Source organism: Mycolicibacterium frederiksbergense (assembly GCF_012223425.1).
GTDB classification, from domain to species: Bacteria; Actinomycetota; Actinomycetes; order Mycobacteriales; family Mycobacteriaceae; genus Mycobacterium; species Mycobacterium frederiksbergense.
The window spans coordinates 2226782-3136097 of sequence record NZ_CP038799.1; the positions used below are offsets into that span (position 1 = coordinate 2226782).

Here is a 909316-nt window from a genome sequence, read left to right on the forward strand (position 1 = left end):
AGGTGTGGACCAGCCTGGCTCAGCACTGTCAGTGGGGCCTGGCGACCGTGCGCACCGATCCCGAGGCACCCAAGCACGCCGGTGTCACGATGATGGCGATCGATATGAAAGCACCTGGCGTGCAGGTCAATCCGCTGCGCGGCCTCACCGGAGACGCCCATTTCAACGAGGTGTTCTTCGATGACGTCTTCGTCCCCGACGCCGATGTGGTCGGCGACGTGAACAAGGGCTGGCTGGTCGCCCGCGCCACGCTGGGCAATGAGCGCATCTCGATCGGCGGTGGATCGGGCGCCCCGACCGGCTTCACCGCCGCCGATGTCGTCGCGCTGCTGGACCGGGCGTCGCCCGCGGTGGCGGCAGTTCATGTGCACGAGGCCGGCCGGGTGATCGCCGAGACCCTGACGCTGCCGATGCTCAACCTGCGCCGGGTCAGCCGGGCGATCGCGGGCGCCGAACCGGGGCCGGAGGGCAATGTGACCAAACTGCTGGTGGCCGAGCAGTCGCAGCGACTGACCGAACTGGGCATGGCGCTGGCCGGGGTGTCGGCAGTCACCGGCGGCAACGACGCGCTGGCCCGGACGTACCTGGGCAACCGCGCCATGACGATCGCCGGCGGGACCTCGGAGATCACCCGCAACACCATCGCGGAGCGAATCCTCGGGCTGCCGCGCGATCCGCTGCTCAAATAGCGCCGAGGAGAACAATATTCGGTGAACAATCGGTGGCGGCCCGAGCGGGACGCCACCGCCATGCCTATACCTGACGTCATGTCCGAGCACACCGACCTGGCCGATATCCTGCTCTCACTGCGCGGCGTGTGGGACGAGGTCGCCGTCGACGAACTCGACCATGCGCTGCAGTCAGCCGCCCGCGCGATGGATGACGGGGCCGACGACGAGCTGGTGCTGGCCGCCGCACTGCACGACATCGCGCACAGCCCGCTGCTGCCCGCGGGGGCGGCGCATGACCTGCTGGCGCGGGAGTGGCTGACGCCGCGGTACGGGGAACGGGTGGGCTGGCTGGCCGGCGCCCACGTGGCCGCGAAACGCTATCTGGCGGCCACGGTGCCCGGCTACCAGCTCAGCGCCACCTCGGAGCAGTCGCTGCTGCATCAGGGCGGTGCGGTCGTCGATCCCGCCTTCGTCGATCATCCGTGGTGGCCGGATGCGTTGCGGCTGAGGCACTACGACGACGCAGCCAAAGATCCCGGTGCCGCAGGCGCCGACGTCGAGCAGGTACTGGAGATCGCGCGACGGGTGGCCATCAGCCGAGATACCGATCCGGATGGCCACCGGTAAGCAATACTGTCGAGGTGTCGACAACCGCCGCCTTCCACCGGGACCTCGCCCGCTTCGCCCGCTTCCTGCCACGCAAGATCGTCACTCCGACGAATCTTGCTCTGCTGCAGCGAATGACCGCGCTGACCGACCGTCGGGTCCCGCACGGTGTCGAGGTGCTCACCCTGACCTCCGGTGTCGGAGTGCGGCTGTACCGGCCGAGCGGGGTGAGTTCTCCCGGTCCGGCGTTGCTGTGGATTCACGGCGGCGGATATGTGATCGGCAGCGCCTCCCAGGACGACGTGCTGTGCCGTCGCTTCGCGTCCACGCTCGGCGTCACGGTGGCCTCGGTGGAATACCGGCTGGCCCCCCGACACCCGTATCCGGCCGGTCTTCAGGACTGCTACGCGGCTCTGACCTGGCTGGCCGGGTTGCCCGCGGTCGATGCGGGGCGGGTCGCGATCGGGGGCGCCAGCGCCGGTGGCGGTCTGGCCGCCGCGCTCGCGCTGCTGGCCCGTGACCGGGGCGAGGTGCCGCTGGCGGCGCAGCTGTTGGTCTACCCGATGCTCGACGATCGGTCGGTGGGCCCGCAGTTCGACGACCCGGGCCATCGGTTGTGGACGCAGGAAAGCAATCGTTTCGGCTGGTCGGCCTATCTGGGTGGCGCCGACCCCGAGGTCGCGGTGCCCGCCCGTCGCGACGATCTGAGCGGGTTGCCCCCGGCCTGGATCGGTGTGGGCACCCTGGATCTGTTCCACGACGAGGACCTCGCCTACGCCCAGCGATTGCGCGCGGCGGGTGTGGCGTGTGAGGTCGAGGTCGTCCAGGGGGCTTTCCACGGATTCGACGGCGTCGCGCCGAAGACCGCGGTCTCGCGCGCCTTCTTCGACAGCCAGTGCGCCGCGCTGCGGCGGACGCTGCGCGGCGAACCGGTCCCGTCACCCGCGTAGGCGGATGACGGGAGCTCCGGTTCTGCTAGCCGGCCATGAATTCCGAGTAGGCCGATGCCAATTCGGGCGACAGCAGCTGCACGTTGCACTGCCGCTGGGTGTCCCCGATCGGCGCCAGGATCCCGCGCAGCTCGTAGTACTCCTGCGAGTTCGCGGTGAAGTACGCCCGGATATTGGCCGATGCCTCGGCACGCGGCTGCGTGCGCGCCGCCTGAACCACCTGGTTGGCGCCCGGATGGGCGTTCAGGTAGGCGCTGGCGGCGCCGGTCACCGAGCTGACGGTGCCGGCCACGGCGTCGGGATTGCAGTTCGGCGCGGCCGAAGCGGTCGGCGCAGCTATCAGTGCGGCAGCGGCCGCACCCAGCAGAGAGCCCGCCGCGAACCGGCGCATGCTTGTGTTCTTCAGCTTCATGATCGATTGGTGTCCTTCGTGTTCTGACTTCTGTATGCCTCGTTCTGGACATCTCAGGCTTACGGTCCCAGACCCGAAAACAACGGTACGCGTGCCTTGTTGATGCCCCGCCGGGCCGAACGGCAAACGTCGGCCGGTGGGTGCGGGCGTTACATCATCCGAACGTGAGTTCGGTCGCAATTACGCCGGAATCGGCCATGTGTTCGCAAAATTTTGGGCGGATTCTTATGTCAACCGGCAAACACTTAATTGATCGTGATCTCGCACTGTGACCGGATTGTTATCCGGTTGCTCCGCCGACCCGACCCGGCGCCGGAGTTTTCGGCGCGCTGCCGGTGGGTAGCCAACCCAGGCACCCGCCACAACGTCAGGAAGGGAGCCGATGCCTCGCGGTAAAGGTATGTACGTCGACGACGATTCCGGTGACGACTCCCGGCCGAAGGTAGACGAATCCGATGTCGATGAGCAGACACCGGATGTGCACAAGCCCGAACCGGGCTCCGAACCGCCGGACTGAGCTCACCTGCGATAGGTGAGCTCACCCTCGATCAACGTGGCCACCACGGCGCCGCCGTCCAGGTCGTTGAGAAGTTCCGCCGGCGGCACGCCGAGTACGCACAGATCACCCGGCTGCCCGGGGGCCACGCTACGCGGCGCCGTCGGTGCGGCCGCGGTGCCCAGGAACAGCTCGAGCGCGGTCCGTGCACTGACCCGTTCGGCCTCGCCCAGCACCGCGCCGCTCGGCGTGCGGCGATGTACCGCGGCGCGCATCGCGGCCCAGGGATCGCCGTCACCGAAGGGCATATCCGTCGACAGCGCCACCGGGACGCCGGCGTCCAGCAGCGACGCGAGACGCCACAGCTGATGGTGCTCGTCGACCGGGACGTCAGTCAGGTACTGGTCACCGCGTTCGGCCACGAAGTTGGGTTGGGTCACCACCGTGACGCCCAGATCGGCGAGGTCGCCGAGACAGTCGTCGGGCACCACCGCGGCATGCTCGATGCGGTCATCGGGGTGGCCGCCGGTGGCGCGCAACGCGGCGATGGTGATGACGAGCTGGGCCGCGGTCACACAGTGCACGGCGACCGGAGCGCCGTCGCGGTGGCGCCGGGCCACCCAGTCGGTGAGCTCGTCGAGATTCAGACTGTCGTCATGCAGGATTCGCTTGCCGGGTGCCAGATGGTGCAGCCGCTGCCGCATTCCACCGTGCCGGTGCACCTCGTCCAACTTGACGATGTCGCCGATGTCGAGATCCGGTGTGGCATCGGTGATTCCGGTGATCCCGAAGGCGGACAGCCGATTGCTCAGGTCGTCGATGGCGGTATCGCGGCGCTGCAGTGCATCCGACCAGGTGCGGTCGGCACTGCGCAGCCTGCCATCGGGGTGATCGGCCAGGCCCACCGCGGCGAGGCCCTTCGAGTTCAAGGTCCACAGGATGCCGCTGCGATGCTGGATGCGCACCGGGACCGGCGGAGCGAGCGTATCGAGCCTGTCCCGGTCCAGCGGACCGGCCACCGCCTCGTGGTAGCCGACCGCGCGGATCCAGCCGTCCTCGCCGGGTTCGGCGCCGGCCAGTACCCGGGCCAGGCCGTCGCGATCACTCACCTCCGCGGTACCGACCCGGACCGAATCCGTCGCCGCCGCAGCCGAATGCACGTGCACATGGTGATCGTGCAACCCGGGGATCACCGCGCCACCCGCGGCGTCGAGCACCCGGTCGTCGGGGTTCGGGGTGAGGCGGGGGGCCATCTCGGTGATCTGCGCGCCGACCCGGATGTCGACCACCCGTCCGTCGAGCAGCGCTGCCCGTTGGATCAACATGACACGGAATGCCTTTCGTCCAGCAGTGCGTGCACCGCAGCGTTGTCGGCGCCCAGTGCGGATGCCGACGCGCCCGTTTCCGGTTCGGTGGGTTCCCGGACGGGTCCGCCGACAAACCCTGCGTAGCCGGCGGCGGTCGCCGACATCGACATCTGAATCAGCTCGCCCCCGCCACGCGCCAGCGACTCGGCCACGGCGGCCGCGGCGTGCAGACCGGTCAGCGGATCCGCGATCGCGTCACCGACGAATACCGGCCCGTCCGGACCAGAGCGGACCAACCCGCCGGCCACCGCCGCGTCGTCACCGAAGGCGACCCGGGTGCCGGCGTCGCCCTCGGAGCCGTACCCGCTGATACGCAACCAGATCCGCCCGGCCCGCGGTGCGATATCGGCAGGGCCGAGACCGCGGCGGGTCAGCGCCGCAGGCCGCGATCCCTCGATCACGACATCGGCCGCTTCCAGCAGCCGTCTCATGGCCGGTTCATCGTCGAATTCGACCGCGTAGGAGAGTTTCCCGCGATTCATCCAGTCGTAGAAGGCGTCAGACCCCGCTCTGGTGCCGTCGGGACGGCGCGGGCTTTCCACCTTGATCACGGTGGCACCCGCGCCACCGAGTAGCCGCCCGCACAGCGGTCCCGCCCACATCGAGGACATGTCGACGACCAGCAACCGGCCGGGCCGCTCGCCTCTGGGTCCGTGCGCCCGGGTCACCGGCGGACCGGGTGCGGTCTCACCGAGGACCGCCGCCGGTAGGTCCAGCAGCCGGGCCCGCGCCACGGCGACCGTCGCGGATCGGGTGCTCACCCAGCGTTGCAGGGGCGGCCACGGGTCGGCGCCGACGTCGTCGGTCTCGATCAGCGCAGGTACCACCGCGATATCGTCGGGGCGGGAGAGTGTGACCGCGCACCAGGTGTCCCCGGCGCGCAAGATGCGGGTGGCCCCGCCTGCCGAGATCTGGCCGTTGGCGGTCAGACCCAGCAGCGCCGCCCTGCCGGTGAGCAGCGCGGCGGCGTCGACCCGGACGCCGGTGTGCGTGCCGAACGCGTCGGCGACACCCTGGGCGCGCGCATTCAGCGCTTCCGGGACTCCGACGGGGCTCACACCGCCATCTTGCCCCGTCTCAGACCTGCCCCATATCAGAAATGCAAAGCGGTGAAGCGCCAGTCCAGAACCGGGCCCCGGCCCTCCCCGACCGCGTGGACCAGCGAGCGCAGCCGGAGTCGCGTTCCCGCTGGGGTCGGCTCCGCGGCCTCGATGTGCAGTTCACTGTGCAGCGTGTCGTTCTCGTGCACGGGCCCGGTGTGATCACAGGATTCCCAGCCCAACACGGTCGCCAGGTTCGGCAGCAGCCGGCTCGCCTGGGCCAGGGCCAGCCCGATGGTGTGCCCGCCGTACACCAGCCGCTGTCCCCCGGCCCGCCAATCATGATGGGTGGCAGCGATGTTCAGCGAGAGCCTGGCCAACTCCGGTGCACTGCTGACGACATCGGCGGTGCTGTGCAGGACGGTCCCGACCAGCGCGTGATCGAACCCGGAGCCGGTGAACGCCTGCGCATTCCACCCCGCCGTCGGGTCAGGCGCGCGCTGGTGGTCGGCGCCGACGGCACCCAGGTCATCGGCATGGCCGGTCTGCACGTCATCGGCGGACAGCGGCAACATCGCGCAGCGATAGAAGTCCAGCACCGACCGCCCGGCCTGGTCCGTGGTGGTCATCCGCAGCGCGGCGAGTCCGGTGGCGGCCCGCCCCGGCTTCGCCGAGTTCTGCCGCAATGCCACCACCTCGGTGCGGGTGGTCAGGGTGTCACCGATGACCGGGAATCGGTGGAAGTTCAGCCCGCGATAGAACAGGTTGGCCTTGACACGCTGGGTCACCAGGGTCGATTGGCCGATCGCCACGTCGCAGACCAGCGCGGGATGGGCCAGCGGTCCGGTGTCGCCGGTGACCGCCGCGGCCAGGCCGGCATCCAGTGCCAGCCGCAGCCGGTCGCCGAGAATGCTCTGATGCGCGGCGGCCGCACCCGAGGTCAGGGTCATCGACGGTGCGGTGTCGAATACCTGCCCGACCTGCAAATCGTCGAAATAGGGGCCACCGGCTGCAATCGGAGTCACGGCGGGCACTCTAGTTTCAGGCGTGCGGCGGCTCGCCGGTCACCCGGTGATCGGCGTGATTGAGGCCCTCCTGCACCAGCCTGCCAAGATGCCCGTCGCGCAGCCGGTAGAACACCCGCCGCCCGTCCTTGCGGGTGTCCACCAGCCGGGCGAACCGCAGCTTGGCCAGGTGCTGGCTGACGGACGTGCGGGAACCACCGGTCACCTCGGCCAGCGCGCTGACATCGGCCTCACCCTGGGTCAGCAGCCACAGCAGATGCAGGCGGGTCGGGTCGGCAAGCATCCGGAAGGTGTCACTTGCGGCGTCGAGGCGGTCGCGGTCCGGAGAGGCGTCATGGACGAGACTCGGCGACGACGCGGGTCGGGGCTTCCCGGGCGCTGTTCCGGTCATCGGCCTCACCCCTCCCGTGCGCCATGATCCACGCCGCAGTGAGCGCAGCGAATGCACCGAGGATAGCGAGTATCACGGCGGCGAGCCCCTGATTGACGGCCGCGCCCACCCAGCCGGCGATCGGATAGGTCAGCAGGAACCCGGCGTGTGACAGCGAGAACTGGGCGGTGAACAAAGCGGTGCGGTTCGCCTCGGTGCTCGCGCGGCGCAGCAGGCGCCCCGCCGGAGTGTTCACCAGCGATGTCGCGGCGCCCAGCAGCACCCATGTCGACGCCAGCACCGGCCACGTCGGGGTCACGACCACGACCGTCGCGGCCACCAGCAGACCGCTCGCGGCGGCGCCCGCCCCGGTCAGCATCATCACGCGGTCGGTGACCACGGTGAGCAGCCTGGGCACCGACAACGCCACCACCATCGACCCGGCTCCGTAGGCGGCGAACATCATCGCCACCTGCGCCCCGCTGCCGGCGAGCAGGTCGCGGACGTACACCACGGTGTTCACCATGACCAGTGCGGTGGCCGCGGCGACCGCGAGATTCATCGCGACCAGCGCACGTAACTCGCGATGTCCCAGCATGTTTCGAACACCCGACAACAATCGACGGCGCCACGGCGCACAGTCGGGGTCGATATCAGGCACCACCGTGCGCAGTACGAGCACAGCCGAGAGCAGGAACCCGGCAACCGTTCCGACGAACAGACCGTTGTAGGACATCACCACGAGCAGAGCGGCAGCCAGGATCGGGCTGACCATCGCCTCCAGGTCATAGGCCAACCGGGACAGCGACAATCCCCGGGTATACGCCCGCTCGCCGGTGAGAACGGTGGGAATCACCGCCTGGAAGGCGGGGGTGAAGGTCGCCGAGGCCGCCTGCAGGACGAACACCAGCACGAAGATCTGCCAGACCTGCCCGACGAACGGCAGCAGCAGCGCGACCGCGGACCGGGTCAGGTCCGCGCCGACGAGAACGACTTTGCGCGGCAGGCGATTCGTCACGGTGGCCATCAACGGCGCGATGAAGACATAGGCCAGCATCTTGATCGCCAGCACGGTGCCGAGCACGGCTCCGGCGGCGGGTCCGGCCAGGTCGTAGGCCAGCAGGCTGAGCGCGACAGTCAGCAGGCCGGTGCCGCCGAGCGCCACGATCTGCGCGGCGAACAGTCGCCGGAACACCGTGTTGCCGAGGATGCCGGTTCCGCGCACACACCGATCATGACATATGTGTGCGCACGTGCGCACATGTATGTGATGTTCAGCTGCCGGCAGTCGCCGCCAGACTGCCGAGCAGGGCCACCGCGTCCGCGCTCGGCGACCCCGGCTCGGCCTGATAGACCACGAGTTCCTGGCCGGGCGCCGAGCGCACCGCGAACGTCTGCATCTGCAGCGTCAACAACCCGACGGTCGGATGCTGGAACGATTTGGTGGACAACGTTTTTCCCCGGGCATCGTGGCGGGCCCACAGATCGGCGAAGTCGGTGGCCGTGGCCAGCAGCTCGGCCAGGACGGCTGCCACCCTCGGGTCCCCCGGGGCTTCGGCGTAGTTGCGGCGGAAACCGGCGACGGAGTTCGCCGCGATCGAAGGCCAGTCCACATAGAACTCCCGGGCCCGCGCCTCGGTGAACACCAGCGACAGCAGATTGCCGTGCGAGCCGAAATCACCGAACAGGGCATCGGCGATCGCGTTGGTGGCCAGCACGTCATAGGCCCGGTTGTAGACCAGGGCCGGATTGTCCGGCCAGGCATCCATCAGTCGCATCAACGCGCGGTCGACCCGATCCGGGACGACGACGGTATGCGGCCGCGGCGCCAGCCCCGCCACCCGGAACAGGTGCTGCCGGCCGTCGTCGTCGAGTCGCAGCGCCGCCCCGAGTGCGTCGAGCACCTGTGCCGACGGGGACCGTTCCCGGCCCTGCTCCAGCCGGACGTAGTAGTCCACGCTGACCCCGGCCAGCAGCGCCACCTCCTCGCGTCGCAGCCCCGCCACCCGGCGGTGCCCGACGCTGACCAGACCCACATCACCCGGGCGGACCAGTGCGCGCCTGCTGCGTAGGTAGTTCCCCAGATCTGACATACCGCCACAGTAGGACGCGTCGGCGCCGCACTGCCTGGGTGCGCTGCACCCAGGCACACAGCGTCCTGGCTGACCGCTCGGCTCCGGCCGACGATGGGGTCATGACAGATAACAAGATCGTCCTCGTCACCGGAGCCACCAGCGGTATCGGCGCGGCGGTGGCCCGCAGGCTCGCCGCCCAGGGCCACCGGGTGCTCGCCGGCGCCCGCCGCGAAGACCGGCTCGCCGAACTCGCCGGTGACAACATCGAGGTACGTCGCCTCGACGTCACCGACCGCGCCGATGTCGCCTCGTTCGTCGACTGGGCGGTCGCCGCTCACGGGCGCATCGACGTGATCATCAACAACGCGGGCGTGATGCCTCTTTCCCGGCTGGACGCACTGCTGGTGGACGAGTGGGACACCATGATCGACGTCAACGTACGTGGGCTGCTCAACGGCATCGCCGCCGCACTGCCGCAGTTCCAGCGCCAGGGGCACGGGCATTTCGTGACCGTCGCATCGGTCGGCGCCCATGAGGTGGTGCCCACCGCGGCGGTGTACTGCGCGACCAAACACGCCGCCTGGGCTATCACCGAGGGATTGCGGCAGGAGCTCGACCCGGCCATCCGGGTCACCACCGTCTCCCCCGGTGTCGTGGAATCCGAACTGGCCGAGTCGATCACCGATGCAGGCGCGGCGGCGGCCATGCAGGCCTACCGGGCCGATTCGATTCCGCCGGACGCCATCGCCAGGGCGATCGCCTATGCGATCGACGAACCCGCCGAAGTCGACGTCAACGAGCTGGTGATCCGGCCGGCACGTCAGCGCTGACCTCGTCGACCAGACCCCAGTCCAATGCCGTTGCCGCGTCGATGGTCACACCGGAGAGCACAAGATACGCGGTGCGCCAGCGCCCGATGCGCCGGGTGATGCTGACCGTGCCGCCGGCACCGGGGATCAGCCCCAGTGCGAGTTCGGGCAGACCGATCGTGGCGTCGGGGTGGCACCGGACGTGCCCGCAATAGGCGGCCATTTCCAGCCCACTGCCCAGCACCTGGCCGTGTACCTCGGCGCGGCACGCCGGCCCCAGCCGCTCTGTCAGTTCGGCCAGCACCAGGGCCGGGCTGTACCGGGTGCGCGCCAGGTGCGCGCTGGCCGGGTCGGTGAATGTGCCGAATTCGGCGAGGTCACCGCCGCTGCAGAAGGACGGACCGTTGCCGGCCAGCACCACCTCTGTCACCGAATCGTCGAGCCGGGCCACCTCGAGTGCCTCCAGCAGGGCGGCGCGTGCATCGGTGGTGAAGGCGTTGTGCCGCCGTGCCCGGTTGAAGCGGATCGACAGGGTGCCGCCATGGCGTTCGGCCTGTACCGGGTCCGCCAGCACCGGCAGCTGTCCAGGTCCGCGTTCGTCGAGCCAGCGGACGAACTCGGATCCGGACTGCAGGGTCGAGTACGCCAGGGATTCGGTGATGACGCCGGCGAACACCGAGGACGTGGCCTCGGCGCTGCGCAGCACGTCATCGCAGACCGCCGCGGCCTGAGGCCACCGGCCGCAGCGCCGGGTCAGATCGGCGAGGGCCTCATCCACCGAGGCGACCGTGACGACCCGCCGGTCGGCCGACGCCGCTTCGCTCAGCGTGAAAGTCGCGTCGTCGTCCGGCTTCTCGACGGCGACGCGGATTCCGGCGGGCAGCTCCAGCACGGTCATGAGTACTTGTTGATCAACTCCTGCTTGTACAGCTTGCCGGTATCGGTGCGCGGCAACTGGACTTCGAAGGAGATCGAACGCGGGCACTTGTAGTGCGAGAGCTGATCGCGCAGCCAGGCCAGCAGTTCCTCGGCGAACTCCGGGGTGGCATCGGCGGGATCGACGGTCTGCACGACACCCTTGACGGTCTGGCCCATCTCCTCGTCGGGAACGCCGAACACCGCGGCATCCATCACCTTCGGGTGGATGACGAGCATGTTCTCGGCTTCCTGCGGATAGATGTTCACCCCGCCGGAGATGATCATGTGGTGGCGCCGGTCGGTCAGGTAAAGGTAGCCGTCCTCATCGAGATACCCGATGTCGCCCACCGTCTTCCAGCCGTGCGAGTCCCGGGAGGACGCCGTCTTCGCCGAGTCGTTGAGGTATTCGAAATCGGCGCCGCCCTCGAAGAAGATCTCGCCGTGCTGGCCGGCGGGCACCTCGTTGCCGTCCTCGTCGAGGATGTGCACCACACCGGTCATCGCCTTGCCGACCGAGCCGGGGTGTGCCAGCCACTCGTCGGCGCTGATCAGGGTGGCGCCGATGGCCTCGGAGGACGCGTAGTACTCGTCGACGATCGGCCCCCACCAGTCGATCATCTGCTTCTTGATCTCCACCGGGCAGGGCGCCGCCGCGTGCATCACCCGCTGCAGGCTCGATACGTCATACGACTTGCGCACCTGCTCAGGCAGTTTCAGCATCCGGGTGAACATCACCGGGACAAACTGGCCATGGGTCACGCCATACTTCTGGATGGCGTCCAAGGCGCCTTCGGCGTCGAACTTCTCCAGCACCACCGTGGTGATACCGCCGGCCTGCGCCTGCATCGACCACACCGACGGGGCGGTGTGATAGAGCGGCGCCGGGCTCAGGTAGATCGCCTCGGGGTTCATCCAGAACGACACCAGGGCGGCCATCATGCCCGGGGTCTCCGAGGGCGGCAGGTGCGGCAGATCGCGCTTGATGCCCTTGGGCCGGCCGGTGGTGCCCGACGAGTACTGCAGCAGGTCGCCGTCCCACTCGTCGGCGATGGGCGTGGTCGGCTGGTCGGCGACCGCGTCCGGATACGTCGCCCAGCCGTCGAGGTCACCAGTGGTCAATAGCACCGCGGGGAGTCCGTTCGGCAGGTGCTCGGCCAGCCCCTCCAGCACCGGGCGCAGCGCCTCCGAACCGACGATGGCCTTGGCCGCGCTGTTGTCGATGATGTAGGCCGCCTCGGCCGCGGTGAGATGGGTGTTGATCGGCACGTAGTAGAGCCCGCTGCGGCGCGCGGCCCACATGACGGTGTGCATGTGCTCGTTGTTCTCGATGAGAATCGCGACCGCGTCGCCCTCGACCAGTCCGTGCTCGCGGAAGTAGTGCGCCAACTGATTGGCGCGGGCTTCCATCTCACCGAACGTCACCACCGTGCCGGAGGGGTACAGGATGACAGCGGGCTTATCGGGCATGGCGACGGCCGTTTCACGGATCTGCATGAGCCGACTTTACGATGCCGCCACCACGCTCCGGCAGCCAAGCCGCCATAAACTTGACATCCGTCAAGAACGGCCCGGTCGCGTCCCGTTTCGCCGGTCAGCAGTGCAGGTCGGCGGGCGGCTGAATGCGATCGATGAAGAACGCCTCCAGCGGTGTGTCGATGCAGCGTTCACCGCTGAACGCCACCGTGTGCTGAGCACCGTTGAAGATGATCAGGGGAGCACCCAGTTGGGCGGCCACATCGACTCCGACCTGATAGGGCGTCGCCGGGTCACCCGTGGTCGAGACCACGACAATTTTGCCCGGCCCAGGGCTGGTCACCGGATGCCGCAGGGCGTCCGGCTGCACCGGCCAGAAGACACAAATAGGCCGGGGCGCGAACCCGGTGAACTCGCCGAAACTCTCGAAAGGGGCGGCCAGCCGCACTTGGCGATCCACTTCGGCCCACACCGCCGGATCCGTCGGGTAGGTGTCATCGGCGCACCGGATCGCATCGAACGCGTCCCCCAGGTTGGTGTACTGCCCATCCTCGTCGCGTTCCAGATACGCGTCGGCGAGCTCGAGCAGGTCGTCGGCATCCTCACCGCGGGCCAGCGCACTGAGTCCGTCGGTCAGCTGAGCCCAGTCCTCGGAGCTGTACAGCGCCTCGTCGAAACCGGTGATGGCATCCGAATAACTCAGACCGCGCGGGTCGGCGGTGCGCGCGGGATTGTCGACCAACGGGTTGACCAGCTGGTGGAACCGGTCGATGTACTGAGCCGGGTCGTTGCCGAGTGGGCAGTCCGCCTTGGTCCCGCAGTCGGCGGCGTAGGCGTCGAATGCCTGCTGGAATCCCGCCGCCGATTCGACCGCCTCGGCGAGCGGATCGGTGAACTGATCCACGACACCGTCGAGCATCATGGCGCGCACCCGATCGGGGAACTGTTCGGCGTAGGCCGTTCCCAGCCGGGTTCCATAGGAGTAGCCGAAGAAGTTGAGCTGCTCATCTCCCAGCGCGGCCCGCACCGCGTCCATATCGCGCGCGGTGTTCTCGGTACTCAGGCCTGCCAAGAACGGCGCGCCCACGCGGTCCAGGCAACCCTGCGCGCGGGCGCGTTCGTCATCTTCTATGCGGGCGACACCGGCCGGGCTGAAGTCGACCTTCGGGTCGGTGCGATCTTCGTCGCGCTCGGCGTCCGATTCGCAGCGCACCTCGGGGGTGGAAAATCCCACTCCGCGCGGGTCGAAGGCCACCAGATCGAATCGACGCCCGATCTCGGTCTTGCCGACCTTGGGCGCAAACCTCGACATGACGTCGATCGCGGACACTCCCGGCCCACCCGGGTTCGAGATGATCGAGCCGAGGCGATCACCAGTGGCCGGCACCCGCATCACCGCCAGCTGTGCCTGTGGCGCTTGCGGATTCGCCGCGTCCCTCCAGTCGACCGGAACCGAGATGGTGGTGCATTGGGCGGTTGGCAGCCTGCTGGTGTCCACCCAGTCATCACAGGTCGTCCACACCGGTGCCTGGTCCGCCGTCGCGGCTTCCTCGGGTGCAGCCTGCGCCGGCTGCGCGCCGGTCGTCACCGCCAACGCCACCGCACAGACAATCCCTGACGCCCTGAGGATTTGACGGCTGCACCACCTCGACATGGGCGTCATGATTGCACGCCGGGCCACCGCTGCTCCGGCACTTTCGCAACCGCGTCAACATCGAGAGGCGCCGGCGCTCTCCGCAGAGGTTGACGGGCTGCGCGACCGGGTAGCCACACTGTCGGCGACAAGGAGAGCAGATGATCGAGATGCACCGGGAGGTCACCACCACCGTCGCTCCGGAGGTGGTGTTCGCCTACCTGTCCGACTTCACCACCACCGAACAGTGGGAGCCGGGAACCGTGCGCACCACCCGCGTCAGCGGGGACGGCGGCGTCGGCACCCGGTATGCCAACACCTCACGGTTCGCGGGCCGCACCAGCGACCTCGTGTACGAGGTGATCGGTGTGACGCCGGGGCGATCCATTCAGCTACGTGGACAGAATGATTCGCTGATCGCGCATGACACGATCACCGTCACCCCGCACCAGGGTGGCTCGAAGGTCACCTACCGCATCGAGTTCGCGTTCCAGGGCTTGCTGCGTTTCGCCGAGCCGCTGCTCCGCATCCCGGTGGCACGTCTCATGGACAAGGGCGTCGAGGGACTCCGGCGCGAACTCGCCACCCTCTGAATCAGGACAGTCCGATCGCGCCCAGACAGAACTTCCACACTCGCTGCAGTTCCGCGTCGCTGTAGCGGGTGTTGGGCAGGTAGTGGGTGGGCCGGACCGCGCGGTCATGCCAGAACCGGCCGGACGGCGGAGTCGGTGACGTCGCGGTCAACCAGACAGCGGTGTCGGCGGCCTGTTCCGCCGTGCGCAGCACCGGTCCGGTCAGCTTCCGGAACGCGGGCAGCGAGGTGGCCACACCGGGGGTATCGGCCCAGCCCGGGTGCATGGCGGCGACCATGACCGACTGGGCGGCCCACCGGTTCGCCAACAGCGGTGTCAACGCCACCTGGATCCGCTTGCTACGCGCGTAGGCGACCGCCCCGCGGTAGTGGCCGGAGGTGTACTCGATGTCATCGGCGGGCAGCCGCTGGGTGTACATGCCACCGGAGGACATCAGCACCACCCGCGGGTCCGGCGACTCCACCAGCACCGGCAGCAGCAGTTCGGTGAGCAACAGCGGTCCGAGCACATGGGTTGCGAGCGAAAGCTCATGGCCCTCGTCGGTCCGGGTCCGCTCCGGGGGCATCACCCCGGCGTTGTGGATCACCGCATCGAGCCTGGGTACCCGGGACACCAGGTCGGCGGCGAAGGCCCGAACCCCCGTCAGATCGGACACATCGCACCGTTCGATCTGCACATCCGCGCCGGGAGTGGCGTCGAGGATGTCCTTGCGGGCCGATTCACCGCGGGCCCGGTCGCGCACCGTCAACAGCACCGTGCCGCCCAGCCCGGCCACCCCGGCGGCGATGGCCTTGCCGATGCCGGAATTCGCACCGGTCACCAGGATGGTGGACCCGGCCAGGGCGTCGGGATCCAGCGGCGACCAGAACCGCTCACGCACCGCCAACCCGAGACGGGTGTATCCGGGCACCACCGTCCGGTCGAGCACTCCGTCCACAACCGCGCGCAACATGACTGTCGAAACTCCCGTCAACCGATTACCTGGTATTCGGAGCCGACGAGCGTCCGGTTGGTACCGCGGATGCACTGGGTGCCGAGCAGACGCAAATGGCCCCGAAATCAGGTGATTTCGGGGCCATTTGCGACTGTTCGCGGGTATCAGTCCGATTCGGCCAGACGCGTCTTCAGGGCGTCGAACTCGTCCTTGATGCCGGTCGGCAGCTTCTCGCCGACGAACTCGAACCACTCCTCGATCAGCGGCAGCTCGGCACGCCACTCATCGGCGTTCACGGCCAGCGCCTCGTCGACATCGGCCGGGTCCACGTCCAGCCCCGACAGATCGAGATCGGCTGCGGTCGGCACGATGCCGATCGGGGTGCTCTTGCCCTCGGCCTGGTGCTCGATGCGCTCGATGGCCCACTTCAGCACGCGGCTGTTCTCGCCGAATCCGGGCCACAGGAAGCGACCGTCGGCGCCACGGCGGAACCAGTTGACGAAGAACACCTTCGGCAGCTTGGACTCGTCGGCCTGCTTGCCGATGTTGATCCAGTGCTGGAAGTAGTCGCCGACGTTGTAGCCCAGGAAGGGCAGCATGGCCATCGGGTCGCGCCGCACGGTGCCGACCTTGCCCTCGGCGGCGGCGGTCTGCTCGGAGCCCAGGGTGGCACCGATGAAGACGCCGTGCTGCCAGTCGCGGGCCTCGGTGATCAGTGGCACCGTCGTCTTGCGGCGGCCGCCGAACAGGATCGCCGAGATCGGCACACCCTGCGGATCGTCCCATTCGGGCGCCAGCGTCGGGCACTGCGAAATCGGGGTGCAGTAACGCGAATTTGGATGGGCGGCCTTGGTTTCCGTCTCGCGGAGAACCCAGTCCTCACCCTTCCAGTCGATGAGGTGATCGGGCTCGCCCTCCAGGCCCTCCCACCACACGTCGCCGTCATCGGTCTTGGCGACATTGGTGAAGACGGTGTTGCCACCGGCGATCGTCTTCATCGCGTTGGGATTGGAGTCCCAGTTGGTGCCCGGCGCGACACCGAAGAAACCGAACTCGGGGTTCACCGCGTAGAGCTGGCCGTCCTTGCCGAAGCGCATCCAGGCGATGTCATCGCCGACGGTCTCGGCGCGCCAGCCCGGGATGGTGGGCTGCAGCATCGCGAGGTTGGTCTTGCCGCAGGCCGACGGGAACGCCGCGGCGATGAAGTAGGACTTGTTCTCCGGCGAGATGAGCTTGACGATCAGCATGTGCTCGGCGAGCCAGCCCTCGTCGTGGGCCATCGCCGAGGCGATGCGCAGCGAGTAGCACTTCTTGCCCAGCAGCGCGTTACCGCCGTACCCGGAGCCGTAGCTCCAGATCTCGCGGGTCTCCGGGAAATGCGTGATGTATTTGGTGTCGTTGCACGGCCACGGAACGTCGGCCTGGCCGTCCTCGAGCGGGGCGCCGAGCGAGTGCAGCGCCTTGACGAAGAAGCCGTCCTCGCCGATCTTGTCCAGCGCCGCCTGGCCCATCCGGGTCATGGTGCGCATCGAGACCACCACATACTCCGAGTCGGTGAGTTCCACGCCCAGCTTCGGGTCCTCGGCGTCCAGCGGGCCCATGCAGAACGGCACCACCCACAGGGTGCGACCGCGCATCGAGCCCCGGTACAGCTCGGTCATCAAGGGCCGCATCTCGGCCGGATCCATCCAGTTGTTGGTGGGGCCGGCGTCGACCTCGCGCTCGGAACAGATGTAGGTGCGGGATTCCACGCGCGCCACGTCGGACGGGTCGGAGAGCGCCAGGTAGGAGTTCGGCTGCTTCTCGTCGTTCAATTTCTGGAAGGTGCCGGCCTCGACCAACTGAGCGGCCAGGCGCTCGTACTCCTCCTGTGAGCCGTCGGCCCACGCGACGCGGTCGGGTTGTGTCAGCTCCGCAACCTCGCGGACCCAGGCCAGCAGCCCCTGATGCGTCGTCGGTGCGGTGTCCAGACCGGGAATGGTCGCTGAGGTCATCAAAGTCTCCTGCGTAGTTTCCGTGAACATGCCGATAACCGACTGGTCACGATCGTCCCTAATAAGAGGTTAACGCGGGTGACTTTGGTCTGAGGAATCGGGACAATGTCCGATCACTCACAGGAACGATTCAGAAAGATATTCAGAAAAGTCGTACTGAGCGGTAACCGAATTCATCTGATTATTAAATCGGCGCGGACGGCCGCCAATGCCGCGCGCAGCGCCGGTAGCCGGCGCTCGGCGGCCGACGCGGCACGCGCCGCGGCCACCGCGCGCTCCCGCAGCCGCGCATCGAGGGCATCCAGCCGGCGGGCCGTCTCCGTGGCCGTGCGCTCGTCCGCGGCCGCCGCCTGACCGGTGAAGTCGACCTCGGCGGCCAGCACCCGGGTGGCGACCAGCGCCTCGGCGTCCTCGCGCAGCGTCGCGGTGACGCGGCCGACCCATCGATCCAGCAGCGCCCGGTCGTGCAGCAGGCCCCGAATCCCCACCACCCACACCGTGAGCAGCACCCCGAGCAGGCCACCGGCGACCGCACCGACCGCGGTCAGACCCGGCGCCAGCCCGGTGAACAGGCGGCTGGCCGCCAGCGCGACACCCAGCCCGAAGCCCGCACCCAGCAGCATCATCAGTTGCATCTCCAGACGCCGCGATGTCAGCCCGGGCCCGTCCACCTCCGGGGCGGGCGGCGCCGGCGGCACCGGCGGTGCGGACAAACCCAGCTCCGCGGCGATATCCCGGAACTGTTCGGTGACACCGGAATCGACCTCCGTGACGACCTCGGCCGCCCGGCCGGCCACATAGCTGCGGAAATCCTCGGCTCGGCGCCGCGCCACCCAGGGCAGTCCACCCCAGGACGCGGCATCCTCGGAGAGCTCGGTGCGCACCGACGCACACCGGTTTCGGGCGAAGTAGCCCAGTTGCACGCGGGCCTGCTGGATGCGGCTGCGCAAGGCGATGGTGCGCTGCGAGCGGGCCGACCGCGCGTCGTGCAGGATGTCCGCACGCTGACGGTGCAATGCCGCGGATTCGGCATCCGCCGCCGCCGCAGATGCTGCGCCGATCTGCTCGGCGAGGTGGCTTTCCCACGCCCGCAACCTGTTTCGTCGTGCGAGCGTGTCATCGGACAACTTTTCCCGCAGCATCGAGACCAGACCGTCGAGGTGCGGTCTGCCCTCGGGTGGCGCGGCGGCCACGCCCACCCACGGCATGTCACGCAGCCGCGGCACGTGCGCAGCGACGGCGTCGGCGTCGGCACTGCGCACCGCCCGCCAGTCCCGGTGGACATCGATCTTGGTCACCGCGCCGAGCACGAGGTCGGTGTGGCGCACCGCGATATCGAGGACCGCACAGTCCGATTCGGCGAGCGGGGCCACGGCGGACACCGCGAAGACGACCGCGACGGGCGCGATATCGGGTGCGAGTTCCTCGGATTCGACGAACATCTGCTCGGGCAGGTGCCGCCGCAGTGCCGCGGTCAGGCTGGACACACCGGCCAGCCAGGGACCGATGACCAGCACGGCCGCACCGGGCACCGGTCGCGGCGGTGTCAGCCCGGGCGCCATGGCGGACACCCTGGCGTCCAGGTCGCGGGGGTCTTCGCGGAGCAGTTCTCCGGTCACCACACCCCCGAGCGCAACGCTCCCCGCGCGATATCCGCGGCGCAACGGCGGTGCAGGGCGTTGACCGGGCCCCGGCTGTAGCGCTGCCAGCGCACCGCCCGGCGCAGCGGATCATCCGGGCCGGTGTCCATACCGTCGGCACCCAGCACCGCGGCGGCCGCGGCCATCGCGGCCCGCACGGCGGTGTTGCCGGTGAGCACCGCGTCCAACCGTGGGTCGGCGGTTCCGGCCGCCAGCGCCCGCAGCCGGGTCATCGCCTCACACAGTCTCCGATATCGCAGCGGCGCGGCCGCGCCATGGATACCGGCGGCCAGCGCGTCGATATTGCTCGCCCGGCGCAGTAATGCGGTCAACGCGTGGCCGTCGGCACCCGCACGGACGGCCGCGATCGCCGCCGCGGTCCCGGACAGATCGGTCACCTCGAGCAGCCGTGCGCGGGTCGCCGACGGCACGGAATGCGCCGCGGCACAGAACGCATCGGTGGAGCCGAGGTCCGCCGGTTCGGTGACCAGCGCCCCGATGGCGGCGACCAGTTCGTCGTCCAGCGTCGCAATCGCCAGCAGACCCGACACCGGTATGACCGGCACACCGGTGCTCCGGCGGGCCGGCTCGACGTGGCCGGGCACCGCGGCACCGAGCAGATCGGCCTTGTTCAGGGCGACCACGATCGGACCGTCCGCCGCGGCGGCGATCCGGCAATCCTCCGGTTTGGCGGTCTCGGCGATGACCAGCACCTCGACATCGGCTCCGGTGTCGACCACCGCCAGCCCGGCCGCACGCAGCCCCGCCGTGAGGGTGCGCAGGCCCACCCCGGGCCTGCCCACCGTCCGGACCCGGATCGGGCGGGACAGCCCGTCGATGATCGGACGGAGCTCGCGCCGGCCGTCGGCATCCGCCAGAGCGGACAGTTCCGAGACGAATTCGTCGACAGACATCGCCGCTCCTGTCACATCCGTTGCACTGTCACCACGGCCCACAGCACAGCCACACATCACATCGTGTCATCGCCATGACACCCCGGTGAGCAGTGTTTTCCGGACATATCGGCGCAAAGACAACTGTTGGGTATCAATCTTCACCACGATGCGGGTACACCTGTCTGGATGAGCGACGATGGACCGATGTATGCCCAGCGCGAGGAGGCCGGGGAGGCCACCGGTGCGGATGCCTCCCCGCCCCACCACATGCGCCGCGTCACCAGCTTCCGGTCGCGGCGTTCCACCCTGTCCGGCGGGCAGCAGGAAACCTGGGAACGGCTGTGGCCGCGGATCGGGACCGAGGCCCGCGACGGTGACGCCCGGCCGACGGTGCTCGACACCGCACAGTGGTTCGGCCGCCACGCCCCGCTGATCCTGGAGATCGGCTGCGGGACCGGCACCTCGACGGCGGCCATGGCCCAGCAGGAACCCGACCTCGACGTCATTGCGGTGGAGGTCTACAAGAAAGGGCTGGGCCAGTTGCTCGGCGCGATCGACCGCGACGGCATCACCAACATCCGGCTGGTCCGCGGTGACGGCGTCGACGTGCTCGAGCACTCGCTGAGCACGGCATCGCTGACCGGGGTGCGGGTCTTCTTCCCGGACCCGTGGCCCAAGGCCCGGCATCACAAGCGGCGCCTGCTGCAGCCCGAGACCATGGCCTTGATCGCCGACCGGCTCAAGCCCGGCGGGATCCTGCACGCGGCGACCGACCACCAGGGTTACGCCGAGCACATCGCCGAGGTCGGGGACGCCGAACCGCGGCTACGCCGGGTCAGGCCCAGATTCGACGGTTCCGACGCCCTGCCGATGTCGGTCGCCAGGCCCGAGACCAAGTACGAGCGCAAGGCCCTGGCGGGTCCGGTCGTGACCGAACTGCTCTGGGAGCGCATGTGACGATGACGACCGACCCCACCATCCCCGAGATCCCACCGTCGGCTCCCGAGGTACCGCCCACCCAGCGTGTACTGCTGGTCTGGGACGCACCCAATCTCGACATGGGCCTCGGATCCATCCTGGGCGGCCGGCCGACCGCCGCGCACCGGCCGCGTTTTGACGCATTGGGCCGCTGGCTGCTGAGCCGCACCGCCGAACTGTCCAGCCGCCGCGACGCCGAGACCGGTGCGGTGGCCACGCTGGAACCTGAGGCCACCGTTTTCACCAACATCGCCCCTGGTAGCGCCGATGTCGTCCGGCCCTGGGTGGAGGCGTTGCGTAACGTGGGCTTCGCTGTCTTCGCCAAACCCAAGATCGACGACGACAGCGACGTGGACAGCGACATGCTGGAGCACATCGCGCTGCGCCGCAGCGAGGGGCTGGCCGGTGTCGTGGTGGCATCCGCGGACGGTCAGGCGTTCCGGATACCGCTGGAAGAGATCGCCCACGAGGGCGTTCCGGTGCAGGTGCTCGGATTTCGCGAACATGCCAGTTGGGCGTTAGCGTCGGATAGCTTGGAGTTCGTCGACCTGGAGGACATCCCTGGTGTCTTCCGGGAGCCGCTACCGCGAATCGGCCTTGATTCGCTGCCCGAGCAGGGCGCTTGGCTGCAGCCGTTCCGGCCGTTGTCTGCGTTGCTGACCTCGCGCGTGTGAAGAACTGAAGTGACAATGCGCGCGGAGCGTGATTCAGATCGACAAGAACAAATAAGGAGCTGACGTGTTCGCCTGGTGGGGTCGAACGGTGTACCAATTCCGATACATAGTGATCGGGGTCATGGTCGCACTGTGCCTTGGTGGCGGCGTTTACGGGGCCAGTTTGGGGTCCCACGTCACCCAGAGCGGTTTCTTTGATGAGGGCAGCCAGTCGGTGCAGGCATCGTTGCTGGGCGACGAGGTCTATGGCCGCGACCGTGGCAGCCACGTCGTGGCGATCCTGACGCCGCCCGATGACAAGTTGGTCACCGACCGGGCCTGGCAGGAGAAGGTCTCCGGCGAGTTGGATCAGGTGGTCGCCGATCACCCCGACCAGGTGGTCAGCTGGGTCGGCTGGCTGAAGGCGCCTGACGCACCTGCGGTCGCCGCGATGAAGACCGCCGACCTGCGGAGCACGTTCGTCAGCATCCCGCTCAAGGGCGATGACGACGATTCGATCCTGAAGAACTACCAGACCGTCCAGCCCGACCTCGAACGGATCAACGACGGCAACATCCAGCTCGCGGGCCTCAACCCCATCGCCAGCGAGCTGACCGGCACGATCGCCACCGATCAGAAACGCGCCGAACTGGCCATCGTGCCGCTCGTGGCCGTGGTGTTGTTCTTCGTCTTCGGCGGCGCCGTCGCGGCGGCGCTGCCCGCCATCATCGGTGGCCTGACCATCGCCGGCGCGCTGGGCATCCTGCGGTTCACCGCGGAATTCATGGACGTGCACTTCTTCGCGCAACCGGTCGTCACGATGATGGGCTTCGGTATCGCCATCGACTACGGGTTGTTCATAGTGAGCCGGTTTCGGGAGGAACTCGCCGAGGGTTACGACGTCGAGGCCGCCGTCCGGCGCTCCGTCATGACCTCCGGCCGGACCGTCGCCTTCTCCGCGGTGATCATCGTGGCGTCCTCGCTACCGCTGTTGCTCATTCCGCTCGGCTTCCTGAAATCGATCACCTACGCGATCATCGCGTCGGTGCTGCTCGCGGCGTTCCTGTCGATCACCGTGCTGCCCGCGGTACTGGCCATTCTCGGCCCGAATGTCGACGCGCTCGGGGTGCGCACGCTGCTGCGGGTGCCGTTCCTCGCGAACTGGACGTTCTCCCGCAAGATCATCGACTGGTTCATCGAGAAGACCCAGAAGACCATGACCCGAGAAGAGGTCGAGAAGGGCTTCTGGGGCAAGCTGGTCAACCAGGTGATGAAGCGACCCATCGGCTTCGCCGCACCGATCCTGATCATCATGACGCTGCTGGTCATCCCATTGGGACAGCTGGCGCTCGGCGGGTACAGCGAGAAATACCTGCCACCGGACAACGCGGTGCGCATGGCGCAGGAGAACTTCGACAAAGAATTCCCCAGCTTCCGCACCGAACCGCTCACTCTGGTGATCCGCAGCGACAACGGTGAGCCGATCACCGATCAGCAACTGGCTGAGCTGCGGTCCGAGGCGCGGACCGTACCCGGCTTCATCGGTGCCGACGACCCGTCCACCATGTGGCAAGAACGTGCAGTCCAGGAGGGCGGCACCGAGGATCCATCGGTGCGGGTGCTGCAGAACGGGCTGGTCAACAGTGCCGATGCGCCTGCCAAGATCGAGGAGCTACGGGCGCTGTCGCCGCCGCGCGGGACAGCTGTGTTGGTCGGCGGCACTCAGGCGTTGGCGCAGGACAGCATTCAAAGCCTGTTCGACAATCTGCCCCTGCTGGTCATACTCCTGGTGCTCACCACGACGGTGTTGATGTTCCTGGCGTTTGGATCCCTGGTACTGCCGATCAAGGCGGCGTTGATGAGCGCGCTCACCCTGGGCTCCACGATGGGCATCCTGACCTGGATGTTCGTCGAGGACGGGCACGGATCAGGAATACTCAACTACACGCCGCAACCACTGATGGCTCCGATGATCGGCCTCATCATCGCGGTGATCTGGGGTCTGTCCACGGACTACGAGGTGTTCCTGGTGTCCCGCATGGTCGAGGCCCGCGCGCGCGGGCTGTCGACCGCCGAGGCCATCCGTATCGGTACCGCCACCACCGGTCGCCTCATCACCGGTGCGGCGCTGGTGCTGGCCGTGGTGGTCGGCGCCTTCGCGTTCTCCGATCTGGTGATGATGAAGTACCTGGCCTTCGGCCTGCTGATCGCCCTGCTGCTCGATGCCACCGTCATCCGGATGTTCCTGGTGCCGGCCATCATGAAACTGCTCGGCGACGACTGCTGGTGGGCACCGAAGTGGATGAAGCGGATGCAGGAACGCATCGGTCTCGGTGAGGTCGAGCTTCCCGATGAGCGCAAGCGCCCCGTCCTGCGCGAACCCGATGGTGAGGTCGCCGACCAGGAAGCCCTGGTCGGCGCCGGCGCCCCGGCGCACCCGGCCCAACACGATCCGGGACACCCGGTGATCCCCCCGGCTCCGGGCCCGCGTGGTGCGTTGCCGCCGGTCCGCCCGCCGGGTCCGTCGGCCGCGGGAACCACCCGCATACCGACCCCGCCGCCCGGACCCGCACCGGAACCGCCGACGACTCGCTTTGCTGCGCAACCGGATTCGGCTGCGACCTCGGCGATCAACGCCGTGAACGCACCACCGACCGAGCGTGTCCCGCGGGCTGATCCGGCACCCGGTCGCGAACGCCGCGAGATTGAGTCGTGGCTGGGCGAGTTGCGTGGCACCAACACGCCGACGACCGCCATCCCGAGCGCGACTCCGGCACCACGTCCGTCCACGGACCCGACCCGGGCCATCCCCGACGCCGGGGGTAGCGAACCGACGACTGCCATTCCCGCCCAACAGGATCCGGAGTCGACGGAGAAGATCGACACCCGCGACGCCGGTGAGACGCCGACCCGCCGCGGCGGTGGTGTCAGCGCGGCGGATCTGTTGCGCCGGGAGGGCCGCCTGTAAGGGTGCGCTCGACGGCAACCTGCTGACGACTCTCGGCCTCGGTGCGCGGCGCGCCGCGAGAACCGGCGGGAACCCTGGGCACGCGCCGTTACCCTGTAGAGCGTGTCGCACGACGCGCCGATGAGCGACGCCCCTGGCCAGGACGCGCGTCCCCGGGGCAGATACTGGTGGGTGCGGTGGGCCGTCCTCGCGGTCGCCGTGCTGGTGCTGACCGTCGAACTGGTGCTGGTGTGGGATCAGCTGGCCAAGGCCTGGGCCAGTCTGCTGTCGGCGAACTGGTGGTGGGTGCTGGCCGCGGTCGTCGCGGCGATGGCGTCCATGCACAGCTTCGCGCAGATCCAGCGCACCCTGCTGCGCTCGGCGGGTGTCACGGTGCGGCAGTGGCGGTCCGAGGCGGCGTTCTACGCCGGGAACGCGTTGTCCACCACGCTGCCCGGCGGACCGGTGCTCTCGGCCACCTTCGTCTACCGCCAGCAGCGCATCTGGGGCGCCTCCCCCGTGGTGGCGTCCTGGCAGCTGGTGATGTCGGGGGTGCTGCAGGCGGTCGGCCTGGCCTTGCTGGGCCTCGGCGGGGCTTTCCTGCTGGGCGCCAGCAAGAACCCCCTCTCGCTGATCTTCACCCTCGGCGGTTTCTTCCTGCTGCTCGTGCTCGCCCAGTCGGTGGCGTCGAACCCCCAGCAGCTCGACGGTATCGGCGTCCGGCTGTTGTCCTGGTTCAACTCGCTGCGCGGCAAACCGACCGACACCTGGCTGGACAAATGGCGTGAGTTGCTGCGCCAGCTGGAATCGGTGCAGCTGAGCCGTCGTGCGCTCGGTAACGCCTTCGGGTGGTCGTTGTTCAACTGGATCGCCGACGTCGCCTGCCTGGCCTTCGCCGCGTACGCCGCGGGCGGGCACCCGTCGCTGGCGGCGCTGACGGTCGCCTACGCCGCCGCCCGCGCGGTGGGATCCATCCCGTTGATGCCGGGTGGGCTGCTGGTGGTGGAGGCGGTGCTGGTGCCCGGGCTGGTGTCCAGCGGGATGACACTCGCCTCGGCGATCTCGGCCATGCTCATCTACCGGCTCGTCAGCTGGATCTTCATCTCGGCGATCGGCTGGGTGGTCTTCTTCTTCATGTTCCGCACCGAGATGGACGTCGACCCCGACGCACCGGATGACCGACCGCAGCAAGCAGGAGAACCGTGAAGCGCCGAATCCCTTTCACCGCAGTCACTCTCACTACCTTGGTGGCGCTGGTCGGTTGTTCGCCCAGCACCGAGCAGGCGAGCACCGAGACGTCGGTGACGACGCCGGCTCCCGCGCCCGCCCCCGCGCCGACGCCCGGCACGCCCGCCGCAGCCGCTCCAATCGCCACCCCACTGCTGGCCCGGGCACTGGCCGCACCGGTACCGGTGCCCGCCACCGATGGCCGCACCCACCTGGTTTACGAACTCCTGCTGACGAATTCGATGAATCAGGATGTCACCGTGGACTCGGTGGTGGTACGTCCGGGCGACGGTGATCCGCTGCTGACACTGGCCGGCGCCGAGCTCGCCGACCGCACCCGGGTGCTCGGCACCACAGCCCCGACCGCCGCACTCGGGCCCGCGCAGTCCGCACTGGTCTGGCTCGACGTCACCACCGAGAACGGGCGGACACCCACCGAACTCGACCACGAGGTCAAGGTGACGTTGACCCAGCCGATGCCACCGCTGTTGCCCGCCGAGGTGACCGAGACCGTCGCGCCGGTGACCGTGCAGACGCGGCAACCGGTGCGCATCGCCGCACCGCTGCGCGGGCCGCAGTGGTGGGATGCCAACGGCTGCTGCGGAATGACCGCACACCGGATGGCGATCAACCCGATCGACGGCGAACTGTGGGGCGCCGAGCGTTTCGCCATCGATTACGTGCAGCTGATGCCCGACGGCCGGCTGTTCGACGGCAAGGTCGACGACCTGTCGGGCTATCCCTATTTCGGCGCCGATATCCACGCCGTCGCCGACGGCCCGGTGGTCGCCGTCCTCGACGGCCTGCCCGAGCAGGCGGCCGGCGTCAACCCCACCGGGCTGCGGCTGGACGAGTACGGCGGAAATCACGTGGTACAGGACATCGGCGGCGGCAACTACGCGTTCTATGCGCATCTGAAGACCGGTTCGGTCGCGGTGAAACCCGGCGACCGGCTGAGCGCCGGGCAGGTGCTCGGGCAGCTGGGCAACAGCGGCAACACCGACGCGCCGCACCTGCACTTCCACGTGATGGACGGACCGGACCCGCTCAAGGCCGACGGGCTGCCCTTCGTCATCGACGCGTTCCGACTCACCGCACGGATATCCGACGAGGTCGGCCCCGATGGCGATGCGATCGATGCCGCGATGGCGGGCAAGCCCGCGCCGTTGCAGCCCGACGTGTCACCGCGCGACGAAACCGGGCTGCTCCCTTTGGTTTCCGATGTGATGGACTATGCCGATGAATGACCGCCCGCGCCCGCTGGTGGCGCTGCTGACCGACCTGGTGTGCGTCGTGGTGTTCTGCACCATCGGCAGGCGCAGCCACGCCGAGGGGCTGACCGTCGCCGGTGTCGCCGAGACGGCGTGGCCGTTTCTGACCGGAACGCTGGCGGGCTGGCTCGCCGCGCGAGCCTGGCAGCGGCCCGCGAGCCTCTATCCGACCGGGCTGATCATCTGGGTGTTCACCGTGGTCGTCGGCATGTTGTTGCGCAAGGCCACCTCCGCAGGTACGGCCGGCAGCTTCATCGTGGTGGCCTCGATCACGACCGCCGTCCTGCTGCTCGGCTGGCGCGCCATCGCGAAGGTTCTGGCGCGGCGCTGACCGCCGCGGGCTGCTCACCGTCTTCGATCTGATCCGGGGCACGGTCGGAGATCGTCAGCGTCGCCCGCAGCCCACCCAGTGGGCTGTCCGAGAGTTCCAGCCGGCCGCCGTGCAGCGCCGCCTGCTGGGTGACCAGGGCCAGGCCCAGACCCGAACCGCCGGGCGCGGCGGTGCTCCCCCGCGCGAACCGGCCGAGCACCGCGGTGCGCTCCTCGGCGGGCAGTCCGCGCCCGTCATCGTCGACCACGATGCGCACATGCCGGTCCGCGCCGCGGCTCCCGGACAGCACGATCCGCTGCGCCGCTCCGTGCGCGACGGCATTGCGCACCAGATTGTCGACGGCCAGGCGCAGACCCCCGGGCCATCCCCACACCATGCCGAGATCGTCACCGGCCTCGACCGTGATCTGCACCGGCGCATCGGTGCGCGCGTTCTCGCGCGCCACCCGGTCCAGCAGATCGGTGATGTCGATCAGTTCGCGGTCCTCGGCCTGCGCCAGCTGACCCGACGCCAGCTGACCCAGCGCGGTGATGATCGCCTCCACTCTGCGCTGCGCGCGCAGCAGGTCGGCCACCACCTCGTCGCGCTCCTCGGTCGGCAGATCGTGGATGCGCAGGGTGTCCAGGTCCGCGCGCATCGCGGTCAGCGGGGTACGCAGTTCGTGCGCGGCGTTGGCCGCGAAATCCTGTGCGGCCTGCAGCGACCGGGTCGTCGCCTGCTGGGCGGCCACCAGCCTGCTGAGCATGCCCGCCATCGCATCGGACAGTTCCTCGGCTTCCCGGGCGCCGGTGACGGCGGGCATCTGCGCGCCCGGTTTGGCGCCGTTGCCCAGCAGCTTGGTCTGTTCGGTGAGCCTGCGCAGCGGCCGGACGGCGGGCCCGGCCAGCAGCCAGCCGAATCCGGCCGCCACCAGCACGGTCAGCACACCGACGGCGATGTAGATCGGAATTCTGGCCTGGCTCAACAGGATACTGTCGGCGCGGATGCCGATGGACAGCAGCACACCGCCACCCTGCTGGTCCATCGGGATGGTGCGGACCCGGTACTCCACACCGTTGACCTCGACGGTCTCGGTGCCCGGCGACAACGCAGGCAGCTGGAATCCGCGCTGGAACATCACCTGGCCGCTGGACCGGGACCGGCCGGTGGTGAGCACCCCGCGGCGCGGATCGGACAGCTGCTCGGGGAACATACTGGCCTCGACGATCGAGTCCAGGCGCCGATCGAGTTGTGCGGCATCGTTGTTGACCAGCACGACGGTGGTCAGCACCGTGAAGGCAGCGACCACCGCGGAGGCCGCGATCGCGGAGGCGACGGCGACCCGGGTGCGCAGGGAGGCCGAGCGGCCGATCAGGGGAAGCGACAGGCGCACCGGCGGTCCCTCCTCACTGAGGCTCTTCCCGCAGCACGTACCCGATACCGCGCACGGTGTGGATGACCCGTGGGCGGTCCTCGCGTTCCAGCTTGCGCCGCAGATAGGAGATGAAGACGTCGGCGACGTTGGTGTCGACGTCGAAGTCGTAGCCCCACACCAGCTCGAGTAGACGCTGCCGGGTGAGCACCACGCCGGCGTTTTCGGCCAGCACCGCCAGCAGATCGAATTCGCGCTTGGTCAGATCGGCGCGTTCGCCGTCGACGTAGACCAGGCGGCGCGCGGTGTCGATGGTCAGCGGGCCCACGATCATGACGTCCGATTCCTGTTCGGAATGGCTGGACCGCCGCAGCAGGGCATGCAGCCGGGCCACCAGCTCGCCCAGATCGAACGGTTTCGTCAGATAGTCGTCGGCGCCCGCCTCCAGTCCGGCGATGCGGTCGTTGACGGTATCGCGCGCCGACAGCACGCAGATCGGGATGTCGTTGCCGAGCGCCCGCAGCGCCGTCACGACGGCGACCCCGTCCAGTTCGGGCATCTGCACATCGAGCACCAGTGCGTCGTGCGCCTCGTTGGAGAGCATCCGGAGCGCCTCCTTGCCGTTCGAGGCGACCCGGACGTCGAACCCGGAATGGCGCAGCCCGCGGGCGACCGACGTCCGCACATCCGGATCGTCGTCGACCATCAGGACAGTGCGGCCGGTGCTCTCCGACGGGGAATGCTCGTGTGTGCGCACTCCTGGATTATGGCCGCATCAGCGGTGTCAGCGTGCGGCGGCGGCAGGACCGGTCAGTGAACCGACGCCGGGCACGGTGCCCGAGGTCACCGCATCGGCCGCACCCTGGGCACCGACGTTGGCCAGCGCGTCCAGACCGCCCGGCAGGTTCGCCGCCGGCGCCTGAGCGGCCTGCATCAGGCCGAGCAGCTGGGGCAACGTCACCGGCAGCTTGCACTGGGTCGACAGTTTCACCAGCGGAGCCTGCAATTGCTGCAGATCCGCGGCCGTCTCGGGGTTGGCATCCAGATAGTTCTTCGTCGCCACCAGCGACTGCGGGCCGGCCGGTTGTGCCGCGATGGCGGTGAGCGACTGGTTGGCCGCCGGGTGTGCGTCCAGGTAGGTGCCCATCGAGGTGGCCACCGAGCCGACGGTCTTGGCGATGTGGCTGGCCGCGCACGGATCCGGCGCGGCACCGGCCGCGGGCGCACCCACCGCGGACATGCCGAGCAGCGCGGCCCCGCCGATCGCGGGTCCAGCGAACGCAGCGAACAGTCCGCGGCGCAGCGGCGCAGTGGTGACAGTCATGGGCAACTCCTTCGATTGATGCACGTGATACCGCTCGCGAACAGTCGCGATCGGTGGTGCTCGAATCCCCGACCCAGAAACGATCAGAGGCCATCATGCCATCCGCGGCACCCCGCGACCAATCCGCACAGCAAACTTGCTGGTCGCCCAGGGTGCGTCCGGCGTCGACGCCGGCAACGCGAACATTCCGGCCTGGTCACAGTGGAATCGACGCCCCGCCACCTCGCAGACTGCTGCGGTAGGCTCTCGCTACCAGCCAGCGGGGAGAAAGGCAGAGGGCGCCATCCAGCAGTTCATGATGCGCTTGAGCAGCAACCTGCGCAGATATCGCTGGGCGGTGTTTGTGGTCTGGGTTCTGCTTCTGGTGCCTTCCGTATACCTGGCGATGAACCAGTCCGACCAGCTCACCGGCGGTGGGTTCGAAGTCGCGGGCTCACAGTCGCTGCGCGTCCAGCACCAGATCGAGGAGCAGTTCCCCGACCAGGGCGCCTCGCCGCTGGCGCTGGTGGCCGTGCCGCGTGCCGACGCGTCGTTCGAGGACATGAACGCCGCCGTCGCACAGTTGCAGCGCATCGCCACCGAGGTGCCGAGCATCAAGGAGGTACCGAACCCGCGACAGCCGCCTCCGGCGCCGGACCGTCCCTATGTCGTTCAGCTGCAGATGGACTTCAACAACAGCGGTGCCGTCGACATCGCCAATCAGCTGCGCGACAAGGTCGGCATCGAAGGCGAGACCGCGGGACAGTCGGAGAACGGCAAGGTCCGGCTCTACGTCATCGGACAGGGCGCGCTCGGGGCCGCCGCCCAACAGGCCACCAAGCACGACGTCGCGCAGGCCGAGAAGTGGAACCTGCCTGTCGTCCTGATCATCCTGCTCGCGGTGTTCGGTTCGCTGGCGGCCGCCGCGATGCCGTTGCTGCTCGGGATGTGCACCGTGGCGGTGACGATGGGCGTGGTGTTCCTGTTGTCCTCGGTCACCACGATGAGCGTGTTCGCGACCTCGACGGTGTCGATGTTCGGGATCGCGCTGGCGGTCGACTATTCCCTGTTCATCCTGATGCGATATCGCGAGGAACTGCGGGCCGGTCGGGATTCGGCGCAGGCAGTCGACGCGGCGATGGCGACCTCCGGGCTGGCCGTGGTGCTCTCCGGCGCCACCGTGATCGCGTCGGTCACCGGCATCTACCTCATCAATACCCCGGTGCTGCAGTCCATGGCGACCGGCGCCATCCTGGCCGTGGCCGTCGCGGTGCTCACCTCCACGACGCTGACCCCGGCGATACTGGCCACCTTCGGGCGCTCCGCGGCCAAACGTTCACGGTTGTTGCACTGGTCGCGGCGCCCCGACGCCACGCAGTCGCGGTTCTGGACCCGCTGGATCGGTGCCGTGATGCGGCGGCCTTGGCTGTCGGCGTCGCTGGCGGCCGCCGTCCTGCTCATCATGGCCGCGCCGGCATTCGCGATGACGCTCGGTAACAGCATGCTGCGCCAGTTCGACCCCAGCCATGAGATCCGCGGCGGTGTCAACGCGGCGTCCGAGGCATTGGGTCCCGGCGCGCTCGGCCCGGTCCGGGTGCTGGTGACCTTCCCCGACGGCGGCGCGGACAGCCCGGCGTCGCGGAGCACCCTGGACAGCATCGGGCAGCGGATGGCTCAGGGGCCCAATGTCGCCGAGGTGTCCCCGGCGGTGATCGGCAAGGACAATGACAGCGCGGTGCTCTCGGCGGTGCTCTCGGTGGACCCCGAGGACTTCCGGGCCCGCGAAGCGATCGACTGGTTGCGCGCCGAGCTACCCGGTGTCGACAGCAATGTGCGCGTGGACGTCGGCGGACCCACGGCCCTGATCAAGGACTTCGACGACCAGGTCTCGACAATCCAGCCGCTGGTGTTCGTGTTCGTGTCGCTGATCGCATTCCTGATGCTGCTGATCGCGATCCGGTCGGTGTTCCTCGCGTTCAAGGGCGTGTTGATGACCGTCCTGTCCGTGGGGGCCGCCTATGGCAGCTTGGTGGTGGTGTTCCAGTGGGGCTGGCTGGAAGATCTCGGCTTCGCCCCGCTCGAGTCGCTGGACAGCACCGTCCCGCCGCTGGTCCTGGCCATCACCTTCGGCCTGTCCATGGACTACGAGATCTTCCTGCTGACCCGGATCCGGGAGCGGTATCTGATCACCAACAACACCCGTGATGCCGTCACCTACGGCGTGTCGACCAGCGCGCGCACCATCACCAGCGCGGCACTGATCATGATCGCGGTGTTCATCGGTTTCGCCTTCGCGGGCATGCCCCTGGTCGCCCAGATCGGGGTGGCCTGCGCGACGGCCATCGCGGTCGACGCCACGATCGTGCGACTGGTGCTGGTGCCGGCGTTGATGGCGATGTTCGACCAGTGGAATTGGTGGTTGCCGCGCTGGCTGGACCGGATCCTGCCGTCGGTCGACTTCGAGAAGCCGCTGCCCAAGGTCGACATCACCGACCTGGTGATGGTCCCCGAAACCGCCGCCGCCGCGCCCGGGGCGGACCTGCGAATGGTGGTCAAGTCCGCCGCCAAGCTGAAAAGCCTTGCCCCACACACCGTGGTGGTGCCCGACCCGCTGGCCTTCAGCGGCTGCGGCCCGGCACCCGATGTCGTCGGCGCGCGGCGGTTCAGCGGGCGCATCCCGACGAACACCGCGGCCCGTCCCCTGCACCCGATCACCATGTGGCGCGGACGGCTCAACGTCGCACTCGACGCACTGGCCACCGCTTCGGACTCCGAGCGACTCCCGGTTCAGCGGCGCGGCCCGATGGAGGCCACCAATGTCCAGCTGCCCACCGGTGACCGGCTGCTCATCCCGACCGGTGCCGAGACGCTGCGGCTGAAGGGCTACCTGCTGATGTGCCGCAACAGCACCAAGGACTACACCGAGTTCGCCCGGCTGGTGGATTCGATGGAAACCCACACCGCGGCCCGGGTCCTCACCGGTATGGACCGGTACTACTGTGGACAGCGCCCGCGGGCGCAATGGGTGGCCACGCAACTGGTTCGACGCCTGGCAGACCCACGCCCATCGGACGATCCGGATGCGCCGGAACCGACCGATGCCGATTGGGCCACTGTCCGGCAGCGATGCCTGTCGGTGGCCGTAGCGATGCTGGAGGAGGCTAAGTGAGTTTGGCCGCGAAGCCCTCGCAGAGCCGACAGGACGATCCGAAGTTCGGTCCCGGCGAGCGCAGCGACGGGAAATTCGCCCGTCCCGACGACCGGCCGGTCGAATTCTGGCCGACGTCGGCGATCCGGGCCGCCCTCGACAACGACGATCTGGACGTGTGGCAGCGCATCGTCGCCGCCATCAAGCGCGACCCCTTCGGCAGGACCGCCCGTCAGGTCGAAGAGGTGCTGGAGACCGAGCAGCCCTATGGCGTGTCGGCGGCGCTGGCCGAGGTCCTGGAAAAGGCCCGGGAGCACCTCGAGGCCAATGAACGCGACGAGGTGGCCCGCCACGTACGCCAGTTACTGGAACGCTCGGGTCTCGGCGCCCCGGAGTTCGCCTCCCGCATCGGGGTTCCCAGCGACGAATTCACCGGCTTCATGGACGCGGCCACGACCCCGTCGGCCTCGATGATGATCCGCATGCGCCGACTGTCGGACCGGTTCGCCCGGATCCGCGCCCAGCGCGCCGCCAACTCGGGCTGAGTGCCACTGCCCGTCAGCGGGCGTTGATCGGCGTCACGTCGGTCACCAGCCACCTGCCGCCTTCCTTTTCCAGCGTCACGCGCAGCGCGAGCACCGCCACATCGGCGGGCTTGCCCGGCGCGTTCTGGGTGCCCCGCATCACGACGGCGACGCTGGCCACCGCCGGCCCGATGGCCTCCACCCCGGCCGAGACGGTCTGCGCCTGGCCGGAGATGTTTCGGCTGGTCAGATCCTTTGCCACCGCGGCGAATTCGCTGCGGTAGGCCTCGGCCCGGCGCGGTGACATCAGGGCGGTGGCCCGGTCGATCGACGCATTGGGACTGCTCGGTGAAAACGTCGCCGAGGCCTCCGAGACGCTGCTGGCGATGCCCACCACCTCGGCGCTGTCCCGGTTGAGATCGCGGTCCGGGACCGTCCACTGCGTGTAGCCGACGAATACCCCGGCGGCCAGCGCCACCGCGGCGGCGGTGACGACGCCGAAGCGCAGCAACGGCCCGTCGTCATCGGTGCCGACGGTGACCCCGTCACGGCGGTAGAGCACCAGGTTGACCGCCACACCCTGGACGATCAACAACGCGAGCGCGGTGCACACCGCCACCCACCAGCGTGGCCAGTCCAGCGCCGCACCGATGAACACCAGCGCCGCGATCGCGGCCAGCGGGGCCACGATGTCGACGGCGAGTACGCGCAGCCGGTTCCTCATCGGATCGTCTCCAGCTGCGAGATCAGCAGCGTGCCGTCCACGTCGGCGACACCCAAGCGCAGATGCCAGCGCACGGTTGTCGGTTCGGCGCCGGCGTTCTGGTTCACCGACGTCGCCACCACCAGCACGGTGTCAGTGCGCGAGGCGACCGTCGCCAGTTCGGGCTGGGAGTCCTCCGGCCGGCCCTGTGCGTCCCCGACCTGGTGGTGCAGCGTCTCGATGGACACCGACTCGACCTGGCCGACGGTCTTGGAATCGAGCTTGGTCACCAGGCCGGTGAACGGCTCCATGGTGTTGTCGAACTCCACGTTGAGCTGGCCGACGGTGCCGTCGCGCAGCTGCTGCAGGTTCGCTGCGGCCGAGTCCTTGTTCAGGTTGATCAGCAGCCCTGTCCAGTCCGCGGCCGCCTGCAGCACCTCGGTCTGGTGCACGCGTTCGGCGACCTCGCCGCGGTGTCCGGACCAGATCATCGTTGCCAGGACCGCGGCGACCACGCCGATCACGCCGAACACGATCGCGGCGATGCCGTACGCGGACAGCCCCCGGGTTTGCTCATCAGGCATGGCCGTGAGGCTACCGGTGCCGGGGTCACCGGCTCTGGCAGGATGTGAGAGTGACTCTGGACAGTGATATTCGTTCCGGCATCGATCTGCGTTTCGTCGACTCCGAGGTGCGTCCCCAGGATGACCTGTTCGGCCATGTCAACGGCCGCTGGCTCGATGAATACGACATTCCCGCCGACCGGGCCACCGACGGCGCCTTCCGCACCCTGGCCGATCGCGCCGAGGAGCAGGTCCGCGACATCATCACCTCGGCCTCGGCGCAGGATGGTCCCGACGCGGCCCGCAGCTCGGGCTCGCTTGATGCGACGCGCATCGGTGACCTGTACGCCAGCTTCATGGACACCGACACCGTCGCGCGGGTCGGCGTCGCCCCGTTGCTGGCCGAGCTCGCCACCATCGCGGCCGCCCCCGACCGGGAGGCGCTCGCCCTCGTGCTGGGCCGGCTGCAGCGCACCGGGATCGGCGGCGGCACCGGTGTCTACGTCGACACCGATTCCAAGGACTCCACCCGCTACCTGCTGCACATGTCGCAGTCCGGGCTCGGCCTGCCCGACGAGTCCTACTACCGCGACGCCGGGCACGCCGAGATCTTGGCCGCCTACCCCGCACACATCGCGCGGATGTTCACGCTGGTGCACGGCGAAGGCGATCATGCCGCCACCGCCGACCGGATCGTCGCGCTGGAGACCAAGCTGGCGGCCGCGCACTGGGATGTGGTGAAGCGCCGTGACGCCGACCTCACCTACAACCTGCGCGCCTTCACCGAATTGGCAGGCGAGGCACCCGGATTCGACTGGTCCGGCTGGGTGGGTGCGCTCGGCGCGGCGCCTGAGGAAGTGGTGGTGCGCCAGCCCGACTATCTGACCGCGTTCGCGGCGCTGTGGTCCGGCGAGGCGCTGGAGGACTGGAAGCTCTGGCTGAGCTGGCGGGTGATCAGCTCGCGGGCATCACTGCTCACCGACGAACTGGTGGCCGAGAACTTCGCGTTCTACGGCAAGACGCTCAGCGGCACCGAGGCGATCCGCGACCGCTGGAAGCGCGGAGTGGGCCTGGTCGAGAGCCTGATGGGTGACGCCGTCGGAAAGCTCTACGTGGAGCGCCACTTCCCGCCCGAGGCCAAGACCCGGATGGACGAGCTGGTGGCCAATCTGCGTGAGGCCTACCGGGTGAGCATCACCAACCTGGCCTGGATGACGCCCGAGACCCGGGAACGCGCGCTGGCCAAGCTCGACAAGTTCACCCCGAAGATCGGCTATCCCGCACGCTGGCGCGACTATTCGGCGCTCGTCGTCGACCGCACCGATCTGTACGGCAACTACCAGCGCGGGTACGCCCTCGAGTACGACCGCGATCTGGCCAAGCTCGGCGGCCCGGTCGACCATGACGAATGGTTCATGACACCGCAGACCGTCAACGCCTACTACAACCCCGGGATGAATGAGATCGTCTTCCCGGCAGCGATTCTGCAGCCGCCGTTCTTCGATGCGGGGGCCGACGATGCCGCCAACTACGGCGGGATCGGTGCGGTGATCGGGCACGAGATCGGGCACGGCTTCGATGATCAGGGCGCCAAGTACGACGGTGACGGCAACCTGGTGGACTGGTGGACCGATGCCGACCGCACCGAGTTCGGGCAGCGCACCACCGCGTTGATCGATCAGTACGAGACCTTCAGCCCGCGCAGTCTGGACTCTTCGCATCACGTCAACGGCGCATTCACCGTCGGGGAGAACATCGGCGACCTGGGCGGGCTGTCCATCGCACTGCTGGCCTATGAGCTCTCCCTGGCAGGTGAGGAACCCCCGGTGATCGACGGGCTCACCGGGGTGCAGCGGGTGCTGTTCGGCTGGGCACAGGTGTGGCGCACGAAATCCCGTGATGCCGAAGCGATCCGGCGGCTGGCCACCGACCCGCACTCCCCGCCGGAGTTCCGCTGCAATGGCGTCATCCGCAATATCGACGCGTTCTACGACGCGTTCGAGGTCGGTACCGACGATGCCCTCTACCTGGAGCCGGAGCGCCGGGTTCGTATCTGGAGCTGAGGCACCGAACGAGAAATCCCCCGAAACCGCGAGGCTTCGGGGGATTTCCGCGTGGTGAGAGGTCTGGCTAGAACATCTGCCAGTCGGACGCACCGTCGGGCTGGTCGTAGAGCCCGCCGTCGGTGTTCTTGATGACGACCGCGTCACCGCTGCCGAAGTTGTCGAAGAACCACTTGGCGTCGGCGGGGCTGAGATTGATGCAGCCGTGGCTGACATTCTCTTCGCCCTGCGAGGCAACCGACCACGGCGCGCCGTGCACGAAGATGCCGCTGTTGTCGATGCGCACGGCGTCCTTGACCTTGGTCCGGTAGCCATCGGCGGAATCCACCGGTACTCCGTAGGTCGAGGAGTCCATCACCATGTCGGCGAACTTCTCCAGCACGTAATAGGTGCCGTTCTTGGTGTCATTGCCGGCCTTGCCCATGGACACCGGGAATTCCTTCTCGACCTCGCCGTTGCGCACCACGGTCATGGTCTTGGTGCTGTCGTCGATGGTCGCGACCAGCTGCTCCGGCACGGTGAACGTCGACTTGGTGCCCGCGGCGTCGATGCTGACCACGGCGCCCTTCGGCCAGAAGTCCTGGGGCCGCCAGCGCAGCTGGGTGTCGGTCACCCAGTAGAACCGGCCGGGTACCGGCGGGTTCGACGTGATGTGCACCGCGTCCTGGGCCATCTGCCGGTTGGCGATGGGCCGCTGGAAGTTGATGTAGATCGGCTTCGCCGCCCCCGCGATCGACCCGTTCACCGGGTTGAAGGACGGCGGGACGAACGGCGGCATCCCGATGAAGGGGTTCGGGTTCTGGCCGGCCGGGGTGCCCTCCGGGATCGCCAGCGGCACCGCACCCGGGCCCCCGACAGGTGCGAACGGGTCGGGTTCGGCCGCCGGCGGCGGTGCGAACGGGTTGGGGAACGCCGGCGCCGGCGGTGGCGCCGGGGGTTCCGCCATGGCAGCCGGGCTACCGAAACCGAGTCCGACGACCAATCCGGCCGCCAGGAACGCGCTGGCGAGTGTGCTTCTCGTCCGCTGCGTCATATGTCACCTCCACAGGCATATCTGCAGACCAGTGTGTCATAACAGGGGAGCGAGCTAACCCCTGGCGAGGCCGGACGGACCCCTCATCGCCGTCCGACCTGCACCACTGACCTGGGGCTTTCATCGCCTTCGGGCCGTGGTTCGTTACAACTGTGATCTCTCTCAGCGTTCGCTAGGACCGCACCAGCCGGGCGATGGCGGCCGACGCCTCGGCAAGCTTGGCATCGGCCTGCGTGCCGCCCTCGGCGACGGCCTGGGTGACGCAGTGGCCCAGGTGCTCGTCGAGCAGTCCCAGGGCGACCGACTGCAGTGCGCTGTTGACCGCGCTGATCTGAGTCAGGATGTCGATGCAGTATTTGTCGTCGTCGATCATCTTGGCGATCCCACGGACCTGGCCCTCGATGCGCCGCAGCCGTTTGGCGTAGTTCTCCTTCTGCGGCGAGTAGCCATGCTCCGGTGCCTCACTCATCGCGGAATGCCTCCCATCAACTGCTGCATGTGAACGATTTCTTCCTGGCGGGTGGTGATGATCGCCTGTGCCAGCGTCTTGGCGTTGATGTCCTCACCCTCCCTGATCTCGGAGGAAGCCATGGTCATCACCGCCTGGTGGTGGTTGAGCATGACCTGAAGCCATAGTTTGTCGAATTCCGTGCCCTGCAGCGACCCGAGTCGCTCGACGGCGCCCCGGTCGAACAGTGTCGGCCCGGCGGGCGGTGGGCCCTGACCGCCCTCTTCGCCGTCCGTCCACTGCACCAGCAGCGCGTTGATGGTCTCGCTCTGCTGCTGCTCGCTGACGGCCAGCGTGTCGGCCATCGCGACCATCGACGGGTTGCCGGAGTTGGTGCGCGCCAGCGCGACCAGGTGGTCGACCTGTGGCCGCTGCGCGAGCATCCCGTAGGCGAACGCCCGGTCGGTGGCGTTGACCCCGGGCGTCAGGGCCGCGGTCTCCGACGTCGTCGCGGCGGACGATCCTGCCGGCGTGGATTCCTGGCCACCGCAGCCCGAGATCAGCGCGGCGAGCGCCAATGCTGCCAGTAATCCCGTTCGGCTCATCCGACCAGGCTACCGGTACCCCAGAGGGGTATCGAGGATAATTTTGGGCTGGCAACGACGCCGAATGCATACTTATTTTCATGCCCTCAGCCTCAGATTCTCTTCCCACCACGGCCGATATCGACATCAAGCCGCGCAGCCGTGATGTCACCGACGGCCTGGAGAAAACCGCGGCCCGCGGCATGCTGCGCGCCGTCGGCATGGGTGACGACGACTGGGCCAAGCCGCAGATCGGCGTCGGCTCGTCGTGGAACGAGATCACCCCCTGCAACATGTCCCTGCAGCGGCTGGCGCAGGCCGTCAAGGCCGGCGTGCACACCGGCGGCGGTTACCCACTGGAGTTCGGCACGATTTCGGTGTCCGACGGAATCTCGATGGGCCACGAGGGTATGCACTTCTCACTGGTGTCCCGCGAGGTCATCGCCGACAGCGTCGAGACCGTCATGCAGGCCGAGCGCCTCGACGGCTCGGTGCTGCTGGCCGGTTGTGACAAGTCGATCCCCGGCATGCTGATGGCGGCGGCGCGTCTGAACCTGGCCAGCGTCTTCCTCTACAACGGCTCGATCATGCCGGGTCTGGCCAAGCTGACCGACGGCTCTGAGAAGGAAGTCACCATCATCGACGCCTTCGAGGCGGTCGGGGCCTGTTCGCGCGGACTGATGTCCCGCGAGGACGTCGACATCATCGAGCGCGCCATCTGTCCGGGCGAGGGCGCCTGCGGCGGTATGTACACCGCCAACACCATGGCATCGGCCGCCGAGGCGCTCGGTATGTCGTTGCCGGGCAGCGCATCTCCGGTCGCGATCGACAAGCGGCGCGACGAGTATGCACGCAAGTCCGGGGAAGCCGTTGTCGAGATGCTGCGTCGCGGGATCACCACCCGCGACATCCTCACCAAGGAAGCGTTCGAGAACGCCATCGCCGTGGTGATGGCGTTCGGCGGTTCCACCAACGCGGTGCTGCACCTGCTGGCCATCGCGTGGGAGGCGGGCGTCGAACTGACGCTGGCCGACTTCACCCGCGTCGGGCAGAAGGTCCCGCACCTCGCCGACGTGAAACCCTTCGGTGCCTACGTGATGAAGCACGTCGATGAGATCGGCGGGGTACCGGTCGTGATGCGTGCGCTGCTGGATGCGGGTCTGTTGCATGGCGATTGCCTGACCGTCACCGGAAAGACGATGGCCGAGAACCTGGCCCACATCGAACCGCCGGACCCCGACGGCAAGGTGTTGCGGGCGATGAACAACCCGATCCACCCCACCGGCGGAATCACCATCCTGCACGGCTCGCTGGCGCCCGAGGGCGCGGTGGTCAAGTCCGCAGGTTTCGACTCGGATGTGTTCGAGGGCACCGCAAGGGTTTTCGAGCGCGAGCGGGCGGCGCTGGATGCACTGGAGGACGGCACCATCACGCACGGCGATGTCGTCGTCATCCGCTATGAGGGCCCGAAGGGTGGTCCGGGGATGCGCGAGATGCTGGCCATCACCGGCGCGATCAAGGGCGCCGGACTCGGCAAGGATGTGCTGTTGATGACCGACGGTCGGTTCTCCGGGGGCACCACTGGCCTGTGCGTCGGCCACATCGCGCCCGAAGCCGTGGACGCCGGCCCGATCGCCTTCGTGCGCGACGGTGACCGGATCCGTCTCGATGTCGCCAACGGCACGCTGGATCTGCTCGTCGACGAGGCCGAGTTCGAGTCGCGCAAGGCCGGTTTCGAGCCGCTGCCCCCGGTGTACAAGACCGGTGTGCTCGCCAAGTACACCAAGCTGGTCGGATCGGCGGCCGTCGGCGCGGTGTGCAGCTGAGATTCGGGTGACCTGAACCGGGCCCGCCGCCGTTCCCGGACGGCGGCGGGTGCACTGTTCTACTGAGCCATCTTCTCGATCCGGCGCACGGCAAGCTCGAGCACCGGCAGATAGGTCGGTGCCCAGAACGGCGCGCTCATCCAGACCCGGCAGCCGGTGTCGGTCGGTTGCACGCCGTGCCGGGTGGCGGGCACCCCGGCCACATCCCACCCCCATGTCCGGCCCGGATCGAGCTCGGAGATCACGAAGGGCAGCGGGATGCCGACCGGCGTCCACACCCGGCCGGTCGCTCCCAGCAGGAACGCTGTGCCGTCGAGTTCGGCCCTGGCCACCGTCAATCCCCAGCGCGGCCAGGCCTCGAGGTCGGTGAGAATCCGCCACACCCGGTCTGCGGGCGCTTCGACGTTCCGGCTCGCCTTCCACATAGGGGACGCATACCCGTAGCGACGGTTCGCCGAACCGTACCTGCCTAATTGACCGATGTCGGTGGTGGTTCGTAGGGGGTGTACCACCACCATTGGGCGCGTTCGCCTTTTGGTCCGGGGCATGGTGGCACATCCAGTGGCGGTGCCGTGGGTGGGCGGGCCAGCGATCCGTCGGCGAGTGTCTCGCCGTCGCTGTCGGTGACTTTCAGGTTCTCGGCGGGCCCGGTCAGGGTGATGACGCCTTTGTGGTGCAGGCGGTGGTGGAACGGGCACAGCAGGACCAGGTTGGACAGTTCGGTGGGGCCGCCGTTCTCCCAATGCACCAGGTGATGGGCATGCAGGCCGCGGGTGGCGCCGCAGCCCGGCACCACACACGTCTGGTCGCGGTGCTCCAGGGCGCGGCGCAGCCGGCGGTTGATGGTGCGGGTGGCCCGACCCACCCCGATAGGGCGGCCACTGCGTTCGAACCACACCTCACACGTCGCATCGCAGAGTAGGTAGCGGCGGTCGTCGTCGGACAGCGCCGGGCCCAGATGCAGGGCCGCGACCCGTTTCTCGATATCGAGGTGCATGACCACGGTGGTGTGCTGGCCGTGCGGGCGCCGCTGCACGTCGGCGTCCCAGCCGGCCTCGATCAAACTGATGAACGCATCCACCCCGTCCGGGAACGGTGGCGCCTGCGCAGGAACCACGCTCTCGGCGTCGCCGTCGCGGGCCCAGCCGTCCTCGGGGTCGATGCTGTCGGCCTTGTCGTGGTCGCGTTTCCAATCCGCGACCAGCTTGTCGCGGTGGGACTGCAGGCCGGCCTCGAACTTCGCGGCCTCCACCTTCGGCAGGGTGATCCGCCACGTCGTGGAATCGTCGTTCTCGATCTTGGTGATCGTGCGCTTGGGTTCGGGCTTGGGTTCCGGTTCGGGCCGGGGTTCCTGCTTGACCGCGGTCCGTAACTGGACGACGGTGGCGACCTTCACCAACTCGGCATAGTGCTCGTCGCAGCCCTGGCCACCGCCTTCGGCGATCACCCCGATCTGATCCAAGGACACCCGGCCCTCCCGCAAGCCTTGGGTGCAGCGGGGAAGTTCATCAATGCGATGTGCAACGGCCACCATGGTCTCGGCCCGGCGCGGGCTAACCCCCGTCTTCCAGGCGACCAGCGCTTCGATGGAACGGCATCCGGTCGCACCCCACAACGAGTTCCCGTCGTCTGTGCCTCTGCCGTCGATCTCGGCGACGATCTCCACCAACCGGCCATCGATCGCATTGCGCTTCCCGGTCAACTCCGCCATCTCCTCGAACAACACCTCCAACCGCGACACCCGAGGTGCGTGTGCGGCGAAAGGTGTTGTCGGCGGCGGCATACCACGATTCTATTGGCGTGGTCCGACAAGTAGCCGATCAGTTCGGCGGTGGTTCGATCGGCGTGAGGCTGATCGGCACCCAGTGCGTGCCCGGGCCTTCACCCGGGCATCCTGTTCCGACGACGACCAGCGTGCGCTCACCGTGGAAACTGCCATCACCATTCGGGATCCAGTAATCCGAGCGGGTGGCGGGCACGCCACTGGTGGGGTCGGTGCGGTCACACAGATATGGCTGCTCACCGCTGGTTTCCCAGCGTGCGTTATTCCACCGATACTCGAACTCCAAGGGAGCGGCGAGATTACGGGCCTGATCATCGCTGTTATTCATCCGCGCGACGCAACCGTCGACGTCACATTGAGTGGCGAAGTCGGTCGGATAGGTGACCGGATTCATCGGGGTCGGCACGCCGTTGAACGTCTGCTTCGCAAAGTCGATGAGGACGTCGTAATAGCCGTAGATCGGCACCGGTTCGGCCCGGTCGGCGTGCGCCGATGGCGCACAGGGCAGCACCACGCAGGTGACAGTCATTCCGGCTGCAAGCGCCTTGTGCATACCAATGTTCTTACCCGCTGGGAGCACCACTTCGTTGCTGAACGAGCAGAGATTCAGATGACGATGGCGACCGCGAACCCGTCCCAGCCCTTGGCGCCGACGGTCTGGATGGCCGCCGCGTCCAAGCGCGGATGCTCCCCCATCATCGCCAGCGTGTCGCGCACCGCGATGGCCTGCGCATCCCCAGGTGCTGGGTCGAGCACCCGGCCACCGCGGGCGATGTTGTCGACCACGATGAGTGCACCTGGAGTGGCCAGCCCGATTGCGGCCTCCACATAGGCCGGGTTGTTCTCCTTGTCGGCATCGATGAAAAACAGGTCGAACGGACCGGTGAGGGTGGGCAGAGTGTCCAGCGCGGACCCGACGATCACCTCGACGCGGTCTGCTACACCGGCTCTGGCCAGGTTGGCCGCGGCCACCTCGGCATGCCGGGGCTCGTACTCCAGGGTGACCACCTGCCCCTGCGAACCCACCCCACGCGCCAGGCAGATCGTCGAATACCCTGCGAGCGTGCCAATTTCGAGCACCCGGCGAGCCTTGGTCAGCTTGGCGTACAGCGTCAGCAGGTGACCGTGCTGCGCGGATACCTCGATGGCGGGCATTCCGGCCGGCTCGGTCGAGAGCCGCGCCGCACGCAGTGCGTCGTCCTCGGTGTGCAGCAGCTCGTCGAACAACTCGTCCACCGCGGCAGGCTCGGTCATCCGGACACCCCTTCTTTCGAATAGATCACCCGTAGCACGTGCTGGACCTCGGGTCCCATCACCCAGCCTGCCAGTTCGGTCATCGTGCCGACGAACTCCCTGCCGTGCGGGGCACCCGGCCCGGCCAGATGGTGGGCGATCTCGTGCAGCACCACCATCTCCCGAAGCGCCCAGGTACTGTCCCGATCGGGTACCGCTATCGTGCCGGATTCATAGTGCGCCGCGGTCTGCCCGCGGCGGGCCCGCACCGCCAGCTGCCCCGCACCGGGCCAGCGTTCACGCACCGCGGGCATCGCCAGCACATCGTCGACGTAGCGGCGCACCGATTCGACGGAGGCAAACCGCGCTTCCGGCGGCAGCGTCAGCGCGGTCCCGAAGAAATCGATCGAACCGTTGCCGTGCTGTGCAGCGCGGTCGAACAGGGTGCGCACGAATTCCTCTGCGGCATAAACCTTCACACGCTGACTGTCACGCACTAGCCCTCCAGCGGTGCCCGCGCCCCGGAGATCTCCTGGCTCGGACCCAGCCGGGCGCGCCGGCCGGCCCGGTCCCCGGCGCGCCGTGCCGCCGACGAATATCCGGCCGATGAGCTGGCGGCCCGCCAGGTGCCCCGTGCCGCGGACGACTGGCGGTAGAACGATGTGAGTTCCAGATCCTTGTTGCGCAACGCAAGCGCGGTTCCCGGCGCCCGCGTGGTGTCCTCGGTGGCCGCGCGTCGGGCCTCGTCACGCGCCTCGGACAGCCGCTGCCCCACCCGTGCGCCGAAGGCCAGATGAAAGTTGAGCCGGGCGGTGATCGTCGGGGTCGGGCGATGCGCCCCGGTGGCGATATAGGTGTCGGATGCCCGCACCATCTGCACCAGCAGCCCGGCATACAGCGCGTGGCTGGCGTCGATGTCCTCGCCGAAGCCATAGGCGTACACATACGTCGAATTGGACGCCACATCGCATTTCACATCATTGGCCATCGCGATCACCACGAACAGTTGCACGTAGGTGCGCAGCCCGCGGGTGCCGGGTTCACCGATGGTGATGGTGCGCTGCACCGGCGCCTGCGCCGCGGTGCGTTGCGCCGAATGCGCGCGGGCCACTGCCAGGTCGATCGATGTCGCGGTGGCGAGCCGTTGGGCCGCGCTCATGAACGCCTCGGCCTCATGGGCGTTGTCGGTGCCCTCGGCCTGGCGCAGCAGGGCCGCGATCCGGGCCAGCATCTTGTCGTTGCTCATAGGTCCACGCTAGAAAGCCGATCCGACATATCCGGTCTCGTCTCGGGGGTTGTGCACAGATACGAATTCATCCACAGCCTCGGGTCTATCTGGTGACGAAGGTGTCCAGCGCCGTGATCAACTGCGGGGACAGCGGGCCCGGCTTCGCGTAGTTCGCGACGTTGTCGGAAGGGTCGTCACGGAGCACATGGTTGACACCCTTGAGGTCCACCACGGTCAACGCGGTGTGTTTGAGCGAGGCCGTCAACGGACGCACGGACTCACAGTTGGCCTGCCCATCGGAGTCCGAGCACGTCAACAGGACCGGGGTGCCGGTGGGTATCTTCGCCGCGAGCGCGAGCGGATCGATGGCGTCGGCCTCGACGACGGCTTTCACGTTGCCCGCGTTGAGAATCGCGCCGAGACCGTCGGGCAGTTGTGCCGGCGCGGTGCCGCGCGTCCGTGCCTCGTCGACCGCCCCGGCCCAGGCGTCGAGCACGGTCTCGCCCTGCTCCGGTGTCTTGGCCCCGGCTTCGACCGCCGCGTCCACGTCGACCTGCACCCGGTCGGTGATGATGTCGAGGTAACGGCCTGGCAGCGGTTGAAACAGCCCGAGCGAGTGGATCTTCGGAGCGTCCGGCTCCAGGTCGTCGGCCAGTGTCATCGCGTGGATGGTGCCCTCGCCGAGAGCGTAGACGGAGATCCGCGCGCCGTCGGTGCCCGGACGGCCGGCCAGGTACCGCACCGCGGCACGGGCGCCCGCCGAATAGGCGGCGCTGCCGACATCGGCCGGGCGTTGCGCGTACGGACCCAGACCGGTCTTGCCGGTGCCGACCTTGTCATAGCGCAGTGAGGCGATGCCCTTCTCGGACAGATACTCCGCGAGCTGGCGCATGTTGCCCACCGGTCCGGCCACCGCGTTGTCACCGTTGCGGTCGGTCTGGCCGCTCTCGGAGATCAGCAGCGCAGCAGGGCCGGTGTCGTCGCCGTGGTGCCGGTAGGTCCCGTGCAGCGTCAGACCGGAAGAATCGGTGAAGGACACCTCGTCCTCCACCCAGCCCTGCTGCGTGGCGGACTGTTCTCCGGAGGAACACCCGGCGACCAGCACGGTGGCGAACAGCAGGGTAAACAGTTGACGGGCAGCTCTTTTCACAGTCTGGTCTCGATCCACGAAGTGACATCGTCGAGCACCACGGCACGTTCGGGTTCGTTGAACACCTCGTGATACAGCTCCGGATAGACCTTGAGCGCGACGTCGGTGGACCCGACGCATTCCACCAGCCGCTCACTGCCTGCCACCGGAATCAGCTTGTCCTGTCCGCCGTGCACCACCAGCAGCGGCGCGGTCAGGGCGCCCGCCCGCTGCGGCATGGTCTCCCCGACCCCGATCAGCGCCTTGGCGACACCCGCCGGCAGCTTGCCGTGATGTACCAACGGGTCGGCCTCGTACGCCGCCACCACTTCGGGATCACGGGAGACGGCATCGGCGGGCAGATCCTCCACCGGGAGCCCGGGAGCCAGACCGCCCAGTACCTTGGCCACCACGGTCATCACCGGAGACACCCCGTCCTGCGCGTAGACGGCCGGGCCCGACAGCACCATCGCGGCGTAATCGTCGGGGTGCTCGACACCGTAGGAGAAGACGACCCCGCCGCCCATGCTGTGCCCGAGCACCACCCGCTTGAGTTCGGGGTGCGCGGCGGTGGCGAGCCCGACCAGGTGGTGGAAGTCCTCGGTGTACTCGGAAATGTTCTTGAGGTACACCCGCTTGCCGCCGGACCGCCCGTGCCCACGCAGGTCCAGCGCATAGGTGATCAGCCCGGCCTCACCGAACCGCTGGGCGACATGGTCATAGCGGCGAGCGTGTTCGGCATAGCCGTGGCAGATGATGACCACACCGTTCGGAGCCGGCTGCCCTGATCCCCCAGTCGCTTCGCTCCCGCCCGCCGAGGGCGTCCAGACGTCATAGAAGATCGGCACGCCGCCGACACCGTCGAAACTGCGCTCACTGCGGGTTGTCGCCACCCGACGAGCCTATCTGCAACCGGTGATGCATCCCGCTTGTCGGTGGGGGTCGGTAAGCTCGCCATCGTGAGCACCCTCACAGCGGTAAATGACAGATTCGACTCCAAAGATGCGTTCCTCGCCGACGCGCAGCGCTATCGGCGCGAACTGCTGGCGCACTGCTACCGGATGACCGGGTCGGTGCACGACGCCGAGGATCTGGTCCAGGAGACCTTCCTGCGCGCCTGGAAGTCCTACGACCGATTCGAAGGCAAATCCTCGGTACGCACCTGGCTGTACCGCATCGCCACGAATACGTCACTGACCGCGCTGGAGGGCAAGCAACGCCGTCCGCTGCCATCGGGTCTGGGCACCCAGAGTTCCGATCCGCACGCGGACATCCATGAGCGGCACGAGGTTCCGTGGCTGGAACCGCTGCCCGATGCCGATGATCCGGCCGATCCGCAGGCAGTGGTCGGCACCCGCGAATCGGTGCGACTGGCCTTCGTGGCGGCATTGCAACATCTCTCGCCGCGACAGCGCGCGGTGCTGGTGTTGCGCGATGTGCTGCAGTGGCGGGCCGCCGAGGTGGCCGACGCGGTCGGCTCGTCGACGGCCGCGGTCAACAGCCTGTTGCAGCGGGCCCGCGCCCAACTCGATGCCGTCGGCCCCAGCGAGGATCAGCCGCTGACCCCTCCGGACTCCCCCGAGGCGAAGGAACTGTTGACGCGCTACATCTCGGCCTTCGAGGCCTACGACATCGACAAGCTGGAAAAGCTGTTCACCGACGACGCCATCTGGGAGATGCCCCCGTTCGACAGCTGGTACGTGGGGCCCACGGCCATCGGAGCCCTGTCCCGCGACAAGTGCCCGGCCAAACGCCCGGGCGACATGCGACTGGTGTCGACCACCGCCAACGGCCAGACCGCCGCGGGAATGTACCTTCGCAACCCGGAGACCGGTGTGCACGAGGCGTTTCAGCTGCACGTCCTGGACGTCACCGGCGCCGGCATCACCCATGTGGTGGCGTTCCTGGACACCAGGCTGTTCGAGAAGTTCGGTCTACCGCCCGCCCTCTGACCGGTGAGCGGCCTCGAGTGCTGCCACATCGAACTTGCCGAACGTGGCCATCACCGCGTTCATCAGCCGCTCCTTGGCCTTCGCGTCCCCTCGCGCCATCAGGTCGTAGTAGGCCGTCGGGGTGATCTGCCACGACAACCCGTACTTGTCCTTCAGCCATCCGCAGGGCTGCTCCTGACCACCCTCGACCAGGGCGGCCCAGACCCGGTCGAGTTCCTTCTGGTCCTTCACCCGCACTTCCAGTGAGACGGCCTCGCTGAAGGTGAACTGCGGACCGCCGTTGATCCCGACGAACCGCTGCCCATCGAGTTCGAACTCGACGATCATCGGCACGTCCTGCGGGGCGGGTGCGCCCGGGTGCGCGGGCGTGGTGCCGATGATCCTGCCGTTGCCCCCGAAGGCGGCAATGTAGTGCTCGGCGGCCTCGAGGGCTTGCCGGTCGAACCACAGGTTGGGAACTATGCGGGCATTGATCTGGGCCATCGGTATGCGCCTTCTTTCGTTGTGGGTACTCCCCGGGTAGACCGGCACACTGCGGCGGATTCATCGCGGGGCCCATGCGAACGACGAGAGAAAGCCATCAAACCTGCAGTTCACAGCCGGTTAACATGCCGATCTGAAACGTGTTCTATTATCGGATTTCATGAAGACCAAAGGTGCACTGCTCTGGGAGCTCAATTCGCCGTTCAAGGTTGACGAAATCGATCTGGGCGACCCGTTGGCCGACGAGGTGCAGATCCAGATGCACGCCGCCGGCATGTGCCACTCCGACTACCACATCACCACCGGCGCGACCCCGATCGGACTGCCCGCCCTCGGCGGCCACGAGGGGGCCGGTGTGGTCACCAAGGTCGGCAAGAACGTCACCGGTATCGCCGAGGGTGATCACGTCATCCTGGCGTTCATCCCGGCCTGCGGTACCTGCCCGCCGTGCCTGAAGGGGTTCCGCTCGCTGTGTGACCGCGGCGCCGTGCTGCTCGGCGGCAAGGCCATCGCCGACGGCACCAGTCGCATCCATGCGGGATCGCATGAGGTGTCGCCGATGAACCTGCTCGGCACCTTCGCCCCGTACATGACGGTGCACAAGGACTCTGTGGTCAAGATCGACGATGACATCCCCTTCGAGACCGCGGCCATCATGGGCTGCGCGGTACCCACCGGCTTCGGATCGGCGACCAACGTCGCCGACGTCAAACCCGGCGAGACCGTCATCATCGTCGGCGTCGGCGGTATCGGCATGAGTGCGTTGCAGGGTGCGGTGATCTCCGGGGCCAAGCAGGTCATCGCGATCGACACGAACGAATGGAAGCGTGAGCAGGCCATCAAGTTCGGCGCCACGCACGTGTACCCGACGATGGCCGAGGCCATAGCGCCGGTCATCGACGTCACCCACGGGCTCATGGCCGACAAGGTCATCATCGCCGTCGGCACCATGAAGGGCGAGTACATCGAAGAGGCGATGATCCTCACCGCCAAGACCGGCACCTGCGTGGTGACCGGGATGGGTTCGATGATGGACGCCGACGTCAAGCTCAACCTGTTCCTGTTCACCATGTTGCAGAAGACATTGAAGGGCAACATCTTCGGTGGCGGCAGCTCCCATGTGGAGACGCCGCGACTGACCGCGCTCTACAAGTCCGGGCTGCTGAACATCGATGACATGATCACCCGCACCTACCGCCTGGAAGACATCAACCAGGGTTACCAGGACATGCTGGACGGCAACAACATCCGTGGCGTCGTCCGCTTCGACGAGGCCGACTGGTAACACCACGCACAACGGCAGAACCGCCCAACCCCGTTCGGAGTTGGGCGGTTCTGCATTTCGGACACTCAGGCGGCGTTCTGCCCGCCGGCGCTGTCACCGCCGCTCGGTTCGGACTCGGCATCCGAGCCGCCGCTGTCACCCTGATCGTTGTCGGGCTTCTTCGGCGCCTTCTCGGCGGCGGGCCCCTTGGCCGCCCTGAGTTCGGCGGCGGTCCTCGCCGCTTCCCGCACCCGCTTCGGCGTCTTCGGCAACCGCTTGACCTCCGGCTCGACCACCTCGACCGGTTCCTCGGCGACCGGTTCCACGGGCTGCTCGGCGGGCTCCTGCACCGGCGGCGCGGTATCCGCGGACACCGAACGGTTCGCCGCCGCCCCCTCGCCGGACGCGGCATCGTTGGCGCCGGCCGAATCTCCCGATTCGTCCGCGGTGATCTCGACATCCGCCAGGGCATCGTCGGCGACATCGGTCAATCCGGACAGCACATCACCGATATTGCCGTTGAGCAGATCACCCACCGACGAGAGCGCATTCGGGCCGGTGTTGTTGTCCGTGGTCATCGCGGTCCGGAATCCGCTGCCGAGCTGCCGGAGCACATTCGGCAGCACCTCACCCCAATTGACGTTCGGCAGCGTGCCGAACTGCACCCGGGTCGCCGCAGAGTCGAGCGTGCGCTCGTAGGCCCCGGTCTCGGGGTTCCAGAACGCGTCCGAGTAGCCCAGGTTCGTCAGACTCCGCAACGCCGGCGACAGGGCATTGGCCAATCCGTTCACCACGTTCGCCACCGGCGCCAGGCCCGCCAGCCGCATGACGTCACCGATCAGGTAGAGCGGTTCCAGCATCGGAAGACTGTTGGCCCGCACCGTCAGATAGATATTGGTGTCCGCGGCATTCTGGTCGGCCAGGCTGCCGACCAATTCCTCCAGCTCCGAGGTCAGCTGCCCGGCCGCACCGGTGACATCCACGCCGCGCAGCATGTAGGTCGGGAGGAGGCCGGCGACCACATTATTCAGCAGCGTGACCGGGTTGGCCCATGCCGCAAAGTCCGACATCAGCTGGTATTCGACGGTGGCGTCGATCTTCACCGGCACCAGATTCGCCCCGCCCAGCGCCAGACCGGTGTCACCGATCGGCGTGCCACCGCTGCTGGTGATCGCGACGTCCGGTGTCACGGCGTCGATTCCGAGCATCGCGAACAGGTCTGCGAACCTGGCCATGATTCCGCCGTTGGCGCGCCCGGCGTTGTTGAGCAGGATCGCCGGCAGGATGGTCAGGCTGCCCAGCAGCGGACTATCGCCGACGTAATCCACCCCGCCGGGCTGAGATGACAGCTGCGCCAGCACATCCCGGTAGGCGGCACCGGCCGAGAACGCGCCCAGTCCGCTGCCGATCACAATCGGAATGCGGACCGAGGCGATCTCCTGGTCGGGGATGGCATCGATGGCGCCGGTGACGGCCTCGTTGAGGGCATCGCCGATGCTGCCCGTGCCGGTTTCCACGAGCCCGTCCACCAACCCCGCGACGTTGCCCGACAGCTGCCCGTTCAGGTTGTCGGCGAGATCGCCGATGAGTGGGCTCAAAGCGCCGAAGAGCAGGTTCCCTGCCGGCACGTTCACCCCCAACACCCTGAAGTTCAAGCCGCTGAGAGCACCTTGGATGCTGCTCCTCAAGTCGGCTTCCAGTGTTTCGGTCGCATTGTCCACGATCTGATTGACGACGTTGTTGAGTGCCGGCGTCAGCACCGTGCCCAGATCCGCGGCCAACGAACCATCCGCCAGCGAATCCGCGAGCGCAGCAGCTAAATTCGTCTTCAGCGTCGAGGTCCCAAGATCCAGATAGCCGGTGCCGTTGACGGAATCGGCGATGGCGGACTGCGTGCCGGGCACCCAACCCAGGTCCACCCCGCCCAACAGGCGGGCCAGGGTGAACAACGGACCGGCCGAGGTGATGCTGAGCGCACCGCTGTCCGCCAGACTGGCCAGATTGAGGCCCACCAACTCCAGCAGGTTGCCCAGCTGGAAATTGCCCTCGGCATCCGCCAGCTCGGCGTTGTTGAAGAGGGTCGTTAGCAGATCCGGGAGCACTGCGGTGATCTCGGCGGTCAATTCGTCCGCGCTGGGCAGGATGTCGGTCAGATTGTCCATGATGCTGCCGGCGACGGTGCCGGCCACCCCGTTGGCCAGATTGGTGACGCCTGCCGAGCCGAGGACGTCAGTCAATCTGATCGTGACAGCGGGCAGAAAACTGACAGGCTTGACGGAGACGCTCACTGCCCGGAGTTGGGTATCCACCGCCGCGGCGATGGCCGCTCGCAACTCCGCCTCCAGCGCGGTCGCGTTCTCGCCGGTGGTCGCCGAGGTCAGGAAGTCGGTCAGCGCCGAACTGATCGCCGCGGTGACCGCGGTGTTCAGATCCGAACCAGCATCGTTGAGGCCGAGCGTGGCCAGCAACGACGCCACATTGATGGTGTTGCCGTTGGCATTCAGCAGATCGGTCAACATGCTCTGCGGAACTTGAGCCAGCAGCGTGTCGAGAGTGACTCTCGGCTGAGCACCGAAGGTATTGACCAGACCGGGCAGCACTGTGTTGATCACGGCTTGGAGTTGCTCATAGGGCGTGCTCGCCGCAGTCAGGCTGACGTTACGCTGCGCGGCGAGTTGCTGTTCCTGGGCGAGCAGCGCGGGCGGCGTCGGCACCGGCGCCGACACCGCGATGGTGGCGGCCATCGCCGTTGCCGTGGTGACACCCAGCAACGCTGAACGTAACGTCCGGCTACTACTTTTACGATGCTTCTTGCTCACATTGATCCCCGGTCTCACCGTGCGAAGAACTGACAGTAGCGGAGACTGTACGCTCGACTTGCGCGTCATAGACGCGTTTTACCGTGAACTATCAAGATCTTTCGGAAATTGGCGGCCATGCATTCACCGGCCACGAACCGCCAAGAAATTTGCACTGCTGGCAAATTTATTCGCAACGTAGTGCGCATTTCGGCAGTTTCGCCAGGGCGGCCGGTCGTAGGCACAACAAGCAGCCCCCTCGCCCGAGCGGGGCGAGGGGGCTCCGAGGTTGCGGAACTTACTTCGGGGGCATCCGGATGCCGCCGTCGACGCGGACCACCTCGGCGTTCATGTATGAGTTGGTGAGCAGTTCGATGACCATCGAGGCCAGCTCCTCGGGCTTGCCGAGACGATGCGGGAAGAGCACCGACTCGCCCAGCTTCGCCTTGAACGCCTCCGATGCCTCGCCTTCCCCGTAGATCGGGGTGTCGATCAGGCCGGGGGCGACGGTGTTGACGCGGATGCCCGATGCGGACAGATCACGCGCGACCGGAAGGGTGAGTCCCACGACGCCACCCTTGGAGGACGAGTAGGCGGCCTGACCGATCTGACCGTCGAAGGCCGCGACACTGGTCAGGTTCACGATCGCGCCACGCTCACCGGTGTCGGTGAACTCGTTGCGGCTCATCGCGGTGGCGGCCAGCCGGATGCAGTCGAAGGTGCCGACCAGGTTGATGGCGAGCACCTTCTTGTAGGCGTCCAGGTTGTGCGCCGAATCGAACTGGCCGTCCTTGCCGATGGTCCGCTGGGCCCAACCGATGCCGGCCGAGTTGACCAGGGCACGCAGCGGGCCGAGGTCGACCGCGGTGTTGACCGCGTCCAGGATCTGGTCGGTGTTGGTGACGTCGACGGTGACGAACACACCGCCGATCTCGTGCGCGAGTTCCTGCCCGCGTTCGGCGTTGAGGTCGGCCACGACGACCCTGGCGCCCTTGGCGGCCAGCTGGCGGGCCGAGGCCGCGCCGATGCCGGACGCGCCACCTGTGACGATTGCGCTAGCTCCATTGATATCCACGTCGACAGACTAAGGCCTGATGATGACGCCCGGCCCACCGGTCGGTTGAGCTTTCAGAAGTTCCTCACCACACGCACCACCGCCACCACAAAGGCGGCGATGAACGCCAGCGTCACGACCGCGCCGACCTCGAACCACGGGCTCTGCAACTCGCTGAGCAGAATGCCGGCCGTCGGCAGGAGGAGCCACCCGAGCAGGAAGATCCCCACGGCACCCCGGTTGCTGGGACGCGGCGGTATCTCGTCGTCGTCGGCGAAGTCGTCGTAGTCGTACTCGTCCGGGTACGGCTCTCCCATGCGTCGCAATGGTAGGCCGTCTGTCAGCGAGCCACCGGCCAGTCCCACACCGACAGGTCAGCACGCGGATAGTTCATGCAGACCGCGGCCGCCTTGGCCACCACGCCCTTGTTGTTGAAGAAGACCTTCGCCCAGTTTCCCCACCGGGTGGCCACCTGCTCGTAGTAGATGTTGGTGGCGGTGTCCTCGGAGTACTGGCGCCGCCCGGCGGCATCCAGTGAGTAGAACCAGTGGATGCGGTCTACCGCCATCTGCTGCACATCCAGCGGCCGGTTGCTCTTGTCCAGCATGTACCGCTCGAAGTAGATGGGGCTGGTGTCGCGGGCTGCCGCCAAGTACTGCTCGGCGTCGCACGACGTTTCGATCTGCTTGCTGGGGATCGGATATTCGTCGGTGGCATCGGCGAATGCCTGCGGCGACGCGAGCAGCGCCGCCGCGGCCGATGCCGTGACGATCAGCAGTAGCGCCCGCATCGTCCACCGAATGCTGTGCAGGGTCATGGTGCCTCCGAAGGATCGTCGGACATCGCGGTGAGTTTCCCGAGATGTTCGGGGCAGTACAGCCGCAGCCCACTGCCCAGGAACTGCCAGACCTGTTCGGTGCTCGCCGTCCGCGCGAGGTTGCCGGACAGGAAGACCGCCGATTCTGCGGCGTCGGCGTCCACCCCGGTGGTCAGGCGTTTGCAGGTGATCTTCGCCAGCCAGGCGTTGTAGTCGCGCTGGCCGTAGATCCCGAAACCGTGCAGTTCGGTGGCGAAGTCGGTATCCCGGTCCGCCGACGCCGTGGGCGCCAGACCGATCGGCAGCGCGATCAATGCCGTCACCAGACCGGCCATCATCCGACGCTTCACGCGTTCACCTCCTGGGTGACCTTGGGCCACGGCTGCGGTTTCGGCCGCGGACGCACATGCAGCGGCCACCAGAACCACCTGCCCATCAGCGCGGCGATCGACGGTGTCATCAGCGACCGCACCACCAAGGTGTCGAACAGCAGGCCCAGACCGATGGTCGATCCCACCTGCCCGATCACGATCATGTCGCTGACCAGCATGCCGATCATGGTGAACGCGAACACGAATCCTGCTGCGGTGACGACAGATCCGGTGCCGGCCATGGATCGCACGATGCCGGTGTTGATGCCGGCCCCAATCTCCTCCTTCATGCGCGACACCAGCAGCAGGTTGTAGTCAGCACCCACCGCGAGCAGCACGATGACCGTCATGGGCAGCACCATCCAGCCCAACGGGATACCGACGATGTGCTGCCACAGGAGCACCGACAGTCCGAAGGAGGTGCCCAGACTCAGCACCACCGTGCCGACGATGACGGCGGCCGCGGCGACGGCGCGGGTCAGGATCACCATGATCAGGAAGATCAGGATCAGTGAGGCGACGGCGGCGATCAGCAGGTCGTAGTCGGCGCCCTGCTGCATGTCCTTGTACATCGCCGCACTACCGCCCACGTAGACGGTGGAGCCCTCCAGCGGTGTGCCCTTGATGGCATCGGCGGCCGCGATCCGCAGTGGGTCGATGCGCTCGGTGCCGTCCTCGGTCAGTGGATCACCCTGATGGAACACCGTGAACCGCACCGCTTTTCCATCCGGCGACATCATGAGCTTCATACCGCGCTGGAAGTCGGCGGTCTCGAAGGCTTCCGGCGGCAGGTAGAACGTATCGTCATTGCGGGCGGTGTCGTATGCCTCGCCCATCGCGGTGGCGTCCTCCTGCATCGCGATGTTCTGATCCTGCTGCATCTTCTGCGCCTGATACTGGTTCAGCAACGTCTGCTTCTGGTTCTTCAGCGTCTGGATCTGCGCCGGCATCACGGCCGCCATCTGCGGCGTCAGCTCGGCCATCCGCTCGATATCGGGGACCAGTTCGGTGAAATCGTCCGACATCGTGCTGATGCCGTCGAGGCTGTCGAACACCGACCGCATCGACCAGCACAGCGGGATGTTGAAACAGTGTGGCTCCCAATAGAAGTAGTTCCGCAGCGGCCGAAACTGATCATCGAAATCGGCGAGATGATCGCGCACGTCGTTCAGATTGTCCGAGGTGTCGTTCATCTTGTCCGACATCCGACGGGTGACCTCGGCCAGTTCCAATGTGACGCGCTGCATCGTCTCCATCGAGTCGATGCTCGCCTGCAGGTCGTCGGCTTGTTTGAGGGTGTTCTCCAGCACGGTCTGCTGGAAATCGTTGTTCATGACCTGGCCGTTGCCGCTCTGGCTCACCGTGTACGCCAACGAGGCATGCTTGATCGGTTTACCGTCCGGGCGGGTGATGGTGGTGACCGAGGCGATCCCGTGCACCCGCACCAGCGCCTTGGCGATCTTCTCGATCACCAGGAAGTCGGCGGGATTGCGCATATCGTGATCGGCCTCGACCATCACCAGATCGGGATTCATCTTGGCGTCGGAGAAATGCCGATCCGATGCGGCGTAGCCCACGTTGGCCGGCACATCACTGGGCAGATAGATGCGGTCGTTGTAGATGGTGTGGTAGCCGGGCAAGGCCAGCAGACCCACCATGCACAGCACGATCGCCATGACCAGGATGGCTCCGGGCCAGCGCACGGTTGCGGCACCGAGCCGGCGCCAGCCGCGTGCACGTCCATTACCCTTGGGATCCAGCACCTTTCCGAATCGCGTCACGATCGAGATCAGCGCCGGCCCCAGCGTGAGCGCGGCTGCCACCACGATCGTCATACCGATCGCCAGCGGGAAACCCATGCTCTGGAAGTACGGCAACCGGGTGAAGTGCAGGCAGGCCGTGGCCCCGGCAATCGTCAAACCCGATGCGAGCACCACGTGCGCGGTGCCATGGAACATGTCGTAGTAGGCCGATTCCTTGTCCATGCCCGACCGTCTGGCTTCCTGATAACGCCCGATCAGGAAGATCGCATAGTCGGTGGCGGCGGCGATCGCCAAGGTCACCACCATGCTGGTCGCGAAGGTGGTGAGTCCGAACACATGGTGATAGCCGAGGAAGGACACGATGCCGCGGGCCGACAACAGCCCGACGAACACCATAGACATGGTGACGAGCATCGTGACGAATGACCGGTAGATGATCAACAGCATCACGATGATGACGATGATCGTCACGCCCTCAATGGTTTTCATGCTAGCATCACCGACGATGTTCTGGTCGGTGGTCAGCGCCGCGGGCCCGGTGACGTACGCCTTCACGCCCGGCGGGGCCTGGGTGCCTTCGACGGTGTCGCGCACCGCCTGTACCGACTCGTTGGCCAGCGCCTCACCCTGATCACCAGCGATGTAGACCTGCACGTAGGAGGCCTTGCCGTCGATGCTCTGTGCGCCGGCGGCGGTCAGCGTGTCGCCCCAGAAATCCTGCACATGCTGCACATGGATGGTGTCCGCGTTGAGCTTTCGGACTATCTCGTCGTAGAACGCGTGCGCGTCCGGACCCAGCGGCTGCTCGCCCTCCAGCACGATCATCACCGAGCTGGAGGTGTCGTACTCCTCGAACTTCTGCCCGACGTGCTTGGTGGCGATCAGCGCGGGTGCGTCGTTGGGACTCATCGAGACGGCGCGCAGCTTGCCGACCTCTTCGAGTTGCGGGACGACCGTGTTGAGCAGCGCCACGATGACGACCCAGGCCAGCACGATCGGCACGGCGAAGGCTCTGATGAAGCGGGGCAACTTCGGACGGGCCGCGTGCCGCGCCGGCGGCATGGCGTCGGTCGGCGAATCGTCCACAAAGGTCGTCATGCGGCCTTCACCAGGCAGTAGGTGGCGGCATTCATACCGTCAGCCGTCCTTTCGTCTTTGACCTCGTCATCGACGGTGACGCGGCAGGTGATGGAGGAACCGTCGCCCTGGGCCATGATGTTCGGCATGACGGACGGCAGCGTGGTCTCCAGGGTCAGCGTCCAGGGCAGGCTGACCTCGCCCGTGCGCTGTGGTTTTCCGTCCAGGTCGGCGTAGTTGATGCTGGCGTAGGAGCCCGTCCCGAAGATCTCGTAGGTGACGATCTTGGGATTGAAGTTCTCGGCGGTGTCGGCGTCGATCGGAGTGACGATGGCACCGTCCGATCCGAACACCGAGCGCAGATTCGAGACGGCCACCATGCCGATCGCGATCGCAAACACCACCAGCACGGGCAACCAGACCCGTTTGATGACGGTCATCGCGCACAAATTCCATTGTTGGACAACGGTTTCGCTGCCGTCAGAGCGCGCACGAGAACTGCAGGCATGGTGCTGCCTTTCGGTGAGGGACGCCGCGAGCCACCGGCGGCATGCGATCTGATCTTGGAATCTAAACCCACAAGTGGATAGAGTCAATCCGGTTATGGCGTTTAGGTAAGGGACATCACTAAAGTGGACTTTGTGATTGACAAACCATGTCGCGGCCTGCGCAAGGATGCCGAGCGCAACCGGCAGCGCGTGCTCACCGCAGCGCGCGAGCTGTTCGCCATCAAGGGCATGGAGGCCACCCTCAACGATGTCGCTCATCACGCCGGCGTGGGCGTCGGGACCGTGTATCGGCGCTTCGCGACCAAGGAGGAACTCGTCGAGGCGATCTTCGAGGAAGGCATCGCCGAGGTCGTGTGCCTGGCCGAAACCGCGTTACAGCAGCCGAATTCGTGGGACGGACTGGTGTGGTTCATCGAGCGCCAGTGCGAACTCGCCGCCGCCGATCGGGGGCTGCGCGAGATGATCTACAGCAAGGCCTACGGCGGGGATCGTGTCGATTGTGCCCGCGAGGAACTGGTGCCACTGATCACCACACTGGTCGAGAGGGCACGCCACGACGGCCACCTGCGCGCCGATATCGAGCACACCGACACCCCGATCATCGGCCTGCTGGCGGGCACCGTCAGTGAGTGGGCCGGCCACGTCGACCCCGAACTGTGGCGCCGCTACGTCGCACTCCTGCTGGAGGGCATGCGATATCACCCGGATCAGAAGCCGCTCGGCACCGCTGCGCTCGACGGGGATCAGATGCATGCCGCGATGCACGGCTGGGACCCCGCCGGCTGACCCGTCAAGGCGGACCGAGACGGTCCAGTACCCCGGTCAACCATTGATCGACCGCGCGCAGTTGAGCGGGCGTCATCCCCTCGAAGACCAGCGCACGCACCAGTTCGGCGTGCGCCGGCGCGGCGGTGCTGAGCGCGGTGCGACCCTGCGCCGTCAGCTCGACGATCGCCGCGCGCCGGTCGTCATCGGGGTGGTGGCGGTCCACCAGGCCGCGGTCCCGCATCCGTCGCAGTTGGTGTGACACGCGGCTCTGCTCCCAGCCCAGTTGCTCCCCCAGATCGGTCATCCGGCATCCCGGCGACTCGTCGAGCGCGACCAGCACGTCATAGTCGGCCAACGACAATCCGCATTCCTGCTGCAACTGACGGTTCATCGCGGCCTGCAGCCGTCCGGTCATCGCCAGGTATTTCCGCCACAGCGCCTGCTCACTCGCATCCAGCCACATGGAATACATGACACATCATTTAAGTTGTGCTGTCCATCGCCCCGCGCCTAGGCTGGGCACTGATCTCAGAGGAGCATCGATGACCCGAACCGCATCCGTGGACATCCGGCCCGCGGCGGATCGCGCGGCGACCAGGATTTCCTGGCTCGATTCGAAGCACTCGTTCTCGTTCGGCGGACACTATGAGCCGGACAACACCCACCACGGCCTGCTGCTGGTCAACAACGACGACCGAGTGGCGCCGGGTACCGGTTTCGATACTCACCCGCACCGCGATATGGAGATCGTGACCTGGGTGATGCAGGGCTCACTGGTCCATCAGGACTCCACCGGCAACAACGGTGTGATCTATCCGGGCCTGGCTCAACGCATGTCGGCCGGGCGCGGCATCCTGCACTCGGAGAAGAACGATTCCTGGACCCTCACTGGACGTGAGACCCACAGCGAGCCAGTGCATTTCGTGCAGATGTGGGTCGTCCCGGACGAGTCCGGCCGTGACCCCGGTTACCAGCAGCTCGAGATCGACGACGAATTGCTGAGCGGCGGTCTGGTCACGATCGCCTCCGGGATGCCCGAGCACCGCGACCAGTCGGCGATCACCATCGGCAACAAGTATGCCGCCCTGCATGGTGCGCGGCTGCAGGCCGGCGAATCGGTGCAACTGCCCCAGGCGCCGTACCTGCATCTGTTCGTACCGCGCGGGGCGGTGAGCCTGGAAGGCGCCGGCGAACTGCTTGAGGGCGATGCGGCGCGCCTGACCGCCACCGGCGGACAGCGGGTCACCGCCACCGAGCCATCCGAGATCCTGCTCTGGGAGATGCATGCCGGTCTGGGCCGATAGCCGAAAGATCGTCGGCGGCCTGGCCGGCGCAGCGATGCTGGTCGCCTGCTCGACCGGCACACCGGCCGGGCCGCCCTCCGCCGGCAGCCCGAGCAGCGCACCGCCGGGCACTTCAAGCGCACCGACCGCAGCAGGACTGACCGAAGTGACGGTCGCCGTGCCCGACGGTATGGGCGAGGCCCCGTTCGACGAGCCCCGCCGAGCGCTGGTCCCGGCGGGCTGGTCGTTGGAGGTATGGGCCAGGACATCCAAGCCGCGGCTGGCCGTGTGGGCACCCGACGGAGCGATGCTGGTCTCGGTTCCCAGTGCAGGACAGGTTCTTTCGATGCGAGCGGGGCGGTCCGAGGTCCTCCTGGACGGTCTCAACCAGCCGCATGGGCTCACCTTCACCGGCGATTCCCTCTACATCGCCGAGAGCGACCGCGTCGACGTGTACGCCTACCGCGACGGCGCCGCCACCGACCGCCGCACCGTGGCCGACGGCCTGCCCGATGCCCGCAGCCCCGAGTTACGGGGCGCCTACTCGCACGCCCTGAAGAGTGTCGCCGTCGGCCCCGACGGCGACGTGTACTTCTCCATCGGGTCCACCGGCAACATTTCCGAGGAAGACCGCACGGCGACCCCGCCGCGCGCGACCATCATGCGTGTGCCCGCCGGCGGCGGTCAGATGGAGCCATTCGCGACCGGGGTCCGCAACGGCACCGGCCTGGCCATCGCACCCGACGGTGCGGTGTGGACGGCGGTGAACAATCGCGACAATGTGGCGGACCCGAGCACGGGTGCGGTCGATCCCGCCTACGTCGACGACCACCCGCCCGAATCGGTCGCCCGGCTGACGCCCGGCCGCGAGCTCGGCTGGCCCTACTGCAATCCCGACGGCGGCCCGGCCGATCTCGAACTGATCCGCGACGTCCAGACCAATCCCGATGGCCAGGCGATGGACTGCGCCGCGCTGCCCGTCGTGGAACAGAGCCTCGGGGCCCATTCGGCGCCACTGGGGATGAGCTTCACCGACGGCCGCCTTCCGGCGCCGTACACCAGTGGCGCTCTGATAGGCGTGCACGGATCCTGGAACCGCCAGAACCCGCAGGAGCCCGAGGTGTCGTTCTTCTCGTGGCGGGACGGCGTCCTCGGCGATCAGCAGACCCTGGTCGGCGGTTTCCAGGCACCCGACGGAAGTCGATGGGGCAGACCGGTTGCCGCCGTGACCGGCCCCGACGGCGCGGTGTACGTCACCGACGATTACGCCGACGCGGTGTACCGGCTTGCGCCGCCGGGCTGAGGCTAGCGGACCGTGGTGTCCTTGCGACCCGTGACGCCGACGTAAATGGCGATCAGCACGATGGCAACCACGATCCCGACCAGGAACGGGATGATGGCCCAGCCACCATTGGCGTTTCCGTACCCGAGTTGGTATGTCAGCCAACTGCCGGCCACCGAGCCGAGGACACCCAACAGAATGGTCATGATGACGCCGATGCTCTGTTTGCCCGGCATGATCAATCGCGCCAACGCGCCGACGATCAGGCCGACGAACAGGGCGCTGATGATGGTTCCGATCATTGCTGCTCCCTACATAGCCGAGTGGTTTCGTCCGGTTACCCAGTTCCGCTGAGCTTCAAGCGATAACCCGATGCCCAACCGTGACGGTGTCGTGACGCAAGTGGACAGTGTTACTGGTGTGATTAGTGCGAGTCGTCTGTCCACACCAGTCCGAAGGGGGCGCCGTGTCCATCGTGGCCGCCCGTGTCCGGCGCCTCGCCGCCGGTATCGCGACGCTGACGGTCACCGCGGCGCTGGCGACGACAACGGGCGCACCGACCGCGGCCGCCGCCGATGGCCGGACATTGCTGGCGACCGCCATCGCCAACACCCGCGGCTCCTACCTGGTGTACAACTTCGGTGGCGGGAACCCGACACCGATGCTCAACGCCGCAGGCAATTGGTACGAGGGCGGCGGCGGCGGTCACCTGATGATCATCAAATCCGCTTCCCAGCGGCTTGCACCGCGACTACTGGTCGACAACCACAACGGTTATCAGGCCCGGTGCGAACGCACCCCGGGCGCCCGCACCGGGGACGGACTGGTGCAGGCCTCGGAGATCTACACCCCGATTGCCGCGTGGCAGGCGCTGGGGCAGCCCACCATTGCCATCAACGCCAACTTCTTCGACATCCGCGGCCAGCAGCGCGGATCCTGGAAGACCACCGGCTGCAGCTCACCGCTGGGCGCCTACGTCGACAACACCCGCGGGCTCGGCCGGGTGAACGTGCCACTCACCGGGACCGTCGCCTACGCCGGTAAACAGGGCCTGTCCGGGGGCGACGAGGTCTGGACCCCGCTGTCCACCATGATCCTGCCGGTCGCGGGGGCACCGTTCGTGGTGACACCGCGCTCGGGCGACGACTTCGACGCGGCCGGCCCGGTGATCGCCGATCTGATGAACAAGGGCACCCGTTTCGTCGCGGTCAGCGGTCTCGGGTTACTCGCCCCGGGCGACACCGGGCAGATGAACGATCCGGGCCCTTCGGCGGCGCGCACCGCGTTGGCCTATGCCCGCGACCGTGACGAGATGTACGTGTTCCAGGGCGGCAGCTACACACCCGATCAGATACAGGACCTGTTCCGCGGCTTGGGAAGTGACACCGCGCTGCTGCTCGACGGCGGCGGATCGTCGGCCATCGTGCTGCGTCGTGACACCGGCGGCATGTGGGCGGGCGCGGGGGTCCCCAAGGGGTCGTGCGACACCTTGCAGGTGCTCTGCGATTCGCGGGAACGCGCGCTACCCAGCTGGTTGGCCTTCAACTAGGGCACTCGAACGGTTCCACTCGGTGCGACCGGTGTTGTGCTGGAACTGCTTCGGGTCCGATTCGAACAGACCGACCGAAATTCGGTCAGGTGCCGCGGCATGACACTTGCGTGGGATGCCTGTGGTGTATCAGCACCTCGGCGACAGTTCTGCATCAGCACATGGGTGAGGCCGGCCGATCAAGGTTGGGTCATGTCCTCAAAACTCCTTCTTGCGCGGGGCCCCTATTCGGCGTACGATCGAACACAAGTTCGAATGCGATGTTGCTCCCATCATCACCCGGTGAGCACAGACCGCGACTCCGGTCGCCGAAAGGTTCGATGGTCCCACGGGACTGTGCGAACCGTTGTGACTGATCGTGCCCTTGGGGCACCTTCTGTGAAAGCCGGTATCCACATGGACGCCACCCATCTCGACACCTTCATTGACGCGCTCATCGATGACCTCACCCCGGCACTCCCACCGGATGACGACGGTGATCGCCGGCTGTGTCATCTCCTGGACTGCCCGCGCCGGATCGTCGATGACAAGCCCCTACTCGCGGTGTTGGCAGCCGCGGTCACCGCCCGCAACCTGCTGGATCATGTTGTCGCCCAGGCGGTCGCGGCCGCTGAGCGGGCCGGGATCCCGGCCCGCAAACACCTGAGCTCCGGGGCCGATCTGCTCACCGCCCTGGGTATGGCGCCGGGCGCGGCGTACCGGGCCGCCCGGGTGGGGCGCGCAGCGCACACCCTGACTGCGCTGACCCAGCAGCAGCGTCTCGGTGGGATCGACATCCAATTCGCCGACGCCATCGGACGCGGCGTCACCCACATCAACAGCCGGGTCCCCCTGTCCGAGGAGGATCGGGCGGGCGTCGTGACGACGCTGATGATCCAGACCACCCCCTCCGGGGTGGCCAAGAAGGCCCGCGAGATCGCCATCGCGCAGGCCGCCACATCGCTGCAGGACGAGGGCATGGTGCCGGTCGCGGAAAACGCCGACCTCAACGACATGACCGTGGTGCAGACCGAGGACGGCCGGGTCGCGGCAAGCTTGGATCTCGACGCGCTCACGGCGGAGGAACTGTTGGCCGCACTGGACCCGTTGTGCCGGCCGATACCGCTGCCGGACGGATCCCCGGACCCACGCCCGGTGGGGCGGCGCCGCGCGGATGCGTTCGGACAGATCATGCGGACCTATCTGTCGAGCTCGCAGCGCCCGATGAGCGGTGGTGTGCTCCCGCACGTCACCCTGGTCCGGCCCGCCGCAACAGGGTTCGTCGACACCCTCGGATTCACCGGCCTCATCACCGCAGGCACCGCGGACCTCATCACCTGCGACAGCACCCTCACGACGGTGACTGTCGATGGCGCGGGTGCACCCCTGGACGTCGGACGCAGTGAAAGGTTGTTTACGCCCTTGATCCGTAAAGGGTTGGCGGTGCGCGATGGTGGGTGCGCGCACCCCGGCTGCGGACGACCCGTCTCCTGGTGCGATGCCCACCACATCCAACCCTGGGCCAGCGGCGGCACCACCAGCATCGACAACGGTGTGCTGCTGTGCCGACTGCACCACACCGCGATCCATCACGGTGGCTGGCAGGTCTACCTCGGCGCCGACCGCTACCCCTGGTTCATCCCACCGCATGACCCGGCCGGGCCCGAACCGGCACACCTGCGATCGCATGCCCGACGCACCATGACCGACCTGCCTACCGCCGCATAACCAAAACCGCACGGCACCTTGACAACTCCACAGAGAAACCGCCCGCATAGCGGGTCCGGCGGCAGAACCCGCCGCCGGACCCGCCACCACGAACCACACTGGGGATCCCCGTCAGAAACGGACCCTCAGAATCGGTCAAGCGGATCGCAGGACGCACACGTCCATCGCTCAAAGCGGGCACCGCCCGATACAACGAAGGATGCGTATGTCCTTCCGCGCCACGGGATTCTTGGGGCGCGGACCGACGATGACCGGTGCCCTAGCGAAGGGGCGACTAGGCGGCCGCTTTATCCGCCTTCTTCGTCTCGGACTTCTTCGTCTCGGACTTCTTGGTTTCCGACTTCTTGGTCTCCGAGGTCTCGGACTTCTTCGCGTCAGTCTCGGTATCCCCGGCGCTCGATGTGGTTGCCGCCGGCTTCTTCTTCTTGGGCGTGAGCGCATTGGTGATGTCACGAACCACGTTCTGCAGCGGGTTCTTCTTGACCGTCGGCTTCTTCACCGCCGGAGCCTCGGCCTCAGCGTCGGGGTTGGCCTCAGTGCCGGGAACGGCCTCAGCTTCCGGTTCGGGTTCAGCTTCGGGTTCGGGTTCGGGTTCGGTCGGCGTTTCGGCGGGAGTCTCTGTCTCCGAGGGAGTTTCGGCCTCGGCGGGTGTTTCTTCGGCTTCCGCATCGTCGGGCGCCGCGTGCTTCGGCGCCAGCCCGGAGTCCTCGGGGATGGCGGCGCTCGGGTTGGCAGCGTGTTTTCCGCTCGGGACGTCTCCGTCGGGATCCACCGAGAGGGTGACGAGCTTGGCATCGGGGTCGGGAAGATCGCCTGCCGCGGCGGCCAGTGTGCGCGCCGCATTCGGGGATTGGCGACCCGCCTGCCCGGTGAGACCGGCGACCAGGTTGTCGAGGCCGTCCTGCAACCCGGCGGTGAGGCCGCCCAGATTCAGTCCCTTGGTCAGGGTCTGGATCAGCTTGCCCAGGTTCTCCAGGACGTTGGGCGGCGCCGCAGTCGGGTTGCCGCTGATGAACTCCTTGTGGAATCCGTTCGCCAGTGAGGTCAGTACATCGTTGATGGCCCGGCCCCAGTTCACATCCGGGAAGGACATGAACGGTGTCGCGGTGTCCGGGTCGTCCAGCGTGCGGGTGTAGGTGCCGTCCGGGTTGCGCACCACGTCGGTATAGCCCAGGTTGACCAGACTTGTCATGGCCGGGGCGAGCGCGTTGGCCAACCGGATCGGCAAAGTTCCCAGCGTCCCGAAGCTCACCATGTTCAGCAGATCGCCGGCCAGGTAGAGCGGCTCGAGCAGCGGCAGCGTGCTGGTCGCCAACGTCAGGTAAATGTTGATGTTCAACGGATTGCCGAGATCCAGTGCATCGCTGACGGTCTCGCCGACCTCGTCGAGGATCTGGTCCAGCGCGCTGTCCAACTCGACACCGCGCAGAATGTAAGACGCTCCGATGGTGCCGGCCAGCAGGTTGTTGAACAGCGTGAACGGATTCGGCCACGCCGCGAAGTCCGAGTAGGGCTGGTACTGGACGGTGGCGTCGACCTTGATCGGGACGAGGTTCGCCGCGCCGAGTTCGATTCCGGTGCCCAGTATCGGGATCCCGGTCCCGGCGTTGCTGGCCTGCACATCGGGGGTGATCAGGTCGATGCCCAGCAGTTCGAACAGTGGGTAGAACCGGGCGAGCATGCCGCCGTTGGCGCGACCGACGTTGTTCGCCAGGATCATCGGCAGCAGGGTGAGGCTGCCCAGCGGGCCACCGCCATTGGCTCCGAGCCGGGGCTGGTTGCCCAGGTCGGCAAGCGCCTGCTCATACGCCGAACCGGCCGCCATCGCGCCGAATCCGTAGCCGATCACGATCGGGATCCGGACATCGATGACGTTGAGGTCCGGCAGATTGATGTCTTCGACGCCCTGTAGCACCGCGGAGATCAGCGGGCCGAGCAGCGGGATGTTCCCGACGGCATTGCCCGCGAGGTCGAGCACCGCGTCCAGCAGGTTCTCGACGCCGACCTCCAGGTACGGCGTCTGATTGATGGCGTCGGCCACGGCGTTGGCGGTGCCGGGGGTCCAGCCGAGGTCGAGCCCGGCCAGCATCTTCAGCAGCAGGAATGGCTCACCCGGGTGATGATGTTGACCCGGGGATGTTCAGCCCCGCCAGGTTCAGTGGGTCCGACAGGTCCAGCCCAACCAGGCCCAGCACTGCGGACAAGGTGATGTTGCCCTGTGCGTCCGTGATGTTGAGCAGGTCAAGGATATTGATCAGCAGCGGGGTCACGAGACCGCCCAGGATCGGCGTCAGCACCGAGCCCAGATCGATCGGGATCGCACCCAGGATGTCGTCAAGGAACGCCGTCGGGATCTGGCCCAGCAGATTCTCGATGTTCAGACCGAAACCACCGGCCAGGTTGACGCCGGCCAGCGCCCGCTCGTAAGCGGCGATGAACTCCTGGAAGGTGTTGTAGGCGGCCTGTCCCGAGCCGCCGGTAACGTCGGAGAGGCTGCCGGGCGGACCGAACGGGCTGACCGCTGCGCTCAGGTCCACTTGCTGCTCAACCACCCGGAGGTAATGCTCCTCAGGGCGTGGCGGCGGAGTCGGTGCGGCCGCACCGACCGTCAGTGCCGTCGCCGTCGCCGCAGCCGCCGTGACCACCGCGACCCGCCTGGTCCGCTCAGCCACATTCCGGTGTTTTCCAGCCATCAACCCCGCGCCTCCCCCGCTGCCCCATGCAGTTCTCAGCGAAAACTTAACATTCAAGATCGCGGGGCTGGGGCGTTTGGCCGGGAATGATCGAAGCCGTCGATCAGGGCTGGCGCATGACCGTCCGCAAGACCCGGTCCCGTACGCGCGCTGGCAAATTCATCATCAGCGCCAGCTGAAGGCGGGGTCCGACACCGACAATGTAGCGGGCCCGGGGGCGCTTGGCGGTCAGCGCCGCCCGCACCACCTCGGATACCTTTTCCGGTGCCACAGCCATTCTTTGCGAAATCGGCACCGACTTGCGCATTCCTGCGATATGCCGCCCGTACAGCTCACGCTCGGCGGGTGTCAGCGCGGCCTCGACATCATCGACCATGGTCCCCGCGGTCCGCCACATATCGGTGTCAGTTTGTGCGGGTTCGATCAGAACCACCGGAATCCGCCACGGGCTCAGCTCCATTCGGAGGGCATCGGCGGCGGCCTCCAACGCGAACTTCGATGCCGCGTACGCCCCGATCAACGGAGTGGACAGCCGGCCGTTCACGCTCGAGACGAACAGCACCCTGCCGTGGCAGGCCCGCAAGCGGGGCAACACGGCCCGGGTCACCGCGAGCTGACCGACGACATTCACATCCAGCTGCATGCGCCACTGTTCGCTGGTCAGGGTTTCCATCGGTCCGGCCATCACGACGCCCGCGTTGTTCACCACCGCGTCCAGTCGCGCGGGGAGCGCACTGTCGAGTGCGGCGATCTGCCCGTCATCGGTGACGTCGAGAATGATCGCCGAAATACGCTGGGGATCAACGGCCGTCAGCGCCGCACCATCGGCCTCGCTGCGTACGCCCGCGATGACATCCCAACCGTGGGCGGCCAGCTGTTCGGCGATGGTGCGGCCGATACCCCGGCCCGCGCCGGTGACCAGGACTGCAGGCATGCGGTCAGACTATCCGGTATCGGGCGCCGGCGGCCCGAACGCGAAAATCATGGCCGCTGCCATGACGACCGCGGCGGCCAGACCGATCACCGGGGCCACCACGTGCAGTGTCAGCGTGGCTCCGAGTACTGCTCCCGCGCACATCGTCAGGACCACGGTGTAGCGCAACTTCTCGCGATGCCCGGTGCCGCCGGCCAGCCTGCTGTCGAAGCCGATGCCGACGATGGTCTGGGTCAGCACCGTCGTGCTGAGTTCCTGGATACCGAACTGCCGCGCGGAGGCGTTCTGGATGCCGAACGCCACTGCGAGTCCGGCAATCAGGATGAGTTTGGTGTCATCGTGGTAGCGCAACACACCGCTGCCGGCCAGCACCGCAAGCACGATCAGCAGCGCGACCTCCACCGACAGCGCCACCGTCAGCCAGCGGCGCCCTGAGGAACCGAGGTGGCGGACCAGTCGCCCGCCGATCACCGCACCGGTGACGAAGCTGAGGAAGGCCACCACCGCGGCCCACAGGTCCACGCCCGAATGGGGGACGAACCAGAACCCCAGGAAGATCACGTTGCCGGTCATATTGGCCACGAACACGTGACCGAGGACCAGCACGCTCACCGCATCGACCAGACCGGTGGCAAAAGTGAGCAACAGCAGCGCCGTGACGGTCAGCCGATGCGACACAGGCGATTTCATCAACGTGCGCCCGGCAGCCGCTACAGTCTGGGCGTCAGGTCCAGCGAGGTGATGGCGTTCATCTGGGTGATGAGCCAGTCTGTGCCGCGTTTCTCCATGGTCAGGCGGTAGGACAGGTACCGCAGCGACGGGATGTTCTTGGTCACCGGACTGGTGGCCACCGAGTTGGTGTAGACGATCGCCGACGCGCTGTCGGTGTCCAGCGATTCGACCGCGGCGCCCAGCACCTGGGTGTTGTTGGACACCTGGGCCTGCTTGTTGGGCGCAGCGATCGCATCGATGTACTTGCGGTACTCGGCCTGGAAATCGCCGCCGAGGAACTTGGCGGCCCGATCGGGCAGTGTCTCCATGTCCTCGGGTGTGTAGGTCCACAACGTGGTGATGGCATCGGCGGCGGTGCCGGCGATATCCAGCTTCACCTGGACCAGTGCCCGATCGGTCAGGTACGGCGCCGCATTGGCTGCGGCGAACGCGGCGGCGGCGACGAACACGGCGGCGCCGGCGACGGCAGCCACCTTCACGCCGCGGCCCGGCGGGCGGTGCGGCACCAGGACGGGTTCGGCCACCGTCTCGTCGGCCACCGTCTCGTCAGCGACCGCCTCGTCGGTGTCGGCCACGGCCTCCTTCTCGGCGTCGGCCTCCTTCTCGGCGTCGGGCTCGGTCCCGGCCTCGGTTTTGGCCTCGGCGTCCGCCTCGGTGGTCAGATCACCTGAATCAGCCGGCTGATCTTCCACTGCTGTCCCTCCTTGATCGCCGTTGCCACCCAACGACTTCCGGTCTCGATGGTCTGCTTGCCGTCCGGGGTGGTGGTGGTCATCTTGGTCGCGACCAGCACATCGGCGCTGCCGTCGTCGTTCCACCGTTGCACGCCGGCTTCCAGCACCTCACCGTTGGTGGGTTCGTTGCGGGCCACCTGCAGCACGATCTCGTTCTGTTTCTCGGTGAACGTCTTGGCGAACTCCCCGGTGCCCTGCGCGCGTATCCGGTCGGCGTAATCGTTGGCGTTGAACGGATCCAACGTGGTGTAGGCCGTCATGAAGGAGCGCACATAACCGAGCGCATCTGCGTCGCGGATCTGGGTCCGGCGGTCCGCCTCGTGGGAGACCGTCATGAAGGTCGCCAACCCCAGCGTCACCGCGATCAACAGCGCGGAAATCCCCGCGACCAACGGCAAACCCCACCGCGTCGGCGGATCGACCGGTGCGTAGAAGTACTCCGGTGCGTCGGACTCGACGACGCGACGCGGGCTCATTGGCCGCCCCCCGTGCGCGGCTTGGTCAGAACGGACAGATTCTGCACCTGCCATTGATCGCCGGTCTTCACGAAATCCGCCCGCACCGTGGCGGTGATGAACCGCATGGCATTCGGGTCGCTGCCACGCTGTCCCTGCATCGCCAACAACATCGACGCGGTGTTCGTGGTCGGCGCGGGCTGTTCCAGCACCACGCCATTGACCGTCCAGTATTCGTTGGACACCAGCGGAGCCTGCTGCAGCGCCTCCTGCTGCTCGATCAGCTTCGGCCGGTAGATGTCACTGGCCAGTGACTGCGCGCGGGCGAAATCGTCCTTGGCGGTGTCCGGGGCGTAGCTCAGGATCTGCTCGACGATGCGGGCGCCCTGCGCGGCGATCTCGGCGCGCGCGGTGTCCAATGCGCGGTCCTGGCGGTACACCATCAGATAGCCGGCGGCGGTCGCGACGGCGCACAGCAGCGTAGTTGCCACCAGCCCGATCGCCACCGGCCGGCGCAGGTTCTGTTCGGGTTCACCCACCCGGTGAACCTCGGTGCGCAGCAACAGGTCTGCGAAGGTCCGGTGCCGCCGGTCCCACAGCGGCCACAACCAGCCCAGGAACACGGCGGCGGTGTCCAGCAGGTGGGCGAGATCGCGGGCCAGCAGCCGGCCGGTCCCCACGGGTGCGCCGTCGGGACTGGACGGGGAACTGGCACGCACCACCCGGATACCGGTGACGGCGCGGCCCACCGTCCAGCCCGTGATCGTCGGAAGTACCCAGCGGTTGACCATCATGGCCAGGCCCGCCAGCACCGCCAGCACGACGTACACCCACCACAGCCAGCCCATCAGCGGCGCGGTCCAGGCCAGCAGGGCCAATATCGCGATCAGCGCCACACCGAACAGCACGTCGATACCCAGCGCGGCGGCCCGGGCACCCCAGGATGCGGGTACCGCACGCACCGCCACGTCGGTGTCGTCGATCTCGTCGAGCACGTCCGTCACGTGGTGACCTGGACGAGGTTGGCGATCTTGTAGGTGCCGTCGGCGCGTTGCATGGTGACCCGCAGCCGGTAGCCCTGCTCCTGATCGGCGGTCTCGGAATTGGTCACCTTGGTGCGGACCGCCACCAGCACGTCGACGGAGCCGTCGTCATGGTGACGTTCTACGGCGGCACGCAGGTCCGCGACCTCGACCTGAACGTTGGCGGCCTGATAGGCCTCCATCATCATCGAGCTGTAGAACACCGCCTGGGCACCGAAATCACCCGTCGCACAGTCGACGATCCTGGCCTGCGCGGCACCCATCGAGGCGGTGTCGGGCGCCTGGGTGGCCGTCACACAGTCCTTGGCCGCCTGCAGCGCGACCGCGTCATCGCGGGCGATCTGCTCGCTCTGCGCATTGGACCGCAGCAGCAGATAGCCGCCCGCGGACAGCGCCGCAGCCGCCAGGAAGAGCACCAGGCAGATGCTGACGAGCCAGCCCTGGCCGAACCGCCCGTGATTCGGTTCCTCGGTGGATTCCCGCTCTGCGAGATCCTCGGGGGTGTCCGTTGTCGATTCCTCCGCCGCCTCCTCGGCAGCGGCGTCGTGCTCGTCGTCGGTGGGGTTCAGCCGGCTGGTGCCAGCATCTCCTTCCATCCGCTATCTCCTGAGTTGTTCGAGTTGGTGACGGAGTACTTGACCCCATCGGGTCCGACCACCTCACCGCTGGACGGGCTGTAGACCGCCGATGGACCTGCTGCCGGAGTGTAGATGCACGGGTTGGGTTGCTGTCCACTGCAGGTGACCGTGCCCTGGCCAGGCGGGGTCAACGGGTCGCTGGTCGGCAGCGTCGACTCCGGCGGTGGCAGCTGGCTGGCCGGCAGCGGGTTCATCCCGTTGTTGATCGACGGCGCCGGGATCACCTGACCGGGGTTGACCGGCTGGGTGCAGCGCGCACCCGCGGCGGGGCAGTCGACGATCTGGTTCGGGTCGCCGTACCAGGGGTTGGTGCCCAGCGGGACGTAGGGCTCCTCGCTGCGGCACTCCCGCGGGGTGGCGGCCCGCTTACCCGGTACGTCGGCGCACGGGTAGTTACGCGCGCCGCGCACAACGTTGGGCGCGTCCTTGGGGATCTTGCAGTACAGGCCCGATGGCACCGGTTCGGTCTTGGTGTCCGCCGGGGAGCGCCATTGCGAGGCGGGCAGGAAGCCAGTCAGGCAGGGCGGCGGGGTGTTGATACCAAGTGCGAAGTGCAGCAGGCCCTCCGGGGCGAAGATCGTTGCGGTCTGCGCGAGCGCCGCACCCTGCGGAAGCGCGACGACCACCTGCTCGACGTTCTTGTTGTACCGCTTGAGCATGTCGATGACGACCTCAAGGTTGGCCAGCGTCTGCGGCAACGACTCCCGCACATCGCCGAACACCGCGTTGAGCTGATCGGCGGTGGGTGCGGCCTGCTGCAGCCCACTGCGCAGCGCGGCGTCCTTCTCCGCGGTCTGCGCGGTGATGGTGTTCAGGTTGGCGGCCCACCGGGAAATCGCGTCACCGGAGTTCACCTGGGAGTCGATGATAGGCCCGGAGTTCTCGACGATGTCGGTGACCGAGGTCAGGTTGTCCCGGAAGTCACCGGCCAGCGCCTGGGTGCCGTCGACGAGTCGTTGCAGTGACGGCCCGAGGCCGCCGACCGCCTTGGCCGTCTCGTCGAGCAGGACGCTGATCTTCTCCGCCGGCAGCGCCGCCAGGCCGCGTTGTGCCGCGTCGAGCGCCGGACCGACCTCGGCCGGCACCCGGCCCTTGGTGATGGTGTCGCCGCCCTCGAAGTACTGCCCGGTGTTCTGGGTGGAGACCAGATCGAGGAACTGTTCACCGACCGCCGACACCGAGTGCACATTGGCGACGGTGTCGACGGGCACCTTGGTGCTGTCCTCGATGTTCATCGTGACCCGGGCACCCTGTTCGGTGGGCTCCACCGCCGTCACCTTGCCGACGGTGGTGCCGCGGAAGGTGACGTTGGCCGTCTCGTACAGACCGGCCGAGTTGGGCAGGTTCGCGTAGAGGCGGTACATCCCGATGCCGGCGTAGCTGGGCAACCGCAGGTAGCCCAGCGACAGCACCACCAGCGCCACCACCGTCAGTGCGACGAAGATGAGCAACTGGGTCTTGATCATTCGGGTCAGCAACATGGCTTACTCCGACCTTTCGATCAGCGGACCGCCGGGCGCATTGTTCGGGTTCGGCGTGAAGCGCACGTCCGGGATCATCGTCGCAGGGTCGCGGCCCCAGGCCTGTTCCAGTGCCCGCAGCATCCCCGAGATACCGGTACCCGACAGGAACCCGTTGTCAATGGTGCTCAGGGTGAGGTCGATGTTGACCGACACGTTGATGTAGTCACCGCGGATGGCCTTCGGGACGTTATCGACGTTGAACGGCACCGTCAGCAGCAGCTTCAGCGCACCCACCAGGTACGGCGTGGCCTTCCCCAGCTCCCGCAGCGGGCGCTGCAGGTTCTTTAGGTTGGTGTTCAGGTTGGCGTTGGTGTTGCTCAGCGTCTCATCCGCGGTCGCACTGAGCCTGCCCAGCGCGGTCACCGCATCGGCGAACAGATCCCGGGTGTCCGCGAAATGCTGGATCAGCGGCGGGAACTCGGTGAGCACCCGGTCCAGCGTGTCGTTGCGGTCGGCGACGATGGATAGCAGCCGGTCGGTCGAATCGATGGCCCGGACGATGTCCTGGCGCTGCTGGTTCAGCTCGAAGGTGAAGGTGTCGAGCCGGTTGAGGAACTCCCGGATCTCGCCGGAGCGCCCGGTCAGGATCGCGTTGACCTCGCTCGTGATGACCTCGATGTTCGGGATGCCACCGCCGGTGAGGATGCCGGAGATACTGGCCAGCGTCCGCTCGATGGTCGGGAACGCCGACGACCGCTCCAGCGGGATGGTGTCCCCGTTGCGCAGCGGCTCCGGCGACGGATCCTCGTCCTCCGGCTCGTCCAGTTCCACGTGCTGGGAACCCAGCAGCGAGGTCTGGCCGATGCGCGCCACCGCGTTCTGCGGCAGCTCGACACCGGGCTCCAGGTCCACCGTCAGCAGCGGCGTCCAGTTCTTCAGCTCGATCTTGCGCACTCGGCCGACGAACACATCGGCGACCCGGACCCGGCTGTTGGCGTTGAGCGCCAACGTCTCCGGCATCTGGATGTAGATCGTCGAGTGCCCGGACTGGGTGCCCGGACCGCCGGGCAACGGCACGTTGGCGATACCGCGCCACTGCCCACAGCCGCTGAGCAACAACCCGGCCGCGGCCAGCGCGACCGTGCGGGTACCCAGCTTCTTCCAGTTACGGCTCATCACGCGCCACCTGCCTCAGCGGGCAGCGGAGGCCCGGGCGGAGCCGGCGCAGCGGGTGCTGCGGGTGCTGCGGGTGCTGCGGGCACGGCCACCGCCGCGGCCGGCGGCGGATCACCGGGGATCACTCCGGGAGCCGGGACGGGCGGCGGCCCGGGCTGCGGGTACCACGGCGGCGGCAGCGGGGTGTTCTCGCTGTACGCGTTCGGCGGTCCGGGCAAGTTGCCGCCCGGGGGCACACCGAAGGCCGGCGGCGCCGGCGGCGGCACGATATCGGGCCCACCGAGCAACGCGGCCAACGAATCCGGGGTCAGCATGTTCGCGGTGAACGGCTGCACCTCGACGCCCTGCATACCGGGCGCGACGATCCAGCCCGGCTCGTGGTTGCCGTGCGAGAACAGGGTGTCGCGGGAGAAGATGCCCGGCACGGTGGTGTCCTTGTACCCCGGGGGCGGACGTAGCCGCGGCTCGGAGTACGCGATCTGCTTGGGCAGCGTCATCGCACCGGCGGCCAGGTTCACCCCGAACGGTAGAAAGTTGAACTTCATCGCATCCATCACCGGCGCCAGGTACTGTGCGCACAATTCCGCAGACTCCTGATAGCCGAGGCGGCTGCCGGCCTGGATTGAGCTGCAGATGAAGTTCAGCGGGTTGGAGAAGTTGGTGACGCCGGGCAATACCGGCACGTTGACGATGCCACCCTGGTTCGGCGACGCTATGTTGAGCACGTTGGCGACCAAATTGGGGAACGCGTGCAGACCGGTCTCCAGTCCGTTGAGAGGCTCTGGCTGCAGGATCGTGTTCGTCACCTCTGCCAGGTTGTTGACGTCGTTGGTGAGCGGTGTGGCGTTCTCGTCGAGGAACTTGCGGGTAGTGGCCAGCACCGAGTTCAGATCGTCCAGCGCCGTGGCGACCTCGCGGTCGGTGTTGGTGAACGAGTTGGTGAACTGCGCCAGATCGTCGTTCAGCGCCACGAACTGCTGGTCGCTCTTGTGCAGCGCGTTGACGAACACTGCCAGACTCTTGACGATTCCGACGAAGTCACCGCGACCCTCGTTGAGCGCGGTCACCGCGTCCGAGAGACCCTTGAGCGTCTTGTTGAACTGCTCGCCCTTGCCCTCGAAGCCGTCGGCGAACGATTCGACGATGTCACCGAACGGGCCCTTCGGCTGCTCCGGTGTCGGCCCGAGATCGGCCAGCAGGCGGGTGACCTGATCGCGCAGTTCGTCGTATTCGATCGGGATCTGGGTGCGGTCCTCCTCGATCACCGCGCCGTCCTGCATCGCGGGACCGCCTGTGTAGGGCGGTGAGAGCTGGATGACCCGGGAGGACACCAGGGACGGGTTGAGGATCGAGGCGCTGGCGTTCTCGGGGACCTTGTACTTGCTGTCCCAGTGCATGACGATCTTCATCCGGTCACCTTCGGGCTCGATCGAATCGATCGAACCGACCCGGACGCCCATGATCTGCACCTTGTCGCCGGGGTACAGCGCCAGCGCCTGGGGGAAGTAGGCGGTGACCGTGGTGGTGGTCAACTTCTTGTAGACGGTCCAGCCCACGGCAGCGGCGCCCACTGCCACCACCAGCACGATGGCGCCCATGATGACGGCCGCCTTCGAGAAGCGCGGCAACTGGATGTTGCGGATGTTGAAGATCGTCGACATCTACTCGGCCCTATCCCTGTGATCCGGGCGGAAGGAACGGCGGGTTGCCGGGAAGCGGCTCGGTGTCCGCCGGCGACAGCTGCTGACCCGGCCCTGGCGGTGGCGGCGGTCCCGGCACCGGTGGTGGCAGCGGCGCGCGGCTCGGGATGGGTCCCGGCGGTGCCGGAACCCCGGGCGGACCGACCGGCACGGTGCGTGCCCCCGGCGGACCGGGCACCAGCGGCACCGGGGTGCCGGGCACGTTGGGCGGCAACTGTCCGGGGATTCCGGCGCTCGGGACGCCCGGTGTCGGGCCGAGGCCGTGCGCGTTCGGATCGGAGGTCTGCACACCCACCGGACCCTGATAGTTCGGGCCGTACGGGTTGTCGCCATACGGGCCGACCGTGAGATCCGCACAGGGCAGCGGGTTTCCGGGCCGCGGCAGGCCATCGGCCGGCGGGGTGTAGGAGCACGGTGACCCGGGTGGCACCGCGGGGCCGGGGAACTCCGGCGTCCCTTCGAGCACCCTCGGCGCCGGCGGCGGTGCGCCGTTCTCGAAGCGGGCGCCGTTCGGGTCGGGGAACTGGAACGCGGGCAGGCCGGCGTTGCGCCAGAACTCCTCCGGGTTGATGCCGCGCTTCTTGAACGCCGCATCGACGAAGGGCTGCAGCAGTGTGGGCGGCAGCAGGTTCACCAGCATCACCTTGAAGTATGGGCCGGTCGCCATAGCCTCGGCGAGCGAGGTGACGAACCTCCCTATTATGCTCAAGGAGTCGGCGAGGTCCTGCTTGCGCTCCACCAGCGTGTCACTGACGGTGTTGAGCTGGGTCAACACCTTGTTGAGATTCGGGTTGTCGTCGATCAGACCGTTGATCTGCTCGGACACCCCGGAGATGCGTTCCAGCAGCAGGTTGACCGCCTGGCTGCGCTCGTTCACCGCGGCCAGCAGGGTTTGCGCGTTGACCAGCAGCGCGTTCACCTGTCCGCTGCGGTCACCGAGGACGGTGGCGATCTTGTTGGCGTTGGCCAGCAGATCCTTGAGCTCGTCGTCACGCTGCCCGAGCGTGTCGGAGAACCGCTGCAGCCCTTCCAGCGCCGACTGCAGGTGCGGCGAGGTCTGATCGACGGTCTCCGACAACACATTCAGCGACTGCTTGATGGCCTGGGTGTCCCAGCCGGACGCCGCGTCGGTGACGTCCATGAACGCGTCGTAGATCTGATACGGCGTCTGGGTCTGCTCCACCGGCAGGAAGCCGCGCGGTTTCAGCAGCGTGTCACCGCGGGGTTCAACCTCGATGTTCTTGCGGCCCAGCACGGTATCGGTGCGGATGGCGGCGCGGCTCTCGGTGCCGATCTGGCGGCCGCCGAGGGTGTAACCGATCTCGACCTTGTCGCCCTTGATCTCCATGCTCTGCACGGTGCCGACGTCGACGCCGGCGATGCGCACCTTGTCCGCGATGTTCAGGCCGCCGGTGTCATTGAACTGTGCGTAGTAGGTCGGCACCGCAAACAACATCGGCACGGTCGTGATGCTGGAACCGACGCCGATGACCAGTGCCACCGTCAGCACGCCCATCACACCCTTACGGGTGCGGTCCGAACCCTGGATTGTCCTCATTGCGGGGTGCACCTCCCCGTGGGTTGGCCGGTCAACTTGACCGTGCGGACCGGTCCGCCCGGCTGAAGGCCATTAAGCCGCAGCGAGAGGTCGCAGGCGTAGAAGTTGAAGAAGTCACCATAGATGCCTCCGGAACGACCGATGATCCGCAGCGCGGCCGGGACCTGCGCGACGATGTCGTTGACCTGATCGAGCTGATCGACCAACGGCTGCTGGATGGTCTCCAGGTACCCTAGCGTGTCGCGCAGCAACGGCCGGTTGTCGGCCAGCAGATCCGACAGCGACCCGGCGGCGTTGCTGATGTCGGCCACCGAGGCACCTATCGGATCGGCGCGGTCCTTCAGCCCGGTGATCAGGGTCTCGAAGTTCTTCAAGGTGTCATCGAACTGCTTCTGGTGCTTGACGGTGGTGTCTAGGACCGTGTTGAGGTTGGTGATGACCTCGCCGATGGCCTGGTCGCGGTCGGCCAGCGCGGTCGTGAGTTCGGCCGTCTGGTCCAGGATGTTGTTGATCGTCCCGCCCTGGCCTTGGAAGATGGTGATGATGGAGGTTGCGATGTTGTTGACCTTGTCCGCGTCAAGGGATTTGAACAGCGGACGGAATCCGCCGACCAGCGCGTCGAGGTCGAGCGCGGGTTCGGTGCGTTCCACCGGGATGGTGCTGCCACCGGGCAGCACCGCATCGCTGTCGCCGCGCCGCAGTTCCACGTAGCGGTTCCCGATCAGATCGAGGTAACGGATCGCGGCGGTGGTCTCCTGGAACAGCTGGAGATTGCGCTCCACCGCGAAGTCGACCCGGACCTGATTGCCGCCGTCGATGAGGACGACGTCCTCGACCTTGCCGACCTCGACGCCGTAGGCGCGCACGAACTGTCCGGCACGCAGACCGCTGGCGTTCTCGAATACCGCCGAATAGCCGGTGGTGCGGTCGAATCGGAGCTGGGCGAACACCACGAAGATGATCGCGGTGAAGGTGAGCAGCACCGCGGATATCGCGCCCAGTTTGAAGAGCGTTCCTTTGATACTCATGCGGCTCCCTCGCAGGCTCGGGTCCCGCATGCCAGTTGTCTATTCGTTCCGCAAGCGTCACTCATGGGTTGATCGTGTTCTCCCCCACTTGGCGGCCCCAGACATATTCCTGCATGATCGGCTGGCCGAGTTCGAAGTGGTTGTACGGGGCGAGGCTCGCGCCGGTGTCCATCACCAGGTACGGCATCGGCCACAGGTCGCGGGTGATCGGCTGCCAGCAGCCGGGCCGCCCGCCGGGGCCGCCCTTGGCGTTGACGCGGGGCAGGTTGTCCGGGAACACGTACGGATTTCCGGCACCGAGCACCGAGGACCGCGTCAACAGGGAATAGCCGTTACCGCCCAGTGCCGCGGCGAGTTTGGGCGCCACGTCGTGGAAGTTGCGGATGGTGCAGAACAGCTGCGGACTGTAGTAGTCCAGCAGTTTCGAGGTGGGCAGCAGGTCCTGCGCGCCGCGCACCAGGTACGGCCCGCCGCGCTCGAAGATATCGGCGCCGGTGTTGCCGAAGCCGACGGCCGCCATCAGGGCCTGATCGATATTGCCCTGCTCGTCGTTGAGCGCCTGCGCGGTGATCACCGCATTGCTCAGGCCGTCGAACAGATCCGGCGCCGCATCGGAGTACACCTCGCCCAGATCGGCCAGGCCGGCGATATCGCGGCGGATCTGCGGCATCCGCGGATTCAGTTCGCCGAGAATGTCATTGCCGTCCACGATCGACTGACCGAACTTGTCGCCGAGCCCGTCCAGCGCCTGGGCGGCGGCGGTCAGGGTCTGGTTCAGCTTCACCGGGTCGATCTGCTCGGCGATCTTCATGATCGTCTCGAACAGGGTGTTGAACTCGGTGGTGGTGCCGGAGGCCTCGATGGTGGCCCCGCTCGCCAGCCGGGTGGCTGCCGGGTTGTCCGGGGACAGGAAGGAGATGTACTTGTTGCCGAACACCGTGGTGGCCCGCAGTTCGGCCTCCACGTTGGACGGGATGAGCGACAGGTACTTCGGGTCCACGTCGAGGGTGAGCTTGGCTTTGGGAACCTCACCGACCGTGACCACCCCGGCCTCGGTCAGCCGCCCGATCGGGACGCCGTTGAAGGTGACCTTGGAACCCGGGTCCATTGCCAGACCGGCACGTTCGGCCATCACCGTCAACTGGACCCGCTTCTCGAAGAAGCCGCGGAACTGCAGCCAGGTCAGGCTCAGGATGAGCGCACTGATCAGCAACAGCACCAGACCGGCCAGTTTGTAGGGCGGGGTCTTGGGCTTGTTCAGAGGTGCCCGCGAAGTCGTCATGGCGCTACACCGTGAGGTTGAAGTTCGGGTCGGTGCCATACAGCGCCAACGAGGCCAACAGCACCACCAACACGATGGCGATCAGCGAGGTCCGCATCGAGCGACCCACCGCCTCGCCCACACCCACCGCGCCGCCACTGGCGAAGTAGCCGAAGTAGCAGTGGTTCAACATGATGATGATCGACATGATGATGACCTCCAGGAACGACCACATGACATCGTCGACGCGCAGGAATGTGTGGAAGTAGTGCTCGTAGGTACCGACCGACTGTGAATAGAACACCGTGGTGACCAGCTGAGCGGACAGGAAGGACAGCAGGATCGCCATCGCGTAGAGCGGGACGATGACGATGGCGCCGGCCATCAGCCGAGTGGACACCAGATACGAGATCGACTTGATGCCCATCACTTCCAGTGCGTCGATCTCCTCGCTGATGCGCATGGCGCCGAGTTCGGCGGTCGCACCGGCGCCGACGGTGGCGGCCATCGCCTGGCCGGTGACGACGGGCGCGACCACCCGGATGTTGGCCAGGGCGGCGAAGAATCCGGTGAAGGCCTCGACACCGATATTGCCCAGGGAGGCGAAGCCCTGGATGGCGATCAGGGAGCCCGCCGAGAGGGTGACGAAGCCGATGATGGCCACGGTGCCGCCGATGACGGCCATCGCGCCGGTGCCCATGCCGATCTCGGCGACCAGGCGCAGCGCCTCGCGGCGGTAGTTCTTGAACGCGTGCGGAAGTGAACCGACCGCCTGCACCACGAACCAGGCGACATGGCCGATGCTGTCGAGGAATCGGGCGGGCCCGCCGGCGAAGCCGCGGGTGCGGTCGAACGCGCGGGGGAAGCGGGTCCGCAGGACTGCAGCGGTACTCATGCGTCCGCCTCGCAGGCTCGGCGGCCGGATTCAGTGTCGATGGTTCGCTCGCAAGCTTCGCTCACGTCACCCTCCCGTTCCGAAGCGGACGCCGATGGTCGTCAGCACCACGTTCACCGCGAACAGCGCGACCACGCAGAGCACCAGGGTTTCGTTCACCGCGGTCCCGACCCCCTTCGATCCACCGGCGACGGTCAGGCCCCGGTAGCAGCCGACCAGCCCGGCAATGAGTCCGAACAGGGTGGCCTTGATGACCGAAATCATCACCTCGGGGAAACCGGTGAGCAGTGTCAGCGTGGAGACGTAGGCGCCGGCGTTGACGTTCTGGATGTAGACACCGAAGAAGTAGCCGCCGACGAGGCCGATGGTGATCACCGCGCCGTTGAGCAGGAAGGCCACGAAGGTCGCGGCGACGACGCGGGGTGCCACGAGGCGTTCGATGGGATCGATGCCGAGCACCTCCATCGCATCGATCTCTTCGCGGACGGTGCGGGCCCCGAGGTCGGCGCAGATCGCCGTGGATCCCGCGCCGGCGACCACGAGCACCGTGACCAGCGGCCCGAGTTGGGTGACGGCGCCGAGCGCGGCGCCGGCGCCGGAGACGTCGGCCGCGCCGAACTCGGCCAGCAGGATGTTGAGTGTGAAGATGATGAGCACGGTCAGCGGGATGGACACCGCCAGCGTCGGCAGGAAGGCGACCCGGATCAGGAACCAGCTCTGCAGCACAAATTCCTTGAACTGGAAGGGCCGGGTGAGCAGCGCCTTCCCCGTCAGTACGCTCATCTTGAAGAAGCCGCCGATCATGGACAGCGGTTTGTCGAGCTGATCCTTGACGTAGTCGACCAGACCGTTGCCCGCCGTCACCGGCGCACCTCGGAACCGAGTTCACAGCGTGGCGGCATCACCTGTCGCACGCCCCCTCCTTGACTTACTCGGAACCCGCGTCCGTTGGCCTGTGATTTTGGTCTACCTACCGGTTGGTAGTAAGGCAGACCACAGCACTGTACCCGATCCGCTACCGGCGGTGTCGCACATCGGGTTTATTCACACCGCAACTGTTAGCAAAGACATCCCGTCCGGTTACCTCTCCGAGGCCGTTTCAGAAACCCTTGCCGCAGTGGAACTTTCGCTGGCGTCAATGGATTCCTCCGCACCGAAGGCCGAGCGCAGCTCTGTTTTGAGGACCTTGCCCGATGGATTTCGGGGCAGTGCGTCGACGATCTCCAGCGCCTTGGGGTGCTTGTATCTGGCTAACCTCTCGGTGAGGAAGTCGTCGAGTTCGGCGAGCGTGAGGCCCGTCGCGGACAAAGCTATAACAGCGACCGGAACCTCGCCCCACTTCCGGTGTGGACGCCCGATCACCGCAACCTCCGCAATTGCCGGGTGAGCGGCCAGAACGTTCTCCACTTCCGCGCAGTAGATGTTCTCGCCGCCGGAGATGATCATGTCCTTCTTACGGTCGACGACCCAGATGTAACCCTCCTCGTCCTGGCGAACGAGGTCCCCGGAGTGGAACCAGCCGTCCGCGAACGCCTCGGCGGTGGCCTTCGGGTTGTTCCAGTAGCCCGACATCAGGGTCGGCGCTCGGTAGACGATCTCGCCGACCTGGCCGACCGCGACATCGTTCATATCCTCGTCGACGATGCGTGCCGACACCGTGGGGATGACCCGTCCGACCGAGCCCAGCTTGCGGATTGCGTCTTCCCCCAACAACATACAAGTCACCGGGGACATCTCGGTCTGACCGAACGCGGCGAGGATGCTGGCGCCCGGGAAGGTTTCGGCCATGTCCTTCAGCAACGTGTCCGATGCCGGCGCGGCGCCCCAGGACAGCACCCGCAGCCGGAGGTTGCGCGGCTGGGCACGCTGGGCCGCGCAGACCGCCTGCCACTGCGCGGGCACCAGGAAGATGCCCGTCACCTCCTCGGCCGCCAGCACGTCGAGCAGGGCTCCGGGGTCGAAGGCCCCGAGCGGATAGAGCACCGTCGGGCGGCCCAGCAGCAGGCCCGGGATCATGTTGCCGATACCGGCGATGTGGAACAGCGGAACGCCGATGAAGCCGACGTCGTGATTCAGATCGGCACCGTTGGTGAACAGGAAGGTCAGCGCCTGCCCGGTGATGTTGGTGTGGGTGAGCACCGCGCCCTTGGGCCGGCCGGTGGTGCCCGAGGTGTACATGATCAGCGCCGGTGAATCGTTCGGGATGTCGGCCGGGGCGGGTGCTGGGCCGGATTCGGCCAGCAGGTCGTCATAGCCCAGGACATCGTCATCGCCGGCGGTCCCGGCCACGATCACCGTCGACAGGGTCGCGTCCAGCGCACGCACAGCGGTGGCCACCGGTGCCAGCACTGCTTCGGTGATGACCACCGCCGCGGCGCAGTCAGCGACAAGAAAGGCGATCTCCGGCGGGGTCATCCGGAAGTTCACCGGGACCGCGATGGCGCCGAGCCGGTTGGCGGCCAGGAACGACTCGATGAACTCGGTGCGGTTGAGCATGAGGATGAGCACCCGGTCCCCGGGCCCGACACCGCGACGCTGCAGCGCCCCGGCCAACTTGGTGACCCGCTCGTCGAGTTCGGCCCACGTGGTGGTGTGGCCGAGAAAGCGCAGCGCCGTCTTTTCCGGCTGCATCAAGGCGTGCCGGGTCAGCTGGTTGGACCAGTTCTGCTGACGGGCGAGATAGGGCTGTTCGGTGCTGTGAGCAGTCAACGCGAAGGCTCTTTCGTCAGGGATGCGCAACCGGGCTTGCGCGATGTTGATATTTGATCAAACATTGTGTCGTCGCGGTCACACTATGACGACACCGCCGACTTGAACAAGCCGTCCGCGATACGTCACCACCGCTCGTTGAGAGGACGGCAGCCCGTGCACGCACCCGCGAAACTGCGGCCTGCCCGTCGTCGCGAACAACTCTCCGACGAGGTCGCCGGATATCTGCGGGTCGCGATCATGTCCGGGTCTCTGCGGCCCGGAACGTTCGTGCGCCTCGACGAGACGGCCGCACAACTCGGCGTGAGCATCACCCCGGTACGCGAGGCGCTGCGGACCCTGCGCGGTGAGGGGCTGGTGCAGCTGGAGCCCCATCGCGGACATGTGGTGGCCCCCTTCACCCGAGATGACATCGCCGATATCTTCTGGCTGCAGGGAATGATCGCCGCCGAACTCGCCTCGACCGCGGCTCAGCGTGCCGACGACACCGATATCGACGAGCTGGAACGGCTGACCGACGCGCTCGACGATGCGGTGCAGGGTGGCGATGTCGATGCGATCGCGCTGGCGGAGTTCAATTTCCACCGCACGTTCAACCGCACCACGAACCGGATGAAGCTGGCCTGGTTCCTGCTGAACGCCGCACGCTATCTGCCGCCGCACATCTACGCCTCCGACCCCCAATGGGGTGTGGAGGCGGTGGCCAACCATCGCCAACTGGTGACCGCGCTGCGGCAACGCGATGTCAGCGAGGTCGTCCGGCTGACCCGCAGCCAGTTCGACGACGGTGCGCGCCGGTTGACCAGCCTGCTCGACGATCTGGGGCTGTGGACCTGATCAGGCCAGCTGCTCGGCGCGCTTCTTCAGATTGCCCGCCAGGTGCTCCAGCGCATCGCCCGCGACCTTCTTCACCATCATCGCGGGCACGCCCGGCATGGCCACCTCGACATCCATGTCGACGGTGAGCAGGCTCGTGGGGCCCATGTCCACCACGGCGAACAGCTGCTCCTGCTTGGAGAACAGGTTGCCCTGCTGCATGACCGTCTGGATCTGGCTCTCGCCCGGGTAGTACACGGCCTGGATATAGGTGCCCTCCATGCCCTGCACCTTGGTGTCCAGCCGTAGCTGGCTGGGGCGGCCGTCGTCGTAGCGGGCCAGCACCCACGCGCCGGTGACCTCTTCGTTCCACTGCGGGTAGGCCTCGAAATCGGCGACGATCGCCATGATCGCGGCGGCGGGGGCGGCAACCTCGACGGTCTTGCTCACGACTGGCATCGGGCGAGCATATCGCCGGGGCTCAGTCCGCCGTGATGCCCACCATCAGTGCGCGGATGTCCTCGGGGATCGGGACGGGCCGGCGCGTCTGGCGGTCGACGTAGACGTGTACCCAGGAGCCGACGGCAGCGACCGGCCCGCCGTCGGCCCACAGCCCGGTGCGGTAGGTGACGCTGCTGGTGCCCAGCCTGGTCACCGCGAGCCCGACCACCAGATCGGACGGGAACTTCAATTCGGCGAAGTAGCGGCAGCTCGACTCGGCCACCACGCCCAGCCAGGGTGCGGTCACCGCGTCGACGGCCGCCCGGGTGCCGATCCAGGCGTTGATGGCGGTGTCGAACAGCTGGTAGTAGATCGCGTTGTTGAGGTGGCCGAACATGTCGTTGTCGGTCCAGCGCGTCTGCACCGGCCAGTGCAGCGGGAAGTCCGCGTCTGAGTACTCCATGCGGGCAAGCATGTCAGGCTGATGACATGTTGATCCGTGGTGCGGTACTGGAAACGATCGGAGCTCCCCGGCCGTACGCGGCGTCCCGACCGCTGTCGGTGACCGAGCTGGAACTCGACGATCCGGGCGACGGTGAGCTGCTGGTGCGGATCGAAGCGGCCGGCTTGTGCCACTCCGATCTGTCCGTGGTCGACGGCAACCGGGTGCGGCCGGTGCCGATGCTGCTCGGCCACGAGGCCGCCGGCATCATCGAGAAGGTGGGCGGCGCTTCGGATCTCGCGCCCGGACAACGGGTGGTGATGACCTTCCTGCCGCGCTGCGGACAGTGTTCGGCGTGCGCCACCGACGGGCTGGCGCCGTGCATCCCCGGTAGCGCCGCCAACGGTGCGGGCACGCTGCTCAGCGGCTCGGTGCGGTTGAGCGGCGGTGTGCTGCACCACCTCGGGGTGTCCGGGTTCGCCACCCACGCGGTGGTGGACCGGCGTTCGGTGGTGCCGGTCGACCCTGATGTACCGGCTGTCGTCGCCTCCTTACTGGGGTGCGCGGTGCTCACCGGTGGCGGTGCGGTGCTCAACGCAGGCCGACCCCAGGCCGGACAGACGGTCGCCATCGTCGGGATGGGTGGGGTCGGGATGGCCGCGATGCTGACCGCGCTCGCGCACGCGGATGTCCGGGTCATCGCCGTCGACAGGCTGGCGGACAAGCTGGCGCTGGCACGCGATCTCGGCGCGCACGCCACCTACACCCCCGAGGAGGTCACCGAGAAGGCCGAGGTGGTGATCGAGGCCGTCGGGCACGCCGCCGCACTGGAGGGTGCGATCGCGCTGACCGCGCCCGGCGGGCGCACCATCACCGTCGGCCTACCGGCACCGGATGCGCAGATCTCGTTGTCGCCGTTGAGTTTGGTGGCCGAGGGCCGCACGCTGATCGGCAGCTATCTCGGATCCGCGGTGCCCGCCCGCGACATCCCCCGCTTCGTCGAGTTGTGGCGGGCCGGAAAGCTGCCGGTGGAAAAGCTGGTGTCGGCGACGCTGACCCTCGACGAGATCAACAACGGAATGGACGAACTGGCCGACGGACGGGCGGTCCGGCAGATCATCGAGTTCTGAACGCGCACAGAGCGATCAGATGGACCGACCGATCCGCTCACCGATTCCACGCACCACCGACCACACACCGGGCGCGCCCTTCATCAGCGGCCAGGTGACGGCTGCGGTGACCACCGAGCACACACTCTGCGCCAGGGAGGCCGGGACGCGGACCGGATCCATCAGGTCGTTCTCGGCGAACGGCCCCGCATCGGCCGACACCATGAGCTCGGTGAACTTGCGCAGCGAGCGACCGGCGCCGCGCAGACCGTCAACGGCGCCCAGAAACGAGTCCCGGCGTGAGATCTCGGCGTGGAGGTCCTCGACGGACACCCCCAGATGTTCGGCCAGCAGACCGTCCCGCACGGCGGCGACCAGGGCTCGCACATCGTCACGGTCTGACGAATCATCAAGTGCAAGATCACATTCGCTGTCGAATCCCAGTGATCGGTTGTTCAGGTTGGACGATCCGATGCGCAGGAACCGGTCGTCGACGATCATGACCTTGGAATGAACGTACAGCGATGTGCCGCCGGGTACCGCAGGCCAGTAGACGCCGAACCGGCCGTGTTCATCGGCATCCCAGAGCAGCCGCACCATGCGCTCGCGGGCGCTGTCCATCGAGGCGGTTTCCAGCGGGCTCTCCGACGTCCGCGGCAGCACGATCACCACTTCGGGTCCGTCCGGCTCGCGCAACCGCTCCGCCAGCGCCTCGCAGATCCCCCGCGCGGCCAGGTACTGATTCTCCAGATAGATGAAGTCCCGGGCGGCTGCGATGGCGGCGAGGTTCAGTGCCTCCACCTCGCGGACCTCGTCGCGCTCCGGCAGTGGCGGCAGTGTGCGCGCAATGCCGACCTCGACCTGCCGTAACGCCGGCTCGCAGAGCCGCGGCCAGGCCACCGCGCCCGATCTGACCGGCGGTAGCGTCTGCCCCGTCGCCGTGTGCCACCGGTCGCGGGCCAGTTCGGCCAGACACGATGCGGCCTCCCCGTCGACCACCGTGGCCACTTCATGACGCGGGCCGTACGGCTCGCCCCCGGCGCGCCGGCGGGGATCGTTCGGTGTGTGCGCGCGGGTGTCCCACCGCCCGAACGTCAGGTCGATACCGCCGCAGAACGCCACCGCGTCGTCGATCGCGACGATCTTCTGGTGATGCACCGCACCGAGGGGATGTGCGCCGTCGACGGCCAGATGCATGCGCTGCGACGTGATCCGGTTGAGCCACTGCACCGGGACGATGCTGTACCAATAACGTTCGAACGCTGCGAGCAGACGGAGATTCGACTTCAGCACGTAGACCTTGAGGTGCGGTCGCCGCCACAGCAGCCAGAACAGAAACGGACCCAGCTGGTTCGGGCCGGGCATCGTCGCGCCCTCCGGTTCGAACGTCGTGCGGGAGTCGAAGTCCCATCCCACCAGAAGAATCCGGTTTTCGGCGCCCAGCATCGCGGACTTCACGTGCCTGAGATAGTCCGCACCGTCGATGATCGGGGCGTAACGACCCGCCTGCGCGGTACGCCAGCACGTCTCGCCGGGTGACAGCAGCGGATCCTTGACCATGGTGATCAGCGCCTCCTTCGCTCCGGCGATCAGCCGCGCGGACTCATCTACTGAGTCGTGCACCAGTGTGCACCACGCACGCGAACGAGATGCACCCCACAATCGTGCCGCACAGCGCCCTTCACAACTTGTATGATGAGTTGTAGACTCATCATATGACTGACGCCATTCGCCATCTCCGCCTGTCCCATGTCGTGCTGCCGCTGCCCAATCCGGTCAGCGACGCCAAGGTCCTCACCGGCCGTCAGAAGCCATTGACCGAGACGGTGTTGCTGTTCGCCGAGGTCCGCACCGAGCAGGGCTTCGAGGGAATGGGCTTCAGCTACTCCAAGCGGGCCGGCGGGCCTGCGCAGTACACCCACCTGTCCGAGATCGCCGACGTCGCGCTCGGGCAGGACCCCTCCGATATCGAGCGCATCTACCAGTCCCTGCTGTGGGCCGGCGCCTCGGTGGGACGCTCCGGTGTGGCCACCCAGGCCATCGCCGCACTCGACGTCGCACTGTGGGATCTGAAGGCTCGACGCGCCGGACTGCCGCTGGCCAAACTCCTCGGCGCACATCGCGACTCGTGCCGCGTGTACAACACCTCCGGCGGATTCCTGCAGGCCTCCGTCAGCGAGATCAAGGAGAAGGCGACCGCCTCGCTGGAATCCGGTATCGGCGGCATCAAGATCAAGGTGGGGCAACCGGATTGGCGGATCGATCTGGACCGGGTCGCCGCCATCCGGGAACACCTCGGCGATACCCCGCTGATGGTGGACGCCAACCAACAGTGGGACCGGGCACGGGCCCGCCGGATGTGCCGCGAACTCGAACAGCACGACCTGATCTGGATCGAGGAACCCCTGGATGCCTGGGACGCGGTCGGCCACGCCGACCTGTCGCGAGCCTTCGACACCCCGATCGCGACCGGCGAGATGCTCACCTCCGTCCCCGAGCACATGGCCCTGATCGATGCCGGCTACCGCGGCATCGTGCAACCCGACGCACCGCGGATCGGTGGCATCACCCCGTTCCTGCGCTTCGCCACGCTCGCCTCGCACGCCGGGCTGGCATTGGCCCCGCATTACGCCATGGAGATTCACCTGCACCTGGCTGCCGCGTACCCGACCGAGCCGTGGGTCGAGCATTTCGAATGGCTCAATCCGTTGTTCAACGAGCGCATCGACATCCGTGACGGGCGGATGTGGCTGCCCGAGCGCGCGGGACTCGGCTTCACGCTCAGCGATCAGATGCGGGCGCGCACCGTGGAGAGCGCGGACTTCGGTCAGTCATGATGTTGCGATGACGACCTCGTTGGCCCAGCGGGTGGTCGCCGGCTTGAAGGACAAGATCTTCGCCGGCGATCTCCCGCCCGGGCACAAGCTGCCCTCCGAAACCGAACTGGTGGAGGAGTTCGGGGTGTCGCGCACCGTGGTGCGTGAAGCCGTCACCCGGCTTCGCGCCGAAGGCCTCGTCGAAACCTTCCAGGGCCGCGGGTCATTCGTGCTCGCCGTGCCCGAGCCGACATCGTTCACGGTCGAGTCCGCCGCCATTCGGTCCCACCATGACGTACTCGACATGATCGACTTCCGGCTCGGTATCGAATGCGAGGCAGCCGCACTGGCCGCCTCCCGGGTGGATGCGGCGGGCGAACAGTCCGTGCGCACCGCACTCACCGAGTTCACCGAGGCCGCGCCCGAGGATGCCGTCGAGGCCGACTTCCGCTTTCACCGCGCCGTCGCCGCGGCCAGCGGCAACCGCTTCTATCTCGACCTGCTCGACTCACTCGGTCCGATGATGATCATGCTGCCCCGCACCCGCCTCGGTGACACCCACTCGATCACCGACGCGGCCCACGCCGAGCGGATTCTCCGCGAGCATGACGCCATCGCGACGGCGGTCATCGACGGCGACCCGGAGCTGGCCCGCGCAGCCATGCGTCTGCACCTGGGTAACACCCGGCGCCGGCTCGACGCCGGCAAGCGTTAGCGGGCAACGGTTTCGGCGTCATCGGCCTTGACGGGCGCCGACGCCGAAGCACGCTTGTGGCGCACGTACTGGATCACCGGCAGCAGCACCAGCAGCAGGAAGACCGCCAGGATGCCTCCCGAGATCGGCCGGGTGATGAATCCGGTGGGGTCGCCGTCGAAGATCAGCAGGGAGCGCCGGGTGCTGGCCTCGATGATCGTGCCCAGTACGAACGCCAGCACCATCGGCCCGGGGTCGAAGCCGGCCTTCTTCATCAGGTAGCCGACGATGCCGAAGGCCAGCATGACAAAGATGTCGAAGGTCGAGTTGTTGATGGTGTAGACACCCAGGATGGTGATGAGCGCGGTGATCGGCGCCAGGATCGCCGGGCGCACCCGCAAGATCCGGACGAACAAGCCCACCAACGGAATCGACAGGATCAGCAGCAGGATATTGCCGATGTACATCGAGTTGATGACACCCCAGAACACGTCGGGATGTTCGTCGACGAGTTGCGGTCCGGGCGAGATGCCCAGGATCAGCAGCGCGCCGAACAGCATCGCCATCGATGCGTTGGCGGGCAGGCCGATGGTGAGCAGCGGGATGAACGATGAGGTGGCGGCCGCATTGTTGGCCGTCTCCGGTGCGGCAACGCCCTCGATGGCGCCGCGACCGAAACGCTCGGGGGTCTTGGAGCGTCGTTTCTCGGTGGCGTAGGCCACGATCGATGACAAGGTGGCGCCGCCGCCGGGCAGCACACCCAACACGAAGCCGATGATCGAACCGCGCCCGATGGCACCCGAGGACTGCCGGAGATCCTTGCGCGACGGCCACACATTGCCGACCTTGGCCGGGACATGCGTCTTTCCGTGGCGCTGCTCGAGGTTGTACAGAATCTCCCCGACACCGAACAGGCCCATCGCCACGACGACAAAGTCGATACCGTCGGCCAATTGCAGGCTGTCGAAGGTGAAGCGGGAGGCACCGCTGAAACTGTCCCGGCCCACCGTGGCCAGCAGCAGGCCGACCGCACCGGCGATCAGCGCCTTGAGCTTGTTGCCGCTGCCGATGGTCGCGACCAGCAGCACACCGAGCAAGGCCAGGGCCGCGTACTCGGGCGGTCCGAAGTCGAGCGCGATCTCGGCTACCACGGGCGCCAGCAGCGTCAGGCCGATGATCGAGATCGTCGCGCCGACAAAGGATCCGATGGCCGCAATGCCCAACGCGGTGCCTGCCTTGCCCTGTTTGGCCAGCGCGAAGCCGTCGAAGACGGTGACCACCGAGGAAGCTTCGCCGGGGAGCCGCAGCAGCACCGAGGTGATGGTGCCGCCGTACTGGGCGCCGTAGTAGATGCCGGCCAGCATGATGATCGCGGCCACCGGGTCGATGGTGTAGGTGATCGGCAGCAGGATCGCGATGGTGGCGGCGGGGCCGAGGCCGGGCAGCACACCGATGATCATGCCGATGAGCACACCCATCAGGCAGTACAGCAGGTTCTGGGGTTCGGCGACCAGTGCGAACCCATCCAGGAATGCGGTGAAGTCCATGACTTTTCGGCTTCCCTCAGAAGGAGATGAGATGGGGAAGCGGAATCCGCAGCCCGTAGATGAACAAGACGTAGAACACCGCCGTGGTGGCGACGCTGATGACCGCGGTGCTACGCCAGCTTTCACCGCCCAGGAAGCGCAACCAGATCACACACAGCAGCACCGCGGGAATCTCGAAACCGATCAACGGCATCAGCAGACCGAAGCCCGCGAAGGTGACGGCGCCGATGGCCACCAGAAGGCTGCTGCGGGTGAACTTTTCGGCGTCGTCGAGCTGTCGTCCGACCACCAGCAGCAGCAGCGACAGTGCGGCGATGAGCACGCTGACCACGAAGGGCCACAGTCCGGGACCGGGCTCGCGCAGCGAGCCCAGCCCGTATCCGGAGGCCAGCGCGGCGCCGGCAACTCCGATCACCAGACCGGTCAGCGCACCCGCGATCTGATAGCCGGGGCCGCCCGCGGGCGGGCGCTCCTCGTGCAGTTCGTGAGCGACCTCGGCCTCGATCTCGGCGAGGACATCGTGTGCGTGCGGTGCGTGCGGCTCACCCACGGCGGTCATCAGCCCGCGTTCCGCAGGTCGAGGTCGTACTGCCCGACCAGCTCGGCGTAGCGCTGCTTGTCCTCGTTGCGCTGGGTCAGTACGTCCGCACCGGACAGCTCCATCGGCGTGAGGCTGTTCTGCTCGTTGAACTTCTTGTAGTCCTCGGTGGCGAACGTCGCCTTCAGGCCCTCGACGAGCTTGTCCTTGACCTCCTGCGGGGTGCCCTTGGGAACCGTCATGAACCGGTACTGCGTGACCTCGACGTCCAGGCCCTGCTCCTTGGCCGTCGGCACATCGGGCAGGTAGCTGATCCGGTCCGGGCCGAACACCGCCAGCGGCACCAGCTTCCCGGACTGGATGTTCTCGATCGCCTCACCCACCTGGATGGAGGCGACCTCCACCTGGTTGCCGAGCACCGCGGCCAGCGCCGGTGCGCCACCGTCGAACGGTACGGCCGCCGACGGCACATTGCTGCTCTTGAACAGCAGCGCGGCAGACAGCTGCGCGCCGGTCCCGACGCCGGTGGTGCCGTAGCGAACCGTGCGATCGGCGTTCTGCATGTCCTGGATGGTCCTGAACCCGCTGCCGAGGCTCGCTACCAGCACGTAGTCGTCGCGGGATACGCCGTAGACGACGTCGAAGGCGTCGATGTCGGTGACCTCGTCGGGGCTCACCGCGAGTGGGGTGATGGTGAACAGCGACGCGTTCTGGATGGCGATCTTCGAGCCGTCCGGTGCTGCGTTCGCGACCTCGGCCGCGGCCAGCGCCCCGTTGGCGCCCTCGCGGTTGATGACCGGGAACGAGGCACCCAGGTCATCGCTGAGGCCCTTGGAGACGGCACGGCTGATCAGGTCGCTGGAACCCCGGCCGAGGCGCCGACGTACATCTCGACGGTGCCGGACGGCCAGCCGTCACCGGATCCGCTTCCGGTGCTGGTCTGCACTCCGCCGCAGGCGGTGAGCAGCAGACCTGCGGCGGCTGCGGCGGCCAGCGCGGCGCGGGGACGTCGGCGGGTGGCTTCGATCGCCATCGGGCACCTCCTGTTGTTCAAGTCTCAGATCGCCACGGGTGTGGCGGCCATCACTTAACTTAGGAAGCTCGGCGATACCTGTCCAAGGCATAATTGGTATCGCTTCATGCCGATAGTGCATCGACACAGTCCTCGTCGTCGATCACCCGGCGTCGTGTAGATCGATCCCGTTCTGCTGCACCACCTCGGCGTAGCGCTGTTTGTCCTCGGCGAGCTGGGCCAACACCTCGTCCCCGGGGATCTCCATCGGGGTGAAGCTGTGCTGTTCGTTGAAGTTTCGGTAGGCCTCGGTGTCGAATGTCGCCTTGAGGCCCTCGACCAGGGCGTCCTTGATGTACTGCGGAGTCCCCTTGGGCACCGTCATGAACCGGTACTGGGTCACCTCGGCGTCGACACCTTGTTCCTCGGCCGTGGGCACATCAGGCAGGTAGCTGTTGCGGTCCGGGCCGAATACCGCCAGCGGCACCAACCGTTGGGAGCGGATACTCCCGATCGCCTCGCCCACGTGGATGACGGCAATGTCCACCTCACCGGCGAGCACCGCGGCCAGTGCCGGTGCACCGCTGTCGAACGGCACCGGCCGCGCCGGCACCTCGGCATTCTTGAACAGCAGCGCCGCGGACAGTTGGGCGCCGGTGCCGACGCCGGTGGTGCCGTAACGGATGGCCTGGTCCGCACCCGCTATGTCGCCGATGGTGCGAAAACCACTGGCGGGGTTGGCCACCACGACGTAGTGGTCCCGGGAGATCCCGTACACCACGTCGAATCTCTCGATGTCGGCGGCAGCATCACGGGGGACCGCGAGCGGGGTGATGGCGTACAGCGACGCATTTTGGATGGCGATCACGGAACCGTCGGCAGGGGCGGCCGCGACCTCGTCCGCGGCGATCGCGCCGTTACCGCCCTCCCGGTTGATGATCCGCAACGGCGTCGCGCCATCACCGGAGAGGCCGTCGGCGACCGCGCGGCTGATCAGGTCGCTGGATCCGCCGATGGCGTAGCCGACATACATGTCGACGGCGCCCGACGGCCAGGTGCCGCCGCCATCGTCCTCGCTCTGGGGCTCGATGGCGCTGCTGCACGCCGTGACCACGATGGCGGCGAGCGCCGGCGCGACCGCCGAACGGAGTCGGGTGGTGGCAATCGCCATAACAGCATTCCCCCAGTGCGGTAGGTCCCCCGACCACCGTCGGCCTTGACGGCAACGCCAGAGACGCTACACGGCGCGCCGCTGTGGCACGGGACTATCGGGCAACCTCAGAACCAGGAGTCGGCCATCTCCAGCGTGGTGCGGTCCATGCTCTCCAGCAGATCCAATTGTGCTGCCGTCTTGGGTAGTTCGTAGCGGAAGAAGAAGCGGGCGGCCTGGCGCTTGCCGTCGTAGAAGTCGCCGCCTTGGTCGCCGGCGACCAGGTACTGCTCCAGCCAGATCCAGGCGATGACGATGTGACCGAACGCTTCCAGATAGATCGCGCTGTTGGCCATCGCGGCCTCGACGTCGCCGGAGGCGAACATGCCCGCGGTCACTGTCGCCAGCCGCTGCCAGGAGGCCTGCAGTTGGGCGGCCAGCGGGTCGTCACCGGCCTGGGCGATGGTCGCGGAAACCCGCTCCGACAACGCCGCCAGGCTCGCACCGCCGTTCTGGGTGACCTTGCGGCCCAACAGGTCCAGGCTCTGAATGCCGTGGGTACCCTCATGGATCGGGTTGAGCCGGTTGTCCCGGTAGTGCTGCTCCACGTCGTATTCGCGGGTGTAGCCGTAGCCGCCGAGCACCTGGATGGCCAGGCTGTTGGCTTCCAGACACCACTGCGATGGCCAGCTCTTGGCGATCGGTGTCAGGATGTCCAGCAGGGCGGTGTTCTCTTCGTCGGCCAGCCGCGCGCAGTACAGCGCGAGTCCGAGCGCGCCTTCGACATAGGCCTTCTGCGCCAACAACATCCGCTTGACGTCGGCGTGGGCGATGATCGGGACCTGCGGGCTCGCCGGATCCTTGACCAGGCGGCCCTGCGGACGTTCCCTGGCGTATTCCAGCGACTTGAGGTAGCCGGTGTAGCCGAGCGCGACCGCGCCCATCCCGACGCCGAGTCGGGCCTCGTTCATCATGTGGAACATATAGACCAGGCCGCGGTGCGGTTCCCCGACCAGATACCCGACCGCGCCATCGAAGTTGAGCACGGTGTTGGTGATACCGCGTTGGCCCATCTTGTGATTGAGCCCGGAGATCGCCACGCCGTTGCGGGTGCCGTCTTCCAGGAACTTCGGCACGATGAACAGCGAGATGCCCTTGGTGCCCGCCGGTCCGCCCGGGATTTTGGCCAGCACCAGGTTGATGATGTTCTCGCAGAGTTCGTGCTCGGCTCCGGAGATCCACATCTTGGTGCCGTGCAGCCGATAGCTGCCGTCGTCGTGGGGTTCGGCGCGGGTGGTGATATCGGCCAGTGACGAGCCGGCCTGGGTTTCCGACAGCGCCATGGTGCCGGTGAAGCGTCCGGCCAGCATCGGCTCGACGAACGTCTCGATCTGTTCGGGACTGCCGAACTTGGCGATCAGATTCGCGTTGGCGATGGTGAGCATCAGGTACCCGGACGTGCTGGTGTTGGCCGCCGAGATCCACGCGAAGCCGGCCTGTGCGACGGTCGCCGGCAGCTGCGCACCGCCGAGTTCGGCGTCGAAGCTCATGCCGATCAGGTCGGCCTTGGCGAAGGCCTCGATCGCCGCCTTGACCTCGGGGATGACGGTGACCGTGGTGCCATCGAACTGGGGTTCGTGGGCATCGCTGAGCTTGTTGTGCGGGGCGAAATAGCGCTCGGCCAGCTGCTCACACAGATCCAGCACCCCGTCGAAGGTTTCCCGGGAGTGCTCGGCGAAGCGCGGCCGCGTCGTCAACTCCTCCACGCGCAGCCACTCATAGAGCAGAAAGTCGAGGTCGCGGCGGGACAGGATGGTCGACTTCATGCCGCCAGGTTAGCCCTCGGCTTCCGGCGCGGGCAGCAACATCTGGGCCAGCCCGACCGGGTCGATGATCGAAACGATCCCGATCATGCGGCCCTGTTCGACCGTGCAGGCCATGACGCTCAGCGGCCGCCCGGACGGACCCCACGCCAGGATGCCGGGTTCACCGTTGACCGACACCCGCCGCGCCAGCACCCGGGATCCCTGGCCGCGCCGCACCGCGGCGACGACGACTGCGGCCCCGGTTCCGGTGGTCACACCGGCGGAGGTGTGGCGCTGCCAGTGCACGTCGGGATCGAGTACGCGCAGCAACGCCTCGAAGTCGCCGTCGCGGGACGCGGCCAGGAAGGCGTCGACGACGGCACGCTGTTCCTGTCTGCGGCGGTGACCCCCGGACGGCGGCGGCACGTCCTGCACCTTGCGCCGGGCCCGGCTGGCCAGCATCTTGGCCGCGTCGGCCGATTTGTCGAGGATCTGCCCGATCTCGGCGAAGGGCACCGCGAACATGTCGTGCAGTACGAAGGCGAGGCGTTCATCCGGGCGCAGCGATCCCAGCACCACGAGCATCGCCAGCCCGACCGAGTCCGCGACCACCGCGGCATCCTCCGGGGTGTCGACATCCTCGGTGACGACGAGCTCGGGGACGGGAACCTCGGGACGGCTGCCGCGCGCACGCAGCATGTCGACACAGATGCGGCCGACCACCGTCGTCAGCCAGCCGGCGATGTTGTCGATGGCTTCGGGGTCCTGGCGCGACAACCGCAGCCACGCCTCCTGAACCGCGTCCTCGGCCTCCGTCCGTGAGCCCAGCACGCGGTGGGCGACCGCGAGCAGCCGTGGGCGTTGCGCCTCGAAGTGTCGCGCCAACTGTGTCTGGGCCGTCATGGGTTACCTCTCGCCGCGCGGAACCGTCACAGACATGACGGGTCGGCGTCTACCGACGTAACCACGAGACGAGGAATTCCATGAACGCGACACTGTGGACCATCACGATCATCGCCGCGCTCGCCTACACCGCCGGTGGGGCGAGCCTGCTGCTCATGTCGCGCCAGCGCTACCGGGCACTGGCCGCCAGCCAGCAGTGGGTCGACGATTTCGGCGACCATCACCTCACCGCGATCGCGGTGGTCAAACTGACCGGCGCGGCGGGCCTGATGCTGCCCGCGGCTTTCGGCATCGCGCCGACACTCACCCCGGTTGCGGCCTGCGGGCTGGCCTTGTTCATGGCCGGGGCGGCCACCACCCGGTTCCGGCGCAGCGAGTGGGCGGCGATGGCCGGCGACATCGTGTTTCTCGCGATATTCGCCTTCCTGGCCTGGGGCTGGTTCGGCGTTCTCGCCGGTGCTTAGGCGACGGCGATTTCCTCGTTCTTGAGCTCGCGAATCGCGGTGCGCAGCCCGCGACGCTTGCCGGTGCGCGGGTCCACACCGAAGGTGTCCCGCACACCACCGCGGATCCGGAACTTGAGTTCGGAGTTGGTCTCCGGCGCGTCGTCGGCGGTCGCCTTGAGGAACCGATTGGGCAGCGCCAGCTTGGCGATGGTCCAGAACGACTGACTGTATTGCCGCAGAAGGGGACCCGTCGTGTAGGGCAGGTCGTATTTGTCGCACAGTGCCTGCACCCGTTGCGAGATCTCGGCGTAGCGGTTGCTCGGTAGATCGGGGAACAGGTGGTGCTCGATCTGATAACACAGGTTGCCGCTCATGAAGGCCATCATCGGCCCGGCATGGAAGTTCGCAGAACCCAGCATCTGCCGCAGATACCACTCGTTGTGGGTCTCCTGCTCGAACTCCTCCTTGGTGAATTTCTCTGCGCCGTCCGGGAAATGGCCGCAGAAGATGACCATGTAGGACCAGTAGTTGCGGATCAGGTTGGCCACCGCGTTGGCGCCCAGGGTGTGCTTCCAGTTCCGTCCGGCCAGGGCGGGGAAGACGATGTAGTCCTTGCCGACCTGCTTGCCGACCTTGCGGCCGATGATCCGGAGGTCCTTGCGCACCTCTGCCATCGACTTCTCACCCTTGCGCCACTTGGTCGTCTCGACACCGTGCAGCGCCACCCCCCATTCGAACAGGGTGCCCAGCAGGAAGCTGTAGATCGGATTACCGATCATCCAGCGCTCCCATTTCTGATCACGGGTGAGCCGCATGATGCCGTAGCCGATATCGTCGTCGAGGTCGAGAACGTTGGTGTACTTGTGGTGGATGAAGTTGTGCGACTTCTTCCAGTGCACGGTCGGTGAGGTGGTATCCCACTCCCATTCCGTGGAGTGGATCTCGGGGTCGTTCATCCAGTCCCATTGACCGTGGGTGATGTTGTGCCCGAGTTCCATGTTCTCGATGATCTTGGCCGCGGCGAGCATCCCGGTTCCGGCCACCCAGGCGAACTTGTTGCGGCTCTTGAACAAAGCGATACGCCCGCCGACGGCCAGTCCGCGCTGCAACTGGATGGCCCGGCGGATGTAGCGGGCGTCGCGCTCGCCGCGGGATTCCTCGATGTCGGTCCGGATAGCGTCCAGTTCACGCCCCAGTTCCTCGACGTCGGCCGGGCTGAGGTGTGCATATTCCTTGATATCGGTGATGGCCATGCTGAGCCTCCTAGACGTTGATGGTGCAGTTGCCGGACACTGCCGAGATACAGGTCTGAATGCGGTCGCCCTCGCCGTGCTCGGTACCCGACCGGAAATCCCGGACGTGGCCGGATTCCAAAGGCAGCACGCAGGTTTGGCAGATACCCATCCGGCAGCCGAACGGCATCTGGATACCCACCTTCTCGCCGGCCTCCAGCAGCGAGGTGGCACCGTCGACGTCGACGCTCTTGTCCGACAGCGCGAACGTCACGGTGCCGCCCTCACCGCCCTTGTCGGTGCGGGCGATGACGAAGCGCTCCATGTGTAGTCGGTCCGCGGGGACGCCAGCATCGGTCCAGACCTTCTCGATCGTGTCGAGCATCGCGGGCGGGCCGCACGCCCAGGTCGGACGATCGCGCCAGTCCGGCACGATGTCGTCGAGGCCGCCGAAGTCGAGGTGACCGGCCGTGTCAGTGAGCTGCAGGTGCAGTCGGTAGTCGTCGCGACCGTCATGCAGGGTCTGCAGTTCGTCGTGAAAGATCACGTCGCCCGCGGTCGGTGCGGAGTGGATGTGGACGATGTCGGCGGACTGCCCGCGCGCGGCGATGGACCGCAGCATCGCCATCACCGGGGTGATCCCGCTGCCCGCGGTGACGAACAGCGCCTTGGCCGGCGGCGGGTCGGGCATCGCGAAGTCACCCTTGGGCGAGGCCAGGCGAACGATCGTTCCGGATTTCACGCCGTTGACCAGGTGGGTGGAGAGAAACCCTTCGGGGGTGGCCTTCACGGTGATCGAGATGAGCTTCTTGTCGCGCTTGGGGACCGAGGTCAACGAGTACGACCGCCAGTGCCACCGGCCGTTGATCCGCAGCCCGATCCCGACGTACTGACCGGGTTGGTAGTCGGCCGCGAAGCCCCACCCCGGTTTGATGATGACCGTGGCGGTGTCGTCGGTCTCCTTACGTACGTCGACGACCTCGCCGCGAAGCTCGCGCGCCGTCCACAGCGGGTTGAGCATCTTCAGGTAGTCGTCGGGCAGCAACGGCGTCGTCATGCGCGCCGCCAGGCCTCGGACCATATTGATCTTCGGTGTGGTGGCGGTTGCGACGTCACGCGCGGGGGCCTCACTCCATCGCGTCAGACCCTTCAGATTCAGCACCATGGCACACCCCTCGGGACGGTTTTCGGTGAACACATGTACACCGGACTACCCGCCCGCGACGCGGCTTACACATCGCCGCCCAAACGCCTGCTCAGCGGATGGTGCTGAGCCCGCCGTCGACCGGAATGATGGTCCCGGTGATGTAGCTGCTGGCCCGGCTGGCGAGGAACACCGCGATGCCGGCCATGTCATCGGGCTGTCCGACGCGCTTGAGCGGCAGGGCCGCGCCGACGGCCTCCTCACCGGCGGACATCAGCACCTTGGTCATCCTCGACGGGAAAAGCCCGGGCGCAATCGCATTCACCAGGATCTTGGGCGCCAGCTCGCCGGACAGATGCCGGGTGAGCATGTGCACGGCGGCCTTGCTGGCGCTGTAGGAGAAGTTGTCGCGGCCGATTTCCGGCACGAAGAACCCGTCGATGCTGCCGGTGTTGATCACCCGCGCCGGGTCCTGCTCGGTCGCGGCGGCCTCCAGCAGCGGTACCAGTGCGCGGGTCAGCAGGAAGACGCCCTTGACGTTGACATCGAAGACCTTGTCGAAGCCCGACTCCGGGAACTCGCCGAACGGCGCGCCCCAGGCCGCGCCGGCGTTGTTGAACAGGACGTGCACGGCGTCCTCCCGGGCCGCCACCGCGTCGGCGAGGGTCTGCACACCTTCGGCGGTGCCCAGGTCGGCCGGGATCCCCTCGACGGCGCCCAGCGTCGACAGTTCGGCGACCACGGCTTCGAGTTCGGCTTCCTTGCGGGCCGCGAGATAGACCTTGGCCGCGCCGGCCTGCAGCAGCCCGCGGGCGATCATCACGCCGATACCGCGGCCGCCACCGGTGACCACGGCGACCTTGCCGTCGAGGGCGAACAGGCCGGTCATTTCTGCGCACCGCCCAGCGGCTGTTCGTTGCGGACCGTCTCATCGCGGATCAACCCCCGCAGCAGCGCGGTGCTGAACTCCACCGCGATCTCCTGGGCGGTCCGGCGGCCGTGCGGACGCAACCAGCGGTAGGCGCCCAGCGTCATCCCGATATAGCCGAGCGCCAGCACATGGGAGTCGCAGTCGTAGAACTCTCCGCTGGCGATGCCGCGGTCGATGACATCGCGAACATGCTCGTAGACGGTGGACTCGGCCTTGCGGATGTAGGCGACCTGTTCCTCGGTGAACCACTCCGAGATGTAGGGGCCCTCCTGGAAGTAGACGGCCGCCGCCTCCAGGTCGTTGGCGATGCCGGTGAGCAGCCGCCGGGTGAAGTGGTAGATCGTCTCTCGGGCCGTGGCGGTGGGATCATCGTGCAGGGCGTCGACGGTGAAGTCGGCGGTGCGCTTGTAGATATCCCAGAGGATCAGCGACTTGCTGGCGTAGTAGTGGTAGACAGTGGCCTTGTTGAGGCCGACCGCGTCGGCCACATCGTCCATGCGGGTGCCGTGATACCCCCGGGCGGCGAACAGCTTGGCGGCGACCGCCAGCAACTCGTCGCGGCGGGACGACCCGTTGGGTGCGGACTCGGTGGACATGACTACTCACTATCTGCAGACCGGGGTGACCCGGGGATTACCAATCAACTGGTTGGCCAGTCTAGGCATTAACGTGGTTACGGTGTCCCGACATGCACCAGTAGGTCTAAACTCCTGAGAAAGTGGCCGTGCCTGGGAGGTACCGATGGATCCGAATCCTGATTACGACATCAGCGATGAAGGCGAGTTCTTCTTCAGCTGGCTGGCTTGGGGTCTGCGCGGCGTCTACCCGCCCCCGGCCTACCCGCCGGTCTAGATCGTTCGACGCAAAGCACCCGCACGCCACGGCGTGACGGGTGCTTTGTGCATTCGGGGGCATCCCGTTTCTACGCGAGGGTTGTGCTCGATCGCGTATGGCGTCAGGCCGCGACGGGTCGCGGCAGCACCCGAATGGCGTACCGGACCGCCAGCACCATCAGCGTGGTGGTGACCAGGAACAGCGGCCAGCCCATCGCCAGTCGCGCCACCGCCAGCAGCTCGGCCTGGTCACTGTCGTAAAGGTGGTACTGCACCAGGAAGCGCGACCAGGAGACAGCGGCCATCACCGCGGTGACGACGTCGAAGGCCAGCCGCACCCGCGGGGCACGCCGCCACGCCCCGTCGCGTCCGGTCACCCATGCCCACACCACACCGACCAGTGGGCGCCGGATCAGGATCGACCCGGTGAGCAGCACGGCCGTCACCAGGGCTATCCCGATACCGGGGAGATAGAAGTCCTTGGCCTGCCCGGTGACCAACGCCAGTCCGGCACACAGCGCGACACCGGCAAATCCCCACAGCGCCGGCCGCAACGATTCCCGGTGCGCCACCTGCCAGGCCAGCACCAGCGCGGCGACGGTCAGCGCCGCGATGATCGCGGGGATGCGTCCCAGCGCGGCGGCCGTCACCGCATAGGTGGTGACCGGCAGCGCGGAGTAGATGAGCCCGCGGACGCCGCCCGCTCGTTCCAGCAGCCCGTCCAGCGGTGCGTCCCTCACACTCGCCGAGCGTACCGACTCTCCTAGGCGACGGGCTCCGCGACGGTTTCGGGCCGGCGCCGCGCCCGGGCCGCCGCCCACGCGGACGTCGTCGCGGCGGACAGCGCTGCGGCGCGGCGGCGGGCCGTACCGACCCAGCCGTCCAGCCGCGCACGCAACGGCACACCGGGCTCCGGCACGACGGGCAACCAATCGTCGACCGTGGCGAGCACACCGGCCTTCGGCTCGACCGGGCCCAGCTTCTCCCGGTAGGCCTCGCCGCAACCCGTGCAGTTCACTTCGTAGCGAAGCAGATTCGGTCCCAACTCGACAAAGGAGTACTCTGCCACCGCGACACAACGCGGGCAGCGGGCCTTACCGCGTTCGACCACGAATTCCATGGAGTACATGGTGGGGTCACCGGCGGCGGTGCGGACCAATCCGTCCCATGTCGATGCACGTTCGCAGCGCAACCGAGATGCGGCCTGGGTTTCCACTAGCGCGGGTTCTCGACGCGCGGCGGCGGATCGGTGATCACCTGGCGGTCGGGAGCATCATCGCCATCGCGCCGCCGGGTCTTCACATCAGGATCGAGCTTGTCGATGTGCCTGCCGCGCTCGTCGAGATCCTCCAGATGCGTCGCGGCCGTCTCCTGATGTGAGGAGGCTCGCTCGCTGAGCCGCCGGGCCTCGGCGGCCTTGGCCTCGGCTTCGGCCGCCGCCGCACGCGCCCTGGCATCGGTCTCGTCGGCCAGCGCCTGCCGCTTGGCGACCTGCTCACGCTCGGATTCGAGTTCGGTGCGCAGCCGCTGGGCTTCATCGCGCCTGCTCTGCGTGCGTTTGTTGCGTGCCAGCAGGATCAGGCCCACGACGACCACCAGGGCCACCACCGCCGCCACGATGATCCAGAGGGTGTTGTTGTCAGACATCTCGGCTCCTTCGGAGGGTGGACGAGCCGCACTTATCGACGCGCCCGGCAATTACGTGGATTCCCCGCAGTCGGTGTGCCGAAACTCTCCGACGCGCAATGATGGCGGCGTGACGACAGTGACGGGCCGGTTGTGGCGGGATGGCGAACCTCGCGACGACGCGTTCACCTTCGATGCCATCTCGGACTGTCTGGCCTCCGACGATCAACTGGTGTGGGCCGATCTCTACGACCCGGACCACTCCGCCCTGCTGGCGCTTGCCCACGAACTGCACCTCAACATGTGGGCCGTCGAGGATGCGATCGCGCCGAAAGAGCGCACCAAAGCTGCTGTCTACCAATCGCATACGTTCTTCACGGTGTACGCACTGGACGTCCGCGATACCGGCGGCGACAGCGATTCCATGCTGGTCAAGCACCGCATCTCGGCCTTCGTGCTGCCCCGTGGACTCATCACCGTTCGGCTGCCGAGCATCAACGGCGAGCAACCGCCCTTCGACATCGGTGAGGTATCGCGACGTTTCGATGAACTCGGCGGGCAATCCCACGGGGTCGGCGCTCTGGTGCACGGCCTGCTCGACGTGGTGGTGGACGGACACTTCGATGCCGTCCAGGCCCTCGACGATGCCATCGAATCCCTGGAAGACGAACTGTTCGCCGACGCCGGACCGCCACACGGCTTGCAGCGGCGGACCTTTCGGGTCCGCAAGGATCTGGTGGACCTGCGGCGGGTCGTGCTGCCGGTGCGCGAGGTGGTCAGCACCATCCAGCACCGCCGCCTCGATGCCAAGACCTCACCCGAGCTCGACCCCCTCTACGCCGACCTGTACGACCACGTGCTGCGCGCCTCGGAGTGGACCGAGTCGCTGCGCGACATGGTCACCACCGTGTTCGAGACGAACCTGTCGCTGCAGGACGCCCGGCTGAACACCGTGATGAAGAAGCTGACCGGCTGGGCCGCGATCATCGCCGTGCCGACCGCGATCACCGGGTTCTACGGCCAGAACGTGATGTACCCGGGCCTGGAGACCGTCGGCGGTTTCCTCACCAGCTCGGCGCTGATCGCCGTGCTGGTGCTGATCCTGTACGTGATGTTCAAGCGCCGCGACTGGCTCTAGGGGCTCCAAGTATTCGTCAAGATTCCGCCAAGCGTGCCGCCCGATGCTGTGCACACCTCGCAACAAGCGAGAACGGACACCGTCATCAGGAGCCACCCGCATGTTCAGCAGCCGTATCACCACGTTCGCCGCCATCACCGTCGCCGCTGGGGCCCTGGGTCTCGCCTCCGCGGGAACCGCATCCGCCTTTCCCGTCGCTCCGCTCGCCCCGGCGCTCGACAGCACCGATGTGACCTTCCTCGACAACATCTACGCCGAGGGCATCTCCTACCCCAGCGATGTGCACGCCATCGACGACGCGTTCCTGGTCTGCGACTACCTGGCCGCGGGGCGCGACGGCACCGACATCAGCACCGAGATCATGGTCAACAGCGACCTCTCGCCCCACCAGGCCGCCACCATCGTCGTCGAGGCAGCCGCGGCGTACTGCCCGCGCTACTTCGACCAGGTCGTCGCCTGACCCAGCGGGGCACCGACAGTGCGGAAATGCGCGACCTACCCACCGCAGATCGCGCATTTCTTCACGTTGGGCGAGTTAAGCGGACCGCTCACCGCCCGAGGGGCGTGCGCATAAACGGGGCGCGGATGCGAGACTCTTCGGATGATCATCGGGATACCGCGCGAGTCTCAAGCAGGTGAGACCCGCGTTGCCGCCACGCCGCAGACCGTCGGCCAGATCCTCAAGCTCGGCTACTCCGTCGTCGTCGAAGCCGGCGCCGGCGCGGCCTCGAGCTTCTCGGACGCCGCCTATGAGGAGGCCGGCGCGAGCATCGGGCCATCCGAACAAGCACTGTCCGCCGATGTCGTACTGAAGGTCAATGCACCGGATGACACCGAGATCGACGCGTTGAAGGCCGGCGCAACCCTGGTCAGCCTGATCTCCCCGGCGCTGCGGCCCGAGCTCGTCGAGAAGCTGTCGACCCGCCCGATCACCGTGCTGGCCATGGACGCGGTGCCGCGCATCTCCCGCGCCCAGTCACTGGACGTGCTGTCCTCGATGGCCAACATCGCCGGCTACCGCGCCGTCGTGGAGGCCGCGCATGCGTTCGGGCGGTTCTTCACCGGTCAGGTCACCGCCGCGGGCAAGGTGCCCCCGGCAAAGGTGCTCGTCGTGGGCGCCGGGGTGGCCGGCCTGGCCGCGATCGGCGCGGCAGGCAGCCTGGGTGCCATCGTGAAGGCCACCGACCCGCGGCCTGAGGTCGCCGATCAGGTCAAGTCCCTGGGCGGGGAGTACGTCTCGGTCGACCCGGCCGCCGCCGAGGTCTCGGCCACCGGCTACGCCAAGGAGATGGGCGACGATTACAAGGCCCGCGAGGCCGCCGTCTACGCCGAATTGGCCCGCGAGGTCGACATCATCATCACCACCGCCCTGATCCCCGGCCGGCCCGCGCCGCGCATCATCACCGCCGACATGGTCGCCTCGATGAAGTCCGGCAGTGTGCTGGTGGACATGGCCGCAGCCAACGGCGGCAACGTCGAGGGCACCGTCAAAGATCAGGCCATCGTCACCGACAACGGTGTCACCATCATCGGGTACACCGACCTGGCCGGCCGGCTACCCGCGACCGCGTCCCAGCTCTACGGCACCAACCTGGTCAACCTGCTCAAACTCCTCACCCCCGCCAAGGACGGCGAACTCGGCCTCGACTTCGAGGACGTCGTGCAGCGTTCGGTGACCGTCGTGCGGGACGGCGAGACCACCTGGCCCCCGCCGCCGGTGCAGGTATCGGCGGCACCCGCAGCCGCCAAGGCCGAACCGGTGCAGGCGCCCAAGGCCAAGGAGCCGATGTCCACCGGCCGCCGGTTGGGCATCGCCCTGACCGGTGCGGCCATCCTGTTCGTGCTGCTGGCACTGTCGCCGGCCGCGCTGCAGATGCACCTCACGGTCTTCGCCCTGGCCATCGTCATCGGGTACTACGTGATCGGCAATGTGCACCACGCGTTGCACACACCGCTGATGTCGGTGACCAACGCGATCTCGGGCATCATCGTCGTCGGCGCACTGCTGCAGGTCGGGGAAACCGATGCTGTCATCGCCGCCCTGGCCACCGTCGCCATACTGCTCGCCAGTATCAACATCTTCGGCGGCTTCGCGGTCACGCGCCGCATGCTCGCGATGTTCTCCCGCAGCTAGCGTCTTGCCTACCCGATCGGAATCGAACTCCCCATGTTGACCCTGGAAACCGCTGCGACCGCGGCCTACGTCGTGGCAGCACTGCTCTTCGTCCTCTCCCTGGCCGGACTGTCCAGGCACGAGACGTCCCGCGCCGGCATCAGCTTCGGCATCGTGGGCATGGCGATCGCGCTCATCGCGACCATTGCACTGGCCATCAGCCACCAGATCGAGCCGCTGGGCCTGGGGTTGCTGTTCGGCGCCATGGCGATCGGCGCGACCATCGGCCTGTGGCGGGCCCGGATCGTCGAGATGACGGGCATGCCCGAACTGATCGCGCTGCTGCACTCGTTCGTCGGCCTGGCCGCGGTGCTGGTCGGCTGGAACGGCTACCTGCACATCGAGGCGCATCCCGAAGGACCGGACGCCATCGCGATGTCGGAGCAGGGCATGCTCGGCATCCATTCCGCCGAGGTGTTCATCGGCGTCTTCATCGGCGCGGTGACCTTCACCGGGTCGATCGTGGCCAACCTCAAGCTCTCGGCCCGGATGAAGTCCGCACCGCTGATGCTGCCCGGCAAGAACATCCTCAACCTGGGGTCGCTGGTGGCATTCGCCGCGCTCACCGTCTGGTTCGTGATCGACCCCAGCCTGGGGCTGCTGATCGCGGTCACCGTGCTGGCCCTGCTGCTGGGCTGGCATCTGGTCGCCTCCATCGGCGGTGGCGATATGCCGGTCGTGGTGTCGATGCTCAACAGCTACTCGGGCTGGGCCGCGGCCGCGGCGGGCTTCCTGCTCGGCAACAACCTGCTGATCGTCACCGGCGCGCTGGTCGGCTCGTCAGGTGCCTACCTGTCCTACATCATGTGCAAGGCCATGAACCGCTCCTTCATCTCGGTCATCGCCGGCGGTTTCGGCATCGAGGCCGGCCCGGCGGAGGACAAGGACTACGGCGAGCACCGCGAGATCACCGCCGATGCCGCCGCCGAGCTGCTGAGCTCGGCGTCCTCGGTGATCATCACCCCCGGCTACGGGATGGCCGTGGCCCAGGCCCAGTACGGGGTTGCCGATCTGACCCGCAAGCTGCGCGAGCGCGGTGTCAACGTCCGCTTCGGCATCCACCCGGTCGCGGGCCGGCTGCCCGGCCACATGAACGTGCTGCTGGCCGAGGCCAAGGTCCCCTACGACATCGTGCTGGAGATGGACGAGATCAACGACGACTTCGACGGCACCACCGTCGTGCTCGTCATCGGCGCCAACGACACCGTCAACCCGGCGGCCTCCGAGGACCCCTCCAGTCCGATCGCCGGTATGCCGGTGCTGACGGTCTGGAACGCCGACAACGTCATCGTCTTCAAACGCTCCATGGCCTCGGGCTATGCGGGCGTGCAGAACCCACTGTTCTTCCGCGACAACACCCAGATGCTCTTCGGCGACGCCAAGGACCGGGTGGACGCGATCAACGCCGCCCTGTGATGCCGTGACGCGGGTGCCCGCCTGGTCGGTGCCCGCGTTCTTCATCGTCGGTGCGATCTCGCAGTACATCGGTGCCGCGGTCGGCGTCTTTCTGTTCGAGACCACCGATCCCGCGGCGGTCGCCTGGCTGCGCGCGGCGGCGGCGGCACTGGTGCTCATCGCCTGGCGCCGGCCGTGGCGGCGGGCCTGGACGCGCCGCGGCGTCGCGGTGGCCGGCGGCTTCGGCATCGTGACAGTCGGGATGAACGTCGCCTTCTTCGAGTCGATCGCCCGGATCCCACTCGGCACCGCCGTCGCCATCGAGTTTTTGGGGCCGGTGGCCGTCGCGACGCTGGGTTCGCGACGGGCACGCGACATCCTGGCGGTGGCGATGGTGACTGCCGGCGTCGCATTGCTGGCCGGGGTCCGGACCGGGGCCGACACACTCGGCATCGTCTTCGCGCTCGTCGCTGCCGCGCTGTGGGCCGGCTACATCCTGCTCGGCAAGCGGGTCGCCGACGCGGGCGGCGGGCTGGACTCGCTCGCGGTCGGGATGGCGGTGGCCGCGGTGGTGCTGGCGGTCCCACTGTTGAGCGGCCAACTGCTCGAGGACGCGGCCGTGTTCGCCGAACCCCGCACCTGGCTGTTCGGTCTCGGTGTCGGCGTGCTGTCCACCGCGGTGCCGTATGCACTCGATCAGGTGGTGCTCACGCGGGTGGGCCGAGCACGGTTCGCGCTGCTGCTGGCGTTGCTTCCAGCGACGGCGGCCGTCGTCGGAGCGCTGATGCTGCAACAGATTCCGGCGGTGGCCGAGGTGGCCGGGATCGCCCTGGTGATGGCCGCGCTGGTCATCAGCGCGGGCGGGCAGGAAGCGGCGCCGGGTCCGGTCGGGGGCTAGTGTCACCCGTCGCCGGTACACCTAAAACGGCGGTGGGTTCGCTTCGTAGTGGGCGCGGTTGAGCCCGCGTTCGTGGGCTATTCGGTATGCCCGGTTCTGCGCCCGGGTGCGTTTTCGCTTGGGAGCGGCGAATACTCGGTGCGTGCCGGGAGGTGGGGCCGGTGGCAACACGAGGGCTGCGGTCGGCTGCGCGATCTGCGGGAAGAACAGCGTCCCGCCTGGTGTAGTGGTGTACATACGGCCGTTGGGGGCGGAGATCGTGATCGTGCCATCGGCGTGCTGCTGGTCGTTCCAGCCACCCGGTCCGCAGTGAAACGTTTTGATCAGGTGATGAATCCGGCAATACAGCTTCGTGTTCGACGGATGTGTCGGGCCGTAGGGCCACGGAGTCGAATGGTCGACATCGCAGCGCGTGACCGGGACATTGCACCCGGGCCAGCGGCAGGTCAGATCCCGGCAGCCGATGAACTCGGTGAGCGCGCGGGACGGTTGGTAGCCGCGCTCGGCCCCCAGATCGGCTGCCGCAGGTACGGGCCGGATCGTGGCGTGCGGTCTCATCTCGCGGACCTTTTCGGCGGGGACAGGTCCATAGCCGGGCAGTAGCGCGGGACGGTCCGAGCTGCCCTCGACAGTGTCCCGTTCGCCGTGCAGATGGAGGACGATGTGCCCGTGGGGAGCCTCGTTGCCGGCAGCCGGGCATTCCTGCTGCCCGCATAAGCACGGCAAGCTGGTCGCGCCCAGGGCGAGCGGCTCGACAGCATCAGCGCGGCGTTCGGCGGTCGTGCGTGGATCATCCGGGCACACCGTGCGGACCAGGTCATCGAGGCGCTGATCGAGCATCGCACCGGCCGTGGCATCGAGGCGGCCGTAGATCTCGACCAGCCCGTCACCGCACGGCTCGACCGAGATGCTGCGGGCACGCCGGGATTCCCGGGCCCGGCGCACCGCATCGGGATCGACGTCGATGACCATCCAATCGACGAGTTCGGCGACGCGGTCATCGGAGAGCCCGTTCCACGAGGGCGCCGCCTTGGCGAGTAGGGCGTCGATGACGGACATGATGTCGGGGTCGGTGATCAGCCCGGTGCGGTGCAGGATGATCCGCAGCACCCGTAGATCCACCACACCGGTGGCGAAGACCTCGGCGAAGCGGGGCAGGTGGGCAAGCAGGGTGCGGCCCTGGGTGATCATGGTGCAAGCGCGGCCGCGGCTGAGCCCCAGTTCGGCGCCGAGTTCGGCGGCGACCAGCTCCCAATCATCGACGATCAGGTCCTCGAACGCATTGCCCAGCTCCGCCATCCGGGCGACCGCGAACGTGCCCGCGGCCAGTATCTTCGCGGCCACCGCGGTGCGTTCGGCGCGCAGCTGCTCGCGTGCGGCGTCCAGTGCCGTCACCGCCTCCGTCGCCGCCTTCATTCTTCGAACATACATTCGATTACCGACAAGTCCTGACACGCGTTCGTGTCATGTCTCAAGACATCGGTGACAGTTCTGTATCAGGACATCGGTGACACTTCGAGGGTTCTTGGTGGTGACACTTCTGCGCCGAGGCTGCGGGGGTGGCTGTTAATGAACCTATCGATCCTCGTGTCCGGTTGGCGATCTCACAGTGGCCTGATGACGCGCCGCGTGGGGCGGTCTCGACGTTTTGCGCCGAGCACGGTATCTCCCGAAAGTCGTTCTACGCGTTACGTCAGCGCGCGAAGACCGATGGGCAGGCCGAGGTGCTCGAGCCCATGTCTCGGCGGCCGAAGTCGAGTCCGTCGAAGTTAACTGAGGAGGTTAGGCAGCAGGCCGTGGCCGTGCGTGCCGCTCTGGAGGCTTCCGGCCGCGACCATGGACCGATCAGCGTGTACGACAAAATGCACGCGATGGGCCTGCCGCAGGTCCCTTCCATCGCAGCGTTGGCACGGATCTTCCGTGAGGCCGGTGTGGCTCGTCTTGAGCCCAAGAAGAAGCCCCGTTCGGCATGGCGACGGTTCGTCTACCCGGCCCCGAACGCGTGCTGGCAAGTCGACGCTACGCAGTACGTGCTCACCGGTGGCCGCACGTGTGTGATCTTCCAGCTCATCGACGACCACTCCCGCTACGCGGTGGCCTCCCATGTGGCGTGGACGGAGACTGCCGAAGCGGCCATCGCAGTGTTTGACAAGGGTGTGGCAGCCTGTGGTGTTCCTCAACGGTTGTTGTCGGACAACGGAATTGCGCTCAATCCCTCGCGGCGTGGCTACCTCGGCCGACTCGTCAAACACCTCTCGCGGCTAGGGGTTCAGGCGATCACCGGCAAGCCCGACAAGCCCACCACGCAGGGCAAGAATGAACGCTTCCATCAGACCTTGTTCCGCTACCTCGACAAGCAGCCGCTTGCCAGCACGCTGGCCGAGTTGCAGGCCCAGGTCGACGCGTTCGACGACATCTACAACACCGAACGTCCCCACCAAGGGCTGCCAGGACGCGTCACACCGCGCACGGCCTGGGAGGCAATCCCCAAAGCTGAACCACCGCGCCCCAGGCCCGACGCGCCGGTTCTTCCAGCGGTCACCACACCGCGCAGGTCTGCGCCCACCGACCTTCCCGCCGGCACCACCGTCGCAACCCTGACCAGCGCCGGCGCATTCGTCCTCGCCGGAGTTCGCTATCAAGTCGACGGTGGGCGCGGTTTCCAACAGGTCTTGGTGGTCGTCGACGGCGAGAAGATCACCGTGGCTGACCTGGACGGCGAAGTCCTCATCGAACACACCCGACCCGCACCGGGGGTGAAGTACGTCGGCAACGGACGCCCCCGCGGTCCACGCCCCAAGAACGAGAAACCGTCACCGATGTCCTGAGACATCCACTGTCACCGATGTCCTGATGCAGAACTGTCACCGATGTCCTGAGACATCACACCTGACACGCGTTCGCACGTCCTCGATCAGTTCTCGGGCCCGTTTCGCGGCTGCGGAAGTACTGGGTTCGTAGACATCGCGGGCCGCGTAGAACGGTGCGGTTCGCCGACGTGTGACGAAACCACCCTCCAGCAGGTCGGATATTCCGAAGTAGTACTGAGTGCCATATTCCAGTACTCTCCGAATGGTACTGCTCGATCGATCTGAGTACCGTTTTTCGAGAGGTGTCTGCCGTGCCCGTCGACCGCCTGCTCCCGTCCGACGAGGCGAAAGAACTCATCGCGCTCACCCGCGATATCGCCGACAAGCTGCTCGACCCCATCGTCGACGCCCACGAGAAGGCCGAAACCTATCCCGACGGGGTGTTCGCGCAACTCGGTGCGGCCGGGCTGCTGAGTCTGCCCCAGCCCGAGGAGTGGGGTGGCGGCGGCCAGACCTTCGAGGTGTACCTGCAGGTGCTCGAGGAGATCGCGGCGCGGTGGGCGGCCGTCGCGGTCGCGGTCAGCGTGCACAGCCTGTCCTCGCATCCGCTGCTGGCCTTCGGCACCGATGAGCAGAAGCGGCGCTGGCTGCCGGGGATGCTCGCCGGTGACCAGATCGGCGCGTACAGCCTCTCGGAGCCACAGGCCGGGTCCGATGCGGCGGCGCTGCGGTGCGCGGCCACCCCCGATGGCGACGGCTATGTGCTGAACGGATCGAAATCCTGGATCACCCACGGCGGCGTGGCGGACTTCTACACACTGTTCGCCCGCACCGGTGAAGGCTCCAAGGGAATCAGTTGCTTCCTGGTACCCGGCGACCTGGACGGCCTGACCTTCGGCAAGCCCGAGGAGAAGATGGGCCTGCACGCGGTGCCCACCACCGCGGCGTTCTACGACAATGCCCGTATCGACGCCGACCGGCTGATCGGCGCTGAGGGACAAGGCCTTTCGATCGCCTTCTCAGCCTTGGACTCGGGACGACTGGGCATCGCGGCGGTCGCCGTCGGCATCGCACAGGCCGCCCTCGACGACGCGACCCGCTACGCACATGAGCGAACCACGTTCGGCCGCAAGATCATCGATCATCAGGGGCTGGGATTCCTGCTGGCCGATATGGCGGCCGCGGTGATCAGCGCCCGTGCCACCTACCTGGATGCGGCACGTCGACGGGACCTGGGGCTGCCGTATTCCGCGCAGGCCAGCGTCGCGAAACTCATCGCCACCGACGCCGCCATGAAAGTCACCACCGATGCTGTCCAGGTGCTCGGCGGAGTCGGCTACACGCGCGACTTCCGCGCCGAGCGGTACATGCGGGAAGCCAAGATCACGCAGATCTTTGAGGGCACCAATCAGATTCAACGCCTGGTCATCGCCCGCGGACTCACCGAGTAGTCACCGGCGTTCGAGGGCCCCGAACCAGACTCAACGCCTGGTCATCGCCCGCGGACTCACCCTCTGACGAATTCGCCGATCGCCGAGAGGAACTCGTCCGGCTTCTCCACCATGGGACTATGCCCCGCACCGGCGATGACGCGCGGGGTCAGACCCGCCGCGGAGTACCGCGTGACATTGGGGTCCGTCGGCGTGAGCGCGTCAGTCTCGCCCCAGACGACCAGCACCGGCTTGCCCAGATCGGTCAGCGTGTCCGCGACCGAAGGGGGCGCGCCACTCTTGGAATCGCAGACACCCCGGTAGGTGAGCCGTTCCAAAGACCGGTAAGCGAACTGCGGCACCGGATAGTCCGCGGCAAAGCCGGTTTGCAACGAGCCCTCGGTGATCGCCGGGACCCGACGGAACTGATCCATCGCGGGACCGAGCACCGGCCAACACACCATCTTTCCCAGCAGCGGCATGGACACCAGATCGCCGGCGGCGGGCGTATCCGAGACCACCACCCGCTCCACCATGTCTGGATGGGTGCCCGCCAACACCGATGCGACGGTCCCGCCCATCGAATGCCCGATCAGCACCGCCCGCCTGATACCCAAGGCCGACAACGCATTCCGCACCGCACGCGCCTGCCCATCGGCCTGGAAATGTTGCGGCTCACTCGGCGCCTCCGAACCCCCGTGCCCGACGAGATCGATGGCAACGACCCGCCGGTGATCCGCCAACCGCGGCGCCACGGTCTCCCACCATTCGATGGAGGCCGAGTATCCGTGCAGCAGCACGATGGCGCGCTCACCGGGCGGCCCGTACTCGCGGACGTTGAGGTCAGGACCGTCGAGCTCCAGTACACGCCCACCGGCGAACGATTCGGCTGCGCGCGTCGCACCGGTCACCACACATGCGTTCACCAGCGCCGCGACCACGACTGCGGCGGCTGCCACGAGGGCGATCCGGAGTTTCATCCGTGGAACGCTACTGTCACCCCGCTTTCCGGCGCGAGGGAATTACTCCGGCGGTGAGGTCACCGTGATGACGGTGCCGCGACCGGACATCGAGTCGATCTCCAGCGCACCGCCCATGGCCTCGAAACGCGCCAGCAACGAGCCCAGCCCGATATGACCCTCCTCCAGACGCGTCGCGATGACGGCGGGGTCGAACCCGGGGCCGTCATCGGAGACCACCAGCACGACCCGGTCGCCCACGCGCCGCAGGGTGACCGCGACCTCCGTGGCGCCGGCGTGCTTGTGGATATTGGCCAGCAGTTCACGAGCGGCCCGGTGTAGCAGTGTCTGGGATTCCGGCTTGCCGACATCCTCCAGATCGGCCGACACTGTGTAGCCTCCGCGGGATTCGAACTGGCGCAGCAGTTCCCGGATGGCCGGGGCGAGGCCCAACTGTGCGAGTACCTGTGGGTGCAGCTCGGTGACGGTCGAACGCAGCAGGGCGGCGGTGTCCTGCAGCGCGTCGTACACCATGTCGAGGGCGGGGTCAGGGTGGGTATCGCGGAGCAGGTCGACCTCCATCCGCGCCGCCAGCAGCGTCTGCAGCGGTCCGTCATGCAGGGTTTCGGCGACCTCCCTGTTCTGTCGCTCGTCGGCCTGCATCGCCTCGGCGACCAGTTGGCGGCGCACCTCCAGCAGCGTCCGCACCCGAGCGGCCCGCAGGGACAGCACCAGGCACAGCGCGGTGGTTGCGACCGCCAGCCACAACAGGAACCCGAAATGCGTGTAGACCATGTCCGGCAGGCCGATTCGGTCATCGCGTTTGGAGTAGACGATCCACACCGCCAGATAGGCACCGGCGGTGACCGTGCCGATGATCGCCGTCAGCAACGGCCGGTCCTGGAATGCCACCGAGATGGGCAGTAGGAAGAACACCGGCAGCAGCGCGGCGGTGGCGCCGCCCGAGACCACGCACAACACCACGATCAGCAGCACGTCGACACCGGTCGACGCCCAGTCCGCCCAGCGCGGCAGCGGTCCGTTGAGCACGGCCAGCAGCCACACCACCGCGGCGGCGGCGTAGCCGCCCAGGACCACGGCATACAGCCCGGGCAGCCAGTGGTCGACCTCCCAGATCCACACCAGCACCGCAATCAGTGCGATCAACGGCAGCCGCAGCACCGCCGACACCCGAACGGGTTCGGCCGCGAAGAACTCCACGAGGCGTGTCACGTCAGTCGAGCAGCTTGCGGCGCATCGCCTCGGCCACCGCGGCCCCCCGATCGCCGACGCCGAGCTTCTCGTAGAGCCGTTGCACATGGGTCTTGACCGTCGACGGCGCAAGGTAGAGCTCCTTGGCCATCGCCGGAATCGTCAGCCCGCGCGCGATCATCGCGAGCACTTCGGCTTCCCGGGCCGACAGCGTGGGGACATCGGGCTCATGGCGGCGGCGGATCTCGCCGGCCAACGACGCCGCCAGCGCGGGCGCGATGACATCACGGCCGCGCGCACACGCCAGCACGGCATCGACCAGTTCGCTGCGCGTCGACTCCTTGGACAGGAACCCCGCGGCACCGTCCTGCAACGCCTTGTAGACGATGGCCGACTCGTCATGGGCCGAGATGAGCAGGACGCGGGTCGGCAGCTGGTCCCGGGTGACCGCGGCGGCCACCTCGGAGCCATCCATGCCGGGCATCCGATAGTCCAGCAGCGCGACCGCCGGTCGGTGGGTGCGGATCAGTTCGAGCGCGGCGACCCCGTCGTCGGCCTCGGCGACCACGTCGATGGATCCACTGGCGGCCAGCGCCCGCACCACACCGTCCCGGAACATCGGGTGGTCGTCGCCGACCACCACACGCACCTTCTGGGCCGAATCCTGCATGTGAGCAGCTTGTCACAGCGGGAGGACTCCGGGTGGCAAGATTCGGTGCGGGAGAGGCGGTGGCGGTGAACATCGAAGAGCTGCAATGGTTCGTGACGCTGGCCGAGGTCGAGCATGTCACCGAGGCGGCGGCCGAACTGGGCATCAGCCAGCCGACGCTGTCGCGATCACTGGCCCGGTTGGAGTTGCAGGTCGGGGCACCGCTGTTCGACCGCCTCAACCGCCGGCTGCAACTCAACAGCTACGGCCGGATCCTGCTGGAGCACGCTCGCCGCAGCATCGACGAAATGCGTTCGGCCACTGAACGTATCGCTACACTGCGCGACCCGGAGACCGGCACGGTGCGGCTGGCCTTCCTGCATTCACAGGCCGGCGGATTCGTGCCCGACCTGCTGCGCCGGTTCCGTGCCGAGGCCCCGCGCGTGCAGTTCGAACTCTTTCAGGGACCGGCACACGCGATTGCGGAGCGTCTCGCCAACGGTCAGACCGATCTCGCGATCACCTCGCCGCGACCCGACGGTCACCCCTGGCGAGTGCTGTACGTCGAACGGCTGTGTCTGGCGGTGCCGCGGGGGCATCGCTTCGCCGGGCGGTCCAGGATTCGGCTGGCCGACGCCGCCGACGAGCCGTTCGTGGCCCTGCGGCCGGGCTTCGGCCTGCGGCTGCTCACCGACGAATTGTGCGCCGATGCCGGCATCTCCCCGCCGGTGGTGTTCGAAGCCATGGAGATCCCGACGATGGAGGGCCTGGTCGCGGCCGGGTTCGGTGTCGCGGTCGTCCCGGTTCCCCGGCCTGATCGCACCGAACCCGGCGCCGCGTACATCCCGCTGACCGAGGCGACGGCGAAACGGCAGATCGGCCTGACCTGGAGCACGGACCGTGAGATGGCTCCGACGGCGCGGCGCCTCGCGGACTTTCTCATGCACATTCGTAATGAATTGAACTAGTATCATGCATTGGACACATCACCGGTAGCGTCCTAGCGTCGTCCGGGTGGCGACCACGGTGACCCCTGTTGACTGGCAGGGCCATTCGCGTGGGTCCGCCGAATACCGGCGCTTGCTGGCCGCATTGTTCTTCGGTGGTGTCGCCACCTTCGCGCAGCTGTACTCCCCACAGTCGGTGCTTCCGCTGATCGCCCGTGACCTGGGCACCGGCGCCGCCGACGCCGCACTGACAGTGTCGGCCGCGACCATCGGTCTGGCGCTGGGCGTCATCCCCTGGGCCGCGCTGGCCGACCGCATCGGCCGGGTGCAGGCAATGACGCTATCCATCACGGCGGCAACCGTTCTGGGGCTACTGGTTCCGCTGGCGCCGAGCTCTGCAATGTTGCTGTCCGGGCGTTTCATCGAAGGTCTGATGCTCGGCGGCGTGCCGGCCATCGCGATCGCCTACCTGACCGAGGAGGTCGACGCCGGCAATGCCGCTCGCGCCGCGGGCAGTTACGTGGCAGGCACCACGATCGGCGGGTTGGTCGGCCGCCTGGTCACCGGCCCGCTCGCCGAGTACGCCGGCTGGCGGGTCGGCGTACTGGCGGTGGCCGTGCTCTGCGGGCTGTCTGCGGTGGCCTTCGTGCGCCTCGCGCCGCCGGCCAGAGGTTTCCGGCCCGGCCCGGGCGGAGACCTGGCCCGCCGGCTCCGCGACAACCTGCGCTCACCACGACAGCTGGTGCTCTACAGCCAGGCCTTCCTGCTGATGGGCGGCTTCGTCGCCATCTACAACTTCCTCGGGTTCCGCCTGACCGCAGCGCCGTTCCACCTGCCGCAGACGCTGGTCAGCCTGGTGTTCCTGGCCTATCTGGCGGGCACGTTCACCTCCGCACGTGCCGGCGCCGGGGCCGGACGCTTCGGCCGCCGAAAGGTCCTTGTGGGCTCGATCGCCACCATGATCGTCGGTACCGCCCTCACCGTGAGCGATCACATCGCCGTGGTGCTGCTCGGACTCGTCATCGCGACCGCCGGGTTCTTCGGCGCGCACGCCATCGCGTCCGGCTGGGTCGCCTACGCCGCCGGGACCGGCAAGACCCAGGCGTCCTCGCTCTACAACCTCTTCTACTACGCCGGGTCCAGCGCCGTCGGCTGGTTCGGCGGGCTGGCATTCGACGCCGCGGGCTGGACAGCGGTAGCCGGGCTGGTCATCGGGCTGGCGGTGCTGGCGGGCGCGCTGGCCCTCACCACACTGGGAAGTCGGGTCCGCGTCGAGCACCGGGTGTGAATCCTCGGCGGCGATCGGGTCCGCTTTCCGACGACGATTCACAGTCGGCCGGACAGCCACTGTCTGCTGCCCCCATTCCACTTGTCTAACCATGTGACATATCGTGACGGTCATGGACTTCGCGATGTCTGCCAAGGCGGCTGATTACCACAAGCGGCTCTCCGACTTCATGGTCGAAAACGTCTTCCCGGCAGAGGCCTCCTACCACGCCTATCGCGAGGAGAAGGGCCCGAAGGATCACACGGTCCCTCCGGTGGTCGAGGAACTCAAGGCCAAGGCCAAGGCCGCCGGGTTGTGGAATCTGTTCCTACCCTCGGAGTCGGGGCTGACCAACCTGGAGTACGCCCCGCTGGCCGAGCTGTCCGGGTGGAGCATGGAGATCGCTCCCGAGGTGCTCAACTGTGCGGCACCGGACACCGGCAACATGGAGACCCTGCACCTGTTCGCCACCGAGGCGCAGAGCAGGCAGTGGCTGGAGCCGCTGCTGGCCGGGGAGATCCGCTCGGCGTTCGCGATGACCGAGCCCGCGGTGGCCTCCAGCGATGCCCGCAATATCGAGACCACCATGCTGCGCGACGGCGGCGACTACGTGATCAACGGCCGCAAGTGGTGGATCACCGGGGCCGCCGATCCGCGCTGCAAACTGCTGATCGTGATGGGCCGCACCAACCCCGACGCCGCCAGCCATCAGCAGCAGTCGATGATCCTGGTGCCCGCCGACACCCCCGGCGTATCGATCGAGCGGTCGCTGCCGGTGTTCGGGTGGCAGGACCAGCACGGACACTGCGAGATCACCTTCGACAACGTCCGGGTGCCCGCGGAGAACCTCTTGCACGAGGAGGGCAGTGGCTTCGCGATCGCCCAGGCCCGCCTCGGCCCGGGCCGGATCCATCACTGCATGCGCGCACTGGGGGCCGCCGAGCGGGCGCTGGCGTTGATGATCGACCGCGTGCAGACCCGTATCGCGTTCGGCAAGCCGCTGGCCGAGCAGGGTGTGGTGCGCGAGCAGATCGCCAAGTCGCGCAACCAGATCGACCAGGCCCGGCTGCTGTGCGAGAAGGCCGCCTGGACCATCGATCAGGAGGGCAACAAGGCCGCCCACGTGCTGGTCTCCCAGATCAAGTCGGTGGCCCCGCAGATCGCGTGCGACGTCATCGACCGAGCCATCCAGGTGCACGGCGGCGCCGGGGTCTCCGACGACTTCCCCCTGGCCCGCCTGTACGGCTGGCACCGCGCGATGCGGCTGTTCGACGGGCCCGACGAGGTGCACATGCGCACCATCGCCCGCGCCGAACTCGGCAAAGAAAAGAGCCCTTTCGCCGCAGCGGTCACCGCACGATGACCGCGATGCTGGCGGGAGCGTGGAACTTTCGCGATGTTGCCGAGTCCGCCGGCATCCGGCCCGGCCTGCTGTTCAGGTCCAGCGAACTGAGCCGCCTCACCGACGAGGGACAGGCCGCGCTGCTCGCACTCGGCATCAACGATGTCGCCGACCTGCGGTCGCGGCGCGAGCTCGAACGCCGCGGACCCGGCCAGGTGCCGGCGAGCATTTCCTTGCACCACTTGCCGTTCCACTTCGAGGATGACTCCGAGCAGGACGCGCCGCACGAGGCCACGTTCCAGCGGGTGATGTCGGAGTCCCCCGACGGTGAGGACGTCGCCGAGTCCGCCAAGCGGTACATGACCGAGGTGTACGAGGAGTTCCCGTCCCTGACCGGCGCGCAGGTGGCCGTGCGCCAGGTGATCTCGCTGCTGGCCGACGGCAGGCCGGTCATCGCGCACTGCTTCGCCGGCAAGGACCGCACCGGGTTCACCGTCGCCACCGTGCTCGAGGCCGTCGGCGTGCCGCGGGACGCGATCCTGACCGACTTCCTGCGCAGCAATGACGCCATCGACCCGCTGCGGATGAGCATCATGGAATCGGTGAAGGCCCGCGCCGGCGAGGCACCCGAGGTGCTGACCTTCGCCGAGGCGCGGCTCACCGACGCCGTGCTCGGTGTTCGGGCGGAGTACCTCGAGGCTGCCGGCCGCAAGGTCGACGAGCTCTATGGATCGGTCGGCGGTTTCCTGGAGGCCGCCGGGGTGACCGAGGCCGAGCTGGCCCGGCTGCGCACCCAACTCACCACCTGATTTCTACTAGCTGAGCAGGACGCCGACGACCCAGGTGACCGTGGCCAGCAGCGCGCCGGTCAGCTCCACACCGACCGACAGCGCCACACCCTTGAGTGCGTGCACCGTCGAGGCCCACGCCCGGGTGGTGTCACGTCGCATTGCCAGTTCGGCGGCGAACACCCCGAGCACGAATCCGATGAGCAGACCGATGACGGGGATGACGAAGAAGCCGACGATTCCGGCCACCCCACCGATCACCAGCACCGATGTTCGGACCTCGGCGCGGCGCATACGCTGGACGGGCCAGGTGTACTTGATCACCTCGGCGATGACGAAGAACGCTGCCGCGATACCGAATGTCACCCAGGACGTGGTCGAACCCTCGACGTAGGCCCACACCCCGATCGACGCCATCACCAGCAGGCCGCCGGGCAGGATCGGGATCACGATGCCGGCCAGCCCGACGGCGATGGCCAGCGCGACCAGGACGATCCCGAGGGTGCTCACCCCCTGAATCTACGGTCTACGCGCCGAGCTGTCGGGCCAGGTCGACGAAATCCTGCGCGACAAGCTCGAACTCACCGTCGGTGACTTCCGGCAGCCGACGGCCGGGGCCGTGCTCGAGCGGCCGCACGACGTAGCCGGTGCGCAGGCCACAGGCCCGCGCCGCCCGCAGATCGCTCGGGTGGGTGGCGACGAGCATGAGCTCCTCGGGTGCCACATCGAGCAGTCGGGCGCAGCCGAGATAGGCCTCGGGGTCGGGTTTGTAATGGCCGAACAGCTCGGCGGAGATCACACAGTCCCACGGCAATCCGGCGTTCTTGGCCATGTTCGTCAGCAGCGAGACGTTGCCGTTGGACAGCGTGGTGATGATGAAGCGCTGCTTCAGGCGGTGCAGACCGGAGACCGAGTCCGACCAGGGAGGCAGCCGATGCCAGGCCCGGTTGAGGTCGTCGATCTCGGCCTCGCCGACCGGCACGCCGTCGAGCAGATCGACCAGGATCTCGCGGTGCAGATCATCGATACGCGTCCAGGGCAACGCACCCCGGCGCACCCGGTCCATGGCGGGGGCGTAGCCGGCCCGCCACGCATCGGCGAAGGACGCCCAATCCCGTTGCAGCCCATGGCGGGCTCCGAAGGATTGCAGTTCGGCGATGATGCCGGACCGCCAGTCCACCACGGTGCCGAACACGTCGAACGCCAATGCGCGCGGGGCGTCCACTACGGCTCCAGGACGAGCTTGCCCCGGATCTTGCCCTCGGCCAGCGCCTGCAGGCCTGCGGCACCGTCGGCGAGCCGGTAGGTCACCGGCGCCGGCGGCCGCAGCCCGGCGGCGACCAGGTCGGCGAGGCCGGCGCCGACCTCGGCCTGCGCGGCCGGCGAATGCCGGAGGAACTCGCCCCAGCCGACACCGACCACACTGACGTTGCGCAGCAGCAGCCTGTTCACCTTGACCGTCGGAATGCCCTGTCCGGCAGCAAATCCGATGACCAACAGCCGCCCTTCGGGGGCCATCACCCGGATGGCGTCGTCGAACGCGTCACCACCGACCGGGTCGACGACCACGTCCACGCCGCGGCCACCGGTGGCATCGAGCACCGCCTGCTTCCAGCCCTCGGTCAGCGGGAGCACCACATCGGCACCCACGCCGGCCACGAATTCCTGTGCGTCCGGGCGGTGCACCAGCGCCACCACCCGGGCGCCGAGCGCCTTGGCGATCTGGATGGCTGCCACCCCGATCCCGCCGGCCGAGCCGAGCACCAGCACCGTCTCCCCGGCCCGCAACGCCGCGCGGCGGTGCAGAGCGAAGTACATGGTGTAGTAGTTGCCCAGCAGCGCGGTCGCCGCCGCATCGTCGATACCGTCGGGGGTGGGCACCACACTCGACGGCGCGACCGCCACCCGCTCGGCGTAGCCACCGAGCATGGACATCGCCGAAACCCGCTGGCCGACGGTGAAACCCGAACCCTCCGGAGCCGACCGGACGGTGCCGGCAACCTCCATGCCCGGAGTGAACGGTGGCTCCAGCCGCAGCTGGTACTCACCGCGTAGCAACAGCAGATCGGGGAAGCAGACGCCGGACGCCCCGACGTCGATGATCACCGAGTCCGCAGACTCGGGATCCTCGACTTCGATGTAAGCCAGTCCCTCGGTACCGGTCAGTGCCTGTGCGACAAGCGCTTTCATCCGAGCTTGAAGCTGGCGGCCTGCGCTGCCGACAGGTCGGTGATCTCGCCCCACTTGCCGGCGATGTCGTCCACGGTCGGCACCTCGGTGAAGGTGACACCCTCGTTCTGGAACAGAGCGGTGCGCTGCACCTTGCCGCCGCCGACGATGAACACCGAGTCGGTATCCGGCAGTTCCTCGGTCATCAGGTACGCGACCACGGGCGCAACGTATTCCGGGGTCAGCTTCTCGAACACCTCGGGCGGCAGGATGTCCTGGGTCATGCGGGTCGCGGCGATCGGCGCGACCGCGTTGGTCTTGATGTTGTACTTGGCGCCTTCCTGGGCCAGCGTGTTGATCAATCCGACCAGGCCCAGCTTGGCGGCGCCGTAGTTGGCCTGCCCGAAGTTGCCGAACAGACCGCTGGTGGAGGTCGCGACGACGACGCGGCCGAAACTCTGCTCACGGAAGTGCGGCCACGCCGCCCGGATGACGTTGTACCCGCCGTAGAGGTGCACCTTGAGCACGGCATCCCACTGCTCGAAGGTCATCTTGTGGAATGTGCCGTCGCGCAGGATGCCCGCGTTGCTCACCACGCCGTCGACCTTGCCGAACTCATCGACCGCGGTCTTGATGATGTTCTCCGCACCCTCGGGTTCGGCAACGCTGTCGTAGTTGGCGACGGCGCGACCACCGGCGGCCTTGATCTCCGCGACCACCTCGTCGGCCATGTTGTGTCCGGCGCCGGACCCGTCACGGGCACCGCCGAGGTCGTTGACGACGACGCTGGCACCCTCACGGGCCAGGGTCAGGGCGTACTCGCGGCCGAGGCCACCGCCGGCTCCGGTGATGACGACAACGCGATCCTGCACTCCGGGCATTACATTCCTCTCGGTGTTGGGTCAGTTCTTGTGTGGTCGATCCCGCGCCTAGAACAGCCGCCGGGCCAGTTTCCACGCCTTCTCTGTATACGGCGGGTAGATCATCGCCCCCAAGTCGGGGCGGGTGGTCTTGGTCAGCACCGACTTGCGGTGGCTGAACTCCTCGAATCCGTACCGGCCGTGGTAGGCGCCCATCCCGGACGGGCCGACACCGCCGAACGGCAGCTTGGTGGTCGCGAAGTGGAAGATCAGGTGGTTGACCACCATGCCGCCGGCGGGCACCTCACGGATCACCCGCTCTCGGGTGGCCTTGCTCTTGGTGAACAGGTAGGCGGCCAGCGGCTTGGGCCGCGCGTTGACGAAAGCGATTGCCTCGTCCAGGTTCTGGACGGTGACGATCGGCAGAACCGGTCCGAAGATCTCATCGGTCATCAGTGGCTCGTCCAGCGACGGGTCGACCACGACGGTCGGCTCGAGCGCCAGCTCGGCGGCGTTCGTGCCGCCGCCGATCGCCACCTCGCCCTCGGTGGCGGCCACCGCCGCGGCGAGCCGGTCGAAGTGGCGCCGGTTCACGATGCGCTTGCCGCCGGTCGCGTCGGCCTCGAACACCTGCACCGCGGCCTTGACCTTGGCGACCAGTTCGTCACGCACCGCGGCGTCGACGAGCACGTAGTCCGGGGCGATGCAGATCTGACCCGAATTGATCAGCTTGGTCCAGGCGATCCGTTTGGCGGCGACGTCCAGGTCGGCGTCGGCGGCCACGATGACCGGGCTCTTGCCGCCCAGCTCCAGGGTCACCGGGGTCAGATGTGCGGCCGCGGCTTGATAGACCTTACGGCCGATCTCGGTGCCACCGGTGAAACAGATCTTGTCGAAACCCTGGTCGATGAGCAGCTGGCTGACCGAGCCGTCACCCTCGATGACCGCGACGGCCTCGGGGTCCAGGTATCGCTGGACCAGCTCAGCCATCAACGCCGAGGACGCGGGCGCCAGCTCGGAGGGTTTGAGCGCAACGGTGTTACCGGCGGCGATGGCACCCACCGCGGGGCCCAGGGTCAGCGCGAACGGGAAGTTCCAGGCGCCGATGACGAGCACGGTGCCGAAGGGCTCGTACTCGACCCAGCCGCGGGCCGGCAGCTGGGACAGCTCCAGGAGGCGGTACCGGCGCTTGGCCCACTTGCCCAGATGTTTGGCGGCGTCGCGGGCCTCGGCGGCGGTGCTGGCGATATCGGCCAGCCACGCCTCGAACGGCTTGCGGCCCAGGTCCGATGCCAGCGCTGCGGCGATGGCGGACTCGTTGTCGACGACCATCCGTTCCAGCGCGCGGAGCTGCTGTTTACGCCATTCGATGTCGCGGGTGCGGCCGGTGGCGTAGGCCGCGCGGAGTCCGGCGACGACCGCCGGGATGTCCGTCACCGCTGGTGAAGTGGGTGCGTCTGCGTGCGTGGTCATCGGAGCGTCCTTCCAGACCGAGGAAATCTGATACTAACCATCCGGTCGGTCGGTCCATAAGACCTAAATTCCGCTCTCAGCGTCTGGTGGCGGTCACGAACTGGGAGAACGCGTCGTCGGCGGGCGCATCCGGGCCGTCGGGCAGCGCCCAACGATCGAGCCGGCGCATCTCGGCGGCCGATTGCACCGCGGCGCTGTCCCAGCCGTGGGCGCCGAGCCATTCGGCCACATCGGCACGGTCCGGATCGTTGTACATGAGCTCGCCGACATCGAGGCTGTCGGTGATACCGAACTTCTCCTTGATGATCTCGAACCGTTCCTTCATCTGCTGGCGACGTTCCTCGGCCTGCGTCGGAGCTGTCTCCACCGCAATCCGGCTACCCGTGGCGCTGAGTTCGGTGATCTGGCTGAAGAGCCGGTCCTGCGCGTCCGCGGGCAGGTACATCAACAGACCCTCGGCCAGCCAGGCTGTCGGCGTCGAGGCGTCAAAACCGGCTTCGCGCAACACCTTCGGCCAGTCGTGGCGCAGGTCGACGGCCACCTCCCGGCGGGTCGACGTCGGCCGCACACCGTGCTCGGAGAGCACCGACTCCTTGTATTCGAGCACCTTGGGCTGGTCTATCTCGAAGACGGTGGTGCCGGCCGGCCAGTCCAGCCGGTACGCGCGCGAATCCAGGCCGGACGCGAGGATCACCACCTGACGGATCCCGGCGCCGCCGGCGGCGGTGAAGAAATCGTCGAAGTAGCGGGTACGCACCGCCTGATAGCTGCCCATGTGCGCGAAGATGGCGGCGCCTTCGGGGTCGATGTCGACCGCGCGGGCGACCCAGTCCTCGTCCATCATCAGGCCCCACACGCCGCCGCCGGCACCCTCGACCAGCATGCGCGCGTACGGGTCGCTGATCAGCGGGTCGGCGCTTGCCGTCTCGGCGGCTCGCGCTGCGGCGACCATCACGGCGGTGGTTCCTACGCTGGACGCGATGTCCCAGCTGTCATCGTGGGTGCGCAGTGAGCTCATGTCCCGATGCTACCGATAGTTAGATTATCTATCCGCCTGCGCCGGCAACCAGCTACTTCGAGAGCGTCCACAGCTTGTTAGCCATCAGCAGTTCCAGTTGCCCGACCACCGCGGCGGCTTCGTCGTGCGTCCCGACGTAACCGGCGTAGAAACCCATCCCCCACATCACCGCAACCAGCATCTCGACCAACGTTGCGACATCGGTATCGGTGGTCAGTTCGCCGCGCTCGATGGCATCGCTGACGGCCCACTGCACGAATGCCCGGGAGTTCGCGAGCGGGTCGTGCTCGTCCTGGCTGAGTTCGGGATGGCGCTGCGCCTCCAGCACCGAGGTCACCAGGAAGGCCGCGACCGAGCGGTCCTTGCTGTCGGCCTGCATCGCCACCGCGTAAAACGCCGACAGTCGCTTCAGCAGTGTCGGCTCGGCCTTGGCTTTCTCGACACCGGCCCGCACCACGACGGCGTTGGTGTGCTCGACCACTTCCCGATAGAGCAGGTGCTTGCTCTGGAAGTAGTGATTGATGGCCGGGCGGGTCAGATCCGAACGAACCGCGATGGCCTGGAATGTTGCTGCGTCGTAACCGAGTTCGCTGAACACCTCCCGCGCGGCCTGCAGGATGCGCTCCCGGGTCTCCGCTGCCTTGGCGGCAGGCGGACGACCCGGACCTCTGCTGGCTATATGCGGCACAGTCAAATTGTGCCACAGATCACCTGCCCCACTACCGGAGGATGATTGCGAAGTCACACGAAATTGACCTTTCAGCAAACCGCCAGGACAAGGGTTCAGCGCACCCGGTGCGGGGTGAGGGCATTCGGCGGCAGCGACCCGAACCGGCCGGCGTTGAAGTCCTCCATCGCCTGTAACACCTCCGATTTGGAATTCATGACGAACGGCCCGTACTGCACCACCGGCTCGCGGATCGGGCGTCCGCCCAGCAGCAGCACTTCCAGCGCCGGCCGGTTGCCGTCCTGTCCGGAGTCCGCGGCGATCTCGATGCGGTCACCGGAGCCGAGCACGGCCAGCTGGCCCTGCTGGATCGGGCGACCCTGCGACCCCACGCTGCCCCGCCCGGACAGCACGTAGACCAATGCGTTGAACTGCCGATCCCAGGGCAGGTTCAGCCGCGCGCCGGGCTCGATGGTGGCATGGGCCAACGCGATCGGGGTGTGGGTCTGGCCCGGTCCGGCATGTTCACCGATGGAACCGGCGATGACGCGGACCAACGCGCCACCGTCGTCCGAGGACAGCAGCTCCACGGCACCGCCCTCGATGGATTGGTAGCGCGGAGCGGCGAACTTGTCCTTGCGCGGCAGGTTCACCCAGAGCTGGACGCCGTGGAACAGGCCACCGCTCTCGACGAGTTCGGCGGGTGGGGTCTCGATGTGCAGGATGCCGGCACCCGCCGTCATCCATTGGGTGGCACCGTCGGTGATCAGACCACCGCCGCCGTGCGAGTCCTGGTGCGCGAAACGGCCGTCGATCATGTAGGTGACGGTCTCGAAGCCACGGTGCGGATGCCAGTCGGTCCCGCGGGGTTCACCGGGCTGGTATTCGATCTCGCCCATCTGGTCCATGTGCACAAAGGGGTCGAGATCGGCGGCGCTGACGCCGGCGAAGGCGCGGACGACAGGGAACCCCTCGCCCTCGTAGCCGCGGGGGCCGGTGGTGATGGAGCGCACGCGGCGTTCGGTCTCGGCGGGCGAAGCCGCCGCGATGCGGGGCAGGGTGAGCGTATCGGCTGTGATGGCAGGCATGTTCAGAGTAACCGGACTGTGGTCCGATTCATTCCTGGCGCGTCGCAGGTTTGGATTTTGACGGTTTTGGAAATTCTCCCCAAGCGATAACGCATAAGCATCACCTCAAGGATGGGAACTACCATGATTGTGCTCGGCATCGTGCTCCTGCTGATCGGATACTTCACCAGCCTCTCGATCCTCTACACGATCGGCGCGATTCTCGTCGTCGTCGGCGTCGTGTTGTGGATCCTGGGCGCCGTCGGCCGTCCGGTCGGTGGTCGAAAAGTCTGGTTCTAGCCCGCTTTACCCCAACACGGCAAGTGCCGCGGACCTGGCGTCCGCGGCACTTGCCGTCTGCACCACCGACTGCGCCGCGGCACGGCATCGCTCCAGCGTGACTCCGGCCAGCGCGGCGCCCACTCCGGGCACCGCCGTGGCGGCCGCCGACAATGACGTCACGCCCATCCCCACCAGCACGCAGGCCAATAGCGGGTCCGCGGCCGCCTCACCGCACACACCCACCGGCTTCCCCACGGCCGCACCGGCCTTGGCGGTCATCGCGACCAAGGTCAGCACGCCGGGCTGCCACGGATCGGTCAGGGTGGCCAGTTCGGCCGACATCCGGTCAGCGGCCATCGTGTACTGCGCCAGATCGTTGGTGCCGATCGACAAGAAGTCGACATGCTCGAGGATGCGGTCGGCCAGCAGTGCCGCCGCCGGAATCTCGATCATCACACCAGGCGTCAGCCCGAAGGAGCGCGCTTGGGCGGCAAAGTTTTTCGCTTCATCTCCGGTGGCGATCATCGGCGCCATCACCCAGGGATCGCTGCCGGTGGCCTGTGCCGCCGCGGCGATCGATTCGAGCTGACGGGTGAGCAGTCCCGGGTTCCCGAACGAGATACGAACGCCGCGCACCCCCAGTGCCGGGTTGGCCTCATCGGTGTGCCCGGCGAATTTCAGCGGTTTGTCCGAACCGGCGTCCAGGGTGCGGATGACGACCTTGCGGCCCTCGAATGCGGTCAGCACCTCACCGTAGATGCGCGCCTGCTCGTCCACCGTCGGCTCGGTGTCGCGGTTCAGGAAACACAGCTCGGTCCGGAAGAGCCCGACGCCTTCGGCCGGAGTCTGACTCGCCGCGCGGGCCGCCGCACCATCCTGGACATTCGCCAGTACCGCCACCGCATGCCCGTCGGCGGTGGCGCCGGGTCCGGTCCATTGCGCGATGCGCGCGGCGTCCTCGCGTGCTTTCCCGACGGCGTGCTGTGCCTGCTCGGCATCCGGGGACACCGTCACCGTGCCGAGGGCACCGTTGACCATCACCTTCACACCGGCCGGCACCGCGTCCAGCCCGGCCACCGCCACCACGCACGGAATGCCGAGCTGGCGGGCGATGATCGCGGTGTGGCTCGTCGGGCCGCCGAGGGTGGTGGCCAGCGCCACCACCAGGGTCGGGTCCAGGCCGGCGGTGTCGGCGGGCGCGAGGTCCTCCGCGCACAGCACCGAGGGGACATCCGGCACCGGAACCCCGGGTTCGGGTAGCCCGGCCAGCTGGGCGAGCACCCGGTCGCGGACGTCACGCAGGTCCGTCACCCGTTCGGCCATCAGGTCGCCGGCCTTCGACAGCGCATCAGAGATCTTGGCGATGGACCCTCCCACCGCATGATGAGCCGGGCTGCCTGCCTTGATCCGCTTTTCCGCGTCCAGGAGCCAGGCCCGGTCCTGGGCCAGCGCGGCGGTGGTGGCCAGCACCTCCGACGCCACCCCGGTCGCGTGTGCCGCCCGATCGCGCAGCCGCTCGGCGACCGCCGCCGCCGCGGCTTTGAGCCGGTCCACCTCGCCCGGCCGGTCCGCCTCGGGCACATCGGCGGCGGACACCGGGGCAGTCGGTCGCGCTCCCGGCCGGATCACCGGGGCGTAGGCAACCCCGGCCACCACCGGAACGCCGGTCAGAACCTGTGTCTCAGTCACGGATGAAGTGCTCATGTGATTCAGATTACAAGAAAGTATTGACAAGTCAACAGATTCAAGCGTAAAACCACATATATCAACATTTGAGCCGGTCGGCTCGCCCGAACGGAGACGGATGTACGCCGAGGAACGCCAGAACGCCATCGCCACCCTGGTGATGCAGCAGGGGCGCGCCTCGGTCACCGAACTGGCCCAGACCTACGACGTCACCACCGAAACGGTGCGCCGCGACCTCGCCGTGCTGCACAAGGCCGGCCTGCTGCGCCGGGTCCACGGCGGCGCCGTCCCGGCGCGGGCACTGCACCTGGTCGAACAGGATGTCGGCGAGCGGGACGCGACCCGGGCCGCCCACAAGGACGCCATCGCCGCGGCCGCCACCGACGTGTTCCCCGCCGGTGGCGCCAGCGTGCTGCTGGACGCCGGCACCACCACCAGCCGGGTCGCCGCGCTCATCCCGACCGACCGCGAGCTCGTGGTGGTGACCAACTCGGTACCGGTCGCCGCCCGGCTGTCCGCGGTGCCATCGGTATCGCTGCAGTTGCTCGGCGGGCGGGTCCGCGGACTCACCCAGGCCACCGTCGGCGAGCAGGCCCTGCAGACCCTCGAGCAGCTCCGGGTCGACATCGCCTTCATCGGCACCAACGGGATCACCGCCCGGCACGGCCTGTCCACACCGGACAGCGAGGAGGCAGCCATCAAGCGCGCCATGGTCAAGTGTGCGAATTACGTCGTCGTTGTCGCCGATTCCTCGAAGATCGGCCGGGAGGAACTCCACAGCTTTGCGCCGATCTCCACCGTCGACGCACTCATCACCGATACCGAGATCGCCGACACCGCCCGCGAGGAACTCATCGGCCTCGGAATCGAAGTCACCTGTGCAGGAGCATCCGCATGATCGTCACCGTCACACCCAACCCCAGCATCGACCGCACCGTCACGCTGCCCGGCGCCCTGACCCGCGGTGCGGTACACCGGATCAGTTCAGTCACCGACGAACCCGGCGGCAAGGGCGTCAACGTTGCGCGCGCACTCGGCCTGGCAGGTCTGGATGCGTTGGCCGTGCTGCCCTCGGCCGACGCCGACCCGATGCTCACCGCGCTGCGGGCCGCCGGGGTCCCCTACGCCACGGTGCCCATCCGCGGAACGATCCGCACCAACGTGGCCATCACCGAAAATGACGGCACCACAACCAAACTCAATGAGCCCGGCGCGACGCTGGACGCCGACGCCCTGGAAGCCCTGACCCGCACCGTGGTGGAAGCCGGGCACCGGGCGGAATGGATCGTGATGTCCGGGTCGCTGCCACCGGGCGTACCGGTGAGCTGGTATGCCGATGTGGTCGCCCAGCTGTCCGACAAGGACTGCCTCGTCGCGGTGGACACCTCGGACGCACCGCTGTCCGCGTTGGCCGCGTCCTTCGGCCGCGCGGCCCCCGATCTCATCAAACCCAACGCCGAGGAACTCGCCGGACTGACCGGCACCTCCGCCCAGGAGCTCGAAGATGCTGCCGCCGCAGGTGATCCGATGCCGGTGATCGCCGCGGCCCGCCGACTGGTCGACCGCGGTGCCCGCACCATCCTGGTCACCCTCGGCGCGGCCGGCGCGGTGCTCGTCGACCCGTCCGGCGCCTGGTTGGCCGGCTCCCCGCCGATCACCCCGCGCAGCACGGTCGGGGCCGGTGATTCCGCACTTGCCGGCTACGTACGGGCGGCGCTGTCCGGGGCGGACGCCCCCGACCGGCTGCGGATGGCTGTTGCCTATGGCAGCGCCGCCGCCTCCCTGCCCGGGTCCGCGCTGCCCGGGCCGGACCTCATCAATCTGAAAGCCGTACCAGTGAAGGCCATTTCACTGTCCCGTTCCGAGTCCTGACAACAGAAGGTCAATCCATGTCCAGTTCACCCTCGGTGATCACCACCGACCTGGTCCTGCTCGACGCCGACGCCGGCGCCGACAAGCAGGCCGTCATCTCCCGCATCGCCGGGCTACTGGTCGGCGCGGGCCGCACCACCGATGCCGACGGGCTGATCGCCGCCGCCATGGCCCGCGAGGCCCAGTCCGCGACCGGCCTGCCCGGCGGGATCGCCATCCCGCACTGCCGGTCACCGTATGTCGACACCCCGACCATCGGTTTCGCCCGGCTGTCCCCCAAAGTCGACTTCGGCGCCCCCGACGGTCCGGCCGATCTGGTGTTCCTCATCGCCGCACCGGATTCCGGCGGCGCCGAACACATGAAGTTGCTCTCCAGCCTGGCCCGCGCACTGGTGCGCAAGGACTTCGTCGAGTCGCTGCGGTCCGCAGGCACGGCCGGTGAACTGGTCGCCCTGGTCGAGGGCGTGGTGAACCCGGCCCCTGCTCCCGCCGCCGCCGCGCCGGCCGCCGCCGCAGCACCTGCCGCCAAGAAGAAGATCGTGGCGATCACCGCCTGCCCCACCGGAATCGCGCACACCTACATGGCGGCCGACGCCCTGAAACTGGCCGCCGAACGCGCCGACGTCGAGTTCGTGGTGGAGACCCAGGGCTCCTCGGGCAGCACCCCGCTGCCCGGTTCGACCATCGCCGCCGCCGACGCCGTCATCTTCGCCACCGATGTGGGTGTCAAGGATCGCGGCCGGTTCGCGGGCAAGCCGGTGATCGCCTCCGGCGTGAAACGCGCCATCAATGAACCCGACACCATGATCGCCGAAGCCGTTGCCGCCGCGGATAACCCGAGAGCCGCCCGGGTGGAGGGCACCGCCTCCGCCGACGCGGGCACCGAGGGTTCCTCCAACGTCGGCTGGGGCACCCGGACCCGGCAGATCCTGCTCACCGGCGTGAGCTACATGATCCCGTTCGTCGCGGCCGGTGGCCTGCTGATCGCGCTGGGCTTCCTGTTCGGCGGCTACGAGATCGCCGACAACGGCCAGGACATCGCGCTCAACAACTCGCTGACCAATCTGCCCGACGGCGGCATGATGCAGTACCTCGGTGCCATTCTGTTCACCCTCGGCGGGCTGGCCTTCAGCTTCCTGGTGCCGGCGCTGGCCGGCTACATATCCTTCGCCATCGCCGACCGGCCCGGTATCGCGCCGGGCTTCACCGCGGGTGCGCTCGCGGTGTTCGTCGGCGGCGGCTTCATCGGCGGCATCGTCGGCGGTGTGATCGCCGGCTTCACCGCACTGTGGATCAGCAACCTCAAAGTCCCGCAATGGCTACGCGGCCTCATGCCGGTGGTCATCATCCCGCTCATCGCGTCACTGTCGGTGGGTCTGATCATGTTCTTCCTGATCGGCCGCCCGCTCGCCTGGGTCAACACCAGCCTCACCGATTGGCTCAACGGGTTGACCGGCACCTCGGCGGTGTTCCTCGGCGTCATTCTCGGCCTGATGATGTGCTTCGACCTCGGCGGTCCGGTCAACAAGGCCGCCTACGCCTTCGCCACCGCCGGCCTTGCCGCGGCCACCACCGCATCCTTCGAGATCATGGCGACCGTGATGGCGGCCGGCATGGTCCCGCCGCTGGCCATGGCGCTCGCAACGACGATCCGCCCCGGCCTGTTCAGCGAACCCGAGAAGGAAAACGGGCGCGCGGCTTGGCTTCTCGGCGCCTCGTTCATCTCCGAGGGCGCCATCCCGTTCGCCGCGGCCGACCCGCTGCGCGTCATCCCGTCGATGATGTTCGGCGGGGCCATCACCGGCGCGCTGTGCATGGCGTTCGGGGTGACGCTGCGGGCCCCGCACGGCGGCATCTTCGTCTTCTTCGCGATCGGCAACCTGGCGATGTTCCTCGTCGCGCTCGTGGCCGGCACCGTCGTCTCCGCGCTGGCGGTCGTCGCGGCCAAGCAGTTCATCAAGCCCCGCCAAGCTGTGTCCGTCTGACATTCTCGACCACAACCCCAACACACAAGGAGAAACACATGCCCGAGAAGACCGTCACCGTCGGATCGTCCATCGGCCTGCACGCCCGGCCTGCCGCGATCATCGCCGAAGCCGTCGTCAACGCCGGTGTCGAGGTGACCCTCGCCGTCGACGGTGGCGAACCCGTGGACGCCGGCTCAGCACTGATGATCATGACGCTGGGCGCCGGAAACGGCGCGCAGGTGACGGTGGCATCCGAGGATGCCGCGGCGCTGGCCACCATCGCCGACCTGGTGACCAAGGACCTCGACGCCTGATCCAGAAAGCGGAACGAGGCCCATCTGCACCCCCGTAAAATGACTCTGGCAAAGCTGGATGGGAAGTCCACACCTAGGCTGTCGTGACAGGATGCGCCGCCGGTAGGCGGCCTCCACTTTGCTGCGGGTTGTGCCGGCACAACCCGCATCCGGGGACTGCAAGGGGGAGTGAACAACCGTGCGACGCATCGGTGCGCTGCTGGCCGCTTTGGCACTCGTCCTGCTGACGGCACCGCCGGCCGTCGCGATCGAACCGCCCGTCATCGATCCGGCCGCCGTCCCGCCCGACGAAACAGGTCCTGACCAGCCGACCGAGCAGCGCCGCCAATGCTCGGCGCCGATCAGCTTCCCGGATTCGAATTTCATCGACAAACCGTGGGCCAACGAGTACCTGCGCCTTGCCGATGCGCAGAAATTCGCCACCGGGGCCGGGGTGACCGTCGCGGTCATCGACACCGGGGTCAACGGCTCTGCCCGGGTCCCGGCCGAACCCGGCGGCGATTTCGTGGACAAGGCCGGCAACGGAATGTCCGACTGCGACGCCCACGGGACGCTGACCGCGGCAATCATCGCCGGGCGGCCTGCTCCCACCGACGGATTCGTCGGCGTGGCCCCGGAGGCGCGGATCCTGTCGTTGCGCCAAACCTCGGACAACTTTCAGCCCGTCGGCTCACGCAGCGACCCCAATGATCCGAATACCACCCAGACCGCCGGCTCGTTGCGCAGCCTGGCCCGCTCGATCGTGCATGCCGCCAACCTGGGGGCACAGGTCATCAACATCAGCGAGGCCGCCTGCTACAAGGCGACGCGGCCGATCGACGAGGCCACCGTCGGCGCGGCGATCAACTTCGCCGTCAACATCAAGGGCGCGATCGTGGTGGTGGCCGCGGGCAACACCGGCCAGGACTGCACCCAGAACCCGCCGCCCGAGGCCGACGTGCCCAACGATCCGCGCGGCTGGAAACAGGTGCAGACGATCGTGTCCCCCGCCTGGTACTCGCCGCTGGTGCTCACCGTCGGCGGCATCGGGCAGACCGGTCAGCCCAGCACCTTCTCGATGTCGGGGCCCTGGGTCGACGCGGCCGCGCCTGCCGAGAACATCACCGCGCTCGGCTACGACGGCAACCCGGTGAACGCCCTCAACGGTGCCGAGGGACCCATCCCGATTGCCGGTACATCCTTTGCCGCGGCCTACGTTTCGGGTCTGGCCGCACTGCTCAAGCAGCGGTTCCCCAACCTGACGGCCGCACAGATCATGAACCGCATCACCGCCACCGCCCGCCACCCCGGTGGCGGTGTCGACAACTATGTCGGCGCCGGGGTCATCGATCCGGTGGCCGCACTGACCTGGGATGTACCGCCCGGCCCGAAGGCGGCTCCGTACCGCGTCAAGCAGCTGCCGCCGCCGGTGGTCATCGAGCCGCCCGACCGCGGCCCGATCACCATCGTGGTGCTGACCGGCGCCGGGCTGGCGCTGGTACTGGGGATCGCGGCGCTGGCCCGACGGGCCATGAGGCGCCGATGAAGGAGTTCCTCGGCCAGTTCGGGTTCCGGTTCACCACCGGGCACCTGCTGTGGGCGGCGGTCCTCATTCCGGCCGGTATCGCGGTATTCACTGCGCTGGACCTGTTGTGGCTCGGCATCACACTGGCCGTGCTGCTCACGATCTGCGTCACGCTGACCGTGCGTGGCCGCCGCATCACGGGCTGGATCGCGGCCCTGTTCTCCTGGCGCCGCAGGCTCACCACACCGCCCGCCGCGCCCTCGGCACCCGCCGTCGGGGCCACCGTGTTGCCGGGCGACCATGTCGCAGTGCGCTGGCAGGGCGATTTCCTGGTCGCGATCATCGAACTCATCCCGCGGCCCTTCACCCCGACCGTCCTCGTGGACGGCGAGGCCTTCACCGATGACGTGATCGACACCCGCGTCGTGGAACAGCTGATCATGGCGCACTGCCCCGAGCTCGAGGCCGACGTGGTGGCGGCCGGATACCGGGTCGGAAAGTCGGCACCGGCCGGTCTGGTCGCCCTCTACGAACAGGTGGTGGGCCCCTACCCGGCGCCGGCGAACCGGCGCACCTGGATCGTGCTGCGTGCCGATCCCGAGGTGACGCGGCGGCCCGCACAGCGCCGTGACACCGGGGTGTCGGGGCTGGCCCGCTATCTGGTCGCCTCGGCCACCCGTATCGCGGATCAGTTGGCCAGCAACGGAATCGACGCGCGCTGCAGCCGCAGCTTCGATGATTTCGACCATGCCACCGAGATCAGCTTCGAACGAGAATCCTGGTCGTCGATCAAGGGGCGCAGCACGTTCACCGCCGCCTACGTCGCCCCGGGCGGTCCCGACATGTGGTGGTCGGCGCGCGCCGACCACACCATCACCCGGGTGCGCATCCGCCCCGGCGCGGCGCCGACCACGACGGTGCTTCTCACCACGCTCGCCAATCCCTCGACACCGCGCGGATTCTCGTGCCTGTTCGGCGGTCAGCGAGCAGCCCTGCTCGGCGAGAGCCCGGTCACCGACCGGCACTACGAACTGCCCATCGGGTCGGCCGGAGTGCTCATCGGTGAGACTGCGGACCGCTACCCGGTCTACATGCCGTTCGATGATGTCGACGTGAGCGTCAACCTCGGCGATGCCCGGCTGTTCACCCAGTTCGTGATCCGCTCGGCGGCCGCCGGCGGGATGGTGACACTGGGCCCGCAGTTCCGTGAGTTCGCCGGGTTCGTCAACGGCCGGATCGGACCGGTCGCCAAGGTGTCCTGGCCGAATTCCACCACCTACCTCGGTCCGCACCCGGGTGTCGGCCGAGTTGTGCTGCGCAGCAACTTCATCGAGACCCCGCGGCACAGTCAGTTGCCCATCCGGCTGATCAATCCGCGCGAGGAGAGCCGCTACCAGATGGCGCTGGAGGGGGCGTCATGACATCGCCGCTGAAGGTTGAACCGGCAGACCTGCGCGGCAAGGCCGCAAGCCTCGACGTGCCCCTGCCGCCCACGCCCGAGCAGCCGCAGGCGCCCTGCGGTCTGGAACTCGCGGGTGTCGCCGTGAGGCAGATCAGTGCCGAAGGCGAGGGGATGAAATCCTTCATCGCGGCGGGCCAGGAGGAAGCCGCCCTGCTCTCCGGGGCGTTGAAGGCGGCCGCCACCACCTATGAGTCGACCGATCAGGCCGGTGCCGCGGCGATCGACGGCACCGTCGGCGAGATCTCGGAGATCCCGGTTCCGAAAATGGATGTGCCGATTTCGGTGCCGCAGATGCCCACCGCGGCATGTCCTGCCCCACCCGGCTACCTGGCCGTCGAGGTTGCCGCAGAACAGATCGCACAACCCGATCAGGCCGCAACGCTCGACAGCTTTGCGGCCAATTGGGGCGACTATGCGGCCCGGTTGGCGGCGCGAGCAGAGGAATTCGACCTCGACGCGGTTGATTGGGACGGCTCCGCTGCCGAAGTTGCGGGCACAGCGCTGCGGCGCCACAGGACCTGGCTGCAGGAAATGGCCCGCGCCGCGGTGAAGATGTCCGACCACGCCAAAGAACTCGCCCGCATCCACCGGTGGGCGGCCGCGTCGCACCCCACCGTCGCCGAGGTGCAGGCGATCACCGCACAGCTCAGTACGACCACCGATGCGACACAGATGTCGCTGCTGCTTGCGGAGTACCAGAAGCTGCAGGCGAAGTCCGAAGAGGTGCTCGCCGACTACGCAGCCGCTTCGGCGGTCACCCCGGTCACACCGCCGACCCCGCCGATTCGACAGGCGCTGCAGACCGGTTGGGACAAAGGCAAGTCCAAGGAGCCGACCCGACCGACTGCGCCACCTCCCCCCGGCACCGACAATCCGACAGGCGGCGGTGGCTCGCCGGGCGGCGTACCGGCGCAGGCCACCCCGCAGCAACCCCAAGCGACGCCCATGTCCGCGCAGTCCGGTCAGCCCGCCGGTTCCGCGCCCTCGGGCGGCGCACCGTCGAGCGGTGGTTCCCCTTCAGGTGGCGGATCCCCCTCCGGGGCGGGCAAACCCGGCGGTGGCGGCGGTCTCCCGAGCGGCGGCCTGCCCGGGGGCGGCGCAACGCCGGGTACCGGCCTGCCCGAACCGGGGCTCGACGATCCCGGGATATCGCCGGCCGGTGTCGGTGGCGGTGGCTCGGGCGGCGGATCCGGGGCTGGTGGCGGTGGCGCCCCGGCACTGCCGTTGCAGCCCAACGTCGGTGCCGAAACGGTCGCACCCGGCCCCGGCGGTGGCGCGCGGGGCGGTGGGTCCGGGGCCATCCCGGCGTCGGCCATGGGTGGCGGTATGGGCGCCATGGGCGGCGGCATGGGCGGTATGGGTCATGGCGGCGGTCAGCAGGGCAAGGAGAAGCGCCGTGACCCCCGCTTCGCGCCGGACGAGGAGCTCTACGTCGAAGAGCGCGCCTACACCGAGCCCGTGATCGGTAACCGCAGGCGCAAGGACGTGCAGGACAAGGAGCCCAAGTGAGCACCGATCACGGCGGCGCGCAGATGCACCCGGAGGTGGCGGCCGTGCTGCGCCAGGCCGGCCGTCTCCAGGAACTGATGGACCAGCAGCTGCACAAGATGGCCAGCGAAGCCTTCACCGCGACAGACGAAACCGAGACCGTCGAGGTGACGCTGAACGGTCACCACCATCTCGTCGATGTGTTCATCGCCGACGGCACGCTGCGGCTGGGTGCCGGCACGGTGGAGCAGCGGGTGAACGAGGCCCTGCTCAATGCGACCGCCGAGGCCGCGGAATCGATCGCCGCCGACCAGGACCGCCTCAATGAGGCGGTCGCCGAGATCACCGGGACAGCTCCCTAGAATCGCAGGTTGCGCAGCAGGTCGTACACGCCGGATATCCACAGCAGCAGCGGTATCACCGCGGCGATCGATGCACCGTCGAACAACTCGAAGATCCGCTTGGTGACCGGTGAGAGCCGGTTGACATTGTCGGTGGCCGCCACCGTGATCAGGGCGACGAGCGCCACCAGCAGGTAGATCGCCAACACGAGCCAGGCCCGGTCCGGGTACCACTGGCACAACCGGACAGCCACCCCGGTCGGCACCGTGACGGTCACAGCCATCAATGCCCAGGCACACCATCTTTCGGCGTACAGCCGGGACCGGAATCCGCAGATGACGGTGACCAGTGCGGCCACGATCATGCTGTGCAGGAAGAAGTGTCCCTGCACCACCACCGAGATCGCTCCGGCGGCGAGCACCACTGCGCCGGCGGTCAGGAAGCCGATCAGCAGCTGTTTGGAGAGCTGGCTGCGCTCGGTCAGGCGGGCTGCCGAATCCGGCACCGAGGCGATGATCGCCTGCCAAGTGGGAGACTCCTCGTCGGCGATATCGGGCCGCGAAACCGGGTCCAGCAGTTCGTCATTGGTCACCGCCTCGCCCGGGGCCGGGATCGGCGGCAGGGCGATGCGCGCGACGGCGACGGTCAGCTTCGCGGCGTTGGTCACCACGATCAGACCGAAGGCGATGGCGCCGGCGGGCACCCATTCCTGGCCGCCGTATCCGTAGGTGACGGCGGCCGCGGTGATGGCGACCGTGAATACCGCGAAGAACGACGCCACGCTGGCCCGTTTTCGTGGTCCCCCGCGGGTGGACAGCGTGAACAGCAGCGTCAGCGCGGCCGCGGCGGCCAGCTGCGGGGCGCCCAGCCCGTCGGCCTCCCGCGGCAGCGGCACCGCCAGCGCCGCGGCCGCGGCCAGCGGTGGGAGTGCGGACAACATCAGGCTCTCGGCCAGATCGATGCTCTGGTAACGGCTCTGCGACAGCATGGCGCCACCCAGCAACCCCAGCCCCAGCACCGCGAGAGCGACCGCCCACCACCAGGACTGCCCGGACTGCGTCCATGCCACCAGAGCGGTGAGGGTGCCGACGACCGAGACCGTCGGGATGGCCAGGCCGACGAACCGGTTCAACGCGCTGCGGTCGAACTCCGGGGATTCGTCGAGCACCGCGATGGCGTCGATGACGTCCTCGACCAACGGCCGGTACCGCTCGGTGCGGCTGACCGACACCAGCGTCAGAAGTGCGCCGTCCACGACACCGGCGTCATCCAGCGATTCGTTGGCCTTCAGCGGGGGTGCGCCCGGACGGGCGAAGGCCCAGACGCCTTGCGCCTTGAAGTCGAAGCCCGCCAACACATCCGCAGGTGCGTCGTCCAGCAGCTCGGCCAGCACCGCGACCGTCTCGTCGATATAGGTCTCGATCGGCGCCGACGCCGGCAGCACCAGGTCGGTCATCCGTCGGCCGGTGAGGATGGTGACCCGGGTTGTCGACGGCCGGCCCGGAGTGACCGCCGACGGCCCCGACGACGTTGCGGTGGCGGTCAACGCCGTTCGAGTCGGTCGAAGTCATCGGACAGCGCGGCTGCCAGTTCCAGGATTCGGCGCTGGAAGGTCTGGCCGAGCAGGTCCAGCTGGATCTCGGTGCCCGCGGCGATGTGCTTGTCCCAGGGCAGCACCACCACCCGGCCGGGCGCGACGTGGCGCTCGAACTGCTGCACCAGATCATCGACGTCGATATTGGTCTTACCCGGGGTGACGTGGTTGATGACCACACAGGACCGGCCAAGCAGATCCTGATATCCGTTCTGGCGCAACCAGTCCATCGTCACCGCAGCCTGGCGGGCGCCGTCGATCGATGCGCTGGCCACGATCACCATGCCCGACACCGTGGACAGCACCCCGCGCGAGGACGGGGTGAACAGACCCGCGCCGCAGTCCGCCAACACCAGGTTGTAGTACCGGGACACCACACCGACAGCCGCTTTCCAGTCGTCGTCGTTGAACTCGCGACGGGCGGCGCTGTACTCCTCGGAGGACAGCACCTCGAGGTTTGCCGCGTTCATGCTGGTGTAGGCGCGGATATCGTTGTAGCGGGACAATTCCTTGTCCGACAGCAGATCCGATACCGTGGCCGCCGATTGCCTGCCGGCGCGATCGGCGAGGTTGCCGCCGTCCGGGTCGGCGTCGATGGCCAGGATACGGTCACCGCGGACCCGGCTGAGGGCCGAACCCAGCGCCACCGTGACGGCGGTCTTGCCGACTCCACCCTTGAGGCCGAACACGCCGATCTGGTAGGAGTCCCTGGCATTCCGGCGGACACGGGCCTGCAGGTCCATCTCGTAGATCTCGTCCGGTGACGGGCCCATGTTGATCCGGGTGAACATGTAGAGCCAGTGCCGCCATCCACGTTGCGATGGCATCTTCACCGCGGAACGCACACCGACGTGGGACAGCGCGTCGATCGCGCGATGGTTACCCATGGTGGCCGCCGACGTGGGCGCGGGCTGTCCGGTCGGTGTCGGGGCATTGGCCTGGGGCCATGCCGTTTCCGGCGCCTCGTTGAAGTGCTGGCTGGGAGCGGGCGCCGGCGCCGACCGTGCCTGCGGCGCGGGAGCGGCGTACTGCTGCTCGAAGCGCGCCCCGGCGGCCGGGTTGGCCTGCGGGGTGCGCAACAACCCGTTCTGTACCCGCTGCGGCCCAGTCGAGGGTGTCACCGGAATTTGGCTGGTGACCTCGCTCGGACGCGGCGGTGGCGCCGCGGTTGGCGGAGCCGTCGACGTCTGTGTCGGCGCGATCGGCATCGGTGGGGCGGCGTGCTCGCCGGTATAGCCCGATCCGCCTGCGCCGGAACCGGGTGCGTTGACCGGCATCGGGGCGGCGCCCGCGGATGGCCCGCCGTCACGGTGCGCGGCGGCATCCTCGTCGGCGGCGTCGGACGCACCGGAGGAATGAAACAGCCGGTCATAGTCGGCCGACATAAGCACCTCTCAAAGTCGTGCTGTGGCAGGTACGCACGGGGTGGGCGGACGCCCAAAGGCTAATCCGCCCACCCCCCGGCGCGCTGTTGTACTAGGCGAACATCCCCATGACGCCTTTGTCGACCTGGCACATGTTCTGCCCGGAGTCGCTGACCGTCATCGCGAGGTTCTGCAGTGCGGCATTGAGTTCAGCCGAGGTGCTGTCCCAGCGCATCTGCACTGCCTGGTAGGCCTCCGAGCCGACGCCGCCCCATACCGAGGCGAGCGAGGCGAGCGAAGCCTTGCCCTCATCGAGCAATCCGTTGGTGACTCCAACGGCGGCCTTGATCTCACCGGCCGAACCCTCAATACCGGCGAACTCCCAAACCTGTTGCGTCATTTGCTATCTCCTTCTATGAGCTTTCTGAAAGTGGTTGAGGTCAGAGGTTCATCGCGGACGACAGGCTCGCCGCCTGGTCATCGTCCGTCGTGGCGTATTGCATGCCCGAGGTCTGGATGTTCTGAGTGATGTCGGTGAGTTCCTGAACCTGTCGGACCGCCGCCTCGTGGAAGCGCATCAGCGCTGCCTGAGCGGCGGTGCCGGCCTGGCCCTGCATCTGAGCGGCCAGAGCCCCACCGGTGCCTTCGACATTGGCCATCACGCCCTGTAGCTCACCGGAGATACGCTCGAAGTTTGCTGCCTCCTTGGCGAGGACAGCGGTATCTGTATTCATCTGTGGCATGCTCGATACTCTTTCTGTTTCCTGTGTCCTCACCAGACGATGGCGAGTCTTCCAGCCCCCTCGGCCGGGAAGTCATGTGTTCGTGGACGATTCACCAGTCGTCGTCCTCGTCTTCGTCCTCTCCCAGATCATGGGCCAGCTGGGACGGCGCCGCCAGACTCTGCCTGTTTCCACCACGCTTGCCCGCGCTGCCCATGCCGCCCATCGGAGCGCCACCGGCCCCGGCGCCCACCGGCGCCAGCCCCGCACCGGCGCCGCCGGCAGCCGCACCGGTCGGTACAGCGGCACTGGCCGTCGGCTGGGCGATCAAGCTGTTCATCAGCGGCGTGCTCGCCAGGGACCCGCCCGCGCCCGGCAGCGACGCTGCCCGCACCAGACCCGCGCCGGCGGCCGGTCCCGTCCCGCCGGCCAGCGGGTGGTTCGAGAACGGGCTCGCCCCCATCAACCCGAACTGCGCCCCGTTGTTCAGGCCCCCCGAGCCCATCTGGCCGAACATGGAACTGACCTGCTGCAGCGGCGAAACCAGCTGCTGCATCGGCTGGGTGACGGTCTGCACCATCTGCTGCGGCGCCTGCATCGCCATCGAACCCAGTTGCGACCCGAGCTGCATACCCATCTGCGCACCCTGCTGCACACTGCTCATCAACTGCTCGGGCTCGCCCTGGGCCTGCTGCGCGGTGTTCTCCGCCTTACGCGACTGGCTCTTCGCTGCGACAGACGCGAAGTTCGCCTGTGCGGCGGCGCGACCGGCTTGCAGGCCGGCCGATTCCACCGAGGCCTGGGCCGCGACGTGTCCGAACGCCATCTCGCGCATCACTGAACCGGGCAGGGTCGCCGCCAGCCGTCCGGTCGACATACCGAGGGTCGCCTCACCGACGCCGGGCACCACCATGGGCTTCAACGGCAGGATCGGCTCGAACACGGTATTCGCGGCCGTCTCCAACTGATAGCCGTGCATCGCCACGGCGGCCTGTGTCCACATCCGCACGAAGTAGTCGAACTCGTTGACGCCGATCGGTACCGCGTTCACGCCGAGGAAGTTGGTCGCCTCGAGCACCGCGTGGGTGACGTGGTTGAGCTCGATCTCGACCAGCGGCGGAGTGACCGCCATCGCCAGCAGATACGAGTTTGCCTGCGCGATGGCCTGCATGGCTCGCTTCTGGGCCTGCAGGGCACTGGTATGCAACCAGGTCACCATCTGCATGGTCGAGGAGATCGCCTGCTCGCTGGCCCCGCTCTGCCAGGACCCCGCCAGCGAGGCCAGGCTTGCCGACAGCTCCTCGGCCTGGGTTTCCATGGCGATGGACAGCATCTCCCAGGCGGCCGCGGCCTGATACATGGGCGCAGCGCCGGCACCGGCCATCAGGCGGCCGGTGTTGACCTCCGGTGGCAATGCCGCATAAACCATCGGCACAATTGCGGGTACCGTCGTCATAGTTTGCTGAACCCAGTCTCGTCGAGAGCGGCGGTTCCGGTCAGGAAAGCGTGGCGGCGGACTCCGCGTCCACCGTCGTGTAGATCCCGGAAGCCTCCAGGTAGGCCGCTCCGGTGCGGGCCAGCTCCTGTTGCGCGAAGGCGTTCAGCGCTGCCATCTGCATGCTTTCGCTGGCGAATGCCATCACGGCCTGCGCCGAGACCTCCTCGGCACCGGCCGGGATCAGGGCAGCGGCCTCCGTGGTGGCGGCGGTCCCGGTCGCCAGACCGCGCGAACCGTTTGCGATGACCTGGTTGCCGACACCCAGAACCCCGGGGTTGTGTTGCAGCGGTTGCATGTGCAGATCCTCCTCACAGATTCCAAACGTGCTGGAAAAGCTCCTGTAAAGGGGGGACGCAGCTGTTGCTCCGTCGCATCAGAATCGTTCCCCCGACTCGTTTGCTAGCGTATTGCCGTCAATTTTGCTGAGCGGCTCGGATTCCATACTAACCGCGGTTTGGGGGTGCTCAACACACTTATTCTTCGGGGGGTCGATATATGCCGCCTGCACCACTTCCTTGCCGTCCGGCGAGACCAGAAGTGCCTGTCCAGGAGGCCGGCGCTTGAGCTTGAACTGGCTCGACGGGAACTCCGTCTTGTCACCGGACAGGAACAACGTCGGGGATCCGGCGCCGAATGCGGAACCGACGAACTTGTCCATGGTGGCCCGGTGCGCCTGGCTCATCTGACAGGTCACCACCACGTGCAGGCCGATATCCGCGGAGGCCGGCAACAGCGGGGCCAGCGGCGCCATCGGGGGCAGCATTCCGGCGGCCGCGACGATCATGTGCCAGTCGTCGACCAGCAGCACCACATCGGGCCCTGTCCACCACGATCTGGCCCGCAGCTGGGCGGTGGTCAGGTCAGGCGGGGGCAGGCGTTTCTTCAGGTTGGTGGCCAGCGCCTTGATCGACTCGTCCAACGAGGTGCTGTTGCGGTTGACGGCGCCCGCGTCGAGCAGGTGGCTCTGCGGTACCGCGTCCAGCAGACCGGACCGGTAGTCGGCAAGCATGAACCGGACCTGGGTCGGGTCGTTGCGGGCGCAGATCGCCTGCGCGACAGCAGCCGCGATCGTCGTCTTCCCCGACTTCGGCGCACCGAAGATCAACAGATGCGGTGTCACCGACATGCTGTTGTAGGCGACCGACAGGTCGGATTCGCGAATGCCGACCGGAATCGTCCACCTGGTCCGGTAATCGGCGTCCGGGCCGGGCGGAGCCGGATCCAGTTCGCGCAGGTGGATACGCTCCGGCAGCACCCGCACCCGCGGAGCTTCGTCGGTGTGCAACGAGGCGATATGGTCCACCGCCGCGGTGATGGCCGGGACGATGTCGGCCGCACTGTGCACGCCATCGAGGCGGGGCACACCCATCATCAGGTGATGCTTCTCCGTCGAGATGGCGCGCCCCGGCCGGTTCGCCGGAATGTCCCGGGTCATCCGGTCGACCTGGGTCTCGTTGACGTCGCCCAGGCGGAATTCGACCTTGGTGCCCAGATAGTCACGCACGCGCGATTTCAGCTCGGTCCAGCGCGGCGTGGAGATGATGGTGTGCACCCCGAACGCCAGGCCCTGCCCGGCGAGATCCTGTACCACCGGCTCCAGGTCGGGGAACTCCGACACGAACGCCGGCCAGCCGTCGATCACCAGGAAGACATCGCCGAAAGGATCGGCCGCTGCCGGATGGTTCGGATCATCGCGCATCTGCCGGTAGGTGGCGATGGAGCCGACGCGGTACTGCTTGAACGTCGCTTCCCGCTGTCGCAGTATGGCTTTCATCTCGGCGATGGCGCGGTTGACCCGGTCGGGTTCGGAACGGGTGGCCACCCCGCCGACGTGCGGCAGGTCCTCCAGATACATCAGGCCGCCGCCACCGAGGTCGATGCAGTAGAACTGCACCTGACGCGGGGTGTGGGTGGCAGCCGCCGAAAGCACCAGGGTCTGCAGGAATGTCGATTTGCCCGTCTGTGGGGCCCCGCCGATCGCGATGTTGCCCGCCGCCGCGGACACGTCGATGCCCCACACCTCCTGGCGGTGCCGGCGCGGCTCGTCCATGATGCCGAGACCGAAGCGCAAGGGCTGGCCCTGATCCCGCTCCACGAGTTCGTTCACCGGCGTCGGATCGGTCAGCGGCGGCAGCCACATCTTGTAGGCGCGTTCCTCGCCGGTGGCCAGCTGGCCGAGCACCACCTCGCGCAGGACGCGCGGCTCTTCGGCTGTCGTCATGCGCGATCCGCCTCTTGCTCCTCGCTGAAAGTCACCGCGAAGTCACCTCCGTCGCGTCCATCATCGGTGCGGCCGTGAACGGCTGGATCCGCACCCGGCTGGGTGCGTGCGACCGTGGCGCCGCGTCGCCGTCGGCGGTGATCGCCGAAGCCGGAACGTAGTTGGTCCCGGTGTAGACGCTGCGGAATTTCACCGGGTCCTCCATACCGACCCGCAGGAAGCCCACACCGCTCTCCTTGTTGGTGATGTACTGCGCCTCCGGAGTGCCGATCACGGCCTTGGACTCGGCGGAGCTGGTGGTGCGCAGCGCAATTCGGTAGGTCAGGTTGGGTTCCAGCTTGTCGATCCGCACACCACCGGTGTTCAGCGACTGGGTCGCCAGCAGCAGATGCACCCGCAGTGACCGGCCGACACGGCAGATGCGGTCGAACAGCGCGATGAAATCCGGGTGATTCTGCAACAGCTCGGCGAACTCGTCGACCACGACGAACAGGGTGGGCAGCGGCGCCAGATCAGCTCCACGTTCCCGGTGTTTCTCGTACTCGGCCACACCGGACAGTGCACCGGCCGCCCCGACCTGGATACCGGCCTGACGCAGGATGGATTGCCGCCGGTCGAGTTCACCGGTGAGCACCTCGCCCATGCGGCTGACCAACTCGGCTTCCTCTTCCATGTTGGTCACCACCGCCGCGGTGTGGGGCAGCTTCTCCATGCCGAGGAACGTCGAACCACCCTTGAAGTCGGTGAGCAACAGGTTCACCTGATCGGGGTGGTGCGTGGCGGCGAGAGAAAGGATCAGCGTACGAAGGAATTCCGACTTACCGGAGCCCGTCGTGCCGATCAGCATGCCGTGTGGTCCGGCACCGAACTCGGCGCCTTCCTTGATGTCGAGGTGCATGATGTCGCCGGTCTTGAGTTCGTGACCGAACGGGATCTTCAGCCGGTCGCGGTCGGTGTCGCTGAACATCCGCCAGCGCGACGGCGTCACCTCCTCGACCGTCTGCGCACCGACCAGCTGATGCCATTCGGTGGCGACCTTCTTCTGCACCCGGGTGCTCTTGTCGATGATCGTGCCGGTGATCGACCACCCGGCCAGCTTGCGGGCCACCCGCCCGGCCTGCGTCGGCGTCATGCGGTCGGCCGCATTGACCACCAGCCGGAAAGTCTGGTTCGGCAGCCGGTCGTCGGCGCTGCCGTCGGCGTCCAGCCGGATCCGATAGGCCGACCCGCGGTGGTTGCCGAGGGTGATGACGGTGACGCCGGCCCGCCCGTCCACCGGGAAACCCGCCTTGCCACCCGTCAGATCGACCACCACGACGTAGGGCCCGCTGGGCGCGGCATCTGCGGTGTGCGGCCCACGCGCGGTCAGATCGGACAGGCCGTCCGGGCGGGTGAAGACCAGCCGGGTCGGCCCGGCCGCGTCGGTGTCGGTCTGATGCTGAACGTGCGGAAGCCATTTCAGCCAGGTCCAGTCCGGATCTTCCGGGTTGTCGGTGAGCACCCGGATCTGCACCAGGTCCGGCGGATGGAAGACCGCCAGGTGGCAGATCATCGCGGTCAGCAGTCCCGCCGCACGCTCGCCGTCCCCACCGATCGCGATGGTGGGGAAGGTCCTCAGCTGCACCAGTTTCGGGCAGTCGTGGATCAGTCCATGGGTGCGCAGGAACTTGATCAGCCACATGTGGCTCACCGGCTCCAGGTGGGGCTGCGGCGCTCCCGACGGTCCGGACAGTTCGCCACCCACCGACGGCTTGAGCAACCGGTCCACCGCGGGCTCGGCGCCGATGCCGATCCGGGCGGCGGCGAAGAAGTCGGCGTTGGCCTGCCGCGACCACTGCCGGTTGGTCCCGATGATCGACAACAGGTCTTCGGGGTGTGGGGCGTGATAATTGAAGAACGTCACCTGCGCGGCCGCCGAGGTGGTCACCCGGGCACGCAGGCCGGCCAGGTAGCGCAGGTATTCCTTACGGTCGGCGTTGATCTCGGGCACCCGCTTGCCGCCCGGACCGCCACCGGCCATGAACCCGACGGTCGCCATGATCATCATCAGCGGCATCATCAGCATGTACGGCGAGAGCTGCCGGATCCCGGTGAAGATCATGATGCCGATCATCCCGAGCATGCCGCCGCCCATCACCCAGGGCAACGCCTTCTGGATGCCCGAGGGCGGGATGTCGATTCCGAGGTCATCCGGTGGGGTGATGTTGATTTCGCCCGGTGTGAGCCGTGGCCCCCGCTTGATGATCGGGGTGAATTTCTTCGTCGTCATCCACCGGCTCCTTGGGGTGGCATCGGGGAACCCTGCGCCGGGGCGGGCAGCCCGGCGGCCGGGGCGCCCGGCGCGGCGGGTGCCTGCGCGCCGGGCGGCACCGCCTGGTTGTTGCTGAGTCCATCGACCTTGCGCGGGTTCGGATCTGGGGGCAGCGTGTCATGTTCGAGCAGCGCGGCCTGTTTGGTCAGCACCGGCCCGTCGATCAGCAGGCTGACCACCTGCCAGGGCGCGGTCTGCGGCCCGCTCAGGCCCAGGGTGCCCGCGGTGTCCTCATTCGGCAGCCCGTACCGCACGCCCTGCGGGTCCACGTAGTACAGGCTCTCGCCGTAGCGGGGATCCGGTGACTGCAACCGGATGAACTGACCGCCCTCGATGAACACCGTGGCATCACCGGCGATCTGCTCGATACCGCTGTTGAGCCGCGATGCCGGGACCGGCAGGTGCCTGCCGCTGATGACGGTCTGGCGCGGTGCCTGATCGCCGGGCTCGCGCTGCCAGCTCCAGCACAGCGTCGGAGCGTCGTGGCGCAGTCTGATGTCCATCGGTTCGTCCGGCAGCGGCGAGACGAAGACCTGCTCGGGAATCGCCGCGACATCACTGGCTTCCACCGAGGGGGAGGTGATGAGGCCGAATGAATTGGTGGCCCGCAACGCGGCGGCGGTGGTGCCGTTGACCTTCGCCACCCCGTCGGGCAGCACCACATAGCGTTGTTCGGTGTTGTCGGTGATGGTCTTGAAGACCGCGCCGATCACCAGGTTGGGTGGCAGGCCGACGGTGTTCGGCGCGCCGGCCGACGGGACCGCGGGCAGCTGCCAGGGCCCGACGTTGGGGAGAGCGTTGAACAGACCCTCCGAGATCGGAGTCGCCTTGGCGGTCACCGGGATTCCGACGGCCGAGGTGATGGCACGGTCGGCGAGGTCGATGGCGTGCCTGCCGTCATCGGTCACCAGCCAGGTGCGGTCCTTGAACGAGACCAGCACACCCTGGCTCGGCGTCATCGGCCCCACGGATGCATCCATCGATAGCGGCATCACCAGTGCGGAGGTCTGGACCTCGGGTGCCACACTGTCCGGCTTGATCACCGTGTCGCACAGCGACCACGAGGAGGTCGGCGCACCGACCGGGGTCGCGTACGGTGCCCCCGGGATGCCGATCGGCTGGCCCTTCGTCATCCGGTTCAGCTCGTCGGACTTGACCGCCGACGGGTTGGCCGGGTTACCCAGCACCAGGCGCGCAGAGGTCAGGTTGTAGACCGGCCGCAGATCGTCGGATCCGGGTACCAGCACGTACAACTGATTGGTGCTGCGATCCACCAGCAGGGTGTCCGAACCCCGCTTGCCGAGCGGTTTGAAATACGCCAGCAGTACCGCGCCCAGGCAGACGACCACGGCGATGACCATGCCGGCCATCACCGCCCGGCTGTAGAACTGCAGGGGATCGTCGAACATCCGGGTGTCGCGCCGGACGATGGCGTGCTCGACACGGCGCAGCAGGAAGCGCCAGCCGCTGACCTGGACCTTGGTGGTCAACCGGAAGCCTGCCACCGTTACTCGCTGATGTTCAGTCGGCCGTGCACCGCGGCGATCGCGGCAGCCATGTCTTCACCACTGATCTCACTGAGCTGTTCGACGCCCAGGCTCTCGATGTCCAGCGACCGGGCCAACCGCATGTCCCGGCTCTGCTCACCGGCCTCCACGAGCTGGCGGGCGTAGCGGCCGTTGCCTGCGATGTCCAGCGCCGGCTTGCCGTTCAGCAACCGGTCGTGCAGCAGCATCGCGGCGTCGCGCACCCTCTTGGCGGCGTCCTCGCTGAGTTGTGAATCATTGGCTTCGGCAATGACTCTCGCGATCTCGACGATGTCCTCGGCCGAGTAGGAGTCGAACTCGACCCGGGTGGCGAAGCGGGACCGCAGACCGTCATTGGTCTCCAGCAACCGGTCGATGTCGGCGCTGTAGCCGGCGATGATCACCACCAGACGGTCGCGGTCGTTCTCCATCCTGGCCAACAGCGTGTCCAGCGCCTCGGTGCCGAACGGGTCGGCGCGTCCATCGCGCTCCTGCACCAGCGTGTACGCCTCGTCGATGAACAGCACCCCGCCGACGGCGCGGTCGATGGTGCGCGAGGTCTTGACCGAGGATTGGCCCTCGTACTCGGCCACGAAATCCTTGCGGGAGGTCTCCACCAGTTTGGGTTCGGCGATCACGCCGAGGCCGGCCAGGATGTTGGCCACCACCCTGGCGATGGTGGTCTTGCCGGTACCTGGCGGGCCGGTGAAGATCATGTGCTTGGACTGCTGGGCGACCTTCATGCCACGGGCGGCACGCACCTTGGCCATCTGGGTCGCCGCCCGGTACTTCTCGATCTGCTCCTTGACTCTGCTCAGACCGATCTGGCGGTCCAACTCGGCCTGGGCGTCGGCCAGCAGTTTCTCGCGGCCGGAGGTGTCGGCCTGCACGCTTGCCGGATCCCACGGGTCGGTGCGGGCGGCGATCTTCTCGGCCGTCGTCGTGACCAGCCGATAGGCCGGATCCTTGAGGGCTGCAGACACTTTCGGCGACGGGTGGGTGGCCTGAAGCCACTCCAGCAGGGCGACCGCGGCATCCTCGTTGCCCTGGCTACGCCGCACCATCGCCAAATACCAGGCGATGGCCGGGGCGCAGGCCTCCCCCGCCGGCGACGAGTTGGACTCGGTGAGCCGCCGCTCGGCCTCGGTGGACAGACCGAGGTTGGTCACCGCGACCCCGTGCGCGACACCGGCGGCGGCACCGAGGAACTTGTCCGGCCATCCGGATGCCGCGCGCACCTCGTCGATCACGTCGGTCCAGCGTTCGGCCGCACCGTAGATGACCGCCTTGATCCAGGACACCAGATATTCGGCACCCATCGCGGGGGCGTCGTCCAGGGCTTCGATGGCATCGGCGAAGTTGCCCTCGACGGCCTCACGTACCGCGAACGCCATGGTGATCGCCAGCGGTGAATTCACCGGGTAGGTGATGTCGCCGTAGAGGCCACCGATCGGGATGCGGGCGTTGAGGCTGTTCATCGAGATCTCGGCCGTGCCCGCCAGCTGACCGAAGTTGTTCCGCGAGTACCACGCCCGGAACAGGGTGGCGCGGTCGGTGTCACCACAGCGCAGCCGGCCCACCCAGGCGTCGCAGGCGGTCTCGTCGACGGAGGTGATCTCGGTGAACAACTCAAGGGCTCGGGCCGGGGCCGTGGGCAACATGCCGACGGCCGTCCCGAACAGGCTTGCCAGGTGTTCAGTCATGGTCACCTTGATACCGGGTCGCGAAAACCTTCGCCCGCGCGGCGTCGGCTTCCTCGGGGGACGGCAGCCCGACAGCGCGGTTCAGGAAATCTCGAGTGTCGACGGTGTCATGTCCATGGTCCTGCATGCCCTCGAGCATGTACGAGAACTGCGCTGCCCTGGCCCGCTGGGTCGCCAGTCCGGCGATCACCACGATCTCGGCCGCCAGCGGTTCCTCGCCCGCCTCAACCGCATCGGGGGAAAGTTCGACGCGTTGCACCCGCCCATCGAAGAACGCCGAAACTGTCACGGTGCCGGGAGGATTGGTGACGGCGAAGGTCGGCTGGGCGGGTGCGTCGGGTTCAGCGGGCGCCCACGGCTGATAGACGTCGAACGCCTCGAGCCCACCGGTGTGCTCCTCATCGGCGTGGTGGGCGTCATGCGGAGAATTCCCCATCGTCGCCCTCAGTCGCCGTCGTAGTAGAAGTCGGCCTCGGACTTGGCATCAAACCAGGCACCCGCGGGCAGGAATGTCATCAATTCATCGAGGGCCCGCTGCAGATTGTCGTTTGTGCCGGGCAGGAAACTGCCGAACAACTCGCCATTCACCTTGCGCGGGATCGACACGATACGACCCAATGCGGAGTCCAGCACACCGGCCGCCACATCGGCCTGGGTGTAGGTGCCCCCGGAGTGGCGTTCGGTCGCGGTGATCTCCACCCAACTGCTGGGGTTGGCGGTCGCCTCGGCGTAGATACGCGCCGAGGCTGGGGCGATGCCGAACTGTGCCAACTGATTCGGAGAACGCGATTCGGCCAGCCGGCTCGACACCCCGGTCATCGGTTCCACGTCGGCGGGCTCGGCCGCTCCCAGCACCGCGGTCACCATGCCGGCCAGACCGACCTGCGGAGCCACCCGTTGCAGCACCAGCAGGTCGCCGTCCCTGGCGGCGATGACATGGCGATCACCTTTGCGGCAGACCACGAAGCGGACCATCTTGCCGCCAACGTCGCGGCGCCACCACCGACCCTCGAGCATGCGATCCGAGCGGGACAGCGAGTCGGCCATGGCCGCGACCTCGGGGTGCGCCTTACCGTGCAGATCGAGTACGCCCTGGTCGGTGAGATCACCGGCGACCTTCTCCCACACCTTGTCCCGTAGTTCGGGCTGCGGGATGTTGGGTCGGATACCCAGCGAGGGCGGGAACTCCTCGAGGCCGAGTCGATCCGCGATGACCAGCATGCCGTCGATCGTCACCTCGACGGCGATCACGTCGTCGTAATGCGAGGGCTCACCGTGCCCGGCAAAGGAGGAGCTGGACACCGGCTACCCCACCCGCACCGCAGAGCCCAGCGCGACGGACGCACGCAGCTGGTTGGTGTGATGAACGTGGTGTGACATGTTGCTCCTCCCCCGTGGTGACAATCGTCGCGCCGCTGCGGCCGGCGCGGGCCGATTCTCCGGATTTACCGTAAAGGCGGCTCGACTCATCTGTCTCGACCCCTTCGCTTCTCACACCAATTGCCGACTCGCCGCGGCGAGTCGGCTGCCGTCTCCGAATCCCTTCCCCTGCATCGACCCTAGCAGCGCCCGAGTACCCCCAGATGCACCAATTTTTGGCCGTCACCTGGGACGATCCCGTTTGCTGCTGGTCACTCCGGCGCGGCCGCACCCAGACCCCCCGACGCGGTGGTTGATACTGGTGCGGGCCGGTGAACGACTCGACGACGGCCCAGGAGGAGGTCCGCGATGAGCGACCGCGATGACGCGCTGCGCCGCGAGTTGGGCTGGACGGGGCCCGTGGAGACCGATTATGAGCCTGCCCCGGAGAACAGCGGCAAGCCTGGGCCGGAGCCCGTGCCGTCCCGCCCGCCGGTCGACTACGTGCCGCCCGCCCAGGAGTCGAGGACCCACGGCGCCGACACCGGCCCCATCCCACCCCAACGGCCCGCGGCCCCGCCGGCGAACTGGCCACCCCAGGGACCGCCACCGGGACGTCCGCCTGTAGCGGGGCCACCTCCGAACCGGCCGCATCCCGGTGCCCCCGGACCTGGGCAGCCGTACCCGGCTCCGGGGTGGCCGGCGCCGGGGCACCCGCCGCACCGGATGCCCGCCGCGCCACCGGCGTCCTACGCCGACCGCATCCCGGTCCACGATCTGGTGCCCGTCCAGCGGATCCCACCCGGGCGGGGCTGGCGGCGGCTGGTGTTCCAGGCGTCGTTCGGTCTGATCAATCTGGGGCCGTCCCCCGATGAACTGCGTCAGGCCGAGCTGGAAGCCAGGATTCGCGGCGTGCTGCGCGGGCACTACAAAATCGGCGTACTGGGCAAGGGCGGCGTCGGAAAGACGACCGTATCCGCCAGTGTGGGTTCGGTTTTCGCAGAGCTCCGGCAGGATGACCGGGTGGTGGCCATCGATGCCGACACCGCCTTCGGCAAGCTCGGAAGCCGGGTGGACCCCAAGGCCGTCGGCTCCTACTGGGAGCTGGCCTCCGACCAACACCTGGAGACGTTCGCCGATATCCGAAGCCGGGTCGGCAACAATGCCGCCGGCCTGTTCGTCCTCGCTGGTGAGGGCACCCCGGCGCGCCGCCGGGTACTCGACCCGGCCATCTACCGTGAGGCCACCGCACGGTTGGACCGCTACTTCAGCATCTCGATCGTCGACTGCAGTTCCACCATGGACAGCGCGGTCACCCACGAGGTGTTGCGTGACCTCGACGCCTTGATCGTGGTGTCCTCGCCGTGGGTGGACGGCGCCGCAGCGGCCGGCCAGACGATGGACTGGCTGGCCAACCGGGGGTTGACCGGCTTGCTGCAGCGCACCGTGGTGGTGCTCAACGATTCCGATGGACATGCCGACAAGCGCACCCGCGGCATCCTGGCCCAGCAGTTCTCCGGTCAGGGTCAGGCGGTGGTGGAGGTGCCCTTCGACGGCCAACTGCGTCCCGGTGGCGTCATCGCGGGCACCCGGGTGATGTCGACGCAGACGCGGCGCAAGTTCCTCGAGATCGCCGCCGCGCTGGCCGCGCATTTCCCGGCCGGCGACGATCGCCACCGGGAGCGTTTCTGAACGAGACTCAGTGCCAATCGATCTGGGTGATGAGCTGCTCGACGGCACCGATATGGGCGGCGGACACCGGCTGTTCCGCCTCGGCCAGCATGATGACATCCTCGGCGACGCCGGCCGCCTGGGCGGTTTCGGCGATCGTCAGATTGGCGCGCCGGCGCGCGGCGTAGAGCCGCTGGCCCACGGTCGCCGTCGCGGCGGTCGCCGCGCGCATCGTCAGCTCGTCGATACGGGTGCGCACCGTGCTGAGCGCTCGGATGAGGTCGGGTGTCACCTGGATGCGCGCGGCGCGCGCCGCGACCGCCTCCAGCTGGCGCAGATCGCCGAGGATCGCGGTGGCGCGGGCGGTGAACTCGGGCTCGGTGACCGCGGGTAACGCATCGATTGTGGACCCGAACGTGTTGGCAGCGGCGACCACCGCCTGCGCGATCAGCGGGACCTCGTCGGCAGGCCCCATCGGAGGCGGCGCGGCGGCCCGACGCGATGCGGTCCCGTCGGCCGGTTCCCCGCGGCGAAGGCGTTCGATGGCGCCCGGCGGCCACTGCAACACCGATTCGAGCTTGGCTCTGGTGGCTTGCCGCGGCCAGCTGCGGCCCTTCTCGAACGCGATGAGCGCGCCGGCGTTGATCACGCCGTCCGCGGCCAGGCTGCGCTGGCTGACGTTGAGCGCACGGCGACGCGCCGCCGCGGCGGCTCCAGCCCGCACCATGCCGGGGTCGTCACCGGGTTCGGCTTCGACCACGCGCACGTCCCTCCTGGCAGCCGGTTGTGATCCGCTGATGGTAGCTAAACCTAGAGCACTGCTATGGCTTGGGGTGTCATTTCCACACGAGCCCTTTCGGTTTGAACCGTACCGATGCAATGGTTAAACCGTAGCGGTGCGCGGCGGGCATTCCGCTATCAATGCACTTCAGCGACGCAGTTGTCTGCATCGACCGCCGCACCCGGGACGTCAAGGTCGCGCTGTCACCCATCAAACTGTTGCGACGCTACGGTTTGTGTTCTACATTCGTGTGCACCACGGCAGTTGAGCCGCCGCACAAGGAGAGACACCATGAATGCACTGGGCATGGACGGATTGCCGATCGGCGAATGCACCCGCAATCCCGACCTCTGGACCAACACCGAGGACGAGCAGGCCAAGGCGATCTGCCGGATCTGCCCGCGCCGGTGGGCGTGTGCACGGGAAGCCTGCGAACTGCCCCGCGCCGAAGGGATCTGGGCGGGCATCTCCGTACCCGAGGCCGGCCGCGGACGCACCTTCGCGTTGCGCCAGCTGCGCTCACTCGCCGAACGCAACGGCTATCCCGTGCGGTTGCGCAGGCTTTTCCTGGAATCCGCCTAGACCTGCCGCTCCCGCTGCCGTTTTTGAGGGGCCGGCAGCGGGAGTGGCGCCCGGGCTCGGGGGGCGGATCAGACCTTGGCGATGAAATCCGAGGTGTAGACCTCGGCGGGCTGCTGCGAGAACGGGGAGGGACGCTCCACCGAGACCCAGACGCCGGTGGTGCCCGAATCGATCGGGGTGGTCACCGTGACGTACGCCGCGCCCGCACCGTCGGTGCGCACCCGAACGGGGGCGACCCCGCAGTCCGCCGAACCGCGCGGCATCTGAAAGACCTTCACGTAGTAATCGGTATCGGGCAGCGCGGTCTGAAGTTGCACGTCGACCGCCACGGAGTCGGCGGCGGCCGGGTGTACGAAGGCGACTGCGCGGGCGTACCCGGTGCGCCAGGTGTACTCCGCGACGCTGAAATCACAGGCCCGCACGATGCTGGTCATGGGCATCACGGCAGCACCGGCGGGTGCCGCTGTCGCAAGGCCGGAACTGGCCGACAGCGCCGCCACCGCGGCCATCAGCACTTTTGCGCCCCGACGCGCCATGTTGCCCAACCCTTCAGAAGTTACTCGTCAGTAGCATCTTAGCTTCTCGAACGTCAATTTTGACGGTCGTCAGGGGTGATCGTGGTCACCGTCGATCGCGCGGAATACCTCGGGCCCACGCTCGGTTGACATGTCCGACGGTGCCGGTCATGCCCGGGTACCACTTAGAAAATCGTCGCTTCGTGCGACCACTTGCCGAGAGGCGTCATGCCGGCACCGTCCTCGAACCTCCCCCGGTCTACCATCGGCACGGTGAGCAACGTCGATCCCTCGCCCGACGAAGTCGATTGCCGCGCATCGCGATTCACCGGTGTCCTGCAGGCCCGCGAGGTGCCCCTCGGCGGCCCGCGGGCCATGCTGGTCCGCCGCACCCTTCCTGCCGCGCAGCGCTCCATGATCGGGGCCTGGTGCTTCGCCGACCATTACGGCCCACACGACGTCCGTTCCTCCGCCGGTATGGATGTACCGCCCCACCCGCACACCGGATTGCAAACCGTCAGTTGGCTTTTCCAAGGCGAGATCGAGCACCGCGACAGCGCGGGTGTGCATGCGATGGTGCGTCCCGGGGAGCTCAACCTGATGACCGCCGGCGCCGGGATCTGTCATTCGGAGGTGTCGACACCTGCGGCCTCCGTCCTGCACGGCGTGCAGCTGTGGGTCGCCTTGCCGGACTCCGCCCGCGACACCGGCCGCGATTTCGCCCACCACGTACCCGAGGCCACCACCGTCGACGGCGCGACGCTGCGGGTCTTCCTCGGCGACATCGCCGGCAGCCGGTCACCGGTGCACACCTTCACCCCGCTGCTCGGCGCGCAGATCGATATCGACCCGCGGGCGACCGTGAACCTGGACGTGGACCCGGCCTTCGAGCACGGCGTGCTGCTGGACGCGGGTGACATCGAGGTCGCGGGCACCGCGCTGCAACGCGCCGATCTCGCCTACCAGTCCCCCGGCTGGGATCGCCTCGAGATCGTCAACCGCTCAGACGCGCCGGCCCGGCTGATCCTGCTGGGCGGGCCGCCTTTCGGCGAGGCCCTGTTGATGTGGTGGAACTTCGTCGGCCGCAGCCACGACGAGATCGTCGCCTACCGGCAGGCCTGGCAGGACGGTGCCGACAGATTCGGGGCGGTCACCGGATACCAGGGGCCCGTCCCCCGCCTTCCCGCTCCGTCGATGCCCGGCACTAGGCTCAAACCCCGTGTCCGCTGAACACACCGACCGCACCGGCGCGCAGGCCACCGTCGCCGCCGGAGACCGGCAATTCACCATCTCGGTCGACGGCCACCGGGTGGGTCTGATCGATTTCTACGACCGTGACGGCGTGCGCACCTTCACCCACACCGAGGTTGATCCGGCGTTCGGCGGCCGCGGCCTGGCCACCATTCTGGTCGAACAGGCCCTGCGGGCCGCCCGCGACGCCGATCTGCGCATCGCCTCGCACTGCTCGATGGTGACGCAGTACATCGCCAAGCACCCCGAGTATCAGCAGTGAGTGCACGACCGACGGCGTACTACACCGCCGACGGTGACGACTTCATCCCCACCAGCATCGCCCGGGGTCCGTGGGGCGAAACCATCAGCGGCAATGTGCTCGGCGGACTGCTGGGACACGTCATCGACCGGGACTTCGGCGACCCCGACCTGCAGCCGGCCCGCCTCACCGTCGACCTGTTCCGCCCCGCCGCGCTGGCGCCGCTGACCATCCGCACCGAGCCCATCCGCACCGGCCGTCGGATCCGGGTCGTCGATGCCCAAGCAGTTCAAGGCGGCGAGGTGGTGGGCCGCGCCAGTGTCGTGCTGCTACGCCGCGGTCCGGCGGCGCCGACTCGGATCTGGACCACTCCGGTCGATATCCCTGCCCCGCCCGGGCCCGACCGCGTACCCACCGATGCGCCGATGCAGCTGGTGGCGCACGGCGCAGGCAGCAGTTCAGATCTGAGCGCGTGGCAACACACCGGGCCCAAGCACATCTGGCTGCGGAACGTCGCCCCGCTGGTCGAGGGGCAGCCGATGACACCGTTCGCCCGGGCCGCGATGGCCGGTGACGTGGTCAGCTCGCTGACCCACTTCGGGCCCGATGGGCTGCTGTACATCAACGCCGACTACACGCTGACTCTGAGCCGGCTACCCGAGGGCCCGGAGATCGGGCTGAGCGCACTGACGCACTACAGCGACGCAGGTGTGGCCACCGGGACCGCGACCCTGTTCGACCGGCACGGCCCGATCGGCAGCGGTATCGCCACCGCGCTGCTCAGCCCGGGATTCGCGCCGCCGGATCACTGATCCAGGTACTTGGCGGTGCTGCCGCCGAGGGGCACGGCGGGCATGCCCAGCTTGCGGTGATCCCAGCTGCGCCGCCGCGACTCGACCACCCGGACGCTCACCCGGTTGTTCATCATCTGCTCCACAAAGGGTTTCATCTCATCGGTGTAGGGGCCGGTGTAGCGTTCCCACACACTGATGCCGACCCGCAGATTGGTCTCCGGGTCGTCGATGATCTCGGCGGTGCCGTCGATGGACACCCCGCGCAGCGTGTCGTAGGTGTGGCCGTCCTCGATCATCACCGTGATGGTCGAGTCGCGTCGCAGGTTCACCGCCTTCTGCGATTTGGCCTTCGTCTCGAACCAGATCTCACCGTCGAGGACGGCGTACCACATGGCCACCAGGTGGGGCCGGCCGTTGGGCAGCACCGTCGCCATGGTGGCGGTGCGGCTGCGGTCGATGAACTCGGTGATCTCGTCATCGGCCATCACGATCTTGGCGCGCTGATTGGTTCCCATGATCAATCCTTATCAGGCTGTCGCCGCGGTGCCCGTCACCGGGATGCCGTTGAACGCCCCGTTGTCCGACGGCCAGTCGGCGCTCAACGGGGTGCCGCGGCCGCCATGAGCGCCTCGGCGGCCGGACCGAACATCGTCGTCTTGATCGCCCCGAGGGTGCCCGGATCCTTTCCGGCGAACGGCCGCAACAGATCCAGTGCGGCAGAGGTGACCGCGCCTTCGGCGGCGACGGCGTCCACGATCCCGTAGGTCTGGGCCTCCGGGGCACCCAACCGGCGGCCGGTGGTCATCGATGCGACGGCCGCCTGCGGTGTCAGCTTCGCCTGGATCAGGGCAGCCATGCCGGGGGTGAAGGGGATCCGGATATCGGCCTCCGGGAAACAGAAGTATCCGCGGTCGGTGCGCATGACGCGGAAGTCGTGGGCGGTGGCGAGCATCGCCCCGGCCCCGAAGGCGTGCCCGACGATGGCGGCAACCGTCGGGATCGGCAGGGTGAGCACGCGGGCCAGCAGCGTCTGCACCTGCCCGACGTACCACTGGGTCTGCTCGCCGTGGGCGGCCAGCCAGTCCAGGTCCAGACCGTTGGTGTAGAACTTGCCGGTCGCCGTGGTGACCAGACCCGCGGCCCCGTCGGCGAGCACCTGATCGAGCAGTGCGTGCACGGTGTCCAGGAAATCGGGGGTGAAACGGTTCTCGTCATCGCCAAGGGTCAGGACGGCGATACCGTCCACCTGGTTCAGGGTCGGTGTCATCGGTGTCGCGCCTTTCGTGGGGGTGGTCCGGTATCGAGCACCGCACGCACGGCAGCGCCCAGCTGCGCGCGGGCGGTCGGATCGTGCAGACGGTTACGGCTGAGCAGGATCGCGGTCGGCAGATCGACGACGCAGGCGGTGACGGTGTCGACCGCGGCGGCATCGCGGCGTGCCCACAGCTGCTCGGCGAGCCGGATCATCAGCTCCACCAGCAGGGAGTCGAGGCCGAGCAGCTCTGCGGTGAGCTGCTCGGAGAGTTCGGGTCCGAGGATCTCCTCGCGCCGCACCGTGAGGACCAGCCGGGCCGATTCCGGGTGGTGTTCGGCGAAGATGCCCGGTGCCTGGGCGGCGGCCACCACGGCCTCGACGCCGACGGCGGTGCCGACCGCCGCGCGCTGGGTGTCCAGAAAGCGGGTGCCGGCCCGCAGCCAGGCGCGGCCCATGAGCTCCGCTCGCGACGAGAAATTGTGGTAGAGCGCGCCATTAGACACTCCGGCCGCCGAAGCCACGGCCCGCACCGTGACCGCCGCCGGCCCCTGGCCCGCCGCGAGGGACTCCACCGCGTCGAGCACGGTGTCCAGGTCGTACACGCGGGGGCGGGGCACGGCACGACTGTAACGGAGCATTTGCTCTGTTACAAAGGCCGGTACGCACGGGCGTGCACCACCGGCTAGCCTTCGGTACATGAGCGCAGGCCTGTTCGCCCTCCTCGACGATGTTGCCGTCCTGGCCCGCCTGGCCGCCGCGTCGATCGACGACATCGGCGCCGCAGCGGGTAAGGCCACCGTCAAGGCCGCAGGCGTCGTCATCGACGACACCGCCGTGACACCGCAATATGTGCAGGGCATCCACGCGTCCCGCGAGCTGCCGATGATCAAGCGCATCGCGATCGGGTCGCTGCGTAACAAGCTGTTGTTCATCCTGCCCGCGGCGCTGCTGCTGAGCATCTTCGCGCCGTGGGCACTGCCGTATCTGCTCATGGCGGGTGCGACGTTCCTCTGCTTCGAGGGCGCCGAGAAGGTATGGGGCTGGATCACCGGCAAAGACGCGCACGCCGCTCCCGTCGCCCTGGCCGGCGAGGATGCCGAGAAGACCCTGACCTCGGGCGCCATCCGCACCGACTTCATCCTGTCGGCCGAGATCATGGTCATCGCGCTCAACGAGGTGGCCGACCAGACGTTCTGGCTGCGACTGGCCAGCCTGATCGTCGTCGCCATCGTCATCACCGCGGCGGTGTACGGCGTCGTCGCCCTGATCGTAAAGATGGACGATGCCGGTCTGGCGCTCGCGCAGCGGTCCTCGGCGTTCGCGCAGAGGCTCGGCCGCGGCCTGGTCGCGGCGATGCCCAAGGTGTTGGGTGCACTGTCGATCATCGGCACCGTCGCGATGCTGTGGGTCGGCGGCCACATCCTGCTGGCGCAGAGCTACGAAGCCGGTTTGCGGCCGCCCTACGACCTCGTCCACGACGCCGAGCACTGGGTATCCCACGCGATCGGTTTCGCCGAGGGCGGGGTGGGCTGGTTGGTCAACACCGGAATCTCCGCGGTGGTGGGCCTGGTGATCGGCGCCATCGTCGCGGTGGTCGTACACGTGCTGCCGTTCGGCAAAAAGAAACAGGCCCACTGACCACATCCAGACCGGCCCCCGAAGGGACCGGCCTGGAATGAGGGCTGCAGGTTAGACCAGATCCGCGTTGGCCACCTTGGTCCACGCGGCGACGAAGTCCTTGACGAACTTCTCCTTGGCGTCGTCCTCGGCGTACACCTCGGCCAATGCGCGTAGCTGCGAGTTCGACCCGAACAGCAGATCGACCCGGCTTGCGGTGTATTTCGTTGCGCCGCTGGCGCGGTCGGTCCCCACGTAGGTGCCGTCATCAGCCGGTGACGGTCCCCACTTGGTGCCCATGTCCAGCAGATTGACGAAGAAGTCGTTCGTCAAGGCGCCCGGGTTCTCGGTGAACACACCGAGTTTGGTACCGCCGTAGTTGGTGTCCAGCACGCGCAGGCCACCGATCAGGGCGGTCATTTCCGGACCCGAGATACCGAGCAGGTTGGCCTTGTCGATGACCTCGTACTCGGCGGGCAACGACGCACCCTTACCGACGTAGTTGCGGAAACCGTCCGCCTTGGGCTCCAGGTAGCCGAACGACTCGACGTCGGTCTGGTCCTGGGTGGCGTCCCCACGACCGGAGGTGAACGGCACCTCGACATCGAATCCGGCTGCCTTGATGGCCTTTTCGAGGCCCACCACACCACCGAGGACCACCAGGTCGGCGAAGGACACCGCGATGCCGGCCGAAGCCTGGATCTCCTCGAGCTTGGCGATCACCTGGGCCAGCTCATCGGGCTCGTTGGACTCCCAGCCGATCTGCGGCTGCAGGCGGATGCGGCCACCGTTGGCGCCACCGCGCATATCGCTGTTGCGGTACGACGCGGCTGCCTTCCACGCGGTCGAAACCAGCTGCGACACACTCAGACCCGATTCGGCGATCGCGGCCTTCAGCGTTGCGACGTCGGCATCGCTGACCGGGGTTCCGGCCGGCACGACGTCCTGCCACAGCCAGGTCTGCTGGGGAACCAGCGGACCGAGGTAGCGCTCCACCGGGCCCATATCGCGATGCAGGAGCTTGAACCAGGCCTTCGCGAACTCCTCGGCCAGCTCCTCCGGATGATCCAGCCAACGGCGGGTGATCTTCTCGAAGCCGGGATCCACCCGCATCGAGAGATCGGTGGTCAGCATGCCCGGATGAGTCTTGCCGTTGCCCTGCGCCATCGGTACCGAGTTGGCCCAGCCGCCGTCCTTGGGCCGCCACTGGTGGGCGCCCGCGGGGCTCTTGAACAGCTCCCACTCATTGCCGTAGAGGATCTCCAGGAAGCTGTTGTCCCACTTGGTGGGCGTGTGCGTCCAGGTCACCTCGAGGCCACTGCTCACGGTCTCGTTGCCGACACCCGAGTTGGCCCAGCCCAGACCCTGCGACTCCAGCGGCGCGGCTTCGGGCTCCACACCGTTCTCGACCTCGGTGGCGCCGTGGGTCTTGCCGAAGGTGTGGCCGCCGATGATCAGCGCCGCGGTCTCGACATCATTCATCGCCATCCGGCCGAAGGTCTCCCGGATATCGGTGGCTGCCGCCAGCGGATCCGGGTTACCTTCCGGGCCTTCGGGATTGACGTAGATCAGACCCATGTGGCTGGCACCCAGCGGGTTCTCCAGCTTGGTCCGGTCGCCGTTGGCGCCGGCGTAGCGCTCCTGGCTGCCCAGCCACTCGTGCTCGGCGCCCCAGTAGACGTCCTCCTCGGGCTCCCAGTAATCGGGGCGACCGAAGGCGAAGCCGGCGGTCTTGAAGCCCATGTGCTCGAGCGCACGGTTGCCCGCGAAAACCAGCAGGTCCGACCAGGACAGCTGCTTGCCGTACTTCTTCTTCACCGGCCACAGCAGACGACGGGCCTTGTCGAGGCTGACATTGTCGGGCCAGCTGTTGAGCGGGGCGAAGCGCTGCATGCCCTTGCCGCCGCCGCCACGGCCGTCGACCACCCGGTAGGTGCCGGCGGCGTGCCAGGTCATCCGGATGAAGAACGGTCCGTAGTGACCGAAGTCCGCCGGCCACCAGTCCTGTGAATCGGTCATCACCGCATCGACATCGGCGGCGAGCGCATCGACATCGAGGGATTTCACGGCCTCGCGGTAGTCGAACCCGGGATGCGGGTTGATGATCTCGGGGTCCTTCTGCAGGATCTTCAAGTTGACCGCGTTCGGCCACCAGTCGCGGTTGCTGCCACCCTCAACGGGAGGCTTGATCAGCATCGGGCACTGAGCCTCGGCGGGCTCGGTCTGCGCCTCGCCTATCGGGGGACTTGTCTCGGCCATTGTGGATCCTTCCGGGGGCTGTCGGAACTCGTTATTTGCTGCGAAACACTCTGCAAGGTAATGCAATCGGGGCAAAGGCCCCAGTAGATGACCTCGGCTTCGTCGATGGCGAACCCGAGATCATCGGAGGCGGTCAGACAGGGGGCTTCCCCGACCGCGCAGTCGACATCGGCGATGACCCCACACGACCGGCACACGACGTGATGGTGGTTGTCGCCGACCCGTGACTCATAGCGAGCCACAGAACCGGACGGTTGAATGCGGCGCACCAGGCCGGCGGCAGTCAGCGCATTGAGCGAGTCATAGACGGTCTGGTGCGACACCTCCGGCAATTCCGCGCGTACCGCGCGAATCACCGAATCCGTATCGGCGTGCGGATGCCGGGAGACGGCGCCGAGCACCGCCACCCGGGGGCGCGTCACGCGCAACGAGGCTCCCCGCAGCATCTGCTGGAAGTCCGCTGCCGTGTCCACAAGGCGAGTCTGTCGCCTTTTCTGGAATTAGTCAAGATAAAGTACGGGGCGAGTTCGTGCGCCCGCCGGCGCCCCCGGGCGGCGCAGAACCCTCACCACGGGCCCGCCTAAGGTGTCGGGCATGGCCGGTCTGCGATGCGCTCTGCGCGCCACCCTGATGTTCATTCTCGCGATCGCTCTCACGGTTCCCGGTGTCGCGCACGCCGTCGCGCCGAACTGGTCCGGGCTGGACGCCCGCTTCTTCGCCGGCCCGATCCCGGAGCCCGGCAATCTCATCGAAACCGTCCCGCTGGCACCGGAACTGTCCATCGCCGGTGCCGGCGCCGCCTACCGAATCCTCTACTCCACCACCGACCAGCACGATGCGCCGGCGGTGAGCACCGCCGCGGTGTTCGTCCCGCGCACGCCGGCGCCGCCGGGCGGCTACCCCGTGATCGCCTGGGCCCACGGCACGGTCGGCCTCGGCGACGACTGCACCCCTTCTTCGCTGCCGCGCACCCCGCGCGACGACGAATACCTGTCGCACTGGCTCAACCAGGGGTACGTCATCGTGGCCAGCGACTACGCCGGGCTGGGCACCCCGGGTCTGATGAGCTACCTGAACAGCGTCACCACCGCACACGGTGTCATCGATTCGGTGATCGCCGCCCACCGGATGGACCTGGCGCTGTCCCCGAAGTGGGCCATCGTCGGCCAGTCCCAGGGCGGTGGCGCGGCGGTCGCCAGTGCCCGGTGGGCCACCGAGTTCAGCGCCGGCAGCGGTCTCGACTACCGCGGCGTGGTCGCCACCGGCACCCCGGCGAACATCCAGAAGTTCGTCGCGCAGGCCGGGCCCGATCTGCAGCTGCCCGAGCTGGGACCGGTCGCCAACGCCTATACGGCCTACATCATCGCGGCGCTGCGGGAGGCGCGTCCCGATCTCGATGTCAACAGCGTGCTGTCTCCGGCCGGCCTGAACGCGGCCGCCCGCGCCGAGACGGTGTGCGTCCACCCGCTCACCGACGAACTCGCCCAACTCAGCCCGGCCGACATGTTCTCGGCACCGCTGATCTCGATCCCGGGAGTCGAGGACGCGCTGCACGATTTCATGGGCACCCCGGTGTCGGGCTATGACCGGCCGATGTTCCTCGGAGTGGGCCTGCTCGACCGCGATGTGCCACCGGCCTCCACGCTGGCCTTCTACGACCAACTGGTCGCCAACAACCAGAACGTCGAACTGCGCATCTACCCGGAGCAGGATCACAGCGGGACGGTGCTGGCCTCGCTGGTCGACTCGACCCCGTTCCTGCGCAACGCGTTCGGTTAGGGTTCGCCGGCCAGGAACCGGGCGTCGACGGTCGCGGAGACCTCGATGTCCTCGGGCAGCAGTTCGACGTCGCCGCCACCGGCCGGACTCGCCGCGGCCCGCAGGAAGGTGCCACCGTGGCCACCTTCTGGATGGAGCTGGGCGGCAAGCATGCCGGCGTCCGCGATGGCCACCGGCCGCACCGTGCCGAGCTCGAGTGCATCCGCGTACTGTTGCGCCCGCGCCGCCGCATCACGCACGGCGCGGGTGCGCGCGTCGGTGATCAGTGCATCCCGCCGGGCGGCCGTGAGCGCCCAGATCACCTGGGCCACCCGGAATCCCCCGGTTCCGGCCACGTGCTCGCCGACCCACCGCGACAAGGCGGCAAAGTCGCGGAACTTCACCTCTACTCCCACGCTGGCGTGGTGCACCATCGGCAACTGCTTGCCGTCCTTGTGCCAGGGCCGCCTCGACCAGGTCCGCAACTGTTCGGCCGACCACCACGTCACCGGGGCCGGATCGAGGCTCTGCAGCCTGCTGATCGAGTCCTTCACCACGGCGAGATCGTGGGCCACCCGGTCATAAACCGTGCCCATGTCCGGGCCCTCGTAGGTGATCGCGGCCTTGACGGTCCCCCGCTCGGGTGACTGGAAGGCGGAGAACGTTCCGCGCACCGTGATCTCGGTCGGCATCTTCGAAGCCTAGCCACAACAGCCGAGCGGGCAGGCCCGAACTACACGGTCGAGCCTGCCCGTGAGCACTGTCAGAAGGGGCCCTTCGGGCTCACCGGCACCGTGATGATGGCGGTGGAACTGGAGATTCCGTTGGACACCGTCACCGTGAAGGCATCGCTGAGATTGCCTCCGGCCACCCACGAAGCCAACCGCGCCGCGGACGTGGGCGTGAAGGTGAAGTCTCCGTTGGCGCTCACCGTGTAGCTGCCCTGGATCCCTCCCAGGGTCAGGGTGAACGTCAGCGGCAGGCCGTTCGGGTCCGTCGACACGAGCTTGCCGGTGACCCGGCCATTGCTGGTGTTGACCTGCTGATTGGTCTTGGTCGGCGAACTCGGCGGTGCCGGGTTCGGTGCGATCGGCACCGTGATGGTCGCGAGGCTGCTGCTCCCGGCGGCGTTGGTGGCCACCACCGTGAAAACGTCCGGAGTGGTGATGCCGGCCGAGGCCAGCGTCCGGGCGGCGGCCGACGGTGTGTATGTGTAGGCACCGGTGGCTTCGTCGAAATTGAGCGTGCCCGCGATGGTCGAGGTGAGCACGTCGTAGGTGACCCCCGCACCGAGCGGATCGGTGGACGAGACGCTGCCGGTGACCACACCGGTGGCCGCATTGGTGCTCTGCGCTCCGCCGACCGGAGTGCCGGGTTTCGCATTGGCCGCGGTGATCGGGACGGTGATGATCGCCGGGGAGCTGGTGAAGGTCCCGTTGGTGGCCACCACCGTGAACACATCCGACACACTGCCCAGACCCGCACCGGCCAGCGCCATCGCCAGCGCAGACGGCTGATAGGTGTACTCACCGGTGCTGTTGTCGAAATTCAGCGTGCCACCCAGCGTCCCTGTCAGCACCGAGTAGGTCACCGGCTGGCCGGTCGGATCGGTGGAACCCACCTGGCCAGTGACCTGACCGGTGGTGGTATTGGTGTTCTGCGACAACGACACTGGTGCGCTCGGGGTGGCATTGCCTGCCGTGATCGGCACCGTGATGAGCCCGGGCAGGCTCGTCAGCGAACCGTTCTTGGCGACCACCGTGAAGACATCGGAGACCGGGCCGATGCCGAGGGCGGCCAGCGCCATCGCCAGCGCCGAGGGTTGATAGGTGTACTCGCCTGTCGCATTGTCGAAGGTCAGCTGGCCGCCGAGCGTCGACGTGAGCACCTGATAGGTCAGTGTGTGTCCGGCGGGGCCGGTCGAACCGACCTGCCCCGTCACCAGTCCGGTGGTCGTGTTGGTGCTTTGCGACACGGTCGCCGGAATACCCGGGGTACCGGCGGTTGTCGCCCCGATCGGCACCGTGACCAGCGCGTAGTTGGACGCGATGCCATTGGACACGGTGACGGTGAAGATATCGCTGAGGGGCGCGATGATGGCCGCGAGTCGCGCCGCTTCCGATGGGGTGTAGCTGAAGGCTCCGTTGGCGCCCAGCGTGACCTCACCCAGCAGCGGATCGATGGCCACCGTGTAGGTCAGCGCCAGGCCGGACGGGTTGTCGGCGGTGAGGAATCCGGTGACGGTCCCGGTTTCCGGGTCGGGCTCGGTCGGCGTGGCAATGACACCGGACGGCGGCGCCACGCCCCATTCGGTCTGCAGCTGGCGGAACCACGTCCAGGCGGCGGCTAGGCCCACATCCAGTTGCGGCAGCGGTGAATTGGTATTGACACCGAACAGGTTCAGGATGCCGCCGACGAACTTCAGCACCGGAATGGCGATCGCCTTCGGAACGGGCGCGGGCTCGGCCGCCGCGGCCACGTTGGAGGAGACCGTGTTGGCCCCGGCCAGCGAGGTCGCCGCGTATGGGGTGACCGTCGGCGACGAGCTCACCTCGGGCGCAGCGGCGGTGGCGTCCGCCTCCGCAGAGCCTGCTCCCGCCAGGGTGTCGACCTCGGCCGCGATAACGACCTTGGGTGTCTCGGCGATCTCGTTCGCCGCCGACGCCGCCGTAAGCCGGTTCTGCAGAACGGACTTCGCGCCGCGCACCTGCATGCCGCGGGTGGTCTTCTTGGTGGTGCCGGCTTCTTCCTCGGCGCCGATACCCGCATCGATGCCGGTGTCGGCGTCGCCCTCGGCCGAGTCTTCGGACTCGTTGGTCGTCTGCGGCCCGGCGCTGGGCGCACCGGTCGACGACGGCGCCGGGTTGTCCGGCGAATTCTGACCGGCCGACGTGGACGACTGGCTGGTGGTCGACGTCGAACCGGTCGAACCGTCGTCGGCGTAGGCAACGCCGGTGCCGCTGGCCAGGGCAGCGCCCAGCCCCAGGGTCACCGCGCCCGCCCCCAGCCAGGCGTACGGCTCCGGCCGGTTGCGCTTGACGCGGTGGCTGCCGCGGCCTCCGTTGCTGCCGGACCGATTCGTCTTGGTGCCTTTCGGCAACCGGTGCCCACCTGCCATCGATGTTCCCCACTTCGTGTCGTTGCAGATATGCCCTATGCCGTGACGAACATCACCGCGAGCTGGATATTGACGGCTACGTTAGCCAGTTTTCGCAATTCTGTCAGTCTTTGCCACATATGTCCGACGATTCGGCGGACAGGTGTTCAGACCGCCGATCTAGGTCTCCAGGGCCATTGCTGCGACGGATTTGGAAAAGAATCGGCACCGCCACCTGCGTATTCATTCTTTGCCGGTCCGTCGGGTCGCTGCTGCCGGCGCAACTTTGCCCGTACCCGCCGGGCAGCACCGACATCGAGCACCGGCCTGCCGTCGCTTGTGCCCGATCGGTCGGCGCCCCGTCCAGCGAATCGCCGGTAGCGGGGCGCCCGTCACCTGACAAGCGTCGAACGGCCGTCCATTCCGGCGCGTTGCTCATCTCGCTCCACGATTGGGTAGGAATGTGCAGAATGGTTTGCTGATCGACACGGGGGACGGGGTGGGGGTGTGCCGGTTCTGACTACGGTGCTGCGTCGCCGGATGCTGCTGATCTATCTGACAACCGGGCTGGTGCTGTACGTCCTGGCGATCGTGAGCGCGTCCGACAGACCAGACGTCTGGGGCGAATGGATTTCCGCGGCAGTGACCGCGGTGGGCTTGGTCGCGGCGGTGCCCCGACCACTGTGCGGCTGGCGGTATATGGTGGCCTTGGTGTGCGCGTGCATCGCACCGCTGGCCGCGGTGCTGGGTCACCACGAACCTGCCGCGCAGGTATGGGCCCTGATCCCGTTGATCCTGATCGCCGTGTTCATCCGGAGCTGGCACCGGCCGACGACCGCGCGACTGGTGGGCGCGCTGCTCGCCGCGGGGGTCATGGTGGGCATGTGGATTGCCCCGGCACCGGTTCCGGCGCTGTGGTTCCTGTTGTTCCCGGTGTGCATCGTGGGCGCCGCAGAGGTGCTGGGATTACTGCACGGGGCGTTGATCGAGGCCGCTCTGCGTGATCCGCTGACATCGGTGTGGAATCGCGCGGGGTTGAACCGAGAGCTCGACGCTCTGCTTCCACGTGCGCGGCGGCACGCAGAATCGCTGGCCGTCATCGTGCTCGACATCGATGACTTCAAATCCGTGAACGACCGCGACGGTCACGCCGCCGGCGACACCGTGCTCATTGGGCTGGCCCGACGCTGGGCCAGGCAACTGCCGGCATCGGCTCTCGTCGGCCGCCTCGGCGGTGACGAGTTCGTCGCCGTCATCGCCGGTTACGACGAGAGCCAGGCCCGCGCGCTGGCCGACACGCTCAGCGGCGACGGTCCGGTTCACGTCAGCACCGGCATCGCGGTCGGACCCGCCTACGAGCCGGGTTCGTTTGCCAGGATGCTCACCGAGGCGGACCGGGATCTCTACCGGCGCAAGAACGCTCGCAAGAGCGTGACCGCCGATGAGGCTCCGCCGTCTGCCGATTCGTCGTCATGAGCACTGTCACAGCACAGTTCGCGTTGCGGATCGACATGGGCGGCGCCGAGATGGCTGCGCCGACGGATGCCCAACTAGCCGAACTCGCCCGGCACGCCGCGACTCCGGAAGCGGTACTGCCCGTCGATCAGACGCACTTCGTCAAGTGGATCGACGGCCGGACGCCACCGGAGATCGAACGCCAACGCATCGCCCGCGTGCAATCGAATCGCGACCTGACCACGAGGCCGGGATGGACCCTCGATCTGGCGGTCCTGGTCGATGGCGCACCGGTAGGCCTGCAGAGCGTGTCGGGATTCGAGCAGTGGCCGCAACAGCGCACCGTCGGCACCACGTCGTGGTTGATCGCCCCGTTCCAGGGGCGGGGATTGGGCACCCGGGCGCGGGCCGCCGTGCTGGAACTCGCGTTCCTGCATCTGGACGCCGACACGGCGAAATCCTGGGTGCTGGAGGAGAACACCAGCAGCGCGCGGGTCTCGACCGCGCTGGGCTATCAGTTGGTCGACAGCCATGTCCTGGTCGAGAACGGCCGCGAGCTCACCGAGCACGTCTACGAGCTACGGCGCCGGGACTGGCTGGGCTCGGCGGCGCGCCGCCGGTACGGGCCGGTCATCACCGGCGCCGACGCTCTGGTCCGGGTGCTGAGCCGCTGAACGCCTTTCACGTCGCGGGGATCGGCAGGGTCCCCATCGGCCGGGTATACGCCGATTCCACGATAGGACGCAGACGCGCATCATCGCCGATCTTCTGGCTGTTGGGTGTCCACTGCTGGGTCACCATCGGCAGGAAATAGGTGGCCGGCGCTCCCAGAATGTAGGTGGCATTGCCCTCGACGAAGGTCTTGTTGGCGGGATCGTTGAGGCCGATCTTGCTGTAGTCGTTGTGGACCGGTTTGAGTTCACCCTTGCCCCCGACCAGGCTGGCGGCGCTGCGGTTCTTCTTCGCGTCGGCGTTGCTCAGGTCGTTCGGGCAGTCGGCAAAGTAGTCATATTGGCGCGCAATCACTTTCACGGTGTACGGGGTGTCGTCCGGAAATCCGTTCCCGCCGTAGGCCGCCACACAGCCGCTGCCCGGGACGTTGGCGCAACCGTTGTACTTGCTCTCCAGGTCACCGGTCATCACAAAGGTCACCGTCGCCGGGTCGACATCGCTGGTCGGGCCGTAGCGGCGCAACCACGCATCGGCAACCTGCGCGCCCTGGCTGTGCCCGGCCACGATCTTGGTACCCGGGATCGAGTGCAGCATCTCGTTGAGCTTGTCGGCGCCCTTGTTGGTGTTGGTGGCGCCCGGAAAGTTGTTGTAGGGCACCTTCACCACCTCATTGGGGGCGGCGAACAGCTCGCCGCGCAGCCAGTTCCCATCGAGCGGGCCGAATGCCGGCGCCAACGTGAGCACCGTGGCACCGCCCGGGCCCGGAGCGGCCGCCGCCGGGATCGGCGCCGAGACGGCCGCGCTCATGCCGAACAACAATGCCAACGCGACGTGCAGAATCTTCATCCGTGTTCTCCCCCTTGCCGAAACGGCATCTGCTGGACAGCTCCCCGCATTCGATGGTGCGGCGCGCGACCCTCGAAGCCCAAGCATCGTGTCGCGAATAGCGAAGAGTTGGAATGGATTCGAGACCTGCCATCCGATCCCGGCCAGGGCGGCACCGCACCGTCGAGCGAATTCGGCTTCCAGGACCGCGCCGAAAATTGCCGCACAGGCCACGCCGCGCCCCGAAGTAGTCTGGATCGACACGGGTTGTTGGACAGGGGGGATGCTATGCCGCAGCCTTTGCACAGTGTCGCCGATGGCCGGGCGGGCCCACGGGCGCGTCGATGAGAACGCGGCGGCCCGGTGACGGTCCTCGCTGGTGAGCATCTCTGTCGAAGAGATCGACCGCTGGGATGCCGGCGACGTGCGTGAGGTGTTCCACGCGACGCGCAGCCGCGCCGAGGCGGCCCGCGAAGCCGCCGACGGAATAGCCGAGCTGCCGGCCTTCGGCTCGTGGGGCGGCGATGCCTCCGAGGCCGCCAAGGACGCCCTCGGGCGCACCCGGCTCGACCTCGACGCACACGGCAACGAGTCACTGGCCGTGGCCAGGGCGGCCGGCACGGCCGCCGACGACATCGAGCACGTCAAATCCCGGTTGTCGCAGCTGCGCGACGAGGCCGAGCGGTTGGGCATGGTCGTCGATCCCGTCACGAACACTGTCGAGCCGGGTCCGGGCGCGGCCGGGGCGGATCCGATGGAGATCGCGCTCAAGCAGATGCAGCTACAGCCGGGGCTCGATGCTGTGATCGCCGAGGCTGCCCGGATCGATCAGGAGCTGGCCCGGGCGATCAACATGGCCATCGGCGAATCACCGATCGCGGATGCGCCGCACGATCATCGACCCGAGATCCAGGAGGCGCTGGGCAGGCCGCTGCCCGCCGATCCGCAGCAGTTCAACGACCTCTGGGAACAACTGACCCCCGAGCAGAAAGACTGGTTCTACGAGCGCGACCACAGCATCGGCAATCACCCGGGGATGCCGTTCGCGGACAAGAACACCTACAACCGCCGCCATCTCGACGAACTGATGCAGACCGAGCAGGGCACCATCGATCACATGCAGTCACGTTTCGACGATCTGGCCCGGCGGGTCTACCTGGGCGATCACAGCGCAGCCACCGGCAACGAGCTGGCCGCGCTGGGTCCGCAGCTGGCCACGGCACGCCATCGCATGAACGGGTACACGGCCGTCGACGGTGTGCTGGAGGGCAGGGGCGGCGCGCCGCGGCTGCTGGCGATGATCGACGACCACGGCCGCGCCGCGGTGTCGATCGGCAACCCGGACACCGCCAGTCACACAGCAACTTTCGTGCCCGGAACCGGCCAGGATCTCGGGGCGTTCCACGGCAGTGATCGCAAGTCCGAGGAGATGTTCGCCGCGGCCCTGCGTGCCAACCCTGCGTTGTCCTCGCACGACGTGGCCGTGACGACGTGGATGGGCTATGACCGGCCGATGAACCTCGGCGAGGCCGCCTTCCCGGGCCGTGCCGAAGCCGGCGGTGCCGGACTGGACTCCTTCATCGACGGCATGCACGCCTCGCACACGGGTGCGGTTCCGGCGGTCGACACCGTCATCGGCCACAGCTACGGATCCACATTGGTCGGCGGTGCGGCCACCGGCGGCAACCACCTGGCCGCCGACAACGTCATCGCCGTCGGCAGCCCCGGCATGCTCACCGACCACGCGAGCAATCTGAGCCTGGCCGAAGGTGCCAACGTCTACTCGATGACCGCCCGCAATGACATCATCAGCTGGGCCACCGATACCACCCTCGGTGCCGACCCGTTCGCCACCGACTTCGGCGCGACCCGCCTGCTGTCCGATCCCGGCACCAGCTGGGACCCAACGGAAATCATCGGCAGCGTGGGCGCCCACAGCAGCTACTGGGACAGCCAGTCCAATCCCGCGCTGCAGAACATGGGCGCGATCATCGCCGGTCTGCCACCCGCGCAGATCGTGACACCGGACGGAGGGATCGCACCCGGATCATGACGACCAAGACCTCACTGATGCACCGCGCCCTCGCCCCGCTCGCCTGCCTGGCGGCGGTCCTGGCGTTATCCGGATGTGGTGATGCCGGAGATCTCGAACCCCCTACCCCAACCGGCGCGACCGACATTGGAGGACCACACATGTCCACACCTGCCGGCGAGGAGCCGCAAGAAATTTCACCCGAAAGCCAGAAGCAGGTGGAAGACACCCTGCTCGGCTACATCAAACGCACCCTGCAGGCCCTGGCGCCGGGCTACGCGCTCGATGCCACCCGCTTCGGGGGAACAGGAAGCGGGATCATCGGCTGTGATGACAACGCGACCGGCCCGGACGCCCCGGTGCGGCTCACCGTCACCGGTGACCTCAAGATCCCTGCGGGGGTCGACAACGTCGCCGTCTCCGACGCGTTCGGGGACGTCTGGCGCGGTTGGGGCTGGCGCGTGTACACCGACGACCGGTTCCGCCAACCCAACCGGTTCGGGGTCAGCCCAGACGGCTACCGGCTCAGCACCGAGCAACCCGCCGTGCCGGGCTACCCGCCGGGTTTCATCGCGTCCTCGCCGTGTTTCCCCGGAAACCTGGCCGATGACGACTACTCATTCCCTGTCGTCATCGACGCCGACAGCTGAGCGGCGATCGACGCAGCACCGGGCGCGGAAAACACAAAGGTCACGAACCATTTCTGGTTCGTGACCTCTGCGTCGCGGTTACGTAGAACCGCTCTGTGTGGGCGAAGGGGGACTTGAACCCCCACGTCCCGAAGGACACTGGCACCTGAAGCCAGCGCGTCTGCCATTCCGCCACTCGCCCGAATGACCGCGCAACCGTATCACTAGTGCCCTTTTCCGCCCAAACCACCAGAACTCGAAAGAGCGCACCCCGCTGACCTGGCGTGATCCGATTCTCAGAGATCTGTTGGTCACGCAATCGCGTGACGGGCCGATAACATGCCTGTGAGCAGTGTGGCCAGAGCGACACGCGGCGCGGGGACCGACAAACAGCACGACGAGTGGACGAGGCGGTGAGATGGGCCTGGCAGACCGTATCGAGCGACGCCTCGAATCGAGCGTCGGTGACGCCTTCGCCCGCGTTTTCGGCGGGTCCATCGTCCCGCAGGAGGTCGAGGCGCTGTTGCGCCGCGAGGCCGAGGCCAGATCTCGGGCCGTCGCCGGCGGCCGTATTTTGGCCCCCAACGATTACGTCATTACCCTCAGTGAGACTGATTACCAGAAGGTGAGCGCCGACCCCGACCGGACATCGACCACATTTGCCCGTCACCTGGAGGGTTTCATCCATGACCAGGGGTGGCAAACGTATGGTGATGTGGTCGTCAGGTTTGAGCCATCGCCGAGCCTGCACACCGGACAGTTCCGCGCCCGTGGAGCGGTCAACCCAGACTCGACCACCCACGAACCCGCACCAGCAGAACGAGACCGCGCGTCCACCGCAGAACCAGGAGTACCAGCGATGACCGACAACCCGAGCTACCGAGGCCAGGGACAGGGTCGGCCCGGCGACGACCAGTACGACGACCGGTACCGCCAGCCTGAGGAGGCCCGCGGCGGCTACCCGCAGGAGCAGGGCGGCTACCCCGACCAGGGCGCCTACCAGCCGCGTCCGCCCGCCGGATACCCCGAGCAGGGTGGTTACCCGGACCAGGGTTACCCGCAGCCTTCCTATGATCAGCGGCCGCCCGCCGGTGAGCAGCGCCCGCCCGCCGGATACGGCCAGCCGCCGGCCGGGTACCCGGACCAGGGTTACCGCCAGCAGCCGCCGCCGGCCGGATATGGTCAGCCGCCGGCATCGCCGCCCCCCGGATACGGCGACTACGACTACGGCCGCCCCCCGGCGCGCCAGGACGAGGGCTACGGCCGTCCGCCCGCACCGCCGGCTCCCGGCTACCCCGATCAGGGTGGCTACCCGGACCAGGGCGGCTATCCCGATCAGGGCGGCTACGGCGGCCAGCAGTACGGTCGCGCCGACTACGCGGCACCGCCCGCACCGGCCGCACCCGACTACGGCCGCTACGGCGAGCCCCCTGCCCAGGGTGGGTACCCGGATCAGGGTTACGGCGAGCCCGCCGGGTACGACTACGGTGCCCAGCCCGCAGCACCCGCCGGGTACGGCGCCGGCTACGGCGCCGCGGCGACCGTGACGCTGCAGCTCGACGACGGCAGTGGCCGGACCTACCAGCTGCGCGAAGGCGCCAACGTGATCGGCCGCGGCCAGGACGCCCAGTTCCGGCTGCCCGATACCGGTGTGTCCCGCCGTCACCTGGAGATCCGCTGGGACGGCCAGGTCGCGCTGCTGTCGGATCTGAACTCCACCAACGGCACCACGGTCAACAATGCGCCGGTGCAGGAGTGGCAGCTCGCCGACGGTGACGTGGTCCGGCTGGGCCACTCCGAGATCATCGTCCGGGTCCACTGAGCGTCGATCAGCTACGGCCCTATACGCCTCCCAGTATCGTGACGGCGGAACTCGCACGGAACCGGGACGGAGAGGACGTCGGATGCAGGGGCTAGTACTGCAGCTGACGCGCGTCGGATTTCTGCTGCTGCTGTGGCTGTTCATCTGGTCGGTGCTGCGCATCCTGCGCACCGATATCTATGCCCCCACCGGTGCCGTCATGGTGCGCCGCGGACTGGCGCTTCGCGGCTCGCTGCTGCCCAAGGGCGAACGCCGGCACATCGCCCGGCATCTGGTGGTCACCGAGGGCGCGCTGGCCGGTACCCGCATCACGTTGGGCAGCCAGCCGGTGCTGATGGGGCGTGCCGATGACTCCACCCTGGTGCTCACCGACGATTACGCGTCGACACGGCACGCCAGGCTGTCACCTCGGGGGTCGGAATGGTATGTGGAGGACCTAGGATCGACCAACGGCACATACCTTGACAGGGCGAAGGTGACTACGGCGGTAAGGGTTCCGATGGGAACGCCGGTACGAATCGGCAAGACAGTGATCGAGTTGCGCCCGTGACACTGGTGCTCAGATATGCAGCACGCAGCGACCGCGGTCTGGTGCGCGCCAACAACGAGGACTCGGTGTACGCCGGTGCCCGGTTGCTGGCTCTGGCCGACGGCATGGGCGGGCACGCCGCCGGTGAGGTGGCCTCCCAGCTGGTGATCGCCGCGCTCGCCCATCTCGATGACGACGAGCCCGGCGGGGACCTGCTCAACAAGCTCAATGTGGCGGTACACGAGGGCAACTCGGCCATCGCCGCCCACGTGGAGGCCGACCCCGAGCTCGAGGGCATGGGCACCACGCTGACCGCCATCCTGTTCGCCGGTGGCCGGCTCGGGCTGGTGCACATCGGCGACTCCCGCGGCTACCTCATGCGCGACGGTGAACTGACCCAGATCACCAAGGACGACACCTTCGTCCAAACCCTGGTCGACGAGGGTCGCATCACCGCCGAGGAGGCGCACAGCCATCCGCAGCGCTCGCTGATCATGAAAGCGCTGACCGGTCACGAGGTGGAACCGGCGCTGATCATGCGCGAGGCCAAGGTCGGCGATCGCTACCTGCTCTGTTCGGACGGGCTGTCCGACCCGGTCAGCCACGACACCATCGCCGAGGCACTGCAGATCCCCGATGTCGTCGACGCCGCCGACCGGTTGATCGAGCTCGCGCTGCGCGGCGGTGGCCCCGACAACGTCACCGTGGTGGTCGCCGACGTCGTGGACTACGACTACGGCCAGACTCAGCCGATCCTGGCCGGAGCCGTCTCCGGTGTGGATGACGACACCATCCCGCCCAATACCGCCGCGGGCCGCGCGTCGGCGTTCAACCCGAAACGCAACCAACCCAAAAGGGTTGTCACACAACCCGAGGAGCAACGACCGCCCCGCTCCAAACGCCGGATGCTGATCGCCGCAGTGGTGGTCCTACTGGTGGTGGTGGCGGGGCTGACCATCGCCCGCGAGATCATTCGCAACAACTATTACGTCAGCGAGCAGGACGACACCGTCGCGATCATGCGCGGTGTGCAGACCTCGTTTCTGGGTCTTTCCCTGCAGGAGCCCTTTCTGGTCGGCTGCCTGAATGCGCGAAACGAGTTGTCACTGATCAGCTTCAACCAGTCCAAGGAGCCGCTGGACTGCCAGGTGCTGCGCCTTGAGGACATCCGCGAGTCCGAGCGCGCCCAGGTCGCCGCCGGCCTGCCCTCCGGCTCGCTCGATGACGCGATCCGCCAGATCAACGAACTGTCCCGGACGTCGCTGCTGCCCATCTGCGCGCTGCCGACCCGGACCCCGACCACCACCACCCCGAGCCCCACCCGGCCGCCGGCCCCCACCACGGCACCGCCGCCCACCTCAGGCACACCGCGCCCGGCCACCCCGCCGCCCGCGACATCGGCTGCGCCTGCGCCCGCCACGCCCGCGCCGGTGAGCCCGACCACCGCCACCGCGCCGCCACCGCGGCCCAGCCCATCCCCCACCGTCACGGCTCTGCCCCCACCACCGCCGGAGCCGGGCACCAACTGCCGGACGGCGTCATGACCTCGTCGACCCAGCCACAGTCACCGGTCTCGGTCACCCCTCCCCTGCCCAATCGCCGCAATTCCGAACTGGCGCTGCTGATTTTCGCCGCGGTGATCACCACCGTGGCGTTGCTCATCGTGGAGGCCAACCAGGAACAGGGCCTGGACTGGGACCTCGCCCAGTACACCCTGGGCTACCTCGCGCTGTTCGGGGCCGCCCACCTGGCGATCCGCCGCTACGCCCCCTATGCCGATCCGCTGCTGCTGCCGGTGGTGGCACTGCTCAACGGCTTGGGGCTGGTCATGATCCACCGCCTGGACCTCGCCCAGCGCGAGCTGAGCCTGGACAACGTCGGCGGCAACGCCGACCAGCAGATGCTGTGGACTCTGGTCGGCGTGGCGGCCTTCTGCGCCGTGCTGGCGCTGCTGCGCGACCATCGCATGCTGGCCCGCTACGGCTACACCTGCGGGCTGATCGGCTTTGTGCTGCTTGTCATTCCGGCTCTGCTGCCGGCCCGGTTCTCCGAGCAGAACGGCGCCAAGATCTGGATCCGGTTCGAGGGCTTCTCCATCCAGCCCGCCGAGTTCTCCAAGATCCTGTTGCTGATCTTCTTCGCCGCGGTGCTGGTGTCCAAGCGCGAACTGTTCACCAATGCCGGCAAGCACGTCCTCGGTGTGGACCTGCCGCGCCCGCGTGATCTGGCTCCGCTGCTGGTGGCCTGGATCGCCTCGGTCGGTGTGATGGTGTTCGAAAAGGATTTGGGCACTTCACTTCTGCTCTACGGGTCGTTTTTGGTGCTGCTGTACGTGGCCACCGACCGGCTGTCCTGGGTGGTCATCGGGCTGGCCCTGTTCGCCGCGGGCAGCGTGGTGGCCTATCAGCTGTTCGGGCATGTCCGGGTACGGGTGCAGAACTGGCTGGACCCGTTCGCCGATCCCGACGGCGCCGGCTACCAGATGGTGCAATCGCTGTTCAGCTTCGCCACCGGTGGCATTTTCGGCACCGGCCTCGGCAACGGCCAACCCGGCACCGTGCCCGCGGCCTCCACCGACTTCATCATCGCCGCAATCGGCGAGGAACTCGGATTGGTCGGTCTCGCAGGCGTTCTCATGCTCTACACGATCCTGATCATCCGGGGCCTGCGCACCGCGCTCGCGGTCCGGGACAGCTTCGGCAAGCTGCTGGCAGCCGGGTTGGCCTCCACGCTGGCCATCCAGCTGTTCATCGTCGTCGGCGGAGTCACCAAGCTGATCCCGCTCACCGGGCTCACCACGCCGTGGATGTCCTATGGCGGCTCGTCGCTGCTGGCCAACTACGTGCTGCTGGCCATCCTGGTGCGCATCTCGCACGCGGCGCGCCGACCGATCGACACCGCCCGGGCACCCAACCCGGCGCCGATCGCCGCGGCCTCCACCGAAGTGATCGGCCGCGTATGAACGACTCACTGCGCCGGCTCTCGGTCGTCTTCATGGCACTCGTGGTGCTGCTGCTGGCCAACGCCACCCTCACCCAGGTGTTCACCGCCGACGGGTACCGCGCCGACCCACGCAACCAGCGGGTGCTGCTCGACGAGTATTCGCGTCAGCGTGGCCAGATCACCGCCGGTGGCCAACTGCTGGCCTACTCGGTGTCCACCGACGGCCGGTTCCGTTTCCTGCGCGTCTATCCCAACCCACAGACCTACGCCCCGGTCACCGGGTTCTACTCGCTGGGCTACTCCAGCAGCGGCCTCGAGCGGGCCGAGGACCCCGTGCTCAACGGCTCCGACGAGCGGCTCTTCGGTAAGCGGTTGGCTGATTTCTTCACCGGCCGGGACCCGCGCGGCGGCACCGTCGACACCACGGTGCGGCCAGACGTGCAAGAAGCCGCCTGGGACGCGATGGCCGAGGGCTGCGACGGACCCTGCAAGGGCGCCGTGGTGGCGCTCGAGCCCGCCACCGGCAAGATCCTGGCGATGGTGTCCTCGCCGTCCTATGACCCGAACAAGCTGGCCAGCCACGACGGCGCCGTACAGACCGCCACCTGGGACCAGCTGCGCGACGACCCGAATGCGCCGCTGGTCAACCGCGCGATCGCCGAGACCTACCCACCGGGCTCCACCTTCAAGGTCATCACCACCGCCGCCGCGCTGCAATCCGGCAGCACCCCGGACACCCAGCTGACCTCGGCGGCACGCATCCCGCTGCCCGACAGCACCGCGACGCTGGAGAACTACGGCGGCTCGGCCTGCGGCGGCGGCCCGACCGCATCGCTGCGCGAGGCCTTCGCCCGGTCCTGCAACACCGCCTTCGTCGAACTCGGGCTCGATACCGGCGCCGACAAACTGAAGTCCACCGCTGCGGCGTTCGGACTGGATTCGCCGCCGGCGCCCATCCCGCTGCAGGTCGCCGAGTCCACCGTGGGCCCGATCAGCGACGGTGCGGCGCTCGGCATGTCCAGCATCGGGCAGCGCGATGTCGCGGTGACCCCGCTGCAGAACGCCATGGTGGCGGCGACCATCGCCAACGACGGCGTCACCATGACGCCGTATCTGGTCGATACCCTCAAGGGACCGGACCTGTCCAATATCGCCACCACCGCCCCCACCGAGCAGCGACGCGCGGTGTCACCGCAGGTCGCAGCTACACTTACCGATCTGATGGTCGGCGCCGAGCAGGTGACGCAGCAGAAGGGAGCCATCGCCGGCGTGCAGATCGCATCCAAAACGGGCACCGCCGAGCACGGCACGGATCCCCGCAACACCCCTCCCCACGCCTGGTACATCGCGTTCGCGCCGGCGCAAGCCCCGAAGGTCGCCATCGCGGTACTCGTGGAGAATGGCGGAGACCGATTGTCCGCCACCGGCGGCGCAGTGGCCGCCCCGATCGGGCGGGCCACCATCGCCGCCGCACTCCGGGAGGCATCATGACGGCCCGGGTGGGAGTGACGCTGTCGGGCCGCTACCGGCTGCAGCGACTCATCGCCACCGGCGGTATGGGACAGGTGTGGGAAGGACTCGACACCCGCCTCGGCCGCCAGGTCGCGATCAAGGTTCTCAAGGCCGAGTTCTCCGAGGACTCCGAGTTCGTGGAGCGGTTCCGTGCCGAGGCGCGCACCGTCGCCATGCTCAATCACCCCGGCATCGCCAGCGTCTATGACTACGGCGAGACCGAGATCGAAGCCGGTGAGGGCCGCACCGCCTACCTGGTGATGGAACTGGTCAACGGCGAACCGCTGAACTCCGTCATCAAGCGCACTGGACGGCTGTCGCTGCGCCATGCGTTGGACATGCTGGAGCAGACCGGCCGCGCGCTGCAGGTCGCGCACACCGCCGGCCTGGTGCACCGCGACGTCAAACCCGGAAACATCCTGATCACCCCGACCGGCCAGGTGAAGCTCACCGACTTCGGTATCGCCAAGGCCGTGGACGCCGCGCCGGTCACCCAGACCGGCATGGTGATGGGCACCGCGCAGTACATCGCGCCCGAACAGGCCCTCGGCCGCGACGCCACCGCCGCCTCCGACGTCTACTCGCTCGGCGTCGTCGGCTACGAATCCGTGTCGGGCAAGCGTCCGTTCACCGGCGACGGCGCCCTGACCGTGGCGATGAAGCACATCAAGGAAACCCCGCCACCGCTGCCGCCGGATCTGCCGCCCAACGTGCGTGAGCTCATCGAGATCACGCTGGCCAAGGAGCCCAACCACCGGTATCGGTCGGGGGGCCCGTTCTCCGACGCCGTCGCCGCGGTCCGCGCCGGCCGCCGGCCACCGCGGCCGAACTCCGCTCCGACGATCGGTCGGGCCGCCCCGGCGGCCATCCCCTCGGTCACCCAGGCCCGCGCCGCGGCGGCCGCCGAGTACCGGCCGCCGCCGACGGCGTCGCGCCCGCGGGCGGCCACCGGGAACCACCGGCCGCCGGCCCCGCGCCGGACTTTCTCACCCGGACAGCGCGCCCTGCTGTGGGCCGCCGGGGTGCTGGGTGCGCTGGCGATCATCATCGCCGTGCTGATCGTGGTCAACGCGCAGGACAAACGCGACCGTCCTGTCCAGCAGGAAACGTCCACCAGCACCACCGTGATCGGCGTCCCGCCCGAGCCACCCCCGAGTGAGACGCCATGACCACCCCCCAGCACCTGTCGGACCGCTACGAGCTCGGCGAGATCCTCGGCTTCGGCGGGATGTCGGAGGTCCACATCGCCCGCGACGTCCGGCTCCACCGTGACGTCGCGGTCAAGGTGTTGCGTGCCGATCTGGCCCGTGATCCGAGCTTCTATCTCCGCTTCCGGCGCGAGGCACAGAACGCCGCGGCACTGAATCACCCGGCCATCGTCGCCGTCTACGACACCGGCGAGGCCGACACCCCCAACGGGCCGCTGCCCTACATCGTGATGGAGTACGTGGACGGTGTGACGCTGCGCGACATCGTGCACACCGAGGGCCCGATGGAGCCCAAGCGGGCCATCGAGATCATCGCCGACGCCTGCCAGGCGCTGAACTTCAGCCACCAGCACGGCATCATCCACCGCGACGTCAAGCCGGCCAACATCATGATCAGCAAGGCCGGCGCGGTGAAGGTGATGGATTTCGGGATCGCCCGTGCACTGGCCGACAGCGGCAACAGCGTGACCCAGACCGCGGCCGTCATCGGCACCGCGCAGTACCTGTCCCCCGAGCAGGCCCGCGGCGAGTCCGTCGACGCCCGCTCCGACGTGTACTCGCTGGGCTGCGTCCTCTACGAAATCCTCACCGGCGAACCACCTTTCGTCGGTGACTCCCCCGTCGCGGTGGCCTACCAGCATGTCCGCGAGGACCCGGTGCCGCCGTCGACCCGGCACGCCGGCCTGTCCCCCGGCCTGGACGCCGTGGTACTCAAGGCACTGTCGAAGAACCCGGAGAACCGGTACCAGAGCGCCGCCGAGATGCGCACCGACCTGATCCGGGTGCACAGCGGCGAGGCGCCCGAGGCGCCAAAGATCTTCACCGACGCCGAGCGCACCAACATTTTGACCAGCACCGGTCCGCATGCCCGCGCGCTGCCCACCGAGCACATCCCGGCCACCGGCTACGCCCAATCCTCGGGCAACGGTTCGATCGGACGCTGGCTCATCGCCGTCGCGGTGCTGGCCGTGCTGACCGTCGTGGTGACCGTCGCGATCAACGCGTTCGGCAACAGTCCCCGCGATGTGCAGGTCCCCGATGTGACCGGCCAGGTTTCCGCGGATGCCATCGCCGCGCTGCAGAACCGCGGATTCAAGACCCGCACCTCGCTGCAGACGAACTCCACGGTGGCGCCCGACCATGTCATCAGCACCGACCCGGCCGCCGACACCGCGGTCGCCGCCGGCGAGGACATCACCATCAATGTCTCCACCGGCCCGGAACAGCGCGCGGTGCCCGATGTCCGCGGGACCTCGCTGGCCGACGCCACCCAAGAGCTGCTCGATGCCGGATTCGGCCGAGTCCAGCCGTCGGAATCGGAGTCGACCCCCGAGCTCAAGGGCAAGGTGCTGGGCACCAACCCGCCCGCCAACGCCACCTCGGCGATCACCAACGTCATCACCGTCATCGTCGGTACCGGTCCCGGCAGCGTGGTGGTTCCCGATTGCGTGGGACAGTCCGTCGACACCTGCCGGCAGATCCTGGAGGCCTCCGGCTTCCCGAATACGGTGCCCGTGGAGGTGGATGACACCGCACCGGCGGGTCAGGTGGTGGGCCTGAATCCGCCCGCCGGTCAGCCCGCCCCCAAGGACGCCGTCGTGCAGATGCAGGTCTCGCGCGGCAACCAGTTCGTGATGCCCAACCTGTCCGGGCAGTTCTGGGTGGACGCCGAGCCGAATCTGCGCGCACTGGGGTGGACCGGCGTGCTCATCAAGGGCCCCAACGTCGACAACAGTGGCCAGCGCACCAACGCGGTGGTGACCCAGAGTCCGGCCCCGGGCGCCGGGGTGGGCTACCGGGACTCGATCACGATCAGTTTCGCGTCCTAGCAGCCTCGCAATGTCACCCTGACAGCGCCGCCGTGGATATATCTGCGTGGCGCCGCTGTCAGCGTGACATTGCGTCGGGACTCAGGTCCGGGCGGTGGCCGCGCGTACGGTGTCGGCCACTTCGGTCTCCAGCGTGCGGACCAGACCCTCATCGGGTGCCGCCCCGCAGTAGCCGAGCCAGTTGGCCAGCATCCGGTGACCGCCCTCGGTGAGGATCGATTCGGGGTGGAACTGCACGCCGTGGATCGGCAACTCGGTGTGCCGGACCGCCATGATGACGCCGCTGTCGGTGCGGCCGGTGGCTTCCAGCACATCGGGCAGGGTGTCCGGCAGAATGGTCAGCGAGTGGTACCTGGTCGCCGTGAAGGGCTCCGGAAGTCCTTGCAGCACACCAGCATCGGTGTGATGCACGATGCTCGTCTTACCGTGCAGCAGTTCCGGGGCGCGGTCCACGGTGCCGCCGAAGGCGACCCCGATGGCCTGGTGGCCGAGGCACACGCCGAGCAACGGGGTCCGCGTCTTGGCGCAGGCCCGCACCAGCGCGATCGACGCGCCGGCGCGCTCCGGGGTACCGGGGCCGGGGGAGAGCAGGATGCCGTCGAACTCCGCGGCGATGGCATCCGGGTCCGACAGCCGGTCGTCATCGTTGCGCCACACCTGCGCGTTCACGCCGAGCTGGCCCAGGTACTGGACCAGGTTGAACACGAAGCTGTCGTAGTTGTCGACGACCAGAACCTGCATGCGATCAGGCTACTGGCCTGCGCACGTCAATATCCGAGTGGACCGACCGGCTTGGCGTAGCGCATCCGCACCGGCGCGGTGTGACCCACCAGCTCCACCTGCTCGCGGACCTCCTCGGAATACCCGAGTTCGAACCGCAGCACGTACTGCTTGTACAAGGTCACCAGTGGGGCCTCCGCCAGCGCGGTCTGCATGGCCGGCACGTCGCCGACGGCGGTGATGACATACGGCGGGCTGTAGGTGCGCCCGTTGAGCAGCAGGGTGTTCCCGACGCACAGCGGCGCCGACGTCGCGACGATGCGTTGATCCTGCATCTGCACGCCCTCGGCACCGGCACTCCACAGCGCGTTGAGCACCGCCTGGATGTCTTGCTGATGCACCACCAGGTCGTCGGGGGCGGCGTCGATGGGAAAACGGCCATCGGCGTCGCGCTGGGCGTCGTTCAGGGTGATCACCAGGCCCGGCCCGCGCAGCGGATCCAGCCCGGCCTGCTCGGCGAGGGTGTCCGAGCGGCGGGTGATGGCGGCCAGGGCGGCGTCGGCACCGGGGGAGCCGCCGTGGCGGTGATCGATGGCGTTCACCATGTCGTCGCGCCGCGCAGCGAGACGATCCACGCTGGCACTGGCTTCACGCACCAAGTCCACCAGGCGCGGAGAGTCACTGCGGCGGATCTCGTCGCCGCCGGACACGCCATGGGTGGTGGACAGCAGGAGTCCGGCGAAGACGCACACGACGGGAACGCCGAATCGCCAGAGCGAGCGTCGCCGGTTGGAATTCCCGGCGGCGGGCGCGGCTGCGTTAGGCTCAGGTTTCTGATCCATGTTCGAGTCCCGGCCGTTCTCCATCGTCTTCAAAGGTTAACCATGCCCAAGTCCAAAGTCCGTAAGAAGAACGACTTCACCATCAACCCGGTGAGCCGGACCCCGGTCAAGGTCAAGGCCGGCCCGTCGAGCGTGTGGTTCGTGGTGCTGTTCGTGGGCCTGATGTTGCTGGGCCTGCTGTGGCTGTTGGTCTTCCAGCTGGGTGCCACCGGTTTGGACGCGCCGACCTGGCTGGGCTGGATGGCCGATCTCGGCCCGTGGAACTACGCGATCGCCTTTGCTTTCATGATCACCGGACTGTTGCTCACCATGCGGTGGCGCTGACGCCCGCGCGTCCCGGTTTGAATTCAAAATTGCTTCCATGCGTTCCCCGAGCCGCAACCTGCCCGTAACCCAATCACACCGTTGTGATTCATCCCCATTGGGGATAGCGCCTGTGGATAACTTCAAAGCCCCCGGTGAGACGGTGTACTGACGTGATTCAGCAAACTAGTTGGGCTCCGAAGACGGCCGGCATCGTCTGGATCGGCGTCATCGGACTCGTGATGGCCACCGTCGCTGTGACCGTGGTCACAGACCTGCCGGGACGTGTCCTCGGGGGCGTTGCCGCGCTGGGTTTGATTCTGTTTGCAACAGCTTCGTGGCGCGCACGTCCAAAACTGGCAATCACCGACGCCGGCCTGGAGATACGCGGCTGGCTGAGCACCCGGGTGCTGACCAAGGCCGACATCACCCTGATCCGGATCACCGAGTTCCGCCGGTTGGCACGCAAGGTGCGACTGTTGGAGATCGACACGGCCGATGATCGGCTCCATGTGTTCACCCGGTGGGACCTGGGCACCGACCCGTTACAGGTGCTCGACACCCTCACCGACGCCGGCTACACACCCTGAACCCGCGAGCGTGCGTGTCTGACCCGGAGACGACGCTCCAAGCCCAAAGAAAACGCACGCTCACCGGCAACCGGCGAACGTGCGTTTCAGGGTTTACGTCAGGAGATGGTGACGGACTCGATCACGACGGCCTCGGTGGGCCGGTCACTGCGATCGACCGCCGTGGTGGCGATGGCGTCGACGACCTTCTGCGATTCGGGATCGACGACCTCACCGAAGATGGTGTGCTTGCGGTTCAGGTGCGGCGTGGGGCCGACGGTGATGAAGAACTGCGAACCGTTGGTGCCCGGTCCGGCGTTGGCCATGGCCAGCAGGTAGGGCTTGTCGAACTGCAGTTCCGGGTGGAACTCGTCGGCGAACTGGTAGCCCGGGCCGCCACGGCCGGTGCCGGTCGGGTCGCCGCCCTGGATCATGAAGCCGTCGATGACCCGGTGGAACACCGCACCGTCGTAGAACGGGCCCGACGTGCTGCCGGAAGCGTTCTCGGTGCTGTAGTCCTTGGTGCCGTTGGACAGGCCGGTGAAGTTAGAGACCGTCTTGGGGGCATGGTTGCCGAACAGGGCAATCTTGATGTCGCCACGGTTGGTGTGCAGCGTCGCGGTCGCTGTCTGAATGGGGCTCGTCACGGAATCCAGTCTGCCATTCGCGGTTCGTCGACCGCCCCCGGCCCCACGCGAATAGGCTTGCGCTCATGAGTGCGAAGACGACCACCGCCCGGTTGACGCCCCGCGAGCGGTTCGCCCGCGGCCTGAAGTACTCGACCGTCGGCCCGTATGACATCACCAGGGGAGCGGTCGGCATCACCGCAGGCACCGTCGGGTCCTCAGTGGGTTGGCTGCGCGATCAGTACCGCAGCGGCAAGCTCCGCGAAGACCTGGAGACCGCCCAGGAGGTGGTGGCGACCGAGCTCGCCGCGGCCCAGGAGGTCATCTCCAACCTGCCGCAGGCCTTCCAGGAGGCGCGGCGCTCCAAGCGTCGCCCGCGCCCGATCGTGCTCGTCGCGGCCGGGCTGGGTGTGCTGGCCGTCGGGGCGGTGACGTTCTCCATCGTGCGGCGCTCGATGCGCCCGGAGCCGTCGACGCTGCCCCCGAGTGTCGAGGTGACACCCCGGCCCTGAGCGGCCGTTCGGGCCGCCCGATCGTCGGCCGCGGTGTATCACTTATGGGAAATTGCGCGCGCTGAGAGGACCGGCATGACAGATTCCGTGGTGGCTCCGACCCTTCCCGACGGTGGCGTGCTGCCGTTCCCGCCGGTGCCGTCGGCCAGCGTGGCCGGTCGAACCCTTGGCGAGTCGAGTTACGCCACCCGGCAGGTGCCGCGTCGCCTGCACAAGGATTCGCCGAACATCGTGATCGTGTTGATCGACGATGCCGGCCCCGGCCTGCCCTCGGGGCTGGGCGGCGAGGTGAACACCGCGACACTGGATCGGTTCTGTGCAGAAGGTGTGTCCTACAACCGGTTTCACACCACGGCCATGTGCTCGCCCACCCGCGCTTCCCTGTTGACCGGCCGCAACCACCATGAGATCGGCAACGGGCAGATCGCCGAACTCGCCAACGACTGGGACGGCTATTCCGGCAAGATCCCGCGCTCGGCCGCCACCGTCGCCGAGGTGCTCAAACAGTACGGCTACGCCACCTCGGCGTTCGGCAAGTGGCACAACACCCCCGCCGAGGAGACCACCGCCGCGGGGCCGTTCGAGAACTGGCCCACCGGACTGGGTTTCGAGTACTTCTACGGATTCCTTGCCGGCGAGGCATCCCAGTACGAGCCGCATCTGGTCCGCAACACCACCGTCGTCTCCCCGCCGAAGACCCCGGAAGAGGGCTACCACCTGTCCGAGGACCTCGCCGATGACGCCATCGGCTGGCTACGCAGGCACCGGGCGTTCAATGCCGACAAACCGTTCCTCATGTACTGGGCCAGCGGCTGCCTGCACGGGCCCCACCACATCATGAAGGAGTGGGCGGACAAGTACGCCGGAAAGTTCGACGATGGCTGGGATGCCTACCGGGAGCGGGTCTTCGCGCGCGCCAAGGACAAGGGCTGGATCCCGCAGGACTGCGAACTGACCGAACGCGATGAGACGCTGCCGGGCTGGGACGACATCCCCGAGGACGAGAAGCCCTTTCAGCGCCGCCTGATGGAGGTCGCCGCCGGGTACGCCGAGCATGTCGACGTCCAGGTCGGCCGGATCGCCGACGAACTGGACGACCTCGGCTACGGCGACAACACCTTGTTCTTCTACATCTGGGGTGACAACGGATCCTCCGGCGAAGGACAGAACGGCACCATCGCAGAACTGCTGGCGCAGAACGGAATTCCTACCACGGTGCGCCAGCACATCGATGCCCTCGACGCGCTCGGCGGGCTCGACGTGCTCGGCTCGCCGCTGGTGGACAACCAGTACCACGCCGGCTGGGCGTGGGCGGGCAGCACACCGTACAAGGGCATGAAGCTGCTGGCCTCACACCTGGGCGGCACGCGCAACCCGATGGCGGTGCGCTGGCCGGCAAAGATCAGCGCCGACCCGACCCCGCGGGACGTGTTCCTGCACTGCACCGATGTGGTGCCGACCATCTACGAGGTGCTGGGCATCGAACCGCCGCGCACGGTGGCGGGGGAGCAGCAGATGCCGCTCGCCGGGGCGAGTTTCGCGCGCACCCTTGCCGATCGGTCCGCGCCCGGCGGCAAGAAGACCCAGTACTTCGAGATCATGGGCAGCCGGGCCATCTACGACGACGGCTGGTTGGCCTGTGCCCGCGGGCCGCGGTTGCCCTGGGTGCCGGGCGCACCCGAGGGCATCGCCACCTGGACCCCCGATCAGGACCGCTGGGAGCTGTACAACCTCGATGAGGACTGGTCGCAGGCCCATGACCTGGCCGCGGCCCAGCCGGAGAAGGTGGCCCAGCTCCGCGAGCTGTTCGCCATCGAGGCCGCCCGCAACGCGGTGTTGCCGATCGGCGGGGGACTGTGGGTGCCGGTCTATCACCCCGAACTGCGCATCGCCCCGCCCTATCGCGAATGGACGTTCGCCGGGGACATGGTGCGGATGCCGGAATTCTGCGCGCCGGCGCTGGGCAACAAGAACAACACCGTGACCATCGATGTCGACTTACCGGCGGCCGGCAGCGGTGTGCTGTACGCGCTGGGCGCCGCCGCGGGCGGGCTGACCTGCTACCTGGACGATGGCTACCTCTGCTACGAGTACAACCTGTTCATCCTGATGCGCACGAAGATCCGATCCGCGACGCAGGTGCCCGCGGGGCGGCACACGATCGTGGTGCAGACCGCGTACGCCGAGTTGCGGCCAGGTGGACCGCTGGACATCACGGTGACGGTCGACGGCGCGACGGTGGCGTCCGGCCAGGTGCCGGTGAGCGCACCGCTGCTGTTCACCGCCAACGACTGCCTGGACATCGGGACATGCCTGGGGTCACCGGTCGCACTGGATTACCGCGAGCGGGCACCGTTCCCCTTCGAGGGACGGATCCACCGGGTGCACGTGAAGTACGACTGAGCGTCGCGATGCTCGGCCGGCTTACGACTCACTCGAAGAACGGATTATGTTCCGGGAGCGGCTTGATCAGCGGGCCCAGCAACTGTGCTGACCGATCGACGGTCAAGACCTCGGCCGGATCCAACGGGATGATCTCGCGTGCGGTTTCGTCATACTCCCACACGTCCTCCCCGACCAACCGACCGTTGTCGTAGGGCCAGATCATATGCTCGGCGGTCTTCACCAGATAGCTGGCTGCGGGGTCCACCGGCACCCCTTCGGCGGCCAGGACGCTGCCCGGCGTCTGCTGGTAGATGAATGACGTCGAGACGATCATGTCGTCACTGACCGCGAGCTTCTCGTCGTCGGAGTAGAAGATGCACTGATTGGTGCCCTTCCATCCGCGATAGAGCGCCTTGACCGCCTCGGTGCCTTCCACGGTGACGCTCTTGCCGAGCATGTTGAAATGGTAGACGGGCCTGTCCACCGTCATGTCCGGCGCGAAGATCTCCTCGTAGCGACCGGCCATCTCCAGGTACCGGTGCCGGTTGTAGGCGTGCAGCAGGTACAGATGCCGCGGATTCTCCGTCGTCTCGATCAACCGCTCCACGGCTCGGTTGGTCTGGGTGATGTCGTAGCGACTCATCTTCGGTTCCTTTCAGGCTGTTGTGAACTGGGTGCGCAACTCGGATTTCTTGAACTTGCCGGTGGCCGTGCAGGGAATCGCCTGCACGAACTCGAAGCGGTCCGGTAACTGCCATCTGGCGAACTCCTGGGCGAGGTGCTCGCGAAGCTCGTCGGCCGACGCGTCGGCGCCGTCGCACAGCGACACCACGGCCAAGGGGCGTTCGCCCCACCGCTCGTCGGGCACCGCGATCACCGCGGCCTGGGCCACGGCGGGGTGCGCCATGAGTTGGTTCTCCAGGTCGACCGAGGAGATCCATTCGCCACCGGACTTCACCAGATCCTTTGAGCGGTCGCAGATCCGGATGCATCCGTGCGGATCGATCCGCACCACATCGCCAGTCCGGAACCAGCCGTCGACGGTGAAATTCTCGGTGCCCCGGCCTCCGTGGTAACTGCCGGCGACCCACGGGCCGCGCACCTCAAGTTCACCCATGGCGGCGTCGTCCCAGGCGATGAGTTCGCCGTTGTCGTCGCGGGCCCGGATGTCGAAGAACGGGGTGGCGACGCCCTGCCGGACGCGGAAACCGTACTGCTCGTCGCGTTCGCCTTCGTACAGTCGCACCGGCAGACGGCACACCGCGCCGAGGGGTGCGGTCTCGGTCATCCCCCAGGCCTGGACGACGGTCAATCCGTGGCGGTCGAACCCTTCGAACATCGACCGTGGCACGGCGGCGCCCCCCACGATCAGACGGTTCAGTTCCGACAGATCCCACCTGTCCGGTTCGGCGTCCAGCGCGGTGAGCATGCCCATCCACACGGTCGGCACGCCCGCCGTCATGGTGACCCGTTCGTCGGCACACAGGTTGAGCACGCTTTCCGGGTCCAGGCGCGGTCCGGGTAACACCAGGCGTGCCCCCGCCAGCGCCGCCGCGTAGGGCAGGCCCCACGCGTTGGCGTGGAACATCGGCACGACGGGAAGCACTGTGTCCCCGGCGGATACGGCTAGTTGGTCGGGCAGCGCCGCGACCAGCGAGTGCAACACCAGCGCCCGGTGGGAGTAGACCACGCCCTTGGGTCGGCCCGTCGTGCCGGATGTGTAACACATCGCCGCCGCGTCTCGTTCGTCGAGTTCGGGCCACATCATCGGCGCGGCATCGGTGATCAGCGACTCATAGTCCAGCGTGCCGGCGGGCGCCGGCGCGTCGTGGGTGACCACGATGATATGTCTGAAATCGATTCCGGCCCGGAAGCTTTCGAAGACCTGCAGTAGCGACTCGTCGACGATTATCACGCCGTCGGCGGCGTCGTCCACGATGAACGCAAGCTCATCGGGAAATAGCCGTGGGTTGAGCGTGTGGATGACAGAGCCCATGGCGGGTACGGCGAAGTACAACTCCAGATGCTCGCGCTGGTTCCACAACAAGGTCGCGACCGGATCGCCCTGACGCACTCCGAGCGCATCCAGTGCGGTCGCGAGATTTCTGGCGCGGGCGGCGCATTCACCGAGCGTGGTGCGCTCGACAGCACCCGACGGGCGCCGCGACACCACCTCTACATCGGCGTGGAACCGCTCGGCGCGCTCAACGATCCTGGTGAGTGTGAGGGGGTGATCGTCCATGCTGTTGCTGAGCATCAGTTGTCCTTTCGCTCGGGTGTCGTTGCGCGCGCGGCATCACACAGTTCGTCCAGTCCGGCCCGCAAGGCGTCGAGGATCTCCCACGGATCGTCGGCGAGTTCGCGGTCGACGACGATGCCGAGTTCGAGCTGATCCTGGTAGCTCATCACGGTGATGTTGATGCCGATCCCGTCGAGCACCCCGGACACCGGGAACTGAGCGCGTTGCCGTGCTCCGCCGAGATACAGCGGTGTCGAGGGGCCCGGGACGTTCGAGATCATGACGTTGGCGGGCTGATTCAGCCCGCGCATACCGGCGAGCCGGGAGGTGGCCCGCGCCGCCTGTGCGAACAAGGCGGGTGGAATGAAGTGGTTGGCGTCCTGCAGCAACGATGCCGGCAGCGCGCGGTGGCGCTCCTTGACGGCACCCATTTCGTCGTTGAGTTTGCGCAGCCGTGCGATGGGGTCAGCGATATCGGTCGGCAGTCGGGTGAGCATCACCGAGACGCGATTGCCGAACGTGCCCCGCTGTTCCGGCGTGCGCACCGACATCGGTATGAAACTGGCGAGCGGTTCGGCCGGCAACTCACCCTGCTTGTTGAGCCAGCTGCGCAACCCGGCGGTGCAGACCGCCAGCACGACATCGTTGACGGTGCAGCCGAAGGTGTTCTTGATCGTCTTGACCTCGGCCAGTGACATCGACCCGAAGGCGACGCGGCGATGCGGTGAGACCCGCGCCTGAAATCGGGTTCTGGGTGCGGTGATATCGCTGCCGCGCAACGCCGCCCGGTTGCCGCCGGCCATGAGGGCCCGCTTGATCAGCCTGCTGCTGCGGGCAATGGTTTTCACGCCGGGAAGGTGGCGGACGGTGGGGACATCGTCGAGATGTGGCAGCGCCGTGGGCCCGGCCCGCAGCACCCGCAACGGCTGGCTCACGAGCCCGACCAATCCGCGGCCCAGCATCTGTACTTCGGAGGGGAAGGACTCGGCCGTGATCGCAGGCGCCGGCTCGGACTCGCGCCCGGTGGTGTCGTCGAGCAGGATGCTCATCACCTCGGCGCCGGACACCCCGTCGACCGCCGCGTGGTGCATCTTCGTCAGCACCGCGACGCCGCCGCCCGCCAGGCCGTGGATGACATGGACCTCCCATAGCGGCCGCGACCGGTCGAGTTGCCGACCGATGATGTGCGCCACCTGTTCGGCCAGCTGTCGCTCGGTGCCCGGCGCCGGCAGGGCGAGTTCGCGGACGTGGTACTCGACATCGAAGGTGCCGTCGTCAACCCAGTACGGGTAATCGAGGTCGAACGGCACCTGCGCGAGCCGCCAACGGAAGGTGGGCAGCAGATGCAGGCGCTCACCGATGATCCGGCCGACGAACTTTGCATCGAGGGGTTCGCCAGCTGCAGTGTGCGCGTCGTACACCCCGAGCACGCTGACGTGACCCTGCACCCGGTCGTTCTCCATCGCCAGGAACTGTGCGTCGAGGCTGGTCAGTTGTCGCATGGAAAGATCGTCCGTCGGCGGGACACCCGTTCTCTTGTCTGCGCGCGCCAACGTTGGGTTCAGCGGTTGTACATTTTGCGCACCGGCGTCGACCCACGGCGATACCGTGCAGGCATGGAGCCGGCCTGGACGGGCGCGCAGGGCGATGAACAGCGTCGGGTGTGGTTGACGGTGCTGCGGCCCGCCGCCGCTGGGCTGGGCGAACGCGCCAGTGACATTGCGCAGGCGGTCAACGAATACACCAGTGAGCGATTGCCCGAGCTGCTCGTCAACGAGGAAGCACTCGAGGTCAGCCGCGCCAGCACCGAGGCCAGTATCCGCGACTTTGCCGAGGCGCTCCTGACCGGAGCCGACCCGAGCGGTGCAACACACCTGCCCGCGCCAACCCTTGCCTATGCCCGCGACGGCGCGCGACATGGCATACCGCTGACGACACTGATGCGCAGCTATCGCCTGGCCCACGCCGCGACATCCGGGCATTTCACGGCGATCCTGGAAACCCACGCCGGCAACGCCGACGAGCTGCATCTCGCATCCGAATTGGGTTCGGCGTGGATGTTCGCCTATGTCGACGCCGCGCTGTGTCTGGTGGAGGAGGCGTACACCGCCGAACGCGATCGATGGTTGCGCAGCGCCGCCGCCAGCCAGGCCGAGACGATCGGCACCATCCTGGCCGGAAAGCCCATTGACATCGACGTGGCCACCCGCCGGCTACGCCACGAACTCCGCCGCGTGCACGTCGCCGTCATCGCCTGGCTGGATCATCATGAAGAAGGCCGCAACACACAGGCCGTCCTGGAAGCGGCGATCCGCGATATCGCCTCCGCGATCGGTAGTCAGCGGCCCCTTGTTCATCCACTCGGGATCCTGTCCACCGCGGCCTGGATCAGCTCCCACAGCGCCGTGCCGTCGAAGGTGTTGGACGAGTTACGGTTTCGAACGGCCGAGGCGCCTGGGGTGCGGGTCGCGATCGGTGAACCCGAGCGTGGCATCGGCGGTTTTCGTTCCAGCTACCTCGAGGCGGCCGAGGCGCAACGGATCGCCCGCCTCGCCAGCCGCCCGAGCGGCAGCGTCACCCGCTACGACAGCATCTCCCTGCGGGCGATCTCCACCGTGGACGCCGAACAGTCGCGGGTGTTCGTGCAGCGCGAACTGGGCCGGCTGGGGTCCAGGGACGAAACCACGCGCCGGCTGGCGGCCACGCTGCGTACTTTTCTCGACGAGAACTGCAGCCGCGGAAGAACCGCCAAGCGACTGCACATCCACGAGAACACCGTTGCCTATCGGGTCCGCCAGGCCGAGGAACTGCTGGGGCGTCCATTCGAGAAACGGACGCTGGAACTGCGGGTGGCGCTGGCCCTCGCCGATCTTGTCGGGGAGGCCGCCGACGAGGAGGGGCCGGGCCGCACCGGCGCCGAGCCGCTTCGGCCGGCTCACCAAGGTGAGTTGCCGCGATCCGGTGCGACGACGCCCATCCCGGCGAGCTGACGCACGCCGTATGAACTGCTGTTTTGATTGTGGAGCCTAGGAGATTCGAACTCCTGACATCTGCCTTGCAAAGGCAGCGCTCTACCAACTGAGCTAAGGCCCCTTACGGGGTTATGCGAGGCGGGCCTCGGTGGTGTGCCAGACCTCGACACCGTGCCGGGATCGGTACACGATCACCGCTGCGGCTGCCAGCACTGCCACCAACACCAGCTTCATGGTGCATACCCTTCCGTGGGCCTAGGAGGACTCGAACCTCCGACCTCTTCGTTATCAGCGAAGCGCTCTAACCACCTGAGCTATAGGCCCGTAACAACCTTTACGGCCGAGCGACGAGATTACCGTAACCACGCCCCATCGCCCAAACCGCGAGGATCAGTCCCGATCCGCCAGGGTCACCTCAACGCCGCCGACCAGGTCGGTGATGAGGTTGTAGATGAACGCACCGGCGGTCGCCATCGCCGTCAGCAAGACGATATTGACCAGACCGATCAGCGTCGCACCGCCGAAAATCGTTCCGCTGGAGATGAGTTCGCCACCGGTTCCGCTGTCACTGGTCAGCAGGTCGCCGACGTTGCTGTTCAGCTTGGTCCACACGCCCATGCCGCCGAGCACCAGGTACAGGAAGGCCACGGCGATCATCCAGACGAAGAACAGCGCACCGGAGAGCACCAGGGAGACCTTCAGCGTGCTCCACGGATCGATCCGGCGGATCTGCATGCTCGCCCGTACCGGGCCCGCCGGCTTCTTGGCCACCTGCACCCGGCCGGCCGGGGCCGGCGGACGCTGCTCGGCGGGCGCGGGGGCGTTGGCCGGGCGGGGAGGCCGTGACTGCGCGGACAGGTCCGGCAGTTCGCTGGCGTAATTCTCCGAGCGCTGCCCCTCGGGCCGTTCCGGGGTACGGGCCGGGACGACCTCGGTGTCCCGGTTGGCCGCGCTCGGCCCGCCGGCGATGAACTGGCCCAGGCGGGCGTCGGCACCGGGGGAGCGGGCCGGGGGGCGCTGCCCCTCCGGCGGACGCTGTGCCTCGGTGGACCGGGGCCCTTCGACGGGGCGTTGCGACTCCGTGGGCCGGGGCCCCTCGGACCCGCGGGGCGCTTCCGCGGGACGGGACGGGGTGCCCTGCTCCGTGGGACGCGGCCCGTTCGCCCGGGCAGCCGGTCCCCGTTGCCAGGGGGGAACGTCGCCGGACTCGGCGGCCGCGCGTCCCGGCGGCCCGGCAGGCGCTCCGTTAGCGCTGCCGGGGCCCTCGCCCGCACGCGGGTGTCCGGGCTCGTTCGGTGAAGTCACCTAGCGGCTCCTTGTCTCAGGCCGTGCCGAGATGGCAGCGGCGTCACGTTGCGTCGGGCTCGGTGCTGTCGGGTTCGGTGGCTTCAGGCTCGATGCCCTCGACCTCTTCGCCGTCAGACTCGTCGCCGCCTTCGGCATTCCGTGCAATCGCAATCAGTGTGTCGCCCTCGCCCAGGTTCATCAAGCGGACGCCCTTGGTCTGGCGCCCGGCCTTGCGGACCTGGCGAGCGGCCGTCCTGATGACTCCGCCGCCGGAGGTGATGGCGTACAACTCGGTCTCATCGTCGACGATCAGCGCTCCGACCAGACTGCCACGCTTGGGGTCGTATTGGACGGTGAGGATGCCCTTGCCGCCACGGCCCTGCGCGGAGTACTCCTCGATCGCGGTGCGCTTGGCGTAGCCACCGGACGTCGCGACCAGCAAATACGTGCCTTCGCGGACGACGTTCAGCGACAGCAGCTGGTCCTCTTCGTTGAACCGCATGCCCTGCACGCCGGAGGTGGCGCGCCCCATCGGCCGCAGCGCCTCGTCGGTCGCCGAGAAACGGATGGACTGGCCCTTCGCGCTGACCAGCAACAGGTCTTCCTCCGACGAGCACAGGACCGCACCGACCAACTCGTCACCGTCGCGCAGGTTCACCGCGACGATGCCACCGGAACGGTTCGAGTCGAAGTCCGTGAGCTTGGACTTCTTGACCAGACCCTTGCGGGTGGCCAACACCAGGTACGGAGCATCCTCGTAGCTCTTGAGCTGGATGACCTGGGCGATGCGCTCCTCCGGCTGGAATGCCAGCAGGTTGGCGACGTGCTGGCCACGAGCCGTCCTGGACGCCTCCGGGAGCTCGTAGGCCTTGGCCCGGTACACCCGGCCCTGCGTGGTGAAGAACAGGATCCAGTCGTGGGTCGAGCAGACGAAGAAGTGATTGACGATGTCGTCCTGCTTGAGCCCCGCGCCCTGGACTCCCTTGCCGCCACGCTTCTGGCTTCGGTAGAGGTCGGACTTCGTGCGCTTGGCATAGCCGGTCTCGGTGATCGTGACGACGACCTCTTCACGAGCGATGAGGTCCTCGTCGGCGACGTCACCGTCGGCCGGGACGATCCGGGTGCGCCGGTCATCGCCGTACTTGTCGGCCAGTTCGGCCAACTCGTCGTGCACGATCGCGCGCTGCCGCTCCGGCTTGGCCAGGATGTCCTCGAGATCGGCGATCTCGGCTTCGATCTTGGCGAGGTCGTCGACGATGCGCTGGCGTTCGAGAGCGGCGAGCCGTCGCAGCTGCATGTCCAGGATCGCCTGCGCCTGAATCTCATCGACATCGAGCAACTCGATCAGGCCCGACCGCGCGACGTCGACGTTGGCCGACGCCCGGATCAACGCGATGACCTCGTCGAGCGCGTCGAGCGCCTTGACCAGACCGCGCAGGATGTGGGCCCGTTCGTTGGCCTTGCGCAGCCGGTAGATGGTCCGCCGCACGATGACGTCCAACTGGTGCACGACATAGAGCCGGATCAACTGATCGATGCGCAGCGTGCGGGGCACTCCGTCGACGATCGACAGCATGTTCGCGCCGAAGCTGGTCTGCAGCTGGGTGTGCTTGTAGAGATTGTTGAGCACCACCTTGGCCACGGCGTCGCGCTTGACCTCGACCACGATCCGCAGGCCGACCCGGTCGGAGCTCTGATCTTCGATATTGGAGATGCCGGCGAGCTTGGCGTCGCGCACCTGGTCGGCGATCGAGGTGATGAAGTTGTCGTGGTTCACCTGGTACGGCAGCTCGGTGATCACCAGCAGCGTGCGTCCCCGGGAGTCCTCTTCGACCTCGACGACACCGCGCATGCGGATGGAACCGCGGCCCGTGGTGTACGCGTCGTGGATGCCCTGGGACCCGACGATCAGACCGTAGGTGGGGAAGTCGGGTCCCTTGACCCGCTCGCACACGGCCGCCAGCGTCTCTTCCTCATCGGCCTCGTAGTTGTCCAGGCACCAGAAGACGGCCTCCGCAAGCTCGCGGAGGTTGTGCGGCGGCATGTTGGTGGCCATACCGACCGCGATGCCGCCAGAACCGTTGGCCAGCAGGTTGGGGAACCGGCTGGGAAGGACGGTCGGCTCCTGCACGCGGCCGTCGTAGTTCGGGATGAAATCGACTGTCTCTTCGTCGATTTCGCGCAGCATCTCCATGGCCAGCGGTGTCAGCCGGGCCTCGGTGTAACGCATGGCGGCCGGCGGGTCGTTGCCCGGCGAGCCGAAGTTGCCCTGGCCGTCGACAAGCGGGTAGCGCAGCGACCACGGCTGGGCCATCCGGACCAGGGTGTCGTAGATCGACGAGTCACCGTGCGGGTGATAGTTGCCCATGGTTTCGGCAACCGAGCGCGCCGATTTCGCGTGACCGCGGTCGGGCCGGAATCCGGAGTCGTACATGGCGTAAAGCACACGGCGGTGTACCGGCTTGAGCCCGTCGCGGACCTCCGGGAGTGCACGCCCCACGATGACGCTCATCGCGTAATCGATGTAGCTGCGCTGCATCTCCTGCTGGATGTCCACCGGTTCGATGCGATCGGTGGTGGCGCCGTCGTCGCCCGGGGGCAGGGTGGTGTCTGTCATGTGCTCCTCGCTCGTCTATGAGCAGCTGGGAATGGGAAGGGGAAGGTCAACGGGCATCAGACGTCAAGGAAGCGAACGTCTCTCGCGTTGCGGGTAATGAAGCTGCGGCGGGCTTCGACGTCCTCGCCCATCAGGATGGAGAACAGTTCGTCGGCCGCTGCCGCGTCGTCGAGGGTGATTCGGCGCAGCACCCGCGCGCTGGGATCCATGGTGGTCTCCCACAGTTCCTTCGCGTCCATCTCGCCGAGACCCTTGTAGCGCTGGATGCCGTCCTCGGTGTTGATCTTGCGGCCCGCCGCGCGACCGGCCTCGAGCAGACCGTCCCGCTCGCGGTCGGAGTAGGCGAATTCAGGTTCGCTGCGTTGCCATTTCAGCTTGTACAGCGGCGGCTGGGCCAGGAAGACGTGACCGTTCTCGATGAGCGGTTTCATGAACCGGAACAGCAGCGTCAGCAGCAGCGTCGAGATGTGCTGACCATCGACGTCGGCGTCGGCCATCAGAACGATCTTGTGATACCGCAGTTTGGCGATGTCGAACTCGTCGTGGATACCGGTGCCGAGCGCGGTGATGATGGCCTGGACTTCGGTGTTCTTCAGGACCCGGTCGATGCGGGCCTTCTCCACGTTGATGATCTTGCCGCGCAGCGGAAGAATCGCCTGATACATGGAATCGCGGCCGCTCTTGGCCGAGCCACCGGCGGAGTCGCCCTCCACCACATACACTTCCGACAGTCGCGGATCTGTCGAGCGGCAGTCGGCGAGCTTGCCGGGCAGACCACCGATGTCGGTCGCGCTCTTGCGCCGCACCAGCTCGCGCGCTTTACGCGCCGCCATCCGGGCCTGCGCCGACGAAACCGCCTTGTTCACAACAGTCTTGGCTTCGGCCGGGTTGGCCTCGAACCAGTGGCTGAGCTGTTCGTTGCAAATCTTCTGGACGAAGGACTTGACCTCGGTATTGCCCAGCTTGGTCTTGGTCTGACCCTCGAACTGCGGGTCACTGACCTTGACCGAGATGACGGCTGCCAGACCTTCCCGGATGTCGTCGCCGGTGAGGTTCGCGTCCTTCTCCTTGAGCAGCTTCTTGTCCTTGGCGTACTTGTTGACCACCGTGGTCAGCGCGCTGCGGAAACCCTCTTCGTGAGTGCCACCTTCGTGGGTGTTGATGGTGTTCGCGAAGGTGTGCACCGATTCGGAGTAGCCGGCGTTCCACTGCATGGCGATTTCGACCTCGTGGCCGGGACCCTTGCCGTCGAAGTCGATGATGCTCTGCTGGATCGCGGTCTTGGTGCGGTTGATGTGCTTGACGAAGTCGACCAGACCGCCGGGGTAATGGTAGGAGCGGTGCTTGACCTTGTGCGGGCCCTTGGCCTCCGCCTCCTTCTCATCTGCGGACTTCGGCGCCTCGGCGGTATCGCTCACGACCTCATCGACGACCTCATCGGCCGTGACACGCTCGTCGACGAGGTCGATGGTCAATCCCTTGTTGAGGAATGCCATCTCCTGGAGGCGGCGGGCGATGGTCTCGAAGTCGTAGTTGGTGGTTTCGAAGATGTTGGGATCCGCCCAGAACCGAATGGTGGTGCCGGTCTTCTTCGTTGGTTCACCCTGGCGCAGCGTGCCGGGAACCGAGTACTCGTAGGTCTGGAACCACTCGGAGCCATCCGTGCGGATGTCGGCCTCCAGACGCGTGGACAACGCGTTGACGACCGACACCCCGACGCCGTGCAACCCGCCGGACACCTGATAGGCGCCCTCTTCGAACTTGCCACCGGCATGCAGAACGGTCATGACCACATCGACGGTCGGGATCCCGGTGCTGTGCATCGCGACGGGGATGCCGCGGCCGTCATCGGTCACCTCGACGCCACCGTCCTCGAGGATGCGGACGTCGACCTTGCTGGCGAACCCCGCCATGGCCTCGTCGACGGCGTTGTCCACGACCTCCCACACCAGATGATGAAGACCGCGCTCGCCGGTGGATCCGATGTACATGCCCGGACGCTTACGGACCGCCTCGAGACCCTCGAGCACCTTGATCGACTCCGCGCCATATGCGGTAGGGGCATTGTTCTTCTGGGCAGCCACGTTGGACGCGTCTCCTTGGGGTTCGCGGGGGGCGGTTCGATACCGCCGGCAAAGCTCCCCACAGTCTACCGTTACACACTGTCAGGACTGAATCTGTAGCGGCGTTTCCACCTACCTAACCGCGCCGTGCGCGGAATTTCTGGCCTATCGGAGCGTCGGGACGCTCAAGCAGCTCGTTTTCCGGCGTATCGAGGGTCTGAGACGACCACTATCCGTAGGTGTCCCGCGGGCCGCGCCCCGGGACGCTGCGATTGCCCTTCCGCCACGACGGCGCCACCGGTCCCTGGATCTTCATGGTGGTCACCACTCCGTCCCCGACGGCCGCCGCGATCTTGGCCAGCAGCTGGGCCTGCACCATCCGCAGCTGGGTGGCCCAGGCCGTGGATTCCGCCGACACCGTCAGCACCCCGTCCCGCAGGCTGGTGGGTATCGCATGGTCGGCGATCTGATCGCCGACCACCGTCGCCCACTGGCCAAGCACGGATCCTTCGGCCACCTGTTTCGACCAACCGCGGGATTGCGCGAGGTCCCGGGTGGCCGCGCTGAACGACTGTGGATCGCGGGCATCCGGGCCGGGTCCGGACCATCTGCGGCGCCTACCCGTGATCGGGGCCCGCTTCGCGGGAGCCACCCTGCCGCGCCCGACATCTTTACCCTGGCTGCGCGCGGCGCCCCGGGCCTCCTCGAGCGCGCGGCGCACCATGTCCATTCCGGTCAGACCGGCCAGATGATCCGGCGGGCCCTGCACCTCGTCGTCCCCGGTCACGTCACCACCTCCGAAATGCGTCCACTGTCATCATCGCGCATGGTGACCTCGATGCGGCGCACGTCCCAGTCCACGGGCAGATCCTCGGGCACTGCGGCGGTCACCAGAACCTGTTCCGCCGAGGCCGCCACCTTGGCCAGTGCCCGCCTCCGGGCACTGTCGAGCTCGGCGAACACGTCATCGAGCAGCAGCACCGGGTCCGAACCCTCGGCACGCAACAGTTCGTAGGCTGCCAACCTCAAACCCAAAGCCATCGACCAGGATTCGCCGTGGCTGGCGAATCCTTTCGCGGGCTGCTCGCCAAGGCGTAGTTCGAGATCGTCACGGTGCGGTCCCACCAGGCACACTCCGCGTTCCAATTCGGCGGACCGCTTGCGGCTCAGCTCCTCGAGCAGTGCGGCCTCGAACACCGCCGGGTCGACGGTTCCCGACGCCGCCTCGTTTTCGATGATCTCCACCGAGCTCCGGTATCTGATCGCCGCGGGCCGTGATGCCGGTGCCAGTAACTGATAGGCCTTCTCAACCTCGGGGGCGAGCTGGTTGACGAGGTCGATTCGCGCCGAGATGAGCTGCGCACCATGTGAAGCCAGATGGCCGTCCCAGGATTCGAGTGTGTCCAGCATCGAGGTGTCGCCGCGGTGACGCGCCGGGCCGGCAGACTTCAGCAGCGCGGTGCGCTGCCGAACGACCTTGTCGTAGTCGGCGCGCACACCCGCGATGCGGGGCCGTCGGGTGGTCGCGACCTCGTCGAGATAACGGCGTCGTTCCGCCGGGTCGCCACGCACCAGCGCCAGATCCTCCGGAGCGAACAGCACCGCCCGCAAGACTCCCAGGATCTCCCGGGGGCTGCGCACCGGAGACCGGTTCAGCCTGGCCTTGTTGGCCCGCCCGGTGGTGATCTCCAAATCCACCCCGAGTTCCCGGCCCTCGTTCACCACGATGGTAGAGACCACCGCACGCTCGGCACCGGAGCGGATCAGCGGTGCGTCAGACGCCACTCGGTGTGAGCCGAGCGTGGCCGAATACCACAATGCTTCAATGAGATTGGTCTTTCCATAGCCATTGGGCGCAACGAACACCGTCTGTCCGGGCTCAAGTTCCAGGTCGACCCGCGGCCACGACCTGAAGTCCGTCAATCCCAGATGGCGTACGTACAAAGCTAGCCGGATTCCGAAATCCGCTGCACCGCATGCCCGCCGAACTGGTTGCGAAGGGCCGCAACGGCCTTCATGGTCGGTGAATCTTCCTGGCGGGAAAGGAATCTGGCGAACAACGAAGCGGCGATACCCGGCACCGGAACCCGCAGCCGGATGGCTTCTTCGACCGTCCAACGTCCTTCACCGGAGTCCTCGGTGTATCCGGTCAGATTGTCCAGACCCGGGTCTTCCTTCAACGCCTTGGCCAGCAGCTGCTGCAGCCAGGACCGCACCACGGTGCCGTTCGTCCACGCCTGATAGACCGCCTGCGGATCCTTGACAAGCTCCTCGGCGGCGAGCATTTCGTAGCCCTCGGCATAGGCGGTCATCAACGCGTATTCGACACCGTTGTGCACCATCTTGGTGAAATGTCCGGCACCGACCGGGCCGGCGTGCACGAAACCGTCGGCCTGCTCGCCGGCGGGACGCAAGGTGTCAAAGATCGGCATGGCGCGCGCGACGTCCTCATCACTGCCGCCGACCATCAGCCCGTAACCCTCGGTCAGGCCCCAGATACCGCCGGAGACACCGGCATCGATGAACGCGATTCCCTTGTCTCCCAGAAGTTTTGCGTGCAGTCCGTCTTCGGTGTAGCGCGAGTTGCCACCGTCTATCACCAAGTCACCCGGCTCGAGCACCTCGGCGAGATCCGCGATGGTCGTGCGGGTCACCTCACCGGAGGGCACCATCACCCACACCGTGCGCGGTGCCGGCAGCGCCTCGGCCAGCGCGGCCAATGTCGGAACATCCGTGACCTCTGGGCGCGGGTCGTAGCCGACCACCTCGTGGTCTCCGGCACGCAGGCGTTCCCGCATGTTGAAGCCCATCTTGCCCAGCCCGATCAGCCCGAGTTGCATATGCGTGCTTCCCTCCGCGACGGTCAGCCGGTCAGCCCGGAAGCCGCACCGGCATCAACAAATAGACATAGTCGGTCTGCGCGGCGGGGAACGGCCCCGTTGCGCCGGCCTCGACACCATTGTCCCCCGCGGGACGCAACACCGCGGGACGGCTGGGTGTCGTGAAGCCGAATGTGACGCGCTCGGAGCGCAGCGAACCCAAACCATCGGTCAGATAGGTCGGATTGAACGCGATGGTCAGCGGCTCGCCGGCGAATTCCACCTGCAGGTCTTCTTCGGCGCGGCCGACATCGTCGGCACCCGCGGACAGCCGCACGCCATCCTCGTTGAACTCCATCCGGACCTGCGCACCACGGTCGGCCACCAGGGCGACGCGTTTGATCGCCTCGGTCAACTCCGCGACGCCGACCGTCGCGACCGCAGTGTGTTCGGTCGGCAGCAACTGACGGAACTTCGGGAATTCGGCATCGAGTAGCCGGGTGGTGGTGCGCTTGCCGTTACTACGGATACCGAGCAGGCCCTCTTTACCCACGGCCGCGCCGGCACCGAGCGCCAGATGAACTTCGGTCCCGTCAGTGCCCGTCTTGGCGGCCTCGGACAGTGTTTTCGCCGGCACCAGCACCGCCGCTTCGACGCCGGCCGAATCCGTCGACCAGGTCAGTTCACGCACGGCCAGCCGGAAACGGTCGGTGGCAGCCAAAACAACCTTGTCACCGGAGATCTCCACCCGGATGCCGGTCAGCATCGGCAAGGTGTCATCGCGACCGGCCGCGACGGCGACCTGGCCGATGGCCTCTCCGAACAGATCGGCCGACACCACCCCGGTCTCATCGGGCAGCGCGGGCAACGACGGGTAGTCCTCGACAGCCATCGTGGGCAGTGAGAAGCGGGCGCTGCCGCAGCTCAGCGATACCCGGGTGCCCTCGACGCTGACGTCCACGGGTTTGGCCGGCAGTGACCGGGTGATATCCGAGAGCAACCGACCGGAAACCAAAGCGCTTCCAGGAGAAGCGATCTCAGCTGCAACACGCACCTCGGCGGAGGTTTCGTAGTCGTATCCAGAGATGGTCAGGCCGTCATCGGAGCCGGTGAGAAGCACGCCGGCGAGCACCGGGACGGTAGGCCGAGACGGCAGGCTGCGGGCAACCCACGCCACCGCATCGGCAAAATCCTCACGTACCAGACGGAACTTCAAATCGGTGAGACCAACATTCGTCGTCACCACGTCCATAACGTCCCTTCGATCTACCGCATCAACCAGCATCAACCAGCGGATTCCCCGTGTCACTCCGAGCGTAGTCGCGAACTGGTCGACGATCGCACCGGCGTATCGAATCACCACCGTAGAGCGTTCGGCGCGAACTTGAAAGCGATTCGAGCGCCGGACGCGCGGCTCCGCAGGAGCATTGATCCGAGAGGTCCGTGCTCTGTCCCCAACAGCCTGCTTTTAGAAGATGAACCTTCTAGAGATAAAAGCAACAGTAATAGGTCCTGTGGAAGCTGTGCATCGAGGCGGTTCCACGCAGGTGGCGGCGGTGCAAGGGGTGTGTGCAGCCTGTGGAGCAATATAGGACGGATGGGGGGCAGCTGTGGATAACCATGTGATTGTGGAGTGGACGCCGGGTTGACCGGAGGTTTCACCCAAGTTGTGCACAGCAGTTTCCACACCGATTTTGTGTGACGAGTGGTGCCAACGGGTCACAAGTTTTTCGCAAATTTTTGTCGCCGGAACGACGTGAAAGTGGGCTCAGCGCTTGGAGCGCTGGCGGATCCGGGTGGTGAGTTCCTTGACGTGATCGAAGATTTCGCGTCGTTCGGCCATGCCGTCGCGGATCTTGCGCTCGGCGTACATGACCGTGGTGTGGTCGCGGCCGAAGGCTTCACCGATGCGGGGCAGCGACAGATCGGTGAGCTCACGGCACAGGTACATGGCGATCTGGCGGGACTGCGCGAGTGCGCGGGTCTTACCGGGCCCACGGAGCTCTTCGATGGTGGTCTCGAAGTACTCGGCGGTGGCGGCCATGATGGTCGCGGTACTGATCTGCATGGTGCTGGCATCCGAGATGAGATCCCGTAGGACGATCTCGGCCAGCGATTTGTCGATCGTGGTCTTGCTCAGCGAGGCGAACGCGGTGACCCTGATGAGGGCGCCTTCGAGCTCACGAATATTGCGTTCGATGCGGCTGGCGATCAGCTCGAGCACGTCATCGGGTACGTCGAGGCGATCCATCTGCGCCTTCTTACGCAGAATGGCGATGCGGGTCTCCAACTCGGGAGGCTGCACATCGGTGATCAGGCCCCATTCGAAACGGGTCCGCAGCCGGTCCTCGAGGGTGGCCAGCTGTTTGGGGGAGCGGTCCGAGGAGATGACGATCTGCTTGTTCGCGTTGTGCAGCGTGTTGAAGGTGTGGAAGAACTCCTCCTGGATGCCGTCCTTGCCCTCGATGAACTGAATGTCATCGACGAGCAGGATGTCGACATCGCGGTAACTGCGCTTGAAGGATGCCTTGCGGTCATCACGCAACGAGTTGATGAAGTCGTTGGTGAATTCCTCGGTGGAGACGTACTTCACACGCATCCCCGGAAAGAGCCGTTGGGCATAGTTGCCGGCTGCGTGCAGTAGATGTGTCTTGCCGAGGCCGGATTCGCCCCAGATGAACAGCGGGTTGTAGGCCCGAGCCGGTGCTTCGGAGATGGCAAGGGTCGCGGCGTGGGCGAACCGGTTGGAGGCGCCGATCACGAACGTCTCGAAGGTGTAGCGCCGGTTGAGACTGACGGCGTTGGCTTCAGGGGCGGTGTTCTGGGACCGGTTGAAGTACGTCGGCCAGCTGGCTTCGGCATTGGCGAGGGCCTCGCCGTCCTCGTCGACTTCCTCGCTGTCGGTCGCGGGCTGCTCATCGGTCTCCGACGCGGCCTCGGGTTCGGGAGTGTCGTCGGGACCTGGGGTGGCGATGCGAACGCCGAGTTCGACGCGCTGGCCGAGCTGTCGGCTGAGCGCCGAGACGATCGGTTCGCGTAGCCGTTCGATCTCGTTCTGCACGAAGGCGGACGGCACCGACAGCAGGGCAAACCCCTCGGCGATGACCAGGGGCTTGACGAGCTTCAGCCAGGCACGTTGCTGTGCGGTGAGGAGTTGCTCACGTGGGCCTCCGTTGACGGTCTCGCCGAACGGTGTCTCTCCATTGAGCTCGGAAACGACATTGGTCCAGACCGTGACGAACGGGGAATCGGGGTCCGCAGTCAACGACGCCTACCCCCTAACGGCTTCCTCGGGATGTCCCGGGGGGCGACGATAACAAACTGTCCACATAGTTATCCACAGACTGTGGACAGTAATCAGTAGTAAATCGTCGCGCTATCTGTGGGCGTGGACCCCGTGTCGGAGCTCGGCACAGACCGATTGTGGTCTGCGGTCTCGCGGCCGGTGTCATCCCCGCTCTGGTTCCGGCGCCGTTCCAAACTTCGAAACGGCATTGCGAAAAGCTAACAGTTTTCTCTCGGAGTGCCAACCGTTCTGCAACATTGCCGACAGGTTCCTGACAGGAACGGCAAAGTGGGGGACAGGTGTGGCTTTTGTTACCGGGTGAGACTGACATCGGGTGGTCTGGGAGCCGGTCTGGTCAGGTTTGACCCAGGCAAATCTCGTCAGTACCCTCGAGCAGTCGCCCGCACGTGGCGATACGGCTGCGACTTGGTGGTTCTCTTGAGAATCGCAGAGGTGCCGCGCCGGCAAGATGGATGAGCTTACCAACGGTGGCTGCGTCCTCGGCTGCCATGACTGTCATGGTGATCGAGGGTGTCGACACCAGACCGAACGAGGAGAAACAACCGTGGCCAAGGGCAAGCGGACTTTTCAGCCGAACAACCGCCGCCGGGCCCGTGTGCACGGTTTCCGGTTGCGCATGCGTACGCGTGCCGGCCGCGCCATCGTGTCGGGCCGCCGCAGCAAGGGCCGCCGCTCCCTGACTGCGTGATTCGACGCAGGGTTCAGGGCAGTGCTTCCGGCCCGGTACCGGATGACACGGTCGACTGATTTCGGTGTCACGGTTCGCCAAGGAGTACGGGCGGTTCAGCCCGATCTCGTCGTGCATGCGTTGCACGACGGATTTTCTGACGGCTGTGACGACGGACCCAAGATAGGTCTCGTGGTATCCAAGTCGGTCGGCTCCGCGGTGCAGCGCCACCGTGTGTCGAGACGACTGCGTCACGCGGCCTTCCACCTGATCAACGACGAGGCGGCCGATCTCGGCCCACGCGCTCGTGTGGTGATCCGTGCGTTGCCCGGAAGCCGGGACGCGATCTCGGCTCGCCTCGAATCTGAACTTCGCGCGGCGTTGAAGAAGACCCGTATCCACAAGCCGAGCCGACCGTGACCCGGTGGGCCGTCAACGGCGTGATCTTCGTGATCCAGCTGTATCGGACGATGATTTCTCCGTTGCGGTTGCCGTCGTGCCGGTTCACCCCCACGTGTAGCGAATACGCGGTGGATGCCCTGACCGAGTACGGGCTGATCCGTGGCGCTTGGCTGGCCGCGGTGAGGTTGGCCAAATGTGGTCCATGGCACCGTGGCGGATGGGACCCGATACCCGAGCGCGGCGACAAGACCGGCGATAAGACTTCAGTAGAAGTCGTCAGGAGCGATTCTGTTGTTTAACTGGTTCAGCCTGGACATCATTTACTACCCGGTGTCGGCGATCATGTGGGTTTGGTATAAGGCCTTCGCCTTCCTCCTCGGACCCACGAACTTCTTCGCGTGGGCACTGTCGGTGGTGTTCCTCGTGTTCACGCTCCGCGCGATTCTGTATAAGCCGTTCGTCAAGCAGATCCGGACGACACGGCAGATGCAGGAACTGCAGCCGCAGATCAAGGCGCTTCAAAAGAAGTACGGGAAAGACCGCCAGCGGATGGCGCTGGAGATGCAGAAACTGCAGAAGGAACACGGATTCAATCCGATCCTGGGCTGCCTTCCGATGCTCGCGCAGGTGCCGGTGTTCCTGGGGCTGTTCCACGTGTTGCGATCCTTCAACCGGACCGGCCACAATTTCGGCGAACTCGGCCTGGATTTGGAACTGAACAAGCAGCTGCCCAACTACGTGTTCAGCGCGGCCGATGTGCAGCACTTCTTGCAGGCGAACTTTTTCGGTGCGCCGCTGGGCGCGACGATGATCCAGTCGGAGAGCAGCTGGCAGGCGTTCATCGGCTTCGACGTGAGCCGTATGGCGATCATCGGTGTGGGTGTGCCACTGATGATCCTGGCGGGTATCGCTACCTACTTCAACAGCCGCGCGTCGGTGGCTCGCCAGAGTCCAGAGGCCGCCGCGAACCCGCAGACCGCGATGATGAACAAGTTGGCGCTGTACGTGTTCCCACTCGGTGTCGTGGTCGGTGGCCCGTTCCTGCCGCTGGCGATCATTCTTTACTGGGTGTCCAACAACGTGTGGACCTTCGCTCAGCAGCACTACGTGTTCGGCAAGATCGAAGCCGAGGAAGAGCTCAAGAAGGCCGAAGCCCTTGAACGTCGCTCGGCGAACGCACCGGCACCGGGTAAGAAGCCGAACAAGGCTCGCAAGGTCGTGAAGGATCCGTCGACCGATGGTGCGGACAGCGCGACTTCCGCGAACTCGGCGCAGGAGCTCACCGAGCCGGAAGCGGCCGAAGAGGTCGCTGGCGAACCACAGACATCTGCCCCCAAGGGCAGAAACAACGATGCGTCCAACGGAACGCCGGGGGGCACTCCGCGGCCGGGCGCACGGCCCAAGAAGCGCAAGCGCTAGAAGCCAAGCCGAGAGCCGATCGACCCGGGAACCCACCGGGGGCGGACGTGGCGAAGTAAGGAGAACACGGATATGACTGACGCCGAAACCACCGAGCGCACCGAAGCCGCGCCCGAGGACAGCGAGCTGGTTACCGACCCAGCGCCGGACGACGCGCCCACCGAGGACCTCGAAGATCGACTGGTTGCGGAGGGCGAGATCGCCGGTGATTATCTGGAGGAGCTGCTGGACCTCCTGGACTTCGACGGTGACATCGATCTGGACGTCGAGGGCGACCGAGCGGTGGTGAGCATCGACGGTGGTAGCGACCTGAACAAGTTGGTCGGCCGCAAGGGCGAGGTGCTCGACGCCCTCCAGGAACTGACCCGACTGGCCGTCCACCAGAAGACGGGTGAGCGCAGCCGGCTGATGCTGGACATCGCCCGGTGGCGTCGCCGTCGCCGCGACGAGCTGGCGGCGCTGGGCGACAAGATCGCGCAGCGGGTGCTGGAGTCCGGAGAGCGCGAGGAGCTGTCCCCGATGACGCCGTTCGAGCGCAAGATCGTGCATGACGCCGTGGCGGCCGTCGATGGTGTCCGCAGCGAGAGCGAGGGCGCGGAGCCTTCGCGACGCGTCGTCGTGCTGCCAGCGTGAGTCGACTAGTTACACGCTTGTAGTTCGAGCGACAAGTTCAGGGCCGTCGGCCTGGAGCGCAACCGGAGGATGTTTCACGTGAAACATGGCGAACTGAGTCCGGCGCCCCAGTCGGCGGCTCTTTGCTTTGGCGAGAGCTTGGCGGTGGCGCAGCGGTACGGCGAGATCCTCGCCGGGGCAGGAATCGAGCGCGGTCTGCTGGGCCCGTCTGAGGTCGATCGACTGTGGGACCGCCATCTCGTGAACAGCGCAGCCATGGCCGAACTCTTCGAGCCGGGTGAGCGTGTCGCCGACATCGGAAGCGGCGCCGGCCTACCCGGTATACCGTTGGCGATTGCGCGGCCGGATCTGCAGGTCACGCTGATCGAACCGCTGCTGCGTCGCAGCGAGTTCTTGCGAGAAGCGATCGACGAGCTGGGTCTTGACGTCGCGGTGATCCGCGGTCGCGCCGAGGATCGAGCGGTGCGGGATGCGGCGGGCGAAATGGATGCGGTGGTGTCCCGTGCAGTCGCCTCATTGGACAAGTTGTCGCGGTGGAGCCTGCCGCTGTTGCGTGCGGGCGGTCGGATGTTGGCACTGAAGGGGGAACGTGCCGTGGATGAGGTCGAAGAGTACCGGCGGACACTCAGCTCGCTTGGAGCCATAGAGGTGAAGGTGGTGAGATGTGGCGTGAACTTTTTGCAGCCACCTGCCACCGTGGTGGTCGCACGACGCGGAGTGGTTGCCTCGCGACCCGGTAGGAGGAAACGATGAAGTTCGGCAGGGGTAATCGCGGGAGCGCGAGTAATCAGCCGTCCGCCCGCGATGTTCCGAAGAGCGACGTTTCACGTGAAACATGGTCAACCGCGGCAGGAACCTGGAAGGGCGATCAGGCCGCTGACACCCCCATTGCCGCCGAAGCCGAGCGGGCGACCCGGCTGCTGCACAAGCGCCACGGGGAACTGCCGCGCCCCGATCGGCAGCGCGTCTTCACCATCGCCAATCAAAAGGGCGGCGTCGGGAAGACCACCACGGCGGTCAACGTCGCAGCCGCGCTCGCGCTCCAGGGGCTCCAGACTCTGGTGATCGACCTCGACCCACAGGGCAACGCGAGTACCGCGCTGGGTATCGAGCACCGCGAGGGCACGCCATCGTCCTATGAAGTCTTGATCGGTGAGATCCCGCTCGAGACGGCCCTGCAGCGGAGCCCGCACAACGAGCGCCTCTACTGTGTGCCGGCCACCATCGATCTGGCGGGCGCCGAGATCGAACTGGTCAGCATGGTCGCTCGCGAGGGCCGGCTTCGCGCCGCATTGGCGGGACTGAAGGAACACAGCTTCGACTATGTCTTCATCGATTGCCCGCCGTCACTGGGGCTGCTGACCATCAACGCGCTCGTCGCCGCGCCTGAGGTGCTGATCCCGATCCAGTGCGAGTACTACGCACTGGAGGGAGTGGGCCAGCTGCTGCGCAATATCGAGATGGTCAAAGCGCATCTGAATCCCGAACTCGACGTCACCACTGTCGTCCTCACCATGTACGACGGGCGGACCCGACTGGCCGATCAGGTGGCCGAAGATGTCCGGGCGCACTTCGGCGACAAGGTGCTCCGCACCGTGATCCCGCGCAGCGTGAAGGTCTCCGAGGCGCCCGGGTACGGGATGACGATCCTCGACTACGACCCGGGTTCACGTGGAGCGATGAGCTATATCGACGCCAGCCGGGAGATCGCCGAACGCGGCAGAACCAAGGGCGGCCCACGCGAATGAGCAGTAGCGTTCTCGACGGAGCGATCCGGGGAGGGTGCCGAGGGCTGGGCGCGCGGTCGGCCGCCACGTATTTTGGTAGCGAGAGAATCCACATAGGGGGACGGGCAGCATCATGAACCAGGCGAAGAAACGCAGTGGCTTGGGTCGTGGCCTGGCATCCCTGATTCCCACCGGTCCGGCAGAGGGTGAAGCGCTGGGCGGTCCGCGGATCGGCGCGGCCACCGCCGACATTCTGATGGGCGGGGCTCCGGCATCCGCCACCGCCGACGAGGCCCCGGCGTCCGGGGCTTCGGAGTTCGGCGCGGTCTACCGGGAGATCGACCCCGGCCTGATCGACCCTAACCCACGCCAGCCGCGGCAGGTTTTCGATGAGGAAGCACTGGCCGAATTGGTGCATTCCATCCGCGAGTTCGGTGTCATGCAGCCGATCGTGGTGCGCGCGATGCAGGCCGCCGACGGGTTGACCCGCTATCAGCTCGTGATGGGGGAGCGCCGTTGGCGGGCGACCCAGAAGGCAGGTCTGGACACCATCCCGGCGATCGTTCGTGAGACCGCGGACGACAGCATGCTGCGCGATGCCTTGCTGGAGAACATCCATCGGGCTCAGCTGAATCCGTTGGAAGAGGCGGCGGCCTATCAGCAGCTGCTCGATGAATTCGGTGTCACCCACGACGAACTGGCAACGCGCATCGGTCGCTCCCGGCCGCTGATCTCCAACATGATTCGCCTGCTGCGCCTGCCGATCCCGGTGCAGCGCCGGGTGGCGGCAGGTGTGTTGTCGGCGGGTCACGCCCGCGCGCTGCTGTCGCTGGAGGGTGGTCCGGAGAAGCAGGAGGAGTTGGCGGCACGGATCGTGGCGGAGGGTCTGTCGGTGCGCGCCACCGAGGAAGCCGTCACCCTGGCCAACCGTAATGGTCCGAGCGATCCGCCGTCGCCGCGGCGCAAGCCGATTCAGATGCCGGGTCTGCAGGACGTTGCTGAACAACTCTCCACGGCCTTCGACACCCGGGTCACCGTCAGTTTGGGCAAACGCAAGGGCAAGATCGTGGTGGAGTTCGGCTCGGTCGACGATCTGCAGCGCATCGTCGAACTGATGAACTCCGCGAAGCAATAGAGGTCACGAAATGGCCGATTCCGCGTTGCACGCGCAGGACCAGAGACACAGGCGAATTACGTCACTGTGACACTGAATCCGCGGAAGGTCGCTGAGATATCGGGTCGGAGAGGAGATGTCATGCGTAACAACAGCTTTGATGTCCAACACCGGTTCGACGAACTTAGCCAGGCTCGGTGGGCCGAGCGGAGTGCATTCTCCTATCCTGGAGTGGCATCCGTGCGCGCCGGAACCATGTGAAGGTTGGGGAGTCCAAGTGTCAGCCCGAATCAGCCCGCTGCGGCTCGAGGCATTCGAGCAGTTGCCAAAGCATGCGAGGCGATGCGTGTTTTGGGAAGTCGATCCCTCGACCCTGCGCGGTGATGACCAGCTTGCCGATCCCGAGTTCGAGAAGGAAGCGTGGCTGTCGATGGTCATGCTGGAGTGGGGATCGTGCGCCCAGTTGGCCATCCGGGGTGCGGCCGAACCGGGGGAGCGGAATCCTGACCGCCCGGAGGTCTTCAGTGACGAATCCTGTCTCGGCTACGTCTTCTACGCACCGCCCGGTGCGGTACCGCGGGCCCGGAAGTTCCCGACCGGACCGGTCAGTGCCGATGCCGTCCTGCTGACCTCGATCGGTTTGGAATCCGCCGACGACGGCGACAACCTCTCACGCGGTCTGATCACCGCGGTGGTGGCCGATCTGGTGCGCCGAGGCGTTCGCGCGCTCGAGGCATTCGGGCGCACGGCGCTGGTGGAGGATCTGTGTCCGGACTCCGGCGTCCCGTCCGATCTGGAGCAGGTGATCGAGGTGCTCGGCGACTGTTCGGCCGGCCAGTGCATCATCCAAGCAGACCTACTCATAGACATGGGTTTTGAGGTAGTTGCACCGCACCCCTACTTCCCACGTCTGCGGCTCGAGCTCGAGCAGGGACTGGGCTGGAAGGCCGATGTCGAGGCAGCTCTCGAGCGTCTGCTGGAGAGTGCGCGGCTGCAGGCGCCGGTGGGGGCGGGGTCACCGGCACTCGCTGTGTTCGCGCCGACCAGTACCAGATAGGACTGCGCCGCTTCCTCTTTGGCGGCGGCGGGTCGCGATCCGTAGGCTCGGCCCCGGTGGATGAGAATTGGGACAGCCTCGCAGACTGGTACGTCGCCCTTGTGCGCGGCGGATCGGCAATGCACGAGTTCTCGCGGGATATCCTTCTGGCGGAGTTGCCCAGCGACCTGTCGGGGGCACCCGTTCTCGACGTGGGATGTGGGGAAGGTCTGCTCACCCGGGCACTGGCCGTTCGCGGCGCGATCGTCACCGGGGTGGATCCGGCGGTGCGGATGATCGGTCATGCTCAACGCACCGAAACCGTCGATCCGCTAAACGTCCGTTACCGAGTCGATGATGGATCCACCCTGTCCACCGTTGCCGAGGCCTCGGTCGAATGGGTAACTGCCGCACTGTCGCTCAACAACATCCCGGACCTCAACCCGGCTTTCACCGCGATTAACCGGGTCCTCAGGCCAGCGGGTCATCTCGTCTTCACCGTCCCGCACCCCTGCTTCGACGCACCCAACGCATCCTCGGACGTAACCTAGGGAACGCTACGGAGACGGGTCGGCGATTATCTGGCGGAGGGGTTCTGGAGGTCCGGCCATCCTGGCAGCGTGCGCAGAGCAGGCAACTACCACCGCATGGTGTCGACATATCTCCGGACCCTGCTGGCAACCGGGTTCCGGATCGAATCGATCAGGGAGCCGGCTCCGACGCCGGCCGTCCTCGAATCGCACCCGCACCGCGGCGAGCTGCCGCCCTTCCTACTCGTTCATGGCATCGCGAACTGAGGGAGAGGGACGGTCAGCGGCCGGCTTGCTCGACCGACAGCTCGTGGGCGAGCAGTTCGGCGAAGGTGAAGGTGCCGGTCGGCCGGTCGTTCTTGCCGAGCAGATAAAGCCGCTTCACCGCGGCCAACATGCCTTCGGCGATCGCATCGCGAGACTGGCTGGTGGCCAGTAGGGCCCGGTCCTGCGGGTTGGTCACATAGCCCAAATCGACCTGGACAGTGGGCATCCGGGTCAGCCGCAGTAGATCCCAGGTGCGGCCATGAACGCGGCAATCGCTGGATCCGGTGCGCGCCACCAGCTCTCGTTGAATGAAGTCTGCGAGGTTGCGACCGATGGTGGACACCGAGCCGTGCGAATTGCCGAAGTGGAACGACGCCAAGCCATTTGCCGACGGGCTCTGGTGGCTGGTGCAGCGCAGGCTGATCATCAGGTCTGCACCAACGGTATTGGCGGTTGCGGCGCGTTCGGCGTCGGTCGGGCAATGCCCGGCGGGCCGGGACAGGAAGGTGTCCATCCCGATGGCTGTCATCCGGCCTTCGAGCCGGCTCGCCAAGTCCCACAGGATATCTGCCTCACTGAGCGGGCCTTCGGGACCTTGGACGATGGCACCGATGTCATCCCCGCCGCGGCCCGGATCGATGATCACCCGCTTTCCGGACAGCCGCGGGCCCGAGCTGCGAACCAGCTCTTCCTCGCGGATCGCGTGCGGAGATCCGCCGGTCACCCGGGAACCCAGGAAGTACAACGACCGCAACGTTTCCGGGCCGCAGATGCCGTCCGGAAACAGCCCGTACTCGCGCTGGAAGAACATCAGCGAGTTATGAGTCTGCAGGCCGAAGTGACCGTCGACCAGCCCGGTGTAGAAGCCGAGATCCTGAAGGCGGGCCTGCAGGGTGGCGACGTCGTCGCCGTACATCGGTGCACCGAACTGGTGCGACAGCGTGCGGGCGCCGAGCTGGTAGGAGGCCTCGCGCAGTGCACGCGCGGTCGCCTCGCCCACCATGCCGTCCACCAGCAGACCGCGCTGCTGCTGGAACGCGCGAACGGCGTGGTCGAGATCGGCATCGAAGACGTCCACCGCGACGTGCCTGCCGGTGCTCAGGTCGGCATCGGGGCTGTTGATAAGCCCCAGACCCGCCAGTGCCGACCTGATCTCGATGACCGCGCTTCCCCGGTCGCCGCGACGCAGAATCGACATACCTGGCCTTTCAGACACGCTGCACCGCCCACAGGACGCCGACGGTTGCAGTTCGGACTGTCAGTATTGTCTCAGATGCCCGCGAAAATCCGGAAAACCCGAGGGTGTGATTCGGACGAGTGCGGCCGCCGTCAGGCGTGCTCGGCGATCTCCCGGAGCAGGGCGGCCTTACCCTTGGCTCCGACGATACGTTTGACCGGTGCACCATCCTTGAACAGGATCAATGTCGGGATCGAGACCACCTGGAAGTCGCGCGCGGTGGCCGGATTCGCGTCCACGTCGAGCTTGACCACCTTGAGTTCACCGGCCTTCTCCGCGGCGATCTCTTCGAGGACCGGAGCGATCATCTTGCACGGGCCGCACCAGGTGGCCCAGAAATCGACCAGCACCGGCGTGGAGCTGGTCAGCACGTCCTGGGAGAAGGAGTCGTCGGTGACGACGGCGGTTGCGGAGTACTCGGTCATCGGATGTTCCTAACTGGAGTGGGGTCTAATCTTCTGTCGGAGCGGGGAATTCGGTGAGCCAACGCTCGGCGTCGATGGCCGCCGCACAGCCCGACCCGGCGGCGGTGATGGCCTGCCGGTAGGTGTGGTCCACCAGATCACCTGCGGCGAACACGCCTTCCAGCGAGGTCGCGGTGGTCCGGCCCTGGACCTGCACGTATCCGTCCTCGTCGACCTCGACCTGTCCGCGGACGAGGTCCGAGCGGGGGATGTGGCCGATCGCCACGAACACGCCGGTCACCGCCAGCTTCGATTCCTCGCCGGTCACGGTGTCCTGCAAGCGAATTCCGGTGACCTTCGGGTCACCCTCGATCTCGGTGATGGCGGTGTTGGTCAGGAAGGTGATCTTCTCGTTGGCCTGGGCGCGGTCCAGCATGATCTTGGACGCGCGGAACTCCTCGCGACGGTGGATCAGCGTGACGCTGCGGGCGAACTTGGTGAGGAAGATCGCTTCTTCCATCGCCGAGTCGCCGCCGCCGACGACCGCAATATCCTGGTCGCGGAAGAAGAATCCGTCACAGGTGGCACAGGTGCTCACACCCATGCCGATGCGTTCCATCTCTCCGGGCGCGCCGAGTTGGCGGGCCGCAGCGCCCATCGCCAGGATCACCGATCGGGCGCGGTGAGTCTCGTCACCGACGGTCACCGTCTTGATCGAACCGGTGAGGTCGACGGCGTCGACGTCTTCCATCCGCAGATCGGCACCGAAGCGCAGTGCCTGCTCGCGCATCTCTTCCATCAGATTGGGACCGGTGATGCCTTCGCGGAACCCCGGGTAGTTCTCCACCTCGGTGGTCGTCATCAACGCGCCACCGAACTGGATGCCCTCGAACACCAGCGGACGCAGTTGGGCCCGCGCGGTGTACACCGCCGCGGTGTACCCGGCCGGGCCGGAGCCGATGATGATCACGTCGTGAATGGGGGACGTGACCTCAGAAGTGGTGGACATCCTGGCTATCCCAGCCTTTCTGCCGTTTACACGGCCGTCTGTTCAAACATCAGGGTAGGCCCGGGTGTTCCCGGCTCGCTTGCTAGGGCCGGGCCAACTCCGTCCGGGCCAGCGCCCCGGTGCCGGCCACCGGACAATCCGGCGCCACCACCACCGCGATGACCGCCGAGGGGTCCTGGGCGGGCAGCACCAGCAGCACCGCCGGACGCGCGCTCATCGACACCGGTGCGGCACCCAGGATGCGGGTCTCGGGCAGGTCGTTCAGGCTGTTCAGGCAGGCCTGAGGGTCGACAAGCGGTCCCAGATCGGGCGGGCGCCGCAGCAGCGCAAGGATCTGCGGGTCGGTCAGCGGCATCGAGGGCGAACGCGCGGTGAGGTGACGCGCGCTGGTCTCCGGTACCCGGGCGGTACCCGGCTCGGCGGCGCCACCGCCGTCGGACACGGCGTACAGCCCGATCCCGAGGCCCAGTACCGCGGCCAACGCGCCCGTGACAGCGGCCACCTGGCGCCAGCCCAGCGCGGGCCGGTTCTGCCGGTGGTGTCCGCCCCCCGGGGGAACCACCCGGTGGGGCGCGTTGCGCTGCACACATCCATCATCGCGCGGCGACGCTCGATTCGGCCGCAGCCACCGGCGCGCACAGGTGGCCCAGCGTGGTGGCCAGCTTGGTCCTGGCACGCGCGCGCCGACTCTTCACCGTGCCCTCGGGCACGCCCAGCATCCGGGCCGCCTCGGCGACCGAGAAGCCCTGCATGTCCACCGCCACGATGGCCGCCCGTTGTTCGACCGGTAGCCGCATGAGCGCCAATTCGACGACGATGGCGGTATCCACCCCAGGCGCCGGATCGCCGACCGATCCGGCGGACGTCATCACCTCCAGCGGCGTCGTCGGACGCGCCTTGTGCCGGCGCAGCCGGTCCAGGCAGGCATTCACCACGATGCGGTAGAGCCAGCTGCTCACCGAGCAATCGTGCCGGAACTTCGGCGCGCCGCAGTGCGCGGACAACATCGCGTCCTGCAGGGCGTCGCGGGCGTCGTCGGGGCATCGGATGGTGATCCGCGCCAGCTGGTAGAGCTGCGGCTGATATCGGTTGAACAGCTCCTCGAACGCGAAGCGGTCGCCGGCGACATGCGCCGCCAGCAACTGCTCATCGGTGCGATCGTGCCCCGAGCGTCCCCCGAAACTCCCCACCTGCCGAACACTATGGCCGGCAGCGCACCTGTCTCGGCACCTCTTTCCGGCGGCACGCTGAACAGCGGGTTTGCGGTGCCGGGGCTGGGGATAACGTCGTCAGGACCCGGATCGGAGCGTGATCTCGGAGATATCGGAGCGGCTCTTGCCGTCCACCGTGCCCAACGTGGAGATCCACACCAGCACATACGGGGTGGCCTCGGGATTGGCGATCTCGATGGTGTTGGAGCCCGTCTTCAGCGTCGTCGGATCGGTCAGCGCGGTGGTGTCCTCGAGGGCGGCCGGGTTGGCGCTGTCCGAACCCCGGATCTGGACGGCGGTGCCGGTGCTGGAGACGTCGAGGGTGACCGACGCGATCGCGGTCGGCCTGGGCAGCTGCAGCATCAGTCCGACGCCGTTCTTGAAGCCGGGGAACGGGGCGGGATCGGAGTAGGTGTCCGTCGGCCACACGGTCGACGGATTCCCGTCGATCGCCAGGCCCGCATCCGCGGGTGCGTCGGCCTCACCCTCGGGGGAGTACACCGTGGCACGCACCGGTTTGACGGTGTTGCCCGACTCGGCTTCGGCCGAGGTGCTCGGATTGTTCAACCCGAGCTCGTCGCGGTCCAGCCCGCCCCCGACATCGCCGAAAATGCGGCTCAGCACGGTCGCGAGGACCACCAGGGCGACCACCACGACGACACCGCCGGCGGCCAGGCCGATGATCATGCCCTTGCGGCGGCGCGCGGCCGCCTCCGGATCGGTACCGCCGGGGCCCAGTCGGGCCGCCGACGGGGCGGGCGGTTCGTCGACCGGTGCGATGAACTCGGTGCGGTCGGCGACCGCGGTGGCCTGCTGCAGCAGGTTCAGCAGGGTGGGGGCGCTGCGGATGCCGCCCTCCTCCTGCACGGCGCGTGCCGCCGCGGCCGAGATCTGGAACGGGATGTTCCCGTCGACCGACTGAGGTTCCACGGGCTGGCCCGCCGCGTTGAGATCGGCGGCCTCCAGCCCACTGTGCAGACCGGACTCGGCCAGCGGCCACCGATTGATCAGCAGCGCGTACAACGACGCGCCGATCCCGCGGATGTCGTCCTCGGGAGTGGCGTCGGGCAGGGTCGCGGGGAAGGCGAGCACCACATCGCCCTCGATGCTCACGCGGACCCGGCTCGGGTCGTCGATGGACAGCGCGACGCCGGCGCGGTGTGCGGCCTCGGCGGCGGCGGCCAGCGACTGGATCGCCCGGGCACCGCCGATGGGTGACGGCGAAGTCTCGGCGACTTCGGCCAGCGATCCGCCGCGGATCCACTCCGCGACCACCAGCCCACCCGAACCGGTGCGTGCGACGTCGAGCACGCGGGCGATTCCGGTGGTCTCCACCTTGGACAGCCGCATCGTGCGGGTGAGGATCTCCTGCAACTCGCTGTCGGGCAGGACGGCGTCGGGGTCGACGAAGGTCAATGCGACCTGTCGGTCCAGCGCGGTGTCCAGGGCGTGCCAGAACTGCAGATGCGGCGGGCCGCCGTGGAACACCAGCAGCCGGTAGCGTCCGGCGGCGATGGTGGCGCCGGGGATGAGGTGGATGTCCTCGTCGGCGGTGGCCGCCTCCAGCGGGGGCTCGTGCGGGGGATCGAATCCCAACGGTGCTCGGGTGGGGTCGCCGCCGTAGTCGGCGGGCGGCCGGGTGCTGAAGCCGCCGGTGTCCGGCTGGAAGTCACCGGCCGAGGGTCGCGAATCGGGGGTCAGGGGGATGCGTGTCGTCGCCCCGGGCTCGGGGTCGGATTCGGGTCGCGCACCTGCCCCGGGCGCCGAACCGCTGACGGGTTTATCGCTCACCGCTGGTCCTTTCGGCATCTGCTGCTGCGCAATCCCCGCGTGCGGTCCGTACCGGCGGGCAGCCGGGGGGCGTGGAGGCCGCATCGGATGCGAATTGCTCCGATCAGAGTACGTGACAGGCCGGTCACCAGGCCTGGAAGTCGGGGGTGTGACCACCGTGGCGCCGCCCGGCAGTCGGCGCCGGATCACCGCCCCCACCGCGAGCGCGTCGGGCACCTTGGCCGCCCACAGCACGCCGCCCAGGATCGGCAGCATGATCACGCCGAGCACGATCAGTCGCAGCAGCGAACCGAGGCCGCCGCCGTGCTCGGTCAGCGACTCGAGTCCGAGCAGTTGGTCGACGATGTGGGCGGCCAGGCCGGCGATCATCGAGGCGACGATCGTGACCAGGATGGTGCGCACGACGTCGAGGCTGATCATCTTCCCGCCTGGGGGGTTCAGGTTCGCCCGTAGGACCAGGTAGCCGATGGTGGCGCCGGCCAGGAAGCCCAGCCCGTTGGCCAGCCCCAGGTATCCGGCGACCATGCCCGGATCCGAGACGAGATGCGGTACGGCGACCGATGCGGCGATCTTCACCGCGGTGATCACCAGGATCAGCACGATCGGCGTCCACGGCTGTTGGCGCGCGTAGAACACCCGCAGCTGCAGCAGCACCAGGGTGTAGGGGATCAGGGTGAACGCGGACAGCGAGATCGCCATCCCGAGGTAGCCCGCGTCGGTCTGGCCGAAGTTGCCGTAGGAGAACAGGGCGCTGCCGATGGCCGGGCCGCCGACGGTCATCATCGCGACGATCGGGATGAGCGTCAGCATGGTCAGCCGGGTCGCGAGGTTCAGATCGGCCAGCACCGCGGGACCGTCGTCGGCGGCGGCGTTGCGGGACAGCCGCGGCATCACCACCGTCAGGACCGTCACTCCGATGATGCCGAACGGCAGCTGCAGGATGAGCCAGGTGTAGTTGTAGATCGCGGGCCCGGAAGCCGACGCGGCGCTGGCGATCTGGTTGCCGACGATCAGGCCGATCTGGCTGATGAGCACATAGAGCACCATCGCCAGCGCCATCATGCCGAACTGCTTGAGCCGGTCGTCGATACCCCACAGCGGGCGCAGGCTGATGCGTTCCCGGCGGATCGCCAGGATCAGCACCAGCGCCTGAGCCACCACGCCGAGGGTGGTGCCGATGCCGAGCACGAGCAACTTGGCGTTGCCCATCTCGACGGGGTCGATGGACAGCTCGCCGGGTACCAGCAGATAGACCGCGAGCGTCAGGATCGCGACGATGTTGTTGAGCACCGGGGCCCAGGCGGGCGGTCCGAACACGTTGCGGGTGTTCAGGATTGCCATGTACACCGAGGACAGTCCGTAGAAGACGACCTGGGGGAGCAGCAGGTAGGCGAACGCGGTGGTCAGCGGCCGGTTCACCAGCGGATCGCTGCCGAGCATCAGATCCACCAGCAGTGGTGCGGCCGCCACCGACAGAATGGTCGCGACGATGAGCAGCGCGGTGGCCAGGGTGACCAGGCGCCGCACGAACGCGGTCCCACCGTCGGGGTCGTCGCGTTCGGCGCGCGCCAGGATCGGCACGAAGATCGCGGTGAACGTCGCCTCCAGCACCAGGGCGGCGATCAGGTTCGGCAGCTGGTTGGCCACCGTGAACGAACTGAGCAGCGGCCCGCCGAGGATGAGTGCCAGCAGCACCATCCGGGCGAACCCGGTGAGCCTGCTGACCAGGGTGGCCAGCGCCATCCCCCAGGACCGGGACACCACCGCGGAGTCCGAGAGCTCTTGACGGGGCTGCCGTGCCGTCGGGTCCTGGTCGCGGGGACCACCGGCCCGGCGCCGGGTCTCGTGCCCACGCGGTACCCGTTGTGGAGCGTTCATCGCGGCTCGTCGCCGGGGCGGGCGCGTTCGGAGCCGTGGGCCAGCGCGGTGTCCAGCGGATCGGGCCGTCGGGTCGGTGGGGCCAGGTCCGCGCGGTCGGGTTCGCCGCGGAACCGGTGCCAGAGCCGCCGGCCTACCAGCAGAGCCAGGATCGCGCCGCCGGTCAGCGTGATGAAGAACAGCACCTTGCCGTAGGCGTTGGAATGCACCGACAGCCGGACCGGATCACCGAGCGGCAGTCCGTCGGCGGTGCTCAGGTTCACATCCACGGCGAACCGCTGGGTGAAGTGCACCTCGATCGGCACCCGCAGCGGCAGAAACCCCGGCGGCAATTCGATCTCGCCGGGATCGGTCACCGTCATGCCGGGCGGGGCGGCGATGTGCAGCCGGACCCGGATCGGGACGGGCAGGTCGTTGCGCAGGGCCAGCGGCAGCGGGCTGCGTTCGGTGGCCAGGGTGTAGGAGCCGCCGGGATTCACCACGGTGACGGCCCCGAAGAGATCTGCGACGGTGCGGCTCACGGTCGAAAGACGTTGTTGGGCGGCGGCGTTGCGCTCATCGCCGGGTACCGACTGGCTCAGCGCGCGCAGCATGTCCTCCCGCAGCGGGGCGGTGTACTGGATGCCGGTCAGGCCGGTGCGCTGATCGACGGTCAGCGCCGAGGTCAGGCCCCAGAGCCTGCCGGTGATGGCGGCGATGCCGGACGTCACACCGTTGTCGAACCGGTCGGCGGGTTCGCCGGCGGGTGGGGAGGGCGCTGCGGGCGCGGGTGGCGCGGTGCGCGGTGTCTCGACGATCACCGCGCGCAGCGGTCGTGGATAGGCCAGGCCGGCCCCGATGGCGGTCGCCACCGAGGTCAGCACCCGCTGCGCCTCATCGGGATCGAGGTCCCAGGTCAGCGGCGGCACCACGATCTGGGTGCGGGGTTCGGTCCCGGGGGCCAGGCCGCGCCACAACAGTGACCCGATCGCGTTCTGCAGCCGGACCGCCCGTGAGTCGTGCCGCAGCGGGATACGCAGGGCGTCATCGAGGTAACTCGGGGTGATGGGCGCGCCGCCGGCACCGGCCAGCGCGGCCGCCAGGCCGGGGTCGAACGGGGCGGTGACGACGTCCAGGGAGTTGCGTTGCGGGGCGAGGTCTGCGGCACTGGCGGCCAGCGGGGCGGGAGCCACCGCGACCGTGGGGCCCTGCGCGCCGAGCAGCGAGACCGCGGCGGGGGTCAGCGGTCCGTCACCGATGAGGGTGGCGCCGCGTACCGAACGCACCCCGAGAATCTGGTCGACGATGTCGGCGGCCCCGCGGGTGGCGACGGTGCTCAGGCCGGTGTCGCCGACGCGTTGGAGGGCGTCGAGGTCGGCCTGGGCGTAGACGGTCGCGGTGACGCAGGTGCGCTGCGCCAGCGCCCGGAGCCGGCTCAGCCAGTCGACGGCGGCCTCCTGGCCGTTCCCGGGACGGGTGGGTGCGTTGAGGCCGCCGTTGGGGTCGTCGCTGACCACATAGCCGTTCGTCATCGCGTTGACGGTGATCAGCAGGTCGGGGTCGACGGCCAGGCACAGGGCGTCTCCCAGGGCGCCCTCGTCGTCGACCTGGGCGCTGGTGGCGAAATCCGCTGCCGACAGCAGCGTGTCGAGCCGCCCGCCGGACGCCAGCGAGGTGGCCAGGTCATCGTCGAGCAGGCGGACCGGGGTGGTCCCGCCTGGGATCCCGGCCGCGAGCCTCGGACGGTCGGCCAGCGGCCACAGCATCGTCATCGCCACCGGTCGGGACGTGTCCGGCGGTACCACCGCACTCACACCTTCGGCATCCCCGGTCACGGGGTCGGGCGGGACACCGAGGACGGGGAGCAGGAAGCGGGCATCGTCGAGCCGGGCGGGAGCGCCGTAGTCGGGGGTGCCGTTGACGTTCACCAACAGCGGGTAGATGCCCGGCTCCTCGATCTGCAGCGACGGCTCCTGGGTTCCGCGCACCGGGTAGGACAGCGTGAACGGCACCTCCTGGCCGCGTTGCAGCTCGGTGGACAGGGTGATGAAGGGCGCGACGGCCGCGTACTGGTCGAGGTTTCCGGACAGATTGGTGCGCAGCCCGGCCGACGCGGTGACCGCGGGTGCGTGTTCGAGACGCACCACCACGTCCCGTACCGGCCGGTCGCCGATGTTGCGGACGGTGCCGGCGACGGTGACGATCGCGCCGGTGGTGGTCGTGACGGTGTCGGGGCTGACCCGGTCGATCCGCAGCTTCAGGAACGTGGTGGTTCCCGGTTCGCCGGCGGCGGCGCGCGGCAGCAGCGCGGGGGTCGCGAAGAGCAGCAGCAGTACGGCGGCGGTGAGGACGCGGAGCACCCTCGCGGAACTCACTGGGCCGGACCGCAGCCGTTCGCACGCCGGGGCGGTGATTCCTCGGGGCGACGGTTGCGGGTGTGCGAATGGGTCTGCGGGCGCCGCCGCGGCGAACTGTGCGGCAGCGGCGGCAACGCGCCCTCACCGTCGGTGTGCAGTTTGTCGATGAGCTCGCCGGCCACCACGGCCAGGCGGCGTTCGTCGGCATAGGCCAGCCGGGCCGGCAGGTCACGCAGCGGAACCCAGGCCACCTCGGTGACCTCCATGTCCTCGTCGGAGAGGTCACCGCCCAGGAATCGCATCAGGTAATGGTGCACCGTCTTGTGGACGCGTCGGCCTTCGGTCACGAACCAGTAGTCGATGCTGCCCAGCGCTGCCAGCACGCTGCCTTGCACGCCGGTCTCCTCGGCGACCTCGCGGACGGCGGTCTGCTCGGCAGTCTCACCGACCTCGATATGTCCCTTGGGCAGCGACCACAGCATGCGACCGCGTCGGTCGATCCGGCCGATCAATGCCGCGACCTGGGTGTCCTTCGGCCCGTCGAGACCGTCGATGACGAGCCCGCCTGCGGAGGTCTCGTGCACGGTGCGCAGCCGTTCGGGAGCGCGCCTGGAGGGCCGGGGCTTGCGGTTCTGGCCGGGCTTGGCCGGCTGACCGGCGCGCTCGGAGGCCACCTGGTCGGATGACGAGTTGGCCTTTTCCCCCGAGGAAGTGGCGCGTTCGGCGTCGGCTTCGGGCGGACCGGCAGCGCGACGGCCGCGGCGACGCCTCCGGCGCCGTCGCGGCTTGGCCTTATCACCGTCCGACACTTAAGCGATAGTAGTTGCCGCAGGTTTACCTGCTCGCCACACGCGCCGGTCGTGGCCGTGCTGTCGCCGGGTCGTTACCAGGCTGGGAGACCGATTAGGCTCACCGAACGTGCCGACCGACCCGACCCATGACGCAGCCGACGCCGAACTGCTGGCGGGGGCCTGGGTTGCGCTGAACAGCTACGGCGATGTGCTCCGCGATATCGGAGCGGTGTTCGCCGCCGCCGGCCACGAGCTGTACCTCGTGGGCGGCAGTGTCCGCGACGCGTTGCTGGGGCGGCTGTACTCGGATCTCGACTTCACCACCGACGCCCGTCCCGAACAGATGCAGAAGCTGCTCCGCGGTTGGGCGGATGCGTTGTGGGACACCGGAATCGAATTCGGCACCATCGGCGTGGGCAAGGCTGGGCACCGATTCGAGATCACCACGTTCCGGGCCGACAGCTATGACCAGGTGTCGCGCAATCCGCAGGTCCGTTTCGGCGACACGCTCGAGGACGACCTGGTGCGCCGCGACTTCACCGTGAACGCGATGGCGGTGCGGATCACCGCGGCGGGCCCGGCCGAGTTCCTCGATCCGCTGGGCGGGCTGGCGGCCCTGCGTGACCGCGTGCTCGACACCCCGTCGGCCCCGCAGGTGTCCTTCGGCGATGATCCGCTGCGGATGCTGCGGGCGGCGCGATTCGTGTCACAGCTCGGGTTCGCGGTGGCGCCGCGGGTGCTGGAGGCGCTGCTGGAGATGGCGCCACAGCTGGGCCGGATCACCGCGGAGCGGGTGGCCGCCGAGCTGGACAAGTTGCTGCTGGGTGCCGATCCGGTGGCCGGCGTCGACCTGATGGTGCAGACCGGACTGGGTGCGGTGGTGCTGCCGGAGGTCGGCGAGATGCGGATGGCCATCGACGAGCATCACCAGCACAAGGACGTGTACTGGCATTCGCTGACGGTGCTGAAACAGGCCATCGATCTGGAAGTTCCCGGAGAGCCGGATCTGGTGCTGCGATGGGCAGCCCTGCTGCACGACATCGGCAAGCCCGGCACGCGGCGCCACGAACCCGACGGGGGAGTCAGCTTCCATCACCACGAGGTGGTCGGCGCGAAGATGGTCCGCAAACGGATGCGGGCGCTGAAGTACTCCAAGCAGATGGTCGACGACGTGTCGCAGTTGGTGTATCTGCATCTGCGCTTCCACGGATACGGCGACGGCCGGTGGACCGACTCGGCGGTGCGCCGCTACGTCACCGACGCGGGTCCGCTGCTGGACCGGCTGCACAAACTGGTCCGTGCCGACTGCACCACCCGCAACAAGCGCCGGGCGGCGCGGCTGCAGGCCAACTACGACGAGCTCGAGGCACGCATCGCCGAGCTGGCCGCCAAGGAGGATCTGCAGCGGGTGCGGCCCGACCTGGATGGCAACGCCATCATGGAGATCCTCGGTATCCCGCCGGGCCCGCTGGTCGGCAAGGCGTGGAACCACCTCAAGGAGCTCCGGCTGGACCGCGGGCCGCTCGACCATGACGAGGCGATCGCCGAACTTCACAGCTGGTGGAACGCGCAGCAGTCCTGATGCGTCTGAACAGGCATGGACTATTGCCTGGGTGACGGCGCCGGCGGCGCGCAGATCTGGACCGCCGACCCGACCATCGATGTGGACGGAGACGGGGTGCTCGACGCGATTGGGCTGGACCTCGACGGGGACGGCCGCCCCGATGACGCGTTGGCCGATCTTGACGCGAGCGGGTTGGCCGATCACGCGGTGCACGACCGGGACGGCCCGGCGCCGGCCTACTTCACCGATGACGGATCGGGCACCTGGGCGGTGGCGATCGACCGGGCCGGACAGCTGCGCTGGTTCGGCCTGGACGGGGTGGAGGCGACCGGCGGCCCCATGGTGGATTTCGACGGGGACGGCCACACCGATGACCGGCTGCTCGACGTCGACGCCGACGGGCTGGCCGACCGGGTGCTCGGCCACCGCGACGGGACGGCTACCGCCTATGCCGATCGCGACGGTGACGGCACCTGGGATGTGCAGTTCACCGATACCGACTCCGACGGCACCGCGGACTCGGCTACCGATCTGAGGTGAGTCGCAGCAGCTCGGCCGCCTCGTCCTGGTAGGCGTGCTCGGCCCAGCCCTGCGGTGTGGCGTCGAACCGGCCGTCGCGCAGGGTCGGGTCCGCACCGGCGTCGAGCAACTGCCGGATCAGGGTGAGGTCACCGGACCACGCGGCGTGGTGCAGGGCGGTGGCGCCCTCGGCGTCGCGGGCGTTGGGCTGATCGGGGAGTCGGGGTATCACGGGATCGGCACCCGAGATGTCGATACCGTGCCGGGCGAGCAGGGCCAGCCGGTCGGTGAAGCCGTTCTCGGCCGCCCAGGACACCTGCCGCTGCCACATCTGTGCGCGGCTCTCCATCGCCTCGCCGAGCCGCCGTTCCCACGGGCTCGGACCCGCGTCGGCGAGACCGTGGGCGAACAGCAGCTCCAGGTGCGAGTCGTCGGGCCGGAACATCCGGTTGTAGAGGGTCTGCTGATCGACCGGATGAGCCCCGCGGCGCAACAGCAGCTCGGCCAGGTCGGCGGCGAGCGGATGCCGGGGCTGCCGGCGAGGCCCTTGTTCACCTTCGCCGAACACCCCGGTCAGCACGGTGAACGGGGTCGCCATCCCGCGCCACAGGTAACCGGCGTTCGGGTCGGCGCCGGCGTCGAGCAGCAGCGCGGCCGCGGCCAGGCTGTCGTGTTGCGTCGTTCGTGCGTATGCCAGATACATCAACGGGACCCAGCCGTGTGGACCGCCGGTGGCCCCGGCCAGTGCGGGGTCTTCGCGCAACAGGGCCGACAGCGCGCGTGGATCTGCTGCCGCGGCGGCGGCCCACACGTGGTGTGCGGTCAGGCCGGGTTCGGCGCGCAGGAGTGCGGCGGCCGCCTGCCGGCGGGGTGGGGCATCGGCCTCGTCATAGCGCAGCGTGGCCAGCGCGCAGAACCGGTCGGCCGGGTCGGCGGCGGTCTCGTCGAACCGGGCCGGGTCGACGCTCAGTTCCGCGGCGGCCTCGAGGTAGTGCACGAGTGCGGGCCACCCGCTGAAGCCGTACTTACGGGCCACGGTGAGGTGCGCATCGTGCAATGCGAAGCGATCGCGGCGCAGTGCGGTGTCGGGTTGTGGATGGTGCTCGCGGACCAGTGCCAGTGCGGCCGGCTCGGAGACGCCACGCTGCAGGCGCCGGGCTTCATCACGCAGCCGGGTCAGCGAGGGATTGTCGGGTAGCGAACTGGCCATGACGGCCTCCTCTCGAGAGCCCGTCGTCCGCGATGCCGGGCCGAGAAGAGGTCATCGAGTGGCAACTGCAGCAGGGAGGCTGAGCCTCTTCGAGCGGACGTCGGGCGGTCCTGCGCGCCCGACTGGGATGCTACTCCCGGCCCGCCCCCGGGGGGCCGGCGAACGCCTGCGCAATGGTCAGCCATTTCTGCGCATCGGGGCCGACGGCTACCACGTCGAGTTCGCGTGGCGGCCTGCGCTGGGTGACCAGCATGCAGAAGTGCTCGGCCGACCCCGTCACGGTCTGGGCGGCATCCTCGGGTCCCCACGACCACAGCTCGCCGTCCGGACCGCTCAGTTCCACGTGAAACAACTCCGCCGGGGGAGTGAGCCCGTGCACGGTGAAAGCGAAATCTCTTGTGCGCACGCCGATATGGGCAACCGAGCGCAGCCGGGCGGTGGGCGGCCGCCGGACACCGAGTGCGTCGGCGACATCCAGCCCGTGCGCCCAGGTCTCCATCAGCCGTGCCGTGGCCATCGACGGGGCGCTCATCGGCGGGCCGAACCAGGGCAGCTTGCGGCCGTCGGCGACGCTCAGCAGCGCGTCGTGCAGCGCCGCCCGGTCACGCCGCCAGGAGGTGAGCAGCTCCGCGGGCGGGGTGAGCGCCAGTTCCTCGGCGCCGGCGTCGACGAACCCGAGTGGATCCTTGGCCGCCGCACCGAGCACCGCGGCGAACGCGTCCTCATCGGTGACGGACTTCAGCGACACCCGGTCGGTCCACCACAGGTGGGCGATCTGGTGCGCGACGGTCCACCCGGGGGCCGGCGTCGCGGTCTGCCAGCCGGCCTCGGGCAGGTCGGCCACCAGGGTGTCCAGGGCATCGCTCTCGGCGCGCAGATCGGCCACCATCGGCTCGGCTCCAGCCATGGCTGAACTCTAAACCGGGGATGCCCGCCGTCCGATACCGGCGTGCGCGGCGAAGCCCAGCAGATAGAGCACCGACCCGGCCAGCACCAGCGGCACCGACCGCCCGTCGGCCGGGATCACCATCGCCGCTCCCGCGATGGCGGCCACGAACGTCACCCAGAACAGGGCGTCCTGGACGGTGAAGACATGACCGCGCAGCGCGTCGTCCACATCGATCTGCATGGCGCTGTCCGCGCACAGTTTCACCATCTGCCCCGCCGCGCCCAGCACGAACCCGCAGCCGATCATCACCGGCAGGTACAGCCACGCGGCGAACAGCTGGACCACCGCGGCCAGCAGCAGCGCGCCGTTCGCGGTGCGGTATCGACCCCAGCGCCCGACTGCCGCCGGCGTGAGCACCGTGGACAGAAACGACCCGGTACCCGTCGCGGCGACGAAGACCACCGCCGTGCCCAGTCCGAGGCCGGCGACCTCATGGTCGCCGGTGTGGCGGACGATCACCAGCACCAGCAGTGTGTTGATCCCGAACACCATCCGATGCGCGGCCAGCCCGCTGAGCGTGGCGGCCACCGTCGGGACCGCGGCGACCGTCCGGATGCCGTGCACCCAGCCGGTGGACACCGCGTAGGCGGCCGACCCGTGCACGGCGCGGGCGCTGTCGTCGGGGCCCAGCACATGGGGGGAGAAGCGCACCGACAGCCCCAGCGCGAGAGCCACGGGTACGGCGGCCAGGAAGATCACCGCCGAGGCGCCGGCGTCGTCGGCGCCGAGCAGCCAGCGCGGCAGCAACATGAAGTTGGCGCCCACGAACGTTGCCAGCGCGCCCGTGGCGGTCGCCACCGAGTTCATCGTCAGCACCTTGTCGCGGGGCACCACGTGCGGCAGCGCGGCCGACAGGCCGGAGGACACGAAGCGGGTGAACCCGTTGACGATGAGCGCGCCGAACAGCAACACCAGATCGCCCGAGCTGACCGCCAGCGCCGCCCCGACCGCGAGCACCAGCAGCAGCCTGCCGATGTTGGCGCCGATCAGGACCAGGCGCCGGTCCCAGCGGTCCAGCAGCGCCCCGGCAAACGGGGCCAGGGCCGAATAGGGCAGGAAGAGCACGGCGAATGCACCGGCGATCGCCCACGGATCGGCGGCGCGTTCCGGGTTGAACAGGATGGCCCCGGCCAGCCCGGCCTGGAACAGTCCGTCGCCGAACTGGCTGACCGCCCGCAACTCCAGCAGTCGCCGGAACTCTGGCAGACCGCGTACGGCCTGCCAGGTTCCCGGCGGATTGCGGGTGTCAGTCATCAGATCAGATCCTGTCCGGGCCGGGACTGCGATCGGCACCCGAATCAACAGTACAAATATCTCGGCGGGCCGCTTGTTGTTCGCCGCTGCACGGGGCTGCTGGTGACATGATGGACCAGTGGGACAGCCCGAGGAACCGGAGGATCATGTCACTCCGACGGCACCGCGTGTGCGCGCCGGAACCCTGTTGCTCGCCGACACCGACCTGCTCGAACCGACGTTCCGGCGCAGCGTCATCTACATCGTCGAACACAACGAGGGCGGCACCCTCGGGGTGGTGCTCAACCGACCCAGCGAGACCGCCGTGTACAACGTGCTGCCGCAGTGGGCCAAGCTGGCGATCAAGCCTAAGAGCATGTTCATCGGTGGGCCGGTGAAGCGTGATTCGGCGCTGTGTCTGGCGACCGTGCGGGTCGGGGTGGACATCGCCGGGTTGCCGGGCGTGCGGCATGTGCAGGGCCGCATCGTCATGGTCGATCTGGACTCCGATCCCGACCAGATCGCCCCGGCGCTCGAAGGGGTACGGATCTTCGCGGGGTACTCCGGGTGGACCACCGGCCAACTGGAGGGTGAGATCGAGCGCGACGACTGGATCGTGCTCTCGGCACTTCCCTCGGATGTGCTCGTGGAACCGCGGGTCGATCTGTGGGCCCGGGTGCTGCGCCGTCAGCCGCTACCGCTGTCGATGCTGGCGACGCACCCGATCGACCTCAGCCGCAACTAGAGCGACCGGCCGAATCGGCGGGCGACAGGGTGCACGACACACAGGACCCGGCGCAGCCGCCGCCCTCCTCGCGTCGGGCCTCCTGCTGAGCCTCCTTGGCAGCGACCACCTTTGCGCTTTGCCAACAGCCGGCCGCGACGGTGCCGACCGCCCCGATGACGCAGACCACCAGCACCAGCACACCCATCGAGGCGGGTGCCGACAGCGCGACGACACCGCCGGCCGCCAGCATGGCGGCGGCGGCGAACTGGGTGGGCGCGACGGCGCGCAGCACCTGGCGCACCGGGTCGGCCGCGTACGGACGGTTCAGTGACCAGGTGGCAACACCGGCGGTCGCCACTGCCACGCACAGGCAGAGCACCGCGGCGATGAGCATCTGCCAAGGATACGAGGCAGCGTGGGCAGCGGTCAGCCGGGGAGGCCGATTCCCGGTGCGGCGGCCGGGGCGAGCGCCGCGAGGGGGGATGTTCCCGCCATGCTGACCGGAACGGTGGCACCGGCCGCGGGTGCGGCGGCGGGAACGGCAGGCGTCAGCGCGGCCGGGGCCGGCGCGGGTGCCGCGACGGGTGCGGCCACCCGGAACCCGTTGACGATGGCATCGGTGGCGGGTGCGGCGGCGACCGACTGCGATTCGGCGGTCGTCACCGACAGCGACACCAGGTAGCGATCGGTACCCGAGGTCGCGACGATATGGCGCCGCGAGGTGTTCAGCGTCATGTTGTTCTCACGGAAGGTGCCCTCGATGATCGAGGTGGGCACCCCGCCGATCTCGGCGATCGATCCGCCGGTGGCTCGCCACGCGGTGAGCTGCTGACTGTCGACGAAACCGTGCCGGATGGCCTCGCGGGGATCGAAATCGCCGACGAGCTTGTACACCACCACCTGCGCGTTCGACGTGTAGAGCCCGTCGCCGCCGACCCGGTCGGCGATCACCGCGAAGGCGTCGGGGACATTCGGGTCGGGGACCTGGGTCCAGCCGGTGGGACGGGGCAGCACGATGTTCAGTGCGGTGAACCCGCTCGGGGTCTGGGGCTCCATCGCCACATTCCTGCTGGACAGGTAGTCGCGGATGGTGCCTGCCGGGTTCGGTGACAGCGGCACGGACACCGGGCGGGGGACGGCAGCGGTGGTGGTGGTGCCGGGCGGCACGGCGGCCGGCAGCGCGCCGGCGCCCGAGGCCGGTACGGCGGCGGGCCCGACGGGCTGCGAGGGCCCGGGGACGGCGGGTGCGGCCTGCGGGGTGACGGTCACGGTCTGGGTGACGGTGGCGGGGCCCGGTGGCGACGGCTGCGGAGCGAGCGGCTCGGCGGCGGCGGTCGGGCCGGTCAGCCCCACCACACCGGCAAAACCGGCGACGGTCCCCGCGAGCAGAATCCGCCAACGGTACGAGGTCTCGTTCATCTGACGCCGGTCCTTCCGATTAGCACGTGCCTGGGTCAGGGGCCGACTGTAACCAGCTGTGGTTCAAGGTCACCAGGGCCGGAACAGAGCTGCAACCGTGCGGTGAGCGGGCTGCAACGGAACCGATACCAACCCGTGGCCGAAGCCCTCGCGAACGGCGCTTATACCCTGTTTGGCGTGACAGAACCCTCCGCCGACGCCGCCGCCGCCGACGCCGACGCCCCGAGCCACCGCTACACCGCGCAGCTGGCCGGTGAGATCGAGCAGACCTGGCAGCAGCGCTGGCATGTGCTGGGGACCTTCCATGTGCCCAACCCGGTCGGCTCGCTGGCGCCCACCGACGGCTCCGCGGTACCCGCCGACAAGATGTTCGTGCAGGACATGTTCCCGTACCCGTCGGGTGAGGGTCTGCACGTCGGGCACCCGCTCGGCTACATCGCCACCGATGTGTACGCGCGCTATTTCCGGATGACCGGACGCAACGTGCTGCATGCGCTGGGCTTCGATGCCTTCGGTCTGCCGGCCGAGCAGTACGCGGTGCAGACCGGCACCCATCCGCGCACCCGCACCGAGGCCAACATCGTCAACTTCCGGCGTCAGCTGGGCAGGCTGGGGCTGGGCCACGACTCGCGGCGCAGCTTCTCCACCACCGATGTGGACTTCTACACGTGGACGCAGTGGATCTTCCTGCAGATCTACAACGCGTGGTTTGACACCGAGCGCAACCGCGCCCGCCGCATCGACGAACTGATCGCCGAGTTCTCTTCCGGGTCGCGGCCGCTCGCCGACGGCCGGGCCTGGCAGGACCTGTCAGCGGGCGAACGCGCCGACGTCGTGGACTCTCATCGGTTGGTCTACCGCGCCGACTCGGTGGTGAACTGGTGTCCGGGGCTGGGCACCGTGCTGGCCAACGAGGAGGTCACCTCCGACGGCCGCAGCGACCGCGGCAACTATCCGGTTTTCCGGAAGCGGTTGCGGCAGTGGATGATGCGCATCACCGCGTACTCGGACCGGCTGCTCGACGACCTGGACGTGCTGGACTGGCCCGACAAGGTCAAGGCCATGCAACGCAATTGGATCGGGCGGTCCACCGGGGCCGAGGTCCGCTTCGCCACCGAGGCCGGTCCGATCGAGGTATTCACAACGCGGCCCGACACCCTGTTCGGCGCCACCTACATGGTGTTGGCCCCCGAACACGAGCTGGTCGACGCCCTGGTCGCCGCGCAGTGGCCCGCGGGTACCGATGACCGGTGGACCTACGGCGCGGCCACCCCGGCGCAGGCGATCGCCACCTACCGCGCCGACATCGCGGCCAAGTCGGATCTGGAGCGCCAGGAGAACAAGTCCAAGACCGGTGTCTTCACCGGCGCCTATGCCACCAATCCGGTGAACGGGCAACAGATTCCGGTATTCATCGCCGACTATGTGCTGGCCGGCTACGGCACCGGTGCCATCATGGCGGTGCCCAGCGGGGATCAGCGGGACTGGGAGTTCGCCACCGCGTTCGGGCTGCCCATCGTCGAGGTGGTCTCCGGCGGAGATGTCAGCGCGGCCGCGTACGGCGGCGACGGTGAACTGGTCAACAGCGACTACCTCAACGGCATGAGCGTGGCGGCGGCCAAGGAGGCCATCATCGCGCGCCTGGAAGCCGACGGCGCCGGCCGGGCCCGGGTCGAGTTCAAGCTGCGGGATTGGCTGTTCGCCCGCCAGCGGTACTGGGGCGAGCCGTTCCCCATCGTCTACGACGCCGACGGCCGCGCCCACCCGCTGCCGGAATCGGCTCTGCCGGTCGAACTCCCGGACATCCCGGACTACGCGCCGGTGATGTTCGATCCCGACGATGCCGACAGCGAGCCGTCGCCGCCGCTGGGCAAGGCCACCGAATGGGTGAACGTCGATCTGGACCTGGGCGACGGCCTGCAGTCCTACACGCGGGACACCAATGTGATGCCGCAGTGGGCCGGAAGTTCCTGGTATGAACTGCGGTACGCCGATCCGCACAACCCGGATACGTTCTGCGCCAAGGAGAATGAGGCCTACTGGATGGGCCCCCGCCCGGAGATCCACGGGCCGAAGGATCCCGGTGGCGTCGACCTGTACGTCGGTGGTGTCGAACACGCGGTGCTGCACCTGCTGTATTCGCGGTTCTGGCACAAGGTGCTCTTCGACCTGGGGCATGTCAGCTCCAGTGAGCCCTACCGTCGGCTGGTCAACCAGGGGTACATCCAGGCCTTCGCCTACACCGACGCACGCGGCTCCTATGTGCCCGCCGCCGAGGTCGTCGAGCGGGACGGCACGTTCTGGTATGAGGATCAGCAGGTCAACCAGGAGTTCGGCAAGATCGGCAAGAGCCTGAAGAACTCGGTGTCCCCGGACGAGATCTGCGATGAGTACGGTGCGGACACGCTGCGGGTGTACGAGATGTCGATGGGCCCGCTGGAGGCGTCGCGGCCGTGGGCCACCAAGGATGTCGTCGGCGCGCACCGTTTCCTGCAGCGGGTGTGGCGCGCGGTCATCGACGAGACGACCGGCACCGAGCGGGTCAGCGATGACGAGCAGGTCTCCGAGGACACCCTTCGCGCGCTGCACAAGACGATTGCCGGTGTGGCCGAAGATTATGCGGCACTGCGGAACAACACCGCGGCGGCCAAGCTGATCGAGTACACCAACCACCTCACCAAGGAGGGGGTCACCGCACGGGCGGCGATCGAGCCGCTGGTGCTGATGGTCGCTCCGCTGGCGCCGCACCTGGCCGAGGAACTGTGGCGGCGGCTGGGGCACGAGGGCTCGCTGGCGCACGGACCGTTCCCGGCGGTGGACGAGCGCTACCTGGTGGACGACACCGTCGAGCTGCCGGTCCAGGTCAACGGGAAGGTGCGCGGCAAGATCACCGTCGCCGCCGACGCAGACAAGGCCGCGCTGGAAGCCGCGGCGTTGGCCGACGAGAAGGTGCAGGCCTTCCTGGCCGGTGCCACGCCGAAGAAGGTCATCGTGGTGCCCGGACGACTGGTCAACTTCGTCGTCTAGTTCTTCGCGATTTGTGGAGCCGTAGTCGGAATGAGTCCGACAAACACTCCTCTAATCACAACTGGCCCGAAGGTGGGGTCCGTTCCCCACCTTTGGGCTAGGTTCTGCACGTATTCGACTTCGTGCATACCGACGCGCGGATACTGGAGGGCAGGGCCGCGGCGTAGCGGCGGAAATCCTGTCTGCGAGAACGACATACGGTGACAGCGGCCCAGTCTGGAGCGCGCAATGTCCGATAACCGGATCGTCGTCTACAAGGGTCCCGGCCAGGTCGCCGTCGAGACGCTGCCCTACCCGAAGCTCGAGGTTCCCGGTGAGGTCGCCGACGCGATGGGCATGACCCGCAAGGCGGACCACGGCGTCATCCTCAAGTGCGTGTCGACCAATATCTGCGGCTCGGACCAGCACATGGTCCGCGGTCGCACCACCGCGCCGGTCGGTCAGACCCTCGGCCATGAGATCACCGGCGAGATCGTCGAAAAGGGCTCGGACGTACAGTTTCTCGAAGTCGGCGATATCTGCTCGGTGCCCTTCAACATCGCCTGTGGGCGGTGCCGCAACTGTCGTGAGGGTCAGACCGGCATCTGCCTGAACGTCAACCCGGCACGCGCCGGTTCGGCCTACGGTTACGTCGACATGGGCGGCTGGCTGGGGGGTCAGGCCGACTACGTGATGGTGCCCTTCGCCGACTTCAACCTGTTGAAGTTCCCGGACCGCGACGCCGCACTGGCCAAAATCCGCGACCTCACCATGCTGTCGGACATTTTCCCGACCGGCTACCACGGCGCCAAGACCGCGGGCGTCACCACCGGCTCGACGGTGTACGTCGCCGGGGCCGGTCCGGTGGGTCTGGCCGCGGCCTACTCGGCGCACCTGCTCGGTGCCGCCGTGGTGATCGTCGGGGACCTGAACGCCGACCGGCTCGCGCAGGCCAGGTCGTTCGGGTGCGAGACCGTCGACATCAGCGCCGGCGCCACCCTGGAAGACCAGATCGCCGAGATCCTGAACACCAACGAGGTCGACTGCGCCGTCGACGCCGTGGGATTCGAGGCCAGCGGACACGGCGAGGGGGCCGGTGAGCAGCCGGCCGCGGTGCTGAACTCGATCATGAACGCCACCCGGGCGGGCGGCTCGCTGGGCATCCCCGGCCTCTACGTCACCGGCGATCCGGGCGGCGCCGATGACGACGCCAAGCACGGCACGCTGAAGGTCCGGCTGGGTCTGGGCTGGGCCAAGAGCCACAGCTTCTACACCGGCCAGTGCCCGGTGCTGAAGTACAACCGCGGCCTGATGATGAGCATCCTGCACGACAAGGCGCACATCGCCGACGCGGTGAACGCGACCGTCATCGGGCTCGAGGACGCACCGGAGGGGTACGCCGCCTTCGACTCCGGCGTGGCCCAGAAGTTCGTGCTGGACCCGCACGGGATGGTGCCGGCGTAGTTACCCGGGGCGGACCGTGATCTCGTGGACGGAGCCGTCGCGTGGGGTGTTCACCGCCTGCGCGACGAGCCCGCCCACGGTCTCGGCCCGCAGAAACCTCGCCGGGTCATAGGTTCCACCCTCGTAGGCGACCAGGTCGCGCTGCATCTCCGAGTCGGTACGGCCCGGGAAGATCGAGGTCACCCGCAGCGACGGCTCGTCGGTGCGCAGCGAGTCGGCGAATGCGCGCAGCGCGAACTTGCTCGCCGAGTATGACGCCATGCCTGCCGAAACCTTCTGGCCTGCACCGGAATTGATGAACACCACCTGCCCGCCGGCGGCGCGCAGGGCCGGCAGCAGCGCCAGCGTCAGCGCGACGGCCCCGGTGACGTTCACCTCGAAGCTGGCCCGCCACTGGTCGGCGGAGGACTCGGCGACGCTGCCCGGGAACAGCACCCCGGCGTTGTGCACCAGGACGTCGAGTTCGGCCAGCGGTTCGGCGGCGGACTCGATGGAATCCTGGTCGGTGAGGTCCAGCGGCCAGGTCGGCGCACCGAGACGTTCGGCCAGTGCGTCCAGGTGGGCGGACGGGCGGCCGGCCAGCAGCAGGGTGTGCGTGGGGGCGAGCGCGGCGGCGACGGCCGAGCCGATCCCGCCGCCGGCGCCGGTTATCAGGGCAGTGGGCACAGGAGAAAACACTACCGACACTGCACGCCGGGCCGCGGCGTCGCATTATTGATGCGATGCCACCGGACCCAAGCTTCGCCCCCACCCAGCTCGCAGCGCGCGCGGCCTACCTGTTGCGCGGTAATGACCTGGGTGTGATGACCACCGCCGCCCCGCTGCTCTACCCGCACATGTGGAGTTGGGACGCCGCGTTCGTCGCGATCGGGCTGGCCCCGCTGAGCGTGGAGCGCGCCGTCGTCGAGTTGGACACCCTGCTCTCGGCGCAGTGGGGCAACGGGATGATCCCGCACATCGTGTTCGCCAACGGGGTGGACGGTTACTTCCCCGGACCCGCACGCTGGGCCACCTCCGCGCTGGCCGAGCACGCGCCGCGCACCCGGCACACCTCCGGTATCACCCAGCCGCCGGTGCATGCCATCGCGGTGCAGCGCATCCTGGACCGGGCCAAGACCCGCGGACGCTCCACCCGGGCGGTCGCCGAGGCGTTCCTGGACCGGCGCTGGGATGATCTGGTGCGCTGGCATCGCTGGCTGGCCGAGTGCCGCGACCTGCGCGGCCAGGGCCGCATCACCCTGTACCACGGCTGGGAGTCCGGGATGGACAACTCCCCGCGCTGGGACAGCGCCTACGCCAATGTGATTCCCGGCATCGTCCCGGAGTACCAGCGCGAGGACAACAAGATCAACACCGACTCCACCCAGCGGCCGTCGGATACCGAGTACGACCGGTATCTGTGGCTGCTGGAGGAGATGAAGACCGCCCGCTACGACGACGAATTGCTGGCCAAATCCATGAGCTTCGCCGTCGAGGACGTGTTCGTCTCGGCGATCTTCTCGGTGGCGTGTACGGTGCTCGCCGAGATCGGTGAGGACTACAAGCGCTCCCCGGCCGATGTGCGTGACCTGTACGCCTGGGCCGACAGGTTCCGCGCGGGCGTTGTCGATGCCACCGACCAACGAACCGGCGCGGCAAGGGATTTCGATGTCCGGGCGGATAGGTGGGTGGCCACCGAGACGGTTGCGCAGTTCGCTCCGCTGCTGTGCGGTGGGCTGCCGCACGACAAGGAACGGGCGCTGCTGAAGCTGCTGGACGGTCCGCGTTTCAGCAGCCATCCGGACCTGCGCTACTCGCTGATCCCGACGACCTCGCCGGTCTCCCGGGATTTCCGGCCCCGCGAGTACTGGCGCGGCCCGGTGTGGCCGGTGACGACATGGCTGTTCTCGTGGTGTTTCGCGCGACGCGGCTGGGCCGAACGCGCCACCGCGTTGCGTCAGGAGGGCCTGCGACAAGCCAGCGACGGCACCTTCGCCGAGTACTACGAACCCTTCACTGGTGAGGCGCTGGGCAGCATGCAGCAGTCCTGGACGGCCGCGGCAGTGCTGGACTGGCTGGGTTAGCGGAGCTAGCTGGTGGGCTGATCGCCCAGGCGCTCCAGTGAACCGATCGCGGCGTTGAGGGTGGCGCGGTCCTCGGAGCTCAGGTTGGCCAGCATGCTGGCCAGGAAGGCCCGCCGCGCGTCCAGTGCCTCGCGGTGCTGGACCAGTCCGCGCGGGGTCACCTCGACGAGCACCGCACGCAGATCGGAGGGGTCGCGGGAGCGCTTGACCAGTCCGAGCTTCTCCAGCCGGCGGATGGCGACCGTGGTGGTGGGCGTGCGGACCCGTTCGTGGGCGGCGAGCTCGGTCATCCGGATCGGTCCGGACTCCAGCAGGGTCAGCAGAATCGAGAGCTGAGCCAGCGTGAGGTCGCCGGCGCCGGTGTTGCCGGCACCACGGGTGTCCCCACGACGCAGCACCGAAAACAGCTTGGAGAGCACACGTTGCAGCTCTCCAGCCAGCTCAGCGGCCTGCGGTTCGGTCTCGACCATAGTTCGCTAGTCTAACCTGACGGTCCCTGTCAGGATGGAACGCGCTGAATATCAAAGAACCTGGTCCAGGAAGCGGCGCAGCCGCTCGGTCTCGGCATTCTCGAAGATGACCTCGGGTGGCCCGGCTTCGACGACCGAGCCGTTGTCCATGAAGACCACCGAATCGGCGGCCGACCGGGCGAAGCCCATCTCGTGTGTCACCACCACCATGGTCATGCCGGTGGAACCGAGGTCGGCGATCAGCTCGAGCACCCCCTTGACCAGTTCCGGATCCAGCGCCGAGGTGGCCTCGTCGAAGAACATCACCTGCGGCGCCATCGCCAGGGCACGGGCGATCGCCACCCGTTGCTGCTGTCCGCCGGACAGAGTGGCCGGACGCACATCGGCCTTGTGCCGCAGCCCAACCCGATCCAGCTGGGCCAGCCCCAGCTCGCGCGCCGCGTCGGGGGACATGCCCTTGAGCTTGCGCAGCGCCAGGGTCACGTTGTCCAGCACGGTGCGGTGCGGGAACAGGTTGAACTGCTGGAACACCATGCCGATGCGCTGGCGCAGCCGGTCGGGGTTGTCGGCGAGCACCGACCGGCCGTCCAGCAGGATGTCCCCCTTGTCGGGCTCATACAGCCGATTCAGCGTCCGCAGCAGCGTCGACTTCCCCGACCCGGACGGGCCGATGACGGCCGTGGTGCTACCGGCGGGCACCTCCAGGTCGACCCCGCGCAACACCGGATTGGCGCCGAAGGAAAGGTGAATGTCCTTGGCGGCCAACGAGACTGCCTCAGCCATCAGATCATCTCCTCTTGGATCGGGGCGGGCTGTTTCCCGGTGCGTAGGCGTGCGTCGATCACGTTGACCAGATGGGTGAGCGGGATGGTCAGGATCAGGTAGAACAGACCGGCGGCCACCAGCGGCGACAGGCTGCCGGTCTGCGCGTTGAGGTCACGGCCCACCTGGAACAGCTCCCGTTGGTTGGCCACCAGCCCCAGGAAGTACACCAGCGAGGACGCCTTCAGCAGGGAGATGAACTGGTTCACCAGCGCGGGCAACACCCGGCGGATGCCCTGCGGGATGATCACCAGCTTCATCGACGACGAGTAGCTGAATCCCAGCGCGCGGGACGCCTCCATCTGCCCGGTCTCCACACTCTGGATGCCCGACCGGAAGATCTCGCCGACATAGGCCGCCGACATCAGGCCCAGCGCGGCGATACCCAGCGGATAGGGGTTGTTCCCGGTCAGGCCCCCGACGATCGGCCCGATGCCCAGACCGATGATCAGGATGATCACCACCTCGGGCAGGCCGCGGAAGATGTCGGTGTAGACGCGGGCCGGCCAGCGCAGCAGACGTGAACGCGAGATTCCGGCGACGGCCAGCAGCAGGCCCAGCACCACGCCGATCACGGCGGCCCCGGCGGTGAGGATCAGGGTGTTCGGCAGCCCCGTCTTGAGCAGGTCGGGGATGGCCTGGCGGTACAGATCCCAGTTCAGGAACGAGTCGGCGAGCTGGCCCAACACGGATCGGGGAGCCGGAGGTGCGCCCTGGTCGGTGGCCGCGGGGCGTTCGGCGGCGATGGCGGCGAAGTCCGGAAGTTGCGGCGCCGGTGCAGCTTTGGAGCCGGGTTTCCAGCCCGGCGGCAGGGCCCGGGGCACCCAGTCGGTGTAGAGCTGGGACCAGGTGCCGTCGGCGATCACCGCGTCCAGCCCGGCGTTGAGCGCGTCGATCAGCGGGGTGTTCTCCTTGGCGACGGCATAGGCCACGAAGTTGTCCAGGCTGAACGTGTTCTCGATGATGGTTGCCTGGTCCCCGGGCTGCACGGTGCCCACGGCTTGCTGCGACGGCGCCACCCAGGCATCGATCTGGCGGGTTTTCAGGCTGCCGTAGACCGTGTTGTAGTCCGGGAACTTCACCGGATCCAGCCCGAGGGTGTCGACGACGTAGGCCTCCTGCACGGTGCCCTGCACGACACCGATGCGCTGCCCGGCGGCCAGCTGGGAGAAGCTGGTGATCGGTGAGCCCGCCGGCACCACCAACGAGAAGTACCCGAAGTCGTAGCCGTTGGTGAAGCCGACCGTCTGGCGCCGGGCATCGGTGGTGGTGATCGACGAGGAGCCGACGTCGAACCGCCCGGAGGCCACCTGGGCCAGCAGCCCGGAGAAGTCGGTGCCGACGAAGTTGATCCGCAGCCCCAGTTTGTCCGCGATGGCCCGCAGCACCTCGTTGTCGAACCCGGTGAACTGGCTGGCCGCGTTGATGCAGATGCTGGGCGGTGCGTCGGACAGGGTGCCCACGGTCAGCACCCCGGGGGTGCCGAGGCCCAGCGCGGCGGTGTCGATGCCGTCCAGCGGTTCGACGCCGGCCGTGGTGTACTTGTCCGCACCCGGGCCCTGGGCGGCGGCCGCCAGATTGGTGGGCAGCGCGCTGGCACTGTCGATACCCGGCGGGGCGCACTGGTCGGCGGAGGCCGGCGCGGCCAGCCCGATTGCGCCGGCCAGCAGCGCGATCAGCACCGCAAGCACCGGGCGAAGCAACGTGGTCATCTGTAGAAAACTAGTCGCTGGGTCGCCGAGGCCGGAGCCTTCAGCTCATTTCGAACGCAAAGGGGTCCCGGGTTACCGGCCCCTCGAGCACGCCGCGGCGCACCAGCTCGGTCGCCATGATCTGCCCCATGAGATCCGCCGCCGCAGCGCAGGCCGCACGCGCCGAATCCGGGTCCCGATCGGTGATGGCGGCGGTCTCGGCCTCGTAGTGGGCGAGCAACGCCGCGGGCGCGTCGAGGTAGGCCGACCAATAGGACCGTGGGATGAAGGTCTGCGCGGCCCGGATCGCTGCCTGCAGCCGCGGACCGGCGTGGGCGTCGGTGACCGCCTCGCGGTACTGCCAGGCCGTCTCGTGGAAGCTGCGGGCATCACGGCTGGTGCGCAGCCCCGCGGCCAGCGCCCGCAGCGTGGTCTGCAGTTCCGGGTCGGCCTCGGTGGCCGCCCGCGCCGAGGCGATACCGTTGAGCACCCCGTAGAGCTCGTGGTGTTCGCGCAGCACGTCGCCATCGAAGCGGTGGATGAAGGCGCCGCGGTGATACTGCGTCGAGACGATCCCGTCGTGCTCGAGCTGCACCACGGCCTCCTGGATGGGCACCCTGCTGATGCCGAGGTCCTCGGCGATCTCGTTGCGGTCCAACCGATCCCCCGACCGGAGCTTTCCGGTGAGGATCAGGTTCACCACGTAGGTGACTACCAGGTCTTTCTCTTTGACCCCGTACTTCTTGGGCATAGCGGGTGAAGTCTCTCACGCAGACTCCCGCCGCGGGCCGCTCTCTTTGTCAGCCGGCGGCCCGTTCGTCACGCCACGCGACCAGCGCCTCGGCGATCGACAGGTCGTAGTCGGGGCCGTTGACCCCGATGGTCAGCAGGGTGACTCCCAGGCCGACGAGCGATTCGGCGCCGGCGAGCGCGGCCTCGACGCTCTTCTCCGGCACACCGGAGGACCGCTCGATCGCGGCCGGGTCGCGGCCGACGTCGGCGCAGTGCCCGTCGAGCACCTCGGCTAGGCCGGGGTAGGTGCTCGCGTCGGTGAAACCGTGCCAGATGTGCGCGTGCTCGGCGACAAGCCGCAGCGTCTTGCGCTTGCCCTGTCCGCCGATCAGGACCGGGATCTCGCGCAGCGGAGCAGGATTCAGCTTCGCCAGCCGGGACTCGATGCGCGGCAGCGCCGCCGCCAGGTCATCGAGACGCCCTCCCGCGGTACCGAACTCGTAGCCGTACTCGTCATAGTCCTTCTCCTTCCAGCCCGATCCGATGCCCAGGATCAGCCGGCCGCCGGAGATGTTGTCGACGGTGCGGGCCATGTCGGCGAGCAACTCCGGGTTGCGGTAGGAGTTGCAGGTGACCAGCGCGCCGATCTCGATGCGCGAGGTCTGCTCGGCCCAGGCGGCCAGCATGGTCCAGCACTCGTAGTGCGGGCCGTCGGGATCTCCGTACAGCGGAAAGAAGTGGTCCCAGTTGAACGCGACGTCGACCCCGATGTCCTCGCAGCGGCGCACCGCGTCGCGCACCTGACCGTATTCGGTCATGTGCTGGGGCTGGAGCTGGACACCGATGCGGATGGGAAGGCTCATGTCTTCCACGTTATGCCTCAGGCGGGGTCGATGGTCGTCGCGTGCGCTCAGACGCCGATATCGCCGCCGTCACGCCACACCGCGACCACCGCGGGCCGGGCCGGGGCGTTGCCGCCGTCGGGCCAGTGAGACAGCGGGTTCTCAAGGCTGTAATCATCGCCCTCACCGGGGTGTTGGACGCTGACGGTGATCAGGTCGTCGGTGACGACGGGACCACAGGTCTCGGCGCCGACGGGGACGGTGAGGAACTGCTTGGTCTCACCGCGGCTCGGTCCGTCCAGCGCGACAGCGAACAGCCCGTCGTTACCCTCCAGTGCGTTGCCGTCGGTCGAGATCCACAGGTTGCCGTGGCTGTCGAAGGCGAGGTTGTCCGGGCAGGAGATCGGGCTGACCTTGGTCTTGTCGAAACCGCCGTAGTAGGTGTCGGCGGCGGCCGGGTCGCCGCACACCAGCAGCAGACCCCAGGTGAAGTCGGTACCCGCGTGGTTGTCGGTGAGCTCGAGCACCTGACCGTTCTTGTTCTCGTTGCGGGGGTTGGCCGCGTCCACGGGGGCCGTGCCGTCGGTGCCGCGTTTGTCGTTGTTGGTCAGCGCGACGTACACCTTGCCGGTCTTCGGGTTCACGTCGAAATCCTCGGGCCGGTCCATCTTGGTGGCGCCGGCCTTGTCGGCGGCCAACCGGGTGAATACCGCGACGTCCTGCGGGGTGAATCCGTCGACCAGGGCTTCGGCCTTGCCGTCGGGACCGGAGTGCAGCAGCGGAATCCAGGTGCCGGTGCCGGTGAACGCGCCGGTGGACGGCAGCTTGCCGGAACCGTCGATCTCGCCGGCCGGGATCTCGCTGGACAGCTTGGCGACGTACAGGGTGCCCTCGGACAGCAGCGTCATGTTGTGCGCCACCGCCTCTGCCCCGGTGCCGGGCTGCATCTTCTTGTCCGACACGAATTTGTACATGTAGTCGAAGCGTTCGTCGTCACCGGTGTAGACCACCACCGTCCCGTCGTCGGTGACGTGCACGTTGGCGCCCTCGTGCTTGAGCCGGCCCAGCGCGGAATGCTTGACCGGCACCGAGGTCGGGTTCCACGGGTCCAGTTCGATGACGTAACCGAACCGGTTCACCTCGTTGGGGGAGGCGGCCAGGTCGAAGCGCGGGTCGAATGTCTCCCACAGGTGCTCGGACGGTTCGGCGGCCACCCCGTAGCGGTCGGCCCGATCGGCGTCGGGCAGCGGGGTGCCCTCCGCTGCGCCGAAGTACGCGTTGAAGTTCTCTTCGCCGGAAAGAATTGTGCCCCAGGGTGTTACGCCACCGGCGCAGTTGGCGAAGGTGCCGAGCACGGTCCGTCCGGTCGGGTCGGCGGGCGTCTTGACGGTATCGGCACCGGCGGCCGGGCCGCTGAGCGTGAACGGGGTATCGGCGGTGATGCGGCGGTTGTAGCGGCCCAGAACCGGGCGCAGTCCGCCCTGGGGGCTGCGCTCCACCTCGACGACCGACAGGCCGACGGCGGCGATCTCGACGTCGAACTGTTCCCGGGTCGGAGCCTTGGCGTCGTAGTTGGGGAACATGAACTGCGGGCTGTTGTACTCGTGGTTGACGACCATCAGGTAACGGCCGGCCTGGCCCTGGATCGGCAGCAACGCGGCGAAGTCATTGTTGAAACCGAACTGCTGGCGCTGGGAGGCGCCGGTCTGTTTGGCGATGTCGAACACCGGTGCGCCGGGCAGAACCGGGTCGCCCCAGCCGATCACCACGCGCTGCTGGTATCCCGCCGGCACCACGACGGCGTCCTCGGTGTTGACGTCCACGCTGTCGAAGCGCATACCCGAAGGGGTCTCGGGGACCTCCGCCGGTGCGGTCGAAGTTTCGGTGGCAGCGGGCTTTTCGCCGGTGCTGCAGGCGGCCAGCGCAGTGCCCGCGCCGACGGCCAGGACGGCCACCCCACCCACGCGCAGCACATTGCGCCGCGACATCGCCTGCACGATATCGCCGAAGTACTCGTTGTCGCTGGTGTTGGGCGCGGGCTTGGAACACGCGTCACCGCACCGGTTGCGGCAGGTGATGTGCTGGCGCGACGACCGACCTTGATGCGCGACAAAGAGATTCAATGGGATGAGCGCCATGGCTGCGGGAATCCTTCCACCTCGAACACCGGCGTGGGCTGGACGTCGGTTCGCCGGGAAAGCTACGGGAGCCGGACTAGCAGATGGCAACCAGAAGGTGAACGGCAGTTGACGGACTCACCTGTCCATCAAGCGCAATGTTTGCCGCGTCACGGAATTTGCTGCCGCCATGCGCCGTGGTCGTCTTATAGTCCCTGGATACCTATTGACGAAAGAGTCAAATATGTCGGTTCGTCGCGCTGAAGGATTCGCCGTCCGGCGCTGGCTGCAACTGGGTGCGGCCTCGGCCGGTCTCGGTGCCGCGCTATGGGGGTTCTCGGTCGCCGGCCCGCAGGCCGGCGTCGCGGCGGCGGACACCGGGGGCGCGTCTGCGGCGTCCTCGAGCTCGTCGTCTGACGGCACACGATCGGTGCGGTCCGTGCGGCCGGTCCGGTCGGCGGACGATCCACGGCGCACGCAGCGCTCGTCGGCCCTTGACGACGAAAAGGACACCGATAGCGACGACGATGCCGATCTCGAGGCCGAACGCCCGGAGCGCGATGTCAGTGAGGCACCGACGGAAGCCGTCACCGAGACGGTGAACGTCCCGGCAGCACAGCCCATCTCGACCCCTGCGCCCGCGCCGTCGCCCACCCGGTCATGGCAGAGCCCGTACCAGCGCTGGGTGGCCCGGTCGCTGGACGCCTGGACTACCGACAGCCTCGGCTGGATCGCATCACTGCAGACATCCGACCGCACCAAGGAGCAGCTGGAGGCGTCGTTCTTCACGATCCGCCGCACCTTCTTCAACCAGGCGCCCACCATCGACCCGGTCCAGATCAGCGGTGTCCTCGACGGCCCGGTCACCGGCACCCTGGGGGCCCACGACCCCGACGGGGACCGGCTGATCTACGTGCTGACCCGCGGGCCGAAATCGGGCACGGTGCACATCGACCGCGACGGCACCTTCACCTATACCCCCGGCGAGGATTTCGACGGGGTGGACGCCTTCCGGGTCACCGCCATCGACATCGGTTTCCACACCAATCTGCTCGAACCACTGCGGCCACTGGGCAGCAATCCGTTGCGGTCGTTGATCAATCAGGGTGCGGTGACATTCGCCTTCAACTACACCGTGGGCGCCGAGAACTGGACCACCGAGCGCCGGGAAGCGTTGCAGCGTGCGGCCGATGCCTTGATCCTCTACTTCCGCGTGAAGAACCCGGTCACCCTGCGCTACGACGTGGAGGGCGAGGACGACCGTGACCCGCAGTCGTCCCTGGCCTCCGCGGGCAGCGACCCGGTGAGCGAGGACCCCGGATTCTGGGACACCGTGGTTCAGCACAAATTGCTCACCGGTGTCGATGCGAACGGCGCTGCCGCCGATGGCGAGATCACCTGGAACTTCGGCTACGGCTGGGGGCTGGGCCAGGCGGTCGGAGCCGACGAGTACGACTTCCAATCCACGGCGATGCACGAGTTGCTGCACTCGTTCGGATTCCTGTCGGGGATCGGGGACGCCGGTGACAACGAGGGCCGGAACTGGGTGATTCTGGACCGATTCGTTGTGACGGCTGCCGGCGACCGCCCTATTGGCCGAAACTTCCTGTGGGACAGTGATTTCGATGGCTACCTGGTTGGGCAGGACGGTGGCCTGTACTTCTCGGGGCGGAACGCGGTTGCCGCCTACGGCGGCTTCGTTCCGCTGTACTACCCGTCTCCGTGGGAGCCGGGCAGCTCGGCCCACCACACCGACGACATCACCTTCGCCGGCGAGGACCAGCTGCTGATGAACGCCATGACCGGCACCGGCCTGGGCGTCCGGGTGCTCAGCGCGCTCGAGGTCGGCATGCTGCGCGACCTCGGCTATCTCGTGGTGCCGGTCAGCCGCTGACGACGCCGCGCAGGATCTCGATCAGCTTGCGCGGCTGATCGCCCTGCACCGAGTGGCCGGCCCCCTCCACGACATGGGTCTGCCGGAAGCCGGGTGCACCGTCGGCGAACGCAGCGGCGTCCTCGTCGTTGACGAAGAACGAGTTCGCGCCGCGCACCAGCGTGGTCGGCATGGTGATGGCGGGGACGTCCTCCCACAGGCCGGTGAAGGATTCCGGCATGCCCTCGGTCTTGTCGGTGGCGCCCCGGCGAATGGTGTCATACCGCCAGGTCCAGGTGCCGTCATCGAGGCGTTTGGCGTTGTGGAACACGCCGCGGCGCAACGAGTTCCGGTCGCGGTGCGGGGCTGCAGCGACGGTCACGTCGAGCATCGCCGCAAACGACGGGAAGGTGCGCTCACCCTGCACCAGGGCGACCGCACCGAGCTGGGCCTTCGACATCTGCTCGTGCCGTTCGGGTGCCGACGGGGTGACGTCGACGAGCACCAGTTCGGGCACCAGCGCCGGTTCGGTGGCCGCGATCCGCAGCGCGGTCAGGCCGCCCAGCGACATGCCGACCACAAGCCGGGCGTCGGCGGCGTGCTCGCGCAGCACGGGTTTGACGGTTTCGGCGTTGAGCTTGGGACCGTAGTCCCCGTCCTCACGCCAGGCCGAGCGGCCGTGCCCGGGGAGGTCGATGGCCAGCGCGGGCAGCCCAAGTCCGAGGATGACGGTGTCCCAGGTGTGCGCGTTCTGGCCGCCGCCGTGCAGGAACACCACCGCCGGCGACTCCGCACCCCACCTGACGGCGCTGATCTCGCCGAGGTCGAGCCGCTGCGCCGGGGGAACCTCGGTCACCCCGGCCTGTTCGGCGTTCTCGTGGAGCAGGGCGAATTCGTCGAGGTCCAATAGTTCGTCATCGGAGACCATCAGCCGACTGTATAGAACGCAGTCTCGTGGGTGGCACAGTCACCCGAAGACGAGATCCGGCGGCGGCGGGTGGGCGAATATCGCCGGCACGACGAACGTCTTCACGTAGCGCCGCGCCGTGTCGGGAGCTTCTGATCCGGGGACGATGCCGACCAGCAGCGTGAGTGCGGTCGTCATCAGGAAGGTCGCGATATCACCGGGGTCGAGCCCCGGGCGGAACACGGAGTCGGAGTGTTCGGCGATGGCCGCCACGAGTTGCTCGATCTGTTCGGGGAGGCCGCTGGCGTTGGCGATCAGGTTGGCGATGGTGCCGTCCTCGGTCTGCTCGGACAGCGTCATCAGCAGCGGGTCGTGGATCAGCTCGGTAGAGACGATCACCAGGCTTTCCACCAGAAGTGTTGCCAGGTCCGTCGTTTCGGGTAGGCGCTGCAGTATGGCGGCTTGGTGTACGCCGGTTCTGCGGCGGACGAGCGCTGCCAGCAGCTTCTTCCGATTGGGGAAGTGCTGGTAGATGGCCGCGCGGGAGTATCCGGCCCGTGCGGCGATGCTGTCCATCGTCGAGGCCTGGAACCCGCGGTCCAGGATCTGCTCCTCGGCGGCATCCATGAGAGCGGTCCGGGCTTCTTCGGCGGACTTGCCGCCTCCCACGGGTCTGCCGCGGGTACGGCGCGGGGGAGTGGCTGACACGGTCCGTCCTGGGGTCGACGACATCTCAGTATGCCGCACGGGCAGCTCCCCGGACGGCCCGGAGCCAATATATAGACGCCGGGCAGTATATGTATATATATTAGCGGCGCGCGGCGACGGTGCCGCCGGAGGGAGGGGTGCGATGAGATATCGCGGGGGAGCACTGATCGTGGCCTGTTGGCTGTCGGCGATCACCATGTCGGGCATCGCGCTCGCGGTGGCGCCGCCGGCGTCGGCCGCCCCGGATTCGACGTCCGGGCAATCGGATTCGGCGACCGAAAGCCGCCGCGACGCCGAGCCCGGGGCGGGAGCCTCCACGAGCGAGGCGGCGGAGAAGGCGCCTTCCTCTCCTCGCGCGGGTAAGCGTGAGCAGCGGGTCGCACCGGCAGCGGCGGTCATGCCGCGGAAGAAGCCGCGCAGCGCTACGGCACCTGATCGCCTGACCGAACCGCAGCGCCAGAGGGCGACTGCCACAATTGCTCCCGCCGAGATCGACACCCCGAAGAACACCCTGGACACCCCTGAGGTGGCCGCCGCGCCGACAGCCGTATCGACAACGGCGATCGACTCGCAGGCCGCGATCACACCGAAGGCCGTCGTGCCGCCACCCCCACGCCGGCCGTCGCTGGTCGATCTCATCGGGTCGGTGGTGCTGAACGTCGTGGTGGGCGCGATTCAGCTCGCGGACGGACCGCCGGTGTTGCCGCCTGGCTCCACTGTCACCGTGGGCACGTCGAGATTGAAGGTGCCGGTGGGCGACGGTCGGACCGTGCAGGCCGACTGGTATTTCCCCAAGGATGCCGACGAATCCACCAGGCTCGTCTATCTACAGCACGGCTTCCTGGCCAGCGGGCCGATGTACAGCTACACGGCGGCCAGGCTCGCCGAACGGACCAACAGCATCGTGGTGGCGCCATCCCTCTCGTCGAACTTCCTGGATCCCCGCGCGGCGTGGGTCGGCGGTGCCCCGATGCAGCGGGCGGTGGCCGAGCTGTTCACCGGGGACCGGGAAGCTCTGGTACTCAGCGCAAGTGCTGCCGCAGGCACCTCGGTGACGCTGCCGCAGAAGTTCGTCCTGGTGGGCCATTCCGCGGGAGGCACGCTGGTCACCTCGGCAGCCGGGCACCTGGCCGACAACGGTGGAATCGCCGATCTGGTCGGCGTCGTCATGCTCGACGGTGTCGAGCCGTCTGGATCACGCGCGGTGGAGACGGCGCTGGCCAAGCTCACCGGCGTCAATGATCGCCCGGTCTATCTGATCTCGTCGCAGCGCTACTTCTGGAGCCGTGGCGGCGACATGGCCGACAAGCTGGGTGCGGCGCGCCCGGACCGGTTCAACGGTGTCAGCCTGGAAGGCGGTTGGCACAGCGATTATCTGTACGGTGGCAATCCGCTGATCCAGCGCGCACAGTATCTGATCACCGGCGTCTCCGCGAAACGGAATGTTGCTGCGGCCGAAGAAATTTCGGCCGATTGGATCAATGACCTGTTCGCCTGCAGCCGGTCCGAGGGCATCTACGGCGCTGCCGGCCAGAGCTTTTCGATCGCGACCCCGGACGGTACCGCGACGGCCGTGGTGCTGCCGCTGGGTCCGGCGCACCGCACCCCCCTCCAGCGCCTGGTCGACGGGTTCTTCACGGTGATCTTCGACTGGGCCGGCAGGAACGTGTTCGTCTACGAGCCGCTGGAGGTCTGACCGCACCGACGACTGCACCCACCGCCGTGACTTCGAGGTCGGGCGGTGGGTGCAGTTGCACGGCGTGCCGGATCAGCCCTCGATGAAGGCTTCCAGCTGGGTGCGGGCGACATCGTCGGCCAGCTGCTCCGGCGGGCTCTTCATCAGGTAGGCCGAGGCCGGCAGGATCGGGCCGCCCAGGCCACGGTCCAGGGCGATCTTCGCGGCGCGCACGGCGTCGATGATGATGCCTGCCGAGTTAGGGGAGTCCCAGACCTCGAGCTTGTACTCCAGGTTCAGCGGCACGTCACCGAAGGCGCGGCCCTCCAGGCGGACGTAGGCCCACTTGCGGTCATCGAGCCAGGCGACGTAATCCGACGGGCCGATGTGCACGTTCTTGTCGTACACCTTGTCGGCCAGCGAGCCGGTCAGGTTGCTGGTGACGGCCTGGGTCTTGGACACCTTCTTGGACTCCAGGCGCTCACGCTCGAGCATGTTCTTGAAGTCCATGTTGCCGCCGACGTTGAGCTGGTAGGTGCGGTCCAGGGTGACGCCGCGATCCTCGAACAGCTTGGCCATCACGCGGTGGGTGATGGTGGCGCCGACCTGGCTCTTGATGTCGTCACCGACGATCGGCACACCGGCATCGGTGAACTTCTTGGCCCACACCGGGTCCGAGGCGATGAACACCGGCAGCGCGTTGACGAACGCGACCTTGGCGTCGATGGCGCACTGGGCGTAGAACTTGTCGGCCTCTTCGGAACCGACGGGCAGGTAGGACACCAGCACGTCGACCTTGGCGTCCTTGAGGACCTTCACGACGTCGACCGGGTCGGCGTCGGAGACCTCGATGGTCTCGGAGTAGTACTTGCCGATGCCGTCGAGGGTCGGTCCGCGCTGCACGATGATGTCGGTCGGCGGCACGTCGGCGATCTTGATGGTGTTGTTCTCCGAGGCGCCGATGGCCTCGGACAGGTCGAAGCCGACCTTCTTGGCGTCCACGTCGAACGCGGCGACGAACTTCACGTCGCGGACGTGGTACGGCCCGAACTTCACGTGCATCAAGCCGGGCACATTGGTGTTCTCGTCCGCGTCGCGGTAGTACTGCACACCCTGGACCAAGGAGGACGCGCAGTTGCCGACTCCGACAATCGCGACCCTGACTTCGGTGGACTCAGGCTTCGACATGGTCATTCTCCTTTGGATCCTCGTGCTCGGTGGTGTTCACGGCTGTGTTTCCGGGTTGCCCTGTGCGACGCGTTCGGCCGCGATCAGTTCGTTGAGCCATTTGACTTCGCGCTCGCTGGACTCCAGGCCCAGCTGGTGCAACTGCCGGGTGTAGCGGTCCAGTGAGGTACTGGCCCGCGCGACCGCCTCCCGCAGACCTTCGCGGCGTTCCTCCACCTGACGGCGGCGGCCTTCCAGGATGCGCATCCTGGCCTCGGCGGGCGTGCGGTTGAAGAACGCCAGGTGCACGCCGAAGCCGTCGTCGGTGTAGTTCTGCGGTCCGGTGTCAGCCACCAGTTCGGCGAAACGTGCCTTGCCGGTATCGCTGAGTTGGTAGACGCGACGGGCGCGCCGCATCTTGGGGGTTCCGTCCGGCGCGGCGTCCTCGACGATGAGGCCGTCGGCCTGCATGCGCCGCAGCGCCGGGTACAGCGAGCCGTACGAAAACGCACGGAAAGCGCCCAACAGCCCTGTCAGGCGCTTGCGAAGTTCGTAGCCGTGCATCGGCGACTCCAGCAGAAGTCCCAGAATGGCGAGCTCCAGCATCGAATCACCTCCCGTTGCCCATCGCTGTGTTGGTCGCTACGACGGACCAACACGTCGGCAAAGTGTATCGCGCCGATATATACGACGCTACATGAGGGACCAAACCCCGGTGATTTGTGGAGTTCTTGTCGGAATCATTCCGACAAGAACTCCACAAACCGCGTGTGTGTCTAGGGGCTCGGGTAGTTGATCCGCTTCACCGAGGCGTCGCCGTTGAACTCGATATAACCGCTGTTCCCGAACTGCGGCGAGACGTAGACGCTGATCTCGATGCTCTCCGGCGGCGCGGTGATATCGGAGTTCGGGCCGACGCTGATGTGGATCTGCTTCACCTCGGCGGGGTCGATACCGAGGGTTTCCGGGGCGCCGCGGATCAGGCCGACGAAGGTGGGCACGTCGAAGGCGGCCAGGTCGACGAGCCGGGCATCGCTGCTGACGCTGGTCTCCGACGGGTCGTCCCAGCCGCCGCGGTAGCTGTAGCGCAGCACCCGGCGCGGCTCGTTCGGGTCGGGTCGTTCCAGCGACGCGTAGTCGTCGAAGATCGTCAGGTCATAACCCTTGGTGTCACCGAATTTCGTCTTCATCTGCTGGAACAGCCCGTTGAGGCCGCCGAGGGATTGCAGTTGACGCGGCGCGGTCAGCACGGTCGCGGGAATCCCGTCGTCCTTGGCTCCGGGATCGGTCTGAAAGCTCAGCGGTGAGGACGTGTTGCCGTAGAGCCCCCAGCCGATCGCGATCCCGAGGACGACCAGGACCACGGCCGTCGCGATGCGGATCCCCCAGCCCGCGCCGGGGCCGATGGCGACCGCGGAGCGTTCGGGCTGCAGCTTCGGCAGCTTGATCGGTGAGCTGGTGGTCTGCAGATCGGAGACCAGCGACTGCAGATCACCGAGCGTGGCTGCCTGGGTCGCCGCGGCGACCCGCTGCCGGTGTTCCTCCATGGACAGCTGGCCCTCGCTCAGCGCGCTGTCGAGAACCTTGCACGTGTCATCGCGGTCGGAGTCTTTCGCCCGGGTGCCCGCTGTCTGCCGTGTCGCCACGGTAGATGATCGTAGAACGCAGGAGCTCAGCTTGGGTTTTCGACGCGTGTGACGGTGCCGGAGCGGTCCAGATAGATGTAGCCGTCGCGCCCCGACGTGGTGGTGACCCGGATCAGCGTCTCCAACCCACCGGCCTCGGCGATGTGATCGATATCGAGATAGCTGTCCTGCACATCGCCGGGTGCGATCTGCAGCGTGGCCGGCGCCGCCTGCCACGCGGCGACCGTGGCCGCGACGTCGAAGGCACCGAGATCGGTCAGGTCATCGGTATCTGATCGCGATGTGGCCGACGGATTCCCCCACCCTCCGCGGTAGGTGTAGAGCAGCTTGCGCGAATCGTCGGCCGGGTCCGGCAGATAGACGTAGGCGATGTCGGGCTTGAAGGCCAGTTCGTAGCCCATGGTGCTGCCGAACCGCTTGCGGATCTCGTCGAGGATGCCGGTCATCCCCTCGACGGTGTCCATGTGCCGCGGCAGGTTCAGCACCAGCGGCGGCACATCGTCGACCGGGGGCGCCGGCGCTTCGGTGCTCTCGGGCGCCGGGGCCTCCGGGACGGCGGCGGTCGGCGTTTCGGTGGGCGTCTCGGGCTCCGAGCCGACGGCCCAGCCGACGGCCACGATGAGCGCGACCAGCCCGCCGGCCACCGCCACGGCGATTCCGCGGCGACGCGGTGACGGCGGTGACGGCTGCGGCAGCGGATCGTCGACCTGCAGGTCAGCGAGCAGTCCGTGCAGCTCGGCCAGGGTGGTCGCGGCGATGGCGGCGGCGATGCGCCGCTGGTGCTCGTCCATCGCGAGCTGGCCTTCGCTGAACGCGTTGTCCAGCGCCTTGCACGCGGCATCGCGGTCGGTGTCACGCGCCCGTGTTCGTGCTGTCTGCCGTCCCGCCACGACGAATGATGCTAGAAGTTCTGCGGCCATCCCGCTGCCGTCGCGCCTCGGTAGCTGGGGCACCGACGTACTCTGGTGGTCGTGCGATTGCAGCGACAGGTGGTGGACTACGCCCTGCGGCGTCGGTCCCTGCTGGCCGAGGTGTATTCCGGGCGGACCGGTGTCACCGAGGTCTGCGATGCGAACCCCTACCTGTTGCGCGCCGCCAAGTACCACGGGAAAACCAGCTCGGTGATGTGTCCGATCTGCCGTAAGGAACAGCTGACCCTGGTGTCCTGGGTGTTCGGGGAGCACCTCGGCGCGGTGTCGGGTTCGGCGCGCACCGCTGAGGAGTTGGTGCTGCTCGCGACCCGTTTCGACGAATTCGCCGTCCATGTGGTGGAGGTATGCCGCACTTGCAGTTGGAACCATCTGGTCAAGTCGTACGTGCTCGGCACGCCGCGCCCGAAGAACGGGACACGCGGCAAGAGCACTCGAACGGCGCGTTCCGACGCGCGTACGGCCAGTGAATAGCGAAGGGCGCCAAAGCAGGTCAGCGGACGAAGCCGGAAACGAGCGGTCCGCTGGCGCGAGCCCTGCGCGCCCGAACCCACCCGCGCACCGCAAACCGCCCACCGGCGGTGTCCCGGACGACCGTAGGACCGCGCTGATCCCGCCGGTCCGCCACGAGGTGGCACCGCACCTGCGCGACCCGATCGATGTCGTCAAGGCCGCCCTCGACGGTGGGCCGCCGCGTCGGCCGCCGTTCCCGCCCCCGCCGCCCGGTGGCCCCGGCGGTCCGGGTGGCCCCGGTGGGCCGCCTCCCGGGGCTCCCGCCCCCAAGTCCGGACCCGGCTTCCAGTGGAAGTGGGTGCGCCGCACGCTCTATGCCGCGCTGGTGCTGTTCGTGGCGCTGCCGATGATCACCTTCGGCATGGCGTACCTGATCGTCGACGTGCCCAAACCGGGTGACATCCGCACCGCGCAGGTCTCCACGATCCTGGCCAGCGATGGCAGCGAGCTCGCGAAAATCATTCCCCCCGAGGGCAACCGCGTCGATGTGAAAATCGACCAGATCCCGGTGCAGGTCCGCAACGCGGTGATGGCCGCCGAGGACCGGGACTTCTATTCCAACCCGGGCTTCTCCTTCACCGGATTCGCGCGCGCTTTCCTGAACAACCTGTTCGGTAGTGGCAGCGGGCTGCAGGGCGGATCGACCATCACCCAGCAGTACGTCAAGAACGCCCTCGTCGGCGACGAACGCTCCGGCGTCGGCGGGCTGGTGCGAAAAGCCAAGGAACTCGTCATCTCCACCAAGATGTCGGGGGAGTGGTCCAAGGACCAGGTGCTCGAGTCCTACCTGAACATCATCTACTTCGGCCGCGGCTCGTACGGCATCTCCGCGGCGGCCCAGGCGTACTTCGGTAAGCCGGTGGAGCAGCTCAACGTGGCCGAGGGTGCGCTGCTGGCGGCGCTCATCCAGCGGCCCTCCACGCTGGATCCGGCGGTGGATCCCGAGGGCGCGGCCGACCGCTGGAACTGGGTGCTCGACGGGATGGTCGAGATCGGAGCGCTGTCCCCGGCCGACCGGGCCGCCCAGGTGTTCCCACCCACGGTGGCACCCGATTTCGCGAGCACGGCCAACCAGACCACCGGCCCCAACGGACTCATCGAGCGCCAGGTGACCAAGGAGCTCCTCGAGCTCTTCGACATCACCGAGCAGACGCTGAACACCGAGGGCCTGAAGATCACCACCACGATCGACCCGCAGGCGCAGCGGGCCGCCGAGGAAGCCGTCGCCGAGACCCTGGAAAACCAGGAGCCCGATATGCGGTCGGCGGTGGTGTCGATCGACCCGCGCACCGGCGGGGTCAAGGCGTACTACGGCGGATCGGATGCCAACGGCTTCGACTTCGCGCAGGCCGGTCTGCCGACCGGCTCCTCGTTCAAGGTGTTCGCTCTCGTGGCGGCGCTGCAGCAGGGCATCGGGCTGGGCTACAACATCGACAGCTCACCGCTGGAGCTCAACGGCATCAAGATCACCAACGTCGAGGGTGGTGGCTGCGGCACCTGCAATATCGCCGAGGCGCTCAAGCGGTCGCTGAACACCAGTTACTACCGGCTGATGCTCAAGCTGCAGAACGGCCCGCAGGACGTGGCCGACGCCGCGCACGAGGCCGGTATCGCCGAGAGCTTCCCCGGTGTGGAACACACGCTGAGCGAGGACGGCCAGGGCGGTCCCCCCAACAACGGCGTCGTGCTCGGGCAGTACCAGAGCCGGGTCATCGACATGGCCTCCGCGTACGCCACCCTGGCCAACTCCGGGGTCTACCACCGGCCGCATTTCGTGCAGAAGGTGGAGGACTCGCAGGGCAACGTGCTGTTCGACAACTCCGGGGGCGACGAGGGCGAGCAGCGCATCGACTCCGCCGTCGCCGACAACGTGACCGCCGCGATGCAGCCGATCGCCGGTTACTCCAACGGCCACAATCTGGCCGGTGGGCGTCCGTCGGCCGCCAAGACCGGCACCAACCAGCTCGGTGATACCGGGGCCAACCGGGATGCCTGGATGGTCGGCTTCACGCCGTCGCTGTCCACCGCGGTCTGGGTGGGCACCACCGGCGGGGACAAGCCGCTGGTCAACCAGTGGGGTGGCCCGGTCTACGGCTCGGGGCTGCCGTCGGACATCTGGAAGGCCACCATGGACGGTGCCCTCGACGGCACCGACAACGAGACGTTCCCGAAGCCGCCCGAGATCGGCGGCTACGCCGGCCCGCCGGCCGCTCCACCCCCACCGCCGCCGTCCTCGGATCCGGCCATCCCGCCGCCGCCGTCGGAGACGGTGATCCAGCCGACGCTGGAGATCGCCCCGGGCATCACCATTCCGTGGGGTCCGCCGACGACGGTGCCGGTCGGTCCGCCGCCGCCGCCCGGTGATCCCAACGCACCGCCGCCCCCGCCCGGCGCACCGGTCGCGCCGGGCGCACCGATCCCGCCGCCGCCGTGACCGAGCGCGACGCGGGCACTGTTTCACCCGCGCCGCTCGCGGCTGACCGGCGCAGTGACGACGGCCGGGACATGCCCAGCCGCAATGACGCGATCGGCTCGGCGCTCGCTGCGACCGTCGGCGGCCCGGTCGGTCGCCACGCGATGATCGGGCGTTCCCGGTTCTGGACACCGCTGCGGGTGATGCTGCTGATCGGCGTCATCTTCTTGGCGCTGGGTTACTCCACCAAGGCGGCCTGCCTGCAGTCCACCGACACCGGCACCGCCGCGCAGCGCGTCGCCAACTGGGAGAACCAGCGCGCCTACTACTCGCTGTGCTACTCGGACACGGTCCCGCTGTACACCGCGGAACTGTTGAACCAGGGCAAGTTTCCGTACAAGTCCAGCTGGATCGAGAAGGACGGCGACGGTAACCCGCACGTCGTGTTCGACGGCAGCCCGCCCATCCGCTACATGGAGTATCCGGTCCTGACCGGCATCTACCAGTACCTGTCGATGTCGCTGGCGAAAACCTATTCGGCGCTGACGACGCTGGTGTCGGTGCCGTTGGTGGCCGAGGTGGTGATGTTCTTCAACATCTCCGCGTTCGGGCTGGCGTTGGCCTGGCTGCTGACGGTCTGGGCGACCGCACTGCTGGCCGGCCGGCGCATCTGGGATGCCGCCCTGGTGGCGGCGTCGCCGCTGTTGATCTTCCAGATCTTCACCAACTTCGACGCGTTGGCGGTGGCCTGCGCGACGGCCGCGCTGCTGGCCTGGTCGCGCCGCAGACCCGTGCTGGCCGGGGCGCTGATCGGAATCGGGGTCGCGCTCAAGCTCTATCCGCTGCTGCTGCTGGGGCCGCTGCTGGTGCTGTGCCTGCGGACCGGGCGGATGCGGGAGTTCACTCGCACGACGGTCGCCGCGGTCCTTGCCTGGGTGGCGGTCAATCTGCCTGTGCTGGTGCTGTTCCCGCGCGGCTGGTCGGAGTTCTTCCGGCTCAACACCCGCCGCGGTGACGACATGGACTCCATCTACAACGTGGTGAAGTCGTTCACCGGCTGGCAGGGCTTCGACCCGGGGTTGGGGTTCTGGGAGCCGCCGACGGTCACCAACGCGGTGACCGCGGTGCTGTTCGGACTGTGCTGCGCGGGGATCGGCTATCTGGCGCTGACGGCCGCCCAGCGCCCGCGGCTGGCTCAGTTGGCGTTCCTGGTGGTGGCCGCGTTCCTGCTGACCAACAAGGTGTGGAGCCCGCAGTTCTCGCTGTGGCTGGTGCCGCTGGCCGTGCTGGCGCTGCCGCACCGCCGAATCCTGTTGGCCTGGATGACGATCGACGCGCTGGTCTGGATTCCGCGGATGCTCTATCTGTACGGCGAGCAGAACCGTGGGCTGCCCGAGCAGTGGTTCACCACCACCGTGCTGCTGCGCGATATCGCGGTGGTGGTGCTGATCGTGCTGGTGATCCGCCAGATCCGCAGGCCCGAGCTGGACCTGGTCCGCCATCACGGTGCCGTCGACGACCCGTCCGGCGGGGTGTTCGACCGCGCCCCGGACAACCCGCCGCGGTGGCTGCCGACGTGGCTGCGTCCGACCGAGCCGGAGCCGCTGCCGGCGCCCCCACCCAAGGACGCCCGGGGTGAGGATTTCGCAGATCAGCACCCGTTCCGGTAACCTAGCCCGGTTGCCGACGCAGGCGACCCTCCTGCCACGGAACACGCCGTGGCCGCAACGACCATAGGAGGTGATGGGTTCCTTATGCGTCCATACGAAGTCATGGTCATCCTTGACCCCACTCTTGACGAGCGCACCGTAGCTCCCTCGCTGGAGACGTTCCTGAACGTCATCCGCAAGGACGGTGGCAGTGTCGACAAGGTCGATATCTGGGGCCGCCGCCGGCTGGCCTACGAGATCGCCAAGCACGCCGAGGGCATCTACGCCGTCGTCGATCTGAAGGCTGAGCCCGCGACCGTCTCCGAGCTGGATCGCCAGCTCAATCTGAACGAGTCCGTGCTGCGCACCAAGGTGATGCGGACCGACAAGCACTGAGTCGACGCGACACCACTGTGTACGTCGGTGCAAGTCCGTAGGCTCGCCTGCGACTGCACTTGTACGCATACGCCGCTTTGACTACACGCCCAGGAGGATCTCGTGGCTGGTGACACCGTCATCACTGTTATCGGAAACCTGACCGCTGACCCGGAACTGCGTTTCACGCCGTCCGGTGCCGCGGTCGCGAACTTCACCGTGGCTTCCACGCCGCGGACGTTCGACCGTCAGACCAATGAGTGGAAGGACGGCGAAGCGCTGTTCCTCCGCTGCAACATCTGGCGTGAGGCGGCCGAGAACGTGGCCGAGAGCCTCACCCGCGGTTCGCGGGTGATCGTCTCCGGTCGGCTCAAGCAGCGGTCCTTCGAAACCCGCGAGGGTGAGAAGCGCACCGTTGTCGAACTCGAGGTCGACGAGATCGGCCCCTCGCTGCGCTACGCCACGGCCAAGGTCAACAAGGCCAGCCGCGGTGGCGGTGGCGGCGGTGGGTTCGGCGGCGGCGGTGGTAACAGCGGCGGTGGTGCGCCACGCGGCGGCGGCGGTTCCGAACAGCAGCCCAAGGACGATCCGTGGGGCAGCGCCCCGGCGGCCGGTTCCTACAGCGGCAGCGACGACGAACCGCCCTTCTGACAAGTATTTTCAGCAGTTTTCAAGAAAGAGATTGACCCATGGCCAAGACCAACAAGCGGCGGCCGGCACCGGAAAAGCCGGTCAAGACCCGCAAGTGCGTGTTCTGCTCGAAGAAGGGCAAGAACCAGATCATCGATTACAAGGACACCGGGCTGCTCCGCACCTACATCAGCGAGCGCGGCAAGATCCGCGCCCGCCGGGTGACCGGTAACTGCGTCCAGCACCAGCGCGACGTCGCCGTCGCGGTCAAGAATGCCCGCGAGGTGGCTCTGCTGCCGTTCGGTTCGTCGACGCGGTAGGGGAGAGACACACCATGAAGCTGATTCTCACCGCTGAGGTGGAACACCTGGGTATCGCCGGCGATTCGGTCGAGGTGAAGGACGGCTACGGCCGTAACTACCTGCTGCCCCGCGGTCTGGCGATCGCGGCCAGCCGTGGCGCCGAGCGCCAGGCCGAAGAGATCCGTCGTGCCCGCGAGATCAAGGAAGTTCGTGGCGTCGAGCACGCCAACGAACTGAAGACCGCGCTCGAGGGCCTGGGCGCCGTCACGCTCCCGGTCCGCGCCGCGTCCAACGGCGGCAAGCTGTTCGGCTCGGTCACCCCCACCTCGGTCGTCACAGCGATCAAGAAGGCCGGCGGACCGAACCTCGACAAGCGCACCGTGGAGCTGCCGAAGGCCCATATCAAGGCCACCGGCACCTACCAGATCGGCGTCAAGCTGCACCCCGGCGTCACCGCCGCGGTCTCGCTGAACGTCACTGCGGAGTAAGAGCGGTCCTCAAACGCCCGGGTCGGAAGCTCATTGCTTCCTACCCGGGCGTTGCTGTGTCGTGAGGGTCGGGCCCAGCGAACTGGTCTGCGTAATCCACATACAGCAACACAACCCTGCTGTTAACCTGTTCGGCTTCTCGGCGCAATCCAACACGCCCGGAAGTGCAACCTAACCCGACACGCCGTGGCAGTTAGTGTCCACAGCGTCATATCTCGGGAAATCGGTCCCGACCTGCAGCGGGTCGCAGAAGTCGGGAGTTTGTGCACAGGTTGTCCACAACCCGTCAACACCGCTGACCGAAGCTGTGCACACGGCATCCACAGGTTCGCTAACAGGGCCCGGTTGCACGCGACACAGCAAAGCCTTACGTTTGCCGTCGCGACCACCTCCGCGCTACTTGTCGGGGGCGTTCGTTACTGTCGCGCGCAGGTGGCATCGAATGTATGTGCGATGACTTTCAGAGGGGGAGGTGGGACGCTCAGTGGCTGTCGTAGACGATTTCAGTCGTGGTGGTGACCCGGGAATCGATGAGCCGCCCCGCGAGGACATCGGGCGCCAGCCCCCGCAGGACATGGCGGCCGAACAGGCCGTGCTGGGCGGCATGCTGCTGTCCAAGGACGCGATCGCCGACGTCCTGGAGAAGATGCGGCCCAGCGATTTCTACCGGCCCGCCCACCAGGATGTCGCCGAGACGATTCTGGATCTCTACGACCGCGGGGAGCCGGCCGACGCCGTCACTGTCGCCTCCGATCTCGACCGGCGCGGGCTGCTGCGTCGCGTCGGCGGGGCCCCCTATCTGCACACCCTGATCTCCACCGTGCCGACCGCGGCCAACGCGGGCTACTACGCCACCATCGTGGCCGAGAAGGCGCTGCTGCGCCGCCTCGTGGAGGCCGGCACACGCGTCGTGCAATACGGCTATGCCGGTGCCGACGGGGCCGATGTGCATGACATCGTGGACCGCGCCCAGTCCGAGATCTATGACGTCGCCGACCGGCGGCAGTCCGAGGACTTCGTCGCCCTCGAAGACCTGCTGCAGCCCACCATGGACGAGATCGACGCCATCGCGTCTTCGGGGGGTATCTCGCGCGGAATCCCGACCGGGTTCGTCGACCTCGACGAGATCACCAACGGTCTGCACGGCGGGCAGATGATCATCATCGCGGCGCGGCCTGGCGTGGGTAAGGCGCTGGCGCTGGACACCCCGCTGCCGACGCCGACCGGCTGGACCACCATGGGTGATGTCTCGGTGGGGGATGAACTGCTGGGCGCCGACGGGGAGCCGACCCGCGTCGTGGCCGAGAGCGGCATCCTGCTCGGGCGGCCCTGCTACGAAGTCGAATTCTCCGACGGCACCGTCATCGTCGCCGACGCGCAGCACCAGTGGCCGACGGGTTTCGGGGTCCGCACCACGACGCAGCTGCGCAGCGGGCTGGACAGTGTCGCCCCGGCCGGAGCGCCGGTGGCCTCAGCGCACGGCACCGCGATGGTGCTGGCGCCGCCGCTGCAGATCGTCGAGGTGCGCCGCGTGGACAGCGTGGCGGTGCGCTGTGTCGAGGTGGACAACCACGCGCACCTGTACCTGGCCGGTCGCGGCATGGTGCCGACGCACAATTCGACGCTGGGGCTGGACTTCATGCGGTCCTGCTCCATCAAGCACCGGCAGGCCAGCGTCATCTTCTCGCTGGAAATGAGCAAGTCCGAGATCGTCATGCGTCTGCTGTCGGCGGAGGCCAACATCAAGCTCGGCGATATGCGGTCCGGCCGCATGAATGATGACGACTGGACTCGGCTGGCGCGACGGATGAGCGAGATCAGCGAGGCGCCGCTCTACATCGATGACTCGCCGAACTTGACCATGATGGAGATCCGGGCCAAGGCGCGACGCCTGAAGAAGAAGGCCGATCTGCAGCTGATCGTCGTCGACTACCTGCAGCTGATGAGCTCGGGCAAGAAATACGATTCGCGCCAGCAGGAAGTCTCGGACTTCTCTCGAAGCCTCAAGCTGATGGCCAAGGAACTGCACGTGCCGGTGGTCGCGATCAGCCAGCTGAACCGTGGTCCCGAGCAGCGCACCGACAAGCGCCCACAGGTCTCCGACCTTCGTGAGTCAGGCTGCATGACCGCCAACACCCGAATCCTGCGGGCCGACACGGGTGCTGAGGTCACCTTCGGTGAGCTGATGGAGACCGGTGAGCGGCCCCTGGTGTGGTCGTTGGATGAGCGCAAGCGCATGGTGGCCCGGCCGATGACCAACGTGTTCTACAGCGGGCACAAGGAAGTGTTCAAGGTGCGGTTGGCCTCGGGACGTGTCGTCGAGGCGACTGCGAACCACCCATTCCACACGATCGACGGCTGGATCCCTCTGGATGAGTTGGCAGTTGGCGCCCGAGTTGCTGCGCCGCGTCGTGTTCCCGAGCCAGTACATACCGAGCGCATGGACGAGTCCGAAATCATCATGCTCGCCCACATGATCGGCGACGGCTCCTGCGTGAAGCGCCAGCCCATCCGATACGCCAGCATTGACGAGCAGAACCTGCTGGCCGTCACCAAGGCCGCCAAGCACTTTGGAGTCACGGCAGTTCGCGACGAGTACCCGGCGGCTCGGGTAACCACGCTTCGGCTACCGGCGCCGTACCGTCTGACACACGGCAAGCGGAATCCCATTGCGGCGTGGCTGGACAAGTTGGGGCTGTTCGGGAAGCGCAGCTACGAGAAGTTCGTTCCCCAAGAGATTTTCGCGCTGCCGAATGACCAGATCGCGTTGTTCCTGCAGCATCTGTGGGCGACGGATGGGTCGGTGCGCTGGGACTATCAATGCGGTCAAGGCCGGATTTACTACGCGTCCACAAGCCGCCAGTTGGCCGACGATGTGGTGCTCCTGCTCTTGAGGCTGGGAATTCAAGCTCGCCTTTGCCGTGCTCCCAAGGCCGGATACCGGGACTCGTGGCACGTGGCGATTCAAGGCGCTGCGAACCAACGTCGTTTTCTGTACTGGGTCGACGGCCAGGGACAGAAGTTCTTCGCCTGCCGCGAGGTGCTGACCCAGTTGAAGGACGTCAAGTCGCGAGCCAGTTCCGACACCGTACCGGTCGAGGTATGGAATCGAGTGAAGACCATTCTGGCGGAACGTAACTGGACAGAACAGGACTTTGCGCTAGCGACCAACACGAGGTTCGACGGTTCCAAGATGTGGACGCATTCACCGGGGCGCAAGCGGCTTCGTCGAATCGCCCGCGTGTTCGACAGCCAGGAGTTGGATGATCTGGCAACAAACGATGTGCTCTGGGACAGGATCGTCGAGATCGAGAGTATCGGCGAGCACGACGTGTACGACGGAACGGTAAGCGGCACGCACAATTTCGTCGCCAATTTAGTTAGCTTGCATAACAGTCTTGAGCAAGATGCGGACATGGTCATGCTGCTGCACCGGCCCGATGCGTTCGACCGCGAGGACCCGCGCGGCGGTGAAGCCGACATCATCCTCGGCAAGCACCGCAACGGGCCGACCGCGAATATCACGGTGGCACACCAACTGCACCTGTCGCGGTTTACGAATATGGCGCGGTGATCAGAAACCTGTTGTAGGTTCTCAAAATAGGTGGCGACCTTCTCACAGGAATGGCGAGTCGGTGGCGAATTCGCCATAAAGATGAGAAAGCCTGTAGCTAGGCTAGTCGTTTTCTGCGATTGAATTGTCGCGTTTGGCTGTGCTAACTGGGACAAAGTGGCAAGCTGAACCCGCGGTGCGGCTATGTCGGACGTTGTGAATGTTGATGTTGATTCCGCGGCCATCGCTTATCGGCCAGCGGTAGGAGAAGAACGCTGCCTTTCGGCGCTTAAGGTGTCGGCGACGTCCTTGTTCCGGGCGAAGCCGTGGCGCACGTTCCGGTGGTACTACGGTCAGCGCCACTACTCGGGAACGTACTGGGCGACGACCGAGCGTGACCATGTCATCTATGAATCGCGGCTGGAGCTGGCCAATCTCATCCTGGCAGATTTCGATCCGACGGTGCGTCACGTCGTTGCGCAGCCGTTCAAGTTGACTGCAGATGGCGAGTCCCCGTTTCTGAGTCCACCCGTTTCTAGAGTCGGGTTGGTTTGATCCGTTCTCAGTTGATGCTGCAGGCCACCGGGGTGTGGGTACACCCGCAGGCCGCAGCGTACTCGGCCGGCGTGCGGTAGCCCAGGGCCGAGTGACGGTGTCGAGTGTTGTGCTCGTCCTTGAAGTCGCTGATGACCACGCGGGCCTCGAACAGGGTGGTCCAGTAGTTGCGGTTGAGGCACTCCTTCCTGAGTCTGTTGTTGAAGGATTCGATGTAGCCGTTGTCCCACGGGCAGCCCGGCGGGATGTAGACCATCCCGGTCTTGTGCTCGCAGAAACGTTGCAGCGCTTGGGAAACCATCTCCGGGCCATTGTCGAGCCGCAGTACCTTCGGCGGGCCGCCGTGGGCGGCGAACACCGCTTTCAGTTCCTCGACCAGGTGCTCGCCGGTGATGGAGCGCTCAACCAGGTTCAGCAGCGACTCGCGGGTGTGCTCGTCGATCATCGAGGCGATCTTGATGGCCTTACCGTCGACGGTGGAGTCGAACTGGAAGTCGATCGCCCACACCACCTTCGGCGCATCGGCGACGATCGGCGGCACCGAGGAAACGCCGGCCCGCTTACGGGGGCTGTGCACGCGCACCTGCAGACCCTCTTCACGCCACAGTCGGTGGATCTTCTTCTTGTTGACCTCACGGCGCTCGTCGTAGCGCAACGCCGCCCAGGCGCGCCGGAACCCATGGCACGGGTGTTTGGTGGCGTAGGCGCGCAGCCAAGCCCTCATTTCGGCGTCCGGATCGGTCGGGGTCTGTGCCAACGGCAGGCGACGGCAGGTGGAGCGGGCCAGCCCAACGGCCTTGCACGCCAACCGTTCCGACATGCCCAACGTATTGGCGAGCATCTCGACGGCGCGGCGCTTGGCAGCTGGGCTCAGAATTTTCCCTTAGCGACCTCCCGCAGGGCGTCTTTGACCAGCTCGGCTTCGGCGAGTAGCCGCTTAAGCCGGGCGTTCTGCTCGCGCAGCTCCTTGAGCTCCTTGGCGGCGTCGGTGTCCATCCCGCCGTAGGAACGGCGCCAGTTGTACAGCGTCGCCGGCGAGACCTCCAGCTCGCCGGCGATCTCCTCGCCGGTCTTGCCTTCTGCGGCCAGCTCATCTGCTCGGCGCAACTTGCGCACGATGTCTTCTGCGGAATTCCGCTTCCGACCAGCCATACGTTTCATCGTCCCTTCTCGCCCGACATGGGGCCACAGGACTCTAAAACTGGTTGGGCTCATTCAACGGGAACACGCCACAGACGTCGATGATCATCACCGTTGGCACGTTCCCGATTACCTGTTTGACACGGAGTCTGGGCCGGTGGTGGTCGATGTGGTGCGCGCCGGGCGGATGGACCATCCGCGCGTCGTCAGATTGTGCCGGTGGACGAAGCTAGTCGTCGAGTCGCTGGGCTGGTCGTACAAGATTGTCAATGAGCCCGACATCGTCCGCATGGGTAACGTGCGATTCCTTGCCGGGTACCGCCGTGAATGGCTTATCAACCAAGACATCTTGTCCGAGTTGCGTTGCAGGAGAGACGAATTGGTAGGCCTCCCCATGCTTCAGGCCGAAGCGGTCATCGCGGGCCGACCCAAGCCGTTGGTTCGTCCGGCGTTGCTGAGCATGCTGTGGCGCCACGAGTTCGAAGTCAATCTCGACCACAGGCTTGGCCGAGCCACCGTATTGGAGCAGGGGCTATGAAACAGGCTGGTGTACGCGTAGGCGTTGGTACGAAGTTCGTCTACGACGGGGAGCTATCTGAAGTCGTCGAAATGCACCTAGGGCGTGTCTGACAAATGTTTCGGGTGTTTCGGCTGAGACTTAGGCCATGTCACGGTTCCAGCTGCTCACCGATGCTCAATGGTCGTTGATTGAAGAGCTTCTTCCTGTTCGGACAGGTAAGAAGGGCAGGCCTTTTCGGGATGCCCGCCAGATGCTCGAGGGGATCATCTACCGGTACCGGTGCGGCATCGCCTGGCGCGACGTTCCCGAGGCGTTTGGGCCGTGGCAGACGATCTGGACCTGGCATCGAAGGATGAGCGCAGAGGGCACCTGGGATGCGGTGTTGGCGCGGTTGCTGGCTGCCGCCGACGAAGCCGGGATCATCGATTGGTCGGTGTCGGTGGATTCCACGATCGCCCGTGCTCATCAACATGCCACGAACATCACCCGTGACACAGGGGGCTGGGTCGAATTACACAAATCTGGCCAGCGAGCCGCCTGACCACGGCATTGGCCGCTCCCGCGGCGGACTGACCAGCAAGATCCATCACCTCGTCGACGGCCACGGACGACCGTTGGTCGTGCTCGTGGGCGCTGGCCAAGCCAACGACGGACCGGTTCTGGAGCATTTGCTCGCCCACCTGAAAGTCGAGCGCTGCGGTCGGGGGCGGCCACGCACGCGGCCTGATCGCCTGCGTGGCGACAAGGCCTATTCCAGCCGAGCGACTCGACAGCGGCTGCGACGACGAGGGATCGTCGCAGTCATTCCCGAACCGTCCGATCAGATCGGCCACCGCAAACGTCGTGGCACCCAAGGCGGGCGACCACCAGCCTTCGATGCCGAAGACTACAAGGGCCGCAACGTCATCGAACGCAACTTCAACGTCGTCAAGCAATGGCGCGGTCTGGCCACCCGCTACGACAAACTCGCCATCGTTTACCGCGGCGGAGCAGTCCTAAGGGCCATCACACTTTGGCTACCGCATTTATCAGACACGGCCTAGTTGCGGCTCGACAAGCACAGCCTCGTTCCTGCCGAAGGCTTCGAGCGCAATCCCGACGGCACCATCAAACCGACCATCCGCTACTTCGATCGAGCCAAATGGGAAGCCTGGCAACGATACCTGGAGCGCGGTGCGGACTGGGACATCGACCGGTGGAGCAAGGCCTACGACACGCTCAAAGAGAACGCCGCGAACGGGTACTGGTATGACCAGTACGTCGCCGATGTCCTGGGATACTCCAGTAGCGACGATTGGCTGTTAGTTCCGTTTCTCGACCGGAGGCTCCGACACAAAACTGGAAATTTCTGGGAATTTCCAGTTTTTCGATGGAACCTAGTTAGGCTAGCGAATTAGCGTCGGCCGGTTACGTCTGAGCAGGTCGGGGGCGGTGCCCCGGTTTTGCGGGTCGAATCGCGCGATTTCTGAGGCAGGTCACGATCGCGTTCGTAACCCGGGTGGACAGCAGTCACCTGACCTCGTAACCTAACCGTGACCTACGTATCTACTACGTACTTTCATACTTCACCGAAGGTTTCCGCTGTTGTGACTTTGCCTGTGTTTGAGGCCCGATCGCGCGCGATGGCTAAACGGCTCGCCGTCATCTTGGGGGCTATCGGTGTTCTTGCTGCGCTTCTCGCGACCGACGTCAGCGCTGATCCGGCGGCCGATGCGCTCGCCGAACTCACCGAACTGTCGCGTCTTGCTGAGCAGACCACAGAGCAGATGCACTCCGCGCAAATCGACCTCGACGAAAAGCTCTCCGTGCAGCTGGTCGCGGAGAATGAGGCGGCCGCTGACCGCGTGGCCGTCGATGCAACGTCGGCCGATCTGGCGAAGTATCAGGCTGCAGTCGATAAGTTGGCAGCGGCTGCTTACATGGGTGGCCGTACCGACACCTTGGCGGCGGCACTGACTGCGACGTCTCCGCAGGAACTCATCGAACAGCTGGCGATTCAGAAGACGGTTGCATCGGAGCTGACAGTGCAGATGGCCGCGTTCCGATCGGCGAGTGCGCGCGCCGCCACCGCCGCGGACCGGTCTGCAAAGTCGGCAGCACAAGCACGGACTGCGGCGAACGAGGCCGCGGCGGTACGAACCGACCTTGGGGCCAAACAGCGTCGAATGCAGGAGCAGATTGCTGCGGTGCAGGCCCGCTACGACGCTCTGACACCCGACCAGCAGGCCATCTTGGCCGATCCGGGCCCGCCGCCCCCGGCCCTGCCGCCGCCCCCGCCGGCGAGCGATCCCAGCATTGTCGCCATGCCGGGCCCGGCGGGCGTGGGGTCCTTCGGCGGTGGAACTGCGGTAGTGCAGGCCGCCCTGACACGAGTGGGGTCACCGTATTCGTGGGGCGCTACCGGTCCGGATGCGTTCGATTGCTCAGGGTTGATCAAGTGGGCATTCCTGCAGAACGGGAAGTCGTTGCCCCGATCCAGTCAGGCGCTTGCTCAGGGCGGGCAGCCGGTGGCCACCTCAGATCTTCAACCCGGTGACATCGTGACCTTCTATGCCGACGTCTCTCACGCGGGTATCTACATCGGTGACGGGATGATGGTCCATGCATCGACCTACGGAACGCCGGTGAAGGTCGCGCCGATTTCCTCCGCACCCATTCACAACGTCCGGCGGTACTAAGCCACGCTCAGGCGACGTGGCGAGTCCCCGTTTCTGAGTCCACCCGTTTCTAGAGTCGGGTTGGTTTGATCCGTTCTCAGTTGATGCTGCAGGCCACCGGGGTGTGGGTACACCCGCAGGCCGCAGCGTACTCGGCCGGCGTGCGGTAGCCCAGGGCCGAGTGACGGTGTCGAGTGTTGTGCTCGTCCTTGAAGTCGCTGATGACCACGCGGGCCTCGAACAGGGTGGTCCAGTAGTTGCGGTTGAGGCACTCCTTCCTGAGTCTGTTGTTGAAGGATTCGATGTAGCCGTTGTCCCACGGGCAGCCCGGCGGGATGTAGACCATCCCGGTCTTGTGCTCGCAGAAACGTTGCAGCGCTTGGGAAACCATCTCCGGGCCATTGTCGAGCCGCAGTACCTTCGGCGGGCCGCCGTGGGCGGCGAACACCGCTTTCAGTTCCTCGACCAGGTGCTCGCCGGTGATGGAGCGCTCAACCAGGTTCAGCAGCGACTCGCGGGTGTGCTCGTCGATCATCGAGGCGATCTTGATGGCCTTACCGTCGACGGTGGAGTCGAACTGGAAGTCGATCGCCCACACCACCTTCGGCGCATCGGCGACGATCGGCGGCACCGAGGAAACGCCGGCCCGCTTACGGGGGCTGTGCACGCGCACCTGCAGACCCTCTTCACGCCACAGTCGGTGGATCTTCTTCTTGTTGACCTCACGGCGCTCGTCGTAGCGCAACGCCGCCCAGGCGCGCCGGAACCCATGGCACGGGTGTTTGGTGGCGTAGGCGCGCAGCCAAGCCCTCATTTCGGCGTCCGGATCGGTCGGGGTCTGTGCCAACGGCAGGCGACGGCAGGTGGAGCGGGCCAGCCCAACGGCCTTGCACGCCAACCGTTCCGACATGCCCAACGTATTGGCGAGCATCTCGACGGCGCGGCGCTTGGCAGCTGGGCTCAGAATTTTCCCTTAGCGACCTCCCGCAGGGCGTCTTTGACCAGCTCGGCTTCGGCGAGTAGCCGCTTAAGCCGGGCGTTCTGCTCGCGCAGCTCCTTGAGCTCCTTGGCGGCGTCGGTGTCCATCCCGCCGTAGGAACGGCGCCAGTTGTACAGCGTCGCCGGCGAGACCTCCAGCTCGCCGGCGATCTCCTCGCCGGTCTTGCCTTCTGCGGCCAGCTCATCTGCTCGGCGCAACTTGCGCACGATGTCTTCTGCGGAATTCCGCTTCCGACCAGCCATACGTTTCATCGTCCCTTCTCGCCCGACATGGGGCCACAGGACTCTAAAACTGGTTGGGCTCATTCAACGGGAACACGCCAGACGCTTGCGCAGTCCTCGAAGAACATGTGGCAATGGCGCAGTCCACTCGCTGATCGCGTCGATGTGTACGACCTGGAGCGTCTAGTCAGGACACTAGGCGATGTGATCAGCGGTCGAGATGGACTGGGTCGGCTGGTCAAATGGCGGCGACATCTGTGAGCGTGTGTGGTCCTCCGGCCTGACGGTTGTTCGCAGGCGAGGGGGCCTGGCTCTGGGGTGGTTCTTCGGCCCGAGCTCTTATTCGACAGCGGTGAGGACGTTCACCGTGGCTCCGTCGTCGGTGGAGGTGTAGATGGCGCTATCTGTGGCGATGTAGACCTGGCCGTCGCCAGCGGCGAGAAGGGCCTGAGGTTTGGCGTTCAGGGTGTGTCGTGGCTGCCAGGTCTGCCCGTTGTCGGTGCTGGTGTAGAGGCTTCCTTCGAGGTCGACTCCGAGCAGGGGACCGCGCTCGGGCCAGCTGACGAGTACCAGTGCCGGTGCGCCGTTGACTGTGGCGAACGTCCTTGCGCCGTCGTTGCTTCGGAGGAGCCCTTGGCGTGTGGTCGCGAGGATCTCATCGGCGTCTGCGGGTGATACTGCGAGGTCAGAGGCAAAGACTTCTGCTCGCCGCTGCCAGGACTGCTGATCGAGGCTGACCATCACCGTGCCCGACTGGCTGTCGTGACCGTAGACCCGTCCGTGGCGGTACTCGAGTGCGTGAAAATCGGCGCTGCCGTGCAGCGACAGAGATTCCCAGGATCGGCCGGCGTCGCTGCTCTTGATCAGGCCCAGATGTGGCGGTTGTTGACGGTCAGCCGGATCTGGGTGGCCGCTGGCCAAGAATTCGTCGGGGCCGGTGACGGTAAATCCCATGAAGTCCTGCGCTAGGTCGCCGACTCGTTGTGGCGCCTGACCGGACTCCACCGCAAAGAGACCGTAATGGCTTGCCACATAGAGGCTTTCGTTGGCCGGATTGATACCAAGACCGTGGATGTGCACCATGCCCGGCACAATCGCGGGTCCGCTGTCGGGGGCGTTCGACGAACACGCCGCGGCCAGGGCTCCGGTGAGAATTGCGGCAATGAATGTACGAAGCTGCACACTGACACCTTCCGGTCTCGGATGATCTACGTAGTGCAATAGTAGATGGGTGGCACAGGGCAACGGCGTGACGCTGGTATGACCTTGGGCGGCGCGACGGGTGCCGACGGGGCGGCGAGGCGTCTTCATCAAATCTTTATCGGAACACGAGCCGACCCATACGCGGAGTCTTGAGGCTGGACTGAGGCGGCGAGAGCGCTTGCCGCGGGGACGCATGGTGTCACCAAGATGTGTGAGAAAGGATGTGCGATGCAGCACAAGCGATTCAAGATTGGGTTTGCGGCGTTAGCGGCGTCGGCCCTGCTTGTCAGTGCCTGTTCGAAGGCGACAACTGACTCTCAGCCATCGACGAGCAGCACCTCGGCGGCAGCATCGGCATCGCCGAGCGCTGCCAGCAGCGACGGCACACACAACGACGCTGATGTGAAGTTTGCCCAAGGCATGATTCCTCATCACCAGCAGGCGATCGAGATGAGCGACATGCTTCTGGGCAAGCAAGGCATCGATCCCGAGGTCATCTCGCTGGCGAACGAAATCAAGAACGCTCAAGGCCCTGAGATAGAGAAGATGCAGGGCTGGCTTCAGGACTGGGGAGTGTCGTCCTCGCCTGCACCTGCGCCGACCAGCACCGCAATGCCTGGCCACCAGATGCCGAGCGGCGACATGGGCGACATGCCCGGTATGGGCGGCGGCGGCCACGGCATGATGTCGGAAGCCGACATGGCTGCGCTGCAGAACGCGCAGGGCGCGGAGGCGAGCCGACTCTTCTTGACGCAAATGATTGCCCATCACAAGGGCGCAATCATGATGGCGCAGGAGGAAATTGAAATCGGCCAGTTCCCGGCGGCGGTGGAGATGGCGGAAGCCATTGTGTCCTCTCAGCAAGCGGAGATCGACACGATGCAGGGGATGCTGGACAAGTAACAGGTCAGAGGCGCGACGGTCAGGTCCGCGCTGAGGCCCCCGCAACAGGGAACTCCTCGGCGCGTACCTGAGCGACGGGTAAGTCGACGGTGAATGTTGCGCCGGCGCCAAGTCCAGCGCTCGCTACGGAAATGGATCCGCCGTGGGCCTCGACCAGCGCTTTGGCGATGGCGAGCCCTAAACCTGCGCCGCCATGCTCGCGATCGCGGGCGGCGTCGGCCCGATAGAACCTCTCGAACAGCCGGGGGAGGTGCTCGGGGGCAATCCCTTCACCGGTGTCGGCGACGGCGATCCTCAACCGGTCGCCGTCGCGGACACAGTTGACGTCGACCGAGCCGCCGGATGGTGTGTGCCGCAGCGCATTTTCCAGCAGGTTTCCCAGGACTTGGGAGAGTCGCTGCTCGTCGGCCCATAACGGCGGCAGTGTTGTCTGTAGGCGCACGCGTAGCGCAACACCTTTGCTGTCGTAGCGTTCCTGCGCCGCGGCGACGCATTGGCGCGTCAAGCGGTCGACGTCAATAGTGGCGTAGGACATGGAAACTGAACTTTCCTCGGCCTTCGCGAGAGCAGCGACATCATCGGAGAACCGCACCAGCCGGCGGGTCTGGTCGCGCAGCATGGCCGCCGTCTGCGGCGTCAAAGTACGCACACCGTCTTCGAGTGCTTCGATATAGGCCTCCAGCACCGCGACCGGTGTACGGATCTCGTGCGCCAAGTCTCCGAACAATCGCTGTCTTGTCGAATCAACCGCTTGGAGCCGGGAAGCCATCTGATTGAAGGCGGTCGAGAGCGCGTCGAAATCGTCGCCCAGTCGCGGCGGTGACACACGGATCTCGTAATTCCCCTGAGCGACATCGGTGGCGGCGGAGGCAACCTCGGTGATGGACCGTTGGAGCCGTCGACTGACGTAGAAGCTGACGGCAAGCGCGGCCAGTGCCGACACCGCCAGGGCGCCCCCGATGGACATCACCGTCGCGTAGCCGTAGGCCTCCTCGGCATGCACTTCCTCCGGTGAGTCCATCGGCACCCCCGCGAGATGAAGATGCTCACGGAACAGAGGAGGGCCGACGACGGCGGCCACCACCGCGGTCGTCGCGGCCCCAGCTACCAACACAATGACTTGGGCTGCCAGCAACCGCAGGCCGATACCGGGTCGACCCCACCGTCGACGTCGGCGAGCTGTGGCCGCCGGCCCGGGAGTCACTGTCCCGTTCCCATCCGGTATCCCACACCTCGTACCGTGGCGATATAGCGCGGAGAGGCTGCATCGTCGCCCAGTTTGCGCCGCAGATGGCCGATGTGGACGTCAACGAGGTGCTCGTTGCCGACCCAGGGTCCGTCGCGAACGATTTCAAGTAGTTGACGGCGGCTCAGTACATTCCCTGGCCGGCCGGAAAGGGCTTCAAGAATGTCGAACTCTGTCCGGGTCAACAAGATTTGTTCGTCGTCGATGCGTACCTCGCGGGCGGCGACGTCGATGCTCAGCGCGCCGAAGCGACGCGGTGGCGCTACGGGATTTTCGGCGGTTGCGGTGGCTGATTGCAGGACGCGTGGCCGCCGCAGCATGGCGCGAATGCGCGCGACGAGTTCGCGGGGGCTGAAGGGTTTGGTGATGTAGTCGTCGGCGCCGACGGTGAGGCCGAGGACTGTGTCGATTTCGGTGTCGCGGGCGGTGAGCATGACGACGTAGGCGTCGGAGAACGTGCGCAGCTGCCTGCAGACTTCCAATCCATCGATGCCGGGCAGGCCGATGTCGAGGATGACGACGTCGGGGTCGAGGTCGTGAGCGACGGCGATCGCGTCGACGCCGTTGCCAACCACCACTGCCTCGAACTGCTCGCGTTCTAGATAGCTGGCCACCACTTCGGCCAGGGGAAGTTCGTCGTCGACGACCAGGGCGCGGTATCCCTTCGCCTGCTCAGGCGGCGTACCCGGATGGTGATCCATGGTCATCATGGTGCCTGCTGATACGGGTGCAGCGGCGCTCGACTGCCGGAGCGGCGCGATCTTCAGCAGATCTTTACGAGACTCATACCGATTGCGCCCTGCGGCCGGGAGATTCTCAGTGCTGAGGAGGGCCTGACATGCGCTGGCTGATGGACGTCTGCCCGAACAGTCTCGGGTGGCAAACATGGCTGATCCTGTGCGCCGTCATTGTCGTGCTGTGGGCCGCCGCCATCGCCGGCGTGACGGCCCTATTCCACGCTTCTGGGCGGCCGTGCCGCAGCCGGCGGCGGGAGGCACTGCAGGAGCCTGTTCGCAGCGGCCACGCCGGAACGGACTGACTGGTCCGCGACGCGCCCGAGGTAGCGCTCGCCGCGAGGTGTCAGTATTCGATCAAGCGCGTGACGTAGGGCGTCATCCCGGAGCTGCGTACGGGTGAGATTTTGACCACTGACCCGGTGTAGGGAGCTTCAAGCATCATGCCGTCGCCGAGGTACATGGCTTCGTGCTGGCTGGCGTTGGGGCCGTAGAAGATGAGATCCCCGCGCTGCATCTGCGATGACGGCACTTTGCGGCCGGCGTTGTACTGAGAGCCGGAGTAGTGGTCGAGTTTGATGCCTACGCCAGCGAAGGCGTAGAGCATCAGGCCGGAACAGTCGAAGCCGACGGTGTTGGCTCCCTGATCTATTCCCCGAGAGGGCCCATTGGCGTTGCCGCCGCCCCAGGAGTAAGGAACGCCGAGTTGCGACATGGCGCGTCGGATCACGAATTCAGAGGCTTGACGGCCGTACAGGCGGGGGATGCGTCCGTTGGTGATGCCGGGATCTGCGGCGGCGGTCGCGGGGGAGAGGATGCCGAGTTTGACGAGGAAGTTTCGGCCCATGTCTGCGGTGAGTTGCAGCGAGGTCGCCATGATTTTGAGGACGGCGTTGATGATGGCTATCGGATCGCCGGCCACATTGGCACTGGGCACCATCGGCAGCGTGGTGTCCCACTGGCCGGCGACAGAGCTGTCTGCCGGTGCCGGACTGGAGCGGTCCCATTGGCCGCTCGGCGGCACTGCGGCGCCGGATTGCGCGGCCATGGGCTGGTGCGCGGTAGCTGCTACCGGTCGGGCAGTAGTCAGTCGGGTTTGTGCGGAGTTCCGTTCGGCGGCCAGCCGGGTGAGGTCGGACTGTTGATCGGTGAATGCACGTTGCGCGCCAACGAGTTCGGTGACTGCGGCGTCCTGTCGCCGTTGCGCTTCGCCCGCTGCTCCGTCGGCGTCCAGGCGAGCCTGCTTGGCGGCCGAGAGTCGGTTGGCGCGTTCAGTCTGGCGTCGGCGAAGATCGTCTTTGACCCTGCCGAAGGCAAGGAGATAGGTCTGCTGCGTCGAGGCTGCCGAGAGGATGTCTTCAGGGCTGCTTGCCAGCGGCAGCGCGCGGGAGGGGCCGTTCATGTAGGTCGAGGCGGCGAAATCGTCGAAACGCTGCTGCGTGGCGTCGATGGCGGTCTGGCTGTCGGCGAGTGCTCTCTCGCTGTCTTCGAGTGTGCGGTGCGCCTCGGCGACCGCCTCGCGGGCGGTGGCAAGCTCAACCAGGGCCCGATTGACGCTCTCCTGTTTGTGTTGGATGTCCGCGCCGATATCGGCGACCTGCTGGTTGGCTTCGGCAACGGCAGCGACAAGTCCTGCGACCGTTTCGCTGTCACCATCAGGTTCGCTTCCGTGACCGGCCGTTGCGATGCCCGAGGTGTGAAGCACCAGCACCGCAAAAATCACCCCGGTGGTGAGAAGTGAAGTGAGGCGCCGCATCAATTCTCCTGTGGGGTGGCTGCCGGTGGCCGCGAGTCGGTCGGGGGCAGTGCGCCGAGGTGTCATGTGCAACGGCCTATTAGCGCTGTAACTACGTAGTTGCTTAGTACGTAGTTGGAACGTACATCACTGCAGCATCAGGAGAAGCGCCTGTCACAGTCTCAACTCGGTAACACCTGACCGGCCGGCAGCATGTGCTCTTGGGCCCGAGGGGTCGGTGCCTTGGACCGGATTCGATGGCGCACGCCGTAGCGGATCAACATTGGTGGCGCAGCCGCGGCGAGGTCCCCGGCATCTGGGCTGTTGGCGGCTACATTAGGAGGCTGCAGGGTGCCGCGCTGTGCGAATCGGCCACCTCGTCAGAGCGGGCAGGAGTTGCGGCGGATGGAACAGCGAGGATTCGGCGATCTCGAAGCGGTGGTCATGGACTGGGTGTGGGATCACGAGGAGCCGGTCACAGTGCGTGACGTATTTGAGGACCTGTCCCAGCAGCGACCCATTGCGTACACCACCGTGTTGTCGACCATGGACAACCTGTATCGCAAGCGGTGGCTCAAACGGCAGCGCAACGGCAAGGCCTATGTGTACCGGGCGGCGATGAGTCGTGAGGAGCGCTCAGCGCGTCTGATGAAAGCCGCATTCGACTCCGGCGGCGACACCAACACTGTGCTGGCATTCTTCCTTGAGCAGATGAATACAGAGCAGTCGGCGCAACTGAAGGCGGCGCTGCGAAAGGGGCGGCGATCATGACGACGGCTCTGTGGCTGGTGTTCTACGGCGCAGCGCTGGCGTGGCTTGCTCCACCGGTACTGCGGCGCCTCACTCGTGGCGGGGTGAGCCCGTCCATGGGTGTCGCCGCCTGGCTGGCCACCATTGCCGCCGCGCTAGCGGCGTGGCTGGCCGCAGTGGTGCTGGTGGTCACCGCGACGTCGAACAGCATCCTCGACGGCTCGGTGGTGACCCTGTGCCTGGAACTGTTCGGATTCTCCGATCACACGCCGCTGGCGGGACGCCTCGGTTCCATTGCCCTGATCGGCGGGGGACTACTGACATCGGCGGTCGTGGCGCTGCGACTAGGCCGCTGCCTGTCCAGACTGCGCACCCGAAGCCACGAGCACGCCCATGCCGCGCGGATCGTCGGTCGGCCCACCGACCATCCCCACGTCGTTGTCGTGGAGGCCGACCTTCCCGCCGCCTACTGTGTCATCGGCCGCCCCCATGCGATCGTCGTCACCTCGGCGGCCGTGAAATCGTTGAACCGAGCGCAGATGAAAGCGGTTCTCGCGCACGAGGATGCCCACCTTTCAGGGCATCATCACCACATTCTCATGGTGCTGCGTGCCCTCGCCGCCACCCTTCCTCAGCTTCCCTTGTTCGCCTGCGCACATCAGGCTGTGGCGGAGCTGCTGGAGATGTGCGCGGACGATACCGCCGCTCGTCGCGTCGGCACTCGTCCGTTGCTCACGGGGCTGCTTGCGTTGGCCGGTCACCGACCTCCTGTGGCCGAAGGTCTGGCCGCGGCGGCAACGGCGGTCATCACCCGCGCTGAGCGACTGGTCACCCCGACGCGTCGGCACGTGCGGTGGCGTCACCGCGCTCTCCTGGTTGCCGCCATCGCCACCATGCTCGCCACTCCGGCGTTCATCCAGGTGCTCTGCCACCACTAGGTGCCACCTAGCTCTGATCCGGGTTCGGGACGGCCAATGCGCACCTGGGGCGGACGAGGACCCTTTGGCGGTCGGTATTGGCCCACCCAGCAATCCTTCCTTGACTGCCTGACGCCTGAGTCCACTCGCAAATTATCTACGTAGTCAAACCGTAGATGACCAGTGCAAAGCGCGGTGGCGCCGAGGTCGAATGATTGCACGTACAGGCGTCGGCATAAGCGGTATTGCAACGCTCTCGGGCGAATGCGGTGACCGCACAACGGCCGTTGATCACGCGAACCGGCGCTGAACTTGCCACTCGGCGCGTTATCTACGTAGCAACTACGTAGATGACGGTAGGCTGTCTCGTGGGCGGCGCAGCGAGGAATGCGCGAGCGCGCGCTTGTTTTCTCGAACGGCTAAGGAGAGTGCCACGACGATCGAGTCGCACCGTCTTGTCGCTGGTTCCGTACCTCCAGCGGCGGCCGCCGGCCGCATCCGTGTGCTCCTGGTGGAGCCTCGACGCATCTATGCGACCACCGTGGCGCGACACCTACTCGCCGGCGATTTCGCCGTGGAGGTGGCCTACTCGCCAGGTGCTGCACTCACAGGACTGCGCGAGCGTGATCCCGATGTGGTCGTGGTGTGCGTCGGCACTCAGGGGCTGGGCAAGGCCATGCTCGACCGCATCCGTCAGGAAACTCAGGTCGGCGTGGTTGCTCTCAGCGACGGCGATGTCATCCCGCTGCTCCTTACTGCCGGGGTCGTCTCCGTGGATGACATCGAGGCGCTGAACGTGCGAATTCGGCTGGCGCTGAGGCATTGCCGTGTCGACGGCGAACCACGCGGCGGCGGTGGCGGCGACGAGACGCATCGCCGTGAGATCGGAGATCTCCATATTGATGTGGCCGCGCGTCGAGTGTTCCTCCGCGGCGAGCCGTTGCTGCTCACCCGCACAGAGTTTGAGGTTCTCTGCACGCTGGCGGAGAGTCCGGGTGAACCGGTGACGTGGCGTCAATTGCAGCTGATCCTGAGGGGGATGCGTCTGCCGGTGGCCGGTCCACTCTGGGGGTGCATGTGAGTAATCTTCGGCGCAAGCTGGGTGACGATCCGCACTCACCGCGGTATCTCCGTACGGTGCGCGGGACTGGCTACTGCCTCACAGCCGAAGTGGAGCAGCAAGTGCCTGGTGCGTCTTAGCGATCCAACTGGTCCGCTTGCGGCGAGCAGTCAGCTTTCGATGATGCGAACGACGTAAGGCGTCATCCCCGAGGTGCGCACTGGCGAGATTTTGATCGGGACGCCGGTCTGCTGCGCCTCGAGCATCTGCCCGCCGCCCAAATAGATAGCTTCGTGCTGACTCCCACCCGGACCCCAGAACAGCAGATCGCCTCGCTTCGCTTGGGTGGGCGGCACCTTGCGGCCGGCGTCGTACTGGTCACCGGACCATCGCGGGAGCAGCACTCCGACGCCGGCGAAGGCGAACCGTGTCAGGCCCGAACAGTCAAAGCCCACGGTGCCTGCTCCCTGGTCGACGCCGCGGCTGGGACCGGTGAGGCTTCCGCCACCCCAGGAGTAGGGAACGCCGATTTGTGTTCCCGCCCTGCGAATCACGTACTCGATCGCTTGCGCACCATTCGCCCGATTTCCGCGCACGCTCGTCGACGGATCCGCGGCGGGATTGACGATTCCCAGGCTGCTGAGGAAGCTGCGACCCATGTTCATGGCCGTCTGCGTCGCCATGGCCGTTGCCTGAAGGGACGCGTTCGCGATGGCAACCGGATCGCCGGGAGCGCCCGCGCTCGGCATCTTCGGGAGCAGTGGGTCCCACGGGCCGGCGGCAGGTTGGGCAGACGCGACCGGTGCGCACGCAAGGAAAAGCAGGACGACGATGGCGATCGCACCGGGGAGCCGTCGAACGCGTCCCGCTACAAGGATTGCGGGGTCGCAGCGGTGAGCGCGGGCAGTTGCCGCATCCTTGCTCCGGACGTGTGATCCCATGTCTTCTCCTCGGTGCGCCGCGCGGTGAGCTATCTCACGCACCAATAGCGGGGCTGAATCGCTTGCGTACGGCGCTGCACCAAAATACGTAGCTCCTACGTAGAAGATCGTAACTCACAAAAGCCCCACCAGTAACAGCAGTCACATAATTACAATAGTGAAATTCGCTGCGGCAGTGCGGTTTCAAATGCGGCAAGTACTGGACTAAAACCGTTTCACGGTCGGGAAGACGCGCGTGAATAGCGCGCGGATGAGAACAACTTGTGCGACTTCTCGGAGGAGGAGGCACTATGGGACGTCGCCGGGGGCAACAATTCTGCCCGAGCGGTCATGTGAAGCCTCGTCGGCGGTAGCGCGCGCCTTCGGTCATCGGGGAGTCGATGCGCTCCAGCCACGCCAACAACCGCCCGTACGGCAACGGCGTCCCAGGAAGGAACCCAAATGCACTGCGGAGTAATCGGTTTCAGCTTCGGCGGGCAGTGGAGCATTGTCGGCTCGGTGTCAAGCACTTCCGATGCTCAGAGGTTGGCGTTTCCGGCCTTCCATTGCCCCCAGGGGATGTTCCAGTCTCCGAGACCGTCGGTTCCTGACAGGGTGGAGCCGATCGTGTTGATGACTTCCACGATGTCGCCGCGTCGGGTGTTGTCGTAGAACCAGCGGGCGTTGGCTGGATTGACGTTGAGGCATCCGTGGCTGACGTTGGCGATGCCTTGGCTACCCACCGACCATGGGGCAGAGTGCACGTAGATGCCGCTGTATGACATTTGCGTGGCCCATTCGACTTCGGTGCGGTACCCGTCGGGTGAGTTGACGGGGACTCCGTAGGTGGAGGAATCCATCACCAGAAATGAGTAGCGGTCGCCGATGATGTAGGCGCCGTTGTCGGTAGGCGTTTTGGCTTTGCCCATGGAGATGGGCATGGTTTTGACGACTTCGCCGTTGCGCCGCACGGTCATTGTCTTGGTGGCGTCATCGGCTGTGGCGATGATTTGGTCGCCGATTGTGAAGCGCGTGGTGACGTCATCCTGGCCGAAGAGCCCGTCGCCGAAGTCGACACCGTAAGCCTTGACTGACACCTCAACCTTTGTTCCGGGCTCCCAGTACTCGGCGGGGCGCCAGCGGACTTCACGATTGCTGAGCCAGTAGAAGGCGCCCTCAACCGGTGGTTTCGTGGTCACGGTGATCGCCTGCTGCGCCGCAACGCGGTTCGTGATGTTCTCGTCAAAGCGAATCGCAATGGGTTGACCCACGCCCACCGTTTCGCCGTCATTGGGCAAGACGTAGGGCATCGTCAGGTTTTCGGGGGAATGGGTTTCGAATGTTGCGCTGGTGCTTGTCGTTCCGCCAAGCCCTTGTGCGTGGGCCTGCAGGGTGTACTGCTTGTTGTAGCCCAGCGGCTCCGCCGATGACCATGTAACGCCGTCGGGGCTCAGCTGTCCGTCGACAAGTTCGCCCGCCTCGTCGGTCAGCGACACTTGGCCGAGAACACCGTCGCCGGCGGTAACGGTCACGGGGGTATCGACAGCGACGCCGATGGCATCATCAGTTACGGACGCTTCCAGTTTCGGTACGAGCAAGTCTGCGTAGGGCGTGCCCTTGTCGGTGATGACGTCGGGCGTGGGCGCCGCCGTCGGAGACGAGGTGCAGGCGGTCGCGATCAGCAGCACCGCCACCGCGAGGGCGGTCGTGCGCAGCCAGTGCGTCGTCGCTCGAAACGCTGCGGGGCAGCCTGTCTGCGGCATGAGTGGGGCTCTCCGTATCGGGTTGTCGTCATCGGCTAACGGGCGGGGCACCGGCCTGGTGCGTCGGGAGGGCCGGTCGCGGGCGACGGTGCACCGTTCACGGGTATGCCTTCGAGTGTGCTCATGAGTCGTTTGGCTTTCTTAGTCCTTCGATGAAGATTCGATAAAGGCGGCACTGAGAGCTGGCTCCTTGGGCTTGCGGAACCGCGAATTCGGGGGCCGCGTCCGTCTGTTGATCCCAGCTGAAAGTGGTGGGGCGTCTGTCGTTGCCGTGGACCGCGGCGAGGACGGCGGCCGCCTGGTCGAGCCGCGCTGCTTCCGTGAATGCGTGGGGCCAGAGGGCTACAGACGGGCTGAGCCTTGGTCGGATGGCGGTATCGGCGCGTTGCCGTCGGCCGTCGTGGTCGTGGACTTGAGGCTGCAGCCGCCGGCTTGGGTGAACGGGTAGATCATCTGCCGTAGATAGCTGTTGGGGTAGTCGGGTTTGGCGGCCATGCCGAGCTGGGTGGAGTCGAATCGCCGGGTGGGGTCGTAGGAGTAGGTGCGCATCAGGTGGTCCCACATCAGGGTGAACAGGCCGAAGTTGACGTCGCCGATGCCGGCCCATTTGAGGTGGTGGAAGCGGTGGCCTTCGTTGAGGGCCAGGACGTACTTGGCGGCGCCGATGCGGTAGTCGGCGTTGGAGTGCTGCAGCAGCAGCTGGATTGCCACCGCCAGCGCCAGTACGGAGGCCACGTCGACGGGCAGTCCGATCAGGATCAGCGGTGCGACACCGGCGGCCATCTCAACGGTTTGGTGCAGGGGGTGTTTCATCAGGCCGTTGAGCCCGTAGAACCGGGTGATGCTGTGGTGCACCGCGTGAAAACGCCACAGCACGCCGATCTTGTGGCTGGCCAGATGTACGACGGTGATGCCGAGGTCCGCGACCAGGATCGCGGCGAGGACCTGTGCGATGAATGGCCAGCTGTGTGGCCACAGCTGGGGTGCGGGCACCATCGCGGCCAGCAGCGGGATGGCGGCCACGCTGGCCAGGATGAGGGTTTCGTTGACTGCGACGTGGATGCGGTCGCGCGTGCTGTCGGCGCGGTCACGGTTCCACGTGGCGTCATACGGAATGACTCGCTCCACCAGGAACGTCGTTGCGATCGCGACGACCAGGATGGCCAGCAGCCAGTACTTCGGGGCGCCGGCGGTGGTGAAGGCGATGCCGGCGCCGTTGAGGCCGATCAACATGACCGGCACGTAGCCGTAGCGGGCTACCGCCTGGGCCGCGGTAGCCGCCGTCGATGTCGGAGAAGTCGCGCTCATGCAGTGAATCGTCGCGGTCACCGATGCGGCGGCGCTTGAATGATCCGGCTAAAGGACGGCTTCGAGGTCCCAGGACACGTGCCGGCTCAGGACCGAGGGCGGCAGGCCGAACATTTCGCGGGTGGTGCGGGTCAGGTGAGCACTATCGGCGAATCCCGCACCGTGCGCGGCGCCGGTCAGGTCATCACCGGCCTGCACCCGCATGACCGCGAGCCGCAACCGCGACCACAGCACGTAGCGGCGTAGCGGGATGCCGACCTGATTAGTGAATAGATGCGTCAACCTGCTCATCGACAGGCCTACTTGGGCAGCGAGATCTGTACCGCTGACGGGGCCTGCCGCCACAAGGTAGGGCAGGAGGCGCAGCGCGTCATCAACGGCGGGATGGCGTGTGGTCGCTTCGTCTGCGGTCAGGACGGGTGCGAGGTGCTCGACCAGCTCGTCCACCACGGCGGCCAGCGAGCGTCGATGCATCGGCGTCAACACCGGAGCAACAATCCACCCAGAACGGACCGCGCGCAGATGTGCCGACCGCCCCGGCACGGACTCCGGTTCTAAGAACACCACCGTGCCCTCCTGCGCGCCGACCTCGATTCGGTGTGGCGCATCGGCGGGCACGACCACCTTCGTGCCGCGATGCCCGTTGCCGTGCTCGTCACGCACCGTGAACGGTGTCGTGGCCGTCATGATTTGGACGGCGTGGTGGGCGTGTACATCAGTGGTACCGATCGATCCGGTGAACGCCAACACCCCCGGGCGCAGCAGCGCGGCCCCGCCCCAGCGCGGCGCACCGGTGGTATTACCGCTAGCCCGCGTCATCGCCACGATGCTAACGATGGCCGGATTGCCGCGTTAACAACAATGACAGGGCGATGAGTCGGTCGTCGGGGGATGGTCCGCCAGCGGCGCACTGGGCCCGCGCCATGGATTGATGTCGGCTCCCGTCCCGCACTGTTCTGCGCTGAACTCGACCCGCTGCTCGCACTGTCGACGTACTTCAGCGCTCAATAACAGCGGTGGGCGAGTAACAACTAAGAGTTCGCACATTGTGCGGGGATACCCCTGAGGGGTACTTTGCGGTTGTATCCGTGGCGGGTACCTCGTCGACTGGGAAGGCCTATCGCTCGTGACGGCACAAGAGAAATTCCGGCGACTCATCGAGAGTTCAACCACGCGGTCGATCGCCAAGTGCATCACCCTGTGCACGTTTAGCCAAATCACCGGCGGGCGCCGCCCCATCAAGGCCGATAGGGGCAAATCCTGCTGCAGCTGACGACTGTGGACTGCGGCCACCTCGGTGTCCCTGAGGAGCTGCGCCACTAGTTGATGGCCTAAATGTCCCGGTTCAACGTGGTGGCGAGGAACTGTTCGATTGCCGGGGCGCAAGCGCGCGCCAGGTCGTCAGCGTTGATGAGCAGGTCGGACATTGTGGCCTCGGCGAGTAGTCCGCACGGAAGGACGTCGGCGAGGGTGCGCGCGAGTTGCGTGGGGTGACGTGGGTCATCGCCGGCGATGATGAGCGTCGGAGTGTTGATGCGCCGGAGTTCCTCGACTGTGACGAAGGCGCGGTCATGGCCGATTGCCGCTGCGGCAGCGGCGCTTTGGGCGTCAGCGCGAGGCATGGCCTCGGTGACGAGGTTGGCTATGAGCGGTTGAAGATGAGGAACAAACAGCTCCCAGGCGGCCGGTAAACCGCGGGAGCGGGCGCGGTCGGCGAAACGGGCCATCAGCTCTGCGTCTGCGGCCTTGTCGTCGTCGTCCTCGATAGCTTCAGCACTGATGATGACCGCGGACCGGGCGATCTTTGGGTGTTGGAGGCATGTCCGTAAGGCGATCGTGCCGCCGAGGCCGGCGCCGACGAGGTGGGTGGACGTGGCGTCGAGCGCGTGCATGATCGCGATCGTGTCGGTGACGTACTGATCCCAGCGGTGCAGCGTCGGATCGGGGCATCGCGATGCTCCATATCCTCGAATATCGGGCAGCGCAACGCGGTACCGGCGAGCAAGGCGGGTGGCGAGCGGCCTCATGCTGTAGTGATCGGGCCCACCGCCGTGCAGCATGATGATCAGCTCTCCGCGGCCGATGACCTCGCCCATGAGCGGCCAGCCGTCATCCCCGAGGTGCAACGTTCGCATCACCATCTGTCGCTCCCTTCGTTGGGAATGCTTCGACCAGCGTCGACGCGGCATCGGCAGAGCCCGAAGAACCCACCCTTGCAACATACCCTCTAGGGGTATATGTTGATGTACGCATACCCGGTAGGGGTATTTCCCGGAACGAAGATGGGAGTTCGGTCATGAGCACGACCAAGTACGCCGTTTCAGGAATGACCTGCGGGCACTGCGAGCTGTCAGTGCGGGAGGAAGTCAGCGAGGTCGCCGGTGTTCAAGACGTCGAGGTCAGCGCCACGACGGGCACTTTGATCGTCACTTCCAGCGGTCCCGTCGATGACGCCCAGATCCTGCGTGCGGTCGACGAGGCCGGCTATTCGGCGGTGCGGGTCGCATGAACGCCGCGGGACGGTTGGCCGCTTTCGGCGCCGGACTGGCGGTGGCGTTCACGGCTGCGTACGTCACCGCCGCGGCGGTCGTCCCCGACACCGCGGTGACGGCTACTCAGCACGTTGGCGCTGATCCCGCGGCTGATCACAGCGCGCCGACCGAGCAGGCGTCGCCGGTATCTCCTCTGTCCGCTGATCCGCCGGGGTTGTCGCTCGCCCAAGACGGATACGCGCTCAGCGCGGTACGGGCACCCGGAGCCCCCAACGACCCGGCCACCTTGAGCTTCACCATTGCTGGTCCCAGCGGCACACCGCTGCTGGACTACGCCATGGCGCACGACAAGCAGCTGCATCTCATCATCGTCCGCTCCGATGGTCAGCACTTCGCGCACGTACACCCAGTCCTGGATCAGACAACCGGTATGTGGTCGACGCCCTGGACGTGGAAGGCCGCCGGAACCTACCGGGTGTTCGCGGACTTCCAGCCCGCCCAGGCCAGCAGCCCCAAACTCACGCTCACCCGCACGGTTGACGTGGCCGGCGAGGTGGCCCCGGCGCCCGCACTGACGACACGCACCTCCGATGAGATTGCCGGCTACACCGTCGAACTCGACGGTGCGCTCACCGCGGACGTCTCGAAGCAGCTCACAGCGACGGTCACCCGCGACGGCGAGCCAGTGACGACACTGCAGCCCTACCTGGGGGCATACGGGCACCTCGTCGCGCTGCGTGAAGGTGACCTGGCATATCTGCACGTGCACCCAGAGGGCGCTGAGCCGGTGGGGGACCGCACCGGCGGCCCTGCGGTGTCGTTCGCAGCGACCGCACCCAACGCCGGTCGCTACCTGCTCTACCTCGACTTCAAGGTCGACGACACCGTGCACACCGCCACGTTCGTCGTCGACGCCGCACGCGACAACACCAATCAGCCCGCGCCAGAACCCTCGCGCGACGCCGGCCATGCCGGCGGGCACTGACAACCTCCGTCCACCAAGAAAACTGAAAGACAGAGGCACACATGACGACATCGACACCCGTGTCCGGCCCGAGCATTGAATTACGCATCGGAGGAATGACCTGCGCCTCCTGCGCCAACCGCATCGAACGCAAGCTCAACAAGATCGACGGCGTCGCGGCAACAGTCAACTACGCGACCGAGAAGGCCACCGTCACGGTGCCTGACGGATACGATCCCACGCAGCTGATCGCCGAGGTGGAAAACGCCGGATACAGCGCCGCGCTACCCACACCGGAGAAGCCCACCCCGACTGGGGAGACAGGCGAAACCGACGACCCCGACATGGTGTCCCTGCGCCACCGGCTGACCGGTTCGGTACTGCTATCGGTGCCCGTCATCGCGATGGCGATGATCCCCACACTGCAGTTCACCTACTGGCAGTGGGCATCGCTGGCGCTGGCTGCGCCGGTGATCGTCTGGGCGGCGTGGCCGTTTCACCGCGCCGCCTGGGCCAACCTGCGCCACGCCACGGCGACGATGGACACGCTCATCTCCCTGGGCACCTTGTCGGCCTTCCTGTGGTCGCTGTACGCGCTGTTCCTCGGGACCGCCGGCACCCCAGGAATGAAGCATCCGTTCGAACTGACACTCGCACCGTCTCACGGCGCCGCCAACATCTACCTCGAAGTCGCCGCTGGAGTAACGACATTCATCCTTGCCGGGCGCTACTTCGAAAAACGGTCCAAACGGCAGGCCGGTGCGGCGCTGCGGGCGCTGTTGGAGATGGGCGCCAAGGAGGTGTCCGTTCTGCGCGACGGCGCGGAAACGAAGATCGCCGTCGAGGACCTGATAGTGGGCGACGAGTTTGTCGTGCGCCCGGGAGAGAAGATCGCCACCGACGGGGTAGTGGTATCGGGGACTTCGGCGGTTGATGCCTCGATGCTGACCGGCGAATCGGTCCCCGTGGAGGTCGGTCCAGGTGACACCGTGGTCGGTGCGACCGTCAACGCCGGCGGGCGGCTGGTGGTGCGCGCCGCCCGCGTCGGTTCCGACACCCAGTTGGCGCAGATGGCCCAACTGGTGGAGAACGCTCAAACGGGCAAGGCCCAGGTCCAGCGTCTGGCCGATCGGATCTCCGGCGTCTTCGTGCCGATCGTGCTCGCGATCGCGGTGATCACACTCGGCGCATGGCTGGGCGCGGGTTTCCCGGTCGCGGCCGCCTTCACCGCCGCAGTGGCGGTCCTGGTCATCGCCTGCCCCTGTGCGCTCGGTTTGGCCACGCCGACGGCACTGCTGCTGGGCACCGGTCGCGGCGCGCAGATGGGCGTGTTGATCAAGGGCCCGGAGGTGCTGGAGTCCACCCGCAAGGTCGACACCGTGGTGCTGGACAAGACCGGCACCGTCACCACCGGCAAGATGACCCTGGTCGACGTCATCACCTCGCCGGGAACCGAACGCGTGGACCTGCTCCGGCTGGCCGGCGCATTGGAGAACGCCTCGGAGCACCCGATCGCCCAGGCCATCGCCATGGCCGCCACCGAAGAAGTCGGGACGTTACCCACCCCTGAGGATTTCGCCAATGTCGAAGGCAAGGGTGTGCAGGGTGTCGTCGACGGCCACGCTGTCGTCGTCGGACGCGAATCACTGCTCGCCGACTGGGCCCAACACCTGAGCCCCGAGTTGGTGCAGGCGAAAGACGCGGCCGAAGGGCAGGGCAAGACGGTGGTCGCTGCCGGCTGGGACGGCCAGGCTCGCGGCGTACTCGTCGTCGCGGATACCGTGAAACCGACCAGTGCTCAAGCGATCTCACAGATGCGTGAGCTTGGTCTGACGCCTGTGCTGCTCACCGGGGACAACGAAGCCGTCGCCCGCCAGATCGCCGCCGAGGTCGGCATCGACACCGTGATCGCCGAAGTCATGCCCAAAGACAAAGTCGACGTCATCGCCCGGCTGCAATCCGAGGGCAAGACCGTGGCGATGGTCGGCGATGGCGTCAATGACGCGCCCGCCCTCGCCCAAGCCGACCTCGGCCTGGCCATGGGCACCGGAACCGACGTGGCGATCGAAGCCTCCGACATCACCTTGGTGCGCGGCGACCTGCGCAGCGCCGTCGACGCGATCCGGCTGTCTCGCAGAACATTATCGACGATTAAGACGAATCTGTTCTGGGCGTTCGCCTATAACGTCGCCGCCGTACCGGTTGCTGCACTGGGCATGCTCAACCCGATGCTCGCCGGCGCGGCCATGGCGTTCTCCAGCGTCTTAGTCGTGGGCAACAGCCTCCGACTGCGCGGCTTCAAATCCACATCCACATCCTCTGCCCCTACCCACTGAACGCCTTCTTCACGACCCCTACTGCACTAAGGAGAACCCATGTCCGACAACAAGAACCTGACGTCGAGCTGCTGCTGCAGCGGCCCAACACAAGACCTCGACACGACGATCATCAATCCTGGGACCACGAACCTCCTCGACCCCGCAACGGACGAGGCGACATGCCCGGTGATGCCCGGCACGGCAGTAGACAAGGCGGCCGCCGAAGCCGCGGGGCTGTTCCGCGACTACCTAGGCCGACGGTACTGGTTCTGCTGCAAGGGATGTGGACCGCAGTTCGACCGTGACCCCGACAAGTACGCCAGCGCGGCGTGACTGACATCCCACACGCCGACCGCCGAGCGCCCCGCGGAGGCGCCCCGCGGAGGCGCCCCCGCTCACAGTACGAAGGATCTGCCATGACTCAAGTTGACGACGCTGACCACTGCCCGGCATCGGGTTCGGTCCACCACGGCTACATCACCGATAAGGACAAGTACCTCAAACGCTTGAAACGCATTGAAGGCCAAGCCCGCGGCATCAGCCGGATGATCGCGGAAGAACGCTATTGCATCGACATCCTCACCCAAGCTGACGCACTGACCAAAGCCCTGCAAAGCGTCGCGCTAGCGCTGCTCGACGACCATCTCCGACACTGCGTACGAGACGCTGCTGCCGCCGGGGGACCAGCCGCCGACGCCAAACTCACCGAAGCATCCGAAGCCATCGCCCGACTCGTGCGGTCATGACCTACACCGACGGTGCACCGACGCGGCCGCCTGGGATCGTCGCCGCTGCACACCTGCGAGCGAACAGACACGTGAGACTCCTCAAGGAGAGCACAACATGACTAACCACGACGAGCACGCCATTCACGACACCAACGTCCATCACGACAACCATGCTGACCACGGGGGTCATGCCGGCCACGGCACCGATCATGTTGCTGTGTTCCGGAAGCTGTTCTGGATCAACCTGATCATCGCGATCCCGGTCATCGCGTTCTCGACCATGTTCGCCATGCTGCTCGGCTACGCAGTGCCCGACGTCCCCGGCGCCCGCTGGATCGCGCCACTGCTGGGCACGGTGATGTACGTCGTCGGCGGTCGCCCCTTCCTCACCGGCGCCGTCAGCGAAATCCGTTCCCGCAAACCCGGAATGATGCTGCTCATCGGGCTGGCCATTACCGTCGCATTCTTCGCCTCCTGGGGCGCGAGCCTGGGTTTACTCCACCACGAACTGGAGTTCTGGTGGGAACTCGCGCTGCTGATCGTCATCATGCTGCTCGGCCACTGGGTCGAGATGCGCTCCCTGGCTCAGACCACCTCCGCACTGGACTCCCTGGCCGCCCTGCTTCCCGACGAGGCCGAGAAGGTCGACGGAGACCGCATCATCACCGTCTCACCCGCCGACCTGCAGGTGGGGGATCTGGTGGTTGTGCGACCCGGTGGCAGCGTCCCCGCCGACGGCAAAATCGTTGACGGACGCGCGGACATGGACGAGTCGATGGTGACCGGTGAATCGCGGCCGGTGAACCGCAGCGTCGGAGATGCGGTGACAGCCGGAACTGTCGCCACAGATTCCGGGCTGCGGGTCGAAATTACCGCCACCGGCGACGACACCGCCCTAGCGGGAATTCAGCGCCTGGTCACCGAAGCCCAGAACTCGTCCTCGCGAGCCCAACGCCTCGCCGATCGCGCGGCGGGATGGCTGTTTTGGTTTGCCCTAGGGACCGCCGCCATCACTGCCGCGGCATGGTCGATCGTCGGAGACCCCGACGCCTCCGTCATAAGAGCCATTACCGTGCTCGTCATCGCCTGCCCCCATGCGTTGGGGTTGGCCATACCACTTGTCGTCTCGATCGCCACCGAACGCGCCGCGCGGGGGGGCGTGCTGATCAAGGATCGCCTCGCCCTAGAAGGTATGCGCACTGTCGACGCCGTGCTCTTCGACAAGACCGGCACCCTGACCAAGGGCGAACCAACCGTGACCGCGATCGAGGTCCGCGGCGACCTCGACGACGACACCGTGCTCGCCCTCGCCGCTGCCGCCGAGGCCGACAGTGAACACCCCCTGGCACGGGCGATCGTGAAAGCCGCCGAGGAGCGGGGACTGACTGTGCCACGCGCGAAGGGTTTCTCGTCCTCTCCCGCCGTCGGGGTGACTGCCACGGTCGACGGGCACGAGATCCGCGTGGGCGGCCCCCGCCTGCTCGAAGAGATCGGCGCGCAAGAGGTTCACGCGGCGACCTCGTGGCGCGACGAGGGCGCGATCATTCTGCACGTCATCCGCGACGGTGCTGTGGTCGGCGGGCTGCGCCTGGCCGACGAGATCCGCCCCGAGTCGCGCGACGCCGTCGATGCGTTGCACAAGCTCGGCATAGAGGTGGTCATGATCACCGGTGACGCCGAAGCCGTCGCGCTGGCGGTAGGTCACGAACTGGGCATCGACCGGGTGTTCGCCGGAGTACGCCCGGAAGACAAGGCGTCGAAAGTTGCTGCGCTGCAACAGGAGGGCAAGAAGGTCGCGATGGTCGGCGATGGCGTCAACGATGCCCCAGCGTTGGCACAGGCTGACGTCGGCATCGCGATCGGCGCCGGCACAGATGTTGCCATCGCCTCTGCCGGCGTGATCCTGGCCAGCTCCGACCCGCGCTCGGTGCTGTCGGTCATCGAACTGTCGCGCGCCAGCTACCGGAAAATGAAGCAGAACCTCTGGTGGGGCGCCGGCTACAACCTCATCGCAGTGCCGTTGGCCGCCGGTGTGCTCGCACCGATTGGATTCGTCTTACCGATGTCGGTCGGCGCCATCCTCATGTCACTGTCGACGATCGTCGTAGCGCTCAACGCGCAACTGTTGCGCCGCCTTGACCTGACGCCCGAGGCAAGTACCCGCGCCGTCCTCAACCGCTAGGAACCGTCGACCGTGTGCAGGTATCCCGGCGCAGCTGTCCAGTGCGTCGGATCGGCCGAGATCGTGGATTACGACGACGCCGACGCGCGAAGGGCATTCCACGCGCGGTGGTTCTCCGTCGCATCCTTCCCGCCGAGGAGCGCATCGTCGCTCAGCGTGCTCAGCTGCGCTTTATCGTCTCCCCGGCCGAGGCGATTGCTATCCACCTACGGCATCGGCATGTCGGCCCTCGCCACCGTGCGGCATCCGGGCGGGGCCATCGGCCGCGAGACTTGACGGGCGGCAACTACGAGACCGAGGCGCGCGATTGGCTGCTACGCGGGCCCGCGCCAATGCACGTGGTCATGGTCTCGGTGGTCGTCTAGCGGCTCTGCCGCAGGAAGCGGTTCGTTGATTGGTACCGGCGTGGCCACATCAGGGGCACTGCTCGGGGCGGGCGCAGGTAATTCAGCCGGGTGGGCAGCAGGCGGGGGAGAAGCCGGCTCCGGATCGTGACCGTGATGGGCGTCGCCGTGTTCTACGCCCGTCCCGTGATCGTTGCCTCCTGTTTTTCCAGGAGGCGCTGCAGGGTCGGGCTCAGGATGATTGTGATGGTCCTCGGCTTGTCCCGCATCAGTCCTGTGGTGATCGGCCACCGCTTCCGCACCTGCTGGCGCGTGGTGGCCATGGCGCAGACCAGATGCAGCACCCACGGTGGACGCCAGCGTAACGACCCCGATCGCGCCGAGGAGCACCATGGCGCTGCCGAAGGCCGGCAACGGTTCTCCTTGCAGGCCGCGATACCAGACCCATCCGGCGCCCATCACGACATAAATCTGAAGCAACAGCGCGCATAAGTCCGCGGCTTGCACCAGTTCGGCTTCACCTGCGTGGGGGCCGAACGGCGCACCAGCGGTTCTCGACACGGACCAGAGACCGATGACCGCGAGGTTGACCATGATGCCGAGGGCCAGCACCGGGTTGGTGGTTCGGGCGAGAACCAGGCGCGCCCAGCAGAGTTGGAAAGCCGCGAGGGATGCGAAGAACAAGCCTGCCGGCATCCACTCCTGCCAGTGGGTGGGTACGACGGCGAAGTGGATAACAGAAGCGCCCAACGAGGCGAGCGCGGCGAGCCGACCGGCGAGCCTGCTGTCGGTCTTCCTCGCTGTCCTGGGGGCCACGGAACCATGATGACAGCGCCACCTCCGACAGCGGTTGCCAGACACCACATCTCAATCCGACCGAGACCCGTTCGTCATAACCTACTGACTTGCTACGTAGATGACATCGATACTCTGCCACGAGCTGACGCCCGAGGCGAGCACCCGCGCGGTCCTTGATCGCTGACAAGCAGGCTCGGGTCAGGCCCCGAACAGGAGGTACAGGCCCGCAAACGTATAGCCGACCATTGTCAGCATCATCGCGAGCTGGCCGGTCAATTGATGGCCAACGGGCAAGACCCGTAATGCTTTATCGTGCGCGGCTATGACAGCCAGCATATGTCCGATGACAACGGAGGCGACCTTGATGGTCCACAGCAACGTCGGGTTCAGAGAGAGGACGTACTGCACGTCGGCGGCGTCAAGGCCGAGTAGGTGCCAGCCCCTGTCGAGCGGGTCGGCGAGCCGCACGATGGTTTCCTGACCACGCTCCACGAGGTACGAGAGGTAGTGCGCGAAAATGTAGCCCACGACTATGGGAATGAGGCTATGAGCGAGTAGGGCCGGCAGCTGCCGGCGTTGCTCGCGACTCACACCGGCGGTTGCGCGAGCCGCGGCCGAGAAGGTCACTCCGACTGCGAGTACGAAAAGTAGGAGCCCGAGGGATCGCAGTACCGTGCCGCCCGCGGAGGGGCCGACGAGAGGGATGCCGGCGGCGTTGCGAGTGACGAAGTTACTGAAGACGGAGGACTGAGAGAAGCTGTCGAACGCGGTGGATCCGAGCAGCACCGCCATGACCGCTACGGTGCCTGGCCGCACCGGCATGGTCGGCAGATGATCGAGCGGATTCCCGAGAACGATGCGTCCTGTCGTGCGGTTCCTCCTGAAAGGTGCCAGCCGCGAGACTGTCACGCTGTAGACCTCGAACGGATCAGCTCGGGCGAACCACGTAGTTCCGAAAAGTGCTGCGCCAACCAGCATTGTGACGGCGTAGAGGAGTATCCAGATCTTGATCGCCGTCAGTGAGCCAGGATCGGAACTCGCTAGTTCCAGCCATACGAACGCGAAGAGGCCAATGACACCCGGCCAGTACCCCCAGCCCGGCCGGTACAGCATACGCCCCTCTTCGGGGGCCGCGCCGCGCCGCCCAATGTGCAAGAGTCGCCACACGGTGCGCACGGGCGAGATCACGCGCCAAATTGGGCCTAATACAACCGATATGGCGACCAGGCCGACCCACAGCAGCACGTAGAACACGCCCGGTAGGGCGTTGTCACTGCCCTGGGGTCCCCAGATCGCGGCGATGGCCACCCAAACGGTGAACATTGCGGCGGCAATCGCGGCGATCCATCGGACAGCGGGGGAGTCGACGACTGCAGACACCCACTGCGGCAACTCTCGTCCGGGCTTCGCTGGGTCAAACCGCGGCGTCCGCCACGCCACGGCCACGATGGCGAAGGTCGCCGCCAACGCCCATGCGGCTCCAATCAGCGCGTAGGACAATGGCACTGGGAGATCGGTCGATCCGCCTACGCCGTGCGCCAGGAACGCTTCAGCGGCTTCGCGCGTCAAGGCCGGACTTCGATGGTGACGACGGTGACGTGCAAGTCGTGCAATTCCACTGCGACTCGCCCGGGGATGTTGACAGTGAACTCGAAGCGCTGATCTGGAGTGGCTGCAACGTCGAACACGTTCTCGGGCACCGAATGCACGTGCAGGCTGTCGACTGCGTCGCTGCTCACCTTGAGCACGATCGGCTGCCCAGCGACAGCTTGGGCCTCTGCATTGGTGGGTGTCACCGCGCCGCCGTCGATTGAGATGTCGATGACCGTGCCGGCTTCAGCGCTTGCCGAAGGGGTGCTGCCAGGGGCTTGAGGGGAGGCCGAAGGCGCGGCGGAGGAGGAGCTCGTCGACGGCGGCGGTGAGCCACACCCCGCGACCATGGCGACGGCCGCGCCCATGGTCACGCTGACTTTCAAGAAAACACTGCGAGTACTCATCGATGGTCTGTCCTTGCGAATGGCCGGGGTAGATGAAGCGTTCACGCTCGTAGCAGTTCGACGCCAACCGGGCTCTACCGCAGTGGCAGAGCACAGCTGGGAGTGACGGTCTTCGGCAGGTCTTTACTCAGCGACCGCTGAGCGCTCGGGGGGCGCCGCAGCGCCCAGCGAGCCGGTGTCAGCGGACCGGCGAGCCCGGTCGATCGCGAAAATGCCCAGGGCGACGGCGATCACCGCGAAACCCAGTGCAGTCCAGGCGATCACAGATGTCATAGCGCTCCCGCCGCCAGGGGCAGTGTCCGTACTCGCCCCGAGTGTCACTGTCGGCACGGGGAACTCCGGGTCACTGCCTTCGGGTACTGGTTCAGTCCAAGCGTCGGTGGTGCCATCAGCGAAGGTCTGAAAGGTTGGCAGGGAGAGAGTTTCGACATCCGGCAGCGGGCCCGCTTCGAGGACGAAGTCATCGAACTGGCCGGGCATGAGCCCCGGACCGACCGCGTTCCACGTCACCGAACTCACCACCTCATCGACTGCCGTGCCGTCGTCCCTGTAGATCGTCGGATTCGTCTTCTTCTTCTGTATATCGAGTTGCCAGCCCGCAACCGGCTGCGGCCGCACGGTGCGGATCTGGATATCGTCAGGAATTCGCACTTCCACCTTGGTGGTAGGCGGGTTATCTGACTCTGCGGGAACCCGCAGCGTGATCAGCCCGGTCTCCCCGGGCTCCCCGCCCTCAATGTATGCACCTACATGGGCGGTCGCCGAGGGGCTCACAAGCAGTGCCACCACTGCACTCACCATGAGAACTCCGACGATGCGCAGCAGAATCTTCAGCACCGGCCACCTCCGTCTGTGTGAATTGCAATCTTCGAATAGGCATCGAGAGCGTTTGGCTCAGTTTGGAATTGCTTCCGCGGGAAGGGCCGGTGATCACGCCACACAGTCCCTCCGTACGCAATCTGCTATAGCCTCCCGGATGCGCTCTCGCACCCACCTCAACGAGGCATAGCCTACGGGGTCAGTCCGTAGATGGGTGTAGCTGGGCCTCGGCGGGTCGCCGCTCACGGAGTTCGCGAGGTGCACAAACGTGAACCGGCCGAGGCAGTGGTTTCACGTCCGTTGCGAGTGACGTCTCCTGACCTCACCATCCCCAGCGGGACGTGCGTGTCACCAACGCTGAACCATGATGAGAGCTACATTGTCCCCAACCAAGCAGTCGAAGAACGCGGTGAACAGGCCGTGTCAAAGGAGAGCACGACATGCTGCAGCGAGGTTTCGGTGACCTGGAAGCGGTCATCATGGACCTCATCTGGAACTACGAAGATCCAGTGACGGTGCGTCGGATCTTCGACGAACTCTCCGCCGACCGGCAGATCGCCTACACCACCGTGATGTCGACGATGGACAACCTCTATCGCAAAAAATGGCTGAGCCGTGAACGCAGCGGCAAAGCGTACTCGTACCGTGCCGTGATGAGCCGCGAGGAGCGTTCCGCTCGACTGATGCGGGCTGCCTTCGAGACCGGCGGTGACACGAACGCAGTATTGGCCTTCTTCGTCGAGCAGATGAGCGCCGAAGAATCTGCACAGCTGCGCTCAGCATTGCGCCGTGGTGGGAACCGGCGCCGATGACGACCGGTTTATGGCTCATGCTCTACGGCACCGCGCTGGCCTGGACGGCACCATCGCTACTCGGACGGCTCACCAAGACAGGCCTCAGTCCGCAGATGGGAGTGGCAGCGTGGCTGACCGCGATAGCCACGACGGGTGATCGCTTGGGTCATTGCCCTGGTGCTCATCGGCGTTGCGGCACTCGACGGTCTGCGAAACTCTTCGACAGTCGCCCTGTGTCTTGAGCTGTTCGGTCTCTCCGAGCACGGGGGACTGCCCGGCCTGATCGGTTCCATCGCAGTGACCGTCGTCGGCAGCGCGGTGTCCGTCATCTTTCTTCTGAGAACCGGACGATCGGTCGCGCGGCTCAGGTCGCGTAGTCGCGAACACGCTAGCGCAGTCATGCTGGTCGGCCGGCCGACAACCTGCCCAGGTGTTGTGGTGGTCGACGCCCCCAGGCCGGCGGCTTACTGCGTGTCGGGGCGCCCCCCGCCATTGTGGTGACCAGTGCCGCCTGGTCGGCGTTGGGCTAGTCAGAGCTGGCGGCCGTCTTGGCGCATGAGCAGGCACATATAGCGGGTCGCCACCATCAATTGCTGATCATGCTGCGAGCAGCGGCGACGGCCCTACCGCGGGTACCCGTGATGAAGCAGAGCGCACCCGCTATTGCTGAACTGCTGGAGATGTGTGCTGACGATGCCGCCGCACGACGGCACGGGGTGAACTCGCTGCTGGGCGGCATACTCGCGATGGCGGACACCCACCCAGTGCCCGCAGAAGGCTTGGCGGCGGCCGGCACCGCCACCGCAGCGCGAGCGATGCGGTTGGCCGAGCCCACGAGCAGCCGCGCCCAATGGACTCAGCGGGCGGCACTGGGACTGGCAATGACCTCGATGCTGGGTACGCCTGGCCTGATCGAACTGCTGTGTCACCACTGAGCGATCACGATAAGTATTTGCCAGGAACGTGCGCTCTTCGACGAACAGCTGACGAGACGTCACTCAGCACACCGATCGCGCCGCGCCCTCAATAGCGGTTGCGTCGGCACCCCGCGCTTGTGATGCCTGTCACAATTCCGCCTTGCCGGGGGTCGCTCCGCCGCCTGCCGGTGTAGGCGGGAGGTGGTTCAGCTGTCCGACGCAGTCCTGGAACTAATGAGTCTTGATTCATGTAAGCCCCAGCCGACCTACGGAGCAAAACCGTAGATGAGCAGCACGAACGTCTGCCTCAAGAACATAACGATTCTTCAAAGGCGTTCGTAAGTAAGACTTCTCAGGGGTCATTCGTCTTGACCGGCCACCAGCTGCGATCGAACAAACACGCGGTTGTCGCGGCGCGATCACAACATGGCGTCGAACCGACGGGTCACTCAATGGCGCAACATCCGCTGCTACAGTCGGGTCATTGTGAGGTACAACGACGCCCCCACTGCGCGACGGCACGCCGTCGTAGCGTTACTGGTGGCGCTCATAGTCCTGGCAGCCGGCACAGGATGGAAGCTCACCGAGCACAGCCCTGCGGCGCATCACGGCCCGCACGCACTGTCATCCGGTATCTTTGTCGACTTTGCTGCCGCCGACGAGCACCCCCACGCGCAGGACGGCTCAGCGCCCACGGCACCCGATGCCTTCGCCGAAGCCGCCCTTCCACGCACGGCGACGCTGCTGATTGCTATCGGCCTCGTCGCCATCATCGGCGCCGCATTCTCATGGCGATCGACGGGCGCGTCAGTCGTTATCCGAGGCCCCCCGAGATGGGGCAGATACGTCATCGCCGGACAGAAGCTGCTGCTTCGGCTCTGCATCGCGCGCCGCTGACGAGGAAGCGCCAGACTCGCGTCGCTGAGACGCGAGTCGGTGATCGCTACCCATGTCAGTCGCCGCGACAACGAACGTCGTGGCATCACCGAAAGTGACCCACGTTCATGAGCCATGCTCTGTCCATTCACTCACCCAGCCACTTCGCCGCCCATCATCACCGCCTGCGTCGCTTTGACATGCCGGGAACGATGATCGGGAATACACCTGTTCTGAGGATCGGGGCGCCGTTCAGCGACAACGGCCACGGTTTCTGGGCCAAACTCGAAGGATTCAACCCTGGCGGTATGAAGGACCGCCCCGCGACGCACATGGTCGAGCGGGGCCGTGCGCGGGGCGACTTGCGGCTTGGCGGCCGGATCGTCGAATCAACAAGCGGCACATTGGGACTGGGGCTGGCTCTGGCAGGCACCGTATACGGCCATCTCGTAACCCTTGTCACAGACCCCGGCCTGGAACCGATCATTTCGCGCATGCTTACCGCCTATGGTGCTGATGTCGATGTCGTGGCTGAACCGCATCCTTCAGGTGGGTGGCAGCAAGCGCGACGCAACCGGGTCATGGAGATCCTGGAATCTGACCCGAGCGCGTGGTGTCCGGATCAATACAACAATCCGGACAACGTTGATGCCTACCGCGGTCTGGCAGAGGAGCTGTCTGCTCAACTTGGCACGATCGACGTACTTGTCTGCTCGGTCGGCACCGGGGGGCATTCGGCCGGAGTTGCGCGGGTGCTGCGCGAAACAAACCCCGAGCTGCGGCTGATCGGGGTGGATACGATCGGCTCAACCATCTTTGGTCAGCCTGCACAGTCCCGGTTGATGCGGGGGCTGGGCTCGAGTATTTATCCTCGTAACGTGGACTACGCCGCCTTTGATGAGGTTCACTGGGTCGCTCCTGCAGAGGCCGTCTGGGCGTGCCGTACCCTGGCGTCTACCCACTACGCCAGTGGCGGCTGGAGTGTTGGCGCCGTCGCGTTGGTAGCTGGTTGGGTTGCGCGGACGAATCCATCGAGCACAACCATCGCCGCCGTCTTCCCAGACGGGCCCCAGCGCTACTTCGACACCATCTACAACGACGACTACTGCCACAGCCATGGGCTATTGGGAGGCACTCCGCCGCGGAATCCAGAGGTCATCACCGATCCCCGCGGACATGTTGTGACGTCCTGGACGCGCACCTCAGCCGTTACAGATCCGACAGCAGTGCTACCTCGATGAGCTTCATGGGGCAGTTTCGTACGTTCGGCTGGCCGAGCCGGCTGCTGATGATCAATCAGTTCGGCATCAACCTCGGTTTCTACATGCTGATGCCCTATCTCGCGGGATACCTCGCGGGCCCGTTGGGTCTGGCGGTATGGGCTGTCGGACTTGTTCTTGGAGTGCGGAACTTCGCTCAGCAGGGCATGTTCATCGTCGGCGGTACGCTCGCCGATCGGCTCGGTTACAAGCCGCTGATAGTCGCCGGCTGCGTACTGCGCACCGGCGGGTTTGCGCTCCTTGTTGTCGCTGAATCACTACCCGCAGTGCTGATCGCCTCCGCGGCAACAGGATTCGCAGGTGCCCTTTTCAACCCTGCTGTGCGCGCTTACCTGGCCGCCGATTCAGGACCGCGACGCGTCGAGGCCTTCGCTACTTTCAACATCTTCTATCAGGCGGGCATTCTCGCCGGGCCATTGGTCGGGCTTGCGTTGTTAGCTCTCGACTTCCGTCTTGTTGCCGCATCGGCGGCGGCCGTCTTTGCGGTTCTGACTGTGGCCCAGCTGTTCGCACTGCCGCAGCATCGAGCGACGCCGCAGGGTGAGAAAACCACCGTGCTGCAGGACTGGCGGACCGTCATCAGGAACCGGTCATTCCTGTTGTTCTCCACGGCGATGATCGGTTCCTACGTTCTGTCTTTCCAGGTGTACCTGGCGTTGCCATTGCATGCGAAGGCCCTGTTTCCCGCGCATGAATCCCTGATCGTGGCAATGGTGTTCGCCGTATCGGGTCTTGTGGCTGTTGCCGGGCAGCTCCGCATCACCCGGTGGTTCACCCAGCGTTGGGGGTCGGGGCATTCGCTGGTGATCGGAATGCTGATCCTCGCAGCCGCCTTCACACCGATGATCGCGGTCCCCAACGTCGAACGGTGGGGCGAGGTCGCCGCGGTCATCGCCCTCGTCGTTGCAGCAGCGGTGCTTGCGGTGGGCTCAGCGGCGGTGTTCCCCTTCGAGATGGACACCGTCGTCTCGCTCGCTGAAAACCGATTGGTGGGTACGCATTACGGCTTCTACAACACCATCGTCGGCATCGGTATCTTGGCAGGAAACCTGGCCACCGGCGTGCTGATGCAAGCTGCACGAGACGCTGGCCGCGATGAAGTCGTCTGGGTCGTGTTGACCGCAATTGGGCTGATTGCTGCCGCCGCGCTGTACCGGCTAGACCGAACAGGCCGCCTGGTCCCCGATTCGGCGAAGACCACAACACACGCGGCTTGACCACAGGGGCCAGGAGATCCTGCGTGGGCGGAAGATCGGGACCGCGTCGCGCATCAGATCCTTCATCAGTAGGCGGAGGATGGCTGTGAGCGACTGGCTTCGCTGTCATCCTGTGACGATTGAGAGGTCGCAAACGCGGACAGCAAGGGGCGGGCCGCCATACGAAGGGCCATCGGCGCTCGCACGATCGCTGTCCCGACCGGTGGCCTTGATGCTGTCCGCGAGGATGGGGGCGAGTAGTTCAGCTCACCGATGCCCCAGGCCGATGGAGGAGCAACATAGTCGGGTGTTAGGACCGTATGCTGACCCGCTACGGCGTGGCCAGGCTGCACTAGTGGTCCGTCTGCGTATTGACCTGGTGGAGAGAGGCTCTGCCGCGTCGGACTTTGGTGATGATGTCCTCGGCGGGGGCTTTCCAGATGAAGGGTTTGGGATCGGCGTTCCAATGGGTGGCCCAGGCGATGATGGCTTCGGAGAGTTCGGCGACGCTGGTGAAGGTTCCGCGGCGCAAACGTTTGTCGGTGAGTTCTTTGAACCATCGCTCGATCAGGTTCAGCCACGAGCTCGAGGTCGGGGTGGGATGCATGTGCCAGCGGCGACGATCCTTGTGCGCCAACCACTTCGCGATCTCAGGCGTGGAATGCGCTGACAGGTTATCCAGAACGACGTGTACAGAGAGTCCACGCGCGACGCTGGCGTCGATCTGCTTGAAGAACCGCAACACGTCCGCACCGGTGTGGCCTTTGCGCAGGTCGGTCAGGACCTCGCCGGTAGCGACGTTCATCGCGGCGAACAAGTCGATGGTGCCGTTGCGCTTGTAGTCATGGGTCATGGTTCCGGCGCGGCCGGCCTTCATCGGTAACGATGGTTGAGTACGGTCCAACGCCTGGCACTGGGTTTTCTCATCGAAGCTGAACACCACCGCCCGCGCGGGTGGATTCATGTACAGCCCAACGACATCGACCAGCTTCTCCTCAAACCGCGGATCGTTGCTGACCTTGAAGGTTTCGACCTTCCACGGCTTGAGCTTGTGATCGGCCCAGATCTTGGCCACCGAGTCCTTGCCGATCCCGACCCGGGCAGCCAACGTGCGGGTACTCCAATGCGTCGAGCCGTCGGCAGGTCGCCCCTGATGGGTCAGCCTCAATACTTCTTCGACCGTGCCCGCCGGCAGACTCGACTTACGTCCACGCCCTTTGGCGATCCGGCCCACCCCCTCGATCCCCTCCTGGGCGAACCTGGAACGCCAGCGCCGCACCGTGTCCGAGTCCACACCGCTGCGCCGCGCGATCTGCTCGTTAGCCACCCCGTCAGCAGCCCACAGCAGCGCCTGCGCCTGCACCACTTGCCGATGCGGCAACGACGTCGAGGCCGCCATCCGCTCCAACTCCGCACGCTGCGCATCACTGACCGGCAACGCGACAGCTGTCATAACAGGCATACTACAAACTACCAGATTAATTCACAGACAGACCACTAGCGGGACCGCCCGACTGGCCGAGTCGTGCGCCTACACAACAGAGCTCAGATGGCGTCGAGAGGCCCCCGAGGAGTATTCGGTGGGCACCAATCCGACGTAGGCACCGATCGAGGCACCGGTGAACGGGGTCAGTCGCCAATCTCCACCAACAGCGCCAGGCCTGTTAATGCGGAGATCCCGCGCAAGCACCCCCATCGGAGCAGCTCAGCAGCACCGATGCCGAGGCGAGCATCGCTGCGAGGGTTTGCAGTTTCACTCTCGGCACGCCTCTCGTTCATCTACGTAGTGCGATAGTAGATGTGTTCGTTGGTCCGGGGAGCAAGGACCAGTGCGTGTACGAAGTCCAGGTGACGGGCGCGGGCTGCAGCTTCATCGAATCTTCATCGAAAGACGAAGGGAACCATATCTGTTCCCCAAAGGCTGTAGTGGGCGTCCGCCGCGAGGTTCCACATTGAACAGGCGCGTGGTGCCGAATACTGACGAGCATCATCAGAAGAGGAAGTGGCATGCACAACGGGCAACGAGTCGGGATCGCCGCAGCCGCGGCGGCTGCGATCTTCACGATCAGCGCATGTAGTAATTCCGGGAGCGACACGCAGGCGCCGACGTCGCCGCCCACCGGGACGTCGGCGGCGAATTCGAGCGCCGCACCTGCAGCGCAGTCGCACAATGATGCGGACGTCGTGTTCGCGCAGGGCATGATCCCGCACCACGAGCAGGCGGTTGAGATGAGTGACATGCTGCTGGCCAAGGAGGGCGTCGACCCGCGGGTGATCACGCTGGCCAATGAGATCAAGACTGCTCAGGCTCCCGAGATCGAACAGTTGACGGGCTGGCTAAGCCAATGGGATGCCTCGACGGCACCGTCCTCACCGAGCAGCACCATGCCGTTCATGCCGAGCCACGACATGTCCGGGGGCAACATGCCGGGAGGTGACATGCCAGGGATGGCGGGGCACGGGCTGATGTCCGATGAGGATATGGCGGCGCTGCAGAACGCGCAGGACGCAGAGGCGAGCCGACTGTTTTTGACCCAGATGATTGAGCATCACGAGGGCGCGATCGTGATGGCGCAACAGGAGATCGACAACGGGCAGTTTCCTGCGGCGGTGACGATGGCGCAGTCAATCGTGTCCACGCAGCAGCAGGAGATCGCCACGATGAAGGGAATGCTCGACTCGCTGTGAGTCCGGCGCCGGCAATCAGGTGTCGCGGCGTGGCAGGCGGCGCTTCATGATCTTCGGGGTGCTGACCGCGGCGGTGACATCCCTTGCCGGTGCCATCGCCGCACCGTGCGGTCCCGCCAACGGCAACACGATGGTGAATTGGGCTCCAGCGCCGACCCCTGCGCTGGTGGCAGCGATGTGCCCGCCATGTGCTTCCACCAAGGCCTTCGTGATGGCCAAACCGATGCCCGCCCCGCCGTCGCGGCGATTGCGCGCGGCGTCGACGCGGTAGAACCGCTCGAACAGGTGCGGTAGATGTTCAGCTGCGATGCCCTCGCCGGTGTCCACGACGTGCATCGTGAGTCGGTCGCGGCCGACGCTGACACCTATGGTGACGCGTCCTCCCCTGAGTGTGTGCCGTAGTGCATTGTCGAGCAGGTTGCCGAGCAACCTGGGCGAGCCGCTGAGGGTCACCACAGAGCGGTGGGATCTCGGGCGGAAGTTCTGAGTCGAGTCCGACGCCGGCGGCGGCGAACCGCTCCCGTACCGCGGTCAGGGCGTTGTTGAGAAGTTCCCCCACGTCGACTGATGTGACTGTCAGACTGGACGAGCTCTCCTCGGCCTGGGCGAGTGCGGCGACGTCCTCGGAGAACCGCACCAGCCGACGCGTCTGGTCCCGCAACATGGCGGTGGTCGCCGGGTCCGGTGAGCGCACCCCGTCATCGAAGGCCTCCATGTAGGCCTCCAAGACCGACACCGGAGTGCGGATCTCGTGAGCGAGATCGCCGAACAGTCGCCGACGGGTGGCATCAACGGTCTGAAGCCGGCTGGCCATCTGATTGAAGGCCTCGGCGAGCGCATCGAAGTCGTCGCCGAGCCGAGGCGGTGACACACGAATGTCGTAACGCCCGTCGGCGACCGCGGTGGCCGCCCCCGCGACCTCGGTAACCGACCGCTGAAACCGCCGGCTGACATACCAGCTCACCGCCAGCGCTGTGAGTGCTGAAACCGCCAGGGCCACACCGACGGCCAGCACGGTCGCGTACCGGTAGGCCTCCTCGGCGTGCACCTCCTCCATCGAATTGGCGGGCACACCGGCCCGGTGGAGGTGCTCGCGGAACAACGGAGGTCCGACGATCGCTGCGACGATGAAGGTGGTCGCGGCACCCGCGGTCAGCACCAACACCTGGGCCAACAGCAACCGCATCCCAATACCCGGCCGACGCGACGATCGGCGCTGCGGTGCCTGATCATCCGTCCTGGCGATCCACTGGCCCGTCCCCATCCGATAACCGACGCCGCGGATGGTGACGATGAAGTGCGGCGCTGCGGCGTCGTCACCCAGTTTGCGCCGCAGATGGCCGATGTGGACGTCGGCGAGATGGTCATTGCCGACAAAGGGCCCGTCGCGGATCGTCTCCAGAAGCTGGCGACGACTCAGCACCACACCCGGCCGGGCTGACAGCACGTCGAGAATGTCGAACTCCGTGCGGGTCAGAATGATCGGCTGCTCATCGAGGAACACCTCCCGGCCGGCGACGTCGACGCGCAACGTGCCGATGCCGTGGCGGGACGGCCTCCGCGCCCCGCGCCTCCGCAGCACCGTGGAGCATCCGCGGCCGACGCAGCATCGCCCGAATGCGCGCGACCAACTCGCGTGGGCTGAACGGTTTGGTGATGTAGTCATCGGCGCCCACGGCGAGACCGAGGATCGTGTCCATCTCGGTGTCACGTGCGGTCAGCATGATCACGTAGGCATCGGAGAAGGTGCGCAGCTGGCGGCACACCTCCAACCCGTCGACACCGGGCAGTCCGATATCCAGGACGACGACATCGGGATCCAACTCACGCGCCACTGTCAGCGCCTCGGAACCACTGAAGACCACCGTCGCCTCGAAGTGATCACGCTCGAGGTAACTGGCCACCACTTCGGCCAGCGGCACCTCGTCATCGACCACCAGCGCCCGATATCCGCGGGCGCCCAGTGCCGGCGCTGAACTGTCATCCATGGCCTTCATGGTGCCCGCTCGACACCAACTGGCGGCCCCTGACTGTCCCTTGCGCTGAAAGTCTTGAGCGAATCTTCACACGACCCACACCGATAACCACTGAGTTGGGGGCCAGCATCGGAGCCGAAGGAGGTGCGATCAGACATGCAGTGGTGCATCGACATCGTCAGCGGTATCGGCGGGGGCAGTTTGCTCCTGATGGTCGGCGCCGTCGGGGTCCTCTGGCTGATCGCGATTTTCGGCATGGCCGTGTTGTTCCGGACGTCAACCCAGGACGAACAACGCCGCGCATCCCCCCGCACGGATCCGCATTCGCCGCCAGTCCTGGCCGAGAACGAGCTGAGTAGGCGTCGGTGACACAGATCGGCACACCCGGTCGTCAGCCGGAGTTGGTGTGCGCGGACACCGGCCCCCGCCGATTCACCAGGCGCACCTTCATGGCTGCCACCGCAGCGGTCGGCGGCCTCGCCCTCACTGGCTGTGGTGGGGCCGACGGATCCTCGGCACCGGGCAACGCCGTGGCGGCCGCCGAGGCGCAACGCCCCCATACCGGCCGCACGGTCACTGCGTCGCTGAGGCCCAGGCCGGCGACCATCGACCTGGGTGGCACCCGGGCGGCCACCTTGGCATACGGCGACACCGTGCCCGGTCCGTTGCTACGCGCAACGGCGGGCGATGACCTCGTTGTCACCGTCAACAACGAACTGGCCCGCCCGACCTCGGTGCACTGGCACGGCATCGCGTTGCGCAACGACATGGACGGCGCAGCTCCGGCCACCCATGACATCGACGCCGGCCGCGAATTCACCTACCGGTTCTCCGCACCGCACCCGGGAACCTATTGGGCTCACCCCCACACGGGGCTCGACGCCGACACCGGGCTGTATCTGCCCGTCGTCATCGATGACCCCGCTGAGCCGGGCCGTTACGACGCCGAGTGGATCGTCGTCCTCGACGACTGGACCGACGGGATCGGCAGCACCCCAAGACAAGTGTGGCGCGCCCTCACGTCAACGGACGTACCCGCGCACGACATGCCCGGCATGGGGGAGATGCCCGGGATGGTCGACATCGGCACCAGCGCGCTGCTCGGCGGGGACGCAGGGGACGTCAACTACCCGTACTACCTGATAAATGGCCGAATACCCAGTGCACCCAGCACCTTCACCGCCGTGCCCGGCCAACGCATCCGCATCCGCATCATCAACGCCGGCTCCGACACCGCGTTCCGCGTGGCCTTGGCCGGTCATTCCCTGACCGTCACCCACACCGATGGCTTCGCCGTCGTGCCCGTCGACGTGGACGCCGTGCTGGTGGGAATGGGAGAACGCTACGACGTCATCGTCACCGCAGGCGACGGTGTCTTCCCGTTGGTGGCAGCGGCCGAGGGCAAGGACGCGCACGCGCGGGCACTGCTGCGCACCGGCGCCGGAAGCCCGCCCGAGGCCGATTTCCGACCGGGCGAGTTGACCGCACGTGTTGGCACCCTCGAGTCGTTCACCGCCACGCCAGCGGCGAGCCTTCCCGGCGGTGCGACCGACGTGACGCTGACCGCGCAGTTGACCGGGTCGATGACGGGTTACGACTGGTCGATCAACGGACGAGCGTTCCCCGACAATGCGCCGCTGATGGTGCAGCAGGGGCAGCGAGTCACCCTCGTGTTCGACAACGCGACGACGATGTGGCATCCCATGCATCTGCATGGCCACACCTTTCAGACGGTCCGCGCCGACGGCACTCTGGGTGCGCGAAAGGACACGGCCATCATCTTGCCGCGGCGAACCCTAACGACCACGTTCATCGCCGACAATCCCGGAGTATGGATGCTGCACTGCCACAACACTTATCACCAGGAAGCCGGCATGATGACGACCGTGGGGTACACGCCGTGAAACGCCAGGCGTCGATCTCACCGTCCCGGCGCGGCTGGAAACATCCAGAATCGTTGTACACCCGTGTATCGGCGCGAGCGGCGTCGACGTCTGGCGGGTTGGCTCCTGGCGGTGATCCTCGGCGCGGTGATGGGTTCGTGCACGCATCAGCGCATCTCGGGCGACTGAACACCGCGGGTTATCAGGATCTACTGCTGGGGTTTCCGATGGCTGCGGTGCTGGTCGTCGGCTGGCGTCCTCGTGGGCGCCCGGTATGTGCGCTCCTGACCGCACGTAGTGCTCCACTCACTTCAAGGTCGGGGCTCCTGTCGCGTTCAGGGCGGAGCAAGTTACCGATGCGTCTGGCCGCGGATCGCCGTGTCTGGCCACCTACTTCGTCGCGCCGATGTAGCGCGTGCTCGTCACGGGCCGGTCAGTGGACGACCGTCGGCCTGCCATGCCTTCATCCCTCCGCGCAAGTCGACGACATCGGTGTAGCCGAGGTCGCGGAGCGTCTCGGCTGCGATTGCGCTCATCGGTCCTGACCGGCAGTAGATGGCGAGTGCCGCAGAGCGATCGGCCGGGAGTCGGCCGGCCTGCGGCCCGATCTGGTCGAACGGGATCGACAGATCCGTGCCGGCTATGTCGCCCTCAAAGGGCACGTGGACATTAACGGTGACCCGGTTTGGTTCGTCGATCACCGCAGCGAACTCGGCTGGGTCGACCATCCGCGCGGAGGGGCGCTCTCGACTGGGAGGGCTCGAGTCGGGGGACGGTTCGCCGGTCACGCACCCCGCCAGGGTCAACACGAGCAGCGTCGCGGCGACCGCGGTGGGCGACGGGATTGCCCGCCGACTCAGCAGCGGTCGATGTGACCGTCGTGGCATGACGCGGTGCGGTGCAGCGAATTCTGTCATTATTGAACTATACCCCCTAGGGGTACTTTCGAACGCGGCGTTCGCGGATACGGTCTCGATACCACCTACCCCCATGAGGTCTCAAAGAATAGAAGTGCTCCATGACGGCGACATCAGCAACGGTCGACTGGCATCTGCGAGGTGACCGGTTCGACGTGTGCAGCTGCAAGCTGCCCCGCCCGTGCAGCTTCGCCCGAGTGCTCACCCACGGTGACGGCCTGTTCACCCTGATCTGGCACGTGCGCGAGGGCCGCTTCGGTGAGGTGGACTAGGTGGGATTGAACGTCATCGCACTGGGCGAGTTCGCGGGCAACATGGTCGGTGACCCGAACGCCGTGATGAAGCTGATGTGTTCTACATCGACTCGAAGCGCCGACTCCGCCCAGCGCCACGCTCTGGAGCGCCTCTTCGCCGGCGAGGAAGGCGGCTGGCCGGCCCAGTTCGCCAGCCTCATCGAGGACTTGCGCGGGATCGAGTACCCACCGATCTCCTTTGCGCCACCGCCGATCTCGCCTACTGGCGCGGGGCAATCCCGGGCGAGGTCGACCTACACGTCGCCGCGCTCACCGGCCCACCGCTGATCCTCATCGACGCGTCACCACCGCCAACGCTCCAGGCACCGAGGTCGGACCCGGCCGAGTCGCCACGTGGGGAGTGGTTGAGCGCGACCATGCCGTCGGCTTCGAGCGGTCCCACGAGCACCCCGGTGGGCCCAGCAAGCACTTCCCCTTCGACTGCACGCACGACACGGATGACGCGTCCTCGGCTGTACCGGCATCAATTGCAGAAGATGACTCCTCGTGCCGGTGCCACGCCTGACCGGCACCGCGGAGACCCTGCTCAGTGCCCGCCGCGTGACATCAATCAAATGATGAACATCTACTATCGATGTACGTAGATGGTGTTGGCTGCCAGCTCCGCCCCGCCCGATCGAGGTTCATCGAAAGCACCCCCGAGGAAGGAATCATCACCATGCGCCTACATATCGTTTTCGTCGCGGCGATTGTCACCGTGCTCGTCGGCTCGGCTGCCGCAATAGCGGCACCCGCCTCGGCCCGTGAACACTGCCGCCACCAGTTCGGGTCGCAACAGCACGTTGCGGACGCAGGTGGCGCCGTCGTCGAGGAATGGATCGTCGCAGATATGCAGATGTCCACCGCTACCCTGCCCGGTTACGCACCGCGCGGACAGATCTGGGAGGCGTCGCTGACCGTGCGTGCTGCCGCGGGCACCGTGACGCCGATCATTCCCAATCTGTCCGCCGTGACCAAAGAGGGTCAGCGCCATCCCGTGCTGTGGCAGATCGCCACTGCGCAAGGGCTCCCCGCCACCACACTGGCCGAAGGCCAAAGCTCAAGTGGCAAGGTGTACTTCGACGTTGTCGGAGCAGACCCGATGGCGATCTTCTACGACAACGGCACCGGTCAACCCTTGATGTGGCGCTGCAAGGCCGGCGGCATGTCGATGCCGATGCCCATGGAGAACTGCCCCATGTGTGCTGCCATGAGTCGGCCGTGTCCAGACTGCCGCGACGAAATGTAGGCCGAAGGACCTGCGCTTAGCGACGTACGGGAAGACCGGCTGGCCGCACCGTGGCGCTGACAAGACGAACGGGATTACCAGAACGCCTAATCGGAGCCTTCAGCAATGAGCGAAGATTCGACCACCGGCTAGCGAAAGGTATGACGTCAACAACGACGCCATCCACCAGCGCTACCGCTGTCCCTCGACGCCCACACGAACGCACCGGCTGCGAGTGGCAACTCGAACAGGAACATCTACCGGCTGAGGTCGTAGTGGTTTTACCATGTTCTCTTTATCGATCTCCGCGGCCACGGGGATGATCCCAAACAATCGGGTGCAGCCCGCGGGAACACCTTCTTGTTGTTGTCGTTCGGCACTGCCGTGAGCCAGCCGGCCGCAACTTCGCAGACCGACATTCGCCCCGGCAGCGCGGCAGCAACGATAACGCTAACGGGCTTGTGCGCCAATATATGCCGTAAGGCACAGGCCTCAGCATCTGGGAAGACATTCAGCTCCATCAGAGCGCCAAAGAACTCAGTGACCGTCCCTGATTGTGCCTGAATGACAAGACTCCGGCCGAATTTCTGCCTGCAACGATGGGAGCGTCAGTACACACTTCGCTGATTCGCAGCGTGGACTGGAATCCGCCGCGGCTCCAACGGCCGGCGCTGCCAGACCAGTACCTCATCGAAGATTTCATCGACGATCGTGGAGATCGTCTCATGCGACACCTCAATACCGACCGTGGCCGCGAGGTAGAATTGAATGTCGCGCAACGTCATCCCGCCGGCATCCAGCGAGATGATCATGTCATCGAGCCACCGATAACGCCGGGCCCCTTTGCCCGACTGCGGGGTGACCGAGCCATCGCGGTCTCGTGGCCAGGTTCCAGGGCCAGCTTGATCAACCCCGGCAGCAAACCGCCTTCGCCGGTCAGGGTCACCTCGTCCGTGTCGATCTGAGCCAGCAGATCGTCGACTGCACCCGAGGCCCGCGCAGCGCCTCAGCCATCTCCACGGAACCGCCTCAACCGGCGACGAATCCACATTCTTGCCTGTCCGTAACGAACTGCGATCCTTCCTTTCTTCAAGACTTACACAGACTATTGGACACGCCTGGATCGCCGCCGCAGCCTTGTCCCTCGACCAAGTCCTTTGAACCCGCGGACCTCGGGAGTCGCACGGGCGCAATTTAAGTGAATCATTTAGATCTGCCAGTCCTGTGCACCGTCGTTCTGGTTGTAGAGGCCGCCGGTGGTGTTCTTGATGACGACGGGGTCGCCGCTGCCGAAGTTGTCGTAGAACCATTGCGCGTTGGCCGGGCTGAGATTAGGGCATCCATGGCTGACGTTGCGCCTGCCCTGATCGCTCACCGATCACGGAGCGCTGTGGACGAAGATGCCGCTGTTGTCGATGCGGACGGCGTCTTGGACTTTGAGCTTGTAGCCCTCGGGCGAATCGATCGGAACGCCGTAGGTGGATGAGTCCATCACGAGGTCGGCGAACTTCTCCAGCACGTAGTAGGTGCCGTTCGGGGTTTCGTAGTTTGGTTTACCCAAGGAGACCGGGAACGTCCTTTCGGCGATGCCGTTTCGCGTGACGGTCATCTGGTGGGTCGAGTCGTCGATGGTGGCGACGAGTGATTCACCCGTGCGGAAGCTGGACTTCGTTCCCGAGGCATCGATGCTGACCGTTGTGTTGGCCGGCCAGAAATCGAAGGGGCGCCAACGAACCTGGGTGTCCGACATCCAGTAGAACTTGCCGGGAACGGGCGGGTTCGACGCGATGTGGATAGCTTGTTCGGCCATGGGACGGTCGGCGATCGTTCGCTGGAAGTTGATGATGATCGGTTTGGCGACACCGACCATCGACCCGTTGAGAGGATTGAACGTCGGGGGGCGAACACCGGTGGGCCGGAATAAGGAGTCGGGTTCTGTCCTACTGGGCTACCAGACGCCACCGGAGTTGGAATGGCCGACGGATCTGGTGACTGCATCGGCGGAATTGGCGGCGCCGATTGGTTGGCAGCTGTTGTCATGTCCAACACCGGAGCGCCGGTCAAGGTAGGGGTGACCGGATCAGGTGAGTCCGGTCCTACCGGTTGAGCATTCGCACCCGGACCCGTCACCAGCGTCGCGTTGAATGCGATGATGGCGACCACGCCGAGTGTGGCGCTCATGATGGCTCGCCGGGTCATGATTTGTCCTGAGGTCGTGCGATTGGCCTGTGGTTCGCACGGGCATTGAGCTGCACCGAATCGGCTCCTCGAGATCTACGTGCATCGGATGTAGATCGACCCCGGCCAGCCAGCGGCGAGGCCGACTGGCCGAGAAGCATGCCACCGTCACGCAGTGGCTTTGCGGCTCGCCAGGCCGTGGACACCCTCCGACCAGGGTGCAGAGTGAACATAGACGCCGCCGTAGGTCGATGAGTCGATGATGGGGTTGGCGTAGCTGTCGCTGATGGTATGGGCCCGCTATCGGTGGGGGCGCTGGCTTTGCCCATCGACAGGCATGGTGTTGAGTGCCTCGCGGTGGCGAGTCGACCGCCATGCCGAATCGCCGCGGTTAAATGCCAGCGCCGTTCCGGAACGAGCTTGAGGGTTGCTCGGGCGGGCGTTGACGTGTAGCAAATTGGCACGAAGCACCCCTTTCGACCGCTCGGATAACTGGCATTACGACCTTCAGTGTTGCTGGGAAGGATATGGGTGGGCTAGCTCTTCGGTGAAGATTTGATAAAGGTGACCCGCCGTTCGGTCGCATCGCGACAATCACGCGGGGACAACGCCGTTGCGGTTCGTACTTGGCCGGAACTTGACGCGGCACCTATGAGAACACCTATTGGTGCAAAGTGAGTCTCGCGCGGGCCCGCCTCGAAACACGGGTCTGCTGCACGATCAGGTGACAGTTTCGGTCACGCGGCCTGACTGGCCGGTGTGGTCATGATTGCTTCGAATTCGATCGGGGTCAACCGCCCGAGGCCGGCTTGGCGCCGGCGGCGGTGGTAGGTCCGTTCGATCCAGGTGACGATCGCGATCCGCAGCTCCTCGCGGGTCTCCCAGCGGCGGCGATCGAGCACGTTCTTCTGCAGCAGAGCGAAGAAGCTCTCCATGGCCGCATTGTCACCGGCCGCCCCGACACGGCCCATTGACCCGACCATCTCGTAGCGGCCGAGTGCGTGCACGAATCGTCTTGACCTGAACTGAGACCCACGATCGCTATGAACTATGCACCCGGCCACATTAGCGCGGCGTGCCACCGCGTTACTCAAGGCCGTGGTCGCTAACCGGGACTTCATCCGGGAGTCGATCGAGTACCCGACGATGCGGTTGGAGTACACGTCCTTGATCGCGCAGAGATAGAGCTTGCCTTCACCGGTACGATGCTCAGTGATGTCGCTGAGCCACAACTGATTTGGGCCACCCGCGGTGAAATCGCGCTCGACAAGATCGTCGTGCACCGGCGGGCCGACCTTGCCGTTCTTGCCGCGTTTCTTACCGAACACACTCCACAATCGATTCTGCGAGCAGATCCGCCAGCCGGTGCGCTCAGCCATTGGCTCACCGGCATCGCGGGCCTCTTCGACCAGGTAGCGGTACCCGAACTCGGGGTCATCCTGGTGGGCGTCGAACAGGGCGTTGGCGCGGTAGGCCTCGATCATCTCGGCGTCGGTGATCGGCTGGGCCAGCCAGCGATAGTAAGGCTGGCGGGCGAGCTTGAGTACCCGGCACGTCACCGCCACGGGAATCCCGTCGGCAGCGAGCTCACTTACGAGCGGGTAGACCCTTTTCCCGGCAGATTGGCCTGCGACAAATACGCTGCCGCCCGGCGCAGGACCTCGTTCTCCTGCTCCAACAACCGATTCCGGCGACGCAGCTCCCGCAGCTCAGCCGACTCACCGGTGCTCTTGCCGGGCTTGGCACCTTCATCGATATCGGCTTGGCGCATCCACTTGTGCAGCGTCATCGGGTGCACACCGAAATCAGTGGCGATCTGTTCGATCGTCACACCGTCATCGCGGTTGCGGGCCACGCGGACGACATCGTCACGGAACTCACGGGGGTAAGGCCTGGGCACACTGACATCCTTCCAGCTCACCCATCCCGGGCAAGCCAACTCAGATGTCACCTATTCGTGCAGCAGACCCTGCTGACCGGAATCTCGGCAGGATCGATCTGCTGGCACGCCGGGGGCACGACTGACTCGTTTGGCCCCGCGCTTCAACCGATCAGCAATGGGTTGGGTTTCCTGCCGTATGGCAATGGTGTGCACTACGACTCCGAGGAACAACGCCGGCCATTGCTGCATAGCCTGGTCGCAAATCGGGTGTTGCCGGCCTCCTACGCCACCGATGACGGGGCAGGACTGCTCTACCGCGGAACAACGTTTGTGGAGGCGGTCGCTGAGAAAAGTTCAGCGGGAGCATATTTCGTGCAGGCACTGGGAGATGGCGCGGCCGAGACCGCGCTAGATGTGCGGCGGCTGCCATGACCACGATTACGTTCCGCGCGGCCGTTGTCGAGGACTTCGAGTTCATTTTCGAGCTGCACAAGGCCACGCTGGGTCCGTACGTGAATCAGGTGTGGGGCTGGGATGACGAGGATCAGCGCGCGTATCTGAGCCGCACACTCGATATCGCTGCCACCCAGGTGATCGTCGTTGACGGCGTCGATGCGGGACGGCTGAACCTCGCCCACCAGGAGGGCGATGTGTACGTGGGTCTGATCGAGGTTGCGGCGGGCTTTCAGCGCCGAGGGATCGGCAGCCGCATTCTGCGTGATGTGCTGGATGACGCGTTCGGCGCCGATCGCGGTGTGCGCCTGAGCGTGTTGAAGGTCAACAGCGATGCCCACCGTCCATACCGGCGTCTGGGGTTCGTCGAAGAGGAGGTCGAGGACGCAGACGCGGACGTCCGTGTGCATCTGCGCGCCCATCCGCCGGCATACTCGCATTCGGGGTGACGGGATGTCGGTGACGTTGCGTGCAGCCACGCCTGGTGATCGTCGGTTCATGGTCAAGATGGCGCGGTACGCCTGCGTGATCGAAGATCGGCCCCTGCCCGACCCGGACGATGACGAGGTGCTGGAGATGTTGCCCGCGCCGGGAACCGTGGCGATCATCGCCGAGGACTGTCAAGGATCGCCGGCCGGGGCAGTGTGGACCTATCACAGCAATCCACCGCTGCGCACGGATGCTCTCGGGGTGCCGTTGCCCGAGCTGTGCATGGCGGTCGTGCCGGAACAGCGCGGCGCCGGCATCGGGGGGAGTGCTGCTGGATGCTCTGTTCGCAGAACTCGCGCAACTGTTCGACACAATGTGCACCAACGTCCACGTCCGCAATCCCGCACGACGGCTCTACGAACGCAAGGGCTTCCGCGAGGTCGGCCAAGGCCACGGCCCGCTGGGGATAGCGATGCTCAAAGACCTACGTAGAGAAAATGATTGACACAGCCACCTGGATCCCGGTTTCGTACTTGGACTACAGCGCTCCCGTGGCGTCGCGCAAGTAATCACCAGCGATGAAGAATTCGGCTGCGCGTTCTTGCCGGTAGCGTCGTTGCTCATGATCGTCTGGATAAACGGAACCCATGGTGTGGGCAAAACGACAACCAGCGCTCTGCTCCAAGGACTGCTCCCGGACTCGCGCGTCTTCGATGCGGAGACGGTCGGCGGGATGTTAATGGATATCACCCCGGGTCTACCGGAGACTGACAACTTCCAGCATTGGCCGCCATGGCGACCGCTCGTAGTCGAGACTGCCCGTCACGTCCTGGCCTTCACCGGTGGCACATTGGTGGTGCCGATGACGGTGCTGGTCCAGCAGTACTGGCGTGAGATCAGCTCAGGATTGCAGAGCTACGGTATCCCGTTGCGGCACTATGTCCTTCATGCCGATCAGGAGACGTTGCGCACACGGATCGAACGCGACACCGAGATGGGGCCGTCGGCGTTCCGGCTGGCCTACCTGCGGGCCTACGAGGATGCAGCACGCACGTGGCTGCACGAAGCGGCAGAAGTCATCGACACCGTGGATATCGCTCCCGAAGGCGTAGCCACCAGGATTGCTGACGCAGTCATAGGCAGTTCTCGTTGAGCTATCGGTGGCCGGCTAGTGCGTTTCCTTGCCGGAGTGCGTTGAACGCCGACGGACGCGCTGTCGTGGCGTGGCGAGTCTCTACCGTGGCCGTCGACTCGGGCGGCCGATGAGATCGGTGAGCGAACCTGCCCACGGTGTCACTCCAGCGGCTCGGGCGTGAAGGTGACGTCGACATCGCCCACGGTCATCGTCACCTGACCTTCCATCACCATCACCTGCGCCGAGACCCGGCGATCGACGGTCTGGGCCAGCTGCTGCACCGCTGCATGCGGTATCTGCACCACCGACAGGTTCGACAGCCCCGCCACCTTGGGCCCCACGGTGCGCCACCAGGTGGCCACGCCGGCGGCGAACGGATACAGCAGCACCTGATCGGCCTGGCCGGCCGCCTTGCCCAAGGCGCGTTCATCGGGTTGGCCGACGTTGACCCACTCCAGGATGCGGCCCGTATAGTCGGCGAGCCGCAGGTCCGGGACCCCCGGGGTGGACAAGCCGGCTCCGAACGTCAACTCACCGTCGACGTCGCTGAGCCGGTGTGCGCGCAGCCCAAACGCCAACAAGCGCACCACCATCCGCTCGTCGGTCTCACTGGGATGACGGGCCACGGTCAGCGTGTGATCGGCGTAGTAACCGTGATCGACATCGGAGACGCCAAGTTCGACTTTGAACACCGTTGCTGAAAGGGCCACGTCCTAGTGTCCACCCTGCTGGTGTTCCCCGAGTAGTCAGGCCGCTTCGACGTGGCGAAGCACGCCAGTCCGCCTCGTGCCGGGGCGTGACAGACGGACAGTGCGGGTACCGTTCGCGCGGACGATGCTTCTAGTGGGCGTGGAGGGCGGCGTGATCGATCCGAGCGGACTGCGGATGGGGACCGCCGCCGGCCGGTGGGCCCTGCTTGCCACTGTGCTCGGGTCCGGCATCGTGATGATCGACAGCACAGTGGTGAACGTGGCGTTGCCGCACATCGGCGCCGACCTGGGTGCCGGCTTCGGTGGTCTGCAGTGGGTCATCAACGCCTACACACTGACGCTGGCGGCACTGATCCTGCTCGGCGGTTCACTCGGCGACCACTTCGGCCGCCGGCGAGTATTCGTGATCGGAGTGGTGTGGTTCGCGGTCGCCTCGGCCGCCTGCGGCGTGGCGCCGAACGTCGAGACACTGATTGCCGCCCGGGCGTTGCAGGGGGTGGGCGGCGCGCTGCTCACCCCGGGCAGCCTGGCCTTGATCTCGGCGTCGTTCCGCGGTGTCGACCGCGCCGCCGCGATCGGCGCGTGGTCAGGGCTGGGTGGGCTGGCCGGCGCGGTGGGCCCGTTTGTGGGGGGCTTCCTTGTCGAGTGGAGTTGGCGGGCAGTCTTTCTCGTCAACCTGCCGCTGGCCGCGGTGGTCATCGCGGTAACGGTGCTCCGCGTGCCCGAAAGTCGCGATCATCAGTCTCCGCCGGGCCTGGATATCAGTGGTACGGTCCTCGCCGCGCTGGGCCTCGGCGCGCTGACGTTTGGGCTGACCAGCCTGGGCAGTGCGGGCGCCACGGTGAGCGCCCTGGTGGCGGTCGGTGCCGGCGTGCTCGCGCTGGCCGCGTTCGTCGCGGTGGAGTGGCGTTCCCCGCATCCGTTGGTGCCGCCGTCGCTGTTCAGCGACAACACGTTTCGTGTGGCGAACGCCATGACATTGCTGATCTACGGGGCACTGGGAGTGGTCTTCCTGATTCTGGTCTTGCAGCTGCAGACCGTCGCCGGATTCAGTCCCGTCGCGGCCGGGGCCGCCCTGCTGCCGGTAACGGCAATCATGCTGGTGTTCTCCGCCCGCGCCGGCGCACTCGCCAGCCGGATCGGACCGCGACTGCCCATAACCCTGGGTCCGCTGCTCTCGGCGGCCGGACTGTTGCTGATGCTGCGCATCGGCCCAGAGGCGTCATGGCTCGCCGACGTCCTGCCCGCCGCGCTGGTATTCGGCGCCGGCCTCGCCCTGGTCGTGGCACCACTGACGGCCGCCGTTCTCGACTCCGCACCGGACCGACTCGCGGGAGCGGCATCCGGAGTCAACAACGCGGTCGCCCGAGCCGGAGGCCTCCTGGCCGTGGCCGTCCTACCAGGCGTAGCCGGTATCGGCGGCACCGACTACGCCGATCCCACCGCGTTCGACGCCGGGTTCCGCATCACCATCGTGATCGCCGCGGCCCTACTGCTGGGCGCAGCCATTCTCGCCGGCGTCGGAATCAGGCCCCGGCACGCCGTCGGGGGCTCGGGGGATCGCGTGCGTGTCGAAGAGCGCGTCCATTGCCCGATCAATGGCCCTGCGCCATGTCCCGGCGCGTCGAGCCCGCCCACCTGATCAGAGCACGGCTCACGTGATCGCGCGCCGCACCCGAATGGCCGCGCTGACGATCAGTGCGATGACGGCGCCGACCACTGCGGCGCCGATCAGCCAGACACCTTGGGCCAGATCGACGTTCCACCCGACGAAATTCACCGTGGTGTGAACCGTGTTCTGCAGCGCGAAGATGGCGAGGGCCACGACGAGGACGAGAGCGACGATCAGTCCGAACTTGGCGGCCAGGCCGCCGGCACGGCGGCTGGGGATGTGATCGGCGGTGGAAGTGCTCATGATGCTGCTCCTTCAGTTGATGGGGTTAACGGCTTGTCGCCGTGGTTTTTTCGTGCTGTCAGCGCCGGCGCTGCTGCTTCTGGGCGCGGCGCTCGCGAACCTTGTGCTTGACGACGCCCCAGGTGACACGGCCGAGCCCCTCGAAGAGACGACTGACGATGCCTCGGTCCTTGCTCATGCGATGTGGCCTACTTCCTGAGATTGCCGGCCTTCTGGTCAGCTACTTGAATAGACGTATGCCACAGCCCAATCCGCACGCCGAACGGGGCGTGACGTGTCTAACACCGCCGGCAGGTTTAGCTGTCCCCTGACCGTGCCGGAGAATCCGCGCCTAGATCTTTTCTGCCTCGATGAGATCGTGCGGCACGACAGAGAACCTGCGGCCGGTGGGGCGCAGGCCGGCTCCGGTGAACAATGTCGACAGTTCGTCCAACGAGCGCAGACGTCCGCCGTCCCGCTGGGTCAACGTGTGCAGGTCGAGCAGCGGTGAGAACGGATTCGGCCGATTTGGTGGCTGCAGGTACTCGATCACCACCAGCCTGCTGCCACGGGGCATGCTCGCGGCGACCGCGTCGAGGATCTTCGCGCAGCGTTCGTCGTCCCAGTCGTGCAGCACATCCTTGAGCAGGTAGACATCGGCGGTGGCGGGCACGGCGCGGAAGATGTCACCCTCGACACGGTCGATGCGGTCGGCAACCGCGCGCTCTGCGAGGAATCCCTCTGCCTCGGCGATCATTCCCGCACTGTCGACCAGAACCCCGCGCAGGTTCGCGCGCGACTCGGCCACGATGACCGACAACAGCGTGCCGATCCCACCGGCCACGTCACACACCACCGCTCCGTCGGGCCACGGATACACCCGGGCGATGGCGCGGGCACTGATCTCGGTGGCCTGACGCATGGTCGCGGCGAACACCCGCTGCTCGTCGGGGTGCGTGGCGAACCACTCCCACACCGACATACCGTGCACGATCTCGAACGCGCTGTGACCACTGCGCACGCTGGCGGCCAGGCCGCCCCAGGCATCGACGGTCGACCGCATCCCCTTGTAGCGCATCCAGGCCCGCAGCGACGCGGGATGGTCGCCGCGCAACACCGCGCCATTGCGGGTCAGTTTCACCGCACCGGTGCGGTGATCCATCGTGCACAGGTCGCATGCGACGGCGCCGCGCAACAGGCGATATGTGGTCTCTGCATCGCAGTCGATCCGTCCGGCGATCTGCGGGCCGGTCATCGGCCCATCGGCAAGCACATCGGCAATTCCGAGTTCAGCGATGGCTGCGGCGATCTGGACGCCGGCAACACCCTCACCGAGGTCCAGCATCGCGATCTGCGGCGGCACGAGCATGTCTGCGAACTGCTTGAGCCTGCGCCGCAAGGCGAGCGTGGCCAAAACCACGGGGAGAGGCGTCGACGCCATCGGTGAAGGCTACCGCCACGGTTCGCGTTGTTTGGGTGTTCCGGCGAGATAGCTGCTGCGGCAGGCCCTCTCAGGTGGTGGCATCGACTGCGCTGATGATGAGTTCGAACGGGCCCTGCTGTTTGTCGAGAATGTAGACCGAAACCTGGTTGATGCCTGAAGGTTCCAGGGTCTGCGGCGCATCGGGTGCCGGATCGAGGCGCATCCCGACCGGCCGGAAGCCCTCGATGGGTAGTTCGTGGACCTCGGGTACGGCGGCCCGGGTGGGGAAACGCTGCACGTAGGACCATGGCTGCCCGGCAATACCCACCTTCAACAGGTAGGTCTTTCCGTCGCCCCGCGCGTGCACGCGAAGCGACTTCGCACCTGTTGCTCGCCGCCCGAGTTCGGGGTCCTGCGGGCTGCGGGCCGAGGCGAACCCGCCATTGTTCTCCAGCGAGAGAGTGCCGGAGAACACGAGTCCCCCATCGCCGAATGCGATCTTCGAGGTGGACCTTCCGCCCATGACAGGGTCGTTGACGGTTGTCCAGGTGGCGACCTCGCCGGCATCGTCGAGGTCGACGAGTACCGACGAGCGAGGAGTTTCCGGCGTGGTCGTCGTCTCGTCTGCGCTGGCGGATCGCTCGGCGCCTCCGCACGACGCGACCAGAATCGCCGAGCACGCGAACACGATGCCGGCCAGCCCACGCGGTAGCCGATGACCTCGGCACGTGCGGTGCCGGCAATTCTTCATGAGGTCACTGTCCGCTTCTATCGGAGCACGTCGGTCATCAACACCGACTCGGATCGGTGGCCATCTCGCGGTTGCGCATGGGCATGCCGTCAACCACGGCATAGACCGTGTGAAGATCCGGCACCTGGTTGACGCGCAGCTTCTCGCCGCCGTCCTTTCCGATCAACAGCACGCTGAACGCGTTCTCCCCGATCGCATATTGGCTTGCCAGCCCCCGTGACTGATCGGCGCTGAGGACGTGGCCATCGAGCGTGCTGGTGCCGTCGGTCACCACCAGGCCGGTCACCATGTCGCGACTGACAAAGTCACATCGACTGGCCTCGATTAGGCTCAGCGTTTCCACGAGCCGGGGATCGCTGCCGGTAGGTGCGAACAGCAGCAAGGGTCGACTTTTCCAGCGGTAGTCGCTGAGTTCGGCGGCCACGGCGGGAGCTGATCCGAGGACGGCGCCCATCACGAGAGCAATCAGCAGGAACGCCAACCGCCGAACACTGCGCTTCTCGACCATGATGATCATCGACTCTACCGACGCATGCCGGGTTGTCGAGGTCGAGACCGCCTGCCCGTTTGCCGACCCGCGCGGCCGGGCACTCATTGCCGAACTGCAATGTGAGGAGTTCTCATGGCAATCTGCGATACCTGCGGCAACGACTACGACAAGGCATTCTCGGTGACCTTCGCGGACGGGCATTCGGCGACTTTCGACAGCGTGGAATGTGCCGCTGTCCAGCTCGCACCCGATTGCGCGCACTGCGGCTGCCGGATCCTCGGCCATGGAGTGGAGGCGGACGAGGGCATCTTCTGTTGCGCCCACTGCGCGCGCAAAGCATCCGGCGCCGACATCAACGACCGCTACCCGGTGCCGGCCGGGGCCTGAGGCCGCGCACACGTCGGGGCGCCCCGGCGTCAGCTGGTGGCCTGCGCGGTCCTCGCTCGCAGCCAGTGCTGCACCAGCCCACCGTTGTGCGCCTCGACGGACCGGAGCTCGGTGAGCGTCGGGTGCCCGGCAGCCAGCAGAGCGCTGTCGGTGCCGGGTTCGGGATCCTCGCTCATCTCGAACTCGGCCAGCCGGACGTCGCCATCGCGAACCTCGTCGACCCGCGCCTGCACCGCCCCGCCACGCGCCAGCGGGGCATGCCGGATCGGACCGACCTCGGATGCCGGCCGGTCAGGGACGTTGAAGGACAGCACGGTGGCCTCGGGCGCATCGAGCAGCAACTGCAGCACCGGCGCCACGAGACCAGCGGCGGTTGCCCAGTGGCGCTGCCCACTGGGGCGCAGCGCTACATCCAAAGACACCGCCAATGCGCGGACACCGTTGGTCTTCGCGGTCAACGCCGCGCCGACGGTCCCCGAATGCAGCACCGCCTGACCAACATTCGCGCCGTGATTGATCCCGGACAGCACCAGGTCCGGACGCGGATCGAGCCAGCCGCTCAGCGCCGCGGTAACGATGTGCCCGGGTTGCGCCCGGACGGCCCAGGCCTCGATGCCGTCCAACCCGGGCACCTCGCGGCGCTCGATGATCGTGCGGCCGTCTCGGCGGACCGCGGTCAGGGACGCACTGGCGCCGCTGGCCTGCTCCGCGGGCGCGGCCACGATCACGTCCAGCCCCGCCCGCCGTGCCGCGACGGCCAGCGCGTGCAGGCCGGCCGAGTCGATCCCGTCATCGTTGGTCACCAATGCGCGTGGCACCTGTCGTCCTTCCCCTCGTCCTATCCCCACGGGCGCAGCTCGACCCGCTCGGCGAGTGTCTCCACGGCCTGCGCGCCGCCGGTGCCCAAGCCGTGGCGCACCACATTGAGCGCCCCGCACGCCGCGCCGATCTGCAAGGCTCTGCGCAGCGAACGGCCGGCTGCCAGCGCGGCGACCATGCCTGCCGTCATCGAGTCCCCGGCACCGGCCGGGTCCGCCGGCTCCAGCTTCGGCATCTCGACTTCCAGGACGGCACCGCCTCGCGTCCCGTCGGCTCCTGCGTCGTGTTCGTCGAGCAGGGCCAGGGCGGGTGCGGCTCCGGAACGCGACACGACGATCGTGCCTGCGCCGTCGTCGCGCATCGATCGCATGGCCGCGACGAGGTCTTCGGCATCGTCGGATGTCGCCCGGCCGTCGTCGAGCAGTTCCTCGTGACTGACCTTGATCAGATCCGGTCCACCCGCGAGTACCGCCTCAAGTCGCTCGCCGGCGAGGTCGGCGGCGACCTTGCACCCGTTGGCACCGAGGTCGGTGGCCAGGCGACGGTACAGGTCGGCCGGGACAACCCGGTCGTCCTGCGGCCCGGACAGCAGCACCCACCCGTGAATGAGACCGTCGGTCAGGGTCAGTTCGTAGAGCGAGTCGAGCTCGTGGCGGTCCAGCGGGCTCCCGGGGCTCTCGGCGATGATGTCTCGATCCCCGGAGCGGCGGTCGTGCACATATGCCCCGTTGCGTGCGCTGACCGCAACGCTTCGCACGGTGACGTCCGCTGTCGGCAGGAGATGGCCGAGCACGGAGCCGGTTTCCCCGCCGAGTGCTGCGCACAGCACGGTCGGCACGCCGAGTGAGGACACCATGCGGGACTGCCATACGCCCTGTCCCCCCGCGTGTACGTGAACGTCGGCCTCCCCGGAACGGTCCTCGATGGTGACGGTCAGCACGGGCGACGGAGCGAAGATGACAACGGTCTGCGGTTTCTTCGGCACGGCCGTGACATCGGTCTGGTCGTGCTCGTGCCCGGAGGTCTCCGTACTCGTCATGGATGGGGGAGTACCCACTCGGTGGATTTGTGCACCGACGCCGGGAGCGGGGGTTGGACGCATTGCCCGGCCGCCAGGTGACCAGCGCGGAAACCGCATAACGGCACGCGAAACCGCAGCCCGGCGTTAGTCTCCAACAAAGTTAGCTTCATTCACTATCGCAAAGGCGCTGGGCAAATGGTGGAACGACTAACTGCGTGGGTCAGCGCCGGGCTTTTGTCCGGCGGGGTCACTGCTGCCGTGTTCGCGGGTGCAGGTGCTGCTGTCGCGGACGATCGGTCGGGCCCGCAGAGCGGCTCGGCCTCAAGCCCTGCGGAAGGCCCGACAACGGGCACCGTCCGTGGCCCCCGACTCACTACCGTCCGAGACATAGAGAGTGAGAAGCCCGACACCGACCCGGAATCGGGCGCCCCCTTGGCGGAGTCTCCCGAAATCTCCGACCCGGCAGAGAGTCTCACTGAACCGCCGAAGAAAAAGAAGAGGAACCTGACCGCCAGGACCGCCGCGGTGACGGCGCCACGGGTACATTCCGCGCCGGCGACCCCGAGGGTGCTCAGGCCCGCCCTGGTGGTTGCTGCCCAGGCCGGTCCCGTGCTGCGTACTCCCACTGTGTCGCCGCCCGCACCGACCGAAATCGGCTCCGGTGGCCCGCTCTCCGCGCGGATTTCTGCGCAGTCGACCGCGTCGCTGGCGCTGGCCACGCCCGACGCGGCGGCGCCGGTGCAGGCCGCCGCGCCACGCACGCCGTCACTGCTGGGCTGGGTCCGAAGTGTGGCCAATGCCCTCGTCAACACCATCGGTTCGCTGGCCGTGAACACCATCCAGGCGCTGGAGGCTCTGGTGACCGGGCCGCCGTCGCTACCGCCGAACAGCACCGTGACGGTGCGAAGCTCCTCCATCGTGCTCTCCAACGGGCAGCGGATCAAGGCGAACTGGTACTACCCCGAAGGGGATGTGGTGCCGGACAAGCTGATCGTCCTGCAGCACGGGTTGTTGGCGCTGGGCCCGATGTACAGCTACACCGCGGCCGACCTCGCCGCGTCGACCGGCAGCATCGTCGTCACCCCGTCGATCCCGTCGAACATTTTCGCCGGCGACGACCACTGGCTCGGCGGTGAGGGCATGGCGAAGGCCATCGCCGATCTGTTCGTCGGCGAGCGGACGGCGCTGACCGACAGTGCCCGTGCCGCCGGCTTCGCCACCCGTTACGGCGTGGACCCGGCCACTGCACAGCTGCCTGAGAAGTTCGGGCTCGCCGGCCATTCCCTTGGCGGGCAGCTGGTTTCAGCAGCCGCCGGCTACCTGGTCGACAACGGTGCCGTCGAGAACCTGGTCGGAGTGATCACGTTGGACGGGGTCCCGACCGGCACGACGATGGTCGACACCTTGGCCAAGTTGTCGGCGTATGAGGATGCCACCGGTCGCTTCATCCCGATTCGCGAGATCGGTGCACCGTCGAACTTCCTGAACTCGACGAGCAACGTCAAGGAGGCGCTCAACGAGGCGCGGCCCGGCCGGTTCAACGGGGTGGTGCTGAAGGGGGGTGTGCACATGGATTCGATGCGGGGCGGCAACCCGCTCATCCAGTTCGCCGCCTTCATCGCCGCGGGCTTCCCGAAGCCGCAGAACCAGGCTGCCGTGACGGTGCTGGCCACCACCTGGTTCAACGAGTGGTTCTCCGGAGACACCGACAACGGTGACGATCTGCTCCCGGGATCGACTCTGCCCATCACGACGCCGAAGGGGACCGCTCAAGGCGTGGTCATCGGCCGCACGGTCTCAGCACTTCCGGCCAGCCGTCTCGTCACCGTAGCGGTCTGACACCCGGCGGCCCGCCGCTATCCGGTGTCGGCGTATCTGCCGTGCAGCACGCTGAGCGCAACGTCTGCCGCCGCGCATCGGCTCTCGAGCATTCTGAGCATGTCGTAGCCGCCGCGGGAAAGAGACCTGACCCGCTCCAAGTTGAGGATCAGCAGCCGGCACAGTAGCGCCTTGCTCGATGCGTATTCGAGCAACTCGGCGGTGGCCGCGTCGTTCAGTTGGCCTTCAACCGACAGCACCGCGACATCGAAAGTAAGCCACCGGGTGGACATTTCGAAGGCCGGAGACCCGCCGGCGGGCTGCGGCCACGCTGTGCCCCGCGGCGACTGCATCATCCTGGATTGAACGTCGGTCATGTCAGCCTCCATCTGCTGGTGCGGAAGGCTGCTGCTGAACCAGTGCTCATGGTACAAGGCTTCGGGCGCCATGTGTACCTCATATCCGGCCCGGATGGTCCAGGACCGAGAGGTGTTCGGTCTCTGGATGATTCCGGAGGCATCTCAGGCCCACGTGCTCTTTCTGTGCGCCGCCCACCCGCGTCGCGGATAGTCTGCAGGCATGGACCCGCGCGAGTCGGCTGACGGCGCGGTCGCCGGAAGGGGTGTCGCGGCCTCACTGCTGGGGGACGTGTCCAGCCTGGCCGACGACATGCTGCACTACCTGGTCGATCGGATACCGGAGGTCGGTGGAGATGCCGAGCTTCGCGGCCTCACCCTGGGCTCGTGCTCATCGAATCTCGAAGCGGTCCTGTCGATGTTCCGCCATGGCATCGATGTCGCGGCGGCGGAGGCACCGGTCACTGCGCTCGAGCACGCGCGGGCCATGGCAGCGCGCGGGCACAGCGTCGATGTCATGTTGCGGTTCTACCGCCTGGGCCATGAGTACTTCACCGAGAAGCTCGCCGATTCGCTCGTGAACTGGATCGACGATCCCGCTGTGGCACTGCGCACCTTCGCCGAGCTCGAGCGTTTCGGGTTTCGCTACATCGACCGCATCTCCTCGCTGGTGGCGGCCGAGTATGTCGCCGAGCTCGACCGACGGCAGAACCAGGCGAGAGCCGACCGCGACGACGTGGTGCGGGCACTGCTCGCCGGCGAGCGGGTCGACAGCGCCCGGGCCGAGCGTGTGCTCAGCCACCGGCTCACCGGCCGGCAGATCGGATTCGTGTGTTGGGTCAAGGACCGCGGCGTGGACCTGGAGGGATTCGCCAAGCACGTGGGCCGCCATCTCGGAGACGGTCATCCGCTCGTCGTGGCGGACGGACCACTCGCAGTGTGGGGGTGGTCCTCGGCCAGGGACGAGGGGGCGGTTTCGCTCGCACGCTTGGCGGCGGAATTCCCGGGCCCATCGGAGCACGTCCACCTGGCGGTGGGCTCACCCCATCCCGGCGCTGCGGGTTTTCGCGCGACGCATCTGGAGGCGGTGCGCACGCGACGGGTCGTCGAACTGTCGGGACGCGGGGCGCCGTCGATCACCGAGTTCGGCGATGTCGCGTTGGTGGACGCTGTCGCGCGCGACCTGGACACGGCGCGGTCTTTCGTTGCCGCACAGCTCGGTGACCTCGCGCGCGACGGCGCCAAAGAGCGCGGTGAGCGGGCCGCTCTGCTGGCCGTTCTCGACGCGCAGGGGAGTCTGACCGCCGCCGCCCGCACCTTGGGAATCCACAAGAACACGGTGCTGCAACGGGTGCGTCGTGCCGAGGAACGCCGAGGCCGGCCCGCGACGGTCAAGGTCGCCGAACTGCACGCGGCCCTGGTCGTGTGCGGCGTGCTGGGAGCCTCGGTGTTGCCCGAGGCCTAGCCTCGTCACCGGTATTGGGCCACGTCGCAATGTGCTGTCAGCACACTGCGGAGGGCTGTGAGGGCCTTGTTGACCGTCGCCGGCCGTTTGTAGGTTGGGCATCTCATCCGCAGCGCGATCGAGGAGTCCGATGTCGACCACGACGGAACACGCACACTCCCAACCCCGTGCGGCGGGCTCGCTGCAGGCCCTGCCGGATCCGGGTGAGCGGGTGCCCGCGCTGTCCTGGCCTATCGTCGGCATCTTCACCCTCGCGCTTGTGCTCTTCGGCGCGTCAACCTGGGCCGCCCTCACCGACACGTTGCCTGCGGTCGCCACCATCGGCGCCAGCGCCGTCGCGATCTTCGTGTTGTTCACCGTGTTGCACGACGCGTCGCACTACTCGATCAGCTCCAGGCGTTGGGTCAACGTCGCGTTCGGTCGTGTCGCGATGTTCTTTGTCTCGCCGCTGATTTCGTTCAAGTCGTTCGCGTTCATCCACATCGAGCATCACCGCAACACCAACGACGGTGACGCCGATCCCGATCATTTCGTGAGCGCCGCGCCGTGGTGGCAGCTGCCCTTCCGCTTCCCCGCCATGGATCTGCCGTACCTCCGCTTCCTGGTGCGCCATTGGCGCAAGCGGCCACGCGCCGAGATCGCGGAAACGGCAACGTTGATGGCGGTCGCGGTGGTGGTCATCGTGTCGGCCGCCGCCACCGGTCAGCTGTGGACGCTCGCGGTGATCTACCTGATTCCCGAGCGGGTGGCCATGGCGGTGCTCGCCTGGTGGTTCGACTGGCTGCCGCATCATGACCTGGAAGACACCCAGCGCGAGAACCGCTACCGTGCGACCCGCAACCGCGTCGGCTCCGAGTGGATCCTGACCCCGCTGCTGTTGTCACAGAACTACCACCTCGTCCACCACCTCCATCCCTCCATTCCGTTCTATCGCTATGTCGCTGCGTGGCAACGCAATGAAGCCGCCTACCTGGAGCGCGACGCGGCAATCAGTACGGTCTTCGGACAGCAGCTCGACGCCCCGCAGTACCGCGAGTGGAAACGCCTCAACGGCAAACTGGCTGCACTGCTGCCCGTCCGCATGCCACGCCCCGCTGCGACGGGCAGTGCCGGTACGCACCCGATTGCGGTCAAGAGCGTCGAGCGACTGACGCCGGACAGCGTCAAAGTCAGTTTCGCTGTGCCCGATCACCTCGCGGACCAGTTCCACTTCCGGGCCGGCCAGCATCTGACCGTGAAGCACCGTATCGGTGGGGACGTGGTGCGGCGAAACTACTCGATCTGCACGTCGGCCACCTCGGGCGAACTGGCGATCGGGGTGCGACACATTGCCGGTGGGGCGTTCTCCACGTTCGCGGTCGAATCTCTGCGCGCCGGTGATGTCCTGGAACTGATGACACCCACGGGTCATTTCGGAGCATCCCTTCACCCGCTCGCTCGCCACGACTATGTCGCGGTGGCGGCCGGCAGCGGCATCACGCCCATCCTGTCGATCGTGCGCACCACCATGGAGATCGAAACCGAGAGCCGCTTCACCCTCTTCTACGGCAACCGAACCGCTGACTCGACCATGTTTGCGGCCGAACTCGACGAACTCGAAGCGCGATACGCCGACCGGCTGCGCATCTTTCACATCCGCTCTACCGAGGCGCACCATCCGGAGTATCTTCGCGGACGCATCGACCTGGCCATGATCCTTCGACTGCTCGGTGGTGAGATCACCTCGGTCGACCGCTGGTACCTTTGCGGCCCAAGTGATCTCGTCACAACCCTGCACCGGGGCCTCACGTCCGAGGGAGTGCCGTCCGAGCGGGTGCGCCTCGAACTGTTCCGCGGCGCAACACAACCCACGCACGTCGGCGCATATCCCGAAGCGCAGGTGAGCGTCACGCTGGCCGGGGCGACACAGACCGTGGAACTCGCCGCCGGTGAGTCCATCCTCGAATCCGCCCTGAAGAACGATATCGACGCGCCGTATGCCTGTATGGGCGGCGCCTGCGGCACATGCAAAGCCAAGGTGCTATCCGGAGCGGTGTCGATGGAGCAGAACTTTGTGCTCGACAAAGCCGAGCTCGAGGCGGGGTTCATCCTGACGTGCCAGTCCCATCCCAGCACCGCAACGGTCGCCGTGGACTACGACGCCTGACGGTGGTGGGCACACCGGTCAGGCGGCGAACACCGCCCGCACCACGGACTCGTCTCCGTCGATCGCGACCAGTCCGAGGGCTTGGGCATCGTCGAGTGTGAGGGCTTGGGCATCGTCGAGTGTGAGGGCTCCGGCGGCGAGTCCGAGGACGTAGGCAGGTTCGGTGCGGACGGTCGCATCGAGATCTCCGCCCTGGTGCGTGCCGACCTCGAAGCCCGCCCGCGTCGCGCGAAGCGTCAGTAGCTCACCGATGTCCAGGCCGACCGTCGCCGAGGACCGGACCTTGACCCGGGCACCGAGCAGGGCGGGAATGGCGAGCGTGAACCACTCGGGTCGGAAGGAATCACCCTCGGGGCCGCGCACCATCAGCGGGGTGGACCAGGCGATCAGGTTCTCGATCGGTCGCCGCAGTTCGGCCCCCCACGGAGTGAGGCTGTACTCGACCGCACTGCCCTCACCGGCCAACCGGCGCTCGATGACACCCGAGGACTCGAGGTCGCGGAGTCGGTCGGCGAGCAGGTTGGTCGCGATACCGGGCAGGCCATTGACGAGGTCGCGATAGCGGGCGGGGGAGATGAGGAGTTGACGCACGATCAGCAGGTTCCACCGATCTCCGACGACCTCCAGCGAGCGGGCCAACCCGCAGTACTGCCCATAGCTACGCATCGCACCTCCGACACTTGATTTTCTCAAGTGTATATGAAAAGTTCAAGCAACACGTAGCAGGCACGCCAGGAGGCATCATGACCAAATCCACCAGGAGCACGCGGCCCGCCTGGGTCGACGACGACCTGTTTCCGTTCCAGAGCCGCTTCGTCGAGATCGACGGGCATACCGTGCACTATGTCGACGAGGGTTCCGGGCCGACATTGCTTCTCCTGCATGGCAACCCGACCTGGTCGTTCCTCTGGCGTGACGTGATCGCCGCGTTGCGGGACGACTTCCGCTGCGTCGCAATGGACTACCCGGGGTTCGGACTGTCGGAGGCCAAACCGGGATACCGCTTCCTCCCCGAGCAGCACACAGACGTGGTCACGGGTTTCGTCGACGCCCTCGGACTGGAACACGTGACGCTGGTCGCGCAGGACTGGGGCGGCCCGATCGGCCTGGCGGCCGCGCAGCGGCGGCCAGACATCTTCGAACGGCTGGTACTCGCCAACACCTGGGCGTGGCCGGTCAACGGTGTCCTGCATTTCGAAGCCTTCGCCCGGATCGTCGGTGGGCTCCCGATGCGATTCCTGGTCCGGCAGTTCAACCTCCTCGTCAACGCCTTCATCCCCACCGGTCACCGCCGGCGCACGCCGACCCCCGCCGAGATGGCCCACTACCGGCAGGCGCTGGGCACCGCCGAGCGACGCCAGGCCAGTGCCGTGCTCCCCGGCCGGGTGCTCGCCAGCCACGATTTCTTGGCCGACCTCGAGGCGGGCCTCGCCGACCTGGCCCACCTGCCCACCCTGATCGTGTGGGGCGACGCCGACATCGCCTTCCGGCCGCAAGAGCGCGAACGCCTGGAAGCCATCTTCGCCGATCACGAGACGGTCATCGTCGAAGGTGCCGGCACCTACGTGCAGTCCGACGCGCCCGAGGAGTTCGTCGCCGCAGTCCGGGACTGGGTAGCGCGGTAGCGCCGCGTCGCATCCGTTTGGTGGCCCATCGCCGGGGTATGCGATTTCGCGGGCGGTGGAATCGCCGCTTCCCCCAACGGACGGAGCAAGGCTATGCGCGCGGCAGTACTGGAAAAGCCCGGAGAGACACCCGTGGTACGGGATTTCGAGGAACCCGATGGCAAGGACGTCGTCGATGTGAGATTGGCCGGGTGCAATCCCGTTGATCTGGCCCTGGCATCAGGAGCGATGGGCGACCCCGGTGTGCCCAAGGTCGTGGGCAAGGAGGGTGTCGGCCTGACGGCCGAGGGCGCGCGCGTGTATTTCGATTCGCCGCCCTCGCCATTCGGGTCATGGGCGCAGCGCGTTCGGGTGGACCCGGCGAAGGTCTATCCGGTTCCCGAGGGTGTCGATGATGATCTCGCGGTGGCGCTCGGTATAGCCGGCCTGGCCGCCTGGCTTCCGCTCACGCGCCACGCACACAAGGAAGGCAAGTCGGTGCTCATATTGGGCGCGACCGGCGTGGTCGGCAACATCGCCGTGCAGGCGGCCAAGCTGCTGTATGCGGCGCGCGTGATCGCCGCGGGACGCGACGCCGACGCGCTGGAAAAGACGCGCGACCTGGGCGCCGACGCCGTCGTTCAACTCGAAGACGACACTCCGTACGCGTTACGCAACGAGGCCGGCGAAGGGTACGACGTCGTGATCGACATGGTGTACGGCGACCCGTTCCTGGCCGCCCTCGACGCGACGGCACTCGGCGCAACGCTGATCACAGTCGGCCAGGGGGCGGGTTCCAGCGCCGACATCCCGTTTCGGAAGTTGATGGGGCGCACCCACATCGGCCACCTCAACGACGCCATGCCGCCAGAGGTCGTGCGGGCGGCGTATGAAGAGCTGACCGCGCACGCCGCCGAAGGCCGCATCCGGGTTGAGACCACCCGGTACCCCCTCGCCGATGCCGCCGAAGCCTGGCAGGCACAGGCCGACAGTCCGCACTCGAAGATCGCCGTGGTGCCGGAATGACCGCCTATCCCGCGTTCGACACGATGCCCATCGCAGGTTCGTGGCGCGCGGGCTCGTCGGACAGCACGCGTGCCAGCACCGATCCTTACAACGGCGAGACGCTGGCGGAGTTGAGGCAGGCCGACACCGCGGACCTAGACGCGGCGTATGCCTCGGCGGTGCGGATCCAGCACGACTGGGCCGATGCATCGCCCAGCGAACGGGCGGAGGTGCTGCGTGCTGCCGCCGGAGTGATGGTCGAACGCAAGGAGGAAATCACCCGGTGGCTCGTCCGCGAGACCGGCGGCACGCTGGCGAAGGCTGAATTGGAATGGGGGCTGGTGCGTTCGGTGATGTGGGAGGCGGCCTCGATGCCGCACCGCGTCGAGGGACGCATTCTGCCGTCGGATATCGGTGGCAAGGAGAATCGCGTCCATCGTCGGCCGGTCGGGGTGGTGGCTGTCATCTCGCCCTGGAATTTCCCGCTGCAGTTGTCGGCGCGCTCGGTGGCTCCTGCGCTGGCCGTGGGCAATGCGGTCGTGCTCAAGCCCGCCGGGGACACACCGGTCACCGGCGGACTCCTGCTCGCCCGCATCCTCGAAGAGGCGGGACTGCCACCGGGGCTGTTGTCCGTGGTGGTCGGCTCGGGTTCGGAGATCGGCGATGCCATCGTGGAGCATCCGGTGCCGCGGGTGGTGTCGTTCACCGGGTCGACACCGGTGGGTCGGGGCATCACGGAGAAGGCCGGTATCAAGAAACTCGCACTTGAGCTCGGCGGTAACGGGCCACTGGTCGTTCTCGACGACGCAGACCTCGACCTCGCGGTGCGCGCGGCGGTGTTCGGCTCGTTCTTCCATCAGGGACAGATCTGCATGATCGCCAACCGCGTCATCGTCGAGGCCGCCGTGCACGACGAATTCCTGAACCGCTTAGTGGACGCCGCGAAGTCGCTGGTGGTAGGTGATCCGTCGCAGTCCGACACGCAGCTCGGGCCGATCATCAACGCGTCCCAACTGGAGGGAATTCAGGACAAGCTGCGCCGCGCCCAGCAGGACGGCGCCGAACTGCTGCTCGGCGGAGACCCCTTCGGTCCGATCGGCTCGTGCCTGCCGCCGCACGTGCTGAGCGGCACCAACGACGTCGCCACCGTCTGCGAAGAGGTCTTCGGTCCGGTGATCACCGTGATCCGGGCCGATGACGAAGCCGATGCGCTGGACATCGCCAACGACACCCCCTATGGACTGTCATCGGCAGTCTTCAGCCGCGATGTCGACCGAGCCGTGCGGTTCGCGCGACGCATCGACGCCGGGATGACGCATGTGAACGACGCACCGGTCAACGACGACGCCAACACCGCCTTCGGTGGCGAGAAGGACTCGGGCATCGGGCGCTTCGGTGGACAGTGGGCGATCGACGAGTTCACCACCGACCACTGGATATCGGTGCAGCACCATTCGCGGGCGTATCCGATCTGATCGGCGGTCGCCAGAGCGACCACTTCCGGGGCCGGGTGGACATCGCCGGTGCCAGTTCGTACCGTGTCCAGGGACAGTCGACAGCCGGGCCAAGATCGGTCCTTGACGCGAAGGATCGTGACAATCCGAATGCCCGCGGTGCGCCAGTCACTTCGGCGAGTGGTGTGCGGTTTCGCGACTACGGTTCTGGTCCTGGGTGCGTCGGTGGGCGGCGCCTACGCCGATCCTGCGGCCGATGCGCTGGCCAAACTCAACGAGTTGTCCCAGCAGGCGGTGCAGAGCCGCCAGGCCGTCACCGCTGCCCAACGCGACGTCGACGCCACCGTGGCCGTTCAGGCCGCGGCCGACGACCGTCATCGCGCCGACGTGCAGGCCCTCGAGGCTGCCAACGCTGCGCTGCAGCCCTATCAGGCCGCCATCAACCGGGTGGCCGCCATGGAGTACATGAGCGGACGCAGCGGTCAGATGGCGGCGGTGCTGACGGCCGGCTCCCCACAGCAGCTCATCGACCGCCTGTCACTGCAGCGGACGGTGGCCGCGCAGGCGGCCGACCAGATGAAGATCTTTTTGGCCACTCGTGAGCGCGCGGCCACCGCCGCGCAGGCCTCGGAGCAATCGGCCGCCGGCGCCCGCGCCGCCGCCGAGAAGGCCGCCGCGGTGCGCGCTGACATGCAATCGAAGTTGAGCGAGATGCTGAAGCAGATCGCCGCCGCGGAGGCGCAGTATGCGGCGCTGACACCGCAGCAGCAGGCCGCTGTCGACCTCGCGCCGCCGCCGGCCGCGCCCGCACCACAGGACCCGGCGATCATCGCGATGCCCGGCCCGCCGTCGCTGGCGGCCGCCGTCATGGACATCCCGGAGGCGGCCCTGCCCGTCGGCGTCGCCAACGAGGCAGGACTGCAGCCCAACGCGATTCTGGCGGCCCGGGCCGTCAGCGCACAGTTCCCGCAGATCGGCGAGATCGGCGGGGTGCGGCCGGACTCCAAGCCCTGGCACCCGAGCGGCCTGGCGATCGACATCATGATCCCGAACTCCGGCAGCCCGGAGGGCATCGCGCTCGGCGATCAGATCATGGCGTTCGCGATGGCCAACGCCGGCAGGTTCGGGGTGCAGGACGTGATCTGGCGCGGCACCTACTACACGCCGGCCGGCCCGCAGGCGTCCGGCTACGGCCACTTCGACCACGTGCACATCACCGTGACGCCGCGCCGCTGATTCAGGGGTGCTTGTTCCACTGGCCGCAATCCTGGGCCAGCACATCGTTGACGTCGACGCGGATGCCGCCGACGATCGGCCCGGGATTCGAGGCGGTGTCGATGACCCGCTGGTAGAGCACGGCGGCGGGATGGATCTGCCCCTTGGACCACGACCGGGTCTGCCAGATCCACGCCTTGCCGGCCGAACTCGACCTGCCGATCACGCCGTCTTCGATGGCCCATTGGGATGGATTGATGCCGGCGTAGATCCCGGTGCGCATGACCCCGATCACCGAATTGATTCCGCGAAACCATTGCAGTGCAACGCTGTTCCAGGTGTTGCGGTCGATATCGTCATCGACGCTGAAGAAGATCGGTGCGCTTTTTCCGCCACCCGCCGCAGTGTGGAGCGCCCAGGCGGTCTTGGCGTCGGCGACGCCGCCGGCATACCCGCGGGTGAAATCCGAAGGTGCGGTCCCGCCCGGCTTTCCGTACTGGTAGTTACTGACGATGATCAACCCGGCGGAGGTCAGTGACTGGGCGTAGGGCAGCGTGATCGGCTTGGCGCCGAAGGATGAGCCGGGTCGCGAGGTCGACACGTAATTGATCACCCCGGAGTGTCCGGCAGCCCGGATGTCCTGGGCCGGGATCTGGCGCATCGCGAAGTCGATCAAGGTGGGTGCGGCGGCCGAGGCCGCCGGTGCGTGGGCGACCGACGCGGCCCCGAGCCCGGCCAGGGCTGCCGATGCAAAGCGCAGCGCGTCACGCCGGGAGACGGGCCGCGATCGACGCGGGCCGATGGTGGACGGCGAGTCCTGCATGGCGCGATGTTAACAGGGTGACTGCTGTGACAGTCGTGACCTCGCCGGGCACTCCTGCCCCAGACCGGCCGACGCCGGGCGCAGCGGTCGATAGCCTGGAAGGTACCGAGCACACCGCCGGTCAGAGCAGTGCCGGCTCCGGACATTCCGAGCCTGACGACGTTTGAGGTACGAAAACCATGCAGGCCACCTGGCTGAGCTTCGCTCAGCGGAAGCTCCCCGGTGCGTTCCAGAGCCGGCGTCGACGGCTCTACCTGGCCGTCGGCTTCCCAGTCGTCGTCCTGGCCGCGCTGTACATCGCCGATCTGACGTTCACCTCGGGGAAGGTTCCCCGCGGGGTCACCGCAGCCGGGGTGCCGCTCGGCGGGCTCACCCCCGACGCCGCGGACCAGCGCCTGCAGAGCGTGGTCGCCCCGCGCGCCGCCCAGCCGATCGCGGTCACCATGGCGACCGTGCAAGCAGAGGTGGACCCGCGCCGGATCGGCCTGACCGTGGACTCCCGCGCCACTGTCGAGCAGGCAGATACCCAACCGCTGAACCCGGTGACCCGCCTCATGTCGTTCTTCGTGGACACCCCGATCGGGGTGGTCACGGCAGTCGACGAACAGGCCCTGACCGCAACCCTGGAAGACCTGGGGGCCACCGTCGCCGAAGACCCGGTCGAGGGTTCCGTCGAATTCGTCGACGGCGAACCCGTGTCGTCAGATCCGCAGAACGGCCGACGGCTCGATGTCGCCGCCGCCGCCGGCGTGCTCGTGCGGGACTGGGCACTCGATGAGCCCCTCGATCTGCCGATGGTGGCACTCGCACCGAGCACCACCGATGCCGATGTCGCGACCGCCATGGACGACGTCGCCATACCGGCGGTGTCCGGACCGGTCCGCGTCGACGGTGACAACGACACCCGTGCGCTGCTGTCCGAAGACGTCATCGCGGCCGCGCTGACCTTCGACACCGAGGACGGGCGGCTGTCCCCGGTCATCGACATCGACCTGCTCGCCGACGCGCTGCGCCCCCAACTCGCCGCCTCGGAAACCCCCCGCCGCGACGCCGATATCGACTTCGCCGTCACCCCGCCGGTCAAAGTCGCCGAACAGACCGGCCGCCGGGTCGACTACGACGCCACCCTGGCGGATCTGGTCTCGGTGCTCAGCAGCACCGAGAACCGGGAGATCACCGCGGTCTACGTCGACGAAGAGCCGGCATTGACCGTTGACGAGCTCGACGAACTGGGGCCCGTCGAGGTCATCGGTGAATTCCAGACGAGTGGTTTCGCCAGTTCCTCCGGCCGGAACATCAGGCGTGCTGCGCAACAGATCGACGGCATCGTGGTCCGGCCGGGGGAGACGTTCAGCCTCAACGGAGCAACCAATCCGCGCAACGCGGCAGCGGGCTATGTCGAGGCCGGGATCATCGAAGACGGCAGGCCCGCAACGGGTATCGGGGGCGGGGTCTCCCAGATGGCCACCACCCTGTTCAATGCCGCGTACTTCGCGGGCATGGAAGACATCGAACATCACGAGCACAGCTACTACATCAGCCGCTACCCGGCCGGGCGCGAGGCCACCGTGTTCGGCGATGTGCTCGACGTGAAGTTCCGCAACAACGGTCCCACCTCGGTGCAGATACAGACCGAGTGGACCTCGAGTTCGATCACCGCCCGGCTGGTCGGCATCAAGCGCTACGAGGTGACATCGGAGCAGAGCCCGCGCAGCCGGCCGACGAGCCCGCGGACCATCACCATCCCGTCCGGTGAAGCCTGCAGCCCCAGCGGTGGTGCGCCGGGGTTCACCATCACCGACACCCGGACCCTCCGCGAGATCGCCACTGGCGAAACGCGAACCGAGTCCCACACCGTGATCTACGATCCCATCCCCACGGTGATCTGCGGCGGCTGACGCTCGGGCCGCGGCGCTCACCGGGCCGGATCGCGACAGCCCCGTGGGGCAGTGCGTCCAAACTTATTGACACTGAAGGCTATTCGTCCGGCGATTCGGAGGAAATAGTCAACTTCCGCACTAGGCTCGACGCCATGCACCGCACACCGCAGCAAGCTGCGCGCTCGCACGACTACCTGCGCCGGCTCGCCCACTCCGGTGTCGGCAAAGGGTTCAAGTCGGTCGCCACCGCCGAACTCGAGCTCGAACCCGGACATGTCGTCGCCGACCTGGGGTGCGGTCCGGGGACGGATCTGGTCACCTACGCCGAAGCGGTCGGCCCGACCGGGACAGTCATCGGCATCGACCACGATGACGACCTCGTCCGGCACGCGCGGGCCCATACCGCGCACCTGTCCAATGTGACGGTCGAGACGGCCGACATTCACGACCTACCGGTGGAAAGCGGATCGGTGGACCGGGTGCACATCGACCGAGTGCTCCAGCACGTGTCCTCGCCCGCCACGGTGATCGGCGAAGCTGCCCGGACGTTGCGCACCGGGGGCAAGATCGTGTGCGTCGAACCCGACTGGGCCACCGTCGTCATCGACCACCCTGATACCGCCGCAGCCGCCGCTTACACCAGGTTCAACGTCGAGCGCACGGTTCCCCACGCCACCGTGGGACGGGCGTTGCCACGGCTGCTGTGCGACGCCGGGCTGACGCTCGACGCGATTACACCCGCTACCGCAGTCTTCACCGACGCGACCGAAGCCGATGAGGTCCTCACCATCCGTTCGGTCACCGAACGCGCCGTGGCCGCCGGCTACCTCACCAGCGAACAGGGCCGGAGCTGGCTGCAGCACCTTGCGGCGAAACCATTCTTCGCAGCCATCACTCTTTTCGTCGTCACCGGCCACCGGACGCCGCCGAAACAGCTAGCGTGAGTCCACCCGCACGACCGCAACGAGGACGAGCACCGGAGAGGTGAGTTCCGATGGAGCGAAACGCAATCGACACGACCGAAGAAGCCTCGTTGTTGAAGGTTCTCGGCAACTGGGATGTGCTGGCCCTCGGATTCGGAGCCATGATCGGCTTCGGCTGGGTGGTGCTGACCGGGGACTGGATCGGGTCGGCGGGAACGCTCGGTGCCGTGCTGGCGATGATGGCCGGCGGTGTGATCATGGGCGTCGTCGGCCTGACCTACGCCGAGCTCACCGCGGCCATGCCGAAGGCAGGCGGCGAGCACAACTTCCTGCTCCGCGGCATGGGACCACGGTGGTCATTCATCGGCTCGTGGGGGATCGTCGGCGGCTACGTCACCATCGTGGCGTTCGAGGCCGTGGCCCTTCCACGAACCGCGCTGTACCTCTTTCCCGACCTCAACCAGGTGAAGTTGTGGGACGTTGCCGGTAGCGAGGTGTATCTCACCTGGGCGCTGGTGGGCGCGATTGCTGCGGTGGTGATCACCACCGTCAACATTCTCGGGGTCAAGTTCGCCAGCGTGGCACAGACTTTCGTCGTCGTGCTACTGCTGATCATCGGTCTGATGCTGGTGTTCGGGTCCTTCACCGGCGGGTCGATCGAGAACATGCAACCGCTCATCACCGGTGGCACGGCAGGGTTCTTCGCCGTGCTCGTGGTGGTGCCGTTCCTGTTCGTCGGTTTCGACGTCATCCCGCAGTCGGCCGAGGAAGTCAACGTGCCCGCCCGTCAGATCGGTCGCCTGGTCGTCATCGCCGTGGTGCTGGCGACGATCTGGTACCTCATCACCATCGTGACAACGTCGTCGGCGATGCCGGCCGGCGAACTGGCCGAGGCCGACATCGCCACAGCCGATGCATTCGGTGCCATGTTCGGTAACGACGTCATGGCGAAACTGCTGATCGCGGGCGGCATCGCCGGAATCCTGACGTCCTGGAACTCGTTGCTGCTGGGCGCATCGCGACTGATGTACTCGATGGCGCGCTCGGGCATGCTGCCCGCCTGGTTCGGCAAGCTGCACCCGCGGTTCCGCACGCCGATCAACGCGCTGCTGTTCATCGGCGGCCTGTCGTTCATCGCCCCGTTTCTGGGCGAGGCGATGCTGGTGTGGCTCGTCGACTCGGGCTCGCCGAGCATCGTCATCGCCTACCTGCTGGTGTCGGTCGTGTTCCTCGTTCTTCGTCGCCGCGAACCGCAGATGGACCGGCCGCTGCGCGTCGGTGGCAAGGGGAAGGGCGGCCTGCTGATCGGCGGCGCCGCCGTGGTGCTCTGTACCGGGCTGCTCAGCCTCTATCTGCCGGGTATGCCGGCATTCCTCGACGTGCAGCCGTGGATTCTGTTCGGCGCCTGGTGGATTCTCGGCGCGTTCTTCCTGCTGCGTATCCCGACGGGAATCAAGCCGGGCCAGGAGGCCGAGCATCGATTGCTCGAGGCGCTGAAACAACGGCGGGCGCCGACCGGCGGACCGCCGAGCTGACGAGATGGCGGCGTAACCGCCCGTCCGCCAGCCGGAACAGGTGACTCATGGCCACGGCCGTGCCGCGCACATCGTCGCGTGCGGTCAGGTAGGTCCAGCGGTGCGCCTCGGGCAATGAGAAGAAGGTCTCGAAGAAGCTGGGGACCTCCTCGGCAGGCATCCGCAGTAGTGCTTCCAGGCCGATCTGCCGGAAGCGGTGGATCGCTCGTGCCGGGCGCGACCAGACGATCTGGCGGGCTGCTGCCAGGGCGGCGTCCGGACCCTCCGGTAGGTGCGCGGCCAACGCTGCGGCCACCGGCGGGGCGAGGTGCAGCGATGCGGCCACGCTGAACCCCGTCGCCGGGTGGATCAACGGCGCTGCCGCGCCGAACCCGAGCGAAGATCTGCCGTTGTGTCGCGGTTGATCCAGCGGAAACGAAACCTTCTCGCTGCGTGCGCCTTCCGGGATCCGTACGCCGTGCCGGGCCAGCCGGGCCTGCAGCCGGCGGCGCAGCACGGCCAGCGGCAGTCCCGGCCGCCGGGCCAGCGAGGTCTCTTCCAGCAGGACCTGGCCACCGCCGAGGGGCGCCGCGTACAGGAACGTCGGCCAACCGGACTCGCCGTGGTCGGTGCGCCAGTCCATGAACAGGGCGTCTCCGGGTCGGGTGAGCGGTGCCGCCGCGTCCTCGTCGACCACCACCCCGTAGGCCGTCTGGTCTGCGGACGTGCCCCGCGCCGGGCGGGGATGCAGCGGGCGTGATCGGCCGCCGGCGTCGACGACGACGGCGGCGCGTAGCTCCGATCCGTCGGCCAGCGTGATGACCCCACGCTCCGGTGATCCGAGCGCGCGCCCGGTGTGAATGTGCACCCCGGCCAGTTGGTCGGCGAGGTGACGATGCAGCGCTGGCACGTCCAGAACGGCGTATTCCCAACCCAATTGGTGCTCGGTCAGTGCGATCGCCCGGCCGTCGGCCCGTGCCGCGATCACCGATGCGGGCAGGTCCGCCGGTACCTCCGGGCTCCACATTCCGTACGTGGCCGTCCAGGGCCGGCCCGGGGAGGGGTCCAGCAATCCGGTGGCCAGCCCGAGCCGCCCGCACGCCGCCGCCAACGCCGTGCCCGCGGGCCCGGCGCCCACCACCAGAACGTCCAGCTGCGGTCGCGAGGTCACAGTCGAACGATACGTACCTAGGAGGCCAATGCGCGGGGGGTGATCGTCGCCGGATCAGCGGTGGACAGGGTGAGGAGCATGTCGGTGACCCGCAACGACCCGAAGGCGGTGGCGGTGGCGTAGGTCGTGGACGAGGCCACCAGTTGCACGGTGACGGTCTGACCGGGCTTCAAGGCGTGGGCGACAGGTTCGAGCGGGATGCTGATCGTGTGCGTCTGACCGTCGAGGGTGACCGGTATGGGGGTGACCTGGCTGCCCAGCACCATTCCGGTGGAATCGTCGACCAGCTGTGCGTACACGTGCCGGGCGATGCCGGTGCCACGGTAGCGCAGCGTCAGTTGAGGTGCGCCCACCACAACGGTGGTCGCGGTCAGTGCGGGCGTCGTGAGGTTCAGCGCGTTGAAGGCTTTCGAGCCGCCGATCGGCAACACCCCGAACATCGGTCCGGAACCGCCGAGGAACGGCACCAACGGCAGCAGGCCGCCGGCACTGCCGGCGGTGAGGGGGCTGCCGTTGACGATCGAGTAGGTGTCCGACGCGTAGAACTGCCCGCGCTGGTCGACGAACTCGAACTGCGGACCGGTCGCCGCCGTGGTGTTGCCGTTGACATACCGGTCGAGCCAGGCGAGGGTCGCCCGCTGGATCACGACGCCGTCGGTGGGGTCGAAGAGGTCATTGGCGCACAGTCCGTGTCCGCCGCAGAACCAGATCACCGTCGTCGGCACACCGTTGGCGATGAGGGTCTGGGCGGTGCTGTCGGCCTCCTGCAACGAGAACAGGGTGTCCACGGTGCCCTGGATCAGCAACGTGGGCGCGGTGATCTTGCCGACGAGGTCGAGCGGGCCGCCGGGGCCGAGTTGCGCCAGCCGGTCCTGTTCGGCGGCTGTCTGCCTGCCGGTCAGCACCCCGAAGATGGTGGCGGGCAGGATCGCCGGATTCGGACGGGTGAACAGGGTGATACCGGCGGTCAGGATCGACGCCCAGCTGCTCTTGAATGCCTGGTTCTTGTACGTCGCGGTGTTCAGGGTGTTCCAGGCGATCGCCGGCACGATCGCGTCGATGCGCGGGTCGGTGGCGGCGCTCACGAGCTGGATGCCGCCGCCGTAGGAGGCGCCGGTCATGCCGATGCGGGGATCGAGCACGCCGGGGTCGAGCCGGGCCTCGGGCTGGGTGGCCACCCAGCTGATGATCGCGGAGACATCCTTGGCGTCGAACTCTGGGGAGCCCTGCTCGAGTCGTCCGCCGGAGCTGTTCTCGCCGCGCGGATCCCAGGTCACCACGTTGTAGCCGGCGGCGCGCAGCGTCCCGACGTACACCAGGCCCGAGGTGTCGGCGATGATGCCGTCCAGCGGCGTGACATTCAGGTTCGTGGCGCCCGGCAGCAGCAGACCGGGGGCCTGCAGGATCGTGGCCGCCCGCTCGCCGGGCCGCAGCCCTACGGCGGGCATGAAGTGCGCGTAGATCCGGGTGCCGTCGAATGACGTCAGCATCACGTCGCGCGGACGCGGAGCCCCCGGCGGGCGGCCGGCCTCCAGGGGGTAGCCGAAGATCGGATGCAGCAGGTCGCTGACCACCGGTATCCGGTTGATCGTCGCGATGATCGGCGTGACGAACAGCGGTCCGAAGACCGGGATCTGCTGCAGCGGCTCCAGCAGCGGTGTCTTCGGTGTCGCGATGACCGGCGCCTGGGTGACCGGGTCGACGACCCGTGACGTGGCGGCGGTGGGGGCGAGGGTGTTCCTGCTCGCGGCGGCAAGCATCGTCCACGACAGCGGTGGATCCACCGGCGCCGTGGGTCTGTCCTTGGCGGTGCGCGCCGTGCGCACTGTGCGTGGCGCGGTCAGGGCGTCGGCGACTTCCGTCACGGCCGCCGGGGTGATGACGGTCAGGTCATCCGAAGAGCTGTCGGCGGAGCCGGCCGCGGCCCGCTTCGGAGGTTCCAGCGACGCCGCCGACTTCGCGGACCTCGCGACCCGAAGCGTGCCCGATCGCGGGGTATCGGGCTCCGATCGCTCGTCGGATTCTGCGGTCCGCGCCGGTGCTGTGCTGGACGCCGCAGGTGTTGTACCGTCGCCCGAACTGTCAGCCGGAGCCGCCGACGCGGTGCCGCAGACGACCGCCGCCCCGATTCCCAGGGCCGCCGCCAGACCACCGATCCTGCCGATGTGCACCGCCGCGCTCACACCGGTCGTCACGGAGGTCTCCAGTCAGTCGTTTGCCGGCGAGGTGATGTCCATCACAACATGGCGGACCGATCGGAACAAGGACAGCCCGCGACGGCGACGATGTCACGGAGCGACGGGTGGCCTACGTCGTGCGCGCGCTCCACTCGGCCGTGCGCTCGGGTGTCGCCTCGGCCAGTGCCTTCAGCGTGTTCTCCACGTCGAAGTCCTTGCCGTACACCGGCGTCCCGGGTTGTTGTCGCCACGACTCGGAGATCGGCCCGGCGTCGACCGGATCGAATCCGAGCTGCTCGACGATCCCGTGCACCAACTCCCGTCCCGGTCCGTCCTCGCCGGCGATCGGGAGCGCGATGCGATCGGACGCACCGCTGGGCGTGCCCTTCTTCAGCAGATGCTTCCAGAAGATCCCGTTGAACACCTTGTACACCGGCGCACCGATCTGCTCGGCGACCCAGGCGCTTTCGGCCTGACCGTCCTCGATGGCCGAGATCTCCCCGTCGCGTTGCTGCGGGTAGTAGTTGTTGGTCTCGATCACCGGCGCGCCGGGCTTGCGCGCATCGACGATGCTGTCGGCGAGATCGGGCACGTTCTTCTGCGGGATGCTCACGATGACGAGGTCGGCGCCGGCCGCGGCGTCCTTGGCCCACACCGCCGTCGCGCCCGTTTCGTTGGCCAGGTCCGCGAGCGTCTCGGGCGCCCGCGAATTCGCCACGGTCACGTCGTGGCCCAGTTCGCGCAGCCGACGGGTCAGTGTCCCGCCGATCAGCCCTGCTCCGATGATTCCGATCTTCATAGTGGCGCCAACGCCCGGCCGCGGGGCGCTATTCCGCGGCGTGACCTCCCGGCGCACGACGACTGTGACCGGCGGGCCGTCAGCCGATGTGGCCCGGTCGGCCGAGCAGGTACCCCTGCCCACACTGGATTCCCAGGGCCCGCAGGGCGCGCATCTGCTGCGGGTTCTCGATGGCCTCGGCGACCGTCGACGAACCCAGCTCGGTGGCGAGTTGCACGATGGATGTGGCCAGCGCTCGTTTGACCGGGTCGTTCTCGATATCGGAGGTCAACTCGCCGTCGATCTTGATCATGTCCGGTCGAAGCCGCAGCAGCTGGGTGAAGCTGGCGAATCCGGCACCGGCGTCATCGATGGCCAGGTCGATACCTTTGTCCCGCAACGGCTTCAACCGGACGGCGAAGTCCTCGGGAAACGGCTCGTGCTCGGTGATCTCCACCACGAGTCGATACTCGGCGCCGGTCAGGATGTCCTGCACGGTCGGATCGAGCGCCGTCAGCGGACTCAGATTGACCGCCAGAAAGCACTCGTTCGGGATGGCACGCGCGGCGGCGAGGATGCGCCGCAATGCCAGCAGTTCCAGCGGATAGCTGCGGCCGAGCCGGCGCGCGGTGTCGAACCACTGGGCGGGGCTCACCTCCGGCTGTGCCGGGAATCGGGACAAGCCCTCGAAGCCCAGCGTGCGGCCGCTGGCCAGGTCGACAATGGGTTGGAAGACCGGCTGCAGCTCGGCCGGCGTCGACAGCAGGGCGTCCAACTGGTCGTGAAACTGGTCTTCCCGTAGAGCCTCGGGTAGCAACACCGATGCCAGAAATCGAGCCGCCGATTCGGCGTTCGGCGTGCGGGGGTCGTCGAGCAGGACATCGAGTAGCCGCGACAACTCCGAGTGCGAGTCGATCAGCGCCGAGACGAACTGGCTGATCGAGGTGATGGCGAGAACATCGGCGTCGTTGAACCGATGGGCCTCGGTCGCCGTGACGGAAAGAGCGCCGACCGCTATGCCGTTGTGCATCAACGGAATCACCACCAGGGAGTGGATGCCCAGACGGTCGCCGATCTCCCGAACCTCGGAGGTCAGCGACATGTCGGACGAGGTTTCGTGGCTCACCTGGGGCTGCCCGGTGGCGATCGCACGTCCCTGGAAGGTGCCCTCCCCGGGCAGTACCAGGCCGAGCAGGGAGGCCACCAGCCCATGGGCTGACACGACGACGAACTTCTTGTCCTGGGTGTAGATGCTGATGGCGGCACCGTCGGCCTTGGGGGTGAACAGACACGTCTGCTCGGCGATCCTGCTCATCAGGGACACCGGATCGAGAGAGGCGGCCAGAACCGTCGTCAGCTTGTGCATGGAGCCCCGTATCAACGGCATCGTGTGTGACGCTATTTCACAACACCTTGGCCCCCGCGGTCCGAAGAAACGTCAAAAGCGACGCTCTGAGGCCCAGTGGCCCACTGGGCCGTGAACATTATGTGCTTAATCTGGCCAGTGGGCTGATCGGCTCGGACGATGGAAAAGACATCGCCGAGCGAAAGGTGCACGCGTGACAGTTTCACCGCAGGCAACGCAGCGACGCCGGAAGCCGCACTGGTCACTGGCCCGCACGTGGCTGCTGCAGCCGGGAATCCCCGATGGCGGTGAGGCGTATGACGCAGCCATCGCCAGCAGCGCCGATGCCATCGTGCTGGACATCGAGGACGGACTGCCCGAAGCGCAGAAACCCGCCGGCCGGGTGTCGGTGGCCGAGTGGCTGAGCGCCGGGGCGCAGGCGTGGGTGCGGATCAACAGCGTGGCGACCTCGGCGTGGTCGGCCGACCTGGACGCCGTGGCGCATACCCCCGGGCTCGTCGGCGTGATGCTGGCCAAGACCGAATCCGGCGACGATATCGCCGCCACCGCCGCGCGGTTACCGCCCGGAACGCCGCTGGTGGCCCTGGTCGAATCGGCACTGGGCATCGAATCGGTCAGCGAGATCGCACGGGCGCCGGGCTGCGCGCGGATCGCGTTCGGGCTCGGTGATTTTCGCCGGGACACCGGGATGAGCCAGGATCCGACGGTGCTGGCGTATCCGCGCGCCCGGCTGGTCATCGCCAGCCGCGCCGCCGGTCTTGCGGCGCCGATCGACGGGCCGACCCTGCGCGATCAGTCGCGCCACCTTGCCCGGGAGACAGCGGTGGCCAACTCCGCGGGCATGACCGGACGGCTGTGTCTGGATCCCGAGCACGCCGAGACCATCAACAGCCTGCTCAGCCCCTCGGCAATCGACATTGACGAGGCCCGCAGGACGCTCGCGCGCCTCGACGCACCCACCGGGCCCTACGACGGCAGCGTCGGACCCACCCGCGCCCGCGCGCAGGCGGTGCTCGATCTCGCCGAGAAGCTCGGCCTGGACTGAACCGATTCAAATTCTGCGAAAGCGCATGCGCAAGCGCTTGCCTACGGTTTAGGCTCCCGAAGATCACGTGATGCGATCCGCGTCACATCGGGGACAAGGGAGTCCACATGTTCGGGAAGCGCAGCACGCACGCGGTCGGGATGGTTCTCATGGCCGGCTCGCTGGTTCTGGGTCTGACGGCCTGCGGCGGATCCGATTCGGACGCCATCAAGGTCGGACTGATCACCAAGACCGATTCGAATCCGTTCTTTGTGAAGTTGCGCGAGGCCGCCAAGGCGCAGGCCGACAAGGATGGTGCCGAGCTGATCGCGCTTGCAGGAGCTTTTGACGGCGACAACGAGGGCCAGGTCGCGGCCATCGAGAACATGGTCGGCCAGGGCGTCAAGGGCATCCTGATCACCCCGAACTCCTCCACCGGAGTGCTCGACGCGATCAAGAAGGCCCGCGACGCCGGTGTCGTGGTCATCGCGCTCGACACCGCCACCGACCCCGAGGACGCCGTCGACGCGACGTTCGCGACGGACAACTTGGCCGCCGGCGTCAGCCAGGGCAAATGGGTGAAAGCCGCCCTTGGCGATGCACCGCCGCAGATCGTGATGCTCGATGGCACCCCCGGCGGCACCGTCGACACCTTCCGGCACGACGGATTCCTGGAGGGCTTCGGCATCACCGAGGGTTCGCCGGAGATCGTCGGCCAGGAGAACACCAACGGAGACCAGACCAAGGCCCAGACCGCGATGGAGAACATCCTGCAGCGCGCGCCGGGCATCAACGCGCTCTACACCATCAACGAGCCTGCGGCCGCGGGCGCGTATCAGGCCATCCAGTCCGCCGGCCGCACCGACCAGATCACCATCGGGTCGATCGACGGCAGCTGCACCGGCGTGGCCGATGTGAAGTCCGGCAAGATCGGCGCCACGGTGATGCAGTTCCCGGCGAAGATGGCCGAACAAGGCGTGCAGGCCGTGGTGAAGTTCGCCACCGACGGCACCAAGCCGAGCGGATTCAACGACACCGGCTCGGAGCTCATCACCGACAAGCCCGTCGCCGGCCTCGAATCCAAGGACACCGCCTGGGCCGAACAGAACTGCTGGGGCTGAGCCCGGCCATGAGCACCGGCGCTCCCTCGACGGCTCCTTCTGCGGCAAAGCCCTCGGTATCGAGCCGGTTCAACGCGGGCAGCATCCTGCGTGAACCGCTGCTCGGCCCGATGGTGGCACTCCTGCTGGCGATCGTCATCTTCAGCGCGGTCTCGGATTCGTTCCTCAATCCGCAGAACGTCTCGCTGATCCTGCAGCAGTCGGTGGTCGTCGGCATCCTGGCCGTCGGCCAGACCCTGATCATCCTCACCTCCGGCATCGATCTGTCCATCGGCGCGGTCGCCGTCTTCGGCAGCATCGTGATGGCCCAGACTGCCGGCGCCAACGGGCCTTTCGTCGCACTGGGGGCCACGCTGCTGGTGTGCGTGGCGTTCGGTGCGATCAACGGCGGGCTGGTCACGATGCTGCGGCTGCCACCGTTCATCGTCACGCTGGGCACGTTCACCGCGATCCAGGCGGCGACCCGGCTGCTCGCCGGCTCCGAGACCTACCGCGTGGAGCAGGGCCCGCTCACCTTCCTGGGCACGTCCTTCCGCATCGGCTCGTTCTCGACCACCTACGGTGTGGTCGCGATGCTGCTGGTCTACCTCGTCATGTGGTACGCGTTGTCCCAAACATCCTGGGGTAAACATGTTTACGCGGTCGGCGGCAACCCGCAGGCGTCGATGTTGTCCGGCATCAAATCTGGGCGGGTGCTGCTGTCGGTGTACATCACCACGGGCGTGATCGCGGCCATCGCCGCGTGGGCCGCTCTCGGGCGCATTCCCAACGCCGACCCGAACGCCTATCAGAACGCCAATCTCGAGTCGATCACCGCGGTCGTCATCGGCGGGACCAGTTTGTTCGGTGGGCGCGGCGGCGTCGGCGGAACCCTGGTCGGCACGCTCATCGTCGGGGTGCTCCGCAACGGCCTGACCCAGGCCGGTGTCGACAATCTCTACCAGAACATCGCGACCGGAATTCTCGTGATCGTCGCGGTCGCCGTGGATCAGTTCGCGCGCAGGAGGTCACAGTGACGATCGCGACGAGCGGCACCCCGGTGCTGGAGGCCCGCGGCCTGGTCAAGAAGTACGGCAGCGTGACGGCGATCAACGGCGCGGACTTCGCGCTGCACGAGGGTGAGGTCCTCGCCGTCATCGGCGACAACGGTGCCGGAAAGTCGAGCCTGATCAAGGCGCTGGCCGGCGCGGTGGTACCGGACGCCGGGCAGATCCTGATGAACGGAACCCCCATGTCGTTCAGGAACACCCGGGACGCCAGAGCCGCCGGCATCGAAACGGTGTACCAGGATCTCGCGGTGATACCGGCCCTCGATATCGCATCGAATCTCTACCTCGGGCGTGAGATGCGGCGTAAGGGCATCGCGGGCAACATCTTCCGCCGGCTGGACATGCCGAGAATGCGGCAGGAGGCCGCGCAGCACCTCGCCGACCTGAAGATCGGCATCAAGTCGGTGAACCAGGCCGTGGAGACGCTGTCGGGTGGGCAGCGACAAGGTGTCGCGGTGGCGCGGGCCGCTGCCTTCGGCCGCGGCGTGATCATCATGGACGAGCCCACGGCCGCTCTCGGGGTGCGCGAGTCGGGACAGGTGATCGACCTGATCCGGTCGATCCGCGACCGCGGTATCCCGGTGGTGCTCATCAGCCACGACATGCCGCACGTGTTCGAGGTGGCCGACCGGATCCACATCCACCGCCTCGGCAAGCGTGCCGGTGTCGTCGATCCCAAGAAGCGCTCGATGTCCGAGGTGGTCGCGCTCATGACGGGTGCGGAGGAGCCGACCGATGAGGAACGCGCCGGTATCTGAGAAGGCCCCCGTCGGGGTCTTCGTGGGATTGGCAACGCTGGACGTGATTCACCGGATCGCGAAAGCTCCTGCGGTGAATGAGAAGATCACGTCGACGGCACAGTTCGTGGCGGCCGGCGGACCGGCGGCCAACGCGGCCGTCACCTTTGCGGCACTGGGCGGGGACGCAACCCTGGTGAGTGCTCTCGGTGACGATCCGGTCGCCGACCTGGTCCGGGCCGATCTCGCCGGACACGGGGTGCGCGTGGTCGACGCCGCGGCGGGTACCCACCGCGCGGTACCCGTCTCCGCGGTGTCGGTCGTCGAATCGACCGGCGACCGCTCGGTGGTCTCGCTGGACGCGGTGACCTCCGACGCATCGCCACCGGCGGAGCTGGGCGAGGTGATCAAGGATGCCGACGTGGTGCTCGTCGACGGACACCACCCGCTGATCGCCCGCGACGCTGCCCGGCACGCGGCAGCACGGGCGGTCACCCTCGTCGTCGACGCCGGTCGCTGGAAACCGGTGATGACCGACATCATCCCGCACGCGACGGACATGGTGTGCTCCAACGACTTCAGGGTTCCGGGCGCCGACGGTCCGGAATCCACCGCGGCGGCGTTGGTGCGCGGCGGTGTCCGCACCGTTGTCACCACGCACGGCGGCGAGCCCGTGCGGTGGTGGTCGGACGGCAGATCTGGATCCGTGCCGGTGCCACGGGTCAGGGTGGTCGACACATTGGGCGCCGGCGACGCCTTCCACGGTGCGTACTCGTATTACCTGGCTCAGAGCGCGAGCGGCATCACCGAACGCATCGATCGCTCCGCCCGAGTGGCGGCATTACGGTGTTCGATAGTCGGCCCGCGGGCATGGCTGGACCAACTCCCCACGGATCGGAAGCGAGAATGGTGACCTTCGAGCAGGACGTGCAGGACGCCACCCTGGACCAACTGGTCGAGTCGGCCAGAGGCCTCGTCGTGCCCGGCGAACGCCGCATCCTCGGACTCACCGGGGCCCCGGGTGCCGGGAAGTCCACCGTCGCCGAGCAACTCGGCACCGCACTGGGCCCCGAGGTCGCCGTTCTGGTGCCCATGGATGGGTTCCATCTGGCCAACGAGGTCCTGATCGACCTGGGTCGGCTGAATCGCAAGGGCGCGCACGACACCTTCGACGACGGTGGGTACGCGCGGCTGATCGCGAGCCTGCGGGCCCAGCGCGGGGACGACCCCGTCATCTACGCCCCGCGGTTCCGGCGTGAGATCGAAGAGTCGATCGGCTCCGCCATTCCCGTCCCAGCTGCGGTGCCGCTCGTGGTCACCGAGGGCAACTACCTGCTGCTGGAATCCGACGCGTGGCCGGCGGCGCGGTCCCATATCGACCAGGTGTGGTTCCTCGCCCCCGACACCGACATTCGGCATGCCCGGCTCGTGCGCCGGCACGAGGCGTACGGAAAGTCCGCGGAAGAAGCGAAGTTCTGGGCCCTCGGATCCGACGAGCGCAACGCCCAGTTGATCGAGTCGACCGCCGGCCGCGCGGACCGCATCGTGCGACTCCGATGAAGACCATGGGCGATGTCGCCCGTCTCGCCGGCGTCTCGCCGTCTACGGTCTCGCATGTGCTCAACGGCACCCGCAAGGTCAACACCGCCACCCGCCTGCGCGTCGAGGCGGCCATCGAGGAAATCGGATACCGCCGCAACGGTGTCGCCCGATCGCTCGCGGCGGGCCGCACGCACACGGTCGGACTCTCCATCTCCGCGCTGACCAATCCGTACTTCGGAAGCCTGGTGCACGCCGTGGAGCGGGCCCTGTCGGATGCCGGGTACGTCCTGATCGTCGGCGACTCCCATGACGATGTGACCTCGGAGCAGCGCGTGACCGGTTCGCTGCTGGACCGCCAGGTCGACGGGATGATCGTGGCGCCCGCGGCCGGATCGGAGCGGATCACCCTGCCCGAGATCACGCGCACCGGAACCCCGCTCGTCCTGATCGACCGCGGTGTCGACGCCGGGTGCGATCAGGTCGGCCCGGAGAACTTCTCCTCGGCGCGGTCGCTGACCGCGCATCTGCTCGACCTCGGGCACCGCCGCATCGCCGTCGTCCGCGGCCTTGCCGGGATCTCCTCCACCATCGAGCGATTCGATGGCTACTGCGCGGCGCTGGCCGATCGTGGTATCGCCGTGGACCCCGCGCTGGTCCTCGACGGTGATTCCAACACCGACGTGGCCGAACGTGAGGTGCACGCCCTGATGTCGCGCGCCGACCGGCCCACCGCGCTGGTGTCCCTGAACAATGCCATGACCATTGGAACGCTCAAAGCCCTTCGCAGACTTGGTTTATCGATACCGGGTGAGGTGGCATTCTCGTGTTACGACGACTTCGAATGGTCGGATCTCTTCGCGCCCAGGCTCACTGCCGCGGCACAGGACGTCGAGACGATCGGTGTCACCGCGGTCGAGTTGCTGCTGCGCCGCATCCACGGAAGCGATGACGCGCCGCAGCAGATTCGCGTGCCCACGACCTTCCACCACCGCAATTCGTGCGGATGCACATAACCCCCGATAGGACTGTCGATCATGCCGATTGCAACCCCTGATCACTATGTGGCGATGTTGGATCGCGCCAAGCAGCGCGGGTTCGCGTATCCGGCCATCAACGTGACCAGTTCACAGACCCTCAACGCCGCCCTGCAGGGGTTCGCCGAGGCCGACAGCGACGGCATCATCCAGGTGTCGCTGGGCACCGCGCTCTACCTGTCCGGCAACGCGGTGCAGAACCGCTTCGCAGGGTCGAAGGCGTTGGCGCTCTATGCGCACGAGGTCGCACAGCACTATCCGGTGACAGTCGCTCTGCACACCGATCACTGCCCCGCCGAGAATCTCGACGACTGGGTGCGGCCGCTGATCGCCGACGCGACAGAACGGCGCAGTCGTGGGCTGGATCCGCTGTACCAATCGCACATGTGGGACGGATCCGCGGTGCCGCTGGACGAGAACCTCCGCATCGCCGAAGGCCTATTGGAGGCGTCAGTGAAAGCGAACACGTTGCTGGAGATCGAGGTCGGTGTGATCGGCGGCGAGGAGGACGGCGTGTCCCACGAGATCAACGACAAGCTGTACTCCACCGTCGATGACGCGCGCGCCACCGTGCAGGCGCTGGGCACCGGAGAGCGCGGTCGCTACCTCACCGCGCTGACCTTCGGCAACGTGCACGGCGTCTACCACCCGGAATCGGTGCACCTGCGCCCGGAGATCCTCGCGGAGATCCAGACCGTCATCGGTGGGGAAACCGGCAGGGCCAAGCCCTTCGACCTCGTCTTCCACGGTGGGTCGGGGTCGATCGCCGAGGACATCGCGTCGGCAGTCGCAAGCGGCGTCGTCAAGATGAACGTCGACACCGACACGCAATACGCGTTCACCCGGTCCATCGCCGGCCACATGATCTCCCACTACGACCAGGTACTCAAGGTCGACGGTGGCTACGGCAACAAGAAGGCCTACGACCCGAGATCCTGGGGTAAGCCGGCCGAGAATGCCATGGCGGCAAGGGTTGTCGAAGCCGCACAAATGCTGGGATCGGCGGGACGGGCGATGCGCTAGGCGGGACCCTGGGCTATCCGACCTTCGTCAGGGTGAAGCCGCCCCAATAGGTCGCCCCGGCCGGATCGCCGCAGCCCGCGGCGGACTGAACGTGGACGGCGGTACCGCTCATCGACCCCGCATCGAGCGAAAAGGTGACGGTTCCAGGGACCGTCACACCATCGTTGGGCGGCTTGCACCGGACGGCCTGCGCGGACGGAACGGTCAACACCCACCGTCCGTCGGCCAGCCGCGCCTGCCCGCCGTGGGGGTTGACTCTCGGGTCGGTGACGGGGGTGACGGCCACGTCGGCGCATCCGGGTCCGCACGGCGTGATCACCCAGGTGGTGAGTCGTCCGGTGTCGGACCGATAGCTGTAGGTGCCGCTCAGTTCGCCCGATATGGCGCCGGGCGGTCCACCGGCCCACGCGATGCCTGTCGATCCGACCGCCACGCCCGCCGCGATGATGAACACCGCGGACCGCCCGCCGGTGATGGTCATGGTGTTCCTCTCGTTGACGGTGATAGGTGGCGCCGCGGACGGCGTCAGATCGTCCCGGGCATCCCACCGATGCCGGCAATGCCGGGCATCCCGCCGTCCATTGCGGGCGAGGGCATGGAAATCGTCGGAGGCGGTGGCAACGCGTACGGGCCGCCTCCGCACACCGGATCGGCGGGCTGGCTGATGCAGGAGTCGTCGTCCGGCCCGGTGGGAGGTCCGGGAGGTTCGAGCGGCACGGGCGCGCCGAAGGTGCCGGCGGTGGCGGGCACCGCGAATGCCTGCGCGGGGGCGCCGGTGACCGCGAGAAAGATGAGCACACCGCCCGCAACGCTCTTCGGCACGGTGCCGCGCAATCCGCTGGTGGTCCATCTCATCGCGCGCTCCTCCGTCGGGCCCCATGCCAATCCGTCGGCCAAATATATTGACGCCGAGCGATATTCGTTCCGACTCGACCATCGATGGGACGGACTGATCGCAGGCTAGCCGATGAAACGTGCACCGACGGCGATTTGGATGAAGCGCCGCAACCTCAGTGCCAACGCTGGGGATCGACCTCGAGCGCCTCGCGGTCCCATCCCGCGAGATCCGCCGCCGCAACGTAGGTGAACTCGAGGAAGTCCATCACCAGTTGCTCCGGATCGTTGGCCGTGCGCACCGCCTCATACGGCAACAGGTACTGCCGGAGCTTGCCGTCGTAGAAGGCCCCTTCTGGGCAACCCGGGAACTCGGCGTAGCCGTCGGGCTCCGGGTATGCGTAGGCGTAGAACGCACCCTCGTCGCCACCCCCGGGCCAGAAACCGCAACTGGTCAGTTCGTGGGAGTAGCCCTCGACCATGACCCAGTCGCCACAGTTCGGTGCTCCGCCGGGGTGCGGCGGGGCGGGACGTCCGGAGAACCGGCTGCATGCCAGGTCGAACGAGCCCCAGAAGAAGTGCACCGGACTGACCTTCCCGATGAATCGGGACCGGAACCGGCCGATCACCCGGTCGGCCTGGATCAGCTGCTGCCAGAACTTGCCGACCGCGTCCGGGTCGTACGCGGCCTGGAAATTCTGGGTGAACGGGACGGCCGGATCCACCTCGTTGGGGCCCGCGGAGATCTGCACCTCGATCCCCAGCCGGGCGAGCAGGCTCAGCACCTCGTCGTGAAACTGCGCGACCGATCGGTCGCGCAGCGAGATCGATCCGGAACCGCCGTCGCTCACCCGGACCTTCAGCGCATGGTCGACGAAGTCGAACTCCACGTCGAACAGCCTCGTGTCCACCGGAATCGCCGAGGTCGTCAGTCCACGCGGTGACACGTATAACGGCACCTGCCACCAATGGTTGAGCAACGGTGCATGCGCCAGTCGCACCTTCCCGATGATCTGGGTCCACATATGCAGCGTCTGGCGCGTGGGCTCCCAATCGTCGACACGCAGTGCCGGCCACCCCGCCGTTGGTTCGCTCATGACTTTCTCCCTTGTCTCAGATTCCGGCCTTGGCTTCGGCGCCGACGGATACACGTGGGACCAGTCGGCGCCGGCGGCCGGTGGTGTTCGAGAACGACGCCCTCATGATGCTCTGAGCCGCGGAGCGTGGCGGTAGCCGTGGTCGGTGGCAACGTCGGCGAGCAGGCGGCGCAACTGGGCGCGGCCGCGGTGCAACCGCGACATGACGGTGCCCACCGGTGTCCCGGTGACGGCGGCGATGTCCTTGTACGGGAGGCCCACGACATCCGCATAGAACACCGCGATCCGAAAGTTCTCGGGCAACGCGGTCAGGGCGTCCCTGACCGCGCGGTCGGGCAGGGACTCCAGTGCCATCGCCTCGGCGGACCGCATCCGGTAGCGGCTGTCGGCCGCGAGTTGCCCGTCGGTGAACTCGGCTGCTGTCACCTCGGTGGGGCGGCTCGACCTTCGACGATGGTTGCTGATGTGGGTGTTGGTGAGCACCCGAAAAAGCCATGCGCGCAGATTCGTCCCCTGCCGGAACGAATGAAAACTCCGGAATGCCTTGAGCATCACCTCTTGGGTGAGGTCCTCGGCGTCGGCGCGATGCCGCGTCATTCGCAAGGCGCTGCAGAAGATCAGGTCCCGCATGGGCAGCGCGTCACGTTCGAAACGCGCGGCCAGCTCGGCGCCGGCCGCGGACCGGTCACGCCGGCCCGAAGGTGCCGGAAGGTGGTCCACGATGTCTCCCGTTCGGGGTGTCGGCGACCTGTAAGTACATTTGTACCGTAAGTACATTTGTACCGCAACTGCGCCTGCGATCCCACACCGGTGTGTGAGCGGTCCGCGGCGGCGAAGCCTGAGTAAGCTGAAAGGTCTGCAAGTACACCTGTACCGCCGGTACCCCGGTACCGAAAGTAGGAGAGTGGGCGATCGCTACCCGCAAGACGGCGGAACAGATCTGCGCTGACATCGTCGACGCGGCCATCGAAGTGGCCGGTCGCAAGGGTATCGACGCACTGACGCACCGGGCTGTCGCACAGGCGGCCGGGGTCTCGCTGTCCTCGACCACCTACCACTACGCGTCCCGCGAGGACATCATCGCCGCGGCCTTCCGGCACACCGTGGCGACGGAGTTGGCCGAGATGAGGGCGAACACGGCCCGGTTGGCGGCCATGGCTCAGAGCGAGCCGGCGAAGGTGCGCGCCGCGGTGGACGAGTGGCTGCGCGAGATCATGGTGTCCGAACCGCGTGGCCGGGTCTACATGCGTGCCCAGTACGAACTGCAACTGTATGCCGTGGCCAAGCCGTCCATGCGCGACGAGGTCGGTGCCTGGCAGGACGAGACCAACGAGCTCTTCGCCCACCTGTTTGGCGTGCTCGGCGCACCAGAGCCCACGCTGGCGGGACAGATCGTGGTGGCCGCCGTCGACGGCCTTCGCCTGGCGTTCCTGACCAGCACGCAATCCTTGGAGGAGGCGGACGAAGCCTGCAGTGCCGCGCTGGTCTGGCTCACCGGAATCATCCTCGGCGGTTGACGGCGAGCATCCGCTACTCCGCCGGGGTCACATCCGTCCCGGAGCCCTTGACCGAAGCCTTGGCGCGCTTCTCCGCCCGCACCGCCCGCTTGCCGCGCACGAACCCGGTCGCCGAGATGGCCGCCGATACCAGCGCGGTCTCACCGTTGACGAGCGGGTGGAAACCGACGCCGGCCCCGCCCCGACCCTTCACCGGAATATCGGCGACTTCGGTGACCTTCCAAGCCTTTTCGGAGATCGACAGGATCGCTTCACCGTTGCCGCACGATACCGGCAGCGCCGCGATCACCGCGTCGTCTTCGGCGGCGAGCTTCACCCCCGCCACGCCGTTGCCCGCTGCGCCCTGCGGATTCACCGCAGCCGGGTCGATCCGCAGCACCTTCCCGCGGCGCGTCACCAGCGCCAGGTGGTAGCCGTCGGCCAGCACACCCGATGCCAGCAGCCCGGTGATATCCGGTGCCACCGGGATATCGCGGATCTTGTAGGGCAGGCCGTTGCCGTTGGTGAACTTGATCCGCCCGTCGGTCCACACCGCCCAGCCCAGCCCTGAGCTGAGCAGTTCGCCGTGGCTGTCGGAGAACACGCCGCGGTCATCGAGACGCCAGGCGGTGTTGACCTTCTTCTCGCGGGGCCCGTCCTCGTCGGACCCGGCGGTGACCGGTGCCGCGTCGGGGTCCAGCACGGTGCGCCGGTCGAACTCGGGCGCCTTGAACAGTTTGGCGGTCTCCACCAGCTCCTTGTCGATCACCTTACGGCGGGCATCGGGGTTGGTCACCAGCTCGGTCAGCTCGATGAACTCGGCGTCCAGCTTGTCCGCTTCGGCCTGCAGCTCGATGACGTCCAGCTTGGTGAGCCGCCGAAGCTGCAGCGCCAGAACGTAATTTGCCTGCTCTTCGTCGATCGAGAAGCGATCCTGTAGGCCGAGGCGGGCATCGTCGACGGTATCGGAGTTACGGATCACCGCGACCGCGGCGTCGATGTCCAGGTGAATGATCATCAGACCGCTGACCAGGTGCCGCCGCGCGGTGACCTTCTCCAGTCGGTATTCGCTGCGGCGCAACACCACCGAGTCGCGCAGGTGCAGGAACGCGCCGATCAGTTCCCGCACCGTCCACCAGCGCGGCACCCGGTCCTCGTCGAGCGCGACCAGGCTGGCCGCGAACGTCGATTCCAGCGGCGTCAGCGCGAGCAACTGGTCTCGGATCGTCTCGGCGCTGTGTCCGCGCTTGGCGGTGACCACGATGCGTAGTCCGTTCCGACGGTCGGTCAGGTCCGACATGTCGGCCACCCCCGACATCTCCCCGGATTCGACCAGCGCCCGGATACGTTCCTGCACAGTGTTGCTCGCGACCCCAGGCGGCAGCTCGGTGACGATGACGTTCTTGCCGTCCACCGACACCGTGCCGCGTACCGTGAGCTGCCCGCGTCCGGTGGTGATGTACTCCCGCAGCCCCGCGGTGCCCACCACGGTGGCCCCACATCCCCAGTCGGGGCCCGGAATGAGCTTCATCAAGGTGTCGTCAGTCGTGTTCGGCCGCGCCAGCAGCGCCCGGCAGGCGGCCATGATCTCGCGCGGATTGTGCGCGGGCACCTTGGTGGCCCAGCCCTCGGCGATGCCGACGGCGCCGTTGCACAGCAGCACCGGCCACTGGGCCGGCAGCATGGTCGGTTCGATCCACTCACCGTCGAACGTCGAGACCATCGGTACGGCGTGGTCATCGAGTTCGGCGGTCAGCGCGGCCCCGGGCGCCGACAACCGCATCTCGGTGTACCGGTCGGCGGCGGGAATGTCGCCCTGGATGCGGGGGAAAGCGCCCTGTCCGTCAATCACTTTCACGCGCTGGAACTCCGCGGCCATCAGCGCCGCTGCCCCGTACATGGACGCGCCGCCGTGCGGGTGCAGGTTTCCGGTGACCGCCGAGCACACCTTCGAGGACTTCTGCGGCTTGTTTCCGGGCAGCAGCCTCGAGTCGTGCATCTGGTAGAGCAGGCGTCGCTGGCCGGGTTTGAGCCCGTCGAACGCCGACGGGATGGCGCGGTCGCTGACGCTGTAGAGCGCGAACGTCAGCTGGTAGTGGTTCCAGTAGTCATCGGCGCTCTGGTCGAGCACCAGATCGGGATTCTGCTCCGGAAGGTCCAGGGTGGCGGTCACAGTACTTTCTTCCTAGCTCAAGTCCAGCGCGGCGGTGTCGACACGGGCGGCGACATCGGCCATCCAGGTACGCCGGCCCTCCGGTGGTCCGCCGAACAGGGTGTGGTGCAGCTTGGCGTCACCGTCGTCGAGGTGCACCCGAATCACGGTGCGCCGCTGCGGATCCAGCACGGTGTTCCAGAAATCATCGGCGTCCATCTCGCCGAGGCCCTTGTTCCGTTGCACTTCCACTTTGCGTTTGGAGGTGGCCTTCAGTTGGGCCACCGCGGTATCACGCTCGGACTCGTCCTGGCAGTAGATGCGTTCATTGCCGTCTTTGACCACGAACAGCGGCGGCAGCGTCACATAGACCATCCCGGCTTCCACCAGTGGCCGGTAGAAGTCCAGAAACATCGAGATGAGGCTGGAGTTGATGTTGCCGCCGTCGGGGTCGGCGTCGGAGGCGAACAGGATGCGGTCGTAGCGGCACTGCTCGGGGTCGCAGTGCTCACGCACCCCGCAGCCCAGGATGCGTTCGATCGAATCGAATTCGTCCTTGACCCGCGCCTTGTTGACGGTGAACCCATAGACGTTGGGCGGCTTGCCTTTCAGTGGGAAGGCGGCCTGGAATGTGGCGTCGCGGGCCGCCTTGATGGTGCCCAGCGCCGAGTCGCCCTCGCACAGAAACAATTCGGCGCCCGACCCGCGTCCGGTTTCCCGGCTGGGCAGCAGCTTCGGCGGCAATGACAGGTTGGTGCCCAGCCCCTTGGCCTTCGAGGCCGCCCGGGACCGGGCCTTGGCGCCCTCGGCGCTGCGTCGTGCCCGCGCCGATTCCAGGGCCAGCTTCGTCCACAACGACACGGCGTCGCCGTTGGCCGGATTGGCCGCCCAGATGGTGACGCTGCGCGCCACATCCGGGGCCATGGCCAGGTTGAGCGATCGTGAGGACACCGCGGTCTTGGCCTGCGAGTCCCAGGCCACGTCGGGGGCGCGGGTGTCGACGGCCAGTGCGGTCACGGCCACGAAATCCTGTGGCTCCGGGCCGTCCTCACCTTTGGCCAGGCCGAGATCACGAATCCGGGAGGCGCGGTCGGCCAGCGCTTCGGACAGTCCCTTCATCGCGGCCGTCAGGTGGGACCCGCCGCCCGGGGTGCGCACGGTGTTGCAGAACGCGGCGATGGTGGCGGGTTCTGCCGGTCCGGCGGTCAAGGACCAGCGGAACGGCGTGGGACCGCGGCCGGTGGTGTATTCGCCCCGGCCCTCCACGACGGCGCGGACGCCGGGCAGGGGAGTGCCCGCCGCGGTGCACATCAGGTCCAGGAGGGTGTCGCTGCCCCACGGGCCGCTGAACGGTTCGAGCAATGCCGGCGGCACCTCTTGGCCGGGCCAGCCTTCGTCGACCACCATCAGGTGCACACCGGGGGACATCCGCGCGGCGGCGTGCGCACGCAGCAGCACCTCACCGACGTCCACGGTCGAGTCGGGCACCACGATCGGGTCGAACAGGATGCGCACCGTGGTGCCGTGCGCGTCCGGCTTGCGGTTACCGGTGCCGCGCAGCTTCTGGTTGTCGGCGCGGGTGAACGGCGCGTCCGGGTCGAACTCGTTGCCTTCGAACGAACCGGGGTAGCCCGCGCCGAAGCTCTGCAGGTAGGTCTTGCCGGCGCGGCGCACGGTCACGTCGGTACGCGCCGAGATGAACACCGCTGCTGCGGCGCCGATCCCGTTGAGGCCGGCACCGGTGCTGGCGGCATCGGAATGCTCGGAGAACTTTCCACCGGCGCGCGCCGTGCCCAGGGTCTTGACGATGCCGTTCTTGCCGGTGGTCGGGTCGGAGTCCACCGGCAGGCCGCGGCCGTCGTCGTCGACGCTCACAGACCCGTCGGCGTGCAGGGTGATCGTGACGGTCGAGCCGCCGTGACTCGGGACTGCGACCTCTTCGATCGCGTTGTCGATGATCTCGCGCAGGGCGGTGTTGAGCACATCGAGGCCCAGGTTCACCGCCGGCCGCAGGCGCGTGTGCTGGACATCGTCGAGCTCGGTGATGTCTGCGGCGTTGTAACTCACTGCTCGTTGTCTCCGTCTGGGCCGGGTGGCGGTAGGACCGAAACGTGCAGGTCCTGTTGTTATCAGTGTGCCCCGTGTTCTGGGTTCTACTCGGCAAGCACGGGTGTGCCGGGGAAATGGTAATCGGCCCGTGCGACATCGCCGCGCATCCCTGCCGGCGCCCACTGCGTGCTCGGCCTCGCTATGGCGTTCCGATGTGACGCCTATCTACGATCGTGGAGACATCCACCGGACCCCGGAGTAGCCATGCCGTTGATCGCCCTCGAGGAGCACTACGCGTGGGATCCGGCCAGCAGTGGCAACGTCGTGGCCGGTTGGCTGAAGACGCACAACCAACTGGGCTATGACCGGTTGTATGACAGGGGCCCGCTTCGTCTCGAGCAGATGGACGCCGGCGGTATCGACTTCCAGATCCTGTCGCTGTTCGATCCGGGGGTTCAGGACGAGACCGACGTCGGGCGCGCCGTCGACCTCGCCCGGCGCGCCAACGACGACCTGGCTGATACCGTCCGCGCGACGCCGAACCGATTCGGCGGATTCGCCACGCTGGCCACCCAGGACCCGGCGTCCGCGGCGGTCGAACTGGGGCGTGCGGTCACCGACCTGGGGCTCGTCGGCGCGTTGATCAACGGGCACTCCCAGGGACGCTACCTCGACGACCCGGCGTATGAACCCCTCTTCGCCCGCGCGGAGGCGCTGAGGGCCCCGATCTACCTGCACCCGACGACGCCGCATCCGGCCGTCATGGACGCCTGGTTCGCCCCGTATGTCGACGACGGGATGCACCTCGCATCGTGGGGTTTCGCCGCTGAAGCGGGCACGCACGTGCTACGCCTCATCTACTCCGGTTTGTTCGACAAGTTCCCTGGTCTGCAGCTGATCATCGGCCATCTCGGTGAGATGCTGCCGTTCGCCGCCTACCGGATCGACCGCTACTACGGACTCGGCGGGGAGGGACGTTCGAGCAGAGGTTTGCAGCACCTGCCCTCGGAATATCTGCGTCGCAACGTGCACGTCACGACGAGCGGCAACTTCTGCGCCCCGGCATTCGCGTGCACGCTGGAGGTGATGGGCGCCGACCGCGTCATGTATTCGGTGGACTACCCGATGGACGACAATCAGACCGGCGCGGAGTTCATGGCGTCGTATCCGATGGATGACGACACCTACCGGAAGGTCAGCTCCGAGAACGCTGTTCGGCTCTTCGGTGACAGGATCCCCGCGCACATCGGGGCGTAGCGCAGGTCAGATCGCGAACACCTGTCCATCGCGCGCGACGGTAAGCCTACCGGAGAAGCTCTTGCCGATGGCGTTCTGCCACTGCGAATCCGGCAGGTCGGTCGGCTCGTAGTGGCTCAGGATGACGTGTCCGGCGCGGGCCGCCGCAGCTACCTCACCGACCTGCGCGGCCGAGGTGTGCGACCGCACCAGATAGCCTGGCGGGAACCGGTTGCCGTAGTAGGCGTCATCGAGGCTGAACTGCGCCTCGTGCACCAAGATGTCGGTGTCGTTGGCGAGGCGGATGAGGTTGTCGGACTTGGTGGTGTCCCCGGAAAAGGTCACCGAGACACCAGACTCCTTCAGGTCGAAGCGGAAGGCGAACGCCGGGTAGACGTCGTAGTGGGACACCAACGTCGCCGTGACAGTCACATTGTCGTCCGACATCACCGGGAACGGCTCCGTCGCTGGGGAGCGGTTCTCGAAATCCGACCCGGGTGGCACGGGGATCTCGACGACGTCGAAGAGGCCGGCGATGTCATCGGTACCCATATCGCGGATGAAGATGTTGTTGGTGTACGCGAACGCCTGCTGTAGTGCCCGCGTGGTGGCGGCCAACCCTGGTGTGGGATCGGCGGCGTCGATCGTTGCGGGATTCGGGTCGCCCACCCGACTCGGCGGAAGCCCGCCGGCCGGCCCCGGTCCGTAGACCGTGACCGGAACCCTTCCCTTGGCAGCGGTGTAGCCGCCGGACATCAGAAAGGTTCCATAATCGGTGAGGTGGTCGGTGTGCAGGTGGGTGATGAACATGCTCTTCAGGTCCTCGAACGTGAACCCCGTATTGGTGAAGGCGTTCAACGAGCCCAGTCCGCAATCGATCTGGTAGACGTCGCGCCCGACCTTGAGAGCGGTCGAGATGCCGGTTCTGTTCGGCACCGGGGGAGGCCCGGCCTGTACCCCGAGCGTCACCAGTGCGTTCTCGGGCAACGGGGCGGGTCCAGGATCGGCTGAACTGCGGGCCGCGGCGTGCAGGGCCACGCCGCCGGCTACCGCCGTCATCGACGCGGCCAGGATGGCCCGGCGCGACAACGCGGGTCCCGGGGAGTCTTCGTTACCGCAGCCGCACCCCACCCGCGTCACGTTAGCTGAGGCGGGTCCGGCAGTGCTGTAACCGGCCAAAACGGCACGGCCGGATGGAGGCGGTTCGAGCAGTCAGGTTTCGTCGGCGATCTGGTGGCGGTCCTGATGCCGTCCGGGTGCGTCGGGGTCATCGTTGCGATGCTCCTGCTGCTCCTGCTGTTCGGCCTGCTCCTCGGTGACCTCGGTGGCGTCTTTGGGCACGCCGCGTGCAGTGTTGTCATTCATCGTCGGAGGATGCCCCGCTCGGCGGATTTCCACGCCTGGCCTCCGTGCGTTCCTCCTCGATGCGGTCCTTGCTGCGCAGCAGCCGCAGCAGCGTGACGAGGCCGAGGCCGCCGGCGACATTGCCGACAAGGACGTAGCCGAACCAGCCGAGCCAGTCGAGATATCCGAACGGGACCCCCCCGGTGCTCAGCGCGCCGAAGATCAGCAGCGAATCCAGGATGGAGTGGAACATCTGCAGGCCGGCGAGCAGAAAGGCGCCGGCCACGGCGGCCGCGATCTTGCCGAACACCGAATCGGTGCCGTGCTGCATGCGGGTCATCAGCGTGATCGCCATCCCGCCGAGCAGGGACAACGCCACCGTTTCCACCGATATCGGGGCTGTGACGAAGTGCGAGGCCGACTCGACGGTCTGCTCGTGCAGCTTGGGGAACGCCCGCATGATCAGCCACATCAGCACCCACCCGCCGGCGAGATTGGCGACCAGGGTGCCGCTCCAGAGTTTGAGCAGCTGTCGGCCACTGGCCCTTTTCGCGGCCACGGTGGTGATCGGGATGAGGAATCCCTCGGTGAACAACTCGCTGCGGCCGAGCAACAGTGCCAGGAAGCCGATCGAGAACGCGAGCCCGGCAAGTAGGTGATCACCGGTGGCGTGCAGCACCGAGAGGTACGCGAGCACCCCCATCGCCACTTCGGTACCACCGAAGAACCCGGTCACCAGCACCTCGCGCCAGCTGCGGTGCAGGCGCTGAGTGCCTTCGTCGACCATCCGGTTGAAGGCATCCTCCAACTCGTCCTCGATCGGACTGCCGGAACTGCCCAGATCGCGCTGGCTCGTCCTGCTCATGGACATCCTCACGATCGGGTGATGGGGTGACGCGACGGAGTACCCCACCCAGCCTTGCGCCAATCAAGGCGGAAAGCGTTGGCAAACAGAAATTCTCACATCAGCTCGCCCGTTTGGTGCCGCCGAAAAACGGGCAATCCAGCTAGCGCGCAGGGACCCCTGGGCCGACACAGGGTCAATCGTTCGGGGAGATCATGTCCAACCATCCCACCTTCGGTGTGGAAGAAGAGTTTCTGCTCATCGATCCGGACTCGGGTGAGCCGGTCCCGCTCAATACGCGGGTCGCCGAGATCGCGAAGGCCGATGGTGTGGAGCTGCAGCTGGAGCTGACCAGCTGTCAGGTGGAGACCGCCACCGAGGTCGCCGACACCGTCGCCGGCCTGCGGTCCCAACTCCAACGATTGCGGCGGGTCGCCGGCACTGCAGCCGACGCCGCCGGGGCCCGGCTGTTGGCCGTCGGATTACCGCCGACGCTCCCGCGCCAGTTCCCGATCACGGACACGCCGCGCTACGGCCGTATCGCGAAGCAGTTCGGGATGATTGCGCACGAACAGGGCATCAGTGGCTGCCATGTGCACGTCGCGGTACCGAACCGAGCCGCGGCGATCCGGGTCAGCAACCGGATTAGGCAGTGGTTGCCGTTGCTGTTGGCGCTGACCGCCAACTCGGCGATCTACCGCAACGCCGACAGCGGCCATGCCAGCTGGCGTCACGTGCTGTGGTCGCGGTGGCCGAGCGCCGGTCCGCCGCCGTACTTCGATTCGCTCGACGATTACGACGGCGCGGTCCAGATGATGCAGGACATCGGCGCGATGCTCGACGACGGCATGGTCTATTGGGACGTTCGCCCGTCGGCGAACTTCCCGACGGTGGAGGTGCGCGTCTCCGATGTTCCGGCCACGATTGCCGAGTCGGTGCTGCTGGCGGCACTGACCCGCGGCGCGGTGATGACAGCACTGGAGGAGGACGAACGCGGTGTCGGCGTCTCGCCCATCGCCTCGCACGCGGTGGATGCGGCGTACTGGAAATCCGCGCACGACGGACTGGACGGGCAGGCGGTGGACCTGCTGGGCGGTTACGGTGCCGCACCTGCCTACGAACTGCTCCGGGCCTTCGTCGACATGATCGCACCGGCATTACGCAGGGTCGGCGACCTGGAGTTCGTCACCGACGAGTTGAGTCGCATTCATGAACAGGGCAACGGCGCCATGCGTCAGCGCGCCGCCTGGGAACGCCGCGGTCAGGTGTCCGATGTGATCGAGTCGTCCGCGGCGGCCACGGTCGAGGGCTGCTGATCCAGCACGGTGACCAACCCGCGATCGCCGTCGACCCGCACCCGGTCCCCGGTGCGCAGCACCCGGGTGGCCACCAGAGTATTGACGACACAAGGTAACCCGTACTCGCGGGCCACCACCGCGCCGTGTGACACCGAGCTTCCGATGTCGGTGACCAGGGCGGAGATGACGGCGAAATACGGAGTCCACCCGACATCGGTGACCGGCGCGACCAGGATCTCGCCCGGCTGCAGCTCTCGCGCTTCCACCACCGAACGCGCCACGCGGACAATACCTTCCACCGATCCGCGGCCGGCGGGCCTGCCCACGATCTGTCCGTCGGAGGCGGCCGCCGCCGTGCGCACCACCGGGCTCGGCCGGCCCACCGACACGTCATCGAACTCCAGCGCGGCCTGGACGGCCAGCGCCTCGCGGCGGCCCACCGCGCGGGCCACCAGTTCGGACGGATCGGCACCGTTCACCAGATCGGGTAGCTCCAGGCGATCGAAGAAGAACACCAGATCGGCGTCCGGTAGCCGGCCGGCGTCGCGCAGCACCTCGCCGAGATGCCGGTAGCCGCGCTTGAGAAGGTGTGCCACCAACGCCATTCGTGACTTGGTCTCTTCCCGGCCGCGCGCTCCGCCCTGGGCGAGGCGAGCCAGCGTGCGCAGCAGCCGTGACCGCGGCGGGGCGGCAGCGGCCGCGGCGGATTCGTCCTGTGCCGGCGCGCGCAGCATCACCTGCATCATCGCGCCCAGTCCCGCGGGATCGTCGGCCCAGGATGGATCGCGCATGCACAGCTCGCGGTAGCCGCGGTGGCCATGAGCCTCGAGGAACTGCCGCAGCGCGACGCCGATGGGGCCGCCCGCAGCGCGCAATTTGGCGACAGCATCGGCCGGCGACGACGCCAGGAAATCCTCGGTGGCTGCCCGGTCACGGCGTAGCGTCCGCACCACCGCGTTCAGTTCCTCGACCATCTGCGCGCTCTCGACGCCGGCGCCGGTCATCATCCGGATCGCCTCGGCGCTGCCCTCGGTTTCACTGTCGCCCCGCTTGACGGCCTGCCGAATGAGATGGCTCTCCAACACATTCGCTGCGACCGCGGACCGTGACGAGGACCGGACGTGGGTGAGGGTGACGTCGCGGTAGATTTCGACCCCGGTCTCCAGCTGCGCCAGCACGACGCGTGGATCGCGGCTGGTGAACACCGGGAAACCCGCGATCGTGGCCGGCATGCGTTTGATGGCCGGGCCCGCGCTCAACGCGAACGCACTCAGCCGGATGGTGTTGACCAGCCTGCGCGCGAACGGTTTCGGCGGACCGGCTTCCAGTTCGTCGACCACGCGACCGCAGATCGACAGGGAGAACTGCTCGCGGGAGTTGCCGAGGATTCCTGAGCTCAGCGCCGTGCCCTCGGTCATGTTGAGGAACATGTGGCCGTAGAAGTAGCCGACCTGCGGCCAGCGGTCTTCGTACTGCTGCTGTACCCCGCCCGCGACCTGGACCATCTGCATGGCGTAGTCGATGGCATGCCCGCTGACCGACGCGGTGAGCGGGCAGAAGGCACCGGGCATCATCTCGCCGATATTGCAGCGGGTGTAGACGTGCGCGGGACCGGTGACGGGCGTGTCCATCTCGTTCAGGTCGCCCGGCAGGGTGGTGATGGGCCGGGCCTGCAGCCACCACAGCTCACCGGATTGATCGATGGCCCACTCGAGATCCAGCGGACGGCCCCAGCGCCCGGCCGCCAGGAGCGCTCCTTCGCGAATCCGGGTGATCTCGCCGGCGGACAGCGCGGGCCGGTCACCGACGTCGGCGGTCACCGGCACTCCGGCGTGGGTCAACACGTGGTGGTCCGAGGAGGTGGAACCGTCGACCAGGGCCTCGCCCAGCCCGCGGACCGCGTCGATCACCACCAGGTCGCGCCGCCCCGAGGTCGGGTCGGCGGTGAACACCACGCCCGCTGCGCGGGCATCCACCATCTGCTGGACCACCAGATGCATGTGGGCACGCGAACCGGTGTAGGACGATGCGCGCTCGGAGGACACCGATCCCACGCACCGGGCGATCGCCGCGGCGAGACTCTCGACGGAGTCGACGCCCAGCACGGTGTCGTACTGACCGGCAAAGGACTGCTCGGCTCCGTCTTCGCCGGCGGCCGAGGAACGTACCGCCACCGGCGTCGAGCCCGCCGCCTGCATACGTGAGAATCGTTCTATGACTGCGTCGTTCAGCCCCGAGCTCGACGCGTGCGAGATCACGAACCCGGTCGGCACGGATACGCCGAGCCGGATCAGCTCAGCCAGACCCAGGGCTTTGCCGCCGAAGCTTTCGTCTACCACGTCGCCGAGGTCGAGGACGGTCGATATTGCGTCAGACACCGCAGTAACGTTACATGTGTCACGTATATGACGGCAGAAAACGGACGGCCACGGGACGCGCGCATCGATGCGGCGGTCCTCGACGCTGCTGCGGCGCTGCTACTCAAGGTCGGCTATGCCGAGCTCACCGTCGCCGCCATCGCCGACCGCGCAGGCACGTCGCGGCCCGCGGTGTATCGGCGCTGGCCCAGCAAGGCGCACCTGGTGCACGAGGCCGTCTTCCGAGACGCGGACACCTCAACCGTTCCCGCAACGGGGCGCCTGGACGAGGATCTGCGCGCCATCGTGGCGCGCACCGCGGCTCTGCTCACCTCGCCACTGGCGCGGGTCGCCGTTCCCGGCCTGATCGGCGAGGCCGCATCGGACCCGTCGCTGAACCAGCGCCTACTCGACCGGTTCTCCGGGCGAGGCTGGAGCGGATTGGACGCCTACCTGGCCGAGGCCACCGCACAAGGCCACCTCAAATCCGGGTTCGACGCCGGCGTCCTGCTCGAGATGGTCATCGGCTCGGCGCTGGCGGCCATCCTGGTCCGCGGGCCGGACGGCCTGACCGAGGCCTGGGTGGACAGTACGACGGCGATCCTCCTCGACGGTGTGCGGATGGGTCAATGAGGGAATACTCGTGGCATGGACGCAACCCCGCCGGTATTGCTCTACGACGGTGTGTGCGGAGTCTGCAACGGCGCCGTGCGCACCATCCTGCGATTCGACCGCCACGGCACCCTCCGCTTCGCGGCACTGGACAGCGATTTCGCGCGTGACATCATCGCTCGCCACCCGCGGTTGGTGGGGCTGGATTCGGTGGTATTCGTGCGTGACGCCGGAGGCCCAGCGGAGACGGTGAGCACCGAGTCCGCCGCACTGCTGCAGGTGGCCGATTACCTCGGCGGTTTCTGGAAGCTTGCGACGGCGGCACGGGTGGTACCGGCATTCATCCGGGACCGGCTGTACGCCGCATTCGCGGCCGTCCGGTACCGGGTCGGGGGCAAGTACGACACCTGCCCCATCCCCCCGCCCGAGGTGCGGGGCCGTTTCCTCGATGCCACCTACGGCTGAAGGAATCAAACTCCCAGTGCGCCCGTTACACCGAATGTCGCCGGGCGATTGCCCCCGACAGAGGCTCACAGACGTAAGAGGCGAGAGCTATGAAGAACTTCGCACTGGCAGGACTGGTCGCAGGAGCGTTCTCGGCAGCGGTGATCGGCTTCGCCGGACCGGCACACGCCGGCGTGGACCTGCAGGGCATCACCGCACTGAGCAACGGCTCCGGTGTCTACGACATCTACGACAATGACAGCAACTACCCCTGGATCAACCAGCTCGTGCCGCGGGTGTACGTGCCGCACGTGGATACCTCCGTGCGCAACTGATCGACCGAATGACTTGAGGGCGCCCACATTGTGGGCGCCCTCAGTCGTTGGCTGAAGTCTGCCGGTCGGCTACAGGATGCCGATGCCGCCGTAGCCGCCGTAGCCCCAGGGCCACATGCCGAACTGGGACTCACCGAGCTGGCCCGGCGAGCTGGTGATCTGGGCGTTGCCCGGGCTCACGCAGACGTTGCTGGTGCCGGAGACGATGTTTCCGGTGTTGGTGCAATTGGTGGGTTCAGCCGACGCCAGCGGTGCGGCGACGATGGCGCCGGCGGCGCCTGCCGCAGCGAGCAGTGCTGCGGCGGTCCAACGTGACTTGATCACAGGGGTCCCTTTCATTGGATGGGTGAAGCGAAGAGGTTGATGGCCGCAGCGTCAGAGGATGTCGACGTCGCCGTCACCGTCGGTGTCGCCACACCGAATCCGGACGTCCTGCAGCGGCTTCCGGATGCCCTTGAGCTCCGCGCCGATCTGCGGGTTGGCGTCGAAGTACTCGTTGACCTTGGCCTCCATCTCATCGTGCGGAAGACCGTGCAGGCCGGTGAAGAAATTGTTCACCTCGGGATGGGTGAAGAGGTAGGCCGAGGTGGATGCGGAGACGCCAGAGGCCACCCCGGCAAGGTCGGCCGCGGTGCAGTTCGGCGGGGGCACCGGCTCGGCGAAGGCGGTGGGGATGGCGGCGAACAGCGTCGCACCGGTGAACGCGCCGGCTCCTAGGATTCCGGCGACCGTGCGACGGACGTTGAGCGACATTGATCGGCTCCTTTGTGATCGATGGTCGGGGAGACGCCCGACATGTGGCAGGACGCCGGGTTGGTAGTCCTGACCTGCAAAGCTAACCAGATTCCAACAGGAGATTCTCGGCTTGTGCACAGACTGCTGAAGCGGCTGTGCCGGGAGCGCTGTGCCCCACGATGCACCGGGTGGCTTACGTGAGGCGTGCGCAACACACATATTTGACGCAAATGTCTATTTGCTGCAGCTCGAGATGACTCTTGTGAATAGCCAGTATCACCTGACACAGAGTAGCCGAGTCGTTGCGTTCGCAAGGAAACGCCTCAATATCGCTACGCCCGGATCGTAATTCCATTTACAGTCTCGGTGGCAACGGCGGGAAACCGCGGTGGACGTGGGGGAGCTCGTCCGACGCCGAACGACGTCAGACCAAGCGAACGGACCCGGGGGCACGGACACAACGATGGAGAACAACCTATGTGCGCAGCCCCCGCCCGTCATCGTGTCGAGCGCAGCGGAGGTCCCCGGGACAACGAGCAACTGTGGCCGGCCAAGCACCTGCTGTCGGCATCTGACTCCCGTGGGGCGGTGCGCCACGCACGCAAGAATCCCACCAACCACGCGCTGACCGTCGGCCGCGTGGGCGCGCTGGCGGTGTCGCTCGGCGTCGGGTTCGCGATCGCCGGTGCCGCGCAGCCGGCCTACGCGGACACCGGGACGACGTCGGGCAATGAGTCCTCGTCGGACTCATCGGACTCGTCGGGTTCGGATTCGTCCACCCCGGCAGGTCCCCGCACGCCATCGGCGTCGTCCGGTGACGCCTCCGAACGCCCGGGTATCAACCGCAAGCGCGGACCCAAGACGGCGGCCAAGCCGAGCGCCACCACGACCGACGAGGATCCCGAGATCACGGACCCCGATCTGGAGGCCACGGCGCCGGAGTCCGGCGACGACCCGGCGGTGGTGGTCGACGCGCCGGAACGCAAGGCACGGGCCCATGTTCAGCTCGACAAGCCCCTCGAAGTCCAGAAGGCCGTCACCGCGGTCGTGCAGGCCGCGCCGGAACTCACCGCCGACTCGGTGGCGCCGGTGGTGACCGACGCCGAGCAGGCACCGTCCGAGGCTCTGGTGATCGAGGTGCCGAAGGCCCCGGCGATCGAGGACGCCAAGCCGACCGTCGGCACCGTGACGCCGAAGATGACCGCGGCCAGCGCCACCCTGGGCACCCAGTCGGCGACCACGCCGAACCCGCTGGATCTCCTGGTGAACACCATGATGGCGTGGGTCGCGCGTCAGATCAGCCACACGTTCGTCAACCGGACGCCCGTCGCCGGTCCGATCGTCTACGAGCAGAACGTCCTCGGTCAGGTCTACATCGATCTCAACGCCACCGATCCCAATGGTGATGTCCTCACCTACGACATCATCCAACCCGAAAAGGGTTGGGTGTACCGGGATCTCATCAGCGGAAAGTTCGTCTACACCCCGTGGGCGCTGGTCACCGGACAGCCGCTCGTGGACAGCTTCAAGATCGTCGTCCACGACGACTCCGAGCACCTGCCCGGTGTCCTCGGCCAGATCCAGACGGTGATCGAAACCGTCACCCGCTTCCTCGGAATCGCCCAGGCCGACAATCTGACGGTCACCATCCCGGTCACCGTCGACCCCGTCTACCAGGCGCCCCCGCTGGTCACCCCGATCGCCGGCGGCGGCTACACGATCGGCAAAGAGCCGGCCCACATCGTGTCCACGGTCGACATCGTCGACGGTGACTCGATCGGGTTGAAGCGGGTGGTCATCAAGGTCGCCACCCTCGCTCAGGTCGGCGACGTGCTGACCTACAACGCTCCGGTCGACAGCCCCATCATCGGATCCTGGGATGCCGAGACACTGACCCTCACCCTGTCGGGATCGGGAACTCTTGCGCAGTACGAAGAAGCGATCAAGGCGGTGACGTTCTCGGCGACCCAGGGCGCCCTACTGGTGCGCGGACTCAGTATCTCGGCCACCGACGAAGACGATGTGGACAACATCGCGCCCGGGTTTGTCACGGTGGGTGTCTGGCCCGCGGCAAAGCTTCCTCCGTTGGTCACCCTGATCGCCGGTGGCGGTTTCACCCTCGGTGGCAACCCCACCAAGATCGTCTCCGCCGTCGATATCGTCGACGGGGATTCGGGCAAGCTGTCGAAGCTGACGGTGAAGATCGCAACGCTGGCGCAGGCCGGCGACGTGCTGAACTACGCTGCGCCGGAGGGCAATCCGGTGGTCGGAACGTGGAATGCCGCGGAACGCACGCTGACCTTGTCCGGTGATGCGACGCTGGCCCAGTACGAGGAGGCGCTCAAGGCGGTGACGTTCTCGGCCACCGGCGGTGCGCTGCTGGTGCGCGGGTTGTCCATCTCGGCCACCGATGAGGACGGCGTGGACAACATCGCGCCCGGGTTCGTCACCGTCGGTGTGGGCGCCGCGCCGACCCTGCCGCCGCTGGTCACCCCGATCGCCGGCGGTGGGTTCACCCTCGGTGGCAACCCGGCGAACGTCGTGTCCGCAGTCGATATCGTCGACGGTGATTCGGGCAAGCTGTCCAAACTGACCGTCCGGATCGTGACGTTCGCGCAGAGCGGCGACGTGCTGAACTACGTTGCGCCGTCCGGTAACCCGGTGACCGCAACGTGGAACGCCGCGGACTTCACCCTGACGCTGACCGGTGCCGGCACACTGGCTCAGTACGAGGAGGCGCTCAAGGCCGTGACGTTCACGGCGACTCAGGGCGCGGCACTCGTGCGCGGGCTCTCGATCTCGGCGACCGACGAACATGGCATCGCGAACATCGCCCCCGGCTTTGTCACACTGGGTGTTTCGTCGCCGACCCGGTACGTGCCGCTGGTGACCCCGATCGGCGGGCGGTCGTACACCATCGGTGACTCCCCGGTGAAGCCGGTCGCCTCCGTCAGCATCGTCGACGCCGACTCCAGCCATCTGCAGAAGGTCACCATGAGTGTCACGACCTTCGGCAAGGCCGGGGACACCTTGATCTTCGCCGGGCTGTCCGGCAACCCGGTCACGGCGACCTACGATGCCGGGACCAGGACGCTGACCCTGTCGGGCGTCGCGACCAAGCAGCAGTACGAGGATGCGCTGAAGGCCGTCACGTTCACGGCCACCCAGGGCGGGTGGACGACCCGGACCATTCTGATCGTCGCCACCGACACCGATGGCGTGAACAGCTCGGCCGGCGCACTGACCCTGTCGGTCTGGTGACCGCGCGGGTCAGCTGAAGCGGACGTTCAGCGTCGCGAGGCCGAAGATCTTTCGGCCCTGCGATTTTGCGCCGACGATGACGACGCCGGAGCGGGTCTCGGGGTCCAGCGACTTGATACGGCCGCTGTACTCGATATCCGCTCCGCCGTCGACGGGCACGATCGCGGGCTGTGACAGCCGCACCGCGTACCGGGTCACCGATCCCGGGTCACCGGTCCAGGAAGTGCCGAAGCTGGCACCCAGCCCCATGGTGAGCATGCCGTGGGCCAGCACATCGGGCTGGCCGGCGAGATTGGCGACCTTGATGTCCCAGTGCAGCGGATTGGCGTCGCCGGCCACGCCGGCGTAGTTCACCAGGTCGCCGCGGGACAGCCGGGTGTGGTGCACCGGCAATTCGTCGCCGACGTTCAGGGTGTCGAACGAGGGTGAGGCGGGAGTGCCGCCGGCCTCGGCGATGCGCTGGACGCCCTCGGGCCGAAGGGACTTGTGGTACTCGCCGGTGTTGTCGGTGCCGAGCATGTTGATGCCGTGCATCATCACGCCGGCCACGGCCGGCCGGATCGCCGGGTCGACATCGTCGCTGCCGATGCCGACGACGGTGGTGTGCAGGGTGTGCACCACCTCCCCGGCGGCGTCGGTGAAGGTGTTGGTGACCGTGATCAGGTCGCGGCCGGCGATCCTGCGCACCGCCGTCAGTTCGACGTCGATGGTCAGTTCGTCACCCTCGACGATCGGGCGGTGCTGCTCGAAGACTTCCTCGGTCTGCAGGTACATGTCGTAGCCGACGACGACCTGCTCGAACATCCGCTGGTTGCACGCCATCGCCGGCGCCGAGGTGAAGGTCAGCGGCGCCACCAGACCCGGGTAGCCGAGCTTCTGGGCTTCGGCGACCTTCCAGTGGGCCGGGTGCTTGTCCTGAACGGCGCGAGCGAACTCACGGATCTTCTCGCGCCCGACGAGGTAGGTGTCGTCCATCTGATACCAATGGCCGACCCGGTCTTCGAGTAAGGACGTTTCTGCTGCTGCGGTCATGACTGTGCTCAACTCTTCTGTCTGCTCGTTGGCTGAGGCCGATACAGCAGATTAACGCGCCGGGCTCTGCAGCAAAAAACGGCGGCGGGCAGGAGCGGCCGGAATACGCGGCCCGGACATGGCGACGCTGCGCAACTACCCCACGAAGCTCCGCAGCGCCTCGACCATGATCACCGGCTGGTCCTCGGGGATCAGCGTCCAGGAGTCCTCGACGATCTCCTTGCCGGCGTGGGGGTAGAGCTCGACCAACCGATCCGCGTGGGCCAGCGGCATCATCTGGTCTTCGCGGGCCCAGAGGACCAGGACGGGCCGGGTGAACGCCCGCATCTGATCGGAGAGTTCGAGCAGCCGGCGCCGCGAGGGAGCGCCGGTGGCGAACTTGACCAGGTCCCGGCGTACGGCGGGGTTCTCGACGACGGGCGCGAACCAGTCGTCGAACAACTCATCGGGCAGTCCGCGCTTGGTCAGCGCACCGTAGGCACGGTTGCTGTGTCGAAAGAACTTGGTGCCCAGCAACCTGGAGATCACCCATCCGCCGCCGGGCAGCCTGCACAACAGCGCGGCGGGCCGCGCCGGCTTGGGCGGGTAGTTGTCGAACGCCGTGCACGACGCCAGTACCAGCCGGCCGAGCCGGGTGTCCCTGCCGTCGGAGATCATGAACTGTCCGCCGCCCCAGTCGTTGAGGACCAGCGTCACGTCGTCCAGGTCGAGGGCGTCGAGGAAATCGGCGAGGATGCCGGCCACGCCCTGCTCGGTCAGATCGGCGTCGGGATGCATCGGCTCCCGGTGCGCACCCATCGGAAGTGTCGGCGTGATGCACCGGTATTCGGGGAGTTGCGGGATGACCTTGCGCCACTGCCGCCCGTCCATCAGCAGGCCGTGCCCGAACACCAGGACGGGCCCGTCGCCGCCGGTGTCCGCGTAAGCGATGCGCCCCGCGGGTACGTCGACCGTCGGCATGTGGGCCTCCTAAATAGATCATTCTATTTGGGGTCACGATATGCTGCACCCACACACTGCGCAAGGAGGACCTGCGATGGCGGACCCCGGCACCCGCGACCGCATCCTGGAGGCGACGGCCGAGCTCTACCGGCGTCAGGGGATGGCGGCCACCGGCCTCAAGCAGATCTCCGGGGCGGCACGTGCGCCGTTCGGATCGATCTACCATCACTTCCCCGGAGGCAAGGAATCGATCACCGCCGAGGTCATCCGCAGCGAAGGCGTCCGGTACGGCGAGTTCGTCGGCACGCAGCTGGCGCACACCGACCCGGCGACCGGCATCCCGCAGATGTTCGAGAACGCCGGCAAGCTGATGGAATCCCAGGACTACGGCGAGGCGTGCTCCATCGAGACCATCGCACTGGAGGTGGCCAGCACGAATGAGCTCCTCCGTCAGGAGTCGGCGACGGTCTTCGAAGGGTGGCTGGGTGGCATCGCCGCGTGGTTCGGCCAGCTCGACATCACCGAGGAGCAGAGTCGGCGGTTGGCCCTGATCACCCTGACAGCCCTGGAGGGCGCCTTCGTGCTGTGCCGCACCCTGCGCTCGGTCGAACCGATCGTCAGCGCCGGCCATGGCGTGCAGGCCGCCGTGACGGCGGTCCTCGCCGAGTGAGGAGCGGGTGGGGACAGCCCTACCCAGAACACGCGGGCGCACGGGATGGGGGTGGATCTGCCAGATGCCTAGCGTCGAAGCGGTGACCACCACGGAGCGGCCCACCATGATGCGTCAACTCGGCGTCGACACCGGCTACGTCCTGCTCGGATTTCCGCTCGCGGTGGTGAGCTTCAGCGTCATCGTGACCGGATTGTCCGCGGGGGTCGGCCTGCTCGTGGTCTTCGTCGGGGTGCCGGTCCTGGTCGGCTCGGTGTTCATCGCACGGGTCTTCGCCGACATCGAACGGTTCCGCTATCCCGCGGTGCTGAGACAACCTCGTACGCGGCCGGCATACCGCAAGGCCGCACCGGATGCCGGATGGTGGCGACGCCTCGTCACCCCGCTGGGTGACGGCCAGTCCTGGCTGGACCTCGCGCACGCTGTGGCGAGATTTCCGATCGCGGTGGCGACCTTCGTGATCATGATCAGCTGGTGGGCGGTCGCGATCGCGGGCACCCTGACCATCGCCTGGGACTGGGCGATTCCACGCGGGCCGGACAACACCTCGCTGGCACAGCTGGTCGGCCTCGGTGACAGCACGGCGGCGCGCATCGGATTCCAGACCGCCATCGGCCTGCTCTGCCTGATCACGTTGCCGTTCATCGTGCGGGCCTGCGCGCTACTCGAGGCCGGGTTCGCCCGCATCCTGCTGACCGGTGTGGCCGAGCTGCGCCAGACGATCACCGTGCTGACGGAGCAGAAGTCGGCCGCCGCCTCGGCCGAGGCGCATGCCCTGCGCCGGCTCGAACGCGATATCCACGACGGCCCCAGCAGCGCCTCATCCGGTTGGCGATGGATCTCGGCCGGGCCAGGCAGAGCAGCGAACCGGGTCCGGTGCGCGACACTCTCGACGAGGCGATCGCCCAGACCCAGGAGACCCTCGATGAGTTGCGCGCGCTGTCCCGCGGTATCGCACCACCCGTGCTCACCGACCGCGGCCTACCGAGTGCGCTTGCCGCACTGGCCATCCGGTGCACTGTGCCGGTTGAGCTGGCCGTCGATCCCGAGCTCGGCACGCCGGTGGGCCGGCTCGATCCAGCGGTGGAGACCACCGTGTATTTTGCGGTCGCCGAGGCACTGACGAATGTCGCCAAGCACAGCGGCGCCATGCACTGCTGGGTGACGGTCGCGACGGGACCCGTTCGGGTCGGTGTCGACATCGTCGACGACGGCAGCGGTGGCGCGCATGTGGCCAAGGGGCACGGGCTTTCCGGACTGGCCGACCGCGTCCGGGCCTGCGGCGGTACGTTGACCGTGACCAGCCCCAATGGCGGACCGACGACGATCAGGGCGGAGTTGCCGGTATGAAGGTCATCGTCGCCGACGATTCGGTGCTGTTGCGGGAAGGTCTCATTCGGCTGCTCACCGAGAACGGCCACGAGGTGCTCGCTGCGGTCGGTGACGGACCCTCGCTGGTGCAGGCCGTCGCCGCGCACCGGCCGGATGTCTCGGTGGTCGATGTCCGAATGCCGCCGTCGCACACCGATGAGGGGCTGCGTGCGGCGGTCGAAGCCCGCCACCTGGTGCCGCGTTCACCGATCCTGGTGCTGTCCCAGTACGTCGAGGTGTCCTACGCCGACGATCTACTGGCCGACGGCGCCGGGGCGATCGGCTATCTGCTCAAGGACCGCGTCGCCGCTGTCGCCGACTTCCTCGACGCGGTGCAGCGCGTCGCCTCGGGCGGCACCGTGCTCGACCCGGACGTGGTGGCCCAACTGCTGGTGCGCCGCCGCCGCGATGATCCGTTGCGGCAGCTGACCTTACGGGAGCAGGAGGTGCTGGCGTTGATGGCCGAGGGCCGCTCCAACACGAACATCGCGCGCGCACTCGTGGTGTCCGACGGCGCGGTGGAAAAACACATCAGCAACATCTTCACCAAGCTCGGATTACCACCCGACGGCGCCCAGCATCGCCGGGTGCTCGCGGTGCTGACCTATCTGCGCATGTAGCGAGAATCAGAGGACAGCAAGGGTATTCGCGGACAACAGCTGAGCGAAGACATGGTCGAGAGACGCTGAGATGGTCGCTTCCTCGCCGGCCGCCCAGCGCCGCCAGGCCAGGTCCAGGCCGGCGAACGCCGTGACGGCGATGGTGCGCGCAGCCTCGGGAGCGTCGATCCGCGCGGCGAGAACCGGGGTGAGGGCATCCTCGTGCGCGAAACGGCGCTGCGCCATCCGGGTGCGCAGCGAGACGGTGGAATTGATCATCCGGACCCGTGAGCGCTCCAGCTCGGAGTGTTCGTCGCGCTGGGAGAGGGCGTGCTTGAAGGCGCGGTGTAGCAGCTGCCACGGATTCTCGCCCTCAATGGCGGGCAGGGCCTCCACGTGCCCGGCGTAGTCGATGGACGATGCTTCGATGGCGGCCAGCACGGCGTCCTCCTTGGAGCCGAAATAGCGGAAGAACGTCGCTCGGGAGATACCGACCTCGCCGGCCGCCTCTTCGACGGTCACCTCGTCGAAGCCTCGTTCGGCGAACACGATGCTGATCGCCTGCGCGATCTCGGTGCGTAATGCGAGTCGTGCACGCTCGCGCACTCCTGCGGTCATCGACCCAGGGTAACTGAATCTGATCCTAAATGTCAGAAACGATACTTCGGCTACAGCTTGATACTCAGTCTCAACGGCCGGTACGGTGGTTCGGGTAGTCAGACGAAAGGTGGGTTGATGACAGTCGACGCCCCGACGGTGATCGGCCCGCAATCCGGCGCTCCCACACGGCCCGTGCGCACCGGCGCAGTGGTGTCGGTGCTGGCCTTCGCCGGCATGTGCGCGGCGTTCACCCAGACCATCCTCATCCCGATCCAGGGCGAGCTGCCGCTGTTGCTGAACGCATCCAGCAGCGACACCGCATGGGTCATCACGATCACCTTGCTGGTGGCGGCGATCTGCACGCCCATCTCCGGGAAGTTGGGCGACATGTACGGCAAACGCCGTGTCGCGCTGGTCCTGCTCGGCGTCCTGATGCTCGGCTCGGTGGTCGCTGCGCTGTCGCCGACGGTGGCCCCGCTGATCGTGGGTCGCGGATTACAGGGGATGGGCATGGGCGTCATCCCCCTGGGTATCGCGATCCTGCGCGACACGCTTCCCGCCGACCGGCTCGGCTCGGCCATCGCCCTGGTCAGCGCCACTCTGGGCGTCGGTGGCGCGCTCGGGCTGCCGATCAGCGCCTTCGTCACCGAACATTTCGACTGGCATGCCCTCTTCTGGGTCGCCGCGTGCCTTGGCCTGATCGCGTTCGTCCTGATGGCGTTCTTCGTGCCGGAGAGCAGATTGCGCGTGGGTGGCCGGGTCGACGTGATCGGCATCATCGGCCTCGCCGTCGGCCTGTCGGGTGTGCTGCTGGCCATCTCCCGCGGCAACGACTGGGGTTGGACCTCGACGCGGACGGTGGGCTTCCTCCTCGGCGGCGTCGCCGTGCTGCTGATCTGGGGCTGGCTGGAACTGCGCATCCACGAGCCACTGGTCGATCTGCGGGTGAGCGCCCGCCGCCCGGTGCTGCTGACCAACCTCGCGTCGATCGCGATGGGCTTCGCGCTGTTCTCCTCGCAGATCGCCTTCCCGCAACTTCTCGAACTGCCGAAAGAGGCGGGCGGACTGGGCATGCCGCTGCTGCAGGCCAGTCTGTTCCTGATGCCGGCCGGGCTGGCGATGCTTGTCATGTCACCACTGGCCGGCCGACTCGGACGACTGTGGGGACCCAAGCCGCTGTTGGTCGCCGGCGCGGCCATCATGGGGACGGGATACCTCGTCGCGCTGTTCTCCGACTTGCACGCCGGTCACATCCTCATCATCAACGTGCTGATCGGTATCGGTATCGGGCTCGGCTACGCGGCTATGCCGACGCTGATCATGCGGGCCGTTCCGGCCTCGGAGACCGGTGCTGCCAATGGCCTCAACACCCTGATGCGCTCGCTGGGAACCGCCACCGCGGCCGCCGTCATCGCCGCGGTGCTGACCCGATACACCGTGGACGTCGGCGGCGTGTCCGTGCCCAGTACGGACGGCTTCCAGTCGGCCTTCCTGTTCGGGCTGGGTGCGGCCGTGCTGTGCACCGTCATCGCGATCTTCATCCCACAGCCGGATGCGACGATGGAGCAATGCGACTGAGACGTCCTCGTCCACGCGGACTCGGCAAGCGCGCGTGGCTGCTCACGTGGACCATCCGGCTGATGCTGTGGACGCTGGGCTTCACCCGCATCATCAGAACCGAGATCGTGAACGCCGATATCGTGCCCGACAAGGGCGCGGTGATCCTGGCCGCCAACCACACCTCGATGGTCGACGTCTTCTTCATCCTCGGGGCGCTGCGCCGAGAGGCCATCGCCATGGCGATGGCCGAACTGTGGAAATCACCGTTCACCCGTTGGCTGGTGGAGGTGCTGGGGCAGATCCCGGTGGTCCGGGGCGACTCCGACTCCGGCAAGCAGGCCATGGAAAGTGCCACGATCGCCTTGGAAGACGGGGCGCTGGTCGGGATCTTCCCCGAGCAGAAGTGCGTGCAGCCCGGCGAGACCGCGCCCTACCGGCCGGGTGTCGCAGTGCTGTCCAAGCGAACCGGTGTCCCGATCATCCCGGTCCGTCTGGTCAACGCGAACAAGGTGCTGCCGCTGGATCGGCGGTTCCCGGTCCTCGGGCACACCGTGCACGTGCTGTTCGGCGATCCCATCCACCCGGACGAATTCCCCTCCATTCCTGAACTTCTCGACGAGGTCCGGCGGCGCATCACGACGCTCGCCGTGCCCGTCCCGGCTGCCTGAGCCGCACGCGTCTCTACGCTGGTGGCATGTTCTTCCTGTTCGGCTTCGGCACCAAGCAGAAGCCACTCGGCCCCGGCGACATGCGGACCTGCCCGCGCTGTCACAACACCACCCAGTGGATGCGGCTGCGGCAGTTCAACCAGTTCACGTTGTTCTTCGTCCCGATCGCGCGCTGGAAGCGCCGGCAGTTCGAGGCGTGCGGCATCTGCGGCGCCTCGGTCGCGGCTAGCTGATCCCCACGGTCACCTTCACCGGGATGTTCCCCTGGCGGGGAAGCCCCGTGATCGGGTCATACTCGGTATCGGTCGGCACCAGACGGCCGACATTGCTGCCGCGCGAGCGGACTTCACCATCTTCGCTCGGTAGCCCGCCGAACGCGTGATGCATGGCGATGACATCGGGGCGCAGGCTGTCATCGGACTCGACCACGCTCGGGATGCTGTCATGCGGGGAGGTGACGGTGACGAGATCACCGGATCGCAGCCCCAGCGCGGCGATGGCCGCGGGATGCATATAGGCCGGGTTGTAGGGCTTGCCGCGGTTCAGTGCGGCAAGGTTGGTGCCCGAGGAGTTCATGAAACTCCCGTGCCGGCGCGGGATCAGTCGCAGCGGATACTCGGCGGTGTCCTGCGCGGCGGCGAAATCCTCGGCCAGCACCTCGGCCAACTCGCCGAGCAGGACGGCATTGCCGATGTCGAGGCGTGCGTCGCAGTCGGTGTCCCGCTCGGCGACCACCTCGTCGACGTCGAAGATCTTGCCGTGCGGATGGCCGGCGACCGCGTCGAAGGGGATGCGCGAGGTCGAGCACATCTGGGCGAACAGTTCCTCGGTGGTGAGCGCGGTGTCGGCGTTCATGTTGATGACCACGGGCGGGGATTCCATGAAACGCCCGCCACCGCCGCCGAAGAAGTTCACGAACCACAGGTCGAGTTGCATGCGCTTGGTGAGGCCGAGGAAGAACTGCCACTCCTCGGTCAGATCCGAGCCTTCCGGTGGCTCGACGAGCCGGGGCACGTACTGCCCGTACGCCGCGGGGATGCCGGTACCGCTCGTGTAGTACTTGATGAGCTCGCTGCCCATCGTCATCGCGGGAGTTTCCATCTGCATCATGGGCGCGATGACATAGTCGGCCAGCCGCGAGGTGAGCGACATCTCGGTGTCGAGCGTGACCAGCAGATCCAGATTATCGAGTGCACGCAACGTTTTTCGCTGATCCGGCCAGGCCGCCATCGGGTTGCCCCCGATGCAGATCAGCGCCTTCACCTGACCCTCGCCCTCCAGCAGGATCTCGTCGGCCAGTGCCGCGGTCGGCATCCCGGCCACCGTATCGGTCAGTCCCCGCACCCGCAGCCGCTCGCCGTAGCCCCAGCCCTCGTACGGCGGATGGGGCTGTGCTTTCGCGGTGAACGCGGGCATCAACGTGTTCGGGCGAACCACCGGCTGCCCGGCTCGCTGCCACCGCCCGCAGATCGTGGTGAGGCACAGGCAGAGATACTCCAGCAGGCTGCCGTGCGCGGCGAAGTTGGCTCCGGTGCCCGCGTTCACCATGCCGCGCCGCGTCCCGTGGGTCGCGAAGATGGTTGCCGCGGCGATGAATTGCTCCATCGGGACGTCAGCGCGTTCGGCCACGTACTCCGGGGTGAAACCCGATACCGCCGCAGCCAGTTCTTCGAACCCGGTGGCGTTGTCTGCCAGGAACGCGGTATCGCAGAGACCTTCGGAGATGACGAAGTTGATGATGCCCGCGACGATGGTCACGTCTTCGCCCGGGCGCGGCTGCAGGTGGATGGCCGCGCGCGCCGCGGTCTGTGAGCGGCGCGGGTCGATGACGATCAGCTTCATGCCGCGGGCCAGGGCGCTGCGCAACCCCTGTCCGGGATTCTGGCCGGGGATGCCGATGGCCTTGGACACCAGCGGATTGGTACCGATGAGCATCCAGCTGTCGGCCTCATGGAAGTCGACATCACCGCCGAGCCAGTGTCCGTGCGCGGCGAGCGCGATCTGTTTACCGGGCTGGTCGATGGTGTTGGCGGTGAAGAACATCGGGGACTCGATACCCCGGATGAAGGCGTTGGCCATCAACGCCGAGGCGGGATAGGGCAGGCCGTTGGTGCCGAGATAGATGGCCACCGAACGTGGTCCGTGCGCGTCGATCAGCTGCTGCAACCGTGCGGCGATCTCATCCATCGCCAGCTCGGCCTCGATCGGCTGGTACGTGCCGTCGGACTGTCGTTTCTGGCTGTGCAGGAGCCGGTTCGGATTGTTGTGGATCTCGGGCAGGGCGCGCCCCTTGGCGCACGTGTAGCCCTTGAACATCGGGTTGTCCGGATCGCCGGCCACCTTTGTCAGCCTGCCGTCGGTGACCGTGGCCAGCACGCCACAATGCGCCGAACAGATCCGGCAGATGCCGGGTCGCGTGGTGGTCTGGATGGACACGCTGATATTCATACTCCCGAACGGGAAAAAATACTAGACTCGGGCCGTGACGAATCGACAGCGTGGCAGACCCCGGCAGATCAGCCGGGAGCGGATCGTCTCGGCCGCACGCGATCTACCGCCCGAGGGGTTGACCATGCAGGCGGTCGCCGGGGTCCTCGGGGTGGACCCGAAGGCGCTCAACTATCACGTGGGTGACCGGGAAGGTCTGCGTGGTCTTGTTGCGCTGGACGTCTTCGAATCAGAACTGCGGCGAGTGGAGTTGCCCGCCGACGGCGACTGGCGGGTGGTGGCCCGCTCCTTCGCGGGCGCGATCCGCGACGCCTATCTCAAGGTCGGCGTGCTGGCCGCGTCATTTCACCTGCCCGCCGCGACCGGGCTGACGGCCCTGGCGCCCGTCGAGACCCTGCTGCAGGCACTCGTCGACGCCGGATTCGACGCCGTCCAGGCCGGCCGCGCGCTCACCCAGATCAGTGACACGGCGTACACCGCCGGACGGGCCGCGGTGCTGGCGGCCCAGAGCGGGGTCCATCCGAACGTGCCGGAGATCGCCGATGCCCTCGAACATGCTGCGGACAAGGACTTTTCGATACTGCGCCAGGTCATCGAATCGACCGGCACCGATCAGGACGGCGCCGAACAGTTCGAGTTCAGCCTTGCTGTCGTCATCGCCGGCCTGGAGCAGATGCTCGCATGAAGGTCCAGCCCGCCGCCTTTCTGCGTACCACGTTGCCGCTCGGGCTGGACATGCTCGCGCAGTACGACTCGGGCCGCTACCACTCGATTTGGCTGCCCGATCACATGGTCAGCTTCTGGCCCGAGTCGATCTGGACACCGGAGTTCACCGATCTCGCGACCGTGTCACCGTCACCGCACCGGCACCTCGACGGGATGGCGGTGGCGGCGGCCGCGGCGGTGCTGACCCGCACCACCCCGATCGTCACCACGGTGGTGGACACCGTGCGCCGGCACCCGGCCATGCTGGCCCAGTCGGCGCTCACCCTCGACCACCTCTCCCGGGGACGGTTCGTGCTGGGGCTGGGCTCGGGCGAGCTGGAGAACACGGTGCCGTACGGTTTCGACTTCGAGACACCGGTCGCCCGGTTCGAGGAGGCCATCCGCGTCATCAAAATGCTCTGGGAGAGTGACGGGCCCGTCGACTTCGAGGGTCGATTCCACCGCCTCGAGCACGCGCGACTGGACACCGAACCCTACGACGGGAGGTACCCGCCGATCTGGATCGGAGCTGCCGGGCCGCGGATGTTGCGCATCACCGGTCGCTACGCCGACGGATGGTGGCCCAACGGTGCCTACACGCCCGAGGACTACCACCAGAAGCTGACCATCGTGCGCGAGGCCGCCGAGCGGGCCGGCCGCGACCCGGCGGCCATCACTCCCGCGGTCACCCAGATCTGCCTGATCGGCGACGACGACGAGATCGCCGAGATGCTGAAAGCGCCACTGGTGAAGGCGATCATCCTGTTGATCACCGCCGATGATCTCCGCCGATTCGGCTACGAACATCCGATGGGACCGCAGTGGCGCGGCGTGCAGGATTTCGATCCCGTCCAGCTCTCCCGGGACAAGATCATCAGATTCTGCGAGCAGGTCGACACCCGGGCCATCACCGACATCTTTCCGTGCGGAACCCCGAAACAGGTGGCGCACCAGGTGAAAGGGTTCTGCGATGCCGGCATGCGGGTGTTCAAACTGATGGAATACGGCAGCATGGCCGGGCTGCGGTTCAGTGCGCGGTCCGCCGACAAGGTGCGCGAGACCGAAGACGAAATACTGCGACTGGTGGGGGCAGAGCATGGCTGACCTGAACGCCGAGGCCCTGCTGGCCGATGCGCAAGCCCGCACCGGGCTCACCGACTGGGGCGATGACACGCTGCCCGAGCGATTCGCCACCGCGGTGAAGCATCTCGGCGCGGCCGGGATGGATGTCGATGGACAGCACGCCGCGGCAGCGGTGTGCAGCGGCCTGCTCACCTCTCGGCTGGAGTTCTTCGAGGACCGCCGGCGCCACCCGGTCGCCGACGAGGCGATCGTGGCGCCGCTGTTCGTGACCGGCGAACCGCGCACCGGCACCACGCTGATGCACGCATTGATGGCCGTCGACCCGGAGGCGCGCGCCCTGCGCTTCTGGGAGGTCATGTACCCGTCGGGCCCGCCCGGACTTGCCGAAGTGGATGATCCGCGCCGCGGGTGGGCCGATGCGGACTGGCGTGAGATCAACGCCAAGCTGCCGAAATGGCTGCATTCGCACCCCTACAACGACATGCTCGGTGACGGACTACCCGAGGACGAACGCACCTGGGCCTTCGATTTCCGGGTGATGACACCGACGGCGTGGTGGCGGGTGCCGGTGCCGACCGTGGTGCAGGGCCTGCCCATCGATGCGGCGGCCCAGTACCGGATTCACCGGATGATGTTGCAGCAGTGCCAGTTCGGCAGGCCGGAGAAAAACTGGGTGCTCAAGGGATTCCACGGCTTCCGGCTGCGTGAGTTCTTCGACGCCTATCCCGACGCCACCCTGGTCTGGCTGCACCGGGACCCGGTCCAGGTCGCGGCGTCGCGCACCATGATGATGGCCGACATCATGGACGGCATCACCGGCCCGGTGGATCTCAAGGCCACCGCCAGGTTGCACCTGGACCTGACGCGGGCGAGCATCGCCAACACGATGTCCCATCCGCTGGCCGACGACCCGCGCATCCTGCACATCCGGTACCTGGATTTCGTCGCCGACCCCATCGAGACGATCCGGCGCTGCTACCGGTTCGCCGGCCGAACGCTGACATCGCCGGCGGAGCGGGCGATGCGGAACTACCTGGCGCACAACAACGGCGACCGGCACGGAAAGTTCCGCTACTCGACGGTGTTGTTGACCGACATCGGGGAGGACCTCGACGCCCTGCACGAGGAGTTCAGGCCGTTCCGTGAACGCTTCGGCGTCGCGGTGGAGAATCGGGGCTGAGCGTGCATCCCCGCGTCAGCCTGCATCAGGTGGCCTTCCTGCACGAGAGCACCACGGCGTTTCTCCAGCACTGCGTCGACATCGGTGTGCAGCACGCGACGCTGGTTTCTCCGATCCTGATGCAAGGGGGTGCCGTAGCGGAGGCCGCAGGGGCCGGCGTGAGCATCGCCAGCATCAACCATCCCTTTGCCGTACAACCGGATCTGGAGCAGGACGGCGAGCGGGCCACGCAGGCCCTCAACGATGTCATCGATATCGCGGCGGTCCTCGGACAGCCCGATATCTACCTGCTGACCGGTGCGCGGGGAGCGCTGAGCTGGGAGCTGGCCGCCACACGCTTCGGTGAACTCATCGCGCCCTGCCGGGCGCGCGCCGACACCGAAGGGGTACGGCTGCTGGTGGAGAATGCATCGACGTTCAACGCCGACATTCACATCGCGCACACCCTCGCCGACACGATCACCCTGGCATCGGGGGCAGGCATCGGCGTGTGCGTCGACGTGCACGCCTGCTGGGCCGAGGCGGGGTTGAGCGAACTGATCCACCGTGCGATGCCCCTGACGGGCCTCATCCAGGTCAGCGACTACGTGCTCGGTGACCGCTGCGCACCGTGCCGGGCTGTGCCGGGTGACGGCGCGATACCGTTGCAACGCATCATCGGAGACGCTCTGCACGCCGGCTACCGCGGGGTCTTCGATATCGAGCTGGTCGGTCCCCGGATCGACAAGGAAGGCGCGCGGGCAGCCACTGCCCGCGCCGCTCGCCGGGTGTCGGACATCCTCACCGAACTGGGAGCGTGACATGGCCTTCGGCGACGGAACGGCAGACGAGTCGCTGCGTGACGCCTGGCAGCACTTCTGTGACCGGCTCAAGAGCGCCGGGGACCTGGTGTTCAAGGACGCCAACCCGGGCACACCGCTGCAGCGGGCCGACGCAATGCGTTTCCTGACCCAGAACCTCGGGCAGGCTTTCGACCTCGCCCTGGAGACCCGGGATCCGGCGTTCCCGCAGATCCACCAGTTGTGCACGCCCAGCAGGAAACTGGGCGGCGATGTCGCCGATTTCAGCTACCGGCAGGCATGGATCGATGGGCGCCACGAATACAAGATCACCGGTAGGCGCGGTACGGCGCGGTGGCTCAACATCACGGTGCAAGGGCCCCGGCCGGACAACATTCCGGGAACCGACTGGCCCTCACTGCACGAACCCTTCGGCGACATACCCGAGGCGAACATCTTCGGGCATCAGTTGCGCACCGATGATGCGGGAAACTTCGAACTGTTCATCGGGGGTCCCGAACGCGCCGGCAACTGGCTACCCACCACGGCGGGCAGCCGAAAGCTGTTCATCCGTGAGGCGTTCGATGCCTGGTCGGAGACACCGACGACGCTCACCATCGAACGTATCGGCATGCGGGCTCCTCGACCGCTGCCGGACCCGGAATCGATGATCGAGGCAATGGGCTGGGCCGGGGACTTCCTGAACGGCGCGATGCGCGACTGGCCGGAGCACTCGTGGAACTACTCCGATGGAGTGTGCGATCCGGCTTACCTGAATCGGTTCCCCCCGAACAGGATCGCCGACACCGACAGCGATATGAAGCGGGGCCGGATGGCCGCGCACATGGTGTGGCAGCTGCGACCCGATGAGGCGCTCATCGTCGAGATGGACAACCATGACGGTTTCTGGGTCTTCGGCATGGGCGGGGTGTTCGTGGGCAGCATGGACTTCCTGTACCGGCCGGTGAGCTACACGCCGGCCCGCACGGTCGTCGACGGCGATGACGTCGTGCGATTCGTCATCGCCCACGCTGATCCCGGCGTGCACAACTGGCTGGACACCCAGGAGTTCTCGGATGGCAACCTCACCTATCGGAACCTGTTGAGCAGGAATGCCGCGACCTTCCGCACCCAGCTGGTCAAGCATGCCGAGATCCTCGACGTCCTGCCCGGCGACACCGTGATGGTGGACACCACCGAACGCGCGCAGCAGCTGCTCGACCGTTTTCACAGCATCAAACTGCGCTACGGAATCTGACTCTGCTGCGCGGCGATCCAGGTCCGGATGGCCTCGACACCGGGCTTGGCCACCCAGTTACGGTCGAACACGCCCCACGGTGTCTCGTTGGGGCGGTCGACCAGTGAGTAGATGAACATCGGTCCCACACCGTCCAGCCCCGACCATGTGGTGGCGAAGTCGGTGATCCAGGCGGCCTGGGTGGCGCCGCTGACAGCCGAGGTCGGCACACCGTATTCCGTTGTCCAGATCTTCTTCTCACCGTCGCCCGCCGACTCCATCAACGCCCGCAACGACAGCAACTGCCGATAGGGCGTGTTGGCGTACGGCGCTCCCGCCGAGAAGCTGCTGGAGAAATTGTAGGGGTGGAAGGACAGTGCATCGAAGTACCCCTGGGCGCCTGCGGTATACATCTGGGTCAGATAGTTGACCGGGTTGATTGTCCAGGTGCCGAACGAGAGTCCGGCGCCCAGCACCCCGCCGACCACCGTCGCGGTGGGTTCGACGGCCTTGATGGCCGTGTAGGCCAGTTTGAGCAGCTCGGTGTATCCGGCGACATTGGGTTGCGGTGACCAGCCGATGTTGGCATTGGGTTCGTTCCAGATCTCGTAGGCCGCGATCCGTGGCTGGGTGCTGCCCGATCCGTAGCGCTGGGCCAGCTGCACCATGAATTGGGCGTAGGTATTCGGATCGTCAGGTGCCGCGTTGGGCAGCCAGAAGCCGTTGCGAGAGGCCCAGATCGGTGTGCTCGTCACCGCGCCGACGACGGCGATGCCCCGGGCGGCGGCGGCATCCAGGATGCGGTCGGCGACCACCCAGTTGTAGGTACCCCTGGAGGGCTCCATGGCCCGCCAGGGCAGGAAGATCCGGATCTGTTGCACGCCCATCTCTTCGAATGCCTGCATCGCGGTCGCCAGCTCGTCGGCGGTCATGAAGTACAGATTCGATTCGGCGATACCGAGCGCGGTCGGTGCGGTGTTGACCGGTGCCAACGTCGCGCCCACCGCGGGGGCGGTCACGGGGGAGGCGAGTTGGGCGGCCACCATGCACAGAACCAGGACGAGCGCGCGAAGCAGGTGGGCGGACATGGTGGCCTTTCTGGCGCTCCGGTGCAACACGGCGTGTGACGACGCTCAATGTAGGCACGTCAACCACGTTGCCGCATGCCATGATTCGGCCCGTAAACCCGACGGGCGGGGGTTTCTGCAGAGCTACCGCCCGCCCTCGGCAGGCCGGTATTCGTGCGCAGGCGGCGCAACGCAGCAAAGACCGGCGGTGTCGCCACGGACGCCGCGGGCCCAGGGCCGGCCGGCAGGACCGGCTGTTTGCCACGGCAAACGTTGCATTGCGAATTAATTTGCTGGAGGGTAAAAATGCGCGCAGGTCGCAATGGGTAAAGATGCGGCTCAGGCTGCCATGACTGGTTCGCACGTACCAGAAAATAGATGAACCGAGGTCGTACCCGGCGCAGAACCGTCACCCAAACGTGACGTCTCCGAACGTATTCCGATACCCCGGCGGGTCAAGCCTCAGCTGTCGAGCCAGGCTTTCGCCGGCGCGCAGGTCAGCCCGACATCCTTTAGGGTCAGGATGCCGGCGGGCGCACGCACGATGTCGAGGACGGCGTTGACCGCCGGCATCGCGGTCATGGTGTCCCACTCGTGGTTACCCCACGTCTCGGGCGGCACGAACCGGATCCGGGTACGCACTTCGGGTTCGCCGTGGATCACGATGTTGTAGTGGTCCTCGTCCAGGTCCCAGTCCGCGTTGAGGTTCTTGGTCAGGTGCCAGACGACGGCGGTACGCAGGATGGTCTTGCCGCCGAGTGTTGCAGTCCATCCACCGCGCAGTGCGGCGATGGTGTCCTTCTCGATGCGCATCCAGCCCAGGTCGACGGTCTCGGCTGCGGTGGCGAACTCGATGTCGAAGTCGATGCTGTCGAACTCGTCGAAACCCAGTGCCACGCCCATCCTTTCGACCGAATCGCGGAAGCTGACCATCCCCAGCTTGGCGATCTCGATGACGTCGGGGGAGGCCTCCCGCTTGGAAATGCCCAGCATCTCCCATGTTTCGACGGACTCGTAGACCGAGACGTCCGCGGCCTCGGTGATGGTGATCGACTGCACATCGCGGCAAACCGCGGTCAGGGCGGTGGTGATGGAGTTGGCCCAGCCGGGATGGATGCCGGTGATGTAGAGCGAGCTGTTGCCGCGCGCGCATGCAGCGGCGAGGGCCGCGCGGGTCTCGCCCTGGACTCCGCCGACATTGAGGAAGAGGTTCGTGCTCAGCACGTTGAGCCCGCTCTCCAACAGTCTGACGACGTGGTCGACGTCGGCCATGAACGGCGTATAGAGCACGGCATCGGCCTGCAGTGCGATCAGCGCATCGATATCGGTGGTGGCCGTCACCCCGGTGTCCGGGCGGCCGCACAACTGCCCGGCATCGGTACCGGCCTTCTCCTCGGAGAAGGCGTACACACCGGCGAGTTCGAGGCGGGGGTCATCGAGAACGCCACGCAGGCTGAGCTTTCCCACCTTGCCGGTGGTCCATTGGATGACGCGCATGCCCGGGGCTCCTTTGTCGAGATAATTTTCCACGGTAGTGGAAAAATAACACGGCCCCAGCCGCTAGGTTCGTGAAATGACGACAGGCGCCCGCCGCGGCCGGCCACCGCGCATCGACCGGGCCCGCATCGTCGCGGCGGCACGGACCATCGCGCCCGAGGATCTGACCATGCAGGCGGTGGCCGACGCTCTCGGTGTGGACCGCAGCTCCCTGAACTACTACGTCGGTGACCGGGGTGGCCTGCTGGAGCTGATCGTCGCCGACCTCTTCGACGCCGAGCTGCGGGACTTCGAGCTGCCCCACGATGCCGACTGGACCGGCGTCCTGCGCGCCTACGGCAAGGCCCTGCACCGGGGGGTCGTTCATCTGCGGGCCACCGCCACCTCTGTCCAGTTGCGTGGCACGCACAGCCTGGCACTGGCCGAACGTGTGCTTCAGGCGCTGACGGCGGCGGGCTTCACCGTGGCCGAGGGCGGGCACATCCTGTCGCTGGTGTCTGGTGTCGCCTACACCGCGGCGCGGGATCTCCTCGGCGGAGAGCAATCCAGGAGCCAGCACACCTCCGAGGTTGCCCGGGTGCTCGGTGAGGCGCCGGCCGGTCAGTTCGCGCTGCTCGGTGAGATCATCGACAACCGCGCGGTGGCCGGCACGGCCGACGATTTCGAGTTCAGCCTCGACGTGGTGATCGACGGACTGCAACTGCGACTGGACCGCAAAGGCTGAGGTGTTGCTGGTTGCCCATGACCCGGTGACCGGCCGCACGAAAGGTGTTTGCCCAGCACATTTCGGCGTGGTGACCTGCCGTTTCGCGATTGGCATTGCACTTTGAGTCGCACTAACTTTCCTAGGGTGAAGTCTTCCGTTGCTGGCACCGCCGCGCGGTGGCTGGCCCCCTTCCTCGCCGCGGCGGCCGTCGTCGCAGGCGTTGCGTCCCCGGTTCAGGCCCCGCAGATCCAGTTGGCCAGTGAGGCCAACCCGCTGGTCGGTAAGCCCTTCTACGTCGACCCGATCTCCAAGGCGATGCGCGCCGCGCAGAGCAACCCGAGCCCGCAACTCGACTACGTGGCGAACACGCCGCAGGCCTACTGGCTGGATCAGGCCTTCCCGGCGTCCACCGTCGGCGGCACGGTGAGCAAGCTCGTCGGCGCCGCGCAGGCTGCGGGCGCCACGCCGGTGCTGTCGATCTACGCGCTTCCGCATCGCGACTGCTACAGCTACGCCGCCGGCGGCTTCGGCTCGGCAGACGGTTACCGGGCGTGGATCGACGCCATCTCGGCCGGCCTGGGATCCGCGCCGGCCGCGATCATCCTGGAACCCGATGCGCTCGCGATGGCCGACTGCCTGACGGCGGATCAACGTGCGGAACGTTTCGACCTGATCCGCTACGCCGTCGACACCCTGACCCGTGACCCGGCCGCCGCGGTGTACATCGATGCCGGGCACTCGCGCTGGGTGAGTGCGGACAAGATGGCCGCGATGCTCAACGATGTCGGCGTGGCCCGCGCGCAGGGTTTCAGCCTGAACACCACGAACTACTACACCACCGAAGAGCAGATGGGCTACGGCGACGCCATCTCGGGGATGACAGGTGGCTCGCACTACGTCATCGACACCTCGCGCAACGGTCGCGGACCCGAGAGCGACAGCGATATGGCCTGGTGCAACCCGAAGGGCCGGGCGTTGGGCGTCCCGCCGACGACGGCCACCGGGAACCCGAACGTCGATGCCTTCCTGTGGGTCAAGCGCGTCGGTGAGTCCGACGGGTCCTGCGGGCGCGGCGAGCCCGGCGCGGGCACCTTCGTCAACCAGTACGCGATCGACCTGGCAATCAACGCGGGGAAATAGGCCCGCCGAACCGTCCGTTGGTCGCGTCCCGGACCGCTCGATCGATCAGTTCGAGTGCCTCCTCCTGGCTGACCTTCTCCCTCTCGACGATGACGCGCCGCCCCACGTCCTCATCGATGACCCGGAATGCCCCGACCACCGCGGCCGCGCAGAGGCGGGCGGTGAGATCGCCGTCCGGCAGGCCGAGTCGCTGGGCGACAACCGGAACGAATCCGCGCTCCATCTCGTCGTGCACCATCAGGTAGGCCGTCCGCAGTGCGGGTTCCTCGGCGGACATGGTCGCGATGCGCAGCGCGCTGATCTCATCGGCGAGTTCCTGCTCACTGAGCGGATGCTCGGCCATGTCGGCCGCCATGTGCTCGGCCAGTGAGAGTTCGGCCGGCCACCGGTGCGCCTGGGCGATGAAACGTTGCGCGGACAGGGACAGCATCGGTTCGACGCAGCTTTCCTTGCTTCGGAAGTACCGCCAGATGGTGCGGGTGGAGAGCCCTGCGGCGGCGGCGATATCGTCACCACTGGTGGCGGAGACCCCACGCTCCCAGAACAATGCGCAGGCATGGCGGGAGACGGCGAGGCGGGCTTGCGCCTGCTTGGGATTGTGCGTGCCGCGGATATCCTGGGTGGCGATGGTGAAGGCCTCCTGACACTCAGTGACATCGCCACTGTGTCACTAAGTGACAGGACGCGCAAGCGGCGGGGCGGGAGCGATATGGCGACGTCTGATGAACCCGCCGCCACTTGCATGGCAGCCGGGTCATGACGGTGGCGCGTTGATGCCCCGGATGAGATCGGGCCTGGTGTGGGTCTGCACCGTGTCGGTCCTGGCCGGTGTGGTGATCGGCTTTGTCGGCGGCGCGTTCCGGTGGTGTCTGCAGCTCGCCGACCGCTGGCGGGTCGACCTGGTCACCTGGGCCCACGATCTGCCGGGGCCCGGGTGGCTGGTGCCGATCGCCGTGGCCGCCCTCGGGGCGACGCTGGCCGCCGTCGTGGTCCGGTGGGTGCCGCTGGCCGCGGGGAGCGGCATCCAGCACGTCGAGGCCGTCTATCGCGGGGCGGCCCGGCCGCCGACCCTGATGCTGCTGCCGGCAAAGTTCATCGGGGGTGTCCTCGCGATCGGCTCGGGCCTGGTGCTCGGCAGAGAAGGCCCGACGGTGCACATGGGTGCGGTGATCGGCGCGCAGGCCGCGCGGCGCGGCGGGCTGGACGATCGTGATGTACGGCTGATGCAGACAGCGCTGGGCGGTGCCGGACTGGCGGTGGCGTTCAACGCGCCGATCGGCGGGGCGCTGTTCACCCTCGAAGAGGCCACCAAATCCGTGCACATCCGCACCGTGCTCGTCACCCTGTTCTCGGCCGCCACGGCCGTGGCCTGTGCCCGGTTGATCCTCGGCGACCAGCCGGATTTCCAGGTCGATCCGGTGGCTGCACCGTCGAGCACGCTGGTCCCCGTCTTCATCGTGTTCGGTCTGGTCACCGGCTGCCTGGGCGCGCTCTACAGCCGGCTCGTGCTGAGCTTCCTCGACGGCGTCGCCGCCGTTCCCCGGATTCCGGCGGTCGCCAAGGCGGCGATCATCGGCGCGATCATCGGGCTGGTGGCATTCGTGGATCCAAGGGCCGTCGGTGGCGGCGATGGGCTGACTCAGCTGATCGTCGGAGGAGGCGCCCTTGCGTTGCCGATGGCTCTGGGGTATCTGGTGGTGCGGCTGGTGGCCGGACCGTTGTCCTATGCGGCGGCGGTACCCGGAGGTCTGTTTGCGCCCCTGCTGGTCGTCGGCGCGCTGTGGGGTGTGTTGTTCACCGGCGGCCTGAATGTCCTGATACCCGAGAGCAATCCGTCACTCGTGGTGCCGATGGCCATCGTCGGTATGGCCGCGTTCTTCGGTGCCGTCGTGCGGGCGCCCGTGACCGCGATCGTGCTGGTGATCGAGATGACCGCCACCACATCGCTGGTCGTGCCGATGCTGGCGGCGACCGCCGCGGCCGTGCTGGCCGCCGAACTGTTGAAATCGCCGCCCATCTACGACAGCCTGCGTGAGCGGATGCAACCTGACGGAAACAGTGGCCCGCTAGATTCGCAGGAGCGCCGAAACCGCGGGGGGCAGTGAAAGGGCACCAGCGAGACGTGGCCGACGAACCAAGCCAAGAGACCCCGGCGGCACGCACGGTCGCGTTCGCCCTCTACGACAAGGTCACCCTGCAGGATGTGGCGGCGCCCTTGGAGATCTTCGCCCGTGCCAACGACTTCGGGGCGAACTACCATGTGCTGCTGGTCTCGCCGACCGGTGCGGCGGTCGGCACCACGGCCTACGCACGCCTGGACGTGAATCTGGCGCTGGCCGACGTGCCAGCCAGGATCGACACGCTGCTGGTGCCCGGCGGTGTGCCCGCGGATTTCTCCTTCACCCCTGGCCTGCACGACATTCCCGAGGAGCCGACACCCGATACGGTGCCGGACGCCCTGGAAATGGTGCGCCTGCTCGCGCCGCGGGCCCGTCGGGTGGCCTCGGTGTGCACCGGCGCGTTCGTGCTCGCCGCCCTCGGACTTCTCGAAGGGCGACGCGCGACCACCCACTGGGCGCACTGCCAGACATTGGCGCGCAGATATCCGAACGTGCGCGTGGATCCGGATTCGCTGTTCGTCCAGGACGGGCCGTTCATCACGGGTGCGGGCATCACCGCGGGTATCGATCTCGCGCTGGCCCTTGTCGAGAGTGACTACGGCCCGACGGTGGCCCGGCGGGTGGCGCGCTGGATGGTCGTCTTCCTCCAACGCCCCGGCGGGCAGGCGCAATTCAGCGTGTGGGCGGAATCTGCGCTGCCGGTCTCGGGTGGGCTGCGCGATATCGTGGACGCGGTGATCGCCGACCCCGGCGCGGACCATTCCATCGCATCGATGGCCGTCAAAGCAGCGGTCAGTGAGCGGCACCTCGCCCGGATGTTCCACGACCAGATCGGGATGACCCCGGCGAGATTCGTCGAACAGGCCCGGCTGGAGGCCGCCAAAGTCCTCCTCGCGACCGGTGACCAGAGCCAGGATTCGGTCGCGCGACGGGCGGGCTTCGGCACGACGGACACCATGCGGCGCACCTTCCGCCGAAACCTCGGCGTGTCACCCGGCGTATACCGGAACCGCTTCCGCACCACCGGGATCGACCAGTAGCGGAGCGGGCCGAGTCGGTGCCGGCAGCACGCGATGTGCCTCCAGATGGTCGCGGATGCGGGCTCCGTACCGCAGTCCGCTGCGCTGCGCCGCGGCGTGGAAGGACTCGCCGGCCAGTACCAGGCTGACCGCATTCTCCAACCGGACCTCGTACACGTACTGCCGCAGCGTCACCCCGACCTGCGCCTTGAACAGCCGGGCCAGATGCCGTGGGCTCATGCCGATCTGGGCCGCCACGACGTCCAACTCGTAGTGTCCGGCCGGATCCGCGCTGACGGTCGCCATCAAGCGCTCGAGCTCGGCGTGTTTGGGTCGCGGAGTCCTGGCGGCCGCAGAGATCTGGGGATGGCCCTCCATGCGCCTGCTGAGAACCACCATCTCCTTGGAGATCTCGTGGGCGAGGTCGGTTCCGTGGTCATCGGCGATCAGGGCGAGCACCAGGTCGATGCCGGCTGCGGAACCCGCGGCGGTCCAGATGTCGTCGTCGCGGACGAACACGGACTCACGGTCCACGATCGTGGACGGACAGCGGGTGACGAAGGCGTCCAGGTGGCGCCAGTGCGTGGTCGTGCGACGGCCGTCGAGCAGGCCGGCCGCGCCCAGCGCGAAGACCCCGGCGTCGATGGCGGCGATCCGCCGCACACCGGCAGTACGAGTTCGGACCGACTGCTGAACATGTGGTGGAACAACTTCGGAGACAAAGCTTTCGCCGCCGAGCAGGATCACCGTGTCCGGCGGCGTGTCCAATAGCGCGGCCGGAGTGGCAGCGAGTGTGAGTCCCGACGCACAACGGATCGCCGAGGAATCTCCGTAGGTGTGCAGCGACACCGCGTAGTCGTAGCCGAGGGTGCGGGCCACGTCGAACACCTCCAGCGGACCGGTGACATCCAGGGTCCGGACGCCGTCGCAGGCCAGCATCGCGATGCGACGCGAACGGTGCTCGACGTAGTGGCACATGAGCCAAGGGTGCGCCCACCGCGGTGCTGGTGCGATCCGATGTCCGGATTTTCGCGCCTCCTGTCCGTGTCGGTCGGCCGCGGGCGCCGAGGTCCCGTTTCGCGCAGAAGATGTCCACCTCGGCGGACAACCGATAAGCGGGGTTTACCAGTCCGAAACACCATCGGCCCAACGTTGTTGCCACGAAGCAGATCTCGATACCGCGATGACAAGGGTGGACTGCATGGATTCACGATCGGCTCTGACATTGAGCATCGGCGTGCTCGGCGGGGTCGCGGTGGTACTCACCGCGACCGTGATCACCGTCCCCATCTGGGTGGTCTTCCTGTCCTGGGCTTCCTTCTTCTTCGTCGGGGGAGGCCCGGGCGGCTGGGTGCGGTCGGTGTCATCGAACCTGGTGGGTGTCCTCATCGCCAGCGCCAGCCTGTACGCCGCGCACCTGCTCGGCGGCAGTCTGACCGTCACGGCCATCGCCGTGGGCGTGGGAAGTGCGCTGATGGTGCAGGCGTCCTGGGTCGGTCTGCTGTCGACGACCCCCGCGGTGGTGGTGGGTTTCGCATCGACGGTCTCGACCGTGGCCGGGACCGGACAACTGGTTACCGCGACGAGCATCTCCCACCCGGGGTTGGTGGCGGCGTGCGCCTGCGTGCTGGGCGCGACGTTCGGTATCGCCTCGGAGTATCTGGCCAATGTGATGACACGTACGGCCCCGGCCAGCCGTACCGGAACGGAAGGCGCACCGGCATGAAACTGCAGCACTATCTGGGTGGTCTGGAGGGGCTGCCCGAATCGCTCACTCTGGAAAAGCGGGTGTTCGTCGAAGAGTGGGAAAAGCGCATCTTCGGCATCCACGTCGCCATGATGGGCCTGAGCGCGCACCTGGGCTCGGCGCTGCCGGAGTACCCGATCGCCGAGGTGCCCACCGAGTTCCGGGACGAGTGGACGTGGGCCTCGCTGCGCACCGGCGCCGAGGCGATGAATCCGTTCGACTACTTCAAGTTCCGCTACTACGAGAAGTGGCTCGGCGGGATCAGTCAGTTCTTCATCGACCAGGGGTACGTGTCGGAGGAGGAGATCAGTGCCCTGATCGCGGCCCCGGCAACCGTCCCGAGCGGCGGTGATCCGGCGATCGATGACCGGGTGATCGACTACCTGCGCCGCGGCGACAGCCCGCGCCGTGACACCGCGCACCCGAAGTTCGCTGTGGGAGAGCAGGTTCGCATCGCGAACCTGCCCGCCGGAGCCCATACCCGGCTGCCGGGGTACCTGCGGACCCGGGTGGGCACCGTCACCAGGATCTTCGAGGGCGACTACGGCTACTTCGTACACACCGGCGACGGCATCGGTGACCCGATGCCGATCTACATCGTCGAGTTCGCCCCCGAGGAACTCTGGGGTGTCCGGGCGGAACCGGGCGCCAACACCCTGTATGCCGAGCTGTTCGAGGCCTATCTGCAACCCGTCGAGGAGGACAAGTGACCGAGCAGTTTTCGTACCCGTCCGATCGTGAGCAATCCAGCGCCGATCGGGTCGGGGCCCTGGAGCGGCTGCTGATCGAGAAGGGGGTCATCACCGGCGAGACGGTCGACAAGGTGCTCGCCTACTTCGAGTCCGAGATGACACCGCTGAACGGTCAGAAGATCGTCGTGAAGGCCTGGACGGACCCCGATTTCGCGGCCCGGGTGGTCGTGGACACCCCGGGGGCGCTGGCCGAACTGGACCTGCCCGAGGGGATGGCCGGCGCGGAAGGCGAGCACCTGCAGGCGGTGGCCAACGAGCCCGGGGTGCACAACCTTGTCATCTGCACGCTGTGCTCCTGCTTTCCCTGGCCGGTGCTGGGATTGCCCCCGTACTGGTACAAGGACCCGGTGTTCCGGGCACGTGCCGCCCGGGAACCCCGCACGGTGCTGACCGAGGTCGGGGTGGACCTGGCCGAGGACACCGAAATCAAGGTCTGGGATTCCAGTGGGCATTCGCGGTGGTTCGTCATCCCCGAACGGCCCGCGGGAACCGAGGGTTTCACCGAGGAGCAACTGATGGGACTGGTCACCACCGAGTCGATGATGGGCGTCGCACTGGCAGGGCATCCGGCATGAAACTGCACCAGACCTGCACGACGGATCAGGCCGCGCCGTCGTTCGACCACGATTGGCAACGACGGGCCTTCGGCCTGGCGCTTGCCTTGTCCGAGTTCGGTCACTACCCGTGGGCTGAGTTTCAGCAGAGCCTGATCGACACGATCGGTGCGTGGGAGTCGGCGCCTGCACCCGCCCGAGGTGAATGGGAGTACTACGACCACTGGGTCGCAGCGCTGGAACACGTTGTGGACCATCGGAAAATCCTCACCGCCCCATTGATCACCGACGACGGCGACCACGCCGTCCACGACGACCACCACTGACCCTCGCGAAAGGAAGCGCAGATGCACATCGAACCAGGAATCGTGGACGGCGCGAAGATCGTCCTGAGTTATGCCACCGCGGCCGGCGCCGGCGCCTACGCGCTGACGATGGCGTGGAGACACCTCAAGGAGCGGGGCCCAGGGTCAATGCTGCTCGGCACGTCCGTGACCACCGCGCTGGTCCTGGTGTTCTTCGAGATCCTCCCGCACTTCCCGGTGGGCGTCTCCGAGGTGCACCTCATCCTCGGCTCGACGCTGTTCCTGCTGTTCGGCGTCGCGCCCGCGGCCTTCGGCTTGGCGCTGGGCCTGCTGATCCAGGGCATGTTCCTGGCCCCCTTCGATCTTCCGCAGTACGGGATGAACCTGACCACGCTGTTGGTGCCACTGTTCGCGTTGCAGTACGTGGCAGGCCGGACGATCACACCGCAGACGCCTTATACCGCCCTGAAATACCGTCAGGCCCTGACCCTCTCGATGACCTACCAGGCGGGCATCGTGTCGTGGGTGGGGTTCTGGGCGCTCTACGGTGAGGGCCTCAGCGGGCAGACGGTCGCCAGCATCGCGACATTCGGTGCCGCGTACATGCTGGTGATCGTCGTCGAACCGTTGGCGGACCTGGCCGTGCTGGCCGGCGCGAAGGCCCTCGAGCGACACAGGAACGACGCCTGGCTGGAGCCGCGCCTGTTCAACCCGGCCTGACCGGTGGTGTGAAGATGGGTCCATGACCGCAACGCTCGTCGCCAAGGATGTGGCCGGCGGACACGCCCACCGCACACTGTTCGAGCACGTCGACCTGACCGTGGCGCCCGGCGATGTCATCGGCGTCGTCGGCGCCAACGGGGCAGGCAAGAGCACCCTGCTGCGCATCCTGGCCGGCGACCTCGACCCGCTCGGCGGCACGGTCAGCGTCGCCCCGGCCGACGCCTTCGTCGGGTGGCTGCCCCAGGAACACGAACGGATCCCTGGGGAAACCGTCGCCGGCTACATCGCCCGGCGCACCGGATGCGCGGCGGCAACAACGGCGATGGAAGCCGCGGCCGAGGGCCTGTCCGATTCCAGTGCCACCGCGGACGCGTACTCGGTGGCACTCGATCACTGGCTGGCCACCGGTGCGGCGGATCTGGAGGAGCGGCTGCCCGCGGTGCTCGCCGACCTGGGTCTGGACTCCGCGTTGGTGCCGGACACGACGCCGATGACCGCGTTGTCGGGCGGGCAGGCGGCACGGGTCGGTCTGGCCGCACTCCTGTTGTCCCGCTTCGATATTGTGCTGCTGGACGAGCCGACCAACGATCTGGACCTGGATGGTCTGGACCGCCTGGAGCGTTTCGTCGGCGAACTGCGCGGCGGTGTGGTGCTGGTCAGCCATGACCGGGAGTTCCTCGCACGCAGCGTGACCCGGGTGCTCGAACTGGATCTGGCGCAGAACACCACCACGGTCTTCGGCGGCGGTTACGACAGCTATCTGGAGGAGCGCGCGGTCAACCGGCGGCACAAGCGCGAACAGTACGAGGAGTTCGCCGACAAGAAGGCGGACCTGGTGGCGCGCGCCCGTACCCAACGCGAATGGTCCAGCCAGGGCGTGCGCAACGCGATGCGCAAGGCCCCCGACAACGACAAGAACCGGCGCCGCGCCCAGACCGAATCCAGTGAGAAGCAGGCGCAGAAGGTGCGTCAGATGGAGAGCCGGATCGCCCGCCTGGAGGAGGTCGAGGAGCCCCGCAAGGAATGGACCCTTCAGTTCACCATCGGATCGGCCCCGCGGTCGAGTTCGGTGGTGGCGACCCTGGACAACGCCGTGGTGCGCCAAGGTGAATTCGTGCTGGGCCCGGTCTCACTACAGGTCGACGCCGGCGAGCGGATCGGCATCACCGGGCCGAACGGGGCGGGCAAGTCGACGCTGCTGGGGTTACTGCTGGGCCGCACGCCACCCGACGAGGGCCGGGCCGGTCTGGGCGCGAACGTCGCCGTCGGCGAGATCGACCAGGCCCGTGCCGAATTCGACGGACCGGGGCGGCTGGTCGATCGTTTCGAACAGCACGTGCCGGACTGGCCGACCGCCGAGGTGCGCACGTTGTTGGCGAAGTTCGGCCTGGGCGCCGACCATGTGGAGCGCACCGCGCAGGAGCTGTCACCCGGTGAGCGCACCCGGGCCGGCCTGGCGTTGCTACAGGCCCGCGGCGTGAACGTGCTGGTGCTCGACGAACCGACCAATCATCTGGATCTGCCCGCCATCGAGCAACTCGAGCAGGCCCTGGAGAGCTATGACGGTGCGCTGCTGCTGGTCACCCATGATCGCCGGATGCTGCAGAATGTGCGGCTGGATCGGACGTGGCGCGTGGACGGTGGCCGGGTTCACGGCGTGTAGCGCGTCACCGTGTCCGGGTGGATGACCAGACGCAACAGGTCGGCGCCCAGCATCTGCTGCAGTTCGGCTGCCCGACCCTCGTCGGTGAGGTCCCAGTACCGGTTGGCCAACCGGGTGGCAAGTTGCTGCGCCCCTTGGCTTTCCAGCGTCGTGGCACCGGCGACCGACACCCAGCGCTCGCGTTCGCCCACCGGGGCGGCGACCACCAGGGACGCGCGGGGGTCGGTGCGCAGGCGCCGGACCTTCGCCGCGTCGGCAAGGGTGAACAGTTCGATGGTTCCGTGGTCGGTGGTCTCGAACCACACCGGACGGGGCTGCGGCGGGTGGGCGCCGGTGGCGACGGTGAAGAACCCGTAGAGCGGGCGGCGCAGGAACTCCAGGTCTGCAGGCGTCAGTGTCACCGGGACCACGCCCCACTGGCCGCCGTCCGCAGCACGTAGTCCGCGAAGGTCCGGGGCGCTCTGCCCAGCACGGATGCCACCCCGCCGGTGGTCGTGGCGAGCGGGCCGCCGTCCATCATCACGAACATCTCGGTGACGTGTTCGGCATCGGCCTCGCCGACGCCCTGTTCCACCAGTAGTGCGGTGTACTCGGCCGGGGTGATCTGCTTGTAGGTGATGTGCTGCCCCGAGGCCCGGGAGATCATCTCGACAGCCTCGGCCAAGGTCAGCGCGTCGGGGCCGGTCAGCTCGTAGATCTGCCCGGTGTGACGGCCGGGCTCGGTCAGTACCGTGGCCGCGACATCGGCGACATCCTCGATGTCGATGAAGGGTTCGGGGGTTTCGCCGGCAGGCAACGCGAGCTCCCCGGCGACCACCGGCGCGTGGAACAGGTCTTCGTCGAAGTTCTGCGCGAAGTTGTTGGGCCGCAGGATGGTCCACTCCAATGCCGAAGCGCGGACGGCATCTTCGGCCGAACGCATGTCCAGCCCGAAACGCGAGTCGCCCCAGGTGTCGGCGCCGCGCCCGGACAGCAGCACCAGCCGTTGCACCCCGGCGGCCTGCGCCCTGGCGACGAACTCCGGTGCGGGGCCCACCGTCGCCGGCGCGACCATGTACACCGCGGTGACGCCCTCCAGTGCCGCATCCCAGCCGGCGGGATCGGACCAGTCGAAGGGGGTCTGACTGGATCGGGAGGCGAGCCGGGCGGTGATGCCGCGCAACCGGAGGCGGGCGGCAACCCGGCGACCGGTCTTCCCGGTCGCGGCCAGGACAAGAATCGTGTCTGTACTCATGGGTCCATTCAAGGCCGCGGGATCGGACGATTCCATGGTCGTGACGCCGGGTTGCATGTGAATTCGTCTAACCTCGATGCATGGACGTATTCGGTGACCTGTGCCGTGGGGTACGTGCCCACGGCTCGCTGTTCGGCAGCACGCAGCTGTCCGCGCCCTGGTCGCTGCGCTTCGTGGACGGTGCGCCGCTGACGTTGTGCACCGTTCTCGACGGGCAGGGCTGGCTGGTTCCCGCGGACGGCCCGCCCGTGCAGATGCGGGATCGAGACACCGTCGTGGTGAAGGGGCCGGACACGTTCACCTTCGTCGACGACATCGACACCGCCGCGGAGCCGATCGCGTGCGGGGAGATGTGCGCCAAACCCGAGTACGGCGGCTCCCGGCACCGGATCGGGTGGAATGACGACTGCGCTGCCGGCGCCGGAACCACCACCTTGGTGGTCGGCGCCTACCCGGTGCGCGGGGAGATCAGCCGCCGCCTGCTGGAGGCGTTGCCCGCGGTGCTGCACCTGCCCAGTGGTGGAAACGGCGATGCGGTGCTGGACCACCTGGCCGCCGAGGCGGCGCTCGACATCCCCGGTCAACAGGTGGTGCTGGACCGATTGCTGGACTGGATGCTGGTGTGCACATTGCGGACCTGGTTCGACAGCCCCGAGGGGCACCCGCCGACCTGGTGGACCGCTCAGCGTGATCCGGTCGTCGGTGACGCGCTGAGACTGCTGCACGCCGACCCCGCTGCGCCATGGACGGTGTCGTCGCTGGCGGCGAAGGCGGGGGTGTCCCGGTCGACCCTGGCCAAACGTTTCAACGATCTGGTCGGTGAGCCGCCGCTGACCTACCTCACCGGGTGGCGGATGACCCTGGCGATGGACCTGCTGATCGAGCAGCAGACCGCGACGGTCAGGGAGGTCGCCCGCGCCGTCGGCTACACCGATCCCTTCACCTTCAGCGCGGCGTTCAAGCGGGTGCGTGGCGTCAATCCCAGCGAGTTCCGCCGCATCAACATCGCGTAAGGACCGGCCCCGCGGACGTCAGGGTTGCGTTCGGACAGCGGCGGTGCCGGGTGGCCCGACGTACACCTGAACACATGACCCTCGCGATAGCTGTCCACAGCCTGCCCGCCGCGGCGTTGACCGATCCGGTACTGGCCGATTGGGCTCGCGCGCACTGCGTTTCGGTGACCGCGCACGGTGGGCCCGACCTCGAGCTGGTGCGCCGCCACCGCATTCGGCCCGTCCAGGTCGTGTACCGGTGCGGACCCGACAGCGCCGCCATTCGCCGCGCCGCCGGCCTCGGGGTACGCCGTTTCATCGTGCGCACCGCACATCAGATGGCCCGCCTCGACGAATGCGCAGCCGGTACCAGGTACCTCTACCTCGACGAGTGCGCCCCGTTGATGCTGGGGGCCCGGCGCTTGAAGGTCATCGGACTGCACGCAGACGTCGGCGACGGGCCGGCAACAGCGGAATGGGCGGCGGCGGCCGTGGGACTGGTGCGGCGGGCCGCGCTCCTGCAGGCCTGCGGATCCGCCGTGAAGCGGATCGCGCTGAGCGGCGGATCGACCGCGCTGTGGCGCAACGATCACCGGCGCGCGGCGGCCATCGTCGACGTCGTCGATCGGGCGGTGTGCCAGGAATGCGACCGCAGCCACCTGCCCCGACCGGTGGTGACCCTGGCGGCGCTGACCGCCGGGGCGTAACGCCGGGCGGGGCCTCCGACGATGTACCCAGCATGTTCATTCGTTTGGGGATGGCGGTCGCGGTAGCTGCGACAGCCTTGGTCGGACTGGCCGGCGGCACCGCCGCGGCCGCGCCCGCGTGCGCGGACTTCCACTGGATCGGCGCCGCCGGTTCGGGTCAGCGTGACGGCGCCAATCTGACCGCCAACGGCGGTATGGGCGATGTGGTCTACCAGTCCTACCAGCAGCTGAGCGCTGACCTGGCTGCTAGCGGGCGGACCATCACGGCCGAGGCCGTGCAGTACCCGGCGGCACCGGTCCCGCTCGGCGGCGGGCTCGGCGGCTGGATGGACTTCATGGACAGCGTCGAGGACGGTACCGACGCCGCCGCCGATCAGCTCGAGGCGTTCACCGAAAGGTGCCCGCAGACCAAGGTGGTGCTCGCCGGGTACTCCCAGGGCGCGATGGTGATCCACCGCAATCTGCACGACCTGGCCGAGGCCCCGAACGTGGCGGCCGCGCTCCTGGTCGCCGACGGTGACCGATTGCCCGCCGACACCACCATCAACCTGGGATCCACGGCGGTGCTGCCGGGCGTAGGCAAGGGGGTCGCACAGGAGCACTCCTTCCTGGCCTCGACCGACACCTCGCCGCTGCCGCCGGCCATCGGTGCACGCACCGTCAGCGTCTGCGATGTGGGCGATCCGGTGTGTGACTACGACGCCGACGCCGAAGAGCTGCCGGCCTCGGCCATCGCCATCCACACCGCCTACGCCCCCGCGGTCAGCGGACCGCACGCCTGGGGCGGGCCGTTGTACAACCTGGTGATGAGCTCGAGCCCGGTGCCCGCGGTGGCCGACGCCACGGCGTGAACTTCGGCGAACTCATCGCCGGTGTGCTGCCGCCCCGATAGGGTCGCATCAGCATGGACACTTCAGATACGTTGCGCTGCTTGAGTAAAGGCCGCTTGAGCAAAGTAGGCGCCCTCGCCGTCAGTGTGCTGGTGTTTGCTGCCTGTGCAGCACCCGGTGATTCCACCACCACGGACTCGCCCGGTGCGTCGGCGGCCAATGTGCCGACCACCACCGTGGCGCCCATCGTGAGCCCGGCCCTGCTCGACGCCGGGACCTACCCGACGGCGCCCAGGCCACCCCTGGGCAACGCCGCTGATCCGCGCACCGGGGCGATCACGGATGCCCAGCATCTCGCCGATTTCGTGGTCGGTCCGTGGGAGGCCGACGAAGCCCTGGTCACCCCGTACCTGGCCACTTACTACCTGCTCGACTCCTCGGGGTCGCTGATGCAGTTCGCACCCGAGACCGTCGCACAACAGGCCGAACGTCACGGCATCGTCAACGGGTTCGCCTCGGCCCGGCAGGTCACCGACAAGACGGTGATGATGAATGCGGTCTTCCGGTTTCCCGACGCGGCGGCCGCCACCGCCGCCGCGGTGGACATGAACTCCGGTGCCGCCGCTCAAGCCGTCCGCGGCGCCACACCCACTCCGGCGGTGATTCCCGGTCATCCCGAAGCGGCCGCCTCGACGTACCCCTTCACTCCGCACGAATCGGACCAGGAGTGGACGGTGATTCGGTCGTTCGCTCCGCACGGCCCCTTCGTGCTCATGCAACTGGTGCAGTCCGTCGACGGTTTCGATGCGGCCGCCGCGCTGGTGCAAAAGGCCATCGATGTGCAGGGCCCGCGGATCGACGAATTCCGGCCGGCACCGGCCGATGCGCTGGCCGACGTTCCGCTGGACCCCACCGGTCTGCTGGCCAAGACGTTGCCCCTCACCGGAAGTGCCGTGCCGACGAAGAACGCCGTCTATACCCGCCGCGGCGCGGTGCATTTCCAGAGCAACCCGATCGCCTCCAAGACGCTGTTCACCGACACCGGTGTGTCGGCCGTGGCGATGGCGTTGACGAACGTCTACGAGGCGAAGAGCCCCGGTCTGGCATCTATGGTGGTCGGCTCCTTCAGCAAAGAGGTCACCGCGCAGGGCGCGGTGCCCGCCGAGCCGGTGCCCGCGTTACCCGACAGCCACTGCTCGGAGCGCGGAAAGGCGTTCTACTGCGTCGCCGCGGCGGGTCGCTATGCCGTCGAGGTCAACGCCGAATCGCTGCCGCAGGCCCATCAGCAGATGGCGGCGCAGTACATCCTGCTGACCGCGGGCTAGAAGATCATGAACGGGTTGACGTTCATCAGTCCGTGCACGACCAGAAGCGGCCACAAGACCTGGTGACGCTGCCAGAGCAAGCCGAGGAACAGCCCTGTGACGCCTTGGTTGGCAATCACGTTGGCCAGGTCCGCCAGCAGGTTGCCGCTGCCTTGGATGGCAATGTGCCAGGAGGCCCACGCGATCGAGCTCAGCACGATCGCCGGCCAGACACCTCCCAGAAGTGCGGCCCAACGGCTCTGCAACCAGCGCCGGTAGAAGAGCTCTTCGATGACTGCGTTCAACAGAAAACCGATCACGAGCACTACCAACAGAGTTGGAAGGTCCATCCCTGATTCGCCTGCGGGCCGTGTCGCCGACAGCATCAAATGGCAGGCCGACCAACCGATCACGGGAATCAGCGGCAGCCATCCTGCCCTGTGCTCCTGCACCGTGTGCGGCTGGGGCCAACGTCGACTCATCGCGAAGACCGTAGCCGGACCGCAGAGCAGCAGCGCGAGTTTGAGCACGGTGTAACGGGGCTCGTCCGGGCCCAGTACCTCCAGCAGGACAGTGAAGCAGAGCGCCAGGGACAGCAGCGCGACAGCTTCGACGCGAACCCGTGTGCCGGTCGCGCGGCACGGCAGCGGCGCCGGTGGATGACGGGTCAGCAGGACAAGCGCAATTCCCACGACGGCGGGGATCCACGGGTGCCACATCGGGACCGTGCCGGCATTGTCTGCCGTGAAGCGCAGTCGCCCATCACCCACGAATGCCACTATCAGCAGCGCGCAACCGTAGATGGCCGTTCCCGCCGCCATGACGATCGCGCCATTGAGAGCGCGATCCCCCCGGAACATCGCACCAGCCTAGTTCCCCCGATCGGGGACACCGCGTTCACCCGTAGTGAGGGCCGGTCGGTCGACAGACGGTGGCCTGCTGCCGGCGGCATTCTGGAGCCATCAGAACAGCAGTGAGACAAAGGATTACGACATGAACGACTTGACCCGCCGCATCGCCACCGGATTCGCCGTCGCCGCCGCGCCGGCCATCATCGCGGTGGGCGCCGCCGCCACCTGCCACGCCCAGGCCACTGCGGTGAACACGTACGGGCTCACCACCAGCCAGGCCGCCGCCACCCAGCAGGGCCACGCAGCGCAGACCGGCGTCACCAGCCTGAGCCGGCGCCACCACCACGGCTACTACCACCGCCGCTGATTACCCCCGCGCCGCTGCGGGTACAGGGTTCGGACAAGGTGACCATCAATCGTGAGGAGCGCGCAATGACAGCTCAGGACCCGAAGCCGACCGAAGTTCAGGCCGACGAAGATGAGGTGCTCGCCCCGGCTACGCCCGGTGCCCAAGCCCTGCCGACCGAGGACACCGACGCGTCCGACTAGCACCCGGCCCACCTGAGAACCCGTAGTCCCTCCGCGAGAGGGACTACGGGTTTTCCGTGATTCCGGGACCCTTCACCCGGTGCGAATCTCGTAGCAGCACGAACGAACGCCGCTACGAAAGGAACATCATGTCGGACGTACTGGAGAAGCTCACCAAGGCCATGAAGGTCATCCAGGGGGTGCAGCCGCCGTTCATTCCCGACGGCGCCCACGCCATGACCGCGATCATCGAATGGGGACCAGGTGATGCCGGCGCACCACCGCACCGGCACCCGGGCGGCCCCTGCTTCGGCTACGTCCTCGAAGGCGAGATGCTCTTCGAACTCGAAGGTGAGGCCCCGCGCGTCATCAAGGCCGGCGAAGCATTCTGGGAGCCCGGCGGCGATGTCATCCACTACTCGGACGGCAACAACCGTGACGATGTGCCGCTGCGCTTCCTGGTCACCATGCTGTGCTCACCGGAACAGCAGATGTTCGTCCTCGTCGACGATGCCGAACTCGAAGCACGCCGTGACCGTCGGGTGCCGGGGAATGAGAAATGAGAATCGTGATCGCCGGCGCGACCGGCAACGTCGGAAAGCATGTCGTGAACGAGGGTCGCCGGCGCGGCCACGATGTCATCGCCCTGTCCCGTGCGTCCGGACATGACGTGACGACCGGCCAGGGCCTGGTGGCGGCGATGGCCGGTGCCGATGTCGTCATCGATGTGTCCAGCCAGATGATCATGAACACCAAGAAGGCGGTCGCCTTCTTCACCGCGGCGACCCGCAACCTGCTGACCGCCGAACGCACCGCCGGCGTCGGACACCACCTGGCACTGTCCATCGTCGGTATCGACGGTCTCGACACCGGTTATAACGCAGGCAAACTCGCCCAGGAACGGCTCGTCTCGGAGTCCGACGTCCCATGGACCCTGCAACGCGCCACGCAGTTCCACGAGTTCGCCGGGCAGGCCTTGGCGCAGGGCGCCATCGGCCCGGTTGCCCTGGTACCGAAGATGCTGCTCCGTCCGGTCGCCGCGCGGGAGGTCGCCGAGCGACTGCTCGACCTCGCCGAGGCCGGCCCGGCCGGGCGGGTGCAGGACTTCGTCGGGCCGCGTGAGGAGACGTTGATCGGCATGGTGCGGCAGACCTTCGCGCACGACGGCATCAAGTGCCGGCCCATCAGTGCAGTGCTCCCCGGAAAGTACTGGCGCGCCGCCCGTGCCGGTGCCCTGCGCGGCACGAGTGACAGTGTTGCGGGCCGACTCCCCTTCGACCAGTGGCTGCAGAGCCCAGACCACAAGGAGACAGTGAAATGAAGATCACCGTCATCGGGGCCACCGGCCAGATCGGCAGACAGGTCATCCCGTTGCTGACGGCGGCGGGCCACGACGTCACCGGGGCCTCCCGGCAGACGGGCGTCGACGCGGCCATCGGTTCGGGTCTGGATGAGGCCCTGCGAGACGCCGACGTCGTCATCGATGTACTGAACTCCCCGACCCTGGAGGACGATGCGGCGCTGGCCTTCTTCACCGCGACATCGTCCAACCTGACCGTCGCCGCCAAGAAGGCCGGAGTGCAGCACTACGTGCTGTTGTCCATCGTCGGTGTCGACGGCCTGCTCGGAGGCGGCTACCTGCGTGGCAAGGTCGTACAGGAGAAAGCCGTTGCGGCTTCCGGGCTTCCGTACACCATCGTGCGGGCCACCCAGTTCCACGAGCTGACCGAACTGATCACCGGTTCACTGATCGTCGGTGCCGAGGTGCACGCGCCCGACGCGCTGATCCAGCCGATCGCCTCCGCCGAGGTGGCCGTCGTGCTGGCGCGGATCGCCACCGAGCCGCCCGCCGACGGTGTGCACGACGTGGGCGGTCCCGACAAGCTGACGTTCGCCGAGATGGCGAGGATCGTCCTGGACCACCAGGGCAACGACCTTCCCACCGTGGTCGATTCGGCCGCCACCTACTTCGGCACACCGGTCACCGAGAACAGCCTGGTCACCGACGACGACGCGGAACGGGGGTCCACCCGGCTCTCCGAATGGCTCGGTGCGCGATGAGCACGCTGAGCGAGGTCGTCAACCGCAGGCACTCGTCGCGGAGGTTCCTGCCGGACAAGCCGGTTCCGGCTGACCTGCTCCACGCGGCGCTGGCGCTGGCGCGGCGGGCGCCGTCGAACTCCAATGTGCAGCCGTGGCGGCTGTACCTGGCGACCGGGGCGCGTCGCGACAAACTGGCCGCCGCGTTGTCGGCACAGGCGCACCTGCATCCGCCCACCGATCTCGGACTCCCCGAGACGTTCGCCCCGCTGCGGCGTGAACTCGGTGCGCTGATCTACGGCGCCATGGGAGTGGCCCGTGACGATGCGGAGGGCCGCTGGGCGGCCCAACTGCGCAACTTCGGGTTCTTCGGCGCGCCGGTGGCCGGAATGGTCTGCATGCATCGCGATCTCGGACTTCCCGACGCGCTCGGGGTGGGGATGTACCTGCAGACCCTGCTACTTGCGCTGACCGAAAGCGGGATCGACAGCTGTGTGCAGGTGTCCACCGCGCTGTACCCCGACATCGCCCGCGAACAACTCGGCATCCCCGCTGAGCTGAACGTGCTGTGCGGGTTGTGCATCGGCTACGCCGATCCCGACTTCCCGGCGAACAACCTGAGCATCCCGCGCGATGAGGTGAGCGACAACGTCGTCATCCTGTAACCGACGCGCGCAGCTCGCGACGGGATGGGATATTCAACTTGGCGAACACTTTCCGCAGGTGATATTCGACGGTGTGCGGACTGATGAACAGCTGACCGGCAATCTCCTGGTTGGTCAGTCCCCGGCCGGCCAGCTGTGCGATCTGATGCTCCTGTGCCGTCAGTGCATCACCGGTGGCCGTCGGTTGTTTGCGGGTCTTGGCGCCGGCCGCCTGAAGTTCGCGTCTGGCACGTTCGGCGAAGCCCGCGGCACCCATCTTCTGGAGCGAAACATGCGCCGCGCGCAGCTGTTCTCGGGCCTGCTTGGCAGCACCGTGTCTGCGTAGCCATTCCCCGTAGAGGAGCTGAGTGCGGGCGAGGTGCATGGACTGACGGGTGCGGCCGAACTGATCGAGCGCTTCCAGGAATAGCTGCTCGGCCTCCGTTTCGGCGGCGAGCAGCGCCCGCGACCTGGCCAGCGAGCCAAGGGCACGCGAATTTCCGCAGGCCAGAGTCCGGGCCTCCAGGCGCTGCAGGGCGTCGGCGGCGATGTCGGGATCATCGGCGCGGACGGCGGCCTCGATGAGTTCGATCAGCAATTCGCTGAAGAATCCGAGGTCCTCGTATTCGAAGGCGCGCAGGGCGGCGTCCCGCGCTTCGGGGTATCGGCCCTGCCCGTTGTTCAGAATGGCGGCGCCGAGGTACGCAAGGCCCGCGATACGGCCCTCACCGCGGGCCGCGCTGTCCTTGAGTGCGGAAGTGATCAGACGCGTTGCCTCCGCGTCATCGCCGCGCCATGCGGACAGAATCAGCCGGTGGTACTTGAGCGGTGTGTAACCGGTGGCGAGGGCCGTCTCGTTGGCCTCGGCAACACAAGCGCGCGCCGACTCCAGGTCGCCGCCCTCCATATGTGCTCCGGCGCGTGCGAGCAGCGCAGACGGAAGCAGGGCCAGTGCACCGCGCTCGGTGGCGAGACTCATTGCAGAGGAGGCGATTTCATGCCAACCCTCGTCGTCCCACGCCTCATGGATCAGCGACTCGTGCACAATCGGGAACCCGAGCCAGAACCATCGGTTGCTCTGGCCCGCGACCTCGTCACGTCCGGCGCGTTTGAGCGTCTCGACCGCGCGCAACATGGCCGGCATCGACGCCTCGGCGCCGAGGGCCAGTCGATCGGCCAGCGCATGGGCGACTTCGTCCAGTGGGCGGGCGGGATGCTTGCCGTCGAAACCCCGCCGGGCCGCCACGGCGATCTGCTCGGCTTTCGAGCCGCCGCACCGGCCGAGATACATGGCGGCACTCATCGCCTCGAGATACGCCTCGGTCGCCATCTCGGTGTCGAGGCTCTCCAGTTGTGCTGCCACGGAGCTGAACCCGTTGACGGCGGCGACGAGGGCCTCGGCGTCACCTCTGATCCGTGCCGAGACGAACGCCAGCCGGGTGCGCAGCTGAGCAAGCCGCGCGCGCTGCAACTCCGAGAGCGGGCAGAGCTCAGCCGTGGCCAGCAATTGTTGTGCCGCTTCGAATGAGGCGACTTCGCGGTGCGCCTCCGCGGCGGCGAGTGCCCGCGCACCACGGGTTGCGGGATCGGGGGTCAGTTCGACTGCACGGGTGAGAAACGCTGCGGAGGCCGCCGTCCCGCCCCTGAGCCGGGCCCGCCGGGCGGACGCTTCCAGCTCGTCGGCGACCTGGGCGTCGACGGTGTCCGCCGCCAGCGCGCGGTGCCATGCACGGCGGTCGGGATCGGCTTCGGCGTCGGTGCACACCGCCAGTGCCGAGTGCGCGGTCCGGCGCTCCTCCAGGGTGGCCGACCGGTAGACGACCCCGCGCGCGAGTGGATGCTGGAACTGCACCCGGGTGTCGATGGAGATCAGTCCGGCGTCCTCGGCCGCTGTCGCCGCACCGGGCGGAAGGTCGAGATGGCCCATCGCGCGTCGCAACAAGAGCGGATCACCGACGGGTTCCGAGGCCGCGAGCAGCAGAACCTGCTGGGCCGCGGGCGGCAAAGACAGCACGGTGGCCTGATAGCGGTCTTCGATCTCGGCGACGACGGGCCGTTTGTCGGGCCGCTGGTAGCCCCCGGCCAGTTCCACGGCGCTCAAATCCTTGGTGATCGACAGCAGCGCCAGCGGGTTACCGCGCGCTTCGGCGATGATGCGATCCCGGACCGCAGGGTCCAGCCGTCCGGGAAAGTGGGCCTCCAGGAGTCCGCGAGCGTCCTCGTCGGTGAGGCCACCGACCGCCATCGACGGAAGCCCCGCAATGCCGTCGATCGGCGTCCGCAACGCCAGCACCAGGCAGACCCGTTCGGCGAGCAGGCGTCGCGCGACGAAGAAGAGGGTCTGCGCGGACACTGTGTCGAGCCACTGCACGTCATCGACGACGAGAAGGACCGGTTTCTCGGCGGACGCCGCCGCCAGCAGGCCGACCACGGCCAGGCCCACCAGGAACCTTTCGGGTGCGGGCGCGGAGTCGCTGAGACCGAAGGCTCCCTCCAACGCGGCGCGCTGCGGGGCGGGCAACGTCTGCCGCAGTTCCAGGATCGGTGCGCAGACCTGTTGCAGTCCGGCGTACGGGAGCTCCATATCCGACTCGATGCCGGTGGCGCCGAGGGGCAGGAATCCGGAGGCCGACGCGCGCAGGTACTGCAGCAGAGACGATTTTCCGACGCCCGCCTGGCCGAGCAGTACCCGCACTTCGCTGCCGCCGGCGCGGACTGTCTTCAACAGATCGTCCAGCACGCGGCACTCGGCGGCGCGACCGGGAAGCGCAGTCATCATGGCAAGTCTGTCACAGCGGCAGCCCCGGCACTGTCCTCTGTTCCCCCGATCGGGGGACACGTTATTCCCCTGGTTCGGGGGCCGGTCGGCCGACAGACTCCGGGCGCGCTGCGGCGCATTGTTGAGTCATCGAAAGTCCAGCAGCAGAGGAGATTACGACATGAAGAGCATTGGCCATCAGTTCGCCGCCGGATTCGCGCTGCTCGGCGCCGCAGCCATCCTGGCGGTGGGCGCCATGACGACCAATCAGGCCATGGCCGCCACCGCCGTCACCCCCGATGCGAGCACCGTGCAGACGGTGTCGACCCACGCCACCGGCGAGCACAACTTCTTGTACGGGCGGTGACAGCCACCACTCAATTCTGGCGCGGCAGAAGCTCGGTGACGAAGTTGTCGATGAAGTGTCGGGTGGGTACCGAACCCACCGTGCTGATGACGAACTTCGTCAACCCGGCGTCGAGGTAGCCGTCCAGTAACCGGTGCAACGCCGGCCAACCATCGGCGATCAGGTCTCCGGGATCGCAGTCGGGGCGCTGGCGGCGGATGAGGTCGCTCACCGAGGGTGGGACACCGCCCTCGGCGAACAGCACGGTGATGCCGAAGTGGTCGGGTTCGATGGCGCGTCCGGCTTCGGCGGCCGCGGCCGTGATGGTGTCACGGGCCCGTCCGGCCTCCGCTGGGGTCAGGAAGCTACCGAGCCAACCGTCGCCGAACCGGCCGACGCGGCGCAACGCCGCCGGGGCCGACCCGCCGAGCCATACGTCCAGTGGCGCCACCGGGCCGGCATCCAGCCGAAAGTCCAGGTCGAAGTGTGAACCGTGGAAGGACACGTCGGCCCCGCTCAGCGCCGCCCGCAGCAGGCTGAGGGATTCGTCGAAGAGCTCGGCCCGGCGGCCCTCCGGAGCCGGGAACAACCGGCGCTCGGCGGGCAGCGCAGCGCGCAGACCGAACACCGGGAGAATGCGCTTGGGTGCCAATGCGCTCAGCGACGCCAACTGCTTGGCCACCAGCACCGGATGCCGCCCGGGCAGGATCGCCACGGACGTGCCGACCTTGAGCCGGCTGGTCCGCGCGATCGCGAAAGCCATTCCGACGGTCGGGTCGACGGCAGGGGAGTACACCAGTTCGGGAAACCACAAGGAGTCGACGCCCGCGCTCTCCAAGGTGTCGATGGTCTCGGCCAGGCCCCCGGGCTCGGTGCTACCGCCCAGCGCGACGCCGAATCTGACTTTCACTGCCCATCAGAGTACGTGCTGGTCGGCCTGTCGGCAGATCTGCAACATGCGCCCGACACGGGCGCCGGGCACGAGGTTGAACTCGACATCGGCCAATACGCAACGTGAATCGAGGGTTTTGAGCATCCAGTAGCCGTCGCTGGCGAAGAAGCTGACATGCGAGAGGTCGAGGATCATCCGCCTGCACAGCAGCACCTTGCTCAAGGTGTAGTCGAGCAACTCGTGGGTGTTCGCGGCGTCGATGTCGCCGACCACGGTGATCACCGCCAGATCGATATCGCGCCACTCGGTCGTGAATTCCAGCCCCGCGGATCCGGGACGCGCCTGCGCGCCGTTGGTGAGCATTTCCGTCATGGCAGCCTCCGCTGGGGGTGACGTGATGGCTGCTGCTGAACCAGTACCAACGGTACGCCCGGCCTGGGTCCACAATCCGATTTTTGTGGTCCACAAAACGCATGCTGCATGGGTACTCAGCGGCGCAGCGTTTCGTGTGGGCTTTCGCCGAAGGTGCGCCGGTACAGGACCGCGAAGCGACCCGTGTGGGCAAACCCCCAGCGCGCCGCGGTGGCAGCCACGGTGGTGACGCTGCGATCACTGGCGATGAGTTCCTCGCGTGCCCGGGCGAGCCTGACTTCGCGCAGATAGGCCGTGGGTGTGGTGTCGAGGTGTCGGCGGAACATGTACTGCACCGTGCGCGGTGACAGGTACAGCGCGGAGGCCACATCCCCGACCCCGATGTCATGGGCGGCGTTGTCCTGGATGAAGTCGACCGCCTGGCGGAGCAGCGCGGGGTGGGCGTTGCCGGAGGTGTCGGCCGCGCCGTCGGCGGGCAGGTCGTTCGGGAATGCGGTGAGGATCGCGCTGGCCAGCATCCGGCCCGCCGAAGCCAACAGGACGCGGCTCTCGGGCGGTTCTGCAGCGGTGAGTATGCGGTGGAGGAAGCGTTCGGTGGCCTCAAGGGTGCGCCCGGCGGTACCGGTCGTCGGAGTGAGACCGGTGAAGCGCGGCACCGATGTCGCATCGGTATCGATGGCCGCGACCTCGGTCAAGAGCGCGCGGGACAGCACCACAGCGCGCAACTCGGCACCGACGAGGCGGACCTGGACACCACCGACACCGGTGGAGGCGAGCACCCATTCGCCCGGGCCTGCAGTACCGGAGAGCCGACCGTGCACCACTTCGGCGCGGCCGCTGCGTACGAACAGTGCCACCACCGAGGGCACGCGGTCGGCCCGCAGCGTGACGTCGCCGTCGTGCCGGATCTCTTCGATCGCGTAGCTACCGATGTCTATCCGTGAGTGCGTGCACGAACAACCGGTGGAGGTGTCACCTGCGCGGGTGATGGTGAAACGGGCGGAATACGCCTGATCGAGGTGTTTGTGGATCAGGTCTGAATCGTTGGAGTCGATGTCGGTCCGCTCAGGGCGGACATCAACGCGGTCGATTTTCATCACGGCTCCACAAAAGAAACAGCACCGGATGGGCATCGACCTGAACCCACGTACGCACGATCCTAACCCGTCGGTGCGGGCAAACGAAATTAACGGGCCTTCAGGTCTGCTCCATGTCGCGGTGACCTGGTCTGCGATGGATATGAGCGGGGTGCTGGTCTCCCGTGACACTCTGCTGAGCAACCCGAAGGCCTGCGGTCACCTCACCGGATGCGGTTCAGACGCCGCGGGATGGGTACTTCACCGAACACAGCCCGGTTTCGCAGGAAGGAATGCCGATGGCGCACTCCGACGAGGTCGACAGCGCACTGACCGTGACACGCGAGACCGCCGCCACGCGCGAACAGGTGTGGGCCGTCATCGCAGACGGCTGGACCTACTCACAGTGGGTGGTGGGCAACAGTCGGATGCGTGCGGTCGATCCACGGTGGCCGGAGGTGTCCAGCACGATCGATCATTCGATCGGGGTGTGGCCGCTACTGGTGGATGACCAGACGGTGGTCGAGGACTGTGAGCCGCGGCGACAGATTGTTCTGTTGGCGAAGGGCCGTCCGTTCGGCAAGGCGCGGGTCACGCTCCGGCTCTCGGACACCGCTGACGGCGGGTGCCGTATCGAGATGTCCGAGGTGCCGGTGGGATTCCCGATGGGATGGATCCCCGAGCGGCTCGCGCTCGCCGCAGCCGTCCCCCGAAATCGAGAGTGCACTCAGCGCCTCGCCGCCATCGCCGAACGTCGGTCGCCGGAGCGCTGAGTCAGCGTCCCAGAAACTCAAGGATCGCCGGGGCGGCCAGCACCCATGTATCGAAACCGTTGTACCGCGCGACCTTTCCCGATGCGCGCAGCTCGCTGGCACGCTCCCAGGCATCCTCGGGCCACGGCGGGTCGATGAGTTGGGATCCCTTGATGAGGCAGTGAATCTCCAGTGACGTCCGCTTGGGATGGTCCCAGTCGTTCTCGCCGCCACGAATGATCAGGGTGGGAATGGTGATGGCGTCGAACATCTCGTCGTCGACGCCGGGAATGGTCTGCCCCGGCTTCGGCACGAATGCGTTGAGCCAGGAGCGCATGACCCGCAGGAACTCGCCTTCATCGAGTTCGGTCAGGCGCCGCCGGTTCGCCGGGTTTGCGTCGATGCGGTCCCGCCACTCGGGAACCGTCAGCAGTCCGTCGATTCCCCGGCCCCTGACCGCGAGAATGCTCGGCACCACGTAGTAGTGCCCGAGAACGAACCCGCCGTACACGCCACCGACGATGTTCCACACCACCAGTTTGGTGAAGTGCTCCGGGTAGAGCATCGCCGCCAGCATCGAATCGCGGGCGCCTCCGGAACCGCCGGCGATGACGCACGGACCGGCGCCCAACGCGGTCAACAGGCGGTGCAGGGTTTCGGCACGCATGTGCGATTCGCTCTGACCGTAGAACTGCACATCGGAATGCCCGCAGTTCGGCCGATCCCAGAGCAGCACTCGGTACCCGCCGTCGACCAGTGCTTCGGCCAGCGGCCGCAGGCCGGGGATGTCCTTGCCGAACCGGCCACCCGGTGTCAGAACGATGAGATCTCCGGTCGCACCGAGGATCTCGTAGACGACGTCACCGCCGTTGATCGCCAGTGCAGCCACCGGCTCACTGTAGGTCAGTGAGCGTGCGCGTGGGCCGTGACGGTACGCGTCGCGGTGGCGGCGGGTGCAGCGGTGCGGCGCAGTCGACGTTCGACACGTTGGATGCGCCGGTGCAGGCAACGTTCGTCGCGCTTGGTCAATGTGCGGCTGCGCGCTGCGAGCAGATCGAGTTGCTGCCAGCTGAGCCCGTCGAGGTCACCGTCGGAGTCGTGGGTGGCGATGACGACAGCGCCGCGCAGCAGCGGGACCGTCTTCGCATCCAAATTCGTTGTGGTGAGCAGCAGTTCGGTTGCATTGCGGTTGACCCGGCGTTGGCATCCGCGGTTGGAGGGGCTGAACCAGAAATCGAACTGCCTGTCTGCGCTGGTCAGTGACTGCAGTCCCTGATTGCGCACCAAACGGGTGATGTCGACGGTGCTATATGCGCGGGTTTCGTATGCGGCGCCATTGGCGCTGAAGTACAGGACGGTATTCATTCAGATGATCCATTCGGCTCTCTTGTCGCTTACGGGTCGCGTGGATCGCGCTCCACGCTGTGACCAGAGTTACCCGTGTGACAATCGGGGTAAACCTCGATAACGATTCAGCGTCGAGGAAGATCGCCGGACAACCGCGACGGGCGGCAGACTAGCGCCACCGAGAGCGTGAGCACCGCGGCCACCGCGAACGCCACCTGCACATTTGTGAGATCAGCCGTCCCGCCGAGCAGTGCCGCGGCGATGGGTCGCGAACCCAGGAAGCCGACCAGCCACAGGGCCATGATCCGGCCGCGCAACTCCTGGGGCGCGCGTTCCTGGACCACCGTGCTCAGGCCGGTAAGTGCCCAGCCGAACCCCAGACCGGCCAGAGCGAAACCGGCCAGCGCGATCCAGGGCACCACACTCGCCGCCAGCAGCGCACATCCCAGGCCGAGCCCGGCCAGACCGAAGGACGAGACCTGCGCTGAGGCCATCCGGCCGCGCATCAGTGCGAGCACGATCATGCCCAGCGCCGCACCGAGGCCGAACACCGCCGAGAGCGTGCCGACCATACGGGTGTCCCCGCCGAGCGCATCGGCCAGCGAGGGCGCCAGCGTGATCGACGGGTCCGCCGCGACGCCGACCGTCGTCACCGCAACCAGTGCCAACAGCAACGGCCGGTCCCGCCACACGTACTTCAGTGCGGTGCGCACGCGATAGTCGGTGCCGGACACCTTCTCGGACGCTGCGGGCAGACGGATCACGACCAGGAACAAGGCGAACACCAGATGCAGGCCGGCGCTGACGGCGAATCCGGTGGCGGCGCCGAAGTGTGCGGCCAGATAGGCGCCGGCAGCGGGGCCCAGGATTCGGCCGATCGTCATCGGAATGCTGTTGAGCGCCATCGCCGTCGAGAGTTCGCCCTCGCGAATGATGTCCGGCACGATCGACTGCATGGCCGGTCCGCCGACCACGAAGCCGAATCCGACCAGCGTGGACCCGAGCAGCACCGGAACGGCGGCCGAACTGCCCTGAAGTCCGGGTTCGATGAACATCCACACCGCGACCAAGCCCGACCCGGCCATACACAGCACGCGACCGAGCAGGATCTGCCGGCCCGGATCACCGCTGTCGGCCCACTTGCCGCTGATCGGGCTGAGGATGAGTTGGGGTCCGAACTGCACGACACCCACCAGGCCGACCATCAGAGCCGAACCGGTCGCCTCGTACATCACGACCGCCGCGATGATGCTGTGCGTCCATACCGCGACGACGGAGAACATCTTGCCCCAGAACAGGGCCCCGAAGACGGGGTCGAACATCAGCGCCAGGGCGCCGCGGGGCCGCGTCAGGACGGTGCTCACCGACTGGCCGCCGCTTCGATCCGCTCGGTCAGGCGCTCAAGCAGGGTGACGAGCCGGTCGATATCCGCGGTATCCCAGTCTGCGACGGTCTCGGCGACCAGATCGCGCCGCCGGTCCGTCACGGCGGCCAGCGCCTTCACGCCGATATCGGTGAGCACCAGGACACTGCGACGCTGGTCGTCGTCGGCCGGAGATTTGGTGAGCAACCCGGCCGCGACCACCGCCGACACGGTCCTGCTGGCGGTCGAGTGCTCGACGGCCAGGTATTCCGCGACATCGCCGATCGACGCGCCGCCGCCGTGGCGCTGATGGTGCTCGACCGCGCGCAGCGTCCGCAGTGTCGAGACGTTGGTCACCGGATCCGCGCCGTCGAGCAGGCGCCGCCGCCACGAGGGCCGCTGCCGTGCCACGTGGATGCGGGTGAGCAGGTCATCCAGGTGGTCGAAGGGCGTCGCGGGCATTAAATATGTTTAGCACATACAAATTTACTCTCATGCGTAGCTCGATCCCGGCCGGACGATCATCAGCACCACCACGACCACCCAGAGCAGGTTGAAGGCACCGGTCAGCATGCCGAGCTGTCGCAATCCGGCGGCGCTGCCCGGAGTCGCGAGCGCGTCACGCTGGCGCGGGGTGATCTGCCATGCGAGCAGGCCCCCGGCGACGGCGGTCAGCAGCATGGCGACCAGAACCCATACCTCTGTTGTGCGTCCCTGCGCGAAGGCCAGGGCCAGGCCGACCACCGGCACGATCACCGCCAGCAGTCCGTACACCCGGGTGATGCGGTGTAGTACCTGCGCCACCTGCCCGGCCTCGGGTGCGTAGCGGGGAAACAAGCTGGCCGATACGGCGACCGGGCCGACGAACAGGATGCCGGCCACGACGTGCACCGACAGCAGAAGGGCTTCCATAACCTTCAGCTTAACTGAAGGTTATGGAAGCCGGTGCCTCATCAGTTCACGAAGCGCCGCGGTCAGCCCGGGGTGCTGCGTGGAGAATGCGGCATCCAGGCGCGCCAACTCCGCCGCCGCCTCCATCAACAGGGACTCGCCCTTCGCGGTGACTCGCAGACTGGATGCCGCGCCGGCGTGCGCGGTCTGATCGTCGACGAGACCGGCCTCCGCGAACGCCGACACCGCCGCGTGCGCACTCTGCACGGTGATCCGCGAGCGCCGGGCCAGTTCGCTGAAGGAGATGCCCGGCATGCCGCGGATGTGGCCGAGCAGTCCGTACTTCCGCGTCGTTAGGCCCAGCGGCTTCAGCGCATCGGCGAGCGCGGCGTCCCATATCCGGCTCAGCGTCAGCAACCCGATGGTGGGGCTGAACGGCGGCGGCTCGGACATGCAGGCAGGTTACCCGGCCCCTACTGCTTCGCTTCAGCAAAATCTGGGTACCCGGGTCGGTCAGTGGATCGAACCCGGAAGGACCCATGACAGCACCTCGCCTGCAGGCCGATCAGGCCACCGGAGCCGACATCAGAGATGTCGTCGGCGCGGTGGCCACCGCGTTCTCCGCCAAGGTGGTCGGTCAGACGCCCCTGCGCGAGTCCATGCTGCTCGTCCTGCTCTCGGGCGGTCACCTGCTCATCGAAAGCGTCCCCGGCCTGGCCAAGACCACGGCGGCGCGCGTCGTCGCCGAGGCGATCGACGGCAGCTTCCGCCGCATCCAGTGCACACCGGATCTGCTGCCCAGTGACATCATCGGCACGCAGATCTACGAGGCGGCCAGCAACACCTTCGCCACCCAGCTCGGCCCGGTGCACGCCAACATCGTGCTGCTCGACGAGATCAACCGGTCCAGCGCCAAAACGCAGAGCGCGATGCTGGAGGCGATGGAGGAACGCCAGACCACCATCGCCGGTGTCGAGTACCCGATCCCGGAACCGTTCCTGGTCATCGCCACCCAGAACCCCGTGGACCAGGAGGGCACCTACCCGCTGTCGGAAGCGCAGACCGACCGCTTCATGCTCAAGGACATCGTGCAGTACCCCTCCGTCGAGGAGGAGGTCGAGATCATCGACCGGATGGACGCCGGCCTGTACGACCGCGACCACCGCTCCGCCCCCGTCGTCACCCTTGCCGATGTGCGCCGGGCCCGGGTCGCCGTCCGGTCCGTGCACATGGATCGGGCGCTTGTCGAATACGCCAGCCGGCTGGTCGGGGTCACACGCGACCCCGAACGCCACCTGCCCGCCAATCTCGCCCGTCTCATCGAGTACGGGGCGAGCCCGCGCGCGACCATCGCCCTGTGCCGCACCGCACGAGCACTGGCGGTGCTGCGGGGGCGCAACCACGTGCTGCCCGACGACATCGCGCGGCTTGCGCACCGCGTACTGCGTCACCGACTGGTCCTCGGTTTCGAGGCCGCCAGCGCACGGATCACACCCGACACCGTGATCGACGCAGTGCTGCACACAGTTCCGGTGCCGTGAGGCCGGCATGGGTAAACACCTCGATGCCGCGAAGGCGCACGTATCCCGTGATGCCGCGGGACTTCTGGCCGGCGGGCGCTATGCGCTCGTGCACACCCGCAGCCTGGAATTCGACGAGCTGCGCCCCTACGTTCCCGGCGACGATGTGCGCGATATCGATTGGAAAGCCTCCGCCCGCTCCGGGCACACGCTGATCAAACAGTTCGTCTCCGAGAAGCACCACAAGATCCTGATCGTGGCCGACACCGGCCGCAACACGGCTGCTCTCACGCCGACCGGTCAGCCGAAAAGTGAAGTCGCGGCCCACATCATCGGCGCGGTTGGGCTCGTCACCCTGCCACGCTCCGACGAGATCGGGATGGTAGCCGGTGACCGCCGGGGCAGCATCGACATCCGGCTGCGCCGGGGCGAAACCCATATCGAGCGCATCCTGCACCGCTTCCTCCAGCAGACCGACGCCAACCCTGACCGCAGCGATATAGTCACCCAACTCGAATGGGTGGCCCGCCACTACCGGCACCCGATGTTCATCGTGGTCGTCTCGGACGAACCCGAGCTCGACGAGCGTCTGCGGGAGGTGTTGCCGCCGTTGACCGGCCGCCACGACGTGCTCTGGGCCATGGTGACCGACATGCCCGCGATCGGCCCCGAGGACTCGGGGCTGGGCTACGACGTCGCCGACGGGCGGACACTGCTGGGCGCTGACATCGTCGGCGAACGGGTCATCATGGCCTACCGGCAGGCCGAGGAGCAGCGCCGCAGGGAGTTGTCGGAGTTTCTTACCGCACAGCGCATTCCGCACGCGCGCATCGCCTCCAGTAGCGGCATCATGCCCGCGCTGGTGGCAATGACGGGGGTGTACGCGCGTGCCGGATGACCTGCTCGGCGGTCTCATCGGCCCGACGCCGTATTCGTCGGTCTGGTTGTGGCTCGCGGTGGCGCTGGCCGTGCTGACGGTGCTCTGGTACATCGGGGTCTTCTGGTGGACCGCTCCGGGACGCACCCGCAGTGAGCCGTCGGTGATCGGTTCGGCACGCGTCGCGCTGCAGCGCCGCCGCGCATTGCGGGCCATCCATGCCATCCAAAATCATTACCGCACAGGTGAACTGACGGCTGTCGCCGCCGCAGCGGCGCTCGGCGAGCAAGTCCGCCGTTTTCTGCACGACGCCACCGGCGTGCGCGCCGAATACGTACAGGTTCCCGACATCGCGGCGGTGTCCGGCGGTGTGCTGGCCCCTGCCGCGCCGGTGCTGGCAGACCTGGAGGACGCGCAGTTCAATGCAGGCTCGGGCGTCGATATCGGTGCCACCGGGCAGGCCGCCGAGGAGTTGGTGCGGCAATGGACGTGATCTATTGGGGTGTGGCGATCGTCGGCTGCGTAGCCCTGGCCGCCTGCATCGCCGCTGCACTGCTGCCGCCCCGGCGCGACCAGCCCGAACGGCTGCGGGCCCTGGCCAACACCGGAAGGCTGACCGGACTGCCCGAGTATGCCCGGGCCGTCCGCCGCCACACCGTCACTGCCGCCGCGGCCGTTGCGGTACTCGTGTTGTGCTTCGTTGCCGCAGCCTTCGCGGCCGCGAGACCGACCGGACTACCGGCGCTGAACCGGGCAGCAGGCACCGAGCAGCCCGAGGACATCATGGTCTGCGTCGGCGCGCCGGGCGAGGATCCGGCCGTCAACGGCACGCTGCGGTACTTCGCAGAGGCGGTCCGCGGATTCGGGACCGAACGCATCGGCCTCACATCGCCGGACCGCAGGCTGATACCGCTGACGCGCGATTACCAGTATGCGGCCGGCCGGTTCGCCGGGTATGCCCAACCGCAGCCGCTGGTGTCGTCGGTGACCTACACCGACTACACCGCCACCATCGAAGATGTACTGGCGATGTGCCTGACCGGGTTTCCCGAGTTCGACACCGAAGCCCCGGTGCGTCGTTCGCTGATCTACGTCGGGCCCGGCACGCTGAGCGGCGACGGCGGGCCTTCGCTGTTCACCGCACAGCAGGTGCGCGATATGGCCGCCATGGCCGGGGTGCAGGTCAATGCCGTCACCGACGATGACGGCCTCCCCGCCGAACTCGCTCGTCAGACCGGCGGCCGGGTGACCCCCGACGTCGGGGATATCCGCAGTCACCCGCCGGCGCCACAACCGGGCACCGACGATGCGTCCGTGCAATCAGCGGAGACACCGGATCTGCTGCTGATCGTGGCCCTGCTGGGAGTCATCGCGATGCTGGCCTGGCCGCTGGTGGTGCGCCGATGACACTCCGCAGATCCGGTTTGGTCGTGGCCGCCGTTCTTCTGCTCATCGCGATGTTCCGTCCCACTCTCGGCGACGGTGAACCGGCGGTGACCCGAATCGCCGGCGAGCGGGAGCCCAGTGTCTTCCTGATCGTGGACCGCTCCGCCGGGATGTCCTCTCACATGGCGTTGGCGCACGCCGATGTCAATGCCGTGATCGACCGGTATCCCGATGCCCGGTTCTCGATGATCACCTTCGATGCGCGTCCATCGCTGGATTGGCCGCTGTCGGCCGACTCGTGGAGCCTGCGTCCGATCATCGCGGCGGCCGACCCTTACCCGCCAGGCGCCGATGTCAGGACCAACGCCGGCGCGGCGAGCACCGTGTTGCGATATCAGCTGATCGGCGCGCTGCAACAGTTCCCGAAGGCTGAGAACCTGGTCTTTTATTTCGGCGCCGGGGCGACGGATTCGACGGTGCCACAGCGGGAGTTCCAGATCCCGGAGAACGCGGTGGGCGGCGGGGCGGTATTCGGATACGGCCCGGGCGGTGCCCCGGTGCTGCAGGCCGTCGCGGATCAACTCGGTGTGGACTATCTGCAGCGCGAGCAGATCCAGGCGGTGGCCGAGGTGATTCCCGAGGCCGCCGACGTCGAACCGACACCGGAGAACGACCCGGCCTCATCGGGATTCGAGCTGTACTGGGCGCTCGCCGGCATCGCCGCGCTGTTGATCCTTGCCGAGCTCTACCACGCGTTGCGGCACCTGCGCCGCACCCGCCTGGACCGGATAGCGGTGGGGTGATGACGCTGCGACGACGGTTGTTGCTCTACTCCGCTCCGGTGGTGCTCGTGGTGCTGATCCTGGTGGTCAAGCTGGTGTCGGTGGTGGTCGCGGGAAACGCTGCGCTGAACCACTTCTCCGAATCTGATGCGACCGCGTTGGCCGAGGATGCCGCCACCTTGCAGACCCTCAACATCATCGAACCCGAGAAGGCCCCCTTCGCCGCGGGGACGGCGGCGGTCCTGCGGAACCGGCTGGACGAGGCCGACCGCCAATTCTCGCTGGCACTCGACCGCACCGGCCACGATGAGTCATGCGCCGTCCGAGTCAACCTCGAACTGGTCCGGGAGACACGCGGAGATTCGGCGGCGGCGATGTTCCAGGCGCAAGCCGCAACCGCGCACTACCTCGGCGCCAAACAGGTCATCGAGGGGGCGCCCGCGGACTGTTTCGACGCCGCCGCCACTGCTCGTCTGGACGCCAAGATCGCCGCAGTGGCGGCGCCTCCGCCGCCGCCACCACCGAGTCCGCCGCCGGTATCGGCCCCCACCGCACCCGCACCGGGCAGCTCACCGACCGCCGAGCAGGAGATCGTCCTCAATCCCGGCCAGGGTGACCCTCTGGAAAAACTGCAACAGATCCTGCGCGACGCCGCCACCCGCTGACCATTGCTAGATAGGCTCCGTATACCGTCGGATCATGAGTCCAGTGACGGTAATCACAGGCGGTGCCGGTGGTATGGGTGTGGAGACGGCCAAGATCGTCGGCCGGGACCACGCGGTGGTGTTGTGCGATGTCCGGCAGGACCGTCTGGACCGGGCGGCCGCGACGCTGAGTGAGCTCGGCATCACCGCGACGACGGTGAACTGCGATGTCACCGAACGCGCGGCCGTCAGCGAATTGTTCGACACCGCAGCAGGTCTCGGCGTTGTACGAGCGGTCGTTCACACCGCGGGAGTGAGCCCTGCCATGGGTGGCGCCGAATACGTGATCCGGACGAACGCGCTCGGGACGATCAACGTCAACGAGGCCTTCTACGACACGGTCGGCGAAGGCGGCGCCATCGTCAACGTGGCGTCGATGGCCGCCCACATCCTGCCCGAGGAACTGATCCCGGTCGCGGCGTTCCCGCTGGCCCTCACCGACGAAGCGGCCTTCCTGGCGGCCACCCTGGCCGGCTGTGATATCGCCGGTGAGCAACAGCGTTCGGGTATCGCGTATGCGATCAGCAAGAACTTCGTCAAGTGGTACAGCAGTGCACAGGCCGAGCGTTTCAATGGTCGTGGGCTGCGGATCGTTTCGGTGTCGCCGGGCTCCGTCGACACCGAGATGGGCCGACTGGAGGAGGCCGGCGGCGCCGGCGCCCTGGTCGCCGATGCCGCGGTACCGCGCTGGGGCAGACCCGAGGAGATGGCCGAACTGTTCGCCTTCTGCGTCAGCGACAAGGCGGGCTACCTCACCGGGACCGACATCCTCAACGACGGCGGCGTGGTTGCCTCCATCCGGGAACGGGCCAGGTCGGGTTCGAAACCTTAGCCAGCGGGCATAGATACCGGCATGACCGCCACGGTGGCCGAGGTGGGTGGTATCGCCGACCTCGCACGGTTCTACGCCGATCCGCCTCTCGGCGTGCGCGCCAACATGATTTTCAGCGCCGACGGCGCCGCCGCTTTCGCGGGCCGGGCCGGGCCGCTGTCGAATCCCGTCGACCAGGAACTACTGCAGGTGCTGCGGGGCTTCGCCGATGTGGTGCTGATCGGCGCGGGCACCGCGCGCGCCGAGAACTACGGTCCGGTCCGGCTCTCCCAGACACAGCAGGCCGAACGCGACGCAGAGGGCAGGCCGGACCCGCCGCCTGTCGCGGTCGTCAGCCGCTCCGGCAAGCTGCCGCCCAGGCTGTCGAGTGACCCGTACCAACCGCCGATCCTGGTGACCACCGAGCGCGCCGCCCCGCCCCGCCACGAACCCGCCGACCGGCTGTCCCGGGTCTTCGCCGCCGGCGCCGAATCGGTGGATCTGGTGCGCGTGGTCGCCATGCTGGGCGCGGCCGGAATGCCTCGCATCCTGTGTGAAGGTGGGCCGACGCTGCTCGACGAGTTGGTCGAAGCCGGTGCCGTTGACGAGATCTGCGTGACTCTGGCACCCAAACTCGCTGCGGGTCAACCGATTCGTGCCGACATGCCACCTTCCCAGCTGGCGGTCCCCGTCGGTATGCACCTGGACCACGTGCTGGTGCACCAGGACTACGTGTTCTTGAAGTACCGGCGGTGACGTGCGGTTGATCGGGTTTTGAGCGGGTCCCGCCCGGGCACACGATGTAGCGGAGGTGATGTCGATGCCCAATGCGTCGATCAAGAACGAGAAGATGTACGAGGACCTGCGTGAGGAGGGCGCCTCCAAGGAGAAGGCGGCGCGCATCTCCAATGCGGCCGCGGCGCGCGGCAAGTCAGCGGTGGGTCGAAAGGGCGGTGAGTCGGGGTCTTACGAGGAGTGGAACGTCTCGGACCTCAAGAAGCGTGCCAAGGAACTCGGGATGACGGGATACTCCCACCTGACCAAGGACAAGCTGGTCAGCAAGCTGCGCAACCACTGATGCACGGTCGTTGCCGTGGGGCAGCCGGGTACACCTAATACATGCGCATCGCGACGTTCAATATCCTGCATGGCCGCACCGTCGGCGACGGTGTGCACCCGGAACGCCTGGCGGACTGCGTGCATCAGCTCAACCCCGATGTACTGGCGCTACAGGAGGTGGACCTCGAACAGCAGCGATCGGGCCGTTCCGACCTGACCGCCGTGGCCGCCGAGGCCATGGGTGCGGTCTCGCACCGGTTCGTCGCGGCGATCTCCGGCACTCCCGGGGCGACCTGGATGGCCGCCACCGGCGAGGAGCAGCCTGGAACGGCTGCCTATGGGATCGCGCTGCTGTCGCGATATCCGGCCATCAGCTGGCAGGTTCTGCGGCTTCCACCACGGGCGATGATCCTCGACAAGGAGCCCAGGGCGGCCGTCATCGCCCAGCTGGACACCCCCCTTGGCGAGATATCCATCGCCAATACGCATCTGTCGTTTGTGCCCAGCCGCAACCGGCGACAACTGCGGCGCGTCATGAACGCGCTCAACGACGCACCCGGACCGCACATTCTGGCCGGCGACCTGAACCTGACACCGTCGGCCGCCGCCCGGTGGACGAAAATGCGCGCGCTGGCCAGCGGCCCGACTTATCCCGCGACGGAGCCGACGCGGCAGATCGACCACATCCTCACCGACGACCCGGGACTGCGGGCACGGCACTCGGCGGCACCCGTCGCGGCATTGTCGGATCACCGGCCACTCGTCGCCGACCTTGAGCGGAGCTAACCGCGCTGTTGCCGAGCTTCGGCACCGGTTTCCCCGCTGCCGAAATCATCATCGGAGCCGGTGCGGCCGACGTAGGAGCCGCCGTCATTGTCGTCCGCTCGGGAGCCGGCGACATGCGGATCATCCTCTACATCGGATTCACTCTTCTCGGAATCGGGACCCTTCATCGCTGAACCTCCTGCTAGCGGTCCCGGTCGGATACCCGGGGCGCGCTGCGCCAAACCGGTGATTGAGGAGCGCGAAAACGGGAACGCAGTGGGCATGGCTACCTACCGAGTTCTGAATCCGCATGGCGATGTCGTCGACACCAAGGACATCGAAAGCGCCGGGGACGCACACGCATGGTTCGTCGACTCCAAGGCCGACAACTCCGAACTCGGCTGGCGCATGGAGGTGAAGTCCGACAATGGCTGGGCTTTCTTCGACGACAGCGAGGGTTCGCCGGACTAGATCGAGGGAACCCGGAGGGCATGACATCCCTGTGGCTCGACGGCCGCCCCGAGGCCGCCGGCCCGACACCCGCCCTCGATGACCGATACGACGTCGCCGTGGTGGGTGCCGGCATCACGGGTCTGTGCACCGCGTTGCTGTTGGCGAGGTCTGGAATGCGTGTCCTGGTGCTGGAGGCCCGCCACGTCGGTGCGGGCACCACCGGCAACACGACCGGAAAGCTGAGCCTGCTGCAGGGCACCAAGCTGTCCAGGATCAAGGCCAAGCACGGGGACCGGATCCTGCGTGACTACGTGGCCGGCAATCTGGAGGGCCACGATTGGCTGGCCCGGTTCGGCGAGGTGCGCGGCTTGTCGATCCAGCAGGAGGATGCCTACACCTACGCGCAGTCTCGCGAGGGTATCGATGCTGCGCGGGCTGAACTCGAGGCGTGCCGCGCGGCCGGTCTACCTGCGCAATGGGCCGATGACGCCGATGTCCCCTTCCCCTTCCACGGCGGCGTCCGGCTGCCCGACCAGGCTCAACTCGATCCGCTGCCGCTGCTGGACGCGCTGGCGAGCGACCTCGTCCACCATGGCGGGACGGTGGCCGAGGGTGCCCGCGTCACGTCGGTGTCGGTGGGTGCGCCGCCGCGGCTGATGGTCCAACTAGCCGGGCATGCCGAGCCGCGGACCATCACCGCCGAACACTGCATCCTGGCGACCGGTATCCCGATCCTGGACCGCGGCGGCTTCTTCGCGAAGGTCAAGCCGAAACGGTCGTACTGTGTGGCCTTCGATGTCCCGGGTGACGTCACCCGCTCGATGTTCCTGTCTACCGACTCGCCGACACGGTCCATCCGCTACGCCCCGACCGCGGACGGCGATCTTCTCATCGTCGGCGGCGCGGGCACACGGTCGGCCGCGCCACCGATGCGGCCGGGCGGTCGGGGAGTTGTTGCACTGGGCCAAGCAACATTATCCGGGGGCGACCCAGACCCACTTCTGGTCGGCGCAGGACTACTCGCCGATTGATGAACTTCCGTATGCGGGGCCCATTCTGCCCGGAGCGCAACATGTCTGGGTGGCAACAGGGTTCGACAAATGGGGAATGACCAACGGCGTGGCGGCCGCGTTCGCGTTGTCGGGCCAGATCCTGGGCGGCAACATGTCGTGGGCGAGCGCCTTCGCGGCCTGGAGCCCGCACGAGTTGCTCGGGCTGGCGACTGCGCTCAAGCAGAACCTGTCGGTCGGCTACCACATGGCCAAGGGCTGGTTGGCGCCGCTTGCCGCCGACCGGGCCCCGGCAGAGGGCCAGGGTGTCGTAGCCGGCCCGCCGTGGCACCTGCATGCGGACAGCATCGTGGACGGCGTCAAGCGCACGGTGTCTCCGGTGTGCCCACATCTCGGCGGGATCGTCCATTGGAACGATGCCGACTGCGCTTGGGAATGTCCTTTGCACGGCTCACGATTCGCGCCGGACGGCACCTTGCTCGAGGGCCCGGCCACCGGCGACCTCGCGGCGTTTCGTTGAGCCAGATGCGGGTATCGCTCAGCAATGAGAGCAGTCACCTGGCAGGGTAAACGCGACGTCCGAGTAGAGCAGGTGCCCGATCCGAAGATCGAGGAACCCACCGACGCGATCATCGAGGTGACCTCGACCAATATCTGCGGGTCAGATCTCCATCTTTACGAGGTGCTGGGCGCATTCATGAACCCCGGCGACATCCTCGGCCATGAGCCGATGGGCATCGTGCGCGAAGTGGGTTCCGGTGTCAGCAATTTGGCAGTAGGGGACCGGGTGGTCATCCCGTTCCAGATCTCGTGCGGCAGTTGCTTCATGTGTGATCGCGACCTGTACACGCAGTGTGAGACCACCCAGGTCCGTGAACAGGGCATGGGCGCAGCACTTTTCGGATATTCGGAGCTCTATGGCAGCGTGCCGGGCGGGCAGGCGGAGTTGTTGCGGGTACCGCAGGCCCAGTTCACCCACATCAAGGTGCCCGACGGCCCACCCGACTCTCGCTTCGTCTACCTCTCCGATGTGCTGCCCACAGCATGGCAAGCGGTGGCCTACGCGGGAATCCCCGACGGCGGATCGGTCACGGTACTGGGGCTAGGCCCGATCGGGGACATGGCGGCCCGCATCGCCGCCCATCTCGGCTACGACGTCATCGCGGTCGACCGGGTGCCCGCCCGGCTGAAACGAGCACAGGACCGCGGGATACGCACCATCGACCTCGGCGTCCAGGAGAACCCCATCGGGGATGTCATCCGCGAGCTGACCGGTGGCCGTGGCACCGATTCGGTCATCGACGCCGTCGGCATGGAGGCCCACGGTTCGCCGATCACCAAGGTGGCACAGCAACTCACCGGGTTCCTCCCGGACTTTCTGGCCAAGCCGTTCATGGAGAAGGCCGGCGTGGACCGACTCGATGCGCTGTACTCGGCCATCGATATCGTGCGGCGCGGCGGCACCATATCCGTCATCGGTGTCTACGGCGGGATGGCGGACCCCTTGCCGATGCTCACCTTGTTCGACAAGCAGGTGCAGATCCGGATGGGTCAGGCGAACGTCAAGAAGTGGGTGCCGGAGATCCTGCCCCTGCTGACCGATGAGGATCCGCTCGGTGTGGACGGTTTCGCGACCCATACGCTGCCCCTGGAGGAGGCGCCGCACGCGTATGACATTTTCCAGCGCAAGGCCGACGGTGCGGTGAAGATCGTCCTCACCCCGTAGCGCTGAGCTGCGGGTTCTGTAGCCGTCATCCGATGCGGGTACCGTGACGTCTGTCCGGGGGGTCGATGTCGATGACGTCTACGAATTCGAGGACAACTTGGTACGTGATCTGGGACACGCCAATGGAATTGACCACAAACAATCGGTGCGCCGCAGAACACTTCTCAAACTTCCGTTCCTTGCGCCGCCTGCCGTCGCCGCGCTGTCACTGACCAACGCACCGCGGGCTTCTGCCGCGCCGGGCCGCTGGTCCAATGACCGCGCGCATCGGTGGTTCCGCGGGCAGGGGTGGCTGGTCGGCGCGAACTACATCACGTCGAACGCGATCAATCAGCTGGAGATGTTTCAGCAGGGCACCTTCGACCCGCAGCGCATCGACGGCGAGCTGCGGATGGCACGAGCCATGGGCCTGAACACCGTGCGGGTCTTCCTGCACGATCAACTGTGGACCCAGGACCGCGTCGGCTTTCAGCGGCGGCTCGCGCACTTCGTCGATATCGCGGCGCGCCATGACATCAAACCGCTACTGGTGCTTTTCGATTCGTGCTGGGATCCGCTGCCAAGAAGCGGGCCGCAGCGTGCGCCCCGGCCGGGCATCCACAACTCCGGCTGGGTGCAGAGTCCGGGCGCCGAGCGCCTCGACGACCGGCGCTACCGTCAGGTCCTCCAGGAGTACGTGGTGCGCATCCTGACCCAGTTCCGCAACGACCAACGCATTCTGGGTTGGGATCTGTGGAACGAACCCGACAATCCGGCGGCGGTCTACAAGACGGTGGAGCGCGACGACAAACCCGCACTCGTCGCAGATCTGTTGCCTCAGGTCTTTCGCTGGGCGCGGACGGTGGACCCGGTGCAGCCGTTGACCACCGGTGTCTGGGAGGGGAATGGGGGATGCGTCGCGGCGCAGTGAGATGGCGCGCATTCAGCTCGATCTCGCCGACGTGATCTCCTTCCACAGCTACGACAACCCGGCCGGCTTCGAGGCCCGCGTCGACGAACTCCAACCGTGGGGTCGCCCCATCATGTGCACCGAGTACCTGGCCCGCACCGAGGGAAGCACCATCGAAGGGGTGCTACCGGTGGCCAAACGTCGTCACGTCGGCGCCTACACGTGGGGTCTGTTCGCCGGCAAGACGCAGACCTGGCTGCCGTGGGATTCCTGGGACAAGCCCTACCTGCAACCCCCGAGGGAGTGGTTCCACGATCTCGCGTTCGCCAACGGGCGCCCCTACCGGCCACACGAGGTCGACACGAACAGGAGGCTGACTGGATCTGGATGAGGTTGCCGCAGGTGTCATCGAGCACCGCAGTCACCACCGGACCCATCTCGGTGGGTCGTTGGGTGAACCGCACACCCAGTCCGCTCAGTCGATCGAATTCGGCGTGCACATCGTCGACTTCGAAGGCGGTGAACGGGATGCCGTCCTGCACCAAGGCGTCCTTGAACGGTCTTGCCGCCGGATGACCGTCGGGTTCGAGCACCAGCTCGGTGCCTTCGGGGCTGTCGGGTGACACCACGGTGATCCAGCGTGCCTCCCCCATCGGGATGTCGTGTTTGGGCCGGAAGCCAAGCGTGTCGGTATAGAAGCGCAGCGCCTTGTCCTGATCGTCGACCATCACGCTGGTCAGGCTGATTCGCATGGTGTTTCCCTCCCGGGCTTCTTGAGCCATCGTGCGATGACGGGTTCCAGCGGCGCGGTGTCGATGTGGTGGAACTTGTACCGTCCCTCGCGCCGCGTCTGCACGAGACCGGCGGATTCGAGCACGTCCAGGTGCTGCGAGATCGCCTGCCGCGATGAGTTCAGCCCGTGCCTGGTCGTGAGCCGTCCGCAGATCTCGAAGAGTGTCTGTCCATCACGTTCAGTGAGCTCATCGAGAATGATGCGGCGCGTGGCATCCGCCAGTGCTTTGAAGACGTCACCCACTGGCGCCACGATAGGCAAGCAGGCTCTTGCCTGTCAAGGGGGTGGACGGTTGCGAGCGCACGGTTTACGATCCTTTCAAATACCGACCGACCGGTATGTGAAAGGATCCTGATGCTGACTTCCAAATACGCCGTGCAGGTAACACTTGTCGTGCTTGCCGTGCTCGCAAACCTGGGCGGGGCGGCGCCCGCGAACGCCTTCTCCCGCCCCGGACTTCCAGTCGAGTACCTCGACGTCCCCTCACCATCGATGGGACGCGATATCCGTGTCCAGTTTCAGCCTGGGGGGCCGCATGCGCTCTACCTGCTCGACGGCATGCGGGCGCAGGATGACTTCAGTGGCTGGGATATCAATACGGCGGCATTCGAGTGGTACGACGGGTCCGGACTCTCGGTGGTGATGCCGGTCGGTGGCCAATCGAGCTTCTACACCGACTGGTACCAGCCTTCCGATGGCAACGGGCAGCCCTACACCTACAAGTGGGAGACCTTCCTGACCAGCGAGCTCCCAGGTTGGTTGGCGGCCAACAGATCTGTGAGTGCCACGGGCAATGCGGCGGTGGGTCTCTCGATGGCCGGATCGTCGGCATTGACACTGGCGATCTGGTATCCCACGCAGTTCGTGTACGCCGGGGCACTGTCGGCCGCGCTCAATCCGTCCGAGGGTTGGTGGCCGACGCTGATCGGCATCGCGATGAACGACGCCGGCGGCTACAACGCCAAGAACATGTGGGGTCCGTCCAGCGATCCGGCATGGAAACGCAACGACCCCACCGTCAACGTCGGCAAGTTGGTGGCCAACAACACCCGGGTCTGGGTGTACTCCGGTACCGGAGCAGCATCGGACTTCGACGCGGGGGCGTCGGCGGGGAACCTGGCGGCGGCGACCTTCCTGGAGAAGTTCCTGGGACGCACCAGCAAGACCTTCAAGGATTTGTACGTGTCTGCGGGCGGCACCAATGGTGTCTTCAACTTTCCCGATGACGGCACCCACAGCTGGAACTACTGGGGTCAGCAACTCCAGCAGATGAAACCGGACCTGCAACGAGTCCTCGGCACTACTTGAAGGCCGTACTCTGAAGAGTCGTGACCCCACGACAGGAAGCCGCCGCGCGTACCAGGGCGACGCTGTTGGAATCTGGACTGCGCCTGGCCCAGGTTGTCGGGTTGTCCGCGCTGAGCATCAGCAGAATCGTCGAAGAGGCAGGCGTCTCCAAAGGCGCCTTCTTCCATCACTTTCCGGATCGATCCAGCTATCTGCTGGCTCTACATCGGGAGTTCCACGACCGCATCCGCGATGAAGCACTGAAATCCCTGGAAGGCGAGACGCCGGGCGCGGCCAGACTGCTGAAGGCAACCCGCAACTATCTGGACACCTGCCTACGTGAGTACGGTGTCCGCTCGCTGTTGCTGGAGGCTCGCGCCGATCCGGCCACCGCCGCCGAGGTGCGACTGCGCAACAGCCAGACCGCAGAGCTGTGCGCGCCGGACTTCAGCGTGTTGGGTTGGGATCATCCCTATGCGGCCGCGCAACTCTGGGTCGGCATGGCCGCCGAAGCGGCATTGCTCGAGTTCGATGCCGGTGAGAAGTTGGCGCCGCTGCGCGCCGCACTGGCCCGCTTCCTCGACGCCCCCGCCGAACTGATCGGCGGCTAGACCGTCAGTCCAGCAGGCCGGCATCGACCAACCGGATCACTGCGGCGCCCTCCTCGTCGGAGGCCTCCAGATCCACCTCGGCCAGCAGCGCCCAGTCGTGGTCGCCGGCCGGGTCGTCCAGAATCTGGCGTACCTGCCATACGCCCGGCTGTCGCTCGATCATCAGCAGCGCGGGACCCCGCGCGTCGGCCCCGATACCCACATCGTCGTGCTCGGCGAAGTAGTCCTCGCCGACCTCCTGCCAGCGTTCGGACGTCCACCCTGAGGCGGCGTCCAATTCGCCCAGGTCGTACCAGCGCCGGCGGGCGAACAACTCCACCCTGCGGAACAGGGCGTTGCGCACCATGGCCATGAAGGCCCGCTCGTTGCCGGTCAGGGGGCGAGGACGGGCCGGTACCGCCACCGGGGCATCGTGCGGCTGGTCAGGGCTGGTCAGCTGCTCCCATTCGTCGAGCAGGCTCGAATCAACTTGCCGCACAAGCTCACCGATCCATTCGACGATATCGTTGAGCTCCTCGGTGCGGGCGGTGGCAGGCACCCCCGACCGCAGCGCCTTGAAGGCGTCGGACAGGTAGCGCAGCACCGCGCCTTCGGAGCGGGTCAGGCCGTACTGGCTGACGTACTCGCGGAAGGTCATGGCGCGCTCCCACATCTCGCGCACCACCGATTTCGGTGACAGCTGCCCGTCCGCCGCCCACGGGTTGGTCTGCAGATACACCGCGAAAGCGTGACCGAGCAGTTCCTGCAGCGGTTTGGGGTAGGTGACGTCGTCGAGCAGTTCCATCCGCTCGTCGTACTCGATCCCCTCGGCCTTCATCGCCGCCACGGCCTCGCCCCGCGCCTTCTTCAGCTGGGCGGCCATGATCTGCCGGGGATCCTCCAGCGTCGCCTCGATAACCGAAACCACATCCAGGGCATAGGTTTCCGACGTCGCATCGAGGGTATCGACGGCGGCCAGGGCGAACGTGGACAGCGGCTGGTTGAGGGCGAAGTCCAGCGGCAGGTCCACGGTGAGCCGGTACCTTCTGCCGTCCGGTTCGGGCTCGGCCAACCGTTCCAGGACGCCTGCCTGCAGCAGCGAGCGGGCGATGCCGACCGCCTCGCGGATCAGCCGGAGCTGACGTTTGCGCGGCTCGTGGTTCTCGGTGAGCAGTCGCCGCATCGCGATGAAGGGATCGCCCGGCCGGTCGACGACGTCGAGGATCATCGCCGTGGTCACCTTCATGTTGCTGTGCAGCGACTCCGGCGTTGCCTCGACCAATCGGGTCATGGTCTTCTCGCTCCAGGGCACCATGCCTTCGGGAACCTTGCGCCGCACCAGTTTCCGCCGCTTCTTCGGATCGTCGGCCACTTTGGCGAACTGTTTGAGGTTCTCCACCTCGTGGTCGGGTGCCTGCACCACCACGGTGCCTGCGGTGTCATACCCGGCCCGTCCGGCCCGTCCGGCGATCTGATGGAACTCACGTGCATTGAGCAGGCGGGTCCGCACACCGTCGTACTTGGACAGCGCCGAGAACACCACGGTGCGGATCGGGACATTGATGCCGACGCCGAGGGTGTCGGTGCCGCAGATGACCTTCAACAAACCGGCCTGGGCGAGCTGCTCGACGAGGCGTCGATACTTGGGCAGCATCCCGGCGTGGTGCACGCCGATCCCGTGCCGGACCAGGCGGGACAAGGTGGCGCCGAAGGCCGTCGAGAAGCGGAACGCACCGATCATGTCGGCGATCGCGGCCTTCTCCTCCTTGGTGCTCACGTTCACACTCATCAGGGCCTGGGCCCGTTCCAGCGCCGAGGCCTGGGTGAAATGCACGACGTAGATCGGTGCCTGCCTGGTGTCGAGCAGGTCGCCGATCGTTTCGTGCATGGCGGTGGTGGCGTAGGAGTAGAACAGCGGCACCGGCCGTTCGGCGCCGGTGACCAGAGCGGTCTCCCGGCCGGTCCGGCGGGTCAGGTCCTCACGGAGAAACGTCACGTCGCCGAGCGTGGCCGACATCAACAGGAACTGGGCGTGCGGGAGTTCCAGTAGCGGTACCTGCCAGGCCCAGCCGCGGTCCGGGTCGCCGTAGAAGTGGAACTCGTCCATCACCACCAGGCCGATGTCGGCGTCGGCGCCTTCGCGCAGCGCGATGTTGGCGAGGATCTCGGCGGTGCAGGCGATGATCGGCGCGTCGGCGTTCACCGCGGCATCCCCGGTGAGCATGCCGACATTCGCCGCGCCGAACACCTCGCACAGTGCGAAGAACTTCTCGCTGACCAGCGCCTTGATCGGCGCGGTGTAGAAACTGGTGCGGTCGGCGCCGAGCGCCGCGTAGATGGCGCCGGTGGCCACCAGCGATTTGCCGGAGCCGGTGGGCGTGGCGAGGATGACGTTGGCCCCACTGACCAGCTCGATCAGCGCTTCCTCCTGCGCGGGGTAGAGCACCGTGCCGCCGGCGGCCGCCCACTCGCCGAAGGCGGTGAACAACCCGTCGGGGTCGGACCCGACGGCGGGCAGGGGTAAGGCGTCCATGGTGACCTTCAGCCTGCCCGACGCCCAACGCCCACGCCACGGCGGGCAGTATCAACTACTTGTCATTGACCCCTCGCGACGATACCGTCGTCGCATGGCGCGTTTCCCGAAACCGGCAGAGGGCAGTTGGACCGAGCATTACCCGGAACTGGGCACCGGCCCGGTCTCCTACGAGGATTCGATCAACCCCGAGATCTACGAACTGGAACGTCACGCGATCTTCAAACGGGCGTGGCTGAACGTCGGACGGGTCGAGTTGCTGCCGCGCAAGGGCAGTTACTTCACCAAGGAGATGAAGGCCGCCAATACCTCGATCATCCTGTGCCGCACCACCAAAGGTGAGGTCAAGGCCTACCACAACGTCTGCAGGCACCGAGGTAACAAGCTCGTCTGGAATGACAAGCCACTGGAAGAAACCAGTGGGACCTGCCGGCAGTTCATCTGCAAGTACCACGCCTGGCGGTATGACCTGGAAGGCAAACTCACCTACGTCCAGCAGGAGGAGGAATTCTTCGATCTGGACAAGGAAAGCTACGGCCTGGTACCGGTGCATTGCGAAGTGTGGGAAGGTTTCATCTTCGTCAACTTCGCCGCTGAGCCGGAACAGACGCTGACCGACTTCCTCGGCCCGATGATCACCGATCTGGCCGGCTACCCGTTCGACAAGATGACCTCGCGGTTCACCTATCGCTCCGAGGTGAAGGCCAACTGGAAGCTCTACATGGACGCCTTCCAGGAGTTCTATCACGCACCGGTGCTGCATGCGAACCAGACGCCCACCGCGTACTCCAAGGCCGCCGCACAAGCCGGGTTCGAGGCGCCGCACTACCGCATCGATGGACCGCACCGTCTGGTGAGCACGTCCGGTGTGCGGCCCTGGGAGATGGCCGACGAATTGCGCAAGCCGATCGAGGACATCTGCAAGAGCGGTCTGTTCGGGCCGTGGGAGGCTCCCGATCTCGGTGCGATGCCGGTGGGTCTCAATCCTGCCAAATGCGAACCGTGGGGCCTGGATTCGTTCCAGTTGTTCCCCAACTTCGTCATCCTGTTCTGGGGTCAGGGTTGGTACCTGACCTATCACTACTGGCCGACTTCGTACAACACCCACACCTTCGAGTGCACGTTGTATTTCCCGCAGCCACGCACGCCGCGGGAACGTCTGGGCCAGGAACTGGCGGCGGCGACGTTCAAGGAATACGGGCTGCAGGATGCCAACACTCTGGAGGCGACCCAGACCAGCATCGAATCCCGTGCGGTAGAGGAGTTCCTGTACTGCGATCAGGAGATACTGCTGCGGCACCTGCACAAGGAGACCGCATCGTGGATCGACGCCTACCAGCGGGAGAGTGAGCAACGTGCTACCAGTGGAATTCGCTGATCTGGAACAGTTCTCGGACTGGTGCCTGGCCACCGAGGCGCAGCGTTACAGCAAGCGGTTGGGCAGCTCGATGGTCGAGATCCAGCCCTTCTACGACGCGATCACCGCGCGTGCCGAGGAGGCCATCTCCTACTGCGACAAGTTCAGCCTCGACGATATGCCCGAGGACGTAGTCAACTTGATGCGCATGTTGTATTCCATGGTGACGGTGTCGTTCCCGGTGGAGTGCTGGAAGCAGCCCCGGGTGCCGGATTCCGGTGCCACCAGGCTGGACTGTGTCTACGAGCCGGTTCCGTGACCGTAACCGTTCTGCGGGCAGACCGCTGGGCCGATGTCGTCACCGGTGAGATCCACACGCCGGCCGTGGTGGTGATCGAGGGCAATCGCATCACCGACGTCAATCCCGAAGGTCCACTGCCAGATTCGGCAATCGAGATCGACCTGGGCGACGTGACGTTGCTACCGGGTCTGATGGACATGGAACTGAACCTGCTCATCGGTGGGCCCGGGAGCCCGGAGGGTCTGCCGACACCCATGCACGGCGTGCAGGACGACCCGGCGTATCGCACTCTGCGCGGAGCGGTCAACGCGGCCACCACGTTGAACGCGGGCTTCACCACCGTGCGCAACCTCGGCCTCATGGTGAAGACCGGTGGATATCTGCTCGACGTCGCGTTGCAACGTGCCATCGACCAGGGCTGGCACCCCGGCCCGCGCATCTGGCCCGCCGGACATGCCGTCACGCCCTACGGGGGGCACCTTGATCCGACGGTGTTCCAGCGACTCGCCCCGGGCGTGATGCCACTGTCGGTGGCCGAGGGCATCGCCAACGGTGTGCCGGACGTCATCTCCTGCGTGCGCTACCAGATCAGGCACGGCGCCAAGCTGATCAAAGTCTCAGCATCCGGTGGGGTGATGTCCCACAGCACATCACCGGGTGCCCAGCAGTACTCGGATGCCGAGTTCGAGGCGATCGCCGACGAGGCGCACCGAGCCGGTGTGCGAGTGGCCGCGCATGCGGTGGGTGACAAAGCAATTCAGGCGTGTATCCGCGCCGGCATCGATTGCATCGAGCACGGTTTCCTTGCCAGCGATGAGACCATCCAGATGATGGTCGACCACGGAACCTTCCTGGTCTCCACGACCTACCTCACCGATGCCATGGCCATCGACCGCATCGCGCCGGAGCTTCGCAAGAAGGCTCTGGAGGTCTTCCCGCAGGCGAAGGCGATGCTGCCCAAGGCGATAGCGGCCGGGGTCCGCATCGCCTGTGGCACCGATGCGCCGGCGATTCCGCACGGCCAGAACGCCAAGGAACTCAGCGCGCTTGTGGAACGCGGTATGACCCCGATGCAGGCCATCAAGGCCGCCACGGTCATCAGCGCCGAACTCATCGACGCCGACGACGAGCTGGGTCGGCTGGCCCCGGGTTATCTGGCCGACATCATCGCGGTGCCCGGGGATGTCTCCACCGATATCACCGCCACGCTGGACATCCGGTTCGTCATGAAGGACGGGGTCATCGTCAAGCAGGTGTAGCGCCAGGGACCGGCCGGATGTGCGCTAGCGTCATCGTGAATCCGAGCGCGAGGCGATGGGCGGCAGAATATGAGCATCGAACTCACAGACAATGTCCTGTGGCTGCTCAAGCAGGCCTTCTACTTCTCCCTGACCAGTGTCAACGACGCGGTCAAGCCCCACGGTGTCAGCACCGCACAGATCGGCGTGCTGCGGCAGCTGACCAACCAGCCCGGTCTGTCCGGCGCCGAACTCGCCCGCCGGCTGTTGATCAGCCCGCAGGGCGTACAACTGGCGTTGACCGCTCTGGAGAAGCGCGGCCTCGTCGAGCGGAAGCAGGACCCACAGCACGGCCGGATCCTGCAGGCTTTCCTGACCGACGAGGGTCGTGCGGTCGCCGCGGCAGTGGTCAGCGACGCCGTCGCGGCACACGACCGGGTGTTCGGGGTGCTCAGCCGCGAGGAGCAAGAACAGCTGCGGCTGCTGCTCAGCCGGGTTGTCGAGCAGGGCACCGGCCACACGCTGTACGCGGACCACGTCGACCCTGATATCTAGTACTTGAGATATATGACAAGTACTTGATAACCTTGTCGGGATGACCTCCCCGAGCGAAGCTGCCGCCGAAACCGCTGATGCGGACGGCTTCACATCGCTGCGTATCAAGGATGTGGTGCGCGAGACCGACGACGCGATCTCGATCATCTTCGACGTTCCGCCGCACCTGGCCGAGCACTTCTCCTACCGCGCCGGGCAGTACCTCGCGCTCCGCGTCCAGGTGAGCGGACAGGAGTACCGCCGCTGCTACTCGATGTCGTCCTCGCCGGTGAAGCACCAAGATCTGCGGGTCACGATCAAGCGTGACCGTGACGGCGTGGTGTCCAACTGGCTCAACGACCATGCGGCAACTGGAGATCGGATCAGCGTCTCAGCACCTGAGGGTCGCTTTGTCCGCTCCGGCACCGGCCGTGATCTGGTGGCGTTTGCCGGCGGAAGCGGTATAACACCGGTGTTCTCGCTGATTCAGACCGAGTTGGCGGAGTCCACCGGCCGGGCGCGGTTGTTGTACGCCAATCGTGAGGTGACGTCGGTCATCTTCCGAGAGGCTCTCGACGGTCTCGTCGATCAGCACGGTGAACGCTTCGGACTCCAGCACCACCTCGACGTCGAGCAGGGGGTGGTGACCGCGGAGAAGATCGCCGCATTCATCGCCGAGACAGGGACCGATGCGGACTGTTTCGTCTGTGGGCCGGGTCCGTTCATGGACACCGTCGAGCGGGCACTGCTGGACGCCGGAGTCCCGGCGGAGCAGGTGCATCTGGAGCGTTTCACCGTTGCGCCGGTCCCGGCACCGTCGCCAGGCGCGGAGGTGACCGAGACCGTGACGATCGAGCTGGACCGGGAGACGGTCACGGTGGACTACCGGGCGGGACACACCCTGCTGCAGATGGCCAGGATGGCCGGGATCAGGGCGCCCTCGTCCTGCGAAACAGGTTCGTGCGGAACGTGTATCGCGCAAGTGACCGAAGGCAGCGCGCGCCTGCTGAACAATGACGCGCTCGACGAGGACGAGGTCGCCGAGGGACTCGTGGTCACCTGTCAGGCGCTACCCACCAGTCCGACCATCCGGTTCGTCTATGAGTAACAGCAGGAGGATGCGATGAGTCGCGTTGCAGTGGTGACCGGCGGGGCATCCGGGATGGGTGAGGCCACCTGTCATGAGCTGGGCCGGCGCGGCCACAAGGTCGCCGTCTTCGATGTGAATGCGCAAGCGGCTCAACGGGTCACCGAAGAGCTGCGCGCCGAGGGAATCGCCGCGGTGGCGGTGGCCGGTGATGTCTCCGACCGGGTCGCCGTCGACGATGCCTACGCCAAGGTCCGCAGCGAACTGGGCCCGATCGAGATCCTGGTCACCAGCGCGGGGCTGTTCGGGTTCGCGCCGTTCGAGGAGATCACCTCCGAAGCGTGGACGCGCATCATCGAGGTGAACCTCACCGGCACGTTCCACTGTTGTCAGGCCGCCTTGCCGGACATGGTGGCAAGCGGCTGGGGTCGCATCGTGATGATCTCGTCGTCGAGCGCCCAGCGGGGTTCGCCGTTCGCCGCCCACTATGCGGCCTCGAAGGGTGCGTTGCTGACGTTGACCAAGTCGCTGGCACGTGAGTACGCCAACCGCGGGATCACGGTCAACAACATTCCGCCCTCGGGTATTGAAACGCCGATGCAGCACCAGGGCCAGGCCGCAGGGTATCTCAAGAGCAACGAGGAGATCGCCGCGAACATCCCCGTCGGGCATCTGGGCACCGGGGACGATATCGCTGCGGCGGTGGCCTTCCTGTGCTCCGAGGAGGCCAAGTTCATCACCGGCCAGACGCTCGGGGTCAACGGCGGAGCAGTGATGTGATGAGGAGGAGGTTCGCATGACGCAATGGCCGAAACCGGTTGAGGGGTCCTGGACTGAGCACTACCCGGAACTCGGGACCGGACCGATATCGTTCCGGGACTCCACGTCGCCGGCGTTCTACGAGCTGGAGAAGGAAGCCGTCTTCAAGCGGGCCTGGCTGAACCTGGCCCGCGTGGAAGAGCTGCCGCAGGTCGGCAGCTACCTCGCCAAGGAGATCGAGGTCGTCAACGCATCGCTGATCCTGGTGCGCGGCGACGATGACGCGGTGCGGGCATTCCACAATGTGTGCCGTCACCGGGGCAACCGACTTGTCGGTGAAAAGTTCGGTCAGAGCTCGGAATTGAGCTGCGCACAGTGCGGTTGGCGATACGCCGTGGACGGCACGTTGGTGCACGTACCCAATCCCGAGGCATTCGTCGACTTCGACACCGCGGACTACGGACTGCTCGAGGTGCACTGCGATGTGTGGGCCGGATTCATCTTCGTCAACCTGGATGTCGAGCCCCGGCAGAGCCTGCGGGAGTTCCTGGGCCCCATGGTCACCGGCCTCGACGACTACCCGTTCGGCAAGCTCACCGAGACCTACGAGTGGGTGGCCCACAACAACAGCAACTGGAAGATCTTCGCTGACGCCTTCCAGGAGTACTACCACGTGCCCTCGCTGCACACCCAGCAGGTTCCTGCCGAAGTGCGCAATCCCAGTGCCGGTTTCACCTGCGGGCACTTCCAGCTCGACGGACCGCACCGGCTGGTCTCCACGGCCGGGACACGGCGCTGGCTGCTCGCCGACGAATACATGTACCCGATCGAGCGGGCCACCCAGAGTGGATTGGTCGGGCCGTGGCGGACACCGGATATCGGTGAGCTGCCCGCCGGCCTGAATCCCGGTGGTATCCAACCGTGGGGCATCAGCAACTTCCAGATCTTCCCGAACCTGGAAATCCTGATCTATGGCGGCTGGTACCTGCTCTACCGGTACTGGCCCACCTCGCACAACACCCACCGTTTCGAGGCGTTCACCTACTTCCACCCGGCGCGGACCGTGCGGGAACGCATTGAGCACGAAGTCGCCGCGGTGGTGCTCAAGGAATTCGCATTGCAGGACGCGGGCATGCTGGGCGGGACCCAGGCGGCGTTGGAGTACGACGTCATCGACGAGTTTCCGGTCAACGATCAGGAGATTCTGGTTCGTCACCTGCACAAGGTGGCCGTCGACTGGGTCGGGCAATACCAGCGCGAGACCGCACCGGCGAAGGTCTGACCATGGCAACCAAGCAACTACCGGCCCCATTCGAGGAACTGGAACCCTTCACCGAAACCTGGTGTCTGGCAACCGAGACGGAGCGCTGGGAGCAGCGGTTGGCGAGCTCCATGCCGACGATGCAGGCGTTCTACGACGCCTTCTTCCCGCGGCTGGAAGAAGCCATTGATTACTGCGACAAGTTCCCCCTCGACGATCTGCCCGAGGACGCGACCAATCTGCTGCACCTCATCTACTCCCTGGTGATGGTCGCGATGTCGATCGAGATCATGCACCAACCCGCACCCGTGGACGCCGCCGACGCGGTGATGATCCGCACCGGCGAACCCACACCCTGAGAGAGGACGCACCATGAGTGTGCTCACCATCAACAAGCTCACCGCCTCGGTGGGAGCCGAAGTAAGCGGTGTCGACCCGGAGCGGTTGGCCAACGACGACGGACTGGCATCGGCCGTGCTGGAGGCGTTGGAGGACAACGGGGTATTGGTGTTCCACAACCTGCATCTCGACGAAGATCCGCAGGCGCAGGTGGCGTTCTGCGAGCGGCTCGGCGAGATCGACCGGTCGGCCGATGGCCACCACCCGGTGTCGGGCATCTACCCGATCACCCTGGACAAGACCAAGAACAAGGCGGCCGAGTACCTGAAGGCGACCTTCGACTGGCATATCGACGGGTGCACGCCCACGGCCGGTGAATGCCCGCAGAAGGCAACGGTGCTGTCGGCGATCCAGGTCGCCGCCCGTGGTGGTGAAACCGAGTTCGCGAACTCCTATGCCGCCTACGAGACGCTCAGCGACGGGGAGAAGGAGCGGTACGCATCATTGCGTGTCGTGCATTCCCTGGAGGCATCGCAGCGCCGGGTCTACCCCGATCCCACGCCCGAGCAGCTGGAGCGGTGGAAATCGCGCCCCACACACGAGAATCCGTTGATCTGGACGCATCGCAACGGGCGTAAGTCATTGGTGCTCGGTGCCTCGGCGGACTACATCGTGGGCATGGATCTGGACGAGGGCCGCGCGCTGCTCGCCGAGCTGCTGGAGCATTCCACCACCACCGACAAGGTGTACAGCCACAAGTGGTCGGTGGGCGACACGGTGATCTGGGACAACCAGGGGGTGTTGCACCGGGCCGCGCCGTACGAGCCGAACTCGCCCCGAGAGATGTTGCGCACCACGGTGCTCGGGGACGAACCCATCGTTTAGAAGGGTGCGGGTTCGTCGTGGGCGGCGAGCCAGGCCTGGTGGTCTTGTTCTTTGTGTTCGAGTCGTGCTCGGTTGGTGTGGCGTTCGGCGGTGATGCGTCGGCGGGTGTCCTCGTGGCGCGGCCGTTCGCGGGTGGGCATCTTCATGCACCGTGTGGCGAGGGTCGGCACGATAGCCTGCAGGGTGGGTTCGCCGGTGGGGTCTCCGAGACCGGCGAACCATTGTGCGCCTTCGGGTTCGGTGGTGTACACATGACCGGTCGGCGAGGTCCACACGACGGTGCCGTTGGCCAGCTGCACGTCGTTCCAGTCGTCGAAGAACGTCTTCAGAAGATGATGCGTTCGGCATAGGCATTTGAGGTTCGACGGATGGGTGGGACCGGCAGGCCAGGCCACGGTGTGGTCGATATCGGTGTCCCAGGCCGGGACATCGCAACCGGGGAAGCGGCAGGTGAGATCGCGGCAGCGGATGAATTCGGCGAGCTTGGCGGACGGGAAGCGGCCCTGCTCCACGGTGACCCTGCCGGGGTCGACCTCGCGCACAGTGGCATGTTCGACGGTGGCCGCGAGGGCTTCGGCGTCGATCCGGTCGAGGCTGCCCGTCAGGGCGGTGGTGCCGGCACGGTCGGCGATGAGGTGCACCACCAGTTTCGCGGCGGGTGCGGTACTGGAGACGGTGAGCGGTTCGGCGGGACAGTCGGTTTGTTCGCACCGACACGACAGGGCTTTCCCGGCGAACACGGCGAAGAATGCATCCGAGCGCCGGGCGTCTTTGGACCGCGGGTCCGCGCGACACACGCTGCCGGCCATGGCGTCCAGGACGGTATTCATCGCGGCCAGTGCGGCGACGTCGATGCGGCCCCAGATCTCGGCGGTGCCGTCGCCATTGGCGCACCCCCCGACCTCGCGGTCGCGACGGATCTGTTCGCGGATGCGCACCGCTTCGGGATCTTGCGCGGCGATGACGGCGTTGATCCGGGCTTCGATCTTCGGTTCGGACAGCCGTGCCCATTTCGGGGCTCTCTCGGCCAACCGGTCATCGACACGTTCGAGCACGTCCCGATCGACGATCAGCTCGGTGCGGGACACGATGGCTGCGAGCATGCGGTAGTCCAACCAGCCGCTCTTCGCGGTGCGGAGGACCTGTGGGAGCTTCGTATAGAGAGCGATTGCCATCTTGACCTGAGCGGCGGCCCGACAGCGGCTTACCCCTAGTGCGGTGGCGACTTCAGCCACCAGGCTGGTGTGCCCGTCGATGGCCCAGCACAGCTTCTCGGTGTCGTCGTCCGGAGCGCGCACCTCGTAGAGTTGGCCGATCGCGAACAATCGGCGGGCTCCGCAGGCGTTTTCCTCGCGGGCTTCGGCGCCGATATTGTCGACCGCCAGGGCCGCGCGACGTTCCTCTTCGTCGTATGCCAGTTGTTCGTCCACCATGATTCGAACACTAGTGCGACAGTATGACATGTTCTCGGCGGCAAGACGCGCTGGCGTCGTCCCCGTCGATTAGTGCGACTAACCGAAAGGTGTTGCGGGGGAGAGATTTTGGTAGGTCGCCTAATCGACGAGGACTACGTCCGCGCCGGTCCACCCCGGATCGTGAACGACCCGGCGTCATCGATCGCGTCGATCTCGGCGGCGAAGGCCTCCGCGGTCGGAGCCTCCAGATCCACACCGGCCGTCTCGGCGATGAACACCCGCGAGACGTGCTTGCCGCCGACCCGGTAGATGTTGGCGGTCCGCTCGCAGCTCTCGTGCGCCAGATAGACGACCACGGGGGTGACGTCCTCGGGATCCAGATCCTTCACCAACTCGGTCATGGTGTTCTCCGTCATCCGCGTCCTTGCGATGGGGGAGATGGCGTTGACTCGAATGTTGTTGCGCTGCCCCTCGATGGCCAGCACATTCATCAGCCCGACCAGGCCGGTCTTGGCCGCCCCATAGTTCGACTGCCCGAACGTCCCGAACAGGCCGGACCCGGAGGTGGTCATGACGATGCGTCCGTAGTCCTGCTCCCGGAACACCGGCCACACCGCGCGAGTGACGTTGAAGGCGCCCCGTAGGTGCACATCGAGAACGGCATCGACCTGATCGGCGGTCATGTTCTTGAACGCGGCGTCCCGCAGGATGCCGGCATTGTTGATCAGCACATCCACCCGGCCGAAGGCCTCGGTCGCGGTGCCGATGATGGCTTTGCCGCCCTCATCGGTGGCCACCGAATCGGTGTTCGCGACCGCCGAGCCGCCCGCGGCGGTGATTTCGTCGACCACGGCCTGCGCCGCCGACGTCGCCGGCCCGGTGCCGTCCACCGCCGCGCCGACATCGTTGACCACCACATGGGCTCCGCGTCGGGCGAACTCCAGAGCGTGACAACGCCCGAGGCCGCCGCCCGCACCGGTCACGACAACAACCCGGCCATCGAAATTCAAGGGGGACAAATGATCACACTCCTGCCGCGACGGCGATTGATTTGGTATCGAGGTAGCCTTCCAGACCCTCGCGGCCGAGCTCTCGGCCGTACCCACTGTCCTTGACGCCACCGAACGGCGCGAAGGGGTCCATCGTGTAGCCCTGGTTGACGCCGAAGGTGCCGGTCTTGATCTGCGCGGCGATGGCCAGCCCACGGTCGGTGTCCGCCGTCCACACCGAGCCCGCCAGTCCGTAGCCGGAGTCGTTGGACAGTGTCACGGCCTCCCGTTCGTCGCGGTAGCCGATGACCGTCAGGACCGGCCCGAAGATCTCCTCCTGCGCGATCCGCATCGAGTTCTGCGCATCGGCGAACAATGTCGGGCGGACATACCAGCCGCGGTCGATACCGGTGGGAGCATCGGTGCCGCCGATGACCAGCCGAGCACCCTCATCCTGGCCGATCCGGATGTAGTCGAGCACCCGCTGCTGTTGACGCCGGTTCACCAGCGGCCCGAGCTGGGTCTGCGGATCGGTCGGGTCGCCGACCGTGAGCGTGGCCATCTCCGCGGCGAGCGCGTCGACGAACTCCTGCTGCCGGGCGGCCGGCACGAGGATGCGGGTCAGCGCATTGCAGATCTGGCCGCTGTTGGACAGGCTGGCCGAGCGCACCCCGGCCGCGACCGTGGCGGGGTCGGCATCGTCGAGGATGATGGCCGCGGACTTGCCGCCGAGTTCCAGGCTCACCTTGGTCAGATTGGCCGCACACGCGGCGGCGACCGCCTTACCGACCGCGGTGGACCCGGTGAAGGAGACCTTGTCGATCCCGGGATGGCTGACCAATCGCTCGCCGACCGTGTTGTCGCCGGGCAGCACCGTCACCACCCCGGGCGGTAGACCCACCTCCTCGAACAGCTTCACCAGAAACAGCGCGTCCAACGAGGTTTCCGGCGCCGGCTTCACGATGACCGCGCACCCGGCCAGCAGCGCGGGCACCAGCTTGGCCATGGTCAGGAACTGCGGCATGTTCCACGGCACGATCGCGGCCACCACGCCGACGGGTTCCTTGCGGATGTGGATATCGGCGCCGAAGAAGCCGGGCCGGACCTCCTGCCAGTCGTAACCCTGCGCGGTATCGCAGAACGCGCCGATCATCATGGCGGGCAGGCCGACCTGCGCGCGCTGCGCGAAGGTGATCGGCGCGCCGATCTCGGCCGTGATCAGCTGAGCGATCTCCTTGCCGTGCGCGCGATAGACATCGGCGAACCGGCGCAGCACCTCGACACGCTCACCCGGTGCCATCCGCGGCCAGGGCCCGGTGTCGACGGCGGCGCGCGCCGCGGTCACGGCGGCGTCGATCTCTGCGGCGGTGGAGATCGGGACCTCGGCGAGCAGTTCCTCGGTGTGCGGAGAAACCAGTTCGAGCACGCCAGCCCCCTCGGGTATCAACTACTTGGCATTGAGGCCCCGAGCATACGTCAGCCCAGTTTGATGGCCGACATGTACATCTCCACGATGGGCCGGTACAGGTCGACGTCGTCGAGCTGGCTACCGAGGACCACCGAATCGCTGGTCGCCACGAGCACCTGAGCGAAGGTCAGCGGCGGTATGAGCAGCGTGGCGCCCAGCCGTTCCATGCCTTCGCTGATGAAGGTACTCAGTGCCTCAACGACTTCCGATCGTTTACCGGCGACCCGTTCCCGGGCCTCCGGATTGCGCAGCAGGTAGAGGGTGAACTCGTGGCCCAACGCACTGTGTTCGGCCCCGCGATCCAGGCTCAGCTGCCGCCACCGCGCCGCGATGGCGTCGAGTTCGGACGCGCCGACCTCGGTCGCCGAGGACAGTACCTCGGCGAAGTTGTCGAAATACCGCCGCCAGTACCGGTCGCTGACCGCGAAGAACAGATCTTCCTTGGTGTCGAAATGCTTGTAGATCGCGCCCTTCGTGTATCCGGCCGTCCGGGCGATGTCGTCGAGACTGGCCGGCGCGAAGCCCTTGTCCGCGAACACTTCCTCGGCGGCGTCGAGCAGCAGGGAGCGGGTGCGCTCGAGGCGTTTCTCGCGCGTCCACTGCTCGACCATGCCCACCAGTCTGGCACAGAATCCAAGAAACCCTTGAGTTACTCAGATACTCATGGGTATCTTGTCGTGGTGAGTACCGAATCGCTCAGTGACGCTGCAATACCCAGGGAGCCGGCTCCGCGGACCTCCAACCGGGTCAAGGTTCTGGCCGGTATCGGCGGCGCGATACTGGCGTTCCAGCTGTACGTATGGATCCGGTGGATCACCGGGCCCTACTTCGAGCGGGTCCCACAGGGGCCGAGCGAGCCGCCGCTGTACATGAAGATCCCGCTCATCGCGAATGCCGTGATCCTTTGGGTCGCTCTGCCTTTCGCGCTCTACTACTTCTTCATCAAGCCTTGGCGGCAAGAGCGCAGGATCACCCTGGACGGCATGCTGCTCATCTCGATGGGCCTGATGTTCTTCCAGGACCCGTTCCTCAACTACTTCAACACCTGGTGCACCTACAACACCTGGCTGTTCAACATGGGCTCCTGGGCCCCCTACCTCCCCGGCACGACGAACCCCGAAAAACCCGGGGCGATGGTCGCCGAACCACTGCTCACCAACGCGCCAGGCTATGCCTACGGCGTGCTGCTGATCACCATCATCGGGTGCGTGATCATGCGCAAGATCAAGGCCCGGTGGCCGAACATCAGTAATCTCCGGCTGATCCTGGTCACCTACGCCATCGCCTTCGTCTTCGATTTCGTCATGGAAGCGCTGGTTCTGCTCCCGACCGGCCTCTACACCTATCCCGGTGCCATCCAGTCACTTTCGTTCAATGCCGGTACCTACTACCAGTGGCCGGTCTACGAGGGTCTGATGTGGGGTGCAGTACAGACCGCGCTGTGCTGTCTGCGCTACTTCACCGACGATCGCGGCCGCACCATCATGGAGCGCGGACTGGACAGTGTGCGGGGAGGATTCGTCCGGCAGCAGTTCACCCGATTCTTGGCCATCTTCGCCGGCGTCAGCGCGTGTTTCTTCTTCTTCTACAACATTCCGGCCATCTGGCTCGGGATGCACGCCGACCCCTGGCCAGAAGACCATCAGAAGCGTTCGTACTTCAACGGCGGCATCTGCGGTGAAGGCACCGACAAGCCCTGTCCGCATCCGGATCTCCCCATGCATCTGAAGAACTCGGGATACATCAACAACGACGGGCAACTCGTGCTGCCCGAAGGGGCGACGATCCCGCCGGTCATCCCGTTCGAACGGCCCGAGCAGTGATCGAAACCGTCCTGCCCGCAACGTTCTACCGGTCGGTCGGCGAGGAGCGCGAGGTATTCCGGGCTGCGGCGCGACGCGGATCGCCGATCCTGTTGAAGGGGCCGACGGGCTGCGGGAAGACCCGCTTCGTGGAAGCCATGGCCCAGGAACTCGGCCGGGAGTTGATCACCGTCGCCGGACACGAAGACATGACGTCGGCCGATCTGGTGGGCAGGTTCCTGCTCAAGGGCGGCGACACCGTCTGGGTGGACGGGCCGCTGACCCGGGCGGTGCGTACGGGCGCGGTGTTCTATCTGGACGAGATCGTGGAGGCCCGCCAGGACACCACCGTGGTGATCCACCCGCTGGCCGACCACCGGCGCGAGCTCCCCGTCGACCGGCTCGGCGTGACACTGCCTGCGGCACCGGGCTTTCAGTTGGTGATCTCCTACAACCCCGGCTACCAGAGTGTGCTGAAGAGTCTCAAGGAGTCGACCCGCCAGCGCTTCGTCGCCATCGAGCTCGGCTTCCCGCCGCCGGACATCGAGACCGAGGTTGTCGCCCACGAGGCCGGGATCGACCAGGAGACCGCCCGCACGCTCGTGCGCCTCGCGAACGCCATCCGTAACCTGGACGGCTCGCCGCTGCGGGAGGCATCGTCCACCCGGATGCTGATCCTCACCGGCGGACTGATCGCCGAGGGGCTCACTGTGCGCAGTGCGGTGCAGTCGGCGATGGTCCAGGTGTTGACCGATGACGCCGACATCGTGCGTGGGCTGGGCGAACTCGTCGATGCGATGTTGCCCCGGGCGTGACGGAGCCCGACCGGCTCCGGCTGCTCGCCACGTTTGTGGCTGGCGTGTCGCTCGATGTTGCGGAGGCCCCCGGTGGGCAACCGGCGTACACCGACGGGCAGACGGTCTATGTGACCGCGGGCGCTTCCCTCGACCAGATCCGTCGCGAGATGCTGGTGCAGAGTGCACTTCTCGGCGCCGGGAGCCTGGCGCCGGAATACCTGAGAGCGATACGGGCGAGACCGTCCACCGCGCGCCGGTATCTGGCGCTGGAGGGTCGGCGGGTCATCGCCGACTTGGCGGAGCGCCTGCCGATCGCGGCCAAGCTGCTCTCCGACGGCGGCCCGCTCACCGACGGTTCCGCCGACTCGCTGGCACTGGCACGGAGCAGGAGGCCGGTGCACGACCCGCCGGACTGGTTCGGTGTCATCAGAGCGCGGGCGGTGGTCCCCGCTGCGGGCGGTCCGGGTTCTGCTGCCGGCGAGAGTGATTCGTCTGCACTATCGACCGATGACGAGGATTCCGGGGACGAGGATGAACCGGGCGGCAAGAGCAAGATCCTCAAACTGTTCGAGGCACCGGTCAACTCACAAGCACTGTCGGAGTTTCTGCGAAAGCTGTTCGGTGGCGCGAAATCCAACGACGAGGATGCCGCCGGAGGTGATCTGCGGGTGGGCTCGGTTCGCCAGGTGCAGCGTCTGGGGATCAACGCACGCCCGGCCCCGACACGGATCCGCTTCACCGGCACGGAGAAACCCGGGTCTGCGGTGGGTGTGCGAGGTGCCCTGTTCCCGGAATGGGACGTGCACCACAACCGGTACCGCCCCGAGTGGTGCCGGGTCATCGATTTTCCGCTCGTCAGCGACGTCGATGTCTCGGCCGCCGAGGTACCTCAGGACGCCGTGTTGCGACAGCGGCTCGCGCGAGTAGGGCTGGGGCTGAGAAGGTTACGGGCCCGCGCAGACGGTGATGAGCTGGACACCGAAGCGCTCATCGCGATGTGTGTGGATCTGCGTGCCGGTTTCTCACCGCCGGACAATGTCTACCTCGAACGACGAAAACTCGAACGCAACCTGGGTGTCCTGATCCTGGTCGACGCCTCCGGGTCGGCCACCGACGCCGACCCCGACGGCCTTGCCGTGCACGACCACCAGCGCCGGGCCGCAGCGACCATGGCGGCGACGCTGGAGGAGCTCGGTGACCGGGTGGCGGTCTACGCCTTTCGATCGCAGGGACGCAACGCCGTGCACCTGCCGGCCATCAAGACGTTCGACCAGCGGTTCGGTGCGGCCCAACGAGCGCGGTTGAATCAGCTGCAACCGTCCGGATACACCCGCCTCGGAGCCGCCATCCGCGGTGCCGGGGACATCCTGCAGAGCACAGCCGGTACCCCGAATCGGCTGTTGGTCGTCCTGTCGGACGGCTACCCCTACGACAACGGCTACGAGGGGCGATACGCAGAGGCCGATGCGCACACCGCGCTCGCCGAACTCCGGGCCGTCGGTGTGGCCTGCCTGTGCCTGTCGATCGGAGCAGGGAGCGGTGGCGAGGAGTTCCAGCGGGTCTTCGGATCGGCCTGCAATGCGGTCGGTGCGTCGCTGGCCGAGCTGAGTCCCCGGATGGACGAGCTGTTCCTCTCCGCGCTACGGGAGCTCGCCGCACCACGCTGACTACGGACTTTCAAGGGTGTGCGCGCCGGGCCCGGCGACCAAGCTGAAGTGGACGGTTCACACACTTTCCGAAAGGCGCCACAATGAAGATCGTAGTTGTCGGGGGCACCGGGCTGATCGGCTCGAAGGTCGTCGCCAATCTCACCGGATTGGGCCACGACGCAGCGGGTGTCTCCCCGCGCACCGGGGTGGACACCATCTCGGGGGAGGGCGTGGCGGCAGCGCTGGCCGGCGCCCAGGTCGTCGTCGACGTCACCAACTCACCCTCTTTCGCCGACGACGATGTGCTGGAGTTCTTCACCACCTCGACACGGAATCTGCTGGCTGCCGAGCGTGAACAGGGCGTCGGTCACCATGTGGCGCTGTCGGTGGTGGGTGCCGGCGGTGTCGCCGAGAGCGGTTACATGCGCGCCAAGGTGGCCCAGGAAACGTTGATCGCCGAATCGGGTGTCCCGTACACGATCGTTCGCGCCACCCAGTTCTACGAATTCGTGGAGGCCATCGCGGGATCGGCCGCCGATGGCGACACCATCCGGCTGCCCCACGCCGCGATGCAGCCGATCGCCGCCGAGGACGTCGCCACCGGCGTCACCCGCGCAGCAGTCGGTGAGCCGGTCAACGGCGCCATGGAGATCGCCGGACCCGAGAAGATCGCCATGGACGACTTCGTGCGCACCGGGCTGGCCGCCAAGGGCGACTCGCGCGAGGTCATCGCCGACCCGGCGGCACCCTACTTCGGAGCCGTGATCGATGACCACAGCATCGTGCCCGCCGGCCCGGCGACCCTGTTCGAGACCACCTTCGCGGACTGGCTGTCCGCATAGTCATGTCCAGAATCCTGCTGCAGACCACCATCGCGGAGCACCCCGACGACTGGGATATCAGCCGTTTCTCACTGCTGGCCCGGGAACTGCGTGACGCCGGACATCAGGTCCTCGCGCGCAACCGGGTCGGTGGCGCCGACGACGACCCCGTCCTCAGCCACGTCGAGAGGCTCGGCATCGACCAGCTGTGGTTGATGGCAGTCGATGTCGGCGACGGGCTCAGCGCCGCCGACGCCGAGGCGATCGTGCGGTTCCGGGAGACCGGCGGGGGAGTGCTCACCGCCCGCGATCACCAGGATCTGGGTTGCTCTCTGCTGCAGCTGGGTTCACTCGGAGCGGTCAATCAGTTCCACCGCACCGTCGACGATCCGGCGGCGCGCTGTGACGACCAGGACAATCCCGATATCGCCTGGCCCAATTACCATTCCGGCGCCAACGGCGACTACCAGCCGGTGCTCGGTGACGGCCCCGTGCATGAGTTGCTGCGCACCGGGCAGACCCGCAGCGGGCGGATCGAGTGGTTCCCCGCCCACCCGCACGAGGGTGCGGTATCGGCAGACATCCCGTATGCCAGTGTGCTGGCTGAGGGCCGCAGTGCCCACACCGGCCGGCGGTTCAATCTGGCGGTTCTGCTCGACGGCGAGACGACTTCCGACGGAGGGAGGCTGGGCCGGGCGCTGGCGGCGTCCACCTTCCACCACTTCGCTGACTACAACTGGGATCTCGGCTACGGGGCGCCGAGCTTTGTCACGGAGGCGCCCGGTACCGGCATCGGCGAGGATCCGTACCCGCTACTGGCGTTCAAGGATTACGTGCGCAGTATCGCCGAGTGGCTGTCACCCTCGCCGCCGATCAGCAGCAGTTCGTCACCGGTGGCGAAGATGTCCCCGGGTTTCGGGATCAGCACGGTGTCACCGCGCAGCAATGTCACCAGCGCGGTGTTGGGCGGTAGCTCCAGCTGATCCACCCGCTGTCCGACCAGCGAATTATCCATGGGCAGAGTCAGTTTGGTGAGACTGGCGCGACCCTCGCGCAGGCCCATCAAGCGGATGAGGTGGCCGACGTCGATGGCACCCTCGATGCTGGCGGCCAGTGCGCCCGGCGTCGACACCGCCACGTCGATGCCCCAGGCCTGGCTGAACAACCACTGGTTGTCGACATCGTTGATGCGCGCGACCACCCGCCGCACCCCGAATTCGGTCTTGGCGAGCAGCCCGACGACCAGGTTGGCTTTGTCGTCGCCAGTCGCGGCGATCACCACATCACAGGTCTGCGCCCCCGCCTCCTGCAGCGCGGACAGCTCGCAGGCATCGGCGAGCAACCAGTCGGCGCCAGGAACGGTGTGCGGTTCGAATCGCCGCCGCTCGCGTTCGATCAGCAGCACCTTGTGACCGTAGTCGAGCAGTTCGCGCGCGACGGAGCGGCCGACGTTACCGGCGCCCGCTATCCCGATTCGCATCTTGCGTACTGCCACCGGGCTATCTTGACTTAACTCTATGACGTTGCACCAGCTGTACCTGGCGATGCTGATCGGCGGCCTCGTGCTGCTCGCGAGCATCATCGGTACCCGGGTGGCGACGCGGGTCGGCTTTCCCGCCCTGCTGTTCTTCCTGCTGGTCGGGGTGGTACTCGGCGAGGACGGGCTGGGTCTGGACTTCGACAGTGTGGAGCTCGCGCGCAACGTGTGCACCGCCGCGCTGGCGGTGATTCTGGTCGAAGGTGGTCTGACAACCCGGTTTTCCGATATCCGTAAGGTGCTGGCGCCGGCGGCCGCACTGGCCATCGTCGGTGTCGTGGTGAGCACGCTGATCACCGCTGCCGCAGCGCACTTCCTGCTCGGCTTCAACTGGCAGCTGGCGTTGCTGCTGGGTGCGATCGTGTCCTCGACCGATGCGGCGGCGGTGTTCTCGGTGCTGCGGGTGCTGCCGCTGCCTCGACGGCTGGCCGGTCTGCTGGAGGCCGAGTCCGGATTCAACGACGCACCCGCGGTGATCCTGGTGTTGATGTTCAGCGTGGTGCCGTTCGTGTTCGAACCGGCCGGAACCCTCGGCGAGATCGTCTTCGAATTGGTGGCCGGCGCCGTGATCGGTTTGGCCGTGGGGTTTCTCGGCGCGCTCACCTTGCGGCGCATCGCGCTGCCGGCATCGGGTCTGTACCCGATCGCCACCTTCGGGCTGGGGGTGGTGGCGTTCGCCGCCGCGGGCAGCCTGCACGGCAGCGGATTCCTTGCCGCCTATCTTTCGGCGGTGGTGCTCGCCAACTCGGGCCTGCCGCACCGCTCGGCGACACGGTCCTTCGCCGAAGGGCTCGGCTGGCTCGCCCAGATCGGGCTGTTCGTGCTGCTCGGTCTGCTCGTCGACCCGAGCGAACTGGCCCGCGATGTCGTGCCGGCGATGGTCGTGGGGACGATCCTGCTCCTGGTCGCGCGACCGGTGTCGGTGGCGGCGTCGCTTGTCGCGTTCAGGATCCCGTTCCGGGAGCAGCTTTTCCTGTCCTGGGCCGGCCTACGCGGTGCGGTGCCGATCGTGCTGGCGACCTTCCCGATCGTCGCCGGGATCGCGGGCAGCTCGCGGTTGCTCAACATCGTCTTCATCCTGGTGGTGATCTTCACGCTGATCCAGGCGCCGAGCTTGCCCCTGATGGCGCGGCTGTTGGGTCTCACCGATGGGGAGGCCACCCGCGAGATCCAGGTGGAGGCCGCACCGTTGGACGTGCTCGACGCCGAGCTGCTGACCATGAGCGTGCAGTCCCCGTCGCGTCTGCACAACGTGACGATCCTGGAGCTGCGGCTGCCCGACCCCGCGGTGATCACGCTGATCATCCGGGACGGGCACACCTTCGTCCCGCTGCCGGACACCCGGCTCGCGACCGGTGACGAGTTGCTGATCGTCACCACGAGCACGATGCGCGCCGCCGCCGAGGCTCGGCTGCGGGCTGTCAGCCGCCGGGGCAAGCTGGCCCACTGGTTCGACGAATACGGCGACCCGGAGTAGCGGGGAGCTAACGATTCCGTTGTGGGTCGGCATCAGCGGTGGCAGAAACGTGCCGGTCCGTGGTCAGCTGAAAGCGATGTCTGCTCCTGAATCTCCCACCGCCCACCCGTCGCGTCGGCTGGTGGTCGGCTTGGCCGTGGCTGCGGTGGCGGGTGCCACCGTGCTCGTGATGTCGGCTTCTGCCGATGCCGCACCGGAATCCGACAGCCAGGGCTACCTGGAGTCGACCGCGCGCTGCGCGTCGCCGGCCACCGCCGTCATCTTCGGCAGCACCGAGACATCGCGGATCGCGATCTGCGAACAGTCCGACGGCAGCTACCAATACCGCGGTGTGCGGGTGCGCGACGGGGCTCGGCTGGTGCTGCCGGCCACCGCCGACGGTGACAGGTACGTCGCCGAGAATGACGGGCTGTCCTACACGGTCACCACCGAATCGCTCGTGGTGAGCTCGGGCGACGAGGTGATCCGGGACGAGTCGCTGCTCGATGTGCACACGCCCGAGGAGTTCAGTGTGGTCACCACCCCGACGACTTCGGCGACGCGGACATCGACGACTCAGACCTCGACCACGCCGCTACCGCCGCCGCTACCCGCCGAGGCCGGCGCCGGCGCCGGCTGAATGCGGTGACCGCAACAGGCTCTGCGCGCAGTCGAGCAGCACGCGATGCAGATCGCTGTCGTCGATGTCCTGCAGATGCGGCTCGGCGGAGCTTCCGAAGACCCCCGCGGTGATCATGGTGATGGCGACGCGGGTCCCGATGTCGTGGGTGGCGCCGATCAGCAGTTCACGCAGGTTGTTGGCGATGTCCTCGAATTCCTGATGCGACTGCACCAGGGATATCACGGCGGGATCGCCGTAGAACAGCGACCCGATCCGGCGATGACGCACGGCGAGCTCGACGAAACCGCTGATCGTCGCGTCGCGACGGGAATCGGGGGACGTGATCGACTCGGCGATGCGGACCAGCCGCGCCATATCGTCGAAGACCGGTCGGACCACCGCCAGCACGATGTCGTCCTTGGTGTGGAACTGGTAGTAGATGGCGGCCTTGCGGACGCCCAGATGGTCGGCGATCATCTGCAGCGACGTGCCGTTGACGCCACGTTCGGCGAAAAGGGACAGCGAGGCCTCGATCACCCGCTCGCGCGCGAACCCGCGCTGCGATACCGGTTTGGCCATCGTCGCCGCTCCTTCCACAGTTCGGTGCTCACCGACACGACATTCCGGACACTTTGACATGTCGGGGGCCGCGATGCGGTCGATAAGTTGTCCGCGTCACATTTTCTAGCCGTGCGACTTGTACTAGCTTAGCCGTGTGGCTAACCTGACCGCAGTCGGTTAGCAAGGCTATGCGAAAGGCCAAATAGGCGAATGGCGTCCCAGCGGTGAACGTGCTGAAGCGGATCTGGATCCCCCTGGTCATCGTGGCGGTGGTCCTGGTGGCGACGTTCACCGTGATGCGGGTGCGCACCTTTTTCGGCACCGGTCCCGGCTACATCTCGACCGAGAACAGCGCCTCCGATGACACCGAGCCGTTCGACCCGAAGGTCGTCAAGTACGAGGTGTGGGGTGAGCCGGGGGCGACGGCCAATGTGAACTACATGGATCTCGATGCCCGCCCGGTGCGCGCCGACAATGTCACGCTGCCGTGGGAGATCACGCTGAGCACCACCGCGCCGTCGGTGTTCCCGACCATTTCCGGGCAGGGCGATGGCAGCACGCTGTCGTGCCGGATCACCGTCGATGACGAGGTGAAGGACGAGCGCACCGTCGACGGCGTCGGCGCCCACACCTACTGCCTGGTGAAGAGCGCATGACCTCGAACGAGCCCCGCACCGATGCCATTGCGGTGGCCGCGCCCCCACACCGTGGCGGCATCGCCAAGTGGGTTCGCACGCTGGCCCTGCCGATCATCATCGGCTGGGTGGTGGTGATCGGATTCCTGAACGTCTCCGTCCCGCAGCTCGAAGAGGTCGGGCAGATGCGCTCGGTCTCGATGAGTCCGTCGAACGCGCCGTCGGTGATCGCCACCAAGCGGGTCGGCACCGTCTTCGAGGAGTTCACCTCCGACAGCTCGATCATGATCGTGCTGGAAGCCGACCACAAGCTCGACGAAGCCGATCGCGATTTCTACAAAGAGATGATCGCGAAGCTGGAGCAGGACCCGATACACGTCCAGCACATCCAGGATTTCTGGGGCGATCCGTTGACCGCGTCCGGCGCGCAGAGCGCCGACGGTCAATCCACCTACGTGCAGGTCTACACCGCGGGTAACCAGGGCGAGGCGCTGGCCAACGAGTCCATCGAGGCCGTCCAGGACATCGTCTACGGTATGCAGGCACCGCCGGGCCTGAAGGTGTACGTCACCGGACCCGCTGCGCTGCAAGCGGATCAGCAGATCGCCGGCGACCGCAGCATGCGGATGATCGAGGCGCTGACCTTCACCGTCATCATCGTGATGCTGCTGCTGATCTATCGATCGTTCATCACGATGATCATCACCATTTTCATGGTGATGCTCTCCCTGCTGGCCGCCCGCGGTGTCGTCGCTTTCCTGGGCTATCACGAGATCATCGGGCTCTCGACATTCGCCACCAGTTTGTTGGTGACACTGGCGATCGCCGCGTCCACGGACTACGCGATATTCCTGCTGGGCCGATATCAAGAGGCCCGTTCCGACGGTGAGGACCGAGAATCCGCGTACTACACCATGTTCCACGGCACCGCGCACGTCGTGCTCGGCTCGGGTCTGACCATTGCCGGCGCCACGTTCTGCCTGCACTTCACGAACATGCCCTACTTCGTGACCCTGGGCATCCCACTGGCCGTCGGTATGACGGTCGTGGTGCTCGTCGCGTTGACGCTGGGCCCGGCGATCATCACCGTGGTCACCAAGTTCGGCAAGGTGCTGGAGCCCAAGCGCGCCATGCGCACCCGCGGCTGGCGCAAGATCGGTGCGGCCGTGGTCCGTTGGCCCGGGCCCATCCTGGTCAGCACCATTGCCATCACCATGGTCGGTCTGCTGGCGCTGCCCGGCTACCACACCAACTACAACGACCGCGAATATCTACCGGCCGATCTGCCCGCGAACGAGGGCTACGCGGCTGCGGACCGGCATTTCTCGCAGGCCCGGATGAATCCGGAACTGCTGCTGGTGGAAAGCGATCACGATCTGCGTAACTCCGCGGACTTCCTGGTGATCGACAAGATCGCCAAGGCGATCTTCCGCACCGAGGGTGTGGGCCGTGTGCAGGCCATCACCCGCCCGCAGGGAACGCCGATCGAGCACACCTCGATCCCGTTCCAGATCAGCATGCAGGGCACCACGCAGAAAATGAACGAGAAGTACCAGCAGGACATGATGGCCGACATGCTCAAGCAGGCCGACGACATGCTGACGACCATCACCAATATGGAAAAGATGAGCGCCATCACCGTGCAGATGGCCGCGGTGACGAATTCCATGGTCGGCAAGATGAAGACCATGACGCTCGACATCGCCGAATTGCGGGACAACATCTCCAATTTCGACGATTTCTTCCGCCCGATCCGCAACTACTTCTACTGGGAACCGCACTGCTTCAACATTCCCGGCTGCTGGGCGCTGCGCTCGATCTTCGACACCCTCGACGGCATCGACGTGATGACCGACGGCATCCAGGACATCATCCCGGATATGGAGCGGCTCAATGCGCTGATGCCGCAGATGGTCGCGCTGATGCCGTCGATGATCGCGACGATGAAGAACATGCGCACCTACATGCTGACCATGTATCAGACCCAGAAGGGCATCCAGGATCAGATGTCGGCGATGCAGGACAACTCGTCGGCCATGGGTGAGGCCTTCGACGCCGCGCAGAACGACGACTCCTTCTACCTGCCGCCGGAAACCTTCGAGAACGAAGACTTCAAGCGCGGTATGAAGAACTTCCTGTCCCCCAACGGACACGCGGTGCGCTTCATCATCAGCCACGACGGTGATCCATTGAGCCCGGCCGGAATCCAGCGCATCGATGCCATCAAGTTGGCGGCCAAGGAGGCCATCAAGGGCACCCCGCTGGAGGGCTCCAAGATCTATCTCGGTGGTACCGCGGCAACCTTCAAGGACATGCAGGACGGCGCGAACTGGGATCTCATCATCGCCGGAATCGCCTCCATCGGGCTGATCTTCATCATCATGCTGATCATCACCCGCAGCATCGTGGCGGCCGCGGTCATCGTGGGCACGGTGGTGATCTCGCTGGGGTCGGCGTTCGGTATCTCGGTGCTGCTGTGGCAACACCTGATCGGGATCCCGCTGCACTGGATGGTGCTGCCGATGGCGGTGATCATCTTGTTGGCGGTCGGGGCGGACTACAACCTGCTGTTGGTCGCGCGATTGAAGGAAGAGATACACGCCGGACTGAACACCGGCATCATCCGCGCCATGGGCGGCAGCGGCTCGGTGGTGACCGCCGCGGGTCTGGTGTTCGCGTTCACCATGATCTCGATGGCGGTCAGTGAGCTGACCGTGATCGGGCAGGTGGGCACCACGATCGGTCTGGGTCTGCTGTTCGACACACTGGTGATCCGGGCGTTCATGACACCGTCCATCGCGGCGCTACTGGGCAAGTGGTTCTGGTGGCCGACGCGGGTGCGCCAGCGCCCGGTCGCGCAGCCGTGGCCCCAGCAGCCGGTCGCCGCCGGAAGTTCCTCGCAGGAAACGAGTTGATGATGTTCAAGAAGACATGTGCCGTGTTGTTTGCCGGGGCTGCTGCCCTGGTCTTCGCGGCGCCGGCGCAGGCCGATCCGGACAGTGACTTCGCCAAGGAGTTGCACACCTACGGGATCTACGGGCAGAAGGACTTCAACGCCTGGATCGGCAAGATCGCCTGCAAACGCCTCGACCGCGGCGTCGACGTCACCGCGGCAGACTCGGCCAAGTTCGTCTCCGACCAACTGCTGCGCGGCTCCAGCACCGAACAGGCCTACCAATTCCTCGGCGCGGCAATGAACTACTACTGCCCGGACAAGCGCGTCCTGCTCACCCAACAGTAGGGAAGACCAATGCCACTCAAGAAAAAGCCACTCAAGAAGCTCAGCCTGGCCGCCCTGGCCGCGGCCGCCGCCCTGACCCTCGCCCCCACCGCGTCCGCCGACGCGACCGAGGACTACCCGATCCCGCGCAAGATCCTGCACACCCCGTGCACCGCCGAACAGATCCTGGCCGCCACCCGCGACACCAACCCGGTGTACTACGAGCGCTACATGATCGACTACAACAACAAGTCCCCCGAGGTGCACCGCGCCGTCCAGGACCGCATCCACTGGTTCTTCGCCATGGACTACGCCGGCCGTCGCCAGTACTCCGAAGACACCGCCACCAACGCCTTCTACGAACAGCTGGCCTGGAACTGGCCCAACTGGGCCAAGATCTTCTTCAACAACAAGGGCGTCGTCGCCGCATCCACCGCAGTCTGCATGAACTACCCACCCGACGACATGTCGGTCTGGGTCTGGTAGCGCTATAGATTGACTCGGTGCAGAAGCATCGGAGCGCCGCTCTCGTCCTGACCATCGTCGGCGCCCTGCTGTGTGCGCTGGCCATCGGCGGCATCGTGGCATACCGCTTCTATCTGTTGCGCCCGTGGCTCTTTCACCCGCTGCTGTTCGCCGCAATCGGCGGCGCGGCACTGGGACTGGCCTGCGTGCTGGGTCTGCGGAAGCCACTGATCCGCTGGGGCGGCGCCGCGGTCTGCGTGCTGGGTGCGGCGTCGGTGGCCTTCGCCGGGTGGCTCGCGACGGCGTTCCAGTCCGACCTGACCGTCGAATCGCGGCAGGCATCGCCCGGCGCCCCGCTGGAACTCGTCGTACTCAGTGGCAGCGCCACCCTCGCGCCGGATCCGGTGTGGGAACTGCGGGTACGCACCCACCAGGGTTTGCTGTCACGCGAGTACGACCTCGGCTGCGTCAATGGCGATGTGTTGTCGCTGAACACCATTGGTTGGAGCGGTCCGACATCGATCCGGGCCGTGCTGTCCAGCGGCATCGTCGACATCGCCGTCGACGGTGACGGCCGCCCGGACCGCACCGTCGACGGCGGCTGCTAGCTGAGGTGGTGTACCTCCTGCAGCCCGTACACCGGCGTCGGTAGTCCAACGTAGCGGGCCTTCAACTGCAGGGCCAGATACAGCGAATAGTGCCGCGACTGATGGAGGTTCCCGCCGTGGAACCACAGATTGGGTTGTTGGGTGGGCTTCCACATGTTGCGCTGCTCGCCCTCCCACGGTCCGGGATCCTTGGTCGTCGCACTGCCCAGGCCCCACACCTTGCCGACCTTGTCGGCGACCTCCTGTCCGATCAGATCGGCCGCCCAGCCGTTCATCGAACCGAACCCGGTGGCGTACACCACCACATCGGCGGGCAACTCCGTACCGTCGGCCAGCACGACGCTGTCCGCGGTCAGGTGTGACACATCGCCGTGCGCGAGCTTGATGCTGCCGTCGGCGATCAGATCACATGCGCCGACGTCGATGTAGTACCCGGACCCGCGGCGCAGGTATTTCATGAACAACCCCGAGCCGTCATCGCCCCAGTCAAGGTCGAACCCGGCAGATTCCAGCCGGTCATAGAAGTCTTTGTCCCGCTCGCGAATCGCGTCGTAGATCGGAATTTGGAACTGGTGCATGATCCGATACGGCAGCGACGCGAACGTCAGATCGGCCTTCTCGGTGGTCATTCCGGCCGCCAGCGCGCGCTCGGAGTACAGATCGCCGAGCCCGAGATCCATCAGCGAATCCGATTTCACGATGTGGGTGGATGAGCGCTGCACCATCGTGACGTCGACCCCGTTCTCGACCAGTGCCTTGCAGATGTCGTGCGCGGAGTTGTTGGATCCGATGACCACGGCGCGCTTACCGGCGTACTGATCCGGGCCCGGGTGGTGGCTCGAATGATGTTGATCCCCGGTGAATTCGTCCTGTCCGGGGAACGTCGGCACATGCGGCTTGCCGGACATGCCGGTGGCCAGGACGAGCTGTGTCGGGTGCAGGGTGAGTCGCTCACCGTCACGGTCGACCTCGACGGTCCAGCGCTGTTCGGCCTCGTCGAACGAGGCGGACAGGCAGGTCGTCTTCGACCAGTACGGCACCTCCATGACCCGGGTGTAGAACTCCAGCCAGTCACCGATCTTGTCCTTCGGCGCGAACACCGGCCAGTTCTGCGGAAACGGCAGATAGGGCAGATGGTCGTACCAGACCGGGTCGTGCAGGCACAGCGACTTGTAGCGCTTGCGCCACTGATCGCCGGGCCGTTCGTGTTTGTCGACCACGATGGCCGGTACACCGAGCTGACGCAGCCTGGCGCCCAACGCGATTCCGCCCTGCCCGCCACCGATGACCAAGATGTAGGGCTGCTCGGAGTAGCCGAGCGCGCGGTCCTCGTCGAGCTTGCGTTCCGCCCAGGAGCGGGTGTCCGGGTCGGACCCGTGCACCGCGCCGAGCACCCGGGTGGGACCCTTGCGCTCCTCATGGTCCTTGAGTTCCTGCAGTGCGGTCAGCAGGGTCCACGCTGTGTCCGATCCGTCGTCGCATCCCTTCAGGCGAAGGTGCCCGGTGCCGCGGCCCACCGCGGTCTCGAACTCGATGAACGCCGAGACGACGCCGTCACCGTCGTCGGTGGCCGGCTCACGGGTGCGGAACCGGGACGGATCCGTGCCGGTGAGCCGGCTCTGAAGCATCTCGCCGATCGCGTCGCGGCCTTCCATCGTCTTCAGGTTCCAGGTGAACGACACCAGGTCACGCCAGAAGCTGTCGACGGCGAACATCCCGGTGGCCCGTGCGATATCGCGGGTGGCCAGGACCGTCTCGAACTCGGACAGCCAGGCGTCCACACGTTCTTGCGGCGTCCGGGTGGTCGCGGGGGCATCGTGAAGATCAGCGATCTGTGTCATGTGAGCCAGCACACACCCGGCTGCGACGCGAACGCAAGGGCTGCAACCCCCTGCAACTCTTTTGCATTGTGCGCCAGGTCACATAGAACTGCATGCATGAGAGCAGCTGTGTACTACGGGCCGAACAAAGTCGATGTGACCGATGTACCCGAGCCCGAGCCGGGGCCGGGGACCGTCAAGGTCCAGGTCGGATTCAACGGCATCTGCGGCACGGACCTGCACGAATACTATGCCGGGCCGATCTTCGTGCCGACCGAACCGCACCCGCTGACCGGCCGGCAACTCCCCCTGGTGATGGGCCACGAATTCTCCGGCACCATCACCGCGCTCGGTGCTGACGTTCGGGGTTGGGCCGAGGGGGACCGGGTGGCGATCGAGCCGATCTATCGGTGCGGGAAGTGCGGGCCGTGTCAGGCCGGCACCTACAACATCTGCGCGCAGATCGGCTTCCACGGGCTGATGTCCGACGGCGGGATGGCCGAATACACCGTCGTGCCCACCGACATGCTGCACAAGCTGCCCGACAATGTGTCGCTGGAACTGGGCGCCCTGGTGGAGCCGATGTCGGTGGCCTATCACGCGGCGACCCTCGGTGACGCCCACCCCGGTGACACCGCGATGGTGTTCGGGGCGGGTCCCATCGGCATCGGACTGTGGTTCGCTCTGCGCGGCAAGGGCATCGAGGACACCTTCGTCGTCGAGCCGTCCGCCACGCGGCGCGCCGCCATCGAGGCGCTCGGCGCCCGCACCCTGGATCCGGCAGCCGTCGACGTACCGTCCTTCATCGCCGACCACACCGGCGGTCGGGGCGCAGGCGCGGTGTATGACGCGGCCGGGGTGGCGCCCGCCGTCGAGACCGCGCTGGCCTGCGTCGGTGCGCGCAAGGCCATGGTCAGCGTGGCGATCTACGAGAAACCGCTGACCACCCCGCTGCTGAACCTCGTGATGAACGAATCCCGCATCCAGGGCTCGCTCTGCTACACGGCAGCCGATTTCGAGGCCGTCATCGGCCTGATGTCGCGCGGGGCCTATGACACCACCGGCTGGGTGACCGCCATCGGTATCGAGGACGTCATCGACGAGGGCTTCGAGGCCCTGCATGCCGGAACCAAGATGAAGGTTCTGGTCGATCCCGCCAACCCGAAGGACCCGTCATGACACGCACGATCCCCGCCCCGCTGCTCGGCAAGGTGGCACTGGTGACCGGTGCCGGCCGCGGCATCGGCCGCGGCATCGCCCATGAGCTGGCCGGCCAGGGCGCCGACCTCGCACTGGTCGATGTCAGCGCCGACGCGCTGGCCGCCGTCGCCGACGAGATCACCGAGATCGGCTCCAAGGTCACCACATTCGTCGCCGATGTCTCCGACCGCGTGGCCGTCTTCGAGGCCGTGGAGCACGCGGCGACCGCGCTCGGCGGATTCGACGTCATGGTGAACAACGCCGGCATCGCCCTGGTGGGTCCGATCGCCGAGGTGACACCCGAACAGTTGTCCCGGCTGTGGGCGATCAACGTCGACGGTGTGCTGTGGGGCATCCAGGCCGCGGTCGCCAAGTTCACCCAGCTCGGCACGAGGGGCAAGGTGATCAATGCCTCGTCCATCGCGGGCCACGAGGGGTTCGCGATGCTCGGCCCCTACAGCGCCACCAAGTTCGCGGTCCGGGCGCTCACCCAGGCCGCGGCCAAGGAGCACGCCGCGGACGGCATCACCGTCAACGCGTACTGCCCGGGCGTCGTCGGCACCGATATGTGGGTCGAGATCGACAAGCGGTTCGCCGAACTGACCGGCGCCGCCGAGGGGGAGACCTTCGAGAAGTTCTCCGCCACCATCGCACTCGGCAGGCCGGAGACGCCGGAGGATGTCGCCGGATTCGTCGCCTACCTGGCCGGGCCTGGCGCGGACTACATGACCGGACAGGCCGGCCTGATCGACGGGGGCATGGTCTACCGGTGACCTGCACGTGACACCCCGTGTGACGGGGAGCACAATCGGGGCAATGGCCGGCTCCTCGATCCCCGAGCCCGCGGTCGCCGTCGGTGACGACCCGCGTCGGTACGCCATGCTGCTGTCCGAGGTGTACGACGCGACGATGGCCGGATCCCGGGCGCCCGCGAAGCCGCGATCGGTCATCGCGGATTCCTGGAACAGGCTGCTGGGCAGTGGAATTGACCCCGAGCATCACGACCCGCCGGATGTGGACCGCAGTGGGCTGGATCTGTTGCGGCAGTCCTCGGGCCTGACGGCGGTACTCGAGGACATCTCGCGCGGGCTGGAGTCGGTGATCGCCGACGGCAACAACATCCTGGTGGTGGCGGATGCCCGCGGCCGGGTGCTGTGGCGGTCGGGCACGCCGAGGGTGCTGTCGCAGGCCGACCGGCTGGGCTTCGTCGAGGGCGCCAACTGGGGAGAGCCCGCGGTGGGGACCAATGCGATCGGCACCGCGCTGGTCTCCCGGCGGGCGGTGCAGATCTTCTCCGCCGAGCACTTCCTGCGCAGCCACCACGCCTGGACGTGCGCCGGAGCGCCCATCCGCGACCCCCGCACCGGGCACGTGATCGGCGCCGTCGACGTGTCCGGACCCGCGTCCACGGTGCACCCCACCACTGTGGCACTGGTGGATCTGGTGGCGCGCCTGGCGGAATCGCGGCTGCGCGAAGCCCACGAACGCACGCTGAACCAGTTGCGGGCCGTCGCCGCTCCGATGCTGGCCAGAATGAGCTCGCCGGCGCTGGCGGTCGACCCGGAGGGCTGGGTGGCCGCAGTGGATTCGCTACCGCCGCACAACCGGATCCTGTTGCCGCACAATGCCGGAGCTGGCCGGGCGTGGATACCGGCCTTGGGGGCCTGTGAGCTGGAGCCGCTGTCGGGCGGCTGGCTGGTGCGTCCGGTCGAGGAGATGGCCGCCGACGGCCCGGCCGGGCGTGCCACGCTGGACCTGCGCAACCACAGCGCGCCGACGCTGTCGATGGTGGGTCGGTCGGGCACCTGGTGCCGCGACATCTCCCCGCGGCACGCCGAGATACTGCTGGTGCTGGCCACCCGCCCCGAGGGGCGCAGCGGCCCGGAGCTGGCCGCCGACCTGTACGGCGACCGCTCCCGGGTGGTCACCGTCCGCGCCGAGATGTCCCGGCTGCGACGGCAACTGGTCGGTCTGATCGCCGGGCAGCCGTATCGCTTCACCGATGGCGTCGTGGTGGACGTGTGCAGGCCGGCGGATCCGGGCGCGTTGCTGCCCGGGTCATCGGCGCCCGCGGTGCGCGCCATCCGCGATCAGAGCCTGTGACCGGGATCTCTGAGGGAAAGTCTTGCGGTACGCGCGTACCAAGTTAGGGTCACCTTACCTACTGTTCGAGTGAGGTGCTCATGCGAAAACTCCGGGTTGCTGTCATCGGAGCCGGTCCGGCCGGCATTTATGCGTCCGACATCCTGACCAGCGAGTACGAGGCGGCCACGGTCGACCTGTTCGATCGGTTGCCGGCCCCGTACGGCCTGGTCCGCTACGGCGTCGCGCCCGATCATCCACGGATCAAGGAGATCATCAAGGCGCTGCGCAGGGTGCTCTCGCGCGACGAGATCCGCTTCATCGGCAACGTGCACTACGGCACCGACATCACGCTGACCGACCTGCGCCGCCACTACGACGCCGTCATCTTTTCCACCGGCGCGCGTCGCGACCGCCCGCTCGACATCCCGGGTATCGACCTGCCCGGCAGCTACGGCGCCGCGGACTTCGTGTCCTGGTACGACGGACATCCCGACGTGCCGCGCACCTGGCCGTTGGAGGCCCGCGAGGTCGCCGTACTGGGCGCGGGCAATGTGGCCCTCGACATCGCCCGGATGCTGGCCAAGCCCGCCGATGAACAGCTCGGCACCGAGATCGCCGGCAACGTCTATCAGGGGCTCGCCCTGAACAAGGCGACCGACATCCATGTCTTCGCCCGACGCGGTCCGGCCCAGATCAAGTTCTCGCCCATGGAGTTTCGTGAACTGTCGCACTCGCCGAGTGTGGACGTCATCGTGCACCCGGAGGGATTCGAGATCGACGAAGCCAGCCAGAAGGCCATCAACTCGACCAAGTCCATCAAGCTCGTCGTCGACACCATGATGAAGTACATGGACAGGGAGTCCACCGACGCGCCGCGCCGGATCCACATGCACCTCTGCCAGTCGCCCGTCGCGGTGCTCGGCACCGATGCGGTGGAGGGCCTGCGCACCGAACGCACCGAGCTGATCGGCGACGGAACCGTTCGGGGTACCGGGGAATTCACCGACTGGCCGGTGCAGGCCGTCTACCGTGCGGTCGGCTACCTGTCCTCGCATCTGGCCGATCTGCCGTTCGACCACCACGGCGGTGTCGTCCCCAACGACGCGGGCCGGGTGCTCGACGCGGACTGGATGGTGGTGGACGCCACCTACGTCACGGGCTGGATCAAGCGCGGACCGATCGGCCTGATCGGCCACACCAAATCCGATGCGGCCGAGACGATCGCCAGCCTGCTGGCCGACCTGCCGGGCCTGCGCCCGCCCGAGGTCGATGATCCGGACGCCATCCTGGGCCACCTGTCCGGCAACGGGGTCGACTACACCACCTGGGCCGAATGGGAACGACTCGATGCCCACGAGGTCGCCCTCGGTGCCGAGCAGGGCCGTGAACGGGTCAAGCTGGTGCCGCGGGCGGACATGATCACCGCAGGTAGGCGTCCGCCCACGCCCCGATGATGCGGCCGGCCCGCTTGGCCTGACCGGTCCCGGTGAGCAGGTGCTCGGAACCCTCCAGCGAGACGAAGCTGCGAGGGTGGCGTGCCATTCGGAAGATATCGCTGGCGTTCTCGATGCCGACGGTGTTGTCGGTCGGCGAGTGCAGGATCAGCAGCGGCAACCGCAGACCCTTGATCTTGTCGTCCAGCTTGGCGCGCCGCACGTCCTCGACGAAGGCGCGCTTGAGCGTCAAGGTCTTGCCGCCCGCCATCCACTGCCCGCTGCTCTCGGCGAACACCTGATCCAGACAGGCGTCGTACTGGTGCTCGACATGGGTTGGGTCGAACGGCGCGCCCACGGTGACCACGGCGCGCACCCCGGCGCAGTCACGCGCGCAGGCCAGCACCGCCGCGCCGCCCCACGAATGACCCACCAGCAGATCGGCGGGGGTACCGCGCGCGGTCATGAAATGGCACGCCGCGATGACATCGTCGACCTTGCAGGTGAACGATCCGTCACCCCAGTCGCCCTCGGAGCCGCCGAGGCCGAGCGCGTCGAAGCGGAGCATGCCGATCCCGTCGGAAGCGAGCTGCTTGCAGATCCGCGCCGCGGCGGGCGAGTCCTTGCCGAGGGTGAATCCGTGCGAAAAGACCCCCCAACCGCGTACCGGACCCTCGGGCAGGTCGATGAGACCGGCCAGGGCGGGTCCGGTCGCGCTGTGGAAGGTGACGCGTTCAGCCATGCCCAGGGTTTACCACGGCGATGCCCCGCACCTTAGGGTGGCGTTCGTGCCGCTCAATACCGTCGCGCTCGAACTCGTCCCACCGAACGTGGAACGGGGTGCGCAGTACGCCGTCGAAGAGGCGATCAAGGTCCGAACGTTGTCGCAGGAGACGGGCGTCGGGATCGGGCACGTCATGATCCCCGGGATGATCGACGAGGACGACGACCGCCCGATCGAGATGAAGCCCAAGATGGACGTGCTGGAGTACTGGTCACTGATCCAGCCCGAACTGCCCGGATCCCGCGGACTGTGCACCCAGGTCACGTCATTCCTGGACGAACCGGCGTTGCGCGGCAGGCTCACCGAGCTGAACGGGGCGAACTTCGACGGCATCGCTTTCGTCGGGGTGCCGCGCACGCTCAGCGACGGCGAGGGGGGCGGTGTCGCCCCCACCGACGCCCTGTCCACGTTCGAGAGCCTGGTGCCCAACCGCGGGGTCATCCTGATCCCGACCCGCGACGGTGAGCAGGGCCGCTTCAACTTCAAGTGCAACCAGGGCGCCACCTACGGGATGACCCAGCTGCTGTACTCGGACGCCATCGTCGGTTTCCTCACCGAATTCGCCCGCACCACCGAACACCGTCCCGAAATCCTGCTGTCCTTCGGTTTCGTGCCGAAGCTGGAAACCAAGATCGGCCTGATCAACTGGCTCATCCAGGATGCCGGTAACGCGGCCGTGGCCGCCGAACAGGAGTTCGTCAGCAGGCTGGCGCCGCTGGACCCCGACGCGAAGCGCCGGGAGATGCTGGATCTGTACAAGCGGGTGGTCGACGGTGTCGGCGGGCTCGGCTTCCCGCTGAGCGTGCACTTCGAGGCGGCCTACGGCCCCTCCAAACCGGCCTTCGACACCTTTGCCGCGATGCTCGACTACTGGGCGCCCGAAAGCTCCAGCTCGAACGCCGGATAGTCGTCCAGCATTCTGCGCAGCGCGGCCTCGAACTGCCACATCGAGGTCAGGTCATGGTCGAGGCGACAGTCCACAGCCGCGACCGCCCCGCTCGGCGGCGGCGCGTCGTGCACCCGGTCGGCGATCCGGTCGAACAGCGTGTGCGGCACCGCCAGGTAATGCCACGGGTCGTGGCGCGGGGCAGTCAGCATCGCCGCATAGAGCAGCCCGTGCTCGGTCGCCACGATGTGGGTGGCGGTGACCTTCACCGGGGCGTGCGCCTCGAGGCGACGCCATTCGGCCGCGGCCATCCGGCCGGCCAGCACGTGCAGCCGGACGTCGTCGGTGATCAGCTCCGGGAACCGCGAGCGGGTGATCTGCGGACTGGAGCGGCTCCCGACATCGAGGCAGTCGCGAAGCATGGTGCCGAAGTAGTCGTTCATGGACACCTCCCAGACCTCGAGCGTGCACCCGGGCGGGGGTGACGGTCAACCGCCTATCCTTGCGCGAGTGTCTCACCAGTCCGTCCGTGCGCTGCGCGCCAAGCTGGACGATCTGACATTCCGGGACGCCTCGCGCCTCGGGCGACGGCTCAAGGGGTTGCACGGCGAGCCCCCGGAATCGCTGATCAAGCAGTTCACCGCCGCGGAAGCGCTGGTGCTCACCCGGCAGGCCGCCGTCCCCGAGATCACCTACCCGGACCTGCCGGTGACCGACAGCCGCGCCGAGCTGGCCAAAGCGATCAGCGACAACCAGGTGGTGATCGTCGCCGGGGCCACCGGTTCGGGAAAGACCACCCAGCTGCCCAAGATCTGTCTGGAGCTGGGCCGGGGCATCCGCGGCACCATCGGTCACACCCAGCCCCGCCGGCTGGCCGCCCGCACGGTGGCCCAGCGCATCGCCGACGAGCTCGGGACTCCGCTCGGTTCCACGGTCGGCTACACCGTCCGGTTCACCGATCAGGCCAGCGACTCGACACTGATCAAACTGATGACCGACGGCATATTGCTGGCCGAGATCCAGCGTGACCGCCGGCTGCTGCGCTATGACACCCTGATCCTCGACGAGGCGCACGAGCGCAGCCTCAACATCGACTTCCTGCTCGGCTATCTGCGCGAGCTGTTGCCGCGCAGGCCCGACCTCAAGGTGATCGTCACCTCGGCGACCATCGAGCCGCAGCGCTTCGCCGCGCACTTCGCCGGAGCACCCATCGTGGAGGTGTCGGGGCGGACCTATCCGGTGGAGATCCGGTACCGGCCACTCGAGGTGCCGGTGGCCACCGAGGCGGGCGACGATCCCGACGACCCGGACCACGAGATCGTGCGCACCGAGATGCGCGATCCGACCGAGGCCATCGTCGACGCCATCGGCGAATTGGAGGCCGAACCAGCCGGCGATGTGCTGGTGTTCCTGTCCGGGGAACGCGAGATCCGCGACACCGCGGACGCCCTGCGCGGTCTGGTGGATCAGGGCACCGAGGTGCTCCCGCTGTATGCCCGGCTGTCCACCGCCGAACAGCAGAAGGTGTTCACGCCCAGCACCGCACGACGGCGAATCGTGTTGGCCACCAACGTCGCCGAGACCTCGCTGACGGTGCCGGGTATCAGGTATGTCGTGGACCCGGGTACCGCGCGCATCTCCCGGTACAGCCGGCGCACCAAGGTGCAGCGACTGCCCATCGAACCGATCTCGCAGGCCTCGGCCGCGCAGCGCGCCGGCCGGTCCGGCCGTACCGCACCCGGTGTCTGCATCCGGCTGTACGCGGAGTCCGATTTCGAATCCCGGCCCCGCTACACCGATCCGGAGATCCTGCGCACCAACCTGGCCGCGGTGATCCTGCAGATGGCCGCCCTGAAACTCGGTGATATCGAGGACTTTCCGTTCCTGGACCCACCGGACGCGCGCAGCATCCGCGACGGTGTGCAGTTGCTGCAGGAACTCGGGGCGTTCGACGGCGCCGGCGCACTGACCGAGGTGGGACGCCGGCTGGCCCGGCTGCCGCTGGACCCACGCATCGGGCGGATGATCCTGGCCGCCGACACCGAGAACTGTGTGCGAGAAGTGCTGGTGCTCGCCGCGGCGCTGTCCATCCCGGACCCGCGGGAGCGCCCGGTGGACCGGGAGGAGGCCGCGCGCCAGAAGCACGCCCGGTTCGCCGACGAACACTCCGATTTCGTGTCCTACCTGAACCTGTGGCGCTATCTGCGGGAGCAACGAAAGGAGCGTTCCGGCAGTGCCTTCCGCCGGATGTGCCGTGACGAGTTCCTGCACTACCTGCGGATCCGGGAGTGGCAGGACCTCGCGGGCCAGCTGCGCAGCATCGCGGGCGATCTGGGCATCCGGGAATCCGACGAAGATGCCGATCCGGCCCGGATTCACGCCGCGCTGACCGCCGGCCTGCTGTCCCACATCGGCCTACGGGAGGGCGAGACCCGCGACTACATCGGCGCGCGGAACACCAAGTTCGTGCTGGCGCCGGGTTCGGTGCTCTCCAAGAAGCCGCCGCGCTGGATCGTGGTGGCCGATCTGGTGGAGACCAGCCGCCTGTTCGGTCGCACCGCCGCACGGGTGGACCCGGATTCCATCGAGCGGGTGGCCGGGGATCTGGTGCAGCGCAGCTACAGCGAGCCGCACTGGAATGCGCAGCGCGGCGCGGTGATGGCCTTCGAACGGGTGACGCTCTACGGGCTGCCGCTGGTGCCACGCCGTACCGTCGGTTACGCGCAGGTCGACCCGGCGGTCTCGCGCGATCTGTTCATCCAGCATGCGCTGGTCGAAGGTGACTGGCAGACCCGGCACCATTTCTTCCGGGACAACACCGCGTTGCGCGCCGAGCTGGAGGAGATGGAGGAGCGGGCCCGCCGCCGTGACCTCGTGATCGATGACCAGGAGCTGTTCGCTCTCTACGATGCCAGGATTCCGCCGGAGGCCGTGTCGGCCAGGCACTTCGACGCATGGTGGAAGAAGCAGCGGCACAAGACACCCGATCTGCTCACGTTCACCCGCGCCGAACTGCTGCGCTCCGATGACGCCGACGAGCACCCCGATACCTGGCGCACCGAGGATCTGGCGCTGCCACTCACCTACCGGTTCGAACCGGGTGCCGCCGATGACGGTGTCACGGTGCACATTCCGGTCGAGGTGCTCACCCGCATCGGAGGCGATGGGTTCGCCTGGCAGGTGCCCGCACTGCGGGAGGAACTGGTGACCGCGCTGATCAAATCGCTGCCCAAGGATCTGCGCCGCAACTTCGTGCCCGCCCCGGACACCGCACGGGCCATCCTCGATGACCTGAACCCTGGAACCGGATCCCTGCTGACCGAGATGGCACGCGAGTTGCGCAGGCGCAGCGGCGTGGTGGTGCCGATCGAGGCGTTCGACCTGAGCAAGATCCCCGACCATCTACGGGTCACCTTCGCGGTGGAGACCGCCGACGGCACCGAGGTGGCACGGGGCAAGGACCTGGCCGGCCTGCAGGATCGGTTGGCGGCCCCGGTGCAGCGCGCGGTGGCCCAGGCCGTTGCCGGCGCATGGCAGCGGAATGGTCTGACAGCGTGGCCGCCCGATCTGGCCGAATTACCGCGCACGGTGGAACAACTCAGCGGCGGACATACCGTCCGCGGGTTTCCGGCCTTCGTGGACACCGGTGCCGCGGTGGATGTGCGGGTGTTCGCGACCAAGGCCGAACAGACCGCGACGATGCGGCCGGGTCTGCGCCGGCTGCTGCGGCTGACGGCGCCGTCGCCGGTCAAGTCGGTGGAACGCGGACTCGACACTCGGGCCAGGCTCGCCCTGAACGCCAACCCGGACGGCTCGCTGACCGCTCTGCTGGAGGATTGCGCCGACGCCGCCGTCGATGCGTTGGCCCGGGAAATGGTTTGGACCAAAGCCGATTTCGACGCGCTGACAGCCCGGGTGGGCAGGGGGTTGGCGGCGACGACCTCCGATATCGCCGCGCGGGTCGGCAAGGTGCTGGCCGCTGCCCACGAGGCGCAGGTGGCCATTCCGGACCGGCCGCCGACAGCGCAGGCCGACGCCGTCGCCGATATCAGGGCGCAGCTGGATCGGCTGCTGCCCAAGGGTTTCGTCACCATCACCGGTGTCACCCGGTTGGCCGATCTGACCCGTTATCTGTTGGCGATCGGGCGGCGGCTGGAACGGCTGCCGCACGCGCTCGGCGCCGACCGGGAGCGGATGGACCGGGTGCACGCCCTGGAGGATGCCTATGACGACCTGGTACGGACGCTGTCCCCGGCCCGCGCCGCCGGGGCCGATGTCGGCGATATCGGTTGGCAGATAGAGGAATTACGGGTCAGTCTGTGGGCTCAACAGCTGGGCACCCCGCGCCCGGTCAGCGAGCAGCGCATCTACAAGGCGATTGCGGCGATCAGCTAACGGATGTCGTGCTCGATCTGACCGATTCCGTCGAGCGTCAGCGTCAGCGTGTCACCGGGTCGCAGCCAGTGCCCGGTTTCCATGCCGGAGCCGCCCGTCAACGTCCCGGTGGCGAACAGCTCTCCGGCGCAGAGCTGTTCGCTGCGGGAAGCGTGCGCCAGCACATCGCCGATGCTGTGCTGCATATCGGCGCTGGACACCGAGCTGACCGGGCTGCCGTTGATGGTGACCGAGCCGGTGAGACTGTCGATCCGCGACAACACCTCGTCGGCGGTCACGGCGATCTCGGACATCGAGCTCAGGAAATGTTTGGATTTCTGCGGGCCGAATCCGCTGTCCATCTCCGGTCGTTGCACATCCCGGGCGCTGAAATCATTGACCACCACAAATGCTCCGATCGCGTCCAGCGCTTCGGCGGGCGTCGCGTCGAACAAGGGCGCCGAGAGCACGAATCCGAGCTCCAGTTCGAAGTCCAGTGCGCGGGAGTATTCCGGCGCCGCGACCGGTGTTCCGGTCGGTACGAAGGTCTGTGCGTTGCCCATGTAGTAGATGGGTTGCCGGTAGAACAGTGGTTTCGGTTTGAACTGCGGGACGGGCCTGCCGAGGACCCGCTCGTAGGTGGCGGTCACCCGGTGCAGGGCGGGGTGGAAGCGCTCGATCAGCCCACGAGCGGCGTCGATGTTGTGCTGCTCGAAGAGCATGAAGTCGCGGAATGACAGTGGCTGGAACGGCAACAACCGGTCGCTGTGCTGCAGATGCCGGTCGGCGGTCGCGGCTTCCCAGTGCGCGTCGAAGATCTGTCCACCGAGTGCCCTGGTGTCCGCAGTGGGTTCCCAATTGCCATCGGCAGCAAGCATTTCCAGTTGAAGACCAGCTTCGTTGCGAACGCGGCGCAGCTTCATGGCCCCAATACTACGGACGGCGGCGTACCAGTTGGGCCTGTTGGATGGCGGCGATCGGCCCGGTCTCGTCGAACAGCGTGCCCACCGAGGTGCCGACACCGTCGGGGCCATAGCTGGTCTGGGCGCGGATGCCGAACCAGTCACCCACCGGCAGCCGGTGCAGATGCACCGTGAGGTCGGTGTTGAGGAACGTCCACTGGCGGACGTCCATCCGCGAACCCATGCCATTGGCGATGTCGGCGATGCAGAACAGCCGCTCCAGAGGCGTGGCCGTCTCTCCCTTGACCAGGTCGACCTTCGAACGCACCCAGCATTCGGCGGGCACGCTGTGGAGCACGTCGTTGAGCCAATGCCAATCCAGCGTGTCGATGAAGGTCGGGCCCAGATCCGGGTTGGCCGGGCGCGCCATGCTCTCGGCGCGGGGCCGCAGCGGCGGATCCGGTGTGAACACCAGTTCGGTGGTGTCGTGTTCCTGGAACCGCCAGGCGCGGGCCTCGGCCACCGGGCGCGGCGAGCCGTCGGGCCCCGTCGCGAGCATCTCCGCGCTGAGCAGTTCGATCTTGGTGCCCGCCCGGCGGCGTTCGGCGCGCATCCACAGCGGACCGGTCACCGGGACCGGCCCGAGCAGGTCGACGACCACCCGGCTGAGCCGGGTGTCCGGGCGCGGATCGCAACGCGCCAGTGCGCGGACCAGTAGCGCCGAGACCGGCGCGGCGCCCTGCATATCGGGCGACCAGGTGCTGGTGACATCGGCGGAGGCCTCGAACCGCTCGCCGAGCAAGTCGTCGGCGTCGAGCAATTCGTAATAGGCGCCCTTCATCGCCTGAGGTTAGCCCAGCTATCGAAAGCGCAACCGAACGAGTTACCGCCGGTTAACGTGACGGGGTGCAGCGTGTTGTCATCGCCGGGCTCGGCGACACCGGGGTCCTGACCGCGCTCAAGTTGGCCAAGCGCTTCGAGGTCACCGGCATCTCCGCCAAACCCGGCCTGCTCAGCGGGCAGGAACTCGGGGTGCGGGTGGCCCGCCCGCAAGAATGGGCGCGCGACTACTGGACCGGATTCGACCGGTTCCGCGGATTGGACCGGGTGCGCACCGTGCACGGCACCCTCACCGGGCTCGATCTTGCCGCGCGGACCGTCGGCGTCGACCGTGCCGGCACCCTCGAGCACGTGCCCTACGACATCCTGGTCATCGCCACCGGTGTCACGAACGGGTTCTGGCGCCGGCCGCACCTGCAGTCCGCCGACGAGATCGACGCGGACCTGCAGGCGGTGCACCGGCGGCTGGCCGGAGCGAGCTCCATCGCGGTGATCGGGGGAGGCGCCGCGGCGGTGAGCGCGGCGGCCAACCTGGCGGTCGCGCTGCCCCACGCCGCGATCGGTCTGTACTACCCCGGCGAACATGCGCTGCCACAGCATCATCGCCGCGTGTGGCGGCGGATCGAATCGCGGCTCACCGCTTCCGGAGTGGCGCTCAATCCGGGGCACCGTGCCATGATCCCCGCAGACCATGACGAGATCACCGGCGATCCGGTGCACTGGAGCACCGGGCAGCCCGCGGTCACCGCCGATGCGGTGCTGTGGGCGATCGGCCGGGTCAGCCCGAACACCGGCTGGCTGCCCGCCGATGTGCTCGACGACGGCGGATTCGTCCGCGTCACACCGCAATTGCAGGTACCCGGCCACCCGGAGGTCTTCGCGATAGGCGATGTCGCGGCCACCGATCCGCTGCGCGCCTCGGCGCGCAGCCGCGCCGACGGTCTGCTCGCCCGCAATATCGCGGCCCACGCCGCGGGCAGGCCGCTGCGTGCCTATACGCCGCCGAAGGCGCGCTGGGGATCGGTGCTCGGCGCCCAGGCCGACGGCCTGGAGGTGTTCGCCCCGTCCGGTCAGGCGGTCCGGTTCCCGGCCTGGTCGGTGCGCAACGTCCTGCAGCCGTGGATCGTCAAGCGGGGGATATACCGAGGCGTGCGGTCAGACTGATCAACTGATCCAGCAGCGTGTCGAGTTCACCCGCGCGGCGCTCCTGCGGGGTGAATCCGTCCGCGCCGAACTCCTGGAACAGGGACAGCGCGACCTGGGCCCGGACATCGAACATCTGAAAGTTCGCCACGATCTGGCGCCACTGCTCCACGGCGCGCACACCGCCGTCCGCCCCGTAGGACACGAACCCGACCGCCTTGCCGGTCCATTCGGGACCCAGGCTGTCGACCGCATTCTTCAGCGCACCGGGCACGCCGTGGTTGTACTCGGGGGTGACGAAGACGAATCCCTCGCAGGAATCGATCGCCTGACTCCACCGGCGTACGTTCTCCGAGTCGTACTCACGGTTCGCTGCGGCGGGTGGCAGCGGCGCGGTCAGCAGTGGGACATCGAACTCCTTGAGGTCGATGACCTCGAATTCGGTGGCGTCCCGGCGTGCCGCCTGTTCGGCGACCCATTGCGCGACGGAGGCGCCGGCGCGGCCCTCCCGTATCGATCCGATGATGATGCCGATGGTCATATTCACGTTCTCCCTTCGGTAGGTGCATCGCCTGACAACGGCTCAAGTCTTCCCGAATGACGCAGGTCTATACCGTCGCGGATACGGTACGGTCGGCGGTATGGGTAAGGTCATGGAGGGCGTTCGCGTCCTGGAGGTCGCACAGTTCACCTTCGTCCCCGCCGCCGGCGCAATCCTCGCCGACTGGGGCGCCGACGTCATCAAAGTCGAGCACCCGGTGCGCGGTGACACCCAGCGCGGGTTCATCAACATGGGCGGTTTCGCGCTCGACCCCAACCGGCATCCCTTGATCGAGCATCCCAACCGGGGCAAGCGCAGCGTCGGCATCGACGTCTCCACCCCGGGCGGCCAGGAGGTGCTCTACGAGATCGCCAAGACCGCCGATGTGTTCCTCACCAACCACCTGCCCGCCCAGCGGCAGCGGAACAAGTTCGATGTCGAGCACATCCGGGCGGTCAACCCGAACATCATCTACGCCCGCGGCAGCGCCTACGGCGACAAGGGCGCCGAACGCGACACCGGTGGCTTCGATGGCACCGCATTCTGGACCCGCAGCGGTGTCGGGCACGCGCTGACGCCCGAAGAACTCGGTGGTGCACTGTCACAGGGCATCCCGGCCTTCGGTGATTCGATCGGCGGGATGAACATCGCCGGTGGTATCTCCGCGGCGCTGTTCCACCGCGAGCGCACCGGCGAGACCTCCGAGATCGACGTATCCCTGCTGAGCACGGCGTGGTGGGCGGCAGGCGCCAGCGTCACCCAGGGTATGGAGACCGGCGAGACCATGCGCTCGGTGATGCCGAATTCCGTTGGCCCCACGGTGAACCCCTTCCTGGGCAACTACCTGACCTCCGACGGTGGCACCATCAACCTGTGCATCGTCAGCCCGACCGGGTATATCCGGGACGCCTTCGAGCATCTCGGGCTGCCCGAGTTGGCCGATGATCCGCGCTTCTCCGATGTGCTTCCGCTGATCGAAAATGCCGCGGCCGCCGTCGAACTGATCACTGCAGCCATCCGCAGCAGACCGTTCGAGTACTGGCGCACGCACCTCAAGACGATGCGGGGCCAGTGGGCGCCGTTCCAGAGCCTGGTGGACCTGGGCAGCGATGAGCAGGCGCTGGCCAATGACATGGTCACCGAGGTCGAAGGCTCCGACGGCACACCTTTCAAGGTGGTGCGCGGGCCGGTGCAGTTCAACCACGAACCGCTGCAGACCACCCGCGCGCCTCAGGCCTCCGAACACACCGAGCTCGTGTTGATGGAGATCGGGCTGGATTGGGATCGCATCGAGGAGTTGAAGGACGCCGGCGCGATAGCCTGATCATGTGCACTCCCTCCTGCTCCGGAGCGCGCCGCTGCTGTTGACGCCGGTGCTCCTGGCGGTGAGTACCTTTCCCGGCGAGTTCCGGGTATCGGCGGGTTACTGGGTACTCGCCTGCACGGCGGCCGTGGTCTTCCTCTTCGGCGGCCGGTGGCCGTTTCCGATGTCGCTCGCGTTGTCCGCACTCGCGGTGCCGATGTTCGCCGCCCAGGCGTGGGGTTTGTCCGGTCTGGTGCCCTATATCGGTGCGCTCGCGCTGACCGAGCTGGCAGCACGCACCGACCGGGATCCGATCATCGCCGTCGCCGCCACCGGCTGGCTGCTCGCCCTGGTGGTGGGGGTGCAACTCGACGATCACGCGGCGCGGTGGAGCGCCGCCGATATCACCACCGTGGTGGCGGCGTTCGGGCTGCCACTGCTGCTCGGCCTGTACCTGCGCGGTCAGCGACGGTTCCGGGCACTTGCGGAATCGGAGGTTCGCGCTGCCGAACGTGGCGCCATGGCGCGTGAGTTGCACGATCTGGTCGCCCATCACATGGCATCCATCGCGCTGCGCACCGGCGTCGCCGAACACGTGATCGGCAAGCAGGATCCGCGGGTCGCCGAGGTGCTCGACGATGTGCACCGCACCGCGGCCGACGCACTGGCCGATATCCGGCGCTGGCAGGCGGCGCTGCGTGACCCGGCCCTGCACGAGGTGGCGATGGTGGAACCCGAGGCGCTGTGGGGCGAGATCGATGCCGCCGTGCACCGCACCCGCGCAGCGGGTTTCACCGTCGACGCGGATATCGACGCGACGATCACCGGGCTTGACGCGATGGCGCGGTTGACCGTACTGCGGGTGACGCAGGAGGCGCTCACCAATGTGATGAAACATGCCGATCCGGAAGGTCCTGTGCAGCTGTCCATCGCACGCCGCGATGGCGGTGTGGAGATCGGCGTCGACAGTGTCGGGGTCGACGAGCAGCAGGGTGGCCTGGGTATCGTCGGCATGTCGGAGCGAATGGTGCTCTGCGGCGGCACGTTCGCCGCCGGCCGCAGCGAGCAGGGATGGAAGGTACGGGCATGGCTACCCGCATCCTGATCGCCGATGACCAACGCCTGGTCCGGGCCGGACTGCGCATGCTGTGCGAATCGACGGACGGTGTGCAGGTGGTCGGTGAGGCTGCCGACGGTGCGCAGGCGGTGCGGCTGGCCGCGGAGGTGGCGCCGGATGTGATCCTGATGGATCTCCGGATGCCCGGGGTCGACGGTGTCACCGCCATCGGACAGGTGCTCTCCGTTCGCCCTGAGGCAAAGATACTGGTGCTCACCACTTTTGACGACGATGACCATGTGTATCCCGCGCTGGCCGCCGGGGCCGCGGGCTTCCTGGTCAAGGACACCGAACCCACCGAACTGATTGCCGCCGTGCATCGGGTCGCCGCCGGTGACTTCGTGCTGTCACCACATCTTTTGCAGCGGTTGGTGTCCCGAGCGGTCGACGCGCGTGTGCCCGACGGCCCCACTGCGGCACCGCTGACCGCACGTGAAGAGGATGTGCTGCCCTTGGTCGTCGAGGGACTGTCCAATCAGGAGATCGCCGATCGGCTGCATCTCGGCGTCACGACCGTCAAGACGCATGTCGCGAACCTGATGGACAAGCTCGGTGCGCAGAACAGGGTGCAACTCGCGGTGTTCGGATATCAACGCATGGCGTGAGGCATGTCCATGGCCATCGGTTCGGCCTGCTGCCCGGGATTGAGCACCAGGAACTGACCCATCATGCCCTGGTCCTCATGCAGGGCCAGATGGCAGTGATACATGTACGGGAAGGTGGGGTCGGTGTAGTCGGAGAATCGGACCGCAAGCCTTATCCGTTGCCCCGGTGGGGTGTACACCGTGTCCTTGTAACCTGCCAGCTGCGGCGGTGGCGGCGCGCCGTCGATGTCGATGACCCGGAACTGGGTGTCGTGCACGTGGAAATTGTGCGGCCAGTTGTCCACGTTGCGTACGGTCCAGATTTCGTCGGTATCCACGGTCGCCTGGAAGTCGATGCGGTTCATGTCCATCCGGTTCCCGTTGATCATGAACCACTGCAGGTCGAACTCGCGGTGCACCGAGCGCGCCGGATCCGGCAGCGCCGGCAATGCGGCGAGCGCTGCGGGGAGCGTCGCGCTAGGACGCAGAGTGGACTCCGGTTGCAGCCGCAGGATGGTGAACGAGTCACCGACCCCGAAACGGGCTGCCTCCTCGGCGTCCAGCCCGGCCCGGTCATCGATCGGGAAGGATTGCAGCACAGCAGTGTTGCCAGTTGAGCAGTCGACGATGATCTCGGCCCGCTCGCCCGGACTCAGCTGCACCCGGGTGGCCGGAACGGGAGCGGCGAGCAGTCCGCCGTCGCCGGCGACGATGTGGAAAGCCCGGCCGTCGGAGAAACCCAGGTTGTACAGCCGGCCACCGGAACCGTTGAGAATGCGCAGCCGGACCCGCTCGGTGCGCACCGCGAGATGGGCTCCGGCAATACCGTTGGTGACGATGGTGTCGCCGAGCAGGCCGATGTCCGTCGGATCGGATTCGTCGAGCGCACCCGCGGGCGTGAAGCGGCGGTCCTGGATGATCAGCGGGATGTCGTCGACGCCGTATTCGCGCGGAAGACCCGCAGTGCCGTCGCCGTCGTCGTCGATGAGGAACATGCCGGCCAGTCCCCGGTAGATGTGCTTCTCGGTCGCGCCGTGCGGATGCGGGTGATACCAGAGCGTCGCCGCGGGTTGCCGCACCTGCCAGCGGGGCTGCCATTGCCCGCCGGCCGGCACCGTCTGGTGCGGACCGCCATCGCACTGGGCCGGCACGTGCATACCGTGCCAGTGCACGGTGGTCGGTTCGGTCAGCGCGTTCTCGACCTGGACCGCCACCGATTCACCGCGCCGGGCGCGCAGCGTCGGCCCCAGGATCGAGCCGTTGAATCCCCAGGTGGCGGTGCGCACCCCGGGCAGCATCTCGGTCTCCCCGGCGATCGCCCGCAGGGTGAAGATACGGGTGCCGTCGGGGCCGACGGTCGAGTCGGCCAACGGCGGGATCGGCAGCGGACGGGTCAGTGCCTGCGCGCGGCGCTCGGGCTGGGGGCTCGAGCAGGCCAGCGTCAGGGCCAACGGGGTTGCGGTGAGGCCGACGAGGAGCTGTCGGCGGGACAGGAGGGGCACACGTCGAGTCTTCGGCGTCCGGCGACGGCAGGAATCCGCCCGGAGGCCCGAGAATCCCGCCCCGCCGGCCCTTGTGCGACCCGCGTGCTGTCTGCTACATGCCGGTAGCGACCCGTGGTGCCCGGTCCGCCGGCGCGGTGTCGAGGACCAGCTCGGCCACCCGGTTGCGGTGTGCTTCGGCACTGCCCAGCAGCGCCGCATCAGTGGTGGCCCGCTTGAAGTACAGGTGCGCCTGGTGCTCCCAGGTGAAGCCGATCCCGCCGTGCACCTGGATGGTGTCGGCGGCGATGCGGGAGAACGCCGCCGACGCCAGGGCCTGCGCGATGGCGGACGACAGGGCCGGGTCGTCGGAGCCGTCGCTGAGCGCCCACACCGCGTGATAGGTCGCCGAGCGGGCATGTTCCAGATCGACCAGGCCCTCGGCCAGCCGGTGCTTGACGGCCTGGAAGGACCCGATCGGGCGGCCGAACTGCAGCCGGGACTTCGCGTACTCGACGGCGAGATTCAGCAGGTGTGCCGCGGCGCCGATCTGTTCGGCGGCCAGCAGAGCCGAGCCGACCTGCAGCGCGTGGGTGATCACCCGGTCGGCCTCATCCGGTCCGGCCAGCAGCCGCGCCGGCGCATCGGACAGCTCGATGGTCGCCTGCGGCCTGGTCAGGTCGAGGGTGACCAACGGGGTGCGCTGCACGCCGGGGCCGCTCGCGTCAACGGCGTACAGCGCCACGCCCCCGGGCCCCGTTGCGGCAACCAGGAGTTCGTCGGCGGCATCGGCGTCGACGATGCGTTCGACCCGTCCGGTCAGCCGCTCGGTTCCGGTGACGGTGATGGCGGCGGGGTCGAAGGCGCCGGCCCGATCCGGGACCGCGAACGCTGCCGTGCGGGTGCCCTCGACCAGGGCGGCGAGCAGATCGTCACGGTCCGGGCCGGCAGACGCGGCGACCAGCGCCGGGATGGCCAGGAACACGGTGCCGAAGAGCGGCCCGGTCGCCAGCGCAGCACCGAGTTCCTCCACCGCGATGGCCTGATCGACCAGCGTGCCGCCGACGCCACCAGCGGCCTCGGGTACCGACAGCCCGAGTACACCGAGCTCGGATCCCAAGCGCTGCCAGACTTTTCGGTCGAAGCGCGGCTCGGATTCCATCTGGGCACGGGCCTTGGCCTCGCCGAAATTGTCGGCGCTGAATTTGCGCACCGCATCCCGGAGTTGGGCCTGCTCGCCGGTGAACACGAACTCCTGCGAATCAGCCACATTGTCGGGCTGATCCGTAAACTCCTCAGCCACGCGGGATCTCCTTCCACGGCATACCGGCATCGGCCCGCAGATCGCCGGGCAGGCCCAGGATCCGCTCGGCCAGGATGTTGCGCATCACTTCCGATGTCCCGCCTTCGATGGTGTTGGCCTTGCTGCGCAGGAAGCGCTGCTGGATGGGACCCCGCCAATCCGATTCGTCGTCGCTGTCGTGAAGTCCGTACCCGTGGTACAAAATGCCCTCGGCGCCAAGCAGATCCATGCACCAGGTGTAGATGTGCTGGTTGAGTTCGGCGCCGACGAGCTTGCCGATCGAACCCTCCGGCCCCGGGCCGCCGACGGTGGCGGTGGCCCGGGAACGCTGCGCGGTCAGCCGCTGGGCCTCCGAACGCAGCCACAGCTGGGTGAGCCGGTCGCGCAGCACCGGGGTCTGCAGGTCCGGCCGTGCGGCCCACAGCCCGACGGCCTCGGCGATGGTGCCCGCGCCGCGCTTGGCACCGCTGCCGCCGAGCGCACTGCGCTCGTTCATCAGCGTCGTCATCGCCACACCCCAGCCGTTGCCGACCTCGCCGAGCCGGTGCGCATCGGGGATACGGGCGTCGGTGATGTAGACCTCGTTGAATTCGGCCTGCCCGGTGAGCTGCCGCAGCGGCCGCGTCTCGACACCGGGGGCATGCATGTCCAGCACGAAATAGGTCAGCCCCTTGTGCTTGGCCACATCGGGATTCGTGCGCGCCAGCAGCAGCCCCCACCGCGCCCGGTGGGCCAGGCTGGTCCACACCTTCTGCCCGTTGATGACCCAGTCGTCACCGTCGCGGACGGCGGAGGTCGCCAACCCGGCCAGATCGGAGCCGGCGCCGGGCTCGGAGAACAGCTGGCACCAGATGTCCTCGGTGCTGGCCAGCGGCCGCAGCCAGAACCTCTTGAGGTCCTCGGACTGTGCATGCTCGCGCACCGTCGGCGCGGCCATCCCGTAACCCATCGGGTTGAGCCCCAGCGGCATCGGACCGCCGGCGCCCTGCAGGATGCCGTCCGCGACGGCCTGCAGCCCGCGGGAGACCCCCAATCCGCCGAGTCCCTCCGGGAAGTGCACCCAGGACAGCCCGGCGTCATAGCTCGCCGTCAGGAACTCCGGGATCGGGACCTTCTTCGGGTCGTGGTCCGCCACGACCTGCCGGGCCAGGTCAGCGACCCGGTCCGCATCGGCTTTCGCGCTCATCCAGCCACCTTAGGTAAGAGTGATCGACGTCACGTAGGCGGGTCGACCAACCGGTGGGGCAGGATGTGGTTCATGCACGTCACAGCGAAGGCCACCGTCAACGTCCCGATCGACACGGTGTGGGCCACCCTGACCGACCACGTCGGCATGGCCGGTTGGGGTCCGGGTGTCAAGGTCACGCTCGGCAAGCCCGGCACCCCCGATCCGAACGGTTTGGGCGCGGTCCGCCGGATCGGCACCCCGGGCCCGGGTCCGGACATCGTCGAAGAGGTGGTGACCTTCGACGCGCCACACGTGTTCGGCTACAAGGCGCTCTCGGGCACCCCGTTCCCCGGCTACACCGGCGAAGTGCGGCTGACCGAGGCCGGCACGAGCACCCACATCGAATACACCATCGGCTCGACCGCCACGTTCCCGCTGGTGAAGATCCCGCTCGCCGGAATCGGGCAGGTCCTGCTGCGGCTGCTGGTGCGGGCCTCCTCGCGGGCCTGACCTATCGGAGTGCCGCGACCTGGGCGACCGTCAGGGCCGACGTGAGCCGCAGCAGATCCCGCGGCCGCGACAACTGCAGCCCGGTCAGCTCTTCCAGGCGTCTGATCCGCTGGGCAACGGTGTTGGGATGCAGGTGAAGTGCGTTCGCGGTGGCACGACGGTCCAGGCTGTGCTCCAGGTGCACGCGCGCGGTGTGGATGAGTTGGGTCTGACGGCTCCGGTCGTAGTCGAGGACGGGGCCCAGCACCGCGCGTGCGAACGCCCGCAACCGCTGCGGGTCGTCGAGCTGCAGCAGTAGATGATCGATGGTCACATCGGCCATGTCGATCACTGTCGTCGATTGGGTATCCGACGCGAGATTCATGGCACCGCACAGGGTTCGGTAGGCATCCGGCAGATCGGTCACCGTGCCCGTGGCGGAGACGGCTGCCACGGCGAACTCGGCGGCGCCGGATGCCGACAGGGTGCCGACGAGCCTGCCGGCCAGATCGGCGGCCTCCGAGTGTGACTCCGAGGAGCACACCACCACCAGATCGCCGCGGTACAACGCGGCCAGTGGTCTGGGGGCGGTATCGGCGGCGAACCGGTCGGTGATCGACAGAATCCGCTCGGCCCGTTCGGCTTCCGGCCACCGGATGGTGATCAGCGTCTGGCTGCCGGACAGGTCCCAGCCGAGACGCCGCGCCCGCTCCAACAGCGAGCTCGTGGCGAGGGCATCGGTGACATCCGCGGTGAGCAGATCGGCGAGCAGCGAGCCGCGCAGGCGCTGTTCCACCTCGGCCGCGGTGCGGGCCCGCAGCAGCTCCAGCGCGGTCACCACCGCGGCATGTTCGACCGCACGGACATCGAGTGCGGACAACACGTGCTCACCGGCGACTTGTATCCGGGCCACCACCGTGCCGTCGAGCACCACTCCGGATTCCCAGTGATCATCGACAGGGGTCACGGTGGGGCTGAGCTCGCCACCGTGAACCTCGTCGATCAGCACGGCGCGGCCCAGCAACTCGGCCAATGCGTCGGCGACCCCCGCGACACCCTCGCCACGCAGTGCGGTGGCCATCAGCAGCCCGTGCACCTCTTCGGCGCGGCGGAGTTCCCGGATGGTGGCCTGCTCCTGGGCCCGCAGTTGTGCGGTCCCCAGGGCGATCGCCACCTGGGTGGCCAGCGTCGTGACGAGGCTGACCTCGGCGGCATCGAAGCTGTGCGGCCCGGTGCGGTATCCGTTGAGCGCTCCGACGATCGCGCCGGCCCGGCGCAGCGGCACGGAGATCAGCGCCCGGTAGCCCTGTTCGTGGGCCACCCCGCCCCAGCTGAACTCGGGTACCAACTCGATGTCCTCCAGGGTCACCACCTCGCCGGTACGGAACGCGATGCTGGTCGGCGCCTCCTGTTCGCCGTCAACGTCCAGCAGGATCGGACGATCGGCATTGACCTGCGCGATGTAGTCGCCGGACAGGCCGTGCGAACCGACGATGGTCAGTGCCGCGCGGGCGTCGTCGGGCAGGAACACCGCGCAGAAGTCATAGCCGAGCAGGGTGCACGCGGTGCGGGCCACCCGGTCGAGCAATTGGGAGACGGGCGCATCCCCGCCGACCGCCTCGCCGATGCCGGCCAGCGCGTGTAGCCAGCGTTCCAGTGTCGGGTCGCCGACAGGGTGTGTCTTTGCGGACATAAAAGCCAGCATAAGTGTGTGTTGAGCGACATTGCCTGAGCGGTGGAATGCCGAGCATCGTGGGACTCGTGATCACCGTCACAAGAATTCGTTCGAGGAGAGTGCCGATGCGCAGAACTGCCAAAGCTCTGGTGGCCCTGATGGCCACCGCCGTCCTGGCACTGACCACGGCCTGCTCGGCAGGGCTCGGCGGGCCCGCGTCATCGCGGTCCGCCCAGGACGGCGTCATCCGCTTCACCTTCGCCCCGGACCCGATCTGGGACTACATGCACGACGCCGGCATCGTCGAGCAGTGGCAGCGCGACACCGGCTACACCATCGAGACCAGCGCCACCTGGGACGAGTTCGGCCTGTTCGCCGGTGGGCACGCCGATATCATCTCGACGGCCTCCTTCGAGGTGCCCGCCCTGGAGGAACAGACCCAGCGCGAGACCGTCATCATCGGGCGCTACAACGCCGAGCGCAGCCGCATCCTGGTCCGCGCCGATGATCCCGCCCAGTCCCTGGAGGATCTGCGCGGCCGCCGCCTCGGGGTGTTCACCACGGTGTCGGGCACGCTGGTGTGGAGCGCGCTGGTCAAGCAGATGCACGATATGCAGCTGCTTGACGGCGACTTCGACGTCGTCGTCGCCGATATCCAGAACCTGTCGAACCTGTTGGCGCGCGGCGAGATCGACGCCTGCATCTGCTATCCGGACCTGTCCGCGCGGGAGCTCCGCAGCGGTGCGGTGCGGCCGCTCTACGACGGCAAGTCCTCGGCGGACCTGTTCGCCGAATTCAACGCACCGGGCCACGACGGCCCGATGGGCAATGTGTTCGTCGCCCGCAAGGACTGGGTCGACGGCCATCCCGGCGAGGTGTCGGCCTTCCTGGATCTGTGGGACCGCGGCCTACGGGAATGGCAGCAGCACCGCGACGTCATGATCGAGCGCTACCCACAGCACTTCGCCGTCTCCACCCCGGAGGACATCGAGTTCATGAAACAGTATGTGGCCGAACATGACTGGGTGGTCGACGAGGTTCGCTTCGGCCAGAAGTGGGCCGATGACGAGAGTTCGATCTTCGACCTGATGCGTACCACCGGCGTGATCGGCGACGACATCGCCGATCCGCAGTTCCTGCCAGCAGAAGGAGTCCACCAGTGACCCAGACCGTCACGGCGCGGCCGGCCCAGCGCGAACCGCGCGACACCCCGCCACGAGCCGCCGTCCACCGACCCTGGGGGAGCCGCCGCTGGCTGGTCTCCGGGCTGGCCCTGATCGGCGCGGTCGGAGTGTGGGCGTTGGCCGCGGTCATCGTCAACGATCCGATCCTGCCGAACCCGGCCGACGTCGCCGACCGGGTGCTCGCCATCATCGTCTCCGGTGAGGCGGTGACGAACTTCGCGGCCAGCATCGGCAAGATCGCCGCCGGTTTCGCGATCGCCATGGTGGCCGGGCTGGTCATCGGATTCGCCATGGGCCGCTCCACGTTCATGACGTCCTACTTCTCGCTACCGCTGTTCGTGCTCGGCAACATGCCCGGCCTGACCTACGCGGTGTTCGGCCTGCTGATCTTCGGCGTCGGCGCCGGGGGACCGATCGTGGTCTCCGCCCTGGTGGCCACCCCGTTCATCGCGATGAACGTGGCCGAGGGGGTGCGGTCGGTGGACGGCAACCTGCTGGCGATGTGTCACGCCTTCGAACGCCGGCGCTCCGATATCCTGCGCCACCTCTACCTGCCGGCGGTGACGACCTTCGTATTCGCCGGTGTGCGTTACGGATTCGCGATGGCATGGAAGGTCGAGGCGCTGACCGAGGTGTTCGGCGCCAGCAGCGGTGTCGGATTCATGATCCGCAAGGCCTACCAGGAATTCCAGGTCGACGACATGCTCGCCTGGACCGCGCTCTTCATCATCGCGATGGTACTCATCGAGCGCGGTCTGGCTCATCTGGAGACCCGCTTCTTCGCATGGCGGAAGGAAATCGCATGACCACCCTCACCTCCTGGCAGCACCGCATCCGCAGCCAGAGCACCTCCGCCGCAGCCGTTCTCGCGGCCCTGGCGACAATCATCGGAGCCTGGCAGCTCGCGGTGATCTTCGGAAACCGGGTGCCCTCGCTGGCCGACACCATCGGCAGGCTCGGCGCCGAAGCCGCCATCGGCGAGCTCTGGGGAAACCTGGCCATCAGCATGAACCGGTTCCTGCTCGGCCTCGTCGCCGCCCTGGTGGTCGGTGCGGTGATCGGCGTCCTGATGGGACTGTCCAGGATCGCTGACCTGGCCTTCTCCGACCTGAACGCGGCGGCCCTGGCCATTCCGGCGGTGATCTGGGCGCTGCTGACCACCATGTGGTTCGGGTTCGGCTGGCTGACCCCGGTGGTCACGGTGTTCCTCTCCGGAGTGCCGTTCGTCGTCGTCAACATCGCCAAGGCCACCAGGGCGGTGCCCGCCGACCTGATCTTGATGGCACGGGCGTTCGGGGTGTCCCGGACCCGGGTACTGCGCGAGATCGTCGCACCCGCGGTCGCCGGATCCACCGTGGCCGCGGTGCGTTTCGCGATCATGAGCGCCTGGAACGGTCTGCTGCTCGCGGAGTGGTTCGGCTCAACCTCCGGTGTCGGGTGGCGGTCGCGCTACTGGTACGACGCCAACCAGCTCGACGGCTTCCTGGCCTGGGTGCTGGTCTTCATCCTGCTGCTGGTCATCGCCGACCTGCTCATCCTCGGTCCCATCGAGCGCTACGCCACCCGCTGGCGCACCGCCTAGAAAGAGAGCGACAACATGGCCTCCATCGAAATCCAGAACCTGGTCAAGGAATTCACCGACCGGCGCGGCGATGTCACCCGCGTGATCGACGGTATCGACCTGACCATCACCGGCGAGACCTTCGTCTCGGTTGTCGGGCCGTCGGGCAGCGGCAAGACCACGCTGCTCAACATCGTCTCGGGCATCGAGACCCACACCTCCGGCAGTGTGCGGCTGCGATCCGGCGGGCGCGACGCCCGCGTCGGTTATGTCTTCCAGGACCCCCGGCTGCTGCCGTGGCGCACCGTGATGGCCAACCTGGGATTCGTCCAGCACGAGCGGGACGGCTGGCAGCAGCGCGCCGAGCACTACCTCGACCTGGTCGGGCTGAGCCACTGCGCCAACAGGTTCCCCGCCCAGCTGTCCGGCGGACAGCAGCAGCGCATCGGTATCGCGCGCGCCTTCGCCGTCGAACCCGATGTGCTGCTGATGGACGAACCGTTCAGCCATCTCGACGCCATGACGTCCCGGACCCTGCGCGAACATCTGGAACGCATCTGGCTGGAATCCCGGCGCACGGTCATGTTCGTGACCCACGATGTGACCGAGGCGGTGCAACTGTCCGACCGCATCGTGGTGCTGGCCCCCGGCGGCCGCGTGCACGAGGTCATCGACGTGGACCTGCCCCGGCCGCGCCGGGCGTCCGACCCCGCCGTCGCGGTGCTGCAGGCCGAGGTGTTGGCCCGGTTCGAGGCGCTCGAAGCGATGGGCGTGGCATCGTGAGTCTGCGCACCGGTCCCATCGACGTCCACGCACACTGGTTGCCGCAGGAGCTGTTCGGGCTCGCACCGGGGTCGCCGCTGCCCGCGCTGCGGGACCGCGACGGCGAGCTCTGCCTGGGCGAACTCCCGCTGTCCATCGAGACGGGCGCGATGAGCGATGTGACCCGGGTGCTCGCCGACACCGATGCGGCCGGCCTGGGCTCCCGGGTGCTGTCCGCACCACCGTTCGCATTCCCCGTCGCTCACGCCGAGGGTGTCGACGAATTCGTCGGCGAGTTCAACGGCGCACTGGAAAAGGTGTGCCGCGACAACGCGGACCGGCTGCTCGGCCTGGGACTGGTCACGCTGCACGACCCGGACGCGGCCCGCAAACAGATCGAGACGATGGCCACCGCGTCGGTCATCCGCGGTATCGCGGTGCCCCCGCTGCTCGGTGGCACATCATTCGACGTGGATCCGATGCGTGAGATCCTCACCGCCGCAGCGCAGAACGACATGGCGGTGCTGGTACACCCGATGCAGCTGCCGCGCCCGGAATGGTCGTCGTACTACCTGGCCAACCTGATCGGCAACCCCGTGGAGTCCGCGACGGCGGCCGCCGCGCTGACCCTGGGCGGCGTGCTGGACGCGCTGCCCACGCTGCGGATCGTGCTGGTGCACGGCGGCGGGTGCGCTCCGGGGATCGTCGGGCGCTGGCAGCACGGCTGGGATCAGCGCGCCGACGTGCGGGCCGGGAACAGCCGGCCACCGCGGGAGGCGTTCGCCGACCTGTGGTTCGACACCCTGACCCACGATGTACCCGCGCTGGAACTGCTGCGCGCACAGGCCGGTCCCACCCACCTGATGTGCGGCAGCGACTATCCGTTCGACATGGGAACGCCTGACCCGCTGGGGCTTCCGCGTGCGGTCGGTATCGACGACACTGCACTGGAGACCAATGCCCGGGCATTCCTCGGGCTCGACAACGCAGGAGAGACAGCATGAGCGAGGCGAAGACGAACTGGGCCGGTCAACGGGCGCTGGTGATCGGCGGCTCGATCGGCGGGCTGACCACGGCGCTGCTGCTGCGCAGGCTGGGCTTCGACGTCGACGTGTATGAGCGGACCCCCACATCGCTGGACGGCCGGGGCGGCGGCATCGTGCTGCAACCCGATACCCTGCGCTGGTTCGTGGAGTGCAGTGATCAGCATCCCGAGAACGTCAGTACATCAACCCATTTCGTGCAGTATCTGGGTCGGGACAACGAGGTTCTGCACCGCGACCCGGCGCCGTGGAGCTACACGTCCTGGGGTACCTTCTACCGTGCGCTACTGTCCGACTTCGGCTCAGCGCACTACCACCTGGGAGAGTACGCGGCCGGCTATGACCAGGATGCCGACGGTGTCGAGGTGCGATTCACCTCGGGACGGCGCGAGCGCGCCGATCTGGTGGTGTTCGCCGACGGGATCAGCTCGCCGAGCCGGCGCCGGATCTCACCCGGATCCACACTGGAGTATTCGGGCTATGTCGGTTGGCGCGGCACCGTGCCCGAAAATCAGGTCAGCGCAGCAACCTTCGACCTGCTCCATGACGCGATCAGCTACAGCGTCGCACCGCACACCCACATCAACGTGTACCCGATCCCGTCCGGAGACGGTGGCCTCGGTGTGGGGGAGCGCCTGCTGAACTATGTCTGGTACCGCAACGTCGCCGAAGGCCACGAGCTCGACGAACTCATGACCGACAAGCGTGGCTTCCTAGCGGGGGTGTCACTGCACCCGGGCCAGGTACAGGACCGGTTCATCGACGAGATGCGCACCGCGGCACCGGAACTGCTGGCTCCCGCGGCGGCAGAGGTGGTACTGCGCACCGAACAGCCCTACCTGCAGGCGGTGTTCGACGTGCAGGCCCAGCAGATGGCGACCGGGCGGGTCGCGCTCATCGGCGACGCGGCCAGCGCCGCGCGCCCGCATGCCGCCGCGGGTACCGCCAAGGCCGCCGCGAACGCCTGGGCCCTGTACGACGCGCTGTCCGACAGCGCCGATATCGCCGAAGCACTCGCCAAATGGGAGCCCGGCCAGCTCGAGCTGGCGCACAGCCTGATGCGCCGGGTCAAGGAGATGGGCACCCGCTCGCAGGTGGACTGCACCTGGGTGCCCGGCGACCCCGACAACCGCTTCGGCCTCTACGGCCCGGGCCACTGAACATCCTCAAGGAGAAGACATGTCAAGCACGCACGATTTCCTCACCGACGCCCCACTGGCCGGCACCTTGATGGGTACCGACTTCGAGGGCTGGAGCGCCGACCTGCGCGCCGAGTTCGACACGTACTCCCACGACGGTTACGTCGGCTCCCGGCTGCTGAGCCAGAACGAGCGGGTCCGGGTGTGGGAGATCCGGCTGGCACCCGGTGAGCGCTGGCACGCCCATCGCCATGTGCTGGACTACTTCTGGACGGCGGTCAATGCCGGTAGCAGCCGCCAGCACACCTCCGACGGCACCACCCGCGATGTGTCCTACGCCGCCGGTGAGACCCGGCACTTCAGCTTCGCGGCCGGTGAGTACCTACTGCACGATATCGAGAACGTCGGCGACACCGAATTGGTCTTCACCACGGTGGAACACCTCGACTCGGCGAACGCAGCGTTGGAGATCTGACAACAGCGGCGGGCCTGATGGCCCGCCGCTGCATCAGATCAGTTGGTGAACTTGTCCTTGATGTTCTCGCCGACCTTCTTGACGCCCGAGACGCCCTGATCCTTCTTGCCTTCGGCCTTGAGTTCGTCGTTGTTGGTGACGTCTCCGACGACCTCCTTGGCCTTGCCGATGGCGTCCTCGGCCGCGTTCTTGGCCTTGTCCACAATTCCCATTTTCGTTTCCTTTCTCCAGAGGTCCGCTGACCGGATTGGTCAGCGGGTCAATGCGCGGGCGATGCCGGCCGCGGCGGCCTTCTTGGCGACAGGGTGCTTCTTGGACCGCGACGCCCGGCGGTTACGGCGAACGGCGAGGGCCACCACGACGGCGATGCCGGCGAGCGCGGCGATGACCACCCGAGAGTCGGCGGACTGGGAGACGGCCTGCTTGACCTCGCCGGCCGCCTCCTGCGCCTTGTCTGCCACCGCCTCGACGCCCTGCTTGACCTGTGCGCCGGCCTTGTCGGCGGCGCCTTCGGCGCGCAGCTCGTCATCCCCGGTGATCTCGCCGACGGTCTGCTTGGCACTGCCGGTGAGCTCTTCGGCCTTGTTGGAGATGTCACCCATGGTGCTGTCCTTATCGTGTGAGTTGATGTCTATTGGTCGTGACCGGACATCGGAACCGCACGCCGTGGCCGGCGTGAGGCTGCTCACAGGACATCGCTCAGGTGATGCGTGGGATCTCCGCGTTGATCGCGTTCAGCAGCGCCGGATAGCGCTTGGCCTCCGGATGCCCGCTCGGCTTACCGCTGCTGACCACCGCCACCGAGAGAGCGCGCTGCGGGTCCGCCCACATCGCGATATCGGTGAGCCCGGTGTGCCCGAAGGCGCCGTCGGCGTCGCGGCCGAACGGCCCGAACCGCTTGGACCCGAGCATGTACCCGGTACCCCAGCGCATGGGCGCCAGGCCGGTCGCCAGGTCCGGGCGTAGCCGACGGGCCTGCGTGGTCGCGGCTCGCAGCGTCTCGGGTGAGAGCACCCGGACCCCGTCGAGTTCACCGCCGCGGCAAAGAATCTCGGCGAATCTGGACAGCTCGTGGGCGTTGGACACGGTGTTCGACGACGGGACGACGCCGGTGAGGAATTCCGGTGTGTTCGAGAACGGGATGATCTGCTGCGGGGTGCCGCCGACCGCGGTCTTGAACGCCTTGGCGATCGGTGCGGGTAGCGGTTTGCCGGTGACATGACTGGGGGCCACCAGCGGAACATCCTGCGCCGCAACACCATAATTCGTCCAGCGAAACCCCAGCGGGTCGAGGATCTGCTCGGCGAGGATGTCGCGGATGCTGCGCCCGGTTGCCGCGGAGATGATCTCGCGCATCAGCGGGCCCCAGGTCACACCGTGGTAGATGTGCACCAGGCCGGGCCGGTACACCGGTTTCATCCGGCCCAGCATGTCGCGGGCGTACTCGCTGTCGTCCATCCGTTTGAGATCCGGTTTGGGGCCGGTCGCGAAAGGGATGCCCGCGCTGTGGGTGACCACGTGGCGGATGGTGGTGCGGCCCTTGCCGTGGCTGGTGTAGTTGGGCAGGTAATCGCACACCCGGTCTTCCAGGGAGAACGCGCCGCGCTCGACCAGCATGTGGGTGACGGTGGTGGTGATCGCCTTGGCGGTCGAGTACACGCAGAACGGGGTGCTGGTGGCGACCGGAATCTGTTCGGCGTCAACGGAATCACCTGGGCCGTTGCCCCAACCGTGACCGATGGCCCGGTCGAGGATGACCTTGCCGTTGCGGCGCAGGCACACCTGGATCGCCGGATGCATCCCGGCGGAGTACCAGTGCCGGGCGGCATCCCAGATGCGTTCCACCGCAGCGGAATCGACCTCGGAATGGTCCTCCTCGGCGCGGTCGGTGACGGCGTCGAGGTCGGCGGGAACCCGGATGCGTCGGTCGTCGGTCACGGTTGTTCCTTTCGCAGCACGGCGGCGAGATGGTGCCGCAGCGGTTGGCCGACCGCGGCCATCCGCACCGTGTAGCTCAGATGGTCACCACGCAGGGTGAGGGTGCGCGACAGCGCGGTGACCTCCTTGGCGGACGCGGAGCGCCCGATGCTGGAGGTGAGTTGCATGGTCACGGTGCCGTCGGCGGCGATGTCCAGCGGGCCCTCCAGCACCTCCACGATGCCGGTGGGGTGAGCCAGCAGCCATTCCACCCGTCCCGGTGCGGGGACCCGGACGTATCCGGTCTCGGCGTGCAGCGCCCGGTCGTCATCGACGGCCTTGGTGCGCTGGGTGTAGGCCAGGAACGGCTTGCCGATGTGGCCGAAGGTGACGGTCTCCGAATATCCGAATGTCTCGATGGTGGGGTATTCGCCGGTACCGGACCCGGTCCAGGTGCCCACCAGGGGAGCGAGTACCGCCACCGCGGGGTGCAGGTCGACCATGGGGCCAACGTTACTTCGGCCCGATCGAAGTGGTGTACTGGCGCCGTTATGACCTCTGAAATCGCCCTCGTCCCGGCCACAGAGCGCCCGCATCCGGCCCGACTGTCCAAGGCGCTGTACCCGGTGACCGGGGTTGCGCTCGCACGCTACGGCGACATGGACGCCAACGGACATGTGAACAATCTGGCGCTGGAATCGATGCACGAGAACGCCCGCGCGGAATTCAACGAGCGCATCTTTCCCGGCATCTATGACCCGGCGGCCCGCACGATCCGGCTGGTGACGGCCAACAACGTGGTGCATTTCCTGGCGGAGGTGCACTGGCCGTCGACCATCGAGACCGGCCTGGGCATCGGACGGCTGGGGCGGACCTCGTATGTGGTGTCGACGGCGTTGTTCGTCGGCGAGGATTGCGTCGGCTTGTGCGACACCGTCCTGGTGATGCTCGGCGATGACGGTCCGATGCCGATCCCGCAACAGGCGCGCGAACTACTCGGCGCGCACCTGCTGCGGGCGTAGGTCAGACCGCCGCGCCCAGCGCGGTGTCCAGGATCGCCAGACCCTCGCGCACCTCGTCGTCGGTGATGTTGCAGGCGGGCACGGCGTGGATGCGATTGAAGTTCGCGAACGGCAACAGCCCGCCGGACTTGCACGCGGCGATGACCGCATTCATCGCGGGACTCGAGCCGCCGTAGGGCGCCAACGGTTCACGCGTCTGCTGATCGGCCACCAGCTCGATGGCCCAGAACACCCCGAGGCCGCGGACCTCGCCCACGCAACGATGCTTGCCGGCCAGCTCGCGCAGACCGGGGCCGAGCACGTCGGAGCCGATGCGCTTGGCATTGGCCACCATGCCCTCGTCCTCCATCGCGTTGATGGTGGCCACGGCCGCCGCACACGCCAGCGGGTGACCGGAGTAGGTCAGGCCGCCCGGATAGGCGCGGTCGGCGAAGGTGGCAGCGATCTCTTCGCTGATCGCCACGCCGCCCAGTGGGACGTAACCGGACGTGACGCCCTTGGCGAACGTGATGAGATCCGGTGTCACGCCGAAGTTCTGGATCGCGAACCACTCTCCGGTGCGCCCGAATCCGGCCATCACCTCGTCGGCGATCATCACGATGCCGTACTTGTCGCAGATCTCCCGCACGCCGGCCATGTACCCGGGCGGCGGCACCATGATGCCCGCGGTGCCGGGCACCGACTCCAGGATGATCGCGGCGAATGACGACGCGCCCTCGTGCTGGATGAGGCGGTCGAGGTACTCCAACGCGCGCTCGGACTCCTGTTGCTCGTTCTCGGCATGGAACGAACTGCGGTACAGGAACGGACCGTTGAAGTGCACGACACCGCTGCTGGCGTAGTCATTCGGGTAGCGGCGCGGGTCGCCGGTCAGGTTGATCGCGGTGTCGGTGCCACCGTGGTAGGAGCGGTACCGCGAGAGCACCTTGTAGCGGCCAGTGTGCAGCCGTGCCATCCGGACCGCGTGCTCGACGGCGTCAGCGCCGCCGTTGGTGAAGAACACCTTGTTCAGATTGCCCGGGGTGCGCTCGGCGATCAGGCGGGCCGCCTCCGAGCGCGCATCGTTGGCATGCTGCGGCGCCACCGTGCAGAGCTTGGCGGCCTGGGCCTGGATGGCCGCGACGACCTTCGGGTGCTGATGGCCGATGTTGGTGAAGACCAGCTGCCCGGAGAAGTCGAGCAGCCTGTTGCCGTCGCCGTCCCAGACATAGGAGCCGTCCGACGCCACGATGGTCATCGGCTTGATCTGCGCCTGCGCCGACCAGGAGTGGAAGACGTGCGCCCGGTCCAGTTCGTAGGTGTGGGCCGCCTCGGCGCGTGCGTCCTCGACCGACAAGCCGTTGGGCAGAGTCGCGGTGTCCTGAGTGGTGGTCATGGGTCCATCTTTCACTGTGATCGGCATCGGCAGGCAACTAGTTCAGGCGTTCTCGGGGAAGCCGAGGTTGATGCCGCCGTGGCTGGGGTCCAGCCAGCGGCTGGTGATGGCCTTCTGGCGGGTGAAGAAGTGGACGCCGTCCATGCCGTGGGCGTGGCTGTCGCCGAACAGGGAGGCCTTCCAGCCGCCGAAGCTGTAGTAGGCCATGGGCACCGGGATGGGGACGTTGATGCCGACCATGCCGACCTCGACTTCGTTCTGGAAGCGCCGGGCGGCGCCACCGTCGTTGGTGAAGATGGCGGTGCCGTTGCCGTAGGGGTTGGTGTTGATCAACTCGAGCGCTTGGTCATAGGTGTCAACGCGCAGTACCGAGAGGACGGGGCCGAAGATCTCGTCGGTGTAGACGCTCATGTCGGGGGTGACGTTGTCGAGCAGGGTGGGGCCGAGCCAGAAGCCTTCGGCTCCGCCGTCGGGAGTGACGTTGCGGCCGTCGACGACGACCTTCGCGCCGTCGGCTTCGCCGGCGTCGATGTAGGACGCGACCTTGTCGCGATGCGCCTTGGTGACCAGGGGGCCCATGTCGGAGTCTTTGGTGCCGTCGCCGATTTTCAGGGGGGTGGTGCGTTCGGCGATCTTGGCGATGAGGTCGTCGGCGATGGGGCCGACGGCAACGCAGGCGCTGATGGCCATGCAGCGTTCGCCTGCGGAGCCGAATCCGGCGTTGACCATGGCGTCGGCGGCCAGGTCGAGGTCGGCGTCGGGCAGGATGACGGCGTGGTTTTTCGCTCCGCCGAGGGCCTGGACGCGTTTGCCGGCGGCGGTGCCGGTGGCATAGACGTACTGGGCGATAGGGGTGGACCCCACGAAGGACACCGATTTGACCTTGGGGTTGGTGAGCAGTTCGTCGACGACGGTTTTGTCGCCTTGCAGCACGTTGAACACGCCGTCGGGCAGTCCGGCTTCCTTCCACAGTGCGGCCATCCACAGCGAGGCGCTGGGATCCTTCTCCGACGGTTTGAGGATGACGGTGTTGCCGCATGCGATGGCGACCGGGAAGAACCACATGGGCACCATGGCGGGGAAGTTGAACGGGGAGATGATGCCGACGGGACCCAGGGCCTGGCGGATGGAGTACACGTCCACCTTGGTGGAGGCGTTCTCGGTGAATCCGCCCTTGAGCAGATGCGGAATGCCGCAGGCGAATTCGACGACTTCCTGCCCGCGGGCGACCTCGCCCAGGGCGTCGGAGACGACCTTGCCGTGCTCGCTGGTGATGATCTCGGCGAGTTCGCCCTTGCGCTCGTTGAGCAGTTCACGGAAGGCGAAGAGCACCTGGGTGCGCTTGGCCAGGCTGGTGTCGCGCCAGGCGGGGAATGCGGCCGCGGCGGCATCGATGACAGTGCGGGCGTCCTCGACGCTGCCCAGGGCCACCTGACCGGTGACCTGGCCGGTCGCCGGATTGGTCACCGGCGCAGTGGCCTGCGAGGCGCCTTCGAAGAACGTGCCGTCACTCCAGTGCTGAACGGTGGCCTGCATCGCGATGAGCTCACTTTCTGTCGGGTTGCTTCCCAGTCTGGGGTCTGGCTCAGTGCCCGAATGGTGACGGAATGTCTCCAGATTGACCCTGGCATTTACACTGTGTAAATGCAGCTGACGGTCGCCGAGGTTATTGCGCTGCCGCTCATCCAGGCCGGCGATCCCGAAGTGCTCAGCGCGCACCGTTTCACCGAGACCATCCGGTGGGTGCATGTCAGCGACGTTCCCGACCTCTCGGCGTTGGTGCAGGGTGGGGAGCTGGTACTGACAACCGGTGCGGCGCTGCGGGATTCGCCGCGGCGGTATCTCAGCGGCATGGCCGAGGCCGGGGTGCTCGGGGTGGTCGTCGAGATCGGCGACGCAGATCTGGACCCCGGGATGGGGGTCATCGCCGCGGAGTTCGATCTGGCCTTGGTGGCGCTGCACCGGCAGGTGCGGTTCGTCGAGGTGACCGAGGCCGTGCACCGGCTGATCGTCGCCGACCAGTACGAACGGGTGGATTTCGATCGTCGGGTGCACGAGACCTTCACCGAGCTCAGCCTGAAACGGCCATCGGCGGCCGGCGTCGTCGAGGCCGCCGCCGCAATCCTCGATGAACCCGTCGTGCTCGAGGACCTGACGCACCGGGCGTTGGCGGTCTCGCTGCGGGGACGCCCCGCGGACCTGCTGCGAGACTGGGAGCGGCGCTCGCGGCTGCGGGCGACGGCCGAAGGGTGGGCGGTGACCGCGGTGGGTCCGCGAGCCGAACAGTGGGGCCGGCTGATCGTCCCGCAACCGTCCCCCGATCCGGACCGCACCCGGATGGTGCTGGAACGCGCCGCGGTGGCGTTGGCGCTGCAGCGGATGATCGAACGCGACCGGACCGGGCTGCACCACCAGGCGCAGAGCGGACTGATCGACGATGTCGCGCGTGGCCGCATCGCCGACGAGCGGGAAGTGGCGGCCCGCGCCCATGCGCTCGGCCTGCGATCCGCCGCCCGCTACCTGCCGGTGGTGGTGCGGGTGAACCGCACGCCGACATCGGATCCCGTTGCCGGGCAGCGGCGTAACGTGCTCATGGTCGACACGGTGCTGCACACTGTGAACGCCTCGGGGCACACCGGGCTGTGTGCGCTCAGGCGTGACGGCGAGGTCGGCGCGGTGCTCGCGCTCGGCGTGACCAGGCCCCCCGAGGAGGCGCTGGCGGCGCTGGGCACGGCGCTGCGGACCGAGATCGCCCGGGTGGACGGCACCGCAGGTGCGGTGCTCGCCGTGGGGCCCGCGGCCGACGGCGTGATCGACGCCGTCACCGGCCTCGGTGAAGCCGCCCACATCGCCGAGGTCGCGCTGGCGATGCGCGGTGCCAGATCCGCCGAGGACAACGGGGTTCCTTTCTATCGGGCCGCCGATGTCCGCTTGCACGGGCTGATCTCGTTGCTGCGCGACGACCCACGGGTGCAGACGTTCGCCGAGACCGAACTGCGGGCCCTGCTGGCCGGCGACCCGGCACACCTCGATCTGTTGCGCGAGTACCTGAAACTGGCGGGGAACAAGGCCGCGGTCGCCGCCCGGCTGCACATCAGCAGACCTGCGTTGTACAAGCGACTCGCCGCGGTGCGGTCCGCGCTCGGGGTGGACCTCGACGACGGCGAGTCGATGACCTCGCTGCATGTTGCGCTTATGGTCCTGGATGCGCAGGGGCGCGCGGTACTGTCCTGACATGGCGGGTGGGGGGACGACCGTGCTGGAGACCGTGCGCAGAGTTTTGGGCTACGAGATGGCGATCTCGGAGTGGATCGGCTTGGCGATTCTGCTTGCCGTCCCGTATCTGGTGATCGGAACGGTCTGGGCCTTCACGCATTCCGGTCCGTTCCTCGGTTCGGTGCTGGCCTGGCCCTTGCTGCTGCTCTACAGCTTCTGCGGATTATGAGCGGGCTGCTGAGCCGCCGCGTCAAGGTCGAGGCGATGATCGAGACCCTGATGTGGCTGGCACTGCCCTACATCGTCATCGGCCTGGTGTTCACCATCACCCATCCCGACGATGTGCGCGCGCTGGAGAAGCAGGTGCAGACCCAGCAGCCGGCCGGCGCGGATGTGGCGTCCTTCGGCGCGACCACCCTACTGTGGCCGATGATGCTGATCACCGGACCAGTAGAGGAGCACTGTCATGTCGGATGACGATCTGTCCGATTTCGAACTGACCGAGTTCACCCACGACGGGAAGACCCGCTCGGTGTACCGCAAGGGCACCGGCCCGGCGGTCATCGTGATCGCCGAGATGCCCGGTATCACCCCGAAGGTACTGGCCTTCGCGCGTCAGGTCGCCGGCATCGGCTGTACCGCGGTGCTCCCGCATCTGTTCGGGGTGCCGGGCCGGGATCCCAACGCCAGCACGCAGGTTGCGCTCAAGACGCTGGCGTCGGCAATGGTGCCGGCCTGCGTCAGCAAGGAATTCGTGGTGCTGGCCACCGGCCGCACCTCGCCGGTCATCGACTGGCTGCGGGCACTGGCCCGCTCCGAGCACGCCCGGTGCGGCGGACCCGGTGTGGGGGCCGTCGGGATGTGTTTCACCGGCGGGTACGCGCTGGCGATGGCGACCGATGACGTGTTGCTGGCGCCGGTGCTGTCCCAGCCGTCGATGCCGGTCGGCCTGACGAAGACGCAACGGCGGTCCATCGACATCTCACCGGCGGACCTGGAGATCGTGAAGGGGCGCTGCGCCCGCGGGCTGACCGTACTCGGATTGCGGTTCGACTCCGACAAATTCGTCCCGCCGGAGCGTTTCGAGTTCCTGCGCGAGCAACTCGGCGACGCCTTCGTCGCGGTGGAGCTGAGCGGCGCGGACGCCAATCCGGAGGGCACGATGCCCCCGCATTCGGTGCTCACCGAGCACCTGATCGACGAGCCGGGGCAGCCGACCAGGGTGGCGCTCGATCAGGTGCTGGACCTGTTCCGCGACCGTCTGCTGGTCACCGCCTGATAAGGCCGCGGCCGGCCCGTCGCGTTCGGGATGAGACTGCGGTCGCGAGGTGTTGTCACCTACATGCTCACCACAAGACGATTCGTGCAGTCGGTCGTCGCGTCCGCGGTCGCCCTGGCGGCCATCGCCATCCCGACTGTCGCGCTGCTACAGGACGGACCGGTGCAGTTCCCGATCCAGATCACCATCGCCGACCCGCTGCCCTAAGCGGACCGGCCGACGTCGGGACCATCCTCGGGTCCGTCGTCCTCGACGGTGGCCAGCGCGGGTGACAGCAGCAGTCGCATCTGGTTGCCGCCGGATTTTCGCGCCTCGTACATCGCGTTTGTCCCGATGGTGACGAGTTCGTCGAGCACATCGTGAGATCCCTGCCCGGTCAACGGTTTCAGCGGGGTACTGATCACGCCCAGGCTCGCCGTCAATCGGAACGGCGCCGATTTGATGGTGCCCAGAATTCGTTCGGCCAGCGGCGTCGGGTCCGGCGTGGTGAACACATCGGCGACCAGGTACTCGGCCTCACCGAGAGCGCCGATCACGGCGTCGCCGCGTACCGTCTCGCGCAGCCGCTGGCCGATCGCGACGCGGGCCTTGTTGCCGCCGGCCTTGCCCGACATGGCGGTCAGCAGGGAGAAACTGTCCAGGTTCACCACGATGAGGATGAGGTAGCGATCGTCGCGGCGACTGCGTGAGCCGATCAGGGTGGCCACGCTGTCATAGAAACTCTGCCGGTTGGGCAGGCCGGTCAGCGGTTCGATCTCACCGTGCGGTTTCTCCGATCCGATGATCCGCAGCACCAACTCGCATGCGAACGCCACGAACGACGTGATCAGCGCGACGAAGACGACGCCGGCCAGCGCGAGTCCGTAGCCGATCTCCATCAGACGCCAGCCCAACACCAACAGGGTGACGGTCTGCACCGCCCCGATGGGGACGAGCCACGTGCGGGAGTGGAAGAACATCGCATACGCCGTGGTGACGGTGAACGCCGACGAGATCAGCAATCCCAGCACCGGGTCCGGCTCCAGCAGACAGACCGCGGAGATGAGGGCGGTGCCCAGGATCAGGCAGGACTGAGACTGCCGCCGCGAGGGCCAATCCGAGCGCAACCAGAGGGCGGCCATCACCGCGCACGCGACGAACAGCAGTCCCGCGACGACCGGCCGGTAGGACTGCCCGGAACCGGTGGCAGCGACGATCACCAGAACAGAGAGGGCCCCGAGGCTCCCGATGATCCAGGCGACCACCCGGCAGGTCGCGACCTGCAGATCGCGGGCGGCCAGAAAGGCCGTCAACCATTCGTAGTGGTCGCCGCCGTGTTTCCACCGCGAAGGAATCACCACGGGCCGGCGCACCCGGAAGCGAGCCGCGCACAACTAGGCCCCCACAGCATCAGCGAACGGTACCAGCATCGCCGCCGCTAGCCTGGCCCTATGGCATCCCGATGGACGACAGCACGACTTGGCGATATGACCGGCAAGACGGTCATCGTGACCGGAGCGACCAACGGAGTCGGTCTGGCGACGGCGGCCGCCCTGACGCGGGCCGGCGCGCATGTGGTGATGGCGGTGCGCAACACCGAACTCGGGGCGCAGCGGGCGGCCGAGATCGGCGGGCGCACCTCGGTGCTGCGACTCGATCTGGCGGACCTCTCCTCGGTGCGCGCATTCCCCGGGTTGCTCGACGATCGCGGCATCGAGGCGGTGGACATCCTCGTCAACAACGCCGGAACCCTGGCCGAGAAACGGGCCGAGACCGTCGACGGTTTCGAGACGACCATCGGCACCAACCTGCTCGGCCCGTTCGCGTTGACCAACCTGCTCGTGGACCGGGTGCGTGCACAGATCGTCACGGTCGGTTCCCAGGCCCACGAGTCGGCCACGCTGCACCTGGACGACCTGCATCTGCGGACCCACAAGTGGACGGTGATGGGCGCCTACGCACAGTCGAAGCTCGTGGTCATGCTGTGGGGACTGGAACTGGACCGGCGCCTGCGGGCCGCCAAGTCGCCGATCGTCAGCCACCTCACCCACCCGGGTTGGGTGGACTCGAATCTGCCGCAGCTGTCGGACGCCCCGCTGATGGGTGTGGTGCAGCGCGGCGTCAAACTGGTGGCCGGCGCGCTGGCCAACGACCCGGCGGCCGGCGCCGCCACCACGCTGTACTGCATCACCGAGCCGATCCCACCGGGCAGCTACGTCGGGGTGGAAGGCAGGTTCGGTCTGCGTGGGGGCCCGGTGCTGATCGGACGCTCGGCGCTGGCATGTGACTACGCGACGGCAGCCCGGGTCTTCCAGTTCGCCGAGCACGAAACCGGTACCACACTCCCTGTCGGTTAGCCGGGTACTGACGGTCGAACCCGACCGTTGGTCGGGGCATAACCAGGCTGTCATCTGCCGGTGGGACAGTCACTGCTGTGACCGGCGACCTCGATCACCTGGAGTCGGTACCGACGATTGTCGAGCGGTTCCACCTGTTCTGCACGCGGGTGGTCGCGCGACTGCCCTTCGGCCTGAATTCCGTTGTCGCACCGACGTTCCTGGGCTTTGTCCTGATCAACAGCTTCACCTTCGGGGTGGACATGGTGTTGCTGACGTTGCTGCACAGCGGATTTGCGGTGCCGCTGCCGGTCGCCCTCACGGTGGGCTACGTATGCGCGTTCACGCTGGCGTTCTTCCTGAACCGGACCCTGAACTTCCGGTCGCACGCCACCGTCGGCCCGCAACTGGTCGTCTACGTGGTGGTGGTCGCGATCAACTACGCGGCATTCATCGTCGCGCTGCCGACCTCGCTGGCCGCGGCGGGACTGCAGTATCACCTGGCCCGGCTGCTGGCCGGCTGCTGCGAGGCGGTCTACATGTACACCGCGATGCGGCTGGTGGTGTTCCGGCGCTGAAACCCCGACAATGACCCCCATGGCCCCTCCGTTGTCTCGCAGGCACGTGATCGTCGGCGCGAGTGCCGTGGTGGGGGCCGGGGCGCTGGTCTCCTGCGCGGGCGCCGCGGAGGAACCCGCGCCGGCTCAGGGCGAATCCGGCGTCCTCGCGACCACCTCGCAGGTGCCGGTCGGATCGGCGCTCATCGTGGACGGCATCGTGCTGACCCAGCCGGCGGCCGGTGAGTTCACCGGGTTCTCCGCGGTCTGCCCGCACGCCGGGTGCGCGGTGTCCAAGGTCGACGGTGCCCAGGTCATCTGTCCCTGCCACGGCAGCACCTTCGGATTGGACGGGGCGGTGGTCTCCGGCCCGGCGCGCGAGCCGTTGGCCCCGGCTCCGATCACAGTCCGGGGCGATTCGATCGTGGCGGGCTGAAAGCTCGTTACGATCATCGGCTGTGGTGGACGACCAGCGCGGTGAATCGGCGCCGATCCCGTGGTACGAGGAATCGTGGGCGGTGGTCACCGCCGGGGCGGCCGGCGTGCTGGCGGTCGGTGTACTGATCTACGCCGTCGTGCAGACCGCCGAGAACTCGGTGGAACCGTCCTACGGCCCGCAGTACTACACCGACTATTCCGCGTCGACCACCAGCACCACATCCACGTCCACGACCACATCGCGGACCACCAGATCGACGAGCACGACCACCACGACCACGGGGTCGACCACCACGGAGTCGACCACCACGACCACGACCCCGTCGCTGGATGACGAGAACCCGTTCATCCTGAACCCGTTCGCCACCACCACGACGGAACCAGGATGAGCGTTTAGCCAGCCGATTCGCTGGGGATGTGATCGTCTGACAGAATCAGCCCCGAGGGGAGTACTCCTGCGCTGCGGTGTCGTCATCACGTCGTCCGTCATCGGACGACCGGTGCCGCAGGTCCACGTGATGTCAGCGCGGGCGGAAGAGACCTCGGCCGTTGATCGACGACCGGAGGCTCCAACCATATGAACGTGTCCGCACTCGAGTGGGGGATCACCCTCGCCGTCACCCTGGGCGTCCTGCTCGTGGATGTCCTGGTGTTCGGTCGACGGCCGCATGAGCCGTCCACCCGGGAGACCTCCATCGCGCTGACCTTCTACGTCAGCCTCGCCATCGCCTTCGGCATCTGGACCTGGACCTTCCACGGTAGCCAGTACGGCGTGGAGTTCTTCGCAGGCTGGCTCACCGAATACAGCCTCTCGGTCGACAACCTGTTCATCTTCTTGATCATCATGGCCAGCTTCAAGGTGCCCAGGATCTACCAACAGCAGGCACTGCTGGTGGGCATCATCCTGGCGCTGATCTTCCGCGGCATCTTCATCGCCCTCGGTGCGGTGGCCATCGAGCAGTTCTCCTGGATCTTCTACATTTTCGGTGCGTTCCTGATCTACACCGCGATCAAGCTGGCCAAGGACACCGATCACGACGACGACGCCGAGAACAGTGTCGTCCGGTTCGCGCGCAACTACCTGAACACCACCGACAAGTGGCACGGTCTGAAGCTCACGGTCGTCGAGGGCTCCAAGCGCGTCATGACGCCGATGTTCCTGGTGATCGTTGCGCTGGGCACCACCGACCTGCTGTTCGCCCTGGATTCGATCCCGGCCATCTACGGGCTCACCCAGGAGCCCTACCTGGTGTTCACCGCGAACGTGTTCGCCCTGATGGGTCTGCGCCAGCTGTACTTCCTGCTCGGTGACCTGCTCAAGCGCCTGGTCTACCTGTCGCAGGGCCTGTCTTTCATCCTCGGCTTCATCGGCATCAAGCTGGTGCTGCACGCCCTGCACGAGAACGAACTGCCGTTCATCAACGGTGGTGAGCCGCTGCACGTCCCGACGATCCCGACGCTGGCCAGCCTGGGCGTCATCATCGTCACGCTGGTCATCACCACCGTCGCCAGCCTGTACAAGACCCGGGTCGTCGACAAGAAGGCCGACGACGCCGCCGCCGCCGACGACACGGCCGACGGGGAAGCGCCGGTCAAGCCGGCCGAGTAGTGGTCGAGCGGGGCGCTGCTGTAAGCGCCCCGCTCAAACCCGTTATCCCGCGGGTTAATTCGTTAACGTAGGTCGGCATGCCGTCCGCCTCCGGAGCTTTCCCCCGTCGCTTCGCTCGCCCTGAACCTGCAGCCGTCCGCAAGGCCGTCATCGGCGCCTCCATCGGCAATGCCGTGGAATGGTTCGACTTCGCCATCTACGGGTTCCTGGCCACCTATATCGCCGCCAACTTCTTCCCGTCCGACGACGAGACGGCGGCGTTGCTGAACACCTTCGCGATCTTCGCGGCCGCGTTCTTCATGCGTCCGCTCGGCGGGTTCTTCTTCGGGCCGCTCGGTGACCGCATCGGCCGGCAGAAGGTGCTGGCCCTGGTCATCCTGCTGATGTCGGCGGCCACCCTGCTGATCGGACTGCTGCCGACCTATTCGGCCATCGGAGTGGCCGCCCCGCTGCTGCTGTTGGTACTGCGCTGCGTGCAGGGCTTCTCGGCGGGCGGTGAATACGGCGGCGGTGCGGTGTATCTGGCTGAGTACGCCACCGACAAGCGCCGCGGATTCGTCGTCACCTTCATGGTGTGGTCGGGGGTGCTCGGCTTCCTGCTGGGTTCGATCACCGTCACCCTGCTGCAGGCCGGGCTGTCCGCCGCCGCGATGGACAGCTATGGCTGGCGCATCCCGTTCCTGCTCGCCGCCCCGCTGGGGTTGGTCGGCCTGTACATCCGGCTGCGGCTGGATGACACCCCGGAGTTCACCGACCTGAGCAGCCGCGACAAGGTCGCCGAACGCCCGTTGCGGGAGGCGGTCAGCACGTCGTGGCGGCCGATCCTGCAAGTCATCGGGCTGTTCTTGATCTTCAACGTCGGCTACTACGTGGTGTTCACGTTTCTGCCGACCTACCTGATCAAGACCCTCGAGTTCTCCAAGACCGCGTCGTTTCTCTCCATCACGCTGGCCAGCCTGGTCGCGCTCGTGCTGACGCTGCCGTTCGCCGTGCTGTCGGACCGGATCGGGCGCAAGCCGATGCTGATCGCCGGAGCGGTCGCCTTCGCGGTACTGAGCTATCCGCTCTTCCTGCTGCTGACCTCCGGGTCGCTGGTGGCGGCCATCACCGCGCACTGCGTGCTCGCCGCGATCGAATCGATCTACATCTCCACCGCGGTCACCGCGGGCGTCGAACTGTTCGCCACCCGGGTGCGCTACAGCGGCTTCGCCGTCGGCTACAACATCTGCGTCGCGGTGTTCGGTGGTACCACCCCGTACGCGGTGACCTGGCTGACGGCCGAGACCGGCAACCCGCGGGCGGCCGCGTTCTATCTGGTGATCGCCGCGGTGCTGTCGCTGGGCACGGTGCTGACCCTGCGGGAATCGGCGGGTACACCGCTCGCGGCCACGTGAGGGTGGGTCAGCCTGCGATGATGTCGGGATGAGACCAGGAACCCGGCCGACCAAGGCGGATGTGGCGCGGCTGGCCAATGTCTCACCGGCGACCGTCAGCTACGTGCTCAACAACGTCAAGGGCCAGACCATCTCGGCGCAGACCCGCGCGGCCGTGCAGGACGCGGCAAAATCTCTCGGCTACCGGCCAAATCTGGCCGCCCGCAATCTCGCCCGCGGCGGCAGCGGCGTGGTGCTCTACATCGTCCCGCGAATTTCGTTGGGCGAGTTGCTCCTTGAGGTCGGCAGCCGGCTGACCACAGAGCTGGCCCGCCACGGCGTGGTGTTGTCACTGCAATTCGAGACCGATGACGGGCGCAATGTCGTCGACGCGGTGGCCGACCTGAACCCGATCGCGGTGACCAGTGTGTTCCCGCTCGGTGGCGCCGCACTTGAGGCGGTGACGGCCGCGGGAATCCCGCAGATCTACCTCGGCAGCGCGCAACTGCACGCGATGGGCGAGTTGCATCTGTCGATCGGCCGGATGCGGGTCGAGCATCTGGTGGCCCGGGGCCATCGAAGGCTCGCCTTCGCCTTCGCCGGCGACGAGACGCTGCGGCCACTCGGGGACTACTGGCTGACCGGCCTGCGGGTGGCCGCCGCAGAGTTACCCGAGATCGTCACCGCGACCGTCGCCGCCGACGGATCCGATGCCGCGGCGGTGGTGCGGAACTGGGTGGAGTCCGGCGTGACGGCGGTGTGCGCGCAGAGCGACGAGACCGCGCTGGTGGTGCTGCACGGCATCAGGGAGGCCGGGCTGCGCTGCCCGCAGGATCTGGCGGTGATGGGGGTCGACGCGATTCCCCTGGGCGCGGTGAGCGGGCCGCCGCTGACCTCGGTGGGTCTGGACGCCAAGACGATCGTCGAGGTGTCGGTGGCGGCCATGATGACCGAGCTCGGATTTCCCAGCGTCCGGGAACCCAGTAGCGAGAACGTCGCACACCTGATCCAGCGCGCCTCCACCTGAGGCCGCACGTCCACGCTTGCCCTCAGGGGAGTGACCCGCGTAACTTACGCGAGTAAGTAGCAGCCCCGGGAGAGGTGTGATCAGGTGACCGTCGACGCAAGCAAGGACGTGTATTTCGACCCGTACAACGTCGAGATCAACGCCGACCCGTATCCGGCGTTCGCCCGGCTGCGGGAGGAGGCGCCGCTCTACTACAACGAAGAGTTCGACTTCTACGCGCTGAGCCGCTTCGCCGATGTCAACAAGGCGCTGATCGACCATGAGACGTTCAGCTCGGCCCGCGGCGCGATCATCGAACTGATCAAGGCCAATATCGAGATTCCCTCGGGTGCGCTGATCTTCGAGGATCCGCCGATCCACACCACGCACCGCAAGCTGCTCGCCCGGATGTTCACCCCGCGCAAGATCGCCGCGCTGGAACCCAAGATCCGCGAGTACTGCGCGGCGGCGCTCGACCCGCTGGTGGGCACGGGAAACCTCGATTTCATCACCGATTTCGGCGCCGTCATGCCGATGCAGGTGATCAGCACCCTGCTCGGCATCCCCGAGGACGACCAGGAGATGATCCGCGACCACGGCAACGACCAGATGCGCACCGAGGCCGGCAAGCCGATGAAGGCCGCCTCGGAAGGGATGATCGACGGTTCGATCTTCGAGACCTATATCGACTGGCGCAAGGACAACCCGTCCGACGACATCATGACCGACCTGCTCAACGTCGAGTTCACCGACGAGCAGGGCGTGACCCGCAAGCTCACCCGTGAAGAGTTGCTCATCTACATCAACGTGGTCGCCGGCGCCGGGAACGAGACGACCACCCGGCTGATCGGCTGGGCGGCCAAGGTGCTCGCCGAGCATCCCGAGCAGCGCCGCCAGCTCGTCGAGAACCCGGCGCTGATCCCGCAGGCGATCGAGGAACTGCTGCGCTTCGAGCCGCCCGCTCCGCACGTGGCGCGTTACGTCACGCGCGATGTCGAGTACTACGGCCAGACGGTGCCCGAGGGTGCGTCGATGATGATGCTGATCGGCTCGGCCGTGCGCGACAGCCGCCAGTTCCCGCCCGACGGTGAGGTGTTCGACATCCACCGCGAACAGCGCCAGCACCTGGCGTTCAGCGTCGGCACGCATTTCTGCCTGGGTTCGGCACTGGCGCGTCTGGAGGGCCGGATCGCGCTGGAGGAGATGCTCAAGCGTTTCCCCGAGTGGGAGGTCGATCTGCCGAACGCCAAGCTGTCGCCGACCTCGACGGTGCGCGGGTGGGACTCGATGCCGGTGTTCATCCCGTGAGCGACGCTTGCGTGGCGGTCCCCGCTTCGTGGGAGGACGTCACCCCCGCGTGGCTCACCGCGGCGCTGGCCCGCGACTTCCCGGGTGCGGTGGTCGCCGATGTGACCGTGCAGATGCGCGATGACGGCACCAACCGGCGGGCTCGCCTCGGTGTCAGCTACGCCGAGGGGGCGGGGCCGGCCGCGGTGTTCGTCAAGGCCGTCGACCCGGGCCACAAGGAGATGATCAAGTACACCAGCGGGCTGCTGCACGAGCCCCGGCTCTTCACCTCCGGTGTCGGATTACCGCTGGAACACCCGGCGGTGTACGCCGCGCCGATCGACGAGGCCGCCGAGGACTTCATGCTGGTCATGGAGGATCTGACCGCCCGCGGTGCCGATCCGCGCGATGCCACCCGGCCGCTCACTCCCGAGCAGGCGGCCAGCGGGGTGCGCGGCCTGGCCCACCTGCACGGCGCGTTCTGGGGTGAGCGGCTGGCGCGGCCCGGGCTGGAGTGGCTGGAACCGTTCGTGGCCTGGGACGGCATGCAGTACGCCCCCCTGCCCGCGGCGCTGGAGCGACTCGGCGATGACGCGCCGGCCTCGGTGCAGGCACTGACAATCGATCACCTGGTGGAAGGCATCTGGAAACCGTTCATCCGGACGCTGTCGGCACCGGGGGTGCCCACCACCCTGCTGCACGGTGACCCGCACATCGGTAACACCTACCTGACCCCAGGCGGAGAGATCGGGTTCCTGGACTGGCAGGTGGCCCGGCGGGGGAACTTCTCCGTCGACCTGGGCTACTTTCTGCAGGGCGCGCTGATCACCGAGGACCGGCGCCTCCACGAGCGCGATCTGCTCGGTGTGTACCGGGACAGCCTGGGCCTGCCCGCCGACGAACTGCCGTCGGAGGAAGAGATCTGGCTGCGCTACCGGGCGTCGGTCGCGCACGGCCTGACCACCTGGCTGGCCACCGCCAGTGCGGGCGAGTTGTGGCAGCGCCCCGACATCGCGCTGGCGCTTGCCCAGCGGTACAGCGCCGCCTACCAGGACCTGAACACCGCGGAGGCTCTGGCGGAATTGACCACCTAGTCTTGGTGGCGTGACGAGAGCGCTGCGACGGTGATCGATCAGCTGCTCGTCGTCTTCGCCCTGTGCGCAGCCATTTTCGCGGCCGTCGGCATCGTGGTGCGCCAGCGCGCGACGATCGATGTGCCCGAGGAGTACGGGGTCAGCACGGTCATGCTGGCCACCCTGCTGCGCCGTCCGCTGTGGTGGGCCGGTACCGCCGCGGCGGTGGCCGGCTTCGTGTTCCAGGCCCTGGCTCTGGACAACGGATCGCTGATCGTCGTGCAGCCACTGCTGGTGTCGGCGCTGCTGTTCGCATTGCCGCTGAGCGCCCGGTTGGCGCACCGCCGGGTCAGCAGGGGCGCCTGGATGTGGGCGCTGCTACTGACGGTGTCGCTGGCGATCTTCATCCTGCTCGCCCATCCGCGGGTGAGCGACCAGGTGGCCCCGGTGACCACCATCGCGGTGGTGGCCGCGGTGTGCTCGGTGGTGGTGATCGGCGCCGTGGTGATCGCGGTGCGCCACACGGGCTGGCAGCGCGCGGTGCCGCTGGCCGTCGCTGTCGGTGTGTTGTTCGGTCTGGTCGCGGTGCTCACCAAGATGCTCATGCACGAGCTGGACCGGAATTCGGTCGCCGAGGTGCTGTCGACACCGCTGCCGTACGCGCTGGTGCTGCTCGGCGTGCTCGCGACCCTGCTGCAGCAGTCCGCGTTCCACGCCGGATCGCTGCAGACCTCGGTGCCGACCATGCTGGTGATCGAACCGATGGCCGCCGTGCTGCTGGGGGTGTTCCTGCTCGGCGAGACGCTCTCCGCGAACCGGTGGGAGTCGGTGGTGCTGACCGTCGCGGTGTTCGCCATGACCGCGGCCACCATCGCGCTCGGGCGTGACGAAGGCGCCTACGAGGCCGAGTTGGAAGCCACGTCACGCGCCGTCTGAGGACCGTTTTCACAGGAAATCAGCAGGTCGGAGGCACTTGGGCACATCTTTAGTTTTGCTAACGTTGTGAGGTGTGTCGGTGTGGACGACGTGGTCCCCGGAGCGATTTCCCGTCGCTCCGCTCGCCCCGGCACACGAATAGCGATAGAGAACCGAAGGATTGCTCATGTCCGAAGAAAACTTTGACGACCGCCTTGCGCGGCTCTACGCCACCGACCCGGAGTTCGCCGCCGCCACGCCGAGCGCATCGGTCAACGCCGCGGTCAACGCGCCCGGGCTGACGCTGCCCGAGGTCGTGCGCACCGTACTGACCGGTTACGCCGACCGGCCCGCACTGGGCGCTCGCGCCGTCGAGTTCGTCACCGACGAAACCGGCCGCACCGTCGCCGAGCTGCAGCCGCGGTTCGAGACCATCACCCATGGGCAGCTGTGGGAGCGCGTGCGCACCCTCGCCGACGTGTGGCGCGGTGACCCCGTGAACCCCGGGGACCGGGTCGCACTGCTTGGCTTCACCAGCGTCGATTACACCGTCGCCGATATCGCGCTGACGCAACTCGGTGCCGTCTCGGTACCGCTGCAGACCCGTGCATCCGCCGCCGCACTCGCCCCGATCATCGCCGAGACCGAACCGGTGCTCATCGCGTCGAGCATCGACTACCTCGATGACGCCGTGGAACTCGCACTCGGCTCCAGCGCGCGACGGCTCGCGGTGTTCGACTACCGGCCCCAGGTCGACGACCAACGCGATGCCCTGGTGGTGGCGGCCGCTCGCCTCGGTGACCGGATCTCCATCGAGACCCTCGACGATGTCCTGGCCCGGCCGGCCTCCACCGTCGAAACTTTTGCCGCGCAGGAGGAACCGGATCCGCTGTCGCTGCTGATCTACACCTCCGGGAGCACCGGAGCGCCCAAGGGTGCGATGTACCCGGCCAGCAAGGTTGCCGACATCTGGCGGCCCGCGGCCAACGCACACTGGGATGACAGCCAGGGCGTGGTGCCATCCATCGTGCTGAGCTTCATGCCGATGAGCCACGTGATGGGCCGCGGCATCCTCTACAGCGCGCTGGCCAGCGGCGGCTCGGTGAACTTCGCCGCCCGCGCCGACCTGTCCACCTTCCTGGAGGACCTGGCCCTGACCCGGCCCACCCAGATGAACTTCGTGCCGCGCATCTGGGACATGCTCTTCGGCGAGTACCAGAGCCGGATCGCCCACGGCGCCGACGAGACCACACTGCTGGCCGACATGCGGGAGAACCTGCTGGGTGGACGTTTCGTCAGTGCGCTGACCGGTTCGGCGCCCATCTCACCCGAACTCAAGGCGTGGGTGGAGAAGCTGCTCGGCATGCATCTGTTGGAGGGTTACGGCTCCACCGAGGCGGGCGCGGTGTTCGTGGACGGCAAGATCACCCGGCCGCCGGTGCTGGAGTACAAGCTCGTCGACGTGCCGGAACTCGGCTACCACCTGACCGACCGGCCGCACCCGCGCGGCGAGTTGCTGGTGCGCTCCGAGCAGCTGTTCCCCGGTTACTACAAGCGCCCCGAGGTCACCGCGCAGGTGTTCGACGAGGACGGCTTCTACCGGACCGGCGATATCGTCGCCGAACTCGGACCCGATCAGGTCGCCTATGTCGACCGGCGCAACAACGTGCTCAAGCTGTCCCAGGGTGAGTTCGTCACGGTCTCCAAACTGGAGGCCGCCTTCAACACCGCGCCGCTGGTGCACCAGATCTACATCTACGGCAACAGCGCCCGGCCCTATCTGCTCGCGGTGGTGGTGCCCACCGACAGCGGCGCCACCAAGGCCGAGATCGCCGCCTCGCTGAAGGACGCCGCCCGTGCCGCGGATCTGCAATCCTACGAGCTGCCAAGGGATTTCCTCATCGAGACGACGCCGTTCACGGTGGAGAACGGGCTGCTCACCGGTATCCGCAAGCTGGCCTGGCCCAAGCTCAAGGAGCGTTACGGCGCCGAACTGGAGCAGCTCTACACCGACCTGGCCGACGGCCAGGTCCAGGAGCTGCAGGCGCTGCGCGCCGCTGGCGCTACCGGGCCGGTGCTCGACACCGTCAGCCGGGCCGCCGTCGCACTACTGGGAGCGGCCAGCTCAGATATCGGGCCGGACGTGCACTTCACCGATCTGGGCGGAGACTCGTTGTCGGCGTTGACCTTCGGCAACCTGCTGGCCGACATCTTCGACGTCGAAGTCCCGGTCTCGGTGATCGTGAGCCCGGCTTCGGATCTGCAGGCCATCGCCGATCACATCGAGACCCAGCGCGCCGGGGGCACCGGCCGCCCGACGTTCTCCTCCGTACACGGCGCCGGCGCGACCGAGGTGCGCGCCGCCGATCTCACTCTGGACAAGTTCATCGACGCCGCGACTCTGGCTGCGGCACCCACCCTTCCGGGTCCGGTGAGCGAGATCCGCACCGTGCTGCTGACCGGCGCCACCGGCTTTCTGGGCCGCTATCTGGCTCTGGAGTGGCTGGAGCGGATGGACCTGGTGGACGGCAAGGTGATCTGCCTGGTCCGCGCCAAGTCCGACGAGGAGGCTCGGGCACGGCTGGACAAGACCTTCCAGATCGGTGACCCGAAGCTGGTCGCACACTACCGCGACCTTGCCGACCGCCATCTGGAGGTCATCGCGGGCGACAAGGGCGAGGCCGATCTCGGTCTGGCACCGGCGGTCTGGCAGCGACTGGCCGACACCGTGGACCTCATCGTGGATCCGGCCGCACTGGTCAACCACGTGCTGCCCTACAGCGAGTTGTTCGGCCCCAACGCCCTCGGCACCGCCGAACTGATCCGTATTGCCTTGACCACCAGAATCAAGCCGTTCGCCTACGTGTCCACCATCGGCGTCGGCTGGGGTATCGAGCCCGGCAACTTCGTCGAGGACGCCGATATCCGGACCATCTCCGCCACCCGACGCGTCGATGACACCTACGCCAACGGGTACGGCACCAGTAAATGGGCCGGCGAGGTGCTGCTGCGCGAGGCGCACGACCTGACCGGTCTACCGGTATCGGTGTTCCGCTGCGACATGATCCTGGCCGACACCACCTACGCCGGGCAGTTGAACCTGCCCGACATGTTCACCCGGATGATGCTCAGTCTGGTCGCCGCCGGTATCGCCCCCGGATCCTTCAACGAGCTTGACGCCGAGGGCAATCCGCAGCGCAGCCACTACGACGGGCTGCCGGTGGAGTTCATCGCCGAGGCGATCTCGACGCTGGGCACCCGGGTCGCACTGGAGCCCGGCGCGGCGTTCGAGACCTATCACGTGATGAACCCGTACGACGACGGGATCGGCATGGACACCTTCGTGGACTGGCTGGTCGAGGCCGGCTACCCGATCGAGCGGGTCGGCGACTACGCGCAGTGGCTGTCCCGGTTCGAGACCGCGCTGCGCGCACTGCCGGACAAGCAGCGTCAGGCCTCGCTGTTGCCGTTGCTGCACAACTACACCGCACCGGGTGTGCCGGTGAACGGGGCGATGGCGCCCACCGAGGTGTTCCGCACCGCCGTGCAGGACGCAAAGATCGGGCCGGACAAGGACATCCCGCACGTGAGCCGGGAGGTCATCGTCAAGTACGCGACCGATCTGGAGCTGCTCGGCCTGCTCTGACCCACCGCACAAGAATGGGGCACCCCGACCGGGGTGCCCCATTCTCGTTGTGCGGTATCAGATCACGTCGACGTACACGGTCTGCCCGGCCAGCGCGTTGTACACGTAGTCGCGGTCCTCGTCGTCGACGATCCAGTTCTGGCGGAAGTTCTGGCCCTGCCGGATCCCGACCACATTCGCCTCGGACAGTGGCCTGCTGCTCAGCCTGCTGACGATCACGCGATACCCCTGGGCCCGCAGTCCGTCGATGGTCTGCTGGGCGGTCCCCGATATCTCGTCGGGAGTCGCGGCTGCCGGCGCGGCGAATCCCAGTATGCCCGCGGCCAGGCCGGCGGTGATCGATGCCAGTTGCTTCATGGTGGCGCCTCTTTTCTGACTTCCGATCCTATAGATCGCTGTCAGGCGTGCCAGGACGACCAGTTCGTGACGGCGATCGCCACCACCGGGCCGTCCAGGGCGGTGCGCGCGTACTGCACGTACTTGGCGCGCAGCAGGCCGTAGCCGATGGCCATCTGCTCGCCGTCGTGATGCACGCTGGCCGTGCCGTCGGCCCGCACCCACCACAGTTGGTCCCAGTCCTCGCTGTAGTGGTCGACCAGCAGGCTCACCCGCGGGTTGGCCTCGATATTGGCCAGCCGGCGCAGGCGTTGGGTGGACTTACGTTTCGCGTCGACGGCCGTGTAGACGGTGTCCCCCTCGACGGCGAAGACGACCGGGACCAGGTGCGGTGCGGCATCGGTTCCCGCCGTGGCGAGCGCGGCGACGCTGCCTCCGGTGAACAGTTCGACGGCATCATGGTCGGGCACAGCTCCGATGTTAGGCCGCCCGGTCGACAGGATTGCCGGTAGCGTCGGATCCCGTTCACTGCGATGTCACCGACAGGTCACCAGCTGGCCGCCTGTCCATCGGAAGGTTCGGCAATGAAGAATTCGCTCCTGGGTCTGGCTGCCGCCGCACTGCTGACCACAGGCCTTGTCGCCTGCGCCCCACCGGCGAAGGACGAGGCGCCCGACGAGGGCGACGCACGCACCGCCACCTCGGCCGCCGACTTCGGCGGCATGGAGGGTCTGATCGAGGCCGCCAAGGCCGAGGGCGAACTCAACGTCATCGCCCTGCCGCCGGACTGGGCCAACTACGGCCAGATCATCGCGGCGTTCACCGAGAAGTACGGCATCACGGTGAACTCGGCACAACCGGGCGCCAGCAGCCAAGAGGAGATCAACGCCGCGATCCAGCAGAAGGGCCGCAGCACCGCACCGGACGTCTTCGATCTCGGACAGTCCGTCGCATTGGCCAACACCGAGATGTTCGCCCCGTACAAGGTGGAACACTTCGCCGAGATCTCGGACGCGTTCAAGGACCCGGACGGCACCTGGGTCAACGACTACGGCGGCTACATGTCCATCGGCTACGACTCGACCAAGGTGCCGACGGTCGCGGGCGTCGACGATCTGTTGAAACCCGAGTTCGCGGGCAAGGTCGCACTCAACGGTGACCCGACGCAGTCCGGGGCGGCGTTCTCCGGGGTGATGATGGCGTCGATCGCCCAGGGCGGCTCACCCGATGACATCGCGCCGGGCGTGGAATTCTTCGCCAAGCTCAACGAGGCCGGCAACTTCCTGCCGGTCGACCCGACACCGGCCACCATCGCCTCCGGCCAGACCCCGGTCGTCATCGACTGGGACTACCTGAATGTCGAACAGTCCAAGAAGGTTCCGGGCTGGAAGGTGGTCATCCCGCACAACGCCGCCGTCGCCGGCTACTACTTCCAGGCCATCAACAAGGACGCTCCGCACCCGGCCGCCGCCCGGCTGTGGCAGGAATTCCTCTACAGCGATGAGGGACAGAATCTGTACCTGGGCGGCGGCGCCCGGCCGGTGCGGGCCGATTCGATGGTGACCCGGGGCAGCATCGACCGCGTGGTCTACGGTGGGTTGCCGCCGGTGGACGGCGCGGCGACATTCGTTTCGGTGGAGCAGAACGAGGCCGCGACCAAGTATCTGGAAGCCAACTGGGCCAAGGCCATCGGCTGACCGTGCGGTACATCCGGCAGGCCGTGGCGCTGCTGCCGTTCCTGGCGGTGGTGCTGGTCTTCCTCATCATCCCGACCGGCACCGTGATCGTGAACGCCTTCGTGGTGGACGGCCGGTTCTCACTGGACCTGGTCGCGGCACTGTTCACCGAGGCGCCGCTGGCCGCTCTGGTGCGCAGCGTGGCGCTCTCGGCGAGCAGTGCGGTGATCGGTGCGGTGCTCGGCGCCGTCTTGGCCTGGCTGATCCTGAGCAGCCCACCGGACTCACTGCTGCGCCGGGCGGTGCTTTCGCTGGCCAGCGTGCTGGCCCAGTTCGGCGGTGTGGCACTGGCTTTCGCCTTCCTGGCGACGGTCGGCCTCAACGGCGTGCTGACGTTGTGGCTGCAACAGTGGCTCGGAATCGATGTCGCCGCCGGTGGCTGGCTGTACAGCGTGGGCGGACTGGTGCTGGTGTACACCTACTTTCAGATCCCGCTCATGGTCATCGTGTTCCTGCCCGCGCTGGACGGGCTGCGCACGCAATGGCGGGAGGCGGCGGTGAGCCTCGGTGCGAGCACCTGGCAGTACTGGCGCGAAGTGGCGATGCCGCTGCTGACACCGGTCTTCCTGGGCTCGCTGCTGCTGTTGTTCGCCAACGCTTTTGCCGCCTACGCGACCGCGGCGGCGCTGGTCAGTCAGGGCAGTCCCATTGTGCCCCTGCTCATCCGGTCGGCGCTGACCAGCGAGGTGGTGCTGGGCCGCGCCGGGCTGGCCTATGCGCTGGCGCTGGAGATGATCGTCGTGGTGGCCGTGGTGATGATCGCCTACAACCTGCTGGTGCGCCGCACGGCGCGGTGGTTGCGATGAAGCCGCTACGGATCCTGCTGTGGCTCTTGTTCGGAGTCTTCTTCCTCTTCCCGCTCTATGCCATGGGCGATTTCGCCACCCGCGATCTGCAGTCGGGTGGGCGCACCATGGCGGCGTGGGTCAATCTGTTCGCCGATGACGCCTTGTTCGCCGCGATCCTGACATCGCTGTCGCTCGCGGTGCTGACGGTGACGGCCATGCTGGCGCTGCTGGTGCCCACGATGATCTGGGTCCGGCTGCGCGCGCCGTGGGCGAGCAGGTTCATCGAGTTTCTCTGCCTGCTGCCGTTGACGATCCCGGCGCTGGTGGTCGTCGTCGGCCTGCGCAACGTCTATCTCTGGGTGACCTACCTGCTCGGCGAGTCGGCGCTGACGCTCACCTTCGTCTACGTGGTGTTGGTGCTGCCGTTTGCCTATCGCGCGCTGGACGCCGCGCTGTCCGCGATCGATCTGCAGACCCTGGCTGAGGCGGCACGGTCGCTGGGCGCCGGGTGGGCATCGACGATCGTGGCGGTGATCGTGCCGAACATCCGCGCGGGCATCCTGTCGGCGGCGTTCATCTCGATCGCGGTGGTGCTCGGCGAGTACACGGTGGCGTCGCTGTCCGGTTTCCAGACGCTGCCGGTGCAGATCGTGGAGATCGGGAAGAGCGACGGACCGACATCGGTGGCGGCCTCGCTGGCCACCCTGATCTTCGGGTTCGCGTTGTTGTTGGTGTTGTCGATGGTGACCAGACGGAGGCGTCGCGCATGACTCGGGCGAGCGTAGCGACGGGGGATGGGCCAGGGGGCGTGGCGGTCGAGTTCGTCGACCTGACCCGCAGCTACGGTGCGGTGCGCGCCCTGGACGGGCTCACCCTGCGGATCCAGCCCGGCGAACTGGTGGCGCTACTGGGCCCCTCGGGATGCGGCAAGACCACGGCGCTGCGCATCCTGGCCGGCCTGGACGAGGCCGACGCGGGATCGGTGGCCATCGACGGCCGCGATATCAGCCGGGTGCCCGCCAACAAGCGCGATATCGGCCTGGTCTTCCAGGCCTACAGCCTGTTCCCGCACCTGACGGTCCTCGACAATGTCGCCTTCGGACTCAAGATGCGTGGTGTCGGTGCCCGCGAGCGTGCCGGGCGGGCCGCCGAGATGCTGGACCTGGTGGGGCTGGCCGCGCAGTCGGGGCGGTATGCCGACGAGCTGTCCGGCGGGCAGCAGCAGCGGGTGGCGTTGGCCCGCGCGCTGGCCATCCGGCCGCGGGTACTGCTGCTCGATGAGCCGCTGTCGGCGCTGGACGCCCAGGTGCGCGGCCAGTTGCGCGATGAGATCCGCCGGGTGCAGCAGGAGGTGGGGACGACGACGTTGTTCGTGACCCACGACCAGGAGGAGGCGCTGGCGGTGGCCGACCGGGTCGGGGTGATGAACGGTGGACGTCTGGAACAGCTGGCGGCACCGGCCGAGCTCTACACCAGGCCGGCGACACCGTTCGTGGCCGAATTCGTCGGCCTGCACAACCGGCTGCCCGCCCGGGTGGTCGACGGCCGGGTGCAGCTGTGGGGTCATCCGGTCGTGGCGCTGCCCGGATCGGTGGGCGAGGGGAGCGCCCTGGTCCGGCCGGAGGCGATCGGGCTGACGGCCGATCCGGCCGGCGCGGCCACCGTGCAGTCGGTGGCCTTCCTCGGCGCGGTGTCGCGTGTCACGGTGGCACTCGATGACGGCTCGTCGGTCATCGCCCAAGTCAGCGGGCAGAGCTTCGGCCCGGGGGACCGGGTTCGGCCCAGTATCGACAGTGCCGGAGTGCTGGTGGTCTAGACAGCTTTCACCGGTTCGATACCCAGGTCCTTGTAGGTCACCAGCGCGACGAACGGCACGCCCATGCCGCCGAACAGGTCGGCGGCGACATCGCCGCGGTCGACCATCGGGATCACCCCGGTGACCACGGCGCCGGCCGCGGTGACGCGGTCGTAGGCCTTGGCGGTGGAGCCCCCGGTGCTGATGACATCGTCGACCAGCAGGACCCGGGTGCCCGGTTCGATGCGGGTGCCCTCGATCCACTGCTCACGGCCCCGGGCCTTCTGCTCCTTGCGCACCGAGAACCATGCGGCGCCGGTCACCATCGCCACGCCGTGGGCCAGCGGGTCGGCGCCCATGGTGAGTCCGCCGACGGCGTCGAACTCGATACCGCTGAGGGCGGCAAGGTCGGCGACGGCCCGGCTGACGGTGGTCAGCCGCTCGCCGTTGTCGATGGCGTATTTGCCGTCGATGTAGTCATGGCTGAGCTGTCCGCTGACGAGCTTGAACGGCTCCTCGCGATGCTCATAACCGCGCGTCTTGATCAGCTCGAAAGCCGCTTGCCAGGTCTCCGGGCGCTGCATACCCGAAATCGTATTGCACGACCACCGGCGCGATCAGCCCTGCCGTGCCCTCCGGGTCAGCTCGACTGCGGCCGAGCGCAATTCATCGATGCCATTGATCGGTGCCAGGTATCCGGCCCGGGTGTAGGCGATCCCGCGGGGCGTGCTGACCCGAAGGTCGAGGCCGTACCGGTCGGCTGCCGTGCAGGTCGCCGCGGTCGCGTCGGGGTAGCCACCCAGGTTCTGCGCCATCGCGACCAGCGCGTCGGCGTGGTCGGCGTTGAGGTGGGCAACGGCCCCGGCGGAGTGCGGTGCCACCGGGTCGGGCGCCGCCGCGGTGTAGTCGGCACCCGAGGTCGAATCCATCCTGCCGTACCCGCCGACCCAGCGGACCCGCTGAACCTGCAGCACCCACAGGGCGAAATCGCTGTAGTCGATGTAGTACTTGGCGGCGGGCACGGCGGCCAGGTGGGCGGCCCGCGCGCCGTCCAGGGCGTCCCCGGTGGGCCGCACGACCGTGCCGGCGAGCGTGACGCGTCCGGACGCCAACGGGTCATCCGGGGCATCGGGGGCGACGATCGCGATACTCGCGCGCTGATCGCCCGCCAGGTTGCGGCCGTGCTCGGCCATGTTGGACACACACAGCACCGGGGCGCCCTCATACAGCCCGTAGGTGACGAATGAGGCCCAGGGGTCGCCGTCGGCGGTCAGGGTGGCCAGCGTGCCCGTGTTGGTGGCGGCGGCGATGGTGCGCGCCTCCTCGGCGGCCGACGGACGGGTCATGTCCACCGGCGGGGTCAGCGGTGGCGGCACCGACGGAGCGTCGCCGGGGTCACCGTGATCACGCAATTCAGCCACGTCGGCACTGTAACCGAGCCGCTGCCACGTGTACGAGCGCGCGCTGTCGGGTACGGGGAGAATCATGAGCGTGACCATGAATCTGCCGTTCGACCGCTGGCTGCCCGCACAGCGCTGGTACTCGGGCCGCGGGCGGAAGATCGCGCAGGTCCGTCCCGTCGTGGTGGAGGCGCTGAGATCCGATCTGGACCTGGTGCTGTTGGAGGTCGCCTACACCGACGGCCCTGTCGAGGGTTACCAGGTGCTGGTGCGCTGGGACACCGGTACGGACTCGGCGCTGATCGGCGCCGACGGCGCCCGTGCGGGATTCGACGCGCTGGCCGACCCGGAGGCAGCCGGTGCGCTGCTGTCGTTCATCGAGGCGTCCAAGCAGATCGGGCCGGTACGGTTCATCCGTGAGCCGGGCGCGGACCTGGGTCCGGGCACCCCGGTCCGGGTGCTCGGCGGCGAGCAGTCCAACACCAGCGTGGTGTTCGGTGCGCAGACGATCTTCAAGGTGTTCCGCCGTGTCACGCCGGGGATCAACCCCGATATCGAGCTGACCCGCGCACTCGCCGGCAACCCGTATGTCACGGCGCTGCTCGGATCATATGAGATCAATTGGGGCGCAGAGCAATACATGCTCGGCATGGCGAGTGCATTCGCGCCGAACTCGGTGGACGGCTGGCAGGTGGCGATCACCGGCGCCGGTGACGATTTCGCCGAGCAATCCCGCGGGCTCGGTGTGGCCGTCGGCTCGGTGCACCGCGCGCTCGCCGATGCCCTGGGGACACGGGTCGGTGCCTTCCCGGCGCAGACCATGACCGACCGGCTGCACGCCGTTGCGGCGCGGGTTCCCGAAATGCGCGACCACGTTCCGGCGATCGAGCAGCACTATCGCGCGGTGGCCGGCGAGGCGTCCACCGAACACCGCATCCATGGCGACCTCCACCTCGGGCAGGTGCTGCACACCCCGCAGGGCTGGCTTGTCATCGACTTCGAGGGCGAACCGGGGCAACCGCTGGAGGAGCGCCGACGTCCCGACTCGCCACTGCGCGATGTCGCGGGCATGCTGCGTTCCTACGACTACGCCGCGCACCAACGACTGCTGAGCGCCGGCGGTGACGAGGCCGCGGCCGGGCAGTGGGCCGATGACAACGGCGCGGCGTTCTGCGCGGGCTACGCCTCGGTCGGCGATACCGATCCGCGGCAGGCCACCGCGGTACTGCGGGCCTATGAACTGGACAAGGCCGTGTACGAGGCGGGTTACGAGGCGCGCTACCGCCCGGACTGGTTGCCGATCCCCCTGAAGGCGATCGGGCGCCTGCTGAACGCCTAGCGAACCAGCCTGCGCAGCAGCGCCGCGGCCGTCACCACGCCGAGCACCGCGGCCACCACGAGCACCGTGAGGTCCAGGACGGCGTTGGTGGGTGTGCCGATCAGCAGTCCGCGCAGCGCATTCACCTCATAACTCAGCGGATTGATCGCCGACAGCCAACGCAGCCACTGCGGCATCAACTCCACCGGGTAGAGCGCGTTGGAGGCGAAGAACAGCGGCATGGTGATGGCCTGCCCGATGCCCATCAACCGGTCGCGGTTGCGGACGAGGCCGGCCAGCGACATCGACAGGCAGGCGAAGAACGCCGACCCGAGCACCACCACGCCCATCGCCCCGAGGATCCGCAGCGGATTCACCGTCATGTGCACACCGATCAGATAGGCCAGCGCGACGACACCGATGACCTGAACGACCGAACGGATACCTGCGGCAAAGGCTTTCCCGGTGATCAGGGCGGTGGGCGGGGCGGGCGTCACCATCAATTTGGCGAGGATCCCGGCGTCCCGGTCCCAGATGATCTGGATGCCGTAGAAGATCGAGATGAACAGCGCGGACTGCGCGATGATCCCCGGCGCCAGGAAGGCCAGGTAGGGCACGTCGCCGGTGTCGATCACATCGAGCCGGGAGAACGTCTGGCCGAAGATCAGCAGCCACAGCGCGGGTTGCACCATCCGGGTGAACAGCTCGGTGCGGTCGTGACGCAGCTTCTGCAGTTCGACGAGCGCGAAAGCGCCGATGCGGTTCGCGATTCCGGGAAACCGCCGCCAGCCGCGGGGCGCCCGGATCAGGGTGATGGTGGTATCAGCCGACACGGCGGGCCGTCCTTCGTGCGGCGCGCACCTGACGCAGGCCCGCGGGGGTGGACTCATCCAGATCGGAACCGGCGTAGTGGCGGAACACGTCTTCCAGGGAGGCCTCCGGACCGACTTCGTCCTTGAGGCCGGCCTTGAGTTCGGCCGGGGTGCCCTGCGTCTGCAGCACGCCGTGGTGCATCAGCGCCACCCGATCACACAGCGCGTCGGCTTCGCCCATGTAATGCGTGGTCAGCAGCACCGCCATGCCGAACTCCGTCTGCATGCGGTCCACCTGATCCCAGACGCTGTCGCGGGCAATGGGATCCAGGCCGACGGTGGGCTCATCGAGCAGCAGCAGTGACGGTCGGTTGACCAGTGCCTGGGCCAGCTCCAGGCGCCGCACCATCCCCCCGGAGTAGGTGCCCGCCACATTGTCGGCGACATCGGAGAGTTGCATCGAGTCCAGCGCCTGGGCGACCCGGTCGGCGCGTTCGCGGCGCGGCACATCGTAGAGCCGGGCGAACAGTTCCACATTCTGCCGTCCGGTCAGCGCGGCCTCGATGGAAAGTTGTTGCGGGACATAGCCGATGTTGTAGCGGATGTCCATGGTGTCGCGCCGGGCGTCCAGGCCGAAGATGTGCACCTCGCCCTGCTGCACCGGGGTGAGGGTGGTCAGCACGCGGATGACGGTGGTCTTGCCCGCGCCGTTGGGGCCGAGCAGGCCGACGGTCTCGCCGGCCGCCACCTGGAGGTCGAGACCGGACACCGCCGTGAACTTGCCGTAACGGTGGGATAGGCCCCGGCAGTCGACGGCCGGTGGCTGGGTCATTGCTGGTCCTCCTGCAGAAGTCGGGTCAGCTCGGCGATGACGGCCAACCCCTTTGTCAGATCGTCGATCTGGATGGCATCGAGCGTTTCGAGGGCGCCGGCCAGTGCGGTGCGTCTGGCGAGCCGCGAACGATCCGCGACATCCTGCGCCGCGTCGGTGAGGCGCAACCGGCCGACCCGGCGGTCGGTGCTGTCAACGGTGCGGTTCAGCAGATCGTCGGCGGCGAGCCGGGAGACCAGGGTGGAGGCGGTGTTGGCGGCCAGTCCGAGCTCGGCGGCCGCCTCGCGGACCGAGATGTCGGGGCGGCGGCCGACGAGGCGCAGCAGTTCGGCCTGGGACTGCGTGAGCCCGGTGCGGTCGAACCCGCCGCCGGTGGACCGTCGCAGTTGTCGCCGGAACCGGCCGACCACGGCGAACAGTTCACCGGCCAGATCGCTGCGCGTGTCCACCCGCAAAGGGTACCTCTGCTACAGATATATTGATCGAGCGGAAGGAGTGCCAGTGCTGCCCGAGTACCGAACGCTGCTGACCGGCGTGCACGCCGGCGTCGCCACCGTGACGCTGAACCGCCCCGGGCAGCGCAACGCCGTCGGTGACGGGATGCGCGAGGAACTGGCCGATGCGCTGACGCGGTGCGATGCGGCCGACGAGATCCGTGCCATCGTGCTGACCGGCACCCCGCCGGCGTTCTGCGCAGGAGCCGATCTGGGTGCGGGCGCGCAGACTTTCGCCGCGCCCGGGGAGGGGTTCAGTGCGGCCGGTTTCCCGGTGCCGGCATGGGCTCTGGCCAAACCGGTGATCGCCGCGGTGAACGGGCACGCAATCGGGCTCGGCCTGACGCTGGCGCTGCAGTGCGACATCCGGTTCTTCGCCGCCGACGCCAAGTACGGCATCGTGCAGGTGCGCCGTGGCGTGGTGGGCGATGCCTACTCGCACTGGGTGCTCCCGCGGCTGGTGGGCATCGCCACGGCGGCCGAGATCCTGTTGACCGGCGCGATGTTCGACGGTCACCGGGCGGTGGCGCTCGGGCTGGGTAGCCGGGTACTGCCGGCTGTCGAGGTGCTGCCCGCGGCGCTCACGATCGCCCGCGACATCGCCGAGAACACCGCGCCGATGTCGGTGGCGGCCAGCAAGCGGCTGCTGTGGGATTCGTTCGATCTGACCCGCGAGCAGGTCGGAGCGCGCGAGACGGAGATCCACCTGAAGCTGATGGCCCACGACGACGCCGCCGAGGGGATGCGGGCACAGCTGGAACGGCGCGCCCCGCGGTGGACCGGGCGCCCGGTGGACCCCACCCGTCCGGCGGGCTGACCCGGGACTGATCTAAATGACCTCGACGCCGCGGGCCCGCAGCAGGGCCACCGCCTCGGCGGTGGAGTCCGCGGCCACCCCGGCACACAGCGGAAGCAGGACGCGGGTGCGCAACCCGGTCGCCGCGGCATCCAGTGCGGTGGCCCGCACGCAGTAGTCGGTGGCGATGCCCACCACGTCGACGGTGTCGACCTTGCGGCGGGCCAGCCAGTCCGTCAGCGTCGTACCGTCGGCATCGGTGCCCTCGAAACCGCTGTAGGCGGCCGAGAACTCACCCTTGGTGAACACCGCCTGCACCGCGGCGGGATCGAGATCCTCGTGGAAGTCCACCCCGGGGGTGCCCACGACGCAGTGCCGCGGCCAGGACACCCGGTAGTCGGGGGTCTCGGAGAAGTGTTCGCCCGGATCGATGTGGAAGTCCATGGTGGCGACCACATGGTCGTAATCGTGCCCGCTCAGCAACTCGGTGATACCCCGTGCGACGGCGGCACCGCCGTCAACCGCCAGGGACCCACCTTCGCAGAAGTCCTTCTGCACATCGACCACGATCAACGCACGCATGGCACAACCGTAGTCCCCTCACCCGCCGAAGAGCAGGTACAGGCCGGTGAATGTGTAGCCGACCATCACCAGCATCATCGCCAGCTGCCCGGTCATCTGATGGCCCTTGGGCAACACCCGCAGCGCGCGGTCGTGCGCGGCGATGACACCGGCCACATGCCCGAGCAGCACAAACCCGACCTTGAGCGAGGCCAGTACCGAGGGATGCATGGACAGCAGGTAATACACCTCGGCGTCATGGGATCCCATGAGCGCGTGCACGGTCTGCTGGCCCTTCTCGACCAGATAGGTGAGGTAGTGGGCGAAGACGTAGCCGATCACGATCGGGATCAACGAGTGCGCCATCAAGCCGGGCAGTGCGCGGCGGCCCTCGCGGTCCACACCTCCGGTCGCCGCGGCGGCCAGGCTGAACGTCACCGCCACGGTCACCACGAAGAGCAACAGCCCCGCGGTCTTGACCGCGCTGGCGTCCCACGGACCAGAGGTGTGGGTGTCGACGAAGTTGCGCCACACCGGCATCGCCGAAAAGCTGTCGAACGCGGTCGATCCCAGCAACACGGCCAGCACGGTCACGGTGCCGGGACGCACCGGAAGCGACAGCAGCCGGTTGAACGGATTGGCGATGGCGATGCGGCCATCGGTGTTGCGGCGCCACGGTGCACACCGTGAGGCGATCATGCTGTAGACCTCGAACGGGTCGGCGTGAGAACACCAGCGCGGTCCGCTCAGCAGCGCGCCCGCGAGTGTCACCGCAAGGTAGATCAGCAGCCAGATCTTCACCGCGGTCAGCGATCCCGGATCGGGGCTGGCCAACTCGAGCCAGACGAAGGCGAACAATCCTGCGGCGGCGGGCCAATAGCCGAGGCGGCGCGGGTAGCGGCGAGCGAAGCGACGGGGGAAAGCCACGCCGTCGCGGGTGACACGCACCAGGCGCAGGACCGTGCGTACCGGTGAGATCACCCGCCACACCGGGCCGAGGAACAGTGACAACGCCACCAGCCCGACCCACAGCAGGACGTAGAAGACCCCGGGCAGCGCATTGCGGGAATCCTGCGGGCCGGTGACGGCCGCGACGGCCACCCAGGCGGTGAATGCCAGGCCGGCTGCGCCGATCAGCCATCGGGTCACCGGTGCGTCGACGACGGTGGTGACCCAGACCGGCAGCGGACGGCCCGGGATGTCAGGGTCGAAACGTGGCTTACGCCAGGCCAGTGCGACCACGGCGAAGGTGAAGGTCAGCGTCCAGGCGGCACCGACCACCGCGTAGGTGAACGGGATGGGCAGATCGGCCGAGCCGCCCAGGCCGTGGGCGAGGACCGCCGTGGTGGTCACTGCACCGTGATGGTAGCGACGACCCGGTTCAGATCGTGCAGCTCTACGTCGACCTTGCCGGGCACCTCGACCGCGAATTGAAAGGACTGCAGCGACTCGGGTTTCACGGCGAAGGTGTGTTCGGGGCTGGCGTGTACGTGCAGTTCGTCCTCGGCGTCACTGGTGACCCGGATGATGATCGGCTGCTTGACCGCGGCCTGCACCTGCTGATTGACCGGTGTCGCCTGTCCGTCCTTGATGGTCACGTCGATGACGACCCGCGCCGGCGGCGCCTGCTGATCGGAGAGCGCGGGCGCGGCGGTTACCGAGGACCGGTCGGCCGGTTCCTCGGTGGAACTCGTGCAGCCCGCGGTGGCCAGCACGGCACCGGTCAGCACCACGGTCGCCGCCAACAATGTCCTCAATCTGGGTCCTCACTTGGATTCTCGTCGTCGGGGTCGGGGTTGCGCCGGTCCTTGATGGCCACCCACGCCACCACCCCGGCGAGCACCACCGCGGGCGCGAACGCCGGCAGGGCGAGCAGCAGGGAGTGGTCGGCCAGGTAGGTCACGTCAGCGGGACGGGCTGCTTGGTCTCAGCGCTGCTGTGCGCACGCATCTCCCGGTCGTTGATCCGGCCGGCTCCCCAGCTCAGCGCCGCGATCAGGATGAGCGAGCACAGCAGGACGACGAGGGATGCCGCGGTGAACAGCCAGCTCGGCACGTCCAGATTGCGTTCGCGCTGCAGGATCTCGATCTCCTGGGTGAACTCCCGTGTCATCGATGCCTCGGCGGGCAGCTCGGTGGCGCCGATGCCCGGGTCGGCGGGCAGGAAGATCGGGACGGCGGTCATGGTGCGGCCGTCCTGCACGCGGACCAAGGTCTTCCAGGTGCCCCAGACCGGGACCGGGCGGGTGGTGCGGTAGTGGCCGGGTCCGAGGCGCTCCAGCGTGTCCACGATCAACCCGCGCTCGTTGTCGAGCCCACCTTGCCAGGACAGCATCGAAATCCATTGGGGGTCATCGCTGACGAGGTCGGTCGGGGTGACCCGGATGTCGGCGCTCACCAGCCGCTGCCCGGCGGGGCTGGGCAACTCGGTGAGGGTGATCTGCGCGCTGGCGTTTTCCGGCACCGAGATGTTCAGGCCGTTGCCGACCGCCGCGCTGACGGTCAGCACCGTCAGGACCACCACCCCGATGCTCGCGGCACGCCGGGGCAATGGACGGCCGGTGAGCACGGTGGCGAGCAGCCCGCCGCACATCCCCATCAGGACGGCCACCGGCACCGAGGTGACCATGGCCTCGACCCACATGGAGGCCGGCCACGGGTACATGAAGACCGCGTCGATCCAGAACGATTCCAGCCACAAGCCGACCGTGCCGATACCGGCGCCGGCAACGGCACCGAACAGGATGGGGCGCCGCAGAAGTGGTGTGAGCGCCAGTAATTCGACCACCACGGCCGGGCCGAGGTAGAGGGCGAACCAGCTGTAGGGGGCGCCGAGGACCGGGCCCACCGCGGCCGCGACTAGCCCACGGATCAGCAGCGCGAACAGCACCGCGGCCAGCGCAGCGCCCCTGCCGAGGGTGATCCGGGCGGCGACCAGGGCCAGCGCCGCGGCGGCCGCGATCAACATCGGGTGCAACACCAGCCGGAACTGCTCGATACCGAAGTCGTATTCGACGGGGAACACCGACAGGCCGATGACGAGGCCGCCGAAGGCGAAGTAGCGCAGTATCTTCCGCGGGGAGACATCGGCATCGGGACCCATCGCGATGCGGCCCTCATGCTCCAGCAGCAGCACGGCGACCAGGGACAGCCCTGCGCCGCCGATCAGCATCAGGTGGGTCGGCCCCCAGAGCGTCACGTCCTGGCCGAAGATGCGATGCCAGACGTCGTCGAGCGGGAATCCGATGAGCGCGTACAGACCGCACGCGGCCATCAGCACACCGCCGACGGGCGCGTACCAGGTTCTGGTGATTCTCAGCGCCGCCGGACCCGGCTTTTCGTAGGGCAGGATGATGGCCAACGATCCGGCGATGAACAGCAGGAACAGGCCGACCAGGATGAAGTAGTGCGCCGGGTTGGCCAGCGGCCCGGAGTCGCGGCCCTTGCCGATGTGCAGGCTGACATCCCAGATGAACCCGAACATCGCGCAGATGATGGTCGAGGTGAACAGCAGCGTCGGCAGCGCCACCCAGGGTGGGCGGTTCATCTTCACACCCACCTTGGTGGCCAGCGTGTCCAGCCACGTGATGCGGCGCGTGCGATGCAGGATGCCGATCCACAACAGTCCGGCGGTGATGATGCCGGTGGCGATCGATACGCCGATGATCTGGTCGAGATCGGCGCCACCACCCTCGGTGCCCGCCTCCGCCAACACGCGCAACGTGCCTGACATGCCCACCCCCGTTTGCCGTCCTGCGGATTTACAGGTCGGTAATGTTGCCAGAAACAGATACCCGATACCAGGGGTACCAGAAATGGCTACCCTGGGTGGGCCATGAAGTTCGCCGGTCTGCGCCTGCGGCAGCGCGACGGAATCAGCTGCGGTCCCTCCGTCGCGGTGCTGGCCGCCGCGTTGCTGGAACCCGATTACGGCAGGCCGTTGGGCGGCGCCGGCGCGGCGTCCTGGTTCGCCGCCGAGCAGGCGCGGGTCCACCATGCGGTCAACCGGGTCTGGCCCCGGCGTCTCGGGATGACACCGCGCGGGCTGGCCGGCGCCATCGGTGAGCACAGTCCGGTGCGGTACCGGTGGCGACTGTGTCTGGGCCTGCTGCGCAGAACAGATCCACTCGACGACGTGGTGGCTGCCGTGCACGACGGCTTTCCGGTCGCGATGCTGGTCGGCAGGTTCATTCCGCGGCACTGGGTGCTGATCACCGGCATCTCGGCCGGGGATGACCAATTGCATTGCTATGAACCGTCATCGGGCAGAACGCGCGTGGTGGGCGTTGCCGCCGTGCGGCGCGCGGAGCTCACCGGCCTGGGCTTCCCGAGGCCGTTCGCCTTTGTCCTACCCGTCCCCGGGCGACCCCGGCCGCGTTGCGCCACCTAGCCCGTCGAACTATAGTCTGGACACATGTCCAGTATGCTTGCGCTGCAGTTCAGCGGATTGAGCTGACGTGCGTATAGCCCTTCTGTCATATCGCAGCAAAACGCATTGCGGTGGCCAGGGTGTCTACGTCCGCTACCTCTCCCAGGGCCTCGCCGAGCTCGGCCACGAGGTCGAGGTGTTCTCCGGCCAGCCCTATCCCGACGGGCTGGACCCGCGGGTACGGCTCACCAAGGTGCCGAGCCTGGACCTCTACCGCGAACCCGATCCGTTCCGGGTGCCGCACCCCCGCGAGATCAGGGACCGCATCGATCTGCTCGAGCTGGCAACCATGTGGTCGGCCGGATTTCCCGAACCCAAGACGTTCTGTCTGCGGGTGGCCCGGATCATGGCCGAACGCGGTGACGAGTTCGACGTCATCCACGACAACCAGAGCCTGGGTTCGGCGCTGCTGACGATCGCGAGGCGCGGCCTGCCCGTGGTCGCCACCGTGCACCACCCGATCACCCGCGACCGGGTGCTCGAGGTGGCCGCCGCCAGGTGGTGGCGCAAGCCGCTGGTGCGGCGCTGGTACGCGTTCGCCGAGACGCAGAAGAAGGTCGCGCGGGCGATCCCGGAACTGCTGACCGTCTCCTCGACCTCGGCCGCCGATATCGCCGAGGACTTCGGGGTGAGCGACGAGCAGTTGCACGTGGTGCCCCTCGGCGTCGACACCGAACTGTTCAAGCCGGCTGCCGACCGGGTGCCCGGCCGGATCATCGCGATCGCGAGTGCCGATGTGCCGCTCAAGGGTGTGGGCAATCTGTTGCACTCGGTGGCGCGGTTGCGTGCGCATCACAACCTGGATGTGCAACTGGTGTCCAAGCTCGAGCCCAACGGGCCGACCGAGAAGCTGATCGCCGAACTGGGCATCTCCGATATCGTCAACGTGTCCAGCGGCCTGTCCGACGAAGCGCTTGCCGAGCTGCTGTCATCAGCCGAGATTGCCTGCATACCCTCGCTGTACGAGGGATTCTCGTTGCCCGCCGTGGAGGCGATGGCCAGCGGCACCCCGATCGTGGCGAGCCGGGCCGGCGCGCTGCCCGAGGTACTCGGCGAAGAGGGCGAATGTGCGCGCCTGGTGCGGCCCGCCGATGTCGAGGAGCTGACCGGTGTGCTCGGCGAACTGCTGGACTCACCGGCCGAACGGCACCGCCTCGGTGCCGCGGGCCGGCGTCGGGCATTGGACGTGTTCAGCTGGGAATCCGTTGCGGCGCAGACCGTCGCCGTGTACGAGCGGGCCATCGAGAGAACCGCCGTCACCACGAAGAAAGGGCACACAGCGTGCTGACCGTTGACTACGACCGGCTCGGCGTCGGGCCAGGAACATCGGTCATCGATGTCGGTTGCGGCGCGGGCAGGCACTCCTTCGAGGCCTACCGGCGTGGCGCCGATGTCATCGCCTTCGATCAGAGCGTCGAGGATCTCAACGATGTCGATGCCATCCTGACCGCGATGAAGGAGCAGGGCGAAGCGCCCGCCTCGGCCACCGCGGAGGCCGTCAAGGGCGATGCCCTGGCGCTGCCCTACGCCGACGGCAGCTTCGACTGTGTCATCGCCTCGGAGATCCTTGAACATGTCCCGGCGGATGACGCCGCCATCGCCGAGCTGGTCCGGGTGCTCAAACCCGGTGGCGTACTTGCCATCACCGTGCCCCGCTGGCTCCCCGAAAGGGTGTGCTGGTTGCTCTCGGACGAGTACCACGCCAACGAGGGTGGGCACATCCGGATCTACCGTGCCGATGAACTGCGCGACAAGGTCGTGAGCCGTGGCATGCGATTCACCCACCGCGAGCATGCGCATTCGCTGCACGCGCCGTTTTGGTGGCTGAAATGCGCTGTCGGGGTGGACAAGCCGAATCATCCCGCGGTGACTGCCTACCACAAACTACTGGTGTGGGACATGATGAGCCGGCCGTGGCTGACCCGTCAGGCCGAGGCAGTGCTCAACCCGGCAATCGGTAAGAGCGTCGCGTTGTATTTCGAAAAGCCGGCGGCCTTCGAGAAGCCGGTGGCGTAGGACACCATGCGTCGCCACGAGATTCCCGGTGTGTCAGGTGTACTGACGCCGCAGCAGTGCCTGCAGACGGCCAAGTCCATTGCCGACACCCAGGAGTCCGACGGTGCGATCCCCTGGTCGGTCGGTGGTCACACCGACCCGTGGGACCACGTCGAGAACCTGATGGCCCTGACCGTCGCAGGTCTGCGCGAGCCGGCTCGCGCCGGATTCGACTGGTGTCGCCGTACGCAACGGGCCGACGGTTCCTGGCCGATCCAGTTGCGCAACGGTGTCATCGAGGATGCCAACACCGACAGCAATTTCTGCGCCTACATCGCCACCGGCGTATGGCATCACGTGCTCATCACCGGGGACCGGCGGTTCGCGGTGCAGATGTGGCCGACGGTCAGCCGGGCCATCGAGCTGGTGCTCAGCATGCAGCTGCCGGGCGGTCAGATCAGCTGGGCCAGAAGCGAAGCCGGGATGATGGACGAGGCTCTGCTCACCGGTTGCGCGAGCATCTACCACAGCATCCGGTGCGCTCTGGCGCTGGCGAACTACCTCGACGATCCGCAGCCCGAGTGGGAGGTCGCCGTCGGTCAACTGGGGCACGCGATCGCCGAGCATCCGGAACTGTTCAACGCCAAGGACACTCATGCGATGGAGTGGTACTACCCGGTGCTCGGGGGAGCCGTCCAGGGTGGGGCCGCACTGTCCCGCATCGAATCCCGCTGGGATGACTTCGTGGTGCCAGGTCTGGGTATCCGCTGCGTCGACCACCGGCCGTGGGTGACCGGCGCGGAGACCTGCGAACTGGTCATGGCGCTGGATGCCGTCGGTGACCGCGTGCGCGCCCTTGAGCAGTTCACCGCCATGCAACATCTACGTGAGGTGGACGGATCCTATTGGACCGGGCTGGTTTTCACCGACGGCAAGCGCTGGCCCGTGGAGCGCACCACCTGGACCGGTGCAGCGATGGTCCTGGCCGCCGACGCCCTGTCCCGGACCACCCCGGCCGGCGGCATCTTCCACGGTGCCGAGCTGCCGCGCGGCCTGGAGGGCGAATTCGACTGCGCCTGCGACCGCGTCTAGACGCGTTCCAGCAGCCGCAGCGATCCGGTCGCCGAGATCTCCTTGAAGTCACCGGAATCGATGGCGCGGCGGTAGATGTGGAACGGAGCCTGTCCGCCGTCGTTCGGGTCGGGGAACACATCGTGGATGACCAGTCCGCCACCGGGTGCCACCCACTTGGCCCAGCCGTCATAGTCACGCTGGGCGGCCTCCTCGGTATGTCCGCCGTCGATGAACAGGAACTGCACGGGCGTGCCCCAGACCCGGGCGACGGTGGGGGACTTGCCCACTATCGCCACCACGTGGTCCTCCAGGCCGGCCAGGTCCAGGGTGTGGCGCATCGTGGGCAGGGTGTCGAAGCGCTTGGTGACCGGATCGACGAGCCCGGTGTCGTGGTACTCCCAGCCGGGCTGGTGTTCCTCGGACCCGTGATGGTGGTCGACGGTGTAGACGACGCCGTCGACCTGTGCGGCGGCCGCACCCAGCAGCACGGTGGACTTGCCGCAGTAGGTGCCGATCTCGACGCCGACACCGCCGGCCAGATAGTGCACGGCGGCGTCGTAGAGGGCGCGGCCCTCGTCGGCGGGCATGAAGCCGATGACCTGCTCGGCGAACTCGAACAGGCGGGCGGCTTCGGCAGGCAGGGCGGTGTCGGCGGTGCTCATGGCAGATAAACCTACCGTTGCTGGTGATGGGCGGTTGCAGTAGTGTCTGGACACGTGTCCGATACGGCCTTGGAGTCGACGCGCCGTCGGTTGAGCGCCAAGCAGGCCGACACCGTCGAACGGCTCGGCAAGGCCGCGCTCGAACTGCTGGGACGCGAGGGATTTTCGGCGCTGACGGTGCGCCGGGTGGCCGCGCAGGCCGGCGTCGGAGCCGCGACCGCGTATACCTATTTCTCCTCCAAGGAGCACCTCGTTGCCGAGGTGTTCTGGCGCAGACTCGTCGAATCGCCGCTCGCCGAGCACGAATCGTCGGATCCGGCGACGCGGGTGCTCGAGGTGCTGGAGCAGATCTCGTCGTTGGTGGCCGGTGAACCCGAGTTCGCGGGCGCGGTGACCAACGCGCTGCTCGGCAAGGATCCCGATGTCGATGTACTGCGCGCGCGCATCGGCGCCGACATCCGGGCCCGCCTGGTCGCGGCCTTGGGCGCTGCGGTGGACTCCGATGTCATCGAAGCGCTCGAACTGCTCTACACCGGAACGCTGGTGTGGGCAGGTATGGGATATGACGCGTACCCGGAGATTTCCCTGCGACTGCTCAAATCCGCGCGGCTGATCCTGCGCTGAGCAGTGCTTCGGAGGCGAGCACCGCGGGCTCCAGGATCGACGCGGTGGGCAGCTCGTCCTCCACCGTCAGTGCCGTCAGTTCCCGCAGCCCGCCCAGCAGGATGACGGCGAGTTCACGCCGTACCGGTGCGAGCTCGGCACGCCGGAAGCCCGGGCTGCCGGACAGGTCGACGAGCAGTTCGGTCAGCCCGCTCATGGCCGCGCGCTGGATGGACCGCACGGTGGCGCCGAGGGCGGGCAGCTCCCGGATCCAGCTCAGCGTGATCTCCGGCCGCGCGCCGATGTGGTCCACGTAGGCGGTGGCGGCCTGGCGGATCTGCATCCGCCAGTCCGATTCGGGGTCCACGGCGGTCCGGATCGCCACCAGCAGCTGCTCGTGGTCGGCACGCAGCAGCTCGACGAAACACTGTTCCTTGTCCGTGAATTCGCTGTAGAACGTGCGCTTCGAGGTGCGGGCGTGCCGCACGATATCGGCGACCGTGGTGGCCCGGTATCCGCGTTCGGCGATGGAAGACGCCAGGCCGTCGAACAGGCGGGTGCGAAATGGCCGACTTACCTCCATCGCGCCATCCTTGCCGATTACTCTTGCCTACCGCTGGTACCACCGAGTACCGTAGGTCACACACCTGCGGTACAGCGCAGTACCAACACCCGGTCTGGAGTGCGTCCATGAGCGAAGCGACCATCACCGAAATTCCCGCCGTGCATCTGCCACCCGGACCCACCGCCGGCAAGACGTTGACCGGCATCGGATTCGCCCTGTTCCGCCGTCCCGTCGTTGCGCGGCTGGCACGCCGCTACGGCCCGGCGTTCACGATGAAACTGCCGGTTTTCGGCCCCACCGTGATCGTCACGGATTCACAACTGGCCAAGCAGTTGTTCACCGCCAGCCCCGACGACGTCGGCAATATCCAGCCGAACCTGTCCCGGATACTCGGGCCCGGTTCGGTGTTCGCGCTCGACCGCGGCGAGCACAAACGCAGGCGCCGGCTGCTCACACCGCCCTTCCACGGCAAGAGCATCAAGAACTACGAGCAGATCTTCGAAGAGGAGACGCTGCGCGAGTCCGCGAACTGGCCGGTAGGACAAGAGTTCCCGACGCTCGATCCGATGATGCGGATCACCCTGAACGCGATCTTGCGGGCCGTGTTCGGCGCCGACGGCGCACACCTGGACGAGTTGCGCCGGATCATTCCGCCGTGGGTGACCCTGGGTTCGCGTTGCGCCACGCTGCCGACTCCCAAGCGGGAACACGGCCGCTGGCACCCGTGGGGCCGACTGGCCGACTACCGCCGTCGCTACGACGATGTCGTCGGACGCCTCATCGACGAAGTCGCCGCCGATCCGCGGCTCGATGAACGCGATGACGTGCTGGCGCTGCTGCTGCGCAGTACCTACGAGGACGGCACGGCGATGTCGCGCCAGGACATCGCGGACGAACTACTGACCCTGCTGGCCGCCGGGCACGAGACGACGGCGTCCACCATGGGCTGGGTATTCGAGCGGATCAGCCGGCATCCCGATGTGCTGGCCAGGCTGGTCGAGGAGGCTGCAGGCGACGACAACGAGTACCGCCAGGCCGTCATCCTGGAGACCCAGCGGGCCAGGACCGTCATCGACTTCTCCGGCAGGCACGTGTACTCACCGACCTTCGAGCTCGGCGAATGGGTGATACCGCGGGGCCATTCGATCGTGGTCAGCCTGTCCCAGCTGCACGAGCGCGAGTTCGAGGATGCCGAACGGTTCGACCCGGAGCGGTTCATCGGCAACCGTCCGCCGCTGGCCTGGGTGCCCTACGGCGGCGGGACCCGGCGCTGCGTCGGCGCGGTGTTCGCCAATGTGGAGATGGACATCGTGCTGCGTACCGTCTTGCGGCACTTCACCATTGCCACGACCACCGCGCCCGGGGAGAAGGTGCACTCGCGGGGAGTGGCCTTCACGCCCAAGCGCGGCGGCCGGGTGGTGTTGCACCGGAGGGCAGGAGCGCAGCGACCCGGGAAATAGAACCGGAGGGCAGGAGCGCAGCGACCCGGGAAATAGAACCGGAGGGCGGTCGGTTAGACCTCGGCCCGCTTGGGCAGCTTCCAGCCCGGGCGCGGGAAGTGGCAGGTGTACCCGGTCGGGTAGCGCACCAGATAGTCCTGGTGCTCCGGTTCGGCCTCCCAGAAGTCGGCCTCGGGGACAACCTCGGTGACGACCTTGCCCGGCCACAGACCCGATGCGTCGACATCGGCGATGGTGTCCAGCGCGACGGACTTCTGGTCGTCGTCGGCGTAGAAGATGGCCGAGCGGTAACTGGAACCGACGTCGTTGCCCTGCCGGTTCTTGGTCGACGGATCGTGGATCTGGAAAAAGAACTCCAGAATGGACCGATAGTCGGTCTGGGCCGGATCGAACACGATCTCGATGGCCTCCGCGTGACCCGGATGGTTGCGGTAGGTCGCGTGGTCGTTCTGCCCGCCCGTGTAGCCCACCCGGGTGGACACGACTCCGGGCTGCTTGCGGATCAGGTCCTGCATACCCCAGAAGCAGCCGCCGGCCAGGATCGCCTTCTGATTGTCGCTCATGCGCCATCACTCCTTCTGCAGTCACGTACACGGTCAGCATCCATTGTGCTCCGCCGCTACGGTGGAACCCATGCGTAGAGCTGTAACCACAGCGCACGCCGGGTTAATCCTGGTCGGCGGCGTCCTGGTAGCCGTTGCACCACCGGCCTCCGCCGACCCGCCCGTGCCTCCGGTGGATGCCCCGCCCGAGGTGCCCGCCGATCAGTGGCGCACCGTCTTCGCCGAGAATCCGATGATCCTGAACCCGCATGTGACCAGCGTCGAGTCCTGGACGCGCACCGGGGACGGGCTGGCCGTCAATTTCAGCGCGGGCCCCGCGGAGTGCTTCGGCGTGCACGCCACCGTCCAGGAGACCGCCGAGGAGGTGACGGTGAACCTCGACAGTGGTGTGCCGCCGGAGGCGATCGGTCGGATGTGCATCACGCTGGCGGTGCCCGGCACGCTGGACATCACGCTGGACGAACCGCTCGGCGACCGGGTGGTGCTGGCGGCGGGAACGACCCTCGACAAACCCAGATAGAACGTGTTCTAGTTTGTGGTGTGACGAGCACGCTGTTCACCCGTGATGAGCTGACAGACGCATTCGCGACATTCGAGCAGACGGTTGCCGAGGCCGCCCGCACCCGGAACTGGGATCCGTGGGTGGACCAGTACACCGTCGACGTTGAATACGTGGAGCACGCCGCGGGAACCATGCGCGGCCGCGAGCAGGTGCGCCCGTGGATCTGGAAGACGATGGAGAGCTTTCCCGGAAACCACATGACAGCGTTCCCGGCATTGTGGACCGTCATCGACGAGGCCACCTCGCGGGTGATCTGCGAGCTCGACAACCCGATGCGCGACCCCGGTGACGGCACCATCATCAGCGCCACCAACATGTCGATCCTCACCTATGCCGGTGACGGGCTGTGGCGCCGCCAGGAGGACGTCTACAACCCGCTGCGCTTCCTGTCCGCGGCGATGAAGTGGTGCAAGAAGGCGCAGGAACTCGGCACGCTCGATGACGAGGCAGCCGAATGGATGAAGGGCATGGCTCGATGAGGGCTCTGGTCATCGGCGCCAACGGCTATCTCGGTTCCCACGTGGTGCGCCAGTTGGTCGACGACGGGCAGGACGTGCGGGTGATGGTGCGCGAGGGCGCCAACACCATCGGCATCGACGATCTGGACGTGCAGCGGTTCGTCGGCGATATCTGGGACGACGAGGCGCTGACCGCGGCGATGACTGGAGTCGATGTCATTTACTACTGCGTCGTGGACACTCGCGGCTGGCTGCGCGATCCGTCACCGCTGTTCCATACCAATGTCGACGGCACCCGGCACGTGCTGGACATCGCGGTGCGCCCCGAGATCGCCTCGGGATTGCAGAAATTCGTCTTCACCAGCAGCTACGCCACCGTGGGGCGCCGGCGCGGCCGGGTGTCCACCGAGGAGGACATCGCCGACGAGCGGAAGCTCACGCCGTATGTGCGCTCGCGGGTGCAGGCCGAGAAGCTGGTGTTGCAGTACGCGCGGGAGCGCGGGCTGCCCGCGGTCGCGATGTGTGTGTCGACCACCTACGGCGGCACCGACTGGGGCCGGACTCCGCACGGCGCCATCATCGCCGGCGCCGCGTTCGGCAAGCTGCCGTTCGTGATGAGCGGTATCGAACTCGAAGCGGTGGGTGTCAACGATGCGGCCCGCGCGCTGATCCTGGCGGCCGAGAAGGGGCGCGTCGGTGAGCGGTACCTGATATCGGAGAAGATGATCAGCAATGCCGAGGTGGCCCGGATCGCGGCCGAGACGGCCGGTGTTCCCGCGCCCGCCCGGTCCATTCCGCTGCCGCTGACCTACCTGCTGGCAGCCATGGGTACCGTCAAGGGGCGGTTGCGCCGCACCGACGAACGGCTGTCGCTGGCGTCGCTGCGGTTGATGCGGGCCGAGGCGCCGGTGGATCACGGCAAGGCCGCCCGCGAACTCGGCTGGCAGCCGGCGCCGGTCGAAGACTCCATCCGTGAGGCCGCCCGGTTCTGGGTGGGCCTGCGTGCGGCCAAGCGCCAGAAGGCGGGCTGACCGTTCGGGTTGCGGTACTAGCGTGGTGACATGACCGCCGATGACCACGTGCGCGTCGATCTGACCGGTGCGCCGCAGACCATGCTCGCGACGCTGTACGCCAAGGCGCTGGATGCCGACCTGGCGCGGCCCATTCTCAACGACCGCTGGGCCAAACAGGCCGTCGCGGGTATCGACTACGACTGGACGCAGACCACCATCACCGCGCGGCGGTCCCCGGCCGTCACCACTCGCTCGGCGCACTTCGATATCTGGGTCCGGCAGTTCCTGGCTGTCCATCCGAAAGCCACTGTGCTGCACCTCGGTTGCGGACTGGACAGCAGATACTTCCGGGTGGCGCCGGGACCGGGCGTGCAGTGGTACGACATCGACTACCCGGAGGTCGCCGAGTTGCGCGGCCGTCTGCTGCCGGCCGGCGGAGAGGGCTATCACGTCGTGTCCGCCTCCGTCACCGATCCGGCATGGCTGCGGGACATCCCGGTCGGGGCGCCGGTGCTGGCCATCGGGGAGGGACTGATGATGTATCTCACCGAGGCCGACGGTCTCGATCTGCTCAACCGAGTCGTCGGGCATTGCGGCACCGGGGAATTGCAGTTCGACGCGTTCAATTCGCTGGGCATCAGATCGCAGTGGTCCAATTCGGTGGTGCGCCGTTCGGGTGCCACCCTGCGCTGGGCGGTCAACGGTCCCGATGACATCCTGCGGAATGTCCCCGGCACGCGGCTGCTGGCCTGGGTATCCCCTTTTGACACTGTGGCTTTTGATCTGGTGCGTCCGGCCTACCGGCTGCTGGCCAACGCCATGTCGAGGGTGTCGGTATTGCGTTATGTGGCGCAATACCATCGCTATTCGTTCTGAGAAAGCCACGGGTCGTCGTCCTGTTCGTCGGAATCGGTTGGCGGGAAGAGTTCTTCGGGGTGGAAGTGGTGGTTGAGGGTGTCGCCGCCGGTGTTCATCAGTGGTGGTGGGTGCCAGTGCACGCGGCCGGTGACGGGGTCGATGGTGTTGGTCCAGCCCAGTTCGGCGAGCAGGTTGTCCGGTCCGCAGCCCAGCCCGAGATCGGGTGCGTCGGTGAGTCCGCCGTTGTTCCAGCTGGGGTTGGCGTGGTGGGCTTGGCAGCGGCACGCTGCTTGGGTGCAGCCGGGCCGGGTGCAGCCGCGGTCGCGGTGGTAGAGCAGCAGGCGTTGGGCCTTGGTGGCCAAGCGTTTGGAGCGGCCCATGTAGAGCGGTTCGGCGGTGTGGTGCCGGTAGACGATCAGGTAGTGGTGGGCGTGTTCGGCCAGCCGGATCAGATCGCGCATGGGCATGAGGGTGCCCGCGCCGGTGACCGCGATCCCGGCAGCGGCCTCCAACTCTCTGAGGGTGGTGGAGACGACCACGGAGACCGGTAGGCCGTTGTGCTGGCCGAGCTTGTTGGACATCAGGGTGTCGCGTAGGACGGCTTTGATGGCGTCGTGGTTGCGTTGGGACTGGGTGCGCGGGTCGCGCAGAAATTCGTCGGGGTCCCACGTGGCCGGCGACTCAGCGGGCCCGGGCACCTCGGTCTCGGGTTCCTCGGGCTCGGGCTCAACCTCCGATTCGGCCGCTGCTGATCCGGCCTCTGCCTCTGCCTCACCCGCTGTCTCACCCTCTGCCTCGAACTCGAAGTCGAAGTCGAACTCACCCTCGGGTTCGGTGTCGGTGTCGGGTTCAACGGGGTCGTCCTCGAGCGGATTGGGGTCCGGATTCTGCTGGGGCTGAACATCGTCGGGGTTGTTGACGCCCGGTCGTGCCCACACGTCCAGGATGGTGCGCAGATAGGCGGCGAACTCCGCATCCACCCAACCCGACACTTTGGCCATACCGTCGACGTCTTGGGCGCTGATGCTCAGCCCGCGCCGGTGCGGCGCCAGGTCGGGGCCATCACCGTCGGGGTTGAGCAGAGCCAGCGCGTGATCGGCGGCCTTCTGCAACGTTTCAGGGGTATTCGTGGCGGCGATATCCACCAGTGTGGATTCCAGCTGCCCGCGCGCGGTGGCATCCAGGCGCGCCGAGGCCTTGTTCAGCGTGGCACGGATGATCGCGATATGCCCGGTGGTGATCATCCCGGCGGCCAGCGCGGCCGCGCACGCCGCCAGCACCGGTTCCAGGACCTCACCGGTCATGGTGTGCCGCGGGCCGAGGTCGCGGGCCGCAGTGACGCGGCGGGCGGCTTCGGTGGCGCTGAGGCGGTCGCGGGTGGCCAGCACGTCGGTCCAGGTTTTCCCGCCGATCTCATGCGGGGTGGCCCGGTCCATCAGGGCGGCCAGGATCCGGTGATCGACCGCGGTATCGGCGCGGGCCTGCTGCTCCCGCTCGGACAACAGTTCCAGCAACTCCGCGGTGTCGAACATCGTGAAATCGGCGTCCAGCAGCGCTTTGACCGACGCGGCGCGGTCGGACAGTGCGTGTTGCACCGCGTCCCGACCGCCGGCCACATCACTGTTCATGACTCGAACATACGTGCGACCACCGACAAAACGGCCAAAAAAGTGACCGATGTGATCAATGAGTCCAAAGAAATTACTGAGACTCGGTTGTCGCTCGAAAGTCGCTGAGAGGTGGGCACTTTGGAAGTCCAACCGTCAGGTGTCGACCGGCCCCCGCGCCCCGAACACCGGCTGCCGCGGGCCGCCGCTGTTGAAGTCCGGGCACCACGGCGAGTGTCCACGTTCGTCGCGCCAGGCGATCTGCAGGCCGCGGATGGGACCGCCGTGAAACGCCACGGCCCACCCCATGTGCACATCCGGGTGACTCACCTCGACGAACTCGGCACACGAATCGTCGGGAAACGTCATGGTGTCGCCGGGCGCAGGCTCGACCTCGTGCACCATGTAGTGCGCCATCTCGTTCAGCAGCAGCATGGACCGTTCAGGCGGAAGGCCGGTGATGAGAAGTTCGGGCAGCCCCGCCTCGCTCAGCCCTACGGTGTACGCGAACGGCGGGTCGGCCTCGACATACTGCCCCGCCCAGCCGTTCTGCATGACGATGCCCCGCAGCGCATCGAGGTAGTCCTGCCGGGTGGCCCCCGGGTGATCGCATTGCCAGCACATGGTGTGCCCCTTTCGTCGGTCTTGACAGACACGATGCGCCGCACCACCGACAACCCGGCCTGGCAGAATCACTGGGTGTCCACCATCAACGGTCGTGTCTCGCACTGGTTCGACAAGATGCCGTCGCTGCGGCCACGGCTGCCAGGGGACCGAGACGCCGATGTCTGCATCGTCGGCGCCGGCTACACCGGTCTGTGGACGGCCTACTACCTCAAGAAGGCCGACCCGTCGCTGCGGATCACCGTGCTGGAGGCCCGCTTCGCCGGCTTCGGCGCATCGGGCCGAAACGGTGGCTGGCTGTCCGGACTGGTTCCCGGCGATCGCAATAGGATGGCGAAAACCTATGGCCGCGAAAAGGTTCTGGCCTGGCAACGGGCGCTCAACGAGTCCGTCGACGAGGTCATCGAGGTGGCCGCCCGGGAGGGGATCGACGCGGGCGCGGTCAAGGGCGGCAATCTGGAGATCGCCCGCAACCCAGCCCAGGCGGCGCGATTGGCTGCGAGTGTCGCCGAAGAGCGCCGTTGGTGCAACGACGTCGTCGAACTGACCAAAGAGCAAGCAGCGCAACGCATCGACATCGACGGACTGGTGTCGGCCTATCACAGCCCGGACTGCGCGCGCATCCAGCCGGCCGCGCTGGCCGCCGGGCTGGCCGACACCGTCGAACGCCTCGGCGTCACCATCCACGAACAGTCCGCGGTCATCGAAATCCAGCAGGGTAGGGCCGTCACCAGGACCGGCACCGTGCGCGCGCCGATCGTGCTGCGGGCCACCGAGGGCTTCACGCCCGCGCTTCCCGGATTGCGCAGGCGCTGGCTGCCGATGAACAGCTCGATGATCGCCACCGACCCGGTCCCCGCTCACATCTGGGACGAAATCGGTTGGCAGGGACGCGAAACCGTGGGCGACACCGCGCATGGATTCTTCTACGCGCAGCGTACCGCCGATGACCGCATCGCGATCGGCGGGCGCAGCGTGCCCTACCGGTTCGGGTCACGCACCGATCAGGACGGCCAGGTGCCCGCCCGCACCATCCGTCTGCTGGCCGACGTGCTGCACTCGATCCTGCCGCAGGTCCGCGACATTCCCATCGCGCACGGCTGGTGCGGCGTGCTCGCGGTGCCGCGCGACTGGGAAGCCGGCGTCGCGCTGGACCGCGCCACCGGACTGGGCTGGGCCGGCGGCTATGTCGGGCACGGTGTGACGGCGACGAACCTCGCGGGTCGCACCCTGGCCGACCTGGTGCTGACCCGGAACACGCCGATCACCGAACTGCCCTGGGTCGGCCACCAGTCGCGCAATTGGGAGCCCGAGCCGATGCGCTGGCTTGGGGTGCGCGGCCTCTACATCGCCTACAAACTCGCCGACCGACATGAGGCCAACGGCCGCCGCACGACCTCACCCATCGCCAGGGTCGCCGACGTCATCACGCGGAAGCCCTGAGCGGACGCGCTCAAGCTTCCGCGCGCTCCTTGAGCCGCTGCAGGGTGACCTTGATGTGCTCGGCGTTGGCGCCGGCCCGGTCACTGACGCCGGTGGCCAGGCCGGCGACCTTCTTGAACCATCCGGCCCGACGGTCCCACATCGACTCGGTGACGGTGCACCCGCCGTCGGCCGGGGTGATGTCGTAGCGCCAGTGCGCCACCGGGAACACCGCCGATTTCACGTCGAACGCGAACGTCGACCCCGGGGCGGCATCGGTGATGGTGCAGGTGGTGGTCCAGGACTTCGAGCCGTTGCGGTTCTCGCCCTTGAACACGGCTCCCGGGGCGACCGCCGAGTGTCCCTTCGTCCAGTGCATGGCATGGGCTTCTTCGGCCAGCGCTGCCAGCGTCGAAAGGTCGGTGATCAGCGCGTATACCTTCGCAGGATCGGCCGCGATCGACACGGACCCGGTAATCGGTGCGTTCATGGGCCGATAGTAGCGATCGGGGGTGGCGGGAATCACCGCATCGGGGCCGACGTTGTCCGAATCATGAGCGAGCGTCCTGTGTGGCAGCCCACCGCCGAGCATCCGATCACCGTGGCACCGACCGGCAGGCACGTCACCGTCACGGTCAACGGGGTGGTCGTCGCCGAATCGGACGGTGCGGTCACGCTGCAGGAGAGCACGTATCCGGCGGTGCTGTACATCCCGCGCGAAGATGTGGTGCTCACGGCCCTGGTGCCCAGCGAGACGACCTCCTACTGCCCCTACAAGGGTGAGGCGAGCTACTTCCACGTGGCCGATGTGCAGGACGCCATCTGGACCTACGAGCAGCCGTACCCCGCGGTCGCCGACATCGCCGGCAAGGTTGCCTTCTATCCGGACAAGGCGCAGATCTCGCTGGCCTAGATTGGGCAGGTGCCCACCGCGTCGGTGACCTTCGACGGACCCGTCAGTCCCGGGTTCACCCTGTCGCCGTTGCGCCGCGGCAGCGGCGACCCGTGTTTCCAGCTGATCGACGGCGACACCTGGCGCACGTCGATGACGCGTACCGGCGCGGTGACTGCTCGGATCCGCAAGACGGCCCCGGACGTCGTGGAATGTGAGGCGTGGGGTCCCGGTGCCGCCGAGTTCCTGGACGGTTTCGGTGCGCTGCTCGGATCCGAGGATGACACTTTGGGTTTCGACCCGGCGGAGCCGACGGTTGCAGAAGCCTATCGGCGGGTGCCTCATCTCCGGCTGGGCCGGACCGGCCGGGTGCTGGAGGCGCTGATCCCGGCGGTCCTCGAGCAGCGGGTGTACGGCAAGGATGCCTTCCGCGCATGGCGGCTGCTGACCACCAAGTTCGGCGCGCCGGCGCCCGGTCCAGCGCCCGCGGGCATGCGGGTGCCTCCCACTGCCGAGGTGTGGCGCCGCATTCCGTCCTGGGAGTTCCATCTCGCCAACGTGGATCCGGGCCGGGCCCGCACCGTGGTGGGGTGCGCGCAACGCGCCGACGCGCTGGAGCGGCTGCACCCCGCGAGGGCGGCGGCGGGCCTGACATCGCTGCCCGGTGTCGGTGTGTGGACGGCGGCGGAGACGATGCAGCGCGCGTTCGGTGACGCCGACGCGCTGTCGGTCGGTGACTACCACCTGTCGAAGGTGGTCGGGCTGAGCCTGTTGGGCAGGCCCATCGACGACGCCGAGATGGTGGAGTTGCTCGAACCGTTGCGCCCGCACCGGCACCGGGCGGTGCGGTTGCTGGAAGCCGGCGGGCTGGCCGTCCGGCAACGCCGCGGGCCGCGTCAGGCGATACCGAACCTGCGGGCGCTCTGAGCGCGGCGCCCAGATGGGTTACCGATCGGGCTCTTTGGGTATGCGTCGGGGGAGCCAGACGACGCAATGACGCCGATATGAAGGAGACACCATGAGCAGTTTCACCATTCCGGGACTTTCCGACAAGCAGGGTGCGGACGTAGCCGATCTCCTGCAGAAGCAGTTGAGTCGCTACAACGACCTGCATCTGACGCTCAAGCACGTGCACTGGAACGTCGTCGGTCCCAACTTCATCGGGGTCCACGAGATGATCGATCCGCAGGTCGAATTGGTGCGTGGCTACGCCGACGAGGTGGCCGAACGCATCGCCACCCTGGGTGCGTCCCCGCTGGGCACCCCGGGCGCCATCGTCAACGACCGCACCTGGGATGACTACTCGGTGGACCGCGACAATGTCCAGGCTCATCTCGCGGCTCTCGACCTCGTCTACACCGGGATCATCGAGGACACCCGCAAGGGCATCGCGCACCTCGACGATGTCGATCTGGTGTCGCAGGACATGCTCATCAGCCATTCGGCCGAGTTGGAGAAGTTCCAGTGGTTCGTCCGCGCGCATCTGGAGAGCGCGGGTGGAAAACTCCCGCATGAGGGCAAGAAGACCGAGAAGGGCGCGGCCGGCAAGGCCCGCAAGTAAGTCAGTCTGTCTTCGCTTCCAGGGCGTCGTCGCGAACCGGGCGGTCGGCGAGTTCCTCTGCCACCCCGAACAACAACGGGTAGGCAACACCGGCGATGGCGGCACCGACCAGCGGGGCAACCCAGAACAGCCACAGCTGGCTCGGTGCGCCGTCGCCGTTGAAGAATGCGACGCCGGTGGACCTGGCCGGGTTGACCGAGGTGTTCGAGATCGGGATCGAGATCAGGTGGATCAGGGTCAGTGTCAAGCCGATTGACAAGCCCGCGAATCCTTTTGGTGCCCGGTCGTCGGTGGAGCCGAGGATGACCAGCAGGAAGATGAAGGTGAGCACGATCTCGGTGACGAGCACCGCGAGCAGCGTGTAGCCGCCGGGGGAGTGGTCGCCGAATCCGTTGGCCGCCATGTTCCCGGTCGCCGTCCACCCCTCCTTGCCGCCGGCGATCACGTAGATGACCGCGCCGGCGACGAACCCACCGATCACCTGGGTGACCCAGTAGGGCACGACGGCGGACCATTCGACCCGTTTCGCCAGCGCGGCCCCCAGCGACACGGCGGGATTGAAGTGACCGCCCGAGATGGTGCCGAACGCGTATACGCCGGTGAGTACCGTCAGGCCGAAAGCCAGTGATACGCCGAGGAATCCGATACCCAGCGATACGCCGTCATCGGACAGGAACTTTGCGGCGAACACTGCGCTGCCGCAGCCGCCGAGCACGAGCCAGAAGGTGCCGATGAACTCGGCGGCCAGCCTGTGCGCCATCGTGGGGGTCGTCATGGTGCTCCCCTTCGCCGGAGGCATGCTTACGTGCTGAGAGTCGCACGAATCGCCTGCGGCACAAGCGATTGTCACCAAACCTTGGCCCTACGGTGACGCATAAGTTGTCAACGGTAGGCAGTCAACCGGGCGGTCAACGCCACCTTTCCGTCATCGCCGATGCCCTGTGCTTCGGCCACTCCGCTGCTGCGCCCGGCGTGAACCGGCGTCGCCGTGTAATGCGCGCGGCCGCCGCCGATCAGTCGCCGCAGGTAGTTGATCCGCAGGGATGCCGTCAGCAGTGGCGAGTCGGCGCGGTTGATGTTGAGGGCGGCCGAGCCCACCAACTCCAGGCCGGCGGCGGCCACCCCGCCGTGAACGGCGCCCAAGGTGTTGTTGACCGCGGAGTGCGCGCGTTGTCGCAGCACCACCCCGGTGCCGCCGGTTTCGGCGATCTCGACGGCCATCAGTTCGGCAAGGCCGGTCGGCAGGGGTTCGGCCGGTTCGGCGGGTTGCTCGCAGGCGCCCGGTACGTGCACGGCGGCGGTGATGTAGAACGTGCGCACCGTGGCGAGGCCGATCTCGGTGCCGCGGTGGGTCAGCATGCACTCCGACAGCGAGGTGGCGCCCGCCGCGCCCACGGGCCTGCTGACGGCCAGTACGGGCGTCGCAGGGTCCTGGGCCAGGATCGCGTGTGCGTCCGCCGCGAATTCCATGGCGAGCTCGCTGGAGACCGTCCAGTGCCCCTCGGGCCGGCGGTCGTGGTTGGCGAAGCCGGCGATGTGGTCGACCAGGACCGCCAGCGGGCCCACGGTGGCCGAACCTGTGAAGGGATTCAGCAAGCCGTCCACGGGCATGGTGGCGGCGTACTGGGCGGGCCCGGTCTCGACATTGTCGATGCCGAAGCGGCCGGGCGGGGTGGTCAGCGGATATGCCATCGGGGTCCAGCTTCGTGCGGTCGCCGCGGGCGTGTACCCCCGCGGGGTATCTAATATGGGAAAAGCGCCGTCTCTAAGAACTTGAGGAGGCTTTCAGCAAACAGATCTTCATTCGTAGTACCAGCTGAATGGCTACCCGATCAATAGTTAGCAAATCAGTGTGACGAGGGTCTCGATTGCGGCCCGCGCGCCGATGTCGAGGCGAAGTGTGGTCTCGATCCCGAAAATCCCTCGCCGCCAACGCTATTGCCCATTCCCGGGCGGCGCGTCCCGAGCGGCGCGCACCGCGCCGAGGGGCTGCTACTTAGGTCTGACTAAGTTGGCACGTCACCCGGTGTTTGTCATATCGTTTTGAGCACTTGTGGCGAGCGGGACAAATCCGTCGTTCAGTGCTGCACGAAGGCACCGCGATCGCCCAGCCGGTGACCACCGGATGCCGCTGGTGACAGCCGGCAGTACATGAAGCCAGTGCGCAGGCTTGAGAGTAAAGGGTCAGGTGGGAATGACGGCCAAGCAGGGGCTGTACAACCCCGCATATGAGCACGACTCGTGCGGTGTGGCCATGGTTGCCGATATTCACGGCCGTCGTAGCCGTGACATCGTCGACAAGGCGATCACCGCGCTGCTGAACCTCGAGCACCGCGGTGCCGCCGGTGCAGAGCCCAACACCGGCGACGGTGCGGGCATCCTGCTGCAGGTGCCCGACGCGTTCCTGCGGGCAGTGGTCGACTTCGAACTGCCCGAGGAGGGCAGCTACGCCACCGGCATCGCCTTCCTGCCGCAGTCCGCCCGTGACGCCACCCTGGCCTGCGAGGCGGTCGCCAAGATCGTCGAGGCCGAGGGCCTGCAGCTGCTCGGATGGCGCGACGTCCCGCACGACGACTCCTCGCTCGGTGCGCTGGCCCGCGATGCCATGCCGACCCTGCGCCAGGTGTTCATCGCCGGCGCCTCCGGCATGGACCTGGAGCGCCGTGCCTTCGTGATCCGCAAGCGCGCCGAGCACGAGCTCGGCACCAAGGGCCCGGGGCAGGACGGCCCGGGGCGGGAAACCGTCTACTTCCCAAGCCTTTCCGGCCAGACATTCGTCTTCAAGGGCATGCTGACCACCCCGCAGCTGCGGGCCTTCTACCTCGATCTGCAGGATGAGCGGCTGACCAGCGCACTCGGCATCGTGCACTCGCGGTTCTCGACGAACACCTTTCCGTCCTGGCCGCTGGCGCACCCGTTCCGCCGCGTCGCGCACAACGGTGAGATCAACACGGTCACCGGCAACGAGAACTGGATGAAGGCCCGCGAGGCGCTCATCCACACCGACGTGTTCGGCTACCACAACGACCTGAACAAGATCTTCCCGGTCTGCACTCCCGGCGCGTCCGACACCGCGCGGTTCGACGAGGTCCTGGAACTGCTGCACCTGGGCGGGCGCAGCATCGCGCATTCGGTGCTGATGATGATCCCGGAGGCCTGGGAGCGCAACGAGGAGATGGACCCCGCGCTGCGGGCGTTCTACCAGTACCACGGCTCGCTGATGGAGCCCTGGGACGGCCCGGCGTCGGTGTGCTTCACCGACGGAACCGTCATCGGCGCCGTGCTCGACCGCAACGGCCTGCGCCCCTCGCGCGTGTGGGTCACCAGTGACGGACTCGTCGTGATGGCATCCGAGGCCGGGGTGCTCGACCTGGACCCATCCACCGTCGTGCAGAAGATCCGCCTGCAGCCCGGCCGGATGTTCCTGGTGGACACCGCACAGGGTCGCATCGTGGCCGATGAGGAGATCAAGGCGCAGCTGGCCGCCGAGCATCCCTATCAGGAGTGGCTGGACGGCGGGCTGTTCCACGTCGACGAGCTGCCGCCGGGCAAGTACGTCAAGATGCCTCACCACCGGGTGGTCCTTCGGCAGCAGGCGTTCGGCTACACCTACGAGGAACTGAATCTGTTGGTGGCGCCGATGGCGCGTACCGGCGCCGAGGCGCTGGGCTCGATGGGCACCGACACCCCGATCGCCGTGCTGTCCCAGCGGCCCCGGATGCTCTACGACTACTTCCAGCAGTTGTTCGCCCAGGTGACCAACCCGCCGCTGGACGCCATCCGCGAAGAGGTGGTGACCAGCCTGCAGGGCACCGTCGGGCCCGAGGGTGACCTCCTCAACCCGGACGAGAACTCGTGCCGCCAGATCGTGCTTCCGCAGCCGATCCTGCGCAACGCGGATCTGTCCAAGCTGATCGACGTGGATCCCGATCACGAGATCCGCGGCCGCAAGCACGGTATGCGCGCGGCCGTCGTCAGCTGCCTGTACCCGGTGGCCGACGGCGGCGCCGGGCTGCGCCGGGCGTTGGAGGATGTCCGCACCAAGGTCTCCCAGGCGATCCGCAACGGGGCCCGCATCATCGTGCTGTCCGACCGCGAGTCCAACGAGTGGCTGGCGCCCATCCCGTCGCTGCTCTCGGTCGCCGCGGTGCACCATCACCTCGTCCGGGAACGCACCCGCACCCAGATCGGTCTCGTCGTCGAATCCGGCGACGCCCGCGAGGTGCACCACATGGCGATGCTGTGCGGCTTCGGCGCGGCGGCGATCAATCCGTACATGGCCTTCGAGTCGATCGACGACATGATCGACCGCGGCGTCATCACCGGGCTGTCCAGTGACCAGGCCAAGGCCAACTACGTCAAGGCCGCGGGCAAGGGCGTGCTGAAGGTGATGTCCAAGATGGGCATCTCGACGCTGGCGTCCTACACCGGCGCCCAGCTGTTCCAGGCCATCGGGATCAACCAGCGGGTGCTGGACGAGTACTTCTCCGGACTGCACTGCCCCACCGGCGGAATCGACCTGGACGACATCGCCTCCGATGTCGCGGCCCGCCATGAGCTGGCCTACCTGGATCGCCCCGACGAGTGGGCGCACCGCGAGCTCGAGGTGGGCGGCGAGTACCAGTGGCGCCGCGAAGGCGAATACCACCTGTTCAACCCGGACACCGTGTTCAAGCTGCAGCACTCCACCAGGACCGGGCAGTACTCGGTCTTCAAGGAGTACACCAAGCTGATCGACGACCAGAGCGAGCGGATGGCGTCGCTGCGCGGTCTGCTCAAATTCAAAGAGCGCGAGTCTGTTCCGATCGAGGAAGTCGAGCCGGCCACCGAGATCGTCAAGCGTTTCTCGACCGGCGCGATGAGCTACGGCTCGATCTCCGCCGAAGCGCACGAGACGCTGGCCATCGCCATGAACAGGCTGGGCGGCCGGTCCAACTCCGGCGAGGGCGGCGAGAGCGTCGACCGCTTCGAACCCGACGAGAACGGTGACTGGCGCCGCAGCGCCATCAAGCAGGTGGCCTCCGGTCGCTTCGGTGTCACGAGCCACTACCTGTCGAACTGCACCGATATCCAGATCAAGATGGCTCAGGGCGCCAAACCGGGTGAGGGCGGGCAGCTTCCGGGGCACAAGGTGTATCCGTGGGTGGCCGAGGTTCGGCACTCGACGCCCGGTGTCGGCCTGATCTCGCCGCCGCCGCACCATGACATCTACTCGATCGAGGATCTGGCGCAGCTGATCCACGATCTCAAGAACGCCAACCCGGCCGCGCGTATCCACGTCAAGCTGGTCTCGGAAAACGGTGTGGGAACGGTGGCCGCCGGTGTCTCCAAGGCGCATGCCGACGTGGTGCTCATCTCCGGGCATGACGGCGGCACCGGGGCCACACCGCTGACCTCGCAGAAGCACGCCGGTGCCCCGTGGGAGCTGGGTCTGGCCGAAACGCAGCAGACCTTGCTGCTCAACGGGCTTCGCGACCGCATCGTGGTGCAGGTCGACGGGCAGCTCAAGACCGGTCGTGACGTCGTGATCGCTGCGCTGCTCGGTGGTGAGGAATTCGGTTTCGCCACCGCGCCGCTGGTGGTGTCGGGCTGCATCATGATGCGGGTCTGCCACCTGGATACCTGCCCGGTGGGCGTGGCCACCCAGAACCCGGTGCTGCGTGAGCGCTTCAACGGCAAGCCCGAGTTCGTGGAGAACTTCTTCCTCTTCATCGCCGAAGAAGTCCGGGAACTGATGGCGCAGTTGGGCTTCCGCACCGTCAACGAGATGGTCGGACAGGTCGGCGCGCTGGACACCACCCAGGCGTCCGAGCACTGGAAGGCGCACAAGCTGGATCTGGCCCCGGTGCTGCACGAGCCAGAGTCGGCATTCATGAACCAGGACCTGTACTGCAGCTCGCGCCAGGATCACGGTCTGGACAAGGCGCTGGATCAGCAGCTGATCGTGCAGTGCCGGGAGGCGCTGGATTCCGGCACGCCGGTGCGATTCAGCACCAAGATTGCCAACGTGAACCGCACCGTGGGAACGATGCTTGGTCACGAGGTGACCAAAGCCTATGGCGGCCAGGGGCTTCCGGACGGCACCATCGACATCACCTTTGAGGGGTCGGCGGGCAACAGCTTCGGCGCATTCGTGCCGAGCGGTATCACGCTGCGGGTGTACGGCGATGCCAACGATTACGTCGGAAAGGGACTTTCCGGGGGCCGCATCGTGGTGCGCCCGTCGGACAAGGCGCCCAGCGACTATGTCGCCGAAGACAACATCATCGGCGGCAACGTCATCCTGTTCGGTGCCACCAGCGGTCAGGCATTCCTGCGCGGTGTGGTGGGCGAGCGGTTCGCGGTGCGCAACTCCGGCGCACATGCGGTGGTCGAGGGCGTGGGTGACCACGGTTGCGAGTACATGACCGGTGGCCGGGTGGTGATCCTCGGCCAGACCGGGCGCAACTTCGCGGCGGGTATGTCGGGCGGTGTCGCCTATGTGTATGACCCGGAGAAGAAATTGCCGGGCAACGTCAACGGAGAGATGGTCGATCTTGACGCACTGGATGACGATGACCTCGAAGGGTTGCAGGAATTGATCGTGGCACACGTGGACGCCACCGATTCGGCGGTGGGCCGGCGGATCCTGGCGGACTGGCCGGCACAGCAGGCGCACTTCGTGAAGGTGATGCCCCGCGATTTCAAGAAGGTGCTGCTGGCGATCTCGGATGCCGAGGCGGCCGGCCAGGATGTCGGCGAAGCGATCATGGCGGCCGCTCGTGGCTGATCCGAACGGCTTCCTCAAGCACACCGTCCGGCAGACCCCGGCCCGGCGACCGGTGGACCTGCGCCTGCAGGACTGGAAAGAGGTCTACGAGGAGTTCTCCGACGAGACCCTGAAGGTCCAGGCCTCGCGCTGCATGGACTGCGGGATTCCGTTCTGCCACAACGGTTGTCCACTGGGGAATCTGATTCCCGAGTGGAACGACCTGGTGTACCGGGACCGCTGGCGCGATGCCATCGAACGGCTGCACGCCACCAACAACTTCCCGGAGTTCACCGGGCGGCTGTGCCCGGCGCCGTGCGAGGCCTCCTGCGTGCTCGGTATCAACCAGGATGCGGTGACCATCAAGCAGGTCGAGGTCGAGATCATCGACCACGCCTTCGACAACGACTGGGTCAAGCCGATGATCCCGACGGTGCGCACCATGAAGAAGGTCGCCGTCGTGGGGTCCGGCCCCGCCGGTCTGGCCGCCGCCCAGCAGCTGACCCGGGCCGGGCACTCGGTCACGGTGTTCGAACGTGCCGACCGCATCGGCGGTCTGCTGCGCTACGGCATCCCCGAGTTCAAGATGGAGAAGCGCCACATCGACCGTCGCCTGGAGCAGATGACGGCCGAGGGCACCCAGTTCCGCACCGGCGTCAACGTCGGCGTCGACATCACCGTCGAACAACTCGACGAGGAGTTCGACGCGGTGGTGCTGGCCGGCGGCGCGACCGCTTGGCGGGACCTGCCGATCCCGGGCCGTGAGCTCGAGGGCATTCACCAGGCCATGGAGTACCTGCCATGGGCCAACAAGCTGCAGCAGGGCGACGATGTCGCGGGCCCGGACGGCGAGCCGCCCATCACCGCGAAGGACAAGCGGGTCGTCATCATCGGTGGCGGTGACACCGGCGCGGACTGCCTGGGCACCGCGCACCGCCAGGGCGCCAAGAGCATCCACCAGTTCGAGATCATGCCGCGACCGCCGGAGACCCGTGCGGACTCCACCCCGTGGCCGACCTACCCGCTGATGTTCCGGGTGGCGTCCGCGCACGAAGAGGGTGGCGAGCGGGTGTTCTCGGTGAACACCGAGCAGTTCGTCGGCTCCGACGGCAAGGTGACCACGCTCAAGGTGCACGAGGTCGAGATGAAGGCCGGCAAGTTCGAGAAGGTCGAGGGGTCGGACTTCGACCTCGACGCCGACATCGTCTTCCTGGCCATGGGCTTCGTGGGTCCCGAGCGCGAGGGTCTGCTGACCGACCTCGGCGTCGAACTGACCGACCGCGGCAACGTGGCACGCGACAGGGACTTCCAGACGACCGTTCCCGGCGTCTTCGTGGCCGGCGACATGGGCCGGGGACAGTCGCTGATCGTGTGGGCGATCGCCGAGGGCCGCGCCGCGGCTGCCGGTGTGGATCGGTATCTCATGGGCCAGTCGGCGTTGCCCCGGCCGATCGAGCCGACGGCCGCCCCGCAGCGTTAGGCAACATCAGCAACTTCAGCCACACTAGAAACATCCGATTTTTAATCGGCGTGCCGGTTGGTGTTAGCCGCGTCACAGGTGTCTAATGATGACGGCGGGGTCATCCGGTAATGTGGCCCCACGGTGCAGCTATTAGCCGACCGCAGGAGTTCTTACCGTGTACAACAATCCCATTTCACGGTCCCGAGTGAGTCGAATCGCCTGGTCATGGTTCCGTCACCCGGTCCGATGCCGTGAATTCCCCGCCAAGCACGAGCGGCTGATCACCCCCGACGAGTTACTGCGTTACGGGTATTGAGCGACCGGGGCGCCGCGCGGATCTCGGTCCGGTACCCGCGCGGCACTCGTTTGCCAGATCGTAATAATTTCGTGACCGTCAGTTCTACGTGCTGGTCAGCAGCCCGGAGTCTCGAATTGTCTCCGCGAGCGGTTCCAGTACCGCGGGGTCATAGGGCGGCGGCAGGTAGATGATCGCCAGATCCAGTCCCTCGGCCCCCAGCGCGATCGCGTCCTCGACCACTCTGCGGTAGTTCCGGTCCTCGCCGAGGCGGATGTGCGCCGACAGCGTGATCTCCTTCGGGTCCCGGCCGATATCGGCGCAGTGCGCAGCCAGCACATCGCGCTTGCGGGCGAACTCCGCGGGCGTGCCGCCGACGAAGTTCCAGTGATCGGCGTATTTCGCGGTGATCTTCAGGGTGCGCTTCTCACCGTTGCCGCCGATACAGAACGGCGGGTGCGGCTGCTGCGGCCCCTTGGGCTCATTGCGGGCGTCCTTGAGCTGATAGAACTGGCCTTCGAAGGTGGTGGTCTCCTGGCTCAGCAACCCCTTGAGGATCTCGCAGGCCTCCTCGAAGCGGTCGAAACGCTCCTTGATGGAGCCCAGCTCGATGCCGTAGGCGCCGGATTCCTCCTCGTTCCAGCCGGCGCCGATGCCGAGCTCGAGGCGGCCGTTCGAGATGATGTCCAGTGCGGAGGCCATATTGGCCAGCACCGCGGGATGCCGGTAATGGATGCCGGTGACGAGCACGCCGACGCGCAGCCGCTCGGTGGCCTGCGCCAGCGCCGTCAGCGTGGTCCAGCCCTCCAGGCAGGGGCCGGTGGGGTCGGAGAAGATCGGATAGAAGTGGTCGAAGGTCCAGCCGGACTGGAAGACATCGATATCGTCCGCTGCTTTCCAGATGGCCAGCATGTCGGACCAGGTCGTGTTCTGCGGGGAAGTCTTGAAGGCAAAGTCCACACTTGGTCAACGAATACCGGCCGTCGATAAAGTCCGGTGGACGGCGCCTGATCGGGTGCGATGAGTTCGGTGCTCGACGCCGGTCGGTATGGGTGTGATCGATATGACGACGGCAAGCGCGCGCGCCGCAGCGGTAGTCGGCGGTGTGCGCGACGACCAGCTGGACGGACCCACGCCATGCACGGAGATGTCGGTGCGCGAGGTGGTGGCGCACATCGGCCAACTGGCGCCCGCCTTCGGGGCCGCGGCCGCCAAGAATCTCGGTGACCTCACCGACAGCCCACCCGGTGTGGACGGCTATCTGCTGGACGAGGGCTGGCGCGACGACTATCCCCGCCCGGCTCGCCGCATTGGCGAAGGCCTGGCAGGCGCCGCAGGCCTGGGACGGCATGTCCCGGGTGGGGGCCGTCGACCTGCCGGGCGAGGTGTGCGGGCTGGTGGCTCTGACCGAGGTGGTGGTGCACGGCTGGGATGTTGCGATCGCCACCGGGCAGACCTACACCGTCGATGACGACACTGCGGGAGTCTTGCTGGAGCACCTGACCGCGTTCACCGCCGCCGGCCCGGTCGAGGGACTGTTCGGCCCCCGGTGGTTGTCGGCGCTGACTCCGGTGCTTTCGCGCGCGCGTTGGCGTTGAGCGGCCGCGACCCGGCATGGCGCCGGGTGTGATCGGGCGCCGCCATGGGCACACTTGAACCCATGGACCGCATGGACCCGATCGCCGCGCTACGCCGCATCGCGTACTACAAGGACCGGGCCCGGGAGGACTCGCGCCGGGTGATGGCCTACCGCAAGGCCGCCGACGTGGTGGAGGCGATGACGCCCGAGCACCGGGAGAAGGTCGGCAAGACCAACGGCTGGCAGACGCTGCCAGGTATCGGACCCAAGACCGCCACGGTCATCGCCCAGGCCTGGGCCGGAAGGGTCCCCGACACCTTGGTCGAATTACAGCGGGCGGCGGTAGATCTCGGCGGTGGGGAGGTCCGTGCGGCGATCAAGGGGGACCTGCATCTGCACTCGAACTGGTCCGACGGGTCCGCCCCGATCGAGGAGATGATGGCGACTGCGCATGAGCTCGGCCACGAATACTGCGCGCTGACCGACCATTCGCCGCGGCTGACCGTCGCCAACGGACTCTCGCCGGAGCGCCTGCGCAAGCAACTCGACGTCATCGACGAACTGCGCGAACGCTTCTCGGCACCATTCCCGTCGCTTCGCTCGCCCCGGCCGATGCGCATCCTCACCGGGATCGAAGTCGACATTCTCGATGACGGCAGCCTGGATCAGGAACCGGAACTGCTGGAGCGGCTCGACATCGTGGTGGCCAGCGTGCATTCCAAGCTGAAGATGGATGCGCCGGCGATGACGCGGCGCATGGTGCGTGCGGTCAGTGAAAGGCATGGGGGCCGCAAAGTCACCGTCCTGGGCCACTGCACCGGGCGCCTGGTGGAGGGAAACCGGGGGATCCGTCCGGAGTCCGCGTTCGACGCCGAGGCGGTGTTCAGCGCCTGCCGGGACAATGGTGTTGCGGTGGAGATCAATTCGCGGCCCGAGCGGCGCGATCCGCCGAGCCGGCTACTGGATCTGGCGCTGCAGATCGGCTGCGACTTCTCGATCGACACCGACGCACATGCCCCGGGCCAGCTCGACTTCCTCGGCTACGGAGCGCAACGCGCCCTGGATGCGGGGGTACCGGTGGACCGCATCATCAACACCTGGTCGGCTGATCGGCTGCTGGAGTGGGCGCGCTGAGTCACGGCGGTGACTCCGGCAGCATCGGCATCTCCAGGCCCGGATCGCGCCCCAGCAGCACCCCGCGGGTCACCGAGGCGTTGCCGAACCGCTGCCGGACCTCGTCGACGGCGGCGTCCAACGCCATCGGATCCGCCGCACTGCCGAACGGCAGTTCCAGCTGAGCCGCACCGTCGCGGTCGATATTGGCGACCGCGAAGCCGACCAGCGTCAGCCCGCGCTCGGCGATCAACGGCGCGGCCGCGGCCACCAGGTCCCGGGCGGCGCCCAGCACGGCATCGGTCGACGCGGTGGCGCGCGGCAGCGTGTGCGAGCGGGTGACGCGACCGAAGTCGTCGAAGCGCAGCCGCAGTACCACGGTGCGGCCGGTCCGTCCGGCGGCCCGCATCCGGCGGGTGATGCGGTCGACGAGGTTCACCACGACGGCGTCGATCTCAGCAGCGGACATGGTGTTCCCGGCGCGACCGAGGGCCCGCTGTGCGCCGACGGAGCGCCGGCGCACCCCCGTCACCACCCGGCGCCGATCGATGTTGTGGGCCAGCGCGAAGAGCTGCCTGCCCATGCCCGGGCCGACCATGGCACCCAGCGATGTCTCGCTGAGCTCGGCCACGTCGGCCACCGTGTGAATGCCATGCAGCCGCAACTTCTCCGCGGTCTTGGCCCCGACGCCCCAGAGCCGGCGCACCGGCAGCGGGTGCAGGAACGCGAGCTCGCGGTCGGGCGGCACCAGCAGCAGTCCGTCGGGCTTGGCCTCCTGGCTGGCCACCTTGGCCAGGAACTTGGTGCGGGCGATCCCGACGGTGATGGGAAGACCGACGTCCACCCGGACCCGTTCGCGCAGCCGGGCACCGATCTGTACCGGAGTACCCGACACCCGGCCCAGCCCGCCGACATCGAGGAACGCCTCGTCCACCGAGACCGGTTCGACCAGGGGAGTGGTGTCGCGGAAGATCTCGAAGACCGCCCGACTGGCCTCGGTGTACGCGCGCATCCGCGGCGGCACGACAATGACCTGCGGGCAGAGCCGTCGGGCCTGACCGCCGCCCATCGCGGTGCGCACCCCGTACGCCTTGGCCTCATAACTGGCGGCCAGCACCACCCCGCCACCGACGATCACCGGCAGGCCGCGCAGGGTGGGGTCATCGCGCTGCTCGACCGAGGCGTAGAACGAGTCGAGATCGGCGTGCAGAATGCTGGCCTGCCCGGAGTGGGACACGAACATATGTTCGCATCCGGGTCCGACAGCGAACTAGGGTGTACTGCCGTAGATGCTGGTCAGCCAGATGTGAGTGAGCGTGTCCACGACGCGGTCATGCTCGACCGACGGCCGGTCATCGGCGAGTGTCGCCATCATCATCTTCTCGTTCATCAGGTTCAATGAGGTGGCCAGGTCCAGTGCGGGCAGCGTCTCCGGGGCCGCCCCCCGTTGGCGTTCGGCGTTGATCAGCGCCGCGGTGAGGCCGATCCACTTCTGCATCAGCCCCGCCCAGATGGCACGGAACTCGGGGCTGCTGTTCACGGCCTCCGCGCCGGCGCGCGCTGTCGCCGGGTGCGACCCGAAGGAACTGAAGAAGATCTCGATCCCGCGCCGGATTGCCTCGTGTGGTTCGGTGGGCATGGAGTCCATCGCATTGTCGAAACCGGTGTCGGCGCGTGTGATCAGCGGATCCATCAGTGACAGCAGGACCGCCTCCTTGGAGGCGAAATAGAAGTAGAAGGTCGGTCGCGATATGCCGGCGCCCTTGGCCAGGTCGTCGACGGAGATATCGGCGAAGGACCGCTGCTGGATGAGCCGGGCGGCGGTGTCCAGAATGGCCTGCTGCCGCTCGTCGCCAGAGGGGCGGGCGGCCCGGCGGCCGCGACTCGGGCTGGCGGTGGTCACGGCCCCACCTTAACACCGTGTCGACTTTCTCAACACACCGTTGACTCACTCAACACCATGTTGATACCGTCGGTACCATGAATGAACACCTCGACGTTGTGATCGTCGGCGCCGGTATCTCCGGCATCAGCACGGCCTGGCATCTGCAGGACCGCTGCCCAACCAAGAGCTATGCCATCCTGGAACGCCGCGAGAACATCGGCGGCACCTGGGACCTGTTCAAATACCCGGGTATCCGCTCGGATTCCGACATGTTCACCCTCGGATTCCGGTTCAAGCCCTGGACCTCGGCCAAGGCGATCGCCGACGGCGCGTCCATCTGGAATTACATCAACGAGGCCGCCGTCGAGAACGGGATCGACAAGCACATCCGCACCGGACATCGCGTCACCTCGGTGGACTGGTCGGACGCCGACAATCGCTGGACCATCAACATCGAGCATGCCGGTGAGCGCAAGCAGATCACCGCGTCGTTCCTGTCGGTCTGCAGCGGTTACTACAACTACGACGAGGGCTACGCGCCCGAGTTCCCGGGCGCCGCGGACTTCACGGGCCAGATCATCCACCCCCAGCACTGGCCCGAGGGGCTGGACTACACCGGGAAGAAGATCGTCGTCATCGGATCCGGCGCCACCGCGATCACACTGATCCCGTCGCTGGTCAACGAGGGCGCGGGCCACGTCACCATGCTGCAGCGCTCGCCGACCTACATCGGGTCTCTGCCGCTGGTGGATCCGGTTGCCGCACAAGCCAACAAGTACCTGCCGAAGAATGTCGCCCACGCGGTCAACCGGTGGAAGGCAATCGCGATGGCCACCGGTCAGTACCAGCTGGCGCGCAAGTTCCCGAAGATGTTCAAAAAGGCGCTCAAGGACATGGCGACTCGGCGGCTGCCGGACGGCTTCGACTACGAGAAGCACTTCAGCCCCCGTTACAACCCGTGGGATGAGCGAGTCTGCCTGGCCCCCAACGGTGATTTCTTCAAGACCATCAAGGCCGGAAAGGCCGACGTCGTCACCGACACCATCGAGACCTTCACCGAAACCGGTATCAAGCTGACATCCGGCGAGGAGTTGCAGGCCGATATCATCATCACCGCAACGGGTTTGAACATGCAGCTGTTCGGCGGTGCCACGGCGACCCGCAACGGCGAGCCGATCGACCTGACCAAGTCGATGACCTACAAGGGCCTGATGCTGTCCGGCGTGCCCAACATGGCCATCACCTTCGGCTACACCAACGCCTCATGGACGCTGAAGGCCGACCTGGTCTCCGAGTTCATCTGCCGGGTACTGAACTACATGGACGCCAACGGTTTCGACCGGGTCGAACCGCAGCACCCGGGCGATTCGATCGACGAAGAGCCGTTCATGGACTTCACGCCCGGATACTTCCGCCGTGCCATGGATACCCTGCCGAAGTCCGGCTCGGAGGCGCCCTGGAAGCTGAAGCAGAACTACTTCTTCGATCTGCGCCTCATCCGGCACGGCAAGGTCGACGAGGAGTCCCTGCACTTCACCAAGCACCGCGCGGCCGTATCGGCCTAGCGTCACCGGCCTACAGCGACGCGGCTGTCTGGTCGCCTGCAGCGACGACGACGATCCCGTCCTCGTCGCTGTAGGCGATCTCACCGGGGACGAACGTGACGCCGCCGAAGGAAACCTCGATATCACGTTCTCCCGCACCCGTTTTGGTGCCCTTGCGCGGATTGGTACCCAGCGCCTTGATGCCCACCTCGATGGTGCGCAGCGCGGCCGCATCGCGTACCACGCCGTGCACGATCACTCCGGCCCAGCCGTTCTCGGCGGCCAGGCCGGCGATGATGTCACCGACCAGCGCGGTGTGCAGCGAACCGCCACCGTCGACCACCAGCACCCCGCCGTCACCCGGCGTGGACAGGATCGACTTGAGCAGGGCGTTGTCCTCGAAGCAGCGCACCGTGGTGATCCGGCCGGCGAAGGACGTGACACCCCCGTAATTGCGCAACTGCAGATCGCAGCTGCGGACGTCGGGGTAGATCTCGTCGACAAGGTCAGCGGTCGCGCGCGGTTCGATGCTCACGCCATGATGCTAGCGAGCACCACATCGTGCACGAACTGCGCCAGACCCGGTTCGACATCGTCGTAGTAGGCCGTGAACCTCGGATCGGCCAGGTACATCTCGACCAGTCCGCGGTGCATCTCGCTGCCGCAGTCGTAGAAGCGCTCGATACTCGCGCGGTGCCGGGCGGCCAGTGCGTCGGCCTCCGGTTCGCCGGGGCGCACGCCGGCCCGCTTGGCGGCCGCCAGGTCTTCCAGGAGCGCGTCCCCCTCGGCCTTGAGATCGATCCAGTCCTGTTTCGTCAGCTGGGCGACCCGCTGCCGGGACTGCTTCCATTCATCGGTGTCGCCCCAGCGCTGCTCGGCTTCGACCGCATACTCCTCGCCGAATGCCGTGGTCCCGAAGATCTCGACCTGTTCTTCGGCGGTCAGCTGAATGCCGCTGCGATGCGCGTTCATGAGTTCCTCCACTGCCTTGATCGTGCGCTGCAGACCTTCGGCCCGCTCGAGGAGCAGGGCGTGCTGGCGCTGCAGCCGGGTCAGCCCGTCGACCTCGGGGTCGTCGAGCAGGACGCGGATCTCATCCAGCGGCAGCCCCGCCGCGCGGTACACCAGCACCAGGTGTAATCGCTCGACATCGGCGTCGGTGTAGCCGCGGTAACCGGCCGGGGTTCGCACGCCGGGCACCACCAGACCGATGTGGTCGTAATGGTGCAGGGTGCGCACGGAGAGCCCGGTCAGGGCGGCGACGCTGCCGACGGTTCTCACGTCCATGGACCCACTATCTGCCCTGACGTCGCGTGAGGGTCAAGCCCCGCCGCGGGAAACCTCAGTCCTCGTCGGAACCGCGGCGGGCCAGCAGCACGACCACGACCGCGAGCACACCGACGGCAATCGCGGCCACCAGCGGCAGCCGGGACTGATCCGGACCGAGGGCCGGCACCGCGGACGGTGTTGGCATGGCGGCAGCTACCGCGGATTTCGCCTGCGCGGCAACTTCTTTGGCGGCTTCTTTGGCTACTGCCGTCGGTTCGGCCGGGTCCGCAACGACCGGCGCCGGCTCGGCCGGTGTGGCCTTGACCGGCGGCGCCTTCTTCGCGGCGGGAGCTTTCTTGGCCGGTGCGGCCTTCTTCACCGGCGCCTTCTTGGCGGGGGCGGCCTTCTTCGCGGCGGGTGCCTTTTTGGCCGGTGCCTTCTTTGCCGGAGTCTTGGCGGCCGGAGGCGCAGCAGGTGGGTCAACCGGGACCTGCTCAGCGGGGGCCTTCTGTTCGGGAAGGTCCTGCTCGTCGCCCATGGTGCTGCTCCTTTGCAGTGTCGTCCAGCGCAGTGCAACCCATCATGCCAGCCCGGCGATCGGCGTCACCCCGTGACCGCCAGGGCGGCGGCCAACGTCAATGCCACCGCCATCAAGGCGAGCTCGGTATCGGCGCGCCGGGTCGAGAGCTCGGCGCTGGCCCGGTGACCACGTGCCGACGGTAACCACCGGGACCTGTTCTGCCAGGCCAGCGCCATCAGCACCGCGGTCACGACGACCTTCGCCACCAACAGCCGGCCGTATCCGGTGCCGACCAGCTCGGCCGGGGCCCCGATCACCACCGCGGCGCTGAGCACCCCGCCCGCCAACAGCACCAGCACCGACCACAACGACAGTGCCGAGAAACGGGGCAGCACCCGGGCCCACTGGCCGCGGCGGTCCACCACGAGCACGATCGCCGCGAGCACACCGCACCACAGCGCCGCCGCCAGGGCATGCAGCGTGACCCCCAGTCCGCCGAGTGCGCTCTCGGACAGATGCCCGGCCAGGGTGCGCGCGGCGGTACCGAGTGCGGCGACGCCGGCGATCACCAGGGACCCGCCTGGGTTACGTACCGCGATGGTCAGCACGACCACCAGCAGTGCCGCCACCACGCAGATCAGATCGGCCCGACCGGCCGTCGTCGACACGGCGAACTCGAACGCGGTCCGTACCCCGAGGTCGCGCACCGTGATTGCGGCGGTATCGGCCGCGGTCTGCACCAGACGGATCAGTTCGGCGGCCAGCCACACCCAGGCTGCCACCGCCAGGACGGCGGTGCTGCGCCGGGCGAGTTCGGCGCGGTAGCGCGCGGTGTCGAGCCACGGCACCACCGCGAGGCCGAGCACCAGCACGGCGGCACCGTCGGCGAGCAGCCGGGTGAGGGTCGCCACGAGAGCATCGTCGGGGCGGCTGAGAATCCAGGCCAGCGCGATGCTGAGGGCGACGACGAGTGCGCCCAGGCACGCCCGCCGGGTCGGCGTCACGTGCGGCGTCGGCTCCACCACACGCCGGCACCGACGAGCACCACCGCCGCGATCACGAACGGCCACACCGGGAGGCCGTCATCGGTCGCCGCTGCCGGCGCGGCAGCGGGTGCGGCAGCGGGTGCGACCGACGGACCGGGCGTACCCGTTGCGGCGGCGGTCAGCTCGAAAGCCCAGGATCCGGTGATGACATGGCCGTCCGCGGAGGTGACGCGGTAGTTGGCCGTATAGGTACCCGCCGGACCGAGTGGGCGCACGTCGACCTCTGCCACCGGGCCGTTCACCCTGACGTCACCGGTGGACCACAGATTGCCGTCCGGGCCGACGACGGTCATCGCAGCGAACGCGGTCTGCAGGTCTTCGCTGAAGGTGGCGCTGACCTTGGCGGGCGCCGCAGCCAGTGCTGTGCCGGGCGCCGGATCCGAGGAGATCAGTGTGGCGTGCGCCGCGGCGGGGCCGGCCCCGGCCAAGGAAAGCCCCGTCAGGAGCAGAGCCAACAGGGGTGCCAGGATCCGTGCGTAGATCGTCATCAGACCAGGCCGAGCCGCGCCATCACGTCGGCGTCGATACCGTCGAGCTGCTGGCCGATGGCCGCGTGGGCGGCCTTTCGGCGCGCCGTGGGCATGTTCTCCGCGGCGGTGACGGCAGCGGACAGGTCGGTCAACCGGTCGTTGATGGCGGCCACGAACTGCTTGGTCTCGACGTCCTTGGGGTTCTTCTCGGCGACCCGCCGGGTGGCCTGTTCGGCACCATTGATCCGGGCCGACAGGATCGCCCCATGCCCGGAGAACTGACCGATCTGGGCCAGCGGTACACCGAGCTGATCGGCGCGGCGCTGGTCGAGCAGGCCGCGGATCGCGATCGCACCGCGGTAGGCCAGCGGCACCAGGACCGGCGCCAGCAGCCGGGACACGGTCAGTGTCCGGCGAATCTTCATCGGGGACAGCAGTTTGCCCTCGCGGACTGCCTTGAGTTGGGTCTCAGCAACCTTGAGTGCGGCACGGTCGCTGTCCCGTTGGGCCTTGAGCTGGGCCTTGATCGCCTGGGTCTGCGCCTTGCGATCGGCCTTGATGCGCCGCGCGTCGTTGCGCGCCGCGAGTTTGGCCTCCAGCTTGGCTCCCTTGGTGAGCGCACGTTTGGTCGCGCGCCCGATGGCCCGAGCCTCGGCGCGACGGGCCGACCGGCTCTTGCGTTGCGTGAACAGGCCCATCGGCATTGCCTCCCGGTCATCTCGTCCGCGTCGCCCCGATCACGGTGCCACGATGCGGCCAACCCTATCGTTCTGCCGGCCATACCACTCTCGGCGGCCTTGCGTGGAACCGGATCACTTTCGGCAGCAAACACGTACACCGGTGTATGCGACAATTGCCGAAAGATTGCCTGTGCGCCGTGAGACGCCATGAGGGGTGGTGACGACGTGGGTTCGCGCATGCGAGTCGCCGCGGCTGCCTGCCTGGTGTCATCAGGGCTGTTCGTGGGTGGTGCGTCCGGAGCTGTGGCGTTAGCCGAGCCCGACAGCAGCGGGGACGCAGCGGGTACCGGGACCGCGGATAGGGGTTCGGACGAGACTGCTGGTCAGTCCCGTCGCAGTGCACCGCGTGGCGTCGATACGGTGACCCGGGCCGGACCGGGTTCGCCGGGCCCGCGTTCGGCGGCTCCCCCAAGGGGAACCGCGGATCTTCCGGCGCGCTCGGCCGATGCCGTCGAGAGCGACTCCAGCAAACTCCCCGAGGCCGCAGCTGAAGCCGGAGAAACTCCGCCCGGCGTTGCTCCCGGCGAACACGACGTCAGTGTGCCGGCCGCCGAAGGAGACGACACGGGCGACGCCAAAGCCGACGACGAAGAAGATGACGAGTGCGGATGGGGCTGGTGGCCACTGCCGCCCGACAGCGACCCGTCGGCGCCGAACGGCGGCGACGGTTACGGAGGCGGCGCGCCGTCGACCGCTCAGCCGCCGGCCGGCCGGCCGGGTGCTCCCCCCGGGCTGGAGATACCGCCGCCGCGCGAACTGCTCCCGGAATCCCCGGTGCTGCCGGTGGTCCCCGACCCCCAGGAACCCCTGCCCGGACTTGTCGCGCCGGCGGCCATGCCGGTGCTGTCGATGCCCGTCATCGTGCTGCCGCCGCCGTTGCCCGGGTTGGGAGGTGGAGGCGGCGCGGGACCGCGAGCGCAGGCACCCGGGAGTCCCGCGAGGCCGCCCGCCCCGTCACGGGTCACGCCGGCCGAACGCCCCGCCGCACCGCGCAATGACACCGTGGTGCCTGCGTCCTATCGTGCGGGGTACGGCGAATACCTCCGGACCGCCGGAATGCCTCAAGTCATCGCCGTCGCGGTCCCGGGAGCAACCGCCATCATGCTGCTCACCGGCCTGGGCGGGTTGATCGGCTATCGGCAGGCGCGTGCCGGACTGGCGATCCGGGCCAGTGGTTCAGCAAGGTTCTCGAGTTGACCGGATTCGGGCATCTGCCAGACAGTGGAGCGCCATAGTGGACCTGAGGGAAAGGAGAAGGCCATGCCGGCAAGTCGCCGCGTGACCCGCGCGGTCAGTTCCGTGCTCGACCTTGCGCCACGCCGGGGCGAGGTGTCGTTGCCGCGTCTGGTCGAAGCGGTCGCCGAGGATCAGGGCCGCCCGATCAGGATCAAGATGGCCGATCTGCCCCCGGGTGTCTGTGGACAGTGGCGCCAATACGCCGACCATGATGTCTTTCTGATCCAGAAGGGGCTGCCCGCCTGGGACCGCACGCTGGCCCACGAGCTGGGCCATCTCGTGCTCGGTCACGCAGGCACCCCGGTGGTGGAGGCCGCGCGAGAGACCATGGAGCTGGCCGGGTCCGACCTCATCGGGTACATGCTCAATCAGCGGACCGGGTGTATGGGGCCCGCGGGTGAAGAGGCCGAGCAGGAGGCCGAGGACTTCGCCGCGCTGCTCATCTATCGTCTTGGCCGGCTACCGTCCGATCGCTCGTCGATCGTGCAGGTGCGGCTCGGGGAGGCGTTTGGTTGATCGTCTGGGTGATCGCCGGTCTCCTCGGGCTGGCGACCGGCTTGCGAATCGGGTGGGCGCTGGTCAACAAGCAATCCCTGGTGAGCACCGCGATGATCCTCGCGCTGGGCAGTCTCGGTATCGTCGCAGCGCTCAACTGGCAGCCGTTGACCTTGCTGATCGACACCGCCCTGCGGTGGCCGAACGTCGCGGTCGCGCTCAGTCAGGTTGCGTTGATCGGCTGCGCGGCGGGCAGCTGCGTGATGATCACGACGGTCGCGTCGGAGCGTAAACCGACCGTCATTCGCCGCATCGCCATCGGCCAATACATCGTTGCGGCCGCCATCGCGGTGGCCACCCTGGTGGCGTTCTTCCGGGCCCCGCAGATGCCGGAGATGGCGCCCGAGGAGTACATGCGGCGCAACCTGGCGCCGGGCGGCTCGTCGTCGTGGCTGCTGCCACTGCTCTACGTGCTGCTCGCGCTGACTCTCGTCGCGTGGGCGGGGGTGCGTCATTCCAACCGGACCCGGCGTGGCCGTGCCCTCTTCGTCTTCAGCATCGGCATGGTTCTCATGGTCCTGTCGAGTGCCTTCTTTCTGCTCCGCGCGGTGGGCAACACCGACGTCCTCGGTGTGGGTGCGGCCGCGACGCTGCTGGGTTGCGCGATGCTGGTGGTGGCCGGCGGATCGCTGTTGCCCAGCGTGGAGGACTGGTTCGGTGCGCGCCGGGAGCTGCGCACGATTCAGCCGCTGCTGGCCGAGCTCAACACCCGGCACCCGGACGTGGGTATCGGGGTGCGGCCCCGTGGACCGCTGTTGTTCCGGGTCGCCGAGCAGATGTCACTGATCTCGGACTCGCTGTACCTGGAAGCCATTGCGGCCGAGGGCGCGCGGCTTCGCACGGTGGATGCCACCGCGGGCCAGCGCGATATCGAGGAGTCCCTGAACATCGCCGATATCGCGGATCTCGATTCGCCGCCGGTGCCCGCCGACGAACAAGCCCGCGGTATCGCGGAGTGGATCTTTGCGGGCCGCGGTGCGGGCCGTGACGAAGCGCACGCGGCCTTTCCGGGGCTGAACTGGCTGCGCCAGCCGACGACCTACTCGGACCGGGAGTGGATACTCGCCATCGCCGAGCAATTTCGCGAACTGGAGATCGGCACGCCGTCTCGGGCCTGAACGCACAAACGGTGCCGTCACGCTTGCGCGTGACGACACCGTTTGTGGCGGTGATCCCGAACGGGATCAGCCGTCGAGATTTTCCCGGCGACGCAGCTCGTCGACCTTGAGGGCAAGATCCTGCTGGGACTCGGGGGACAGGCCGACGGTGCGTGCGGCGATGCGGCGCACGCCCTCGTCGCGCATGCTGGCCAGCCAGGTCAGTTCCTTGTCCAGCTTCTCGTAGTACTCGTCGTCGGTGAAGTACGCCGGCTTGATCCGGAAGAAGTTGGCCAGGGCGGCCATGGTCGTCACGGACGGGTTGGTGCGGTTGCCGGACCGCAGCTGCGAAAGGTAAGGAGCGGACATCGTGACACCCTCTGCCTTGAGTGCGCCGATCACCTCAGCGGATGTGTGCGGCCCGCGCCCAGGAGGGTAAACCGTATCGAAGAGGCGGTTCAGTCGGGCGGCGAACGTCTTGCTCATCTAACTTTCCTCCACATGGCCTACGAGCTGTCTGCAATAGGTTCGTATTTGCTGATCATCGTAGCGAGTGATCTCGCCACAACCAAGTGCAAACCACAGAAAAGTAACACTACCCTGCTCAAAGGGTCGCTGCAGGGTCCTGTAGCAGCACGTCAACCTCGCGCCCACGCTGCGACGTTGTGATCTGGCGAACCGAAAACTAACGGCCGCGCTGTTTTGCCGAGATCCGTTGATCTTGATGTGTTGTCACAGTAACCCCATAGCTGACCGGCAGCGTTCGGGCGTCGCACAGCAAATCTGCACTTCACCTTTGCTGTCAGTACCGGCGAAGTGGGGGACGGGTAGACATCGGCGGGCCCTGAGTTGAGGACACAATTGCTGAGCTCGGCATCTGCCGGACGCGGCATCGTGGCCGAACCGTGGCCGAAATGTTATGAAGAGGTTTGCTGAGCCTACGCTCGGCGGAGCGTGGGAAGAGGTGGCCCCGCGAAAGGAGCCGAGGGCTATGCGGCCAGCAGCATGGCCAGGATCGCGGTGTCGGGATGGCTGATCGGGTCGACGCCCACCCGGCTCACCATCGAGGTGATGGTGCCATCGGCCTCGGCCTCGACCCAGGCGGCGCGGTGCTCCAGGCCCAGATGGGGGATGCCGGGCAACAACACGCACCCCGACGCCGCGCCGGCGCATTCGGGCAGTGACGGTGTGGTCTCCGAGGGCGGGTGCAGCATCAGCAGCGCCGCGGGCTGATGGTCGGCGAAGAAACCCGGCGGAACCGCGGATTCACCGACGACAGGGCCCTCCGCCAGCACCAGGCCGACGGTGCCGGGCTCCGGTTTCTCGGGAAGTTCCTCGCGGACACCGAAAATCGTTGTGGTGGACAGCAGCCCGGGCAGTGACGCCACCCGGACCGCGACGATGAGCAGTTGTGCCCACTCCTTGGTGGAATCCGGCCAACGGCCCGACACCACGAATCCCTTGAGGGTGCCCCGCGAATGGAACGGTGCGATCTCCACCGCTCTACCTGCTCCGGTGTCCATGTGGCCTCCCGACAGTGGTGCTTGCTGGTAACCGCCTCCGACACTGCTGTGGGTCGCTGTGCACAGGATGCGGTAGGCCGGCACTGGCACGCAAGAGGACACGAGTGCCAGAACAGCGGATGTACGAAAAGTAAAGAGCCCCGCGTGCCGAAGCGCGCGGGGCTCTTGACGTGAGAGGAGGTGAACTCAGCCGAAGATGAGTCCGCCGGTGTTCGCGGTGGCCTTGGCGTAGCGGTCCTGGACGTCGGCCCAGTTGACGACGTTCCAGAAGGCCTTGACGTAGTCGGCCTTGACGTTTTTGTACTGCAGGTAGAAGGCGTGCTCCCACATGTCGACCTGCAGCAGCGGGATGATGCCCAGGGGCACGTTGGCCTGCTGATCGTAGAGCTGGAAGGTCAGCAGGCGCTGGCCCAAGCTGTCGTAGCCCAGCACGGCCCAGCCCGATCCCTGCAGGCCGTTGGCCGCGGCGGTGAACTGGGCGCGGAACTTGTCGAAGGATCCGAACTGGTCGTCGATGGCGGCGGCCAGTTCGCCTTCGGGCTTGTCGCCGCCGTTGGGGGACAGGTTCTTCCACCAGATGCTGTGGTTGACGTGTCCGCCGAGGTGGAAGGCGAGGTTCTTCTCGTTGAGGAAGATCGCCGACTGGTCGTCGCCGGCGCGGGCTTCTTCGAGCTTGGCCAGGGCGTCATTGAGGCCCTTGACATAGGTGGCGTGGTGCTTGCTGTGGTGGATCTCGTTGATCTGCCCGGAAATGTGGGGCTCCAGCGCGCCATAGTCGTAATCGAGTTCTGGCAGTGTGTATTCAGCCACTGGGTTCCTTCCTAATCATGGATCGCGAGGGAGTTCGGCGTCGCGTATATCGACAACAAGCTCGACCTCAACCTTGGTCCATACCCGCGTGCACCGCAAGGACGGGGGTTCCCGTCAGGGATCCGCCGAAACCTCGGAGGCGGTCAGAGCAAGACGATGGCTGCCAGGACGCCCAGCAGCACGAGCGCGATCACCGAGGCGCGAATGAGGGCAACGACCTGGTTGTTGGTGTACTGGCGCGAGGACTGCCAATCAGACGACGTCCCCGAACCCGGACCAAGCGGGTGTGCTGCCATCACAAGCTCCTGACCTGCACGATCAAACCATCCCCCAGTGAGATCTGTCACACGGTGTGTTGTGACGCCGATCATAGACCTTGTTTCGCCCGCAGAAAAATCGGGCCCGGGCGGGGGTCCGCGATCGAATCCGGCCGATCCGGATGTCCGCCGCCGAGATCGTCGGAGCCTGATCATTTTGCTCAGGCCGCTTTTGAAGCTGTTGATCATGCCCGGCTGTGAACCCCGGTTTATCCACAGGTACTGGACAGAAGTCCAGGGAAACCGGCGGAGTGGGGGTGCCGCAGCCTGTGGATGAACCTGTGGAAACTGTGGATAGCGTCGAAATTGCTGTCGCGGTGCGACACATTGCGCCACGCGGGAATCTGGTGCGACCGGATGCCGTGCGTGCCAGCATGGACGGCATGTCCGACGATGTGATGCAGATCGAGGTCGGTGCGTTGCCACTGACCCTCGACGACTCGGTGGTGCTGCTCGACGTGCGGGAGCCCGACGAATGGCAGCGCGGCCACGTGACCGGTGCCCAGCACATTCCGATGGCAGATGTCCCCGCCCGCATCGACGAGATCGACCGGGATGCCACCCTCTACGTGATCTGCCACGCCGGTGGGCGCTCCCAGCGGGTCGCGCAGTATCTCGCCCGCAACGGCTTCGAACCGATCAACGTGACGGGCGGCATGTTGTCCTGGGCGCAGGCCGGGCGACCGGTGCGTGCCGACGACGGCAGCGCCGGCACCGTCTGAGCGCGTCGTAGGCTGGTCCGGTGATCCAGGTCTGTGCCCAATGCGGGACGCGGTGGAATGTGCGCGACCGCCAGCGGGTCTGGTGCCCGCGCTGCCGTGGCACGCTGCTGGCCCCGGGGCGCAGGGCGCTGCGGGAACCACGGCGCCGCCGGTCGCCGGTCGGCCCGCCACGGGCCAACCGGGCCGCGCGCCCGCCGGGTACCGCTGGATCGCGGTGCGCCCCGGTGCGCCACCGGCGCAGCGCCGCAAACGTGCGCCGCTGGGACCCACGCCGCGGTACTCCCAGATTCCGCGCTGGGGTCTGTATGAACGCTTCGACGACGAGGAGGCGGCCGACCAGGTCACTGCCGGGCGCAGCGCCCCGTCATCGGCACTGGTGCGCCGCACCGTCGTCATCACCATGGCGCTGTTGGGTGCGGCGGCCGCGCTGCACGTGATCCGGTACGGCCTGCTGTTGATCAACCGCACCGTCCTGCTGGATCCGATCGTCGCGGCGCTGGCGACCTGGCTGCCGGTGTTGGCGAGTGTGGCGGCGTTCTTCGCCGTGGTGGCCACCACCCTGGTGCTGACCAACTGGCTGATCGCCCGCCGGGCGGCCGCCTACGCACATGTGGGCAGCCCGGACCCGCGCAGCCCGCGGGAGCTGTGGGCGGGCTGTCTGATCCCGTTGGTGAACCTCGTGCTCGCACCGGTCTTCGTGATCGAACTCGCTCGCGCCGAGCAGCGCACCGGGTTACGCATCATCAGCTGGTGGATCACCTGGTTCGTCAGCTACGCGCTGTCGACGGCATCCATCGTCACCACGGTGCTGACGGTCTTCTACGACGGTGCCCAGCGCATTGCCGACAACACCGTGATCACCACCATCGCCTACCTGATCGCACTGGCAGCGTTGCTGTTGGCGCTTCAGGTGTATCAGGGCTTCGAACGACAGCCGGTGGATCGGCCGTCGCGACGCTGGGTGATGGTCGCGGCAGGGCAACCGCCTGCCGAGCAGGAGCGTGCGGCCGACGAATCCGTCGTTCCGGTTGAGGCCGAGGACCGGAACCCGGCAGCATAGCCATATGACCGCGGGGGACGCTGAGACTGCCGGAACGGCCACGACGGGTCACCCGTTCGTCGTGGCGCACCGCGGCGCCTCCGCCGACCGGCCCGAACACACCGTCGCTGCCTACGAACTCGCCCTGCAGGAGGGTGCCGACGGCGTCGAGTGCGACGTCCGACTGACCCGCGACGGCCACCTCGTCTGCGTGCACGATCGCCGGGTCGACCGAACATCGGACGGGTCGGGGCTGGTCTCGGAGATGACGCTCGCCGAACTGCGTGAGCTGGATTTCGGTTCCTGGCATGCCGGCCGACGGGACAGCGATGCCGGCGGCGACACCGGGCTGTTGACCCTGGATACCCTGCTCACGCTGGTGCTGGACACGAAACGGCCGGTGAAAATCTTCATCGAGACCAAGCATCCGGTGCGGTATGGAGCGCTGGTGGAGAGCAAGGTGCTGGCTTTGCTGCACCGTTACGGGATCGCCGCCCCGGCATCGGCGGACCTGGCCAGGGCGGTGGTGATGTCCTTCTCGGCGGCCGCGGTATGGCGGATCCGGCGCGCCGCGCCGATGCTGCCGACCGTGCTGCTCGGTGAGACCTCGCGCTACCTGGGCGGTGGCGCCGCGACCACGGTCGGTGCGACCGCGGTGGGCCCGTCCATCGCCACGCTGCGTGAGCACCCGGAACTCGTCGATCGCGCGGCCGCCCAGGGACGGGCCCTGTACTGCTGGACCGTCGACCATTACGAGGATGTCCGGTACTGCCGGGATGTCGGGGTGGCGTGGGTCGCCACGAATCATCCCGGCCGTACCAAGGACTGGCTGGAGAACGGGCTCACCGGGGCCGGTCGGGACTGAATTACAGGTTGCCGCCTGCGGCCTTCGGTGCGCTCGGGTCGGCGCCGGCCACCGAAAGTTCACGGGCGACGAAGTCCTCGAGGTGGAACAGATTTGCCCCGGCCCGCTCCGAGATGCGCACCAAGGTGGTGATGGTCGCGACCTCTTCGACCTGCTCCTTGAGGAACCACTGCATGAACTGCTCGCCCAGGTAGTCGCCCTCTTCGCGGGCCACACTGGCCAGCCGGGTGACCTGTTCGGTGACCGCGCGCTCCTGATCGAGGGACAGTCGCAGGGCCTTGGCCGGGGTGTCGAACTGGTTCTGCACCGCGTCGATGCCGGGGATCTCGACGTCGATGTCGCGGTCGAGCAGGTACTGCACCAACATCATGGCGTGATTGCGCTCCTCGACGGCCTGTGCGTAGAAGTGCTTGGCCAGCTGCGGCAGATCCGCGCCGTCGAAGTAGACGGCGATGGCGACATACTGCTGCGACGCGGTGAACTCGCTACGAATTTGCTCGCGGAGCAGGGTGTCGAATTTGGTGTCGTGGGTGTTGGCATCACTCATGCCGACCACAATAGGCCAGGTCAGACGGCGTGTCATCCAAGGTCGCCCTTAATCAGGTTAGCCATTCCTTACCGCTGTGATGACCGTTACATCCAGCCAAAATAGTTTGCTGGATGGCTCATGAAACGGCCCTGCGCCCTCACGGCTGGTCGGTGTTCACCACGTCTGCCGGGACCGGTGCATCCTGGGCCAGCGCGCCGAACAGCCGGCCGGCGGCCTCGCTGTCCCAGACGACGATCGATCCCACATCGCTGGTGGTGTATTCGGCGATCGGGACGGTCGTCGTGGTCAGGTTGTCCTGCAGCGCCCAGGCCAGCCGGGCCAGGTCCCAGACATGCCCACCCGCATCGAGAGTCACCGCGCCGGTGGCAGCCGTGGCCATGGGGTACCAGCGCAACGGATTGAGCAGCACCGACGGGCTGATCGCACGCGTGAGCAAGGCGGACATGAAGGCCCGCTGATTGGTCATCCGGTCCAGGTCGGCGCGGGCGGTGGCCCGTGAGCGGACGAAGCCGAGGGCGTTGCGGCCGTCCAGTTCCTGGCAGCCGGCGGGCAGATCGATACCGGCGAGCGGGTCGCTGATCGGCTCGCCGGGGCACATCGTCACCCCGCCGACCGCGTCGACGAGCTCGGCGAAACCGCCGAATCCGATCTCGGCGTAGTGATCGAGCCGGAGCCCGGTGGCCTGCTCGACGGTCTGCACCAGCAACGGGGCACCGCCGAAGGCGTAGGCCGCGTTGATCTTGTCCTCGCCGTAGCCCGGGATCGGGACGTAGGAGTCGCGCGGCAGCGACACCAGCGTCGGCTGCGTACCGGAGAACAACCCGCCGATGTGCAGTAGCAGCAGGGTGTCGGTGCGGCCGTTGCCGGTGTCGCCGCCGGTGGCCAGCGTGCCCTGCTCATCGACCGACAGGCCCTGTCTGCTGTCGGAGCCCACCAGTAGCCAGGTGGTGCCGCGGCCCGCCGGCGGCCGCTCGGGGTAGTCGGCGAGCACGGGTGCGCGCTGCAGTGTCGAGTCGAGCCAGAATGCGCCGGCGACTCCGGCGCAGAGCAGCACCAGCATCGCGGCGAGCAGCAGCGCGAACCACCGGCGCAGGCGCCGCGGTCTCTTGGTCGACGCCCGCGGCGGGGGAGGCGCCGGAGTTGGGGAGACCGGGCGTCGTGGTGGCGGAGGCGGCGGGGGTTGCCGCGGCGCGGGCCGCCGCTGAACGGGCGGCCGCGCGGCGGGCGGTACCGGCGGTGTGGGTGGGTTGGGCGGCCAGACCGGGGGCGGGCGGTGGCGCGGATCGCGGCGGATCTGCTGTGACGGTTCCCGCCGGGGAGCCCCGGGACGATGCGGCGGGTTCTGGTTCACATCTGCGAATGTACTGCTCGGCGGGTGGTTCCTAGCTCAACCAGTCCAGCTCGCCGGCGGCCAGTGAATAGCCGACGAAGGCGACCGCGTCGATCAGGCCGTGCGCGACGATCAGCGGCCAGAGCTTGCCGGTGCGCATCCACACGTAGCCGAACACCAGGCCCATCACGATGTTGCCGAGCCCGGCGCTGTAGCCCTGGTAGAGGTGGTAGCCGCCGCGCAGCAGCGCCGAGATCAGCAGTGCGGCGCCCGCGCTGATGTGGAGCTGCCGCAACCGGGTGATCAGGAAGGCGACGACGATGATTTCCTCGGCCCAGCCGTTGGCGAACGCGATCATCAGCAGCAGTGGTATCCGCCACCAGGTGTCGTTGAGTTCGGCCGGTTCCACCGCGGCGCTGAGTCCCAGGACACGAGCCGCCACGTACAGCGCGAGTCCCGGAATGCCGATCAGCGCGGCCAGGCCGAGCCCGCCGGTCAGGTCGGGGTGCAGCGTGAAGCGGCCGAGGCCGATCTGGGCGGGTCCGGTCCCGGTACGCCACAACAGGTAGAGGCCGAGAGCGCCCCAGGCCAGCAGTTGCACGACCGAGGCCACGTTGAGGCCCAGGTCGATCAGGTCGAAGGGGGAGCGGCGCTGGTTGAGCGCCACGGTCTGCCCGCCCAGTCCGAGCAGCACCGCCTCGATGAGATTGAGCAGTGCGACGTAGGCGCTCAAGCCGAAGGTGACCGCCAGCACGACGGCGATCTCGATCCGCAGCGTGCGGGGGGAAGGCAGCGGCCCTGGGGGTGCGGTCACCGCCGCCAGGCTAATGGCGCCTCAGATGCGCCGCGCGCGCAACCCGTTGAGGAACGGGCAGCCCATCAGGACCCGGATGGCCTGGCTGAGGCCGGTGACGTCGTCGACCGGTTTGGCGAAGGGCAACCGGACATCGTGATCGCCGGACTCGTCCTCTACCCGCAGTTGCACGCCGTAGCGGTCCAGGCCGAGTGGCCGGACCCGGCCACCGCGCAGGGTCTGGGGTAGCCGGGTGGCCAGCCGTTCCACCACTTCGCGGTGCGCGGACTCCAGGTGACGCAACCAGCACGACTCCAGCTCGCAGAACGGATCGGGTCGGGCTGCCAGCAGCGCACCAAGGCCGACGGACTCGGCGCCGGTGGAATCGGCGACCACCACGGATTCGATCTCCAGGCGAGCCAGCGCGTACGGGGTGTCCCCGCGGGATGCTTGGGCACTGCCGGTATTCACTTGTAGCAGAGCCGGATTGGGATTCTCGGCGGCGACCAGGTCGAGCATCCCGGCCACTTCGCCGTCGGGTACCAGGAACATCCGGCCCTGGATCCACACCAGCGAGCGCACCGGTTCGCGCAATGGCAGCGGCGCGTAGTCGGTCATCTCCAGCACGGCCTGGATGCCCGCGGAGCCGGCCGAGACCACCATGCCTGCCAGCGGCCCGTCGGCGGGGACGGTGATGGCGAATGAGCCGTCACCGAGCAGATGGTGGACCGGCGTGGCGGCGGGCTCGAGGCCCTCCACCGCCAGCATCGCGCCGCCGGCGCGGGCGCACGCGCTGCGGATCCGCTCGGCTGTCGTCGGTGCCGTCACAGACATCTGATCACCTTCCAGTTAGTGAGGTAAGCCTTACTTAACTACAGACTCGGCTGGATGCGCAAGGTTTCCCCGCGTGCCCGAGGGCCGGGCGCCGAGCCATTAGGGTTGAGGGCGTGCCACGCATCGCCTACCTCGGGCCCGAGGGAACCTTCACCGAGGCGGCATTGCTGCAGATGGTGGCGGGCGGAATGGTGCCCTCGGACAACGTGTCCGCCGAGGTCATTCCGCTGCCCTACGACAGTGCGGGCGGCGCCCTGGAAGCGATCCGGACCGGCGACACCGACTACGCATGCGTGCCCATCGAGAATTCGATCGACGGTTCGGTCATCCCCACCCTCGACGGCCTGGCCGACGGTTCCGCACTGCAGATCTACGCCGAGCACACCCTCGATGTGGCATTCACCATCGTGACCCGGGCCGGGGTGGCTGCCGCCGATATCGAGACGGTGGCCGCGTTCCCGGTCGCCGCCGCGCAGGTCCGCAAGTGGCTGGCCGCCGAACTCCCGAACGCCCGCATCGTGCCGGCCTACTCCAATGCCGCCGCCGCCCAGGACGTCGCGGGCGGTGGCGCCGATGCCGGGGTCAGCACCGCGCTCGCCGCGCAGCGCTACAGACTGGCGGTGCTGGCCGCCGATATCGTCGACGAGGCCAGCGCGCGCACCCGCTTCGTGCTGGTCGGCCCGCCGGGGCCCCCGCCGGCCCGTACCGGCGCCGATCGCACCTCGGTGGTGTTGCGCCTGGACAATGTTCCCGGTGCACTGGTGTCGGCCATGACCGAACTGTCGATCCGGGGCATCGATCTGACCCGCATCGAATCCCGGCCCACCCGAACAGAATTGGGCACCTACAAGTTTTTTCTCGACTGTGTCGGCCATATCGCCGACGAGGCCGTCGGGGAGGCGCTCAAGGCGCTGCACCGGCGCTGCGCCGACGTGCGGTACCTGGGTTCGTGGCCGACCGGTGCCGCGGCCGGGGCGCCGCCGCCGGGTGTCGATGAGGCGGCAGGCTGGTTGCAGGCAACGCGGACAGGAGGATCGGCATGACGGGGCGGCTGGTGCTGGTTCGGCACGGACAGTCCTACGGCAACGTCGAGCGCCGTCTCGACACCTTGCCGCCGGGGGCCGCGCTGACCGACCTCGGCCATCAGCAGGCGCGCACCTTCGCCCGCGACTGGACCAACCCGATCGCCATGGTGGCGCACTCGGTGGCCACCAGGGCGCGGGAGACCGCGGCCGGGATCGCCGGGCATCTCGACATGGCGGCCCACGAATTCGACGGCATCCACGAGGTGCAGGTCGGAGATCTGGAGAACCGCAACGACGATGCCGCGATCGATGCCTTCGAGGCGGTGTATCGCAGCTGGCATCGCGGCGACCTCGCCGCTGCGGCTCCCGGTGGCGAGACCGGGCAGCAGGTACTGGACCGGATGGTGCCGGTGCTGACGGAACTGCGTCTGCGCCACCTCGACGACCGCCGCCGGCACGGGGACATCGTGGTGGTCAGCCACGGCGCCGCGATCCGGCTGGTGGCATCCGTGCTGGCGGGGGTGGACAGCACCTTCGCCCTGGACCATCACCTGAACAACACCGACCCCGTGGTGCTCAGCCCGATCACCGACGGTCGGTGGAGCTGCGTGCGGTGGGGTCCGCTGACCCCGCCGTTCTATCCCGTTGCCGACGAGAAGGAAACGGCCGACACCGCGGGCCCCATGGGCTGATCCAGCGCGCACCCACACCCCACGGCATGGCAGTCGATGGCGTAGTCGTGGACGGCCTCGGGTGTGCTGCAATCGGCTTCGGTGCACTCCGGACGTTGTCCGATGTGCACGATGACGGTGCCGTGGCAGTGGTCGTGCTCGATATCGGCACCGCATTCCCGACATGTCGCGCTCATAGGAGTCAATTCTGGCACCGCGCACCGACAGGTTCCGGTTCCGACCCGGCTTAATCGATGTCCCGTTGCTTCGCTCGCCCCGGGTTGATCCCCCGTCGCTTCGCTCGCCCCGGGTTGATCCCCCGTCGCTTCGCTCGCCCCGGGTTGCTCCCCCGTCGCTTCGCTCGCCCGGGGTTACGCCCAGCCCAGTTCGTGCAGACGCTCGTCATCGATGCCGAAGTGGTGGGCCAGCTCATGCACCACCGTGATGGCCACCTCGTCGACCACCTCGTCCTCGGTCTCACACATGTCCAGCAGCGCGTCCCGGTAGATGGTGATGGTGTCGGGCAGCGCACCGGCATAGGTCGAGTCGCGCTCGGTCAGCGCGATGCCCTCGTAGAGCCCGAGCAGGTCGGGCTCGTCGGGATGGCTCGCCTCGACCAGGAAGACGACGTTGTTGGCCGCGGCGGCGAGTTCGGACGGGATCAGATCGAGCGCATCGGAGACCAGTTCCTCGAACCGCTGCGCGCTCATCGAGACCGACACGCCGTTACGGGAGCGGCGGCGGAACGGGCTCGACCGGTGCGGGCCCGGGCGGCGGGGCGGGTGGGGCCCCGGGCGCGGGCGGCGGTGCGCCCGGCGGCAGGCCTTCCATCGGGGGGCCGGCAGCCGGCGGCGGCGGTGGTGGGAGCGGCGGACCGTTGAGGAAGGTGTTGCCGCCCGCCGGGGCCTCGGTCGCCGGCGCCTGCTCGGTGGTCTGGCCGGTCTGCCCTGGCAGGTGCTCATTGGAATCGGTCTGCTGGCTGCTGCTGCTACTTCCGCTACCGCTGCTGCTTCCGCTGCTGTAGGACTCGTCGTAGGTGATCTGCGACGAGGTGTCGATCGGCGGCAACGGGATGGCCGGGATGTTCAGTCGCTCATCCGGGATGTCCGGCGGCGGGACCGGGGGACGGCCGTTGATCATCAGCGGGCCCTTGGCGCTGTTGAGCAGTGTCGACCAGCCGCCGTTGCCGAGGGTGGCGCCGATGCTGCAGGACACCTGATGGCTGCCCGCGGACCAGCTCGGCAACGCGATCGTGCTGTACACCAGTGTCAACGTGGTGGTGCGAAGTTCCAGCGGCGCGAGATAGGCGTCGGTGACCCGCGAACAGTTGTCCTTGACGAAAGTGTCCTGGTCGGCCTCCGGCGGCAGGCCCTGCGGGAACTTCTCGGCGAGATTGACCGCGCCGGTCACCTCCAGCGAATGCGGCCCCGCGCAGTCCACCGGGATGTCGGTGGGCTGGTTGGTGGCAGGGTCGATGCCCAGGCACGTACCCGCCGGCCAGACCTTGGACTGATCGATATCGGCGACCTTGCCCTGGAACGCCTGCTGCTGGTTGTTGGCGCCGGGCAGCTGCAACCCGCACAGCATCCGTCGTTCCCCGGTCTGGCGCCAGGTCTTCTCGCCCGACCAGAGCAGGCTGACGCTGAAGCGCCCGTTGGGGTCGTACCGGTCACCGAGGTAACGCTGCACCGCACTCTGGCACTGCTCCTGGCTGATCTGCTGGATGCGGGCCGGTGACGGGGGTGCGGCGTCCGGGCCGTACTCGGTGCCCGGGAAGGTCCGCATGTCGATGGATTCGGCGACCTCGAACCGGTGCTCGGTGGTGCAGTCCACGATCTGCGCGGCATCGGGTGTGCGTTCCGGCCAGTTCAGGCAGTCGCCGCCCTTGGCATTGTCGAAGGTGCTGTTCGTGCGCAGTCCCAGTGCGCCGGTACCGGAGTTCAGCCCGGCCAGCCGGCCACCGGCGGCGGAATCGGGCAGCACCGTGATGACGCCGGCGATCATCAGTCCGCCCAGTGCCGTGAGCAGCAGTGCCCGGCGGGTCGGGCTGAGCGGGCTGCTCAGGGACAGCGCCGTGCGCCATCGTGGCACCGGCTTCTGCGAGGCCTGGGCCTCGTGCAGAAACGGTTCCTGGCTATCGGGTGCGTCCAACATCGCCTCCCATTGTGACAGGCGTGTCACGATGTGTGACAAGTGATGCGCTTGTAATGTTATGTGGTTGTGGCCCGCGGGCCGTGACCCGGCGGCGCGCAAGTAGGGTTACCGCCGTGATCGACCTCAAGCTGCTACGCGAAGAGCCCGATCGGGTACGCGCCTCACAACGCGCCCGCGGCGAGGATCCGGCCCGGGTGGACGCCCTGCTGGCCGCCGACACCGCGCGCCGGTCGGCCATCTCCACCGCCGACACCCTGCGCGCCGATCAGAAGGCCGCCAGCAAGCTGGTCGGTAAGGCTTCCCCCGACGAGCGCCCGGCGCTGCTGGCCCGCGCCAAGGAACTCGCCGACGAGGTCAAGGCCGCCGAGGTGCAGCAGGCCGACGCGGAGTCCGCGTTCGTCGCGGCGCACATGGCGGTCTCCAACGTCATCGTCGACGGCGTGCCCGCCGGCGGCGAGGACGACTTCGCGCTGCTCGACACCGTGGGTGAACCGCCGGCGATCGAGAATCCGCGCGACCACCTCGAACTCGGTGAGGCCCTCGGCCTGATGGATATGGAACGCGGCGCCAAGGTGTCGGGGTCGCGGTTCTACTTCCTGACCGGCCAGGGCGCGCTGCTGCAGCTGGGCCTGTTGCAACTGGCCGTCCGGTTGGCCACGGCCAACGGTTTCACGCTGATGATCCCGCCGGTGTTGGTGCGGCCGGAAGTGATGGCGGGCACCGGATTCCTGGGCGCCCACGCAGACGAGATCTACCGGTTGGAGGCCGACGATCTCTATCTGGTCGGCACCTCGGAGGTTCCGCTGGCCGGGTATCACAGCGACGAGATCCTCGACCTGAGCGCGGGACCATTGCGCTACGCGGGTTGGTCGTCGTGCTTCCGCCGCGAGGCAGGCAGCTACGGCAAGGACACCCGCGGCATCATCCGGGTGCACCAGTTCGACAAGGTCGAGGCCTTCGTCTACTGCAAACCCGAGGACGCCGAAGCCGAGCACCAGCGCCTGCTCGGCTGGCAGCGCGAGATGCTGGCGGCCATCGAGGTGCCCTACCGGGTGATCGACGTCGCCGCAGGCGATCTGGGCTCCTCGGCCGCACGCAAGTACGACTGCGAGGCGTGGGTGCCGACCCAGGGCACCTACCGGGAGCTGACGTCGACGTCGAACTGTTCGACGTTCCAGGCGCGTCGGCTGTCCACCCGCTATCGCGACGAGAACGGCAAGCCGCAGACCGCGGCGACCCTGAACGGCACCCTGGCGACCACCCGTTGGCTGGTCGCCATCCTGGAGAACCATCAGCAGCCAGATGGCAGCGTGCGGGTGCCTGCCGCCCTGGTGCCCTACGTCGGTACGGAGGTCCTGACACCGTGATCGAACTCGATACCGCGGAACTGCGCAGCTGGTTCGGCTTCGGAGTGGCAGGCAACTTCGCCGGTCACCTCGAACAGGCCGGGGAGGCAGACGATTTCGTGAACGTCGTCTCCGAGGGAACGGCGCCCAAGGGCATCTTCCCCTGGTACGCCCCGGGTAATGACACCTTCCTCGGGGAATTCCCGCTGTCGCAGGATGCCATCACCCTGCCGGCCAGCGACGAACCGCTGAACCTGCAGATCGAACCCGAGGTCGGGCTGGCCTGCCGGGTGGTGTGGCGCGGGGACACGGTGGCATCGCTGGAGCCGTTCGCCCTCGGCGCATTCAACGACTGCTCGATACGTCGGCCGGGAGCGCCCAAGATCAGCCACAAGAAGAACTGGGGGCCGGCCTCCAAAGGTGTTGCGCGCCAGTTCTTCGACGCCCATGACCTGACACCGGACGGCCCGACCGCCACCCTGCGGCTGGTCTGCTACCTCAACAGTGCCGACGGCCAGCAGCACGAGTACGGGGTGGACAGCCCATTGCTGGGCTACTCCTATTACGGCGAGGTGCTGCTGGACTGGATCACCGAGCGGTTGGCCAACCAGAAGGGTTCGCCGGAAACGCCGCTGGAGGATGTCGGCGCATTGATGGTGGCCTCCGGTCATCCCGAGCATGTGCTCATCGGTATCGGCGCGACGCGATACACAGCACTGGGCGAGTCGACCTATCTGTCGCCCGGCGACGAGGCTGTGGTGCGGGTCTATGACACCGCATCCGACGCGGCTTCGGAACTGCGGCAGACGGTTTCGGGTAGGTAGGTCCGATGGCGGGCACGGTGAGCGAGCTCTGGCGTTTCCCGGTCAAGTCGATGGGCGGCAGCCGAGTCGATCGGGTGCGCATCGATGGCCGCGGCGTGCACGCCGACCGGCTGTGGGCGGTCCGCGATGTCGAGAAGGGGGTCACGGCATCGGCGCGACGCCTACCGGTACTACTCGGCTGCACCGCGCGCTATCTGGACGAACCCGGTGCCGACGCCGGGCCGGGCAATGTTCCGCCCGTCGTGGTGACCTTCCCCGACGGCAGCGAACTGACCTCCGATGATCCGGCCATCAACGTCGCGCTGTCGCAACTGGCCGGCCGGGAGATGCGGTTGGTGGCACTGCCTCCGGTCGAGGACACCAGCCAGCACCGGATGTCGGTATCGGACTCGCTGGCCAACTTCCGGGCCGCGCAGGTGCGCAAGGACTTCGGGCTCGGTGAGGACGAGGCATTGCCGGACACGTCGGTCTTCTCGACCAAGGACATCATCACGCTGGCCCGCTACTCGACACCGCCGGGCAGCTTCGCCGACCTGAGTCCGGTACACCTGATGAGTATCGCGAGCCTGGGTCAACTCGCACCCGGCGCCGAACCCTACGATGTGCGCAGGTTCCGGCCGAACGTCCTCGTCGACACCGGCGAGGACGGTCCGGAGTTCCCCGAATCGGCATGGGTGGGCGGCGAATTGAGTATCGGTACCGCTCGGCTTCGGGTCACCATCCCCACCATCAGGTGTGTGGTACCGACCCGCCCGCAGCCCGAGGTCGAACTGGACAAGACGATCACCCGGCAGCTGGCCGAGCGCACCAACCGTTTCCTCGGGGTGTATGCCGATGTGTCGGCCGCTGGACTGGTCAACGTGGGTGATGAGGTTCGGGTGCATATCGGCAAGCCACCCAATGCTTTCCAGCGCGCCGGCGCGGCACTGAACAAATCGGCGACCAAGGGTGTGCAGCGGCTGCTGGAGGCAACCGTGCTGCGAGCCCGCTAGTCCGTCAGTAGTTCCTCGAGCACCGACAGGAACTCCTTGACGCGTAGCGGGGTGAACGCCGGGCTGGGCCGGGTGCCCGGAACATCGAGCACCACCAGGGTCGATTTGATGGGACGCCACACGTCCAGCGGCAGCCAGCGTCGCGGATCGTCCGAGGGGCCCCAGATCCGGAAACGGTCGAACACCAAGCCCATCGACTCGGCGCGGTAGCCGCGGATCGCTTGCAGCGGAATGATTTTCGAGGTGCCCGACGGAAAATGGTAACGCCGCAGCGTCAGGGCCTGGCGATCGAGCTGGATCAGGCCGTCGTCGTAGGACACCGTCGTGGTCATGACGTTCTCGAGCTCCTCAGGTGGTGGCCCTTGGCTGTGAGGCAACGCCCGGTCTCCAGGTTCCACTGCCAGCCATGCAGGTTGCACGTGAGCGTGGAGCCCTCCACCACGCCGAATTTGGACAGATCGGCCTTCAGGTGGGGGCAGCGGCGCTGAATGTCCCAGCCGTCCAGGACGGTCGAGGCGCTGTCATCGTGTGCCTCGGCGAACCAGCCGTCGGCGTAGGCGATCCGCTCATCGGTGAGACATTTGAAGAAGGTGTACAGGTATTCGTTGTATCCGCCGACCCGCCACGCCTTGAACCGGGTGGACAGGAAGATGGTGTTCACCCAGTCGGGCTCGTTGTCGCGGACCACCGTGCGTACCAACTGCGCCGGAATCTCGAACCCGTAGCGGAACTTCTCGTCCGGAACAGGTTCACGCACAGCCCGTTTCGGAAAGTCGATGACCACGGTCTCGATGCTCTTGTCACCTGGTAGGCGTAGCTCGACGGGATAGCCGATGCCGTCGCAGATTTGATCGGACTGCAGCATGATCGGCTCGAACAGGGCGCGCAGCGGCTCCAGGAGCGGATCGCCGTCGGCCGGGGCCCACGCCGCCTTCTCGGCGGCCAGCACCGGCGCCTGGCGCTGCGCATACTCTTCGATGTAGGCAGCCTTACCGGTGGTGAAGATGGACTCCGGGTCCCCGACCGGGTGGGTGAGTGAATTGAGCTGCGAGCCGGTGAAATCCGCGGTCGATCCGGGGATCATCAGTAGGCCACCGTCGTGCCCGTGGCGGCGCATCTGATCCAGGAACACGATCTGATCCGGGAAGATGTTGGCCGGATCACCCTGATCGTCGTTGAGATCGCGCAGCGCGGGGTCCAGGAAGCAGGGCGGACCGGCCGAGGGCACCACCCAGGTGGCGCCCACCTGGGCGATGTACTGGCGGCAGCGGTCCATCTGGCGCTGCCGCTTCTGGGTGCCGAACGCCTCCTTGGCCCGGGCCGGCATGTCGTAGACCATCGGGTACCAGATGGCCCCGGAGTACTGCAGCATGTGCACGTCGATGTGGCCGAACTCGGCGGCCAGCATGTCGAGGTCGATCGGCCGGGCATCGTTCATGTTGAAAGCGGTTGTGGCGCCGTCGGACACCACCAGGCCCGAGTCTCCGATCGGCCCGTCGGCGGGCGCCCGCAGCGCGACGATCATCACCTCGAGGTCGCCCTTGGGCCCGCTGACCCGGTGCTTCACCGAATCGGTGGTCTCGACGAACGTGTGGAAACCCAGCGACTCCAGTGCGCGGCGCAGATCCGGCACCGGGTAATCGGGCAGCAGCACGACGGCGTCCTTGTTGACGTGCGCGCGCAGCAGTGCCGGGTCGAAATGATCCTTGTGCAGGTGACTGACGTAGAGGTAGTCGCAGTCCCCCAGGGCGTCCCAGTCCAGTCCGCTGTTGTCCGGGAACGGGAACCAGGACGCGAAGTAGGCCGGATTGACCCAGGGGTCGCACAGGATGCTGCCGGCTTCCGTGTCAATCCGAAAACCGGCGTGTCCGACGCTTGTGACCTGCACGAATGCCCTTCCTGGTGGTTGATGCTTGGTCACGAGTTTAGCGCCAGAGCGGGCGCTCTTCCGCTTCGGCGGGCCGGTGGAACTAGGCTGGGGCGTGTGGAACCGGTATACGGGACAGTCATCCAAGCCGCCCGGCTGGTCTGGCGGCTGCAGGGGCTGAAGTTCACCGTCACCGGTGTGGAGAACCTGCCGGTGACCGGCGGTGCCGTCATCGCCGTGAACCACACCAGCTACTTCGACTTCACCTTCGCCGGGCTGCCCGCCTACCGGCAGGGCCGCGGCCGCAAGGTCCGCTTCATGGCGAAGAAGGAAGTCTTCGACCACAAGATCGGCGGGCCGCTGATGCGCAGCCTGCGCCATATCGAGGTGGACCGGGCCAGTGGCGCCGACTCCTTCGCCGCGGCCTGCGCAGCACTGAAGGCGGGCGAACTGGTCGGCGTCTACCCCGAGGCGACCATCAGCCGCAGCTTCGAGATCAAGGGATTCAAGTCCGGGGCCGCGCGGATGGCGATCGCGGCCGACGTGCCGATCATCCCGCACATCATCTGGGGTGCCCAGCGGGTCTGGACCAAGGGGCACCCGCGCAATATGCGTAGGCCCAAGGTGCCGATCTCGATCGCCGTCGGCGAACCGATCTATCCGACGCTGCCGCCGGCCGAGCTGACCGAACTGCTGCACCACCGGATGCAGCATCTGCTGGAGAAGGTGCAGGAGTCCTACGGGTCGCATCCCAGGGGCGAGTTCTGGGTGCCGCACGGGCTGGGTGGTGGTGCGCCGACGCTGGCCGAGGCGAACCGGATGGACATGGAGGAGGCCGCCGAGAAGGCGGCCAAACGTGCGGCCAAGCCCCCCGGTGAGGCGCCGGAGTAGGCCCTTCGGGGTAACCGGTCTCCAGCGCCTGGAGACCGCGCAGCGGGCGTGGACCACCAGACGAGCGATTCGAGGACGGCAATGCAAGCACCACCGCAAGGGCAACGCCGCTGATGCTGCCCGCAATGATCGCCACCGACGTCGACGGCACGCTGCTCGACGAGCACGAACGGGTGACACCGCGTACCGCCGCGGCCGTGCGTGCCGCCGTTGCCGCCGGCACCCGTTTCGTCCTGGCGACCGGCCGGCCGCCGCGCTGGGTGCCCCCGGTCGTGGAGCAACTCGGCTTCGCACCGATGTCGGTCTGCGCCAACGGTGCGGTGGTCTATGACCCGGAGACCGACCGCATCATCTCGTCCCGCACCCTGTCGGTGCAGCAGTTGATCACACTGGCCGAGATCGCGGCCCGGGTGATCCCAGGGGCCGGCCTGGCGGTGGAGCGGGTCGGCCGCAGTGCCCACGATGCGGCGACCCCGCAGTTCGTCAGCTCACCCGGCTACGAACATGCCTGGCTCAACCCGGACAACACCGAGGTGTCGCTGGAGGATCTGTTGAGCGCGCCCGCGGTCAAGCTGTTGATCCGCAAGGCCGGCGCGCGCAGCGGAGACATGGCCGCCGCACTGGCCCTGCACGTCGGTGTCGAGGGGGACCTGACCTACTCGACCAACAACGGGCTCATCGAGGTGCTGCCGCGCGGACTGAGCAAGGCGACCGGGATCGCCGAGATCGCCGGCCCGCTGGGCATCGAGGCCGCCGATATCGTGGCCTTCGGCGATATGCCCAATGACATTCCCATGCTGCGCTGGGCCGGGCTGGGCGTCGCCATGGGCAACGCCCATCCGGACGCGATGGCGGCCGCCGATGAGGTCACCGCGCCGAACACCGATGACGGTCTGGCCCGCGTGCTCGAACGCTGGTGGCTGTAGCCGGTAATCGGCTCTAGGCCCGATTGTTGATCGGGGTGAACCGCTCCAGCTGCACGGGGGAATGGTCGGGGCGCGGAAGCTGCACCGGCACACCGTCGATGACACGGGTGACCAGACCGGTCTCCCGGTCGAAGTTGAGCGTGCCATGCTGGAAGTTCTGCTTGATCCACAGTGGTTCGGGAATCTCGGCACTCGTCGGCAACCCCAGTGCACCCCGCTCGAATCCCAGTGTGCCCCAAGCCTCATAGATCGCCCCGGTGACAGGTTGGGCGCCGGTCTCCGGTGTCCAGTACATGGCGCCGCGGTCGAAGGTGACATACCGGGTGTTCCCGAAACCGTAGCCCTCCGGTGAGGTCGGCATGCCCAGCGGTCCGGCCTCGCTGCGCAGCGCCTGCCACTTGGTGAAGATGGCTCCACCGCGCAACGTGTCGACCAGATCCTGCGGTCCCGGTGGCTGATTGAACCGGGCGGCGATATCGCGCAACAGACCCATCTGCGCGTAGGCGGCGTCCCCCGGGCAGTCGGTGTTGCCGACATCGCGGTGGGTGAAGATATTGGGCAGGGTGGGCGTCGCACCGCGCGGGAACAGGGTGAAGCTGCCGCCCGCCGAGGTCAGTGCCACGCTGCCGTGCGGGTCGACGCGGTCCAGACCGAGTCGCCAGCCGAGCAGCCTTCCGGTGGTGCGTAATTGGATCGGTGTCGGCGGCTCGGTGTTGAAATCGCCGAGCATGGCCACACCCCAGGTGTCGGAGTTGAAGCCGCCGGTGTGCGCGCCCTGCACGGCTCTGCTCATGCCACCGGCACGGCCCTCGAAGACCTGTCCGTACTTGTCGACCATGGCGTTATAGGCGATATCGCACCAGCCCAGGGTCCGGGCGTGGTACTCGTAGATGGACCGGACGATGCCCGCCGAGTCCTGCGGGGTGTAGTCGTTGCTGCCCGCGGTGTGATGCAGGACCGCCGCCCGGATCCCTCGGTCGTAGATGGGGGCTCCGCACTTCATCGATTCGTTGGCGCCCCACTGGGCGCGGGTGATGACCTGTGGTGCCTGGCCGGGGACGGTCGCCGCGGTGGGCGGCGGGAATTGCACGTCGACCGGCGCCTCGGGCGGGCTGATGAGGACCGCATTGACGTTCTGCGGCAACGGATGTTCGACGTTGGCGGGGATATAACCCAGCCCGGGGCCCGCCGCGGGGGCTGCGGCCGGTGGTCGCGCGGTGTGGGTCACCGAGATCTGCACGGTGTTGGTGCGCCCGACGAAGACCGGTTCGGTGCCGTGGGTGTCGGGCCGGTCCGGTCCCACGCCCTCCAGCGATTCGGCGTCGTACCAGGGGCCCCAGCTGCCATCTGTGCGCTGGGCGCGGATCCGGGCCGTCGTCCCGTCGAGGCTGTCGGCGGTCAGCGCCACCATCGAGAACGGGGTGTCCTGATGGATCTCCCGGATCGTCTCGCCGCCGGCGAGTTCGGCGAGCGGCTGCTGGGTGATCGCGGTCTCGGCGGGCGGGCTGTCATCGGGGAGACCGCTGATCGCCCACGGCAGGATCGCGACCGTGCCCAGCACTGCAGACAGCAGAACGGAGGGTGCAGGGCGACGACGTGGCACGAGCTGATGTTACGTATGTGCTCAGTGTTACCAGTGTTGCGACACGGGCGTGTGGTGCCAAAGTTTTACCCGGTGCGTCGGGCGGCAAACCTGTAACGGCACCGCAGAGCCGACGCTGGCTTCTGCGGTGCCGTTCGGTAACAGGATTGGTGGGTCAGGCACCGGCTCCCGAAGCCGCCGCCGCGGCGACACCGGTGGCGGCCTCGGCCGCACCGAGGCCGGCCTGAGCGGCGCCGGCAGCGGCCGGAGCGGCTGCGGCGGCGGGCGCCGCGGCGGGTGCCGCACTCTTGACCGCCGACATGATGGCGGGCATCACCATGCCCTTGAGCAGATCGATCGCCTGGCCGGCGCCGAGTTGCTCGGCGGCACTGTTGATGGTGCCCAGCAGGCCGCCACCGCCGGTGGAGGCCGGCATGGCCAGCGACGGGTCCGCGCCCAGGATCGGGTAGGTGCCCGCCATCGGATCCAGGCCGATGGGTGCGGCGATGGGAATCTCACCGGGGAAGCCGGTGCCCAGCCCCGGATCCGTCAGGCCCGGGGTCAGGCCGGCCAGTCCGGGATCGGTCAGGGAACCGGGTGACAGCGAGGCCGGCGACAACGACGGACCCGCCGCGCCCACCGGCGGGATGCTCAGGCCGGGGGTGGTCAGTTCAGGGGTGCTCAGTCCGGGGTGGTGAGCTCCGGCGTCGTCAGGCCCGGGGTGGTGAGCCCGGGTGCCGTCAGGCCGGGGGTGGTGAGTTCGGGGCTCGTCAGGCCCGGCGCGGTCAATCCGGGCGAGGTCAGGCCGGGCGAGGTCAGGCCGGGCGAGGTCAGACCGGGCGAGGTCAGACCGGTTGCGCCCAGCCCGGGAGTGACGAGCGTCGGGCTGGCGGCCGGCGATCCGGTCAGCAGACCGGTCGGCATCGGCGGCATGTTGACGCCGAACTGTGACAGGCCCTGGGACAGTGCGTTGATCAATTCGCCGGGCAGATCGGTGATCATGGCGGCGTGGACGAATTCGCGATGCTGAGGTTCGTTGGCCTCGGACATCTCGGAAACGGCGGCAATGGCGACTGGACTTGCGACGGCCAGGGCGGCGACTGCGCTCATGGCTGTCGAGAGCTTGCGTCGACGTCGGTTCGGCACGGAAGTCTCCTCAATACATGGACTACGTGTTTTCGGGTTGTGCTGCGGACTTTTCGCATCGGTGACTGCGGTTCTCGTGCCCGGGTTCCCGCCTTCCACCAACGTGATTGATGGTACTGCTGTGACTCGTGTGTCTAGAGTGACGATGCGGAATCGTGAGCTAATTGCGACCTGCCGCAAATCGTGCCGACAGGCCACACGAGGCCGGGCACATCACACGTTTCGAGACGGCAGGCCCCGGTCGGATACCCTTGCTGCCGATGTCCGCTGAATCTCATCGCGCAGATCTGCTTGTCGTCGGCTCCGGATTCTTCGGCCTGACGATCGCCGAGCGCGTGGCCAATGAACTGGGCAAGCGAGTGCTCGTCGTCGAACGGCGCTCCCATATAGGAGGTAACGCCTACTCCGAGCCCGACCCGGAGACCGGTATCGAGGTGCACCGGTACGGCGCGCACCTGTTCCACACCTCCAATCAGCGGGTGTGGGACTACGTCCGGCGGTTCACCGACTTCACCGGCTACCAGCACCGGGTGTTCGCCCTGCACAAGGGCCAGGCGTATCAGTTCCCGATGGGGCTGGGCCTGGTGTCGCAGTTCTTCGGGCGGTACTTCAGCCCGGACGAGGCCAGGGCGCTGATCGCCGAGCAGGCCAGCGAGATCGACACCGCCGAAGCACGCAACCTCGAAGAAAAGGCCATCTCGCTGATCGGGCGCCCGCTGTACGAGGCCTTCGTCAAGCACTACACCGCCAAGCAGTGGCAGACCGACCCGACGGACCTGCCCGCGGCCGTCATCAGCCGGCTGCCGGTCCGGTACACGTTCGACAACCGGTACTTCAACGACACCTATGAGGGTCTGCCGGTCGACGGGTACACCCGGTGGCTGCAGAACATGGCAGATCACGAGAACATCGAGGTCCGCCTCGACACCGACTGGTTCGCGGTGCGCGACGAACTCCGCGCGGCCAACCCGGATGCGCCGGTGATCTACACCGGGCCGGTGGACCGCTACTTCGACTATGTCGACGGTCGGCTCGGCTGGCGGACGCTGGACTTCGAGACCGAGGTCGTGGCGACCGGAGATTTCCAGGGCACCCCGGTGATGAACTACAACGACCCGGACGTGCCGTTCACCCGCATCCACGAGTTCCGGCACTTCCACCCGGAGCGCGACTATCCCACCGACAAGACGGTCATCATGCGGGAGTACTCCCGCTTCGCCGAGGCCGATGACGAGCCCTACTACCCGATCAACACCGATGCCGACCGGGCGCTGCTGGCCGGGTACCGGAACCGGGCCAAGGCCGAGACCGCGGCCGCGGGCGTGCTCTTCGGCGGCCGGCTGGGCACCTACCAGTACCTCGACATGCACATGGCCATCGCCAGTGCGCTCAACATGTACGACAACATCCTGGCGCCGCACCTGCGCGACGGTGCGGCCCTGACTGTCCAAGACGAAGGCAACTCATGAGCGACATCCCGTCCGGAGCACTCGACTCGACGGAGTCCAAAGCGGTGAGCCTGCTGTCGCGGGTGATCCTGCCGCGGCCCGGCGAGCCACTCGACGTGCGCAAGCTCTACATCGAGGAATCCGACACCAACGCGCGACGGGCGCACGCCCCGACCCGCACGACGCTCGAGATCGGCGCCGAGTCCGAGGTGTCTTTCGCCACCTACTTCAACGCCTTCCCCGCCAGCTACTGGCGGCGCTGGTCGATCCTGGAATCGGTGGTGCTGAGGGTCGAGCTCACCGGCACCGCGCGGGTGGACCTGTACCGGTCCAAGGCGACCGGTGCGCGGATCACCGTCGGCGGCACCGAGGCGGCGGGCACCGAGGACGGTGCTCCCGGCGTGGTGGAGTTCGAGGTCGACCTCGCCCCGTTCGAGGATGGCGGCTGGATCTGGTTCGACATCACCACCGACACGAAGGTGACGGTGCACAGTGCCGGCTGGTACGCGCCGCAGACGGCCCCGGGCCGGGCCGATGTCGCCGTCGGGATCCCGACCTTCAACCGGCCCGCCGATGCCGTCAACGCCCTCGCCGCGCTGACGTCGGATCCCCTGGTGGACGCGGTCGTCACCAAGGTGATCGTCTCCGATCAGGGCACCAGCAAGGCCAAGGACCACCCGGGTTTCGACGATGCCGCCGCCGCGCTCGGTGACCGGCTGACCATCCACAACCAGCCCAACCTCGGCGGCTCCGGTGGTTACAGCCGGGTGATGTACGAGGCGCTCAAACACACTGACTGCGAACAGATCCTGTTCATGGACGACGACATCCGGGTCGAGCCGGATTCGATCCTGCGGGCGCTGGCATTTAGCCGTTTCGCCAAGAAGCCGACCCTCGTCGGCGGCCAGATGCTCAACCTGCAGGAGCCCTCGCACCTGCATGTGATGGGCGAGATGGTCGACGCCGAGAACTTCATGTGGACCGGGGCGGTGAACACCGAGTACGACCACAACTTCGCCAAGTACCCGCTGAACGACGAAGAGCACGAGCGCAGCCGACTGCTGCACCGCCGCATCGACGTCGACTACAACGGCTGGTGGATGTGCATGATCCCGCGCCGGGTCGCCGAGGAACTCGGCCAGCCGCTGCCGCTGTTCATCAAGTGGGACGACTCGGAGTACGGACTGCGTGCCGGCGAGCACGGCTACCCGACCGTGACGCTGCCCGGAGCGGCGATCTGGCACATGGCCTGGAGTGACAAGGATGACGCCATCGACTGGCAGGCCTACTTCCACCTGCGCAACCGGCTGGTCGTCGCCGCGCTGCACTGGGACGGCAAGATCAGCGGCCTGATCACCAGCCACCTCAAGGCAACGCTCAAACACCTTTTGTGCCTCGAATATTCGACCGTCGCCATCCAGAACAAGGCGATGGACGACTTCCTGGCCGGACCGGACCACATCTTCTCCATCCTGGAGTCCGCGCTGCCCGAGGTGCGCAAGATGCGGGCCCAATTCCCGGATGCGGTGGTGCTGGAGAGCGCGGCCGCGCTGCCCGCGCCCTCGGACAAGCGCTGGCGCAAGAAGGTCAACATCCCCACCAACCCGTTGTCGATCTCGGTGCGGCTGACTCGTGGTGTTTTGCATCAGCTTTCGGTGCACAACCCGGAGCATCATGTGCGCCCGCAGATCAACGTCGCCACCCAGGACGCTCGCTGGTTCTCGCTGTGCAACGTCGACGGCGTCACCGTCACCACGGCCGACGGCCGCGGTGTCGTCTACCGCCAGCGCGACCGCGCCAAGATGTTCGAACTCCTTCGTGAGTCGCTGACCCGTCAGGTGCAACTGGGTCGTAAGTTCAACAGGATGCGCAAGGTGTACCGCAACGCGCTGCCGCAACTGACCAGCACCGAGAGCTGGGAAGCCGTGCTGGAGCCGGCAGGCTCGGTGCCGCCGGCGCTGGAAAAGGCCTGACGTGGCCGAGGATCTGGCGCCCGAGGAAACGGCGCTGGTGGTGGTGCAGGCTGCGCTGGCGGGCCGGCCGGGTGTGCTGGCGACGGCGCGCACGCTGTCGCATTTCGGAGAGCACAGCGCGGGCTGGGTCGGTGTCTCGGTGCTCGGGGCGGTCGTGGCACCCCGGCAGCGCAGGCAGTGGCTGGCCGTGGGCGCCGGCGCCTTCCTCGCCCACGCGGCCGCCGTCGTGATCAAGCGGGTCGTCAAACGGCAGCGCCCGCACCATCCCGCCATCGCGGTGAACGTGGGGACACCCAGCAAGCTGAGCTTCCCGTCGGCGCATGCGACCTCGACCACCGCGGCGGCAATCCTGCTGGCGCGGGTCACCGGAACGCGCCTGCCGTGGCTGCTGATCCCGGTGATGGCGCTGTCGAGGCTGGTGCTCGGCGTGCATTACCCGACCGACGTGCTGACCGGAGTCGCGGTCGGTGCGGTCGTCGCCCGGAGCGTCGCTGCGGTGAACGACGCGGCTGTGAAGGAGACTGAGCTGTGAGCGAAGAGCCCCTCCCGACCGCCGGCCCGCCGAAGAACCTGGCCGCCGGCATCGTCAAGGCGCTGCGACCGCGCCAGTGGGTGAAGAACGTCCTGGTCTTCGCCGCCCCGGTGGCCGCCCTCGGGGACGATCGCTATGTCTACGACCTGCGCGAAGTCCTGGTCAACGTCCTGATCGCGTTCGCGGTGTTCAGCCTCGCCGCGTCCTCGGTCTACCTGGTCAACGACGCGCGTGACGTCGAGGCCGATCGCGCACACCCCACCAAACGGTTCCGACCGATCGCCGCCGGGGTCGTGCCGGAGTCCCTGGCCTACACCCTGGCCGTGGTGCTCGGCGTCGCATCGCTGGCGATCTCCTGGTTGGTGTCACCGAACCTGGCCGCGGTGATCGGTATCTACATCGCCATCCAGCTGGCCTATTGCTTCGGCCTCAAGCACCAGCCGGTCATCGACATCTGCATCGTGTCCTCGGGCTTCCTGATCCGGGCGATCGCCGGTGGCGTCGCCGCCGGTGTGCCGCTGTCGCAGTGGTTCCTGCTGACCATGGCCTTCGGCTCGCTGTTCATGGCCGCCGGCAAGAGGTACGCCGAGCTGCAGCTCGCCGAACGCACCGGCGCCAAGATCCGTAAATCCCTGGAGAGTTACACCAGCTCCTACCTGCGATTCGTGTGGACGCTGTCGGCGACCGCGCTGGTGCTCTGCTACGGCCTGTGGGCCTTCGAGCGCGATGGCAGCGAGGGTTCTTGGTTCGCACTGTCGATGATCCCGTTCACCGTGGCGATCCTGCGGTACGCGGTGGACGTCGACGGCGGGCATGCCGGCGAGCCCGAGGAGATCGCGCTGGGGGACCGCGTGCTGCAGCTGCTCGCGGTGGCGTGGATCGGAACCGTCTGTGCGGCTGCAATCCTCAGTTGATCGCCTGGGCGCCGCCGTGGCGGCGCGCCTGAGCGACTGGCCGGCCTACCGGTACAGCCTGTCGGTTCGGATCAGCCTGTGGCTGTCGGTCCTGGTGGTCGCCGGACTGTTCGGCTGGGGGGCCTGGCAGCGTCGCTGGATGGCCGATGACGGCCTGATCGTGCTGCGCACCGTGCGGAACCTGTTGGCCGGTAACGGTCCGGTGTTCAACGCGGGGGAGCGCGTCGAATCCAATACCTCGACCTTGTGGACCTACCTGATCACCGCCGCCAGTTGGTTGGCAGGACCGCTGCGCCTGGAGTACGTGACGCTGGCCCTGACGCTCGGGCTGAGCGTGGCCGGCGTCGTGTTCGTCATGCTCGGCACCGCGCGGCTGTATGCGCCGGGGCTGCAGGGCCGCCGCGCCCTGCTGCTCCCGGCCGGCGCGCTGATCTACATCGCCATTCCGCCGGCCCGGGATTTCGCCTCCTCCGGGCTCGAAAACGGTTTGGTGCTGGCCTATGTCGGCCTGCTGTGGTGGCTGATGGTGTGCTGGTCGCAGGCGCCCCACACCGGGCGTGGGCGGGCCGGACGGTATCTGACCGCGGCGCTGGCCTTCGTGGCGGGGCTGAGCGTGCTGGTGCGCCCCGAACTGGCGTTGGTCGGCGGGCTGGCGCTGGTGATGATGGTGCTCGCCGCGGACAGCTGGCGGCGGCGTCTGCTGGTCGTGGCCGCCGGCGGCGCGCTTCCGGTGGCCTATCAGATCTTCCGGATGGGCTACTACGGGCTGCTGGTGCCCCAGACGGCGATCGCCAAGGACGCCTCGGGTGCCAAGTGGTCGCAGGGGTTCACCTATCTGAGCAATTTCAACGCGCCCTATCTGCTGTGGATTCCGGCCGTGATGATGGTGATCCTGGCCGTACTGCTGGCGGTCTCACGGAGCCGGCCGAATACCCCGGAACGAAAGCGGAACTGGCGCCGCGCAGTTCAGAGTCCTACCGCTGCTGTGGTTTTCATCGTGCTCAGCGGAGCGATCCAGGCCGTCTACTGGGTGCGCCAGGGCGGTGACTTCATGCACGGCCGGGTCCTGCTGACCGCGCTGTTCCTGATGCTGGCGCCGGTGGCGGTGGTGCCGATCGCGATCCCCGACGCCGCGAAGTTCAGCGCTCGCACCGGCTACCTGCTGGCGGGCGCGACCAGTCTGCTGTGGGTGTCGCTCGCGGGATGGTCGCTGTGGGCCGCGAATTCGCCGGGGATGGGTGCCGATGCCACCCGGGTCACCTACACCGGCATCGTGGATGAGCGGCGCTTCTATGCACAGGCCACCGGCCACGCGCATCCACTGACCGCCGCCGACTATCTGGACTATCCCCGAATGCGCGCCGTACTCGTCGCATTGCGTAACACCCCGGACGGGGCACTGCTGCTGCCGTCGGGCAACTATGACGCCTGGGATGTGGTTCCGGCGATCCCGCCACCTCCGGACAACCCGCGTCCATCTGGCGAAAATGGTCCGCACACAGTCTTTTTCACCAATATGGGCATGCTCGGTATGAATGTCGGCCTCGATGTCCGGGTCATCGACCAGATCGGGCTGACCAATCCGCTGGCCGCGCACACCGCACGTCTGGAGGACGCGCGCATCGGCCACGACAAGAACCTGTTCCCGGACTGGGCGGTGGCCGAGGGGCCGTTCCTCAAGGAGCGGCCGTTCATCCCGCCGTATCTGGACGAGGATTGGATCATCCAGGCCGAGGCCGCGCTGAAATGCCCTGACACCGAGGCGAAACTGAACGCGGTGCGCGCCCCGTTGGGTCCGCGCCGCTTCCTGTCCAACGTCGCGCACGCACTGGGTTTCGGCCAGTACCGCATCGATCGCGTTCCCATCTATGAGCTGCGCCGATGCGGGCTGGAGATACCGCCGCCGAAGATCCCCGAGTACACCGGGCTGCCCGCCACCGGACCGTGAGCAAGGTCACTGCGGTTTTGCAGCACCGGTAACGGCGCGGTTATGTTGTGGCGATACACAAGCGTGGCCACAGATGCCCGCCGCGGAACTCCGCGTGGCAAAGCGCTACATCGCGTTGCCTATGAGATGGACGGATAGACAACACATGCGTAAAAGATTCGGAGTGGGCGCTCGTCGACTTCTTCAGCTGACGATGGCGGCGGTCGCGGCCGCAGCAACCATCGTCGTGGTGCCCGCGCCGGCCGCCGGCGCCTTCTCCCGCGAGGGTCTGCCCGTCGAGTACCTCGATGTGTTCTCCGCGGCGATGAACCGCAACATCCGGGTGCAGTTCCAGCCCGGCGGCCCGAAAGCCGTCTACCTCCTCGACGGACTGCGCGCCCAGGACGACTACAGCGGCTGGGATATCAACACCGCCGCCTTCGAATGGTTCTACGAATCCGGCGTTTCGGTCGTGATGCCGGTCGGCGGGCAGTCCAGCTTCTACAGTGACTGGTACTCACCGTCGAGCTTCAACAACCAGGCCTACACCTACAAGTGGGAGACCTTCCTGTCCAACGAGTTACCGCAGTGGCTGGCCACCAATAAGCAGATCTCACCCACCGGAAACGGCGTGGTCGGGCTGTCGATGGCAGGTGGGGCGGCGCTCATCCTGGCTGCCTACCATCCGGCCCAATTCACTTATGCCGCAGCGCTGTCGGGATTCCTGAATCCCTCCACGCCGTTCATGAAACAGGCCATCCGGGTCGCCATGCTCGACGCCGGCGGATACAACGTCGACAACATGTGGGGACCGCCATGGGACCCGGCCTGGAAGCGCAATGACCCCGTCGAGCAGGTCGGCAAGCTGGTGGCGGCTGGCACTCGACTGTGGATCTACTGTGCGCCAGGGGGTTCCACACCGCTGGACGAGAACGCCGATCCCGGTCAGAAGTTCAACGCCGACAGCCTGGAAGGTCTGGCGATCGGCAGCAACAAGAAGTTCCAGGATCGCTACACCGCCGCTGGTGGACGCAACGCGACGTTCAACTTCCCGGCCGCCGGCAACCATTCGTGGGCGTACTGGGGAGCCCAATTACAAGCTCTGAAGCCAGATCTGATCGCCACTCTCAATCGCTGAGAACGGTTTTCGCCGGAGAGAGAAGTCCCACCGGGTTGTGGTTGACTACACGGGCAGTGCGGCCAGTTGTGGTCCGAAAACGATGGGATTGACATACGGATGAGTTTCGTTCAGAAGTGGCGCGGCGTTGCACGCCGAGTGGTTGTCGCGACCGCAGCGGTCGCGGTGCTGCCCGGTCTGGTGAGCGCCGTCGGCGGCTCGGCGACGGCGGGGGCCTTCTCCCGGCCCGGTCTGCCGGTCGAATACCTGGACGTTCCGTCGGCGGGAATGGGCCGCGACATCCGCATCCAGTTCCAGAGCGGTGGCGAGGGTTCGCCTGCTCTTTACCTGCTGGACGGTCTGCGGGCCCAGGATGACTTCAACGGCTGGGACATCAACACCGCCGCCTTCGAGTGGTACCACGACTCGGGCCTGTCGGTGATGATGCCCGTCGGCGGCCAGTCCAGCTTCTACTCCGACTGGTACAAGCCGGCCAAGGGCAAGAGCGGCACCTACACCTACAAGTGGGAGACGTTCCTCACCCAGGAGCTGCCGGCCTGGCTGCAGGCCAACCGGGGCGTCAAACCGACCGGCAGCGCCGCGGTCGGTCTGTCGATGGCCGGCTCGGCCGCCTTCACACTGGCCGTCCACCACCCGCAGCAGTTCCCGTACGCGGCCTCGCTGTCGGGCTTCCTGAACCTGTCCGAGGGCTGGTGGCCGATGCTGGTCGGGCTGTCGATGGGTGACGCGGGTGGCTTCAAGTCCGAGGACATGTGGGGCCCGTCGAGCGATCCGGCCTGGAAGCGCAACGATCCCTACGTCAACATCAACACGCTGATCGCCAACAACACCCGCATCTGGGTCTACTGCGGTGACGGCACCCCGTCGGATCTGGACGCGGGCGCCAGCGCGGGCAACCTGTTCAACGCGAAGTTCCTGGAGAGCTTCACGCTGCGCACCAACAAGACCTTCCGCGACACCTACCTCGCCAACGGCGGCACCAACGGCGTGTTCAACTTCCCGGAGAACGGGACCCACAGCTGGGGCTACTGGGGGTCGCAGTTGCAGGCCATGAAGCCCGACATCCAGCGCGTGCTGGGTGCGACACCGACCGTGACGCAGTAGCGGCGCGACGACGACCGACGACAGGCGGCGGTGATCCCTCGGGGTCACCGCCGTCAGTCGTTTCCGGCGCGTGTCACTGCGGTGATGTGATTCACTACAACCCGTTGGTGGGGATTCGGCGCCGGGTTATGCGGCCAGAACAGAGGTGGGACATGAGGCTGCACGCAATGGTGTGCGCGGTGTTGCTGGCTATGGGTCTGTGGACGGCGTCGGCCGCGGTCGACACCCCGGCGAAGGCCGATGGTGTCGAGTACCTGATGGTGCCCTCGGCGGCGATGGGCCGCGATATCCCGGTCGCTTTTCAGGCCGGTGGACCGCATGCGGTCTACCTGCTCGACGCCTTCAACGGCGCCCCCGACGTCAGTAACTGGGTGACCGCAGGCAACGCGATGAACACCCTGGCCGGCTCCGGTGTCTCGGTGGCCGCCCCGGCCGGTGGGGCCTGGAGCCTCTACACCAACTGGGAGCAGGACGGTAGCAAGCAATGGGAGACCTTCCTGGCGACCGAGTTGCCGAACTGGCTGGCGGCTAACAAGGGCCTTTCCCCCGGCGGGCACGGGGTGGTCGGCGCGTCCCAGGGCGGAACCGGTGCGCTGATGCTGGCCACCTTCCACCCGGACCGGTTCCGCTACGCGGGATCGCTGTCGGGCTTCCTGACCCCGTCGCGCACCTTCGAGAACGGCGCGATCACCGCGGGCATGGCCCGGTTCGGTGGCGTCGACACCCAGAACATGTGGGGCCCGGTGCAGTTCGGCCGCTGGAAGTGGCATGACCCCGATGTGCACGCACAGTTGCTGGTGGACAACAACACCCGGCTGTGGATCTTCAGCCCGCAGACCACCACCTGCAGTGATGTTCCCGCGATGATCGACGACTGCGCGCAGGCCCAGGGCAGCAACCGCACGTTCTATTCGCACTACCGCTCCATCGGCGGCCGCAACGGGCACTTCGACTTCCCGACCGCCGGCCAGCACGACTGGGGTAGCTGGTCGGCCCAGCTGGGTGCGCTGCGCGGCGACCTGGCGGCGGCCATCGCCTGAGCAGGCCTCGGTGCGATAACGGTCACAGCCGCGTTCGAGGTCCGGTGCCGGCCAGCCGGTACCGTGGAATCGTGCAGCACAACCGACGGTGGACCGCGACCCTGGCAAAGTGGCCGGTGGTATCCCCGTCGTTCGTGATGTTGACCCCGGTGATGCTGGCTTCGGTCGCCGTCATGACCGGTGGCTGTTCGATGGGCGACACCACGCTCACCACCATCGGCCAGCCCGCCGGCCAGTCCACCGATGCGCGCGCGCAGGGCCTGCAGGGGGCGGTCCGCGATGACGCCCATGTCGAGGATCACTTCGCGGCGACCCCGCACCAGCAGGACTATCTGAAGGCGCTCGCCGATGCGGGCGTGCAGCCCTCCGACGAGCTGATGGCGCTGAGCATCGGCGCCTACGTCTGCCAGGCCCGTGCGGCCAAACAGTCCGAGCAAGCGGTGTGGGATTTCGTCCTGCCGCTGGTCCGCGATGACGTCGACGACGCGCATGCCACGTCGATGGCCCCGGAGGTCGGTGAGGTCAACTCGGCGACCGCTGACTACATTCGCATCGCAACCGAACGGCTCTGCTAGCCCGACGGCGTACTCGCAGGGCTCACAGGACGGAACATCAAGGACTCATGGCGACCAAGAACAGCAGACGTAAACGGCATCGCATTCTGGCCCTGGCCGCGGCCGCGGCGGTCGCGGTGCTGGTGGCGGTGGTCGTCGCCGGTGTGGTGGTCTTCATGCGCCAGCCCGACACCCCGCCGATCGCCACCCAGCCCGGGGTGCCCACGGACGGTCCGTCGGCCGTGCCGCCCACCGGCAAGCCGCGGCCCGAGTTCCAGGATGCGAGCTGCCCCGATGTGCAGCTGGTCTCGATTCCCGGCACATGGGAGTCCTCGCCGCAACTCGATCCGTACAACCCGGTGCAGTTCCCGATCGCGCTGCTGCTCAACGTGACCAACCCGCTGCGCGCCGAATTCGGCACCGACCGGTTGGAGATCTACACGGTTCCCTACACCGCGCAGTTCCACAATCCGTTCTCCGCCGACGGTCAGATGTCCTACAACGACAGTCGCACCGAGGGCTTCAACGCGACGGTGCGGGCGATGACCGACATGAACAACCGATGCCCGTTGACCAGCTATGTGCTGGTGGGTTTCTCGCAGGGTGCGGTGATCGCCGGTGATATCGCCAGCGATATCGGCAACGGCCGTGGCCCGGTGGACCAAGACCTGGTGCTCGGCGCCATGCTGATCGCCGACGGCCGCAGGCAGGACGGCGTGGGCCAGAACCTCAGCCCCAACCCGCCCGGGCAGGGTGCCGAGATCACGCTGCACGAGCTGCCGATGCTGTCGGCACTGGGCCTGTCGATGACCGGTCCGCGCGACGGTGGTTTCGGTGCACTCGATGACCGCACCTACCAGATCTGTGGTTCCGGCGACCTGATCTGCGCCGCGCCCGAGTCGGCGTTCTCGGTCGGGAACCTGCCAGCCACCCTGGACACCCTGCTGGGCAGCACCCGTGGCCCCGTGCACGCGCTGTACAACACCCCGCAGTTCTGGACCCTGGACGGTAGAACGACCACCCAGTGGACGCTGGACTGGGCCCGCAACCTGGTGGAGAACGCGCCGCACCCCAAGCACGGCTGACCTCATCTCGGCCCGGCCGATTTCCCGTCGCTTCGCTCGCCCCAGGGAAAAGCGACTCGCCGGTAACCAGATTTGGCCTGCGGGAATCGGTCACCTAACATTAAGAGAAAACTAAGAGTGGTGAGCGGTCGGCCAGTGGTCGTCCAAAGGCCGTGATCCGTGCGCCGGTACGATTCCGGAGGCTCGCGCCGACCGTGCGTTGAGTGTGCTGTGACAGGAGTATTTGATGCCGTTCCATAACCCGTTCATCAAGAACGGTCAGATCAAGTTCCCGGACAGCGCCAGCATCGTCTCCCATGTCGAGCGCTGGGCCAAGGTCCGCGGCGACAAGCTTGCCTATCGTTTCCTGGACTACTCGACCGAGCGGGACGGTGTCGAGTGCGATATGACCTGGTCGCAGTTCAGCGCCCGCAACCGTGCCGTCGCCGCGCGCCTGCAGCAGGTCACCGAGGTCGGTGACCGCGTCGCGATCCTCTGCCCGCAGAACCTGGACTACCTGGTCGCCATGTACGGCGCCATCTACGCCGGCCGCATCGCGGTCCCGCTGTTCGACCCGTCCGAGCCCGGTCACGTCGGCCGGCTGCATGCCGTGCTGGACAACTGCCAGCCGTCGGCCATCCTGACCACCACCGCGGCCGCCGAGGGCGTGCGCAAGTTCTTCCGCAGTCGTCCGGCCAACCAGCGCCCGCGCGTCATCGCCGTGGACGCCGTCCCCGCCGAGGTCGCCGGAACCTGGGAACCGATGGATGTCAGCATCGACACGGTTGCCTACCTGCAGTACACCTCGGGCTCGACGCGCATCCCGACCGGCGTGCAGATCACCCACCTCAACCTGGCCACCAACATCGTGCAGATCATCGAGGCGCTGGAAGCCGAAGAGGGCGACCGCGGCCTGTCCTGGCTGCCCTTCTTCCACGACATGGGCCTGATCACCGCGCTGCTGTCCCCGATGATCGGGCACAACTTCACCTTCATGACCCCGGCGGCCTTCGTGCGCCGCCCCAGCCGCTGGATCCGGGAGATGGCCCGCAAGCCCGGTGACACCGGCGGTGTCATCTCGGTGGCGCCGAACTTCGCCTTCGATCACGCCGCCGCGCGCGGTCTGCCCAAGGACGGCGAGCCGCCGCTCGACCTGTCCAACGTCAAGGCGGTCCTCAACGGCAGCGAGCCCATCTCCGCGGCCACGGTGCGCCGATTCAACGAGGCGTTCGGGCCCTACGGCTTCCAGCCCAAGGCCATCAAGCCGTCCTACGGACTGGCCGAGGCCACGCTCTTCGTCTCGACCACCCCGGCCTCCGAAGAGCCCAAGATCATCTACGTCGACCGCGACGCGCTGAACACCAACCGGATCATCGAGGTCGACGCCGACTCGCAGTCCGCCGTCGCACAGGCTTCCGCCGGCAAGGTCGGTGTCTCGGAGTGGGCGGTGATCGTGGACGCCGAGTCCGCCACCGAACTGCCCGACGGCCAGATCGGTGAGATCTGGATCAGCGGCCAGAACATGGGCACCGGCTACTGGGGCAAGGACAACGAGAGCCGCGAGACCTTCCAGAACATCCTGAAATCGCGCACCAGCCCCTCGCACGCCGAAGGCGCGGCCGATGACGCCACCTGGGTGCGCACCGGTGACTACGGCGCGTTCCACGACGGTGATCTCTACATCACCGGCCGCGTCAAGGATCTGGTCATCATCGACGGCCGCAACCACTACCCGCAGGACCTGGAGTACTCCGCGCAGGAGGCCTCGAAGGCGCTGCGTACCGGGTTCGTCGCGGCCTTCTCGGTACCGGCCAACCAGTTGCCCGCCGAGGTGTTCGACGACACCCACGCCGGCCTGAAGTTCGACGCCGAGGACACCTCGGAGCAACTGGTCATCGTCGCCGAGCGGGCGGCCGGTTCGCACAAGCTGGAACTGGGCCCGATCATCGACGACATCCGCGCAGCGATCGCGGTGCGTCACGGTGTCACCGTCCGCGATGTCCTGCTCACCGCGGCGGGCGCCATCCCGCGTACCTCCAGCGGCAAGATCGGCCGCCGGGCCTGCCGCAACGGCTACCTCGACGGCAGCCTGCGCAGCGGCAAGATCGCCAACGACTTCCCCGATGAGACCGACTGAGACCGAATGGGTTTCCGGCCGCGTCACCAAGGCCGCACGGCGGCGAAAGTGAACAGTGAAAATGACTGAAGCGCAAGATAATTCACGCCAGCCGGAGATCGCCGCCGGAGCGGCTCCAGCCGCCCGGGGTGACCTGACCGTCAACGAGATGCGCGAATGGCTGCGCAACTGGATCGCCAACGCGACCGGTCAGTCCGCCGACACCATCAACGAGTCGGCGCCGGTCGTCGAACTCGGGCTGTCCTCGCGCGACGCGGTGGCCATGGCCAGCGATATCGAGGACCTGACCGGTGTCACGCTGACCGCCACCGTGGTGTTCCGCAACCCGACCATCGAGTCGCTGGCCACCGTCATCGTCGAGGGCGAGCCCGAACCCGTGCTCGACGCCGATGAGGACTGGACCCGCGCGCCCGGCGTCGACGACATCGCGATCGTCGGTCTGGCCACCCGGTTCCCCGGCGAGATGAACAGCGCCGACGAGATGTGGGCCGCCCTGCTCGAGGGCCGCGATGCCAGTTCGGATCTGCCCGAAGGCCGCTGGTCGGAGTTCCTCGGTGAGCCCCGCATCGCCGAACGGGTCGCCAAGGCGCACACCCGCGGTGGCTATCTCTCCGATATCAAGGGTTTCGACTCCGAGTTCTTCGCGCTGTCGAAGATGGAGGCCGACAACCTCGACCCGCAGCAGCGGATGGCCCTCGAGTTGACCTGGGAAGCCCTCGAGCACGCCCGCATCCCGGCCTCCAGCCTGCGCGGCGGCGATGTCGGTGTGTACGTGGGCAGTTCGAACAACGACTACATGTTCCTGGCTGTCGCCGACCCCACCACCGCGCATCCGTACGCGATCACCGGCACCACCAGTTCCATCATCGCCAACCGGGTGTCCTACTTCTACGACTTCCGCGGGCCGTCCGAATCCATCGACACCGCGTGCTCCAGTTCGCTGGTCGCCACCCACCAGGGTGTGCGCGCGCTGCGCACCGGCGAGATCGATGTGGCGATCGTCGGCGGCGTGAACGCCATGGTGACCCCGATCGTCACGATCGGTTTCGACGAGGTCGGCGGGGTGCTGGCCCCGGACGGCCGGTGCAAGTCGTTCTCCTCGGATGCCAACGGCTACGCCCGGTCCGAGGGCGGCGGCATGCTGGTACTCAAGCGGGTCGCTGACGCGCGGCGCGACGGTGACGAGATCATCGCGGTCATCGCCGGCAGCGCGGTCAACCACGACGGCCGTTCCAACGGCATGCTCGCGCCCAACCCGGACGCCCAGGCCGCGGTGCTGCGTAAGGCCTACAAGGACGCCGGGATCAACCCGCGCGATGTCGACTACATCGAGGCCCACGGCACCGGCACCATCCTGGGTGACCCGATCGAGGCCGACGCGCTCGGCCGGGTGATCGGCCTTGGCCGTGCCGATGACAAGCCCGCACTGCTGGGTGCGGTGAAATCCAATGTGGGACATCTGGAATCAGCGGCCGGTGCGGCCAGCCTGGCGAAGATGGCGCTGTCACTGCAGCACGACAAGCTGCCGCCGTCGATCAACTACGCCGGCCCGAACCCGTACATCGATTTCGACAAGGAACATCTGAAGGTCAACGACACCGTCAGCGACTGGCCCCGCTACAGCGGACACGCCATCGCGGGTGTCTCGGGCTTCGGCTTCGGTGGTGCCAACGCCCATCTGGTGCTGCGTGAGGTGCTGGCCGCCGACCTGGTCGAGCCCGAACCCGAGCCGGAAGCGTCTGTCGCCGAGGAGAAACCGGCGCAGGACGCGGTGTCCGTCGGCGGAGTCCGGATGGACGAGTACGGCGAGTTCGTCACCGACGAGCCCGCATACCCCAGCTATGACGAGGAAAACTACGAACTGCCCGGCCTGACCGATGAGGCCAAGCGGTTGCTCGAGGTGGCCCGTGCCGAACTTGAGACGCAGGAGCAGCCGACACCCGTTGTCCCGCTGTTCCTTTCCGGGTTCCTGACCTCCCGCAAGCGGACCGCCGCCGGGGAGCTCGCGGACTGGATCGACAGCGCGGCCGGGCGGGCCTCGTCGTTGGAGTCGATCGGCCGCTCGCTGTCGCGGCGCAACCACGGCCGCTCCCGCGCCGTGGTGCTGGCCCACGACCATGATGAGGCCGTCAAGGGTCTGCGTGCGCTTGCCGACGGTAAGCCCAGCCCCCTGGTGCTGGCCGCCGATGGCCCGGTCACCAACGGGCCCGTGTGGGTGCTTGCCGGTTTCGGTGCGCAGCACCGCAAGATGGGCAAGAGCCTGTACCTGCGCAACGAGGTCTTCGCCGAGTGGATCAACAAGGTCGACGCCCACGTGCAGGATGAGCGCGGCTACTCCGTGGTCGAGCTGATTCTCGATGACGCCATCGACTACACCGACGAGACCTGCGAATATCCCATCGAGTTGGTCCAGACGGTGATCTTCGCCATCCAGATCGCGCTCGGTGAGCTGCTCAAGGCGCACGGCGCCAAACCCGGTGCGCTGGTGGGCCAGTCGCTCGGCGAGGCGGCCGCCGCCTACTTCTCCGGTGGCCTGAGCCTGGCCGATGCCACCCGCACCATCTGCTCGCGTGCCCACCTGATGGGTGAGGGCGAGGCGATGCTGTTCGGCGAGTACATCCGGCTGATGGCGCTGGTCGAGTATTCGGCCGACGAGATCAAGACGGTCTTCTCCGATTACCCCGGGCTGGAGGTGTGCGTCTACGCCGCCCCCACCCAGACCGTCATCGGCGGTCCGCCCGAGCAGATCGCCGCGATCATCGCCCGTGCCGAATCCGAGGGCAAGTTCGCCCGCAAATTCCAGACCAAGGGCGCCAGCCACACCCAGCAGATGGATCCGCTGCTCGGTGAACTCGCCGCCGAAATCCAGGGCATCGAAGCACGCTCGACGAAGGTCCCGTACTACTCGACGGTGCACGAGGGTCAGCTGGTCCGTGTCGGCGCGGACCCGATCCACGATGTCGACTACTGGAAGAAGGGGCTGCGCCACAGCGTCTACTTCACCCACGGCATCCGCAATGCGGTGGACAACGGGCACACCACCTTCCTGGAGCTCGCGCCGAACCCGGTGGCGCTCATGCAGGTCGGGCTGACCACAGCGTCGGCGGGTCTGCACGATGCGCAGCTGATCGCCACGCTGGCCCGCAAGCAGGACGAGGTCGACTCGATGACGGTGGCGATGGCCACCCTGTTCGTGCACGGCCATGATCTGGACCCGCGCTCGCTGTTCCCGCGCCGGGCCCGCGGTCTGGCCGGTGCGCTGGACTACGCCGACATCCCGCTCACCCGTTTCCGTCGCAAGCAGCACTGGCTGGATGCCCGGTTCACCGGGGACAGCTCGGTGCTGATGCCGGGTACCCATGTGGCCACCCCGGACGGCCGGCACGTCTGGGAGTACGCGCCCGACGGTGCGGCCGACCTGCCGGCGCTGGTGAAAGCCGCTGCCGCGCAGGTGCTTCCCGATGCCCAGCTGACGGCGTTCGAGCAGCGTGCGGTACCGGCCGACAATGCCCGCCTGGTCACCACGCTCACCCGGCACCCCGGCGGCGCGACGGTCCAGGTGCATGCTCGCATCGACGAATCGTTCACGCTCGTCTACGACGCCATCGTCACCCGCGGCGGCCAGCAGGCTGTGTTGCCGACGGCCGTCGGCGCGGGCACCGTCGCCGAGATCGCCTCCGCGCCCGTCATTGTCGAGGACACCGCGGCCCCGGCGTTCGAGGCCGACAACCTCACCGCCGGCGCGAACATCGGTGCGAACTTCGCCAAATGGTCCCCGGACACCGGTGAGACGGTGGCCGATCGGCTGGGCACCATCGTCGGCAGCGCCATGGGCTACGAGCCCGAGGACCTGCCCTGGGAGGTGCCGCTGATCGAACTCGGCCTGGATTCCCTGATGGCCGTGCGTATCAAGAACCGTGTCGAGTACGACTTCGACATGCCGCCGATCCAGCTGACCGCGGTGCGCGATGCCAACCTGTACGCGGTGGAGAAGCTGATCCAGTACGCCATCGAGCACCGCGACGAGGTAGCCGCACTGGCCGAGGCGCAGAAGGGACAGACCGCCGAGGAGATCGCCGCCGAGCAGGCCGAGCTGATGGGCGGCGCCACCACCGTCGCCGAGCTCGAAGCCAAGCTGGCTTTGCAGGCCGGCGAAGCGACGGGGGATGGGCCGGCGGGCGCAGCGAAGGCGACGGACGACACCGCGGAGTCGCTGGCCGAGGTGGGTATCGAGATCCCGCCGCCGCCAACGGATCCCAGCGGACCGGCCAAGCCGGGCGCAACGGCGGCCGCGGCCGCGGCCAAGGTGCTCACGCAGGAGGCCGTCACCGAGGCGCTCGGCGCCGATGTCCCCCCGCGTGATGCGGCCGAGCGCGTCACCTTCGCCACCTGGGCGATCGTGACCGGCAAGTCGCCCGGCGGCATCTTCAACGAGCTGCCGTCGCTGGACGCCGAAGCTGCCGCGAAGCTGGCCGGTCGGCTGTCCGAACGCGCCGAGGGCCCCATCACCGTCGAGAACGTGACCTCGGCCAAGACCATCGAGGAACTGGCCACCCACGTCCGCAATCAGCTCGAAGACGGAGTGGTGGACGGGTTCGTGCGCACCCTGCGCGCGGCGCCCGAGGGCTCGACTGCCGTGCCGCTGTTCGTGTTCCACCCCGCCGGCGGATCCACCGTGGTCTACGAGCCGCTGATCAACCGGCTGCCCGCAGACGTCCCGGTGTACGGCATCGAGCGCGTCGAGGGTTCCATCGAGGAGCGCGCCGCCGAGTACGTGCCCAAACTGCTGGAACTGCACAGCGGCCCGTTCGTGCTGGCGGGCTGGTCCCTGGGCGGTGCGCTGGCCTACGCGTGTGCGATCGGGCTCAAGCAGGCCGGCGCCGATGTCCGCTTCGTCGGTCTGATCGACCTCGCCCTTCCCGGTGAGCCGATCGATCAGTCGAAGGCCGGGATGCGGGCCCGCTGGGACCGGTACGCGCTGTTCGCGCAGCGCACCTTCAACGTCGAGATTCCCGAGATCCCCTATGAGGAACTGGAGAAGCTCGATGACGAGGGTCAGGTGAAGTTCGTGCTGGACGCCGTCTCCCAGAGCGGGGTGCAGATCCCCGGCGGGATCATCGAGCACCAGCGCACCTCGTATCTGGACCAGCGGGCGCTGGCCACCATCGAGGTCCAGCCCTACGACGGGCACGTCGCGCTCTATCTGGCCGATCGCTACCACGATGACGCCATCGTCTTCGAGCCGGCGTACGCCACCCGCAAGCCCGACGGCGGCTGGGGTGAGTACGTGTCCGAGCTGGAGGTGGTGCCGATCGGTGGTGAGCACATCCAGGCCATCGACGAGCCCTATATCGCGAAGGTCGGTGCTCACATGAGCGAGGCCATCAACCGCATCGAAGCCGAGAAGGACTCCAAGTGACGGAAACCCCCGTGCAGCCCACGTTGCACACCACCGCCGAGAAGCTTGCCGAACTCCGCGAGAAGCTGGAGCTGGCCAAGGATCCCGGCGACGAAAAGGCCAAGGCCCGGCGCGACAAGAAGGGTATTCCGAGCGCCCGCGCCCGGATCAGCGCGCTGCTGGACCCCGGCAGTTTCCTGGAGATCGGCGCGCTGGCCAAGACGCCCGGTGACCCCAACGCGTTCTTCGGCGACGGTGTGGTGACCGGTCACGGCACCATCGACGGCCGCCCCGTCGGCGTGTTCAGCCACGACCAGACCGTGTTCCAGGGTTCGGTCGGCGAGATGTTCGGCCGCAAGGTCGCCAAGTTGATGGAGTGGGTGGCCATGGTCGGCTGCCCGATCATCGGCATCAACGACTCCGCGGGCGCCCGCATCCAGGACACCGCGACCTCGCTGGCTTGGTACGCCGAACTCGGCCGCCGTCACGAGATGTTGCGTGGCCTGGTCCCGGAGATCTCGCTGATCTTCGGCAAGTGTGCCGGTGGTGCGGTGTACTCGCCGATCCAGACCGATCTCGTTGTCGCCGTGCGCGATCAGGGCTACATGTTCATCACCGGACCGGACGTCATCAAGGACGTCACCGGTGAGGATGTCTCCTTCGACGAACTCGGCGGCGCCGACGTGCAGGCGCAACGCGGCAACATCCACAAGGTGGTCGAGTCCGAGTCGGCCGCCTACCAGTACGTGCGGGACTACCTGAGTTTCCTGCCGTCCAACCACTTCGACGACGTACCGATCGTGAACCCGGGTCTGGAGCCCGAGATCACGCCGTCCGACCTGGAACTCGACACGATCGTCCCGGACTCGGACAACCAGGCCTACGACATGCACGAGATCCTGCTGCGGATCTTCGACGACGGCGACGTGTTCGAGATCGCCGATCAGCGCAGCCCCTCGATGATCACCGCGTTCGCCCGCGTCGACGGCCGCCCCGTCGGGGTGATCGCCAACCAGCCGATGCACATGTCCGGCGCGGTGGGCAACGAAGCCTCCGACAAGGCGGCCGGGTTCATCCGGTTCTGCGATTCGTTCAACCTGCCACTGGTTTTCGTCGTCGACACCCCCGGCGCGATGCCCGGTCTGGAAGAGGAGAAGGGCGGCATCATCAAACGCGGTGGCCGGTTCTTCAACGCCATCGTCGAGGCCGATGTGCCCAAGGTGACCATCGTGGTGCGCAAGGCCTACGGCGGCGGTTATGCGGTGATGGGCTCCAAGCAGCTCTCCGCGGATCTCAACTTCGCCTGGCCCACCGCGCGCATCGCGGTGATCGGCGCCGAGGGTGCCGCCCAGCTGCTGGTCAAGCGTTTCCCCGATCCCACCTCACCCGAGGTGCAGAAGATCCGGGCCGATTTCATCGAGGGCTACAACGCCAACCTGGCCACCCCGTGGATCGCCGCCGAACGCGGCTACATCGACGGGGTCATCGAACCCCACCAGACCCGGCTGCTGATCCGTCAATCACTGCGGTTGCTGCGTGACAAGCAGCCCGTCAAGAAGGTGCTGCGCAAGCACGGCCTGACGCCGCTGTAACCGGCATGGAGGGCGCCGATCACCCCGGGGTCAAGGTCATCGGGTGGTTCCTGATGGTGGTCCTCGCCGCCGGCATGGGGATCTTTGTGTGGATCGCCAACGAGCAGGAGCAGCGGGATGCCTGGGACATCGTCCCGATCGGCGCGCGGTGCGAAACGCTCGGCGTCGAGGAACGGACCTACGGCGGGGACGCCGTTTTCTGCGCCGCATTCCCGCGCTACGGGCTGCAGATCTGGTCGCGCAAGGAAGCGGACGTCGAGGCTCCCACCCCCGTCCCCGCCGATCCGCGCGAAGCGCAGGTGCTGGTGTGCATGCGGCAGTCCGGACTGGAACGGCAGAACTGCGCGGCGGCCATCGAGCAGTACGAGCCGCGATGAGTTTCGTGCCCGGCGGCGGTCGTATCCGGCATGAGACGAATCACCGCGGGCCTGTTCATCTCTCTTGACGGAGTGATCGAGGCGCCCGATCAGTGGCATTTCCCGTATTACAACGATGAGATGGGCGCCGCCGTGGACGCCCAGCTGGGTTCGGCCGACACCCTGCTGCTGGGCCGCGACACCTACGACAGCTTCGCCGGGGCCTGGCCGACCCGGGAGGCCGAGGGCGGTGAGGACGCCGGATTCGCCAGGAAGATCGGCGATGCTCGCAAGATCGTGGTGTCCCGGCAGCGGCTGACCTTCACCTGGCGCAATTCCGAACAGCTCTCCGGTGAGCTGATCGAGGCCGCGGCCGCACTGAAGGAGCAACCCGGCGGTGACATCGCCATGGCGGGATCCCCGTCGGTGGTCCGGTCGCTGCTGGCCGCGGGACTGCTCGACGAACTGCACCTGTTCATCCACCCGATCGTGGTCGGCAGCGGCGCCCGACTTTTCGCCGACGGCAGCACGCTGCCGCTGAAACTGCTGCGCTCCCAGGCGTTCACCAGCGGTGTGGTGCACAGCGTCTACACCAGCGATGACGCGGCTCCCACCGGGTCCTACGAAGAGGCCAAACAGCACCTCCGGTAGCGCACTACGATGCAACGATGTCGGACAAGGCGTTGCCGCCTGCGGTCGCCGTGGCGCTCGGGGTGGTCGCGAGCGCCGCGGACGGTGTGGCCGTGGTCTACCGGGGGGTCGAGGGCCTGCCGATGGTCGGGTCCTGGCTGCGGCGCGGCCGGCTGGACCTGCAGGCGCGCGGCGAACGGGTACTGGCCGCCGGTATCGAGACGATCCTCGACGAGCTCGACCTGAATGCGTTGGCACGTGAGCGGCTCGACCTCATCGGGCTGGCCGATGAGGTGGTGGACGGGATCGATCTGCCCGCCATCATCCGGCAGTCCACCGACTCGGTCACCGCCGAGGTGATGAGCGATGTGCGAACCCAGGGCGAGCGGGCCGACGATCTGGTGTCCGGATTCGTCGACCGCCTGCTGGGCCGGGAACCACGGTGAGCTCGCTCGGCAAGCCTCGCTCGGTGTCCGATGGTTCGCTCGGCAAGCCTCGCTCGGTGTCCGATGGTTCGCTCGGCAAGCCTCGCTCGGTGTCCGATGGTTCGCTCGGCAAGCCTCGCTCGGTGTCTGATGGTTCGCTCGGCAAGCCTCGCTCAGCTGGCATCGTCAGCCGTGGGGTGGCCGCCGTCATCGATCTGCTGTTCGTCGGAGTGGTACTGGGCGCGCTCTACGTGGGTCTCATCCTGGCCCGGTTGATGTTCAACCCGTCCTCGTTCAGCTTCCCGACCGTCAGTGTGGTGTTCTCCACGGCGGTCATGTTCGGTGTCGCGGTGTTCTACCTGGCCGCGTGCTGGTCGGTGTCGGGCTGCACCGTCGGTGCGGTCACCATGGGGCTACGGGTGACCGGCCGCCGTGGTGGCCGGGTGCCACCGTTGATCGCGTTGATCCGCGCGGTGGCCTGTGTGCTGTTCCCGGTGGGACTGCTGTGGGTCGCCGTCGATGCGCGCCGCCGTTCGCTGCAGGACGTGGTGTTGGGCAGCCGGGTGGTATACGCCAAGGTCCAGGTCGGTTGATCTCAGAGCGACGGCAGGTCCAGCCAGTCGTCGACCTGGAACCCATCCCCGCGGGCGACAAGGGTGGCGCCGCCGTGACCCGGATAGTGCGCGGGGATGACGGTCGCGCGCCGGCGCGCGGCCTCGGTGAACACCCGCTTACGGGTCGCCGCGGCGGCGTCGGCGTCCAGATCGAACGCGCACGGATCCGAGGGCCGCGGAATCTGGATGGGGCAGTGGGTCAGGTCCCCGACGAACACCGCGGGTCTGCCTGCGTCCAGCCACAGCACCGATGACCCCGGGGTGTGTCCCGCCGCGGGCCGCAGCCACACCGATTCGCTCAGTTGGTGTTCCCCGCTGAACAATTCGACCTGCCCGGCCTCGTACACCGGGGCCACACTGTCGTCGAATACCACCCGTGCCGCGGCGTCGCAGCCGGCGCCGCCGGGTCCGAAATACCGGAAGTCGGCCTCGGGCAGCAGATAACGGGCATTCGGGAAGGTGGGCACCCAGCCCCCGCCGGACGCGGTGGTGTTCCACCCGACGTGATCGGTGTGCAGGTGGGTGTTGAGCACCACGTCGACGCTCTCCGGGCCGATACCCGCGGCCGCTAGCGCATCCATAAAACCGGTGTCCAGGTTGTTCAGCACCGGGACAGCTCTTTCGCGCCCGTTGCCGACGCCGGTGTCGACGAGCACCCGCAGTCCGTCGACATCGATCACCCAGGTCTGGATGGCCACCCGCCACCGGCCGGTGTCCGGGTTCAGGAAGGTGGGCACCAGCAGGTCGGCGTGATCGATCCAGGCCTGCTCCGTTGTGCGCCCGAACATTTCGACACCCGGCTCGAACGACGTCTCCAAAACCCTTGTCAGAAAGGCATTTCCGAGGCGTGCCCGATCAACCATGGCTACGGCCCGATGCGGATCTCCCCGGGCGAGTACAGCCCGGAGTGCGTGGAACTACCCAGCTCGAGCTGGGCTGGTTCGGCATCGACGATGGTGTCGAAGCGCCGCAGCGAGCCCCAGTCCTGGCCCCAGTCCTTGGACAGATACGTCGACATCACCGAGGCCCGCAGCAGCAGGTCGGTGACGCCCAGCAGCCCGCCCTCCAGGCCGTTCTGCCAGGTGTCCGTGCTCTGCAGCTTGGCGAAGTAATCCGGTGAGATCCGGTACTTCGGGACCTCGGTCACCCCGTTGGCGTGCAGCATCGGTTGCTGGCACGGGAAGACAAGGCCGACCGCCCAGTCCAGCAGCACGGGCTGCTGGGAGCCGATGTACTCCTGCACCGAGCGCACCTCAGGCACCCGCGGCGGTGTCACCGCGACCCAATCGCCCTGGCCCAGTGACAGATCCTCGGCGATCACCCGGACCGCGATCGCATCGGCCGGGATCTGCTCACGCGGGTAGCGCAGGTTGCGCCACGACGGTGTCGGGCCGATGTCATACGGGCTGACTCGTCCGGCCGGCACCGGTGCGCCGTCCGGTCCGGCGACCGCGTACTCCAGCTCGACGGTCTGACCGGAGACCTCACCCTTGGCGACGTTGACGCCGGAGATGGTGCCCGCCGCGGTGACGGTGACCAGCGGGTGCGCATCGTCGGCGGGGGGCAATTCGTACCAGGCCGAGGCCAGCCGGCTTTCCTGTTGTGCCCCGGTCGAATACGTTCCGGCGACCGGTACACGCGCGGGGTCCAGTCCGTACGGCAACGGCACCCGCGACCCGTTGACGCCGGGCCGCGGCAGCCGGATCGGCCGGTTCCAGTCATAGTCGGTGCCGGGCTGCGGATTGTTCAGCCGGATGGCCTCGGCGATGATTCGGTCCGGCACACCGTCGGGGGAGAAGCCGGGCGCGCCGGCCCCGCCCAGCGGTCCCAGCGGACCGTAATCACCGGGCAGCGCACGCAGGAAGCCGTCATTGGAGTCGGGCTCGACCAGCACGTCGTCGGCCATGCCGCAACCGCCGGCGAAGGCGCGCACGTTGGCCCAACCGTTGGAGTAGGTCGGGTACTGGCGCACCATGCCGATGGCCATCGACGCCACGAACACCACGACCATGAAGCCGGCGGCGATCGGAATCGGTGCGGCGGTGAGCCGGTCGACGACACGGGACTCCCCGCCCCCCGAGACGTGCAACCAGAACGCCCACAGCGCCGCGATCACGAACAGCACGAAGAACATCGTGCTGACCGTCACCCCGCCGATCGCCGGCACCGCGGTGTTGAACGGGACGCCGAAGTTCGAGACGTACCACCATCCGTTGACCGAGGCGAAGCAGAGAGCCAGCACGAAGAACACCAGCGACAGGAACGCCATCCGGTTGCGTGCCGACCGCAGCACCACCGGTGACACCATCACCGTGGCCAGCGCGGCCATCGCACCCGCCACCGCGGCGAACAGGCCGAAGTGGTGAATCCACTTGGTGGGGGTGAACATCAGGAAGAAGATCGTGGCGAAGATGATGCCCATCAACCGCCAGGCCGGCCCACGCGCGATGCCGGCGATCCGCTTGCGGCGCAACATCATGAACAGCGCCGGGAACAGGCACATGGCGCTGAACAGGAACGCGAACCGGCGCGAGATGGCGCCGTCGACGGTCGGCAGCACCAGGTAGTAGTACCGCAGAACCTCGGTGTACCACGCCTGGCTGGGTCCGATCGCGGTGCGGATCCTGGTGGCCTCCAGCACCGTGGCGAAGGTCTGATCGGCGAACACCACCGCCAGGATCACGGTGCCCGCGGCCAGTAGCGGTGCCAGCAGCGGCCAGGTGCCCACGACGGCCCGGCGGCGCATCAGGATGCGCAGGATGGGGCGGCCACCGGCCACCAGCGCGGCCACCGCGATCAGTCCGGTCGGCTGGATGCCGAGGGTGAAGGCCGCCGAGACGATGGCCAGCGCCGCGGGTGTCAGCCGCCCGGAACTGACCGCGCGTTCGATCAGCACGTAGGTGATCAGCGCGCCGGTCGCGATCTGGCCTTCGGGACGCAGCCCGTTGTTGAACGGCATCCAGGCGCCCAGCAGTACCAGGCCTGCCGCCCACAGCGCCGGACGGCTGGCGACCACCGCGGGCCCCAGCCGCGGTAGCACCTCGCGGGACAGCAGCAGCCAGCACACCAACGCACAGATCAGGTCGGGCAACCGGATCCAGATGCTGGCGTCGCTCACCCGGGTCATCAGCGCCAGCACGTTGTAGTACCAGCCGAACGGGTCCTCGGGGCTGCCGAACCAGCGGAAGTAGTTGGCCATGTAGCCGCCGTGATCGGCGACCCGGGCCATCTGCAGGATGTAGCCGTCGTCCGAGGAGTTGGTGCCGATGACGTACCAGAGCGCGAACCCGCCGACCACGACACCGTCGACCGGAGTGGCCGTCTTCCAGCGGGTGGGGATGAGCCGGTGCATACGCCGGCCGTCGAGGCGGTCCAGGCGCCACAGCGCCAGCACCGCGATGATCGTCGAGAGGATCGCCAGCACGATCGCGGTGAGTTTCAGCGCGGTCGGATGCGTGGTGAACCGGGTGTCGATATCGGCTGTCAGCGACAGTCCTTGCGGTGCAGGGCCGGTCAGGTCGGTGAACACGCCGACGACGGCCGGCCGCAGGTTGGGGTCGGGAAAACCGGTGCGCTGCGGGGTGCCGTCGTCCTGGGTCAGCCCGACGAACTCGGCGTAGGTGCCGTCATGGTCGGAGATGATCCGGAGGTCGGAACAGTCTGCGGCCCGGTCGCGTTCGACGCTGGCCACCACCACATTGCGCACGATGACGTCGACCCGCCCCGGGCCGTCCGCGCTCGACTCGGTGACGTTGACCAGCATCGCGTTCAGTGCCGCGTCCCGGCCCTCGGCGGGCGCGGTGCCCAGCACCAGCCCGCCCTCGGCGGGCATGTCCCGGATCACCGAGCATGGCACCGTGGCGGTCAGGGTCACCGGGGCCTGCGAGATCAGCGGAGCGGTGACATTCGAGAGCTGGCCCGCCTGAGGCCAATTCAGGGTCGCGGTGGTCTGGGTGACCGGCAGCAGCGGTACGGCGACCGCCATCACGAAGCCCAGCAGGCCGGCGATGGTGGCGACCCAGCGGGCGATCTTCACATCATTCACGGGAGGGCCCTGATCGGTCCGCCGCGACTCCAGCCGAACACGTGTGCAGTCCCTTCTTCGATGACGGCGTCGGGCGCGACATCGCGTGGCACCACCCGGATATAGCGCTCGATCGAACCCCAGTCGCGGTACCAGTCGTCACGCAGATACGTCGGGATGGTCGAGGTACGCAGCAGTGCCTGGATGAACAGGAACGGTCCTCCGTCGTCGGCGGACTGCCACTGGTTCGAGGATGCCACCATCTGCTTGAAGTTCGGGATGATCCGGTAGTCCGGCAGTTCGGCGACACCGAGACGTTCGGCGAAGGGCCGCTGGCAGGGGAAGTTGGCCGCGGTGGCGATGTCCATCAGCACCGGGGTCTGCGTGCCGAGGTACTCCTGAGCGGTCTGCAGAACCGGTACCCGCGGGGGCGTGAAGCCGAACCACTGGTCCTCGGACAGGTTCGGGTCATCGGCGACGATGCGCGCCACGTTGGCCTCCGGCGGAGCCGAGGCGAGCGGGAAACGCAGGTTGCGCCAAGCCTTCTGATAGAAGGTGTCGATCGGCTGCACCTCGGACAGGGCCTGGTAGCTGCCGTCGGGCCGGTGCACACCCCACTGCAGTTTCAGCGACTGGCCGTAGTTGAAGGAGCCGTCCTCCTCGTAGAACCAGATCGCGCCCACCGCGGCAACCGTCACCAGTGGACGGTCCGGGGTGCGGGGCGGCAGCTGGTACCAGGCCGAGGTGGCCTTGGCCGCGAGAGTGTTCTCGTCGAAGCTGCCCATCACCGGGGTCGTCTCCGGGTCCAGCCCGAAGGGCAGATACACCCGGGATCCGTTGACGCCCTCGGGGCCGTAACCGCCGCCGGTGCCCGCCGCGTAGCCGACGCCGACATTCGGCTTGTCGACCGGGCCGTCCGAGTTCGGGGTGCCGGGGTTGGCGGCCACGGGTTCGGGGGGCTCCAGCGTGTCGCTGACCCCGTTGGGGGTGAACCCGACGGGCTCCTCGCCGCCGAGCGGGCCGTACTCGCCGAAGCGCTGCCCCGGAACCGGTTGCAGCAGTCCGGCATTGGTGTCGGCCTCCACCAGGACGGCATCGGCCATGGCGCAGCTGTCGGCGGACAGCCCGGACTGCAGGGCCGCCAGGTTGGCCGAGCCGGTGGTGTAGACGGGGTAGCGGCTCGCGGTGGCCTTGAGCATCGAGCCCAGCTCCAGGACGACCATGATGACCGCGACGACCAACAGCGGGGTGGACGCCAGCGCCCGGTTGCGTCCGGTGTCGGCGACCTCGGTGTGCCCGGCGTAGTCGATACGGAAGTGCAGCCAGGCCGTCAGCAGGCCACCGGCGATCGCCAGCACCAGGAAGATCGTGGTCACCGGGAAGCCGACGATGACGGGCTGCTTGTCGAACCACGGCACCCCGTAGTTGCCGGTGTAGAAGAAGCCGTTGAGACCCGAGGTGGCCCACGCCAGCACGAACAGCAGCGCGGTCACGTACAGCGCGAGATTGCGCCGGCTGTGCAGCCCGACCCGGGCCAGTGCGAATGCCGTCACGCCGCCGAGCGCGCCCGCCAGGCCGGCGAACGCACCGAATTGGATGGCCCACTTGGTCGGGGTGAACGTCAGCAGCAGCAGTCCGATGCCGGTGGTGCCGATGAGCCGCCACACCGGCCCGTTCACCGCGCCGGGCACGGTGCCGCGGCGCAGCAGCACCATCAGCAGACCGAACAGGCACAGCAGCAGGATGAGTACCGCGAACCGGCGGGTCAGCGAACCGTCGACGCTGTCCTCGACGGTCAGGTAGTAGTAGCGCAGGAACTCCTGGTACCAGGGGACCGTCGGGCCCACCACATACTTGATGCGCGCCGACTCCGCCACCGTGGCCAGCGTCTGGTCGCGGAACACGATGACGAAGATCAGCGACGCGGCGCCGACCAGCGGTGCCAGCTGGGCCGCCAGCCCCAGGGCGGGGCGGCGTTCGCCGACGACCCGGGTGATCGCCCGGGTGCCGACGAGCAGCGGCGCCAGCGCGATCAGACCCTGCGGTGCCAGCGTCACGCAGAACACCGCGACGACGATCGCCGCCGCGGTCGGCCACAGCCGGCGGCGGCCCACCGACAGTTCCACCAGCACCCAGATGAGGACCACGCCGAACGCGATCAGCGGTTCGGGGCGCAGACCGTTGTTGAACGGCAGCCAGGCGGCCAGGAACACCGCGCCCGCGGTCCACACGGCGGCCCGGTTGCGGGCCAGCCGGTTCCCGAGCCGGGGCAGCACGACGTGGCTCAGCAGCAGCCAGGTGCCGATCGCGGCGGCGGTGGCGGGCAGCCGCATCCAGACCCCGGCGGTGCTGATCGAGGCCAGCTGCGCGAGCACGCTCTGGTACCAGTCGAACGGGGCTTCCGAGGCACCGAAATAGCGGTAGTAGTTGGCGATGTACCCGGCCTCCCCGGACACCCGGGCCATGGTCAGGTTGTAACCGTCATCGGAGGTCGGCGGCCCGACGATGTGCCAGACCAGCAGTCCGCCCACCACGCCGGCGTCGGCGAGCCACACCGACAGACCTGTGCGGCGCCGATTGCCCGGCGGTGCGCGCCGCCCGGCGGTGCGGTCCAGCAACGCCAGCGCGACGATGGAAGCCAGCACCGCGGCCACGCCGAGCACCATCACCGCGGTCTTCAGCGCGGTCGGCGAGGTGATGAAGCGGGTGTCGATGTCGACGCGCGCGTTCAGGCCGGCGTCCGGTCCGACGCGCAGGTCGGTGAAGATGCCCGCCACCTGCGGGCGCTTGTCGAGACCGAGAGTGCCGGTGGCGTCGGGGATGCCGACGAAATCCGCGCCGACGGCGCCGACATTCGCCCAGATCCGGAGCTCACTGCAGGCGCCGGAGTCGACGGCATCGCGCGGCGCGACCGCCGCGACGGTGTCCCGGAACGCGACGTAGACGACGTCGGCGGTGGCATTGACGAACAGGCCGTTGCGCCCGGCGTCGATACCGTCGGGCGGGATCGTGGAGAACACCAGTCCGCCGTCGGCGGGCAGGCTGGCGACCGTCCGGCACGGGATGGTCACGTCCAGGGATCTGGGCGCGCCGGAGACCAGCGGCGCGGTGATATCGCCGACGAAGCCGTCGGCGTTCGCGGACTGGGGCCACTGGATCGCTGCGGTGCTCTGCCGTACCGGCAGTAGCGGGGCGAGGGCGCAGAGCAGAAAGCCGACAAGGCCCGTGATGACGGCGAGAAGGCGGACTTTCCTATCGGGCACGAGGTTCAAGGTTAGGCGACAGCCGGCCCGGGACCGCCGGACGACCCGCGCTAGGCCCTATCGGGTTGCAGGGCCGCCAACCGGATATCGCCGCCGTAGTGCGCCAATACCCGGCGATCCATCACTCGGCGCCACAGCGGCGGGCACCAGGCCAGCACCAGCATGCTGCCGTAACCGGTGGGCAACTGCGGAGCCTGATCGCAGTGCTGCAGCGTCTGATAGCGCTTCTGCGGGTTGGCGTGGTGATCGGAGTGCCGCTGCAGGTGGTACAGGAACACGTTGGTGATCAGCGTGTCGCTGTTCCAGCTGTGTCGCTGCCCCACGCGCTCGTAGCGGCCGTCAGCCAGTCGCTGCCGGCGCAGGCCGTAGTGCTCGAGGTAGTTCACCGTTTCCAGCAGGCAGACGCCGATGATTGCCTGCCCGAGCAGCCACGGAATGATGACGGCGCCGAACCAGGCGACCAGGCCCGCGAAGATGGCCGCGGACAGCAGCCAGGCGTTCAGGATGTCGTTGCGCAGCGACCACCGGGACGTGCCGTCCTTGGCGAGCCGCGCGCCCTCCAGCTGCCATGCCGAGCGCAGTCCGCCCAGCACCGAACGCGGAATGAAGTGATAGACGCTCTCACCGAGCCGCGCGCTGGCGGGATCTTCCACCGTCGCCACCCGCAGATGGTGGCCGCGGTTGTGTTCGACGAAGAAATGCCCGTAGCCAGTTTGCGCGAGGGCGATCTTGCTCAGTCGCTTTTCGGTGCTGGCACGCCGGTGGCCCAATTCGTGGGCCGCGTTGATCGCAATCCCGCCCACGATTCCGACGGTGACCATCAGCCCGATCTTGTCGATCGTGCCCATGGTCAGCCATCCACCGCCGCTCCACAGCCAGCACGCGAAAATCAGCGAAAGGTACTGGTTGGGCAGGTAAACATAGTTGACCCAGCGATAGAAGTTATCGTTTTCGAGATCTTCGAGTGTGCCGCTGGGTACGTGTGTTTCGTCGGCGCCAATTAGCTGGTCAAGCACCGGAATCACGACGAATGCCAACATCGGGCCCACCCACCAGAACACCTGGAGACCGGTCAGCTGGACCATCAGCCACGCCAATCCGACCATCCCCGGGACGATGGCGCCGAGCATCCACAGATACCGTTTTACAGCCCGCCACGTGGGCGTTCTGTCGGTCTGCGCGTCGGTCACTTCGTATCCTTGCCGGGGGATGGAGAGAACTAGTTGCTGGTGCCTATTTAACCTGGTTGCGCGAGCAGTGCAAACACGGAGCCATAACGAATGATGATTTTGCTGTGAGGTTGGTGTAGGGGTGCTCAAGATCAAAGTGACACGACGGCGCTTTCTGGGTGCCGCGGCGGGTCTGGCGGCCGGTGCGGTGGGGGTGGGGGCCTGCTCGTCCAACCGGCCCGAGGAACGTCCGGCGGGGCGCGCGTTCCACCAGGCCATCGTGGTGGGCAGTGGCTACGGCGGCGGTGTCAGCGCGCTGCGCCTCGGTGAGGCGGGGGTGGACACCCTCATCCTGGAGCGTGGGCGGCTCTGGGACACCCCCGATGAGGACGGGAAGCGATTCACCAAGATGTTGCCGGCGGACACCCGCGCCGGCTGGTTCCGCGATGTCCCGCCGAGTCTGGTGCCGTCGTTCATGGGCGTGTCGGTGAATGCGGTGGCGGCGCAGAATCCCGGATCCCAGCCGATCCAGGCCGGGATCTGCGACAAGGTCACCTTCGGTGCCCACGATGTGTTCCGCGGGATCGCCGTCGGGGGCGGCTCCATGGTCAACGCCGCCATCGCCGCCGTGCCGACGCCCGATCAGGTGCGGGTCGCCTTCCCGGACATCGACCCGAACGAATTCCTGGGCACCTATGTGGAGCGGGCCAGGAACGCGTTGCAGATCAGCTACCGGGACATGGGCTGGTTCGAGCAGACCCCGTACTTCCAGTACTCCCGGGTGGGTCGCAAGTACGCCGAGGCCGCCGGCTACGGCGTCGACATCAACGGCAGCGCCTATTCGTTCGACTACATGATGCGCGAGGCCGCCGGTGAGGTGCCGCTCTCGGCGCTGGACTGGGAGTGCCAGTACGGCAACAATCACGGCCGCCTCGGCAGCGTCGACCAGACTTATGTCGCCGCGGCGCTGCGGACCGGGAACGTGCAACTGCGACCGCTCACCGAGGTGACCGGTATCCGTCAGGAACCCTCGGGCGAGTACGTGGTGTCCATTCGCGAGATCGACCGCTGGGGCAAGGAGCTCACCCGTGATGAGATCGGTTGTGAGCAGCTCTATCTGGCCGCGGGTGTGCTGGGCACCACGCACCTGCTGTTACGCGCCCGGGAGAACGGGGATCTGGCCAACCTGAACGACGAGGTCGGCAACGGCTACGGCAACAACGGTGACATCATGGTGTCGCACAACACCGCCGAACCGGTGGGCACCCAGCAGTCCCTGCTCGGCATGATCAACCTGGACGGTCGCGCCGACCCGGAAAATCCGGTGTACGCCAGCATGTTCTCGCTACCGCTGCCGCTGGAGACGAATGCGCTGGGCTACTACGCCATGGTGCGAACCGGTGACCGGGCGACGATCAGCTATGACCGGCAGTCGGACTCCGTCGGCATCGACTGGCCGCAGAGTCACACCGACCATCTGATCGAGCGTGCGCGGCTGGTATTCGACCGGGTGACCCAGGCCAACGGGGTCGACTACCGCGACGACCTGTTCGAAGGAAAGGCCTTCGCGCCCAACACTGTCCACCCGTTGGGTGGTTGTGTGCGCGGGGCGGCGACCGACCTGTTCGGGCGCGTCAACGGTCACGAGAAGCTGTACGTCAACGACGCGTCGCTGGTCCCCGGGTACATCGGTTGCAACCCGTTCATGTCCATCACTGCGCTCGCCGAACGCAACATCGAAGCCATCCTGGCCGGGCGCCGCTAGCTGGGCCGCAGCGGCGCCGGGCTCCACAACCCGCTTCGGGTGGCGGTGCCGAGTTCCAGTTCCGCGGTCTTCGCGTTCGGGTAGAACTGCCGAAGTTGTTGCAGGGAACCCCAATCGCGGAACCAGTCACCCTCCAGGTACGTCGGCACCGGGACGGCCCGCAGCAGCAACTCGGTGATGCCCAGCGGCCCGCCGCCCAAGTAGTCCATCACCGGCGAGTTGGCCTCCGCCCCGAACCGGTCCGGCAGGATGCGCCACTTGGGCACCTCGGTGACGCCGTACCGGTGGAAGAACGGCCGCTGACACGGGAAGGCAAGTCCGACAAGCCAGTCCAGCATGACCGGATCGGTGGACCCGACGACATCCTGCAGGCTGCGCAGTTCCGGGATGCGCGGCGGGGTGACGGCGATCCAGTGCTGGGGAGACAGGTCGTCATCGGAGGCCACCAGCCGCACCCGGGTGGCCTGCTCGGGGATCGCGGACATCGGGGCGCGCAGATTGCGCCACGCGGGCACGGCCCCGACATCGGCGAAACCGATGGTCCCACCGGGCTTTCCGTTGGCGGCCTGCTCCTCGGTGGCCCACTGCACCAGGACCTCGTTGGCGTCGAAGCGGCCGGCCGCCGACACCACCAGCAGCGGACCGCGATCACCGCTCGGGGGCAGCCGGTACCAGGCCGAGCGCAGCGTCGCAGGGGCCTGGGGTCCGGCCCGCCAGCTGCCCAGCACCGGGGTGCGGGCCGGGTCGAGGTTGTAGGGCAGGCGGGCCTGCGAACCGTTCACGCCGGCCGCGGCGGTGGTGCCGCCCTCGGTGCCGGGCTCGCTGCCGGACTCGTCGCTGTCCTCGGAGTCGGCGAAATTACTGGAACCGGGCTGCTCGGACACCGAGTCCGCGGAGATGTCGGACGGAATCCCGTCGGGACGGAAGTTCTGCGCGGTGCCGGCGCCCAGCGCCTCGCCGACCGGCTCGTCGATCGGGGTGAGCATCCCGACGTTCGGGTCCTGCTCGACCATCACATCGGTGGCCAGCCCACAGGTCTTGCCGCGCAACGCATCCAGATTGGAACGCCCGACCGACCACGCCGGGTACTGCGCCGTGACCGCCAGCGTCAGTGAGATCACCTGGAACAGCACCACCGCCCACGTCACGACGGCCAGCGGGGCGCCGGTGAACCGGGTCCAGGGCCGCTCCCGATCCTCGCCGCCGGCGAAATGCAGCCAGGCCGCCACCAGCAGGGCCAGCACCGACAGGCCCAGCAGCATCGTGGTGAACCCGAACTTCCACTCCGGGAACTCATTCGACCACGGGACGCCGAAGTTCGACACGTACCACCAGCCGTTGACAGTGGCGAACGACAGTGCGGTCACGAACAACACCACGGCGGTGACCACGGTGCGGTTGCGTTTGGACTTCATGGCCGTCGCGGCGATGGCCACCGCGGCCAGCGCGCCCAACGAGCCCGCCAGGCCGGCGAACACGCCGAAGTGATGCGTCCACTTGGTGGGGGTGAACATCAGCGACAGGAACGAGATGACGGTGATCCCGATCATGCGCTGCGCGGGTCCGATCGCGGTGCCGGGAATGCGCCCCTTACGCAACGTCATTGCCACCGCGATGGCCACGGCCAGCAGCAGCATGAGGACCGCGAAACGCCGGGCCACCGAACCGTCGGGGCTGGTGGTGAACAACCGGGAGTAGCGGATGTGTTCGTCGAACCAGGCCAGGCTGGGCCCGATGGTGGACTTGAACGAGCTGGCCTGCAGCTCGCCGACCAGCGTCTGGTCCCGGAAGATCAGGAAGATGGTGACGGTGCCTGCGGCGGCGATGGGCGCCAGTAGCGCGGCGTAGCCGAAGCGTGAGACATGGGCGGCCACAATCGTTCGCAGTGGGCCGACGGCGACCAGCAGCGCGCCGACCGCGGCGATGCCGGTGGGCCCGGAGAACAGCGTCAGCGCCCCGATGATGATGGCCACCGCCACCGGCAGCAGCCTGCTGGTCGCCACGCCGCGCTCCACCGAGCACCAGGTCAGCAGGATGCCGACGGCGATGATCGGCTCGGGCCGCAGGCCATTGTTCAGCGGCAGCCAGAACGCCAGGAACATTGCGGCCGCGGTCCAGGCCGCGGGGCGGCTCTTCTTGACCGCCGCCCCGAGCCGCGGGATCACCTCGCGGCTGATGATCCACCAGCAGGCCAGCCCCATCAGCAGGGTGGGCAGCCGCACCCAGATGCTGGCGGTGGACACCTGGGCCCACAGCGCGAGCAGGTCGTAGTACCAGCCGAACGGCGCCTCCGGGGTGCCGAACCAGCGGTAGTAGTTGGCCATGTAACCGGCGTGCTCGGAGACGCGGGCCATGGTCAGGATGTAGCCGTCGTCGGCGGTATTGGCGCCGACGAAATGCCACCACACCAGCAGCGCGGCCACCAGTGCATCGAGCTTGGTCAGCGACCACCAGCGCTGTGGCAGGAAACGGCGATGCCGCATGCCGTCGGCGACGTCCAGGCGGTGCAGCGCGACCAGCGCCGCGATCGTCATCACGACACCCAGCACCATCACCAGCGTCTTGAGCAGCGTGGGTGAGCTGCTGTACCGGGTGTCGATGGTCGCGGAGAGTTCCAGGCCGGGCGGCGCCGGGCCGGCCAGGTCGGTGTACACGCCGACGATCTGCGGGCGGAAGTCGTAGCCGCCGCGTTCGCCGCGCAGCGGCTCACCCGGATTCTCGTCATCGGGCCCGGCGGTCAGGCCGATGAACTCGGCGGTCACCTTGTCCGCGTGCGCGGTGAACGTCAGTTCGCGGCAGGCCGGGCTGAGCACCTCACTCAGCGGTGCGCTGACCACCGGGGTGTTGCGCACGATGACCAGCAGCTCGTTGTTGACCCGCTCGATGAGCAGCCCGCGGTCGACGGCCTTGGGCGCCTGCTTGGGCACCGTGGACAACAGCACGTTGCGCGTACCGGTGAGATCGGCGGCCGCGGCGCACGGGATGGTGATGTTCAGGTCGGTCGCGACATAGCCGATCAGCGGTGCGTCGACGCTGTCCAGCGTCCCGTCCTGCGGCCAGTTCAGCGTCGCGGTGGTCTCGGTGACGGGCAGGAACGGGGTGGCGATGGCCAGGATCGTGCCGAGCAACCCGGCGACGACAGCGACCAGTCTGGTGGTGCGGTGATTGGCCGGCGCGTCGTTCACGGAGCTAGATGCTAGTTGTCCGGCCATCAACCACCCGCCTGCGGTTTACGGATGGCCAGAACGAACGGACCGTCGGTGGACACATCCCAGCGCGGATCTTCGAACAGCGCCGCATTCAACTCGACCTGATACCGCTTGACGTTCGGCTGGTTCGGATAGACGTCCGAGGCCAGCCGCAGCGTGTAGCTGTCCGGACCGCCGCGGCGCATCAGGAACACCGTGGGTGCCTGCCAGGGCAGCTGGTCCAGCGCGGTGATGAACTCCTCGGGCGTGCCGAGCAGCGCCCAGCTCTCGATGGCCGCCGAGCGGGCCTCGAACTGCGCCAACGGGTTTGCGTAGTGCGAGGTGAGGCCCTGGAAGCCGTAGTACGGGTAGTAGGACAGGAAGCTGTAGTCCGCGGTCATCACGACGGTCTCGCTGCGCGGCACGCCGGTCACCTGCAGAATCCGCTCGTCGAGTGCGCGGTAGTACTGCTCCGCGCCGGGCGGGCGCCGGTCGGCGCGCTCGCCGTAGCCGTCGGTGTCGGTGTAGGCGACGTTGATGTCGGTGCGCAGCACATCGGGGATGTCCTGGCTGAAGGTGACCGCCCCGATGGCGCCGATGGTCGCGGCGATCGCCACCACGTGCCGGCCCGGGTGCTGGTAGCGGGCCACGACGGCCTGCGCCACCCAGATGAACCCGAATGTGCCCGCGGCGGCCAACAGCACCGACAGCGTGGGCTGCAGGCGGAAGGACAGCAGGGTGGTGCCGACCAGCGTGGTCAGCATGGACAGCAGCGACCAGGCGTAGACGGCCAGCACCCCGACGGTCAGACCGCCGGCGCGGGTGGAGGTGCGGGCGTACACGACGAGCCAGATGGTGCCGAGCATGCACAGCGCGCCCAGCAGGGTGAAGTCCAGCATCGGGAAGGTCAGCTCGGCGCCGTCCATCGGCAGGTAGTGCTGGGCGGTGCCGCTGTCGGCCGGTTCCCCGCGGGCGGCGGCCAGCAGGTAGGGGCCCCAGGTGATGAGCGCCAGCGCGCCGGCGATGACACCCATGACGGTCAGTCGCAGCAGCGGCGCGATGCTGCGGCGCGTGATTGCCAGCAGCAGCGCCATCAGGGTGACCGTGAACGCCGCGTAAGCCAGCAGCAGGGTGTAGAACAGCGCGGCCATGCCGAGGAAGAGCCCGACGCCGACAACGGCGCCCCAGGGGGTTTTGTCCGACCGCTTGAGCCCCGACCACGCCAGCACGAAGATCGGTGGCAGCAGCACGGTGATCACGGCGGCGTACGGCTCGGCCGACGTGTAGGCCAGCGTCACCGCCGCGGTGGCGGTGGACACCGCGAGCGCGATCTCGAAACGCAGCATCGCCGACCACAGCACCAGCGCGACCGCGATCGCCGCGGTGATCGAGATGATCGCCCACGGCTTGAACATCTCCCAGGCGGGCATGCCGGTCAGATCGGCGAGCCGACCGCCGATCCAGAACCAGCCCGCCGGATAGAACGGCGGCAGGCCGATGTAGGTCATATCGTGCAGTGCGGGACTGTCGGCCAGCCTGGTCAGGTATTCCGTGCGGAACTGCTGATCCACCGAGATGCCGAACAGATACAGCCGGGTGGCGCCGAGCGGCATCGCCAGGGTGACCACCGAGAACGCCGACAGGAAGACCACGGCGGCGATCCGCGCCAGCAGGTGGCGGCCGTGGCGCCACAGTGCGCCGGCGGCGAAAACGCCGGCCAAGCAGGCGAACTGGCCCACCGTGGTGAGCGCATGCAGCTGGTTGGACGAGTTGTAGGCGGGCCACTCGACGCGGGCGATCGCCAGCAGGGCGACCACGGTGAGGAGCGCGGCAGTGACGGCCGCGGCCACCATCTGGCCGGCGGTCCTGAGGATCATTTCCCGGGTCGCTTCGCTCCCGCCCTCCGGCGAACCATCAGAAGGGCAGCTTGCGGAAGATGGGCCGCGGGATGTGCCGCAGCACCGACATCAGCACCCGCACCTGGCCGGGCGCCCACACCAGGTCCTTACCCTTGGCCGCCGAGGTGACGGCCAGTTCGGCGACGTCCTCCTTGTCGACGGTGAAGGGTGCTTCCTTGGCGCCGGTGGCCTTCCAGTGCTCCAGCGTGGTGGTGGTGCGCACCTGCCCGGGGCGGATCACCAGCACGTTGACCCCATACTCCCGCAGCGCCTCGCCGAGTCCGAGGTAGAAACCGTCCAGTCCGGCCTTGGTCGAGCCGTACACGAAGTTGGAGCGGCGCACCCGCTCACCGGCCACCGAGGACATCGCGATGATCTGTCCGAAGCCCTGCGCGCGTAGCTTCTCGCCGATCAGCACGCCGACCGATACCGCAGCGACGTAGTTGATCTGTGCGGTCAGTACCGCCTTGGCCTGGTTCTGCCACAGCTCCTCGGCGTCACCGAGCACCCCGAAGGCCACTACGGCGACGTCGACATCGCCGTTTGCCCACGCCTTTTCGATGACCGCGGGATGCGATGCGGTGTCCAGTGCATCGAAGTCCAGGTACTCGACCGACTTGGCGCCGGCGGCCTGCAGCTGCGCGATCGCGGCGTCCCTCTTGGGGGCACCGGGCAGGTCGGCCAGGATGATCCGGGCCTTCGCGTTGCGCAGGTAGCGCTCGGCGATGGCCAAGGCGATCTCGGACGTTCCGCCCAGCAGCAGGATGGTCTGCGGGTTACCGGTGGCGTCGATCATGTGGAGGTATGGCCTTTCTGGAGCAATTCGAGGCTAGAGCAGTTCGAGACGACGGGCCATGTCCGAGGCGAAGACGCCTTGCGGATCCGCCTTGCGGCGCACGGCGATCCATTCGTCCACTCGGGGGTACATCTTGTGGAAGTTCTCAGCGCTGACCCGGGAATCCTTGGCGGTGTAGACACGTCCGCCGAATTCCATGACGCGGCTGTCCAGTTCGTTGAGGAACTCGTTGACACCCGGCTTGTTCGGGAAGTCCATGGCGACGTTCCAGCCGGCCATCGGGAAGCTCAGCGGTGCCTTGTTGCCCGGGCCGAACAGTTTGAACACGTTCAGCGCCGAGTAGTGACCCTGAGTCTGGATCCACCGGATGATGGCCTTGAAGTCCTCAAGGGCGTTCGGCGGCACCAGGAACTGGTGCTGCGCGAAACCTGCTGGACCGTAGGCCTTTTGCCATCCAGTGGTGATATCGAGCATGTGGTAGAACTGGGTCAGATTGACGATCTTGTTCTGGTAGTTTCCGCTGACCCGGTAGAACGCCTCGCCGACCAGGCCCAGTGACAGCTTGTTCATCACACTGACCGGGAAAAGGTTGGGCACCGCAGGCAGTTTCGGCGCGGTGAACTGCAACGGGTTCGCGGCCAGCTTCGGCGGCAGCTGATCCAGCTTGGCCAGGCTGCCCCGGCTGACGGCCGCCCGGCCCAGCTTCGGCGGCGGGTTGATCAGGTCGAACCAGGCGCTGGAGTAGGTGTAGTTGTCCTCGCTGCCGTCCTGGTGCACCGCCACGGTCTCGTCGAGATCAGCGGTGGCGATACCGTCGGCGATGAAGTACGCGGTCTCGGTGCGGGTCATGGCAATCCGGGCGCGGATCACGATGCCGGTCAAGCCGTTTCCGCCGATCGTGGCCCAGAACAGCGTCGCGTCCTTGTCGTCGGGGCCGCCCGACGGGGTGAGCGTGCGGACCTCGCCGTCGGCCATCAACAGGTCCAGCGACAGCACATGATTGCCGAAGCTCCCGGCGCTGTGGTGGTTCTTGCCGTGGATGTCCGAGCCGATGGCGCCGCCGACGGTCACCTGCCGGGTGCCCGGGAGCACCGGGACCCAGAGCCCGAACGGCAGCGCGGTCTTCATCAACTGATCGAGGCTGACCCCGGCGTCCACATCGGCGATCGCGGTCTCCGAGGACAGCGAGTGGATGCGGTTCAACCGGGTCATGTCGACGACGATGCCGCCACCGTTGCAGGCGTGGTCACCGTAGGACCGGCCCAGGCCGCGGGCCACGATGCCGCGCCGCAGGTAGGACGGACTGGACGCGGAGGCATCGGCCACCTGCCGGACGGCGGCAGCGATCACCTCGACATCGGGGGTGGACAGCACCTGCGCCACGCTGGGCGCGGTCTGGCCGAACCCGGTGAGGGATCGGGGTGTGAGGGGAAGGTCGGTAGACATATCAGTGGCAGACGATACCGGTCGGGATACCGGGGCAGATTCACCTCAGCCGGAATATCACGGCCCTCTGCACCACGAAGTTGATCACCGTCGCGGTGCCCTGCGCGATGACGAAAGCGGCCGGGACCTGCCACGACTGCCCGGCGAACTGCAGGTAGAACAGGTAATTGATGCCGACCTGAACGGCGTAGGTGAGCGCGTAGAGCGCCATCACCGCGAGGAACCGGGCCCGGCTGGGTGCGGCCTGGAAGGTCCAGCGTCGGTTGATCAGGTACGCGGTGGTCGTACCGGCGATGAAACTGAGCGTCTTGGCCAGGTTGACGTGCAGACCGAGCTTCAGCAGCAGGATGTAGAGCCCGAAGTCGACGACCGCCGACAGACCACCGGTGACGATGAAACGGACCGCCTGGGTTGTGAGGCTCAGGGGAGCGTTATCCGGGGTGTCGGCCACGCGGGCAGCATACGGGGCGAGAATGGGCGGGTGACCGATCTGCTCGGCGAGTGGCGTGCACTCCTGACGCGCCACAGCGCGTCGCCGGATATCGCCGCCGTGGGTGCTGCGCTGCTGGCCCGCTGGTCTGAACCGCACCGCCGCTACCACGATGTGGGCCATCTGCTGGGTGTCCTGGACGCCGTCGATGACCTGGCCGGATTCGCCGAGGATCCGGATGCGGTGCGGCTGGCGGCCTGGTATCACGACGCGGTCTATGCGGGCGCCCCCGATGACGAGGAGAACAGCGCGCGACTGGCCGAGACCGATCTGGGCACACTGGGACTGCCTGCCGGGCTGGTGGCCGAGGTGGCCCGGTTGGTGCGACTCACCGTCGAGCACGATCCGGGGCCCGCGGACCGCAACGGGCAGGTGCTCTCTGATGCGGACCTGGCAGTGCTGGCGCTGGCGCCCGAGGACTACCGCAGCAACACCGCCAAGGTGCGCGCCGAGTACAGCCACGTCTCCGATGACGACTTCCGGGCCGGGCGAGCGCGCGTCATAGAGTCACTGCTGGCGGCTCCGGCGCTGTACCGCACACCGGACGCGCGGCGACTGTGGGAGGACGCGGCCCGGCGGAATCTGTCCTCGGAACTGCGCACCCTCAGCGAGTGAGACCGTCGAGCACCCGGCACAACGCGTCGACCGCCGCACCGAAGGCGTGATCGGCAGGGGTGCCGAAGCTGACCACCACGCCATCGGCGCCGGGGATGCCGGGGCCGGCGTCGGGATGGCGGAGCAGCCGTAGTCCCGACAGTGCGATACCCGCTTCACCGGCGCGCCGGATCACCTCGGCCTCGGTGCCCTCGGGCAGCGTCAACTGCAGATGCAGACCCGCCGACAGTCCGCGGACGCCGACATCGTAGGGCTGCAGCGCTTGGGCAAGCAGATCGCGGCGGCGTCGATAGGTCGCGCGCATTCGTCGGATGTGCTTGTCGTAGGCGCCGTTTGCGATGAAGTCGGCCATGGTGAGCTGCGCCAGGGCGTTGACGTAGAACTGTTGGCCGCCCAGTGCCGCAACCACCCTGTCGACCAGTACCGCGGGCAGCACCATCCAGCCCAGCCGCAGTACCGGGGACAGGCTCTTACTGGCCGAGCCCAGGTACACCACCCGATCCGGGTCGAGGCCCTGTACGGAGCCGATGGGCTGCCGGTCGTAGCGGAACTCACCGTCGTAGTCATCCTCGAGCAGGTACCCGTCGGTGCGGTGTGCCCAGTCCAGCGCCGCTTTTCGCCGGCTTGGGTGCAACGGGACGCCGTGCGGGAAATGATGCGCCGGGGTGAGCAGGGCGGCGGTCGATTCGGTGCCCTCCAGGTCGGCGATCACCGCACCGTCGTCATCGACGTTGACGGGCACGGTGCGCACGCCCTGGGCGGCCAGCGCTTCCCGGAACAGGTACAGCCCGTAGGCCTCCACGGCGATGGGGCCACCCAGGACTTTGCCGAGGATCTCGACGGCGTGCCGGGTGCCCGCGCAGATGACGATGTCGTCCGGGCTGGTGCGTACACCACGGACGCGTCCCAGGTACTCGGTGAGCGCAACCCGTAATTCGATGCGGCCCAACGGGTCACCCATTCTCAGTGCCTCGTTGGGCGCAGTGGTCAGCGCACGTTTGGTCGACGCCAGCCAGGCGCTGCGGGGGAACTGGGAGACATCGGGGGAGCCCGGCATCAGGTTGTGGGTGGGGATGCCCGCGACACCGCGTGGTCGCGGTGGCAGTGGAGTGGCCCGTGAGTTGACCACCCAGGTACCCGCGCCCTGCCGCGACGCCAGCCAGCCCTCGGCGACCAGATCGGCGTAGGCCTCCGCGACGGTGTTACGGGCCAATCCGAGGTCGGCGGCCAGGCTGCGCGACGGCGGCAGCATCGCCGCGGGCGCCAGGCGGCCGGAGCGGATGGTGGTGCGCAAGGCCTCGACCAGTGCGTCCCGTGCCCCGCGTGCACCGGGAACGATGGCGTGCCGCAGTTCCAGGTGCAGATCCCGGGCACCAGAATTGGCCCATGAAGTCACTGCGAAATTGAACCATGTAAGCGGGTCTTTGGCCGGTTAGCGTTGGCGTCATGACACAGACATTGGAGAATCCCACCGCTCTGGACAGGCTCAACATCTACAAGGTGTCCCCGGAGCTCTACGACGCCATGATGAAGCTGTCCACCGCGTCGGCCAAGGACATCGACCCGACCATCGGTGAGCTGATCAAGATCCGCGCCTCGCAGATCAACCACTGCGCATTCTGCCTGGACATGCACGTCGCCGACGCGCGCAAGCAGGGCGAGACCGAGCAGCGGCTGGCGCTCATCGCGGCGTGGGAGGAGGCCGGCAACCTGTTCACCGAGCAGGAGCGGGCCGCCCTGGAACTCGCCGAGGCCATCACCGAGTTGCACCACGGCCACGTCTCCGACGAGGTCTACGCCAAGGCCGCCGCGGTGTTCAGTGAGAAGGAACTCGCGCAGGTGATCGCGATGGCCGTCACCATCAATGCATGGAACCGGTTCAACGTCGCCACCCGGATGCCGGCACCCCGTCGCTAGTCACCAAACTCCACCCACCGGACACCGACCCGCGGGCGCTGCGAGAGCGCCTGCGGGTCGCCGTGCGTTGCCCGGAGCTGTTGTCCCCGGTGAGCATGGAGCCTGAAGAGGTGGGCGATCGGTGGCTGACCCGCTGGCCGAGAATCGAGATGGTCGCGCAGGACCCGGTAGGGCTGCCGTGGGCGCAGGCCGGCGCGTTGCTCGCCCGGCTGCATCGGGAACCGTTGGGCGACTTCGCAGTTCCGCACGGTGCGCCCGCGCGGTTGGCTCGGGCGCTGGCCCGGCTGGACGCGGGCCGGGTCGCCGATGTCATCCGCCGCGCAGCGGACCGCCTCGAATTGCCCGCCGGGCCGGTGCGCCTGGCACATGGTGACTTTCATCTGGGGCAGCTCGGCCGCCACGGCGGGCGGTGGGTGCTCATCGATCTCGATGATCTGGGTGCCGGAGACGCGCGCTGGGATCTGGCGCGGCCTGCGGGCTTCTGGGCCGCGGGCATGGTGCCGGACGCCGATTGGCATGCCTTTCTGGACGGGTACCGCCACGCCGGCGGACCGGCGCTGCCCGACGGCGATCCGTGGCCGGCGCTGGATCCCTTCGCCCGCGCCGCCGTGATCGCCGCGGCGGCCAATCATCCCGACGACGAGCTGCTGGTTGCGGCCTGTGCGCGGATGCTCACGCCCGGGTGAAGGCCAGTACGCTCCCGCGGACGTGCACACGCACCGACTCCCCGACCGCCACCGAGCCGTGGCCCGGTTCGGGTAATTCCAGGACCGTGCCATCGACAAGGCTGATCCGCACCGCTGTATGCGGGCCGTAGAAGCGGAGGTCGGTGACCACTGCGCTGTCGGCACCGTCACCCGGGACGACGGTGGCCTGCTCCGGTCGTATCACGGCGGTCACCGCACCGTCTGCCACTGTGTTGCGCACCGGATGCTCACCCAGTGGCGAGCTGATGACTCCGCCGCGGACATGCCCGGCGATCTCGATGGTGCCGCCGACGAATCGGGCGACACCGAGGGAGGCGGGCCGTCGGTAGAGGTCCGCCGGCGTGCCGTACTGGGCGATTCTCCCATCCAGCAGCACGGCCACCTGATCCGCCAGCGAGAGCGCCTCCGCCTGGTCATGTGTCACCAGAATCGCGGTGGTACCCGACTCGCGCAGGATGGCGGTGATGTCCTCCCGGACCCGGGCCCGCAAGCCGGTGTCGAGGGAGGCGAACGGTTCGTCGAGCAGCAGCACCTGCGGCCGGGCGGCCAGCGCCCTGGCCAGCGCGACGCGCTGCTGTTGGCCGCCGGAGAGTTGATGGGGGTGGGCATCGGCGAACCCGTCGAGGCCCACGAGCTCCAGCCAGCGGGCCACCTCGGATTCCCTGTGTCGGCGGGATATCCGGCCGAGGCCGAAGGTGATGTTGCCGGCGACGTCGTGGTGCGGGAACAGCGCGCCCTCCTGCGGCATGAGCCCGATCCGCCGCCGGTGTGCCGGTACCGAAATGCTCCGGTCGGCCACCGTGGTTCCCGCGATGCGCACTGCCCCGTCGTCGGGGTCCTCGAAGCCGGCGATGATGCGCAGCAGCGTCGACTTGCCGCATCCCGACGGGCCGAGGATCGCGGTGACCGAGCCGGGGGCGACATCGAGAAAGACCCCGTCGAGCACCGGAGTGTCACCGAACGCCTTTGTCACACTGTTGATTTGGACACCGGCCTGATCAGCCATGGGCTCTCCTATCGGTGGGCCATGTCGTCCAGAGACCGAGTAGCGCCGTCGGCACGGCGGCGAACACCAGCAGCGCAGCGGCATACGGGGCCGCCGCCGCATAGTTGCTGACGGTGCTGTACCCCCACAACCTCGTCGCGAGGGTATCGACACCGGTCGGGTGCAGCAAGAGCGTCACCGGAAGCTCTTTCATGCAGGTCAGCAGTACCAGGGCTGCCGCCGCGGCGATTCCGGGTGTTGCGGCACGCGCGGTCACCGACACGAAGACACCGGCCGGGCTGCGTCCCAGAGACTGTGCGACCTCCTCGAGCCGTGGCGGCGAGGCCTCGATCGCCGAACGCACCGAACCCACTGCCAGCGGGACGAAAAGCACCACGTACCCCAGGATCAGCAGTGGCTCACGCTGGTAGATCGGGCGTAGCAGCAGGATCCCGACCGACACCATGGAGATCGCCACGACGATGGAGGGCAGACCGTGCGCGATATAGCCGGCGCTCTCCAGCAGTCGGGTGGTCGGCGTTCGGTACCGTGCGGCGAGCAGCCCGAGCGGCAGTGCGGCCGCGGTACAGACCAGTGCGGCCACCACCGACAGCCACAGCGTCGACGTCAGGGCATCCCACCAGCGCTCGATATCCCAGCGCATACCGCCGGCTATCAACCAATGTGACAGTGCCACTGCGGGAACCGCCACGGCCAGCGCGAGCACCAGCACGGCGGGTGTCGCGGCCAGATACCGCCACCCGCCCAGCCGGGCACGCGGTGCGGGCCGCGGGACGCCGGTGCCCACCCGGGAGGCGGCCAGCCCGCGGGCCCACCGTTCGCCGATCACCAGGACCACTGCGAACAGCAGCAGGACCAGCGACAGGACGGCCGCCCGTGCGGGATTGAACCCTGAGCGGTACGCGCCGTAGATGACCCAGGTGAACACCTCGTAGCGCATGGCGGCCACGGCTCCGAAGTCGCTGAGCACGTACAGCGCCACCAGGAGTGCCCCGGCGGCGACGGCGGCGCGGGCCTGCCGCAGGGTGACCCGGAACAGCACCGCGACGCTGCCGAGGCCCAGTGAGCGGGCCACCTCCTCCTGCGCCGGATCGACCCGGGCCAGCGCGGCTGTCGTCGTCAGCATCACGAACGGGTAGCTGACCAGCGTGAGGACCAACGCGGCGCCCCAGAAGCCGTTCATCGACGGGATCGCGGACACCCACAGGAATGCCAGCAAGTAGCTCGGCATGGCCAGTGGAAGGGTCAACGCGACGGCCCACCAGCGTCGCCCCGGTAGGTCGGTGCGCGAAAGCAGCACCGCGAACCCGACGCCGAGCACCACACACGCCGCGGTGACCACACCGACGAGCAGCAGTGACCGACCGATCAGCGCTGTGGTGGACGAACGCAGCAACTCGTCGGTGACGAAAGAGCTGCCGCGTTCGAGTGCGCGGTCGGCCAGGTAGACCAGCGGCACCAGCATGACCGATACGACTGCGCCGGCCGCCACGAGCAGCAGCGCCGGCGGCCGGCGCGTGGAACTCACCCGGTCAGCCGGTGAGCAGGCCGGTGTCCACCAGCATCTGCTGGGTCGCCTCGATATCGTCGAGCTGGGACAGATCGACCGCGGGCGGCTGCAGGTCGGCCAGCGGCGGGACGTCACCGACGACAGCGACTCCCTCGATCAGCGGGAACTCGGCGGTTTCGGTCGCGAAGTATTGCTGCGCGGACTGCCCGACGAGGTAGGCCGCGAACTGCTGGGCGGCGGCCGCGTCGGGTGCGGTCTTCAGGATGCCCACTCCCGCGACGTTGACGAGGCCGCCCGGGTCGCCCGGAGCCATGAATTGCAGTCGGGCGGCGACGTTTTCGGCACCCTTGCTCTCCATCAGCTCGTACATGTAGTAGTGGTTCGTCAGCCCCATCGGGATCTCGCCGGCGTCCACCGCGTCGCGGATCTGGCCGTTGCTCTCGTAGGGCCGGGGATCCTGTGCCTGGAATCCACGCAGCCAATCCTCGGCACCCTGATCACCGCGCAGGACGCGCAATCCGGTCACGAAGGCCTGCCAGGAGGCGTTGCTGGGGGCATAGGCGATCTGGCCCTGCCACTGGGGATCGAGCAACGCGTCGATGGTGTTCGGCGGCGTCGGCACCATCTCGGGGTTGTAGACGATGGTGCGGGCCCGGCCGGATACGCCTACCCAGGTGCCGTCCGCGGCGGAGTACGTCGACGGAACGGCTTGCAGTGTCGCGGCATCGATAGGGGCGAACAGGCCGGCTTTCGAGACGGCACCCAGTGCGCCGGCATCCTGGGACAGAAACACATCTGCGGGTGAGCCGGCACCTTCGGTGATGATCTGCGCGGCCAACTCACCGGAGCCGGCGTAGCGGACATCCACCTCGATCCCGGTGTCAGAGGTGAACTGTTCCAGCAGTGGGCCCACAAGTTCCTCGCTGCGCCCGGAGTAGATGAGCACCTTCTGCTCGTCGCTCTCGGCGGTCGTCTCCGATGCGGAGTCGGATCCGGAGCTACAGGACGTGAGCGCGAGCGCCACTGCGCAGGCGCCCACGCCGGCAATCCATCTCGCCTTGGACATATATCGCCACCTTCGTCGGTCGGATGATCGTCGCGCCTTACCTTAGGCAAGCCTTGCTGTGAGAATTCTTTGCGAATTTTTCGGCCTGTTCTGAATATGTTGTTGTGCAGAGCTATTGCGCACGGCAATCCGCCCGAACGAAGAACTCAGTCGGCCGACACAGATTTGTTCGTGAGCTCGAACTTTCGCTGTGGGTGGCTGAAAACTATTGATACGTAACAGCTTTCAGGACACTGCGGTTGCGATACCGGTCGCGGTGTGTCAAGCTTGGAGCGCGAAGGGGAGTAGCCCCCAAATCGGTTGATCGACACACTGGCCCAGCGGTACCCGCGAAGCCCGGTCACCGAACCGGCATCTGCGCCGGTGGGCGAGACCTTCGGCCGTAGTAGACCGTATTGGTTTCTGGCCGGAGGCATCGATTGAGCCCCGCCGGAAGCCACTGATCGAGGGGTTGTCCGTGATCTCCGCGCTCCTGTTGAGCTTCGCAGTCATCTTCGTCGCCGAGTTGGGTGACAAGACTCAGCTCGTGGCGATGACATTCGCGCTGCGCTATCGCTGGTGGGTGGTGCTTGGTGCGATCACCGCCGCGACGACGCTGGTGCACGTGCTCTCCGTCGCCATCGGTCACTATCTGGGTGCCGCCCTGCCCGGGCATCTGCTCGGGATCATCGCCGGCGCCATGTTCGTCTTCTTCGGACTGTGGACGCTGCGCGGGGACAGCCTCAGCGATGAGGAGAAGAGCCGGGTGCAGCGCGCATCCGGTATCGCGTTCTTCGTGGTCACCTCGGCGTTCTTCCTGGCCGAGCTCGGCGACAAGACCATGCTCGCCACCATCACACTGGCCGCCGACAACGACTGGCTGGGCGTCTGGATCGGGTCGACGCTGGGCATGGTGGTTGCCGACGGCCTGGCGATCATCGTGGGCGCCGTCGCCGGCAAGCACCTTCCCGAGCGCGTCATCCAGATCGGCGCGGCCGCGCTGTTCCTGCTGTTCGGCGTGTTCATGCTCCTGCAGAACGTGTTCGCGAGCATGCCGTTCTGGGCGGTCGCCCTCGCCACGGTCGCCGTCCTGGCGCTCTTCGCGCTGGGTCTGCGTGCCCTGCCGCAGCGGTACCGTCCCGCGGTGCTGAAGCCGGCTCCGGCCGACGATGCCGAGCCGGCGGTCGCGCAGCCTTAGCTGGAAAAGAACAGTCGGCCGAAGCCCTGCTTGCGGTAGTGCTTGTTACCGCGATGGCTCCAGCCGGGTCCGAAGCCGGGGTCTGGCCCGTAACCCGATCCGTAGCCGTGTTGCGGCGGTGGCGGCGGCGCCGACTGGACGAACCGGTTCTCCATCTGGGTCAGTGACTCGAGCTCGCCGAAGTCCAGAAAGATCCCGCGGCAGGAGTCGCACTGCTCCAGATGGATGCCATTGCGCTCATATGTCTTCATCACCCCCGCACACTTCGGGCACAGCAGGGTGTTGCCCACACCGCCGGGAAAGGGGTTGGCGGGCTTCGGCGGCTCATATGGCGGAATGCTCATATGTGCACAACGCATGAACCGCCGCTGAAGTGCCGCCAGCTAGAACGGCGGTGGGTTGGCCTCGATATCGGCGCGGTTCAGCGCTCTTTCGTGGGCTATGCGGTAGGCGAGGTTCTGCGCCCGGGTGCGCGTGCGTCTGGGGGCGGCGAGTTCGCGGTGTCGGCTCGGCGGTGGCGCCGGTGGCATCACCAGTGTCGCGGTGGGGGTATCGAGCTGGGGGAAGAACAGCGCACCGTCGGGCTTGGTGGTGTACACCCGGCCGTTGGGTGCGGTGAAGGTGATGGTGCCGTCGGGGTGTTGCTGATCGCGCCAACCCTGCGGGCCGCAGTGAAATGTCTTCATCAGGTGGTGGATTCGGCAGTACAGCTTGGTGTTCGACGGATGCGTCGGCCCGTAGGGCCACGGCACCGAGTGGTCGATATCGCAGCGCCCGGCCGGGATGTTGCAGCCGGGCCAGCGGCACGTCAGATCCCGGCAGGAGATGAACTCGGTGAGCTTGCGTGATGGCTGGTAGCCACCCTCGGTTCCCAGATCGGTCGCCGTCGGCACGGGCCGAACCTCGGCTCGCGGGGCCATCCTGCGGACCTGCTCGGCCGGGATCGGCCCATACCCGGGCAGCAGGGCCGGGCGATCCGAGCGGCCCTCGACAGTGTCTCGGTCACCATGCAGGTGAAGGACGATATGGCCGGCGGGTGCCTCGGTACCGGCTGCAGGGCAGGTGTCGCGACCGCACTCACACGGCAATGCGGTAGCACCCAGGGCCGGCAGATCGATGGCATCGGCACGGCGCTCATCGAATGTGCGGGGGTCATCGGGGCAGGTGGTGCGGGCCAGTTCATCGAGGCGTTGGTCGAAGACCGCGCCCTTGGCGGCATCGACGCGGCCGTGGATCTCGACCATCCCGTCCCCGACGGGTTCGACCGTGATGGCGCGCGCACGACGGGATTCGCGGGCGCGGCGCACGGCCTCGGGGTCGACGTCGATGACCATCCAGTCGACCAGTTCGGTGATGCGTTCATCCGAGCGCGCATTCCATGCCGGTGCCGCCTGGGCCAGGTGCGCGTCGATGACCGACATGATGTCGGGATCGGTGATCAGGGCGGTGCGGTGCAGGATGACCCGCAGGACGCGAAGGTCCACGGTGCCGGTGGCGAAGATGTCGGCGAACCTCGGCAACCGGGTGAGCAGGTCGCGACCCTGAGTGATCAGGGTGCAGGCCCGGCCGCGGCTGATCCCGAGTTCGGCACCCAGTTCGGCCGCGGCCAGTTCCCAGTCATCGACGATGAGATCCTCGAACGCGTGACCCAGCTCGACCATCCTGGCCAGCGCGAACCGGCCGGCCTCGATCACCTTGAGCGCAACGGCCACACGCTCGGCGCGCAGCTGATCGCGCGCAGCGTCGAGGTGAGCAGTAGCACCCCGGCTCTCGAACATGTGTTCGATTATGCCAGTCGGGTGTGACACCTTGAATCAAAGAATGCCTGCAGCGCTGCCGCCACCAGATCGGGCACGGTCGCGGTGGCGAAGTGCGACTGGTCGGGCCACACCACTCGCTCGGCATGCGGCAGCTCGGCGGCCAACAGGTCCATGCCCTCAGGGAGCGGAGACCAGCTCTGTCCGCCCTGCATCAGCAGTACCGGCATATCGATGTCTGCCCAGTGGGCGGTGTCGGTGCCATCGCCCGCCATCGCCTCCAGATCGGCGAGTGCGCCCATCGCGGCCACCGGATCGTCCGGAATCGGCGGCCCGTCCGCCAGCACCGCCGCGGGAATCCGGGCGGCCTCACGCAGGAACAGCTCAAGTGCGTCGGCGTATCGCACTGTGGTGAAAAGCCTTTGGTAGTGCTCGATCACCGGTATCAGGTGGGCGCCCGACAGCAGTATCGGTGGTTCGAACAGCGCCAGCGACGCGATCCGATCCGCGTCGGCCCGTGCGGCATGCAGCGCTACCGTGGCGCCGTAGGATCCGCCCACGACATGGGCCCGGCCGACGGACCCGAGCACCGTCTGCAGGTCGTCGGCCTCGACGGTGAAGCTGTTCGGCGCGGGGCCGACCCCGCTGGGCTGATGATTGCGTCGTGCGTAGCGCACCACCTGATAGCCCGTGAGCCGTGCGCCGATATCGGCCCATGACTCCAGGCCGCCGTTGGATCCGTGCACGAATACGACCGGAGGGCCCGAGCCCGTCACCTCGGCGACGAGTTCGGTCCCGTCCGGGGAAGTCAGTTCGATGCCCACGAGGGGCACGTTAGGTGATGGCGTCCCGGATCGACTGCCGCGCCACCGAAACGCGGGCCTCGACCGTGTCGCGCAGCTCGACGGCGGTGGCGTTGAATTCGCTCCATTCGCGATCGATGGCGTCGCGGACGTCGCCGCGGTGGCTGGCGGTGGTGGCCACCGCGAACGCCCCGTCCACGGCGCAGGACGCCAGTTCGCCCTGAGCGCGCACCAGCGCACCGGCCACTTCGGCCGCCCCGACGACCACGGCGTTCGGCAGTACCGCTTGGCGGCCGACGTACTCGCCGACGGCGGTGCGGATGCGGCTTCCCGCCGCGGCAACGAAATCCCCGACGGTGTCACCGGTCTCGCCGAAGGCGGCGGGCAGGGTGGCGCCACCGCGTACCGCGGCGATCAACGTGGCCGGGGACTCCACAAGCGCGACGCCTGCATCGGTGGCGGCGCCCAGGAGTTCCTCGCTCAGGCCCTGACCGGCGCCGAGTTGCCGTTCCAGTGCTTCGCGGATGGCGAGGGCGCGTCGGCGGATATCGGACTCCACCTCGGCGGCGTCGTCGACCACCGGGACGATCTCGGCATCGATGAAGCTGTCCGGGGCAGGGGCAGGGGCAGGGGCAGCGGTGTTCGCGGTGTTCTCAGGGGTGACGGTGTCGGTCATGAAAGGCCATTGAACGCGCCACATCCGACTCCCCGGTGGCATCCAGATGGCCACCGGGTGACACCGGCGGCTACACCCAGTACGGCACGCGCGCTCGGTACTGACGCATCGCGAACGCGGCGGCGATCCAACCGAGCGCCGTGCAGACCAGCACGACGATCCAATGCCGCAGTTCCTGATCGGCGCCGAGCAGGGGCGCGCGGACGATGTCGACATAGTGCAGCAGCGGGTTGAACTCGATGATCTTCGCCCAACCGCCGGCACCCTGATCGCGCAGCGTCTGGTCGTTCCAGATGATCGGGGTCATGTAGAACAGGAGCTGCACCAGGCTGAAAAGCAGCGGGCTGATATCCCGGTACCGGGTGGCCAGGATGCCGAAAACCAGGGCCACCCAGACACAGTTGAGCACGATCAGGAACAGCGCCGGGATGAACGCCAGGTCGGTCCACTTCCACGGTTGCGGAAAGATGATCGCGATCACCACGAAAATGATGATGTTGTGCGCGAACAGGATCACCTGCCGCCACACCAGCCGGTAGACGTGCACGCTCAACGGTGTCGGTAACTGTTTGATCAGGCCCTCGTTGGCGACGAACACGTCGGCGCCCTCGATGATGGCGGCGTTGATCAGGTTCCAGATGATCAGCCCGAGGGTGACGTAGGGCAGGTGTTCGGAGAGTTCGAGTTTGAACAGCTTCGAGTACAGACCGCCCAGTGCGACGGCCATGGTGCCGGTGGCGATGGTGATCCAGAACGGGCCGAGCACCGAGCGGCGGTAGCGCTGTTTGATGTCCTGCCAGCCCAGGTGCAGCCACAGTTCGCGCTTGCCGAACCCGGACGCCATATCGCCCCAGGCGCGGGTGAACGTCTTGGAATTGGCCGCTGCGTCAACGAAAGTCATGGCGTGCTGCTCCTCTGAAACCTTTCGAACTTCTCCTGCCTGCCCAACCGCCGCAGCCGCAACCACTCCCGCAGCCCGGCCGGATCGCGGCGTGTCACCAGGAAGAACCAGCCGAAGCGCACCCATTCCTGCGGTACCAGCCGCCGCAGACCGCGCTGCGCCTGCAGGTATCCGCGATTGCGATACGTGAAGTAGCGCTTGGCAGCGTCATCGGGGTACTGGGTGTGCATGCGCCCGCCGAGGATCGGCTTGAACTCGTCGGCGCCGTGCGGGTGCAGGTAGGCCGCGTCCAGGCAGGTGCCGAACGGCAGCCCGGATGCCACCAGGCGGCGGTGCACATCGGTCTCGTCACCACGGATGAACAGTCGCAGGTCTGGTACACCGACGGATTCCAGCGCCGCCGCGGTGAACAGCGCACCGTTGAACAGCGACGCGATCCCGGGCAGCAGGTCATCGGAGCCGTCGACCTTCAACTCCGCGACGTGCCGTCGCCACGCGATGCCGCGGCGCAGCGGGAAGGCCAGGCGCGTCGGGTCATCGAGATCGCACACCATCGGCGACACCTCGGCCAGCGAATGCTTTGCCGCACAAGCCAAGAGGGTCTGCAACACCGACGAATCAGCGGGTCTGCCGTCGTCGTCGGCCAGCCATACCCAGTCCGCGCCGAGGGCGAGAGCATGCAGCATGCCCAGCGCGAAACCTCCTGCGCCACCGAGGTTTCGGCGTGATCCGAGATAGGTCGACGGCACCGGTTGCGAGTCCACCAGCTCGCGCACCCGCGGATCGTCGTCGTTGTCGACCACGATGAGGTGGTCGGGCGGGCGGTTCTGGCCGCTCACCGCCTGCAAAGAGACAGCGAGGGCCTCGACCCGGCGGTGGGTCACGATGACCGCGATCACGGACTCAGGCGTCATCACGCGCATTCTCGGCCAGCACCTCGCGCACATGCCGGGCCGCGTCGGGACCCTCGTAGGCACCGACGACCTCTTCGATTCCGCCGGTCATCTTGATGGTGCCGTGATCGACCCACATGGCGGTCTTGCACAGCTGGGCCAGGAATTCGTTGGAATGGCTGGCGAACACCAGGATTCCGGAGCGGGCGACCAGGCTCTGCAGCCGGGTGCGGGCCTTCTTCATGAACTCCGCGTCGACCGCACCGATCCCCTCGTCGAGCAGCAGGATCTCCGGGTCGATGCTGGTGACCACACCCATGGCCAGCCGCACCCGCATACCGGTGGAGTAGGTGCGCAGCGGCATGGACAGGTAATCGCCCAGTTCGGTGAAGTCGGCGATCTCGTCGACCTTGGCCAGCATCTGCTTTCGGGTCTGCCCGAGGAACAGCCCGCGGATGATGATGTTCTCGAAACCGGAGATCTCCGGGTCCATGCCGACACCGAGGTCGAATACCGGCGCCACCCGGCCTCGTACCGTGGCCGATCCGCGGGTGGGTTCGTAGATGCCCGACAGCAACCGCAGCAGTGTCGACTTGCCCGCGCCGTTGTGCCCGACGAGCCCGACCCGGTCGCCCATCTGCAGGGACATGGTGATGTCGCGCAACGCCTCGATGACCACGACGTTGGATTCGTTGCGGCCGATGGTGCCGCCGGCCTTGCCGAGGAACGCCTTTTTCAGCGACCGCGACTTGGCATCGAAGATCGGGAACTCCACCCAGGCGTTCTCGGTGGAGATGAACGGACTGTTCGACACGGGCGGCTACAGGTACTGCCCGGTGCCCGGATGTCCCGGACCGCGGTGACCCGGCGCTGCTCCCGGCGGCAGCTGGCGCATCTGCTCCAACTGGGCGCGGGCGGCCATCTGCTGGGCGAACAGCGCGGTCTGGATGCCGTGGAACAGGCCTTCGAGCCAGCCGACCAGCTGGGCCTGCGCGATGCGCAGCTCACCGTCGGTGGGCACAGTATCGTCGCTGAACGGCAGGGTCAGCCGCTCCAGCTCCTCGCGCAGCTCCGGGGCCAGGCCGTCCTCGAGCTCGCGGATGCTGCTGCGGTGGATGGTGGCCAGCTTGCTGCGGCTCGCCTCGTCCAGCGGTGCCGCGCGCACCTCTTCCAGCAGCTGCTTGATCATCGTGCCGATCCGCATCACCTTGGCGGGCTGCTCGACCAGGCCGGTCAGACCGCCTTCGTCGTCGGCGCCGGTCTCGGCCGGATCACCGGTGAGGATCTCGACGTTGTCGTCATCGTCAGGGGGGATCGTCATTGCTTTCCTGTCGTCTGATCTGGTCGGGTTGGTCACCGCGCCACTCGTCGATGCGGGATGCACCGACGCATCGTTGTCATGGATTTTCGTCCACGACCGTGAGCTGTCTAGCGACACTAGTCCGTCGCGCATGACGAACCGGCGGGGCTCACCAACAGCAACAGGGCTATTAGCACCCCGCACGTCGAGCCCACTGCATTAGTATGGCTGCCGATGTGATCAAGGCCCCTACCGTGCGGTGCGGCCGGATCCTTTACCCAATGTGTGTTCGTCTGTGCGTTTCACAGACGTTCTAAGGTGGCTGACATGGCGTACGACGTTGCCCGGGTGCGGGGGCTGCACCCGTCGCTGGGCGACGGCTGGGTGCACCTCGACGCGCAGAACGGGATGCTGCTGCCGGACTCGGTGGCCACCACCGTGTCGACCGCGTTCCGAGGCTCCAAGCCGATCGCGACGGGCCCGCACCCGTCGGCTCGCCGCAGCGCCACGGTGCTGGCCGCGGCCCGGCAGGCGATCGCCGATTTCGTGGGCGCCGATCCCCAGGGGGTGGTGCTGGGCGCCGACCGGGCGGTGCTGCTGACCTCGCTGGCCGACGCCGCATCGGTGCGGGTGGGCCTGGGCTACGAGATCGTGTTGTCCCGGCTGGACGACGAGGCGAACATCGCGCCGTGGCTGCGGGCCGCGAACCGGTACGGCGCCAAGGTCAAATGGGCCGAGGTCGACATCGAGACCGGTGAACTGCCGCCCTGGCAGTGGGAGGGCCTGATCACCGCGCCCACCCGTCTGGTGGCGATCACCTCGGCCTCGGCGACGCTGGGCACCGTCACCGACCTGACTCCGGTGACCAAACTCGTGCACGAGAACAGCGGCCTGGTGATCGTGGATCATTCCGCCGCCGCGCCCTACCGAATGATCGACATCGACGACATCGACGCCGATGTGGTGGCGCTGAACGCGGTGGCCTGGGGCGGTCCGCCGATCGGCGCGCTGGTGTTCCGCGACCCGGCGGTCATCGATCAGTTCAGTTCGGTGTCCCTGGATCCGTATGCGACCGGTCCGGCACGGCTGGAGACCGGTATCCACCAGTACGGTTTGCTGGGCGGCGTGGTGGCCAGCGTCGAGTACCTCGCCAATCTGGACGAGGCAGCTTCCGGGTCCCGCCGCGAGCGGCTGTCGGTTTCCATGGAATCCGCTGCGCTGTACCTGGATCGGTTGTTCAACTACCTGGTGTCCTCGCTGCGCTCGCTGCCATTGGTGATGGTGCTGGGTAGCGCAAGCGAACGCATCCCGGTGCTGAGCTTGGCCGTCGACGGTGTGCCGGCCGAGCGGGTGATCCAGCGGCTGGCCGACAACGGGGTCCTGGTCGGCAGCAGCGAACATTCGCGCGTACTGGATGCTTTGGGCGTCAACGACATCGGTGGTGCGGTGACGATCGGCCTGTCGCACTACACCACCGCGGCAGAGGTCGACCAGCTGGTGCGGGTGCTGGCCTCGCTCGGTTAGGGCAGTCGCAGCAGCACCTTGCCGGTCACCTCGCCGGCGTGCAACAGCCGGTGCGCCTCGGCGGCGTCCTGCACGGGCAGTTCCGCGCCGATGATCGGGCGCACCTTGCCCGCCGCGATGAGCGGCCACACGTTGGCGGTCACCTGTTCGACGATCGCGCCCTTGCCGTCCGGACCGTCGACCGGCCGTGACCGCAGCGCGGTGGCGATGACCCCGGCGCGTTTGCCGAGTAACTTGGCGATGTTCAGTTCCGCCTTGATCCCGCCCTGCATACCGATGATCACCAGGCGTCCGCCGTCGGCGAGCGCGTCGATGTTCCGGTCCAGGTATTTGGCCCCCATGATGTCGAAGATGACATCGGCGCCGCCTGCCTCACGGATCCGTTCGGCGAAGTCCTCGTCGCGGTAGTTGATGAGGATCTGCGCACCGAGCTCCGAGCAGACGGCCAGCTTCTCGGCCGATCCCGCGGTCACGGCGACCCGGGTACCGAGCTCGCGGGCCAGTTGGATGGCGTGGGTGCCGATCCCGCTGGCTCCGCCGTGCACGAGAAGCAGGCCGCCGGGCTGCAACCGGGCGGTCATCATCATGTTGGACCAGACCGTGCACGCGACCTCGGGCAGCGCCGCCGCGGCCGCGAGTTCGACGCCGTCGGGCACCGGCAGCAACTGTGCGGCGGGCACCGCGACGTACTCGGCGTACCCGCCTCCCGCCAGCAAAGCGCACACCGATTGGCCCACCGACCAGCCAGTGACGCCGGGTCCGATCTCGGCGATGGTCCCAGAGACCTCGAGCCCGAGGATGTCGCTGGCGCCCGGCGGAGGCGGATAGCTACCTCCGGCTTGGAGCAGATCGGCGCGATTCACGCCCGCTGCGGCGACCTTGATCACCACTTCACCCGCGTGAGCTGCGACGTCAGGAACTTCTTGCCATGTCATACGTTCGGTTGAAACCGCAACTATGGCCAACATTGGCCCTACGCTACTACTCGTTTCAGCCGTACGATTACGCGATGGAAGCGATTATTGGGGGGCGCACGGCAAGCACCATGCCGGGGCTGGATATCGCTGAGCAGAAATCTTGGCAAAACTTTCTGGACTCGGCGCTGCGTATCTACGCAACATTGAACAGGTCACTCGTGGATGCCCACGGGCTGGCGCTGAACGACGTGCGGTTGCTCGACATCCTGGACAGCTCGGACAGCGGTTCGGCACGGATGGGCGACCTCGCCGAAGGGCTCATGTCACTCCCCAGCCGGGTGACCCGGCAGATCCACCGGCTGGAGAAGCTGAACCTGGTGACCCGGGTCGCCAGCCCGGAGGACCGCCGCGGTGTGCTGGCCACCATCACCGATGACGGCCGCGCCCTGCTGGCCGAAGCGATGCAGACCTACAGTGCCGGCGTGCGCAACCATTATCTGGGCCGGCTCTCCCGCTCGCAGATCACCGCGACGGGCGAGAACTGCCGCCGGATCAGTGCCGGCCTGCAGGCCGACGGGCGGCCCGCGAAACTCGGGCGGGTATAGACCGCTTAGGCTTGTCCACGGTGGCGTGGCAGAGCGGCCTAATGCACTCGCCTTGAAAGCGAGAGTCGGCTAACACCGACCGGGGGTTCAAATCCCTCCGCCACCGCCAAGAAGTGTTTGCTCCGACTCGGCGAAAGCCGGGTGCGTTTCGGTGTGGTCGGACTGAGTCGTCCGGCTGCGATTCGCGTCGGTGCTCCCTGTCGGCGACGCGACCGATCCTCCCGTCACGGCGGGGCCGACAGCAATCGGAATCCCGGGGGGCCACCAGCAAACTCTGGCGTGGCCGCGCGTGATCTGTCGCCGCGCACTGTTCTGCGCGGAAACCGCGAACGGGACCACTCCCTGGGTGCCGAAGTCGCTGCGCGGAACCTCCTGCGCGCGTGGTGAATCCAGCCCAGGCACCTGGCGTGCCGGTGTCGCTTCCCATCGTCGCGCTCGGCGTTGAGCTCGCGGCGAGTGGTGGCGTTTGCTCGCAGGCGCGAGGTTCGTCGAGGTGCGCTGAACGCGCACTGTAGAGCAACGTTACTTCGAGACAAATATGAATAGCAGTAGGGCAATTCACTCCGCGCAGCAAACACCTATGTGGTTATATGAGGTTCTCATCCAACCGAAGGGGGAGCGGTGGACGCTCAAAATTATGTGCGGGTACGGACGGCGCCGATGGTGGCGTTGACCGGTGCGGTGGTGATCGCGACTGCAACCGCGGTGAGCGCACCGCCGGTGCAACGTGCAGCGGAGAACATCGTGCCGGCTGTCGTGCACGAGGTGAAGTCACTGCCGGTGCAGTTGGCGGCCTATAACCCGTTCGTTCCCTACGCACAGCCAGTGGGCTTGATCGGGTACGCGCTGACTACGGCGTTTGCGACCCAGACCGCGCTCTTGCTGCCGGTTTTCGACGGGGCGACACAGACTCTCACCGAGGCAGGTCTTGACCCGCGGTGGGCCCAGCAGCCTCAGCTGATCGCCCGGAGTCTCGTGCTCCCGATCGCCGTGGCCGTGCAGACCGCGCTGGTGGGCGGGCTGGAGGGAACCTATGTGTACGGCAAGTTCACTCCGGCGGAGGCGCTGAGCTTCTTCGTCGATGCGGTGAAGACCGCCCTAGAGGGGGTCGTCGCCGCCGAGAAAGCACTGTTCGGCCAGTCGACGTTGGCCCCCAAGGTATCTGGAGCGACGGCCGCGACGCCGGAGGTGTCATCGACCGAACTCCCGGACGCGGCATCGACGGTGACGTTGTCGACCGGGCAGACGGACTCTGCGCCGGCAACAGGGCTCACGCACGCGACCGCTGACACGACAACGAACGACGATGAGCAGCCCCAGGTTGTCGCGCCGGAGACGACCGGCGAGACAACCTCCCTCGAAACCCCCGAGGCTGTGACGTCCGTGACGAAGAAGCCCACGTTCAAGCTCCCCACCCTCAAGCTGCCGAAGCTGAAGCTGCCGACGCTGAAGTTCCCGACGTCCAAGAAGACGACCCGACCGGCCACGATTACGTCGGGTACCCCTGCGGCGAACGTGCAGGCGGACAACGGCAGTGTTGCTTCGTCCCCCAAGTCGGGTGAGTCGGATTCATCCGATCGCGGCGGAGACTCGGGCAGCACCGCCAACTAGCTGGTCTTCGATTTGCCGTCTCCGGTGGTGGCATCGGTGTCGGTCAAGCGACTGTGGAGTTCGGCGTTGATCGCCTGTGCTTCGGCCAGCTGGTCTTCGAGGATGATGATTCGGCACGCTGCCTCCAGGGCGGTTCCCTGGTCGACCAGCTCGCGGGCACGCGCAGCGATGCGGAGTTGATAGCGGGAGTACCTTCGGTGCCCGCCCTCGGAGCGTTGCGGGGTGAGCAGCTTCGCTTCGTCGAGGCTGCGCAGAAACCCTGGCGTGGTCCCCAACATCTGAGCGGCGCTACCCATGCTGTAGGCGGGGTAGTCCTCGTCATCGAACCTGTCGTCGGGGCTCATGCCGGATGTGTTCTTCGGGGGTACCACAGCGCCTTCCACGGCCTTACCGGAGGAACTCTTCAAGGCCTGGAATTTACCGCAGGAAATAGAAGGGCCGGCAACCCGGCCATGAGACGCGCCGGGCCGCCGGCCCTGAGGAGATGGTTACCATCTGTCGACACTGCTTCGTAGCTGCGGTATCGGCCCCGTACTCGTGCGGGCGATCCGACGGTAGCTCCTCCTTTCTTGCCGCCGAGTGTATCGACCTGCTCGGCACTTCTCGCTGGGTACTGCAGCGACCCGGACCGATGTGGAGCATCCGGTCGATACCGCTGGGCCGCTTTCGATCTCCTGCTTCGCGGGTAGTTCGTCATCTCCCGCGCCCACATACCCTCTTTGTTCTCAACGGGAACGAATGTAGCGCACCCAAACACAGATGTCTACCCCAGCCACGATAGATTTTGATTGACAACGAATGCAGGAAATCTCTGGTGATGTCCGCATGGTCTCTCCTGGTCGCGGAGCAGTCGGCGCGGATGCCCTACTGCGGCACATCGATTCCGAGGTGCATCTGAGCAAGGCCCGCTGCTATGTGGTCGAGCGTGACGCTCTGCGAAATCCGCCTCGGTGAGGTGCCTCTGGAGTGGGTGTGTTCCGGACCATATTGACGCCAGTCAACTCACGTGCAAAGGTCCCAAGCAACGATCTTGATATGTGCTCGGCAACTTTCGCTGGGTTTCGATAGACACGAAGTTCCCATTTCGTGTCACTTCGGCAGGACGGTGGGGATGCAGTCAGCAATAGCAGACGGATCGCTGTTGGTGATGGCAGCAACTTCGACAGCAGTGATGCTGGTCAGCGCCGCGCTGTCCGGCCATCGGCGTACTGATCGCGGGTACGGTGTCGACGAATGGCCGCGCACCGACTTCAACTCGGTAGCTCGTAGTACCTGTCAGTGCAGGCTGGGCGATTGCACGGTATGCCCGGCGCGATGGTCGTTGTGACCCGACGGCCGAGGTCCTGCTACTGAGCGAGCAGAGGGTACTTCACTGAACCAACGCCCAGTCGTCAGCCCCGGCCGGACATGGCTGACTTGACGGCGAGGCGACGTTCGGGCTCCGCCACCCGGGTTGAGTGAGACGTCGGAGAATCCGCCGCCGCCCTGCCGCGGGTTGATGGGCTGGGTAGCGAGATGGGGCCGAGTCGTAGCCGGTTGGTGCGGCTGGTGGGAATCTTCTCGGTCGGCGACGACTGCGACTGGGAGGCGTCAGTTTCCGAATCTTCACTGGTGTCAGCGGTCGGTGTTGTCGATGTCTGGGGCTGCGCGGTGTGCGCCGACGGGAGAGGCCGTTTGGCAACTCTCGGTTTTGTGGTGGCAGTGACAGGCGCCGAGGCGCTCAGTGCGACGGGCTTGTGAGCCGCGACGGATTCATCGTCGGGCAGGATGCCGGTCCCGCCGTTGAGTAGATCCTTCTCGGCCGCAATCGTATTGGCGATCGCCACTCGCAGGCTTTTAGCCGACCAGAACACTGCCTGGGGCAGGGTGAACTTCCCGAGTTCGACGGTGCCCCCACCGATCAGTCCTGTGAGCGCGGTCTGAATGGTGACGGCGATCGGCACGAAGAGGTACCGGGACAGCAGCTCGGGCTGGTTTGCCAGGCGTGCGTCGATGCCCTTGTCGGTCAGATCCCGTGTCCAGCTTTGTGCGAGGCTGTCGAGGACAAGGCCGGGAATGGCTATCGGCAACGTCACCCACCACCCGAGCGACCCCAGCGGCGTCGTCGGCGTCGTGAACGGGTAGTACGGGCTGTAGCCCACAGGCGGGCGAATCGCTGTCGTTGATGCATTGGCCGTCAAGGCTTTCGGTGCCGCATCGTGGGTCGCCACGCCACCGTCGGCAACCTGGGCTGCCTGCGGGGTCACGGCCTGTTCGATGGCCTGTTCCACGAAGCCGGCGAGGTGTACGTGCAGCGTCTGCGGGGCACGTGAAGTCAGCGTGGCCGTATGTGTCGATTCGACGTGCGGTGGCATCGCGGGAGCGGTGACCGATGCGGCCAGGATCGCCGTCACGACAACTGATACCGGCCCCGCGGCACGGCGAGCATATCCCACGATTTTCCCCCAGGTGAAGCTGCGAGTGGCTTCGAGCGGGAGCATAGCAGAGCTAACTTCCTGTGGGAGCGATTAGGCGGCAACCACTTTCACGAGCCAGAACCGGGGCGAGACAATCGGTGGATAGGCTGTCCGGCATGTGCACGCGTGTGATCTGGCCGGAGGCCGGTGGGGCCGTCCTGGTGGGCCGAAACATGGACTTTCACAAGGATCTGATGACCAACCTGTGGAAACAGCCCCGGGGTGTCACGCGAGACGACGGCGTCACCGGGAAGCTCAGCTGGACCTCGAAATACGGCAGCGTGATCGCCACGGCGTTCGACATCATCTCCGTCGACGGACTCAACGAGGCCGGGCTGGCCGGTCACGTGCTGTGGCTCGCCGAGTCCACCTACGGCACACCGGATGCCGGCCGGACCCAGCTGAGCCAGGCGGTCTGGCTGCAGTACTTCCTGGACAACTTCGCGACGGTGGCCGATGCCGTGGCGTGGATCGCCCGGACCGACGTGCAGGTCGTTCAGATGGACGATCCCACCGGGGGAGGTCCGCCGGCCATCCACCTGGCACTCGACGATGCGTCCGGGGACTCGGCGATCATCGAGTACATCGACGGTAAGGCGAAGGTGTACCACGACCGCGCCTACCGGGTGATGACCAATTCTCCGACCTTCGATCAGCAGCTGGAACTGGTGAAATCGTTCACCGGACTGGGTGGTTCGGCGCCGTTGCCCGGTTCGACACTGGCCGCCGACCGGTTCGCCCGGGCCAGCTACTACGCCGGGCGGCTACCCGAGCCCGTAAGTCAGGTCGAGGCGATCGCCTCGATGTTCTCGGTCATCCGCAATGCGGCCCAGCCGTTCCGCATCCCCGACCCGGGCAAGCCCGACGCATCGCAGACCATCTGGCAGGTGGTGCTGGATCTGACGAACAAGCGCTACGTCTACGAGTCGACCACCCGGCCGAACATCGTATGGGTGGACCTGGCTGACCTCGACTTCGCCGAGGGCAGCCCGCAGCTCAAGCTCGACCTGCAGAGCCAGCTGGCCGTGCACGGCGGTGTCGCGGGCAATGTGTCCGGGCTGTTCGAGGACAAGGGCCCGATGACGTTCCTGTCGCTGCAACTGCTCAAAGAGCTGGAAACCGCGGCCGCGTCGAAAGCGCCACCACCCGAGTAGAACCGGGCTACTCCCCGGTGAACTGCGCGGGCCGTTTCTGGAACATCGCGGTGACGGCCTCGCCCAGGTCCTTCGACGGCAGGAACGCCGAGTTCCACGCCGCCACATAGCGCAGGCTCTCCGACACCCGGCCGATGCGCTGCTGGTCCAGCACGTCCTTCACACCGTGCACGGTCAGCGGCGGGTTGGCCGCGATCTCGGCGGCGGTGGCGTGCGCGGCGGCCAGGGAGGCCTCGGCGTCGGCGTGGACGTCGTTGACCAATCCGATCTTCTCGGCGCGCGCGGCGTCGATGTCCTTGCCGGTGAGCGTGAGCTCGCGCAGGTGCCCGTCGGACAGGATCAGCGGTAGCCGGGCCAGCGAGCCCACGTCGGCGACGATGGCCAGCTTCACTTCCCGCACCGAGAACTTGGCGTCCGCGCTGGCGTAGCGGATGTCCACCGCGCTGATCAGGTCGACGCCGCCGCCGATGCACCAGCCGTGCACCGAGGCGATGGTGGGTGTGCGGCAGTCGGCCACCGCGCTGATGGCGCCCTGCATCTTGATGAGCTTCTGGTGGAAGCCGAGGCGGTCCTTGGCGCCGGCATCCAGGCCGGGCAAGGTGGCGCCCATCGCGGCCAGATCGAGGCCGTAACTGAAGTTCTTGCCCGAACCGGTCAGCACGATGGCCCGCACCTCGGGATCGGCGTCCAGGGTGCCGAACACCTCGGGCAGCTCGGCCCAGAACGCGGGCCCCATCGCGTTGCCCTTGCCGGGGCCGATCAGGGTCACCCGGGCGATATGGTCGGCGATCTCCACCGTGACGGATTCATATGCCATGGCGTGAAGGCTAACCGGCTACGGAACGGGCCCTCCGAGCAGCACCTCGCTGACGGTGCTGTCGGTCATGAACTGGCACACCGCCTCGGCCAGCGATCGGGCGATGTCCACGTTCTCCGGCCCCAGGATCGAATCCTCGCCCTCCAAGATGGCGTTGACGACAGCCTTCCTGTTGGCGGCATCGAGTTCATTGAACTCCGAGCACTTCATCGTCAGTGCATCCGGCGGCGCCGGGACATCGGGAACGTCGGACTCCTGACCCGGCATCGGGAAGTTGGGGATGGTGATATCCGGGAGCCCGGGGATCTGGGGCAATCCCGGGATGCCGCGGTCACGCGTGGTGGTCGGCTCCGAGCTCAGCGGCGGACCCGGTTCGGTGGTCATTGCGACGGTGCCGTCGGTGCTGCGTCCGCATCCGGTCAGCAGGCCGAGCGCGATCAGGCCGGCGCCCGCGGCCACCACAGTGCGCATCATGGCTGTTCTCCTCTGATCCACTGTTGGGCGAACGCCAGGAACGCGTCGTTCTCGTGCGGGGCGGCGACCGTGACGCGGACGCCGTCCTGTCCGTAGGGGCGCACCAGCAGCCGGTTGTCGGCCGCGGCGTTGGTGAACGCGTCGCATCGCCCCGGTAGCGGCAGCCAGACGAAGTTGGCCTGCGAGGCGGGCAGGTCGAATCCCGCGGCGCTCAACGCGGCGCTCACCCGGGTGCGTTCGGCGACGACGGCGTCGGTGCGGGCCAGCAGTTCGTCGGCGGCGTCGATGGAAGCGATGGCCGCAGCCTGCGAGATGGTCGTCGCCGTGAACGGTACGTACACCTTGCCGAGCGCGGTGACGATATCCGGATCGGCCACCGCGTAGCCGATGCGCAGCCCGGCCAGCCCGTAGGCCTTCGAGAAGGTGCGCAGCACAACGACGTTCGGGTATCGGCGGACCAGGCCGAGGCTGTCCGGCAGCAGACCGTCGCGGATGTACTCGACATAGGCCTCGTCGATGACGATCAGGACATCGGAGGGGACCGCCGCGACGAACGCCTCCAGTGCGGCCGGCTCGACGACGGTGGAGGTCGGGTTGTTGGGGTTGCAGACGAAGATCAACCGGGTGCGGCCGGTGACGGCGGCCAGCATGGCGTCCAGATCGTGGGTGTGGTCCTTGAGCGGCACCGCGACCGGGGTGGCGCCGGCGGTGCGCACCTGCAGCGGGTAGATCTCGAAACTGCGCCAGCCGAACATCACCTCGTCGCCGACGGTCGAGGTGATCTGGATGAGCTGCTGGCACAGGCTCACCGATCCGGAGCCCACCGAAATGTTCTCCGGCGCGAACTCGACGTGCTTGGCGAGGCGCTCGCGCAGATCCAGGTAACCGTTGTCGGGGTACCGGTTGATGCCGGCGGCAGCGGCGGTGATGGCCTCCATCACGCTGGGCAGCGGGCCGTCCACGGTCTCGTTGCTGGCGATCTTGATGGCGCCGGGCACGGTGCGTCCCGGCGTGTAGGCCGGCAGATCGGCCAGCTCGGGTCGCAGACGGGCAGTCACCCAGCCATTCTAGGGGTGCGTGAAAGGCGCGCTTTGCCTTCCGCCGTCCGGCCTGTGTAATCTGTGCGCTCGGCGGTTCCGGGGGTCCGGTACCCTCAGATCGTTCAGGAGGCGTGCCAGAGCGGCCGAATGGGACTCACTGCTAATGAGTTGTCCGCCTTAAAGCGGACCGGAGGTTCAAATCCTCTCGCCTCCGCTGCATAACTGAATAGTTCGACCGGCAAGACCAAGCACGACCAAGCGCCCGTAGCTCAACGGATAGAGCATCTGACTACGGATCAGAAGGTTAGGGGTTCGAATCCCTTCGGGCGCACACAAGCACCATCACGACTCCCGCGGCATCAGCACGACGCCCGGGAGTCGCTGCTTTCCGGGACCGTGGTTTTTGCGAGACGTGGAATGACCATGCTCCTGGCAGGCGTTGCCGCAGGGGTGACCGACAACGTCGATTTCGACTTCAGCGGCCTGGACCAGATGAACAACGGCGTCATCCGTGAGTTCCGGGAGACCGGCGGGACGGCGGGCGGGCTTGTCGAGGGCAAGCCGCTGGTGCTGCTGCACCACACCGGCGCGAAATCGGGTAAGAAGCGCATCGCGCCGCTGGTGCCGTTCGTCGAGGACGGCCGGGTCTACGTGTTCGCGAGCCTGGGCGGCGCCGATATCCATCCGGCCTGGTTTCACAATCTGCTCGCCCACCCCGACACCGTCATCGAACTCGGCGACGAGACGGTGGCGGTGCGGGCCCGGGTGCTCACCGGGGACGAGCGCGATGCGATCTACGCCAAGCAGTCGGCCGTGCAACCGGAGTTCGCCGACTACCAGCGCAAGACGGCCCGGGTGATCCCGGTGGTGGAACTGGTCAGGCAAGATGCCGGTATGACCCCGCAGGTGATCCAGCGCTGGATCGACTACATCGACCACCATGACCCGGCCGTCCTCGACGAGCTGCTCGCCGAGGACGCGGTGTTCTACTCACCGGCGGTGTTCACCCCGCAGCGGGGCAAGGCCACCACGGCCAAGTATCTGAACGCCGCCGCGAAACTCTTCGGCGGCACCGACTTCCACTATGTCGAGCAGTGGTACGGCGAGAACTCGGCGATCCTGGAGTTCCAGGCCACCCTGGACGGTGTGGTGGTCGACGGTATCGACATGATCCACTGGGGCGAGGACGGCAAGATCGTCTCGTTCAAGGTGATGATCAGGCCGTTCAAGGGCCTGCAGGCGGTCATACCGCGGATGGCGGAGCTGCTCGGCGGGCAGTGACGTCCAGCTGGGCCTGCAGGGCGGTGGTGAACACCGGCTCGGCAAAGTAGTTGCCCTGAGCCACGGTGCAGCCGTACCCGCGCAGCAGTTCGGCGGTCTCGGCATCTTCGACACCCTCGGCGACGCTGGTGATGCCCAGCGTGTGGGTCAGCTTGATCACCGAATGCACGATCGCGGCCGCCCTCGGGTTCGCCAGCATGGGCGCCACGAAGTTGCGGTCCAGTTTCAGCTCGTCGATCGGTAGATCGCGCAGGTAGCTCATGGTCGCGTAACCGCTGCCGAAATCGTCGATGGAGACCCGGAACCCGGCCCTGCGGAGCCGCTCGATGACGTCACGGGCCTGGCGCGCGTCGGCCAGCAGGTAGTGCTCGGTGATCTCGATGGTCACCGCCTCCGGGGGCAGGCCGTGACCGGCAAGCACCGCGCCGATCCGCTCGGGCAGCGCCGCATCGTTGAACGACGGCGCGAACAGGTTGATGGCGACCGGCACCTCGCGGACCCCGGGCCGGTACCAGGCGGCGGCATCGCGGGCCGCCTGTTCCAGCACCAGATCCGTCACGGCGCCCATCAGGCCGTTACGCCGGATCAGCGGCAGGAACTGATGGGGTGTGAGCACACCGAGGTCGGGATGCGGCCACCGCACCAGCGCCTCGACACCGACGATGTCGCCGGTCGCCAACGAGATCTGCGGCTGGTAGGCCAGCCGTAGATCGCCGCCGTCGACCACCCGGCGCAACTCGCCGAGCAGCCGGATCTCCGAGATCGGCGGAAGACGGATCTGCCCGCTGTCCCCCCAGGCGGGCGCGGTGTCCACATCGCCGATCTGCATGCCGGGGACGAACACCTGGATGCCGCCCACGCCGGAACGCTTCGCCACATACATCGCCACATCGGCTCGCTTGAGCAGTTCCTCGGTGTTGATCGGCGGCTCCGAGTGACCCGGTGCGTCGACCAGGCCGATGCTGGGGTGGATGTAGACGTCCTCACCGTCGAGCTGGAACGCGTCATCGAAGGCGTGCATGACACGACCCGCGATCTGTTCGGGTGTTTCCGGACCGGCCTCGATGATGATCGCGAACTCGTCGCCACCGAGCCGGGCAACGGTGTGGCCCGGAGGAACGCTTCGTACCAGCCGGCCCGCGATCTCGCGCAGCAACTCATCCCCGCAGTGGTGCCCGAGATTGTCGTTGACCAGCTTGAAGTCGTCGAGGTCGAGCGACAGCACGGCCACCGGTCGCCCGTCGCGATGCTGCAGCTCGATGGCGTGATCGAGGCGGTCGGTGAACAACAGCCGGTTGGCGAGCCCGGTGAGCGGGTCGCGGAACGCATGCATCGCCACTTCGTCCAGCAGTTGCTGGTTCTCGAGCAAGACGGTGAGCTGGCGGATCAGTGCGGCGATCACCAGAATTGCCGAGCCCACCAGCACCGGCCGGATGCCGGCGTCGGGCCACAGGTGCGCGACGGCGGCGGCCACCGCGAACGGCATCGTCGCGTACGGCAGCCACATGATGGTGGTCGGCATCAGCTGGCTTCCTGAAGTGGCCGAGCCCCGTTTCACGTCGGCCGACATCTTCGCCGCGGCCGCGATCATCAGCAGCCCGGTGACCTTGCTGATCATCGGAAAGCCACCGATCGAACGGTTGCCCTCCAGTTGCAGGTAGAGCGCGGCGACATCTCCCATCGCGATGGCGATGATGCCCGCGGTGAAGACGCCGAGAATGTAGCGACGACCCGCCGGCACGGTGGTCAGCACCAGCACCGACAGGGTGACCATGGTCAACGCGGCGATCGGGTAGATAGCGGTCAAGGCGGCGTCGATGGTGTCGAAACGATGGTCGTGGAACAGGCGGTGCAACACCGCCACCCAGACCAACAGGAACAGCGCCGAGGCGATCACCGTGCCGTCGAGCAGCTGCCGGAAGACGGACAGCCTGTCGTTCGCGGCGCGCAGCATCCACACGGTGCCGACCGCCAGGGGGAGCGCGAGAAAGCCGATATCGGCCACGGAGGGGAACGACGGCTCGATCTGGAGGACTGTCGTGGAATAGAGCCACACCAGGCTGCCGGCGACCCAGCCCAGGCAGCCGAGGGCAATGGCGATCCATCCGATCCGGATTCTGCCCCGGCCGGCGCGGGCCGCGATGACGGCGCACGCACAGGACAGTCCGCTGAACGCAACGAAGCCGACCGAGCTGACCACGGTCGTCACCTGCGTACCGCCCCAACCGGCGAGCAACCAGCAAACAAACACCAGGTAAACCGCCAAGCCGGCGGCGTAGCTGGGGTTCGCCCTGATCATGCGCATTACATGCAGCTTAGAGTGGTTTTCGGGTGCCGAGGACACTAATTCAATCAGCGGGTCCAGCAACATCGTCGCGCTGCGATAACCTGCCAAGGATGCGTCTTTTGCTGATATCCGACACCCACGTGCCGAATCGGGCGCGAGATCTGCCGTCCACGGTGTGGGATGCAGTCGAAGGCGCCGACGCGGTGCTTCATGCGGGTGACTGGATGGCGCCGGATCTGTTGGACCGGCTGCAGGACCGTACCCCGTTTCTGGTGGCGTGCTGGGGCAACAATGACGGGGACGAGCTGCGCGCCCGTCTGCCCGAGCGGGCGGACGCCAACTTGGGCGGGTTGCGGTTCACCGTCACTCACGAGGCGGGTGTATCGGCCGGGCGTGACGAACGGATGGCGCGGCTCTACCCGGACACCGATGTGCTGGTTTTCGGGCACAGCCACATCCCCTGGGACGCGACGGCGTCCACCGGTCTGCGGCTACTCAATCCGGGCTCACCGACCGACCGGCGGCGCCAGCCGTTCTGCACCTATATGACCGCTTCGGTCGACGACGGCGTGCTCACCGACGTCACCCTGCATCGGATTTAGCGGCGCCGGACCGCTCTGCGTGGCAGGGTCGTAGCCATGGAGCAGAAGCCGCCCACCGCCACCATCACCGCTGCCAACCTCGCCCAACGCGACGGACTGCCGTTCGAGGACACCCGGGATTTCGAGGACGCAGACCGCGGCTTCCTCGGCGCGCTCGAGCCGTGCGTGGTCACCGCCGCGGACGGAAGGGTGGTGTGGGACAACGACTCCTATGGGTTCCTGGCCGGTGACACGCCGGACAGCGTGCACCCGAGCCTGTGGCGGCAGTCCCAGCTGTGCGCCAAGCAGGGGGTCTACGAGGTGGTCCCCGGCATCTACCAGGTCCGCGGCCTGGACCTGTCCAATATCAGCTTCATCGAGGGCGACACCGGCGTCATCGTCATCGACCCACTGGTGTCCACCGAGACCGCGGCGGCCGCACTGACGCTGTACCGGACGCACCGCGGTGACCGCCCCGTCGTGGCGGTGATCTACACCCACAGCCACGTCGATCACTTCGGCGGTGTGCTCGGCGTGACGTCCCAGGCGGATGTCGATGCCGGCAAGGTCGCGGTCATCGCGCCGGAGGGATTCACCGAGCACGCCGTCCAGGAGAACGTCTACGCCGGAACCGCGATGGCCCGCCGCGCCTCCTACATGTACGGGGCGGTGCTGGCCCGCGGCCCGCAGGGACAGGTCGGTTGTGGCCTGGGGCAGACGCCGTCCCTGGGTGAGGTGGCGCTGATCGTGCCCACCCTGGACATCACGCAGACCGGCCAGACACACACCGTGGACGGTGTCGAGATCGAGTTCCAGATGGCGCCCGGCACCGAGGCCCCGGCCGAGATGCACTTCTATTTCCCGAAGTTCCGCGCGCTGTGCATGGCCGAGAACGCCACCCACAACCTGCACAACCTGCTGACGCTGCGCGGCGCGCTGGTGCGCGACCCGCACGGCTGGGCCGGGTACCTGACCGAGGCGATCGACGCCTTCTCCGACCGCACCGATGTGGTGTTCGCCTCGCACCACTGGCCCACCTGGGGGCGGGACAACATCGTCGAGTACCTGTCGGTGCAGCGGGATCTGTACGCCTATCTGCACGACCAGACGCTGCGCCAGCTCAACCAGGGGTTCACCGGCATCGAGATCGCCGAAGCCTTCCAGATGCCGCCCGCACTCGAGAGGGCCTGGCACACGCACGGCTATTACGGGTCGGTCAGCCATAACGTCAAGGCCGTCTACCAGCGTTATATGGGCTGGTTCGACGGTAACCCCGGCCGGCTCTGGCAGCACCCGCCGCAAGCGCTGGGCCCGCGCTACGTGGCGGCGATCGGCGGTATCGACCGGGTGGTCGAGCTCGCCAAATCCGCCTTCGACGATGGTGACTACCGTTGGGCGGCAACGCTGCTCGACCATGCGATCTTCACCGACGAGAACCATCCGGGTGCCCGCGAGTTGTATGGCGACACGCTGGAGCAGCTGGCCTACGGCGCCGAGAACGCGGTGTGGCGCAACTTCTTCCTGTCCGGGGCCACCGAGCTTCGGGACGGAAATTTCGGCACCCCCACCCAGACGGCGTCCCCGTCGCTGATGAGTCAGCTGACGCCGGAACAGATTTTCGACATGCTGGCGATCAACATCAACGGGCCGCGCTCGTGGGATCTGGACCTCACGATCGACGTGACGTTCGTCGACCTCGGAGCCGATTACCGGCTGACGTTGCGCAATGGCGTGCTGGTGCACCGCCAGGTTTCAGCCGATCCGGCCACGGCGACGGCGACCGTCACGTTCGCCACCAAACTGAGGCTGCTGGCCTTCGCCGCCGGTGACCGTGAGTCGCCCGGGGTGGAGTTCACCGGTGACGCCGAGGCGTTGCCGACGCTGCTCGGCGCGCTGGACCGGCCCGACCCTGGTTTCGCGATCATCACGCCCTAGTGGGGCGAGCGGAGCGAACTAAGGCATACCGCCGTCGACGCGCAGGGTCGACCCGCTGGTGTAGCTCGACGCGTCGGAGGCGAGAAACAGTGCGGCTCCGATGATCTCGCGTGGGTTGCCGAGCCGTTTCAGCGCGAAGTGCTGCGCACCGGCCTGGGTCGCTTCGATATCCCACGCGTCGCTGATATCGGTCAGGAACGGCCCCGGCATCAGGGTGTTGACACGCACCGTCGGGCCGAAGGCCAACGCGAACCCCTCGGTCAGCGCATTGAGCCCGGCCTTGGAGGCGGCGTAGGGCAGGAAGGCGGGATCGGGTTTACGCGAGCCGCTGGTGCTGACATTGATGATCGAACCGCCACCGTCGGCGACCATGCGTTCCCCGACCAGCGCCGAAAGCCGGAACGGACCCTTGAAGTTCAGGTTCATCACGGAGTCGAAGAGCTTCTCGGACACCGATGTCAGTGAATCGTAGAGCGGCGACATGCCCGCGTTGTTGATCAGCACGTCGACCTTGCCGAACCGCTCGTAGGACGCCTCGACGAGCCCGTCGAGCTGGTCCCAGCGCCCGATGTGCACCGCATAGGGGAAAGCGGCCCGGCCGGTCGCCGCGGTGATCTCCTCGGCGGTGGCGACACACGACTCGTACTTGCGGCTGGCGATGATCACATCGGCGCCGCACCCGGCCATCGCGAAGGCCATCTCGCGGCCCAGCCCACGGCTGCCACCGGTGATCAGCACCACCCGGTCGGTCAGGTCGAACAGTGTGTCGGCATAGCCCATCATCGGCTCCTGGCGGTATCGCGGACGACCTTGTGCACGAATCCCAGCTTGTCCACCACCGGCTGCGGAATGTCGAAGGGGTACAACGGATTCTTGCCCATGGCCGTGTTCACCCGGTTGAAGAACAGCGACATCCACTTCCAGTCGAACAACATCCGTTCGATGGGCTCGTCGTCGTAGCACTCCAGCGCCACGATGTCGCGTGGCGCGTTGAATCGCACCCGGTCGGCGTGCAACACCATGCCCGCTTCCCTGGCGGTGTCCATGGTGTCGGCGATGTGCAGGTAGTGCGCGAAGCACTCCGCGAAGTCCTCCCACGGATGCATGGTGGCGTACTCGGAGATGAAGGTCGCCTCCCAGCCCTGCGGGGCACCCACGTTGTAGTGCCGGTCGATCGCCTCGCGGTAGCCGGCCCGCTCGTCACCGAACAGCCGGCGACACTCGTCGAGATAGATGTCTGCGCCGCAGCCTTTTTCGACGAGCACGTTCTGGTAGTAGTGGCCCACTTCATGGCGGAAATGACCGAGCATGGTGCGGTACGGCTCACCGAGGCGCACCCGCAGCGACTCCCGGTAGTCGTCCAGGGATTCGACCAGGTCGATGGTGATCACCCCGTTGGCGTGACCGATGATCACCTTCTCGCCGGTGCTGTGGCTGGACAGCAGATCGAAGGCCAGGCCGCCGTCACGGTGCCAGTACGGCTCGATCGGCAAGCCGATGTCCGCTAGCTGGAACACCAGTCGGCGCAGGGCCAGCGTGGTCGGTATCAGCTTCTCCCGCGCCAGGGTGTCGTCGGCGTCGGGTTCGTGGCGGATCAGCGAACCGGCCAGGCACCGTCCGCGCGGGCCCGCCTCTTGCTCCTCGCGGGCCAGCCAGTTGCAGCTCAGCGTCTGGTACTGGGTGCAGCGGATCCACCTGACGCCGTCGTAGATCGCCGCGCCGTCACCGAGTGCCAGCATGCTGAGCGACGGCAGATGCAGGCCCACCGCGGTCCCGCAGCTGGCACAGTGATCGGCCTCGAACGCCATGAAGCTGTCGCACACCGGGCAGGCGAAGGCACGCACGAGACCTATGGTGTCACGGTGCAACTTCTTCTGGTCCGACATGCGCTGCCGCTGCGGAGTGAACCCGGCGAGGGGTCCGATCCGCACCTGTCCGAGGAGGGGCTGGCCCAGGCCGCCCGGCTACCCGACGCGCTGTCCCGTTTCCCGATCACCCGGCTGGTGAGCAGTCCGCAGCGCCGGGCACAGCAGACCGCACAGCCCGTCGCCGACGCGCTCGGGCTGCCCGTCGACGTCGACGAACGGCTTGCCGAGTACGACTACGGACTGTCGCACTACACACCGATCGAGGAGATCTCCAAAGAAGACCTGCAGCGACTCATCGACGGGCATCTGCCCGGTGACGTGGATCCTGTCGCCTTCCAGGCCAGGATCTGGGCGGGCATCGACGACATCGTGGCGGCGGCCGGCCACGATGACACCGTGGCGGTGTTCAGCCACGGCGGTGTGATCAACGCGGTGGTGCACCGGGTGATGAAGACGGCGCGGCTGCTGTGCGTCCAGGTCGACTACGTGGGCGTCACCCGGGTGTTGTCCTCTCGCGGTGGCCGGCTCTCGGTGGCCTCGGTCAATGGCACCGAACACGTATGGGACCTGCTGCCGCGGAACCAGCAATGGTAGAAAAGCCCGGTGAACTCTCTGGCCGGCCTTGATCTCGACGCCCTGGACGCCCACCTGCGTGCGGAAGGTATCGCCCGCACCGGCGAATTGCGCAGCGAGCTGATCTCCGGTGGCCGCTCCAATCTGACCTTCCGGGTGTTCGACGATGCGTCGAAGTGGGTGCTGCGCCGGCCGCCGCTGCACGGTCTGACCCCGTCGGCGCACGATATGGCCCGCGAGTACAAGGTGGTCGCCGCACTCGCCGACACCCCGGTGCCGGTGGCCCGCGCGGTGACCATGCGCAACGACGACTCCGTGCTGGGAGCGCCGTTCCAGATGGTGGAGAACGTCGAGGGCAACGTGGTGCGCAGTGCCGACGAACTCGCGGCGCTCGGCGACGCCGCCGTCGTCGAGGGTTGCGTCGACTCGCTGATCACGGTGCTCGCCGACCTGCACGCCGTCGATCCGGTGGCCGTCGGGCTCGGTGACTTCGGCAAGGCCGACGGCTACCTGGAACGCCAGGTGCGCCGCTGGGGTTCGCAGTGGGATCATGTGCGGCTGCCCGACGATACCCGCGACGCCGATGTGAAGAAGCTGCATTCGGTTCTGTCGGAACGGATCCCGGCCAGCCCACGGGCCTCCATCGTGCACGGCGACTACCGCATCGACAACACCATCCTGGACGCCCAGGATCCGACGGTGGTACGCGCGGTGCTGGATTGGGAGTTGTCCACCCTCGGTGACCCGCTCTCGGATGCGGCGTTGATGTGCGTCTACCGCAACCCGAACTTCGACGATGTGCTCGGCATGCGGGCGGCCTGGACCTCAGAGCTGTTGCCGCCCGCCGATGAGCTGGCCCAGCGCTACGCGGTCGCCAGTGGCCAGGAATTGCAGAACTGGGATTTCTACATGGCCCTGGCCTATTTCAAGCTGGCCATCATCGCCGCGGGGATCGACTTCCGCGGACGCGAGGGCGGCGACGCCCCCGCGGCGGTCGGTGAGGCCGTGGCCCCGCTGATCGCCGAGGGGCTCAGGCTCGTCTAGAAGGTCCGGCGGGCCGCCTTCAGATTCTTCCGGGCCGCCAGCCGCAGTTGCACGATGCGGGCCGCACCGACCATCACCGCGAGCAGCCCGCCGCCCACCGCGGCCAGCAGTAGCGCCACACCCAATGGCAGTGTCCAGTTCCAGCCCAGGAAGTGGAAGGTGCCCGGGTCGGTGTTCTGCGCTATGAAGATCAGCAGGACGATCAGGATCAGGAATCCGGCGATCAGTGAGGTCCAGAGCGCTGCCGCCCTGGTGAACTTGACCGCGTCCTCCGGTGGAGGCGGGGGCGGTTCCGCTGCGCCCAGAGGTTCGTAAGGTTGCTCCGGATCAGCGGGCAACGCGTGCGGGTCGGTCGTCATGGCATTCATCTTGCCCGTTCACACACGATTTCAAACCATCTCACGGTGAGTTAAAGCCCGGCATGTCCCGGCCGGGCCCGTTACTGTCGAGAAGATTGCCACGCATCGACGCACCAATGGCCGAGGGGACGGTATGCGCCGCATCCGTAAGTTCATCGTCTTGTGTACCGCTGTGCTCACCCTGTCGGTTGCCGGTTGTGGCAGTTCGAATCCGCTCGGTGGAGGTGAGATCTCCGGCGACCTGAAGACGATCGCCGTCGGCTCCGCGGACTTCACCGAATCGAAGATCATCGCCGAGATCTACGCCCAGGCCTTGGAGGCCAACGACTTCACCATCAAGCGGCAGTTCGGTATCGGCAGCCGGGAGACCTATATCCCTGCCGTGCAGGATCATTCCATCGACCTGATCCCTGAGTACACCGGCAACCTGCTGCAGTACTTCGATCCAGAGGCGACCGCCACCACGTCCGATGCCGTGCTGCTGGCTCTGCTGAAGGCGCTGCCCGGCGACCTGTCGATCCTGTATCCGTCACCGGCCGAGGACAAGGACACCCTCGCGGTGTCGGAGAACATCGCGCAGGAGTGGAATCTGACGTCCATCGCCGATCTGGCCGAGCGCTCACCGGAGGTCAAAGTCGGTGGGCCATCGGAGTTTCAGACCCGCGTCACCGGGCTGGTGGGCCTCAAGCAGAAATACGGACTCGATATTGCACCCGCCAACTTCGTGGCGATCAGCGACGGCGGCGGGCCGGCGACCGTGCAGGCCCTGACCGGCGGCACCGTCACCGCCGCCAACATCTTCAGCACATCGCCGGCCATCGAGAAGAACAATCTGGTGGTGCTCGAAGATCCCGAGAGCGTGTTCCTGGCGGCCAATGTGGTGCCACTGGTCGCCTCGCAGAAGATGTCGAACGATCTCAAATCCGTGCTCGACGCCGTCAGCGCCAAGCTGACCACCGAAGCGCTGATCGAGCTGAACACGTCGGTCGAGGGCAACGAGGGTGTCGACCCCGACGAAGCGGCCGCAAAATGGATCAGCGACAACGGTTTCGACCAACCACTGCCGGGTAAGTGAGAACGCGATGATCACGTTCAGCAACGTCACCAAGAAGTATCCGGACGGAACCGTCGCCGTCGACGACCTCACCCTCGATGTCCCCGAGGGCACGCTGGCGGCGTTCGTCGGCCCGTCTGGCTGCGGTAAGACGACCTCGATGCGGATGATCAACCGGATGATCGAGCCCACCTCGGGCACCCTGACCGTCAACGGCGAGGACGTGACCAAGGTCGACCCGGTCAAGCTGCGCCTGGGCATCGGGTACGTGATCCAGAGCGCCGGGCTCATGCCGCATCAGCGGGTCGTCGACAACGTCGCCACGGTGCCGGTGCTCAAGGGGGAGTCGCGGCGCAGCGCGCGCAAGGCCGCCCTCGAGGTGCTGGAGCGCGTCGGTCTGGACCCGAAACTGGCGCAACGCTATCCATCCCAGCTCTCGGGTGGTCAGCAGCAGCGCGTCGGGGTGGCTCGGGCGCTGGCCGCCGATCCGCCCATCCTGCTGATGGACGAACCGTTCAGCGCCGTGGACCCGGTGGTGCGTGAGGAATTGCAGGCCGAGATTCTGCGGCTGCAAAGCGAATTGCGCAAGACCATCGTGTTCGTCACCCACGATATCGACGAGGCGGTCAAGCTCGGGGACAAGGTCGCCGTGTTCGGCAGGGGCGGCGTGTTACAGCAGTACGCGGAGCCGTCGTTCGTGCTGTCCAATCCGGCCAACGAGCTGGTATCCGGTTTCGTCGGGGCCGACCGCGGTTACCGCGGTCTGCAGTTCTTCGCGGCGACCGGGCTGCCGCTGCACGACATCCGGCAGGTCGCCGAGGACGATATCGACCAGTTGCAGCTGGCGCCCGGCGACTGGGCGCTGGTGCTGCGCGCCGACGGGAAGCCGTTCGCCTGGATCAACGCCGAGGGAGTGGAGGTACACCGTAGCGGAAGTGCGTTGTACGACAGCACCATCGGCGGTGGGTCGTTCTTCCGCCCCGACGGCTCGCTGCGACTGGCACTGGACGCCGCCCTGTCCTCGCCGTCGGGTCTCGGGGTGGCCGTCGACGAGGACGGACGCCTGCTCGGCGGTGTGCAGGCCGATGATGTGCTGGCCGCGCTGAAGCAACAGCGCCGGGTCCCGAAGGTCGGGTAAGTGAACTACCTGCTGACCCACCTCGACGATGCCTGGACGCTGACGCTGATCCATCTGCGGCTGTCGCTGGTGCCGGTCGTGCTCGGATTGCTCATCGCGGTGCCCATCGGCGCCCTCATCCAGCGCACCACCCAGCCGCGCCGCGTCGTCACCGTGCTTGCCAGCATCATCTTCACCATCCCGTCGCTCGCACTGTTCGTGGTGCTGCCGCTGGTCATCCCGACCCGCATCCTCGACGAGGCGAACGTCATCATTGCGCTGACGCTCTACACCACTGCGCTGCTGGTGCGGGCCGTCCCCGAAGCGCTGGATGCGGTCCCACCCGAGGTGCTCGACTCGGCCACCGCCGTCGGCTACCGGCCACTCACCCGGGTGCTCAAAGTCGAACTGCCGCTTGCCATCCCGGTACTCATCGCCAGCCTGCGCGTGGTCGCGGTGACCAACATCTCGATGGTGTCGGTGGGTTCGGTGATCGGCATCGGCGGCCTGGGCACCTGGTTCACCGAGGGCTATCAGGCCAACAAGAGCGGCCAGATCATCGCGGGCATCATCGCCATCTTCGTGCTGGCGGTGGTGATCGACACGCTGATCCTGTTGGCGGGCAAGGCGCTGACCCCTTGGGACAGAGGCGCCAGAACCAAGGCGGGTGCGCGATGAACTTCCTGCAGGAGGCGCTGTCCTACATCTTCACCGCGGCGAACTGGTCGGGCCCCGCGGGCATCGGTATCCGCATCGTCGAACACCTGCAATACACCGCGATCGCGGTCGTGTTCTCCGTGCTGGTCGCCATCCCGATCGGGCTGATCATCGGGCACACCGGCCGCGGCACCTTCCTGGTGGTCACCGGTGTCAACGCGCTGCGGGCGCTGCCGACGCTGGGTGTACTGCTGCTCGGTGTGCTGTTGTGGGGGCTGGGCCTCATCCCGCCGACGGTGGCGCTCATGCTGCTGGGTATCCCGCCGCTGCTGGCCGGCACCTACTCGGGTATCGCCAACGTGGACCGCGCCGTCGTCGACGCGGCCAGGGCGATGGGCATGACGGAACGGCAGGTGCTGCTGCGCGTCGAGGTGCCCAACGCGCTGCCCCTGATCCTCAGCGGCCTGCGCACCGCGACCTTGCAGATCGTCGCGACCGCCACCGTCGCGGCCTACGCCAGCCTCGGCGGGCTGGGTCGTTACCTGATCGACGGCATCAAGGTGCGCGAGTTCTATCTCGCACTGGTCGGCGCGCTGATGGTGACGTTGCTCGCACTCATCCTCGACGGGGTGCTGGCCCTGGCGGTGTGGTTGTCCCAGCCGGGTGCCGACCGTTTCGGCAGGCAGGCCGACCGGCTGCCGCAGCCACTGCTGGATGACGAAGTAGCACTCGAATCGTCCAACGCGGGTACGAAGCGTGGGGACGTTCGCATACGGTATGAGGGTGACTGAACCAGCCCCACAATCAGGCACGGGCGCCACGGATGAAACTGCAGGCGCCTGGCCGGCGATCCTGACTTGGCGTGCGCACGATGTGCCGCGGATGGAGTCGGTGCGTGTGCAGCTGTCCGGCAACCGCATCAAGGCCTACGGCCGCATCGTCTCGGCCGCCACCTCCTCGGACCCCGCGTTCAGCGCCTCCTATGACCTGGTCACCGATGAGACCGGTGCCACCAAGCGGTTGTCGCTGACGATGACGCTGGCCGAACGGGAACGCCAGCTGTCCATCGCCCGCGACGAGGAGGGCATGTGGCTGGTGCGTGACCACCAGAATCAGACCAGTCGCGCCGCCTACGAGGGCGCACTGGATGTCGACGTCGTGTTCAGTCCGTTCTTCAACGCGCTGCCCATCCGCCGCACCGGACTGCACCAGCGGGCGGAGTCGCTGGAGGTTCCCGTCGTGTACGTGCGCCTGCCCGAACTGACGGTGGAGCTGGAGACCATCAGCTACAACAGCGCCGGCGGGGCAGAGATCGGACTGAAATCGCCGATCGCCGACACCACCATCACCGTCGACGACGACGGTTTCATTCTCGACTATCCCGGACTGGCAACGCGGATCTGATCACGCCGCCGGCGCGGCCGGCGGCGGCGAGTTCCTCCCGCCAGCCCGGTGCACCGATGGTGACCGCCAGGATGTCGGGCCTGCTGAAACTGTCGTAGCGGATTCGTGCCGCGTGGCCGGCTTCGACCAGATCGGCCACCGAGGCATGCGCGGCCAGGTGCTCGCGGGCCCGGGTGAGCAGTTCGATGCTGCGGTCCAGGCCGGTCAGCAGCTGCTCGGAGTTCGCCTCGCACATTGCACGCACCAGGTCCGGGGCGGTGGCCGCGACCCGGGTGCCGTCCCTGAACGACCCGGCGGCCAGCGCGAAGGCCAGGGGGACCTCGCTCGCGGTGGCGGCCAGCGTCTCGGCCAGCAGGTGGGGCAGATGCGATATCGCCGCGGCCGCGGCGTCGTGCTCATCGGAGCGGGCCGGCACCACGAACGCCCGGCAGTCCAGCGCCAGCTGCGCCACCATGGCCCAGACTTCGGAGTCGACCCCGTCGTCGACGGCCACCACCCACGGGGTGCCGGCGAACAGGTCCTTGTCGCCCGCCGACCAACCGGAGTGTGCGGTTCCGGTCATCGGATGACCGCCGACGAACCGTGCCCGCAGCCCCGCGGACTCGACCTGCGCCAGCACCGCACCCTTGACGCTGATGACATCGGTCAGCGCGCAGTCCGGCGCGGTCGCGCGAATGTGCTCGAGCATGACGCCGAGTGCCGGCATCGGGACGGCCAGCACGATCAGTGCCCCGGTGTCCGCGGCACGCGACAGTGCATCGTCGAGGGCCGCGGTGGCGTCGAATCCGTCGAATTGGGCGCCCTGGACACCGTCCACCGAGCGGTTGTAGCCGAACACCTCACGGCCCGCCGCGGCCGCCGCCCGCATCAGCGAGCCGCCGATCAATCCCAGTCCCAGCACGCACACCGGAGTCTCGGTCACGGTTCTAGGTTGGCACACGGTCCGGGCGCCGGGTTGCCGGCCGGTGAATAGGTGGTCAAAGGTCCCGGGCGGGGACTAGCGTTAGCACCCATGGGAGCACAGCGTGCGCCGGCGCAGGAGGCTGCCAACCTGCCGGGCGGATTCGGAGTCGCGGTCGTCCGGGAGGACGGCAAATGGCGGTGCGCTCCGTTGCGCAAGGGTGCGCTCAACAGCCTGACCGCGGCCGAGACCGAGCTGCGCGAGCTGCGTAGCGCCGGCGCCGTTTTCGGGTTGCTCGACATCGACGAGGAGTTCTTCGTCATCGTCCGGCCGGCCCCGGCGGGCACGCGGTTGCTGCTCTCGGATGCCACCGCCGCGCTGGACTACGACATCGCCGCCGAGGTGCTCGACAAGTTGGACTCCGATATCGATGACGAGGACCTTGAGGACGCCGACCCGTTCGAGGAGGGCGACCTCGGGTTGCTCGCCGATGTCGGACTGCCCGCGGGTGTGCTCGGTGTGATCATCTCCGATGACGATATGGAGATCGACGAGCAGATCACCGCGATCGCCGAGCGGATGGGCTTCGAGAACGAACTGTCCGCGGTGCTCGACAAACTGGGTCGGTGAAACCGGATCAGGAGCTGATCCGGCTCGCCCTCGAGGTGGCCCGCGCCGCGCCCGTCGACGATGTGCCGATCGGGGCGGTGGTTTTCGGGCCCGACGGCACCGAACTTGCCCGCGCCGCCAACGCCCGGGAGGCGCTGGGCGACCCGACCGCACATGCCGAGATCCTGGCGATGCGGGCCGCCGCCGGACGGCTGGGTGACGGATGGCGGCTGGAGGGCTGCACGCTGGCCGTCACCGTCGAGCCGTGCACCATGTGCGCGGGGGCGCTGGTGATGGCCCGCATCGGGTTGCTGGTGTTCGGGGCGTGGGAGCCCAAGACCGGGGCCGTCGGCTCGCTGTGGGACGTGGTGCGCGATCGTCGGCTCGTGCACCGGCCGCAGGTGCGCGGCGGGGTGCTCGCGCAGGAGTGTGCGGCCCCGCTGGAGGAGTTCTTCGCCCGGCAACGCTGAGCGCTGCACCGTTTTCTACACCAGGGTCGTCAGCGCCCGCCGATCGCGACCGTGACGTAGAAATCGGCGCGATTATGGCCAACCGGCTGTGCCCGGTAAGCTGCCACGCGGTGGCGTGTCCGAGCGGCCTAAGGAGCACGCCTCGAAAGCGTGTGACGGGTAACCCCCGTCCGAGGGTTCAAATCCCTCCGCCACCGCCATAGCCCCTCACCTGCTCGCCCAGGTGGGGGGCTAGTTTGTTGTGCCGTCAGCTCTCGTCGAGTACGTCTTCCACGCGCTGCACCTTCGCGCTGAGCTGGCCGGTGTGCCCGGGGCGGATATCGGCCTTGAGCACCAGGCCGACTCGCGGTGAGACGGCCGCGACGGCGTCCACGGCCTGCTTGACGACGCCCATCACCTCGTCCCACTCGCCCTCGATGTTGGTGAACATCGCGTTTGTCTCGTTGGGCAGTCCGGATGCGCGCACGATGCGGACGGCTTCGGCGACCGCCCGGTGCACACCACCGTCGTCATCGGCGGCGGACGGGGTCAGGCTGAAGGCGACAAGCATGGTGTCCAGCCTGGCACAGCAGCCCGGACAGTGTTTAGCCCTGGCGCTGCCGGGTACTACAAGAGTCTCCTGCTCACTCGCCCAGAACCGGCGACTGCGTTGTGGGGAATCACCACTAGACGAGGCAGGGTCCTACCCGGCACACCGCCGGAGTCAATCGCCCAGATTTTGCGCACCGGTCCAGCATGCGGCCGCAGTGGCGACGCAACCAACCATCTGACGGTCGATATCTCGCTGCCTTCACAGCGCCTCATGAACAAGAGCCAGGCCGCCGAGCTTTGCCGAGGTGCCGCACCGTCGCACGACGGGACCGAGATCGGTACCGAGATCGAAATCGCGATGACCAACGGCCACAACAAGTAAGGAATGCAGATGAGCGAACACAACAAGGCTGACCAGGCCCGCAAAGGGCTGATCGATTCGGTGAAGGGCAAGGCGAAAGAGGTCTTCGGAGCCGTCACCGGTAACGAATCACTCACCGCTGAAGGGCAACTCGAGCAGACGCAGGCCGCGGAGCGCAAAGAGGCCAACAGCGTCGAGGCCGTTGCCGACGCAGAGGCCGAACAGGCGCGGCGGCAGGCCGCGGAGGTTCAGACGGCCGGAGCTTACGAGCGTGCCGCTGTGGCCAAGGAGGCCGCTGCGGTCGAGAACGCCGTACGCATCCGGCAAGAGGCAGAAAAGCATGCGGCCGAGAACGCCGAAGGCCAGAAGCTGGCCGCGAAGAACCACAGTGCCTCGGTGACGGCGCTGAGCCAGGTGCGCCGAGCGAAAACCGAAGCGCGCGAGCAGATCGAAGGGGCGGCCGACGAGGTTGTCGAGGCCGTTGATGATCACCGCTCGGAGGCCCAGAAGGCCGACGACACCCGCGAGGCAGCAGAGCGCGCCCGTCAGCGCGCCGACGCCCTCACCTCAGAAGACCTGTCCTGAACACCGTCACCACCCAGGAGATGACCATGCAGATCACCGCAGTACCCTTCGCGCTCTGGCGCGTGCAGTATCAGATCGTCCGCTACCCGTTGCAGTTGATCCAGGATCGGATGGCCGACCGGCTGGACCCCGAGGCTCCGGCCCGGCTGTTCTACGAGCGCACGCTCGGGCAGCTGGATTCCACCGTCGGTCGCGTGCTGCGTGACCCGGACCTGGAAGCCCGCGGGACCGCGCTGACCGAGCGTGGCGACGCACTGGCCAGGGCCTCGCGGCTGGACGCGAAGGCGGCCCAGATCGAGGAGCAGGCCGACACCACTCTGCACGCCAGGCGGGAACAGGCGATGGAGGACCAGAAGCAGGCGCGCGCGGACCGGGAGCAGAAGGTCAACGACGCTCAGCGCAACGCCGATGAGCGCAAACAATCCGCCGCCGAGGAAGCCCGGGCCCATACCGCGGCGGCCAAGAAACAGGCCGACGATGCCGCGGCCCGCAAGTCCGAGGCCGTTCGCCGCGCCGAACAGCAGGAGCAGAACCGCATCAAAACGGCCGAGAAGAAGGCCATGGAGACTCCGAAGGCCGCGATGGCCGACGCGACGTCCAAACACACCGAGGCCGCCGACAAGCGCCGGCAGGCCGACCGTGTCGAACAACTCGCCTCCGCCGAGAAGGCGAAGCGGCAGTCGAGCTGATCCTCAGACCGCGACGGTGACGAACCTGCTGGCCGGTACCGCGGACCCGATCACCGTGCCCTGGGCCGTTCCCTTGGGGGTGCTGATCGGCAACGTCGACCCGGGCACGAGTTCGTCGCCGTTGTCGGTGTCACCGGCGAACCAGTCGTTGAACCAGCCGGCGGACAACGCATCGACGGCCGGCGGGTTCTGCGGCTGCGGGAAACCTGCCAACAACTGGGCGCCGAACTGGATGAGCGCGTTGCCGCCCTGCATCGAGTCCATGTGCACGCCACCGGAGAGCACCACACCGTTGAACCGCCCGGGCCGCGCCGCGTTCAGGTCCGTCTTGAGGGTGCTGATGAAGTTGAAGGCGTTGCGGGGCGCGCCGATCTCGCGGACCGGGATATAGCGGCCGGTCTCGTCCTCATAGGCCTGCAGCTTGCGCAGCGCGACCGCCATGGTGCTGCCGGTCGGCACACCGTCCAGGGTGATCACCCCGACCAGATCGTCCGCGGCGCCGTTGTCGACGAGGTACCCGGCGACCGCGGCAACCAGGCCACCGCCGGCCGAATGCCCCGCCAGGCCGAACTTCTCGGGCAGCCGTGCGTCCGCCGGGTCCAGGCCGTACCGGGTGGCGAATCCCGCGGCGAGCGCGCTGTCGGTCAGCGCCGTCCGGTCGCCGACGAAAAGGTCGGCGATGGCCGCGGCCATCCCGTCACCATTGATCCAGTTGTCGTCACCGGCAAAGGGATTCGAGGAGATCGTCGGGGTGACCACGATGGCTCCGGTCGACGCGGCGAGATTGGCCGCGGTGAAGCTGTACATCGGGCCGAGTGCGAAGAAGCCGTGCTGCAACACGATCAGCTTCTCCGGCACCGCATCGCCCTCGGGGTAGTACCAATTCGCTTTCACCCGCTGCCCGGTGGACAGCAGGATCGTCGAGTTGCGCACCGTCACGGTGCTGTTCGGGGGCAGCACCGGGGGGCCGGTGACCAGTGCCTCCAGCGCCTGCAGCGAGTTGAACACCAAGGAGCCGATGCCGCTGGTGATCCGGTCCGTCACGCCCTGCAGCCAGCGGATCAGGTTTGGGGGTGACGCAGCCGCGGCCTGCACGGGTGCGGCCGCTTTCGGTGCGGCCAACGCCAGTGACACGCTCGGCTGCGCGGCGATCTTTGCGACGGCGGCCGCGCCGCCGGCACTGATATCGGTGACCGCGGGTGTTGAGACGGCGGGCGTCGAGACGGTGGGCGTCGAGATGGTCGGCGTGGCCACCGCGGTCTCGGCGGGGACCGTCGCCGCCCGCTCGGGTGCGCTCGCGGTCATCGGCGCCGAGTGCGGCCGCAGAGCCGTCATCGCGTCGGTGCGCGCGGTCAGGTTCTTCTTCTTTTTCTTCGGGGTGTCGCCGAGGGCGTCTTCGCTGGGCTTTTCGGGCGCCTCGACCTCGGTCTTGGCGTCTGGCGAGGTGTCGGGTGCGGCGTCCTCCGAGGGGCTCTCAGGCTGGTTGCCACCCGCCGCGGGGGACGAGTCGGACGCCGACTGCGATCCGGAGCCGGTCGTCGAGTCGTCGGCGAGCGCGACGCCCGCGCCGGCGAGAACCGCCGCCGAGACACCTGCCGACAACAGCCCGGCACTCACCCACATCGGCAGCCGTTCCATAAAATCCCCTGACGCTGAAAAAGAAGCAAACACCATCCTGCCTGATTATTGACACCGGCGAAAGCTACGTGGGTGGTTTTGGTGGACCGCCATACTCAGATACTGACGAAGGGAAATACTTATGAAGGCTGTCAGTTGTCTGTCCGGCGAACTGTCCGTGGTCGAGATCCCCACCCCGCAGCCCGCCCGCGGGCAGTTGCTGCTCGACGTGCGGCGATGCGGTATCTGCGGGTCCGACCTGCACGCCAAGGACCACGCCGACGAGCTGACCGAGGTGATGGACGCGGTCGGATACCCCGACTTCATGCGCGGCGACACCCCGGTGGTGATGGGCCACGAATTCTGCGGCGAAGTCGCCGAGCGCGGCCCCGGTGTCGCCAAAGAATTCAAGGTCGGCACCACGGTGGTGTCTTTTCCGCTCCTGCGGGCAAACGGTGGCGTGCATCTGACGGGGCTGTCACCCTTGGCGCCGGGCGGCTATGCCGAGCAGGTACTCGGCGAGGCCGCCATGAGTTTCGTGGTGCCCAACGGTCTGGACGTCGACACCGCCGCGCTGACCGAACCGATGGCCGTGGCGCTGCACGCGGTCCGGCGCAGCGATATCGGGCGCCGGGACACCGCCGTCGTGATCGGCTGCGGACCGGTCGGGCTGGCCGTCATCTGTCACCTCAAGGCCATGGGCGTGGCCACCGTCATCGCCAGCGACTACTCGCCGACCCGCCGCGCCCTTGCCGCGCGCTGTGGCGCCCACGTGGTGGTCGATCCGGCGCAGGACTCGCCGTATGACCGGGCCGCCCAAAAGAAGGGTGTCATCACCGCGGCCCCCGATCTCTACGAACTCGGCATGAGCTCGATGGAGAAGTTGCGCAGGGTTCCGGGCTGGGCCCATCTCTACCGGCTCGCGGACAAGCTGGGTGCGGCCGGACCGAAGAGCCCGGTCATCTTCGAGTGCGTCGGGGTGCCGGGCATGATCGACGGCGCCATCGCCGCCGCACCCGTGGCCAGCAAGGTCATCGTGGTCGGGGTCTGCATGGGTGATGACCGGCTGCGGCCGGCGATGGCCAACGGCAAGGAGATCGATCTGCGGTTCGTCTTCGGCTATACCCCCTTGGAATTCCGGGACACCCTGTACCTGCTGGCCGATGGCAAGGTCGATGCGTCGGCTCTGGTCACCGGCAGGGTCGGCCTGGACGGGGTGGCGGCGGCGTTCCAGGCGCTCGGGGACCCGGAATCACAGGCCAAGATCCTGATCGATCCGCGTAGCCCGGCCGTCGAACCGGGTTCGCCTGTCGCTTGAAAACCGTTCACCGGCAGTTCTTTTCATCAGTGACATTGGTCAAACACGTGGCGCGTCAACCGCCTTGGCGCGTGACGTGTGCGACAGTTGAGAAACTATGGGTAACAGCGTGACATGGCGTGACCCGCTGTCGTTGTCGTTCGAGGTGCACCGCCGGGTGTTGCTGGCGCGGTTACGCCGCCGTCAGCGGCGTCAGGCCGCCTCCGCGCCGGCGTCGCGGGTGTCCTGACCGGACTTCTGCGAGCGGGCCGGTGACTGTGCGGTCTTGGGGGCGGTCCGGTTGCCGCCGAACGCACTGCGCGGTCCGTCGCGCAGGGTGACCACGGGTCCACCGGGGGTCTTCCTTGTCGACGGCGGCGTCTCCAACTCGGCATCGTCCGAGGTCGCTTCATCCTCGGGAGCCGTCTCGCTCTGCACCGCGGACTCGGGCACCGAGGCCGGTTGCGAGGCCGGTTGCACGGCCGCCGCGGCGGCCGGTGGCGCTACCGCGGGAGCGGCCGGGGTGCGCGTGATGCCCAGCAGATTCTCCAGGCCCTCGCGCACCGCGCCGGGGACCGCGTTCAGCGCCTCGGCGATCTTGTGCGGCGGGGTGAACAACGAAAAAGGCTTGCGCACTTCGGGGTTCAGGTTCAATCGGTCGGTGTAGCCCATATCGACGATGACCCGCAGCAACGGCTCGATCGCACCGAGCAGTCGTTCTGCGCCCGCCGACACCCCCAGGTGATGGGCCAAGTCACGCAGCGGACCGAGCAGCGGCAACCGGGAAGCCGGCACCAGGACGTAGGTGTCGGTCCCGCCGGCGGAATTGGTCACCACCTTGACGTGATTGGCCGCCGCGGTGGGGTCCACCGCGTCGTACCAGTTGTCGACGTGGGCGTATTCGTGCCCGAGCACGGCGTTCAGGATCGCCACCGGATTGAAGTATGCGGGAAAGTCGCCCCACAGGTCGTACTCGTTGACCACGTAGGTGGTGTTGTACTGCGTCGGCTGCCCCGGCCCCATCGGCGAGACGACGTCTGGGATCGCGATGCCGGGGAACCGCGCGAAGATGCCCCCGTTCGGGACGAACGGGGTGGCGATCTGCAGGAAGCTGAGGTCCAGCGGTGACGGCGGCTCATCGGACTCCGCGACGTCCCGTTTGAGCTGCTCGACCAGCAGGGCGCCCAGCGAGTAACCCGCGACGAGCACCTTCCCGGAGGTGGTGACCAGGTGCTGGTGCAGCACCGGCATGCCGATGCGCACGCTGCGATCAAGGTTGAGCGACGCCGGATACTCGGTGCCGATATAGGTGTCTCCGGGCTGCACGATGGTGTTGCTCAGTTTGGCGGGCAGGCGCTCGGACACCGGGTCGCTGCTGCCACCGATGCCGATGACGGTGTTGACCAGCCCCAACAACGGACCGAAGCCGTTGGCCCCGATCGCCTGGCCGCAGACGAGCGCGATGGAAACCACGACGGCGAACAGGGCCGTCGTGAGCGTTCTGAGCCGTGATCCGGCCATGTGTGCCCCCTCGACGGAAAGGACCGTACCCCGGTATTGCAGCGAGCAGAAGAGATTTGCCGCGTTCGCACCGGCGGGGGATTAGAGTCAGCCCGCATGAAGGTCTTACGGGGAATTGTCGCGGCGGCCGCGGTCACGGCGGGCCTCGGCGGACTTGCCACCACGGCGGCCCCGGCAGCCGGTGCCGATGTGGTGGCCTATCTGGTCAACGTGCATGTGCGGCCCGGGTACAACTTCCCCAACGGGGATGTGGCGATCGCCTACGGCCAGACCGTCTGTGACCGGGTGGCCGCCAAGATGCCCTACGCCCAGTTGGTCGACCAGCTCAAGGTCGATTTCCACACCAGCGACTACTACCAGGCCGGATACCTGATCAATCAGGCGGTCAATGAACTGTGCCCGGCGCAGATCTGGCAGCTGCGCGAATCAGCCGCCGGCTACACCGCCTGACACGAGAACGGCGGCACCCCCGGACAAGGATGCCGCCGTCGCTCGTCTGACCCCGGGTCAGGGGCAGGTGACCTCGATCTCGAAGGGCTTGTTCACCGGTGTCATCGGGTTGGCCATGTCGACGCCCGTGGCGGTCCCGGTGATCTTGTAGGTGTTGCCGTCCTTCTCGGCCGTCGCCTCGCCACCCGCACCGGCGGCGTAGCCGAGGGTCACCCCGTTGACGTTGCCCAGGCCCACCGAGGTGACGGTGGGGGCGTCGCCCTCGCTGACGACGGCGGCGATGCCGGTGGTGGCCTCACCGATGGCGATGTTGACGTTGCCGCCCATGGCCGCGCACACGATGCTGCCGTTGACGGACTGCTCTGCGCCGTCGATGACGACCCTGGTGGTACCCGACCCGGTGGCGGCGGTGGGCGATTCGGTTGCGGATGCTGCCGTCTCCTCCGACGTGACGGCTGCACTCGTCTCCGAAGAGGCACTGCTGGATGAGGATTTGTCGTCCGAGGAACAGCCGGACAAGCCGGCGATGAGGAGCGCCGCACTACTCACGGCAACTACGAAGCCTCGCTTCACCACTGATCTCCTTAGGTTGTGCGATCAATCAAGATCGCCGGATGAACCTCAGCAGTATGTGCGCCGCCGGACCCGTAGTCATCGAATTGCGCGAAAATCTTGTCCGACCATGACAGATCAGCAGGACACCCGAAGGGTGAACGTCCCGTCGGCGGTGAAACTGGCCGCATCGGTGCGAAAGCCCGTCGCCGTTCCGGAGATGACGAACGTCGGGCCCGTCATGGTGACCTCGGCGGCCGGTTCGCCCAGACCCGCGTTGTAGCTGCCGGTGAAACCGGCGAGGTCACGAATGCCGACGGACTCGGCGGTGAGCTCGTCGCCGCGGGAGACCAGGGCTGTCGTCCCCGAGGTCCGGTTGCCGGTGGTGATGGCGGTCTGGAAGCCCATCGACGAACACTGCACCTCGTGGGTGGTGCCGCCATCGCGGCCGTCGACGGTGATCTGTGCGGTGCCCGCGGCGAGCACGCCCTCGGGCAGTGGGGCGGCCTTGGGTTCCGACGAACACGCCGCGCACGCCGCCACGGCCCCCGCGATCAGGGCCAACGCTCCGATTCTCATGCAACGAATGTACGGCCGGAGCGTGGTGGGCCACAGTGTCTTGGTTAAATGTCGACTTGGTTGAATGTCCCGGTGAGTGAGCCGTTCTTCGAGGTACAGGCCGAACTGCCCGGGCGGTCCGGGCGGGTCGGCACCATCCACACGCCCCACGGTGATATCCAGACCCCGGCGTTCATCGCGGTCGGCACCGCGGCCACCGTCAAGGCGGTGCTGCCGGAAACCATGAAAGACCTTGGTGCACAGGCTGTTCTGTCCAATGCCTACCATCTTTATCTGCAGCCGGGGCCCGATGTGGTGGACGAGGCCGGGGGACTGGGCGCCTTCATGAACTGGCCGGGGCCGACGTTCACCGACAGTGGCGGATTCCAGGTGATGTCACTGGGTGTCGGGTTCAAGAAGGTGCTGTCGATGGACACCACCCGGGTGCAGGCCGACGATGTCATCGCCGAGGGCAAGGAACGCCTCGCCCACGTCGACGAGGACGGCGTGACGTTCCGCTCGCACCGCGACGGATCCTCGCACCGGTTCACCCCCGAGGTGTCCATCGGGATCCAGCATCAGCTGGGCGCGGACATCATCTTTGCCTTCGACGAGCTGACCACGCTGGTCAATACCCGCAGCTATCAGGAACAGTCGGTGCGCCGTACCCATGACTGGGCGGTGCGCTGTGTGGCCGAGCATCGCAGGCTCACCGAGGTGCGTCATGACAAGCCTTATCAGGCGCTGTTCGGGGTGGTGCAGGGTGCGCAGTACGAGGATCTGCGCCGCCAGGCCGCCCGCGGTCTGGCCGATATCGGTTTCGACGGGTTCGGCATCGGTGGCGCACTGGAGAAGCAGAATCTGGCCACCATCGTCGGATGGGTGACCGATGAGCTGCCCGACGACAAGCCGCGCCATCTGCTCGGCATCAGCGAACCCGACGATCTGTTCGCGGCAGTCGCCGCCGGCGCGGACACCTTCGACTGCGTGTCCCCGTCCCGGGTGGCGCGCAACGCGGCCGTCTACTCGGCGACGGGCCGGTTCAACATCACCGGGGCGCGCTATAAGCGCGACTTCACCCCCATCGATGCCGAATGTGACTGTTACACCTGCGCGAACTACACCAAGGCCTACATTCATCACCTGTTCAAGGCCAAGGAGATGCTGTCCTCGACGTTGTGCACGATCCACAACGAGCGCTTCACGGTCCGGCTGGTCGACCGGATCCGGCAGTCGATCCTCGACGACCGGTTCGACGAGCTGCAGGCCGACGTCCTGGGCCGGTATTACGGCAGCTCGCGGGCCTCTTAGACGTTTGTAGAATAGGGAAATGACAAGTACTGCGGATCCGCAGATGCTGCTGCTCCAGATGCTCGACCCGGCCAACCGGGCCAACCCCTACCCACTGTTCGCGCAGATCCGCGGGCTCGGACCGCTGCTCATGCCGGAATCGAACATGACGGTGTTCTCGTCCTTCGCCGACTGCGATGAGGTGCTGCGGCATCCGGACTCGTGCAGCGACAGCATGAAATCCTCTGTCGTGCAACGACAACTGGCGTCCGGCGCGATGCCGCCTCGGGGAAACACACCCGGATTCCTCTTCCTGGACCCGCCGGATCACACCCGGCTGCGCAAGCTCGCCCAGCAGGCGTTCGCGCCGAGGGTGGTGCGGGCGCTGGAGCCCGAGATCGCCGCAACGGTCGACGGCCTGCTCGACGCGATGGCCGACGCCGGCTCGGCCGACCTCATCTCCGGTCTGGCCTACCCGCTGCCGGTGGCCGTGATCTGCCGGCTGCTCGGTGTGCCGGTGGCCGACGAATCGCGGTTCAGCAGTGCCGCTGCCCTGGTGGCGCAGGCGCTGGACCCGATCATGTCGATCACCGGCGCCCCCGACCCGGAGGCCGATGCCCGCCTCGAGGCCGGCGCCTGGTTGCGCGAGTACCTGGGTGAACTGGTCGAGCGGCGGCGTGCGGACCCGCGGGAGGACCTGATCTCAGCGCTGATCGCGGCCGAGGAGGGCGGCGATCAGTTGACCGCGGATGAGATCGTCGCGACCTGCAATCTGCTGCTCATCGCCGGGCATGAGACGACGGTCAACCTGATCGCCAATGCGGCACAGGAGATGTTGCGGACGCCGGAGCACTGGTCGGCGCTGGCCGCCGATGCCGAACTGGCGGGTGCGATCGTCGAGGAGACGTTGCGGTTCGATCCGCCGGTCCAGCTGGTGATGCGGATCGCCGGAGCGGACATGCGCATCGGGGATGTCGACATCCCGGAGGGTGACACCATGCTGTTGCTGCTGGCCGCGGCCCAGCGCGATCCGGCCATGTACGACGTACCCGACGAGTTCCGGCCAGGCCGCGAGGCCACCCGTCATCTGTCCTTCGGGCTCGGCCCGCATTTCTGCCTGGGAGCACCGCTGGCCCGGTTGGAGGCGCGGGTGGCGCTGTCCATGCTGACCGCTCGATTCCCGCAGGCGCGGTTGAATGCCGATCCGGTCTACAAACCAAACGTCACCCTCCGCGGTTTGGCTGCGCTTTCAGTCGCCTTGTACTAGCCCTTGCACGGTGCGCCGGCTCGGCGTAGTATCGAACACAAGTTCGAATGCGACGTTGCTCCCATCACCACTCGGTGAGCACAGACCGCGACTTCGGTCGCCGCGAGGTTCGATGGCCCCTTTGGGACCCCCGGACCGTATTGCCTGATCGTGCCCCTTGGGCACCTTCTGCGAAAGCCGGTATCCACATGGACGCCACTGATCTCGACACGTTCATTGATGCGCTGATCGATGACCTCACCCCCTCGCCTGTGCGGGATGGGGATCGCACTCTGTTTCATCTATTGGACTGTCCGCGCCGGATCGTCGATGAACAGCCCCTGCTCGCGGTGCTGGCCGCTGCGGTGGTGGCCCGCAATTTGTTCGACCATGTCATCGCCCAGGCAGTCGCCGCTGCTGAGCGCCTTGGGATTCCAGCACGTAAACACCTCGGCTCAGGAGCCGACCTGCTCACCAGCCTGGGTGTAGCTCCCGGTGTGGCCTACCGGGCTATACGGGTGGGGCGTGCGGCGCACACCATGCCGGCATTGACCCGGGCCCAGCGCCTCGGTGGGATCGGTATCGAGTTCGCCGACGCCATCGGAAAAGGAGTCACTCACGTCAACAGCCGGGTCGCCCTGTCCGAGGCGGAACGAGCGGGCCTCGTCACGAAGCTGATGATCGAGACCACCCCGTCCGACGTGGGCCAGAAGGCTCGGGAGATCGCCATCGACAAAGCGGCCACACAGCCTGTCGACGACGGCGCGGTGCCGGTCGCGGAGAACACTGATCTCAACGAGATGACCGTGGTGCAGACCGATGACGGGCGGGTCGCGGTGTCCCTCGATCTCGATGCGTTGACCGGCGAGGAACTGCTCACCGCGTTGGATCCGTTGTGCCGGCCCGTACCGCTCCCGGACGGGACACCCGACCCACGTCCGGCGGGTAGGCGGCGGGCCGATGCGTTCGGTCAGGTGATGCGGACCTACCTGTCGAATTCCCGGCGCCCGACCTCCGGGGGCGTCCTCCCACACGTCACGTTGATCCGCAGCGACGTGCGCTTGGACACCCTGGGGTTCGGCGGGCCGGTTAGCGCCAGCACCGCCGATCTCATCACCTGCGACAGCACCCTCACCGCGGTGCTCGTCGATGAGGCCGGCGCACCGCTGGACGTCGGGCGCAGCGAGCGACTGTTCACGCCCGTGATCCGGAAAGGGTTGGCGGTACGCGATGGTGGCTGTGCCCACCCCGGCTGCGGCCGCCCGGTCTCCTGGTGCGACGCCCACCACATCACACCCTGGGCCGACGGCGGCGCCACCAGCCTCGACAACGGCGTGCTGCTGTGCCGACTACACCACACCGCCATCCACCACGGCGGCTGGCAGGTCTACCTCGGCGCCGATCGCCACCCCTGGTTCATCCCACCGCACGACCCGGCCGAACCAGAACCGGCGCACCTGCGATCCCACGCACGACGCACCATGACCACCCTGCCCACCGCCGCATAAACCCCTGCGCACCTTGACAACTACACAGAGAAGCCCGCGCGGCCGGCGCTCAGGTGAGTGCCGCGATCACTTCGCCGGCCGCGCGTTCACCGGCCTCGACCGCGCCCTCCATATAGGCGCTCCATTGTGTTGCGGTGTCGGTGGACGCCCAGTGGATCGGACCGATCGGTTCCGCCAGTGCGGGTCCGTAGGTGGTCCACACCAGCGGACCGCAGTTGGCGTTGTAGCAGCCGCGGGTCCACTGCCGGTTGCCCCATTCCCCGTCGATGTAGTGCAGCGGCCTCGCCGCCCGATCACCGAAATGCCGCACCAGTTCGGTGGTCAGCGCCTCGCGGCGATCGGCTTCTGACCAGTGGGCGTGCGTGCGGGCCTGCTCGCCCTCAAGGAAGAGCAGGATCACACCGTGCCCGTCACCCTCGATGCAGGTGTCATTCGACATCCGGGCCGGCCCGATATCGGAGATCAGCTGCCCGTTGAGTCCTTCTGCCCGCCAGAAGGGTTCGTCGTATACGAAGAACGCCTTCATGGCAGCCGAATTCGGCATTCGTTGAGTCAGTTGATCGCGGTACCCGGACAGTGGCGGGTCGTACATGATGCGCCCGGCCAGCATCGGTGAGAGCGCCACGATCACGCGCCGCCCGCGCGCGGTGCGCCCGCCGCGGCAATGCGCTGTGACGGAATCGGTGCCGTGCTCGATCAGTTGCACCGGGGCGTCGAATACCAGGTGGTCGGTGACCAGCGCCGCCAGCCGCTGGGGTATCTCGGCGGTCCCGCCGACGAACCGGGTGGTCTGCGCCCCACCCTCGGACTCGGCGAACAGCTCGGCGGTCACCCCACAGGTCTGGATGGTGAACAGCAGATGCAGAAAGGACACTTCGACCGTCGGCACGGCGAGGATCCCGACGGTGCAGATCTCCAGCAGTGTGCGCGCGACCGGTGACAGACCCTGTGTGTCGTACCACGCGCCCGCGGTGATGGCGTCCCATTCGGCGGCGTGCGGTGCGGTCCATGGAGTCGCCGGTGATACCTCGGCGGACAGCTCGTCCAGACGCCGCAGCACCGTCTCCAGCTCTGCCAGTTCATCGTCGAATCGGTCGTGAAACTCGTTGCCGCGCAAAATTCCTGTGCCGGCGAGCTCGTAGGACGTCTCACCCTCGTCGTACTGCTGATATGTCTCGACACCGAGTTCTGCGGCCAACGCGAACATGCGGTGATGGGTATCGCCGATCCACTGCGCGCCCAATTCCATCGGCAGACCGGCCAGATCCTCGGTGAGGATGCGTCCCCCGACGCGGGTGTCCGCCTCCAGGATCAGCGGTGTGAACCCGGCCGCCAGCACCGTGCGGGCTGCGATCAGACCGGACAGCCCGGCACCGATAATCAGGACGTCCGCTTCATCGCTTGCCATGAACGACACCCTCTCACGATGATCGCGTAGCGTCGGGCAGATGCCGACCGAGCTCACCGCCGAGCAGGCCGCCGCGCGGCTGCAGGCGACCGATACATTGGGAATTCCGTTGGGGCCCGGCCAGCCGCCGGCGTTCCTGCGGGCACTGGGCGAGCGCGCCGACTGGACCGATCTGCGGGTCTACGGCGCACTACTGGCGGTCATCACCGAGCTGTTCACCCGCAAGGGCGTGCACTACCTGTCCGGCTTCTACGGCCCGCTGGACCGGGCGGTCCGCGACGGCGGTGGCGACGTCGAGTTCGTGCCCGCGGACTTCCGGCGTTTCGGTCCGCTGCTGCAACGGCAGTCACCGCGGGTGATGACGACGGTCACGGCAGCGCCGGACGCCGACGGCTGGTGTTCGCTGTCCCTGCACGCCGGCGGCACCGTCGACGAATTGCGGCGTGCTGGAGCAGATCCCGACCGGCTGCTCATCGTGGAAGCCTCCGATGCGTTCCCGCGGACCTACGGGATGGGCGATCACCGGCACGCCCTGCACGTCGACGAGATCGATATCCTGGTGCGATCCTCGGAGGCACCGCTCGCGCTGCCAGGAGGTGACACACCGCCCAGTGACGTCGACCGGGCCATCGCGAAGAACGCTGTGGCCTACATGCCCTCCGGGGTGACCCTGCAGACCGGGATCGGCTCGATCCCCAACCAGATCGCCACCCTGCTCGCCGAGGGCGACGGCGGCGACTTCGGGCTGCACAGTGAGATGTTCACCGATGGCTGCATGCGCCTGCACCGGGCGGGCAAGATCGCCAACGCCCACAAGGGCCAGTTCGACGGTGTCAGCGTGACGACCTTCGCGTTCGGTTCGGCCGAACTCTACGACTGGCTCGACGGCAACCGGGAGGTGGCCTTCCTGCCGGTGGAGGTGGTCAACGCACCCGAGGTGATCGCCGACAACCATCGCATGGTCACCATCAACGGTGCGCTGGGCATCGACATCCACGGGCAGGTGGTCGCCGACACCATCGACGGCGGGCAGTTCAGCGGGATCGGCGGGGCCGAGGATTTCGTGGCCGGCGCCGGCCTCGAGTTGTCCGACCGCTCACTCATCTGCCTGCCGTCGACGTACATGAAGGACGGTGAACTGCGTTCGCGCATCGTGCCGTGGTTTGGACCCGGCGCGGTGATCACCACGCCGCGCCATCACGTCGACGTCATCGTCACCGAACACGGCACCGCCGAATTGGAGGGCCTGACGGTGCGTGAGCGGGGCGAGGCGCTGGCGGCCATCGCCGATCCGCAGTTCCGGGAGGGTCTGCTGGAGGCCGCTGCGCGGGCGGCCAAGGGGCGCTCACCGGTTCCGGATCGCACCATTCTCTTATAACTTACAAAATGTAAGTTACAGTCGCCAGATGGGAGACGACGCGCGGCACTTCGTGGTCATCGGTGGCGGGCTGGCCGGGCTGGCCTCGACGGTCTGGCTGGCCGAGGCCGGGCGAACCGTGACGCTGCTGGAACGGCGTGGCAGCCTCGGCGGCCGCACGCACGCCATGCGGGCCGAGACCGGCAGCAATGGCCCGGGCGACGTGCCCGACAACGGCCAGCACGTCATCGCCAGCGGGTATCAACACCTCTACCGGTATCTCACCAGCGTCGGCACCCGCCAACACGTCGCGTTCCCGAAATCCTCCACACTGCGCTGGCCCGACGGGCGCAAGGTCACGATGCAGACCACTGGTTTCGGCGCGATCCGCACCCTGTTCGGGGTGCATCCGGACGCGAGCTGGGCGGACCGGTTGCGCGCTGCGCGCGCGACCATGCTGCTGGGCTGGCAGGCGCTGCGGCAACCGGCCGATCTTGCCGATATCTCCACCGAGCAGTGGTTCGACCGCGTCGGGATGCCCGCACCGGCCCGGGAAGCGTTGTGGGACTGGCTGGCGCTGGGAATCGCCGCCGAGCCGGTCGCGCAGGAGTCGGCGAAGGTCTTCGCCAATGTGCTCGGCACCGGCATCCGGCTGGGGATCAAACACCGCACCCCGGTCACCATCGGCTACCCCACGGTCGACCTGGACACCCTCTACATCGAGGGCGCCGTGAAGGTGTTCGACGAGCGCGGTGTGGATGTGCGCTACCGGGCGGTGGCGCGCAAGATCCGCATCGAGGATGGTGCGGTGAGAGCGGTGCAACTCGCGGACGGGACCGAGATCCCCGCGGACGCGGTGGTGTGCGCGGTGCCCAACTCCAATATCGCCGGCCTGCTCGACGATCTGCCCGAGCATCCGGAAATCTACGCCGCGGCAGACAAACTGGGCTACACACCGATCGTGAGCACCAATCTGTACCTGGACCGGCCGCTGGGCACCGAGTCCGCCTTCGAGGGGCTGATCGGCGGCACCGGGGTCATCGACGAGGTCTTCGACCGGCAGATCATGCACGGCCGGAGCACCGAGCGGTCATGGTTGTACTGCCTGACCACCAGCGGCGCCTACGAGCAGATCCACAAGAGCAATGACGAGATCGTTGCCGAGCAGCTGGCCTTGCTGCGCAGGTACTACCCGGCGGCGACGGAGGCGAAAGTGCTTGAGGCCCAGTTGGTCAAGATGCCACGGGCCACCTTCTCCCAGGTCGTCGGTACCGATTCGTTGCGTCCGCCACAGCGCACCTCGGTACCCTCGTTGGCGCTGGCCGGTGACTGGACCGCCACCGACTGGTCGGCCACCATGGAGAGTGCCGTGCAAAGTGCAGCCAAGGCCGTCGAGCTGTTGCTGAAATGACGAGCCGGCGTCTCAGCGGTGCTGATCGCCGGGCCCAACTGCTCGACGTGGCGCGCGATATCGTGGCCGCCGATGGTTTCCCCGCGCTGACCATCGAGGGCGTCGCGGGCCAATCGGGGGTGACCAGAACCGTTGTCTATCAACAGTTCACCGACCTAGCCGGCCTGACGACGGCCCTGCTGGACCGTGAGTCCGCGGTGGCCTTCTCGGGGATCGGCAGCGTGGACGGAGTTGGCAGTATCGACGAGCTGGGCCGCGGCATCCTGGCCTATCTGCATGCGGCTCCGGCGAGTTGGCGGATCATCCTGCGGCCTCCCGACGGAGCCCCGCCGGAGGCGAGGGTGCGGCTCGAGCTGGGTCGCGCCTACGCCAGGTCGGTGGCGGCGCGGCTGCTGTCGATAGAGCCGGACGGCACCGTCGCCCGAGTTCTGTTGGCCGCCATCGAGGAACTGGCCCGGTTACACCTCGACGACCCGGCCGCCCACCCCGAAGAGGCAATGCTCGCTCACCTGCGGTCGCTGGTGGCCTGGGCCGCCGAGGTCACAGCGGGTTGAGGATCCGGTCCAGGAACTGGCGGGTGCGCTCCTGCCGGGGGTTCCCGATGACCTCCTCGGGTGTGCCTTGTTCCAGGATGACGCCGTTGTCGGTGAACAACACCTGATTGGACACCTGGCGGGCGAACTGGATCTCGTGCGTGACGATCACCAGGGTCCACCCCTCGACGGCGAGATCCTTGATCACCGAGAGTACCTCGCCCACCAGTTCCGGGTCCAGGGCCGACGTCGGCTCGTCGAAGAGCACGAGCTTGGGTTTGAGCGCCAGTGCCCGCGCGATACCGACGCGCTGCTGCTGGCCGCCGGACAGCTGGAACGGGTACTCATCCTGCTTCTCGGCGAGCCCCACCTGCTCGAGCAGTGCGACGGCCTCGGCGACCGCTTCGTCCTTGGGTCGCTTCTGCACGATCACCGGGCCCTCGATGATGTTCTCCAGGACCGTCTTGTGTGGGAACAGGTTGTGGCCCTGGAACACGAACCCGCTGCGCGACTGGAATCGGCGTATCTCGGGTTTCGGGGTCGGGGTGGCGAAGTCGATCTCGACATCGTCGACCCGGATCACTCCGGCGTCGGCACGGTCCAGCGCATTCAGGGTGCGCAGCAGGGTGGTCTTCCCCGAGCCGGACGGGCCGATGATCGCCGTCGCGGTGCCGGTGGCCACCGTGAAGGACACGTCGCGCAGCACCTTGTTGTCGCCGAACGCCTTCTCGATGCCCCGAGCTTCGACACGGTATTCGGTCATCTCGCCACGTACCTTTCCAGTCGGTGCTCCACTCTGGCTTGCCCGAAGGACAGCACCAGACAGATCACCCAGTAGTAGATCGCCGCTGTGCCGTAGAGCGCGAAGAACTCGAACGTCGGCGCCGCGACGATCTGAGCCTGTCGCAGCAACTCGGTCACCAGAATCGTCGACGCGAGGGACGTGTCCTTGACCAGCGAGATCAACGTGTTGGACAGCGGCGGGACCGCGACCCGGGTGGCCTGGGGCAGGATGATGCGCCGCAGCGCGCCGGTGTAGTGATAGCCGATGGTCTCGGCGGCCTCCCACTGCCCCTTCGGCACGCTCAGGATCGCGGAACGGATGATCTCCGCCGCATAGCCGCCGACGTTGAGGCTGAAGGCGATCACCGCCGCGGGGAACGGGTCGATCCGCACCCCGAACTCCGGCAGTGCGTAGAACACGATGAACAGCTGCACCAGCAGCGGTGTGCCCCGGATGATCGAGATGTAGAACCGCGCCACATTGCTCAGCACCACATTCGACGACAACCGGGCCAGTGCCACCGCCAGCGCGATCACCAGGCCGATGATGAAGCTGATGATCGTCAGCGGAATCGTCATGGTGAGCGCGGCCTTGGCGAGCGGCCAGAGGTTGTCGAGCACCAGCTGGAACGCCGAGCGTACCTCCGGAGTCGCACCGGGGCTCCGGGCTGTATCCGTTGCGCCGCCGGTCGCGTCGGCCTTCAGGTACTTCTCCGAGATCGCGGTCAGCCTGCCGTCGGCGCGCAGTTGGTCGAGGGCGCTGTTGAGTTCGGGCAGCAGACCGCTGTCCTTACGGGCGGCGAAGCCCTGATCGCTCGTCTCCCCGGTCTGCGCGGCGATCTTTACCGAGGTGTCACCGGTCTCGGCGAGGTAGGCGTACACCGCGACGCTGTCGTTCACGGTGGCGTCGATGCGGCCCTGGTTGAGCAGGGTGATCGCCTGCGCGAAGCCCTCCACGCCCTCGACGGTGGCGCCGGCATCGCGCGCGACCTGCGCCCAGTTACTGGTGATCGACTGGGCGGTGGTCTTGCCTGACAGGTCATCGAGCGAGCTGATCGAGTCGTCGTCGGCTCTGGTGACGATGACGCCTTCGCCGACCGTGTAGGGCTGGGACAGGTCGTATTTGGCCTGGCGTTCGGGATTGATGGTGACCTGGTTGGCGACGATGTCGAACCGGTTGGCTTCCAGCGCGGCGAAGATGGAATCCCATGGCGTTTCCACGAATTCGACGGTCACACCCAGCTGGTCGCCGACCGCCTTGGCGACGTCGATGTCATAGCCGACCAGTTCGCCGGTGGCGGGATCGTGATAGCTGAACGGCGCGTAGGTACCCTCGGTTCCGACCCGCAGTACGCCCGCCGACTGGATCGGGTCCGTGCCGGTATCGTCGGGCGCGCCGCAGCCGACGGCGCCGAGGATCACCGCGGCGGTGAGCAGTGTGGCGAGCAGTACCCGCCGGAGGTTTCCGAGCACGGGCGGACCGTAACAATGCTTGTCCGCCGTGCACAGGGTTTCGCTCACACGGGGCGGTATACCCAGGGCTGCCGCGGCACAGACATGGGATCGAATTCGCCGAGCATGCCGTCGAGTGTGGTGGCCGAATAACCCAGGGATTCCGCGATCAGAGTCAGCGCGGGCGCCACACCGATCTCGGCGAGTGTCACCGCGCCGTCACGTTTGGCCAGCCGTTTGCCCGCGGCGTTGAGTACCAGCGGTACGTGCGCGTAGGTGACCGGGGGGTAGCCCAGCAGTGCCGCGAGATACGCCTGCCGCGGCGAGGACGACAGCAGATCGTCACCGCGCACCACCTGGTCGATATCCTGGGCGGCGTCATCGACCACCACCGCCAGGTTGTAGGCGGTCACCCCGTCGCCCCGTCGCAGCACGAAATCATCGACCACACCGGTGTATTCACCGTGCAGGACATCGGCGACGGTGTAGGAGAAGGTGTCGCTGCGCAGCCGCAGTGCCGGCGGCCGGTCGGGATCGGCCGGGGGCTCGCGATCCCGGCAGGTGCCGGGGTAGGCGCCCTCCGGTGCGTGCGGGGCCCGCGGCGCGCCGAGAATATCCTTTCTGCTGCAGTAGCATTCGTACACCAGGCCGCGATCGGACAGCTCTTTGATCACGCCGTCGTAGCGACCGGCGTGGGTGGTCTGATACTCGGGCGGATCATCGGGGACCACCCCGATCGCGGTCAGATCGGAAAGCTGCCGGGCCGCCACATCGGCGAACGTGCGGTCATCGAGATCCTCGACCCGGATGAGGAACCGGCGCCCCGTGGACCTGGCGAACAACCAGGCCAATACCGCCGTGCGCAGATTGCCGATGTGCAGATCGGCCGACGGGCTGGGTGCGAAACGGCCTGAACGTCTCCCGTCGATTCGCTCGCCCCGGCCCGGCATAGCTCGTCAGGCTACCTCCGCCAGCCGATCGCGGGCCTCCGCCGCGCACTGTGCCCACCGCGGACCGGGAACCTGCACGCCGGACTCCGAGGGGAAGGCGCTGGAGATCACCAGATCGGGATGCAACCTGCCCAGCACCTGCAGGCTGTCCTGCAACTGGGCCGCGTCGCTGATGCCGGGCAGATGGCCGGCCGCCCAGTCACCGTCTTCGCCGAGGAAGATGGTGTCGCCGGTGAACAGGTAGCTCTGGCCGTTGGCGCCGGGAACCAGATAGCTGGTGCTGCCGGGGGAGTGCCCCGGGGTGGGGATCACCTCGATGCCGTTGGCGTCGACGTGCCTGCTGTCGATCGGGACCTCGATGTGGGCGTGCCTGCCGATATCGACCAGTTCGGCCGCCGGGGCGTGCAGGCGGGCACCGAAGTGTGCGGCGATGCGGCCCAGCATCGGACCCGCTTCGTCGCGGTGGGACAGGTATTGATGGGCGACTCCGCCGAGCCGTTGCAGCTCGGCGAAGTCGGCCTCGGTTTGGGTGCTGTAGAACAGCACGTTGCCACCCGGGCCGCCGGTCCACAGGTAGGCGTGGGTGGTCAGACCGGGAAACGGGCTGTCCTGCCGGGTCTCCCACAGGTCGGAGCGGATCTGCCGCATGGGTGCCTCCTCGTCGTTGTGCACCCAGCCTTCAACATCAACCATGGTTGAGGTCAAGCGATTTATCCGCCCTGTGGGGCGGTGTCAGTTACAGCCGCCCGCGCTGACCCATCGCCCGTTGTAACCGATGCAGCCGGTGACGTTCGAACCAGGCGGCGGCGGAGGCGGTGGCGGGTCTTCGGGCAGCGGGGCGTAGTACGCCGGGGGCGGCACGTAGGGGGCCACTGCGTCGGCGATGTTGACGCATCCACCCACGGAGATCCGGCGCCCGGCGCTGGCACACACGTCGGCAAGGGCCGTCCCGGCGGGCGCGGCCAACACGATCACGCCGGGCAGCGTCAGGAACGCGAACGCGACCGCCATGAGGCGGGCCCGGATCGACCTACTCGTGCTGTTCACTACTGCTGTCCTCCAGGGGGATTGGGTGCGTTGTAGCCGCAGCGGGTGCGGAAATCGACCAACGGCTGGCGGATGCCCCTCAGCTCTGCGTGCTCCTGAGGATGGGCGTCGAAGTAGACCCTGGTGGACTCGGGCACCTCGTCCTGGGGTTGACCGTGCAGGTCGGTGAAGAAGGCGTTCAGTTCAGGATGGGTGAAAAGATACGCCGACGTCGAGGCGGCGACTCCCGAGGCGATGCCGGCCAGATCGGCGGCAGAACAATGGGGTGGGGGCGGCGGCTCGGCGGGTGGCTCCGCTTGGGCGGCGGCGCCACCGAGAAGAGCGCCGGCGGTAAGCGCGAACGCACCGGCACCCCTGAGCCGGTTCAGTGTCAGCCTCATCGGTGATTTCCTCTCGTCGGTTCGGGTCGGGGTCATTGGCGGGCCAGCGCGATCCGGATCGCATCTGCTGGTGAGACGAGATGATTCTCCGCCTCTGCGGCGTCGGCAATGGCCAGCTGCACGCCCTTGACACGACCGTTGAACGCGTTGCGGCCCGGTGGGTAGTCGGGTGAGACGGGGGAGCCGGTGTCCACCCCGACGTCGCAGCCGTCGTCGGCGGAGAACACGTTGGCCAGGGTGGCCTCGACGCGCCCTTCGCCGGCTTTCTGGCCGTCGACGTAGAGCGTGACATCGCCTCCCTTGCCCAGACCCCCACCGGCGTAAGCGAACTCCATGCGCACCTGATGCTCACCCGCGGGCAGCGCCTCGGTGGATTCGGCGTAGAAGTGGGTGATCCCGCCGAGGTTGTAGCAGTACTTGAGCTTGCCGCCCGCGGCGTACAGACTCCAGCCGCCGATGCTGGCGCCCTGAGCCACGATCACCCCTTCGGCGCCGACGTCGGGCACCACAATCTCGGCGGTCACCGAGTGCGATTTGTTCTTGACGTTGAGGACGCAGTTCTCCGACAACCGGCCCATCCCGGAGAACAGCACCTGGGTGTTGCCCGTGATGAGTTGGGGCCGCCCGGCCAGGTCGGAGTTCAACCGCCGCGCGGTGTCGTCGTCGAGGGGCAGCACGTTGTAACGGGTGGCCTCGATCAACCACAACCGTTGCAGTTCGTGCAATTTTTCTGGCATCTCCTTGGCCAGATCCTTGGCCTGGCTCCAATCCTGGTTGGTGTCATACAGCTCCCACACGTCGTCGTCGAAGGCGACCGTCTGTTCGCCCATCAGCAGCCAGGGCGTCTTGTGCTTGGTCACCGCGGTCCAGCCCTTGTGGTAGATCCCGCGGTTGCCGAACATCTCGAAGTACTGCGTTTCGTGCCGGTCGGGCGCTTGGCCGTCGTTGAAGGAGTAGGCCATGCTCACCCCTTCGATCGGGTGCTGCTGGATGCCGTTGACGAACACCGGCTCTGGTATCCCGGCCGCCTCCAGGATCGTCGGGGCAATGTCGATCACATGGTGGAACTGACCGCGCACCTCGCCGGTGGCGGTGATGGCGCTGGGCCAGTGCACGATCGTGCCGTTGCGGGTCCCGCCCCAGTGCGAGGCCACCTGCTTGGTCCATTGATACGGGGTGTCCATCGCGTGCGCCCAGCCGACTGCGTAGTGGTTGTAGGAGTCCGGGCCCCCGAGATCGTTGATCTTGCTGGTGAGGAACTCCGGCGTCTCGATCGCGGCCATGCCGTTGAAATTCAGCATCTCGTTGTAGGTGCCGTTGAGGGTGCCCTCCGCGGAGGCGCCGTTGTCGCCGACGATGTAGAACACCAGGGTGTCGTCCAGCACGCCGAGGCGCTCGAGGCTGTCGACCAACCGGCCCACGTGGTGGTCGGTGTACTCCAAGAAGCCGGCATAGACCTCCATCTGACGGCGCAGCACTGGTTTGAGCTCCTCGGGCATGTCCTCCCACCCTGGGATCTCGGGATGCCGTGCGGTGAGCTCGCAGTCCGGCGGAATCACGCCGAGTTCCTTCTGCCGGTCGAAAGTCCGCTCCCGCAGCTTGTCCCAGCCGTCATCGAAGCGGCCCTTGTACTTGTCGGCCCACTCTTGGGGCACGTGGTGCGGGGCATGGGTGGCCCCAGGCGCGAAATACGTGAAGAAGGGTGTGTCGGGGGCCAGCGCCTTCTGCTGGCCGATCCAGGCGATCGCCTTGTCGGTCATGTCTTCCATGAAGTGGTAGCCCTCTTCGGGGGTGCGGTCGACCTCCACCGGTGTGGTGCCCTCATACAGGCTGGGGTACCACTGGTTCGCCTCGCCGCCGATGAACCCATAGAAGTACTCGAAACCTCCGCCTGCCGACGGCCACGCGTCGAACGGACCGACCGGGCTGGTCTGCCACACCGGCACCTCGTGGCACTTGCCGAACTGGGCGGTGTTGTATCCGTTGAGCTTCAGCGTTCGTGCGACCGGCGACATCGTGTTGGGCAGTACTGAGCTGTAACCGGGTGCGCCGGTGGCGATCTCGGTGATTCCGCCCATGCCCGTCGAATGATGGTTACGACCGGTCAGCAGCGCCTGCCGGGTCGGCGAGCATAGTGCGGTGGTGTGGAAGCGATTGTATTTCAGGCCACCCGCGGCCAGCCGTTCGGCGACCGGTGTCTGACAGGGACCACCAAACGCGCTCGACGCGCCGAAACCCACATCGTCGAGCAGGATCAACAGCACATTCGGCGCCCCCGCCGGTGGCCGCAACGGCTCGATCGGAGGGAACGCGCTATCCGGATCCTTCGCGTCGTAGGTGATCAACCCGGTACGGGTCTTACTCGGAATCGGCAGATGCGTTCTGTTGACCATTTCTCGTTCGCTCACCATCGGTAGCTCCAGATTTCGTTACTGACGACCATCTGCGGCCAAGCCGCCACGCACTTCGGCACTGTGTCTCCTCTTGGGGTGTTGATCCTGTACGTCTGGTGATGGACGCTCGCCCGACCATCCTTGTTGGGGTCGAGCCATTCCGTCTTGACATTGCTGGACTACTTCTTGACTCTTCTGGACATGCAGTTGATCCGGGGCTCGTCGCTGACCGGTTTGATCCAGTTGGTTGCCGACCTCGGTGGCAACCCGGCCGCTGTTCTGGAGCTGGACGACCTCGACCCGGATGACATCGGGCAGCGCGATCGGTACATCTCACTGCGCAGTGCGATCGCGGTCGTGGAGGATGCAGCCACCGTGCTCAATGTGGCCGATTTCGGTCGCCAGTTGGCGACTCGTCAGAACATCGACATCCTCGGTCCGGTCGGCGTCGCGGCCCGCACCGCGGCCACCGTCGGAGACGCGTTCGCCATCCTCGACACCTATATGGGTAGCTACAGCCCCGGCATCTCAACCCGCATCAGCGCGCACACCGATCCCGCCCTTGCAAGGTTCGAATACGACTTCCTGCTCACCCCTGCGCCTCCGCAGGCGCAGGCCGTCGAACTTGCCCTCGGAGTCACGCTGCGGGTCCTGCACTTGTTCCTCGGCACCACTTACCGGCCCGTCGCGGCGCACCTGCCCCATCCCGCGCTCGGTACCAGAACGGACTACCGGCGCTACTTCGGCTGTCCAGCGCATTTCAACGATCCGGTCGCCGGATTCACCTTGCGAATCACCGATCTGCGACGACCGGTGAGCCATGACCCGCTGGCCCACCAGCTTGCGCTGCGGTATCTTTCGGCGACGCTCAGTCACCGTACCCGCGGCCTGGCAAACGCCCTGCGCAGCGTCATCCGTCAGCTGCTGCCCACCGGAAATCTGACCGCCGAGATTGCCGCGCGCCATTTCGGTCTCCATCCCAAAACACTGCAGCGTCGACTGGCCGATGAGCACACCACATTCGCCGAGTTGGTTGATCAGACCCGCCGCGAGATCGCCCATCGGCTCCTGCTCGACACCGACCTGAGCATGCAACAGATCTGTCACCACATCGGCTACGCCGAACAGAGCGTGCTCACCAGGTCGTGCAAACGCTGGTTCGGCACCACACCGAGCACCCTCCGCAGAAGCCGCCGCAGCTAGCGCCGCTCGTGTCACGGCGGACTGAGGCCGCCGATGATGTCGCCGAGCCGGAACGTCACCGGCCGTTCGAGTTGGGCGTACGTGCACGAGCGCGGCTCGCGATCGGGGCGCCACCGGTTGAACTGGGCGGTGTGCCTGAAGCGCCTCCCCTCCATGTGGTCATAGCGGACCTCGACCACGCGCTCCGGGCGCAACGGCACGAACGACAGGCTCTTGTCGGGGTTCCATCGCGAATTGGTGGTGCGGCGCATCGATGGATCGGCCGCCACCTGCGCCGCCCAGTTCCACGGATGATCATCGAAAGTCGTGATCAGTTGCTGTAATTCGGCGAAAAGTTCGCGGCGACGAGCCATCGTGAACGCGCCGATGACGCCGACCGAAGCCAGCGACCCGTCGTCGGCGTAGAGCCCGAGCATGAGCGATCCGACCGCATCGTCGCCAGACTTGTGCAGCCGATAGCCGGCCACCACGCAGTCGGCGGTGCGGGCATGCTTGATCTTGAACATTGCCCGTTTGTCGGGCTGGTAGGTGCCATCGAGCGGTTTGGCGATCACCCCGTCCAGCCCGGCGCCCTCGAACTCGGAGAACCAGCGCTGCGCGGTGCCGGGATCCGTGGTCGCCGGGGTGACGTGAAAGGTGGGGCCACATCCGTGCAGTGCCGCGACGAGTGCCGCCCGGCGCTGCAGGAACGGTCGCGAGGTGTAGTCGATGTCGCCGAGCGCGAGCAGATCGAAGGCGATGAAGGCGGCCGGTGTCTCGGCCGCCAGTTTCGCCACCCGCGATGCGGCCGGATGCAGACGCAGTTGCAGCGCCTCGAAATCGAGGCCGCTGCCGGTCGCAATCACGATCTCACCGTCGATGACGCAGCGGGCGGGGATTTCTACGCGGGCCGCGTCGACGAGCTCGGGGAAGTAGCGGGTCAACGGCCGGACATTGCGGCTGCCCAGCTCGACCTCAGCACCGTCGCGGAACAGGATCGATCGGAAGCCGTCCCACTTGGGTTCGTAGGACGCACCGGGCGGGATCTCCTGCACCGATTTCGACAGCATCGGCAGTACCGGAGGCAGGACGGGCAGTCTCATCGTGGTCCAAGATAGACCCATGGATGCAGAGCATTTCTGGGCCGCGGCCGATCGTCACCTGGTGCGCTACGGTGCATCGTTCGTGCCGCGGATCATCACCTCCGCCAAAGGAAGTCACGTCTTCGACCAGGATGGCGCGGCGCTGCTCGACTTCACCTCGGGCCAGATGAGCTCGGTGCTCGGGCACTCGCATCCCGATGTGGTGGCCACCGTCAACGAATCGATGGCCACCCTGGATCACCTCTACAGCGGCATGCTGAGCGTGCCTGTGATCGAGTTCGCGCGTGCCCTGGCCGCCACCCTGCCCGCATCGCTGCAGAAGGTGCTGCTGCTGACCACCGGCGCCGAATCCAACGAAGCGGCCATCAAGATGGCAAAGCTGTACACCGGCCGCTACGAAGTGGTGTCCTTCGACCGGTCCTGGCACGGTATGACCTCGGGTGCGGCCTCGGCGACCTTCAGCGCCGGTCGGCGCGGGTACGGCCCGCCGCTGCCCGGGAATCTGACGCTGCCCACTCCCAACGCGTACCGGTCGCCGTTCCGGCACACCGACGGAAGCTATGACTGGGCAACCGAACTCGACTACGGGTTCGCAATGGTCGATGCGCAGTCGTCGGGCAGCCTGGCGGCCTGCCTGGTCGAGCCGATCCTGTCCTCGGGCGGGATCATCGAGCCGCCGCCGGGCTACCTGCGCAGGCTCGCCGAACTGTGCGCCGAACGCGGCATGCTGCTGATCTTCGATGAGGCGCAGACCGGTGTCGGGCGCACCGGGACGATGTATGCCTTCCAGCGCGACGGCGTGGTGCCCGACCTGTTGACGCTGTCCAAGACCCTCGGTGCCGGACTGCCCGTCGCGGCCGTGGCGACCACCGCGGAGGTCGAACAGGTCTGCCATGAACGGGGTTTCCTGTTCTTCACCACCCACGTGTCCGATCCGCTGGCCGCGGCGGTGGCACTGACGGTACTGACGGTGGTCGAACGTGACGGACTCGTGGAGCGGGCCGCTCGGCTGGGTAGGACGCTCGGCGCCGGTTTGGCCCGGCTGCGCGAGCGCTACGAGCAGGTGGGCGACATCCGCGGCCGCGGGCTGTTGCAGGGGCTGGAGTTGGTGGCCGACAAGACCACCAAGGCACCGGCGGATGCACTCGGCGCCGAGGTCACCGCGGCCTGCCTGAAACGCGGGCTGCACATGAACATCGTGCAGTTGCCGGGGATGGGCGGCATCTTCCGGATCGCCCCGCCGCTGACCATCGCGGAGTCCGAACTCCACGAGGGCCTCGACATCCTCGACGACGCGCTGGGCAGCGTGCTCGGTTAACGCCTTAGTTCCTCGCCGATCACGGCGACGAAATTGTCGACGTCCTCCGGCGTGGTGTCCCACGCCGTCATCCAGCGCACCTCGCCGCGCGACCGGTCCCAGTCGTAGAACCGGACCCGCTCGCGGATTCGGTCCGCGACGGCAGTGGGCAGCGTCGCGAAGATCGCGTTGGCGGGGCTGGGTTGGCTGAACGCCAGTCCGGCCAGCGATCCGTCGGCCAGCCCGGCCTCCAACGCTGTACGTAGGCGCCGGGTCATCGCATTGGCGTGCCGTGCGCTGCGCAGACCCAGATCGTCGTCGAACAGGCTGAGCAATTGGGCCGAGGCGAAGCGCATCTTGCTGGCCAGCTGCATCGTCAGCTTGCGCAGATAGACAAGCCCGTCAGCGTGCGAAGGGTCCAGCACCACGACGGCCTCGGCGCCGAGCAGACCGTTCTTGGTGCCGCCGAGGCTGAGCACATCGACCCCGGCGTCGGTGGTGAAAGCACCGAACGGCACATCCAGCGCAGCGGCCGCATTCCACAGCCGCGCCCCGTCCAGGTGCAGTGCCATGCCATGGGAGTGGGCGAGATCGGCGATCGCGCGAATTTCAGCGGGGGTGTACAGCGTGCCGAGTTCGGTGGTCTGGGTGATGCTGACGGCCAGCGGCTGGGCCCGGTGCTCGTCACCCCAGCCGTAGGCCTCGCGGTCCACCAATTCGGGTGTCAGCTTGCCGTCCGGGGTGGGCACGGTGAGCAGTTTGAGGCCCATCACCCGCTCCGGGGCTCCGGCCTCGTCGGTGTTGATGTGCGCGGTCGACGCGGCGATGACGGCACCCCAGCGCGGCAGCATGCTGGTCAGCCCAACGACATTGGCTCCGGTGCCGTTGAAGACGGGAAACGTCTGCGCGGCCGCGCCGAAATGGGTACGGATGACCTCGCGCAGGCGCGCGGTGTACGCGTCCTCGCCGTAGGCGATCTCGTGACCACCGTTGGCGGCCGCGATCGCGGCGAGCGCCTCCGGGTGCACGCCGGCGTAGTTGTCGCTCGCGAAGCCGCGGCGGTCGGGATCGTGGAGTGTGGGAACGGGCACGGGTTCGATCGTGCCAGTCGCCGCGACGGATCAGCCAGTCGGCGGGATGGCGGCCACCAGGAGATCTGCGAGCTCGGCGGGGTGCGACAGCATCGCCATATGGCCACCGGGCATCACGTCAGGTTCGACGGCTAGGCGCTGCGCCACGACCCTGCGCATGAATGGCTCGGGGAAGAACCGGTCGTCGCGGAGCAGCACGAACCGTGTCGGCAGCTCCGGCAAGGCGTCGCCCGGCCACGGGGCGATCATCGGAGTGTCCGACTGATCCCGCTCCACGACACCGGCGACCACCGAGGGGTCGACGTCGTTGTAGAACAAGGCGTTCACATCGTCGACGTCGTAGCCACCCGCCGCGGCCGCCTCTCGTTGGGCCTCGGCGCATCCGGTGGCCGCCCACCACTCGTCGGGCCGCTCACCGGGACAGGGGATCATCCCCGACAGGTAGACCAGGGCAGCTGCGTCGAGCCGTCGGCAGGCTAGCGGGCCGGTGAACCCGCCCAGCGAGTGCGCGACGACGACGGGCCGCGTGCCGTCGGCGGGGTTCTGTGCGACGACCGCCTCGACGTAGGCACGCAGATCGGCAGAGTCGTCCTCGCAGGGCAGGTCGATGGGGATGCCGCGATGCCGACGCTCGGCCAGCTCGCTCACCACGAACTGCCAGTACGACGGATCGGAGCCCCCGCCGGGTATCAGCAAGAAGTTGGTCACGCCAACGACGGTGCCATATCGGTCCGCCGACCGGGTGCCGCGATGACATTGTGGGGGTACCCGGGTCTACGTGAGTATGGAAACCATGGGATTACCCGTGCAGCCCCCGCTGGAGCCGATGCTGGCCAAGGCGGCCACGAAGGTGCCAACCGACGACGGTGTCTGGTCCTTCGAGCCCAAGTGGGACGGGTTCCTTCACTGGACTTGTCAAGGTTAAGGGGAGCCGCAGGTAGGTTGTCTCGCACGATCGCTACACAGGCCGGCGTGGACATGCCTGTCGTGCCGTGAGTCACCGTGCAGCGCCGTGCTGCGGCGACTACCAGCGCCTGTGGGCGGGGTCCGTCTGGTGGGTGTCGGCTTCGGTTCAGCGGCTTGGTCCCATCATTCCGTGACCCATGCCGGGACCCATCATTCCGTGACCCCTGCCAGGTGCCATCATCCCGCCGTCCATCATTCCGCTCATCATCGCCGGCATTCCTTCGACGACGAATCCGGTGACTTCGCGGGCGTGTTCGCGAATGGCGTTGGTCACTTCGGGGTCGGCGGAGGTCTCGACGACGACCACACCGCTGGGTGTGAGCGTGATCTGACGTTGATAATCGGCGGCGCGGCGGAACAGGGTGGGCAGGCTTGAACTCATGCAGGTGACTTCACTGCCTTGATCGAGGTGGGTATACATCGATGAGACGTGGGCTTGCAGTTCGGCGACGAGGTCGGCGGAGTCAGATTCGGTGGTGGTGCGCACCCCTCCGGGAATCTCTTCGACCCTGCGTCGAAGCTCGGTATGCCGCATGAACATGTTCATGTAGGCGCGCATATCCATTCCGGTCGCGCCACCCATCCCGGGTTGGGCACGGCTGACCGGTATGTCGATAATGTTGCGCAAGACGTACCCCAGGCCGAAGAGGGCCCCACCGGTGGCGAGCATTCTCAACGCCGCTCGCCTGCTCATTCCGTTCATCTCCGATGATCCCTTCTCGTGCTCGACATGTGCCGTGGGAATTTGTTGTCGGCGAACGCGTGGTGCGAGTTGCTCCCGTTCTGGGCGTTGGCGGCATCGTGCCCGACGGTGGGCGACTCGCGAGACAGTCTGAACTGCGCCTGCTGCAGCGTGAATGGGTTTACGCGCGCTACGGACGCGGTGTGGTCGGCGTGGTTGCCGGCGGCTGTGACTGGCCGGGACTCCAGGGGCCTGATGGTCCCATGTTCCCCGGTGACCACGAGCCCTGCGGGCCCATCATGCCCGGGCCCATCATGCCGGGTCCCATCATGCCGGGTCCCATCATGCCGGGCGTTCCTTGACAGTGCCCCCGATTACCGCCGAAACCGTCGGTGGCTCTGCCGATGAAGAACCCGGAAAAGAACACCACCGCAACGATGAACACCGCGGCGGCGGCGATGCCACTCCACGCCAAGGCGTGGTTCACCCCTCTACGCTCTCCGGCCACGGCGATTCGTTCGCTCGTTGATTCAGGTGTATCGGTCATGCTTCCAATCTCCTTCGTCGCATCCAATTTTGAGGTCCTCGGTGGACTGGCACCGCGCTATCGGCCGACGGTGAGCCCGGGACACTTGAGTCATCGCGATTCCTGGTGTTCGCGCAGCAGCGTCAGTCGCCGCCGAAACTCATCCTCGTCGATGTCGCCGCGCGCAAACCGTTGGGCCAGAACACCTTCGGGCCGTGGCGAGGCCACTGAATCCGCACGGTTGCGCTGGGTATCGCTACCGGCGAGATACCGGACGGCCAGCACGACCGCGGTGATCAGGACGGCCGACAAGAGCACCATCACCGCGCCCATGAGGATCCAGCCGCCCCATCCCCAACCGCCCCACATGCAGCCGTCTGTGCCGTACATCATGGCTGCAAACCCCTTTCACTTGACTGGCCGGGAAATGTCTCACCAGAGAACACGATGTAATGAAGGGGTTCCCGACGGTAGGGCAGATGTGCCTCAACATGCCCACAACCGCGCGCGGAAACCAGCGAAGTGCCTGTCTCCATGAAGCGGTAGTGCCCGACGATCATCTTCCCCTGCTTCCCGGTTCGGTACCCATTCTGCGATACCCCCATAGGTATATCAAGCCCGGTTCCGGGGCTGGCCCCACGAAGGCTTGTCCGTCCATGGGTCACGGCGATCTCGCGGCCCGCGGGTATGCGCTTGATGAGCCGTCGGGTGTCGGGTGGCGCCGCAGCCACAGCCGGATCGCTTCCCGGCGACAGGCGCAGGTACCCGGAGATCATCGGACAACTCCCGGGATCATGAGGACGCCGCCGCTGCTGCGTGGGCTGTCGCGGCTCGGTCGGTCGGCGCAAGGGACAGGGGCTTGGCGCGGCCGGCGCGCACCCCGTTGGCGATGACGACGACCTCGGCAAGCTCGTGTACCAGCACGACGGCGGCCAGACCGAGCACACCGAGCAGCGCCAGCGGTATCAACACGGTGATCAACGCAAGTGAAAGGCCGACGTTCTGCAGCATGATCCGCCGGGCGCGACGGGCGTGGCTGAATGCCTGCGGCAGGTGGCGGAGGTCTTCGCCCATCAACGCCACATCGGCGGTCTCGATGGCTACGTCGGTGCCCATCGCCCCCATCGCGATACCGAGGTCGGCGGTGGCCAGTGCGGGGGCATCGTTGATCCCGTCGCCGACCATGGCTGTGTTGCGCTGAACACGCAGTTCTTCGATGAGGCGCGCCTTGTCCTCGGGGCGTAGCTCGGCGTGTACGTCGTCGATACCGACGTCTTTGGCGAGCGCGGCGGCGGTGGTGTGATTGTCGCCGGTGAGCATCGCGATGTGATAGCCGTCGCGGCGCAGCTGGGCGACGACCTCGGCCGCCTCGGGACGCAGTTCGTCGCGCACGGCGATCGCGCCGACTGTTTGGCCGTCGTCTTCGACGAGCACGGCGGTGGCGCCGGCCCGCTGCATCCGTACCACGTCGTCAGCCAACGCGCCCGCATCGAGCCACCCGGGGCGGCCCAGGCGGATCGTGTTGCCGTCGCGGCGGCCGGTGAGCCCAGCGCCGGTCACCGCCTGCACGTCAGTAGCTGGGGTGACCTCGTCGACGGCGGCCAGGATCGCCGCGGCCAGCGGGTGTTCACTGCGCGCTTCCAGCGCTGCGGCCAGATCGAGCACCTGCTCGCGAGTGGCGCCGTGGGTGGTGGCCACCTCGATGACAGCGGGCCGGTTGGCGGTCAGGGTGCCGGTCTTGTCGAGGGCGACGCCGCGCACCGCACCGAGGGCCTCCAGCGCGGCCCCACCCTTGACCAGCGCACCGAGCTTGCTGGCCGCACCGATCGCGGCGACCACGGTCACGGGCACCGAGATCGCCAACGCGCACGGCGAGGCCGCGACCAGTACCACCAGGGCACGTTCGATCCACACCGCAGGGTCGCCGAGCAGGCTGCCGATCACTGCAATCAGGGCCGCGGCGATCATCACCCCGGGCACCAGCGGCTTGGCGATGCGGTCGGCCAATCGCTGGGAGGCGCCCTTGCGAGACTGTTCGACCTCCACGATCTTCACGATGCGGGCCAGCGAGTTGTCCTCGGAGGTGGTGGTGACCTCGACCTGCAGCACGCCGGTGCCGTTGATCGAGCCAGCGAACACCTCGTGGCCCGGTTCGGCTTCTACGGGCACCGACTCACCAGTGATGGCCGAGACATCCAGCGCGGTGCGACCGTCGCGGATGATGCCGTCGGTGGCGATCCGCTCGCCGGGCTTGACCAGCATTCGGTCGCCGACATGCAATTCACTTGAGGACACGACCAGCTCGGTGTCGTCGCGCAGAACAGTAGCCTGATCAGGCACCAGCGACAGCAGGGCGCGCAGTCCGCGACGGGTGCGGGCCAGCGAATACTCTTCCAAACCCTCGCTGATCGAGAACAGGAACGCCAGCATCGCGGCTTCGCCGACTTCGCCGAGGAGCACCGCGCCCACAGCGGCGATGGTCATCAACGTGCCCACCCCGATTCTGCCTCTGGCCAGACGCTTGAGCGTGGACGGCACAAAGGTATAGGCGCCGACAACCAAGGCGACCGCTTCCAACGTGAGCACGACCGTCGGCGGCGCACCTGCCCCGCCGGCGATCAACCCGGCCAGCAGGAACACGCCCGCGACGGCCGCGAACTGCAGTTCCCGAACCTGCCACAGGGATTCGGCCTGCTCCTCGGACTGCCCGCTGACGTCGGCCTCGTCGCCGCCGCAACCGCAGGTGTCACTCATTTCTTGGTCACCGTCGCTTTCTTCGTCGCATCGCCTCCGTAGACAGGGCACAGCACCACCTGGTTGCCGGTCGCGGCCAGCAGCGATTCCGCCGACGCGAGCAGATCCATCAGCTCTGGGCGAGTCAGGGAGTAGAACATCTGCCGGCCTTCCGGGCGCCCGGTGGCCAGGCCGCACTCGCGTAGGCAGGCCAGATGCGCCGACACAGTCGACTGCGCCGTGCCCAACACCCTGGTCAGATCCACCACCCGGGCCTCCCCTTCGGTGAGGCGCTGCAGGATCGCCAACCGGGTGGGATCCGATAGGCCGCGAAACAGCGCTGCCGCCGGCGCCAGATCCGCGGCCGATGGGGAAGTAGCCCCTCCTGTTGTCATCGCCATTCAACGATGATAACCGCAAGCGCCTATCAATCGCCAGGGGTCGCTGGGCTCACTCGTCCGATGTCAAAAACAAAGTCGCTGCAGAGTCCATGCCGACGGCGCGACGGCGTCTTAGGCCCTTGAGCCGAGGCCGGGGATGATGTCGTCGAGCCGGAAGACAACTGGCTGTTCGAGTTGGGCGTAGGTGCACGAGCGTGGGTCGCGGTCGGGCCGCCAGCGGTTGAATTGGGCGGTGTGGCGGAACCGTTGCCCTTCCATGTGGTCGTAGCGGACCTCGACCACCCGCTCGGGTCGCAGCGGCACGAACGAGAGATCCTTGCCGGCGTTCCAGCGGGAGCTTTCGTTCTTGCGGGGGGTGCGTTCACCGGCTTCGTGGGCGGCCCAGTTCCACGGATGGTCATCGAATGCGGTTATCAGTGGCTGCATTTCGGTGAACAGCTGTCGCCGCTTGGTCATGGGGAACGCGCCGATCACGCCGACCGAGGCAAGGGTGCCGTCGTCGGTGTAGAGCCCGAGCAGCAGGGAGCCGATCGCGTCCTGGCTGGACTTGTGCACCCGGTAACCGGCGACGACGCAGTCGGCGGTCCGCTGGTGCTTGATCTTGAACATGACCCGCTTGTCGGGTTGATAGGTGACCGTCAAGGGCTTGGCCACGACGCCATCGAGACCCGCCCCCTCGAACTCCTCGAACCACCGATGCGCCATCGTGAGATCCGTCGTCGCAGGAGTGACGTGAACCGAGGGCCCGGAGTCGGCCAACGCCGTGACGAGTGCGGCGCGCCGCTCGGTGAACGGTTTTCCGGTGTAGTCATCGTCGCCCAAGGCGAGTAGATCGAACGCTACGAAGGACGCAGGGGTCTGCTTGGCGAGCATCCGCACTCGCGAATCGGCGGGGTGGATGCGTTGTTGGAGCGCCTCGAAATCCAGCTCGTGGTTGGTGGCGATGATGATCTCGCCGTCGATCACGCAACGCTCGGGCAGCTCGGCGGTGACGGCGTCGACCAGTTCGGGGAAGTACCGTGTCAGGGGCCGCTCGTTGCGGCTACCCAGTTCGACTTCGTCGCCGTCGCGGAAGCAGATCGATCGGAAGCCGTCCCACTTCGGTTCATAGGAGGCACCAGAGGGGATTGTCGGCACCGACTTGGCCAGCATTGGCGAGACCGGCGGCATGACGGGAAGCTTCATCGTCTCATTGTGGTCTCTGCTCGGCGACCGGGTTGCCGCCGTGTGAAAGTCGTTGCTGGGCCTCGGATTGGCGGACGCGCAGATGCTTGATGCTTTCTTCGAGGGCGGCGACCTCGCCGAGCCATGCTCGGTCCTTTGCTTCGACGAGGCGCTGCTCGGCGTTCTCGGTCATCTCGTTGATGCGGCCCAACTGGGCGGGGTCGACGCGCAGGAACCGGCATCGGGTACACGCGTGTTCGTGGACGCAGGGTGTGCCGTAGGGGCGGTGGCACTCGCCGAGGGCAACGCGGCGCAGTAGGAAGTGCTCTTCGAAATCGGCCCATTCGTCGTCGTCGGCGACTGTCGCCTCCTCGAATGGGCGCAGTTGGCGGCGACGTTCGATGAACGCCTGATGGGCGGTGACGATCTGCTCGGGGAACACGGCGGTGTAGCCGCGGGTGGTGTCGAGGTTGAGATGTCCGAGTAGCGCTGCGGCGATGTGCAGCGGCAGACCGTTGTTGACGGCATCGGTGGCGAACAGTCGGCGGAAGTCGTGCGGGGTGAAGTGCACCGGTCGACCGGCATCGGTGAGCCCGGCGATCGTGGCGAGGTGGACCAGAATCTGGCGCACGTAGTGCCGTCCCAGCACTTCGTGACGGGTACCCAGAGGGCGTGCGAACAGGTGCGGGAACGGTTCGCTGTGGACCTTGTCGTTGGTGTCGTAGGCGATCGACAGCGGCACGTGATCCTTGCCGGCCTTGGCGCGGCGCAAAACCTCCAACAGCACTCCGACCAGTTCCGGAGTCATCGGGATCAGCCGCTCGCAATCGGTCTTGGACGGCACGATGTGGAGCAAGGGCACCAGCGTGGCGGTGGTGGAGGCGGTGTAGTGCCGCAGCGATAATTGGGTCAGTTCAAGAAGTTCCTCGATGCGAATGCCGGTGTGACGCAGTGTCTCCACGAGCGCCCAACCCCAGAAGCCCTCCTCTTCGAGCGCGGTTACGTCGATGCGCTCGGCACTGCCTCGGATCCATCCCGGCCGCTGCTGTCCGGGTGCCAGGTGCGCCCAAATCCGGGCGCGGGCGTCGCCGTCGCGCCGTAGCGGTGGACAGTGCCGCAGAAACGTGGAGCCGGCAACGACGAACTCCTGGTCGTGCGTGCAAGCCAGGGCGCGCTGCAGAAGCGTTGCGGTGCGGTCCTTATGCGCTGTAGCCGCAGCCAGGAGTGCCGGCAGCAGTGGGGTGAGCATGCGGGTGCGATCCTGCATGGAGGCCTTCTGGCGGCGTTTCTGCTTGGCCGCCGCGCGACTGAGCGCCCGCGGTACTGGGCACGGCGCGACCCAGACACCCCAGCGGACGGGGTCGTCGTGCGACCACTCGGCCAGGTCGCGGTACATGCCGCGGATGGCGAACAGGATTGAATGCACTTCGCGTCGCGGGCGGCCGTCGAGGGTCATCGCCAACCGTTCCCGCCATGCCGTCACCACCTCGGCCGAGATCGCCAGGTCCTTTTGGTCCGGGTTGATCTGCAGGATCTCCCACCAGAACAATCGGGCCAGGCGGTAGGCAAGTCCCTCCAGCGAGCTGTAGTCCATGTTGGGCTGTAGCTCCTCGAGGTAGCCCACGAGGAGGTCGCGCACTCCTGAGGCGGGGATGCCGTATCGATCGACTAGCGTCGCGGCGCTGTGTTGGCGTGTGTTGCCTCGCGCCGACCACGTCGCCCGCAGCGTAGGCGCCTCCTCGGCCAAGGGGCCCAGGGCGACCAGCAGCTCCCAGATGAGGTGTTCGCGGCGCTGTCGTCCCGAGGTGCGCACCACGTCGGCGTAGAACAGCAGATCGTCGCCGCACAGTTGTCCGATGTTCTTCCCGGTGCGGATCATCACCCGCGCCAATGCCTTTTCGGCGTCGTCCTGGTATTTGGGCACCGCGTCCCGGTAGGCGGGCAGCGTACGCAACCGTTCCAAGTCCGGCCCGCCGTTGCTGTCGAGGAACCTGCCGAGGGTCACCCGCTGCTTGGAATCCAGCAGCCAACTGTAGGACGGCCGAAGTGCGCGTACCCGCAGTAATGCATTGACGGCCTTGAGCGTGGGTGACCAGTGATCGTAGTGCGGCAATGCATCATGCACGAACCAGGTGCGCGGAGCGGCGTCGTAACCGCTGGCCAGCCACCGCTCCTCCCACGTTTGCCCCGGATACTGGGCCAGGGTGCCCAGCACGGCCCGCGTACCCCGAATCATCGGCTGAAGTTGCTGGGGTGGCAGCGTCCGGTGGTGCTCGGCCACGACATCGCACAACTCTGTGATGGTCAGCGACTGCATTTCAGCACCGCGGGCGTCCTCTGGCAGCGGTGGGGGCGCGTGGTTGGCGTCGTAGCCCCACAGGGGCCGAGCCAGGCCGGCGGGGCCGAACCGGCTGTCTGCCGGGATCGCTTGTAGATGCGGTGAATCAGGCCGTGACAGCAGCTGGACCTGTGGGCTCATCGCCCGCCGCGTCGCGGCGGCTTGCCGGCGTTGCGGTGACCGGGTGTCCTCAGCGCTCAATTCGGCAGCCCCAACAGTTCTCGGACCGCTGCGGCGTCGTAGGCCGGTTCGATCGTTGTCATGTCCACTTTCGGCCGGGCGTGATGCTCCAAGACCTTCCCAATCAGATCTTCCAGACGAGGCTGGGTGTAGATCTGAGTGGTCGTCACGCTGGCATGCCGCAGGACGGTTTGCACGTCGACCAGCGTGAACGCGGGGTCGGCCAGCATCCGCGCGGCGGCGGTGTGGCGGAAGTCGTGCAACGACCAGTTCGCGCCCAAGCTGGCGTTGGCGCGGCGCAGCACCGCGCGCATTGCGTGGTAGTTCAGCGGTGCCGGCTGAGAGCGTCGGGTCCACCACACCGGACCACCCGGCTCGATCGGCGGGCGTCCAGCCAAATACAGCGCCAGCCATACGAATGAGTCCACTGAGGCCGGAACGGTCTCCCGCATGCGGCTGCCCTTGCTGGTGACCGTGATTGTGTAGCGGCCGGCATCCAGATCACCGTGACGCAAACCGAGCAGCTCCGATGCCCGCACACCCGAGGACAGATAGAAACTCACTAACGCTCGATCGCGGTGGCTGCGCAACGCGTTGAACAGCGCTGCGGCGGCGTCATCGGGGATCGCCCGCCACACCGGCCGTGGGGTCTTCTGCCGGTAGTTGGCGCGCCGAAAGATAGCGAAGTCTTCCATCGGGTTGTGGTGCGCATGCGGTCGGCCACCTTGCCTAGCACGTTGTGCAGGAACGGGATTCACCAGCGGACCCAGATCGGCGGCACAGGCGTGGTCATAAAACCCGAATAAGACTGACAGCTGATGGTTGATGGTGCGGGGGGCGTACTTGCCGGACAACTCCGCCTTGCCGGTCACTGCGTTCACCGACCCCGGTGGCGGCCCATCCGGTCGTCGGCGAAGACGTTGCGGATTGGGCGCCGCCCGCAAGTGCTCGACGAACGCGCGGACATCTACGCGCTCGGCTCGCTCCCAACTGATCAGGCGGTCATGCAGGAAACGGAACCACCGCAGAAGGTCGAACGCGTAACTTCGAACTGTGAGTGGACTGCAATCAGACGCCGCCAGTTCGCGAAGGTATGACGTCGCCCCGGGATGCTCGGCATCGGGGAAGATCACCCGCCACGGCAACCCGCTCGGCGCCGACTCCACCCGACCCACCTCGCCCATAGCCGGATCCTCCGCCCGCCGCAGCCACTCCATCGGAAGGCTCGCCGAAGTTCAGTCAACTAGACGGGCGCTGGTCTTCCGTGACGACGACGATGTCGTGCTGCTGTCCCGCAGCGGCAAGGACCTGGGCCGGTACTTTCCAGAGGTCATCGAGGCGGTCCGCGACGAGTTGGACCCGCGGTGCGTGCTGGACGGCGAGATCGTGGTCCCGCGGGAGATCTCCGGCCGGACCCGGCTGGACTGGGAGTCACTGAGCCAGCGGATCCACCCCGCCGAGAGCCGGATCACCAAGCTCGCCAAGGAGACCCCGGCGCATTTCATCGGGTTCGACGCGCTCGCCACCGGTGATCGGTCGCTGCTCGGCGAATCGTTCCGGATCCGCCGGCAGGCGTTGATCGAATCCGTGCACGAAACGCAGTGGTGCCACGTCACCCGCACCACCGAGGACCCCGCTCTCGGCGAGCAGTGGCTGGAGGAGTTCGAGGGCGCCGGCCTCGACGGTGTGATCGCCAAGCGGCTCGACGGGTCGTATCTGCCGGGCAAGCGGGAGATGGTGAAGGTCAAGCATCACCGCGATGCGGACTGCGTGGCGATCGGCTACCGCATCCACAAGAGCGGTGAGGGTATCGGTTCGATCCTGCTCGGCCTGTACCGCGAGGACGGCGAGCTTCAGATGGTCGGCGGCGCAGCATCTTTCACCGCCAAGGCCCGGCTGTCGTTGCTGGCCGACCTCGAACCGCTACGCGAAGGTGATCAGGTGAACGACGGCGAACCGAGCCGGTGGAACTCCGCGGCCGACAAGCGCTGGATCCCGGTGCGACCCGAACGGGTATGCGAGGTGGCCTATGACCAGATGGAAGGCAACAGCCAACATGGCCGGCGATTCCGGCATGCGGTGAAGTTCCTGCGCTGGCGGCCCGACCGCGAACCACACAGTTGCACGTTCGCCCAACTCGACGTGCCAATGAATTACGACCTGTCCGACGTCCTGGAGAAGAACTGATGGCCAGCAAGGCCGAAGAGGTCGACGTCGACGGTGTGGCCGTGCGGTTGACCAACCGCGACAAGCCGTACTTCCCGGCACTCGGCACCAAGGGCACCAAGGGTGCGTTGTTCGACTACTACCTCTCGGTCGCTGGTCCGATGGTGAACCTGTTGCGGGACAGGCCGGTTCATCTGCAACGTTTCCCCGACGGCATCGACGGCGAGGAGATCTACCAGAAGCGGGTTCCGCAGAAGCATCCCGACTATCTGCAGACCTGCACGGTCACCTTCCCGTCGGGCCGCACCGCAGACGCGCTCAAGATCACCCATCCGGCCGCCATTGCCTGGGCTGCCCAGATGGGTTCTGTGACGCTGCACCCGTGGCAGGTCCGTTGCCCGGACACCGAGCATCCCGACGAGTTGCGCATCGACCTCGACCCGCAGCCGGGCACCGGGTTCAAGGAGGCCGCCGAGGTCGCCGTGGACGTGCTCAAACCGCTGCTCGACGAGCTCGGCCTGGTGGGCTATCCGAAAACCTCGGGCGGTCGCGGCGTCCACGTCTTCTTGCGGATCGCCACCGACTGGGACTTCATCGCGGTGCGCCGCGCCGGCATTGCGCTGGCCCGCGAGGTCGAGCGGCGGGTACCCGAATCCGTGACGACGTCGTGGTGGAAGGAGGAGCGGGGCGAACGGTTGTTCATCGACTACAACCAGAATGCCCGGGACCGCACGTTCGCATCGGCGTACTCGGCCCGCAAGACGCCGATCGCGACGGTGTCGACGCCGTTGACGTGGGACGAGTTGCGCGGCGCCGACCCCGATGACTACACGATCGCCACGGTGCCGGATTTCGTTGCCGGTCGGCCCGATCCGTGGGCGGGGATCGACGACACCGCGCAGTCGATCGATTTGCTACTGGACATGGTGCGGGCGGACGAGGAGCGCGGGCTGGGCGATCTGCCGTACCCGCCCAGCTATCCGAAAATGCCGGGCGAGCCGCCGCGCGTGCAGCCGAGCAAGAAGGTCGCCGCGCACTGGGACGCGGAGGGCAATCCGGTGTGACCTGAGTGCGCCCGGTCCCGTCGTCGGACCTGACACCAAAGTCGTTCCATGACAGACGAACCGAAACGCGGAGGCCGCGCGTCAACCCGGCTTCTGGTCGTAGAGGTCGACGCGCCATACGCCGCCGACACGACTCAGTTGGTTCCAGCAGGCCGTGCGTTGCCCGACTTCGGTGAGTCGGGCATCCAGTACGGCGATCAGGGCACGATTGACGGCGTCATGCGAGACAAGAACCAACGGACCGGAGCCGGGAGTCTCGACGATCTCGGTGAACGCCGCACAGACGCGAGCAGAAAGGGCATCGAGCGTCTCGACGCCCGGCGCCGCGTCGACGCTGTCGAACTCCGCGATGACGTCGGCTTTCACCGCGCCGGTCCACGGGCCGTAGTCGCGGTCGTTGATTCGTTCGTCGGCAGTAGCAGTGATGCCGGCGGCACGGGCGATTGCGGCGGCGGTCGCCACCGCCCGTTGCAGAGGGCTCGAGAGAATCCGGGTGGGGTGTTTCGCGGCCAGGACAGCCCCGAGGCGCTCGGCTTCGGCGGCGCCGACAGCGTTGAGGGGAGGGTCGCTGAGCCCCCGCAGACGCCCTTCGGCGTTGAGCGCGGTCTGGCCGTGGCGGGCCAGGTACACCCTGTCGACGGACGAGTTCACGAAGCGAGTGCGAGCACTGGGATGCCCAGGTAACCGGATCGCCGAGTGAGGCGGTTCAGCGCAGCGGCACGACGCCCGCGCCGACGAGTTCGGGACCGTCGACCTTCAGATGCGAGGCGGCGTTCGAACACGCCACCAGAGAGCTGAACTCGACGGCTCCGAGCAGCAGCATCGGCCACAGGGCGCCGGCCACGGCGCTGAGGATCAGGATGTGCGGAGCCGGGTTGCGGGGATCGTTGAGACGGCGACTCGCCACGTAGACGATGGCGGCGCTCGCCACCCACCCGATCAGGTACGCGATGACTGCTGTCTGGACCACGGTGTCTCCCCACTTCATCGGCAGCGGGGCGTGTGATGCACAAGCCTGGGCGCGATGTTCAGCTAAATGTAACCTCCACCTGATCATGGCGGAAGCCCCACGCGACCCCGAGTTTGCCGACATTTGCCTGGTCAAAGACCTAATCGTCCCTCCAGCAACCTCACAGTCGGTTGCCAGCCCAACCCGGAAGTTGGCCAGGGCCAAGTCGTTGAAGACGGTAGGGCGGGGGGTGCCGGCAACGGTTCTGCGCGAGTTTCGGGATTGCGGCGGTCCGGTTCAGGCCGGTGCTGTGGGCCGGTTCTTCGGTCCGTCGGAACCGGCCCGGTCCGGTGCCGTGAGGGCCTGCGCGTGCGTTCTCGTCTCCGGTGCATATTGGACTCGAAATGCGTTGTCTCACCCAGGATCCGGTCGCGAAGCGAACAGCTGCACCGGCCACGACCCGCGCGCATCCGTGGGGAGTCGGTGCGGCGGGATGCCGTACACGGGGCGCGTCCGGAATCGGTGCGCCGATGACCGGCCCCGGGCGGCCCCGTGACCGCCTTCACCGGAATCGGTGGGAGCCGCCATTTCGCCGGATAGTGTCCGGAACCTCATTTGTGCCGCAATGTAAGGCCGGCCACAAGGTCGCCGACACCGGATCGAGCAACGCCGTGTGCGGCAACGCAACCCCTGGGCGGGAATTTGGCGAAGTTCCGCGGCGACGTGTGGCGGCCCCTCCGGGCGGGTCTTTCGGTGTTGAGCGATCGCTCAGCAAAGCTTAGGGGCCGGGTGTGAGTGCGGCTTTGCCGGTGCGTTGCTGGCCCGCGCGATCAATCCACGTCAACCCGATGACATCGCCCGGGTAATGCCGGTCCAATACCTGGGTGAGATCGGCGGCAGACTCGATCGGGGTCTCGTCGATGGTCAGGATCACGTCACCATTGGCGAGTCCGGCCATCTCGGCCGGGCCGCCAGGCAACACCTCGCGCACGAGCACGCCGGGGAAGGCCTCGTGCTGTTCGGCGCTGCTGACCCCGACTCCCAGCAGCGTCGGGGGGCCGATGTGCACGGTGTCCGAGGGTGTGCGCGACCGGATCTGATTGGCGATCGCCATCGCGTCGTTGATCGGGATGACAAAACCCTCACCACCGGGGTCGGTCCGGAAGTTCACGGTCGCCGCGGTCGTCACGCCGATGACCTGCCCGGCGCCGTTGACCACGGGGCCGCCGGAGTCACCTGCCCGCACGGGTGCGGCGATCTCGAACAGTCCGGTCATCTGAGACTTGGCGCCGGTGAGCTCGTCCTCGGCGCTGATCGTGCGGCCCAGCGCGGTGACCGTGCCGGATTCGCGGGTCAGCGGACTGTTGCTCCCCCTGGCGTTGCCGATGGCGATGACGGGCTCGCCGATCACGATTCCGTTGGAATCGCCCAGTGCAGCGGGCGGCAACCCGCCGGCCCCACGCAACTGCAACACCGAGATGTCGCGCCCACGGTCGAACCCGACGATATCGGCGCCGAAGGAGCGCCCGCCCACCACGGCGGTGATCACATCGGCGCCCTGAACGACGTGGTAGTTGGTCAGCACCTGACCGCCGCCGTCGATCACGAAACCGGTGCCGGTACCCATCACGCGCTGGTAGTCGACGACGGTGTCCAGGCGGACCACGGACGGCTCGACCTGATCGGCGGCCCAGGACAGGTCAGCCGGCTCGGCGAGCGCAGTGACAGGGGAGACCAGCAGGACGGCAGCAGTGGCGGAGACCAGGGCGGTGAGCCACCGCCGCGAGTGGACCTTGCGCATTCGCCGCCTTCCGAGCGCCAGAGGTTTCCCCTCAATAGTGACTGTGAGTGGGCGAACTGTCGACGTAATTGACGCCGGGAACGTCAATCCTCGGTGGCGATGCCACCGCGCGTGCGGCCCCGGCGGGACTTCCCCGACGGTCGGCGATTGCGCAATTTGCCCTCTTCAGAGGCGGTTTCCTCGACCGGTTCGGCAGCCTCGGTCGACTCGGGCTCGTCCGAGGTATCGGCGGGCTCCGCAGAATCGGATTCGTCGGATTCGTCGGAATCGGGACCTTCGGTGGCCTCCGAGGTGTCCTCGGCAGGCTCGTCTGTGGTCTCGTCGGCAGGTTCGTCGGTGGTCGACGAGGCGTCCGCGCCGCGTCCACGCCGGCTCTGCTTCTCGGCCTTCACCTTGAGCGGCTTGGGCGGCGGCGGCGGCAACTCGGCCACGAAGGCCAGATAGAACGCGAAGGCGGCGAGCAGGGCGATCGCGGCTGCGGCGCCGTAGATGCCGAACAGCCACTGGCCGGCGGTGTCCAGATCCAGCCAGATCTCGCTGATGGCGGCACCCGTGATCAGCACCCCGGCCGCGATATGTCCGACGATCGACCAGACCCGCAGCGACAGCGCCAGAGCCGGCGTGCCGAGCTCGGGTTTGCGGGTACGCGCCAGGGTCAGCACCACCGGGAGCGCCGTCAGACCTACCAGCACGCCGCACACGATGCGCAGCGCGGTGCCCAGGGTGCCCGGCCACTGTCCGGTCAGCTCGAACCAGCGTGGAAGCACAAAGAGGAAGAACAGAACCCCGGCGAGTACCAGCGATGACGCGTGCCACAGCGATGCGATACCGCGCCGCATACTCCTCCTAGAACGAGTTTGTGGTCCCGGGGCGCGACCAGATCGATCTTCGGTCACGCCCCGGACCAACTGCGGAGGATAGGGGATTTGAACCCCTGAGGGCTATTAACCCAACCCGCGTTCCAGGCGAGCGCCATAGGCCACTAGGCGAATCCTCCGTCGGCCATGGTAGCCGACCGCGGGGAGACGCCCGACCACCCTCCGCAACGAGGCGGGGTACTACACTCGGCACTCGGACCCCGCGCGGCGTCCATCCTGTGAACTCCCCCAGGGCCGGAAGGCAGCAAGGGTCAATGGGCTCTGGCGGGTGCGCGGGGTCCCCTTACGTTGTGGAAGCAACCCGCTTTTCCGATTTTCCTGTGAAACCCGTGTTCGCGGCTTCGCGTGAAAGGTCCGCCGTGTCGTTTGAGTCCTCGTCGTTCGAGTCACTGAGCCGCGACGAGCTGACGGCCCAGCACGAGCTGCTGCAGCGCAGCTACACCGAGCTGCAGGCCAAAGGTCTCACTCTCGACCTGACCCGGGGGAAGCCGTCGGCGGCGCAGTTGGACCTGTCCAACGGTCTGCTCGACCTGCCGGGCAGCGATGCCTACCGGGACGCCGACGGTACCGACACCCGCAACTACGGTGGCCTGCACGGTCTGCCCGAACTGCGTTCGATCTTCGGTGAGCTGCTGGACATCCCGGTGCAGAATCTGATCGCCGGTAACAACGCCAGCCTGGAGTTCATGCACGACGCGGTGGTGTTCTCCCTGCTGCACGGCGGTGTCGATTCTCCGCGGCCGTGGTCGCAGGAGCCGGGCGTGAAATTCCTCTGCCCGTCGCCGGGTTATGACCGGCACTTCGCCATCACCGAGAGCTTCGGTATCGAGATGATGCCGGTGCCGCTGCGCGAGGACGGCCCCGATGTGGACCTCATCGAGGAACTGGTCGCCGCCGATCCGGCGGTCCGGGGCATGTGGTGCGTGCCGGTGTACTCGAATCCGACCGGCACGACCTATTCCCCGGAGACGGTCACCCGGCTGTTGCAGATGCGCACCGCGGCCTCGGACTTCCGGTTGTTCTGGGACAACGCCTACGCGGTGCACACCATCACATCCGACTTCGTCGATCCGATCGACGTGCTCACCATCGCCGCGGACGCGGGCCACCCCAACCGGCCGCTGGTGTTCGCGTCCACCTCGAAGATGACCTTCGCCGGTGCCGGGGTGAGTTTCTTCGGGGCCTCGGCGGACAATATCGCCTGGTACCTCAAGCACGCCGGCAAGAAGTCGATCGGCCCGGACAAGGTCAACCAGCTGCGCCATCTGCGTTTCTTCGGTGATGCCGATGGCGTCCGGCGGCACATGCAGCGCCACCGGGACCTGCTGGCGCCCAAGTTTGCGCTGGTCGCCGAGATCCTGGCCGACCGCCTGGACGCCTCCAAGATCGCGTCATGGACCGATCCCAACGGCGGATACTTCGTCAGCCTGGACGTGTGGCCAGGTACGGCGCGGCGCACCATCGCGCTGGCCAAGGACGCCGGAATCGCCGTCACCGCCGCCGGTGCGGCCTTCCCGTACGGAAAAGACCCGGAGGACAAGAACATCCGGATCGCGCCGAGCTTCCCGCCGGAGTCCGACCTGCGTGCCGCCATCGATGGTCTTTCGACGTGTGCACTGCTGGCGGCCACCGAGTCGCTGCTGGCTCGTGATTAGTCGCCCCCGCTCGGTACCCTGCTGACCGTGGCGCTCTACCGGAAGTACCGACCCGCAAGCTTCGCCGAGGTCGTCGGCCAGGAGCATGTCACCGCACCGTTGTCGACGGCGCTGTCCGCCGGCCGTATCAACCACGCGTATCTGTTCTCCGGCCCGCGTGGCTGTGGCAAGACCTCCTCGGCCCGCATCCTGGCCCGGTCGCTGAACTGCGAGCAGGGGCCCACCCCGACGCCGTGCGGGGTGTGCGACTCCTGTGTGGCGCTGGCGCCCAACGGCCCGGGCAACGTGGACGTGTCCGAACTGGACGCCGCCAGCCACGGCGGCGTGGACGACACCCGTGAACTGCGGGACCGCGCGTTCTACGCGCCGGCCCAGTCGCGGTACCGCATCTTCATCATCGACGAAGCGCACATGGTGACCAATGCGGGCTTCAACGCACTGCTCAAGATCGTGGAGGAGCCGCCGGACCACCTGATCTTCGTGTTCGCCACCACCGAACCGGAAAAGGTACTGCCCACCATCCGGTCCCGCACCCATCACTACCCGTTCCGGTTGTTGGCGCCCAAGACGATGCGTACCCTGCTGGAACGCATCTGCCGCGACGAGGGCGTCACGGTGGAGGACGCCGTCTACCCGCTGGTGATCCGGGCGGGCGGCGGATCGCCGCGCGACAGTCTCTCGGTGCTCGATCAGCTGGTCGCCGGGGCCGACAACAATCACGTCGTCTATCAGCGGGCGCTGTCGCTGTTGGGCGCCACCGATGTCGCGCTGATCGACGACGCCGTCGACGCGCTGGCCGCCGGGGATGCCGCCGCACTGTTCGGGGCGGTGGAATCGGTGATCGACGCCGGCCACGACCCGCGCCGATTCGCTGTGGATCTGCTGGAACGTTTCCGTGATCTCATTGTGCTGCAAGCCGTTCCGGATGCCGCCGACCGCGGGGTGGTCGATGCCCCGGACGGGGTGCTGGACCGGATGCGCGAACAGGCCGCCAAGGTGGGCTCGGCCACGCTGGCGCGCTACGCCGAGGTGGTGCATGCCGGGCTCGGCGAGATGCGCGGCGCCACCGCGCCGCGACTGCTGCTGGAAGTGGTCTGCGCCAGGTTGCTGCTGCCCTCGGCCCACGACACCGAATCGGCTCTGCTGCAACGCATCGAGCGGATCGAGACCCGGCTGGACATGGCCATACCGGCTGACGGTTCGGCCCCGGCAGCTGCCGCGTCTGCGACGTCGGCCAAGCAGTTCGTCCGGGCCAGCCGGGCCCAGGCCGTGGCCGAGGCGGCACCCGAGCCGAAGCCCGAACCGACGCCCGCGCCGATTCCCCCGCCCAAGCCGCTGCCCACACCCGAACCCGCCCCGGCTCCCGAGCCGGTGACGCCGCCGGTGCCCACACCGGCTCCCGCGCCGGTGCCCCCGCCCCGACCCGCTCCGGTCCCCGAACCACAACCCGAACCGGAACCGGCCCCCGCGCCGATGCCCCCGCCCGCCGCCGTCGGTCAACCGGATGCCGCGGCGGTCCGCTCGATGTGGGACACCGTGCGGGAGAAGGTGAATGCCCGCAGCAAGCCGGTCAACGCCATGCTGGCCGATGCGATCGTGCGCGCGGTGGACGGTGACACGCTGGTGCTCAGCCATCGGGCTCCGCCGCTGGCCAAGCGGCTCAGTGAGCCACGCAATGTCGAAGTCATCCGCGAGGCACTCAAGGACGCGCTCGGGGTGAACTGGCAGATCCGCTGCGTGCCGGACTCGGGCGAACCCGCCCCGTCCGATACCGCTCCGGCTCCGCGCCCGGATCAGCGGGCCGAAGAGGAACGCATGCTGGCCGAGGCCAACAGCGACACCTCGGAGGTGGTGCGCCGCGACCCGGAGGAAGTGGCGATCGAACTGCTGCAGAACGAACTGGGCGCCAAGCGCATCGAACGGGGTTAGGGAGCCCACCAAGGCCGCATCGGCAGATCTGTGTCGCGGCCGCGATCGTCCAGCTTGACCGCCAGAACCTGGTGCAGCTGAACCACATTGGATTCGAAACCGAGCCGGGACCCGGCCATGTAGAGCCCCCACACCTTGGCGGTGGGCAGGCCGACCTCGGCGACCGCCTCATCCCAGTGCTCGACCAGATTGCGGCACCAGTCGCGCAGGGTCAGCGCATAGTGCTTGCGCAGGTTCTCCTCGTGCAGCACCTCGAACCCGACGTCCTGGGCTTCGGCGATGATGCGTCCCGACCCCGTCAGCTCACCGTCGGGGAAGACATAACGGTCGATGAAGAAGCTCGCGGAGGCGCCGGTCCGGTTGTTCGGCCGGGTGATGCTGTGATTGAGCAGCAGTGCGCCCACCCGCATCTTCGCCTGCAGGAAGGCGAAATACGACGGATAGTTGGCCACCCCGATGTGTTCGGTCAGCCCGATCGAGGACACCGCGTCGAAGCCGGACTCGGTGATGTCGCGGTAGTCGCCGTGGCGCACCTCGGCCAGGCCGGACAGACCTTCATCGGCGATCGCGCGTTGCGCCCAGGCGGCCTGCTCGGCCGACAAGGTCACACCCAGCACCTGGACACCGCGCCGGGCGGCGTAGCGCACCATGCTGCCCCAGCCGCAGCCCACATCGAGCAGCCGGTCCCCGGGTTGCAGGCGCAGCTTCTCGAAGACCAGCCGGTACTTGTTGTCCTGGGCGTCTTCCAGCGAGGCATGCTCATCCGGGTAGCACGCACAGGTGTAGGTCATCGACGGGCCGAGCACCCGCTCGTAGAAGGCGTTCGACACATCGTAGTGATGGTGGATGGCCTCGGCGTCCCGGGATTTGCTGTGCCGCAGCCCTTCTGCCATTCGTCGCCAACGGGGCAGCGCCTCTTGTGGGGGCGGCGCGATCGGGACGAGGTGCTCCAGCCCTATCGAACCGATGACATTGGCCAGTACGCGCGCGGGCGGACGTTTGATGGCCGTCTTGTCCGCGAGTGCCCGCAACAGGTCGTAGGGATCGCCGGGGTGCACACCCAATGGCTCGATATCGCCCGAGACGTAGGCACGGGCCAGGCCCAGTTCTCCCGGGGCGGTGGCCAGGTAGGTGGTGCCGCGCGGCGAGGTCAGCGACAGTCCGACCGCGGCGTCCTCCGGTCCCGACGTGCTGCCGTCGTAGGCGGTGAACTTCAGGGGGAGCTTGCCGGCGGTGAAGACTTCGAGCACCTCGGCGAGACTGAGCCTGCCCTGATCGGCGTGATCTTTGAACGTCGTCATCGGTTGTGCACCGCCTTCGCGTACAGGTCGAGTAACCGTGCGTCGGGGTCGTAGGTTTTCTTCACGGACCGGTAGATCTCGCCGCCGTACAGGGCGTCGAACTCGTCGGCGCTGTAGAAGGATTCCGAGTACAGCGACTTGTGGCCGTCCAGTTCGGAGACCTTGCGTTCGATGAGTCGGTTGGTGTGTCCGGGTGCGGGACCGGCCGGTACCGAGGACCAGAAGCCGATGTTGACGTAGGTGCGGCCGGGCCGCAGCGGATACAGCGGCCACTGCGCACCGTGGTCGCGCAACCGCAGCGGGCACAGCCAGATCGGTTCGATGGGAACGTTGTCCAGGAACCAGTTCAGGAAGGTGGTGCAGTTCTCCAGCGGCAGCTCGACATCCTGGACCACCCGCTCCCTGGGGGGACGGCCGTTGCGCTTCTCGATTCGGTCGGCGATCCCGAACCTCTGGTCGTAGCCGATGAGCTTCCAGTAGAAACTGCTGCGCCGGTAGCGGCGCGGCCACAGCCGGCGCAACACCGGATGCTGGGCGCCGAAAGCCCTTGAACACCAGAACCAGTCGGTGTCCCAGCGCCACAGGTAGTCGGCGATGGTGAGGCGGTCGTGGCGCTCGCTCCCGGCGTGCTGAATGGAGCGGTAATAGATGTCGCGGCCGGTGTAGTCGCTGACCGGGCCCGCGGTGTCGGTCTGAAAGCCCAGGCACAGGTAGCTCTCGTCGGCGCTGAACACCACGCCGTCGAGGTAGTGCACGGGCACACCCTGGTAGCCGCGGGTCTCGATGATGCGGTCCATCTCGGCGACCAGCTCGTCGAGCGAATGGAACCGCAGATGGCGCAGTGCGACGAAGGGCTGGACGGGTTCCAGCTCGATCCGCAGCCGTACCGAATAGCCGAGGGTGCCATAGGAGTTCGGAAACGCGTGAAAGAGGTCCGGATGGGTGTTCCGGTCGGCGGTGACGAGTTCGCCTGCGCCGGTGAGGACGTCGAGTTCGAGCACCGACTCGTGGGGCAGACCGTTGCGGAAGGAGGCCGATTCGATACCGAGTCCGGTGACGGCTCCGCCGAGCGTGATCGTCTTGAGCTGGGGAACGACCAGTGGGGACAGGCCGTGGGGCAGGGTGGCGGCCACCAGATCCTCGTAGGTGCACATGCCCGAGACGTCGGCGGTGCGGGCGACGGGGTCCACGGCGATGACGCCGGTGAGCCCGGAGGTGTCCAGACCTTCGGCAGCGATCTTCTCCCGCGCCCGGAACAGGTTCGACGTGGGTTTGCGCAGTCGCACAGTCGCTGTCGGGGGGATGGCCCGGTAGCTGGCCAGTAGTCGCTGCACGCCCGCCCCGTGTACAGCTTGTGCGTCGGTTGCCACAACAGACACACATATACGCTAGTCCTCGGTCGCCGAAGCCGCGACCGCACCGATACGTGATGACAGGAGTTTTGCACTCATGGGACAGGTCAGCGCTTCCAGCACTGTGTTGATAGATGCCGCACCGGAAGCTGTGCTTGCCGCGGTCTCCGATTACCAGACGGTCCGGCCCAAGATCCTCTCGTCGCATTACAGCAACTACTCCGTGCTGCAGGGCGGGCAGGGCGCAGGCACCGTCGTGAGCTGGAAGCTGCAGGCCACCGAGTCCCGCTCCAGAGACGTGAAGGCCAGCGTCGACGTCGCCGGCAAGACCGTCATCGAGAAGGATGCCAACTCCACCCTGGTGACCAACTGGACGGTGGCGCCCGCAGGCACCGGCTCGACCGTCACCGTCAAGACGTCCTGGAACGGCGCGGGCGGTATCAAGGGCTTCTTCGAGAAGACCTTCGCCCCGCTGGGCCTGCGCAAGATTCAGGACGAGGTGCTGGGCAACCTGAAGAAGGAACTCGAAACGGCTTCCTAGGTGTTGGCCAGCCAGGTCGCGACGCCCCGGGCCACCGCCTCGGCCAGCTTCTGGCGTCCGGCCTCGGACTCCATCAACGCCGAGTCGGCCGGGTTCTTCATATTGCCCAGCTCCACCAGCACCGACGGGAACTGGGCATGGTTGAGCCCGGCGATGTCCGAGCGCGGGTTGAGGCCCCCTGAGCCGATGTAGTTGGCCGGCGGGATCCCCGAGCCGCGTAGTTGATCGCGCATGATCTGGGCGAACTGCACCGAGGGGCCGGCCTGCACGGTGTTCAGCGGCGGGTCCGAGTAGAGCACGTGGAAACCGCGACCGGTGGCCGGGCCGCCGTCGGCGTGAATGCTGACGATGGCGTTGGGCCGCAGGGCGTTGGCCATGGCGGCACGCTCGTCGACGCACGGTCCGAGCGCGTCGTCATTGCCGCGTGACAGCGCGGTGCGGACACCGTTGGCGTCCAGGATGGCGCGGACACGAAGCGTGACGTCCCAGTTGAAGGTGTGCTCGGGGTAACCGGAGTTCGTGGTGGTGCCGCTGGCCTGGCAGTCCTTGGTGCCGCCCCGCCCGGTGGGGACCTGACGGCTGATGGACGCGTCGTTGGCGCCGTTGTGGCCCGGATCGAGGAACACGATCTTGCCGGCGATGGTGTTGGGCGCGGCGCCGGCCAACGGGGCGGCCGAGCCGGACAGACTGGCGGCGACGAGCATCGTCGCCGCTGTGATGGCGCCGACACGCAAGCTGGAGGGGACGTGCACGCCGCCACGGTAGTCGCCGTGACGGCTAGTGTTGAAGAGCAAATCGTCTCGGACTCGTGAGTGGAATGAAGTCGAGACCAGGTCGAAATCAAGAGGGGACAGTCATGCAACCCGGTGGTGGTCAGCCCGATATGTCCGCGTTGCTCGCGCAGGCACAGCAGGTGCAGCAGCAGCTGATGGAGGCTCAGGAGGCGCTGGCAAACGCCGAGGTGCACGGCCAGGGCGGCGGTGGCCTGGTGCAGGTCACCATGAGGGGCAGCGGTGAGGTCATTGCGGTGGCCATCGACCCGAAGGTGATCGACCCGTCGGATCCCGAGACGCTGCAGGATCTCATCGTCGGGGCGCTCGCCGACGCGTCCAAGCAGGTCACCATCCTCGCCCAGACGCGGCTCGGGCCGCTGGCCGGTGGCCTGGGTGGTTTCGGACTGCCGGGTACCTGAGTTGTTCGAGGGGCCGGTACAAGATCTGATCGACGAGCTCGGCAAGCTGCCGGGGATCGGGCCCAAGAGTGCCCAGCGCATCGCGTTCCATCTGTTGTCGGTGGAGCCGCCGGATATCGACCGGCTGACCGCGGTGCTCGGGCGAGTCCGCGACGGTGTCACGTTCTGTGCGGTGTGCGGCAATGTCTCCGACGAGGAACGCTGCCGGATCTGCAAAGATGCCCGCCGCGACGCCTCCCTGGTGTGCGTCGTCGAGGAACCCAAGGACATCCAGGCGGTGGAGCGCACCCGTGAGTTCCGGGGCCGCTACCACGTGCTGGGCGGGGCGCTGGATCCGTTGTCCGGGGTGGGGCCCGATCAGCTGCGCATCCGCGAACTGCTCAACCGGATCGGGGAGCGGGTCGACGGTGTCGACGTTGCCGAGGTGATCATTGCTACCGACCCCAATACCGAGGGCGAGGCGACCGCGACGTATCTCATGCGGATGCTGCGTGATATCCCCGGATTGACCGTCAGCCGGATTGCATCCGGTCTGCCCATGGGCGGTGACCTGGAGTTTGCCGACGAATTGACGCTAGGACGTGCGCTCGCCGGCCGTCGCGCTATGGTCTAGATGACAGAGACGTCAATATGTCTACCGGCTGCCGAGCGGCTGGTGGTTTGCTGAACTTGCGTGTCGGTGCGCGTGTTCGTGAAGGGCGGTGAAGGTGACTCGCGTCTTCCTTTCGACCTGGGGGCAGAGTGACAACATCGGCGATTCGATTTTGCGGCGCGGTCAACTTCGCACGTTCCAGAACATCGACGGCGCCCAACTGCACGTACATGTGGGCCGCAAGGATTTCGATCCCAATTCCGAGGACTATGTGACCGCGATCGGGCTCGACGGCACCGAGAAGCAGTACGACACGGCGGCCGGCTGGCTGTTCCGGGCCCTCGGTAGTTCGGCCGCGGCGCGCACCATCCTGGTCATGCCGACCGGGGAAATCCTCATGCCCGAGCGCTTCCGTCGCTACTGGGGATGGTGGACCCTCGTCGGTGCGCTCGGAGCCAAGAGTCGCGGCGGCGCCATGGTGCAGGTCGGTGCCGGGGTCCGGATGGCGACGGTCGGCAAGAACGCCGAGGACGGCACCCGTGTCGTTCGGGAACACGTCGAGGTCCCGCCGCTGGAGCGGATCGCCCGCCGCAATATGCCGGTGGTGGCATGGCGAGATGCCAACACCCGCAACTCATTCCAGGTCGGCGATATCGCCCCGGACTGGGCGTTCGGTGAGGGCCCCGATCCGGCCGGCGGTCTGGGTCCGGCGCCCTCGGTACGCAAGGTGCTGGCGGTGACCATGCGTTCGGACCGGGACGTGTTGACCGAGGACAAGATTGCGCTGATCCGGGAGATCGCGCACACGCACGGGTTGCGGATCCAGGTGTACAGCCAGGTGCGCCGGGACCGCGCCACGATGGAGACACTGGCCGAGATCCTGCACCCCGGCACGCCGCCGATCGTGATGCGCGATGAAACCCATGGTGAATGGGAAGCGCTGATGCGCAACCTGTATCGGGATTCTGCGATCGTCGTCAGCGACCGGCTGCACGCGCTGATCATCGCCGCGACCGAGGGCGCCATACCGTTGGCCCTGTCGAACTGGACGACCGAGAAGGCCGTCCGGATGCTCAAACCCGGCGGGTTCGATCTGCCTTCGCAGGATCCGGGTGCCATCAAGAGCTATCTTGCGGAGATGTTCGCCGATCCAACGGCAGTGAGCCGCCGCATCAGCGGAGCACGTGCCGAACTCGACGGTGTGCGCGGCCGGTTGCGGGCCCTGGTCGCGGGTTAGACCCGGCGCGGGGCGGCCAGTCGCTCGGCGCGCAGCAGATCCACCTCGGCCAGTTGCAGCGCGGGAAGCTCGCCCACGACCTGGGTGAGCAGGTGGTCGGCCAGTTCCGGATTGCGCGCCAGGCACGGTCCGTGCAGATAGGTGGCCACCACACTGCCCTGCACCGCGCCGTCGTAGCCGTCACCGGCGCGGTTGCCCGCGCCCTTGGTGACCGCGCTCAGTGGCTCGGCGTCGCGTCCGAGAACCGTTCCGCCCCGATGATTTTCGAAACCGGTCAGGGGCTGGGTGAGACCGCTCAGCAACGGGGTCGCGGACACCTCCCCGATGGTGCGAGCGTCCTGCGGCGCGGTGGTGACATCGAGCAGACCGACGCCGTCGACCCGTTCACCGGCCGAGGTCTCATACCAGTGCCCGAGCACCTGGATGGCCGCGCAGATCGCGAGCACCGGGGCCCCGCGCACCGCGGCGCGTTGCAGACCCGGGTAGCGGATCAGATGCTTGGTCGCCAGCCGCTGGGCGTAGTCCTCGGCGCCGCCCAACGTGTAGATGTCCAGCGAGTCCGGTACCGGGTCGGCCAGTGTGATCTCGATGATCTCGGCGTCGATCCCGCGCAGTCGCAGGCGTTGTCGCAGCACCACCGCGTTGCCGCTGTCACCGTAGGTGCCCATCACATCGGGCAGCACCAGCCCGATCCGGACGGTCACGAGACCCGCCGGTTCAGGTGCAGGAAGGCCGTGTAGTTGGCGATCACCTCGACATGCCCGGGCGGGCAGGACGCGATCGCGGCGAGGGTGTCATGTACCAGGGTGTGCTCCACACCGGCATAGCCGAGGCGTACCGCCAGGTCGGTACCGCGTTCACCGGCTGCGACCACCTGGGTGCGTTCGAAATGCTCGAACCGGACGTCCCAGAGCCAGGACAGGTCTTCGCCGTCGGGCACCTGTCCGTTGACCGAGATGACCACTCCCGCAGCGTCTTTGTCGATCATCGACAAGGCCTCCTGCCAGCCTGCTGGATTCTTGGCCAGGAGCAGGCGTGCGGTGTGGGCACCGACCTCGACGGTCCGGTACCGGCCGGCGACCTCGTCTACCGTCGATACCGCGGCCACCGCCTTGGCGGGGTCGGCACCCAGCACCACCGCCGCGGCAACGGCCTGGATGGCGTTGCCGCGGTTGACCGCACCCGGCAGCGCGAGCGTCATCGGCAAGGTGAGGCCGTCGGGGCCGTGGATATCGGTGTCGTCATAAGTCCACTGCGGTGTGGGTCTCTTGAAATCGGTACCGGTGGAGTGCCAGTGGTTGCCGTCGCGGACGATGATCTCCCCGGAGCGTGGACAGCTCACCGAATCCCCGGCCCAGCTGCCACCGGCCGCCACCCACACCACGTTCGAGCAGTCGTAGGCCGCCGAGGTCATCAGGACGTCGTCACAGTTGGCGATCACCACGGCGTCCGGGTGGCGGGCCAACCCGGCGCGCAGCGTGCGTTCGATGTGATTGATTTCACCGACGCGATCGAGCTGATCGCGGGACAGATTGAGCAGCACGACCACCGCCGGTGACACCGCATCACTGACATGTGGCACGTGCATCTCGTCGACTTCCAGTGCGGCCAGTTCGGCCCTGCGGTCCCCGGCCAGCGCGGCGACCAGCCCGGCGTCCATGTTGGCGCCCTCGGCGTTGGTGGCCACCGGGCCCAGTGTGGACAGCGCCGCGGCGGTCATCCTGGTGGTCGTCGATTTACCGTTCGTACCGGTCACGACCACCGCGCGGCGGTTCTTGCCGAGTTGTGCCAGGACCGACTTGTCGATCGACATCGCGACCAGGCCGCCGATCATCGCCCCGGCGCCGCGGCCGCTCACCCGGGAGGCCCAGCGTGCGGCGGACCCGGCGCCCAGCGCCAGCCGTGCTCTAGGGGTGACCATCCTGCGAATTTTAGGGGCCCGACACGCGCTGCTGCGATCCGGTGTTGTCGGACCACCGTGCCATCCTCGGAATATGAGCCAGTGCTGGGGCCGACCGGCGGCCGAAGCGGGCGCCGGGTGGGCCGTCGTGGACGTGGAGACCACCGGGTTCCGGCCGGGCCAGGCCCGTGTCGTCAGTGTCGCCGCGCTGGCCGTCGGCGACGACGGCAGCGTCGAGCACAGCGTCTCCTCCCTGCTGAACCCCGGCGTCGACCCCGGCCCCACCCACGTGCACGGACTGACCGCCGAGATGCTGGCGGGCCAACCCACGTTCGGCGATATCGCCCCGCAGCTCATCGAGGTGCTGCACGGCCGGACGCTGGTCGCGCACAATGTCGCCTTCGATTACGCATTTCTGGCGGCCGAGGCCGAACTCGTCGGTGCCCAGCTGCCGGTCGACACCGTCATGTGCACGGTCGAGCTGGCGCGCCGGCTGAATCTGGGTACCGAGAACCTGCGCCTGGAGACGTTGGCGCGGCACTGGGGCGCCACCCAGTTGCGCCCGCACGATGCGCTCGACGACGCGTTGGTGCTCGCGCAGATCCTCAAGCCCGCGCTGGTGCAGGCCCGTGAGCGCAGATCATGGCTCCCGATCCGCTCGGTGAGCCGCCGGATCTGGCCCAACGGCCAGATCACCCACGACGAGCTGCGGCCGCTGAAGGTGCTGGCGGCGCGGATGCCGTGCGATCACCTGAACCCGGGGCTCTACGTCGCCGGGCGGCCGCTGGTGCAGGGGATGCGGATCGCGCTGTCGGCCGAGATGACGCACACCCACGAAGAGGTCATCGAGCGGATCATCGACGCCGGCCTTTCCTATGCGGAGAACGTCGACCAGCAGACCTCCCTGGTGGTGTGCAATGACGCGGCACCCGCACAGGGCAAGGGCTACCAGGCGGTCGAGCAGGGCATCCCGCTGATGGGAGACGCCGAGTTCATGACGCTCATCGGGCAAGCCGTCGGCGGCACCGATGTCGAGGAGTTCACCGACACCACCGCGGACGGCGACCAGTACGCGCTGTTCTGAACGATGATCACCGGGTGAAACGCAGCATCCCGGCGATCCTGCTCGCTTCCGCCCTTGCGCTGGCACCGTCGGCGACCGCCGACACCGAGGGCACCACCTGGTTCCTCGGTGGCGGCCGCACCGCCGGTTCGCCGTCGGAGCTGACCATCGAGCAGGCCCGGGAGCGCCTCGGGGACCGGGGGGCCGACCCACGCATCGACGCGGTGATCCAGTACAGCCGAGACGGCGTGCACACCGGCGGACCCTTCGGTGCGGCGGTGCGTGAGGGCACGGCCAATGCCGTGGCCGTCGTCGAGCCCGGCGACATCGTGATCGGCTACAGCCAGGGCGCCGTGATCGCCCAGCAGCTCAAGAAGATCCTCGCGGGCGACCCCGCCGTCACCGGCGCGGACTACGCCTTCGTCACCTTCGGCGACCCGACGAACGGCAAGGGCGGCGAGATGCCGTTCATGCGTCGGCACCGGATCAACCTGGGCGACCTCCTCCCGCCGTTGACCGCCGATGACGAGACGGTGTTCACCACCACCACGGTGGCCCAGGAGTACGACCGCATCGCCGACTTCCCGGACCGCCCGTGGAACCTGGTGGCCGTGTACAACTCGCTGCTGTCGGCCAAGGACCATCTGGGCTACAAGCTGGCCTGGTCGGACACCACCGAGGCGCAGCGTGGCCAGGGCGTGCACTTCGATGACACCCAGGACCGCGACCGTGTGATCACCACGGAGCGCAACAGCAAGGGCGGCAGCAACATTCACGTGCTGGTGAAGTCCGATACGTTGCCGCTGACGCGCCCGCTGCGCACTGGAGTCTCCTGGCTCGACCGAGTGGTGGATGCGATCGACATCCCGCTGCGATGGATCATCGACCTCGGCTACCACGGAGTGCGGGCTTAGCGCGCCGCTCAGGCGAACAGTGGTGGATTCAGCCGCGCGAACCCGGCTTGTCGCACGTAAGGGAAATGTGGATAGGACGGCTCGGGTGCGCTGACGGCATCCAGCCGCGCGATCTGCTCGCCGGTGAGGGTCCAGCCGACCGCACCGAGATTGTCGAGCAGCTGCGCGGGGGTGCGGGCGCCGACGATGACCGACGCGACCGTGGGACGGCGAAGTACCCAGTTGAGCGCGACCTGCGGGATGGAACGTCCCGTCTCGTCGGCGATGGCGGAGAGTTCGTCGACGACATCGAAGAGCACGTCATCGTCCACAGGTGGCCCGGCATCGGCCGTCCTGTGCAGGCGGCTGACGGGCGGGAGACCCGTTCCGCGTCGTATCCGCCCCGTCAGTCGTCCCCAGCCCAGTGGGCTCCAGACCAGCGCGCCCACCCCCTGGTCGATGCCCAGTGGCATCAGGTCCCATTCGTAGTCCCGGCCGATCAGCGAGTAGTAGACCTGGTGGGCGACATATCGCACGCGGTGCGACGCGTCCGCAGCGGCAGGGGATTTCATGAGCTGCCAGCCGGCAAAATTCGAAACGCCCGTGTAGCGGATCTTCCCCTGTGTCACCAGGACATCGAGCGTGTCCACCACTTCCTCGACCGGTGTCGCAGCGTCGTAGGCATGGAGCTGGAACACGTCGATGTGATCGGTGCGCAAGCGACGAAGTGCGCCTTCGACGGCGGTGATCAGGCGTCGCCGTGACGTGCCCGCGTCGTCGGGTCCGGAGCCGACGGGTAGTGCGGCCTTGGTCGAGATCAGTACGGAGTCGCGGCGGCCTTGCAGGGCCGCGCCGAGTACGGACTCCGATGCGCCGTCGGAGTAGACATCGGCGGTGTCGAACAGGGTGATCCCGGCCTCCAGGCAGATGTCCACCATGGTGCGGGCCTCATCGATTCCGGTATCTGCCCAGGCTCCGAAGAACTCTCCGCTTGCGCCGAATGTTGCTGCACCGAAGGCTAATTCCGAAACGATCAGGCCGGATCGGCCTAGATGACGGTACTCCACGAACGCTCCTTAAAGAGATTATTTTCCCGTTAATCGAGAGTAGCACCGGTCGTGCGTTAAGGAAACGTCAGTCCCGTTAAGGTGGGATCATGGCGACCAGACCCGGAGGCAGGACGGCCGCGGTGCGATCCGCGGTGCTCACCGCGTCTGCCGACTTGCTCATCGAGAACGGTCTGGTGGGGCTGGAGTTGACGGCGGTCGCCGACCGGGCCGGTGTCGGCAAGTCGACGGTCTACCGACGCTGGGGAACCGTGTCTGCACTCGTCGACGACCTGCTGGCCGATATGGCAGAGACGTCGCGGCCGCGTCCCAGCACCGGCAGCCTCCGGGATGACCTGGTGAGCGTGGCCCGACTGATCCAACGGACGCTGGCCGATCGACGCCAGGGCAGCCTTTTCAAGGCAATTCTCGCCGCCGGCACCTGCGATGTGCGCACCGCCGAGGCGCTCGCCGGCTTCTACCAGGTACGCATCGGCGAGATGGCGCCGATCGTCCTGGACGCGATCGAGCGCGGTGAAGCCCCGCGGGGAACCGATCCCGCCGCAGTGATCCGGTACGTGTCTGCTCCGCTGTACTACAGCCTGCTCACCGATACCGAACCACTGCGCCGGGCAGACGCGGACAGGGCGGCTGCTGCTGCGCTCGCGGCCGTGACCGCCGGCGTCTTCGCCTGAGTTACCGGGCCGCCCGGTTCACCGCGGACACCACGGCGCGCAACGATGCCGTGGTGATGGATGTGGCGATGCCGACGCCCCACACCGTCTTGCCGCCGATGGACGCTTCGACGTAGGCCGCGGCCTGGGCCTCTTCGCCGGCGGACAACGCGTGCTCGGAGTAGTCCAGCACGTTCACCTGGAAGCCGACCGCACCGATGGCATCCACGAACGCGGCCAGCGGACCGTTCCCGGCGCCGACGATCTCACGTTCTTCGCCGTCGATCTTGACGATCGCGGTGATGGTGTCGGTCCCGCCGTCGACCTCGGAGGCGTCGACCTTCTGCCGCATGCGCTCCAGTGGGCGGATCGGGGACAGGTACTCCTCGGAGAAGACGTCCCAGATCTCCTTGGGTGAGACTTCGCCGCCCTCACCATCGGTGATCTGCTGGATGGCCTGGCTGAACTCGATCTGCAGGCGCCGAGGCAGTGCCAGACCGTGATCGGCCTTCATGATGTAGGCGACGCCGCCCTTGCCGGACTGCGAGTTCACCCGGATGACGGCCTCGTACGTGCGCCCGACGTCCTTGGGGTCGATCGGCAGGTACGGAACCTGCCACAGGATGTCGTCGACATCGGAATCAGCTTCGTCGGCAGCGACTTTCATCGCGTCCAGGCCCTTGTTGATGGCGTCCTGGTGGCTGCCGGAGAACGCGGTGTACACCAGATCGCCACCGTAGGGGTGGCGTTCGTGCACGGGCAGCTGGTTGCAGTACTCCACGGTGCGGCGGATTTCATCGATATTGGAGAAGTCGATCTGCGGGTCCACACCGCGGCTGAACAGGTTCAGGCCCAACGTCACCAGGCACACGTTGCCGGTGCGCTCGCCGTTGCCGAACAGGCAGCCCTCGATGCGGTCCGCTCCGGCCTGGTAGCCCAGTTCGGCTGCGGCGACGGCCGTTCCGCGGTCATTGTGCGGGTGCAGGCTCAGGATGATGCTGTCCCGAGGTGCCAGGTGCCGGTTCATCCACTCGATGGAATCGGCGTACACGTTCGGCGTCGCCATCTCGACCGTCGCGGGCAGGTTGACGATCAACGGCACCTCGGGCGTCGGCTGCACGATCTCGGCGACGGCGTTGCAGACATCCACCGCGTATTCCAGTTCGGTGCCCGTGTAGGACTCAGGGCTGTACTCGTAGCGCCACCGGGTGTCCGGGTACTTCTTGGCCTCTTCGACGCACATCCGCGCACCGTCGGTGGCGATCTTCTTCACGGCGGCGCGATCGGCGCGGAAGACCACCCGGCGCTGCAGGATCGACGTCGAGTTGTAGAAGTGCACGATCGCCTGCGGCGCACCGGCGCACGCCTCGAAGGTCTTCGAGATCAGCTCGGGACGGCACTGGGTCAGCACCTGGATGGTGACATCGTCGGGGATGGCGCCCTGCTCGATGATCTCGCGGACGAAGTCGAAGTCTGTCTGGCTGGCCGACGGGAAGCCGACCTCGATCTCCTTGTAGCCCATCCGGACCAGCAGGTCGAACATGCGGCGCTTGCGCGCCGGGCTCATCGGATCGATCAGGGCCTGGTTGCCATCACGCAGGTCCACCGCACACCACTGCGGGGCGGTGTCGATGACCTTGTCGGGCCAGGTGCGGTCCGGCACGGTGACCGGTTCGACCTCTTCGGCGAAAGTGCGGTAGCGGTTCACCGGCATCGCGGACGCGCGCTGGGTGTTCCAGGAGGGCTGGCCGGGGTTGCGGGGACCGGCCGGTGTGGTGATCGCGCGGACGGACGAGAAGGCGTCAGATGAGATGTCAGGGGTGGTCATGATGTTGGCTCCGGGGTCTTGTGTGGATTTCAGACCGGCGCATCGCGAAAACCCGCGACGGGAGGCCAGTCTGGATCAGACCCCGTCGCGGCGTCCGAGAAGGAGCACCCGCTGCACGTGGGCAACTGTACTCCGGGAGGGGCGCGGGCCAAAACGGCAGTCGCAAAATTGGTGCACGACGCGGTCCCGAACCCGGTTTAGGGTGCTAGTGAGCTACGAATTCGGGGGTCGGATGGGCGAGTCGGTCGAGGTTGTCACCTCGGAGCTGCACCTGGCAGCGGACCGTTTACGGGGCGCTGGACAGCGCCTGCAGGATGGGCTGTCCGCGGTGGACCTGGAGACCAGCAACCTGCTCGCGTCCGGCTGGAAGGGCGAGGCGGCCACCGCCTTCGACAAGTACTGGGAGCAGTGGCACAACGGCGCGGGCCAGGTGGTGCGGGCTCTGCAGACCATGTCGGAGGCCCTCGACACGGCCGCCACGAACTATCAGGCGGCCGATGAGCAGGCCGGCGGCGCGCTCGGGTCGACCATGCAGGCCGGTGGGGGCTCGGGGGCGGCGACCGGCGGCGGCGGTGCCCCGACCGGGGCGGGTGCTCCCGGCGCGGAAGTTACCGGCGGCTCGACCGGCTCAACGTCCGGTCTGGCGGAGCAGATGAACCTCGGCGAGACGATGGCTCCGATGTCGCAGGCAGCGGGTATCCCCGCGCAGGTCGCGGGGCAGGTGGCGGGTGGATTGATGCAGGCCGGGACGATGGCGGCCGGCGCTGCGCAGCAGGCCGTGCAGGCGGCGACGCAGTTGGCACAGGAGGCGCAAGCTGCCGCCGCGGAGCAGCAAGCTGTCGAGGCGGGACCTGAAAAGCCGGACTCCGAGGCCGCGACGGGCGGCGACGCGCCGGCGGGTCCGGCACCGGTCGAAGCACCCCGTGCGGGGGCCGATGCATCCGGGCCGGAGGAAACGCCGGGTCGGAGCCTCTGATGTCGAAGTTGGTGGTGGACTTTCCGCAGCTGCAGGGTGCCATCGATCACATGGAGCAGTTCGGTCGCGAGGTCGCCGAGGCGCTCGAGGAGATCGACCAGGCGATGGCCGCATTGCGGGCGAACTGGGAAGGGCAGGCCTCAGACACCCAGGCGCAGTCGCAGCAGCTGTGGGAAGACGGCGCCCAGCAGATGAAGACGTCACTGGAGTCGCTGCGCAAGGTCGCCGAGAACGCGCACAAGAACTACACCGACGCCGTGGACAAGAACGGGAAGATGTGGGCGGGCTGATCGCGTGCGGATTGAGGTAGAACCGCAGGCGCTCATCGATGCGGGTAAACAGGTCGGCTCTCTCGGCGTCCAGCTGGGTGCGCTGTCCGACGCGATGGGTCAGGTGCTTGCCAGCGGTATCGCGTCCGGCGCAGATCCGGCGGGGCTGAACTTCGGGATCTCCTACGGACGCCAGGCCGATCAGTTCGGCCAGTACCTGGCCCAGGCTGCCAACGCGTTCAAGAACGTCGGGCTGATGTTGGAGGCCACCGGCTACAACTATCAGCATGCCGATCAGGCGTCGGTGGCGGGCGGGTCGGGGCCTTCTGGCAGCGTGAGTGGAGAACCGGCCGAGACGACGGCCGGCGACGCCCCCTACGGGCCCAATGGCAGCATCGTGACCCCGCCGACGAAATACCATCTGATCACCCCGTTCATCCGGCTGATTCCTGCCTTCGGGATGGCGGCCGGTGTCGCGATGACCTGGCCCAGCGGCAACTCCGGCATGATGAATGTGACTGCCGCGCAATGGCGCAACATCGGGCAGGGGTTGAAGGTCTTCGAGTCGGCGCTCAGCGGGGCGAAGGCGGCAGTCGGCGCCCAGGACATCCCCGAAGGCGCCACCATCACCACCGCGCTGTCGGATCTGGGCAGCGGCACCACCACGCTCGCGGGGGTCGCCGATGGATTGGCGACGTCCATCAGCGATTTCGCGGCCGGGGTGCTTGAGACCCAAGACGCGATTCGGGATCTGCTCGACCGGATCTCGCTCGACGGACTGTGGGACACCGTCACGGGCTTACTCAGCGGTGACGGCGACAGGGTCCTGCGGGAGATCGCCGACGATGTCAGCACCGTGCTGGAGAACTTCCAGAATCAGGTCAAGGGTGTCCTCGGGCTACTCGAAGAACTCGCGACCCTGCTGGGTGAGGCCGCCGACGCCTTCCAGAAGTGGATAAGGCCGGTCCTGGTAGAGACTTTCGGGGAAGACGCCGGCAATGCGCTGGCCGATGGAATCAAGTTGTTCACCGACATCCAGGTGGGTGGGGCAACCGGCCTGATCGCCCTGGTTTCCGGCACGGTCGCGCTGGCCGATCCCGATACCTGGAAGGGCATCGCGGATACGGCGCTGATGGTCGCCAAGGACCCGTCGCTGATCGATGATGTGCTCAAGCAGATGGGCAGCGAGTTCATCGCGTTGGACGAGTGGCAGGGCGACAATCCGGGCCGTGGCTTCGGCGAGGCCGCGGTCAACGTGGCCTCGTTGTTCGTCCCGGGCGGGGCCCTCGCCAAGGGCGGTGCGGTGGCCAAGGGGCTGGCCGCCACCCGCAATCTTCTTCAGAGGGGCGAACTCGGGTCGCTGGGCAGACTGCCGGGACTGGGCGGCGGCAGAACCCCGGATGCACCCGAGCTGCCAGATGTGCCTGGCGTGCCCGATGTTCCGGAGTTCACCCCGCCACCGGGCATTCCCGGATCGGTGCTTGGCCCCGGTGGTCCGTCGAGCTCCACGCCGTCGGCTCCGACATCGCCGGGGTCGGGCTCCGGCGGCGGCCCTGCGCCAATCGGACCGTCGCCCAACGGGTCTGGGCCCAGCCACTCCGGTGGGGGAGCCGGGCCCGGCGGTTCGTCGTCGAACGGGCCCGCTCCGACCGGTGGTTCGCCGAGTGCGGACGGCAGCCGCGGCGGCCCGTCATCCAATGGACCTGTCCCGACGGGTGGTTCACCCAGCCCCGACGGCGGCGACGGGCCGAGCAAGCCGTCGGGTGGCGCGCCGGTGTCCCCGCCGATGAGCCCGCCTGGTGATTCACCGGGGCCGAGTGGGCCGAGTCAGTCGTCTTCGGGGCCGAATCCTTCCGGTGGCGGGGATGGTCCGGGTAGCGGGTCGTCGGACGGTGGTGGCTCGAACTCTGGTGAGGGGTCCTCGGACGGTGGTCACGTGCCATATGACTCGTCACCGAATGGCTCGGGCTCGGATCCGAACGGAGATCAGTCTGGTGCCACCGACACCGACACCGACACCGACAATGGGGCCGGCACCGGCGACAACGGAACGGTGCAGAGCGGGCCGGACGGTCACCACACGGTCAACGGACATCCGCCGCCTCCGCCGGGACATTCGGCACCGGAGGCGATCGACGCGGCGCAACGTTTCAACGACGCGTTCGTGAATGGTCAATCGACCGCCGACCTCGCACGCGCGGTGTCGGATTGGGCTACCCACCGCGTTGAGGGGGCAGACCGAGTGGTTCTCGGGCGTTGGGATGGACAGGACGGCGGTTACATCGGAGAAGCTCGCCACAATGGTGGAGGCATCTATTTCGACACGGGTGACGAGGCCTGGAACGCTGTTGAAGCGGGTCTCGGTAAAGAAGATGCCAAGAGCCTGGGTTGGCAGGTCAACGAACAGTTCTTGCGGACCCAGCTGGAGAATGGCGTCGGTAGGATCGACTACCTTCTGGACCACGACCTGTATGACTCTCTTGAAGATATGGCAGTCGAGCGCGCCGGAAGCTTCTCGCAAATGGAGGTGGAGTTCCTGAGTAAACATGCCCCGGCCTATGGCTATGAGCGAGTTGGCGATTCGTGGGTGAAAGTGAAGGACGAATAGTGACCACGACTTTTGTCGCGAAAGTGGAGTCTGTTGTCGGGCCGACTTTGTCCAGTCACGGGTTTGTGCTCGACGACAGTTACACCGGATCTGATGAAGGTGGGCGTGAGCTGTCGATTGCCTACTATCGGAACGCTGAGTGCAAACTGCAGATTTATGAATGGGCACGCGAAGGCGAGACGAATTGCATGATCGGACTCCTCGACGCGCCCAACGAGTTCGGGTTGTTGAGCAAGTCCAAGCGATGGCAATTTCTGACGCGATTCGTACGGCGTCCAGACCTGCCCCTCGCCGAACTCGCGGAGCAGGCCAGGCTGGAGCTCGAAAGCTTCGCGGATCCGCTCGAATGGGTCAACGATCGTATCGAGAGATTCTACGAAGTGGCCCTTGCCGGAATGAAGGCGAAGTACGGAGACGCGAGTGACGGATCTGCGTGACCTACACCTGCGAGTCCGGGAACGCGATCACAGACAGGAATCGGATCGGCAGCTCCACCAGGTCCACCGGGCCGTGTGCGCCCTCGCCGTCGATCTGCAGTGAATCCCCGGCATGCAGCCGGTACACCGACCGGCTGTGGCTGTAGTCCATCACCCCTTCGAGCATGTAGATGAACTCGGTGCCGGGATGCTGAAACAGCGGGTAGGTCTGGCTCTTCTCGGTCAGCGTGACGTGCAGGCACTCGAGACGCTTGTGTTCCCCGCGCAGTGAGCTCAGCAGCTGATATTCGTGGCCCTGCTTGGTGCCGTTGCGCACGATCTCCGCACCGGTACCGGCCTTGACGAATGCGGCCGGGCGTTCCACGTCGGCACCGCGGAACAGGCTGGTCACCGGGACGTCCAGCCCGCGGGCCAGTAGTGCCAGGGTGGACAGGCTGCACGAGGTCTGCGCGTTCTCGATCTTGGACATCATGGCCTTGGAGATGCCGACCCGGGCCGCCATCTCGGCGACGGTGAGCCCGTGCTGCTGGCGCAGTTGGCGCACATTGCGGCCGATTGCGGCCTCGAACTCCAGTTCCTCGACCGGCTCGTGCGGGTCCCGCTCGCGAGCCGTTCCGGACTGGTTGCGCAGCAGCGGAACGTCACTCACGGCCGGCCCCCTGTCGTCTAACGCATCTCCCCGGCACCCACGTACGGATACGGGCTTCTGAGCAGTGTGCCACCGGCGAACCGGGAGAGCGCAAAGTCGGTCTCCGGAATGCGCGCGTCGGCACTGCGACCGTCGGTCACCAGGTCGGCGACCAACCGTCCTACCGCGGGGGCGATCTTGAAGCCGTGCCCGCTGAACCCGGCCGCCACGACCAGTCCGTCCGGCCCGCCCGCGGAGATCACCGGGTTCCAGTCCGGGGTGACGTCGTAACAGCCCGCGTAGCTGCCGGTGATTCTCGCGTCGGTCAGCCCCGGAAAACGCGTACCGACCTTGTCGACCGTCATTTCCACGAAGCCGTCGGTGGCCCGGTTCAGGTAGTCGTCGGGGTCGGCCTCTTCGCAGTGCGCGAGGTCGCTGTTGCCGAACAGGATCTCCCCGCCCAGTTCCGGGCGCACGTATTGCAGCGAGACCAGATCGGAGAACACCGGCACCGGCCCGAGATCCATTCCGGGGGAGATGGTGACGATCTGCTCGCGCAACACCCGGATCGGCACGTCGACGCCGTAGCGGGCCAGGAACGCACCTGTCCAGGCGCCGGTGGCGACCACGACGGTGCCGGCCGCGATCTCGGTGCCGTCGGCCAGCCGGATCCCGGTGACCCTGTCCCCGTCGAGAAGCAGATCGGTCACGTTGGCGCCCTGCCGTATTCGCACCCCGGCGGCCCGCGCCGACACCGCGAACGCCTGCGCAGTCTGGTAGGCGTCACCGTATCCACCGCGCGCCTCCCACCCGAACGCCGCGAACGGGCTCAGATCGGCGGTCGGCCACATCTTGGCGACCTCGTCGACACCGATCTCCTCGGTCTGCACCCCGACGGCGCGTTGCGCAGCAAGGCTTTTGCGCATCGACTCCACGTTGGGGGCGCCGACACCGACGACATAGCCGGTCTGCCGGAAGCCGATATCGGTGGCGTGATCACCCATGAACTGCTGAGGCTTCTCGAACACCTCCAGGCTGGACGCCGCCATCGCGGCCAGCGAGCTGACCCCGTAGTGGCACCGCACGATGCCGCTGGACTTCCCGGTCATCCCCGAGCCGACGGTATTACGCTCGGCGACAAAGACATCGGCGACGCCGCGTTGGCTCAATGCCCAGGCCGCCGCGGCACCCTCCAGACCGCCGCCGACGATCGCGACGTCCGCGGTCTCGTTCACAATCCGGCCCCGGGGATCCAATTCGTGCCGGCCAGCGGCACCCGGGCCATGGCGGCCGCTTCGATGGTGACCGCGACCAGGTCCTCGGGCTCCAGGTGGGTGACATGGGCCTTCCCGCAGGCCCGGGCGATGGTCTGGGCCTCCATGGTGAGCACGCGCAGATAGTTGGCCAGCCGGCGCCCACCCTCGATGGGGTCGAAGCGGGCGGCCAGTTCCGGGTCCTGGGTGCTGATCCCGGCGGGATCGCGCCCGTCCTGGAAGTCGTCGTAGAAACCGGCTGCGCTACCTAGCTTTTGGTACTCGGCCTCATAGCGGGGGTGATTGTCGCCGAGCGCGATCAGCGCCGCGGTGCCGATCGCGACGGCGTCGGCGCCCAGGGCGAGCGCCTTGGCCACGTCGGCACCATTGCGGATACCGCCGCTGACGATGAGTTGAACTTTTCGATGGACGTCGAGCTCCTGCAGTGCCTGCACGGCCTGCGGCACCGCGGCCAGGGTGGGGATGCCGACGTGTTCGATGAACACGTCCTGGGTGGCGGCGGTGCCGCCCTGCATCCCGTCGACCACCACGACATCGGCGCCGGCGTGCACCGCGAGTTTCACGTCGTAGTAGGTGCGGGTGGCGCCGACCTTGACGTAGATCGGTTTCTCCCAGTCGGTGATCTCACGCAGCTCGTTGATCTTGATGGTCAGGTCATCGGGTCCGGTCCAGTCCGGGTGCCGGCAGGCGCTGCGCTGGTCGATGCCCTCGGGCAGGGTGCGCATCCCGGCCACACGCGGGGAGATTTTCTGCCCCAGCAGCATTCCACCGCCACCGGGCTTGGCGCCCTGTCCGAGCACGATCTCGATGGCGTCCGCCTTGCGCAGGTCGTCGGGGTTCATCCCGTAGCGCGACGGAAGGTACTGGTAGACGAGGTGCTTGCTCTGGCCGCGTTCCTCGGGGGTCATGCCGCCGTCGCCGGTGGTGGTCGAGGTGCCTGCCTCGCTCGCGCCGCGGCCCAGGGCCTCCTTGGCGGGCCCGGACAGCGCGCCGAAGCTCATCCCCGCGATGGTGACCGGGATATCCAGGTGCAGGGGGTGTTTGGCGTGCCGGTCACCGAGCACCACATCGGTGCCGCAGCGCTCGCGGTAGCCCTCCAGCGGATATCGCGACATCGACGCGCCCAGGAACAACAGGTCGTCGAAGTGCGGCAGTGGCCGCTTGGCGCCCCAGCCACGGATGTCGTAGATGCCGGTCTCGGCGGCGCGCTGGATGGCGGCGATGGTGGGCCGGTCGAACGTGGCGGATTCGCGCAGGCCCAGCCGGGCCCGGTCATCGGTAGCAGTCACTAGTAGCTCGCAGAGTTGTCGACGTGGAAGTGGTAGAGGTTTCGGGCCGAGCCGTAGCGGGTGTACTCCGCGGTCTCATCGGTGAACCCGGCGGCGGCAAGAAGCTCGGCCAGCTCGGTGTGGTGTTCGGGTCGCATCTCCTTCTTGACGCAGTCCGCGCCCAGCGAGGCGACCGCGCCGCGCACGTAGATGCGGGCCTCGTAGATCGAGTCACCCAGTGCCTCACCGGCATTGCCGCGCACCACCAGCCGCCCGGCCTGGGCCATGAACGCACTCATGTGGCCGATATCGCCGCCCACCACGATGTCGACACCCTTCATGGAGATCCCGCAGCGCGCGGCCGCGTCTCCCTGAATGACCAGCAGGCCGCCATGGGCGGTGGCCCCGGCGGATTGGGAGGCGTTGCCGTTGACCCGCACGCTGCCGCTCATCATGTTCTCGGCGACGCCGGTACCGGCGTTGCCGTTGATGACGATCTCGGCCTGCTGGTTCATGCCGGCCGCGTAGTAGCCGACGTGACCGTTGACGGTGACACGGACCGGCGCGTTCACCCCGACCGCCACGTTGTGCGCGCCGTCGGGATGGTCGATGACATACTCACCCGTGATTCCGGGCTTGTGCAGCGCCGAGTTGACCTCGCGCAGTGGCATTGTGGCCAAATCGTATTGGACTAGCGTGTCCATGCGTACACCACCTCCGGTTCGGGTTCCCAGATCCTGGCCGATTCGACACCGGGCAACTCGGAGAGCGCGCGGTACTCGCTGGCCATGGCCACCCAGTCGGCTGTCTCGGCGATGACAGCGGGCTTGCAGGCGATGGCGTCGCGGACAACGGCGAAGGAATCGTGATTGGAGACAAGCAGGGTGTAGAAACCGTCGAAGGTGGCGCAGAGCTCCTTCAACGCGGTTTCGACATCACGGCCGGCGGCCAGCTGCTGCGCGACGAACCGTGCGCCCACCTCGGTGTCGTTCTCGCTGTCGAAGACCACCCCGGCCCGGCGCAGGTCGCGGCGGATGGTGGCGTGGTTGGCGAAGGATCCGTTGTGCACCAGGCACTGTTGTGGACCGACGGTATAGGGATGGCAGCCCGACGGCGTCACCGCTGACTCGGTGGCCATCCGGGTGTGCCCGACGCCCTGCCAGCCCTGGGCCTTGGCAAGGCCCCACGCGTCGGTCAGCGCGCGCGGGTGCCCGACGCCCTTGAGCACCGCCAGGTCGGCACCGAAGCCGGCGATGAGCGCCTCGGGATAGGACAGCCGCACCCGCTCCAGCAACTCCTCGGAGGAGATTTCGGCCGACAGCAGGTAGCTCGAATCCACCTGCACCACATCGATATCGGCTCCGAGATCCGGCGCCACAGCGATGTCGGTCACCGACACGCAACCCCGTCCCGGCGGCGACCACATGGGGTCCCCGTAGACCGCGACGCCGGCCGAATCAGCCCCCCGGTCCGACATCTCGCCGAGCATTCCGCTGAGCAGTGCCCCCAGCCGGGGATAGAGCTCCGGTGTGCGCAGGTGCAAACCCACGATCCCGCACATAGCGTTCCTTTCTAGAAGGCTGTCAGGTACTGGTCGACTTCCCACGGGGTGACGGTGCCGTGGTAGGTGAAGAATTCCTCGCGTTTGATGCCGGCGAAGTAGGTGGCCACACCGTCGCCGGCGGCGTCGAGCACACCGGCCACCACCGGATCGGCGTCCAACTCGTCGACCGCATGCAGCAGCGTGGGCGGCAGATTCGCGGGGCCTTGGGCGCCGACCGCGCCGGGGTCCAGGCTGCGTTTGATCCCGTCCAGCCCGGCACCCAACGCGGCGGCGATTGCCAGATACGGGTTGGCCGAACCGTCCCCGCCGCGGAGTTCGACCCGCTGGTTGTCCGGAACCCGGATGTAGTGAGTGCGATCATTGCCGCCGTAGCTGGGCTTGCGGGGCGCCCAGGATGCGCCCGACGCCGTGGTGGTGGCACCGGTTCTCTTGTAGGAGTTGACGGTCGGGGCGATGACGGACTGCAGCGCGCAGGCATGCTCGAGGATCCCGGCGATGAAGGCGTACGCGGTGTCGGACAGTCCCAGGCCGCGGTCATCGGTGTCGGCGGGAAAGACCGGATTGCCGGCGCTGGTGAGCGAGAGGTGGAAGTGCAGGCCGCTGCCGGTGCGGTCGGCGAACGGTTTGGGCATGAAGGTGGCCACCATGTCGCGTTCGGCGGCGATCATCGACAGCAGGTAGCGCAGGGTGATCACCCGGTCGGCGGTCACCAGCGCCTCGTCGAACTGAAAGTTCTGCTCGAACTGCCCGTTGCCGTCCTCGTGGTCGTTCGCGTAGTTGGACCAGCCCAGCGTGTTCATCGCCGTGGAGATCGCGGTGAGGTGTTCATACATCCGGGTGACGCCGCGGGCGTCATAACAGGGCTGGGCGGCGGTGTCGGCCGCGTCGGCGGTGACCAGGGCGCCATCTTCGTTGCGGCGCAACAGGAAATACTCCACCTCGGCGCCGACCCACGGCTCGAAGCCGGCATCGGCGGCCTGGGCCACGAGGTTCTTGAGAATAACCCGCGGCGCGTACGGCCACGGCTTGCCCTCCACGTGCGGGTCGCAGTGCACCAGCGCCAGACCCTCTTTGATGAACGGGATGGGGGTGAACGAGGCCGGATCCGGCACGGCGATCAGGTCGGGGTCCTTGGGCTCCTGGCCCATGGCGCCCACCGCATAGCCGGCGAAGCCGACGCCTTCGGTGGCCAGCTGGTCGACGGCTTCGACGGGAACCAGCTTGGCGCAAGGCTTTCCGCGCAGGTCGACGAACAGCGCGAGGATGAATCGGGTGCCGGACTGCTCGGCGAGGGTGGCGAGATCGGTGGTCATGGTTACCAGAACTTTCGTCATCTTGTTATGACTCGTCTCTTTGTAAGAAACAGAGTATCACTGTATGAAACACTTGCAAGCCGAGGAAACCCCGGCGACCGATGGTCACCGGGGAATCATCGGTAGATCAGGAGAATTCGAGCTCGTACGCCGAATCGCGGTGGAACTTGGCGTCGATACCCTTCTCTTCCTCATCCGGGGAGATGCGGATCCCCATCGTCTTCTTGATGGCGAAGGCGATCGCGAAGGCGATGACGAACGAGTACGCCATCACCGCGCCGGCCGCGACGGCCTGCTTCCAGAGCTGGTCGATGCCGCCGCCGTAGAACAGCCCGTTGATGCCGTTGGGCATGCCCTCGCTGGCGAAGAAGCCGATCAGCAGGGTGCCGATGACGCCGCCCACCAGGTGCACGCCCACCACGTCGAGGGAGTCGTCATAGCCGAACTTGTCCTTGAGCCCGACCGCGTACACGCAGATCGCCCCGGCAATACCGCCGACGAAGATGGCGCCCATCGGGGTAACCGCACCACAGGCCGGGGTGATGGCGACCAAACCGGTGATCGCACCCGAGGCCGCGCCGACGCCGGTCACGTGACCGGTCTTGATCTTCTCCACCGCCAGCCAGGCCAGTACCGCCGCGCAGGTCGCCACGAACGTGGTGACCATGACGATGGAGGCCGAATTGCCCGCTGCCAGAGCCGATCCGCCGTTGAAGGCGTACCAGCCGGCCCAGAGCATGCCCGCGCCCAGCAGCGTCAGCGGCACATTGTGCGGCTTGCGCAGCTGACCGAACATCGCGGACTTGCCGAGCACGACGGCCACCGCCAGGGCGGCCGCGCCCGCGTTGATGTGCACCGCGGTGCCGCCGGCGAAGTCGACGGCGCCCAGGGTGTTGGCGATCCAGCCGCCCACCGAGTTCTCGGTGACCACACCGTCGAAGGCGAACACCCAGTGCGCGACCGGGAAGTAGACCAGCACCGCCCAGACGGCTGCGAACACCATCCACGCGCCGAACTTCATCCGGTCGGCCACTGCGCCGGAGATCAGGGCGACCGTGATGGCCGCGAACAAGGCCTGGAACAAGGCGAACAGACTGATCGGCAGCCCGTCGATGGTTGTCATCGGTTCGAGCAGATCCGTCATGCCGGCGAATTCGGTGATGCTGCCGACGAAACCGCCCATCGAGGTCCCGAACACCATCGAGAAGCCGAAGAGCACCCAGAGCAGGCCGACCATCGCGACCGCGCCGAAGGTCATCATCATCATGTTGGTCGAACTCTTGACCGAGACCATGCCGCCGTAGAAGAGCGCCAGGCCGGGAATCATCAGCGTGAGGCCGATGATGCAACAGAGTATGAAGGCCGTGGTTCCTGTATCCATCAACATCTCCTACAGATGCGCGGCCCGAGCGGGCCGACCACTGGCAGTAACCTCCGTTTCTATTACGTGGACGGCATCGTTGCGTTGCGGACGGGTAAACGGTTTCGCTGCAAGTCAAGCGCCTGGAAGGTGGAGGAGTAAAAGGCCGTGCGTCGACCCCTTATCCTTGTCAGGACATCCCCGGCTGGTTGAGAGGTTTAACAGTGGCGCTCGTCGTGCAGAAATACGGCGGATCATCGGTGTCGGACGCCGATCGGATCCGGCGCGTCGCCGAGCGAATCGTGGAAACCAAGAAGGCGGGCAACGACGTCGTCGTGGTGGTCTCGGCGATGGGCGACACCACCGACAACCTGCTGGATCTCGCCCGTCAGGTATCCCCGGCGCCGCCCGCCCGCGAGATGGACATGCTGCTCACCGCCGGTGAGCGCATCTCCAACGCGCTGGTGGCGATGGCCATCGAGTCCCTCGGCGCGCAGGCCCGGTCCTTCACCGGATCCCAGGCCGGCGTGATCACCACCGGCACCCACGGCAACGCCAAGATCATCGACGTCACCCCGACCCGCCTGCGCGAGGCGCTCGACGAGGGGCTGATCGTTCTGGTCGCCGGGTTCCAGGGCGTCAGCCAGGACAGCAAGGACGTCACCACGCTGGGGCGTGGCGGCTCGGACACCACCGCCGTCGCGTTGGCGGCCGCGCTGCATGCCGACGTCTGCGAGATCTACACCGACGTGGACGGCATCTTCACCGCCGACCCGCGCATCGTCCCCAACGCCAAGCACCTCGACAGCGTCTCGTTCGAGGAGATGCTGGAGATGGCGGCGTGCGGCGCCAAGGTGCTGATGCTGCGCTGCGTGGAATACGCCCGTCGCTACAACGTTCCGATACACGTCCGCTCGTCGTATTCGGATAAGCCAGGCACCATCGTCAAAGGATCGATCGAGGACATCCCCATGGAAGACGCAATCCTGACCGGAGTCGCCCACGACCGCAGCGAGGCGAAGGTCACCGTCGTCGGTGTGCCCGACGTACCCGGATACGCCGCCAAGGTGTTCCGTGCGGTCGCCGACGCCGACGTCAACATCGACATGGTGTTGCAGAACATCAGCAAGATCGAGGACGGCAAGACCGACATCACCTTCACCTGCTCGCGGGAGAACGGTCCGTCCGCTGTGCAGAAGCTGACCTCACTGCAGGGCGAGATCGGGTTCACCCAGGTGCTGTACGACGATCACATCGGCAAGGTGTCGCTGGTCGGGGCCGGGATGCGCAGCCACCCCGGCGTCACCGCCACGTTCTGCGAGACGCTGGCCGACGCGGGGATCAACATCGACCTGATCTCCACCTCGGAGATCCGGATCTCGGTGCTGATCAAGGACACCGAACTCGACACCGCCGTCGCCGTGCTGCATGAGGCCTTCGGCCTCGGCGGTGATGAGGAAGCCGTCGTCTACGCGGGAAGCGGTATCTAGGTCGTGGGGCGAGCGAAGCGAGGGGGGAAATAGCATGGTGTCGATAGGTGTGGTCGGCGCGACCGGTCAGGTCGGCCAGGTGATGCGCGCGCTGCTCGAGGAGCGCAACTTCCCGGCGAGCTCGGTGCGGTTCTTCGCCTCGGCGCGTTCCGAGGGTAAGAAGCTGACCTTCCGCGGCCAGGAGATCGAGGTCGAGAACAGCGAGACCGCCGACCCCTCCGGGCTGGATATCGCGTTGTTCTCCGCGGGCGCGACCATGTCGCGGGTGCAGGCACCGCGGTTCGCCGCGGCAGGCGCCGTCGTCGTCGACAACTCCTCGGCGTGGCGCAAGGACCCCGAGGTGCCGTTGATCGTCAGCGAGGTCAACTTCGACCGCGACGCGGCGAATCGGCCGAAGGGCATCATCGCCAACCCGAACTGCACCACCATGGCCGCGATGCCGGTGCTCAAGCCGCTGCACGACGAGGCCGGCCTGACCCGGCTGATCGTGTCGAGCTACCAGGCGGTTTCGGGCAGCGGGCTGGCCGGGGTGGAGGAACTCGCGTCACAGGCGCGTGCCGTGATCGACGGGGTCGAGCAGCTGGTGCACGACGGCTCGGCGCTGAACTACCCGGCGCCGGTCAAGTACGTCGCACCGATCGCCTTCAACGTGGTGCCGCTGGCCGGTGCGCTCGTCGACGACGGCTCCGGCGAGACCGACGAAGACCAGAAGCTGCGCAACGAGAGCCGCAAGATCCTCGGTATCCCGGAGTTGCTGGTGTCGGGCACCTGTGTGCGGGTGCCGGTATTCACCGGGCACTCGCTGTCCATCAATGCTGAGTTCGCCCAACCGCTTTCGCCTGCGCGGGCCCAGGAGCTGCTGGCCGGCGCGCCGGGCGTGACGCTGGTGGACGTGCCGACGCCGCTGGCCGCCGCCGGGGCCGACGACTCGCTGGTCGGTCGGATCCGTCAGGATCCGGGTGCGCCGGAAGGTCGCGGCCTTGCGCTGTTCGTGTCCGGTGACAACCTGCGAAAAGGTGCCGCGCTGAACACCATTCAGATTGCCGAGTTGCTCGCCGCCCAACTCTGATCCTCGCCGAAACTGTATTCCAGAAGGAAAAGTGCGAGTAACCACCTTCTGGAACGCAGTCTCGGGGGCTGTGGTGTCGGCATTGGTGCTCTCGGCGCCCGTGCACGCTGATCTGGCCCTGCAACCGGGCCAGGTCATCATGCTCGGCCCGGTGGCCGGGACGGGCACTGCAACAGGGGATTACGGGATCGGCGCGACCGATCTGTGTGAGTTCATGGAGTTCCCCAGCCGGCTGCTGCAGGTGTGTGGTGACAGCTTCGCGGGGCAGGGCGTCGGCTACGGCGGCTGGTACTCCCCGATCGCCCTGCACGTGGACCCCGACTCGATCGACGCCCCGGCGGGAATCCGCATCACCGGGGTGACCGGTACCTCGATACCGCTGCTGGCCGACCCCACGCCCGCCGGCGCGTCGCAGCTCCCGGCGGGCATCGTGTCGATCAACCGCGAGAACTACATGCTGGTCACGACCACGCAGAACCTCCGCCCGTCCAGCTCGCGTCTGGTGAAAGCCGATGCCGCTAAGGGCAATTGGCCCACGATCGCGGGATCGGAGCGGCCGGCCGATTTTGCCGGCGGTGGGCAGTCCCAGATCAGCGGCTACTACGACCCCATCCCGACCTCGGATTCCGAACGTGGCTGGGTCTACATCGTGGCCGACAACTTCGACCGCAGTGCACCGGCGACGCTGTATCGCGTGGCGCCGCAGAACTTCACCGATCGCAGCGCCTGGCAGGGCTGGTCGGCGGTGGCGGGGTGGGGCCAGGAACCGACCCCGTTGTGGCCCGACCGGGTGGGCGAGCTGAGTGTGCGCCAGATCGACGGCAAGACGGTGTTGTCCTACTTCAACGCCGGCACCGGCAACATGGAGGTCCGGGTGGCGGCCGACCCGACCAAGCTCGGCTCCGCGCCGGTGACGACGGTGGTGGTCGGCTCGCCGTGGCCGGATCGGCCGGAGGACCTGCCCGCGCCCCGGGACAATCGGCTGGCCCAGCCGTACGGCGGCTACATCTCACCGGCCTCGACGCTGGACGATCTGCGGGTCTTCGTCAGCCAGTGGAACACCACACCCCGCGGCGGCACCCCCTACCGGGTGATCCAGTACGCGGTGCATCCGTTTCATAGCTGATTCACATGCTCTATCCAGCTGCCACATTGCCGCTCGTCGGCATCATGAATCCATGAGCGAAGAAGCCGACAACTCGACCAGCACCACGGCACCCGTGGCAGCAGCCGCAGCACCCCCGCCGCCCCCCGCGGTGGTGGTGCCGACCGAAGAGCATCCTCGACGTAACCGGGTCACCCAGGTGGCCGCCTGGGTGGGCATCGTCGCCGGCGTCACCTTCGTCGTCGCCGTGATCTTCTTCTCCGGCTTCATCCTGGGCAAGAGCTCCGACGGTGGCGGGCACCATCGCGGCGGGCCGGACCGCGAGAGCGGGGTGTTCCACCGTGGCGGGCCGCCGATGGGACCGCCGCACATCTTCTTCCCGGGCGGACCGGGCGGACCCGGTGGACCGGGCGCCCAGGGTGGCCCCGGGTTCGGACCGGGATTCCAGGGCCCACAGCAGGGGCAGGGCCCGGGGCCCGGAAACGCACCGGCCACGCCACCGCGCCCCTGAAACATTAAGAGGACCCTCGCGGCCACGTGAGGAATCATCCGTAACTCTTGGCACTCTGACCTCATTCGTGAGAGTGTCGCTAACCATGACACGCCGACCGCTGCGCATTGCCGCGTTTGTAGCGGCCCTCGTGGTATTAGCGGGCATTCCCGGCTGTAGCCTGCGCGGGGCCGCTCCCGACGTCGCCGCCTCGACCGTATTCGCCGTCGGGGACTGCGTGGAAATCGACGCGGACGCGGCCCCGACGCCGGATCCGGTGCAGGCCAGCGAGGTGTCCTGCACCCAGGACCCGAGCTACACCGTCGGGGCCACCACCAACGCCGCCGGTGAGTGCCCCACCACCGAGTACCAGCATCTGCCGACCGACTACGCCGAACCGTCGACCGCCCGGCTGTGCCTGGTGCCCAATCTGGTCGCCAACCAGTGCTACCTGATGGAGATGCCGATCGGGCTGGTCGAGAAGGCCTCCTGCGATGACCGCGACGACGGCGTGCTGGTGCAGGTCACCCAGCGTCTGGACGTCCGGGATCAGTCCGCGTGCCCGGTGATCGCCGGTTCCTACGCTTGGCCGTATCCCGCGCCGGCCCGCACGTACTGCACGCAGACACTTTTCTGACTTTGGCATGATCGAGCCATGCGGCTGATTGCACTGGCCGTCGGGGTGGGAGTGGCTCTGGCCCTCGCCGCTCCGGCTTCGGCCCGACCGTCCGATCCCGGCGTCGTCAGTTACGCGGTCCTGCCGAAAGGGTCGGTCAGCAACATCATCGGCGCACCGCTGGCCTGGGAAGCCGAGTTCGGCAACCCGGTCCAGGCGTTCTACGTCGACAACCCGGCCTGCAACAACTGGGCCGACATCGGTCTGCCCGACGTGTACGCCGATCCTGACCTGGCGTCGTTCAACGGCGCCGTCGCGCATACCTCCGCCACGGATACGACCCGCCTGGTCAAGCAGTCGGTCGGCGTCTTCGCCACCGACGACGCGGCCACCCGCGCGTACCAACGCGTGACCGACCGCACCGCCGGATGCGCCGGCCAGACCACCACGATGCACCTGGACAACTTCGTCAACCAGGTGTGGACGTTCTCCGGCGGCGCCGCGACGCCGACCGACGCGGTCTGGGTGAAACAGGAGGGCGGGACCGACCGCCGGTGTTTCGTCCAGACCCGTTTGCGGGAAAACGTTCTGCTGCAGGCGAAAGTCTGCCAACCCGGCAACGGTGGGCCCGCGGTCAACGTGCTGGCCGGGGCCATGCAGAACACCCTCGGGCAATAGCGGCGAGCAAAACCCTTGGGAATATGTCAGACCTGTCTGGAAGATTGAAGTAACACGGGCTCATCGGGTTGAGGGCTCCCAGCGTCCAGGTCCGGGGGAGGAGTGGTGCGGATGACCACCGCTGCCGCGCGGGACATGGAGTGCGCGTCCGGGCGGGCCGCCGCCGCGATCGCGGCGAACTGTCTGCACGACGGGCCGATCGGCAAGGTCGGTCTGGAGATCGAGGCGCACTGCTTCGACATCACCGATCCCATGCGCAGGCCCGGCTGGGATGAGCTCAGCGACATCATCGCGACGGTGCCCACCCTGCCCGGCGGCAGTGCCATCACCGTCGAACCGGGCGGCGCCGTGGAACTGTCCGGCCCACCGGCCGACGGCGTCGCCGACGCGATCACCGCCATGGCCGCCGACCGCACCGTGCTCACGCACCATTTCGCCGCGCGCGGACTGGGCCTGGTGTTGCTCGGCGCCGATCCGCTGCGGCCCGCACAGCGCATCAACCCCGGCGCTCGGTATCAGGCGATGGAGAGCTTCTTCACCGCGACGGGTACCGCCGCGGCCGGGGCGGCCATGATGACGTCGACGGCCTCGGTCCAGATCAACATCGAGGCCGGCCCGCGGGCGGGCTGGGCGGACCGGGTCCGGCTGGCCCACGCGCTGGGCCCGACCATGATCGCGTTGTCGGCGAACTCGCCCCTGCTGGGCGGACACTTCACCGGATGGCGCAGCTCCCGCCAACGCGTCTGGGGGCAGCTGGACTCGGCACGGTGTGGCCCGGTGCTGGGCGACAGCGGCGACGATCCCTCCGCCGACTGGGCGCGCTACGCGCTGCACGCCCCGGTGATGCTGGTCCGCACGCCCGACGCGGTACCGATGACCGAGTTCGTCTCCTACGCCGACTGGGCCGATGGCCGCGTCCCCCTGGATGCCCGCCTGCCCGGCGATGAGGATCTCGAGTACCACCTGACCACGCTCTTCCCTCCGGTGCGTCCGCGGCGCTGGCTGGAAATCCGGTACCTCGACAGCGTGCCCGACTCCCTCTGGCCGGCCGTGGTGTTCACCCTGGTCACGTTGTTGGACAATCCCGCAGCCGCCGAGATCGCCGCCAGTGCCACCGAGTCGGTTGCCGGTGAATGGGATCTGGCCGCACGGGCCGGCCTCGCGGATCCGGGCCTGCGCGCCGCGGCGGTGACATGTGTGGCCGCCGCCGCCGAGCATGCCCCGGCCGAACTGGCCGATGCGATGGCGCGGCTGCTCGCCGATGTCGAGGCCGGCCGCTGCCCGGGCGATGACTTCTCCGATCTCGTTGTCGAACATGGGATACCGACGGCCCTGACCCAACTGGCGAGGAACGATTCGTGACATCACCGCACACGCTGGCCACCGAACTGACCCGGGCCCGGGAGCGCACGCTGGCCCTTGTCGACTTCGATGACGCCGAACTGCATCGCCAGTACGACCCGCTGATGAGCCCGCTGGTGTGGGATCTCGCCCACATCGGGCAGCAGGAAGAATTCTGGCTGCTGCGCGACGGCGACCCCAACGCCCCCGGCATCCTGGCACCCGAGATCGACTCGCTCTACGACGCATTCGTGCATTCCCGCGCCAGCCGCGTCGACCTTCCGCTGCTCCCGCCCGCCGACGCCCGCGCCTACTGCCGCACCGTCCGCGACCGTGCCCTCGACGTGCTGGACCGCACCGACGGTGACGAGGCGTTGTTCCGCTTCGGGTTGGTCGTTTCCCATGAGAACCAGCACAACGAGACCATGCTGCAGGCGCTCAACCTGCGCACCGGCCCCGCACTGCTGAGTACGGGCGGGGCGCTGCCGCGCGGCCGCGCCGATGTGGCCGGAACCTCGGTGCTGATCCCCGGGGGCCCGTTCACCCTGGGCGTCAACGCATCCGAGGAGCCGTACTCGCTGGACAACGAACGTCCCGGCCATGTCGTGCACGTCGAGCCGTTCCGGATCGGGCGGGTACCGGTCACCAACGCGCAATGGCGCGAGTTCATCGCCGACGGCGGTTACCGGACCCCGCAGTGGTGGTCCGAGCGCGGGTGGACCCATCGCGAGCAGGCCGGACTGAACGCGCCCGCATTCTGGCACGCCGACGGCAGTCGCACCCGGTTCGGCCACCGCGAGACCATCCCCGATGACGAACCGGTGCAGCACATCACCTACTTCGAGGCCGAGGCGTTCGCGGCGTGGTCGGGTGCCCGGTTGCCGACCGAGATCGAGTGGGAGAAGGCCTGCGCGTGGGACCCGGTGGCCGGGGCGCGTCGCCGATTCCCTTGGGGCGAAGCACAACCCACATCCGAGCTGGCCAATCTCGGCGGCGATGCCCTGCGCCCCGCGCCGGTGGGCGCCTACCCGGCGGGGGCGTCGGCCTACGGGGCGGAGCAGATGCTCGGCGATGTGTGGGAGTGGACCACCTCGCCCCTGCGACCCTGGCCCGGGTTCACTCCGATGATCTACGACCAATACACGGTCCCGTTCTTCGACGGCGACTACCGGGTCCTGCGCGGCGGGTCCTGGGCGGTGGCCGCGGGCATCCTGCGGCCCAGCTTCCGCAACTGGGACCATCCGATCCGCCGGCAGATCTTCTCCGGTGTCCGCCTGGCCTGGGACGCCTGATGTGTCGCCACCTGGGCTGGCTCGGTGCGCCGGTACCGGTGTCCGCATTGGTGCTCGATCCGCCGAGTGGTCTTCTGGTGCAGTCGTATTCGCCACGTCGGCAGAAGCACGGCACCATCAATGCCGACGGTTGGGGCGTCGGGTTCTTCGATGGCGGTGTGCGCCGTTGGCGCAGCGACAAACCGTTGTGGGGCGACGCATCGTTTGCGTCGGTGGCTCCGGCGCTACGCAGTGACTGCTTCGTCGCCGCGGTGCGTTCGGCGACGGTCGGCATGCCGATCGAGCCGTCGGCCTCGGCGCCGTTCAGCGATGGCACCTGGCTGCTCTCGCACAACGGGATCGTCGACCGCGCCGTCCTTCCGGCCTCGGCGACGGCCGAATCCACCGTCGACAGTGCGGTGCTGGCCGCGCATATCTTCGAGCGCGGCATGGGCGCGCTCGGGGACACCGTCGCCCGCGTCGGTACCCGAGACCCGGGTGCCCGGCTGAACATTCTGGCCGCCAACGGTTCCAGCCTGCTCGCCACCACCTGGGGCGACACCCTGTTCTCTCTGCACCGCGACGACGGCATCGTGCTGGCCAGCGAACCCTATGACGATGACCCGTCCTGGCGTGACATCCCCGACCGGCACCTCGTCGAGGTGACCGGCACGAACCTCACGCTCACTCCCCTGGAAGGACCCTCATGACCACCGGCACGGCCTCGGACCTGTCCAAAGCTCTGCGTCGCGACGTCCGGCACGGCCTGGCGCAATCGCCGAAAACTCTGCCGCCGAAATGGTTTTACGACGCGAAGGGCAGTGATCTCTTCGACCAGATCACCCGGCTGCCCGAGTACTATCCCACCCGTACCGAGGCCTCGATCCTGCAGGACCGGGCAGCCGATATCGCGGCCGCCTCGGGCGCCGACACTCTGGTCGAGTTGGGCAGCGGCACGTCGGAGAAGACGCGACTGCTGCTCGATGCCCTGCGGGACAGCGGTGCGCTGAAGCGCTTCATCCCGTTCGACGTCGACCCCAGTGTGCTGCGCGATGCCGCCCGCGCGCTGCACGCCGAATACCCCGATATCGAGATCGAGGTGGTGTGCGGTGATTTCGAGCAGGACCTGGGCACGGTGCCCAAGGTCGGCCGCCGGATGGTGGTCTTCCTCGGGTCCACGATCGGGAATCTCACCCCCGAACCCCGCGCCGCATTCCTTGCCGCGGTCGCCGACACCATGCAGCCGGGCGATTCGCTGCTGCTGGGCACCGATCTGGTCAAGGATATCGGCCGGCTGGTGCGCGCCTATGACGACAGTGCCGGTGTCACGGCCGCGTTCAACCGCAATGTGCTGACCGTGGTGAACCGCGAACTCGACGCGGACTTCGACCTGGACGCCTTCGATCATGTCGCGCGGTGGAACCCCGATGAGGAGCGCATCGAGATGTGGTTGCGCTCGACCGCGGATCAACGGGTCCGGATCGCGCAGCTCGATCTGACCGTCGAGTTCGCCGCCGGAGAGGAGATGCTGACCGAGGTGTCCTGCAAATTCCGGCCCGAGGGTGTGGAAGCCGAATTGGCCGCCGCCGGACTGCGCCGCACCCACTGGTGGACCGATGACGCAGGCGATTTCGGTCTCTCGCTGGCGGTGAAATGAGCCTGCCCGACACGTGGCGGGCGGCCCGGGTGCCGGTGGCGGGCCTGCATCTGGACAGCGCGGCCTGCTCGCGGCAGAGCAATGCGGTGATCGACGCGGCAGCCACCCACGCCCGGCACGAGGCCGAGGTCGGTGGCTACGTCGCGGGCGAGGCCGCGGTGCCGGCGCTGGACGCCGGACGGGCCGCGGTGCGCGCCCTGGCCGGGATGCCCGATGCCGAAGTCATCTTCACCACCGGCTCCAATCACGCGCTGGATCTGTTGTTGAGCAGTTGGACCGGGCCACGCACCGTGGCATGCCCGCCCGGAGAGTACGGCCCGAACCTGGTCATCATGGCGGCCAACGGGTTCGAGGTGCGCACCCTGCCCGTCGACGAGCTGGGCCGGCTCCGGGTCGACGAGGCCGCCGCGGTGTTGGAGGCCGATCCGCCGGCGCTGGTGCATCTGACCGTGCTCGGCAGCCACCGCGGGGTGGCGCAACCGCTGGCCGAGTTGGTGCCGGTATGCCGGTCGCTCGGCCTGCCCCTGGTGGTCGACGCGGCCCAGGGGCTCGGGCACGTGGACTGCGCGGTGGGCGCCGACGTCCTGTATTCGTCCTCGCGCAAGTGGGTGGCCGGGCCGCGTGGTGTCGGCGCGCTGGCGGTGCGGCCCGAGTTGTACGGCCGGTTGACGCCGCGATGGGCGCCGATGGAGTTGCACGAGGCCAATATCAGCTCGCGCCTTGGTTTTTCGCTGGCATTGGGGGAGCATCTGGCCGTCGGCCCGGAGCTGGTGCGGGCCCGGCTGGCCGAGGTCGGCCGGCTCACCCGGACGGTGCTCGCCGACATCCCCGGATGGGAGGTGGTCGAACCCGTGGACGAGCCGACCGCGATCACGACGCTGCGGCCCACCCAGGGCTCCGAACCGACACCGGTGCGCGCCACGCTGATCGCCGAACACTGCATCGTCACCACGGCGTGCGAGGTGGCGCGGGCTCCCGGCGAGATGGCCGGGCCGGTGCTGCGGGTGTCTCCGCATGTGGATGTCGAGGCCGCGGAACTGGAGCTTTTCGCCGAGGCGCTCGTCGCGGTCACCTGAAGGTCAGTGGGTGCGCCGTCCGATAGCGCGCCAGCACCCCGGGTGCTGCCTCGGCCTCGTAGCGGGCGGATTCGCCGACCGACCACGCCGGTGGCAGCTCCGCACCGGACAGCACCCATGCCGCCTGACGGGCCGCGCCGAGTGCCACGTATTCCGCCGGGGTCGGCACCTGCACCGCGGTGCCGAAGATGGCCGGCGCGATGCGCCGCACGGCCTCCGACCGCGCGCCACCACCGACCAGGATGATGCGCTCGACATCGATGCCCTGTGCGGTGATCGTGTCGATGCAGTAGGCCATCGAGCTGAGCAGCCCCTCCACCGCGGCACGGGCGATGTTCGCGGAGCTCAGGTTTCGGGTCGTCATTCCGTGCAGTGCACCGGCTGCCTCGGGCAGGTTCGGCGACCGTTCCCCGTCGAAGTACGGAACCAGTACCAGGCCTTCGGCCCCCGCCGGGGCCGACAAAGCGAGCCGGTCGAACTCCTCGAAATCCACACCCAGCATCGTCGCGACCGCGGCCAGCACCGGCGCGCCGTTGAGGGTGCACACCAGCGGAAGATGACGTCCGGTCGCATCGGCAAAACCCGCCACGATGCCCTCCGGGTCGTGCGGGGCCGCCGATCCGACCGCGCTCACCACTCCCGAGGTTCCCAGCGACACGACACAATCGCCGGCTCCGGCGCCCAGCCCCAGCGCGGCAGCGGCGTTGTCACCGGCCCCGGGTCCCAGCAGGATTCCCTGCAGCGTCTCGCCCGCCGGGTCGTGGGGTCCCAGGACCTGCGGAACCATCGGCCGCCGGCCTCGGAAGGCAAGCTCGAGCAGGTCGGTCTGATAGCTGTCGGTGTCGGCCGAGTAGTAGCCGGTGCCGCTCGCATCGCTACGGTCGGTACGCAGATCCGCGATATCGGAGCGGCCGCCCAGCCGCCAGGTCAGCCAGTCGTGGGGAAGGCAGACCGCCGCGGTCGCGTCGGCGTGATGGGGTTCGTGATCGGCCAGCCAGCGCAGCTTGGTGGCGGTGATCGACGCGACCGGGACGACGCCGACGCGTGCGGCCCATCGTGCGGGACCGCCGAGTTCACCGACTAGTTGCTCGGCGGCCGTACCGGATCGAGTATCGTTCCACAGCAGGGCATCTCGTATCACCGTGCCGGTCGAGTCCAGGCACACCATTCCGTGTTGTTGGCCGCCCACCGCCATCGCTGACACGGCGTCGACTCCGCCCGCCATGGCCAGTGTGCGCTGCAGCGCACGCCACCACAGCTCCGGATCGACCTCGGTTCCTCCGGGGTGCGGCGATGACGCCGAACGCACGATGCTGCCGGTCTCGGCGTCGCAGATCACGACCTTGCAGGACTGGGTGGACGAGTCGATGCCCGCCACGAGTGTCACGTTCAGAACCTCCCGGGATCGGTGAGCACGGGTGCGAATGCCAACTCGGCCGCGCCGATCACCAACGTATCGGCGCCCAGGGTTGCGGGTACCACGCGGACCAGCTCGCGTGGGGCCCGCATGCTGCGGCGCGCCAATTCGGAACGCAGGACCGCCGCCGCGCAGGCGGGGAAGACCCGCAGGAATCCGCCGAGCACGATCAACCGGGGATTCAACATGTTGACGGCATTGCCGAGGGTGATGGCCAGGGCGCGGGCTTGCCGATCCAGCACATCGGTCTCCGCGGAGCTGGGGCTGGGCACTGTGTCGGCGGGCACGCCGTCGAGCTCGGCGAGCAGGCGGGCCAACGGCGGCTGGGTCACCTCGGTCTCCAGGCAGCCGACACTGCCGCAATGGCATTTGTCGCGCCCGCCGACGTAGGTATGGCCAAGTTCGCCCGCGTAGCCTGCCACACCTTCGAGCAGCGCGCCGGCGACAATGACACCTGCCCCGATACCGCTGGGACCGCCGTTGACGTAGATCAGATGATCGGCATCGATGTGATTGCCGAACAGGTGCTCGGCGATCGCGCCGACGTTGGCGTCGTTGGCCGCGTAGACCGGTAATTCCGTTGCAGTGCTGATCATCTGGCCGATCTCGACATCGTGCCAGTCGAGATTGGGCGCCAGCTGCACCGCCGATTCACGACCGTGCACGAGCCCGGGCACCGCCACCCCGACCGCGGTCAGTGCCTGACCGTCGTGGAGGCCGGCGCGAATCCGGCCGACCGCCTCGGTGGTGATGGCCACGGTGTCCGCCGGGGTCGGAACCCGCTCTGTCGGGTAGCGCACCATGTCGAGCACCGCGCCCCCCATCGCCACGACTCCGACGGTCACCGCATCGACCTCCGGGCTGACCGTCACCGCGAGCGCCCGATTGCCGGGGCGCACGATGGGGCTGGGCCGTCCCACCTGCGATACCGACGGCGCCGGTGTCTCCTCGACCAGGCGCCGTGCCACCAACTCCTCGACCAGATCCTTGGTGGTCGACCGGGAAAGGCCGGTGTGGCGGGTCAACTCGGCGCGGCTGAGCGCCCGGTGGCGGTGGACCAGGGTGAGCACGCTGGACAGATTCCGTCGCCGAACGTCGTCGGTGCTCGTTCCCACCCTGACGGCTCGATGGGCTTCCGATCCGGTCACCGACACATCAACCCCTCACTTTCAGCCTTGACAGTGTCACAGGCCACATCTTATGTTCGCACAGAGAACAAATATAGGTTTCATCGCACTGAACCGCACCGACAGGTGCCATGATCCCCGAGGAGGACCCCATGACCGTCCTGGAGGCCGGCGTCCCGACATCGGAGGGTTTGATTCCGAGCCCGTCCGACAAGTTCTCGTTCGGACTCTGGACCGTCGGCTGGCCGGGTGCCGACCCGTTCGGTGTCGCCACCCGACCCGCGCTCGACGTCGTCGAGGCCGTCGAGCGTTTGGCCGCGCTGGGGGCGTACGGACTGACCCTGCACGACGACGACCTGTTCGCGTTCGGCAGCTCCGATGCCGAGCGACGGCGGATGATCGACACGTTGACCTCCGCGCTGAGTGCCTGCGGACTGGTCGTGCCGATGGTCACCACCAACCTGTTCACCCAGCCGGTGTTCAAGGACGGCGGGTTCACCAGCAACGACCGCGGGGTGCGCCGCTTCGCCTTGCGCAAGGTGCTGCGCAATATCGATCTGGCAGGCGAGCTCGGTGCCGAGACCTTCGTGATGTGGGGCGGCCGGGAAGGCAGCGAGTACGACTCGGCCAAGGACGCCCAGGCCGCTTTGGAACGCTACCGCGAGGCGCTGGACATGTTGTGCCAGTACGTGATCGACCAGGGCAGCGGGCTCCGGTTCGCCATCGAGCCCAAGCCCAACGAGCCACGCGGTGACATCTTGCTGCCCACAGTGGGGCACGCACTGGCGTTCATCGAGACCCTCGCCCATCCGGAGATGGTCGGCGTCAACCCCGAGACCGGGCACGAGCAGATGGCCGGGCTGAACTTCGTGCACGGTATCTCCCAAGCCCTTTACAGCGGCAAGCTGTTTCACATCGACCTGAACGGTCAGCGCGGTATCAAGTTCGACCAGGACCTGGTGTTCGGCCACGGTGATCTCGTCAACGCGTTCGCGTTGGTCGATCTTCTCGAGCACGGCGGCCCCGGTGGCGGCCCGGCCTATGACGGACCGCGGCATTTCGACTACAAACCCAGCCGGACCGAGGACGCCGACGGTGTGTGGGCGTCTGCGGCGGCCAATATGCGGATGTACCTGCTGCTGCGCCAGCGCGCCGCGGCGTTCCGCGCCGACCCTGCGGTCCAGGCGGCGATGGCGGCGGCCAAAGTGACCGAGCTACGCGAACCCACGCTGGGCGCCGGCGAGACCTATGCCGATCTGCTGGCAGACCAGACCGCCTATGAACAGTTCGACACCGGTGCCTATTTCGGTGGAAAGGGTTGCGGTTTCGTCGCTCTCAACCAGCTGGCGATCGAGCATCTGATGGGTGCCCGGTGAGGCCTGCACGCGCCCGAATCCTGCAATACCGCCCCGAAGGTGATCTGGATCACCGAATATGTCATCGCCGACAACAAATCCACGTCCCATTGGAGGGATCCTCGTGAATCGAATCAGCACCCTGCTCGTCGCGACCGTCGTCGGAGCCGGCTTGACACTCACGGCCTGCGGATCGGACTCGGGCTCGGAGTCGACCAGCTCAGCGACGGGCAAGGTCGGGGTGATCCTGCCTGACACCAAGTCGTCGGTCCGCTGGGAGACCAAGGACCGCCCCGCGTTGGAGGCGGCATTCAAGGCGGCCGGTGTGGACTACACCATCCAGAACGCGGAAGGATCCGCCGACACGATGGCCACGATCGCCGACGGGATGATCGCCGATGGCGTCACCGTGCTGGCGATCGTGAACCTCGACTCCGACAGCGGCGCGTCGATTCAGCAGAAGGCCGCCACCCAGGGCGTCAAGACCATTGACTACGACCGCCTCACGCTGGGCGGCTCCGCCGACATCTACGTGTCGTTCGACAACACCACTGTCGGTGAGCTCCAGGGGCAGGGGCTCGTCGACTGCCTCGGCGGCAGGCCGGCGAATGTGGTGTTCCTCAACGGTTCTCCGACCGACAACAACGCGACGTTGTTCAGCGCCGGGGCACACTCGGCGATCGACGGGACGCCCACCATCACCGTCGTCGGGGAGCAAGCAGTGCCGGACTGGGACACCGACGCGGCGGTGACCATCTTCGAGCAGCTCTACACCGCGGCCGACGGCCGCGTGGACGGGGTGTACGCGGCCAACGACGGTCTGGCCGGGTCGGTGATCTCGATCCTGGAGAAGAACCGCCGTGCCGGCCAGGTTCCGGTCACCGGCCAGGATGCGACCGTCGAGGGCCTGCAGAACATCCTCGCCGGAACACAATGCATGACCGTCTACAAATCGGCGACCGAAGAGGCGAACGCGCTTGCCGAAGTGGCGATCGCGCTCGCCAACGGTGAGGAGCCGAAGGCCACCAGCACGTCGCGCGACGATACCGGCGAGCGCGACGTCCCGTCGGTGCTGTTGACGCCGAAGTCGATCACCAAGGACACCGTGGGCGTTGTCTTCGAGGACGGCGGCCAGTCCAGAGACGAGGTGTGCACGGGACAGTTCGCGCCCATGTGCACCGCCGCGGGGGCCTGAGCGCCGATGACCCCTCCAGTGCCATCGGTGGAACCGATCCTCGAATTGCAGGGTGTCAACAAGAGTTTCGGTGTAGTCCACGTGCTGCATGACGTCGACTTCTGCATCTACCCCGGCCAGGTGACGGCCCTGGTCGGTGACAATGGCGCCGGAAAGTCCACTCTGGTCAAGGCCATCGCCGGAATCCACCCCATCGACACCGGCACCTACCTTTTCGAGGGCCGGCCGGTCACAGTGCACAGTCCGAACGAGGTTGCGGCGCTCGGGGTGGAGGTCGTCTACCAGGACCTCGCGTTGTGCGACAACCTCGATATCGTCGAGAACATGTTCCTCGGAAGGGAACTCACGAGCCGAGGATTGCTCGACGAGGCCCGGATGGAGACGATGGCCCGCGACGCCCTCACATCGCTGTCGGTACGGACCGTGAAATCCGTGCGGCAGACGGTGTCGAGCCTGTCCGGTGGTCAGCGCCAGACCGTGGCCATCGCCAAATCGGTGCTGTGGAACTCGAAGGTGGTGCTGCTCGACGAACCGACCGCAGCGCTCGGTGTCGCCCAGACGCGGCAGGTGATCGAGCTGGTGCGTCGACTCGCCGGTCAGGGTGTCGGGGTGGTGCTCATCTCGCACAATATGGTCGACGTCTTCGAGGTGGCCGACCGGATCTGCGCGCTGTACCTCGGTCGGGTGGCCGCCGATGTCAAGGCATCCGAGGTCACCCACGGCCAGATCGTCGAACTCATCACCGCCGGACGTTCCGGCGGTCTCGGACTGGCGCCGGCACAGGCCGCCGAGTCGATGTGAGCTCCGACGTGCACGACCGAGATGGAAACTTGAGGGAAACCCCGATGGGCACCGAAACAAGCACCGCCACTTCTCGATCCGATGGCGCACTCGCCGATGCCGACTTCGTCGGTGACATCAGTTCCGATCAGACGTTCGGCGAGGCGGTGCGCGGCTACCTGCAGCGCGTGCGCGGCGGCGACATGGGTTCACTGCCCGCCATCCTCGGACTGGTCGTGCTGTTCGTGGTGTTCGGATTGGCGAACGACCGCTTCCTGTCGGCACTGAACCTTGCCAACCTGGTCACCCAGGCCGGATCCATCTGTGTGCTGGCGATGGGGCTGGTGTTCGTCCTGCTGCTCGGTGACATCGACCTGTCGGCGGGAGTCGCCGGCGGAGTGGCGGCCTGCGCGATGGGGTTGACCATCGTCAGCCTGAGCTGGCCGTGGTGGGCGGCCATCCTGACCGGAATCGCCTGCGGCGCATTGATCGGTCTCGCCATCGGCGTGCTGCGCGCCAAACTCGGGATTCCATCATTCGTGGTCACGTTGGCATTCTTCCTCGGACTGCAGGGCGTGACGCTGAAACTGATCGGTGAGGGTGGATCCGTCCGGGTCGACGACCCGGTGATCCGCGGCCTGACCATCAGCAACCTGCCCGTTCCCGCCGGCTGGGCGATCGCGCTGGTGGTGGTCGTCGGTTTCACCGGTCTCGAGGTCTACCAGTACCGGCGCAAGAAGTCCCTGCAGCTGTCGCACGCCCCGCTGGGCGTGGTGATCGCGCGGGTGGCCGCGGTGGCCGCCGTCATTCTCGGTGTCACGTTCGTGCTCAGCGTCAACCGCAGCGTCAACCCGAACGTGGATATCAGCGGCATTCCGTACGTACTGCCGTTGATCCTGGTACTCCTCATCGCCATGACGCTGGTGCTCAGGCGCACGACGTACGGCAGGCACATCTATGCCGTGGGCGGCAACGCCGAGGCCGCGCGCCGCGCAGGGATCCCCGTGGACCGCATCCGGATTTCGGTGTTCGTCGTCTGCTCGTCACTGGCCGCGCTGAGCGGAATCATCGCGGCGTCCTACGCGGGAAAAGTGTCGGCGTCCTCCGGCGCGGGCAACGTGCTGCTGTACGCGGTCGGCGCGGCGGTGATCGGCGGCACCAGCCTCTTCGGCGGCAAGGGCCGGGCCATCGACGCCGTGATCGGTGGCGTGGTGGTCGCCACGATCGCGAACGGACTGGGCCTGCTGAATCAGTCGTCCTATATCAACTTCCTGGTCACAGGTGGGGTGCTGCTGCTGGCGGCCAGCGTGGACGCGATCTCGCGGCGGCGGCGCTCGTCGACCGGGCTCTAATGTGAGCGGATGGCCCCGCTCAACGACGAAGAGACCTTCCTGATCCAGACGGTGCGCGAGTTCGTCGACCGGGAGGTCAAGCCGAGCGTGCAGACGCTCGAGCACGCGAACGAGTACCCCGAACGCTGGATCGAGCAGATGAAGCAGATCGGCATCTACGGGTTGGCGGTGCCGGAGGCCTACGGCGGATCGCCGGTATCGATGCCCTGCTACGCGCGGGTCACCCAGGAACTCTCCCGCGGGTGGATGAGCCTGGCCGGCGCGATGGGCGGACACACCGTGGTGGCCAAACTGCTCACGCTGTTCGGCACCGAGGAACAGAAGCAGACGTATCTACCGCGGATGGCCACCGGCGAGGTCCGTGCCACCATGGCGCTCACCGAACCGGGCGGCGGCTCCGACCTGCAGGCCATGACCACCGTGGCGAGGACCGACGGCGACGACCTGGTGATCTCGGGCGCCAAGACCTGGATCTCCAACGCCCGGCGCTCGGATCTGATTGCGCTGCTGTGCAAAACGGATCCGAGCGCGCAGCCCAAGCACAAGGGCATCTCCATCGTGCTCGTCGAGCACGGCCCCGGCCTGACGGTCTCCCGCGATCTGCCCAAGCTCGGCTACAAGGGTGTGGAATCCTGCGAGCTGTCCTTCGACGACTACCGCATCCCGGCCACCGCCATCCTCGGCGCCACCCCCGGCAAGGGCTTCGCGCAGATGATGAAGGGCCTGGAAACCGGCCGCATCCAGGTCGCCTCCCGCGCGCTGGGGGTGGCCACCGCCGCACTCGAAGACTCGCTGGCCTACGCCCAACAGCGCGAAAGCTTCGGCCGGCCGATCTGGAAACACCAAGCCATCGGCAACTACCTCGCCGATATGGCCACCAAACTCACCGCCGCCCGCCAACTGACCTGGTATGCCGCCGAGCGCTATGACAGCGGTGAGCGCTGCGATATGGAGGCCGGCATGGCCAAACTGTTCGCCTCCGAGATCGCGATGGAGATCGCACTGAATGCGGTGCGCATCCACGGCGGCTACGGCTACTCGACCGAGTACGACGTGGAACGCTACTTCCGCGACGCCCCGCTGATGATCGTCGGCGAGGGCACCAACGAGATCCAGCGCAACGTCATCGCTGCCCAACTGGTATCGCGAGGCGGACTGTGACGCCTACCCGATCGGGCAGTTTCCGCGTGCCGGACGGCGGGTAGCAGCGCAACATCGTTGTGACGCGGACCACGAAGGTCCACGGTGGTGTCAGGAGGGTCTTCCGCCCGTCCGATACCACGAGGAGTCGACCGATGGCCATTGAGCTGAACCAGATTTGGGACTTTCCGATCAAGGAGTTCCACCCGTTCCCCCGTGCCCTGCTCGGTGTCGGCGCACACGACATCATCGGAGTGGAGGCCAAGAACCTCGGCTTCAAGCGCGCCCTGCTGATGACCACCGGCCTGCGGGGCTCGGGGATCATCGAAGAACTCACCGGCAAGATCGAGTACCAGGGTGTCGAGGTCGTCCTCTACGACAAGGTGGAGTCCAACCCCAAGGACTACAACGTCATGGAGGCCGCCGCGCTCTATCAGCAGGAGAAGTGCGACAGCATCATCTCCATCGGTGGTGGCTCCAGCCATGACGCCGCCAAGGGCGCCCGTGTGGTGATCGCGCACGACGGCCGCAACATCAACGAGTTCGAGGGCTTCGCCAAGTCCACCAACAAGGAGAACCCACCGCATATCGCGGTATCCACCACGGCCGGAACGGGTTCGGAGACCTCGTGGGCCTATGTCATCACCGACACCTCGGACATGGAGCACCCGCACAAGTGGGTCGGCTTCGACGAGGCCACCATCGTCACGCTGGCCATCGACGACCCGCTGCTGTACTACACCTGCCCACAGCACTTCACCGCCTACTGCGGTTTCGACGTGCTCGCGCACGGCAGCGAGCCGTTCGTGTCCCGGCTCGACTTCGCGCCATCGCTCGGAAATGCGCTGTACTCGGTGGAACTCGTCGCCAAGAATCTGCGGGAGGCGGTGTTCGAGCCACGTAACCTCAAGGCCCGCGAAGGCATGATGAACGCGCAGTACATCGCCGGTCAGGCGTTCAACTCCGGTGGCCTGGGCATCGTGCACTCGATCAGCCACGCCGTCAGCGCCTTCTTCGACAGCCACCACGGACTGAACAACGCCATCGCGCTGCCCCGGGTGTGGGAGTACAACCTGCCCTCGCGCTACGAGCGGTACGCGCAGCTGGCGACCGCGATGGGAGTCGACACCCGCAACATGACCACCGTGCAGGCCGCCGACGCCGCCGTCGAAGCCGCCATCCGGCTCTCCCAGGACGTCGGGATCCCGGACAACTTCTCCGCGGTCCGCACCGACTCGTACGAGAAGAACCGGATGAACACCGGCAAGTACTCCGGTCGCGGTGACGTGATCTTGGGCGACGACAAGACCGTGCTGGCGATCTCGGAGCACATCCAGGACGACTGGTGCACCCCGGGCAACCCGCGTGAGGTCACCGTCGGTTCGATGATTCCCGTTGTCGGGCACGCGATCAACGAAACCTACTGATCTGTCGTGTGAGGAGCCCGCCGTGACCACTGCGCACATACCCATGCGTGATGATCCGATAACATTCGGCACCGCAACCGATCTCGCCGATTCGCTGCGCGAGCAGGACTACATCGCCGACGACGATCTGGCCACCGTGGTGCATCTGGCCACCGCGCTGGACCGACCGCTGCTACTGGAAGGCCCGGCGGGGGTCGGCAAGACCGAGCTGGCCAAGGCGCTCGCCGCGGCGGGTGGCCGGCGACTGATCCGGCTCCAGTGCTACGAGGGACTCGACGACAACCGGGTGCTCTACGAATGGGACTACGCCAAACAGTTGCTGCACGTACAGATGATGCGGGACAAGGTGATCGAGGCGGCGGACCTCTACACCGAGGAGTTCCTGTCGGTGCGGCCGCTGCTGGAGTCGGTGCTCTCCGATCAGCCGGTGGTGCTGCTCATCGACGAGGTGGACCGCACCGAAGAAGCCATGGAGGCCTTGCTGCTCGAGGTGCTCGCCGAACGCCAGGTCACCATCCCCGAGATCGGCACCTTTGTGGCACGGTCGGTTCCGTGGGTGGTGCTGACCTCCAACGACACCCGGGAACTGTCCGCCGCCCTCAAGCGCCGGTGCCTGCACTACCACCTGGGTTTCCCCACCCCGCAGCGGGAACGGGAGATCGTCGCGGTCCGCGCGCCGGACGTCGAACCTGGGGTGGTCGCCACCGTCGTCGAACTCGCGCGCACGCTGCGCGAATTGCCGCTGCGGAAGAGTCCGTCGATATCCGAGGTGATCGACGGTGCCAGGGCGGCCGCGCTGCTCGGCCACGGCAGCACCGACGCGGTGTTGCTCTCGGCGTTGGTGAAGTTCACCAGTGACCGCGATATCGCGCTGCGCCACCTCGGTGACGCACCCAGCCACGCGGCGGAAACTGTTGTCCCGGAGCGGGTGACGGTGGCATCGCGTCCGGCCAACACCACCACCTCGGCGTTTCGCGGGCGTGGTGGGCGGTGACTCCGTCGGAAATTCTGGACGCCGTTGCGGCGGCATTCGGGCAGCTGCTGCGCCGCGCCGGGGTGGCGACCTCACCGGCGGAGGTCATCGAGGTGCGACGCGTGCTGGGGTTGCTCGGCGCCGCCGACCGCCGCGGGCTGCGGGCGGCACTGCGGGCCACGTGCGCGAAATATCAACGCGAACAACGCGGTTTCGACCGCGCCTTCGATGCCCTGTTCGGCCGGCGCGGCACGAAAGATGAGGAGCCGGGGGCGGGCCCGAGCCGTGCGCACACCGGCTCGGGCCTGCCCGACCAACTCGATGTCGACGAGGGCCTCGAGGTCGGTCGGTACGCCGAATACAACGAACGGGCCGCCGAGGTCGGCGACCACTTCGACACCCCCGACGCGGAGCGGGGCTTCAACCCGCACAAGGACGACGACGATTTCAGCGTGACCGGTGCCGATGACCAGCTGACGGTCTCCTCCGAGGCCGACGGTGGCCGCCGCGGCATGCGCTACACCGTCGAAGTGGATCGGGCCGTGTCTCGCGGGGCGGGCGAGCTGGCCGATTCGGTGGCACCCGTGGTGGCCGGCTCGCTGAGCTTCGACGACCCGGACGCCATCCTGGCCTGGCTGGACGCCTACGACCCGACTCGCACCTACGGTGGCGACGCCGGTGAGGAACCGCTGACCGCCGAGCAGCTCGACCAGTTGACGCAGGCGGTCGAGGGGTTCGTCGCGGCACTGGCGCGGCGCAGCGGACTGGCCGCCGAACCCGAACTCCGCGAAACCGATTCCGGTGCAGGGCTGGCCGCCGATATCGACCTGGCCTGCCATGAGGTGCTGCGCCGGATGCGCGGGGCACCGCGGGCCCGTCCCCGCGAGCGCGGCCGCGGCCGGCTCGACATGCGGCGCACGGTCCGGGCCAGCATGCGTACCGACGGCGTGCCCTTTCACCTCATGACCCGCACCCCGTTGCCGGACCGGATCCGGCTGCTGGTCATCGCGGACGTGTCGTTGTCGGTGCGCCCGGTCACCGCGTTCACACTGCGGCTGGCGCAGGCCATGCACCGGCGGGCACACCGCTGCCGGGTGATGGCGTTCGTGGACCGCCCCGTCGACGTCACCGAGATCCTGCTGCGTGCCGGCGGCGATGACGCGCTGGCCGCGGTGCTCGCCGAGGGGAACCTGGATCTGCAGGCCAGCAGCGATTACGGGCAGGTGTTCGAGGAGATGCTGCGCGGCCAGGCCGACGCCCTGGATTCCCGGACCGCAGTGCTGATCGTCGGCGACGGCCGCAGCGGCGGTCTGCCGCCCGGGGTCGACCGGCTGCGGGCGCTGCGCCGGCGGGTACACCGGCTGGCGTGGGTGACGCCCGAGCCGCAGCGCTACTGGCGCCAGGCCACCTGCGCCCTGCCGGACTACGCGCAGGTATGCGATCGCGTGGTGGTGGCCGGCGATGCCGAGGCCCTGACGGCCAGGGCGGCAGAGCTCGCGCATGCCCTCTCGTGAACGTCCTACCTGCCCGATCGGGTAGGTGAAAGCCTGCCCACCTGCACATTGGTTGCGCCCGGTCGGCCCCGTAGGCTGGTCGTGTTACGTGGATCACACAGCAGCAGGGAGGTCGTGTGGTGCCCTCCCGGTTGCTCAAATTTCATGCCCCCGAGATCGTGTTCGGTATCGACTCGATGGCCGAGGCGGCGCACGCCGCGCTCCGGCTCGGCGGCCAGCGTCCGCTGCTGGTCACCGATCCCGGCCTGATCGAGGCCGGCTGGGTGGACGAGCTCGTCGGCCATCTGCGCGACCAGGGCGTCCAGGCCCAGGTGTGGAGTGCGCTCACTCCCAACCCCAAGGACCACGAGATCACCGCGGGGCATGAGTTCTACCGGTCCCGGGGCTGCGATGTGCTGATCGCGCTCGGTGGGGGCTCGGTGATCGACGCCGCCAAGGGCATCGCGATCCTGGCCGCCAACGGCGGAGACATCCTGGACTACGCCGGCGTCGACAAGGCCACCATGCCGATCCCGCCGCTGGTGGTGCTGCCGTCGACCTCGGGCACCGGCGCCGATGTCTCGCAGTTCTGCATCGTCACCGACACCGCCCGCAACACCAAGATCACCATTCTGGGACGTGCACTGGTCCCCGATATCACCGTGATCGACCCGCGCCTGCTCACCACGATGCCGGAATGGCTCAATGCGGCCACCGGATTGGACGCCCTGACCCACGGTATCGAGGCGTTCGTATCCCTCGGGCACAACCAGCTCACCGATCATCACGCGCTGCGGGCGGTGGTGATGGTGACCGAGAACCTGGTCACCACCATCGAACAACCACGCGAGATGAGCGCCCGGGTGCTGATGGCGCAGGCCGCGCTGGAGGCCGGGCTCGCCTTCACCAACGCCATCCTGGGCGCCGCCCACGCGATGAGTCATCAGGTCGGCGGGCTGCTCGATCTGCCGCACGGTGTCATCAATGGCGTGTTGCTGCCGCATGTGGTGCGGTTCAACGCCGAGGCCGACCCGGCTCCGTTCGCCGTCATCGCAGCCAATCTGGGCATCGCCGACACGCGCGCGCCTGAGCTGGAATCCGCACTGGCCCTTGCCGATCACCTGCAACAGCTGGCGCAGAAGGTGGGTGTGCCACGGGGCCTGGCCGATCTCGGCGTGCACGACTCCGACGTACCCGTGCTGGCTCGCAACGCCATGGCCGACGCGTGCATCACGACCAACCCCCGCGCGGCCGACGAGGCCCAGCTGCAGGCACTGTTCCGGGCCGCATTGTGAGGGCCCAGCCGGATCTCGAGCGGTTGACCGGAGTGCGTTCCGGCAAGCCGACGTTCTACCCGGAATTCCGGGTCGCCGCGCAGCGCACCGAACGCGTCATCGCCGCCCTCGATGCCATCTCGCGCGCCCTGGTGCAGACGGTGAACGGGCCGGAGAAGCTGGTGCGGGCGGCCGCCGAGGCGGCCCGGGTCCATCTCGGCGCCGAATGGGTGCTGCTCGCGCTGGCCGACGGTGCGCTGCCCGAGGCCCACCCGCGCCACCTCATCCTCGACGCCGACGGCAACCCGTATTCATTCGAAGGGCTCTCCGGGGCAAAGCATCCCGTTCCGCATTTGCCCGACGTGGTGCTCAACCGGCTCAACGACATCCTGCGCGGGCAGCTTGCCCAGTTCCGGCTGCCGGTGATCGAACCGCACCACGCCCATGTCCCCATCGAACTCGACGGCGGCGTGATCGGCGCCTTCGCGGCGTGGACGCCCAGTCACCGGACGTTGGACGGTACCGATGAGACGGTGATGCGGATCCTGTCCAGCCAGACCGCTGTCGCACTGCACAACTGCGAGCTGTTCCAGCGCTCGCAGTCGCTGCTGGCCCAGTCCGAGGCGCGCAACGCCCAGCTGCTGGCCACCCAGCGCGAGCTCGGCGCCGCCCAACGCCATCAGGTGCTCGACAACGAGCGGCATCGCATCGCCCGCGAGCTACACGACAGTGTCACTCAGACGGTGTTGTCGGCCGGTATGCAGATCGAGGTGTGCCGCAGCGAGATCCGCTCCCTGGCCGGCAACGCCGATCTCGCCGACCGTCTGGACATGGCCAAGACGCTGACCCGCTCGGCGACCGAGCAGCTGCGCTCGGCGATCTATGCGCTCAACCATCCCGAGGACGCCGGCCGCTCCAGCCTGCCGGAACTGCTGGCGCAGTTGGCCACCGTCCATATGCCCGAAGATCTGCGGGTGACCCTGAAAGTCGAGGGGTCCGTGACGGAATTACCCGGTGCCGCCGAGCACGCGCTGCTGCGGGTGGCCGGCGAAGCCCTGTTCAACGCGGCGATGCACGGCAAGGGCAGCCGGGCGATCCTGCGGTTGCAGTACCGGGCCGAGGCGGTCACGTTGTCCATCGCCGACGATGGCTGCGGTGATCCGGAGAAGCTGCGCCTGATGCTGCGGATGGCGGATGTCACCGATGTCGACGGGCACCACCGCGGCCTTGCCAATATGCTCGCCCGCTGTCGTGAACACGGCGGATCGCTTGCGGTGCAACGCTCCCGAATCGGCGGGGTGCGGCTGGTCGCGACCATTCCCAGGGAAAAGAGTCCACGATGACAATCCAGTTGGCATTGGTCGACGATCACGCCATCCTGCGGCAGGGGCTGCGGTCACTGCTGGAGCGCGAGGACGATCTGGTGGTCGTCGGGGAGGCCTCGACGGAGCCGGAGGCCGAGGCCATGGTGTCTGCGGTGCGGCCGGACGTCGTGCTGCTCGACCTGAAACTCTCGGCGGGTTCGGATTTCGAGGGTTTGTCGTTGTGCACCAAACTTTCCGCCGCGTACCCGGAGCTGGGGCTGCTGGTGCTGACGACCTTCCTGGACGAGGACCTGGTGGTGCGGGCGGTGCACGCCGGGGCCAGGGGGTATGTCGTCAAGGACGTCGACACCACCGAGCTGGTCCGGGCGATCCGGGCCATCTCGGCGGGGGAGAGCGCCTTTGATTCGCGCAGTGCCGCGGCGGTCGTGCGCTCGCTCAATGGCCGCACCGAACACCGTGAGCAGCTCACCGACCGTGAGCTGGAAGTATTGCGCTTGTTGGCAACCGGTTTGTCCAACAACAGGATCGGCGAGAAGTTGTTCATCTCCGCGACCACCGCGAAGTTCCATGTCAGCAATATCATGCGCAAGCTCCAGGTGAGCCGGCGGGCCGAAGCGGTGTACGCGGCCAGCAAGCGCGGGCTGATCTAGATCCGGTCCAGCACCAGCCAGCCGCCGTGATGCTCGAAGACCCTGACGTGCACACCGGTGAACCGCGAACCCAGATCGCGCAACGTCGCCATGTCGAAGGTGCGGACATGCCCGTAGCAGGCCTGCGGTTCATCCTCGAACGGCACCGCCACCACCACGCGGCGACGCGCCAGCCGCAACGCTTCGGCCAGCACCGCGTCGCCGGTGTCGGGATCGAGGTGCTCCAGCAGATGCAGCGCGGTGACGGTATCGGCCGCGCCGTCGGCACGCGGAACCTGTGTGGCGTCGCAGGCGATGGTGCGCAGCGACCGGTCCAAGCGAGAGCTCACGCGGGCAAGCAGATTCATCGTCGGTGTGCTCAGATCGGTCGCCGTCACCTCGTAGCCCAGCCGGCTCATCCGCAATGGAAAGAAACCGAAGCACGATCCGAGGTCCAGGAGCCACGGCCCGGTCACCAGGTCGGCAGCCCGCCGGTGGACCGTCGCGAAGGCGGTCTGCCCGGATTCCAGCGCGTCCAGTGAATTACGGTAGAACCGTGACCACGCGGCGAGCCTGCCGGGCACGGTGGTGCGCACGACCCCGGTGAACACCGACTCGAAATCGTGGCGGCCCAGCAGAATTCCGTCCAGTTGTTCGGTCAGCAGAACCGCCAGTTGGTCGGACAGTTCATCGGGGGTGAGGTCATGTTCGACGGTGAGGACGCCGCCGCGGCGGTCGGCACAGAACCGTGGCCTGTCCGGATGCTCACGCCGGGTCCCGGCCCGTCGCCGCACCCGTACGCCGCTCCCGCGCCACACACCACCGGACACCGGGCTCAACGGGTCGACCTCGGCCGGCCGAACGGTGGTAACACTCATGCTGCACAACGCTATTGGTCAACCGAGGTTGGCGCGCGAGCCGAATGGTCGGCCTTTACTGCCCGTTCGGGCAGTATGGGTGAGCTCGGTGTTACTTGTGCGCGGTCAGCAGGAAGGCCGGCAGCTTCATTCGGCCCTTGTCGTCGTGGTCATGCGGGGCCATGCCGAACGGCGCCCCCGGCCCCGACGGTATGTTGGCGTGGATGAACGCCGGCGCGATATCGTCCACGGTCCAGTGCGCCGCCACGATATCGCGCAGTTCGTACTCGTCGACCTCGTTGGGCTTGTTCTCCAACTCGGCGGGGAACGCTCCCTTGGCGAACACCAGGACGTAGTAGCGCGCCCCCGGGGCCGCGGCACGCTGCACGGCATGGAGGTAGTTGTGTCTGCCGTCGACGGGCAGCGAATGGAACAGCGTCGAGTCGATGACGGTCTGGAAGCGGCCGTCGTAGCCGGTGAAGGAGGTGATATCGGCCTGGGCAAAGCTGGCGTAGCGCAGGTTGCGTTCCTGCGCTGCACGATTCGCGACGGCGATGGCGGTCGGCGAAATGTCGAGGCCCACCACGGTGTAACCGTCTGACGCCAGTGACAGTGACAGCTCGGCATGCCCGCAGCCGGCGTCCAGGACGTCGCTGCGCACCTTGCCCGCCGAGATCAGCGCCGCCAGTTCGGGTTGCGGTTCACCGATGCTCCACGGCGGTGGTCCCTGGAACTCGCTGTCGTGGCGGTATGCGCTGTCCCAGTCCAGTACCTCAGATGCCATGACATCCAACGTACGCGCGCTCACGCGGTGGGTGTCTCCCACGTGTGTACCGGTGCATTGGTATGCATGTGCTCGCAGTACATACGCAGCATCTCCGCCAGCGCCGCGGGCCGCGCCAGACCACGTTCCTGCAGCGCACGGACGGTGGCGGTCTGCCACGCGGCTCCGTTGCGACCGGTCTTGGCGCGTGCCTCGATGACCCCGAGGAAGCGTTCCCGTACGTCGGTGGCGACGCCCCAGCGTCGGAGCCCGTCATGGGCCAGCGGCAGCAGCTCCCGCAACACGAGTTCGTCGGCCGTCACCTCGCCCAGGCCGGGCCAGTACAGCCGGGCGTCCATTCCGTGCCGCGCCGATGCGAAGAAATTATGCTGTGCCGCAGCGAAACTCATCTTGCTCCACAGCGGGCGGTCCTCGTCGGTAAGGGCCCGCAAGGTGCCGTAGTAGAACGCCGAGTTGGCCAGCATGTCCAGCACCGTGGGCCCGGCGGGCAGCACCCGGTTCTCGACCCGCAGGTGCGGTTTGCCGTTCACCACGTCGTAGACAGGTCGGTTCCACCGGTAGATGGTGCCGTTGTGCAGGCGCAATTCCGAGAGTTGCGGGGTGCGCCCGGCCGCGAGCTCGGCGACCGGGTCCTCCTCGGAGATCTCCGGCAGCAGTGCCGGGAAGTAGCGGACGTTCTCCTCGAACAGGTCGAAGATCGAGGTGATCCATCGTTCACCGAACCAGACGCGTGGGCGCACACCCTGGGTCTTGAGTTCGTCGGGCCGGGTGTCGGTGGCTTGACCGAACAGTTCGATGCGGGTCTCGGCCCACAGCTCGTGGCCGAAGAAGTACGGCGAGTTGGCGCCCAGCGCGAGTTGCGGGCCGGCCAGCACCTGCGCGGCGTTCCAGTTCTGCGCGAACTCCGCCGGCGACACCTGCAGATGCAGTTGCATACTGGTGCAAGCGGATTCGGGTGCGATATCGGCCGACTGCAGCGACAGGCGTTCGGGCCCGGTGATGTCGATGTCGATATCCTCGCCGCGTGCGGTGAAGATGGAGTCGTTGAGCGCCTGGTAGCGGGTCGACTGGCTCATCCACCCTGACTCCAGATGTTCGGGCATGAGCGTGGGCAGGATGCCGATCATGACGATGTGTGCGCCGTCCTCGGTTGCCTTGGCCTCTGCGGCGTTCAGGCTGGCACGTACCTCGGCCTCCAGTTCCAGCGCGGACTGTCCGGGCAGTGGGCGGGGCGGAACGTTGAATTCGATGTTGTAGGCGCCCAGTTCGGTCTGATATGCCGGGTCGGCGATGGAGGCCAGCACCTCCTGATTGCGCAGTGCCGGCTGGTAGTCAGCGTCGACCAGGTTGCATTCGATCTCCATGCCGGTGAGCGGCCGGTCGAACTCGAAGCTGGACTGGGACAGCATCGTCTCGAACACGTCCAGGCACAGCTGGACCTTGCGCCGGTATTCGCGGCGCTGTGCGCGGCTGAACTCCGTGCGGGAAACCTCTTCGCCCACAGCGTCGACACTAGCGTCGAACGGCCACCGCGATCTGTGGACTGAGCAGACCGCCCCGTAATTCGATGTCGACACCGGCGTGCTCGGCCAGTGCGCGCAGCGCCGACGGACTGTAGCTGCGCAGCGAACTGATGACACCGTCGTGCACGAACGGGATGAACGGGGCCAGCGGCAGCATCGTGGCCAGCCGCAGCACATGCAACGGTGCCGGTGGTCGGGGCAGGTCGATGATCAGCAGCTTGTCCGCGACGCGGGTGCCCTCGGCGAGCACCGCGGCGGCCGTCGCGGGCGGCAGGTGATGAAAGGACAGGGCGAACACCGCGAGCGCGAAATGGCCGTCGGGTGCGTCGACGGCGGTGGCGTCCATCTCCCGCACCAGGGCGCGCGGATGGCTGCCCAGCTCACCGGCGGCCATCGCGGCGACCGAGTCCGGCTCGACATCGGTCACCGTGACGTGGGCGGTGGGGTGTCCTTCGAGAATGACCGCCGACAGTGCCCCATGCCCGGCTCCCAGTTCGAGGACCTTCGGATCCGGTACGTCGGCGATCTCGTCGAGCACCAGGTGCCCGAACTGCCGGTGGTTGCCGAACACCCGGCCGGTCCAGTCCAACGCATCCACCACGCTGCGTTTGACCGCGGGATCGACATCTGTGCGATCCAGATACTCGGGCCGGTCGGTCTGCAGCAGTCGGTCCAGACAGGACGCATCGGGGCCACCGCGGGGCATGCGATCCAGGTCGGTCACGTCCGTCAGGCTACAAGTCGGCCAGGTCCTTGGGCTTGAGCAGCAGCGTCGCCACCACGCTGATGAGCGCCGTGGCCACCAGGTAGCCGCAGGCCAACCACGGTGCGTCACCGCCGAGCGCGATCAGCGTGGTCAGGATCAGCGGGGTCAGGCCCGAGGAGTAGACGCCGGAGAGCTGATAGACCGTGGACAGGCCGGTGTACCGGATCCGGGTCGGGAACAGCGAGGCGTACAGCGTGCCCTGCGCGCCGTAGAACCAGGCGTGAATGACGCCGAACACGATGACGATGCCGATCGTGAAAGCCGCCAGACTCCCGGTGTTGAACAGCGCGAACACCGGGAACATCGCCACCGCGTAGGCGGCGATACCGGTCGCGTAGACGCGTTGGGGTCCGAAGCGGTCGGCGAGCAGACCCGACACGGGCAGCAGCGCCGCCATCAGCAGGGCGGCCGCGGTCACCACGATCAGCACGTCGACCTTGCCCAGGTGCAGCGGGCCGGTCGCGCTGGTGGCGTAGGCGATGGCGAACACTCCCCAGGTGTTGAACGCCGCGCCCTCGCCCCAGCGGCTCAGCATGCCCAGCAGCGTGGGACGCAGCGACGCTCCACCGAACAGCTCCCGCAGCGGCGTCGGCGCCAGGTCATCGTCGGCTCTGAGCTTCTCGAAGGCCGGGGTCTCGGCGGCCTTGAGCCGTACGACGACGCCGAACACCACCAGGACAATGCTGAACAGGAAGGCGATGCGCCAGCCATAGGACAGGAATGCCTCGGCCGACATCACCGTCTGCAGCAGGGCGAAGACGCCGGTGCCCAGCGCCAGACCGAGGGCCAGCCCGACCTGCGGGATGCTGCCGGCGAAACCGCGCCGTTTCGGGGTGCTGTGCTCGACCGCCAGCAGCACCGCACCGGCCCATTCACCGCCGAGCGCGAAGCCCTGCACGATGCGCAGCAGCAGCAACAAGATCGGCGCGGCGACACCGATCTGGGCGGCGGTGGGCAGCAACCCCATGAGCGCGGTGGCCCCGCCCATCAGCAACATCGTCCACGCGAGGGTGCGTTTGCGGCCGATGCGGTCGCCGATGTGCCCGAAGACGAACCCGCCGATGGGCCGGACCAGGAAGCCGACGGCGAAGGTGGCGAAGGCCAGCAGGGTGCCGACGAAGGAGCTCTGGTCCGGAAAGAACGCGGTGTTGAACACCAGGCTTGCCGCGGTGGCGTAGAGGAAGAAGTCGTACCACTCGATGGTGGTGCCGACCAGACTGGCGGTGAGGGCCGTGCGGACGGTGGAACGATCCGCGGCGGTCTGGTCGGGCGGTGGGCTGTCGGTGATGGTCACCGGTCGGAATATGGCGGGCCTGCCGCGCCGGCGCCAGGGTTGGACTTGCCGTGATCCGAAGCTAGCTGCTCAGACCGATCCGGCACGTGCGCAGGATGGGCTTCAGTTCTTCGTAGTACTGGGCGCCCAGCAAGGCGTGCTGGGCGGTGTCGTCGTTTCGGACCGCAAAGGCGATCTGGCCGGCCAGATCGGCCAGCCTGCCGGCGTGATCCGCGATCTCGCCGGGAGCGATCTGACGCGCCTCATCGCGGATTGCCCGGGCGCGTTCGTCGAAATCGCCGGGCGTAGGTCCTGGCTCGTTTGTGAAGCTCGGCATCACGAACGATTGGGCGCTCAGCGCGATGAGTGGTTCGACCTGACGGCAGGCTTTCCCGTCGACGTAACTGAACGACACCGCCGCGATGATGACCGCCACAGCCAGTCCGGTGGCGACGGCGGCCTTCGTGGCGGTGCCCCGCTCGGCATCGAGAACGACTCTGCGCCAGAGCACATGGGCGCCGACGGCGGCGGCGACGGCCGCGGCTGCCAGCCCCGCAGCCTCGAGTGCGCTCCCTCCCGCGGAGGTCGAATCGAGCGCGGCGTAGGTGGCGATCGCCGACACCGCGACCAACATCAGCAGCCACATGCCGCGGCGGCGGGTGTAGGAATCGGCGTCGCGGAACGGGATTCCGATCACGCTGCCGGCCGCGGCGAGAACCGCGACCAGCAGCGGGATCAGAACATCGAGAAAATTACCGGTGATCATCGTCTGGCCATGCTACGGGCGTCACTCCTCGCCGAGAATTTGATAGATCTCCCGACGTGCGTTGTTGACGATGTCGAGGATGCGGCGTTGCTGATCTGTGGAGGCGGCGTGCGCCGACTGCCCGACGGCGCCGAACAACTGGCCCAGCGCTGCCCGCAGGTTCACCGCGTTGGGATCGGCGTCCTCGGCGATCTCATCCCACGGGGCGGTCTCGATCTTGGCGGCCGCCGCGCGGCCTTCCTCGGTGAGCTCGAAGGTCTTCTTGCTGCCTTCGCTCGCGGTCGGGGTGATCAGACCCTCGTCGACCAGCAGTTGCAGGGTCGGGTAGACCGAGCCGGGGCTCGGCTTCCACAGATCGTTGCTGCGGGCGGCGATCTCCTGGGTCATCTCGTACCCGTGCATGGGACGTTCGGTGAGCAGGGTCAGGATCGCGGCGCGCACGTCACCGCGCCTGCCGCGACCACGGCCGCCGCGACCACGGGGGCCGCCGAAGCCTGGCCCACCGAAGCCGGGGCCGAATCCTCTGCCGAAGCCGGGACCGAATCCCGGGCCGAATGGACCTTGCTGGCCGGCGGCCTGCTCGCGGATGTGATCGCGGAACTCGCGGCGGGCGTGCCGTCGATCGAAACCGACGGGGCCGAAGGCTGCCGGGCCGAAGCCGAATGCGGGGTTGGGGGGTGTGAAAGGGGTGTTCATGGGGTGCTTCTTTCGTGAGAGGGAAGCACGGATCGCGCTTCCGATGCGTTAACGATATATCGGAAGCTATCGCGATGCAACTAGTTGCGGGCGCGATCTTCGATGGCGGTCACCAGCCAGCGCGCCCAGTCCGCCTGCATGGCCTCGAAACGCAGGCCGTACTCGAGGGCGGCGTTGCCATAGAAGGAGTCGTCGGAGCCATCGAAATGCAGGGTCTCGCGCAGCGCTCGCAGGCGGGCCAGTTCGGATTCGGCGTGCTCGACCAGCGCTCGGACGTGGGCGGTGGCGTCGCGGCGGGGGAGTTCGCCGAGCAGAAAGATGCGCAACAGTTCCGGGCTGCGGCCGGGTGGGTCGTCCTGCGGGTTGGTCACCCACCGCAGGAGTTCCGCACGCCCGGATTCGGTGACCCGATACGCCTTGCGCCCCCGCGGGCCGATCTCGGTGACCTCGATGAATCCGTTGTCCGCCAACCGGTTCAGCTCGCCGTAGAGCTGGCTCTGGGTGGCCGGCCAGACATTGGCCATCGACTTCTCGAACCGTTTGAGCAGGTCGTACCCGCTGCCCGGATGTTGGCTCAGCAGGCCGAGCGCCGCCATTCGCAAGCTCATGGCGGGCATCCTACATTCCAGTCTTGACATGTCACTAGTGGAATGTCATCGTGGTGTCATGACCACAGCCTCCGCACTGCCCGCCGAGGGTGACTTCTTCCGGCGCGGCAACTATGCGCCCGTTGCCGATGAGCTCAGCGAATACGACCTGTCCGTTCAGGGCGTGATCCCGCCCGAGATCAACGGGTGGTACCTGCGCAACGGGCCAAACCCGCGCACGGCCAACGCGCACTGGTTCGCCGGTGACGGCATGATCCACGGCGTCCGGCTCGAGGGCGGGGCGGCGAAGTGGTACCGCAACCGTTGGGTCCGCACCGATAGCTTCGTGGCGGATTTCCCGCTGTACAACGCCGACGGATCCCGCAACCTGCGCGCCGCGGTCGCCAACACGCACGTGGTCAACCACGCCGGGAAGACCCTGGCCCTGGTCGAATCGTCGTTCCCATACGAGATCTGCAGTGAGCTGGAAACGTTGGGCGCCTACGACTTCGGGGGCAAGCTCACCAACTCGATGACCGCCCACCCGAAGATCTGCCCGACCACCGGTGAGATGCACTTCTTCGGCTACGGAAGCCTCTTCGAGCCCTACGTCACCTACCACCGGGTGGCCGCGGACGGGGAGCTGATCATCAACCGGCCGGTGGATGTCAAGGCGCACACCATGATGCACGACTTCGCCATGACCGCCGATCATGTGATCTTCATGGACCTGCCGATCGTGTTCGACCTGGAGGTCGCCGGCAAGGGTGAAGGAGACATGCCGTACCGCTGGAGCGATTCCTACGGCGCCCGGTTCGGTGTGCTGCGCCGTGATGATCCCTTCGGCGCCATCCGCTGGTTCGATATCGACCCGTGCTACATCTTCCATGTCGCGAACGCTTTCGATGACACGAATTCGATTGTGCTGCAGGCAGCTCGGTACCCGGAGTTGTGGCGCAACGACGGCGGTTTCGGCGAGCAGGCGGTGCTGTGGGAGTGGCGGATCGACCTGAATGCCGGCACGGTCACCGAACGCCAACTCGATGATCGCAGCATCGAGTTCCCGCGCATCGACGATCGGTTGGCCGGACTGGCGGCGCGCTACTCGGTCTCGGTAGGGGATGCCGATCTGGTGCGTCACGATCTGTCCACGGGCGCCGCCGAGACGCACTCCTTCGGTCCGGCGGTGTCCGGTGAAGCGGTGTTCGTGCCGGCGACCGGCCCAGCCGACGAGAGCAGCGGCTGGTACCTCAGCTACGTCTACGACCCGGTGCGCGACGGTAGTGATCTGGTGATCCTGGACGCCTCGAACTTCGGTGGGCCACCGGTGGCCACCATCGCGCTGCCGCGGCGCGTGCCGTTCGGCTTCCACGGAAACTGGGTCACCGACTGAACGCCGGCGTCTCACGATGTGGACGCCAGGAATCCGCACCCGCTGCGCGATACCGGCGGTCCCGGCAACGGGGGCTCGATGGTCGCGCGCTGTTGCTGAGATGACCGTCCCGGGCGGGCCGCGAACTCGTGGTGCGGGCGCGTCGGGATACCCGGCAGGGGCATGGCGCACACCACACCGAGGCCTGGTTGTGTGCTGAATCACGCAGGTCCTACTGGGCGGTAGTCTACTTGCGGCAAACACCCGAGTGGCGCGGTCGATAGTTGCGCAGACAACTAGATCGTTTGCGTAAGAAACTATGGAGTTGCCAAGAGCGGTAGTTTGCCGAAATCGAAAAGTACGACAAAAGCGGTGTTCAACAGCAACGTTACGAAACCGCAATGTGCGATTGTGGAAAATGTGACAGCGATTGCCACTTTGTGTGAGTTCCTTGACGGCAACTTACCGGTGAGTAAGTTATCTCCGGTCCGGGGGAACCGCCTGAAGGGATGGCAAAGAGAACATGTCCATGCAATTGACCATGAAGCCGTATGTGACGGCCGGCGTTGCGCTGGCCGGAGCCAGCGTGATCGCGGTGGCTCCGATCGCCCCGCGCGCCGATCTGCACCTGCCGTCGGTCAACCTGGCGGCATCCATCGAGAACCCGATCACGGTCTTCACGCCGGTCGTCAACGCCGCGGGTGATCTGATCCGCGAAACGCTGCAGGCCGAGTTCGCCGATCCGTTCCCCATCCTGCGTCAGGTCTTCGCCAACCAGCGATACACGGTCTCGAAGCTGCTGGCGGCCATCAACGGTGGCGGTGCCGCGCTCACCGAGCTGGTGCAGGGACTGCCCGCGGCCCTGCAGGCCGCCGGCGCCATCCTGCGCACGGGTGACGTCAACGGCGCGATCGACAGCCTGGTCGCCAGTGGCCTCGGGCCCATCCTCAACTTCATCACCGGCGTCACCGTGCCGCTGCAGGATGCGCTCGAGCGCCCGTTTGCGGTCGGCCAGGAACTGGTCGCCGCGGCGTTCGAGAGTGGGCTCGCCCTCACGGTGGCGCTGGCGCAGACGTTCATCGGTATCGGCTTCCCGGTGGGGACCACTCCGGTTCTGCAGAACCTCGTCACGGTCACCGAATCGGTGCTCAAGTCGATCGGGACACTGAACCCGATCAATGTCATCAACGCCGTCCAGAACGGTGTCGCCGATGTGCTGCTGAACGCGGTGACGCATCTCAGCGATTTCATGGTCCAGACGGTGCCCTATATCCGCGGCGTGATCGTCAACGCGCTCAAGGCCGGTCAGCCGGCGACGGCGCCGGCGACCGCCTCGGTGGCGACCGCACCGACGGCCGACGCCCAGACCGTGACAATCACCATCCCCGGTGCCGAAACCGGCAGCGCCGCAACGGAGGTGACCCCGGTGAGCAGTGGCGAGGAGTCGGCTGAGGCGCCGGTGCAAGCTCCGGTCGAAGCACCGGCCGAGGAGGCCGTGACCGAAGCACCGGCCGAGGAGGCCGTGACCGAGGCGCCCGCCGAAGAGGCCGAAGCGGTCGAAGAGGCGGAGGAACCGGAGGAGGCAGCCGAGCCCGCCGCCCGGCCTACCCTCAAGAAGGCCGGGTCCGGCAAAACCGCGCCCAAGCGGGCGGGTAACCCGCGCGCCGCGGCCTGACCGCACGTCCATGAGTGGTCTCCCTCGCCGGTCGGCGGGGGAGACTACTCGTATGTTCAGCCCTGTTCTGGTGTTGACCGTGGTGACTGCCGTCGGTAGCGCGGCGGTCGGCGGTCTCTTCTACGCCTTCTCGACGTTCGTCATGCGCGGCCTGGACCGCACCGATCCCGCCGAAGCGACCGTGGCGATGCGCGGGATCAATGCCGAAGCCCAGGCGAACGCGCCATTCCTGGTGCTGTTCCTGGGAACCGGCGCGCTGGCACTGGTGCTTGCCGTTGTCGCGGCCATCAACGGGGACGGCTATCTGCTGGCGGGTGCGGTGCTCGCGTTGCTGCCGACGGTCATCACGATCGCCTTCAACGTGCCTTTGAACAATCGGCTGGAGGCCGGCCTGGACTGGGCGTCCTATCTGGGGCCGTGGACCGCGTGGAACCACGGCCGGACGGTCACCGGTCTGCTGGGAGCGGTGCTGCTGGTGATCGCCGGAACGCGACGATGACGATCACAGCGGCCGCGAGGGCCAGTGTCGCCGCCAAGGTCGCGGTCGGTGCGATCCCCGAATCGAAGGCGGTATGCGCCGATTCCAGCAGCTTCTGCGCGGTCGGCGCGGGCAACTCGCGCGCCACCGCGGTCGCGCCCCCGATGCTCTCCGCTGCGTCCCCGGCCTGAACGGGGGTCAGCCCGGCGGGTACATCGACGTTGGAGCGGTAGAACGCCGTGAAGATGGTGCCGAGTGTCGCCGCGCCCACCACCGCGCCCAGCTCGTATGCCGTCTCCGAAACGGCCGATGCAGCACCGGCTTTCGCCGCCGGCACCGAGGCCACGATGGTGTCGTTCGAGATCGTCTGCGAAACACCGACACCGAGTTCGAGCACGATGAACGACACGATGATCGCGGCCACCGACAGATCGTGTCGGAACAGCAGGATCAAGATGAAGCCGGCCGCGATGAACACCAGGCCGAAGACGATCAGGGTCTGAGCGCTGAAGTGCTTGGCCGCCTTGACCACCGAGATGCCGGCGATCATCGAAACCACGGCGCCGGGCAGGGTGACCAGACCGGCCTCCAGCGGGCTCAGCCCGAGAACCAGCTGCAGGTGCTGGGACACGAAGAAAATGAACCCGATCAGCCCGACGATCGACAGGAAGTTCGCCAGCACCGACGAGGTGAACGGCCCCGAGCGGAACAGCTCCATGTCGAGCATCGGTATGGGCCTGCGGTTCTGGCGCCGCACGAACAGCACGCCTGCGCCGATGCCCACCACGACCGCGGCCGCGACGAGCAGCGACGGACCGTCGTGCGCGGCGGTCTTGATGGCCCAGACCAGCGGCAGCATGGCCACGAAGGACAGCACCACGCTGACCAGGTCCAGCGGGCCCGGGTTCGGGTCACGGGACTCGGGCACCAACTTCGGTGCCAGGATCAGCAGCGGCAGCAGGATCGGGATGGCGATCAAAAAGACCGAGCCCCAATGGAAATGCTCGAGTAACGCGCCACCGACGATCGGCCCGAGGGTCGATCCGGCAGTGAAACAGGAGGCCCAGATGGCGATGGCCAGCCGGCGTGCCGATGCCTCGGTGAAGATGTTGCGGATCAACGACAGCGTCGAAGGCATCAGCATGGCGCCGAAGAAGCCGAGCACGGCGCGGGCGAGCACCAGCATCTCGGCGCTGGGCGCAAACGCCGCCACGGCGGACACGATGGCAAAACCGGCGGCACCGATCATCAACAGCCGCCGCCTGCCGATGCGGTCCCCGAGGCTGCCCATGGCGACCAGAAGGGCCGCCAGCACCAGCGAGTACACATCGACGATCCACAACTGGGTGGACGCCGCGGGCCGGAAATCCTCGGCGATCGCCGGGAGCGCGAAGGCCAGGACGGTGTTGTCGATCGCGATCAGCATCACCGGCAGGGTCAGGACCGCGAGCGCTATCCAGGACCGTCGTGGTGTGGTCGTCGGCGGTGTTGCCGACCGGGTGGTCATTTGATGGTTCCTTCGGTGAGGCTGTTCATGATGGCGTCGACGATCTGGTGTCGCGGTGTGCGGTCCTGCTTCATGGCTTCATAGCCCGACAGCAGCAGTGACCAGAACACCCGTCGTGACCACCCGGGCGGGTATTCCGGCTTGTCCGCGCTGGCGCGCGCCAGGATCTCGGCGATCGCCTCATCACCGGTGTCGAGGTGGGCGGCCAGGTCGGGATCGGCCTGAATCGTCGGCTCGGTGTAGGCGAAGAGCACGATCGGCCCCAGGTCGAGTTGGCTTTCCACCACCCGGCGCAGCGCGGCGTGCACGGGACCGCAGTGCGGGTCGGCGGCTTCGATGGCGGCATTGCTGGCGGCGTGCACCTGCAGGGCGACCGCGCGGAGCAGATCGCTGCGCTCGGGGAAGTGCCGGTGCAGCGTGCTGCGCCCGACACCGGCGACCTCGGCGATATCGGTCAGGGTGGCCGCCGGATTGTCCGTGATGACCGAGATGGCGGCCTCGATGATGGCGCGCCGGGTGCGGCCACGCGCACCCGGTTCACCCATGTCAAGGACACTCATGCCGCCAACTGTAGCAACATTATCCCAAAATGGGACATTCGTGTCCCATTTTGGTTCAGGTGGGTGGCCTCACCTGTAGTCGGGCCAGTTCGCGGCGGTGCCGCTCGGCAAGCACGGCGGCCAGTACGTACTCCGGTGGCGCGCCGGGCGGCGGCGGCGGAGCGATGCGCGTCACCACGTCACCGGCGATCCGGTGCGCCATCTGTTCGCGCATCCCGGGCTCCAGCTGGGCGGCCCGGGACAGGAACTGCCGCGCCATATCGGCCTGCTCGCCGCCGAGCCCGGACAGCTGCAGGCTCGCCGCCCACCAGGCCAGTTCCGGCGGCATCGGCGGCGGCGGATTCAACTTCGGGGCCCGCTCGCTGATCACCATGGTGCCGGCGAACACGTCGCCGATCCGCTTCCCCCGCGGTGAGAGCATGCTGCAGATGACCGCGGGCCCCCCGGTCAGCATCCAGATCTCGATGACGCTGGCCAGGGCGCGAAAAACTGCCTGCCGCAACCGCTCTGGGCCACCGTCGTCGGAGACCACCCGCAGTCCCAGGGCCATCTTGCCCAACGATCTGCCGCGGGTGGCGGTTTCGAACACCACCGGATACCCGACGAGAACGAGCACCATGAAGATGAGCAGCACCGCCGCCGAGAGCGCCGGGTCCAGCTCGGACAAGGTCAGCGCCCACAACATCGCCAGTACCGCATAACCGGTGGCCATCACCGCGACGTCGATCAGCGCCGCCGCGGCCCGCACCGGCAACTGGGCGATCGACACCTCGAGCTGGACGGCGTCACCGGTCACCACGGGTTCTGGCTGGAAGACCATGCACCAGACGCTACTAGGATCGCAGGAGTGGATGTCGACGCGTTCGTGCTCGCCCACAGGCCGACATGGGACCGCCTCGAGCACCTGGTCAAGCGGCGCCGCAGGCTGACCGGAGCCGAGGTCGACGAGCTCGTCGACCTGTATCAGCGGGTGTCGACCCATCTCTCGATGGCGCGCAGCGCGACCGGTGACGCGGTGCTGGTCGGCAGGCTCTCGGGTCTGGTGGCGCGGGCGCGCGCCGCGGTCACCGGCGCGCACGCACCGCTGGGCAGTGAGTTCGTCCGGTTCTGGACCGTCTCGTTCCCGGTCGTCGCCTACGACTGCCGGCGCTGGTGGCTGGGTTCGGCGCTGAGCTTTCTGGTCGTCGCGATCGTGATCGGATTCTGGGTCGCCGGTAGCCCGGAGGTGCGGGCCACCCTGGGCACGCCGGCCGAGCTCGAGCAGTTGATCAACCACGACTTCGAGTCCTATTACAGCGAGAACCCGGCGGGGTCGTTCGGGCTGCGGGTGTGGGTGAACAACGCGTGGGTGGCCGCGCAGTGCATTGCCTTCGCCATCCTGTTGGGCCTGCCGATTCCCTGGGTGCTGTTCCAGAACGCCGCCAATGTCGGGGTGTCCGGCGGGCTGATGTTCGGTGCCGGGAAGGGCGATCTGTTCCTCGGGCTGCTGACCCCGCACGGCCTGCTGGAGTTGACGGCGGTGTTCCTGGCCGCCGCGGCCGGAATGCGGCTGGGCTGGTCGGTGATCGCACCGGGGGACCGGCCGCGCGGACAGGTGCTGGCCGAACGGGGCCGCGCGGTGGTCTCGGTGGCCGGGGGGCTGGTCGTGGTGCTGCTGATATCCGGGTTGATCGAGGCGCTGGTGACCCCGTCACCACTGCCGACCTACGCCCGCATCGCGATCGGTGTCGGCGCCGAGATCGCCTTCCTGGCCTATGTGTTCCACTTCGGGCGCAAGGCATCGCGGGCCGGGGAGACCGGCGATCTCGACGATGCACCGGACGTGGTGCCCACCGGTTAGAGCTTCCCGGCTGCCTTCATGGCGAGGTAGCGGTCCGCCAGGGCCGGCGCGAGGTCATCGGGGAGTGCGTCGATGACGTCGACGCCGTGGTTGCGTAGCCGGGTGGCGATCATGTGCCGCTCGGTGCGGGCGCGTTCGGCCGCTGCGGCGTCGTACGCCTGCGCGGCATCGGCGCGGCCGGCCGCCAGCGCATCCACCCGGGGGTCGGCGACGGCCGCCAGCATCACCTGGTGCTTCGCACACAATTGCGGCAGCACGCTCATCAGACCCTCGTCGAGGGCGGAGGCGTTCAGATCGGTGAGCAGGACGACCAGGGCCCGGCGGCGCACCCGTCGCTGCACCGCGGCGACCATCGCCGCGGCATCGGATTCCACCAGTGCCGGCTGCAGGGGCACCATCGCGGTCACCAGCTGGGCGAGTAGTTCGCGGCGGGACGCGTTGAACAGGCCGGCCCGGGTGATCCGGTCGTGGGCAAGGAAATCCACGTGATCACCGGCCCGGGCCGCCAGCGCCGCCAGCAGCAGTGCCGCATCCATCGACCAGTCCAGCCGCGGCCAGCCCGCCGGATCCGAAGACAGCGGGTCCACCCCGATCCGCCCCGCCGATGTCCGCCCGGTGTCCAGCACGATGACCACCCGCCGGTCACGTTCGGGACGCCAGGTGCGGACCACCACGTCGGCTCGGCGGGCAGTCGCGCGCCAGTCGATGGACCGCACATCGTCCCCGACGACGTATTCACGCAGCGAATCGAATTCGGTGCCCTGGCCGCGGATCAGGATCGGCACCATGCCGTCGAGCTCGCGCAGTTTGGCCAGACGCGAGGGCAGGTGCTTGCGGGACAGGAACGGCGGCAGGATGTGCACCCGCCAGGGCACCTCATGAGAGCGTTGCCGCCCGGCCAGTCCGAGTGGGCCGACGGTGCGCACGGTGACCTGTGCACCGTCCTGGTCGCCGCGTCGCGCGGGTGTCAAGGTGGTGACCAGACGCGCCCGCCCACCGGCCGGGATGACGACCGGCCGGGTCCGCGGATGTGCCCGGGCGCTGGGCGCCCACGCATCGCGAATCTCACCGCGCACCCGCCGCGCCCCCGGATTGTGCACCTCCACGGTGATGTCCACCGGCTGCCCCAGCCGGGCCGAGGTGTCACCCGAGCGGGACAGCACCAGCTGTCGGGGGCTCGCTGCCAGCGCGGTATCGGCGATCAGCACGACGGCGATCACCACCAGCGCGACGGCGAAAGTCGTAGCGGGCCAGGGCGATACCACGATCGGCAGGATGCCGATCGACGCCAGCAGGCCGGCCCGGCCGGTGAGAATCACCAGCGTGGCACCGGGACCGAGGCCAGGATGCCGTCGAGCACGCCGTCGGGGCTGGCGCCTTCGAGCTCGGCCTCCGGTCGTAATGCGATCCGGTGGCGCAAAGTGGGCCTGGCCATCGCCTTGACATCGTCGGGTGTCACGTAGTCGCGTCCGGACAGCCAGGCCCAGGATCGTGCCGTGGCCAGCAGGGCGGTCGTTCCGCGCGGGGAGACCCCGAGTTGCAGGGCCGGGGAATGCCTGGTGGCGCCGGCGATGTCGACGAGGTAGCCGAGGATCTCCTGGGCCACCAGGACCTTGCGTACCGCCGCGCGGCCGGCGGCCAGTTCGGCGGGCCCGGCGACCGCGGTGAGCCCGGACAGATCGCGGGGGTCGAATCCGGCGGCATGTCTGCCCAGGATGGCGATCTCCTGATCGCGCGGCGGCAGCGGGACATTCAGTTTCAGCAGGAAACGGTCCAGTTGGGCCTCGGGAAGTTGGTAGGTGCCCTCGTACTCGATGGGGTTCTGGGTGGCCGCCACGATGAACGGGTCCGGCAGCGGACGGGCCTGTCCGTCGACGGTGACCTGTCGTTCCTCCATCGCTTCCAGCAGCGCCGCCTGGGTTTTCGGCGGGGTGCGGTTGATCTCGTCGGCCAACAGCAGGTTGGCGAACACCGGGCCGGCCCGAAATTCGAACTCCGCGGTGCGGGCGTCGTACACCAGGGATCCGGTGACATCGCCGGGCATCAGGTCCGGGGTGAACTGGACCCGTTTGAAATCCAGCTGCAGCGTGGCGGCCAGGCTGCGTACCAGCAGCGTCTTCGCCACGCCCGGTACGCCTTCGAGCAGCACGTGGCCGCGGCAGAGCAGCGCGATGACGAGTCCGCTGACCACGGCGTCCTGGCCGACCACGGCCTTGGAGATTTCGGTGCGCAGCGCGAGCAGCGCCTCCCTGGCGGCATCCGGGTGCGAAGGTGACGTCACGACTGTGCGACCTGCCTTTCGAGATCATCGAGGTGGTGGGCGAGTTCGAGAAGTTCGGCGTCGGTCTCGGGGGCCGGACCGAACAGCACGGAGCCGAAGTCCCGGCCGACACGTTGGGTGAGCGCCGCGGTGACCGCCGGTGGCGACGCGGAGCGCCCGAGGCCGAGTCGGGGAAGCAGGCGGGCGAGCGCCGCGGTGCGCAGTGCGTCGGCCGCGCGGTCACGTGCGCGGTGGGAGCGGTACAGCCGGGCCCGGCCCTCCACCGTCTCCGAGGCCCGCACCACGACGGGCAGTTGCTCGGCGACCAGCGGCCCCAGTCGGCGCCCGCGCCACCAGGCGACCAGCACCACCGCGAGGCACAACTGCAGGACCGCCCAACCGACCTGGCTGGGTGCCAGATCCAACAACGATGCCTCACCGGAGGATTCGCCCTGCAGCCGCTGCGGCGCATACCAGATCACCCGGTCGCGGGTGCCGGCCAGATTCATCGCCAGGGCCGCGCTGCCCTGACCCAGCAGGCCGGCGTTGGTCATGAAGTCCGCGCTGCCGACCACGGTGGTGGTGCGTCCGGATTCTGCGAAGCGCACCAGCGCACCGTCATAGCAGCGCGTGACCGGCAGGTCGCCGTCGCTGCGGTAGCTGTCGCTGATGCCGAACTGCACGTCACCCGATGTCACGGCTTCCCGCAGATCGCAACCGGGTTGGCCGCCGAACTGCACCGAACCGTCCAGCCGGATCGACGGTGCCAGTCGTTCCCGGGTGCGTGCGGCGGGGGCGACCAACAACCGGTCGCCGGGAAGCTCGGCCAGTGTGGCCAGACCGGCGTCGTCGAGCAGGAAAAAGGTCTGCGCGATGACGACCAGCGTGTCCGGACGCGCCGCCGCGGCGACATCATCGACGCCCTCGGCGACCACCACGTCGACCCCCTGGTCCGCCAGAAGCGCGACCAGAGCGTGCGCGCCGTCGGGGGAGGTCGAGTCGGCCTCCATCAGGCCACCCGGACGCGGCGCGGTGAGATAGGTGCTGAGCGTGGACACCAGCGCAATCACCAACAGCGCGAGGAGAACCCAGCGTGCTGTCCGCCAACGTTGCTTCGTCACGGTGTGCCCGCCCGCAGCAGCTCACGATCCAGTGCGGCGATCTGCCGGTAGCCGGTTTCGGTGCCCTGCTGTGCCCCGTAGCTGACGCCGTTGAACGTGTCGGCCGCATAACCGAATTCGGCTTCCAGGTCGGGCCGCGCCGCGGCGGCGTCGTGGGCCAGCTCGGTCGCCGTGCGACCGGGCACCGCATCCAGGAAGCCCGTCTCCTCGAGCCCACGCGCCACCGCGCGTAACCGGTGCCGGATGGCCAGCGCCCAATCGCCTTGTGCAGCACACCTCTCGGCCTCGGCGCGGTGTTGTGCGGCGCTGAGGTCATGGCCACCGAACAGCGAGCGTGCCGATCCGCGATTCGTGCGCATGGTGCGCCGGGCGATCCGGATCGCCACGAAGACCGCCACGGCGATGACGGTCAGCAGCAGCGCCAGGGTGATCCAACCGCCCGGTAACCACGATCCGTTCGTGAAGACCTTGTAGAGGATCTCGTCGAGCCAGGCCAGCAGTTGTTCGGTCAGTGACGGTCGGGGATAGATCGGCTTGCCGAGTTCGCGCTGGGCAGCATCGTGCGCGGCGTCGCCGTCGATGTTGATACCGGTCACGTCAGGGCCGTCGGGTCAGCCACAGGTAGTCGGTGGAATCGGCGGGGGAGGCCGGACCGATACCGGCGCCGGTCTGCAGCACGAGGTCGAAGGCCTCGGCGCGGATGCGGCGATCGGTGTACTGCAGTACCACCACCCCGGCGGTGAACGGGGCGGTGAGGATCTGCCCGATCGCGCCGCCGATGGAGGCGAGCGCCAGCCCGGCCAGTGCGGTGCCGGCCGAACCGCCCATGATGATCAGCGCCTGCGATCCGAGGCTGAACGGCATGGCGACCGCCCCGGAGATGAGCCCGGCGACCAGCACCGCCAGCAGCCGGATACCGAGAACTCGCCAGAAGTCATGGCGCACCAGGGCAAAGGACCGCTCGATCGCGGCGAGGACGGGGAGTCGCTCCAGCACGATCAGGGTGGGCGCGAAGCTGAGCTTGGTGAACAGGAATGCCAGCGCCACAACCGAACCGAGCACCAGTGGCAAGCCCACGGCGAATGCGAACCAGCCGTTCAGGGCGAATGCGACCGCGGTGATGACCCCGGCGACCGCCGCCACCAGCAGGACAGCACCCAACGATTCCAGCGCGGCGTAGACCAGCAGCGCGAGCAGTCTGCCCTTCACCCGCTGCCATGCCTCGGCGATGGTGATGGGCGAGCCGAACACCGCCCGGCCGACGATCACCGTGAGCAGTCCGCTGAGCAGAATCGTCGAGATCCAGGTGGCCAGACCACCGGCCAGAGCGCCGAGGACGGACCCGACCAGGATCGAGACGTCGGGATCAGGGCCGGTCAGATTCGGCGGCTCCAGGATCCCGCTGGCGGCCAACGGCCCGAACTGCAGAAGCAGGGCCAACAATTGGGCGATGACGACGACGATGGCGGTGACGCCCAGGGTGGTCTTCGGGTTGGCCCGGATATATGCGAAGGCTCCGTTGAAGATGTCGGACAGGTTCAGCGGGCGCAGCGCGATGATGCCGGGCTTGATGGGCGGCTGATAGTACGGCGGCGGTTGGTGGTATGTGGGGTAGGGAGGCGGTGGCGGGTAGTACGGGTAGTACCCGCCTGCGTCGCTACTCATGGTTCCATCCTGTCATTGGCGTAGCGTCGCAGCCATGTCGGAATTGAAGGCCAGGCTGCGGACCGATCTGACTGCGGCGATGAAGGCCCAGGACAAACTGCGCACCGCGACGTTGCGCATGTTGCTGGCATCGATCCAGTCCGAAGAGGTTTCGGGCAAACAGGCCCATGAGCTCTCCGACGAGGATGTGCTGAAGGTGCTGGCGCGGGAGGCGAAGAAACGCGGTGAGGCCGCCGAGATCTACACCCAGAACGGGCGCGGTGAGCTGGCGGCCAACGAGCACGCCGAGGCCCGGGTCATCGACGAGTACCTGCCCACACCGTTGACCGATGCCGAGTTGGCCGATGTGGTGGACACCGCGCTGGCCCAGGTCGCCGAGGAACTCGGTGAGCGGCCCGGGGCCAGGCAGATGGGTCAGGTGATGAGGGCGGCCACCATCATCGCCGCCGGCAAGGCCGACGGGGCCCGGTTATCCGCGGCGGTGAAGGCTCGCCTGTAGCTCCGCGTGGGCGCGGCGCTCGACGAGCAGCGCGACGTAGTCGCGGACCGTGCTGGTGATGAAGTGTTTGTGGGCCTGCGCGACGGTGGCACTGACCTGCTCCGCGGGCACATCGGTGAAACGTTTCATGAGGCGGTCTTGGACGTTCGCGATCTGTTCACCTTCATCGATCTTGAGCACAGCAAGATCTTTGTTGACCGTCGACGAACTGGTCAAATCGGTGCGGCGCGTCTTTGCTCACACGCGGTCAGGAACACCTCCCGGGTCGCTGGTTTCCGGCCCGCCGAGCCGCCACAGGGCCTGCTGGCTGGTGTTGGCGATCAGCGAGCCGTTCTCGTCGTACAACCCGCCGACGACCAGTCCGCGGGAGTGGCTGTTGCCCAGCGAGTCGACCTCATAGCGGTGCCAGGCATCGGGGCGGAACGGCCGGTGAAACCACACCGAATGGTCCAGGCTGGCGGCGTAGCCGACGTCCTCACCGACCGGGGTGCCGGGCGGACGTGCGGCGGGCACCGGGCCCAGGTCCGACATGTAGGTCAGGGTGCAGGCCCGGATCAGCGGATCGTCTTCGATCCGGTCGCGGGTGCGGATCCAGAACGGCGGGACCGCGAACGGGGAGTCGTCGTCGGGATTGCACCGCAGTTCGAACCGGTCGACCACGTCCAGGTCCGGGTTCTTCGCGATGGCGTCGTCGAATTCGACGCCGGGCGCCCGCGGCGGGAACCAGTCCGCGCCCGGTTCATCGAGGTGGAAGGACGCGATCATCTCCAGGATGACCTTGCCCTGCTGGCGGGCGGTGACCCGGCGGGTGTCGAAGGACCGGCCATCGCGGGTGCGCTCGACCTGCAGTTCGACATCGACCCCGTGCTGTCCACCGCGGACGAAGTAGGCGTGCAGCGATTGCGGCCGCTTGTCGGGATCGACGGTCGCGCCCGCGGCGCCCAGCGACTGGGCGGCGATGAGTCCGCCGAACAGCCGCGCCCCCGGCCCGCTCCACTGCGGGGCGATGAACACATCGCCGTCGCGGTCGAAGTCGAGCAGGCCGGCGATCCAGCTCGTGGTGGTCATACTCGGACCGTATCAACCGCTTGGTTGGGCCCCGGCGGGGGTGGACGCCACCGGGCAGCGCAAGCCCATCTTCATCAGATCTTTATCGGACGTCGAGCCGACCCATACCCGGGCGTCCGACGCTGAAGAGGTCACAGTGTGTACCCAGAAGGGATGTGCGATGCAGCGTCATCGGTATGGATACGGGGTCGCGGCGCTGACTGCGTCGGCTCTGTTCGTCAGTGCCTGTTCGGGGACGGCGAGCACCGGCGAGGCATCGTCTGTCACCACGTCGGTGTCGACATCGGCCAGTGCTTCGGCCGACGCCGGCACGCACAACGATGCCGACGTGGCATTTGCGCAGGGCATGATCCCGCACCACGAGCAGGCGATCGAGATGAGCGACATGCTCCTCTGGAAGCAGGGTGTGGATCCTGCGGTGGTCTCGTTGGCCGACACGATCAAGGGCGCTCAGGCGCCCGAGATCGAGACGATGCAGGGTTGGTTGCAGCAGTGGGGCGTCCCGGCTGCACCCGCGACGAGCGGTGCCGATATGCCCGGCCACAACATGCCCGGTCACGACATGTCGGGCGGGGGCGGTATGGGCGATATGCCGGGTATGGGTGGCGGCGGTCACGGCATGATGTCCGAAGCCGACATGGCGGCGCTGCAGAACGCGCAGGGCGCCGAGGCCGGGCGGTTGTTCTTGGAGCAGATGATCACGCACCACGAGGGCGCCATCGTGATGGCCCAGCAGGAAATCGACAACGGCCAGTTCCCGGCGGCCGTCGACATGGCGCGCAGCATCGTCTCGTCGCAACAAGCGGAGATCGAGAAGATGCGGACCCTGCTCGCCGAGTAGGACGCCCGGCGGCTCAGCGGGCGGCGGCGGATATGGGCAGGTCGACCGTGAAGGTCGCGCCGGTCCCGGGTCCCGCGCTGGACACCGAGATGGTTCCGCCGTGCGCTTCGACGAGGGCTTTCGCGATGGCGAGACCGAGGCCGGCCCCGCCGTGCTCACGGTCGCGGGCGGCGTCCGCGCGGTAGAACCGTTCGAAGATCTTGGGCTGGTGTTCGGTGGCGATGCCTTCGCCGTTGTCGGCGACGGCGATCGACACGCTGTCGCCGACGCGGGTGCAACTCAGCTGGACGGAGCCTCCGGGTGGTGTGTGGAGCAGGGCGTTGTCGAGGAGGTTGGCGAGCACCTGCGCCAGCCGTTGTTCGTCAGCCCAGAGGGCCGGAAGCGCGGGGTGCCGGCTCAGGCCGACACCCACCCCCTTGCTGTCGTAGCGCGCCTGGGCGGCGGCGATGCAGCGACGGGCAACAGCGCCGGCGTCGATCAGGCTGTGCGTCAGAGAAAATGAGCTCTCCTCGGCTCTGGCGAGTGCGGCCACATCGTCGGAGAAGCGCACCAGCCTGCTGGTTTGGTCGCGCAGCATGGCCGCGGTCTCGGGTGTCAGGGTGCGGACGCCGTCTTCGAGTGCCTCCATGTAGGCCTCCAGTACGGCCACCGGGGTTCGGATTTCGTGTGCGAGGTCGCCGAACAATCGTTGTCGCGTCGAGTCGACGGTCTGCAGGCGGGACGCCATCTGGTTGAAGGCAATGGCGAGTGCGTCGAAGTCGTCGCCGAGGCGCGGTGGCGCGACTCGGGTGTCGTACCTGCCCAAGGTCACCGCCCTGGCTGCCGAGGCGACCTCGGTGACCGAGCGCTGCAGACGCCGGCTGACGTAGAAGCTGACGGCCAACGCGACCAACGCCGACACCGCCACCGCGACCCCGATCGAGATGACGGTGGCGTAGCCATAGGCCTCTTCGGCGTGGACTTCCTCGGCGGAATCTGCCGGCACCCCGGCTCGGTGCAGGTGCTCGCGGAACAGCGGCGGGCCGACGATGGCGGCCACGGCGGTGGTTGTCAGGGCGCCGGTGATCACCACGATGGCTTGAGCGGCCAGCAGTCGCAGTCCGATGCCGGGACGGTGAGACCGGCGTCGTTCGGGCGATCTGAGCTGTGGGTCTGCGGTCATTGTCCGGAGCCCATGCGGTATCCGACCCCACGCACCGTGGTGATGTATCGCGGTTGGGCGGCATCGTCGCCGAGCTTGCGTCGAAGATGTCCGATGTGGACGTCGACGAGGTGCTCGTTGCCCACCCACGGGCCGTCTCGCACGATCTCGAGCAGTTGACGGCGACTGAGGACCACGCCCGGGCGGCCCGACAGAACTTCGAGGATGTCGAACTCCGTGCGGGTCAACAGGATCGGCTCACCATCGACGTGCACCTCGCGGGCCGCCACATCGATGATCAGCAGCCCGAACCGCCGAGGTGGCACCTGCTGGGATTCGGAGGTGGCCGTCGTGGCGTGCAGCAGGCGTGGGCGACGCAGCATGGCTCGGATGCGCGCGACGAGCTCGCGTGGGCTGAAGGGTTTGGTGATGTAGTCGTCGGCCCCGACGGTGAGGCCGAGGACGGTGTCGATCTCGGCGTCGCGGGCGGTGAGCATCACGACGTAGGCGTCGGAGAAGGTACGCAGCTGGCGGCACACTTCCAGGCCGTCGATGCCGGGCAGACCGAGGTCGAGGATGACGACGTCGGGATCCAATTCGCGCGCCACGGCGATGGCATCGATGCCGTTGTCGGCGACGATGGCCTCGAACTGCTCGCGTCGCAGATAGCTGGCCACCACCTCGGCCAGCGGCACCTCATCGTCGACGACGAGGGCGCGGTACCCCTTCGCGTGCTCCATGGTGTTCATGGTGCCCGCCGGTGGCGTGATCATGGGCGGATCGTCATGCAGGCTCAACTTTCGATGATGCGCACGGCATGCGGGGTCATGCCCGCCATGCGCACCGGTGACACCTTGACGGGCACGCCCGTCTGCTGTGCCTCGATCATTCGGCCCCCGCCGAGGTAAATGGCTTCGTGTTGTCCGCCGCCGGGTCCCCAGAACAGCAAATCGCCGCGTTGTGCTTCGGACAGGGGAACTTTGCGGCCGGCCCCGTATTGGTCGCCGGAGTAGCGCGGCAGCAGCACCCCCACGCCGGCGAAAGCGAATCGGGTGAGCCCGGAGCAGTCGAATCCGACAGTTCCGGCGCCCTGGTTGACTCCGCGGCTGGGGCCATCGAGAGTGCCTCCACCCCAGGAGTAGGGCACGCCGAGCTGAGTGCCTGCTCGGCGGATCACGTGCTCGATGGCCTGTGCGCCATACAGTCGGTTGCTGCGGATACTCGTCGCCGGGCTCGACGGGGAACCGAGGATGCCCAGGCCACTCAAGAAACGCCGGCCCATGTTGACAGCGGTCTGCGTTGCCGCGGCGCTCGCCTGCAACGACGCATTGGCAATGGCGACGGGGTCGCCTGGAGCGCCGGCGCTGACCACCTTGGGTAGCAGAGGATCCCAGTGTCCACCGGTGTGTTCCGCTGTTGCGGACGGTGCACACAGGACCACCCCCAACGTAGCGGCTGCGCAGATTGCCATGAGACGTCGTCGGTGGCTGCGGGCAGGTGACGGCACCGAGCGTGCACGTCGAATACCGAATCTCACATCGTTCTCCCTCGTGCCTCACCGGTGATGTGTTGTCGCGCCACTGCGGCTCTCGCGGATTCAAAGGTGTGACAACAAAGTACGTACTGAGTACGTAGATCACACTAGTTCACATTGGTCACATTGGAAACAGGGGGTTCCGAATTCCCGTGATGAAATTCTTTGCACCAGAACTGATGTGAGCATGCGCGGAGTCGGCCCGGTCGGCGGCGGATCCTGTACTTCCGCTATTTCTTCGGTGAAGATTCCGTAAAGGTGAGGATTGCCCGGTACCCGGGGTATATGTTGGGAGATATACCCGGTAGGGGTATATCTGGAATGGGGACGTGCGGATCCTCGGCGAAGCATCATCGAACCGCTGGTCGACGAAGAGCGGGACGGATATGACACACCAACACCAACACCAGGGCCACGGCGGCCACGGCGATCACGTCGCCCAATTTCGGAAACTGTTCTGGATCAACCTGATCATCGCCATACCGGTCGTGCTGTTCTCGGCCATGTTCGCCATGCTTGTCGGCTACGACATTCCGGACTTCCCTCTCGCACAGTGGATTGCGCCCCTGCTTGGCACAGTGATGTACGCCGTTGGCGGACGCCCCTTCCTCACCGGCGCCGTCGGCGAGCTCCGTTCCCGCAAACCGGGAATGATGTTGCTGATCGGACTCGCCATCACCGTCGCGTTCCTCGCGTCCTGGGGAGCAAGCCTGGGTCTGCTGCACCATGAGCTCGAATTCTGGTGGGAACTGGCGCTCCTCATCGTCATCATGCTGCTGGGCCACTGGGTGGAGATGCGCTCGCTGGCCCAGACGACATCGGCACTGGACTCGTTGGCCGCTCTCCTGCCCGACGAAGCCGAAAAAGTCGACGGCGACCGCACCGTGACGGTGTCCCCGGCGGATCTGCGCGTCGGTGATCTGGTGGTGATCCGCCCCGGCGGAAGTGTTCCCGCCGATGGCACGATCGTCGATGGACGCGCCGACATGGACGAATCGATGGTCACCGGTGAATCCCGACCCGTGGCCCGGGGAGTCGGAGAATCGGTGACCGCCGGCACCGTCGCCACCGATTCCGGTCTGCGCGTGGAGATCACCGCCACCGGCGACGATACCGCGCTGGCCGGTATCCAGCGCCTGGTCACCGAGGCGCAGAACTCCACATCACGAGCTCAGCGTCTCGCCGACCGCGCCGCTGGATGGCTGTTCTGGTTCGCGCTCGCCGCCGCTGCCACCACCGCGCTGGTCTGGGCCATCGCCGGGGATCCGGATGCCTCCGTCGTACGCGCGATCACCGTTCTCGTCATCGCCTGCCCCCACGCTCTGGGCCTGGCCATCCCGCTGGTAGTCTCCATCGCCACCGAGCGCGCCGCACGCGGCGGCGTTCTGATCAAAGATCGGCTCGCACTGGAGGGGATCCGCACCGTGGATGCGGTGCTCTTCGACAAGACCGGCACCCTCACCAAAGGCGAACCCACCGTCACCGCCATCGAGACCGTCGGCGACCTCGATGCAGCAACCATGCTCGCGCTGGCCGCCGCGGCTGAGGCCGACAGTGAACACCCGCTGGCCAAGGCGATCGTCAGGGCGGCCGATGACCGCGGGCTCGACGTCCCCCGCGCCACCGGCTTCTCCTCGTCTCCGGCCGTGGGGGTCACCGCAACCATCGACGGCCGCGAAGTGCGGGTGGGCGGCCCGCGCCTGCTCGAAGAACTCGACCAACGCGAAGTCCAGGCCGCCCCGCAATGGCGGGAGAACGGTGCCATCATCCTGCACGTGGTGCGAGACGGCGCCGTCATCGGTGGTGTGAGCCTGGCCGACGAAGTCCGTCACGAATCCCGCGAGGCCGTCGACGCCTTGCACAAGCTCGGCGTGGAAGTCGTCATGATCACCGGTGATGCGCAGGCCGTTGCCGACGCCGTCGGGCGCGAACTCGGCATCGATCGCGTCTTTGCCGGCGTCCGGCCCGAAGACAAAGCCTCCAAAGTGTCTGCACTGCAACGTGAAGGCAAGAAGGTCGCCATGGTCGGCGACGGGGTCAACGACGCCCCCGCGCTGGCCCAGGCCGATGTCGGCATTGCGATCGGAGCAGGCACCGATGTCGCGATCGCTTCAGCGGGCGTCATCCTGGCCAGTTCGGATCCGCGCTCGGTGCTGTCGGTGATCGAACTGTCCCGCGCCAGTTACCGCAAGATGAAACAGAACCTGTGGTGGGGCGCCGGGTACAACCTCGTCTCCGTGCCGCTGGCCGCCGGAATCCTGGCGCCCGTCGGCTTCGTGCTGCCGATGTCGGTCGGCGCAATCCTGATGTCGATGTCCACCATCGTCGTCGCGCTCAACGCGCAATTGTTGCGGCGTCTCGATCTCCGACCGGAGGTCAGCGCGAAAGCCGTGCTGGACCGCTGAGCACGCCACCGGAGATGGGTCATTCGTGATGGTCGTGATCGCCGTGGCCGTCGAGCGGCTGAGCCGGCACGGCGGTGGCATCGACGGGGAGAGGGGCCGCCGGGGCCTGGGCCGGCTTGACGTTCAGCGGGACTGCCGCATCCCGGTCGTGCCCGTCATGGCCGTCTGCATGATCGATTTCCCCGCCGTGATGGCCATGTTGTTGCCCGGAGGCCACACCGACCGTCGAGGCCAATGCGACGACACCGACCGCACCGATGAGGACCGCGGCGCTCGAGAACGCCGAAATCGGCGCCCCGTGCAGCCCGCGGTACCAGATCCAGGAAGCGCCCATGACGACGTAGATCTGCAGCAACAGCGCACACAGATCGGCGGCCTGCACCACTTCCGGTTCGCCCGCGTGGGGACCGAACGGGGCACCCGAGGTCCGGGTCACCACCCACAGCGCCACCGCACCCACATTGAGGGCGATCCCGGCGGCCAGCACCGCTGTCGTGGTCCTGACCAGGACGACCCGCGCCCAGATCAACTGCAGGAGCGCAAGCGACACGAAGAACAACCCGGACAGCGCCCATTCCCGCCAATGTGCCGGAGCGACGCCGAAGTGGACGAGCGCGGCGCCGAAGGAGGCGAGCGCGGCACAACGAGCAGCCAGCCTGCTGTCGGACCTCGGCGCCGCCTTGATTGCCACCGTCCGATGATGACAGCGCAGCCCGGGGAAGGGCTTGGGCGACATCACATCTCAACCCGACCGAGATTCTTCCGTCACCGTCGCGGTCGGCGCCCGGTCTAGACCCGAGTCGACACCGCGGCGGCGATGCGATCCAGAGCCTCCGAAATGACCCGGTAGTAGGCCCACTTGCCGCGTTGTTCGCGACTGACCAGGCCGACATCGACCAGCATTCTCATGTGGTGTGAGACCGTGGGCTGGCTCAAACCCAGCGGTCCGGTGAGATCGCAGATGCAGGCTTCGCCGCCTTCGGAGGCCGCGATGAGGGACACCAGCTTGACCCGAGCCGGATCGCCGAGCGCTTTGAACACCGACGCAAGACGTTCGGCGGCAGCGGAATCCAAGGCGCCACCGGTCAGCGGCGAGCAGCAGGCAGTCACATCGCCGACGGTCACGGAAGCGGTCACGTCTTCATGATGACATACATATTGACAAACATCGATACATCGATCACGATCGATTCATCGAAGGCTGTCGATGAGAGGGTCGAACCATGTCAGAGCTGCCCGTTGTCGTCATCGGTGCCGGACCGTTGGGTTTGGCAGCCGCCGCATACTTGCTGGAGCGCGGTCTGACGCCCCTGGTGCTGGAAGCCGGTGCCGGGCCGGGGGCGGCGGTCCAACAGTGGGAGCACGTCCGCACCTTCTCGCCCTGGTCCGAACTGATCGATCCGGCCGCAGTGCGGTTGTTGGAACCGACTGGCTGGGTGGCTCCCGAATCCGGTTTCCCCACCGGCCGGGAGTGGATCGACGCGTACCTGGCGCCGTTGGCCGATGTGTTGGGCGACGGTGTGCAGTTCGGGACGAAGGTGGAGGCGGTGTCACGGCTGGGCCGGGACCGGCTGGTCAGTCCGGGCCGGGCCGAGACGCCGTTCGTCGTGCATGTCCGCGATGCGGCAGGCGCCGAATACCGGGTGCAGGCGCGGGCGGTCATCGATGCCTCGGGCACCTGGGGTCAGCCCAATCCTGCAGGCGCCGACGGTATCCCCGCGATCGGTGAGCGCGAAGCGGCCGCGGCCGGCGTACTCAGCTACATCCCGCCGACGTTGGCGCAGTCCGCGGCGCTGGCGGGCAAACACGTCGTGGTGATCGGCAGTGGGCACTCGGCGATGACCGCGATCATTCAGCTCGGCGAGGTGGTGCGCACGGACCCGTCGACGTCGGTGACGTGGGTTCTGCGCAGGGGAGTCGGCGAGGACACCTTCGGTGGTGGCGCCGCCGATGAACTCCCGCAGCGTGGCGCCCTGGGTGTGCGGTCACGGGAAGCGGTTGAGGCGGGCCGTGTTTCGCTGCTCACCGGGTTCCGTAGCGAACGCATCGCGTTGGCGGACGGACGCGCGGTCGTGACGGCGGAGGACGGCCGGGCACTGGCGCCGGCCGATCACGTGGTGGTGCTCACCGGGTTCCGGCCGGACCTGTCGTTCCTGTCCGAGATGCGCATCGAGCTCGACCCGATTCTGCAGGCGCCGGTCGCGTTGGCGCCCTCGATCGATCCGAACATGCATTCCTGTGGCAGTGTCTTGCCCCATGGCGCAGCCGAATTGGCCCACCCCGAGCCGGATCTGTACATCGTGGGCATGAAGTCCTACGGACGGGCGCCGACGTTCCTGGCGATGACCGGCTACGAGCAGGTCCGCAGCATCGCCGCCGAACTGGCAGGCGACCACGAGGCCGCCGGCCGTGTCGAGCTCACCCTGCCCGATACCGGCGTGTGCAACGGCGCAGGACTGTTCGACAGCCCCGAGGGGGAGAATGCCGGGGGCGGGTGCTGTGGGCCTGCACCGTCCTCCCCGCAGCCGTTGTCGTTGTCGCTCGACCCTGTGGGCGGATGACGGGGACGCTGCGCTGGGTGCTGTTGACCCTCTGCGTCACCGAGATCACCAGTTGGGGTGTGCTGTACTACGCCTTCACCGTGCTGTCCGAACAGATCAGCGCCGACACCGGCTGGTCGGCGCCCGCGGTGACCGCGGCGTTCTCCGCGGGCCTGGTCACCGCCGCGCTGGTCGGAATCCCGGTCGGCGGGTTGCTGGACCGGGTCGGTCCACGATGGATCATGACCGTCGGTTCGGTGCTGGGCTGTGTGGCGGTGCTGGCGGTGGTGGCCGCGCCGAACTACGGATGGTTCGTCGCGGCCTGGGTGCTGGCGGGGTTGGCGATGAGCGCGGTGTTCTATGCGCCCGCGTTCACCGCCCTGACCCGGTACTTCGGCACCCGCGCCGTGCGCGCGCTGACGGTGCTGACGCTGGTCGCCGGGTTCGCCAGCACCGTCTTCGCGCCGCTGACTGCCGCCCTGGCGGCGCAGATGAGTTGGCGCCAGACCTATCTCGTCCTGGCTGCGGTGCTGGCGGTGATCACGGTTCCCGCCCACTTCTTCGGGCTGCGCCGCCCGTGGCCGTCGATGATCACCGCGCATGAGGTGGAGACGCCGACCCGCACCGCCCGTAGCCTGCCGTTCCTCGCGTTGGTGGCGGCGTTCGCGCTCGCCGGTCTCGCGTCCTATGCGGTGATCGCCAATCTGGTGCCGTTGATGAGCCAGCGCGGCATCAGCACCGGCGCTGCGGCGCTCGCACTCGGCCTCGGTGGTGCCGGACAGGTACTCGGCCGGCTGGGCTATCAAACCCTGGTGCGCCGTGTCGGGGTGGTGCCCCGGACGGTGATCATCATGGCCGGTGTCGCCGCCACCACCGTGCTGCTGGGAGCGTTCAGCAGCTACGGGGCACTGCTGGTCGTGGCCATCGGTGCCGGTGTGATGCGGGGCATCATGACGCTTCTGCAAGCCACGGCCGTCACCGAGCGTTGGGGTCCAACGCATTACGGGCATCTCAGCGGGATTTTGAATGCACCGGTGATGATCGCCACCGCGGTCGGTCCGTTCGTCGGCGCGGCGTTGGCCAGTGTTCTGGGTGGATACGCCGCCATGTTCATCGCCCTGGGCGCGATCGCGGCCGCCGGGGCGCTGCTGGCGATGGCCACCTCGGTGCGGGACCCGGCGGCCGGGCGTCGGCGCCTCTTCGGTGACAGTTCAGAAGCCCCGCACGCTACTGACCCGGCCGGGCGTGTCGTCCACGAAGGTGAACCCGATCGAGGTAGCGCCCGGTGACGCTGGCGGTGGTTTCGGCGATCTCGGCCGGTGTGCCGGTCGCGACGATGGTGCCGCCTGCGGCGCCACCACCGGGACCCATATCGATGACGTAGTCCGCGTTGGCGATCATGTCGAGGTCGTGTTCGATGACGACAACGGTGGCACCCTTCGCGCCGAGGCGGTCGATGACGGCGAGCAGGACGCGGACGTCGAGGGGGTGCAGTCCGACGCTGGGTTCGTCGAGGACGAACAGTGCATCGGATTGCTTGCGGCCGAGTTCTGTTGCGAGTTTGAGCCGTTGCGCCTTGCCGCCCGAGAGTGCCGGAGTGTCCTCGCCGAGCGTGAGATAACCCAGCCCGAGATCGATCAGGGTCTGCAACTTGCGGTGCACCTTCGGCAGATCGGCGGTGACCTCGATCGCCTGCTTCACGGTGAGCGCGAGGAGTTCGGGCAGCGCGAGCCCACCCTCGGTCTCGCGTCGTAAGTCGAATGCCGCCGGCGCGTAACGGCTGCCGTCGCAGTCGGGGCAGGGGATGTCGACGTCGGGGAGGAACTGGACGTCGAGCGAGATCTGCCCCGTGCCCTCGCAGCGCGGACACCGCAGAGAGCCGGTGTTGTAGGAGAAGTCCGACGCTGTCAGGCTGCGGCGGCGCGCCTCGCCGAGGGCGGCGTAGACACGGCGCAGGTCGTCGAGCACGCCGCTGTAGGTGGCGACGGTGGACCGCACGTTGGTGCCGATCGGCGTGGCGTCGACGACGTTGACCCGCTCGATGCCCGACGGGTCGACCGATGCGACGTGCGCAGGTGGTGCGTCACCGATCGCGGCGGCCCGCAGCGCCGGTACGAGGCTCTCCAGGACGAGCGTGGTCTTTGCCGGACCCGGACACCCCGGTGACGGCGGTGAGCCGGCCCTTCGGGATCTCGACGTCGAGTGCGTGCACGGTGTGCAGCGGGCGGGTGGCCAGACGAATCGTGCCGTCGGCGAACAGCTTCGGCGTATTCACGGTGGTGCGCACGCGGACCGGTTCGGTACCGTCGAGAAATCCGGCGATCAGCGATGACGGGTTGGCCACCAGATCGTCGAGCGTGCCCTCGGCCAGAACAGTGCCGCCCTCGCTGCCGGATCCGGGGCCGATCTCGATGAACCAGTCGGCTTCCTGCAGGACCTGCACGTCGTGGTCGACCAGGACGACGGAGTTCCCGTCGCGCAGTAGGTCGCGGATGACGCCGTTGAGGCCGTCGATATTGGACGGATGCAGACCGATGGATGGCTCATCGAGGACGTAGAGCACCCCGGTGGTCTGGTTGCGGACCGCACGGGAGAGCGCTACCCGTTGCCGCTCACCGGTGGACAGCGTGGAACTGGGCCGGTCCAGCCCGAGATACCCAAGACCCAATTCGACGAGCCGCTCCGCCATCTCGAGCAGCTGCGCGACGATGGCGGCCGCCATCGATCGCATGTCGGCGGGCAGGGTGTCGACCACCGACGGTGCCCAGGCGATCACCTCGTCGAGCGTCTTTGCTGTCGCCTCGGCCAGATTGATCCCGGTGACCCGAGGTGCGAGCGCCCGCTCGCTCAGCCGGGTGCCGTGGCACGTCGGGCAGGTGCCGGTGTGGATGAACTTGTTGACCCGGTTGATGCCGCCTTCGCTGGCGGCCTTGTCGAGCGCCTCCTGCACGGCGAGGCGGGCGTTGCGGTAGGTGAAGTTGACCTCGAACAGCTTGCCGCTCTTCGACGGCACCGTGATGCGGTGCTTCTCGGCGGGGCCGCGCAGGACGACGTCCCGTTCGGCGTCGGTGAGATCGCGGTAGGGCACGTCGGTGCGTACGCCGAGTTCGCCCACCATCTGCGGCATGACGGTGAGGCCCATCATCTTCCACGGGGCCACCGCACCGTCGGCGATCGTGCGTGAGGGGTCTGGGACCAGCAGAGCGTCGTCGATCTCCCGCACGACCCCCAGGCCGCCGCAGGTCGGGCATGCCCCGTCGGAGTTGAAGGCCAGCGCTTCGGCGCCCGCCGGGCTGAACGTGACGTCGCAGACCGGGCAGGTCAGGTCCAGGCCGGCGGCGACGTCGATGGTCGGCTTCTGGCGGTGACCGTTGGGGCAGAGGTGTTCGGACAGGCGGGAGAACAACAGGCGCAGGACGTTGAGGAGTTCGGTCGAGGTGCCGAAGGTGCTGCGGGCACCGGGGAGGCCCGGTCGCTGGCGTAGGGCCAGCGCGGCGGGCACGTGACGGACACTGTCGACGGTGGCCTTGGTGGCGTGCGACATCCTGCGCCGCGTGTAGGTCGACAACGCCTCGATGTAGCGACGGGAACCTTCGGCATACAGGACTCCCATCGCCAGAGACGACTTACCCGATCCGGAAACCCCTGCAATGGCCACCATTTGGTTCAAAGGCACGTCGATGTCGACGTGCGCGAGGTTGTGCACGCACGCGCCGCGCACCTCGATGGTCGTGGGTGCGGCCGACCGCTCGCCGGCGGTTCTCTGCTGTCTGGACACCACACGCCCTTCCACGTCACACGACGGGGGAAGCCTATCGGCAACTTCCGACACGAGGCCGGGCTCACAATCGACCGGCATGCATCGCAAGCCGATGCGGCTCGCCTGCTCGCTCATTCGAGGTCGGCACCTGGACCTCATCGCCGCCGGCGACACTGAGCGGGTCGACTGAGCCTTCAGACCGGCGATGTCGTCTCGCGAACGCACCGCGCCCGTGGTGAGGCGGCACGTTCGTGGTCATGGGGGCGGTTGCGGGATCCACCGGGAGGCAAGGACGTTGCAGATGGCGCGTTGCTGATCCTCGCCAAGGGGATGCATGAGCAGTCCCTCGATGGTGAACACGCCGATCATGACTTCGGCGTCCAGGCTGTCTGGGGCCGCGCCGGCGGCTTCGAGTTCGTAGCGGAACAGGCTGGAGGTCAGCAGGTGAAAGTTGTTGTGCCACAACGTGACTGACGGTGAGCGCTCGGCGCGGGCGTGGACGGTGCTGACCAGACGACTCATCTGTTGCAGTTGCTGTACCACCCACAACAGGCGCACGGGGATGGGCTCGGCGGCCACCGACTGGTACTGCGCCCACGCGTCGGTCATCACCTCGTCCAGGACGGCGATCAGGACGGCGTCCTTGTCCTCGAAGTACCAGTAGATGGTGTTGGCTGCGACCCCGGCCGCCGCGGCCAAGCGGCCCATCGGGGTGGCGTCGTAGCCGGCATCGACGAAGAGTGCGCGGGCAGCGGTGACGATCTCCGCCCGCTTCTCCTGCGACGCCTGGGGCCGCCTGTTCTTCGGCATCACCCGAGCCTAGTCGATCTTCTTGAACGACATTCAACGACCTGCTACCGTTTCTTGAATGACGATCAACGAACCGGCGGTGCCGGGCGGGCCCGGCACCGCGTACACCTATGTCCGGCACGACGTCACCTTCCCCTCCGAGGGTGAGGCGTGCGCGGCGTGGCTGTACCGCCCCGACGGCGTGCAGAACCCGCCGATCGTGGTGCTGGCTCATGGGTTCGCCGCGTTCCGGGAGCTGCGCCTGGACGCGTACGCTGCCCGGTTCGCCCAGGCCGGGTACGCCGCGCTGGTGTTCGACTACCGGTCCTGGGGCGCGAGTGCCGGACAACCGCGCCGCGTACTCGACATCGCCGCCCAGCATGCCGACTGGCGCGCCGCGGTGGCGTATGCCCGTGGCCTCGTCGGCATCGATACCACCCGGGTGGTCGGGTGGGGGTCCTCATTCGGCGGCGGACACGTCTTGGATCTCGCCGCCGAAGACCACAAACTGGCGGCCGCGATCGTTCAGGTGCCGCACGTCACCGGCCCCGCTTCGGCGTTCGCGCAACCCCCAACGCTGGTCGCCCGCTTGGCGTTGGCCGCGCTGCGCGACCAGGTAGGGGCATGGCTGGGCCGCCCGCCGCACCGGGTGAAGTCCATCGGACGATCCGGTGAGGTCGCCATGATGACCTCACCGGGCGCCTACGACCTTGTGTTGAGGATGGCTGGGGACAAACGCGACGAACTGCTGGCCGACAACGATGTCGCGGCCCGCATCGCGCTGCGAGTGCCGTTCTACTCCCCGGGTCGACACGCTGCCAAGATCACCGCGCCCACGCTGGTGCAACTGGCCATCAGGGACGACGTCACGCCGTATGCCAAGGCACGCAAGATTGTGGCCCGCATCCCCAAAGGCGAGGTGCGCTCCTATGACTGCACGCACTTCGAGCCCTACCTGGACCCGTACTTCGAGCACATCGTGTCCGATCAGATCGCCTTCCTGGGCCGCCACGTCGGAGCCACCCGATGACGGCACCACCAACTCTTTCGGCATCGGTGCACACTCTGGTGGTCGGCGCGGGATTCGCCGGGATGGCCGCCGCCGCGGCGGTACTGCGCGCAGAGCCCCAGGCGGACCTACTGATCATCGAACGGGCCGACGAGGTCGGCGGGACATGGCGCGACAACACCTACCCCGGTTGCGCGTGCGACGTCCCGACGTCGCTGTACTCATTCTCCTTCGCTCCCAGTGCCAAGTGGAGTCACACCTTCGCACGCCAACCCGAGATCCATCGCTACCTGACCTCGGTGGCCGACCTGACGGGGCTGCGGCGCCACCTGATCACCGGGTGCGAGTTACTCGGCGCGACATGGGACGACGGCCGGCAGTGCTGGCAGGTGCAGACCTCCCTGGGCACGCTGACCGCCACGGTCCTGGTCGCCGCTACCGGAGCCCTGTCCACCCCGAAGCTGCCCGATGTGCCGGGACTGAATGACTTCACGGGCACGGTGTTTCACTCCGCCACGTGGAATCACGACCACGACCTGACCGGTGAGCGGGTGGCTGTGATCGGCACCGGGGCCTCGGCGGTGCAGTTCGTCCCCGAAATAGCCGACCGGACGTCCCACCTGACGGTGTTCCAGCGGACGCCGGCGTGGGTGATGCCCCGAATGGACCGCACCCTGAGTCGCGTCGAAAAAGCCTTGTATCGTCGAGTTCCGTTGCTGCAGAAACTGGTTCGTGGCACCGTCTACACCTATCGGGAGGGTTACCTCGCATTACTGGCACATCTCACGTGGCTGCTGCCGATAGTTCAGCTGATCGCCAAGGCTCGACTGCGCCGCCAAGTGCCCGACCCGGCGTTGCGCGCCGCGTTGACGCCGGACTTCCGCATCGGGTGCAAGCGAATCCTGCTCACCAACGACTGGCTGCCCACCCTGTCACGCGCCGACGTCGATGTCGTGACCAGTGCCCTGGCCGAGATCACCGATTCCGGAGTCCGTGACGGTGCCGGGACGTTGCACGAGGTCGACACGATCATCTTCGCCACCGGCTTCACCCCCACCGAGCCTCCCGTCGCGCACCTGCTGGCCGGCGCCGACGGCCGCACCCTGGCCGCACACTGGGCCGGCAGCCCGAACGCGCACCTGGGCCTCACCGTGGCGGGCTTCCCGAACCTGTTCCTGATGTACGGGCCCAACACGAACCTGGGACACAGCTCGATCGTCTACATGCTCGAATCGCAGGCCGCCTACCTCGCCGCTGCCCTACGCACGATGCGCACCGAGGGCCTCGCGTCGATCGACGTCCGCCCCGAAACCCAAGCGTCCTACAACGCGTGGGTCGACGACGCACTCAGGGGCACGGTGTGGAACTCCGGGGGGTGCTCCAGCTGGTACCTGGACTCCCGGGGCCGCAACTCGGTCATGTGGCCGACGTTCACCTTCCGATTCCGCGCCCGCACCAAGACCTTCGACGTGCAGAACTACGTCACCCGCACAGCGCGGCAGACCGCGGCGTGACCACCGACAATCCAGGACTGTAGAAGGGAATTCCTCATGACGACCCCCCGACGGGCCGCGCTGATCACCGGCGCGTCGGCCGGCATCGGAGCCGCCTTCGCACGCCACCTCGCCGCCCAGGGCTACGACGTACTGCTCGTCGCCCGACGCGCCGAGCGCCTCGAAGAACTCGCCGCCGATCTACGCCATGCGCACGGCGGCCGCTGCGAGGTCTTCGCCGCCGACCTGACCGACCCCACCGCACCGGCCGCAGTCACCGACCACGCCACTCGCATCGGCATGCCCGTCGACGTGCTCATCAACAACGCCGGGTTGTCCTCGAGGACGAAGTTCTCGCAGACCCCGTGGGAGTCGGTGGCCGCCGAGATCCAGCTGATGGTCACCGCCACGACCGAACTCACCCACCGCGTCATCCCGGGCATGAAGCAGCGCCAATGGGGTCGGATCGTCAACCTGTCCTCCCTGGCCGCGATGGCACCGCCCGGGGAAGGTCTGCTCTACACCGGCATCAAGGCCTACGTGCTCGGCATGTCCCAGTCGCTGGACATGGAACTCAAGCCGTTCGGCATTCACGTGACCGCGCTCTGCCCGGGCTTCACCCATAGCGAGTTCCACGACGTCATGGGTACTCGCGACGCCGCCGACCAGCTTCCCGGCCTGCTCTGGCAGCAGCCCGAGGACGTCGTGCGCGAAGGGTACCGGGCGGTGATGGCCGGCAAGCCCGTCTGCATCCCGGGCACCGTCAACAAGCTCACCGCCGCAGCCATACGGCCACTCCCACAACGCCTCCAGTACGTTCTGGGCCGCAGCAGCCTCAACCCCTTCAAGTAGCGAGCAGTTCTGCTGACCTCGGATACCTGTGCCGACCTGTTCCCGGACGGGCTTCGGCAGGTTTCGGTTGCACCAGAGGCGGCGCGGATGCGGTCCTTGGCAGTCGCCGCGGACCAGCTGCGTACCGAAAAGCAGGAAGGCCCTGAACCGGTTTCCCGGTCAGGGCCTTCCTGCTTTTCCCACGAGTCGGGGTGGCGGGATTTGAACCCACGACCTCTTCGTCCCGAACCACGCCACCTGGGGTTTTGATGACGTTGGGTACGTTGGCCCGCGTAAGTTTTCCCAGCTCAGCTGCATTGGGTGGGTTGGCGCGCGCAGGAGTCGCGAAAATCTACTGCGGACTGCCTGCGGACTGAGACACCTTGGTGGTCAAGGCCGCCTTTGATTTACCGAGAGCGGGAACCTTGAAATCAGGATGTCAGTTTGGACGCTTACTCGACGGGCTTGCAACACCAGATCACGACGGATCCGCAACCAAAGATCACGTCTGCGAATGGACCTCGCGTTCCTCGCATTCCTCGCTTCCACTAGTAGTGCGTTGCTCCTTATTTCTGCGTGGCGGTGTCAGCTACTGGGGTCCGCGTTGCTTTGGAAGGCCACCAGCTGGCTTCGCGTAGAAGTGTGGCGATGGCGGGCACGGTGAGGGTGCGCACGAGGAAGGTATCGAGCAGCAATCCGAAGCCGATGATGAGGCCGGCTTGGATCATGATTGCGACTGAGCCGACCATGAGGCCGAACATGCTGGCGGCGAATATCAGACCAGCTGAGGTGATGACGGCTCCGGTGTTTGCCACGGTGCGCAGGACGCCGACGCGGATGTTGGTCCCGGATTCTTCGCGGAGCCGTGAGACGAGCAGCATGTTGTAGTCGGCGCCGACGGCGACGAGGATGATGAATGCCAGTAATGGTACGGGCCAAGCGATTTCGTAGCCCAGTCCCCATTGGAATACCACAACGCCGATGCCGAGCGAGGCGAGGTAGTTGAGCACGACGGTGCCTAAGAGGTAGAGCGGTGCCAGGAGTGCGCGCAGCAGTAGGACCAGGATGACGCCGACGATGATTATGGTGGCGACGGCCAGTTGTGCGAAGTCGGCCCATAGGAATCGTTGGATATCGGAGTTGACGGCGGGGAAGCCGGCGACGGATACGGTGGCGTCGGCGAGCGACGTGTTGGGTCGTGCGGTGTTGGCGGTGTCGGTGATGCGGCTGGCGAGCTCCATGGCTTCGACGCTGTAAGGGTCGTGGCTGCTTTCGATCATGAACCGCGCGGTCTTGCCGTCCGGTGAGAGGAATTGCTTGGCAACATCGGTGAATTGCCGGTTCTCGAATGCATTAGCGGGCAAGTAGAAACCGCTCGAGGAGTCGGAGTCCGCCGCTGCGCGTGAGGAATTCTGTAGTTGGGTGGCGATCTGGCTCATACCGGACAGCATTTCGATGTTGCTGTCGGCGAGGGTGCGGACACCGGTCGCGAGTGCTTGAGCGCCGGAGGCGAGCTGTCCGATTCCCTCCTGCAATCGGCGGAGATTGGTGGCTAGGTCGGCGGGGTCACCGAGGGCTCCGAATGCCTTGTCCAGCGAGGCGACTGCGTTCTGGACGTTGGAGAGGGTGCCACCAACGGTGGCATTGGTCGCGGGATCGTAGCGGTCCCCGAGGTCGGCGATCTGGTCGAAGAATCCGCTGTCGCGCAGGCTGACCAAAATCTTCACCTGGTCACGAATTTGGGCGCACTGCGGGGTGGCGGCACACCACGGTGAGGTGTTGAGCGCGCCCACGAGTGGATCGAGCTGGGTGATCGCGTTCTGCGCCTGGTTGGCCAGCGGTCGCAGTCCTGGGCCGGATTGGATGGCTTGGTCGACGGCGGGGGCGGTGGCGGAAAGTTGTTGCAGCAGTGGGCGGAACTGGTTGACCTGAGTTCCCGCGGATTGAGCTTGGGTGAGGATTCCGGCCAGTGGCGCGAGGGCGGTGCGCACCGTGCCATCGAGTTGGGCGAGGCCGTCGGCGAGCTGGTCGGCGCCGCCGGTGAGTTTGGCGAGGTCGTCCTTGCGTGAGTTGCCCTCGGCGACCGCGCCGGCCATTTTCTCGCCGATCTGGCCGTTCTGCCAGGCCAGTTCTGCTTGGTCGAGGCGCTCCCCGGTGGGGCGGGTGACTCCGGACACCCTGGTGACGCCGGGGATCTGGGAGACGCGAGAGGCCATCTCGTCGAGATCGGCCAGCCCCCTCCCGGTCCGCATGTCGGTCGGGTTCTCTACGACGAGGAACTCGCTGATGACGACGTCCTTGCGGAAGTGGCGGTCCAGAAGTTGGTAGCCCTGGTTGCTGGCCGTGGTGTCTGGTTGTCCCTTGCGGTCGTCGTAGCTGATTTTGATGGTCGCAGCGGCTGCCGACAGGGCGAGCAGGATGGCCAGGCTGACGATCAGCAGTGGCACCGGACGGCGGACCACGGCGACGGCGACGCTGTTCCAGTAGCGGCGGGTGCGATCGGATTTGGGTTCACCGATGCCGCGTTTGGCGGCTAGCGACAGCACGGGTGGCAGCAGGGTGACGGTCGCCAGAAATCCGAACAGCACGGCGATGGCACACGCGGGGCCCAGGGCGGCGAAGACGCTGAGCCGCGCGAAGACCATGGCCAAGAACGCGAGTGCCACGGTGGCGGCGGACGCCAGGATGACGCGCCCGATGCTGGCGGTGGCGTGGATGATCGCCTGATCGGCGGGTACTTGGGCGCGGCGCTGCTCGTGGTACCGGCTGATCAGAAAAACTGTGTAATCAGTTCCGGCGCCGAGCAGGATCGCCGTCATGAATGCGACGGTGAACTGGGAGACCGGCATGCCCATCTCGCCGAGGGCGGATAGCACGCCGCGCCCAACCGCCAGGCTCAACCCGATTACCAGCAGTGGCAACAGCGCGGTGAACACTGACCGGTAGACGATCAGCAAGATCAGGGCGATCACGCCGGCGGTAGCGATCGAGATCAACAGCAGGTCGTGCTCGGCGGAGGCGATCATGTCGCTGAAGGTCGCCGGTGGTCCCGTCACTTGGACGGTCGTGGTCGATCCGGTGAACACCTCCGCGGCGATGTCGCGCACCGCGTTCAAGGATTCGGCTGCCGTGGGGTCTCCGAGGGTGCCGGTGACACCGACGGGCAGATACCAGGCTTTGCGGTCGGCGCTGACTGCCTGAGCTTCGGTAATCGGATCGGCCAGCAGGTCCTGCACCAGCAGGACGTGGTCGCCCTCGGCCTGCAACCGGCGCACGAGTTCGCCGTAGCGCTGCCGTGCAGTTGGAGTCAAGCCAGTGGGGTCTTCCATGGCGACGAACACCATGGTTTTCGAGCCTTCTTCGCCGAACGCGGCGCTCATGCGGTCAACCGTCTGCAAGGACGGGGCGTCGCGAGGAATGAGGTCCACCGACTGTTGGCGCACCACGGTTTCCAGCTGTGGGAACAGCAGCGCGAGAACCACCGCGGCGCCTAGCCATACCCCGATGACGAGCGCTTTGTGTCGGAGGGTGAACCGGGCCAGGGTCGCCAACCGTTCGCTGTACTCGCGAGTGTCGGCCGGGTCGGTGGATCCGTTGGCGCGCCGACCAGGCCGCTTGGCCTGGCTTGGGGCATCTGCACTGCCGTCGGTCACTTGGCCTCCACTGGTAGCGATACTGCCGGTATCGGTACGCTACCGCACGTAGTGCAAGTGGTGACGGCGACCGGTGGGGGCCTCGCTCAAGAGCGTCATGAGTCGACTCCCTACGGGATTGCGGCGGGCCAGTCGGCCGCGAATACCTGCACGGCGTGCAGGGCGCCTCCTACCGCCACCGTCGCCAGTGCCGCACGATCACTGCTGGGGGCGGGAATGACGACAGCCGCTGCCACGTCTCTGAGAACTCGAAGTTTGAGCGTTCTGATCGTCAATCGCTGCCCTCCGCGGAGTCCTATGGTGGCACGCGCCCCCATTGGGGGCGGATGCTACCAAAGTGTTGCGACCTACTGTGGCTTGCCAAGATGGACATGTGCGGACGCGGTCGAAGAGATGGGGCGGGCGTACCGGTGCTGAACGCCGGGCGGAGCGCCGTCAGCGCCTCATTGATGCCGCGACGGAAATCTGGAGTGAAAGCGGTTGGGCAGCAGTCACGATGAGAGGAGTGTGCGCCAAAACCGGCCTGAACGACCGTTACTTCTACGAAGACTTCAAGACCCGCGACGAGTTACTTGTCGCTGCATGGGACGGCGTGCGCAACGAGATGCTCGGTGAGGTTTCTGCGACGCTCGCAGAACGCATCGGGCAGCCGCCGATGGAGACCATCCGCGTGACCATCGCCGCGGTGGTCGACCGGATTGCAGAGGATCCGGGCAGGGCGAAGATTCTACTGGCTCAACACGTGGGCAGTTCCCCGCTTCAGGATCGGCGCGCTGTCGCACTGCAGGAGGCGACACACCTGGTGATCGCAGCCAGTGAGCCACACCTGAGGCCGGAAGCCGATGAAACCGCCCTTCGGATGGACACACTGGTGGCCGTTGGTGGCTTCGTCGAATTGATCACCGCATGGCATGCAGGTTTGCTTGACGTCATCCAGGGGGAGATCGTGGAGCACACGAGTCGGCTTGCCGAGACGCTCGCCGAACGTTATTTGGTCGACGACGCTGGCCTCTAATGTTGTACAGCGGCGTTCATGTGTTCAGTCCGGAATGAAGCAAGCGGAGGCACCTCGACATTCGCGAAGCGCGGCCGGGAGGCGCCAGAAGCTAACTCTGAGGTTTGGCTTTGGTCGTGGCCGACTCGACTGCGTTCTGCAGCAGCACATAGCTGCCGAGGCTGCCCAGGAAACCTGCGCAGTGCTGAACGAGTTCATCGGTGGTGAACTCGAGTTCTCCGTCGAGCCAGCGGCGCAAGACTTCGAATAACCCACCCACACCCAATGTCGAGGCCAAATGGGCAACGCCCACTGCGGAGTCGGCGATGTCAAGGTGAAGTCTGGCCTCACGCAATACGAGGTCGGTGAAACCGGTCATCATGTCGCTGCGTAACTCCCGAAGCAGCGGCTCCGTTGCAGATTCCACGAACAAGATCCGACCCAGTCGAGGATCATTGTTGATCATGCTGACCAGCCCGCGGATCGGCGCGTACGCGAGCACCTCGGGTGGGGCGCCGGCATCGGGGATCGCGTCAACTATCACCTCCTGGAAGGTTGCGTAGAGCTGCTGGTAGACAGCTCGCAAGAGGGCGTCTCTGTCAGGGAAATGCTGATAGAAGTAGCGTGACGTCACGCCGGACTCAGCGCATACGGCAGTCACCGTGGCGGCGGCAACGCCGTGCGTGCCGATCAACTCCATCGCGGCCTCGATGAGACGCGTGCGCCTGTTCCGGTGACGCTCCTCGGCGGACATCCCGCTGTACACCCGCACCGATCGCACAACGCATAGCTTGCCATCTAATTCTGACTAGGCGTAAAGTCAGATCATCAGTGCCCATGACAACAGGAGAACAACATGAGCGACGATTCGTCCACACGGCCCACCACGCGGGTCGTCCCGAAGCCCCGCCGTGTCCGATTCGACATGCCTGCTGAGACCAGTCGGCAGCACTTCGTCGATGGCGACTTGGTGATGAGCCACTTTGTGTCCACCTTGTCGGCCACGTTCCCCGAAGGCGAAGACTTCTTCATCCGGTCAGTCCGCGAGTACCGGGACCACATCAGCGACGCTGACCTGAAGGAGGCGGTCAAGGGATTCATCGCTCAAGAGGCCACCCACCGGCACCAGCATCGGCTGCTCAACGATCGCCTTCAAGCGATGGGCTATCCCACCGAGGGGATCGATCGGCATATCAAGAAGTTGGTTGGCCGACTCGAGAAGCGTTTTTCTCCCAAGATGCGCCTGGCTGTGACGGCAGCCCTCGAGCACTACACGGCGACATTCGCCGAGATCATTCTCACCAGCGACGAAGCTCAAGAACTGATCGGCTACACCGAGGTGCGGCCGATTCTGCTTTGGCACGCACTGGAGGAATGCGAGCACAAGGCCGTCGCTTTCGATGTCTACGAGACGGTCGGTGGAAGCGAACGCACCAGGGTCTGGGGAATGCGGATCGCCAGTCTCCTATTGTTCACCGAGTTGGTCATCCAGACCACCCGCTCTCTGGCCGGCGATCGTGCCGCCTACAACCCGGTGCGGTTGCTGCGCAGCCTTCGAGCCTTCCGTCATAACCCGCTGTTCAGCCGAGCAGCGATTGAGCGCTTCCGTTCCTACACCCACGCCGGGTTCCATCCCGACGACTGGGATAGCGCAGAAATCCTCGAACGTTGGACCAAGGAACTCTTCGACGCCGATGGCGGCCAACAGCTACGGAGTAACGTGTAGGTCGACAAGTACTTTTGTGGTGAAAGCCGCCATATGGAACGACCTCTTCACGAAGAAGTGCGTTGCGCCGTGGCCGCATCGCGCGTTCAGGCATTCCGCTGATGCGGGCGGAAGGGCCATTACCGCCGTCCCGTCAGCGTCCGAAGACGTCCCGGCAAATCTGCACACAAGTTGGCGCCGTGTCAGCGAGCGCGCATGTCTTCTACGAATTGCTGTCCGGAGTTGCGATGCCGTTCGCGTCGGTGATTGGTCCGGTGCCGGCAGCGACGGGTTGGGGCATGAGCACCGCAGTAGTACTTCGCATGGCGGAACGTGCCGATAAGCGTCACGAGGCTGTCCTCGGTGTTGTGAACGGCCTGTTCCTGACGACCGTGTTGGCTCACTTCATACACTGGCCGAAGCGCTGGAGATTTGGTGTGCCAAGCCTGTCCGAGTGCGAAGGACTATGCGGCCCAATCCTGGTGCCTTACAACGGTATTCTTTACATTTCGGGGCTCAGTGCTGTAGCCGGATTGCTGGAGAATGGTCGCCGAGGTGCGGTCCGTGGTGCGATCGTCCCGCTGCTGGGTGTTCCAGTTCTCCTTCGACTGCAGCGGATGGAATTCCGTCGGCTCAGTCTTCAGGCCCGGCGCAATCCTCGGTGGTGGAATCGCCGTCTGCAGATGCAACCGCCCGACCGTTCGACATCGTCAGATCCCGACCAACAGGTGCTAGGGGCAGAGTCATAGCACGGAGTCGACATGGCGAGCCGATCACCCTTCAGTCAACGGAGGGTCGAACTCCGTCAGGGGGCCATCCTTCGAGGCCGTCTTCTAGCGGCACGTGCAAGGACCGCAGCAGCGCTGAGAACAATCTCCAATTCCCGATCGCGGCGACGAGTTCGACGAGGACGGCCGGGTCCCCGTGCAACGCGCGCTGACACTCAGCCCAGGTTTCATCCGAGATGGTGCCGTCACGCAACGTCTCGTCTGTCGCCGCCAGTACCGCCCGCTCGGCTTCGCCGAAGTGGCCGGCGTTCTGCCAGTCGCGCACCCCGAGCAGGTCGCGTTCGGGCACATCGAGCAAGCGGGCAACCCTCCAGTGTTGCGTCCACTCATAGACCGAATCAGTGACCCAGCCGATTCGCATGATGATCAGCTCCCGTAGCCGCGCATCCAGCGCGCCTTTCCACAGCAACGCCTCCAGCATTCCATGCAATGCGACGGCTACAGGGGGCTGATGAAGCGCGATCCTGAAAACAGACAGTTCAGCCATGGCGTCCGGAATCCCGCATTGAGCGGCGCGCTCGCGGGCATCTGTCAGGGCAAGCATGTCAACCCGGCTTTGGCTGCTCACGGTGGATCCTTCCGGTTGGGCGCTAGTTGGCGCTGTCAGGCGATCGGCACAAAGACGTTGTGCAGAGCGGGGACCCGGTCCGGCTCGTTGCCGGCCAGAAGGTCGAGCAGCCCGGGCAGGCCGGCGAAACCGGTGATCTCGCGGTGCAATTCTTCGAAGGGCCAACGCCTAGAGACCAGCAGCTCGATGGCGCTCTGGTAGGCGGGGTAGTCGACCCCCAACGAACCGAAGATGCGTAGTTCCTTGAATACGAGCAGGTCTGGCTCGAAGCCCGGCGCTCCGCCGCCGCCGCGTGTGCCCGCGACCACCACGCGTCCGCCGGGCTGCGCGAGTGCGACGGCGTCCGCGAATGCGGCTGGCGCCTTCGCGGTGACGTCGACGACGACATCTGCGAGCCGGCCGGTCGCCATTTGCAGGGCCTGCGCCGGGTCGTCTTCGGTGACGTCGATGGTCAGGTCCACGCCGAACTGGTGGGCTGCGGCTAGCCGAGTTCGGTCGCGAGGGCCGACCCCGGTCATCGCGACGAATGCCGCTCCGGCCTCCTTGGCGGCTACGGCAGCACAAATCCCGCGGATCCCTGGTCCGAGGACCGCGACGACGTCGCCCGGGCTTGTCTCGGGCAACATGGCAGCCCATTTGATCCCTGCCCCAAGCGGATTGAACAACGTCGCGACGATCGGGTCGAGTCCGTCCGGGACCGGCAACGGCATGGAATCGAACGGCAGATGCAGGTGGGTTGCATAGCCTCCCCACAGGCCGGGCGGGATGTTCACGTCGACGAAGCCGAACATGGTGGCGAGGCCGTTGCTCGAGCACCTGCGATACTCGCCGCGGCCGCACGAGTCGCACTCCCGACACGATCGGAACACCTCGACGGCGACTCGCTGACCCACCGAGACGCCCCAACGCTCGCGCGCGGCGTCACCGATTCCCTCGATGACGCCGATGATCTCGTGTCCGGGGATGAAGGCGAACCCCGTCGGCAGGTGTCCGCTGAACTGCTCGTGGTCGGTTCCGCAGAGCCCGCACGCCTCGATCCGCAGGAGACCGGACTCGTCGTCGATGCGCGGCACCGGAAGATGCCGCCGTTCAAGGGTGCGCGGCTTGGTCAGCACGAGCGCGTCGGCGTTCACGACAGTTCGAATTCGACGTGTCCGTCCGCCTGCCGCACGGCGACTTGGTGTCCGACGCACATGTCTCGTGACATTGCCACCGCCACCTCGGCATCGTCACTGCGCGCCGCGACGCGGCGGCCGTCGGTCATGCGCGCGAAAATCGGCACCCAGGAGGGGCCTTGGTCACGGTCGTGCACGACCGTGTATCCATCTATGGTCGCCTCTCCGGATGCGTCGGCGGGAGAAGCGACCGGGAGGGAGGTGCCGTCGATCGCAGACTGCGCATCGGCCATGTCCGGAGTCTGCCATCCCGTTGGCGGTGGAGTCGCCGACCACAGACCCAGCGAGTGCTTTGTGATGTACCAGCCCAGTCCGGACACGAGCCCGACGGCGTCCGGGTCGCTCCTGCAGCGTCGCACCATCTCGACGATCGAATGGCTGACATAGTTGTTACCCGGCCCTCCGTGGTAGGGCAGTCCGCCGGTCACCGTGAACCCGCGGTCATCCGCCGGGTCGAGATCCAAGGCGTCGATCGCCGCCTCGACCGCGGAAGGAAAGCAAGAGTAGAAATCAAACCATCTAATGTCGTCGATGTGAAGTCCACTGGCCGCCAATACCGCCTTGCCGGCGGCCCTTATTCCGGCGGAACGACCCAGATCAGGCCGCTGAACCGGGAAATACACGTCGTTGCATGTGGCCGACGACCACGGGAAGACCCAACGATCACTGGGCACTCCGAGTTCCTCGGCGACTTCGGCGGCCATGATCACGAAAGCGGCAGCCATATCCACGGCGATGATGCTGTTGAGCAGCTTCGGATACGGCTCGCACACCATCCGGTTAGCCGGGGAGACCGTGCTGAGCTCGTCTGCGCTACGGGCACGCGGAAACCAGGCCTGCTCGAGATGTCGGGACGCCTCAACCGTGAACGGAGCCATCAAGTCACCCAGCCAGCGGCGCTGTTCGTCGAATGTGCGGCCTGATCGGGCCGCGATCGCGGATTCGAAGATCGGGTACACCTCGTGCGGCCAATGTAACCCGGCGCCCACCTCGGCTTCGCTCAGTCCCGGGCGGGTGTCACCGAGTGACTCGTCCTGTGCTGCGATGGGTTTGGGCTCCAAAAGTGCGCTACCGGATGCGACTTTGCGTGCTGACGCGCCGCTTTCCGCTCCGACGATCAGAGCCCCGTCGCTGACGCCGCGCCAAATGCGGCGGCCGAGGACCTCGACCAGATACTGGGGGGTGTTGCCGCCGACCGGACAACTGATGCGATGATCCGGCGTCAGCCCAGTCGCTTCGGCAATCCTCGACGCGGGGTTGTCGCGTGGGATCATCAAGATTCCGGGCGTCGCCACGGTATCGATGCGATGCCCGATCGCGGCCGAAGCATCATGCAGCGCTCGACGCGCGGCCTCGGCGGCCAAATCGATGGGATCGACGGTGCCTTCACCGCGATGTGTCAGTTCACCGACGCCGACGACAACCGGAGTGCGTGGTGGGATGGCCAACGGTCAGATCACGCTCATCGTCGAGGTCTTCTATGCGACACGACTGCGATATTGTCACATCCGTTTCCATGCGACAACCGCGGGTGTTCGACAGAGCGGGTCCCTTGACAGGGCATACTCGTACCCGTGACGAAGAGATCGTTGCGGCGGGGCGACGCGACTCCTGGGCGAAACCGCGATATGGCGCGCGATCGCCTACTCGACGCCGCCGAAACGTGCCTGCAAGGCAAGGGGCTGTCGGGCACCACGATGGAGGATATCGCCAGGCATGCGGGCGTATCGCGCGCCACGGTCTATCGCTACTTCGCTAGTCGCGAATCCGTCGTATCCGGTGTCATCGTCCGCGCAGCGGAACGCTACCTGCACCGCACCAGCGGACGGATCTTGGCGCACACCGACTTGGGCTCTGCCATATTGGACTTCGTTGCAGTCACGGTGCGCGCGGCACGCCGCGAACCGATAATCGGCATGCTCTTCGCCAGCGACGATGAACTCGCCGGCGTGGGACTGGCCGAGGGAACGTCGGTGGCGCTGTTCGAACTCGTCGCCGAGTTTCTGCGACCCGTGTTCGCCGCACACTGGCATCAACTCGAAGCCGGCGTTTCGGTCGATGACGCCGCCGAATGGATTTTGCGCATCATCCTCAGCTTGCTCGCGGTTCGCGGCCCCCGGCACCGCAGCCCCGAAGGAATCGATGCTTTCTTGCGCCGATTCCTGCTTCCCGCGCTACTGGCCGACACTCACAGTTGCATTGCTGCGACAACTGCGGAGTAGTGTCTCAGCGATGGCATCGGTATCGCTGAACGAAACGAGGCGCTGACCATGGACTTCCCCCAGTTCAACAAGCAAATAGCCGAGGAGCTCCAGCACGCGGGGGGAACCTCGGGAGGGCTCGCCAAGTACTTGGACTTCCGCCACATCGAGTTCTCCGCCGGGAGACTGGTAGTGGAAATGGACGCCCGAGCCGATTTGTTGACTCCTTTCGGCACTCTGCATGGCGGATGCCTGTCAGCGATGGTCGACCACTGCTTGGGCGTGGTGTTCTATCCGGTGATCCCACCTGGGTCATGGGTGGCCACAACCGAATTCAAACTGAACCTCCTACGTCCGGTGTCCAGTGGAGTCTGCGTTGCGGTCGCCGACATCATCGCGCTGGGGAAGCGTAGCGGCGTCGCCAGGATCGACATCACCAATACGGGACGCCCGGTATGCGCCGCACAGGGAACAGTGACCGTCGTCGCCCAGAGCGCCTCGTGATCCGGTCGCGGAACGAGAACGCTGCCCAAGGCGACCATCGAGGACACAGCAAATGACCTCAACGTTCGAGCGCGTCCGCAACGAAGACGGAACCGCCCTTGCAGCCGATGTCTACCGACACGAATCCGCCCGCGCGGTCGTCATACTGCTGCACGGCGGTGGACAGAACCGCCATGCCTGGGCGACTACCGCGCGCCGCTTACACGCGCGCGGGTATACCGTCGTCGCTTACGACGCCCGCGGTCACGGCGACAGCGAGTGGGACCCCGATGGTCGATACGATCTCGACCGACTTGCATCCGACCTGCTGTCGATTCGCCGATATGCCAGCGATGGCCGCCCGCCAGCTGTCGTTGGCGCATCCTTGGGCGGCATGACGGTGTTGGGAACGCATTTGGTGGCGCCTGCCGATCTGTGGGGAGCCGTCGTACTGGTCGACATAACTCCGCGAATGGAGTTTCACGGAGCACGCCGCGTCGTGTCTTTCATGGGCGCCCATCCCGACGGATTCGATACGCTCGACGCGGCCGCGGACGTCATTGCCCAGTACAACCGGCATCGCGCTCGGCCCAAGAACTTGGACGGTCTCCGAAAGGTCTTGCAGCAGCGCGACGACGGTCGGTGGATCTGGCGATGGGATCCGGCGTTCATAGCTTCCAACTTCGAGTTCCTGCAGGGCGACCCAGCAACTGGTGCCAAAGAATTCGGCGCCATAAGCGACCTTCTCATCGAAGGGGCCCGCCGCGTGCGAGCACCAACGCTTCTCATTCGCGGCGTTCACTCCGACGTGACGTCGCAGCAGTCGGTCGAGGAGTTCCTCGAAGTCGTACCGCACGCCGAGGCTGTCGACGTTTCGGGCACGGGCCACATGGTTGCGGGCGACGACAACGACGCCTTCACTTCGGCAGTCGCAGATTTTCTCGACCGCACGCTGAACGACTCGTCGGACTGAGCGTCTTTCAGGGCCCTGCGATGGCCGCGGCCCGGCCACTCTGGTTCGTTGTCGAGGTGTCAGAACTACCTCCATGAACGGAACCCCGGCGGCGCAGTATCGGCGCATCCGAAGGCAGCGATGCCAAACCGTATGGTTCGACCATCGCCTGGGCCGAATTATCATTCGAACCGAAGCATTTTGCTGGTGGGCGCTGTCCAGGTCGGATCGAGCGGTCGGAGTTCTCCGAACCAGTGCCCGCACACCTTGACGAACACACCCGCCGCCGGGGCGACCCGGATCAGATCGGCGCTGCTGTTGGGATCTTGGAGTCAGTCGACGGCCGGGGGCGAGTCCAGAGGACAGCCTACTGCTATCCAGGCTTCAGCTTCGGTATGCGGGAGGCGGGCGGGCATATCCGGCGCCCGATTCGACCACCTCGTCAGAGCGGCGGGCGTTCCTTCGCATGAGCAGTTCCGGAAACTTCGTGGCCGAAACGATCGAGAAAGTCGTCTATTGCGGCCAGGGCGGTGCTGATCGTTCCTCGCAATGGGGCTGCTCCGGCCGCGAAGGCCGCAAACAAGGTTATTGCGAGCAGACAACTCATGCCTCCGCCTTCCTCTTCACGCGCATCCGTTCGCCGTGGCCCACAGCAATGCCTCGTTCGGCTGCTGAAATGGTAAAACGTGGCTCACCGCTCCTTAACAGCGTAGATACCCGGATCCGCGATCGGTATGTCTCGAAGGGTCGAACCTGCGGGCGTCTGTTGTCTCGCAAAGACAAGTAATCGAGTACGGTCGCAGCTGTGCTTGATTCATCCGAAGTTCAAGACACCCCCGGTCACGCGGTTCATCACCTATTCCGAGACCTCGGCGACCTCGTCAGAGAATTGCCCGAGTCCATACATGGCCTTCTGATTGAGCAAGTTGCCGAACTCGCTGCCGATCAACAGCTCAAAGAGCTACTGAGTGACACCGTCGCCGCGAACGTAGACACTTGGTTCTCCGTCGTCCGTCACTCGATCCCGTTCGACCGCATGGAGTCACCGACGGCCGCCCTTGAACACGCCCGGAGGATGGCGCAACGCGAGGTACCCGTCAACGCGCTGCTGCGGGCATACAGGCTCGGGCACCAGTATGGATTGAACCTCATCATCGCTGGCCTTCGGAGCGCGGACCTACCGCCCGAGGAGAAATTGGCGCTCATTGAACACATCACCCGTGTGTCTTTCCGCTACATCGACTGGATGTCTGAGCAGGTCTTGGAGACATATCAGACTGAACGCGCGGAGTGGGACGAGCGCCGACGAAGTTTGCGTGCACAAGCCATTCGAGACATCCTCAACGGACGCGACGTAGACCTGACCGAAGCGTCGTCGGCTATGAGGTACTTCTTGGGCGCAACGCATGTGGCTCTCATGGTATGGCTCGACCGAGATGCGGGCGCCGACACCGACGAGTTCATCGCCATGGAGCGCTTCATGCAACACGCGGTCTCCGCCACTGGAGCGAAGCAATCGGTCTACTTCTCCATCGACCGCCTCGTCGGATGCGCATGGATGACGGTTCACCGCCCGTCGGACTATTTATCGCAGCTGCGCGACTTCGTCCGGGCTCAACCTGACGGCCCAAGACTTTCCGTCGGTGAACCACTTCCGGGGATTGAAGGCTTCCGCCGCACCTACCGACAGGCTGAGCAGGCCCGTGTGGTCGCGGTGGCAGCCGACGGCTCCTCACGGCACCGGATCGTCGCTGCACGAGATCCCGGTGTGGCCCTGGCCTCGATGCTGATGACCGATGACGCGACTCTGAAGGAATGGATTTACGATGTGCTGGGCCCGTTGGCTCAGAACACTGCATCGGACCAGCGTCTACGAGACACGTTGAGGGTGTTCTTGCGTGCCGGTTCCAGCTTCAAAGCCGCCGCCAACGAATTGCAGATACACGCCAATACCGTCAAGTATCGCGTAAATCGAGCACTCGAGCGCCGCGGTCGCCCGATCGCCGCGGAACGATTAGACGTCGAGGTCGCCCTACTGATGTGCTATTGGCTCGGCGAAGTAGCACTGAACCCAACACAAGCCTTGGGGCGGTCCTAGTCGTTCGTGTCCCGCGAACGCCCTTGCTGCGTAACTGTGCCGTCTACTGACGAACACGCCGAATCTGAGGATGGTCAGCGCGACGATCCGGCGCCGCCCGGCCTGATAATCCGAGTTCGATTCATGTTTCGACGCTGCCGCGGGGCTCTGCTGCGGGCAGGCTGATCGAGTGGAGTCGTCGATCGCCGCCGTACGGAGCTGAAGCAACCCATTCACCGAAGCTCATCGACGTCAGACACGCTCAAGCACCCATCGCGCAAGGCGACAGGCGAGTCGTGGCGCAGGTTGCGACTTGTCGGCCCAGACAACCAGGAGGCATAAGCCTTGATCCACCGATGAGCTGTCGTGGCTGAGGCTGGAATGGTTTGGTGGTCGCTTGCTGGCTGTGAGCAGGGGGTATCGGCTGGTCTGTCCAGCTTTTTCCTGTGTGCTCCGGTCGTGGCCTTTCGGCGGATTGGTCAGGTGGGGGCGGTTGCTGGCGGGCTGTGGCCGATGGTGTTGCGCCACAATCGGAGCCAGTGCGTCGCCCACGGCCAGTGGGCTGGTAGGTGCAGGATGGGTCGGCGTTGGGGGCGGGCCAGTCGGGCCGGGATGGTGATGAGGCGTCGGCGCAGGGTGGCGCCGCGAGCCACCGCGTGTGCACCGCCGGCCAGGATGCCGGCGGCGCGCTGCAGGTTGTGGGCGATGGCCGCGCACAGTATCCAGGCAGAGTTCGCCCCGAAACGTCCCGAGGGCATGTGGGCCAGGGGTCCGTCGATGAGGTCGGCGAACACGGTTTCGATGATCGCGTGGCGGCGGTGAGTGATGTCAGCGACGTCGACGGGTTCGTCGGTGTCGGTGAAGAACGGGTGATATCGCCAGACCGGGAACAGGGCGTCGGGGTATCGGGCGTCTTTGACCCGGCGCACGATCAACCGTGCCGTGATCGGAGTCTTCGTGGAACTGAAAGCGGTGCAGGTGGTTTCGGCGACTTCGGCATCGGAGATCCAGGCACCGGTGTCGGGATCGCGGCGGGATAGCACACCGGGATCCACGCGGTGTCATTGATGTCGGCGATGGCCGCGACGACTGCGGCGGTCTTGGTCAGCACCAGCGAGAACCGGGCACCGGCGCGGCGGCAGGCGGTGACCACGCTGCTGTTGCCGTAGGCCGAGTCGCCGCGCACCAGGATGCGCCCGGTGACACCGGCGCCGCGGGCGGTGGCGACGGCTTGGGCGATCATGCGGGCCGCGCCTTTGCCCGAGTTGGTCTTGCCCGCCCGCAGTCGTGCTCCGGTGATCACCGGAGCGCAGTGTTCGGTGCTGATGGTGGTCACCAACGGGGAAAGACCCTTGCGCAGGATCTGCTTGCCGGCGATTTTGGTGTGGCCGTAGCTCGCACCTTGTTTGGCCTGGCCGTAGACCGGGCGCAGCAGTGAGTCGATGTCGATGAACACCCGCCCGTCGGCGCCGGGCAACAGATCGACACGCTCGCACAGAGCGCCCACGTGCTCACTGAGCACCGACTCCAGTTGCCGGGCATGGCCGAAGGTGAACTCCCGCAACAAGGTTCCGATGGTCGACGGGGCGTACACCTCGCCGAACAGGGTCTTCATCCCGCCGCTACGAACTACGTCGAGGTCGTCGATGCTGTCCGCGCCGGTGCACATCCCGGCGATCAGCGTGGTCAGCTTCGGCGACGGATTGGCCGCACCGGACTTGACCCGCTCGCAGCTGAACCGAACTTTGTCGGCCAATGACGATGACAGTCCGGTCTGCTCGGCAAGGGCCATCACCGGTACCAGGCCTGCGCACGACACCAGACGCTCATCATCGAAGACCGCCGACGATGCGGCGAACCTATGGGACACTTGCACCGGAAGTGCCTTTCCGAGTTGTGCCGATAAGTGCGTAGAGAACACTCATCATCGCAGCTCAGAGGGCACTTTCCTCATTCCGACACCCCACGACCAGCCAATTCATCGGTGGATCGAGGATAAGAACATCCGACAAGTGGCGCGCGTGGTCTTGCCACGCGCTAGACGTTAGCGACGATTAACATCTTCAGCTATTTGCAGCGGCGACCGTGGCTACTCGTCGTGACAACACTTCCCAAACCCGCGCTCCGCCTCCGGTGTCGTGCCTCAGCGCTGGACGACGCCGCCCTCGACGCCGGTGAATCGCTTGCGCAGCTCGGTCTTGAGGAGCTTGCCGGTGGCGTTGCGGGGCAGCTCGGGAAGGAGGTGCACTTCGCGGGGGCACTTGAAATGCGCCAGCCGTTCGCGGCACCAGGCGATCAGTTCGTCGGCGCTGGGTTCCTGCTCGGCGGCTGGGTCGGCCACCACCACCGCGACGACGCGCTCACCCCACTTGTCGTCCGGACCGCCGACCACCGCGGCGTCGAGCACACCGGGGTGACGGAACAGCACCTGCTCGACCTCGATGGGGTAGACATTTTCCCCGCCCGAGATGATCATGTCCTTCTTGCGGTCGACGAGCGTGATGTAGCCGTCGGCGTCGATCCGGCCGAGGTCGCCGGTGTGGAACCAGCCGCCCCGGAAGGCCTCGGCGGTGGTCGCCGGCTTCATCCAGTACCCGACGAACACGTTGGGTCCGCGCACCAGGAGTTCGCCGACGGTGTCGGCCGGGACGTCCCGGTCGTCGGCGTCCACGATGCGGGCATCGACGTGCATGGCGACCCGGCCGATTGATCCGGCCCGCGTCGTGATGTTGGCGGCGTCCAAGACCGAGACCATGGGTGCAGTCTCGGTCATCCCAAATCCCTCGGTGAAGGGGACGCCACGTTGCTGCATGAAGTCGATGACAGTCAGCGGCATCGGTGCGCCGCCGCCCATGGCCAGACGCAACGCGGAGAGATCGTAGGAGTCGAAGTCGGGCACCTGGGTCAGCGCCGACCACATCGCCGGCACCATGAACTGGACGGTGGCGCGGCTTTCGGCCATCGCCTTGAGCGTGCTCACCGGGTTGAACGACGGGAGGATCACGCTGGTCCCGCCGACGTAGAGCAATGGCAGCGTATGTACCCCGAGCCCGCCGATGTGGAACATGGGGGCGACTGCAACAGTCACGTCGCTGCCGGTCAGGCCTTGTTCGGCGCCCAGCACGTTGATGGCGTTCCACAGTAGGTTGTCGTGGGTGAGGATGGCGCCCTTCGGGCGGCCGGTGGTGCCCGAGGTGTACATGATGAACGCGGCGTCGCGGCCCTCGACGTCGCTGTCGAGAGGCTCGGGGGCGCCGCCGGAGAGCAGGTCTGGGTAGGCGATCTCGCCGTCGGCCGGGGCGCCCCCGGCCCGGACCGTGTGGCGGACCCGGACCCCCGGCTCGGCCAGCGCGCTGACCGCCGCCGCCGCGAGCGGCTCGTGGAACACGAACACGTCGGCGCCGGAGTCGGCGAGGATGTAGCCGATCTCCGGGCCTGCGAGTCGGACGTTGATCGGGATGGTGATGGCGCCGATCTTCGCGCAGCCGAGGAGGACCTCCATGAACTCGACCGAGTTCACCAGCAGTATGGCCACCCGGTCCCCCTTGCGGACGCCGAGACGCAACAGGTTCGAAGCGACCTGGTTGGTGCGCCGATCGAAGTCGGAGTACGTGAAGCTGGTGTCACCGCAGACGAACGCCGTGCGCTGCCCGTTGAGGAAGGCCCGTTTGGTGACCCACTGACCGATACCGCGATCCATGTTGATTTGCCTCCTCGGCAGTTTTGGTTGACAAATGCTCGGTAAGGCAGGACCCGGCCCCGGCGGGCGACCGATCACCACCGTCCGTCTTGTAGACCGAAGCGGACACGAACGGATGAAGGATGCTCAGTATGAGCGGGGCAGGTTCAGGCTGTGCTGAGCCACATAGTTGAGGATCATCTCTCGGCTGATCGGCGCGGTGCGCATCAGCCGCACCGGGCCCCAGAGAGTGGCCAGCCCGTACTCGGTGGCCAACCCGTTGCCGCCGTGGGTCTGGATCGCCTGGTCGAGGGCCAGGATGCCGGCCTCCGCCGCAGCGTATTTGGCCATGTTCGACGCCTCCGCGGAACCGGGGTCGCCGGCGTCGTGCAGTGAGGCCGCCCGCTGGGTCATCAGCCGGGCCAGCTCCAGCTGGATCTTGGCGTGCGCAAGCGGGTGGGACAGGCCCTGGTGGGCTCCGATCGGCACGTCCCAGACCTTGCGCTCGCGCGCGTAGGCCGACGCCTTGTCCAGCGCGTAGCGGCCGATGCCGTTGCCCAGGGCGGCGCCCATGATGCGTTCGGGGTTGAGGCCCATGAACACCTGACGCAGACCGTCGTTTTCCGCGCCGATCAGGTTCTCGGCCGGCACCCGCACGTCGTCGAAGAACAGCGTGAACTGCTTCTCCGGTGTCACCGCCTGCACCGGGATGAGGGTCTTGGTCAACCCGGGCGCGTCGGTCGGGACCACCAGCAGGCTCAGCCGTCCGCGGCCGCGGTCGTCGGTCGCGGTGCGGGTGACGACCAGGATGGCCTCCGCCTCGTCGACGCCGGAAATGTAGTACTTGGTGCCGTTGAGCACCCAATCCCCACCGACGCGCTTGGCGTGGGTGGAGATGTTGTGAGAGTTCGAGCCCGCATCCGGCTCGGTGATCGCGAACGCCATGATGATCTCGCCGCTGGCGATGCCCGGCAGCCAGCGCGCCTTTAGCTCGTCGCTGCCGAAAGCCTCGATGATCGTGCCGCAGATGGTGGGGGAGACCACCGTCATCAGCAGCGGGCAGCCGGCCGCGGCCAGTTCCTCACCGACGATCTGCATGTCGTAGATGCCGCCGCCACCGCCGCCGTACTGCTCGGCGATGTTGACCCCGAGGAACCCCTGCTTGCCCACGGCCTGCCAGAGTTCCGAACTCTTCTCCCCGCCGAGCGACTTGGCCACGTAGTAGTCGTGCCCGAAGTCCTTGGCGATCTCGGACACGGCCTTGCGCAGCGCTCGCCGTTCCTCGGTCTCGTGCAGTTCCATACCGCTCTCCTACTTCGAAGTCACCCGCCACCGGGGCCGGTGACGGGTCTGATGGTGCTCAATCCTCGTCTGCACTGTCGGCCGCTCCGACCACCGCGAGGGCATCGCCGGTGGACACCTGCTGACCCACCTCGACCGAGAGTTCGGCGACGATCCCGTCGATCGGGCTGGCGATGGTGTGTTCCATCTTCATCGCCTCCACCACGACCAAGGCCTGCCCGGCCGTCACGACGTCGCCCGCGGCGACGGGCAGCCGGATCACCGAACCCGGCATAGGCGCCGTCAGCGAGCCCGCCGGCTTGAGCGTGCTGGGGTCCAGGAACCGCGGTACCTGGGTGAACGCAGTGGACCCGGCAGGGCTGTCAACGTAGGCGATGTCGCCGTCGAGGACGACGTCGTAGCCGCGCCGTACCCCGCCGGTCTCCAGGACCACCCGGTCCGGCCGCTGCACGAGCACCCTGACGTCCTCGACCGGTTTGCCGTCGACTTCGACCTCGACGCCGTCGCGGAGCAGCGCATAGCCCACCCGACGCTCGCGGCCGTCGGCGGTCAGCCATCCGGTGGACTGCAGTTGGGACGGGTTGTTGCGCCACCCGGCAGGCAGCGTCGGCTGGACGGGGGCCGCCGCGCGGCGTCCCGCGACCTGGGCGAGTGTGGCCGCGATGGCGTGCAAGCCCTCCCCGTCGCGGTCGATGAGGGCTGCGCCGAGGTCGGCCACGTCGTGGCGGTCGAGGAACCCGGTGTCGGTGCCGCGTCCGGCGAACTCGTCGTGGCGCAGAACGCGAACCAGCAGATCCCGGTTGGTGGTGAGTCCGTGGATCCGGGCGCCGGCGAGCGCGGCGGACAGCGCGCCGAGCGCCTCGGCGCGGGTGGGCGCCCAGGCGATCACCTTGGCCAGCATGGCGTCATAGTGGTGGCTGACCACCGAGCCGTCGCGCACGCCGGAGTCCACCCGGACCCCGACGTGGTCGGGGATCTGCATCGTGCGCAGCGTTCCGGTCTGCGGCAGGTAGCCCTTCGTGGGGTCCTCGGCGTAGAGCCGGGCCTCGACCGCGTGGCCGGTGATCCGCGGCTTGCTCACCTCGGCAGGCAGTGGCCGACCCATCGCCACCAGCAACTGCAGGCGCACGAGGTCGAGCCCGGTGACGAGTTCGGTGACCGGGTGCTCGACCTGCAGCCGGGTGTTCATCTCCAGGAAGGCGAACGTCCCGTCGTCATCGCCGCCGTTCGCGTCGAGGACGAACTCGACCGTTCCGGCCCCGACGTAACCCACGGCCTGTGCCGCCGCGACCGCCGCCGCGCCCATCCGGGCGCGCAGGTCGTCGTCGACGACGGGCGAGGGCGCCTCCTCGATGACCTTTTGGTGGCGGCGCTGCACCGAGCACTCCCGCTCGAACAGCGAGACAACCGTGCCGTGCATGTCGGCCAACAGCTGGATCTCAACGTGGCGGGGACGCTGCACGTACCGCTCGAGGAACACCGTGCCGTCCGAGAACGCCGACATCGCCTCGCGCGAGGCCGAGGCCACGGCTCCGTCGAGGTCGTCGGCCGACTCGACAACCCGCATGCCGCGCCCGCCGCCACCCGCGCTCGCCTTGACCAGCAGCGGGTAGCCGATCTCGGCGCCGAGCTTGCGCAGCTTGTCGGGGTCCAGGCCGGTCGCGTCGCCGCCCGGGAGAACCGGCACGCCCGCATCGGCCATCATCGCCTTGGCCGTCAGCTTGGAACCCATCGCGTCGATGGCATCCGGCGGCGGGCCGACGAACACGAGCCCGGCGTCGGCGCAGGCCCGCGCGAAGCCGGCGTTCTCCGACATGAAGCCGTAGCCGGGATGCACGGCGTCGGCGCCGGTGAGGAGGGCGGCGGCGATCACCCGGTCACCGTCGAGGTAGGTCTCCGCCGGCGAGGAACCCGGTAGCCGGACGGCCTCGTCGGCATCGTCCACGTGCCAGGCGTCGGCGTCGGCGTCGGAGTACACGGCGACGGTCGCGATGCCGAGTTCGCGACAGGTGCGAAACACGCGTCGGGCGATCTCTCCCCGGTTGGCCACCAGCAGCTTCTTGATCACGGGCATCGCCATCACATCCGGAACACGCCGTAGCCACGCTGGCCACGGATCTCGCTGTTGTGGACCACGGAAAGGCAGAACCCGAGAACGGTACGGGTGTCGCGCGGGTCGATGATCCCGTCGTCGTAGAGCCTGCCGCTGTTGGCCAGCGCCAACGACTCACGCTCGATCTGGCCCTCGACGGCAGCGCGCATCTGGGCGTCGGCCTCCTCGTCGAACGGGAGCCCCCGGTCGGCGGCCGACTCGCGGGCCACGATCGACAGCACGCCCGCGAGCTGGGCCGGGCCCATGACGGCCGAACGCGAGTTGGGCCAGGTGAACAGGAAGCGGGGAAAGTAGGACCGCCCGCACATCCCGTAATTGCCCGCACCGTAGGACGCGCCCATCACGATCGTCAGGTGTGGGACAGCGCTGTTGGAGACGGCGTTGATCATCTTCGCGCCGTCCTTGATGATGCCACCCTGCTCGTACTCCGCGCCGACCATGTAGCCGGTGGTGTTCTGCAGAAACACCAGTGGCGTGTCGATCTGGTTCGCCAGCTGAATAAACTGGGCGGCCTTCTCCGCCTCCTCGCTGAACAGGATTCCGCGCGCGTTGGCAAGGATCCCTACCGGGTATCCGTGGATCGAGGCCCAACCGGTGACCAGCGAGGTGCCGTATAGCGGCTTGAACTCGTCGAAGGCGGACCCGTCCACGATTCGGGCGATGACATCACGTGGGTCGAAGGGAACCTTCGGGTCCACCGAAGCGATCCCGAGGAGTTGGTCGGGGTCTCGCAGCGGGGGGGTCGGTGGCTGTGTCGGGCCGGGCCCGAGCTTGCGCCAGTTCAGTCTGGCCATGATGCGCCGCCCGATCCGGATGGCGTCCTGCTCGTCCTCGGCCATGTAGTCGGCCAGCCCGGAGGTGCGGGCGTGCATGTCGGCGCCGCCGAGCGACTCGTCGTCGGACACTTCGCCGGTCGCCATCTTCACCAGCGGCGGACCACCGAGGAAGACCTTGGACCGGTTGCGGACCATCACCACGTAATCACACATGCCGGGGATGTACGCGCCGCCTGCCGTCGAGTTACCGAATACCAGCGCCAGTGTCGGCAGGCCCTGCGCGCTGTGCTGGGTGAGGTCGTTGAATAGCTGGCCCCCGGGCACGAAGATCTCGGCCTGCGTGGGCAGGTCCGCCCCGCCCGACTCGACGACGTTGATGATGGGCAGCCGGTTCTCGCGGGCGACTGCCATGCCCCGGAACACTTTTCGGAAGGTGTAGGGGTTCGAGGCTCCGCCGCGCACGGTCGGGTCGTGCGCGATGATCATCGACTCGACGCCTTCGACGATGCCGATGCCGACCACAACGCTGCCGCCCACCGGAAACTTCGTGCCCCACGCCGCGAACGGACAGAGTTCCAGGAAGGCCGTGTCGGGGTCGATGAGCAGCTCGACGCGCTCCCGAGCCAGCATCTTGCCGCGGCTACGGTGCCGGGCGACGTACTTCTCGCCGCCGCCACCGTTGGCCAGCGCCAGCTGTTCGGCGAGCGCATGGAGCTGCGCGATGAGTCCCTCGCGATTCTCGAGGTATACCGGCGCGCGGGTGTCGACCCGGTCGGGCAGGACGTCAATCAACTTTCCTCCAGGTGACATCAACGTCGATCTCCTGACACGCTACGTTATCGGTCATTAACATTCGACGACAATGGGGTCGACGTGGCAATCGTGCCGTCCCCGAGTGATCACAGCAGGAGCAACTCACATGAAACAGCCGGATCAGCGGGAAGCGGAGGCGGCCGCAGCCGACCCGTGGATGACGCCCGAGCGCATCTCGTTGCGCAACCTCGCGATGTCGTTCACCCAGAAGGAGATCGTTCCTCACCTGCAAGACTGGGAGGACGCCGGAGAGCTCCCTAGAGAACTCCACCGCCGCGCAGCCGCAGCGGGGTTGCTGGGCATCGGGTTCGCCGAAGAGATCGGTGGCTCCGGCGGTGACCTGCGCGACCTGGTGCTGCTCACCGAGGCCGTGATGGAGGCCGGCGGCTCGTCGGGCTTACTGGCCAGCCTACTTACGCATCACATCGCAGTGCCCCATATGGCCGCGCAGGGCGATCCCGAGCAGATCCGCAGCTTCGTGGCGCCGACCCTGGCCGGGGAGAAGATCGGCAGCCTTGGCATCACCGAACCCGACACCGGTTCTGACGTCGCCGGCATCCGCACTACCGCACGGCGCGACGGCGACCACTACGTGGTCAACGGTGCGAAGCTGTTCATCACCTCGGGTGTCCGCGCCGATTTCGTGACCACCGCCGTGCGTACCGGCGGCCCGGGCCCGTCGGGGATTTCTCTGCTCGTGGTGGAGCGTGGCGCCACGGGTTTCTTGGTCTCGCGGGCACTGAAGAAGATGGGCTGGCTGTGCTCCGATACCGCCGAACTCGGATTCACCGACGTGCGCGTGCCGGTGGTCAATCTGGTTGGCCCCGAAGGCAGCGGATTCCTGCAGATCATGCAACAGTTCCAGGTCGAACGTGCTTTCATCGCCGTCCAGTGCTACGCCACGGCCCAGCGCTGCCTCGACCTGACGCTGGATTGGGTGAAGAAGCGCGAAACCTTCGGTCGACCGCTATCCACCCGACAGGTGGTGCGGCACAAGATCGTCGATATCGCGACGGCCGTCGACGTCGCCCGTACGTACACCCGTGCCGCTGTGGACCGCATCGTCGCCGGAGACACCGACGTGCGGATGGTCTCGATGGCCAAGAACCAAGCCGTAGAGGCCTGCGCGCTCGCCGTTGACACGGCCGTCCAACTATACGGTGGCATGGGCTACCTACGCGAGACCGAGGTCGAAAGGCACTATCGCGATTCGCGCATCCTGGGTATCGGGGGCGGCACCACCGAAATCATGAAGGAGATCATCGCCAAGCAGATTGGCCTCTGAGTGAAGCCGCCATTCGACAGCAGGAGCGTCGGCTTGGCAGGTCGACGAGACGGACCTTCCACCGTTTCTAAGGTAAGTCAACGGTGTGTCACGACCCCTGCGGCCAATGCAGCCTCCGCCACCGGGAAATTGCCTCCGGAGTACCAGCTAGCCAAACTTATCAACCACGTAGCGGCGAGCCAGCGTCTCAGCAAGTCTACTCGTATGTTCGACGATGTCGACCTGACTTACATCGACCAGTAGTCCTGCGTGCCAAGCGCTGATCAGTTCGACGAAGCCGCCGACCGCTACAAACGTGTCCATACGCAGAGCCATTTCGTCTGCGTCAGGCTTCAGATGCGGCTTGCTGGCGGCCATGACGAGCTGGGTTGCTTCCTGCAAGGCCACCGCTCGGCGATCTTGCAATGTTGAACTGCCGACGTGCTGTGTCAGCAGGATCTGTGCTCGCCCGGCATCCTGCGCGATGCGGAGAACAACGATCGAGATTGCGGCGCGAATGGTTTCGATCGGTGGTTGACCGACGCGTTCGGCAAATGTTGCCGAAACCTCGCCGAGCATCTCGTCCCGCACGTTGTCCCACGCTGCTACGAGCAACTCATCGCGCGTCTTGAACTCCTCGTAGAAATATCGGTCGTTCAGCGCGGCTCTGGAGCAGACCCCACGCATTGTCACGGCAGCCCATCCGCTTTCCGTCCAGATCTCCGTCGCCGCGTTCACTAGGCGCCGCCGCCGGTCAGCCCGTCGTTCGGCGCCAGTACGCCCGCCCCACCTTGCTGCCTTTGTCCGCACGAATACATCTTGACAAAGGCAGGAGCGCCGCATCAAACTGGTGGCAGGCGACCACAATTGTGTTCGCCGCCACCAGATGGCTGCAGGCCGGCTTGTCTCACAGGTCAGGCGTCGCCGTAATCTGCAAAGGATTCAGTAGTGATGGATATCTTGAGGTGGGACAGACCGCCTCGCCTGAGCCGCCGCGCCAACGCGGTCGTAACGGGAGCGGGCAGCGGAATTGGCCGTGCCTTCGCGGTGGAGCTCGCCCGTAGAGGTGGACGAGTGGTGTGTGCCGACATCGACCCGGTGCGTGCCAAGGAGACGGTCGGGCTCGTCGTCCAAGCCGGCGGCGAGGGGCTCGACATCGCATGCGATGTCACGGACGAAGAGCAGGTCCGCGAACTCGCCGACAGCGCCGAGAAGTGGTTCGGCGCGGCAGCCAGCCTGGTGATCAACAACGCGGGCATCGGAATCGGTGGCAATGTCATCGGCGCGACGCCCAAGCGGGACTGGGAAGCGACACTTTCAGTCAACTTGTGGGGAGTGATTTACGGCTGCGAGATCTTCGTACCGCGACTTCGTGCGAAGGGCAGCGGGGGAATTATCAACGTCGCATCGGCTGCAAGTTTTGGAGCAGCGCCCCGGATGGGTGCCTATAACGTCAGCAAGGCCGGCGTGCTCTCGCTATCCGAGACTTTGGCGGCCGAGCTGAGTGGTACTGGTGTGGCGGTGACTGTACTGTGCCCGACATTTGTCAAGACCAACATCGTCGATAACCCTGGTATTGAGGAGTCGGCCGCCAAGCTGGCAACGAATTTGATGAAGTGGACCGGCGTGTCGGCGGAATCGGTGGCGCGCAAAACGTTGGACGCGAACGATCGCGGTCAGTTGCACGTCCTACCCCAAGTCGACGCGAAGATTCTCTGGTTATTTAAGCGGGCAGTGCCTGCCACGTATACCCGTGCGCTCGGTTTGGTTGAGCGAATCGCGCGCTAAGTCATTCCAGACAAAGACAAAGGAGACTCCAATGGCATTCAAATACAGCGATATGCTCGAGACGATCAAGAATCGGCAGTGGGCGCTGGCCGACATCGATTGGGATGCGCCGGGCGCCGATAAAATCACTGATGAGCAGCGGCCCGAACTGAAGCAGTTCATGGCTGACGTGGTGTGGATAGAACACGTCGGTGCACGCGCGTTCGCCGCCATGGCGCCGAAAGCGCCGTTCGAGGCTCTAGGTGACATCTACCGGTATTTCCATGCCGAGGAGCAGCGGCACGCCAACGCGGAGCTGGCGCTCATGCAGCGGTGGGGGATGCTCGAGGAAGGGGAAATCCCGGTGCCGAACAAGAATATTCGACTGGTCATCGAGTGGATCGACCGATACGCCGAGGCCCTCCCGCTGACGGTGATCGGAGCGGCGATCCCAGCCTTGGAGACTGCGCTCGACGGAGCATTGCTCAAGTTCCTTCTCGACGAGGTGCAGGATCCGCTCTGCGCCGAGGTCTTCAACAAGGTCAACAACGACGAATCGCGGCACTTGGCAGTGGGATTCCAGGTTCTGAACGACCTCGGCGCCAGCCCCATGCGCATTCATGCGACTCAGACGATGGGGGCGCTCATCGACCCGAGAATCCTTCTCGGCGGCGTCCTCTACGTGCCGTTGCTCACCAGGATGTTGACCAATCTCAACGCCATGGGATTGTCGGAGGAGAAGCTCTACAACGCGGTGATGCGGTACGAGAACGTCGGAGATCGTAGTGAGTTCACGCGCCGCGTTCCGGGCTACCACATCTTGAAGGCTCACATGTCCGCCAGCATCAAGCGTTCTCAGCCATTGCATTTCATTTCGCAGCGGCTGGGTACCGCGATCGACCACTTCCCCACCGAGGTGCTCGGTAAGTCACCGACGTGGACAGAAGAGCTGACCTACGAACCGGTGGCCAGATGAGCGACACCACGACCGTCTTGATCGTCGGTGCGGGTTTCGCCGGCCTGGGAACCGCAATCCGGTTGCTACAACAGGGTATCGACGATTTCGTTGTCCTTGAACGTGCCGACGAGGTGGGTGGTACCTGGCGGGACAACACCTATCCCGGCGCGGCGTGCGACATCCCGTCGCTGCTCTATTCCTACGGGTTCGAGCAAAATCCGGACTGGTCCCGCGCGTATTCGGGCAGCGCCGAGATCCTCGGCTACATCAAGACGATGGTCGACAAGTACTCGCTGTCGCGTTTCATCCGGTTCGGAGTGAACGTCACCGGTCTGGAGTTCGACGAGGAAAGCGCACTGTGGACGGCGCAGACAGCTGACGGCTCGCAGTTCACGGCGCGCACCGCAGTGATGGCCAGTGGGCCGCTGGCGAATGCGAGCCTGCCGGACATCCGCGGACTGGACACCTTCGATGGTCACAAGATCCACAGTGCGCGTTGGGATCACGACTACGACATGAGCGACAAACGTGTCGCCGTGATCGGCACCGGAGCCAGCGCTGTTCAGATCATTCCCGAACTGGTGAAGACTGCGCGGTCGGTCAAGGTCTTCCAACGCACCCCCGGCTGGGTCCTCCCTCGGCCCGACTTCTCCCATCCGCAGTGGGTGCGGACGGCGTTTCGTCGCTTGCCTCGCGTGCAGAACGTCGGACGGCAGGCGTGGTTTTGGGGCCACGAGCTCATGGCCGTCGGCATGGTCTGGGATACCCCGGTCACCACTGGCATCCAGCTACTGGCGAAGGCGAATTTGCGGAGGCAGGTATCGGATACTTGGCTCAGGCGCCAGCTGACGCCGAACTTCCGTGCCGGCTGCAAACGGATGCTGATGAGCAGCGATTACTACCCCGCTCTTCAGCGCGACAACTGCAAGCTCGTCTCATGGCCGATCGCGACCCTGTCGCCGAATGGCATACGGACCGCAGATGGCATCGAACACGAACTGGACTGCATCGTCTTCGCCACCGGCTTCGATGTATGCAAGGCTGGCACACCTTTTCCCATCCGAGGCGCGCATGGTCGTGAGCTCTCCGACGAGTGGTCCCAGGGCGCCTATGCGTACCGGAGCGTCACCGTCGCAGGCTATCCCAATCTTTTCTTCACCTTCGGACCAAATTCAGGGCCCGGCCATAACTCGGCCCTCGTGTACATGGAGGCCGAGATCAACTACATCGTCAAAGCCATCGGCGCGATCATCGCGAATGATCTCAGTACGCTCGAGGTCCGCGAAGATCGGCAAAATAATTACCACGGCGAGGTACAGCAGCGGTTGGGAAGTACGACTTGGAATTCGGGTTGCAAGAGCTGGTACCTCACGAATGACGGATACAACGGCACCATGTACCCCGGTTTCGCCACCCAGTTCAAGCGCGCACTGTCCAAGGTCGACATGGGTGATTATGTAACGACCCCGACAACCGCACGAACTGAGCACCACCCAACCGAACACGCCCAAAACGGCTCGAATGTGGCCAAGGTTGCCCAGGGCCGCAAGGCCAAGGTAGCCCAGGGCCGAAAAAGCGCAGGCGCCCTGCCAACGCGGTCTGACGTCAAAGCCGACATCCTGGACGTGGGCGTCGGGAAGGTACCGCCTAAGCGCGCAGCCTCGAGAGTGAGGAAAGACGCTTGAGTGTCCATGTTGCGGGCGACGAGAATGCCCCCACCTCCGGAGCCCCTACGTACGAGGTCCCCACCCACGAGATATTGGTCATCGGAGCTGGATTCTCCGGGATCGGAGTGGGCATCAAGCTGCTGAAGGAAGGTTTCTCGGACTTCCTCATCGTTGATGAGGCCCAAGGGGTGGGTGGAACCTGGTACTGGAATACCTACCCGGGGATTGCAGTAGACATTCCGTCATATAGTTACCAATTCTCCTTTGAGAAACGCCCGTCGTGGTCCCGTACCTATGCGCCGGGGATCGAACTGAAGAACTACGCGAAGCATTGCGTGAAAAAATATGGCCTCGCGTCGCGCATCCGCTTCGGAGTCACGGTTGTGAGGGCTGAGTTCGACGAAGAATCGACATTGTGGCGTTTGTTTACCTCGACGGACGAGGAACTGACAGCGAGGTTCGTCATCAATGCCTCCGGGGTTCTCACGCGACCAAAATCGCCGGACATACCGGGGGTCGGGGACTTCGGCGGGGTCACGATGCACACGTCGCGCTGGGACCACCAGCAGACCCTCACCGGAAAGAGGGTCGCCGTCATCGGGACGGGCGCCTCGGCGGTGCAACTGATCCCCTCGATAGCCAAGGACGTGGACACACTCACCGTCTTTCAGCGCACCCCGATATGGTGTCTGCCGAAATTCGACTTCGCGGTGCCCCGCCCGCTGAGTGCTCTTCTCCGGCTCGCACCCGGAGCGCAGATCGCCGCGCGGGGAGCCAGCCAGGCCTTTGTCGAACTCACCTTTCCCGTCGCAGCGCACTTCCATACCGCCATACCGCTGGCGTCGGCGATCGAGCGTGCAGCGATCAGCTATATGCGTCGGCAGGTCACCGACCCGGTCGTTCGGGAGAAGCTGACGCCGCGTTACGCGCTGGGCTGCAAGCGACCAAGCTTTCACAACGAATATTTGAAGACGTTCAACCGCGAGAACGTCCTTCTTGAAACCAACCCCATCACCCGGGTGGATGAGACCGCGGTAATTACGGCCGATGGCGTCAGACACGAGATCGACGTGCTCGTCCTGGCAACGGGATTCAAGGTCATGGAATCGGACAGCATGCCCACCTACTCGCTCAGAGGTGTCGCCGGCCGAGACCAGGCACAGTGGTGGGACGAGAACCGACTCCAGGCATATGAGGGAGTCAGCGTGCCAGGATTCCCGAACCATTTCTCAGTGTTTGGCCCGTACGGATACAACGGGTCGTCCTACTTCGCACTCATCGAGGCACAGGCGGGTCACATTCTCCGTTGCCTCCGGCATGCCAGGACGGCCGACTCGAACTACGTCGAGGTACGCGAGGAGGCGAATCAACGCTTCTTCGCGGAGATGCTGGCACGGCGGCATACGCAGGTCTTCTGGCAGGACAGCTGCGCGGGCGCGAACAGCTATTACTTCGACAAGCATGGGGACGTGCCTCTGCGTCCCACGACGACGGTCGAGTCGATCTGGCGCAGTCGACGATTCGACTTGGCCGACTACCGTTTCGAACGGCGACCGGCGAAAAAGGCGGACACTGCCCCACAGAAGGTGGACACCGCCGGATGAGTTCACCTGCCAGGCCGAATCCGAGCATGGCGAGCCACCTGGTCGCGGCAACGGCGCGAGGCGTTCTTCGACCTCTCACGCAAGTGATTCCGGCCAACGACCATGGCTTCGCGGTCATGGACCGCGTGCTACGGGGAACACTCGTGGTGTCGCGGCCAAGGCGCGCAATCAGTGTCGAGAAGGTAGACACGCCCTTCGCCGGTGAACGTGTGCGAGGCGACTGGGTCAAGGCGGCCAACGTGGCCTCGGATGCTCCGCCGATTCTTTATATACACGGCGGCGCATTTTCTATGTGCTCTCCCGAGACCCACCGTGGCCTCATCAGCGAACTGTCCGCGGCCGCCCGCAGGCCGGTATTTGCCGTGCGCTATCGATTGGTCCCGAAATATCCCTTCCCGGCGGCCGCAGATGATGCACTGATCGCCTATCGATGGTTGACAGAGGGAAGCGCGATCACCGCGTCTTCTGGCACGGTGGCGCTCGCCGGCGATTCCGCAGGCGGCCAGCTTGCTGCGGCGACGGCGCTTGGCGCTCGGGAACATCGACTGCCGACGCCGGATGCCATGCTGCTGATGTCGCCGGTGCTGGATTTGACATGCCAACTCGCGATGGACCGTGATCTGCGCAGACGGGACCCCTTTGCGTCCGCCATCTCTGCGTCGAGAACAATTGGTCTGTACGTGGCGGGCGCCGATCCAGCCGACCCGAGGATAAGCGTGCTCGATGCTGATCTCACGGACATGCCACCAACTTTGATTCAGGTCGGCGGACGAGAGATGTTGCTCGACGACTCCAGAGTCTTTGCCAAACGTCTGCAAACTGCAGGGGTCTCCTCGCAGTTGCAAGTTTTCCGCGGCCAGATCCATGTCTTCCAGGCGATGTTTCGCCTACTGCCAGAAGCACGTGAGGCCCTCAGGCTCGGTGGCGAGTTCTTGGCTACTTCGGCCACCGTCCGTTGACAGCGTCCCTGCGCACGCCTTGACCACGAGGCGCCCCAGCACGAAGGTTGTATGAGCTAACGATGAAACCCGTGAAACGTGAACCAACCCAGGACAATCCCCCTGGTAACCCCTCGATCGTCATCATCGGCGCTGGCTTCGCCGGAATTACCCTTGCACTTCGCCTCAAACGCGCAGGGTTCGACAGGGTCCTCATTGTCGAAAAGGGCGATGGTGTCGGGGGAGTCTGGCGGGAGAACACCTACCCAGGGGCGGCCTGTGACGTCCCGTCGCAGTTGTACTCGATCTCCTCGGCGCCGAATCCCAGGTGGGGTCGGCGTTACGCAGAACAAGGCGATATCCTCGCCTACCTTCGCCGCGTCGCCGACGAAAGTGGTTTGCTGTCCCTCCTTCGGACCAAAACCGAAATCGCTAAGGCGGCCTTCGATGAGCGCACGAACACATGGCGTCTGACCACGACTACCAGTCAGGAATTGGAGTGCGATGTCGTCATTTCGGCCGTGGGCCAGCTGTCCCGACCCTCAGTTCCTGATATTCCTGGAATCTCGGGCTTCGCGGGCCCGTCGTTTCATTCCGCGAATTGGGACCACGATCTGAATCTCAGCGGCAAGCGGCTTGCGGTCGTCGGCACCGGCGCTAGTTCGGTGCAGTTCGTCCCGGTGGTCGCCGCAGGCGCTGAGCACTTGGACGTTTTCCAACGGTCAGCCCCATGGGTGCTGCCCAAATTCGACCGTCAGTACGGTGGGCGGCATCACCAACTGCTGCGCAAGTTGCCCATTCTGCGGCTCAGCGAACGTCTGATGATTTGGACGATATTCGAGTTCTTGGCGTTGGCACTCGTCGACGCGAAGCCAGTAGCGCGAGTCTTGGGAGTCATCGCCCTCCGGCACCTAGGTCGCCAGGTGTCGGATGCCCGGCTGCGTTCCCACCTGACGCCGGACTATGCGCCCGGGTGCAAGAGGATTCTGTTCTCCAGTGTCGGCGGACATGAAAAACTGCCCACTGGCGGACATGAAAATGCCCATTCGCGGCCAATAAGAACTGCCCACCTGCGGACACGAAAGTGCCCGTAGGCGGTCATGAATCTGCCCAGACCTTGTCTGTGCTGCTCGGCGCGTCAGCGCCGTAGCGGCCTCTCCTGCGGTTTCGATGTCGATGCCTAGTCGAACTGAAAACCACAGGAGAGACCTACGTGAAGTCTGACGGAGAACTCATGGAAATACTCAATGCCTACGACCTGACCGGGTCCTACCGCGCTGCCGCGCAGTTGTGCGGCTGCTCGCACCACACGGTGAAGAAGGCGGTTGAAGACCGCGACGCGGGTCTGCCGCCGGCCACTCGGCGGGCCCGGATGATCGACGATTGGCGTGACGTCCTGGAAGGCTGGGTCGCGGAGTCGAAGGGAAAGATCCGCGGCGACAAAGCCCACGACAAGTTAGTCGTGCTGGGATATACCGGCACTGACCGCACCACCCGGCGAGCCCTTTCGGAAATCAAATCACAATGGCGACTGGGTAATACACGCGTGCATCGGCCCTGGATCACTGATCCTGGACTGTGGTTGCAGTACGACTTCGGCGACGGCCCTATCGTCGCCGGGCGCAAAGTGGTGCTGTTGGTGGCGTGGCTGGCCTGGAGCCGCTACCGGGTGGTGATCGCATTGCGGGACCGCACCGCACCCAGTGTCTTCGCCGGGCTGGACCGGATCTTCCGCATCGTCGGTGGTGCCCCGACTTATCTGCTGACCGACAACGAGAAAACCGTCACCGTCGGACACATCGCCGGGGTTCCCGTCCGCAACCGCGCCGCAGTCACCTTCGGACGCTTTTACGGCATCTCGGTACTGACCTGCGAGCCTGCCGACCCGGCCTCCAAAGGAGGGGTGGAGAACGCAGTCAAGCTCGCCAAAGCCGACATCGTGCCCACCGAAACGAACCTGCTGCCCCAGTACAGCAGCTTCGCCGAGGTGGAGGCGGCGTGCGCGCAGTTCGTCACCGACATCAATGCCCGGGTGCACCGCAGCACCGGTCGTCGCCCGGTCGAGATGCTCACCCAGGAACGCCCCGCGCTGCACGCGGTGCCCGACCTGCCGCACACCGCCGCGTTGGGGGTGACCCGCCGGGTTCCCGACAACACCCCGATGGTGACCTTCGAACACTGTCAATACTCCCTTCCGGCAACGCTGTTGGGGCAGACGGTGTGGATCCGTCACCACGGCGGTACCGACGAAGTGGTGATCTGCGCCCTCGATGACGGCGGCCCGGTCGAAGTGGCCCGGCACCACCGTGCCACCCCGGGCAGCCCCGCCATCGACGATGCTCATTTCCCCGCCCACCGCGACAAGGTTCCCGGTGACTACCGGATCCGGGCCCGCAACACCGCTGAACGACTCTTCGTGGCGTTGGGGCCCGGGGCAGCCCTATGGCTCACCGAAGCGGCCGCCGTCGGCACCGAACGGATGATTCAAAAGATGGCCCACGCCGTCGAACTGTCCGCGTTGGCCGGGCCCGCTGATGTCGACTGGGCGCTCGGCCATGCCGCGACCCATGGCCGCTTCGCGACCGGCGATCTTGATTCCATCCTGGCCAGCAAGGGCTTGGATCCCACCCGACGCGGCGCCAGCGAAGCCACGTCCCTGGCTCAGGGCACCAAGGGTTGGGACCTGTTGGGCACCAACATCAACGACACACCCGAAGCAGACATCGCATGACCACCACCACCGCGCTGCCCGCCGATGTGGAAACCCTGATGCGTGCCCTGCGGTTACCGCACGCCCGGGCCATCGCCGCCGACGTGCTGGCCACCGCCCGCGCGCAACGCTGGGACCCCACCGAAGTCCTCAAAGCGCTACTGGTCGAAGAATCGGCCGGACGGGCCCGCTCCATGCTGGCATCCCGACGCAAAGCCGCCGGCTTCCCCACCGGGAAAACCTTCGACGTGTGGGACCCGGGCACGTCGTCGATCCCGCTACCCACCCAACAAGCGTTACAGACCTTGGAATGGGTTGGGCGCCGGGAGAACCTGGTGGTCTGCGGGCCCGCCGGCACCGGCAAAACGTTCTTCCTCGAAGCCTTGGGGCAGAAAGTCATTGAAGCCGGGATGCCGGTGGCGTGGTTCACCCTCGAACAGATCGGAGTGCTCGTCCGGGCACATCGCGCTGACGATTCCCTGGGCAAAGCCGTCGCCAAGATCGTGCGCGCTGAGCTCGTGGTGATCGATGACGTTGGACTGTTGCCGGTCGGCGCGGATGCCGCCGAAGGGCTCTACCGCATCGTCGAAGCCGCCTACGAACGCCGCTCGGTGGCGATCTCGTCAAACCTTCACCCGAGCGGATTCGACGAGCTGATGCCCAAGACGTTGGCGACCGCCACCGTGGATCGACTCCTGCACCACGCGCACCTGTGCCAAACCAGCGGCGACTCCGTGCGCCTGGCCCAAGCCCTGCACGGGAAAGGAGTCAAACCCCTGACCTAACAACGGCCTCAACCACCGGTGGCGGACACACCCTCATGGGCAGATTCGTGTCCGCCACTGGGCCGTTCTTATTGGCCACCAACGGGCACTTCTCATGTCCGCCCACGGGCAGTTTCAGCTGTCCATTGACACTCCAGCGACTATTACCCCGCGCTCGCACGTCCCAACGTTTCATTGGTCACCGACGATATCCGGGCAGTAGAACCTGGCGGAATCCGCACGGTGAACGGCGACTTCCACGCCGCCGACGTGATCATCTACGGCACTGGCTTCAGTGCCACCGAGTTTCTTTCCCCGATGGAGGTCTACGGCCGCTCGGACCGGAAATTGTCGGACGTGTGGGCGGATGGCGCGCACGCCTACTACGGCCTATCGGTGCCAGAGTTTCCGAATTTCCTCATGATGTACGGGCCCAACACCAACGTGGGATCCGGGTCCATCGTCTACATGCTCGAATCGCAGGCCCGACACATCGTCAGGTTGATGAAGGTTCTCCGTGCCCATCCAGGAAGTGTTATCGAGGTCCGTGCCGATGTGGAGAAGCGCTTCAACGACCGGTTGAGTCGCCGCCTGGACAGATCCGTGTGGACTATGTGCACGAGCTGGTATCGCTCGGCGCGGGGGTCGATCTCTACCAACTGGCCCAGCCCGACCTTCTTGTATCGCCTTCGTGCGCGCAGGCCGAAGCGGCGCGCTTACGTCCTGTCGCGTCCCGCGCCCGCGAACTCGTCGCGCAGGGGGACACCCGAGCCGGCCAACACCCATCTGGCCGACATGCCCTATGCCCCAAGCGGGGCCGATAGCGTCGACTAGTGGCGGCTCTGTTCAGTGACGGGTATCCGAGGACGGCGGGGAGTCGCTGACATTCGAGCGGCAACTGTGACCGCCGTTGACAGGGTGGTCACCGGTGTAAACGATGGGTGAAATCCTTCCGATAATGCGAGAAACAACATCAAGGGGGCACTCGATGACCAAATCGCCGTCCGGTTCGGCAAGCAAGTCCCGTGACCGGCTGTTGTCGGTACTACTGAATCCCCTCCCGCAGCGCGTCGAGCGCGCTATCCAGGAGTGAGTCGACGATGGCCGGTTCGCGAACTTGCCGCGCCGCCGACCGGTAGCGGATTGAAGCCAGTTATCGGCGATCAGGGATTGCCTCTCGTTGGCCTTCGCCCGGAACTTACCGGCGGCACGCTCGGGGCAGAATGGTGATTTACTCGCCGCGCTATGTGAGGCGCGCGCCAGGACGGCGAACGCTTCACTGATGCGGACAGCATAAATCAAATGATCTTTCTGATGATGGCCGCTCATGACACGTCAACGATCACCACTGCCGCTGTGGCGTACTTCTTGGCGAAGAATCCTGAATGGCAGGATCGACTTCGTGCTGAGTCTGACCGTCTAGGCGACGATCTGTCGGACATTGAGGACCTGGAGGGGCTTACGGCGATGGACTTGGTCATCAAGGAGTCGCTCAGACTAGTTGCACCGGTACCGTTGGTTATGCGTAAGACGGTGACCGACACCCTAATTGATGGCTACTACGTCCCCTCCGGAGTGCTCGTCGTCATCACGCCTGCGGTCAACCACTTTGCGCCCACAGTGTCGACCGAGCCGGACCGGTTTGACCCAACGCGACTCGAGCCGCCACGGCGCGAGGATCAGGCCCACCGCTTCGCCTGGCTTCCGTTCGGAGGAGGCGCGCACAAGCGCATCGGGATGCACTTCGGCACCTTGGAGGTGAAGGCAATACTGCACGAGATGCTGCGGGAATTCACCTGGAGTCTGGATGACGGCTACCGCGTTCGGTGGGACAATACGTCCCTGCCTGTTCCCTGTCGACGGCCTACCTATTACGTTGTGTCGCCGATGATATCTAGGTCATTCCACGAGACTTTTGAGTGCTTAGCCGAGCACATCGCCCTTACAGGGCGCCGGCGGAATCGACGCAGTCCTCCAAGTGGCCTCGGAGATCCTCAACAAACCCCGGCGAACCGTAGTCGGCAAACCTACGCAAACTGCCGGAAAGGATGGTCATGCTAGAACCATCAACAGCCGTCGTCACAGGAGCAGGTCGAGGGATTGGTCTGGAGATCGCGAGACAACTCGCCGCTGCCGGTCACAAGGTTTTGCTCACGGATGTGGATGGCGACGCAGCGGAGCGCGCTGCCACCGAGGTCGGCGGTGGCGCTTGGAGCGCCACGCACGACGTACGAGATCCGTCGGGTCATCGGGAAGTCGCTGCTCAGGCTTTAGCCGCTGGCCCTCTGGCGGTGTGGGTAAACAACGCTGGGATCCTACTCGCGGGTAACAGCTGGAGTCACAGCGATGCCGAGATTGCGTCGATCCTCGATGTCAATGTACGAGGTGTCGTTGCCGGCTCACACGCGGCAGTTGTCGCTATGGGCGCGGGTGGGGGCGCGATCCTCAACATCGCGTCCCTCTCGGCTCTGGCGCCCATCCCTGGATTAGCGATGTACGCAGCAACCAAAGCGGCCGTATTGTCGTTCACCACATCGCTGCAGGGCGACCTTGACCATGCGGGATTGCCAATCCACGCACGGGCGCTATGCCCTGACGTGGTAAGTACGAAAATGGTCACCGACCGGGTTGCCGACCCTGGGGCGGCGCTTCTGTTCGCCGGACCGCGTCCAATGGATGCTGCGGCCGTGGCCCGCGCGGGACTCGAGTTGCTGGAGAGTCGCCAGATATTCCGGGTAGTTCCTCGGTGGCGTGGCGTAGTTGCGCGCACTAGCGATGCTGCGCCGTCGCTTGGATTGAAAGCTTTCGCGTTGATGCGCGGCGTCGGTGAGCGGCGCCAACGCAATCATCGTTGATGGCGGTGTCGAAGACGGAGGGTTTAGCGTGGGGAGGCTCGAATTGTACCTGGTCAGGTTTTCGGTTCGCAGAGTGGTAAGTGGGGATCAAGCTGGAATCCCAGTTCCTGCAGCCTGTCATTGATTATCAACCAGGTTTGCCGTGTCAACCGAATGACGAGTTCGTCACGAGTGGAGTCGCGATGGTCCAGCCACCATAGGACCGAAGCGTCCATCAAGCCCATGATGGCGGCGACATTGCGGTCTGCCGCCTCTGAGTCCTCGCCGTAGCGAGGAAAGTAACGGGCACCCGCGACGGCGAGTTCAGAGGCGAATGCGCTGCTGCCGGGCGCGGTCTTCTCGGTGCTGCGCCGATAGTGTCGGTTCACCAGGAACCGATAGAGGTTGGGGTGTTCGTCAGCCCACATGACGTGCTGAGTGACCGGCGCGCGTATCACGTCTAGCGGCGATCCCTGGACATCCAGAGTTAGGCGAATCTTCGCAGTGAGTTCGCGGTGGACGTGACGAGCCACGGCAAGATCGAGTTCTTCTTTACTTGCGAAGTGGCGGTAGAAGTGTGTGCGTCCCAAACCGGCCTTGTCTGCGATTTGGCCCGTGAGTGCGTGGGGCCCGTTCTCTTCGATTGCGCTGAGCGCCGCTTCGATGATCTGTTCACGACGTAGTTCACGGCCCGGCAACCTACTGGCCGCGCGGCGTACCGCTGTGGTGTCCACCCAGTGCTGTCGCTCCACGATGTCACCGTAACGCCCCGCGCTCTGGAAAGTTCTGGGTACGTGTTGTACCCGGCGTGCGATTCGTGGTACACCATGTACCCACAGGCGAAGCGAGACCATTGCGGGATCGGTGCGCAAGCAAACACAGTGAGGACTTTGTAATGGCAGCCAACCGCTCTAGCTGGATGGACGACGACCTCGACGCACTGCGGGATTTGGCACGTACGTTCTGTGAGAAGGAGGTCGCGCCGCACAGTGCCCGCTTCATCGAGCAGCACCACGTGGATCGGGACCTGTGGACCCGGGCGGGTGATCTTGGGTTGCTGTGCATGTCAATCCCCGAGCAGTACGGCGGAGGTGGGGGAACGTTCGCTCACGAAGCAGTCTTGATTGAGGAACAGGCCCGCATCGGCGATTCGGCATGGGGCGCGCCGCTTCATAGTGGAATCGTCGCCCACTACCTGCTCGAGTACGGCACCGATGAGCAGAAGGAACGCTTTCTTCCCAGACTGGCAACTGGTGAGATGGTTGGCGCGATTGCGATGACGGAGCCGGGCACTGGCTCCGATCTCCAATCTGTCACGACCAAGGCATCGCGCGTTGGAGACGAATACGTTGTCAACGGTTCCAAAACGTTCATCACCAACGGCGCTCAGGCCGACCTCATCATCGTCGTTGCGAAGACCGACCCCAGTGCCGGAGCGAACGGAATCTCGTTGGTTTTGGTCGAAGGCGATCGACCGGGCTTTCGGCGGGGTCGGGTGTTGGACAAGGTCGGTCAGCGCGGACAGGACACCTCCGAGCTCTATTTCGAAGATGTGCACATTCCGGTTGAGAACCTCCTGGGTACGACTGAAGGCCAGGGGTTCATTCAGTTGATGCAGCAACTTCCCCAAGAGCGATTGATCCTTGCGCTTGGTGCAGTGACAGTACTAGAAACAGCGCTCGAGTTCACTGTGGAATACACCAAAGATCGGCATGCCTTCGGCAAGCCCGTCTTCGCCTTCCAAAACACCAAGTTCAAGCTCGCCGAGGTCGCCACCGACGCCCACATCAGCCGCGTTTTCATCGACGACTGCGTCGCCCGCCATCTGCGCGGTGAACTCGACATCCCCACCGTCGCGATGGCGAAATGGTGGACTACTGAGCGTGCGATGGTCGCCCTTGATGACTGCTTGCAGCTCCACGGCGGCTACGGCTATATGACCGAGTATCCCATCGGCAGGATGTGGGCCGATGCTCGCGTTCAGAAGATCTACGGTGGGACAAACGAGATTATGAAGGAGATCATTGCTCGGTCGCTTTAGATCGAATTCGACCGCTAGATTGGTTACGAGGGGCCGCGATAGCGAGGTGGCGTTCGCTTATCAAGTCGGTGGTGACTGTTCATTAGGCGGTCACTGTTCACTAGGCGGATACCCGGCGAGCTCGCTTCAAACGGGGGCCTTACTCGGCCGGCCTGGGCGCGCCGCGCCCGAGACAGGTTGACCTTGCTGCTGACGCCCTTCAGACGATATGCGCCGGCGGACGACCACCGGAGGCCTGCGTCGTCGACGATCACCCGCGTGGAGTCCCACCAACACTGCGCCTGGCCGCGCCGCCGCGCTCACTCGGCTGGCCAGGTTCACGGGGTTGCCGAACCAGTCGCCCGCGCGCGAGACCGCTGACCCGGACGCCACGCCAATCCTCAAGGAAGGCAGGTCATTTGCTGACGCGCTGTCGATCAGGTCCAGCATCGTCGTCACCAGCGGCGTCGGTCGTGATGAGACCAGCATGACCGCGCCCCGAGGGTTTCACGAATCTCAACCGGTGGGTTGGCAGCCTCGCGCGCAGCAGTCGCGAGTCGATTCGCGAGCCTCTCCAAATCGTCGGGCTGAAGCTTTCAACATGTTCAGCGCGCGAAGCCACGCATCATCTCCGTGGCCTGCCCGATGCCTTCCGTGAGGGCCCGCAATATGGCGACTGTTTCGTCTGGATTCCGGTTTCCGTGCTCAGCTCGCGCAGAGAGACGTACCGTCCCTCATCACCCAGTACGCGGCTTGTAGGAAGAAGGAGAGGGGTTGGGGCCACCAGTCGGCTTTGATCAATCGTGAAGCCCTGGGCATGCAGCCAGGCAATTAGATGAGTCCTTTCCTGGCGGCTGTCGCCCTCAAGACCGTCGTGCAGACATACTGAGCGAGGTCGTCTTCGTGTGTTGCTGACACCCTGGACCTGCTTAGTGCTGCGGCGTACCGGGACGCGGACAGGATGGTTCAGTGTTCACGCCGCGCACCTGGTGACTCGACGCGGGGACGCCGAGCACGGCGTGACCCATCGCAACGAGCAGCGCAGAGGTCTGTTCGGGAGCCAGGCCAGTGCCGCGGTAGTGCAAGATCGATTGAATGGCTCCGATCGCTCCATGAACCATCGCCCGAAGTTCAATCTCATCGACCGCGGGCCGCAATTCTCCGACGAGGTGTACCCACTCTTCTAGATAGAGTCGCTGCTTTCGGCGCAACCGGCTCTGGTGCTGATCCGACAGATTGTGCACTTCGCGGTAATACACCATTGCCAGCTCGCGTTGATCCATTACCAAGGCGACTTGGTCTGACACCAGCAGGGTCAGCGCCTCCGCCTCGTCGCGGGACTGCTCGACGATCGCCGTCGCACGCTTAAGGAGTTTGTCCACCACTCGCTCGAAGAGGGCCGCCAGTAGATCGCTCTTACTGTTGAAATGGCGATAGATGGCCGGCCCGACAACCCCTGATGCAACGCCGATGTCGGCCATGGAGACAGCGTGGTAGCCCCGCTCGGCAATCAACTCGGTGGCAGAGGCGAGAATCCGTTCCCGACGTTCGCCGCCGACCCGGGTACGTCCGGCAACGACCACCTTGTTCACTACTACCTTCCTTCGCTCGCAACCAGGGCTCGCGCAGCACTGCAGCGCCGGGAGCTACACTACGAACGTTAACACCTGCTCACAATCCCAGGTTGAGTTGAAATGTAGACGCCCAGTGGCAGGTGGCTGGCGCCTGCGCGTGTGATCCCCATTCGTGGATGTGCCCGCTCATTGGCCAAGATCGGCAACCGCGTGGGCAGATCGCTGCGCCCTCTTTGGATGTCCAGTTCGGCAAGGAACTGGACAAAGCCATCTCTCCGTCTGCCGGACGCTGTTGGCGTCATCCGATCGTCATCACATCGTTCGGCAACACGGCTTTGGCAAAGGGGCTACGTCAAGCAGCAGGCAGAGGACGGCGACTTGATTGGCGATACGTCGACAGAGTGGCCCGGCTACTCCAAATTCGGGATTTGTCAGGTCGCGCCGACAAGGGATTGCGGTATGTCCACGATGCGGGAGCGCAGGTACTCGCACAAGCCCTTCGCCTGGGCATCCGGCCGGGTCGAGGATGCCACGCCTTCCCCCAGCAGCCCGTGCACCACAACGTTGAGCGCACGCAGGTTGGGCAGCTCGAATCGCTCTATGCGCAGCTGCGCAGCCTCCGGGCCGAGCAGCCCGCGCAGTCGCTCGACGGTTAAGTGCTCGCGCACCCAGGCATAGCCGGCGTCGTCGCGGGCCCAGAGACCAATATTGGCGTTGCCGCCCTTGTCGCCGGACCGCGCGCCCAGAACCGCGCCCAGCGGCGCGCGGCATGTCGGCTCGGTCGGCGGCGCGGCTGCCGCGCTGCCCCGGACCTTCGCGGCCGGCACGCTACCGGTCGGCGGATCGGCGATCCTCCGGCGCTCACCGTTGGGCAGCACCACGACCTGCGTCACGCTCGACCGGGGCACGGTCGCTGGGCGATACACGCCGAACACTGACTCCGACGTGGGTGGCGTGGTGGTGTGGAAGCCGGCATACCCGGCCAGAGCGATCTCCATGATTGCGCTCGAGAACGCCCGGCCGACCTTGCGCGGGTCGGTGTCCTTGACCGTGATCCGCAAGTGCGCGCACGCCTGGTCGTTGGTGGGGGCGTCCGGTGTGTCGAAACGCAGAAACCGGACGTCGACCTCGGCGAAGGATCCCCGGCCGCCGAGGATGTCGAACAGCTGCTGCTGCGCGAACGCGGCTTTCGCCTCCAGGTCCAAGCCGGTGAGCACCATCGTCATGGTGTTCCGGTAGCCCCCGACCTCGTTCAGCGCCACCTTGAGCGTCTCCGGTGGCGGGCTGCCGGTGACACCCGTGATCGCCACCCGGTGCTCGGCCTGCTGGGCCAGCGAGATCGTGTCGAAGTGAGTCACCACGTCGGGCCCCAGATAGGCCGGCTCGGCGATCTCGTAGAGCAGCTGGGAGGTGACCGTACCGACCGACACCAGCCCCCCGGTGTCGGCGTGCTTGGTGATCACCGACGAGCCGTCGGCCGCCACCTCCGCGATCGGGAAGCCCGGGTAGCGACGGTCGGTGATCTCGTCGAGGAAGGCGTAGTTGCCGCCCGTGGCCTGTGGTCCGCATTCGATGACGTGGCCGGCCACGACGGCACCGGCGAGCCGGTCCCAGTCGGTGCGCTCCCACCCGTGCCACCAGGCGGCCGGGCCGACGACCAGCGAGGCGTCTGTCACCCGTCCGGTGACGACGACGTCGGCGCCCGCACCCAGCGCTTCGGCGATACCCCAACCCCCGAGGTAGGCGTTGGCCGAGACCGGCTTGACCTCACCGACCGCAGGGGTGATCGCGGAGAGGTTCCCGCGCAAGTCGTCACCTTCGATGTGGGCGATCCGGACGGTGATACCGAGCCGGTCCGCAAGCTCGCGCAATCTGACGGCCAGCCCGGCCGGGTTGAGCCCACCGGCGTTGGCCACGATCTTGATACCGCGGTCGGAACAGGTGCCCAACACCTGCTCCATCTGGGTCAGGAACGTGCGCGCGTAACCGCCCGCCGGATCCTTCGCCTGGGCCTTCGCCAGGATGAGCATCGTCAGTTCAGCGAGGTAGTCCCCGCACAGCACGTCGATGCTCTGCTCGCCCGTCCCGCCCTCGACCATCTCCCGCGCCGCGGCGATCCGGTCGCCGTAGAAGCCCGAGCAATTTCCGATGCGTACCGGGTCCCTCACGACACACCTCCGTCGAACTGTCCTGCGGTGCGCCCGCCACCGGGAGGTCCGGCGAAGGCCTGCGCGATGGAGAGCCACTGGTCGGCGAGCGGACCGGTGACGTGCAGTGCGGTGTCGTCGCGATGCCTGCGCTGGGTGACGAGCAGGCAGAAGTCGTGCGCAGTGCCGGTGACCCGGTTGGGCACGCCGTCGGGGCCCCAGGTCCACAGCGTGCCCCCCGGTGCGGTGAGCTCGACACGGACGGGTTCCTCGGGCACCTCCAGGCCGTTGGCCATGTAGCTGAACGCCCGCGCTCCCACGCCGATGTGGGCGACGTGGCGCAACCGGGCCGAGGGCACACGGGTCACTCCCAGCGCGTCGGCGATGTCCTGACCGTGCGCCCAGGTCTCCATGATCCGCGCGGTCAGCGAGGAAGCCGCGCTCATGGGGAGGCCGAACCACGGCACCCGCATCGAGGGGTCGATCGCTGCGAAGGCAGCGACGAGGGCGCGGCGCGCGCCGTCGAACCAGGACAGCAGCTCCGCTGTCGGCATCGGCCGGTAGCGCTCGGCGATGGTGTCCGGGGAGATCCGGCCGTCGGCGAGCATGGGCAGCACCTCGGCCGTGAACCCTTCGGGGTCGGTGGCTGAGCGCACCGCGGCGTCGTCGAAGAACGCAAGATGGCTGATCTGATCGCGGACCGCCCAGCCTGCCGCGGGGGTGGGCGCGTCCCACCCGGCTTGCCCCTCGGGCAGCTCGGCGATCAGTGACCACAGCTCGGCCGTTTCCGCCCCGATGTCGGTGATCAAGGACTCCATCGGCACGGCCACGTCTAACGTCCCTTCCAAACCGGTGTGCGCTTCTCGCGGAACGCGGCGGGACCCTCTAGCGCGTCGGCGCTGAGGTACACCGGCTCCCATATCTGGTCGGCGTGGGCGTAGGCCTCCGTCAGGTGGTGCGCTGCGGAGAGGTATACGGTCTTTTTTGCCGCGAGTACGGACAGCGGTGCGTTGGAAGCGATCCGCAGGGCGATCTCCTGAACTCGTACCCGCAGCTCCGCTGCGGGCACGACCTCGTTCACCATGCCTACCTCGCGGGCGCGCTCGGCAGTGATCGGGTCGCCGGTCATCAAAATCTGCAGCGCAATCCGCGGCGGCAGCAGCCACGACAGCGGGACAGCCCATGGCGAGCCGCGGCCTACCTTGACCTCGCTGACCGCGAACCTGGCGTGCTCGGCTGCGATGACGAGGTCGCACTGCTGGGCCAGTAGGAATCCGCCGGCGAAGGCGACGCCGTTCACCGCGGCGATGGTCGGCTTGGCGACCTGGATGTTGCGCCCGAATTGCGGCGCGAAGTCTGGCGGCGGAACCGTGAGCGCCGTCTCCGCCATCTCTTTAAGGTCCCCTCCGGCGCAGAACGCCTTATCGCCTGCCCCGGTCAGCACCAGAACCTTGGCGGAGTCGTCGGCGTTGAAGCGGTGAACGCTGTGGAACAGTCCCTGCCGGACCGCCCCGTTGAGCGCGTTCCGTGCCTCGGGGCGATTGATCGTCAACCAGGCCACCCCGTCGACGACCTCGTAGGTGATCGCTTCCTCGCTCATCAATCCCCGTCCTGATCGGCACCCGCCCTCCCGATGTGAGGGCTCGTTCACTCGCAGTACGTTACCCGGCAGAATGTCGCGAGGACCAGTTGGTGAGCGAACGCGTTGCGTCCGGCGGCGCAACCCGACCGGCGTGGCCAGCTCCGTAAATGTTGGGTTCGCCACCTCGTCGGCCGCATTCGGTTCGAGCGATTGACGAGATCGGATCCCAAGGCCGCAACACGGGGTTGCATTCGTACGTCAAGTCCTCGGCAAGAATGTGGCCCTCTTCGGCCTTTTGGGATTGGCACGCCGGAGGTGCTCCTTGCCACCGTTTCACCCTTGGCTCCCAGAAACAATCGGTGCCAAATGCTGTGAACGCATGCGTCGCCGCGGGGAACCGCTCGTCAGCGTCCGAGGACTTGAAAACCTTCCCATGCTTTCCGGCGGTCGGCGTGGGGGTCGTTGTCCACTCGCGAAGCGCGATCGAAGACGAGGACCGGACGGGCGTCGCTGGTGTAGCGCGGCCAGCCGTCTCCTGGAACTCCGGTGCGTGCGAAAGCATCCCAGCGCCCTTGCATGTCGTCGCTCACGCGTAGGGCCGAGCGGCGATCGGCTCCGGCGCTGAGTAGCCGACCGAGCGGCGTGCGGTAGGCGTCGAACACCGCAAGAAGCTCCGTCGCATGGGTGGCACCCAGCCCGGCCCATTGCAGAGTTCGCGGGGCGAAGTCATAGCGGTACAGATATGTGGGGGCGTGCCGACTGTGGGAATCCGCGAGCTGCCACAGTGTCGATCCGAATGTGAAGTCGGCCCCCAGTCGGATACAGGCATCGGGGGCCGGATATTCGGGATAGGCAGCAGTAATTCGCTCGCGACAGGTGGGTTCCGCTCCCGCTAGTAACGCTTCGATCTTGGCTTCGTTCGTCGGGAGGAGTTTGAGGAAGCGAGTGAACAACCGGCCCTCGTCGGCGTTCGTACCGACGATCAGCGGCACACGGTACGCCTTGCCGTCGCGCATCGCTTGAATGGGCTCGGACGGTAGATAGTCGGTTCCGAATGTGCATCCCACCGGGTAACCGCCAGCAAGGTCCGATGCACTCGTGGTGAGCAAGCGATCGAATGCATTCACCAGTTGAGCCGGACGCGCCGCCAACAGGAGGCGGGCGGGCTCCCGCTCGTCGGCGCAGAGAATGGATGCGAACTTGGCGGCGAACTCCGCGGCCAGCTCCTGGGAGCGGGATAGCGCGCCGGCCGGACTTTGTGAGATAGCCTGTGCGAAAAGCCCTTTCGCCGCTGGCACGGCCAGCAAAGTGGTAACGGCGTGCGCGCCCGCGCTCTCTCCGAAGATCGTCACGTTATCGGGATCGCCGCCGAATGCCGCGATGTTCTCGCGTACCCACCTGAGCGCCGACACGAGGTCACGCAAGTAGAGGTTGTCGTCAATATGGATGTCTGCGGTGGACAGCGACGACAGGTCGACAGCCCCTAGCGCGCCGAGGCGGTAGTTTGCCGATACGTACACGCAACCGCTGCGGGCAAGCGACGCGCCATCATAGATCGGTGTCGCGGAACTGCCCAGGAAGTACGCCCCGCCGTGAATGAAGAACATCACGGGCAGAGGTCGGTCCGAGCCGCCGTCGGGTGCAACGACATTGAGGGTGAGGCAGTCCTCGCTCATGGGCTGGAACTTGCCCGGACCGACGATGGTGTATCGGCGGGGCTGTGGAGCGCAGTAGCGGAATCGGTGGCAGGGTCGGACGCCGTCCCACGCTTCGACCGGCTGGGGAGCCTTGAACCGCAGCGCGCCGACTGGTGGCTTGGCGTAGGGAATGGAACGCCAGCGATTGACGCCGTCCCGCGTGAATCCTTCGATGGCGCCCGAGGTGAGTTCGGTGCGGACTGTCTTCGCTGGCATGTATCGACAATAGCGAATGACTATTCACACCAGCGCCCGGCTCTGCCGTTCAGTCGCCGTGTCGGGCACGGTTTGGCCTGCTACTGATGACTCACTCGACTTCGGTCAGCGGCCTCCACGGCCGTTCGGTGACGTCGTGGCTGATTCTTAAGCACCGGTTACTTCTTTTCAGAAGAAGAAGCTACCCATGACCGGCTATCTCCGGGCGTGCGGGGACATCCTCAGCGTTGTGAGCGTCGGTACTCGCTCGGAGAGCGGCCGGTCCATCGCTTGAAGGCGTGTGAGAAGTTAGCAAGATCGCCGTATCCGAGCTCGGTCGCGATCTGGCTTGCCGACATTGATCGGGTGATTAACAGCATCATCGCGCTCTCCCGCAGACACGACTGGCGCAACTCGCGAAACGTGGTGCCCTCTTCGGCGAGCCGGCGTTTGAGTGTGCTGGTGGATACCGAGAGTTCGTCTGCGACCCGCTGGCAACTTCGCTGTCCGGGATCCTCGTCCAACAACCGTCTCACCTTCTTGGAGAAGGACGTGGCTCCGCTCTGCTCGTCGAGGGTCCGCCTCAGCTCGGCGACGGCGAGTCGATACGCAAGGGGATCGGAGAACCGGCACACTTCATTGAGCGCGTTGACGGGAACATGAAGGTAGGACATCGGTGCGTCAAAGAACAGGCGCCCGGCTAGTACCATCTCTGCCGCGAGTTTGTTCAGGGAGACCGGCGCTGACCAACTCAAGTGGAGCGTGACGGTCAGCGCGTCACTGACGAGCATGTCCAGCAGTCGTAACAACGCCGAGCCGGTATATGTGACTGCTAAGCAGTCCAGGGCCCGATCGCCTGTGTGCCCCCAGAGCCCGACGGTGAGACCTTGGTCGTTTGGACGGAATTGTGCATTGATCGCCGTGGTGATCAACGGTAGATAGGTGAGCAGCTCGACGATCTCGGCTACCGAGCCTGCGCTGACCAGCGGGACGCTCAACGGGCCGAAAGATGTCAACTGTGCCTGTCCTGCAAACGAGAAGCCGAGCAGGGTTGCCCGGTCGACGTCTAGATCGGGGTACAGATCGCGAAACCACCGCAGTGGCGCCTGGACATCGTGCTGCATCAGCGTCGCCTCGTCGGTTCCCTCGCGCGCCATGATGGTGCGAAGCCGCGCGACGGCGTCCGGGTCGAGTGCCTGGCTCTCCAGCATTTGCACGAACGCGACCGGAGGCACACCGGCGTTGCTGAACTTCACCGATCGTGCCCCCTGAGCCCAATCCACAAGTTCCTGATCCGCGCAAACATAGCGGAAGCGCTCGGATTGGACAATCCTGTTAACAAGTATTCACATTCAGGGCAACTTAAGAGGAGTCGGTAATGGCCGTTGTCACTTTTGTCTCCCACGACGGCGACAAGCACCAGGTGCCTCTCGATGAAGGCCAGTCACTCATGCAGGTCGCGACCAACAATGCAGTGCCTGGCATCGACGGCGACTGCGGAGGCGAAGCGGCGTGCGGTACCTGCCACGTCGTCGTCGATCCGCAGTGGTCCGATCAGGTCGGCTCCTCCGGCGTCGGCGAAGAGGAGATGCTCGCGATGAACCCCGAGCGTCAGCCGACCTCTCGGCTGTCCTGCCAGATGACGGCCTCCGAGGCATGGGACGGCTTGATCGTCCATCTGCCGGAGTTCCAGATGTGACGACGAAGGGAAGTGGTCAAACATGGTAAAAATCTCTGAAAAGGTCGCCGAGAAAGTTCAGGCGACCATCCCGATCGACCTGCAGATTCAAGGTGCACACGCCTACGACAAAACTCGGCGTTGGGTGACCGGTACGAACGGGAAGAAACTCTTTGTAGAGCGTCCTATTCCGCCGGCCGAGGAGGTCGAACTCGCCGACATCGATCTCAGCAATCCTTTTCTCTATCGCCAGGGGCGCTGGCAGTCATACTACGAGCGCCTGCGTAACGAAGCTCCGGTCCATTATCAGCGGCACAGTGCCTTCGGCCCGTTTTGGTCCGTCACCCGGCATGCCGACATCGTGGCCGTCGACAAGAATCATGAGGTCTTCTCCGCTGAGCCATTGATCGTCATCGGGGTGCCGCCCCGCTTCCTGGATATCAAGATGTTCATCGCGATGGATCCACCACGCCACGACCTGCAGCGGGCGGCTGTCCAAGGGGTGGTCGCACCCAAGAACCTACGGGAAATGGAGGGTCTGATTCGCTCGCGCGTAAGGGAGGTGCTGGATAACCTCCCCGTGGATCAGCCGTTCGACTGGGTTCACGACGTCTCGATCGAGCTGACCGCTCGAATGCTTGCGACCCTGCTGGACTTTCCGTACGAGCAGCGTCGCAAGCTTGTCGAGTGGTCGGATCTGGCAACCTCGATGGAGCAAACCAACGGCGGTCCCTCGGACCTTGACGAGACGTTCGTCGGCATGCGCGCCATGGCCCGAGATCTCAGCCGGCACTGGCACGACAAGGCGGCCCGGACCGGTGCCGGAGAAGAGCCTGGGTTCGATCTGATCACCATGCTGCAGAGCAATGAAAGCACCAAAGACCTGATCGACCGGCCGATGGAGTTCTTGGGCAACCTTCTGCTGCTGATCGTCGGAGGCAACGACACGACCCGGAACTCGATGAGCGGCGGCGTTCTCGCGTTGAACCGCTACCCGGACCAGTTCGAGAAGCTGAAAGCAAATCCCGACCTGATCCCCAACATGAACTCCGAGATTATCCGATGGCAGACGCCACTCGCCTACATGCGCCGGATCGCCAAGGCCGACACCATGCTGAATGGTCAGTTCATTCGCAAGGGTGACAAGGTCGTGATGTGGTACGCATCGGGAAACCGCGATGAGCGCGTATTCGATCGGCCCGACGACTTCATCATCGACCGGGACAACGCCCGCAACCACATCTCTTTCGGGTTCGGCGTCCACCGCTGTATGGGCAACCGGTTGGCCGAGATGCAGTTGCGGATCCTGTGGGAGGAGCTGCTTCCTCGTTTCGAGAAGATCGAGGTCATTGGTGAGCCCGAATACGTGCAATCCAACTTCGTCAGGGGAATCAGCAAGCTGATGGTCCGCCTCACCCCGAAAGCCGGCGCATGACTTTGCATCGAGCGGTCATCGTGGGCGCCAGCCACGCGGGCGCCCAACTGGCGGCCAGCCTTCGTCAAGAAGGATGGGACGGCGAGATCGTCCTCGTCGGCAATGAATCGGCAGCGCCCTACCAACGCCCTCCGCTGTCGAAGGCATATCTGGCCGGGAACTGCACAGTCGACAAGCTCGCGATCCGCAGCGCCGAGTTTTACACAAAGCTGCGAATCGAAGTTCTGGATGCGACGGTGGAGGCAATCGATCGCGCAGCGGGTCACCTCTCGCTGAGCACCGGCGAGGTGCTGCCCTACGACAGGCTCGCGCTGTGCACGGGCGCGCGCCCCCGTCGGCTCTCCACCCCAGGCGCCGACCTGGCCGGAGTCTTCTACCTACGCACCGCGGCGGACGTCGAGATGATCCGAGACGCCACCAGACCGGGGCGTCGAGCCGTGATCATCGGCGGCGGTTACATCGGATTGGAGACGGCTGCCTCCTTGCGTGCGTTGGGTCTAGAGGTCACCGTGCTCGAGGCGACGGAGCGCGTCCTCGAACGGGTGACCGCCCCGGAGGTATCGGCGTTCTTCGACCGGATCCACCGGGAGGCGGGCGTCAACATCCAGACGGGCGCGCGGGTCGAGGCTCTGTCTGGCGACGGCAAAGTCGGCGAAGTAGTCCTGGCCGGTGGCGAATCGATTTCCGCCGACCTCGTCATTGTCGGCATCGGCGTTGAGCCGAACACCGAGCTCGCCGCTGCCGCGGGCTTGGTCGTCGACAACGGCGTCGTGATCGACGACCAAGCCCAGACCAGCGACTCCGCCATCATGGCCGCCGGGGACTGCGTCAGCCACGACATGGCTCGTTACGGCCGCCGTATACGTCTGGAGTCCGTGCCCAGTGCGGCCGAGCAGGCCAAAGTCGCGGCGGCGACTTTGTGCGGGAAGTCCAAGAAGATATCAGCGCTGCCTTGGTTTTGGTCAGATCAATACGACCTCAAGCTCCAGATCGCGGGTCTCAACACCGGGTACGACGAGGTGGTCCTCAGCGGCGACCCGACCCGCGACCGCGACTTCACCTGCTTCTACCTGCGTGCCGGCGAGCTCATCGCCGCCGACTGCATCAATCGCCCCCGCGACTTCATGTTCAGCAAGCGGGTCATTACGCAGCAGGTCCCCGTCGAACGGGCCGAACTCATGCTCGCCGGCTCGGTCTGAGGTCATGGCTGCATGGGCGATGGGACGGCGACTGCGATTGCGACGCGTGTGTCGGAGACGAACGTCAGCGAGAACCGCCATCCAACTCCGCTGGCCGCGGGGACTGGCTAGCGGATGCCGCCGGGCACCTCGGCGGTGTTACCGCAGCGCATCAGAAGCTAGTGGAGGTCGCCAACAGGCGTGACGATTTTTGCGGGGGGAGCATCGTCTTGAGTCGATGCTCGCGACTGTTCTGTTCTGACAACGAGATTGGTGGAGATTGACGGTGGCGGTATTCAAGGACGAGGACGAGGTCTATGCCTTCTTGGGTGGGATCTTTCAACGGGGCTTGGAGAAGGAGGGACTGGCGGACAAGCTCGCAAATTCGGGTGTGGTGTTACGGGTGCACTACACCGATCCGGACGCGGTGGTAACGGTGGACATGCCGAAGAAGGTGGTGGAGACCGGAGCGGCCAGTACCGCGGTGCCCAACGTGGAGTTGTTCATGTCGGCGGACACTGGAAACAAGTTCTGGCTGGGCAAGGTGAACCTGACGATGGCGATGGCCAAGGGGACGGTGCGCGCAAAGGGCCCGGTGCCGAAGTTGATCAAGTTGATTCCGCAGGCCAAGAATCTGTTCCCCGAGTACCGGTTGATGCTGCAGAGTCAGGATCGGCAGGACCTCATCGATGCGTGACCGTCGCCTCATCAAGGGTTGTCGGGCGGGCTCTCGATGAGGAGCACGATGCAGGACGTTGCGTTGACGGTGCCCGCGATCGTGGCCCATGCTGCGGCAGTCCATGGCGATCGCGAGGTGTTGACCGCACGCGGACCCCAACAGATCTCTGGGGTGTCGTATCATGAGTTGGGGCAGCGTGCGGCGCGGTTGGCGAATGCGTTGCGCGAGATAGGCATTTGTGGAGACGAGCGTGTCGCGACGCTGCAGTGGAGCAACCAGGAGCACCTGGACTGTTACGCGGCGGTGCCGTCGATGGGTGCGGTGCTACATACGTTGAATCTGCGGCTGCCACCTGAACAGCTGACGTGGATCGCCAATCATGCCGAAGATCAGGTGATCATCGTCGACGGTACGGTGCTGAACCTGTTGGCGGCGGCGTTGCCGTCGATGACCTCGGTGCGCACGGTGCTGGTGACCGGCACGGGTGATCTTACCGCAGTGCAGGGCTGCGGAAAGGACGTCCTTCGCTACGACGATGTGGTGGCAGCCCAGCCGAGCACGTTCGACTGGCCCGACGTCGACGAGCAGTCGGCCGCAGCGATGTGCTACACGAGCGGTACTACCGGGCACCCGAAAGGCGTTGTCTACAGCCACCGTTCGACGTGGTTGCACTCTCAATCGGCGTGCACCTCGAACGCCTTGGGCATCGGTCATGACGACACGGTGTTGGCGATCGTTCCGATGTTCCACGCTAATGCCTGGGGGTTGCCGTATGCGGCGATGATGGCGGGGGCGCAGCTTCTGCTGCCTGACCGTTTCCTGCAGGCGGGGCCATTGGTGGAGATGATCGAGGCGGCCCGGCCCACGATGGCGGGCGCTGTGCCGACGATCTGGACCGATGTCTTGCACTACCTGCGCGACAATCCCGGCCACGACGTGAGTTCGCTGGAGATGGTGGCGTGCGGTGGTTCGGCGGTTCCGAGGTCGTTGATGACTGCCTATGACGAACTGGGCATCCGAATCGTGCAGGCCTGGGGGATGACTGAGACCTCCCCGCTGGCTGCGGTCGCTCTGCCGCGGAACACCGACACCCCGGAGAGGTCCCTTTACCTGCGGGGAACCCAAGGCAGGGTAGTGGCCGGTGTGCAGGCGCGCATCGTTGATGACAGCGGTGCAGAACAACCTTGGGACGGACTGTCGGTGGGGGAGATTCAGATCCGCGGCCCGTGGATCACTCAGTCCTATTACGAGCATGACAGTCCGGCGGTGTCGCCGGACGGTTGGTTATGCACCGGGGATGTCGGGACCATCAGCGCCGATGCGTTCATCACTCTCACCGACCGCGCCAAAGACGTGATCAAGTCTGGAGGGGAGTGGATCTCCTCGGTGGAATTGGAGAACGAGTTGGCCGCTCACCCTGCAGTACGCACCGCCACGGTGATTGGAGTGCCCGACGACAAGTGGCAGGAACGGCCGCTGGCAGTGGTGGTCCTGGCCGCTGACTGCACCGCCACCGCTGCGGAGTTGACTGAGTTCCTGCGTGCACGGGTGGCCAAGTGGTGGCTACCGGAACGGTGGGCGTTCGTCGCCGACGTTCCGTTGACGTCTACTGGCAAGTTCGACAAGAAGAAGCTGCGCCGCCAGCATGCCGACGGTGAGCTCGCCGTCGAGACGCTGGCGTGAACCATCCACTGCTACGGAAGCACCGACGTTGAGGAGAGGACACACATGAAAACACGCGCTGCCGTGCTCTGGGGCTTGGGAGAGAAGTGGGAGGTTGATGAGATCGAGCTGGATCCGCCCGGTGCGGATGAAGTGCTGGTCCGGTTGACCGCCAGCGGGTTGTGCCATTCAGACGAACACCTGGTGACCGGTGATCTGCCGTTTCCGCTGCCCGTCGTCGGTGGTCATGAAGGCGCCGGCACCGTGGTCGAGGTGGGTGCAGGTGTCGAGGACCTGGCCGAGGGCGATTCGGTCATCCTGACGTTCCTGCCGTCTTGCGGGCACTGCTCTTACTGCGCGCGCGGGATGGGAAACCTGTGCGACATGGGTGCGGCGATCATGATGGGACCCCAGATCGACGGCACCTACCGCTTCCATGCCCGCGGCGAGGATGTCGGCCAGATGTGCTTGCTGGGCACGTTCTCGGAATACACCGTGGTGCCGAAGGCCTCCTTGGTCAAGGTTGACCACGGGACACCGTTGGACAAGGCGGCCTTGATCGGTTGCGGTGTCACGACCGGTTACGGCTCGGCGGTACGCACCGGTGACGTGCGCGCCGGGGATACCGTGGTCGTGATCGGCGCCGGCGGCATCGGCATGAATGCGATCCAAGGCGCCCGCATCGCTGGCGCGTTGACCATCGTGGCTGTCGACCCAGTGGAGTTCAAGCGCGAACAAGCTGGCGGTTTCGGCGCGACGCATGCCGTTGCCACCATCGATGAGGCCTGGTCACTGATCAGCGACATCACCCGTGGCAAACTCGCCGACGTCTGCGTCTTGACCACCGACGTCGCCGAAGGGGCCTACACCGCTGAGGCGCTATCACTGGTCGGTAAACGCGGCCGTGTGGTCATTACCGCGATCGGACACCCCGAAGACACGTCGATGTCGGGCTCGCTGCTGGAATTAACGCTGTATGAAAAGCAGATCCGCGGTGCCCTCTACGGCTCGTCCAACGCCGCCCACGACATCCCGCGGCTCGTCGAACTCTACAACTCCGGACAACTCAAACTCGACGAGCTGATCACCCGTGAGTACACCCTCGATGAGATCAATGAGGGCTACGACGACATGCGGTCAGGCCGCAACATCCGAGGACTCATCCGATTCTGACAGAGCACCGAAAGCAGGGAAGCGCAAAACGGCACCAAGCGAGCTCAGTACAACGATGGCGATGCTGCGGGTCAGGGGCTCTCACCGTTGACGCTTTGATGCGGATAGCGATCGAAAGCAATGTTTCCCATAGTCATAGGCGGTCGAGCTGCGCGGGTGAGATTGGCTGCGGTCGACCAGTTCTGGCACCTACCGCCAGCCGCGACGCCTTGATGGAACGTAGCTTTCGATGAGTCTTAACAGTGCTATTGGACAAGAGAGGAAGCGGCGATGGCGAGGATTGAAATTCCCTATCCCCACAGGAGAGGAGGGCACTGTGGTTCCGGTGCGCTGCGTGACCTTACTGAATGGGCACAACTAGGATGGGGGACAGAAACACTCAGTGAAGGATTGGTCTTCACCCTCGGCGGAGCCTTGGACTTCTCGTACGTCCGCTCTACGCAATTGTTTCCCCAGATCTACCTGGTAGGACGAGGAAGCGACCTGGAAAAAGACTACCTCTCCCGAGTTGGTGCAAACTGCGTAGTGCGATCGACCGATGACGCAGACGTGGGATGGTCATTTGTTACCGACGAAGTCGACAAGGGCCGACCCGTCATGGTCTGGGCTGACATCGGCGAACTTCCTTACCTGCGCGTCCGATTGCACATGAGCCGTCACGACATCGTCATCACCGGATATGATGACGAACAAGGGGTTGCCTATGTGGTCGATAATGACCGCGAGACCACCCAAACGGTGGCTTATGACGACCTGCGCCGGGCGCGGTCCTCGGTAGGGTTCCCTACACCGACCCGGCACACCACATATCACGTCGACTGGCCGGAGCGAGTGCCCGACCTTGGGCCGATTGCCGCCACTGCATTAGCCGCGAGCGCAGCTTTCATGCGCGGCGGTGCCGTAGGTGCGCCGCTACTGCGCATCGAGGCAGCTGAAGTCGAGGCCTCCGGTTTGAAGGGTGTGCAGGAGTTCGCCGATGACGTACGGCATTGGCCAACGGTGTTTGATGACGACGCCCTGACCGCGGCATTGTTCGGGCTCGGGGCGTTCATCGAGAAAGCCGGAACCGGTGGCGGGCTCTTTCGTATGCTGCAAGCACAAGGTTGCCAGAATATCGCCGATCTCCTCGGGGACGCCGCCGCAGCCGAAGCGGCGGCCGCGGCCCGACACGCTTCCCAAGCGTGGTCTGAGCTTGCGGCCGCAGCCACCGATGCCGGCACATCGCTACGGAGTCGTAGTCTCGCTGCGGCCAAAATCGCCGCGACGATCCCGGACTCCGAAACACGCCTCGTCGAAGCCCTCGAAACGGCCAGTCGATCCGTTGGCACTGTCGATACCGGCCTCGAGGCTTATCTGAAAGGCTATCTGTGAGCGACACTTCAAACGAATCGAGTTTCCTGGAGACAACTGGGTTCCTCGATTGGCAGCACGACGATGTACAGCGCTTCACCGAGGACGCGGTCGGTGACGTTCGTGACCCTGTGCAGAAGGCGAGGTTGATCTTCACCGCTGTGCGGGACAGGATTTGGTACGATCCCTATAGCACCGACGACGATCCCGAGCATTATCGGGCGAGCTATGTAGCGACAGCGTCGAGGGCGTATTGCATACCGAAGGCGGTGCTGCTGACCGCGGCAGCTCGTGCGGCGGGCATTCCGGCCCGGCTCGGATTCGCGGACGTGCGCAACCATCTGCAGACCACCACATTGCGTGCCCGGATGGGAGGTACCGACGTGTTCGTCTACCACGGATATAGCGAATTACAACTCAACAACCGCTGGGTGAAGGCCACTCCGGCGTTCAATGCCGAGCTCTGCGCGCGATTCGGTGTACCTCCGATCGACTTCGACGGCCACACCGATGCGCTCCTCCATGCCTACGACGGTGGGGGAAGCCAACACATGGAGTACCTCAACGACCGCGGTTGGTACCACGATCTCCCCTTCACCGACATCGTTACAGAGTTGCATCACCGGTACGGCCCGCTCATGGCTGGCGCTGGAGCCCAGCGTGACGCCTTCTCCCAGGAGTTGTGAGGCGCTGCGGACTGTGTGCCAGTTCATTGTGACGCGATCTGGCCGGCTATGAATACACTGCAGTCCAAGGGATTACGGGCAGGACCAGATAGCCGACAGTGTCCTAATCGGAAGGTGTGTCGCAGCGATGATCTCGGCGGGCTAACGAGTCCTACATACATATCTACCGGCGATCAGCCCAGTCGACGCCGGCGCAATTCTTCAGTCGTGTGGTGAACCACGCGCTACGAGGGTCTATTTAGGAGGGTTTCGTCATCGAAGAGCAAGCGGAAGAAGATTCGGCCATCGCATGGTGGCATAGCTTTCAGGATCGTGCTGTCGCCGCCGACGGCGACTACCTTGATGCGCACCACCCGTGGTGCCTTGGTTGCGGCACAGACAATCCGCACGGTCATCGCCTGCGAGCGCGTCGGCATGGCGACGGGGTGGGTGCCAGGCATATCTTCGACGGCAGACATCGCGGCGCACCCGGTATCGCACATGGCGGCGCAGTCATGACCGTACTCGACGACATGGTGGGCATGTTGCTGTACGTCGTCGGTGAGATGGCCGTCACCCGCAGGTTCGATACCGAGTTCTACGCGCCGGTGTTGCTGGGGGTCCCCTACGAGGTCAGCGCGGAGCTGGTGTCCAAGACCGGCCGGAAACTCGAAGTCCGGACAGAATTGCGCGAGGAGACTACCGGTCAGCTAGTCGCGTCCGCCTCAGGGTTATTCGTCGTCGTCACGATGGCGCACTTCACTAGTTCCATACAGAAGGCGACTTCGACACCCTGCATTGTGCGGTCACCCAGGGAGGGAAGATGCTGAGCACCAGCCTTGGAGGTGGCGCACGGCTGGCCGCGCGCGTTCCACGTCTCTTACCCCGCTCGACGCAAACATCATCAACGCACTCATGTACCTGGTCGCCGAGGATCACCTCCACCAGACGGCGGCCACGGGTCAGCGCCGTCGTATTCGACGGCCCGCGCCCGCGCACAGGAGACCGGTCATGAGCACCTACGGCCTGTCGGTTCTCGGCGCGGATTTGAAGTCACTGGCCCAGACCGCACACGCCGCCGATGCGGCCGGGTTCGACGCCGTATGGGCCTCGGAGTTCTACTCCCGGTCGGGTTCGATCTCCATGGCCGCGATGGCCAACTGCACACAGAACTGCCGGATCGGTTCCTCCATTCTCTACGGCGTCGGCCGAAGCCCCCTGGTGCTGGCCACCGAGGCGCGTGATCTCGACGAACTCTCCAACGGACGGCTGGTGCTGGGCATCGGCAACGGCACCAAGCGGATGATGAGCGACTGGCACGGCGTGCCCGACACCTCCGCGCCCGCGCTGCGGATGGAAGAACTCGTGATGCTGCTGCGCCGGATATGGAACCTGCATGAAGGCCCGATCCATCACGAGGGTCGTTTTTACAGAATGAATCTCACGCCGACCGGCGACGTGGGACCCTCCAGCCGGCCGATCCCGATCGTCACCGCCGGTGTCCGGCCTCGGATGTGCGAGGCGGCCGGGCGGGTGGCCGACGGGCTGGCCGGACATCCCCTGTTCACCACCACCTACGTCGAGGAGATCGTCCGGCCCGCTATCGCCAGGGGTGCCGCGCACACCGGCCGCGACCCCAATGACGTGGAAATCATTTCCATGGTGATGTGCGCCATCCACGACGACGCCGAGGTCGCCAGGCGCGAACTGGCGCAGCAGATTGCGTTCTACTCCTCGGTCAAATCCTACGAGACGGTACTTGATGTGAACGGCTTCGCCAGCGAAGGCCGAACCATCCGGGAAGCATTCGCCCAGCGCGATTTCCCGGCGATGTTCGCCGCGGTGTCCGAGGAGATGATCGACACCATGGGCGTCGCGGGGACGGCACACGAGGTCCGTGAACAGCTGAGACGCTACGACGGCGTCCTCGACCACATCATGCTGTATTCACCATCGGTTGGCATCGCTCCCGAGCGCGTGCAGCAAAACCTCGACAGCATCATTCGGGAATGCTCGCCCGCCTCGATGTCGCCAGGGCAGTCCGGTCCACGTTCAATCTGATCCACGCATTGCCGCCGAAGTTGACCCGTCCCCGTCCGCGGTCGCATTTAGTGCGTCTGTCGCGCCGACCCCGCCGACGGTTGTGCGGCGTTGTTGAGGATGTTGGCGTCGTCGCTGTCGGGGAGGTCGTGGCGGACCACGCGTACCCGCCCCCGGGGTAGGCATGCCATGTAGCCGTGGCGCTTGCCGTACAACTCCCATGCCGTTTCCTCGGAATCGGGGTCGACGTCGATGCTGTGTCCACGCGAGAACCTCAGGTGTAGCCCTCCATCGTCGCCGGACCAGGCCTGAGTGCACACCGCGCCGGCGAGGTTCAACAACGGGCGTTCGTCAGTCGCGATCTTGAGTGGATCGATGCGTACCGCTTCTGCGGGATACGGGTCGACCGCAGGCAGTGTCAGCAGCAAGGGGCACGAGATGACAATCTCGTTGTAGTCGTCCAGGTCCAGGACCAGGCCGTCGCGCACGGAGACGCGTTGCACGACACAATTTTCGATCCATTGGGTATACATGGCACTCTCCTTCGCCGCGTCATCGAGCCTCGCCCTAAGGGTACTTTAGGTAGCGCTGCGATACTACTAGTAGCGTTATGCGGTTTCCGCGGGTCGTGCGCGGCTGGTCACCACGCGCCGAGTGGCCAGGTCGATGCGTTCGCGAGTATCGGCGGCCGACGCTCGGTGGCCACAAAAGGCCACGAGGTTGGCCAGCCACACGTCGGAGATGATCGCGGCGATGTGTAAATCGGCGGGAGTCGGTTCGCCGCCCCTGAGCGTGCGGGCCAGCAGGGTCTGAATTTCGGCGGCGGCGCAGTCTAGTTCTGCGGCTGCCCGGGTGTCTGCAACGGCGAACGCTCGTGTCATGGCTGATGTCAGCCAGGGATCGCGCTGCCAGCGGTCATGTAGGTGTGTGGTGAGACGTTCGAGCCGTTCCAATGGCGTGCCGTCACCGCTAGCCCAGTCGTCAGCCGAGTCGAGTCGGCGAAACTCGCGCGATAGCGCCGCCACCAACAAGTTGGTCTTCGCCGGGAAGTGGCGGTAGAGCGTGCCGACGGCGATACCGGCCCGCTCGGCAACCGACCGCATCTGAACCGCCTCATAGCCACCTGACGTGGCCACGAGCAGGGCCGCGTCCAGAATCGCTTCCCGGCGCTGGGCGGATGAACGCGAGGCGGGCGCTACAGCGGTCCGCGTCTGACCGCCAGCCGAATTTGCTTCCAGCGGTCGGGTTTTGCCATGGCTGCGAGAAAGAGCGTGCGTCATAATCGCCCGTCGTCGAGGCCGCCGTGACGTGAGAACTGCTCGAGAAGGCCGCCAAAAGCACTGACGTCGCCGTGCGCAGCGAAGTGATCCGTGCTGACTGCGACAAATACCGCAGTGGCGGTGAAGCGGTTGGCCCCATCGGAATCAGTGCCCGTCGCCATGACGTGCAGAGCCCGTCCTTCGCGGGACCGGATGTGGGCGGTGATCCTGTGGGGTTGATGCAGAGGTACCGGCCGCAGATACTCCACTGTCAGGCTGCGAGTCACCGCTGGTGTGCCGGCGATCCACAATGTGAATCCCAAGACGTCATCGCACGCCGCCGCAACTGCTCCGCCATGGGCCAGCCCAGGAGCCCCAATGTGGCGCTCGTCGAAAATCACGTCGGAGTACACCGCGTCGCCGCGGCGGTGCACCACCAACTGCAGTCCGTGGGGATTGTCGGGGCCGCAACCCATGCACGTTGTCGTGTGCGAAGGTAACCGCTTCGGCAGCGACGCGCTTTCCGGCACAATCACGCTCCAATACTATCGGTTTCGCTTCGATACCGTTAGTACCACACTGCTAGACTGCCAGGACAGCATCGCGTGAAATCGACCGCCGAGGTGAATGAGTGAGCGACAGTCAGCCAGCGCCGGTCCCTGACGATGACGTGGACCCGCGGCGAATCCGGTCTCGAAATCGACTGCTGGATGCAGCCGCGACCCTTCTGAGCACTGGCGGCGTGGAAGCCGTCACGATCGATGCCGTCACCAAAGCGTCCAAAGTGGCCAGAACCACGCTTTACCGCCATTTCCAAAGTTCGTCGCACCTGCTCGCAGCCACGTTCGAACGCTTGCTTCCCCAGGTGACGACTCCGGTACCGACCAGCGGCCCTCTGCGTGACCAGTTGATCGAATTGCTAAGCCGCCAAGCCGCTCTTTTCAACGACGCGCCACTGCATGTCACGACGCTGGCATGGCTGTCCCTTGGTCCCACCGGCCCGACGAACGAAGCCGATGATCGACACACATCCGGCGCGTTGCGGGCCCGAGTCGTCGAGCAGTACCGGCAACCGTTCGACGCCATACTCTCTAGCCCGACGGCGCAAGCCGAGTTGGAGAACTTCGACCGAGAACTGGCGCTGTGCCAACTGGTCGGCCCAGTGGCGTTTGCCCGGATGACCGGCATTCGCGCCATCACTCACGACGACTGCGTGAACCTCGTCGATGGCTTTCTCGCCGCCCACTGCAAGAGCGACGATGGCGAGACCAAGCGCGTGAAGGCCGCCAGTCTGCATGCACGGCGACCGCTCGCATAGCCCTCTAGCACAACGAGTTTCACTGCGCCCAGTCTGGCTGGTCTTCGAACTTTCCTCTGCACTCCAGTCACGTCGGCGATGGCACCGGCGAAATGTTCGCCGTCACTCGCTAGGGGCCGTGCACGCAGATCGCAGGCATGCCCACGACGACTATGTCGGGCCAGGCGACGTGAACCGCCTCAGCGTTCGCAGTGCGGTTGCTCGCGTTGAGACCCCGTAGCACTTTCGTCAATGGCATTGCGGATCGATGCGTGTTTATCGTCCGACGAAAAGTGATCGTGCTGGCCCCAGAGTGCAAGAGGTGTGTCGGAATTGGAGGAACTGGCTGGCAGGGATGGCTTGGTGGCAAGCGGGGCGGGTTACTCGGCAGTGACGACAGCGGCCGGGGCGCGCCATCGGAAGTGACGCTGAGCGACGCGCGGAACTGAGACGAATGTGGCTGTGGTCGTGGACCAAACCTCGTGTTGCTTCGCAGGTTGTCGACATGACTGCTGTGTCGAAACTGGAGGCGCGTCGTCGCGCCGTCGAGGCGCAACGCCGAGCGAACGAAGTGCGAGCGCAGCAGGACCGTGCCAACGCCGATGACGCGACCGCCGTTCGGGCGTTGATCGGACGCCTGCAGGATGTGGACGAATGGCAGGCCCGTCGCGTCGCGCAGTCTCGCCAGCAAGCGGAGGCGGAGGCGCAGCGCAGGCGCAGCCGCTATTACGCGGAAGCCTGTGCATCGATCAAGGACATGCGGGAACGTGGCGCGACGTTGGCGGCTATCGCCGAGCTGGTCGGTGTTGATGTCAGAGAGATACGCGCGCTGCTGCGCAGCAAGGCGGCGAAAACCGTTAAGAAGCAACCGGCTGCGCGCGCTGATGCATGGCGCGACGCTCGTGTGGACACGGAGTGGCCGCGGTGCGTGCGATGCGATGTGTTGATGATGGATCCTGAAGACAGGCCACGTCGCGGACGCCGCCGGCTCTACTGCTCGGACACGTGTCGGCGCGACTCATCTGCTGCACGCATGGCTGCCGAGCGCCACGGAACGCCGATCCGCGTCGTCGAGGTGCCGAGGGCCGGTTCCGCGACCGACCTCGCCCTGACGCCTGAAGATTCACCGGCTCCTGTCCCTGTCAGCGCGCTCGACGCCGCAGACATTGCCTCCCGGGACGAGCGGGCGCTGTGCACGCTGCTAGCGAGGCTCACGGAACGGGCACGGCACAAGGACCTCGACCGAGCGACTCTGACGGCGGCGCGTGATCTCGCCAAAGCTGTTTATCCGTATCGCGCCTGAACGGCTCAGCAACCGTATCGATCATCTGGTCGTCAACGCCCGTTGTGCCCGCGTGATGCGCGCTGCGTAACCTGGGTCACGTGGCAGATAACCCGCCAGGCAATCGATGTGCGTCCTGCGCAACATCGGCATCGGCGTTGCCGAGCGCCCTAGGGCGGATCCGTCGCCAGTGAGCGCAGTCGCTCGTAACCTGCCTTCTGACTCCGCGATCCGGCCGGGAGCGGACCGCGGCGTGCTTCGATAGGTACGTGGGGCCACCCTGTCCGAAATCAGCTGTGCGATTGGTGAGGCGGACACCCCGAGTGGGTCTATGCAAACCGTCCGCGCTCGAGAGTCGGCGCTTCGATGGGTACCGACGCGCGATAGAGTCGCACGGGGCATTTGTCGACCGTGAGGAAATGGATTGGTTCCCAAGTAATCCCGGCGGCGTTCAATGACTTCCGATGGGACTTCCATTCGTCGCGAAGCGGTTTCTTCTCCGACGGTCCGAAGCGGACGTCTGTCAGCACGAGTAGTCGCACACGCTTCGGATACAGTGTGGTCCCCTCGACGATCTCCAAACGAAGCTGTTCGACGTCATCGCACCAGTCCTGCGACTTCTTCGCCTTCGAAATGAGTTTGCGCAGAGCTTCGAATACCGGACCGGCAAGCGCATCGTGCACAGCAGGCCGGCCAAGTTTGCTGGCAAGGCGCTGTCCGAGAATGAGCTCGTCCTCAATCGAGGCGAACCCCACGACCGGATTCCTGCGCAGCGAGCAAACCCTTGCTGACCGGAACGATCGCGCGCAGGTCCACGGCCCAAACCGCTCCAGGAACCGGAGGCTCACTTAGCCAGACGTAGTCGGAGAGCTGATGGTCTTTGATCTGCTGGACCTTCTCCGTCGAAAAGACTGAGATGTCGCGTACCGGGCATGCCTGCACCAGCGGATGCCGCATCCCGGGACCGCCCGCAATGTCGCAGGTCTGTGACACCACCGCGGCATACCCGCTGTCGCTCAATGGTGCTGACCGAGCACGCACCTCACCCAACGCTCCATCGGCAGCGGGTTCTCCGGTTACAGGGTCATCTACCCACGCTGGGACGATCCATGCGCCGCGATCCATCGGGAGAAGATGCCCTTGCCGCCACCGCTCCAGAGCGAGAAGCGTGTGCGGGGGCCATCGCTCCGGCAGGAGTCGATCAATAGTCACCGGGCGAATCCGTCCTCGACGTTCTCGGTCACCACCGGACCACCGGTTCGAATGATCGGTGTCTCGACGTGTTCGGCGATCCCCTCGTATACCGAAGTGCCGATCTCTCGCCGAGGGAACGGCGTCCGATCCACAGCCAGGTCAACGAGGTCGTCGAACCGGCCGTCGAGTAGTGCGGAGGCTCGCTTCTTGTCGGCACGCAGCCACCTGTTCATCGGCTGGTCCAGTGTGCTGCGGAGGTCGTCGACGGCGTCCGCCAACTCCCACAGTCCACCCAAGCTGGCTACACGGGCCGGCTGGCGGGGGCTTTGCCGCCCACGAGTGGAACGTGCGCTTGTTGATGCCGGTGGCCTTGAACATCTCCTTCTGCGTTAGGCCCAGTTCGGCTCGGATTCGTTCGAAGGCATCAAGAACGTCGACCGTCTCGTCGATCTGTTGCTCGTCGGACAGCACCGTATCGATGAATGTATACGGCATCGTCAACCACAGCGCCGAGCCCGGAAGGTTCATCTGCCCGTCGAGACTCTTGAAAACTTCGACGCGAACCTGATCCCATCCGCACGGGTCGAGGGCTCCAGAGAAATGCGCGACGACATCCCGCAACCCCGGCGATGAACTCATCTCCACGAACGTGCTGGACCAGAGTCCGTCCTCGCAAGGGGCCGGGTACAGGCCCTTTTGTGCTCGGGCCCAGGAAGGTGACCGGAGCACGCGGGAGCCGGTCGGCTGCTGCTCCATGATCGTCATTTCGCGCTCCCTTCTCGAAGCTCTTTCAGGTAGGTATCGGTAACCGACGCCTGAAAAAGTGACAACGAAGTGCGGTTCAGCCGCTCCGCTGAGATGACGACCTCTCGCACGTCGAACGTGAATGAGGAGTGGCGGAACACGTCCGTATCGAGTAGATACTGCACGCACTTGCCCGAATCATCGCGAACTGGTCCATGCCGCAGCAACGCGCCGTGATGATCATCAAGCCGGATCTCCACCTGCTGTTGAGCACCTCGAACACTGCCGCCGAACACTGGGTTAAGCACAGGGCCCAGAAGGGTGTCGTCGATCCGGCCACGCCAAGCCTCTGCAGAGTTGAACCCACTGTCATGGAAGCGGTCGACGTACCGCAGACCGATGCGGTGCACCAACGATGGCTTGACTAACCGTCCGAGAGATTCGACCAGAACGGTTAGCGGAGCCTTCATGCTGGTACGCCATCGCTCGTAGCGGTTGACCTGCATGATCAGGATGTCGGGCATGAGCGTGACGTGTGCTCCGTCCGCGGAAGCAATTTGCCACCCACTGGACTCCGCTGCCACCTGGGAAACGCCGTTGGCCCCGAAGTCGATCCTCATCTGCTGTTGGACGGTGGGTTGAATGCTCGGGAAGTCCACCCCCGTGTTCTCCACAAGGTCGTCCCGGAAAGCAGCGGCGACCTCCGGTGTGATCTCGTCGGTACGGGCGGTATACCGGATCTCGATCACTGCGACTTCGAGGGGAGCGTTTCCGAGCAGGGTCGGATCGGCCGAGGGCAGCCCCCCCAATGGAACGTCCTCAGCTGGGCGAAGTGTGTGTGGATCGATGGTCATACTGTCCTGTCCATAGAGATGCACCTTAGATGCACCTACCGACAAGTGTAGGCGCTATCGTCAGAGATGAGGAGCAGGAGAGGGGTCAAGTCCAGGGACGTGGTGTACGACGTTGTCGTGTGATTCTTCGAGGTGATGGTTCAGGCGGTCAGTGCCGCCGGCACGTCCTCCTGTTCGGTTGGTGAGTTCTGGTCGGCTCGGGATTTGCTCAGGACGTCGAGGCCGAGGTAGCGCCGGGATTCGGCCCATTCGTCGTGCTGTTCGGCCAGGACCGCTCCGACGAGGCGGATCAGGGCGCCTCGGTCGGGGAAGATTCCGACGACGTCGGTGCGTCGCCGGATCTCCTTGTTGAGTCGTTCCTGGGGGTTGTTCGACCAGATCTGGCGCCAGATCTGTTTGGGAAACGCGGTGAACGCGAGCAGGTCCGCGCGGGCGTTCTCCAGATGGTCGGCGACTTTGGGCAGCTTGTCCGATAGTGCATCGATGATGCGATCATATTGTGCAGCAACGGATTGCGCGTCGGGCTGATCGAACACCGAATGCAGCAGGGTGCGTACCCATGGCCACGACGACTTCGGGGTGATCGCCATCAGATTGGTCGTGTAGTGGGTCCGGCAGCGCTGCCAGGCAGCTCCGGGCAGAGTCGCCCCGATCGCAGCCACCAGCCCGGCGTGCGCGTCGGAGGTGATGAGCTTGACCCCGGACAGGCCGCGGGCGGTCAACGACCGCCAGAACGTCAGCCAGCCCGCCCCGTCCTCGGCGGTGCTGACGTCGATGCCCAGGATCTCGCGGTAGCCCTCGGCGTTGACCCCGACGGCGATCAGCGCGTGCACGTTGACCACACGTCCCTGCTCGCGCACCTTGAGCACCAGCGCATCGGCGGCGACGAACGTGTACGGGCCGGCGTCCAGCGGGCGGCTGCGGAACGCCTCGACTGCGGTGTCGAGTTCCTTGGCCATCACCGACACCTGCGACTTCGACAGACTGGTGATGCCCAGGGTTTCGACGAGCTTGTCCATCCGCCGGGTGGAGACTCCGAGCAGGTAGCAGGTGGCCACCACGGTGGTCAGGGCCCGCTCGGCGCGTTTGCGGCGTTCCAGTAGCCACTCCGGGAAGTAGGAACCGTGGCGCAGCTTGGGAATTGCGAGATCCAATGAACCTGTGCGGGTGTCGAATTGGCGGTGCCGGTACCCGTTGCGGGAGTTCGTCCGTTCGGTACTGCGTTCACCGTATCCGGCGCCGCACAGCGCGTCGGCTTCCGCGCCCATCAGCGTATGGATGAACGTGGCCAGCAGCTCACGCAGCACGTCGGGGTGGGTGGTGGTGAGTCGTTCGGCAAGCACGGTGGGCAGGTCGATATTGTGGGCAGTGGTCATCGCGTGTGTTCCTTCTTTGCTCGAGTGACTTTGGTCGGTCTCTCGAAGAATCACGCGATGACCTTCAATCATTCGGCTACGACACGCCGGTACCGCCGATCAGGTCCGACTCGTACACCACTCTGCTGGACGCAACCAGGAGAGGCAGCGCCCCCGGTCCGGAAATAGCGAACGCGGCTTCAAGGGATCTATGCGCCGCTCGATCGCATCTCGTCTGTCGACACGGGAGTGCGAAAGGCCATTTCGAAGCGGATGGTGCCGCCGCAAAACGGAACCTACCTAAGGACGGCTTAGGCGCAGTGTGCTGCTCTGCCGCCGTTGGGCCGGCCCGCACGCCGTCAGAGAGCCATTTGCCCTTCCAACACCGTGGGCTGTCAACGCGGCGATCTCGGCAGGTAGGTCAGCCGCGAACCGGAGCTCCAGCTCGTCGAGCACGTCCCGACGCGCCGCTGTAAGTAATAGAGCTGAATCGTCACGATGGGGGAGAACTCCGTGATCGCGCACATAGCAATCTGTGACGGTATCGATGAGGTCGTCCAGTGAGCTGGTGAGAAGGAGCGCGTCGTCGCCGGCGTGGCTCTCTGCGAACTCCGCGCAACGGTCGCTGGACCATGTTGCCGGATAAGTAAGTTCTGACAGATACAGCTGCTTGATGGCCGCCTCCAATCGGCCGGACCACCCGTAGTCAGGCCAGTCGTGGATGACCGCCTGGGCGATCGCCTCGAATTGCGCGCTCACGGACACCAACTCCTCACGTAGAGGGACGTGGTGCTGATTGTGCCCGAAAGGTCCGGCGCAGCCGTGACGACGAGCGCGGTCATGAGGCCTCGACGTCGAGATTGTCGCCCGAATGCTTGTTCGGGATGGTCTGGTGGGGCGCCGGCAGATCTTGAACAAAGGACGACAGCTCACGCGGAGCCGAAATGCGCGAGGGACGCGAGGATTGCGAGGGTTGTTTGGCCGACACATCTTTGTAGGGCGGATAGATGGTCCACAGCAGCACGTTCCGATGATTTCGAGCGCCATCGTCTTCGATCGCCCAACCCAGACTCCGGAGCGCAGGTGCGTGCCGTCGCAGGACGGCTGTGACATCCCGGCCGTTCCGAGGCCACTCCTTTGGTCTGCGCCAGGTGTCGCCGGTCGGCGTGACTGTCGCCAGCAGGTCGCCGCCGGACTTTCCGATGAGCGGTTCCCGGATGTGCAGCCTTAGCTGTTCGATGAACGGGTCGGCGGACAGGCTGTCCTCGGAGAGTTGACTGGCGCGTGACAAGTAACGCCGGAAGCCATGGGTCGACAGAATCTCGTCAACGGCCGCCAGCGTGCGACTGAAGTCCGCCATCCGTGGCGACACGTCGACCGAAATGGTTTCCAGCCGTTGATGAACCACGGCGGCCAGATCAAGAAGCCCGCCCAAAATGCCTGGTAGAGCCGTGCGCCACTGTTGTCGCATCGTGGCTTCCGGTTGTCGCATGTGGCGATCAATGCGTCGCAGGTCGACTGTCGCCAGTCGCTCCGCGAGGTCGGGTCGCACTGCGCCGACGTCGATGCCGTTGATGATGACGCACCGCCGGAATTTGATCACCGCGAGATCGGAGTCCGTGTACAACGCCCGTTTGACGTTGCCGTCGCCTGTGGCGGCACGGCACAGGGAATCCGACAACCAGGGCGGAATCGTCGACAGATTGTCCAAGGCAACAACCCACGACCCGGACGCCGCAGTGACCCACGAATCGGAATCACGCGGTGCCTGCCGTAGGGGAACCGGTGACGGGTCGATGAGATCGACCAGCATGCGGGTGGTTGTGCTCTTGGCGCTGCCCTGCTCGGCGAACAGCGCCAAGATCGGGTGTGGGACGTCGGTCTGGACAAGAGCGGCAATGAGGGCAGCGAGGAGGACCGGTCGGTCTTCGAAGTCGACGTTGACGAAATCCCAGAGCTTCTCGATATCCCCGCCCTGAGCCGGCAGCGGCATCGCTCCGGTCAACTTGGTGCCTAGAAAGCGCACAGGTGCCCGCTCGGTCAGCGTCCACCGGCCCTGTCGGATACGAATCACCTGGCCGTTGGGTAGTCCGGTATCGATGTAGATCGTGCCGTCATCGTCAGCGACGCGGAGGTTCAGGCGTTCGGGCGGCTTCGTGGCAGCCAATCCTTCAAGGATCAGCGTGGCGTCAGTCAGGGCCTGGCCGCCGGCGACCGCGCCGGTCTCGGCGAAGTACCGTGTGGCTAGGTCGGCGCGTAGACCGGCCTTGCCGGCGCGGAGGAGCATGACCAAGTGCGGGCGATCGCGGTCAGCTCCGAACGGCTCACCCTCATCGGAGAGTCCGAGCAGGTAGCGTTCCTGTGCCATGCCGACCAAGCGCGCGGCCACCGACTTCTTGTCCGTCTCGGTGTTGTCGCTCATAGGATTTCCTGCACACCGTGCTTATGCAGGCTGCGTTGACGAGCTATTCTCATGTGGAACTTCCGTGTCGGATGATCAGGTGGTTCGAACAAAGACCTCGGCTAGGCCCCGGGGTCTTTTTCGTGGGCGCGGTTCACGCGGCGTCTCCGCCTCCCCGCCGGGTCGCGGTTTCTTGTTCCGCGATCCATCGCAGTACCTCGTCGCGCCGGTACACGACCCGGCGGCCCAAGGTGAAACTGGCCGGCCCGATATCGCAGTGGCGCCAGTAGCGGAGAGTTCCAACGGGGACGCCGATGATGTCCGAAACCTGTTTGGCGCTCAGTAGATCCATGTAGCTGCTCCTCAATGGTGGGTTCTGTCAACGAATCCAACGGTGGTGGTGGCGCCCTGCATTTGTCCACCAGTACCCTCAACTTCGCCTACAAATTGACTCCAGCCGAACGCTTTCGTCGGCTGTCGGTGGTCGGTGTGAAACTGGCGGTAGAGGAGGTGGTCGACTTGCAGCGACGAAACCGTCGGGCTGGTGTCGAGGACCGGTGGCGTCGATCAGACGGGAGCCCCACCGCACGTAGCGGTATGGGCCGCCGCTGGTTGGCCCGTTACGTCGACGACCAAGGCGGGGAGAACACGCGTTCGTTCGACCGCAAGGTGGACGCTCAGGCCTTTCTCAATGAGATCACGGCCGCTCAGACGATCGGCACCTATGTCGCGCCGAAAGCCGGGCGCATCACCGTCCGTGAGCTGCATGGGAAATGGCTTGGCACACAGGGTCATTTGAAGGAGACGACGGTTGCGACACGCGCATTCGCCTGGTCGGGCTACGTCGAAGGCCGGTGGGCCGCGGTCGCTGTAGCCGACGTGCAATCGTCGGATATCAGGGCGTGGGTGCAGCAATTGGCGGCGGGCGGAGCCAAACCGGCCACCATCGAGAACGCGCTCAGCGTCCTGAGGCAGATCTTGGAGATGGCCGTCGACGATCGACGGATCCCCCGCAATCCGTGCACAGGAGTGAAGTCGCCGCGACGACAGCACCGAGCGCGGGGCTACCTGACACACCAGCAGGTGGAGCTTCTGGCCCGCGAGGTCGGCGAGTACGCCGTTGTTGTTCGATTCCTGGCCTACACCGGGCTGCGCTGGGGCGAGATGGCAGCGCTACGGGTGGAGTCCTTCGACATGCTCCGCCGGAGGGTAAATATCCGTGAGGCGGTCGCCGAGGTCAAGGGACGTGTGGTGTGGTCGTCACCCAAATCCCACGAGCGTCGCTCGGTGCCCTTCCCTGCGTTCCTTGCTGATCCGCTGGCCGCGATCATGATCGGCAAGCGACGAGACGATTTGGTGTTCACGTCACCCGGCGGAGCATTGTTGCGAGTGTCGACGTGGCGGCCGCGGGTGTTCAACATGGCTGTCCAACGGCTTCAGGAAGCAGACCCGGCGTATCCCACCGTCACGCCTCACGACCTTCGTCATACGGCAGCGTCCTTGTCGATCAGCGCCGGGGCCAACGTCAAGGCTGTTCAGACGATGCTGGGACACGCTTCTGCGGTCTTGACCCTGGATACGTATGCCGACCTGTTCCCCGACGACCTGGAGCAAGTTTCGGTTGCACTAGATGCCGCGCGAATGCGGTCTCTGGCAGCCACTGCGGACCAGCTGCGGACTGGGAAGTAAGAAGGCCCCGACCGGAATTCCCGGTCAGGGCCTCTACCTGCGATCACACGAGTCGGGGTGGCGGGATTCGAACCCACGACCTCTTCGTCCCGAACGAAGCACGCTACCAAGCTGCGCCACACCCCGCGTGAAGCCACGACAGCGTATCGCACCGGGTGGCCGGAAAGCCAAACGGCTATCGCCTTCCGGGAAGGATGTCGGACCCCGGTGTTGTTATAGACATCAAGGACGCCGTCGGGGGCGGCCCATGACATGAAGTGAGGCAGATATGACCGGGTTGGGAGCGTCGATCTACATCGGGTTCTTCGTCCTGGCTGCGCTCTGGCTGTACCTGAGCGGCCGGCGAGAGGATCAGGCCCAGCGGCCCGAGGATTCGAACTGGGCCAGCGCCGAGGCCGGTTCCGAGGGGTTCAACCCGTGGCTGGCCAGCCACTCACTGTCGAAGTAGGTATTCGCGTAACGGTCGCCGCTGTCGGCCAGCAGGGTCACCACCGAGCCGCTGCGTTGCTGAGAGATCATCTCGGCCAGCAGCCGGAAAGCACCCCAGATGTTGGTGCCCGTCGACGGGCCCACCCGGCGTCCCAGTACCCGGCCCACGTGATGCGCGGCGGCCACCGACGCCGCATCGGGCACCGTCATCATCCGGTCCACCACGCCCGGTAAAAATGACGGCTCGACCCGCGGCCGGCCGATTCCCTCGATGCGTGAGGACGCCCCGGTCGCGAACGCCGGATCGCGTTGCGCGTAGGACGGGTAGAAGGCCGAGTTCTCGGGATCGACGACGCACAACCGGGTCCGGTGGCGGCGGTAGCGCAGATAGCGGCCGATGGTGGCACTGGTGCCTCCCGTCCCGGCGCCCACCACGATCCAGTCCGGCACGGGGTGCGTCTCCTGGCACATCTGGTCAAAGATCGATTCGGCGATGTTGTTGTTGCCGCGCCAGTCGGTGGCACGTTCGGCGTTGGTGAACTGATCCAGGTAGTGCCCACCGGTCTGCTCTGCCAGCCGTTCGGCCTCCGCGTAGACCTGGGCCGATGTCGCGACGAAATGGCAACGCCCACCTTGGGATTCGATGAGGGCGATCTTCGACGCGCTGGTGGAGGACGGCATCACCGCGATGAACGGCACGCCCAGGAGCGCGGCGAAATACGCCTCGGATACCGCGGTGGAACCCGACGAGGCCTCGATGACGGTGGTGCCCTCGCCGATCCAGCCGTTGCACAGCGCGTAGAGGAACAGTGAGCGCGCCAACCGGTGCTTGAGGCTGCCGGTGATGTGCGTCGTCTCGTCCTTGAGATACAGCTGAACGTCGAACTCGTCGGCCCACGGCGGCAGCGGATAGCGCAACAGGTGGGTGTCCGCGCTGCGGCGTGCGTCGGCCTCGATCAACCGGACGGCATTGTCCACCCAGTCCCGAGGCCCACTACAGGCGATATCGCCCTCGACGCTCACCGTGCCGATACGGTCGGATGTGCTTGTCCGGCACGGGTACCCAGCAGCGAGCTCTTGGTGGGCGTGGCCACCAAGGTCAGCAGCGTGGCCTCCGGCCGGCAGCAGAACCGCACCGGTGCGTACGGGGAGGTACCGATGCCCGCGGACACATGCAGTTTCATATCCGCGCCCCACTGCGACGGGCCCTTGGCGCGGCTGCGGTCCAGTTCGCAGTTGGTCGCGACGGCACCGTAGAACGGCAGGCACAGCTGACCGCCGTGCGTGTGCCCGGCCATCACCAGCTGATAGCCGTCCGCGGCGAACCGGTCGAGTACCCACGGCTCGGGGGAGTGGGTGACGCCCAGGGACAGGTTCGCGGTCGGGCTGGGGGCTCCGGCGATGGTCTCGTAGCGGTCCCGCTTGAGGTGCGGGTCGTCCACCCCGGCCGCGGCGATCCGCAGCCCGGCGACATCGAACTCGCGGCGGGTGTGCGTCATGTCCAGCCAGCCCCGCTCGGTGAAGGCCGCCCGCAGGTCCTGCCAGGGCAGCGGGTCACCGTGGATCCGGCGCTTCTTGTTGAACAGGTAGTTCGTCGGGTTCTTGGGCCTCGGCGCGAAATAGTCGTTGCTGCCGAACACGAACACCCCGGGCACCGACAACAGATCGCCGAGCGCCTGCACGACGGCGGGCACCGCCTTCTGATGCGACAGGTTGTCCCCGGTGTTCACCACGAAATCCGGCTGCAGCGAAGCCAGCTCCCGCAGCCAGGCCTGCTTGCGCCGCTGACGCGGCAGCATGTGCAGGTCGGACAGGTGCAGCACCCGCAATGGCGTCGATCCCGGTGTCAGCACCGGCATCGTCAGTTCCCGAAGTGCGAACGCGTTGCGCTCGATCAACGACGCATAGCCGATGCCTGCGGCCAGGGTGCCGGCGGCGATCGCGGCAGTGTTCTTCAGGTGCGACATGTGAGCAGCTTACTGCTCGATCATGGTGCGGGAGGGGGTGGCGGGGGAGGTGGTGGCCCCAGCACCGGCACCGTGATCGGCGGCAGACCGGGAATCTGGATCACCGTTTCGCCGACCGGCGGTGGCAAGCCGGGGATGCCCGCCGGTGGCGGCGGTGGGGGCGGCGCGATGCCGTTGCTGGTCTGGATCGTGATGATCGAGCCGGGGATGGTCTGCCCGGACGGCGATGTCCCCACCACGTAACCGGCCGGTGAGGTGCTGTTGACCGGCTGCGGGTCGGCGGCGACCTGGAAACCGGCCTCACGGAGCCGCTGGCGGGCCAGATCGAGGTTCATCCCGCCCACGCTGGGCACCCGGGAACCCGGCCCACCCTCGACGTAGCGGGGATCGGTCGGCGGCAGCACCACGGTGTCCGGGGTGATCGGCTTCATCGCCGCGAACCAGGTCCGGGCCGGCTCGTTGCCGCCGAACAGGTTTCCCGAACCGCACTGACGCAACGGGAACGAGCACAGCTCGCTGGGGGTGGTGGAGTCGTCGTAGATGTAGTTGGCGGCGGCGAACTCACTGGTGAAACCCAGGAAGGCCGAGGAGCGGTTCGATTCGGTGGTGCCGGTCTTGCCGGACATCGGCAGGTTCCAGCCCACCGATCCCGCCGCCGCGGCGGCGGTACCCGCGCCGGTGTCGTCCTTGCTCAGCGCATTGGCCAGGGTATTGGCCAGGCCCTCGGGCACGACCTGCTCGCAGGTCTCGGTGGTCACCGCGACCTCGGTGCCGTTGCGGTCGAAGACCTTGTCGATCGGATTCGGCGGGCACCAGGTGCCACCCGAGGCGATCGTGGCGGCGACGTTGGACAGCTCGAGCCCGTTGACCTCGATGGGGCCCAGGGTGAACGAGCCGAGGTTCTGCCGTTTCACGAAATCGGCGAGGCTCTCGTTGCTGTCCGGGTCGTAGTCGCGGGCGGTACCGGGCAGCGCGTAGGACCGCAGGCCCAGCCGCACCGACATGTCGACGGCCCGCTGCACGCCCACCTGGGAGATCAGCTTCGCAAAGGCAGTGTTCGGCGAGGTGGCCAGCGCATCGGTGATGTTCATCGAGCCGCTGTAGCCACCGGCGTTGCGTACGCACCAGGTGGCCGGCGGGCAACCGGGCGAACTGCTGCTGCCCAGTCCCTTGGCCTGGAATGCCGGCGGCACCGGAAGCTGGGTGTCGATGCCCATGCCCATCTCCATGCCGGCGGCGACGGTGAAGATCTTGAACACCGAACCCGCACCGTTTCCGGCCAGCGAGAAGGGCTGCGGCTGCATGGTCTCGCCGGCGTCGGTGTTCAGGCCGTAGGTGCGGTTACTGGCCATCGCCACCACCGGGTGGGCCTCTTTGCCCGGCCTGACGACGCTCATCACACTGGCGACGCCGGTGATATCCGACGGGGCGTACTGGTTGACGGCCGATTTGATGTTGGCCTGTACATCGGGATCCAGCGTCGTCTTGATCAGATATCCGCCCTTGGATATCTGCTCCTTGCTGATACCGGCCCTTGCCAGGTAGTCCAGCGCGTAGTCGCAGAAGAAGGCGCGGTCCCCGGCCGCGATGCATCCGCGCGGCAACTCGTTGGGCGTCGGCAGCACGCCGAGTGGTTCCAGCTTGGCCGCGCGCAGCGCCTCGGCTTCCTGCGGCACGTTCTCGATCATGGTGTCCAGCACCAGGTTCCGCCGGGCCAATGCACCCTCGGGGTTGGTGTAGGGGTTCAGCACGCTGGTCGACTGAACCATGCCGGCCAGCAGCGCGGCCTGCTGCCAGTTCAGCTCGGAGGCGTTGACCCCGAAGTAGGTCTGGGCGGCGTCCTGGATACCGAAGGCGCCGTTACCGAAGGACACCAGGTTCAGGTATCGGGTCAGGATCTCCGGTTTGGTGAGCGTCTTGTCCAGCGTCAGCGCCATCCGGATCTCGCGCAGCTTGCGGGCGGGGGTGGTCTCGACGGCCGCGCGCTTCTCGGCGTCGGTCTGGGCGACCACCAGCAGTTGATAGTTCTTCACGTACTGCTGCTCGATGGTGGAGCCGCCACGGGTGTCCAGGTTGCCGGAGAGATAACCGGACAGGCCGGTCAGCGTGCCCTGCCAGTCCACACCGTTGTGCTCGGCGAACCGCTTGTCCTCGATCGAGACGATGGCCAGCTTCATGGCGTTGGCGATCTGATCGGTGGGCACCTCGAAGCGGCGCTGCGTGTACAGCCAGGCGATTGGGTTGCCGCGGGCGTCGGTCATCGTCGACACCGCCGGGATGTCGCCCTCGACCAATTGCGCCGATCCATTGGCGACCACATCAGAGGCCCGATTGGACATCAGGCCTATCCCGCCGACGACCGGGAACATCAATCCGGCGGCGATGACGGCGGCCAGCAGACAGCACCACATCAGTTTGATGACCGTCACCGCTACCGGCGGACGTGTCGGGGGCTGCTCAGGCATGAGTTACAGAGTAGCCAGCGGGTCCAATCGGGGCCCGCGAGCCGGGCGAATGCCGCTTTCGGGGCCCTGACGGCACGGTCGTCCCAAAAAAGCGTGATCTGACTGTTGCGTAAAAGGCCACTGACCACCTAGCTTGGACACACAATGCGATTCAGGTAACACTCTGGACGCAATGTGGCGCAGATTACATCTACGTGTTATGTAGTCCGGACGAAGGGATCGCTGGTGTCAGTCACATCATCTGCCACGCACAAGATTGGCGTTAGCCCCCAACTCCACGCTGCCGCCCCCGGGGCTGAGGCCGAGGCAAGGATCGCGTGGGTTTCGCAGGCGCGCTGCCGGCAGGCAGACCCCGATGAGCTTTTCGTACGCGGAGCCGCCCAGCGCAAGGCGGCAGTCATCTGCCGGCATTGCCCCGTCATCGCCGAATGCGGTGCCGACGCCCTGGACAACAAGGTGGAGTTCGGTGTCTGGGGCGGCATGACCGAGCGCCAGCGCCGCGCCCTGCTCAAGCAGCACCCCGAGGTCGTGTCCTGGGCAGAATTCTTCGCCGCCCAGCGCAAGCACCGCAGCGCGGTCTAGCTCGCCGCGGCGCCCGTGAGCTGATCGCCGATGGCGCGCAGCGCTTCCAGATCCGATACGTCGAATGGAAGTGACGGCACCCCGACGATCGCGACATGCGGGTTGGCGCCGGTGAACCGGGACAGCAGTCGCACCTCGCGCTTGGCGGTGGCCGCCCGCGCGGCGTGCACCCGCAGCACCGCAGCGGTCAACCCGCCCGCACCCTGCTCGGCATCGAGCTGATCGGCGGCCTCGGCGGCCTTCTCGCCGGCCAGGCTGGTCAGCGTCGGGTGGGTGCGGTTGAGAATCAGGCCGGCCAGCGGCATCTTCTCCTGAGACAAGCGGTCGACGAAGAACGAAGCCTCGCGCAGCGCATCCGGTTCGGCCGCCGACACCACCACGAACTGGGTGCCGCGGCGCTTGAGCAGCTCGTAGGTCTTGTCCGCCTTCTGCCGGAACCCGTCAAAGGTGGCGTCCAGCGCCTGCACGAAACCTGCTGCGTCAGCCAACATCTGGGATCCGAGCACCGTTGACAGCGCCTTCATCGCCAGTCCGACGGCGCCGGTGACGAGCTTGCCGATCCCGCGGCCCGGGGCCAGCAGCAGTCGCCACAGCCGGCTGTCCATGAAGCTGCCGAGCCGTTTGGGCGCGTCCAGGAAGTCCAGCGCGTTGCGCGACGGCGGGGTGTCCACCACGATCAGGTCCCACTTGTCCTCGGCCAGCAACTGGCCGAGCTTCTCCATCGCCATGTACTCCTGCGTGCCCGCCAGCGAGGTGGCCACCGTCTGGTAGAACTGGTTCTCCAGAATTGCTTCTGCGCGTTCGGAATCCGATGAGTACTGCAGCACCATCTCATCGAAGGTGCGGCGCATATCGAGCATCATGGCGTGTAGTTCGCCGGTCACCTCCGGAGCCAGCGGCACCCGCTGCGGGTTGTTGCCCAGGCTCTCGATGCCCAGTGCCTGCGCCAGTCGCTTGGCCGGGTCGATGGTCAGAACGACCACCGTGCGGCCACCTTCGGCGGCCCGCAGCGCCATCGCGGCGGCGGTCGTCGTCTTACCGACGCCGCCGGCGCCGCAGCACACGACGACCCGGTTGGCGGTATCGGCAAGGATGGCACCCAGGTCCAGGGCCGGCGGAGTCGTACTCACGGGTTACCTCACTCCTTGGGCGGCAAGTGCTTCGGCGAGTTCGTACAGGCTGCCGAGGTCGACGCCGTCGGCGATGGCGGGAAGTTCCAGCCTGGCCACGTCGAGATCTTCGAGCAGTTCCGCGCTCTCGGCGCGTGCGGCGATCCGGGTGGCATGCTGGATGGACTCGGTGAGCAGTCCGGCGAAATCACTGTCCGACAACGTGATCCCGGCAGCATCGAGTCCGGCGCCGACGGCATCGGCGTCGATGTCGCCCTCGGCGGCCTTGGTGAGGTCCGCGGCGGACAGGTATGAGGGGATATTGCGGTTGACGATCACGCTGCCGATGGGCAGATCGAGTTCGCGCAGTTCGCTGATCGCCTCGATGGTCTCCTGCACGGGCAGCGCCTCCAGCAGGGTCACCAGGTGGATGGCGGTCAGATCCGAATGCAGGATCTTGACCACGCCGTCGGCCTGCGAGTGCACCGGACCGCCCTTGGCCAATTCGGACACCGCCTTGGTGACATCGAGAAAACGTGAGATGCGTCCCGTCGGGGGAGCATCGACCACGATCGCGTCGTAGACCATTTGGCCCGGCTTGGCTTGTTTTTCTCTGCGCACCACGATCTCCTTGATCTTGCCGGTGAGCAGCACATCGCGGAGGCCCGGGGCGATCGTGGTGGCGAACTCGACCGCACCGATGCGGCGCATCGCGCGGCCGGCGATGCCGAGGTTGTAGAACATGTCGAGGTATTCCAGGAACGCCGCCTCGGTGTCGATGGCCAGCGCGTTGACCTGCCCGCCACCGTCGGCGGTGGCGATCTTGACTTCCTTGTAGGGAAGCGGGGGCACGTCGAAGAGTTGGGCGATGCCTTGGCGTCCTTCGACCTCGACCAGCAGTACCTTGCGGCCCCCGGCGGCCAGCGCCAGTGCCAGCGCCGCCGCGATCGTCGACTTGCCGGTGCCGCCCTTGCCGGTGACGAAGTGCAGTCGTGCCTTGTTCAGGCGGGACGGCCAGCCGACCGGTTTGCGGTCGTTGGATTCTTGTTCCACGCCTGCATGCTATCCATGCGTGACCGATGGCCGGATAAGCTCGCCCACATGAGCGAGTTAACCCGTTGGGAATACGCCACAGTTCCGTTGCTGACGCACGCCACCAAGCAGATCCTGGATACCTGGGGTGTCGACGGTTGGGAACTGGTGTCGGTGCTGCCCGGCCCCACCGGTGAGCAGCACGTCGCCTACCTGAAGCGGCCCAAGTGAGCGCCGTCTCGGCAAAGCTGGCCGAGCTGGGCATCGAGCTGCCCGCCGTGGTCGCGCCGCTGGCCGCGTACGTACCCGCGGTGCGCACCGGCAATCTGGTCTACACCGCAGGACAGCTGCCGATCAGCGACGGTGCACTGCTGGCGACCGGCAAGGTCGGCGCCGAGGTCACCGCCGAGCAGGCCAAGGACCTGGCCCGCCATTGTGGGCTCAACGCACTGGCGGCCGTGCACGCGCTGGTGGGCATCGACGCGGTCGTCAAGGTGGTCAAGGTCGTCGGCTTCGTGGCCTCGGCGCCCGGATTCGACGGACAGCCCGGCGTCATCAACGGGGCCTCCGAACTGTTCGGTGAGATCTTCGGCGAAGCCGGCGCCCACGCGCGCTCCGCGGTCGGGGTGTCCGAGCTGCCGCGCAACGCCCCGGTGGAAGTGGAAGTGATCGTCGAGGTCGCGTGACGACCCATCCCGCGTACGGCGTGCTGAGACCGGTCACCGAATCGGCCTCGGTGCTCCTGTGCGACAACCCGGGCATCATGACGCTGGACGGCACCAACACCTGGGTGCTGCGCGGCCCGCGCAGCGACGAGATGGTGATCGTCGATCCCGGCCCCGACGACACCGAGCACATCGACCGGATCGCCGCGCTCGGCAAGATCGGTTTGGTGCTGATCAGCCACAAGCACGGCGACCACACCGACGGTATCGACATGCTGGTGGAGCGCACCGGCGCGGTGGTGCGCGCGGTGGGCAGCGGATTTCTGCGGGGTATGGGTGGGCCGCTGACCGACGGCGAGGTGATCGACGCGGCCGGTCTGCGCATCACGGTGATGGCCACTCCCGGCCACACCGTGGACTCGCTGTCCTTCCTCGTCGACGACGCCGTCCTGACCGCCGACACCGTGCTCGGACGCGGCACCACCGTCATCGATGACGAGGACGGCAGCCTCGCGGCCTACCTGGAATCGCTGCGCCGGCTACAGGGGCTGGGGCCGCGCACCGTGCTGCCGGGACACGGCCCTGAACTCGACGATCTGGCCGGTGTCGCCACCGCCTACCTGGCCCATCGCGAACAACGACTCGAACAGGTTCGCGGCGCCCTGCAGGTGCTGGGTGCGGACGCCACCGCGAAGCAGGTCGTCGCCCACGTCTACACCGATGTGGACCAGAAGCTGTGGCCCGCGGCCGAGAAATCGACGCAGGCCCAGCTGGACTACCTCAGACAGTGATGTGTGGAGCCCCAGTCGGAATCATTCCGACGGAGACTCCACAAACCGCAGATCGGTCTAGCGGGCGCGCCGTGCGAGCCGCTCGCTGTCGCTGATCAGCACGCTCTTGCCCTCGAGCCGGATCCAGCCGCGGTGGGCGAAATCGGCCAGGGCCTTGTTCACGGTCTCGCGGGAGGCACCGACGAGCTGGGCGATCTCTTCCTGCGTCAGGTCGTGGGTGACGCGCAGGGCGCCACCCTCCTGCGTACCGAAGCGCTGGGCCAGCTGCAGCAGCTGCTTGGCGACCCGGCCGGGCACGTCGGTGAAGATCAGGTCGGCCAAGTTGTTGTTGGTGCGGCGCAGGCGGCGGGCCAACACGCGCAGCAGCTGCTCGGCGATCTCCGGGCGGTCGGCGATCCAGGCGCGCAGCGCCTCGCGGTCCATCGAGACCGCGCGCACCTCGGTGATCGTGGTGGCACTGGAGGTACGCGGGCCGGGGTCGAAGATCGACAGCTCGCCGAACATGTCGGACGGGCCCATGATCGTCAGCAGGTTCTCCCGGCCGTCAGGGGAACGCCGGCCGATCTTCACCTTGCCGGACGTGATGATGTAGAGCCGGTCACCGGGCTCGCCTTCGGCGAACACCGTGTGTCCGCGCGGAAAGTCGACGGGCTGCAGCTGTTTGGTCAGCGCAGCGACCGCAGTGGGTTCTACCCCTTGGAAGATTCCGGCCCTGGCCAGGATCTCGTCCACGTTGCCCCTCTTAAGCTCATCGGGTGATATGTCATGCGTATCAAACCTGCGGTGGCTGACCGCCTAGCTTGTTAGCGAATTCAGTCTAGAGGTTGGCCCGCCGACGACGAGCCAACGCTACACACGATTGGGCTGGCGAGTCGCGGGAAACTGCGGATTGCCCTCGCTGGACGTCGCCAACCGGGTCGGCAGACCGGTGAACGCCCGCGGTTCGCGGGGGGCCGGGCGTTTGCGTTCCAGCAAATCCGTGCCGACATTGCGGCGCAGCGTCGTGGTCTCATCGGTCTCCAGGCTTGCTTCCAGGCGCTCGAGCCCGAAGGTCGCCAGCATCAGCAACCCGGGGATGAAGGCGACCAGCAACCAAGACACACAGGTGAGTAAACACGGCGAAGGTCTCAGCGCGATCACGGTTTGTCACCGGTCGGAACCGGGCTGTCGGGCCTTCTTCCCCTGTCGCTTTGCTCGCCCATGTCCGCATGTCAGTACGCTGATCGGGTGAGTGCGAGCACCGTCCGGAGCAAGTCGTCCGCCGCATGGGACCGCGAGACCCATCTCGGTCTGGTCCGCCGGGCCCGGCGGATGAACCGTGCGCTCGCGGTGGCTTTCCCACACGTCTATTGCGAGCTGGATTTCACCAACCCGCTCGAACTCACGGTCGCGACCATCCTGTCGGCCCAGTGCACCGACAAACGCGTCAACCTGACCACCCCGGCGTTGTTCAAGCGGTACCGCACCGCGCTGGACTACGCCCAGGCCGACCGGACCGAACTCGAAGAGCTGATCCGGCCCACCGGTTTCTACCGCAACAAGGCCAACTCGCTGATCAACCTGGGCCAGGAGTTGGAGGCCCGGTTCGACGGTGAGGTGCCCGACAACCTGGCCGACCTCGTCACCTTGCCCGGTGTCGGCCGCAAGACCGCCAACGTGGTGCTGGGCAATGCCTTCGACATCCCCGGTATCACCGTCGACACCCACTTCGGCCGGTTGGTGCGGCGCTGGCGCTGGACCGCCGAAGAGGACCCGGTGAAGGTCGAGCACATCGTCGGTGAGTTGATCGAACGCCGCGAATGGACGCTGCTGAGCCATCGCGTGATCTTTCACGGCCGCCGCGTCTGCCATGCCCGTCGCCCGGCGTGCGGGGTGTGCGTGCTGGCCAAGGACTGCCCGTCCTTCGGTGCCGGCCCCACCGATCCGGTCACCGCGGCGGCGCTGGTGAAGGGTCCCGAGACCGAGCACCTGCTGGCGCTGGCCGGGCTGTGAGCCGCTCGGCCCGCTGGACCGCGGCAGTACTGATCATCCTGGTGGCGCTGGGCTACGCGCTGTGGCGCGAACTCGATACCGACACCTCGGGCCCCGTCGATGCCGGCACACCCGCCGCGCGCGATCACCGCGATGCCGATACCCCCGAGGCGTTGGCCGGCCCCCGGGCGCGTGCCGACCTGGCGCCCTGCCCGAGCGCGGAGGCCGGTCCCGGGCCGCAGGCGTTGCGCGGTATCACCCTGGAATGCGCGGGTGACGGCACCCCGATGGATCTCGCACCGGGGTTGGCGGGCCGGCCGGTGCTGCTCAACCTGTGGGCGTACTGGTGCGGACCGTGCGCGGACGAGCTGCCCGCACTGGCCGAATACCAGCGGAGGATGGGTGATCGGGTGACGGTCCTGACGGTGCACCAGGACGAGAACGAGACCGCCGGTCTGCTGCGCCTCGCCGAGCTGGGCGTCCGGTTGCCGACGGTGCAGGACGGGCGCCGCCTCGTCGCGGGCGCGCTCAAGGTGCCCAACGTGATGCCTGCGACCGTCGTGCTGCGGGCGGACGGTAGCGTGGCCGAAATCCTGCCGCGCCCGTTCACCGACGCCGACGAGATCGCCGCGGCGGTGAATCCGTCGATAGGAGTTCCGGTTGAGTAGCACCCGCGGCGGGCAAGAGCGCAGCGACCCGGGGAGTGTTCTGGCGCCGGACGCCGCGCCGCGCTGGCTGCAGCCGCTGGTCGACAATGTCGCCGCGGTGCCCGATGCCTACCGGAGTCGTGTCCCCGCCGATGTGCTCGCCGCCATCACCGCCGCCAACGAAACCGCCACCCGCGCGGGCACCAAACGCGATGCCGCGGTGCTGGTTCTGTTCTCCGGGCCCGCCGAGGCCCCGGTCGGCGGGCCGCCGCCGGACACCGACCTCCTGGTCACCGTGCGCGCCTCCACACTGCGCAACCACTCCGGACAGGCCGCATTTCCCGGCGGGGTGTCCGACCCGGAGGACGACGGCCCGGTATCCACCGCGCTGCGCGAGGCCCGTGAGGAGACCGGCGTCGACACCGGTCGGTTGACCCCGCTGGCCGTCCTGGACCGGATGTTCATCCCGCCGACCGGTTTTCACGTCGTTCCGGTGCTGGCCTATTCGCCGGATCCGGGGCCTGTCGGGGTGGTCGACCCAGGGGAGGCGGCCATCGTCGCGCGGGTTCCGCTGCGCGCGTTCATCAATCCGGAGAACCGGTTGATGGTCTACCGCGAGGCCAACACCAGCCGTTTCGCCGGCCCGGCATTCCTGCTGAACCAGATGCTGGTGTGGGGTTTCACCGGTCAGGTGATCTCGGCGATTCTCGACGTCGCCGGGTGGGCGCAGCCGTGGGACACCGACAACCTGCGTGAGTTGGACGAGGCAATGGCGCTTGTCGGACGCGCCAGCCAGTACCGTGAGGCCCAACAATGACACCGTCACAGTGGCTCGACCTCGCCATCCTCGCCGTCGCCTTCGTGGCCGCGGTCTCGGGCTGGCGCTCCGGCGCGCTCGGCTCGCTGCTGTCGTTCATCGGGGTGGTGCTCGGCGCCGTCGCGGGCGTGCTGCTGGCACCACATGTCGTCGGCAACATCGACGGGCCCCGCACGAAACTGTTCGCGACGCTGTTCCTGATCCTGGCCCTGGTGGTCATCGGGGAGATCGCCGGTGTGGTGCTGGGCCGAGCGGTGCGCGGCGCCATGCGCAACCGCGGTCTGCGCACCATCGACTCGATCATCGGCGCGGCCCTGCAGCTGGTCACCGTGCTGGTGGCGGCCTGGTTGCTGGCCACCCCGCTGACCAGCCAGCCCGCCCTGGCCGGGGCCGTCCGCGGCTCCAAGGTGCTCAGCGAGGTCGACGCCCTCGCCCCGGAGTGGCTCAAGAAGGTGCCCGCCCGGCTGGCCGGTCTACTGGACACCTCGGGCCTGCCCGCGGTGCTCGAACCCTTCAGCCGTACTCCGATCGTCGCCGTCGACGCACCGGATGCGGCACTGTCGGCATCACCGGTTGTCGAGGCCACCAGGAACAGTGTGGTGAAGATCCGCGGAGTCGCACCCAGCTGCCAGAAGGTGTTGGAGGGCAGCGGGTTCGTCATCGCACCGAACCGGGTCATGTCCAACGCACACGTGGTCGCCGGCGCGGAGACCGTCACCGTGGAGGTGGGCGGGCAGTCCTATGACGCCAGCGTGGTCGCCTATGACCCCAACCAGGACATCTCCATCCTGGCCGTCCCGGAATTGCCGTCCGTCCCGCTGATCTTCGACGATTCCGAGGCCGAGCCGACCACCGACGCCATCGTGATGGGCTATCCGGGTGGCGGGGACTTCACCGCGACCCCGGCGCGCGTGCGCGAGACAATCGAGCTCAACGGTCCCGACATCTACAACTCGACGACGGTGAACCGGACCGTGTACACCGTCAGGGGGACTGTCCGGCAAGGCAATTCCGGTGGCCCGATGATCGACAAGGACGGCAGGGTCCTCGGTGTGGTGTTCGGGGCCGCCGTTGACGACGCGGACACCGGATTTGTGCTGACCGCGCAGGAGGTACTGCCGCAGCGGCTCGAGGTCGGCAACACCGCGCCGGTGCCCACCGGTACGTGCATCGGTCAGCCGGGATAAACCTCAGCCAGAAACTGCTGTAGCGCGGCGTTGACCGGCACCGGGGTCTCCTCGTGCGCAAAATGTCCGGCCCCGGGTACGGAGACGAACTGGCCGCGTGAGACGAACGGCTCGGTGCGGCGCACCGAGTCGGCCAGCACATACGGATCGGCCGCGCCGCGCAGATGGAGCAGCGGAATGTCCAGCGGTCGCTTCATCGACTGCATGAATCGTCGTCCCTCGGTGCGCAGCTGGCTGCGCACCGCCCAGCGCTGGTATTCCAAGGTGGAATGGGCCGCGCCCGGGATCTGAATCGCCTGCCGTAGGTGCCGGACCGTCTCGGCGAAGTCCTCGGTGGCCAGCCAGGCGTCACCGGCGCGGCTGCGCACCACCCGCTCGACCTCTATTGCGTTGTGGCGCATCAACTTGCGCTCCGGCCAGATGGGCAGCTGGTATCGCAACAGCCATGGCAGCAGCGCCCGGCGCTGCGCGGAGTTGGCGAGCACCGATTCGCGCAGCGCCACCGGGTGCGGCGAGCTGACCAGGGCGACGGCGTCGACCGCCCGGGGATGCAGGATCGAGGTGGCCCAGCAGACCAGCCCGCCGTCGGCATGGCCGATCAGCGTCGCCGAACTGTGGCCGAGCGCGCGCACCAGGCCGGCGGTGTCACCGGCCAGCGTCCACCCGTCATACCCGCGAGGCGGTTTGTCGCTGCCGCCGTACCCGCGCAGATCGACGGCGACCACCCGAGCCGCCCCGGCGTCGCTCAGGCCGCGCAGCTGGTGGCGCCAGGACCACCAGAAGGACCCGAAGCCGTGCAGCAGGATCACCAGCGGGCGGTCGGGCCGCTCGGAACCGGTCAGCCCCTCCACGACATGAAAGCGGATGCCGTTGGCGTGGATCTGCAGGTGTCGCCACGGTCCGTCGATGCGTACAACAGACGGATCCGGCCGGGGTGCCATGAGGGGCGTCGGCTACCAGCCCGACGGGTCGGTGGTGAGCGCGGGACGCGGCGCCTCGGGCTTGTCGTGGCCCGGCGTCAGCGCCTCCTTGGTTTCCTTCACCGACTCGATGGTCTGCTGCGGGCCCCGGATGCGGCGCACCTTGAGGTAGCCGAACAGCGCCAGCGCAACCGTCGTCAGCACCATGATCCCGAACACGATCAGGAACGCCGCCCACCGCCACAGCCAGGTGTCCAGCAACTCGGCGATGAAGAAGAACAGGAAGAAGGTCGAGTAGAACAGCACGACCAGCGCCGCGATGAAGAAGACGCTGCCGGTGAGGCCCTTCTTCACATCGCGGGTGATCTCGGCCTTGGCCAGTTCCACCTCGGCGCGCACCAGCGTCGAAACCTGCGCGGTCGCATCCTTGACCAGGTCACCGATCGACGGATCGACCTTCGGGGCGTGCGGGTCCACGAGCGGAATCGATGTGACGGTCGCGGGCACGCCGTTCTTGCGGTCCCCGTTGCTCGAGCTCATGGGGGCTATGTTGCCATGGTCCGGGGGCGAGCGAAGCGACGGGGAAGGTTCCAGCAGCCGAGGTTTCCTCCCGGCCGACATAGAATGGCGAGCACCGATTGAACGGGGAGACCTTGAGACACCGCTGGCGGTACCTGGCGCGTTTCGTTTCGCTCGCGGTGTTGGCCCCCCTCGCGTTGTCGACGGGACCGGCCGCCCACGCCGAAGGACCGGTCGATCTCGGCGGCGGATCCGGCATCGTCATCGACGGGCATGCGTTCTGCACGCTCACCTCGATCGGTCACGACGCAGCGGGAAAGCTCATCGGGTTCACCTCTGCGCACTGCGGCGGACCGGGAGCGGTCGTCGCATCCGAGGCGGCGCCGAAGGCGGGCACGGTCGGCGTCATGGTCGCCGGCAATGACGGCCTCGACTACGCCGTCATCGAGTTCGATCAGCGCAAGGTGCGCCCGGTGAACACCGTCAACGGATTCTCGATCTTCGGGCTCGGTCCGGACCCGTCGTTCGGTGAGGTGGCCTGCAAGCTGGGCCGCACCACCGGATACTCCTGCGGCGTGACCTGGGGCCCGGGTCAGGACCCGGGCACCATCCTGAATCAGGTGTGCGGGCAGCCCGGCGACTCCGGCGCGCCGGTGACGGTGAACAACCGGCTCGTCGGCATGATTCACGGCGCCTTCACCGAGGAACTGCCGACGTGCGTGGTCAAGTACGTGCCGCTGCACACCCCTGCCGTCACCGTGTCGATCAACACGGTGCTGGCGGACATCACGACCAAGAACCGCCCGGGCACCGGATTCGTGCCGGTCGCCTGAGCTGACCGAATCCCCGGGTTGCTGCGCTCTGGCCCGCCGTAGCTACTTGCTGGCGCGGATCGCCTCGAACACGCTGGGATCCAACAGCGTCGAGGTGTCGCCGAGTTCGCGGCCCTCGGCCACATCGCGCAGCAACCGGCGCATGATCTTGCCGCTGCGGGTCTTGGGCAGCTCCGGAACGACATGGATCTCGCGGGGTTTGGCGATCGGCGAGATCTCCTTGGCCACTTCGGCGCGCAACTCGTCGACCATCCCCTCGGCGCCACCGTGGGCGCTGGCCTTCAGGATGACGAATGCGCAGATGGCTTGCCCGGTCTGCTCATCGGTGGCTCCGACGACGGCGGCCTCGGCGACCCCGGCGTGCCCGACCAACGCGGACTCGACCTCGGCGGTCGAGATGCGGTGCCCGGAGATGTTCATGACATCGTCGATGCGGCCCAGCACCCAGATCTCGCCGTCGCTGCCGTAGCGCGCGCCGTCGCCGGCGAAGTACCAGCCCTGCTCGGCGAACCGCGACCAGTAGGTCTCCTTGAACCGCTCCGGGTCACCCCAGATGCCGCGCAGCATCGACGGCCATGGCTTGTCGAGCACCAGATAGCCGTTGGCCTGCTCACCGTGGTCGGTGCCCGGTTTGAGCTCGTTGCCCTCGTCGTCGACGATCTTGGCCGAGATGCCCGGCAGCGGTCGCATCGCCGAACCCGGCTTGGTGGACGTCACGCCGGGCAGCGGTGAGATCATGATCGACCCGGTCTCGGTCTGCCACCAGGTGTCGACGATCGGGGTTTTGTCATCGCCGAAAACGGTGCGGTACCAACGCCATGCCTCGGGGTTGATGGGTTCGCCGACCGAGCCCAGCAGTCGCAGGCTCGACAGATCGTGGTCGGCGGGGATCTGACGTCCCAGCTTCATGAACGTGCGAACCAGCGTGGGTGCGGTGTAATAGATTGTCACACCGTACTTTTCGATGATCTCGAAGTGACGGTGCTCGGTGGGAGAGGTCGGAGTGCCCTCGTAGACCACCTGGGTGACGCCGTTGGACAGCGGTCCGTACACGATGTACGTGTGTCCGGTCACCCAGCCGATATCGGCTGTGCACCAGTACACGTCGGACTCCGGCTTGACGTCGAAGACGTTGAAGTGGGTGTAGGACGACTGCGTGAGGTAGCCACCGGTGGTGTGCACGATGCCCTTGGGCTTACCGGTGGTGCCCGAGGTGTAGAGCAGGAACAGCGGATGCTCGGCATCGAACGCCTCAGGTTCGTGCACGGTCGACGCGCCGTCCACCGCCTCGTGCCACCAGATGTCGCGGCCTTCGGTCCACGTGATGTCAATACCTGTGCGGCGCACCACCAGTACGTGTTCCACGGACTCGGATGCTTCAACAGCGTCGTCCACGGCCTCCTTGAGCGAGGCGGCCTTTCCGCGCCGGTACTGGCCATCGGTGGTGATGACGAGCTTGGCCTCGGCATCATCGATGCGGGCCCGCAGCGCGGACGCCGAGTACCCGGCGAACACCACCGAGTGCATGATGCCCAGTCGTGCGCAGGCCAGCATCGACACGATGGCCTCGGGCACCATCGGCATGTAGATGGCGACGCGGTCGCCGGACACCAGTCCCAGCTCGGTCAGGGCGTTGGCGGCCTTACAGACCTCGTCCTTGAGTTCTGAGTATGTGAGTGTGCGGGCGTCGTCGACCGGTTCGCCGACCCAGTGGATGGCGACCCGGTCACCGTTTCCGGCCTCGACGTGGCGGTCCACACAGTTGTAGGCGACGTTGAGCTTGCCGCCCACAAACCACTTCGCGAACGGCGCGTCCGACCAGTCCAGCACCTCTTCGAACGGGGTCTGCCAGGCCAGCCGGTTGGCCTGCTCGGCCCAGAACCCGAGCCGGTCGGCCTCGGCCGCGTCATACAGGTCGCTGGTGGCATTGGCGTTCGCCGCGAAGTCCGCCGGCGGCGGGTAGGCGGACGGGACGCCGGTGTGCGTGGCTGTGGTGTTGCTCATGGTGTGTGAGCCTAGTCACCGAACGTTGCACGGGCGTTGGAGCCTCACAACATGCGCTGCGGGCGGTGCGCGTACTGCGCCGAACGTCGAAGATTGCGAGCCCAGCGGTCGGCTAGCGTTACGGCAATGACCGATCCACTTGCCCCGCTGGTGGCACTCGAAGGGGTAGCGGCCGCCGGCGAAGAGGCCCGCGAGGAACTGGGCCGGGCCCATCGTCACCGGACCAACCTCCGCGGATGGCCGGCCACGGCCGCCGAAGCCGCGCTGCGGGCCGCACGGGCGTCGTCGGTGCTCGACGGCGGCTCGCTCAGTCTGTCCGAGAACGGCGAGCCCGATCCGGTGCTGGCCGGCGCGCTGCGGGTGTCCGAGGCGCTGGAGGGCGGGGCGAATGCGCTGACCGGTGTATGGCAGCGTGCGCCGCTGCAGGCGCTGGCCAGATTGCACGCGCTGGCCGCGGCGGATCTGGTCGATGACGAGCATCTGGGCCGTCCGCGCTCGGCGCCGGAGGTGGGGCCCCGACTGGAGATGTTGGCCGAGCTGGTGACCGGCGGGACCAATGTGCCCGCCTTTGTGCTCGCGGCCGTCGCGCACGGGGAGCTGTTGACGCTCGAGCCGTTCGGCACCGCGGACGGCGTGGTGGCGCGGGCCGTGTCGCGGCTCATCACGATGTCGAGCGGGCTGGACCCGCACGGTCTCGGGGTGCCGGAGATGTTCTGGATGAAGCAGTCCGGAAACTACCGGGCGGCCGCTCGTGGATTCGCGTCGGGAACGCCGAACGGGTTGGGCGCGTGGTTGGTGCTCAGCAGCCAAGGTCTGCATGCCGGTGCGCGCGAGGCGCTTTCGATCGCCCAGGCCGCGAAGGGCTGATCCGGACCGTCCAGCAAATGAAGCGGGCGACGATCCGTGATCGGACTTTCGTCCGATTCGGCTCGCCGCCCGCTAGCACGGACTCCGGTTACCAAGCGTGCTCTGGTGGGTTGTGTGGGTGGCCTCGGCGTTCTTCCGATGCGCTACGACTGCAATCCCACCCAAGAGATTGTCGACGTCATTCGCTTTTCGCAATTCCGCAGGCCCACAACGCTTCTGCCTGTATGGCGGCATGTGCTCCGCGTGGGTTCCGGTGATCCGTGCTGGGATGCCCGACTCGGGAGATCACACCTTCTCTTCCGGTGTGGCCTTGGCCTTGCCGTGCTTCCGTGCCTCCCTTTGTACTCCGTGACCGCGGTCACAGCAAGTACCAATCGGGTGCGAATCCGGATCGTTACGCCGGCGTGCGTAGCTACCGGCGGGTAGTGGTGCGCGGCAGCACCTTACGGAGCAGGGAATAGGTGAGCGCACCGCCGGCCAGCGCGCTCAGCCCGACCGCGACCGTCGTGGCGACGGCCGCGCCCGACGGAGCGGCGGGCAGCCGGTCCCGCAGCGGCACCGGGCGGCTGAAGGTGAGCACCGGCCACTCGCGCGCGGCGGCCTCCTTGCGCAGGCCGCGGTCGGGATTTACGACAGAGGGGTGCCCGACGGTCTCGAGCATCGGCAGGTCGGTGATCGAATCGGAGTAGGCGTAGCAATGCTCCAGCGCATACCCCTCGCGGGTGGCCAGCTCACGGATCGCCTCGGCTTTGCCTTCGCCGAAACAGTAGAAGGCAACCTCGCCGGTGTACTTTCCATCTTCTGCGACCATCCGGGTGGCCATCGCGTGGGTGGCGCCGAGAGCGCGGGCGATCGGCGCCACGATCTCTTCGCCGGATGCCGACACCACCACCACGTCCCGGCCGCACAGCTTGTGGTCGGCGATCAGGTTGGCGGCCTCCGCGAAGACCAGTGGATCGACGATCTCGTGCAGGGTCTCACTGACCACGGAGCGCACCTGCTCGACGTCCCAACCTGTGCACATGTCGGTCAGATAGGTGCGCATCCGATCCATCTGATCGTGATCGGCCCCGGACATCAGAAAGAGGAACTGAGCGTAGGACGACTTCAGCACGGCACGGCGGTTGAGCAGACCCTGATCGAAAAACGGTTTGCTGAATGCGAGGGTGCTCGACTTTGCTATGACTGTCTTGTCGAGGTCGAAAAAGGCGGCCGTGCGGACAGGTTGACCGGTGTGCGATGCGGGCCCCGGCGCACTGGATTCGTCGGCGGGCCCCTCGGATGCCGTCACGGATTCCAGCATAGGGGGAGGCCTCGGGAGTACTTTCCCAACCCTGGGAAAGTGGCAGCTCACGACACGTGTCGCAAACTGCACAAATTTTCGTATTTCGGGCAAATGTCCTGCATCGCTACTTGCGCCGACGGGCAATTCCGTGTGTATAGTGGGCCTTACTCGGCTATGTCCGAGTGTGGATCAGCCCGACCCCCCGGGGCTGATACACGACGACCTCCGCCTCCTCCCCCCCTGGCGGGGGTCGTCCCTTTTTCCGGGTAAGTTCACCGCCCGCACCGAAGTTTCCAGCACAGCTGCGAATCGTTGCGGAACGGGATTTTCACAAGATCAGACGCCCGTCGAGTTGTGCACAAACGCCGATTCATCCACAGATCGGCCGCACCCTCTGGTGTCGCCGGCACCCCCTTCTGCACGGTGGATGAATGACGCCGGCCACCTCAGTACTCGCCCTGGTCGACGACCGGACGCTGCGTGATGACGTCGACCGGGTGGCGGCCGCCGCGTCGGTGCGGGTGGTCCACGCCCACCGTCCGTCCAGTCGCACGGTCTGGTTGAGTGCCCAGGCGGTGGTGCTCGATTCGGCAGCGGCTGGCCGGTGCGCTCACGACGGCATGCCGCGTCGTGACCGGGTCTTCCTGGTGGGGTTGGCCGAACCTGTCGACGGTGACTGGAAAGCCGCGGTATCCGTTGGGGCGCAACGGGTCATCCGGCTGCCCGAGCAGGACGGCGAATTGATCGATGCGTTCGCCACAGCAACACAGGGCGCCGGCCCCAACGCCCACCGAGGTGCGGTCGTCGCGACGCTCGGCGGGTGCGGAGGGGCAGGAGCCTCGCTGTTCGCCGCGGCGCTGGCGCAGGCCGCACCGCAATCGCTGCTCATCGACACCGATCCCTGGGGCGGTGGCCTGGACCTGGCGATGGGCACCGAGCGGGTACCCGGACTGCGGTGGCAGGACCTCACGCTGCGCGAGGGCCGGCTCGGGTTCGATGCCTTGCGCGGCGCACTGCCCCGCCGTCGTGGCGTCACAGTGCTCTCCGGCGGGCGCCATGGCACAGAGATCGACGGCGGAGCGCTGAGCGCGGTCATCGATGCGGGCCGCACCGCCGGGGTGACGGTCGTATGTGACGTGCCGCGGCGGGTGGCCCACGCGGTCGAGGTCGCGCTGGCATCGGCGGATCTGGTCGTGATGATCGTCCCGGCCGACGTCCGCGCGGCGGCGGCCGCCGGTGCGCTCGCCGGATGGGTCCGGACGGTCAATCCGAACGTCGGTCTGGTGGTGCGTGGCCCGGCACCGGGCGGGCTGCGCGCGACCGATATCGCCGCGACCGTCGCGCTGCCGCTGGTCGCGGCGATGCGGCCGCAGCCCGGGCTGGCCGACACCCTGGAACGGGGCGGCCTGTGCCTGCGGGCGCGGTCCCCGCTGGCACGGGCCGCGGCGGACGTCTTGGGGATGCTGTCGTGACCGGGTCGCTGATCGACCGGGTCCGGGAGCGGCTCGCGGCCGAGCAGGCTCCGCTGCACCCCACCGTCGTGGCCGAGGCCATCCGGGCGGAATCCGGCGGGCTGCTCGGTGACACCGAGGTGCTGGCCGGGATGCGGACCCTGCAGACCGAGCTGACCGGAGCAGGCATACTCGACCCGCTGCTGCGCAGCGCGGACACCACCGACGTGCTGGTCACCGCACCCGATTCGATATGGATTGATGACGGAAACGGACTGCGGCGCAGCCAGATCCGTTTTCCTGACGAGGATGCGGTGCGCAGACTGGCCCAACGGCTGGCGCTGGCTGCGGGCCGCCGACTCGACGACAGCCGGCCCTGGGTGGATGGACAGCTCAGCTGCCTCGGAGACGACCTGGTCCGGCTGCACGCCGTGCTGCCCCCGGTCGCGGCCGCCGGGACCTGCATCTCCTTGCGGGTGCTGCGCCCGGCGCGCCAGGACCTCACGGCGTTGATCTCCGCCGGCGCCATCGCCGGCCCGGCCGCCGAACTGCTGCGGGGGGTCATCGCCGGCCGGCTGGCGTTCCTCATCTGCGGCGGAACCGGGTCCGGAAAGACGACCCTGCTGTCGGCCGCGCTGGGTGCGGTCTCCACCGCAGAACGCATCGTCTGCGTCGAGGACGCACCGGAACTCGCGCCACGGCACCCGCACGTCGTCAACCTGGTGGCCAGGGGCGCCAATGTGGAGGGCGTCGGCGAGGTGACGGTACGCGACCTGGTGCGTCAGGCACTGCGGATGCGCCCCGATCGCATCGTGGTCGGTGAGGTGCGCGGCGCCGAGGTGGTCGACCTGCTCACCGCCCTGAACACCGGGCACGACGGCGGAGCGGGCACCGTGCATGCCAACAGCGCGGCCGAGGTGCCCGCCCGCCTGGAGGCGCTGGCGGCCCTCGGTGGACTGGACCGGGCGGCGTTGCACAGCCAGCTGGCCGCAGCGGTGCAGGTGGTGTTGCAGGTGGGGCGGGACTCCGCCGGACGCCGGCGGCTCACCGAGATCGCAGTGCTGAACCGCGGACCCGACGGCTGGGTAGGGACACGCACCGCGTGGCATGCCGATCGCGGGTTCTGCTCCGGTGCAGAGACATTGGCCGCACTGCTCGACGCGCGGAGCACGCGATGAGCGCCGCGGCGGCCCTGCTGGCCGTGGCGCTGCTGGTGGCCCCGGCGCCGGCCCGGGCCAGGCTGATCGGCGCGGGCGGGCCCGGCCGACCGCCGATCCGGGCGCTGTGGTGTGCGGTCGTGCCGCTCGCCCTGATCGCGGTCATCGCCCTGGAACCGACCGTGGTGCTGGCGGCGGCTATCCTGCTCGGCACCGTATTCGTCCGCCGGCGCGGCTCATCGGCGAAGCGGCGCCGGTGCGCCGAAGCAGCGGCCTTACGGGACGGGCTGGACATCCTCACCGGTGAGTTGCGGGCGGGCGCGCACCCGGTGGCAGCCTTCGACGCGGCCGGCACCGAGGTCGGCGCGGATGTGGGTCAACGGTTGCAGGCGGTGGCCGCACGGGGGCGTCTCGGCGCCGACGTCGGTGCCGGGATCCGTTCGGTGGCAGCGGTTTCCGCCCAGCCGGAATGTTGGGTGCGGCTCGCGGTGTGCTGGGAGCTGGCACAGTCGCACGGTCTGGCGATCGCCACGCTGATGAGGGCCGCGCACCATGACATCGTCGAACGGGAGAGATTCCACGTCCGGGTCGACGCCGGGCTGGCGGGGGCGAGGACGACGGCCGCGGTGCTGGCCGGGATGCCGTTGCTCGGCATCGCGCTGGGGCAGGCGATCGGTGCCGATCCGCTGGCGTTCCTGCTCTCCGGGGGAGCCGGGGGTGTCCTGCTGGTCATCGGGATCACGTTGTCCTGTCTGGGCCTGTTGTGGTCGGACCGCATCGTGACGGGATTGCCCAGATGAGTTGGGCCGCGCTGCTCCTGGCCGCCGCGCTCTTGGTGGGCGCCGGCCCCAACCGGATCCGCGGAAGCGGCACCGATGCCACCGCGTCGTTCGGCCCGCGGGTCGATCCGCTGGCGGCGGCCTCCTGTTTCGACGTGCTGGCGGCCTGCCTGACCGCGGGGATGGCGACGGCCTCGGCCACCGCCGCGTCCGCCGGTCTCGCGCCACCGGCGCTGGCCGACCAGCTGACCCGCGCCGCGCATCTGCTCGCCCTCGGCGCCGGAGCCGACCGGGCCTGGGCTGATCCGGGTGACTCGGGCGACCGGCACGGCGCGGCGTTGGCCCGGCTGGCGCGGCGGTCGGCGAGCTCGGGTGCCGCCCTGGCGGGCAGTGTGGCCGAGCTGGCCGACCAGGTCCGTGTCGATGCCGGGGCTGCGGCCGATGCCGCAGCCGAGCGGGCGTCGGTCCTGATCGCCGGTCCGCTCGGACTCTGCTACCTGCCGGCGTTCATATGCCTGGGAATCGTCCCGGTGGTCGCCGGATTGGCCGGTGACCTGATGTGGTCAGGACTGTGGTGAAAGGGAAAGGCAAACATGCTCAACAGAATTCGAGAGCTTCAGACGCGGCTGCTGGTGGCGGCGGTCGACGACTCCGGGATGAGCACCGTCGAGTACGCCATCGGCACGATCGCCGCGGCGGCCTTCGGTGCGATCCTGTACACGGTGGTGACCGGCGACTCCATCGTCGGTGCGCTGTCCAACATCATCACGCGTGCGCTGAACACCAGCGTCTGAGCGGTGACACCGGTGCCGTCACCGTCGAGGCCGCCTTCGCGATCGCCGCGCTGGTATCGGTTCTGGTGGTCTGCCTGGCCGGGCTCAATGCCGCGGTGCTGCAGATCCGGTGTGTCGATGCCGCACGGGAGGCGGCAAGGCTCGCCGCCCGCGGGGATGACGGTGTCGCGGCCGGACGACGCGTCGGTCCGGCCGGGGCCGTGGTGTCGGTGCATCGCGAGGGTGACCTGCTGGTGGCCAGAATCAGTACGACATCGGCTCTGCTGCCCGGAATCACCATCGCCGCCGAAGCCGTGTCGGTGGCCGAACAGGGCCGCTGAGGACACCGGATCGGCCGGCCTGGCCGCGCTGGGCATGATCATGGTGCTGTTGGCGGTGACGGCCGGTGTGGCGGTGCTGGGCGCGGTGGTGATCGCGCGGCACCGCGCCCAGTCAGCGGCCGACCTGGCCGCACTCTCGGCGGCTGCGTGGATCGCCTCCGGTCACCAGATCGCCTGTGCCCGTGCGCTATCGGTGGCCACCGCGATGCGCACGACGCTGACCGACTGTGCGGTGCAGGGCCTGGACACCGTCGTCACCGTGGCGGCCGATGCGGGCGTGCCGGGTTGGCGGGCCTCCGCGAAGGCCCGGGCCGGTCCGGCCGAAACGGGCCGCTAGCCGGTCGATTCCGCCGATTTCCCCATGCGCAGTATTGATTTCAGCGTGGGGCGGGCGGTGGGCTCGGCGCCGTCGAGCACCGTGGCTTCGTGCTGAGACGCGGCGAGTTCCTCGTCGGTCGGCAATCGCATGGACAACAGCGCGGCGTAGGTGTCATCGTCGAGTTCGACCTTGTTGGCCGTGACGTGGATGGGGGTGTACCCGCCGCCGATGGCCGGCAGGCGCAGCACCCGCGCGGTCGGACCGTGCATGAATTCCTGCATCATGGACGCGACCAGAGGCTCGTCCGCCGGATCCAGGGGCGGTTCGCCGCGTTCGCGGGCGCGCCAGTCGTAGTGCGGGCTCGGCCGGTCCAGCCACTTGAGCAGCCGCCAGTGCTTCATGTCGACCAGCGCCCGGTGCACGCCGGGGGCGGCCAGTCCGTTGAGGATCCGCTGCGCCAGATCATCGGGGCGCACCACCGGCCCCTCGCGCACACTGCGCCAGTTCATGGCCCGGCAGATCAGCCGCTCGCTGCCGTCCTCCTGCTGCTCCTGGACCGCCCGGGCCACGAAACCCACGGTGATCGGCTGGCCCTGGTAGTCGGTGACATTCCAGGTGCTGCACAACGTCATGCCCGGTTTCGCCTTGATGACCATGGACAGCACCTTGGACTCATTGGGGTTCAGCGCCCGCGCGGGCAGATCCTCGGCGAACGCCCGGCCATGGGTCGCCTCGGTGGCGATATCGCGGCCCGCGTTGGCCAGTGATTCCGGTGTGTCGGTGGCGACCCCGGAGGTCAGGTCCCACTTGAGCGGTCCCGGAATCGGGCGCTCCGGTGGTTCGGCGGCGGGCGGCCCGATCCACAGATGCACGCCGTGGATCACCCCGTCCGACATGTGCACGACCTCGGTGCGGATCACCCGATCGTGTTTGGGCGTGATGATGTTCAGTGCGTGGCCCGCGCGCACGGTTTCACCGATGGCCGACTGGATGGCCATCAGATGCGGGTTGCGACGCAGGAAACTGCTGGTCGGTACCAGGTTCTTGGTCCGGGACCCCTGCGCGACGACGGCAGGTTCGTCCCCGAGTGTCTCCACGAGCAACCAGTCGTGGTCCATGGGGGCAGTTT

At 67.0% G+C, this 909316-nt stretch carries 871 protein-coding genes, 9 tRNA genes, 1 other RNA gene and 18 pseudogenes (1 of these 899 only partly in view); 458 read left to right on the forward strand and 441 right to left on the reverse strand.

What is annotated here, in order from left to right; genetic code table 11:
- The 3 genes from EXE63_RS13655 to EXE63_RS13665 all read left to right on the forward strand — a co-directional run.
- A protein-coding gene (locus EXE63_RS13655; RefSeq protein ID WP_168145565.1) for an acyl-CoA dehydrogenase family protein crosses the window boundary here: on the forward strand, positions 1-689 show its 3' end. It extends 1516 nt beyond the left edge of the window; the window shows 689 of its 2205 coding nt (coding positions 1517-2205); its start codon lies beyond the left edge, outside the window; its stop codon occupies positions 687-689.
- Between the two features lie 78 nt (positions 690-767).
- The gene (locus tag EXE63_RS13660; protein WP_168142373.1) at positions 768-1298 is read left to right on the forward strand and encodes an HD family phosphohydrolase; all 531 of its coding nucleotides are present in this window, start codon (positions 768-770) and stop codon (positions 1296-1298) included.
- A 14-nt stretch (positions 1299-1312) separates the two neighbouring features.
- Positions 1313-2227 carry an alpha/beta hydrolase gene (locus EXE63_RS13665; RefSeq protein WP_234904486.1) on the forward strand — a complete coding sequence of 305 codons (915 nt, stop codon included), beginning with the start codon at positions 1313-1315 and terminating at the stop codon, positions 2225-2227.
- Positions 2228-2252: 25 nt separating this feature from the next.
- On the opposite strand, the gene EXE63_RS13670 is transcribed toward EXE63_RS13665, so the two are convergent.
- Entirely contained in the window at positions 2253-2639 is a 387-nt protein-coding gene (locus EXE63_RS13670; RefSeq protein WP_168142374.1) for a heme-binding protein, read from the reverse strand.
- Between the two features lie 382 nt (positions 2640-3021).
- Here EXE63_RS13670 and EXE63_RS33280 point away from each other — a divergent pair, with 382 nt between their 5' ends.
- Positions 3022-3156: a hypothetical protein gene (locus tag EXE63_RS33280; RefSeq protein WP_255419424.1), complete on the forward strand. Its 135-nt coding sequence runs from the start codon at positions 3022-3024 to the stop codon at positions 3154-3156.
- 2 nt (positions 3157-3158) lie between these two features.
- Here EXE63_RS33280 and EXE63_RS13675 read toward each other — a convergent pair whose 3' ends face one another.
- The 6 genes from EXE63_RS13675 to EXE63_RS13700 form a co-directional block, all read right to left on the reverse strand.
- Complete coding sequence (locus EXE63_RS13675; protein WP_168142375.1) at positions 3159-4460, reverse strand: amidohydrolase family protein; 1302 nt, start codon at positions 4458-4460, stop codon at positions 3159-3161.
- Positions 4454-5560: a CoA transferase gene (locus EXE63_RS13680; protein WP_168142376.1), complete on the reverse strand. Its 1107-nt coding sequence runs from the start codon at positions 5558-5560 to the stop codon at positions 4454-4456. The genes EXE63_RS13675 and EXE63_RS13680 overlap by 7 nt, the downstream gene beginning before the upstream one ends.
- A gap of 35 nt (positions 5561-5595) precedes the next feature.
- Positions 5596-6492 (reverse strand): hotdog family protein, encoded by an 897-nt coding sequence (locus tag EXE63_RS13685; protein WP_168145567.1) that lies wholly within the window; start codon positions 6490-6492, stop codon positions 5596-5598.
- Positions 6493-6583: 91 nt separating this feature from the next.
- Complete coding sequence (locus EXE63_RS13690; protein ID WP_168142377.1) at positions 6584-6958, reverse strand: ArsR/SmtB family transcription factor; 375 nt, start codon at positions 6956-6958, stop codon at positions 6584-6586.
- Positions 6900-8162, reverse strand: coding sequence for an MFS transporter (locus EXE63_RS13695; RefSeq protein ID WP_234904487.1), 1263 nt, complete (start codon positions 8160-8162; stop codon positions 6900-6902). Before EXE63_RS13695 ends, EXE63_RS13690 begins: the two co-directional genes overlap by 59 nt.
- A 49-nt stretch (positions 8163-8211) precedes the next feature.
- Positions 8212-9030: a helix-turn-helix domain-containing protein gene (locus EXE63_RS13700; protein WP_168142378.1), complete on the reverse strand. Its 819-nt coding sequence runs from the start codon at positions 9028-9030 to the stop codon at positions 8212-8214.
- Positions 9031-9131: 101 nt separating this feature from the next.
- Here EXE63_RS13700 and EXE63_RS13705 point away from each other — a divergent pair, with 101 nt between their 5' ends.
- Positions 9132-9842 carry an SDR family oxidoreductase gene (locus EXE63_RS13705; protein ID WP_168142379.1) on the forward strand — a complete coding sequence of 237 codons (711 nt, stop codon included), beginning with the start codon at positions 9132-9134 and terminating at the stop codon, positions 9840-9842.
- Here the strand turns inward: EXE63_RS13705 and EXE63_RS13710 are convergent.
- The 3 genes from EXE63_RS13710 to EXE63_RS13720 form a co-directional block, all read right to left on the reverse strand.
- The gene (locus tag EXE63_RS13710; protein WP_168142380.1) at positions 9805-10719 is read right to left on the reverse strand and encodes an enoyl-CoA hydratase-related protein; all 915 of its coding nucleotides are present in this window, start codon (positions 10717-10719) and stop codon (positions 9805-9807) included. The two genes, EXE63_RS13705 and EXE63_RS13710, sit on opposite strands and share 38 nt — an antisense overlap.
- Entirely contained in the window at positions 10716-12233 is a 1518-nt protein-coding gene (gene fadD4 / locus EXE63_RS13715) for a fatty-acid--CoA ligase FadD4 (protein ID WP_168142381.1), read from the reverse strand. The genes EXE63_RS13710 and fadD4 overlap by 4 nt, the downstream gene beginning before the upstream one ends.
- Positions 12234-12330: 97 nt before the next feature.
- On the reverse strand, positions 12331-13875 hold the full coding sequence (locus EXE63_RS13720; RefSeq protein WP_372513125.1) for an alpha/beta hydrolase: 1545 nt from the start codon (positions 13873-13875) through the stop codon (positions 12331-12333).
- 131 nt (positions 13876-14006) lie between these two features.
- On the opposite strand from EXE63_RS13720, the gene EXE63_RS13725 reads away from it, so the two are divergent.
- Positions 14007-14438: an SRPBCC family protein gene (locus tag EXE63_RS13725; RefSeq protein ID WP_168142383.1), complete on the forward strand. Its 432-nt coding sequence runs from the start codon at positions 14007-14009 to the stop codon at positions 14436-14438.
- Position 14439: 1 nt separating this feature from the next.
- Here the strand turns inward: EXE63_RS13725 and EXE63_RS13730 are convergent, their stop codons facing one another.
- The 4 genes from EXE63_RS13730 to EXE63_RS13745 all read right to left on the reverse strand — a co-directional run bounded on the left by EXE63_RS13730 (position 14440) and on the right by EXE63_RS13745 (position 19920).
- Positions 14440-15390 carry an SDR family NAD(P)-dependent oxidoreductase gene (locus tag EXE63_RS13730; protein WP_168142384.1) on the reverse strand — a complete coding sequence of 317 codons (951 nt, stop codon included), beginning with the start codon at positions 15388-15390 and terminating at the stop codon, positions 14440-14442.
- 146 nt (positions 15391-15536) lie between these two features.
- Positions 15537-17366 carry a phosphoenolpyruvate carboxykinase (GTP) gene (locus EXE63_RS13735; RefSeq protein ID WP_168142385.1) on the reverse strand — a complete coding sequence of 610 codons (1830 nt, stop codon included), beginning with the start codon at positions 17364-17366 and terminating at the stop codon, positions 15537-15539.
- A gap of 173 nt (positions 17367-17539) precedes the next feature.
- A complete protein-coding gene (locus EXE63_RS13740; protein ID WP_168142386.1) occupies positions 17540-18988 on the reverse strand; it encodes a hypothetical protein in 1449 nt (482 codons plus the stop codon).
- The gene (locus tag EXE63_RS13745; RefSeq protein ID WP_234904489.1) at positions 18982-19920 is read right to left on the reverse strand and encodes a P-loop NTPase family protein; all 939 of its coding nucleotides are present in this window, start codon (positions 19918-19920) and stop codon (positions 18982-18984) included. The genes EXE63_RS13740 and EXE63_RS13745 overlap by 7 nt, the downstream gene beginning before the upstream one ends.
- A gap of 168 nt (positions 19921-20088) precedes the next feature.
- On the opposite strand from EXE63_RS13745, the gene trmB reads away from it, so the two are divergent.
- From trmB to EXE63_RS13775, 6 genes are all read left to right on the forward strand, one after another.
- The gene (gene trmB, locus EXE63_RS13750; RefSeq protein WP_168142387.1) at positions 20089-20859 is read left to right on the forward strand and encodes a tRNA (guanosine(46)-N7)-methyltransferase TrmB; all 771 of its coding nucleotides are present in this window, start codon (positions 20089-20091) and stop codon (positions 20857-20859) included.
- A 2-nt stretch (positions 20860-20861) separates the two neighbouring features.
- Positions 20862-21554 (forward strand): NYN domain-containing protein, encoded by a 693-nt coding sequence (locus EXE63_RS13755; RefSeq protein ID WP_168145570.1) that lies wholly within the window; start codon positions 20862-20864, stop codon positions 21552-21554.
- A gap of 64 nt (positions 21555-21618) precedes the next feature.
- Positions 21619-24501 carry a trehalose monomycolate exporter MmpL3 gene (gene mmpL3 / locus EXE63_RS13760; RefSeq protein ID WP_168142388.1) on the forward strand — a complete coding sequence of 961 codons (2883 nt, stop codon included), beginning with the start codon at positions 21619-21621 and terminating at the stop codon, positions 24499-24501.
- Between the two features lie 102 nt (positions 24502-24603).
- Positions 24604-25686 carry a lysylphosphatidylglycerol synthase transmembrane domain-containing protein gene (locus tag EXE63_RS13765; RefSeq protein WP_168142389.1) on the forward strand — a complete coding sequence of 361 codons (1083 nt, stop codon included), beginning with the start codon at positions 24604-24606 and terminating at the stop codon, positions 25684-25686.
- A complete protein-coding gene (locus EXE63_RS13770) occupies positions 25683-26954 on the forward strand; it encodes a M23 family metallopeptidase (protein WP_234904490.1) in 1272 nt (423 codons plus the stop codon). The genes EXE63_RS13765 and EXE63_RS13770 overlap by 4 nt, the downstream gene beginning before the upstream one ends.
- Positions 26941-27309 carry a DUF3054 domain-containing protein gene (locus EXE63_RS13775; protein WP_168142390.1) on the forward strand — a complete coding sequence of 123 codons (369 nt, stop codon included), beginning with the start codon at positions 26941-26943 and terminating at the stop codon, positions 27307-27309. Before EXE63_RS13770 ends, EXE63_RS13775 begins: the two co-directional genes overlap by 14 nt.
- Here EXE63_RS13775 and EXE63_RS13780 read toward each other — a convergent pair.
- From EXE63_RS13780 to EXE63_RS13790, 3 genes are all read right to left on the reverse strand, one after another.
- Positions 27248-28681: a HAMP domain-containing sensor histidine kinase gene (locus EXE63_RS13780; RefSeq protein ID WP_436277749.1), complete on the reverse strand. Its 1434-nt coding sequence runs from the start codon at positions 28679-28681 to the stop codon at positions 27248-27250. The genes EXE63_RS13775 and EXE63_RS13780 overlap by 62 nt on opposite strands.
- 13 nt (positions 28682-28694) lie before the next feature.
- Positions 28695-29366, reverse strand: a complete 672-nt coding sequence (locus EXE63_RS13785; protein ID WP_168145573.1) for a response regulator transcription factor — start codon at positions 29364-29366, stop codon at positions 28695-28697.
- 78 nt (positions 29367-29444) lie between these two features.
- Entirely contained in the window at positions 29445-29984 is a 540-nt protein-coding gene (locus EXE63_RS13790) for a hemophore (protein WP_168142391.1), read from the reverse strand.
- Positions 29985-30279: 295 nt separating this feature from the next.
- Between EXE63_RS13790 and EXE63_RS13795 the strand changes: the two genes are divergently transcribed.
- Positions 30280-33132 (forward strand): MMPL family transporter, encoded by a 2853-nt coding sequence (locus EXE63_RS13795; protein ID WP_168142392.1) that lies wholly within the window; start codon positions 30280-30282, stop codon positions 33130-33132.
- A 122-nt stretch (positions 33133-33254) separates the two neighbouring features.
- Positions 33255-33656 (forward strand): XRE family transcriptional regulator, encoded by a 402-nt coding sequence (locus EXE63_RS13800; protein WP_168145574.1) that lies wholly within the window; start codon positions 33255-33257, stop codon positions 33654-33656.
- 13 nt (positions 33657-33669) lie between these two features.
- On the opposite strand, the gene EXE63_RS13805 is transcribed toward EXE63_RS13800, so the two are convergent.
- Positions 33670-34359 (reverse strand): hypothetical protein, encoded by a 690-nt coding sequence (locus EXE63_RS13805; protein ID WP_168142393.1) that lies wholly within the window; start codon positions 34357-34359, stop codon positions 33670-33672.
- The gene (locus tag EXE63_RS13810; protein WP_168142394.1) at positions 34356-34922 is read right to left on the reverse strand and encodes a hypothetical protein; all 567 of its coding nucleotides are present in this window, start codon (positions 34920-34922) and stop codon (positions 34356-34358) included. The genes EXE63_RS13805 and EXE63_RS13810 overlap by 4 nt, the downstream gene beginning before the upstream one ends.
- Positions 34923-34972: 50 nt before the next feature.
- On the opposite strand from EXE63_RS13810, the gene EXE63_RS13815 reads away from it, so the two are divergent.
- Complete coding sequence (locus tag EXE63_RS13815; protein ID WP_210000505.1) at positions 34973-36964, forward strand: M13 family metallopeptidase; 1992 nt, start codon at positions 34973-34975, stop codon at positions 36962-36964.
- A gap of 67 nt (positions 36965-37031) precedes the next feature.
- Here the strand turns inward: EXE63_RS13815 and EXE63_RS13820 are convergent, their stop codons facing one another.
- The 3 genes from EXE63_RS13820 to EXE63_RS13830 form a co-directional block, all read right to left on the reverse strand.
- Positions 37032-37997 carry a L,D-transpeptidase gene (locus EXE63_RS13820; protein WP_168142396.1) on the reverse strand — a complete coding sequence of 322 codons (966 nt, stop codon included), beginning with the start codon at positions 37995-37997 and terminating at the stop codon, positions 37032-37034.
- A gap of 172 nt (positions 37998-38169) precedes the next feature.
- Positions 38170-38466 carry a copper-sensing transcriptional repressor RicR gene (gene ricR / locus EXE63_RS13825; protein WP_105364971.1) on the reverse strand — a complete coding sequence of 99 codons (297 nt, stop codon included), beginning with the start codon at positions 38464-38466 and terminating at the stop codon, positions 38170-38172.
- Positions 38463-39050 (reverse strand): DUF305 domain-containing protein, encoded by a 588-nt coding sequence (locus tag EXE63_RS13830; protein WP_168142397.1) that lies wholly within the window; start codon positions 39048-39050, stop codon positions 38463-38465. The genes ricR and EXE63_RS13830 overlap by 4 nt, the downstream gene beginning before the upstream one ends.
- Positions 39051-39130: 80 nt before the next feature.
- Between EXE63_RS13830 and ilvD the strand changes: the two genes are divergently transcribed.
- Complete coding sequence (ilvD, locus tag EXE63_RS13835; RefSeq protein WP_168142398.1) at positions 39131-40855, forward strand: dihydroxy-acid dehydratase; 1725 nt, start codon at positions 39131-39133, stop codon at positions 40853-40855.
- 59 nt (positions 40856-40914) lie between these two features.
- Here the strand turns inward: ilvD and EXE63_RS13840 are convergent, their stop codons facing one another.
- From EXE63_RS13840 to EXE63_RS13875, 8 genes are all read right to left on the reverse strand, one after another.
- Positions 40915-41280 (reverse strand): SRPBCC family protein, encoded by a 366-nt coding sequence (locus tag EXE63_RS13840; protein ID WP_168142399.1) that lies wholly within the window; start codon positions 41278-41280, stop codon positions 40915-40917.
- Between the two features lie 44 nt (positions 41281-41324).
- On the reverse strand, positions 41325-42638 hold the full coding sequence (locus EXE63_RS13845) for an HNH endonuclease signature motif containing protein (RefSeq protein ID WP_168142400.1): 1314 nt from the start codon (positions 42636-42638) through the stop codon (positions 41325-41327).
- Positions 42639-42675: 37 nt separating this feature from the next.
- Positions 42676-43191, reverse strand: a complete 516-nt coding sequence (locus EXE63_RS13850) for an MBOE_33420 family protein (protein WP_168142401.1) — start codon at positions 43189-43191, stop codon at positions 42676-42678.
- Between the two features lie 53 nt (positions 43192-43244).
- The gene (locus EXE63_RS13855; protein WP_168142402.1) at positions 43245-43892 is read right to left on the reverse strand and encodes an O-methyltransferase; all 648 of its coding nucleotides are present in this window, start codon (positions 43890-43892) and stop codon (positions 43245-43247) included.
- Positions 43889-44368, reverse strand: coding sequence for a TIGR04338 family metallohydrolase (locus EXE63_RS13860; protein WP_168142403.1), 480 nt, complete (start codon positions 44366-44368; stop codon positions 43889-43891). Before EXE63_RS13860 ends, EXE63_RS13855 begins: the two co-directional genes overlap by 4 nt.
- Positions 44368-45117, reverse strand: a complete 750-nt coding sequence (locus EXE63_RS13865) for a DUF2786 domain-containing protein (RefSeq protein ID WP_168142404.1) — start codon at positions 45115-45117, stop codon at positions 44368-44370. The genes EXE63_RS13860 and EXE63_RS13865 overlap by 1 nt, the downstream gene beginning before the upstream one ends.
- A gap of 85 nt (positions 45118-45202) precedes the next feature.
- A complete protein-coding gene (locus EXE63_RS13870) occupies positions 45203-46249 on the reverse strand; it encodes an alpha/beta hydrolase family protein (RefSeq protein WP_168142405.1) in 1047 nt (348 codons plus the stop codon).
- Positions 46246-47121 (reverse strand): alpha/beta hydrolase, encoded by an 876-nt coding sequence (locus tag EXE63_RS13875; RefSeq protein ID WP_168142406.1) that lies wholly within the window; start codon positions 47119-47121, stop codon positions 46246-46248. Before EXE63_RS13875 ends, EXE63_RS13870 begins: the two co-directional genes overlap by 4 nt.
- A 36-nt stretch (positions 47122-47157) precedes the next feature.
- Here EXE63_RS13875 and EXE63_RS13880 point away from each other — a divergent pair, with 36 nt between their 5' ends.
- Positions 47158-48180 (forward strand): sigma-70 family RNA polymerase sigma factor, encoded by a 1023-nt coding sequence (locus EXE63_RS13880; protein ID WP_168142407.1) that lies wholly within the window; start codon positions 47158-47160, stop codon positions 48178-48180.
- Here EXE63_RS13880 and EXE63_RS13885 read toward each other — a convergent pair.
- Positions 48163-48663 (reverse strand): VOC family protein, encoded by a 501-nt coding sequence (locus EXE63_RS13885; RefSeq protein WP_210000508.1) that lies wholly within the window; start codon positions 48661-48663, stop codon positions 48163-48165. The two genes, EXE63_RS13880 and EXE63_RS13885, sit on opposite strands and share 18 nt — an antisense overlap.
- 160 nt (positions 48664-48823) lie before the next feature.
- On the opposite strand from EXE63_RS13885, the gene EXE63_RS13890 reads away from it, so the two are divergent.
- The gene (locus EXE63_RS13890) at positions 48824-49948 is read left to right on the forward strand and encodes an NDMA-dependent alcohol dehydrogenase (protein WP_168142408.1); all 1125 of its coding nucleotides are present in this window, start codon (positions 48824-48826) and stop codon (positions 49946-49948) included.
- 65 nt (positions 49949-50013) lie between these two features.
- On the opposite strand, the gene EXE63_RS13895 is transcribed toward EXE63_RS13890, so the two are convergent.
- The 7 genes from EXE63_RS13895 to EXE63_RS13925 form a co-directional block, all read right to left on the reverse strand.
- Positions 50014-52746 (reverse strand): alpha/beta hydrolase family protein, encoded by a 2733-nt coding sequence (locus EXE63_RS13895; protein ID WP_168142409.1) that lies wholly within the window; start codon positions 52744-52746, stop codon positions 50014-50016.
- A gap of 277 nt (positions 52747-53023) precedes the next feature.
- Positions 53024-53800, reverse strand: coding sequence for an SDR family NAD(P)-dependent oxidoreductase (locus EXE63_RS13900; RefSeq protein ID WP_168142410.1), 777 nt, complete (start codon positions 53798-53800; stop codon positions 53024-53026).
- Positions 53801-53853: 53 nt separating this feature from the next.
- Entirely contained in the window at positions 53854-54096 is a 243-nt protein-coding gene (locus EXE63_RS13905; RefSeq protein ID WP_168142411.1) for a hypothetical protein, read from the reverse strand.
- A 23-nt stretch (positions 54097-54119) separates the two neighbouring features.
- A complete protein-coding gene (locus EXE63_RS13910; RefSeq protein WP_210000511.1) occupies positions 54120-54596 on the reverse strand; it encodes a DUF5078 domain-containing protein in 477 nt (158 codons plus the stop codon).
- On the reverse strand, positions 54593-54934 hold the full coding sequence (locus tag EXE63_RS13915; protein WP_168145577.1) for a DUF732 domain-containing protein: 342 nt from the start codon (positions 54932-54934) through the stop codon (positions 54593-54595). Before EXE63_RS13915 ends, EXE63_RS13910 begins: the two co-directional genes overlap by 4 nt.
- Positions 54935-54942: 8 nt before the next feature.
- Positions 54943-57828, reverse strand: coding sequence for an MMPL/RND family transporter (locus tag EXE63_RS13920; RefSeq protein ID WP_168142412.1), 2886 nt, complete (start codon positions 57826-57828; stop codon positions 54943-54945).
- Entirely contained in the window at positions 57825-58247 is a 423-nt protein-coding gene (locus EXE63_RS13925) for an MmpS family transport accessory protein (protein ID WP_168142413.1), read from the reverse strand. Before EXE63_RS13925 ends, EXE63_RS13920 begins: the two co-directional genes overlap by 4 nt.
- Before the next feature lie 201 nt (positions 58248-58448).
- Here EXE63_RS13925 and EXE63_RS13930 point away from each other — a divergent pair, with 201 nt between their 5' ends.
- Positions 58449-59102 (forward strand): TetR/AcrR family transcriptional regulator, encoded by a 654-nt coding sequence (locus EXE63_RS13930; RefSeq protein ID WP_168142414.1) that lies wholly within the window; start codon positions 58449-58451, stop codon positions 59100-59102.
- Between the two features lie 4 nt (positions 59103-59106).
- Here the strand turns inward: EXE63_RS13930 and EXE63_RS13935 are convergent, their stop codons facing one another.
- Positions 59107-59556: a MarR family winged helix-turn-helix transcriptional regulator gene (locus EXE63_RS13935; protein ID WP_168142415.1), complete on the reverse strand. Its 450-nt coding sequence runs from the start codon at positions 59554-59556 to the stop codon at positions 59107-59109.
- 70 nt (positions 59557-59626) lie between these two features.
- On the opposite strand from EXE63_RS13935, the gene EXE63_RS13940 reads away from it, so the two are divergent.
- Together EXE63_RS13940 and EXE63_RS13945 are read left to right on the forward strand one after the other, a co-directional pair.
- Complete coding sequence (locus tag EXE63_RS13940; protein WP_168142416.1) at positions 59627-60388, forward strand: pirin family protein; 762 nt, start codon at positions 59627-59629, stop codon at positions 60386-60388.
- Entirely contained in the window at positions 60369-61670 is a 1302-nt protein-coding gene (locus EXE63_RS13945) for a PQQ-dependent sugar dehydrogenase (protein ID WP_168142417.1), read from the forward strand. Before EXE63_RS13940 ends, EXE63_RS13945 begins: the two co-directional genes overlap by 20 nt.
- A 2-nt stretch (positions 61671-61672) precedes the next feature.
- Here EXE63_RS13945 and EXE63_RS13950 read toward each other — a convergent pair whose 3' ends face one another.
- On the reverse strand, positions 61673-61951 hold the full coding sequence (locus EXE63_RS13950; protein ID WP_168142418.1) for a GlsB/YeaQ/YmgE family stress response membrane protein: 279 nt from the start codon (positions 61949-61951) through the stop codon (positions 61673-61675).
- Positions 61952-62115: 164 nt separating this feature from the next.
- Here EXE63_RS13950 and EXE63_RS13955 point away from each other — a divergent pair, with 164 nt between their 5' ends.
- Both EXE63_RS13955 and EXE63_RS13960 read left to right on the forward strand, forming a co-directional pair.
- Positions 62116-63198 (forward strand): phosphodiester glycosidase family protein, encoded by a 1083-nt coding sequence (locus EXE63_RS13955; RefSeq protein ID WP_168142419.1) that lies wholly within the window; start codon positions 62116-62118, stop codon positions 63196-63198.
- A 396-nt stretch (positions 63199-63594) separates the two neighbouring features.
- Positions 63595-64905: an HNH endonuclease signature motif containing protein gene (locus tag EXE63_RS13960; protein WP_168142420.1), complete on the forward strand. Its 1311-nt coding sequence runs from the start codon at positions 63595-63597 to the stop codon at positions 64903-64905.
- Between the two features lie 274 nt (positions 64906-65179).
- Here the strand turns inward: EXE63_RS13960 and EXE63_RS13965 are convergent, their stop codons facing one another.
- From EXE63_RS13965 to fadD5, 17 genes are all read right to left on the reverse strand, one after another.
- Positions 65180-66994, reverse strand: coding sequence for a hypothetical protein (locus EXE63_RS13965; protein ID WP_168142421.1), 1815 nt, complete (start codon positions 66992-66994; stop codon positions 65180-65182).
- 19 nt (positions 66995-67013) lie between these two features.
- A complete protein-coding gene (locus EXE63_RS13970) occupies positions 67014-67577 on the reverse strand; it encodes a hypothetical protein (RefSeq protein WP_168142422.1) in 564 nt (187 codons plus the stop codon).
- A gap of 124 nt (positions 67578-67701) precedes the next feature.
- The gene (locus EXE63_RS13975) at positions 67702-68532 is read right to left on the reverse strand and encodes an SDR family NAD(P)-dependent oxidoreductase (RefSeq protein ID WP_168142423.1); all 831 of its coding nucleotides are present in this window, start codon (positions 68530-68532) and stop codon (positions 67702-67704) included.
- Positions 68533-68541: 9 nt separating this feature from the next.
- Complete coding sequence (locus EXE63_RS13980; RefSeq protein WP_168142424.1) at positions 68542-69222, reverse strand: YoaK family protein; 681 nt, start codon at positions 69220-69222, stop codon at positions 68542-68544.
- 20 nt (positions 69223-69242) lie between these two features.
- The gene (locus EXE63_RS13985; protein ID WP_168142425.1) at positions 69243-69956 is read right to left on the reverse strand and encodes a mammalian cell entry protein; all 714 of its coding nucleotides are present in this window, start codon (positions 69954-69956) and stop codon (positions 69243-69245) included.
- On the reverse strand, positions 69923-70474 hold the full coding sequence (locus EXE63_RS13990) for an Rv1363c family protein (RefSeq protein WP_168142426.1): 552 nt from the start codon (positions 70472-70474) through the stop codon (positions 69923-69925). Before EXE63_RS13990 ends, EXE63_RS13985 begins: the two co-directional genes overlap by 34 nt.
- The gene (locus EXE63_RS13995) at positions 70471-71457 is read right to left on the reverse strand and encodes an RDD family protein (RefSeq protein WP_168142427.1); all 987 of its coding nucleotides are present in this window, start codon (positions 71455-71457) and stop codon (positions 70471-70473) included. Before EXE63_RS13995 ends, EXE63_RS13990 begins: the two co-directional genes overlap by 4 nt.
- Positions 71454-72092, reverse strand: coding sequence for an Rv1363c family protein (locus EXE63_RS14000; protein WP_168142428.1), 639 nt, complete (start codon positions 72090-72092; stop codon positions 71454-71456). The genes EXE63_RS13995 and EXE63_RS14000 overlap by 4 nt, the downstream gene beginning before the upstream one ends.
- The gene (locus tag EXE63_RS14005; RefSeq protein ID WP_168145578.1) at positions 72062-73612 is read right to left on the reverse strand and encodes an MCE family protein; all 1551 of its coding nucleotides are present in this window, start codon (positions 73610-73612) and stop codon (positions 72062-72064) included. The genes EXE63_RS14000 and EXE63_RS14005 overlap by 31 nt, the downstream gene beginning before the upstream one ends.
- 6 nt (positions 73613-73618) lie before the next feature.
- A complete protein-coding gene (locus EXE63_RS14010) occupies positions 73619-74773 on the reverse strand; it encodes a virulence factor Mce family protein (RefSeq protein WP_168142429.1) in 1155 nt (384 codons plus the stop codon).
- Entirely contained in the window at positions 74773-76434 is a 1662-nt protein-coding gene (locus EXE63_RS14015; RefSeq protein ID WP_168142430.1) for a virulence factor Mce family protein, read from the reverse strand. Before EXE63_RS14015 ends, EXE63_RS14010 begins: the two co-directional genes overlap by 1 nt.
- Positions 76435-76444: 10 nt before the next feature.
- A complete protein-coding gene (locus EXE63_RS14020; RefSeq protein ID WP_168142431.1) occupies positions 76445-78031 on the reverse strand; it encodes a virulence factor Mce family protein in 1587 nt (528 codons plus the stop codon).
- Entirely contained in the window at positions 78028-79059 is a 1032-nt protein-coding gene (locus EXE63_RS14025; protein ID WP_168142432.1) for an MCE family protein, read from the reverse strand. The genes EXE63_RS14020 and EXE63_RS14025 overlap by 4 nt, the downstream gene beginning before the upstream one ends.
- Positions 79060-79120: 61 nt before the next feature.
- Positions 79121-80341 (reverse strand): MCE family protein, encoded by a 1221-nt coding sequence (locus EXE63_RS14030; protein ID WP_168142433.1) that lies wholly within the window; start codon positions 80339-80341, stop codon positions 79121-79123.
- 4 nt (positions 80342-80345) lie between these two features.
- On the reverse strand, positions 80346-81215 hold the full coding sequence (locus EXE63_RS14035; protein WP_067990402.1) for an ABC transporter permease: 870 nt from the start codon (positions 81213-81215) through the stop codon (positions 80346-80348).
- Positions 81216-81281: 66 nt separating this feature from the next.
- Positions 81282-82079 (reverse strand): MlaE family ABC transporter permease, encoded by a 798-nt coding sequence (locus tag EXE63_RS14040; RefSeq protein WP_168142434.1) that lies wholly within the window; start codon positions 82077-82079, stop codon positions 81282-81284.
- A 216-nt stretch (positions 82080-82295) separates the two neighbouring features.
- The gene (gene fadD5 / locus EXE63_RS14045) at positions 82296-83924 is read right to left on the reverse strand and encodes a fatty-acid--CoA ligase FadD5 (protein ID WP_168142435.1); all 1629 of its coding nucleotides are present in this window, start codon (positions 83922-83924) and stop codon (positions 82296-82298) included.
- Between the two features lie 156 nt (positions 83925-84080).
- On the opposite strand from fadD5, the gene EXE63_RS14050 reads away from it, so the two are divergent.
- Positions 84081-84761, forward strand: coding sequence for a GntR family transcriptional regulator (locus tag EXE63_RS14050; protein ID WP_210000513.1), 681 nt, complete (start codon positions 84081-84083; stop codon positions 84759-84761).
- Here the strand turns inward: EXE63_RS14050 and EXE63_RS14055 are convergent, their stop codons facing one another.
- Complete coding sequence (locus EXE63_RS14055) at positions 84762-85199, reverse strand: SRPBCC family protein (RefSeq protein WP_168142436.1); 438 nt, start codon at positions 85197-85199, stop codon at positions 84762-84764. It lies immediately after the preceding gene.
- Between the two features lie 22 nt (positions 85200-85221).
- Entirely contained in the window at positions 85222-85644 is a 423-nt protein-coding gene (locus tag EXE63_RS14060) for an acyl-CoA thioesterase (protein WP_210000515.1), read from the reverse strand.
- A gap of 26 nt (positions 85645-85670) precedes the next feature.
- On the opposite strand from EXE63_RS14060, the gene EXE63_RS14065 reads away from it, so the two are divergent.
- On the forward strand, positions 85671-86753 hold the full coding sequence (locus tag EXE63_RS14065; protein WP_168142438.1) for an alcohol dehydrogenase catalytic domain-containing protein: 1083 nt from the start codon (positions 85671-85673) through the stop codon (positions 86751-86753).
- A 15-nt stretch (positions 86754-86768) separates the two neighbouring features.
- Here EXE63_RS14065 and EXE63_RS14070 read toward each other — a convergent pair whose 3' ends face one another.
- Positions 86769-88292 (reverse strand): phospholipase D-like domain-containing protein, encoded by a 1524-nt coding sequence (locus tag EXE63_RS14070; protein ID WP_168145580.1) that lies wholly within the window; start codon positions 88290-88292, stop codon positions 86769-86771.
- Between the two features lie 155 nt (positions 88293-88447).
- Between EXE63_RS14070 and EXE63_RS14075 the strand changes: the two genes are divergently transcribed.
- A complete protein-coding gene (locus tag EXE63_RS14075) occupies positions 88448-89569 on the forward strand; it encodes an L-talarate/galactarate dehydratase (RefSeq protein ID WP_168142439.1) in 1122 nt (373 codons plus the stop codon).
- 7 nt (positions 89570-89576) lie between these two features.
- Positions 89577-90263 (forward strand): FadR/GntR family transcriptional regulator, encoded by a 687-nt coding sequence (locus tag EXE63_RS14080; RefSeq protein WP_168142440.1) that lies wholly within the window; start codon positions 89577-89579, stop codon positions 90261-90263.
- Here EXE63_RS14080 and EXE63_RS14085 read toward each other — a convergent pair.
- From EXE63_RS14085 to EXE63_RS14110, 7 genes are all read right to left on the reverse strand, one after another.
- Positions 90260-91789 (reverse strand): tripartite tricarboxylate transporter permease, encoded by a 1530-nt coding sequence (locus tag EXE63_RS14085; RefSeq protein ID WP_168142441.1) that lies wholly within the window; start codon positions 91787-91789, stop codon positions 90260-90262. The two genes, EXE63_RS14080 and EXE63_RS14085, sit on opposite strands and share 4 nt — an antisense overlap.
- Before the next feature lie 16 nt (positions 91790-91805).
- Positions 91806-92348 (reverse strand): tripartite tricarboxylate transporter TctB family protein, encoded by a 543-nt coding sequence (locus tag EXE63_RS14090; protein WP_168142442.1) that lies wholly within the window; start codon positions 92346-92348, stop codon positions 91806-91808.
- Positions 92348-93238 carry a tripartite tricarboxylate transporter substrate binding protein gene (locus tag EXE63_RS14095; RefSeq protein WP_366515347.1) on the reverse strand — a complete coding sequence of 297 codons (891 nt, stop codon included), beginning with the start codon at positions 93236-93238 and terminating at the stop codon, positions 92348-92350. Before EXE63_RS14095 ends, EXE63_RS14090 begins: the two co-directional genes overlap by 1 nt.
- Positions 93178-93360: a hypothetical protein gene (locus EXE63_RS32950; RefSeq protein ID WP_234904492.1), complete on the reverse strand. Its 183-nt coding sequence runs from the start codon at positions 93358-93360 to the stop codon at positions 93178-93180. Before EXE63_RS32950 ends, EXE63_RS14095 begins: the two co-directional genes overlap by 61 nt.
- A 142-nt stretch (positions 93361-93502) precedes the next feature.
- Positions 93503-94510: a tripartite tricarboxylate transporter substrate binding protein gene (locus tag EXE63_RS14100; RefSeq protein WP_168142443.1), complete on the reverse strand. Its 1008-nt coding sequence runs from the start codon at positions 94508-94510 to the stop codon at positions 93503-93505.
- A 107-nt stretch (positions 94511-94617) separates the two neighbouring features.
- Positions 94618-96315, reverse strand: coding sequence for an acyl-CoA dehydrogenase (locus EXE63_RS14105; protein WP_168142444.1), 1698 nt, complete (start codon positions 96313-96315; stop codon positions 94618-94620).
- A 9-nt stretch (positions 96316-96324) separates the two neighbouring features.
- Positions 96325-97197, reverse strand: coding sequence for a sigma-70 family RNA polymerase sigma factor (locus tag EXE63_RS14110; protein ID WP_168142445.1), 873 nt, complete (start codon positions 97195-97197; stop codon positions 96325-96327).
- 80 nt (positions 97198-97277) lie between these two features.
- Here EXE63_RS14110 and EXE63_RS14115 point away from each other — a divergent pair, with 80 nt between their 5' ends.
- The gene (locus tag EXE63_RS14115) at positions 97278-97661 is read left to right on the forward strand and encodes a DoxX family protein (RefSeq protein ID WP_168142446.1); all 384 of its coding nucleotides are present in this window, start codon (positions 97278-97280) and stop codon (positions 97659-97661) included.
- On the opposite strand, the gene EXE63_RS14120 is transcribed toward EXE63_RS14115, so the two are convergent.
- From EXE63_RS14120 to EXE63_RS14135, 4 genes are all read right to left on the reverse strand, one after another.
- Positions 97658-98896: a fatty acid desaturase family protein gene (locus EXE63_RS14120; protein ID WP_168142447.1), complete on the reverse strand. Its 1239-nt coding sequence runs from the start codon at positions 98894-98896 to the stop codon at positions 97658-97660. The two genes, EXE63_RS14115 and EXE63_RS14120, sit on opposite strands and share 4 nt — an antisense overlap.
- A 10-nt stretch (positions 98897-98906) precedes the next feature.
- The gene (locus EXE63_RS14125) at positions 98907-100040 is read right to left on the reverse strand and encodes a ferredoxin reductase (protein ID WP_168142448.1); all 1134 of its coding nucleotides are present in this window, start codon (positions 100038-100040) and stop codon (positions 98907-98909) included.
- Positions 100041-100131: 91 nt separating this feature from the next.
- Positions 100132-100908: an SDR family oxidoreductase gene (locus tag EXE63_RS14130; protein ID WP_168142449.1), complete on the reverse strand. Its 777-nt coding sequence runs from the start codon at positions 100906-100908 to the stop codon at positions 100132-100134.
- A complete protein-coding gene (locus EXE63_RS14135) occupies positions 100905-101546 on the reverse strand; it encodes a TetR/AcrR family transcriptional regulator (protein WP_105361399.1) in 642 nt (213 codons plus the stop codon). The genes EXE63_RS14130 and EXE63_RS14135 overlap by 4 nt, the downstream gene beginning before the upstream one ends.
- Before the next feature lie 145 nt (positions 101547-101691).
- Here EXE63_RS14135 and EXE63_RS14140 point away from each other — a divergent pair, with 145 nt between their 5' ends.
- Positions 101692-101802: a hypothetical protein gene (locus tag EXE63_RS14140; protein WP_019514171.1), complete on the forward strand. Its 111-nt coding sequence runs from the start codon at positions 101692-101694 to the stop codon at positions 101800-101802.
- A gap of 103 nt (positions 101803-101905) precedes the next feature.
- Here EXE63_RS14140 and EXE63_RS14145 read toward each other — a convergent pair whose 3' ends face one another.
- From EXE63_RS14145 to EXE63_RS14155, 3 genes are all read right to left on the reverse strand, one after another.
- Positions 101906-102523, reverse strand: a complete 618-nt coding sequence (locus EXE63_RS14145; protein ID WP_234904493.1) for a DUF3159 domain-containing protein — start codon at positions 102521-102523, stop codon at positions 101906-101908.
- A gap of 23 nt (positions 102524-102546) precedes the next feature.
- Complete coding sequence (locus tag EXE63_RS14150; RefSeq protein ID WP_168140743.1) at positions 102547-102903, reverse strand: hypothetical protein; 357 nt, start codon at positions 102901-102903, stop codon at positions 102547-102549.
- 95 nt (positions 102904-102998) lie between these two features.
- Entirely contained in the window at positions 102999-103430 is a 432-nt protein-coding gene (locus EXE63_RS14155) for a hypothetical protein (RefSeq protein ID WP_210000517.1), read from the reverse strand.
- Between the two features lie 109 nt (positions 103431-103539).
- On the opposite strand from EXE63_RS14155, the gene EXE63_RS14160 reads away from it, so the two are divergent.
- The 5 genes from EXE63_RS14160 (at position 103540) to EXE63_RS14180 (ending at position 109013) form a co-directional block, all read left to right on the forward strand.
- On the forward strand, positions 103540-104547 hold the full coding sequence (locus EXE63_RS14160) for a magnesium transporter CorA family protein (RefSeq protein ID WP_168142450.1): 1008 nt from the start codon (positions 103540-103542) through the stop codon (positions 104545-104547).
- A 100-nt stretch (positions 104548-104647) separates the two neighbouring features.
- Positions 104648-105007 carry a DUF732 domain-containing protein gene (locus EXE63_RS14165; RefSeq protein WP_168142451.1) on the forward strand — a complete coding sequence of 120 codons (360 nt, stop codon included), beginning with the start codon at positions 104648-104650 and terminating at the stop codon, positions 105005-105007.
- Positions 105008-105148: 141 nt separating this feature from the next.
- Positions 105149-106681 carry a Re/Si-specific NAD(P)(+) transhydrogenase subunit alpha gene (locus EXE63_RS14170; protein ID WP_168142452.1) on the forward strand — a complete coding sequence of 511 codons (1533 nt, stop codon included), beginning with the start codon at positions 105149-105151 and terminating at the stop codon, positions 106679-106681.
- Between the two features lie 33 nt (positions 106682-106714).
- A complete protein-coding gene (pntB, locus tag EXE63_RS14175; protein ID WP_168142453.1) occupies positions 106715-108136 on the forward strand; it encodes a Re/Si-specific NAD(P)(+) transhydrogenase subunit beta in 1422 nt (473 codons plus the stop codon).
- Between the two features lie 4 nt (positions 108137-108140).
- Positions 108141-109013 carry an EamA family transporter gene (locus EXE63_RS14180; protein WP_234904494.1) on the forward strand — a complete coding sequence of 291 codons (873 nt, stop codon included), beginning with the start codon at positions 108141-108143 and terminating at the stop codon, positions 109011-109013.
- A 21-nt stretch (positions 109014-109034) separates the two neighbouring features.
- Here the strand turns inward: EXE63_RS14180 and EXE63_RS14185 are convergent, their stop codons facing one another.
- A complete protein-coding gene (locus tag EXE63_RS14185; protein WP_168142455.1) occupies positions 109035-110429 on the reverse strand; it encodes an HNH endonuclease signature motif containing protein in 1395 nt (464 codons plus the stop codon).
- 143 nt (positions 110430-110572) lie between these two features.
- On the opposite strand from EXE63_RS14185, the gene EXE63_RS14190 reads away from it, so the two are divergent.
- Positions 110573-111841 (forward strand): integrase core domain-containing protein, encoded by a 1269-nt coding sequence (locus EXE63_RS14190; RefSeq protein ID WP_168142456.1) that lies wholly within the window; start codon positions 110573-110575, stop codon positions 111839-111841.
- A gap of 293 nt (positions 111842-112134) precedes the next feature.
- The gene (locus EXE63_RS14195) at positions 112135-113274 is read left to right on the forward strand and encodes an acyl-CoA dehydrogenase family protein (protein WP_168142457.1); all 1140 of its coding nucleotides are present in this window, start codon (positions 112135-112137) and stop codon (positions 113272-113274) included.
- A gap of 56 nt (positions 113275-113330) precedes the next feature.
- On the opposite strand, the gene EXE63_RS14200 is transcribed toward EXE63_RS14195, so the two are convergent.
- Genes EXE63_RS14200 through EXE63_RS14210 form a run of 3 tightly spaced genes read right to left on the reverse strand, consistent with a single transcriptional unit; the run spans position 113331 to position 116094 of the window.
- Positions 113331-114233: an alpha/beta fold hydrolase gene (locus EXE63_RS14200; protein WP_168142458.1), complete on the reverse strand. Its 903-nt coding sequence runs from the start codon at positions 114231-114233 to the stop codon at positions 113331-113333.
- A 42-nt stretch (positions 114234-114275) separates the two neighbouring features.
- On the reverse strand, positions 114276-115445 hold the full coding sequence (locus EXE63_RS14205) for a sensor histidine kinase (protein ID WP_234904495.1): 1170 nt from the start codon (positions 115443-115445) through the stop codon (positions 114276-114278).
- A 1-nt stretch (position 115446) separates the two neighbouring features.
- On the reverse strand, positions 115447-116094 hold the full coding sequence (locus EXE63_RS14210) for a response regulator (RefSeq protein ID WP_168142460.1): 648 nt from the start codon (positions 116092-116094) through the stop codon (positions 115447-115449).
- A gap of 65 nt (positions 116095-116159) precedes the next feature.
- On the opposite strand from EXE63_RS14210, the gene EXE63_RS14215 reads away from it, so the two are divergent.
- The 4 genes from EXE63_RS14215 (at position 116160) to EXE63_RS14230 (ending at position 120438) form a co-directional block, all read left to right on the forward strand.
- Entirely contained in the window at positions 116160-117041 is an 882-nt protein-coding gene (locus EXE63_RS14215; protein ID WP_168145582.1) for a LysR family transcriptional regulator, read from the forward strand.
- Between the two features lie 58 nt (positions 117042-117099).
- Positions 117100-118308 carry an MFS transporter gene (locus tag EXE63_RS14220; RefSeq protein ID WP_168145583.1) on the forward strand — a complete coding sequence of 403 codons (1209 nt, stop codon included), beginning with the start codon at positions 117100-117102 and terminating at the stop codon, positions 118306-118308.
- A gap of 112 nt (positions 118309-118420) precedes the next feature.
- Positions 118421-119650: an acyl-CoA dehydrogenase family protein gene (locus EXE63_RS14225; protein WP_168142461.1), complete on the forward strand. Its 1230-nt coding sequence runs from the start codon at positions 118421-118423 to the stop codon at positions 119648-119650.
- Entirely contained in the window at positions 119647-120438 is a 792-nt protein-coding gene (locus EXE63_RS14230) for a tyrosine-protein phosphatase (RefSeq protein ID WP_168142462.1), read from the forward strand. The genes EXE63_RS14225 and EXE63_RS14230 overlap by 4 nt, the downstream gene beginning before the upstream one ends.
- 6 nt (positions 120439-120444) lie before the next feature.
- Here EXE63_RS14230 and EXE63_RS14235 read toward each other — a convergent pair whose 3' ends face one another.
- From EXE63_RS14235 to EXE63_RS14270, 8 genes are all read right to left on the reverse strand, one after another.
- Positions 120445-120927: a DUF456 domain-containing protein gene (locus tag EXE63_RS14235; protein WP_168142463.1), complete on the reverse strand. Its 483-nt coding sequence runs from the start codon at positions 120925-120927 to the stop codon at positions 120445-120447.
- 16 nt (positions 120928-120943) lie between these two features.
- Positions 120944-121642: a haloacid dehalogenase type II gene (locus EXE63_RS14240; RefSeq protein WP_168142464.1), complete on the reverse strand. Its 699-nt coding sequence runs from the start codon at positions 121640-121642 to the stop codon at positions 120944-120946.
- Complete coding sequence (locus tag EXE63_RS14245) at positions 121642-122607, reverse strand: NADPH:quinone oxidoreductase family protein (protein WP_168142465.1); 966 nt, start codon at positions 122605-122607, stop codon at positions 121642-121644. The genes EXE63_RS14240 and EXE63_RS14245 overlap by 1 nt, the downstream gene beginning before the upstream one ends.
- The gene (locus tag EXE63_RS14250) at positions 122604-123467 is read right to left on the reverse strand and encodes an SDR family oxidoreductase (protein ID WP_105363056.1); all 864 of its coding nucleotides are present in this window, start codon (positions 123465-123467) and stop codon (positions 122604-122606) included. Before EXE63_RS14250 ends, EXE63_RS14245 begins: the two co-directional genes overlap by 4 nt.
- A 48-nt stretch (positions 123468-123515) precedes the next feature.
- Positions 123516-124919 carry an aldehyde dehydrogenase family protein gene (locus EXE63_RS14255; protein WP_168142466.1) on the reverse strand — a complete coding sequence of 468 codons (1404 nt, stop codon included), beginning with the start codon at positions 124917-124919 and terminating at the stop codon, positions 123516-123518.
- A 76-nt stretch (positions 124920-124995) separates the two neighbouring features.
- Positions 124996-125937 (reverse strand): class I SAM-dependent methyltransferase, encoded by a 942-nt coding sequence (locus tag EXE63_RS14260; protein ID WP_168142467.1) that lies wholly within the window; start codon positions 125935-125937, stop codon positions 124996-124998.
- A gap of 52 nt (positions 125938-125989) precedes the next feature.
- Positions 125990-126625 (reverse strand): TetR/AcrR family transcriptional regulator, encoded by a 636-nt coding sequence (locus tag EXE63_RS14265; protein ID WP_168142468.1) that lies wholly within the window; start codon positions 126623-126625, stop codon positions 125990-125992.
- 95 nt (positions 126626-126720) lie between these two features.
- The gene (locus EXE63_RS14270) at positions 126721-127692 is read right to left on the reverse strand and encodes a pirin family protein (protein ID WP_168142469.1); all 972 of its coding nucleotides are present in this window, start codon (positions 127690-127692) and stop codon (positions 126721-126723) included.
- A 123-nt stretch (positions 127693-127815) separates the two neighbouring features.
- On the opposite strand from EXE63_RS14270, the gene EXE63_RS14275 reads away from it, so the two are divergent.
- Positions 127816-127971, forward strand: coding sequence for a hypothetical protein (locus EXE63_RS14275; protein ID WP_105363062.1), 156 nt, complete (start codon positions 127816-127818; stop codon positions 127969-127971).
- 6 nt (positions 127972-127977) lie between these two features.
- Here EXE63_RS14275 and EXE63_RS14280 read toward each other — a convergent pair whose 3' ends face one another.
- Positions 127978-129657 carry a phosphoenolpyruvate--protein phosphotransferase gene (locus EXE63_RS14280; protein ID WP_234904497.1) on the reverse strand — a complete coding sequence of 560 codons (1680 nt, stop codon included), beginning with the start codon at positions 129655-129657 and terminating at the stop codon, positions 127978-127980.
- Positions 129658-129757: 100 nt separating this feature from the next.
- Between EXE63_RS14280 and EXE63_RS14285 the strand changes: the two genes are divergently transcribed.
- The 8 genes from EXE63_RS14285 to EXE63_RS14320 all read left to right on the forward strand — a co-directional run bounded on the left by EXE63_RS14285 (position 129758) and on the right by EXE63_RS14320 (position 138608).
- The gene (locus tag EXE63_RS14285) at positions 129758-130537 is read left to right on the forward strand and encodes a DeoR/GlpR family DNA-binding transcription regulator (RefSeq protein ID WP_168142470.1); all 780 of its coding nucleotides are present in this window, start codon (positions 129758-129760) and stop codon (positions 130535-130537) included.
- Positions 130534-131511: a 1-phosphofructokinase gene (gene pfkB / locus EXE63_RS14290; RefSeq protein WP_168142471.1), complete on the forward strand. Its 978-nt coding sequence runs from the start codon at positions 130534-130536 to the stop codon at positions 131509-131511. The genes EXE63_RS14285 and pfkB overlap by 4 nt, the downstream gene beginning before the upstream one ends.
- Before the next feature lie 17 nt (positions 131512-131528).
- Positions 131529-133496 (forward strand): PTS fructose transporter subunit IIABC, encoded by a 1968-nt coding sequence (locus tag EXE63_RS14295; protein WP_168142472.1) that lies wholly within the window; start codon positions 131529-131531, stop codon positions 133494-133496.
- A 38-nt stretch (positions 133497-133534) separates the two neighbouring features.
- The gene (locus EXE63_RS14300; RefSeq protein ID WP_168142473.1) at positions 133535-133792 is read left to right on the forward strand and encodes an HPr family phosphocarrier protein; all 258 of its coding nucleotides are present in this window, start codon (positions 133535-133537) and stop codon (positions 133790-133792) included.
- 178 nt (positions 133793-133970) lie between these two features.
- Positions 133971-135317 carry a type VII secretion-associated serine protease mycosin gene (gene mycP, locus EXE63_RS14305; RefSeq protein WP_168142474.1) on the forward strand — a complete coding sequence of 449 codons (1347 nt, stop codon included), beginning with the start codon at positions 133971-133973 and terminating at the stop codon, positions 135315-135317.
- Positions 135314-136717 (forward strand): type VII secretion protein EccE, encoded by a 1404-nt coding sequence (gene eccE / locus EXE63_RS14310; protein WP_168142475.1) that lies wholly within the window; start codon positions 135314-135316, stop codon positions 136715-136717. The genes mycP and eccE overlap by 4 nt, the downstream gene beginning before the upstream one ends.
- Positions 136714-138267 (forward strand): PPE domain-containing protein, encoded by a 1554-nt coding sequence (locus EXE63_RS33285; RefSeq protein ID WP_168142476.1) that lies wholly within the window; start codon positions 136714-136716, stop codon positions 138265-138267. Before eccE ends, EXE63_RS33285 begins: the two co-directional genes overlap by 4 nt.
- A 23-nt stretch (positions 138268-138290) precedes the next feature.
- Positions 138291-138608 carry a YbaB/EbfC family nucleoid-associated protein gene (locus tag EXE63_RS14320; RefSeq protein WP_168145585.1) on the forward strand — a complete coding sequence of 106 codons (318 nt, stop codon included), beginning with the start codon at positions 138291-138293 and terminating at the stop codon, positions 138606-138608.
- Here the strand turns inward: EXE63_RS14320 and eccD are convergent.
- The 12 genes from eccD to EXE63_RS14380 form a co-directional block, all read right to left on the reverse strand.
- The gene (eccD, locus tag EXE63_RS14325; protein ID WP_168142477.1) at positions 138605-140134 is read right to left on the reverse strand and encodes a type VII secretion integral membrane protein EccD; all 1530 of its coding nucleotides are present in this window, start codon (positions 140132-140134) and stop codon (positions 138605-138607) included. The two genes, EXE63_RS14320 and eccD, sit on opposite strands and share 4 nt — an antisense overlap.
- The gene (locus EXE63_RS14330; RefSeq protein ID WP_168142478.1) at positions 140131-141567 is read right to left on the reverse strand and encodes a MinD/ParA family ATP-binding protein; all 1437 of its coding nucleotides are present in this window, start codon (positions 141565-141567) and stop codon (positions 140131-140133) included. The genes eccD and EXE63_RS14330 overlap by 4 nt, the downstream gene beginning before the upstream one ends.
- A 91-nt stretch (positions 141568-141658) precedes the next feature.
- Positions 141659-141946, reverse strand: coding sequence for a WXG100 family type VII secretion target (locus tag EXE63_RS14335; protein WP_168142479.1), 288 nt, complete (start codon positions 141944-141946; stop codon positions 141659-141661).
- Positions 141947-141986: 40 nt separating this feature from the next.
- The gene (locus EXE63_RS14340) at positions 141987-142289 is read right to left on the reverse strand and encodes a WXG100 family type VII secretion target (protein WP_168142480.1); all 303 of its coding nucleotides are present in this window, start codon (positions 142287-142289) and stop codon (positions 141987-141989) included.
- A gap of 91 nt (positions 142290-142380) precedes the next feature.
- Positions 142381-143697 carry a PPE family protein gene (locus EXE63_RS14345; RefSeq protein ID WP_168142481.1) on the reverse strand — a complete coding sequence of 439 codons (1317 nt, stop codon included), beginning with the start codon at positions 143695-143697 and terminating at the stop codon, positions 142381-142383.
- Between the two features lie 67 nt (positions 143698-143764).
- Positions 143765-144061, reverse strand: a complete 297-nt coding sequence (locus tag EXE63_RS14350) for a PE family protein (RefSeq protein WP_168142482.1) — start codon at positions 144059-144061, stop codon at positions 143765-143767.
- Positions 144062-144139: 78 nt separating this feature from the next.
- Entirely contained in the window at positions 144140-145987 is a 1848-nt protein-coding gene (eccCb, locus tag EXE63_RS14355) for a type VII secretion protein EccCb (RefSeq protein ID WP_234904498.1), read from the reverse strand.
- Between the two features lie 31 nt (positions 145988-146018).
- Positions 146019-148256, reverse strand: a complete 2238-nt coding sequence (eccCa, locus tag EXE63_RS14360; RefSeq protein ID WP_168142483.1) for a type VII secretion protein EccCa — start codon at positions 148254-148256, stop codon at positions 146019-146021.
- Positions 148253-149803, reverse strand: a complete 1551-nt coding sequence (eccB, locus tag EXE63_RS14365) for a type VII secretion protein EccB (protein ID WP_168142484.1) — start codon at positions 149801-149803, stop codon at positions 148253-148255. The genes eccCa and eccB overlap by 4 nt, the downstream gene beginning before the upstream one ends.
- 2 nt (positions 149804-149805) lie before the next feature.
- Entirely contained in the window at positions 149806-151527 is a 1722-nt protein-coding gene (gene eccA, locus EXE63_RS14370) for a type VII secretion AAA-ATPase EccA (protein ID WP_168142485.1), read from the reverse strand.
- Complete coding sequence (locus EXE63_RS14375; protein ID WP_168142486.1) at positions 151520-151963, reverse strand: YbaB/EbfC family DNA-binding protein; 444 nt, start codon at positions 151961-151963, stop codon at positions 151520-151522. Before EXE63_RS14375 ends, eccA begins: the two co-directional genes overlap by 8 nt.
- An 8-nt stretch (positions 151964-151971) precedes the next feature.
- A complete protein-coding gene (locus tag EXE63_RS14380) occupies positions 151972-152748 on the reverse strand; it encodes an ESX secretion-associated protein EspG (RefSeq protein WP_168145586.1) in 777 nt (258 codons plus the stop codon).
- A gap of 507 nt (positions 152749-153255) precedes the next feature.
- On the opposite strand from EXE63_RS14380, the gene EXE63_RS14385 reads away from it, so the two are divergent.
- Positions 153256-154578, forward strand: coding sequence for a MinD/ParA family ATP-binding protein (locus EXE63_RS14385; protein WP_168142487.1), 1323 nt, complete (start codon positions 153256-153258; stop codon positions 154576-154578).
- A gap of 7 nt (positions 154579-154585) precedes the next feature.
- Here EXE63_RS14385 and EXE63_RS14390 read toward each other — a convergent pair whose 3' ends face one another.
- Positions 154586-155284: a transcriptional regulator gene (locus EXE63_RS14390; RefSeq protein WP_168145587.1), complete on the reverse strand. Its 699-nt coding sequence runs from the start codon at positions 155282-155284 to the stop codon at positions 154586-154588.
- Positions 155285-155629: 345 nt separating this feature from the next.
- On the opposite strand from EXE63_RS14390, the gene EXE63_RS14395 reads away from it, so the two are divergent.
- Entirely contained in the window at positions 155630-155920 is a 291-nt protein-coding gene (locus tag EXE63_RS14395) for a WhiB family transcriptional regulator (protein WP_168142488.1), read from the forward strand.
- 68 nt (positions 155921-155988) lie between these two features.
- On the opposite strand, the gene EXE63_RS14400 is transcribed toward EXE63_RS14395, so the two are convergent.
- A complete protein-coding gene (locus EXE63_RS14400; RefSeq protein WP_168142489.1) occupies positions 155989-156456 on the reverse strand; it encodes a hypothetical protein in 468 nt (155 codons plus the stop codon).
- 252 nt (positions 156457-156708) lie between these two features.
- Between EXE63_RS14400 and EXE63_RS14405 the strand changes: the two genes are divergently transcribed.
- The 3 genes from EXE63_RS14405 to EXE63_RS14415 are packed head-to-tail and all read left to right on the forward strand — an operon-like array spanning position 156709 to position 158739.
- A complete protein-coding gene (locus EXE63_RS14405; RefSeq protein ID WP_168142490.1) occupies positions 156709-157665 on the forward strand; it encodes a pirin family protein in 957 nt (318 codons plus the stop codon).
- Positions 157655-157948, forward strand: a complete 294-nt coding sequence (locus EXE63_RS14410) for a GNAT family N-acetyltransferase (RefSeq protein ID WP_168142491.1) — start codon at positions 157655-157657, stop codon at positions 157946-157948. The genes EXE63_RS14405 and EXE63_RS14410 overlap by 11 nt, the downstream gene beginning before the upstream one ends.
- A complete protein-coding gene (locus EXE63_RS14415; protein ID WP_168142492.1) occupies positions 157945-158739 on the forward strand; it encodes a thioesterase family protein in 795 nt (264 codons plus the stop codon). Before EXE63_RS14410 ends, EXE63_RS14415 begins: the two co-directional genes overlap by 4 nt.
- Here the strand turns inward: EXE63_RS14415 and EXE63_RS14420 are convergent.
- From EXE63_RS14420 to EXE63_RS14430, 3 genes are all read right to left on the reverse strand, one after another.
- Entirely contained in the window at positions 158733-159236 is a 504-nt protein-coding gene (locus EXE63_RS14420) for a pyridoxamine 5'-phosphate oxidase family protein (RefSeq protein ID WP_168142493.1), read from the reverse strand. The genes EXE63_RS14415 and EXE63_RS14420 overlap by 7 nt on opposite strands.
- An 83-nt stretch (positions 159237-159319) precedes the next feature.
- Positions 159320-159988, reverse strand: a complete 669-nt coding sequence (locus tag EXE63_RS14425; RefSeq protein WP_168142494.1) for an enoyl-CoA hydratase-related protein — start codon at positions 159986-159988, stop codon at positions 159320-159322.
- Complete coding sequence (locus EXE63_RS14430; protein ID WP_168142495.1) at positions 159985-160593, reverse strand: TetR/AcrR family transcriptional regulator; 609 nt, start codon at positions 160591-160593, stop codon at positions 159985-159987. Before EXE63_RS14430 ends, EXE63_RS14425 begins: the two co-directional genes overlap by 4 nt.
- 79 nt (positions 160594-160672) lie before the next feature.
- Here EXE63_RS14430 and EXE63_RS14435 point away from each other — a divergent pair, with 79 nt between their 5' ends.
- Positions 160673-161614, forward strand: a complete 942-nt coding sequence (locus EXE63_RS14435; protein WP_168142496.1) for a DUF808 domain-containing protein — start codon at positions 160673-160675, stop codon at positions 161612-161614.
- A 51-nt stretch (positions 161615-161665) separates the two neighbouring features.
- Here the strand turns inward: EXE63_RS14435 and katG are convergent, their stop codons facing one another.
- Positions 161666-163852 (reverse strand): catalase/peroxidase HPI, encoded by a 2187-nt coding sequence (gene katG / locus EXE63_RS14440; RefSeq protein ID WP_168142497.1) that lies wholly within the window; start codon positions 163850-163852, stop codon positions 161666-161668.
- Positions 163828-164298, reverse strand: coding sequence for a Fur family transcriptional regulator (locus EXE63_RS14445; protein ID WP_276006467.1), 471 nt, complete (start codon positions 164296-164298; stop codon positions 163828-163830). The genes katG and EXE63_RS14445 overlap by 25 nt, the downstream gene beginning before the upstream one ends.
- A gap of 184 nt (positions 164299-164482) precedes the next feature.
- On the opposite strand from EXE63_RS14445, the gene EXE63_RS14450 reads away from it, so the two are divergent.
- Positions 164483-165631, forward strand: coding sequence for an alpha/beta hydrolase family protein (locus tag EXE63_RS14450; protein WP_168145588.1), 1149 nt, complete (start codon positions 164483-164485; stop codon positions 165629-165631).
- On the opposite strand, the gene EXE63_RS14455 is transcribed toward EXE63_RS14450, so the two are convergent.
- A complete protein-coding gene (locus EXE63_RS14455) occupies positions 165628-166302 on the reverse strand; it encodes an SIMPL domain-containing protein (protein WP_168142498.1) in 675 nt (224 codons plus the stop codon). The genes EXE63_RS14450 and EXE63_RS14455 overlap by 4 nt on opposite strands.
- 71 nt (positions 166303-166373) lie before the next feature.
- Positions 166374-168728, reverse strand: coding sequence for an Ig-like domain-containing protein (locus EXE63_RS14460; protein WP_168142499.1), 2355 nt, complete (start codon positions 168726-168728; stop codon positions 166374-166376).
- Between the two features lie 486 nt (positions 168729-169214).
- Here EXE63_RS14460 and EXE63_RS14465 point away from each other — a divergent pair, with 486 nt between their 5' ends.
- Together EXE63_RS14465 and EXE63_RS14470 are read left to right on the forward strand one after the other, a co-directional pair.
- Positions 169215-170183, forward strand: coding sequence for a GGDEF domain-containing protein (locus EXE63_RS14465; protein WP_234904500.1), 969 nt, complete (start codon positions 169215-169217; stop codon positions 170181-170183).
- The gene (locus tag EXE63_RS14470; RefSeq protein ID WP_168142500.1) at positions 170180-170836 is read left to right on the forward strand and encodes a GNAT family N-acetyltransferase; all 657 of its coding nucleotides are present in this window, start codon (positions 170180-170182) and stop codon (positions 170834-170836) included. The genes EXE63_RS14465 and EXE63_RS14470 overlap by 4 nt, the downstream gene beginning before the upstream one ends.
- Before the next feature lie 7 nt (positions 170837-170843).
- On the opposite strand, the gene EXE63_RS14475 is transcribed toward EXE63_RS14470, so the two are convergent.
- Positions 170844-171680: a PE-PPE domain-containing protein gene (locus tag EXE63_RS14475; RefSeq protein WP_168142501.1), complete on the reverse strand. Its 837-nt coding sequence runs from the start codon at positions 171678-171680 to the stop codon at positions 170844-170846.
- A 358-nt stretch (positions 171681-172038) separates the two neighbouring features.
- Here EXE63_RS14475 and EXE63_RS14480 point away from each other — a divergent pair, with 358 nt between their 5' ends.
- Complete coding sequence (locus EXE63_RS14480; RefSeq protein ID WP_168142502.1) at positions 172039-173712, forward strand: alpha/beta hydrolase; 1674 nt, start codon at positions 172039-172041, stop codon at positions 173710-173712.
- A 140-nt stretch (positions 173713-173852) separates the two neighbouring features.
- A complete protein-coding gene (locus tag EXE63_RS14485; protein ID WP_168142503.1) occupies positions 173853-174341 on the forward strand; it encodes a hypothetical protein in 489 nt (162 codons plus the stop codon).
- A 98-nt stretch (positions 174342-174439) separates the two neighbouring features.
- Here the strand turns inward: EXE63_RS14485 and EXE63_RS14490 are convergent.
- A tRNA-Leu gene (locus tag EXE63_RS14490) sits at positions 174440-174522 on the reverse strand.
- Positions 174523-174738: 216 nt separating this feature from the next.
- On the opposite strand from EXE63_RS14490, the gene EXE63_RS14495 reads away from it, so the two are divergent.
- From EXE63_RS14495 to pknB, 7 genes are all read left to right on the forward strand, one after another.
- Positions 174739-176142: an FhaA domain-containing protein gene (locus tag EXE63_RS14495; protein ID WP_168142504.1), complete on the forward strand. Its 1404-nt coding sequence runs from the start codon at positions 174739-174741 to the stop codon at positions 176140-176142.
- Between the two features lie 82 nt (positions 176143-176224).
- Positions 176225-176692: an FHA domain-containing protein FhaB/FipA gene (locus EXE63_RS14500; RefSeq protein WP_067990749.1), complete on the forward strand. Its 468-nt coding sequence runs from the start codon at positions 176225-176227 to the stop codon at positions 176690-176692.
- Positions 176689-178215: a PP2C family protein-serine/threonine phosphatase gene (locus EXE63_RS14505; protein ID WP_168142505.1), complete on the forward strand. Its 1527-nt coding sequence runs from the start codon at positions 176689-176691 to the stop codon at positions 178213-178215. The genes EXE63_RS14500 and EXE63_RS14505 overlap by 4 nt, the downstream gene beginning before the upstream one ends.
- Complete coding sequence (locus tag EXE63_RS14510; RefSeq protein ID WP_168142506.1) at positions 178212-179633, forward strand: peptidoglycan glycosyltransferase RodA; 1422 nt, start codon at positions 178212-178214, stop codon at positions 179631-179633. Before EXE63_RS14505 ends, EXE63_RS14510 begins: the two co-directional genes overlap by 4 nt.
- A complete protein-coding gene (gene pbpA, locus EXE63_RS14515; protein ID WP_168142507.1) occupies positions 179630-181105 on the forward strand; it encodes a D,D-transpeptidase PbpA in 1476 nt (491 codons plus the stop codon). Before EXE63_RS14510 ends, pbpA begins: the two co-directional genes overlap by 4 nt.
- Positions 181102-182295 (forward strand): protein kinase domain-containing protein, encoded by a 1194-nt coding sequence (locus EXE63_RS14520; RefSeq protein ID WP_168142508.1) that lies wholly within the window; start codon positions 181102-181104, stop codon positions 182293-182295. Before pbpA ends, EXE63_RS14520 begins: the two co-directional genes overlap by 4 nt.
- A complete protein-coding gene (pknB, locus tag EXE63_RS14525; protein ID WP_168142509.1) occupies positions 182292-184163 on the forward strand; it encodes a Stk1 family PASTA domain-containing Ser/Thr kinase in 1872 nt (623 codons plus the stop codon). The genes EXE63_RS14520 and pknB overlap by 4 nt, the downstream gene beginning before the upstream one ends.
- Before the next feature lie 81 nt (positions 184164-184244).
- Here the strand turns inward: pknB and EXE63_RS14530 are convergent, their stop codons facing one another.
- On the reverse strand, positions 184245-184904 hold the full coding sequence (locus tag EXE63_RS14530) for an aminodeoxychorismate/anthranilate synthase component II (RefSeq protein WP_168142510.1): 660 nt from the start codon (positions 184902-184904) through the stop codon (positions 184245-184247).
- A gap of 26 nt (positions 184905-184930) precedes the next feature.
- On the reverse strand, positions 184931-185725 hold the full coding sequence (locus EXE63_RS14535; protein ID WP_168142511.1) for a DUF881 domain-containing protein: 795 nt from the start codon (positions 185723-185725) through the stop codon (positions 184931-184933).
- Positions 185726-185767: 42 nt separating this feature from the next.
- Between EXE63_RS14535 and crgA the strand changes: the two genes are divergently transcribed.
- On the forward strand, positions 185768-186049 hold the full coding sequence (gene crgA, locus EXE63_RS14540) for a cell division protein CrgA (protein ID WP_105362613.1): 282 nt from the start codon (positions 185768-185770) through the stop codon (positions 186047-186049).
- Between the two features lie 155 nt (positions 186050-186204).
- The gene (locus EXE63_RS14545) at positions 186205-186618 is read left to right on the forward strand and encodes a PH domain-containing protein (protein WP_168145590.1); all 414 of its coding nucleotides are present in this window, start codon (positions 186205-186207) and stop codon (positions 186616-186618) included.
- A gap of 98 nt (positions 186619-186716) precedes the next feature.
- Here EXE63_RS14545 and EXE63_RS14550 read toward each other — a convergent pair whose 3' ends face one another.
- Positions 186717-187253, reverse strand: coding sequence for a peptidylprolyl isomerase (locus EXE63_RS14550; protein WP_199196130.1), 537 nt, complete (start codon positions 187251-187253; stop codon positions 186717-186719).
- Positions 187254-187309: 56 nt separating this feature from the next.
- On the opposite strand from EXE63_RS14550, the gene cwsA reads away from it, so the two are divergent.
- Positions 187310-187735: a cell wall synthesis protein CwsA gene (gene cwsA, locus EXE63_RS14555; protein WP_168142512.1), complete on the forward strand. Its 426-nt coding sequence runs from the start codon at positions 187310-187312 to the stop codon at positions 187733-187735.
- Between the two features lie 75 nt (positions 187736-187810).
- Positions 187811-190138: an arylsulfatase gene (locus EXE63_RS14560; protein ID WP_168142513.1), complete on the forward strand. Its 2328-nt coding sequence runs from the start codon at positions 187811-187813 to the stop codon at positions 190136-190138.
- Between the two features lie 28 nt (positions 190139-190166).
- On the opposite strand, the gene EXE63_RS14565 is transcribed toward EXE63_RS14560, so the two are convergent.
- Genes EXE63_RS14565 through EXE63_RS14575 form a run of 3 tightly spaced genes read right to left on the reverse strand, consistent with a single transcriptional unit; the run spans position 190167 to position 193861 of the window.
- On the reverse strand, positions 190167-190763 hold the full coding sequence (locus EXE63_RS14565) for a hypothetical protein (RefSeq protein ID WP_168142514.1): 597 nt from the start codon (positions 190761-190763) through the stop codon (positions 190167-190169).
- A 12-nt stretch (positions 190764-190775) separates the two neighbouring features.
- Complete coding sequence (locus EXE63_RS14570) at positions 190776-192377, reverse strand: long-chain fatty acid--CoA ligase (protein ID WP_168142515.1); 1602 nt, start codon at positions 192375-192377, stop codon at positions 190776-190778.
- Positions 192377-193861, reverse strand: a complete 1485-nt coding sequence (locus EXE63_RS14575) for a WS/DGAT/MGAT family O-acyltransferase (RefSeq protein WP_168142516.1) — start codon at positions 193859-193861, stop codon at positions 192377-192379. The genes EXE63_RS14570 and EXE63_RS14575 overlap by 1 nt, the downstream gene beginning before the upstream one ends.
- A gap of 114 nt (positions 193862-193975) precedes the next feature.
- Between EXE63_RS14575 and EXE63_RS14580 the strand changes: the two genes are divergently transcribed.
- Complete coding sequence (locus tag EXE63_RS14580) at positions 193976-195349, forward strand: PucR family transcriptional regulator (protein WP_168142517.1); 1374 nt, start codon at positions 193976-193978, stop codon at positions 195347-195349.
- Positions 195350-195379: 30 nt separating this feature from the next.
- Here EXE63_RS14580 and EXE63_RS14585 read toward each other — a convergent pair.
- From EXE63_RS14585 to dnaA, 10 genes are all read right to left on the reverse strand, one after another.
- Positions 195380-195452, reverse strand: a tRNA-Ala gene (locus EXE63_RS14585).
- A 129-nt stretch (positions 195453-195581) separates the two neighbouring features.
- Positions 195582-195655, reverse strand: a tRNA-Ile gene (locus EXE63_RS14590).
- Between the two features lie 66 nt (positions 195656-195721).
- Positions 195722-196636: a DUF3566 domain-containing protein gene (locus tag EXE63_RS14595; protein WP_168142518.1), complete on the reverse strand. Its 915-nt coding sequence runs from the start codon at positions 196634-196636 to the stop codon at positions 195722-195724.
- A gap of 43 nt (positions 196637-196679) precedes the next feature.
- Entirely contained in the window at positions 196680-199235 is a 2556-nt protein-coding gene (gene gyrA, locus EXE63_RS14600; protein WP_168142519.1) for a DNA gyrase subunit A, read from the reverse strand.
- A gap of 56 nt (positions 199236-199291) precedes the next feature.
- Positions 199292-201319 (reverse strand): DNA topoisomerase (ATP-hydrolyzing) subunit B, encoded by a 2028-nt coding sequence (gyrB, locus tag EXE63_RS14605; protein ID WP_168142520.1) that lies wholly within the window; start codon positions 201317-201319, stop codon positions 199292-199294.
- 208 nt (positions 201320-201527) lie between these two features.
- A complete protein-coding gene (locus tag EXE63_RS14610; protein ID WP_234904581.1) occupies positions 201528-202028 on the reverse strand; it encodes a DUF721 family protein in 501 nt (166 codons plus the stop codon).
- Positions 202029-202081: 53 nt separating this feature from the next.
- Entirely contained in the window at positions 202082-203242 is a 1161-nt protein-coding gene (gene recF, locus EXE63_RS14615) for a DNA replication/repair protein RecF (RefSeq protein ID WP_168142522.1), read from the reverse strand.
- A gap of 2 nt (positions 203243-203244) precedes the next feature.
- Positions 203245-204138, reverse strand: a complete 894-nt coding sequence (gnd, locus tag EXE63_RS14620; protein WP_168142523.1) for a phosphogluconate dehydrogenase (NAD(+)-dependent, decarboxylating) — start codon at positions 204136-204138, stop codon at positions 203245-203247.
- 31 nt (positions 204139-204169) lie between these two features.
- Complete coding sequence (dnaN, locus tag EXE63_RS14625) at positions 204170-205363, reverse strand: DNA polymerase III subunit beta (RefSeq protein WP_210000534.1); 1194 nt, start codon at positions 205361-205363, stop codon at positions 204170-204172.
- A 522-nt stretch (positions 205364-205885) separates the two neighbouring features.
- Entirely contained in the window at positions 205886-207382 is a 1497-nt protein-coding gene (dnaA, locus tag EXE63_RS14630; RefSeq protein WP_168142525.1) for a chromosomal replication initiator protein DnaA, read from the reverse strand.
- Between the two features lie 586 nt (positions 207383-207968).
- On the opposite strand from dnaA, the gene rpmH reads away from it, so the two are divergent.
- The 10 genes from rpmH (at position 207969) to EXE63_RS14680 (ending at position 214973) form a co-directional block, all read left to right on the forward strand.
- Positions 207969-208112 carry a 50S ribosomal protein L34 gene (rpmH, locus tag EXE63_RS14635; RefSeq protein ID WP_068001749.1) on the forward strand — a complete coding sequence of 48 codons (144 nt, stop codon included), beginning with the start codon at positions 207969-207971 and terminating at the stop codon, positions 208110-208112.
- A 21-nt stretch (positions 208113-208133) separates the two neighbouring features.
- Complete coding sequence (gene rnpA, locus EXE63_RS14640) at positions 208134-208511, forward strand: ribonuclease P protein component (RefSeq protein WP_168142526.1); 378 nt, start codon at positions 208134-208136, stop codon at positions 208509-208511.
- A 50-nt stretch (positions 208512-208561) separates the two neighbouring features.
- On the forward strand, positions 208562-208792 hold the full coding sequence (gene yidD / locus EXE63_RS14645) for a membrane protein insertion efficiency factor YidD (protein ID WP_210000726.1): 231 nt from the start codon (positions 208562-208564) through the stop codon (positions 208790-208792).
- Complete coding sequence (gene yidC, locus EXE63_RS14650) at positions 208785-209912, forward strand: membrane protein insertase YidC (protein ID WP_168142528.1); 1128 nt, start codon at positions 208785-208787, stop codon at positions 209910-209912. The genes yidD and yidC overlap by 8 nt, the downstream gene beginning before the upstream one ends.
- A 72-nt stretch (positions 209913-209984) precedes the next feature.
- Positions 209985-210545, forward strand: a complete 561-nt coding sequence (locus tag EXE63_RS14655) for a Jag family protein (protein ID WP_168142529.1) — start codon at positions 209985-209987, stop codon at positions 210543-210545.
- Positions 210546-210614: 69 nt separating this feature from the next.
- Positions 210615-211298 (forward strand): 16S rRNA (guanine(527)-N(7))-methyltransferase RsmG, encoded by a 684-nt coding sequence (gene rsmG, locus EXE63_RS14660; protein WP_168142530.1) that lies wholly within the window; start codon positions 210615-210617, stop codon positions 211296-211298.
- A complete protein-coding gene (locus tag EXE63_RS14665) occupies positions 211295-212293 on the forward strand; it encodes a ParA family protein (RefSeq protein ID WP_168142531.1) in 999 nt (332 codons plus the stop codon). Before rsmG ends, EXE63_RS14665 begins: the two co-directional genes overlap by 4 nt.
- A 112-nt stretch (positions 212294-212405) precedes the next feature.
- Positions 212406-213407, forward strand: coding sequence for a ParB/RepB/Spo0J family partition protein (locus EXE63_RS14670; RefSeq protein WP_168142532.1), 1002 nt, complete (start codon positions 212406-212408; stop codon positions 213405-213407).
- 256 nt (positions 213408-213663) lie between these two features.
- A complete protein-coding gene (locus EXE63_RS14675; protein WP_168142533.1) occupies positions 213664-214443 on the forward strand; it encodes an acetyltransferase in 780 nt (259 codons plus the stop codon).
- 56 nt (positions 214444-214499) lie between these two features.
- The gene (locus EXE63_RS14680; protein ID WP_168142534.1) at positions 214500-214973 is read left to right on the forward strand and encodes a class I SAM-dependent methyltransferase; all 474 of its coding nucleotides are present in this window, start codon (positions 214500-214502) and stop codon (positions 214971-214973) included.
- A gap of 259 nt (positions 214974-215232) precedes the next feature.
- On the opposite strand, the gene EXE63_RS14685 is transcribed toward EXE63_RS14680, so the two are convergent.
- The 8 genes from EXE63_RS14685 to EXE63_RS14720 all read right to left on the reverse strand — a co-directional run bounded on the left by EXE63_RS14685 (position 215233) and on the right by EXE63_RS14720 (position 225894).
- Positions 215233-216417, reverse strand: coding sequence for an N-acetylmuramoyl-L-alanine amidase (locus tag EXE63_RS14685; RefSeq protein ID WP_168142535.1), 1185 nt, complete (start codon positions 216415-216417; stop codon positions 215233-215235).
- A 131-nt stretch (positions 216418-216548) separates the two neighbouring features.
- Complete coding sequence (trxA, locus tag EXE63_RS14690; protein WP_168142536.1) at positions 216549-216881, reverse strand: thioredoxin; 333 nt, start codon at positions 216879-216881, stop codon at positions 216549-216551.
- A 25-nt stretch (positions 216882-216906) separates the two neighbouring features.
- Positions 216907-217869, reverse strand: a complete 963-nt coding sequence (gene trxB / locus EXE63_RS14695; RefSeq protein WP_168142537.1) for a thioredoxin-disulfide reductase — start codon at positions 217867-217869, stop codon at positions 216907-216909.
- Between the two features lie 82 nt (positions 217870-217951).
- Entirely contained in the window at positions 217952-218455 is a 504-nt protein-coding gene (locus EXE63_RS14700) for an RsmA family anti-sigma factor (RefSeq protein WP_168142538.1), read from the reverse strand.
- Between the two features lie 7 nt (positions 218456-218462).
- On the reverse strand, positions 218463-219059 hold the full coding sequence (sigM, locus tag EXE63_RS14705; RefSeq protein ID WP_168142539.1) for an RNA polymerase sigma factor SigM: 597 nt from the start codon (positions 219057-219059) through the stop codon (positions 218463-218465).
- Positions 219060-219158: 99 nt separating this feature from the next.
- Positions 219159-222749, reverse strand: a complete 3591-nt coding sequence (gene murJ, locus EXE63_RS14710) for a murein biosynthesis integral membrane protein MurJ (RefSeq protein ID WP_168142540.1) — start codon at positions 222747-222749, stop codon at positions 219159-219161.
- Positions 222746-225103 (reverse strand): hypothetical protein, encoded by a 2358-nt coding sequence (locus EXE63_RS14715; RefSeq protein WP_234904501.1) that lies wholly within the window; start codon positions 225101-225103, stop codon positions 222746-222748. The genes murJ and EXE63_RS14715 overlap by 4 nt, the downstream gene beginning before the upstream one ends.
- Positions 225100-225894, reverse strand: coding sequence for an NUDIX hydrolase (locus tag EXE63_RS14720; protein WP_168142541.1), 795 nt, complete (start codon positions 225892-225894; stop codon positions 225100-225102). The genes EXE63_RS14715 and EXE63_RS14720 overlap by 4 nt, the downstream gene beginning before the upstream one ends.
- A gap of 109 nt (positions 225895-226003) precedes the next feature.
- Here EXE63_RS14720 and EXE63_RS14725 point away from each other — a divergent pair, with 109 nt between their 5' ends.
- Entirely contained in the window at positions 226004-227458 is a 1455-nt protein-coding gene (locus tag EXE63_RS14725; RefSeq protein WP_168142542.1) for a CCA tRNA nucleotidyltransferase, read from the forward strand.
- A 15-nt stretch (positions 227459-227473) separates the two neighbouring features.
- Positions 227474-227980: a pullulanase gene (locus tag EXE63_RS14730; RefSeq protein WP_168142543.1), complete on the forward strand. Its 507-nt coding sequence runs from the start codon at positions 227474-227476 to the stop codon at positions 227978-227980.
- On the opposite strand, the gene EXE63_RS14735 is transcribed toward EXE63_RS14730, so the two are convergent.
- The 3 genes from EXE63_RS14735 to EXE63_RS14745 form a co-directional block, all read right to left on the reverse strand.
- On the reverse strand, positions 227964-229169 hold the full coding sequence (locus EXE63_RS14735) for an ankyrin repeat domain-containing protein (protein ID WP_168142544.1): 1206 nt from the start codon (positions 229167-229169) through the stop codon (positions 227964-227966). The genes EXE63_RS14730 and EXE63_RS14735 overlap by 17 nt on opposite strands.
- A 130-nt stretch (positions 229170-229299) precedes the next feature.
- Positions 229300-230076, reverse strand: coding sequence for a TIGR03084 family metal-binding protein (locus EXE63_RS14740; RefSeq protein WP_168142545.1), 777 nt, complete (start codon positions 230074-230076; stop codon positions 229300-229302).
- Between the two features lie 9 nt (positions 230077-230085).
- Complete coding sequence (locus EXE63_RS14745; protein WP_168142546.1) at positions 230086-231372, reverse strand: MFS transporter; 1287 nt, start codon at positions 231370-231372, stop codon at positions 230086-230088.
- A gap of 118 nt (positions 231373-231490) precedes the next feature.
- Between EXE63_RS14745 and EXE63_RS14750 the strand changes: the two genes are divergently transcribed.
- The gene (locus tag EXE63_RS14750; protein WP_168142547.1) at positions 231491-232096 is read left to right on the forward strand and encodes a YqgE/AlgH family protein; all 606 of its coding nucleotides are present in this window, start codon (positions 231491-231493) and stop codon (positions 232094-232096) included.
- Here the strand turns inward: EXE63_RS14750 and EXE63_RS14755 are convergent.
- Together EXE63_RS14755 and EXE63_RS14760 are read right to left on the reverse strand one after the other, a co-directional pair.
- Positions 232083-232472, reverse strand: a complete 390-nt coding sequence (locus EXE63_RS14755; protein ID WP_168142548.1) for a hypothetical protein — start codon at positions 232470-232472, stop codon at positions 232083-232085. The genes EXE63_RS14750 and EXE63_RS14755 overlap by 14 nt on opposite strands.
- A 32-nt stretch (positions 232473-232504) precedes the next feature.
- Positions 232505-233497 carry an LpqN/LpqT family lipoprotein gene (locus EXE63_RS14760; RefSeq protein ID WP_168142549.1) on the reverse strand — a complete coding sequence of 331 codons (993 nt, stop codon included), beginning with the start codon at positions 233495-233497 and terminating at the stop codon, positions 232505-232507.
- Between the two features lie 177 nt (positions 233498-233674).
- Here EXE63_RS14760 and leuS point away from each other — a divergent pair, with 177 nt between their 5' ends.
- Together leuS and fdhA are read left to right on the forward strand one after the other, a co-directional pair.
- Positions 233675-236524 carry a leucine--tRNA ligase gene (gene leuS, locus EXE63_RS14765; RefSeq protein ID WP_210000538.1) on the forward strand — a complete coding sequence of 950 codons (2850 nt, stop codon included), beginning with the start codon at positions 233675-233677 and terminating at the stop codon, positions 236522-236524.
- Positions 236525-236752: 228 nt separating this feature from the next.
- Entirely contained in the window at positions 236753-237967 is a 1215-nt protein-coding gene (gene fdhA / locus EXE63_RS14770) for a formaldehyde dehydrogenase, glutathione-independent (protein WP_168142551.1), read from the forward strand.
- On the opposite strand, the gene EXE63_RS14775 is transcribed toward fdhA, so the two are convergent.
- Positions 237968-238633, reverse strand: a complete 666-nt coding sequence (locus tag EXE63_RS14775) for an SDR family oxidoreductase (protein ID WP_168142552.1) — start codon at positions 238631-238633, stop codon at positions 237968-237970.
- 56 nt (positions 238634-238689) lie between these two features.
- On the opposite strand from EXE63_RS14775, the gene ggh reads away from it, so the two are divergent.
- Positions 238690-240030: a glucosylglycerate hydrolase gene (gene ggh, locus EXE63_RS14780; protein WP_168142553.1), complete on the forward strand. Its 1341-nt coding sequence runs from the start codon at positions 238690-238692 to the stop codon at positions 240028-240030.
- Positions 240031-240035: 5 nt separating this feature from the next.
- Here the strand turns inward: ggh and EXE63_RS14785 are convergent, their stop codons facing one another.
- The 6 genes from EXE63_RS14785 to EXE63_RS14810 are packed head-to-tail and all read right to left on the reverse strand — an operon-like array spanning position 240036 to position 246725.
- Positions 240036-240500, reverse strand: coding sequence for a MarR family winged helix-turn-helix transcriptional regulator (locus EXE63_RS14785; protein ID WP_168142554.1), 465 nt, complete (start codon positions 240498-240500; stop codon positions 240036-240038).
- A 51-nt stretch (positions 240501-240551) separates the two neighbouring features.
- Positions 240552-241283: an amino acid ABC transporter ATP-binding protein gene (locus EXE63_RS14790; RefSeq protein WP_168142555.1), complete on the reverse strand. Its 732-nt coding sequence runs from the start codon at positions 241281-241283 to the stop codon at positions 240552-240554.
- The gene (locus EXE63_RS14795) at positions 241283-243034 is read right to left on the reverse strand and encodes an ABC transporter substrate-binding protein/permease (protein ID WP_168142556.1); all 1752 of its coding nucleotides are present in this window, start codon (positions 243032-243034) and stop codon (positions 241283-241285) included. Before EXE63_RS14795 ends, EXE63_RS14790 begins: the two co-directional genes overlap by 1 nt.
- Positions 243035-243074: 40 nt before the next feature.
- A complete protein-coding gene (locus EXE63_RS14800) occupies positions 243075-243764 on the reverse strand; it encodes a GntR family transcriptional regulator (RefSeq protein WP_168142557.1) in 690 nt (229 codons plus the stop codon).
- 49 nt (positions 243765-243813) lie between these two features.
- A complete protein-coding gene (locus EXE63_RS14805; RefSeq protein ID WP_168142558.1) occupies positions 243814-244608 on the reverse strand; it encodes an LLM class F420-dependent oxidoreductase in 795 nt (264 codons plus the stop codon).
- Between the two features lie 47 nt (positions 244609-244655).
- Complete coding sequence (locus tag EXE63_RS14810) at positions 244656-246725, reverse strand: PhoX family protein (protein ID WP_168142559.1); 2070 nt, start codon at positions 246723-246725, stop codon at positions 244656-244658.
- A 223-nt stretch (positions 246726-246948) separates the two neighbouring features.
- Here EXE63_RS14810 and EXE63_RS14815 point away from each other — a divergent pair, with 223 nt between their 5' ends.
- The gene (locus tag EXE63_RS14815; RefSeq protein WP_168142560.1) at positions 246949-248598 is read left to right on the forward strand and encodes an Ig-like domain-containing protein; all 1650 of its coding nucleotides are present in this window, start codon (positions 246949-246951) and stop codon (positions 248596-248598) included.
- Here the strand turns inward: EXE63_RS14815 and EXE63_RS14820 are convergent.
- Together EXE63_RS14820 and EXE63_RS14825 are read right to left on the reverse strand one after the other, a co-directional pair.
- Entirely contained in the window at positions 248588-249505 is a 918-nt protein-coding gene (locus EXE63_RS14820; RefSeq protein ID WP_168142561.1) for an Rv0045c family esterase, read from the reverse strand. The two genes, EXE63_RS14815 and EXE63_RS14820, sit on opposite strands and share 11 nt — an antisense overlap.
- 39 nt (positions 249506-249544) lie before the next feature.
- A complete protein-coding gene (locus tag EXE63_RS14825; RefSeq protein WP_234904502.1) occupies positions 249545-250192 on the reverse strand; it encodes a TetR/AcrR family transcriptional regulator in 648 nt (215 codons plus the stop codon).
- Between the two features lie 142 nt (positions 250193-250334).
- On the opposite strand from EXE63_RS14825, the gene EXE63_RS14830 reads away from it, so the two are divergent.
- A complete protein-coding gene (locus EXE63_RS14830) occupies positions 250335-251888 on the forward strand; it encodes an alpha/beta hydrolase family protein (protein ID WP_168142562.1) in 1554 nt (517 codons plus the stop codon).
- Between the two features lie 72 nt (positions 251889-251960).
- Here the strand turns inward: EXE63_RS14830 and EXE63_RS14835 are convergent, their stop codons facing one another.
- The 4 genes from EXE63_RS14835 to EXE63_RS14850 form a co-directional block, all read right to left on the reverse strand.
- Positions 251961-253055, reverse strand: coding sequence for an inositol-3-phosphate synthase (locus tag EXE63_RS14835; RefSeq protein ID WP_168142563.1), 1095 nt, complete (start codon positions 253053-253055; stop codon positions 251961-251963).
- A gap of 36 nt (positions 253056-253091) precedes the next feature.
- Entirely contained in the window at positions 253092-253640 is a 549-nt protein-coding gene (locus EXE63_RS14840; RefSeq protein ID WP_105362856.1) for a PadR family transcriptional regulator, read from the reverse strand.
- Between the two features lie 170 nt (positions 253641-253810).
- Entirely contained in the window at positions 253811-254680 is an 870-nt protein-coding gene (locus EXE63_RS14845) for a DUF1707 SHOCT-like domain-containing protein (RefSeq protein ID WP_168142564.1), read from the reverse strand.
- A gap of 26 nt (positions 254681-254706) precedes the next feature.
- A complete protein-coding gene (locus tag EXE63_RS14850) occupies positions 254707-255570 on the reverse strand; it encodes a DUF1707 SHOCT-like domain-containing protein (protein WP_168142565.1) in 864 nt (287 codons plus the stop codon).
- 81 nt (positions 255571-255651) lie between these two features.
- On the opposite strand from EXE63_RS14850, the gene EXE63_RS14855 reads away from it, so the two are divergent.
- From EXE63_RS14855 to EXE63_RS14895, 9 genes and pseudogenes are all read left to right on the forward strand, one after another.
- Positions 255652-256083 carry a DUF5318 family protein gene (locus EXE63_RS14855; protein WP_057169383.1) on the forward strand — a complete coding sequence of 144 codons (432 nt, stop codon included), beginning with the start codon at positions 255652-255654 and terminating at the stop codon, positions 256081-256083.
- Positions 256076-258556: a transglycosylase domain-containing protein gene (locus EXE63_RS14860; protein ID WP_168142566.1), complete on the forward strand. Its 2481-nt coding sequence runs from the start codon at positions 256076-256078 to the stop codon at positions 258554-258556. The genes EXE63_RS14855 and EXE63_RS14860 overlap by 8 nt, the downstream gene beginning before the upstream one ends.
- 71 nt (positions 258557-258627) lie before the next feature.
- Positions 258628-260205: a glycosyltransferase family 87 protein gene (locus tag EXE63_RS14865; protein WP_168145593.1), complete on the forward strand. Its 1578-nt coding sequence runs from the start codon at positions 258628-258630 to the stop codon at positions 260203-260205.
- Positions 260206-260289: 84 nt separating this feature from the next.
- Complete coding sequence (gene rpsF / locus EXE63_RS14870; RefSeq protein ID WP_057169208.1) at positions 260290-260580, forward strand: 30S ribosomal protein S6; 291 nt, start codon at positions 260290-260292, stop codon at positions 260578-260580.
- Positions 260581-260682: 102 nt separating this feature from the next.
- Positions 260683-261210, forward strand: a complete 528-nt coding sequence (locus tag EXE63_RS14875) for a single-stranded DNA-binding protein (protein ID WP_168142567.1) — start codon at positions 260683-260685, stop codon at positions 261208-261210.
- Positions 261211-261248: 38 nt separating this feature from the next.
- Entirely contained in the window at positions 261249-261509 is a 261-nt protein-coding gene (gene rpsR / locus EXE63_RS14880) for a 30S ribosomal protein S18 (protein ID WP_057169210.1), read from the forward strand.
- A gap of 14 nt (positions 261510-261523) precedes the next feature.
- A complete protein-coding gene (gene rplI / locus EXE63_RS14885) occupies positions 261524-261979 on the forward strand; it encodes a 50S ribosomal protein L9 (RefSeq protein WP_168142568.1) in 456 nt (151 codons plus the stop codon).
- 484 nt (positions 261980-262463) lie between these two features.
- Entirely contained in the window at positions 262464-265553 is a 3090-nt protein-coding gene (locus tag EXE63_RS14890; RefSeq protein ID WP_210000541.1) for a replicative DNA helicase, read from the forward strand.
- A gap of 288 nt (positions 265554-265841) precedes the next feature.
- Positions 265842-266036 (forward strand): annotated as a pseudogene (locus tag EXE63_RS14895) (TnsA-like heteromeric transposase endonuclease subunit); the annotation flags it as partial.
- Between the two features lie 58 nt (positions 266037-266094).
- Here EXE63_RS14895 and EXE63_RS14900 read toward each other — a convergent pair.
- Positions 266095-267239 (reverse strand): IS3 family transposase gene (locus tag EXE63_RS14900; RefSeq protein WP_168140476.1). Its coding sequence is split into 2 segments (ribosomal slippage): positions 266095-266972 and positions 266972-267239, totalling 1146 coding nucleotides; the frame shifts between segments, so codons are not numbered across the junction.
- A gap of 145 nt (positions 267240-267384) precedes the next feature.
- Between EXE63_RS14900 and EXE63_RS14905 the strand changes: the two genes are divergently transcribed.
- The 4 genes from EXE63_RS14905 (at position 267385) to ripC (ending at position 270425) form a co-directional block, all read left to right on the forward strand.
- Entirely contained in the window at positions 267385-267765 is a 381-nt protein-coding gene (locus tag EXE63_RS14905; RefSeq protein ID WP_234904503.1) for an endonuclease, read from the forward strand.
- A 127-nt stretch (positions 267766-267892) separates the two neighbouring features.
- A protein-coding gene (locus tag EXE63_RS14910; protein WP_372451606.1) for an IS5 family transposase occupies positions 267893-268790 on the forward strand; the annotation gives its coding sequence in 2 pieces (ribosomal slippage) (positions 267893-268276 and positions 268278-268790; 897 coding nt in all).
- Entirely contained in the window at positions 268791-269144 is a 354-nt protein-coding gene (locus EXE63_RS14915) for a hypothetical protein (protein WP_168142570.1), read from the forward strand. It abuts the gene before it with no gap.
- 189 nt (positions 269145-269333) lie between these two features.
- Entirely contained in the window at positions 269334-270425 is a 1092-nt protein-coding gene (gene ripC / locus EXE63_RS14920) for a peptidoglycan hydrolase RipC (protein ID WP_168142571.1), read from the forward strand.
- A 76-nt stretch (positions 270426-270501) separates the two neighbouring features.
- Here the strand turns inward: ripC and EXE63_RS14925 are convergent.
- Positions 270502-271646, reverse strand: a protein-coding gene (locus tag EXE63_RS14925; RefSeq protein ID WP_168140476.1) for an IS3 family transposase whose coding sequence is annotated in 2 segments (ribosomal slippage) — positions 270502-271379 and positions 271379-271646 — 1146 coding nt in all. Because the reading frame shifts where the segments join, the coding sequence is not laid out codon by codon here.
- Between the two features lie 318 nt (positions 271647-271964).
- On the reverse strand, positions 271965-272807 hold the full coding sequence (locus tag EXE63_RS14930; RefSeq protein WP_168145595.1) for a F510_1955 family glycosylhydrolase: 843 nt from the start codon (positions 272805-272807) through the stop codon (positions 271965-271967).
- Between the two features lie 249 nt (positions 272808-273056).
- On the opposite strand from EXE63_RS14930, the gene EXE63_RS14935 reads away from it, so the two are divergent.
- The gene (locus EXE63_RS14935; RefSeq protein WP_168142572.1) at positions 273057-273731 is read left to right on the forward strand and encodes a DUF305 domain-containing protein; all 675 of its coding nucleotides are present in this window, start codon (positions 273057-273059) and stop codon (positions 273729-273731) included.
- A gap of 19 nt (positions 273732-273750) precedes the next feature.
- Here the strand turns inward: EXE63_RS14935 and EXE63_RS14940 are convergent, their stop codons facing one another.
- Both EXE63_RS14940 and EXE63_RS14945 read right to left on the reverse strand, forming a co-directional pair.
- The gene (locus tag EXE63_RS14940) at positions 273751-274935 is read right to left on the reverse strand and encodes a sensor histidine kinase (protein WP_168142573.1); all 1185 of its coding nucleotides are present in this window, start codon (positions 274933-274935) and stop codon (positions 273751-273753) included.
- Complete coding sequence (locus EXE63_RS14945) at positions 274932-275687, reverse strand: response regulator (RefSeq protein WP_168142574.1); 756 nt, start codon at positions 275685-275687, stop codon at positions 274932-274934. The genes EXE63_RS14940 and EXE63_RS14945 overlap by 4 nt, the downstream gene beginning before the upstream one ends.
- A gap of 128 nt (positions 275688-275815) precedes the next feature.
- Between EXE63_RS14945 and EXE63_RS14950 the strand changes: the two genes are divergently transcribed.
- Complete coding sequence (locus EXE63_RS14950) at positions 275816-276016, forward strand: hypothetical protein (RefSeq protein WP_168142575.1); 201 nt, start codon at positions 275816-275818, stop codon at positions 276014-276016.
- A 41-nt stretch (positions 276017-276057) separates the two neighbouring features.
- Here EXE63_RS14950 and ripA read toward each other — a convergent pair whose 3' ends face one another.
- Complete coding sequence (gene ripA, locus EXE63_RS14955; protein WP_168142576.1) at positions 276058-277467, reverse strand: NlpC/P60 family peptidoglycan endopeptidase RipA; 1410 nt, start codon at positions 277465-277467, stop codon at positions 276058-276060.
- Positions 277468-277851: 384 nt separating this feature from the next.
- Between ripA and EXE63_RS14960 the strand changes: the two genes are divergently transcribed.
- The 4 genes from EXE63_RS14960 to EXE63_RS32965 all read left to right on the forward strand — a co-directional run bounded on the left by EXE63_RS14960 (position 277852) and on the right by EXE63_RS32965 (position 280313).
- Positions 277852-278217 carry a BlaI/MecI/CopY family transcriptional regulator gene (locus tag EXE63_RS14960; RefSeq protein ID WP_168142577.1) on the forward strand — a complete coding sequence of 122 codons (366 nt, stop codon included), beginning with the start codon at positions 277852-277854 and terminating at the stop codon, positions 278215-278217.
- Positions 278214-279134, forward strand: a complete 921-nt coding sequence (locus EXE63_RS14965; RefSeq protein WP_168142578.1) for a M56 family metallopeptidase — start codon at positions 278214-278216, stop codon at positions 279132-279134. Before EXE63_RS14960 ends, EXE63_RS14965 begins: the two co-directional genes overlap by 4 nt.
- Before the next feature lie 481 nt (positions 279135-279615).
- Positions 279616-280194 (forward strand): response regulator transcription factor, encoded by a 579-nt coding sequence (locus EXE63_RS14970; protein ID WP_234904504.1) that lies wholly within the window; start codon positions 279616-279618, stop codon positions 280192-280194.
- Positions 280191-280313 carry a winged helix-turn-helix domain-containing protein gene (locus EXE63_RS32965; RefSeq protein WP_234904505.1) on the forward strand — a complete coding sequence of 41 codons (123 nt, stop codon included), beginning with the start codon at positions 280191-280193 and terminating at the stop codon, positions 280311-280313. Before EXE63_RS14970 ends, EXE63_RS32965 begins: the two co-directional genes overlap by 4 nt.
- Before the next feature lie 30 nt (positions 280314-280343).
- Here EXE63_RS32965 and ripB (EXE63_RS14975) read toward each other — a convergent pair whose 3' ends face one another.
- From ripB (EXE63_RS14975) to EXE63_RS14995, 5 genes are all read right to left on the reverse strand, one after another.
- A complete protein-coding gene (gene ripB, locus EXE63_RS14975; RefSeq protein ID WP_168142579.1) occupies positions 280344-281114 on the reverse strand; it encodes an NlpC/P60 family peptidoglycan endopeptidase RipB in 771 nt (256 codons plus the stop codon).
- A gap of 518 nt (positions 281115-281632) precedes the next feature.
- Positions 281633-282856: a L,D-transpeptidase gene (locus EXE63_RS14980; protein WP_168142580.1), complete on the reverse strand. Its 1224-nt coding sequence runs from the start codon at positions 282854-282856 to the stop codon at positions 281633-281635.
- A 342-nt stretch (positions 282857-283198) separates the two neighbouring features.
- On the reverse strand, positions 283199-284164 hold the full coding sequence (locus EXE63_RS14985) for a sterol desaturase family protein (protein WP_168142581.1): 966 nt from the start codon (positions 284162-284164) through the stop codon (positions 283199-283201).
- Between the two features lie 48 nt (positions 284165-284212).
- A complete protein-coding gene (locus tag EXE63_RS14990; protein WP_168142582.1) occupies positions 284213-284983 on the reverse strand; it encodes a helix-turn-helix domain-containing protein in 771 nt (256 codons plus the stop codon).
- 512 nt (positions 284984-285495) lie between these two features.
- Entirely contained in the window at positions 285496-286305 is an 810-nt protein-coding gene (locus EXE63_RS14995) for an alpha/beta fold hydrolase (RefSeq protein WP_168145596.1), read from the reverse strand.
- A 155-nt stretch (positions 286306-286460) separates the two neighbouring features.
- Here EXE63_RS14995 and EXE63_RS15000 point away from each other — a divergent pair, with 155 nt between their 5' ends.
- From EXE63_RS15000 to EXE63_RS15025, 6 genes are all read left to right on the forward strand, one after another.
- Positions 286461-286673, forward strand: a complete 213-nt coding sequence (locus EXE63_RS15000; protein WP_168142583.1) for a heavy-metal-associated domain-containing protein — start codon at positions 286461-286463, stop codon at positions 286671-286673.
- Positions 286670-287641, forward strand: coding sequence for a DUF8832 domain-containing protein (locus EXE63_RS15005; RefSeq protein ID WP_168142584.1), 972 nt, complete (start codon positions 286670-286672; stop codon positions 287639-287641). Before EXE63_RS15000 ends, EXE63_RS15005 begins: the two co-directional genes overlap by 4 nt.
- Positions 287642-287682: 41 nt before the next feature.
- A complete protein-coding gene (locus EXE63_RS15010; RefSeq protein WP_168142585.1) occupies positions 287683-289956 on the forward strand; it encodes a heavy metal translocating P-type ATPase in 2274 nt (757 codons plus the stop codon).
- Positions 289957-289995: 39 nt separating this feature from the next.
- Positions 289996-290271, forward strand: a complete 276-nt coding sequence (locus EXE63_RS15015) for a YHS domain-containing protein (protein WP_168142586.1) — start codon at positions 289996-289998, stop codon at positions 290269-290271.
- An 83-nt stretch (positions 290272-290354) separates the two neighbouring features.
- Positions 290355-290684, forward strand: a complete 330-nt coding sequence (locus tag EXE63_RS15020) for a metal-sensitive transcriptional regulator (protein ID WP_168142587.1) — start codon at positions 290355-290357, stop codon at positions 290682-290684.
- A 97-nt stretch (positions 290685-290781) separates the two neighbouring features.
- Complete coding sequence (locus EXE63_RS15025) at positions 290782-292848, forward strand: heavy metal translocating P-type ATPase (protein WP_168142588.1); 2067 nt, start codon at positions 290782-290784, stop codon at positions 292846-292848.
- A gap of 314 nt (positions 292849-293162) precedes the next feature.
- Here the strand turns inward: EXE63_RS15025 and EXE63_RS15030 are convergent, their stop codons facing one another.
- From EXE63_RS15030 to EXE63_RS15045, 4 genes are all read right to left on the reverse strand, one after another.
- Positions 293163-294056 (reverse strand): hypothetical protein, encoded by an 894-nt coding sequence (locus tag EXE63_RS15030; protein ID WP_168142589.1) that lies wholly within the window; start codon positions 294054-294056, stop codon positions 293163-293165.
- Positions 294057-294188: 132 nt separating this feature from the next.
- A complete protein-coding gene (locus EXE63_RS15035) occupies positions 294189-295559 on the reverse strand; it encodes a hypothetical protein (RefSeq protein WP_168142590.1) in 1371 nt (456 codons plus the stop codon).
- Positions 295556-295987, reverse strand: a complete 432-nt coding sequence (locus EXE63_RS15040) for a hypothetical protein (RefSeq protein WP_066834644.1) — start codon at positions 295985-295987, stop codon at positions 295556-295558. The genes EXE63_RS15035 and EXE63_RS15040 overlap by 4 nt, the downstream gene beginning before the upstream one ends.
- A gap of 123 nt (positions 295988-296110) precedes the next feature.
- Positions 296111-296824: a YcnI family copper-binding membrane protein gene (locus EXE63_RS15045; protein ID WP_168142591.1), complete on the reverse strand. Its 714-nt coding sequence runs from the start codon at positions 296822-296824 to the stop codon at positions 296111-296113.
- A gap of 422 nt (positions 296825-297246) precedes the next feature.
- On the opposite strand from EXE63_RS15045, the gene EXE63_RS15050 reads away from it, so the two are divergent.
- The 5 genes from EXE63_RS15050 to EXE63_RS15070 all read left to right on the forward strand — a co-directional run bounded on the left by EXE63_RS15050 (position 297247) and on the right by EXE63_RS15070 (position 301890).
- Entirely contained in the window at positions 297247-297618 is a 372-nt protein-coding gene (locus tag EXE63_RS15050) for a BlaI/MecI/CopY family transcriptional regulator (protein ID WP_066834631.1), read from the forward strand.
- A gap of 623 nt (positions 297619-298241) precedes the next feature.
- Positions 298242-298535, forward strand: a complete 294-nt coding sequence (locus EXE63_RS32970; RefSeq protein WP_234904507.1) for a hypothetical protein — start codon at positions 298242-298244, stop codon at positions 298533-298535.
- A gap of 522 nt (positions 298536-299057) precedes the next feature.
- Positions 299058-299414, forward strand: coding sequence for a putative copper homeostasis (lipo)protein LpqS (gene lpqS, locus EXE63_RS15060; protein ID WP_168142592.1), 357 nt, complete (start codon positions 299058-299060; stop codon positions 299412-299414).
- 107 nt (positions 299415-299521) lie between these two features.
- Positions 299522-300634, forward strand: coding sequence for a PLP-dependent cysteine synthase family protein (locus EXE63_RS15065; protein ID WP_168142593.1), 1113 nt, complete (start codon positions 299522-299524; stop codon positions 300632-300634).
- Positions 300631-301890, forward strand: a complete 1260-nt coding sequence (locus EXE63_RS15070) for an MFS transporter (RefSeq protein ID WP_168142594.1) — start codon at positions 300631-300633, stop codon at positions 301888-301890. Before EXE63_RS15065 ends, EXE63_RS15070 begins: the two co-directional genes overlap by 4 nt.
- 331 nt (positions 301891-302221) lie before the next feature.
- Here EXE63_RS15070 and EXE63_RS15075 read toward each other — a convergent pair whose 3' ends face one another.
- Together EXE63_RS15075 and EXE63_RS32975 are read right to left on the reverse strand one after the other, a co-directional pair.
- Positions 302222-303322 (reverse strand): IS630 family transposase, encoded by a 1101-nt coding sequence (locus EXE63_RS15075; protein ID WP_168140352.1) that lies wholly within the window; start codon positions 303320-303322, stop codon positions 302222-302224.
- A gap of 102 nt (positions 303323-303424) precedes the next feature.
- Positions 303425-303567: pseudogene (locus EXE63_RS32975) on the reverse strand (transposase); the annotation flags it as partial.
- A gap of 309 nt (positions 303568-303876) precedes the next feature.
- On the opposite strand from EXE63_RS32975, the gene EXE63_RS15085 reads away from it, so the two are divergent.
- A complete protein-coding gene (locus tag EXE63_RS15085; protein WP_168142595.1) occupies positions 303877-304557 on the forward strand; it encodes a DUF305 domain-containing protein in 681 nt (226 codons plus the stop codon).
- A 15-nt stretch (positions 304558-304572) separates the two neighbouring features.
- Here EXE63_RS15085 and EXE63_RS15090 read toward each other — a convergent pair.
- Together EXE63_RS15090 and EXE63_RS15095 are read right to left on the reverse strand one after the other, a co-directional pair.
- Positions 304573-305821 (reverse strand): annotated as a pseudogene (locus EXE63_RS15090) (sensor histidine kinase).
- A pseudogene (locus EXE63_RS15095) lies at positions 305807-306545 on the reverse strand (response regulator transcription factor); the annotation flags it as partial. The pseudogenes EXE63_RS15090 and EXE63_RS15095, both read right to left, overlap by 15 nt.
- A 144-nt stretch (positions 306546-306689) precedes the next feature.
- On the opposite strand from EXE63_RS15095, the gene EXE63_RS15100 reads away from it, so the two are divergent.
- Positions 306690-306902, forward strand: a complete 213-nt coding sequence (locus EXE63_RS15100; protein ID WP_168142596.1) for a hypothetical protein — start codon at positions 306690-306692, stop codon at positions 306900-306902.
- Between the two features lie 80 nt (positions 306903-306982).
- On the forward strand, positions 306983-308437 hold the full coding sequence (locus EXE63_RS15105) for a multicopper oxidase family protein (RefSeq protein ID WP_168145597.1): 1455 nt from the start codon (positions 306983-306985) through the stop codon (positions 308435-308437).
- Positions 308438-308838: 401 nt separating this feature from the next.
- On the opposite strand, the gene EXE63_RS15115 is transcribed toward EXE63_RS15105, so the two are convergent.
- Positions 308839-309333 carry a rhodanese-like domain-containing protein gene (locus EXE63_RS15115; RefSeq protein ID WP_234904508.1) on the reverse strand — a complete coding sequence of 165 codons (495 nt, stop codon included), beginning with the start codon at positions 309331-309333 and terminating at the stop codon, positions 308839-308841.
- 101 nt (positions 309334-309434) lie between these two features.
- Here EXE63_RS15115 and EXE63_RS15120 point away from each other — a divergent pair.
- Positions 309435-310152: pseudogene (locus tag EXE63_RS15120) on the forward strand (DUF1326 domain-containing protein).
- Between the two features lie 153 nt (positions 310153-310305).
- Complete coding sequence (locus EXE63_RS15125) at positions 310306-310875, forward strand: DUF1942 domain-containing protein (RefSeq protein ID WP_168142597.1); 570 nt, start codon at positions 310306-310308, stop codon at positions 310873-310875.
- A 632-nt stretch (positions 310876-311507) separates the two neighbouring features.
- Here the strand turns inward: EXE63_RS15125 and EXE63_RS15130 are convergent.
- The 3 genes and pseudogenes from EXE63_RS15130 to EXE63_RS15140 form a co-directional block, all read right to left on the reverse strand.
- Positions 311508-311903 (reverse strand): annotated as a pseudogene (locus EXE63_RS15130) (transposase); the annotation flags it as partial.
- 158 nt (positions 311904-312061) lie between these two features.
- Positions 312062-313053, reverse strand: a pseudogene (locus EXE63_RS15135) (L,D-transpeptidase).
- 716 nt (positions 313054-313769) lie between these two features.
- Positions 313770-314932, reverse strand: a protein-coding gene (locus tag EXE63_RS15140; protein ID WP_168141301.1) for an IS3 family transposase whose coding sequence is annotated in 2 segments (ribosomal slippage) — positions 313770-314645 and positions 314648-314932 — 1161 coding nt in all. Because the reading frame shifts where the segments join, the coding sequence is not laid out codon by codon here.
- A 57-nt stretch (positions 314933-314989) separates the two neighbouring features.
- Between EXE63_RS15140 and EXE63_RS15145 the strand changes: the two genes are divergently transcribed.
- The 4 genes from EXE63_RS15145 to EXE63_RS15160 all read left to right on the forward strand — a co-directional run bounded on the left by EXE63_RS15145 (position 314990) and on the right by EXE63_RS15160 (position 316949).
- A complete protein-coding gene (locus EXE63_RS15145) occupies positions 314990-315346 on the forward strand; it encodes a Type 1 glutamine amidotransferase-like domain-containing protein (protein ID WP_234904509.1) in 357 nt (118 codons plus the stop codon).
- The gene (locus EXE63_RS15150) at positions 315343-315816 is read left to right on the forward strand and encodes a GNAT family N-acetyltransferase (protein ID WP_168142598.1); all 474 of its coding nucleotides are present in this window, start codon (positions 315343-315345) and stop codon (positions 315814-315816) included. Before EXE63_RS15145 ends, EXE63_RS15150 begins: the two co-directional genes overlap by 4 nt.
- Positions 315817-316121: 305 nt before the next feature.
- Positions 316122-316301: a GNAT family N-acetyltransferase gene (locus EXE63_RS15155; RefSeq protein WP_168142599.1), complete on the forward strand. Its 180-nt coding sequence runs from the start codon at positions 316122-316124 to the stop codon at positions 316299-316301.
- Between the two features lie 147 nt (positions 316302-316448).
- Positions 316449-316949 (forward strand): ATP-binding protein, encoded by a 501-nt coding sequence (locus tag EXE63_RS15160; protein WP_234904510.1) that lies wholly within the window; start codon positions 316449-316451, stop codon positions 316947-316949.
- Between the two features lie 140 nt (positions 316950-317089).
- Here EXE63_RS15160 and EXE63_RS15165 read toward each other — a convergent pair whose 3' ends face one another.
- On the reverse strand, positions 317090-317641 hold the full coding sequence (locus EXE63_RS15165; RefSeq protein WP_168142601.1) for a YaeQ family protein: 552 nt from the start codon (positions 317639-317641) through the stop codon (positions 317090-317092).
- A 124-nt stretch (positions 317642-317765) separates the two neighbouring features.
- On the opposite strand from EXE63_RS15165, the gene EXE63_RS15170 reads away from it, so the two are divergent.
- Complete coding sequence (locus EXE63_RS15170; RefSeq protein WP_168142602.1) at positions 317766-319283, forward strand: DHA2 family efflux MFS transporter permease subunit; 1518 nt, start codon at positions 317766-317768, stop codon at positions 319281-319283.
- A gap of 12 nt (positions 319284-319295) precedes the next feature.
- Here EXE63_RS15170 and EXE63_RS15175 read toward each other — a convergent pair whose 3' ends face one another.
- The 4 genes from EXE63_RS15175 to EXE63_RS15190 all read right to left on the reverse strand — a co-directional run bounded on the left by EXE63_RS15175 (position 319296) and on the right by EXE63_RS15190 (position 322226).
- Positions 319296-319556: a lipopolysaccharide assembly protein LapA domain-containing protein gene (locus tag EXE63_RS15175; RefSeq protein WP_168142603.1), complete on the reverse strand. Its 261-nt coding sequence runs from the start codon at positions 319554-319556 to the stop codon at positions 319296-319298.
- A gap of 331 nt (positions 319557-319887) precedes the next feature.
- Positions 319888-320976, reverse strand: a complete 1089-nt coding sequence (locus tag EXE63_RS15180) for a methyltransferase (RefSeq protein WP_168142604.1) — start codon at positions 320974-320976, stop codon at positions 319888-319890.
- Between the two features lie 70 nt (positions 320977-321046).
- Positions 321047-321709, reverse strand: a complete 663-nt coding sequence (locus tag EXE63_RS15185) for a CIA30 family protein (protein WP_168142605.1) — start codon at positions 321707-321709, stop codon at positions 321047-321049.
- A 37-nt stretch (positions 321710-321746) separates the two neighbouring features.
- Positions 321747-322226, reverse strand: a complete 480-nt coding sequence (locus EXE63_RS15190; RefSeq protein ID WP_234904511.1) for a DUF4174 domain-containing protein — start codon at positions 322224-322226, stop codon at positions 321747-321749.
- A 105-nt stretch (positions 322227-322331) separates the two neighbouring features.
- Between EXE63_RS15190 and EXE63_RS15195 the strand changes: the two genes are divergently transcribed.
- On the forward strand, positions 322332-322586 hold the full coding sequence (locus EXE63_RS15195) for a metallothionein (protein ID WP_105362626.1): 255 nt from the start codon (positions 322332-322334) through the stop codon (positions 322584-322586).
- A gap of 29 nt (positions 322587-322615) precedes the next feature.
- Here EXE63_RS15195 and surE read toward each other — a convergent pair whose 3' ends face one another.
- Together surE and EXE63_RS15205 are read right to left on the reverse strand one after the other, a co-directional pair.
- The gene (gene surE / locus EXE63_RS15200; RefSeq protein WP_168142606.1) at positions 322616-323404 is read right to left on the reverse strand and encodes a 5'/3'-nucleotidase SurE; all 789 of its coding nucleotides are present in this window, start codon (positions 323402-323404) and stop codon (positions 322616-322618) included.
- A gap of 20 nt (positions 323405-323424) precedes the next feature.
- Positions 323425-324444: a 1-phosphofructokinase family hexose kinase gene (locus EXE63_RS15205; RefSeq protein ID WP_168142607.1), complete on the reverse strand. Its 1020-nt coding sequence runs from the start codon at positions 324442-324444 to the stop codon at positions 323425-323427.
- A 609-nt stretch (positions 324445-325053) separates the two neighbouring features.
- Here EXE63_RS15205 and EXE63_RS15210 point away from each other — a divergent pair.
- Entirely contained in the window at positions 325054-326265 is a 1212-nt protein-coding gene (locus EXE63_RS15210) for a dienelactone hydrolase family protein (protein ID WP_168142608.1), read from the forward strand.
- A gap of 17 nt (positions 326266-326282) precedes the next feature.
- Here EXE63_RS15210 and EXE63_RS15215 read toward each other — a convergent pair whose 3' ends face one another.
- Complete coding sequence (locus tag EXE63_RS15215; protein ID WP_168142609.1) at positions 326283-326693, reverse strand: hypothetical protein; 411 nt, start codon at positions 326691-326693, stop codon at positions 326283-326285.
- A gap of 130 nt (positions 326694-326823) precedes the next feature.
- Between EXE63_RS15215 and EXE63_RS15220 the strand changes: the two genes are divergently transcribed.
- Both EXE63_RS15220 and EXE63_RS15225 read left to right on the forward strand, forming a co-directional pair.
- Positions 326824-328065, forward strand: a complete 1242-nt coding sequence (locus EXE63_RS15220) for a PucR family transcriptional regulator (RefSeq protein WP_168142610.1) — start codon at positions 326824-326826, stop codon at positions 328063-328065.
- Between the two features lie 130 nt (positions 328066-328195).
- Complete coding sequence (locus EXE63_RS15225) at positions 328196-330211, forward strand: fatty acid desaturase (protein ID WP_168142611.1); 2016 nt, start codon at positions 328196-328198, stop codon at positions 330209-330211.
- A gap of 18 nt (positions 330212-330229) precedes the next feature.
- On the opposite strand, the gene EXE63_RS15230 is transcribed toward EXE63_RS15225, so the two are convergent.
- On the reverse strand, positions 330230-330877 hold the full coding sequence (locus tag EXE63_RS15230; protein WP_168142612.1) for a winged helix-turn-helix transcriptional regulator: 648 nt from the start codon (positions 330875-330877) through the stop codon (positions 330230-330232).
- A gap of 77 nt (positions 330878-330954) precedes the next feature.
- Between EXE63_RS15230 and EXE63_RS15235 the strand changes: the two genes are divergently transcribed.
- The 4 genes from EXE63_RS15235 to EXE63_RS15250 all read left to right on the forward strand — a co-directional run bounded on the left by EXE63_RS15235 (position 330955) and on the right by EXE63_RS15250 (position 335510).
- On the forward strand, positions 330955-331836 hold the full coding sequence (locus tag EXE63_RS15235) for an alpha/beta fold hydrolase (protein ID WP_168142613.1): 882 nt from the start codon (positions 330955-330957) through the stop codon (positions 331834-331836).
- Positions 331837-331929: 93 nt separating this feature from the next.
- Positions 331930-332841: a quinone oxidoreductase family protein gene (locus EXE63_RS15240; protein ID WP_168142614.1), complete on the forward strand. Its 912-nt coding sequence runs from the start codon at positions 331930-331932 to the stop codon at positions 332839-332841.
- On the forward strand, positions 332838-334295 hold the full coding sequence (locus tag EXE63_RS15245; protein WP_168142615.1) for an aldehyde dehydrogenase family protein: 1458 nt from the start codon (positions 332838-332840) through the stop codon (positions 334293-334295). The genes EXE63_RS15240 and EXE63_RS15245 overlap by 4 nt, the downstream gene beginning before the upstream one ends.
- Positions 334296-334424: 129 nt before the next feature.
- The gene (locus EXE63_RS15250) at positions 334425-335510 is read left to right on the forward strand and encodes a coiled-coil domain-containing protein (protein ID WP_168145601.1); all 1086 of its coding nucleotides are present in this window, start codon (positions 334425-334427) and stop codon (positions 335508-335510) included.
- Position 335511: 1 nt separating this feature from the next.
- Here the strand turns inward: EXE63_RS15250 and EXE63_RS15255 are convergent, their stop codons facing one another.
- Positions 335512-336312, reverse strand: coding sequence for a DUF1906 domain-containing protein (locus EXE63_RS15255; RefSeq protein WP_168142616.1), 801 nt, complete (start codon positions 336310-336312; stop codon positions 335512-335514).
- Positions 336313-336491: 179 nt separating this feature from the next.
- On the opposite strand from EXE63_RS15255, the gene EXE63_RS15260 reads away from it, so the two are divergent.
- From EXE63_RS15260 to EXE63_RS15270, 3 genes are all read left to right on the forward strand, one after another.
- Positions 336492-338210: a VanW family protein gene (locus tag EXE63_RS15260; RefSeq protein ID WP_168142617.1), complete on the forward strand. Its 1719-nt coding sequence runs from the start codon at positions 336492-336494 to the stop codon at positions 338208-338210.
- Between the two features lie 134 nt (positions 338211-338344).
- Positions 338345-339136, forward strand: a complete 792-nt coding sequence (locus EXE63_RS15265) for a methyltransferase domain-containing protein (RefSeq protein WP_168142618.1) — start codon at positions 338345-338347, stop codon at positions 339134-339136.
- Between the two features lie 50 nt (positions 339137-339186).
- Positions 339187-340650, forward strand: a complete 1464-nt coding sequence (locus EXE63_RS15270; protein ID WP_168142619.1) for an APC family permease — start codon at positions 339187-339189, stop codon at positions 340648-340650.
- Here EXE63_RS15270 and EXE63_RS15275 read toward each other — a convergent pair.
- The 4 genes from EXE63_RS15275 to EXE63_RS15290 form a co-directional block, all read right to left on the reverse strand.
- On the reverse strand, positions 340568-341800 hold the full coding sequence (locus EXE63_RS15275; protein ID WP_234904512.1) for a lycopene cyclase family protein: 1233 nt from the start codon (positions 341798-341800) through the stop codon (positions 340568-340570). The two genes, EXE63_RS15270 and EXE63_RS15275, sit on opposite strands and share 83 nt — an antisense overlap.
- A 17-nt stretch (positions 341801-341817) precedes the next feature.
- On the reverse strand, positions 341818-343995 hold the full coding sequence (locus tag EXE63_RS15280; protein ID WP_234904513.1) for a CocE/NonD family hydrolase: 2178 nt from the start codon (positions 343993-343995) through the stop codon (positions 341818-341820).
- Between the two features lie 112 nt (positions 343996-344107).
- A complete protein-coding gene (locus tag EXE63_RS15285; RefSeq protein ID WP_168142620.1) occupies positions 344108-344776 on the reverse strand; it encodes an NADPH-dependent F420 reductase in 669 nt (222 codons plus the stop codon).
- 79 nt (positions 344777-344855) lie between these two features.
- A complete protein-coding gene (locus EXE63_RS15290) occupies positions 344856-346142 on the reverse strand; it encodes a sensor domain-containing phosphodiesterase (protein WP_168142621.1) in 1287 nt (428 codons plus the stop codon).
- A 172-nt stretch (positions 346143-346314) separates the two neighbouring features.
- Here EXE63_RS15290 and EXE63_RS15295 point away from each other — a divergent pair, with 172 nt between their 5' ends.
- The 8 genes from EXE63_RS15295 to fbaA all read left to right on the forward strand — a co-directional run bounded on the left by EXE63_RS15295 (position 346315) and on the right by fbaA (position 353651).
- The gene (locus tag EXE63_RS15295) at positions 346315-347166 is read left to right on the forward strand and encodes an HpcH/HpaI aldolase/citrate lyase family protein (protein WP_168142622.1); all 852 of its coding nucleotides are present in this window, start codon (positions 346315-346317) and stop codon (positions 347164-347166) included.
- A 107-nt stretch (positions 347167-347273) separates the two neighbouring features.
- Positions 347274-348266 (forward strand): substrate-binding domain-containing protein, encoded by a 993-nt coding sequence (locus EXE63_RS15300; protein ID WP_168142623.1) that lies wholly within the window; start codon positions 347274-347276, stop codon positions 348264-348266.
- An 8-nt stretch (positions 348267-348274) separates the two neighbouring features.
- A complete protein-coding gene (locus EXE63_RS15305) occupies positions 348275-349282 on the forward strand; it encodes an ABC transporter permease (RefSeq protein ID WP_168142624.1) in 1008 nt (335 codons plus the stop codon).
- Positions 349279-350073 (forward strand): ATP-binding cassette domain-containing protein, encoded by a 795-nt coding sequence (locus EXE63_RS15310; protein ID WP_168142625.1) that lies wholly within the window; start codon positions 349279-349281, stop codon positions 350071-350073. The genes EXE63_RS15305 and EXE63_RS15310 overlap by 4 nt, the downstream gene beginning before the upstream one ends.
- Positions 350051-350965: a PfkB family carbohydrate kinase gene (locus EXE63_RS15315; RefSeq protein WP_168142626.1), complete on the forward strand. Its 915-nt coding sequence runs from the start codon at positions 350051-350053 to the stop codon at positions 350963-350965. The genes EXE63_RS15310 and EXE63_RS15315 overlap by 23 nt, the downstream gene beginning before the upstream one ends.
- Complete coding sequence (locus EXE63_RS15320) at positions 350962-351612, forward strand: nucleoside/nucleotide kinase family protein (protein ID WP_168145604.1); 651 nt, start codon at positions 350962-350964, stop codon at positions 351610-351612. Before EXE63_RS15315 ends, EXE63_RS15320 begins: the two co-directional genes overlap by 4 nt.
- Complete coding sequence (locus tag EXE63_RS15325) at positions 351609-352607, forward strand: LacI family DNA-binding transcriptional regulator (RefSeq protein ID WP_168142627.1); 999 nt, start codon at positions 351609-351611, stop codon at positions 352605-352607. The genes EXE63_RS15320 and EXE63_RS15325 overlap by 4 nt, the downstream gene beginning before the upstream one ends.
- A 21-nt stretch (positions 352608-352628) precedes the next feature.
- Positions 352629-353651: a class II fructose-bisphosphate aldolase gene (fbaA, locus tag EXE63_RS15330; RefSeq protein ID WP_168142628.1), complete on the forward strand. Its 1023-nt coding sequence runs from the start codon at positions 352629-352631 to the stop codon at positions 353649-353651.
- A 13-nt stretch (positions 353652-353664) separates the two neighbouring features.
- On the opposite strand, the gene EXE63_RS15335 is transcribed toward fbaA, so the two are convergent.
- From EXE63_RS15335 to EXE63_RS15350, 4 genes are all read right to left on the reverse strand, one after another.
- Complete coding sequence (locus EXE63_RS15335; protein WP_168142629.1) at positions 353665-354132, reverse strand: hypothetical protein; 468 nt, start codon at positions 354130-354132, stop codon at positions 353665-353667.
- Between the two features lie 44 nt (positions 354133-354176).
- Positions 354177-354506 (reverse strand): hypothetical protein, encoded by a 330-nt coding sequence (locus EXE63_RS15340; RefSeq protein ID WP_168140745.1) that lies wholly within the window; start codon positions 354504-354506, stop codon positions 354177-354179.
- 155 nt (positions 354507-354661) lie between these two features.
- The gene (locus EXE63_RS15345; RefSeq protein WP_168142630.1) at positions 354662-355582 is read right to left on the reverse strand and encodes a DUF5996 family protein; all 921 of its coding nucleotides are present in this window, start codon (positions 355580-355582) and stop codon (positions 354662-354664) included.
- 102 nt (positions 355583-355684) lie between these two features.
- Positions 355685-356302 carry a sigma-70 family RNA polymerase sigma factor gene (locus EXE63_RS15350; protein ID WP_234904514.1) on the reverse strand — a complete coding sequence of 206 codons (618 nt, stop codon included), beginning with the start codon at positions 356300-356302 and terminating at the stop codon, positions 355685-355687.
- 251 nt (positions 356303-356553) lie between these two features.
- Between EXE63_RS15350 and EXE63_RS15355 the strand changes: the two genes are divergently transcribed.
- On the forward strand, positions 356554-357099 hold the full coding sequence (locus tag EXE63_RS15355) for a TetR/AcrR family transcriptional regulator (protein ID WP_168142632.1): 546 nt from the start codon (positions 356554-356556) through the stop codon (positions 357097-357099).
- Positions 357100-357112: 13 nt separating this feature from the next.
- On the opposite strand, the gene EXE63_RS15360 is transcribed toward EXE63_RS15355, so the two are convergent.
- Together EXE63_RS15360 and EXE63_RS15365 are read right to left on the reverse strand one after the other, a co-directional pair.
- Positions 357113-359251 carry a DNA gyrase subunit A gene (locus tag EXE63_RS15360; RefSeq protein ID WP_168142633.1) on the reverse strand — a complete coding sequence of 713 codons (2139 nt, stop codon included), beginning with the start codon at positions 359249-359251 and terminating at the stop codon, positions 357113-357115.
- 12 nt (positions 359252-359263) lie between these two features.
- Positions 359264-361297: a toprim domain-containing protein gene (locus tag EXE63_RS15365; protein WP_168142634.1), complete on the reverse strand. Its 2034-nt coding sequence runs from the start codon at positions 361295-361297 to the stop codon at positions 359264-359266.
- Between the two features lie 246 nt (positions 361298-361543).
- Between EXE63_RS15365 and EXE63_RS15370 the strand changes: the two genes are divergently transcribed.
- Entirely contained in the window at positions 361544-362536 is a 993-nt protein-coding gene (locus tag EXE63_RS15370; RefSeq protein WP_168142635.1) for an amidohydrolase family protein, read from the forward strand.
- Between the two features lie 6 nt (positions 362537-362542).
- Here EXE63_RS15370 and EXE63_RS15375 read toward each other — a convergent pair whose 3' ends face one another.
- The 3 genes from EXE63_RS15375 to EXE63_RS15385 all read right to left on the reverse strand — a co-directional run bounded on the left by EXE63_RS15375 (position 362543) and on the right by EXE63_RS15385 (position 364724).
- On the reverse strand, positions 362543-363574 hold the full coding sequence (locus EXE63_RS15375; protein WP_234904585.1) for an MBL fold metallo-hydrolase: 1032 nt from the start codon (positions 363572-363574) through the stop codon (positions 362543-362545).
- A gap of 153 nt (positions 363575-363727) precedes the next feature.
- Positions 363728-363880 (reverse strand): hypothetical protein, encoded by a 153-nt coding sequence (locus tag EXE63_RS15380; RefSeq protein WP_168142636.1) that lies wholly within the window; start codon positions 363878-363880, stop codon positions 363728-363730.
- The gene (locus tag EXE63_RS15385) at positions 363873-364724 is read right to left on the reverse strand and encodes a formate/nitrite transporter family protein (protein WP_168142637.1); all 852 of its coding nucleotides are present in this window, start codon (positions 364722-364724) and stop codon (positions 363873-363875) included. Before EXE63_RS15385 ends, EXE63_RS15380 begins: the two co-directional genes overlap by 8 nt.
- Positions 364725-364918: 194 nt before the next feature.
- On the opposite strand from EXE63_RS15385, the gene EXE63_RS15390 reads away from it, so the two are divergent.
- A complete protein-coding gene (locus EXE63_RS15390; RefSeq protein WP_168142638.1) occupies positions 364919-366019 on the forward strand; it encodes a glutamate--cysteine ligase 2 in 1101 nt (366 codons plus the stop codon).
- Here EXE63_RS15390 and EXE63_RS15395 read toward each other — a convergent pair.
- The gene (locus EXE63_RS15395) at positions 365965-368379 is read right to left on the reverse strand and encodes a PEP/pyruvate-binding domain-containing protein (RefSeq protein ID WP_168142639.1); all 2415 of its coding nucleotides are present in this window, start codon (positions 368377-368379) and stop codon (positions 365965-365967) included. The two genes, EXE63_RS15390 and EXE63_RS15395, sit on opposite strands and share 55 nt — an antisense overlap.
- A gap of 27 nt (positions 368380-368406) precedes the next feature.
- Between EXE63_RS15395 and EXE63_RS15400 the strand changes: the two genes are divergently transcribed.
- The 3 genes from EXE63_RS15400 (at position 368407) to EXE63_RS15410 (ending at position 369749) form a co-directional block, all read left to right on the forward strand.
- Positions 368407-368991: a TetR/AcrR family transcriptional regulator gene (locus EXE63_RS15400; RefSeq protein ID WP_168142640.1), complete on the forward strand. Its 585-nt coding sequence runs from the start codon at positions 368407-368409 to the stop codon at positions 368989-368991.
- Between the two features lie 15 nt (positions 368992-369006).
- Entirely contained in the window at positions 369007-369435 is a 429-nt protein-coding gene (locus EXE63_RS15405) for a thiol-disulfide oxidoreductase DCC family protein (protein WP_168142641.1), read from the forward strand.
- Positions 369436-369524: 89 nt separating this feature from the next.
- The gene (locus EXE63_RS15410; protein ID WP_168142642.1) at positions 369525-369749 is read left to right on the forward strand and encodes a hypothetical protein; all 225 of its coding nucleotides are present in this window, start codon (positions 369525-369527) and stop codon (positions 369747-369749) included.
- 69 nt (positions 369750-369818) lie between these two features.
- Here the strand turns inward: EXE63_RS15410 and EXE63_RS15415 are convergent, their stop codons facing one another.
- Both EXE63_RS15415 and EXE63_RS15420 read right to left on the reverse strand, forming a co-directional pair.
- Positions 369819-370073 carry a hypothetical protein gene (locus EXE63_RS15415; RefSeq protein WP_237683287.1) on the reverse strand — a complete coding sequence of 85 codons (255 nt, stop codon included), beginning with the start codon at positions 370071-370073 and terminating at the stop codon, positions 369819-369821.
- Positions 370074-370124: 51 nt separating this feature from the next.
- On the reverse strand, positions 370125-370502 hold the full coding sequence (locus EXE63_RS15420; protein ID WP_168142644.1) for a heme-binding protein: 378 nt from the start codon (positions 370500-370502) through the stop codon (positions 370125-370127).
- A 459-nt stretch (positions 370503-370961) separates the two neighbouring features.
- Here EXE63_RS15420 and EXE63_RS15425 point away from each other — a divergent pair, with 459 nt between their 5' ends.
- On the forward strand, positions 370962-373745 hold the full coding sequence (locus EXE63_RS15425; RefSeq protein ID WP_168142645.1) for a ribonuclease E domain-containing protein: 2784 nt from the start codon (positions 370962-370964) through the stop codon (positions 373743-373745).
- Positions 373746-373754: 9 nt separating this feature from the next.
- Here the strand turns inward: EXE63_RS15425 and EXE63_RS15430 are convergent, their stop codons facing one another.
- Positions 373755-374777, reverse strand: coding sequence for a fused (3R)-hydroxyacyl-ACP dehydratase subunits HadA/HadB (locus EXE63_RS15430; RefSeq protein ID WP_168142646.1), 1023 nt, complete (start codon positions 374775-374777; stop codon positions 373755-373757).
- Between the two features lie 135 nt (positions 374778-374912).
- Complete coding sequence (locus EXE63_RS15435; RefSeq protein ID WP_168142647.1) at positions 374913-375737, reverse strand: alpha/beta fold hydrolase; 825 nt, start codon at positions 375735-375737, stop codon at positions 374913-374915.
- 76 nt (positions 375738-375813) lie between these two features.
- On the opposite strand from EXE63_RS15435, the gene EXE63_RS15440 reads away from it, so the two are divergent.
- From EXE63_RS15440 to EXE63_RS15450, 4 genes are all read left to right on the forward strand, one after another.
- Positions 375814-376389 carry a TetR/AcrR family transcriptional regulator gene (locus tag EXE63_RS15440; protein WP_168142648.1) on the forward strand — a complete coding sequence of 192 codons (576 nt, stop codon included), beginning with the start codon at positions 375814-375816 and terminating at the stop codon, positions 376387-376389.
- A gap of 82 nt (positions 376390-376471) precedes the next feature.
- Positions 376472-377512, forward strand: coding sequence for a sensor domain-containing protein (locus EXE63_RS15445; RefSeq protein WP_234904515.1), 1041 nt, complete (start codon positions 376472-376474; stop codon positions 377510-377512).
- Entirely contained in the window at positions 377473-377739 is a 267-nt protein-coding gene (locus EXE63_RS32980; RefSeq protein ID WP_234904516.1) for a sensor histidine kinase, read from the forward strand. The genes EXE63_RS15445 and EXE63_RS32980 overlap by 40 nt, the downstream gene beginning before the upstream one ends.
- The gene (locus EXE63_RS15450; protein ID WP_057169274.1) at positions 377736-378380 is read left to right on the forward strand and encodes a response regulator transcription factor; all 645 of its coding nucleotides are present in this window, start codon (positions 377736-377738) and stop codon (positions 378378-378380) included. The genes EXE63_RS32980 and EXE63_RS15450 overlap by 4 nt, the downstream gene beginning before the upstream one ends.
- A 6-nt stretch (positions 378381-378386) precedes the next feature.
- Here EXE63_RS15450 and EXE63_RS15455 read toward each other — a convergent pair whose 3' ends face one another.
- On the reverse strand, positions 378387-378977 hold the full coding sequence (locus EXE63_RS15455; RefSeq protein WP_168142649.1) for a TetR family transcriptional regulator: 591 nt from the start codon (positions 378975-378977) through the stop codon (positions 378387-378389).
- A gap of 117 nt (positions 378978-379094) precedes the next feature.
- Here EXE63_RS15455 and EXE63_RS15460 point away from each other — a divergent pair, with 117 nt between their 5' ends.
- Genes EXE63_RS15460 through EXE63_RS15470 form a run of 3 tightly spaced genes read left to right on the forward strand, consistent with a single transcriptional unit; the run spans position 379095 to position 381420 of the window.
- Positions 379095-380537, forward strand: a complete 1443-nt coding sequence (locus EXE63_RS15460) for an MFS transporter (protein WP_168142650.1) — start codon at positions 379095-379097, stop codon at positions 380535-380537.
- A complete protein-coding gene (locus tag EXE63_RS15465; RefSeq protein WP_168142651.1) occupies positions 380528-381187 on the forward strand; it encodes a lysophospholipid acyltransferase family protein in 660 nt (219 codons plus the stop codon). The genes EXE63_RS15460 and EXE63_RS15465 overlap by 10 nt, the downstream gene beginning before the upstream one ends.
- Positions 381188-381213: 26 nt before the next feature.
- Positions 381214-381420: a zinc-ribbon domain-containing protein gene (locus EXE63_RS15470; RefSeq protein ID WP_168142652.1), complete on the forward strand. Its 207-nt coding sequence runs from the start codon at positions 381214-381216 to the stop codon at positions 381418-381420.
- Here the strand turns inward: EXE63_RS15470 and EXE63_RS15475 are convergent.
- Positions 381413-383623, reverse strand: coding sequence for a molybdopterin-containing oxidoreductase family protein (locus EXE63_RS15475; RefSeq protein WP_234904517.1), 2211 nt, complete (start codon positions 383621-383623; stop codon positions 381413-381415). The genes EXE63_RS15470 and EXE63_RS15475 overlap by 8 nt on opposite strands.
- Positions 383624-383669: 46 nt before the next feature.
- On the opposite strand from EXE63_RS15475, the gene EXE63_RS15480 reads away from it, so the two are divergent.
- Genes EXE63_RS15480 through EXE63_RS15500 form a run of 5 tightly spaced genes read left to right on the forward strand, consistent with a single transcriptional unit; the run spans position 383670 to position 388640 of the window.
- A complete protein-coding gene (locus tag EXE63_RS15480; RefSeq protein WP_168142653.1) occupies positions 383670-384320 on the forward strand; it encodes a TetR/AcrR family transcriptional regulator C-terminal domain-containing protein in 651 nt (216 codons plus the stop codon).
- Entirely contained in the window at positions 384317-385444 is a 1128-nt protein-coding gene (locus tag EXE63_RS15485) for an LLM class flavin-dependent oxidoreductase (RefSeq protein WP_168142654.1), read from the forward strand. The genes EXE63_RS15480 and EXE63_RS15485 overlap by 4 nt, the downstream gene beginning before the upstream one ends.
- Positions 385437-386603 carry a sulfotransferase family protein gene (locus EXE63_RS15490; protein WP_168142655.1) on the forward strand — a complete coding sequence of 389 codons (1167 nt, stop codon included), beginning with the start codon at positions 385437-385439 and terminating at the stop codon, positions 386601-386603. Before EXE63_RS15485 ends, EXE63_RS15490 begins: the two co-directional genes overlap by 8 nt.
- A 2-nt stretch (positions 386604-386605) precedes the next feature.
- Positions 386606-387403, forward strand: a complete 798-nt coding sequence (locus EXE63_RS15495) for a sugar phosphate isomerase/epimerase family protein (RefSeq protein WP_168142656.1) — start codon at positions 386606-386608, stop codon at positions 387401-387403.
- A 1-nt stretch (position 387404) separates the two neighbouring features.
- Positions 387405-388640, forward strand: a complete 1236-nt coding sequence (locus tag EXE63_RS15500; protein ID WP_168142657.1) for a hypothetical protein — start codon at positions 387405-387407, stop codon at positions 388638-388640.
- Here EXE63_RS15500 and EXE63_RS15505 read toward each other — a convergent pair.
- A complete protein-coding gene (locus EXE63_RS15505; protein ID WP_168142658.1) occupies positions 388628-389707 on the reverse strand; it encodes a cellulase family glycosylhydrolase in 1080 nt (359 codons plus the stop codon). The genes EXE63_RS15500 and EXE63_RS15505 overlap by 13 nt on opposite strands.
- Positions 389708-390148: 441 nt before the next feature.
- Positions 390149-391183 (reverse strand): NAD(P)H-dependent amine dehydrogenase family protein, encoded by a 1035-nt coding sequence (locus EXE63_RS15510; RefSeq protein WP_168142659.1) that lies wholly within the window; start codon positions 391181-391183, stop codon positions 390149-390151.
- A gap of 76 nt (positions 391184-391259) precedes the next feature.
- Here EXE63_RS15510 and EXE63_RS15515 point away from each other — a divergent pair, with 76 nt between their 5' ends.
- A complete protein-coding gene (locus tag EXE63_RS15515) occupies positions 391260-391907 on the forward strand; it encodes a TetR/AcrR family transcriptional regulator (protein WP_168142660.1) in 648 nt (215 codons plus the stop codon).
- 75 nt (positions 391908-391982) lie between these two features.
- The gene (locus tag EXE63_RS15520) at positions 391983-393029 is read left to right on the forward strand and encodes a glycoside hydrolase family 6 protein (protein WP_168145608.1); all 1047 of its coding nucleotides are present in this window, start codon (positions 391983-391985) and stop codon (positions 393027-393029) included.
- Here EXE63_RS15520 and EXE63_RS15525 read toward each other — a convergent pair.
- Complete coding sequence (locus EXE63_RS15525; protein ID WP_234904519.1) at positions 393013-393576, reverse strand: TetR/AcrR family transcriptional regulator; 564 nt, start codon at positions 393574-393576, stop codon at positions 393013-393015. The genes EXE63_RS15520 and EXE63_RS15525 overlap by 17 nt on opposite strands.
- Positions 393577-393802: 226 nt before the next feature.
- Here EXE63_RS15525 and EXE63_RS15530 point away from each other — a divergent pair, with 226 nt between their 5' ends.
- The gene (locus tag EXE63_RS15530; protein WP_168142661.1) at positions 393803-395134 is read left to right on the forward strand and encodes a H(+)/Cl(-) exchange transporter ClcA; all 1332 of its coding nucleotides are present in this window, start codon (positions 393803-393805) and stop codon (positions 395132-395134) included.
- A gap of 17 nt (positions 395135-395151) precedes the next feature.
- On the forward strand, positions 395152-396189 hold the full coding sequence (locus EXE63_RS15535) for a GlxA family transcriptional regulator (RefSeq protein ID WP_168142662.1): 1038 nt from the start codon (positions 395152-395154) through the stop codon (positions 396187-396189).
- Here EXE63_RS15535 and EXE63_RS15540 read toward each other — a convergent pair.
- The gene (locus EXE63_RS15540) at positions 396139-397146 is read right to left on the reverse strand and encodes a GlxA family transcriptional regulator (protein ID WP_168142663.1); all 1008 of its coding nucleotides are present in this window, start codon (positions 397144-397146) and stop codon (positions 396139-396141) included. The two genes, EXE63_RS15535 and EXE63_RS15540, sit on opposite strands and share 51 nt — an antisense overlap.
- A gap of 223 nt (positions 397147-397369) precedes the next feature.
- On the opposite strand from EXE63_RS15540, the gene EXE63_RS15545 reads away from it, so the two are divergent.
- Genes EXE63_RS15545 through EXE63_RS15570 form a run of 6 tightly spaced genes read left to right on the forward strand, consistent with a single transcriptional unit; the run spans position 397370 to position 401912 of the window.
- Positions 397370-397894: a DUF1097 domain-containing protein gene (locus EXE63_RS15545; RefSeq protein ID WP_168142664.1), complete on the forward strand. Its 525-nt coding sequence runs from the start codon at positions 397370-397372 to the stop codon at positions 397892-397894.
- Positions 397891-398625, forward strand: coding sequence for a nitrile hydratase subunit beta (nthB, locus tag EXE63_RS15550; RefSeq protein ID WP_168142665.1), 735 nt, complete (start codon positions 397891-397893; stop codon positions 398623-398625). Before EXE63_RS15545 ends, nthB begins: the two co-directional genes overlap by 4 nt.
- Positions 398622-399242: a nitrile hydratase subunit alpha gene (gene nthA / locus EXE63_RS15555; protein ID WP_168142666.1), complete on the forward strand. Its 621-nt coding sequence runs from the start codon at positions 398622-398624 to the stop codon at positions 399240-399242. Before nthB ends, nthA begins: the two co-directional genes overlap by 4 nt.
- The gene (locus EXE63_RS15560) at positions 399239-399547 is read left to right on the forward strand and encodes a nitrile hydratase accessory protein (RefSeq protein ID WP_168142667.1); all 309 of its coding nucleotides are present in this window, start codon (positions 399239-399241) and stop codon (positions 399545-399547) included. The genes nthA and EXE63_RS15560 overlap by 4 nt, the downstream gene beginning before the upstream one ends.
- Before the next feature lie 21 nt (positions 399548-399568).
- A complete protein-coding gene (locus EXE63_RS15565; RefSeq protein WP_168142668.1) occupies positions 399569-400246 on the forward strand; it encodes an energy-coupling factor ABC transporter permease in 678 nt (225 codons plus the stop codon).
- A 22-nt stretch (positions 400247-400268) separates the two neighbouring features.
- A complete protein-coding gene (locus tag EXE63_RS15570) occupies positions 400269-401912 on the forward strand; it encodes an ABC-F family ATP-binding cassette domain-containing protein (protein ID WP_168142669.1) in 1644 nt (547 codons plus the stop codon).
- On the opposite strand, the gene EXE63_RS15575 is transcribed toward EXE63_RS15570, so the two are convergent.
- Both EXE63_RS15575 and EXE63_RS15580 read right to left on the reverse strand, forming a co-directional pair.
- Positions 401900-402322, reverse strand: coding sequence for a pyridoxamine 5'-phosphate oxidase family protein (locus EXE63_RS15575; protein WP_168142670.1), 423 nt, complete (start codon positions 402320-402322; stop codon positions 401900-401902). The two genes, EXE63_RS15570 and EXE63_RS15575, sit on opposite strands and share 13 nt — an antisense overlap.
- Positions 402310-403146 carry an NAD(P)H-binding protein gene (locus EXE63_RS15580; protein WP_168142671.1) on the reverse strand — a complete coding sequence of 279 codons (837 nt, stop codon included), beginning with the start codon at positions 403144-403146 and terminating at the stop codon, positions 402310-402312. Before EXE63_RS15580 ends, EXE63_RS15575 begins: the two co-directional genes overlap by 13 nt.
- Positions 403147-403226: 80 nt before the next feature.
- Between EXE63_RS15580 and EXE63_RS15585 the strand changes: the two genes are divergently transcribed.
- From EXE63_RS15585 to EXE63_RS15600, 4 genes are all read left to right on the forward strand, one after another.
- Positions 403227-404159 (forward strand): AraC family transcriptional regulator, encoded by a 933-nt coding sequence (locus EXE63_RS15585; protein WP_168142672.1) that lies wholly within the window; start codon positions 403227-403229, stop codon positions 404157-404159.
- Positions 404160-404233: 74 nt separating this feature from the next.
- Positions 404234-404845, forward strand: a complete 612-nt coding sequence (locus EXE63_RS15590) for a hypothetical protein (RefSeq protein WP_168142673.1) — start codon at positions 404234-404236, stop codon at positions 404843-404845.
- Between the two features lie 32 nt (positions 404846-404877).
- Entirely contained in the window at positions 404878-405696 is an 819-nt protein-coding gene (locus tag EXE63_RS15595; protein ID WP_168142674.1) for a cutinase family protein, read from the forward strand.
- A gap of 95 nt (positions 405697-405791) precedes the next feature.
- On the forward strand, positions 405792-407000 hold the full coding sequence (locus tag EXE63_RS15600) for a DUF7373 family lipoprotein (RefSeq protein WP_168142675.1): 1209 nt from the start codon (positions 405792-405794) through the stop codon (positions 406998-407000).
- On the opposite strand, the gene EXE63_RS15605 is transcribed toward EXE63_RS15600, so the two are convergent.
- Positions 406997-407839 (reverse strand): CPBP family intramembrane glutamic endopeptidase, encoded by an 843-nt coding sequence (locus tag EXE63_RS15605; protein WP_168142676.1) that lies wholly within the window; start codon positions 407837-407839, stop codon positions 406997-406999. The two genes, EXE63_RS15600 and EXE63_RS15605, sit on opposite strands and share 4 nt — an antisense overlap.
- 133 nt (positions 407840-407972) lie before the next feature.
- On the opposite strand from EXE63_RS15605, the gene EXE63_RS15610 reads away from it, so the two are divergent.
- The 5 genes from EXE63_RS15610 to EXE63_RS15630 all read left to right on the forward strand — a co-directional run bounded on the left by EXE63_RS15610 (position 407973) and on the right by EXE63_RS15630 (position 411063).
- Positions 407973-408197 (forward strand): hypothetical protein, encoded by a 225-nt coding sequence (locus EXE63_RS15610; RefSeq protein WP_168140746.1) that lies wholly within the window; start codon positions 407973-407975, stop codon positions 408195-408197.
- Between the two features lie 310 nt (positions 408198-408507).
- Positions 408508-408921, forward strand: a complete 414-nt coding sequence (locus tag EXE63_RS15615) for a cupin domain-containing protein (RefSeq protein WP_168142677.1) — start codon at positions 408508-408510, stop codon at positions 408919-408921.
- Positions 408918-409679 carry an SDR family oxidoreductase gene (locus EXE63_RS15620; RefSeq protein ID WP_168142678.1) on the forward strand — a complete coding sequence of 254 codons (762 nt, stop codon included), beginning with the start codon at positions 408918-408920 and terminating at the stop codon, positions 409677-409679. Before EXE63_RS15615 ends, EXE63_RS15620 begins: the two co-directional genes overlap by 4 nt.
- Positions 409676-410419, forward strand: coding sequence for an SDR family oxidoreductase (locus EXE63_RS15625; RefSeq protein ID WP_168142679.1), 744 nt, complete (start codon positions 409676-409678; stop codon positions 410417-410419). Before EXE63_RS15620 ends, EXE63_RS15625 begins: the two co-directional genes overlap by 4 nt.
- Positions 410416-411063, forward strand: coding sequence for a nitroreductase (locus EXE63_RS15630; RefSeq protein WP_168142680.1), 648 nt, complete (start codon positions 410416-410418; stop codon positions 411061-411063). The genes EXE63_RS15625 and EXE63_RS15630 overlap by 4 nt, the downstream gene beginning before the upstream one ends.
- Here the strand turns inward: EXE63_RS15630 and EXE63_RS15635 are convergent.
- Positions 411053-413818, reverse strand: a complete 2766-nt coding sequence (locus EXE63_RS15635; RefSeq protein WP_168142681.1) for a helix-turn-helix transcriptional regulator — start codon at positions 413816-413818, stop codon at positions 411053-411055. The two genes, EXE63_RS15630 and EXE63_RS15635, sit on opposite strands and share 11 nt — an antisense overlap.
- A gap of 163 nt (positions 413819-413981) precedes the next feature.
- Here EXE63_RS15635 and EXE63_RS15640 point away from each other — a divergent pair, with 163 nt between their 5' ends.
- Entirely contained in the window at positions 413982-414167 is a 186-nt protein-coding gene (locus tag EXE63_RS15640; protein ID WP_168142682.1) for a hypothetical protein, read from the forward strand.
- A 10-nt stretch (positions 414168-414177) separates the two neighbouring features.
- Here EXE63_RS15640 and EXE63_RS15645 read toward each other — a convergent pair whose 3' ends face one another.
- The 3 genes from EXE63_RS15645 to EXE63_RS15655 form a co-directional block, all read right to left on the reverse strand.
- On the reverse strand, positions 414178-415056 hold the full coding sequence (locus EXE63_RS15645) for a TIGR03854 family LLM class F420-dependent oxidoreductase (protein ID WP_168142683.1): 879 nt from the start codon (positions 415054-415056) through the stop codon (positions 414178-414180).
- 6 nt (positions 415057-415062) lie between these two features.
- On the reverse strand, positions 415063-415410 hold the full coding sequence (locus EXE63_RS15650; protein WP_168142684.1) for an STAS domain-containing protein: 348 nt from the start codon (positions 415408-415410) through the stop codon (positions 415063-415065).
- A gap of 116 nt (positions 415411-415526) precedes the next feature.
- Positions 415527-416507 carry a helix-turn-helix transcriptional regulator gene (locus EXE63_RS15655; RefSeq protein WP_168142685.1) on the reverse strand — a complete coding sequence of 327 codons (981 nt, stop codon included), beginning with the start codon at positions 416505-416507 and terminating at the stop codon, positions 415527-415529.
- 278 nt (positions 416508-416785) lie between these two features.
- Here EXE63_RS15655 and EXE63_RS15660 point away from each other — a divergent pair, with 278 nt between their 5' ends.
- Positions 416786-417259: an SRPBCC family protein gene (locus tag EXE63_RS15660; RefSeq protein WP_168142686.1), complete on the forward strand. Its 474-nt coding sequence runs from the start codon at positions 416786-416788 to the stop codon at positions 417257-417259.
- A 1-nt stretch (position 417260) separates the two neighbouring features.
- Here EXE63_RS15660 and EXE63_RS15665 read toward each other — a convergent pair whose 3' ends face one another.
- From EXE63_RS15665 to EXE63_RS15690, 6 genes are all read right to left on the reverse strand, one after another.
- Positions 417261-418127 (reverse strand): alpha/beta fold hydrolase, encoded by an 867-nt coding sequence (locus tag EXE63_RS15665; RefSeq protein ID WP_168142687.1) that lies wholly within the window; start codon positions 418125-418127, stop codon positions 417261-417263.
- 14 nt (positions 418128-418141) lie between these two features.
- Positions 418142-418603, reverse strand: coding sequence for a hypothetical protein (locus EXE63_RS15670; RefSeq protein ID WP_168142688.1), 462 nt, complete (start codon positions 418601-418603; stop codon positions 418142-418144).
- Positions 418604-418710: 107 nt separating this feature from the next.
- Positions 418711-419907 carry an MFS transporter gene (locus EXE63_RS15675; RefSeq protein ID WP_168145609.1) on the reverse strand — a complete coding sequence of 399 codons (1197 nt, stop codon included), beginning with the start codon at positions 419905-419907 and terminating at the stop codon, positions 418711-418713.
- Positions 419908-419945: 38 nt separating this feature from the next.
- Positions 419946-420410, reverse strand: coding sequence for a MarR family winged helix-turn-helix transcriptional regulator (locus EXE63_RS15680; RefSeq protein ID WP_168142689.1), 465 nt, complete (start codon positions 420408-420410; stop codon positions 419946-419948).
- Between the two features lie 30 nt (positions 420411-420440).
- Entirely contained in the window at positions 420441-420860 is a 420-nt protein-coding gene (locus EXE63_RS15685; RefSeq protein WP_168142690.1) for a hypothetical protein, read from the reverse strand.
- Positions 420861-420881: 21 nt separating this feature from the next.
- Positions 420882-421292, reverse strand: coding sequence for a MarR family winged helix-turn-helix transcriptional regulator (locus tag EXE63_RS15690; protein ID WP_168142691.1), 411 nt, complete (start codon positions 421290-421292; stop codon positions 420882-420884).
- Positions 421293-421378: 86 nt separating this feature from the next.
- On the opposite strand from EXE63_RS15690, the gene EXE63_RS15695 reads away from it, so the two are divergent.
- The 10 genes from EXE63_RS15695 to EXE63_RS15740 all read left to right on the forward strand — a co-directional run bounded on the left by EXE63_RS15695 (position 421379) and on the right by EXE63_RS15740 (position 428764).
- A complete protein-coding gene (locus tag EXE63_RS15695; protein WP_168142692.1) occupies positions 421379-422380 on the forward strand; it encodes an AAA family ATPase in 1002 nt (333 codons plus the stop codon).
- A 7-nt stretch (positions 422381-422387) separates the two neighbouring features.
- Positions 422388-423257 carry a DUF58 domain-containing protein gene (locus EXE63_RS15700; protein WP_168142693.1) on the forward strand — a complete coding sequence of 290 codons (870 nt, stop codon included), beginning with the start codon at positions 422388-422390 and terminating at the stop codon, positions 423255-423257.
- Positions 423247-423729: a hypothetical protein gene (locus EXE63_RS15705; protein ID WP_168142694.1), complete on the forward strand. Its 483-nt coding sequence runs from the start codon at positions 423247-423249 to the stop codon at positions 423727-423729. The genes EXE63_RS15700 and EXE63_RS15705 overlap by 11 nt, the downstream gene beginning before the upstream one ends.
- Entirely contained in the window at positions 423720-424643 is a 924-nt protein-coding gene (locus tag EXE63_RS15710; protein ID WP_168142695.1) for a hypothetical protein, read from the forward strand. Before EXE63_RS15705 ends, EXE63_RS15710 begins: the two co-directional genes overlap by 10 nt.
- Positions 424640-425425, forward strand: coding sequence for a vWA domain-containing protein (locus EXE63_RS15715; RefSeq protein ID WP_168142696.1), 786 nt, complete (start codon positions 424640-424642; stop codon positions 425423-425425). Before EXE63_RS15710 ends, EXE63_RS15715 begins: the two co-directional genes overlap by 4 nt.
- Entirely contained in the window at positions 425425-426069 is a 645-nt protein-coding gene (locus EXE63_RS15720) for a hypothetical protein (RefSeq protein ID WP_168142697.1), read from the forward strand. Before EXE63_RS15715 ends, EXE63_RS15720 begins: the two co-directional genes overlap by 1 nt.
- 34 nt (positions 426070-426103) lie before the next feature.
- Positions 426104-426940 (forward strand): SDR family oxidoreductase, encoded by an 837-nt coding sequence (locus EXE63_RS15725; protein ID WP_168142698.1) that lies wholly within the window; start codon positions 426104-426106, stop codon positions 426938-426940.
- 21 nt (positions 426941-426961) lie between these two features.
- Positions 426962-427675, forward strand: coding sequence for a pyrimidine reductase family protein (locus EXE63_RS15730; protein WP_168142699.1), 714 nt, complete (start codon positions 426962-426964; stop codon positions 427673-427675).
- Between the two features lie 64 nt (positions 427676-427739).
- Entirely contained in the window at positions 427740-427997 is a 258-nt protein-coding gene (locus EXE63_RS15735) for a DUF7218 family protein (RefSeq protein WP_168142700.1), read from the forward strand.
- A gap of 41 nt (positions 427998-428038) precedes the next feature.
- Positions 428039-428764 (forward strand): endonuclease/exonuclease/phosphatase family protein, encoded by a 726-nt coding sequence (locus EXE63_RS15740; protein WP_168142701.1) that lies wholly within the window; start codon positions 428039-428041, stop codon positions 428762-428764.
- Here EXE63_RS15740 and EXE63_RS15745 read toward each other — a convergent pair.
- Positions 428761-428931, reverse strand: coding sequence for a hypothetical protein (locus tag EXE63_RS15745; RefSeq protein WP_168142702.1), 171 nt, complete (start codon positions 428929-428931; stop codon positions 428761-428763). The genes EXE63_RS15740 and EXE63_RS15745 overlap by 4 nt on opposite strands.
- A gap of 94 nt (positions 428932-429025) precedes the next feature.
- Between EXE63_RS15745 and EXE63_RS15750 the strand changes: the two genes are divergently transcribed.
- From EXE63_RS15750 to EXE63_RS15765, 5 genes and pseudogenes are all read left to right on the forward strand, one after another.
- Complete coding sequence (locus EXE63_RS15750; protein WP_168142703.1) at positions 429026-429214, forward strand: hypothetical protein; 189 nt, start codon at positions 429026-429028, stop codon at positions 429212-429214.
- Between the two features lie 20 nt (positions 429215-429234).
- Positions 429235-430270, forward strand: a pseudogene (locus tag EXE63_RS15755) (NAD(P)/FAD-dependent oxidoreductase); the annotation flags it as partial.
- Positions 430271-430276: 6 nt separating this feature from the next.
- On the forward strand, positions 430277-430726 hold the full coding sequence (locus tag EXE63_RS33480; protein ID WP_366515348.1) for a Rieske 2Fe-2S domain-containing protein: 450 nt from the start codon (positions 430277-430279) through the stop codon (positions 430724-430726).
- 24 nt (positions 430727-430750) lie between these two features.
- Positions 430751-431932 (forward strand): zinc-dependent alcohol dehydrogenase, encoded by a 1182-nt coding sequence (locus tag EXE63_RS15760; RefSeq protein WP_168142704.1) that lies wholly within the window; start codon positions 430751-430753, stop codon positions 431930-431932.
- A 145-nt stretch (positions 431933-432077) separates the two neighbouring features.
- Positions 432078-433212, forward strand: a pseudogene (locus EXE63_RS15765) (glycoside hydrolase 5 family protein).
- On the opposite strand, the pseudogene EXE63_RS15770 reads toward EXE63_RS15765, so the two are convergent.
- Together EXE63_RS15770 and EXE63_RS15775 are read right to left on the reverse strand one after the other, a co-directional pair.
- Positions 433190-433573: pseudogene (locus EXE63_RS15770) on the reverse strand (VOC family protein); the annotation flags it as partial. The pseudogenes EXE63_RS15765 and EXE63_RS15770 sit on opposite strands and share 23 nt — an antisense overlap.
- Entirely contained in the window at positions 433558-433857 is a 300-nt protein-coding gene (locus EXE63_RS15775; RefSeq protein ID WP_168142705.1) for an ArsR/SmtB family transcription factor, read from the reverse strand. The gene EXE63_RS15775 and the pseudogene EXE63_RS15770, both read right to left, overlap by 16 nt.
- Before the next feature lie 111 nt (positions 433858-433968).
- Here EXE63_RS15775 and EXE63_RS15780 point away from each other — a divergent pair, with 111 nt between their 5' ends.
- Positions 433969-434922: an esterase family protein gene (locus EXE63_RS15780; RefSeq protein ID WP_168142706.1), complete on the forward strand. Its 954-nt coding sequence runs from the start codon at positions 433969-433971 to the stop codon at positions 434920-434922.
- A 20-nt stretch (positions 434923-434942) separates the two neighbouring features.
- A complete protein-coding gene (locus EXE63_RS15785; RefSeq protein ID WP_168142707.1) occupies positions 434943-435512 on the forward strand; it encodes a TetR/AcrR family transcriptional regulator in 570 nt (189 codons plus the stop codon).
- Positions 435513-435516: 4 nt separating this feature from the next.
- On the opposite strand, the gene EXE63_RS15790 is transcribed toward EXE63_RS15785, so the two are convergent.
- Positions 435517-438024: a DEAD/DEAH box helicase gene (locus EXE63_RS15790; RefSeq protein WP_168142708.1), complete on the reverse strand. Its 2508-nt coding sequence runs from the start codon at positions 438022-438024 to the stop codon at positions 435517-435519.
- Between the two features lie 94 nt (positions 438025-438118).
- On the opposite strand from EXE63_RS15790, the gene EXE63_RS15795 reads away from it, so the two are divergent.
- From EXE63_RS15795 to EXE63_RS15835, 9 genes are all read left to right on the forward strand, one after another.
- Positions 438119-439402, forward strand: coding sequence for an aromatic ring-hydroxylating oxygenase subunit alpha (locus EXE63_RS15795; RefSeq protein WP_168142709.1), 1284 nt, complete (start codon positions 438119-438121; stop codon positions 439400-439402).
- Positions 439371-439700 carry a hypothetical protein gene (locus tag EXE63_RS15800; protein ID WP_168142710.1) on the forward strand — a complete coding sequence of 110 codons (330 nt, stop codon included), beginning with the start codon at positions 439371-439373 and terminating at the stop codon, positions 439698-439700. The genes EXE63_RS15795 and EXE63_RS15800 overlap by 32 nt, the downstream gene beginning before the upstream one ends.
- Positions 439697-440941 carry a metal-dependent hydrolase family protein gene (locus tag EXE63_RS15805; protein WP_168142711.1) on the forward strand — a complete coding sequence of 415 codons (1245 nt, stop codon included), beginning with the start codon at positions 439697-439699 and terminating at the stop codon, positions 440939-440941. Before EXE63_RS15800 ends, EXE63_RS15805 begins: the two co-directional genes overlap by 4 nt.
- 75 nt (positions 440942-441016) lie before the next feature.
- Positions 441017-441475, forward strand: coding sequence for a MarR family winged helix-turn-helix transcriptional regulator (locus tag EXE63_RS15810; RefSeq protein WP_168145610.1), 459 nt, complete (start codon positions 441017-441019; stop codon positions 441473-441475).
- A 40-nt stretch (positions 441476-441515) separates the two neighbouring features.
- Entirely contained in the window at positions 441516-442562 is a 1047-nt protein-coding gene (locus tag EXE63_RS15815; RefSeq protein WP_168142712.1) for a ferredoxin--NADP reductase, read from the forward strand.
- Positions 442563-442577: 15 nt separating this feature from the next.
- Positions 442578-443321, forward strand: a complete 744-nt coding sequence (locus EXE63_RS15820) for an SDR family NAD(P)-dependent oxidoreductase (protein ID WP_168142713.1) — start codon at positions 442578-442580, stop codon at positions 443319-443321.
- A gap of 16 nt (positions 443322-443337) precedes the next feature.
- Positions 443338-444582, forward strand: coding sequence for an aromatic ring-hydroxylating oxygenase subunit alpha (locus EXE63_RS15825; protein ID WP_168142714.1), 1245 nt, complete (start codon positions 443338-443340; stop codon positions 444580-444582).
- Positions 444579-444920 (forward strand): hypothetical protein, encoded by a 342-nt coding sequence (locus EXE63_RS15830; protein WP_210000770.1) that lies wholly within the window; start codon positions 444579-444581, stop codon positions 444918-444920. The genes EXE63_RS15825 and EXE63_RS15830 overlap by 4 nt, the downstream gene beginning before the upstream one ends.
- Positions 444921-444933: 13 nt before the next feature.
- Positions 444934-445785, forward strand: a complete 852-nt coding sequence (locus EXE63_RS15835; RefSeq protein WP_168142716.1) for a TauD/TfdA dioxygenase family protein — start codon at positions 444934-444936, stop codon at positions 445783-445785.
- Here EXE63_RS15835 and EXE63_RS15840 read toward each other — a convergent pair.
- From EXE63_RS15840 to EXE63_RS15855, 4 genes are all read right to left on the reverse strand, one after another.
- Complete coding sequence (locus EXE63_RS15840) at positions 445782-447218, reverse strand: HNH endonuclease signature motif containing protein (protein WP_168142717.1); 1437 nt, start codon at positions 447216-447218, stop codon at positions 445782-445784. The genes EXE63_RS15835 and EXE63_RS15840 overlap by 4 nt on opposite strands.
- Before the next feature lie 134 nt (positions 447219-447352).
- Entirely contained in the window at positions 447353-448210 is an 858-nt protein-coding gene (locus tag EXE63_RS15845) for an SDR family NAD(P)-dependent oxidoreductase (protein WP_436277750.1), read from the reverse strand.
- Positions 448211-448223: 13 nt separating this feature from the next.
- Positions 448224-449615 (reverse strand): aldehyde dehydrogenase, encoded by a 1392-nt coding sequence (locus tag EXE63_RS15850; RefSeq protein WP_234904520.1) that lies wholly within the window; start codon positions 449613-449615, stop codon positions 448224-448226.
- Between the two features lie 50 nt (positions 449616-449665).
- The gene (locus EXE63_RS15855) at positions 449666-450268 is read right to left on the reverse strand and encodes a TetR/AcrR family transcriptional regulator (RefSeq protein ID WP_105361394.1); all 603 of its coding nucleotides are present in this window, start codon (positions 450266-450268) and stop codon (positions 449666-449668) included.
- Between the two features lie 66 nt (positions 450269-450334).
- On the opposite strand from EXE63_RS15855, the gene EXE63_RS15860 reads away from it, so the two are divergent.
- The 5 genes and pseudogenes from EXE63_RS15860 to EXE63_RS15880 all read left to right on the forward strand — a co-directional run.
- Complete coding sequence (locus EXE63_RS15860; RefSeq protein WP_168142720.1) at positions 450335-451480, forward strand: spirocyclase AveC family protein; 1146 nt, start codon at positions 450335-450337, stop codon at positions 451478-451480.
- The gene (locus EXE63_RS15865; protein WP_168142721.1) at positions 451477-452274 is read left to right on the forward strand and encodes a CbbQ/NirQ/NorQ/GpvN family protein; all 798 of its coding nucleotides are present in this window, start codon (positions 451477-451479) and stop codon (positions 452272-452274) included. The genes EXE63_RS15860 and EXE63_RS15865 overlap by 4 nt, the downstream gene beginning before the upstream one ends.
- Positions 452271-453923, forward strand: coding sequence for a nitric oxide reductase activation protein NorD (locus EXE63_RS15870; protein WP_168142722.1), 1653 nt, complete (start codon positions 452271-452273; stop codon positions 453921-453923). The genes EXE63_RS15865 and EXE63_RS15870 overlap by 4 nt, the downstream gene beginning before the upstream one ends.
- 83 nt (positions 453924-454006) lie before the next feature.
- Positions 454007-454747 (forward strand): SDR family oxidoreductase, encoded by a 741-nt coding sequence (locus tag EXE63_RS15875; RefSeq protein ID WP_168142723.1) that lies wholly within the window; start codon positions 454007-454009, stop codon positions 454745-454747.
- 2 nt (positions 454748-454749) lie between these two features.
- Positions 454750-455595 (forward strand): annotated as a pseudogene (locus EXE63_RS15880) (hypothetical protein); the annotation flags it as partial.
- On the opposite strand, the gene EXE63_RS15885 reads toward EXE63_RS15880, so the two are convergent.
- The gene (locus tag EXE63_RS15885; RefSeq protein WP_168145611.1) at positions 455556-456206 is read right to left on the reverse strand and encodes a potassium channel family protein; all 651 of its coding nucleotides are present in this window, start codon (positions 456204-456206) and stop codon (positions 455556-455558) included. The pseudogene EXE63_RS15880 and the gene EXE63_RS15885 overlap by 40 nt on opposite strands.
- Before the next feature lie 37 nt (positions 456207-456243).
- Between EXE63_RS15885 and EXE63_RS15890 the strand changes: the two genes are divergently transcribed.
- Together EXE63_RS15890 and EXE63_RS15895 are read left to right on the forward strand one after the other, a co-directional pair.
- Entirely contained in the window at positions 456244-457740 is a 1497-nt protein-coding gene (locus EXE63_RS15890) for a potassium/proton antiporter (RefSeq protein WP_168142724.1), read from the forward strand.
- 76 nt (positions 457741-457816) lie between these two features.
- Positions 457817-458359 carry a hypothetical protein gene (locus EXE63_RS15895; protein ID WP_168142725.1) on the forward strand — a complete coding sequence of 181 codons (543 nt, stop codon included), beginning with the start codon at positions 457817-457819 and terminating at the stop codon, positions 458357-458359.
- Here EXE63_RS15895 and EXE63_RS15900 read toward each other — a convergent pair.
- Complete coding sequence (locus tag EXE63_RS15900) at positions 458327-458920, reverse strand: TetR/AcrR family transcriptional regulator (RefSeq protein WP_168142726.1); 594 nt, start codon at positions 458918-458920, stop codon at positions 458327-458329. The two genes, EXE63_RS15895 and EXE63_RS15900, sit on opposite strands and share 33 nt — an antisense overlap.
- A gap of 206 nt (positions 458921-459126) precedes the next feature.
- Between EXE63_RS15900 and EXE63_RS15905 the strand changes: the two genes are divergently transcribed.
- The 5 genes from EXE63_RS15905 to EXE63_RS15925 are packed head-to-tail and all read left to right on the forward strand — an operon-like array spanning position 459127 to position 463830.
- Positions 459127-459558 (forward strand): MmpS family transport accessory protein, encoded by a 432-nt coding sequence (locus EXE63_RS15905; RefSeq protein ID WP_057169356.1) that lies wholly within the window; start codon positions 459127-459129, stop codon positions 459556-459558.
- Complete coding sequence (locus tag EXE63_RS15910) at positions 459555-462452, forward strand: MMPL/RND family transporter (protein WP_168142727.1); 2898 nt, start codon at positions 459555-459557, stop codon at positions 462450-462452. Before EXE63_RS15905 ends, EXE63_RS15910 begins: the two co-directional genes overlap by 4 nt.
- A complete protein-coding gene (locus EXE63_RS15915; protein WP_210000544.1) occupies positions 462452-462778 on the forward strand; it encodes a DUF732 domain-containing protein in 327 nt (108 codons plus the stop codon). Before EXE63_RS15910 ends, EXE63_RS15915 begins: the two co-directional genes overlap by 1 nt.
- 9 nt (positions 462779-462787) lie before the next feature.
- On the forward strand, positions 462788-463243 hold the full coding sequence (locus EXE63_RS15920) for a DUF5078 domain-containing protein (protein ID WP_168142729.1): 456 nt from the start codon (positions 462788-462790) through the stop codon (positions 463241-463243).
- Between the two features lie 17 nt (positions 463244-463260).
- Positions 463261-463830 (forward strand): hypothetical protein, encoded by a 570-nt coding sequence (locus EXE63_RS15925; protein ID WP_168142730.1) that lies wholly within the window; start codon positions 463261-463263, stop codon positions 463828-463830.
- On the opposite strand, the gene EXE63_RS15930 is transcribed toward EXE63_RS15925, so the two are convergent.
- Positions 463827-465671, reverse strand: a complete 1845-nt coding sequence (locus tag EXE63_RS15930; protein WP_168142731.1) for an NAD(P)/FAD-dependent oxidoreductase — start codon at positions 465669-465671, stop codon at positions 463827-463829. The genes EXE63_RS15925 and EXE63_RS15930 overlap by 4 nt on opposite strands.
- 96 nt (positions 465672-465767) lie before the next feature.
- Between EXE63_RS15930 and EXE63_RS15935 the strand changes: the two genes are divergently transcribed.
- The 4 genes from EXE63_RS15935 to EXE63_RS15950 all read left to right on the forward strand — a co-directional run bounded on the left by EXE63_RS15935 (position 465768) and on the right by EXE63_RS15950 (position 470389).
- Positions 465768-466829: a 2,3-butanediol dehydrogenase gene (locus tag EXE63_RS15935; RefSeq protein ID WP_168142732.1), complete on the forward strand. Its 1062-nt coding sequence runs from the start codon at positions 465768-465770 to the stop codon at positions 466827-466829.
- Positions 466826-467623, forward strand: a complete 798-nt coding sequence (locus EXE63_RS15940; RefSeq protein WP_168142733.1) for an acetoin reductase — start codon at positions 466826-466828, stop codon at positions 467621-467623. The genes EXE63_RS15935 and EXE63_RS15940 overlap by 4 nt, the downstream gene beginning before the upstream one ends.
- 43 nt (positions 467624-467666) lie before the next feature.
- Positions 467667-468953 carry a GAF domain-containing protein gene (locus EXE63_RS15945; RefSeq protein ID WP_168142734.1) on the forward strand — a complete coding sequence of 429 codons (1287 nt, stop codon included), beginning with the start codon at positions 467667-467669 and terminating at the stop codon, positions 468951-468953.
- Between the two features lie 80 nt (positions 468954-469033).
- Entirely contained in the window at positions 469034-470389 is a 1356-nt protein-coding gene (locus EXE63_RS15950) for an FAD-dependent oxidoreductase (RefSeq protein ID WP_168142735.1), read from the forward strand.
- Here EXE63_RS15950 and EXE63_RS15955 read toward each other — a convergent pair.
- Complete coding sequence (locus tag EXE63_RS15955; protein ID WP_168142736.1) at positions 470355-471110, reverse strand: alpha/beta hydrolase family protein; 756 nt, start codon at positions 471108-471110, stop codon at positions 470355-470357. The two genes, EXE63_RS15950 and EXE63_RS15955, sit on opposite strands and share 35 nt — an antisense overlap.
- A 46-nt stretch (positions 471111-471156) precedes the next feature.
- Here EXE63_RS15955 and EXE63_RS15960 point away from each other — a divergent pair, with 46 nt between their 5' ends.
- Positions 471157-472059 (forward strand): mycobacterial-type methylenetetrahydrofolate reductase, encoded by a 903-nt coding sequence (locus EXE63_RS15960; RefSeq protein WP_168142737.1) that lies wholly within the window; start codon positions 471157-471159, stop codon positions 472057-472059.
- On the opposite strand, the gene EXE63_RS15965 is transcribed toward EXE63_RS15960, so the two are convergent.
- A complete protein-coding gene (locus EXE63_RS15965) occupies positions 472020-472481 on the reverse strand; it encodes a glucose-6-phosphate dehydrogenase (RefSeq protein WP_168142738.1) in 462 nt (153 codons plus the stop codon). The genes EXE63_RS15960 and EXE63_RS15965 overlap by 40 nt on opposite strands.
- A 67-nt stretch (positions 472482-472548) precedes the next feature.
- Between EXE63_RS15965 and hrpA the strand changes: the two genes are divergently transcribed.
- Complete coding sequence (gene hrpA / locus EXE63_RS15970) at positions 472549-476433, forward strand: ATP-dependent RNA helicase HrpA (protein ID WP_168142739.1); 3885 nt, start codon at positions 472549-472551, stop codon at positions 476431-476433.
- On the opposite strand, the gene EXE63_RS15975 is transcribed toward hrpA, so the two are convergent.
- Entirely contained in the window at positions 476430-477335 is a 906-nt protein-coding gene (locus tag EXE63_RS15975; RefSeq protein WP_168142740.1) for a fumarylacetoacetate hydrolase family protein, read from the reverse strand. The two genes, hrpA and EXE63_RS15975, sit on opposite strands and share 4 nt — an antisense overlap.
- 10 nt (positions 477336-477345) lie before the next feature.
- Positions 477346-478155 carry a thioesterase family protein gene (locus EXE63_RS15980; protein ID WP_168142741.1) on the reverse strand — a complete coding sequence of 270 codons (810 nt, stop codon included), beginning with the start codon at positions 478153-478155 and terminating at the stop codon, positions 477346-477348.
- Positions 478156-478220: 65 nt separating this feature from the next.
- Between EXE63_RS15980 and EXE63_RS15985 the strand changes: the two genes are divergently transcribed.
- On the forward strand, positions 478221-479318 hold the full coding sequence (locus EXE63_RS15985; RefSeq protein ID WP_168142742.1) for an FAD-dependent oxidoreductase: 1098 nt from the start codon (positions 478221-478223) through the stop codon (positions 479316-479318).
- Here EXE63_RS15985 and EXE63_RS15990 read toward each other — a convergent pair.
- Positions 479281-479838 (reverse strand): NADPH-dependent FMN reductase, encoded by a 558-nt coding sequence (locus EXE63_RS15990; protein WP_168142743.1) that lies wholly within the window; start codon positions 479836-479838, stop codon positions 479281-479283. The two genes, EXE63_RS15985 and EXE63_RS15990, sit on opposite strands and share 38 nt — an antisense overlap.
- A 112-nt stretch (positions 479839-479950) precedes the next feature.
- On the opposite strand from EXE63_RS15990, the gene EXE63_RS15995 reads away from it, so the two are divergent.
- From EXE63_RS15995 to EXE63_RS16005, 3 genes are read left to right on the forward strand one after another with little or no spacing between them, the layout of a single operon-like run.
- The gene (locus EXE63_RS15995) at positions 479951-481162 is read left to right on the forward strand and encodes a CaiB/BaiF CoA transferase family protein (RefSeq protein ID WP_168145612.1); all 1212 of its coding nucleotides are present in this window, start codon (positions 479951-479953) and stop codon (positions 481160-481162) included.
- Between the two features lie 4 nt (positions 481163-481166).
- The gene (locus EXE63_RS16000; protein ID WP_168142744.1) at positions 481167-482246 is read left to right on the forward strand and encodes a sensor histidine kinase; all 1080 of its coding nucleotides are present in this window, start codon (positions 481167-481169) and stop codon (positions 482244-482246) included.
- Positions 482228-482863 carry a response regulator gene (locus tag EXE63_RS16005; protein ID WP_168142745.1) on the forward strand — a complete coding sequence of 212 codons (636 nt, stop codon included), beginning with the start codon at positions 482228-482230 and terminating at the stop codon, positions 482861-482863. The genes EXE63_RS16000 and EXE63_RS16005 overlap by 19 nt, the downstream gene beginning before the upstream one ends.
- Here EXE63_RS16005 and EXE63_RS16010 read toward each other — a convergent pair.
- From EXE63_RS16010 to EXE63_RS16020, 3 genes are all read right to left on the reverse strand, one after another.
- Positions 482848-484344: a multicopper oxidase family protein gene (locus EXE63_RS16010; RefSeq protein ID WP_168142746.1), complete on the reverse strand. Its 1497-nt coding sequence runs from the start codon at positions 484342-484344 to the stop codon at positions 482848-482850. The genes EXE63_RS16005 and EXE63_RS16010 overlap by 16 nt on opposite strands.
- A 94-nt stretch (positions 484345-484438) precedes the next feature.
- Entirely contained in the window at positions 484439-485626 is a 1188-nt protein-coding gene (locus tag EXE63_RS16015) for an acyl-CoA dehydrogenase family protein (RefSeq protein ID WP_234904522.1), read from the reverse strand.
- A complete protein-coding gene (locus tag EXE63_RS16020) occupies positions 485619-486812 on the reverse strand; it encodes an acyl-CoA dehydrogenase family protein (protein WP_168142748.1) in 1194 nt (397 codons plus the stop codon). Before EXE63_RS16020 ends, EXE63_RS16015 begins: the two co-directional genes overlap by 8 nt.
- Positions 486813-486884: 72 nt before the next feature.
- On the opposite strand from EXE63_RS16020, the gene EXE63_RS16025 reads away from it, so the two are divergent.
- Complete coding sequence (locus tag EXE63_RS16025) at positions 486885-487304, forward strand: SRPBCC family protein (protein ID WP_234904523.1); 420 nt, start codon at positions 486885-486887, stop codon at positions 487302-487304.
- Between the two features lies 1 nt (position 487305).
- On the opposite strand, the gene EXE63_RS16030 is transcribed toward EXE63_RS16025, so the two are convergent.
- Positions 487306-488976 (reverse strand): helix-turn-helix domain-containing protein, encoded by a 1671-nt coding sequence (locus tag EXE63_RS16030; protein WP_168142750.1) that lies wholly within the window; start codon positions 488974-488976, stop codon positions 487306-487308.
- A 107-nt stretch (positions 488977-489083) separates the two neighbouring features.
- Here EXE63_RS16030 and EXE63_RS16035 point away from each other — a divergent pair, with 107 nt between their 5' ends.
- The 7 genes from EXE63_RS16035 to EXE63_RS16065 are packed head-to-tail and all read left to right on the forward strand — an operon-like array spanning position 489084 to position 495122.
- Positions 489084-490121, forward strand: a complete 1038-nt coding sequence (locus EXE63_RS16035; RefSeq protein WP_168142751.1) for an ABC transporter substrate-binding protein — start codon at positions 489084-489086, stop codon at positions 490119-490121.
- The gene (locus EXE63_RS16040; RefSeq protein ID WP_168142752.1) at positions 490118-490948 is read left to right on the forward strand and encodes an ABC transporter permease; all 831 of its coding nucleotides are present in this window, start codon (positions 490118-490120) and stop codon (positions 490946-490948) included. The genes EXE63_RS16035 and EXE63_RS16040 overlap by 4 nt, the downstream gene beginning before the upstream one ends.
- Positions 490945-491724 (forward strand): ABC transporter permease, encoded by a 780-nt coding sequence (locus EXE63_RS16045; RefSeq protein WP_168142753.1) that lies wholly within the window; start codon positions 490945-490947, stop codon positions 491722-491724. Before EXE63_RS16040 ends, EXE63_RS16045 begins: the two co-directional genes overlap by 4 nt.
- A gap of 15 nt (positions 491725-491739) precedes the next feature.
- Positions 491740-492486, forward strand: a complete 747-nt coding sequence (locus EXE63_RS16050) for an ABC transporter ATP-binding protein (protein ID WP_168142754.1) — start codon at positions 491740-491742, stop codon at positions 492484-492486.
- A complete protein-coding gene (locus EXE63_RS16055) occupies positions 492483-493469 on the forward strand; it encodes an amidohydrolase family protein (protein ID WP_234904524.1) in 987 nt (328 codons plus the stop codon). The genes EXE63_RS16050 and EXE63_RS16055 overlap by 4 nt, the downstream gene beginning before the upstream one ends.
- A complete protein-coding gene (locus EXE63_RS16060; protein ID WP_168142755.1) occupies positions 493466-494668 on the forward strand; it encodes an FAD binding domain-containing protein in 1203 nt (400 codons plus the stop codon). The genes EXE63_RS16055 and EXE63_RS16060 overlap by 4 nt, the downstream gene beginning before the upstream one ends.
- A 19-nt stretch (positions 494669-494687) precedes the next feature.
- Positions 494688-495122, forward strand: coding sequence for a cupin domain-containing protein (locus tag EXE63_RS16065; protein WP_168142756.1), 435 nt, complete (start codon positions 494688-494690; stop codon positions 495120-495122).
- Between the two features lie 38 nt (positions 495123-495160).
- On the opposite strand, the gene EXE63_RS16070 is transcribed toward EXE63_RS16065, so the two are convergent.
- The 4 genes from EXE63_RS16070 to EXE63_RS16085 all read right to left on the reverse strand — a co-directional run bounded on the left by EXE63_RS16070 (position 495161) and on the right by EXE63_RS16085 (position 497542).
- Positions 495161-495334, reverse strand: a complete 174-nt coding sequence (locus EXE63_RS16070; RefSeq protein WP_105366045.1) for a CsbD family protein — start codon at positions 495332-495334, stop codon at positions 495161-495163.
- A 39-nt stretch (positions 495335-495373) separates the two neighbouring features.
- Entirely contained in the window at positions 495374-495724 is a 351-nt protein-coding gene (locus EXE63_RS33485; protein WP_168142757.1) for a CsbD family protein, read from the reverse strand.
- Between the two features lie 97 nt (positions 495725-495821).
- Positions 495822-497060, reverse strand: a complete 1239-nt coding sequence (gene lipE, locus EXE63_RS16080) for a lipase LipE (protein WP_168142758.1) — start codon at positions 497058-497060, stop codon at positions 495822-495824.
- Entirely contained in the window at positions 497057-497542 is a 486-nt protein-coding gene (locus EXE63_RS16085; RefSeq protein ID WP_168142759.1) for a peroxynitrite isomerase, read from the reverse strand. The genes lipE and EXE63_RS16085 overlap by 4 nt, the downstream gene beginning before the upstream one ends.
- A gap of 48 nt (positions 497543-497590) precedes the next feature.
- Between EXE63_RS16085 and EXE63_RS16090 the strand changes: the two genes are divergently transcribed.
- Positions 497591-498061 (forward strand): acyl-CoA thioesterase, encoded by a 471-nt coding sequence (locus EXE63_RS16090; protein WP_168142760.1) that lies wholly within the window; start codon positions 497591-497593, stop codon positions 498059-498061.
- A 1-nt stretch (position 498062) separates the two neighbouring features.
- Here EXE63_RS16090 and EXE63_RS16095 read toward each other — a convergent pair whose 3' ends face one another.
- Both EXE63_RS16095 and EXE63_RS16100 read right to left on the reverse strand, forming a co-directional pair.
- A complete protein-coding gene (locus EXE63_RS16095) occupies positions 498063-499436 on the reverse strand; it encodes an aspartate aminotransferase family protein (RefSeq protein ID WP_168142761.1) in 1374 nt (457 codons plus the stop codon).
- A 42-nt stretch (positions 499437-499478) separates the two neighbouring features.
- Positions 499479-500972, reverse strand: a complete 1494-nt coding sequence (locus EXE63_RS16100; protein ID WP_168142762.1) for a CoA-acylating methylmalonate-semialdehyde dehydrogenase — start codon at positions 500970-500972, stop codon at positions 499479-499481.
- Between the two features lie 108 nt (positions 500973-501080).
- On the opposite strand from EXE63_RS16100, the gene EXE63_RS16105 reads away from it, so the two are divergent.
- The 5 genes from EXE63_RS16105 (at position 501081) to EXE63_RS16125 (ending at position 504138) form a co-directional block, all read left to right on the forward strand.
- Positions 501081-502670, forward strand: coding sequence for a PucR family transcriptional regulator (locus EXE63_RS16105; protein ID WP_168142763.1), 1590 nt, complete (start codon positions 501081-501083; stop codon positions 502668-502670).
- Position 502671: 1 nt separating this feature from the next.
- Positions 502672-502881 carry a hypothetical protein gene (locus EXE63_RS16110; RefSeq protein WP_105366038.1) on the forward strand — a complete coding sequence of 70 codons (210 nt, stop codon included), beginning with the start codon at positions 502672-502674 and terminating at the stop codon, positions 502879-502881.
- Positions 502878-503129, forward strand: coding sequence for a hypothetical protein (locus EXE63_RS16115; protein ID WP_168142764.1), 252 nt, complete (start codon positions 502878-502880; stop codon positions 503127-503129). The genes EXE63_RS16110 and EXE63_RS16115 overlap by 4 nt, the downstream gene beginning before the upstream one ends.
- Positions 503119-503931 carry a dienelactone hydrolase family protein gene (locus EXE63_RS16120; protein WP_168142765.1) on the forward strand — a complete coding sequence of 271 codons (813 nt, stop codon included), beginning with the start codon at positions 503119-503121 and terminating at the stop codon, positions 503929-503931. The genes EXE63_RS16115 and EXE63_RS16120 overlap by 11 nt, the downstream gene beginning before the upstream one ends.
- Before the next feature lie 63 nt (positions 503932-503994).
- Complete coding sequence (locus EXE63_RS16125) at positions 503995-504138, forward strand: hypothetical protein (protein ID WP_158263335.1); 144 nt, start codon at positions 503995-503997, stop codon at positions 504136-504138.
- Here EXE63_RS16125 and EXE63_RS16130 read toward each other — a convergent pair.
- Positions 504135-505271 (reverse strand): GGDEF domain-containing protein, encoded by a 1137-nt coding sequence (locus EXE63_RS16130; protein ID WP_168142766.1) that lies wholly within the window; start codon positions 505269-505271, stop codon positions 504135-504137. The genes EXE63_RS16125 and EXE63_RS16130 overlap by 4 nt on opposite strands.
- A 90-nt stretch (positions 505272-505361) precedes the next feature.
- Here EXE63_RS16130 and EXE63_RS16135 point away from each other — a divergent pair, with 90 nt between their 5' ends.
- The 11 genes from EXE63_RS16135 to car all read left to right on the forward strand — a co-directional run bounded on the left by EXE63_RS16135 (position 505362) and on the right by car (position 518150).
- A complete protein-coding gene (locus tag EXE63_RS16135; protein ID WP_168142767.1) occupies positions 505362-506267 on the forward strand; it encodes an SDR family NAD(P)-dependent oxidoreductase in 906 nt (301 codons plus the stop codon).
- 77 nt (positions 506268-506344) lie between these two features.
- Positions 506345-506824 carry a GtrA family protein gene (locus tag EXE63_RS16140; protein WP_234904525.1) on the forward strand — a complete coding sequence of 160 codons (480 nt, stop codon included), beginning with the start codon at positions 506345-506347 and terminating at the stop codon, positions 506822-506824.
- Between the two features lie 19 nt (positions 506825-506843).
- Entirely contained in the window at positions 506844-507239 is a 396-nt protein-coding gene (locus EXE63_RS16145; protein ID WP_234904526.1) for a Rieske (2Fe-2S) protein, read from the forward strand.
- Positions 507240-507261: 22 nt separating this feature from the next.
- Positions 507262-507630 (forward strand): hypothetical protein, encoded by a 369-nt coding sequence (locus tag EXE63_RS16150; protein WP_168142769.1) that lies wholly within the window; start codon positions 507262-507264, stop codon positions 507628-507630.
- 188 nt (positions 507631-507818) lie between these two features.
- Entirely contained in the window at positions 507819-508850 is a 1032-nt protein-coding gene (locus EXE63_RS16155; RefSeq protein ID WP_168142770.1) for a TerC family protein, read from the forward strand.
- 77 nt (positions 508851-508927) lie between these two features.
- Complete coding sequence (locus EXE63_RS16160; RefSeq protein WP_168142771.1) at positions 508928-510244, forward strand: MFS transporter; 1317 nt, start codon at positions 508928-508930, stop codon at positions 510242-510244.
- Between the two features lie 28 nt (positions 510245-510272).
- Positions 510273-511250, forward strand: coding sequence for a LacI family DNA-binding transcriptional regulator (locus EXE63_RS16165; RefSeq protein WP_168142772.1), 978 nt, complete (start codon positions 510273-510275; stop codon positions 511248-511250).
- Positions 511251-511334: 84 nt separating this feature from the next.
- Positions 511335-512537, forward strand: a complete 1203-nt coding sequence (locus tag EXE63_RS16170) for a cytochrome P450 (protein ID WP_168142773.1) — start codon at positions 511335-511337, stop codon at positions 512535-512537.
- Complete coding sequence (locus tag EXE63_RS16175; RefSeq protein WP_168142774.1) at positions 512534-513610, forward strand: phosphotransferase; 1077 nt, start codon at positions 512534-512536, stop codon at positions 513608-513610. Before EXE63_RS16170 ends, EXE63_RS16175 begins: the two co-directional genes overlap by 4 nt.
- A gap of 30 nt (positions 513611-513640) precedes the next feature.
- Complete coding sequence (locus EXE63_RS16180) at positions 513641-514525, forward strand: DMT family transporter (protein ID WP_234904527.1); 885 nt, start codon at positions 513641-513643, stop codon at positions 514523-514525.
- A gap of 166 nt (positions 514526-514691) precedes the next feature.
- The gene (gene car, locus EXE63_RS16185; RefSeq protein WP_168142775.1) at positions 514692-518150 is read left to right on the forward strand and encodes a carboxylic acid reductase; all 3459 of its coding nucleotides are present in this window, start codon (positions 514692-514694) and stop codon (positions 518148-518150) included.
- A 57-nt stretch (positions 518151-518207) separates the two neighbouring features.
- On the opposite strand, the gene EXE63_RS16190 is transcribed toward car, so the two are convergent.
- The gene (locus EXE63_RS16190; protein WP_168142776.1) at positions 518208-518507 is read right to left on the reverse strand and encodes a hypothetical protein; all 300 of its coding nucleotides are present in this window, start codon (positions 518505-518507) and stop codon (positions 518208-518210) included.
- A 41-nt stretch (positions 518508-518548) separates the two neighbouring features.
- Positions 518549-518956: a TIGR03668 family PPOX class F420-dependent oxidoreductase gene (locus EXE63_RS16195; protein ID WP_168142777.1), complete on the reverse strand. Its 408-nt coding sequence runs from the start codon at positions 518954-518956 to the stop codon at positions 518549-518551.
- A gap of 114 nt (positions 518957-519070) precedes the next feature.
- Between EXE63_RS16195 and EXE63_RS16200 the strand changes: the two genes are divergently transcribed.
- Genes EXE63_RS16200 through EXE63_RS16215 form a run of 4 tightly spaced genes read left to right on the forward strand, consistent with a single transcriptional unit; the run spans position 519071 to position 522826 of the window.
- Positions 519071-520183: an ABC transporter substrate-binding protein gene (locus EXE63_RS16200; protein WP_168142778.1), complete on the forward strand. Its 1113-nt coding sequence runs from the start codon at positions 519071-519073 to the stop codon at positions 520181-520183.
- 2 nt (positions 520184-520185) lie between these two features.
- Positions 520186-521028 carry an ABC transporter permease gene (locus EXE63_RS16205; protein WP_168142779.1) on the forward strand — a complete coding sequence of 281 codons (843 nt, stop codon included), beginning with the start codon at positions 520186-520188 and terminating at the stop codon, positions 521026-521028.
- A complete protein-coding gene (locus EXE63_RS16210; protein ID WP_168142780.1) occupies positions 521025-521780 on the forward strand; it encodes an ABC transporter permease in 756 nt (251 codons plus the stop codon). The genes EXE63_RS16205 and EXE63_RS16210 overlap by 4 nt, the downstream gene beginning before the upstream one ends.
- On the forward strand, positions 521777-522826 hold the full coding sequence (locus EXE63_RS16215; RefSeq protein ID WP_168142781.1) for an ABC transporter ATP-binding protein: 1050 nt from the start codon (positions 521777-521779) through the stop codon (positions 522824-522826). Before EXE63_RS16210 ends, EXE63_RS16215 begins: the two co-directional genes overlap by 4 nt.
- On the opposite strand, the gene EXE63_RS16220 is transcribed toward EXE63_RS16215, so the two are convergent.
- Complete coding sequence (locus tag EXE63_RS16220) at positions 522823-523389, reverse strand: orotate phosphoribosyltransferase (RefSeq protein WP_168142782.1); 567 nt, start codon at positions 523387-523389, stop codon at positions 522823-522825. The genes EXE63_RS16215 and EXE63_RS16220 overlap by 4 nt on opposite strands.
- A gap of 33 nt (positions 523390-523422) precedes the next feature.
- Entirely contained in the window at positions 523423-524226 is an 804-nt protein-coding gene (locus tag EXE63_RS16225) for a HugZ family pyridoxamine 5'-phosphate oxidase (protein WP_234904528.1), read from the reverse strand.
- A 76-nt stretch (positions 524227-524302) separates the two neighbouring features.
- Here EXE63_RS16225 and EXE63_RS16230 point away from each other — a divergent pair, with 76 nt between their 5' ends.
- Positions 524303-525544, forward strand: coding sequence for a maltokinase N-terminal cap-like domain-containing protein (locus tag EXE63_RS16230; RefSeq protein ID WP_168145616.1), 1242 nt, complete (start codon positions 524303-524305; stop codon positions 525542-525544).
- Here EXE63_RS16230 and EXE63_RS16235 read toward each other — a convergent pair.
- From EXE63_RS16235 to EXE63_RS16245, 3 genes are read right to left on the reverse strand one after another with little or no spacing between them, the layout of a single operon-like run.
- Positions 525541-526293 (reverse strand): ABC transporter permease, encoded by a 753-nt coding sequence (locus EXE63_RS16235; RefSeq protein ID WP_234904588.1) that lies wholly within the window; start codon positions 526291-526293, stop codon positions 525541-525543. The two genes, EXE63_RS16230 and EXE63_RS16235, sit on opposite strands and share 4 nt — an antisense overlap.
- A 52-nt stretch (positions 526294-526345) precedes the next feature.
- Positions 526346-527167: an ATP-binding cassette domain-containing protein gene (locus tag EXE63_RS16240; RefSeq protein WP_168142784.1), complete on the reverse strand. Its 822-nt coding sequence runs from the start codon at positions 527165-527167 to the stop codon at positions 526346-526348.
- Positions 527164-527616 carry a MarR family winged helix-turn-helix transcriptional regulator gene (locus tag EXE63_RS16245; protein ID WP_168142785.1) on the reverse strand — a complete coding sequence of 151 codons (453 nt, stop codon included), beginning with the start codon at positions 527614-527616 and terminating at the stop codon, positions 527164-527166. Before EXE63_RS16245 ends, EXE63_RS16240 begins: the two co-directional genes overlap by 4 nt.
- Positions 527617-527668: 52 nt before the next feature.
- On the opposite strand from EXE63_RS16245, the gene EXE63_RS16250 reads away from it, so the two are divergent.
- The gene (locus EXE63_RS16250; RefSeq protein ID WP_168142786.1) at positions 527669-528478 is read left to right on the forward strand and encodes an enoyl-CoA hydratase/isomerase family protein; all 810 of its coding nucleotides are present in this window, start codon (positions 527669-527671) and stop codon (positions 528476-528478) included.
- A gap of 12 nt (positions 528479-528490) precedes the next feature.
- Here EXE63_RS16250 and EXE63_RS16255 read toward each other — a convergent pair whose 3' ends face one another.
- The 5 genes from EXE63_RS16255 to EXE63_RS16275 are packed head-to-tail and all read right to left on the reverse strand — an operon-like array spanning position 528491 to position 532750.
- Positions 528491-529039, reverse strand: a complete 549-nt coding sequence (locus EXE63_RS16255) for an isochorismatase family protein (RefSeq protein ID WP_168142787.1) — start codon at positions 529037-529039, stop codon at positions 528491-528493.
- Positions 529040-529057: 18 nt separating this feature from the next.
- The gene (locus EXE63_RS16260; protein WP_168142788.1) at positions 529058-530371 is read right to left on the reverse strand and encodes a hypothetical protein; all 1314 of its coding nucleotides are present in this window, start codon (positions 530369-530371) and stop codon (positions 529058-529060) included.
- The gene (locus EXE63_RS16265) at positions 530368-530775 is read right to left on the reverse strand and encodes a hypothetical protein (protein ID WP_234904529.1); all 408 of its coding nucleotides are present in this window, start codon (positions 530773-530775) and stop codon (positions 530368-530370) included. Before EXE63_RS16265 ends, EXE63_RS16260 begins: the two co-directional genes overlap by 4 nt.
- A complete protein-coding gene (locus tag EXE63_RS16270) occupies positions 530772-530921 on the reverse strand; it encodes a hypothetical protein (RefSeq protein WP_168142789.1) in 150 nt (49 codons plus the stop codon). The genes EXE63_RS16265 and EXE63_RS16270 overlap by 4 nt, the downstream gene beginning before the upstream one ends.
- A complete protein-coding gene (locus EXE63_RS16275) occupies positions 530918-532750 on the reverse strand; it encodes a hypothetical protein (protein ID WP_168142790.1) in 1833 nt (610 codons plus the stop codon). The genes EXE63_RS16270 and EXE63_RS16275 overlap by 4 nt, the downstream gene beginning before the upstream one ends.
- A 102-nt stretch (positions 532751-532852) precedes the next feature.
- Between EXE63_RS16275 and EXE63_RS16280 the strand changes: the two genes are divergently transcribed.
- The 4 genes from EXE63_RS16280 (at position 532853) to mmpH (ending at position 536533) form a co-directional block, all read left to right on the forward strand.
- Positions 532853-533407, forward strand: coding sequence for a hypothetical protein (locus tag EXE63_RS16280; RefSeq protein ID WP_168142791.1), 555 nt, complete (start codon positions 532853-532855; stop codon positions 533405-533407).
- Positions 533408-533474: 67 nt separating this feature from the next.
- Positions 533475-534734, forward strand: a complete 1260-nt coding sequence (gene manT / locus EXE63_RS16285) for an MMP alpha-(1->4)-mannosyltransferase (protein ID WP_168142792.1) — start codon at positions 533475-533477, stop codon at positions 534732-534734.
- A complete protein-coding gene (locus EXE63_RS16290) occupies positions 534728-535462 on the forward strand; it encodes a class I SAM-dependent methyltransferase (protein WP_168142793.1) in 735 nt (244 codons plus the stop codon). The genes manT and EXE63_RS16290 overlap by 7 nt, the downstream gene beginning before the upstream one ends.
- Before the next feature lie 6 nt (positions 535463-535468).
- Positions 535469-536533, forward strand: coding sequence for an MMP endo-(1,4)-3-O-methyl-alpha-D-mannosidase (gene mmpH, locus EXE63_RS16295; RefSeq protein WP_168142794.1), 1065 nt, complete (start codon positions 535469-535471; stop codon positions 536531-536533).
- On the opposite strand, the gene EXE63_RS16300 is transcribed toward mmpH, so the two are convergent.
- Positions 536530-537177: a class I SAM-dependent methyltransferase gene (locus EXE63_RS16300; protein ID WP_105366007.1), complete on the reverse strand. Its 648-nt coding sequence runs from the start codon at positions 537175-537177 to the stop codon at positions 536530-536532. The genes mmpH and EXE63_RS16300 overlap by 4 nt on opposite strands.
- A gap of 54 nt (positions 537178-537231) precedes the next feature.
- On the opposite strand from EXE63_RS16300, the gene EXE63_RS16305 reads away from it, so the two are divergent.
- On the forward strand, positions 537232-537801 hold the full coding sequence (locus tag EXE63_RS16305; protein ID WP_168142795.1) for a TetR/AcrR family transcriptional regulator: 570 nt from the start codon (positions 537232-537234) through the stop codon (positions 537799-537801).
- Here EXE63_RS16305 and EXE63_RS16310 read toward each other — a convergent pair.
- Positions 537773-538363: a TetR/AcrR family transcriptional regulator gene (locus EXE63_RS16310; protein ID WP_168142796.1), complete on the reverse strand. Its 591-nt coding sequence runs from the start codon at positions 538361-538363 to the stop codon at positions 537773-537775. The genes EXE63_RS16305 and EXE63_RS16310 overlap by 29 nt on opposite strands.
- 107 nt (positions 538364-538470) lie before the next feature.
- Here EXE63_RS16310 and EXE63_RS16315 point away from each other — a divergent pair, with 107 nt between their 5' ends.
- Positions 538471-539805 (forward strand): cytochrome P450, encoded by a 1335-nt coding sequence (locus EXE63_RS16315; protein WP_168142797.1) that lies wholly within the window; start codon positions 538471-538473, stop codon positions 539803-539805.
- Positions 539806-539858: 53 nt separating this feature from the next.
- Here the strand turns inward: EXE63_RS16315 and msrA are convergent, their stop codons facing one another.
- Positions 539859-540368: a peptide-methionine (S)-S-oxide reductase MsrA gene (gene msrA, locus EXE63_RS16320; RefSeq protein WP_168142798.1), complete on the reverse strand. Its 510-nt coding sequence runs from the start codon at positions 540366-540368 to the stop codon at positions 539859-539861.
- A gap of 70 nt (positions 540369-540438) precedes the next feature.
- Between msrA and EXE63_RS16325 the strand changes: the two genes are divergently transcribed.
- The 4 genes from EXE63_RS16325 to EXE63_RS16340 are packed head-to-tail and all read left to right on the forward strand — an operon-like array spanning position 540439 to position 543277.
- A complete protein-coding gene (locus tag EXE63_RS16325) occupies positions 540439-540888 on the forward strand; it encodes a hypothetical protein (protein ID WP_168142799.1) in 450 nt (149 codons plus the stop codon).
- Positions 540889-540908: 20 nt separating this feature from the next.
- A complete protein-coding gene (locus EXE63_RS16330; RefSeq protein WP_168142800.1) occupies positions 540909-541409 on the forward strand; it encodes a nuclear transport factor 2 family protein in 501 nt (166 codons plus the stop codon).
- Entirely contained in the window at positions 541406-542419 is a 1014-nt protein-coding gene (locus tag EXE63_RS16335; protein WP_168142801.1) for an NAD-dependent epimerase/dehydratase family protein, read from the forward strand. The genes EXE63_RS16330 and EXE63_RS16335 overlap by 4 nt, the downstream gene beginning before the upstream one ends.
- A 30-nt stretch (positions 542420-542449) precedes the next feature.
- Entirely contained in the window at positions 542450-543277 is an 828-nt protein-coding gene (locus EXE63_RS16340) for a class I SAM-dependent methyltransferase (protein ID WP_168142802.1), read from the forward strand.
- On the opposite strand, the gene EXE63_RS16345 is transcribed toward EXE63_RS16340, so the two are convergent.
- Entirely contained in the window at positions 543265-544887 is a 1623-nt protein-coding gene (locus EXE63_RS16345; protein WP_168142803.1) for an HNH endonuclease signature motif containing protein, read from the reverse strand. The genes EXE63_RS16340 and EXE63_RS16345 overlap by 13 nt on opposite strands.
- A 135-nt stretch (positions 544888-545022) precedes the next feature.
- Positions 545023-545490: a DUF4262 domain-containing protein gene (locus EXE63_RS16350; protein WP_168142804.1), complete on the reverse strand. Its 468-nt coding sequence runs from the start codon at positions 545488-545490 to the stop codon at positions 545023-545025.
- A 33-nt stretch (positions 545491-545523) separates the two neighbouring features.
- Here EXE63_RS16350 and EXE63_RS16355 point away from each other — a divergent pair, with 33 nt between their 5' ends.
- Complete coding sequence (locus tag EXE63_RS16355) at positions 545524-546933, forward strand: NAD(P)/FAD-dependent oxidoreductase (protein WP_210000549.1); 1410 nt, start codon at positions 545524-545526, stop codon at positions 546931-546933.
- A 10-nt stretch (positions 546934-546943) separates the two neighbouring features.
- On the opposite strand, the gene EXE63_RS16360 is transcribed toward EXE63_RS16355, so the two are convergent.
- On the reverse strand, positions 546944-547402 hold the full coding sequence (locus tag EXE63_RS16360; protein WP_168142805.1) for an SRPBCC family protein: 459 nt from the start codon (positions 547400-547402) through the stop codon (positions 546944-546946).
- Positions 547403-547465: 63 nt separating this feature from the next.
- Here EXE63_RS16360 and EXE63_RS16365 point away from each other — a divergent pair, with 63 nt between their 5' ends.
- The 3 genes from EXE63_RS16365 to EXE63_RS16375 all read left to right on the forward strand — a co-directional run bounded on the left by EXE63_RS16365 (position 547466) and on the right by EXE63_RS16375 (position 549365).
- Entirely contained in the window at positions 547466-547825 is a 360-nt protein-coding gene (locus tag EXE63_RS16365) for a DUF427 domain-containing protein (RefSeq protein WP_168142806.1), read from the forward strand.
- Positions 547826-547834: 9 nt separating this feature from the next.
- Positions 547835-548731, forward strand: coding sequence for a DNA-3-methyladenine glycosylase family protein (locus tag EXE63_RS16370; RefSeq protein WP_168142807.1), 897 nt, complete (start codon positions 547835-547837; stop codon positions 548729-548731).
- A gap of 91 nt (positions 548732-548822) precedes the next feature.
- Positions 548823-549365 (forward strand): Dps family protein, encoded by a 543-nt coding sequence (locus EXE63_RS16375; protein ID WP_168142808.1) that lies wholly within the window; start codon positions 548823-548825, stop codon positions 549363-549365.
- Between the two features lies 1 nt (position 549366).
- On the opposite strand, the gene aqpZ is transcribed toward EXE63_RS16375, so the two are convergent.
- Together aqpZ and EXE63_RS16385 are read right to left on the reverse strand one after the other, a co-directional pair.
- Positions 549367-550140 (reverse strand): aquaporin Z, encoded by a 774-nt coding sequence (gene aqpZ / locus EXE63_RS16380; RefSeq protein WP_168142809.1) that lies wholly within the window; start codon positions 550138-550140, stop codon positions 549367-549369.
- A gap of 107 nt (positions 550141-550247) precedes the next feature.
- On the reverse strand, positions 550248-551057 hold the full coding sequence (locus EXE63_RS16385) for a PaaI family thioesterase (RefSeq protein ID WP_168142810.1): 810 nt from the start codon (positions 551055-551057) through the stop codon (positions 550248-550250).
- Positions 551058-551559: 502 nt separating this feature from the next.
- Between EXE63_RS16385 and gltB the strand changes: the two genes are divergently transcribed.
- Together gltB and EXE63_RS16395 are read left to right on the forward strand one after the other, a co-directional pair.
- Positions 551560-556134 (forward strand): glutamate synthase large subunit, encoded by a 4575-nt coding sequence (gene gltB, locus EXE63_RS16390; protein WP_168142811.1) that lies wholly within the window; start codon positions 551560-551562, stop codon positions 556132-556134.
- Positions 556127-557593, forward strand: coding sequence for a glutamate synthase subunit beta (locus tag EXE63_RS16395; RefSeq protein ID WP_168142812.1), 1467 nt, complete (start codon positions 556127-556129; stop codon positions 557591-557593). Before gltB ends, EXE63_RS16395 begins: the two co-directional genes overlap by 8 nt.
- Before the next feature lie 382 nt (positions 557594-557975).
- Here the strand turns inward: EXE63_RS16395 and EXE63_RS16400 are convergent, their stop codons facing one another.
- Entirely contained in the window at positions 557976-558830 is an 855-nt protein-coding gene (locus EXE63_RS16400) for an LLM class F420-dependent oxidoreductase (RefSeq protein ID WP_168142813.1), read from the reverse strand.
- A gap of 103 nt (positions 558831-558933) precedes the next feature.
- Between EXE63_RS16400 and EXE63_RS16405 the strand changes: the two genes are divergently transcribed.
- From EXE63_RS16405 to EXE63_RS16410, 3 genes are all read left to right on the forward strand, one after another.
- Entirely contained in the window at positions 558934-559341 is a 408-nt protein-coding gene (locus EXE63_RS16405; protein WP_366515340.1) for a maleylpyruvate isomerase N-terminal domain-containing protein, read from the forward strand.
- The gene (locus EXE63_RS33490) at positions 559268-559468 is read left to right on the forward strand and encodes a hypothetical protein (RefSeq protein WP_366515341.1); all 201 of its coding nucleotides are present in this window, start codon (positions 559268-559270) and stop codon (positions 559466-559468) included. The genes EXE63_RS16405 and EXE63_RS33490 overlap by 74 nt, the downstream gene beginning before the upstream one ends.
- Positions 559469-559539: 71 nt before the next feature.
- Entirely contained in the window at positions 559540-560583 is a 1044-nt protein-coding gene (locus tag EXE63_RS16410) for a PHP domain-containing protein (protein WP_168145620.1), read from the forward strand.
- Between the two features lies 1 nt (position 560584).
- Here EXE63_RS16410 and dinB read toward each other — a convergent pair whose 3' ends face one another.
- Both dinB and EXE63_RS16420 read right to left on the reverse strand, forming a co-directional pair.
- The gene (gene dinB, locus EXE63_RS16415; protein WP_168142814.1) at positions 560585-561805 is read right to left on the reverse strand and encodes a DNA polymerase IV; all 1221 of its coding nucleotides are present in this window, start codon (positions 561803-561805) and stop codon (positions 560585-560587) included.
- 27 nt (positions 561806-561832) lie between these two features.
- On the reverse strand, positions 561833-562465 hold the full coding sequence (locus EXE63_RS16420) for a TetR/AcrR family transcriptional regulator (RefSeq protein ID WP_105362326.1): 633 nt from the start codon (positions 562463-562465) through the stop codon (positions 561833-561835).
- Between the two features lie 77 nt (positions 562466-562542).
- Between EXE63_RS16420 and EXE63_RS16425 the strand changes: the two genes are divergently transcribed.
- Positions 562543-564012, forward strand: coding sequence for a flavin-containing monooxygenase (locus EXE63_RS16425; RefSeq protein ID WP_168142815.1), 1470 nt, complete (start codon positions 562543-562545; stop codon positions 564010-564012).
- Between the two features lie 10 nt (positions 564013-564022).
- Here the strand turns inward: EXE63_RS16425 and rraA are convergent, their stop codons facing one another.
- From rraA to EXE63_RS16455, 6 genes are all read right to left on the reverse strand, one after another.
- The gene (gene rraA, locus EXE63_RS16430; RefSeq protein ID WP_168142816.1) at positions 564023-564526 is read right to left on the reverse strand and encodes a ribonuclease E activity regulator RraA; all 504 of its coding nucleotides are present in this window, start codon (positions 564524-564526) and stop codon (positions 564023-564025) included.
- Positions 564523-565278, reverse strand: a complete 756-nt coding sequence (locus EXE63_RS16435; RefSeq protein ID WP_168142817.1) for a MerR family transcriptional regulator — start codon at positions 565276-565278, stop codon at positions 564523-564525. The genes rraA and EXE63_RS16435 overlap by 4 nt, the downstream gene beginning before the upstream one ends.
- A 55-nt stretch (positions 565279-565333) precedes the next feature.
- A complete protein-coding gene (locus EXE63_RS33290) occupies positions 565334-565798 on the reverse strand; it encodes a hypothetical protein (protein WP_168142818.1) in 465 nt (154 codons plus the stop codon).
- Between the two features lie 65 nt (positions 565799-565863).
- Positions 565864-566802: a CopD family protein gene (locus EXE63_RS16445; protein ID WP_234904589.1), complete on the reverse strand. Its 939-nt coding sequence runs from the start codon at positions 566800-566802 to the stop codon at positions 565864-565866.
- A complete protein-coding gene (locus tag EXE63_RS16450) occupies positions 566781-567314 on the reverse strand; it encodes a copper resistance CopC family protein (RefSeq protein WP_168142819.1) in 534 nt (177 codons plus the stop codon). The genes EXE63_RS16445 and EXE63_RS16450 overlap by 22 nt, the downstream gene beginning before the upstream one ends.
- Positions 567314-567994 (reverse strand): DUF6474 family protein, encoded by a 681-nt coding sequence (locus EXE63_RS16455; RefSeq protein WP_168142820.1) that lies wholly within the window; start codon positions 567992-567994, stop codon positions 567314-567316. Before EXE63_RS16455 ends, EXE63_RS16450 begins: the two co-directional genes overlap by 1 nt.
- Before the next feature lie 402 nt (positions 567995-568396).
- Here EXE63_RS16455 and EXE63_RS16460 point away from each other — a divergent pair, with 402 nt between their 5' ends.
- The 3 genes from EXE63_RS16460 (at position 568397) to EXE63_RS16470 (ending at position 570945) form a co-directional block, all read left to right on the forward strand.
- Positions 568397-569233 carry a hypothetical protein gene (locus EXE63_RS16460; protein ID WP_168142821.1) on the forward strand — a complete coding sequence of 279 codons (837 nt, stop codon included), beginning with the start codon at positions 568397-568399 and terminating at the stop codon, positions 569231-569233.
- 63 nt (positions 569234-569296) lie between these two features.
- Positions 569297-569788, forward strand: coding sequence for an ImmA/IrrE family metallo-endopeptidase (locus tag EXE63_RS16465; protein ID WP_105361626.1), 492 nt, complete (start codon positions 569297-569299; stop codon positions 569786-569788).
- Positions 569785-570945: a hypothetical protein gene (locus EXE63_RS16470; RefSeq protein WP_168142822.1), complete on the forward strand. Its 1161-nt coding sequence runs from the start codon at positions 569785-569787 to the stop codon at positions 570943-570945. The genes EXE63_RS16465 and EXE63_RS16470 overlap by 4 nt, the downstream gene beginning before the upstream one ends.
- A gap of 66 nt (positions 570946-571011) precedes the next feature.
- Here EXE63_RS16470 and EXE63_RS16475 read toward each other — a convergent pair whose 3' ends face one another.
- The 4 genes from EXE63_RS16475 to EXE63_RS16490 form a co-directional block, all read right to left on the reverse strand.
- Positions 571012-571410 carry a helix-turn-helix domain-containing protein gene (locus EXE63_RS16475; protein WP_057171181.1) on the reverse strand — a complete coding sequence of 133 codons (399 nt, stop codon included), beginning with the start codon at positions 571408-571410 and terminating at the stop codon, positions 571012-571014.
- A 503-nt stretch (positions 571411-571913) separates the two neighbouring features.
- A complete protein-coding gene (locus EXE63_RS16480; RefSeq protein ID WP_105361628.1) occupies positions 571914-572447 on the reverse strand; it encodes a peptidase in 534 nt (177 codons plus the stop codon).
- Between the two features lie 186 nt (positions 572448-572633).
- Positions 572634-573257: a superoxide dismutase gene (locus EXE63_RS16485; RefSeq protein WP_168142823.1), complete on the reverse strand. Its 624-nt coding sequence runs from the start codon at positions 573255-573257 to the stop codon at positions 572634-572636.
- A gap of 143 nt (positions 573258-573400) precedes the next feature.
- Positions 573401-573553, reverse strand: coding sequence for a hypothetical protein (locus EXE63_RS16490; protein WP_168142824.1), 153 nt, complete (start codon positions 573551-573553; stop codon positions 573401-573403).
- A 404-nt stretch (positions 573554-573957) separates the two neighbouring features.
- Here EXE63_RS16490 and EXE63_RS16495 point away from each other — a divergent pair, with 404 nt between their 5' ends.
- The 3 genes and pseudogenes from EXE63_RS16495 (at position 573958) to EXE63_RS16505 (ending at position 576200) form a co-directional block, all read left to right on the forward strand.
- Positions 573958-574296 (forward strand): rhodanese-like domain-containing protein, encoded by a 339-nt coding sequence (locus tag EXE63_RS16495; protein ID WP_168142825.1) that lies wholly within the window; start codon positions 573958-573960, stop codon positions 574294-574296.
- Between the two features lie 20 nt (positions 574297-574316).
- Positions 574317-575356, forward strand: a pseudogene (locus EXE63_RS16500) (DUF4328 domain-containing protein).
- Positions 575357-575360: 4 nt separating this feature from the next.
- On the forward strand, positions 575361-576200 hold the full coding sequence (locus EXE63_RS16505; RefSeq protein WP_168142826.1) for a glycerophosphodiester phosphodiesterase: 840 nt from the start codon (positions 575361-575363) through the stop codon (positions 576198-576200).
- A 1-nt stretch (position 576201) separates the two neighbouring features.
- Here the strand turns inward: EXE63_RS16505 and EXE63_RS16510 are convergent, their stop codons facing one another.
- The 4 genes from EXE63_RS16510 to EXE63_RS16525 all read right to left on the reverse strand — a co-directional run bounded on the left by EXE63_RS16510 (position 576202) and on the right by EXE63_RS16525 (position 579707).
- Positions 576202-576747: a ferritin gene (locus EXE63_RS16510; protein WP_168142827.1), complete on the reverse strand. Its 546-nt coding sequence runs from the start codon at positions 576745-576747 to the stop codon at positions 576202-576204.
- Between the two features lie 139 nt (positions 576748-576886).
- Positions 576887-578101, reverse strand: coding sequence for an LCP family protein (locus tag EXE63_RS16515; protein ID WP_436277751.1), 1215 nt, complete (start codon positions 578099-578101; stop codon positions 576887-576889).
- A gap of 31 nt (positions 578102-578132) precedes the next feature.
- On the reverse strand, positions 578133-578894 hold the full coding sequence (locus tag EXE63_RS16520; protein WP_168142828.1) for a CPBP family intramembrane glutamic endopeptidase: 762 nt from the start codon (positions 578892-578894) through the stop codon (positions 578133-578135).
- Between the two features lie 21 nt (positions 578895-578915).
- Positions 578916-579707, reverse strand: a complete 792-nt coding sequence (locus tag EXE63_RS16525; RefSeq protein WP_168142829.1) for a DUF2470 domain-containing protein — start codon at positions 579705-579707, stop codon at positions 578916-578918.
- A gap of 113 nt (positions 579708-579820) precedes the next feature.
- Between EXE63_RS16525 and pheA the strand changes: the two genes are divergently transcribed.
- Together pheA and EXE63_RS16535 are read left to right on the forward strand one after the other, a co-directional pair.
- On the forward strand, positions 579821-580750 hold the full coding sequence (gene pheA / locus EXE63_RS16530) for a prephenate dehydratase (protein ID WP_168142830.1): 930 nt from the start codon (positions 579821-579823) through the stop codon (positions 580748-580750).
- Complete coding sequence (locus EXE63_RS16535; RefSeq protein ID WP_168142831.1) at positions 580747-581424, forward strand: histidine phosphatase family protein; 678 nt, start codon at positions 580747-580749, stop codon at positions 581422-581424. The genes pheA and EXE63_RS16535 overlap by 4 nt, the downstream gene beginning before the upstream one ends.
- A 350-nt stretch (positions 581425-581774) precedes the next feature.
- Here the strand turns inward: EXE63_RS16535 and EXE63_RS16545 are convergent, their stop codons facing one another.
- Together EXE63_RS16545 and EXE63_RS16550 are read right to left on the reverse strand one after the other, a co-directional pair.
- Positions 581775-582125: a metallopeptidase family protein gene (locus EXE63_RS16545; RefSeq protein WP_168142833.1), complete on the reverse strand. Its 351-nt coding sequence runs from the start codon at positions 582123-582125 to the stop codon at positions 581775-581777.
- A gap of 4 nt (positions 582126-582129) precedes the next feature.
- Positions 582130-583557, reverse strand: coding sequence for a septum formation family protein (locus EXE63_RS16550; RefSeq protein ID WP_168142834.1), 1428 nt, complete (start codon positions 583555-583557; stop codon positions 582130-582132).
- 113 nt (positions 583558-583670) lie between these two features.
- Between EXE63_RS16550 and serS the strand changes: the two genes are divergently transcribed.
- From serS to EXE63_RS16565, 3 genes are read left to right on the forward strand one after another with little or no spacing between them, the layout of a single operon-like run.
- A complete protein-coding gene (gene serS / locus EXE63_RS16555; protein WP_168142835.1) occupies positions 583671-584924 on the forward strand; it encodes a serine--tRNA ligase in 1254 nt (417 codons plus the stop codon).
- Complete coding sequence (locus EXE63_RS16560; RefSeq protein ID WP_168142836.1) at positions 584921-585727, forward strand: DUF5718 family protein; 807 nt, start codon at positions 584921-584923, stop codon at positions 585725-585727. The genes serS and EXE63_RS16560 overlap by 4 nt, the downstream gene beginning before the upstream one ends.
- 5 nt (positions 585728-585732) lie before the next feature.
- On the forward strand, positions 585733-586719 hold the full coding sequence (locus tag EXE63_RS16565) for an MOSC domain-containing protein (protein ID WP_168142837.1): 987 nt from the start codon (positions 585733-585735) through the stop codon (positions 586717-586719).
- Here EXE63_RS16565 and EXE63_RS16570 read toward each other — a convergent pair.
- Both EXE63_RS16570 and EXE63_RS16575 read right to left on the reverse strand, forming a co-directional pair.
- Positions 586716-587051 carry a hypothetical protein gene (locus tag EXE63_RS16570; RefSeq protein WP_168142838.1) on the reverse strand — a complete coding sequence of 112 codons (336 nt, stop codon included), beginning with the start codon at positions 587049-587051 and terminating at the stop codon, positions 586716-586718. The genes EXE63_RS16565 and EXE63_RS16570 overlap by 4 nt on opposite strands.
- Positions 587048-588607, reverse strand: a complete 1560-nt coding sequence (locus EXE63_RS16575; protein ID WP_168142839.1) for a Rieske 2Fe-2S domain-containing protein — start codon at positions 588605-588607, stop codon at positions 587048-587050. The genes EXE63_RS16570 and EXE63_RS16575 overlap by 4 nt, the downstream gene beginning before the upstream one ends.
- A 96-nt stretch (positions 588608-588703) precedes the next feature.
- Here EXE63_RS16575 and EXE63_RS16580 point away from each other — a divergent pair, with 96 nt between their 5' ends.
- Positions 588704-589477: a lysophospholipid acyltransferase family protein gene (locus EXE63_RS16580; RefSeq protein ID WP_168142840.1), complete on the forward strand. Its 774-nt coding sequence runs from the start codon at positions 588704-588706 to the stop codon at positions 589475-589477.
- Positions 589478-589590: 113 nt separating this feature from the next.
- Positions 589591-590403 carry an HAD family hydrolase gene (locus tag EXE63_RS16585; protein ID WP_168142841.1) on the forward strand — a complete coding sequence of 271 codons (813 nt, stop codon included), beginning with the start codon at positions 589591-589593 and terminating at the stop codon, positions 590401-590403.
- A 13-nt stretch (positions 590404-590416) separates the two neighbouring features.
- Here EXE63_RS16585 and EXE63_RS16590 read toward each other — a convergent pair whose 3' ends face one another.
- Together EXE63_RS16590 and EXE63_RS16595 are read right to left on the reverse strand one after the other, a co-directional pair.
- Positions 590417-592006, reverse strand: a complete 1590-nt coding sequence (locus EXE63_RS16590) for an N-acetylmuramoyl-L-alanine amidase (protein WP_168142842.1) — start codon at positions 592004-592006, stop codon at positions 590417-590419.
- 154 nt (positions 592007-592160) lie between these two features.
- A pseudogene (locus EXE63_RS16595) lies at positions 592161-593131 on the reverse strand (hypothetical protein).
- Positions 593132-593391: 260 nt separating this feature from the next.
- On the opposite strand from EXE63_RS16595, the gene glf reads away from it, so the two are divergent.
- From glf to EXE63_RS16680, 17 genes are all read left to right on the forward strand, one after another.
- Positions 593392-594600, forward strand: coding sequence for a UDP-galactopyranose mutase (glf, locus tag EXE63_RS16600; RefSeq protein WP_168142843.1), 1209 nt, complete (start codon positions 593392-593394; stop codon positions 594598-594600).
- Entirely contained in the window at positions 594597-596552 is a 1956-nt protein-coding gene (locus tag EXE63_RS16605) for a glycosyltransferase (protein ID WP_168142844.1), read from the forward strand. The genes glf and EXE63_RS16605 overlap by 4 nt, the downstream gene beginning before the upstream one ends.
- 1 nt (position 596553) lies before the next feature.
- Positions 596554-597084, forward strand: coding sequence for a phosphatase PAP2 family protein (locus EXE63_RS16610; RefSeq protein WP_168142845.1), 531 nt, complete (start codon positions 596554-596556; stop codon positions 597082-597084).
- Positions 597081-597998 (forward strand): decaprenyl-phosphate phosphoribosyltransferase, encoded by a 918-nt coding sequence (locus EXE63_RS16615; protein WP_168142846.1) that lies wholly within the window; start codon positions 597081-597083, stop codon positions 597996-597998. The genes EXE63_RS16610 and EXE63_RS16615 overlap by 4 nt, the downstream gene beginning before the upstream one ends.
- Positions 597898-599946, forward strand: a complete 2049-nt coding sequence (gene aftB / locus EXE63_RS16620; protein WP_234904532.1) for a terminal beta-(1->2)-arabinofuranosyltransferase — start codon at positions 597898-597900, stop codon at positions 599944-599946. Before EXE63_RS16615 ends, aftB begins: the two co-directional genes overlap by 101 nt.
- 145 nt (positions 599947-600091) lie before the next feature.
- Complete coding sequence (locus EXE63_RS16625) at positions 600092-601063, forward strand: esterase family protein (protein ID WP_168142847.1); 972 nt, start codon at positions 600092-600094, stop codon at positions 601061-601063.
- 99 nt (positions 601064-601162) lie between these two features.
- Complete coding sequence (locus EXE63_RS16630; protein WP_168142848.1) at positions 601163-602167, forward strand: esterase family protein; 1005 nt, start codon at positions 601163-601165, stop codon at positions 602165-602167.
- A 152-nt stretch (positions 602168-602319) separates the two neighbouring features.
- Positions 602320-603207 (forward strand): esterase family protein, encoded by an 888-nt coding sequence (locus tag EXE63_RS16635; protein WP_168142849.1) that lies wholly within the window; start codon positions 602320-602322, stop codon positions 603205-603207.
- A 71-nt stretch (positions 603208-603278) separates the two neighbouring features.
- Entirely contained in the window at positions 603279-603782 is a 504-nt protein-coding gene (locus tag EXE63_RS16640; RefSeq protein ID WP_372513131.1) for a DUF732 domain-containing protein, read from the forward strand.
- 47 nt (positions 603783-603829) lie between these two features.
- Positions 603830-604846: a carboxylesterase Culp6 gene (gene culp6, locus EXE63_RS16645; protein WP_168142850.1), complete on the forward strand. Its 1017-nt coding sequence runs from the start codon at positions 603830-603832 to the stop codon at positions 604844-604846.
- A gap of 226 nt (positions 604847-605072) precedes the next feature.
- Positions 605073-606962, forward strand: a complete 1890-nt coding sequence (gene fadD32, locus EXE63_RS16650; RefSeq protein WP_168142851.1) for a long-chain-fatty-acid--AMP ligase FadD32 — start codon at positions 605073-605075, stop codon at positions 606960-606962.
- 61 nt (positions 606963-607023) lie between these two features.
- Positions 607024-612381: a polyketide synthase Pks13 gene (gene pks13, locus EXE63_RS16655; protein WP_168142852.1), complete on the forward strand. Its 5358-nt coding sequence runs from the start codon at positions 607024-607026 to the stop codon at positions 612379-612381.
- Positions 612378-613952, forward strand: a complete 1575-nt coding sequence (locus EXE63_RS16660; RefSeq protein WP_168142853.1) for an acyl-CoA carboxylase subunit beta — start codon at positions 612378-612380, stop codon at positions 613950-613952. The genes pks13 and EXE63_RS16660 overlap by 4 nt, the downstream gene beginning before the upstream one ends.
- A gap of 5 nt (positions 613953-613957) precedes the next feature.
- A complete protein-coding gene (locus EXE63_RS16665) occupies positions 613958-614329 on the forward strand; it encodes a hypothetical protein (protein WP_168142854.1) in 372 nt (123 codons plus the stop codon).
- 30 nt (positions 614330-614359) lie between these two features.
- Positions 614360-614959, forward strand: a complete 600-nt coding sequence (locus EXE63_RS16670) for a dihydrofolate reductase family protein (RefSeq protein ID WP_168142855.1) — start codon at positions 614360-614362, stop codon at positions 614957-614959.
- Between the two features lie 17 nt (positions 614960-614976).
- On the forward strand, positions 614977-615384 hold the full coding sequence (locus EXE63_RS16675; RefSeq protein ID WP_168142856.1) for a hypothetical protein: 408 nt from the start codon (positions 614977-614979) through the stop codon (positions 615382-615384).
- 122 nt (positions 615385-615506) lie between these two features.
- Positions 615507-615956 (forward strand): RDD family protein, encoded by a 450-nt coding sequence (locus tag EXE63_RS16680; protein WP_168142857.1) that lies wholly within the window; start codon positions 615507-615509, stop codon positions 615954-615956.
- 2 nt (positions 615957-615958) lie between these two features.
- Here EXE63_RS16680 and EXE63_RS16685 read toward each other — a convergent pair whose 3' ends face one another.
- From EXE63_RS16685 to EXE63_RS16700, 4 genes are read right to left on the reverse strand one after another with little or no spacing between them, the layout of a single operon-like run.
- Positions 615959-616840 (reverse strand): MBL fold metallo-hydrolase, encoded by an 882-nt coding sequence (locus tag EXE63_RS16685; RefSeq protein ID WP_168142858.1) that lies wholly within the window; start codon positions 616838-616840, stop codon positions 615959-615961.
- A gap of 2 nt (positions 616841-616842) precedes the next feature.
- Positions 616843-619962 (reverse strand): arabinosyltransferase domain-containing protein, encoded by a 3120-nt coding sequence (locus tag EXE63_RS16690; protein WP_168145625.1) that lies wholly within the window; start codon positions 619960-619962, stop codon positions 616843-616845.
- A gap of 56 nt (positions 619963-620018) precedes the next feature.
- The gene (locus EXE63_RS16695; protein WP_272955809.1) at positions 620019-623264 is read right to left on the reverse strand and encodes an arabinosyltransferase domain-containing protein; all 3246 of its coding nucleotides are present in this window, start codon (positions 623262-623264) and stop codon (positions 620019-620021) included.
- A 50-nt stretch (positions 623265-623314) separates the two neighbouring features.
- Positions 623315-624394 (reverse strand): alkane 1-monooxygenase, encoded by a 1080-nt coding sequence (locus EXE63_RS16700; protein ID WP_168145626.1) that lies wholly within the window; start codon positions 624392-624394, stop codon positions 623315-623317.
- A gap of 181 nt (positions 624395-624575) precedes the next feature.
- On the opposite strand from EXE63_RS16700, the gene EXE63_RS16705 reads away from it, so the two are divergent.
- A complete protein-coding gene (locus EXE63_RS16705; protein WP_234904533.1) occupies positions 624576-626198 on the forward strand; it encodes a GMC oxidoreductase in 1623 nt (540 codons plus the stop codon).
- Here EXE63_RS16705 and EXE63_RS16710 read toward each other — a convergent pair.
- The 5 genes from EXE63_RS16710 to EXE63_RS16730 are packed head-to-tail and all read right to left on the reverse strand — an operon-like array spanning position 626195 to position 633977.
- Positions 626195-629410, reverse strand: a complete 3216-nt coding sequence (locus EXE63_RS16710) for an arabinosyltransferase domain-containing protein (RefSeq protein WP_168142860.1) — start codon at positions 629408-629410, stop codon at positions 626195-626197. The genes EXE63_RS16705 and EXE63_RS16710 overlap by 4 nt on opposite strands.
- The gene (locus EXE63_RS16715; RefSeq protein ID WP_168142861.1) at positions 629410-631263 is read right to left on the reverse strand and encodes a galactan 5-O-arabinofuranosyltransferase; all 1854 of its coding nucleotides are present in this window, start codon (positions 631261-631263) and stop codon (positions 629410-629412) included. Before EXE63_RS16715 ends, EXE63_RS16710 begins: the two co-directional genes overlap by 1 nt.
- Before the next feature lie 37 nt (positions 631264-631300).
- Complete coding sequence (dprE2, locus tag EXE63_RS16720; RefSeq protein WP_168142862.1) at positions 631301-632080, reverse strand: decaprenylphospho-beta-D-erythro-pentofuranosid-2-ulose 2-reductase; 780 nt, start codon at positions 632078-632080, stop codon at positions 631301-631303.
- 33 nt (positions 632081-632113) lie between these two features.
- The gene (gene dprE1, locus EXE63_RS16725) at positions 632114-633526 is read right to left on the reverse strand and encodes a decaprenylphosphoryl-beta-D-ribose oxidase (RefSeq protein ID WP_168142863.1); all 1413 of its coding nucleotides are present in this window, start codon (positions 633524-633526) and stop codon (positions 632114-632116) included.
- Between the two features lie 40 nt (positions 633527-633566).
- The gene (locus EXE63_RS16730) at positions 633567-633977 is read right to left on the reverse strand and encodes a GtrA family protein (RefSeq protein WP_168142864.1); all 411 of its coding nucleotides are present in this window, start codon (positions 633975-633977) and stop codon (positions 633567-633569) included.
- A gap of 30 nt (positions 633978-634007) precedes the next feature.
- Between EXE63_RS16730 and EXE63_RS16735 the strand changes: the two genes are divergently transcribed.
- Positions 634008-634631 carry an HD domain-containing protein gene (locus EXE63_RS16735; protein WP_168142865.1) on the forward strand — a complete coding sequence of 208 codons (624 nt, stop codon included), beginning with the start codon at positions 634008-634010 and terminating at the stop codon, positions 634629-634631.
- Here EXE63_RS16735 and pdxR read toward each other — a convergent pair.
- Positions 634621-636027: a MocR-like pyridoxine biosynthesis transcription factor PdxR gene (gene pdxR / locus EXE63_RS16740; protein WP_168142866.1), complete on the reverse strand. Its 1407-nt coding sequence runs from the start codon at positions 636025-636027 to the stop codon at positions 634621-634623. The genes EXE63_RS16735 and pdxR overlap by 11 nt on opposite strands.
- A gap of 50 nt (positions 636028-636077) precedes the next feature.
- Here pdxR and EXE63_RS16745 point away from each other — a divergent pair, with 50 nt between their 5' ends.
- Positions 636078-636548, forward strand: coding sequence for a carboxymuconolactone decarboxylase family protein (locus EXE63_RS16745; RefSeq protein ID WP_168142867.1), 471 nt, complete (start codon positions 636078-636080; stop codon positions 636546-636548).
- Entirely contained in the window at positions 636500-637234 is a 735-nt protein-coding gene (locus EXE63_RS16750) for an aminoglycoside phosphotransferase/kinase family protein (protein ID WP_168142868.1), read from the forward strand. The genes EXE63_RS16745 and EXE63_RS16750 overlap by 49 nt, the downstream gene beginning before the upstream one ends.
- On the opposite strand, the gene EXE63_RS16755 is transcribed toward EXE63_RS16750, so the two are convergent.
- From EXE63_RS16755 to EXE63_RS16765, 3 genes are read right to left on the reverse strand one after another with little or no spacing between them, the layout of a single operon-like run.
- Positions 637221-638261 (reverse strand): ABC transporter ATP-binding protein, encoded by a 1041-nt coding sequence (locus EXE63_RS16755; RefSeq protein WP_168142869.1) that lies wholly within the window; start codon positions 638259-638261, stop codon positions 637221-637223. The two genes, EXE63_RS16750 and EXE63_RS16755, sit on opposite strands and share 14 nt — an antisense overlap.
- On the reverse strand, positions 638254-639789 hold the full coding sequence (locus tag EXE63_RS16760) for an ABC transporter permease (RefSeq protein WP_168142870.1): 1536 nt from the start codon (positions 639787-639789) through the stop codon (positions 638254-638256). The genes EXE63_RS16755 and EXE63_RS16760 overlap by 8 nt, the downstream gene beginning before the upstream one ends.
- A gap of 4 nt (positions 639790-639793) precedes the next feature.
- Entirely contained in the window at positions 639794-640837 is a 1044-nt protein-coding gene (locus EXE63_RS16765; protein WP_168142871.1) for an iron ABC transporter substrate-binding protein, read from the reverse strand.
- Positions 640838-641294: 457 nt separating this feature from the next.
- Between EXE63_RS16765 and EXE63_RS16770 the strand changes: the two genes are divergently transcribed.
- Positions 641295-642014 (forward strand): TMEM165/GDT1 family protein, encoded by a 720-nt coding sequence (locus EXE63_RS16770; protein ID WP_168142872.1) that lies wholly within the window; start codon positions 641295-641297, stop codon positions 642012-642014.
- On the opposite strand, the gene EXE63_RS16775 is transcribed toward EXE63_RS16770, so the two are convergent.
- The 8 genes from EXE63_RS16775 to EXE63_RS16810 form a co-directional block, all read right to left on the reverse strand.
- Complete coding sequence (locus EXE63_RS16775; protein ID WP_210000556.1) at positions 642011-642358, reverse strand: TFIIB-type zinc ribbon-containing protein; 348 nt, start codon at positions 642356-642358, stop codon at positions 642011-642013. The two genes, EXE63_RS16770 and EXE63_RS16775, sit on opposite strands and share 4 nt — an antisense overlap.
- Positions 642359-642397: 39 nt before the next feature.
- The gene (locus EXE63_RS16780; RefSeq protein ID WP_168142874.1) at positions 642398-643792 is read right to left on the reverse strand and encodes an HNH endonuclease signature motif containing protein; all 1395 of its coding nucleotides are present in this window, start codon (positions 643790-643792) and stop codon (positions 642398-642400) included.
- An 8-nt stretch (positions 643793-643800) separates the two neighbouring features.
- A complete protein-coding gene (locus EXE63_RS16785) occupies positions 643801-644595 on the reverse strand; it encodes an alpha/beta fold hydrolase (RefSeq protein WP_168142875.1) in 795 nt (264 codons plus the stop codon).
- 10 nt (positions 644596-644605) lie between these two features.
- Positions 644606-645250: a hypothetical protein gene (locus EXE63_RS16790; protein ID WP_168142876.1), complete on the reverse strand. Its 645-nt coding sequence runs from the start codon at positions 645248-645250 to the stop codon at positions 644606-644608.
- A 70-nt stretch (positions 645251-645320) separates the two neighbouring features.
- Entirely contained in the window at positions 645321-646151 is an 831-nt protein-coding gene (wzm, locus tag EXE63_RS16795) for a galactan export ABC transporter permease subunit Wzm/RfbD (RefSeq protein WP_168142877.1), read from the reverse strand.
- Entirely contained in the window at positions 646148-647065 is a 918-nt protein-coding gene (glfT1, locus tag EXE63_RS16800; protein ID WP_168142878.1) for a galactofuranosyltransferase GlfT1, read from the reverse strand. The genes wzm and glfT1 overlap by 4 nt, the downstream gene beginning before the upstream one ends.
- The gene (gene wzt / locus EXE63_RS16805) at positions 647055-647858 is read right to left on the reverse strand and encodes a galactan export ABC transporter ATP-binding subunit Wzt/RfbE (protein WP_105363898.1); all 804 of its coding nucleotides are present in this window, start codon (positions 647856-647858) and stop codon (positions 647055-647057) included. Before wzt ends, glfT1 begins: the two co-directional genes overlap by 11 nt.
- A gap of 6 nt (positions 647859-647864) precedes the next feature.
- Positions 647865-648365 carry a bacterial proteasome activator family protein gene (locus tag EXE63_RS16810; RefSeq protein WP_168142879.1) on the reverse strand — a complete coding sequence of 167 codons (501 nt, stop codon included), beginning with the start codon at positions 648363-648365 and terminating at the stop codon, positions 647865-647867.
- Between the two features lie 306 nt (positions 648366-648671).
- On the opposite strand from EXE63_RS16810, the gene EXE63_RS16815 reads away from it, so the two are divergent.
- Entirely contained in the window at positions 648672-649868 is a 1197-nt protein-coding gene (locus tag EXE63_RS16815; protein ID WP_168142880.1) for a cysteine desulfurase-like protein, read from the forward strand.
- Here EXE63_RS16815 and EXE63_RS16820 read toward each other — a convergent pair.
- Positions 649865-650836, reverse strand: a complete 972-nt coding sequence (locus EXE63_RS16820) for an NAD(P)H-quinone oxidoreductase (protein ID WP_168142881.1) — start codon at positions 650834-650836, stop codon at positions 649865-649867. The two genes, EXE63_RS16815 and EXE63_RS16820, sit on opposite strands and share 4 nt — an antisense overlap.
- A gap of 41 nt (positions 650837-650877) precedes the next feature.
- On the opposite strand from EXE63_RS16820, the gene EXE63_RS16825 reads away from it, so the two are divergent.
- The 3 genes from EXE63_RS16825 (at position 650878) to EXE63_RS16835 (ending at position 653001) form a co-directional block, all read left to right on the forward strand.
- Positions 650878-651390 carry a MarR family winged helix-turn-helix transcriptional regulator gene (locus EXE63_RS16825; RefSeq protein ID WP_168142882.1) on the forward strand — a complete coding sequence of 171 codons (513 nt, stop codon included), beginning with the start codon at positions 650878-650880 and terminating at the stop codon, positions 651388-651390.
- A 19-nt stretch (positions 651391-651409) separates the two neighbouring features.
- Positions 651410-651499 (forward strand) — tRNA-Ser (locus EXE63_RS16830).
- A gap of 512 nt (positions 651500-652011) precedes the next feature.
- Complete coding sequence (locus EXE63_RS16835; protein ID WP_168142883.1) at positions 652012-653001, forward strand: hypothetical protein; 990 nt, start codon at positions 652012-652014, stop codon at positions 652999-653001.
- On the opposite strand, the gene EXE63_RS16840 is transcribed toward EXE63_RS16835, so the two are convergent.
- Positions 652998-653408 carry a MerR family transcriptional regulator gene (locus EXE63_RS16840; protein WP_372513095.1) on the reverse strand — a complete coding sequence of 137 codons (411 nt, stop codon included), beginning with the start codon at positions 653406-653408 and terminating at the stop codon, positions 652998-653000. The two genes, EXE63_RS16835 and EXE63_RS16840, sit on opposite strands and share 4 nt — an antisense overlap.
- A gap of 984 nt (positions 653409-654392) precedes the next feature.
- Complete coding sequence (locus tag EXE63_RS16845) at positions 654393-655271, reverse strand: hypothetical protein (protein WP_168142885.1); 879 nt, start codon at positions 655269-655271, stop codon at positions 654393-654395.
- A 302-nt stretch (positions 655272-655573) separates the two neighbouring features.
- Here EXE63_RS16845 and EXE63_RS16850 point away from each other — a divergent pair, with 302 nt between their 5' ends.
- A complete protein-coding gene (locus EXE63_RS16850; RefSeq protein ID WP_168142886.1) occupies positions 655574-656611 on the forward strand; it encodes a bile salt hydrolase in 1038 nt (345 codons plus the stop codon).
- A 7-nt stretch (positions 656612-656618) separates the two neighbouring features.
- Here the strand turns inward: EXE63_RS16850 and EXE63_RS16855 are convergent, their stop codons facing one another.
- Genes EXE63_RS16855 through hisC form a run of 3 tightly spaced genes read right to left on the reverse strand, consistent with a single transcriptional unit; the run spans position 656619 to position 658960 of the window.
- Positions 656619-657428, reverse strand: coding sequence for a crotonase/enoyl-CoA hydratase family protein (locus EXE63_RS16855; RefSeq protein WP_105363890.1), 810 nt, complete (start codon positions 657426-657428; stop codon positions 656619-656621).
- An 18-nt stretch (positions 657429-657446) separates the two neighbouring features.
- Positions 657447-657902 (reverse strand): hypothetical protein, encoded by a 456-nt coding sequence (locus EXE63_RS16860; RefSeq protein ID WP_308205520.1) that lies wholly within the window; start codon positions 657900-657902, stop codon positions 657447-657449.
- Positions 657899-658960: a histidinol-phosphate transaminase gene (hisC, locus tag EXE63_RS16865; RefSeq protein WP_168142887.1), complete on the reverse strand. Its 1062-nt coding sequence runs from the start codon at positions 658958-658960 to the stop codon at positions 657899-657901. The genes EXE63_RS16860 and hisC overlap by 4 nt, the downstream gene beginning before the upstream one ends.
- A 107-nt stretch (positions 658961-659067) precedes the next feature.
- Between hisC and EXE63_RS16870 the strand changes: the two genes are divergently transcribed.
- The 3 genes from EXE63_RS16870 to EXE63_RS16880 all read left to right on the forward strand — a co-directional run bounded on the left by EXE63_RS16870 (position 659068) and on the right by EXE63_RS16880 (position 660223).
- Positions 659068-659156, forward strand: a tRNA-Ser gene (locus EXE63_RS16870).
- A 44-nt stretch (positions 659157-659200) separates the two neighbouring features.
- A tRNA-Arg gene (locus EXE63_RS16875) sits at positions 659201-659273 on the forward strand.
- Positions 659274-659359: 86 nt separating this feature from the next.
- Entirely contained in the window at positions 659360-660223 is an 864-nt protein-coding gene (locus EXE63_RS16880; protein ID WP_168142888.1) for a nitroreductase/quinone reductase family protein, read from the forward strand.
- Here EXE63_RS16880 and EXE63_RS33665 read toward each other — a convergent pair.
- Complete coding sequence (locus EXE63_RS33665) at positions 660186-661511, reverse strand: putative bifunctional diguanylate cyclase/phosphodiesterase (RefSeq protein WP_494546311.1); 1326 nt, start codon at positions 661509-661511, stop codon at positions 660186-660188. The genes EXE63_RS16880 and EXE63_RS33665 overlap by 38 nt on opposite strands.
- On the opposite strand from EXE63_RS33665, the gene EXE63_RS33670 reads away from it, so the two are divergent.
- The 3 genes from EXE63_RS33670 to EXE63_RS16895 all read left to right on the forward strand — a co-directional run bounded on the left by EXE63_RS33670 (position 661395) and on the right by EXE63_RS16895 (position 665026).
- Positions 661395-661760: a hypothetical protein gene (locus EXE63_RS33670; RefSeq protein WP_494546312.1), complete on the forward strand. Its 366-nt coding sequence runs from the start codon at positions 661395-661397 to the stop codon at positions 661758-661760. The genes EXE63_RS33665 and EXE63_RS33670 overlap by 117 nt on opposite strands.
- A gap of 860 nt (positions 661761-662620) precedes the next feature.
- Positions 662621-663112, forward strand: a complete 492-nt coding sequence (locus EXE63_RS16890; protein WP_168142890.1) for a metallophosphoesterase family protein — start codon at positions 662621-662623, stop codon at positions 663110-663112.
- Positions 663113-663148: 36 nt separating this feature from the next.
- Positions 663149-665026 (forward strand): alkyl/aryl-sulfatase, encoded by a 1878-nt coding sequence (locus EXE63_RS16895; protein WP_168142891.1) that lies wholly within the window; start codon positions 663149-663151, stop codon positions 665024-665026.
- Positions 665027-665044: 18 nt separating this feature from the next.
- On the opposite strand, the gene EXE63_RS16900 is transcribed toward EXE63_RS16895, so the two are convergent.
- Positions 665045-665806: an SDR family NAD(P)-dependent oxidoreductase gene (locus tag EXE63_RS16900; RefSeq protein WP_168142892.1), complete on the reverse strand. Its 762-nt coding sequence runs from the start codon at positions 665804-665806 to the stop codon at positions 665045-665047.
- A complete protein-coding gene (locus EXE63_RS16905) occupies positions 665806-666870 on the reverse strand; it encodes a zinc-binding metallopeptidase family protein (protein WP_168142893.1) in 1065 nt (354 codons plus the stop codon). Before EXE63_RS16905 ends, EXE63_RS16900 begins: the two co-directional genes overlap by 1 nt.
- A gap of 18 nt (positions 666871-666888) precedes the next feature.
- Between EXE63_RS16905 and EXE63_RS16910 the strand changes: the two genes are divergently transcribed.
- Positions 666889-667488 (forward strand): histidine phosphatase family protein, encoded by a 600-nt coding sequence (locus EXE63_RS16910; RefSeq protein WP_168142894.1) that lies wholly within the window; start codon positions 666889-666891, stop codon positions 667486-667488.
- A gap of 9 nt (positions 667489-667497) precedes the next feature.
- Positions 667498-668511 carry a phosphotransferase family protein gene (locus tag EXE63_RS16915; RefSeq protein WP_168142895.1) on the forward strand — a complete coding sequence of 338 codons (1014 nt, stop codon included), beginning with the start codon at positions 667498-667500 and terminating at the stop codon, positions 668509-668511.
- Here the strand turns inward: EXE63_RS16915 and EXE63_RS16920 are convergent.
- Complete coding sequence (locus tag EXE63_RS16920) at positions 668508-668870, reverse strand: LapA family protein (RefSeq protein ID WP_168142896.1); 363 nt, start codon at positions 668868-668870, stop codon at positions 668508-668510. The genes EXE63_RS16915 and EXE63_RS16920 overlap by 4 nt on opposite strands.
- 133 nt (positions 668871-669003) lie before the next feature.
- Here EXE63_RS16920 and EXE63_RS16925 point away from each other — a divergent pair, with 133 nt between their 5' ends.
- The 5 genes from EXE63_RS16925 to EXE63_RS16945 are packed head-to-tail and all read left to right on the forward strand — an operon-like array spanning position 669004 to position 673102.
- The gene (locus EXE63_RS16925; protein ID WP_168142897.1) at positions 669004-669945 is read left to right on the forward strand and encodes an ABC transporter substrate-binding protein; all 942 of its coding nucleotides are present in this window, start codon (positions 669004-669006) and stop codon (positions 669943-669945) included.
- A 7-nt stretch (positions 669946-669952) separates the two neighbouring features.
- Positions 669953-671062: an ABC transporter ATP-binding protein gene (locus tag EXE63_RS16930; protein ID WP_168142898.1), complete on the forward strand. Its 1110-nt coding sequence runs from the start codon at positions 669953-669955 to the stop codon at positions 671060-671062.
- Positions 671063-671719: an ABC transporter permease gene (locus tag EXE63_RS16935; RefSeq protein WP_168142899.1), complete on the forward strand. Its 657-nt coding sequence runs from the start codon at positions 671063-671065 to the stop codon at positions 671717-671719.
- Complete coding sequence (locus EXE63_RS16940) at positions 671716-672489, forward strand: ABC transporter permease (protein ID WP_168142900.1); 774 nt, start codon at positions 671716-671718, stop codon at positions 672487-672489. Before EXE63_RS16935 ends, EXE63_RS16940 begins: the two co-directional genes overlap by 4 nt.
- Positions 672476-673102 carry a putative glycolipid-binding domain-containing protein gene (locus tag EXE63_RS16945; RefSeq protein WP_168142901.1) on the forward strand — a complete coding sequence of 209 codons (627 nt, stop codon included), beginning with the start codon at positions 672476-672478 and terminating at the stop codon, positions 673100-673102. Before EXE63_RS16940 ends, EXE63_RS16945 begins: the two co-directional genes overlap by 14 nt.
- Here the strand turns inward: EXE63_RS16945 and EXE63_RS16950 are convergent.
- Complete coding sequence (locus EXE63_RS16950; protein WP_234904594.1) at positions 673065-674009, reverse strand: prephenate dehydrogenase; 945 nt, start codon at positions 674007-674009, stop codon at positions 673065-673067. The genes EXE63_RS16945 and EXE63_RS16950 overlap by 38 nt on opposite strands.
- 105 nt (positions 674010-674114) lie before the next feature.
- Here EXE63_RS16950 and EXE63_RS16955 point away from each other — a divergent pair, with 105 nt between their 5' ends.
- From EXE63_RS16955 to EXE63_RS16965, 3 genes are all read left to right on the forward strand, one after another.
- Positions 674115-674633: a tRNA adenosine deaminase-associated protein gene (locus EXE63_RS16955; protein ID WP_168142903.1), complete on the forward strand. Its 519-nt coding sequence runs from the start codon at positions 674115-674117 to the stop codon at positions 674631-674633.
- Positions 674630-675082 carry a nucleoside deaminase gene (locus EXE63_RS16960; protein WP_168142904.1) on the forward strand — a complete coding sequence of 151 codons (453 nt, stop codon included), beginning with the start codon at positions 674630-674632 and terminating at the stop codon, positions 675080-675082. The genes EXE63_RS16955 and EXE63_RS16960 overlap by 4 nt, the downstream gene beginning before the upstream one ends.
- Before the next feature lie 109 nt (positions 675083-675191).
- Positions 675192-675282: transfer RNA gene (locus EXE63_RS16965), tRNA-Ser, on the forward strand.
- 47 nt (positions 675283-675329) lie between these two features.
- Here EXE63_RS16965 and EXE63_RS16970 read toward each other — a convergent pair.
- Positions 675330-675632, reverse strand: coding sequence for a thiamine-binding protein (locus EXE63_RS16970; RefSeq protein WP_168142905.1), 303 nt, complete (start codon positions 675630-675632; stop codon positions 675330-675332).
- A gap of 372 nt (positions 675633-676004) precedes the next feature.
- Here EXE63_RS16970 and EXE63_RS16975 point away from each other — a divergent pair, with 372 nt between their 5' ends.
- The gene (locus EXE63_RS16975) at positions 676005-676559 is read left to right on the forward strand and encodes a CsbD family protein (RefSeq protein WP_168142906.1); all 555 of its coding nucleotides are present in this window, start codon (positions 676005-676007) and stop codon (positions 676557-676559) included.
- A 26-nt stretch (positions 676560-676585) separates the two neighbouring features.
- A complete protein-coding gene (locus tag EXE63_RS16980; RefSeq protein WP_168142907.1) occupies positions 676586-677248 on the forward strand; it encodes an IF2 family translation initiation factor in 663 nt (220 codons plus the stop codon).
- A 3-nt stretch (positions 677249-677251) separates the two neighbouring features.
- On the opposite strand, the gene EXE63_RS16985 is transcribed toward EXE63_RS16980, so the two are convergent.
- Positions 677252-678886 (reverse strand): alpha/beta hydrolase, encoded by a 1635-nt coding sequence (locus tag EXE63_RS16985; RefSeq protein WP_168142908.1) that lies wholly within the window; start codon positions 678884-678886, stop codon positions 677252-677254.
- A gap of 121 nt (positions 678887-679007) precedes the next feature.
- Here EXE63_RS16985 and EXE63_RS16990 point away from each other — a divergent pair, with 121 nt between their 5' ends.
- Positions 679008-680183, forward strand: coding sequence for a zinc-binding dehydrogenase (locus EXE63_RS16990; protein ID WP_168142909.1), 1176 nt, complete (start codon positions 679008-679010; stop codon positions 680181-680183).
- A 192-nt stretch (positions 680184-680375) separates the two neighbouring features.
- Here the strand turns inward: EXE63_RS16990 and EXE63_RS16995 are convergent, their stop codons facing one another.
- On the reverse strand, positions 680376-681683 hold the full coding sequence (locus EXE63_RS16995; RefSeq protein WP_168142910.1) for a PE-PPE domain-containing protein: 1308 nt from the start codon (positions 681681-681683) through the stop codon (positions 680376-680378).
- Positions 681684-681779: 96 nt separating this feature from the next.
- Here EXE63_RS16995 and EXE63_RS17000 point away from each other — a divergent pair, with 96 nt between their 5' ends.
- Positions 681780-682133: a DUF732 domain-containing protein gene (locus tag EXE63_RS17000; RefSeq protein WP_168142911.1), complete on the forward strand. Its 354-nt coding sequence runs from the start codon at positions 681780-681782 to the stop codon at positions 682131-682133.
- A 57-nt stretch (positions 682134-682190) separates the two neighbouring features.
- On the opposite strand, the gene EXE63_RS17005 is transcribed toward EXE63_RS17000, so the two are convergent.
- Together EXE63_RS17005 and EXE63_RS17010 are read right to left on the reverse strand one after the other, a co-directional pair.
- Positions 682191-682706, reverse strand: coding sequence for a lipoprotein LpqH (locus tag EXE63_RS17005; RefSeq protein WP_168142912.1), 516 nt, complete (start codon positions 682704-682706; stop codon positions 682191-682193).
- A gap of 117 nt (positions 682707-682823) precedes the next feature.
- The gene (locus EXE63_RS17010; RefSeq protein ID WP_168142913.1) at positions 682824-683264 is read right to left on the reverse strand and encodes a lipoprotein LpqH; all 441 of its coding nucleotides are present in this window, start codon (positions 683262-683264) and stop codon (positions 682824-682826) included.
- Positions 683265-683336: 72 nt separating this feature from the next.
- On the opposite strand from EXE63_RS17010, the gene tgt reads away from it, so the two are divergent.
- The 3 genes from tgt to EXE63_RS17025 all read left to right on the forward strand — a co-directional run bounded on the left by tgt (position 683337) and on the right by EXE63_RS17025 (position 687287).
- Positions 683337-684554 carry a tRNA guanosine(34) transglycosylase Tgt gene (gene tgt, locus EXE63_RS17015; protein WP_234904535.1) on the forward strand — a complete coding sequence of 406 codons (1218 nt, stop codon included), beginning with the start codon at positions 683337-683339 and terminating at the stop codon, positions 684552-684554.
- A gap of 19 nt (positions 684555-684573) precedes the next feature.
- Positions 684574-685800 (forward strand): cytochrome P450, encoded by a 1227-nt coding sequence (locus tag EXE63_RS17020; RefSeq protein WP_168142915.1) that lies wholly within the window; start codon positions 684574-684576, stop codon positions 685798-685800.
- 188 nt (positions 685801-685988) lie between these two features.
- Positions 685989-687287: an HNH endonuclease signature motif containing protein gene (locus EXE63_RS17025; RefSeq protein WP_168142916.1), complete on the forward strand. Its 1299-nt coding sequence runs from the start codon at positions 685989-685991 to the stop codon at positions 687285-687287.
- 49 nt (positions 687288-687336) lie between these two features.
- On the opposite strand, the gene EXE63_RS17030 is transcribed toward EXE63_RS17025, so the two are convergent.
- The gene (locus tag EXE63_RS17030; protein WP_168142917.1) at positions 687337-688695 is read right to left on the reverse strand and encodes a flavin monoamine oxidase family protein; all 1359 of its coding nucleotides are present in this window, start codon (positions 688693-688695) and stop codon (positions 687337-687339) included.
- A gap of 40 nt (positions 688696-688735) precedes the next feature.
- On the opposite strand from EXE63_RS17030, the gene EXE63_RS17035 reads away from it, so the two are divergent.
- Genes EXE63_RS17035 through EXE63_RS17045 form a run of 3 tightly spaced genes read left to right on the forward strand, consistent with a single transcriptional unit; the run spans position 688736 to position 692017 of the window.
- A complete protein-coding gene (locus EXE63_RS17035; RefSeq protein WP_168142918.1) occupies positions 688736-690073 on the forward strand; it encodes an acetyl-CoA hydrolase/transferase family protein in 1338 nt (445 codons plus the stop codon).
- A gap of 28 nt (positions 690074-690101) precedes the next feature.
- Complete coding sequence (gene hpnE, locus EXE63_RS17040) at positions 690102-691463, forward strand: hydroxysqualene dehydroxylase HpnE (RefSeq protein WP_168142919.1); 1362 nt, start codon at positions 690102-690104, stop codon at positions 691461-691463.
- Positions 691460-692017, forward strand: a complete 558-nt coding sequence (locus EXE63_RS17045; protein WP_168142920.1) for a TetR/AcrR family transcriptional regulator — start codon at positions 691460-691462, stop codon at positions 692015-692017. Before hpnE ends, EXE63_RS17045 begins: the two co-directional genes overlap by 4 nt.
- On the opposite strand, the gene EXE63_RS17050 is transcribed toward EXE63_RS17045, so the two are convergent.
- From EXE63_RS17050 to EXE63_RS17080, 7 genes are all read right to left on the reverse strand, one after another.
- On the reverse strand, positions 692004-692759 hold the full coding sequence (locus tag EXE63_RS17050; protein WP_168142921.1) for an amino acid ABC transporter ATP-binding protein: 756 nt from the start codon (positions 692757-692759) through the stop codon (positions 692004-692006). The genes EXE63_RS17045 and EXE63_RS17050 overlap by 14 nt on opposite strands.
- Positions 692756-694252, reverse strand: a complete 1497-nt coding sequence (locus EXE63_RS17055; RefSeq protein WP_168142922.1) for an ABC transporter substrate-binding protein/permease — start codon at positions 694250-694252, stop codon at positions 692756-692758. Before EXE63_RS17055 ends, EXE63_RS17050 begins: the two co-directional genes overlap by 4 nt.
- Before the next feature lie 44 nt (positions 694253-694296).
- Positions 694297-695181 (reverse strand): tRNA glutamyl-Q(34) synthetase GluQRS, encoded by an 885-nt coding sequence (gene gluQRS / locus EXE63_RS17060; RefSeq protein WP_168142923.1) that lies wholly within the window; start codon positions 695179-695181, stop codon positions 694297-694299.
- Positions 695182-695187: 6 nt separating this feature from the next.
- Positions 695188-695829: an MBL fold metallo-hydrolase gene (locus tag EXE63_RS17065; protein WP_168145628.1), complete on the reverse strand. Its 642-nt coding sequence runs from the start codon at positions 695827-695829 to the stop codon at positions 695188-695190.
- Positions 695830-695913: 84 nt separating this feature from the next.
- Complete coding sequence (locus EXE63_RS17070) at positions 695914-696192, reverse strand: hypothetical protein (RefSeq protein WP_168145629.1); 279 nt, start codon at positions 696190-696192, stop codon at positions 695914-695916.
- A gap of 35 nt (positions 696193-696227) precedes the next feature.
- Positions 696228-696608 carry a heme-binding protein gene (locus tag EXE63_RS17075; RefSeq protein WP_168142924.1) on the reverse strand — a complete coding sequence of 127 codons (381 nt, stop codon included), beginning with the start codon at positions 696606-696608 and terminating at the stop codon, positions 696228-696230.
- Between the two features lie 32 nt (positions 696609-696640).
- The gene (locus tag EXE63_RS17080) at positions 696641-699001 is read right to left on the reverse strand and encodes an arylsulfatase (RefSeq protein WP_168145630.1); all 2361 of its coding nucleotides are present in this window, start codon (positions 698999-699001) and stop codon (positions 696641-696643) included.
- Positions 699002-699202: 201 nt separating this feature from the next.
- Here EXE63_RS17080 and EXE63_RS17085 point away from each other — a divergent pair, with 201 nt between their 5' ends.
- Positions 699203-700204 carry an AraC family transcriptional regulator gene (locus EXE63_RS17085; RefSeq protein WP_168142925.1) on the forward strand — a complete coding sequence of 334 codons (1002 nt, stop codon included), beginning with the start codon at positions 699203-699205 and terminating at the stop codon, positions 700202-700204.
- A gap of 11 nt (positions 700205-700215) precedes the next feature.
- On the opposite strand, the gene EXE63_RS17090 is transcribed toward EXE63_RS17085, so the two are convergent.
- On the reverse strand, positions 700216-701286 hold the full coding sequence (locus tag EXE63_RS17090; RefSeq protein WP_168142926.1) for an ATP-dependent DNA ligase: 1071 nt from the start codon (positions 701284-701286) through the stop codon (positions 700216-700218).
- A 19-nt stretch (positions 701287-701305) separates the two neighbouring features.
- Between EXE63_RS17090 and EXE63_RS17095 the strand changes: the two genes are divergently transcribed.
- On the forward strand, positions 701306-702604 hold the full coding sequence (locus EXE63_RS17095) for an aspartate aminotransferase family protein (RefSeq protein WP_168142927.1): 1299 nt from the start codon (positions 701306-701308) through the stop codon (positions 702602-702604).
- Here EXE63_RS17095 and EXE63_RS17100 read toward each other — a convergent pair.
- Together EXE63_RS17100 and EXE63_RS17105 are read right to left on the reverse strand one after the other, a co-directional pair.
- Complete coding sequence (locus EXE63_RS17100; protein ID WP_168142928.1) at positions 702601-703674, reverse strand: threonine aldolase family protein; 1074 nt, start codon at positions 703672-703674, stop codon at positions 702601-702603. The genes EXE63_RS17095 and EXE63_RS17100 overlap by 4 nt on opposite strands.
- Before the next feature lie 30 nt (positions 703675-703704).
- Positions 703705-704382, reverse strand: coding sequence for an alpha/beta hydrolase (locus tag EXE63_RS17105; RefSeq protein ID WP_168142929.1), 678 nt, complete (start codon positions 704380-704382; stop codon positions 703705-703707).
- 76 nt (positions 704383-704458) lie between these two features.
- Here EXE63_RS17105 and EXE63_RS33000 point away from each other — a divergent pair.
- A pseudogene (locus EXE63_RS33000) lies at positions 704459-704575 on the forward strand (ATP-dependent DNA ligase); the annotation flags it as partial.
- Positions 704576-704746: 171 nt separating this feature from the next.
- Here EXE63_RS33000 and EXE63_RS17115 read toward each other — a convergent pair.
- The 9 genes and pseudogenes from EXE63_RS17115 to EXE63_RS33610 form a co-directional block, all read right to left on the reverse strand.
- Entirely contained in the window at positions 704747-705343 is a 597-nt protein-coding gene (locus tag EXE63_RS17115; protein WP_168142930.1) for a hypothetical protein, read from the reverse strand.
- Positions 705344-705512: 169 nt separating this feature from the next.
- Entirely contained in the window at positions 705513-705896 is a 384-nt protein-coding gene (locus EXE63_RS17120) for a hypothetical protein (RefSeq protein ID WP_168142931.1), read from the reverse strand.
- 63 nt (positions 705897-705959) lie between these two features.
- The gene (locus tag EXE63_RS17125) at positions 705960-706241 is read right to left on the reverse strand and encodes an SHOCT domain-containing protein (RefSeq protein WP_168142932.1); all 282 of its coding nucleotides are present in this window, start codon (positions 706239-706241) and stop codon (positions 705960-705962) included.
- A gap of 399 nt (positions 706242-706640) precedes the next feature.
- Positions 706641-708602, reverse strand: coding sequence for a heavy metal translocating P-type ATPase (locus tag EXE63_RS17130; RefSeq protein WP_168142933.1), 1962 nt, complete (start codon positions 708600-708602; stop codon positions 706641-706643).
- On the reverse strand, positions 708599-708982 hold the full coding sequence (locus EXE63_RS17135) for an ArsR/SmtB family transcription factor (protein WP_168142934.1): 384 nt from the start codon (positions 708980-708982) through the stop codon (positions 708599-708601). The genes EXE63_RS17130 and EXE63_RS17135 overlap by 4 nt, the downstream gene beginning before the upstream one ends.
- Positions 708983-709093: 111 nt before the next feature.
- Positions 709094-710167, reverse strand: coding sequence for an ATP-dependent DNA ligase (locus EXE63_RS17140; protein ID WP_168142935.1), 1074 nt, complete (start codon positions 710165-710167; stop codon positions 709094-709096).
- A gap of 4 nt (positions 710168-710171) precedes the next feature.
- The gene (locus tag EXE63_RS17145; RefSeq protein WP_234904536.1) at positions 710172-712685 is read right to left on the reverse strand and encodes a tyrosine-type recombinase/integrase; all 2514 of its coding nucleotides are present in this window, start codon (positions 712683-712685) and stop codon (positions 710172-710174) included.
- A complete protein-coding gene (locus EXE63_RS33005; RefSeq protein ID WP_234904595.1) occupies positions 712682-713359 on the reverse strand; it encodes a tyrosine-type recombinase/integrase in 678 nt (225 codons plus the stop codon). Before EXE63_RS33005 ends, EXE63_RS17145 begins: the two co-directional genes overlap by 4 nt.
- Positions 713360-713653: 294 nt before the next feature.
- Positions 713654-713746 (reverse strand): annotated as a pseudogene (locus tag EXE63_RS33610) (hypothetical protein); the annotation flags it as partial.
- Between EXE63_RS33610 and EXE63_RS17155 the strand changes: the two are divergent.
- Entirely contained in the window at positions 713718-714851 is a 1134-nt protein-coding gene (locus EXE63_RS17155) for an ATP-dependent DNA ligase (protein ID WP_436277752.1), read from the forward strand. The pseudogene EXE63_RS33610 and the gene EXE63_RS17155 overlap by 29 nt on opposite strands.
- Positions 714851-715894 (forward strand): non-homologous end-joining DNA ligase, encoded by a 1044-nt coding sequence (gene ligD, locus EXE63_RS17160; protein ID WP_168142937.1) that lies wholly within the window; start codon positions 714851-714853, stop codon positions 715892-715894. The genes EXE63_RS17155 and ligD overlap by 1 nt, the downstream gene beginning before the upstream one ends.
- Positions 715895-715975: 81 nt before the next feature.
- On the opposite strand, the gene EXE63_RS17165 is transcribed toward ligD, so the two are convergent.
- The 5 genes from EXE63_RS17165 to EXE63_RS17185 all read right to left on the reverse strand — a co-directional run bounded on the left by EXE63_RS17165 (position 715976) and on the right by EXE63_RS17185 (position 719641).
- On the reverse strand, positions 715976-716545 hold the full coding sequence (locus EXE63_RS17165; RefSeq protein ID WP_168142938.1) for a histidine phosphatase family protein: 570 nt from the start codon (positions 716543-716545) through the stop codon (positions 715976-715978).
- A gap of 55 nt (positions 716546-716600) precedes the next feature.
- Positions 716601-716864 (reverse strand): hypothetical protein, encoded by a 264-nt coding sequence (locus tag EXE63_RS17170; RefSeq protein ID WP_168142939.1) that lies wholly within the window; start codon positions 716862-716864, stop codon positions 716601-716603.
- Between the two features lie 757 nt (positions 716865-717621).
- Positions 717622-718644, reverse strand: a complete 1023-nt coding sequence (locus EXE63_RS17175; protein ID WP_168142940.1) for a S1C family serine protease — start codon at positions 718642-718644, stop codon at positions 717622-717624.
- Positions 718645-718727: 83 nt separating this feature from the next.
- A complete protein-coding gene (gene lucA, locus EXE63_RS17180; protein WP_168142941.1) occupies positions 718728-719483 on the reverse strand; it encodes a lipid uptake coordinator LucA in 756 nt (251 codons plus the stop codon).
- Between the two features lie 72 nt (positions 719484-719555).
- Positions 719556-719641 (reverse strand) — tRNA-Ser (locus tag EXE63_RS17185).
- A 73-nt stretch (positions 719642-719714) separates the two neighbouring features.
- Between EXE63_RS17185 and ffs the strand changes: the two genes are divergently transcribed.
- The 3 genes from ffs (at position 719715) to EXE63_RS17200 (ending at position 723106) form a co-directional block, all read left to right on the forward strand.
- Positions 719715-719809, forward strand: an RNA gene (gene ffs / locus EXE63_RS17190) — signal recognition particle sRNA small type.
- 72 nt (positions 719810-719881) lie between these two features.
- Positions 719882-721177: an aspartate aminotransferase type Ic gene (locus EXE63_RS17195; protein WP_168142942.1), complete on the forward strand. Its 1296-nt coding sequence runs from the start codon at positions 719882-719884 to the stop codon at positions 721175-721177.
- Between the two features lie 27 nt (positions 721178-721204).
- Positions 721205-723106 carry a DNA polymerase III subunits gamma/tau gene (locus EXE63_RS17200; RefSeq protein WP_168142943.1) on the forward strand — a complete coding sequence of 634 codons (1902 nt, stop codon included), beginning with the start codon at positions 721205-721207 and terminating at the stop codon, positions 723104-723106.
- Here EXE63_RS17200 and EXE63_RS17205 read toward each other — a convergent pair.
- Both EXE63_RS17205 and EXE63_RS17210 read right to left on the reverse strand, forming a co-directional pair.
- On the reverse strand, positions 723103-724407 hold the full coding sequence (locus EXE63_RS17205; RefSeq protein ID WP_168142944.1) for a class I SAM-dependent methyltransferase: 1305 nt from the start codon (positions 724405-724407) through the stop codon (positions 723103-723105). The genes EXE63_RS17200 and EXE63_RS17205 overlap by 4 nt on opposite strands.
- Entirely contained in the window at positions 724404-725786 is a 1383-nt protein-coding gene (locus EXE63_RS17210) for an FAD-binding oxidoreductase (RefSeq protein ID WP_168142945.1), read from the reverse strand. Before EXE63_RS17210 ends, EXE63_RS17205 begins: the two co-directional genes overlap by 4 nt.
- 70 nt (positions 725787-725856) lie before the next feature.
- Between EXE63_RS17210 and EXE63_RS17215 the strand changes: the two genes are divergently transcribed.
- Entirely contained in the window at positions 725857-726300 is a 444-nt protein-coding gene (locus tag EXE63_RS17215) for an SRPBCC family protein (protein WP_168142946.1), read from the forward strand.
- Here the strand turns inward: EXE63_RS17215 and EXE63_RS17220 are convergent.
- On the reverse strand, positions 726297-727004 hold the full coding sequence (locus EXE63_RS17220) for an Rv3717 family N-acetylmuramoyl-L-alanine amidase (protein ID WP_168145633.1): 708 nt from the start codon (positions 727002-727004) through the stop codon (positions 726297-726299). The genes EXE63_RS17215 and EXE63_RS17220 overlap by 4 nt on opposite strands.
- A gap of 152 nt (positions 727005-727156) precedes the next feature.
- Here EXE63_RS17220 and EXE63_RS17225 point away from each other — a divergent pair, with 152 nt between their 5' ends.
- From EXE63_RS17225 to EXE63_RS17235, 3 genes are all read left to right on the forward strand, one after another.
- On the forward strand, positions 727157-727492 hold the full coding sequence (locus tag EXE63_RS17225; protein ID WP_168142947.1) for a YbaB/EbfC family nucleoid-associated protein: 336 nt from the start codon (positions 727157-727159) through the stop codon (positions 727490-727492).
- 1 nt (position 727493) lies between these two features.
- Entirely contained in the window at positions 727494-728105 is a 612-nt protein-coding gene (gene recR / locus EXE63_RS17230) for a recombination mediator RecR (RefSeq protein WP_168145634.1), read from the forward strand.
- Between the two features lie 94 nt (positions 728106-728199).
- Complete coding sequence (locus EXE63_RS17235; protein WP_168142948.1) at positions 728200-729321, forward strand: polysaccharide pyruvyl transferase family protein; 1122 nt, start codon at positions 728200-728202, stop codon at positions 729319-729321.
- Here EXE63_RS17235 and EXE63_RS17240 read toward each other — a convergent pair.
- Together EXE63_RS17240 and EXE63_RS17245 are read right to left on the reverse strand one after the other, a co-directional pair.
- A complete protein-coding gene (locus EXE63_RS17240) occupies positions 729318-729989 on the reverse strand; it encodes a type 1 glutamine amidotransferase (RefSeq protein WP_234904597.1) in 672 nt (223 codons plus the stop codon). The genes EXE63_RS17235 and EXE63_RS17240 overlap by 4 nt on opposite strands.
- A 32-nt stretch (positions 729990-730021) precedes the next feature.
- Positions 730022-731242 (reverse strand): Mur ligase family protein, encoded by a 1221-nt coding sequence (locus EXE63_RS17245; protein WP_168142950.1) that lies wholly within the window; start codon positions 731240-731242, stop codon positions 730022-730024.
- Between the two features lie 73 nt (positions 731243-731315).
- Here EXE63_RS17245 and EXE63_RS17250 point away from each other — a divergent pair, with 73 nt between their 5' ends.
- Together EXE63_RS17250 and EXE63_RS17255 are read left to right on the forward strand one after the other, a co-directional pair.
- Entirely contained in the window at positions 731316-732305 is a 990-nt protein-coding gene (locus tag EXE63_RS17250) for a DEDDh family exonuclease (RefSeq protein WP_168142951.1), read from the forward strand.
- Between the two features lie 14 nt (positions 732306-732319).
- A complete protein-coding gene (locus tag EXE63_RS17255) occupies positions 732320-733198 on the forward strand; it encodes a PE-PPE domain-containing protein (protein ID WP_168142952.1) in 879 nt (292 codons plus the stop codon).
- 8 nt (positions 733199-733206) lie between these two features.
- On the opposite strand, the gene EXE63_RS17260 is transcribed toward EXE63_RS17255, so the two are convergent.
- The gene (locus EXE63_RS17260; RefSeq protein WP_168142953.1) at positions 733207-734244 is read right to left on the reverse strand and encodes an aldo/keto reductase; all 1038 of its coding nucleotides are present in this window, start codon (positions 734242-734244) and stop codon (positions 733207-733209) included.
- Between the two features lie 89 nt (positions 734245-734333).
- Here EXE63_RS17260 and EXE63_RS17265 point away from each other — a divergent pair, with 89 nt between their 5' ends.
- A complete protein-coding gene (locus EXE63_RS17265; RefSeq protein ID WP_210000563.1) occupies positions 734334-734918 on the forward strand; it encodes a TetR/AcrR family transcriptional regulator in 585 nt (194 codons plus the stop codon).
- A 1-nt stretch (position 734919) separates the two neighbouring features.
- On the opposite strand, the gene leuA is transcribed toward EXE63_RS17265, so the two are convergent.
- A complete protein-coding gene (gene leuA / locus EXE63_RS17270; RefSeq protein WP_168142954.1) occupies positions 734920-736725 on the reverse strand; it encodes a 2-isopropylmalate synthase in 1806 nt (601 codons plus the stop codon).
- 202 nt (positions 736726-736927) lie between these two features.
- On the opposite strand from leuA, the gene EXE63_RS17275 reads away from it, so the two are divergent.
- The 4 genes from EXE63_RS17275 to EXE63_RS17290 are packed head-to-tail and all read left to right on the forward strand — an operon-like array spanning position 736928 to position 741015.
- Positions 736928-737701: a WXG100 family type VII secretion target gene (locus tag EXE63_RS17275; RefSeq protein WP_168142955.1), complete on the forward strand. Its 774-nt coding sequence runs from the start codon at positions 736928-736930 to the stop codon at positions 737699-737701.
- Positions 737701-737991, forward strand: a complete 291-nt coding sequence (locus EXE63_RS17280) for a WXG100 family type VII secretion target (protein ID WP_168142956.1) — start codon at positions 737701-737703, stop codon at positions 737989-737991. Before EXE63_RS17275 ends, EXE63_RS17280 begins: the two co-directional genes overlap by 1 nt.
- Positions 737992-737995: 4 nt before the next feature.
- The gene (locus EXE63_RS17285) at positions 737996-740578 is read left to right on the forward strand and encodes a PE domain-containing protein (RefSeq protein ID WP_168142957.1); all 2583 of its coding nucleotides are present in this window, start codon (positions 737996-737998) and stop codon (positions 740576-740578) included.
- Positions 740578-741015: a hypothetical protein gene (locus tag EXE63_RS17290; RefSeq protein WP_168142958.1), complete on the forward strand. Its 438-nt coding sequence runs from the start codon at positions 740578-740580 to the stop codon at positions 741013-741015. The genes EXE63_RS17285 and EXE63_RS17290 overlap by 1 nt, the downstream gene beginning before the upstream one ends.
- A gap of 1 nt (position 741016) precedes the next feature.
- Here the strand turns inward: EXE63_RS17290 and EXE63_RS17295 are convergent, their stop codons facing one another.
- From EXE63_RS17295 to EXE63_RS17325, 7 genes are all read right to left on the reverse strand, one after another.
- Positions 741017-741664, reverse strand: a complete 648-nt coding sequence (locus EXE63_RS17295) for a type II toxin-antitoxin system RelB family anti-toxin (RefSeq protein WP_067992014.1) — start codon at positions 741662-741664, stop codon at positions 741017-741019.
- Positions 741665-741681: 17 nt separating this feature from the next.
- Entirely contained in the window at positions 741682-742878 is a 1197-nt protein-coding gene (locus tag EXE63_RS17300; protein WP_168142959.1) for an NAD(P)/FAD-dependent oxidoreductase, read from the reverse strand.
- Positions 742875-744206: an FMN-binding glutamate synthase family protein gene (locus tag EXE63_RS17305; RefSeq protein WP_168142960.1), complete on the reverse strand. Its 1332-nt coding sequence runs from the start codon at positions 744204-744206 to the stop codon at positions 742875-742877. The genes EXE63_RS17300 and EXE63_RS17305 overlap by 4 nt, the downstream gene beginning before the upstream one ends.
- The gene (locus EXE63_RS17310; protein WP_168142961.1) at positions 744206-744889 is read right to left on the reverse strand and encodes a protein glxC; all 684 of its coding nucleotides are present in this window, start codon (positions 744887-744889) and stop codon (positions 744206-744208) included. The genes EXE63_RS17305 and EXE63_RS17310 overlap by 1 nt, the downstream gene beginning before the upstream one ends.
- Positions 744877-745746 carry a class II glutamine amidotransferase domain-containing protein gene (locus EXE63_RS17315; RefSeq protein WP_168142962.1) on the reverse strand — a complete coding sequence of 290 codons (870 nt, stop codon included), beginning with the start codon at positions 745744-745746 and terminating at the stop codon, positions 744877-744879. The genes EXE63_RS17310 and EXE63_RS17315 overlap by 13 nt, the downstream gene beginning before the upstream one ends.
- Positions 745747-745757: 11 nt before the next feature.
- Positions 745758-747062 (reverse strand): type III glutamate--ammonia ligase, encoded by a 1305-nt coding sequence (glnT, locus tag EXE63_RS17320; RefSeq protein WP_168142963.1) that lies wholly within the window; start codon positions 747060-747062, stop codon positions 745758-745760.
- A gap of 127 nt (positions 747063-747189) precedes the next feature.
- The gene (locus EXE63_RS17325; protein WP_168142964.1) at positions 747190-748443 is read right to left on the reverse strand and encodes an ammonium transporter; all 1254 of its coding nucleotides are present in this window, start codon (positions 748441-748443) and stop codon (positions 747190-747192) included.
- 203 nt (positions 748444-748646) lie between these two features.
- Between EXE63_RS17325 and EXE63_RS17330 the strand changes: the two genes are divergently transcribed.
- The 11 genes from EXE63_RS17330 (at position 748647) to egtE (ending at position 759215) form a co-directional block, all read left to right on the forward strand.
- Positions 748647-749912 (forward strand): aspartate kinase, encoded by a 1266-nt coding sequence (locus EXE63_RS17330; RefSeq protein ID WP_168142965.1) that lies wholly within the window; start codon positions 748647-748649, stop codon positions 749910-749912.
- 34 nt (positions 749913-749946) lie between these two features.
- Complete coding sequence (locus EXE63_RS17335; protein ID WP_168142966.1) at positions 749947-750981, forward strand: aspartate-semialdehyde dehydrogenase; 1035 nt, start codon at positions 749947-749949, stop codon at positions 750979-750981.
- A 70-nt stretch (positions 750982-751051) separates the two neighbouring features.
- Entirely contained in the window at positions 751052-752107 is a 1056-nt protein-coding gene (locus EXE63_RS17340) for a DUF4185 domain-containing protein (protein ID WP_234904598.1), read from the forward strand.
- A gap of 52 nt (positions 752108-752159) precedes the next feature.
- Entirely contained in the window at positions 752160-752597 is a 438-nt protein-coding gene (locus EXE63_RS17345) for a hypothetical protein (RefSeq protein ID WP_168142967.1), read from the forward strand.
- A gap of 85 nt (positions 752598-752682) precedes the next feature.
- Positions 752683-753213: a hypothetical protein gene (locus tag EXE63_RS17350; protein WP_234904537.1), complete on the forward strand. Its 531-nt coding sequence runs from the start codon at positions 752683-752685 to the stop codon at positions 753211-753213.
- Positions 753214-753231: 18 nt separating this feature from the next.
- Complete coding sequence (locus EXE63_RS17355) at positions 753232-753870, forward strand: sensor domain-containing protein (RefSeq protein ID WP_168142968.1); 639 nt, start codon at positions 753232-753234, stop codon at positions 753868-753870.
- 111 nt (positions 753871-753981) lie between these two features.
- Positions 753982-755232, forward strand: a complete 1251-nt coding sequence (gene egtA / locus EXE63_RS17360) for an ergothioneine biosynthesis glutamate--cysteine ligase EgtA (RefSeq protein WP_168142969.1) — start codon at positions 753982-753984, stop codon at positions 755230-755232.
- Positions 755229-756503 (forward strand): ergothioneine biosynthesis protein EgtB, encoded by a 1275-nt coding sequence (egtB, locus tag EXE63_RS17365; RefSeq protein WP_168142970.1) that lies wholly within the window; start codon positions 755229-755231, stop codon positions 756501-756503. Before egtA ends, egtB begins: the two co-directional genes overlap by 4 nt.
- Positions 756503-757192, forward strand: a complete 690-nt coding sequence (gene egtC / locus EXE63_RS17370; RefSeq protein WP_168142971.1) for an ergothioneine biosynthesis protein EgtC — start codon at positions 756503-756505, stop codon at positions 757190-757192. The genes egtB and egtC overlap by 1 nt, the downstream gene beginning before the upstream one ends.
- On the forward strand, positions 757189-758139 hold the full coding sequence (gene egtD / locus EXE63_RS17375; protein ID WP_168142972.1) for an L-histidine N(alpha)-methyltransferase: 951 nt from the start codon (positions 757189-757191) through the stop codon (positions 758137-758139). Before egtC ends, egtD begins: the two co-directional genes overlap by 4 nt.
- Positions 758136-759215, forward strand: a complete 1080-nt coding sequence (gene egtE, locus EXE63_RS17380) for an ergothioneine biosynthesis PLP-dependent enzyme EgtE (protein WP_168142973.1) — start codon at positions 758136-758138, stop codon at positions 759213-759215. Before egtD ends, egtE begins: the two co-directional genes overlap by 4 nt.
- On the opposite strand, the gene xylB is transcribed toward egtE, so the two are convergent.
- Both xylB and EXE63_RS17390 read right to left on the reverse strand, forming a co-directional pair.
- Positions 759208-760602: a xylulokinase gene (gene xylB, locus EXE63_RS17385; RefSeq protein ID WP_168142974.1), complete on the reverse strand. Its 1395-nt coding sequence runs from the start codon at positions 760600-760602 to the stop codon at positions 759208-759210. The genes egtE and xylB overlap by 8 nt on opposite strands.
- Before the next feature lie 2 nt (positions 760603-760604).
- Positions 760605-761702 carry an ROK family transcriptional regulator gene (locus EXE63_RS17390; RefSeq protein ID WP_234904538.1) on the reverse strand — a complete coding sequence of 366 codons (1098 nt, stop codon included), beginning with the start codon at positions 761700-761702 and terminating at the stop codon, positions 760605-760607.
- A 209-nt stretch (positions 761703-761911) separates the two neighbouring features.
- Here EXE63_RS17390 and xylA point away from each other — a divergent pair, with 209 nt between their 5' ends.
- The 11 genes from xylA to EXE63_RS17445 all read left to right on the forward strand — a co-directional run bounded on the left by xylA (position 761912) and on the right by EXE63_RS17445 (position 774723).
- Positions 761912-763135 carry a xylose isomerase gene (gene xylA, locus EXE63_RS17395; RefSeq protein ID WP_168142976.1) on the forward strand — a complete coding sequence of 408 codons (1224 nt, stop codon included), beginning with the start codon at positions 761912-761914 and terminating at the stop codon, positions 763133-763135.
- Between the two features lie 103 nt (positions 763136-763238).
- Positions 763239-764309: a sugar ABC transporter substrate-binding protein gene (locus EXE63_RS17400; protein WP_168142977.1), complete on the forward strand. Its 1071-nt coding sequence runs from the start codon at positions 763239-763241 to the stop codon at positions 764307-764309.
- 6 nt (positions 764310-764315) lie between these two features.
- Positions 764316-765110 carry an ATP-binding cassette domain-containing protein gene (locus tag EXE63_RS17405; protein WP_105363438.1) on the forward strand — a complete coding sequence of 265 codons (795 nt, stop codon included), beginning with the start codon at positions 764316-764318 and terminating at the stop codon, positions 765108-765110.
- 44 nt (positions 765111-765154) lie between these two features.
- Positions 765155-766441, forward strand: a complete 1287-nt coding sequence (locus tag EXE63_RS17410) for a sugar ABC transporter permease (protein WP_168142978.1) — start codon at positions 765155-765157, stop codon at positions 766439-766441.
- Positions 766442-766450: 9 nt separating this feature from the next.
- Positions 766451-767602 carry an acyl-CoA dehydrogenase family protein gene (locus EXE63_RS17415; protein ID WP_168142979.1) on the forward strand — a complete coding sequence of 384 codons (1152 nt, stop codon included), beginning with the start codon at positions 766451-766453 and terminating at the stop codon, positions 767600-767602.
- A 134-nt stretch (positions 767603-767736) separates the two neighbouring features.
- Entirely contained in the window at positions 767737-769008 is a 1272-nt protein-coding gene (mdo, locus tag EXE63_RS17420) for an NDMA-dependent methanol dehydrogenase (protein ID WP_168142980.1), read from the forward strand.
- Between the two features lie 43 nt (positions 769009-769051).
- Positions 769052-770002, forward strand: coding sequence for an AAA family ATPase (locus EXE63_RS17425; protein WP_210000802.1), 951 nt, complete (start codon positions 769052-769054; stop codon positions 770000-770002).
- Positions 769999-771495 (forward strand): MadC family VWA domain-containing protein, encoded by a 1497-nt coding sequence (gene madC, locus EXE63_RS17430; RefSeq protein WP_168142982.1) that lies wholly within the window; start codon positions 769999-770001, stop codon positions 771493-771495. The genes EXE63_RS17425 and madC overlap by 4 nt, the downstream gene beginning before the upstream one ends.
- Before the next feature lie 176 nt (positions 771496-771671).
- Positions 771672-772769, forward strand: a complete 1098-nt coding sequence (locus tag EXE63_RS17435; RefSeq protein WP_234904600.1) for an iron-containing alcohol dehydrogenase — start codon at positions 771672-771674, stop codon at positions 772767-772769.
- Positions 772766-774091 (forward strand): MadS family sensor histidine kinase, encoded by a 1326-nt coding sequence (locus EXE63_RS17440; protein WP_272955810.1) that lies wholly within the window; start codon positions 772766-772768, stop codon positions 774089-774091. Before EXE63_RS17435 ends, EXE63_RS17440 begins: the two co-directional genes overlap by 4 nt.
- Positions 774088-774723, forward strand: coding sequence for a MadR family response regulator transcription factor (locus tag EXE63_RS17445; RefSeq protein ID WP_168142983.1), 636 nt, complete (start codon positions 774088-774090; stop codon positions 774721-774723). Before EXE63_RS17440 ends, EXE63_RS17445 begins: the two co-directional genes overlap by 4 nt.
- On the opposite strand, the gene mftM is transcribed toward EXE63_RS17445, so the two are convergent.
- From mftM to EXE63_RS17485, 8 genes are all read right to left on the reverse strand, one after another.
- A complete protein-coding gene (mftM, locus tag EXE63_RS17450; protein ID WP_168142984.1) occupies positions 774720-775580 on the reverse strand; it encodes a mycofactocin oligosaccharide methyltransferase MftM in 861 nt (286 codons plus the stop codon). The two genes, EXE63_RS17445 and mftM, sit on opposite strands and share 4 nt — an antisense overlap.
- A 91-nt stretch (positions 775581-775671) precedes the next feature.
- Positions 775672-776343, reverse strand: a complete 672-nt coding sequence (locus EXE63_RS17455) for a class I SAM-dependent methyltransferase (RefSeq protein WP_168142985.1) — start codon at positions 776341-776343, stop codon at positions 775672-775674.
- Between the two features lie 20 nt (positions 776344-776363).
- Entirely contained in the window at positions 776364-777845 is a 1482-nt protein-coding gene (locus EXE63_RS17460) for a glutamate-cysteine ligase family protein (RefSeq protein WP_168142986.1), read from the reverse strand.
- A 10-nt stretch (positions 777846-777855) separates the two neighbouring features.
- Positions 777856-778572: a class I SAM-dependent methyltransferase gene (locus EXE63_RS17465; protein WP_168145640.1), complete on the reverse strand. Its 717-nt coding sequence runs from the start codon at positions 778570-778572 to the stop codon at positions 777856-777858.
- A 28-nt stretch (positions 778573-778600) separates the two neighbouring features.
- Positions 778601-779926, reverse strand: coding sequence for an MFS transporter (locus tag EXE63_RS17470; RefSeq protein ID WP_168142987.1), 1326 nt, complete (start codon positions 779924-779926; stop codon positions 778601-778603).
- A 61-nt stretch (positions 779927-779987) separates the two neighbouring features.
- On the reverse strand, positions 779988-780671 hold the full coding sequence (locus EXE63_RS17475) for a hypothetical protein (RefSeq protein ID WP_168142988.1): 684 nt from the start codon (positions 780669-780671) through the stop codon (positions 779988-779990).
- Between the two features lie 21 nt (positions 780672-780692).
- A complete protein-coding gene (locus EXE63_RS17480; RefSeq protein ID WP_168142989.1) occupies positions 780693-781367 on the reverse strand; it encodes a PadR family transcriptional regulator in 675 nt (224 codons plus the stop codon).
- Positions 781368-781447: 80 nt separating this feature from the next.
- Positions 781448-781975, reverse strand: a complete 528-nt coding sequence (locus EXE63_RS17485) for a PadR family transcriptional regulator (protein ID WP_168142990.1) — start codon at positions 781973-781975, stop codon at positions 781448-781450.
- A gap of 58 nt (positions 781976-782033) precedes the next feature.
- On the opposite strand from EXE63_RS17485, the gene EXE63_RS17490 reads away from it, so the two are divergent.
- Positions 782034-783347, forward strand: coding sequence for a carotenoid oxygenase family protein (locus EXE63_RS17490; protein WP_168142991.1), 1314 nt, complete (start codon positions 782034-782036; stop codon positions 783345-783347).
- 11 nt (positions 783348-783358) lie between these two features.
- Here EXE63_RS17490 and EXE63_RS17495 read toward each other — a convergent pair whose 3' ends face one another.
- The gene (locus tag EXE63_RS17495; protein ID WP_168142992.1) at positions 783359-783511 is read right to left on the reverse strand and encodes a hypothetical protein; all 153 of its coding nucleotides are present in this window, start codon (positions 783509-783511) and stop codon (positions 783359-783361) included.
- 338 nt (positions 783512-783849) lie between these two features.
- Between EXE63_RS17495 and EXE63_RS17500 the strand changes: the two genes are divergently transcribed.
- Both EXE63_RS17500 and EXE63_RS17505 read left to right on the forward strand, forming a co-directional pair.
- Positions 783850-785001, forward strand: coding sequence for a hypothetical protein (locus EXE63_RS17500; RefSeq protein WP_168142993.1), 1152 nt, complete (start codon positions 783850-783852; stop codon positions 784999-785001).
- Positions 785002-785053: 52 nt separating this feature from the next.
- A complete protein-coding gene (locus EXE63_RS17505) occupies positions 785054-785500 on the forward strand; it encodes an anthrone oxygenase family protein (RefSeq protein WP_168142994.1) in 447 nt (148 codons plus the stop codon).
- Here the strand turns inward: EXE63_RS17505 and lfrA are convergent.
- Genes lfrA through EXE63_RS17520 form a run of 3 tightly spaced genes read right to left on the reverse strand, consistent with a single transcriptional unit; the run spans position 785448 to position 788366 of the window.
- Positions 785448-786986 carry an efflux MFS transporter LfrA gene (lfrA, locus tag EXE63_RS17510; protein WP_168142995.1) on the reverse strand — a complete coding sequence of 513 codons (1539 nt, stop codon included), beginning with the start codon at positions 786984-786986 and terminating at the stop codon, positions 785448-785450. The two genes, EXE63_RS17505 and lfrA, sit on opposite strands and share 53 nt — an antisense overlap.
- The gene (locus EXE63_RS17515) at positions 786983-787546 is read right to left on the reverse strand and encodes a TetR/AcrR family transcriptional regulator (RefSeq protein WP_168142996.1); all 564 of its coding nucleotides are present in this window, start codon (positions 787544-787546) and stop codon (positions 786983-786985) included. The genes lfrA and EXE63_RS17515 overlap by 4 nt, the downstream gene beginning before the upstream one ends.
- A 55-nt stretch (positions 787547-787601) precedes the next feature.
- Entirely contained in the window at positions 787602-788366 is a 765-nt protein-coding gene (locus EXE63_RS17520; RefSeq protein ID WP_168142997.1) for an RDD family protein, read from the reverse strand.
- Between the two features lie 27 nt (positions 788367-788393).
- Between EXE63_RS17520 and EXE63_RS17525 the strand changes: the two genes are divergently transcribed.
- Positions 788394-789386 carry a stage II sporulation protein M gene (locus EXE63_RS17525; protein ID WP_168142998.1) on the forward strand — a complete coding sequence of 331 codons (993 nt, stop codon included), beginning with the start codon at positions 788394-788396 and terminating at the stop codon, positions 789384-789386.
- On the opposite strand, the gene EXE63_RS17530 is transcribed toward EXE63_RS17525, so the two are convergent.
- Genes EXE63_RS17530 through EXE63_RS17550 form a run of 5 tightly spaced genes read right to left on the reverse strand, consistent with a single transcriptional unit; the run spans position 789383 to position 794432 of the window.
- Positions 789383-790705 (reverse strand): DUF58 domain-containing protein, encoded by a 1323-nt coding sequence (locus tag EXE63_RS17530; RefSeq protein ID WP_168142999.1) that lies wholly within the window; start codon positions 790703-790705, stop codon positions 789383-789385. The two genes, EXE63_RS17525 and EXE63_RS17530, sit on opposite strands and share 4 nt — an antisense overlap.
- On the reverse strand, positions 790702-791667 hold the full coding sequence (locus tag EXE63_RS17535; protein WP_105364806.1) for an AAA family ATPase: 966 nt from the start codon (positions 791665-791667) through the stop codon (positions 790702-790704). The genes EXE63_RS17530 and EXE63_RS17535 overlap by 4 nt, the downstream gene beginning before the upstream one ends.
- Entirely contained in the window at positions 791664-792767 is a 1104-nt protein-coding gene (locus EXE63_RS17540) for a DUF4350 domain-containing protein (RefSeq protein WP_168143000.1), read from the reverse strand. Before EXE63_RS17540 ends, EXE63_RS17535 begins: the two co-directional genes overlap by 4 nt.
- The gene (locus EXE63_RS17545) at positions 792764-793363 is read right to left on the reverse strand and encodes a DUF4129 domain-containing protein (RefSeq protein ID WP_168143001.1); all 600 of its coding nucleotides are present in this window, start codon (positions 793361-793363) and stop codon (positions 792764-792766) included. The genes EXE63_RS17540 and EXE63_RS17545 overlap by 4 nt, the downstream gene beginning before the upstream one ends.
- 1 nt (position 793364) lies before the next feature.
- Positions 793365-794432, reverse strand: coding sequence for a DUF7847 domain-containing protein (locus tag EXE63_RS17550; protein WP_168143002.1), 1068 nt, complete (start codon positions 794430-794432; stop codon positions 793365-793367).
- A gap of 34 nt (positions 794433-794466) precedes the next feature.
- On the opposite strand from EXE63_RS17550, the gene EXE63_RS17555 reads away from it, so the two are divergent.
- Entirely contained in the window at positions 794467-794931 is a 465-nt protein-coding gene (locus EXE63_RS17555) for a GatB/YqeY domain-containing protein (RefSeq protein ID WP_168143003.1), read from the forward strand.
- Here EXE63_RS17555 and EXE63_RS17560 read toward each other — a convergent pair.
- Positions 794902-795111 carry a three-helix bundle dimerization domain-containing protein gene (locus EXE63_RS17560; protein WP_168140747.1) on the reverse strand — a complete coding sequence of 70 codons (210 nt, stop codon included), beginning with the start codon at positions 795109-795111 and terminating at the stop codon, positions 794902-794904. The genes EXE63_RS17555 and EXE63_RS17560 overlap by 30 nt on opposite strands.
- 57 nt (positions 795112-795168) lie before the next feature.
- Positions 795169-795999 (reverse strand): acyl-CoA thioesterase, encoded by an 831-nt coding sequence (locus EXE63_RS17565; protein ID WP_168143004.1) that lies wholly within the window; start codon positions 795997-795999, stop codon positions 795169-795171.
- Positions 796000-796159: 160 nt separating this feature from the next.
- Between EXE63_RS17565 and EXE63_RS17570 the strand changes: the two genes are divergently transcribed.
- The gene (locus EXE63_RS17570) at positions 796160-796840 is read left to right on the forward strand and encodes a DUF305 domain-containing protein (RefSeq protein WP_168143005.1); all 681 of its coding nucleotides are present in this window, start codon (positions 796160-796162) and stop codon (positions 796838-796840) included.
- A 13-nt stretch (positions 796841-796853) separates the two neighbouring features.
- Here EXE63_RS17570 and EXE63_RS17575 read toward each other — a convergent pair whose 3' ends face one another.
- Genes EXE63_RS17575 through ripB (EXE63_RS17585) form a run of 3 tightly spaced genes read right to left on the reverse strand, consistent with a single transcriptional unit; the run spans position 796854 to position 799452 of the window.
- Entirely contained in the window at positions 796854-798002 is a 1149-nt protein-coding gene (locus tag EXE63_RS17575) for a sensor histidine kinase (protein WP_168143006.1), read from the reverse strand.
- Positions 797999-798754: a response regulator gene (locus EXE63_RS17580; protein ID WP_168143007.1), complete on the reverse strand. Its 756-nt coding sequence runs from the start codon at positions 798752-798754 to the stop codon at positions 797999-798001. Before EXE63_RS17580 ends, EXE63_RS17575 begins: the two co-directional genes overlap by 4 nt.
- A 20-nt stretch (positions 798755-798774) precedes the next feature.
- Positions 798775-799452, reverse strand: a complete 678-nt coding sequence (gene ripB / locus EXE63_RS17585) for an NlpC/P60 family peptidoglycan endopeptidase RipB (protein WP_168143008.1) — start codon at positions 799450-799452, stop codon at positions 798775-798777.
- A gap of 449 nt (positions 799453-799901) precedes the next feature.
- Between ripB (EXE63_RS17585) and EXE63_RS17590 the strand changes: the two genes are divergently transcribed.
- Entirely contained in the window at positions 799902-801920 is a 2019-nt protein-coding gene (locus EXE63_RS17590) for a heavy metal translocating P-type ATPase (RefSeq protein ID WP_168143009.1), read from the forward strand.
- Positions 801921-801939: 19 nt separating this feature from the next.
- Here the strand turns inward: EXE63_RS17590 and EXE63_RS17595 are convergent, their stop codons facing one another.
- Together EXE63_RS17595 and EXE63_RS17600 are read right to left on the reverse strand one after the other, a co-directional pair.
- Complete coding sequence (locus EXE63_RS17595; protein WP_234904539.1) at positions 801940-802611, reverse strand: hypothetical protein; 672 nt, start codon at positions 802609-802611, stop codon at positions 801940-801942.
- Between the two features lie 98 nt (positions 802612-802709).
- On the reverse strand, positions 802710-803057 hold the full coding sequence (locus tag EXE63_RS17600; RefSeq protein WP_168143011.1) for an ArsR/SmtB family transcription factor: 348 nt from the start codon (positions 803055-803057) through the stop codon (positions 802710-802712).
- Positions 803058-803143: 86 nt separating this feature from the next.
- Between EXE63_RS17600 and EXE63_RS17605 the strand changes: the two genes are divergently transcribed.
- Complete coding sequence (locus tag EXE63_RS17605; RefSeq protein WP_168143012.1) at positions 803144-804481, forward strand: NAD(P)-binding domain-containing protein; 1338 nt, start codon at positions 803144-803146, stop codon at positions 804479-804481.
- Positions 804478-805749, forward strand: coding sequence for an MFS transporter (locus EXE63_RS17610; protein ID WP_168143013.1), 1272 nt, complete (start codon positions 804478-804480; stop codon positions 805747-805749). Before EXE63_RS17605 ends, EXE63_RS17610 begins: the two co-directional genes overlap by 4 nt.
- Here the strand turns inward: EXE63_RS17610 and EXE63_RS17615 are convergent.
- Together EXE63_RS17615 and EXE63_RS17620 are read right to left on the reverse strand one after the other, a co-directional pair.
- A pseudogene (locus EXE63_RS17615) lies at positions 805688-808319 on the reverse strand (excinuclease ABC subunit UvrA). The gene EXE63_RS17610 and the pseudogene EXE63_RS17615 sit on opposite strands and share 62 nt — an antisense overlap.
- Before the next feature lie 156 nt (positions 808320-808475).
- Entirely contained in the window at positions 808476-809030 is a 555-nt protein-coding gene (locus tag EXE63_RS17620) for a TetR/AcrR family transcriptional regulator (RefSeq protein ID WP_168143014.1), read from the reverse strand.
- A 58-nt stretch (positions 809031-809088) separates the two neighbouring features.
- Here EXE63_RS17620 and EXE63_RS17625 point away from each other — a divergent pair, with 58 nt between their 5' ends.
- Genes EXE63_RS17625 through EXE63_RS17635 form a run of 3 tightly spaced genes read left to right on the forward strand, consistent with a single transcriptional unit; the run spans position 809089 to position 812363 of the window.
- Positions 809089-810039, forward strand: coding sequence for an alpha/beta hydrolase (locus EXE63_RS17625; RefSeq protein WP_168143015.1), 951 nt, complete (start codon positions 809089-809091; stop codon positions 810037-810039).
- Positions 810036-811532: a flavin-containing monooxygenase gene (locus EXE63_RS17630; RefSeq protein WP_168143016.1), complete on the forward strand. Its 1497-nt coding sequence runs from the start codon at positions 810036-810038 to the stop codon at positions 811530-811532. The genes EXE63_RS17625 and EXE63_RS17630 overlap by 4 nt, the downstream gene beginning before the upstream one ends.
- Before the next feature lie 36 nt (positions 811533-811568).
- A complete protein-coding gene (locus EXE63_RS17635) occupies positions 811569-812363 on the forward strand; it encodes an SDR family NAD(P)-dependent oxidoreductase (protein ID WP_168143017.1) in 795 nt (264 codons plus the stop codon).
- Between the two features lie 545 nt (positions 812364-812908).
- Here the strand turns inward: EXE63_RS17635 and EXE63_RS17640 are convergent.
- Positions 812909-815995, reverse strand: coding sequence for an MMPL/RND family transporter (locus EXE63_RS17640; protein WP_067992162.1), 3087 nt, complete (start codon positions 815993-815995; stop codon positions 812909-812911).
- Between the two features lie 110 nt (positions 815996-816105).
- Positions 816106-816231 (reverse strand): hypothetical protein, encoded by a 126-nt coding sequence (locus EXE63_RS33295; RefSeq protein ID WP_255620133.1) that lies wholly within the window; start codon positions 816229-816231, stop codon positions 816106-816108.
- 137 nt (positions 816232-816368) lie between these two features.
- On the opposite strand from EXE63_RS33295, the gene EXE63_RS17645 reads away from it, so the two are divergent.
- Complete coding sequence (locus tag EXE63_RS17645; RefSeq protein ID WP_085981140.1) at positions 816369-817010, forward strand: TetR/AcrR family transcriptional regulator; 642 nt, start codon at positions 816369-816371, stop codon at positions 817008-817010.
- A gap of 91 nt (positions 817011-817101) precedes the next feature.
- On the opposite strand, the gene EXE63_RS17650 is transcribed toward EXE63_RS17645, so the two are convergent.
- Positions 817102-817743 (reverse strand): TetR/AcrR family transcriptional regulator, encoded by a 642-nt coding sequence (locus EXE63_RS17650; protein ID WP_011895470.1) that lies wholly within the window; start codon positions 817741-817743, stop codon positions 817102-817104.
- A 102-nt stretch (positions 817744-817845) separates the two neighbouring features.
- Here EXE63_RS17650 and EXE63_RS17655 point away from each other — a divergent pair, with 102 nt between their 5' ends.
- Positions 817846-818715 (forward strand): metal-dependent hydrolase, encoded by an 870-nt coding sequence (locus EXE63_RS17655; protein WP_011895469.1) that lies wholly within the window; start codon positions 817846-817848, stop codon positions 818713-818715.
- Between the two features lie 179 nt (positions 818716-818894).
- Positions 818895-819443: a hypothetical protein gene (locus tag EXE63_RS17660; RefSeq protein ID WP_052537336.1), complete on the forward strand. Its 549-nt coding sequence runs from the start codon at positions 818895-818897 to the stop codon at positions 819441-819443.
- A 31-nt stretch (positions 819444-819474) separates the two neighbouring features.
- Here EXE63_RS17660 and EXE63_RS17665 read toward each other — a convergent pair whose 3' ends face one another.
- From EXE63_RS17665 to EXE63_RS17675, 3 genes are read right to left on the reverse strand one after another with little or no spacing between them, the layout of a single operon-like run.
- Positions 819475-820050 carry a carboxymuconolactone decarboxylase family protein gene (locus tag EXE63_RS17665; protein ID WP_041800308.1) on the reverse strand — a complete coding sequence of 192 codons (576 nt, stop codon included), beginning with the start codon at positions 820048-820050 and terminating at the stop codon, positions 819475-819477.
- A 35-nt stretch (positions 820051-820085) separates the two neighbouring features.
- Entirely contained in the window at positions 820086-821183 is a 1098-nt protein-coding gene (locus EXE63_RS17670; protein ID WP_043985022.1) for a zinc-dependent alcohol dehydrogenase, read from the reverse strand.
- A complete protein-coding gene (locus tag EXE63_RS17675) occupies positions 821180-822673 on the reverse strand; it encodes an acetyl-CoA acetyltransferase (protein ID WP_067992167.1) in 1494 nt (497 codons plus the stop codon). Before EXE63_RS17675 ends, EXE63_RS17670 begins: the two co-directional genes overlap by 4 nt.
- A gap of 180 nt (positions 822674-822853) precedes the next feature.
- Here EXE63_RS17675 and EXE63_RS17680 point away from each other — a divergent pair, with 180 nt between their 5' ends.
- From EXE63_RS17680 to EXE63_RS17700, 5 genes are all read left to right on the forward strand, one after another.
- Positions 822854-823447: a TetR/AcrR family transcriptional regulator gene (locus EXE63_RS17680; RefSeq protein ID WP_011895464.1), complete on the forward strand. Its 594-nt coding sequence runs from the start codon at positions 822854-822856 to the stop codon at positions 823445-823447.
- 48 nt (positions 823448-823495) lie between these two features.
- Complete coding sequence (locus EXE63_RS17685; protein WP_011895463.1) at positions 823496-823930, forward strand: PaaI family thioesterase; 435 nt, start codon at positions 823496-823498, stop codon at positions 823928-823930.
- Positions 823931-823982: 52 nt separating this feature from the next.
- Positions 823983-824882 (forward strand): alpha/beta fold hydrolase, encoded by a 900-nt coding sequence (locus EXE63_RS17690; protein WP_011895462.1) that lies wholly within the window; start codon positions 823983-823985, stop codon positions 824880-824882.
- Positions 824883-825348: 466 nt separating this feature from the next.
- Positions 825349-825648: a hypothetical protein gene (locus tag EXE63_RS17695; RefSeq protein ID WP_131805205.1), complete on the forward strand. Its 300-nt coding sequence runs from the start codon at positions 825349-825351 to the stop codon at positions 825646-825648.
- Positions 825649-825666: 18 nt separating this feature from the next.
- Positions 825667-826959, forward strand: a complete 1293-nt coding sequence (locus EXE63_RS17700) for a PucR family transcriptional regulator (RefSeq protein WP_078290120.1) — start codon at positions 825667-825669, stop codon at positions 826957-826959.
- A gap of 458 nt (positions 826960-827417) precedes the next feature.
- On the opposite strand, the pseudogene EXE63_RS17705 reads toward EXE63_RS17700, so the two are convergent.
- From EXE63_RS17705 to EXE63_RS17725, 5 genes and pseudogenes are all read right to left on the reverse strand, one after another.
- Positions 827418-828814, reverse strand: a pseudogene (locus EXE63_RS17705) (IS1380 family transposase).
- 267 nt (positions 828815-829081) lie between these two features.
- Entirely contained in the window at positions 829082-830638 is a 1557-nt protein-coding gene (locus EXE63_RS17710; protein ID WP_067992169.1) for an acyl-CoA synthetase, read from the reverse strand.
- A 126-nt stretch (positions 830639-830764) separates the two neighbouring features.
- Positions 830765-831919, reverse strand: a complete 1155-nt coding sequence (locus EXE63_RS17715; RefSeq protein WP_067992172.1) for an acyl-CoA dehydrogenase family protein — start codon at positions 831917-831919, stop codon at positions 830765-830767.
- A gap of 58 nt (positions 831920-831977) precedes the next feature.
- On the reverse strand, positions 831978-833993 hold the full coding sequence (locus tag EXE63_RS17720) for an acetyl/propionyl/methylcrotonyl-CoA carboxylase subunit alpha (protein WP_172527842.1): 2016 nt from the start codon (positions 833991-833993) through the stop codon (positions 831978-831980).
- Positions 833994-833998: 5 nt separating this feature from the next.
- Positions 833999-835600, reverse strand: a complete 1602-nt coding sequence (locus tag EXE63_RS17725) for an acyl-CoA carboxylase subunit beta (RefSeq protein WP_067992181.1) — start codon at positions 835598-835600, stop codon at positions 833999-834001.
- A 106-nt stretch (positions 835601-835706) separates the two neighbouring features.
- On the opposite strand from EXE63_RS17725, the gene EXE63_RS17730 reads away from it, so the two are divergent.
- Entirely contained in the window at positions 835707-836906 is a 1200-nt protein-coding gene (locus tag EXE63_RS17730; protein WP_370492758.1) for an acyl-CoA dehydrogenase family protein, read from the forward strand.
- A gap of 147 nt (positions 836907-837053) precedes the next feature.
- Here EXE63_RS17730 and EXE63_RS17735 read toward each other — a convergent pair whose 3' ends face one another.
- A complete protein-coding gene (locus EXE63_RS17735) occupies positions 837054-837695 on the reverse strand; it encodes a TetR/AcrR family transcriptional regulator (RefSeq protein ID WP_085981139.1) in 642 nt (213 codons plus the stop codon).
- 141 nt (positions 837696-837836) lie between these two features.
- On the opposite strand from EXE63_RS17735, the gene EXE63_RS17740 reads away from it, so the two are divergent.
- The 11 genes and pseudogenes from EXE63_RS17740 (at position 837837) to EXE63_RS17790 (ending at position 850148) form a co-directional block, all read left to right on the forward strand.
- On the forward strand, positions 837837-838673 hold the full coding sequence (locus EXE63_RS17740; RefSeq protein ID WP_011895452.1) for an SDR family NAD(P)-dependent oxidoreductase: 837 nt from the start codon (positions 837837-837839) through the stop codon (positions 838671-838673).
- Positions 838674-838704: 31 nt separating this feature from the next.
- Positions 838705-839628 carry a hypothetical protein gene (locus EXE63_RS17745; protein ID WP_011895451.1) on the forward strand — a complete coding sequence of 308 codons (924 nt, stop codon included), beginning with the start codon at positions 838705-838707 and terminating at the stop codon, positions 839626-839628.
- On the forward strand, positions 839625-841295 hold the full coding sequence (locus EXE63_RS17750; protein ID WP_011895450.1) for a flavin-containing monooxygenase: 1671 nt from the start codon (positions 839625-839627) through the stop codon (positions 841293-841295). Before EXE63_RS17745 ends, EXE63_RS17750 begins: the two co-directional genes overlap by 4 nt.
- A 107-nt stretch (positions 841296-841402) precedes the next feature.
- On the forward strand, positions 841403-842881 hold the full coding sequence (locus tag EXE63_RS17755; RefSeq protein ID WP_375167650.1) for a flavin-containing monooxygenase: 1479 nt from the start codon (positions 841403-841405) through the stop codon (positions 842879-842881).
- Entirely contained in the window at positions 842878-843840 is a 963-nt protein-coding gene (locus EXE63_RS17760; protein ID WP_067992185.1) for an alpha/beta hydrolase, read from the forward strand. Before EXE63_RS17755 ends, EXE63_RS17760 begins: the two co-directional genes overlap by 4 nt.
- A gap of 71 nt (positions 843841-843911) precedes the next feature.
- Complete coding sequence (locus tag EXE63_RS17765) at positions 843912-844913, forward strand: flavin-containing monooxygenase (protein ID WP_234904172.1); 1002 nt, start codon at positions 843912-843914, stop codon at positions 844911-844913.
- Positions 844914-845032: 119 nt separating this feature from the next.
- On the forward strand, positions 845033-846550 hold the full coding sequence (gene istA / locus EXE63_RS17770) for an IS21 family transposase (protein WP_168143019.1): 1518 nt from the start codon (positions 845033-845035) through the stop codon (positions 846548-846550).
- Positions 846547-847314, forward strand: coding sequence for an ATP-binding protein (locus EXE63_RS17775; protein WP_168141302.1), 768 nt, complete (start codon positions 846547-846549; stop codon positions 847312-847314). The genes istA and EXE63_RS17775 overlap by 4 nt, the downstream gene beginning before the upstream one ends.
- A gap of 174 nt (positions 847315-847488) precedes the next feature.
- Complete coding sequence (locus EXE63_RS17780; RefSeq protein ID WP_209999731.1) at positions 847489-848127, forward strand: NAD(P)/FAD-dependent oxidoreductase; 639 nt, start codon at positions 847489-847491, stop codon at positions 848125-848127.
- 352 nt (positions 848128-848479) lie between these two features.
- Positions 848480-849184, forward strand: a pseudogene (locus EXE63_RS17785) (cytochrome P450); the annotation flags it as partial.
- Positions 849185-849347: 163 nt separating this feature from the next.
- Complete coding sequence (locus tag EXE63_RS17790) at positions 849348-850148, forward strand: SDR family NAD(P)-dependent oxidoreductase (protein ID WP_109558230.1); 801 nt, start codon at positions 849348-849350, stop codon at positions 850146-850148.
- Positions 850149-850201: 53 nt separating this feature from the next.
- On the opposite strand, the gene EXE63_RS17795 is transcribed toward EXE63_RS17790, so the two are convergent.
- Positions 850202-850879, reverse strand: coding sequence for a TetR/AcrR family transcriptional regulator (locus EXE63_RS17795; RefSeq protein ID WP_225397498.1), 678 nt, complete (start codon positions 850877-850879; stop codon positions 850202-850204).
- Between the two features lie 143 nt (positions 850880-851022).
- On the opposite strand from EXE63_RS17795, the gene EXE63_RS17800 reads away from it, so the two are divergent.
- Positions 851023-852168, forward strand: a complete 1146-nt coding sequence (locus EXE63_RS17800; protein WP_011895443.1) for an acyl-CoA dehydrogenase family protein — start codon at positions 851023-851025, stop codon at positions 852166-852168.
- Between the two features lie 604 nt (positions 852169-852772).
- Here EXE63_RS17800 and EXE63_RS33495 read toward each other — a convergent pair.
- The 7 genes from EXE63_RS33495 to EXE63_RS17835 all read right to left on the reverse strand — a co-directional run bounded on the left by EXE63_RS33495 (position 852773) and on the right by EXE63_RS17835 (position 860598).
- Positions 852773-853117 carry an adenylate cyclase regulatory domain-containing protein gene (locus EXE63_RS33495; protein WP_078281695.1) on the reverse strand — a complete coding sequence of 115 codons (345 nt, stop codon included), beginning with the start codon at positions 853115-853117 and terminating at the stop codon, positions 852773-852775.
- Positions 853077-853739, reverse strand: coding sequence for a TetR/AcrR family transcriptional regulator (locus tag EXE63_RS17810; RefSeq protein ID WP_011895441.1), 663 nt, complete (start codon positions 853737-853739; stop codon positions 853077-853079). Before EXE63_RS17810 ends, EXE63_RS33495 begins: the two co-directional genes overlap by 41 nt.
- Positions 853740-854152: 413 nt before the next feature.
- Complete coding sequence (locus tag EXE63_RS17815; RefSeq protein ID WP_067992188.1) at positions 854153-855889, reverse strand: acyclic terpene utilization AtuA family protein; 1737 nt, start codon at positions 855887-855889, stop codon at positions 854153-854155.
- Positions 855886-856698 carry a TIGR03084 family metal-binding protein gene (locus EXE63_RS17820; protein ID WP_011895439.1) on the reverse strand — a complete coding sequence of 271 codons (813 nt, stop codon included), beginning with the start codon at positions 856696-856698 and terminating at the stop codon, positions 855886-855888. Before EXE63_RS17820 ends, EXE63_RS17815 begins: the two co-directional genes overlap by 4 nt.
- Positions 856699-856700: 2 nt before the next feature.
- Positions 856701-857468 carry an enoyl-CoA hydratase/isomerase family protein gene (locus EXE63_RS17825; RefSeq protein WP_011895438.1) on the reverse strand — a complete coding sequence of 256 codons (768 nt, stop codon included), beginning with the start codon at positions 857466-857468 and terminating at the stop codon, positions 856701-856703.
- Between the two features lie 386 nt (positions 857469-857854).
- Positions 857855-859363 (reverse strand): carboxylesterase/lipase family protein, encoded by a 1509-nt coding sequence (locus EXE63_RS17830; protein ID WP_067992190.1) that lies wholly within the window; start codon positions 859361-859363, stop codon positions 857855-857857.
- A gap of 221 nt (positions 859364-859584) precedes the next feature.
- Positions 859585-860598 (reverse strand): helix-turn-helix domain-containing protein, encoded by a 1014-nt coding sequence (locus tag EXE63_RS17835; RefSeq protein ID WP_041800299.1) that lies wholly within the window; start codon positions 860596-860598, stop codon positions 859585-859587.
- Positions 860599-860720: 122 nt separating this feature from the next.
- On the opposite strand from EXE63_RS17835, the gene EXE63_RS17840 reads away from it, so the two are divergent.
- The 8 genes from EXE63_RS17840 to EXE63_RS17875 all read left to right on the forward strand — a co-directional run bounded on the left by EXE63_RS17840 (position 860721) and on the right by EXE63_RS17875 (position 869183).
- Positions 860721-861041 carry a 2Fe-2S iron-sulfur cluster-binding protein gene (locus EXE63_RS17840; RefSeq protein WP_011895435.1) on the forward strand — a complete coding sequence of 107 codons (321 nt, stop codon included), beginning with the start codon at positions 860721-860723 and terminating at the stop codon, positions 861039-861041.
- A 22-nt stretch (positions 861042-861063) separates the two neighbouring features.
- On the forward strand, positions 861064-862455 hold the full coding sequence (locus EXE63_RS17845; RefSeq protein WP_011895434.1) for a cytochrome P450: 1392 nt from the start codon (positions 861064-861066) through the stop codon (positions 862453-862455).
- Positions 862452-863654, forward strand: coding sequence for an NAD(P)/FAD-dependent oxidoreductase (locus EXE63_RS17850; protein WP_067992193.1), 1203 nt, complete (start codon positions 862452-862454; stop codon positions 863652-863654). The genes EXE63_RS17845 and EXE63_RS17850 overlap by 4 nt, the downstream gene beginning before the upstream one ends.
- Positions 863655-863919: 265 nt before the next feature.
- The gene (locus tag EXE63_RS17855) at positions 863920-864330 is read left to right on the forward strand and encodes an SCP2 sterol-binding domain-containing protein (protein ID WP_067992196.1); all 411 of its coding nucleotides are present in this window, start codon (positions 863920-863922) and stop codon (positions 864328-864330) included.
- 48 nt (positions 864331-864378) lie between these two features.
- Positions 864379-865995 (forward strand): fatty acid--CoA ligase, encoded by a 1617-nt coding sequence (locus tag EXE63_RS17860; protein ID WP_078290122.1) that lies wholly within the window; start codon positions 864379-864381, stop codon positions 865993-865995.
- A 45-nt stretch (positions 865996-866040) separates the two neighbouring features.
- Positions 866041-867147: an NDMA-dependent alcohol dehydrogenase gene (locus tag EXE63_RS17865; protein ID WP_067992199.1), complete on the forward strand. Its 1107-nt coding sequence runs from the start codon at positions 866041-866043 to the stop codon at positions 867145-867147.
- Between the two features lie 270 nt (positions 867148-867417).
- Complete coding sequence (locus tag EXE63_RS17870) at positions 867418-868518, forward strand: BtrH N-terminal domain-containing protein (protein ID WP_067992202.1); 1101 nt, start codon at positions 867418-867420, stop codon at positions 868516-868518.
- The gene (locus tag EXE63_RS17875; protein WP_043985051.1) at positions 868515-869183 is read left to right on the forward strand and encodes a transglutaminase-like domain-containing protein; all 669 of its coding nucleotides are present in this window, start codon (positions 868515-868517) and stop codon (positions 869181-869183) included. The genes EXE63_RS17870 and EXE63_RS17875 overlap by 4 nt, the downstream gene beginning before the upstream one ends.
- Positions 869184-869407: 224 nt before the next feature.
- On the opposite strand, the gene EXE63_RS17880 is transcribed toward EXE63_RS17875, so the two are convergent.
- Positions 869408-869641, reverse strand: coding sequence for a hypothetical protein (locus EXE63_RS17880; protein WP_162291742.1), 234 nt, complete (start codon positions 869639-869641; stop codon positions 869408-869410).
- A gap of 36 nt (positions 869642-869677) precedes the next feature.
- Between EXE63_RS17880 and EXE63_RS17885 the strand changes: the two genes are divergently transcribed.
- Positions 869678-869992, forward strand: a complete 315-nt coding sequence (locus EXE63_RS17885; protein ID WP_043985053.1) for a PaaI family thioesterase — start codon at positions 869678-869680, stop codon at positions 869990-869992.
- A gap of 181 nt (positions 869993-870173) precedes the next feature.
- Entirely contained in the window at positions 870174-871223 is a 1050-nt protein-coding gene (locus EXE63_RS17890; protein ID WP_062655119.1) for an LLM class flavin-dependent oxidoreductase, read from the forward strand.
- A 47-nt stretch (positions 871224-871270) separates the two neighbouring features.
- Here the strand turns inward: EXE63_RS17890 and EXE63_RS17895 are convergent, their stop codons facing one another.
- The 3 genes from EXE63_RS17895 to EXE63_RS17905 form a co-directional block, all read right to left on the reverse strand.
- Positions 871271-871735: a DUF6188 family protein gene (locus EXE63_RS17895; RefSeq protein WP_062655118.1), complete on the reverse strand. Its 465-nt coding sequence runs from the start codon at positions 871733-871735 to the stop codon at positions 871271-871273.
- Between the two features lie 75 nt (positions 871736-871810).
- On the reverse strand, positions 871811-872482 hold the full coding sequence (locus tag EXE63_RS17900; protein WP_062655117.1) for a TetR/AcrR family transcriptional regulator: 672 nt from the start codon (positions 872480-872482) through the stop codon (positions 871811-871813).
- Positions 872479-872937: a PaaI family thioesterase gene (locus tag EXE63_RS17905; RefSeq protein WP_275991490.1), complete on the reverse strand. Its 459-nt coding sequence runs from the start codon at positions 872935-872937 to the stop codon at positions 872479-872481. Before EXE63_RS17905 ends, EXE63_RS17900 begins: the two co-directional genes overlap by 4 nt.
- A 155-nt stretch (positions 872938-873092) precedes the next feature.
- Between EXE63_RS17905 and EXE63_RS17910 the strand changes: the two genes are divergently transcribed.
- Complete coding sequence (locus tag EXE63_RS17910; RefSeq protein ID WP_078281698.1) at positions 873093-873779, forward strand: TetR/AcrR family transcriptional regulator; 687 nt, start codon at positions 873093-873095, stop codon at positions 873777-873779.
- Positions 873780-874263: 484 nt separating this feature from the next.
- Positions 874264-875061 carry a hypothetical protein gene (locus EXE63_RS17915; RefSeq protein WP_043985058.1) on the forward strand — a complete coding sequence of 266 codons (798 nt, stop codon included), beginning with the start codon at positions 874264-874266 and terminating at the stop codon, positions 875059-875061.
- A gap of 308 nt (positions 875062-875369) precedes the next feature.
- Here the strand turns inward: EXE63_RS17915 and EXE63_RS17920 are convergent, their stop codons facing one another.
- From EXE63_RS17920 to EXE63_RS17955, 8 genes are all read right to left on the reverse strand, one after another.
- Positions 875370-875795, reverse strand: coding sequence for a hypothetical protein (locus EXE63_RS17920; protein ID WP_052537033.1), 426 nt, complete (start codon positions 875793-875795; stop codon positions 875370-875372).
- Entirely contained in the window at positions 875776-875997 is a 222-nt protein-coding gene (locus EXE63_RS17925; RefSeq protein ID WP_157997552.1) for a hypothetical protein, read from the reverse strand. The genes EXE63_RS17920 and EXE63_RS17925 overlap by 20 nt, the downstream gene beginning before the upstream one ends.
- A gap of 251 nt (positions 875998-876248) precedes the next feature.
- The gene (locus tag EXE63_RS17930) at positions 876249-876530 is read right to left on the reverse strand and encodes a hypothetical protein (RefSeq protein ID WP_168143020.1); all 282 of its coding nucleotides are present in this window, start codon (positions 876528-876530) and stop codon (positions 876249-876251) included.
- 465 nt (positions 876531-876995) lie between these two features.
- The gene (locus EXE63_RS17935) at positions 876996-877832 is read right to left on the reverse strand and encodes a TIGR04255 family protein (protein WP_070953156.1); all 837 of its coding nucleotides are present in this window, start codon (positions 877830-877832) and stop codon (positions 876996-876998) included.
- Between the two features lie 140 nt (positions 877833-877972).
- Positions 877973-879208: an IS256 family transposase gene (locus EXE63_RS17940; RefSeq protein ID WP_168143021.1), complete on the reverse strand. Its 1236-nt coding sequence runs from the start codon at positions 879206-879208 to the stop codon at positions 877973-877975.
- Positions 879209-879487: 279 nt separating this feature from the next.
- Positions 879488-879946, reverse strand: coding sequence for a hypothetical protein (locus EXE63_RS17945; protein WP_052537029.1), 459 nt, complete (start codon positions 879944-879946; stop codon positions 879488-879490).
- Positions 879947-880025: 79 nt separating this feature from the next.
- Complete coding sequence (locus EXE63_RS17950) at positions 880026-881609, reverse strand: AICE element replication initiation protein (protein WP_052537028.1); 1584 nt, start codon at positions 881607-881609, stop codon at positions 880026-880028.
- Positions 881610-881742: 133 nt separating this feature from the next.
- A complete protein-coding gene (locus EXE63_RS17955) occupies positions 881743-881940 on the reverse strand; it encodes a helix-turn-helix transcriptional regulator (RefSeq protein ID WP_043985064.1) in 198 nt (65 codons plus the stop codon).
- Between the two features lie 14 nt (positions 881941-881954).
- Between EXE63_RS17955 and EXE63_RS17960 the strand changes: the two genes are divergently transcribed.
- On the forward strand, positions 881955-883277 hold the full coding sequence (locus EXE63_RS17960; RefSeq protein WP_086361354.1) for a tyrosine-type recombinase/integrase: 1323 nt from the start codon (positions 881955-881957) through the stop codon (positions 883275-883277).
- Between the two features lie 52 nt (positions 883278-883329).
- Here EXE63_RS17960 and EXE63_RS17965 read toward each other — a convergent pair.
- The 4 genes from EXE63_RS17965 to ponA2 form a co-directional block, all read right to left on the reverse strand.
- Positions 883330-883403, reverse strand: a tRNA-Pro gene (locus tag EXE63_RS17965).
- Between the two features lie 225 nt (positions 883404-883628).
- Positions 883629-884729, reverse strand: coding sequence for an L-cysteine desulfhydrase Cds1 (gene cds1, locus EXE63_RS17970; protein WP_168143022.1), 1101 nt, complete (start codon positions 884727-884729; stop codon positions 883629-883631).
- Positions 884726-885673, reverse strand: a complete 948-nt coding sequence (locus EXE63_RS17975) for a metallophosphoesterase (protein ID WP_168143023.1) — start codon at positions 885671-885673, stop codon at positions 884726-884728. Before EXE63_RS17975 ends, cds1 begins: the two co-directional genes overlap by 4 nt.
- A gap of 20 nt (positions 885674-885693) precedes the next feature.
- Positions 885694-888138: a transglycosylase/D,D-transpeptidase PonA2 gene (ponA2, locus tag EXE63_RS17980; protein ID WP_168143024.1), complete on the reverse strand. Its 2445-nt coding sequence runs from the start codon at positions 888136-888138 to the stop codon at positions 885694-885696.
- A 255-nt stretch (positions 888139-888393) separates the two neighbouring features.
- On the opposite strand from ponA2, the gene EXE63_RS17985 reads away from it, so the two are divergent.
- Positions 888394-888720 (forward strand): WhiB family transcriptional regulator, encoded by a 327-nt coding sequence (locus tag EXE63_RS17985; RefSeq protein ID WP_168145641.1) that lies wholly within the window; start codon positions 888394-888396, stop codon positions 888718-888720.
- Here the strand turns inward: EXE63_RS17985 and bagB are convergent.
- The gene (gene bagB, locus EXE63_RS17990; protein WP_168143025.1) at positions 888717-889850 is read right to left on the reverse strand and encodes an ArsA family ATPase; all 1134 of its coding nucleotides are present in this window, start codon (positions 889848-889850) and stop codon (positions 888717-888719) included. The genes EXE63_RS17985 and bagB overlap by 4 nt on opposite strands.
- A 3-nt stretch (positions 889851-889853) precedes the next feature.
- Positions 889854-890882 (reverse strand): ATPase BagA, encoded by a 1029-nt coding sequence (bagA, locus tag EXE63_RS17995; protein ID WP_168143026.1) that lies wholly within the window; start codon positions 890880-890882, stop codon positions 889854-889856.
- A 48-nt stretch (positions 890883-890930) separates the two neighbouring features.
- Between bagA and sp36 the strand changes: the two genes are divergently transcribed.
- The 3 genes from sp36 to EXE63_RS18010 are packed head-to-tail and all read left to right on the forward strand — an operon-like array spanning position 890931 to position 892317.
- A complete protein-coding gene (gene sp36 / locus EXE63_RS18000; RefSeq protein ID WP_105362063.1) occupies positions 890931-891092 on the forward strand; it encodes a Sp36 family protein in 162 nt (53 codons plus the stop codon).
- Positions 891089-891547 carry a RidA family protein gene (locus EXE63_RS18005; protein ID WP_168143027.1) on the forward strand — a complete coding sequence of 153 codons (459 nt, stop codon included), beginning with the start codon at positions 891089-891091 and terminating at the stop codon, positions 891545-891547. Before sp36 ends, EXE63_RS18005 begins: the two co-directional genes overlap by 4 nt.
- Positions 891544-892317, forward strand: coding sequence for an MBL fold metallo-hydrolase (locus EXE63_RS18010; RefSeq protein WP_168143028.1), 774 nt, complete (start codon positions 891544-891546; stop codon positions 892315-892317). Before EXE63_RS18005 ends, EXE63_RS18010 begins: the two co-directional genes overlap by 4 nt.
- A 57-nt stretch (positions 892318-892374) precedes the next feature.
- On the opposite strand, the gene crp is transcribed toward EXE63_RS18010, so the two are convergent.
- Both crp and EXE63_RS18020 read right to left on the reverse strand, forming a co-directional pair.
- Positions 892375-893049: a cAMP-activated global transcriptional regulator CRP gene (gene crp / locus EXE63_RS18015; RefSeq protein ID WP_019510750.1), complete on the reverse strand. Its 675-nt coding sequence runs from the start codon at positions 893047-893049 to the stop codon at positions 892375-892377.
- 117 nt (positions 893050-893166) lie between these two features.
- Complete coding sequence (locus EXE63_RS18020) at positions 893167-893418, reverse strand: hypothetical protein (RefSeq protein ID WP_168143029.1); 252 nt, start codon at positions 893416-893418, stop codon at positions 893167-893169.
- A gap of 99 nt (positions 893419-893517) precedes the next feature.
- Here EXE63_RS18020 and nth point away from each other — a divergent pair, with 99 nt between their 5' ends.
- From nth to marP, 4 genes are read left to right on the forward strand one after another with little or no spacing between them, the layout of a single operon-like run.
- Positions 893518-894309, forward strand: a complete 792-nt coding sequence (nth, locus tag EXE63_RS18025) for an endonuclease III (RefSeq protein WP_436277519.1) — start codon at positions 893518-893520, stop codon at positions 894307-894309.
- On the forward strand, positions 894306-894956 hold the full coding sequence (locus EXE63_RS18030; RefSeq protein ID WP_168143031.1) for a TlpA family protein disulfide reductase: 651 nt from the start codon (positions 894306-894308) through the stop codon (positions 894954-894956). The genes nth and EXE63_RS18030 overlap by 4 nt, the downstream gene beginning before the upstream one ends.
- The gene (locus EXE63_RS18035) at positions 894949-895752 is read left to right on the forward strand and encodes an NUDIX hydrolase (protein ID WP_234904174.1); all 804 of its coding nucleotides are present in this window, start codon (positions 894949-894951) and stop codon (positions 895750-895752) included. The genes EXE63_RS18030 and EXE63_RS18035 overlap by 8 nt, the downstream gene beginning before the upstream one ends.
- Positions 895749-896939, forward strand: a complete 1191-nt coding sequence (gene marP / locus EXE63_RS18040; RefSeq protein ID WP_168143032.1) for an acid resistance serine protease MarP — start codon at positions 895749-895751, stop codon at positions 896937-896939. Before EXE63_RS18035 ends, marP begins: the two co-directional genes overlap by 4 nt.
- Here the strand turns inward: marP and EXE63_RS18045 are convergent.
- Complete coding sequence (locus EXE63_RS18045; protein ID WP_168143033.1) at positions 896927-897880, reverse strand: alpha/beta fold hydrolase; 954 nt, start codon at positions 897878-897880, stop codon at positions 896927-896929. The two genes, marP and EXE63_RS18045, sit on opposite strands and share 13 nt — an antisense overlap.
- Positions 897881-897892: 12 nt before the next feature.
- The gene (locus tag EXE63_RS18050; RefSeq protein ID WP_168143034.1) at positions 897893-898399 is read right to left on the reverse strand and encodes a phage holin family protein; all 507 of its coding nucleotides are present in this window, start codon (positions 898397-898399) and stop codon (positions 897893-897895) included.
- A 158-nt stretch (positions 898400-898557) separates the two neighbouring features.
- Between EXE63_RS18050 and EXE63_RS18055 the strand changes: the two genes are divergently transcribed.
- Positions 898558-899211, forward strand: coding sequence for a chymotrypsin family serine protease (locus EXE63_RS18055; protein WP_234904175.1), 654 nt, complete (start codon positions 898558-898560; stop codon positions 899209-899211).
- A 42-nt stretch (positions 899212-899253) separates the two neighbouring features.
- Here the strand turns inward: EXE63_RS18055 and acs are convergent, their stop codons facing one another.
- A complete protein-coding gene (gene acs, locus EXE63_RS18060) occupies positions 899254-901215 on the reverse strand; it encodes an acetate--CoA ligase (RefSeq protein ID WP_168143035.1) in 1962 nt (653 codons plus the stop codon).
- Positions 901216-901341: 126 nt separating this feature from the next.
- Between acs and EXE63_RS18065 the strand changes: the two genes are divergently transcribed.
- Complete coding sequence (locus tag EXE63_RS18065) at positions 901342-902082, forward strand: Fic family protein (protein WP_168143036.1); 741 nt, start codon at positions 901342-901344, stop codon at positions 902080-902082.
- Between the two features lie 412 nt (positions 902083-902494).
- Here EXE63_RS18065 and EXE63_RS18070 read toward each other — a convergent pair whose 3' ends face one another.
- Positions 902495-903385: an HAD-IB family hydrolase gene (locus EXE63_RS18070; protein WP_168143037.1), complete on the reverse strand. Its 891-nt coding sequence runs from the start codon at positions 903383-903385 to the stop codon at positions 902495-902497.
- Positions 903386-903798: 413 nt separating this feature from the next.
- Here EXE63_RS18070 and ssd point away from each other — a divergent pair, with 413 nt between their 5' ends.
- From ssd to EXE63_RS18105, 7 genes are read left to right on the forward strand one after another with little or no spacing between them, the layout of a single operon-like run.
- Positions 903799-904839: a septum site-determining protein Ssd gene (ssd, locus tag EXE63_RS18075; protein WP_168143038.1), complete on the forward strand. Its 1041-nt coding sequence runs from the start codon at positions 903799-903801 to the stop codon at positions 904837-904839.
- A complete protein-coding gene (locus EXE63_RS18080; protein WP_168143039.1) occupies positions 904836-905996 on the forward strand; it encodes a TadA family conjugal transfer-associated ATPase in 1161 nt (386 codons plus the stop codon). The genes ssd and EXE63_RS18080 overlap by 4 nt, the downstream gene beginning before the upstream one ends.
- Positions 905993-906775, forward strand: coding sequence for a type II secretion system F family protein (locus EXE63_RS18085; RefSeq protein ID WP_168143040.1), 783 nt, complete (start codon positions 905993-905995; stop codon positions 906773-906775). The genes EXE63_RS18080 and EXE63_RS18085 overlap by 4 nt, the downstream gene beginning before the upstream one ends.
- Positions 906772-907332, forward strand: coding sequence for a type II secretion system F family protein (locus EXE63_RS18090; protein ID WP_168143041.1), 561 nt, complete (start codon positions 906772-906774; stop codon positions 907330-907332). The genes EXE63_RS18085 and EXE63_RS18090 overlap by 4 nt, the downstream gene beginning before the upstream one ends.
- 15 nt (positions 907333-907347) lie before the next feature.
- Positions 907348-907548: a DUF4244 domain-containing protein gene (locus EXE63_RS18095; protein WP_168143042.1), complete on the forward strand. Its 201-nt coding sequence runs from the start codon at positions 907348-907350 to the stop codon at positions 907546-907548.
- On the forward strand, positions 907545-907868 hold the full coding sequence (locus tag EXE63_RS18100) for a TadE family type IV pilus minor pilin (RefSeq protein WP_168145644.1): 324 nt from the start codon (positions 907545-907547) through the stop codon (positions 907866-907868). Before EXE63_RS18095 ends, EXE63_RS18100 begins: the two co-directional genes overlap by 4 nt.
- Before the next feature lie 34 nt (positions 907869-907902).
- Entirely contained in the window at positions 907903-908205 is a 303-nt protein-coding gene (locus tag EXE63_RS18105) for an Rv3654c family TadE-like protein (RefSeq protein ID WP_234904177.1), read from the forward strand.
- On the opposite strand, the gene EXE63_RS18110 is transcribed toward EXE63_RS18105, so the two are convergent.
- Complete coding sequence (locus tag EXE63_RS18110; protein ID WP_168143043.1) at positions 908202-909305, reverse strand: PAS domain-containing protein; 1104 nt, start codon at positions 909303-909305, stop codon at positions 908202-908204. The genes EXE63_RS18105 and EXE63_RS18110 overlap by 4 nt on opposite strands.
- Positions 909306-909316: the final 11 nt, after the last annotated feature.

What these genes read in the sequence shown, in the direction of transcription:
- EXE63_RS13660 (WP_168142373.1), top strand. Translation starts at nt 768, where the DNA reads ATGTCCGAGCACACCGACCTGGCCGATATCCTGCTCTCACTGCGCGGC.
- EXE63_RS13670 (WP_168142374.1), bottom strand. Translation starts at nt 2,639, where the DNA reads ATGAAGCTGAAGAACACAAGCATGCGCCGGTTCGCGGCGGGCTCTCTG.
- EXE63_RS33280 (WP_255419424.1), top strand. Translation starts at nt 3,022, where the DNA reads ATGCCTCGCGGTAAAGGTATGTACGTCGACGACGATTCCGGTGACGAC.
- EXE63_RS13675 (WP_168142375.1), bottom strand. Translation starts at nt 4,460, where the DNA reads ATGTTGATCCAACGGGCAGCGCTGCTCGACGGACGGGTGGTCGACATC.
- EXE63_RS13685 (WP_168145567.1), bottom strand. Translation starts at nt 6,492, where the DNA reads ATGACCCTGACCTCGGGTGCGGCCGCCGCGCATCAGAGCATTCTCGGC.
- EXE63_RS13690 (WP_168142377.1), bottom strand. Translation starts at nt 6,958, where the DNA reads ATGACCGGAACAGCGCCCGGGAAGCCCCGACCCGCGTCGTCGCCGAGT.
- EXE63_RS13700 (WP_168142378.1), bottom strand. Translation starts at nt 9,030, where the DNA reads ATGTCAGATCTGGGGAACTACCTACGCAGCAGGCGCGCACTGGTCCGC.
- EXE63_RS13705 (WP_168142379.1), top strand. Translation starts at nt 9,132, where the DNA reads ATGACAGATAACAAGATCGTCCTCGTCACCGGAGCCACCAGCGGTATC.
- EXE63_RS13710 (WP_168142380.1), bottom strand. Translation starts at nt 10,719, where the DNA reads ATGACCGTGCTGGAGCTGCCCGCCGGAATCCGCGTCGCCGTCGAGAAG.
- fadD4 (WP_168142381.1), bottom strand. Translation starts at nt 12,233, where the DNA reads ATGCAGATCCGTGAAACGGCCGTCGCCATGCCCGATAAGCCCGCTGTC.
- EXE63_RS13720 (WP_372513125.1), bottom strand. Translation starts at nt 13,875, where the DNA reads ATGACGCCCATGTCGAGGTGGTGCAGCCGTCAAATCCTCAGGGCGTCA.
- EXE63_RS13725 (WP_168142383.1), top strand. Translation starts at nt 14,007, where the DNA reads ATGATCGAGATGCACCGGGAGGTCACCACCACCGTCGCTCCGGAGGTG.
- EXE63_RS13730 (WP_168142384.1), bottom strand. Translation starts at nt 15,390, where the DNA reads ATGTTGCGCGCGGTTGTGGACGGAGTGCTCGACCGGACGGTGGTGCCC.
- EXE63_RS13735 (WP_168142385.1), bottom strand. Translation starts at nt 17,366, where the DNA reads ATGACCTCAGCGACCATTCCCGGTCTGGACACCGCACCGACGACGCAT.
- EXE63_RS13745 (WP_234904489.1), bottom strand. Translation starts at nt 19,920, where the DNA reads ATGTCTGTCGACGAATTCGTCTCGGAACTGTCCGCTCTGGCGGATGCC.
- trmB (WP_168142387.1), top strand. Translation starts at nt 20,089, where the DNA reads ATGAGCGACGATGGACCGATGTATGCCCAGCGCGAGGAGGCCGGGGAG.
- EXE63_RS13755 (WP_168145570.1), top strand. Translation starts at nt 20,862, where the DNA reads ATGACGACCGACCCCACCATCCCCGAGATCCCACCGTCGGCTCCCGAG.
- EXE63_RS13775 (WP_168142390.1), top strand. Translation starts at nt 26,941, where the DNA reads ATGCCGATGAATGACCGCCCGCGCCCGCTGGTGGCGCTGCTGACCGAC.
- EXE63_RS13785 (WP_168145573.1), bottom strand. Translation starts at nt 29,366, where the DNA reads ATGGTCGACGACGATCCGGATGTGCGGACGTCGGTCGCCCGCGGGCTG.
- EXE63_RS13790 (WP_168142391.1), bottom strand. Translation starts at nt 29,984, where the DNA reads ATGACTGTCACCACTGCGCCGCTGCGCCGCGGACTGTTCGCTGCGTTC.
- EXE63_RS13795 (WP_168142392.1), top strand. Translation starts at nt 30,280, where the DNA reads ATGATGCGCTTGAGCAGCAACCTGCGCAGATATCGCTGGGCGGTGTTT.
- EXE63_RS13805 (WP_168142393.1), bottom strand. Translation starts at nt 34,359, where the DNA reads ATGAGGAACCGGCTGCGCGTACTCGCCGTCGACATCGTGGCCCCGCTG.
- EXE63_RS13810 (WP_168142394.1), bottom strand. Translation starts at nt 34,922, where the DNA reads ATGCCTGATGAGCAAACCCGGGGGCTGTCCGCGTACGGCATCGCCGCG.
- EXE63_RS13820 (WP_168142396.1), bottom strand. Translation starts at nt 37,997, where the DNA reads ATGACGCAGCGGACGAGAAGCACACTCGCCAGCGCGTTCCTGGCGGCC.
- ricR (WP_105364971.1), bottom strand. Translation starts at nt 38,466, where the DNA reads ATGAGTGAGGCACCGGAGCATGGCTACTCGCCGCAGAAGGAGAACTAC.
- EXE63_RS13830 (WP_168142397.1), bottom strand. Translation starts at nt 39,050, where the DNA reads ATGAGCCGAACGGGATTACTGGCAGCATTGGCGCTCGCCGCGCTGATC.
- ilvD (WP_168142398.1), top strand. Translation starts at nt 39,131, where the DNA reads ATGCCCTCAGCCTCAGATTCTCTTCCCACCACGGCCGATATCGACATC.
- EXE63_RS13840 (WP_168142399.1), bottom strand. Translation starts at nt 41,280, where the DNA reads ATGTGGAAGGCGAGCCGGAACGTCGAAGCGCCCGCAGACCGGGTGTGG.
- EXE63_RS13845 (WP_168142400.1), bottom strand. Translation starts at nt 42,638, where the DNA reads ATGCCGCCGCCGACAACACCTTTCGCCGCACACGCACCTCGGGTGTCG.
- EXE63_RS13850 (WP_168142401.1), bottom strand. Translation starts at nt 43,191, where the DNA reads ATGCACAAGGCGCTTGCAGCCGGAATGACTGTCACCTGCGTGGTGCTG.
- EXE63_RS13855 (WP_168142402.1), bottom strand. Translation starts at nt 43,892, where the DNA reads ATGACCGAGCCTGCCGCGGTGGACGAGTTGTTCGACGAGCTGCTGCAC.
- EXE63_RS13865 (WP_168142404.1), bottom strand. Translation starts at nt 45,117, where the DNA reads ATGAGCAACGACAAGATGCTGGCCCGGATCGCGGCCCTGCTGCGCCAG.
- EXE63_RS13885 (WP_210000508.1), bottom strand. Translation starts at nt 48,663, where the DNA reads ATGGCCCAGATCAATGCCCGCATAGTTCCCAACCTGTGGTTCGACCGG.
- EXE63_RS13890 (WP_168142408.1), top strand. Translation starts at nt 48,824, where the DNA reads ATGAAGACCAAAGGTGCACTGCTCTGGGAGCTCAATTCGCCGTTCAAG.
- EXE63_RS13905 (WP_168142411.1), bottom strand. Translation starts at nt 54,096, where the DNA reads ATGGGAGAGCCGTACCCGGACGAGTACGACTACGACGACTTCGCCGAC.
- EXE63_RS13910 (WP_210000511.1), bottom strand. Translation starts at nt 54,596, where the DNA reads ATGACCCTGCACAGCATTCGGTGGACGATGCGGGCGCTACTGCTGATC.
- EXE63_RS13915 (WP_168145577.1), bottom strand. Translation starts at nt 54,934, where the DNA reads ATGATGGCCGGTCTGGTGACGGCATTGATCGCGCTGCCGATCGGTCTG.
- EXE63_RS13920 (WP_168142412.1), bottom strand. Translation starts at nt 57,828, where the DNA reads ATGACGACCTTTGTGGACGATTCGCCGACCGACGCCATGCCGCCGGCG.
- EXE63_RS13925 (WP_168142413.1), bottom strand. Translation starts at nt 58,247, where the DNA reads ATGACCGTCATCAAACGGGTCTGGTTGCCCGTGCTGGTGGTGTTTGCG.
- EXE63_RS13935 (WP_168142415.1), bottom strand. Translation starts at nt 59,556, where the DNA reads ATGTATTCCATGTGGCTGGATGCGAGTGAGCAGGCGCTGTGGCGGAAA.
- EXE63_RS13940 (WP_168142416.1), top strand. Translation starts at nt 59,627, where the DNA reads ATGACCCGAACCGCATCCGTGGACATCCGGCCCGCGGCGGATCGCGCG.
- EXE63_RS13945 (WP_168142417.1), top strand. Translation starts at nt 60,369, where the DNA reads ATGCCGGTCTGGGCCGATAGCCGAAAGATCGTCGGCGGCCTGGCCGGC.
- EXE63_RS13950 (WP_168142418.1), bottom strand. Translation starts at nt 61,951, where the DNA reads ATGATCGGAACCATCATCAGCGCCCTGTTCGTCGGCCTGATCGTCGGC.
- EXE63_RS13960 (WP_168142420.1), top strand. Translation starts at nt 63,595, where the DNA reads ATGGACGCCACCCATCTCGACACCTTCATTGACGCGCTCATCGATGAC.
- EXE63_RS13965 (WP_168142421.1), bottom strand. Translation starts at nt 66,994, where the DNA reads ATGCTGGCCGGGCTCGACCTCGGCTGGACCCCCGGCACCGCCAACGCC.
- EXE63_RS13975 (WP_168142423.1), bottom strand. Translation starts at nt 68,532, where the DNA reads ATGCCTGCAGTCCTGGTCACCGGCGCGGGCCGGGGTATCGGCCGCACC.
- EXE63_RS13980 (WP_168142424.1), bottom strand. Translation starts at nt 69,222, where the DNA reads ATGAAATCGCCTGTGTCGCATCGGCTGACCGTCACGGCGCTGCTGTTG.
- EXE63_RS13990 (WP_168142426.1), bottom strand. Translation starts at nt 70,474, where the DNA reads ATGAGCCCGCGTCGCGTCGTCGAGTCCGACGCACCGGAGTACTTCTAC.
- EXE63_RS14000 (WP_168142428.1), bottom strand. Translation starts at nt 72,092, where the DNA reads ATGGAAGGAGATGCTGGCACCAGCCGGCTGAACCCCACCGACGACGAG.
- EXE63_RS14010 (WP_168142429.1), bottom strand. Translation starts at nt 74,773, where the DNA reads ATGAGCCGTAACTGGAAGAAGCTGGGTACCCGCACGGTCGCGCTGGCC.
- EXE63_RS14015 (WP_168142430.1), bottom strand. Translation starts at nt 76,434, where the DNA reads ATGTCGACGATCTTCAACATCCGCAACATCCAGTTGCCGCGCTTCTCG.
- EXE63_RS14020 (WP_168142431.1), bottom strand. Translation starts at nt 78,031, where the DNA reads ATGAGGACAATCCAGGGTTCGGACCGCACCCGTAAGGGTGTGATGGGC.
- EXE63_RS14025 (WP_168142432.1), bottom strand. Translation starts at nt 79,059, where the DNA reads ATGAGTATCAAAGGAACGCTCTTCAAACTGGGCGCGATATCCGCGGTG.
- EXE63_RS14030 (WP_168142433.1), bottom strand. Translation starts at nt 80,341, where the DNA reads ATGACGACTTCGCGGGCACCTCTGAACAAGCCCAAGACCCCGCCCTAC.
- EXE63_RS14035 (WP_067990402.1), bottom strand. Translation starts at nt 81,215, where the DNA reads ATGAGTACCGCTGCAGTCCTGCGGACCCGCTTCCCCCGCGCGTTCGAC.
- EXE63_RS14055 (WP_168142436.1), bottom strand. Translation starts at nt 85,199, where the DNA reads ATGCCAGTCGTGAGCAAGACCGTCGAGGTTGCCGCCCCCGCCGCCGCG.
- EXE63_RS14060 (WP_210000515.1), bottom strand. Translation starts at nt 85,644, where the DNA reads ATGGAGTACTCAGACGCGGACTTCCCGCTGCACTGGCCGGTGCAGACG.
- EXE63_RS14065 (WP_168142438.1), top strand. Translation starts at nt 85,671, where the DNA reads ATGTTGATCCGTGGTGCGGTACTGGAAACGATCGGAGCTCCCCGGCCG.
- EXE63_RS14070 (WP_168145580.1), bottom strand. Translation starts at nt 88,292, where the DNA reads ATGGTCAAGGATCCGCTGCTGTCACCCGGCGAGACGTGCTGGCGTACC.
- EXE63_RS14075 (WP_168142439.1), top strand. Translation starts at nt 88,448, where the DNA reads ATGACTGACGCCATTCGCCATCTCCGCCTGTCCCATGTCGTGCTGCCG.
- EXE63_RS14080 (WP_168142440.1), top strand. Translation starts at nt 89,577, where the DNA reads ATGACGACCTCGTTGGCCCAGCGGGTGGTCGCCGGCTTGAAGGACAAG.
- EXE63_RS14085 (WP_168142441.1), bottom strand. Translation starts at nt 91,789, where the DNA reads ATGGACTTCACCGCATTCCTGGATGGGTTCGCACTGGTCGCCGAACCC.
- EXE63_RS14090 (WP_168142442.1), bottom strand. Translation starts at nt 92,348, where the DNA reads ATGACCGCCGTGGGTGAGCCGCACGCACCGCACGCACACGATGTCCTC.
- EXE63_RS32950 (WP_234904492.1), bottom strand. Translation starts at nt 93,360, where the DNA reads ATGGCGATCGAAGCCACCCGCCGACGTCCCCGCGCCGCGCTGGCCGCC.
- EXE63_RS14100 (WP_168142443.1), bottom strand. Translation starts at nt 94,510, where the DNA reads ATGGCGATTGCCACCACCCGACTCCGTTCGGCGGTCGCGCCGGCGCTC.
- EXE63_RS14105 (WP_168142444.1), bottom strand. Translation starts at nt 96,315, where the DNA reads ATGAAGTCGACCATCCTGTCCCGCCGCGACCTCGACTTTCTGCTCTAT.
- EXE63_RS14110 (WP_168142445.1), bottom strand. Translation starts at nt 97,197, where the DNA reads ATGACGGCCCAGACACAGTTGGCGCGACACTTCGAGGCGCAACGCCCA.
- EXE63_RS14115 (WP_168142446.1), top strand. Translation starts at nt 97,278, where the DNA reads ATGAACGCGACACTGTGGACCATCACGATCATCGCCGCGCTCGCCTAC.
- EXE63_RS14120 (WP_168142447.1), bottom strand. Translation starts at nt 98,896, where the DNA reads ATGGCCATCACCGATATCAAGGAATATGCACACCTCAGCCCGGCCGAC.
- EXE63_RS14125 (WP_168142448.1), bottom strand. Translation starts at nt 100,040, where the DNA reads ATGGTGCTGAATCTGAAGGGTCTGACGCGATGGAGTGAGGCCCCCGCG.
- EXE63_RS14130 (WP_168142449.1), bottom strand. Translation starts at nt 100,908, where the DNA reads ATGACCGGCCTGTTCGCCCTCGACGGCAAGGTCGCCGTGGTCACCGGT.
- EXE63_RS14135 (WP_105361399.1), bottom strand. Translation starts at nt 101,546, where the DNA reads ATGTCCACCGAGTCCGCACCCAACGGGTCGTCCCGCCGCGACGAGTTG.
- EXE63_RS14140 (WP_019514171.1), top strand. Translation starts at nt 101,692, where the DNA reads ATGGATCCGAATCCTGATTACGACATCAGCGATGAAGGCGAGTTCTTC.
- EXE63_RS14150 (WP_168140743.1), bottom strand. Translation starts at nt 102,903, where the DNA reads ATGGAATTCGTGGTCGAACGCGGTAAGGCCCGCTGCCCGCGTTGTGTC.
- EXE63_RS14155 (WP_210000517.1), bottom strand. Translation starts at nt 103,430, where the DNA reads ATGTCTGACAACAACACCCTCTGGATCATCGTGGCGGCGGTGGTGGCC.
- EXE63_RS14165 (WP_168142451.1), top strand. Translation starts at nt 104,648, where the DNA reads ATGTTCAGCAGCCGTATCACCACGTTCGCCGCCATCACCGTCGCCGCT.
- EXE63_RS14170 (WP_168142452.1), top strand. Translation starts at nt 105,149, where the DNA reads ATGATCATCGGGATACCGCGCGAGTCTCAAGCAGGTGAGACCCGCGTT.
- pntB (WP_168142453.1), top strand. Translation starts at nt 106,715, where the DNA reads ATGTTGACCCTGGAAACCGCTGCGACCGCGGCCTACGTCGTGGCAGCA.
- EXE63_RS14185 (WP_168142455.1), bottom strand. Translation starts at nt 110,429, where the DNA reads ATGAAGGCGGCGACGGAGGCGGTGACGGCACTGGACGCCGCACGCGAG.
- EXE63_RS14200 (WP_168142458.1), bottom strand. Translation starts at nt 114,233, where the DNA reads ATGAAACTCCGGATCGCCCTCGTGGCAGCCGCCGCAGTCGTGGTCGCG.
- EXE63_RS14210 (WP_168142460.1), bottom strand. Translation starts at nt 116,094, where the DNA reads ATGCAGGATTCGGCCCAGAAGGTGCGTGTGGTGGTCGGCGACGACCAC.
- EXE63_RS14225 (WP_168142461.1), top strand. Translation starts at nt 118,421, where the DNA reads ATGGACTTCGCGATGTCTGCCAAGGCGGCTGATTACCACAAGCGGCTC.
- EXE63_RS14230 (WP_168142462.1), top strand. Translation starts at nt 119,647, where the DNA reads ATGACCGCGATGCTGGCGGGAGCGTGGAACTTTCGCGATGTTGCCGAG.
- EXE63_RS14245 (WP_168142465.1), bottom strand. Translation starts at nt 122,607, where the DNA reads ATGAAAGCGCTTGTCGCACAGGCACTGACCGGTACCGAGGGACTGGCT.
- EXE63_RS14250 (WP_105363056.1), bottom strand. Translation starts at nt 123,467, where the DNA reads ATGCCCGGAGTGCAGGATCGCGTTGTCGTCATCACCGGAGCCGGCGGT.
- EXE63_RS14255 (WP_168142466.1), bottom strand. Translation starts at nt 124,919, where the DNA reads ATGACCACGCACGCAGACGCACCCACTTCACCAGCGGTGACGGACATC.
- EXE63_RS14260 (WP_168142467.1), bottom strand. Translation starts at nt 125,937, where the DNA reads ATGAGCTCACTGCGCACCCACGATGACAGCTGGGACATCGCGTCCAGC.
- EXE63_RS14270 (WP_168142469.1), bottom strand. Translation starts at nt 127,692, where the DNA reads ATGCCTGCCATCACAGCCGATACGCTCACCCTGCCCCGCATCGCGGCG.
- EXE63_RS14275 (WP_105363062.1), top strand. Translation starts at nt 127,816, where the DNA reads ATGATTGTGCTCGGCATCGTGCTCCTGCTGATCGGATACTTCACCAGC.
- EXE63_RS14280 (WP_234904497.1), bottom strand. Translation starts at nt 129,657, where the DNA reads ATGAGCACTTCATCCGTGACTGAGACACAGGTTCTGACCGGCGTTCCG.
- EXE63_RS14285 (WP_168142470.1), top strand. Translation starts at nt 129,758, where the DNA reads ATGTACGCCGAGGAACGCCAGAACGCCATCGCCACCCTGGTGATGCAG.
- pfkB (WP_168142471.1), top strand. Translation starts at nt 130,534, where the DNA reads ATGATCGTCACCGTCACACCCAACCCCAGCATCGACCGCACCGTCACG.
- EXE63_RS14295 (WP_168142472.1), top strand. Translation starts at nt 131,529, where the DNA reads ATGTCCAGTTCACCCTCGGTGATCACCACCGACCTGGTCCTGCTCGAC.
- EXE63_RS14300 (WP_168142473.1), top strand. Translation starts at nt 133,535, where the DNA reads ATGCCCGAGAAGACCGTCACCGTCGGATCGTCCATCGGCCTGCACGCC.
- eccE (WP_168142475.1), top strand. Translation starts at nt 135,314, where the DNA reads ATGAAGGAGTTCCTCGGCCAGTTCGGGTTCCGGTTCACCACCGGGCAC.
- EXE63_RS33285 (WP_168142476.1), top strand. Translation starts at nt 136,714, where the DNA reads ATGACATCGCCGCTGAAGGTTGAACCGGCAGACCTGCGCGGCAAGGCC.
- EXE63_RS14320 (WP_168145585.1), top strand. Translation starts at nt 138,291, where the DNA reads ATGCACCCGGAGGTGGCGGCCGTGCTGCGCCAGGCCGGCCGTCTCCAG.
- EXE63_RS14330 (WP_168142478.1), bottom strand. Translation starts at nt 141,567, where the DNA reads ATGTCGGCCGACTATGACCGGCTGTTTCATTCCTCCGGTGCGTCCGAC.
- EXE63_RS14335 (WP_168142479.1), bottom strand. Translation starts at nt 141,946, where the DNA reads ATGACGCAACAGGTTTGGGAGTTCGCCGGTATTGAGGGTTCGGCCGGT.
- EXE63_RS14340 (WP_168142480.1), bottom strand. Translation starts at nt 142,289, where the DNA reads ATGCCACAGATGAATACAGATACCGCTGTCCTCGCCAAGGAGGCAGCA.
- EXE63_RS14345 (WP_168142481.1), bottom strand. Translation starts at nt 143,697, where the DNA reads ATGGTTTATGCGGCATTGCCACCGGAGGTCAACACCGGCCGCCTGATG.
- EXE63_RS14350 (WP_168142482.1), bottom strand. Translation starts at nt 144,061, where the DNA reads ATGCAACCGCTGCAACACAACCCCGGGGTTCTGGGTGTCGGCAACCAG.
- eccCb (WP_234904498.1), bottom strand. Translation starts at nt 145,987, where the DNA reads ATGACGACAGCCGAAGAGCCGCGCGTCCTGCGCGAGGTGGTGCTCGGC.
- eccCa (WP_168142483.1), bottom strand. Translation starts at nt 148,256, where the DNA reads ATGACGACGAAGAAATTCACCCCGATCATCAAGCGGGGGCCACGGCTC.
- eccA (WP_168142485.1), bottom strand. Translation starts at nt 151,527, where the DNA reads ATGACTGAACACCTGGCAAGCCTGTTCGGGACGGCCGTCGGCATGTTG.
- EXE63_RS14375 (WP_168142486.1), bottom strand. Translation starts at nt 151,963, where the DNA reads ATGGGGAATTCTCCGCATGACGCCCACCACGCCGATGAGGAGCACACC.
- EXE63_RS14380 (WP_168145586.1), bottom strand. Translation starts at nt 152,748, where the DNA reads ATGCTGGTCATCGCGGATCGACTCGGCCTCGAGGAGTTCCCGCCCTCG.
- EXE63_RS14385 (WP_168142487.1), top strand. Translation starts at nt 153,256, where the DNA reads ATGAGCGACCGCGATGACGCGCTGCGCCGCGAGTTGGGCTGGACGGGG.
- EXE63_RS14390 (WP_168145587.1), bottom strand. Translation starts at nt 155,284, where the DNA reads ATGGTGCGGGCTGGAGCCGCCGCGGCGGCGCGTCGCCGTGCGCTCAAC.
- EXE63_RS14395 (WP_168142488.1), top strand. Translation starts at nt 155,630, where the DNA reads ATGAATGCACTGGGCATGGACGGATTGCCGATCGGCGAATGCACCCGC.
- EXE63_RS14400 (WP_168142489.1), bottom strand. Translation starts at nt 156,456, where the DNA reads ATGGCGCGTCGGGGCGCAAAAGTGCTGATGGCCGCGGTGGCGGCGCTG.
- EXE63_RS14420 (WP_168142493.1), bottom strand. Translation starts at nt 159,236, where the DNA reads ATGGGAACCAATCAGCGCGCCAAGATCGTGATGGCCGATGACGAGATC.
- EXE63_RS14425 (WP_168142494.1), bottom strand. Translation starts at nt 159,988, where the DNA reads ATGACACCGACCCTGAACCAGGTGGACGGTATCGCCGTCCTGACCCTT.
- EXE63_RS14435 (WP_168142496.1), top strand. Translation starts at nt 160,673, where the DNA reads ATGAGCGCAGGCCTGTTCGCCCTCCTCGACGATGTTGCCGTCCTGGCC.
- katG (WP_168142497.1), bottom strand. Translation starts at nt 163,852, where the DNA reads ATGGCCGAGACAAGTCCCCCGATAGGCGAGGCGCAGACCGAGCCCGCC.
- EXE63_RS14445 (WP_276006467.1), bottom strand. Translation starts at nt 164,298, where the DNA reads ATGCTGCGGGGAGCCTCGTTGCGCGTGACGCGCCCCCGGGTGGCGGTG.
- EXE63_RS14450 (WP_168145588.1), top strand. Translation starts at nt 164,483, where the DNA reads ATGTTCATTCTCGCGATCGCTCTCACGGTTCCCGGTGTCGCGCACGCC.
- EXE63_RS14455 (WP_168142498.1), bottom strand. Translation starts at nt 166,302, where the DNA reads ATGCCGACCGAGATCACGGTGCGCGGAACGTTCTCCGCCTTCCAGTCA.
- EXE63_RS14460 (WP_168142499.1), bottom strand. Translation starts at nt 168,728, where the DNA reads ATGGCAGGTGGGCACCGGTTGCCGAAAGGCACCAAGACGAATCGGTCC.
- EXE63_RS14470 (WP_168142500.1), top strand. Translation starts at nt 170,180, where the DNA reads ATGAGCACTGTCACAGCACAGTTCGCGTTGCGGATCGACATGGGCGGC.
- EXE63_RS14475 (WP_168142501.1), bottom strand. Translation starts at nt 171,680, where the DNA reads ATGAAGATTCTGCACGTCGCGTTGGCATTGTTGTTCGGCATGAGCGCG.
- EXE63_RS14485 (WP_168142503.1), top strand. Translation starts at nt 173,853, where the DNA reads ATGTCCACACCTGCCGGCGAGGAGCCGCAAGAAATTTCACCCGAAAGC.
- EXE63_RS14495 (WP_168142504.1), top strand. Translation starts at nt 174,739, where the DNA reads ATGGGCCTGGCAGACCGTATCGAGCGACGCCTCGAATCGAGCGTCGGT.
- EXE63_RS14500 (WP_067990749.1), top strand. Translation starts at nt 176,225, where the DNA reads ATGCAGGGGCTAGTACTGCAGCTGACGCGCGTCGGATTTCTGCTGCTG.
- EXE63_RS14510 (WP_168142506.1), top strand. Translation starts at nt 178,212, where the DNA reads ATGACCTCGTCGACCCAGCCACAGTCACCGGTCTCGGTCACCCCTCCC.
- pbpA (WP_168142507.1), top strand. Translation starts at nt 179,630, where the DNA reads ATGAACGACTCACTGCGCCGGCTCTCGGTCGTCTTCATGGCACTCGTG.
- EXE63_RS14520 (WP_168142508.1), top strand. Translation starts at nt 181,102, where the DNA reads ATGACGGCCCGGGTGGGAGTGACGCTGTCGGGCCGCTACCGGCTGCAG.
- pknB (WP_168142509.1), top strand. Translation starts at nt 182,292, where the DNA reads ATGACCACCCCCCAGCACCTGTCGGACCGCTACGAGCTCGGCGAGATC.
- EXE63_RS14530 (WP_168142510.1), bottom strand. Translation starts at nt 184,904, where the DNA reads ATGCAGGTTCTGGTCGTCGACAACTACGACAGCTTCGTGTTCAACCTG.
- EXE63_RS14535 (WP_168142511.1), bottom strand. Translation starts at nt 185,725, where the DNA reads ATGGATCAGAAACCTGAGCCTAACGCAGCCGCGCCCGCCGCCGGGAAT.
- crgA (WP_105362613.1), top strand. Translation starts at nt 185,768, where the DNA reads ATGCCCAAGTCCAAAGTCCGTAAGAAGAACGACTTCACCATCAACCCG.
- cwsA (WP_168142512.1), top strand. Translation starts at nt 187,310, where the DNA reads ATGAGTGCGAAGACGACCACCGCCCGGTTGACGCCCCGCGAGCGGTTC.
- EXE63_RS14560 (WP_168142513.1), top strand. Translation starts at nt 187,811, where the DNA reads ATGACAGATTCCGTGGTGGCTCCGACCCTTCCCGACGGTGGCGTGCTG.
- EXE63_RS14565 (WP_168142514.1), bottom strand. Translation starts at nt 190,763, where the DNA reads ATGAGTCGCTACGACATCACCCAGACCAACCGAGCCGTGGAGCGGTTG.
- EXE63_RS14570 (WP_168142515.1), bottom strand. Translation starts at nt 192,377, where the DNA reads ATGCTCAGCAACAGCATGGACGATCACCCCCTCACACTCACCAGGATC.
- EXE63_RS14575 (WP_168142516.1), bottom strand. Translation starts at nt 193,861, where the DNA reads ATGCGACAACTGACCAGCCTCGACGCACAGTTCCTGGCGATGGAGAAC.
- EXE63_RS14580 (WP_168142517.1), top strand. Translation starts at nt 193,976, where the DNA reads ATGGAGCCGGCCTGGACGGGCGCGCAGGGCGATGAACAGCGTCGGGTG.
- gyrA (WP_168142519.1), bottom strand. Translation starts at nt 199,235, where the DNA reads ATGACAGACACCACCCTGCCCCCGGGCGACGACGGCGCCACCACCGAT.
- EXE63_RS14610 (WP_234904581.1), bottom strand. Translation starts at nt 202,028, where the DNA reads ATGGACATGGTGCGCCGCGCGCTCGAGGAGGCCCGGGGCGCCGCGCGC.
- gnd (WP_168142523.1), bottom strand. Translation starts at nt 204,138, where the DNA reads ATGCAACTCGGGCTGATCGGGCTGGGCAAGATGGGCTTCAACATGCGG.
- yidD (WP_210000726.1), top strand. Translation starts at nt 208,562, where the DNA reads ATGATTTCTCCGTTGCGGTTGCCGTCGTGCCGGTTCACCCCCACGTGT.
- EXE63_RS14655 (WP_168142529.1), top strand. Translation starts at nt 209,985, where the DNA reads ATGACTGACGCCGAAACCACCGAGCGCACCGAAGCCGCGCCCGAGGAC.
- rsmG (WP_168142530.1), top strand. Translation starts at nt 210,615, where the DNA reads ATGTTTCACGTGAAACATGGCGAACTGAGTCCGGCGCCCCAGTCGGCG.
- EXE63_RS14665 (WP_168142531.1), top strand. Translation starts at nt 211,295, where the DNA reads ATGAAGTTCGGCAGGGGTAATCGCGGGAGCGCGAGTAATCAGCCGTCC.
- EXE63_RS14670 (WP_168142532.1), top strand. Translation starts at nt 212,406, where the DNA reads ATGAACCAGGCGAAGAAACGCAGTGGCTTGGGTCGTGGCCTGGCATCC.
- EXE63_RS14685 (WP_168142535.1), bottom strand. Translation starts at nt 216,417, where the DNA reads ATGTCGATTCTGCGTCGCGGCGACCGGGGAAGCGCGGTCATCGAGATC.
- trxA (WP_168142536.1), bottom strand. Translation starts at nt 216,881, where the DNA reads ATGACCGAGTACTCCGCAACCGCCGTCGTCACCGACGACTCCTTCTCC.
- trxB (WP_168142537.1), bottom strand. Translation starts at nt 217,869, where the DNA reads ATGTCCACCACTTCTGAGGTCACGTCCCCCATTCACGACGTGATCATC.
- murJ (WP_168142540.1), bottom strand. Translation starts at nt 222,749, where the DNA reads ATGAACGCTCCACAACGGGTACCGCGTGGGCACGAGACCCGGCGCCGG.
- EXE63_RS14730 (WP_168142543.1), top strand. Translation starts at nt 227,474, where the DNA reads ATGGACTATTGCCTGGGTGACGGCGCCGGCGGCGCGCAGATCTGGACC.
- EXE63_RS14735 (WP_168142544.1), bottom strand. Translation starts at nt 229,169, where the DNA reads ATGGCCAGTTCGCTACCCGACAATCCCTCGCTGACCCGGCTGCGTGAT.
- EXE63_RS14740 (WP_168142545.1), bottom strand. Translation starts at nt 230,076, where the DNA reads ATGGCTGGAGCCGAGCCGATGGTGGCCGATCTGCGCGCCGAGAGCGAT.
- EXE63_RS14745 (WP_168142546.1), bottom strand. Translation starts at nt 231,372, where the DNA reads ATGACTGACACCCGCAATCCGCCGGGAACCTGGCAGGCCGTACGCGGT.
- EXE63_RS14755 (WP_168142548.1), bottom strand. Translation starts at nt 232,472, where the DNA reads ATGCTCATCGCCGCGGTGCTCTGCCTGTGCGTGGCAGTGGCGACCGCC.
- EXE63_RS14760 (WP_168142549.1), bottom strand. Translation starts at nt 233,497, where the DNA reads ATGAACGAGACCTCGTACCGTTGGCGGATTCTGCTCGCGGGGACCGTC.
- fdhA (WP_168142551.1), top strand. Translation starts at nt 236,753, where the DNA reads ATGTCCGATAACCGGATCGTCGTCTACAAGGGTCCCGGCCAGGTCGCC.
- ggh (WP_168142553.1), top strand. Translation starts at nt 238,690, where the DNA reads ATGCCACCGGACCCAAGCTTCGCCCCCACCCAGCTCGCAGCGCGCGCG.
- EXE63_RS14785 (WP_168142554.1), bottom strand. Translation starts at nt 240,500, where the DNA reads ATGGTCGAGACCGAACCGCAGGCCGCTGAGCTGGCTGGAGAGCTGCAA.
- EXE63_RS14790 (WP_168142555.1), bottom strand. Translation starts at nt 241,283, where the DNA reads ATGGCTGAGGCAGTCTCGTTGGCCGCCAAGGACATTCACCTTTCCTTC.
- EXE63_RS14795 (WP_168142556.1), bottom strand. Translation starts at nt 243,034, where the DNA reads ATGACCACGTTGCTTCGCCCGGTGCTTGCGGTGCTGATCGCGCTGCTG.
- EXE63_RS14800 (WP_168142557.1), bottom strand. Translation starts at nt 243,764, where the DNA reads ATGCCCAAGAAGTACGGGGTCAAAGAGAAAGACCTGGTAGTCACCTAC.
- EXE63_RS14805 (WP_168142558.1), bottom strand. Translation starts at nt 244,608, where the DNA reads ATGAGCCTTCCCATCCGCATCGGTGTCCAGCTCCAGCCCCAGCACATG.
- EXE63_RS14810 (WP_168142559.1), bottom strand. Translation starts at nt 246,725, where the DNA reads ATGGCGCTCATCCCATTGAATCTCTTTGTCGCGCATCAAGGTCGGTCG.
- EXE63_RS14815 (WP_168142560.1), top strand. Translation starts at nt 246,949, where the DNA reads ATGTCGGTTCGTCGCGCTGAAGGATTCGCCGTCCGGCGCTGGCTGCAA.
- EXE63_RS14820 (WP_168142561.1), bottom strand. Translation starts at nt 249,505, where the DNA reads ATGGTCTCCGATGACGAACTATTGGACCTCGACGAATTCGCCCTGCTC.
- EXE63_RS14830 (WP_168142562.1), top strand. Translation starts at nt 250,335, where the DNA reads ATGAGATATCGCGGGGGAGCACTGATCGTGGCCTGTTGGCTGTCGGCG.
- EXE63_RS14835 (WP_168142563.1), bottom strand. Translation starts at nt 253,055, where the DNA reads ATGTCGAAGCCTGAGTCCACCGAAGTCAGGGTCGCGATTGTCGGAGTC.
- EXE63_RS14840 (WP_105362856.1), bottom strand. Translation starts at nt 253,640, where the DNA reads ATGCTGGAGCTCGCCATTCTGGGACTTCTGCTGGAGTCGCCGATGCAC.
- EXE63_RS14865 (WP_168145593.1), top strand. Translation starts at nt 258,628, where the DNA reads ATGCCCAGCCGCAATGACGCGATCGGCTCGGCGCTCGCTGCGACCGTC.
- rpsF (WP_057169208.1), top strand. Translation starts at nt 260,290, where the DNA reads ATGCGTCCATACGAAGTCATGGTCATCCTTGACCCCACTCTTGACGAG.
- rpsR (WP_057169210.1), top strand. Translation starts at nt 261,249, where the DNA reads ATGGCCAAGACCAACAAGCGGCGGCCGGCACCGGAAAAGCCGGTCAAG.
- rplI (WP_168142568.1), top strand. Translation starts at nt 261,524, where the DNA reads ATGAAGCTGATTCTCACCGCTGAGGTGGAACACCTGGGTATCGCCGGC.
- EXE63_RS14935 (WP_168142572.1), top strand. Translation starts at nt 273,057, where the DNA reads ATGCAGCACAAGCGATTCAAGATTGGGTTTGCGGCGTTAGCGGCGTCG.
- EXE63_RS14945 (WP_168142574.1), bottom strand. Translation starts at nt 275,687, where the DNA reads ATGATGACCATGGATCACCATCCGGGTACGCCGCCTGAGCAGGCGAAG.
- EXE63_RS14950 (WP_168142575.1), top strand. Translation starts at nt 275,816, where the DNA reads ATGCGCTGGCTGATGGACGTCTGCCCGAACAGTCTCGGGTGGCAAACA.
- ripA (WP_168142576.1), bottom strand. Translation starts at nt 277,467, where the DNA reads ATGCGGCGCCTCACTTCACTTCTCACCACCGGGGTGATTTTTGCGGTG.
- EXE63_RS14960 (WP_168142577.1), top strand. Translation starts at nt 277,852, where the DNA reads ATGGAACAGCGAGGATTCGGCGATCTCGAAGCGGTGGTCATGGACTGG.
- EXE63_RS14965 (WP_168142578.1), top strand. Translation starts at nt 278,214, where the DNA reads ATGACGACGGCTCTGTGGCTGGTGTTCTACGGCGCAGCGCTGGCGTGG.
- ripB (WP_168142579.1), bottom strand. Translation starts at nt 281,114, where the DNA reads ATGGGATCACACGTCCGGAGCAAGGATGCGGCAACTGCCCGCGCTCAC.
- EXE63_RS14980 (WP_168142580.1), bottom strand. Translation starts at nt 282,856, where the DNA reads ATGCCGCAGACAGGCTGCCCCGCAGCGTTTCGAGCGACGACGCACTGG.
- EXE63_RS14985 (WP_168142581.1), bottom strand. Translation starts at nt 284,164, where the DNA reads ATGAGCGCGACTTCTCCGACATCGACGGCGGCTACCGCGGCCCAGGCG.
- EXE63_RS14990 (WP_168142582.1), bottom strand. Translation starts at nt 284,983, where the DNA reads ATGACGCGGGCTAGCGGTAATACCACCGGTGCGCCGCGCTGGGGCGGG.
- EXE63_RS14995 (WP_168145596.1), bottom strand. Translation starts at nt 286,305, where the DNA reads ATGGTGATGCGAACGTTGCACCTCGGGGATGACGGCTGGCCGCTCATG.
- EXE63_RS15000 (WP_168142583.1), top strand. Translation starts at nt 286,461, where the DNA reads ATGAGCACGACCAAGTACGCCGTTTCAGGAATGACCTGCGGGCACTGC.
- EXE63_RS15005 (WP_168142584.1), top strand. Translation starts at nt 286,670, where the DNA reads ATGAACGCCGCGGGACGGTTGGCCGCTTTCGGCGCCGGACTGGCGGTG.
- EXE63_RS15010 (WP_168142585.1), top strand. Translation starts at nt 287,683, where the DNA reads ATGACGACATCGACACCCGTGTCCGGCCCGAGCATTGAATTACGCATC.
- EXE63_RS15015 (WP_168142586.1), top strand. Translation starts at nt 289,996, where the DNA reads ATGTCCGACAACAAGAACCTGACGTCGAGCTGCTGCTGCAGCGGCCCA.
- EXE63_RS15020 (WP_168142587.1), top strand. Translation starts at nt 290,355, where the DNA reads ATGACTCAAGTTGACGACGCTGACCACTGCCCGGCATCGGGTTCGGTC.
- EXE63_RS15025 (WP_168142588.1), top strand. Translation starts at nt 290,782, where the DNA reads ATGACTAACCACGACGAGCACGCCATTCACGACACCAACGTCCATCAC.
- EXE63_RS15040 (WP_066834644.1), bottom strand. Translation starts at nt 295,987, where the DNA reads ATGAGTACTCGCAGTGTTTTCTTGAAAGTCAGCGTGACCATGGGCGCG.
- EXE63_RS15050 (WP_066834631.1), top strand. Translation starts at nt 297,247, where the DNA reads ATGCTGCAGCGAGGTTTCGGTGACCTGGAAGCGGTCATCATGGACCTC.
- EXE63_RS32970 (WP_234904507.1), top strand. Translation starts at nt 298,242, where the DNA reads ATGAAGCAGAGCGCACCCGCTATTGCTGAACTGCTGGAGATGTGTGCT.
- EXE63_RS15065 (WP_168142593.1), top strand. Translation starts at nt 299,522, where the DNA reads ATGAGCCATGCTCTGTCCATTCACTCACCCAGCCACTTCGCCGCCCAT.
- EXE63_RS15070 (WP_168142594.1), top strand. Translation starts at nt 300,631, where the DNA reads ATGAGCTTCATGGGGCAGTTTCGTACGTTCGGCTGGCCGAGCCGGCTG.
- EXE63_RS15075 (WP_168140352.1), bottom strand. Translation starts at nt 303,322, where the DNA reads ATGACAGCTGTCGCGTTGCCGGTCAGTGATGCGCAGCGTGCGGAGTTG.
- EXE63_RS15085 (WP_168142595.1), top strand. Translation starts at nt 303,877, where the DNA reads ATGCACAACGGGCAACGAGTCGGGATCGCCGCAGCCGCGGCGGCTGCG.
- EXE63_RS15100 (WP_168142596.1), top strand. Translation starts at nt 306,690, where the DNA reads ATGCAGTGGTGCATCGACATCGTCAGCGGTATCGGCGGGGGCAGTTTG.
- EXE63_RS15105 (WP_168145597.1), top strand. Translation starts at nt 306,983, where the DNA reads ATGGCTGCCACCGCAGCGGTCGGCGGCCTCGCCCTCACTGGCTGTGGT.
- EXE63_RS15115 (WP_234904508.1), bottom strand. Translation starts at nt 309,333, where the DNA reads ATGACAGAATTCGCTGCACCGCACCGCGTCATGCCACGACGGTCACAT.
- EXE63_RS15125 (WP_168142597.1), top strand. Translation starts at nt 310,306, where the DNA reads ATGCGCCTACATATCGTTTTCGTCGCGGCGATTGTCACCGTGCTCGTC.
- EXE63_RS15150 (WP_168142598.1), top strand. Translation starts at nt 315,343, where the DNA reads ATGACCACGATTACGTTCCGCGCGGCCGTTGTCGAGGACTTCGAGTTC.
- EXE63_RS15170 (WP_168142602.1), top strand. Translation starts at nt 317,766, where the DNA reads ATGCTTCTAGTGGGCGTGGAGGGCGGCGTGATCGATCCGAGCGGACTG.
- EXE63_RS15175 (WP_168142603.1), bottom strand. Translation starts at nt 319,556, where the DNA reads ATGAGCACTTCCACCGCCGATCACATCCCCAGCCGCCGTGCCGGCGGC.
- EXE63_RS15180 (WP_168142604.1), bottom strand. Translation starts at nt 320,976, where the DNA reads ATGGCGTCGACGCCTCTCCCCGTGGTTTTGGCCACGCTCGCCTTGCGG.
- EXE63_RS15185 (WP_168142605.1), bottom strand. Translation starts at nt 321,709, where the DNA reads ATGAAGAATTGCCGGCACCGCACGTGCCGAGGTCATCGGCTACCGCGT.
- EXE63_RS15190 (WP_234904511.1), bottom strand. Translation starts at nt 322,226, where the DNA reads ATGATCATCATGGTCGAGAAGCGCAGTGTTCGGCGGTTGGCGTTCCTG.
- EXE63_RS15195 (WP_105362626.1), top strand. Translation starts at nt 322,332, where the DNA reads ATGGCAATCTGCGATACCTGCGGCAACGACTACGACAAGGCATTCTCG.
- EXE63_RS15205 (WP_168142607.1), bottom strand. Translation starts at nt 324,444, where the DNA reads ATGACGAGTACGGAGACCTCCGGGCACGAGCACGACCAGACCGATGTC.
- EXE63_RS15215 (WP_168142609.1), bottom strand. Translation starts at nt 326,693, where the DNA reads ATGGCGCCCGAAGCCTTGTACCATGAGCACTGGTTCAGCAGCAGCCTT.
- EXE63_RS15220 (WP_168142610.1), top strand. Translation starts at nt 326,824, where the DNA reads ATGGACCCGCGCGAGTCGGCTGACGGCGCGGTCGCCGGAAGGGGTGTC.
- EXE63_RS15225 (WP_168142611.1), top strand. Translation starts at nt 328,196, where the DNA reads ATGTCGACCACGACGGAACACGCACACTCCCAACCCCGTGCGGCGGGC.
- EXE63_RS15230 (WP_168142612.1), bottom strand. Translation starts at nt 330,877, where the DNA reads ATGCGTAGCTATGGGCAGTACTGCGGGTTGGCCCGCTCGCTGGAGGTC.
- EXE63_RS15235 (WP_168142613.1), top strand. Translation starts at nt 330,955, where the DNA reads ATGACCAAATCCACCAGGAGCACGCGGCCCGCCTGGGTCGACGACGAC.
- EXE63_RS15240 (WP_168142614.1), top strand. Translation starts at nt 331,930, where the DNA reads ATGCGCGCGGCAGTACTGGAAAAGCCCGGAGAGACACCCGTGGTACGG.
- EXE63_RS15245 (WP_168142615.1), top strand. Translation starts at nt 332,838, where the DNA reads ATGACCGCCTATCCCGCGTTCGACACGATGCCCATCGCAGGTTCGTGG.
- EXE63_RS15250 (WP_168145601.1), top strand. Translation starts at nt 334,425, where the DNA reads ATGCCCGCGGTGCGCCAGTCACTTCGGCGAGTGGTGTGCGGTTTCGCG.
- EXE63_RS15255 (WP_168142616.1), bottom strand. Translation starts at nt 336,312, where the DNA reads ATGCAGGACTCGCCGTCCACCATCGGCCCGCGTCGATCGCGGCCCGTC.
- EXE63_RS15260 (WP_168142617.1), top strand. Translation starts at nt 336,492, where the DNA reads ATGCAGGCCACCTGGCTGAGCTTCGCTCAGCGGAAGCTCCCCGGTGCG.
- EXE63_RS15265 (WP_168142618.1), top strand. Translation starts at nt 338,345, where the DNA reads ATGCACCGCACACCGCAGCAAGCTGCGCGCTCGCACGACTACCTGCGC.
- EXE63_RS15270 (WP_168142619.1), top strand. Translation starts at nt 339,187, where the DNA reads ATGGAGCGAAACGCAATCGACACGACCGAAGAAGCCTCGTTGTTGAAG.
- EXE63_RS15285 (WP_168142620.1), bottom strand. Translation starts at nt 344,776, where the DNA reads ATGAAGATCGGAATCATCGGAGCAGGGCTGATCGGCGGGACACTGACC.
- EXE63_RS15290 (WP_168142621.1), bottom strand. Translation starts at nt 346,142, where the DNA reads ATGCCGTTGATACGGGGCTCCATGCACAAGCTGACGACGGTTCTGGCC.
- EXE63_RS15300 (WP_168142623.1), top strand. Translation starts at nt 347,274, where the DNA reads ATGTTCGGGAAGCGCAGCACGCACGCGGTCGGGATGGTTCTCATGGCC.
- EXE63_RS15305 (WP_168142624.1), top strand. Translation starts at nt 348,275, where the DNA reads ATGAGCACCGGCGCTCCCTCGACGGCTCCTTCTGCGGCAAAGCCCTCG.
- EXE63_RS15315 (WP_168142626.1), top strand. Translation starts at nt 350,051, where the DNA reads ATGAGGAACGCGCCGGTATCTGAGAAGGCCCCCGTCGGGGTCTTCGTG.
- EXE63_RS15325 (WP_168142627.1), top strand. Translation starts at nt 351,609, where the DNA reads ATGAAGACCATGGGCGATGTCGCCCGTCTCGCCGGCGTCTCGCCGTCT.
- fbaA (WP_168142628.1), top strand. Translation starts at nt 352,629, where the DNA reads ATGCCGATTGCAACCCCTGATCACTATGTGGCGATGTTGGATCGCGCC.
- EXE63_RS15335 (WP_168142629.1), bottom strand. Translation starts at nt 354,132, where the DNA reads ATGACCATCACCGGCGGGCGGTCCGCGGTGTTCATCATCGCGGCGGGC.
- EXE63_RS15340 (WP_168140745.1), bottom strand. Translation starts at nt 354,506, where the DNA reads ATGAGATGGACCACCAGCGGATTGCGCGGCACCGTGCCGAAGAGCGTT.
- EXE63_RS15345 (WP_168142630.1), bottom strand. Translation starts at nt 355,582, where the DNA reads ATGAGCGAACCAACGGCGGGGTGGCCGGCACTGCGTGTCGACGATTGG.
- EXE63_RS15370 (WP_168142635.1), top strand. Translation starts at nt 361,544, where the DNA reads ATGCCGTTGATCGCCCTCGAGGAGCACTACGCGTGGGATCCGGCCAGC.
- EXE63_RS15375 (WP_234904585.1), bottom strand. Translation starts at nt 363,574, where the DNA reads ATGACGGCGGTAGCCGGCGGCGTGGCCCTGCACGCCGCGGCCCGCAGT.
- EXE63_RS15380 (WP_168142636.1), bottom strand. Translation starts at nt 363,880, where the DNA reads ATGAATGACAACACTGCACGCGGCGTGCCCAAAGACGCCACCGAGGTC.
- EXE63_RS15385 (WP_168142637.1), bottom strand. Translation starts at nt 364,724, where the DNA reads ATGAGCAGGACGAGCCAGCGCGATCTGGGCAGTTCCGGCAGTCCGATC.
- EXE63_RS15390 (WP_168142638.1), top strand. Translation starts at nt 364,919, where the DNA reads ATGTCCAACCATCCCACCTTCGGTGTGGAAGAAGAGTTTCTGCTCATC.
- EXE63_RS15400 (WP_168142640.1), top strand. Translation starts at nt 368,407, where the DNA reads ATGACGGCAGAAAACGGACGGCCACGGGACGCGCGCATCGATGCGGCG.
- EXE63_RS15405 (WP_168142641.1), top strand. Translation starts at nt 369,007, where the DNA reads ATGGACGCAACCCCGCCGGTATTGCTCTACGACGGTGTGTGCGGAGTC.
- EXE63_RS15410 (WP_168142642.1), top strand. Translation starts at nt 369,525, where the DNA reads ATGAAGAACTTCGCACTGGCAGGACTGGTCGCAGGAGCGTTCTCGGCA.
- EXE63_RS15420 (WP_168142644.1), bottom strand. Translation starts at nt 370,502, where the DNA reads ATGTCGCTCAACGTCCGTCGCACGGTCGCCGGAATCCTAGGAGCCGGC.
- EXE63_RS15425 (WP_168142645.1), top strand. Translation starts at nt 370,962, where the DNA reads ATGTGCGCAGCCCCCGCCCGTCATCGTGTCGAGCGCAGCGGAGGTCCC.
- EXE63_RS15430 (WP_168142646.1), bottom strand. Translation starts at nt 374,777, where the DNA reads ATGACCGCAGCAGCAGAAACGTCCTTACTCGAAGACCGGGTCGGCCAT.
- EXE63_RS15435 (WP_168142647.1), bottom strand. Translation starts at nt 375,737, where the DNA reads ATGCCGACGGTCGACGTACCCGCGGGGCGCATCGCTTACGCGGACACC.
- EXE63_RS15440 (WP_168142648.1), top strand. Translation starts at nt 375,814, where the DNA reads ATGGCGGACCCCGGCACCCGCGACCGCATCCTGGAGGCGACGGCCGAG.
- EXE63_RS15450 (WP_057169274.1), top strand. Translation starts at nt 377,736, where the DNA reads ATGAAGGTCATCGTCGCCGACGATTCGGTGCTGTTGCGGGAAGGTCTC.
- EXE63_RS15455 (WP_168142649.1), bottom strand. Translation starts at nt 378,977, where the DNA reads ATGACCGCAGGAGTGCGCGAGCGTGCACGACTCGCATTACGCACCGAG.
- EXE63_RS15460 (WP_168142650.1), top strand. Translation starts at nt 379,095, where the DNA reads ATGACAGTCGACGCCCCGACGGTGATCGGCCCGCAATCCGGCGCTCCC.
- EXE63_RS15465 (WP_168142651.1), top strand. Translation starts at nt 380,528, where the DNA reads ATGCGACTGAGACGTCCTCGTCCACGCGGACTCGGCAAGCGCGCGTGG.
- EXE63_RS15470 (WP_168142652.1), top strand. Translation starts at nt 381,214, where the DNA reads ATGTTCTTCCTGTTCGGCTTCGGCACCAAGCAGAAGCCACTCGGCCCC.
- EXE63_RS15485 (WP_168142654.1), top strand. Translation starts at nt 384,317, where the DNA reads ATGAAGGTCCAGCCCGCCGCCTTTCTGCGTACCACGTTGCCGCTCGGG.
- EXE63_RS15490 (WP_168142655.1), top strand. Translation starts at nt 385,437, where the DNA reads ATGGCTGACCTGAACGCCGAGGCCCTGCTGGCCGATGCGCAAGCCCGC.
- EXE63_RS15500 (WP_168142657.1), top strand. Translation starts at nt 387,405, where the DNA reads ATGGCCTTCGGCGACGGAACGGCAGACGAGTCGCTGCGTGACGCCTGG.
- EXE63_RS15505 (WP_168142658.1), bottom strand. Translation starts at nt 389,707, where the DNA reads ATGTCCGCCCACCTGCTTCGCGCGCTCGTCCTGGTTCTGTGCATGGTG.
- EXE63_RS15510 (WP_168142659.1), bottom strand. Translation starts at nt 391,183, where the DNA reads ATGCGCGTCATCCAATGGACCACCGGCAAGGTGGGAAAGCTCAGCCTG.
- EXE63_RS15515 (WP_168142660.1), top strand. Translation starts at nt 391,260, where the DNA reads ATGACGACAGGCGCCCGCCGCGGCCGGCCACCGCGCATCGACCGGGCC.
- EXE63_RS15530 (WP_168142661.1), top strand. Translation starts at nt 393,803, where the DNA reads ATGCCCCGGATGAGATCGGGCCTGGTGTGGGTCTGCACCGTGTCGGTC.
- EXE63_RS15540 (WP_168142663.1), bottom strand. Translation starts at nt 397,146, where the DNA reads ATGTGCCACTACGTCGAGCACCGTTCGCGTCGCATCGCGATGCTGGCC.
- EXE63_RS15545 (WP_168142664.1), top strand. Translation starts at nt 397,370, where the DNA reads ATGGATTCACGATCGGCTCTGACATTGAGCATCGGCGTGCTCGGCGGG.
- nthB (WP_168142665.1), top strand. Translation starts at nt 397,891, where the DNA reads ATGAAACTGCAGCACTATCTGGGTGGTCTGGAGGGGCTGCCCGAATCG.
- EXE63_RS15560 (WP_168142667.1), top strand. Translation starts at nt 399,239, where the DNA reads ATGAAACTGCACCAGACCTGCACGACGGATCAGGCCGCGCCGTCGTTC.
- EXE63_RS15565 (WP_168142668.1), top strand. Translation starts at nt 399,569, where the DNA reads ATGCACATCGAACCAGGAATCGTGGACGGCGCGAAGATCGTCCTGAGT.
- EXE63_RS15570 (WP_168142669.1), top strand. Translation starts at nt 400,269, where the DNA reads ATGACCGCAACGCTCGTCGCCAAGGATGTGGCCGGCGGACACGCCCAC.
- EXE63_RS15580 (WP_168142671.1), bottom strand. Translation starts at nt 403,146, where the DNA reads ATGAGTACAGACACGATTCTTGTCCTGGCCGCGACCGGGAAGACCGGT.
- EXE63_RS15585 (WP_168142672.1), top strand. Translation starts at nt 403,227, where the DNA reads ATGGACGTATTCGGTGACCTGTGCCGTGGGGTACGTGCCCACGGCTCG.
- EXE63_RS15590 (WP_168142673.1), top strand. Translation starts at nt 404,234, where the DNA reads ATGACCCTCGCGATAGCTGTCCACAGCCTGCCCGCCGCGGCGTTGACC.
- EXE63_RS15595 (WP_168142674.1), top strand. Translation starts at nt 404,878, where the DNA reads ATGTTCATTCGTTTGGGGATGGCGGTCGCGGTAGCTGCGACAGCCTTG.
- EXE63_RS15605 (WP_168142676.1), bottom strand. Translation starts at nt 407,839, where the DNA reads ATGTTCCGGGGGGATCGCGCTCTCAATGGCGCGATCGTCATGGCGGCG.
- EXE63_RS15610 (WP_168140746.1), top strand. Translation starts at nt 407,973, where the DNA reads ATGAACGACTTGACCCGCCGCATCGCCACCGGATTCGCCGTCGCCGCC.
- EXE63_RS15615 (WP_168142677.1), top strand. Translation starts at nt 408,508, where the DNA reads ATGTCGGACGTACTGGAGAAGCTCACCAAGGCCATGAAGGTCATCCAG.
- EXE63_RS15620 (WP_168142678.1), top strand. Translation starts at nt 408,918, where the DNA reads ATGAGAATCGTGATCGCCGGCGCGACCGGCAACGTCGGAAAGCATGTC.
- EXE63_RS15625 (WP_168142679.1), top strand. Translation starts at nt 409,676, where the DNA reads ATGAAGATCACCGTCATCGGGGCCACCGGCCAGATCGGCAGACAGGTC.
- EXE63_RS15630 (WP_168142680.1), top strand. Translation starts at nt 410,416, where the DNA reads ATGAGCACGCTGAGCGAGGTCGTCAACCGCAGGCACTCGTCGCGGAGG.
- EXE63_RS15635 (WP_168142681.1), bottom strand. Translation starts at nt 413,818, where the DNA reads ATGACTGCGCTTCCCGGTCGCGCCGCCGAGTGCCGCGTGCTGGACGAT.
- EXE63_RS15640 (WP_168142682.1), top strand. Translation starts at nt 413,982, where the DNA reads ATGAAGAGCATTGGCCATCAGTTCGCCGCCGGATTCGCGCTGCTCGGC.
- EXE63_RS15650 (WP_168142684.1), bottom strand. Translation starts at nt 415,410, where the DNA reads ATGACGGAAATGCTCACCAACGGCGCGCAGGCGCGTCCCGGATCCGCG.
- EXE63_RS15655 (WP_168142685.1), bottom strand. Translation starts at nt 416,507, where the DNA reads ATGAAAATCGACCGCGTTGATGTCCGCCCTGAGCGGACCGACATCGAC.
- EXE63_RS15660 (WP_168142686.1), top strand. Translation starts at nt 416,786, where the DNA reads ATGGCGCACTCCGACGAGGTCGACAGCGCACTGACCGTGACACGCGAG.
- EXE63_RS15670 (WP_168142688.1), bottom strand. Translation starts at nt 418,603, where the DNA reads ATGAATACCGTCCTGTACTTCAGCGCCAATGGCGCCGCATACGAAACC.
- EXE63_RS15675 (WP_168145609.1), bottom strand. Translation starts at nt 419,907, where the DNA reads ATGTTCGACCCCGTCTTCGGGGCCCTGTTCTGGGGCAAGATGTTCTCC.
- EXE63_RS15680 (WP_168142689.1), bottom strand. Translation starts at nt 420,410, where the DNA reads ATGCCCGCGACGCCCTTCGACCACCTGGATGACCTGCTCACCCGCATC.
- EXE63_RS15685 (WP_168142690.1), bottom strand. Translation starts at nt 420,860, where the DNA reads ATGGAAGCCCTTCTGCTGTCGGTGCACGTCGTGGCCGGCATCCTGTTC.
- EXE63_RS15690 (WP_168142691.1), bottom strand. Translation starts at nt 421,292, where the DNA reads ATGTCCGAGCCGCCGCCGTTCAGCCCCACCATCGGGTTGCTGACGCTG.
- EXE63_RS15695 (WP_168142692.1), top strand. Translation starts at nt 421,379, where the DNA reads ATGACAGCACCTCGCCTGCAGGCCGATCAGGCCACCGGAGCCGACATC.
- EXE63_RS15700 (WP_168142693.1), top strand. Translation starts at nt 422,388, where the DNA reads ATGGGTAAACACCTCGATGCCGCGAAGGCGCACGTATCCCGTGATGCC.
- EXE63_RS15710 (WP_168142695.1), top strand. Translation starts at nt 423,720, where the DNA reads ATGGACGTGATCTATTGGGGTGTGGCGATCGTCGGCTGCGTAGCCCTG.
- EXE63_RS15715 (WP_168142696.1), top strand. Translation starts at nt 424,640, where the DNA reads ATGACACTCCGCAGATCCGGTTTGGTCGTGGCCGCCGTTCTTCTGCTC.
- EXE63_RS15720 (WP_168142697.1), top strand. Translation starts at nt 425,425, where the DNA reads ATGACGCTGCGACGACGGTTGTTGCTCTACTCCGCTCCGGTGGTGCTC.
- EXE63_RS15725 (WP_168142698.1), top strand. Translation starts at nt 426,104, where the DNA reads ATGAGTCCAGTGACGGTAATCACAGGCGGTGCCGGTGGTATGGGTGTG.
- EXE63_RS15730 (WP_168142699.1), top strand. Translation starts at nt 426,962, where the DNA reads ATGACCGCCACGGTGGCCGAGGTGGGTGGTATCGCCGACCTCGCACGG.
- EXE63_RS15735 (WP_168142700.1), top strand. Translation starts at nt 427,740, where the DNA reads ATGCCCAATGCGTCGATCAAGAACGAGAAGATGTACGAGGACCTGCGT.
- EXE63_RS15740 (WP_168142701.1), top strand. Translation starts at nt 428,039, where the DNA reads ATGCGCATCGCGACGTTCAATATCCTGCATGGCCGCACCGTCGGCGAC.
- EXE63_RS15745 (WP_168142702.1), bottom strand. Translation starts at nt 428,931, where the DNA reads ATGAAGGGTCCCGATTCCGAGAAGAGTGAATCCGATGTAGAGGATGAT.
- EXE63_RS15750 (WP_168142703.1), top strand. Translation starts at nt 429,026, where the DNA reads ATGGCTACCTACCGAGTTCTGAATCCGCATGGCGATGTCGTCGACACC.
- EXE63_RS15760 (WP_168142704.1), top strand. Translation starts at nt 430,751, where the DNA reads ATGAGAGCAGTCACCTGGCAGGGTAAACGCGACGTCCGAGTAGAGCAG.
- EXE63_RS15780 (WP_168142706.1), top strand. Translation starts at nt 433,969, where the DNA reads ATGCTGACTTCCAAATACGCCGTGCAGGTAACACTTGTCGTGCTTGCC.
- EXE63_RS15790 (WP_168142708.1), bottom strand. Translation starts at nt 438,024, where the DNA reads ATGGACGCCTTACCCCTGCCCGCCGTCGGGTCCGACCCCGACGGGTTG.
- EXE63_RS15795 (WP_168142709.1), top strand. Translation starts at nt 438,119, where the DNA reads ATGGCGCGTTTCCCGAAACCGGCAGAGGGCAGTTGGACCGAGCATTAC.
- EXE63_RS15815 (WP_168142712.1), top strand. Translation starts at nt 441,516, where the DNA reads ATGACCTCCCCGAGCGAAGCTGCCGCCGAAACCGCTGATGCGGACGGC.
- EXE63_RS15820 (WP_168142713.1), top strand. Translation starts at nt 442,578, where the DNA reads ATGAGTCGCGTTGCAGTGGTGACCGGCGGGGCATCCGGGATGGGTGAG.
- EXE63_RS15825 (WP_168142714.1), top strand. Translation starts at nt 443,338, where the DNA reads ATGACGCAATGGCCGAAACCGGTTGAGGGGTCCTGGACTGAGCACTAC.
- EXE63_RS15835 (WP_168142716.1), top strand. Translation starts at nt 444,934, where the DNA reads ATGAGTGTGCTCACCATCAACAAGCTCACCGCCTCGGTGGGAGCCGAA.
- EXE63_RS15840 (WP_168142717.1), bottom strand. Translation starts at nt 447,218, where the DNA reads ATGGTGGACGAACAACTGGCATACGACGAAGAGGAACGTCGCGCGGCC.
- EXE63_RS15855 (WP_105361394.1), bottom strand. Translation starts at nt 450,268, where the DNA reads ATGGTCGAGCAGTGGACGCGCGAGAAACGCCTCGAGCGCACCCGCTCC.
- EXE63_RS15875 (WP_168142723.1), top strand. Translation starts at nt 454,007, where the DNA reads ATGAAGATCGTAGTTGTCGGGGGCACCGGGCTGATCGGCTCGAAGGTC.
- EXE63_RS15885 (WP_168145611.1), bottom strand. Translation starts at nt 456,206, where the DNA reads ATGCGAATCGGGATAGCGGGCGCCGGTAACGTCGGCCGCTCCGTCGCG.
- EXE63_RS15890 (WP_168142724.1), top strand. Translation starts at nt 456,244, where the DNA reads ATGACGTTGCACCAGCTGTACCTGGCGATGCTGATCGGCGGCCTCGTG.
- EXE63_RS15895 (WP_168142725.1), top strand. Translation starts at nt 457,817, where the DNA reads ATGTCTGCTCCTGAATCTCCCACCGCCCACCCGTCGCGTCGGCTGGTG.
- EXE63_RS15900 (WP_168142726.1), bottom strand. Translation starts at nt 458,920, where the DNA reads ATGGCCAAACCGGTATCGCAGCGCGGGTTCGCGCGCGAGCGGGTGATC.
- EXE63_RS15910 (WP_168142727.1), top strand. Translation starts at nt 459,555, where the DNA reads ATGACCTCGAACGAGCCCCGCACCGATGCCATTGCGGTGGCCGCGCCC.
- EXE63_RS15915 (WP_210000544.1), top strand. Translation starts at nt 462,452, where the DNA reads ATGATGTTCAAGAAGACATGTGCCGTGTTGTTTGCCGGGGCTGCTGCC.
- EXE63_RS15920 (WP_168142729.1), top strand. Translation starts at nt 462,788, where the DNA reads ATGCCACTCAAGAAAAAGCCACTCAAGAAGCTCAGCCTGGCCGCCCTG.
- EXE63_RS15930 (WP_168142731.1), bottom strand. Translation starts at nt 465,671, where the DNA reads ATGACACAGATCGCTGATCTTCACGATGCCCCCGCGACCACCCGGACG.
- EXE63_RS15935 (WP_168142732.1), top strand. Translation starts at nt 465,768, where the DNA reads ATGAGAGCAGCTGTGTACTACGGGCCGAACAAAGTCGATGTGACCGAT.
- EXE63_RS15940 (WP_168142733.1), top strand. Translation starts at nt 466,826, where the DNA reads ATGACACGCACGATCCCCGCCCCGCTGCTCGGCAAGGTGGCACTGGTG.
- EXE63_RS15945 (WP_168142734.1), top strand. Translation starts at nt 467,667, where the DNA reads ATGGCCGGCTCCTCGATCCCCGAGCCCGCGGTCGCCGTCGGTGACGAC.
- EXE63_RS15950 (WP_168142735.1), top strand. Translation starts at nt 469,034, where the DNA reads ATGCGAAAACTCCGGGTTGCTGTCATCGGAGCCGGTCCGGCCGGCATT.
- EXE63_RS15955 (WP_168142736.1), bottom strand. Translation starts at nt 471,110, where the DNA reads ATGGCTGAACGCGTCACCTTCCACAGCGCGACCGGACCCGCCCTGGCC.
- EXE63_RS15965 (WP_168142738.1), bottom strand. Translation starts at nt 472,481, where the DNA reads ATGAACGACTACTTCGGCACCATGCTTCGCGACTGCCTCGATGTCGGG.
- EXE63_RS15975 (WP_168142740.1), bottom strand. Translation starts at nt 477,335, where the DNA reads ATGAAGCTGCGCCGCGTTCGCAACGAAGCTGGTCTTCAACTGGAAATG.
- EXE63_RS15980 (WP_168142741.1), bottom strand. Translation starts at nt 478,155, where the DNA reads ATGAAGGGCGCCTATTACGAATTGCTCGACGCCGACGACTTGCTCGGC.
- EXE63_RS15990 (WP_168142743.1), bottom strand. Translation starts at nt 479,838, where the DNA reads ATGACCATCGGCATCATCATCGGATCGATACGGGAGGGCCGCGCCGGC.
- EXE63_RS15995 (WP_168145612.1), top strand. Translation starts at nt 479,951, where the DNA reads ATGGAGGGCGTTCGCGTCCTGGAGGTCGCACAGTTCACCTTCGTCCCC.
- EXE63_RS16005 (WP_168142745.1), top strand. Translation starts at nt 482,228, where the DNA reads ATGGCTACCCGCATCCTGATCGCCGATGACCAACGCCTGGTCCGGGCC.
- EXE63_RS16020 (WP_168142748.1), bottom strand. Translation starts at nt 486,812, where the DNA reads ATGAGCGCGAAAGCCGATGCGGACCGGGTCGCTGACCTGGCCCGGCAG.
- EXE63_RS16025 (WP_234904523.1), top strand. Translation starts at nt 486,885, where the DNA reads ATGCACGTCACAGCGAAGGCCACCGTCAACGTCCCGATCGACACGGTG.
- EXE63_RS16030 (WP_168142750.1), bottom strand. Translation starts at nt 488,976, where the DNA reads ATGTCCGCAAAGACACACCCTGTCGGCGACCCGACACTGGAACGCTGG.
- EXE63_RS16035 (WP_168142751.1), top strand. Translation starts at nt 489,084, where the DNA reads ATGCGCAGAACTGCCAAAGCTCTGGTGGCCCTGATGGCCACCGCCGTC.
- EXE63_RS16045 (WP_168142753.1), top strand. Translation starts at nt 490,945, where the DNA reads ATGACCACCCTCACCTCCTGGCAGCACCGCATCCGCAGCCAGAGCACC.
- EXE63_RS16050 (WP_168142754.1), top strand. Translation starts at nt 491,740, where the DNA reads ATGGCCTCCATCGAAATCCAGAACCTGGTCAAGGAATTCACCGACCGG.
- EXE63_RS16060 (WP_168142755.1), top strand. Translation starts at nt 493,466, where the DNA reads ATGAGCGAGGCGAAGACGAACTGGGCCGGTCAACGGGCGCTGGTGATC.
- EXE63_RS16065 (WP_168142756.1), top strand. Translation starts at nt 494,688, where the DNA reads ATGTCAAGCACGCACGATTTCCTCACCGACGCCCCACTGGCCGGCACC.
- EXE63_RS16070 (WP_105366045.1), bottom strand. Translation starts at nt 495,334, where the DNA reads ATGGGAATTGTGGACAAGGCCAAGAACGCGGCCGAGGACGCCATCGGC.
- EXE63_RS33485 (WP_168142757.1), bottom strand. Translation starts at nt 495,724, where the DNA reads ATGGGTGACATCTCCAACAAGGCCGAAGAGCTCACCGGCAGTGCCAAG.
- EXE63_RS16085 (WP_168142759.1), bottom strand. Translation starts at nt 497,542, where the DNA reads ATGGTCGACCTGCACCCCGCGGTGGCGGTACTCGCTCCCCTGGTGGGC.
- EXE63_RS16090 (WP_168142760.1), top strand. Translation starts at nt 497,591, where the DNA reads ATGACCTCTGAAATCGCCCTCGTCCCGGCCACAGAGCGCCCGCATCCG.
- EXE63_RS16095 (WP_168142761.1), bottom strand. Translation starts at nt 499,436, where the DNA reads ATGACCACCACTCAGGACACCGCGACTCTGCCCAACGGCTTGTCGGTC.
- EXE63_RS16100 (WP_168142762.1), bottom strand. Translation starts at nt 500,972, where the DNA reads ATGCAGGCCACCGTTCAGCACTGGAGTGACGGCACGTTCTTCGAAGGC.
- EXE63_RS16105 (WP_168142763.1), top strand. Translation starts at nt 501,081, where the DNA reads ATGCAGCTGACGGTCGCCGAGGTTATTGCGCTGCCGCTCATCCAGGCC.
- EXE63_RS16110 (WP_105366038.1), top strand. Translation starts at nt 502,672, where the DNA reads ATGGCGGGTGGGGGGACGACCGTGCTGGAGACCGTGCGCAGAGTTTTG.
- EXE63_RS16115 (WP_168142764.1), top strand. Translation starts at nt 502,878, where the DNA reads ATGAGCGGGCTGCTGAGCCGCCGCGTCAAGGTCGAGGCGATGATCGAG.
- EXE63_RS16120 (WP_168142765.1), top strand. Translation starts at nt 503,119, where the DNA reads ATGTCGGATGACGATCTGTCCGATTTCGAACTGACCGAGTTCACCCAC.
- EXE63_RS16125 (WP_158263335.1), top strand. Translation starts at nt 503,995, where the DNA reads ATGCTCACCACAAGACGATTCGTGCAGTCGGTCGTCGCGTCCGCGGTC.
- EXE63_RS16135 (WP_168142767.1), top strand. Translation starts at nt 505,362, where the DNA reads ATGGCATCCCGATGGACGACAGCACGACTTGGCGATATGACCGGCAAG.
- EXE63_RS16145 (WP_234904526.1), top strand. Translation starts at nt 506,844, where the DNA reads ATGGCCCCTCCGTTGTCTCGCAGGCACGTGATCGTCGGCGCGAGTGCC.
- EXE63_RS16155 (WP_168142770.1), top strand. Translation starts at nt 507,819, where the DNA reads ATGAACGTGTCCGCACTCGAGTGGGGGATCACCCTCGCCGTCACCCTG.
- EXE63_RS16160 (WP_168142771.1), top strand. Translation starts at nt 508,928, where the DNA reads ATGCCGTCCGCCTCCGGAGCTTTCCCCCGTCGCTTCGCTCGCCCTGAA.
- EXE63_RS16165 (WP_168142772.1), top strand. Translation starts at nt 510,273, where the DNA reads ATGAGACCAGGAACCCGGCCGACCAAGGCGGATGTGGCGCGGCTGGCC.
- car (WP_168142775.1), top strand. Translation starts at nt 514,692, where the DNA reads ATGTCCGAAGAAAACTTTGACGACCGCCTTGCGCGGCTCTACGCCACC.
- EXE63_RS16190 (WP_168142776.1), bottom strand. Translation starts at nt 518,507, where the DNA reads ATGAAGCAACTGGCATCGATCACCGCCGGCCTGGCCGCGGGCATACTG.
- EXE63_RS16200 (WP_168142778.1), top strand. Translation starts at nt 519,071, where the DNA reads ATGAAGAATTCGCTCCTGGGTCTGGCTGCCGCCGCACTGCTGACCACA.
- EXE63_RS16210 (WP_168142780.1), top strand. Translation starts at nt 521,025, where the DNA reads ATGAAGCCGCTACGGATCCTGCTGTGGCTCTTGTTCGGAGTCTTCTTC.
- EXE63_RS16215 (WP_168142781.1), top strand. Translation starts at nt 521,777, where the DNA reads ATGACTCGGGCGAGCGTAGCGACGGGGGATGGGCCAGGGGGCGTGGCG.
- EXE63_RS16220 (WP_168142782.1), bottom strand. Translation starts at nt 523,389, where the DNA reads ATGCAGCGCCCGGAGACCTGGCAAGCGGCTTTCGAGCTGATCAAGACG.
- EXE63_RS16230 (WP_168145616.1), top strand. Translation starts at nt 524,303, where the DNA reads ATGAATCTGCCGTTCGACCGCTGGCTGCCCGCACAGCGCTGGTACTCG.
- EXE63_RS16240 (WP_168142784.1), bottom strand. Translation starts at nt 527,167, where the DNA reads ATGACCCAGCCACCGGCCGTCGACTGCCGGGGCCTATCCCACCGTTAC.
- EXE63_RS16255 (WP_168142787.1), bottom strand. Translation starts at nt 529,039, where the DNA reads ATGCGTGCGTTGATCGTGGTCGATGTGCAGAAGGACTTCTGCGAAGGT.
- EXE63_RS16275 (WP_168142790.1), bottom strand. Translation starts at nt 532,750, where the DNA reads ATGTCAGGCACGTTGCGCGTGTTGGCGGAGGCGGGCACCGAGGGTGGT.
- EXE63_RS16280 (WP_168142791.1), top strand. Translation starts at nt 532,853, where the DNA reads ATGAAGTTCGCCGGTCTGCGCCTGCGGCAGCGCGACGGAATCAGCTGC.
- mmpH (WP_168142794.1), top strand. Translation starts at nt 535,469, where the DNA reads ATGCGTCGCCACGAGATTCCCGGTGTGTCAGGTGTACTGACGCCGCAG.
- EXE63_RS16300 (WP_105366007.1), bottom strand. Translation starts at nt 537,177, where the DNA reads ATGAGCACCGCCGACACCGCCCTGCCTGCCGAAGCCGCCCGCCTGTTC.
- EXE63_RS16310 (WP_168142796.1), bottom strand. Translation starts at nt 538,363, where the DNA reads ATGGAGGTAAGTCGGCCATTTCGCACCCGCCTGTTCGACGGCCTGGCG.
- EXE63_RS16315 (WP_168142797.1), top strand. Translation starts at nt 538,471, where the DNA reads ATGAGCGAAGCGACCATCACCGAAATTCCCGCCGTGCATCTGCCACCC.
- msrA (WP_168142798.1), bottom strand. Translation starts at nt 540,368, where the DNA reads ATGAGCGACAATCAGAAGGCGATCCTGGCCGGCGGCTGCTTCTGGGGT.
- EXE63_RS16325 (WP_168142799.1), top strand. Translation starts at nt 540,439, where the DNA reads ATGCGTAGAGCTGTAACCACAGCGCACGCCGGGTTAATCCTGGTCGGC.
- EXE63_RS16335 (WP_168142801.1), top strand. Translation starts at nt 541,406, where the DNA reads ATGAGGGCTCTGGTCATCGGCGCCAACGGCTATCTCGGTTCCCACGTG.
- EXE63_RS16340 (WP_168142802.1), top strand. Translation starts at nt 542,450, where the DNA reads ATGACCGCCGATGACCACGTGCGCGTCGATCTGACCGGTGCGCCGCAG.
- EXE63_RS16345 (WP_168142803.1), bottom strand. Translation starts at nt 544,887, where the DNA reads ATGAACAGTGATGTGGCCGGCGGTCGGGACGCGGTGCAACACGCACTG.
- EXE63_RS16350 (WP_168142804.1), bottom strand. Translation starts at nt 545,490, where the DNA reads ATGTGCTGGCAATGCGATCACCCGGGGGCCACCCGGCAGGACTACCTC.
- EXE63_RS16355 (WP_210000549.1), top strand. Translation starts at nt 545,524, where the DNA reads ATGCGCCGCACCACCGACAACCCGGCCTGGCAGAATCACTGGGTGTCC.
- EXE63_RS16360 (WP_168142805.1), bottom strand. Translation starts at nt 547,402, where the DNA reads ATGAACGCACCGATTACCGGGTCCGTGTCGATCGCGGCCGATCCTGCG.
- EXE63_RS16365 (WP_168142806.1), top strand. Translation starts at nt 547,466, where the DNA reads ATGAGCGAGCGTCCTGTGTGGCAGCCCACCGCCGAGCATCCGATCACC.
- EXE63_RS16375 (WP_168142808.1), top strand. Translation starts at nt 548,823, where the DNA reads ATGAGCAGTTTCACCATTCCGGGACTTTCCGACAAGCAGGGTGCGGAC.
- aqpZ (WP_168142809.1), bottom strand. Translation starts at nt 550,140, where the DNA reads ATGACGACCCCCACGATGGCGCACAGGCTGGCCGCCGAGTTCATCGGC.
- EXE63_RS16385 (WP_168142810.1), bottom strand. Translation starts at nt 551,057, where the DNA reads ATGGCATATCCGCTGACCACCCCGCCCGGCCGCTTCGGCATCGACAAT.
- gltB (WP_168142811.1), top strand. Translation starts at nt 551,560, where the DNA reads ATGACGGCCAAGCAGGGGCTGTACAACCCCGCATATGAGCACGACTCG.
- EXE63_RS16405 (WP_366515340.1), top strand. Translation starts at nt 558,934, where the DNA reads ATGACGACGGCAAGCGCGCGCGCCGCAGCGGTAGTCGGCGGTGTGCGC.
- EXE63_RS16410 (WP_168145620.1), top strand. Translation starts at nt 559,540, where the DNA reads ATGGACCCGATCGCCGCGCTACGCCGCATCGCGTACTACAAGGACCGG.
- dinB (WP_168142814.1), bottom strand. Translation starts at nt 561,805, where the DNA reads ATGTTCGTGTCCCACTCCGGGCAGGCCAGCATTCTGCACGCCGATCTC.
- EXE63_RS16425 (WP_168142815.1), top strand. Translation starts at nt 562,543, where the DNA reads ATGAATGAACACCTCGACGTTGTGATCGTCGGCGCCGGTATCTCCGGC.
- EXE63_RS16435 (WP_168142817.1), bottom strand. Translation starts at nt 565,278, where the DNA reads ATGGACGTGAGAACCGTCGGCAGCGTCGCCGCCCTGACCGGGCTCTCC.
- EXE63_RS33290 (WP_168142818.1), bottom strand. Translation starts at nt 565,798, where the DNA reads ATGGGCGACGAGCAGGACCTTCCCGAACAGAAGGCCCCCGCTGAGCAG.
- EXE63_RS16450 (WP_168142819.1), bottom strand. Translation starts at nt 567,314, where the DNA reads ATGACGATCTACGCACGGATCCTGGCACCCCTGTTGGCTCTGCTCCTG.
- EXE63_RS16455 (WP_168142820.1), bottom strand. Translation starts at nt 567,994, where the DNA reads ATGGGCCTGTTCACGCAACGCAAGAGCCGGTCGGCCCGTCGCGCCGAG.
- EXE63_RS16465 (WP_105361626.1), top strand. Translation starts at nt 569,297, where the DNA reads ATGCCGGCAAGTCGCCGCGTGACCCGCGCGGTCAGTTCCGTGCTCGAC.
- EXE63_RS16475 (WP_057171181.1), bottom strand. Translation starts at nt 571,410, where the DNA reads ATGAGCAAGACGTTCGCCGCCCGACTGAACCGCCTCTTCGATACGGTT.
- EXE63_RS16480 (WP_105361628.1), bottom strand. Translation starts at nt 572,447, where the DNA reads ATGGACACCGGAGCAGGTAGAGCGGTGGAGATCGCACCGTTCCATTCG.
- EXE63_RS16490 (WP_168142824.1), bottom strand. Translation starts at nt 573,553, where the DNA reads ATGGCAGCACACCCGCTTGGTCCGGGTTCGGGGACGTCGTCTGATTGG.
- EXE63_RS16495 (WP_168142825.1), top strand. Translation starts at nt 573,958, where the DNA reads ATGTCCGACGATGTGATGCAGATCGAGGTCGGTGCGTTGCCACTGACC.
- EXE63_RS16505 (WP_168142826.1), top strand. Translation starts at nt 575,361, where the DNA reads ATGACCGCGGGGGACGCTGAGACTGCCGGAACGGCCACGACGGGTCAC.
- EXE63_RS16510 (WP_168142827.1), bottom strand. Translation starts at nt 576,747, where the DNA reads ATGAGTGATGCCAACACCCACGACACCAAATTCGACACCCTGCTCCGC.
- EXE63_RS16525 (WP_168142829.1), bottom strand. Translation starts at nt 579,707, where the DNA reads ATGTCTGTGACGGCACCGACGACAGCCGAGCGGATCCGCAGCGCGTGC.
- EXE63_RS16535 (WP_168142831.1), top strand. Translation starts at nt 580,747, where the DNA reads ATGACGGGGCGGCTGGTGCTGGTTCGGCACGGACAGTCCTACGGCAAC.
- EXE63_RS16550 (WP_168142834.1), bottom strand. Translation starts at nt 583,557, where the DNA reads ATGTTGGACGCACCCGATAGCCAGGAACCGTTTCTGCACGAGGCCCAG.
- EXE63_RS16565 (WP_168142837.1), top strand. Translation starts at nt 585,733, where the DNA reads ATGGCGGGCACGGTGAGCGAGCTCTGGCGTTTCCCGGTCAAGTCGATG.
- EXE63_RS16570 (WP_168142838.1), bottom strand. Translation starts at nt 587,051, where the DNA reads ATGACCACGACGGTGTCCTACGACGACGGCCTGATCCAGCTCGATCGC.
- EXE63_RS16585 (WP_168142841.1), top strand. Translation starts at nt 589,591, where the DNA reads ATGCTGCCCGCAATGATCGCCACCGACGTCGACGGCACGCTGCTCGAC.
- glf (WP_168142843.1), top strand. Translation starts at nt 593,392, where the DNA reads ATGTCCGCTGAATCTCATCGCGCAGATCTGCTTGTCGTCGGCTCCGGA.
- EXE63_RS16605 (WP_168142844.1), top strand. Translation starts at nt 594,597, where the DNA reads ATGAGCGACATCCCGTCCGGAGCACTCGACTCGACGGAGTCCAAAGCG.
- aftB (WP_234904532.1), top strand. Translation starts at nt 597,898, where the DNA reads ATGCCGGCGAGCCCGAGGAGATCGCGCTGGGGGACCGCGTGCTGCAGC.
- EXE63_RS16625 (WP_168142847.1), top strand. Translation starts at nt 600,092, where the DNA reads ATGCGTAAAAGATTCGGAGTGGGCGCTCGTCGACTTCTTCAGCTGACG.
- EXE63_RS16630 (WP_168142848.1), top strand. Translation starts at nt 601,163, where the DNA reads ATGAGTTTCGTTCAGAAGTGGCGCGGCGTTGCACGCCGAGTGGTTGTC.
- EXE63_RS16635 (WP_168142849.1), top strand. Translation starts at nt 602,320, where the DNA reads ATGAGGCTGCACGCAATGGTGTGCGCGGTGTTGCTGGCTATGGGTCTG.
- culp6 (WP_168142850.1), top strand. Translation starts at nt 603,830, where the DNA reads ATGGCGACCAAGAACAGCAGACGTAAACGGCATCGCATTCTGGCCCTG.
- fadD32 (WP_168142851.1), top strand. Translation starts at nt 605,073, where the DNA reads ATGCCGTTCCATAACCCGTTCATCAAGAACGGTCAGATCAAGTTCCCG.
- pks13 (WP_168142852.1), top strand. Translation starts at nt 607,024, where the DNA reads ATGACTGAAGCGCAAGATAATTCACGCCAGCCGGAGATCGCCGCCGGA.
- EXE63_RS16665 (WP_168142854.1), top strand. Translation starts at nt 613,958, where the DNA reads ATGGAGGGCGCCGATCACCCCGGGGTCAAGGTCATCGGGTGGTTCCTG.
- EXE63_RS16670 (WP_168142855.1), top strand. Translation starts at nt 614,360, where the DNA reads ATGAGACGAATCACCGCGGGCCTGTTCATCTCTCTTGACGGAGTGATC.
- EXE63_RS16675 (WP_168142856.1), top strand. Translation starts at nt 614,977, where the DNA reads ATGTCGGACAAGGCGTTGCCGCCTGCGGTCGCCGTGGCGCTCGGGGTG.
- EXE63_RS16685 (WP_168142858.1), bottom strand. Translation starts at nt 616,840, where the DNA reads ATGGTTGATCGGGCACGCCTCGGAAATGCCTTTCTGACAAGGGTTTTG.
- EXE63_RS16690 (WP_168145625.1), bottom strand. Translation starts at nt 619,962, where the DNA reads ATGGCGGTCGCCGTACCGCTGCTGCCGGTCACCCAGACCACCGCGACC.
- EXE63_RS16700 (WP_168145626.1), bottom strand. Translation starts at nt 624,394, where the DNA reads ATGCTCGGCGCCATCGTCCCGGGGATGGTCGGATTGGCGTGGCTGATG.
- EXE63_RS16710 (WP_168142860.1), bottom strand. Translation starts at nt 629,410, where the DNA reads ATGGCCGGACAACTAGCATCTAGCTCCGTGAACGACGCGCCGGCCAAT.
- EXE63_RS16715 (WP_168142861.1), bottom strand. Translation starts at nt 631,263, where the DNA reads ATGATCCTCAGGACCGCCGGCCAGATGGTGGCCGCGGCCGTCACTGCC.
- dprE2 (WP_168142862.1), bottom strand. Translation starts at nt 632,080, where the DNA reads ATGATCGACGCCACCGGTAACCCGCAGACCATCCTGCTGCTGGGCGGA.
- dprE1 (WP_168142863.1), bottom strand. Translation starts at nt 633,526, where the DNA reads ATGTCTACCGACCTTCCCCTCACACCCCGATCCCTCACCGGGTTCGGC.
- EXE63_RS16745 (WP_168142867.1), top strand. Translation starts at nt 636,078, where the DNA reads ATGACACAGACATTGGAGAATCCCACCGCTCTGGACAGGCTCAACATC.
- EXE63_RS16750 (WP_168142868.1), top strand. Translation starts at nt 636,500, where the DNA reads ATGGAACCGGTTCAACGTCGCCACCCGGATGCCGGCACCCCGTCGCTA.
- EXE63_RS16755 (WP_168142869.1), bottom strand. Translation starts at nt 638,261, where the DNA reads ATGGCTGATCAGGCCGGTGTCCAAATCAACAGTGTGACAAAGGCGTTC.
- EXE63_RS16765 (WP_168142871.1), bottom strand. Translation starts at nt 640,837, where the DNA reads ATGTCCAAGGCGAGATGGATTGCCGGCGTGGGCGCCTGCGCAGTGGCG.
- EXE63_RS16775 (WP_210000556.1), bottom strand. Translation starts at nt 642,358, where the DNA reads ATGAGCATTCCGCCATATGAGCCGCCGAAGCCCGCCAACCCCTTTCCC.
- EXE63_RS16780 (WP_168142874.1), bottom strand. Translation starts at nt 643,792, where the DNA reads ATGTTCGAGAGCCGGGGTGCTACTGCTCACCTCGACGCTGCGCGCGAT.
- EXE63_RS16790 (WP_168142876.1), bottom strand. Translation starts at nt 645,250, where the DNA reads ATGACCGACACCGTCACCCCTGAGAACACCGCGAACACCGCTGCCCCT.
- wzm (WP_168142877.1), bottom strand. Translation starts at nt 646,151, where the DNA reads ATGACTTTCGTTGACGCAGCGGCCAATTCCAAGACGTTCACCCGCGCC.
- glfT1 (WP_168142878.1), bottom strand. Translation starts at nt 647,065, where the DNA reads ATGACGCCTGAGTCCGTGATCGCGGTCATCGTGACCCACCGCCGGGTC.
- EXE63_RS16810 (WP_168142879.1), bottom strand. Translation starts at nt 648,365, where the DNA reads ATGACGATCCCCCCTGACGATGACGACAACGTCGAGATCCTCACCGGT.
- EXE63_RS16815 (WP_168142880.1), top strand. Translation starts at nt 648,672, where the DNA reads ATGGCGTACGACGTTGCCCGGGTGCGGGGGCTGCACCCGTCGCTGGGC.
- EXE63_RS16820 (WP_168142881.1), bottom strand. Translation starts at nt 650,836, where the DNA reads ATGTTGGCCATAGTTGCGGTTTCAACCGAACGTATGACATGGCAAGAA.
- EXE63_RS16825 (WP_168142882.1), top strand. Translation starts at nt 650,878, where the DNA reads ATGGAAGCGATTATTGGGGGGCGCACGGCAAGCACCATGCCGGGGCTG.
- EXE63_RS16850 (WP_168142886.1), top strand. Translation starts at nt 655,574, where the DNA reads ATGTGCACGCGTGTGATCTGGCCGGAGGCCGGTGGGGCCGTCCTGGTG.
- EXE63_RS16855 (WP_105363890.1), bottom strand. Translation starts at nt 657,428, where the DNA reads ATGGCATATGAATCCGTCACGGTGGAGATCGCCGACCATATCGCCCGG.
- EXE63_RS16860 (WP_308205520.1), bottom strand. Translation starts at nt 657,902, where the DNA reads ATGATGCGCACTGTGGTGGCCGCGGGCGCCGGCCTGATCGCGCTCGGC.
- EXE63_RS16880 (WP_168142888.1), top strand. Translation starts at nt 659,360, where the DNA reads ATGACCATGCTCCTGGCAGGCGTTGCCGCAGGGGTGACCGACAACGTC.
- EXE63_RS16890 (WP_168142890.1), top strand. Translation starts at nt 662,621, where the DNA reads ATGCGTCTTTTGCTGATATCCGACACCCACGTGCCGAATCGGGCGCGA.
- EXE63_RS16895 (WP_168142891.1), top strand. Translation starts at nt 663,149, where the DNA reads ATGGAGCAGAAGCCGCCCACCGCCACCATCACCGCTGCCAACCTCGCC.
- EXE63_RS16900 (WP_168142892.1), bottom strand. Translation starts at nt 665,806, where the DNA reads ATGGGCTATGCCGACACACTGTTCGACCTGACCGACCGGGTGGTGCTG.
- EXE63_RS16920 (WP_168142896.1), bottom strand. Translation starts at nt 668,870, where the DNA reads ATGACGACCGACCCGCACGCGTTGCCCGCTGATCCGGAGCAACCTTAC.
- EXE63_RS16925 (WP_168142897.1), top strand. Translation starts at nt 669,004, where the DNA reads ATGCGCCGCATCCGTAAGTTCATCGTCTTGTGTACCGCTGTGCTCACC.
- EXE63_RS16930 (WP_168142898.1), top strand. Translation starts at nt 669,953, where the DNA reads ATGATCACGTTCAGCAACGTCACCAAGAAGTATCCGGACGGAACCGTC.
- EXE63_RS16940 (WP_168142900.1), top strand. Translation starts at nt 671,716, where the DNA reads ATGAACTTCCTGCAGGAGGCGCTGTCCTACATCTTCACCGCGGCGAAC.
- EXE63_RS16945 (WP_168142901.1), top strand. Translation starts at nt 672,476, where the DNA reads ATGAGGGTGACTGAACCAGCCCCACAATCAGGCACGGGCGCCACGGAT.
- EXE63_RS16955 (WP_168142903.1), top strand. Translation starts at nt 674,115, where the DNA reads ATGGGAGCACAGCGTGCGCCGGCGCAGGAGGCTGCCAACCTGCCGGGC.
- EXE63_RS16970 (WP_168142905.1), bottom strand. Translation starts at nt 675,632, where the DNA reads ATGCTTGTCGCCTTCAGCCTGACCCCGTCCGCCGCCGATGACGACGGT.
- EXE63_RS16975 (WP_168142906.1), top strand. Translation starts at nt 676,005, where the DNA reads ATGAGCGAACACAACAAGGCTGACCAGGCCCGCAAAGGGCTGATCGAT.
- EXE63_RS16980 (WP_168142907.1), top strand. Translation starts at nt 676,586, where the DNA reads ATGCAGATCACCGCAGTACCCTTCGCGCTCTGGCGCGTGCAGTATCAG.
- EXE63_RS16985 (WP_168142908.1), bottom strand. Translation starts at nt 678,886, where the DNA reads ATGGAACGGCTGCCGATGTGGGTGAGTGCCGGGCTGTTGTCGGCAGGT.
- EXE63_RS16990 (WP_168142909.1), top strand. Translation starts at nt 679,008, where the DNA reads ATGAAGGCTGTCAGTTGTCTGTCCGGCGAACTGTCCGTGGTCGAGATC.
- EXE63_RS16995 (WP_168142910.1), bottom strand. Translation starts at nt 681,683, where the DNA reads ATGGCCGGATCACGGCTCAGAACGCTCACGACGGCCCTGTTCGCCGTC.
- EXE63_RS17000 (WP_168142911.1), top strand. Translation starts at nt 681,780, where the DNA reads ATGAAGGTCTTACGGGGAATTGTCGCGGCGGCCGCGGTCACGGCGGGC.
- EXE63_RS17010 (WP_168142913.1), bottom strand. Translation starts at nt 683,264, where the DNA reads ATGAGAATCGGAGCGTTGGCCCTGATCGCGGGGGCCGTGGCGGCGTGC.
- EXE63_RS17020 (WP_168142915.1), top strand. Translation starts at nt 684,574, where the DNA reads ATGACAAGTACTGCGGATCCGCAGATGCTGCTGCTCCAGATGCTCGAC.
- EXE63_RS17025 (WP_168142916.1), top strand. Translation starts at nt 685,989, where the DNA reads ATGGACGCCACTGATCTCGACACGTTCATTGATGCGCTGATCGATGAC.
- EXE63_RS17030 (WP_168142917.1), bottom strand. Translation starts at nt 688,695, where the DNA reads ATGGCAAGCGATGAAGCGGACGTCCTGATTATCGGTGCCGGGCTGTCC.
- EXE63_RS17035 (WP_168142918.1), top strand. Translation starts at nt 688,736, where the DNA reads ATGCCGACCGAGCTCACCGCCGAGCAGGCCGCCGCGCGGCTGCAGGCG.
- hpnE (WP_168142919.1), top strand. Translation starts at nt 690,102, where the DNA reads ATGGGAGACGACGCGCGGCACTTCGTGGTCATCGGTGGCGGGCTGGCC.
- EXE63_RS17045 (WP_168142920.1), top strand. Translation starts at nt 691,460, where the DNA reads ATGACGAGCCGGCGTCTCAGCGGTGCTGATCGCCGGGCCCAACTGCTC.
- EXE63_RS17050 (WP_168142921.1), bottom strand. Translation starts at nt 692,759, where the DNA reads ATGACCGAATACCGTGTCGAAGCTCGGGGCATCGAGAAGGCGTTCGGC.
- gluQRS (WP_168142923.1), bottom strand. Translation starts at nt 695,181, where the DNA reads ATGCCGGGCCGGGGCGAGCGAATCGACGGGAGACGTTCAGGCCGTTTC.
- EXE63_RS17065 (WP_168145628.1), bottom strand. Translation starts at nt 695,829, where the DNA reads ATGCGGCAGATCCGCTCCGACCTGTGGGAGACCCGGCAGGACAGCCCG.
- EXE63_RS17070 (WP_168145629.1), bottom strand. Translation starts at nt 696,192, where the DNA reads ATGGCGGTCGCGTTCGCGTTCCTGACGCTGCCCGGCGTGATCGTGTTG.
- EXE63_RS17075 (WP_168142924.1), bottom strand. Translation starts at nt 696,608, where the DNA reads ATGAGGCTGACACTGAACCGGCTCAGGGGTGCCGGTGCGTTCGCGCTT.
- EXE63_RS17080 (WP_168145630.1), bottom strand. Translation starts at nt 699,001, where the DNA reads ATGGTCAACAGAACGCATCTGCCGATTCCGAGTAAGACCCGTACCGGG.
- EXE63_RS17085 (WP_168142925.1), top strand. Translation starts at nt 699,203, where the DNA reads ATGCAGTTGATCCGGGGCTCGTCGCTGACCGGTTTGATCCAGTTGGTT.
- EXE63_RS17090 (WP_168142926.1), bottom strand. Translation starts at nt 701,286, where the DNA reads ATGAGACTGCCCGTCCTGCCTCCGGTACTGCCGATGCTGTCGAAATCG.
- EXE63_RS17095 (WP_168142927.1), top strand. Translation starts at nt 701,306, where the DNA reads ATGGATGCAGAGCATTTCTGGGCCGCGGCCGATCGTCACCTGGTGCGC.
- EXE63_RS17115 (WP_168142930.1), bottom strand. Translation starts at nt 705,343, where the DNA reads ATGAACGGAATGAGCAGGCGAGCGGCGTTGAGAATGCTCGCCACCGGT.
- EXE63_RS17125 (WP_168142932.1), bottom strand. Translation starts at nt 706,241, where the DNA reads ATGATGTACGGCACAGACGGCTGCATGTGGGGCGGTTGGGGATGGGGC.
- EXE63_RS17130 (WP_168142933.1), bottom strand. Translation starts at nt 708,602, where the DNA reads ATGAGTGACACCTGCGGTTGCGGCGGCGACGAGGCCGACGTCAGCGGG.
- EXE63_RS17135 (WP_168142934.1), bottom strand. Translation starts at nt 708,982, where the DNA reads ATGGCGATGACAACAGGAGGGGCTACTTCCCCATCGGCCGCGGATCTG.
- EXE63_RS17140 (WP_168142935.1), bottom strand. Translation starts at nt 710,167, where the DNA reads ATGAAGCTTCCCGTCATGCCGCCGGTCTCGCCAATGCTGGCCAAGTCG.
- EXE63_RS33005 (WP_234904595.1), bottom strand. Translation starts at nt 713,359, where the DNA reads ATGGAAGACTTCGCTATCTTTCGGCGCGCCAACTACCGGCAGAAGACC.
- ligD (WP_168142937.1), top strand. Translation starts at nt 714,851, where the DNA reads ATGGCCAGCAAGGCCGAAGAGGTCGACGTCGACGGTGTGGCCGTGCGG.
- EXE63_RS17175 (WP_168142940.1), bottom strand. Translation starts at nt 718,644, where the DNA reads ATGCGCAAGGTCCACTCGCGGCGGTGGCTCACCGCCCTGGTCTCCGCC.
- lucA (WP_168142941.1), bottom strand. Translation starts at nt 719,483, where the DNA reads ATGCGGCGCGGTATCGCATCGCTGTGGCACGCGTCATCGCTGGTACTC.
- EXE63_RS17205 (WP_168142944.1), bottom strand. Translation starts at nt 724,407, where the DNA reads ATGACGACGTTCAAAGATCACGCCGATCAGGGCAGGCTCAGTCTCGCC.
- EXE63_RS17215 (WP_168142946.1), top strand. Translation starts at nt 725,857, where the DNA reads ATGGGACAGGTCAGCGCTTCCAGCACTGTGTTGATAGATGCCGCACCG.
- EXE63_RS17220 (WP_168145633.1), bottom strand. Translation starts at nt 727,004, where the DNA reads ATGCTCGTCGCCGCCAGTCTGTCCGGCTCGGCCGCCCCGTTGGCCGGC.
- EXE63_RS17225 (WP_168142947.1), top strand. Translation starts at nt 727,157, where the DNA reads ATGCAACCCGGTGGTGGTCAGCCCGATATGTCCGCGTTGCTCGCGCAG.
- EXE63_RS17240 (WP_234904597.1), bottom strand. Translation starts at nt 729,989, where the DNA reads ATGGGCACCTACGGTGACAGCGGCAACGCGGTGGTGCTGCGACAACGC.
- EXE63_RS17245 (WP_168142950.1), bottom strand. Translation starts at nt 731,242, where the DNA reads ATGGTCACCCCTAGAGCACGGCTGGCGCTGGGCGCCGGGTCCGCCGCA.
- EXE63_RS17250 (WP_168142951.1), top strand. Translation starts at nt 731,316, where the DNA reads ATGAGCCAGTGCTGGGGCCGACCGGCGGCCGAAGCGGGCGCCGGGTGG.
- EXE63_RS17265 (WP_210000563.1), top strand. Translation starts at nt 734,334, where the DNA reads ATGGCGACCAGACCCGGAGGCAGGACGGCCGCGGTGCGATCCGCGGTG.
- leuA (WP_168142954.1), bottom strand. Translation starts at nt 736,725, where the DNA reads ATGACCACCCCTGACATCTCATCTGACGCCTTCTCGTCCGTCCGCGCG.
- EXE63_RS17280 (WP_168142956.1), top strand. Translation starts at nt 737,701, where the DNA reads ATGTCGAAGTTGGTGGTGGACTTTCCGCAGCTGCAGGGTGCCATCGAT.
- EXE63_RS17310 (WP_168142961.1), bottom strand. Translation starts at nt 744,889, where the DNA reads ATGGACACGCTAGTCCAATACGATTTGGCCACAATGCCACTGCGCGAG.
- EXE63_RS17315 (WP_168142962.1), bottom strand. Translation starts at nt 745,746, where the DNA reads ATGTGCGGGATCGTGGGTTTGCACCTGCGCACACCGGAGCTCTATCCC.
- glnT (WP_168142963.1), bottom strand. Translation starts at nt 747,062, where the DNA reads ATGACCACCGATCTCGCCACCCTCGCCGAGCAGTCCGGCACCCGATTC.
- EXE63_RS17325 (WP_168142964.1), bottom strand. Translation starts at nt 748,443, where the DNA reads ATGGATACAGGAACCACGGCCTTCATACTCTGTTGCATCATCGGCCTC.
- EXE63_RS17335 (WP_168142966.1), top strand. Translation starts at nt 749,947, where the DNA reads ATGGTGTCGATAGGTGTGGTCGGCGCGACCGGTCAGGTCGGCCAGGTG.
- EXE63_RS17345 (WP_168142967.1), top strand. Translation starts at nt 752,160, where the DNA reads ATGAGCGAAGAAGCCGACAACTCGACCAGCACCACGGCACCCGTGGCA.
- EXE63_RS17350 (WP_234904537.1), top strand. Translation starts at nt 752,683, where the DNA reads ATGACACGCCGACCGCTGCGCATTGCCGCGTTTGTAGCGGCCCTCGTG.
- EXE63_RS17355 (WP_168142968.1), top strand. Translation starts at nt 753,232, where the DNA reads ATGCGGCTGATTGCACTGGCCGTCGGGGTGGGAGTGGCTCTGGCCCTC.
- egtA (WP_168142969.1), top strand. Translation starts at nt 753,982, where the DNA reads ATGACCACCGCTGCCGCGCGGGACATGGAGTGCGCGTCCGGGCGGGCC.
- egtC (WP_168142971.1), top strand. Translation starts at nt 756,503, where the DNA reads ATGTGTCGCCACCTGGGCTGGCTCGGTGCGCCGGTACCGGTGTCCGCA.
- egtD (WP_168142972.1), top strand. Translation starts at nt 757,189, where the DNA reads ATGACCACCGGCACGGCCTCGGACCTGTCCAAAGCTCTGCGTCGCGAC.
- egtE (WP_168142973.1), top strand. Translation starts at nt 758,136, where the DNA reads ATGAGCCTGCCCGACACGTGGCGGGCGGCCCGGGTGCCGGTGGCGGGC.
- xylA (WP_168142976.1), top strand. Translation starts at nt 761,912, where the DNA reads ATGACCGTCCTGGAGGCCGGCGTCCCGACATCGGAGGGTTTGATTCCG.
- EXE63_RS17405 (WP_105363438.1), top strand. Translation starts at nt 764,316, where the DNA reads ATGACCCCTCCAGTGCCATCGGTGGAACCGATCCTCGAATTGCAGGGT.
- EXE63_RS17410 (WP_168142978.1), top strand. Translation starts at nt 765,155, where the DNA reads ATGGGCACCGAAACAAGCACCGCCACTTCTCGATCCGATGGCGCACTC.
- EXE63_RS17415 (WP_168142979.1), top strand. Translation starts at nt 766,451, where the DNA reads ATGGCCCCGCTCAACGACGAAGAGACCTTCCTGATCCAGACGGTGCGC.
- mdo (WP_168142980.1), top strand. Translation starts at nt 767,737, where the DNA reads ATGGCCATTGAGCTGAACCAGATTTGGGACTTTCCGATCAAGGAGTTC.
- EXE63_RS17425 (WP_210000802.1), top strand. Translation starts at nt 769,052, where the DNA reads ATGCGTGATGATCCGATAACATTCGGCACCGCAACCGATCTCGCCGAT.
- EXE63_RS17435 (WP_234904600.1), top strand. Translation starts at nt 771,672, where the DNA reads ATGGCCGAGGCGGCGCACGCCGCGCTCCGGCTCGGCGGCCAGCGTCCG.
- EXE63_RS17445 (WP_168142983.1), top strand. Translation starts at nt 774,088, where the DNA reads ATGACAATCCAGTTGGCATTGGTCGACGATCACGCCATCCTGCGGCAG.
- mftM (WP_168142984.1), bottom strand. Translation starts at nt 775,580, where the DNA reads ATGAGTGTTACCACCGTTCGGCCGGCCGAGGTCGACCCGTTGAGCCCG.
- EXE63_RS17455 (WP_168142985.1), bottom strand. Translation starts at nt 776,343, where the DNA reads ATGGCATCTGAGGTACTGGACTGGGACAGCGCATACCGCCACGACAGC.
- EXE63_RS17465 (WP_168145640.1), bottom strand. Translation starts at nt 778,572, where the DNA reads ATGCCCCGCGGTGGCCCCGATGCGTCCTGTCTGGACCGACTGCTGCAG.
- EXE63_RS17475 (WP_168142988.1), bottom strand. Translation starts at nt 780,671, where the DNA reads ATGATCACCGGTAATTTTCTCGATGTTCTGATCCCGCTGCTGGTCGCG.
- EXE63_RS17480 (WP_168142989.1), bottom strand. Translation starts at nt 781,367, where the DNA reads ATGAACACCCCTTTCACACCCCCCAACCCCGCATTCGGCTTCGGCCCG.
- EXE63_RS17485 (WP_168142990.1), bottom strand. Translation starts at nt 781,975, where the DNA reads ATGAGCTTGCGAATGGCGGCGCTCGGCCTGCTGAGCCAACATCCGGGC.
- EXE63_RS17490 (WP_168142991.1), top strand. Translation starts at nt 782,034, where the DNA reads ATGACCACAGCCTCCGCACTGCCCGCCGAGGGTGACTTCTTCCGGCGC.
- EXE63_RS17495 (WP_168142992.1), bottom strand. Translation starts at nt 783,511, where the DNA reads ATGCCCCTGCCGGGTATCCCGACGCGCCCGCACCACGAGTTCGCGGCC.
- EXE63_RS17500 (WP_168142993.1), top strand. Translation starts at nt 783,850, where the DNA reads ATGTCCATGCAATTGACCATGAAGCCGTATGTGACGGCCGGCGTTGCG.
- EXE63_RS17505 (WP_168142994.1), top strand. Translation starts at nt 785,054, where the DNA reads ATGTTCAGCCCTGTTCTGGTGTTGACCGTGGTGACTGCCGTCGGTAGC.
- lfrA (WP_168142995.1), bottom strand. Translation starts at nt 786,986, where the DNA reads ATGACCACCCGGTCGGCAACACCGCCGACGACCACACCACGACGGTCC.
- EXE63_RS17515 (WP_168142996.1), bottom strand. Translation starts at nt 787,546, where the DNA reads ATGAGTGTCCTTGACATGGGTGAACCGGGTGCGCGTGGCCGCACCCGG.
- EXE63_RS17520 (WP_168142997.1), bottom strand. Translation starts at nt 788,366, where the DNA reads ATGGTCTTCCAGCCAGAACCCGTGGTGACCGGTGACGCCGTCCAGCTC.
- EXE63_RS17550 (WP_168143002.1), bottom strand. Translation starts at nt 794,432, where the DNA reads ATGAGTAGCGACGCAGGCGGGTACTACCCGTACTACCCGCCACCGCCT.
- EXE63_RS17555 (WP_168143003.1), top strand. Translation starts at nt 794,467, where the DNA reads ATGTCGGAATTGAAGGCCAGGCTGCGGACCGATCTGACTGCGGCGATG.
- EXE63_RS17565 (WP_168143004.1), bottom strand. Translation starts at nt 795,999, where the DNA reads ATGACCACCACGAGCTGGATCGCCGGCCTGCTCGACTTCGACCGCGAC.
- EXE63_RS17570 (WP_168143005.1), top strand. Translation starts at nt 796,160, where the DNA reads ATGCAGCGTCATCGGTATGGATACGGGGTCGCGGCGCTGACTGCGTCG.
- EXE63_RS17575 (WP_168143006.1), bottom strand. Translation starts at nt 798,002, where the DNA reads ATGACCGCAGACCCACAGCTCAGATCGCCCGAACGACGCCGGTCTCAC.
- EXE63_RS17580 (WP_168143007.1), bottom strand. Translation starts at nt 798,754, where the DNA reads ATGATCACGCCACCGGCGGGCACCATGAACACCATGGAGCACGCGAAG.
- ripB (WP_168143008.1), bottom strand. Translation starts at nt 799,452, where the DNA reads ATGGCAATCTGCGCAGCCGCTACGTTGGGGGTGGTCCTGTGTGCACCG.
- EXE63_RS17590 (WP_168143009.1), top strand. Translation starts at nt 799,902, where the DNA reads ATGACACACCAACACCAACACCAGGGCCACGGCGGCCACGGCGATCAC.
- EXE63_RS17605 (WP_168143012.1), top strand. Translation starts at nt 803,144, where the DNA reads ATGTCAGAGCTGCCCGTTGTCGTCATCGGTGCCGGACCGTTGGGTTTG.
- EXE63_RS17610 (WP_168143013.1), top strand. Translation starts at nt 804,478, where the DNA reads ATGACGGGGACGCTGCGCTGGGTGCTGTTGACCCTCTGCGTCACCGAG.
- EXE63_RS17620 (WP_168143014.1), bottom strand. Translation starts at nt 809,030, where the DNA reads ATGCCGAAGAACAGGCGGCCCCAGGCGTCGCAGGAGAAGCGGGCGGAG.
- EXE63_RS17625 (WP_168143015.1), top strand. Translation starts at nt 809,089, where the DNA reads ATGACGATCAACGAACCGGCGGTGCCGGGCGGGCCCGGCACCGCGTAC.
- EXE63_RS17630 (WP_168143016.1), top strand. Translation starts at nt 810,036, where the DNA reads ATGACGGCACCACCAACTCTTTCGGCATCGGTGCACACTCTGGTGGTC.
- EXE63_RS17635 (WP_168143017.1), top strand. Translation starts at nt 811,569, where the DNA reads ATGACGACCCCCCGACGGGCCGCGCTGATCACCGGCGCGTCGGCCGGC.
- EXE63_RS17650 (WP_011895470.1), bottom strand. Translation starts at nt 817,743, where the DNA reads ATGTCCGCCGAGGAGCGTCACCGGAACAGGCGCACGCGTCTCATCGAG.
- EXE63_RS17655 (WP_011895469.1), top strand. Translation starts at nt 817,846, where the DNA reads ATGAGCGACGATTCGTCCACACGGCCCACCACGCGGGTCGTCCCGAAG.
- EXE63_RS17680 (WP_011895464.1), top strand. Translation starts at nt 822,854, where the DNA reads ATGGCGCGCGATCGCCTACTCGACGCCGCCGAAACGTGCCTGCAAGGC.
- EXE63_RS17685 (WP_011895463.1), top strand. Translation starts at nt 823,496, where the DNA reads ATGGACTTCCCCCAGTTCAACAAGCAAATAGCCGAGGAGCTCCAGCAC.
- EXE63_RS17690 (WP_011895462.1), top strand. Translation starts at nt 823,983, where the DNA reads ATGACCTCAACGTTCGAGCGCGTCCGCAACGAAGACGGAACCGCCCTT.
- EXE63_RS17710 (WP_067992169.1), bottom strand. Translation starts at nt 830,638, where the DNA reads ATGGATCGCGGTATCGGTCAGTGGGTCACCAAACGGGCCTTCCTCAAC.
- EXE63_RS17715 (WP_067992172.1), bottom strand. Translation starts at nt 831,919, where the DNA reads ATGGAACTGCACGAGACCGAGGAACGGCGAGCGCTGCGCAAGGCCGTG.
- EXE63_RS17720 (WP_172527842.1), bottom strand. Translation starts at nt 833,993, where the DNA reads ATGCCCGTGATCAAGAAGCTGCTGGTGGCCAACCGGGGAGAGATCGCC.
- EXE63_RS17740 (WP_011895452.1), top strand. Translation starts at nt 837,837, where the DNA reads ATGGATATCTTGAGGTGGGACAGACCGCCTCGCCTGAGCCGCCGCGCC.
- EXE63_RS17745 (WP_011895451.1), top strand. Translation starts at nt 838,705, where the DNA reads ATGGCATTCAAATACAGCGATATGCTCGAGACGATCAAGAATCGGCAG.
- EXE63_RS17750 (WP_011895450.1), top strand. Translation starts at nt 839,625, where the DNA reads ATGAGCGACACCACGACCGTCTTGATCGTCGGTGCGGGTTTCGCCGGC.
- EXE63_RS17760 (WP_067992185.1), top strand. Translation starts at nt 842,878, where the DNA reads ATGAGTTCACCTGCCAGGCCGAATCCGAGCATGGCGAGCCACCTGGTC.
- EXE63_RS17775 (WP_168141302.1), top strand. Translation starts at nt 846,547, where the DNA reads ATGACCACCACCACCGCGCTGCCCGCCGATGTGGAAACCCTGATGCGT.
- EXE63_RS17790 (WP_109558230.1), top strand. Translation starts at nt 849,348, where the DNA reads ATGCTAGAACCATCAACAGCCGTCGTCACAGGAGCAGGTCGAGGGATT.
- EXE63_RS17800 (WP_011895443.1), top strand. Translation starts at nt 851,023, where the DNA reads ATGGCAGCCAACCGCTCTAGCTGGATGGACGACGACCTCGACGCACTG.
- EXE63_RS17825 (WP_011895438.1), bottom strand. Translation starts at nt 857,468, where the DNA reads ATGAGCGAGGAAGCGATCACCTACGAGGTCGTCGACGGGGTGGCCTGG.
- EXE63_RS17830 (WP_067992190.1), bottom strand. Translation starts at nt 859,363, where the DNA reads ATGCCAGCGAAGACAGTCCGCACCGAACTCACCTCGGGCGCCATCGAA.
- EXE63_RS17840 (WP_011895435.1), top strand. Translation starts at nt 860,721, where the DNA reads ATGGCCGTTGTCACTTTTGTCTCCCACGACGGCGACAAGCACCAGGTG.
- EXE63_RS17845 (WP_011895434.1), top strand. Translation starts at nt 861,064, where the DNA reads ATGGTAAAAATCTCTGAAAAGGTCGCCGAGAAAGTTCAGGCGACCATC.
- EXE63_RS17850 (WP_067992193.1), top strand. Translation starts at nt 862,452, where the DNA reads ATGACTTTGCATCGAGCGGTCATCGTGGGCGCCAGCCACGCGGGCGCC.
- EXE63_RS17860 (WP_078290122.1), top strand. Translation starts at nt 864,379, where the DNA reads ATGCAGGACGTTGCGTTGACGGTGCCCGCGATCGTGGCCCATGCTGCG.
- EXE63_RS17865 (WP_067992199.1), top strand. Translation starts at nt 866,041, where the DNA reads ATGAAAACACGCGCTGCCGTGCTCTGGGGCTTGGGAGAGAAGTGGGAG.
- EXE63_RS17870 (WP_067992202.1), top strand. Translation starts at nt 867,418, where the DNA reads ATGGCGAGGATTGAAATTCCCTATCCCCACAGGAGAGGAGGGCACTGT.
- EXE63_RS17880 (WP_162291742.1), bottom strand. Translation starts at nt 869,641, where the DNA reads ATGTCTGCCGTCGAAGATATGCCTGGCACCCACCCCGTCGCCATGCCG.
- EXE63_RS17885 (WP_043985053.1), top strand. Translation starts at nt 869,678, where the DNA reads ATGACCGTACTCGACGACATGGTGGGCATGTTGCTGTACGTCGTCGGT.
- EXE63_RS17890 (WP_062655119.1), top strand. Translation starts at nt 870,174, where the DNA reads ATGAGCACCTACGGCCTGTCGGTTCTCGGCGCGGATTTGAAGTCACTG.
- EXE63_RS17895 (WP_062655118.1), bottom strand. Translation starts at nt 871,735, where the DNA reads ATGTATACCCAATGGATCGAAAATTGTGTCGTGCAACGCGTCTCCGTG.
- EXE63_RS17900 (WP_062655117.1), bottom strand. Translation starts at nt 872,482, where the DNA reads ATGACGCACGCTCTTTCTCGCAGCCATGGCAAAACCCGACCGCTGGAA.
- EXE63_RS17905 (WP_275991490.1), bottom strand. Translation starts at nt 872,937, where the DNA reads ATGGGTTGCGGCCCCGACAATCCCCACGGACTGCAGTTGGTGGTGCAC.
- EXE63_RS17915 (WP_043985058.1), top strand. Translation starts at nt 874,264, where the DNA reads ATGACTGCTGTGTCGAAACTGGAGGCGCGTCGTCGCGCCGTCGAGGCG.
- EXE63_RS17925 (WP_157997552.1), bottom strand. Translation starts at nt 875,997, where the DNA reads ATGCGGCATCCGCTGGTGCAGGCATGCCCGGTACGCGACATCTCAGTC.
- EXE63_RS17935 (WP_070953156.1), bottom strand. Translation starts at nt 877,832, where the DNA reads ATGACCATCGATCCACACACACTTCGCCCAGCTGAGGACGTTCCATTG.
- EXE63_RS17940 (WP_168143021.1), bottom strand. Translation starts at nt 879,208, where the DNA reads ATGACCACTGCCCACAATATCGACCTGCCCACCGTGCTTGCCGAACGA.
- EXE63_RS17950 (WP_052537028.1), bottom strand. Translation starts at nt 881,609, where the DNA reads ATGAGCGACAACACCGAGACGGACAAGAAGTCGGTGGCCGCGCGCTTG.
- EXE63_RS17955 (WP_043985064.1), bottom strand. Translation starts at nt 881,940, where the DNA reads ATGGATCTACTGAGCGCCAAACAGGTTTCGGACATCATCGGCGTCCCC.
- EXE63_RS17960 (WP_086361354.1), top strand. Translation starts at nt 881,955, where the DNA reads ATGGTGGGTTCTGTCAACGAATCCAACGGTGGTGGTGGCGCCCTGCAT.
- EXE63_RS17975 (WP_168143023.1), bottom strand. Translation starts at nt 885,673, where the DNA reads ATGTCGCACCTGAAGAACACTGCCGCGATCGCCGCCGGCACCCTGGCC.
- ponA2 (WP_168143024.1), bottom strand. Translation starts at nt 888,138, where the DNA reads ATGCCTGAGCAGCCCCCGACACGTCCGCCGGTAGCGGTGACGGTCATC.
- sp36 (WP_105362063.1), top strand. Translation starts at nt 890,931, where the DNA reads ATGAGCGAGTTAACCCGTTGGGAATACGCCACAGTTCCGTTGCTGACG.
- nth (WP_436277519.1), top strand. Translation starts at nt 893,518, where the DNA reads ATGTCCGCATGTCAGTACGCTGATCGGGTGAGTGCGAGCACCGTCCGG.
- marP (WP_168143032.1), top strand. Translation starts at nt 895,749, where the DNA reads ATGACACCGTCACAGTGGCTCGACCTCGCCATCCTCGCCGTCGCCTTC.
- EXE63_RS18045 (WP_168143033.1), bottom strand. Translation starts at nt 897,880, where the DNA reads ATGGCACCCCGGCCGGATCCGTCTGTTGTACGCATCGACGGACCGTGG.
- EXE63_RS18050 (WP_168143034.1), bottom strand. Translation starts at nt 898,399, where the DNA reads ATGAGCTCGAGCAACGGGGACCGCAAGAACGGCGTGCCCGCGACCGTC.
- acs (WP_168143035.1), bottom strand. Translation starts at nt 901,215, where the DNA reads ATGAGCAACACCACAGCCACGCACACCGGCGTCCCGTCCGCCTACCCG.
- EXE63_RS18065 (WP_168143036.1), top strand. Translation starts at nt 901,342, where the DNA reads ATGACCGATCCACTTGCCCCGCTGGTGGCACTCGAAGGGGTAGCGGCC.
- EXE63_RS18070 (WP_168143037.1), bottom strand. Translation starts at nt 903,385, where the DNA reads ATGCTGGAATCCGTGACGGCATCCGAGGGGCCCGCCGACGAATCCAGT.
- ssd (WP_168143038.1), top strand. Translation starts at nt 903,799, where the DNA reads ATGACGCCGGCCACCTCAGTACTCGCCCTGGTCGACGACCGGACGCTG.
- EXE63_RS18085 (WP_168143040.1), top strand. Translation starts at nt 905,993, where the DNA reads ATGAGCGCCGCGGCGGCCCTGCTGGCCGTGGCGCTGCTGGTGGCCCCG.
- EXE63_RS18090 (WP_168143041.1), top strand. Translation starts at nt 906,772, where the DNA reads ATGAGTTGGGCCGCGCTGCTCCTGGCCGCCGCGCTCTTGGTGGGCGCC.
- EXE63_RS18095 (WP_168143042.1), top strand. Translation starts at nt 907,348, where the DNA reads ATGCTCAACAGAATTCGAGAGCTTCAGACGCGGCTGCTGGTGGCGGCG.
- EXE63_RS18105 (WP_234904177.1), top strand. Translation starts at nt 907,903, where the DNA reads ATGATCATGGTGCTGTTGGCGGTGACGGCCGGTGTGGCGGTGCTGGGC.
- EXE63_RS18110 (WP_168143043.1), bottom strand. Translation starts at nt 909,305, where the DNA reads ATGGACCACGACTGGTTGCTCGTGGAGACACTCGGGGACGAACCTGCC.